The following is a 922,746-nucleotide window of genomic DNA, read 5'->3' on the forward strand; positions in this document are numbered from 1 at the left end:
ATTCTGCTGGATTTGCGCCTGTTCAATACGACGCAGCAGCTGTTTACGTTCCGCCAGGCCGCGTGCAGAGGTGGAACGCACTTCAACCAGCGTATCTTCCATTTCCTGAATCATCAGGCGCACCATTTTTTGTGGATCTTCCGCTTTATCCAGCAGCGTGTTGATGTTGGCGTTTACGATATCGGCGAAACGAGAAAAAATACCCATAATTTACTCCTCCAGTTTTTAGCGCTTAATCACGCTGTTGTGTCTTACTTATCAAGTTCCGTGCCAACTTTTAATTCATTGTTATTATTAAACTTTTATTTTTGACCCTGCGAGCAATCGTTCCTATAGTGGTTATTAAAACCAACTTTTAGTGAAAATAGCCATGAGCGAAGCGAACGAGAATCTGCTGGGCGAAGCCAATAACTTTCTGGAGATGCTGGAACAGGTTTCGCGCCTGGCGCCGCTGAATAAGCCGGTACTGGTAATTGGCGAGCGCGGCACCGGTAAAGAATTGATTGCCAGCCGCCTGCACTATCTTTCCGAACGCTGGCAGGGCCCGTTTATTTCGCTTAACTGCGCGGCGCTGAATGAAAATCTGCTGGATTCCGAGCTGTTTGGCCATGAAGCAGGCGCTTTTACTGGCGCGCGGCAGCGTCATTTGGGGCGTTTTGAGCGTGCCGATGGCGGCACCCTGTTTTTGGATGAACTGGCGACGGCGCCGATGCTGGTGCAGGAGAAACTGCTGCGGGTGATTGAATATGGGCAACTGGAGCGCGTAGGCGGCAATCAGTCGTTGCAGGTGAACGTACGCCTGGTGTGCGCTACGCACGCTAACCTGCCGGAACTGGCGCAGCAAGGGCAGTTCCGCGCCGACCTGCTGGACCGGTTGGCGTTTGATGTGGTGCAGCTGCCACCGCTGCGCGAGCGCCGCAGTGATATTTTGCTGCTGGCCGATCATTTTGCCATTCAGATGTGCCGCGAGCTGGGCCTGCCGCTGTTCCCAGGTTTTTCTGCCGGCGCGCAGCAGACGCTGCTCGATTACCCCTGGCCGGGTAATATTCGTGAGCTGAAAAACGTGGTGGAACGTTCCGTTTATCGTCATGCCTCAGTTGATGAAGAACTGGATGAGATCATTATCAATCCTTTCGCGTCACGAAGTGCGGTGCAGCCGCAGGCGGCAGAGCATCCATCGATGCCGCAACAGGCGGCAGCCCTCTCTTCTCAGGCGCTTTCCGCCCCCTCGGATGCGCTTTCTCTCCCGGCACTTCCGCTCGACCTCAGAGAATGGCAGTCACACCAGGAAAAAGCGCTGATGGAAAAAAGTTTGCAGCAGGCTAAATTCAATCAGCGCCGTGCGGCAGAACTGTTGGGTGTGACCTATCACCAGTGGCGCGCCATGCTAAAGAAGCATGAAATGACGCCGCGCCCGGTATAAATGTCGGCGACCTCAACCCGCAAGCGGCTTCGTCGCCGTCAGCTTTTTCTGCGTAAAGCAGGCGTTGATCGGCTGCTCGATCAGGCGCCATGTCAGCACGCCGGCAATCAGCGCGCTGACAAGCAGCAGCAATACGAACAGCGGCTGGTTTTGCGCCAGCTGCAGCTTATGCAGGATCAGGGCGCCGGGCGAAAGAATAAAAGGATGAATCAGATAGAGTGAATAGGAGGCATTTCCTAACAGGATCGCGCCGTTCTTTCCCGGGAAAACGCTGTTGCCGATAACGGATTCCAATCCCACGCTGCCGATAAAAATTAATAGCATCGGCACGCCAGCGCTGAGTACCCTGCCCGCTGAAGAAGCGTAAACCCCGTAGTGGTTTTGCAGAATAAGTAAGACTACGCCAACTGCCAGCAACAACAGAGAGAGCGCTGACGACAACGGTACCCGGCGCAAAAAGATAAAAGCCAGCATACCTAAAATAAATTCAGCGAAAATTTTATCGGTTAAAAACTTTAGCGTCGGCTGCTGCGGCTGGAAATATAGCCCCAGCAGCACCATTATCGTTAGCGCCAGGGAGGAGAAAACAATCTGCTTGCGCAAAGCGCTCGTCAGCAAAAACAGCGCAAAAATCAGGTAAAAGACAAGTTCATAGCTTAGCGTCCAGCCATTCTGCACTAACAGCTTGTTTCCCGTAGGGATCAGCGTCCAGGAAGAGAAAATACTGGTCTCGCCACCAGAAGCGTTAACCATAGAAGGCGCTACCAGATAGACCACCAGCGCCGCGGCGGTAACGATCCAATAAAGCGGGATTATTCGTTTAATCCGGTTGGCGATAAAGCGCGTACAGCTCACCCTTTTCTGGCTGGTGGCATGGCACATAATGTAGCCAGAGATAATAAAAAAGAGATCCACGCCAAACGAGCCAATATGAAAATCATTAAGCGCATCATTACGATATTGTTCTGCTTTGTCAGCGATATGCTGCATGACCACCATCAGCGCCGCCAGCGCGCGCAATGTTTGTACTGAAATCAGCATGATTCATCCCTTGATAATCGACCTTTGCGGGGCGCGCCACGGAGACCAGCGCAACGATGGCCTCGCCTCGCCCTCACGGCGCATCGCCCCTCACGCGTCAAAATAGAGCAAAGAAATTTATATATCTTGCTGGTTATCAATTAAAGCGCAGTCGTGCCGGGAAAAGTATGATGGAACGTCTGATAAAGCAGAAGGCTGATTTAGTTCAGCATTTTTAAGAATTATTCGCAGGGAAGGATGCAGGCGGTGATCAGGATGAAATAGCGCCACCGACTGTGGCGCTCCGATAGCGCAGCGTTAGCTGCCGCGGTAAGTGGAGAACCCATACTGGCTCAGCAATAGTGGAATATGGTAATGCTCTTGCGTATTGGAGACCTGGAAATTCACCGGCACATCCGGGAAGAAAGTCGACTGATGTTGTTGCTGGAAATAGTCGCCGGTATGGAAGGTGACCCGGTACTGACCCGCGCTGAACGTATTGCCTTCCGGATAGAAGGCGCCGATTCGGCCATCTTTATCGGTGATTTTGCTTGCCAACGTAACCCATTTACCGCTCTGCTGCTGCTCCAGATCTACTTTAACGCCTGAGGAAGGTTTCCCGGTCTGGGTATTTAGCACGTGAACGCTAATCGGGTTACGCGGCGCGTCAGCCAGCGCGTTGCCCATCATCCCCAGACCAGCCAGCAATAAGACAGATTGAATTTTCATTTGCTTCTCCTTAATAGTTTTCACCGCTGAGCCTACAGGCCGTGGTGAAAAAGATCGCAAAAAGCCGGTCAGATCTGAAATTTCCTGGAAAAGCGGACAAAAAAAAGCCCGCACAGGCGGGCAAGTAATACTGGAAGCAATGTGAGCAATGTCGTGCTCTTCTTCGGTAGAGCCACCGTTGAAGCGCAAATGAATAGTAATCATTCTCAATATCGTTTGTAAAGCGGTTTGTTGAGAATTCTTCTCATTACCACACAGAGTCTGGGTTTCCTTCGCCGCAGCGAACGCCAAATGGTGGAAAAAACAGCGGCCGCCCCGCCAAACTTTGGGACAACCTGCAGAGTGCGATACACTCAGCCTGTCATCCATTGAATGTTAACTTCCTATGTTGAAATTATTATCCAGGCTGCTGTCAGGCGTGTTGCTGTTCAGTGCGGCCAGCCATGCCGCGACGCCAGAAGATATTCGTAACGGCGGTTTCGTCTATTGCGTCAGCGGCGTCATGAATACGTTTAACCCACAGCTGGCCAGTAGCGGGCTGGTGGTTGATACGCTTTCCGCGCAGCTTTATGATCGTCTGCTGGATGTCGATCCCTATACCTATCGTCTGATACCCGAACTGGCGGAGCGTTGGGAAACCCTGGATAACGGCGCGACCTACCGCTTTCATTTGCGCCATCATGTCTCTTTTCAAAAAACCGCCTGGTTTACCCCCGACCGCGCCATGAACGCCGATGACGTGGTGTTCAGCTTTGCGCGCATTTTCGATCGTCACCATCCGTGGCATAACGTTAACGGCGGCGACTATCCCTATTTTGATAGCCTGCAGTATGCCGACGCGGTGAAAAGCGTTAAAAAAATTAATAACGATACCGTCGAGATCCGTCTGAAAAGTCCGGATGCCTCTTTCCTGTGGCATCTGGCTACCCACTACGCGCCGGTATTATCTGCAGAATATGCTCAGCAGCTGACGGCGCGCGATCGCCAGGAAGAGATGGATCGCCAGCCGGTCGGCACCGGGCCTTTTATGCTAAATGAATACCGTGCCGGGCAGTATGTACGGCTGGCACGTAACCCGCACTACTGGAAAGGCGTGCCGCGGATGCCGCAGGTGGTGATTGATATGGGCGTAGGCGGCACCGGCAGGCTATCGAAACTGCTGACCGGCGAATGCGATGTACTGGCCTATCCCGCCGCCAGCCAGCTTACCATTCTGCGTGACGACCCGCGTCTGCGGCTGACGCTGCGTCCGGGAATGAATATCGCCTATCTGGCATTCAATACCAACAAAGCGCCGCTGGATCGCGTTGAGGTGCGTCAGGCACTGGCGCTGGCGATTAATAACGAACGTCTGATGGAGTCAATCTATTACGGTACGGCAGAAACCGCCGCCTCGGTGCTGCCGCGCGCCTCCTGGGCTTATGACAGCGATGCCAGGATCACCGAATACAATCCCGATAAGGCGCGGGAAATGCTTAAACAGCTGGGAGTGGAGAATCTGGAACTGACGCTGTGGGTGCCTTCCGCCTCGCAGTCCTGGAACCCCAGCCCGTTGAAAACCGCCGAACTGATTCAGGCCGATCTGGCGCAGATTGGCGTAAGCGTCTCTATCGTGGCGGTAGAGGGGCGTTTTCAGGAGGCGCGTCTGATGCAAATGAACCACGATCTAACGCTGACCGGCTGGGCGACCGACAGTAACGACCCGGACAGTTTTTTCCGTCCGCTGCTCAGCTGCGCAGCGATTAATTCCCAGACGAACTATGCGCACTGGTGCAATACTGAATTTGACGCGGCGCTACAGCAGGCGCTGCTTTCGCAACAGCTGGCGTCGCGCATTGAGCATTACGACCGCGCCCAACAGATACTGGCACGCGAGCTGCCGGTGCTGCCGCTCGCCTCTTCTCTGCGTTTGCAGGCCTACCGACACGATATACAGGGGCTGGTGTTAAGCCCGTTTGGCAATGCCTCTTTTGCGGGCGTTCATCGCAACAACGGCGAGGAGTCGAAACCGTGATTATCTATACGCTGCGCCGCCTGGTGCTGCTGGTGGTGACGCTGTTTATGCTGACGCTGGTGGCCTTCAGCCTGAGCTACTTTACGCCGCATGCGCCGCTGCAGGGCGCTTCACTGCTGGATGCCTGGTGGTTCTGGTTTACCGGCGTTTTCCAGCTTGATTTTGGCGTCTCCAGCATTAACGGACAATCGATCAATTTACAGCTGCGTGAGGTTTTTCCCGCCACGCTGGAGCTCTGTTTGTTGGCTTTTAGCGTGGCGCTGCTGGTGGGCATCCCGCTGGGGATTATCGCCGGCGTGATGCGTAATAAGTGGCAGGATCGGGTGATTAGCGCCTTTTCCCTGCTTGGTTTTTCGATGCCGGTATTTTGGCTGGCGCTGCTGCTGACGCTGTTTTTCTCGCTGAATCTCGGCTGGCTGCCGGTTAGCGGCCGTATCGATCTGCTGTATCAAATGAAATCGGTAACCGGCTTCGCGCTGATTGATGCATTTATCAGCGACTCGCCCTGGCGCCGGGAGATGCTGACCAATGTGCTGCTGCATATGGTGCTGCCGGTCACCACGCTGGCAATTGCGCCCACCACGGAAGTGATCCGTCTGCTGCGCAACAGCACCAGCGAGGTGATTGACGCCAATTATATTAAAGCGGCCGCTACCCGTGGGCTATCACGCTTTACGGTGATCCGACGTCATGTGCTGCATAATGCGCTGCCGCCGGTCATTCCGCGTCTGGGCCTGCAGTTTGCCACCATGCTGACGCTGGCGATGATTACCGAAGTGGTGTTTAGCTGGCCGGGTTTGGGCCGCTGGTTGATCAACGCTATTCGCCAGCAGGATTACGCCGCAATTTCCGCCGGCGTGATGGTGGTGGGTAGCCTGGTGATCCTGGTCAATGTGTTATCCGACATCCTTGGCGCCATGACAACACCGCTGAAGCATAAAGAATGGTATGCGCTGCGATAAAAGCATTTCGCTGCTTTAAAGCACAGAAATGTACCCTGTGTGGTACATGCCCTTTCCCCAATGAGTTCAAGAGGGGCTGCACCCGGGCAGGCTACAGCATCGTAATTTTTATACTGCGGCATTTTCACCGTCTCTATAATGGTTCCATGTAACAAAAAAGACCGGGTTCAACAAAGTGACCCTATGATTTATGTTGTTCAACCGGTTATTACATAAAACTTATGCTGTTACAGGAGATTTATCATGAAAGCAGTAACGCTCAAAGCGCCCGGCGGTCTGGAAAACATTACCGTGTCAGATATCGCTGATCCGGGCCGGCCCGGCAAAGGCGAAATTCGAGTTGCTGTTAAAGCCAGCTCCCTGAATTATCATGATTTGATTGTTGCAACTGGACAGTTTCCCACCAAAGACGGCCGGATCTTGCTGTCAGATGGTGCGGGCATCGTAGAAGAAGTGGGAGAAGGCGTTGAAGCGTTCAAAGTGGGCGATCATGTAGTCTCCACATTTTTCCCCATCTGGCTGGCAGGCAGGCCTATACCCGCTGTGAGCGGCTTTACCCATACGCCCGGCGACGGTGTTGATGGCATGGCCAGTGAATATGTTGTACGTTCGGAAAGTGCCTTCACTCATGCGCCGAAGGGATGGAGCCACACAGAGTCAGCGACCATCACCACCTCTGCCTTAACGGCCTGGCGGGCGCTCGTAACAGATGGCCACCTTAAAGCAGGAGAAACGGTGCTGGTTCAGGGTACCGGTGGAGTTTCCATCGCGGCCCTGCAAATAGCTAAAGCAATGGGGGCCAAAGTCATTGCTACCTCTTCCTCCGATGAAAAGCTTGCCTTTGTCCGGCAGCTGGGCGCTGATGAGACCATCAATTACAGAACTACGCCTGAATGGGGAGATAAAGTTCTCGAAATGACGCAGGGGTTTGGCGTAGACCACGTGGTGGAAGTGGGCGGCCCGGCAACATTGAATGAGTCCCTGAAATCCATCAAAGTGGGCGGTCATATTGCGCAGATTGGTATTCTTTCAGGCGATGAGGCCGCCGTGTCGGTATTTTCTCTTCTGGCGAAACAGGTACAGATCAAAGGCGTGATTGTGGCAAGCCGCCAGGATCAGGCTGATTTTGTCAAAGCCCTGGAGATAATGAACCGCAAGCCGGTTATTGACCGTACCTTCAAATATGAAGCGCTCAGCGAGGCCTTCACCTACCTGCAAAGCGGTGCCCACCTGGGTAAAATCTGCGTCGAGTGGTGATATTGCTGGCGGTAAGGAATCACTTTCCTTGCCGTAGCCGGAAGCTACTGCCGAAACGATTTTGTACGGTTTAAACCATTGGCAACGGCAAATCTGGCACCGACACCCCCAGCCAGGCCAGCTCCCGCTACTGGAGAGCTGGCTGTGATTCGTTACTCCCTGGCGGAAAGAGCCCGGCGAGAAGAGGCACGGAAAGCCTGTCTGATGTCCCAGATACTCTCTTCCCGTCCTACCGCAAGGGCAAACAGCACCCCGCCTACAATGGAGAACAGGCCCAGAACCCCCCATGCCAGCGTCATATCGGTACCGCCACCCAGATGCTTGAGATAGCCGGCAACCAGCGGGCCGCCAAACTGTCCAATGAAATTGCTGCATGCACCTACGAATGCCACCGCAGGTACCGCTTTTCTCGTGGGCAGGATTTCAGTCAGCCGGACATAAACTAACGGCACAAGCATCTTCATTGTCAGGCCGACAAACATAAATAGTGCAATCTGCACCCAGTAATATGACAGCGGAACACTGGCCGCAGCCGACAGAGCGATACCGCATAAAACAGTAGGAATAGCCAATAAGCATCAGCCATAGCGCAGGTATTTTCAGGATGGCCCATAATGGGTCATTCTCCTCATCACAGACCATCAATATCATCAACGGAGTTGACCACGTTGAGGCGCATGCGAATGCGCAAAAAAACCGCCCGGAGGCGGTTAAATTTTTATGCGATATTTTTTCGGATTATCGAAGCATTCTGAACAGGGAGCGGTAGCAACATGCCGCAACCGAGACACTTTTACTGCGTCCCGCTCGTGGTAAAAGGTTCCCAAAAAATCCCGTTTACCCCAGGCAGGCAGCAACGCGCAGCCTTCAGAATGGACCTGATATTTAATCGTCTGCTGTGATAGTTTCTCAACGTAATAAAACTTCGCCATCTTTTTCCCTTCATTGTTTTTGTAACAAAAAAAGGTAGTCATAAAATAAAAATCGGCCCTAAATTTTCACCTATCAAATCGATAGCTTTTATCTAAAAAGATGAACTGACATGACAGGCATGGCGTGTGCTGGGTCCTTTATCGCTCTTGAATTTCAAGGATTCGTTGCTGCCGCCGAACTCTCGCCGGAGACAATGCTACAGAGGGAGTTTCACCTATGCTAAGCTGTACAGGTTTACCCTGCTATCGGTAGCGGTAAAGGAATGAAGCCTTCCTAAGGGGAGTGGCTGCCAGCACCTGTATACTCCCGGTCAAACTATACAACAGGGTAGATAAAAACCCTGAATCAGGACGACGCAAACCCAATCGCGCTAATGCATCCCAATCCAATGAAACGACTTAAACGATTGATATGAAGTCAAAAAATAAAGAAAATCAACACACGTTCGAACAGCCTACAGTGGGGATGTATGCCCTCCGATAATATTTACGCCGAGAAGCGTCTTCCCAGCCCGTTTCGCTATACGTGGCGGCTTTTCTATCACGACACCAGCGCAATGGTGGGTTTTTACGGCTTTATCGCTCTGCTGCTGCTCTGCCTGTTTGGCGGCTGGCTGGCACCGTACGGCCTTGACCAGCAATTTCTGGGCTATCAGCTGCTGCCGCCCTCCTGGTCGCGCTATGGCGATGTTTCGTTTTTTCTCGGCACCGACGATCTCGGCCGCGACGTGCTGAGCCGTTTACTGAGCGGCGCAGCACCGACCGTAGGCGCCGCGCTGCTGGTGACGCTGGCGGCGGCGCTCTGCGCGGTAGTGCTGGGCGTACTGGCGGGGATAACGCGCGGGTTACGCTCAGCGGTGATGAATCACATTCTGGATACGCTGCTCTCGATCCCGTCCCTGCTGCTGGCGATCGTGGTGGTGGCGTTTATTGGGCCAGGCCTGGGACACGTGATGCTGGCGGTCTGGCTGGCGCTGCTACCGCGTCTGGTACGGGCGATTTATACCGCCGTGCATGATGAGCTGGAAAAAGATTATATTGTCGCCGCGCGTCTGGATGGGGCCAGTAACAAGAATATTCTCTGGCATGCCATTCTGCCCAATATTCTGCCGCTGCTGGTGAGTGAATTCACCCGCGCGCTCTCTATGGCCATTTTGGATATTGCGGCGCTCGGCTTTCTCGATCTCGGCGCGCAGTTGCCCTCGCCGGAATGGGGTTCGATGCTGGGCGATGCGCTGGAGCTGATCTACGTCGCCCCCTGGACAGTGATGCTGCCTGGCGCCGCGATTATGCTTAGCGTTTTGATCATCAATCTGTTGGGCGACGGAATTCGCCGCGCCATCGTGGCGGGAGTGGAATAATGCCGTTACTTGATATTCGTAACCTGACCATTGAATTTATGACTGCCGATGGGCCGGTCAAGGCGGTCGATCGCGTTAACCTGACGCTGAACGAAGGGGAAATTCGCGGGCTGGTGGGGGAATCCGGCTCCGGTAAGAGCCTGATTGCCAAAGCTATTTGCGGCGTGACCAAGGATAACTGGCGCATCAGCGCTGACCGTATGCGCTTTAATGACATTGACCTACTGCGCCTTTCGCCGCGTGAGCGTCGTCGCATCGTTGGCCATAATGTCTCGATGATTTTTCAGGAGCCGCAATCCTGTCTCGATCCCTCCGCCCGCGTAGGTCGTCAGCTGATGCAGGCGATCCCCGGCTGGACCTGGAAAGGCCGCTGGTACCAGCGCTTTCGCTGGCGCCATGCGCGCGCGATTGAATTGCTGCATCGCGTCGGCATTAAAGATCATAAAGATATTATGCGTAGCTATCCTTATGAGCTGACCGAAGGGGAATGCCAGAAGGTGATGATTGCGATAGCGCTGGCCAACCAGCCGCGTCTGCTGATCGCCGACGAGCCGACCAATGCCATGGAGCCGACCACCCAGGCGCAAATTTTCCGCCTGCTGAGTCGCCTTAACCAGAACAACAACACCACGATTTTGCTGATCAGCCACGATTTGCGCACCATGAGCCAGTGGGCCAACCGTATTAATGTACTTTACTGCGGACAAACGGTAGAAACCGCCGCCAGCCAGGATTTGATCGCCACGCCGCACCACCCTTATACCCAGGCGTTGATCCGCGCCATGCCCGATTTCGGCAGCGCACTGCCGCATAAAAGTCGGCTGAATACCCTACCGGGAGCGATCCCTTCGCTAGAGCATCTGCCTATCGGCTGTCGGCTTGGTCCACGCTGCCCTTATGCGCAGAAAAAATGCATCGAAACACCGCGCCTGGCAGGGGCGAAAAATCATCTGTTCGCCTGCCACTTCCCGCTGAATATGGAGAAACCCTGATGGTTGAAACGCTGCTGGAAGTGCATAACCTCAGCAAAACCTACCGCTATCGCACCGGCCTGTTTCGTCGTCAGCACGTTGAGGCGGTTAAAGATGTCAGCTTTACCCTGCGCGAGCGGCAGACGCTGGCGATTATTGGTGAAAACGGCTCGGGAAAATCGACGCTGGCGAAAATGCTGAGCGGTATGGTCGAGCCCAGCGCCGGCGAGATGGTGATTAACGATCGTCCGCTGCGCTACGGCGACTATGGCTTCCGCAGCCAGCTGATCCGCATGATTTTCCAGGACCCGTCCACCGCGCTTAATCCCCGCCAGCGTATCGGCCACATTCTTGATTTTCCGCTGCGTCTTAACAGCGATCTTGATGCGCCCGCGCGTGAAAAACGCATTAACGCCACGCTGCGTCAGGTGGGCCTGCTGCCCGATCACGCCGCTTACTATCCGCATATGCTGGCACCGGGACAGAAGCAGCGCGTTGGCCTGGCGCGGGCGCTGATCCTGCAACCGAAAGTGATTATCGCCGATGAGGCGATGGCGTCGCTGGATATGTCGATGCGTTCTCAACTGGTTAACCTGCTGCTGGAGCTGCAGGAAAAGCATGGGCTTTCCTATATTTTTGTCACCCAACATATCGGCATGATGAAACATATCAGCGATCAGGTGCTGGTGATGCATCAGGGCGAAGTAGTCGAGCGCGGCGGCACCGCCGACGTGCTGGCTGCGCCGCTACATGATTTAACCCGGCGGATGATCGCCAGCCACTTCGGCGAGGCGCTAACCGCGGACGCCTGGCGGCGCGATACGCCGGTTTAACCACCGCTCATTCCGTCAGCTGCGGCGCTTTTCGCCAACTGACAGGTCGGATTAACGCTATTGACAGACTCGTGCTAGAATCGCCGGGTCGATTAACGCGGTTGCGCATTTTTTGAGCTAAGCAGCCGCCAACAACAATGACCATAAGGATTACAGCTATGGGTTTTCTTTCCGGTAAGCGCATTCTGATTACTGGCGTTGCCAGTAAACTCTCCATCGCCTACGGTATTGCACAGGCGATGCACAAACAGGGCGCCGAACTGGCTTTCACCTATCAGAACGATAAACTGAAAGGCCGTGTTGAAGAGTTCGCTAAAGATCTCGGCTCTGACATCGTTCTGCCCTGTGACGTTGCTGAAGATGAGAGCATCACAGCGCTGTTTACTGAACTGGCAAAAACCTGGCCTAAATTTGACGGTTTCGTTCACTCCATCGGTTTCGCCCCGGGCGATCAGCTGGATGGCGACTATGTGAACGCCGTTACCCGTGAAGGTTTCAAAATCGCGCACGATATCAGCGCCTACAGCTTTGTAGCGATGGCGAAAGAGTGCCGTGCGATGCTAAACCCGAATTCAGCCCTGCTGACGCTTTCTTACCTGGGCGCCGAGCGCGCTATCCCTAACTATAACGTTATGGGTCTGGCGAAAGCCTCTCTGGAAGCTAACGTTCGCTACATGGCTAACGCGATGGGTCCTGAAGGCGTGCGTGTTAACGCCGTTTCCGCCGGTCCGATTCGTACGCTGGCGGCATCCGGCATTAAAGATTTCCGCAAAATGCTGGCGCACTGCGAAGCGGTTACCCCGATTCGCCGTACCGTGACCATTGAAGATGTGGGTAACTCCGCCGCCTTCCTGTGTTCCGATCTGGCGGGTGGTATCACCGGTGAAGTGGTTCACGTTGACGGTGGTTTCAGCATCGCTGCGATGAACGAACTGGAACTGAAATAAGGTTCTCTGGGCGAGGCAACCGTCTCGCCCTTTTCTTACTCTCACGTCCCCCATTCTTTTTGTTAACGTTATAGCTTTCTGCTATTTGTTATCACCGAACATTCTTTGCTGCTGCGCAGCGCTTGTTGCAGGATAGCCATGCCGTTCTGACCCGGTTTTACCGCATTTTATTTCGCTGGGTTGGCTAACTTGTGAAAGGAATGAGCATGGAACCACGCCGTTATTCCGGCAACAGCCACTGGTATCATGAAACTCAGGCCAGCGCGCGCGCTGAACAAACGCCCCCGCTTTATCCTGAAGCCGCAGAGGTTGAGGATCGTTTCTTGCTGGGACTGCAGCAGAATGAATCGATCCTGACGCCGCTTTTCCAGGCTTGCCGTCCGCTGCTGTGCGCGGGACAAGCCCTGAGCCTGCTGTTGTTTCCGGACAGCATGACGCCAACGCTTACCCATACGCTGACGCTCTATGACCGACTGGCGATCGCCCTGACGGTAGCCCAGGTAACTGGTATTCAGCGCTTGTGCAATCACTATGCGGCGCGGCTTAATCCTCTGCCCGGCCCTGACTCCTCACGCGAAAGCAACAACCGTCTGACCCAACTGACCCAGTATGCGCGCCAGCTGGCTGGCCAGCCGGCGGTGATTGACGCCGCTGCGCTGCGCCGGCTGGATGACGTGGGCTTAACCACGCCGGATATTGTCACTCTGAGCCAGATTGTCGGTTTTGTTAGCTACCAGGCGCGTATTGTCGCTGGTCTACAGGCGTTGCTGGGGATGCCGGTGTGCTGGCTGCCCGGCCTCAATGAGTGCATTGATGCCCCGGCGCACTGCTTTGCGTTAGCTGGCGAGTACCATTTTCGCCTGCCGCCGCTGGAGCGTCGCTACGCCAGCGAGCAGCAGCTGACGGCGATAGCGGCGGCGCAGGCATTGCCTGAGCTTGCCGACATCGTTTGGCTACTGGCGCATGATGCGCCTGCCCTGCACGCCTGGAGCCACCTGCAAAGCTTGCCGCCCGCAGCAGCAAACGCCGAAGAGAGCCTGGCGCAGGCGGTAGCCGCGCGGATTAACGGCAGTCCGGTCTGTTTCCGGCGTTATCAGGGAGATTTTTTATTGGCGCTGCAAAATGGGATTGATGAAGCACTGGCCGCCAGCCGCCGCCAGCCGTTAAATCATGCAGTGATTCAGCTGGCCGCCCAGCTAACGCGCGCGTCGGATCGCCTTAGCGCCGCGCATCTGCAACCGCTGCTGACGCAGGGCATGACGCAGCATCAGCTGTTTAACCTGATCCAGCGGGTAGCGCTGGCAAACTGGCATAACCGGCTGCAGCAAACGCTGGGGGAGTGTTAGCCTTCGCTGAGGATGCGCCGTACTTCATCAAAAAAGTGCTGTGATAGCGGCGTGGCGCGCCCCGGCTCGGCAATCACCACTGCGGCATGACGCGCCATTGGCGCAATGGCCAGCGGTCTGCTGTGCAGATCGGGGTTCATATCCGGCAACAGATGCCCCACCGGGGCTATCAGGCAGCCCAGCCCCACCTGCACGCCCTGTAACAGCTGAAAAATTGAGGTGCTTTCCAAAATTACGCGTTGGGTTAAGCCCGCTTCGCGGAAGCTGGCATCCAGATAGCGGCGGAAGTAACGCGTAGGCTCAGCCAGACAGAGCGGCAGCACAGCAATATCCTCCAGCCGCAGGCTGTCGTAACTATCCAGTTGAGGAAAGTGCGCAGGATGATAAACCAGCTCGACGCCGTTATCCGTTAGCGACTCTGCCTGGAAATGCAGTTCACGCAGCGTCGCCAGCTCAAAAAAACCGATCCCGACGTCTACGGTATGGCTGTTCAGCGCTTCAAGCAGCTGATCGGCGCTCAGCACCGCGACGCGGTAATCGAGCTGAGGATAGCGATCGCTAACCATTTTCAGCAGCAGCGGCAATGAAACGCTGCACTGAGGCACCACGCCGATACGCAAAGTCCCGTTTACGCCATGCTTGAGCGATTCCACTTCCAGTTTTAGTCCCTGATAAACAGAAACTATCTCACGCGCCCAGGCCAGTACCCTTTCCCCTTCAGCCGTAAAGCCATCAAAGTTATTGCTGCGGTTGATCAACGACAAACCCAGCTCGCGCTCCAGATTTTTCAGGCGCATCGACAGCGTTGGCTGGCTGACAAAGCTGGCCTCCGCCGCACGCCCAAAATGGCGCTCACGCTCCAGGTTGCAAAGATAGATAAGTTGTTTGATATCCATTTATTCTAATTTCAATAAGTGACGGAAAAGGAATTTACTTAGTCCGGTTCCCGATGAATAAGGCGTGGCTGCGGCTATTTTACCCGGTCACGGAGTGGCTCATCACAAAAGCATGAAGTAATAATCAGGCTTGTTTGAGGAAATAAAATTTTAACACAGCGCCATATCGCATCTTATCTTAACGGGCGGTGCCGCTACTATGGCTGTTTTTGTTAGCAAATCAAAAGCTAAAGGCGGCTGGGTCAGGCGGCAATACTCATCACCGTGCCGACAGGCAATGTTACTCTGTTGCGCGAGTATAAATGGCTGATTGGTCGCGCCATGTCCGAACGCGGGATAATAATAGACCGGATAATCCACCCGTCTGGCAAAAGACTGAATGACCTCCCGGTAACGTTCCTTTTCAAAATCCCCTGCATTAATACGATAGAACTGACCGAAAATAACCGCTTCCGGCAGAAAAGTCGTACTATATTCCAGTTGATGCAGCGCTCTGTCCAACTGTTTCCAGCTCACGTCGACATCTTCCAGCAACATCACCTTATTCGCATAATGGGATTCATAGCGGGTAGAAAATAACGACTGAACCAGCGTCATATTGCCGCCGCTTAAAATTCCCTGCGCGCCCGCAAAGGCGGAATGATTCATCGGTTCGATAGCGGTGTAGGTTACGCCATTCTGAATCGCCTGAAAAACCTGATGGATGCTGTTATTAACGCTGAGCTTTTCCGACATATCCAGCTTATGCATCTCCTGATTATGGGAAGCCAGGATGCCATGAATACTGGGCCAGCCTACCGTATTGTTAATATAGTGGTGAATTGCTGTCACGTCGCTTAACCCAATCAGTACTTTCGGCGAAGAGGCTAAAATCTGATGTTGGTTGGCGTACAGCCATGGATAAAGATTCAGGGCGCCCGCCCCCCCGCGGACAAACCACAGATATTTCACATTATCATCGAGCAGCGCCGCGATCAGAGTTTGCGCTCGCTTTTCATCGCTATTCACGTAGCCCAACAGCGTGGGTTTTTGGTCCAGCCAGGTGGTATCAATCCGATAACCTTGCAGATGAAAAGCGTCCCGGATACGGGCAATGACCTTTTCATCATATTGTGATGAGCTTGATATAAGATAGATGGTAGTTTCTGTGGCGCTATCCTCCCCGGATTGAAAATGCTGCGGTAGGACATCGCCTGCCAGGGGATTTAATGATGATGAGTCCGAGATAAGCATGGCCAACATGCATAAAATAATAAAAGAGTAACTCATTAGATCCTTCTAATTCAGAGTCGATATAAACTTTTTTGAAAAATGCCTTTGTCCGCGCTGATTAGCGGCAACATCAGCATTTAGTACGCCAACCGTTCCTGGTTGGCGTAGGTAAGGTAATGAAGTCACAGCGCTGCCGGCCAAAGAAGCGGCAGCGTGATATTAGCCGGCGACTTTATCCAGCGCGGCCTGGATCGCCTCTGAAAGCTCGTTAATTTCAAATTTAGCCACATAGCCATCCGCCCCAACCTTACGCACGTGTTCTTCATTGGCGCTGCCGGAGAGCGAAGAGTGAATAACCACCGGGATCTTTTTCAGCGTCTCGTCACGTTTGATATTACGCGTCAGGGTAAACCCATCCATCTCCGGCATTTCCAGATCGGTCAGCACCATCGCAATGCGTTCGCTGATATGCTGCCCTGCCGCCTGCGCTTCGCGCGCAATAGTCTTAATTTTTTCCCAGGCTTCCAGACCGGTATTATGCATGAGCGCCGGAATACCCATGGTTTGCAGGCCATGCTCCAGCATGGTGCGCGCCACTTTTGAATCTTCCGCTACGATAACCACCGCGCCCGGTTTGAATTTAAAGGTGCGCTCCTTGATCTCTTTCGGCGCCGCATCGCGCACTGAAGGCACGATATCATACAGAATCTGTTCAACGTCCAGCACCATCGCCAGGCTATTGCTCTGCCCATCGTTATCCAGGCAGGCGATGCTGGTAATGTTACGGCTGCTAACGCCCGATTCAGCGGTATGTACCTGGCTCCAGTCAAGACGCACAATATTATCTACCGACTCGACGGCAAACGCCTGGGTACTGCGCGCATATTCCGTTACCAGCAACAGATTAAGCCCGGTAGTCGGTTTACAGCCCGCAACGGCCGCCAGGTCGATCACAGGAATGATCTGCTCACGAATGTTAGCCATGCCCAGCAAAGGAGACTGCATGCCCGCCGCTTTGGTAATGGTCGGCATTGGCACAATTTCGCGCAGCTTAAAAACGTTAATACCAAACAGCTCAGCCTTTTCGCCTTCGAGAGAAGACCCCAGCCGGAATAATAACAATTCAAACTTATTAGATAAGGCGAGATTCGCTCTCTCATCAATATCTTTCTGGAAGTTATCCATCTTTACCTCTGGGCTATTATTGTGGCTGGCGTAAGCTCACAATGCGATATCTATTGGGCGCGACGGGAGCGGCTTTTCCCGGCAACATTAACGCTTATGCGTTGGCTCTAATAAGTTATCGGCAGTAAAAAATAAAAATACAGAGGAAATCGCTTTTCTGTGCCGTTACTCACCGTTTGACTTAGCGAAACAGCGTACAGACGGGCACATCAGGTGGGATTTGCGGTAAAGACAAAAAAACCCTGACGATTGCGCCGTCAGGGTTACGCTCAGTGGCTCAGATAAGGTTAATGCTTACCATCGGTATCGTAAGGATTTTCTTCATCATCAGTACTGTCATCGCGTTTACGCGGGATTTCACCCTGTTCATCCGGCGCGCCGTTGGCGCCAAAATCATCTTCCTCATAAGGATTCGGGGCGTGAGGCGCATCTTCAGGTAAGCCATGATGTTCGTGGTCGTCCGGGTAAGGCTTGTTATGATCGGGGCGTTCTGACATAGGTTCCTCCATTAACGCTGATACGTTAACTGAGTATAGGCGAGGATACTCTTTACTGCCTTGTTGTCGCAAACAGGCACGGATAGCCGCGCAAAACGCCCGCGCTTTGCCGCGGCAAAATAAAAGGCCGCCCGTGGGCAGCCTTTCGCTTACGTTTAATTTTATTTATATAATTACTGAGTTTTGAAAACGCTTCAGTAAGGTGGTTCCCTGGTGTGACGGTATTACTATGCTGTCTACCCGCTTACGGACGCATATTTCGGGCTGCAAGCAGCGTAGGTGTGGTTTTAACTAAAACCGGGCGAACCGTTCTCGAGTAGACGCCACCATTATTTATAAAATTAATTTATGTTTCTACTCCCCTAAAGTACAGGTCAGGCTAACAAAGCTGGTTAAAAGTCCGAAATCAGGCTACGCCCAGGGCGGTCTTGACCTCGTTAGCAATTTTTTCCACCTGCGGACCATAAATAACCTGTACATCATGATCGCTGACCCGGTTAACGCCATTAGCGCCGGTAGTCATCAGGGTTTGATCCACTACCTCTTTCATATCTTTCACCCGCACGCGCAGGCGGGTAAAACAGCAGTCGACCTCTTCGATATTATTTTCGCCGCCCAGACCGCTAATAATGGTTTTGGTACGATCGTCAGCGCTAACCGCCTGTGCTGGCGCTTCCTGCTCTTCTGACTCTCGTCCCGGAGTTTCCACCTTCATCCGCTTGATCACCCATTTAAAACCGTAATAGTAAAGCGGCGCGTAGATCACCCCCAGCACCAGCGTCCACCACCAGTGGGTTTTTTCACCGCCGAGAATACCGAAGACCACCAGATCGATAGCGCCACCCTGCACGTTGCCTATCATCAGATTCAGCATCGACATCAGCATAAACGAGAGCCCGGTCAGCAGCGCATGCATGATATAGAGCACTGGCGAGACGAAGATAAAACAGAACTCAAGCGGCTCGGTAATGCCGGTGGTAAAGGAGGTCAACGCCCCTGCCAGCACCAGCGCTTTTACCCGCTGTTTATGTTCAGGACGCGCAGTATGATAAATAGCCAGCGCCGCCGCCGGCAGGCCAAACATCATCACCGGAATTTTACCCTGCGCTAAAAACTGCGTTGCTCCGCGTACGACATCGTCAGGGATGGAGCCCGGATGGGTTAGTGAGGTATTGAAAATGTTCAGGGCGCCCACGATGGTTTGATTATCCACGGTGGCGATGCCGCCAATCGGTGTAAAGCGTACGGTTTCGTTGAGGATATGATGCAGGCCGGTGGGGATCAGTAAACGTTCGCAAGTGCCCAGTAAAAATGCGCCGTACTGGCCGCTTTTACCAATAAACTCCCCTACCCAGGCGATGCCGGCGCCAATGGTGGGCCAGATTAACGCCAGCAATACTCCAACCAGCGGCAGCACCACCACCGTAACTATCGGCACGAAGCGTCGTCCGCCGAAGAAGCTGATCGCGGTCGGCAACTGTTGGGTATAAAAACGGTTATGCAACATCACCGTCAACAGGCCGGCGATCACGCCGCCCAGCACGCTCATGTTGAAGGTGAAGATGCCCAGCATCTGAATATATTCCGCCGAGGTCATCATCGCCGTGGTTTGATCCATTCCGGCCTGCTGCAGCGCCTCCGGCGTGGTGGTTTGCGCCGTTAGCCCTTTGGCCGCCAGCGTGGCGCTGATACCCACATGCATCGCGATAAAGCCAATGACCGACGCAAAAGCCGCCGTCGGCTTTTCCGCTTTTGCCAAACCAATCGCGCTGGCGACGGCAAAAAAGACCGGCAGGTTAGCAAACAGCGCGCCGGCCACTTCGCGGATAAAGCTGATAATCAGTTGGGGGGTCTGCATATTGGCGAAAGCTTCGCCGGTAATAGCGGGGTTTTGCATGGCAGCAGCGACGCCAAGAAAAATACCGGCTGCGGCTATTACTGAAATAGGCATCATCAATGCTTTGCCGAACGCATGAACTTTACTGGTGAAATCTTTCATAAACCGCCTCTGTTGCAGGTCAGAAAGTTTCAGTATTAGTCAGTCAGGCGATAAGCACCGCACCGGCATTCGCGGGCGCCGGATAAATTTTGACCAATATCACACTTTTGCGCTGCACGATAAAGGAAAGCTATCACACCATTAAGTCAATCAATTAGACAAAATATTTAACGCGTCGCAGACTTCCCGGCAAAAGAAGCAATAAATACTTAACAATTCATAAACACAATAAGCCTGCACCAATCATGAAATTTAAATCACAAATTAAGCCATACCAGGCCGCGGCGGGCGGCTGGGGCTCACTGGAAGCCACCACCCGTTTCGTTATTGACAGCAAACAAGCCCTGAAAAACATGCGCAACCTGATGCGTATGAATAAAGCCAAAGGTTTCGACTGCCCGGGCTGCGCCTGGGGCGACGATAACAAAAGCACCTTCAGCTTCTGTGAAAACGGCGCCAAAGCGGTTACCTGGGAAGCGACCCGCCGCTTTGTCGACGCGGAGTTTTTCGCTGCCCACAGCGTCAGCAAACTTTACCAGCAGAGCGACTACTTTCTGGAATATCAGGGACGTCTGACCGAGCCGCTGCGCTATAACCGTCTGACCGATCACTATGAGCCGATCAGCTGGGATAACGCCTTCTCGCTGATTGCTCAGCATATTCATGCCATGGACAATCCCAACCAGATGGAGCTTTACACCTCCGGACGCGCCAGTAATGAAGCCTCCTGGCTTTATCAGCTGTTTGGCCGCATGGTGGGCACCAATAACTTCCCTGACTGCTCCAATATGTGTCATGAAGCGAGCGGCAGCGGTCTGAAGCGCAGCATCGGCGTGGGTAAAGGCACCATTCGTCTGGATGATTTCGATTATGCGGATGCGATCTTCGTCTTTGGCCAGAACCCGGGCACCAACCATCCACGCATGCTGCATAGCCTGCGTCATGCCGCCGATCGCGGTGCGAAAATCGTTACCTTTAACACGCTGCGCGAGCGTGGCCTGGAGCGCTTTGCCGATCCGCAGAAGCCGCTGGAAGTTGTGACCTCCAAAGCGGGCACCATCAGCTCAACCTATTATCAGCCGAACCTGGGCGGTGATATGGCTGCGGTACGCGGTATGGTCAAAGCGCTGGCGGAAACTCACCGCGCACGGATCGCTGCCGGTGAGAAAGGCCTGTTTGACGAAGCCTTTATCAACGCGGCGACACAGGGCGTGAATGATTACCTGGCCGCGGTAGACGCCACCAGCTGGGAGCAGATTGAACAGCAGTCCGGCCTGAGCGAGCAGCAGCTGCGTGAAGCGGCAGCCATCTACCAAAGCGCCGATCGCGTGATCTGTACCTGGGCGATGGGCATTACCCAGCATAAACACTCTGTGGATACGGTGCGTGAAATCGTTAACCTACAGCTGCTGTTTGGTCAGCTAGGCAAAAAAGGCGCCGGCCTTTGTCCGGTTCGCGGCCACAGCAATGTGCAGGGCAACCGCACCATGGGCATCGATGAAAAACCGTCTCAGGCTTTCCTTGATGCCATGGCGAAGCATTTTGACTTTGAACCGCCGCGCGAGCCGGGTCATAACACCGTTGAAGCGCTGGAAGCGATGCTACGCGATGAGATCAAAGTACTGATCGCGCTGGGAGGCAACCTTGCCGCCGCCGCGCCGGACAGCCCGCGTACCGAAGAAGCGATGCAGCGCTGCGGCCTGACGGTGCATATCAGCACCAAGCTGAACCGCAGCCATCTGGTGCCGGGTCAGGAAAGCCTGATTCTGCCGACGCTGGGCCGTACCGAACAGGATATGCAGGCTACCGGCTCGCAGTTCATCACCGTGGAAGACTCCTTCAGTATGGTGCACGCGTCTGAAGGCGTAGGTAAACCGCTGGCCGATACGCAGCGCTCAGAAACCGCCATTGTCGCGGGCATCGCAAATGCGGTTCTCAGCAGCTTTAAAGTTGACTGGCTGGCGCTGGCGGCGGATTACAACAAAATCCGCGATCATATCGCCGCGACGATTCCTGGCTTCACCGACTTTAATAAGAAGTGCGAACAGCCTGGCGGTTTCTATTTAGGTAACGCCGCGGCCGAGCTGCGCTTTAATACCCCTGGCGGTAAAGCGCACTTTAGCGCGGCAGCTCTCCCCACCTCGCTGTTCCCGCAGCTGGGCGATGTGAAGGTGCCGTTTACGCTGCAGTCGCTGCGCTCGCACGATCAGTACAACACCACGATTTATGGTCTTGATGACCGCTATCGCGGCGTCTACGGTCAGCGTGAAGTGCTGTTCATTAACCCGGAAGATATGAGCGAGCTGGGCTATGAAGCCGGGCAAAACGTGGATATCGAAACCCTGTGGAACGATGGCATTACCCGTCGGGTCAATGGCTTTAAGCTGGTGCCTTACAACATTCCACGCGGAAATCTTGCCGCCTATTATCCGGAAACCAACCCGCTGGTTCCCCTTTCCAGCTTTGGCGACGGCAGCGGCACGCCGACGTCTAAATCAGTGCCGGTAAAAATTTCTTTATCAGCTGAAGTGGTCACGCAGCGTATTGCCTGATAGCCTGTAAGCCTGTGTAAAAAGCCGGATCTTTCCGGCTTTTTACGTTTATTACACCTTGCCGGGCGCCAGCGAATCGCGTAAAACTGTCTGCCGCTCTTAGGCCACGAAACTGAATTCAACTATGTTCCAGGATAACCCGCTGCTCGCGCAGCTTAAAGAGAAGCTCCACGCCCAGACACCGCGTGTGGAAGGGGTGGTAAAAGGCACCGAGAAAGGTTTCGGTTTCTTAGAAGTAGACGCGCAGAAAAGCTACTTTATTCCGCCGCCGCAGATGAAAAAAGTCATGGCGGGCGACCGCGTCATTGCCGCGGTGCAAACTGATAAAGATCGTGAAATCGCCGAACCGGAAACCCTGGTTGAGCCGTTCCTGACGCGCTTTGTTGGCCGGGTGCAGAAAAAAGATGACCGCCTCTCTATCGTTCCCGATCATCCGCTGATCAAAGATGCCATCCCCTGCCGTCCGGTACGCAGCCTGCAGCATGACTTTCAGGCCGGTGACTGGGCCGTGGCGGAAATGCGCCGCCATCCGCTGAAAGGCGACCGCAGCTTTTATGCTGAGTTAACTGAATTCATTACCACCGGCGACGACCATTTGGCGCCATGGTGGGTGACGCTGTCACGCCACAACCTTGAGCGTGAAGCCCCAGCGGAAACCTTCAGCGAGATGCTGGAAGAGAAGCTGGAACGTGAAGATCTCACCGCGCTGAATTTTGTCACTATCGACAGCGCCAGCACCGAAGATATGGACGATGCGCTGTATGTTGAAAAACTGGCGGATAATGCGCTGCGCCTGACTATCGCCATTGCCGATCCTACCGCTTATGTTGCCGCTGACAGCAAGCTGGACGCCATCGCCGCCGAGCGTGCGTTCACCAACTATCTGCCGGGCTTCAATATTCCGATGCTGCCGCGCGAGCTCTCTGACAATGTTTGCTCGCTGCGCCCGAATGAGCGTCGTCCGGCACTGGCCTGTCGCGTGACTGTTGGTCAGGATGGCTCGCTGTCTGATATCGCGTTCTTTGCCGCCTGGGTCGAATCGAAAGCCAAACTGGTCTATGACGAAGTCTCCGACTGGCTGGAAAACCAGGGCGAATGGCAGCCGGGCAGCGAAGAGATCGCGCAGCAGATTCGTTTGCTGCATCGTCTTTGCCTTTCCCGCGTGGAATGGCGTCAGCAACATGCGTTGGTGTTTAAAGATCGTCCTGATTACCGCTTCCTGCTGGGCGAAAAAGGCGAAGTGCTGGATATTATCGCTGAACCGCGCCGTATCGCTAACCGCATCGTTGAAGAGGCGATGATCGCCGCCAATATCTGTGCGGCGATGGTACTGCGCGATAAGCTCGGCTTCGGCATCTATAACGTGCATCTGGGCTTTGACCTGACCAATGCCGAACAGGCTGCCGCCGTACTGGCTAATCACGGCGTGACCGCTGACGCGGCCGCGATGGCGACGCTGGAAGGCTTCATCAAGCTGCGACGCGAGCTGGATGCGCAGCCGACTCAATTCCTCGACAGCCGCATACGTCGTTTCCAGTCCTTTGCTGAAATCAGCACCGAGCCAGGTCCGCACTTTGGTCTTGGTCTGGAAGCCTATGCCACCTGGACTTCGCCGATTCGTAAATATGGCGATATGGTAAACCATCGTCTGCTGAAAGCGATTATTCGTGGCGAAAGCGCCGCGCGTCCAAATGATGAGGTGACGCTGAAGATGGGCGAGCGTCGTCGTTTGAATCGCATGGCGGAACGCGACGTGGGCGACTGGCTGTATGCCCGTTTCCTCAACAAAGCGGCCGGCACCGATACCCGCTTCAGTGCGGAGATTATTGATGTTTCCCGTGGCGGCATGCGCGTACGCCTGCTGGATAACGGCGCCGTAGCCTTTATCCCGGCACCCTTTATCCATGCGGTGCGCGATGAACTGGTGTGCAGCCAGGAAAACGGTACGGTACAGATTAAAGGCGAAGTAGCCTACCGCGTGACTGATGTGATTGACGTGACTATCGCTGAAGTTCGTATGGAAACACGCAATATCGTGGCGCGTCCGGCAGCCTGATAATGCGCTCAACGGGGCGGCCTGCGTCGCCCCGTTTTATTACCCGCCTCTGATATTAATCATTTCTTCGATTACATTTCACAATTAAAACGCCTGCCGCCTCACACTTCTCTTACATTTTCCTTTCTCTAACAAAACTTTAAATTACTTTTACCTTGCTTCACCCTTTTCCTTTCCTCTGGATTCAGCAAGGAGTAAGTCATGAAAAACGTCAAGACCGGTTTAATCTGGTTAGCCGTGGCGTTGATTGGCGCGTTTGCCTTCGCCATGCTGGCGATTAACCGCGGCGAGCCGGTGAACGCCGTCTGGCTGGTGGTGGCGGCTGTCGCCTGCTATAGCATTGCTTATCGCTTTTACAGCCTGTTTATCGCCAGGAATATCTTTGAGCTTAACGATAGCCGCATCACGCCTGCGGAGCGCTATAACGACGGACTCGACTATGTGCCGACCAATAAATGGGTGCTGTTTGGTCACCATTTCGCCGCGATCGCCGGCGCCGGCCCCTTAGTTGGCCCGATTCTGGCCGCGCAAATGGGCTTTCTGCCCGGCACCATCTGGATTCTGGTTGGCGTTATGCTGGCAGGGGCGGTGCAGGATTTCCTGGTGCTATTTATCTCAACGCGACGTGATGGGCGCTCACTGGGCGAAATGGCGCGTCAGGAGCTGGGCGCTTTTGCGGGCGTGATTACTATGCTCGGGGCGCTGGGCGTGATGATTATTATCCTCTCGGCGCTGGCGCTGGTGGTGGTAAAAGCGTTAGCCGACAGCCCGTGGGGCCTGTTTACCATCGCCGCGACCATCCCTATCGCCCTGCTGATGGGCATCTGGATGCGCTTTCTGCGCCCCGGGAAAATTGCTGAAGTTTCGCTTATCGGCTTTGTGCTGATGATGGCGGCGATTATTTACGGCGGCGATGTTGCGCAGCATCCTTACTGGGGACCGTTCTTTACCCTGAAAGGCACTACCCTGACCTGGGTACTGGTGGGATATGGTTTTATCGCCTCAGTGTTGCCGGTGTGGCTACTGCTGGCGCCGCGCGACTATCTCTCAACCTTTTTAAAAATCGGCGTCATCGTGGGGCTGGCCGTGGGAATATTGTTTGCCATGCCGGAAATGAAGATGCCTGCCGTGTCGCGCTTTATTGACGGCAGCGGACCGGTGTTTTCCGGCGCGCTGTTCCCTTTCCTGTTTATTACTATCGCCTGCGGCGCCATTTCCGGGTTTCATGCGCTGGTCTCCAGCGGCACCACGCCTAAGCTGGTTGAGCGGGAAAGCCATATCCGCTTTATCGGCTATGGCGCGATGCTGATGGAATCCTTTGTGGCGATCATGGCGCTGATATGTGCCTCGGTTATCGATCCCGGCGTTTACTTCGCAATGAACTCTCCGGCGGCGCTGATCGGCACCACGGCGGAGAACGCCGCGCAGGTGATTAACGGCTGGGGATTCGTGGTTACCCCGGAGATGCTGACGACCATCGCCCGCGACGTGGGTGAAACTTCGGTGCTGTCGCGGGCCGGCGGCGCGCCAACCTTTGCCGTGGGCATGGCGCATATCATTACCGACGTTTTTAACAGCCGCGCCATGATGGCGTTCTGGTATCACTTCGCCATTCTGTTTGAAGCGCTGTTTATCCTCACTGCGGTGGATGCCGGAACGCGCGCCTGTCGTTTTATGGTGCAGGATCTGGCTGGTACGCTGGTACCCAGTCTGGCGAATAACCGTTCCTGGCTGGGCAATATGGCTGGTACCACCGTCGCCGTAGCGGGCTGGGGCTTTTTTGTTTATCAGGGCGTAGTCGATCCGCTAGGCGGCATCAACACACTGTGGCCGCTGTTTGGCATCGGCAACCAGATGCTGGCCTCAATGGCGCTGATCCTTGGCACCGTCGTGCTGTTTAAAATGAAAAAGCAACGCTATGCCTGGGTGACGATTCTGCCGACCGTCTGGCTATTTATTACCTCAATGACGGCGGGCTGGCAGAAAATTTTCCACGAAAAACCGGCCATCGGCTTTCTCGCACAGGCGAAGAAATTCAGCACGGCGATTGATAATGGCACAATTATCGCCCCGGCTAAAAGCGTGGCGGATATGCAGACCATCGTGCTGAGCAATCAGATTAACGCCGCCCTGTGCGCTTTCTTTATGCTGGTTGCGGTGACGATGCTGATTGCCGCCTTCTTCGTGATTCGGCGGGCGCTGAAAAGCGAGCGCCCAACCACGCATGAAACAGAGCCTGCGCTACGTAAGGAGGTGCGTCATGTCTGAGTTGCTTCGCCCGATAGCCGTGCCACGTCAGCTGGCAAAAATTCAGCGCTGCCGTCCGCTGGCGTCCTTTAACACCCTGCCGCCGCAGGGCTGGCGGCTGATTTGGCAACGACTGGTGCAAAGCTTTCGTCTGATGGTGGGCGTACAGGACTACCAAAATTATCTGCGTCATATGCAACAGCAGCATCCTGCTGCGGTACCCATGACGGAAAAGGCGTTTCATCGCTATTGCCTTGAGGCGCGCTTTCCGGCAAAAGACGGCAAAATGGGGAAATGCCCCTGCTAAACTATCAGCAGCTGTAACCTTTTCCCTGGGGCTGATACTATCGGCAGGCAGAGCAAACTTTCAGGCGCCCTAAAATGGGCGTCTGGTTAACGATCTTTAGCCTTTAGCGCGAAATGTTCATTTTTTACGGAAAAAAATCGCTTTTAGAATGCATAATGCTTATGTATTCCGTCATAAAGTGTTACTAAACTAATGATAGTCGCGCGATCTGCTTAACAGGATGGTTTGTATGCTTGAAGATCAGGGTCAAACATTGCTCTTTACACTGTTTGGTACCCGTAGCCCTTACTGGCAGCTTACCTCCGACAGTGATGCCCTAAAACTTTCCCGGGAAGAACTGGCGGAAACGAGCCTGGCCGTCCCACTCACCGCTTCGCAGGCGCAGCTGCTGCGTGCCATGACGGTGGTCACCACCAGCGTAAACCTGGTGATAAATTTGCGTGGCGAAGAATTACCGATGCATTTTGTCGGACGTAAAGTTAATCAGGGAGAATGGGCCGGCACCGCGTCGGCATGGGGTGATACCTCCTCCGTGGCGCGCGATCTCACCCAGGGGCTCTCCTTCGCCGAGCAGGTCGTTTCAGAAGCCAACTCGGTTATCGTCATTCTCGATCAGAACGGCAACATTCAGCGCTTTAACCGCCTCAGTGAGGAGTACACCGGTTTAAAAGAACAGGAAGTTATCGGTCGCAATGTGTTTCAGCTTTTTATGACCCGTCAGGAGGCGGTGGCCTCACGCCGCAACATAACCGGTTTTTTCCGTGACGGCAGTTCGTATGAAGTGGAACGCTGGGTTAAAACCCGTAAGGGCCAGCGCCTGTTTCTGTTCCGCAATAAATTCGTGCACAGCGGCAGCGGGAAAAATGAAATATTTCTGATCTGTTCCGGCACCGATATTACCGAGGAACGTCGGGCCCAGGAACGCCTGCGTATTCTGGCGAATACCGATACCATTACCGGCCTGCCGAATCGTAACGCTATTCATCAGCGTATTAGCGAAGTGCTGGAAAAACGTGAACAGCAACAGATCGGCGTGGTCTATCTGGACCTCGATAATTTTAAAAAGGTTAACGACGCCTACGGTCATATGTTTGGCGATCAGCTGTTGCAGGCGGTATCGCTGGCGGTACTTACTTGCCTGGAGTCCCAGCAAACGTTGGGCCGTCTTGGCGGCGATGAGTTTATCGTACTGGCGGAAAACAGTTCGCAAACCGCGCTGGAAGCGATGGCGCTACGTATTTTGACGCGCCTGCGCCAGCCCTTCCGTATCGGCCTGATTGAAGTCTATACCGGCTGTTCGCTGGGCATCGCGCTGGCGCCGCAGCATGGGGAGGATCGCGAAAGCCTGATCCGCAATGCCGATACTGCGATGTATCACGCCAAAGAGAGCGGCCGCGGTCAGGCCTGTGTCTTTTCCGCTGAGATGAATCAGCGCGTCTTTGAATATGTCTGGCTGGATACCAATTTGCGCAAAGCGCTGGAGCAACAGCAGCTGATTGTTCACTATCAGCCTAAAATCAGTGCTGGTGACGTTGTAACGGGCGCCGAAGCGCTGGTGCGTTGGCTTTCACCGGAGCGCGGCCTGATTCCGCCCAATGAATTTATCTCTTACGCTGAGGAGTCGGGTTTGATCGTGCCGCTTGGCCGCTGGGTCATGCTTACGGTGCTCCAGCAAATTGTCGCCTGGCGTCGCCAGGGGATCTATTTGCGCGTGGCGGTCAATGTTTCTGCGCGCCAGCTGATCGACCAAAGCATCTATAACGACCTGAAGCAGGCGCTGCAGCTGAACGGCATGAGCACCAGCCCGATTGATATTGAGCTGACGGAAAGCTGTTTGATTGAAAATGAGCAACAAACGCTGGCCTTAATGCATCAATTCCGCGAGCTGGGCGCCGAGGTACATCTGGATGATTTTGGCACCGGCTACTCATCGCTGTCACAGCTGGCTCGCGTGCCGATTGACGCTATCAAACTGGACCAAAGCTTTGTCCGTGATGTCTACAAACAGCCGATTGCCCAGTCGCTGGTACGGGCGATTGTGGCGGTGGCTAAAGCGCTGAATCTGCGGGTGATTGCTGAAGGCATTGAGAACCAACAGGAAGAGGCGTTTTTGCTGGATAACGAGGTGGACGAACGTCAGGGCTACTATTATGCGAAGCCAATGCCCGCAGATAAAATGGAGCATTGGCTTGCTCAGCGTCCTGCCAGATCCTAATTAATCCTGTTAACTTACTTTACGCAGCTGCGAACTGAGGCGGTTCTGCAGCTGTACCAGACGCTCCATATAGGCCAGATCTTTTTCCTCAATGGTAAACGCGTAATCCACCCAGTCTTCCGTGATATCCATCAGCTCGCCGCGCGTAAGCTGTAATACGCGCTGACGCGCTTTTAGCATCGCCTTTACACCGTTGAGCTTGGGACGCAGCGTATCGATAAAGGTACGCGTAGCGCGATAGCCCTCGCCCTGCTGGAACAACCGATCAACCAGGCCGCGCGTTTCAAACCACTCGGCGGTATGGCTTTCTCCCTCACAAATCAACTCTTCAGCCAGTTTCATACCGGCGCGGCGCGCCACCAGCGAATAACCGCCCATGCCGGGGAACAGGTTAAAGGCGATTTCCGGAAAGCCCATGCGGGCATTATCTTGCGCCAGTATAAAGTGATGGGCTAACGCCGCCTCGAAACCGCCACCCAGCGCGCTCCCCTCAACCATGGCGATGGTCACCGCGCCGACATCAAAACCGCGTGCCGCGGCATGGATGCAGTCAACGCAGGCACGCGCATAAGCGCGTAGCGCCTCGCGACGACCATTTTTTATGCACTCTACAAAGAATTGCAAATCACCGCCAGCGTTAAACATCGCCGGAACTAGCGACCCCGTTACCCAGAAATCGATAGGTAAACCCGAGCGCTGAGCGGCATAGCGAAGATTCATGATTTCTTCGATAAGCGCATGGTTAAAAGAAGGCCGCGGTTCCGCACGTAGCATCATCCACATCGTGCGCCGCTCTTCTTCATACCAGGCATCCAGCTGAGTGGTTTGTCCAGATTCGGTAAACAGTCGGCAAGTAGGTTGGTTCATTAATGACATAATCTCATCCTCAATATAGTTGATGCGTTAAACGCAACACCAGCCTAATGCAGAGTGAGACAACACTGAATGAGCGACTGATTTTTAAGATAAAATATAAAAAAAACCCCGCCGTAGCGGGGTTGAATTTTTAAGCAGAATTATTTGATCGCTGCGCGCTGACCTACGGCTGCACGATAACGTTTGACCTGCTTCGAATAAAGCGCAGTAATGATTGGCACTAACAGCGAGGTAACGATAACCGACGTGGCGACCAGCGCCGTCGCGGCTGGCGCTATTGGCTTAAACTGCGGCACCATCTCAGCAATCAGTACCGGCGTCGCTACCGCCGCACCTGCCGAACTGGAGGCCGCGACGCCGGCAGTGCCGTCACCGCCGCCAATCAGACGATCGGCAATGATCAATGGGATACCGGTTACGATGATGACCGCAACGCCCAGCATGATGCCCAGCAGCCCGGTTTGCGCGATGACTGCCAGATTAATAGTGTTACCCAACGCAAAGGCAAAGAACGGAATCAGCGTTTGTACCGCCTTGCTGAAAAACTCGCGTAGTTCGGGATCGAGGTTGCCTAAGGTAAAACCGACCAGGAATGGTAGCACCGCGCCGACAAAAACGTGCGGCTCAAAGGAGGCGATACCGGCAGTGCCTAAAATCACCATTGTCATTAACGGGCCCGACTCCAGTGACATCAGCACGAAGGCGCCCGCCTCTTCTTTAGTCCCATACTGCTGCATTAATGAGGCATAGAGACCGCCGTTGGTCATATCCATCGCCGCGACCAGTGCCAGCGTTGACAGCCCGGCCAGCATCCCCACTTCAAAACCGTTCTCCGGGATCAGTCGCGAGGCGATGGCAGCCACTACCCAGGCCACGGCAATTTTGGTTATCACCAGCGTGCCCGATTTACGCAGCACGGTACCGGTGGCGCTTAATTTTATCGACGCCCCCATACAAAAGAACCAGACCGCCAGTATAGGCACGGTTCCGCTCATTAATCCGTTGGTAAAAGATCCAAAGTACTTACCTGAATCGGGAGCAAACGTATGGCAAAGCGCCCCTAAAAACAGGGGCACCAGCATCATCCCACCCGGAATTTTATCGATAGCTCGTTTAATTTGCATGCTGCTTTCCACCCTTGTTGAGCAAGATGTTTGAATAATCCTGCAGCGCCCATCGGGGCAATGGATAGCAACATAGCGTGATTATTAAGAGGAAAAAGTGATCCTCTCGATATTTTTGAAACTACGTTTCATTTTTAAAGAAAGCTAATTTTGTTTTTGCGCGAGACATCAACTTTTTTGCCCATAATAAGCATTAGCGCCATGCTTGCGCAGCCAGTGTTTATCCAGCAACGCCTGTTGCATGGCAGGCAAGGCCGGCGTGATTTGTTGGCTGAACAGCGCCATATAGGCCACCTCCTCCAGCACCACGGCGCTGTGCACCGCGTCTTTAGCGCTTTTGCCCCAGGCGAAAGGCCCGTGAGAATGCACCAACGCAGCGGGAATCGCCAGGGGTGCAATATCGCGCTGCCGCAGCGTTTCAATAATCACCTGACCGGTTTCCCACTCATAGCGTTCGGCGATTTCGTCATCGCTCATCATGCGTGTACAAGGTATCGGACCATAAAAGTCATCGGCATGCGTGGTTCCCCAGGCAGGAATATCACGTCCAGCCTGGGCCCAAATGGTCGCGTGGCGGGAATGGGTATGTACAATGCCGCCCACGTCCGGCCAGGCCAGATAAAGGGCACGATGCGTGTCGGTATCGGATGAAGGGCGTTTATCGCCTTCGACAATGTCGCCGCTTTCCAGCGCCACAACCACCATATCGTCGCGCTTCATCGCTTCATAGCTGACGCCGGAGGGCTTAATCACCAGCAGACCGCGCTCACGATCGATAGCGCTAACGTTGCCCCAGGTAAAGGTCACCAGTTTGTGTTCAGGCAGCGCCAGGTTGGCTTCAAGCACCTGCTCTTTGAGTTCTTCCAGCATAATCTTTCCATCCACGCTTCTGTAAATACACTATTGTTATTGGGCTGGTGCGATAACGGTATGGAAGCGCTGGCTGATTAGATAGCACGATCTGGCTAAGAAGAGGATTTTGTGCAGTTAATTAGGAGTTTTTAACCTGTTGTAACTTTTGGTAGTGCCTATAATTAATCAAGGCAATTGAACCATGGGTGATAATTAGCACCCTTAGTTTTAGTGAGAGCAATTGCTGTTCCTGACGTAAATAGACGATCGGAAATGCATGATTTTTTGCTATCGCCACGGCTAAACAAGGACGTGTTCCGATCTAAAAAAACGGTCAGCGAACCTGAGACGCAGAGCAACCCGACTATACTTAAAGGGTTTCCTCTGTGAGCAACAATTAAGGAGAAGTAATTATGACTAACAATGCAAAACGCATTTCCGCTACCGTGCTGGCTGTCGTCGTCGCCCTGTCTTTAACCGGCTGCAGCAACTGGTCTAAACGTGACCGCAACACGGCGATTGGTGCTGGCGCAGGTGCTATTGGCGGCTCTGTGCTGACCAACGGCAGCGGTCTGGGCACTATCGGCGGCGCGGCTGTCGGCGGGATTATTGGTCACCAGATCGACTAAGCACTACCATAACAATAATTCAAGGCTACGCAGCGCATCTACCTGTACGACAAGGCCGTTCATCGAACGGCTTGTTTTTTTAGCCGCCAGCCAGTTTGACCTTGAATCCTTTCGCTTCCAGCAGGCTTTTTAATTCGTCGCGTTTGTCGCCCTGAATTTCAATCAACCCCTCTTTTGCCGCCCCGCCGCAGCCGCATTTTTTCTTTAGCTCCGCCGCCAGCTTGTTCAGCTCTGCATCTTCCAGATCCAGTCCGGAAATAATGCAAACGCCTTTGCCCTTGCGTCCGCTGGTCTGGCGCTGGATACGGACAATGCCGTCGCCTTTGGGACGCGCAGCTTTGGTTTCCGGCTGAGTAATGCGGCCACTGTCGGTAGAGTAAACCAGCGGATTGTCTTTACTCATGCTTCCTCCCGCAGTGAAGTCAGAATGGCCTGTAAGGTAGCGGCCGGATCGGCAGATTGGGTGATCGGACGACCGATCACCATATAGTCCACGCCCGCCTGCTGCGCCTGAAGCGGCGTCATAATACGGCGCTGATCGCCCGCCTCGCTGCCGACCGGGCGTATTCCCGGCGTAACCAGTTTAAAGCCGGCGCCGAACTGCTGCTTAAATGCAGAAGCCTCATGGGCGGAACAGACCACGCCGTCCAGCCCGCACTGCTGCGTCAGACGCGCCAGACGCGCGGCATGCTCTGCCGGCGTGGCGGTAATGCCCAGATCGTGCAGATCGGCGGCCTCCATGCTGGTTAATACCGTTACCGCAATCAGCAATGGGGCATCTTTACCAAAAGGCATTAATGCTTCACGCGCGGCATTCATCATCCGCGCCCCGCCGCTGGCGTGAACATTCACCATCCACACCCCCAAATCGGCGGCGGCGGCAACTGCATGCGCAGCGGTATTGGGAATATCATGGAATTTTAGATCAAGGAATACCTCAAAACCCCGCTGATGCAGATCGCGAACCAGCTGAGGTCCGAAAAGCGTGAACATCTCCTTGCCGACCTTTAAACGGCAGCTGGCTGGATCGATACGCTCGACAAAGGCTAGCGCACGGTTACGATCGGCGTAATCAAGCGCGACCAGAACAGGCGAATCAATTCGGGTTTGAGGTTGAGACATGTCTATTCCTTCAATAATGGGCACCGCACGGCGCAGGAGAAAACGGCAAGCATTCTACCTGCCACGGGCGGAGGAAAACAGCCTTAACCTGTCGCCTAAACGGACATAACCGCCCTGTCTGACGAAATATTCTCTGCTGTCCGGGCGGTCTCTTTGATTTAGCTCATTAGTATGTTGTAACTAATTAGGAGCGTTCATCGGCTAATAAATTTCACCGTACAGCTCTATTGTCCGTCCAGCCCGCGTATCGGCTTAACCGTTGACCAGGCGCGGCAGGAAGGACAATGCCAGTAAAGCGCATGCGCCGTAAAGCCGCATTTTTGGCAGCGATAGCGCGGCTTGGTGCGGATCTGCTCGCCTACCATGTCCCGCAATACCATCAGGCTCTCTTTGGCGCGACCATCCTCCGCCTCATGCAGGTGGAAGTCCATCAGGCGATGGAAAACGCGCATGGTAGGATGCCGTTGCAGCTGACGGTTAATATAAACCTGCGCTACCTCTGCGCCCTGTTCGCGCTCCAGAATATCCGCCAGATAAAGCTCTGCCAGCGCGCCGGTATTCTCTTCGACGCAGCGGCGCAGATAATCAGCCCAGGCGAGCGGTTGCCCCAGCTGTTGATAACAGGTTTCCAGCATATCCAGCGTTTCGCTGACCAGCTCTTTATCCTGTTCAATGACGCGTTGCAGATGTTGCGTGGCGCGTGCGTAGTCGCCCTTCGCCATAAAAATGCGCCCCATCATAATGGAGACGCGTGCGCTCTGACGATCGGCCGCCTCACCTTTTTTAAGCAGGTTCAGCGCGCGATCCAGATCGTCGCTGCTCATCGCCAGCAAGGCCAACTCGCAATAAAAGTGGGCGATTTCCATCTGATAACGGCTTTTACCCAGCTTCACCAGCCTTTCCGCCACGTCGATCGCTTTCTGCCAGTCGCTGGTGGCCTGATAAATCACCAGCAGCTGCTGGAGCGCGCTAAGGCGAAAATCGGTTTCGTCAGTAAGCTGGCCGAACATCTCTTCTGCCCGATCGTACAGACCCGCCGCCATATAATCGCGGCCCAGCTGCTGTACCGCCAGCAGACGCTGCTCATAACTCAGGGAGGCGCTTTCCATCAGGGATTGATGGATGCGTATCGCGCGATCCACTTCGCCACGCGAGCGGAACAGATTGCCCAGCGTCAGGTGTGCTTCCACCGTGCCGCTGTCCTCTTTCAGCATATCCAGGAAAAGATCGACCGCTTTATCCTGCTGGTTTGAAAGCAGAAAGTTTACGCCGGTCACATAGTCGCGTGACAGGCGATTCGCCTCCTGCTGCTTATCCTGCTGCGCACTTCTACGCCCCATGTACCAGCCATAGGCAGCGGCCACGGGCAGTAACAGAAACAGCAGTTCCAACATCAGAGGTTATTCCTTGACGACAGGCGATGGTGACGGCGTCACGCTTTCGGTCTGCGCAGTTTGCTGCTGCAGACGCTTGAGCTTACGCTGCGCGTTAGCCAGCGATACGCGGACGCGCAGCCAGAAAAGACCACAGATTGCCCAACCCAGTACAAACCCGACGCCGAACAACGAGGCCAGTAAAGTGGAGATACGGTATTCGCCCTGCGCAATCAGAAAGTTAAATGAGACCACCTGGTCGTTATGAGCGCCAAGCGTCACGGAGATGATGAATATCACCAGAACCAGTAAAAAGATCAGTAAATATTTCACATTTCGTCCTGTAATTCGGTGTAAGCCAAAGGATTATGCCAAAAATGTTATAAGGATGCTTGCTGAGATAGCGGCTAAAATCGCTATCTCAGCAAAAATCTGTTATCTCGTTGAGGTTATGGGGGCAAAACGCGGCTTTACAATCAACTTTCTTTGTCCTGCTCGCGTTGGGCGATCTCCTGATGCTCATCGAGCGGGATAGTCAGCGGGCCGCACAGGCGCTGCGCCAGCCAACAGGCCAGCGTGACTAACAGCCAGCTAATCCACGTCGCCACCAGCAAATCACGCGGCCAGTGCATGCCTAACAGTACGCGACTGCCCATCACCGCGGCGGCCCAGATCATCAGGATCACTACGGTTTTACGGTGGCGACGCGGCCACAGCAGTCCCACGCCCAGCAGCGCCCAGCTGGCGGCAAACATGGTATGCCCTGAGGGAAAGGCAAAGCCGGTTTCAAATGCCCAGTGACGCTTCAGCCATTGCGGAATAAGGTTATCATCCGCGACCAGCCGTTCTACCATCTGGCCACGCGCCTGACGATCCAGTTGATAAAATTCATCGCCGGGAATGCCGTGGGTTTTCTCCAGCCACAGCACATAAGGGCGTGGCTCCTGAACATGCGCTTTAATAAAGGATTTGGTGTACTGCCCGGCCAGAATAGCGGCAATCATAATCACCAGCAAAAACAGCGCCGGCTTTAAACGAAAGCGCAGGCACCATAAAAACCAGGCGCATAAGATCGCGCTGGTCACAATTCCCCATGGACGCGTCACGGTTTCCGTCATCCAGAACAGCAAACGCAGCCCCAATCCACTGGCGCCGGGTTGCCATTGCCAGTCGGCCAGCCACATCAGTAAGGGCATTACCGACAGTAACAGAGCGCCAAAGGCGGTGCGTTTTGCAATTTCCAGCATGCTGCTTCCTTGTCATTGATAAACATTTACGTGATAGTTGTTAATAATAGCTTATAAATGAATCACATAACCCTGTAAGCGTAGATAATCGTGCGTTATCGCATTAATCGTCGTGCCATATTACCCGTACGCAGACGGGTTATGGCAAAATAGAGGCTATGATTTCGGCCACATTGGCCAACAGGCGCTACCTTGATGATAGCGCAACCTAAGATGGTTCTGGAGAGTCACATGCAGCTTAAACGGGTGGCAGAAGCTAAACTGCCCACGCCCTGGGGCGATTTCCTCATGGTGGGATTCGAAGAATTGGCTACCGGCCACGACCACGTGGCGCTGGTGTTTGGTGATATCAGCAACAACGAAGCCGTGCTGGCGCGCGTGCATTCTGAATGCCTGACCGGCGACGCGCTGTTTAGCCTGCGTTGCGATTGCGGCTTCCAGCTGGAAGCCGCGCTGAACGCCATTGCCGAAGAGGGCCGCGGCGTTCTGCTTTATCATCGTCAGGAGGGCCGCAACATTGGCCTGCTGAACAAGATCCGCGCCTATGCGCTGCAGGATAAGGGTTACGATACCGTTGAGGCGAATCACCATCTGGGTTTTGCGGCGGATGAGCGTGACTTTACCCTGTGCGCCGATATGTTTAAGCTACTGGGTGTGGAAGAAGTGCGGTTGCTGACCAATAACCCGCGCAAGGTAGAGATCCTGAGCGAGGCCGGGATCAATATCGTTGAGCGCGTCCCTTTGATTGTGGGTCGTAATCCTGAGAACGCGCACTATCTGGATACAAAGGCGGAAAAGATGGGGCATCTGCTGCCTAAATCCTGATTAAGCCGCCGGGCATGCCATGAAGCCTTTCCTGCCTGCCCGGCGCCTGCTTAGTTCAGCATATTACGGATGACATAATGTAATATGCCGTCATTCTGATAGTAGGTCAGCTCATTACCGGTATCGATACGGCAACGCGTATCCAGCACTTCCCTACTGCCGTCCGGGCGCGTAATAGTCACTTTTACCGTACCGCCAGGCTGCAAATCCGCCAGGTTTTCAATATCAATTACTTCATCGCCGCTCAGGTTCAGGGTTTTGCGCGTCACGCCCTGCGGGAACTCCAGCGGTAAAATCCCCATGCCAATCAGGTTAGAGCGGTGAATACGTTCAAAAGATTCACAGATAACTACCCGCACACCCAGCAAGCGCGGCCCTTTCGCCGCCCAGTCACGGCTGGAGCCGGATCCATACTCTTTACCGGCTATCACCGCCAGCGGTACGCCCTGCTGTTGATATACCATCGCAGCATCATAAATCGACATCTGTTCGCCGTTCGGCACCACGCGGGTCATTCCGCCTTCCACACCGGGCACCATTTCGTTGCGAATACGAATATTGGCAAAGGTGCCGCGCATCATGACTTCATGGTTACCGCGTCTTGAACCGTAAGAGTTAAAATCGCCACGCTCAACGCCGCGCTCCAGTAAATAGCGACCTGCGGGGCTTTCCGCCTTAATGCTGCCGGCCGGGGAAATATGATCGGTTGTGACCGAATCACCGAGCATCGCCAGGATGCGCGCCCCTTTAATATCCTGTACCGGCTTCGGCGCTTTCTCCATATCGTCAAAGAACGGCGACAGACGGATATAGGTTGAGCCTTCGTCCCAGTCGTAGGTGGCCGCTTCGCTGACTTTAATCTGCTGCCACTCCGGTGTGCCGTCGAACACTTCAGCGTACTCTTTGTGGAACATATCACTGGAGACCTGCTGTACCGCGGCGGTGATTTCGTCAGGCGTTGGCCAGATATCGCGTAAATAGACCGGTTTGCCGGCTTTATCTTCGCCAAGCGGCTCGCTTTGCAGGTTAATATTCATATTACCCGCCAGCGCATAGGCGACCACCAGCGGCGGCGAGGCCAGCCAGTTGGTTTTAATCAGCGGATGAATACGCCCTTCAAAGTTACGGTTGCCAGAGAGCACCGCCCCTACCGTCAGATCACCCTCTTTAATCGCGCTTTCAATATTTTCCGGCAGCGGGCCAGAGTTACCAATACAGGTGGCGCAGCCGTAGCCTACCAGGTTAAAGCCCAGCTTATCGAGATAAGGTGTTAGGCGCGCAGTAGCCAGATAATCGGATACCACTTTTGAGCCGGGCGCCAGCGAGGCTTTCACCCAGGGCTTGCGCTGCAGGCCGCGCGTGACGGCATTTTTCGCCAGCAGGCCAGCGGCCATTAACACGGTAGGATTAGAGGTGTTAGTACAGGAGGTAATCGCGGCGATGGCTACCGCGCCGTCGGTTAACTCATGCTCCTGCTCACCGTCACGGTAGCTTACCGCATGATGATCTTTTTGCGCACGGTTCACTTCCAGCTCGTTACTTTGCTGGAAAGCCTGCGGCACGTCGCCCAGTGAGACACGATCCTGCGGACGCTTCGGACCGGCAAGGCTGGCTTCCACCGCTCCCATATCCAGAGCTAAGGTGCTGGTAAAGATCGGCTCTTCGCCGGGATTGCGCCATAAGCCCTGCGCCCTGGTATAGGCTTCCACCAGCGCGGCCTGTTCGCTGCTGCGGCCGGTGAGTTTCAGGTAGCCGATAGTGACATGGTCAACCGGGAAGAAACCACAGGTAGCGCCATACTCCGGGGCCATATTAGCGATGGTAGCGCGATCCGCCAGCGGCAGATCGTCCAGCCCGTCGCCATAGAATTCCACGAATTTACCCACTACGCCGTGCTTACGCAGCATTTGCGTCACGGTTAATACCAGGTCCGTAGCGGTGATGCCGGCACGCAGTTTACCCGTAAGCTTAAATCCCACCACGTCCGGGATCAGCATCGACACCGGTTGGCCCAGCATCGCCGCTTCCGCTTCAATACCGCCGACGCCCCACCCCAATACCCCCAGGCCGTTGATCATGGTAGTGTGCGAATCGGTGCCGACTAAGGTATCCGGATAAGCTATCTGCTTGCCATCCTGTTCCTCATGCCAGACCGCCTTGCCTAAATACTCCAGGTTTACCTGATGACAAATTCCAGTACCGGGCGGCACAACGCGGAATTTATCGAACGCTTTTTGCCCCCAGCGCAAAAATACGTAACGTTCATGGTTACGTTCCATTTCCAGCCGGACGTTCTCTTCAAAAGCATTATCATCCCCGAAGCGGTCAACGGTAACCGAATGATCGATTACCAGATCAACCGGTGAAAGCGGGTTCACTTTCGCTACATCACCGCCCAGACGTTTAACCGCTTCACGCATGGCCGCTAAATCGACCACGGCCGGTACGCCGGTAAAGTCCTGCATCAGCACGCGCGCAGGACGATAAGCAATTTCACGGTCGGCATGGGCCGTTTTTTGCCAGTCGGCAAGCGCCTGAATATCATCAGCCGTCACGGAACTCTCATCCTGCCAACGCAGCAGATTTTCCAGCAGAACTTTCAGGGATTTAGGTAAACGGGAGAGATCGCCCAACTGCTGAGCGGCACGTGGAAGGCTGTAAAAATGATAGCGTTGACCATCTACATCCAGCGTGTCCTGACTTTTATCTCGCAGGGATAACGACATAGCTCCTCCTTTTTATAATGCGCTTAATAACCCGATGATTAACAAGGTCTGTGTTAAACATAGTACAAACTATGATTAACGTTTTGATAACAACACAAATTGACACATCGGCGCAAAAGGCAAAGCGGAGCAGCAGGCTACGGCAGGAAACAGAAAGCAAAACGCCCCGCTGAAAACAGACGAGGCGTTAAGTCGGAAGAGAGTGAAAGACGTTACTTATTGCATTAATAGCCAGACAGCAGCAGTCCAGACTAATAAGGAATAGGCAGAAGCGCTAAACAACGGAAACAGATTAATATTCATCAGGCACCCTCTCAGGTCGATTTCCGACCAATAAGTCACTGAACAACGAATCTATTCACAAACAGCAATAGACTCTACCGAATGCTGTCATAGTTTAATTTTATCGGGCAACGTTACAGCGCCCCGATCGGTTTGCCGATCAACAGAAAGGTCTAAATGAATATTTATTTTAATTTTTAGCTTAAATGCGAATAATTATGATTTATTTATTATTATCGAGCATTAGTTCAATAAAGCTGCGTTGCGCATCATTGAGATTCCATGACTGCGGAATCGTCACTTTGTCCTGAACTTTGGGCTTGCAACTGGCCGTTTTTAATTTGCGAGCCGGCTGCGTTTTAAGCGGCAATGCTTGTTCCCACATAATTAACTCCAGATTTGCCAAACCATTAAGGCAACAACTGTCCAGAACAGGCCACACGCGGCAAATACTGCCAACCAGGCTTTGCGACGGATGCTGCTGCCACTCGTAGCCACCTTGGTGGCATTACCCTGTACGCCAGGTTGTATTGAAATTCTCATAGCCATAGTTTTTGATAATCACTCTCAGTAAAACGATTGATAAGTTCAATCAGCTTTTAGGAGAAATCCTAAACATTTTAAGACCAAAAATCCAGCTATTTTTGTTGGTTTCAACGATAAGCACAATTTATCGTTGGTTAAATTTCATATTAGCAAACCTTAACTTCCCCATCCTTTTTTAATCTTCCTTTAAGTCAAATATGATTAAGAAAATAAACAACCGATCCAGTTAATATCTGACAAAAATTTCCTTCATCCCTTACCGGCTGCCCTTACGGGTTCGGTTTAACTTGAGTATGAGAATTGTCCTGGCGGTGCGCAAAAAACCCCGCGTGAAAATGTGTACTGTTTCTCATTTAATTAATAACAATTGAAAAACATGTGATGAATGTTTCATTTACAGAAAAATGATCCTAAATATTCCAGAATTTGTGCAATTAGCTGGTATTAAAGAAAAAAGGCCGCATCAGCGGCCTTATTACCCTTATATATGTAGGGCTATTTATTTAAACGGCAGGCGGATATCTTTAAACATCGCTTCTATATCTTCATTAGATCGTAACGCCACCGCCGTATCCACCACGTCACGCGTCAAATGCGGTGCGAAACGCTGAATAAAATCATACATATAGCTGCGCAGGAAGGTGCTGCGGCGGAAGCCGATTTTTGTGGTGCTATTGGTAAAAATATCCGCCGCTTCGATACGCACCAGGTCGGGATCGGCTACGGGATCAACCGCCATGCTGGCGATAACGCCCACGCCCAGTCCAAGGCGCACGTAGGTTTTAATCACATCGGCATCGGTCGCGGTAAAGACAATACGCGGTGTTAGGCCGGCGCGGTTAAATGCAGTATCCAGCTCTGAACGGCCGGTAAAACCAAAGGTATAAGTCACTAGCGGGTACTCCGCCAGTTCTTCGATGGTGACATCGCTTTTTCCCGCTAGCGGGTGATCGGGCGTGACGACAATGGCGCGATTCCAGTGATAGCACGGCAGCATAATTAAATCGTCATACAGATGCAGCGCTTCGGTGGCGATAGCAAAATCCGCGTTCCCCTTTGATACCGCTTCGGCAATTTGCGTCGGCGATCCCTGATGCATATGCAACGAGACGCGCGGGTAACGCTCAATAAATCCTTTAATCACGCCGGGAAGTGCATAGCGCGCCTGGGTATGGGTCGTCGCGACATACAGTGAGCCCTTATCCGGCCAGGTATGCTCGCCCGCCACCGATTTAATGGCATCGACTTTAGACAGGACTTCGCGGGCGATGCGGATAATCTCTTCGCCGGCGGGGGTCACCTGCGTCAGATGTTTACCGCTGCGGGCAAAAATCTGAATGCCCAACTCATCCTCCAGCATCCGCACCTGCTTACTGATGCCTGGCTGTGAGGTATAAAGCCCTTCCGCCGTTGATGAGACATTCAGATTATGATTAACCACTTCTACGATGTAACGCAGTTGTTGCAATTTCATAGATATTCATCCCGGATAAGTCACGCACTAAACCCGCGCGCGACCCGGGAAAATTCTCAGGAAAAGGCGCTTGACGGGCGAGTTATAGCGATAGGAAATTTCAGAATTAACGCTATAACAACTATAACATTTTTGTGCCTGATGTATAGCTTTTAGCTATAAGCGAACCAAACAAAAGGCCAGTCAAAGACTGGCCTTTTAACACTCACACCTGGTTTCCTGGTGTTTAACATTATCTTTTCATAAGCGCTAAGCAACAGTGGAAAAAATGTGGCTTATTTTTCCGTTACGCGCCATGCGCCATCAACATAAAAAGCTGACCAGCCGGTGGCTTTGCCCTCTTTTTCTGAGCTGACGTATTGCTGTTTGGTTTTACGGCTGAAGCGCACCAGCGTTTTATTGCCTTTATCATCGGTGGCCGGCGCATCAGCAAGATAACGCAGCTTTTCCGGTAAGCGGTCGCGGAAACGTTGCAGCTCTTCCACCAGCGGCGCACGGGTTTCACGTGATTTCGGGAAGGTGTTAGCCGCCAGGAACACGCCTGCCGCCCCGTCACGCAGCACGAAATAAGCGTCAGATTTCTCACACGGCAGCTCTGGTAACGGCACCGGATCTTCCTTCGGCGGCGCAACTTCACCGTTGCGTAAAATCTTGCGGGTGTTTTTGCAGTCGTCGTTAGTACAGGCCATGTATTTACCAAAGCGCCCCATTTTCAGGTGCATTTCGGAGCCGCACTTTTCGCATTCTACAATCGGCCCATCGTAGCCTTTGATGCGGAACTCGCCCTGTTCAATCTCATAACCGTCGCAGCTGGGGTTGTTACCACAGACATGCAGCTTACGATGATTATCGATCAGGTAACTGTCCATCGCGGTACCGCATTTCTGACAGCGACGACGTGCACGCAGCGCATTGGTTTCCGCATCGTCCCCTTCCAGAATATTCAGTACTTCATTTTCCGGGATCAGGTTAATGGTCTGTTTGCAGCGTTCTTTCGGCGGTAAGGCATAGCCCGAACAGCCAAGGAAGACGCCGGTGCTGGCGGTGCGAATGCCCATTTGACGACCGCAGGTCGGACAATCAATGGAGGTCAGCACCATCGGGTTTGGCTGCATGCCGCCCTCTTCCGGATCTTTCTCCGCCTGATCCAGCTGTTTGCTAAAATCGGCAAAGAAATTATCCAGTACCGCTTTCCACTCGGCCTGATCGTTGGCGACCTGGTCAAGATTATCTTCCATATGCGCGGTAAAATCGTAGCTCATCAGGTCGCGGAAGTTCTCTTCCAGCCGGTCGGTGACGATTTCACCCATTTTCTCTGCATAAAAGCGGCGGCTTTCCACGCGTACATAACCACGATCCTGAATGGTGGAAATAATCGAGGCATAGGTAGAAGGACGGCCAATCCCGCGTTTTTCCAGCTCCCGCACCAGCGAGGCTTCGCTGAAACGCGCCGGCGGCTTGGTAAAGTGCTGGCTCGGATTCAGCTGCTGCAGGCTCAGCTCATCGCCAATCTCAATAGCAGGTAAAATGCGGTCTTCATCACCTTTACGCAGCGCTGGCATCACCCTGGTCCAGCCGTCGAAACGCAGGATACGCCCTTTCGCTTTCAGTTTGAAATCGCCAGCCGCCACCGTCAGAGTAGTGGAGTCATACTGCGCTGGCACCATCTGACAGGCCACAAACTGACGCCAGATAAGCTGATAAAGCTTCTGGGCATCCGCTTCCATATCTTTCAGCTGTTCAGCCTGAATGGTCACATCGGAAGGACGAATTGCTTCGTGCGCTTCCTGTGAATTCTCTTTGCTGGCGTAGGCATTGGCCGTTTTCGGCAGATATTTATCGCCAAAAGTCGACTCGATATAGCCCCGCGCCATCGCTACCGCATCCTGGCTCAGGTTGGTGGAGTCGGTACGCATATAGGTAATATGCCCCGCTTCATATAGCCGCTGCGCCAGCGCCATGGTTCTTTTCACGCCAAAGCCGAGACGGGTACTGGCCGCCTGCTGCAGCGTTGAGGTGATAAACGGCGCGCCCGGCTTGCTGCTGGTCGGTCGGTCTTCACGATCTTCTACGCGAAAACGCGCTTTTTCCAGCAGGCTTACCGCCGCCTGAGTCTGTTCTTTATTAACCGGACGGAACGGCTTCTCACCCTGATGGGTGACCTGCATTGGCAAGTCGCTGCCCTTCGGCGTGGTGAGATCGGCGCTGAGCTCCCAATACTCTTCCGGCACGAAAGCCTTGATTTCGCGCTCGCGCTCGACGACCAGCCGAACCGCTACCGACTGAACGCGTCCGGCAGAAAGCCCACGGGCGATTTTTTTCCACAGCAGCGGTGAAACCATATAGCCCACCACGCGATCCATAAAACGGCGCGCCTGCTGCGCATTGACGCGCTCAATATTCAGCTCGCCAGGTTTTTCAAATGCCTGGCGAATCGCATTTTTGGTAATTTCGTTAAATACCACGCGGCTGAAGCGTTTATCGTCGCCGCCAATCACTTCCCGCAGGTGCCAGGCGATGGCTTCCCCTTCGCGGTCAAGGTCGGTTGCGAGATAGATATGGTCGGCTTCCTGCGCCAGCGTTTTTAATTCAGCGACGACTTTCTCTTTACCAGGCAAAATCTGGTAGTCAGCTTTCCAGCCGTGCCACGGATCGACGCCCATACGGTTAACCAGCGCCGTCTTTTCATCTTTCTTCGCTTTTTTGGCAGGCCGAGCGTCAGCGCTCTTTTTCACCGTCGAGCCACTGGTCGGCAAATCACGTATATGACCCACGCTGGACTTAACCACGTAGTCTTTACCGAGATATTTATTAATCGTTTTGGCCTTTGCCGGGGACTCGACTATTACGAGAGCTTTACCCATATTTACCTTTACCTGATGAATACGTCCGAATGTAATGATGGCGTTTTCCAGCGATGCCAGTCAGCGTGTCAACCTCTATCAGCGGTTCAGAAACAATTCAACCTGACCTGATTTAGAGCAAGCAACCTAATACACGACGGCTTATGGTACTGATTAGCAGGCGATTTTAGCCGGAACCCGACGCTTGTTACTACCTGCGTAAACCCTTTTTTACGTCCGGACACTGAAACGCCCACACTGTACCTGATAAAATCGGATACGCAACTTAATTAGCATCTTGCCTGGTTTTACGCCACTTTTGCCGCCTATTCCCGCCGCCCAAATAACCATACTTAATTTGCGGTTAGCGGCAACAGGCCAGTAATATAGAAGAGATTTATAATCTGTCAAAACGGGGTTAAATAATGAACGCAAAAACGGTCGCGCTTTCTCGCGAAGAAATACTCGAAAAAGCTAACGCGCTAATCCATGAGCATGACGATTATTTTGCCGGTATCAGCGCCAGCGAGGTTGAACAAAAGGGTGAGCTGCTGATTTTTCGCGGCGACTATTTTCTGGATGAAAACGGACTGCCTACGACCAAAAGCACGGCGGTATTTAACATATTTAAAGCGCTAACGCTGGCGCTGTCAGAAAAATATCATCTGGCCGATTAACGCCCGGCTCAACCGGGCGTTAAGGGTTTACAGCAGCGGCTTATCGCCGCGCTGCCATAGTTTCAGCAGCTGGCGAGCAGCGCTATCGGCGGCGCTTTGCGTAAAGCGATCCATCAGTTTTTTGCGGCGCATATAACGTACGCTGACGACGCTGAAATGCTCCATCCGGGCGATGATAATATCGTCACTGGTGCCCAGTTCGTCAATCAACTGTTTCTCCAATGCCTGGCTGCCGTACCAGTGTTCACCGGTCGCTACCCGATCGATATCTAATACCGGACGCATTTGCTGAACAAATTGTTTAAACAGCAGATGCGTTTCATTGAGATCTTCACGAAACTTATTGCGGCCCTGCTCGGTATTTTCACCAAACAGCGTCAGCGTGCGCTTATATTCTCCGGCCGTGTGCAGTTCCACATCAATATTGTTGCGCTTGAGCAGGCGATTAAAATTGGGCACCTGCGCCACTACGCCGATCGATCCAATAATGGCAAAAGGCGCGGCGATAATGCGATCGGCGACGCAGGCCATCATATAGCCGCCGCTGGCCGCCACTTTATCTACCGCGACCGTTAGCGGAATATTCTTTTCGCGCAGGCGCTGCAACTGCGAGGCCGCCAGCCCGTAACCATGCACTACGCCGCCCGGGCTTTCCAGCCGCAGCAGAACCTCATCCTGCTTGCGCGCCACCGCCAGCACCGCGGAAATCTCCTCACGCAGCGAGGTCACTTCTCCGGCATCCATGCTGCCTTTAAAATCCAGAACATACAGCACCGGTTTCTTGTCAGCGCTGACCAAACCCTGCTTCGCCCGCTGCTTCGCCTCTTTTGCTTCCTGTTTCTGCTGTTTCTTTTCCGCTTTATGACGCAGCTTTTGTTCCTGCGGCGGCAGGAGCGCCAGCGTCATCGATTTTTTCATTTCGCGGTAGCGCTCGTTAAGCTGCGTAATCTGCAGCTGCCCGCTTTGTCCGCGCTTGCGTTGCGTAATGTTAACCAGAATCAGCGCAATTGCCGCCACGGCGACCACCACGGTCACCACTTTCGCTAAAAATAGTGCATAGAAGAACAGTAAATCCATTCGATCCGCCTTTGTTAATGTCCTTGCTGAGACCAGAGCGTAGTGTAGCCGAGTCGGCCCGCTTCGTCGCCTGTAAAGCGGCTTGCCGCGGGGAAATGGGCGCTGCGACATTGAACTGAAGAAATTTTTCAGGCATAACTCCCCCTTCGATCTGCTCAGCCCCGCGCTGAACTATTACTCGCCGAGGAAGACGTTTTGCATTATCAACCGAAAAGCGATCTGCTTAATCATCGAATTATCCTTGTCACCGGTGCCAGTGACGGCATTGGTCGTGAAGCCGCGCTCACCTACGCGCGCTATGGCGCACAGGTGATTCTGCTGGGCCGCAATGCGGAAAAGCTACAGCGCGTTTGCGATGAAATCAGCGCGCTGGGCAAAGCGACGCCGCTGATGCGTATTCTCGATCTGGCAACGGTAACGCCGGAAAGTTGCCAGCAGTTTGCCCATGAACTGGCGCAGCAGGTGCCGCGTCTGGATGGCGTGTTGCACAATGCCGGCCTGCTGGGGGAGATCGTGCCGCTTGCCGAGCTGGCGCCGGAGGTATGGCAGCAGGTGATGCGCGTTAATGTCGACGCCACCTTTTTCCTCACCCAGGCGCTGTTGCCGCTGCTGCTGAACTCAGATTCAGGTTCGCTGGTGTTCACCAGTTCCAGCGTCGGCCGCGTCGGCCGCTCCGGTTGGGGCGCTTACGCCGTCTCGAAGTTTGCTACCGAAGGCATGATGCAGGTACTGGCGGAAGAGTATAAAAACCGTAATCTACGGGTTAACTGCATCAACCCAGGCGGAACCCGCACCAAAATGCGCGCCAGTGCATTTCCTGAAGAAGACGCGCAGAAGCTGAAAACACCGGCGGAAATTATGCCTATCTATCTGTATCTGATGGGCGATGACAGCCGCCGTAAGACCGGCATCAGCTTTGATGCGCAGCCGGGCCGCAAACCAGGGCCGGCAGAGTAATGGCCGCCGGGGATCGTCACCAACAGCGGCAGCAGCGGCTGAAAGAACAGGTTGATGCCCGTATCGCCGCCGCCAACGAAACGCGTGGCATTCTGATGGTGTTTACCGGCAACGGTAAAGGGAAAACCACCGCTGCCTTTGGTACCGCCACGCGCGCCGTGGGACATCAGAAAAAGGTCGGCGTGATTCAGTTCATTAAAGGCGAGTGGCCGAACGGCGAACGTAATCTGTTGGAACCGCACGGCGTTGAATTCCAGGTGATGGCGACCGGTTTTACCTGGGATACGCAGGATCGCGCAAGCGATACCGCCGCCTGCCTGGCAGTCTGGCAACACGGCCTGCGTATGCTGGCAGATGCTTCGCTCGATTTAGTGATCCTGGATGAACTCACCTATATGCTCAGCTTTGGTTACCTTCCGTTGGCGGAGGTGATTACAGCGCTAAGCCAGCGTCCTGTTCATCAAAGCGTGATTATCACCGGGCGCGGCTGCCATCGCGATATTCTGGAACTGGCGGATACGGTCAGCGAAATGCGGCCGGTAAAACACGCGTTTGATGCTGGCATCCAGGCCCAGCAGGGAATCGATTGGTAAAAAAGAAAAAGGCATCCCGAGGGATGCCTTTGCTGCGCCAGCGCGTTAATGCTTAACCGCGTTTCGGGCTTTCGCCGCGCTTGGCCGGGCGACGATTGCCGCTCACCTGCGTATGGCGTTTCACCGCGCGACGGATCTGGTTCGCCTTGGTACGACGACGATCTTTTTCCACCGGTACTTTGCTGATGGTTTCCGGCGGCAGTTCTACCAGCTCACGCAAATAGTTAACCGGCTGCAGATCCAGCTCGGTCCAGCCGCCGCGCGGCAGTCCTTTTGGTAAATTGATATCGCCGTAACGGACACGAATCAGGCGGCTTACCTGCACGCCCACCGCTTCCCACAAACGGCGCACTTCACGGTTGCGCCCTTCGGTCAGGGTAACGTTATACCACTGGTTAATCCCTTCGCCGCCGGTGAACTTAATAGTGCGGAAAGAGGCTGGGCCATCTTCCAGCTGTACGCCCAGGCTCAGCTGACGGATTTTCGCATCATCAACCTGCCCGAACACGCGTACCGCATACTCGCGTTCCACTTCGCGGCTGGGGTGCATCAAGCGGTTCGCCAGTTCACCATCGGTGGTAAACAGCAGCAGGCCGCAGGTATTCACATCCAGACGCCCAACGGCGATCCAGCGCGCGCCGCGCAGACGCGGCAGACGATCGAATACCGTCGGACGCCCTTCCGGATCGTTGCGGGTGCAAAGCTCGCCTTCCGGCTTGTAGTAAGCCAGTACGCGACAAACCTGCTGGTTGGATTCACTAACGGAGACGACATGGCCATCGATACGGATTTTTACCGTGGCGTTGGGTTCAATACGATCGCCTAACGTCGCCAGTTTGCCGTCAACGCTAATGCGGCCGGCAGAGATCATTGCTTCTATTTCACGACGAGAGCCATGCCCGGCCCGCGCCAATACTTTTTGTAACTTTTCGCTCATTGAGCTGCCTCACTGTCGCCTTCACAGGCGTCGTTTATTGCTTCTGTCACGGCGTGGCGAGCCATGACCTGAAAGGAGGGATTGCCCTGAGTGCGCATTTTTACCGCTACCCGGTACAATGTGGCCGCACAGTATACATGAAGTTTACCGACTTGCCTGAGTTTCCTGCACTGGAGTTTTCCGGCGCGCTGCCGATAAGGTCAATTGCGATCCTGTTGAATTTTCCACCGACCGCCACGCCACCGGCCAGCGGCGCTGTCACGGACGCAAAGCGTGCTTGCTGTGCCTGCGCTTTGTTTAGCAAAGGCGCATTGATAAAATTAGCACCGCGATAAAAAAGTAACGTGCGGCTTCGTCAGTAAACCGTCATGTAATAAACAGCTTGTTGTTTATCTTAAAATATTTTGCTTTGTAAAAATAAACGAGCCGGCTAACCGCCGGTAATAAACGCCGATATCAGGCGATTAACTTGTATGCCGCAAATCTTTACCAGGGGTTTCAAGGCATGCCCAAATGGTTTTAACGATAATGAAAATTAACGCTCTGTTAGCGGCAACGGTGATGCTGTTGCTGTCGGGCTGCTCTGTCGGCAAATATGAATATAGCCGCGAAGCCATGAACCGTGTAGATATGAATTTTACCGGCATACCGACCATTTTAGGCCTCGGTACGCTCGGCACCAGCATTCCCCTTACTCCCAAATACAGCTTAACCGCGGCGCACGTGGCGAAATATTCCGTGCAACGCGTTAAGGCCTGGCACCCTTACTGCGATCTGGCAGTGGTTTATCATAAAAATGAGATGAAAACGCCGCCGATTTTTCGACCCAGCCGCGTGGGCGATAGCGTCAAAATGTATGGCTATAGCTTTATTTCCGCCATGCCGGTGGCCTCCAGCGGCGTCAATCTGGCGCGCACGGCGATTCGTAATAGCTGGAATAAAGCGCCCTGTATGGCAATGGCCTCTAACGCTGGCGTAGTACAAGGCATGTCTGGCGGTGCGGTTTATAACCAGGATGATTCTATCGGCGGGGTTATTATTGGCTACAGCAAAGAGATTAAAAATCGGCGCACCAATAAGGTGATTTTGCAGGATGTTTCCCTCTATATTCCTTATAAAGATTTTAAGGCCTGGCTGGACGCCGCTATCGCCTCTTGACGGATTGACCGGCGCCTGGCGCCGGTCCGGTTTCAGCGGAAAGGCCGGATGTCGCCGACGCCTTCACGCACCACTTCAGGCGTATCGCTGGTTAAGTCCACTACCGTGGTCGGCTGCTGTCCCAGCGTGCCGCCGTCAATAATCAGATCCACCAGCTTGCCGATACGGCCTTCAATTTCCTCCGGATCGGACTCGGTAAAGTCATTGCCGGGCAGCATCAGCGAAGTCGACATCATCGGCTCATTCAGCGTCTCCAGCAGCGCCAGCGCCACTGGATTAGACGGCACGCGCAGGCCAATGGTTTTACGCTTGTCATTCATCAAACGACGCGGCACCTCTTTTGTTCCTTTCAGGATAAAGGTGTAGCTGCCTGGCGTATTATTTTTAATCAGGCGAAACGCACTGTTATCCACATGCGCATAGGTCGACAGCTCAGAAAGATCGCGGCAAACCAGAGTAAAATTATGGTTGCCGTCAAGCTGACGGATACGGCAGATACGCTCCATGGCGTTTTTATCCTCCAGCCGACAGCCCAGCGCATAGCCGGAATCGGTAGGATACACAATCACGCCGCCTTTATTCAGCGCGTCAACCGCCTGGCTAATCAGGCGTGGTTGGGGATTGTCGGGATGAATATGAAACATCTGACTCATAGCTAACCTCTTATCACCTTTCCGCAGAAGGCATTAATGCGGGAAAACGGGACCATACGGCTTCCACGCCGCCCGGCAGCCACAGTTTTTTACCCAGCTCAATCCACGGACAGGGTTGATGGAAATCGGATCCTTGCGACGCCGCCAGTTGATATTCCTGCGCGTAGCGTCCCAGTTGACTGCGTTCGTTTGGCGGTTGCTGGCACTGCGCCACTTCCATGGCGTCGCCGCCAATGTCGGCGAAATGGGCGATCAGACGTTTCAGCCATTTGGCCGATAAACCATAACGCCCCGGGTGCGCCAATATCGCGTAACCACCGGAATGATGAATAGCATCAACGGCTTGTTTAATTGTACACCATTGTGGCGGCGCGTAGCCGGTTTTGCCGCGCGCCAGATAATTTTTGAATACCTGAGCCATATTGCTGGCTTTGCCCTGGGCGATCAGCCAGCGGGCGAAATGACCACGCGTAATCGCCCCGCCTTCAGCTAACGCCAGTGCGCCTTCCAGCGCGCCGGGGATCTGCGCCTTTTCCAGCCGCTCCGCCATCAGTCTGGCGCGCGCCAGGCGGCATTCCGTTTGCCCGGCCAGAAATTCGACCAGCAATGGATGGGCCGGATTGATGCCTAACCCGACAATGTGAATTTCATGGTTCTCCCACAGAGTAGAGGCCTCTACGCCATCAATCAAATGCAACGGCAGAGCATGTTGGTTAATCGCTTCTCTGGCGGCGGCCAAACCAGCCACGCTATCGTGATCGGTTATCGCCAGGACGCCAACGCGCATTTCAACGGCGCGCAGCACCAGTTCCTTAGGGGTTAACAGGCCATCCGACGCGCGGGTATGGCTGTGAAGATCGTAAATGGGAAAGGTGCTTATCGGCTGGGTTGCGGTCAAAATAACTCCTGAGAAACATAAAACGTCGATGCATCATAACGGATTAACCGCTATATAAAAAAGTATTGACAATCCTCGCCTGAACCCGTTAACTAGTACACAAGTTCACGCGGGGGTATCCATGATGATGTTTAAGCATAAATTAATGATGGGATGGTGGCGCGCTTCTGCTGAAGGGCGACGATGTCACGCATCTGTATTGATCACATGCTGATACCTGAGCCCGCCGATGCGGGCTTTTTTTTGAGCGATTTTAGAGAACCGATTATGTCGAATAGAAAACCTGGATTGAAACTGATTACCGGCTCGGCCCCCTACCGTGAAGATCCCGCAGCGGTTTTTCATCAACTGTGCGGCGCTCGTCCGGCTACGCTGCTGCTGGAATCCGCGGACATCGACAGCAAGCGTAATCTGAAAAGCCTGCTAATCGTTGATAGCGCGCTGCGCATCACCGCCCTGGATAACAGCGTGACCGTACAGGCGCTGTCGGAAAATGGCCGCCAGCTGCTGCCGTTGCTGGATGCCGCGCTGCCCGCCGAGGTGAGCAACCAGCACCGTCCCGACGGCCGCGAGCTGCGTTTTCCCGAGGCAGGCGGAACCCAGGATGAAGATTCACGTCTGAAATCGCTGTCGGTTTTTGATGCGCTGCGTCTGATTGTACAGCTGGTTGATGCCCCGGCGGATGAACGTGAGTCAATGCTGCTGGGCGGCCTGTTCGCCTACGATTTAGTGGCAGGCTTCGAACCGCTGCCAGACTTACGTAATGAGCAGCGCTGCCCCGATTACTGCTTCTATCTGGCCGAGACGCTGCTGGTGCTTGATCATCAGCATCAGAGCGCCCGCCTGCAGGCCAGCCTGTTTGTTCCCTCTACCGATGAGTTCCAGCGCCTGCAGCGTCGCATTCACCAGCTGCATGAGCAGATGTTGCAGCCAGCCCAACCGTTGCCGGTCCAGCGCGTGGAGCAGATGACCCTGAGCTGTAGCCAGAGCGACGAAGAATATTGCGAGGTAGTACGCAATATGCAGCAGGCGATCCGCATCGGCGAAATTTTTCAGGTGGTGCCGTCGCGCCGCTTCTCCCTGCCCTGCCCGTCGCCGCTGGCGGCGTACGAGACGCTGAAAAACAACAATCCCAGCCCTTATATGTTCTTTATGCAGGATCGTGATTTCACGCTGTTCGGCGCTTCGCCTGAAAGCTCGCTGAAATATGACGCCGCCTCGCGCCAGATTGAGATCTACCCGATTGCCGGTTCGCGCCCGCGCGGCCGCCATGCCGATGGTTCGCTGGATCGTGATTTGGACAGCCGCATTGAGCTGGAGATGCGTACCGATCATAAAGAGCTGGCGGAGCATCTGATGCTGGTCGATTTGGCGCGTAACGATCTGGCGCGCATCTGCGAGCCGGGCAGCCGCTACGTCGCCGATCTGACGAAAGTTGATCGCTATACCTTTATTATGCATCTGGTTTCACGCGTGGTGGGCACGCTGCGTGAAGATCTGGATGTGCTGCATGCTTATCGCGCCTGTATGAATATGGGCACCCTGAGCGGCGCGCCGAAAGTACGTGCCATGCAGCTGATTGCCAGCGCAGAAGGCACGCGACGCGGGGTTTACGGCGGTGCCGTCGGTTATTTCACCGCCAGCGGCGATCTGGATACCTGCATTGTTATCCGTTCTGCTTACGTTGAAGATGGCGTCGCCACCGTTCAGGCAGGCGCCGGCGTCGTGCTGGATTCACAGCCGCAGGCCGAAGCGGATGAAAGCCGTAATAAAGCGCGCGCCGTGCTGCGCGCCATCGCCACCGCCCATCATTGCCAGGAGACGTTCTAATGGCCGACATTCTGCTGCTTGATAATATCGACTCCTTTACCTACAACCTGGTCGATCAGCTGCGTACTTTTGGTCACCGCGTGGTGATTTATCGCAATACCGTTCCGGCCGACAGCCTGATTGAGCGCCTGCAACAGATGGAAAACCCGGTGCTGATGCTGTCTCCAGGCCCCGGCGCGCCAGCCGATGCGGGCTGTATGCCGGAACTGCTGCAGCGTCTGCGCGGTCGTTTGCCGATTATCGGCATCTGCCTTGGGCATCAGGCGATTATCGAGGCTTACGGCGGCCACGTTGGTCAGGCTGGCGAAATCCTGCATGGCAAGGCCTCCGCCATTACCCATGATCATCAGGCGATGTTTGCCGGACTGAGCAATCCGCTGCCAGTGGCGCGTTATCACTCGCTGGTGGGCAGCAATACGCCTGATGAACTGACCATCAACGCCACTTTTAATGACATGGTGATGGCCGTGCGTCACGATGCCGACCGGGTATGCGGCTTTCAGTTTCATCCGGAATCAATTCTGACCACGCAGGGCGCGCGCCTGCTGGAACAAACTCTGGCCTGGGCGCTGGCATAAGCAAAGGAGAAAAGGATGCAACATATTCTGGAGAAACTCTATCAGGCGCAGACCCTGACCCGAACAGAAAGCCACCAGCTATTCAGCGCGATTATTACCGGTCAGCTGGAGCCAACGCAGCTGGCGGCGGCGCTGATTGCAATGAAAGTGCGCGGCGAACGTCCGGAGGAGATCGCCGGCGCCGCATCGGCTTTGCTGGCGGACGCGCGCCCTTTTCCGCGCCCTGACTACGCCTTTGCCGATATTGTCGGCACCGGCGGAGATGGTAGCAATAGCATTAATATTTCTACCGCCAGCGCTTTTGTCGCGGCGACCTGCGGCCTGAAGGTAGCGAAACACGGTAACCGCAGCGTTTCCAGCAAGTCAGGCTCTTCCGATCTGCTGGCGGCCTTCGGCATCAGCCTCGATTTGCCCGCTGAGCAGGCGCGTCAGGCGCTGGATGACCTTAACGTCTGCTTTCTGTTCGCTCCGCAATATCACACCGGTTTTCGCCACGCCATGCCGGTACGCCAGCAGCTGAAAAGCCGTACGCTGTTTAACGTGCTGGGTCCGCTGATTAACCCGGCGCGCCCGCCGCTGGCGGTAATTGGCGTCTACAGCCCGGAACTGGTGCTGCCGATTGCAGAAACACTGCGCGTGCTGGGCTATCAGCGAGCGGCGGTGGTTCACGGCGGCGGCATGGACGAGGTGGCGATCCACTGCGCCACGCAGGTAGCGGAACTGCGCGACGGCGATATCACCAGCTATCAGTTGACGCCAGACGATTTCGGTCTGCCATACCATACTAAAGAGTCGCTGGCGGGCGGATCGCCGGAAGAAAACCGTGACATTCTGACGCAATTACTCCAGGGTAAAGGCGAGCAGGCGCACCAGCACGCCGTAGCGGTTAATGTGGCTATGTTATTGAAAATTTTCGGCAATGAAGATTTACGCGATAATGCCCAGCGGGCGCTGAAAGCGATAGCGAGCGGTCAGGCTTATGAGCGCGTGGTCGCGCTGGCAGCAAGAGGCTAGAGATGCAAACCGTACTGAATGAGATTATCCGGGATAAAGCGCTGTGGGTGGAAAAGCGTAAAAAAACGCAGCCTCTGGCGTCATTTCAGCAGCAGCTGACGCCCTCGACCCGCAGTTTTTATCATGCGCTACAGGGCGCGCGCACCGCGTTTATTTTGGAATGCAAAAAAGCCTCTCCGTCGAAAGGCGTGATCCGCGCCGATTTCGATCCGGTGGCGATTGCTGAAGTGTATAAAGATTACGCCTCGGCAGTATCAGTGCTCACCGACGAGCACTATTTTCAGGGCAGCTTCGATTATCTGCCGCTGGTTAGCGCGGCGGTTACCCAACCGGTGCTATGCAAAGATTTTATTATCGATTCCTGGCAAATTTATCTGGCGCGCTTTTATCAGGCCGATGCGGTATTACTGATGCTTTCCGTACTGGATGATGAACAGTATCGCCAGCTGGCAGCTGTGGCGCATAGCCTGGAGATGGGCGTTCTGACCGAAGTCAGTAACGAAGCGGAACTGGAACGCGCGCTGGCACTGGGCGCCAAAGTGGTGGGGATTAATAACCGCGACCTGCGCGACCTCTCTGTCGATCTGAATCGCACCCGCCAGCTGGCGCCGCGCCTTGGTCCCGGCGTCACGGTAATCAGTGAATCAGGCATTAGCAGCTATGCGCAGGTACGTGAGCTGAGCCGTTTCGCCAATGGCTTTTTAATCGGCTCCGCCCTGATGGGCGAAGCGGATCTTCATCAGGCGGTACGCCGCGTGCTGCTTGGCGATAATAAAGTGTGCGGCCTGACCCGTCCTGAAGATGCCCGTGCCGCCTGGCAGGCGGGCGCGGTTTATGGCGGATTGATCTTCGCTGAAGGATCGCCGCGCAAAATTGATAGCGCGCAGGCCCGTCAGATCATCGCCGCCGCCGCTTTGCGCTATGTCGGCGTATTTCGCAATGCGGCCATCAGTGACGTTGTCACGTTAAGCCGCACATTAGCGCTAAGCGCCGTTCAGCTGCATGGCAGCGAAGATCAGGTCTACATTGATGCGCTGCGTGCTGAACTGCCGCCAGACATCGCTATCTGGAAGGCGCTCAGCGTTGGCGACCAGCTGCCGGCGCGCACCCTGCTTCATGTCGATCGCTACGTTTTTGATAACGGCGCCGGCGGTAGCGGTCAGCGTTTTGACTGGTCGTTGCTCACCGGCCCGCTGGATAACGTGCTGCTGGCAGGCGGTCTAGGCGCGGATAATTGCGTATCAGCCGCGCAGCTGGGCTGTGCCGGGCTCGATTTTAATTCCGGCGTCGAGAGCGCGCCGGGCATCAAGGATGCCGAAAAGATCGCCGCAGTATTTCAAACGCTGCACGCCTACTGACAGCAAACGTCCGCATCGCGGGCGCGGATAAGGAAAATAACGTATATGACATTACTAAACCCCTACTTTGGCGAATTTGGCGGTATGTATGTTCCCCAGATTCTGATGCCTGCGCTGCGCCAGCTGGAAGAAGCTTTTGTAAGCGCCCAGCGCGATGCCGACTTTCAGGCGCAGTTTAACGATCTGCTGAAAAATTATGCCGGACGTCCTACGGCGCTGACGCTTTGTCAAAATCTGACCAAAGGCAGCAAGACGCGCCTCTATCTGAAGCGTGAAGATTTACTGCACGGCGGCGCGCATAAAACCAACCAGGTGCTCGGCCAGGCGTTGCTGGCGAAACGTATGGGCAAAACGGAAATTATCGCTGAAACCGGCGCCGGTCAGCACGGCGTCGCCTCAGCGCTGGCCAGCGCTCTGCTGGGCCTGAAGTGCCGCATTTATATGGGCGCCAAAGATGTGGAGCGTCAGTCGCCTAACGTGTTCCGTATGCGTCTGATGGGCGCTGAAGTGATCCCGGTACACAGCGGCTCCGCAACGCTGAAGGATGCCTGTAATGAGGCGCTGCGTGACTGGTCCGGCAGCTATGAGACCGCGCACTATATGCTCGGCACCGCTGCGGGTCCGCATCCCTATCCCACCATCGTACGTGAATTCCAACGGATGATCGGCGAAGAGACCAAAGCGCAGATCCTACAGGCCGAAGGGCGTCTGCCGGATGCGGTGATCGCCTGCGTGGGCGGCGGTTCAAACGCTATCGGCATGTTTGCCGACTTTATTGATGAGAAAGAGGTCGGCCTGATTGGCGTTGAGCCGGCAGGACACGGTATTGAAACCGGCGAACACGGCGCGCCGCTGAAGCATGGGCGCGTGGGCATCTATTTCGGCATGAAGGCGCCGATGATGCAAACCGAAGATGGGCAGATTGAAGAATCTTATTCCATTTCCGCCGGGCTCGATTTTCCATCCGTTGGGCCGCAGCATGCGCATCTGAACAGCATTGGCCGCGCCGAGTACGTTTCCATTACCGATAATGAAGCGCTGGCGGCCTTTAAGCAGCTATGCCGGGCGGAAGGCATTATCCCGGCGCTGGAATCAGCGCATGCGCTGGCCTACGCCCTGAAGATAATTCAGCAGGATCCAGAAAAAGAGCAGCTGCTGGTGGTCAATCTTTCCGGACGCGGCGACAAAGATATTTTTACCGTTCACGATATTTTGAAAGCGCAGGGAGAGATTTAATGGAACGTTACGAGCAACTGTTTAAACGTCTGCAGGCCAGCAAAGAAGGCGCATTTGTTCCTTTTGTCACGCTGGGTGACCCTTCGCCGGAACTCTCTTTGCAAATTATCGATACGCTGGTTGCCGCTGGTGCAGACGCGCTTGAGTTAGGCATTCCTTTTTCCGATCCGCTGGCGGATGGGCCAACCATTCAAAACGCCACGCTACGCGCCTTCGCCGCTGGTACCACCCCGGCGCAATGCTTTGAGATGTTGACCACCATTCGCCAAAAATACCCCGAGTTGCCGATTGGGCTGCTGATGTACGCCAACCTGGTGTTTACTAATGGCGTCGATGAGTTTTATGCCCGCTGCGAGCAGGCCGGCGTCGATTCGGTGCTGGTGGCCGACGTGCCGGTCGAGGAGTCGGGGCCTTTCCGTCAGGCGGCGATGCGCCATAATATCGCGCCGATTTTTATCTGCCCGCCTAATGCCGATGACGATTTGCTGCGCGCGGTCGCCTCTTACGGACGGGGTTATATTTATCTGTTGTCGCGCGCCGGCGTTACCGGCGCGGAAAACCGCGCCAGCCTGCCGTTAAAGCATTTAATCGATAAGCTGCGTGAATATCATGCCGCGCCGACGCTGCAGGGCTTCGGCATTTCAGAACCTTCACAGGTCAAAGAAGCGATCGCCGCCGGTGCCGATGGTGCGATTTCCGGCTCGGCCATCGTAAAAATTATCGAGAAGCATCATGCCGAACCGGAAGTAATGCTGACTGAACTGAAACGTTTTGTCAGCGGCCTGAAAGCGGCCACGCGCTAAATCTCTCGTGCCTTGCCGTAGGTAAGGCACTCTTTAATCACGCCTTTTCCCCTGCCCGTTTGTATTTTCCGTGATTCTCGACCACACTTAAGGTGCCGATAATCGAAGCGGTAACCGCCTTTTTCATGACAGGGAGTAGCAAAATGAAAGCTGTTAAATTGTTTACCGGAACAGTGGCTGCCGCTGCGGTGGCTATGATGCTGAGCGCCTGCGCCCCCACCTCTACGCAGGAAGGAACCGGGGGATATATCGATGATACGGTGATCACTACTAAGGTGAAATCTCAGTTCCTCGGTGACGAATCACTGAAAGCGCGCGAAATTAATGTTGAAACCTTTAAAGGTCGGGTACAGCTCAGCGGCTTTGTTTCTTCGCCACAGATGGCTAACCATGCGGTAGAAGTAACGCGCCGTGTGCAGGGCGTGAAATCGGTCGTCAATAATATGCAGATCAAATAATTCACCGTTCGGGCCGCTGCTCCAGCGGCCTGATGGTTCGTCGCGTATCCCCCTCGCTTTTCCAGAACGGCCTTCCCACCCTCACATTTTAATCGCGGTCACAGATAGCGCATATTTTTCATACAGTCCGTTCCGGTTTCTGTAAAGTATTACTACCACCTAATACTGGAGGGCCATTATGGAAGATGGTTTAACCGTTGCCTTAAGCCCGATTCAACTGGCTGCTGTTTTATCCCGCCACAACCTCACTGAAGCTGAAATGTTGGGTAATCGACTGCTGGGCGGGCTATCAACCTATCTTAAAGAATTGGCGCAGCAGGGGTATTGATTCCAATATTCCGTCACAGACGGTGGCCTGCTTAATAAAACACGAGAACCTTTATGGAAGTCAGTGAATAAGCGATGGGTAATGGCAAGGTAAAGAAAAGAGAGGCAAAGCTGGCTATTCATCAGCCAGCTTTCGGAAAAGAGTTACGCAATCAGAAGCGGTAACCTAAGCCAAAGAAAAATACCCAGGGATCGATACGCATATCGATATTCTGCTGCTGACCACCCGCTTTGAATTTGACCTCGGTATCAATATCCATATACCAGACCGACATGTTTAGCATCCAGTCCTGATCGATCTCATAATCCAGTCCTACCTGACCAGCCATGCCCCACGAATCTTTTACGCTCAGATCGCTCAGGCCTGCGTCGCGCCCGGTCTGGTTAAAATCGGAGTCGTAAAAGGTGGTGTAGTTAATACCGGCGCCCACATAAGGACGCAGCTTGCTGTTGCTGTCAAAAAAGTAATATTGCGCCATCAGCGTAGGCGGAAGCTGACGGACGGTCGCCAGCGTCCCCGTCGCGGCAAGCCCGACTTTATGGCGGAACGGCGTAGCAGCCAGCAGCTCGACGCCAATATTATCCGTGGCCATCCAGCTAAAAGTCAGCCCAAGCTGCGTATTGTTATCAACGTCAAAAGTCCCCATCCCCAGCACGTTATCCGATCCTTCAGTAGGACGAACCGTCGCGCTCCCTGCACGCATAAAAAAGTCGCCCGCCTGATGGGCGCTGGTAATAACCGGAAAAGCCGAGAGGAATGCCAACGCTAATGCAGCCCGTTTCATAACTACTCCTTGTGTAATTAAAAGGGATTAACCCCTACCCATTCTTAAGTAAGAAAAAAGTATCAGGAGCACCTTTTACAACGAAACCGCTGAAAAATCATGTAGATCAATTTTTTCTCCCTACTTAAAAAAGGCAACATTGATTTAGATCAATAAACAAAGGCGTAACACCTGTGAAATTCCCGTTGCAGGAAGTAACGTGAAGGATTATTTTGCTGATCTTCCTGTGTGATTTTGGTTCGATGCCTCGGAGGGGCGGGCGATCAAATGAGCGATAATTTTAACCCTTGTGTTTCCTGCTGCGCCCATTTTCGCGTTTCCTTTTACTGGGCTGAGGCTGATGACGCCGGCGGCCAGGTGCCTGCCGACTTTACCGAGCCGCTTAATTTGCTGATGCGCAATATGCGCGGCACCAATGAGCGCGCGCCACGCTGCGTTGCCTTACAGGGCGAGATCGGCCAGTGCGTCTCCTGCGGTATCTATGAAAACCGTCCAACGCCCTGTCGTGAATTTGCTATGTCTGGTGAAAACGGCATCTGGAATGAGGCCTGTGACCGCGCCCGCGCAAAATATGGCCTGCCGCCGCTGTTTTCTTCATCAATTCCATCGCTTACTGAAAGTTATGTAAGTCTGGGTGCCAGTCACCTGCCAGACCATGTACAATCGCCGGATCTGTAAACCGGTAATTACCAAAGGAGTGTACATGTCCATCACGGCGGGCTCGCTATACCGTGACACGGGGAATTTTCTGCGCCATCAGCTGGTCACTATTGTGCTGATAGCGTTACTGACGTCACTGATTACGGTGCTGATCGGCCATGCGTTAACCCCGGGCGCGGATCAGCTCTCGGTGCTGAGCGAAGGTGATAATGGCGGCGCCACTTCGTTAATTGAGATGATCCAAAACCTGTCGCCGGAACAGCAGCAGGTGCTGTTACGCGCTTCCGCCGCCGGCACCTTTGCCTCGCTGGTCGGCAATACGCTGCTGCTTGGCGCCATGCTCTGCCTGATCCCGCTGGTTTCGGCTGGTCAACGTACCAGCGCGCTGCGTGCCATCGGCGCTGCCGCCCCGCTGTTGCCGCGTTTGCTGCTGTTAACCTTTCTGATTACGCTGGTAGTGCAGTTGGGCTTTATGGTGCTGGTGCTCCCTGGCGTGATTCTGGGGATCCTGCTTTCTCTGGCGCCGGTGATTCTGGCTATCGAGAAAACCGGCATTCTGGCCGCGATGCGCGCCAGTTCCCGTCTTGCCTGGGCGCATATTCGTCTGATTGCGCCAGCGGTTATTGTCTGGCTGCTGGCCAAGATGGCCCTATTGCTGCTGGCCTCTTCCTTTACCGTCTTGCCGGCCAATGTCGCCTCTGTTCTGCTTAATGCGCTGAGCAACCTGGTTTCGGCCATATTGGTTATTTATCTGTTCCGTCTTTATATGCTGCTGCGTTAAGGTCTGACGGCATACAGGGTATGCCGTTATGCTTTAGCCGGGCACGATCGGGAATTCATTATGAAGCAATTACTCGACTTTCTTCCGCTGGTGGTCTTTTTCGTTTTCTATAAGCTGTACGATATCTATGTGGCCTCCGGCGCGCTGATTGCAGCAACCGGCCTGGCGCTGGTTGCCAGCTGGGTCCTCTATCGCAAGCTGGAAAAGATGACTATTTTCACCTTTGTGCTGGTGGCGGTATTTGGCACTCTGACGCTGGTTTTCCACAACGATGAGTTTATTAAGTGGAAGGTCACGGTGATTTATACGCTGTTCGCTCTGGCGTTAGTGTTCAGCCAGTTTTTTATGGAAAAGCCGTTAATTCAGAGCATGCTGGGAAAAGAGTTGCAGCTGCCACAGCATGCCTGGCGTAAGCTTAATATTGCCTGGGCGCTGTTCTTCCTGGCATGCGGGCTGGCAAATATCTACGTTGCTTTTTGGCTGCCGCAGGCATTTTGGGTTAATTTTAAAGTCTTCGGCCTGACCGGCCTGACGCTGCTGTTTACTCTACTGAGCGGCGTTTATATTTATCGCCTGATGCCGCAGCAGGAAAAATAATTTCGTTCCGCCCGGCGATTCTACGCCGGGTTTTTATTCGATTAACCAAAGAACTGAGCAATGGATAATAATCGCAAGCCGCAAGGCGAAATGGTGTTACGCACGCTGGCGATGCCGGCAGATACCAACGCTAACGGCGATATTTTCGGCGGCTGGCTTATGTCGCAGATGGATATCGGCGGCGCTATTCTGGCCAAAGAGCTGGCCGAAGGACGCGTAGTGACGGTTCGCGTCGATGGGATGACCTTCCTGAAGCCGGTTGCGGTGGGAGATGTCGTTAGCTGCTATGCCCGCTGTATCCGTACCGGCAGCAGTTCGATGACCATTAACGTGGAAGTCTGGATCAAAAAAGTTTCTTCTGAGCCGCTGGGCCAGTTCTACTGTACGACCGAAGCGATATTTATCTATGTCGCGGTGGATGAAGAGGGTAAATCCCGGCCATTACCGACGGGAAAAAGCCATTATCAGGCGCAGAGCAGCGCTGAATAACCCATGGTCTGTGAGTAAAAAAGACGTGTCGCGCAGGCGCGACACGTTCTGCCAACATGCGAGCGATTTGCTCTCTCGCCCTGACGGTACGCGCATTATTCGATGCTGGTACCGCCGTTGATACGAAACACGATGGTCATTGTCAGGTTGTTGCCTGGTTTGCCGCTTTCATAGCGCCACTTTCTCATCGCCTGTTTCACATCACGTTCAAACATATTACGCGGCTGCGCGGACAGAATACGGATGTTATCAACGCGTCCGCTGCTGTCTACGTCATACTGCACGCGTACGCGCCCTTCGATACGTAAAGCAAAAGCGCGGGCCGGATAACCCGGTTTGCCCACGCTGAGCGCGCGCGGCCCGTCAGAAACGGTACGTGACGGCGCGGGTGAGGTTTTCGGCGCGGTTGAAGGCTTAGCGGCCGTGGTTTTCGCGCTATTTTCCTGGAAAGGTGAGGTCTGGCGCGGCTGCGGCTGCGGTTTAACCTCTTTGCGCGGCTTCACCACCTCTTTTTTAACCGGCTTCGGCTTCGGTTTGGGTCTTGGCTCGGGTTTAGGGATCGGCACCGGTTCCGGCTTCGGCGGCTCGGGCGCAGGTTGCGGCTCGGGCTCCGGCTGAGGTTCAGGCTCGGGTGCGGGAGCAGGCTCGGGTGTCGGCTGAGCCTGCGGTTGAACCTCCGGTGCCACCAGCGAGACGCTAATCGGCTGCGACATTTTAGGCGCTTCAACGCTCCGGTTAAACGAAGCATACAACAAAGCGGCAATCACGCTGCCGTGCAGCGCCACTGAAAGCAACATCGATACTGATAAGCGGCGAGGTAAAGGAGTCGTCAGCGTTGTCATAACTATTCGCATGGTCAAGTGAGGCTGCAATTTTAGATGCAAATAGCAATCAGTTTCAACAACTGCCCTGCCACAGGCGTGAGAAAAGGCATAAAACCCGCGTTCATTGCTACAGGTCAACAAGCCATTATCTTTTCATTTGCACAAAACTTTACGATAACTTAACGTAACTGCCAAACTGACCCGCCCCTACAGGAGTAACTACCGTGCTGTATGTCATTTATGCTGAAGACAATGCCGATTCGCTGGAAAAGCGCGGCGCCGTTCGTCCGGCCCACCTTGCTCGTCTGCAGCTGCTGCGGGATGAAGGGCGTTTGATAGTCGCAGGCCCGATGCCTGCCGTTGACAGTAATGAGCCGGGCGCAGCGGGCTTTACCGGCTCAACGGTTATCGCTGAGTTCCCGTCGCTGGAGGCCGCGCAGTCCTGGGCTGAGGATGACCCTTATATTGCCGCAGGCGTCTATAAACAGGTCGCGGTTAAGCCGTTTAAGCGGGTATTTTAAACCTGACTGGCGGGTAAACAAACGGGGGCTGAAAGCCTCAAAGAAACATCAAGGGAGCCAGGCCGCTCCCTTTTTTCTTACCAGAAATAGTTGATAAACAGTACTGAACGACGCTGCTGCTGCGCCAACTGATGGCGGATAGCGTGGATTCGCCGATAACGCCGCGACTGCCCTTCCAGCCAGCGCGCCTTTTTACGTTGGGCCTGACGCAACATACGCCAGCGAGCAACTTCATTTCTGCTTCGCTTCATCATTTTTGTCCGATTGGCAAACAACGCGGCGCATTATAGACCTTTTAGTCCGCCGGCAACATCCTTCTCTGTTGCCGATTAGCGACAAAGGGTTTCGCAGGGGGCTATCTCCACGTACACTTCCTGCATCAAAGCGCGAACCGGATTTCCACTTTATGACCACGTTCTACACTCTGATTAGCTGGCTATTGTTTTTCGGCTACTGGTTACTGATTGCCAGCGTAACATTGCGTATTCTGATGAAACGCCGCGCGGTCACCTCGGCAATGGCCTGGCTGCTGATCATTTATATTCTGCCGCTGGTGGGTATTATTGCTTATCTCTCTTTTGGCGAACTCTATCTGGGTAAACGGCGGGCGGAACGCGCCCGTACCATGTGGCCCTCCACCGCTCGCTGGCTCAATGATTTAAAAAGCTGCCATTCCATTTTCGCCACCGAGCACAGCGATGTGGCGCGCTCCTTGTTTCAGCTGTGTGAAAATCGTCAGGGCATTGCCGGGGTAAAAGGCAACCAGCTGCAGCTGTTGACCAGCACGGACGATACGATGAAAGCCCTGATCCGTGATATTCAACTGGCGCGCCATAATATCGAGATGGTGTTTTATATCTGGCATCCCGGCGGCCTGGCGGATGAGGTGGCAGAGTCGCTGATGGCGGCGGCGCGACGCGGCGTTCACTGTCGGTTAATGCTGGATTCCGCAGGCAGCGTCACCTTTTTCCGCAGTCAGTGGCCGGCGATGATGCGTAATGCCGGCATTGACGTGGTTGAGGCGCTGCAGGTCAGCCTGCTGCGCGTATTCCTGCGCCGGATGGATTTACGCCAGCACCGTAAAGTGGTGCTGATCGATAACTATATCGCCTACACTGGCAGCATGAATATGGTCGACCCGCGCTACTTTAAGCAAGATGCCGGCGTCGGTCAGTGGATCGATTTAATGGCGCGGATGGAGGGCCCGGTAGCGACCACCATGGGCATTATCTACTCCTGTGACTGGGAAATTGAAACAGGTAAACGCATTTTACCGCCGCCGCCCGATACCAACGTGATGCCTTTTGAACAGGAGAGCGGGCATATTATTCAGGTGATCGCCTCTGGTCCCGGCTTCCCGGAGGATATGATCCATCAGGCGTTGCTGACGGCGGTTTATTCGGCCCGCCAGCAGCTAATTATGACCACGCCCTACTTTGTGCCCAGCGATGATTTGCTGCATGCCATCTGTACGGCGGCGCTGCGCGGCGTTGACGTCAGCATTATTGTGCCGCGCCATAACGACTCATTGCTGGTAGGCTGGGCCAGTCGCGCTTTCTTTACCGAGCTGCTGGAAGCAGGCGTAAAAATTTATCAGTTTGAAGGCGGCCTGTTGCATACCAAAAGCGTGCTGGTGGATGGACAGCTGAGCCTGATAGGCACCGTTAACCTTGATATGCGCAGCCTGTGGCTGAATTTCGAAATCACGCTGGTAATTGACGACGACGGCTTCGGCAGCGATTTGGCGCACGTGCAGGACGATTATATCGCCCGTTCCCGGCTGGTGGATGCCAAACGCTGGGCGCATCGTCCCTGGTGGCAGCGAATCGTTGAACGACTGTTTTACTTCTTTAGCCCGTTACTGTAAAAAGTGCGGAAAATGCTATTACGCCTGCGGGCATACGGGATCAATGATGGACTTAAATAACCGTCTTACTGAAGATGAAACGCTGGAACAGGCTTACGATATTTTCCTTGAGCTGGCGGGCGATAACCTCGATCCGGCTGATATCATCCTGTTTAATTTACAGTTTGAAGAACGCGGCGGCGCAGAGCTGTTTGATCCTTCCGAAGACTGGCGCGAGCATGTCGATTACGATCTGAACCCAGACTTTTTCGCCGAAGTGGTGATTGGCCTCGGCGAAGCGGAAGGCGAACCGGTAACCGACGTATTCGCCCGCGTTCTGCTGTGCCGTGAGAAAGATCATAAGCTGTGCCATATTCTGTGGCGTGAATAATCCCGCTCTGCCGTCATAAAAAGGCTGCCTGGGCAGCCTTTTGTTTAGTGGACGGTTATAGCGGATCGACCTTCAGGCAGGAAACCGCATGACGGAAGCTACCTTCCAGCAGCGGGCGGGTTTGCGCGCACTCAGGCCCGGCAATCGGACAGCGGGTACGGAATACGCAGCCCGACGGCGGGTTGATCGGCGAAGGCAACTCCCCCTCCAGCAGCTGGATAGTTTTATTTTGCTCCCGGTCCGGATCGGGGATCGGGACGGCTGACATCAGCGCGCGGGTATAGGGATGCTGCGGGTTGTTATATACCTCGCTATAGATGCCCAGCTCTACCGCATGTCCCAAATACATCACCAGCACGCGGTCGGAAATATGTTTTACCACCGCCAGATCGTGAGCGATAAAGATCAACGAAAGCCCCATTTCACGCTGCAGCTGCTGCAGCAGGTTTACCACCTGCGCCTGAATAGAGACGTCCAGCGCCGATACCGGCTCATCACAAATGATCAGTTTCGGCTCCAGAATCAGCGCGCGTGCAATACCGATACGCTGACACTGACCGCCGGAAAATTCGTGCGGATAGCGGTTAATCAGGTTTGGCAACAGCCCGACTTTCATCATCATCGCCTTCACACGATCTTTTATTTCCTGACGCGGCATGGTGGGATGATAGGTCCGCAGCGGCTCAGCGATAATATCGCCGATGTTCATGCGTGGGTTCAGCGAGGCCAGCGGATCCTGAAAAATCATCTGAATATCGCTGCGCGCTTTGCGCCACTCTTCGTCGCTTTGACCAATCAGATCGCGGCCCAGCCAGGCTACGCGGCCCTCAGTCGCCTTCACCAGACCGATAATCGCACGCGCCAGCGTTGATTTACCGCAGCCGGATTCACCCACCACGCCCAGCGTCTCGCCTTCATACAGACGCAGGCTGACGCCATCTACCGCCTTCAGGGTTTTCGACGGCTGCCAGAACCACTGTTTGCCATCTTTAATATCGAAATGCACCTTAAGATCGGCGATTTCAAGCAGGACTTTTTTCTCAGCTACGGCGTTCATACTAATTCCTCCACCGGCTTAAAGCAGGCGCGCAGACGCCCTTCGCCAAAGGCTTCCAGCGGCGGCGCGGCGGCGCAGATTTCCATCGCATACGGGCAACGGGGCTGGAACGGACACCCTTTCGGCAGGCGTAACAGGTTAGGCGGATTGCCCGGTATGGTCAGCAGCGATTCGCCGTCGGTATCCAGACGGGGCACCGCATTCAGCAGCCCCAACGCATAAGGATGGGCCGGATGATAGAAGACGTCGCGCGCGCTGCCATATTCCATAGTGCGCCCGGCGTACATCACCAGCACTTTATTACAAATGCCCGCCACAACGCCCAGGTCGTGCGTGATCATGATGATGGCGGTATTGAATTCGCGCTTCAGCTCATTCAACAGCGTCATGATTTGCGCCTGCACCGTCACATCAAGCGCGGTGGTCGGCTCATCGGCAATCAGCAGTTTGGGTCGGCAAAGCAGCGCCATTGCGATCATGACGCGCTGACGCATGCCGCCGGAAAATTCATGCGGGTACATTTTCATACGCTTGCGCGCTTCCGGCATTTTCACCGCATCCAGCATGCGCACCGACTCTTCAAACGCCTGCGCTCTGCTCATGCCTTTATGCAGTTGCAGCACCTCCATCAGCTGGTCCCCTACGCGCAGATAGGGATTCAGCGAGGTCATCGGATCCTGGAAAATCATCGCGATCTGCTCTGCCCGCAGCGCATTAAGCTGCTTCTCTGGCAGGTTCAGGATTTCGCGGCCGTTAAAGCGCGCGGAGCCTTCGATACGCCCGTTGCTGGCCAACAGCCCCATCAGGGCAAAAGCGGTTTGCGATTTACCCGAGCCAGATTCGCCGACAATGCCTAATGTCTCTCCCGCCCGCAGGCTGAAGTTAAGATCATTTACCGCCGTGACGTCACCGTCCGGGGTAGAAAAGGTAACGCGTAAATCCTTTACGTCGAGCAGTAAGTCGCTTCCCGCGCTTTTCGCCATCGCTGGCTGAACGTCAATAATACTCATCGGGAAACTCCTTAACGATCTTTCGGGTCGAGGGCATCACGCAGGCCATCGCCGATAAAGTTGAAACAAAACAGCGTGATCACCAGAAAGCCTGCTGGGTAAAGCAGCAGCCAGGGCGACACTTCCATCGAATTGGCGCCGTCACTCAGTAAGGCGCCCCAGCTGCTGAGCGGCTCCTGGGTGCCCAACCCCAAAAAGCTGAGAAATGATTCAAACAGAATCATGCCCGGCACCAGCAACGAGGCGTAAACCACCACTACGCCCAACACGTTAGGCACGATATGGCGTAGCACAATCTTGATGGTTGATACCCCCCCAACCTGTGCGGCCTCAATATATTCCTTACGCTTCAGGCTTAATGTCTGTCCGCGCACAATACGTGCCATATCCAGCCAGGAAACCATGCCGATAGCGACAAAGATCAGCAGGATGTTTTGTCCGAAAAAGGTCACCAGCAAAATCACAAAGAACATAAAGGGAAAAGAGTTAAGGATTTCCAGCAGGCGCATCATAACGGAGTCGGTTTTTCCGCCCAGATAGCCCGCCAGCGTGCCATACAGGGTACCAACCACCACCGCCACCAGCGCGGCGGCAATGCCAACCATCAGCGAAATGCGCCCGCCAATCGCCACGCGCACCAACAGATCGCGCCCGGACGAGTCAGTGCCAAAATAGTGACCTGACTCCATATCCGGCGCCGCAGACATCATTGCCCAGTCGGTATCGTCATAGGCAAAGGGAGAAACCCAGGGGGCGATAATCACAAACAGCGCGATCAGCAATAAAATAAACAGGCTGGCCAACGCCGCACGGTTATGTATAAAACGACGACGCGCATCCTGCCATAAGCTGCGCCCTTCCACTTCCAGCTTTTCACTGAATGTATCAAGAGCTTCGCTATTTTTCTTACTCAAAATCATGGCGAGCCCCGGTATTAATAACGAATTTTCGGATCGATAACGGCATACAGCACGTCAACGATGGCATTAAACACAATAGTCAGCGTGCCGACTAAAATCGTCAGACTCAGCACCAGCGAATAGTCACGGTTAAGCGCGCCATTAACAAACAGCTGACCAATTCCCGGCAGCCCATAAATGGTTTCGATCACCATCGAGCCGGTAATAATGCCGACAAAGGCGGGGCCAAGATAAGATAGCACCGGCAGCAGTGCGGGTTTTAAAGCGTGGCGTAACACAATACGCCGCGTCGGCAGCCCTTTCGCGCGCGCGGTACGAATAAAGTTAGAGTGCATTACCTCAATCATTGATCCACGGGTAATACGCGCAATGCTGGCGATATAAGCCAGTGACAGCGCCACCATCGGCAGGATCATAAATTTCAGCGCGCCGCCGTTCCAGCCGCCGCCGGGCAGCCATTTCAGGGTGATGGAAAAAATTAATACCAGCAGCGGCGCGACAACAAAGCTGGGGATGACCACGCCGGTCATCGCCACGCTCATAACGACATAATCCCATTTACTGTTTTGATTTAACGCGGCGACGACGCCTGCCGTCACCCCCAACAGGACGGCAAAGATAAAAGCCGCCGCGCCGAGCTTCGCGGAAACCGGGAACGAGCCGGCCACTAAATCATTAACGGTATAATCTTTATATTTAAACGAGGGACCAAAATCGCCGTGGGCCAGCTGCTTTAAATAGTCGGCATACTGCTTCCACATCGGATCGTTTAAATGATATTTCGCCTCGATATTCGCCATTACTTCCGGCGTTAAGGTGCGTTCGCCGGTAAATGGACTGCCGGGCGCCAGGCGCATCATAAAAAAAGAGATGGTAACCAGAATAAATAGCGTCGGGATTGCTTCAAGGCAGCGACGCAGGATGAACTTTAACATTGCTCGTACCTGATGACTCTGGCCTCAGCCGGATAGCGAGGCCATTTTGCTCAAAATGGGCAGCCTGCGGCCGCCCGGAAGCCTGCATTAATGTTTGATGATATACAGATCTTTATCGTGCGAATTATCCAGCGGATCTTTACCGGTATAACCGCCGACGTAAGGTTTCACCAGACGCAGGTTTTTGTAGTAGTAGATCGGCACGATTACGGAATCTTTATCCAGCAGCTTTTCCGCTTCGCCATATAGCTGGCCGCGCGTTGCTTCATCTTTCGCGCCTAATGCCTGCGCCAGCAGCTTATCGAACGCCGGGCTCTTATAGTGCGAAGTGTTATTGCTGCTGTCAGAGAGCATGGTATTCAGGAAACTGGTCGGCTCGTTGTAGTCGGCACACCAGCCGGCGCGCGCGACATCAAAGTTGCCCTGATGACGCGTATCCAGGAAGGTTTTCCACTCCTGGTTCTGCAGCTTCACGTCAACGCCCAGGTTTTTCTTCCAGATAGAGGCGGCGGCGATTGCCAGCTTTTTATGCAGATCGGAGGTGTTATACAGCAGGCTGAAAGAGAGCGGCTTATCCGCCGTATAGCCCGCTTCGGCCAACAGTTTTTTCGCTTCTTCATTGCGTTTCTGCTGGGTCCAGTTCATCCATTCCGGTTTGGTCATGGTAATGCCGTCAGTAAACGGCGGCGTATAGCTCCAGGCCGGGTCTTCGCCCTGCGCTTTGACTTTATTCACGATAATATCGCGATCGATACCCAGCTTCAGCGCGGTACGCACGCGCGGATCGTTAAATGGCGGTTTCTGGTTATTAATTTCGTAATAATAGGTACAGAGATACGGGTCAGCATGAATTTCCTGCGGAATATCTTTTTTCAGTTTCTGGTACAGCTCAATCGGTAAATAGTTATAGGTCATATCGCTGCCGCCGCTGCGATAGCGGTTCGCATCGGTCACTTCTGAAGAGATCGGCAGGAAGGTGACTTTGTTCAGTACGGTATGGGCGTTATCCCAGTATTGCGGGTTGCGCTCTAAAACCAGGCGTTCGTTAATGACCCACTCTTTTACTTTAAACGCGCCATTGCCGACGAAGTTTTCCGGCTGCGTCCACTTATCGCCAAATTTTTCGATAACGGGTTTATACACCGGCGACATTGAATGATGAATAATCAGCTTATAAAAATAAGGCACCGCTTCGCTCAGCGTCACTTCCAGCGTATGGTCATCAACCGCTTTAATCCCAAGGGTATCCGGCGCTTTTTTGCCCGCGATAATATCATCTACGTTTAGCAGATGGCCGTACTGCAGATAGCTGGCATAGGGCGAGGCGGTTTTCGGATCGGCCAGACGGCGCCAGCTGTAGACAAAATCATTGGCGGTTAACGGCTCGCCATTGGACCATTTCACATCTTTACGCAGATGGAAGATCCAGACTTTACCGCCCTCTTTGCTTTCCCAGCTTTCCGCCACGCCCGGCTGGATTTTGCCGTCAGCGTCGTTAATCGCCAGCCCTTCATACAGATCGCGGCTCACATAGGCTTCCGGCACCCCTTCCACTTTATGCGGATCGAGCGACTGCAGCTCGGCGCCGTTGCCTCTGATCAGCTCCTGTTTTTCCGCCAGCTGAACCCCAGCCGGCACATTGGCCGCCAGCGCGCTGTTCACGGTTAATGCGCCCAGCGCTGCCATAACGCCCAGTGCCGCCAGGCTTTTTTTTGTGATGTTGGTCATGTTTACTCCAGTTTTTTATAATTACCGCGGTCGTAACCTGCGGCTTTCCCCCGCTGTACGGGTTACCTGCCACGCGCTCCGGAACCTGAAGCCGGACAGGGTTTGCTTCCTGTTTTCTTAGGGCTGCCATCATCTACCGCCCGTTATCGCTCTCCCGGGCAGCGAATTAATGTTGGGTTATGTAGTAATTCTTAATGTTCTGTCGGTCCTGCGCATCTTTGCCGCTGTAGCCGCCCACCCAGGGCTTCACCAGCCGCACGCTGACGCGGTAATAGACCGGCACCAGCGCTGAATCTTTATCCAGCTGCGCTTCCGCCTGTTGATATAACCCGGCGCGCTGCGCATCGTCGGCCACCAGCGATTTCGCCATCAATGCATCAAATGCCGGGCTACGATAAAAGCCGGTATTGGTTGAAGAGTCGCTCAGCAGCATATTCAGGAAAGATGAAGGTTCGTTATAGTCAGCACACCAGGTCGCGCGCGCCACGTCATAATTCCCCTCATGACGGGTATTCAGCATGGTTTTCCATTCCTGATTTTGCAGCGTGACGTTAGCGCCAAGATTTTTTTTCCACATTGAGGCGGCGGCGATAGCCTGCTTTTTATTTTGATCGGAGGTGTTATAGAGCAGCGTAAAGGTCAGCGGCTTTTGCGCACTATAGCCCGCCGCGGCCAGCAACTGTTTTGCTGTGGCGTTGCGTTCTGCCTGCGTCTGAGTAAACCAGGCGGGCGCGGTAAATTTAGCCCCATTAATATAGGGCGGCGTAAAGCCAAAGGCGGGAATTTGCCCTTGCCCCATAATTTTTTCAGCGATGATTTGGCGATCCAGGGTTAATTTCACCGCCGTGCGCACCCGCGCATCATTAAACGGCGGACGCTGGTTATTCAATTCATAATAAAAAGTACACAGATAAGGACTAACATGCACCTGCGCGCCCAGCTCTTTTTTGAGCATCGGAAAGAGTTCGGGGGGAATCGCGCTGTTGGTAATATCAATACCGCCGCTACGATAACGGTTGACGTCGCTGGTTTCCGAGCTGATCGGCAAAAAGTTAGCGGTTTCAATCACCGTATGCGCATTATCCCAATAGCGCGGGTTGCGCTTCAGCGTAATTTTTTCATTTACCACCCAGCTGCTCAGCGTATAAGCCCCGTTGCCCACGTAATGCTCCGGGCGCGTCCATTTATCGCCCCACTGCTCAATAGTCTGGCGATGTACCGGCCTCAGCGCGGTATTTTCCAGCATTGCCGTAAAATAAGGCACCGGCTGACTGAGCGTCACCTGCAGATGATGGTCATCCAGCGCTTTCACCCCTAATGCTGACGGCGGTTGTTTACCGGCAATAATCTCATCGACATTCACAATATGCGCGTACTGGAGAAAACTGGCATAAGGCGAAGCCGTTTTCGGATCCACCAGCCGTTGCCAGCTATAAACAAAATCTGCTGCCGTTACCGGGTCGCCATTGCTCCAGCGGGCATCCGGGCGCAGGGTAAATGTCCAGACATTATTTTGCTGCTGCCACTGCTGCGCAACGCCAGGCACCGGATGCCCCATGTTATCCGTTGAAATCAGCCCTTCCAGCAAATTAGCAATGATATCGCTTTCCGGCACCCCTTCCGTCTTATGCGGATCCAGCGAGGCGACTTCGGTACCGTTATTAATGGTAAGGATTTGATCCTGAGCTAACTGAATGCCAGGCGGCACGCTGGCCGCCAGGGCATAACCAGACAAAGTCAGGAGAACGGCGACTGCAGCTTTGCCATAATATTGATGGATTGCTGAATTCATAAACCTTTTGCTCGTAAAAGTAACCTGCAGGCTGTAAAGCAAAATCCGTTCTCACTTTGCCAGAGTCGGAAAAATCTTTAACCGGAAGTTAACAGATGAATTTTTCTTGTGCCAAAAACAAATAGTAAAAATGTTATCTATTTCTCTTTTATCATGATCGCCCATAACACGGAAGCGTTATTTTTTCCGATAAATTATCGCTTAACCCTTTGATAATGAATAGAAAAAGGTATCACACCCTCTCACCAGCCCTGACTAAATTAGATAATTACCTGGAAAACAAGCAAAGAATCATAACAATTGTTTTACATAGAATGATCATCTAAAGCCCGAGCGAAATGCCTGATAAAAGCCTTATAAATGAAAAAAATAACGCAGCAACTGATGTGAAAATAATCACATTTTTCTGGGGGAAAGAGAAAGATAGAGAAGCATTAGCAGATAAGCTAATAATTACCCTATTCTATTAAGCGACATGAATATTTGCACCAGAAAGAGGCATACAAAGCATGCGATTGCACCAGAAAGGAGCAAAAAGGAATTAAAAAGGAAAATTAAGTCGTGTTGTGAACCCAGCGGGTAATACCGATGTAATAACTACATCGGTGTGCAGAGATTAATTAAGCAGCCCCGGGAAGCTGGCTTTAAGACCGGTCACGATAAATTCAATGCCCAGCGCCATCAGTAATAACCCCATGATACGCGTAATCACGTTAATGCCCGTTTGCCCCAGCACCCGCACCATTACCGGCGCGGCGCGAAACAGCAGCCAACAGCAAAAAGCAAATAGCGCAATGGCAATGCTAAAAGCCAGCAGGTTGATCCAGCTGTGATAGCGCGTGCTCCAGACAATGGTCGAACTGATCGCGCCCGGGCCAGCCATTAAGGGCAACGCCAGCGGTACCACGCCAATACTTTCGCGCACCGCCGTTTCTGATTTTTCCTGTTTATTCTGCTTATCCTCGCCCAGCTTACCGCTAATCATCGACATCGCAATCGTCACCACCAGTATGCCGCCGGCGATACGGAAAGAGTCAATGGATATGCCGAAGATATGCAGAATAGCGTCGCCCAGAAACAACGAGGTCCAGAGGATAATTGCCACGGCAAGGTTCGCCGTCAGGTTGGTTCGGTTTCTTTCCGCGGCCGGCTGATAGCTGGTCATACTGATAAAAACAGGAATAATGCCGATGGGATTCACCAGCGCAAACAGGCCAACAAAAAATTTAATATAGCCAGATAAATCCAGTGCAAGGGTATTCACAACCTACTCCGCCAGTGCGCCAATGAAAACCGCCCTAATTTAATGTAAATATCATCTACTTGCCAGCGCCTAATGCCAGAATAATAAGCTTAACTTTTACCTATAAAGAGACGCAAAATCTGTTGTTAACAATTTGTTTAGCCTATGATGCGAAAACCTTCCGCTATAACAGTAGATGAGAAAATTTGTGATTACGGTCAAAAAAGAATCAAGCTGAAAGGAGTCAGCTTTAAGGAATATTGATCTAAATCAACAAGCATCTACCCCGTTCCAGGTAAGCTGAGTCCATCAAAAGGAATTGATAACGATGCGCTGCAGTTCAAAAGCGCCTTCGCCATAGAAACTCTTTCAGTAAACAGCATGGAGTAAGTAAAGCGCAAAACGCGTTATTTGCACGCTCCGTAAAGCGTAACGCCCCATCTTTCATCAGGCTTGTTTACTAAAAGAGTTTAACTTCCATCAGGAGAGCATTATGGCCGTTACCAATGTCGCTGAACTTAACGCACTTGTTGAACGTGTAAAACAAGCGCAGCGCGAATACGCCAATTTCACTCAAGAGCAGGTTGATAAAATTTTCCGCGCCGCCGCGCTGGCTGCTGCCGACGCGCGTATTCCGCTGGCAAAAATGGCGGTAGCAGAATCTGGCATGGGTATTGTGGAAGACAAAGTGATTAAAAACCACTTTGCGTCTGAGTATATTTACAATGCTTATAAAGATGAAAAAACCTGCGGCATTCTGGAAACCGACGAAACCTTCGGTACCATCACGATTGCTGAACCCACCGGGCTGATTTGCGGTATCGTTCCTACCACCAACCCAACCTCAACCGCTATTTTTAAAGCGCTGATTAGCCTTAAAACCCGTAACGGTATCATCTTCTCTCCGCATCCGCGTGCTAAAGACGCCACGAATAAAGCCGCAGATATTGTGCTGCAGGCCGCTATCGCCGCCGGTGCGCCGAAAGATATTATCGGTTGGATCGATCAGCCTTCCGTTGAGCTCTCTAATCAGCTGATGCACCATCCCGACATCAACCTGATCCTGGCAACCGGCGGTCCCGGTATGGTGAAAGCCGCCTACAGCTCCGGTAAACCGGCTATCGGCGTGGGTGCGGGTAATACCCCTGTGGTTATCGACGAAACCGCCGATATCAAACGTGCCGTGGCGTCTATTCTGATGTCGAAAACCTTCGATAACGGCGTGATCTGCGCTTCAGAGCAGTCAGTTATCGTGGTGGACGCGGTATATGAGTCGGTACGTGAGCGTTTCGCCAGCCACGGCGGCTACCTGCTGCAGGGCGCCGAACTGAAAGCGGTACAGGATATCATTCTGAAAAATGGCGGCCTCAATGCGGCTATCGTGGGTCAGCCGGCGGTAAAAATTGCCGAAATGGCCGGCATCAACGTACCGGCCAGCACTAAAATTCTGATTGGCGAAGTCCAGCGGGTCGATGAATCTGAACCTTTCGCTCACGAAAAACTGTCGCCGACGCTGGCGATGTATCGTGCCGAGAATTTTGAGCAGGCGGTGGCAAAAGCTGAAAAACTGGTCGCCATGGGCGGTATCGGTCACACCTCTTGCCTGTATACCGACCAGGATAACCAGCATGACCGCGTTAATTATTTTGGCGACAAAATGAAAACCGCGCGCATATTGATTAACACGCCGGCTTCTCAGGGCGGTATCGGTGACCTGTATAACTTTAAACTGGCGCCTTCTCTGACGCTGGGCTGCGGTTCATGGGGCGGCAACTCAATTTCTGAAAACGTCGGCCCTAAACATCTTATCAATAAGAAAACCGTCGCCAAGCGAGCTGAAAATATGTTGTGGCACAAACTTCCTAAATCTATCTATTTCCGCCGCGGTTCCCTGCCTATCGCTCTGGAAGAAGTGGCGACCGACGGAGCGAAACGCGCTTTTATCGTTACTGACCGCTTCCTGTTCAATAACGGCTATGCCGATCAGATTACCTCTGTGCTGAAAGCGCACGGCATAGAAACCGAGATCTTCTTCGAAGTAGAAGCCGATCCGACGCTGAGCATTGTACGCAAAGGCGCGGAACAGATGAACTCCTTTAAACCGGATGTGATTATCGCCCTTGGCGGCGGCTCGCCGATGGATGCGGCCAAAATCATGTGGGTGATGTACGAGCATCCTGAAACCCATTTTGAAGAGCTGGCGCTGCGCTTTATGGATATTCGTAAACGCATCTACAAGTTCCCGAAAATGGGCGTGAAGGCGAAAATGATCGCCGTCACTACTACCTCAGGTACCGGTTCTGAAGTTACGCCGTTTGCGGTAGTGACCGACGACGCGACCGGCCAAAAATATCCGCTGGCTGATTATGCTTTGACGCCGGATATGGCCATTGTGGACGCGAACCTGGTCATGAATATGCCGAAATCGCTGGCCGCGTTTGGCGGCCTTGATGCGGTAACCCATGCGCTGGAAGCCTACGTTTCCGTGCTGGCCAATGAATACTCTGACGGTCAGGCGCTGCAGGCGCTGAAATTGCTGAAGGAAAACCTGCCGGACAGCTATCGCGACGGCGCGAAAAACCCGGTAGCTCGTGAACGCGTTCATAACGCCGCAACCATTGCCGGTATCGCTTTTGCGAATGCTTTCCTCGGCGTATGTCACTCTATGGCGCATAAACTGGGTTCAGAGTTCCATATTCCGCACGGTCTGGCTAATGCGCTGTTAATCTCGAATGTGATTCGCTATAACGCGAATGACAACCCGACCAAACAGACCGCCTTCAGCCAGTACGATCGCCCGCAGGCGCGCCGCCGTTATGCCGAAATCGCCGACCATCTTGGTCTGAGCGCCGCTGGCGACCGCACCGCGCAGAAAATTGAAAAACTGCTGGCGTGGCTGGAAGAGATGAAAGCGCAGCTGGGGATCCCGAAATCTATCCGTGAAGCGGGCGTTCAGGAAGCTGACTTCCTGGCGAAAGTTGATAAGTTGGCTGATGATGCCTTTGATGATCAGTGTACCGGCGCTAACCCGCGTTATCCGCTGATTGCTGAACTGAAACAGATTATGCTGGATACCTTCTACGGCCGCGAATATGCAGAACCCTTTGAATCCGTTTCTGAAGCGCTCAGCGCTCAGCCGATCAAAGGCGCTAAAGTCGAGAAGAAAGCCAAAAAAGTTTGATAGTCCGTTAACAAAAAAACCCGCCTCGGCGGGTTTTTTTATCGCCGCAATAAAGCGGCTCCCTGCTGCCCTGCCTGAAAGACCTTTTCACTTCCTGCGTATAACGCCCTGTAAGCCACCGTAGCGTTTCTAAATTCACGCGCTATAGGTAGCCCTTTCAGGGGCGCTCTGTCGGCTGTAAAACGCCCTTAGCCAGCGTTTCTTTATAATGCTTACGACACATGGAGACGTAACGCTCGTTACCACCGATGACCACCTGCTCGCCTTCTGCGTAGGGTCTGCCCTCGCTATCCAGACGCAGCACCATGCCGGCCTTGCGGCCGCAGTGGCAAATGGTTTTTAATTCGATCAGTTTATCGGCCCAGGCTAATAAATACTGGCTTCCGCTAAATAACTCACCCCGGAAATCAGTACGCAGGCCGTAGCATAATACCGGTATATCCAGATAATCGACTACATCGGAAAGTTCCCGAACTTGTTCACGCGTCAGAAATTGGCATTCATCGACCAGGATGCAATGTACCGGCTTTTTTTCATGTTCTTCAGTAATTTCATGCATCAGTAAAGTCTGATTGTTAAACAATTTAGCCGGTGAAGAAAGGCCGATGCGTGAACTTACTTTACCACTGCCAAAGCGATCGTCTATCTCGGCCGTCCAGACCAAAGTCCGCATACCTCTTTCCTGATAATTATAAGAAGACTGCAACAATGCGGTGGATTTCCCGGCATTCATCGCCGAGTAATAGAAATAAAGCTGAGCCATAGGGCTGAACTCCGCCAAAAGGGTTAAACGAAAAAACCGGGCGATTGTATCATAGCGTCAGTGATTCCGGCGGGATAACCTACTCCAGGATTAACTTCTTTAACCGCGGCGCTTGTTTAACATCCCTGGCCGCTGGCGCTTAATCCAGGTTGTGGCATTAAATGATAAAACCTCAAGCCCGGTTCTTATTATGGCCCTTTTTTACCCGCGCTGAGCCTTAGCGCTTTAAGCGTAATGATGCTAACTCTTTAGGTTATACGATGATTCCAGCCGCTTAGCTGAACAGATAATCCCCTGTAAACCTAAGGCTGTTTAAGTATAGACTTTAATGCGGCGTGCTTATTTTCGCCTGAGACAACTATAACTTTCCGCCAATTGCGTTATGCAAATCTCACTTTAATAAGACTTTGTGAATTTCTTACAAAATTAACTATTGCAGTTCCTTTTTTCCACCTCTATTATTATCAGGCAGAACATTTCTCCCACCCAATATATTTTGAGATTAGGACAATGAGCGAAGCACTTAAAATTCTGAACAACATCCGTACACTGCGCGCCCAGGCCAGAGAATGCACTCTGGAAACTCTGGAAGAAATGCTGGAAAAACTGGAAGTGGTTGTTAATGAGCGCCGTGAAGAAGAAAGTCAGGCGCAGGCTGAAATTGAAGAGCGTACGCGTAAACTTCAACAGTACCGCGAAATGCTGATTGCCGATGGCATTGACCCAAATGAACTGCTGCAAACTATGGCAGCAACAAAAACAAGTGGCAAAGCCAAGCGCGCTGCGCGTCCGGCTAAATATAAATACGTTGATGAAAATGGCGAAAGCAAAACCTGGACTGGCCAGGGCCGTACTCCTGCGGTAATCAAGAAAGCCATTGAAGAGGAAGGCAAGCAGCTGGATGATTTTCTGCTGTAATTCCTGTTCAGGGTGCTTCTCTTAACCCCATTTCGCTATGGGGTTTTTTATTGGTCTTTTTGTCGTATTTGTCACGCCAGGCCACACCCAAAAAAAGGAAGCCCACTGGCTTCCTTTTTTTATTAATACTTATCAGACCTTATAAAAAGCACGATACCACTCGACAAAGCGCCTGATACCCTCTTCTACGCCCGTTTGCGGTTTAAATCCAATCACATCAAACAACGCCTGTGTATCCGCGCTGGTTTCCAGCACATCGCCCGGCTGCATCGGCAGCATATTTTTCTGCGCTTCTATTCCCAGCGCTTTCTCCAGCGCCTCTATATAAGCCATCAAAGTAACAGGCTGACTATTACCGATATTATAGACGCGATAAGGTGCGGAGCTGGTGGCAGGCGAGCCGGTTTCCACCGTCCAGTCAGGATCTTTTTGCGGAATCACATCCTGCAAACGGAAAATAGACTCGGTAATATCATCGATATAAGTGAAGTCCCTGCGCATTTCGCCGTTGTTATACACATCAATACTTTCCCCGGCGATAATAGCCCGGGTGAATTTGAACAGAGCCATATCCGGACGTCCCCACGGTCCGTAGACGGTAAAGAAGCGCAAACCGGTAGTGGGGATGCCATACAGATGTGAATAGGTATGAGACATCAGCTCATTGGCTTTTTTCGTCGCCGCATAAAGCGAAACCGGATGGTCTACGCTGTCATCGGTAGAAAATGGCATTTTACGGTTCAGGCCGTAAACAGAGCTGGAAGAGGCGTACAGCAAATGCTCAATTTTATGATGACGACAGCCTTCGAGAATATTAAGGTGCCCGGTCAGATTGGCATCAGCATAAGCGTGCGGATTATCAATAGAATAACGAACTCCTGCCTGCGCTCCCAGATGAATAACGCGCTGGAAACGATGCTGTGCAAACAGTGAGGCTATTGCGTCTCTGTCAGATAAATCGCCTTCGATAAAAGTGAAATCAGAAGAAGTGATTTGATTAAGGCGGGCACGTTTGAGATTTACATCGTAATAATCATTCAGGTTGTCGAGACCGACAACCTGGTGACCGGCCGACAGAAGGCGTTGGGTAACGTGAAAACCAATAAACCCTGCCGCGCCGGTAACCAGATAGTTCATATTTACCTCATTAATTATGCAACTTGAATAGACGCTCCGCGGCCAATTGCATAATAAACAAAACCGCGTTTGCTAATTCTTTCTGGATCATACAGGTTACGACCATCAAAAATCACGGGTTGTTTTAAGGCATTTTTAATCACATCGAAGTCCGGCGCGCGGAAGTTCTGCCATTCGGTACAAATAACCAGCGCGTCTGCACCTTGCAGAGCGGCTTCTTTTGTTCCCATCAGCTTCAGGTCCGCACGGTGACCGTAGATGCGCTGCGCTTCATCCATCGCTTCCGGATCAAACGCCTGTACCGTCGCGCCGGCAGCCCACAGCGTTTCCATCAGCACGCGGCTCGACGCTTCACGCATATCGTCGGTGTTGGGCTTAAATGACAGTCCCCACAGCGCAAAAGTTTTACCCTTAAGATCTTCACCAAAATGGCGTTTGATAAAGGTTGGCAGCTTCAGTTTCTGATCGTCATTAACCGCTTCCACCGCCTGCAGCAGACGAGGTTTATAGCCAATGGTTTCCGCCGTACGGATCAGCGCCTGCACATCTTTCGGGAAGCAAGAACCGCCGTAACCGCAGCCAGGATAAATAAAGTGATAGCCAATGCGGGAATCTGAACCAATACCCTGACGCACTTTTTCGATATCCGCGCCCAGGCGTTCCGCCAGGTTGGAGATTTCATTCATAAAGCTGATTTTGGTCGCCAGCATGCAGTTCGCCGCATACTTGGTCAGCTCAGCACTACGAATATCCATCAGAATCAGACGATCGTGGTTGCGGTTAAACGGCTCATACAGCTCGCGCAGCAGTTCAACAACTTCATCGTTATCCGTACCGACGACGATACGCTCAGGACGCATACAGTCGCTTACCGCGGCCCCTTCTTTCAGGAACTCTGGGTTAGAGACCACATCAAAGGTCAGATCCAGCCCACGCGCGTTAAGGGTTTCCTGCATTACGCTACGTACGCGATCGGCGGTGCCAACCGGTACGGTAGATTTATCCAGCACCACTTTATGCTCATCCATATGCTGAGCAATGGTACACGCTACCGCAGTAACATATTTCAGATCGGCAGAGCCATCCTCGTCCGGCGGCGTTCCCACGGCGATAAACTGCATAACGCCATGTTTAACGCCCTCTTCGGCGTTGGTAGTAAAGTTCAGTCGACCCGCTTCATAGTTTTGCTTAACCAGCGGCGTCAAACCTGGCTCATAAATGGGAATGATCCCTTTCTTCAGATTTTCGACTTTGTTTTCGTCGACATCAATACAAAGAACGTCATGTCCGACTTCGGCCAATACCGCAGCCTGAACCAGACCCACATAGCCGATACCAAATACGGTGACTTTCATTGCGTTATCCTGTTGCTGTGTGAATTACTTTTTATTTTCAACTGTATCGTTCAGCCACTGTTTGAAATCGCTGCCCAGTGACGGATGACGCAGACCATACTCAACGAAAGCCTGCATATAACCCAGCTTGTTGCCGCAGTCATGGCTAACGCCTTTCAGGTGATAAGCTTCAACTGTTTCTTTTTCCATCAGCATAGCGATGGAGTCGGTCAGCTGCACTTCACCGCCCGCGCCCGGAGGGGTTTTCGCCAGCAGCGGCCAAATATCAGCGGAAAGCACATAACGACCCACAACGGCCAGATTAGACGGCGCTTCGTCCGCTTTCGGTTTTTCTACCACGCCAACCATCGGCGCGCTGTCGCCTGGCTGCAGTTCCGCACCCTGACAATCGACCACGCCGTAAGCGGTAACGTCCGCTACCGGCTCAACCATAATCTGGCTGCGGCCGCTCTCGTCGAAACGGTTCAGCATTTCAGCAAGGTTATCTTTGGTCGGGTTAGACTCATACTCATCGATAATCACGTCAGGCAGAATAACCGCAACCGGCTCATCGCCAACCAGCGGATGCGCGCACATGACCGCGTGGCCCAGGCCTTTAGCGATGCCCTGACGCACCTGCATGATAGTGACGTGCGGCGGACAAATTGACTGAATTTCGTCCAGCAGCTGGCGCTTAACGCGTTTTTCCAGCATCGCCTCCAGCTCAAAACTGGTATCAAAATGGTTTTCAATCGAGTTCTTAGACGAGTGCGTAACCAGTACGATTTCATTAATCCCGGCAGCGATACATTCGTTAACGACATACTGAATTAACGGCTTATCAACCAGCGGCAACATTTCCTTTGGGATGGCTTTGGTTGCGGGCAGCATGCGCGTCCCTAAACCGGCAACGGGGATTACCGCTTTTTTTACTTTTGACTTATAGGCAGACATTAAGATACCTCTCTTATAGGCCGTTCAAGTTAATACTTGATATGTCGATTTAAAAAACGAAACGAGTATATCAGTTCAGGGACGCCGGATTTATCCTGGATAACTTCTTTCCGGCGAAATTAAGATTATTACCCAAGTGTAAAACTTATACTAAGGTCTGTCTGTGCGGCGTAAAAATAAAAAGCATTCGCTTATTATTCAGGCGACAGCATCAGACGCAGCCGTCCTCCATTCCCCCATACCTGACATTGCCAGGCATCACCCTGCTGGTTAATTTGGTTGAGATGTGTACTGCCCATAGTGCCTAAAGGCACACCATTTCTAAGCTGTATTTCTTGTCCGCTAATGTTCAGCGTTGCGTTTAAGCCGGCCGAGACCAAAATCAGGTTTTTATAGGTCTGATGATAATACCCGACTAATAATGGAAACTGCCCTTTAAGATTTGCCTGACGCAATAACATATTAACCTGTTTAAGCACGCTGCTTAATTCAGGCAAACGCTGTTTTTGTCCGGAAAGCTGCTCCTGCAACAGCCCGTTGAATAGCGCGCGTAACAGTAGTGCAGCCAGCACGCCATTATCGCCAGCGCGGGTAACGTCAAGGCAGTAAAAGGCCAGATCGTTATCCGATAGCGCGGCGATATCCAGGACCAGTCCAGGCTGTTCCGCCATCGTTAACTGGCGGTAGTTCATGCGGCAGTTTGCGATAACCTGCTGAACCGGCGGCTGAAGTTGCTTAAGCAGTTTGGCGGCCGCGCTGGGATCGCTAACTAATGCATCCCAGTCCTGAAACAGCTGTTCTTCTTCTTCCACCTGGGAAGTAAACATGGAAGGATAAAGACATTCATAGACCGCCTCGCGCAGGCGCTCCATGTCTCTGATCGGTTTGAGCAGCACATCCTGTACGCCAAGACGCAGGACATGCGCGATATCGGACATCTGCTCGGTAGCGGAGATGACCAGAATGGGAACTTGATTGCCATGGGTGCGTAAATGTTCCACTAGCTTGATGCCGTTCATACGGGGCATTTCTAAATCGCAAATCAGCAAGTCGGGCTGATGAAAGCGCAACGTTTCGATAGCATCAAGACCGTCGCTGGCGACCAGCAGTGTAGCGCCAAGCGAGTATAAGAAATTTTCCAGCAGGGAGCGAAAAACCACCTCATCTTCCACGATCAGGATCTGTTTTCCATTTAATGGTTTTTCCATTGTTTTCCCCCGTAAGCCAGATAACTCAATAGTGGTTCAAAAAACGCACTTGTGCCTGTCAGAATTGCCTGAAGTAACATGTGTGATTGACCCATTTTCATTACCGGCTTTGTACTAACGGTAATAATTCATCCATTTTTTTCTCAACCGCAGCTCTTCCGGCTGCAATCGCTTCCTCTGCACGATGAAAATCAAGCGTACTGATCTGGGGACAATAAGGCTGTATCAAGACATCCGGCGGGTCCCCCGCCATGCGATGACGCTTAAGACGATTTTCAAGTACCTGTATTGAGGTGGTCATAATCTCCATCGCGCCAGGCGAAAGAGAAGTGCGTCGCTGTGTTAAATGTTGTGCCAGGCGCTGTCGCAGCCTGCCGCGCCAGGATATCGCTTCCTCCGGCATGTTTTGCGTGGGTGTGGCAGAAAAGAGATCCTGCTGCATAAGGTGCGCATCGTGCTGCAAATCAACGGCGATGACAATATCCGCGCCCAGCGCTCTGGTAAGGGATACCGGAACCGGATTCACCACGGCGCCATCCACCAGCCAGTAGCCGTTATGCCTGACCGGCGGTAACAGGCCCGGCATGCTGCAGGAGGCGCGTACTGCCTGATGCAGATCGCCTTCGGTTAACCATAGCTCGCGACCGGTACTCAGGTTGGTGGCGACCGCGCCAAAGCGAATATGACACTGTTCGATAGACTCATCCGGCATTAAACGGCGAATATGGTTGAATACGCGATTGCCGCGCAGTAACCCGCCCCGCTGCCATGAAAAATCCATCAACCGAATCACATCCCAATAGCCAAATGACTTTACCCACTTTTCCAACAGCGGTAGCCGTTCGGTGGCGCAGGCGGCGCCCACTAACGCACCAACAGAGCAGCCAGCAATCACATCAATACGGATCCCCGCACGCAACAATGCATCAATCACACCGATATGCGCCCATCCTTTGGCAGCGCCAGATCCTAACGCCAGTCCTATTTTTACCTGTCTCATTGCATTCCTGTTTTAACCCCTCTTCACTGAATAGCGTTAAACGCCTGGGTCAGATAACATAACGTAAAATAACGCCTTTCGCCTTGTTGTTGCAAAACCTGGAGTCTACGTGTCTGAAAATTGCCCATGCTGCAGCGGATTGCAGTATAGCCTATGTTGCGGTCGCTATCTAAGTGGCGAGCAGATCCCTCCCAGTCCGGAATCCCTGATGCGCTCGCGCTATACGGCCTATGCCCGGCATGATGTCGATTATTTACTGGCGACCTGGCACAGTACCCATCGCTCTGTTCAACTGGGCCAGGCATTATCTGAAAGTTTTCCGCAAACCGTCTGGCAGAGTCTGAGAATCGTCGCCAACGAGGCTGGCGCCCACGTTAATGAAGCTTATGTGACATTTTTTGCGCGTTATGTGGAAAACGGCCGCCCGGGGGCGGTTTATGAACGCTCGCGCTTTGTCCGTGAGGATCAACGCTGGTACTATATCGACGGAACCGCACCACAGGTGGGTCGTAATGACCGCTGTCCCTGTGGCTCCGAAAAAAAATACAAAAAGTGTTGCGGCCAGTAATGCTGGAGCCGTTCAGATTCACTGCTATCCCGCTTCGACAGGATTGATAACTCATGCAAGCGCAGAATTTACAACGTAAAGTACTACGAACTATTTGCCCTGACGCCAAGGGCCTTATCGCTAAGATCACGAACATTTGCTACAAGCACGAGCTTAACATTGTGCAAAATAATGAGTTTGTCGATCATCGTACCGGGCGCTTTTTTATGCGCACCGAGCTGGAAGGGATTTTTAACGATACGACGCTGTTGGCGGATCTGGACAGCGCGCTGCCGCAGGGTTCGGTACGCGAGCTGCAATGCGCCGGACGTCGTCGCGTAGTGATTTTGGTCACCAAAGAGGCGCACTGCCTGGGCGACTTGCTGATGAAAAGCGCTTTTGGCGGGCTGGATATGGAAATTGCCGCGGTTATTGGCAATCACGATACGTTGCGTTCGCTGGTTGAGCGTTTCGATATCCCGTTCGTACTGGTGAGCCACGAAGGCCTGACGCGCGAAGAGCACGATAATCAGATGGCGGAGCAGATCGATCGCTACCAGCCTGACTACGTGGTGCTGGCAAAATATATGCGCGTATTAACGCCAGCCTTTGTGCAGCGTTATCCGAATCAGATCATTAATATCCATCACTCGTTCCTGCCAGCCTTTATCGGCGCGCGCCCATATCATCAGGCGTACGAACGTGGCGTGAAAATTATCGGCGCTACCGCGCACTACGTAAATGACAACCTGGATGAAGGTCCGATCATCATGCAGGATGTGATTAATGTGGATCACAGCTATACGGCAGAAGAGATGATGCGTGCCGGCCGCGACGTCGAAAAAAATGTGTTAAGCCGCGCGCTGTATAAAGTGCTGGGACAACGCGTTTTTGTTTATGGCAACCGCACGATCATTCTTTAAGTTATGCTTTACCGGCGCGGGTTGTTCAACAAACCGGCGCCGTGGATAAAAAAACGGCGAACGAACCGCTTTTTTTCCCGGGGCGCTTTACAGCATCGTTTCATTTGTTATGATGCGCCCCGCTTTCAGGCAATATTGTCCTGACCCGTGGTGGGATTCCCGAGCGGCCAAAGGGAGCAGACTGTAAATCTGCCGTCACAGACTTCGAAGGTTCGAATCCTTCTCCCACCACCACTCTTCTGCTTTAACGCAGAGAAGATAAAGCGAACCGGCGTTTAGGGTGCGCTTGATGGACAAAGGCGGTGTCACGCGACGTGACGGACTAAGCTGAAAGCGACAAAGAGTATTGACCTGTTTATCTGGTGGGATTCCCGAGCGGCCAAAGGGAGCAGACTGTAAATCTGCCGTCACAGACTTCGAAGGTTCGAATCCTTCTCCCACCACCATCTTTGCATGCTCCCCTTTAGTAAATTCAACTGTAAAGCCACATCTTCCCCATCGGGAGAAGGTGAGAAGCTTCGACAAGGTTCGAGTCGAGCAGCGCGAGACAACGTGCGCAATGCGGTTTCTACACTGTTATCCTCTATACATCTCTGTTAACATCCCGCCATCTTTTTACAGTGCAGTTACGGCAATATGAAATTTATCTCTTTCAATATCAACGGGCTACGTGCTCGCCCTCACCAGCTTGAAGCCCTGATCCAACAGCATAATCCTGACGTTATCGGCCTGCAGGAAACCAAGGTGCATGATGATATGTTTCCGCTGGAGGATGTCAGCAAACTGGGTTATCACGTCTTTTATCATGGGCAGAAAAGCCATTACGGCGTAGCGCTGTTAACCCGTGAGATGCCGCTTAAGGTACAGCGTGGTTTTCCTGAAGATGGGGAAGAGGCGCAGCGCCGTTTGATCATGGCGGAAATCCCCGCGCCGTCCGGCAATATTACCGTGATTAACGGCTACTTCCCGCAAGGAGAAAGCCGCGACCATCCGACAAAATTCCCGGCGAAAGAGAAATTTTACCGCGATCTGCAAAGCTATCTGGAAACCTACCTGACGGCGGACGATCGCGTGTTAATAATGGGTGACATGAATATCAGCAGCAGCGATCTGGATATTGGTATCGGTGAAGATAGCCGCAAGCGCTGGCTACGAACCGGTAAATGCTCCTTCCTGCCGGAAGAGCGCCAATGGATGGATCGTTTGATGAACTGGGGGCTGGTCGATACCTGGCGCGCCGCTAATCCTGACTGCGCCGATCGCTTCTCCTGGTTTGATTATCGTTCGAAAGGCTTTGATGATAACCGCGGCCTGCGTATCGATCTGCTGCTGGCCACGCGTTCGCTGGCTGAGCGCTGTATCGATACCGGGATAGACTACCAGATCCGTGGGATGGAAAAGCCCTCCGACCACGCGCCGATCTGGGCTGAATTCCAGCTATAAACAGCGGGCGTTGCGACAAATATCGCAACGCCCGTTTTTATTTGACGATCCGCCAGATCAGGTTATTGGTGCCCAACGATTTTTCATCGCGCACGCACTGCAACAGCACCCCTTCCGCTTTCACTACTGCGCCCTCGGTATAGCTCTGATTTTCATAAATGCAGCAGCGCAAACAGGGCGGATTTTGCGAGCGGTTCTGCCCCTGCGTCCAGACCTCCGGCGGCATATCGACCACCACATCGCTGTTGATGCCGCTATCCTGATTATTGCCGCTGTTATAATCATGTCGGTGCGCCTGCACCGCCGTGCTTAACAGCAGCGCCAGTATAATGCCCCACGTCCGTTTCATTATTCCGTCTCCTTTACCTTTGCCTTCGCCTTCTTAGTACGACGTTTATGGTTCCCGGCGGGCGCCGCCACACCCCGAAAGGCGCGCGCCGAGCTTTGCTGACGCGCCAGCGCGATTAAGTCATGCAGCGTTGCCACCAATGGCTGCATAAAATCCTGATAGCGACAGGCCTTTTCACTAATTTTCGTCAGCGTCGATTCCCACTGAGCCGTCATATCGGGACGCGCAGCCATCTCCGGCAGAGAGTGAATCAACGCCCTGCCCGCTTCGGTCGCATGAATATAACGGCCCTTCTTAGTCAGGAAAGCGCGCCGGAACAGCAGCTCAATAATGCCGGCCCGGGTCGCTTCCGTTCCTAAACCATCGGTCGCACGCAGGATTTTCTTTAGATCTTTATCCTGCACAAAGCGGGCAATCCCGGTCATGGCCGATAATAGCGTCGCATCGGTAAAGGGGCGCGGCGGCTGTGTTTGCTTCGCGGCGATCTCACCTTTCTCACACAGCAATTCATCGCCCTTCGCCACAACCGGCAGCGGCGTGCCGTCGTTCTCCTCATCGCGCTCTTTGCTGCCCAGCAGCGCGCGCCAGCCCGCCTCGGCGAGAAAACGCGCTTTGGCGATAAACTTACCGCCAGCGATATCCAGCTCGATAACGCATTTACGGTAAACCGCATCCGGACAAAACTGCATCAGATACTGACGCGCAATCAGTCCATAGATATTAGCTTCATTATCGGTAAGCCGTACGGCGCTGCTGCGCGCGGTAGGAATGATGGCGTGGTGCGCATCTACCTTTTTATCATCCCAGCAGCGATTTTTGCGGTTGGTATCAAAATCCGCCGGGGTTTTCATCTCGGGTTGATGAACGCTAATCGCGTTTAACACCGCATGGCGTCCGGCGAAATGTTCATCCGGCAGATAACGGCTGTCGGAACGGGGATAGGTAATCAGCTTATGGGTTTCATACAGGCGCTGACAGGTATCAAGCACCGTCTGGGCGCTCAGACCAAAACGTCTGGCCGCTTCAATCTGCAGGCTGGAAAGCGAGAACGGTAACGGCGCGGTATCGTTTTCCCGCTTATCCTGATAGCCGGTGACGTGCGCAGGCTGACCGCCAATGCGCGCCAGCACATGTTCCGCCAGCGGACGATGCAGCAGCCTTCCCTCTTCATCCTGCCAGGGTTCGCAGGCATCGCTGGGCTGCCAGAGCGCGACAAAGCGCTCTTCTTTTGGCGTGACGATATGCGCTTTTACCTCGAAATAATCTTTCGGGATAAAGTTTTCGATATCTTCATCGCGTCGCACCACTAACCCCAGCACAGGTGTTTGGACGCGTCCGACCGACAGCACGCCATCGTAGCCTGCATTGCGCCCCAGCAGCGTCCAGGCACGGGTCATATTAATTCCGTAGAGCCAGTCGGCGCGCGCGCGGGCCAGCGCCGATACGCAGAGCGGAATAAATTCTTTATTTTGCCGCAGGCGGTTTACCGCACGCTCAACGGCCTGAGGGTTCAGATCGTTAATCAGGCAGCGCTGAACGTTTTCGCGTTTGGCGGCGGGCAGCGCCAGATAATCCAGCACTTCATCCACCAGCAGTTGCCCTTCACGATCGGGGTCACCGGCATGGATCACCTCATCCGCCTGCTCCAGCAGTTTTTTGATGACGTTTAATTGTTTAGCCACCGAAGGGCGCGGCTGTAAACGCCATTTTTCCGGCACGATCGGCAGATCGGCTAACGACCAGCGCGCATAGCGGCTGTCATAACTATCGGGCTGGGCCTGCTCTAACAGGTGCCCCACGCACCAGGTAACCATCTGATCGTTTCCACAGGCAATGTAACCATCGCCACGACGATGCGGCTTCGGCAACACATCGGCAATGGCGCGGGCCAGGCTTGGCTTTTCAGCAATAAACAGGCGCATTAATGGGGCAAAGCTCTCTTAAGACAAGATAATAATAGGAACGCCGGCGGTAACCGGCATCGGGCCGCTCGCGCTGAAGGAGAGCGGCCATCTATGTTAACGCGTTCGCCCTGGCGTGATAAGCCATCCCTGCAGCGGCGCGGATAAAAAGCAGGATAATCACGCTATCCTGCCAACACAAAGGGGTGCGATCTGTCAGAAATAACTGACAAAGGGAGCGGTATCAGGAGGTAACACGGTGGTCGCGGATTTTAACTGTGGCGTGCCCAGATAAAGAAAGCCGACAATCGCATCCTGTTCACGGCAGTTAAACGCCGCTCTTACCGCTTCATTATCCGTCCAGGCGCCGCTGCGCCAGATCCCGTTGAATCCCTGCGCGGCGGCAGCCATCTGCATCGCCATCACCGCACAGCCAGCCGATAACAGCTGCTCCCAGCGCGGCACCTTATGATGCTCAACGCAGTGCGCCACGACAGTGATAATCATCGGCGCACGGAACGGAGACTGCTTCGCCTTTTCAATGGCTTTATCATCCATCTCGCCTTCACGCGCGGCCTGCTCCAGCAGCGCGCTAAAGCGTTCAAGGCCCTGCTTTTCAATAATATGAAAACGCCATGGCTGTAGCGTCCCGTGATCCGGCGCGCGCATGCCGGCCCGTATAATATTGTCCAGCGCTTCGCCCTGCGGCGCAGGCTCGGCTAAGCGCGATGCGGAACGACGGTTAACCAGTAAATCCAGTGCATCCATTTATGCCTCCTGATAATGATTAGCATTTACTGCAAACTAGCACAGGCTGAGGTTTTGTTACAGTCGCGTGCGATTTCCTGCTGACATTTGCCCGCCTGCTCTTTAGGATGTGGATGAAATTCTGGCAGAAAAGCTGCTTTTCTGCGCTCTGTCTGGTGATTATGGAGAAAACATGCGCACCTTGTGGCGAATTATAACCGGCCTTTTTAAATGGACATGGCGGGTGCTGAACTTTGTTCGTGAATGCATCCTCAACTTATTTCTTATTTTTTTACTGCTGGTTGGCGTAGGGATCTGGCTACAGGTTAAAAATGCCAGCGCGCCGGCAGAAGTGCCGCGCGGCGCGCTGAAAGTCGATCTTTCCGGCGTGGTGGTGGATAAACCTTCCGTCAGTAATAAGCTCAGCAAAATCGGCCGTCAGCTGTTGGGTGCCAGCAGCGATCGCCTGAAAGAGAATTCGCTTTTTGACGTGGTGGCGGCGATCCGCCAGGCCAAAGAAGATGAGAAAATCACCGGCATCGTGCTGGACCTGCGTAATTTCGCTGGCGCCGATCAGCCTTCCCTGCAGTATATCGGTAAAGCGCTGCGTGAATTCCGCGATAGCGGCAAGCCGGTTTATGCCAGCGGCGACAGCTACAGCCAGGCGCAATACTATCTCGCCAGCTACGCCAATAAAATTTTTCTCTCACCGCAGGGCACGGTCGATCTGCACGGCTTCGCCACCAATACGCTTTACTATAAAACCCTGCTCGACAAGCTGAAGGTCACCTCGCACGTGTTCCGCGTCGGCACCTATAAATCGGCGGTGGAACCCTTCCTGCGCGATGATATGTCGCCGGCGGCCCGCGAGGCCGATAGCCGTTGGGTCGGAGAACTGTGGCAAAACTATCTGAATACCGTTGCCGCTAACCGTCAGATTAGCGCCCAGCAGCTTTTCCCGGGCGCGCAGGGCCTGCTGAGCGGTTTACAAAAAACCGGCGGCGATACGGCGCAATATGCGAAAGAGAACAAGCTGGTGGATCAGCTGGCGACTCGCGCCGAAACCGAGCAGCTGTTTAGCAAACAGTTTGGCTGGGATAAACAGGATCAGGATTATAACGCCATCAGCATTTATGACTATCCGCTGAAGGATACCAGTTCGCAGAACGGCAACATCGCGGTTATCCTCGCTACCGGCGCCATTATGGATGGCGAGGAAACCCCGGGCGCCGTCGGCGGTGATACTACCGCCGCGCAGATCCGTCAGGCACGCCTCGACCCGGCCATCAAAGCGATTGTATTCCGCGTAAACAGCCCGGGCGGCAGCGTGACCGCATCGGAAGTGGTACGCCAGGAGCTGGCGGCCGCGCGCGCGGCCGGTAAGCCGGTAGTGGTTTCCATGGGCGGGATGGCGGCCTCCGGCGGCTACTGGATCTCAACCCCGGCGAATTACATTATCGCCAGCCCGGCGACGCTGACCGGTTCGATTGGCATTTTCGGGGTGATCAATACGGTTGAGAACTCACTGGATGCCATTGGCGTGCATACCGACGGCGTCGCCACTTCTCCGCTGGCAGACGTGGCCACCACCAAGGCGCTGCCAACCGAAGTGCAGCAGATGATGCAGTTGAGTATTGAAAACGGTTATCACAACTTTATCGGCCTGGTGGCGAAAGCGCGGCAGAAAACGCCTGAGCAGATCGATCAGATCGCCCAGGGTCACGTCTGGACCGGCGAAGATGCGAAGGCCAATGGCCTGGTCGATGCCTTGGGTGATTTTGACGATGCCATCACCAAAGCCGCAGAGCTGGCGAAAGTAAAAGAGGTACAGCTGAACTGGTTCGCCGACGAGCCCGCCTTTATTGATATGGTGCTGGGGCAGATGGATGCGTCGGTACAGGCCATGCTGCCTGCGACACTAAAAGCCTGGCTCCCTGCGCCGATGGTCGATGTGGTTAGCGCTATGAAGCAGCAACCGGGTCTGCTGGGTAAAATGAACGATCCGCAAAACCGTTACGCTCTCTGCCTGACCTGCGGCGAGGTGCGCTAACCTTCAGCCCGATCGGCATTGCTGCTGGTCGGGCTGCTCTTCCCGAACCTTTACCGTATACTGCGGTTTTACCGCAAAGCTGAGTCGCTTTTCATGCAAAAAAAATCCATTTACGTGGCCTATACCGGCGGAACGATCGGTATGCAGCGTTCAGAACAAGGCTATATTCCAGTTTCCGGTCACCTGCAACAGCAGTTAGCGGCGATGCCAGAGTTCCATCGTCCGGAAATGCCGAATTTTACCATTCACGAATATCAGCCGCTGATCGACTCATCGGATATGACGCCACAGGACTGGCAGGCTATTGCTGACGATATTCGTCAAAATTATGCGCTGTACGATGGCTTTGTTATCCTGCACGGCACTGATACCATGGCGTTTACCGCCTCGGCACTCTCATTTATGCTGGAAAACCTGGCGAAGCCGGTGATTGTGACAGGGTCACAAATTCCGCTGGCGGAACTGCGTTCAGACGGTCAACAAAATCTGCTGAATGCGCTCTTCGTTGCGGCTAATTATCCGGTTAAAGAAGTCACCTTATTCTTTAACAATACGCTTTACCGCGGCAACCGTACCACCAAAGCCCATGCCGATGGCTTTAACGCTTTTGCTTCGCCTAACCTGCCGCCGCTGCTGGAAGCGGGCATTCATATTCGTCGCCTGAATACCCCCGCCGCGCCGCAGAGCGAAGGCGAACTGATCGTTCATCCGATTACGCCTCAGCCTATCGGGGTGGTAACCATCTATCCGGGGATCTCTGCGGAGGTGGTGCGAAACTTCCTGCGCCAGCCGGTCAAGGCACTGATTTTACGCTCTTACGGCGTGGGCAATGCGCCGCAAAACGCAGAGTTCCTCGCCGAGCTGCGTGCGGCCTCCGAGCGCGGCATTGTGATAGTGAACCTGACTCAGTGCATGTCGGGCAAAGTGAATATGGGCGGCTATGCGACCGGTAATGCCCTTGCGCATGCGGGCGTGATTGGCGGCTTCGATATGACCGTTGAAGCCACTCTGACCAAGCTGCACTATTTGCTCAGTCAGCCGTTAAGCTGCGATGAAGTGCGTCAGCTGATGCAGGTAAATCTGCGTGGCGAACTGACCTCTGATAACTGATGGCGGAATCTATTATGACCCAGGCTCTGATCCTTATCGATTTGCAGAATGATTTTTGTCCGGGCGGCGCGCTGGCAGTGGCCGACGGCGATGCAACTATCGCCGTCGCCAATCGGCTGGCCGAGGCGTTTCATCGGCGTGGCGAACTCGTGGTGGCGACCCAGGACTGGCATCCGGCGAATCATGGTAGCTTTGCCTCGGTTTCCGGGGAGGCGGTAAACACTCTGGGCGAGCTTAGCGGCCTGCCGCAGATCTGGTGGCCCGATCATGCTATTCAACACAGCCAGGGCGCTGATTTTCATCCGACGCTTAACCGTTCGCTGATCGATAAGGTGTTTCATAAGGGTGAGCAGCCAGATATCGACAGCTACAGCGCCTTTTTTGATAATGGTCACCGGCGTCAAACCGGGCTGGATGCCTGGCTACGTCAGCAGGGCGTGACCCGTCTGGTGATGATGGGATTAGCTACCGACTACTGTGTGAAATTCAGCGTGCTGGACGCCCTGCATCTGGGATATGAAGTTGAAGTAGTTGCCGAAGGTTGTCGCGGCGTAAACCTGCAGCCGCAGGACAGCGCTCAGGCATTTGCGGAAATGGCAGCAAGCGGCGCGCTTATCCGCCAGTAAGCCCTTTATCCCGCCGTTCCGGCGGGAATGTTATTGCAGGGTAATCCGCGTGACGCTGTCACTGATACCGAACTCTTCCTTCAGCTCGCGCTTTGAGCGGGTGACCAGTTCCCCGCCCGCGCCGATACTCATATGCTGCGGCTGATGGTTATGGTGCGCCTGCCACAGCATAACCAGCTGCATGCAATGCTCTTTTTGCTCTTCCGTTAGCGCGACGCCGTCTGGCCATTTTCCGATTTCTACCGCTGTGACCAGTCGCTGATATATTTCAGGCGTCATGCCTTCGACTATCGCATTGAGTTCAGATTTCATTGCATCAACCTTTAATCTGATTGCCATCGTTATCGCTAAAGCTTAGCGAGGCTGAATTTACACAGTAGCGTTCGCCGCTCGGCTGAGGGCCATCGGGGAAGACATGACCAAGGTGGGAATCACAGCTGCCGCAGCGAATTTCAATCCGATGCATGCCATGTGAGTTATCTTCCAGATAGTGAATCGCATCCTCGCTGTAAGGCTGATAAAAGCTGGGCCAGCCGCAACCGGAATCATATTTTGTCTCTGATAAAAACAATGGCGCATTGCACACCAGACAGTGATAAATGCCCTCTGCTTTATTGTGTAATAGCGCACCGCTAAACGGCGGCTCGGTGCCGCGCTGCTGCGTGACATAAAGCTGCATTTCACTAAGCTGGTTATCAGGCGTACGATCGTTCAATTCTTTAGCCATTTTCATCATCTCTGGCAGTGTCATTCTGGAAAAATCGGCTAGTATTCTAACAAACAGTTAACAAGAACAGCTTAATATTTTGTGCCTGGCGAGTTTTGGCAGCAGCCTGAGTGCCAAATTGTGACGCAGATCACTTTCCAATGGAGGCAGGCCTTTATATTCGGTAATCGAGGCGTAAAACTGTTCCTGGAGAATAGTCGCGGAAGCAGATTTTTACCGGTAAATTCACTAAGACAGGTTTGATTTGTCGCAATAATTGACACGATTCCGCTTGACGCCTGGTAAGGATTTTGTAATTTTACAGGCAACCTTTTATTCACTAACAAATAGCTGGTGGAATATATGACTATCAAAGTAGGTATTAACGGTTTTGGTCGTATCGGTCGCATCGTTTTCCGTGCTGCGCAGCAACGTTCTGACGTTGAAATCGTTGCAATCAACGATCTGCTGGACGCGGAATACATGGCGTACATGCTGAAATATGACTCAACGCACGGCCGCTTCGAAGGCACCGTTGAAGTACAAGACGGCGCGCTGATCGTAAACGGCAAAAAAATCCGTGTTACCTCTGAAAAAGACCCGGCTAACCTGAAGTGGGACGAAGTCGGTGTTGACGTAGTAGCAGAAGCAACCGGTATCTTCCTGACCGACGAAACTGCGCGTAAACATATCGCTGCTGGCGCGAAAAAAGTGGTTATGACCGGTCCGTCTAAAGATGACACCCCGATGTTTGTTCGCGGCGCCAACTTTGACAAATATGCTGGCCAGGATATCGTTTCCAACGCATCCTGCACCACTAACTGCCTGGCACCGCTGGCTAAAGTTATCAACGACAAATTCGGTATCGTTGAAGGCCTGATGACCACCGTTCACGCTACCACCGCAACGCAGAAAACCGTTGATGGCCCGTCTCATAAAGACTGGCGCGGCGGCCGCGGCGCGGCGCAGAACATCATTCCTTCTTCTACCGGTGCAGCTAAAGCAGTAGGTAAAGTACTGCCGGAACTGAACGGTAAACTGACCGGTATGGCGTTCCGCGTTCCGACTCCGAACGTATCCGTGGTTGACCTGACCGTGCGTCTGTCTAAACCGGCTTCTTACAAAGAAATTTGTGAAGCGATCAAAGCCGCCTCTGAAGGCGATATGAAAGGCGTTCTGGGTTACACCGAAGATGCAGTGGTTTCTACCGATTTCAACGGCGAAACGCTGACTTCCGTGTTCGATGCCGCTGCCGGTATCGCACTGAACGACAACTTCGTGAAACTGGTTTCCTGGTACGACAACGAAACTGGCTACTCTCACAAAGTTCTGGATCTGATCGCGCTGGTTGCTTCTAAATAAGCAACGGTGACAGACTAAGCTTAGAGGGCGACTACGGTCGCCCTTTTTTATCGTCTGAATTCCAGCAAGGTAACATCATGACCGAAAAAATTTTTTCGCTTCCCGTGGTAAACCAGATCTCTCCTTATCTGAGCCAGCGACAAATTGGCGACCTGCCGGTTATTGTCGTTAATCATCCTAAAGTACGCGCAGCTCTTACTCTACAGGGCGCGCAGCTGATCGCCTGGCAGCCAAACGGTGAAAAACCGGTTATCTGGCTAAGTGAGAAAACCGCGTTTACGCCGGGTAAAGCCATTCGCGGCGGCGTACCGATCTGCTGGCCCTGGTTTGGCCCAGCGGGTCAACCGGCACACGGTTTTGCACGTAACCAGCCCTGGACGCTCTCTGCGCACGATGAAAACAACGACAATGTTATGCTGACGTTGGTATTGGAAAGCAATGAGCAGATCAAAGCGCTGTGGCCGCATGATTTCACGCTGATTGCGCGCTTCCGCCTGGGCGAACATTGCGAAATTGAACTGGAAGCGCACGGGGAATATCAGGCGACTTGCGCCCTGCACAGCTATTTTAACGTAGCGGATATCCAGGATGTGGAGGTCAGCGGTCTCGGCTCATCCTTTATCGATAAAGTGAAAGGCGGCGAACAGGGAACTTCCGCTGATGGCAAACAGCGCTATGTCGGACAGGTCGATCGTATCTATACCCAGCCGGAAGATTACAGCCTGATTCATGATAAAGCGGGACAGCGCGTGATTGAGGTTTATCACCATCATCATAGCGATGTGGTTACCTGGAATCCGGGCGTAGAGTTATCGTGCAGCATGGCCGATATGGCTAACGACGGCTTTCAGACCATGGTGTGTGTTGAAACCGCGCGTATCAATCAGCCGATGAAGAGCGCGCCAGAACAGCCGGCTCGCCTTGCCACCACCTTCCGCCTGCGTAAAAGCGTCAGATAACGTTTTATACCTCAAGAATCAATAGTATAAGGCCGGGCAGTTGCCCGGCCTTATATTGTCCTGTTAGCGGCGATGCTTGTCAGACGACATCCAGCGGCTGTTTACTTTGCGGCGGGGGAAACAGCCGATCCAGCAGTTTCAGCTGTGCCTCATCCAACGTGACCGTTAACGCGGCGGCATTCTCCCGCACGTGGCTGATGCTGCTGGCTTTAGGGATCGCCATTACGTCAGGATGACGAATCACCCATGCCAGCAGCAGCTGCGCGACGCTAATGCCAAGCTGATTGGCCATCTCGCTCAGCTCAGGACGGGTCATTAAATCATGACGTAAACGCCCCGCCTGAGCCAGCGGACAGTAAGCCATAATCGGCAGCCGACGCTGACGACAGGCAGGCAGCAGATCAAACTCAATGCCACGCGAAGCGAGATGATACAGCACCTGATTAGCGGCACAGTCTGCGCCGCCTGACGCCTGCCAAAGCTCCTGCATATCCTCGCTGTCAAAATTAGAAACGCCCCAGCGGCGAATTTTCCCCTGTTGCTGAAGCTTCTCCATGGCACGGATGGTCTCTTCAAGAGGAATATTACCGCGCCAGTGCAGCAGATAAAGATCGAGATAATCGGTTTGCAGACGCTTCAGGCTACGCTCACAGGCCTCCAGCGCATCGACAGTACCGGCGTTCCAGGGATAGAACTTAGAGACCAGCCAGGCGCGGTCGCGTCTTCCCCGCAGCGCCTCGCCCACTACCCGCTCTGCCCCGCCGTCCGCATACATTTCAGCGGTATCGATCACCGTTAAACCGCACTCCAGCCCCGCCTGTAAGGCGGCTACTTCCTGCTGACGCAGATCGGCCTTTTCGCCCATATACCAGGTGCCCTGGCCAATAGCCGGCAGCAGCAGACCCTCAGCGAACTGAATGCTTTTGCTCATCACTTCTCCTTTGCACAGCGCGCTTATCAGGGGCGACGGCGCCTGGCCGTCCCGCCTTAGCCCGTTGAATTAAAAGCTATAGCTGATGCCTGCCCAAGTGGTCAGCTGGGAATCTTTATCCACCATCGGGCTATCTTTGATTTCATCAGCCAGCCGCGTATAGCGCGCATAAACGCTGGTGCTCCAGCGCTCGGTCAGGCGATAGTTAGCGCTTAACTCAACGTACGGGCTCCAGCTGTCGTCGGGCTGATAGCGGCTGATCCCGGTGCGTGCCGCTTCATGGCTGGAAACACCATAGTAATAGCGGTTCTGATTGGAACTGGTCCAGGTAGCGCCAATGCCGGGCGCCAGACTGAAATCGCCAAACGTAAAGCGATAAAGGTAAGTCAGATCCCAGACGATACCGTCGCTTTTACCCAGCACATCGCCCAGCAGATTGGTCCGCACGATCCCCCAGTCAGCGATATGACGATATTCCAGACCGCCCATCACCGTCATATGACGCTCATCCAGCCCTTTCATTGCGCCCAGATCGTTATCATCCGGATCGTAACGCTGTGCCGAACCGGCAATGGTCAGGGAGAGCTGATCCTGTTGATCTTTCCACAGGTAGTAACCGCCCTGTAACGTGCGCAGCCAAAAACTGTCGCTTTCATAGTTGATCACCGGAAGCGGCAGCCAGCGATCCTGTCCGCCTTTATAGGGGCTTTGCGCATACGCGACTGAGGCGCCCAACGTCAGCGGAGCGGTCTCATCCGCATGGGCCGCACCACAAAGAGGTAAAAGCAAAGCAAGCGCGCTAATTTTGAATCGGTTCACAATATGTTTCTTCCATAGATATAACAATTAGAGGCATAGTTTAACGCCATTGCGTGGCAGGTTTAAATCTTAATACATTTTGACATATTCAAAAGGAAAGAAAGGTTCGCTTTGCCGCAGTCATGGCGGCTTATTTACAAAAACGTTACAGGCCGCGTCCCGCAAGGGCAATGCTTATTATCAGCCCCACTTTCCTGTTGAAATTAAATGGCATTAAAGAAAATTCCTGAAATGCCATCTACAGTTAAAAGTAACCTATGTGATTCGTTCGAGCAGAGTGACCATCAAATCTGTGTACCCCGATAAAAATACGTCAGGTTGGCATACGGGTTGCTGTACTCCTAAGAGAATATCTTCCGGAAGCTGATACACCTTTTATAACGCTTCCTTTACCTGTGCTAAAAACGAAAGGACGGGCATCGCTATGAATATATTCGATCACTATCGTCAGCGTTATGAAGCTGCCAAGGACGAAGAGTTCACACTGCAGGAATTCCTGGCTACCTGTAAGCAGGATCGCAGTGCATACGCCAACGCGGCAGAAAGACTTTTGATGGCTATTGGTGAGCCGGTCATGGTCGATACTGCTCAGGAGCCTCGCCTTTCCCGACTGTTCTCAAACCGTGTGATTGCACGTTATCCGGCCTTTGAAGAGTTTTATGGGATGGAAGAAGCGATTGAACAAATCGTTTCTTACCTGAAACATGCGGCTCAGGGTCTGGAAGAGAAAAAACAGATCCTGTACCTGTTGGGCCCGGTGGGTGGTGGTAAATCCTCGCTCGCTGAACGCTTAAAATCACTGATGCAGCGCGTACCGATTTATGTGTTGAGCGCCGACGGCGAACGCAGCCCGGTTAACGACCACCCGCTGTGCCTGTTTAATCCACAAGAAGACGCTAATATACTTGAAAAGGAGTATGGCGTGCCGCGCCGTTATCTCGGCACTATTATGTCGCCGTGGGCAGCAAAACGACTGCATGAATTCGGCGGCGATATCACCCGCTTCAAAGTTGTTAAAGTCTGGCCGTCGATTCTGGAACAGTTGGCCATCGCCAAAACCGAGCCGGGCGATGAAAATAACCAGGACATTTCCGCGCTGGTTGGTAAGGTTGATATTCGTAAGCTGGAAAACCATGCGCAAAACGATCCCGATGCCTATGGCTATTCCGGGGCACTGTGCCGCGCCAACCAGGGCATCATGGAATTCGTGGAGATGTTTAAAGCGCCGATCAAGGTGCTGCATCCGCTGCTCACCGCCACGCAGGAAGGGAACTACAACGGTACGGAAGGTATTTCCGCCCTGCCGTTTAACGGGATTATCCTGGCGCACTCTAACGAATCAGAATGGGTGACCTTCCGTAATAACAAAAACAATGAGGCGTTTCTTGACCGTGTTTACATCGTCAAAGTGCCCTATTGTCTGCGGGTTTCGGAAGAGATCAAGATCTACGAGAAGCTGCTTAACCACAGCGAGCTGACGCATTCTCCTTGCGCGCCAGGTACGCTGGAAACGCTGGCCCGTTTCTCGATTCTTTCGCGCCTGAAAGAGCCGGAAAACTCCAGTATCTATTCAAAAATGCGGGTTTACGATGGGGAAAGCCTGAAAGATACCGATCCGAAAGCAAAATCGTATCAGGAGTATCGCGATTATGCCGGCGTGGATGAAGGGATGAATGGGCTTTCAACGCGCTTCGCGTTTAAGATCCTGTCGCGGGTGTTTAACTTCGATCATACCGAAGTGGCAGCTAACCCGGTTCACCTGTTCTACGTGCTGGAACAGCAGATTGAACGCGAACAGTTTCCGCAAGAGCTCGCCGAAAAATATCTTGAGTTTCTGAAAGGATATTTGATCCCTAAATACGCGGAGTTTATTGGTAAAGAGATTCAGACTGCCTATCTGGAATCCTATTCTGAATATGGCCAAAACATTTTCGACCGCTACGTTACCTATGCGGATTTCTGGATTCAGGATCAGGAGTACCGCGATCCGGATACCGGTCAGTTGTTCGATCGCGAAGCGCTGAATGCCGAACTGGAGAAAATTGAAAAGCCAGCCGGTATCAGTAATCCCAAAGACTTCCGTAATGAGATCGTTAACTTCGTGCTGCGCGCCCGCGCACAGAACAGCGGACGCAACCCCAACTGGACCAGCTATGAGAAGCTTCGCACAGTTATTGAGAAGAAAATGTTCTCCAATACCGAGGAGCTGCTGCCGGTTATCTCCTTTAACGCGAAAACGTCAACCGACGAGCAGAAAAAGCACGATGATTTTGTCGACCGTATGATGGAAAAAGGCTATACCCGCAAGCAGGTTCGTCTGCTGTGCGAATGGTATCTGCGTGTGCGCAAATCATCATAAGTTAAGGCGTACCAGCCTATAAACGTAACGGAAGCGACATTAAAGAGGTCGGACATTATGTCCGACCTTGCTTGCAACGTTGTTTGGGGGAGCTATGGCCTATTTTATCGATCGGCGACTGAACGGCAAAAACAAAAGCGCGGTGAACCGTCAGCGTTTTTTACGCCGCTACAAGTCGCAAATCAAACAGTCGATCTCCGAGGCCATCAATAAACGTTCGGTTACCGACGTTGAGAGTGGTGAATCCGTTTCTATTCCGGTAGATGACATTCATGAACCTGTTTTCCATCAGGGCCGCGGCGGCACCCGTCATCGCGTGCATCCCGGTAACGATCATTTTGTACAGAACGACCGTGTAGAACGGCCTCAGAGCGGCGGCGGCGGCGGCGGAAGCGGCCAGGGCAATGCCAGCCAGGATGGTGAAGGTCAGGATGAGTTTGTTTTCCAAATCTCTAAGGATGAATATCTCGATCTGTTATTCGAAGATTTGGCATTACCCAACCTGCGTAAAACGCAGCAGCGGCAGATGAATGAGTATAAGACGCATCGTGCGGGCTTTACCTCTAACGGTGTGCCCGCCAATATTAGCGTGGTGCGCTCGCTGCAAAATTCGCTGGCGCGCCGTACCGCGATGACCGCAGGCAAGCGTCGTATGCTACGTGAGCTGGAGGAAACGCTGCAAACGGTGGAAAAAACCGAGCCGGCGCAACTGCTGGAAGAAGAACAGCTACGTAAAGAGATTGCTGAGCTGCGGGCGCGTATCGAGCGGGTTCCCTTTATTGACACCTTCGACCTGCGTTATAAGAACTTTGAGAAACGGCCGGAGCCATCCAGCCAGGCGGTAATGTTTTGTTTGATGGACGTCTCAGGCTCTATGGATCAGGCGACCAAAGATATGGCAAAGCGCTTCTATATTTTGCTTTATCTGTTTTTGAGCCGAACCTACAAGAATGTGGAAGTGGTCTATATCCGCCATCATACCCAGGCGAAGGAAGTTGATGAGCAGGAGTTCTTTTACTCGCAGGAGACCGGCGGCACCATTGTTTCCAGCGCCTTAAAGCTGATGGATGAGGTGGTAAAAGATCGCTACGATCCTACGCAGTGGAACATCTATGCCGCTCAGGCGTCGGATGGCGATAACTGGGCTGACGACTCGCCGCTGTGTCACGAGATACTGGCGAAAAACATTTTGCCGGTGGTACGTTACTACAGCTATATCGAAATTACCCGCCGCGCCCATCAAACGCTGTGGCGTGAATATGAACATCTGCAGGCCACGTTTGATAATTTCGCCATTCAACATATTCGCGAGCCGGAGGATATCTATCCGGTATTCCGTGAACTGTTTCATAAGCAGGTAGTGGAAAGCTGACCGAACAGCATCAGGGCGCGCGCGGCTCGCCCTGATGTTTTCATTAAACCCTTTCTCAGAAAGTGTAGCTCAGGCCGGCAGTATAGCGGCGGCCATCCAGCACCGTGGCGTAATCGTCATAATCAATAGTTTTATCAAACAGGTTATAGATGCCGGCGGTGATCATTAATTGCTTATGCGCCTGATAGCGTATGCCGCTATCTACCTGCGTATAAGAAGGCGTTCCCTGTGCCATTGAGGTCCGGCTCAGGTATTCCGAGGTGCTGCCACGCAGGTTCAGCCGGCTCCAGAAGCCCAGTTTCGGCATCGCCTGCCAGTCCAGGGTGGCATTAAACATATGCTTCGGCATTTTGTTCAGCGGCTGGCCGGAAAACTGCCCACTCTTCTGCTCGGAGTGTGTCCAGGTATGATTTGCCGTCAAATTAATATCTCGCGTAATACGCCAGCCGAACGTCGACTCCACGCCGCGGATCGTCGCCTTATCCACATTCACCCGGTCACTGACAAAATCATAATGCGTATCGCCAAGGGTACAGGCGGGTGCTGCGCTGTTATTGCAGCGCCGCGTTTCGGTGATTTTGTTTTTGAAATCGGTATTAAACAGCGTGACGCCTGCGTTCAAGCCCGTCTGGTTATCCCACAGCAGCGTGATCTCCTCGCTCAGGCTTTTTTCCGGCTTAAGATCGGGATTGCCGACAATGATGCCGTTACTCCTGCTGCCGCCAGTTATCTGTCCCCAGTTGGCGGAGGACTGGCGTAAATCAGGCGCGCGATAGCCCGCTGAGATGCCGCCCTTCAGGATCCACTGCTCGTTGATCTGCCAGACGCCATAACCGCGCGGCGTCCAGTTAGTACCGTAATTTTCATCTTCATTTATCCTGATGCCGCTTGTCAGGGTGAAATTGTCCGCCATTAGCCACTCATCCTCAGCAAACAACGCCCAGTTCCAGCGCGTCAGCTTATCCAGCCCCGCAGCGGCATCAAGCTGGTTGCCCCGATCGCGCAATTTTTCATAGCGATACTCACCGCCGAGGGACAGCGTGTGGTCGCCAAGAAACAGTTGGTTGAGGTTATTCAGAATGGTGTTGTAAAACGCCATCTTACGGCCCGGATTGCTGCTCTCTTCATGCTGCAAATAGCTGGTGGTATTGAAGGCATCGTAATAGCCGTTATGCGCTATGCCCCAGGTGGTATGGGTATAACGGTTGTCACTGCGGCTGTTGGGAGTACAACGTTGATTACGACAGCTCTCCAGCGCTTTGGTCTTGCCCGGCGTACTGTTGCGATCCTGTAATTCGCGAGCGATATCAAGTTCAATGTTGTTATCCTCATCCGGCGTCAGATTAAAGGTAACGCCGCCGTTACGCATTCTCTGCTCGCTGTAACCATTAAGGATTTTGTCTTCGGCGCGACGTGACAGCAGCCCGCTGACCTTCATTCCCAATAGCCCTTCTATTAAGGGGCCGGAAGCCCAGGCATTGGTCTGGAACAGATCGCCGGAATCACGCTTCTCCTGCAGCGTGGCATCGCCATGCAGGGCACCGCGCCATGCCTGCTGCGTGGCGATTTTTTTAGTGATCACATTAATCACGCCGCCCATCGCATCGGAACCGTATAGCGATGACATCGGGCCACGAATGACTTCAATACGTTCGATCGATTCCAGCGGCGGCAACCAGCCCTGCTCAATGCCCGCGTTGTCGCTGTTAGGCCGGGTATCGCGCGTGCTGATACGCTTACCGTCCACTAAGAACAGCGTATATTTAGACGCCATACCGCGAATGCTGATATCGCTGCTGCTGGCGCCCCCGGTAACCACTACGCCCGGCACATCTTTCAGCGCATCGGTGACATCACGGTAAGCTTTATCTTCCAGCTGCTTTTTGGTGATAACGGAAATTGAGGCGGGCGCCTCCTGGATTTTTTGCTCGAAGCCGGTGGCGGTTACCACCATAGCCTGCTCTTCAGCAGCGTGAAGCAACGGCGCGGCGGCCGCAGCCAGCAGCACGGTAACGATATTTATACGAGGCATAACTCATAATCCCTTATGGCAATCGACAAAAAGCCAGCCTTCCTGCATTAATAGCTGGCCCTGATACAACTCAAGCGCGGGATGATTGTACAAAATAGAAGCGACGGGTAAACAAAAACGATAAGCATTCTCATTTTGCGTGTCTTTTATGTGTGCGTGATCAACTTTTCTGGAAAGGGTATGGAATATTTAAGGCAACAAAGGGCTGTTCAAGAGTGAATCGCGGATATTAAAAATCCGCCTTCAATGAAGGCGGATTAAGGTGAATGGCAAAGCAGAATGTCAGGCTAAAATCGCCCAATGAGACGGACAACCTCCGTCAGGCCGCAGCGCCTTTAGGCTGCGAAGCGATATGCCCGGCCCACAGGCTGGCAACCCATTTCACGCCTTTGGCAGTAAAGCGCGCCTGCGAGAAGGCGTGTTGGTTTTCGCCTACGCCGGAACGCAGCGTAAAACGCCCGGCGTTAATGTGCTGCTGATGTGGCGTAAGCGTACCGTTCATGCGGTACATAATATGGCGCTCCAGCAGGAACTGGCGAAAGTCAGGCTCTTTTACCTTCAACATTTTGCACACCTGACGGAAGCCCAGCGACTCTTCTTCCACCGTGACATAGCGGTCGAAGAATTCAGCCTTGGGAGCGAAAAGCGCCAGCTGCTGCTCTGCTTTTTGACGCTGTTCAAACTGTTCGGCCCAGGCGCGCGCGGCCTCAGCCGGATTGGTAAAATCGGGCAGATGCGCCATTTTTTCGCGCTCCTGCCAGCGATCGAGCGCTTCGGCAGTAAAGGCAGGCGATAAGCGCGCCACCGCCAGCACCGAGTCACGCTTGTTAAGACGATATTCCTGTCGTGTCGCGCCGTCAGCGTCGTAATCCCATGAGATTAGCGGCTGTGACAAACGCTGCGCCGTTTCCAGACTTTTAATCAGACGTTTCACTTCACCATGGGTATTACCGGTCATCTCGGCGATTTCACGGCTACTCATTGTGACGGATTGATGAAGAGCGTTCAGGCTCTCAGTAGAAATCATCATAGCTTCACCATTGACTTGCGAATAGCATCAGCCCCGTGAGGGAGTACAAATAGTATACGTATTACTGGTTTAATATCCAGTATTTTTTTTAATCAATTTCACTTTGCGGCACGATACGAAAAAAAACAAATTTTAGTTCCTGCGAGCTGTGACAAGCTATTGATAAAGCATTATCTTTTGAAAGCGGTTATAGTGTAAGCCCCAGGAAAACCGCTTTTTGTCATCTGTTTTACGAGGAGAAAACGCCTTGAATGCCAGCACGATTTACAGTCTTTTCATTATTGGTTCCGTGCTGGTTGCATCAAGCATCCTCCTCAGCGCCTTTTCTTCTCGTTTAGGTATTCCTATTCTGGTGATCTTCCTGGCGCTCGGCATGCTGACCGGCGTCGACGGCATCGGCGGTATCGCCTTTGATAACTATCCGCTGGCCTATATGGTTTCTAACCTTGCGCTGGCGGTTATCCTGTTAGATGGCGGCATGCGCACCCGCGCCTCGTCGCTACGCGTCGCGCTGGGTCCGGCGCTCTCTCTCGCCACGGTTGGCGTGATGATCACCGCCGGGCTCACCGGTCTTGCCGCCGCCTGGCTGTTCCGGCTTGATATGATGCAGGGCTTTCTGATTGGCGCGATTATTGGCTCTACGGATGCCGCCGCCGTGTTCTCTCTGCTGGGCGATAAAGGGCTGAACGAGCGCGTTAGCTCTACGCTGGAGATCGAATCCGGCAGCAACGATCCAATGGCGGTATTTCTGACGATCACCCTGATTGAGATGATCCAGCAGGGCGAAACCGGCCTGAGCTGGATGTTTGTCGTTCATCTCATCCAGCAGTTTGGTTTAGGCATCGTGCTGGGGTTAAGCGGCGGCTGGGCGATCCAGCAGCTGATTAATCGCATCTCTCTCGCCAATGGGCTTTATCCGCTGTTGGCCGTCAGCGGCGGGATTCTGGTGTTCGCCCTGACCACCGTGCTGGAAGGCAGCGGCATTCTGGCGGTTTATCTGTGCGGCTTCCTGTTGGGCAATCGACCTATTCGTAACCGGCACGGCATTCTGCAAACTTTTGACGGTATGGCCTGGCTGAGCCAGATCGGCATGTTTCTGGTGCTGGGCCTGCTGGTAACGCCGTCCGATCTCTGGCATATCGCCGTACCGGCAATGTTGCTTTCCCTCTGGCTGATTCTGTTTGCCCGCCCGCTATCGGTCTTTATCGGCCTGCTGCCCTTTCGCAGTTTTACCCTACGCGAGCGTGTTTTTATCAGTTGGGTCGGTTTGCGCGGCGCGGTGCCGATTATCCTGGCGGTGTTCCCGATGATGGCCGGGCTGGAAAATGCCTCGTTGTTTTTTAATATCGCTTTTTTCGTAGTGCTGGTATCGCTGATGCTGCAGGGCACCTCGCTGAGCTTCGCCGCACGCAAAGCGAAAGTGATCGTTCCCCCTACCGCTTCGCCGATTAGCCGCGTAGGGCTGGATATTCATCCGGAAAATCCATGGGAACAGTTTGTTTATCAGTTAAGCGCTGATAAATGGTGCGTCGGCGCGGCGCTGCGTGATTTACAAATGCCGCGTGAAACCCGTATCGCCGCCCTGTTTCGTCAGAATGTGTTGATGCATCCCACCGGCAATACTCGCCTGCGTGAAGGCGACGTGCTGTGCGTGATTGGCCGCGAGCGCGATCTGCCCGCGCTGGGTAAGCTGTTTAGCCAGTCGCCTCCGGTGGCGCTCGACCAGCGCTTTTTCGGCGACTTTATTCTTGATGCCGACGCACGGCTGCGTGACGTGGCACAAATCTATGGTCTGGATCTGAATGAAGAGACTAATGATCAGCAGTCGCTGGGTCAGCTGATTCTGGGTATGCTCGGCGGCGCGCCGGTGGTCGGCGATCAGGTGGAATGGAACCATCTGATCTGGACCGTGGCGGAGAAAGAAGATAATCAGGTGATAAAAATCGGCGTACGGGTACCGGAAGAAAAGGAATAATCCTGGCCTGGCCCTCTCCAATTTCCTGCCAGAGCGACTAAGCTTAAAGTTCACGTCATTCCTGGAGGGACATAACCCATGGGTCATGTAGTCAAAATTGGTCGCTACGAGATTATTGATGCAGATTTGAATGCTGAACCGGCTGATACTATCAGCATTCCCTGTCAAACCAATCCCGGTCTCAGCTACCAGCTTGACGGCTGGGACGAGGAAACCAGCGTTCCCGCGTGGATTGACGGCCAGCCGGTTGATCTGGAGATCGGCCATTATGATAAACAGCAGGATCGCTGGTTTTTGAAAAAACCTGCCTGATACCATCAGGGAGCAGCAACCTGGCTGCTCCTGATTTTATTTTTCCCTTTTCTTTTTCATCACATCTCTCTACGCTGTGCAGCTCAAAAATATCGGATAATAACTTCCCTGATGCAAAAATTTACCCTTTTGTTGCTTAGCCTGGTGCTCTTAGCGCCCCTGGGCATCGATCTCTATTTGCCGACGCTGCCGGATATCGCTCTGGGGCTGGCGACGCCGGTCGCCACGGTGCAAACCACCATTCCTGTGTTTCTGCTGGTGATGGGGCTGGGCCAAATTATCGCCGGGCCGCTGGTGGATAATTTTGGACGTAAGCCTGTCGCCATGATCGGTCTGTTGTTGTATATCTGCGGCAGCGCCCTTGCCGCCTGTGCGATAAACTGGCCAATGTTTTTGCTGGCGCGTCTGGTGCAGGGCTGTGCGGTATGCTGTACCGCCGTGGTCGCGTTTAGCGGCGTGCGCGATCGGCTCTCCGGCGATGAAGCGGCGCGCGCCTATGGCTTTCTTAACGGCGCGCTGAATATCGTACCGGCGCTGGCGCCGATGCTCGGCGGTTTTCTGGCCGCAGCCTTTGGCTGGCGCGCGCCGTTCTGGTTCCTGGTGGGCTATGCATTGCTGATTAGCCTGCTGATCGCCTGGCTGCTACCGGAAACGCGCCCGGCCGATACGCGCAAGGTCAAAGGCCTGCCGCTGCGGCAATATGGCGCGATTTTGCGTCAGCCGCGCTTTCTCGCTTTCGCCTTCGCCAACGCCGGCGCGCTGGGAATGGTGTTAACTTACGTCTCGCTGGCGCCGCATGTGCTGATGACCGAAGGCGGCCTGAGCGCTTTACAGTTTTCCATCGCCTTCGGCGCCAACGGTTTCTGGATCATGCTGGTAAGCATTCTGGTCAATAAAATGATCCGCAAAGTGGGCCGTCCGGTTTGTCTGGCGCTGGGCACGCTGGCGATGCTGCTGGGGGCGCTACTGCTGTTTGCCGGCGAGCAGCTGTTTCCTGCCGCGCTGCAAACCCACTGGGCGCTCTACATGCTGCCGGTCGCGGTTTCCGTGGCGGGCCTGGCTTTTACCGTTGGCCCAGCCACCAGCTATGCGCTGGAACCTTATCAACAGCAGGCGGGCGTCGCTTCCGCGCTGGCAGGATTTATTCAGATGGCGGGCGGCTCATCGGCCGGGCTATTCATGATGGCGCTGCCGCTGAAGGAAAAAGATGCGCTGGCATTGATGATGTTGGTGGGCGCAGCGCTGACCTTTCTGGCCTGGCGCTGCAGTAAAAAAATGCGCGGCTCGCTGACCGCGCTATAATCTATACCACCTCAACCGGTACCCGCGGCGCGACGGCGCACATCAGCTCATAGCCAACGGTACCGGCACTACTTGCCACCTCGTCGATTTTAACCCGATCGCCCCACAGCTCTACTTTGCTACCGATGCCAGCCTGCGGACAGGGCGTTAAATCTACCGTGATCATATCCATTGATATCGCGCCGACAGTGGTGGTGCGTACGCCATCAATCACTACTGGCGTTCCGCTGGGCGCATGACGCGGATACCCATCGGCATAGCCGCAGGCCACCACCCCGATACGCTGCTCGGCAGCGGCATGATAACGGTAGCCGTAACCCACGCCTGCGCCGGGCCTGAGCTGCTGAATGGCGATAATCTCGCTGGTTAACGTCATCGCAGGCTTTAGCCCGGTCCCGGCGATATCCTGCCACTGGCCGCCTGGCGAGGCGCCATAAAGAACAATGCCCGGCCGCACCCAGTCAAAATGCGCTTCCGGATGCCAAAGCGTTGCCGCTGAGTTAGCCAGCGAGCGTGGGCAGTTGAGTCCTTCAGCCGCCCGCTCCACCTGTTTCATCGGCTCGATGATGCCCTCTTCTTTCTCCGCCTCAGCGAAGTGAGTCATCAGGGTCATCTCACCGACATTATCCAGCGCACGCAGTTTTTGCCAGACCTTATGCACCTGTTCTGGCATAAAGCCCAGCCGGTTCATGCCGCTATTCACTTTGACATAGATATCAAGCGGCGCGCTGAGCTGCGCTTTAGCCAGCGCCTGGATCTGCCAGTTGCTGTGGACGCTGGTGGTTAAACGATAGCGGTCCAGCAGTTCAAGTTCATCGCTATGGAAAAAGCCTTCCAACAGCAGAATCGGTTTTTTCCAGCCGAGCTCACGCAGCTGAATCGCCTCTGCCAGATTTAACAGCGCAAAACCATCCGTATCACTCAGATGTTGCCAAATACGGCTGATGCCATGGCCATAGCCATTCGCTTTCACAACAGACCAGACACGGGATCCCGGCGCCGCGCGGCGCACAATCTCCAGATTTTGTCGCAGCGCAGCGCTATGAATGGTTGCGACAATCGGACGTGACATAACCTCTCCTTGTAACTCGTTAACGTGCAACGTTTGCATTATGCAGTTGCGGGTGCGTTACCGGTGAATAACCAGGCAGATAACGCAGTACAGAAAGATCATCTGCAGCAATCGCCGGTTTATTGCCGGAGATAATATCAGAAAGCAGCTGTCCTGAACCGCATGCCATCGTCCAACCGAGCGTGCCGTGTCCGGTATTAAGGTAAAGATTTTTTAACGGCGTCGGTCCAACAATCGGCGTACCGTCCGGCGTCATGGGACGCAGCCCGGTCCAGAAATCGGCCTGTTCAATATGACCGCCGTTGGGATAGAGATCGCGTACCACCATTTCCAGTGTCTCGCGCCGCGCCGGCAGCAGTTGCGTGTTAAAACCGACAATTTCCGCCATTCCGCCGACGCGAATACGCCGATCGAATCGGGTAATGGCCACTTTATAGGTCTCATCCAGCACGGTGGAAACCGGCGCGCCGGCTTCATCGCGGATCGGGATGGTCAGTGAATAGCCTTTCAACGGATAAACCGGGATAGAAACGATATCCGCCAGCAGCGCGGTAGAATAAGAACCGAACGCGACCACATAGCTGTCTGCGGTGATCACCTCAGCGCCGCTCTTTACCCCGATAATCCGATTCCCCTCGCGCAGCAAGCCCTCAACCGGGGTATTAAAACGAAAAGTGACGCCCGCCTCTGACGCCATCTGCGCCAGCCGTTGGGTAAACAGCTGACAGTCGCCGGTTTCATCATTGGGTAAGCGCAGCCCGCCGGTCAGCTTATGGTGGGTAGCCGCAAGCGCCGGTTCGACGCGCGCCAGCTGATGCGCCTCCAGCAGTTCATAAGGTACGCCCGCCTCTTTTAACACCGCAATATCTTTACTGGCGCTCTCATACTGCTGCGCGGTACGAAACAGCTGTAGCGTCCCGCCCTGGCGCCCCTCATAGCCGATGCCGATCTGTTCACGCAGCGCTTTCATGCAGTCACGGCTGTATTCGGCAATACGCACCATACGGCTTTTATTTTGCTGATAGTGACGCATATCGCAGTTACGCAGCATCTGCCACATCCATTCCAGCTGAAAGCGGCTGCCATCAAGCCGGATCGCCAGAGGAGCATGGCGCTGGAACATCCATTTAATTGCCTTCAGCGGGACGCCCGGCGCTGCCCAGGGCGCCGCATAGCCCGGCGAAATCTGCCCGGCATTCGCCGCGCTGGTCTCCTGCGCCGGACCTGACTGGCGATCGATAACTGTGACTTCATGACCCGCCTGCGCCAGATACCAGGCGCTGGCAACGCCGACAACTCCACTTCCCAGAATGACAACTCGCATAACTCCCCCGAGGCAACCCCTATAGAACAATCCACTAAGTCACAGCCAACCACATGGATGATAATTTTGCCGCATTTGCATCAACATAGCGGTGACATATTTCACATCTTTTTTACCTAAGCGTGGGCTAAAAACAAGATGCTGGTTAAATTTCAGTGGAAAAATCGGCTTTTAAAACAATATCAGCAGCAAATCAGGTTTAACTGGATAAATCAGCCAGCCGCCAGCAGATTAAATAACCGTCATACAAAAAACACATAAACAGGATTTTATGCCAGAAAGCCTTTATATAAAGGCATTATTCATTATTTAAAATTTCGTTTTTTATTGCGGCTTTATTTTGTATTGCAGTTTCCGGTTGCATTCCGGTTTCAGATGGAAAACAGTGAACTATCATTACAGTGTTCGCTCAGTTCTTTGGGCCTTCTTTTTCAGGATGAGCCTTAAACAACAGGAATGCCTGGGGCAATGATTTGCCCAACGGGATTCACCAACGAGGGGTGCGCTATGGCGACAATATTTGACGATCCGGTTAAGGACAGCAAACGACTCAGTGACGGACCCGACTGGACCTTTGAGCTACTTGATACCTACCTGGCGGAAATCGATCGCGTGGCGAAACAGTACCGTCTGGATACCTATCCGCATCAAATTGAAGTCATTACCTCTGAACAGATGATGGACGCCTACTCCAGCGTCGGTATGCCCATCAACTATGCGCACTGGTCATTTGGTAAAAAATTTATCGAAACCGAGCAGCGTTATAAGCACGGCCAACAGGGGCTGGCCTATGAGATCGTAATTAACTCTAATCCCTGTATCGCCTATCTGATGGAAGAGAACACCATCACCATGCAGGCGCTGGTTATCGCTCACGCCTGCTATGGTCATAACTCATTTTTTAAAAATAACTATCTGTTCCGCAGCTGGACCGATGCCGGTTCTATCATCGATTACCTGCTATTTGCGAAAAACTATATTGCCGAGTGCGAAGAACGTTACGGCGTGGAAGAGGTAGAGCGCCTGCTTGATTCCTGTCACGCACTGATGAATTACGGCGTCGATCGCTATAAACGTCCGCAAAAAATTTCGCTGCAGGAAGAAAAAGCGCGTCAGAAAAGCCGCGAAGAGTATCTGCAAAGCCAGGTGAATACCCTGTGGCGTACCCTGCCGCGGCGCGAAAAAGAGGAAGTGCATACTGAGAAAGTGCGTTTCCCTTCTGAACCGCAGGAAAACTTACTCTATTTCATGGAGAAGAATGCCCCGCTGCTGGAACCCTGGCAGCGTGAAGTGCTGCGTATTGTACGTAAGGTAAGCCAGTACTTTTACCCGCAGAAACAGACGCAGGTAATGAACGAAGGCTGGGCGACTTTCTGGCATTACACCATTCTGAACCACCTGTATGATGAAGGAAAAGTGACGGAACGCTTTATGCTGGAATTCCTGCACAGCCATACTAACGTGGTGTTCCAGCCCGCCTATAACAGTCCCTGGTATAACGGTATCAACCCTTATGCGCTGGGCTTTGCCATGTTCCAGGATATTAAACGCATCTGTCAGTCGCCGACCGAAGAGGATCGTTACTGGTTCCCGGATATGGCCGGTTCAGACTGGCTGGAAACGCTGCATTTCGCCATGCGTGAATTCAAAGACGAAAGCTTTATCAGCCAGTTCCTTTCACCGAAAGTGATGCGGGATTTCCGTCTGTTTACCGTGCTGGATGACGATCGTAATAATTATCTGGAGATCGCCGCGATTCATGACGAAGCGGGCTATCGTGCGATTCGTCAGCAGCTTTCCGCACAGTACAACCTGAGCAATCTGGAACCTAACATTCAGGTGTATAACGTTGATCTGCGCGGCGATCGCTCTTTGACGCTGCGCTATGTGCCGCATCAGCGCTCTCCGCTGGATAAAAGCCGACGCGAGGTGTTAAAGCATGTGCATCGTCTGTGGGGGTTTGAGGTCCATCTGGAACAGCAGAATGAAGATGGCAGCGTGGAGATCCTGGATCGCTGTCCGCCCCGCCCTAATACCTTATAAGTAAACCCTCAGGGCCGGCAGAAAACCGGCCCTGATACCGCGCTCTGGTTCGTCCACTATCAGCGACGATGCAGCTCATCCGGCATGCTTTTTTGCATGCTATGCCAGATTTCACCGCTGCGGCGGCCATAGTCACGCACCGCGGTAACAATGTTTTCCGGCTCGGTGCCGTTACAAAAGGCGAGCAGCTGCTGATAAAAGCGCTGCGCTAAGCTACGGGCTTCAGGGTTGGAGAAATAGTGGCGCCCTACGCGGGTGTAAAGCCCTTTCAGGCCGTTGAGAATCAAGCCGTAGATAGGATTGCCAGAGGCAAAGGCCAGCCCACGGAAAATACGATAGTCCAGCTCGGTATAGGCGTCTGCCTGATCGTCTACCCCTTCAGCCGCCTGTAACACTTCACGCGCCTGCTCCGGGAAATGACGAATAGCGCGGCGAATAAAGATGGAAGAAACGTTAGTGCGCACGGAGAGCACGTTATCCATCAGTTGCGGAACGCTGTCATGATCGAGACGCGCCAGCGTTTCAAGAATATTCAGGCCGGAAGTCTCCCAGAAATCATTCACACGCGTCGGTTTGCCATGCTGAATGGTCAGCCAGCCATCGCGCGCCAGACGCTGAAGCACTTCACGCAGCGTGGTGCGCGTTACGCCAATGAGCTCAGAAAGCTCGCGCTCGGCAGGCAGAATGGAGCCAGGGGGAAAGCGACTGTTCCAGATACTTTCGATGATGTACTCTTCCGCGAACCCGGCCGGGCTCTGCGCCTTTATAACCATAGCATTTCTCGTTGCTTTTTCATTAGGCAATATGCCACTCATCATACCAGACGGCCCAGGCATCACCTAGCCTCGCTTCGTTTAAAACCTGAATCCAGCGCAAAAATCGACGAATTGAACGGCTTTAACCGAAAGCGCATTGCCTCGCCGGCTGGCGGCGTTTACCCTTTCCATCTGAAAATTTTCTGAGTCCTGTATGAGGATACTGCTACATATGGATATTTCCACCGGGCGCGCCTTTACGCGTAATTTTCTTGGGCAATCCCCCACCTGGTATAAGCTGACGCTGCTGGGCTTTTTAGTGATTAATCCGCTGCTGTTTTTCTTTGTCAGCCCTTTTCTTGCCGGCTGGCTGTTGGTAGCAGAATTTATTTTTACGCTTGGGATGGCGTTAAAATGTTATCCCCTGCTGCCCGGCGGCCTGCTGGCGCTGGAAGCGATTGTTATCGGCATGGCCAGTGCCGAGCAGGTTAAAGAGGAGCTGGCGAATAACCTTGAGGTATTGCTGCTGCTGATTTTTATGGTGGCCGGCATCCATTTTATGCGTCAGCTTTTGCTGTTTGTTTTTACCCGTCTGCTGTTGTCCATCCGTTCAAAAATGCTGCTTGGACTGGCGTTCTGTCTGGCCGCCGCGTTTCTTTCCGCCTTCCTTGACGCGTTGACGGTAGTCGCCGTAGTGCTAAGCGTCGCTGCAGGCTTTTACGATATCTACCATCGTGTATTGTCGGAGGGAGAGGAAAATGTTGATATCGATAGCCTCACTAATGACGATCATCGCCAGACGCTGGAGAAGTTCCGTTCATTTCTGCGCAGTCTGATGATGCAGGCGGGCGTCGGCACCGCCTTAGGCGGCGTGATGACCATGGTAGGCGAGCCGCAGAACCTGATTATCGCCAAAGCCGCCGGCTGGGATTTTATTGGCTTCTTTTTACGTATGGCGCCGGTTACCGTGCCGGTGCTGATTTGCGGCCTGATCACCTGCGTGCTGCTGGAGCGTTTCCGCCTGTTTGGCTATGGTGAGCCGCTGCCGGAAAAAGTGCGCAACGTGCTGATGGACTTCGACCGCGAATCCCGTCAGAAGCGCACCCGACAGGAGCGGCTGAATTTGTGGATTCAGGGTTTGATTGCCGTCTGGTTGATCGCTGCGTTAGCGCTGCATCTGGCGGAAGTCGGCCTGATTGGCCTGTCGGTCATCATTCTGGCCACCTCCTTCTGCGGCATTACCGATGAGCATGCTATTGGCCGGGCTTTTTCCGAGGCGCTGCCCTTCACTGCCCTGCTGACAGTCTTTTTCGCCATTGTCGCGGTTATCGTTCAGCAAGATCTGTTTAGCCCGCTGATCCATTTCGTTTTGCAGGCGGAAGCGAATATGCAGCTGACCTGGTTTTATGTATTCAATGGCTTGCTGTCATCCATTTCGGACAACGTGTTTGTCGGCACCGTTTATATTAACGAAGCGAAAAACGCCTTTAACAGCGGCGCGATTAGCCTGCAGCAGTTTGAACTGCTGGCGGTAGCGACCAATACCGGCACCAATCTGCCTTCCGTCGCCACGCCGAATGGCCAGGCCGCATTTCTGTTTATGCTGACCTCCGCGCTGGCGCCGTTGATTCGTCTCTCTTACGGGCGAATGGTCTGGATGGCGCTGCCCTATACCATTGTGCTGGCGCTGGTCGGGCTATTCTGCATCATGTATACGCTGGAGCCGATGACGCTGTGGATGACAACGCACGGCTGGCTGCCGCCGCTGGCATCCTAATACCCGGCAAAAGTGGCGGCGAAATGATCTTACGTCATTTTTAGCTCGGTTTTTTCGCTGCCCTGGCTGGCAGCGATCGCTATTTGCTTTACACTGCCGATTCAACGCTAATGACAGGGAATGATTTATGTTGCGATACCTGAACCAATGCTCAAGAGGACGCGGTGCCTGGCTGCTGCTGGCGCTGACCGCGTTTGCTCTTGAAATGGTCGCGCTGTGGTTTCAACACGTTATGATGCTGAAGCCGTGCGTTATGTGTATTTATGAACGTTGCGCGCTGTTTGGTGTGATGGGTGCCGGGCTGGTGGGCGCGATTGCGCCGAAGACGCCGCTACGCTATGCGGCGCTGCTGATCTGGCTGTATAGCGCCTGGGAGGGATTACATCTCTCGTATAAACATACGATGATCCAGCTGCACCCTAATCCCTTTGTCACCTGTGATTTCGCCGCCCGCTTTCCTGGCTGGCTGCCGCTGGACAAATGGTTGCCCGCGGTATTTGTCGCCACCGGCGACTGCTCCGAACGCGTCTGGTCTTTTCTGACGCTGGGCATGCCGCAGTGGCTGATGGTGATTTTCGCCGCCTATTTACTGGTCGCGCTGCTGGTGCTGATCGCTCAGCCATTTAAATCCAGGCGGCGCGATCTCTTTTCCCGCTAATCATTAACCGGCTGGATTAGGCTTTCCATTCCGGCCGGTTAATAATGTGATCTTCCCAGTCCCTGACTTCGCTTTCACGTACCGCGATATGACGCACCGAAATACGGGCGGCATGCATCGCCGCGCGCGACCCGCTGCGCAACGGATGCCAGACCGGCAATCCTTTGCCTTCCGCCAGCAGACGGTAGGCACAGCTGGCCGGCAGCCAGGAAAAAGTCGGTAAATTATCACGCGTTAGCTTGATACAGTCCTCTTCAAACTCGAAGCGACGCTCATAGTTACGGCATTGACAGGTTTTGATATTCAGCTGGTTGCAGGCCACGTTAGTGAAATAGATTTCATCGGTATCGGCGTCCTGCAACTTATTGAGGCAGCACTGGCCACAACCATCGCACAAGGATTCCCATTCCTCATCAGTCATTTGTTCCAGGCTCTTTTCCTGCCAGAAAGGGGTCTCAGTCATTGTGATGTCCGGTTAAGCAAAAGCGCACCTTATAAACAGTTCAGCGGTCAGATGCAAGCGTCACAGCACGCGCGTAGTTACGCCGTGACCCGCCAGCGACACTTCCAGCGTATCCCCCGCATGCAGCGGGCCTACGCCTTCCGGGGTGCCGGTCAGAATCACATCGCCCGCGCGCAGGGTAAAATATTTGCTCATATAAGCGATCAGCGGCAGAACCGGGGTAATCATATCGGCGGTGCTGCCCTGCTGACGCACTTCACCGTTAACCACCAGCTTAAGTTCACACTGCTGCGGATCGCTGGCAAACTGATTAACCGGAATAAAACCGGAAAGCGGACAGGAATTATCAAATCCCTTGGCCTTCTCCCATGGCTGCCCGGCTTTTTTCAGGCCGGCCTGGATATCACGCAGCGTCAGATCAAGGGCGACGCCATAACCGGCGATAGCCTGACCGACATGCGCTTCGCTGGCCTGTTTTAACGTCGAACCGATTAAAATCGCCATTTCTACTTCATGATGCACCGCGCCGAGATCACGCGGAATAGAGAGCGGCTGGCGCAGATCGCACAGCGCCGTCTCCGGTTTAATAAAAATGACTGGTTCCTGCGGCGTTGCGCTGCCCATCTCTTTAATATGCTTAGCGTAATTGCTGCCGACACAAACCACTTTGCTTACCGGAAAATCTAACAGTGCGCCCTGCCAGTTACGATGTTGATACATGCTTTTCCCCTTGCTGAGAGTGACAGCGCCACGCCGGCGCCGATGGTCTACTGCGCCTGTGCTACCGCATCCGCCATTTTGCCGATGCTGATTGCGAAGTAATAAGAACGATTCCAGCGCATGATGGTGCGGAAGTTGTCATAAACCATGAAGGCGCGGCCGCTCACGCCATCCGGCAGAATAATCCAGCCGCGCTGTGCGGTATCCGGCAGCGCCTCGCTGCTGCTCAGACGCACGCCCAGTTTTTCCCATTCGCCTACCGTTTTAGCCTGTTGCGTTTTCAGGCCCGCCAGCTGAGGATCAAAATCGACCGGCAGGATAACCTCGCGGCCCCAACCTTCGCTCGCATCCCATCCCTCTTTAGCCAGATAGTTAGCCGTGGAGGCGAAGACATCGCGCTGGTTGCGCCAGATATCAATTTTTCCGTCGCCGTCGCCGTCCACGCCATAGTTGAGATAAGAGCTGGGCATAAACTGGTTCTGCCCCATCGCGCCCGCCCAGGAGCCTTTCATCTCTGGCGCGCTGATATGGCCCTGCTGGATCATTTTCAGCGCGGCGATCAGCTCTTTGGTAAAGAAGGCTTCGCGACGCCCTTCAAAAGCCAGCGTGGCGAGCGCGGAGATAATATCTTCACGTCCCTGAATCTGTCCGAAATGACTCTCCATTCCCCACAGTGCCACGATATATGGCGCCGGTACGCCATACTGCTGGCTGGCGCTTGCCAGCTCGCTTTGATATTGCTGATAACGGCTCCGGCCCTGCTCGATCTTTTTCGGCGTGATGACGCGCGCCAGATAATCATCAAGGGTAATTTTCTGTTCCGGCTGATTGCGATCGGATTTAATCACCCGGTCGACAAAACGCACGTTCGCGAACGCGCTATTTAACGTCTCTTCATTAATGCCCTGCTGGCGCGCCTGCGCTTTTAGCTGCTCGACGTAAGCGGGAAACTCTGCCGGATCGCGTCCCTGCTGCGCCAGCGTGGTGTTGCCGGCAGGCGCTCTGAGAAAGCCGCCGCTTTTGGTTGCGCCCGCGGAAGCGGCGGGCGTAGAGGTAGCAGGCGCTGACGAGACGCTATTTTTACTGGCGCATCCTGCCAACATTATTGTCAGTAACGTCGCGCTCAGGGCATTTAGCTTCATATCAGGTCCTTATTAATCAATTGAAAATCGCCGGAAATAAACTGAAGAATTATTCGCCAATTTATTATTTACAGATGAATCTGAATTAAGCCGGATCCTTTTTTCCCAAATGTATTTTAAGCAGATCTTCGACCGGTGGCGGAAGCTGCAAATAATAACCCTGCTCTCGCAGCGCCAGCTTTACTTTCTCAATATCCGCATTCGCCAGTTTCTTAGTGCGTTCAAGGGGTAACACCATCGCCAGCTGCGGTTTGCCAAAACCGCGCAGTAGCTCTTCCGGCACGCGGGAAAAGTCGTCTTTTTTTTCAACATAGAGATAAGTCTGATCGCGTTGAGGGCTTCTGTAGATCACACAAAACATATTTTTTACTCGAATTAAGCGGGGTGGTGACTTGCCTGAATATAGCAGTAACTATAACATGCTTGCAGTAGTTAGGAATAATGTCCCGCCTTGATTACGCGCTGGCTAAATCAGGCATAATTTAGTCGGGTTTAGACATAACAGGACTGAGCCAGGACAGATGTCGCAAACGCCAATCGAGTTTAAAGGCAGTAGTTTTACTCTGTCTGTTGTTCATTTACACCACACGCATCCCGATGTGGTTCGTCAGGCGCTTCAGGACAAAATTGATCAGGCGCCTGCCTTTCTCAAAAATGCGCCCGTGGTGCTGAATGTAGCCTCTCTGGACGGTGACGTTAACTGGAAACAGATGCAGCAGGCTATCGCGTCAACGGGGCTACGCATTGTCGGCGTCAGCGGCTGTAAAGATGAGGCGCTCAAGCGCATGATCGCGCGCGCCGGTCTGCCCATCCTGTCTGAAGGCAAAGAACAGAAGAAAAGTCCTGAGCCGGTAGCGCCAGTTGCTGTCGCGGCGCCGGAAAACGCGCTGGCTAAAACGCGCGTGGTGACCACGCCGGTGCGCTCCGGACAGCAAATTTATGCGCGTAATACCGATCTAATCGTAACAAATAGCGTCAGCGCCGGTGCCGAGCTGGTCGCCGATGGCAATATTCATATTTATGGCATGATGCGCGGTCGTGCGCTGGCTGGCGCCAGCGGCGATCGCGATTGCCAGATATTTTGTACCAGTTTATCTGCGGAGCTGGTTTCCATAGCGGGCGAGTACTGGATTATGGATCAAATTCCGACGGAATATTTTGCAAAAGCAGCGCGCCTTAGCCTAAAAGATGGCGCGCTGACAATACAGACTTTGAATTAGGCCCCTTTTTATTTATAAGGAATTCTTATATATGGCACGCATTATTGTAGTTACATCCGGCAAAGGGGGCGTTGGCAAGACCACGTCAAGCGCGGCCATTGCTACCGGTCTGGCACAGAAAGGGAAAAAAACCGTGGTGATCGATTTTGATATCGGTCTGCGTAATCTCGATCTGATTATGGGCTGTGAAAGACGCGTGGTTTATGATTTCGTCAATGTGATCCAGGGCGACGCCACGCTGAACCAGGCACTGATTAAAGACAAACGAACAGAAAACCTCTATATCCTGCCTGCTTCCCAAACGCGAGATAAAGATGCCCTGACGCGCGAAGGCGTCGAAAAAGTGCTGAATGAACTGGATAAGATGGAGTTTGACTTCGTCCTGTGCGATTCGCCCGCAGGCATTGAGACCGGCGCGCTGATGGCGCTCTATTTTGCCGATGAAGCCATTATCACCACCAACCCGGAAGTCTCTTCGGTGCGCGACTCCGATCGTATTCTGGGCATTATCGCCTCCAAATCACGCCGTGCCGAAAACGGTCAGGAGCCGGTCAAAGAGCATCTGCTGCTGACGCGTTATAACCCAGGCCGCGTGAGCCGCGGCGATATGCTGAGCATGGAAGATGTGCTGGAGATCCTGCGTATTCCGCTGGTTGGCGTAATCCCGGAAGATCAGTCGGTGCTGCGCGCTTCCAACCAGGGCGAACCCGTTATTCTGGATACCGAATCCGATGCGGGCAAAGCCTATGCCGATACCGTTGAACGGTTACTCGGTGAAGAACGCCCCTTCCGCTTCATTGAAGAAGAGAAGAAGGGATTCCTGAAACGCCTGTTCGGGGGATAAACCATGGCCTTACTCGATTTCTTTTTATCCCGTAAAAAGAACACTGCCAATATAGCCAAGGAAAGGCTGCAGATCATCGTAGCTGAACGCAGGAGGGGCGATAGCGAGCCCCATTATCTGCCGCAGCTGAAGCGCGATATTCTGGAGGTAATTTGCAAATATGTGAAGATCGATCCAGAAATGGTGACGGTCCAGCTGGACCAGCGCGGTGATGATATCTCGATACTGGAACTGAACGTGACGCTGCCGGAAATGGAAGAAGCCACGAAATGATGCGTCTCCAGTCCTGACCTTCCCCTGCCTTACGCAGGGGAACGTTTAAGCAGGCTATTGCGGATAGTCCGCTAACACCTGTTTGATTTCCTGCTCCATCAGTTCGCCACGCCATCCGCTGACCAGTTCGGGCAGCCGCTCACGCGGTTTGATTTGCCAGTGCCAGCTCAACAGCTGATTGATTTGACGGCGTGACGCCAGCAGTTCAGTACTCAGTCCGCTGCGCTCGCTTACCTCCTGCACGACCGCCTTCAGCGCTTTAAACGCCTTTTTATAGTGCGGATGATCGTTAATATTGAGCAGCATCTCCGGCAGGCTCTCTTCCGGTAACGCGTTAGCTTCATTCACCATATCCAGCAGCGTTTTGCCATGGAAACGGATTTCGTGACCGCTCAATCCTAAATGATCCAGCTCGCCCAGGGTGCCCGGCAGATAGCGCGCTACCTTCCACAGGTTCTCTTCGCGCACCACGAAATTAACCGCCATATTCTTTTCACGGGCCAGTTTCAGGCGCCAGGCTGCCATACGTTGCAATGCCGCCAGCTGACGCGGGCGCAGCAGCGAAGCATTGCTGATTTCCCGATACGCCTCCTCCGGCTGCAGCGTTTCCGTACGGCGTTGACACAGCAGCAGACATTCACTGCGCGCCGCCTCCAGCTGCCCTGCCGCCGCGGTTTCATCCATCAGCGTATGGGCAATTGGCAGCAGCCAGAACACATCGGCGGCCGCATAATCGCATTGACGCGTAGAAAGCGGACGCGCCAGCCAGTCGGTACGCGATTCGCTTTTATCCAGTACTTCTCCGGTAAAGTTTTCTACCATCGCCGCAAAGCCCATCGACAGCGGACGGCCGCTAAAGGCAGCGAGGATTTGCGTATCAATCAGCGGCGTGGGCAACACGCCAAAGCTGTGCAGAAACACTTCCAGATCTTCACTACCGGCATGCAGGAATTTGGTTATGCGGGTGTCGCTCAACAGCTCGATTAGTGGTTGCCACTGGGTGATAGTCAGCGGGTCGACCAGCGTAATCTGCTCGCCATCGTAAATTTGCAGCAGGCCGAGCTGCGGATAGTAGGTACGGGTGCGAACAAATTCGGTATCGAGCGCAATCGCGCGATGCTGGCGCGCAGCGTCGCAGCAGGTCTGTAGCGCCTCATTGGTGGTGATATAGGTGTAATTCAAATCCGTGCTCTCTTGCCAGCGGTTCGTTTGCGTTGCTGATGAAATAACAATAAAAACGCCGGGTTACCCGGCGTTTTCTTTTCTATCTTAACATACTCGCGACGATCAGGCGGCAGGCGCTTTGTTTATCTCATCTCGCAGCTCGCGGCGGAGGATTTTACCCACATTGGTTTTAGGCAGTTCGGTACGAAACTCAACGATTTTCGGCACTTTATAGCCGGTCAAATGACGACGGCAGTGGGCAATTAGCTCATCTTTGGTCAGCGAATCATCCTTTTTAACGATACAGATTTTAACCGCCTCGCCAGAAAGATCGCTCGGCACGCCAATCGCCGCCGCCTCGCGTACTTTGGGATGCTGCATCACCACGTCTTCGATTTCGTTGGGATAGACATTGAACCCGGAAACCAGAATCATATCTTTTTTACGATCGACGATGCGTAAGAACCCTTCTTCATCAACGGTAACGATATCGCCGCTGTAGAGCCAGCCCTCTTTCAGCACCTCCTTGGTCGCCTCAGGACGCTGCCAGTAGCCCGTCATCACCTGCGGCCCTTTGATACAGAGCTCGCCCGGCTCGCCTGGCCGAACCTCCATGCCATTGTCATCCACCAGCTTAATTTCGGTAGAGGGAACCGGCAGGCCAATGCTGCCGTTATGACAGGTAATATCGTAGGGATTCACCGACACCAGCGGCGAACATTCGGTCAGCCCATAGCCTTCCAGCAGATAATGGCCGGTCAGCTTTTCCCAACGCTCCGCCACCGCCTTCTGCACTGACATCCCGCCGCCCGCCGACAGGCGCAACGTGGAGAAATCCAGCTGCTGGAAATTTTTATCATTCAGCAATGCATTAAACAGCGTATTGACCCCGGTGATAGCGGTAAAAGGATATTTGCCCAGCTCTTTGACAAAGCCGGGAATATCGCGCGGGTTGGTAATCAGCAAGTTTTGCCCACCCAGCTCAATAAACAGCAGGCAGTTCACCGTTAGCGCAAAGATGTGATACAGCGGCAATGCCGTTACCACCAGCTCTTTGCCATCGCGCAGCAGCGAGCCATAGGTGGCTTTGGTTTGTTCGAGATTTGCCTGCATATTGCGGTGGGTGAGCATCGCCCCTTTGGCGATGCCGGTGGTGCCACCGGTATACTGCAAGAAAGCCAGGTCATCATTCTGGATTTCCGGGCGGAAATAGTCGAGCTGAGCGCCCTGCAGCAGTACGCTGCGAAAAGAGACCGCATCCGGCAGGTTATATTTCGGCACCAGCCGCTTTATATATTTCACCACGAAGTTGACCAACGTGGCTTTGGCGGGTGAGAGCTGATCGCCGAGACGCGTCAGAATAACGTGCTTCACCGACGTTTTAGCCACCACTTTTTCCAGCGTATGCGCAAAGTTAGAGACAATCACAATCGCTTTGGCGCCGCTGTCATTCAGCTGATGCTCCAGCTCTCGCGGAGTATAGAGCGGGTTGACATTTACCACCACCATCCCGGCGCGCAGAATGCCGAACAGCGCAATCGGATACTGCAACAGGTTCGGCATCATGACGGCCACGCGGTCGCCTTTGCTTAATCCCAGCGACTGCTGCAGATAAGCGGCGAAGGCCCGACTACGCTGCTCCAGCTTACGAAAGCTCATCGCCTGACCCATATTAATAAATGCCGGACGATCGACATAACGCTGAGCCGCCTGTTCAAACAGATCGATAAGCGACGTATAACGATCGGCATTGATTTCAGCCGGGACATCGGCGGGATAACGGTTCAGCCAGACCTTATTCAAGGATTCACCTCGGAAATCATATTTATTCGCCATCGCAGCCTCAGCCCGCCTTTATTAACAATATTTTAACTCATTGTACCAGTATGCCTAACACCCGGCTTTCAGGCTGCGAAGCCCATCACTAAATTCTATGACTTTTAACAATAAAATGGCCCGGTCACATCCCCTGCGACCGGGCCGCTAATCACGTCTACCGCTGCCTTTATTCTGTCAGGATAGTTTGCACCTGTACCGGACCGGGATTGTAATAATTCCCCCACGGGCCGGGCCCCCAGTAACCGGGATGATGCCGTGTCGGCCCATACCAAATCCAGGGATCGATCGGCTGCATCGGCATCACGACCTGCTGCTGTACGCGCCAGCGTTGATAGCCGGCGACATCCACCACCACAAAGTTGTAGCTGGCCTTGCCGATCTCGCCTTTTTCGCTGCCCTTGATGGTGCCGACCACCGTAACCATTTGATTATTGACGTCAACCGGATCGACAAAGCCGTTGATATCAGCCCAGATCCGGCCAACCGAGGCCGCGCCCAGTCGGGGTCGCGCGGTGTCGTCCAGCGGCTGAGTGGCGATCTCCAGCCGCGTACGACCGTTAAGGTTAGTGACTTTTACTACCTTGCCGCCGAATCGCGCTTCCTGTCCGACATAGAGCTGAGGCGCGTTCATCACGCGCAGCAGATCCTGCTGCGGCATGGGCGAACGCCCCTTAACGGAATCCGGTACGGTTACGCAGCCGGTTAGCAGTAGCGTCGCTACCAGCAAGGCTGCCGCATGATTAAGATATTTACGCATAGCTTTCTCCAGAAACCTGCCTGTTTAGACTATTGCGTAATAAATAAGTTGCCGCCACTCTATTCGCGGCCCGGCAATTTTTTCCAGGCCACTTCATTACGTAAATAGGCCGGCTCTGCCTGCTCTGGCGGCAACGCCGCGCCCTGCTGCCACAGCTGCTGCGCCAGCGGCAACATCGCCTCTGCTGCGGGCAGCGTGATCTCGCTGGCCTGCAGCGTCAGCGGACTTTCCGCTATCAGATGCGGCCAGGCCGCCCAGCCGGTGCCGACCGTCATCCACTCGCCGGAGAGCTGCTGCATGCGCGCCAGCGCCGCGTCCGGCTTCAGCACCGCTTCACTTGCTTCACCCTGCCACTGGCCATCATCGGCACGCTGATATTCCGCCCAGTAGACCTCTCCCATGCGCGCATCGATTGCCGCCAGCACGCGACGGGCGCCGTGACGCTGCCAGGCAGCTTCCGCCATGGTCATCAGCGTGGAAACGCCAAGCAGCGGCAGGCCGGCGCCAAACGCCAGCCCCTGGGCGATGCCGATGCCGATGCGTACACCGGTAAAACTGCCCGGCCCACGGCCGAAGGCCAGCGCATCCAGCTGCGATAAGGCCAGCTGATGGCGCGTCAGCATCTCTTCTACCATTGGCAGAATACGCTGCGTATGCTCGCGCGCGCAGAGTTCAAAATGGGCGTCAACGACACCGTCCAGCAACAGCGCTACCGAACAGGCTTCAGTAGCAGTATCAAGAGCTAAAATTCGCGCGGACATAACAACCTCAGGCGAGAAATTTTTTTCGGCGCGCATCTTAGCACAGCCGCCGGGGAATTACTTCTCATCGGGACGATGCAGGAAGCTGACCGCCTGCTGCAGATCGCGGGTACGCGGCGTAGGCGGCAGGCTGTTAAGGAATACCGCGCCATAAGGCCGCATCACCAGGCGATTATCGCAAATCACCAGCACGCCGCGGTCATCCACATCACGGATTAAACGGCCCACGCCCTGCTTCAGGGTAATGACCGCATCGGGCAGTTGCACCTCATCGAAAGGATCGCCCCCGCGCAGCCGGCAATCTTCCATGCGCGCCTTAAGCAACGGGTCGTCCGGCGAGGTAAACGGCAGCTTATCGATAATGACCAGCGACAGCGCATCACCGGGCACATCCACCCCTTCCCAGAAGCTACTGGTGGCGACCAGCAGCGCATTGCCCGCCTCGATAAACTGTTTTAGCAGCTGCGCTTTGCCGGTTTCACCCTGCAGCAGCACCGGTAGCGTCAGGCTGGCGCGAAACTCCTCCGCCAGCGCACGCATCATCTGGTGCGAGGTACACAGAAAGAAGCAGCGGCCGTTATTCGCCTCGATCAGCGGCAGCAAACGGCGCGCCAGCTGTTTCGCCCCGCCCGGCTGATTTGGCGACGGCAGATCGCGCGGCACGCAAAGCAGCGCCTGACGCGCATAGTCAAACGGACTGTTCAGGATCATGCTCTGCGCCTGATGTACGCCAAGCCGATCCATAAAGTGGGTCATCTGTTCATTGACCGCCAGCGTCGCGGAGGTAAAAATCCACGCTGCCGGCCGTTCGCTAATCACCTCGCGAAAGCGTTCGGCAACGGAAAGCGGCGTCAACGCCAGCACAAAGTGTCTTGAGGTGCATTCGTACCAGTAGCTGAAGCCCGGCTCGCTGATATTCTTCAGCCGCTTTAGTCGGTTACGATACTGCGACGCGCGTTCGAAGGCGGCATCCAGCAGCGCCGAGCGCCCAAGCGACATTTTCGCTACGTCATAGCACAGCTCCAGCGCATCATCCAACAATGTCAGGGCACGCTGAACATCACGGTCGTTAAGGATTTCGCGCAGGTTGCCGCGAAAACCAGGGTCGCCCAGCGCCAGACGAAAATCCTGCGTGCTTTGCGCCAGCCGGTCGGCTGCTTTTTGCAGCTGCTGGACGTCGCGTACTTCGGTGCGATAGGCAATGGTGATATCTTTCGCCAGATCCAGCAACTGACGGCTGGAAAGCTGCTGACCAAAATATTGGCTGGCGATATCGGGCACCTGATGCGCCTCATCGAAGATCATCACGTCCGCTTCGGGGATCAGTTCAGCGAATCCACTCTCTTTTACCACCATATCGGCCAGGAACAGGTGATGGTTCACCACCACCACGTCGGCATCCATCGCACGGCGACGCGCCTTTACCACAAAGCACTCTTTATACAGCGGGCAGTCGTTGCCGAGGCAGTTATCATTGGTGCTGGTGACTAGCGGCCAGATCGTGCTGTCTTCCGCTACGCCGCTACAGCTGCTGATATCGCCATCCGAAGTTTCGCTGGCCCAGCGGCGCAGCCAGACCAGATCGCTGAGCGTTTGTACGGTCAGCTCACCGCCGGTCATGCTCTGCTGCTCCAGACGTTCGAGGCAGAGATAGTTGGAACGCCCTTTTAGTAGCGCCGTTTTGCCTTTATAGGCCAGCGCTTTCGTCACTTTGGGCAGGTCGCGGCTGTAAAGTTGATCCTGTAACGCTTTTGATCCGGTGGAGATAATCGCTTTTTTGCCGGCACGTAATACCGGCACCAGGTAGGCGTAGGTTTTTCCCGTGCCGGTCCCGGCCTCTACCACCAGCTCGCCACGTTGTTCAATGGCCTGCGTGACCGCCACGGCCATCAGCTGCTGCGCCTCACGCGGGCGGAAACCCGGTATTGCCTGCGCTAAAGCGCCATCGGCTGCAAAATCGTCTGCCACATATCCTCACTGGTTGTGTTAAAACGGCCTGATTATACCTTAAATAGTTTGAGCGGCAGGAGATAACGCGCCGGCCATCATCTTAATGACAGCGCAGGCGTAACTGTGCCAGGCTAACGGCGAAAAAATGGAATAAGGAATAAGCTATGTCAGTTACCCGTATCGATCCTGAACATCGTATGTCAGAAGCCGTAGTACACAACGATACCGTTTATTACACCAGCGTGCCGGAAAACCTGGATGAGGACGCTGAAGCGCAAACGGCAAATGCGCTGGCCGTTATCGACCAGCTGCTGACGCGTGTCGGTTCGGATAAAAGCCGCATCTTGGACGCCACGATTTTTCTGGTTGATAAAGCGGATTTTGCCGCGATGAACCGGGCGTGGGATGCCTGGGTTTCACCAGGCAATGCCCCGGTGCGCTGCACTGTTCAAGCCGGTTTGATGAACCCAAAATATAAAGTAGAAATTAAAATTATCGCTGCGCTCAACCCCGCCTGATCAGGCTTCGTCTTCGTCATCCTCTTCGAAGAGCGCCGCAACATGTCCGCCAGTATGCGTCTGGCGGATTTCCTGGGCCACCCGGGTAATCGCTTCTCCACTGCTCATCCCTTCGGCCATCAGCTGATGAATACGCTCCACCGCCTGTTGTTGCTGTTCATGGCTTAACGCCGGTAAACCTGTAGACATAATGGCTCCTGTTAATAGTTGAACGATCATAACCTGCCTGAACGGTATGTTCGAAGCGGGTCAGCCATCTGGCTGGTTTACGATAAACAAACAGATGCCAGCAACGGAAAAATATGCCAGGCTTGCCGTTTGATTACCACCCATGCTGCTAAAAGTGATGCCCGTAGTCTACCACGCTTTACCCTATACGCCTGATGCGCTTTCTGAACTCTTTGGTCGCGTAGCACATTTGCCCTGGGCGATGCTGCTCAGCTCCGGCACTGCCGATCATCCCGATAGCCGCTTCGATATGATGGTGGCCGATCCGGTTGCGACGCTGGAAACACATGGCGCCGTCACCCGCATCATTAAAGGTGACAGTGTCACTGAATCTACCGCAGATCCGTTGCGTTTACTGGAGACCGAACAGGCCAGCCTGCTCTCTAAGGTAGCGCCGCGAGACGATCTACCGTTTCAGGGCGGCGCGCTTGGCCTGTTTGGCTACGATTTAGGCCGCCGGTTTGAGCGCCTGCCGCAACAGGCCGTGGCGGATATCGCCACACCGGATATGGCGACAGGCATTTATGACTGGGTGCTGATTGCCGATCATCAGCAACAGACGCTGACGCTGGTCGATCATCAGCCGGACGGCGCGCGGCTACGCTGGCTGGAGGCGCTGCCGACGCCGCCCGAAACCGCGCCTTTTCGCCTGACGCGCCGCTGGCAATCCAATATGACGCCGGAGAGCTACCGCGCACGCTTCGATCGTATTCAGGCCTGGCTGCAGGCTGGCGATTGCTATCAGGTTAATCTGGCGCAGCGTTTTCAGGCGGGCTACGAAGGCGATGAATGGCAGGCGTTCCGGCGGCTGAATGAGAGTAACCGCGCCCCGTTCAGCGCTTTTTTACGTTTGCCGGAGAGCGTGATTCTGAGCCTGTCGCCAGAGCGTTTTCTTTCGCTAAAGCATGATGTGATTGAAACCCGGCCGATTAAGGGCACGCTGCCGCGTCTGGCGGATGAACAGGCCGATCGGCTGCAGGCGCAAAAACTGGCGCAGTCGGAAAAAGATCGCGCCGAAAACTTAATGATTGTCGATCTGCTGCGCAATGATATTGGCCGCGTCGCGGTGCCGGGCAGCGTGCGGGTGCCGGAGCTGTTTGTAGTTGAGCCTTTTCCTGCCGTTCATCATCTGGTCAGTACCATTCATGCTCGTCTGAAGCCGGAGCTGAGCGCCGGCGATCTGCTGCGCGCCTGTTTCCCGGGCGGATCGATTACCGGCGCGCCCAAGGTGCGGGCGATGGAGATCATTGAAGCGCTGGAGCCGCAGCGCCGTAACGCCTGGTGCGGCAGTATCGGCTATTTAAGCTGCTGCGGCGGCATGGACAGCAGCATTACCATTCGCACCTTGATTGCGGAACGCGGTCAACTTTACTGTGCGGCAGGCGGCGGGATCGTTGCCGACAGCGAAGCTGAACTGGAGTACCAGGAAACGCTGCATAAGCTGGGCCGTATTTTACCTTTGCTGGAGGATAGCGCACCCGATGACTGCACCGCTGACGCTTAATAGTTTTCTGACGCGCTTTCAGCTTCAGTCTCCCCCGCCGTCGCCGGAGCTGGCGCCCGCCCGCCGTCAGGCGGCGGTGCTGGTGCCGATTGTTGCGCGCGAAGAGCCGGGGCTGCTGCTCACGCGACGCGCGCCCTGGCTACGTAAGCATGCGGGTCAGGTGGCGTTTCCCGGCGGCATGCGCGATGCCAGCGATCCTTCGCTGACGTTTACTGCCTTACGCGAGGCGCGCGAGGAGATCGCCTTGCAGACGCAGAATGTGCGCCTTATCGGTACGCTGCCGACGGTCGGCAGCAGTAGCGGTTTTCAGGTGACGCCGGTGGTGGGAATTATTCCGCCCGATTTACCGCTACAGCCCAGCGCCGACGAAGTGGATGCTATTTTTGAGATGCCGTTACAGGAGGCCTTGCGCCTTTCGCGCTATACGCCGTTGGATATTCATCGTGAAGGCGTTGCTCATCAGGTCTGGCTTTCCTGGTATCAGGACTATTTCGTCTGGGGTATGACGGCGGGCATTATCCGCCAGCTTAGCCTGCAGGTTATGCCGGAATTGTTAACCGATTAATCAAATAAATATTGGGTAAAAAGTATTCTTTCCGTGATTTTTCACTAAATTTTCCTCAGTAAGCGATCCGAATCACTTCCTTCCTACTAAAAACTCGTTATATTTAGCGCGCTCTCACCAGGAAGTTTCTGAGGCGTTGCGCATGATATTGGTTCAGGAAACAGGCCTGCGCGGCGGGTGCTTATGGCGCCTGTGCCGAATAAGATTTTTTAGCCAAATTAATGAATTTATTTCATGCGAAAAGATGAATTTTCAACCACCAGGATCATTACTATACGCTGAATATTTCGCGTTACAGGCAGTTAGCGACCCCATGAACCGCACACTGAGTTCAGGCGCCTGCAATCTGAAGTATGACGGGTATATATGCAGAGTATTGTTTGCTGCAAAATTAATAATTAAGGAGCGTGTAGCGTGATTAGCGTTTTCGACATGTTTAAGATCGGCATTGGCCCGTCCAGTTCCCATACGCTGGGTCCGATGAAAGCCGGCAAACAATTTGTCGATGATTTGAGCCGCGATAACCGGCTGTTGGACGTTACGCGCATCGCCGTGGAGGTATACGGCTCGCTCTCGCTCACCGGCAAAGGCCACCATACCGATATCGCCATTATTATGGGCCTTTCCGGCGCTTCGCCTGAAAGCGTAGATATTGATGCCATTCCCGCTTTTATCCGTGATGTTGAACAGCGCGAGCGCCTGCTGCTGGCCAACGGTCAGCATGAGGTGGATTTTCCTCGCGAAGGCGGCATGAATTTCCGCAGTGAAAACCTTTCTCGTCATGAGAATGCTATGCGTATCCATGCATTCGCGGGCGAAACCTGTATCTACAGCAAAACCTATTATTCTATCGGCGGCGGTTTTATCGTTGATGATGAGCACTTTGGCGAGCCGGTGCTGGATGAGGTTTCGGTGCCTTATCCATTTAATTCGGCAAAAGAGCTGTTGGCGCACTGTCGTGAAACCGGCCTTTCTGTTTCCGGCCTGGTGATGAAAAACGAGCTGGCACTGCACAGCCGTCAGGAGATTGAGAGCTATTTTGCCGCCGTCTGGCAGACTATGCGCGACTGTATCGATCGCGGGCTGAATACCGAAGGCGTGTTGCCTGGCCCGTTACGAGTACCGCGACGTGCCGCCGCGCTGCGCCGGATGCTGGTCTCTTCCGGCAAGCATTCTAACGATCCGATGGTGGTGATCGACTGGGTGAATATGTTCGCACTGGCGGTTAATGAAGAGAACGCCGCCGGCGGACGCGTGGTTACCGCGCCGACTAACGGCGCCTGCGGCATCGTGCCCGCCGTGCTGGCCTATTACGATCACTTTATCGAATCGGTTAGTCCCGATATTTTTATCCGCTATTTTCTGGCCTCGGGCGCCGTTGGCGTGCTGTATAAGATGAACGCCTCGATCTCTGGCGCGGAAGTGGGCTGTCAGGGCGAAGTGGGCGTAGCCTGTTCGATGGCAGCGGCCGGTTTGGCAGAGCTGCTGGGCGCCAGCCCGGAGCAGGTATGCGTTGCCGCGGAGATCGGTATGGAGCATAACCTGGGTCTGACCTGCGATCCGGTTGCCGGTCAGGTGCAGGTTCCCTGCATTGAGCGTAACGCTATCGCCTCGGTAAAAGCGATTAACTCGGCGCGTATGGCGCTGCGTCGTACCAGTGAACCGCGCGTATCGCTGGATAAAGTGATCGAGACGATGTATGAGACAGGCAAAGATATGAACGCTAAATATCGCGAAACCTCGCGCGGCGGTCTGGCGATTAAGGTGCAGTGCGATTAATCGCGCTAAAAACGCGCCTGCAGGTGAAGCCTTCGCCCATCTAAGGTGCCTGCGGGTGAAGCCCTGGCCCGTCTAAGGTGCCTGCGGGTGAAGCCCTGGCCGCTCGTAAAGACGCAAAAACGTCATCCCTGACAGCTCGACCCGCGCCTTCCAGGGCCGCGGGACGCTTTACTCTTCTGCCAGGGCTTCACCCGCTTTGAGTTTTGTGTTTGAGCTTCCCTCGCTTTAAGATGGGTTGTCTGGGCTTCCTTCGCTTTGGGATTGGTGGCTGGGCTTCTCCCGTGGCGGTCTGACGCCTTTGCCCGACGCCTGTCAGCGCCTCTTTTTCTCCAACGCAGCTAAACTTAATGGCGCAATTGCCGATATGAAACTGTCGGAATTTTATTTGGGTGTTAAGGGCGGCTACGGATGCAAATATCCCAGCAGATTATTGGACAATTTCGTCGTAAACGGCTGTTCATCGCGTCAATAGTCGCTGCACTGGTGCTTATCATTACCTTAACCGTTCGTTTTTTCGAAGAAAAAAAACATATCGAACGTCAGTCGCATCAGTTTGCCAGCAATGCGATTCAGCGTTTCGATCGCCTTTTTTCACCGCTGGATGTGGCGGCCAGTAATACCGTCGGGCTGGTTGGGCTTAAATGCAACGATATCCGCTTTTTACTGCATGAAAAGATCTCCGCCATGCAGATCGTCCGCGCCATCCTGCTGGTGAATAATGACCGTATCTACTGCTCCAGCGTCTTTGGCGATCGCTCGCTTATTTTCAGTGAAACTTATCCCGAACTGGCGGTAGATAATCAGCGCATGTCGCTGGGCGTGGATAATTATCTGATCAAGGGTTCGCCGGTTTTACTGCTCTGGACCGCCAGCGCGTTGGATAATCACAGCGGTATTTTGCAGGTTATCAATATCGAATTAATGAGCCGCTATCTGCTTGAGCCGACGCTCCCATGGGTAGAGCGTGCGGTGTTTAACGTTGGCGGCAAAAGCCTGGAGTATGGCAATCCGCTGATTGAAAATACCCAGCCCGCCGAAGACGAGGTGAGCTATCAGAAAGCCTCGCTGCGCTACCCCTTTACCATTACCCTGTACGGACCCGCGCCAACGCGTTTGGCCTTGCTGACGTTGCCCTCTCAGCTGCCGCTCGCCCTGTTGCTAAGCCTGCTGACCGGCTATAGTGTCTGGTTGGCAACGGCTAACCGCATGAGCTTCTCCTGGCAAATCAGCTACGGCCTGTCGGCGCATGAGTTTATGGTTTACTGCCAGCCGCTAATCGATAGCCGCACCGGCGACTGCGACGGTATTGAGCTGCTGCTGCGCTGGAATAACCCGCGCCAGGGCTGGGTACCGCCGGACCTGTTTATTCCGCTGGCCGAGCGGCACCATCTGATCGCCCCTCTGACCCGTTTTGTGCTTAGCGAAACCGTGCGCTCTTTGCCGCAGTTGCCGCAGCACGCCGGTTTTCATATCGCGATTAACGTGGCCGCCAGTCATTTCCACAATCGGGCCATTATTGATGATTTGCAAAAAATCTGGTGGCCCGCCAATCCGCTGCCGCGGCTGGTGGTGGAGTTAACGGAACGCGATGCGCTGCCGCTGATGGATCAAAATGTGGTGGCGCAGCTGCAACAGGCAGGCATTCGGGTCGCCATTGATGATTTTGGCACCGGGCACAGCTCACTCTCTTATCTGAAAACCTTAAGCCCGGATATATTGAAATTGGATAAGATTTTTACCGCTGCTATTGGCACTGATGCGATTAACGCTACGGTAACGGATATGGTGATTTCGCTGGCGCAGCGCCTGCATATCAGGCTGGTGGCGGAAGGCGTGGAAACCGCCGAGCAGGCCAGCTATCTGTGCCAGCGCGGCGTGGATACGTTGCAGGGATACTACTATGCTCGCCCAATGCCATTGGAGAGCTTTCCGGCATGGCTGGCCCAGCATCAGGCCAGCCTGGCAAAGTGATGTCCGGGGCGCTGCGCCCCGGCCCCTGCCTTAGCTCTCTTCTTCATCCTGCGGGCGATCTTTGATAATACGTACCAGATCGATACGATAATCGGTCGCTTCAACAATCACGAAGTGCAGCGGCGGCATATCAATTGTCTCGCCCGGCAGCGGCAGCTGCCCCTTCTGCGCAATCAGCAGACCGGCGAGCGAGGCATAATCATCGCCCGGCTTAACCAGATCGAAATAGTCCAGCCGTTGCTGCAGAGAATGCAGATCGGTGCCGCCTTTTGCCAGCCAGCTATCGCCATCGACTACGATATCCGGCGTTTCATCCTCATCCGGAAATTCACCGGCAATGGCTTCCAGCACGTCCAGCGGCGTTACCAGCCCCTGTACCACGCCAAACTCATTGGTCACCAGCACAAAGCTGCCTTTCGCCCGGCGCAGAACGCCCAGCAAATTGATCGGGTCCAGCGTTTCCGGCACGATCAGCGGCGGTGAAGAGGCGGCGAAAGTATGAATATTCATCCCCTGCTCCAGCGCCACCAGCAGATCTTTGGCGCGCACGATGCCTATGACCTCATCCAGCTCGCCCCGGCAAACCGGGAACAGGCTATGCGGGGTATCAAGCAGCTGCATACGGATCTCATCCAGCGGTTTGGTGGCGTCTACCCAGGAGATTTCACCGCGCGGCGTCATAATGCTGCGAATAGAACGCGATGCCAGCGTCAACACGCCGTTGATCATATAGCGCTCTTCATCCTTAAAGGTTTCCTGCGGCAGCATCGGGTTTTCTGCCGAGGCCTGCCCCGCTTCTACGTTGGTCGCTCCGCCACGGCGGCCGCCCATCAGGCGTAAAATCGCTTCAGCGGTACGCTCACGCATCGGACGATGCGACTGATGACGGATAAAGTTACGCCGCGCGATCTGATTGAACAGCTCAATCAGAATGGAGAAGCCAATCGCCGCATACAGATAGCCTTTAGGTATATGGAAGCCAAAGCCTTCCGCCACCAGACTCAGGCCGATCATCAGCAAGAAGCTCAGACACAGCACCACCACGGTCGGGTGCGCATTGACAAAGTTCGTTAGCGGTTTCGACGCCAGCAGCATAATGCCCATCGCGATAACCACCGCGGTCATCATTACCGGCAGATGGTTCACCATCCCCACGGCGGTAATCACCGCATCCAGCGAGAAGACGGCATCCAGCACTACGATCTGAATCACCACCGCCCAGAAGCTGGCGTAGCTTTTATTGCCGTTGCTGTCCTGCGGATGATTTTCCAGCCGCTCATGCAGCTCCATCGTTGCCTTAAACAGCAAAAAGAGACCGCCCGCCAGCAGGATCAGGTCGCGCCCGGCAAAGCTGAACTGCCAGACGCTAAACAGCGGTCGGGTCAGGGTCACCATCCACGAGATCAGCGACAACAGGCCCAGACGCATCAGCAGCGCCAGTGACAGGCCGATCAGACGCGCTTTGTCACGCTGCTTCGGCGGCAGCTTATCGGCCAAGATAGCGATAAATACCAGGTTATCGATCCCCAGCACGATCTCCAGAACAATAAGCGTCAGCAGACCGGCCCAAATCGAAGGGTCTAAAAGAAATTCCATTACAGACTCCGAATAAAGCAGCAGGAAAACCGAACGCCGGGTTCAACAACCGTAGCGCGGCAGAAAAAAGAAGCAGAACCGAGGATGACGCCGAAAGGCGTTAAGAAAGAAGCCGGATGACCCGGAGGCATGGATAAAAGACGTCGGTGACAGTCCATAGGGAGGGCTGAGGCCCGTTACTCCTGTATAGAAAAAGAGGAAGTGATATTAGCAGCTGACACATGCCCGTCAAAATAATTTCTTACAGTTAACAAAAATTTACCTTTGATTGACACAGGATCTCAATTATTCGCATCGAAACGATAAGCCTGTAAATAACTGAGGCGGGTCACATAATTTATTTTTTCACTCACTAAAATAAATCGCGACGTTATCTTTAGGTTGTCAGTTATATAAAAAGAAGCGCTCCGCTGACGGCAAGGCCTGCATGTTCATTACCGTTGAAACCCGCATAGCCAGGATAACAGCGTTGGCGAAACGGTGTAGCACTGAATCGCTCAATAATGAAAACGGAGGTAGCAAGTGACTATTGCTATTGTAATCGGCACACACGGTTGGGCGGCGGAGCAGCTGCTCAAAACCGCCGAAATGCTATTAGGCGAGCAGCAAAACGTCGGCTGGATCGATTTCGTGCCCGGCGAAAATGCTGAAACCCTGATAGAAAAATATCATGCGCGTCTCGCCGATCTGGATACCAGCAAAGGCGTGCTTTTTCTGGTCGACACCTGGGGAGGCAGCCCGTTCAACGCGGCCAGCCGTATCGTGGTAGATAAAGAGCAGTATGAGGTGATTGCCGGCGTCAACATTCCGATGCTGGTGGAAACGCTGATGGCGCGCGATGACGATCCGGCCTTTGACGAGCTGGTGGCCATCGCGGTGGAAACCGGCCGTGAAGGCGTAAAAGCGCTGAAAGCCAAGGCGCCGGAGCCGGTTTCCGCCCCGGCGTCGGCGACTGCTACGCCTTCAGCCGCGCCGCCGCAGTCGCTGGGCCCAAACGATCATATGAAAATTGGACTGGTGCGCATTGATGACCGTTTGATTCATGGTCAGGTGGCGACGCGTTGGACTAAGGAGACCAACGTATCGCGCATTATTGTCGTCAGTGATGAAGTAGCGGCCGATAAGGTGCGTAAAACGCTGCTTACTCAGGTCGCCCCGCCAGGCGTCAGCGCCCACGTTGTGGACGTCGATAAAATGGTACGCGTCTGGAATAACCCGAAATATGCCCGCGATCGCGTGATGCTGCTGTTCACCAATCCCACCGACGTGGTGCGGGTAGTTGAGCAAGGCGTCGAGGTCAAATCGGTCAATATCGGCGGCATGGCCTTTCGTCAGGGGAAAACGCAGGTCAACAACGCGGTTTCCGTGGATGACAAAGATATTGAGGCGTTTAAAAAGTTAAACGCGCGCGGTATCGAACTGGAGGTCAGGAAAGTGTCCAACGATCCCCGGCTGAAAATGATGGACCTGATCGCCAAAGTGAATCACTGATCGCCATCCCACACGCCTGATACCTCAGGTTTCACGTAGTCTTACTCTGTCACAGGAGAAGTGCAATGGAAGTCACCACTCTACAAATTGCGCTGGTGTTTATTGTCGCCTGTATTGCCGGTGTGGAATCAATTCTGGATGAGTTCCAGTTTCACCGGCCGCTGGTCGCCTGTACCTTGATCGGCGCCGTGCTGGGCGATATGAAAACCGGCATCATTATCGGCGGTACGCTGGAGATGATCGCGTTGGGCTGGATGAATATCGGCGCGGCCGTGGCACCGGACGCCGCGCTGGCCTCGATTATTTCCACCATCCTGGTCATTGCTGGCGGACAAAGCATCGGCGCCGGTATTGCGCTGGCGATCCCGCTGGCGGCGGCGGGTCAGGTGCTAACCATTATCGTGCGTACTATTACCGTGGCCTTCCAGCACGCGGCGGATAAAGCGGCGGATAAAGGCAATCTCACGGCAATTTCGTGGATCCACGTGACCGCGCTGATTTTACAGGCGATGCGTATCGCTATTCCCGCCGTGATTGTTGCCGTCTCCGTCGGCACCGACGCGGTCCAGACCATGCTGAACTCCATTCCGGAAGTGGTCACCAGCGGTCTGAATATTGCAGGCGGCATGATTGTCGTGGTGGGTTACGCGATGGTAATCAATATGATGCGCGCCGGCTATCTGATGCCCTTCTTCTACCTGGGCTTTGTGACCGCCGCCTTTACCGATTTCAACCTGGTTGCGCTGGGCGTGATCGGTGTGGTGATGGCCGCGCTCTATATTCAGCTCAGTCCTAAATATAACCGCGCCGCGGGTGGCGCTGCGCCTGCTGCAGGCCCTGCCCAAAACGACCTGGATAACGAATTAGATTAAGGGGTGTGAAAATGGTAGATACAACTGCAGCAACGGCAAAAAAACTAACGCGCGGCGATGTACGCAGCGTCTTCCTGCGCTCCAATCTGTTTCAGGGCTCGTGGAACTTTGAACGTATGCAGGCGCTGGGCTTCTGCTTCTCTATGGTGCCGGCTATCCGTCGGCTTTACCCGGAAAACAATGAGGAGCGCCGTCAGGCCATTAAGCGTCATCTGGAGTTTTTTAATACTCACCCCTACCCGGCTGCGCCCATCCTCGGCGTAACGCTGGCAATGGAAGAGCAGCGGGCCAACGGCGCGCCTATTGACGATGCGGCGATCAACGGCATTAAAGTGGGCCTGATGGGGCCGCTGGCGGGGGTGGGCGATCCGATATTCTGGGGCACCATGCGTCCGGTTTTCGCCGCGCTGGGCGCCGGTATCGCCATGAGCGGCAGCCTGCTTGGTCCGGTGCTGTTTTTTGTGCTGTTTAACGCGGTGCGCCTGCTGTTTCGCTATTACGGCGTCGCCTACGGCTACAAAAAAGGGGTGGATATCGTTAACGATATGGGCGGCGGCTTCCTGCAGAAACTGACGGAGGGCGCGTCGATTCTTGGCCTGTTTGTCATGGGGGCGCTGGTTAACAAGTGGACGCACGTGAACATCCCGCTGGTGGTGTCGCGTATTACTGACCAAACCGGTAAAACCACCGTGACCACGGTACAGTCGATCCTCGATCAGCTGATGCCGGGGCTGGTGCCGCTGTTGCTTACCTTTGCCTGTATGTGGCTGCTGCGTCGCAAAGTAAACGCGCTGTGGATCATCATCGGCTTCTTTGTTATCGGTATTTTCGGTTACTGGATCGGCCTGCTGGGCCTGTAATCATTGCGTTAAACGGCCAGTCGCTCGCTACGATTGGCCGTTTTTTTATCCCGCCTGGCCCGGGTTTATCTGAGGAGGCGCCATGCCGTTAACCGACGTCGTTCTGGTACTGTTTATTGCTTTGCTGCTGCTGTACGCCATTTATGATCAGTGGATTATGCCGCGGCGCCACGGCAAAACCCTGCTGCAGGTTCCGCTACAGCGGCGCAGTAAAATTGATAATATTATTTTTATCGGGCTGATAGGTAATGACTCCAACTTATTGATAGTGTTTTATGTTCAGATAATGCCCGATGACTTTGTCATGCAGCTCCACCGATTTTGAGAACGACAGCGACTTCCGTCCCAGCCGTGCCAGGTGCTGCCTCAGATTCAGGTTATGCCGCTCAATTCGCTGCGTATATCGCTTGCTGATTACGTGCAGCTTTCCCTTCAGGCGGGATTCATACAGCGGCCAGCCATCCGTCATCCATATCACCACGTCAAAGGGTGACAGCAGGCTCATAAGACGCCCCAGCGTCGCCATAGTGCGTTCACCGAATACGTGCGCAACAACCGTCTTCCGGAGCCTGTCATACGCGTAAAACAGCCAGCGCTGGCGCGATTTAGCCCCGACATAGCCCCACTGTTCGTCCATTTCCGCGCAGACGATGACGTCACTGCCCGGCTGTATGCGCGAGGTTACCGACTGCGGCCTGAGTTTTTTAAGTGACGTAAAATCGTGTTGAGGCCAACGCCCATAATGCGGGCAGTTGCCCGGCATCCAACGCCATTCATGGCCATATCAATGATTTTCTGGTGCGTACCGGGTTGAGAAGCGGTGTAAGTGAACTGCAGTTGCCATGTTTTACGGCAGTGAGAGCAGAGATAGCGCTGATGTCCGGCGGTGCTTTTGCCGTTACGCACCACCCCGTCAGTAGCTGAACAGGAGGGACAGCTGATAGAAACAGAAGCCACTGGAGCACCTCAAAAACACCATCATACACTAAATCAGTAAGTTGGCAGCATCACCGGGCTGATAATGATTCTTATTTATAATAACGTTATCCAGCATGGCCCGGTAATAACCACCACATTATTGATGGCATTAATTGCCGTAGCAGTTTATCTCGCCTGGATCCGTACGCCACAATTATTACTTAAAAGCCAGGGGCTTTTCTTCGCCAATATCTGGATTAATTATGACCGTATAAAGAGTATGAATTTATCGGAAGATGGGGTTCTGGTTATTCAGCTGGAACAACGCAACCTGCTAATCAGAGTAAGGAAGCTGGACGACTTAGAGAAAATCTACCTTGTAATGCTTGAAAATCAATAAGATAAAATATAGCAAAAGGCATATTCCCTTTGCTATATTCTTAAGCCATCACGCCCATTTCGTTTATTCAAACAGCATTCCCTTAACATTATCGGGATTATTTTTACTTCTGGTTAGCAGCGTATCCTTTAATATCCATACTCCTTGTCGTGACACTTTTTTTATTTTGAAGATAAAAGATAATGTGGTAAGGTGAGCGCCGTTCTTGGGGAGTAGCCGATTTCTGTTATTAATACAGAAATGCACCTGTCAACATACTCGTTGTGATAGCAACGTGGCACGTGCGACCTTGTAGGTAGGCGAGACCATTGACCGATGTGCCTGTCTGGTTGGGAAGGCGCGTCAGGTTATGGTGTTCCCAGCCGAGGTTACGACTTCGATGACTTTTTCTGCTCTGCTTATTCTTGCCTTTGGCATGTCAATGGATGCGTTTGCCGTCGCTATCGGTAAAGGCGCCGCTCTGCAACGTCCTCAGCTACGCGAAGCGCTGCGCTGCGGGTTGATCTTCGGTGTGATTGAAACCCTGACGCCGCTGGTCGGCTGGACGCTGGGTCAGTTCGCCACCCATTTCGTTGCCCGCTGGGACCACTGGATTGCCTTTGCCCTGCTCTGCTTTTTAGGCGGAAGGATGCTGATTGAAGGCTGCCGACCGCAGCCGGTAGCGGCAGCGCCCTGCGAACCGGCCAGGCAACATGGGCTGGCGCTGCTGGTGACCACCGCCATCGCCACCAGCCTGGATGCGATGGCTATTGGAGTAAGCCTGGCGTTTATGCAGGTGAATATTGTGCTGACCGCGCTGCTGATTGGCCTTTCTACCTTTACTATGACCACCATCGGCATCCTGATTGGCCGGGTGATCGGACCGCTGCTGGGCAAACGCGCCGAGCTTCTTGGCGGCGTAGTGCTGATTGCGATTGGCGGTCAGATCCTCTGGTCGCATTTCGCCTGAGCCAGGCGATTAATCACGGCGCCACAGGCGCACAATAAAATCCGCTTCGCTGCTAAACTGCGCGCTGTCGCGCAACGTTTGCCACACTTGCGCACTGGCGCGCCAGGCAAAAGGCGTCATTTGCAGCAACGTCACCGCATCCTCACCGCTCAGTGTTAACGGATAGGCCAGCTGCTGTTCCGTTTCCAGGGTAAATCCCGGCAGGCTTTCCTGCTGCGTATCATGCAATTTCACCTGCGCATAGATCAGCGCCTTAAACTGCATCAGATGGCGCGGCCCCGGCGTGACGGTCAATAAACAGCCGCCGCTGCGTATCACGCGCGCCAGTTCATCCGCCTTACAGGGCGCGTAAATGCGCAATACGCCATCCAGCGCAGCATCGGCAAACGGCAGCCGATGGCTGGAAGCTACGCAAAAATCGATCTGACGGTAGCGTTTTGCCGCTGCCCGGATAGCTACTTTAGCCACGTCCAGCCCGCAAACGCGAGCCTGTTCGCCTAACGCATCGGCAACCGCCGCCGTGTAATAACCCTCGCCGCAGCCAATATCCAGCACGCTGGCCGTTGCGGGTAGCTGTTGCGCTAATAAAGAAGCCACGTGCTGCCGCAGCGGCTGATAGTAACCGGCATCAAGAAATTGCCGACGCGCCTGCATCATTTCCGCGCTGTCGCCCGGCTCTTTGGAACGCTTATGCTGCACCGGCAGCAGATTAACGTAACCCTCTTTTGCCCGATCGAATTGATGTTGTTGCGCGCAGCGCCAGCTGTGGTGAACCTGCGTTAACGGCTGCTGACAGAGGGGACAAAGATAATCCATGGTCTCTTTCTCTGGCTGAATCAGGCGCGCAGTTTACACGCTGCGGCCAACAGCGTCATCCGCCAAAAAAGAAAGGCCCCGGTGATTAACCGGGGCCTTTGCCTGAGCGTTCAGACTATCAGATAGCGACAACGTTAACCGCTGCCGGGCCTTTCTGACCATCCTGAATTTCGAACTCGACGTTCTGGCCTTCAGCCAGCGTTTTGAAGCCGTTACCCTGGATAGCAGAAAAGTGAACGAACACATCTTTACTGCCGTCTGCCGGAGTAATGAAGCCAAAACCTTTGGATTCGTTGAACCACTTAACCTGACCTTTAATCTTTGCCATCTTTGTAATTCCTTAGAATGTTTATTTGCCCGAAGGCGACTGACACAAAACCAGAGACATACTGAATGAGGCACTAATATAAGGTTCGGCAAGGAAGCGGTATTCAACGTCAACGTCTTTACTCATTACTTCTTTACTGAATATGCCATACATAAACAGAGCTGTACCTCGTTTGCTTAAACAGCGTTATCACATATTCGATAATTTATGGCAAGTTATTTTTAAACAGTGATCGACCTGCCGCACACTTCTTGCTAATTCATTACAAGCTTTGCACATTTATGCATTAAGCAGGAATAAATGCCGCGCCTGCAGGCCGGAGCGTACTGGATCTTGCCACGCCTGACATCCAGCAGCCCGTGGGCCTGAAGAGATACGCATCTCAGTGAGACCCTGCCGCGCTTCTCACTGTAGCTGAAGTATATTGCATAATTATGGCAGGTTTACTTCACCTTTTTTCACTCTCTTTATGCGGCCGCAGGGCCACGTAATAACAGAAACAGTATCACTATAAACCCGCCGACGCCGGTAAAAATGAGATCCTGCACCAAAAAAAGGAATATATAAATTGATCTGCCCCAAATAAACGCAGCGCAATTATTTAAAAGTTATTCCGATCTTTTGAATAAGGCGCAGAGGCTTATCTAAGCGTAACCGCTACGTTATTAAAACCTCCTTCGCCTTTATCAGATTATTCCTGGTTTATATTGTTCAGGCTGGCCCTTTCCCCTATTTTCCACGGGCGAAAACGCCTTTTATCCTGGTTAACCGCCTCAAGCGCGCGCGCCAGCTCCAGAGGCGGCTCATCAAGCGCTTCATCCGCCAGTTCGAACACGCCCCAGTGGATAGGGATGGTGACCGGTGCCCCAATGGCCTGATGCAATGATACTGACTGCTGTGGATCCATATGCTGCCCCTGCATGAACCATCTTGGTGCATAAGCGCCGATCGGTAACGCCACCAGATTGAATGGCCCCAAACGCTGGGTGATATCCAGCAGGTTTTCGCTATAGCCGCTGTCGCCAGAGAACCAAAAATTAAGATTTTCCGTAGCGATGGTCCAGCCGCACCACAACGAGCGATTACGATCGTATAGCGTACGCATGCTCCAGTGACGCGCCGGTACCGCATGAAAGGTTATCCCGTGACGCTGCGTTTGCTGCCACCAGTCAAGCTGCACCACATGCCGCGCCCCTGCCCGCCGGAACCAGGGTTCCAGCCCCAGCGGAACAATAAACTGCACCTTCGGGAAACGACGCAAAATAGCGTTGATGGTCGGCCTGTCGAGATGGTCATAGTGGTTATGCGAGATCAATACCCAATCCAGCGCGGGCAAATCCTTGATAGACAGCGGCGCAGGCGTTTTACGCTGCGGCCCATAGAAACGCAGCGGCGAAGCCCGTTGCGATAGTACCGGATCGATTAAACCGTAACGTCCGTCCAGCCGCAGCATGATAGCCGCGTGTCCCAGCCACCATACGCTATCCTGTTCGCCGCTCAGATCGGCCGGCTGCCACCACTGCTGCATAAAGGCTTCATAGCCCTGTCGGGGAGCAAGCGGCAGCCCCTGCGCTTTACGCTCATTACGCCAGCGCTGTAAATCGCCAGGCTGGCGCAGGTCTGGCTCGGGATTGCGAAACCCTTCCGGCGTGTGGTGTGATTTTGCCGCATCATACCAGGGGTTTTTCCACTTCATCCTTCCGCTCCTTAGCCGTGTTGACTGTTTATCGCTCCGGGATCAGTCGGGTAAAATCCCGATCCTGCTCCTCATCCACTGTATCTGCTTCGCTACCGGCCACCTGCTGCGTCAGCTGCTGCAGGATGGCATTCTGTTTTTTCTGCTCTTCCAGCAGCGCCTCCAGCAGACGAATCTGTTCGCTGGCACGGACGCTGGCGCGATTTACAAAAAACCAGGCGATTAAACCCGCCACTGCGAAAGCAATACCGCCGATCAACGGCATCAGGCCGCCGCCGTTTAATTCGTTCATAACAACCTCGGTTTGTCTTACGTTATGCCGTCGATTTTACCCGGATTTGCCGTTATGGATAGCCGCTGCGCTCTGACCGCGCTTTAAGCATCCTCCGATCGATCTCACTCTTCGCCCAGGCTATGCTGCTCTTTTTTCGGCAGCGAAACGGGAAGCTTGCCATTTTTACAGGGAGATAAAATGAAAATATTGCTTCGAATTGTGAGTCTGCTGGCGTTAATCTGGTTGGGGCTGCTGCTCACCGGCTATGGCGTGCTGACCGGCAGCCATAAAAATGTCGCCGGCATCGGTTTGCAGTGTCAGTATCTGACGGCACGCGGCATGATTAAAGCCCAGTATTTGCACAGCGACAGCGGCATTATTGGCGTGGCGGATTGTCCCCTGCTCAGAAAGACATCTGAGGTTGTCGACAATAACGAGTAGCTGCGCCTGCTGAGTTAGCGGCACCTGAGGGTGCCGCTCTGCTGAGCTCAGAAGGGGTAGTCGTGATAGCCGAGCTGGGAAGAGAGCATACGTCCTGCGCGATGCAGCATCGCCACATATTCGTGCTTGCGCTCTTCTGAAAAACGAATCGTCGGGAAAGAGATACTCATACCGGCAATCACCACGCCGAAACGGTCGAAAACCGGCACGGCAATACAGCGTAACCCCTCTTCCTGTTCCTCATTATCCTCGCCGAAGCCTTGTGCTTTTACCACGTCCAGCACCTTAAGCAGCTCTTCTTCACTGCCCAGGGTATGCGGCGTGCTGCGGCGAAACTCAACCTCACGCAAAATTTCATGCACCTCAGCACGATCGCGCCAGGCGAGTAAGACTTTGCCAATTGCCGTGCTGTGCAGCGGATTGCGGCGTCCGATACGCGAATACATGCGCAGGTTATACAGCGAATCAATTTTATGGATATAGACGATGCTGTCTTCTTCCAGCGCACCCAGGTGAATGGTCTCTTTGGTCAGGCGTGACAGCTCGCGCATCTGAATATCCGCGCTGCGAATCAGATCGACATTCTGTAACGCTCTGGCGCCCAGCTCAAACAGCTTAAGCGTAAGCGCATATTTTTCCGATTCGCCTTCCTGCGACACATAACCCAACGATTTCATGGTTTGAAGAAAACGATAAACGGTGCTTTTTGACATCATTACGCGCTGCGACAGCTCGGTAATGCCGTTTTCGCGCTCTTCGCCCAGCGCCTGTAATATGCCAAACACTTTCAATACAGAGGAGACCGAATCCGGCTGCTTATCGCCTTCTACATTCGCCATAGTTAAAGCCTTTTTGAAATTGTTTTATTAAAAATGGAACGCCATTCCCAGTATACGTGGCTCTTTCCGTTGCAGGCAATATCCGCTATTCATAAGTGACGAGTCTGCAGGAATTTACGGTGGGATTAAGGTGCATCAGGATAAAAAAATCATTAGCATGGTGATATTCACCCTCTTTAAGTTTAACGATGCCTGTGACCATACCCACTGACGGCTTACCGCTGCCGCGCCGCTATGGCGCGATAGCCGCTATTGCTTTAGGAATAACCGTTGCGGTGCTTGACGGCACCATCGCCAACGTGGCTCTCCCGACCATCGCGCATGAACTGCAGGCCAGCCCGGCGGAATCCATCTGGATTATCAACGCCTACCAGCTGGCGATTATCATGTCGCTGCTTTCCTTCTCTTTTCTGGGCGAGATGTGGGGCTATCGCCGCATCTATCAGGGCGGGCTGCTGCTGTTTAGCGCCACCTCGCTGCTGTGCGCCTTTTCCGACTCGCTTGGCATGCTGACCGTCGCCCGCGTTATGCAAGGCTTTGGCGGCGCGGCGCTGATGAGCGTCAATACCGCCCTGATCCGCATTATTTATCCGCAGCGCTATTTGGGACGCGGCATGGCGATTAACGCACTGATTGTCGCCGTCTCCAGCGCCGCGGGGCCGACGGTCGCCGCCGCGATTTTGGCCGTTGCGTCGTGGAAGTGGCTGTTTCTGGTGAACGTGCCGGCCGGCATGCTGGCGCTATTGCTCGCCTGGCGTTTTCTGCCGGATAATACCCAAAAGTCATCCACGCAGCGTTTCGATATTATTAGCGCGGTGATGAATGCGCTGACCTTTGGGCTGCTGCTGTCAGCGTTAAGCGGCGCGGCTCAGGGCCAGGATTTTCGGCTTATTCTGGCCGAACTGCTGGCGCTGTTAGCGATCGGCACGCTGTTTATCCGCCGTCAGCTGACGATGACCTTTCCGCTATTGCCGGTGGATCTGCTGCGCATCCCCATTTTTTCGCTCTCTATCTGCACCTCGATATGCTCGTTTCTTGCCCAGATGCTGGCAATGGTTTCCCTGCCCTTCTTTTTACAGAGCATGTTAGGAAGGAGCGAGGTGGAAACCGGTCTGCTGCTAACGCCCTGGCCGCTGGCGACGATGGTGATGTCGCCGATTGCCGGACGCCTGCTGGAGCGTTTTCATGCCGGGCTGTTAGGCGGTATCGGACTGGCTATTTTCGCCTGCGGGCTGTTTGCGCTGGCATGGCTGCCCGCCGCGCCTGCGGATGGCGATATTATCTGGCGTATGATCCTGTGCGGCGCCGGCTTTGGCCTGTTTCAGTCGCCTAATAACCACACCATTATCACTGCCGCGCCGCGCCATCGTAGCGGCGGTGCCAGCGGCATGTTGGGTACGGCACGCCTGCTGGGGCAAACCAGCGGCGCCGCGCTGGTGGCGCTGATGTTCAATCTGTTTGATACCCAGGGCACGCACGCCTCACTGTTGCTGGCGGGCCTGTTTTCTACCCTTGCCGCGCTGTTCAGCCTGTCACGCCTGCGTCAACCGTTGCAGCGGGAAAGTTAACGCCCGTACCTGAAGGAGGACGGGAAATTCAGACAATAAAAAACCACCTGCTATGAGGTGGTTTTTTAACGTTTGGCCAGCGTCTTATTTCAGATACTGACCGCTGCGCAGCGCTTCAATACGTTTATCCAACGGCGGATGCGACATAAAGAATTCGCTTAGCGATTTGCCTTTACCGTTGATGCAAAACGCCATCATGCTGCCTGGCTCCTGCGGCTCGTAGCTGGTTTTCAACCGCTGCAGCGCCGCAATCATTTTTTCACGCCCAACCAGGCGCGCAGAACCGGCATCGGCATGGAACTCACGGTGACGCGAGAACCACATGGTGATCATGCTGGCCAGAATACCAAATACCAGCTCCAGCACCATCGATACGGCAAAATAGACCAGCGGGTTGCCGTTGCTGCTCTCTTCATCTTCCCGGTTGCCCGACATAAAGCCTGCAGCAACCTGCGCGAGAATGCGGGAAATAAAGATCACAAAGGTGTTCACAATGCCCTGAATCAGCGTCATGGTAACCATGTCGCCGTTAGCGATATGACTGATTTCATGCGCCAGCACGGCTTCCGCCTCATCACGGCTCATGTTCTGCAACAGGCCGGTAGAAACAGCGACCAGCGAGGCGTCGCGACGTGCGCCGGTGGCAAACGCGTTAATGTCAGGAGCATGATAAATCGCCACCTGCGGCATAGCGATACCCGCCTGCTGCGCCTGACGCCCTACCGTTTCCATTAGCCAGCGTTCCGTTTCAGTACGCGGCTGTTCAATCACTTCACCGCCAACGGAACGTAGTGCCATCCATTTCGACATCAGCAGTGAAACAAACGCACCGCCAAAGCCAAACAGACCTGCCATTATCATCAGGCCCTGCACACTGCTTGACTGAATTCCTGTCAGGCTCAGAATCAGCCCGAATACCAACATCACGGCAAGGTTGGTCAGCAGGAAAAGAGCAATACGCATCATAAACTTTAATCTTCCTCAGTTAACTAAGCGCCCATGCGCGGATATACATCGTAGGGGCATCGCGTAGCTTTTCAAGCATACTTAACGTTTAAGTGCTTAAAAAGACATAACTTTACATTTTGTCGCAAACTTTTTTTAACCCTGGAGCAGGGATTAAACAGCCCGGCTAAACAATGACGCCAAATAAAAAAGGCACCGCTTACGCGGTGCCTTTGAAACATGGCTTAAATCGACGATTTATTTGGCCGTTGCCGCTTTTTCGCCTGGCTGCTCCGGCTGCTGATGCGCCAGATCGTTAGCAATATTTACCGTTTCATCCAGATAAGGATCGGGTTCTTTATAATCCTTCGGCAAATCGTCCAGCTTCGCCAGCGGCTTCTTGCCTTCCGCTTTATAGCGGGCGTTAATCCGCTCCAGACGCAGCGCATCATCTTCATGGTTCTCTTTCTCACGCTGGGCGAGATTGAGCGACACGATATTGCGTTTGTCCTTCATGGCGTTATAACGCTGAATATCTTTGATGATGTACTGGAACTCGGCATCTTTCGCAATGCGATCCTGATGCGCTTTGGTCAACTGCGGCACCAGATCGCTTAAATCACCCGATTTGGTATAGCTTGCCGCATCGATGCTATCCCACGGCAGCGCGTTATCCTCAAACTTCTCGCCGGTTTCCGCCGCTTCGATACCGGTAGGCATCAGCAGGTCAGGCGTGACGCCCTTACGCTGCGTACTGCCGCCGTTGATGCGGTAGAATTTTTGAATGGTGTACTGAACCGAGCCCAGCGCCGGCCATTCAGGGCGCAGCATCTGATCGTAAATGCGGTTCAGCGAGCGATACTGCTGCACCGTGCCTTTACCGAACGTCGGTTCGCCGACAATCAGCGCACGACCGTAATCCTGCATGGCTGCCGCAAAGATTTCCGACGCCGAGGCGCTAAAGCGATCGACCAGCACCACCAGCGGGCCTTTGTAATAGACCACGCCGTCGTTATCGCTATCTTCACGCACTTTACCGTTATTGTCGCGTACCTGCACTACCGGACCGCTGGGAATAAACAGACCGGAAAGCGATACCGCTTCGGTCAGCGCCCCGCCGCCGTTAGTACGCAGATCGATCACGATGCTATCGACATGCTGCTTCTGCAATTTCTGCAGCTGCACTTTCACATCATCGGTCAGGCCCACGTAGAAGCCTGGAATATCCAGCACGCCGACTTTGTCTTTGCCGACATTGTGCACGCTCATTTTGACAGCGCGATCTTCAAGGCGGATTTTCTCGCGCGTCAGCGTGACGGTGCGGGTTTTAGTGCCCTTCCCGGCAGGCAGGATCTCCAGGCGTACTTTACTTCCCTTCGGCCCTTTAATCTTAGCCACCACGTCATCCAGCCGCAGGCCGATAACATCTTCAATCGGCTTGCCGGGCTGACCCACGCCAACAATGCGATCGCCGACGCTCAGCGCTTTGCTTTTCGCCGCCGGGCCGCCCGCCACCATGGAATTAATAACCGTGTAGTCTTCATCCATTTGCAGCACTGCGCCGATCCCTTCCAGCGACAGGCTCATTTCAGTATTGAACTGCTCGGTATTGCGCGGGGATAAATAGTTGGTATGCGGGTCGATCTCATGCGCGAACGCATTCATCGCCAGCTGGAAAACATCTTCGCTATTGCTCTGCGCCAGACGGCGAATAGCGGAATTATAACGCTTGGTGAGAATATCTTTAATCTCAGCGTCGGTTTTGCCGGTCAGCTTCAGGCTGAGCCAGTCATATTTAACCTTGGCGTCCCATAGCGCGTTCAGTTCAGCACTGCTTTTTGGCCACGGCGCCTTGCTGCGATCGGTATCGATGGTATCGTTGCCGGTAAAGCTCATCGGCCGGTTCAGTACCGTCAACGCATACTGGTAACGCTCAAAACGGCGTTTTTGCGCCAGATTGAATAACTGGTAAAACACCGTGAGCTTGCCGCTGCGCAGTTCATCGCCCAGCGTGGTTTTTTTATCGGTGAACTGCGCTACGTCCGTCACCAACAGCACGTTATGGCTGTAGTCCAGCATGTTCAGGTAGCGGTCAAAGATTTTCGCTGAGAATGACCGATCGAGATCGAACTGACGGTAGTGGGAGCGGGTAAAACGAGAGGTAACGCGTTCGCTAACGGTGGCGTGCTGCGGTTCTTCCTGCAGCTGCGGAATTTGATCCGCGCGGGTAATGCTATCAGCGCCAATGGCGTGACCTGCCAGAAGCAGGCCCGCCATCACGCTCATCTTAAAAAATTTGTTCATGCCCAGGGTGGCCTCCGTTTCAGAACTGTAAGTGTTCTGCGCGTACGATCATTGCCAGGCCGGAAGCCAGCTGTACCCGAACGCCGTCCCTGGAGATTTCCAGAACCGTGGCGTCCATTGCGCTTTTGCCAGCTTTAACTTTAATATTTTGACCAGGCTGCAGCGCTGAGGTGTCAGTAACGGGTTGCGGACGCGGTTGTCGCGGTGCGGCAGGCGCACGCTCCTGAGCCGGACGCGCATCGTTAGTGCGGGCTTTGCGCGCTGGCTGGGCGCCTTCGGCAGGTTTACGGCTGACGGCTTTACGCGGACGACGCGCAGGCGTCTCTTCCCCGGTACCGGCTTCACGCTTTTTCGCCTGCTGCTGCTGGCGCTGCTGCTGAATACGCGCTTTCGCCTCTTCCAGCTGCTTGCGCGCATGTTCAACATGCTGCTCTTCCAGCTCGCCACAGGGGTTGCCATCCAAATCGACACGAGTTGCGCCCGCTTTAACGCCATACAGATAGCGCCAGCTGGAGGTATAAAGACGCAGAGCGGAACGTAACTGCGTTTTGCTCAGGTTCATTTCGCCCTGAACACGTTCGACGAGGTCTTGAAAGATACCGATTTTAAGCGGACGCGCTTCACCTTCGGCACTAAAGCAGTGCGGGAAACGCTCCGCAAGCCAGGCGATGACTTCTTTACTGCTATTCAACTTAGGTTGATTTTCCATGAAATTTCCTGATTACAACGGGTTGCCAGCAAGCCGTGGGCATGAACAGGCGACATTATAATGACCCCATCAGCAATTGCCACGAAATCCAGCGTTTTAGCCACGATTCAGATGAATATATTTTTTAACATCGCTTTGGGCTAACACGTTACAAAGCGCATCAGTAAAGGTTTGCAGACCCATTTCATCTTCACTGTCGAAACGATTGAAGCGCGTACTGTCGATATCCAGTACCCCGATGACCTCATCGTCGACAATCAGCGGCAGCACAATTTCCGCATTGCTGGCGGCATCACAGGCGATATGCCCCGGGAAGGCATGCACATCATCCACGCGCTGCACGTTTTTCTCTGCAACTGCCGTGCCACAAACGCCGCGGCCAACCGGAATGCGCACGCAGGCGATTTTGCCCTGGAAAGGCCCCAGCACCAGCGTCTTCTCTTCGGTTAACAGATAGAAGCCTGCCCAGTTAACCCCTTCCAGACGCTCAAACAGCAGCGCGCTGCTGTTGCTCAGGGCAGCGAGAAAACTGGTTTCACCGGCGATAAGCGCACGCAGATCGCGGTTAAGATCGTGATAAAATTCTTGTTTGTTCATTTCCTGACCATCGTAAAAGCAAGCGGACGGCTACAATTGAGCCGTCCGGTAAAATAAGCATTAAATATCCATTGCCACAAGGTGAAGGATCCCGGCAGTTAATATAACCTTAGGATCTTGCGGATCGGATTATCAAAACGGGCTATGCCCCTCAGCGTCCGTTTTCGTCATTTAAGGACCGTGCTTAACTGCACGATGAGGGTCACCGCTTTACTATATGAAAATACATACTATCAGTCACGTTCTGCCCCATGAACGTTATCAGCGTTGCCCGCAATGCGATACCCTTTTTTCCTTACCGGATGTGAAATCCTGCCAGTCTGCGCATTGTCCGCGCTGCAACGCCAAAATTATGACCGGTCGGGACTGGTCAATGACGCGTTTAACGGCCATGGCGATCACCATGCTGCTGCTGATGCCCTTCGCGTTTACCGAGCCGCTGATCCAAATCCGCCTGCTGGGCACGCCGATTCGCGCTAACCTGCTGACCGGCATTATGCAGATGACCATGCAGGGCGATGTGCTGACCGCCGCCATGGTCACCTTTTGCACCATCGGCGCGCCGGTAACGCTGGTCGCCTCGATCGTGTTTCTCTTTTTCGGCAATCGGCTGGGGATGAATCTGCGGCCGGTGCTGCTGATGCTGGAACGCCTGAAAGAGTGGGTGATGCTGGATATTTATCTGGTGGGCGTGGCGGTGGCGTCGATTAAGGTGAAGGATTATGCCGATATCGATATCGGCTACGGATTGGTGGCGTTTGTCGCGCTGATGATCCTAAGCCTGTTCACGATGATTCATCTCAACGTAGAGCAGCTGTGGCACCGCTTCTATCCGCAGCCGCAGGCGGAGGTGGCGCAGGAGAAGTTGCAGATCTGCCTGAACTGCCATCATACCGGGATGCCAGACGCACGCGGGCGCTGTCCGCGCTGCCATACGCGCCTGGCGCATCGTCGCCCTTATAGCCTGCAAAAATCGTGGGCGGCGTTGATCTCCGCCATCGTTTTCCTCATCCCTGCCAACCTGCTGCCGATATCCATTATCTATCTGAATGGCGGACGCCAGGAAGACACCATTTTCTCCGGTATCCTGTCGCTGGCCTCCGGCAATATCCCGGTGGCGGCCATCGTGTTTATCGCCAGTATTCTGGTGCCTTTTACTAAGGTACTGGTGCTATTGGTGCTGCTGCTCAGCATTCATTTTCGCTGTCAGCAGGGGCTAAAAACGCGTATCCGACTGCTGCGTCTGGTCACCTGGGTGGGACGCTGGTCGATGCTGGATCTGTTTGTGATTTCGTTAACCATGTCGCTGGTCAACCGTGATCAGCTGCTGGCTTTTACTATGGGACCGGCCGCCTTCTATTTCGGCGCCGCGGTAATTTTAACTATCCTCGCCGTACAGTGGCTGGATAGCCGTCTTATTTGGGATGCTCATGCAACAAACGCCGACTACACCGACTAAAGCGCGGATAACCAACAAGCGTAAAATTTCGCCGTTTTGGCTATTGCCCTTTATCGCCCTGATGATTGCCGGTTGGCTGCTGTGGACCAACTATCAGGAGCGCGGCACCACGGTTACCATTGACTTCGCTCAGGCGGATGGGATTGTGCCGGGCCGCACGCCGGTACGCTATCAGGGCGTTGAGGTGGGCACCGTGCAGGGCATCAGCCTCAGCGACGATCTGCGTAAAATTAAAGTGCGCGTCAGTATCAAAAGCGATATGCGCGATGCGCTGCGCGAGGATGCACAATTCTGGCTGGTTACGCCTAAAGCCTCGCTGGCAGGTGTGTCCGGGCTGGATGCGCTGGTCGGTGGTAACTATATCGGCATGATGCCGGGCAAGAGCGGGCAGCGCCGCGAAAATTTTGTCGCGCTGGATACGCAGCCGAAATATCGCGTCAATACCGGCGAGATGTTGGTGCATCTGCGCGCGCCGGATCTGGGTTCGCTAAATACCGGCTCGCTGGTCTACTATCGTAAAATTCCGGTCGGGCGCGTGTATGATTACACCATCAATCCGGATAATAACGGCGTGACCGTGGATGTATTGATTGAACGCCGTTTTACCAACCTGGTGAAAAAGGACAGCCGCTTCTGGAACGTTTCCGGCGTTAAAGCGGATGTGAATCTGAGCGGCGCGAAAGTCGAGCTGGAAAGCCTGGCGGCGCTGGTGAACGGCGCTATCGCCTTTGATTCCCCGCCCACATCACAGCAGGCCGCCAGCGAAAGTAACTATCAGCTTTATCCCGATCTGGCACACAGTCAGCGCGGCGTGGTCATTACGCTCGATCTGCCTAATGGCAAAGGGCTGCAGGAGGGCAGCACGCCGCTGATCTATCAGGGACTGGAAGTGGGTACGCTGACTAAAATGGCTCTCCAGCCCGGTGGTAAAGTGCTGGGCGAGCTAACATTAGATCCCTCCGTAGTGGGGCTGATGCGCAGCGGAACGCGTATCGAAATGCGCAGCCCGAAAGTTAGCCTGAATAATCCCAACCTGAGTTCGCTGCTTACCGGCACCACGCTGGAGCTGATCCCGGGCGATGGCGAGCCGCAAAATCGCTTCCAGGTTCGCCAAAGCAACGAGACGCTGTTACAGCAGCCTGACGTGCTGACCGTACGCCTGAGCGCGCCGGAAAGCTACGGCATCGATGCCGGTCAGCCGGTGATGCTGCGCGGTATCCAGATCGGCCAGGTTATTCGTCGCCATCTCACCACTAAAGGAGTGGAGTTCGAGGCGGCGATCGCCCCTGAGCATCGTCAACTGGTGCATGGCGACAGTAAGTTCATTATCAACAGCCGGCTTGACGTTAAATTTGGCCTGGACGGCATGAAAGTGCTGGGTGCCAGCGCCAGCGAATGGGTGGATGGCGGCATTCGTCTGGAGCCCGGCGGTAAAGGCGCGCCGCTCAGCCAGTATCCGCTCTACGCCAATGCGGAGAAAGCGGAAGAAGGCATTACCGGCGAACGTCCGCCGACCACGCTGACGCTGACGGCAAACAGCCTGCCGGATATCCAGCCGGGATCGGTAGTGCTGTACCGTAAGTTCCAGGTCGGTGAAATTGTCGATGTCACGCCGAAAGCCAATGAGTTTGTGGTGGCGGTGCACATCAAGCCGGAATATCGCAAGCTGCTGACGCCCGACAGCGTCTTCTGGGCGGAGGGCGGCGCTAAAGTGCAGCTAAACGGCAGCGGCCTGACGGTACAGGCTTCGCCGCTGAACCGCGCGCTGCGCGGCGCCATCAGCTTTGATAACCTGGAAGGCGCCAGCAGCAGCAAAAATGAAACGCGCGTGCTTTACAGCTCCGAAACCGCGGCGCGTGCCGTCGGCAGCCAGATCCTGCTGCACACCTATGACGGCAGCAAGCTCTCGGCCAACATGCCGATTCGCTATCTGGGTATCGATATCGGCCAGGTTGAATCGCTGGCGCTCAGCCAGGATCATAATCAGGTGATCGCCAAAGCAGTGCTGTATCCGGAATATGTGCAAAGTTTTGCCCGTACCGGCAGCCGTTTCTCGGTAGTTTCGCCGGAAATCTCGGCGACCGGGGTGAATCATTTGGAAACGCTGTTGCAGCCCTATATCAATGTCGATCCGGGTAAAGGGAGCCTGAATCGCCGTTTCGAGCTGCAGGAAACCACCATTACCGACTCACGTTATCTGGATGGGCTGAATATCGTCGTAGACGCGCCGGAAGCGGGCTCGCTGGGCATCGGCACGCCGGTGCTGTTCCGTGGCGTTGAGGTGGGTATCGTCACCGGCACCTCGCTCGGCAGTATGGCGGATCGCGTACAGGTTCAGCTGCGCATCAGCAAGAAATATCAGCATCTGGTGCGCAACAACTCGGTGTTCTGGCTGGCCTCTGGCTATCATCTTGACTTTGGCCTGATCGGCGGGGTGGTGAAAACCGGCACCTTCCAGCAGTTTATTCGCGGCGGCATTCAGTTCGCCACGCCGCCGACGGTGCCGCTGGCGCCGCAGGCCGCCTCCGGCAAGCACTTCCTGTTACAGGAGGAAGAGCCGAAAGAGTGGCGTAAATGGGGCACGGCAATCCCCTCCTCCTGATCGGTTGCGGGAGCCTGCCTGTCAGGCTCCCCCCTTCATCAGCTTTCATCACAGCTGTGGTACACTTCCCGCCTGATTTTTTCGTAACTACCGGAATTCTGTCGTGCCCCAACAATCCCGAGCCACTTTCCCTGAGGCCTTTCTTGATCTGATGCGGCAAACGCTGCCTGACGAAACCAGCCTGCAGTCCTTTCTGGCTATCAGCCAGCAGCCGCTGCGCCGTAGCCTGCGCGTGAATACTCTCAAGATCAGCGTGGCGGACTTTTTAAGCCAGACGGCTGATTACGGCTGGCAGCTGACGCCGATTCCCTGGTGTGCCGAAGGTTTCTGGATAACGCGCAGCGAGGAAGATGAAACGCTGCCGTTGGGTAGCGTGGCTGAGCATCTCAGCGGACTGTTTTATATTCAGGAGGCCAGCTCAATGCTGCCGGTTAGCGCACTGTTCGCCGCGCAACCGCAGCCCGAGCGTGTAATGGATGTGGCGGCCGCGCCCGGGTCGAAAACCACCCAGATGGCGGCGCTGATGCATAATCAGGGCGTAATTGTCGCCAATGAATATGCTGCCAGCCGGGTAAAAGTGCTGCACGCGAACATCAGCCGCTGCGGCATCAGCAATACGGCTATTACTCATTTTGACGGGCGCGTGTTCGGACCGGCGCTGCCGGAAACCTTCGATGCCATTTTGCTTGATGCGCCCTGCTCCGGTGAAGGTGTGATCCGTAAAGATGCCGACGCGTTGCGAAACTGGACGCTGGAAAGTACCCAGGCTATAGCCGCCACCCAGCGCGATTTGATCGACAGCGCCTTCCACGCGCTCAAGCCCGGCGGCACGCTGATCTATTCCACCTGCACCCTGAACAAGCTGGAAAACCAACAAGTCATTAGCTGGCTGTGTCAGCGTTACTCCGATGCCGTGGCGATCGATTCACTGGCCGATCTCTTTCCCGGCGCCGAAAAAGCCGCCACGCCGGAAGGCTTTTTGCACGTTTTCCCGCAACTTTTCGATAGTGAAGGCTTCTTTGTGGCGCGGCTGCGCAAAACCGCCAGCGTCGATCCACTGCCCGCGCCGGGCTATAAGGTCGGCAAGTTTCCTTTCAGCCCGCTGTCGCGTAAAGATGCACAGACGGTGATTCAGGCTGCCGCAAAATCGGGCCTGCACTGCCCCTCTTCGCTCTCACTATGGCAACGTGATAAAGAGATCTGGCTGTTTCCCAGCGCAGCAGAGCCGCTCTTTGGGCGGGTTCGCTTTTCCCGTATTGGGCTGAAGCTGGCGGAGACTTTTAATAAAGGCTATCGCTGGCAGCACGAGGCGGTGATCGCACTCGCCCGTCCCGATGCTGCCAATAGCGTTGAGCTTAGCGAAAGTGAAGCGGAAGAGTGGTACCGCGGCCGTGATATTTGGCCGCAGGCACCGCTTCCGCGCGATGAAGTGCTGGTGACCTGGCAGCAGCAGCCGCTTGGGCTGGCGAAAAAGGTAGGGCAGCGTTTAAAAAACAGCTATCCGCGTGAGCTGGTGCGCGACGGAAAGCTGTTTCGTCGTTAAGCCGGCGTGCGTCTGATTGGCTGTTTACTGGATTTTAATCAGCGTTAACCGGTTGCCAAAGACGGCGCCGGTATCAATAAAGTGCTGGTTCCAGCCGCTAAGCGGCTGGTCCAGCGGCGTATGGCCAAAATAGAAAGCATCCGCCCCGGCAATGGCTTCGCCCTGGCCGCGCTGTAAGCGATGGATGCGCTCGCGCCCCCAGACCACTTGATATTCATCAACCAGCTGTTCAAAAGCGTAACGCGAGGACGGATAGTCAGCGTGAGCTACCACCACCATGCGCTCCTCCAGGTTGATATGCAGTATTAAAGGCAGCGTCTGACACTGCATCAGGGCGCGCTGCGCCTCTTCGCGCTCTTCTTCCCTGAGCTGCCAGAACCAGTCACCGCCGTTCATTTTCCACAGCAGCGTCTCATGCTGCAGCAGCGCGTTTAGCGCCATCTCTTCATGGTTGCCGCGCACGCTGCGAAACCAGGGCTGCGCCAACAGGCGCAGGCAACCCAGACTGTCGGGTCCCCGGTCGATAAGATCGCCTACTGAAATCAGCAGATCCTGTTGCGCATCGAAGCGAACCGCCAGCAGCTGTTGATCCAGCAAAGCACGGCAGCCATGCAAATCCCCGACGATATAAATATGCCGCCAGTTATCGCCGTTAAGGTATTGATACAACATGATGATGTTCCTTACAGCTGTAAGGGTGATATTGACGTGCGGTTAAGGCTTCAGCCTTTAAAGTGTAGCAGCGGAGTCCATTCACAGGTGCGGAACGGAATGAATAACCAGAAGAAGTTTATTTTGATGCTGCTCTGCCTTTTTAGCGGAAGCCTGCTGCTACTGGAGATCCTTGCCCGCCTGGCGCATAAGATCATTGTGGGTTAGAAGCACAAAATCATTGTGGCCCAGGCGCGATCTTCTGTACTGCTCGCTGGCGAAACCAACGTGCGCAATTACTTATCGTCAAGGAAGTGCAGCACCGCGTCGCTAAACTCTTGCGGTGCCTGCAGAAAAGCAAAATGGCTGACGGTCGGCAGAATCAGCAGCCCGGCGTCAGGGATCGTCGCGGCAATGTGCTCCAGATGATTACGGTCGATCGCTTCATCATGATCGCCATCCACAATGACCACCTGCGCCCGGATCCTGCGTAAATCTTCGTCGCGCCATTCAGGCTGCGACTGCCACATCTGGCTAATCTGCTGCACGAAATTTTGATAATCATCGGGCGTGGCCGACAGTTTTTTATACTCTTCTCCCGCGCGAGCAATATAGGCGGCAAACAAGGGATTCTTTTCCACATTCGGCTTTACGCCCTGCGTGGTGGTATTTGGCGCAAAGGCAAACACTTTGCTCACCCGCTGTGGGTAACGCATCGCCATATCCAGCCCGATGATAGCGCCGTCGCTCCAGCCAACGATAGCGGCCGTGGGCAGCTGCAGGCGATCCATCAGAGCAATAATATCGTCGGTCATCAAATCATAACCGTAAGGCTGCGCGTTACGCGTACTGCGACCATGCCCCCGGCTGTCCACCACGATCACCTGATGGTGCTTAGCCAGCGCCATAACCTGCAGTCCCCAGTAATCGCTGTTAGCCAACCCGCCATGCAGCAGAATCACCGGCGATCCCTGGCCCATCGTGGCGTAATAAAGCTGGATACCGTTCACCTCCGCCTGGCCGCTTTGCATGCCAGCGACCGGTGCAGGCGTGGCGGGTAGCCGCTGCCAGCGCGTTCCCCAGTGGCTGTGCTGTGTTTCCGCCTGCGCTAAAGCAGGCGCCAGCGCCAGAACGCCTGCGAGTAAAATTGCCGGTTTGCTATGCATTAAACGGATTCCCGTGACGCTAATAAAGAGGATGAGTGGGCCGGAAGATAAGAGGGCACAACAGAGTTCGGCCCGCCGCCGCAACGCGGTAACCGCTTTGCTACGCTTAAATCTGTGCTCTTTATCGCATAAATCAACGAGGACCGCTATGCAACGCAGAGATTTTATCGGCTCCGGCAGCGCGCTGATCGCACTGGCGCTTATGTCAAATTCCGCCTCGGCCAGCGCAGAGCCCCATTCACCGGTGCCAACACCCCGCGCTATCCAGCCGATAACCCTGAAGAATATTGTTATTGGCGCAGGAGAACCAAAGATTATTGTTTCCACCACCGCCAGTCACAGCGAAGCGGTAAAAGATTTTGTGCAACAGCAGGCGAAACGTCCGGAACCGGCGGTCATCGAGCTGCGATTAGATCAGCTGGATAACAGCGATGATGTCGCGGCCATGGTACAGCTCACGCGAGAGCTGTACGCCATACTGCCGGATAAACTGTTACTGGTGACCTTCCGCACCAAAGCAGAAGGCGGTAATCAGGCGATCGATGATCAACGCTACGCCGCGCTCTACCACCAGCTGCTGACCCACGGCCAGATGGATCTGCTGGATATTGAGATGTATCGCGGCACGCCGCAGGTAGAACAGCTGATTGCATTGGCGCACCAGCAAGGCGTGCACGTTATCCTTTCCAGTCATGATTTTCAGCAAACGCCTTCGCAGGCGGAAATCATCTCTCGCCTGCGCCAGCAGCAGGCGATGGGTGCGGATATTCTTAAAATAGCTGCAATGCCGCACGACGCGGGCGATGTGCTGCGCATGATGTCCGCCACCTGGGAGATGGCGCAGCGCTATGCCCAGCGCCCGTTATTGACCATGTCGATGGGTGGAATGGGCGCGCTGAGCCGGCTGGCCGGAGAGCTGACCGGTTCCGCATTAACCTTTGGTATGGCGGGCAGCGCCTCGGCGCCAGGACAATTGGATGCCGGGGATTTAAGCGCGACGCTGGCGATGTTGCACTCATCGCTCAGCAGTGAAAAGCCAGCCTGAATCGCCTGGCCTGGCGTAAAAGAACCCGGCAGTCGGCTGTTTGCAAAAGCAAAAGGGTTTGCTTAATCTCTTTTTTTCCCTGCACAGGAAGCTGAAAATGTCTGCTGCTATTCGTCTTGCCCTGGTAGGCGACTATCGCCCAACCGCCGTTGCTCATCAGGCTATTCCGCTCGCGATTCCTCTGGCGCTAAGCCAGTTAGAGATTACCGCGACCTGGGATTGGTTGCCGACCCCGTCGATACATAACGCCGATGCCCTGACTAGTTATGATGCCATCTGGCTGGTGCCCGGCAGCCCCTATCAGCACGATCGGGGCGCTTTTACCGCCATTACCTGGGCGCGTGAGCAACAGGTTCCTTTTTTAGGCTCCTGCGGCGGCTTTCAGTATGCGCTGGTGGAATATGCCAGAAATGTGATGGGCTGGCATGATGCCGGACATGCCGAGACAGACGATACGAAGCGCTTAGTGATTACCCCGCTGGCATGCTCGCTGGTGGAGCAAACCGGCGATGTGAAGCTGGTGGCAGGTAGCCGTATTGCAGAGGCTTACGGTACGCTGACAACACATGAGGGCTATCACTGCAATTTTGGCGTTAACCCTGATGTCATTCACGAACTGGAGGCCTTCCCCTTACGTATCAGCGCTCACGATACGGCGGGTGATGTACGCGCAATAGAACTGCCCGATCATCGTTTTTTTGTCGCCACGCTGTTTCAGTCGGAGCGGGCGGCGCTACGCCAGCAGATTTCACCGCTGGTGCTGGCCTGGATCAAAGCGGCGGCGGCCCGCGCCTGATAATCAACAGGGGAGCAACCTCCCCTGCTTTTTTCTTCGGATCGCTTGCTGGCGCGCATCAGCGTCACTTTTGCCCGGCAGCGGTAACTCATCAAAGACAATCAATTCTTTTTGCTTCATTGCTGATAAAAAAAGCCAACAATAAAACTATTCGATTTATATTGATTCTTTGTTTAAGAAACGTGTGCTGTGAAATAATAATAAACTTTTCTTTAATCAGTAAATAAGTAACTTTTATCGATTTATATCTGGCCCAGAGATGACTTACGCACGGATTAGTCTTAATTTAGCGCTTTTTAATCTATGATTTTCCCCCTTTTACGCTGCAATCCAGCAGACGCTATTGCCTGAATCATCCAGGTAATAACCAGCAGAACGGGCCGTCTGAGCCCGTATACCAACGCCTGGCGCGTTTGTTCACACTTTTTATTGAGCCGATCGTTTCCGGCTAACGGGGTTAACGCGAATAAGTGAATACACTATTACGCCACGCTGCTTTTTCCTTTGCCCGGCGCTCTGCTTTATTTCTGCTAGACTTAATTTACTCAACGCTTTCAAAGGAGAAAAAATATGTTAGGTAAAGTTGAAGATAAAGTTCGTGAAGGCGCAGGTAAGGCTCAGGAAGCTTATGGTCGCGCAACAGACAGCTATACTGATGAAGCTCAGGGCAGCGCACGTAAATATGCCAGCCAGGCAAGCTACGCCGTAAGAGATGCTGCTGATACCGTAAAAAGCCAGGTTTCTTCTAACCCGATGGGCGGATTGGCTGTTGCAGCCGCGGTCGGCGTAGTATTCGGTTATCTGTTAGGTCGTAAATAACGATACCCAGACAGACTGGCAGGTTTCCTGCCAGTTTGCTCCCTTTCAGCAGTTTCCTGTTCCCCCTCTTCCCCTTTCCTTATCGCTGCTTCTCTTCTTTCTGGTGTTAATTTTTTAATAGAACTGGACAACACCGCAACGGCTTCTGTTAAGGTGTGCAACATAAACGTAAAAGTCACGGAATACGCTATGTTGTCTACCCTGATCTATCGCAGCCACTTTGCTGATGACGTCCCGGTAAAGGCGTTAGAGGAAATGGTCGTCAAGGCCAATAATAACAATGAGTTATATGGCGTAACCGGTATCTTGCTCTTTAACGGCACGCATTTTTTTCAGCTGCTGGAAGGCCCTGAAGAGGCAGTATTGTCGATCTATGACGGTATCTGTAACGATCCGCGCCACCATAATCTGGTTGAGCTGTTACGCGATTACGCCCCGGCGCGTCGCTTCGGCAATACAGGCATGGAGCTGTTCGATCTCAGAGAATATGGTCAGGAAAGCGTTCTGCAGGCTGTTCTGGATCGGGGCACCTCCAAATATCAGCTGACCTATAATGACCGGGCGCTGCAGTTCCTGCGTACCTTTGTTGAAGCGCGGGAAAAAGAAAACTATTTTGAAATCCCCCCGGCAAACTATTGGGACTTTGTTACCGATGACGCCTCTTGCGCTGAGTCAGAGACAACCGTCACCGATACCGATGCCTTCAGTTTTGCTATGCAGCCGATTATCGATCCCTTTTCCTGTCAGACAGACTCGCTTGAAGCCGTGATGCAATGTTCTTATGAAGGCTCGCCTTTGGAACATTTATCCCAGCTTGCGCGCGAAAAAATCTACCAGGCGGACCTGCACTCTAAAAAAGCAGCTTTCGCGCTGGCCAAAAAGCTCGGGATCGAAGGACAAAGACTCTCTGTAAACCTGCTGCCGATGTCATTGGTTATGGTCCCGAATGCGGTTAACTTTTTGCTGGGTGAGATTGAAGCGTACGGGCTGGTTCCTGAGCAGATCGTGGTTGAGATTACCGAGAATGAAGTTATCTCGCGTATCGAAGAGGTCGAAACCGCCATTAAGCAACTTAAAGCCGCAGGCATTAGCCTCGCCATCGATAATTTTGGCGCGGGCTATGCTGGCCTGTCCCTGCTGGTGAGATTTCAACCAGACAGAGTAAAAATCGACCACAGCATTATCCGCGATGTACATAAAAGCGGCCCCAAACAGGCTATTGTGCAGGCAATTATTAAATGTTGCTCTTCGCTGGAGATAGGCGTTATCGCCACCGGCGTAGAAAAAGCGGAAGAATGGATGTGGCTGGAAGCCGCAGGCATCTTTAATTTTCAGGGGGATTTATTCGCTAAACCTAAGCTGAATGGTATTCCTGCTGTAGCCTGGCCGGAAAAAAGTTGGTTAAAAACAATCGGCTTTACGCCTTGCTCGCTTTCTTCTGCTGAACATTTTCTTTTTCTTCTCCGGGCGTATTGACCAGAGTCTGCGCCCGCCGCCGCTACGCTGCCGTGTCATTTCAATGTTATACCCCGTCTGCCGGAATACGTCACCGCAAGCTAAGCCTGATGAAAAAACCGCCAGTCACTTATCCACAGAAAATGGGGGTAGCCTGTGTATAAATGCGTATAAACCGAGTTTTGTCATCAAAAAATCCGCTGCCAGAGGCGAAAAAAAGCGCGCTTCGCCGCGACAACACCTTTGCACGCGCAAATTTTGATCGATATCAGAGCGAGGTCACTACGGATTCTGGCACAATTTGCCGCCTGTCAGAGCGGTTACCCCGTGTGAGGCTAACTGGTTAAAAAACCTCAGCCTTTATCGTTGATTAGTCTTCATAGCGCGAAATGGCTAAAGTTTTAGCAATATTCGCCGATTAAATAAGCACGGGGACATACCCGATTTATCACCAGGGGGGCAAAGAATGAGTTCAGTTAAGAAAAGTTGGTTCGTAAAGTTCATTATTAAAAAAGGCGAGCAAGACATTGAAATGTCTTTGCCAATTCATGGCGAAAACGCAGCTCGCGCTTTGAATGATTTTTTTGATGAGCAATCTGCCCGCCACGGCATTTTACGCTCGGATATTGACGTAACAGCACTGCATGCAGCCTGATACCAATCTGATAGCTATTTGGGTCGCCTGGGCGGCCCTTTTTACTTTTTAAGCCAGCTTCTCTTTTGGCCCTGGCCTGCCTTGCAGAGTAGTGTTATCTGGTTTGTAGCGCGCTGTACTATGCGCCAATAAAATTAAGCCCCAACGCTTTACCGTCGGGGCTGGCAGTTAAAAGATCCAACAGGATGCTTTTTTAGTCGGATTTACGTCCGCCGCCGTGGCTATGCTCGCCACCTTTCTTACCTGCTTCTGAAGCTTTTTCACGGTCATTAGCGAAATTACCGCCGCTATTCTGTCCGCCTTTCTTACCAGCTTCAGATGCGCGTTGTGGATCATTAGCGAAGTTACCGCCGCTGTTGTGCCCGCCTTTTTTACCTGCTTCAGATGCTTTTTCACGGTCTTCTGCGAAGTTACCGGAACCACCACGATGTTCGGCCATAATATCCTCCTGAACATATTGTCATTTGTTTAATGGCAACCAGCATAATGCTAATTACACCGGACATATTTCGTGTTGCATGAATAATACTAGACGCTTCACGATAAGCTGCGAATATGTTTCATACTAATTTCGTTGCAAGGATGCATATCAACCACCTGGCAAGTTATACAAGCGAAGCGTAATTAAAAAAATTCCCCTTAGACATGAACTAAATAGCGCATGCAATGCGCGCAGGATATTTTTTGACATGGTTACATTTTGTTGCTTTAACTAAGATATTTATAAATATAATAATGGGTTTATTACTTTAGTTTAATGAATTTTTAATGTGTTGATAAGATTGATTTTAAAGCGCCTGCCGTTTTATCTGGCATGCAATCTTCCTCATAAGAAGCGTCCCGGCATGCCAGACGGGTTGCGCTACAATTCTCTTATGACATTTATCCAGTTAAAAGAGGAAGGAAAATGAATACTCAATACCTGCTGCTTGCCAGCGATGGGGATAACAGAATTATCGAAGCGGAAGAGTTAAAAGACGAACTGGTTGTTCCGACACCCTTATCTTCTCATTCTTCAGATAAGGCGGACAGTGATGCCGGTCACCGCGTTGCGGTAAAAAAGCATTATTGCAACGGGAACTATTATGCCGTCGCGCTTGATCGGCACGCAGCCAGTAATGAGATCGATGACATCATTGATTTACTACAGCCCGCTCCGCTGGAACAACCCATCTCGTAAGCTTTCTGTAAGGGCGCTTGTCGGGCTGAGCTGGGTTAACGGCCTGATTTCAATAAGCGCCCGGTTGACCTGGCGTCTTTATAGCGCCACCGCCAGAAGCCTCCTGCTTCCGGATTCGGAAGCCGATACAGTCCATCGTGCTGTCGGTGGCTTTGAACACTATACCCCGACAATTATAGGGTGAGTAAAAATACAGAATATGCCTATAAAAGTTTTCGCGGATCGGTTCAATTGCGTCTGAACATGTTGCCTGACTTTAAGAGGTAAGCCTGTAGAAACTCAGCCAGTGCCGGGAGGTATGCAAAGAGGTCAGACGGTGCCCTAATCGAAGCGCTGAAAAAATTATTAACTTATTCCGCATTTGCATAATCGTGCATCTCTTCCAGGCTTTACAGGTAATCATAACCAAGGAGGAAATATGTTAGACGCCTACAAAAAATGCATCGAAGCCTGTTATCTGTGTGCGGCCGCATGCGATAACTGCGCAGCATCATGCCTGGAAGAAGAACATTTGGAAATGATGCGCGGCTGCATCAGGCTGGACATGCAGTGCGCTAATATTTGTCGCCTTGCCGCACAGTTCATGGCACTTAATAGCGATTCAGCCAAAGAGCTGTGTCGGCTTTGTGCAGATATCTGTCAAAAGTGCGGTGATGAATGTGCTAAGCATAAGCACGATCACTGTCAGGAATGTTCAAAAGCCTGTCACTACTGTGCTGAACAGTGCCGACAGATGGCCGCCTGATAATATTTAACCCGCTCAGGCGGGTTTTCTATTATCCAGATATTAACAGGATGGTGTATTCAGCAGTGATGATCACAGCAACAACTGAACAGAGGCCATATTCAGTAATATTCAGTGCCTCTGGTTCTTTCTTTTATCATCTAACTAGAAATAGCGCATATGCCACGATGCGAAGATGAAAAGGCCCGCCGAAGCGAGCCTTAATATTTTGCAGATACCTGTCCATGTCACCGGACCGGTTTAGTTACCTGATGCGGTACTATCTTCATCGCACGGGAATTTTTCGCACAAAGCAGTACTCATTTCTATAACCGCATCCACAAAAGTCCCTGGTAACTCAATCTCTGGATGTTGACGAAGCACTTCAACCAGTACTGCTCCTACAAGTAAATCCTTTTTCAATGCCAAAGCCATAACCGTTTCCCGGTTCGCTGTAAAGGTAATGTGATCTATAGCACAACGGTGTGATACCGACAGGATCGTCAGTTTTTCTTTTGCGTAGAGATGTAAAGTTGTGGGCGCACTTGATACGCTAAGACTGTTTTTATAAGGAAAACCCAGGCGGCATAACTAATGAAGCCTGTGAAAACGCTCGCCTGACTTCAATTGAACCCCTTATTACGAAACGGAAGGATCTCATGGATGTCCGCTTCTTGCTCACAGCGGACCTTGCCCTGCACGCATGTCCGCTCTTACCAATAGCGGACGTGGAAAATGTGCAATTATGATCAACAGGCAATTGTCCTGTCTTACACAACGAATCTGCAATGTGAGTAATTTTGAGGATTTCGACATGACCACTTTTCATCAACTTACTGCCACTAGTCTGAGTGGCCAGCTCATCCCTATGGCCGACTATGCTGGCAAGCTGGTTCTTGTGGTCAATACTGCCAGCCATTGTGGATTTACGCCACAATACGCAGGCCTTGAATCGCTCTACAAGAAGTATGCCGCCCAGGGGCTGGTGGTGCTTGGTTTTCCCTGCAACCAGTTCGGTAAGCAGGAACCCGGCGGCGCAGACGAAATCTCGCAGACCTGCCACATCAATTATGGTGTGAGCTTTCCGATGTTCGAGAAAGTGGAGGTCAATGGCGCCTTAGCGCACCCGGTGTTTCGTTACCTGAAAGATGAATTGCCCGGCGTACTGGGCGGGCGGATCAAATGGAACTTTACTAAGTTTCTGATCGGACGCGATGGCAAACCACTCAAGCGTTTTGCACCGATTTCCACCCCAGAGAAAATGGAAGCCGTAATCCTTGCTGCACTTGAAATCTAAGCACTTTTGTAATTTGAACCATTCATTTTTAGAGCGTTTCCGACAAAATGATGATATCCGATTGAAGTTAATGTCCGCTTTGTGCCGGAAGCGGACGTTAATGTTTTACCGGCTTTAACTATCCGGCATCAAGAGTCTTTCAATGCACTGAGTTCAGTAGGGTAGGACAAATCTCTGCAGAGTATGTCGATGATTAAATCGTGGGGAAAGATAGTTTCGTTAGTATCTTTAAGCTCTTTTAATGTCCACCAGTAATGATTTTTAATAACTCGCTTTTCATTTTCACTCCATCCGGAATAGTCGATATCGGAATCGCCACAGATAATCTAGACACTTCCGAGCCGTTGATAATATTGCTTTTCGTATTCAGTCGGTGGCATTTGATTGCTCGAACCATGCCGACGTTTACTGTTATAAAACATTTCGATGTAATCAAAAATATCGCTTCGGGCTTCTTCTCTCGTTCCGTAGATCTTTTTCTTTATCCGTTCACGCTTCAGCAACTGGAAAAAGCTTTCTGCAACAGCGTTGTCATGACAGTTACCGCGACGGCTCATGCAGCCCTCCAGCCCGTGTGATTTAAGGAACGACTGTCACTCATAGCTTGTGTACTGACTACCTTGATCAGAATGAACCAGCACCTGTTTCCGGGGATTACGTCACCACACGGCCATCAGTAGCGCATTCAGGACAATATCTTTTGTCATTCGGGATTGCATTGACCAGCCGATAATTTTGCGCGAGAACAGATCAACAACCACGGCAAGATACAGCCAGCCTTCATGAGTTCGTATATAAGTTATGTCTGTTACCCAGCGTTCATCTGGTGCTTTCGGATTGAACTGTCGCTGGAGCCTGTTGGGCGACACGACACTGGCCTCGCCTTTACGCGCCCGTGGGCTTCGGTAACCGACCTGAGCCTTTATCCCGACTCGTTTCATTAACCGCCAGACTTTGTTTACGCCGCACTGTTGTCCGGTATCCCGCAGATCGAGATGGAGCTTGCGATAACCATAAACGCAGCCCGACTCCAGCCAGAACTGCCTGATCTGCCCCGTCAGCTTCAGGTCAGCATGATACCGTCGTGAATGCGGCTGCCGGAGCCAGGCGTAAAACCCACTCGGATGCACATCCAGTACCCGACAGAGCAGGCGGACAGGCCAGCCACGATTGTTGTCACGGATGAAGGCGTACCTCAGTCGGACAGCTTTGCGAAGTACGCCGCGGCTTTTTTTAATATGTCCCGTTCGTCCGTAACCCGCTTCAGCTCTTTCTGGAGCCGTCGGATCTCAGCCTGAGCATCTGACTGGACTTTATTGGTGGAGGAATCCGGGCCATAAGTTTTTATCCAGGCATAAAGACTGTGGGTGGTGATACCGAGACGTGTTGCCACGCTGGAAACAGTATGACCGCGATCAACAACTTGTTTTACCGCTTCAATTTTAAACTCTTCGGAATAACGCTTACCGCTCATGGGCACCTCTCTTTAAGCCATCTTAAGACTCTGAGGTGTCTGTTAAACCCGTGGCGATTCAGGGATAGTTCGTCCTACAAACGTAGCCAGTCTGTAAGTCATTACCCTTTTAACTTCAAATGGATTGGCAGGATTCTGAATCCAGGTGGGTAACTGAAACGGCAGCATGTACCCTTTCAGAAGCTTACGAGAATACTTTGACGCGTAACTCGTTCCCGGCGTGGCTTTGTTAAATTTCCCTTTAACCTGAATAGTGTTTTGCCCGCTGTAAATCGCTGCCACAGCGATTACATCCTTTGCACCAGTAAAATGCTCGGCAGTGACATCAACCATGATCCAGAAAAAAGCTCCCCGGCTATGAGGTTCGTCAGGCCACCATAAAATAAGTTCCGTTAAGCTGCTCTGTGGTATCCATAACGCTCATCCTTTTAGCTGCGTATTTTTTGATAGTACCGCTGTAATTTAGAGCAGTCCAAACGCACAGAGCCAACGGATATTGTTTGCCGTCTTTCCGGCTGTCCGCATAAGCCACCGGCAGGATTAGGCTTGGGGCCGACCAGCGCTTATGCTGCGGGTGTTATTCGCCCCACCGCCCGCCGAGGTAGTCGTATCAAGAAATTAGGGGTTATCTCAGACACTGCTGCCTGATGTAGTCCTGCAATCCTGCTATCTGCCCTGTTGCTGTTTCGATCCGCTCTCTGAGATTGAAATAATTTCGTTCAGCGGCGTCAGTAAGTCGGGTGCCGGCTGCATCATCCACACTGGCGGTGCTGGTAGGCTTATTTGCTGACGCGGCGGGACAACACGCGTTGAGCTGCAGCTGCTTACGGCCAGCGGCAACAGCACGCTGTAAAGCAGCAATCTGATTTTGTGCATCGGCTAAATCCTGCGTGTATTTTGCATCGAGGGCGGCCAGTGATCGCTGACGTTCATTCATTGTTGCGATTGTTTCGCCCTGGCTGGCAGCCAGTTGCTGGTAACGATGCGCGGTATCCCGCCAGCTTTCCGCTTTACTGTGATAGTGATCGGCTGCGCAACCAAGTGCGGCACCGGCGAGGCGTATCTGCTCGGCCTGGCCGTGACCGACGACCCGGCGAGCCTCGGCACTGAAATTCTGAGCTTCAGCGCCACCGCCAAAGCGAATCCGCTGGCCGTGCGCAAGCTGCACCGGCAACCGTGTTTGATAAATGGAACGGCGAAAAATGGGTAACGGACAGCGATGCACAACGGACCGCAGCGGTGAGCACAGCAGAGACCGCGTGTATCACCGAGGCAAATAGCGCGACGCAGGCGTGGCAGACGCAGCTGAGGATCGACATTATCAGCGATGCGGAAAAAGCTTCGCTGACTGTGTGGATGAAGTACGTGCAGAACGTGTAGGCTGTGGATACCGCCGCGACGGATATTGCCTGGACGAAAAAGCCTTAATAAAAAATCTCCGTTACGACGGGGATCCATAGATGAAAACTTTAAATGTTTGCATGCCTAATTTTGCCATGCAATCATCTCATCTAATCGCTTAAGAATGTCTGAGAAAAAGCTTTCATCAAGGCTGAAGTCGCCTTTGACCTGTACACTGTCGGCATGAGATTCAGGTCGAAGGTCAAATTCGATAACTATACCGTCGGCACCGGCAACCTTTCTGATAACCATATTCAGCTGATGACATTCGCTGCGAAATTCAAAAGGCTTTATCTCACGCTGGGCGATAAGCGCATCATGATGAGCAGAAAACTGTTCGCGTAATATTTGTAGCTCGCCCACGGTAAATTCAGTCTGGAATTGTGCTTTCAGGCCGGGAACAGAGAATTCAACAAAGGATTTAATCCAGTCCCAGCGGGGATATTCCGGGTCAATCTCGTTATCGACAACCCTTTCAAAAGGAGAGATAGCAAACGTGAATTCTTCGTTTTTAATATCAAACATTGGTGCGTTCCTGTCAGCGGCCTAAAAATACATAAAGTGGGTAATCGTCCAGTCAGATTCCCTTACCACAACTTCCAGAGTGTATTTTTTATACCCGGCAATGGCTTTTTTACGGTACAGCTTGTACATCTCATTCTCGTATCTTTATAGCCCTTTAACTTTGCGAGGATCTGCCGTGCGCTTACCGTAACGAATAGCTTTTTCCTGAATATGCGAAGGAACATAGCGACCGGGCTCATACATATGTTTGGTAGCCGTTTCGGTCATTTTCAGGCTACGAGGGGATAAGCTACGGCGATAGCCCCTGATATCAACTGGCCTGCAGCACCAACCGTGTGAGTTTGTTAATTCCTTTTTAAATGGTCATTTACGGTTATAAAGCCAGCGCCCTGCCTCAGCAGAAGTTATCAACATACTGACCGTCAGTGGCTCCGGCTGGTGATGGTCAGTTTTTAAATAAGCCGGCAATATTGCATTAGGAAGAAAGCGGATCCCGGCATTAGGAAAATAGCGACGGAAATTAAAGCCCGTCATATCAACCTGACACTGTTCTACGTAATCCTCAATAAAATCGAGTGCATCTTCCGGTAACACCGTTTTTTTACCTGTGCTTAACGATGCCTCATCAGGCATATCCCAGAAATGCTTTTTTAGAAGCGCCCGCACGCGTTCTGCTTTATCCATTTTAAATTTTCCTATCCTACGATCAGCCTGTAACGGTGTATAACATTCCGGGTTATCATTGCCAAATCATACGCGGTCAGAACCGCTCCTATCCAGGGCAACCAGCGGCCAATATAAGCGCCAACACTTGTGGTGTAGGCCCACTCTCCCCGCAACATTTTTGCCCAGGTAATAGTCCTTCTTCCTTTTTTAAATCGCTGTCGAATCAGGGTCCTGCTTACCAGTGACAACGGGCTTGTCCCTTTTGTCGCCATGCCAACACCCAGTTTACCGCTTACAGGAATAACAGGGAGGCTGACCAGCATAGAGGCAACAGCCAGTATATCGATCGCATCATTAAACTGTTTTCGGAACTCATCCAGGATAAGCCAGTAAAGAAGCTCCTCTTTATCAACATTCATCCCGTCAAAAAAATATTTCCCGTTAAGTTGCTCTGTCGTATCCATAACTCATCCCTGTTTTTGCAAAGAAATTCATCCTAACGCTGCGATATTTTGCTGTCCAGATTTAGCCTGGCGATTCAGTTCCGCGAGTCGATAACGCGGGAATGTAATACTCCGCGCTCAACGGAGACGCCTGGATAGGACTGATTACAGGAGTAACAGAATTGCAGCTCTGCATGATGGGCTACGGGCAACTTTCCCCGGATGGGAAAGATTAAAACTGAATTGCTATGGTGTTGGTTATCTTTAACAGAATCCGCGCTGAAGCCATTGATATCGCACATCTCTATAAAAACCATCATTCTGAATGGTTCGGTCTCTACAGCACGCAGACTATGAGTGACCATGTCTTTGTCAACGGCATACGTCGCGGTAGTTTCAGGCTTCACCCCCTAAACACTGACGGCTCAGGAGTCTTATGGGGTTGCATAACCTTTTACAGAGCTTCAGAGTTTCAGGTGCTGAAAAGGTCTGTGCTGAACCAGAAGAAAATTCGCGTGCCGGGCGGAAACGGGTTGATGGCCTATGGCCGGATAGATGTACGCGGCGTTCCTGATTTCTCAAAATGTGAAGCACGATGAAAATTTTAATGTTCTTTATCTTGTTAATTGCGGGTATCGTTTTGATTCTGGATAGCTGGCTTAACGGTTTCGTTGGTCATTACATGCCCATACATGGCGATGGCGAAGAAGCCATGGACGATTTTGCATTTACTGTTCTCTGTACAAAGGCAGTTCTGTCAGCAGCTATTGCTTTGGCCCTGATGTGCATTTACCGCAAAGTTCGTTAATAACGATTAGCATTAATTGGCCAGAAGATAAACGGACCCCGTTTTACACGATGCCCTGACCAGCGCTTTTGCAGAAGCGCGAGATTTGAGTGGTCTTCAGTTCGGGCCGCATCCGCCCTCTTTTCATGAAATAAGAAGCTTTCTGGCCGGCTGTACGAGGCAGAGAATGGGGAGGAATTTGCACAGCGATGACTCGCTCATAAGAATATCTCTATGACAAAGAAATATCTGGATTCACGTGGTCAGGAATATGTGATGATTTAAAGCGGATACGAGTTTTCGGACATCTTCGGAAAATTCGCGAAAAATAAATTACATAACAACAAGTTAAAAAAAGACCGAATACGATTCCTATATTCGGTCCAGGGAAATGGCTCTTGTAAGAGCCGTGCGCTAAAAGTTGGCATTAATGCAGGCGATGTCGCCTTGCCTTATAAAGCGTAGAACAGCCGTGAGGAATGTCCAGCCGGATGCAAATGGGCTGCAAGGAAGAGTTTAAGTCTGTGAGATCAACGGCAAAAAGGAATTAAGGCGCTATCGTTTAGCGCCAAAGTTAGCTACAGCGTATCAGCGCGGCAAAGCCGCGCCAGGCAGGATTAATTACACAATTTCTCGGCACGATCGATAATCGGCTGCAGGCTGGCTTTTTGCCCTGGATGCTGCGGATCATCTGCCTGAATGACTGAAATCGGCTGCGCGGTAGCTTTACCTGACTTCACATTGTGCGCCGCTTCATCGTTCAGCGGATACTGCATCAACGTGCTGGGATTGATGGCAAATAGCGCATGCTCTTTCGTACAGGTGAGCATCACCTCTTCACGGGTGAAGGGCCACTTATCTTTGCCGATTTCAAAACGGCTGACGGTGATAATTTCCGATGCCGCCAGCGCGCTGGTGCAGCATCCCATCGCCAGTAATAGTCCGATGATTTTTTTCATGAGGTTACCTTATTGTCTTACTTAACTACGGCTGTAGCGTGGCAAAAACGCTCACGGAGACCACCACCAATATCGCTGTGGCTATTTCCAGCTGCGTTGCCCGCACAAACCATAATTGCGCCCTGCTGCCCGGTATAGAAAAACGCGGGACCAGCCAGTAGCGATTAAACAGCGCGATGCAGACCATCAGCGCCACCAGCCCAATTTTAATTAGCAGCCATTGCCGGTAATCATTATTTGCCGGCCACGGCCAGCCCACAATAAAAGCGGTGTTGATTATGCCGCTCAGCAAGGTCAGCGCCACCGCCAGATGCCCATAGCGCGAAAAGCGCATCATGGTGCGAATAGCCGCATCACGCAGCAGCGGCTGGCGCGCATCGCGCATCAGCCACAGTAATGGCAGCAGGCCGCCAGCCCAAAAGGCCGCGCCGGTAAGATGGATCGCCTGGTTGAAACGCTGCAGCACGCCGGGCCAGCCGTCCAGCATCGCCGCATGCCCTACCAGCGCCATACCACCAAGCTGAACCAACCCGCAGAGCAGCAGGAGACGCTGGCGCGCCCTGCCGCCAGCCGCCAGGCTCAAACAAGCAAGCAGCGCCGCCAATAGCTGCAGACACCAGGCCTGACCAAACCCCGTTTGCAGCACCGCCCACCAGATCGGCGCCTGCGCAATATTGCGCCAGTCGCCGCTCATCAGCCCGGTCTGCGCCGCCAGAATTGCCAGCGCGCTTAATAGCGTCAGAATGGCGCAGCCGCTAAGCAGCGGCATTAAGCGTCGGCTTAGTATCGGCTGATAACGACGCGGCGCCAGCAGTGCGCTATAGAAGGCGCTGCCGGTGAATAACATCAGCGAACTAAAGTGGGCCCAGCGGCAGAATATATACAGCGTTTCCAGCGCCATCACTATTTCACGCTGAAAGTGTAGCTTCCCTTGGTTCTGTGACCGTCCACCGAAAGCACATGCCAGTTTACCTGATAGCTACCGGCGGGAAGCGGTTTCTCCAGCGGCACAATAAGCTGATTGTGCTGTTTTGGCGCTCGCTCAACTTCCGCTACCGGCATCGCTTGCTGATTAGCCGCAAGGATATCTACGCCGCTAAACGCGGGCTCAATATCTTCAGAGAAAGTCAGGGTTAGCGCCTGCGGCGACGCCTCGACATTGGCATTCGCGGCGGGATATTGCGATTTCAGGTGGGCATGGGCCAGCGCTGCCGGAGAAAAGGCAACTGCCAATACCAGGGCGGCTGCGCCGGGTAAAGCAGAGAAGCGGGTTTTCAACATGATTTCATCCTGTAAACTATCGTGGTTGTCACCAACGAGGCCGCAGCATACCTCCCGCACCGGAGCCTGTCGAGGCATTAACAGCTATTCAAAACCGGCAGTGCTGCGCTTATACAGAGGAGTAAAAAATGTCTAACAACCTGGCAACATTGTCGCAGGAAGAAAAAGATAAAGTGAATGTTGATCTGGCCGCCGCTGGCGTCGCTTTTAAAGAGCGGTACAATATGCCGGTGGTGGCGGAAATCGTTGAACGTGAGCAGCCGGAAGCGCTACGCGACTGGTTTCGCCAACGTTTGATGCATCATCGCCAAACCTCGATTAATCTTTCCCGCCTGCCCTGGGAACCGAAGAAATAACAGTGCGCGTCAGCGCTAAGAGGCTTTATGCTACGCGTTATTGATACTGAGACCTGTGGTTTACAGGGCGGTATCGTTGAAATTGCTTCTGTTGATGTGATTGATGGCCAGATAGTCAATCCGATGAGCGATCTGGTGCGTCCGGACCGGCCTATCAGCCGTCAGGCGATGGCGGTGCATCGCATCAGTGAAGCGATGGTGGCGAACAAGCCGCCGATAGAGGCGTTGATCAGCCGGTATCACGGCAGCCCTTATTACGTGGCGCATAACGCCAGCTTCGATCGACGTATGCTGCCGGAAATGCACGGTGAATGGATTTGTACCATGAAACTGGCGCGCCAGCTGTGGCCCGGCTTAACTTACGGTAACCAGGCGCTGCGTCAGCATCTGCAGCTGGATGTTACGCCGCCCGCCGAGCTGCATGCGCACCGGGCGCTGTATGACTGTTATGTCACCGCCGCGCTGTTAATACGCATTATGGCTACCTCCGGCTGGGATGCCGCGCAGCTGGCTGCGCGCATGCAGCAAACCGCAGCGGAAGTGATGCCGTTCGGAAAGTATCGCGGTCGCCCTATTGCGGATGTGGCGAAACGCGATCCCGGCTACCTGCGCTGGATGCTTGATTCCATTCCCGATCTGAAACCTGCCCTGCGTAACGTCTTGCAAAAGCAGGTTAATCAGGTTGAGGATTAAAAACCGCTGCTGCCGTGCAGCGTGCCCTGCGCCAGGCCGATGATGAACGCAAACTCCAGCGAGACGCCCTCATACGATTTAAAACGGCCCGATTTACCGCCGTGGCCGGAATCCATATCGGTACAGAGCAGCAGCAGGGTTTCATCAGCTTTCTGCTCGCGCAGCTTCGCGACCCATTTAGCCGGCTCCCAGTACTGCACCTGAGAATCGTGCAGCCCTGTGGTAACCAGCATATGCGGATAGTGCTGCGCCGTAACGTTATCGTATGGGCTGTACTGCTTCATGTATTGATAGTACTGCGGGTCGTTAGGGTTGCCCCATTCATCATATTCGCCAGTCGTCAGCGGAATCGACTCATCCAGCATGGTGGTGACAACGTCCACAAAAGGTACCTGCGCCACCACGCCATGGAAACGCTCTGGTTGCAGATTGATTACCGTACCCATCAGCAGGCCGCCCGCGCTGCCGCCCATCGCATATAGCCGTTGCGGATCGCCATAGCCCTGCTGCACCAGCGCATCGGTCACATCCAGAAAATCATTAAAGGTGTTCATCTTGTTTAACAAACGCCCATCGTCATACCACTGCTGCCCCAGCTCGCCGCCGCCGCGCACGTGAACTAACGCATAGATAAAGCCGCGATCCAGCAGGCTGAGACGGCTGGAGCTGAAATCCGCATCCATAATCGTACCGTAAGAGCCATAGCCGTAGACCAGCATCGGATTTTTGCCCGGCTGATAATGCTGACGGTGATAAACCAGCGAGACCGGCACTTCCACGCCGTCGCGCGCTTTAATCCATAGATGCTCGCTTTTATAGTTCGCTGAATCAAAGCCGTTAATCTGCGTTTGTTTTAATACGCGCCGTTCGCCAGTATCCATATCCAGTTCAAACAACGTAGTCGGCGTGGTCATCGATGAATAGCCGTAGCGCAGCTTACTGGTCTCCGGCGAGGCATTATAGGCCAACCAGGTGACATAGGCGGGATCGTCAAAGGCGATACCGAAGGTCTCGCCGGTACGCCAGCAGATCTGCCGCAGGCTGGATAGCCCACGCTGCCGCTCTTCAACCACCAGCCAGTCACGAAACAGCTGAAAATCTTCCATTACTACGTGATCGCGCGGCGCGATAATGGTTTCCCAGCGCGACTCATCCAGGTAGCTGGTGCGGTACAGGCCGAAGTTTTTTCCTTCGCGGTTTGAGCGCAGCCAGAAGCGGTGATCATAATGGTCAAGAGTGTATTCATGGCCTTTGCGACGCGGTACGAACACGCGGGGACGCGCATCGGCATACTCTGCGTCCAGTAGATGAATTTCCGTGGTGGTGGTGCTGTGCAGGGCAATCAGCACAAAATGTTCCGAGGTGGTTTTATGCACGCTGAGGTAGAAGGTGTCATCACTCTCCTCATAAACCAGTTCATCATCCTGCTGCGGCGTGCCGACGTTATGACGCCATACCTGATACGGCAGCAGCGTCTGCTTATCTTTACGCACATAGTAAAGCGTTTTTGAGTCGTTCACCCAGGCGAAGCTGGAAGAGACGTTCTCCAGTACTTCGGGATACCAGTTGCCGGTTTCCAGATTGCGGAAGCGAATCCCGTACTGACGGCGCGATAAAAAGTCTTCTGCCAGTGCCATGATGCGGTTATCGGGGCTGATATCGAGCGCACCCATGGTATAAAACTCGCTGTGGGCGGCGCGCTGATTGGCGTCCAACAGCACTTCCCACTCATCAGGCGTTTCCGTCTCCGCAGGCTGGCGGAAATAAATAGCGTACTCATTGCCGGCCTCGTAGCGGCTTTGATAGCGATAGCCGTTTTTCACGTAAGGCACAGAGTAATCCTGCGGCGAAATACGCCCGACCATCTCTTTCAATAAGCGATCCTGCAACGCCTTTTGCGTTAGCATCACCTTATGGCCGTAGCTGTTTTCAGCGCGCAGATAATCCAACACCTCGGGATCTTCACGCTGATCATCGCGCAGCCAGTAGTAATTATCGACGCGCGTATCGTCATGCAGCGTCATTTCATGAGGAACTTTCTTCGCTTTCGGTGGCATCATAACGGTTACTGTATTCAGAAAAACATACCTTAAGGTTGGCAGCTAAGGCCATGATTGCCAAGCGGCAGCGGCAAAAAGCAGGTGATGAAGGGCGGACAGCCCGTCGCCAGGATGCGACAGGCCTTAACTGCGGCGGTCAGGATGGCAGCTGCTCTTTTTCGGCGCGAATATCTTTTTCAATATCTTCCCGCACGTCTGCCGGGATCTTCAGCGCGTCGCCCAGCTCTTTCAGGTAGCTGCGCTCCATAAAGTGATCGACATCGATAGCCGCACAGCTCAGGAAGTAAAGCTCCAGCGCCTCTTCCTCATTTTTTATGCCCTGCGCCAGCCAGTGAGGATCCAGCGGACGGTTAATCGCCTGCTGAATCAGCGCTTCCGCCTGATCGCCGTAACCCGCCTGATGAATGTTTTGCTCAATGGCCTTACGCTCTTCGCCATCAATATGGCCATCGCTTTTCGCTGCGAACACCAGTGCAGTGATTAACCGCTCCGCACGTTGATCCACCGGCGTCGCCTGTTGACCAAACTGCGGTTCATCCTGATGGGCCTCCCGTACGCGCTGCTTATATTTATTCCACAGCAGCGCGCCAGCCGCGGCGCTGCCACCGATCACCAGCGCGTTTTTGCCATATTTGCTTAACAGATTGCGGGAAGATTTACTGGAAATGAGCATGCCGGCCAGGCCGCCGAGCGCGCCAGGCGCCAGCATTTTGCTTAATCCTTCGCTGCCGCCCTGCGCTTTCGCGCCCGCGTTGCCGATCGCCGTATTGCTCAACATTTTTTGCACCTGCTGCAGCCAGTTACTCATAAACTCTCCTTTTGTGATATGTGCCTTAGTGTGAAGCACCGGACGTCAAGAAGCGTAAGCGAGAGCAAATAGCGGAAAACGCCGCGTCGGAAAAGGCCGACGCAGCGTGAGGCGTTGAGGTACGGGCCGTGACGGACGCTGTTTCGCACCGTCAGCCGCAGGCAGTACGCCGAAAACGCGGCCCGGCCGCATCGCGCTATCGCCCTGCTTAGCCGGCAAAGGAGGAAATGAACGCGACAGCGTTCACGCCACTCTGCTTAATAGGGTTATCAGGAAAGTGTGGCTGATATTCGCCAGGCTGCAATGTTAATCAGCGGGAGGCTCAGGCGGCCTTCACCGCGCGGACTTTTTTACCCGCGTCGTCTTGCGCTTTGCCGGCGTCGGTTTCCGCAACGGCGGTTTTCGGCGTTTTTACGGCTGGCTGCGCTTCCGGCAGCTTGCTGGTCCGCAAAATATGCTGCACCGCATCTTTCTGTTCTGCCAGGAACAGACCCAGGTTTTCCAGCTGGGCTTCTTCCAGCGGCAGCTCGCTTTGTACCAGCCAGTCAGTAAAAGCTTCTGCCATATCGAGCATTTTGTCGTACGCGTCGGCTTCTTTTTTACTGGCAAATGTCATTTTTTCTTCACCTTTTCTGACCACAACAAATTTGGTTTCAACAGCCATGACTCACCTCGGGTTATACTGTATTTTTATACAGTATAACAGCCAAATTCCTGAGATCAAGCTTTCCCGACAGCTGTCAGCGCAAACGTTTTCGTATATACTGCGCGCGTTTTTACTCTTCACTTTTCAGGTAGGTATTATGACGATTCTTGGAACTGCGCTGCGTCCAGGCGCGACGCGTGTGATGCTGTTGGGCTCAGGCGAATTGGGTAAAGAAGTGGCGATCGAATGCCAGCGTCTGGGCGTTGAGGTAATTGCCGTCGATCGCTATGCCGATGCGCCAGCGATGCATGTCGCCCACCGCAGCCATGTCATCAACATGCTGGATGGCGCCGCGCTAAAAGCGCTAATTATGCAGGAACGTCCGGATTACGTGGTGCCGGAAATCGAAGCTATCGCCACCGATATGCTGATCGAGCTGGAGCAACAGGGGCAGCGCGTGGTGCCTGCCGCTCAGGCGGCGCGTTTGACCATGAATCGTGAAGGCATTCGGCGCCTGGCGGCGGAAACGCTGGATCTGCCGACTTCCAGCTATCGCTTCGCCGACAGCCAGGCCGCATTTGTCGCCGCAGCGGAAGAGATCGGCTTTCCCTGCATCGTGAAGCCAGTAATGAGCTCCTCCGGCAAGGGGCAGAGCTTTGTTCGGGATGCCTCACAGCTGGACAGCGCGTGGGCCTATGCGCAACAGGGCGGGCGCGCCGGAGCGGGCAAAGTTATTATCGAAGGCGTGGTAAAATTTGATTTTGAAATCACCCTGCTCACCGTCAGCGCGGTGGACGGCATCCATTTCTGCGCGCCTGTCGGCCATCGTCAGGAAGATGGCGATTACCGTGAGTCCTGGCAGCCGCAGCAGATGAGCCCGCTGGCATTAGCGCGCGCCCAGCAGATTGCCGAAAAAGTGGTAACGGCGCTTGGCGGCTTTGGCTTATTTGGCGTGGAGCTGTTTGTCTGCGGCGATGAGGTGGTTTTCAGCGAAGTTTCGCCACGTCCGCACGATACCGGCATGGTAACGCTAATTTCACAGGATCTTTCCGAGTTTGCGCTGCACGTACGCGCTTTTTTAGGCCTGCCGATAGGCGCGATTCGTCAGTATGGCCCGGCCGCTTCTGCGGTTATTCTGCCGGAGCTGCAAAGCAGCAACGTCAGATATGGCGAAGTGGAAAAGGCATTAGGCGCCGGGCAACAGCTGCGGCTGTTTGCCAAGCCGGAAATCGACGGGAAACGCCGGATGGGCGTAGCGCTGGCCACGGCGGAAAACGTTGAGGACGCGGTTAATCGCGCGGTTGCCGCAGCGGCAGCGGTCAAGGTCAGCGGTTAACGCGATAGGCTCTCCCGCAGCGGGAGAGCCAGTATGCTTAGCGAGCCCCAGCTACTGCTTCACGCGCCAGCTCAGTAATACGCTGATAATCGCCACTTTCCAGCGCATCGTTTGGCACCAGCCAGGAGCCGCCGATACAGAGCACGCTTTTCAGCGCCAGGTAATCACGGTAGTTGGCTGGTGAGATGCCGCCGGTCGGGCAGAAACGCACCTGGGGGAACGGCCCGCCGATCGCCTGCAGCGCTTTTACACCGCCGTTAGCTTCCGCCGGGAAAAATTTAAATTCGCGCAGACCATACTGCATACCGGTCATTAACTCAGAAACGGTGCTGATGCCGGGAATCAACGGCACGGTGCCTTCCACCGCCGCCTGCAGCAATGGCTCCGTAATGCCGGGGCTGATAACAAACTGGGCGCCTGCCGCAGTGACTTCCGCCAGCTGCTGAGTATTGATCACCGTTCCGGCGCCGACGATAGCGTCCGGCACTTCCTGAATAATGGCTTTCAGCGCATCCATCGCCACCGGCGTGCGCAGCGTCACTTCCAGGACACGAACACCGCCCGCCACCAGCGCTTTCGCCATAGGCACCGCATGTTCCAGTTTATTCACTACGATAACCGGTACCACCGGACCCGTAGTCAGGATCGCTTCGGCACTTGTTTTCCAGTTTTTCATCGCACTTTCTCCTGTCAGGCCAGCGAACTCTCCGACCACTGGCAATAATGGCGCACATCCGCGCAGCAAAGGAAACGCTCAATACCATACCTGATTTTTACCTCAGGCGTCCACGCGCTTAATCATTTTTTGAAACTGCGGTTCAATTTTCTTACGGCCCTGCTCAAAGCGAAAAAAAGCCCGCGTTACGCGGGCTTAGCAGAGTCAGGACTATTCGAACTCGTTCCAGGAACGACCATCGCGAGTGATCATCGCCACCGAGGCAACCGGTCCCCAGGTACCCGCCTGATAGGGCTTAGGCGCTTCATTATCTGCCGCCCAGGCATCAATAATGGAGTCAACCCATTTCCATGCCGCTTCCACTTCATCGCGGCGCACAAACAGCGCCTGAATGCCGCGCATGCTTTCCAGCAGCAGGCGCTCATAGGCATCCGCCAGATGGGACTGGTTAAAGGTTTCTGAATAGCTCAGATCCAGTTTGGTGGTTTGCAGGTTGTGTTTATGATCGAGACCAGGCACCTTGTTCAGGATCTCAATATCCACCCCTTCATCCGGCTGCAGACGAATCGTCAGCTTGTTCTGCGGCAGTTCCTGCCAGGAATCCTTAAACAGATTCATTTCCGGATTTTTGAAGTAGACCACCACTTCCGAACATTTCGTCGGCAGGCGTTTACCGGTACGCAGATAGAAAGGTACGCCAGCCCAGCGCCAGTTATCGATATCAACGCGGATAGAAACGAAGGTTTCGGTATTGCTGGCTTTGTTAGCGCCCTCTTCTTCCAGATAGCCAGGCACTTTTTTGCCCTGGACAAAGCCGGCGGTATACTGGCCGCGCACCGTTTTTTCACGCACATTGCTATGATCGATACGACGCAGCGAACGCAGCACTTTTACTTTTTCATCACGAATGCTGTCGGCGCTCAGATCGGACGGCGGCGACATGGCAATCATGGTCAGGATCTGCAACAGATGGTTCTGGATCATATCGCGCATCTGGCCGGCTTTATCAAAATAGCCCCAGCGTCCTTCAATCCCCACCTCTTCCGCAACGGTAATTTGTACGTGATCGATGGTGCGGTTATCCCAATTATTGGCAAACAGAGAGTTGGCGAAGCGCAGCGCCAGCAGGTTCAGTACCGTTTCTTTCCCCAGGTAGTGGTCGATGCGGAATACCTGGCACTCTTCAAAATACTCACCAACCTGATCGTTGATTTCCTGCGACGTTTCCAGCGAGGTGCCGAGCGGTTTTTCCATGACCACGCGCGCCGGCTTGGCATTCAGCTTCGCCTGCCCTAAACCTTTGCAGATCGCGCCGAAGGTGCTGGGCGGCATGGCGAAATAGTTAATGGTTACGCGGTTCTTCTGATCCAGCATTTTGCCCAGACGCGGGAAATGCGAGGTATCGTTCACGTCCAGGTTACAGAAATCGAGACGGCTGCTGAGGCGATCCCACAGCGCTTCGTCGATTTTTTCTTTCATGAACGTTTCCAGCGCTTCGCGTACTACTTTGGTGTACGCCGCTTTGTCCCACTCTGCGCGTCCCACGCCGATGATGCGGGTTTGCTCATGAATCTGCCCTGCCTTTTCCAGCTGATACAGGGAAGGCAGAAGTTTACGGCGCGCCAGATCGCCTTTAGCACCGAAAATAACCAGATCGCATGCCTGGGCTGTTTGTGTTACCGCCATTCTTATCTCCTCGTTGCAGGATGAGTCGAGTCCTGATGATCCTCACTGACTTGACTCTTATTGTAATTTTATTTCAGCACAATGTACTGTGTTTGATCGATGCGGGTAAACCGGCACCCGCTTCTTTTGCCATAAATGGTCACTTTAACAACGCCCTGCGTGCTTTATTTCCTGTAGCGCTTATGGCTTTTGCATAACGAAATCAGACACAGCTCATATTCTGGCAAAAAACGTCAGGTCAGGTTTTACCTGCGCTGCCATGCTGCGGCTATTGCGCGGTATATTCGCAATAAATCGCCATTGGATGCACCTGTATATGAAATTGTCAAAATTGATGAGCGTTCCCGCATGAATAATATGTTGGACAGAATTCAGTCGCAGCTTCCCTTTTTGAGTAAATCGGAGCGCAAAGTGGCAACGGTGGTGCTTGCCGCGCCGGAAATAGCGATTCATTCCAGCATCGCTTCGCTGGCTGCCGCTGCTGAAGTCAGCGATCCGACGGTCAACCGTTTTTGTCACCGCCTGCAAACTAAAGGTTTCCCCGATTTTAAACTGCAGCTGGCGCAAAGCCTGGCGACCGGCACACCCTGGGTCAGCCGCAATATTGATGAACATGATGCGGTAGAAATCTATAGCGATAAGATTTTTCAGTCGGCGCTGGCCGGTCTGGATCAGGTGCGCCAACGTCTGGATATGCAGGCCATTCAGCGCGCCGTCGACGTGCTGGCAGCGGCGAAAAAAATCGGCTTTTTCGGGCTGGGCGCCTCAGCGGTGGTCGCCCATGACGCCATGAATAAATTTTTCCGCTTTAACGTACCGGTGTTTTATTCAGACGACGTGGTAATGCAGCGCATGAGCTGCATTAACAGCGGTGCGGGCGATGTCGTGGTGCTGATTTCCCACACCGGGCGTACCCGATCGCTAGCGGAGCTGGCCCAGCTGGCGCGCGAAAATGGGGCGGTGGTGCTGGCCATTACCGCCTCTGGCTCGCCGCTGGCGCAGGAGGCCTCTCTGCTGCTGGCGCTGGACGTGGCGGAAGATACCGATATTTATATGCCGATGGTGTCGCGTATGGCGCAGTTGATGTTAATCGACGTGCTGGCCACTGGCTTTACGCTGCATCACGGCGCCAGCTTGCGCGATAACCTGAAACGGGTGAAAGAGGCGTTAAAAACCTCGCGGCTGGATAAAGCGATCGACGCATTTCCCGTTCAGCGTTAAGCCGGTTTTATCAGGCAGTTTACCGCCGGAAACGCCCGCTTTTCATTGCTTGCTCTGCCGCCCCGGCGCGATAAATTTTGTCGCTTATCAACGAACTTTTCCTTCATCGCGACTGAAGAGTGACTTTAGCATCGGGTGTCAGTATTGTATTTGTCGAGAAAGAAACCGCAGCCTGACACCGCATGCAGGAGTAACAGGAAGGAATATGAATCCGCAATAACATCAATAATCATAAACAGAACATACAGACTTACTCTACGCATCACTCAGGTTTCTACACCTTAAGGAAAACCCATGACTCGACGTCTTAGAAGAACCCAGCGATGGTAGTGCGGCATTAAGATTGCCTGAAGTGGCTTGTAGTCTGGCCTGAGCGTGGGTATGGCGTCAAGCCTTTGTGTCATCTTTTATGGCAATTTTGTGGCACCTTAGTTATCAAGAATTGCTTACCGAAGAGCCTACGGGGGTAGATTGCTTCTACAATTCATATATTAACCCCTCAAAAATTTTTGTTGTTTTTTCATCAAGAACAATTTAATTTCCATCATCCATACGGTCTAATACGCTTTCAATAAAGCATAAATTTCAGCATTTAAAATTTTTAAACCTAATATTTAAGGAGACTTGTAGATAAATTCAGCATTGCCAGCAAAGAACTATCAATATGTATAACACGCATCGATATCAAAAGTATTTAAAATGTATCCCTCCCCCCAACTAGCACTGAATAATTGAGGTTTGGGAATAAGCGAGTAATTAAAATCAACATCAGAGACAAGGTATTAAGATGTTGAATCAATACCAAACATCCCTGTAACCACTTTCTTTATGCCAAGTAAATGCTCATTTAACAATGTAACATCAACTGTATTAAGAGCAATCGCTGTCGACTGGGGAAACACAGGGTGTTGACCCGTTAAACAATGACGAGGGGCAACTCTTCTTAACAACGTGCCTGATTTCGTATGAGCAAACAAGATAATAAGCATGTCAATTGATGATATTTTCAGCTTACCATTATCACCAACCGAATGAATATTCATCAGATATTTATTGGTAAGGGCATCCATATCATACTCTTTGATAGTACTTAAATCCTTAAATTTGGCATCTAATATTGCAGTGAAAGTAAAACCTTTATCTTTTGATGTAACTTTCATAACAAAATCTGGGCAAAAGTGATGTTTCCCATACAGAGCAGAACCATTAGTGTTGCTCGTATCAATCAAATCACCGGGTTTACTATCGGCACTATATGGATATATTTTAGCCTCATAAAGCAAATCGATAAGAAAAGCAGAACTTGAAAAAACAAAATGATTATTTATAACTCCTTCAGGGCGCTCAGCGTCGATACCCCCAAAAGGATTTGACTCTGCATGAGATCTAAAATTCTGAACAGTCAGCGAGGCCTGAAAGACATTTTCTATTTCTCTGTGAAGCAATATTAGAGTAGTTAACTCATATATAATTGAAAGATTTTTCAGTCCCAAGAGCAATTTGTTATCAGAAAAATCTGGAGCATGCGTCCTATAGCACTTTTCTATTTTAGAAAATGCTTCTTTATAGTGGGAATGTTTCACAACATATGATGTCATTCGAGGTACTGCGGAAACTTTAATTTTAGATGGCATAACCTTTAAATAAACACGTCTTAATTCACTTGCTTTAATAATTAAAGCATCAATTTCTTTTATTTTAACTTCTAGTACCATCCTTGAAAACTTTGCCATTGTATGATCGAACCTTACATAATCACTATGCGAGGGACTCTCATGAAATTCAGCACGTGTACTGTATTCACTTTTTAAGGAATGTAGAAAATTCACCACATTAACTAAGAATGTGTTAATAACTCTATTCTCGTAAACGTCATAATCTTCAAATGATATTTCTTTTGGTAATTGTTCGTAGTGAAAGCCTCGATTATTAAAATAAATATTCACGCTATCTTGATTTGCAGGCGACAACCGGTCAAGGTTGGTCAGAGCCCAATAGACTGAATCGGGGCCAGTGGGAGCTCCGTTTTCTGACAAAACCAGATCAGTCTGAATGTGTGATTTTCTTTCCCGTAAAAAAAGATGTACAGCACTACTCAGATAATCGAAGGCTTGATTGATTGCATCAATTTTATTGAACTTATGCTCATCATCACCTAATAAATCAGCTCCTTTCTTACTGCGCGAAAAACATATAGCAAGGGCATCATCAAGGTTTTCTGTTAAAAAAGAAAGCATTTCGTTTGCTATTATTGCATTTTCTTTACGTGCTAATATATCAAAAGTGGTTGATATAGGGTCTGAGAATGTATTGTCAAAGTACAATGTAACTTCACTTTCTCCAAAAAAGTTATAAAAATATCTAGCCCCATGTGAGCTTATTAACTCTTTCGATGAGAAAATATAAAAATCTTGTTTTGTACTCTCCTGTAAAGTCATAAGTAAGGGAATATCACCGACCACAACGGTCGGCGCTCCCTGTAAGGAGAAATCGTCAGTGTCCATACAAACTTCAAATACAAGTTTATCGGTCTCTTTCACCTGTATCTTTTCTCCGTGCGCTAGATATACACTTGCAGTTTCATCAAGAGAATTAATATAGACCTTCCACTTAATCATAAATTATGCCCATAGCTAAACATATTTTGATTGCCATGGCTTAAAATTCTTCGCAACATTCTATGACATTTTTCCATTTCATCAGGTAGGTTGAGCATTAATGCTTCTAGCCTTTTCCCAAACCCCTGTCCATAACCATTAAGTAAAGGAATAACATGTTGACATATTGCATAATCTAATCCGAGATATTTGCTCTCCATAGACATCAGAGGCCCAGCAACATTATAATAAGACCTAATCGCTTTGATTTTCCTGTAAGAAATTATTATTGGATTTCCATATTCAAGACGATCGTCTCTTAAAGTCATAACAACTGACTGCAATATCTTCTCAATATCCGCAGGAACTTCTAAACTATTAGCCTTAAATATTTCAATGAATTTCTTCCCACTTATTGCTTCAGGATTAACATCTAATATATTTTCAGAGCCAACCACACTGATCTCATAGTTTGGTTCAAAATCATCAAAATTTATAATTGCTGCTCTATCAAGCAATCTTGGCGTTAACGATTGGACTGATTCATCTTGATTTATCGTACCTAAAAAACGCAAGTAATCCGGTATATTTAGATATGCCTTGTCCGGATTTCCCGTGGTAAGAACTCTTTTTGACTCAGGATCAGCCATTTCTAAAAATGGACTAAAATAATGTTCTGGTTGAGATAAATTAAACTCGTCCAGTAAGATGATTGAAGCAGCTACCTCTTTGTTTTCATCAATTTCAGAGCTTAGTTGTTCGATCAACTCATATAACCCTGTTGAAGCCGGAGAAAATGATTGTGACAATGCGTTATAAAAACCCAAAATGTCTCTTGATGATGTCCAACCACGTGCAACGGGAATATTCAAGAATCGATTGCCTAATCCTAGACAGTTTCCTAACATTTTTGCGAGTGATGTTTTTCCGGTCCCAGGTAACCCACTAAACAAAGTAAATTGGCATTGAGAAATCGTTGTTAATATATTAGCAGCAGTAGCATAATCAGTTTTTCTACCTTGCTTATTTAAAGAATCTAAAACTGTATCAATTAAATCCTCTCGAATATCTTCAATGTCATTTGAAATGTAATGTACTTTCACAGGCACATTATAATCGAGCTGCTGTACAGCATTACGCGGCCTTAATCCACACAAAGCATCAACATCAGGTTTAAGTTTAACTAAACGACTGGTTAATATTTCATTATTTTCCTTGAGTTTAGCCCTAACCTCATCAACCTGCTCTTCCATTTGTTTCTTTTTATCGCGGGCACGGTCTCGATCATCTTCTAAGATTTGAATCTCTTTATGGAGTTTGTCATACTCTTTGAGCTTGCTATATTTTTCTTCTATACTTTTCACTTCACTAATTAAATTATCTAGTTTGCTTTTTTCACTCGCTATTTGATTTTCAATGATCTTTCTGTTTTCATCGGATAATGATGATAAAGCACCTACATTGTTAACTTCAAAATCATTTCTTTCTCTTGTTTTTTTACGAATTTCAGACTCTAGTGCTTCTTTCTTTTCTTTTAATTCATCAAATGCATTTTTTTGCTTTCTAGTTTCTTCCTCCATCTTTTTAGTGAAATTGGCTTTTTCTTCTTTAAAATAGTCATCTCTATTCTGTGATATATAATCTACTAATACTTGCTTTCCTTCCTTTGTGCCTAAAAACGTTTGAATCAATTCCGTTTTTGTAGAATCCCAAACTAAAGAATCTTCTAAGCATTGAAATAATCGATTAAACCGTTGAGGGAAAGTTCGGTACTCTGTTGCTGATGAGAAATGCTTTCTAATTTGAGCTATTGTGCCTTTTGTAAAAGATCTGAAATCAGCGTTTAAGGCAATTTTATTTCCATATATTGATAATATTTGATCATCAGTAATAAAATCTATTTCTTCATCTATAATTTCTAGCACTTTCTTTATATTTGCTAAAAAAATAGGTTTTCTTTTATCATTAGATAAATAAGCTATGCATTTTTGTATTCCAACTTTACCGATATGATACTGTGGTATCTTGCTTATGGGTGTATTAATCGACTTAAGCGATAGAATGTAGCTATCCGTTTTATCGTCAAACTTACTCGTATAATCAAATGGACCATAGATAAAGCTGTCATCTTTAATGAGTAATGTTTTAGTTAAAGGAATATCATCTACGACTATTGATGGCTCGTTTGGAGTAGGTAAGCTGACATCATAAATTTGAGAAACCTGTAAGCCTTTAATCTCTTCACAGGAACTTGCTCGGGTGACATATCTACAGTTACCATCTTTCTGTTCGAAATTAGTTGGTATACAAACGGATTCAAATAAATTATTTTTAAATCTTTCTTTTATATCAGAATATCCACTTGTAACGAAAACCTGCTCAGTGTCGCAAAAAAACTCCATTTGATTTATAGGTAAAATATCTCCATTCTCAAATACCTCAAAATAAACTCTTAATTTTCCAATTTGCTCATCCCTCTCTGAGCTATACCCTTTTTCGATAGTGCATAGTACTTTTCTTTCTTGCTGTGTCATCTCATGAATTCCGTTTAATAATCAATAGTTTAGGGGATTTGCCTGTAATTTATACATTACACTCAACAAATTTTCTAATGTTAGATCAAGCCATAAACATCCTTCCATTTCAAGTCTGCAAATCAAAGTAAGTAAAGTTTTTTATTAGCAGAATGTGCACTTTTTGATAAAGATATAAGGACATTTTTAAGCAGCTTCACACAAAAAAAAGCAGAACACCCATGAGCCTTTTTTTTTAATTATCCAAATCAAAAACTTACGGTTAACGCATAGAGTATTCTCTTTCCCAAGCAGAGGTTTATCCTATGCTTCTACCCAGTAATAACAACCTAATAAACTGCTTGTAGCAACGTCCCGGGAAAGCAAATGCTGTTCCCCCCTTAAAGGTTGCAGCATGCCAAGAAGGCTTAATCAATAAAGCTGATAAACCATTGTGGCTAATGAGTTTTGCCAGAGGGGAAGTTAACTCAATAACCGAACTGACTGTAGTTGTAATTTTATTTGAAATAATGGAGAACTTATCGGTTTTCTGCGGGCGGAATAGCTGTTTTATATATAGTACGAAGGCCGGTAGAGGTCTCCCCGCATCAGTCAGTGTTCAAAATATGGGTATTAATTAGTGTTTGGAGTTGCCGGTGTGAGCTAGCAGATTAGCTTCTTGGCGCTTAATGCCACGCTCAGCGCATATCAGACACAGCTCAGCCTTTGAGTAGTAACGCTCACGTTCTTCTTTAGGCGGCAGCTTGAGCAACTCCAGCAGGACCCTTGTACGGTATTGCAAGAAGCCTAACGCCTTGCGGCCTTGAGGGGTCCGAGGGTCCAGTAAGACTGGTGTCTCTGCAATCTGCATAGCCATCAGCGGTGACCACGCTTGGACGCAAGCAGTGCCCGTAAGATGTCTTCAGGGGCGCTCTTGGTGGCTACCAGATTGCCTACGCTTACTCGCTTCTTGGCGTGTTCGAGGAGTCCCTCTTGATGTAACGCTTGGACCGCACTGGTCAGCGTAGCCGATTGTTCATCACCAGCCATCACCGAGGACATGCAGGAGGTCAACAGGACCTTGTGTAGACGCTCCTCATCAGCCTTTGAGCGCTTCTCAGAGAGCAGCAGAGCCAGCTTAAGCGGAGCCAGTCGGGCCAGCGCCTCAGCAGATTGAGCCAGTAAGCGTTGCTCCTCGGTACTCAGGGTCTCCTGACCGTTGATGTAGCCACCGTGCTTACGCAGACTCGGTAGGACCTGCTCAACGACCCAATCCTCAAAGGCTTCAGCGGCAGGCAACTTTGAGCGCATGATAAGCCGGTAAACATCCGACTCAGGGATAGCCTGTACGTGTCGGACCTGACCCCCTGTTTTGAGGGGATAGGTATTAACTTTCCGGCAGTGATTCGCTACAGCTTGGTCCGGTCGGGCATAACCAAGGGCCTCAGCGACATCCTTAGCGATGAACAGAACGTCATCACCTTGCTGGACGGTGCGCACAGAAGCATTGGTCTGATTGAAGATGTGAGTAGCAATTGAAGTATTCATGGTTTAGATATTCCTTATGGCTGCGCCCTCATGTCACACCTGCACGCCAGCCATCCAGACCCCCAAACCAAGGGCACTGACGGCAGCATGAAGGCGCATACATAAAGACTGGATTAATGTTGATTAGCCGTGTGAAGGCTGTTGGTGGTTGCCGATGAGGTCATATAAGAGGCCGCCCAACGAAGGTTGAAGGGACCAGCGCGGGCAGCTCTTAGCTTTTAAGGAGAACAATCAAGACAACGTTAGTGAACTAACAACTTTAAAGAGAAAACGGAAGATGGAAGACACGCAGAGCAACACTCACGGGTCCACATTGTGCCAACTGGCAGAACGCAGGCTAACCGCTAATGTTTTTTCTTTTGTCCTTCTCCCTATAGTGAGTCGTATTAAAAACTTCTTGACGGCTCACTGAGTCTTATGGCATTCGGCTTCTCGATAGCGAACAACGGGGACATCTTTAGGATAAACATGAAGGGAAGAACGGAAGGAGACCGGCTGGAGGTCAGCTCATCGAGTTTACCTGCTGGTCAGCCTGAAGGCTTGTACCTGAAGACCAGCTGAGGAGACCCCTTAGCATCTAAGGAGAATCCTCAAGGATTATCTTCAGGTTTACTCATTGAGGAGGATGGTAATTATATTCAGACCATCCATCTTATTGGGTCTGCCTTGAGCGGTAGCGCTGAGGTCTACCTTGTTCCAAGGGGCTTCTCACCGGTCACCTCAAGGTATTCAAACCTTCAAGATGCTCAGAGAGTAACCACTTTGAGTTTCCATGCCCTGTGTTATATACGGTTATAGTGTCGTAATCACTGTGCTAATCGCTCACCCAGTTCTGTAATCCACGAAAGAAGCACGGTCGGTGCGTGTGGTGTCTACTGTTACCCGCCCTGAGAGGTGCGGTGAGTTACGTGGATGGATGTTCATATGCAGCTACCGTCTGTGCTAGCTCGACGCTTGTTAAGGGAGGTTTCCAATCGCCCCTTGGTGGTCTCGGTAAGTGATGAACGTTATGGTTGGCCCAGCTTGCTCGCTGCTGAAGTTGAAGGTTAATGTTGAAGTTAATATCAGCGGGTAACCTTAATTATTTATTTTAGGTGGTCTCCCTATAGTGAGTCGTATTAGATTTAACTTGACGTCCCGCTGAGAATACCCGTCGATTTAACGGGTAGTTGGGCTTGTGTAGTGTAATTCACTGCATAGCTACCCTATCAATTTGAGAGGCTAACGCTGAGTTGCCCGCTGAGGGTCTCTAATTTTATTAGGGACGGGTCTGAATTGAGCATACGGTACGTGAGCGACTCACTCATCAACCACTGGTCGCGCCAGCGTGGATAGGTCGCCATAGTATCCAAATTGCATACCATAGACCGCTGGCTCCGCAGCCATCAGCCACGAGCGTCTGAGCGCAGGCGGCGGCCTAACGGGTCAAAGAGATACAAAGGGTTTTTAAAACCCCCTGACACTTCCTTGTAACGAACACCGAGCGAGTCCTCTAATCGCAGACCTACCCTCTCAGATTGAGAGCCTTGCATCATTAAATCCATATAAATCAGGCCGTTAATCCCACCCTACCGAATCGCGTAACAAGTCAGACACCCTTTCAGGGTGCTTGTTGCGGATGTCCTTGATTTGAATACAATGTTCCGGGTAGTTGCGGGCTGCATCTGTTACCGTGTTTGAGTGTTGGACCCCGGACATTACCGTCACCTGCTTACCCACAAACAGCAGCTCATGCGCAGGATGCCCTATCTTTCGGAGTGGCAATCATCAGTAAGTCACTGATAATTAAGCACTTACAGTCTTTGAAATAGCGCCTAACATTCTGAACTGCCTCAGTGTATTTCCCTTCGCATCCAATAACTTAACAGAGTGAGGTACAACTTCACTATATCTCACTCCAGAGCCTTTCTTCGCGGTACTGGCGATGCTTTGTGACGGGTATTTTAGACCCGCGCATGTTGAAGGCCAGCCGGTTCAGGCAGAGCCTGCTTCAAGGCTTCAGCCATTAAGTTCACACTCTTGGTCTTCCCGTAAAGATTAAACGTAATCGACTGATTAGTATGGCCTAAGACATCCTGAGCGGTACTCTCAGCGACCCCAGCGTGTTTCAGCAAGGTAGCCATCGTGTGTCGTAAAGAATGAAGCACAAGGTCACCTGAGCGGTTCTCTATGGCCTTCGGCAGAATGACCTCATTGAACCATTTGGATGCAACATCGCGGGACATCCTGAAGACCGATGAGTTTTCTTCATCAGGGAGCGAAGCGACATACTCACGGAATTCTTCAGAGCGGAACCCAAAGGCTCCATCAATCAGAGGGACCACGCGGGCACTCGCTTTGTTCTTCAGGGCCTTCCCGTTGTTAGCGTTGATGTCGATACATAGCAGGCCATTATCACCATCCTCATAAATATCAGCCTTGGTAAGCTGAGTGAGTTCCCCACAGCGAGCGCCTGTGATGACCGCCAGTAGACCAAAGAACCTCTTAGCCGCATTGGTTTCCTCATGGATGGTGGTAACCACCTTACTCAGTTCATCCTCTGAGAAGGCTCTGCGTGTACTTTCAGTGTTCTATGTAGTGGTCAACTAAAACTGGCCACCGATTTAGAGTTTTTCCAGTATCGCTTTTCCGATTCGTTTGGGGGCAACCCACCGTTATAATCATGCGGCCTTAGCGAGCTGTAATACCCGACGATATAGTCTGTGATCGCATGAGCAGCTTCGCTAAAGTTTATATAACCTGTCACTGGCACCCACTCGTTTTTCAGACTCCGGAAGAAGCGTTCCATCGGGCTGTTGTCCCAACAGTTTCCACGTCGGCTCATACTTTGCCTGATCCGGCAACGCCACAGTAGTTGCCGGAACTGCCTGCTTGTATAGTGGCTACCCTGGTCACTGTGGAACATCACTCCGGCTGGTTTACCGCGAGCTTCCCACGCCATTTCCAGCGCTTTGATGGTCAGCTTGCTGTCCGGTGAGAATGACATTGCCCAACCTACCGGTTTCCTTGCGAACAGATCGAGAACAACAGCAAGGTAAGCCCAACGCTTGCCTGTCCAGATATACGTCACATCGCCGCACCACACCTGATTCGGTTCTGTCACTGCGAACTGTCGCTCAAGGCGATTCGGGATAACGATGTGTTCAGGACCACCACGTTTATATCGGTGGGTAGGCTGCTGACAACTCACCAGACCCAGTTCTTTCATGAGCCTTCCGGCAAGCCAGCGTCCCATTTTGAAGCCTCTCAGGGTTGCCATAATCGCGATACTTCTTGCGCCAGCAGAACCATGGCTGATGTTATGCAGCTCCAGAACCTGACTGCGTAACACAGCTCGCCTGCCGTCTGGCTTTTCGGGGCTTTTTTCCCAGTATTTGTAGCTGCTGCGATGAACCCCGAACACGTGGCAAAGTGTGACCACAGGATACTGCGCTCTGAGTTTCCCGATTAACGAGAACTGTTCAGGGAGTCTGACATCAAGAGCGCGGTAGCCTTTTTTAATATGTCGTTTTCCATTTCAATGCGTTGTAGCTTTTTCTTCAGCTCACGTATTTCAATCTGTTCCGGGGTTACAGGGGAAGCTTTAGGTATTTTGCCCTGTCGTTCATCCCGCAACTGCTTTACCCATCGCGTCATGGTAGAAAGACCCACATCCATAGCACTGGCCGCAGCTGCAACGGTGTAGTTCTGATCAAGGACCAGTTGAGCGGATTCGCGTTTAAACTCTGCGCTGAAATTTCTTTTTTTCATTGAGGCACCTGTAATGTTCTGAGGTGAGCATATCACCTCTGTTCGGGTGGCCAAATTCAGTAAACCACTACACTTCAGCTTCAGGCCCTTCGTGTAATCATCCTGAATGTGACCATTACGGCAGGCCCAAGCGATAACCGTAGACAACCGTGTCAGCAATTTGTTGACCGTAGAAGGGGCAAGGTTGGCTGCTATCATGGCATCCCTTATCGCGCTAACCTCTGGTCGCGTATAGGCCCTGAAGTTTATCCCTGCGGCAAACCGACCGACTGCCTTATGGGTCGAGAGTAAGTCCTTCTGGTTTCGTTCAGTCTGATTTACTTTGTGTTCTTCTCTATAGGCTGATGATAATTCATCCCAATACAGAGGCTCACCACTAGCTCCGCTACCCTTTTGATGCTCTCTCGTGAATTCTGACGGGCTACCACCCTGCTTTCCTTCCAGAATCGACACAGGAGCGTCACTATCAGCCCTGCTGACATCAATTGCTTTGCTACCATCAAGGATGTCCAACAGTGGACCAGCGTCGCCTCCATTGACCCGTTGCTGTGCCGCAGAGATTAACTTAATGGCTTCCCTGATATGCTTCTGCTGGTCAACAGATAATGCCTGAGTAGCCGCAATCTCCCGTAAGTCAGCCTTAGCATCATGAAGGTGCGCTACTTCGACCCCATCCCAGTAATCGTTCGTGGCATCAGTAAGGAAACATTCAGCCATCCATTTAAGATGCTCTCGCAGCTCCTCAGAGGTGGCCTCAGGATTATCCAGCAAGAAGGCTTTAGCGGTGGCTGAGAGTTCATTTAAACGGGACATAGCAAGACTCCTGACTGTGGTCTTCAGACCGATACTGACGATAGGCGCGGTACTTCCTACTTTACGAAGGCGCATAGTGTAACGCCCGGATGCTTTGCGGCGAATCAAATTAGGTTTCGCTAAAGTAGCCAGTAAGGTGACTTTGGGCGCTTGTGTCAGTATTGTATCAATCAAGAGTGTCATTAACGGCCCCCTTGAAGGCGGTTACAGATAGGGACTGACACATAAGAATGAATAAATAAGCAGAACATCTTAGCAATAATGAACATTTGTGACCCTCAAAGTGAATACCTATGCTTCACTTCAGGTCCCCATACCACACAAGGAAAACCCATGACTCGACGTCTTAGAAGAACCAAGATCGTGACGACTTTAGGCCCGGCAACCGATCGCGATAATAATCTGGAAAAGGTTATTGCCGCCGGCGCTAACGTAGTACGACTTAACTTCTCCCACGGCACGCCAGAGGATCACCAGCTACGTGCCGATAAAGTGCGTGAAATCGCGGCGAAACTGGGGCGCCATGTCGCCATTCTTGGCGATCTTCAGGGGCCGAAAATTCGCGTTTCTACCTTTAAAGAAGGGAAAATTTTCCTCAGCGTTGGCGACCGCTTTCTGCTGGACGCCAGTCTGGGAAAAGGTGAAGGCGATAAAGAAAAAGTTGGCATCGACTATAAAGGCCTGCCGGAAGATGTGGTGCCGGGTGATGTGCTGCTGCTGGATGATGGCCGCGTACAGTTGAAAGTGCTGGAAGTGCGCGACAGCAAAGTCTTTACCGAAGTCACGGTCGGTGGCCCGCTTTCTAACAATAAAGGCATTAACAAACTGGGCGGCGGTCTCTCTGCCGAAGCGCTGACCGAAAAAGATAAAGCGGACATCATTACCGCCGCGAAAATCGGCGTGGATTACCTGGCGGTCTCTTTCCCGCGCTGCGGCGAAGATCTTAACACCGCGCGCCGCCTGGCGCAGGAAGCAGGCAGCGATGCGAAAATCGTCGCTAAGGTTGAGCGCGCCGAAGCCGTTTCCAGCCAGGAAGCGATGGACGATATCATCTTAGCCTCTGACGTGGTGATGGTAGCCCGCGGCGATCTGGGCGTCGAAATTGGCGATCCGGAGCTGGTAGGGATTCAAAAAGCGCTGATCCGCCGTGCTCGCCAGCTGAACCGCGCGGTGATAACCGCCACGCAGATGATGGAGTCGATGATCACCAATCCGATGCCGACGCGCGCGGAAGTGATGGACGTCGCCAATGCGGTGCTGGATGGTACCGATGCGGTGATGCTCTCCGCAGAAACCGCAGCGGGTCAGTATCCGGCGGAAACCGTTAGCGCGATGGCGAAGGTGTGCCTGGGCGCGGAAAAAGTGCCCAGCATTAACGTATCGAAACATCGTCTGGAAGTGCAGTTCGATAACGTTGAAGAAGCGATTGCCATGTCGGCGATGTACGCGGCCAACCATCTGCAGGGCGTCACGGCGATTATCACTATGACGGAATCGGGCCGCACCGCGCTGATGACGTCGCGCATCACCTCCGGGCTGCCGATTTTCGCTATGTCGCGTCACGAGCGTACGCTTAATCTGACGGCGCTCTATCGCGGCGTTACGCCAGTTTACTTTGACAGCAACAATGACGGCGTGGCGGCAGCCCATGATGCGATTAATCTGCTGCGTGACAAGGGTTTCCTGGTCTCCGGCGATCTGGTCATTGTTACTCAGGGTGACGTGATGGCTACGACCGGCACCACTAACACCAGCCGCGTTCTGCGCGTCGAATAATGCTGGAAGCTGCCGCCCCGCTGCGGCAGCTTCTTACTGCCCTTTCCTGTTTCGCAATCGCCGATGGTTGCCGCATCGCCAACTTTCCTCAACGTTTGCGCACTCACCGAATACCGCTGCGCCGTTAACTCTCCGCTGTAGTTCATCCGCATAAGCCCGTTTCTTGTCGCACCGTCAGCCTCTTTTGCACTCCTTCCCTGCGTTTCCATACTGCCATCCGTTAAGCCCGATCGCTTTTTGCGCAGGCTACCCAGGCGCTTTTTCAGCCTTGCCCGCAGATAGCTGCCCCTAAAATTGTGATCATCATCACACTTTAAATATTAATAACGCTTATAACTTAATTGTCACCAAAATCTTATTGAATGATAATGATTGCTATTTATAATCACATTTTCATTCTCATGCGCAGCATTTATGTAACAAAACAGCGCTATAACCGCATAAAAAGGAGGTTTATCTGCTTCAGACGGCTATTCCTCTGTTTTCATTTTATTGTGGGTAAAATTCCCCCACCCACAAAACATTAGATAAATTTAACTGATGCCGTAAAGCATCAGGCGTACAGGGCCGCCATTTTTTTACTGGCGGTACGGGTTTCTTACGTCCAGAAAAAGGGTCAGGAAATGGCTTTAGTTTCCGCAACAACGCAAAATCTCGCTGCAGGCGATCGTGATACGTCATCCGCCAGCGGCAGCGAATTTTTCTTTAACGAGGCTCAGCTGGAGCAATACGCGCAACAAACCCTGAGTGCGCTGGCGTTAATTCGCCACCAGCTACAGCAGACTGAAAAACCGTTTAGCGGCATCTTGCCGCATGAGCTGGCGCCCGCCTTACGTGATATCGACCTGGAGCAGCCGTTAGGCGATTCCCAGGCGGCGCTGAGCGAACTGGCGGAGGTTTATCTGCGCGATGCGGTGTGGTTCCATCATCCTAAATATGTCGCTCATTTGAACTGTCCGATCGTTCTGCCCTCCCTGCTGGCGGAACAGGTAATGAGCGCGGTGAACAGCTCGGTAGATACCTGGGATCAAAGCGCTGGCGGCACGCTCATCGAGCAAAAGGTGATCGACTGGACGCTACAACGTATCGGCCTGCCGGCCGGCTCGGATGGGATTTTTACCAGCGGTGGCACCCAGTCGAATCTGATGGCGATGCTGCTGGCACGCGACAGCTGGTGCCTGCGTCAGCATCCTGACCATTTAATTAAGCAGCGCGGCCTGCCGCCTGAGGCAGGAAAATGGCGTATTTTCACCTCAAAAATGAGCCACTTCAGTATTCAGAAATCAACCGCGATTTTAGGTCTGGGCTATGATGCGGTGATCGCTATCGATCACGATGATCATTACCGTATGGATGCCGTTAAGCTTGAGCAGGCGATTCAGCAATGCCACCAGGATGGGCTGATCCCGATTGCCGTGGTTGCCACGGCAGGCACCACCGATTTCGGCAGCATCGATCCGCTGCAGGCGATCGGTGATATCTGCCGGCACTATCAGCTCTGGATGCATGTGGATGCCGCCTACGGCTGCGGCCTGCTGGTGTCGCCGCAGCACCGCGCGCGCCTACAAGGGATCGAGCGCGCCGATTCCGTTACCGTGGATTATCATAAATCCTTCTTCCAGACCGTCAGCTGCGGCGCATTTTTTGTACGTGAAAGCCAGCACCTCAGCCACGTTACGGTTCATGCCGACTATCTCAACCCGCTCAGCGCGCAACAGGAAGGCACGCCTAACCTGGTAAATAAAAGTATTCAGACCACGCGTCGCTTTGATGCGCTCAAGATGTGGATGACGCTGCGGATCATGGGCGCGCAACAGCTGGGCGCCGCGTTTGATAGCGTACTGGCGCTGGCTCAGCAAACCCATCGCCTGTTGCAGGCGCATCCGGCCATTGAGGTGCTGCATGCGCCAGAGCTCACCACGCAGGTCTTCCGTTATATTCCGCGCCCCGGCCTTAGCGATGAAACGGTGGATGAAATCAACGCGCAGATCCGTAAAGCCCTGTTCCGCTCAGGCAACGCGGTGGTGGCCGGTACTAAGGTTAACGGCCGTCAGTATCTGAAATTCACCCTGCTTAACCCCACCACCTGCGTAGCCGATATGGAAGACGTGATTGCGCTGATTACCCATTACGGACGCGAGCTGTCACGCAACGCGCCATTAAACGCGGCAAATCAGTAAGGACATCATGATGAACGACACCATTTATGACTTTATCGGTATTGGCATCGGACCGTTTAACTTGAGTCTTGCCTGTTTGACCTCGCCGTTGGAAGAGGTTAACGGCCTGTTCCTCGACCAGAACCCTGGGTTTGACTGGCACACCGGCATGATGCTGGAAAGCGCCCATCTGCAAACGCCATTTATGGCCGATCTGGTGACGCTGGCCGATCCCACCAGCCCGTTCAGCCTGCTGAACTATATGAAGCAAAAGGGCAAGCTTTACAGCTTCTATATCCGCGAAAGCTTTTTTTTGCTGCGTAAGGAGTACAACCAGTACTGTCAGTGGGCCTGCTCGCAGTTGAATAACCTGCGCTGGAATACGCGCGTCGACTACGTCAGCTACGATGAGGGCCGTCAATGCTATCAGCTTCAGACGGTGGATACCCGCAGCGGCGAGCGCCATAGCTGGCTGACGCGCAAGCTGGTGCTGGGCACCGGGCCGGTCGCCTGGCTGCCGGAGTGCAGCCGCCCGCTGCGCGATCGGGTGGTGCACTCCAGCGATTATCTGATAAATAAAAAGCAGCTGCAGGCGCAGCGCTCTATTACCGTGCTGGGCAGCGGTCAGAGCGCGGCGGAGATTTTTCACGACCTGCTGAGCGATATCGACAGTCACGACTATCAGCTCAACTGGATAACGCGCGCGCCGCGCTTCTATCCGCTGGAATACACCAGGCTGACGCTGGAAATGACCTCGCCGGAATGGATCGATTATTTCCACGCCCTGCCCCCGGCTAAACGCGACCAGCTCAATGCCGGACATAAAAACCTGTTTAAGGGCATTAACAGTAGCCTGATCAATGACATCTACGATCTAATGTATATCAAGCAACTGGATGGCGATCTGAAGGTGCGGCTGTTTACCAATTCGGCGCTGACCGGGCTGCGCCGCCTGCCGAGCAACGAGCTGGAGCTGTCGCTGCATCAGCGTGAACAGGATGAGCACTATACGCGCCGTACCGAAGGTCTGGTGATGGCCACCGGCTATCACTATCAGCCGCCGCAGTTTATCGAAGGCATCGCACATCGCCTGCGCTGGGACGAACAGGGCCGCTACGATGTGCAGCGCAACTACAGTATCGATCGTCATAATGCGGTGTTTGTGCAAAATGCCGAACTGCATACCCATGGCTTCGTCACCCCCGATCTCGGCATGGCCTGCTATCGCAACTCAGCGCTGATTCGTGAAATCGCCGGGCGCGAAATCTACCCGGTTGAACAGCGCATCGCCTTTCAGACCTTCCCGGCCGAAACGGAGCGCTAAAATGAGCATTTTATACCGCTGCAAACGACCGGCCGGCGACTTTACCCTGCGGCCGATGACCACAGACGATGCGCCGCTTATCCACCGCTGGGTAACGCAAGAGTATGCCCGCTTCTGGGGCATGCAAAATGAGACGCTGGAACAGGTTGCCGGCTTTTACCAGCAGCTGACCGCCAGCGATCCGCAGGCGGCTATCATCGGCCTGTGCAACGACCAGCCGGTTTTCCTGATGGAGTTCTATCGCGCCGCGCAGGATGAAGTCGGCAAACATTATCCGGCGCGCCCTGACGATTACGGGATGCATATTCTGATCGCCCCGGCGGAAAAGCCGCTGCCGCAGTTCAGCTGGCAGGTATTCAGTACGGTAATGGATTACCTGTTCAGCCTGCCGCAGGTGCGGCGGGTGGTGGTCGAGCCGGACGTGCGCAACGAGAAAATTCATCGTCTGAACAAACGGGCCGGCTTCCGCTATCAGCACACCATCGATATGGGACATAAAACCGCCTGGCTCGCCTTTTGCCAGCGCGAAGATTATCAGCAAGCGCAATTGCAGGAACCATTACCAATGACGACAACTCATCCTTTACTTAACGGACAACACCTGAGCGGCGATAACTGGGCGCTGGCGAACCGTCTGCTGGTACGCAAAGCGATTGCCGAATTCGCTCATGAGAAACTGATTTCACCACAGCCGGGCGCTAACGATAGCTATCAACTGGCGGTGCCGGGCGGCGAAGCGGTGTACGCTTTCCGCGCCCGCCGTCTGGCGCTCGATCACTGGCAGATCGATCCCGACTCGCTGCAAAAACAGGAAAACGGCGAGCCGCGTCCGCTGGATGCGCTGCAGTTTATTATTGAGTTTAATCAGCAGATTGGTATTCCTGCCGCCATGCTGGCGATCTATATGGAAGAGATTACCAGCACGCTGTGCAGCAGCGTCTACAAATTGCAAAAGGGTAACCCGGACAGCGCCGCGCTGGTGAACGCGGATTTCCAGACGGTGGAAGCGGCAATGACCGAAGGCCACCCCTGCTTTGTCGCCAATAATGGCCGCATCGGTTTTGATGCACGTGATTATTTGGCCTACGCTCCCGAAGCAGCCACGCCGGTGCGCCTGGTGTGGGTGGCGGTGCATACCCGCAATGCGCACTTCTCCAGCCTGGATACCCTCAGCTATCAGCAATTAATGCAGGAAGAGCTGGGGGAAAATACCGTCGCCGGGTTTAACGCGCGGCTACAGGCGCTGGCGGTTAACCCGCAGGATTATCTGTTTATGCCGGTTCACCCCTGGCAGTGGCAGAATAAGCTGCTGACGGTTTTCGCGCCCGATATCGCCGCGCGCGATATTATCTGGCTGGGCGAAGGTGAAGATAACTATCAGGCGCAGCAGTCAATCCGCACTTTCTTTAACCGCAGCCAGCCGACCAAACGTTATGTCAAAACCGCGCTCTCGGTATTGAATATGGGCTTTATGCGCGGCCTGTCGCCTTATTATATGGCGACCACGCCAGCGGTAAACCAGTGGCTGGAGGGCGTGGTCAGCCAGGATAGCTGGCTACAGCAGTGCAACTTCCGCCTGCTACGCGAAGTCGCGGCGATTGGCTACCATAACCGCTACTATGAGCGCGCTATTCAGGGCGACTCTGCCTGGAAAAAGATGTTCGCCGCGCTGTGGCGTGATAATCCGGTTGCCCAATTAGCGCCCGGCCAGCGCCTGATGACCATGGCTTCGCTGCTGCATATCGATCACCATCAGCAGGCGCTGCTGCCGGCGCTGATTGCCGATTCCGGGCTGGAAGCGGAAGCCTGGATCGATCGCTATCTGACCTGCTACCTGAGCCCGCTGCTGCACTGTTTCTATCAGCATGACATCGTCTTTATGCCGCACGGCGAAAACCTGATCCTGCTGCTGGAAAACAATGTGCCGGTTAGCGCCTATATGAAAGATATCGGCGAGGAGATCGCAGTACTGAACCCGGATGCGGTGTTGCCAGAGAAGGCGCAGCGGCTGGCGGTAGACGTGCCGGAAAACCTGAAGGCGCTCTCTATCTTTACCGATGTGTTCGACTGCATTTTCCGCTTTATCTCCGCCATCCTGGATGAGAGCGGGACGCTGCCGGAAGCGCGTTTTTGGCAACGCGTGGCGCAGTGCGTGCATGATTATCAGCAGGCGCATCCGCAGCTGGCGCAGAAATTTGCCCGCTATAACCTGTTTGCGCCCACTTTCGCCCTCTCCTGCCTGAATCGCCTGCAGCTGGCGAATAATCAGCAGATGATTAACCTGGCCGATCCGGCGGAAAACCTGAAATTTGCCGGTGAGTTGACCAACCCAATTGCCGCTTTCGCGCATCAAGAATAATTCATATGTAATCGTGTTTTGATCGCTATACTGACGCGGCCGCATTTGCGGTCGCGTTTTTATCTTTCTGGAGCATACCTGCATGGCCGCATATACCCCGGTTTCCAGCCTGACCTTCAGGCATTTACTGTTCCCACTTTCGCTGGTGCTGTTTGAGTTTGCTACCTATATTGCGCATGACATGATCCAGCCCGGCATGCTGCTGGTTACCCGTGAATTTCATGTCGGAGCCGAATGGGTTTCGACTTCCCTGACCGCTTACCTGATTGGCGGTATTGTTCTGCAATGGCTGCTGGGTCCGTTATCGGACAAATATGGCCGTCGTCCGGTGATGCTGGCTGGCGTGCTGTTTTTTATTGTCTGCTGCGCGCTGATGCACTGGGTTTCATCCATTGAGCAGTTTGTCACGCTGCGTTTCTTGCAGGGCATCAGTCTCTGCTTTATTGGCGCGGTAGGCTATGCCGCGATTCAGGAGGCATTTGACGAAGCGCGCAGCGTACGCATTATGGCGCTGATGGCCAATGTCGCCCTGCTGGCACCGCTGGCTGGTCCGCTGGCGGGCGCGGCCTTTTTAACCGTAGGCGACTGGCGCACCATGTTCTGGCTGTTTGCGCTGATCGCTGCACTGGCGCTGATTGGGCTGTGGCGCGCGATGCCGGAAACCGCCGGCGATCGCCGCGTTTCCGTCAGCCTGACGCATCTGGCCCGTAGCTATCTGGCGCTGGCGCGCGATCGCCAGATTATGAGCGGCTCGCTGGCGATCGGGCTGGTTTTCATTCCGATCCTTGCCTGGGTGGCGTTATCGCCAGTGATCCTGATTCAGGATGAAGGGCTCTCGCGTATGGATTACGCCCTGCTGCAGCTGCCGGTTTTTCTGGCGATGATCGCCGGTAACCTGACGTTGAGCCGACTGGCCAGCCGCCTGCCGATTGAAGGCCCGCTGCGCTTTGGCGCATGGCCGATTCTGGCTGGCCTGGGGCTTGCCGCATTAACCAGCCTGCTGGATAACCACAGCTATCTGTGGCTGACCGCCGGGCTGAGCCTGTATGCTTACGGCGCGGGCATGGTTAACGCCGGGCTGTATCGCCTGACGCTGTTTTCCAGCAATGCCGGTAAAGGCAGCGTGGCCGCCATGTTAGGCATGGTCAGCATTATTGTCTTTGCGTTAGGCATTGAGCTGTCGAAGTATGGCTATTTTCACGGCGGTAGCGGCTGGTTTAGCCTGATTAATCTGGCGAGCGGTCTGCTGTGGCTGGTGCTGGTCACCGCCTTCCTGCGCGAGCGTAAGCGTCGCAGTGCGGTTAATCCGCTTTAACGGGTTAGCCCGCCAATCCCGTGCCATGGCGGTGCGGGATTGGCGCCTCTGCTAGCTCATTTTTCCGCCGCCTGCGGCGCGACTTTTCCCGTTATTTACGCGGAAACAGCTCTTTGCGCTTATAGGGTTCGATCTCCCCTTCACGCCGCGTTTTCAGCAGCTTCAGGATCCAGGTGTACTGTTCCGGATGCGGGCGAACAAAAATCTCCACCTCTTCATTCATGCGGCGCGCCAGCGTGTGGTCATCCGCCTCCAGCAGATCGTCCATCGGCGGGCGGATATAGATATCAAGCTGATGCGTTTTGGCGTTATAGACCGGGAACAGCGGCACCACGCGCGCGCGGCACACCTTCATCAGGCGTCCGACCGCGGGCAGCGTAGCTTTATAGGTGGCAAAGAAATCAACGAATTCGCTGTGTTCCGCGCCATGATCCTGATCGGGCAAATAGTAGCCCCAATAGCCCTGGCGCACCGAGCTGATAAAGGGTTTGATGCCATCGTTTCTGGCGTGCATACGTCCGCCAAAGCGGCGACGCACCCGGTTCCAGATATAGTCGATCAGCTGGTTGCTTTGGTTGTGAAACATCGCTGCCATCATCTGGCCTTCTGAAGCCAGCAGCATCGCCGGAATATCTACGGCCCAGCCGTGCGGCACCAGAAAGATAACGTTCTGTTTCTCCGCCTGCATCGCATCAATAATTTCCCGGCCGTGCCAGCACACATGCTGCCGCACGCGCTCCGGCTTACGCAACGCCAGCTCCGCCATCATCACCATCGACTGTGGCGCGGTGGCGAACATGTCATCGATAATCTTTTCGCGCTCGGCTTCTGGCACTTCAGGCAGGCAATAAAGCAGGTTGATTTGCGCACGACGACGCGCGCTTTTGGCAAAACGTCCAGCAAGGCGGCCCGCCGCGCCAAGCACAGGATCGCGTAGCGCCGCAGGTAGCATGGCCATCACGGCAAACGCGCCGATGCCCAGCCAGGCCCCCCAGTATTTGGGCAACAGGAAGGATTTCTGGAAGACGGGAATAAATTCTGTATTTTTTTTCTTGCTGGTTTCCATGCACTCGCCTCTATCAATAACCGGCTAATGATAGTGTCGGCAGGTAATTTTGCAATGCTTACCGCAGGTTGTCGCTAAACCAACCCTAAATAACGGCAAACTGGCTCACCGGCGGGGAAAATATCGACCAGCGGAGCGCGCTAAAGGTGGCGCTCCGCTGTAGAGAAAGGAAAATAGCCTGGGTTAGTTGAGTTTCAGCTGCGGCAGCACTTCCCTTACCTGCGCCAGGAACTCGGAACGATCCTTACCGGTCAGCCCCTCCGTACGCGGCAGCTTCGCCGTCAGCGGATTCACTGCCTGATTATTGATCCAGATTTCATAGTGCAGGTGCGGGCCGGTTGAACGTCCGGTACTGCCGGAAAGGCCGATACGATCGCCACGTTTTACCTTATCGCCCGGTTTAACCAGCAGTTTATTCATATGCATATAGCGCGTCATATACTGGCGACCATGACGAATAGCGACATAGTTACCGGCACCCGCGCTACGCCTGGCCTGTACCACTTCACCATCGCCCACTGCCAGCACCGGCGTGCCGATCGGTACGGCAAAGTCTACCCCTTTATGCGGCGCTACGCGCCCGGTCACTGGATTCAGACGACGCGGATTGAAGTTGGAGGAGACGCGATACTGTTTCACCGTCGGGAAACGCATAAAGCCACGCGCCAGACCGGAGCCGGTGCGATCGTAGAATTTGCCGTCTTCGGCGCGGATAGCGTAATAATCTTTGCCGCCGGTGCGCAGGCGCACGCCTAACAGCTGGCTCTGCTCGTTTTTGCCATCCAGCACTTCACGCGACATCAGGACGCTGAACTTATCGCCCGCGCGCAGCTTGCGAAAATCCATCTGCCACTGCAGCGCTTTAATCACACTGCTGATCTCGGCACTGTTCAAGCCGGCGCGCTGGGCGCTGCTGACAAAACTGCCGCTCACGATGCCGGACAAGACGCTATTGGTCCATTCGCCTTTCTGCAGCGCGCTGGACATCTTAAAGCCGTTATCGATGCGATCGTAGGTGCGGGTTTCGCGCCGCGACATTTCCCATGTCAGGCGCTGCAGCTGACCATCATCGGTTAGTGTCCAGGAGAGCTGCTGCCCCACCTGGAGATTACGCAGATCGTTATCAATTTTAACCAGCTGACTGATTTCGCCCATATCGATGCCATACTGATTCAGTACGCTGCTCAGGGTATCGCCGCTGGAAACGACGTAATCATGGGTGCCGGTTTCGGCCGTGACGTCCTGGTCGATTTCATCCTGCGGCAGCTCATCTTCCGGCGCGGGTTGATCGAGCGGCTCGCTGGCTTCAGGCAGTAGCGTACGCAGCTGCTCTTTATCGATTTCAATGGTTTTTACGATGGGCGATGTTTCACCCGGATGGTAAACAAAAGGCCGCCAGACAGCGACGGCCAGAGTAACAACGGTCAGCGACCCGAGCATAACGCGGTGGGGTCGCGGCAGATTATTAAATGCCAGAGCGACAGAGCGGGCTATCTGTTGCACTTTTAGGGATTCCTCATGCTCCTTTCAGGCAGCTTTCATACTGGCTCGACAGCTGTGAGAGGAATTTCACATAACTGTCTTTGGCTAAGCTGATACCCATTCCCAGCGGATCGAGTGTGCCTTTGCGCACCTGCGTTCCTCTGGCAACGGCATCGATTACGGCCGGCCTGAATTGTGGCTCAGCAAAAACGCAGATCGCTTTTTGCTCAACCAACTGTGTTCGAATTTGATGTAAACGCTGTGCGCCCGGCTGGATTTCAGGATTAACGGTAAAATGGCCAAGTGGCGTGAGACCGTAATGCTTTTCAAAGTAGCTATAAGCGTCATGAAAAACGAAATATCCTTTTCCTTTGAGCGGTGTCAGCTGTTGCGCTATTTGCGTATCGCTTTTCGCTAATTCTGCTTCGAATTGCTGCAGGTTAGCGTCAAGTTTGTCTTTGCGCTGCGGCATAAGTTCCAATAATTTTTCATGGATTGCAACCGCAGATTGGCGCGCTATTTCCGGCGACATCCACAGGTGCATATTATATTGCCCGTGATGATGATGTTCATGCGCTGCGTCATGATGCGCATCACCTTCTTCTTCATGCTCATCATCTTCTTCCGCGCCGGTAATCAGCAACGGTTTCACCGTGGGCAACTGAGCAATTTCGAGGTTCTTTTCGGCCGGAAATGCGCTGGCGGTTTTACTGATGAACGCTTCCATCTCAGGGCCAATCCACACCACCAGATCCGCGCCCTGCAAGCGTTTAACGTCGGAAGGGCGCAACGCGTAATCATGTTCAGAGGCGCCATCGGGCAGTAAAACTTCGACCGGCGTTACGCCATCAGCGATAGCCGAGGCGATAAAACCCAACGGCTTGATAGAAGCGATAACCGCTGCGCTGGCCGGGGCGCTAAACGCAGCGGCAAAAGCAAGGGAACTTAGCAGGGGAAAAAGGGCCTTTTTATTCTGTAACATAATGCGTCAATCCATCGTGACTGGGTGATGGATTGTGATATTATAACATCCGATAACTTCTGCAAGTATTAATAATTATGACCTCACTGATTAGTCTGGAAAATATCTCAGTCAGTTTTGGCCAGCGTCAGGTATTGTCGAATATCTCATTATCGCTGGAACCAGGACGGATCCTGACGCTGCTTGGCCCCAATGGTGCCGGTAAATCGACTTTAGTTCGCGTCGTGCTGGGGTTGATTGAACCCAATAGTGGCACGTTAAAACGTAATAACTCGCTGCGCATCGGTTATGTGCCGCAAAAGCTACATCTTGACCCCACTCTGCCGCTTACCGTGGAGCGTTTTTTACGGCTGCGCCCCGACACACGTAAAGCGGATATTTTACCCGCGCTTAAGCGGGTGCAGGCTGGGCATCTGCAGCATGCCGCGCTGCAAAAACTCTCTGGCGGCGAAACCCAACGCGTATTACTGGCCCGTGCCCTGCTAAATCAGCCACATCTGCTGGTGCTGGATGAGCCGACACAGGGCGTCGATGTTAACGGTCAGGTTGCGCTGTACGATTTGATCAATCAGCTGCGCCTTGAATTGAACTGTGGCGTGCTGATGGTCTCGCATGATCTGCATCTGGTGATGGCGAAAACCGATGAGGTGCTCTGCCTGAATCACCATATCTGCTGTTCGGGTACGCCGGAAGCGGTGTCGCGCCATCCTGAATTTATCGCCATGTTTGGCCCACGCGGCGCAGAGCAGCTGGCAATTTACCGTCATCATCATAATCATCGTCACGATCTCCAGGGACGAATCGTTTTGCGTAAAGGACAAGAAAAATAATGCTCGAATTACTACTTCCCGGCTGGCTGGGCGGCGTAATGCTGGCGCTGGCGGCCGGTCCGCTGGGTTCGTTTGTGGTCTGGCGCCGCATGTCCTACTTTGGCGATACGCTGGCGCATGCCTCATTACTGGGCGTGGCTTTCGGCCTGCTGCTGAACGTCAATCCCTTCTATGCAGTGATTGCAGTCACGCTGTTGCTGGCGCTGGGTCTGGTCTGGCTGGAGCGGCGTCCTCATCTGGCCATCGATACGCTGCTGGGCATTATGGCGCACAGCGCCCTGTCGCTGGGGCTGGTGGTGGTGAGCCTGATGTCGAATGTCCGCGTCGATTTGATGGCCTATCTGTTTGGCGATCTGTTGGCAGTGACGCCGGAAGATTTATGGATCATCGGCGGCGGCGTGGCGCTGGTGCTTGCGGCACTCGCCTGGCAATGGCGGCCGTTGCTGTCAATGACCATTAGCCCGGAACTGGCGCAGGTAGACGGCGTGAATATCGCGCGTACGCGTATGCTGCTGATGCTGGTTACCGCCCTGACCATCGGCGTGGCGATGAAGTTTGTCGGGGCACTGATTATCACCTCGCTACTGGTGATCCCGGCCGCTACCGCCCGACGCTTTGCTCGCTCGCCGGAGCAGATGGCGTTCATTGCTATCGGCACCGGGATAATTGCCGTGACCGGCGGGCTGACCTTCTCGGCCTTTTACGATACGCCGGCCGGCCCCTCGGTGGTGCTTTGCGCCGCGCTGCTGTTTATTTTCAGCCAGATGAAAAAAGCCCCGGTGTAATATCAAACAGGCGGCACTGAAGCCTGAAGCACGGGAGGCCACGGCCTGGAGTAAAGCGTCCCGCGGCCTCACAAGGCGCGGGCCGAGCATGTTATGGATGACGGCCGTTGCGTCTTTGGATGGCCGTGGCCTCTCGTGCAGACTCCCTGATAACCCTCGCCCGGCTTTTTTACACTTCGCGAGTAATGCCGAAATGTTTGAAGGCGTGTTGCGTGGCGATGCGTCCACGCGGCGTGCGCTGAATAAAGCCCTGCTGAATCAGATAAGGCTCCAGCACGTCTTCAATGGTTTCACGCTCTTCGCCAATGGCCGCCGCCAGGTTATCCAGCCCCACCGGCCCGCCGGTGAACTTATCGATAATTGCTAACAGCAGCTTGCGGTCCATATAGTCGAAACCTTCATGATCGACATTCAACATGTCCAGCGCCTTTGCCGCCACTTCGCCGTCCATCACGCCTTCGGCGCGCACTTCCGCAAAGTCGCGTACGCGGCGTAGCAGACGGTTCGCGATACGCGGCGTGCCGCGCGCGCGACGCGCCACTTCCAGCGCGCCTTCCGGGCTAAGATCCAGCCCAAGGCAGGCGGCGCTACGGCCAACGATATGCTGTAAATCTTTCACCTGATAAAACTCCAGGCGCTGCACAATACCGAAACGATCGCGCAGCGGCGAGGTTAACGAGCCTGCGCGCGTGGTGGCGCCAATCAGGGTGAATGGCGGCAGGTCCAGCTTGATAGAGCGCGCGGCCGGACCTTCGCCGATCATAATATCCAGCTGATAATCTTCCATCGCCGGATAGAGCACCTCTTCCACCACCGGCGACAGGCGATGGATTTCATCAATGAACAGGACGTCATGCGGCTCCAGGTTGGTCAACATTGCCGCCAGATCGCCCGCTTTTTCCAGCACCGGGCCGGAAGTGGTACGCAGGTTAACGCCCATTTCATTGGCGACAATGTTCGCCAGCGTAGTTTTGCCCAACCCCGGCGGGCCAAAAATCAGCAGGTGATCCAGCGCGTCGCCGCGCATTTTGGCCGCCTTAATAAAAATTTCCATCTGTTCGCGCACCTGTGGCTGGCCGACATACTCGTCCAGCAGGCGCGGACGGATCGCGCGATCGATAATTTCTTCTTCGCTGACATTGCCGGGTGAGACCAGGCGATCGGCTTCAATCATGGTTTACCTCAGAGCGCAGCACGCAGCGCTTCACGGATCAGGGTTTCACAATCAGCATCCGGACGGCCCACTTTGCTGACCATACGGCTGGCTTCCTGCGGTTTATACCCCAACGCCACCAGTGCGGCAACCGCTTCGGCTTCGGCATCGTTACTGTCGGCGGCGGCATTCTCGCTGGTAAGAGTAAAGACGGCGTCGCCACCAAACAGATCGCCATGCATGCCTTTAAAGCGATCTTTCATTTCCACCACCAGCCGCTCGGCGGTTTTTTTGCCGACGCCGGGCAGTTTCACCAGCGTCGCAACTTCTTCACGTTCTACGGCGGTGGCAAACTGCTGCGCTGACATGCCGGACAAGATCGCCAGCGCCAGCTTCGGCCCGACGCCGTTGACCTTAATCAGTTCACGAAACAGCGCGCGCTCCTGCTTACTGGTAAAGCCATACAGCAGTTGAGCATCTTCACGCACGATAAACTGGGTAAAAATGATCGCTTCCTGATTCAGCTCGGGCAGCTCATAGAAGCAGGTCATTGGCATGTGGACGTCATATCCCACTCCGTTCGCTTCAATTAACACCAGCGGCGGTTGTTTTTCCAGAATGATGCCTCGCAGACGACCTATCACAGTAGCTTCCTTTGATTCAGGGAGAGAGAAAGTGCCAGAGTTATAACATAAAAAAGGCTGGATGAATATCCAGCCTGATAATGGGTTACGAACGCAGCCTGCCGCGTGTCAGCGTCAGCCGCGTATCGCTTAGCCGGCTGGCGTTCTGACTGACGTGGCAGTGGGTAATGGCGATCGCCAGCGCATCGGCGGCGTCCGCCTGCGGATTGGCCGCCAGCTTCAGCAAGGTGCGCACCATATGCTGCACCTGACTTTTCTCTGCGCTGCCGATGCCGACCACCGTTTGTTTCACCTGACGCGCCGCGTATTCAAATACCGGCAAATCCTGATTGACTGCCGCCACGATCGCCGCGCCGCGCGCCTGTCCCAGCTTCAGCGCCGAGTCGGCGTTTTTCGCCATAAACACCTGTTCGATGGCGAAAAAGTCCGGTTGAAACTGGGTGATGATCTCCGTAACGCCCGCATAAATCAGCTTTAAACGGGACGGGAGATCGTCAACGCCGGTGCGGATACAGCCGCTGCCCAGGTAGGTCAGCTGCCGTCCAACCTGCCGGATCACGCCGTAGCCGGTAATTCGTGAACCCGGGTCAATGCCCAGAATAATCGCCATCAGGCTGCTCCGTCAGGTTGGTGAATAACAGCAACCATTACAGGGTCGCCGCCACCTCATCGGACATTTCACCGTTGTGATACACTTCCTGCACGTCGTCGCAATCTTCCAGCATATCGATCAGACGCATCAGTTTCGGCGCCGTTTCAATATCCATATCCGCTTTGGTGGAAGGGATCATAGAGACTTCCGCGTTTTCCGCTTTCAGGCCCGCCGCATCCAGCGCATCTTTCACTTCGCCGAAGGTTTCCCACGGCGTGAAGACGTCAATCGCGCCGTCGTCATAGGTTACGACGTCATCCGCACCCGCTTCCAGCGCCGCGTCCATGACCGTATCCTCATCCAGGCCCGGCGCATAGGAGATCACGCCTTTTTTGGTGAACAGATAGGCTACGGAGCCGTCGGTGCCCAGGTTGCCGCCACACTTGGTAAAGGCGTGGCGCACTTCAGAGACGGTACGATTACGGTTATCGCTCAGGCACTCCACCATGACCGCCGTGCCGCCAGGACCATAGCCTTCATAGATAATGGTCTCCATGTTGCTGTTATCGTCGCCGCCTACGCCGCGAGCGATAGCGCGATCCATGGTGTCGCGCGTCATGTTGTTGGATAACGCTTTATCCATCGCCGCACGCAGACGCGGGTTAGATGCGGGATCGCCGCCGCCCAGCTTCGCCGCCGTAACCAGCTCGCGAATGATTTTGGTAAAAATCTTACCGCGCTTGGCATCCTGTGCCGCTTTGCGGTGTTTGGTGTTGGCCCATTTACTATGACCTGCCATAACTCTGCTCTCTCCAGGTTGACACCGGTCAGACGCCTTAAGGCCGGTTCCCCTTCAGGGAAACAACGCACCTTCTGCCTGACGCTGTTGATTTTGTATCAGTCCAGACTGACTGACGGCTTCAGCGCGCGAATGCTGATAAACAGCATCGCACTTTGCAGTGCGCTGCGCGGCTGTCGGCAGCGATTAGCCGACGAATTCTTCTATCGCCTGGCGATTACTCCAGGACTTGGTAAGACGGGCAGCAACGGCAGCATCCAGCCACTGCCAGGCCAGATGCTCGCTTAATGTAATGCTGCGTTCGCCCGGCAGCGCCAGGCGAAACCAGTACTCGCGATTATGCGTAACGTGCGGCGCATAGCGATGACGAAAGTGCGGAAAGATTTCAAACTCAATCTGCCGCTGACAATCTTCCAGCGTTAGCCCTTCAGCCGCCACATCAATGCACAGCTCTTCCCACACTTCGCGCTGCGCCGCCTCAAAGGGCGCCTCACCCGGCTCCAGGCTGCCGGTGACCGACTGCCAGAAAGCGGGATCGTCGCGCCGTTGCAGCATCAGCACCCGCCCGGTATCCTGCGCGAATATCACTACCAGTACCGAAACGGGCTGCTTAAAGCGCATCTTACAGGCTCTCTGGCTTATCCTTTTTGACCACCTGAATACTTAATTCCTCCAGCGAGGCCGGATTAGCGAAGCTTGGCGCTTCGGTCATCAGACAGGCTGCAGCGGTGGTTTTCGGGAAGGCGATCACGTCACGGATGTTATCGGTACCGGTCAGCAGCATCACCAGACGGTCAAGGCCGAAAGCCAGGCCCGCGTGCGGCGGCGTACCAAACTTCAGGGCATCCAGCAGGAAGCCGAACTTCTCGCGCTGCTCGGTTTCGGTAATGCCCAGAATGCCAAACACGGTTTGCTGCATCTGACCGTTGTGAATACGCACCGAGCCGCCGCCCACTTCGTAGCCGTTGATCACCATATCGTAAGCGTTGGCGATCGCGGTTTCCGGCGCCGCTTTCAGCTGTTCCGGCGTCATGTCGCGTGGCGCGGTGAATGGATGGTGCATCGCCGTCAGGCCGCCTTCGCCGTTATCTTCAAACATCGGGAAGTCGATAACCCACAGCGGTTTCCAGGCGCTAAGGTCGGTGATGTTCAGATCGCGGCCCAGCTTCAGACGCAGCGCGCCCATCGCATCAGCGACCACACCCGCCTTATCAGCGCCGAAGAACACCATATCGCCATCCTGCGCGCCGGTGCGCTCAAGGATCGCCTCAACGATTTCCGCGTTAAGGAATTTCGCTACCGGGCTCTGGATGCCTTCCAGACCCTGCGCGCGCTGGTTGACTTTGATATAAGCCAGACCTTTCGCGCCGTAGATTTCAATAAATTTGCCGTATTCGTCAATCTGCTTACGGCTAAGCTGAGCGCCGCCCGGCACGCGTAGCGCCGCGACGCGGCCTTTCGCATCATTCGCCGGACCGGAGAAGACTTTAAATTCGACCTCTTTAACCAGGTCGGCGACATCCACCAGCTCCATCGGGTTACGCAGGTCCGGCTTATCGGACCCGTAACGACGCATTGCTTCCGCGAAGGTCATCTGCGGGAACTCGCCCAGGTCGACGCCCTTTATTTCCAGCCACAGCTGGCGCGCCAGGCGCTCCATGACTTCACGCACCTGCGGCGCGGTCATAAAAGAGGTTTCCACATCGATTTGGGTAAATTCAGGCTGACGGTCGGCACGCAGGTCTTCGTCACGGAAGCATTTCACGATCTGATAGTAGCGATCGAACCCGGACATCATCAGCAGCTGTTTAAACAGCTGAGGAGACTGCGGCAGCGCGTAGAATTTGCCTTTGTGCACGCGGCTTGGCACCAGATAGTCGCGCGCGCCTTCCGGCGTGGCCTTGGTCAGCATCGGCGTTTCGATATCAAGGAAGCCGTTATCGTCCATAAAGCGGCGCACCAGGCTGGTGATTTTGGCTCGAGCCTTCAGGCGCTGCGCCATTTCAGGACGACGCAGGTCAAGGTAGCGATATTTCAGACGCGCCTCTTCCGTGTTGACCTGGTTAAAATCGAGCGGCAGCGGTTCAGCGCGGTTGATAATGGTCAGCTCGGTCGCGAACACTTCCACTTCACCGGTAGCCATATCGGGGTTTTTATTGCGCTCGTCGCGGGCGCGGACCACGCCGGTAACCTGAATGCAGAACTCGTTACGCAGCTCAGACGCCAGATTGAACGCCTCCTGGCGATCCGGATCGAAAAAGACCTGCACGATGCCTTCACGGTCGCGCATATCAATAAAGATCAGGCTCCCGAGATCGCGGCGACGGTTAACCCAACCGCAGAGAGTCACTTGCTGACCAACATGAGACAGATTGATCTGTCCGCAATATTCTGTACGCATAACGCTATCCTTTTAACTTCGCCGCTGCAGCATGGGCAGCGCTGTTGTGTCGTCTTGGAGTCAGGTCATCCGGCGGATAACCATCAGGCAGACGCTGCCGCAAAAAGGCAGGCATTATAATGTAAAAAGCGAGGCACGATAAGGGGGAACGGCGTGCAGAGCAGAAAGCATGCTCATTTGTTATCCCCTGCTGGCTAATGTTAGCGCCGCGCACACAGAAATTCACAAAATTCATGAATTAACGACATTTTTCTGCTCGCCCGTAGGTGGGCGCGTCACGTAGGCTAATTCTTTTGTCTGTTTGCGGAGAGCAATATGAAACTCAATCCTGGATCAACCGCGCTGGTTTTAATCGATCTGCAGGAAGGCATTCTGCCTTTTGCTGGCGGTCCCCACAGCGCGCAGCAGGTGGTGGACGGCGCGGCCAGGCTGGCGGAAAAGTTCCGCGCCGTTAACGCGCCGGTGGTGCTGGTGCGCGTTGGCTGGTCACCCGATTTTGCCGATGCGCCGAAGCAGGAGGTCGATTCTCCACTGATGCACGGCGCGCTGCCAGAAAACTGGTGGAATTATCCGCCGGCGCTGGGCGCCCAGCCCGGCGATATTGAAGTGGTAAAGCATCAATGGGGTGCCTTTTACGGCACCGATCTGGAGCTGCAGCTGCGCCGTCGCGGCATTGACACTATCGTGCTGGGCGGCATCTCCACCAATATCGGCGTAGAATCTACCGCGCGCAACGCCTGGGAGCTGGGTTTTAACCTGGTAATTGCCGAAGATATTTGCAGTGCCGGAAGCCAGGAACAACACAACAGCAGCCTGGAATGGATTTTCCCGCGCATTGCGAAAATCCGTCGTAGCGATGAGATTATCGCCGCGCTGTAAGCGAAAGGGGACGGCGCATCGCGTCCGCTATTGAAGCCCCGGAGGCGGAACCGCGTCTGCATCGACAGCGCAAGGTTAATCCGCCGGGGTTCATTACAGGAGCATTATGACATTTCGTCTTGGTTTGCCGCAGTGGCAGCATCCGCACTGGAAACGCTATGGGCTGGAAACGCTGGCTGACTATGCGCGCTATTTTAACTGCGTTGAAGGCAATACCACGCTTTATGCCCTGCCGAAAGCGGAAGTGGTGCTACGCTGGCGTGATATGACCAGCGATGACTTTCGTTTCTGTTTTAAATTCCCCGCCACCATCAGCCATCAGGCTGCCCTGCGCGACTGCGACGAGCTGCTGGAGACTTTTTTCCGCACGCTGGATCCGCTTAGCGCGCGCATTGGGCAATACTGGCTGCAATTGCCCGCCGCTTTTGGTCCCGACTCGCTGGCTGCGCTGTGGGCGTTTCTCGATCGTCTGCCTGGCGCCTTCCGCTATGGCGTTGAAGTGCGTCATGCCGCTTTTTTCGCCAAGGGCGAGGCAGAGCGTGCGCTCAATCGCGGGCTGCACCAGCGCGGCGTAAATCGCGTGATCCTCGACAGCCGTCCGGTGCACGCCTCTACTTCCGTTACGCCCGCCACGCGGGATGCCCAGGCGAAAAAGCCCAAGGTGCCGCCGCACGCCATTATGACCGCCAGCGATCCAATGGTGCGTTTTATCGGCAGCGAATCGCCGCAGGAAAACCAGGTATGGTTTGAGGACTGGCTAGCAAAACTGCCCGGCTGGCAGGAAAAAGGCACGCCGTGGCTGTTTATTCATACGCCGGATATTGGCGAGGTGCTGGATCTGGTTCAAACGCTGTGGCCGCGCCTGCAGCAGGCGTTGCCACAGGTGGGCGCGCCCCCGGACTGGCCGCAGCAGGCGGCGCTGTTCTGATTTTATATCCGGGTCGCCATCAGTTTGCCATCGACGCGATAGAGGGTGAAACTGACAGTGTAATTTCTGCCGCCTAATTTCCCCTTATCCCGATAGAACGTTTCCGTAAGAAAACTGTAAGCTCTCCCGGTTTGCCAGGCGTAGCCAAAATCGGGTACGCATCGATCAGGATAAAGTCGAATAGGATCTACTGTGGTTTGATGATCAAAATGTTTACGCCACGCCTCTTTTTCTCGACTCGCCTCGACAATCTGAATACCGTTAAGAAATTCATTTTCCTGCGCTGCAATTAATACACACGCTTTTTCTCCCACAGTTATAACTTTGGCAGGATGAATATCCAGAATAGATGATTCGCAGGCAGTCAGCCCCACCAGGCTGACTGAGAGATAAATTAACCGAATCCAGTTCATTGGCAATCCTTGGATGAGTTGGAAAATATGGTTTTTTGGTAAACAGAGATTAAATTATCACGGTTGAACGCACCCCGTAAGGTAACGAGTGGGGTCGATCTCCTTCTTTGTGTGTCCCATTCTTTATAACCATACGTGTACAAAACATAATAGTCAGCGACAATCTGCGCCTGCTGCTCCAGCGAGTAGCTTAATAAAGGCTTGCCATCTAGCTGATAACTATAATCCGCCGCCCAGCTAAATAAGCCACGCATCCTGACCCACATATGCTTTTGATGTTGCCAGACATGCATCATTTCATGAATGAACAGATGCCGATCTCTGACATCAGCCTCCTTAGCAAAATTATCAGAATAGAGTTCTTTGCGAAACCAAATCTCCCCATTAGGTGACATTGCCGTATCCCTACTCTGTAAGCCAAAAGGCAAATAGCTGTCACAATGAATCCATACGCGTGCGTAATCTATCGATCCACCAAAAATGGAACGTGCCAGCGCGATCTCTTCCAGCGTTAATAAACGCAGCGTTCCTTCTTTAGCCCTGTCCATCGTTGCCGTTTCCTTTAGCCTGAATATCCGTTCTGGCCGTTATGCATTTCCTTAAGCTATCCGCCATACGTCAGGGTATAAGGAGAAGGCGTAAACGCGCCAGCAGCGACAGAGCATAAAAGCGAACAAAAAATAATCTGTGCCCAACACCATACTCACGGCTTTTTGAGACCGTTCTTGCTAAACGGCCGGCTTCTTCTTCATAAAGTTACTGCCTGATCCGCTGCGACGGCGCGCTACAACAGGTGCAGCGCGCCGCGCTTTCTGCCAAAATAACGCCCTTTCCGTAGTTGACCGGATTTACCCCTATGTCTAATCGAGATACGCTGTTCTCCGCGCCTATTGATAAATTGGGCGACTGGACGTTTGACGAGCGCGTAGCTGAAGTTTTCCCGGATATGATCCAGCGTTCGGTGCCGGGTTATTCCAATATCATCTCTATGATCGGCATGCTGGCCGAACGCTTCGTCAAGCCTCAAACCCGGGTTTATGATTTAGGCTGTTCGCTGGGCGCCGCCACGCTCTCCATACGTCGTTCGGTACGGGAGGAAGACTGCAAAATTATTGCGGTTGATAACTCGCCGGCGATGGTCGAGCGCTGCCGCCGTCATATCGATGCTTTCCGCGCCAGCACGCCGGTTGAGGTTATCGAAGCCGATATCCGCGATATCCCTATTGAAAATGCCTCTATGGTGGTACTGAACTTTACCCTGCAGTTCCTGGCGCCGGACGATCGTCTGACGCTGCTGAAGCGTATCTGGCAGGGGCTAAACCCCGGCGGCGCGCTGGTGCTGTCGGAAAAATTCAGCTTTGAAAATGCCGAGGTAGGCGAATTGCTGTTTAACATGCATCACGACTTCAAGCGTGCCAATGGCTACAGCGAGCTGGAAATTAGCCAGAAGCGCAGCATGCTGGAAAACGTGATGCTCACCGACTCGGTGGAAACCCATAAGGCACGCCTGCGCCAGGCTGGTTTTCAACATAGCGAGCTCTGGTTCCAGTGTTTTAATTTTGGCTCGCTGGTGGCATTAAAAGCAGGTGCGGTATGATCGATTTCGGCAATTTTTACCAGCTTATCGCGCAGGGGCCGCTGGCCAGCTGGCTGGAGGTGCTGCCAGCGCAGCTGGCCGCCTGGCAGCGTGAAAACCTGCACGGCCATTTTCGCAACTGGACCAAAGCGGTGGATAACCTGCCGCTGCTAACGCCACAGCATCTCGACTTACAGCATAGCGTCACCGCCGACAGCGAGGCGCTGAGCGATCGCCAGCGGCAGGGCGTTGAGAAATTGCTGCGTACGCTCATGCCGTGGCGCAAAGGCCCTTATTCGCTGTACGGCACCCTGATCGATACCGAGTGGCGCTCCGACTGGAAATGGGATCGCGTATTGCCGCATATTTCGCCGTTGACCGATCGCACCGTGCTGGATGTGGGCTGCGGCAGCGGTTATCACATGTGGCGGATGATCGGCGCGGGCGCCAGGCTGGTGGTAGGCATCGACCCTACGCAGCTGTTCCTCTGCCAGTTTGAAGCAGTACGCAAGCTGCTGGGCAACGATCAGCGCGCGCATCTGCTGCCGGTCGGTATTGAGCAACTGCCGGAGCTAAAGGCGTTTGATACCGTCTTTTCAATGGGCGTGCTTTATCATCGTCGCTCTCCGCTAGACCATCTTTATCAGCTAAAAAATCAGCTAGTGAGCGGCGGCGAACTGGTGTTGGAAACGCTGGTGATTGAGGGCGACGAGCATGATGTGCTGGTGCCGGGCGAACGTTATGCGCAAATGCGTAATGTCTGGTTTATTCCTTCGGCGCCGGCCCTGGCGCGCTGGCTGGAAAAATGCGGCTTTGTTGATGTGCGTATCGTGGACTTCTCCCGTACGTCCACTGAAGAGCAGCGCCGTACCGACTGGATGATCACCGAATCGCTGGCAGATTTCCTGGATCCCAACGACAGCAGCAAAACGCTGGAAGGCTACCCTGCTCCCTTACGCGCCGTACTGGTAGCGCGTAAGCCTTAATCCCGTTTTGCAGGGCATCTGCGGATGCCCTGCCCTTCAACGCCTGCCGCCCCGCCCTTCGGTTTGCCTTACCCCCCCTTTCGCCGCAAGCAGCGTTCAGCGATAAACGCTAAACTTAACGCAGCGATCAGAGGAGGGAGCGATGAAAGAGTTTGATTATAAGCTGGATTTTAAAACTATCGATTTTCGCCAACATCCGGAGTTGTATCAGGTAGGGCGCGGCGAACAGGGCGTGCTGCTTGTCGAACCTTATAAATCGGAAATTTTACCGCACTGGCGCTTTCGTACCCCGGCTATCGCACGTGAATCAGCAGAGAAAATTATGACGCTGTTCGAAGCCTATCGGCAGCAGGATGATTTTGTCGGCATGGATATGGCGCGTAAATTTATCCAGATGGGCTTTACCCGCGCGCGCCGCTACGCCAACCATCCGGGCGGTAAAAAATATGACGCCCAGCGTCAGGTGCTGCCGCAACAGCTGGATGCGGAGAAGGTAGAGTCAGCGACGATTTTTAAAGCTTACTGGGACAAAATCCGCGCCGATGAAGATTACCTGCAGCGGAAAAAAGCCCACCAGCAGCGCTACGGATAATATTTTTTCCCACTCTTTAACCAACCAGCGCCTGGAAACCTGCCAGGCTTTAGCTAACGCGTTAAATCAATAGCTAAAAGGAGAACGGGAATGAGTAAGTTTGTTTTTTCCTCCCCACGCAAATATGTTCAGGGCGCGGGCGTACTGGCTGAACTGGGAACCTATTTAAAAGAACTGGGCGACAGCGCCTTTCTCATTGCAGACGATATTGTCTGGGGTCTGGTCGGCGAGCAGGTGCAAAATACGCTGAAACAGAGCGATATTCAGCAGCACTATGAAAAATTTAATGGCGAAGCGTCCGGAAATGAAATTACCCGTCTGGCCAATGCGGCGCGTCAGCACGGCTCTGCGATTGTTGTGGGTCTGGGCGGCGGGAAAACGCTGGATACGGCTAAAGCCGTCGCGGATGAGCTGCAAGCGCCGGTGGTGATTGTGCCGACCGCCGCCTCAACTGATGCGCCCTGCAGCGCCCTGTCGGTGATCTACTCTGATAGCGGCGTCTTTGAAAGCTATCGCTTCTACAGCAAAAACCCCGATCTGGTGCTGGTCGATACCTGGGTCTGCGCGCAGGCGCCGGTGCGGCTGTTCGCTTCCGGTATTGCCGATGGGTTGGCTACCTACGTTGAGGCGCAGGCGGTACTGCGTTCACACGGTAAATCAATGGTAAACGGCGATCCGACCATTGCTGGTATGGCGATCGCTCGCGCCTGTGAAGAGACGCTGCTCACCTGGGGCTACAGCGCCTGGACCGCCGTCGCGCAAAAGCGCGTCACGCCTGCGGTGGAAGCGGTAGTGGAAGCCAATACGCTGCTTTCAGGGCTGGGCTTTGAGAACGCCGGTTTGGCGGGCGCGCATGCGATTCATAACGGCTTTACCGCTATCGAAGGGGATATTCATCATCTGACGCACGGTGAAAAAGTAGCGTATGGCACCCTGACGCAGATGGTGCTGGAGCAACGGCCTGATGAAGAGATTGCCCGCTATATCCGTTTCTATCGCGCAATCAAAATGCCGACGACCCTGGCAGAGATGCATCTGGAAAATGAGAGCTGGGAAAATATGGTAAAAATCGGCGCGCTGGCGAACAGCGAGGGCGATACGCTGAAAAATCTTAACCCAGGCCTGACCCCGGAAGCGGTCGCTAACGCGATTCTGGCGGTAGATGCCTTTAGCAAAAGCGTGAAGTAATATCTGCGCGCAATGTTGGAGGCGCCGTCTGGCGCCTCTAATTGTAGGGTTAAAACGCGTCAGGCCAACGGTCAGCGCCGCGTTCCACTCTTTTTCTGGAGGTTCTATTCCGCCTTGTCATCCCAGTACTCGAAGCGATACGCCGTACCCAGCTGACGCTGTAGCGTCTCCTGCCCGACAATCTCGGTTTCATGAGAATAGCTCAGGGTGCAGTTACCCGTCTTATCCCAGCTCTGGCACTCATCAAGCGTGGTGACGCTGCCGTTGCTGGTGGTGTTTACCATCCGCATTCCCAGCTCGCGCTGTTGCTTATCGTAGGTATAGCTTTCCTGGCTTTGGGCCGAGCGGCTGCTTAGCAGTAACCCAGCGCTGTTCCAGCGATAACGGTATTCACCATTAGTCAGCGCATCCGAACCGCGAGAAGTGCTGCTGATTAAACGCAGCTGTTTATCATAGCCGTAAGTCGTCTCGGTGAAACCTTTCTTCCCCATCAAGGTAAAACTGTCGCTGGCGCTGATGATATTGCCCTGGTTTCCCACCATATAGCTGATATTGCCCTGCTTGTTATTAATCTCAACCAGGGCATCCTCTTTTTGCACCTTTACGGAAATCTGATATTCCGCCAGCCAGCCGTGGCTAACGCGAAAAATATGCTGCTCCATCGCTAGCACGATATTTTGATCGGTTTTATCGTAGCTAATATCCGCGATGGTAAGCTGGCCGCAACGGTCGAACTGACCCAGCACGCGTTTTTGCGAGTTAACATTTTTGCCGAACTCGCCCATCACCACCTGCTTAATCGGCCCTTTGGCCGTGCCGCCCAGTAGGATCACGCTATTGCTCTGTTTTATTGCTTCAGACCCAGGACGGCAGGTTTCCGCTGCCATGCTCGGGCGGCAAACGCTCAGACTGAAAAGGATGATAGTCAGTGCCAGATATCCAGACTTCATGATCAATTCCTGTGTTAATACAACGGGACGCTGGCATAACTTCCTTCCGTTCACAGGAGGGATAAGGTCAGGCTGGCGTAACTGCGGCTGTGTTATCCAGCATAGCCCATCGGATCAGGAGTGGTATAGAGAAGGCGCGGCGACAGGGAAAGAAATAGAACGGTGCCTGAAATGTTAAAAAAGCCTTCCGCGTTGCACGGAAGGCCCGACAACTTATACCGGTGTTACCGTATCACTATAATCGAAGGTGACCCAAGACGCTTTAGCATCTTCGCCTGTTGCGTAGTAATAACGCAGTTTCTTATCAGCATTGTAAGCCAGCACAATTTTACCCATCGCCTTACCGAAAGTATTCACCATAGAGGTCAATGATTTCAGCTGTGCCTGAGAATAGACGAATCCGCAGGTGATGCCGTCATTCTCATTAAACAGCCATTCAATTTCCGGTACGTCCCCTGCGGTTGATGAACTGGAACCACCCGAGGAGTTAGTTTTGGTATAGCGAATAGATAGCGGCGAAGCTGAATTAAGATTGTAACAGTTGCTCATGATAAACTTCTCGCTAATGTCACGCATACTTGCGGCATATTGCCCTGAGGAAAAACCGGTACTGGTTACATGCACTTTCGCCAGATTCATCAGGCTGAGCGCATAATCGTTGCTGCCAACATCAATAATGCTGTGGTTAATAGAGAGTGTACCGCCAGAACCACCCTGGAACAAAATACCGCTGGCGGTCCCGTTGCCCCGCAGACGACAACCGGTCAACAGGATAGTGTTAACCGCGTTGGTAGAACTTTTGATTAAATTGGCGAAACCATCAGCAAAGCAGTTATTCAGATGCAAATCTTCCGCCGGTACTAAATTAAAGGCGTTATTTTTCGGGTCGCCTTTATTCAGCATAGAGAGCTGCAGCGTCAGTTTATGCTCACCGGAAACCGTTGATGAACGGTCAAGAATAAAACCGTCGCCGATAGCTCCCTCATCCATGACCACCGTTGAGCGTACAGTCACGTTATATGACCAATTCTGCACGCAAATCGCTCCGCGTTTCGGTGCCCAGTTCGCGCCCTGCAAATCAGTCGCGCTACGGGTATATTTAAGCGTATTTTCTGCCAGTACGTTAGTACACATAATATACGCTTCACACCACCAGGTAGCCCCGCCGATAGAGACGTTACCAATTGACGAACCGTTAGTAATCCCCTCCATCACAAAGTGACGACGGAACGGACCATAGGCCAGGTTATTCGCCATAATGGTGTGTTGGGCATCAAATTGCGCGCGGCCCGTATTCGAGGTAACCGGCGCTTCGGCATGGAATGCGATACGGCCATCAGTATCCGCTTTACAGGAAGCATAATTATGCGCAATAACCGTTCCCGAGCCCCAAATACTGACCGCATCACCGCGATCCTCCAGCCCCACTCCGATACAGTCGAGAAAGTTATTATTAATAATCCGCGAACCATGGGCGCGCTGAACCGAACCGGCGATCACCGCATTCACCTGGTTAACCATGGTACAGCCTTCAACCACGCAGAAGTCAGCCTGAATATCAATCGTACCCTGTCGTCCACCGCCCTTTTCATTACTTTGCAGTAAAAGCGGGTTAGTTGATTTCAGGCTGCGCACCTGACAACGCTGATGTTTTAGCGCAATCATGGCGCGGCCGCTCATAGTGGTGCCTATTGGCCGGATTTCACCCGTCTCCGTTCCTTCGATAATCTGCCCTTCAAAGGCAGTTTTAACCTGCGCAGAAAGATTAATAATGGTATCGACGATGACATATCTTTCTTTATTAAGCAGCGCTTGAAAGGCGGCGGTATTATCAGTTTTATAATCAGTTGCGCTAGTTGCAGCAATTTTTTGGGAAGATGTAGTTAAAGCCATGATGAACCTCCAGAATGAAAAATAAGGGTTTTTGTCCTTGTTAAAAACATTTAGCGCGTAAATTCAGGTTGCGGAAATCCCTTTCCGCTTATATTGCGGAATTATATTTCTCCGTTTTTATTATTTCGCCCTGGTGCGTATTACTTAATTTTGTGGCGTATTATTATCGCCTGTATCAACGGGTGTATTTGAACCAGGCGGTGCTTTCTGTCGGGTAATACGAGAAAGCATCCCTAACAGCATTACAATAAATGAAGTAATCTGTAGCCAGTGAGACGGAATCGTTGCTTTCCAGTCCGGTGGCATTTCCAGCCAGATAGTCGGCAGCAGCCCCAGGGCCACCAGCGCTTTCGTAGAATGCCAGCGCCACCAGTTTGGCCAATCCTTAACCAGACGTAATTTCATCATATAATTACCCCTCTATAGCTGTCATAATTGCCGCTACGCATTACCTCAGCATGGCGCTTCGCCCGGTTAGGCGTTTGCCGCGCCCACTTGCTCATCAACATACTGCTGGCCGCTGCGGTAAAATTTTCCTGGGAGATCAGGGCCAGCGTATTCTTGAATCCTGCCAGCCCTTCCACTCCCATCTGCCAGGCCATGCTGTGCAGAATATCGCTACGCGGTTCGTTACAGTGTCGCAGCGCATCAACAATTCCCGGTATGGCATTCATTTGTAACCTGTTATTGCTTAACAAAGTTTCCAGCCATACGCTCCCCACCACCTCCGGCACCGTAAAGGTATAATTGCTGATCGGGCAACCGCGTGGCCCGAGTTTGATGCCATAAGCCACGGTCGGATAACCTTCTGTGTCGATATAAGGCTTTGCCCGATAACCTTCTTCAAATTTAAGTATTTTTATTATTTCGCTCATAGCACACTCCTTTTTCAACTTACCCGTGACCTTGTTAAAAGTTGGCTCTGCCGCATTGGTGGTTTTCGTTCTGTTATGTATAATGCTTGAACCCATAACAAAACGTATCAAATCAGGCCATAGCAAAGCGTGTTTGACGAACAATACGGCGCGCTATAAATTTTCGTTTATGAAAACAGATTCTCTTGCTACGCGGCTCAATATAGCGATGAACATGGCCGGAATGACTCAGGGTGCTTTAGCCAAAGCATCCGGCGTTTCCCAGCCTACTATCTGGCGTCTGACCAAAGGTCAGGCCGCTGGATCACGCAAGCTGGTTGACATCGCGGCCGCACTCAACGTCAATGTCGAATGGCTGGCCAAAGGTCAGGGAGAGATGCAGGGACCTTCCACCAGAGAAGGTTTTTCACATACTCCCGCGGCCAGCGACGTTCCTGTCTGGACGCTGGCGGGCAAAACCAGCGAGACCGTTACCACGCCTAACGGCGTCCGCGCCAAAAAAACCTGGCGAGCCTATTTGATCGATCGAAACAGCGGTTGTGCTGAAGCTACTGCGGGCAGTATCGTCATTATTGATACTGATATTCCGCCGGAATCAGGCGACCTGGTGATCGCTCGCGTCAATGAGCGCATCAGCGTCTATCGCTATCTCGAAGGTCCATCTAACGGCTTTTTAACCGTGGATGATCCACGTTTACCGGCAGTAGAACTCTCCTCCTCCGCCGAACTCATCGGCGTCGCTATCTTTTTAATCCGTGATTTGCGCCGGTAAGCCGCCACATCATCATCCGGTAAGGTGAACTCGCGATACTGCCCACCGGCGACACGATATAAGACATAAATCATGGCGAACCTCTTCAGCTACCTAGCCCGTCAGTTATCTAACTTCCCATCGGCGCCTAAGCGCCGCTCCGGGTTCAACTATGCTTCAACACGCCTATGAAGCATGAATGCTGCTTATTAGTTCGCTGACGAGGCGGTTAACACATTCACCACACTTCATAACCTTTGTTATTAAAAATACTATTAGCTATTAAAAAACTGTCAAGTTTGCTAACTGGAAAAAATGGCCTTAATCGGGGGGGGTTCTGATAGCAAAACGTACCATTGGCAGGCGTTTCGGTGGGGCCTGAGGTGAGCTAACTTCGTGCCAGCTAATCATTTTTTCAGTTTTAATGATTAAACAAGCTTAACGGTAACAAGGGATGAAAAAGAGCTAAAAAAAATTTCCGTAAAGGTGAAAAAAACTTTTTTCCCCAATTTGTTTAACTTTACCGATTATGTTAAACATCTTAAAATTCAATTGGTTAATTAAAAACACCTCGTCTAATAGCTTTACCCATGCACTAGCGAAAGAAATTTGTTTCGGCGATAAAAAGTAACGGTCACTTATATTTATATTATTTTTCAACAAGTTAAACAACATTGAATTACTTTAGCGTAATCGTTAAAACAACGGAAGAACTACCCCTATGTGGTTAGCAATGTTAATCAATGTGAGAAATGTGATCGGGTTCGTTTAGTTAAATTCTTTGCAACATTAACTTCTACGCCAAGGACCAAAGCGTATTAAAGTTAATAGCAAATTTTTTAGCCTGATATCCGGCCTTAACGCAGCGCATCAAAAATCGACCGGTAGAGTAGGTAAAACGCTTAAGCGCGCGCGTGGAATTTGCCTGGCAACTTATAAGGTATACCAGCACAGATGGGGTTGCCGTGGGTTAACCCGCGGCAGGAGAAGTACGTTCAGTGCGATCCAGAAACAGAGATAAGCAGCTATAGGGGCCATGATCCGGCAAGCCTAAGCTAAACAGGGATCTCCCCTTTTCTCATCCTCCTGACTGTGCTTCAAAATCTTGTTTTAAGCGTGCCTGCTCAAGCGAGACAGGTTGCGTATCGGCAGTAATAATCTGACGCAGCATCAGGTTCTGATGGGCATATTTTTTAGCCTGATCGTTAAGCGCGATCACAACAGCGCTTTTCTGTGATGTTTTATCTTGTCGAACAGAATAGAGCAGAAACAATGACGCATTGTTTCTCGGCGTACAACCTACAAACCAGCGATCTTCACGATAAAGCAGTTTACAAAGGGCGTTAAACTGCGTCATTGCTAAGCCGCTTTGGATATCTTTTCGCGCAATCGCAGCCCAATGCGGTGGCGTCAATGGTTCGCCTGCCTTATCTGGATCTTTAACAAAGGTTATACCTTCTTCGTCATTACAACCGGTTAAAGCCAGCGCCAAAACGATGAGAATAATCCTTAACTTCCTGTTTTTCATATCCTTTACCTTAATGTTTTTCAAGAGGAACATTGCCACATCGACATAAATATAGTAATGATAAAAAACAATATAAGGATTTAAGTCAAATAACAGAGATTATACGTAGTGAAATTTTCTGTTGTTACGAAATGAGCGAACATAAAAGGACTATAAACAGGCTGCGGCGCAAGCAGCAAAACCAATGTTCAATATTGAGGCAGCCATCGGTAGTTATCGTAATGCGTGCTCTCACATGACAAAGATTCGCATGATAGCCCCTCTGGCAAGCGTAGCCGTCGGCCAACTAAAATAGAAACTGAACGCCTGCTCAATGCACTCAAAAAGCGTGAGGAAACGGCATATCCAACAGCGCCCTTCTCGGGAAATTTTCTGTAAGAGCCCGAGAAAAAAGGAAGACAATCATATGGAAGTGCCTCTGCTGAGTGAGTCATGAGATATCGTGCAGTGGCAGGTATAAACCAAACTATTCCCAGAATCGCTCCATGAGCGCTATAACGAACTACTGGGATGCAAAAAACCATTTACCAAACCAGAAAAAAAAGCTTAACCTTTAGCTCCGTTAATCATAAGGTCACGTTGATCATATCCTTGAAGGCCTCACAGATGAAAAAAACGCCAGGATGAAGCTATGAAGATTGGATACATTTTCCCAGCGGTGTGCGGCATTGCCGGTGTGGTGCTTCTGATCTGGTTCATCGCCAGCGGGGCGTGGATGCCAGGGGCTTAGGCCGGGAGAGACGTTTGGGTGAATTATGAATAACGATACGCCGAAAATTGCCTTTGCATATCCTACTTTCCCAAGGCCTGGGATGAGTGCTATTGGGCCAATCCCCTCGGATATTGGTAAACAGGTGACTGAATTTCCAGCCAGAGACGCCTAACTAATGGGTACTGCGGTATTAAACAGGGATGATTTTGTAGCAACATTTCCTGTTTGCTTTCTTCCATTGGAATCTTTTTCGATGATATCAACCACCCTCTTCATATCCCTACTGATGGCTAGAATGTCCCTGCGGAGAGCCTGCGCATCACTCTCTTGCGAAGCCATGTCCAGGTAGTTTGTGGAGGGTATGATGTTCATAATACTACCTACAGCACGCAGGTAACCTCTCACACCAACAACCGCATTTTCCAATAATTAATTTGGATAAAAAAAACCCCAACAAAGTGCTGGGGTTTGGTACTTGCAAACATCACGTCTGAGGAACGGCGTGCTGCGCGGCAAAAACTGTTATGGTCAGGCAACCCGAACAACATTCATCTGCATGATGCTTTTCATCGCCTCAACCATTTCACCGTCGACACACTGGCGGCTGAATTCATCGGTCTCGACATCGGAACTCATGGAAACGCCTGCTTTACGGTAGCGCATCGAGGAAGAAACCAGATGGCTGGCGGAGCTGTGTAGCTCACGAATTCCCGCATCCAGAAACTTTTGCAGGTTGCTTAACCTGACGCCTGCACCAGCCATAATGATTGGACCTTTACTTAACTCAGTAAGTTCCTTTAACAGTACAATTCCATTCTCAGCATTTTGCTGCTGGCCTGATGTCAGAATGCGCGCAACGCCCAGCGCGGTCAATGTCTCCAGCGTACGTTTCGGACTATGACAAAGATCGAAAGCGCGATGAAAGGTCACCTGCATATCGCCGCACAGCGATATGATTTCTTGCATCTTCTTGATGTCTATATAAGCATCTTCATCCAGCATACCCAGCACCACGCCGGGAAAACCCAGCTCACGGATTAATGCGACATCGGATTTCATCGTGGCAAATTCGCTGGCGCTGTAGCAAAAATCCCCGCCGCGCGGACGAACGATAGGGTGAACCGGTATATGTAATTGTTCGCGTGCCGCCTGCAACATGCCGGCGGACGGCGTTAACCCGCCCTCTTTTGGCGCGGCGCAAAGCTCAATGCGGTCAGCGCCCGCCTGCTGGGCGTTAACCGCACAGTCGATTCCGTAGCAGCAGACTTCCAGTTTAACCATTTCATCCTCCTGTTAATGACTGCTGGCTGGTTTTCTGATTCTCAGTTAGGCTCAGTTTGCAGGGCAGTGTAAAGAGAAGCTTAATCATGACATTCAATTTCGACCAATGGATAGACCGGCATCACAGCGATAGTCTCAAGTGGCGAAAATATGGCGATCGCGATATTTTGCCGCTGTGGGTCGCCGATACTGATTTTCGCTCGCCGCCCGCGGTTATCGACGCGCTGCATGCGCGCGTGGAGCATGGCGTGTTCGGCTACGGCGGTGAGCCCAGCGAACTGATTGATATTGTTATAGCGCGTATGGCGGCTCGCTATAACTGGCAGATTGAGCCAGAGTGGTTAGTTTTTTTGCCTGGTGTGGTAGCCGGACTGAACTTATGCGTACGCGCCTTTACTTCACGCGGCGAAGGCACGCTTGCCCCTACGCCGGTCTATCCGCCTTTCAGGCTGGCGGCAGCCTGGGCGGAACGCAGTCAGATCAATGTGCAAATGCGGCTGGAGAATCAGCGCTGGGTCATGGACCTGACGGCAGCTGAGATGCAGTTAAGCGGCAATGAGAAATTGCTGATGCTGTGCAATCCCCATAACCCCGGCGGCACGGTTTACCGCCGCGAGGAGTTGGCGGAGCAGTTACGCTTTGCCCAGCGCCATAATTTGATCGTCTGTTCTGATGAAATCCACTGCGATCTAATCCTGGAGTCCGGCTTAAGGCATATCCCTTTCGCGACGCTTAGCGAAGATGCCGCTCAACGCTCGGTGACCTTAATTTCACCGTCCAAAACCTTCAACATTGCCGGCCTGGGCGCATCGCTGGCGATTATCCCGAATAAGGCGTTGCGCCAGCGCTTCGAAAAAGCCCGGCGCGGCGTAGTACCCTCAGTGGATATCCTGGCGCTGACCGCTGCCACTGCCGCCTGGCGCGATGGCCAGCCCTGGCTGGATGCACAGCTTGACTATTTGCGTCGTCATCGTAACTGGCTATGCGAACGCATTAACGCGCTGCCGGGCTTAAGCGTCGCGCCGCCGGAAGCCACTTACCTGGCCTGGATTGCCGCCCGGCTACCGAACGTTGCCAGCCCGGCGAGCTGGTTTGAACAATACGGACTGGGCTTTTCGGCGGGCCGGGAATTCGGCGACGATGGTTTTGTACGTTTTAATTTCGGTTGCACGCGCGCCACGCTGGAAGAGGCGATGGTGCGCATGGAGCGTGCGGTCGCCGCCGCCGGAACTTAATCCTGCTCGCTGGCGACAATCTCCTGCAAACTCCATGGATGGAATTTGATAGTGATTTGACCGTCGGTAACGGCCAGCGTGGGATTAGGCAACCGCTCGCCTTCGCCCTGCGGCGCGCTGGTTTTAAACGAAATGCCCGGCTGCAGCAGGCCGCTGTCAGATAACAACGCCATTGCCCTGGCACCAAGCGTGGCCGGATCGCCGCGCAGTACGATCTCAACATGTTCCCACCCTTCATGGCGGTACAGTTTATTGCCCGGCCACGGCAACTCCACCACCTTAATGTGCCAGGGTCCTACGCGCAGCGGCTCATTCAGCAGGAACAAACAAATCGGTCTGCCATTAATCATTTTTTCTGAAAACAACTGGCCAACCTGCATCAATCCTTGTTTCCAGCGCTCCGCTGTTGCAATTTGATGGCAGCGCAGCGAAATATGATCGGCTTCGAGATCTTCCAGCACTAAACCCAACTTTTTAGCCAAATTTACCAGTGATTCTTCGAAACGCGGCAGATCGTCAGCCAGCTCAGACAGCGCTTCCAGATTATTCCTGAATGGCACAATTACTCTCCAATTTTATACAGTTTTATTAAACATTGTTTGCTTTATGAGCAGTTTTACAAGGCCATTTATAGTTGTAAAAATGGCGTTCAGAACGGAATTTTTAGATAAGTTGACGTAATTTACCGTATTAATGTCCAGTTTAACACGGCACAGGACCAGAAAATATTTTATAAAACCACGGTTAACCTAATGTTTTTAATTATGTTTGCTGTGGCTTTAAGGTAATTCCTAATTGGTCAGGTGCGCAATTGCGGCTCCTAAGCCTTTCTTATAGATTTACCCGAACCATCACACAAGGAAAGGCTTTATGCTTAAACTCATTATTATTGCAGTTCTTATCGCGCTGATGGGGTATGCTCTCTCCCGCCACTGGAAGGTGCGCAATGAAAAAACGGTAAATAACCCTTATCGGCATTCTCGGCGTCGCTAACCTTTTTTTCGTCGGTGGCGGAAACATATACAGCAGTGTTTCCGCCCGCTACGGCTGCTGACGCTCCCCTCCAAATAAAGTATACTTCTCCCCTTCTTTTTTCCGCGTCGCCATTGTACAGCAACCTGCCAGGCTGTCAGGCGTCGCGATGATTATGCCCGTCGCCCTGGCGCGGCGGGCAGTGCAGACAGATGAAGGTAACTCGGTGAATATTCAGGCTCTCCTTTCGGAAAAAGTTAGTCAGGCGATGATGGCGGTTGGCGCACCGGCAGATTGCGAACCTATGGTTCGTCAGTCGGCCAGGGTTCAGTTTGGCGATTACCAGGCCAACGGCATTATGGCGGTCGCGAAAAAGCTGGGTCAGCAGCCCCGTCAGCTGGCCGAGCAGGTGGTACAGCATCTGGCGCTCAACGGCATCGCCAGCAAGGTCGAAATCGCCGGCCCAGGCTTCATTAATATTTTCCTCGCGCCTGAATGGCTGGCGCAGCAGACAGAAGCCGCGCTGGCGTCGCCGCGCCTGGGCGTTGCGCCGGTAGACGCGCAAACTATCGTTATTGATTACTCCGCGCCGAACGTCGCGAAAGAGATGCACGTAGGCCATGTGCGCTCCACCATTATTGGCGATGCAGCAGCGCGTACGCTGGAGTTCCTTGGCCATAAAGTGATTCGCGCCAACCATGTCGGTGACTGGGGTACGCAGTTCGGTATGCTGATTGCCTGGCTGGAAAAGCAACAGCGCGAACATCATGAAGCGATCGCGCTGGCCGATCTGGAAGCGTTCTACCGCGAAGCGAAAAAGGCCTATGACGAAGATGCAGCCTTTGCCGAGCGCGCGCGCGGCTATGTAGTGAAGCTGCAGGGCGGCGATGAATATTGCCGTACCATGTGGAAGAAACTGGTCGATATCACTATGACGCAAAACCAGACGGTTTACGATCGTCTGAACGTGACGCTGACGCGTAACGATGTCATGGGTGAAAGCCTGTATAACGATATGCTGCCGGGCATCGTCGCCGACCTGAAAGCCAAAGGTTTAGCGGTAGAAAGCGAAGGCGCTACCGTGGTTTTCCTTGATGAGTTTAAAAATAAGGAAGGCGAGCCGATGGGCGTGATCGTTCAGAAAAAGGACGGCGGCTACCTGTATACCACCACCGATATTGCCTGCGCGAAATACCGTTACGAGCAGCTGCACGCTGATCGCGTGCTGTACTATATCGACTCGCGTCAGCATCAACATTTGATGCAGGCCTGGACTATCGTACGTAAAGCGGGTTATGTGCCGGAATCGGTACCGCTTGAGCATCATATGTTCGGCATGATGCTGGGCAAAGATGGACGTCCGTTTAAAACCCGCAGCGGCGGCACCATTAAGCTTTCCGATCTGCTGGATGAAGCGGTTGAACGCGCTACCGCCCTGGTTTCTGAGAAGAACCCGGAGATGGACGCGGATGAGCTGCGTAAGCTGGCCAACATTGTCGGCATCGGCGCGGTAAAATATGCGGATCTGTCGAAAAGCCGTACCACCGATTACATTTTCGACTGGGATAATATGCTGGCATTTGAGGGCAATACGGCGCCTTATATGCAGTATGCCTATACGCGCGTGCTGTCGGTGTTCCGCAAAGCCGGCATTGATGAGAATGCGCAGCTGGAAGGCGCTATTCAGCTGAACGATGAGCGCGAAGCGCAGCTGGCGGCGCGTTTGTTACAGTTTGAAGAGACGATTACGCTGGTAGCGCGCGACGGTACGCCGCATGTGATGTGCGCTTATCTGTACGATCTGGCCGGCCTGTTCTCTGGTTTTTATGAGCACTGCCCGATTTTGGCGGCGGAAGATGCCGCCGTACGCCAGAGCCGTCTGAAGCTGGCGCTGCTGACGGCGCGCACTCTGAAGCAGGGTCTGGATACGCTGGGTATTGAAACCGTCGAGCGTATGTAAGCCGCAGAAAGCTTCCCTTTCAAGCCTGCAAGGGAAGCTACGGGTAAAAAAGTCCACGCCTCGGCGTGGACTTTTTATATGAGGCGTAAAGCATCAAAAATAGTGCTACAGAGAAGTCACGAACAGGGCGGCTTTAATGCCCCCCTATATCCGTGTCGCGGTTATCGGCTACAGCAGCGGTCAGATGGCATAACACCAAAACAAGCTTATACAAGCAGCGCTTTACCCACGCTTGTTATCGTTGCTGAGCCAAACCGGTTTTATTTAACAGCAGATCCTTTATTCTCCGCATCTGATAAAATCGTATAGTCCTTTTAAATTTATTGATATATGCCGAGCGGGCGGCAAAGCGCTGCTTTCGGCCACTATCCAGAACAGAGGTTTCCCTGGTAACATCAGAAGTGGTAATAACCGCCTGCTTGCTGCACCAAACCCGCAAACAACCATTCAGCCGAAACAGCGGCCAACGGTCAGCTTCAAAAATAATTGGCCGGTTTTGCTTAAGGATCTCCTGGGCGGCAGACCGGTTAATAACATAACCATATCCGCCGCTACCGTAGGCAACCCGATAATATACATTATTATGTAAATCCATTTTTTTTAATTTAGGATTATAGGCACTATTTCCGGTAAGCAGAAAAACTTCTGGCCTGGTGGCGCTGATGATGGTTTTGAGGCCCGCTAAATGGCTGGCAAGCTCGGGCCCCGGCAAGGCATCATCTTCCAGCACCAACGCATAAGGAATATTTTCAGCTATCATCCGGGCATAGATACTTAAGTGACTCAGGGCACAGCCAATCTCCCCTTTAGTCAGCGCACATTGTGGATAATCATGCGTAACCAGCGGTAAAATGTCTGACGGTAATGTTCGTCCATCAACTCCCTTTATTACTTCATATTTTAAATTATTTAGCGTGCATTGTTTTACTGTTTTTTCACGCCGCACCTGATCTGTTTCCAAATTAATAACAAATACTTTCACGCAAACCAACCTCGTGATATTCCTTATGAGATTAAATAACAAATCGTTCATCCTGAATCAGGTCGAGATAATAATCCAGGCGAACAGATAATTAAAGAATAAACGAGAAGCGCGTTAAAAATCCAATAGCGCGTTGAGGTGATACGTCCCCAATGGTTAATGCGCTTATTTTATCTTTTATTTAACACAATAAATAAATTAGCCAGGTTTAATAATTGATTTATCAAATAGAGATCACAGCAGAATGGAAACAACCAGATAACGATGCTTGAAATAAAGAGGGAAAAAGCTAAACAACAAAATTGCGAGGGTGTGGTTGCGGCGCCAGACGCCCAGGTACGCTGATGAGGTTGAAGTCACCTCACCAGCGTACGGCGTGGGTTAATCTTTATAATTCACCATCACCTGATTACTCAGAATCCGGGTTACCGGAAAGAGTCTTCCCTGCCCCGGCACGCTATACACAAAGCGTAGCGTATCGCTGGCCGGCACATTGGTCAGTCCGCGCGTCGAACCGCTGGCACCTTCAATCGGGGTGCAGCGGCTGCTGGAACAGAGCTTAACCAACAGGCCGGCGGGCTGCGGGCCGGTCAGCTCAAAACGCCAGTAAATCACATTCATCAGGCCGGAAATCGGTCCCGGCGGCGCAATCGGCGGTGATGACGCCTCTACGCCGCGGTTGCTCAGCGTCACGCCGGTGCCGCTTCCCTGCCAGGCGCCGTCCGCTGCCTGGGTGGCCAGCGGTAACAGCAGCATCAGCGAACAGAGTAAAACACGCATTACTGACCTCCAATGGTTGCCGTCATACGGATATGGCGATTATCGCTCAGCTCCATGTTAGAGATAACCGCCAGCTGCGGCAGGTTGCGGCGCAGGAAGCGCGCCAGCAGCGCACGCAGCGGATGGTTAACCAACAGCACCGGCGGCGCGCCCAGCATCTCCTGATTTTGCAGCGCACGCTGCGTCTGCTCCAGCAGACGATCCGCCAGACCCGGCTCCAGCCCGCCGCCGCCCTGCAGCGCCTGCAGCAGCAGTCGTTCCAGCGTCGCGTCAAGACCGATAACCTGCACTTCACCGTTCCCCGGGAACCATTGTTGGGTAATCGCGCGGCCCAGCGCCACACGCACCACCGTCGTCAGCTCGTACGGGTCGGTCTGCACCGGCGCATGTTCCGCCAGCGTCTCGATAATGGTACGCATATCGCGAATCGATACCCGCTCAGCCAGCAGATTCTGCAGCACTTTATGCAGCGTCGTCAGCGACACCACGCCCGGCACCAGATCTTCGGTCAGCTTCGGCATCTCCTGGCTAACGCGATCCAACAGCTGCTGCGCTTCCTGACGACCAAACAGCTCGCTGGCATATTGGCCGATCAGGTGGTTAAGGTGCGTCGCCACTACGGTACTGGCTTCCACCACGGTAAAGCCCTGAATCTGCGCCTGCTCTTTCAACGCGCTGTCAATCCAGATCGCCGCCAGACCAAAGGCCGGATCGACCGTCGCCTCACCTGGCAGCGTACCGGACGCCGTCCCAGGGTTGATCGCCATCCAGCGCCCCGGATAAGCGTCGCCGCTGCCAATCTCTACCCCTTTCATCAGAATACGGTAGCGGGCGGCAGGCAGATCCATATTGTCGCGGATATGCACCACCGGCGGCAGAAAGCCCATCTCCTGTGCAAACTTCTTACGAATACTGCGGATACGGCCCAGCAGCTCGCCATCCTGCTGCTGATCCACCATCGGGATCAGGCGGTAGCCCACTTCCATCCCCAGCGAATCTTCCAGCTGCACATCGCCCCACGTCGCTTCAACCGTGGCGGCCGTTTCCTGCGCGCGCGGCAGAGGCTGCGCGACCGGCTTCGGCTGCATCTCGCGGCCGCGTTGCCACCAGGCCAGCCCTAACAGCGCGGCGGTAAACAGCAAAAACACCAGGTTCGGCATGCCCGGCACCAGTCCCAACAGACCCAGTACGCCGGCGCTTAGCATCATTACGCGTGGATTGCTGAACAGCTGGGTGACCATCTGCTCGCCTACATCCTCATCGGTGCTGACGCGCGTCACGATTACACCGGCGGCGGTCGAGATCACCAGCGCTGGGATCTGGGCCACCAGCCCGTCACCAATGGTCAGCAGCGTATAGGTTTCCCCCGCTGAACCCAGCGACATCCCGTGCTGCACCACGCCCACCAGCAGGCCGCCCACCACGTTGATAATCATGATCATGATGCCGGCGATGGCGTCACCGCGAACGAACTTACTGGCACCGTCCATTGAACCGTAAAAATCCGCTTCCTGCGTCACTTCTGAACGGCGTTTTTTCGCTTCTTCTTCGCCAATCAAACCGGCGTTCAGGTCGGCATCGATCGCCATCTGCTTGCCGGGCATCCCGTCGAGTACAAAACGCGCGCCTACTTCGGCGATACGTCCGGCACCCTTGGTGATCACCATAAAGTTAATAATGATCAGGATGATAAATACCACGATACCGATGGCGAAGTTGCCGCCGACCAGGAAGTGGCCGAATGCCTCCACTACCTGACCCGCCGCCGCCGCACCGGTATGACCTTCCAGCAGGATCACACGCGTCGAGGCAACGTTCAGCGCCAGACGCAGCAGCGTTGAAAATAGCAGGATGGTCGGGAACGCGGCGAACTCCAGCGTCCGCTGGGTGAACATCGCCACCAGCAGCACCATAATCGACAGCGCGATATTGAAGGTAAACAGCAGATCGAGGATAAAGGGCGGCAGCGGCAGCACCATCATCGACAGGATCATCAGGATCAACAGCGGGCCAGCCAGCACCTTCCACTGCGTATCTTTCATGTTACCCGGTAAGCGAAGTAAAGCGGCCAGATTAGCCATCAGCTTTCGTCTCTCCTGCAAAGTCCAGTTCAGCCGGTACCGGCAAACGTTGAGGTTTCTTCGGTATCAGGCCGCCTTCGCGCTTCCAGCGACGCAGCTGCCATACCCAGGCCAGCACTTCCGCGACCGCGCCATACAGCGCGCCGGGAATGTGTTGCCCTATTTCACTGTGACGATAAAGGGCGCGCGCCAGCGGCGGCGCTTCCAGAATCGGCACACGATGTTCTTTCGCCAGTTCACGAATTTTCAGCGCTACATCGCCCGCCCCTTTCGCCAGCACTTTCGGCGCGCTCATGCGCTTCTCGTCATACTGCAGCGCGACGGAATAGTGCGTCGGGTTGGTTACGATAACGTCCGCTTTCGGCACGTCCGCCATCATGCGGCGGCGCGCGGCGGCGCGCATTGCCTGACGGATGCGGCCTTTAACGTGCGGATCGCCTTCCATCTCTTTATATTCATCGCGGATTTCCTGGTTGGTCATGCGCAGCTGTTTGAAATAGCTAAACAGCTGCCAGAACACATCGAAGCCCACCATCGGCACCAGCCCCAGCACCACCAGAAAACAGCAGACGGCAATCATGTGCATGCCGTGCGCCAGCGCATCAAATGGCGATTCGCTAATCAGGTGCAGCATCTCCGGCCAGCTGACCCAGACATACCAACCCGCCACCGAGCTTACCAGCGTCGCTTTCATGATCGCTTTTAACAGCTCGGCCCAGGTCTGCGCGGAAATCATGCGCTTCAGCCCGCTCAGCGGGTTTAACTTGCTAAACTTAAAGGAGATGGATTTGCCGCTCAGCACGATACCGCCCAGCAGCATCGGCGCGGCGATCGCTACCAGCACCAGACCCGCCATCATCGGCACCAATGCCCATACCGCCTGTCCCAGCAGACGGCTGACATGCCGTACAATCTGACCGGGATCGTTAATCAACCGGTGATCGAAGCTAAAACCAGAGGCGACCATTTCCGCCAGCTGACGTGCCATCGGCTCGCCGCCCATCCACAAAATCAGTAACCCCGCCACCAACATCAGCAGAGAAGTCAGTTCGCGGGAACGCGGGATCTGCCCTTCTTTACGTGCTTTCTCAAGTCGGTGGGGTGTGGGGGATTCTGTTTTTTCCTCGTCGCTACCTTCAGCCACGTTGATCAACCTGTTTCGCAATGGGAATGGGGCATAGCTTGCCAAACATGGGCAAATTTAATGGGTGGAGTAACAGGGTGAAACAGGGGTTATTTCAGGGAATGGAAAAAGCAGGCCGGCGATCGGGCGATCGTCGGCCTGTTTACAGGCAAGGCTGCTGCCGTTCCGATGTACAGAACGGCAGCGCTTGATCAGAAGCCCAGGCTGTCGAGCAGGTCGTCGACCTGATCCTGGTTTGCTACCACGCCAGGCGCGGCGGCATTGATTTGCGGACCGTTCAGCAGGCTATTCTCTTCCCGCTTCTGGCGCGCGTTCGCTTCCGGCATATTTTCCAGCAGCACCATCAGCAGCTGACGCTCAATTTCCTGGATCACATCCATCATGCGCTTGATAACCTGACCGGTAAGGTCCTGGAAATCCTGCGCCATCATGATGTCGAGCAGCTGTGCGTTGGTAAAGGACGTGTGTTCCGGCACGGTGGCCAGATATTCGCGCGTATCCGAAACCAGTACACGAGCATCCGCCAGCTCGATGGGGTCCTCAAACCAGGCATCCCAGCGTGTCTTAAGATCTTTGGCGCCGCTCTCCAGCGCATCCTGGCGCGGCTGTGATGCTTCTACGCAGTTCAGCGCGCGCTCAGCAGCCTGAGCCGTCATCTGAACCACATAATCAAGGCGGTCGCGGGCGTCGGGAATCGCTTCCGCCGCTTCCGCTATCGCCTGATCCAGCCCCAGCTCACGCAGGCTGTCACGCAGCATGCGCGTTAACGAGCCAATGCGTGTGATGATGTCCTGCGCCGACGCCGCGTCGGTCGCTGGTTTCGTAAGTTCGCTCATCACGTCTCCTTACATACCTAATTTTTCGAAGATCTTACCTAACTTCTCTTCCAGGGTCGCCGCAGTAAAAGGTTTCACTACATAGCCGCTGGCACCCGCCTGCGCCGCAGCAATGATGTTTTCTTTTTTCGCTTCCGCGGTTACCATCAGCACCGGCAGCTTGCCCAGCGTGGCGTCGGCACGAATGGTTTGCAGCAGCTGCAGACCATCCATGTTCGGCATGTTCCAGTCGGAAATGACGAAATCGAAACCGCCAGCACGCAGCTTGGTCAGCGCGTCTGCCCCATCTTCGGCTTCTTCAACGTTGTTGAAGCCCAGCTCTTTCAGCAGGTTGCGCACAATACGACGCATCGTATTGAAATCGTCCACCACCAAAAAGCGCATATTCTTGTCAGCCATATCTACTCCTGTGTTATCTCGACCCGCTGGACGGGCTCGGTTAAATTCGCAATGCCTGTCCGGCGCTAATTTTTGCCAACATGTGCTGGCTGATTTGGTGCAGATCCACCACTTCACTGGCTCCCCCGTAAGCAATCGCTTCACGGGGCATGCCGAAAACGACACAGCTCGCTTCGTTCTGCGCGATAGTCCAGGCGCCGGCGCGATGCATTTCCAGCAGCCCCGCCGCGCCATCGTTGCCCATACCGGTCAGGATGACGCCAACGGCGTTACGTCCGGCATGTTGCGCCACCGATTTGAACAGCACATCCACAGAGGGCTTGTGGCGGTTAACCGGCGGACCATCGTTCAGTTTCACCTGATAGTTGGCGCCGCTACGCGCCAGCTCCAGGTGCATTGCGCCGGGCGCGATATAGGCGTGCCCCGGCAGAATACGTTCGCCATCTTCCGCTTCTTTCACAGTAATCTGGCATAGCTTGTTCAGACGCTCGGCAAACGAGCGGGTAAATCCTGGCGGCATATGCTGGGTAATCAGCAGCGCCGGGCTGGTCATCGGCAACGGCTGCAGCACATGGCGAATCGCTTCGGTGCCGCCGGTCGATGCGCCGATGGCGATCAGCTTCTCACTACTGAGCAGCGGGCCGGCCTTCAGCATCGTCGGCGTACCCTGCGCGACGCGCGGCACCAGTCGGGCGCGCGCGGCGGCGCGGATCTTGTCGGCAATCATCTGGCTGTAGGCCATCATCCCTTCGCGGATCCCCAGCTGCGGCTTGGTGACGAAATCGATCGCCCCCAGTTCCAGCGCGCGCAGGGTCACTTCCGAGCCTTTTGCCGTTAGCGACGACACCATTACCACCGGCATTGGACGCAGACGCATCAGCTTCTCAAGAAAATCGAGGCCGTCCATACGCGGCATCTCAACATCCAGCGTCAGTACCTGCGGGTTGTACTGCTTAATCAAATCGCGCGCCACCAACGGATCGGGCGCCGTTGCCACCATTTCCATATCGGGGTGACTGTTGATGATCTCCGTCATCAGTTGTCGCATCAGCGCTGAATCATCAACGCACATTACGGTGATTTTGCTCATGATCTTTCCTTAGTCAGCCCGTAAACCGTTTGTCCGCGCAGATAAAACTCTTTGCTTATCTGGCTAAAGTTCTCCGAGTGACCGGCAAACAGCAGGCCGCCAGGCTTCAGCAAGGGGACAAAGCGCCGCAGGATCTTTTCCTGAGTCTCTTTATCGAAATAGATCATTACGTTGCGGCAAAAAATCGCATCAAACGGCCCGGGCAGCGACCACTCGTGCGCCAGCAGGTTGAGCTGGGTGAAATTCACCATGCCAGCCAGTTCAGAACGCACTCGTACCATGCCGGAATGCGGACCGGTTCCGCGCAGAAAGAAGCGCTGCATCTGCGGCTGCGAGAGCGTGCGCAACTCTTCCTGGCGATAAATTCCCGATGAGGCCTTTTCCAGCACCTGAGTATCAATATCGCTGGCGTGGACCGCGAATTTCCCCGGTCCGGTGCCCAGCGTTTCCGCCAGCGTCATGGCGATGGAGTAAGGCTCTTCGCCGGTCGACGCTGCGGTGCTCCAGACGTTGTAGTTCCCACCGCGCCGTTTGGCATGCTCGGCCAGAATCGGGAAGTGGTGCGCCTCACGGAAAAACGCCGTCAGGTTAGTGGTCAACGCGTTAATGAACGCCTGCCACTCAGCGCTGTTCTGATCGTTTTCCAGCAGTGCGAGATAACGCCCGAAGTCATCAATATTCAGCGTGCGCAGACGACGCACCAGCCGGTTGTAAACCATCTCGCGCTTGTGATCGGCAAGTACGATACCGGCGCGCTGATAAATTAACTGACTGATACGGCGAAAGTGCGTATCAGAGAGAGGCAAGCGCTGAACCATCTGGGACAACAGCGTTGCGTTCTCGGGCGGTGCCAGTAATGTCGATTTCTTCATCCAGGTTCACCCAACAAAAAGCAGATAAAAGGTTAAAAGACGCCGCGTCCTGACGATGCGTATGTAGCGCCTCGCCTTAGCGCCTGTCTGACAATCAGCTGCGCCAACCGCGCGGCTGTTGCTCAGCCGAATTAGCCCGGCTACAAGCTAATTCGTGGCCATTGCCGCTTCCTTCGTCAGCGCGGCGTTCTGCTGTGTGACCCCATTTGGCTGGCGGATCATCGTCTAACCCGCCATCCTGTGAAGCTGGACGGAGACTTCCCGATGCGCTTCAGCCCGGTGAGCGACGCACCTTAACTGCCGTTGCCTCTCACCTGCACGAGCGGGATGAATTTCTGCCCCGTCCGACTCATCAACTAGTCTGTCAACACATCGCTTACTGCCACTGCGCACCTCATCAGAAGGTTTCCCAGTTCTCATCCCTGGCTGTGGATTTAGGTGCTGCCGTTACCGGCGTAGCGACTGACAGTTTTTTCGCTGCCGTATTAACGTTAACGGCGGCGGCGGCAAATTCTTTACGAATTCTGAACACGGCGACCGCCTGGCTGAGACGGCTGGCCTGCTCTTCCAGGGCGGCAGCAGCGGAGGCCGATTCCTGCACCAGTGAGGCGTTCTGCTGCGTCACGCGATCCATCTCGGTCACCGCCAGGCCCACCTGATCGATGCCGCGGCTCTGCTCGTCCGACGCCGACGCGATTTCGCCCATGATATCGGTCACGCGCGTTACCGCGCTGACGATATCGCTCATGGTTTCGCCGGCGCTTTCCACCAGTACTGAACCGGTATCGACACGGGTGACGGAATCTTCAATCAGCGATTTGATCTCTTTCGCTGCCTGGGCGCTGCGCTGCGCCAGATTACGCACTTCACCGGCCACCACCGCAAAGCCGCGGCCCTGCTCGCCGGCGCGCGCCGCTTCCACCGCCGCGTTCAGCGCCAGGATATTGGTCTGGAAGGCGATGCCGTCGATCACGCTGATGATATCGGCAATCTTCTTCGAGCTGCCGGCGATTTCGCTCATGGTTTTCACCACGCCGTCCACCACCTTGCCGCCCTTCTGCGCGGTTTCCGACGCGCTCAGCGCCAGCTGCGACGCCTGACGGGCGTTCTCCGCGTTCTGTTTCACCGTGGCGGTCAGCTCTTCCATGCTGGCAGCGGTCTGCTCCAGCGAGGCGGCCTGCTGCTCGGTACGGGAAGAGAGGTCGTTGCTGCCGGCGGTGATTTCGCTGGCGCCGGTGTAGATGGCGTCTGAACCGTCACGCACATCGCTGACGGTACGCACCAGCTCCTGCTGCATATGCTTCAGGCTGGCGGCCAGCTGGCTCATTTCGTTGCGCCCTTCTACCTCAATGGTCTGCGTCAGATCGCCTGCGGCAATATGACGAATATGTTCCATGGTAGTTTTCAGCGGACGCAGCAGGATCTGATGCATACCGGTCCAGACCAGCGCCACCACAGCGGCGAGGATCATCAGTACGAGGCCAATAATCCACAGCGCGCGCTGGTAGGCGCTCTCATTCTGTTCGGCACCGGCAGTCATCAGGTTGCTGGTAGTCTGCGCCCAGGTGTTATAGGCGCTTTCAAAATCGTTCTGATAACCCTGCGTTGGCTGGTCAACAAAACCTTTCAGGTTGCCTGCGCCCAGCATCTGCACCAGTTCGGTCAGCGCGTCGTGCAGTACCTGATACTTTTCGTCTACCGCCACCAGGTAAGCCATATTTTTGACGTCATCCGGCAGTGCCTGGTGATAGGCGGCGAAGCTTTTATCCGCCATTTCCAGTTGCTGATTCGCCAGCGCCACCAGTTCGGCAACGGTGCTGCCGCTGCCTGCATTGTTAGCATCCAGCATATAGCGGATACCGGCGCGGTTTAGCGTGTTACGCGCCTGAATCAGCGCCACCCAGGCGGCGTTTAGGTTGATCTGCTCGCGCTGGATATCCTGCGTGAGTATAAAGTTCTGCCGATCGCCTTTCAGGGCGTTAAAGAACAGCCCGCTTGAGGCGATCTGTAGTACTGCGAATATCGCCAGCACCAGAACAAGTGCCGTCACAACTTTAATATGTTTAAACATGGTGAACCTTAAAGCGTGGTTGAATGATGAGTTTTATCGGCACCCTCAGCGGGATCTTTATCCTTATCTGAAATTAACTGGCGGTATCAGGCGCATAACAACGAGAAGGTAAAACAGAAAGAGCAATGCCTGACCGCGTATGGCCGTTACCTACAGGTGAAGGATGCCGTCTTATGACAGCATCCTTTAGTCTGCTTACCTGTCAGTTAGCGGAGGCGGTAAATTAAAAGGTTTCCCAGTTACTGTCGCCTGCGGCTGGCGCGGCGGCCAGCTTTGCTGTCGCAGGCTTGCTCAGCATCGGCGTTTTCAGCGCGGTCGGACGGCTTGCCTGTTCCTGGCGCACTTTAAATACCGATACCGCCTGGCTGAGACGGCTGGCCTGCTCTTCGAGTGCGGCGGCAGCGGAGGCGGATTCTTCCACCAGCGCGGCGTTCTGCTGCGTCACGCGATCCATCTCGGTCACCGCCAGGCCCACCTGGTCGATGCCGCGGCTCTGCTCGTCCGACGCCGACGCGATTTCGCCCATGATGTCGGTCACGCGCGTCACCGCGCTGACGATATCGCTCATGGTTTCGCCGGCGGTGCCAACCAGCGCGGAGCCGGTATCGACGCGGGCAACCGAATCTTCAATCAGCGATTTGATCTCTTTCGCTGCCTGGGCGCTGCGCTGCGCCAGATTACGCACTTCACCGGCCACCACCGCAAAGCCGCGACCCTGCTCGCCGGCGCGCGCCGCTTCCACCGCCGCGTTCAGCGCCAGGATATTGGTCTGGAAGGCGATGCCGTCGATCACGCTGATAATATCGGCAATCTTCTTCGAGCTGCCGGCGATTTCGCTCATGGTTTTCACCACGCCGTCCACCACCTTGCCGCCCTTCTGCGCGGTTTCCGACGCGCTCAGCGCCAGCTGCGACGCCTGACGGGCGTTCTCCGCGTTCTGTTTCACCGTGGCGGTCAGCTCTTCCATGCTGGCAGCGGTCTGCTCCAGCGAGGCGGCCTGCTGCTCGGTACGGGAAGAGAGGTCGTTGCTGCCGGCGGTGATTTCGCTGGCGCCGGTGTAGATGGCGTCTGAACCGTCACGCACATCGCTGACGGTGCGCACCAGCTCCTGCTGCATATGCTTCAGGCTGGCGGCCAGCTGGCTCATTTCGTTGCGCCCTTCTACCTCGATCGGCTGCGTCAGATCGCCTGCGGCGATCGCCTGAATGTGCTGCATGACTTTTTGCAGCGGTAATAACAGAATGCGCTGCAGGCCAAACCAGCAAAGCACGATTACCAGTACCACCAGCGCCATAATGGAACCCAGGATCCACAGCATAGAAATAAAGGCGCTTTCGTTCTCAGCCACGCCCTTCGCTGACAGTACCGCCTGAGCGCTGCGCCATTCGGTGTACACTGCCTGAGTATCCTCTTGTTTCTGTTCAATATTCAGCTTAAGCATCCCTTCCAGCTGCTTGGCCGCCAGCAGATCGGTCATCTCTGAGAGCGTCTTTGCCAGCGTGGTATATTTTTCTTCCATACGCTGCGAAAGGTTATTGTCGAGGCCAGGCGTGTCAGGCAGCGCTTTATATTCACGGTAATGCTTATCCGCCTCTACCAGCTGCATCCGGCTTTGCTGCACCAGCGCATCCAGCCCGCCGCCATTGATCTCACTGGCCAGCGAGCTTTGCAGGCGCAGCATGCCGCGGTTCAGGGTGATACGCGTCTGGTTAAGCCCAATCCAGGCATCGGTTAACGCCGCGATGTTTTGGCTGGACGTTTGTGAGACGGAAAAATTATCTTTATCTTTATTCAGCGCATGGAAAAACAGCCCACCCGACAGCAGCTGCATTGCGCCAAAAATGACCAGCACCATAATCAGGCTGGTCACTACTTTAATTCGCTTTAACATGTTTACCCCTGGTATTGAGAAAAGAACTACCCGTCCTTTATCGGCAAAGCAGGAGTAAGATTTATTTACTGAAGTAAAAAAAGCGCGCGGAAAGCAAAAAATGATGCCGTCGAATGACGGCATCGGCATACAGGGTTCAGCGTTTAAAAAGTCACCCAGTTATCTTCGGCAGGTTGCGCTTTATTTTCCAGCTTCGCGTTGCTTTTCGGCGACAGCAGAGGCATTTCCGTTATCTCGTTCAGACTGTTTACACTGCCCGGCAACGTAAACACCGCTACCGCTTTACCCAGGCGGCTGGCCTGTTCTTCCAGCGTGGCAGCCGCAGAGGCGGACGCCTCCACCAGCGCGGCGTTCTGCTGGGTAACGCTATCCATCTCGGTCACCGCCTGGCTTACCTGTTCAATTCCCCGGCTCTGCTCATCTGAAGCGGCAGCGATTTCCGCCATAATATCGGTCACACGTTTTACCGCGTCGACAATATCATTCATGGTTTCGCCTGCGCTGCTCACCAGCACAGAGCCGGTATCCACACAGCTGACGGACTCGACAATCAGGTCTTTGATCTCTTTTGCTGCCTGCGCGCTGCGGCTTGCCAGACTGCGAACTTCACCAGCGACTACGGCGAAGCCACGTCCCTGCTCACCGGCGCGCGCCGCTTCCACCGCCGCATTCAGCGCCAAAATATTGGTCTGGAAGGCGATGCTGTCAATTACGCTAATAATGTCGGCAATCTTTTTCGAGCTATGAGAAATTTCACCCATGGTGGTGACCACGTTATCCACCACTTTGCCGCCGCGCAGTGCGGTTTCCGATGCGCTCAGGGCCAGCTGCGACGCCTGACGGGCATTATCGGCGTTCTGTTTTACCGTCGCGGTCAGCTCTTCCATACTGGCGGCCGTTTCTTCCAGTGACGCCGCCTGCTGTTCAGTTCGCGAGGCCAGATCGCCGCTATCGTGAGAAATGGTTGTCGCACTGGTAAAAATACTTTTTGCCCCGCCGCGCACATCGCTAACGGTGCGCGTCAGTGATTGCTGCATCTCATTCAGGCTACTTGCTAACTGCGCTATTTCATTCTGACCTTCAACGTGAATAGTATCTGTGAGGTCGCCACGAGTAATATGCCTGATATGCTCGATGAGCGCCGCCAACGGCTTCAGCAAGATGCGTTGCAGCATCAGCCACATTAAACCGGTAGTGATCAACGACAGCAGCGACATAAAGATGGCGATGCCTATCGAAAAATTATGCTCCCGCTCGTTATTGTCAGCTGTTTCATCCATCTGCGCCTGTTTTGTTGCCAGCCAGCCTTCATAAGCCAAAATGAAGCGATCCTGATATTGTTGCGTCGGCTGCGCCAGATAGCCCGCCATATTATCTTTACTAAGCATCTCTTTCAGATCGCTCAGCGCCTGGTAATATTCGCGATAGGCTGCGATTAATTCCTCGTTGTCCTGTTCCGACGATGGCTGCAGCGATTTAGAAAATTCATTGAAGCCTGCATCCGCCTCAGCCAGCAATTTTGCGGATAAGGTAAACATGGTTTCGGCGGTACCGATGTACTTTTTATTCTTTTCCGCCAGCGTTGAATAGAGAGCGTAGCGGCTCAGGGTATTGCGCGTTTTTATCAGCGTCGCCCCAAGTTTATATAATTTAGTTTGCTGATTTCGGATAACTTGCTCTGTATGACTATTCCGCTGATTTTCTTTCAGAGAGTTATAGAATAAGCCATTAGTTGTTAGCTGCATAATGCTGGATAATGCCAGCACTGCATACAGCACCGTCACAATCTTTATATTTTTAAACATATAGCTCCCTTATTTATAAACATAAAAACAACAACCCGCACCCGCAGACATTTTTTCCATCAAATACAGGTTCACTCCAGATAACCCGTATCTGCTCCGGCTTTACCGGCTGTTGTTATTCCTCAGATTTTAGGTTTTGCCTGACGCATTACTTCACTTTTTAATATTTAATACTTACTTCCATGAGCAGATTTTTCTGCTGCCGTTTATACTGCAGCGCTATTATTTCATTCACGCTCACTACCAAGAAATTTCTTAAAGACATACGAAAAGGGCGCCATTATGGCGCCCTTTTCTTATTGTGTCACCCCGTTATAGTTTTACATGATTATTACCTGCCGGGGTTGGCTGTTGATTTTATGCGCTGCGCAATGTATCCATTAACGCCATTTCATCGCTGCTCAACAGCTTCTCAATATCAACCAAAATAAGCATACGCTCACCCAGCGCACCAAGCCCCGTCAGGTATTCGGTAGACATGGTGACCGCGAATTCCGGGGAAGGACGAATCTGATCGGCAGTCAACGACAGCACATCAGATACGCCGTCAACCACGATGCCCACCACACGATGCTTTAAATTAAGCACAATTACTACGGTGTTATCGTTGTATTGAACGCCCGGCTGCGCGAACTTAACGCGCAGATCGATAATGGGTACAATCACGCCGCGCAGGTTGGTTACCCCTTTGATAAATGCCGGGGTATTGGCGATACGGGTTACCTGATCGTAACCGCGGATCTCCTGCACTTTTAAAATATCGATGCCGTATTCTTCGTCACCGAGCGTAAAAACCAGAAACTCTTGTCCGACGGTCTCACCGGCCAGTTTCGTTACATTTGCCATTCCAGTCATAGGTTTGCCCCTAATTGCTTACGTTTACGCGGCGCCGGCCACGCGCTTCTCACGGTTCAAGGATTGCAGTGCAGAGACATCAACGATCAATGCGACGCTGCCATCACCAAGGATGGTGGCGGCAGAAATGCCCGGCACTTTGCGATAGTTGCTTTCCAGGTTTTTAACTACCACCTGATGCTGACCAATTAGCTGATCAACTAACAAGGCGTAGCGTTTGCCCGCGCTCTGCAATATCACGACGATGCCCTGCGTCGCTTCGGTTTTCGCCCCCTGCACATCAAAAACATTCCACAGCTCCACCAGCGGCAGATATTCACCGCGCACTTCAAGCACGCATTCGCCGCCCGCCAGCGGTTTCAGATCTTCCGCGCGCGGCTGTAATGATTCCATTACCGCATTCAGCGGCAGGATAAAGACTTCATCCGCAACGCGTACAGACATGCCGTCAAGGATGGCCAGCGTTAGCGGCAGCAGGATACGGATGGTGGTGCCCTTGCCCTGCTTCGAGGCGATCTCAACGTGACCGCCCATCTCCTGAATGTTTCGCTTCACCACATCCATACCGACGCCACGGCCTGATACATCGGTAACCTGCTCAGCGGTAGAGAAGCCCGGGGCGAAAATCAGCATGCCCACTTCTTCATCGCTCATCGCGTCGCTGACCGGCAGGCCGGATGAGAGCGCCTTCGCCAGAATACGTTCGCGGTTCAGACCGGCACCGTCATCGATCACTTCGATACAGATGTTACCGCCCTGATGTTCCGCTGACAGGGTCAGGTTGCCCACTGCGCTTTTGCCGTTGGCGACGCGCTTATCCGGCGATTCGATGCCGTGGTCCAGGCTGTTACGCACCAGGTGCGTTAACGGGTCGATAATGCGTTCGATCAGGCTCTTATCCAGTTCGGTCGAGCTCCCCAGCAGCGTCAGCTCTACTTCTTTGCCCAGCTTGCTGGCCAGGTCGCGCACCAGACGCGGGAAGCGGCTGAAGACGTATTCCATCGGCATCATACGGATCGACATTACCGATTCCTGCAAATCGCGCGCGTTACGCTCCAGCTGGCCCATGCTGTTCAGCAAATCGCCATGCGCCACTGGATCAAGCGCGCCGGAGCGCTGCGCCAGCATCGACTGGGTAATCACCAGTTCGCCGACCAGGTTGATCAGCTGATCGACCTTCTCAACCGCCACGCGAATACTGCTCGATTCGCTGGTTTTCGCCGGAGCGGCCTTTTTCGTTTCACGTTTGGCCGCCGGCGCCAGCTCGGTTACCGTGGCCGGCGTCGCGGTGATGTCCGCTTCGGCCATGGTGGTCGGCGCGGCAGGCGCCGCCGGTTCAGCCAACGCAGGCGCTGACGCCGCATCCAGGAAGTTGATCTGCGACTCTTCAATCACAAAACAGAGCACCGCCACCAGATCGTCTTTACCGATAGTAGTGTCCAGCGTGGCTTCCAGGCTGGTTTCGCCTTTCTGCACGTCGCTGACGGTGCCCAGGTTACCCAGCTCTTCCAGCAACAGGGCCACTTCGTTCGGTTTCAGATCGCTTAGCTTCAGGCGCAGGCCAGAAGCAGCAACAACGGCAGGCGCAGCGGCAACCGGCGCGGCGGCTGCCGGCGCGATAGTTTCGCCTTTCGCTTCCAGCGCCAGCTGGCGCAACGCTTCACAAATATATTTAAAGCTTTCGGCGTCAGGCTCCTGACCCGCCTTATAGGCATCGAGCTGTTCCTGCATAATATCTTTGGTTTCCAAAAACAGGTTGATGATGTCAGTGCTGAGCTGCATTTCGCCCCGGCGCGCACCGTCCAGAATATTCTCCAGAATATGCGTGGTTTCCTGCAAAACCACGAAGCCAAAGGTGCCGGCCCCGCCTTTGATCGAATGGGCCGCACGGAAAATGGCGTTAAGCTGTTCCGAATCGGGCTCCTGCGGGTCTAACCCCAGCAGGTGTTGCTCCATGTCAGCTAACAGCTCGTCAGCTTCATCGAAGAACGTCTGATAAAAATCGCTGATATCCATGCTCACGGTTATCACCTCTGCTGTGAGTCGCGATCAGGCTGCGGCGTGCTGGCAGGAGCTGGCGGTATATCAGTTACCGGCTTCTCCTGACTGACCGGCGCGGCCTGTGAGGGTTGATGATCTGGGTTTATGTCCGCAGCAGACGGCTGAGCCGGCGCGGTAATTTCTTTCATACTTTGCGGATCGCTGAGCTGTACAGCGTCACTTTCGGCATTCTCTTTTTCGATTTGCGCCTGAGTATCGCGATTCAGCACCAGCAGGCTGATGCGACGGTTAATCGCCTCATTGCCGCCGCGGTTTTTCAGCCGCATGGTGTCGGACATGCCCACCACACGCAGCATTTTGCTGCCATCCAGGCCACCCACCACCAGCTCACGACGTGAGGCGTTGGCGCGGTCGGCCGACAATTCCCAGTTGCTGTAGCCACGGTCGCCCGTCGCGTACTGAAAATCATCGGTATGGCCTGCAAGGCTGATCTTGTTTGGCAAATCGTTCAAAATCGGCGCAATCGCGCGCAGAATATCGCGCATATAGGGCTCGACCTGCGCGCTGCCGGTTTTAAACATCGGCCGGTTCTGGCTATCGATAATCTGGATGCGTAGCCCCTCTTCCACCAGATTGATAATCAGATGCGGTCGCAGCGTTTTCAGCCGCGGATCCGATTCAATTAGCTGGTCCAGACGTTCGCGCAGACGGTTAAGACGGATCTCATCCAGTTTGCGTTTCTCGGCATCCAAATCGATATGCTTTTGTACTTCGCCTTCCTTTCGCGTCGGATCGTCGCCGCCGCCGGGAATCGGACTCTCACTGTCGCTGCTGCGCTGACCGCCCGATAACGCCACCTTTAGCGGCGTCTGAAAATATTCCGCGATCTGCGTCAGTTGCTTGGGGTTAGCAACAGAGATCAGCCACATCACCATGAAAAACGCCATCATCGCGGTCATAAAATCGGCGTAGGCGATTTTCCATGAGCCGTGACCACCCTCATGTTTTTTATGCTTGCGCTTTTTTACCACTACTATGGGGTGATTGTGGTTGTTCATGCGTCTTGGCCCGAAGTCTGTTTACCGGCTGATTTCGCGTTACGTACGTGCTCCTCCAGTTCGGTGAACGACGGACGCTCGGTGGAGTACAGCGTTTTACGGCCAAACTCTACGGCAATCTGCGGCGCATAGCCGTTCAGGCTGGAAAGCAGCGTTACCTTGATGCACTGCATCATCTTGGTGGTTTCCGCGCATTTCTGACGCAGCACCGACGACAGCGGTGAGATAAAACCGTAAGCCAACAGGATACCGAGGAAGGTGCCGACCATCGCGTGAGCAATCAGCTCACCCAGTTCCGCCGCCGGACGATCCGCTGAAGCCAGCGTATGCACTACGCCCATAACCGCCGCCACGATACCGAAAGCCGGAAGCGAATCGCCCATAGCGCCGATACTTTGCGCGGGTACGTCGCATTCATGCTCGTAGGTTTCGATCTCTTCATCCATCAGCGCTTCAATTTCAAACGCGTTCATATTGCCGCTGATCATTAACCGCATATAGTCGGTGATAAAATCCACTAACTTGTTATCGGACAGAATGCGCGGGTAATTAGCAAAAATTTCACTTTCTTTTGGGTTTTCAATATCGCGTTCCAGCGACATCATGCCCTGCTGGCGTGATTTAGCCATCAGACGATAGAGCAGCGCCATTAGATCCATATATAGCGCTTTATTATATTTAGAGCCGCGGAATAGCAGTGGTAACGCTTTTAACGTCGCCTTAATCGCTTTGCCGCTATTTCCGACAATAAAAGCGCCAATACCGGCTCCGCCGATAATCACCAGCTCTGAAGGTTGATAAAGCGCGCCCAGGTGACCGCCGACCATCATATAGCCGCCTAACACCGAGCCAACAACGAGGATATAACCCAAAATAACCAGCACAATAAATCCTTACGTCAGTAACGTGTTGGTGGAAGTTAAGCCAGAGAGCCGCAGGCGTTATTCGTCAGCGTGAAGACAAAAAAAAAGCAGCGGTTAATAACCGCTGCTGGATGTCATTTCACAGTGCGAACAAACTTAAACGGCGTGTTTAACCTGTTCATCCAGCAGTTGTGAAATGTTATCGGCAGCCTCTGCCGAAAGTTTACGTCTTTTTACCGCACGTGATGGCGGCTGGCACAGGCTGCAGGCAAAGCTGCCCACCGGCTGATGCGCATGGTTGATAAAGCTTCCACCGCAGCATTTGCAGTCGGACAGTTCGAGCATGCCACTCTCAACGAAGCGCACCAGAGTCCAGGCGCGCGTCAAACCCAGCAGTGGGCCCTCATCTGACTGCGGACACTGTTCAAGATACAGACGATAGGCTTTAATCACCGCGTCCACGCCGCTGGTCAGTTTACTTTTCAGCAGAAATTTCCAGGCGTTGCAGAACATAGACGCATGAATATTCTGTTCCCAGGTCATAAACCAGTCGGTAGAAAACGGCAGCATGCCTTTTGGCGGTGGGCTGCCGCGCAGCTCTTTATATAATTTGATTAAACGGCCACGGCTAAGCTGCGTTTCACTTTCTAACATTTGCAGGCGCGCACCCAGCGAAATTAATTCTATCGCCAGTTGAATATCACGTGCTTCCTGAACAATACTTTTTTCGCTCATTATACCGCCCTCTTTTTCGGCGCTTCATCTTTTGCTGCATCGCGTAACAAACGGCTGGATAATAAAATGCCGGTGTGAATTTGTTGCAAATCATCCACACGCGATTCCTGCGTCAGGCGGTTAATAAGGTTATGGTCGTTAAAACGAAACTGACATACCAACTGATTGGTTTCCGCTAATTTTACCATCTCTGGCAGCGTTAACTGCGACAAAGTATCAGCCATTGCTTCATCAATACCTAAACGGAACATTGCAGAAGCTTTTTCCTGGTTAATTAAACGTTGTGCAAGCAGCAAATATGACAAGTTGATATCGTAAATATGTTTTAATAATTCGGATGTACCCATTTTTTTTCCATCCTGACTAACACTACTTTTAACTGTGCGGAATGGTTACCGCATTCTTGGTTGCTGGCTGGTAAATCTAAAGATGGCAAAAAATCAGCGGCAGAAGCCAAACATTTTCTGAACGTTTTTCACATCCCACCGGGATACTGAGTTTAGTAATAGTCATAACACCAGGCCATGTATTACTTGAGTTGTACCTGCCTTCCGTGACGTTCGCTTACAGTTTTTTAAGATAATTCCGAAAGCAGTGCAAATGTATCCCCTCTGATTTCGACATACAACGAGCGATCGGTAAAATTTTAGATAAAGTGTGATCTGCGTCACACTTTTAAGGCAAATTCCCGAAAAAAATCCATCAGTAACGCTTGTGAATAGTGCATTCCGCAACCAAAAAAGCCACTTTTTGTTAATTTTTTAGCTTTCTCATAACAAAAACGCAGCAAAAGTTTGCTTTTTGCTCATTTTGCGCCAGGGCATGACAAAAAGCGCCGTTACGCGAAATTAACATCGGTATATTTTTGTAAGTGCCATATATAATGCTGATTAAGGACCATTGAACCCGTTGTGATATTAATCACTTACCGTAATCGTTTCGAACGAAGATGGTTATCCTGCATGGGGTGAACAGGTCAGATGAGCGCTTTATGACAACGGTTCGTTAACAGTGAAGCGGCATTGTATGAAGGACTTCAGCAGGTGTAACAAGCTGTTACATAAGGAATATGAATGATTTATGAAAAAAGCGCAGGAGGCTTGAGTAACTATCGGCACTGGTAAGCGATTCTTTATCGATAACCGCTGTTTTTTACACGCAATGCGCAGCAAGCGAACAAAAAACAGGCGTTAGACGTTTTTCTGTCTTTTTTTCATTCGATCCATTAGTAAGGGGAGATGCATTATTTTCTGCGGTTGTGGGGCCGATTTTTTAGCAACTTATTTTAGCGCAACCAGGCGTAACGGCAGATTAAGCGGAAAGCTAAAAGATAACGCGAAAGGCTGAAAAGAGAGAAAACGCATCCACCTCCCTGTCGATGCGTTAGCTTAATCAGGCGAGACGTTGAAAGGTTGCTACCTTATTATCCGTCTTGCCCTCATCAGAACGCGGCGTAACCGCGCGTAAATCCTGCAGGAAGCTTTCACGCCAGTGGCTAATGTCGTTCTTGCGTAAAATATCCATCATGTCGTTATAGCGCGAGATACGCTCGGTGCGTGACATAGTTAGCGCTTTATCCAGCGCCGCGGCTACTTCATCACGGTCATACGGGTTGACGATCAGCGCTGAGGTCAGCTCGTTCGCCGCACCAGCAAAACGCGACAGTACCAGCACCCCTGGATCTTCAGGGTCCTGGGCCGCCACATACTCTTTCGCTACCAGGTTCATCCCGTCACGCAGCGGCGTAATCAGCGCGACATCGGTCAGGCGGAAAATTTTCATCAACAGGCGACGATCGAAATGCTGGTTCAGATAGTAGAGCGGCGTCCAGCCCAGCGTGCCGTATTTACCGTTGATGCGCCCTGCTTCCGTCTCCAGCTGGTGACGAATATCCTGATACGCCTGTACGTCGCCGCGTGAGGTTGGCGCAATCTGCGAGTAACGAATTTTGCCCCGATGCTGCGGATAGTTCTCCAGCAACGCCTCATAGGCGAGGAAACGTTCCGGCAAACCTTTAGAATAGTCCAGACGCTCGCAGGCAATGATGTTTTTCGCATCGCCCAGTTCGCGTTTCATCGCCGCCATCTTCGGCGGCAGCGGACCTTCCGCCATCTCTTTGATGCTGTCCGGCTCGATACCGATCGGATAAACCTCGGTGGCAAAGGTGTTACCAAAGGCGCGATGCAGCTTCGGCCCTTTATCCTGTACCTGCGTCAGCAGCGCCATACACTCCAGGAACGCCTGACGATCGTTTTCCGTCTGGAAGCCCAGCAGATCGTAGTCAGAGAGCATTTCCAGCAGCTCTTTATGCGGCGGCAGCGCGTTGAAAATTTCAGGCGTTGGGAAAGGAATATGCAGGAAGAAACCAATGCGGTTATTCACGCCGCGTTTGCGTAGTTCGGCAGCAAACGGCAACAGGTGGTAATCGTGGATCCACAGAATATCGTCAGGCTCGATGAGCGGTATCAGGCGTTCTGCCAATAGTTCATTCACATGACAATAACCGTCCCACGCTTCACGCTGGAACTGCACTAAATCGAGACGGTAATGGAAGGCGGGCCAAATAACAGTATTAGAGAACTGACAATAATAGAGATCGTAATCATTTTGATTGAGAGGGAAAGAGGCGTAGGTAATGCCTTCCTGTTTAACAATGTCGATCTCTTCGTTATCTTCTTCACTAATGGCGCTAATTTCGCCATTCCAGCCGAACCATAATCCACCGGTAGTTTTCAGCGCATCCAGGATGCCAACCGCCAGGCCACCGGCGCTGGCTTTGGATCCATCTGGTACAGCGATACGGTTAGATACGACTACTAAGCGACTCATAACCTTGACTCCTTACCGACGTTGTCTTGTCTTGATCTAGTTGTAATTTAATTTGCTCCAGCCAGGCATAGACATCATTCACCCCTTTCAGGCGAAAGTGCGCCTCGCTTGAGCCTTCACCGACTTTAACGGATATGCCCTGCAGCGCATTGACTGCACGGAATCCTTTTTCATCCGTCAAATCATCACCAATAAATACCGGGATACGTCCGGCAAACGGCGCTTCTCCCATAAATGCCTTGATCGCTTCGCCTTTATCCACACCCTGTGGCTTTATCTCCACAACACATTTACCCGGCTGCAGCGCCAGCGTCGGAAAGCGTTCAACCAGCTTGTGAGCCAGCTGCATCACTTCGTCTTCATACTGCACGGCACGGCGATAGTGCAACGCAAACGCCATGCCTTTGGTTTCCAACTGCGTGCCCGGCCACTGCGCCATGGCGTTATGCAGCGTATCGCTCAGTTCCTGCCCCATAGAGGCAGGCAAAGAGATACGATGCAACTCGCCGCTGGCATCGCGTCGTTCAGCGCCGTGTACGCCAGCCGCCGGCGCCCGTAACGGGGCGGCCAGCATATCCAGCTCGTGAATCGGTCGTCCGGAGACTAACGCCAGCGCGCCATCGCTTAAGCGAGAGAGCGCCTGTAACGTATCTCGCACCGGATCGGGAATAAAAGCTTCATCGGGACGCGACTGAATAGCAGCCAGCGTACCGTCAACATCAAAGAAGAATGCGTAGAGGCCGCCGCTCAGGGAAGGTAATACGTGGTTTTCTGCTGCTACGGTTTTCACACTCTTCCTCCTGCTCGGATTAACGCGGTTAACCTGACGAAAACGCCATCGGTAACGCACGTAGAACGTTTGATGCAGCAGAAGGAGGCGATTCTGGGCAGGTTTACAGCGCGGCTAAATGAGACAAGTGGCACAATGCTGGATAGCTAATGATGGCGACTCTCCCCGGGTTGACCTGTTGCCTGGTCGGCCCTGAGCCGACTGCCCATCTCGCATCACTTCATGCGGACATCGTACCAAACCAGTATAGTCGCCCTTTCCGGCTTCGCCAGCCACAGGTCAATTTTCAGAACAGACTGAATTTTGCAAAAAAAGATGGACTTTGTCAGTTCAGCAGAGCGGATCCGCGATGGCCTCCACCAATTCAGGCTGTTGATGATGCGGATTGCCTACCGCCCGGCTGACGGGATGCCAGCTAAACTGCTGGGGATCCAGCGCCGCCTGTTCCACCAGCTCGCTGGCGCGTTGGGCGCTGGTAGCGGGATGCAGCCATTCGCTGACGGCTGAAGCCTCCAGCACCAGGGGCCGCCTGTCGTGCAGAGCAACCATGCCGCGATCGCTGGCGGCGGTGATAATTACAAAGCCTTCTTTTTCCTGCTGGCGGGCGTAAGGCGCATGGCCTATTGCCGCAAAAAAGAGCGGTTGGCGCTGACGGTGATAGATGTAATACGGCTGTTTTTTATCGCCTTCGCGTTTCCATTCATACCAGCCGTCGGCCATGACCACTGCCCGGCCGTGCTGCCACAGCGGGCGAAACATTTTGCTTTCTGCTGCCGTCTCTACTCGGGCATTAATTAATGGCGCTTTATGCCACCAGGGCGGTGCATAGCCCCAGAAAACCGGATCGAGATGCAGCGCATCATCGCGATGATTCAGCAACAGCACATGACTGCCGGGCGCAACGTTATAGCGCCCGATCGGCTGCTCATCCCAGGCTATATTGCGTTCGGCCTGACCCTCAAGCGCTGACAGCCAGACTTCGCGTGATTGAATTTGAGTAAAACGTCCGCACATAGCGCCTCCTTTATAGTGCAGTATAGAAGGCGCCAGCAAATCAGGCGGCGGCGCGCCAGTTCTGTACGATTTCCGCGGTGCTGGCGACCTGCACCGCATTGCCCGGCAGGATCAGATTAGCCCATACCTCATTATGCTGCTCAATCAGCTGTTCTGCCGTAGCCCAGCGCCGATTGGAGGTAGTATGCGCATCCGCCGCCACGCAAATGCCGTATCCCTTGCTGCTGCCGACTTTAATGGTGGTATCCACGCAGTAGTCGGTCGCGCAGCCGCAGATAACAAAGGAAGTGGCGTTAAGCTGTTGCAACAGCGCATCAAGCTCGGTATTCCAGAAGCTGTCACACGCCTCTTTATTAATGTAGCGTGCGCCCGGCGGCTGACTGAGTTCCGGCAAGATTTGCCAGGCCTCGCTGCCGGGCTGCATGTCATGATCCAGATGCTGAATAAAAATAGTCTGTTCGGCCGCGGCAATCAGCTGATTAATAGCAGCGGCGCGCCCGGCCCGATCGAAACGCGGCGTAGTAAAAACGCCGTTTTGCATATCAACCACAATCACTATACGTGCAGACATAACAGTTTCTCAGAGAGAGAGGGAAGCTTCATCTTCTCTAATGGTTGAGGTCGCGGTCAATCCCTGCCGATCATAATTTCGCCTGCGTACCCTGAGGCGGCTGGGTGCCAACAATACGCGGCATCACTTCGCGCATCAGCGCCATAAACTGACGCAGGCGGGCCGGATAGTAGCTGGCATAGGGATAGAGCAGGTAAACCGGCAGCGGTGGCGCCTGCCACTCAGGCGCCAGCTGCCGCAGACGCTGCGCTTGCAAATCTTCTTTCACCACCCATGAAGAGAGCATCGCCGCGCCCAGTCCGATCAGCGCCGCGCGCCGTACCGCATACAGGCTGTCGCTGCTCAGACGCGGTGTGACAGGAAACTGAACATGCTCGCCGCTGTGCGTATGGGTTAGCAGCACCTCATTACGATAAAATATATTCAGCGCCAGCCAGGGCAGCTGCGCCAAATCTTGCACCTGTTGCACCGGCGGATACTGCCGCAGCAAATCGGGCGCGGCGACCACAATACGCGGCACCTCTGCTAACAACACGGCAACTACCGACGGATCGGTAATATCGCCGACGTGGATCGCGCAGTCGATGCCCTCGGCAATAAAGTCGGGCGTATGGTCGTTTAGCGTCCATTCGATACGGGTATGCGGATAACGTTGTAAATAGTCGCCTAACGGCGCGATCAGCTGATCCTGACCAAAAGCGTGCGGCGCACGCACGCGCAGAATGCCTACCGGCTCGTCGCTAACCGCATGTAGATCGTCCTCCAGCAGCAGCCACTGTTCCGTCAGGCGACGCGCATGTTGATAACAGCGTTCGCCGTCATCGGTCAGCTTCATGGTATGAGTAGTGCGCTGAATTAAACGCGCGCCAAGCAACTCTTCCAGCGCGCGTAAGCGTCGGCTTACTGTCGGCTGGCTGGTTTGCATCTGCGCCGCCGCCGCCGATAAGCTGCCGCTTTCCACAATGCGTACAAAGGTATGCAGCAGCGTTATACGATCGGTACTGCCTGAGCTAAGTTCTTTCATACGTTGAGTGTATAACAGTTTTACTTCGATGATAGCTACCCGCCGGCGCGGCAAAAGCGAAAAATAGCGCTACTTTCGCTTCCGGAGATATTGTTATGTCGACCGTTACGGCTTCTTCCCCTACGGACATGGCTGGCCTGTCACGCAAATCACAGTTCCTGCTGGCCAGTGGCGCCGGGCTTAGCGTCGCGTCTATTTATTACAGTCAGCCGATGCTGGGCATTATGGGCAGCAGTTTTCATACCGGCGTTAGCCAAACCGGGCTGGTGCCGACCCTGACTCAGCTGGGCTATGCGCTGGGGATCTTATTTCTGACGCCGTTAGGCGACCGCTACGATCGCCGTCATATTATTTTGCTGAAAGGCCTGCTGCTGACCTTAATGCTATTGCTGTGCAGCGTTACCGGCACCTGGAACATGCTGTTGCTGAGCAGTCTGGCGATTGGCCTGATGGCTACCGTGGCGCAAGACATTATTCCAGCGGCGGCGGCGCTGGCTACGGATCGGCAGCGCGGCAAAACGGTCGGTACGGTGATGACCGGTTTGTTGGCCGGCATTTTACTGTCGCGGGTAGTGAGCGGCGCGGTGGCCGACGCGTTTGGCTGGCGCAGCATGTATGCCGCCGCCGCGTTAGGCGTGCTGCTGATTACCCTGGCGATCTGGCAGGCGCTGCCGCGTTTTACCCCCGCTTCGCGCCTCTCTTATCTGGCGCTGCTGCGCTCGCTGGGCCAGCTGTGGCTACAGCATGGCGCGCTGCGCCGCGCCGCGCTGGCGCAGGGGTTGCTTTCCATTGCGTTCAGCGCCTTTTGGTCAACGCTGGCGCTGATGCTGGCCGAACGTTATCAGTTGGGCAGCGCTACCGCCGGCGCCTTCGGGCTGGCAGGCGCCGCGGGCGCGCTGGCCGCGCCGATTGCTGGCGCCATCGCCGATCGTCATGGACCGCACCAGGTGACGCGGGTGGGCTCGGCGCTGGTGATGCTCTCGTTTGCGCTGATGTTTGTTATGCCGCTGCTGTCGCCGCCGGTCCAGCTGGCGGTGATTGTGATTAGCGCGGTAGGCTTTGATTTGGGTTTACAGGCCACGCTGATTGCTCACCAGTCGCTGGTTTATGGACTGGATCCGGCTGCCCGCAGCCGCCTGAACGCGGTAATGTTTACGGTGATATTTATTGGCATGGCCAGCGGTTCTATCCTCGGCAGTCAGGCCTTAGCGTTAGCGGGCTGGACCGGCGTAGTGGTGTTGGCCACGCTGGCATCTGCGGGCGGCCTGATACTGCGTCTGCGCAGCCGATAATGCGTTGCCTGTGGCTGGTGCCTCAGGCGTCAGCCGCTACACTGAGAGAAGAGTCTCTTTCACCAGTGGAGGCAGTATGGCTGTTTACGATAAGCAAAATTTTCCCGTAGAAAAGGTGCGCAAATATCTGGAGCCGGGACCGGTGGTTCTGGTGACATCTAGCTGGGAAAACCAGAGCGATATTATGACGCTTGGCTGGCATACCATTCTGGAATTTTCTCCTTCGCTGCTGGGTTGCATGATCGCCAGCATGAACGTGAGCCACGATTTCATCCGCAACAGCGGCGAATGTGTGATTAATGTGCCCACCCATGAATTGATCGATCAGGTGGTTACTATCGGTAACAGCCATGGCGATGAGGTGGATAAATTTACGGTTAATTGCCTTAGCGCTGAGCCGGGTAGCGTAGTTAAAGCGCCGCTGATTGCCGAATGTTTCGCCAGTTTTGAATGCCGCCTGTACGACGGCGCGCTAGTGGATAATTATAACTTTTTTATCTTTGAAGTGGTGAAGGCGCACGTCGATCAGCAGGTCACTTCTCCTGCCACGCTGCACTATACCGGTGAGGGCCTGTTCCGCGTAATGGGCGAGCAAACCAGCGATCAGCATCGGAAATTTAAGCCAGAGATGCTGATTTAACATGAAAAATTTTCCTGTTAGGCGGTTAGCTGAACAGAAAGAGCGGCGCGAATTGCCGGTGAATAGCAGATTATGCGAGGATGACTGGCTTAGCGTCACGACCCAATCTGGAGAAGTAAAAGAATGGCAATTGAATATGCGGTAATTGCAGGCGGATGTTTCTGGTGTACTGAAGCGGTGTTCAAGGACATTATCGGCGTTGAATCCGTAGAAAGCGGCTATACCGGCGGTACGCGCCCTAACCCCACCTATGAGCAGGTATGCAGCGGCGCGACCGGTCATGCTGAAGCCATCCGCATCGGTTTCGATCCGGAAAAAGTCAGCTTTGGCGATCTGCTGGACATCAGCTTTGTTACGCACGATCCAACCCAGTTGAACCGTCAGGGCAACGATATTGGCACCCAGTATCGCTCGGCGATTTTCCCGGCGAATGCTGAACAGGAAGCGGAAGCCAAAGCGGCGATCGCACGCGCGCAGCAGGATTACAACGACCCGATCGTGACCACTATCGAGCCGCTGACAGAGTTTTATCCGGCGGAAGATTATCACCAGGATTACTGGGAGGGCGCGGGTCAGCGCAACGGCTACTGCATGGCGGTGATCCCGCCGAAGCTGCAGAAGCTGCGTAAAAGTTTTGCTAACCGCGTGAAGTCATCTTCATAAGCGGTAATAAAGAAAGCGTCCCGCGCCGTTCAGGCTGCGGGACGCTGCATCAAAAAGTTTTGTATCTTTACGAGCGGCTCGACTTCCCGAGAAAATTATCCCCTTACCCCTCGTCTTTTATTTTTTCAGCCCCAGCGCATCGTGAATAGTAAAGAACAGATCGGTCTGGTCAGTCAGGCCAACGACATTAGCCGCATGCGGGCCCCAGGCAGCGATACGCAGCTGTGTACCGGTGTGCTCCTGCGACTCTCCTTCCGAATTGCCGTAGCTGACGGTCATTACCGCGCCATCTTTAGTATTCAGCGCCTGCGTCAGACCCGGCGCTTTGGTACCGTTTTCAACGATCTGGCTGGAATGTGCATGGTCGGCGGTCACGATGACCAGCGTGTTGCCATCTTTACGGGCGAACTCCAGCGCCTTTTGTACCGCCTCGTCTAAATCCACGGTTTCGCCGATTTGTCCGCAGGGATTAGCTGCGTGATCCTGTTTATCGATCGAGGCCCCTTCCACCTGCAGGAAAAAGCCCTGTTTATTGCTGCTCAGTAGGCTGATGGCCTTATCGGTCATTTGCGCCAGCGTCGGCGTACTGGCAGGACGCTGCGCATTCGCTTCACAGGTGACGGCGGGCTTATCGATATTACCGTGATAGCTGGCTTTCGGCCCCTGCCAACGCACCGGCATGTTGCCTTCACTAAACAGGCCCAGCAGCGGTTTTTGCTGGTTGGCTACGTTGACCGCATTAAGCGTTTGCAGATCGCTCACCAGCTGATAGCCGCGCGCTTCAGCCTGTTCACGCAGCGTTTTGCCCTGATAATCGCCCGCTTTAGCCACTTCGCTAAAGGTTTTCGCACCGCCGCCCAGCGTAACATCGGCACGTGTCACCAGTAACTGTTCAGCGATCGATCCTCTGCCGCCCTTTTCCAGCGCATTGCTGGCGCAGAGTTCGCTGGTTTTTACCGGGCCGTAGCATTTGCGCGAGGTGACGTGAGAGATTTGCGCCGCAGGCGTGGCATCTTCCAGCTCAGCGGTAGAGACATTACCGGTGGCTTTGCCCGCTGCTTTCGCCAGTTCCAGCAGGGTGACATGATCTTTACCGTTAACGTCAACGCCAAGCGCACCGTTATAAGTTTTTACGCCAGTGGACCAGGCAGTTGCCGAGGCGGCCGAGTCGGTAACGTAGTTAGGTTTATGCGTCTCTTTATCCAGCGAGTAGTGAGTGTATTGTCCGGTCAGCGGTAGCGCATCGATTCCTTTAAAAAAGCCGCCCGCGCCCATGGCATAGTTGCGCGCCAGGGTGATTTCCGAGTCGCCCATGCCGTCGCCGATCAGCAAAATAACGTTTTTCGCCGGCGCATTGCTTAACGATGCCCTTAGCGCTGCGGTTTGGTCACCGCTAAAACGGCGCGCGCCGCCCTGCTGGGTGATGTCGCCTGAGGCGGCACGAGAGAGCGTCGCCATCTCTGCCATGGCGTTGCCAGCGATCAGGGTTGCCAGCAGCGAGAGCGCTAATAAGGGCTGTTTTTTCATTTACTTAATCCTTGGTAAATTTTTATTGCGAGGTGTGTAAAGAAGCGTAAGTCAGGAAGATGTCGTTTTTCTTACGCTGCGATGTCGTTTTTATGACAGCCCTGATGAAAGGAAGAAATTGTATAAGCCTTAAGCGGTGGTAACGAAAGGGAAAAATAGTGCTTGATTCTGTAATAACAACTCCCTATAGTAGCGCCCCGTTGCCACCCAGAGCGGTGTCAACAGACAATACGGTGAGGTGTCCGAGTGGCTGAAGGAGCACGCCTGGAAAGTGTGTATACGGCAACGTATCGGGGGTTCGAATCCCCCTCTCACCGCCATATTCTATGAAAGAGCCTGAGCGAAAGTTCAGGCTTTTTTGTCTGCATAACGCCCTACACCTTTCAGGTATAAAAAAGCCCGGACTTGCGTCCGGGCTTGGGCTACAGCTACTCACTCAATCAACTATAAGCATGCAGCGCGCGCTGACAGAGCGCGGAACGCACGCAATCCTCTTTTTCAAACCGCACCAGGCTAACCATTTCATCTTCGACAAAACGGTTAAGCGCGTCGGCGAGGCCTGATGTCACACCCGCTGGCAAATCGCATTGGGTAATATCGCCATTCACGATAACCGTGACGTTCTCGCCCAGACGGGTTAAAAACATTTTCATTTGTGCCGCGGTGACGTTTTGCGCTTCATCGAGGATCACTACGGCGTTTTCGAAGGTACGCCCGCGCATATAGGCAAAGGGAGCGATCTCTACCTTGCCGATTTCCGGACGCAGACAATATTGCATAAAGGAAGAACCGAGACGTTTAACCAGAACGTCGTAGACCGGGCGGAAATAAGGTGCAAACTTCTCAGAAATATCGCCGGGCAAAAAGCCCAGGTCTTCGTCCGCCTGCAGCACCGGTCGGGTCACGATAATCCTGTCGACATCCTTGTTAATCAGGGCTTCTGCTGCTTTTGCAGCGCTGATCCAGGTTTTACCGCAACCCGCTTCGCCGGTAGCGAAGATCAGCTGTTTTGTCTCTATGGCGTTAAGATAGTGCGCCTGAGCTTCATTACGCGCTTCAATCGGTGAACGATCGCGTGAATCACACGCCATACCGATGGCATCCAGGCCGCCCATATGCACCAGCGAGGTGACCGATTCTTCTTCACGCTGCCGATGGCTACGTGAATCGCTACGAAGCACTCGACGCGCTTCACGACGCGCTTTGATCACTGCTTTCTGTCTTCCCATAGTGGCACCTTACAGTTGGTTTCATTTCCCGCACCGGAGTCTCTCTGGTGCGATTACGTGAACGCTTTAGAGGGTGGCTTCCTTCAGAGCCTTACAAGCCATTGAATGAGCATACGCCGCAGGCATACGCCGGAAATCATAAAAGGAATGTGTTAAGCCGAGAGGATTGAAAAAAGAAGAAAATAGCCAGGAGAAAGAAAAACTCTCGCGAAAAAACGTGCGATGTTTTTTATTTGAAACGGGCTGTCCATTACAGGACTTTTCCATTCGCATTCTCCATCGAGGAAGCTGAACATGACAGACTACCGACCTGTATAAAGTGCAACAGATTCTTCTATTTTTGCAACAGCAATTTCACCTGAATGAATAAAAAACAATCACTCAATGGGCAAATAAAAAGAAACCCTTTTATTTTTACTTAAAATACAGAGGGATAAAAAAAGAAAATAAATCTGAGATTATTCAGAAATTCCATAATCGCCTATGGAAGGCATGCGCCAGCAGAAAAAATTGCAAAAAAAACGCCTCCCGCCATTTATAACCGGGCGGGAAAGCGACTGTTAATCAAGCCTCAAGTAATGACTGCGCCAGATAATGTTGATTATTTGCCACGCCGGGCAGAACAAAGAAATAGCCGCCCCCCACGGGTTTGATATATTCTTCCAGCGCTTCACCGTTGAGCCGCCTTTGTACCGCTAAAAATCCTTTTTCCAAATCGTGTTGATAACAAACGAACAGCAGCCCCATATCCAGCTGACCGGCAGAGGTGACGCCAGCGGAATAACTGTAGCCGCGACGCAGCATCAGGCTGCTTTGTGTTTCCGGCGTGCGCGGATTGGCCAGACGGATATGGGCATCAAGCGGAATGATTTTTCCCTGGGGGTCCTGCGTGTAGTCTGGCTCGTCGCGCTCGTTTTTCATCCCCAGCGGCGCGCCGCTCAGCTTTTCACGCCCAAAAATAGTTTGCTGCTCGCCCAACGGCGTACGATCCCAAAATTCAACGTGAAACTGAATAATACGCACCGCCTGATAGCTGCCGCCCACCGCCCAGGCAGGTTCCTGCTGATCTTTTGTGACCCAGAGGATCGCATCCATCAGCGCCTGATTTGCCGTATTCGGATTGGCGGTGCCATCTTTGAAACCCAGCAGGTTGATGGGCGTTTCTTTGCCTTTGCTGCGCGCCGCATGGTCGGAAATAAACCCTTCGCGCCGCCAGCGGATTGCCAGTAAATCAGGCGTATGTTTGATGATATCGCGCAGCGCATGGATGACGGTATCGTTGGTATTGGCGCAAATCTGTAGCAGCAGATCGCCATGGCAGCTTTCGGCATCTAACGCGTCGTTGGGAAAGCGCGTCATGGTTTGCAGTTTCGCAGGCTTCAGCGCCGTCAGGCCGTAGCGCTCGTCAAACAGCGCCTCCCCTACCGAAACGGTTACCGTCAAATTATCGGGCCAGATATGTTCGCCGAGGATGCCTGAATCCAGCGGCGGCAGCTGCGGATTGCTGACCGGCGGCGCGTTGCCGCCGCCGGTGAGAAAAGCGATGCGCTCAGTGAGTAGTTTAAACAGCCGCACCAGCTCGTTTTTATCATCCGCCAGCACATCAAAAGCCACCAGCATCATTGCCGCCTGCTGCGGCGTGGTGATCCCTGCCTGATGCGCGCCATAAAACGGCTGGCGCTCTTCCCGGGCGCTGGGAGAGAGCGCGCCAGGCGAGAAGCTTTTTGCTGCCGCGCCGCTGATTGGGCAACTGCTGCCCACCACAGCGGCGCCGCTCAGCAGACCGAGACCTTTTAACAAGCGGCGCCGTGAAGGCATCGCCGCGTCGGTCATCTTTTTCATCCTGATTAATCCAGTCCCAGCGTACCGCGCAACAGCGCCAAATCTTCCGCCAGCGTAGTGATCGGCCCTTTCAGCCGGTTGCGGTCGGTAATGGTCAGTTTCTCATACGAGGCGAACCCATCCTGGGTATGGTATTTAGACAGAATGGCATCAACTTTTTTGAAGTTGTTATCCACTTTGCCGAGCAGTTGCGGATTAGCCTTTTCCAGCTGCGGGCGCAGCAGGTTGACAATTTTCTGCGCGCCATCAACGTTGGCCTGAAAATCCCACAGATCGGTACGGCTATAGCGATCTTCTTCGCCGGAAATTTTGCTGGCCGCCACTTCTTCAATCAGCCCGGCCGCGCCGCCTACTACCTTGCCCGGCGGGAAAGCCAGTTCATTAATACGTTTCTGCAGCTCCAGCGTATCCTGATAGAGGCGATCGGCATAGGTGTTCATCCCATCGCTGCTGCGATCGCCAAATAGCGCTTTCTCCAGACGGTGGAAGCCGGTGAATTTAGGATCTGCCGCTTTTTGTTCGTAATCATCTTCGCGCGCATCAATGCTGCCATCCAGATCGGAGAAAAGCTCGGCAATGGGTTCGATACGCTCATAGTGCTGGCGGGCTGGCGCATAAAGCGACTGCGCTTTTTTCACATCGCCCGCTTTGACCGCATCGGTAAAGGCTTTGGTGCCGCTGACCAGCTGCGCCACTTCGCCAACCACCCAGGTTTTATATTCGGCAATCGCGTCGCTAAGCTGCGCCAGCTCCGCCTGTTTGCCGTTATTTTGCGTGTCGCCGGCCGCCTTAACGATCAGTTTACCTTTCGGATTGCTGAGCAGCCCGCAGGTCATTTCATATTCGCCGGGCTGGAGAGTAGCGGTCAGTTTTTGCGTGAAGCCTGGCGCGATGTTTTCGCGCTCTTCCACTACCATGACTCCCTTCAGGATTTCCCATTCCAGCCCTTTCTGACTGTTATTGCGGATAATAAACTGAGTTTTCCCGGCGTTAACGGTGAGCGCCATCGGCTCACACTGTTTATCGTTCACGCTGACGTTAACCTGTGGCACCTCAGCCGCGCCGGAAAGCGCTGAATACGTCAGAAGTGAAGCCAGCAAGGCTTTGCGGCGAGAGAAAATGGTCATCAATAGTGTCCCTGTTAAAGTCATAAACAGGCGCGACGAGCGCGCCCACGGTTTTAGCGCGTTGAGCCTGCTACTGCGGCGCCTGGCCGGGCAGGCATAAAAAACAGCAGCAGCGCCGGAATAAGGTAGATAAGCCACACCGCGACTTCGCTGACGGTGGGCGTTTCCTGGTAGCCCAACAGACTTTCCAGCAGCGTGCCGAACAGCGTGTGTGTGGAAAGTACGTTGCTAAGATCAAAGGCGATGGTCTGATATTGATTCCACAACCCCGCCTCATGGAAGGCGCGAATAGCGCCGGCAGCAAGGCCGGCGGCGACAAAAATAATAAACAGGCTGGTCCATTTGAAGAATTTCGCCAGGTTCAGTTTGACGCCGCCCCAGTAGATAAGCCCGCCGAGCAGCGCGGCGCTTATCAGCCCAAGGACGGCGCCGATCGGCGGTGCCAGGCCGACATCCTGGGTGAAGGCGGCGAGCAGAAAAAAGACCGATTCCAGCCCTTCGCGCGCGACGGCAAGAAAGACCATCAGCACCAGCGCCCAGCCGGTGTTGCTGCCTTTTTGCAGCGCCTGATCGACGGCCACTTCCAGTTGAGCCTTGACGTTGCGTGAGACTTTACGCATCCAGAAGACCATGTAAGTCAGGATGAAAACCGCGATAACGGCTACGATGCCTTCAAACAGCTCCTGCTGTTTTTGCGGAAATTCACCGGTTGTAGCGTTGATGAACAGGCCAAGCGCCAGACAGAGCGCTGCGGCAATAAAAACGCCGGCCCACATAGCGCCAAACCAGCGGGTGCGCTGGGTACGTTTCAGGTAGCTGGCTATCAGGCTGACGATAAGCGCCGCTTCCAGCCCTTCGCGTAGCATATAAGAAAGGGAACGAACATGCCTGATCCTCAGTAATTTCTGTACGCGTAAACTGGCGTAAAGAAGCGTAAATAAAAACGATACTGATTATCATTATCGGCAGATAAAAAACAAGTGACTTTGCGTGATTATTTGTGGTTTATCGCGCAGAGCCCTGGCGATAATAGTTGCAGGCGCGACGGCTCGGTTAAAGTGGACAAATTGGTGCGAAATACAGACACAAAAAAGGCCGGTATTGCTACCGGCCTTGCCTTCACCATCAGGAATCAGGGCGTCTTGTATTCCGCATCCGCCGCATCGAAGCGCGCCTGCGCCTGTGCAGAGGGCGCGCGGCCCATCAGGCTAACCACGTAAATAGCGATGCTGGCAAACAGGAAGCCAGGGATGATCTCATACAGCCCCAGCCAGCCGTAGTGTTTCCATACCAGTACCGTCATCGCGCCGATCACCATACCGGCCAGCGCGCCGTTGCGCGTAGTGCGTTTCCAGCAGACAGAGAACAGCACCACCGGTCCAAACGCCGCACCGAAGCCCGCCCAGGCATAGCTCACCAGCCCCAGAACGCGGTTGTCAGGGTTAGCGGCCAGCGCAATGGCAATCAGCGCAACGACCAGCACCATCATACGTCCGAACCAAACCAATTCTTTCTGGCTGGCGTTTTTACGCAGCAGGCCCTTGTAGAGATCTTCCGTCAGGGCGCTGGAGCAGACCAGTAGCTGACAGCTCAGCGTGGACATCACCGCTGCCAAAATAGCAGAGAGCAAAATACCGGCGATCCACGGGTTAAACAGGATGCGCGCTAGCTCGATAAATATGCGCTCGCCGTTTTCATTTACGCCAGCCGCCTGTTGCGGGTTGTTCTGGAAATAAGCGATACCGAAAAAGCCCACTGCGACGGCTCCGGCCAGGCAAAGGATCATCCACGCCATACCAATGCGTCGAGCGGTACGAATTGAGCGATGAGAGTCGGCCGCCATAAAACGCGCCAGAATATGCGGCTGCCCAAAATAGCCCAGGCCCCAGCCCAGCAGCGAAATAACCGCGACAAAGTTTAGCCCTTTCAGCATATCGAGGTTTTCCAGGCTTTTCGCTTCAATAACCCGCAGAGAATCATCAAAACCGCCCACGGCGACAATCACCATAATCGGCGTTAACAGCAGCGCGAAAATCATCAGGCTGGCCTGGACGGTATCGGTCCAGCTCACCGCCAGAAAACCACCCACAAAGGTATAAAGAATGGTGGCGACCGCACCGGCCCACAGCGCCGTTTCATAACTCATACCGAATGTACTTTCGAATAGACGCGCCCCGGCTACAATGCCGGACGCACAGTAGATGGTAAAAAACACCAGGATGACGATGGCGGAAATAACGCGCAGCAGTTTGCTGCGATCTTCGAAGCGACTGGTAAAAAAGTCAGGCAAGGTTAAAGCGTTATTGTGATGTTCAGTTTGTACGCGCAGGCGGCCGGCAACGATTTTCCAGTTTAGCCAGGCGCCAATGGTAAGCCCGATGGCAATCCAGCTTTCCGAAATGCCTGACAGGAAAATAGCGCCAGGCAGCCCCATCAGCAGCCAGCCGCTCATATCGGACGCGCCGGCGGAAAGCGCGGTAACCAGACTGCCCAGGCTACGGCCACCAAGAATGTAGTCATCGAAATTTTTGGTTGAGCGCCAGGCGATAAAGCCAATCAACACCATGCCAAGAATATAGATGATGAATGTCACCACCATCGGTGTGCTTACTGTCATCAGGTTCTCCATTTATTATCGGTATTACGCAGAGGGTTATTTGCCCTGTTATTCCCGCCGGAACGCAGCGGTTTTTATCATGAGTTAATCTGTGGCGCGCTATCCTGCCGGAAAGGTTTATCACGCACAATGCATTTAACACAGCTGTTACAGTGAATTCACTCCCCCTCGTCATCAGATGTTCAGAAGGTTGCACCAGGTCACGTTTAAACCGGTTCTACCCCGGTCGCAACCATGGTAAAGCAAGAAAATTCGGGCTTTTGCAAAGATGGCGAGAAATTTGCAGCAATATTCATGCCGCTTTCGCTGATTTAACAATTTGGCGTTTGCGCAGAGTGTTAACAGGCTCACAATTAACACGGTTGCACAAAGTTGCAACATGGGTGATATTGCGCCATACCACGGTGATATAAGGTTTTGAGGAGCGTTAAAGGCATGGGAACTACGACCATGGGTGTCAAACTGGATGAAGCCACCCGCGACAGAATTAAGCTGGCCGCACAACAGATCGATCGCACTCCGCACTGGCTGATCAAACAAGCGATTTTTAACTATCTCGAGCAGTTGGAACAAGGCGCGCAGCCTGCTGAATTCCCGCTGCAGGCGGCGGCTAATGAAGCTGAAGAGACGCAGCAGGAAGAGCCGCATCAGCCGTTCCTTGATTTCGCGGAACAGATTCTGCCGCAAACGGTCACCCGCGCCGCGATTACCTCCGCCTGGCGCCGCCCGGAGCCTGAAGCGGTCTCTATGATGCTGGAGCAGGCGCGCTTGCCTGCCCCGCTGGCGGAAAAAGCTCACCAGCTTGCCTGGACGCTGGCCGATAAGCTGCGGCACCAAAAAGGGGCAACCGGACGCGCCGGAATGGTGCAAAGCCTGCTGCAAGAATTCTCATTATCCTCTCAGGAGGGCGTGGCGCTGATGTGTCTGGCGGAAGCGCTGCTGCGTATTCCCGATAAGCCGACGCGCGATGCGCTGATCCGCGATAAAATCAGCAACGGCAACTGGCAAGCGCACCTCGGCCGCAGCCCTTCGCTATTTGTGAATGCCGCGACCTGGGGTCTGCTGTTTACCGGCCGTCTGGTTTCAACGCATAACGAAGCGAACCTGTCGCGCTCCCTTAACCGTATCATCGGCAAAAGCGGCGAACCGTTGATCCGCAAAGGCGTGGATATGGCGATGCGCCTGATGGGCGAGCAGTTTGTTACCGGCGAAACCATTGCCGAGGCGCTGGCCAATGCGCGTAAGCTGGAAGAAAAAGGCTTCCGCTACTCTTACGATATGCTGGGCGAAGCGGCGCTGACCGCCAGCGATGCGAAAGCCTATCTGCTCTCTTACCAGCAGGCGATCCATGCGATTGGCAAAGCCTCTAACGGACGCGGCATTTATGAAGGTCCGGGCATCTCCATTAAACTTTCCGCGTTGCATCCACGCTACAGCCGAGCGCAGTATGCGCGCGTGATGGAAGAGCTCTACCCTATTCTTAAATCGCTGACGCTGCTGGCGCGTTCTTACGATATTGGTATTAATATTGATGCCGAAGAGGCTGACCGCCTGGAGCTGTCGCTCGATCTGCTGGAAAAACTCTGCTTCGAACCGGAGCTGGAAGGCTGGAACGGCATCGGCTTCGTGATTCAGGCTTATCAAAAACGCTGTCCTTTCGTTATCGACTCGCTGATCGACCTGGCGCAGCGCAGCCGCCGTCGCCTGATGATTCGTCTGGTAAAAGGCGCCTACTGGGACAGTGAAATCAAACGCGCCCAGGCTGAGGGTCTGGAAGGCTATCCGGTCTATACCCGCAAGGTCTATACCGATATCTCTTATCTGGCCTGCGCCCGCAAACTACTGGCGGTGCCGAATCTGATCTACCCGCAGTTTGCCACCCATAACGCCCACAGCCTGGCGGCAATCTATCATCTGGCGGGAAATAACTATTATCCGGGCCAGTATGAGTTCCAGTGCCTGCACGGCATGGGCGAGCCGCTGTATGAGCAGGTGGTAGGCAAAACCGCCGATGGCAAGCTGAACCGCCCGTGCCGCATCTATGCGCCGGTCGGCACCCATGAAACCCTGCTGGCTTATCTGGTGCGTCGTCTGCTGGAAAACGGCGCCAACACCTCTTTTGTGAACCGCATCGCCGATAAAACCCTGCCGCTGGATGAGCTGGTGGCCGATCCGGTTCAGCAGGTGGAACGGCTGGCCGCAACGGAAGGCGCAATCGGGCTGCCGCATCCGAAAATCCCGCTGCCGCGCGATCTGTATGGGGATAAGCGCCCCAACTCAGCCGGACTGGATTTAGCCAATGAACACCGCCTGGCCTCACTCTCCAGCGCGCTGTTAAGCAGCGCCGCGCATTTATGGCGTGCCGGGCCGATGATTGAGGGCGAGCTGAGCCAGGGCGAATATCGTCCGGTGCTTAACCCAGCCGACCCCAGCGATATCGTGGGCGAAGTGCGTGAGGCCAGCGAGCAGGAAGTGGCGCAGGCGCTGCAGGCATCGGTAAATGCCGGTTCCATCTGGTTTGCCACCCCGCCGCAGGAGCGAGCCGCCATTCTGGAGCGCGCCGCCGAACTGATGGAAGGTCAGATGCAGACACTGATCGGCATTCTGGTGCGCGAGGCGGGCAAAACCTTTAACAACGCCATTGCCGAAGTACGCGAAGCGGTCGATTTCCTCTATTACTATTCTGGCCTGGTCAGCAGCGACTTTGACAATGAAACCCATCGTCCGTTAGGGCCGGTGGTTTGTATCAGCCCATGGAACTTCCCGCTGGCCATTTTCACTGGTCAGATCGCCGCCGCGCTGGCGGCTGGCAACAGCGTGCTGGCGAAGCCCGCTGAGCAAACGCCGCTGATCGCCGCGCAGGCGGTACGTATTCTGCTGGAAGCGGGCGTGCCTGGTGGCGTGATCCAGCTGCTGCCGGGCCTCGGCGAAACTGTCGGCGCCCAGTTGACCAGCGACGAGCGGGTACGTGGCGTCATGTTTACCGGTTCGACCGCGGTCGCCAGCCTGTTACAGCGTAATCTTGCCGGACGTCTCGATCCGCAGGGACGCCCAACGCCGCTGATCGCTGAAACCGGTGGCATGAACGCCATGATCGTAGATTCCTCGGCGCTGACCGAGCAGGTGGTACTGGATATCGTCTCCTCTGCCTATGACAGCGCGGGCCAGCGCTGTTCGGCGCTGCGTCTGCTCTGCATTCAGGAAGATGCCGCCGAGCATACGCTGAAGATGCTGCGCGGTGCGATGGCGGAGTGCCGGATGGGTAACCCGGAGCGTCTTTCAACCGATATCGGTCCGGTGATCGATGCCGAGGCGAAAGAAAATATCGAGCGCCATATCCAGGCGATGCGCGCCAAAGGACTGACGGTATTCCAGGCGGTACAGGAAAACCAGCAGGACAGCAAAGAGTGGGCGCAGGGTACCTTTATTAAGCCAACGCTGATTGAACTGAACAGTATCGACGAGCTGGATAAAGAGATCTTTGGTCCGGTGCTGCACGTGGTACGTTATACGCGTAGCACGCTGCCGCAGCTGATCGAGCAGATTAATGCCTCCGGCTATGGCTTAACGTTGGGCGTGCATACCCGTATCGATGAAACTATCGGTCAGGTAACCCAGCGCGCTAAAGTCGGCAACCTGTACGTCAACCGTAATATGGTTGGCGCCGTGGTTGGCGTACAGCCATTTGGTGGTGAAGGCCTGTCGGGCACCGGTCCGAAAGCGGGCGGTCCGCTTTATCTCTATCGCCTGCTGTCGCATCGTCCGGATAACGCGCTACAGGTCACGCTGGATCGCCACGATGCCGAATACTCGCTTGACGCAACGCTGCGCCCTTCCCTGATCGAGGCGCATAAAGCGCTAAGCGACTGGGCTAAAGCGCAGCCGCAGCTGGCGGAAGTCTGTACGCGCTTTGAAAAACTGGCGCAGGGCGGTACGGTGCGTTTACTGCCGGGCCCGACTGGCGAGCGCAATACCTATATCCTGCTGCCGCGCGAACGCGTGCTTTGCCTGGCGGATAACGAGCAGGATGCGTTGATTCAGCTGGCGGCGGTTACCAGCGTCGGCAGCCGCGCGTTGTGGCAGGATGATGAACTGCACCGCAAGCTGGCGCAGTCGCTACCGGAAACCGTACGGGCGCGGATCGACTTCGCCCTGGACCCGCTGGCGCAGGAACAGCATTATGATGCGGTGATCTATCACGGCGATGCCGATCAGCTGCGTCTGCTGTGCGAGAAAATTGCGGCACGCGGCGGTGCGATCGTGACGGTACAGGGCTTTGCCCGTGGCGAAACCAATCTGTTGCTGGAGCGTTTGCTGATTGAACGTTCGCTGAGTATTAATACCGCCGCTGCGGGAGGAAACGCCAGCCTGATGACGATAGGCTAACGCAGCACGTTACCACAAGCCGCCTTGATACAAGGCGGCTTTATTTTTATCCTTTGTACGCAAACTGGCACAGCGAGTGCCGCAACATGCATGAGGATGCACTGATGACCATCGCACAGCGGTTGGAACAGAAAGGAAGGGTAAGAGAGATTAAGCCTGACGCCCAACCCGTCTGGATTGAGCGCCTTTCTTTTATACGTCGAACTTCATCCGCAGCAGGCGCGGATAGATAAACAGTGATTTCCCCAGCCCTTTATTCAGCAGTTTCCACACCGCAATCGAACAGAGTGAACAGAGCGCCACCATACCAATCGGAAAGCCCACCGCCCATAGTATTGAAAATAGTTGAGAATTAAACAGATGATGATCGAACGCAAACAGGATCGCCGTCATACCGAAGTATTCAATAAAGATGCGGTGCAGCACGTAAATTTGCAGTGTGTTTTTACCAATCCAGTTCATCCACGTCATGCGGAAATGGGTATTCAACATCCGGCACAGCGCGATACAAACCAGAATCGCCAGCGTACACAGGAACAGATTTTTTTGCAGACCCAACAGCAGATGCGCGCCGGCCAACAGCGCTAATCCCAGCCACGGCAGCAGATTGCTTTTACGCCATTCGCTCAGATGAATAACCTGCGCGCTCCAGAACGAGCCCATAATAAAATAGATAAAATATTGTGAGAGGCTCTCCGGTCCCCAGCCAGGGATCACTTTTTCCACCGCCGCGTAATTCAATAGCACCGCAGCGATAAACAGCGGCAGACGCTGTTTGCGGAACAGTTTGGCCAACAGGAAAAACAGACCCAGCGCATAAAGATACCAGGAACTGCTCATTGCCAGCAGCATCAGGGAAACAAATTCCTGCGGCGACTCAGCATACGAGGAGTTAATATTGCTGGAAATACGATGATGCGTTATTTCCGAAGAAATACCGTAAATAGAAAGCCACTGAATAACGCCCCAGAGAATATAAAGGTAAAAAAGATTAGTTACCCGACTGGTAAATACTTTTTTCCACGGCTTATCATTAATTGCCCGCGCGGCCAGCATGCCGGAGACAAAAAAGAATGCTGGCATACGCAACGGCGACAGCACGGTATTAAACGCCACCCATAGCTGGGCCGGTAAGAGGCCCGCCGTCAGGTGTTTTAGCGTGCCTTCAAATCCAGGCAACACTACATGATAGAGCACCACCAGCAGGATGCAGCCGCCTTTTAGCGTATTCACCCACTGAATTTCCTGGCTTTTTTTATCGTTCATTGCTGTGATTCCCGCTAAGTTGACGGAAGTAAAAAGGCAGAATAGCCAGTCTGCATTATCAGCGGCGTACGAATAAAATCTCTGTAGCTTTTATCTTAAAAAAAAAGAGCGGCCCTGACAGGGAATAGCCAAAGAGAAAAAAAGGCAATAAAAAACGGGTAGTCAGTTAATTTGACCACCCGTGGGATAAAAATATTTAGGAGTTTCCTGGTGCCGCGCAGACCAGCTATTGGCTGAGGAACTTCTCGAGGAACTGACGAGTACGCGCCTGTTGAGGATGAGCAAACAGCTCTTTCGCCGGTCCCTGCTCTACAATGCGGCCCTGATCCATAAAAATAGCGCGATCGGCTACGTCACGCGCAAAGCTCATCTCGTGCGTGACGATTACCATGGTGCGCTTCTCTTCCGCCAGCGAGCGAATAGTATTCAGCACCTCGCCAACCAGCTCAGGATCAAGCGCAGAGGTAGGCTCGTCAAACAGGATCACCTCGGGACGCATCGCCAGCGCACGCGCAATAGCCACACGCTGCTGCTGCCCGCCGGAAAGGCGGCGCGGATAGCTCTGCTCTTTGCCATGCAAACCCACCTTTTCCAGCAGCGCACGGGCGCGCGCGATCGCCTCCGCTTTCGGCTCGCCCTTAACGATGACCGGGCCTTCAATAATATTTTCCAGCACCGAGCGATGCGGGAACAGATTAAAGCTCTGGAACACAAAGCCCACCTGCTGGCGCAGCTGGCGGACGCGCTCTTTCTGTTTGCTTATTGACAGCGCGACGTCAATGGCAATGCCGCCTACTTTGATGGTGCCGCTGTCCGGTACTTCCAGCAGATTAATGCTGCGCAACAGTGTCGTTTTCCCAGAACCGCTGGGGCCGATAATCGCCACCACTTCGCCGGAGGCCACCTCAAGATCGATGCCGTGCAGCACCGTCTGCCCATTAAACTGTTTTACCAGTTTGCTGACTTCTATGGCGCTCATTTCGCCTCCCGATCCTGACGGTTAACATAGTTTTCCAGGCGGTTTTGCAGCGCCGACAGTATCGTGGCCATCACCCAGTAGATCAGCGATGCCGCCAGATACATAGTGAAAACCTCCAGCGTGCGTGAGGTGATCAGCTGTGCCTGTCGGAACAGCTCCGGTACCTGAATGGTGGCGGCCAGCGAGGTATCTTTTACCAGGCTGATAAAACTGTTGCCCAGCGGCGGCAGAGCGGTACGCGCCGCCTGCGGCAGCACCACGCGACGCAGCGTTTGCCAGCGCGTCATACCGATACTGGCCGCCGCTTCCCACTGGCCGCGCTCAATGGCGGCAATCGCGCCACGCAGCGACTCAGAGGCGTAGGCCGCAGTATTTAACGACAGACCAATCATCGCCGAGGGAATAGGATCGAGTTCAATACCAAACTGCGGCAGACCGTAATAGATCATAAACAGCTGGGCAATGAGCGGCGTGCCGCGAAAGATAGAGACATAAATGCGCGCCAGCCAGTTAATCGGCCAAAATGAAGAGAGGCGCATCAGCGCCAGGATAAAGCCCAGCACCAGGCCGAAGAACATGCCGCCGATGCTGAGCTGCAGCGTGAATAACGCGCCCTTTAATAAAAAAGGTGCTGAATCCAGCACCAGTTGGATACTTTCTTGCATTATTTAGTAACGTCCGCGCCGAACCATTTTTGTGAAATTTTATTCAGCGTGCCATCGGTTTGCATGGTGGCAATCGCCTGATTAATCGCGTTCAGCATATCTTCATTGCCTTTACGCAGCGCCACGCCCGCTTCCTGACGTGAGAAAGCCGGACCCGCTACTGCCATGGTATTGCCGGTTTTTTTCACCAGGTCGAGAGCGGCCAGGCGGTCAACCAGAATCGCGTCAACACGGCCAGAGCGCAGATCCTGATATTTGGTCGGGTCGTCATCGTAGGTACGGATATCGACGTTTTTCACGTTCTCGCGCAGCCACTGCTCATAGTTAGTGCCAAGACCGACGCCCACTTTTTTGTTCGCCAGATCCTGCGGGCTGTTGATGGTGCCCTCTTTATCTTTGCGGGTCAGCGCCTGGATACCGGAAACGGTATACGGCGTGGAGAAGTCATATTTTTTCTTACGTTCGTCGGAGATGGTAACCTGGTTAATCACCACATCGATGCGTTTGGAATCCAGCGACGCCAGCATGCCATCCCATTTGGTCGGCTTCAGGCTGGCTTTAACCCCCAGATGTTCGGCCAGCGCTTCAGCAAACTCCACTTCAAAACCGGTCAGCTTGCCGTTTTCATCCTGGAAGCTGAACGGCGGATAGGTGCCTTCCAAACCCACCAGCAGGCTGCCGCGCTCTTTAACCTTGTTCAGCAGGTTTTCCGCGGCGAATGTTTTTACGTTAACGCCGGCGACCAGCGCCACAGCCATTACGCCCAGAACCAGCTGACGACGTGCCTGAGAAAAAATCATATTTACCCCGTTTCTTGTTGGATTGTGTGCAAAACGCTTTTATGAAAAAGCAAAGCCGAACAGCCCGACCTTGTTAGTAAAAAGCAAAGATCATTAAACAGAATGATTGTATACCCTCAATAATTCAAGCTGCATCGCGGCGGCAACCCGTTGAATCCCGATGCGCTTCCCCAAATAAGTGGTTCAGCTGAGAGAAGGCTGCCAACAAAGAGACCGCTTGAAGCGTGACGAATATAAATCTTTTTCGTTTTCCGTGATTAGACAGCAGGATAATAAGCAAATAACGCCGGTGCGCCGCCGGTATGCACAAACAGCAGCGGCCCTTCACGCTGGAAACGCTGCTGGCTGATGCCATCAATTAATCCCGCCATCGCTTTGCCGGTATAGACCGGATCGAGGATGATGCCTTCCAACCGCGCCAGCAGCTTAACCGCTTCCATCCCCTCTTCGCTGGGCATGCCGTAACGCGGCGCAAAATAGTCATCCCACAGGGTGATGTCCACGCTGCTGCGGGTTTCCAGCAGGCTGGCAACCTGCTGCTGTAAGCCGGTCACCAGCGGCAACTGATCGGCGGTTTTACGTGACACTGTCACACCAACCAGTTCCGTTTCCGGCAGCAAGTGCTCTAATCCGATCGCCAGTCCTGCATGCGTACCCGCACTGCCGGAAGCGACCACCACCGCCGCGAAATCCACAACCCCTTCGCTTTGATGAGCGATCTCTTGCGCGCACTCAACATACCCCAGCGCACCCAGCGCGTTTGAACCGCCAACCGGCACCACGTAAGGACGAAAGCCCTGCGCTTCCAGCCGAACGCGCAGCGCTTCCAGCTGTTGCGCCGGCGCATGTAGCGCATCTACCAGTTCGATTTCGCAATCCATTAAATCGAGCAGCATGCGGTTACCGTTGCTAAGGTAGTTTTCCGCCTGGGTTTGAATCGGATTTTCCAGCAGAGCGAAACATTTCAGGCCCAGCTTTGCCGCGACCGCGGCGGTTTGACGTACGTGGTTTGACTGAATCGCCCCGGCAGTGATTAACACGTCTGCCCCTTCGCGTAGCGCATCCGCCGCCAGGAACTCCAGCTTGCGCAGCTTGTTGCCGCCCAACGCCAGCGGTGTAATATCATCACGCTTAATAAAGATATCGCGGCCCAGATAGTCGGAAAGACGCGGTAAATGCTCCAGCGGCGTCGGCGCGCCAACCAGTTCAAGACGGGGGAATTGGATCAAATTAGACAGGGACAAGGCAGCCTCCACGCACACAGGATAATGGCTACAGTGTTGCAGAAGATTTGTCAGGGATCTATGGTCAGTTCGTGTGATAAAGCGCAGACGCGCCCGGCTGCTGAGAAAATCGGCGCGGCACGGATGAAATCCACCCGTGCCGCACGCTTAATTACGCTGCCAACCTAAAAACTGATCATATTTGCGCAGGGCGATACGGTAGTTATTATTGCCAGCGTCCGGTAAATCATTCTCCAGACATTCATGCCAGCTCCCGCCGCGTAATTTCTCTGCCGGATAATTCTTCGCCGATAGCATATCATCCAACCGGCGCAAACGAACCACATACTCGCGAATCGTGCTGTGGCTCATTTCCGTTTGCTCAAACAGGTATTGTTTAAATGCCATAATGTCAAAATAATTGGGGTGGGTATTGCAGTAAATATCACTGCAAAACCGGCACAGGGCGGTCAGTTCGTTTTGTAATTTAAGCCAGACCTGATCGTCGATCGGCTGGTCCATCCGGGATATGGCTTCTTTATTGATGATCTGACCGCGAAAAACTAACGCCATCCTGTCGAGTACTTTTCCGCAGTGTGAACAATTACTTTGGCTGTGTTTAAAGTCTTTAAGATAACGGCTTAATGGCCTCGTTTTTAGTTTGGTTCCCATTGAGGAGCCCCCCGGTTATATGTCTCGAAAGCGAGAGCTGACGCTGTCAGCGCGCTCCCGTTAACCGGGCGCGCAGGCGTTTAATCGCCTGACTGTGCAGCTGGCTGACGCGGGATTCTCCCACCTCCAACACCGCGCCAATCTCTTTCAGATTCAACTCTTCCTGGTAATACAGTGTCAGCACCATCTTTTCGCGCTCGGGCAAGGCCTCGATCGCTTCAATGACGCGTTCACGGAGATTCCCTTCCATTAGCTGGTGAAGCGGATTGGCATCTTCATGTCCTTCCGTCACCAGTTCCGCACTATCGCCATGTTCTTCGCGATACTCGTCATAGGAGAAAAGTTGGCTGTTATTGGTATCCAGCAGAATCTGCCGATACTCTTCCAGCGAAACATTTAGCTGTTTAGCGACTTCCTGCTCGGATGCGGCTCGCCCCAGCGACTGTTCGCACTGATGCATCGCAGACGCGACTTCACGCGCGTTGCGTCGCACGCTGCGCGGCGCCCAGTCACGGCTACGTAGCTCATCCAGCATGGCCCCGCGTATACGCTGCACGGCATACGTGGTAAAGGCTGTACCCTGCAGCGCGTCATAGCGCTCCACGGCATTCAGCAGCCCGATACCCCCGGCCTGCAGCAAATCATCCAGCTCAACGCTCGCGGGCAGCCGTACCTGCAGGCGCAACGCCTCATGGCGCACCAGCGGTACGTATCGCTGCCACAGCGAGTGTTTGTCCATCACGCCATCGGCGGTATAGAGATCGTTCACTTTGACTACCCTGCGTTAGTTACGTTATCGGCATGATTATCCGATTCTGTAGGGCGATCGATTGGCGGAATAGGGATAAAAAAGGCGGGTTATTTAGAAAATGTGTGTGACCACTACCGGCGCGTTGCCGATGAGATCACACTTTTATTAAAAGTGACGGACAATTTTTTTTAAGCGTTCGCGCGTGGACTGCGGCACGTATTGCCACAGCGCGCATGCTTTGCCGTCAATGTCCTGATAAAAGCTTTGCAGCTGATCTTCAGCCTGCGGCGCCTGGCGAAAATGCACCGTACCCTGTTCGGCATCGATAAATAACCGTCCGCTAATAAACAGCCGCTTCAGGTCACTGCGTAAAAACAGACCGTTGTCGACGCTATTATCGGCCAGCAGCCCTTCCTCATTTTCGCTGGCATCTATATGGCAAGCTTCCACCCATGACGCGGAAACATTCGCCGAAAGCGAGGTGCCGGTAATCACGCAGCCGCCGTAGCGCGCCTGCACCGCCGTGCTGAATTCCGTCTGGCCGGCGCGCTGCAACACCTTCACCCTGACACGCCGGCCAACCTGCTGCCCGGCGATCACCGCCGCAGGAGTGGGCAGCGCAGGGGTCTCCAGCACCACGATAAACTGCAGCGTACGCGCCTCGCTAAAACAGGGCTGCGCCTGAGGATCGTACAACTGCCAGTAATCATCATTGCCTTGTTGACGCATCAGCGTTAAGCGATAGCCCCGGCTGGCCAGCAGATTTTGCGCCGTTGCCCCGCCAGGATCGAGCATGGCGTAAACCCGGCTTTCTCCCATCACTTTCCATAACGCTACGGCGGGATCGTTGCGCCGAAGATAAAGAAAGGATTGCCCCTGATGCATATAGTGCTCAAAGCGGCGCAGATAATTTTTCCGATCGTTATCGTCTGAAACAAACAGCAGATCTTCCAGCGGGCTATTTTCCGCCTGGTGGGCAAACACCGCGCGAATAACCAACTGACGCGGGCTGGTGGAGGGGCTTAATAAGCCGCGAAAAGTCAGCGCCTTTTCTGTCGGATATTTTTGCCCGTAGCGCTGGCTGATTTTTTCAAAGGTCAGCCGCTCCCCAGGTAACAAGTCATAATTGAAGCGCATAAACACTCCAGAAAAAGAGCCACGGGTTAATCAGCGTAAGGACGCTGCTTTGCCGTTATTATCGGCAGGCTGTTACTTTTCTGTAACGCAGAACTAAAATCTTTTTTGCCCGCAGGTTATCCGCAATAAAGCCCCCGCTTTGCCCTCTTATTTGCGCCATTACTCATCGGATCTCAGGCGTAATCTTTATCCATTCCCGGGGAAGGCTTCCCTGCACCTTGTTATATCGAGACTCTGTATGAAAGGTATCGTACTCGCTGGCGGCACAGGCTCCCGGCTACATCCGGTAACCTGCGGCGTGTCCAAACAGCTGCTGCCGGTGTATGACAAGCCGATGATCTATTATCCGCTCTCTGTCCTGATGTTGGCGGGCATTCAAGACATTCTGGTGATCACCACGCCGGAAGATTTACCGGCTTTTCAGCGACTGCTGGGCGACGGTAGCCGTTTCGGTATTCAGCTGCAGTTTGCCGTTCAGCCAAAACCCGAAGGGCTGGCGCAGGCGTTTATCATCGGTGAGGATTTTCTTGCCGGCGAAGGCTGCGCGCTGGTGCTGGGCGACAACATCTTCTTTGGCCAAAGTTTCGCCAAAAAGCTGGAAGAGGTGAGCGCGCGCGACAGCGGCGCGACGGTGTTCGGTTATCAGGTAATGGACCCGGAACGCTTCGGCGTGGTGGAGTTTAATCAGCAGTTTCAGGCGATCTCGCTGGAAGAAAAACCTGCGCAGCCTAAATCCAACTATGCGGTGACCGGCCTCTATTTTTATGACCGCCAGGTCTGCGCCATGGCGAAGCAGGTAAAACCCTCGGCACGCGGCGAGCTGGAGATCACCACGCTGAATCAAATGTATCTGGAAGATGGCCTGTTGTCAGTCGAGGTGCTGGGGCGCGGTTTCGCCTGGCTGGATACCGGCACCCATGACAGCCTGCTTGAAGCCTCGCACTTTATTCACACCATTGAAAAACGTCAGGGTTTTAAAGTTGCCTGTCTGGAAGAGATCGCCTGGCGTAAGGGCTGGCTGAGCGCCGGTCAGCTGCGCGAGCGGGCAAACTATCTTAACAAAACCCAGTACGGATCCTATTTGCATCAGCTGCTGGTGGAAGCATGAAGGTAACTAATACGCGTATTTCTGATGTAAAGATCATTCAACCCGCCGTCTATGGCGATGCGCGCGGCTTCTTTCTTGAGACCTTCGAGAAAAAACGCTACCAGCAACTGCTGAACATCGATCTGGAATTTGTGCAGGATAACTATTCCCGTTCCGGCAAAAACGTTTTGCGCGGCCTGCATTTTCAAAAAACGCAGCCGCAGGGCAAGCTGGTGCGCGTAGTGCGCGGCGAAGTGTTTGACGTCGCGGTGGATATTCGCCCGGACTCACCCACGTTTGGCCAGTGGGAAGGCGTTATCCTTTCGGAAGAAAACAAGACGCAGCTCTGGATCCCGCCCGGTCTGGCGCACGGTTTTTTAGTGCTGTCTGACCTGGCGGATTTTGAATATAAATGTACCGATTACTACAACCCACAGGATGAAGCCTGTCTGCTGTGGAACGACCCTTCTGTAAATATTGACTGGCCGGTGAAAGCGCCGCTGCTGTCAGAAAAAGATAAAAAAGGTTTGCCTCTTAGGGAGTTGTTGCCATGCGCGTATTGTTAACCGGCGCTTACGGTCAGCTGGGCCGTAGCCTGCTGGATCGCTTTCCTGCCGACTGGGTTTTGCTGGCCTGTGGTTCAGCCGAGCTGGATATTACCAACCGGGCGGCGGTCGATCGCATTGTGCGCCGCTTTCGCCCACAGGTGATTATGAATGCCGCCGCCTATACGGCGGTGGATAAGGCGGAAACCGATCGTATCCGCGCGATGAAAATTAATGCGCTTGGGCCGGAAAACCTGGCGCGCGCCGCGCGCGATACTGGCGCTCAGCTGATCCATATTTCTACCGATTACGTTTTTGACGGCACCAAACTGACACCCTATGTCGAAAGCGACACGCCCTGCCCGGTTAACTTTTACGGTTTAAGCAAATGGGAAGGCGAAAAACGCGTACAGGCGATGCTGCCGCGCGCCATTATCGTACGTACCTCATGGGTATTTAGCGAATATGGCAATAATTTCGTCAAAACGATGCTGCGCCTGGCGCAAACCCAGCAGAGCCTGCGCGTGGTGAACGATCAGCGCGGCTGCCCAACCTATGCGGGCGATCTGGCGCAGGCGATGATCACCCTGGCCGCCGATGCCAACGCATCGGGGATTTATCACTACTGCGGCGATAAGGCGGTGAGCTGGTATGAGTTCGCGCTGACCATATTCCGCGTCTTTAGCGATGAATTTCCTGCGCTGCGCTCGGTTGAAGTCTGCCCTGTTTCGGCGGCGAGCTATAAACAACAGGCGTGCCGCCCGGTGAACTCGGTCATGATCAGCGAAAAAGCTGCGCCGCAGCCCTCCTGCTGGGATAAAGCACTGGGAATGGTGATGTCGGCCTGAAAGAGAGAGTAAAATGGCGGTTTCCCGCCGAAACAGCCGTAACAAGCCAGCAATAACCCCTGCTGGCTTGCCCAAAAACAGGCGTATGCGCCGCTTCGTTACCCCAACCCTTCAACTCTCGCTGCATAGTCTATGATTGTTTTGTGTATGCAGCCTGAGGCCAGTTTAACCGGACACCGTTTCACATCCTCACTCAGCGGAACAGCCCCCTGATGATCACCATCAGCAGCGGGCCGGTCCGCTACGGCATCCAACTCGCGCTACAGGCTTAAGCGATTAGCTTGCATCACTGAACAACAATAGATGATGTCGTCCATGGGTCATTTCTGCGTTAAGCGAGGAAAATGAATGGAGTCCAAATCATTTCGTAAAAGTTGGGGCGCCGAATATGAGGCCGCCGATACGGTTCGTTTCCGTCTTTGGGCACCAGGCCAACAGACGATAACCCTGAGGATCGACGGTGAAGACCGTGAGATGAATAATAGCAGCGACGGCTGGTTCGAGCTGCTGACGACCGATGTTGCGCCCGGCGCGGAATATAATTTCGTGCTTGCCGATGGCATGGTGGTACCCGATCCCGCTTCCCGCGCTCAGAAGGCGGATGTTAACGGCCCTTCTCTGGTTATCGATCCCGCCAGCTACGCCTGGCAACACGCGTGGCAGGGGCGCCCGTGGGAAGAATCGGTAGTCTACGAGATGCATATCGGCACCTTTACACCCCAGGGCACCTTCCAGGCCGCTATTGAGAAACTGCCCCGGCTCGCCGAGCTGGGTATTACCATGATTGAAGTGCTACCGGTTTCGCAATTTGGCGGCAATCGCGGCTGGGGTTATGACGGCGTGCTGCTTTACGCGCCGCATTCGGCGTATGGCACCCCGGAGGATTTTAAAGCCTTTATTGATGCCGCCCATGGTCATGGCCTGTCGGTGGTACTGGATATTGTGCTTAACCACTTCGGCCCAGAGGGTAACTACCTGCCGTTGCTGGCGCCGGATTTTTTCCATAAAGAGCGGATGACGCCCTGGGGCGCCGGTATCGCCTATGATGTGGATGCCGCGCGTCGTTACATCGTGGAGGCCCCGCTCTACTGGCTGAAAGAGTTCAATCTGGACGGCCTGCGCTTCGATGCCATCGATCAAATCGAAGATATTTCTGAAAAGCATGCGCTGATTGAAATAGCCGAGCGTATCCGCGCTGAAATTACCGACCGCCCTATCCATCTGACTACCGAAGACAGCCGCAATGTCATCTTCCTGCATCCGCGCGAGCAGGATGGCACGGTGCCGCTGTTTACCGGCGAATGGAATGATGACTTCCACAATGCCGTTCACGTACTGGCAACGGGTGAGACGCATGCCTATTACCAGGATTTCGCCAGTGAGCCGGAAAAACTGATAGCGCGTATTCTGACGGAGGGTTTCGCTTATCAGGGCGAAGTGTCGGCGCAGTCGGGCCAGCCGCGCGGCGTAAAAAGCGGCGGCCAGCCGCCGACGGCCTTTGTCGATTTTATCCAGAACCACGATCAGGTCGGCAACCGCGCCCAGGGCGAAAGGCTGATTGAGCTGGCGGGCGTTGAGCGCACCAAAGTGATGTTTGCCACGCTGTTGCTCTCTCCGCATATCCCGCTGCTGTTTATGGGCGAAGAGTATGGCGAAACTAACCCTTTCCTGTTTTTTACCGATTTCCATGGCGATCTGGCGAAAGCGGTGCGTGAAGGCCGCGCCCGGGAGTTCGAAGGTCACGCGGGCCATGAAGGTGAAAGCGTGCCCGATCCCAACGCCGAAACGACGTTTGCCGCCTCGAAGCTGGACTGGCAAAAGTGGGAGAGCGAACAGGGTAAAGCCTGGCTGGCGCTCACCCGTGAACTGTTGGCGCTGCGCCAGCAACATATCGTGCCGTTGTTGGCTAACGCGGCCGGCAACGCAGGCAGGATTGTCAAGACGGCGGAAGGATTCGTTGCCGTGAGTTGGGCTTTCCCGGCCGGCACGCTCTCTTTAGCATTTAATATTGGCGCCACTCCCCAGCCGCTTCCCGATCTGCCTGGCGAAACCCTGTTTGCCTGGCCGCAGGCGTCAGCGGAGCTACCACAGAATTCGATTATCGTTCGCCTTGCTTCAGGAGTCACCAAGTGAAGATCCCGACCGCTACCTATCGTATACAGTTCCGTAACGGCATGACCTTCGATCGTGCCGCGGGCCTGGTGCCCTATCTGAAGCGGCTTGGTATCAGCCATCTGTATGCCTCGCCGATTTTTACCGCAACCTCTGACTCGACTCACGGCTATGACGTGACGGACGCGAACGAGATCGATCCGGTTCTTGGCGGGCGCGCCGGCTTTGACCGCATGGTAAAGGCGCTGCAGGATGCCGGGCTGGGTTTGATTCTGGATATTGTGCCGAATCATATGGCTGCCTCACTGGAAAATGCCTGGTGGCGCGATGTGATTGAACATGGCGAAAAAAGCCGCTACGCCCGCCATTTCGACATTAACTGGTCACGCCGCCTGACGCTGCCTTTCCTTGGCGATACCTTTGAGGCGGTGCTGGAAAACGGCGAAATCAGCGTTAAGGCCGATCCCAAAACCGGCAGGCCCGCCTTAGCTTACTATGAAAGCTTTTATCCGCTGGCGCCGGACACCTGGCAGGGCCGCGAAGAAGAGGTGCTGCGGCTAACCGATAAGGCGGAGATCGCCAAACTGCATGAGCGTCAGCCCTGGCGGTTAATGTCGTGGCGCGATGCGCCGCACGATCTCTCCTACCGTCGCTTCTTTGAGATTACCGGACTGGTCGGCGTGCGCGTCGAAGACCCGGCGGTATTTGATGATGCGCACCGGCTAATCCTGGAACTGGTGCACTCCGGCGCGGTTGACGGGCTGCGAGTGGATCATGTCGATGGACTGGCCGATCCTCAAGCCTATCTTGAGCGTCTGCGTCAACAGGCGGGGCCGGATTGCTATATCACCGTGGAGAAAATTCTCGGTAAAGATGAGCAGATCCCGGCGGACTGGCCAATTTCCGGCACTACCGGCTATGAGTTTATCGAGTCGCTTTCCGATGTGTTGGTGGACGGTGAAAATATTCGGCTGCTGCGTAAGGCCTATGATCAGGTCACCGGCAAGCCGGTCAATATGGCCGCCGAGCTGCGCGCGGCCAAACTGCTGATGACCGACAGGAATTTTGCCGGTGAATTTTCTACCCTGCTACACCTGGCAATGGACATTGCCAGCATCGATAACGTGACGCTGGATCAGCCAACCTTGCGCATGGCGTTGCGCGAGCTGCTGGTCGCTTTTCCGGTTTACCGTACCTACGGCACGGCAGAAGGATTGCCGACGGAAAGCAGCGAGATGCTGCAACGGGTAGCGGAAAAAGTGAGAACCAGCGCCGAGGCGCCTGCGCCTGAAGCGCTCGATTTTCTTACCCGAATATTAAGCGGCGAGGTGTCGCAGGCGGCGAGCGACACAGCAACGCATTTCCGCACGCGCTTCCAGCAATTGACCGGCCCGCTGATGGCGAAATCGGTCGAGGATACGCTGTTTTTCCGCCAAAACATGGAGCTGGCGTTGAACGAGGTCGGCGCGGAGCCGATCCCGCGCGCCTTCTCGCTCGATCGCTTCCACAGCGAGATGAAAACGCGCCTGGAAAAACAGCCCGATGCGCTTTCCGGCACCTCAACCCACGATACCAAACGCGGCGAAGATGCCCGCGCCCGGCTCTATACGCTGACCGAGGCGCCGGAGCGTTGGGCTGAATGCGTCGCCCGCTGGCGCCAGATGAACCGCTCTAAAATCAGCGTGCTGGACGATGGTCCGGCCCCGAAACCTGCCGTGGAATGGATGTTGTATCAGGCGCTGGCCGGTGTCTGGCCACCGACGCTGCAGCCACAGGACGCGGCGGGACTGCAGGCGCTGGAAGAACGCTTTCTGCCGTTTGTCGAGAAGGCGTTGCGAGAAGCGAAGCTGCGCACCGACTGGGCCGACAGTAACGATAGCTATGAGACGGCGGTGCTTGACTATGTGCGCCACCTGCTGTCGCCGGCTAATCAGGCGTTCCTGCAGGACTTTACCGACGCGCTGCAGCCCTTTATCCGCGCGGGTCTGGTCAACAGCCTGACCCAAACTCTGATCAAATTGGCCGCGCCGGGCGTACCGGATATTTATCAGGGCAGCGAAGCGCTGAACTTCAGCCTGGTCGATCCCGATAACCGTCGCGAACCTGATTTCACCGCGCTTGATACCATGCTGAATGGGCATGAAACGCCGGAATCCGCTACCGAAGAGAGCTGGTTAAGTGGTCGTTTAAAACAGCATTTGATTGCGCGTCTGCTGCACCTGCGTCAGCAGAAGCCGGCGCTGTTTCGCCAGGGCGACTATCTGCCGCTCAGCGCCAGCGGCCAGCGGGCGGAGAACGTTATCGCCTATGCCCGGGCAACGCATGACGAAGCGCTGATCGTTATCGCGCCGCGCCTGGTGTTCAGCAGTCTCGGCGAAAGCCTGGACCAGCCGGATCCGCAGCGCTGGCTGGAAACGGAGATCGCGCTGCCTGCGCCTCTCGCCAATCGCCGTTACCGTGACATCCTGAGTGGAGAAATCGTCTCGCTGACCGACCGCTATCGCCTGGAAACGGTCGCCTGCAGTTCGTCTGCCATACTGGTAAGTGCATGATTTTAGCTAAATAAAAACGTTATAAATTGCTGTTGTGCTTAAAAATTATCTTTCAACGGAGAGAGATGTATGTCAAACGGTAAGCCTTTTGAAATCACGGCGGGACAGAGCCACCAGCTTGGGGCCAATTTTGATGGCGAGGGCGTCAATTTCGCTATCTTCTCTGCGCATGCTGAACGCGTCGAGCTGTGCCTTTACGATCAGGATGGCAAAACAGAAATTGCCCGGCTGGATCTGCCGGAATATACCCATGAGATTTGGCACGGCTATGTGCCGGGACTGAAGCCTGGCGCGCTGTATGGTTATCGCGTGCATGGTCCTTACGATCCGGAAAACGGCCACCGCTTCAACCCGAATAAACTGCTGATCGATCCCTACGCACGCGAGCTGGTGGGCGATATCGAATGGAACGAGGCGCATTTTGCTTACGATCTGCTGCACGAAGACAAGGATTTGACCTTCGATACGCGCGACAGCGGCCCTTATACCCCGAAATGTCGGGTGATCGATCCGCATGAATTCGACTGGCAGGACAATAACCGCCCGAGCGTAGCCTGGCCGAATAGCGTGGTCTATGAAGCCCATGTAAAAGGTTTTACCCAACTCAATCCCGCTCTGCCGCCTGAACTACGCGGCACCTTTGAAGGGATGGGCCATAAGGTTTCGGTGGATTATATTAAGAGCCTGGGGATTACCTCGGTAGAGCTGTTGCCTGTTCACTGGTTCCCGGACGATCAGCATCTGTTGGATAAAGGCCTGAAAAACTTCTGGGGTTATAACTCGCTGGCGTTCTTCGCGCCTGCCTCACGCTATTACGGCCCGAATAGCATTCAGGGATTCCGCGATATGGTGCGTGCGTTCCACGATGCCGGCATCGAAGTGATTCTGGACGTGGTATATAACCATACGGCGGAAGGCAACGAGCTTGGCCCCACGCTCTCTTTCAAGGGCATCGATAATTTTTCCTATTACCGCACCCTGCCTGACCAGCACCGCTATTACATCAACGATACCGGCACCGGTAATACCGTCAATACTTCGCACCCGCGCGTATTGCAGATGGTGATGGATTCGCTGCGCTACTGGGCAGAGACCATGCATATCGACGGTTTCCGTTTCGACCTGGGCACCATTCTGGGCCGCGAGCCGGAAGGGTTCGATCAGCGCGGCGGCTTTTTTGATGCGGTGATGCAGGATCCGGTGCTGTCAAAAGTAAAACTGATCGGCGAACCCTGGGATATCGGCCCCGGCGGCTATCAGGTCGGCGGCTTCCCGCCCGGCTGGGCGGAGTGGAATGATAAATATCGCGATACGGTGCGTGAATACTGGAAAGGCGACAATGTTTCGACCGATTTCGCCGCCCGCCTGCTTGGTTCCGGCGATCTTTACGATCTGCGCGGCCGCCGTCCCTGGGCCAGCGTTAACTTTATTACCGCGCATGACGGCTTTACGCTGAACGATTTGGTTTCGTACAACGAGAAGCATAACGACGACAACGGCGAAGATAATAACGACGGCCACAGCGATAACCGCTCTTATAACTATGGCGCCGAAGGTCCGACGGATGATGAAGGTATCAATGCGGTGCGCGAGCGTCAGAAGCGTAACTTCCTTGCTACCCTGTTCTTTTCCCACGGCACGCCGATGCTGCTGGCAGGCGACGAGTTCGGCCGCAGCCAGATGGGCAACAATAACGGCTACTGTCAGGATAGCGAAATCTCCTGGGTACACTGGGAAAACCTGCCGCCGAGCGCCGAAGCGCTGCGTGAGTTTACCCGTCAGGTTATCGCGCTGCGTGCGAAGCAGCCGTTGCTGCGCCGCGAAAGCTGGCGCGACGGCATGGATATTAAATGGTTTAACGCCGGCGGCGGCTTTCAGCAGCCCGAGCAGTGGGATGAAGGCTCGACGCTGGGCGTCTACCTCGGCCGCGCCGATCTTCAGCCGGAGGAAGGCATCTGGCACGATGTGCTGATTCTGCTTAACCCGTTTGAAGGCAACGTGCCGTTCCTTATCCCGCAGTTTGGCGAAGGCGGCTGGGTGCTGGAGCTCTCCACCTCCGATACCGACCGGCGTGGGCTGGTGATTACGCGTGAAAAGGAATTTGAACTGGAAGGCCGGAGTATTGTGTTGTTCAGAAGGCCGTAGGGCGGGTTGCAGGTAGATGAGTAAAATGGCGGGCTTAGACCCGCTATGAGTTACAGATAAGTGCGGACAGCGAATCCTGTCCGCGTTTTATCGCTTAAAGTTGTTACTGTTTCCCTTGATGTAAAATAGTGATCATCTACATCGCTTATAAATGCAGCCAGGCGTTCCGCCACTTTTCAAGCAAGCCGTCCCTTAGCATCCAGTTCTCATGAATCGCTTTTCTTAACTCTTCTCCTTGTCGCTCAAGGGCTTCCTTTTCGTGAATATGCATATTAATTGCCTCAGCCCACTCTGCGTAGCGGTTATTTACGTGGGTAACAGGTAAACCGCAGCGGAAAGGTTCAATATCAGTACAGATCACGGGTATGCCGCAAGCGCCCAGCTCAAGTAAACGCAGGTTACTTTTACATATATTAAACTGGTTAATTTCCAGCGGTACTAAGGCCAAATCTAAATCAAGGCTGGCCAATTTTTCCGGATAAACTTCAATTGGCACGCCCGGATGAAATTCGCATTGAACACCTTCAGGTTTCATGCCCATAAATACCCACTCAATTTCATGCTCAAAGGCTTTAATGAGAGGTTTAATAAGCGAAAGATCTCCTGTATGCGTAGAGCCACCGGCCCAACCTACCCTCAGCTTCTTTTTAGTCCTTTTATTACTTTTCAGTTCTCCCCAAATATCTACAGGTAACCCATTTGGCGCGATCCTGATATTAGAGGTAAAACGCGAAAACTCATCAGCCAGCGGGGCTGTAGAAACAACAACCCAGTCAGCCTGCGCGCAATCACGACGAATATCTTTAATAATATCCTGTTTAATATGTTTTCTGACCATACTACGGACAGGGATATTAGGCGAATAATCATCATAATCGATAACAATTTTGGCTGAGGAATAAGTTCTCACCTGTTCAAAATATTTACTTAACCCTCTTCTTAATCCCGGTTGGATTAGCATTACATCAGGCTGTAAACGCTCAATCTCAGGAAGAGCTATCAGCGTATCGTTTACCCCGCCATCAATATAAAGCTGTTGTTCAAGCGCTGTATAAGGATGGATCACACGGTAATAGCCACAGCCTTGACGATCAATATTATTGGCTAATATCACTGGCAGCGGCCTTCCCGGCAATGGATCCTGCACGGAAGCCATATAAGGTGAGAGCTCAAATCCAGGGACATGCTTACTTAATTGCTTGTTATAAGCACTGTCAATGGAAAGCTGATGAAGCCATTTATGATACAGTCGATCTTTATCCTCTTTACTGGGGAAAGCTTTCGCTCTGTTTTCCCCTTTATAGAGGGATGTTCTGTTAGTTTGAAACAGCGTGGCATAAGGCGTCCATACATGCAGATAACCTTGTTGGCTCAGCCTTAGAGCCAAATCAATTTCAGTAAAATGTTGAGGGAAATCTTTATCATCGAAACCATTGATAGAGAGAAATGCCTCTTTTTTTATCATTAAGCAGGCACTACTAAGCGCGCTCATATTTTGAGCCACTTTCAGGCGATTCATATAACCGGACGAAGTAGAGCTTAGCCCCTGATTAACAGTACCTGCTACCCCGTTCAGGCCTAACACGATACCTCCATGTTGTACTATACCCGCTTTGGTAATGAGCCTGGCCCCTACAAGGCCTACTTCAGGTCGTAGGGCATGGGAAATCATCTCGTCAAGCCAATCAGATTCAAAAGCTTCAATATCGTCATTGATAAACAGGAGCAGTTCACCTGTAGCAGCGTTAACAGCAAAATTATTAATTTTTGCATAGTTAAAGTTGCCATCCCATTCCAGTAATCTTAACTGAGATATATTTAGTGCCTTTAATTTTTGCAAATACTCAACCATATCACTATCAGTTGATCCATTATCGACGATGATAATTTCATAATGGTGATAAGCTGTCTTTTCCATCAATGATTCAATACATTGACGTAAAGTTTTATAGTTATTTTTCGTCGATATGATGATACTGACTTTATAATTACACTGATGATGATAACGAATCTTTAATGCAGAACCTTCATGTGCACTATTGATATCTGCGGCAATGCCAAACCGTTTAAAATGTTCATTAATGACTTGTTGATATAAATCATTATTGCTGCTATTTAACCAACACAGCAGAGGTAAAGCGGCCCTGACGCTGACATGATCGATATGTTTTACGCAGCCCGGACCGGCAGCCTCAATGGCTTTCCATACCATATCAATCAGTGCAAACTCACCAGATGCCGGATTTAACCCGTTAACAGCCGGTAGCAGACCGCGTTCAAACGCCAATGTCCTGCCGATATAAGGATAGCTGCGTAGCAAATCAATATTTGTATCAGGCTTCAGCATAGGGTTTATTCCACCCTGAGCATCAGAAGCCTCTTCATCAAAATAAAAAATTAGCGATGAAGGATAGCGTAGTTTGTGTTCCGCAAGTTTCAATAAACTATGCGGCAAAAGGCAATCGCCGGCATGCAATACCAATAGTAAATCAGCCTGACTCTTTTCAGCGATCTGTGTTATGCCATCACACCAACTTTCCTGCTGATGAATAACGTTAATCGGTAAGGTTGTTGTTTCCGCAAAATGTTGACCGGTGACCCAGATGTTATCTGCCTGATAGTGCTGTGCCATAACACTGTGTAACGAAGCCATAGTATCTGCAACATCACCTGCATTAATCACGATGATATCAATACGACAGGCAGCATCGTTGTTTCTCAGAATGGCTTCGGTTGCAGCCAGTCGATGCTGACTAAGCGCACGAGCTTCTGTCCATTTTTTATATGACCATACAGGGGCAGTCCCCTGCCGCTGCGCCTTATTATGAATGGATAAAACGCGAGACTCCTCATCACTAAGTTGATAATGCTGAGGTTCCGCCAAACCTGCCAGCAGAGCAGGAAGCTGTTCTGTCAGGCTCCAGCGTTGGATAAATTCAGAATGCTGCTGCAGTACATAACGCTGTGCTTGCTCAAACCCGTCAATTAATTCCTGACAAATTTTCGCTGCTTCGCGTTTTTGTTTGGTGGCCCGCCCTGAAAAGTTATGCCATGCCGACTGGGTAAAATTGCTTTCCGTAAGATAGCCTTCACCGCCATACATATCATAAATATAAACGGGAATACCGGCTACCAAAGCATATTGAACTGATTTACCAATAGTGATAATAGCGTCGTAACTGGCAATAAGCGCAGGGGATACGCGTAATTGCTTGCCTGCAGCACCGATCATATCGCAGCGGACGCCCTGCTTTACCAGCATCTGCTGTGCTTCAAAAAGTTCTTGTGGCGGATGATTAGATATACACAGAACATTTTTTAGCGTTTCTTTATATTCAACTGGCGTATCGGCAAATTTTACCGGAGCAGGATTATCGAAAAGAATAATTTTTTCTTTTTTAATACCCTTTTTCACCAGCATTTCCGCGCATTCATGCGAAACAGCTAGTACAACTGCTGCCAGACGATTTTCCAGCTCGGCATCCAGAGGCATTTCCATTGATGCAAAAGACGACATGTGGTTAAAGATAAAGCGGGTGTTAGTTCCCTCTTTACAGAGTCGCTCAATCATATAGGCATTGAGGACAGTATGCTGTATCCAGACAATGTCATAAGCCTGTTCAAAAGGATAACTGTCATCATCAGTAACCAGTAAACGTTCCTGGTTCGGAAGGCTTTCAAACTCATTTTGAATGTCGCCACCTAAAAGATGCGTGAATACATCCACATACCACCCCTGATCAAGCATAAACTCAACCAGCTCTAGTGTAACTAACTCACTACCTTGCAGCTTTTCTAAATGGTTTGAGCAGATCAATATACGCGACATAATATCTTCCAGGTTCTATTGTGACTTTCCCCGAAAGTAATGCAGAATGAGATTCCGAGGAAAAACAGATTTGATTGCTAATCTACCGCGGCCGTGCTTTTCCAAAGCGCCGAGATCAGCGCTAAAATGGCATTAATTTGTCTGATAGACACCGAACCGAGAAAAATCAAATAGGTGGGGATAACGCTAATGCTGCGCAGTCAAAGGAAATAAGTAAAAAAAAACGCCCTCGTAATGAGGGCGTTTTTGAGTGCGTAACCGGTAAACGATTAACGCAGCAGGGACAGCATGGTCTGCGGAACCTGGTTGGCCTGCGCCAGTACGGAACTGCCAGCCTGCTGCAGGATCTGCGCACGGGACATGTTGGACACTTCCGTTGCGTAGTCAGAATCCTGAATACGGCTGCGGGCTGAAGACAGGTTGTTCACCGTGTTGTTCAGGTTGGTGATGGTGGATTCAAAACGGTTCTGAGACGCACCCAGCAGGCTGCGCTGAGAATCAACAGCTTTCAGCGCATCATCAATTGTTGACAATGCACCGGTGGTTGCGCCGCTGACGGTACCGGTTGCTGTCAGTACATCAAAGCCGCTGGCCAGGATTTTACGATCCCCAGAGGCAACGCTGGCGTTGCCGGCGCCTGAAGCTCCGGTCGCATCATAGAGGTTCCAGCCGGAGCTGCTGTTCATGGTGATACCGATGGTTTCGCCATCTTTAGCACCAACCTGGAAATTGAATGTCTTGTCTGAATCGTTATCCAGGATTTTGATGCCGTTAAAGTCGGTCTGGCTGGTCACGCGGTCGATTTCAGCCATACGCTGGTTAACTTCAGCCTGGATGGAGTCGATGTCAGAAGCAGAGTTGGTGCTGTTCTGCGCCTGAACGGTCAGGTCACGTACGCGCTGCAGGTTGTTGTTGATTTCGCTCAGCGCGCCTTCAGCGGTCTGCGCCAGAGAGATACCGTCGTTAGCGTTACGTGCTGCTACGTTCATGCCGTTGATGTTAGAGGTGAAGCGGTTAGCGATCGCCTGACCTGCTGCGTCATCTTTTGCACTGTTGATACGCAGGCCAGAAGAGAGGCGCTCAATCGCGGTGCCCAGAGAAGACTGAGATTTGCTCAGGTTGTTCTGAGTGGTCAGCGACAGAGTGTTAGTATTAATAACTGCCATGATAAGTATCCTTCAAGTTAAATTAGGGTTCGGCATTTGGCCTGCGGCTTCATCACCGTCATAAATGTTATCGACAACGTTAAGCAGGACTTTAGAATTTTTTTGCAGTGTCGCTAAATAAATTAATAACGATAAAGCGACAAATAACGGCTAAAAAAAACGCCCTCGTAAAGAGGGCGTTTTCGGATGCGTAATTGATAACAATTAACGCAGCAGGGACAGCATGGTCTGCGGAACCTGGTTGGCCTGCGCCAGTACGGAACTGCCAGCCTGCTGCAGGATCTGCGCACGGGACATGTTGGACACTTCCGTTGCGTAGTCAGAATCCTGAATACGGCTGCGGGCTGAAGACAGGTTGTTCACCGTGTTGTTCAGGTTGGTGATGGTGGATTCAAAACGGTTCTGAGACGCACCCAGCAGGCTGCGCTGAGAATCAACAGCTTTCAGCGCATCATCAATCTTAGACAGTGCACCGGTGGTTGCGCCGCTGACGGTACCGGTTGCTGTCAGTACATCAAAGCCGCTGGCCAGGATTTTACGATCCCCAGAGGCAACGCTGGCGTTGCCGGCGCCTGAAGCTCCGGTCGCATCATAGAGGTTCCAGCCGGAGCTGCTGTTCATGGTGATACCGATGGTTTCGCCATCTTTAGCACCAACCTGGAAATTGAATGTCTTGTCTGAATCGTTATCCAGGATTTTGATGCCGTTAAAGTCGGTCTGGCTGGTCACGCGGTCGATTTCAGCCATACGCTGGTTAACTTCAGCCTGGATGGAGTCGATGTCAGAAGCAGAGTTGGTGCTGTTCTGCGCCTGAACGGTCAGGTCACGTACGCGCTGCAGGTTGTTGTTGATTTCGCTCAGCGCGCCTTCAGCGGTCTGCGCCAGAGAGATACCGTCGTTAGCGTTACGTGCTGCTACGTTCATGCCGTTGATGTTAGAGGTGAAGCGGTTAGCGATCGCCTGACCTGCTGCGTCATCTTTTGCGCTGTTGATGCGCAGACCAGAAGACAGGCGCTCAATCGCGGTGCCCAGAGAAGACTGAGATTTGCTCAGGTTGTTCTGAGTCATCAGCGACAGGGTGTTAGTATTAATAACTGCCATGATGGTTTTCCTTTAAAAAATTGGTTCAGATTCAGGCATCTGTTATACGGCTTCATCACCGTCAACCTCATTATCGTCAGCGCTAAAACAACCTTTAGAAAATTTTTGCGAAAAATTAAAAGCCGGAAGTGCAATAAAGAAGGGCTTTATATCTGCCGATTGTTTTTTTTCATTCAGGCTAATATTTTCTCAACTGCTGCCGATACCCTCACCCAGTGATAGTCAACCAACGAAGGATTACAACATGGCAAGTGTTAGCTCTCTCGGTGCGGGAACCAGTCTCGATCTGCAAACGTTGTATGACAGCCTTGAGACATCAGAAAAAACACGCCTGACGCCGATTACTACCCAGCAGTCCTCCTATAAGGCGAAGCTGACCGCCTGGGGCATCGTGCAAACGTCGCTGGAAAAATTGCAAACCGCCGCTGATAAGCTGAAGGATACTTCCAGTATCGCGTCAACCAAGGTCAGCAGCACTAACACCGCTTTTAGCGCGGCACTGGCTAACGACGCGGCGGCAGGTAGCTATTCGGTAGAAGTGACTACTTTGGCTAAAGCGCAGTCACTGCTCTCTAAATCTGCCACCAGTAAAGATACCGATCTCGGCGACAGCTCGCTGGCTTCGCGCACCATTACCATTGCGCAAAGCGGCCAGTCAAAACCGATGACCGTAACGCTGGCTCAGGATAAAACCAGCCTGGCGGATATTCGTGATGCGATTAACCAACAGCAGGGCAGCGTTACCGCCAGCATTATTAAGTCTGACGATAACACCTATTACCTGTCGCTGACCTCGCGCGATACCGGTACCGCTAATGAAATGACGGTGACCACCGACGACAGCTCGCTGGCGCAGTACATTAGCTACGATAAATCGTCGACCACTAACGCAATGAGCGAGCAGGTTGCCGCCGCAGACGCCCAATTAACGCTTAACGGCGTGGCGATTACGCGCAGCAGCAATACCATCACCGATGCGCCGGAAGGGGTCACCCTGACGTTGACGAAAACCAACATCGGCAGTCCGGAAACCCTGACGGTAGAAAAAGATAATCAGCCGATGGTTGATGCGGTACAGGCCTACGTTGACGCCTATAACTCGCTGCAGACCACCATTGCTAACCAGACGAAATATACCGCAGTGGATCAGGGCAGCGGCAGCCAGGACACCGGTAACGGCGATCTGTTGGGTGACGGCACGCTGCGTAATATTCAAACGCGCCTGCGCTCAACGCTGTCCACCGCTTCGCAGACCGGCGGTGATATTTCGCTGCTGTCGCAAATTGGCGTGACGCAAGATCTTAACGGCAAGCTGACGGTAGACAGCGATAAGCTGAACAAAGCGTTGAATGAAAAATCAACCAGCGTGGTGAATTTCCTGTCGGGCGACGATAAAACTACCGGCTTCGCCACCCAGGCCAGCAATCTGCTGAAGTCCATACTGGCTTCTGACGGTTCAATTCAGCGTGCGGAAGACGGTATCAATACTTCGCTGAAGCGTCTGTCCGATCAGTACGATCAGGTCACCACGCAGATTGAGGCGACCATGGCGCGTTATAAAACACAATTTACCAGTTTAAGTACCTTAGTTTCATCGATGACGCAGACCGGGAACTACCTGACCCAACAGTTCAACGCGATGAATAGCTAATCAGAGGAATAACATGTACGCAAAATCGGGAATCCAGGCCTACGCCCAGGTTGGCGTTGAAAGTGCCGTGATGAGCGCCACGCCGCATCAGCTGGTGGTCCTGCTATTTGATGGCGCGCTAAGCGCGATGAAAAAAGCGGTCATTTTGATGGAACAGGGCGACATTCCCGGCAAAGGTCAGGCGCTCTCTAAAGCGATCAACATTATCACTGGCGGTCTGCGCGCCGGCCTGAACCATGAAGCTGGCGGCGAAATTGCAGCGAACCTTGACGGGTTGTATGACTATATGACTCGCCGGTTGCTGCATGCCAACCTGCATAATGACGCTGAGGCAATTGCCGAAGTGGAAAGACTGTTGACCAATATTGCCGATGCGTGGAAAGAGATCGGGCCGAACGCGCACGCGACTCAGGAAGCCTGATAATGTCGGCTAACCTCGATTTGCTGCGCCGCTATCAGCAGCTGCTGATGCTTAGTAATACCATGTTGGCGTTGGCGAAGCAGAGCCAATGGGATGAACTGATCGGTCATGAGATGGGCTATGTGCAGGCGGTAGAAAGCGTGACGCTTGCCATGGCCGGCACTTCCCTGCCCGCCGCGCTGCAAACGCAAATCCGCCCGCTGCTGAAGCAATTGTTGGATAATGAAAACCTGATTAAAAGTCTGCTTGTCAGCCGCATGGATGAGCTGCGCACGATGGTGAATCAGGGCAACCAGCAAAAGAACGTGACCTCTGCCTACGGACGTTTTTCCGGCAACGTTCTTCATCCTTCCGATCTGTAAATCGGGGCGCCGGGCAAAAGCATGGATAACCGAAATGCAGAAGATGACGCCCGCGCGTCATCTTCTGTTGGCTACGGCTGGCCTGCGGCGGGTTGCGTCGCGAAAACGGCGCGCATATTGTGCGGCTCGATATTCTGAATAACCGCGGCATCCGGCTGTAACGCCACCTGCTCCAGCGCCTGCTGGCATTCAATCGTCGGCTGTTCTACTTTTTTCAGCGTCAGCTTGTCGTAATGCAGTTCATTGCCTTCCAGTGCCAGCGGCATTACGCGTAGCTGCTTATTCACGTTAACGTATTCTCCGTTTAGCAGCGTCAGCTTACCAGGCTTGGCTATCACGCGCTGCCACTGGCGGCAGTCCAGCGTATCGCCTTCGGCAGTAATGATCAGGCTACCCATCGCCCGATCGCTAATCAGCCCGCGCTGCGGCCCGGTAGTTTGCCAGTAACCTTGCAGATTGGCCGGAGCCGGTGTTTTTACCGCCTGCTGATATTGATCAATCTGCGCACAGCCCGTCAGCGCCAGCGCGCCCAACAGCATCCACTTTTTCATTCTGGCTCCCTAACCTTCATTTGATGGCGGCTACGTTATAATTTTTCACCCCGCCAGCGCAAGAAACTTGCGCATCAGAGAGAGAATGCGTGCATGTGACGGGGGTTTTTACCCCCGCCCGGCGCGCGGTGCCTAAGTTTACGGCGGTTAAACGGCGATCTCCTGACAGCCACGGCGCGTCAGGTTACACTTAGTGCTGTCTTTATTTACAGGTTACCGCCATGAAAACGCCTCAAGAGTATTATGCCATCGCCCGTTCTATGTTTTTGTCGGCCCATCCTGACTTTCAGGCCGCCCTTGATAGCCTGACGCAGGAAGAAGCGGACAGCTTTAATATGCCGCTGGCGCAGTATCGCAGTCTGCAAGCAGATCGGCTGTACGCCTCGTTCTTACGCGCAAAAAATCAAGATGCGATTCTGTTTTCAATCCAGCTGGCGGAACCCAATAAAGAAGTGGCGATGCAGGCGATAGAAGCCTATCTGCACGAGCACGCTGCGGCGTTGGGGATGACATGGGAAGAGTTTTGTCAGAAAAACGATCTGTAAAAGCTGGAGTGGCATCCTAATAAAAAGAGTGGGTTACTGATCCAACCAGTCACGCTAATAGCGAATATAGTTGTACAAGAGAATTGATTTTGTATAACTTGATCGGGTGGCGACAGTCACAACCAACCTTGAACGAATAGTGCTTTGCACTACCTCTGGAAGTGTCGCTGGATTTCCACCTCCAGAGGTTATTTTTAATTAATGCTCCGCCGCCTTATCAATATACTGCCTCACCGCCAACAGCCGGTTAATGTGCGTCAAAAGCAGATCCACATCGGACTGGATCACATCGGGCGTAGCGCACGATGCCGCCAGTATGGCGTTATTAATATTCTTTTCGATGCTGTCTGAACCTTCTTTCCCGGCAGTTAACAATAGCGCGGCGATCAGCAAAGATTGAGCTTCTACCTGCGCCGTGATTTCTTTGGCTTCGACATCCATTTTTGCCAGTTTCATCAAAATATCGATGACAAGATGTTTCATAATAATCCCCTGTTAATTTACGCCGAAACTAGCATGCATGGGTGCTGGATTGTATAAGACAAAACGTAAAGCCGAGAGCATCCCAATTTTCTCTGGCCAAAACGCGAAAAATGCATTTGATACTGTTTGCATATCCAGTATGATAGCTGGCGCTTCGAGCGGTGCGGAATCAAGAGGATTGCTAACCATGTTTGTTGAACTGATTTATGACAAGCGCAACGTTGCCGGGCTGCCTGGCGCGCACGAACTTATCCTGGAAGAGTTGCAAAAAAGAATTCATCGCACCTTCCCGGATGCAGAGGTGAAAGCCAAAGCCATGCAGCGTAACGCCATAGAAAGCGACGCCAGCAAAAGCGATAAATCGATTATTATCCGCATTGTTGAAGAGATGTTTGATGAAGCGGATATGTGGCTGGTGGCGGAATAACCCGATGCCAGATAAAGAAACCGCCCTTCGGGGCGGTTTTTTTGGCTAGATAACCGTGCTGGGATCCTGACTTTCATCATCGTCATCTTCCAACGGATCGGCATCATCATCGTCATCAGCGATTTCGTCCGGGGTTTGCGGCACGGGCTCATCATCTTCCAGCGGATCGTTTACATCGGGACGCTCTGACATGTTAACCTCCAGTAGCCCGACAGGGGCTTAATAAGTGTAGGTCTCTGCCGCCGATCACCAGGGAACAAATTTATCACCTGTTGACTGGGTCACAGTTAAGGTGTGTATCAGCGTCTGGCGGGTTGGCCTATGGCAATTTCAGCCATAAAAAAAGGCCCACCGAAGTGAGCCTTTTTGTTCAAAATACGAACCGAAGCCGCTTTTGAAAGAGTGCGCCGGTCAGCAGACCGAAGCTTTTGCCTTTATCATGTAGCCTTGCTGCTCAGGTTAACACCTTCATCGCTATCACACGGCCGGATGCAGGCTAAAACGCCTTACAGCGCAACAACGTTAGTTGCTGACGGACCTTTAGCGCCGTTCTCGATAGAGAACTCAACTTTCTGGCCTTCGTCAAGGGTTTTGAAATCGTTGCTCTGGATTGCAGAGAAATGTACGAATACATCCTTGCTGCCGTCTTCCGGAGAAATGAAGCCGAAACCTTTCTCAGCGTTAAACCATTTTACTAAACCAGTCATTTTGTTAGACATAGATATTTCCTTCTTGATGGGTGAGCCAGTTATCGTGGCATACAAGGTCTGTATTGCAGAGAATACTTACTGGGCACTTAGGAAGAGGCTCAAGAAGAAGGGTATCTAAGATAACGCTTTAAATGAGGACTGCTTTACTAAAACTGCTTTCATAAGGTCTGACTTCCAAACCGATGCGCCATTTACTCATGGAACCTAAGCGAGCGCAAGCGTTATTTTAAATTGTTTTTCTCAGAGGCTGACAATAAAAGCGCAGCGTTTTTTTATACTACCCCGACAAATACGTAAAGAAATGTATAGAAAAAAACGTCGCGGCTCGCTTTATTTTTAGCAGATCCTTTGCTACGCCCGTTAAATAACTGTGGCGCATATCAGGACGTGATTCAATCCCGCTTCGATTTAATGCTAAACCAGGCCGAGGCCGCAGCCAGAATTAACAGCATTACGCCATAAGCTATGCCGTCCGCCATGAAACGTAAAATAGCGCCTACAAAAAAGGCAACGGCCAAAATAGCAAAAAGTAATCGCTTGTTCATCACTGCCCTCCTCGTATCTCTTACGGATAAAGCGTAGCAGAGCCGGTGGAACCTGGCTCTGCGTTAGCGTGATGCCTTAACGGCGGATTTATCTCAACAAAACGGATTAAGGTTGTAAATTAACCTGGCCAGATTTTAGCGCTTCATCCGCATAGCTGTGGATCGTCGCTATCGCAACGGCTAAGCGTTTCGCCTTTGCCGGCGCCTGACTGATCAATTTTATTTTACGTGCCTGTGCGGCAATGGTTTTTTTGAGCTTTTCGTTTTCCTGCAGCAGCATGGTGTCATCATGTTTTCGTAGCTGTTCGCAATAAATCATTAAAGAGGAGAAATCATTAGCGTTAAGCGTTACCGTCGCAGGCGTGCTTTTTTCCACCCAGTTAAGTAATGACCTGATACGTTCTGGCGACCAATCGGAAACAAATCTGTTCATAGATAATCCTGGTATTTTGCTGTGCAAATAAAAGCCAATAATAAGAACGAACGCAAACCTATATTAAAGGCCGCTATTATTAGCCAGTAACTGCCGATGAGAAAATGATCGAAATCAAGAATAAAAAGGCAGTTTTGCTCCTAATTATCCTCTTCAGGAGAATATCGCTAAAAATCAGATTTTCCCTGTACCCCTGTTCAAGGTAAACGTTCAAAATCCAGGCGGTATATTCTTTTACCCTGTTAAATACTGATGCCTTTGAAAGAAAACCAGCAAAGAAAATAATGTTAACAAATTATCAAGCGGATATAAGAGAGCGCATAAAATTAATATTTTCATGTAATGAAATAGCGACCAGGCTACAAAATTGCTAATTATTCTATTTGATTATTGCTGCTAATTAACAACTACTTTTATTGTTTCTCTCATGGTGGGCTCGCCGATGCCCATAAAAAAAACCGCCCTCGGGCGGTTTGATAAACAGGCGGTAAGTTAAGAGACGTTGCCTACAATGTGGCCATCTATCTCTTCGATTTTTAACCGTAACAGGGCGTTTTGCATCTCATCAAACTCCCCTCCGCCGGATTTAACTTTTAAATCCTTCATATGTATAAAGTTAGCCGGAACGGACTCGCTTTCTGAAGCGGGCGTATAAACATCATCCGCTACTCGCGAAAAATGTTGCGCTAAGTTCTCGCCGATATCGCCAACCTGCGCTAAGTTTTCAGCCAGCGTAGTGTAATACTCTTTACCTGAAATCATCAGGCCGCTGATCACCGTGCCTTTCAGAAACAGAGTAATACCAAAAGATCCGTCTACCGCATTCACTATGTTGGTGAGATAAACCAAATCCATATCACGCATTTTGCTTGAAACGACGTTCTTCACTTCTCTATCTTCAGACATCACATTCCCCTCGTCATGATACAGGTGACACAGTTTCGATAAGAATAACTTTAGCGTAGTAGAATCTGTATTCTATGCCTGTTATCGTCGCTATCCCTTTTGCAGCCACCGCGATGATGCTGCTGTTACTGGCTTACCGTCAGAAACATAAAGCTTTTTTAATTACTGGTTATGTGTCGATGATCTCGGCGGTAGTTAACCTGATTCTGGGGTTTAGCTAATAACGAAAAATAGTCGGGCCAGACAGTAGAGGACTTTGAATTAACCTTTATCGCCCAGGGCACCAGAAGCCTCGCTGGCGCTTGAATATTACGCAGCCTGCCCGCTTTTTTGGGCACATTTGATATGTCTCAATTCTTTCGCCCCGACATGTGGTAGGATACTTCCCGCTCGGGTCGTTAGCTCAGCTGGTAGAGCAGTTGACTCTTAATCAATTGGTCGCAGGTTCGAACCCTGCACGACCCACCAGGCGGCCATCGTATAATGGCATTACCTCAGCTTCCCAAGCTGATGACGCGGGTTCGATTCCCGCTGGCCGCTCCACGCTTCCTTTATCCTCTTGTTTGAGATTCCGCTATCCTGCTAGTTAAGATTCCGCCCTCGGCAGATGTCAGAGCGCCGCTCGGGGCGAGATTACACGATGACAGGCAGATCGCTTTGCCATGTCGCGCAACGCCGATGCGGTTTATCAGAAGGAGGAGATACAATGAAGAAAACCATATACCTGCCCCAATTCGACAAAAAAGCTGAGGCTGAAGTTTTTGGTAATAAGATCACCGTGCGCTACGACGGCAATGAGAGCTTCCCACGCAGCCTGAAAGTTAAAGACCAGTTTTACGTGGTGATTGATGAGCAAGAAAAAGTGATGATACTGACCCGCAAAGCTATTGGATCATGGCACTTCTCATTGCTATAACCCTCAGCCGAATCCAATCATCCTTGCTTCTGCGGTTTTTTTATTTCTGCGAACCGGCCTGTAGCCGGGGTGCTATTGTTCCAGATACGCCAAACCCGGTGTGCGAATAACACGCCGGGACAGGACGATACAGAGCGTTCTTCAGGCTAGTTGCGAATCGCCCCACTACACCTGCATATTCATAATTTCCTGATAAGCCGACACCAGCTTGTTACGCACCTGAATGCCCATCTGCATAGAAACCGATGATTTCTGTAGATCGATCATGACATCGTTCAGGGCGATACCGGGTTTGCCCATCGTAAAGTCCTGCGCCTGCGCACGGGCGTGGTTCTGCGTTTCACTGATTTTATCCAACGCCGCTTTCATCTGGGCGGAGAAATCCGCCTGCGCCACGCTGTCGGTGTTCTTATTACTCGCCTGCAGCGAACCAAGCTGCAGCTGCTGAATCACACTCTCTATCCCCTGGATTGCCATGTTAACCCTCGTGTTATTGGCGTTTCGTTTAGTTCACGCAAACAAACTTAACACAAAGTCAATAGGACAAAGGGTGTAAATGACAGCAAAAAACATGGCTTTTTGACCCATCGAAATTGGCGAATAGGAAAATAATGGCATCCATTGAAGTGGAACTTTTCTAAGCCGTATCAGGGAGTCAGTTTTGTCACCACTTAACACACAGTCCGGTCAACTGTCAGGCAGGAAATGGTCATGAATGCTACCGCAACTCAGGAAACAACAAATAAGAAAGGCTTAAATGACCTTGTTGCTCGCCTGCGCGCCAATCCGCGGATCCCGCTGATCATCGCTGCAGCCGCCGCTACTGCCATCATTGTCGCGATGGTACTGTGGGCGAAAGCGCCGGCTTACAGCGTCCTTTATAATAACCTTTCAAATGAGGATGGCGGCGCGATCGTGACGCAGCTGACTCAGATGAACGTCCCTTACCGCTTCGAAGAGAATGGCGGCGCGCTGATGGTGCCCGCAGAAAAGGTGCACGAACTGCGCCTGCGTCTCGCTCAGCAGGGCCTGCCAAAAGGCGGCGCCGTAGGCTTTGAACTGCTGGATAAAGAGAAGTTTGGTATCAGCCAGTTCAGCGAACAGGTTAACTACCAGCGTGCGCTGGAAGGCGAACTGTCACGCACTATCGAGACGCTCGGTCCGGTAAAAAACGCACGCGTCCACCTGGCGATGCCTAAACCTACGCTGTTTGTTCGCGAGCAGAAATCCCCCTCCGCTTCCGTCACGCTGATCCTGCAGCCGGGACGAGCACTGGATGAAGGCCAAATTAACGCCATCGTGCATATGGTTTCCAGCAGCGTGGCCGGACTTCCGCCGGGCAACGTAACGGTTGTCGATCAAAGTGGTCGTCTGCTGACGCGTTCCGATGCGGCCGGTCGTGACCTGAACGATGCCCAGCTGAAGTATGCCACCGAAGTGGAAAGTCGCTATCAGCAGCGTATCGAAGCGATCCTGGCACCGATTGTTGGCAACGGTAATGTCCATGCGCAGGTTACCGCCCAGATCGATTTCGATACCCGTGAGCAAACGGAAGAGCAGTACAAACCGAATACCGATCCGGCCAATGCTGCTATTCGCTCGCGTCAGAGCAGCAATAACGAGCAGATTGGCGGCCAGTATCCTGGCGGCGTGCCGGGCGCGCTCTCTAATCAGCCTGCGCCTGCTAACAACGCGCCGATCGAAACGCCGCAAGCGAATAACAATGCAAATGCCACGGCGGGCAATAATAACGGCGCAGCGGCCAACACCACCGCCAGCACCAATGCAGCGCGTCCGGTGCCGTCCAATACGCACCATGACGAAACGACTAACTACGAGCTGGATCGCACCATTCGTCACACCAAGATGAATGTGGGCAGCGTGAAACGTCTGTCGGTTGCCGTGGTGGTGAACTACCGCGCCGATGCCAAAGGCAAAGCGGCGGCGCTGGATGAGAAACAGCTGAAACAGATTGAAGATCTGACGCGTGAAGCGATGGGCTACTCCAGCGATCGCGGCGACAGCGTCAACGTGGTGAACTCGCAGTTTACCCAAACTGAGGATACCGGTGGCGATCTTCCGTTCTGGCAGCAGCAGTCCTTCTTCGAGCAGATGATGAATGCGGGACGTTGGTTACTGGTTGCGCTGGTTGCCTTCATCCTCTACCGCAAACTGATTCGTCCGCACCTGCTGCGTAAACAGGAGCTGACCAAAGCGGCGATTGAACAAGCGGCAGCGCTGGAGCAGCAACGTAAAGAACAAGAAGCCTTCTCTGTTTCGCTCAGCAAAGACGATCAGGAGCAGGAACGTAAATCTAAACATCGCGTCAGCGCCGAAGTGATGAGCCAGCGCATCCGCGATATGTCTGAAAACGATCCACGCGTTGTGGCGCTGGTGATCCGCCAATGGATGAGTAACGAACTATGAGTCTGACCGGTACTGAAAAAAGCGCCGTCCTGCTGATGACGATTGGTGAAGACCGTGCCGCTGAGGTGTTCAAGCACCTCAGCACGCGGGAAGTACAGCACCTGAGCGCAGCCATGGCCAATATGAATCAGGTTTCTCACCAGCAGCTGGCTGAAGTGCTGCGTGAGTTTGAAACGGATGCCGAGCAGTTTGCGGCGCTGAGCCTGAACTCTAATGAATATCTGCGTTCGGTACTGATCAAGGCGCTGGGCGAAGAGCGCGCCTCCACGCTGTTGGAAGACATTCTGGAAACGCGCGAAACCACCTCCGGCATGGAAACGCTCAACTTTATGGAGCCGCAGGCGGCTGCCGATCTGATCCGCGACGAACATCCGCAGATCATCGCCACCATCCTGGTGCACCTGAAGCGTTCACAGGCGGCGGATATCCTGGCCCAGTTCGACGATCGTCTGCGTCACGATGTGATGCTGCGTATCGCCACCTTCGGCGGCGTGCAGCCAGCGGCGCTGGCGGAACTGACCGAAGTGCTCAACTCGCTGCTGGATGGTCAAAACCTCAAGCGCGCGAAGATGGGCGGCGTAAGAACCGCGGCGGAAATCATCAACCTGATGAAAACGCAGCAGGAAGAAGCGGTTATGGAAGCGGTACGCGAGTTCGATGGCGAACTGGCGCAGAAGATTGTCGACGAAATGTTCCTGTTCGAAAACCTGGTGGATGTGGACGACCGCAGTATCCAGCGCCTGCTGCAGGAAGTGGAATCCGAATCGCTGCTGGTGGCACTGAAAGGCGCCGATCAGCCGCTGCGCGAGAAGTTCCTCAAGAATATGTCGCAGCGTGCGGCCGATATTCTGCGCGACGACCTCGCCAACCGTGGTCCGGTCCGTATGTCGATGGTAGAGAACGAACAGAAAGCGATTCTGCTTATCGTTCGTCGTCTGGCGGAAAGCGGCGAAATGGTAATTGGCGGCGGCGAGGAAACCTATGTCTGATGCCTTTTCTTCCCGTCCATGGCAGCGCTGGCAGCCTGACGATTTAACACGCTTTGACCAGCCGGCCGCCGAGCCGCAGGTCGAACCTGAATTGACTTTCGACGTGAGCGAAGAAAACGACGCGTTTTCGCCACAGTCGCAGCTGGAACAGATCCAGACCCAGGCGCGCCTTGAGGCTCATGCGCAAGGCTACGCTGAGGGACAACAGAAAGGCTTTAATGAAGGCAAGCAGGCAGGTTTTGATGCTGGTTTTCAGCAGGGGCTGGCGGAAGCGCAGCAGCAGCAGGCGCCGGTACAGGCGCGTATGCAGCAGCTGGTCACCGAATTCCAGCACACGCTGGAAGCGCTCGACAGCGTTATCGCCTCGCGTCTGCTGCAGCTGGCGCTGGAAGCGGCGCGTCAGGTTATCGGCCAGGCGACCGCGGTCGACGGCTCTGCCCTGCTGCGTCAGATTCAGCAGATGATCCAGCAGGAACCGATGTTCAGCGGCAAGCCGCAGCTGCGGGTACATCCTGACGATCTGCAACGCGTTGAACAGACGCTGGGCCCGACGCTAGACCTGCACGGCTGGCGCCTGCTGGCCGACAGTTCGCTGCACCCGGGCGGCTGCAAACTGAGCGCGGAAGATGGCGATCTGGACGCCAGCGTGGCGACGCGCTGGCATGAACTGTGCCGCCTGGCGGCACCGGGAGAGCTGTAATGACCACACGTCTTTCACGCTGGCTGGGCTCACTGGACGCGTTTGAAAAACGCATGGCGGATGTGCCGGAGGTGCGCCGCTACGGACGCCTGACGCGCGCCACCGGTCTGGTGCTGGAGGCGACCGGCCTGCAGCTGCCGCTGGGCGCGACCTGCGTTATCGAACGTCACGACGGTAAACAGGTTACTGAAGTTGAAAGCGAAGTGGTCGGCTTCAACGGGCAGAAACTCTTTTTGATGCCGCTGGAAGAAGTGGAAGGCATTTTGCCCGGTGCGCGCGTGTTTGCGCGCGGCAACGGCGACAGCGCACAGAGCGGAAAACAGCTGATGCTGGGTCCGCAGCTGTTGGGCCGCGTACTGGACGGTAGCGGCCGTCCGTTAGACGGTCTGCCCGCGCCGGAAACCGGCTATCGCGCGCCATTGATCACCCCGCCCTTTAACCCGCTGCAGCGTACGCCGATCACCGACGTGCTGGATACCGGCGTCCGTGCGATCAACGCGCTGCTGACGGTAGGCCGCGGTCAGCGTATGGGGCTGTTTGCCGGCTCCGGCGTGGGTAAATCGGTGCTGCTCGGCATGATGGCGCGTTACACCAAAGCCGACGTGATCGTGGTCGGGCTGATTGGCGAACGTGGCCGTGAAGTTAAAGACTTTATTGAAAATATTCTTGGCACCGAGGGCCGTGCGCGCTCGGTGGTGATTGCCGCACCGGCGGATGTCTCCCCGCTGCTGCGTATGCAGGGCGCGGCATATGCCACGCGCATCGCCGAAGATTTCCGCGATCGCGGCCAGCATGTGCTGCTGATTATGGACTCATTAACGCGTTATGCGATGGCGCAGCGTGAAATTGCGCTGGCGATCGGCGAGCCGCCGGCCACCAAAGGCTATCCGCCTTCGGTGTTCGCCAAGCTGCCCGCGCTGGTGGAGCGCGCCGGTAACGGCATCGACGGCGGCGGCTCGATTACCGCCTTTTATACCGTATTAACCGAAGGCGACGATCAGCAGGACCCGATCGCCGACTCCGCGCGCGCCATTCTCGATGGCCATGTGGTGCTGTCGCGTCGGCTGGCGGAGGCGGGTCACTACCCGGCCATCGATATTGAAGCCTCGATCAGTCGTGCGATGACCGCGCTAATAGATGAAACGCACTATGCGCGCGTACGCCAGTTTAAGCAGCTGCTCTCCAGCTATCAGCGCAACCGCGATTTGATTAGCGTCGGCGCCTACGCAGCCGGCAGCGATCCGATGCTGGATAAGGCGATTAAGCTGTGGCCGATGCTGGAATCCTTTTTGCAACAGGGCATCTTCGAGCAGAGCCGCTATGACGATGCCTGCCTGCATCTCCAGGCTATTTTTGGTTGATGGCGTCGGGCCCTCCCGGCGCGAGAAATGAGGTCACCTGACGATGGCTAAAGCTAACAGTGCGATGGAAACCCTGCGCGACCTGGCGCAGCAAGAGGTGGAAGACGCGGCTATCCGGCTGGGTACGATGCGTCGCGCCCAACAGCAGGCGGACGAGCAGCTGAATATGCTGCTCAACTATCAGGATGAATATCGCCACAAGCTGAACAGCAATATGTCGACCGGCATCGCCAGTTCGCGCTGGACAAACTATCACCAGTTTATTCAGACGCTGGAAAAAGCAATTGAACAACATCGCCACCAGCTGGCGCAGTGTACGCAAAAAGTCGAACAGGCGCTTAATGTCTGGCGCAACAAACAGCAACGGCTGCACGCCTGGGAAACGCTCCAGGCTCGTTCGCAGGCCAATGAATTATTACAGGAAAACCGTCTCGATCAGAAACGGATGGATGAGTATGCCCAGCGGGCATCTTTGAGGAAGGCTAATGATTAAGTTGCCAACATCAGTCAATACCGTCAGCGTCAATAGCGGCGCTGATGTTACCAGCGGCAGCGGCCTGGCTAGCGGCGAAGGCGCGGCTTCCGGTCAGCTGTCGGAAGCGTTTCTGACACTGCTCGGCAATCGTCTGCTGACGCTGGCGAAACAGGGCGATGGGAAAGCCGCGCTGGCCGCCGACGCGCAAAAAACGCCGACGGAGAAAACGCCGGCGAGCGAGCTTAGCCAACTGCTAAGCGCGCTGCAAAAGCCGGAGGCGATTAATGCGTTGCTGACGCCGGAAAAGGCTAAAGAGAACCTGAAGTCCGCCGATGATAAGGATGAGCTGAAACGAGACAGTTTAAGCGCTGCCGATCAGCAATCTTTACAGGCACTGTTCGCCATGCTGCCGCAAACGCCGCTGGTGCAGCAGGCTGCGAAAAACAATGACGTGAAACTGGACGGTCAGGGTCTCAACGCGTTGAGCACCCAGAGCGGTAATCTGAAGGCGACGCTGACGGTGTTAACCGCGCAGCAGCCTGGTGATAAAGCGGATACCGGCGCGGCTAACACCAGCCTGGCCAGCGCCGCTACCGACAGCGAGGAGAAAGCCCCGCTCGCCAGCTTCCAGGGCCTGATGAGCGAGACGCGTCAAAGTGAAGGAAAAGAGACGAATGAAAGCCTGCCGACGCATACGCTAAGCGCGCTTTCAACCGTGATGAATCACGCCACCGCTGCTACCGCTGCGCCTGCTGCATCGGCCACGGCAATGACGCCAGCCACGCCGCAGATTAATGCGCAGCTGGGCAGCCCGGAATGGCAGCAGGCAGTGAGTCAGCAGGTATTGATGTTCAGCCGCAACGGCCAGCAGAACGCCGAGCTGCGTCTGCACCCGGACGATCTGGGCGCGATTCAGATCAGCCTGAAGCTGGATAACGATCAGGCGCAGCTGAATATGGTGTCAAACCACAGTCAGGTGCGCGCCGCGCTGGAAGCCGCGTTGCCGCATCTGCGTACCGCGCTGGCGGAAAGCGGCATCAACCTGGCCCAGAGCAACGTCAGCAGCGATGCTTTCCCGCAGAACCAGAGCTTTGGCAACCAGCAGGAATCGCGCCGCGAGCAGCCAGGCAGTTTTTCGCTGAGTTCCGGCAGCGAAGATGACGTTACGCCGCTGGCCGTTCCCGCCGCTTTGCAGGCGCGTGCGGCAGGCAGTAGCGCAGTAGATACATTCGCCTGACGGTGACAAACGCCAAAGGTAAAAGCAAAAGGCGCGTCTTTTCCCCCCATTGACTGGCGAGAGACGCGCGATAATCACTCTCGGCTCGCCACTATGGCCTGCCCCAGATAATTCACAGGGTATTTCTGCAAAATGTCTGATAACGCGAAAGCTAAAGGCCGCAAACGTTCCATCCTGATTCCGGTGTTACTGGTTGTAACGCTGGCCGCTTGCAGCGTGGCAGGCTATGTAGTGTGGCGAATGATGAATAAAACCGACGGACATCCGGAAGCCGCGAAAGTGGAACCGCCTGCCGCACCGGTCTTTTATGCTCTTGATACATTTACGGTTAACCTGGTCAATGCGGATAACGATCCCGATCGCGTGCTGTACGTCGGCTTTACGCTGCGTCTGCCGAATGAGGAAACGCGTGTTCGCATGAACGACTATCTGCCTGAAGTTCGTAGCCGGTTGCTGCTGCTGCTCTCTCGCCAGGATTCAGTGAAGCTGGCATCGGAACAGGGTAAGCAAGCGCTGGTAGAACAGATCAAGCAGTCGCTGGCACCGCCGCTGGTTAAAGGTCAACCTCCGCAGGTCGTAAACGATGTACTGTTTACCGCCTTCATATTGAGGTGAGTTAATGGGCGATAGCATTCTTTCACAGGCTGAGATTGACGCGCTTCTCAATGGCGACAGTGAAAGCGCGGAAGATGATAAGAATAAGAGTATCGGCGATGACAATATTCGCCCATACGATCCTAATACCCAGCGTCGCGTGGTGCGCGAGCGCCTGCAGGCGCTGGAGATTATTAACGAGCGTTTTGCGCGCCAGTTCCGTATGGGACTGTTTAACCTGCTGCGCCGTAGTCCGGATATCAGCGTTGGGGCGATTAAAATTCAGCCGTACCATGAATTTGCCCGTAACCTGCCGGTGCCGACCAACCTGAACCTGATCCACCTGAAGCCGCTGCGCGGCACAGCGCTGTTCGTTTTCTCGCCCAGCCTGGTGTTTATTGCGGTGGATAACCTGTTCGGTGGCGACGGGCGCTTCCCGACTAAAGTTGAGGGGCGTGAATTTACCCATACGGAACAGCGCGTGATCCGCCGCATGCTGAAGCTGGCGCTGGAAGGCTACAGCGATGCATGGAAAGCGATTTATCCGCTGGATGTTGAATATGTGCGTTCGGAGATGCAGGTGAAATTTACCAACATCACCACATCGCCGAACGATATCGTGGTTACCACGCCGTTTCAGGTAGAGATCGGCAACCTGGTTGGGGAATTTAATATTTGTATCCCCTTCAGCATGATCGAGCCGCTGCGCGAACTGCTGGTTAACCCGCCGCTGGAAAACTCGCGACAGGAAGACAGACACTGGCGCGACACGCTGGTGAAGCAGGTACAGCACTCCGAGCTGGAGCTGATCGCTAACTTCGCCGACGTTTCGCTGCGTTTGTCGCGCATCCTGCAGTTGAAGCCCGGCGATGTATTACCGATTGAAAAACCGGATCGCATTATCGCTCACGTTGATGGCGTTCCGGTGTTAACCAGCCAGTATGGCACCCTGAATGGACAATACGCGCTGCGTGTAGAACACTTGATTAATCCGATATTGAATTCGCTGAATGAGGAACAGCCCGATGAGTGACAGCAACAAAACGTCCGATGACAGCATCTCTGCGGACGATCTGTGGGCCGAGGCGATGAGTGAACAAGCTTCGACCGACAGCGCGTCATCCACCGAGAGCGTGTTCAAATCGCTGGACAGCAAAGATATCGGCGGATCGCTGCAGGATATCGATCTGATTATGGATATCCCGGTCAAACTCACCGTTGAACTGGGCCGCACCAAGATGACTATCAAAGAGCTGCTGCGTCTGTCGCAGGGTTCCGTGGTGGCGCTGGAAGGCCTTGCCGGTGAGCCGCTGGATATTCTGATCAACGGTTACCTGATTGCTCAAGGTGAAGTGGTAGTGGTGAACGATAAATATGGCGTACGTATCACCGACATTATCACGCCGTCTGAACGTATGCGCCGTCTGAGCCGCTAATAATGAACAACAGCACCCAGCAGGCAACAACGCAACAAGCTCCACAGCCCGCCTTTTCTACCGGGTCGGCGTTAACGCAGGTCAGCAGCGTGCTGGCCGGGATCGTGTTACTGATCCTCGCCTGCGCCTGGCTGGCGCGACGTCTCGGCTTTACGCCGAAACGTCTTGGCGGCCCACAGGCGCTGAAAATCAGCGCCAGCGTGCAGGTTGGTCAGCGCGAGCGCGTGGTGATTGTTGAAGTGGAAGATGCCCGCCTGGTGCTGGGCGTGACCGCGCAGCAGATTACCCATCTGCATACGCTGCCGCCCAAAGATCCCGAACAACAGGATGCGCCGCCCGCCCAGGCGGCACCTGACTTCCGTCAGATTTTACAGACGTTAGTGAAACGTCCCGGAAAACCACAATGATTCGTCGTCTGCTTCCCCTTCTGCCGCTGCTGCTGTTAACGCCGGAGGTGCATGCTCAATTGCCTGGTCTGGTCACTCAGCCGCTGCCGAACGGCGGTCAGAGCTGGTCTTTGCCGGTGCAGACGCTGGTTTTTATCACCTCGCTGACTTTTTTGCCGGCCATTTTGCTGATGATGACCAGCTTTACGCGCATCATCATCGTGTTTGGCCTGCTGCGCAACGCGCTGGGTACGCCGTCGGCACCGCCGAATCAGGTGCTGCTGGGCCTGTCGCTGTTCCTGACCTTTTTTATTATGGCGCCGGTGTTCGATAAAATTTATCAGGACGCTTACCTGCCGTTCAGTCAGGACAAGATATCGATGGAAGTGGCGATGGACAAAGGCGCCCAGCCGCTGCGTGAGTTTATGCTGCGTCAGACACGCGAAGCGGACCTCGCCCTGTTCGCCCGCCTGGCGAATACCGCGCCGATCGTTGGGCCTGAAGCGGTGCCGATGCGCATTCTGCTGCCGGCCTACGTTACCAGCGAGTTGAAAACCGCTTTCCAGATTGGCTTTACGGTATTTATTCCCTTTTTGATTATCGATCTGGTCATTGCCAGCGTACTGATGGCGCTGGGGATGATGATGGTACCGCCGGCAACGATTGCCCTGCCATTTAAGCTGATGTTGTTTGTGTTGGTGGATGGCTGGCAGCTGCTGGTCGGATCGCTGGCGCAGAGCTTTTATTCCTGATACCCGGAGCAATCATGTCCCCAGAATCGGTAATGGTCCTTGGCCACGACGCAATGAAGATCGCCCTGATGGTAGCGGCCCCGCTGTTGCTGGCAGCGCTGGTCAGCGGCCTGATTATCAGCCTGTTGCAGGCGGCGACCCAAATCAACGAGCAGACGCTCTCCTTTATTCCCAAAATTTTGGCCGTGGCCGCTACCGTGGTAGTGGCCGGTCCGTGGATGCTGAATCTGCTGCTGGACTATATCCGCACGCTGTTCACTAATCTGCCCTATATGATTGGCTAACCCACCCGTACTGCTCCGTCCGACCTTTAAGAGACCGCACCTATGTTAACGCTGGACAGCAACCAACTTATGCTTTGGGTCGGCCAGTTTTTCTGGCCGCTGGTGCGTTTGCTTGCCCTGTTCAGTACCGCGCCGATTTTCAGCGAACGCGCCGTCAGCAAAAAAGTCAAAATCGGCCTGGCGGTGATGATCACCTGGCTTCTGGCGCCTCAGCTGCCGCCAACGAATGTCACCCTGTTTTCGGTGGGCGGTTTTTGGCTACTGATTCAGCAAATCCTGATCGGCATCGCTTTAGGCTTTACCATGCAGTTTGCCTTTGCCGCGGTGAGAATGGCCGGGGAACTTATTGGATTGCAGATGGGTCTCTCTTTTGCCACCTTCTTCGATCCCGGCAGCCGACTGAATATGCCGGTGCTGGCCCGTTTCATGGATATGCTGGCGATGCTGCTGTTTTTAAGCTTTAACGGTCACCTGTGGTTGATCTCGTTGCTGGCGGACAGTTTTCATACATTACCGATTGGCGGAGATCCACTTAATGCCAATGCATTCCTGGCGCTTGCCAAAGCCGGTGGATTAATCTTTCTGAACGGTATGCGATTAGCGTTGCCGCTTATCATTTTACTGCTCACGATTAACCTGGCCCTGGGTTTGTTAAACCGTGTTGCACCACAGCTATCCGTTTTCGCTATCGGCTTTCCTGTAACCTTATCGATCGGAATTTTAACAATCGGTATACTTATGCCGCTTCTCGCCCCCTTTTGTGAGCACCTGTTCAGTGAAGTCTTTGATTTACTTTCTGACATACTTTCTGAACTCCCGCAAAACTAAACTCCAACATCTCTTAAGTCGCTACTTATAGATACTTAAGCATCCACAATGTTTTTGGGTACTTTTCGAACCATTTTTATCAGAATTTCACTAAGGAAATTCTGATAAATAGCGTAAGGCGATGAAAATTATTCGCATTAAATCGCGCATCGCGTATTTTAAAACGGACTTCGCAACGAGTTTTATGTCAGGTCAGCCTTTGGCAAAATACGCAAATGGATGTTTTCGAAAGGAAAAATTTTTCTGCGTTTTTTTCTTGTCTAAAACGGATTTTTACGGCATTGTCTCGGCTCCCGAGTATGCTACACATTCGCGAAACAAATCATTTTAAGATTTGTCCTATCAGGATTGTCTGAGTTGTGCGCGATAGTGGAAGCGTTCTCAAAAGGTGCATCAGGCGCTGAGTACGGTGATTTGTCGTTACGACAGAGTGCCGTTAGCGTTCTGCTGCGCTTAAAGGTAGTCATTTATGCTGTCCTGCAAAAAATCTGCTGTAGATACAAGGACGAAAGATGACCTCGGCACTGCTCCGTTCCGGATTCAGCACAGCTGAGTAAAATTACAAGATTGTTAATAGAAATCTTTCCCGTACCGCAAACGCGTATTCATCGTTGATTTAACGGATAACAAATTGGTGAGGGTCGCTATCATGCCAACGATTATTATGGATTCATGCAGCTACACACGTCTGGGTTTAATGGATTACATGGCTACAAAAGGGATTAAAAAGAAAAATATCTCATCCGTTAACGATATTGAGCAGCTACACATTAAATGCCAGCAGCTAAAGCCAGGCGTTGTCTTTATTAACGAAGAATGCTTCATTCATGAAGCTGATTCCAGCGAGCGCATTCGCAATATTATTTTACAGCATCCTGATACGTTATTTCTTATCTTTATGGCGATTGCTAATATCCATTTTGAGGAATACCTCTATGTTCGTAAGAACTTGATTATTACATCAAAATCGGTAAAGTCCGCCACGCTGGATAAGTTATTAAGCAGTTATTTACAGAAAAAAGTTAGCGCTAACACACGCATTTCCTCTGGCATTGACGCGAATCCCTTAACGCTCAGCCAGACCGAATCAAATATGCTTAAAATGTGGATGTCCGGGCACGATACCATTCAAATCTCTGACAAGATGCAAATTAAAGCCAAAACGGTTTCATCACACAAAGGCAACATTAAGCGTAAAATCAAGACCCACAACAAGCAGGTTATTTATCATGTGGTGCGTCTGACGGACAACGTGACGTCCGGTATCTACGTGAACGTAAGATAAACATTATGGCCGGCGCTTGCCGGCCATAATGCTTTTGCGTTTTGCGACGCGCCTCTCATTTATCCCGCTAAGCCTTTTGCCGGGGTTGCCGATGCTTATGACAGATTTCACATCGCCAACCTTACCTACAGAGAGCAAAAGGATATGAAAAGCACCTCCCCTGACGAGGCCCAAGATCGGGTCAGCTTTTGGCAGCATTTGCGTTTGGTTCCCCTGTTTACCACTATTTTTAGCGGCATCTTAGTGCTGTTTGCCCTGTGTATTGCGCTTTCCGGCTGGTTTCTGCTGCAAAGCAACCGCTCGCTGGACGAAGCGACGCAGGAAATTCAGGTGCGTATGGCGTTATCTAACAGCTCGAACCATTTACGTACCGCCAGACTGTTGGTGATTCATGCCGGCGCCGCGGCGCGCATCGGCGAAATGGATGAGTTCAGCTCGATCCTCGGGGCGGTGGAAAAACGTCTCGCGCAGGCGCAGCAAAATTTCACTACCTATCAGGATCGCCCGAATAAAAGCGAAGCCGATAGCGCGCTTGATGATCCGTTAAAAACGCGGTTTAACGCCTATCTTAATCAGGGGCTGCTGCCGATGGTGAAAGCGGCGAAACAGGGCAGCTTTGAAGGGGTGATTGCCCAGGAAACCGATGTTACCCGCAAGCTTGACGATCAATATAATGAGGTGCTGCTGAAAGCGATTAAAATTCGCACCGCGCGCGCCGAAGCGATTAATCACCAGGCCAGCGAGCAGTCCCATCTTGGCTTTATCATTATGGGGGCGGCGTTCGCCGTGGCGCTGGTACTGACGCTGATGACCTTTATCTTTTTACGCCATATCGTTATTCAGCCTCTACATCAGGCGGGTGAACGCATCGCACGTATTGCCGCCGGCGATCTTACCGCCCCGCTACGCAACTGGGGCCGCAGCGAAATCGGCATGCTGGGCGCGCATTTACAGGCGATGCAGCTGTCGCTGGTGCAAACCGTCGGCGTAGTGCGAGAAGGCGCCGTCGCTATCTATCAGGGTTCTGGTGAAATCTCTGCCGGTAATACCGATCTCTCTTCACGTACCGAACAGCAGGCCTCCGCGCTGGAACAGACGGCAGCCAGTATGGAGCAGCTGACGGCCACGGTGAAACAGAACGCGGATAATGCTCATCATGCCAGCCAGCTGGCCGCCGATGCCTCCGGCAAGGCGCGCCAGGGTGGCGATATCGTCAGCGGCGTGATTCATACCATGGATAATATCTCCGGCAGCTCAAAGAAAATTGCTGAAATTACCAACGTGATCAATAGCATCGCCTTTCAGACCAATATTCTGGCGCTGAACGCGGCGGTAGAGGCGGCGCGAGCCGGTGAGCAGGGTCGTGGATTTGCGGTGGTGGCCAGCGAAGTGCGTAATCTGGCGCAGCGCAGCGCCCAGGCGGCCAAAGAAATTGACAGCCTGATTGCTGAATCAGTGCAGTTGATTGGCCAGGGTTCTGAGCAGGTCAGTCATGCTGGCGAAACCATGACCGATATCGTCGAGGCGGTGCGGCGCGTTACCGATATTATGGCGGAGATAGCCGCTGCCTCCGATGAACAGAGCCGCGGTATTCAGCAGGTGAGCCAGGCGGTCACCGAGATGGATAATGTTACCCAACAGAATGCCGCGCTGGTAGAAGAGGCGTCATCAGCTGCAGTTTCGCTGGAAGAACAGGCCGCACGCCTGACGAAAGCCGTAGCCGCTTTCCGCCTGTCGCAGCAGGAGAGCAGCACGCCGGTTAACGTCGCCGCCCCAGCCGCACCGGCTGCCGTTAAGCTGCGCCCGGCACCGGCCTTAGCCGCCGACGATAACTGGGAAAAGTTTTAATCCTGTCGGTCTGGGTCTCAAGCAGGCGACCACATAACGCAAAAACCCACCGTTTAGCGGTGGGTTTTTATTTATTCGCTGTCCGCCAGAGGCTCGACAAACACGCCTTCGTCATGGTCGGTCTCATTAAAAAACCAGATACCCAACGGATAGTCTTCCAGCGCCACCAGATACATGGTGCCTTCATTAAAATCTTCTGCCGCCAGGACGGTACCTGGGCGACGCGGGCCGCCATCAGTTTTTACCGTGACGCGATCGTTTACCTTCATTTTCATGCTCTTTTGCCTGAACTTTTAGATTAAAAGCGGAGCATAAACGGTGAATTAACGACGCGCAATCACCCAGACCGCATGAATAATACCGGGAATATAGCCCAGCAGCGTCAGCAAGATGTTTAGCCAGAACGCGCCGCCAAAACCGACCTGTAAAAATACGCCCAGCGGTGGTAACAGAATGGCAATAATAATGCGCAATAAATCCATAACGACTCCTGTTTTCTTCATTTTTCCAGCGGTTAAGTGTAGCAGGCTGGTTATTTGTTGCCTGTAAGGCTGCGTAAAGGCAATGAAAAGGAGATTATTCCGTGCAAGATTTTCAATTTCTTAACGTTTCTCAGCGAGACTTTTAACGGTGGTTTTATCTACACTGTTTTTACTGCACCAACCCCATAGGCGCAGTCAACCTAAAAGTAACAAGGATTTTGCCCGCGCAGCGCGGGCTTTTTTTTTAAGGTATTTCCTGGTTGTGTCACCCTGCGAGCTTTATCTCTTTTCCTTTCTACCCTTTGCCTATACTTATCCGCACGCCTGATTGCCGGAGATCATCATGAGCCACTATCAACCGCGTAACGCTGAGGCAACGAATAATCCCGCTCCCCTCTTATCCAGCGATGAGGCCCGGCTTTACGATAAAATAAATGCTGACAGCGAATGGGAGCTGGCACAGCAGTCAGGCACGCCTGAAGGCTATGGCGTGGGGCCATTGATAGCGCGATCGTTTGAATTTGATATTCACGATTGCTCGATTAGCGAAGTTAACCGCTAAACGGCAAAAAAAATCCCGGCCTCGCGAGGCCGGGATGACAGAATCGTCAATGAAATTCGTTACACCAGGAAATTCCTTAACGGAGACAGATTACGTTATTTTCTCCTTAAGACAAATCTTATTTAACGTTAACTATTCCCGTCGTTCACTACTACTCCGCCAGTTAGTGCTTAAATATCGTCAGGTTAACGCCTTTTCACTTCGCATTAAATGACAGACTAATGTACCAATATTCGTTAATTTTACAGAGTAATCTGAGCGCAAGTTAACCCGCCTTTTACGCTAATCAGCCCTCATAATTAACATCTGTCGTTATACTTAGGCATCAGCATTTATCGGAGCGCCCCTCCGTTATCATGAGGATTTAAGCATGCCGCATCTGCACGACCCGTTGATGATCGTTACCGACCTGGATGGCTCATTGTTGGATCATCATACTTACAGCTGGCAACCGGCAGAACGCTGGCTAACGCTGCTGCAGCAGCAGGATATTCCATTGGTCATTTGCACCAGTAAGACTGCTGCTGAGGTAATCCCGCTGCAGCAGCAACTGGGGTTTCCTGGTGCGCCATTTATTGCGGAAAATGGCGCACTGGTGCAGATCGATAATGCCCAGGGCGAAATGGTGCGTCATCACGCCGGTAAGAACTATGTGGAAATTTGCGATTGTCTGCGCCGTCTGCAACAGCAATACCAGTTTCGCTTCACCGGCTTTGCTGATTTTACGGAAAAAGAGCTGGCGAATATCACCGGTCTGCCACTGGCAAATGTCGCCCTGGCGCGCATGCGTGAAGCGTCGGAAGCACTGGTCTGGCGTGATACCGAGGAACAGTTTACGCTTTTTCAGCAACAGCTGGAGCAAGAATCTTTGATGCTGGTACAGGGAGGGCGTTTCTGGCATGTCATGCCAAAAGGCAGCGGCAAAGGTGAGGCGCTGCGTTGGCTGCTGCAAAATATGACCACGGCGGGAGGCAAACGCTTTATTACCGTCGGGCTTGGCGACGGCCCTAACGATGCGCCGATGTTGGATAGTGTTGATTATGCTGTCGTGATCAAGGGCTACAGCAAGTTTCCGGTAGAACTGACGCGTCAGGATGAGCGGCACGTTTATCAAACTATGGAATATGGCCCGACAGGCTGGAGCGAAGGCCTTGACTACTTTATCTCGCAGGAATAACTCAACCATGGCATTTTCGCCTGATTGCCTTATGGGGACCAGATATGAGTGATTTTTTCCAGAACGGCGTTATTACGAATTTTCATAATCTGACCGGTCGCTCAACTGAGTCGCTGGAACAAGAGATGGTGCAGTTTGCGCGTAAACGCAAAATGGGTTTAATTTTGCCCTCGCTGTTTTCTGAGCTGGAAGGACCGGCACTTAATCATATTGTTGATGAGCTGGCGCAGGTGCCCTATCTGGAAGAGATTGTGATTGGCCTCGATCGCGCCGATCGCGATCAGTTTTTATTTGCTCGCGAGTTTTTCTCCCGCCTGCCTCAGCGCCACCGAATTTTATGGAACGACGGCCCACGCCTGAAAGCGCTGGACGCTGAACTGGATAAAGAGGGGTTATCGCCCACCGAACCGGGTAAAGGACGCAATGTCTGGTTCTGCACCGGCTATACGCTGGCTTCCGATCGTAGCAGCTGCGTAGCGCTGCACGATTGCGATATTGTCACCTATGAGCGCGGGATGTTGGCGCGCCTGCTCTATCCGGTGGCGAACCCGGCATTTCAATATGAGTTCTGTAAAGGCTTTTACGCGCGGGTGGCTAACAACAAACTGAACGGACGCGTGGGTCGTCTGCTGGTTGGGCCGCTGCTGCGTTCGTTACAGCAGGTTTATGGTCATTCTGAATATCTGGAATATCTCAGCAGCTTCCGCTATCCATTATCCGGCGAATTCGCCATGCGTACCCATGTACTGAATAATATTAAAATTCCCGGCGACTGGGGGCTGGAGATTGGGGTGCTGTCTGAGATTTATCGCAACTACACTACCCGTCAGAGCTGCCAGGCGGAGATTGCGCATAATTACGACCATAAGCATCAGCCGCTCTCAGAGGAGGATGGCACCGGCGGGCTGCGCCGGATGAGTAACGATATTGTACAGTCGTTGCTGCGTAAGCTGGCGACAATGGGCGTAAGCTTGACCAGCGACTCTTTCCGGGTACTAAAAGCGACCTACTACCGTAACGCGCTGGATATGATGGAAACCTACAGCCATGAAGCGACCATGAATGGCCTGCATTTCGATCAGCACAGTGAAGAAGCGGCGGTCGAAATGTTTACCCAGGCGATTCTGGAGGCGGGTCAGGCCTTTATGGAGCGCCCTAACGATAAGCCATTTATTCCCAGTTGGAGTCGCGTACAGTCTGCCTTCCCTGATATTTTGCAGCGTATTTATCAGGCGGTTGAAGAGGATAACGAAGGTCACGTTTAAGCCGGACAGCAGAGACGGCGACCACCGCCCTGCTTCGCCAGTAACGCCTGTTATCAAAAGATGGCAGGCGTTTACTTTTTAGGAGGTTCAGAAGGCGGCCTGGTTTCCAGCTGCTGCAATTTCTTCCATGCCTGTCGCACGCCCCGCTGCGCCAGCTGGCTGGCATAGCGCTCAAAAATTTCGGTACGCCGCCGCTGTTCGTTACGGTTATCTCGCCAGATCATAATCCCACGCAACAGCGTAAAAACAATGCCAAGCAGATAGCCCCACTCCTGCAGCGTTAACTGGCTGATACAGCCTTTTACTATGCCCAACAACAACAGGATACCATTCATTATCATATCCATTCCTCTTCTCCCGACGATAAAAGGATAGACAGATAATGAACTATTAGTACATTAATAACAAGAACAATTAGTTCATTTTGTTAACGGAATCGCTTAAGCTAAATTTTCCCATTTCGCTTCCACCACCACGCCGATAATGCGACAGTCGTCATGGATCTCCTGCATTTTATATTCTGGATTCAACGGCTTAAGATATTTACGCCCGCCATCTTCGATATAGCGTTTAAACGTGGCTTCGTTCGCATTAATCAGGCGCGCAACCACCAGTTTTCCTGAAGTAGCGGGGATATCAGGGTCGACCAGAATCATCATTCCCTCCGGAATACTCAGGCCGATCGGCGAGGTCATTGAGTCGCCTTTAACCTCCAGCCAAAAGCTATTTTCGCTAACGTGACGCGTGGTGGCCGGCCAGCGATCGATTTCCGCACGCGACCAGGGTTCAACGGCCTCGCTCCACAGCCCGGCGCTGACCCAACTGATGAGAGGATAACTGTTATAGCCCGGCGCCTGCGGTACCGTACGTACGTTGTTATCCAGTGCCGTGGTACCCAGCTGCAGCCATTCACGGCTGACATCCAGATAGTCTGCCAGCGCCTGCATTTTACCGTCACGCGGCAATGCTTCGCCGTTAAGCCATTTCCCTACGGCGCGCGGCGTTACCGTCAGCGCCCGCGCCAGCGTGACGCCGCGCCCGTGCGCTTCCAGACCTTTACGGTTACAGGCTTCGATGAGCCTTGCGGAAAAAGCGTGACGGAGAGTTTCTTCTGACATGGTTCACCTGGTTCATTAATAGCGCCAAGGTGGCGCAAAAAAGAGAAATAATGAACCAAATGTACAAAAACGCATCCCGCCAGTCAAGACCAGCGGGATAACAGAAGAGAGGGATTAGCTGGCAAGCTGACGGGCACGGCTTGTTGGAAACAGTTCATCTTCACGGAATGCTTCACGTCTTACGCTGTAACCATCGTACCAGCGACATTCCACCATTCCGCTGGCGATGCCGGTGACGATCATCGTCTGACCATCCTCTTTATGCTTCACTTCATCACTGACGCTGATAAACATAATGCGGCCTCCTTTTTTGGTGAAAAAGCACCCATTATATATAGCAGGCTGCGCCAAAAATTTCCTGCCGCCCCAGCCAAAAATAGAGCATAGCCAACGCAAGCCAGCGAAATATACAGTAAAAGTAATCCGCTAAAAGTTAAAGCCTGGTTTACGCCGCCGACAGGCGAAAAAAAACGGACAGATGTCCGTTTTTCATCTTGACGAAAGCCGCTGGTGATTAAATTTTGCAACCTTCGCAATCAGCTTCATCACCCAGATCAGCCGGCACTTCGCTGGCTTTTTTTTCAGCGTTGGCCTGCGCCTCTTCCAGCTGGGCATCGATGTCAAATTCAAAGATATCGTCGTTCATAGCATGCTCCCGTTAATCAATTTCGCCGCTCTTTATACCTTAAGCACGCAGCTTCGCAATCAAATTTACCGCTAACAGCACGATCGAACCAATAATAAAGCCGATAACCAGGTTAGCGCCGTTTTCCAGTAACGTGGTAATCACACCGTGAAAACCTTCGCTGAAATGGGTGATCGTATGGTGCAGGAGGGGAATACCGTGTACAACAATACCGCCGCCCACCAGGAACATAGCCAGCGTGCCGACCACAGAAAGCACCTTCATCAGCCATGGCGCCAGTACCAGCAGCGCTTTTCCCAGCCCCTGCGCAAGCGCGGAAGCCTTATCACTCAGCCAGTAACCGAGATCGTCCAGCTTAACGATGGCGGCCACAATGCCATATACGCCGATGGTCACCAAAATAGCGATGCCGGATAGAACCAATATCTGGTTTAACAGCGGCGCGGAGGAGACAATTCCCAGCGTAATCGCCACGATCTCGGCAGAGAGAATAAAATCCGTGCGCACCGCGCCTTTGATTTTCTTTTTCTCATAGCCGGCCGGATCCTGCTCCACCAGCTTCTTTAGCCGTTGCTGACGCGCCTCGGGCGTTTCAGCATTTTTGTCATGCTGCAGGCTGTGCATGACTTTTTCCACGCCTTCATAACAGAGCCAGGCGCCGCCGATCATTAGCCATGGCGTGATCGCCCAGGGCGCAAAAGCGCTGATGACCAGCGCCAGCGGCACCAGGATCAGCTTATTGAGGAACGAGCCTTTCGCCACGCCCCACACCACCGGTAACTCCCGGTTCGCTTTTACGCCGGTAACCTGCTGCGCGTTGAGCGACAGATCGTCTCCCAGTACGCCAGCCGTTTTCTTCGCCGCGACTTTACCCATGACGGAGATGTCATCAAGTAAGGTCGCAATATCATCAAGCAGTGTCAGTAAGCTACTTCCAGCCAAGTTAGAATCCTTTTTTACAGTTCATCATGCTGACAACAGGGGCAAACCTGCATCTCGCTGACCGCCATATCAGCTATACCTTCACAGTCCCATTCCACGCGTAACGGCCCATCACCGGCGTGATGATGCAAATATTTGCTGACCGAACTTTCCGTCATGCCGGTAATCTCTTCCGTGGCGATCAGGGTCTCCCCAACATAAACGCGCGCTGTTGCACGCGTATTAACCAGGCGCTCTCCCTGCAGCTTATACAGTCGCCGTACCGTAAGCTTAATGCTGGGCATACTCTTCTCCAGGACCGATTAGGCTAAAACAGCGATCTAACCAATTATGGCCTGATTTGGCAAACTTTGCGCCTGCTCGCGTTAATGTACGCTGATAATCGATTAAAAATTGCGCCCTGCCATCATAGTTAAGCCCTCTAGCCGGTTTCTCGGCGCATACCGACCTTACCCGCTAACGACAGCGATAGACGGGAAGCCGCTATTTGCCGCAGATAGCTCTACCACTCCGATTAACGATTAAAAATTTTCTGAGCGGTTAAACACCACAACCGGCCTTTTATTGATCCCTTAAGTTTTCCCGGTTAATACCGATTCTATTAATAACCCAAAAAATGGAGAAGGGTATTTATGCGCAACATCAGGATAGTTACCGCCGCAAACAGTTTGATATTGATCATTTTCACCGTTATCACTGTTTTCATCACTTATGTTATTAATATTGGTTTAAATTCCGAATACAACTTTGAACAATCAAAAATTTCCAGTCATAAAGCGCTAATCCTGAATGAAATAAGATATAAAATCGCCATGACGCGCGCCGACATCAATACATTAGATGCGGATGTCTGGCGCAAAGCGCCGCTGACGCAGCGTTATGTAGACTCTTCCCGCCGCCGTATGAAAGAGATCGCCGTTGCGTTGGACAAGCTGGCCGTATACCAGCAGGACGAGGATGTGGAAGCCATCCTAAAAGTGACCAGGGAGCTAACCGGTGTTTACGCGTTCTCGTTGCAGCAGCTGCTTGACGGCGGCAGCGCCAGCACCTCTACCTCTTCGCTTTTAAGTGAGTTAAGCGATCATGTGAATAAATTTCTGCAGGAGGAAGCGGAAGAAAATAAACTGTATGCCAGTTTGGCGCGTGACTATAAAAATAAAATCATCGTGTTATCAACCGGCGTTTTTATTTTGATTGTATTGATTTCCATTGCCACCTGGCGCTGGGTGAAAAATAATTTGCTTTATAAGCTACATCAGTCATCGCTCATCTTTTCTGAAATCAGTAAGGGTAATCTGCTGGTGCCCGTTCCCTGTGAGGATAAAAATGAGTTCGGCATGCTTTTCGCCGAGATGAATAAAATGAAAAATGCGTTGATTGATATGATTTCATCGGTGCAACACTCTGCCACGCATATCCAACAGAACACCAACAACATTGCTGCGGGAAATACCGATCTCTCCTCACGCACCGAATCGCAAGCCTCTTCGTTACAGCAAACCGCCGCCAGTATGGAAGAGATTAAAATTACCGTATCGCAAAATGCTGAAACCGCCGATCAGGCCAGCCAGTTAACCACGCGAGCCAGCCTGATATCCCATAGCGCCGCTGATATAATGAGCAACGTGATCGCCACCATGGGCAATATCGAAAACAGCGCTAACCGTATCGCCTTCATCAATAACGTGATTAATGACATTGCCGACCAGACCAATATTCTGGCGCTGAACGCAGCGGTTGAAGCGGCACGCGCCGGTGAGCAAGGCCGCGGTTTTGCCGTGGTGGCAGCAGAGGTACGCAATCTGGCGAAGCGCAGTTCTGATGCAGCGAAAGAAATTAATCAGCTCATCGCCGAATCAGTAAAAAATGTTAATCAGGGTACCGAACGGGTTACCGAGGCTGGCAACACCATGAAAGAGCTGGTTTCTTCCATTGGTCAGGTAAATGAGATTATGCAGGGAATCACCCTTGCTTCCGCTGAACAGAGTACGGGCGTAACTCAAATAGCGCAGGCGCTGAATGATATCGATAACGTGACGCAGAAAAATGCCCTGCTGGTGGAAGACTCAACAAAAATCACCCAGGATCTTAGCCTGCAGGCGGTACAGCTCACCAGGGCGGTCAACGTCTTTAAACTGGAACGGGATATCTCTTCCCTGCTGTCGCCAGACGGTAACGCTTTTCTTTAACCGCCAGCTAAGGTTTTAGCCTCAGGTTGCTCCCGGCGTTGACAAGGCGGGAGCAGAACCGTCCGGCGCCAGTAGCAACGGATGCATGCCCTGATGGTCGATGGCGGCATTACTGTCGCTGGCAAGGATCCACTCTTCAAGACGACTCACTATTGCCTCATCATCCAGCTTTAACTTGCCGCGCAGCGCGCATTCCCATACTACCAACACTTTCCACTGCTGCTGCGTTAACTGCGCAATATGACGACGATCGCGCTCAACGTTACTGCCGATTTTTCCCATCCAGAAAGCGGTGCGGGTCGCCGGTATCTTAAACAGATAGCAGTGATGATGGTGCCAAAAGCAGCCGTGAACAAAGATAATCGCCCGTGATTCATCCAGCACGAAATCGGGACGTCCCGCCAGATTTTTATCCTGCACCCGATAATGAAAGCCGCGATCCGTCAGCAATTCGGCCAGGCGTTGTTCAATGGCGGTATCACGCGTGCGGATTGCGCGCATATTTTTGCTGCGCACCGCAGCCGAATGTACATCAGCCATAATTTTCTCCTTTTGTTGTATTAACAGTGTATGCGGCGATAGTGAAAACCAGCAAACCTGCACGCGCTGCAATTATTTACAAGCCCGCGCCAGCCCAAACTGGCAGGATGCTGTTTTTACGCTTTATTATCGGGAGACATTATGACTAACCTGCTTTATCGCACCGAACCTGCTGCCACACGCTGTGAAGCACAGGTGACCGCCTGGGGAACAGATGAAAAAGGCAGCTGGATCGCGACCGATCGCACCCCTTTTTACCCGCAGGGCGGCGGGCAAATGTCCGATCGCGGCACGCTGACTCTGCGCGAGCAAAAAATCGATTCCTCTTTAGCATTAATGCGTGACGGCAGCGTGCGGCATTATATTGCGGCATTACCCGCCACGCTGACGCCAGGAGATGGCGTAACGCTGGCTATTGATACGGCGTTTCGGCTATTAGCTTCACGTTCGCACAGCGCCGGACACCTTATCTCTCACGTGGTTGAAACCTTGCAGCCCGGTTTAATTCCCGATAAAGGTCACCATTTTTTACCCGGCGCCTATGTTGAATTTCAGGGTGAACTCTCTGAGGATGCTCAGACTTTTTTACAGCGGGCGCAGCAGCAGGTAAACGCAGCCATTGCCGCCGCTTTACCGATCGCGATTGCCGCCAGCAGCTTTAGCCAGATTGCCGCCCTGCGCCCGGAACTGGCGGATAAAATTCCGCAGCAGCCGCAGATCCGTACGGTGTCAATAGGCGACTATCGGCCTTTTGCCTGCGGCGGCACGCATGTGACCCACAGCGGAGAGATTGATGCGCTGACGTTGCGTAAGATTAAAGTGAAAAATGGCGTGCGCATCAGCTATGAGCTGTTACCAGGCTGACGGCGCAATGCCAAAGGCCTGGCGAAAGGCGCGGCTAAAATGGCTTTGATCATAAAAGCCCACCTCTGCCGCCACCTGCGCCAAATTGCGCGCGGGCTGTGCTAATAGCCGACACGCCTGTTCCAGTCGCAGACGCTTTAGCCAGGCGTGCGGCGTCATGCCGGTATGCTGCTGAAAGCGGCGTAAAAACTGGAAACGGCTCAGGCCGCACAGCGTCGCCAGCGTCTGTAATGAAATCGGCTGCGCCAGATGGCTAAAGCAGTAATCACGCACCCGCTGGAACGCCTGAGCCGATAAACCGCCAGCGCGGCCTACCGGCGAAATAAGCTTCATCTGTATCAGTAACGGCTCCAGCAGCAGCAGCGTCGCCGCATTAAAGGCTTCGTTGTGCATGGCGGCCTGAGAATGCAACTGGAGCAACTGCCAGCTCAGCGCTGGCGCGTCAATAATGGTTGGTCCACAGGCTAACATCTGCGGTTGGTCGGCTATCTCTTCCGCCAGCGTTTGCAACAGCTCCGGCGCAATGCGAAAGGTGCGTAAGGTGTAGCTATGTTCCCCTTCACGTGTGCCGGTATGCACTTCCCCTGGCGGCATGATGGCGATACGTCCGCTGCACAGCAGATCGGATTGACCATTAAAACGCTGCCGCTGCGCGCCATCAGCAATCAGGCCGATGTGATAATCGAGATGAAAATGCGGCGCAAAGTCAGAATGATTCAGGCGTGCCTCGCCCAGCACCATGCCGGGCATCCCATGCGGGTGATAGTAGCTGACGTGCTCCACGACATTCACTGGCGTTTACTCACCGCCTGCGCAATCCACGGCTGCAGCAGCTTCGCCACCGCAGCGAACACCGGCACGATAACCGAATTGCCAAACTGTCGATAAGCCTGGGTATCAGAGACCGGAATGCGGAATTTCTTGCCGCCGGGCGTTTCGAACCCCATCAGTCGGGCGCACTCACGCGGCGTCAGACGCCGTGGGCGACGCTGCTGGTTGGTCGGGTTATCGAACTCTTTTTCACCAAGCGCACGATCCCAGCCACGATCGATTAATATTTCCGAGCCGTCTTTGTAGTAGCGCGCAGAAAGCGTGCGCACCACGCCCTGGGTGCTGGCGGGATCGAACAGGCCGAAGCCAAAGCCGTTGCCCTTCGCCTGATGTTTCCGGGCGTAGTTATAAAGGTATTTCCACAGCGTCGGCGTCAGAATATATTTTTCATCCACCTGCGGTTCCAACAGTTCCGCCAGCGTAAGCCGCCGCTGCGGCCAGAAACGGGAAATATCGCGCAGGGTAAAGCCGGGCGATAAGCCCAGATCGCGTCGGAACCCCACCAGCACGATGCGCTCGCGGTGCTGCGGCAGAAAATGCTGACCGTCGATGATTTTTGGGTCCGGTCCCGGCGGCGCGTCGGCATCCGCCACCTCATAGCCCAGCTCATCCAGCGTCTGCATAATGATGCGGAAGGTGTTTCCCTGGTCGTGGCTTTTCAGGTTCTTTACGTTTTCCAACACGAAAATTGCTGGTTTTTTGGCGGCGATAATCCGCGCTACGTCAAAAAACAGCGTGCCCTGCGCTTCACAGGCAAAACCGTGCGCGCGTCCCAGCGCATTTTTCTTTGATACGCCCGCCAGCGAGAACGGCTGACAGGGAAAACCGGCCAGCAGCACGTCATGATCGGGGATCTGTTGATTGATATGTCCCCATGCCGTTTGCTCATCGATATCGGCACGCTGGCTTAAGGTGACATCACGAATATCCTGATTGAAGCGATGCTGCTGTTTGTCGCAGTACCAGTTAGCCTTATAGGTGCGCACCGCATGTTTATTCCACTCGCTGGTGAATACGCACTGCCCGCCGATAGCTTCAAAACCGCTGCGAATACCGCCGATGCCGGCAAACAGATCGATAAAGCGAAACGCGTAATCAGGATGATGTGCTGGCGGCGCTGGCAACATCTGCTGCAACAGCGCCACTTCTGCCGCGGTCAAGGTGCGCTGATTTCCCTTGCCCGTTAACCAGCGGCTGAGCGATTCGCGCGTCCATTCATTCTGACTGAGCTGACGCAAACAGGCCGCGACGGTTTTTCGATCGTAAATCTCCAGCACCTGTTGCAGTAGCTGACTATCCTCTATCCGTTTCTGCTGTTCATCGGCCTGCGCCTGCTGAGCCAGCTGAAGCGCTACTTCGTCAAATTCGCTCATAACTTTGCTGTTTTGGTAAAAAGTGACGCAAGTGTATCACCTGTTTGACCCAGCGCTCCATTGATTAGCGCCGCTGCTTTTTAACCACCTCTGGGGTGACAAGCCATGGCGCGCGCCCTACACTAGCCGCATTGAAACATCAGGAGAGCTGAAATGAGCGAAACTGAACGCCCACAACTGTCATTGCCCAATGGCGCCAACAAACTTCTGTTGCACTCCTGCTGTGCCCCCTGTTCCGGTGAAGTAATGGAAGCGCTGCACGCCTCCGGCATTGATTACACGATTTTCTTTTACAATCCCAATATCCATCCACAAAAAGAGTATCTGCTGCGCAAAGAGGAAAATATCCGCTTTGCAGAAAAGCACGGCGTACCCTTTGTGGATGCGGATTACGACACCGATAACTGGTTTGAACGCGCCAAAGGCATGGAGTGGGAGCCGGAACGCGGCGTGCGCTGCACCATGTGCTTCGATATGCGTTTTGAGCGTACCGCGCTGTATGCCTGGGAACATGGCTTTTCGGTTATTTCCAGTTCGTTAGGGATCTCCCGCTGGAAGAATATGCAGCAGATCAACGATTGCGGTCAGCGTGCGGCGGCGCCTTACCAGGGCATGACCTACTGGGATTATAACTGGCGCAAAAAAGGCGGTTCGGCGCGGATGATTGAAATCAGTAAACGCGAGCGCTTTTACCAGCAGGAGTATTGCGGTTGCGTCTACTCTCTGCGCGACAGCAACCTGCATCGCAAATCTCAGGGCCGTCCTTTGATCAAGCTGGGCGTGGTTTATTATGGCGATGACGAAAGCTAACGCCGCTCCATCCTCCTCAGATTTGTCTTAATACCACCAGAACTATCGAAACTGCGCCAGGCGCTGCCGCTGTCACAAAATTGACATCAGCCGCGCCAATACTCCTTTTTATTTTTATGGAAAGGATCATGTCGCTACTCTCAGTGCTTCCGCTGCGCCTGGTGCGCCCGCTGCGTTTTCGTCTGCCTCATTTTATCTTCAGCCTGAGCGCGGTTTTTTGGATCTTCCTGGCGCTGTTTTGTCTGTTGCAGTGCGCCAGCGTCCTGATTTTAACCCGCTCCGTCAGTCACACCCATACCACCGTCGAAACCGCGCAACAGTTGCATCAACGTCAGGCGCGCCTGGAGAATGCCCGCGTTGCGCTGCTGACCGCCAGCGATAACAGTCACCGTGCCGGCATCTGGTTTATGCAGGATAAAGAGACCGGTTCAGTGGATAGCTGGAAGCCGCTGGCCGCCAGCGCCGTAGAGGCGCTAACCCAGGCGCAGCGCGCCTTTACCCGTTATGGCGCACCGGCAGACAGCCCGCTGGCGCAAAGTTTTAATCAGCTGGCGAGCGGCCTGCAGGAGCAGTTAAAAAGCCTGAGCGATAACAGCATCGACGGCTTTTTTATGGTGCCGATGGAAGCCTTTCAACAGCAGTTTAATGACGCATGGCACACCACTATAGCCGAGGCCGATCGACAGGTCGCCACCACCAATCAGGCCACGCTGCAATCGCTGACCGACAGCCGTAATCTGCTGCTGTTTTTCTCGCTGCTGCTGCTGGCGATGCTGGTAGTAGCGGGAGGTCTGTTGCTGCGTGGCGTACTGCGGCCTCTGACGCAGGCAACCACCGCGCTGAAGCATATTGCCACCGGCAATCTGACGCAGCCTTTGGCGGAGTCCGGGCGGCAGTCTCATGAGATGCAGCGTCTGTGGCTGGCCATGCGACAAATGCAGCAGGGGTTACAGCATATCGTCAGCGAAATTAACGGCATTGCCGATGCGGTGATGCAGAGCGCTGAAGGGATCGTTCAGCACAGCGACACGCTGAATCACAGCAATCAGCAACAAAGCAGCGCGTTCGCCCATATTTCCGCCCGTCTGACGCGTATGGCGGAAGAGGTAGAAAGCAGCAGCCGCTTTACGCAGCACGCCACCCGCCAGGTGCAGCATACCGATACCCTAACGCAGCGCTGCGGTGAGATGGTCAATCAGGTCGATACGCATATGCGTGATATCGTGCTGGCGTCGGGCGAGATTTCCGGCATCGTCAGTCTGCTGGAAGGGCTATCGCTGCAGACGCGCATGCTGGCGCTGAACGCGGCCATTGAATCGGCGCATGCCGGCGTCTATGGCCGCGGCTTTTCCATCGTGGCGAAAGAGATTGGACTACTGTCAAATCAGAGCAGCCATTCAACGCGCGAAATCGATCGGCGCATTCAACATACCCATCAGCATATTTCAACCGGCTCTGAGCGCGTACAGGCGCTGGAGGCGCTCTACGATCAGATTCGTCAGGAGGTTTCCGGCGTTGTGGTGCTGCTGGCGGAGCTGGAACAGAACGCGACGGCGCAAAGCGAGCGCGTCGGTAAGATTGCCGCAGAGATTTCAAAGATGGCGCAGCAGGTAAAGCAGAATGAGGCGCTGTCACAACAAAGCGCCAGCGCCTCGCAGGTATTGATTCAACAGGCGCAGCGTCTCTCTCAAAGCGTGCGCCAGTTCAGCCTGTAGTTATTTCTTCTTTTTACTTTTTTTCAGCAGCGAGCGGATTTGTTTCAGCTCGCTGCTGGTAAGCTGCTGCGCATCATCCTCTTCCTGCTCTGCGGTTTGGCTTTCTATTTCCTGGGTATGCTGGTTATCAATAGCCGGATGCGGCTGAGTCAATAAACTGGCCTGCAAGCGCTGGCTTACTTCCTGGCTCAGCGACAGCTGGTTTTCCAGCGCAAGGGTTTTTAACGCATCTTTTAGGTTCGGATCAATTTTGATCGTTAAGCTAACCGTGTCAGTCATACCATTCCTCCTGGTTGTTTGGGTCAACGTAGCGGAACGGCGATGAATTTAACAGACTGTCACAAAAATTTAATATTCGCTCAGCGCGGGCGTGAAGTCGCGCAGTACCGATTCATCCAAAGAAACCAGATCGCCCTGCAGCTCTGCGCACAGCTTGGCCATATAGGTGACCAAAAAAGCGACATTGTGCTGGGCCAGGCGTTTACCTTCCACGGTCTGCATGGTATCAGGCAGGCGCAGCAATTTCTTTTGGAAGTGATCCAGCGTCCAGCTGGTGTCATCAAGCTGACGATCGCGCCCTAACGGATCCTCGCTGTCAAACAGCGCGCGGCCTAGTGCGCCAGAAGTATAAAATACGCGCGCCAGGCCAATCGCCCCTAATGATTCCAGCCGATCCGCATCCTGAACGATGCGCGCTTCCAGCGTTTCCGGCGTAATGCCTGCGCTAAAGCTGTGTGCCTGAACCGCATGCGCTACCGCATTGTGCAGTTCAACCGGAAAATCCGGAAAATCTTCATTCAGAATCCGGCGGGTTTCCACCGCGGCCTTACTGGAGGCCAGATGCCGCTGCGGATGGTTTTTTGGCAGGTTGACCACGTCGTGAAAATAGCAGGCGGTCATCACCACCAGCGGATCGGCATCCGTACCCTGCATAATGCGCTGCGCGCTTTGCCAGACGCGTCGCAGGTGCGCAATATCATGAGCTTTATCGTCCTGCGGCCAGCTGGCATGCAGCCAGTTTTCAAAGCGGGATTGCCAGAGAGTCAACGACATCATCTTCTCCTTTTTATTATTTGCAGAGAGGCAACATGGCAGGACCGTATGCGGGAGCAGGAGCGCCCTGCTCCCGCTGCGGGTATACCGCTGTTATATGACAGCCTGATGATGCAGACCATCATTGCAATTCATGTAAAACAAATTTTGAAAATGCGATCTATATCAATTTATAGACCCCTCATTACAAAATAACAACACATCTGCAACATAGGTCACGCTTCGCTCGCTAAGAATAAATCTTTAAATATTATAAATATTAATGATTGAGCAATAAATCAGACAACAAGCCTACTGCATGTCCGACCAGCTTGTGCCATATTGAAGCGGTTATGGCTTAAGCCAAACTTATTCACTAAAAGGAACGTTCATTGCTTTACTGAGGGTTAAGAGCCTGTAAAAATATACATTAAATCAATGAGACGCGAATATCTTTCAACCTAACCGGTAAGGTTTTCAGACGATATCTGGTCGCCAGCCCGTTTGCCAGCGAACCGTCCTGTTTCATAAGATGTTCTCATGAATAAATATTGAAATGATTGCCCCTTTTATCATGAGTAATGTTAGGATTTATCCTATTGTCTGTTTTGAGCAGCCATTATCGGGTAGTTAAGAAAAGAAGAAAAACGAGGTAGACATGAAAGAAAGGCCAATTCTGTTCTCTGAACAACGTGTACGCGCTCTGTTGGCTGGCCAGCAAACTCAAACCCGGCGAATCATGAAGTCTCAGCCTTTTGGCCCGGGGCAAGATAATCATGAAGGTTGCTATGTTGTTGATGTAACAGGCAACTATTTGCACGGCAAAAAAATGATGAGCATGGCTAACCTGAGTTATCAATGCCCTTACGGCCAGCCGGGCGATCGGCTGTGGGTACGTGAAACCTGGCGTGGCCCAATCGTGCCGACGGATCAGCTGGAAGCCTACGAACGCTCGCCGGGCAGCTTTCGTCAGGCAAAATATTGCCAGTATCGCGCCGACAGTCGGGATCTGGGCTTGCAGCATGATCAGGAAAGCGAAACCTTTGGCTGGCAGACCGGGATCCATATGCCCCGCTGGGCCAGCCGTCTCGATTTGTTGATTACCCATGTGCGGGCCGAGCGCATCCAGGATATCAGCGATGACGATGTGATGGCGGAAGGCGTGCAAACCGATTCGCACTTTTTAAATCACTTTTTTACTATGAACAGCGAATCGATCGCGCCGAAAGAGGCTTACCGCAAAGCCTGGGAAAAACAGTACGGCGGCACCAGCTGGGAGGTTAACCCCTGGGTCTGGGTGATTGAATTTCGCCGCGTCTGATCCGTCAGGCTGTGACGGTGCGCTGCTTTAGCGCCTTCAGCGGTTGCGTGAAACCTTATGCTGCGGCATGGTACGCCGTGAATAACGTTGCGCAGAGTGAGTATTGCGATGATCAAATGGCCATGGAAAGAAAAGGTCTCTCCGGCGCCTCTTCCCTGGGAACAGGCGTTGGCGGTACCGATCTTTGCTTCGCTACATCCTGATGAGGAGCAGGCGCTGATCCAGCTGGCGCAACGCTTTTTACAGCAGAAACGGCTGGTTCCGCTGGCCGAGCTACCTCTGGATGCGCTGTATAACGCACGCATCGCCCTGCTCTTTTGCCTGCCGGTATTAAAGCTGGGGCTGGAGTGGCTGGATGGCTTTCATGAGGTGTTAATCTATCCAGCGCCTTTTATTGCCGAAGATAGCTGGCAGGATGAAGATGGACTGGTTCACAGCGATCGCAGCGTGCAGTCGGGTCAAAGCTGGCAACAGGGTCCAATTATTCTGAACTGGCTGGATATTCAGGACTCTTTTGATCTGAGCGGTTTTAATCTGATTATTCACGAAGTCGCGCATAAGCTGGATGCGCGCGGCAGCGGTTATACCAACGGCGTACCGCCCATTCCGCTACGTGAGGTCGCCAGTTGGGAACAAGATCTGCACGCGGCGATGGAAGCTATTCAGGATGAGATCGATTTGGTGGGAGAAAGCGCGGCCAGTATTGATGCCTATGCGGCTTCCGATCCGGCTGAATGCTTTGCCGTGCTATCAGAATATTTTTTTAGCGCGCCGGCGCTGCTGGAGCAACGTTTTCCCGCCTTTTATCAGCGGATGACGCATTTTTATCGGCAGGACCCGCTGGCGCGGCTGCAACCTGCCGTGGTCACCGGGTAAAACGGTGTGCCGCCGTAGGAATTGCTGTAAAGCTAGCCAACTGAATAGTAATAGTTTTTTTGCTGTTGACAGCCCGGCAAGCTAACGGTAATATTCGCGCCACTTAACCGATTCCTCTGTAGTTCAGTCGGTAGAACGGCGGACTGTTAATCCGTATGTCACTGGTTCGAGTCCAGTCAGAGGAGCCAAATTTAGAGAAGCCCGCTCAGGGAAACCCGAGCGGGTTTTTTGTTGCCCGTTGCTGAGCAAGGCAGCTTTATCGCCATGAGGTCGATCCCTGGGTTTGGCTCTGCCCAGCCAACTGTTGTGGCTACCAATCCAGAATGTCAGCGTCCTTCTGAGCATTGGCGGTTCAATTCAGGAACGCAGCAGATTAACGATCCCGGCCCGGCGCAACTCAGCTGGCGGCAAAAGCCAGGATACGCGCGGCCAATTCCTGCGGCGTCTGCATTGGCATCAGGTGCCCGGCGCCTGCGATAACGGTCAGCGTTCCCTGCGGCAGATGCGTTTGCATCATTTCCTGCTGCGCATCCACTCCTGGCACGTTTCCATCCTCGCTCCCCAGCACCAGCAGCGCCGGAAGATCGATTCGCCCTATGCGATCGCGCCACTCTTCCCGGCTACCAGAGAGTGGCCACGCATGCCATGCCGCCAGGCTGGCGCTTTGCGCATCGGCAATCGCGACCTCTCGTACCTGTTCGGGCAGCGGTGCGGAACAGGAACCGTCAACAAACGTCTCGGCTTCCTTCCGCGTTCCCTGATAGCTGGCCTGCGTCTGGCGATCCTGTTCACTCATCGGCTGCGGGCCCGGCGGCGACGGTGCCACCAGCACCAGTTTTTCCAGATAATCGGGGCGCTGCGCGGCTAAGGCCAGCGCCACTTTACCAGTCATAGAGTGACCGGCCAGGATAACTTTTTTTAATCCCAGGCTACGGATGGTTTCATCCACCTGACGTACCATGGAAGCCACGTCATAGCCCTTAAGCTCCGCCGCATCGCCAAAGCCGGGCGTGTCCAACGCCACACAATGATAATGGCGATCGAGATAAGGCAAGGCTGGAAACCAGGTTCGATGCGAGCCGCCCAGATAATGCATCAGCACCAGCGTAGTTTCGCCCTGCCCCTGACTACTGTAAGGAAGCATCGTTCCTCCTAACGCATTGTCTGATGAATGTCGCCTAACGCCGCAATCTCCTGCTCGCTGTAACCGGCCTGTTGCAGCGGCTGCAGCACGTCAGCGGCGAGATCCGGCACGTAGCCGATCAGCACTTCGCCGTTATCACGTAATGTGACTTCATCCAGCGCGGCAGGCAGCAGCAGCGATTCGGCGCGTCCTACATTAACGCTGACGCCGTTTGCCTCAACCGTAAACGGCTCGCCCAGATTGGAAAGGATGCGTGCGCTGTTGAAGCTAAAGCGCTGCGGCTGGCTGAACTGCCAGCGTTCCAGGGCAAAATAAGGTCCGGCACAGCAAAAGATCCGGATTAAATCCGCTTCTTTTAACGTCAGCCCAGCCTGTGGCGTGCAACGCAGTTCAGGACGCAGCTCCTGTAACAGCGCATCGATATTTTTCTCCCACTCTTCCTGAGTCAGGCGCGAACCATCCTCCATTTTCCAGGGCATGGCGTGCTGCTGGATATTGGAGGTTTGTTCGATTTCATAAATCAGCGTGTCGGGACCAAAGCTGTGCAGCATGCCGCCTGGCACGTAAAAGGTATCGCCCGCTTTTACCGGCACTCGGTACATCACCGCATCATAATCTTCCGCCAGCAGCGCCGCTTTCAGCTGGGCGTTATCCACACCATCGCGTACGCCCAACAGGCAGGTGGCATCCGGCGCCGCCCAGAGAATATGCCAGGCTTCGGTTTTACCGTTTGGCTGCTGTTCAAGCTGCTGCGCCAGTGGGTCATTAGCGTGCAGGTGAACCGGCAGCATACCGGTTCCATCAATAAATTTGCTCAGCAGCGGGAAATGCGGGCCTCGCCAGCCGGGCGCAACCATCTCATCAGGGTAGCGCTCGGTCAGTTCACGCAGGCTGGTGCCCGCCAGTTCGCCATTGGTTACCGAGGCGATCATGCCGTCTACATCGCTGATTTCCCAGGTTTCCGCTACGCGCGTATCAGGCAGCCCCGCTTTTCCCAGCTGTTGCTTAATACGCTGGCCGCCAAAAATATGCGTGGCCAACGGCGTGGTCAGCTTTAAAGGATAAGCTTTCATCATTCCCCCTTCCGCAAGGTTAGATAACCGCGACGCCACCGGTAACGGCGATGGTTGCGCCAGAGATATAGCTTGCTTCATCGCTGGCGAGCATCACGTAGGTCGGCGCCAGTTCGGCAGGCTGCCCCATACGCTGTAGTGGCACTTCTCCACCGAAACTTTCCACCTGTTCAGGCGGCATCGTTGCCGGGATCAGCGGCGTCCAGATGGGACCCGGCGCCACGGCGTTGGCGCGAATACCTTTATCTGCCAGTAGCGCGGCCAGACTACCGGAGAAGTTAACAATTGCCGCCTTGGTGGCGGAATAGGCCAGCAGCTTCGGCTTCGGCTGATCGGCATTCACCGATGCGGTATTAATAATCGAACCGCCGGAAGGCATATGCGGCACCGCCGCTTTGCAGATGTAAAACATCGCGTAGAGATTGGTTTTCATGGTGCGATCGAATTCTTCATCGCTGATTTCATCCAGCGCGTTGCGCGTCATCTGAAACGCTGCGTTATTCACCACGATATCAATTTTGCCGAAGCGTTCCGCCGCCTGCGCCACAATGCTGCGGCAGTGGTCGGCCTGAGTGATATCGCCGGCAATCAGCAGCGCTTTCTGTCCCGCTTCTTCAACCAGCTTCGCCGTATCTTTCGCGTCATCATGCTCATCCAGATAAGAGATCACCACGTCTGCGCCTTCACGGGCATAGGCGATGGCAACAGCACGGCCAATGCCGGAATCCCCTCCGGTAACGATCGCTGTTTTACCTTGCAGACGGCCAGAGCCTTGATAGCTGGTTTCACCATGATCGGGTTTCGGCTGCATTTGCAGGAAGCTGCCGGGCCAGTTTTGCTGTTGTGCCTGCTGCGGATGTTGTGGACGGTTTGTCATACGTTTTCTCCTTTGATGAAAAGCAACGTTGCCTGATAAAAACAGGCCTTTTTGCCTGCGGAAAATGGCGCTGAATCGTTACCGGTAACCAGCAATAAGTGTAGCAGCCGTCACAAAAACGCAAGGGCTATTCCCCAACGTAACAGTTTGAAGAGAAAACTATTTTATACGTAATAATGTGAAGTGTTCGGTGATAACGGCAGGAATAAAATCAAGAAATAGATGCGGATTACAGGTGAGCATCGTTATGTACAGAACGTTATCACTACCAAATGGGGATGAGCAAAAAGCCCGCGCGGCTACCCGGCGGGCAGATTGATTAGCGCAGATAGGTTCTGCTGCGCCAGAGCGCCGCGCCGCTGAGCAGCGCCATCAGAATCAGATAGTAACCCGGCGCCAGGCTGGATCCGGTCGCCTGAATCAGCAGCGTACAGATCAGCGGCGCAAAGCCGCCAAACAGGGTGACCGCCACGTTATAGCTTACCGCCATGCCACTGGCGCGCGTCGCCGCCGGGAAAAGATCCGCCATGACTGACGGCACCGCTGAAAAGTAGATCGATTTCAGAAAGGCCATCCAGCCCACCAGCAGAATCAGGCTCAGCGGTGAGGTATAACTGACCATAAAATGAAAGGCGGGCCAGAGCGTCAACACCAACAAGAGCAGCGCTCCCCATAACAGCGGCGCACGACCAATTCGTTCGGCCCACAGCCCCATCAGCGGCGTCACCACCGTCAGGATCACCCCCGCCAGCAGCGTAGCGCTGAACGCGACGCTGCCGGAGAGGTGCAGGCTTTTAGTAGCGTAAGTAGGTATATAGTTAAGCATGTAATTGACCGCCGTTGAGATCACCATCAGCCCAATCGCCAACAGCATTAGCTCTTTTTGCTGCCCCAATAAGGTTTTCAGCGGCGCGGATGATTTGGCCTGCGGCGTAAAGCTTGCCGGTTCCGGCACATGCCGCCGAATATAGAGCCCCAGCGGGCCAATCAACAGGCCGAAGGCAAACGGAATACGCCAGCCCCACGCCATCATCTGCGTTTCACTAAGCAACTGCGTCAGACCCAGGCCAAACGCCGACGCCATTAACGTGCTGGCGCCCTGGGTGGCGAATTGCCAACTGGCGATAAAGGCTTTCCGTTCCGGAAAATGCTCTACCAGAAAAGCCGTAGAGCTGCCAAATTCGCCGCCGGCGGAAAAGCCCTGAATCAGACGCGCCACGAGGATCAACAGCGGCGCCGCCAGCCCAATGGTGGCGTAGCCGGGCATCAGGGTTATCATCGCCCCACCCAGCATCATCAGATTGATCGACAACAGTAGCGCCTTTTTACGCCCGTGTCGGTCGGCATAGCTGCCTAATACCAGCGCCCCAAGCGGGCGGATCAAAAACGAAACGCCAAAGCTGCCAAAGGTCAGCAACAACGAAACGGAAGCGTCGCTGGTGGGGAAAAACGCGTGGGCGATATAGCTGGCGAAAAAGCCGTATACCGCAATATCGAACCATTCCAGCGCGTTGCCGATACAGGTGGCAAACAGGGTTTTATGCAGGCTGGGTTTTACCGCTGCGGAATCATGTACTGCGCTCAGGCTGCTCATGATGCTTCCCCCTGCCAGACGCGCCGACGTGCCAGCAAGACATTGCCCTGCTCCCCCAGATCCCAGAACAGCCGCGTCATTATTTGCAGCCCTTCGCGCGCGATAGATTTCAGCATATGCTCATTCACCCCATGCTGGCCGCAGGCGGGATAAGAGTGCGGCACCCACAGCGTAGGCAGACCAAGAATGTCGGAGAATACCTCATTCGGCAGCGAACCGCCGAGGTTGGGCAACAGCGCAGGCTTTTTGCCGCTGCTCTGCGCCAGGATGCCCAGCGCCCAGTCAACCAGCGGATCGCATGGATCGAGCCGTGTCGCGGGCGATCCGCGCATAAAGCTCACCTCTACGTTGTTGAAGCCGTGCTGCTGAAGGTGCGCCTGTATATGCGTAACCAGATTTTCCCAGTCTGTGCCGACTACAAAGCGCAGCTGGCAAACGGCGGTGGCGGAGCCGGGAATGGCATTCATCGGCCGTGCCGGATTGCCGGTCAGCATCGACAACACCTCCAGCGTATTCCAGCCATACAGCCGCTCGGTCGGCGTTAATCCTTCTTCTCCCCAGCCGGCGTCGATTGTCGGATCGCCTGGCATGCCGCCCACCTCAATATCACTGAGTATCTGGCGTACGCTGTCAGTCAGCGAATCGGGCCTGAGCGCCGCAACGCGCAGTTGCCCTTGCTGATTGACCAGACAGGCGATAGCGTTAGCCAGCTGGGTTCCGGGATTGCTTAACAGACCGCCCCAGTTGCCGGAGTGATAGGCGTTATCACGCGCATGGATGGTAAGACGAAAATTAACGCAGCCGCGCGATCCTAAAAACAACGTCGGCCGTTCCGCATTCAGACGCGGGCCGTCAGAGGCGATAAAAAGATCGGCGCTGAGCAGCTCCGCCTGCTGCTGACAAATCTCCGCCAGCCCTGGCGAGCTGATCTCTTCGCCCATCTCAAAGAGGATTTTACAGTTAAAGCCCAGCCGGCCGCCGCGGGCATGGAACACCTGCTCCAGCGCCGCCAGGTTGATACAGTGTTGCCCTTTATTATCGGCGCTGCCGCGTCCGTACCAGCGGTCGCCCTCCTCCTGCAGCTGCCAGGGCGAGAGCCCTTCGCGCCAGTTTTCATCGTCGCCGAAGACCACATCGCCATGCCCGTAGCAGAGCAGCGTTGGCAATGCGTCATTCTCAATGCGCGTCGCGATCAGGAAAGGACGATGCGCTGCAACCGGATTATCCAGCCGGTGCAGGCTAAAACCCAGCGCGGTCAGCTGGGGCGCGATCTCCGCATCCAGATAGTGAGCCAACAGTGCGTCGCGATCGTCGCGCTGGCTTTCCGTCATTAGCGCGACCCGGCGCGCCAACAGCCGTTGAAATTGTCCGCTGTCAAAATAATCGGTCGCGTTTGCCACTGCCTGTTCTGCCGTCATGTTTGCCTGCCATTGTTATTGGTTTTGTCGTTTTCTTTCGACTTTACCTTTTTCAGGTTTTGCCAAAATTATCAATTTTTAACGCTCGGTTTGCTTTTAAAGCAACGCTATACTGCCCAAAAAAGAGGCACATACTATAAGGATGCCAGCATGCTCAGCAGTGAAATACGTTATTTTCTGGCGGTGGCGGCCGCAGGTTCGCTCAGCGCTGCCAGTGAACAGCTGTTTGTCGCCACTTCCGCTATCAGCAGGCAGATCCAGCGGCTGGAAGCGCAGGTGGGCGCGCCGCTGTTCCGACGCCACGCGCGCGGCATGGTCTTAACCGAAGCGGGCGAGATCTTTGCGCGCCACGTACGTAAAAGCCTGCTGGATATGGAGTATGCGGTAGCGGAGATCAAAGGGTTAAAGGCGGTGCGCCGCGCCCATATTCGCATCGCCTGCACCGACGGACTGGCCTTCAGTCTGCTGCCCCGCCTGTTAGCCGACTTTCGCGCAGCTAATCCGGCGGTGCATTTTTCGCTAAAAGTGACCAGCAGTCAGAGCGTGGCTGAACAGGTACGCGCCGGTGAATGCGATCTGGCGTTGCAGTTTAGCCTGCATCCGGAGCGTGATGTGGAAGTCATCGCCTCATGGCCGGCGCCGGTGCTGCTGGTGATGCACCAGACACACCCGCTGGCCAGCAGGCCGATCAATCTGGCCGAGCTGGGCACCTGGCCGCTGGCGCTGCCGGAACTGAACACCACGGTGCGCCAGCTGTTCGATCTCTCCTGCCAGATGAGCGGCAGCATCATTGAACCGGTGTTGACCTGCGATAATTTTTCCGCGCTGTATCATTTTTTGCGTCACACGTCGCAGGCAATCACCCTGTGCAGCCATTTTACCCTGCTCTACGGCGCTGAAGCCGACGGGCTGATCATGAAATCCACCGGCGTTGATCAGCTCAGCCAGCGCACGCTACAGCTGCAAACGGTGGCGGGCAGACCACGCAGCGCCGCCCTGAATCTGTTTCTTTCCTTTTTAACCCAACAGTTGGAAAGCGTAAGCGCCCGCTGATCCGGGCAAAGGAAAGCGCGCCGCGCGCCTTCATCGCTACCGTCTATACTGTGGGTTACGTTGCAAAACCCTAACGGAGGCATCATGGAAAGTGAAAGCGAGGTTTACACCCGTCCAGAACCGATTGTGGAATTACCCGAAGCGGTATTTAACCGGCTGCGCGGCGAGATCAAGCCGCAGACGGTGAACGAGGCTGTGCGTCTCTCTACTGTTGATGCCGATGGCTGGCCGCATGCCGCTCAGCTTAGCCTGGGCGAAGTTTTTGCTATAGATCGCCAGACATTGCGCGTGGCGCTGTGGCCCGATTCTCATACTACTGAGAATCTGCGGCGCGATGGTCGTCTTTCAGTGGCGCTGGCCTATGATAAAGGCATTATCGAGATGCGCGGACGCGCGATTCAGATAGCGGAAAATGAGACCGACCTGAATCTGGCGGTATTTGAGATCGATATTGGCAATATTATGGTGCATCGCTCCGACTATGCCGAGGTAGCGACCGGCGTTACCTTTAAAATTCACGATCCGGAAAAAGTCGAGGCGCGCTGGAATGCACAGCGCCATATGCTGTCGTCGCTGGAGTAATCCGTTTACTCTTCATATGTTACAAGCCCCGCAGCGCGGGGCTTTTTTCCGGCCCCTGACCGCTACGCTATTTTTTGCTTAACATCGGCTTTTGATCGGAAAGCGGACGATATTTTTGCAGCCATTTACCGCTAATCAACCGGCGCCAGAAGAAGATACCGCGCACCAGCCAGTCAAGGAACATCCCCAGCCAGACGCCCACTACCCCCATTCCCAGCACAATGCCTAACAGATAGCCGGCAACCACGCGCGCGCCCCACATGCTGAGCATGGAAACATACATGGTATAACGCGCATCGCGTGCGCCTTTCAGCCCGGCAGGCAACACCCAGGAGGCGGCCCAGATCGGCATACAGGCGGCATTCAGCCATACCAGATGTTTCACCACTTCAATGACGTCCGCCTCGTGGGTATAGAAGCGCGCCAGCAGCCCGGCAAACGGCACCGAAAGGGAAGCCAGCACGCACAGGCCAAAAGTGGCCAGCCAGAAAATATGCTTCAGCTGACGTGTCGCCTGACCAATTTGATTTTTACCCAATCGCGTGCCGACAATGATTGTCGAGGCAGAGCCCAGCGCGTTACCCGGCAGGTTAATCAGCGAAGCGATAGAGAAGGCGATAAAATTACCGGCGATTTCGCTGGTGCCCATCCCAGCCACAAACACCTGCGTCAACAACTTACCGCCGTTAAACAATACCGATTCAATACTGGCTGGCACGCCAATACCCAATACTTCCATCAGGATCTTACTGTTCCAGCGACTGAAATAGCTGCGCAGCGGAATGCGTAATGCCGGATTAAAGCCCACCATCAGCACCACAATCACGCCAATGGCGCCGATATAGCGCGTAATAGTCAGTCCCAGACCAGCGCCGATAAAGCCCAGCCCCTCCCAGGAGAAGCAGCCATAAATCAACATACCGCTGATGACGATATTCAGGATATTCATCCCGCCGTTGATCAGCATCGGGATTTTAGTATTACCCGCCCCGCGCAGCGCGCCGCTGCCGATCAGCGTAATGGCCGCTGCCGGGTAGCTCCATGCGGACATCTGTAGATAACTCAGCGCCAGCGCTTTTACTTCCGGCGAGGCGCTGCCCGCAATGCCGTCAATAATCACATGGCCATAGAATTCAATAATGCCCACCAGTATCAGCGCCATGACCGTCATCAGCGCCAGCGATTGCCGGGTAGCCGCGCGGGCGCGCTCGCCGTCACGCTTGCCGAGGCTGAATGCCACTACTACCGTGGTTCCCAGATCGACCGCCGCGAAAAAGGAGATCACCACCATATTAAAGCTGTCGGCCAGCCCAACGCCCGCCATCGCCTCTTTCCCCAGCCAGCTGACGAGAAAGGTGCTCAGCACGCCCATCAGCAGTACGCAGAGGTTTTCAATAAAAATCGGTACCGCCAGCGGCGTAATTTCACGCCAGAACAGCACCCGATAAGAACGCCGTTTGGGATACCACGCCGTGCCCTCAATGGCGCGTCGCAGTTTGACGAGTAAAGTTTGCAAGGTCGACCCGATGACTTAATAAAGGTGAGAATAATGATGATGGGCAATGGTTAGCAATTATGCAAAATCTTTCCGGTACGGTTTAACGCTTTATTACAACTTCGTTTTTTCGCCGTCGCCGCCTCTGCCCGCTCTTTTTGCCTCTGCATAATACGCCAAATATTGCCGCAGGCCAGCGCCTCGACCGTTGGAAAAAGCGCCAAAAGCGCCAGACTTTGCTGATTATTGCAGCAAACTGTTTATGCTTTCCGCAAACGGTATTGCAGGATGAAAAAAGGGTTTTGACACCCGGCGGAAAATCAGTAATATGCGCCCCGTTCACACGATTCCTCTGTAGTTCAGTCGGTAGAACGGCGGACTGTTAATCCGTATGTCACTGGTTCGAGTCCAGTCAGAGGAGCCAGATTTAGAGAAGCCCGCTCAGGGAAACCTGAGCGGGCTTTTTGCTGTTGTAATTCTATCAATCACATCAAAAACATCGGCTCAGAATGGTTTGCCAGCTGACCATCACTTCATTCACGATAGCATCAGAAACAGGTCCCAGACGCTTGCTGCTCAAGGCTTCCATCTCAACGGTTCTGGGCTGCTAACGATGCCTGAGCGCCGGGGCGATCAAAAAACAGCGCAGCGAAAGCGCTACCATCGGTTTAACATAGAAAGCATCAGCTCAGAATGGCTTCCAGTCGGGCCAGCACTTCATTCACGACAGCGTCGGGTATACGTTCCAGTCGCTTACCGTTCCGGGCTCCCATATCAATGGTTCTGGGCTGATCGCAACGAATAACGCCTGTTGTTTTTGTTCCTGCGTCGTCCAGTGAGACGGTAAAACCAGCTGCGCGGGCAAAGTTTCCGCCATTGGTGACGGGAACAACAACGGGTAGTCGGGTCAGCTTGTTAAACGATGCCTTTGATACGATAAGTACCGGACGTTTTCCGCTTTGCTCGTGGCCGGCAATCGGATCCAGTGAAACGAGCCAGATTTCCCCTCTGTCCATTTACAGGATCTCCTTGCCCACCGCAGGCGCATTAATCCATTCCCGATCCTCTTCGCTCATTTCGGCGTGCGGATCGCACTGCGCCAGCAGTTCCTCAAGCGAATAGCGGGGCCGTTTCTGGGGTTCAATAATCAGGCAGCCATTATCAATGGTCATACCCACTTCGCTGTCCGTCGACAGCTCCAGCGTTTTCAACACGGCGGGAGGAACCGCCAGCATGATGGATCCGCCGACCTTTTTCAGGCGAGTTGTATACATAGAGCACCTCCGAATATTATATTTTAATATAACATCAACGGCAGGCAGTGCACAATTATCCATCAAATTCATTGTGATTTCCTTAGCGTAATAACGCGTGAAGAAAGCCTTAATCCATCGGAGGACAGATCCGGCAGTTTTCAAAGGCGGCATTGCCAGTAAAACAGCGACCATACTGATACATCAGGCGCTCCCTTCAGGTCATGAAGCATTTCGTGCAGGTGGGAGCTTGGTTCGTGACAAAGAAGCCGATAATAGAAAACTTTTCTTACGGTTCAAAGGATTATGACAAATCAGATAAACGAAATGCGGCGCAGCTTCCGGATCCGGGCTGCGCCGGAGGAACATCAGCGATAGCGTGAAGGCCAGATTTGCTCAGGCGCAACGCCCAGCGCTTCAGCAATCAGCCTTTCGCCTTTGGGCCAGCGCGGGGCTTTCATTTCCGCAGCGAAATAGTTGATCAGTTCATACAGCAGGCAGCTAAGGTGTTTCTCTATTTCAGAGTAAAAACCTTGCCCTGCCAGCATCTGCGTCAGGGCGAGGCAGTAGCGACAGAGCTCTGTGCATTCAGGCTCGAAACGGGGGGAATTTGCGGCGGGCTGACCTGAGACTGGCAGGACAGATTAAACAGTTCTGGCTGGAATCGGGATGTGTCTGTGGTTATCGCAAGATCCATCTCGACCTGCGAGATAGCGGGCAACAATGTGGGATTAACCGGGTCTGCCGGCTGATGAAGCGTGCCGGGATAAAGGCTCAGGTCGGATACCGGAGCCCGCGGGCACGTAAAGGCGAGGCCAGTATCGTGTCGCCCAACAGGCTCCAGCGACAGTTCAATCCGGATGAGCGTTGGGTAGCCAGTGTGTATCCCCTGTGGCAAACTTACGTTTTTTCAGGCACAGGGAATCTGCTCAATGTCCGAAAACCACGCCACCTGTCTGTTCACCGAAGGTCAGGTAACGCTTCCTGACCGGTATCAGGACCGCACAGTTAATGTCTTTACCCTTTCCGGCGAGAACGCCCCCGCATTTAACATTTCACGAGACACCCTCACTGATGGAGAGGCGCTGCAAGACTATATTGACCGCCAGTTAGCGCTCATGGATAAGCATCTTAAAGGATGGAAACTGTCTCTGCGCGAAGCCGCCGCGCTGGGGCAAGATACTGTACAGGGTGAATGTATTCATGCCAGTTACCTTCGTGATAACCAGCGGATTTTTCAGCAGCAGGCCGTCTTTAATACAGCGGCTAAGCATATTCTGGTGTTCACTATGACCCGTACGGGAAAAATCAGGGATACGGACAGCCAGTGCTTTCAGGCACTCCTCGCCAGCTTTCGGTTTTAGGTTTAACACTTAACAATCAAGGAACGTTGTTATGTTTGAAGCAGCACGCGTGGGGGATGACATCGGCCACTCCCATGGTCTGGCAGGGATGATTGCCGGAACGCTTGTCGGTGGACTGATTACGGCGGCGGGTGGTATCGCCGCAGGTGCGCTTATGGTGGTCGGTATCGGTGCGTCCTGTCTGGGGATTGGCGTGCTTCTGGTCGGGGCCAGCCTGGCGGTGGGTTATCTGACAGGCGAACTGGCAACGAAGGCCAGGGACAGCATGGCGGATGCCGGGGCCGCCAGTATGGAGAAGGAAGGCGTTATCGCCACCGGCTCGCATAACGTATTCATTAATGGCAGACCTGCCGCCATTGCCACTAACAGCATGGTGGAATGCACCAGGGACGGTGGCTCCCAGCAGATGACCGAAGGCTCCTCACGTGTCTTTATTAACGGCATGCCTGCTGCCCGCATCGGTGACCAGACCACCTGTGGCGGAAAGGTCATGACCGGTTCCGCAGATGTGATTATCGGCGGTGAGCCGGAACAGACACTGCCGATACAGTCAGAAGTTCCGGAGTGGCTCTATAAAGCATCTGACCTGACGCTGTTGTTTGCCGGACTGCTCGGTGGAGCGGGCGGCGCCGCAGGCAAAGTCGGTGCGCTGGCTAAGCTGTTCAGTAAAATTCCGGGCATCAACAAACTGGCCCGCGTCGCCTGCCGCGCTGGCGTGCTGATGACCAGTGCCGCCGCCGTGGGGATTATCGCCCGCCCGGTGGATATTGTCAGCGGCCAGAAGTTTCTCTCCGGTGATGATGAGCTGGACTTTGTATTACCGTCCCGTCTGCCGGTTGTCTGGCAGCGTTACTGGCGCAGTGGGAATCCCGGCGACAGCGTGCTGGGCCGTGGCTGGTCACTTTTCTGGGAAACCCGGCTTGAAAAATATCAGGGCGGGCTGGTATGGCGTGCGCCATCGGGAGATTACGTCTCCTTCCCGCCGGTGCCGAAAGGTCAGCGAACCTTCTGTGAACCGGAGAAGCGCTGGCTGGAACACCATCAGGACGACAGCTGGTCAGTGTATGACATCAGCGGCGAGCGCTGGCATTACTCATCTCTGCGGGACAGTTCTCCTGCCCTGCCGCTGCGACTCACCGAGCCCTGCGGTAACGACATTGTATTTGCGTGGAACGATGACAACACGCTGCATTCACTCACCGACAGCGCCGGGCAGCGCGTGGTATGCCGCTACACAACTGTATGCGGACAGGTTCGCCTGACCGGGGCCTGGCTGGATGATGAAGTCTGCCTGGTCCGCTACAACTACGATGATAAGGCCCGGCTGCTCACCGTAACCGGGCGCGGTGAGCAAATTCGCCGCCGTTTCAGCTGGTATGACGACGGGGACGGTACGGATTTACTGCGCAGCCATGAGGACAGCAACGGGCTTCTGAATGAATACCTGTGGCGGAACATTGATGGTCTGCCGCGCGTGGTGGCATACCGCAACAGCGCAGGTGAGCAGCTTAATATTGATTACGATTTTGAAAACGGCACCCGCCGTGCCACCCGCGACGATAGCGTTCAGGCACACTGGCTGGTTGACGACGATGATAATGTTGCACGTTTCACAGATTATGACGGTCGCCAGTCCAGCTTTGTTTACCGCCACGGTGAACTGTGCGACATCATCCTGCCTGACGGAGCCATGCGGCGCAGCCAGTGGGACCGTTATGGTCGTCTGATAACCGAAACCGACCCGGCGGGCCGCACCACCCGCTACCACTGGTTCCGCAGCACAGACCGTATTGCACAGACCCTTTACCCGGACGGAGCAGCGACGCGGGCCACTTACGACCTGAAAGGTCGCCTGTTGTCGGAAACCGATGCGCTGACTCACACCACCACGTACCACTATCCTGATGAAGAAGAAACGCTGCCGGAACGTATTACCGACGCCAGTGGTGGTGACGTGCTGCTGGAATGGAACCGTCAGGGGCTGCTGACGCAACGCACCGACTGCTCCGGCAGCGTGGCCCGCTTTACGTATGACCGCTTCGGTCAGCTCCTGAGCAGTGAAGACGCAGAAGGCAACATCACCCAAAGGGAATGGAACCTTGCAGGCCAGCTCACCGCCGTTATTCGTGCCGATGGCAGTCAGGAAACGCTGCTGTGGAACGAACACGGACAACTCACCGCCTGGCGTGACCCGCTGGAAAGCGACGTGCTCTGGACGTACAACCGTCTGGGGCAACCGCTCAGTCAGACCGGCCGCAACGGTATCATGCGCCGCTTGCACTACGATGCACGAGGCAATTTGCTGCGTCTGGAAAACGGCAACGGCGGTGAGTACCGGTTTACGTATGACCCGACAGGCCGCCCGTTGAGCGAAGTCCGCCCGGACGGCACATCCCGGAAGATGGCATGGAACGAACGGGGGCAGCTCACTTCCCTGCTGGAAAGCGGCAGACCAGACGACGATGGCGGCATCCCACGACGCGCTCAGCAGTTCTGCTATGACAGCAGCGGCCTGCTGACTACCCGAACAACCCGCGATGCTCAGTACCATTACCGGCGTGACAACCGCGGGCAGCTTACCGCTCTGGAGCGCACGCCAACCGCAGCGGGCATGGCGCTGGGTATTGAAGAGGACAAAATTCAGTTTACATTTGACGCGGCAGGAAGCCTGCTCGCTGAACAGGGTGTGAACGGTGAGCTGCATTATGCGTATGACGTTCTGGGTAATCTCACCGCGCTGACCCTGCCCGACGGGCAGCAGATAAGCTGGCTGCACTACGGCTCCGGTCACGTCAGTGCCATCCGCTTCGGTCAGCAAATCATCTCTGAATTTACCCGCGACCGCCTGCACCGGGAGGTTTCACGCACTCAGGGAACCCGTGAACAGACCCGCCAGTATGACAGTCTGGGCAGGCGTACCCGGCAATGCAGTATACGCGGCTTAGCGCCTGACCTGCCGGAACAGGCAATCTTCGAACGCGCCTTCAGCTACACCGGGCGGGGAGAACTGTCTGACGTCAGTGACACACTGCGTGGCAACACGATTTATGGTTATGATGAGGAAGGTCGTCTTCTCAGGCACTACGAATCCCATCCGGGCCACAACACCAGGACGTTCCGCTACGACGCTGCGGATAACCTGCTGCCGGACGATGGCCTGCCTGCCCGGCCACTGACGGATAACCGCCTCACGCACTGGCAGAACCTGTTTATGAAATACGACGGGTGGGGCAACCTGATCAGTCGCCGCAGCGGCCTGTATGAACAGCATTATGAATATGACGCGGAAAACCGGCTGATAACAGCAGAGGGCCATGGCCCGGAAGGCCGCTTCACGGCGCACTACCATTATGATGGCCTCGGACGTCGCATTCGTAAAAACGTCACCACGCAGCGCGGCACCGCTGTAACCCGTTTCCTGTGGCAGGGCTACAGACTGTTGCAGGAACAGCAGCAGAACGGCCAGTGTCAGACATATGTTTACGACCCGAACGAAGCATACAGCCCGCTGGCGCGTGTTGACCATTTGCGTGATGAAAATAGCGGAGAGATGCTCTGGTTCAGCACCGATCTGAACGGTGCACCGCTGGAGGTCACGGACGGATACGGCGAACTGCGCTGGAGCGGACGCTACGGGAGTTTTGGTGAGGTCGCCCGACAGACGGAAGGCTTCTGCCGTCTGGCGCGACAAACCGCCCTGCATCACCAGCCGCTGCGCTACGCCGGGCAGTACGCTGACAGTGAAACCGGCCTGCATTATAATCTGTTCCGGTATTACGATCCGCAGACTGGACGCTTTATAGTGCAGGACCCGATAGGGTTGCTTGGCGGGTTGAACCAGTATGCTTATGCGCCGAATCCGCTGACGTGGATCGACCCGCTTGGGTTGAGTAAATGTTCAAGTAATGGCCGCCCAGATCCTTATCAAGGTGCAAAAGATGCTTCTGCGTATCTACGTTCAATGGGAGTAAGTAGAGCCCAGAGAAAACAAATTATCAATTCCTTCGATTTGGAAACAATATCGGTACAAAAAGCTGGTAATAATCAATTTGGGACTCGATTCCATGATTATGGAAAAACCGCCAGACCAGAAGGACAATATGTTTTTGAAACCTTTACTCCTCAAACGAATAGAGCTGGTCTTGCATTACCGCCTGAATGGAATGGTATGACAGGAATTAAACAATGGCAGATAAAACCTGGTACAAAAATGATTAGAGGTAGAGCTGCACCACAATTTGAGTATGGTTCTCAATACAGTGGCGGAGCAGAACAAATTTTTGCTTTACAGCCTTGGAAATATGGTTCTTTATTATGACTTCTTCTCTCGAATTATCATTAAGTAGCGCGCTAAAAAAAGTCATTGACGCTATTGGTCGGCATGAGCGTAATGAAGCAGCACCACTTTCTATACAGTTATTGGTTCAGGTAAAAAAAGAGCTGGAAGAAATGATTAAGGTGATGAATCCTAATATTTATATGCCGGGATATCCTCGTTTTATTTTAGATTGGCCAGACGCCGATGGGTTGATAGAGGAACTAATTAATGTCTCCTATCAATATGAGAAGATAAGGAAGAAATAAAAATAGCCGGAAGTGATTTTAACGATCCTTCCGGCTTCATTTTATATGTTGCTCTGTCGCAGTTATTTACTGATTCATTATCCCCGCCAGATCCAGTCCGCCGGGAAAGCGGTTAAGCCAGTCGGCGGCGGCACGTTCATCAAACGGTTCCCGGCTTAATCCTTCCAGACAGCGCCACAGCTCCCGAATATCCTGCACGGTGATGACGATGCAGCCCGGCATCACACGCAGCTTGAGCGGCTGCCCGGTGCCGAACCCGGCTTCCTGTAGCCACTTGCCGCTGATATTGATGGCGGGTGTGGAGGTGTCGCCCCTGTTGGGTCGATAGCCGACACGCTGATAGCGCTTATTTTATCTAATTCACGTGATGTCAGAATGCATTGATTAAGAAGAAAAATGAATCGCTTAGGGATTGATATCAATAACGCTGAGAATGGTATTTTCTTACCTACGAGTAATAAGATTAAATTAGCCTCAGAAACTATAATGCCTGCACACTCAAAAATACATACAGAAGTTTATAAACAAGAAACTTTCGATAGGTTAAAAAATGTTACTACTAAGGGTGCATTTATAGATGCGCTTGAAGATATATATATAGAATTTTCAAGGAATTCCTTCCCATTTTAATAGGTAGGTTTTATGATTGACCTGCTCCCCGTTGATTAGTACACCCCGATGTTAGTAATGTCTTCATAAGCCACATGAGGACACCCCTATGAAGAAGCGTTTTTCCGACGAACAGATTATCAGTATTCTCCGCGAGGCCGAAGCCGGGGTTTCTGCCCGTGAGCTCTGCCGCAAGCACGCCATTTCCGACGCCTCCTTTTACACGTGGCGCAAGAAGTATGGCGGTATGGAAGTACCCGAGGTTAAGCGCCTTAAGTCGCCTGAGGAAGAGAACGCCAGACTCAAGAAGCTGCTTGCCGAAGCCATGCTGGATAAGGAGGCACTACAGGTGGCTCTGGGGCGAAAGTACTGACGACAGACCAGAAGCGGGAAGCCGTGATGTTAATGTGTGATGCGACCGGTCTGTCGCAACGTCGTACCTGCGGGCTCACAGGCTTGTCCCTGTCGACCTGCCGCTATGACGCCCGGCGTCCAGCTGCTGATGCTCATTTATCAGGGCGCATCTCTGAGCTGGCACTGGAGCGCAGGCGTTTTGGCTATCGCCGCATCTGGCAGTTACTGCGCCGTGAAGGGTTCCATGTTAATCACAAGCGCGTGTACCGCCTTTATCATCTGAGGGAGCTGGGTGTAAACGCAGACGACGTCGTAAAGGGCTGGCAACAGAACGTCTGCCGCTGCTTCGCCCGGCAGCGCCCAATCTGACCTGGTCGATGGATTTCGTCATGGACGCACTGGCTACAGGTCGCAGGATCAAGTGCCTTACCTGCGTCGATGACTTCACGAAGGAATGCCTGACTGTCATCGTTGCCTTTGGGATTTCAGGCGTGCAGGTCACGCGTATTCTGGACAGCATTGCACTGTTTCGCGGCTATCCGGCGACGATAAGAACTGACCAGGGGCCGGAGTTTACCTGTAGAGCACTTGACCAGTGGGCCTTTGAGCATGGCGTGGAGCTGCGGCTTATTCAGCCCGGCAAGCCGACCCAGAACGGATTTATTGAGAGTTTTAACGGTCGCTTTCGCGATGAATGCCTGAATGAACACTGGTTCAACGACGTCAGTAATGCCAGAAAAATCATCAGTGAATGGCGTCAGGATTATAACGAGTGCCGCCCGCACTCCACGCTGAATTATCAGACGCCGTCTGAATTTGCGGCGGCCTGGCGAAAGGGTAATTCTAATAGTGAAGGATCCGACATTACTAACTGAGCGTTGTATCTAATCCCGGGGGCAGGTCAGTCAGAATATAACTGTGAACGCCCGCATGAATCACTGAACAATATGACACCGGAGGAATACCGACAACACCATTATTTGGCCGGGATCTCAAAAAGTGCCTGGAACTAAAACGGGTCTACTTACACGTGTACTCGACAGGATCGCGGCAAACCGTGGCTATCCGGTCATGCTGCGCATGGATAATGGTCCGGAATTTATCTCTCTGGCGCTGGCTGAATGGGCTGAGAGGCACGCAGTATAAACTAGATCAATCAGTGCAGAAATATATAGATTCTGGACACCTGAGAGAATAAAAAAATCAAAGGAAAATCTTGTGGATAAAGAAGAATTGTTAAAAAAATTGAATAAATTAAGTATCCCAAATGATAGCTATTCTATTGGAAGCATTGAAGACGAATCTCTGTGTATGATCTTCGATGGCTTAACGTGGTGTGTTTTTTATAGTGAGCGAGGACATCGTAAGGAACCCGAATATTTTGCAAGCGAAAATGATGCCTGTCATGCTTTTCTAACACGAATAAAAAATGGTTTTGATTTGTTTAAAATCATCACGAACTCTCAGTCATGCCCAAAAGAGGTGGCAACGAATCTTACATTGAGTAGATAAAAGGAAATGCGGCCTGAAAGCCGCCTTCTTATCTAATGATGCTTTATCTTTAACTTTTTTTGCAGCCTTGCACTTACAGCAGGCTTTTTGCTTTTTGTCTCTCCGGGCGTTTCAGAGCCGGTCAACCGCAGCATCGCTTGTATTTCTTTCCGCTTCCGCACGGACACAGATCGTTGCGCCCTACCGCTTCGGCTGCTTTGGGCGCTTTCTGCGCCAGCCACGGCATGATCGCGGAGGGCGGATAACCTTGAGTCAGCAGCCCGCGCCAGACATTCATATAGCGACTGATATGCTGGAAAAAATGTTGATAGCCCGCGCAAAGGTAGTTATGGCCGGGAAGGCCGGACGGCGATACCGCAAAACGATGTTTCGGACAACCGCCGTGACAGGCAAAGCGATAATCACAGCGCCGGCAGTCCGCGGTTAACCGCTCCCGTTTCGCCTCGCCAAAAACAATGGCCCGCTCGCTGTTATTCAGCGCCTGGATGCTCTGTTGATGAATATTGCCCAGCAGGTGTTCCGGATAGACATAATGGTCACAGTTATAGAGATCGCCATTTGCTTCCAGCGCAAACGCATGACCACAGGTTTCTGCATGCACACACAGCACAGGAGGCTGCCCCATCCAGGCGGCCAGCGCGAGATCAAACATCTGGACATAGACACGATCTACGTCACGGCGAACCCAGAGATCAAAAATCTGATTGAGGAACTCGCCGTACTGCCAGGCGGGCACCGTCCAGGGCGCCAGCATCGCAGCGCTTTCGCCCGGCATCACCAGATTTAACCGGCTGGACGCGTTGGTGCTTATCCGCTCCACCAGCGGGATAAACTGAATATAACGGGAACCCGCCGCCAGCAAAAACTCATACACTTCCCGCGCATGGTCAACGTTATGTTTGCCCACCACCGTTAGGGTATTAAACTCGACCTTGTGCGCCTTTAGCAGCGCCATCGCCGCCATGGTTTGTGCGTGCGTCCCCTTCCCGGCGCGATTGACCCGATACTGGTTATGCAGATGTGCCGGGCCGTCAAGCGACAGGCCAATCAGGAAATTTTGTTCTGCGAAGAAGGCCACCCACGCCTCATTGAGCAGAATCCCGTTGGTTTGCAGTGTATGTGTAATTCTCCTGCCGTTAGCGTATTGCTCACACAGTGCCACCACGCGCTGGAAAAACGGCAATCCCATTAGTGTCGGCTCGCCGCCCTGCCAGGCAAAATTAATCTGCTCGCCACGCTGCGCGGCAATATGCTGGCGGATAAACTGCTCCAGCGTCTCATCCGTCATGCGTCAGTTTCTATTGCGCTCCGGGTAAAGCGCTGCTTTTTCAAGATAGAAGCAGTAGGTGCAATCAATATTGCAGACCGCGCCGCTCGGTTTCGCCATCACGTGACAATCCGCAACTACCATGTCCAATCTCCTTATTATCTGTTACCGCTGTAAAACGGCGCAACGGAATAGCAAAATGGCACCTGTACCGTTTTTCAACGCCAGTAAAAAATAGCCCTGTTATACTTTAACCCTGTATAAACCTTTCCTTTTGATGCGCAGACAATGCCTCAAAAAATTAGATTTTTTTACGCCTTTATTTAACACGACTATTTAATTACAAAATTTCATGCACAACGACCAGTGGTCGCCAGCATAAAATAATAAATTACCCGCCACGAAAAAAATGCCAGCCATTCCACAACCTTGTTATAAATCAATGTTTACCAGTAAAAACAGCAAAGCCTATGAAGGAGATCACAATAATAAACGCGGAACTTGCAATTTAATTTAAAAAGCGGATGTTAACGGGGCGATCGTAACTCAAATAATGAGGCGAAACCTGATGCTGGCCCATATGTGCCATCGTCAGGTTTTTTTATGCTCGTAATAAATATCTTCAGGAAATAATGCATAAACCCCTTTATCTGCTTTTTTAAACATTAACCGATACAGGACTGATTCACTATACGCATTAACGTTACTGTAAAAGGGAGCAAACATGAACGCTAAATTAAGCCTGGCGGCGATAAGTCTTGCATTAATGGCGGCGCCTGCGCTGGCAAGCCCTGCGGCTGCGCCAGCCCGCCCGAATATTATTTTACTGTTCGCTGATGATATGGGCTGGGCCGATATCTCCGTTCAGGGTGCGAAAACCCCTACCGCGCATCTTGACCAGCTGGCGGCGACCGGACAGCGCTGGACCAATTTTTATGTCTCTTCCCCGGTCTGTTCGCCCAGCCGTGGCGGGCTGATGACCGGCAGGCTGGAGACGCGCACCGGGCTATACGGCGCACAAACTCCGGTGCTGCTGGAAAAAGATCCCGACGGTTTTCCCGCCGATGAACTGACCATCGCCGACTCACTGCGACAAAATGGCTACCACACCATCATGTACGGCAAATGGCATCTGGGTAATCACGCGCAGGATTTTCCTACCCGCCACGGCTTTGATGAGTGGTTCGGCATTCCCATCAGCAACGACTGCTATAGCACCCAGGTCGATCTGTTTGACGGTTTAACCTCCTCCGACCCGCAGATATTTAAAAATACCCTTGCGGTGGTGGAAAAGAGCAACAGCCAGCCGCGTCAGGAGTACTGGAACGTTCCGCTCTATCACTCTTATCGCTATAAAGGCAAGCAGGTCGACTATCTGATACCGCAGGGTTTTCAACAGTCCAGTTTTACAAAAGTGGTCACGGAAAAAGCGGTCAACTACATCGGCGAAAACAAGAACCGCCCTTTCTTTATGTATATGGCCTACCCGCAAACCCATGTGCCGCTGTTTGGCTCGCCAGAGTTTAAAGGCAAAGGCCATAACCGCTACGGCGATATCATGCTGGAAATCGACTGGTCGGTAGGCCAGATCTGGCAGGCGCTGGAGAAGAACCATCTGGCGGAGAACACCATTATTATGTTTACCTCCGACAATGGCCCCTGGCTGATGTATGACAAATATGGTATCTCCGGCTCGGCGCTGCCGCTGCGCGATGGGAAGAGCACGCCCTGGGAAGGCGGCCAGCGCGTGCCGTTTATTATCAACTGGCCTGGCAAAATCAAGCCTGCCGTGGTGGAAGATATCGGCAGCACGCTCGATCTGCTGCCTACGCTAATGAAGATCACCGGCAGCACGCATGCGCAGAAAACCCTGGACGGCTTTGATTTAAGCGCCGCCTTTTTACAGCGTCAGCCCAGCCCACGTACCTTTATGCCCTATTTTTACAAAGGCGAAATGGAGGCGTGGCGCGAAGGGGATTATAAGCTGGTCTTTACGCAGTATGACGGCGGGCAGCCGAAACGCCTGAAACAGCCGCTGATGTTTAATCTGCGCACCGATAGCAGCGAACAGCATAATATCGCCGCGCAGGAGCCAGAGCGTTATCAGCGCCTGATAAAGAGCGCGCAGGATTATCTGCAGTCATTGGGAGAAAAGCGCGCGCCGCTGTTTGATATTTAATGGTACCGGCCCGCTCAGTGTTCTCTGCGCGGGCTATTATTTTTCCCGAAATCGTCTCTTAGGTATAGAAAGCTCTCGCTTTAGGAATAATTTTCATTATCATTTAACCCAACCGTTAATTGCTGAAAATACAACAATAATTTTTATAAAGGGTAGCGTTAAATGAAGAGAGTTCTCTGCGCAGCAGGATTAATGTTTGCCTCGCTCGGTTCCGTATGTGCCACCACTTACCCTCTGACCATTGAAAATTGCGGCTACCGACAAACTTTTACCGCCGCCCCCGAACGCGTAGTCGCATTAGGACAAAACACCGCAGAAATATTAATGCTGCTGGGGCTACAGGATAAAATGGTGGCCACCGCCTTTTGGCCATCGAAGGTATTGCCTCAGCTGGCGGAAAAAAATAGCAAAATTAAAACATTAACCATTGAAATCCCCACCCTTGAATCGGTTCTGGCGCAAAACCCTGACTTTGTCGCCGCGCAGTTGCCCCTGCTCATGGGACCGGAAAGTAAAGTCGTTAAACGTGAAGACCTCGCCACCTTAGGCGTAAACAGTTATATGTCGCCGGGAATGTGCGCCACAGAAAAAGCTATCGGGGATATGTATGGCAGCCGCCAGAAGCTATGGGATATGACTTATCTTTATAAAGAGATAGAAGATTTCGCGAAAATTTTTAATGTGGAAGCGCGTGGTCAGGCGTTAATTGCCGATTTTAAACAACGTGAGATAAATTTACGTCAGGAATTTGCTAACAATAAGAATCGCTCTTTTGTCTTCTGGTTTTCCAGTTCCTCGCCCTCTGCTGACGCTTACGTCGGCGGAAAAAACAGCGCATCGGGCTTTATCGCTAATGTGTTAGGCGGCCATAACGCGATAACCTCCGAGGCGGAATGGCCAACCGTTGGCTGGGAAAGCATTATTGCCGCGAATCCTGATGTAATTGTGGTTTCCAGTCTCGATCGTAACCGCTGGGCGCTCGACAATGCACAAGAAAAAATCAAATTCCTTAACAGCGATCCTACCGTTAGTCAGATCGATGCGGTGAAGCAAGGTCACATTGTCGTTATGGATGGTCAGGCGATGAACCCGACTATCCGCACTCTTTATGGCGCTGAACAGATCGGCGAACAGCTTAGAAAGATGGAATTGAATTAATGGCCACTGTTGTTCAACAGGCGCGACGCGGCCTGTTTCTGACGCTGTCTGGCGTGCTTTCAGTGGTACTGTTAGCGCTGGTTATTGCGATTGGGGTGAGCGTTGGCGAGCTCTCTATTCCACTGAGCAGCGTATTAAGCGTGCTGGGTAATAAAACAGGCTTAACCCATGTTCCGCTGAATCGTATCCATGAAAGCGTCATTTGGGATTTTCGTTTAAGCCGGGCGCTGGTGGCCGCCTGCTGCGGCGCGGGGCTGGCTATTTGCGGCGCGGTACTGCAAAGCCTGCTGAAAAATGCCCTTGCCGAACCCTATGTGCTGGGCGTATCCGCAGGCGCTTCAACTGGCGCGGTTTCGGTGGTGGTGCTGGGTATCGGCTCTGGCGCCGTGACGCTTTCGGCGGGGGCCTTTGCCGGCGCCTTCGCCGCCTTCGCCTTTGTCGCTTTTCTGACCAACGGCGCGCGTGGCGGTAATGAGCGCACTATCCTCGCTGGCGTTGCCGCGTCACAATTTTTTAATGCCATTACCGCCTATACCATTAGCACGTCCGCCAGCGCGCAGCAGGCGCGCGACGTCATGTTCTGGCTGCTTGGCAGCTTCAGCGGCGTAAGATGGCCTGAGTTTCAGCTGGTGTTGGTGGTGGTGCTGGTCGGCCTGGCTATCTGCCTTTACTACTCACGGGCGCTTGATGCCTTTACCTTTGGCGACGATGCCGCGCTTTCGCTTGGCATCCCTGTTGCCTGGGTACGGTTAAGCCTGTTTACCACCACCGCGCTGATTACCGCCACCATTGTCAGCATGGCCGGATCGATTGGCTTTGTGGGGTTGGTTGTCCCGCATGTTATGCGCTTCTTTTTCGGCCCGCTACATCGCACTTTGCTGCTCGCCAGCGCGCTGGCCGGCGCGATTCTGATGGTATTAGCGGATATCGCTTCGCGCCTGCTGATCGCCCCACAAAGCCTGCCGGTTGGCGTGGTTACCGCTCTGGTCGGCGTGCCGTTTTTTGCCATCATTATTTACCGTTCAGGGAGCAAGTCATGAGTATCGGCGCTGAAAACGTCTCCTGGAAGGTAGGTAACAAAGTTATCGTCGACAATGTCTCGCTCACGGTTTCCCCAGGCGCAACCGTCGGGCTACTCGGCCCTAATGGCTCCGGAAAGTCTTCACTGTTGCGCCTGCTTGCCGGCATTCGTCGCCCGCACGCTGGCACGGTTACGCTGGATGGCAAGGCGATCCGTTATATTGCCAAAAAACAGCTGGCCCGCCGTATCGCCTTCGTTGAGCAACACGCTGCAACCGAGGCGAATATGCGGGTGCGGGATGTGGTGAAATTGGGCCGCATCCCGCATCATTCTCCCTTTTCCAGCTGGAGCCGGGAGGACGATAAGATTGTCGATGAAGCGCTGGAAAGAGTGGAGATGCTGCAATGCAGCGATCGGAGATGGCAGAGCCTGTCGGGCGGTGAGCGTCAAAGGGTGCATATCGCCAGAGCCCTGGCGCAAACGCCTGGAGAGATCCTGTTAGATGAACCGACCAATCATCTGGATATCCATCATCAAATACAGTTAATGAAGCTTATCAGCGAGCTGGCGGTAACCAGTATCGTCGCTATTCACGATCTCAACCATGCTGCAATGTTTTGCGATGCGCTGATCGTCATGCAAAATGGCAACGTTATCGCCAGAGGGACGCCGGAGCAGGTACTTACCGAGTCACTGCTGTGGCAGGTGTTTCAGGTGGAAACGCGTATTGAGGTTTCCCCTTACCATGGCAAAAAACATATCCACTTTATTTCGTAACAGCAGGTCATTTCATGTTTTTGCCTTCCCTGCGACCGACGACGCAAATCTGGCCGCCTGTTTTATTAGGCAGCCAGTTTGTTTTCAATATTGGCTTTTATGCGGTTGTGCCCTTTTTAGCCCTGTTCCTGCGCGATGATATGCTGTTATCCGGCGGCGTCATCGGGCTGGTGCTTGGGTTGCGCACCTTCTCACAGCAGGGGATGTTTATCGTCGGCGGGACGCTATCGGATCGCTTTGGCGCGCGTATCGTTATCCTTTGGGGCTGTTTTATCCGCATAGCGGGATTTCTGCTGCTGGCGTTGGGTCAATCCCTTTGGCCAATTGTACTTGGCGCCTGCCTGACCGGCGTTGGCGGAGCGTTATTTTCCCCCTCTATTGAAGCGTTGCTCGCTAAAGCGGGCCAGCAAAGCGAGGCTAGCGGTAAGCGCAGCCGCGCCGAGTGGTTCGCTCTTTTTGCCGTATGCGGCGAACTGGGGGCCGTGTTGGGTCCGGTATTGGGCGCGTTATTTACCGGGCTGGGCTTTCGTCTGGTCGCGTTCGCCGGCGCCGCTGTTTTTTTACTGGCGCTGATCGTGCTCTCTTTTTCGCTGCCGCCCACACGGAAAAAACCTGCATCCATGCGGCCGATTCCCTGGTGGACCGCATTGCGTCAGCCGCGGTTTGTAGCGTTTATTGCCGCTTACAGCGCCTGGCTATTGAGTTATAACCAGCTTTATCTGGCTTTGCCGGTGGAAATACAACGCGCCGGCGGAAGCGAAAAAGATCTGGGGCCGCTGTTTATGCTGGCCTCGTTATTAATCATTACCTTTCAACTGCCGCTGGCGCGTTTGGCTCGCGCCGTCGGGCCGGTCTGGAGTCTGCCCACGGGCTTTGTGTTGGTATCCGCCTCTTTTCTGAGCGTGGCGTTTTTCGCCGCAGATGCTCCCTCAACCGGCTGGCTTCGCCTGCTGCCTGCGGCTTGCTTTGTCACCCTACTCACCGTAGGGCAAATGCTGCTGGTGCCTGCGGCAAAAGACCTTATTCCGCATTTTGCTGAAGAAGCTACCCTCGGCGCGCACTATGGCGCCCTTGCCAGTGCCGGCGGTTGCGCGGTGCTGATCGGCAACTTTCTCTTTGGCGGCCTGCTGGATGGTGCGCTGGCGCCGTCAGCGCAGGCCAGCTATCCCTGGCTGCTACTGGCGCTGTTTCCGCTGTGTAGCGCCGGAGTATTACTGATCATTTGTCGCCAGATGCGTGACCAGCTCGGCAATAGCAGGCTGGGTCACTGACCGCTTTTGCCGTGCAAAAGCCGCAGACAAAAAAGCCCGCTCAGGCTACCGTGAGCGGGCTTTTTATATTTGCCGCGTTTATAGCATCAGGCCAGCACTTTCAGTTTTGTTACCTGCAGTTCAGCGCGATCGTTAATAGTTTCCATCAGGCGCAGGAACGGCGCGGCTTCGCTGTGCTGCTGCAGGTGCGCTTCAGATTCCCAGCGCTCCAGCAAAACAAAGCGTTGCGGATTTTCCAAATCCTGATGCAGCTGATACTGCTGGCAGCCCGGTTCGCCCTGCACGTCGCGCTCTACGGTGCGCAGCGCCTGCTCAACCACCTCCGCCTCGCCTGCTTTTGGGATCACGGTGGCGACAATAGCGATAACTTCACTCATTTTGTTTCTCCTTCGATTGGTTTGATACATTGCGTCAGGTCAGAATAGACGATATTGCGCCGCAATCGCATAGCGATTCCTACAAGGAGGCACGCAGCGCTTAAATTTAATGAATGATTGCTGATTTTTTATGCTTGAAATTCCTTGATTGGCCAATATATAGCGTTCAGGATTATCTTAAATTTGATTGTCGGGAGCCTGGCGAATGAAACCGTGCGATGAAACCCTCTCTCAGCAACCGCAAAAACTGGTGGCGGCGGCTAATCAGGACTCTGTTCAGGAGCTGCTTGCACTGCTACAGCAGCAAAACTTGCCGCCGGAAACCGCGCTGGCAAACCTGGCGGTGGCGATGTCTCAGCTAATGGCCGAGACCGGCTGCCATCAATTTATTCTCAGCAACCCGCTTTCTCAGCTGCTGGTGCTGTTGCAAACCGGCGCGCCCACCCACAGCCATATGGTTCATTAAGGCGCCCCGCTGTTGGCGGCAGCCTGGTCTGCCGCTTCCCCTGTTTTGCCTTCTCGCGTCTCGTCCCCTGTTCATAGCGTCTACACTTATGCGGTTACCTAATCAAAGGCCGTCATCGTAGCGGCCTGCTCTGCACTTTTTGTTTAACGCAATGTGGGCAGTGCTGCCAGGCGCTGAAGCGCCACGGCTGCTGCCATCCTTTCACCCTGTAACGGGAGACCGCTATGGCTCAGCAACGAGTAATGCGCCTGCGTATTAACGGCAAAGAACATCCCCTGGCGCTTGACGCGCGCGTAACCCTTCTTGATGCCCTGCGTGAACACGCTAACCTGCCAGGCGCAAAAAAAGGCTGCGACCACGGCCAGTGCGGCGCCTGTACCGTGCATATCGACGGTGAACGGGTATTAAGCTGCCTGACGCTGGCGGCGCAGGCGGAAGGACATGAGATCACCACCATTGAAGGGCTGGCTGGACCGGATGAAACGCTGCATGCGGTGCAGGCTGCTTTTTTACGTCATGACGCCTTCCAGTGCGGCTACTGTACGCCGGGCCAGATCATGTCTGCCGTGGCCTGTATTAATGAAGGCCATGCCAACAGCGACGACGAAATCCGGGAATATATGAGCGGCAATATCTGCCGCTGCGGCGCCTATCCCTACATTGTCGCGGCAGTGCGCGAGGCGGCGGCGCAGCTACAACAGGAGCAGACCGCATGAGAGAATTTGACTATCTGCGCGCCGAAGCGATCGCCAGCGCCACAGCCGCCACCAGCGTACCGGGAAGCCGCTTCCTCGCGGGCGGCACCACCCTTATCGACCTGATGAAATGTGACGTCGAGCAGCCTGACCGGCTGGTCGATATTACCTCGCTAACCGGCATGTCGGCTATTGACCTGGAAGATGACGTTATCCGTATCGGCAGCCTGTGCAAAATGAGCCAGGTAGCGCAACACGAAAGATTGCAAAGCATTGCGCCCGCCTTGATTCAAAGCCTGACCGGCGCCGCCTCCGCCCAGTTGCGTAATATGGCGACCATCGGCGGCAATATTATGCAGCGTACGCGCTGCAACTATTTTCGCGATCCGCGCGGCTATCAAAATTGTAACAAACGCCAGCCGGGTTCCGGCTGCGCCGCCCGTAACGGCATAAATCGCGATCATGCGGTACTCGGCAACAGCGAACAGTGCGTTGCCGTCTATCCAGGCGATCTGGCGGTAACGCTGACCGCGTTTGATGCCACGTTGCGGCTGCAAGCGCTGGACGGCAGTGAACGTTGCGTCACGGTTGAAGACTTTTTACTGCTGCCGGGCGATCGTCCCGACCAGGAACAGGATTTACATGCCGGTGAAATCATTACCGCCGTAGAGATCCCGGTAACCGCCGCCCTGCAGCGCTCGCACTATCTGAAAGTACGCGATCGCAGTGCCTATGAATTCGCCGCCGCCAGCGCTGCCGTCGGGCTGGAGCTGGAGGAGGATGGCGTTACGCTGCGCGAGGTCCGCATTGCGCTGGGCGGCGTCGCCACCAAACCCTGGCGTCTGCGCGCGCTGGAACAGGCACTGCAGGGAAAACCCTTTAACGAGCAGCAGCTGCGCGATTTGGCGCCGCTGGCAATGCAGGAAGCCAGCGCGCTGGCGCATAACGGTTATAAGATTACGCTGGCGCCACGCGTTATCGTGCGGGCGTTGCTGAACGCGGGAGGCATAGCATGAGCGAGACTATTAAACGGAATAACCTCGGCCCCGCTGCCGATGCGCTTCAGGGGCTGGGCGCGCGTCGTGAGCGCGCCGACGGCAAGCTAAAAATTCAGGGACTGGCGCGCTACGCCGTCGACCATCCAGTAGAGAATCTGTGTCATGCGGTGGTGGTGCAATCTTCGATTGCCGAAGGGGAAATCAGCCATATTGATAGCGAAAAGGCGCGTCAAATGCCGGGCGTGCTGGCGGTTTACACGCATGAAAGCGGGCTGACCATTCATCCTGCCGCCACTTTTGCCAGCGGCGGCGCGGCGGCGCAATCTTTTGTGCCGTTGCAAAGTCCGCGCGTGCGCTGGAACGGGCAGCACGTGGCGCTGGTCGTCGCGGAAACGCTGGAACAGGCGAAGGCCGCAGCGGCCAGCATTCATATTGAGTACGTGGTACAACCGGCGATTATCCATCCCACCGATCCTCTGGCGCAGCCTAAGCCGGTAGAGGATTTGGACGTTGAGTGGGGCGACGCCCAACAGGCGCTACAGCAGGCGAGCGTCTCGATTAGCGGCACCTATACTACCCCGCGCGAATATAATCTGCCGATAGAGCTGCACGGCTGTATCGCCGACTGGCGCGACGGAGAGCTGACGCTGTGGGAGCCAAGTCAGTGGGTCGGCGGCGCGCGCAGCGTAGTGTCGCAGTGGATGGGGATCGATATCGATAAAGTACGCGTGCTGTCGCCGTTTACCGGCGGCGGCTTCGGTTCGAAAGGCGGCATTCAGCCCCACTCGGCGCTGGCCTGCGCCGCCTCACGAGAGCTGGGCCGTCCGGTCAAGCTGGTGCTCACGCGCGGACAAACTTTCACCGGCTTCGGCGGCCGTCCCCGTACCCATCAGCAGCTGACGCTGGCGGCCAACAGCGAGGGCAAACTTCAGGCGATTATTCATGAAAGCTGGAACGAAACCGCCCGGGAAGATACGCATCTGGAGCCCTGTAACTCAGTTACCGCGCTGATGTATGCGGTACCTAATTTTTATTCCCGCCATCGGCTGGTACCGGTCAACACCGTTAATCCCGGCTGGATGCGCGCGCCGGGCGAAAACCCCAGCTGCTGGGCGCTGGAAGTGGCGATAGACGAGCTGGCCTGGGCGCTAAAACTCGATCCGCTGGCGTTTCGCCTGCGCAACTACGCTGAAGAAGATCCGCAGGCCAGGCTGCCGTGGAGTTCACGTCGGCTACGCGAGGCTTATGCCGCCGGCGCGCAGGCGTTCGGCTGGTCACAGCGTCCGCTGGAGCCGGGTACGCTGCGCGAAGGCCGTCAGCGCATCGGCTGGGGCATGGCGTCGGGCAGCTATCCGGTACGCCGCACGCCGGGCGAAGCGGGGATCACGCTGCGCCAGGATGGCACGCTGCAGGTACGCAGCAGCGGCGCGGATATCGGCACCGGCACCTATACTATTCTGGCGCAAACCGCCGCCGACGTGCTGAGCGTGCCATCAGAACATATCGATGTGCTGCTGGGCGATACCAACCTGCCGCGTGCGCCGGTCGCCGGCGGCTCGCAGCTGGCGAATCTGCTGACCGCCGCCGTGTATAAAACCGCGCTGAAACTGCGCGAGGAACTGATTACGCTGGCGATCGGCAGCGCAGAATCGCCGCTGTTCGGTGCCAGACGCGAAGATGTGATGTTGGCGGAGGGCCAACTGCGGCTATTCAGCCAGCCGGGCAGCAGCCTGAGTTTTGCCGATCTGCTGCGCGTCGCCGGGCGGGAAACGCTGGAGGTGCAGGCGGACACCTTCCCGTCGGACGCAACGCAGGAAGATCGCAATGCGGCAGACCGCACCTCATCGAAAATGATCCCACCCACCTCCGGCGGCTTTTCAGCCCACAGCTGGAGCGCTGTTTTTGTCGAAGTGGCGGTGGATGAAGATTTCGGCACCGTGCGGGTGCGCCGTATCGTCGGCGCTTTCGACAGCGGCCGCCTGTACAACCCGAAACTGGCCGAAAGTCAGTGGGTTGGCGCGATGGTCATGGGGATTGGTCAGGCGCTGCTGGAAGAAGGATTGATCGATGATGATAATGGTCGCGTGCTGAACGCCAGCCTGGCGGACTATCTGGTGGCGGTTAACGCCGATATCCCGGATATGACAGTGATTAACGTTGGCGAGCCGGACTATCAGGCCAGCGCGCTCGGCGGCAAAGCGGTAGGCGAGTTGGGCATCGTCGGCGTGGCGGCTGCCATCAGTAACGCGGTGTTTCACGCCACCGGCAAGCGCATCCGCGATCTGCCGATTACTCTGGAGAAAATGTTAGCTGAATAACGTCTCTGGCGAAATGGTTCTAAGCTATAGTGCAACGCAAAGCTGAAAACCTGAGGAGAAAAAATGGCTAACGACCATTTCGCTAATGGATTGAATACGGCGCAGGCGCTGGAGCAGTTGGATGCGCTCTATTACCAGGCGGTAAGCGCCCTGCGTGACGCTATTAAAGCCTTTGTTGAGGATGGCACGCTGCCGGATCCGCAGGCGCGCGCTAATGGGCTGTTCGTCTACCCGGAGCTGCGTATCAGCTGGGACGGCGCCTCGCCACAGAAAAACCGCAGCCGGGCATGGGGACGATTCAGCCATGCCGGCAGCTATGCCACCACAATTACCCGCCCGGAGCTGCTGCGCCATTATCTGCGCGAGCAGCTGGCAGTTATCGAACGTGATTACGAAGTCACGATAGCCGTAGGTCCTTCGCGCCAGGAGATCCCTTTCCCTTACGTGATCGACGGCGCCGATTTTGGGCTGGACCGCTCCATGAGCAGCGCGCTGGCGAAGCATTTTCCAGGCACCGATCTGGCGAATATTGGCGATGAAACCGCCGACGGCATTTTTAACACCACCAGCATCTTCCCCCTGAGCCATTTCGACGCTTTGCGTACCGATTTTTCGCTGGCGCGTCTACGGCATTACACCGGCACGCCGCCAGAGCATTTCCAACCCTTTGTGCTGTTTACCAACTATACCCGCTATGTGGATGAGTTTGTCCGCTGGGCCTGTGAGCAGATTAAGGATGAAAACAGCCCCTATACCGCGCTCTCCTGCGCTGGCGGCGCGCTGATCACCAAAGAGACGGAAAATGCCGAAGCCGCGCTTTCCGATCTGGCATGGAAAAAACATCAAATGCCCGCCTGGCATCTGATCTCACCGAATCAGCGTGGCATTACGCTGGTGAATATCGGCGTGGGGCCATCAAATGCCAAAACCATCTGCGATCATCTTGCGGTGCTGCGTCCGCACGCCTGGCTGATGATCGGCCACTGCGGCGGCCTGCGGGAAAGCCAACAGATCGGCGATTATGTGCTGGCCCATGCCTATCTGCGTGACGATCACGTGCTGGATGCGGTACTGCCGCCGGATATTCCGATCCCCAGCATCGCCGAGGTACAGCGCGCACTGTATGACGCCACCAAAGAGATCAGCGGAATGCCAGGCGAAGAGGTAAAAATGCGGCTGCGTACCGGTACGGTAGTGACGACCGACGATCGTAACTGGGAGCTTCGCTATTCAGCCTCTGCCCTGCGCTTTAATCTCAGCCGCGCGGTTGCGGTGGATATGGAGAGCGCCACTATCGCCGCGCAGGGCTATCGTTTTCGCGTGCCCTACGGCACCATGCTATGTGTTTCCGATAAACCACTGCACGGCGAGATTAAGCTGCCCGGTCAGGCTAATCGTTTTTATGAGGGCGCGATTTCCGAACACCTGCAAATCGGCATCCGCGCGGTAGAACTGCTGCGCGCCGAGGGTGATAAGCTGCACTCGCGTAAGCTCCGCACCTTTAACGAGCCGCCTTTCCGTTAAACCGGCATAAAAGACGCCGGTGGGCGTCTTTTTTCGATTGGCCGGCCTTACGCCAGCTTGATCATCACCATACCAACCAGCAACAAAGACAGGCCGAGCCAGCCGCGCGGGCGCAAACGCTGTTTAAATAAGATCCAGCCCGCTGCCAGCGTCGCGATAACGCCAAAGCCGCCCCAGAGCGCATAGGCTACCGCCAGATCAATCCCTTTTACCGCCTGCGCCAGCGCGCTAAAAGCGCCCATTACCATCATCAGCGACAGAATGCCCGGCAGCCGCTTGCGGAAACCATCCGAGTATTTAAGAAGGATATTCGCCGCGATCTCCAGCACCACCGCCAGCATTAAAAAGGCGATATGCCACCCATTAAGCGGCTGCATGCAGGCCTCCCTTTTCCTTTTCCTGTTTCTGTTTGTCGGCTTTGTCGGTGCCGCCATTAAGTAGCACGATACCAGCAACCAGCACCAGCAGGCCCAGCGCTTTCATCAACGGCAGTGATTCGGCAAATAAAGTCACGCTACAGAGCGTAATCAACAGTACGCCAACCCCTTCCCACAGCGCATACGCTACACCTAGCGCAATACGTTTTATCGCCACCGATAGCGCCACATAAGAGAGCGTGATCATAGCGTACATCACCAGATGCCCAACCTGGCCGCCATACAGGCTGGCATATTTCATAGAGAGCGTCCCCGAGACTTCTGCGATAATGGAAATCGCCAAAAACAACCAACATTTCATCTTTAAACCCTCAAGACGATAAAATTACGAAAAATCACCGAAAAATCGGTAAAATAAGCCTTATACAGAAAAATCTGCATAAAAAATTCATTTCATTGAATGGATAACCACCAGCCCGGTAAATAGCCTGAGCTAAAATTCCGGCACGCAGGATGCGCAGTGGTTAAAGAAGCATAAACGGGGCTACAGCTCGCTACACCAGTGGGTTTCGCAAGCAACCATCGGCGAGATAAAACCAATAACGAAGAAGTTTGACAAAAATTTCTTACTACCTTTCAGCATATTTTTTCACTGTGTCAGTAAGTAAAATGACCTGTTCCAGCGCCTCATTAAATTAATAAATTACGGTTTAGAGTAAAATATAGCACGAAACCGCCTTTTATTTAAATTTCTCATTTCCAGGCGTTATTTTTGCTGATTTAAATCAATTTATTGCTGGATGATAAACAGGGGTAAACGGCGATAAGTTATCAGAACAGGCGCAGAAAATAAGTGCGGATAGATGAGGGCATAACATAGGCCGCCGCAGCGGGCGGCCCGGATATCAGGCGCTCAGCCAGCCTAGCTTAATCACAAACAGCACCGACAGTACAATCAGCGCCGCGTTCAGCTCATGGCGTCGACCGCTTAGCAGCTTTACCAGCGTCCAGGTGATAAAACCAAAGGCGATGCCGTTAGCGATCGAATAGGTCAGCGGCATGGTCAGAGCGGTTACGGTGACCGGAGCGGCGGTGGTAATATCTTTCCAGTCGATTTCCGCCAGGCCGGCCGTCATTAGCACGGCGATAAACAGCAGCGCAGGCGCGGTCGCGTAGGCTGGCACGCTGGAGGCGAGCGGCGAAAAGAACAGGCTGAGGATAAACAGCAATGCCACCACTATCGCTGTCAACCCGGTTCGGCCCCCGGCACTGACGCCCGCAGCCGATTCAATATAGCTGGTGGTGGTAGAGGTGCCCAGCAGCGAACCAAACAGCGCGGCGGCGCTATCAGCTATCAGCGCTTTGCCCATTTTGGGGATATTGCCCTGCTCATCCGCCAGTCCGGCGCGTTTGGTCACGCCGATCAGCGTGCCGGAGTTGTCAAATACATCGACGAATAAAAAAGCGAAGATCACGCTGACCAAGGACACATCCAGCGCCCCTTTGATATCCAGCTGCAAAAAGGTGGGCGCGATAGAGGGTGGCGCGGAAAACACGCCGGCAAAGGGCGACAGGCCCAGCCCCATCGAGATAAAGGTCACCACCAGTATGCCAATCAGCACCGCGCCGGTGACGCGTCGCGCCTCCAGCACCACAATAATAATAAAGCCCAGCATCGCCAGCAGCGGGCCGGGCTGAGTGACATCTCCCAGCCCCACCAGCGTCGCCGGATTAGCGATCACTACGCCTGCGCCCTGCAGGGCGATAATCGCCAGAAACAGACCGATACCGGCGGCAATGCCGGAACGCAGCGGCAGCGGAATGCTGGCGATAATCCATTCGCGAATTTTAAAAATCGACAGGGCGAAGAAAATCAGCGCCGACAGGAACACCGCGCCCAGCGCGATTTGCCAGCTGTAGCCCATGTGCAGCACCACGGTATAGGTGAAAAAAGCATTCAGCCCCATCCCCGGCGCCAGCGCAATCGGATAGTTAGCGATCAGCCCCATCAACAACGAGCCAATCGCCGCCGCCAGACAGGTGGCGACAAAAACCGCGCCTTTATCCATCCCGGTAGCGCTCAGGATGGTCGGGTTAACAAACAGGATATAGGCCATCGCCAGGAAGGTGGTGAGACCCGCTATCACTTCGGTACGCACCGTGGTGTGGTGTGCTTTTAATTGAAATAGTTTTTCTAGCATGCTGCTTCTCTCGTAGCGTTAGCGTCGTCACTTGCGTGAGGTTTCTCTTGCCGAAATAACATAAGAGCCTTCCTGATTAGCAAGAGCTATGCCACCGCCGCTGCCCGCCTTTTTCGTCTGCGGCTTCAGCCTGCTTTACACGTTATGCGCCCCTGCACCACCCAGGGGCACCAAAAAACCGCAGCGCACCAAAACAAGGAGCCGCCCGGATGGCGCGATGAGGTTACCCGAGACGGCTGGCAATCAGACGCAGCTCATCGGCTATCTGCTTCAGATCCTGCTGCGGTTGACCATACGGCCCGGTAGAGCTGCGTATCACCAGCCGGGCCGGCAGAATGGATGACGATCGCCCTTGCCCACCGTCACCCAGGCTAAGCAGCCGCTCAACCGCCTCCCTGCCCTGTAAGTCAAGATCGAGCGAAACCGTGGTCAACGCCGGATGAAAAAACGCGCTCTCATAGGTATCGTCATAGCCAATAATCGATTTTTGTCCGGGCACCGCCACGCCGTTCTGATGAAACGCGCTCAGCACGCCCAGCGCCATTTGATCGTTACCGACCAGCAGCGCGGAGAAATGGGGTGTTTCACGTAGCAACTGTAGCGCGCCGGCATAGCCGCTTTGCGCATCCCAGCTGCCGTGGATCACGCTAACCGGCCGCAGACGGTAGCTGGCCAGCGTATCCAGCCAGCTTTTCAGGCGCAGATTAGCCGAAACGGAGTTTTTCGGCCCGGCCAGCAGGGCGAATTCGCGGTGCCCCTGTTCATAGAGATATTTAACGCTGGCCCGCGTACCGTCGGCCGGGTTAAAGGAAACGTTAAACACTGAACAGAAAGGATCGACATCCAGAAAAAGACAGACAATATCATCATTGTCAGTAGCGATCTGTTCAGCATCCTGGGTTTCCAGCGGCGCGTTAATAATGACTTTATCTACCAGCTGTGACTTCAACTCGTTGATGCAATCCTGCAGGCTTTGATTGACGTTCTCATCGATCATCGCAATCAGTACCTGATAGCCCGCCATATTGGCGTAGCGTTTTATTGCTGCTGCCACCTGCGAAGGCGCATGCAACGCCAGCGAAGTGGTCACCAGCCCCAGCGTGGTGCTCTGCTTGCCAACCAGCTGCTGCGCCAGCCGGTTCGGCACGTAGCGTAGCGTTTCGATAGCCTGTTCAACCTTGCGCCGCGTGGCGTCAGAAACGTTTGCGGACTTATTCAGCACGCGCGAAACGGTCTGATAAGAGACACCGGCATGACGCGCGACATCCTCCAGAGTGGCACTTTTTGACTTCATCACTGGCTTCCTTGTTACGTTTTTCTCGATTCTAACACTCTGGCTGCGCCCCGCCATCGTTACGATGTTAAAAGCAGTATAAGTAATACGTTCACAATACAGGATTAGTGATCCGCTTCAACGATCTTAGCGAAAAACACCGTTTTATTTGCAGTTAATCACATTATATCAAGATCCATATTGCCGTAAATTACAGGATTGCCGTTTACTGTCGCTGCGTTGTGAACGTATTACAAATAATAACGAGGAAACCATGATTAAGCTACGCACTGCGGCAGTGGCGCTGGCCGCCGCTCTTGCCTCTCCTTCTCTGTTTGCTGCTATTAACTCCATCGATTTTCACGGCTATTTGCGCGGCGGCATAGGCGTATCGCGTGACGGCGGCCTGGAGGAGTGGCAGAAAAACAAGCTGGGCCGCCTGGGCAATGAATCCGATACCTACGGGGAAGTGGAATTTGGCAGCGAAGTCTACAAAAAGAATGACGTCAGTTTTTATATCGACACCATGGTCAGTATGGTCTCTGACGGATCCAATGATAATGAAAGCACGCTGGATGATGACGTGGAGTTTGGTCTTCGTCAGCTTAACCTGCAGATCAAAGGCCTGATCCCGGGCGATCCTAACGCGGTGATCTGGGGCGGAAAACGCTATTATCAGCGTCATGACCTGCATATTATCGATACCAAATACTGGAATATTTCCGGCTCCGGCGCCGGTATTGAGAACCTGACGCTGGGCCCCGGCGCGATTTCGCTGGCCTGGCTGCGCGGCGATGCAAACGATGTGGACTACCGCGTCGATGGCGATAACGACGTTAATATCAACTATATCGATGTGCGCTATGCCGGACTAAAGCCCTGGCAGGGCGCGTGGGTGGAAATTGGCGCCGACTATGCCATTCCTAACCCCACTAACAAGCAGAAAGAGTATGGCGGCCTGTATGATGCCGACAATGCCGTGATGCTGACCGGCGAAATCAGTCAGGATATCTGGGGCGGCTACAACAAATTTGTTCTGCAGTACGCCAACAAGGGACTGGCGCAGAATATGGTATCGCAGGGCGGCGGCTGGTATGACATGTGGAATCAAACCAACGATGCCAGCGGCTATCGCGTGATCAATACCGGCCTGTTGCCGCTGACCGATCGTCTCTCTTTTAACCATGTCTTTACCTGGGGCGCGGCGCAAGATATCAGCGCGCAGACTAATGAGACCCACCTGCTTTCGCTGGTGGGTCGCGCGCAGTATCAGTTCACCGACTATGTACGCGCCATTGGCGAAGTGGGCAGTTTCTGGCAGAAAGAGGAACATAAAGACGGCAGTGACTATAAGCAGGCTGGTCAGAAATATACGCTGGCGCTTGGCCTGGCTGCCGGTCCGGAATTTATGTCGCGTCCTGAGCTACGCCTGTTTGCTTCCTGGCTGAACGATTCCGAACAGGGCCAAAGCTTCCAGGACGGCACCGCCAGCGATACCTGGAACGTTGGCGTCCAGGTCGAGGCCTGGTGGTAAACGCATTACGCTGCGTCTTCGTTGTCACTGCTGTTATTGTTTTGGGTCGTTTTGGATAACCTTCGCTGGTTATCCTTTTTTTTGGGCCTGCACAGGATGCATAAAAAACCCTCGCCGTGGCGAGGGTGCAACAATAACGAACAGCGTAACTGTTTAGCTCAGCGGCGGGCTTACGATACGGCATCCCCAGGGAAGCAGCTCAAGATTGTCCTGCAGGGTTTCGCCGCTCACCCTGTCCACGCAAGTTCCCGGCAGACGCAGGCGTTGCGCATGTCCGGTAAAGTTCTGGATAAAAATAAACGCCTGTTCGCCCTCGCCGCGTCGCTGTGCCGTAACCCCCGGCGGCAGCTCGGCCTCCAGCGCGCGCGGTAAAGCAAGCTGCCGCGCAATGGCACCGTAAAAGTCGCGGTGGAACGCCAGATCGTTGCGCGAAGCGATATACCAGGCTTTGCCGCGCCCCAGCGCATTGACGGTCAGGGCAGGCGTACCGGCGTAAAAATCGCTGGTGTAGGTCGCCAGCGCCGTCGCGCCTTCCAGATGAATATGTTCGCACAGTTCACGCGCCTGCCATGGACCGCTCAGTCCCAGCTCGTTGCCGCTCACGCCGCGCACGCCGTTAGTTTCGCTATCGGTCAGGCAGTCGATCTCTTCCGCCCAGATCCCCAGAATCGGGCGCAGCGGGCCGGGAAAGCCGCCAAGATGACAGAGATCGCTCTCATTGACGATGCCGCTCCAGTAGCTCGCGACAAACTGGCCGCCCTGCTCCACAAAATGTTGCGCGCGCTGGGCAAAGCCGTCGCGCACCATATAGAGCATCGGGGCGATCACCAGTTGATAACCGCTGAAATCGATGTCGGCATTGATCACGTCAACCGCAATGCCCAGTTCCCAAAAGGCGCGATAGTGTTCTGCGACGGTACGCTCATAGTGCAGTCCACTGTTACGCGGCCCCTGCGCATCATCCATCGCCCAGCGGCTTTCCCAGTCGAAAATAATTGCTACCCGCGCCTCAATTCGGCTGCCGACTACCGGCGCCAGGCTGGCCAGAATCCGCCCCAGCTCGCTTACCTCCCGCCCGACGCGGGTATCAATATGGCCAACATGATCCACCACCGCGCCATGAAATTTTTCTACCGAGCCGCGGCTTTTACGCCACTGGAAATATTGCACCGCGTCCGCCCCGTGCGCTACCGCCTGCAGCGAGGAAAGAATATGCATACCGGGCTTTTTCAGCTTGCTGGTCGGCTGCCAGTTAGTGGCGCTCGGCGTCGATTCCATCAACACAAAGGGTTTGCCCTGCTTCAGGGTGCGCATCAGATCGTGATACATCGCGGTATAGCAGGCGAGTATCGTCTCATCCCGCTCGTTGTGCCACAGCGGATAGCTGTCCCAGGAGATGAAATCCAACGGCTGCGCCAGCTGCCAGTAATCGTAGTCGTAGAAATATTCCATAAAGTTGGTGGTAGCGGGCAACTCCGGATTGGCCGCCTTCAGCGGCACGATCTCCTGAGCACAGAAGTCGGTGACCTGGGCGGTCATAAAACGCCGCCAGTCCAGATTCAGACCATGGATGGATCCTTCGCCATGCGGCGCCGGTGAGACTATCTGGCTCCAGTCGCTGTAGGTGTGGCTCCAGAAGGTGCTCCACCAGGCTTCGTTGAGGTTATCCAGCGTCTCGTAGCGCTGCTGCAGCCAGCCGCGGAAGGCCTGCTGACAGAGATCGCAGTGGCATTCGCCGCCATATTCGTTAGAGACATGCCAGCCGATAACCGCCGGATGATGCGCATAGCGCTGCGCCAGCCGCGTATTGATCGCCTGCACCTTCTGCCGATAAAGCGGCGAAGTCATACAGTGGTTGTGACGCCCGCCATGCAGCGCCTTCACCCGATCGCGCCCCACACGCAGCACCTCCGGATATTTTTGCGACAGCCAGGCGGGACGCGCGCCGCTTGGCGTCGCCAGGAAGACATAAATGTGTTGCTGATGCAGCCGATCCAGCAGTTGATCGAGCCAGGCGAATTCATAGCGTCCCTCTTCCGGCTCCAGTTTCGCCCAGCTAAAGATGCCCACCGACATCACGTTGCAATGCGCCTGTTTCATCATGGCGATATCGTCGTCGATAATGCCCGGCGTCTGCGTCCACTGTTCCGGGTTGTAGTCTGCACCGTGCAGTAAGGCGTTCACCTTGGCGCTTAACGGCGGAAATTTAAACATAAAGATTCCTTAAACGTGAGGGTTAATCGAGTCGGTGCGCATTAGCGGAAAACGTGAATCGAGGGCAGCACCCTGCCCTGACAGTCAAACAGCGCCTGGTTTTCACGCGCGTTGCCCTGTTTCCATTCGTCGTGGATATATTTCATGCCGACCGGCGTGGCCCAGGTGTTGCCCGGCGCGACGATCCAGGTAGGTTCCCAGTAAAACACTCCCTTGCCGCGCCCGTCGGGCACCGCACGCACCGCACCCAGCAGATCGCGTAGGTATGCCGCCTGGCCCTGCGGGCTGGCCGGGTAGCCGCCATCCTGCAGCTCTTTCTGCTGGAAGCTGTTTTCCGCCGCGTCGCAGTTATCCAGCGTCCAGGCGTAGGCCGCTTCCACAACGATGACATCTTTGTGATAGCGCTGGCTGATATCGTCCATATTGGCCTTCAGCGCAGAGATCGGGCCATCCCACCAGGTGTACATCGACAGGCCGATCAGATCGAAGGGCACTCCGCGGCGCGTGATCTCATCGAACCACCAGCGGAAGTCGTCGTTTTTGGTGCCTTTAGCCAGATGCAGCATGATCTTCACCTCATCAGGCCGCGCCAGCGTTTCACGCAGCCCGCTGATGGCCGCCTTCAACAGCGTCGCCAGTCGGTCGAACTCGCCGCCGCCTTCGCCCCAGCTTTTGCCTTCCGGCCAGAGAATGCCGCTGTTGATCTCATTGCCGATCTGTACCATATCCGGCGTGACGCCTGCCGCCTTAAAAGCCTGCATGGTGTCGCGCGTATAATCGTGCAGACGGGTTTGCAGCTGCGTGAAGCTAAGGCCCTGCCAGCTTTTCGGCTTGTACTGTTTACCAGGATCGGTCCAGAAATCGCTGTAGTGAAAATCCAGCAGCAGTTGCATCCCCTGCGCTTTTGCGCGCTTCGCCAGGGCCAGCGTGGTGGCGAGATCGTTGGTGCCGCCGCCGTAGGGCTTACCGGCGCTGTCATAAGGATCGACCCACAGGCGCAGGCGCACAGCGTTAAAGCCGTTGGCCCGCAGGATGGCGATCGCATCCTGCGACTGGTGCGCCTCATTGTAAAATTTGCCGCCCTGACGCTCGACTTCCGCCAGGGTGGAAATATCCGCGCCTTTGATAAAATTATCGGCGGCCCGGGCGAGCGGCGCCGTCGCCCAGGCCAGCGCCAGGGCGATCAACAGGGGTTTGATGGTCATAGTTATCCCTTAGTACTGCCTGAGGTCAGGCCGGAAACGAAATATTTCTGCAGCGCGAGATAAAGCACAGCGACCGGCAGCGCGATCAGTACCGCACCGGCGGCATACGTGGTGTAGCTGGCGCCCATTTTCTGCGCCACCAGGTTATAGAGCCCGATCGGCAACGTGTACTGATCCGGCGAGCGCAAAATGGTGCTGGAAAGAATGAAATCGCCCAGCGGCCCGGTAAATGAGAACAGCGCCACCACGGCCAGAATCGGCTTTGAAAGCGGCATAATGATCTCAATGAAGATGCGGAAATTGCCGGCGCCATCCATCCGCGCCGATTCATCCAGATCTTTCGGGATCGCATCCAGGTAACCTTTCATCAGCCAGGTGTTCATCGGGATCATGCCGCCGACATAAATCAATACCAACGCCAGATGGCTGTTGATCAGTCCTAACAGCTGTGAGAGCACAAAGATGGCGATCAATGCGGAAAACTGCGGCACCATTTGCAGCAGCAGGAACAGCATCAGTCCGTTCTGCCGCCCTTTAAAGCGAAAGCGCGAAAAGGCGTAGGCGGTACAGCTAACGCTGATAATGGTCAGCACCATGGTAAGGAAACTGATTTTCATCGAATTCCAGTACCAGGTGAGATAAGGCACCGTCCCGTTAAACAGATCGGCGTAGTGCTGAAAAGAGACGTTTTCCGGGATAATGGCGCTGCTCAGCAAGCTGTTGCCCGCGTTCAGCGAGGCGCCCAGCGTCCAGACCAGCGGATAGATAATAATGGTCGCCACCAGCAGCACAACCAGCCAGCTTAGCGACAGGCGCAGCCATTTTTCCCGTTTAATGCTTCGATTTGCCATGATTGTCCCTTATGCCATCTCATCCTGTTTAAAAGAGCGGGTTGCGCGGAACTGCCACAGCGCCAGCCCAACCACAAACAGCGAAAGCAGGATGGTAATGGTGGCGGCGATAGCGTACTGCGATGAGGACATAGTCAGCTTATAAATCCATGACACCAGAATATCGGTGCCGCCCGCGTTCGATCCCGCTACCGCCGGGCCGCCATTGTTAAACAGATAGATGATGTTGAAATTGTTAAAGTTGAAGGTGTATTGCGTGATGATGATCGGCGCGATGGCGTACAGCACCAGCGGCAGCGTAATGGTGCGCAGTCGGGTGAAGGGACTGGCGCCATCCATAATCGCCGCCTCGTAAAGATCGTCCGGGATCGCCTGCAGCACGCCGGTGGTCATGGCGAAGACAAACGGAAAACCGAGCCAGGTCTGCATCAGGATCAGCGCGGTTTTGCTCCAGAAGGGATCGGTCATCCAGGCTTTCGGCGCGATGCCGAAAAAGTCGAGAATAGCGTTATTGATCACGCCAAACGAGTCGTTGAACATGCCGGCGAACACCAGAATGGTGACAAAGCCCGGCACCGCCCACGGCAGAATAAAAACGGTGCGGATAAGCGGCTTAAAGCGCAGATCTTTCTGGTTAACCAGAATCGCCAACATCACGCCTACGGTGCACTGCAAAGTGGTCGCCAGCAGCGTCCAGACCACTGTCCATTGCAGTACGTCGAAAAAGGTCGAACGCCAGATAGAGAGAGTGAAAATATTAATGAAGTTCTTGAAGCCGACCCAGGAGACCAGCTTCGCCGGCGGCGTATGGTAGAGGTTATAGTTGGTGAAGGCGATGGCGAAGCCAAACAGAATCGGAAACACCACCACAAACACCAGCAGAATAAAGTCCGGGGTGATCAACAAATAGGGAAAGCCGTCGCGCAGCAGTAGCTGATACTGCTGGCGCAGGCCGTGCAGTTGCTGCCCTTCATCGCGCTTTTTGCCGTTAACCCAGGCGTCGCGTAGCGAAATGCCCCAAAGCGTGACGCCGAAGGCGATCACCAACAGGCTAATGATCCCCTCCGCCAGCAAAAAGATGGAGTTATCGCGCGGCACCTCTTCGCCCAGGGTAAACAGCCCCCACAGGCCATGCTGCAGAAAATCATGGAAGACGCCGATAAAACTGCAGAGCAGCAGCAGAAAGCAGAGCCCTTTAGCCCACTGCCGATGATAAAACTGTCCGAACCCCGGCAGCAGCGCCAGCAGCAGCGCGGTCAGCGCATGACGCCGCGTTCGCTTGCCCAACGCCAGATTTTCACTGGATGAAATCATCACAACCTGTCCCTCGTGCCAACGGGAGGCGCGCCTCCCGATTTGAATGGTTACTGATTACTGGCCTGCATCGCTTCTATCTGCATGGTGATCTGCTTTTCCGCATTATCCAGCGCCGCTTTCGGCGTCTGCTTACCGGAGGCGCTCAGCTCCAGCGCGGCATTGGCCGGCCCCCAGACCTCCTGCATTTCCGGTACGCCCGGCATCGGTACGGCTCGTGCCGACTGCACCGCCACCGCGTTGGCTTTTTCATCATCTTTAATCAGCGGATCGTTCATCAGCGCGACGATCGGCGGGATCTCTTGCGTTTGCTGGAAGCGTGTTTTGGCGTAGCGCGGCTGGTTAATAAACTCGATAAACTGCTGGGCCAGCGCCTTATCCTTACTCCAGGTCGACACCACATAGCCCTTCACGCCAAGGAAAGAGCTCATCGGCTTGCCATTCGGCAGCGTGGGCAGCGGCGCGACGCCGTAATTAATCCCGGCGGCCTGATAAGGTTGGAAGGCCCAGGGACCGTTGATCACCGCCGCCGCTTTCTTCTCGGTAAACAGCGAGTCGATGGCGTTGAGTCCGTTGTCGCCAAGAATGCCCGTCGGCAGCAGACCGTCACGCCAGAATTTTTGCAGGTAGCTCACCGCCTCGATGCTACCGGGGGTGTTAATGCCGACATCCTGAGTATTCAGGCTGCCCTGCGCATCTTTATTAAAGATGTAGCCGCCCATCGGCCCGATCACGCCCCAGCTGTAATAGAGCTGATCGAACTTAGCCAGCAGGCCGTACTGCTGCTGCTCGCGCTGCTGGCGTGAGAAGCTGTACCACTCATCCAGCGTTTGCGGCGGCGTGGCGACTAAATCGCGGTTATAAATCAGCACCAGACTTTCTACCGCCTTCGGCACGCCGTACAGCTGACCATCGAGGGTAAAGGCGGCGATCGCCGATGAAGTAAAGGCGGCCTGTTTTTCCGCCGTTAGCGGCAGCGGCGCCAGCAGCCCCTGCACTACCGCGCTACCAAGCTGATCGTTCGGGATCACCAATACATCCGGGCCGATGCCTGCCGGGCCATCAAGACGCAGCTTTTCAATCTGCTGGGCGAAAGGCAGCTCCTGCACTTTCACTTCCACCTGATACTGTTTCTGGAAATCGACGATAGCGGTTTTAATACCCGACGACTTTTTAATATCTTCCCAAACCGTAATCTGTTGTGCCGCAGACCAGGCGCTGTAGCTCTGCATTAGCGCCAGCGCAGAGACAACCAGCGTAGCAAGGTGCTTTTTCTTCATTGGTAACCTCATGTGAAGGTATTACATTATTGGTTTTTATCAGCCATCGATATTGCTGATTCAACGAACATGGGCTGCTGATTACGCTGCCTGTAGAGCAGAGGAAGCCGTTATCCGTAGATGTTATACGCTACGCTTAAGCCACGACCAACTCTAGCTTCGGCGCGCTAATCTGTGATCTTTCTTACAAAATTGAAAAACGCTGATAGGGCATGGTCTGCGCCAACGTTATAGTCATTACACGGCTTACTGAATTCACCGGCTCTTTTCTCTTTTTTGTTATACGTAGTACAAAAAAGAGCAGAGCCGCCCTTTAGCGATGAGGATCGTATGTCCAGCATCAGACTGAGAAATGTGGCGAAGCGCTTCGGCAAGACCGAAACGTTAAAAAATATTCATCTGGATATTGAAGACGGCGAGTTTGCGGTTTTTGTCGGCCCTTCCGGCTGCGGCAAATCAACGCTGCTGCGCCTGATTGCCGGACTGGAGGAGATCAGCGACGGCGAGATCCTGATCGGCGATGAGGTGATGAATGACGTCGCGCCCGCTCACCGCGGCGTCGCGATGGTGTTTCAGTCTTACGCGCTTTATCCACATATGACGGTGGCGGAAAATATGGGCTACGGTCTGAAGGTCAACGGCGTGCCGAAAGAACGCATCCGCCATCAGGTGGAGATGGTGTCGAAAACCCTGCAGCTTTCCCATCTGCTCGACAGAAAGCCAAAGCAGTTGTCGGGCGGCCAGCGTCAACGCGTAGCCATTGGCCGGGCGATCGTACGTAATCCGCAGGTGTTTATGTTTGATGAGCCGCTTTCCAACCTGGATGCTGAGCTGCGTGTGGATATGCGCCTGCATATTGCCCGGCTGCATCAGGAGCTGAAAACCACCATGGTTTATGTTACGCACGATCAGGTCGAGGCGATGACGTTGGCAGATAAAATTGTGGTGATGAATTACGGTAAGGTGGAACAGGCGGGCTCGCCGATGGCGCTCTATTACAACCCGGTGAACCGCTTTGTAGCCGGTTTTATCGGCTCACCGAAAATGAACTTTCTGCCAGCGACGGTAGTAAGCTGCGATACGCAACAGCTACTGGTCAATATTGCGGGAAGCGCATGCCGCTTAGCGCTGCCCGCGCCAACGCAGGCGGTGGCGCCAGGCGATGGCGTCACGCTGGGCATTCGACCGGAGCATTTGCAGGTTAACAGCGATGCGCCGCTGCGCGTTGATTTTCACTGTGAGGTGGTGGAGCGGCTGGGAAATAATACCTGCCTGTTCGGGCAGTGTTACGGTCACGATGGTTTCAAAACGCTACTGCCGGGCGATGTGCATTTCCGCCCCTGGCAGCACCTGAGTCTGGCTTTTGCTGCCCGACACTGCATGGTATTTAACCGTGACGGTCTGCGCATCAGCGCAGAGACGCCGATGCCGGATCATCAATAATCAGCAAACGCCGACCTGCGCGCTACGCGGCAGCACCATCAGCATATCGCCGCAGGTCAGCATCAAGTTAATGCCCTGCCCGTTGAGCGGCCAATCACGTAAAAATTCAATTACCTTTGACGGCAGCTGCGGCGCGACGGCCCGGCGTTCCTGAATGCCCGGGCCACGCAGGCGCAGCGTCAGGCCGCCGTTCAGCGCCGGCACTTCCAGAATTACCGTGGCGCCCACCGTCGCGATAGCGTGCAGATCAGGGTTACTGTCGCTGTGCAGCAATAGCAGGCCCGCAGGCTGTTGATGGCTGAGCGGCGCGCTGCCTGCCTGACGCAAGCACTCGCGCAGCGCAGGCGTATCCAGTTGTTCATCCAGCCACAGCGGGGTATCCGCTTCGCTCAGGGTCATCAGCAGCGCGGTAGCCGCCGGCGAAAGGCCAGCCCAGCGTTGGGCGCAGGGCAACATGACGGTCACACCCGCTTCGTTCATCGCTTTTAAAATTCTGCGCAGCACGTGCTGCGTCTCGACTACAGGGCGGTTTAAGCTCGCCAGTAAACTCATATTTTTTCTCCGTTATTTATCGCCAGATGTTAAAGCGTTAAGTTCGCTGGTGGGGTTGCGGCGCTGCCCCGGCAATAGTGGTAAAGCAGACAGGCGCTTATTGAGGATAGTTAACAGAACGTATCAGCACCAGCCCACCGATATCAGCACGGCGCTACGGTCGCGCGCGCTTCGCTCTGCCGCCGTGAATGAAATACAGCCTGATGATCACTGTGCCCTGGTCAGATGACAGTTGAGTTACGCGGCGGTGGCAGCGCAATGAATTTGCCTTAAGTACAGAACTGAAGGCTTAAAAAATTAGCAAACCTAATGAAACATGACCGCCCTCACAATTTTAGCTCAGCGGGTAATATGCCCCGCTACGCCAGGAGCGACAGGGAGCAAATTCTTTTTTATCTGTCACAATTAACTAACAGAGAGTGGCAGGATGAGTGAGCGAATGTTTAATAAAGATCAACTCCCGGACAGTTTTCGACGCGAATTTATTCGGGAAGTTATGGTTCCTTTAGCGGCGGTATTGCTCATTACCTGGTGTGCGGCCAGCTTCAGTCTGGTATGGACAGCAAAACATAATAATAGCGAGGCGGTCGTCCAGCAGGAGAACATTATTAAAACCGCCTTTTCCCAAAGTATGAGCGAGCATTTACGCCAGCTGCATAGCCTGACTAACTGGCCGCCTTTCGGGCAGTATTTACAGCAGCCCAACGTCGACCCGCGCTGGCTGGATGATAATGTTGGCCGCTGGCTGTTTGAGATGTTTGGCCATCAGGATATTTTTATTCTCGATCCGGCGGGCCAGATAATGATTAGCTGGCAGAAGGGCCAGCGCATTGATAACCAACACTGGTCTTCGTTTGAAGAGGCGCTGGCTCCCTGGCTGCTGCGTCAGGATCGTTCGCACGGCGGCCGCGGCGTCCAGGATACGGTGGACTATGCCCGTATTAACGGACGTGCAGCACTGGTGGCCTACAGCGATATTGGCCCGGCGAAGATCGATAGCGGCTTCAGGCTGGTCGGCGTTAAATATCTTGACGATGGCTTTCTTAATGCGCTGGCCCAGCGCAGTCTGATTAACGGTTTACACTATATCGGCGATGACCCTGCGCCTGCGGGTCAGGTGCGCTTTCAGCTTATGTCGCGCCTCGGTTTTTCCGCCGGCTATTTTGCCTGGCGTCCGGAACAGCCGGGCAGCCAAATGATAAAGACGCTGATACCGCTGGTCGGCGCGGTGCTGTTGGTAACTACGCTGGTTTGTATTGTGATGATGTATCGCCTGTGGCGGCTGCGGCTGCGGCTGGCGCAATCGATGCTGCGGCTGGGCGCCAGCGAAGCCCAGGCGCAGCATCTGGCGTTTCATGATGTGCTTACCGGGCTGCCCAATCGGGCGTTAATCGATGAACGTCTGACGCTGGCGCGTGCCGCGCGCAATCGCAATCAGGCGGCGCTGCTGTTGCTTGACCTCGATCGCTTTAAAAATATCAACGATACCTATGGGCATCATGCCGGCGACGACTTAATTATTGAAGTTTCTCACCGGCTAACCACCCTGCTACGCGATATAGATACCGTTGGACGCATCGGCGGCGATGAGTTCGTGATTGTGCTGGAAGATATTCAGGATCTCAGCAAAGTCGATACGCTGTGTCAGGGAATTATTGATGCGCTGGCGGAGCCCTATACGCTGCTTGGCAGTGAAGCCTGGATCGGCGTCAGTATCGGCGTCGCCATCGCGCCGCAGGATGGCATGGAGCGCCAGGAGTTGATGCGCAAGGCGGATATTGCCCTGTATGAAGCGAAAAACGAAGGACGGGCGCAGTATCGTCTTTTTGCGCGCGCAATGGATGAGTCGGTGCAAACGCGTCAGCAGATTGCTGCCGATCTGCGCCATGCGCTGCAGCAGAAACAGGGGCTGGAAGTCTGGTATCAACCATTAATGGACGTATCGGGCAAAGAAGTTTTAGGCTTTGAAGCGCTGCTGCGCTGGCACCATGCGCAGCGAGGTTTTATCGCCCCGTCAGAATTTATTCCAATTGCCGAAGAAACCGGGCTGATATTGCAGATTGGCGAATGGGTATTGCGTGAAGCTTGCCGGGTGTCGCTGCGCTGGCCAGCGCTGACGATTGCAATTAACGTGTCACCGCTGCAGTTTCGCGCCGTGGGTTTTGTGCAGCGCTTTAAGGAGATCGTGCAGATAGAAGGCGCCGATCCGCGCTGCCTCGAACTGGAGATTACCGAGGGGGTATTAATTGAAGATGAGCGTGAGGCGCGCGCCATCATCATCGCTCTACGTGAGGCCGGCTTCCGCATTGCGCTGGATGATTTTGGCACCGGCTACTCCAGCCTGAATTATTTAAGCACCTTCCCGGTGGATAAAATTAAGATCGACCGCTCGTTTACTCAATCGCTGGGCGTAGCGGAAAACTCTACGGCAATTGTGGAATCCGTGGTGCGGCTGGGCCATGCGATGGGTTTGACCGTTACCGCGGAAGGGGTGGAAACTGATGGACAGATGTCGGCGCTGGCTGAAGCGGGCTGTAACCAGCTACAGGGTTATCTGTTTAGCCAGGCTGTGCCCTCTGATCAAATCGCCCTGATGCTGGAAAAGCGTAAAGCGGGATAAGATCCCGCCTCTCCTCTGATGGCAGGCAAGCTAAATTGCGGGGCAAGCGCCCCGCTCTCCACTTAACCTGGCGCTTTACTGTGGAAAATCGGTGCCAAGCGTGGTTTCCTGCCATGCTTCAATTTCCGCCAGCCGTTCACGTAGTTTACTGGTCACCGCTTCGAAGCCAAAAGCGCCCATCACCAGATGGCGCGGCGGATGCGCATTTTCAGTAATGGCGATCATTGCCGCTGCGGATCGCCCGGCTGTTTGCCGCTGTAACCTGCGGTATTTTTCATTCGCGCCCCTGCGGTTTCGGCATACTCCTCGAGACGGTTCTCGGTCTGGTGGAGCGAACGACCGGCCCAGTCGGTACGGAACGGGCCAGGCTCAACGCAGGTGACTTTAATGCCCAGCGGCGCACCTTCGACGGCCAGCGCATCGGACCAGCCTTCTACCGCATGTTTGCTGGCGGCATAGTAGCCGGATCCCGGGAAACCAATCAGGCCCGCAACCGAGGTAATATTGATAATGTGCCCGCGTCGCGCCTTGCGCATCGCTGGCAGCACCGCGCGCGTCATCGCGAACAGGCCAAACACGTTGGCATCAAACTGCGCGCGAATCTCCGCTTCAACCCCTTCTTCCACCGATGACTGATAACCATAGCCGGCATTATTGACCAGCACATCGATGGTGCCGAACTTCGCCAGCGCAGCCTTAACCGCGCCATCAATACTGTCGTTGTTAGTGACATCAAGTGCCAGCGCCAGCGTCTGGTGTTCTTTGCCCGGCACCAGATCCGCGACTTTTTGCACATCACGGGCGGTGACCACTACGTTAAAACCCCGCTCAATGGCCTGTTTAGCCAGTTCGCGACCAAAACCGGTAGAACAGCCGGTTATCAACCATACCGGGCGCGTTTCTGTCGTCATGTTGTTTTCCTTATATTTTCAGGCTTTTCCAAATAGAGACATTGTGCTATTTCCGGAAAAACCCTGCCACACACTCAGGTTATTTCTTTTTGGACGGTAATACTTCATTCAACAGCTGGCTGGCGGTATCGCCAATCACCTGGGCGGCGCCGCGATCGCCTTTCAGCATGGAAGTCATAAAAGATTTCGCCTGCTTAAAGGTGATATGCGGCGGCAGCGGCGCGACTTCCGGATCGGTCTTCACTTCCAGCACTACCGGACGGTCGCTGCTAAGCGCTTCCTGCCAGGCGGCGCTGAGCTTCTCCGGATCGTCAACAAAAATGCCCTTCAGGCCGAGCATCTCGGCAAAAGCGGCATAATGGACGTTAGGAATATCCTGACTGGCTTCAAAACGCGGATTGCCTTCCATCACGCGCTGCTCCCAGGTGACCTGATTCAGGTCCTGGTTATTAAACACGCAGACAATCAGCCGACCATCGCCCCAGCCTTGCCAGTATTTCTGAATGGTAATCAGCTCCGCCATGTTATTCATTTGCATCGCGCCATCGCCCACCAGCGCCACGACCGGCTTATGCGGGAACGCGAACTTAGCGGCAATGGCATACGGCACCGCCGCGCCCATACAGGCCAGGCCGCCGGAGAGCGAAGCGCGCTGCCCCTGTTTCACCCGATAATCGCGCGCAAACCAGTTGGCACAGGAGCCGGAATCGGAGGTTACAATGGCATCTTCCGGCAGCAGTGGCGACATTTCCCATACCACGCGCTGCGGGTTAACCGGCTTCGCCGGGGCCATCGCTCTCTCTTCCATTATCTGCCACCATTCCTGAACCTGGCGCGCAATCCCTTCCTGCCAGCTGCGATCGTCTTTATGTTTTAACAGCGGCAGCAGCGCACGTAGCGTTTCCGCCGCGTCGCCATGCAGATGTACCTCACAGGGATAACGCAGGCCGAGCATTGACGGGTCGATATCGATTTGAACCGCTCGCGCCTTGCCCTCTTCCGGCAGAAACTCCGTCCATGGGAAGCCGCTGCCGATCATCAACAGCGTGTCGCAGTTATTCATCATTTCCGAAGAGGGTTTGGTGCCCAACAGGCCAATAGAACCGGTGACAAACGGCGCATCGTCCGGCAGCACATCTTTACCCAGCAGCGCCTTCGCCACGCCCGCGCCCAACAGATTCGCCGCCTGCACCACTTCAACCGCCGCGCCGCGCGCGCCCGATCCAATCAGGATGGCCACTTTTTTACCGGCGTTAAGCACCTCGGCGGCACGCTGGAGATCCTCATCGTAAGGCACCACTTTCGGCCGCTGATAGCCCGGACCGGAATGGGTGAAACCGTGGGCATGCTGCGGCGCCTGCCAGGGTTCGTCCTGCAAATCTTTCGGCAAAATCAGCACCGCTACGCCGTTTTGCGCTTTCGCGATGCGTACGCCGCGATCGACCAGGTGGCGGACCTGCGCCGGGGCTGCGGCTTCCTGCACAAAATTAGCGACGTCAGAAAAGACGCGATCGAGATTCAGCTCCTGCTGATAGTTAGCGCCGCGGGAGGTGGTTTCCGCCTGACCTGAAATGGCCAGCACCGGCGCGTGATCCATTTTGGCATCATACAGGCCGGTCAGCAGATGGGTGGCACCGGGGCCACCGGTAGAGAGGCACACGCCCAGCTCGCCGGTAAATTTGGCATGGCCTGCGGCCATAAATGCCGCCATCTCTTCATGGCGTACCTGAATAAACTCAATACCGGCGCCCGCTTTATTCGCTCGCTGGATTGCGCCCAGCACCCCATTGATGCCGTCGCCTGGGTAGCCGTAAATCCGCGTCACGCCCCACGCTTTCAGGCGCTCTACAAAAAAATCGCTGGTCTTCATTGCCATCGTCTGTCTCTCCCTCGCAAATTACACAGACTTTAAGCATAGCTGACCTGTTCAGAACACAACCGTCACGATTAGTCCATCGCCTGACCCATCAGGCTCCAGGCGGTCATGCCCTGCGGCCGCCAGTCGCTGCGCGAAATAATTGCAATGTGCGGGAGAGAGGGATTAAATTTGAAAATCGATCGCCATCTCTTCCTCCTGAACGCTTAGCGCCTGACGTTTGATCTCTTCCAGCGACAGGTTGGCGTTGCACAATTCAAGGAACTGCCAGACGTAATTACGCTGTAGCTGCCCGCGTTTCAGCGCCAGCCAGACGGTGCTGGCCTCAAACAGATGATGGGCATCCAGCCGCGTCAGGGAGGAATGCGTATCCAGCTGGCACGCCTGATCGGCAAGGATGCCCACCCCCAGCCCCAACTCTACATAGGTTTTCACCACGTCAGAGTCCTGAGCGCTGAGGATAATATCCGGTTTCAGCCCGGCGGCCTGAAAGGCGCGGTCGACGCGCGAGCGTCCGGTAATACCCTGCCGATAGGTAATCAGCGGATAGCGGCTGAGCGCCGCCAGCGAGAGCTGCGGCTCCTGCTCCAGCGCGTGCCCTTTCGGCACCAGCAGCGCATGATGCCAGCTAAACCACGGAAAAGCCGCCAGCGCCGCCTGGTTAACCAACTGCTCGCTGGCAATACCAATATCTGCCTCGCCGGCGGTAACCATTGCCACGATTTCCTGCGGCGAGCCTTGATTCAGCTCCAGACGCACCTGCGGCCAAAGGGCGCGAAAGGCTTTGATCACTTTTGGCAGGCTGTAACGCGCCTGAGTATGGGTGGTGGCAATAGTAAGTACGCCGCTGGTTTCATTGGTAAAGACATCAGCCAGCCGGCGCACCCGACTGGCTTCATCAAGGATACGCTCAGCGATGGTCAGTAGCGCTTTGCCCGGTTCGGTCATCCCCAATAGCCGCTTGCCCCGTCGGATAAAGATCTCTACGCCCAGCTCATCTTCTAAATCACGTATATGGCGACTGACGCCAGACTGAGAGGTAAAAAGCGTGTTCGCCACTTCCGTCAGGTTAAACTCACAGCGTGCGGCTTCACGAATAATTTTAAGCTGTTGAAAGTTCAAACCGTTTCTCCTTATCTGACGTCAATAAGCCTTTATGTTAAGCAGGCTTATCGATAGCTACAAATAATAAAAAACGGTTTATTATGCAATTATGTAATAAAAAACGAGCGAGCAGACATCATGAGTCAGCCTGCCCGAAGCACAAAGCGGCTTATCCCACCAGCATCAGCTCACGCTGTTCCTGCGCAGGTTTATTCAGCAAGGTCAGCAGAATATTTTTTACCGCCTGGGCGGAAGGCGACAGCGGCAAACGCGAAGATATATTCAGCGACAGCGGTAAATTCAGCGAAGGTGAGTTAATGCGTGCCATCCAGCCGTTGGTTGCGCTCACCAGCGCGCGCGCTGCCGATTCCGGCAGAACCGTGGCGCCCATACCACTGGAAACGGCTGCGGTTAAGGTCGCAAGTGATTCGATTTCGCCAATTATGCGCGCGCTGAGACGGCGCAAAGAAAAAGCTTCATCGACGCGCTTGCGCACCGCGCTGTAATCACGCGGCAAAAAGAGATTCATCTGCGCGACTTCGGCCAGATCGACCGTGGTTCCGGGCGCGTCGCTGGCGCCGACCAGATAAAGATCCTCTTTCATTAACGGCGTACTGGTAATGCCCGCCAGCGGCGTGCGGTCATACAGCACAGCCATATCAAGCTGACCGTTCATTACTTTTTCATTGAGAGATGACCCGCTGTTCTCATGCAGATAAACCAGTATTTCCGGATATTCTTCACGCACCGTTTGCAGCAGCGGCATGGTCAGCGATGAGGCGGCAGTGCCCGGCGCCAGGCCGATTGAAACCTGGCCGTTCAATGTTTGTCCGGCATTGATAACCGCCATTTGCGCCTGTTCACACTGGCGCAAAATAGTACGCGCGTGAGCATAAAGAATTTTCCCCGCCTCGGTCGGCGTTACGCCGCGTTTGGTACGGATCAGCAGCTGTTGGTCCAGCTCGTTTTCCAGCGTGGCCACCTGCTGACTTAGCGCTGGCTGTGCGATGTGCAGCACTTCCGCCGCCTGGGTCAGGCTGCCAATATCGACGATTTTTACGAAATATTTGAGTCGTCTTAAATTCATGTTGCCTCCGTCGGGGTTCCCGAATGTTATCACCAGCTCAGGCGCGCATTGCGGCTGTGTGTTAAGGATTGCAATATGCAGGCCAGCTTTTAGCGCCGCTAAAATCAAGCGCGGCTAACTCATGATAAAATAAGAGAATCCAATTACCCCGAAGGGGTTAACTCACCGCATCAGCAGTGCTTTCCCGCCAGGCTCTTGATGGGCTGCACTATAAAGGTGCAACCGTTGCGTATGCGCTGTGCAGGCGATAAGAGAAACTTCTCATTCCTGCCCGATCGGTTTTCTTCCGATCGCGGTCACAAAAATCTGCATTCGTACCGTTCGAAATATGAGCCGCATCACTGTTCATTCTTTCCCTGATGGCAAATGTAAAATCTATGTTATTACCTTAATCCACGAAAGAAGCCCAAAAACAGTAGGTTATATCAAATGAAACTATTACTTAGTTAACCTTTAGGCCTGCTATGTCAAAGATAAATAACGTGACGTCATATCCATAGCTTCTCACCACCAGAGATTAGCGGTAGTGCGCCTGCTGTCTCCTTAACCTTAAGAAGGAACGAATTTTGCTGACTGTGCTGGGTTTTTCGATGGTGATCTGCTTCATGTATCTGATCATGACCAGGCGGATGTCGGCGCTGATTGCGCTGATTATCGTCCCCACATTGTTCGCGCTGGTGGGCGGTTTCTGGCACGGGCTGGGCGAAATGATGCTGGATGGCGTCAAGACGCTGGCCCCTACCGGCGTCATGCTGACCTTTTCCATCCTCTATTTTGGGCTGATGATTGACGCCGGGCTGTTTGATCCGCTGGTGCGATTAATTTTAAAAATCGTGCGTGGCGATCCGTTAAAAGTCCTGGTGGGCACCGCCGTACTGACGCTGCTGGTTTCGCTGGATGGCGACAGCTCCACCACCTATATGATCGCGGTCGCCGCGTTTCTACCGCTCTATCATCGACTGGGGATGAATGTGCTGCCGATGCTCTGTTTAATTAACCTTGCCAGCGGCATTATGAACCTGTCGCCGTGGGGCGGCCCGACAGCCCGTGCGGCAGCGGCGCTGCGCATCGATGCGCTGGATATTTTTATTCCGATGATCCCGGCGATGCTGCTGGCCTGCTTTACCCTGGTTGGCATGGCGGTGCTGTTTGCCCTGCGTGAGCGCCGGCGACTGGGCATTATGACAATGGAAAATCATCATCTGGATAATATCAGCCTGGGATTGGGCGATGCGGAAGATTGCGAAGCCAACCGTCGCCCGAAGATGTTCTGGCCTAACTTTATTCTTACCACTGCGCTACTGGTGCTGTTGGTGGTCGGACTGATGCCGATTCATATTCTGTTTATGCTGGCGTTCGCCATCGGGGTAATGCTTAACTATCCCTCGCTGGAACAGCAAAAAGAGCGTATCGGCGCCCACGCCGCTAACGTGCTGGCAGTAACCGCGTTGATTTTTGCCGCCGGGGTATTTACCGGGATTTTATCCGGCACCGGCATGGTCGATGCGATGGCAAAAAGCCTGCTGGCGGTGATCCCCCACAGCTTTGGCCCTTATCTGGCGGTATTTACCGCGGTGGTCAGCCTGCCGTTTACTTTCTTTATGTCTAACGACGCGTTCTATTTCGGCATCCTGCCGGTGATCGCCCAGACTGCCGCAGGCTACGGCATTAGCGCCGAAGAGATCGCGCGCGCTTCGATTATCGGTCAGCCTTTCCATCTGCTTAGCCCGCTGGTGCCTTCGATTTATCTGCTGGTTGGCCTGGCGAAGGTAGATATCGGCGACCACCAGCGCTTTTCGATCAAGTGGGGCGTGGTAGTCAGTATGGCGCTGTTGGTGGGTGGCATTGTGTTTGGCGCATTTCCGCTCTGGCATCACTAAGCCTGGCCAGAATCATTGATCAGGCTTGCTAAATAGCCGTTAAAACAAGGCTAAGTCGCTGTGGCGGAATAAACCTGAAGAGCAGTTTGCCCGGCCGCGCCCCGATATTAAAGCGTGCTCCGGCCGGGCAATAAGAGAGTAAGTTAGCAATCAATGGCGAAGCTGGGCCAGATCGTCTTCGGTCAGACCGGTCGCTTTCAGCACCGACTCGCGGGGCATTCCCATTTCAAGCAGGCTGCGGGCGACTTCGAGTTTTCCCTCATTTCTGCCTTGCTGTCGGCCAAGCTGGATACCTTTCTCAATGCCTTTCTGTTCAAGCTGTTCGGCGATGGTCATAAGTGCGTCCCCGTGTTGTGGCACTCGCTGTGCCAGTTCGCGAACCAAAGCTTCGGAGTCTGCCGTCTCACCCGCCTGGATTAAATAGTGTATCAGCGCCATTACCTGTGATGAAGAAAGATAATCCGCCATCAGTAACGTGACCAAACGATCGGCCAGCGTTGCAATGTCACGCTGTTGAATATGCTTTTGCAACAGAGTTAATGCCGCCATGCTGCGGTGATTCATAATGTCATCATCAGGAATCACGGTAACATCAACCAGCGGAAAAGCGCCACTATAGAGACGTTCAGCGACTTCTGGATGATCAAATTCATCCAGCCAACGCATAGAATAGGGATATGGGCTACGTTTGCCGACATAAAAAAGCACCGGGATCACCAGCGGTAATTTTTTATGCCCCGCTTCGATATGGCGCTGCATCGCAGCCACGGCATAGCGTATCAGACGAAAGGCCATATGCCGATCCGGCGAAGATTGATGTTCGATCAACACATGAATATAGCCCGCCCCTTCGGAGGTTTTCAGACTATAAAGTATGTCGCTAAAATACTGGCGGAGATCAGGCTCAACAAAAGAGCCTGATTCCAGCTTTAGCGTACTGAGGTCGCAGATAGCGCGCAGCGCGGCTGGCAGGTGCAGTTCCATAAAGTCGCGCGCAATTTCAGGCTGCGACAAAAATTGACGGAATCTGCCTGAAAATAGCCAATGCTTCAGGGGGAACCCCCTGAAGCGAACAAAATATTTTGGTGGGATTATAATGAGGTAAACGTTTATTAGGTTAAAGGCCCCACTTATTCTTTCATTCAAATTAACAGCGGTTTCATTACGATTCTCGGGTTACCTCACAACCAGAACGTCTTAGCTTTATTGTTTACCGCTATAAATAATATCAGTCGCTGTAATTCGCTCTTTTATTCCCCTACTCCTGAAAGCCTATTATCTTTTCTTACGGTTACGGTGCATATCAATAGATACCGCCGCAACGATAATGATGCCCTTAATAATATCCTGCACATAGGCATCCACGCCAACGAAGGTAAATCCGCTTTTAATCAACCCAAGAATGACCGCGCCGATCAGCGTGCCGGTAATACGTCCAACGCCGCCCATCAGGCTGCTGCCGCCAATTACCGCCGCCGCGATAGCATCCAGCTCATAGGACATGCCCATGCTTGACTGCCCGGTACTGACGCGCGCCGCCAGCACCACGCCCGCCAGCCCGGCCAGACCGCCGGCAATGGTATACACGATCACCAGATATTTATTTACGTTAATGCCGGAAACGCGGGCCGAAGTCATATTGCCGCCGATGGCGTAAACGTATTTGCCGTAACGCGTATGCTTTAGCGCAATATGAAAAATGATCGCCACCACCAGAAAAATCACTACCGGCATTGCGCCCTGGCCAATAGCGGTAAACCCATCGGATAAAAAGCTAATCGGATTGCCCTGCGTGTAGTACTGCGCCAGACCACGGGCGGAAACCATCATGCCCAGCGTAGCGATAAACGGTGGGATACCGGTTCGGGTAATCAGCACGCCGTTTATCAACCCGCACAGCGTACCCACGCCGATCCCGGCAATAATGGGGACGACAGCGGGCAGATCCACCAATGAGGGGAACATCGGCGACAGGCTGTCAGACGTTTGCGCCAGGCTGGCCGCTACCACCGCCGTGAGCGCAATCAGCGAGCCGGAAGAGAGATCGATACCGGTGGTAATAATTACCTGTGTCACGCCAACGGCGATGATGCCGATAATCGCCACCTGCAGCACGATCAGTACCAAACGATTGCTATTCAGCAGAAAAGATTGATCGCGCACATACCAGCCTGCTATTTCAAAAATTAGCGCGATGCCCAGCATCACGATAAATATGCCGGTATCTTTCGGCAATTTGCCCTGCAGCTGGCTGAACAGCGGCGGACGCGATACTCGCGGTTGTTGGGTACTCATTTTCACGTTGCTCATGATTTTCCTCTCGCCTCACTCGGACGCCAGCGACATAATAGTTTCCTGATCGGCTTCTTCTTTATTGAGAATGCCGGTTATCCGTCCTTCATGCATCACCATCACCCGATCGCTCATACCCAGAATCTCCGGCAGTTCTGACGACACCATAATCACCGCCACACCACGGTTAGCCAGCTCGCTGATCAGCCGATAAATCTCCGCTTTCGCGCCGACATCAATGCCGCGCGTCGGCTCATCCAGGATCAGGATTTTCGGTTGCGCCAGCAGCCAACGGGCAATTAACACTTTTTGCTGATTGCCGCCGCTGAGGTTATTGATGATTTGATCCATGGTGGGCGTTTTTATATTCAGCCGCCGGATCTGCTCCATACAGTCCTGCGCCATCTGGACATGACTGACGAAGCCGCCTTTGCTGCTGTACTCTGGCATATTGACGATGCTCATATTTTCCAGCACCGACAACACCAGAAACAGCCCGGACTTTTTACGATCCTCGGTGAGAAACGCCATGCCCTTCTCGATTGCCGTTGCGGGTGAATCGATGGTGACCGGCACGCCATCAATCAGCACTTCACCACTATCGGCCTGCGCCATGCCAAACAGGGTTTCCATCACTTCGCTGCGCCCGGCGCCCACCAGCCCGGCAACGCCAAGGATTTCACCGCGGCGCACGCTAAAGCTGACATCCTCAAAGGCATCCTGCCGCGACAGATGGCGCACCGTGAGCACCTCTTCGCCGATGGCGTTGTTGAACTTGGGAAACAGCTGCGTCAGCTCGCGGCCTACCATTTGAGTAATCAACGACTGGCGGGTATAGCTGTCGGTACGATCGCTGCCTACCCAGCTGCCGTCGCGAAATACGCTGACCTCATCGGTAATGGTAAAGATTTCATCCATTTTATGACTGATATAAACAATCGCTTTTCCCTGCGCGCGCAAATCGCGAATGATAGTAAACAGATGCCCCACTTCGCCTTCGGTCAACGCCGAGGTCGGCTCATCCATAATCACTACATCGGCGTTCCATGAAACCGCCTTGGCGATCTCCACCATTTGTTGGCTGGCGATGCTGAGCTCGCCGACCATGCGATCCGCCGGCAGGCGGATATTAAGCTTGCTTAGTAGCGCCTGAGTTTGCTGATTTAGCTGACGGTGATCGACCAGGCCAAACTTTACTGGCTCGCGACCCAGCCAGATGTTTTCCGCTACCGTCATCCACGGCACCAAATTAAGCTCCTGATGAATCATCGAAATACCGGCGCGCAGCGCATCCAGCGTGTCCTGAAACTGTACCGTCTCACCTTTAATACGGATTACACCGTGATCGGGACGGTAAATCCCAATCAGGCACTTCATCAAAGTGGATTTTCCCGCGCCGTTTTCACCCATCAGCGCATGTACCGTACCCGGTCTGACGCGCAAAGAGACGTTATTCAGCGCCTTCACGCCAGGAAAAAATTTACTGATGCCTTCAGCTTCCAGCGCATAAGCAGTCATGCTTTACCTCCGCTCGACAGCTCGCCTGCTGGCGGCCCGCGTAACGGGCGGCAGGCGAACGGAAAGGGTTATTTTTGGTTACGGCTAACAAACTGCTGATAGTTCTCTTTGGTAATCAGCTGATAAGGGATCATTACGTTTTTCTGCACTTTCTCGCCCTTCACCAATTTGATCGCCGTCTGAACCGCGCCCTCGCCCTGGCCTTTGGCGTCCTGAAAAACCGTGGCGATCATGCGGCCGCTTTTGATCTGCTGCAGCGCATCGGGCGTGCCGTCCACCCCGGCGATCAGTACCTTGTTATTCTTGCCCAACGCCATTAATGCGCCGATAGCCATTTCGTCGTTATTGGAGGCGATGGCGTCAATTTGATCGCCTGCGGTCATCCAGTTGCTCACCACATCCACCGCTTCGTTACGCATAAATTTAGCGGTCTGCTTCTGCACAATTTTGATTTGTGGATATTTCGCCACCACCGCCTCAACGCCTTTGGTGCGATCGCGCGTCGCCTCGTTCGCCAGGTCCCCCATTAAAATGGCGACGTTGCCTTTTTGCTGCATCGCTTTCGCCAGCGCTTCCATTTGCAGGCGGCCCGCCAGCTCAGAATCCGATCCCACATAGGCCATTTTGTCTGTCAGCTCGGCCTGCGGTCGGCGGTTAACAAAGATCAGCGGAATGCCCGCTTTACTGGCCTGGTCCATAATCGGCTTCACCGCGTTGGTATCAACCGGGTTGACGATAATGGCGTCCACTCCTTGCCCGATAAAGTTTTGTACCTGTTGAAGCTGCTGCGCCACGTCGCCTTTGGCATCTTCCATCTGGCCTTTTACCTGGGTTTTATCCATCTCTTTTTGCATGGCGGTACGCACGATGGTGAGAAAGTTGTCATCAAACAGCGCCATCGACACGCCCAGCTGGATATCTTTCGCCAGCGCAGCTGCGGGCAACAGGCAGGCAATAACGCAGGCGACAATCGCTTTTTTCATCTTCATAGTTCACCCTTCGATTCGTTAAATTGCGCTGGCGGGCCGTTACCTCGAATGAAAAATAATTTTTACATTCACACAACATCACCAGGGTTATAAGCTACGAAAAAAGATAAAACCTTGTACCCAGCGGCTTTTTTATGCTTGCCCTCCTTTTTTTCAACATGCTGATTTATATCCTAATGGTTATGGAGATGCCTGTTATTCGAGCTTTGTCGCACTGATAACCTGATGAGACAGTTTATTTGTTTCATAATAACGTTAATTGAAATTTTCATAATAAAAGCATCGAAACGCGCGTTTTAAAATTACCAAATAACAAAAATTTGACATACATCTAACATCAGCGGGGAAAAGGCGTTAAATTGAGATCCACACAGCAGATCAGAAAAGCAGCAAAAGGCGGAGAGTTGCTGATTTTGCCAGCAAACGCACCGCGAAAAGCGGTACAGGCTTTGACATTCATAAAGGCGCCAGGTAATATTCGCCTCGTTCACACGATTCCTCTGTAGTTCAGTCGGTAGAACGGCGGACTGTTAATCCGTATGTCACTGGTTCGAGTCCAGTCAGAGGAGCCATATTTAGAAAAGCCCGCTCAGGGAAACCTGAGCGGGCTTTTTGCATTGCCGTAGACTGATTTATGCAGCGCTGTAATCGGCTAACGTAAGCCACAGGCTGCGTCCAATCCGCAGCGCCAGTATGGTTAGCGCTGCGCTACTTAGCTAACAGTCGGTTAACTTTCACGATAGAACGGGTCAACACGCTGCCATCATGCGGATCGCCAAAATGAAATAGCGCTGTTGCCCGGCGAAAAGCGGGATCGCAGGGGCCGTTAGCATGGAAAGAGCGATAGCCATGGAAAAAATAGATATTGCCCGGCTGTAAATAGAGCGTCATAGGTTTAACCAGCCGACGTTTCACCGCCTGGGTTAACAGAGTTCGCGACACGCCGTTTTGCATTAGCGTTTTTTCCAGCACGTTAAACACTACGCTGGAGCGGAAAGGCCGTAAGTTAGGGAATAAAATTAAATCTCCGCGCGCCTCGCCTTTCTGCGGAATTTCAATCGGCAGCAGCGCGGTAATAACGCTGGCATCATAATGAAACGTGTTCGATTTCTTTTTCCCACTTTCACCCTGTACGCAGCGCAGCACCGCCAGAATATTTTGCTGGTCTAAGGCGCGCCCCAGCGATTTCTCCGCCATCAGTCGCAGCAGTTGACGAAAATCTGCGTTTTCACGCAGTTCAGCCAGCGGCGTATGATCGATCTTATCTACATCGCCAAAAATAGCATGGTATCCCTTTCCTGTATTTGCACTGACCTCATCAATCCAGTGACGAAATTTTGCCAGACCCTCAGCGGTAACAGCATTTTCCAGTACGGCGTATCCCTGGCTTTCAATGTTTTCTAATAACTGCGATACAGCATTCGGATCAATATTTGCAACAAAAGACATAGCACCCTGCCTGTTATAAGTTTCTTTAATATATGGCGTTAAATCGTCGTTATTGACAGCCCTGGTCTGGCCGCGTTAATCATAGGAGGTCTGCGAGATAAATAAATGCAGTCAGGGAAAAATAAGAATCATTAACGTTTATAGTCTTATTTAAACTGGCCCCAGTTAGCCCTGTTTTTTTATTCGCGATGCAATTAATTCCTTGAATAAACGCCGCTATTATTATGCATGGCTGCTTGCGCTCTGTTTATTGCAACCAGTTATAAGTGAGCCTCCCCTGGCGATGATGGCTAGTGCTGCGCTTGTCTGCCGCTACATGAACGCTTAAGAAAATACGCCCGCGGCCCCGCGCATCCCTCTACCGGACCGCTGATACATTGTGTTTGATCTGGCAACAAGTTACCCTGCCAGCGGCTTAGTTAACGGGAATTCCCCTGATATGGTTGAACAGGTAAAACGCAAGAACGACCCGGAAGGATTAAAAAAACGTATTCTTGAAGGCGCGCTACAAGCCTTTGCTGAATATGGCATGCAGGGCGCCCGGCTGGAGCAGATTGCGGGCTATGCGCAAACCACTAAACGTATGGTGGTTTACCACTTCGGCAATAAAGAAAATCTCTATATTGCCGTGCTGGAGCGGGTTTATCAGCAGATTCGCGAGCATGAAACTGCCCTCAATTTACGCGCACTGCCGCCGGAGGAAGCGATTACCCGGCTGGTAGAAGAGAGTTTTGATTATCATGCTAACCATGCCGATTTTATGCGCCTGGTGTGCAGTGAAAATCTATTGCGCGGCCGCTATATTAGTCAGTCACCGCGGATTAAAGCGCTTAACCGCAGTGCGCTGGATCTGCTGGATGATATTTTGTCACGCGGGCAACAGGCAGGTCTGTTTCATCAGGATGTGAATACAATTGATGTGCATCGCCTGATCAGCAGTATTTGCGTTCATCATGTTTCAAACCGCTATACCTTTAATACGCTGTTTATGTCTGATAACAGCGAGGCGGAAAGCATTAAGCGTAACCGCCAGCTGGCCGTCACCGCCACGCTGCGTTATTTGCGACGCTGTGATACCCCGGCTTAGCTTCTGGTTGCCGGCGCGAGCAGGCTGGCATAGATCGCATCGCCAGCCTGCTCAGGCAATTAAAGCAGGCAGCCTGACGAGGTTACAGTAGATCGCGCCATGACATAATCAGCGCCGCCGGAAGCGGATCGGCGCGCACGCCTGGCGACGGCTGCCAGCTATCCCAGGCGCGAAAGGCGGAAAAATCCAGCCCGGTCAGGCTTTCCAGCCCGCTGACCGTAATGCGAAATTCATCTACCCGCGGCACACTATCCTGCTGCGCGGGGGCGATGGCCCGTCGTGGCTCGTCCAGCAGGTTCGCCTGGCTAACCAGCAGCGCCGTAGCCTGTGGCTCGCCTTCGCTGCCAATACGCAATACCACTTTCCAGAACATCAGCGGCACTTTCGCCTCGCCATATTGCCGCCATTGATCGTTCAGCACTGGCCCGGTTAGCACCGTAATCTGTTTTTTAGTTTGCAACACGCCATATTCCAGGATGTAACGCTCTACACCCTGCCAGTACTGTAGGCTCTGGTTAAAGCGAAAATGCTGCGGCGAACAGTTAGTAAAATGGAAGGTATCCTTATTGGCGCGGATCGCTTCCTGCGGCGTGCCCCAGGTAGGATCGCTGCGACGAGTCAGGTGCCCACGATCGAACCAGCGACTGAATTCGCGATAAAAAGACTGCACCAGGTAATAGCGGCTGTCCATGCGGCTGTCTTCATACCAGCTGTCTCCTTCGGCCAATAGCGAGGGCTGGCCACTGTCGCGATTGATACTGATATAGCGCGCGCCATCAATATTGGTGGCGGTGAGAAAAGCGATGCGCCGCTCGGCGCAGACCGCCAGCGAAAAATTCTGGTAGTCCAGAATCGCCTCAGTGCCGGTCGCACCGGAGCGCAGAGGCGCGATCTCTGCCGCCCTGGGCTGCAGGATCGGCGCTAACGGCACCGCATAACCGGCGAGAAAGTCGGGCTGATAGCCATTGCGATTGGCATAGTTAGCATCCGGCGCGGCGCGCGCCTGTTCGATCAACGTCAGCGCGCGTTCGCCGCGTAGTGCCGCAATCAGGCGTTGACGCGCCAGCGGTTCAAGCGTTACCGCCTCCGCTTTTAACCAGTCCACCAGCGCGCTGATGCGAATGCCTTCATTTATCAGGGTTCCGCTTTCGTCCTGCGCCGCGCCATGATGCAGCGCTACCAGCTGCCAACTATCGTTAAAAACCGGCGCGCCAGAGGAGCCTTCATCGGTATCCGCCGTGTAATGCAGCACATTCGCTGCGGCGCTGCCCTCTTCCCCGCGCGCCAGTAAATAATTATCACGCAGCGCGACCTGCTGCGCAGCGCCGGCAGGATGCTGAATGATATTCACCGCCATGCCCAGCTGATGTTTATCGGGTCGATCGCTGAGTACGATTTGGCCTGGCAGCGCCATATCGGCTGTGCCCGCACGCTGTTCACCCAGCGCAACCAGCGTACAGTCCAGCTTATCTTCCGGGCTGGTCAGCCAAAAACTGTCGGCATCCAGTGAGTAAACCGCGGTCGCCGCGATCTTATCCTGTTCATTTTGCCAATAGCCAAACTCCACGCTATAGCCAGCGGCGCGTTGACGATCCGGCAGTACGTGAAAGCAGGTAACAAATAACCCGGCGCCAGTCAGAAAACCGGTGCCTTTAGGTACGCCATCCTCTCGTACCAGCGCCACCGCTCTGGCCCGTTCAGCGCCCTGCAGTAAAAAGCCGGTGGGTAAGAAATCGGCTTCCGGTCCAATAATCGCCGTCCGCTCCAGCATGCGCTGAAAGGCATAACGCTGCGCGCGTCGGCTATCCGGCTCTGCCTGCTCTGTTTTTCCTTCGGCAACGGCCTTTACGCTCTGCCTGCGCTGAGCCGTGGTCAATGCCAGTCGCTGCCGTACCAGATTTTCTCTCTGCGTCATGGATGCTCCTTTCGCCTCGCTTTTAAACCGCCTTCATAACCATAGCCACCTTTATGCATATCAGCACGCCGCTGATAACGGTTAAGATCACGGCGGACTGCTGCTTTCTTCAGCACTCAGTCGCTTTTTGCGAAACAGGCTTTGACAAGTTCGGATGCCCTCGATATCATGCGCCCCGTTCACACAATTCCTCTGTAGTTCAGTCGGTAGAACGGCGGACTGTTAATCCGTATGTCACTGGTTCGAGTCCAGTCAGAGGAGCCAAATTTAGAAAAAGCAGACGCCTGGCGTCTGCTTTTTTGCTTTCCGGCCCGGCCATCTCCTTTCTGCCTTTCAGTTATCGCTCTCGCGCCTTTTTTCCTGCTGTGTCCCTGGCGTTATTCGCCGTCCAATAACACATTTAGTGGGACAAGGTGATTTTTATAGCCGTTACTGCCGGGCCACCTACATAAATAATCTATAAGCAAAAGTACTGTTGTTTAATTTGAGTTAAGGCAGATTCACCCACTACACCACCGCCAGCAGAACAAATTTTAAATCTTAAAAATGACCATATTATGGAATTTAATTTCAAAACAATTACTGTTAATGGCTTTATAACCCATACAGCGAGCGATTCAGCCTTAAAATCTCCGATGCCTGTCTCATACGGCTCCTCATTCTTCAGGGTTAAACTTTGTTGTTTTACCTTACAAAAACGGGCTTTCCCTTTGATTTCAACCCGCTAATGCATAACGATACCTAATAATTTTTTTACTGTTCACGGCCAAACAACCTTATTATTCTAATAACCCTTCTTGATATTCTTTTTAGGCGCATTTTCCGCATAAAAGTAGCCAACATGCAATCAATCTGTAAATGAAACAAAACATCATTGTAATGCTTATCCTCCCTCATTACAGAAGTTGACAGTACGCCATATTAAAAATTACCCTATGCGCTATTAAATAACTCATCGGATAATTCTTAACGTTATATACGCGTTATATTTATTGGTATTATAAGCATGAACTTTATCTCAATGTTAAAGGGATGCAGGTTATGGCGCTCGGTCAACGCCGTAAGCACAGGAAGCGTTTTATTTTTGTTAATAGTATTTACTGTTATAAGTGCAAAGGCCCGGGCGTCGTTAATTCTCGACCAAAGCAGAATTGTGATGAGCGCCAATAACGGCGGCATGGGCATAGTAAAAGTAGATAATCCTACCGACCATGATTACCTTATTCAGAGCTGGGTAAGCGGTGATCATGATGGCGTACAGGAAGAACTTTTTGTACAGCCACCGTTGGTAAAAATCAAAGCACATCATAAAGTCGCATTGCATATAGAAGCCATCGACGCTGCTATTGCCGCTCAAAAAAAGGAAAAACTTTTCCAACTTAATGTTAAAGAGATTCCAAAGGTAGAAAAGAAAAGCGGTTCTCAGCTGCTGTTGGTCATGCTGACTAAAGTAAAAATATTATACCGCCCAACAGCACTGTCCCCTGAGATAGGTAATGAATATAAAAAAATAACGTGGAAAAAATCGCCAGGCGCTCTCCAGGTGACTAACCCAACGCCTTATTACGTGACCTTTAGCGAAGTATGGGAAGGCCACAATGAAACGCATCCGCTGGATGTCGACATGATCGCCCCCCGGTCAACAATATTCATAAAAGGCTATCATGGCTCGCACGATATTCATTACCGCATTATTAATGATTACGGTGATATCAGTGAGACTGTGCATGTCACATTATGATTAATCATTGAATTCTACACGTTCAAACTTTCCAGTGAGCAACGGGGTTGCGCTCACTATTTTTTTGTTAATACTAAAGGATGTACAAATGAAGAAATTAAGCGCGATTTCTCTGAGTCTGTTAATAGCAGCCTCCTCAGCCGCCTTTGCACAAGGTGAAGGCAGCGTGGTGCATTTTAACGGTCATGTTACTGAACCAACCTGCGCTATTATTCCTGATAACCAAAATATTACGCTGGACACCGTAGGCGCCAGCGCCTTTGATGGCGTTGCCGTGGGTGAAAGTATTGAAAGCGGCGCCCGCGACTTTCAGATTCATGTTAATTGCCAGGCAGCTAATTTAGGCAATCATGTGAAACTTATCATGCAGGCGTCAGCTGATACTAATCAACGTCAGGCCCTGAAAAATCTTAGCAGTGATTCAAGCGGCGTGGGACTGGAAGTTTTTTATAATAATGAAGTGCTGCAACCTAATAGCGAACTGGATGGCACTAAAATTACTAACCTTAATAAGGGCGATGATAATATTGCGATGAAAGTCCGCTATGCGCGCCTGGGTGAAGACGTTACCGGCGGCGACGTCAGCGCTGATGTCACCTTCGTAACGGAATACCGTTAATTCCGCTTTATCGTTATACTAAAAATCAGCCATGGTCTAATCCATGGCTGTTCTTTCCGGCTAGAATTTTATGAGCGCTGCAAATAAACCCGTTGCAACGTTATTATTAGTTGTTTGTCTGAGCTGTCTCATGGCAACCCCCTTAAAGGCCGAAGAAGAATTCGATTTATCCTTACTGGAAAATAAAACGCAGGTTAGCCGACAGGATGCGGAGATATTTAACGGCGACAGCGATATCCTTCCCGGAAAATACGCGTTTACCATCACCATTAACGACCAGGAAGTGGCACAGCAGAATGTCCTGTTCCGCCTGCATCACCATCGTACCGAGCCGCTGTTTAGCTGCCGGGATCTACAGCAATGGGGCGTTCATATTGAACGCTGCCCGCGTTCAGAAAATTTTCTTTCCGCCTGGGTTAAAGAGGCCAAATTTGATATTGATTTGGCGGAAAATAAACTGGCCCTGACGCTGCCGCAGCAGGCGTGGAGTAAGCCAAATTTGTATGACATCGCTCCCAGCTGGCAATGGGATAACGGCATTAACGCCGCCTTTATCAATTACGATCTCTCTCTGCAGCGCTACCAAAACGACAGCGTGAGTAATGACCTCTACGGCAACCTGACTAACGGTATTAATCTTTTTGGTTTTCGCCTGCGCAACAGCGGCTTTTTCTCTGCGCCTGATATGGCGCATCCGCATTACCAAAGCAGCAGTAGCTGGCTGGCCTATGATATTGATCGTCTGCGCAGTACTTTAACCGTTGGCGATTTCTATACCAACGGTAGCCTGTTTCAAAGCACCACGCTGCGCGGCGTTTCACTGGCCTCAAACAGGGCGATGTTGCCTAACACCGAACGCAGCTATGTACCGGCGATTTTGGGTTCAGTGAACGCAAACGCCACGGTGATCATTAGGCAGAGCGGCTATGTGATCGCCACCCGGCAAATTCCGCCGGGCGCCTTTAATATCAATGATATTCCTGTCTCCTCCTCAGCGGGCGATATTGACGTGACGGTTATTGAAGCCAGCGGAAAACGTCAGCATTTTATTCAACCTTTTAACACGACTAACTTTCAACTGCCCCGGCATAGCCTGCGCTACAGTGTAAACGTGGGCCAAAGCCGACAAGATGATGCTCAGCGTCTGCTGGAAGTCTCATTCTTATACGGGTTGAATAACACCTTTACGCTGCTGGACGGCGTACAGTATGCGACCGATTATCGCAATATCGCCACCGGGCTGGGCGCTAATGTGCACTGGCTCGGCGGCCTCAGCGCCCTGTTTAATCAAAGTCAGAGCACCCGCTATCGGCAAAAGCGCACCGGCAGTCAACTACAGCTGGGCCTTAGTCGCTTTCTGCCGCTGACCGACAGTTATATTTATGCCTCCTTCAGGCACCGCTCTAATCCCTGGTATCACGATTTTAATCACTCGCAGCGTGTCGTAGAAGACGATATGGCGCGCAGCTATCGCAATAAATATAATTTGCAGCTAAGCCAAAGCATTAAAGGGGTGAATCTGGCGCTGAACGTCGATCGGGAACTTGACTGGAACGGCGAGCGTTACCGCAGCTGGCAGGCCAGCCTTAATTTCAATCTCGGACATACCACGCTGCTGACCTCCTGGTCCCGTCGCTATGCGCCTGGACGCAAAGGCGAAGATTATCTTTCCGTCAGCATCAGTATCCCGCTGGGGCGAGAGCGAAATTATTACTTTGATATGAGCCAGAGCGGCGGCGCCAGTCACAACAGCCATTTTGCTTTTAGCGGCGGGGCTGGCGAAGAGAGAAAATTGATTTACAGCCTGGGCGCCACGAAAAGCGGCTCTGAATATCATTATGACGCCTCGGCAAATTATACCTCCAGTCAGGGCGTCGCGCGTGCTGCCTAGTCACACAGTCAAACAACGCAGCAGTGGCAGGCTGACGCCCGCGGCTCGGTGGTCATGCATTCCCATGGCATAACGCTGGGCCAGTATCTGAGCGAGAGCGCTGCCGTTGTTCATACGCCGCGCATTGGCGATATCGGAATAGAAAATACTCAGCACATCAGGACCGATCGCTGGGGGAATGCCATCGTGCCGAATCTGGTGCCCTATTACTATAATGAGCTCACGCCCACGCTGGATAGTCGTCATATTCATACCATCAAAATCGATGGTACGGTGCATCGTCTGGTACCGCGCCAGGGCGCGATTATGGCGGTGGAATTTAGCGCCTCTCATCAACAGCAACATTATGCGCGCATTACGCAAGCCAGCGGCCAGCCGCTGCCTTTCGGCACCATTCTCTACGATGCGGAAAACCGTAACCGCGGAGTAATCTCCGCAGGCGGCATCGCCTCAATGGATATTTATCGCCTGAAGTGGCCGCTACACAGTAATCTAACCAACAAACAGCGCTGCTCTATCGATCGACCCGCTGAGAAAATAACGGCAAAGAGAGTCTGGCCTTTGGTCTGCCACTCCTGAGGTGGGCAACGTCAAGCCAGCGGCAAAAACGAAATCGGGCCGCTAAGCGGCCCGATGATAACCAACCAGCACCACAGCTGGTCGCAAAGATTACTGATTCTGTCCCGGGACTTTATGCACGCCCATTGACTTCAGTTTTTTGGAGAGCTCACGACGCTCTTTCGACAGATCGGCATTTTTGATGATGTATTCATCCACGCGATCTTCATAGTCGCTGCGCATGCTGGCGATGATCTCCTGAATCGCTTCAACGCTCATGCCCGGCTTGATGTATTCGCTCAGGTTATCCAGCAGCAGCACACGTTTCTGGTTGTCACGAATTTTCTTTTCAACGTCATGAATTTCGCGCTGTAGCTTGTTCTTGCGACGGTTCATGCGCACGAATTCAAGCACGTCCTGAAATGATTGCTTTGCATTTTCCATGTTGACACCTTTCATTAGGCCTGCCTGAACAGGCGGTATTGTCGTAGCCTTCAGCTTAGCGGCTCGCCTGGGCCGATGGCAATTTTCACATTTAAATTCAGACTGTGGGATATTTTAGCGCGAAATCTTGCGTAGCCACAGCGTCGATTGTCGAAACGGCTATTTACGCATGGCCAGCCGAATCAGATCGGAGAGACGTTCCAGCTGTTTCGCCAGCTCCAGGCTTAGCCAGACATAGCCATGGATCGGCGTTTCCACCAGCCGGTCGCTGCCGTTTTCCGCAATCAGCTGTCGCAGTTCACGCACGATCTCCGCCAGCTCATGATTATTCGCCGCTACCCGGTCGGTGTTGCCGTTAATCAACATTTCCGCCAGCGCCTTAAAAGTATTTTCCGTCATTTGTTGGGTGCGGCGCAGGGTGGATGCATTCAGCAAGATCAGATGGCTGGCGCGGGAAGACCACCAGGCGTTAATTTGCAGCTCCAGCGTACAGAGAATATTGCGGTTAGTGGTCTGGATACCCTCCAGCACCGATTTCGGAATACGCGTCTCTTTGCTGGCAGGTTCCAGCAACGAACGCATCCGCACCACATCGGTCAATACCTGCTGCAAAGGTTTGGCGAGGCGCGGCTTATCCACCAGATTCGGTGAAAAGCCGGCATGATAAATTTTCGCCATTGACGCTAACGAATCGGAAAGTTTAATGCGCCAGTGGATATAGGCTTTTTGCGGCCAGATGCTGGTAAACAATAGCGCCAACAGCGAGCCGAGGATAACGTCGCCGCTGCGCCATAGCGCGGTGGTCATCTCGCCTGCCGGCGCGCCGCAAACCACCGCCAGGGTAATGCCAATCAGCAAGGCCATATAGGGCCGCTTACCCAGCGTCAGGTAGCCGCAGATAAACATCACCACCGTACACCACGCCAACATCGCTGGCAGCGAAATCAGCTCCAGCTTCAGCGCAATCAGCCCGGAAATCGAACCGAAAATGGTGCCGCCAATGCGCTGAAACGCGCGCGGGAAAACGTTGCCCCAGGAAGAGACCGGCCCCATGACCACTACCAGCGTAATCAGCGGCCAGCTACCCTCGGGGATTTCGCTCAGGCGCACCAGCAGGAAAGTTAAAACAAAGCCCAGCGCAATGCGTACACCATGAACGATACGGTAATGACGGTAAACGCTGAATTCAATGGCTGAAAGCGGCTTATCGGGGCGCAAGTGAACTCTCCGCAGTGATGAAAAAACGGGACGTTATCATAACCTGGAGTCACCAACGACATGAGACTTTCGTCTATATTTCGCTGATTTTTATCTTAATTTAACACTAATGAAAAGAGTAATTAACGTAACGAGCCGACTATTGGTTTACCTGACGTGGCTAATTGCAAATATTGCCGATCAGCTCTGGCTGTCGGCCTAACCACTCGGTTTGCATTAAGGCCAGGCGGATTGGCAAAGGAAAAGACAAGGAAAGGGAAAAAGCGATGACGCCGGAGAGTAACGGCAGAGACGCAACCTCGCCTCTGCCGGTAAAATTAAAGTTTCTTCTTCAGATAGTCGCCGATTTTCGTGACGATGCCGCCCTCTTCCACCTTATTCAGCGTCATCAGCGGATAGCTGGCCAGCACCTGATCTTTGTCGATCACCTGAATCGTGCCAACTTTCTCGCCCTGCTTCAGCGGCGCTTCCAGATCTTGGCGATCGATAACATATTTCGCTTTGATATTGTCCATTGCGCTACGCGGCACTGACAGATAGATATCTTCGGTGGTGCCTACCTCTACCTGATGCGGATTGCCGTACCAGACGGTTTCTTTACCCAGCGCCTTGCCAGCATGGAACAGCTGCACGGTATCAAAATTGCTGTTGCCCCAGATCAGCAGCTTGCGCGCCTGTTCTTCACGGCCTTTAGGACTTTTACCGCCCATGATCACCGCGATCAGCCGGTGGCGCCCTTCCAGGCTGGATGCAATCAGGTTAAAGCCGGCGCTTTCGGTATGGCCAGTTTTCAGGCCGTCGACATGCAGATTTTTATCCCACAGCAGGCCGTTGCGGTTTTGCTGGGTAATGCCATTCCAGGTCAGCGATTTCTCGCTGTACATCTGATAAAAGTCCGGCTCGCCGTTAATAATAGCGCGAGAGAGCACCGCCAGATCGCGCGCGGTGGTGTGCTGGCCGGGCGCATCCAGACCGTGAACGGTTTCAAAATGGGTGTGGGTGAGTCCCAGCTTCGCCGCATAGTCATTCATCATTTTGACAAAGGCGTCCTGGCTGCCGGCCACGTAATCAGCTAACGCGACGCAGGCATCATTGCCGGAATCGATGATCACGCCGCGACTCAGGTCGCGCACGGTTACCTGCTCGCCCGGCTTGAGGAACATCAGCGAAGAGCCCTTAAATACCGGATTACCGGCGCCCCAGGCATCCTGACCGATGGTGACTTTATCGTCGCGGCTGATACGGTGCTGATCGATAGCACGATCGACCACATAGCCGGTCATCAGTTTGGTCAGGCTGGCCGGATTGCGCTGTTCATCGGCGTTGCCCTCAGTCAGTATTTGCCCGGTCGTGGCATCCATCAGCACCCAGGATGCCGCATCCACCGGCGGCGGCGTCAGCGGAAAAGAGATAGCAGCCGCATGGGCCTGAAATGCCAAAAACAGAAAACCGGTAATAGTTGCAAGCTGACGCCTTTTCAACGGAACACCCTCAATCATAAACATGAATTTAACCAGGGCGTTGTTGTACGGGATTAAGCGCGGATTTATCTTAATAAATTGCAAATAATTATGTATTTAGTGGCGGCCTGGCTACTGTTTATTACGCCAGTTTGTTTCGGGACGCGAATAACCTACATTAGCTGCCAGCACGAAATAACAAAAAAGCCACCGGTCGGTGGCTTAGCTGATTAACATTCGCAGAGGAAATTAGTGCGGAATTTCGGTCATTGATTTCACGTCGGAACGGTTAATCTGCTGTTCGTTACCGTTGGCGTCTTTATACTTAATCAAGCCGGTAGCATTATCCTCTTTCGGTTTGCCATCGCTGACAATCGTACGTCCATCGTTAGTATGGATCGAGTAGTTGCTGCTGGAACAACCCGCTAACGGCAGGGCTGCGGCAAATGCAAATGCTATTAATGCGGTCTTTTTCATCATAACCTCCTGTTCAGATATTTACACTTAATGTTTAGCACACTTTAACCATTACGCAATTTATCGCTCTTTTCTTCGCCTGTAGCCTTTGTAATATTTCGAAAGCAATTCGCCCCCTGTTTTTCCCCCGTCCTGCCAGCGTGTTCTACGCTTTAGTAACAGTCTTACAACAAAATACAGAGAATTATGAAACACAAGAATCGTACTATTGGTATTGCCCCTTACGGCGGATCGGCAGGCGGCTGGGGCGCGTTGAAAGCCGTTGCCGATGCGTTACGTGGTCAGATGTCAGTAAAGCAGGACGTTATCGCTCTGTTTAAAGTTAACCAGCCGCAGGGTTTTGACTGTCCCGGTTGCGCATGGCCCGATCCCCGTCACGCCTCCTCTTTTGAATTTTGCGAAAACGGCGCTAAAGCGGTTTCCTGGGAAGCCACCAGCAAACGCACCACGCCAGAATTTTTCGCCGCACATACGGTAAGCGAGCTGTGGCAGCGCAACGCCTTTGAGCTGGAGGGCGAAGGCCGTCTGACCCATCCGATGAAATATGATGCTGCCAGCGATACCTATCAGCCAATTGAATGGGAAACCGCCTTTCGTGAAATAGGTGAAAAATTACAAAGCTATAGCGATCCGGACAGCGTTGAGTTTTATACTTCCGGACGCGCTTCCAACGAGGCGGCTTTTCTCTATCAGCTATTTGCCCGGGAATATGGCACTAACAACTTCCCGGACTGCTCCAATATGTGCCATGAACCGACCAGCGTCGGCCTGCCGCAGTCAATAGGCGTCGGCAAAGGCACCGTTGAGCTGGAAGATTTCGATCACTGCGATCTGGTGCTCTGTATCGGCCATAACCCCGGCACCAACCATCCGCGTATGCTCGGTACGCTACGTGAAGTCTCTAAACGCGGCGCGACCATCGTAGCGATTAACCCCCTGCGCGAGCGTGGACTGGAGCGCTTCACTTCGCCGCAAAGCCCGATTGAAATGCTGTCGCTCAGCTCTACCGCCCTGGCTTCCACCTACTATAAAGTGCGCGTCGGCGGCGATGCGGCGATGCTGAAAGGGGTGATGAAAGCGCTGCTTGCCATGCATGAGCGCGCGCTGAAAGAGGGTCAGCCGGGCGTTATCGACGAAGATTTTATCCGTGAACATACCGAAGGCTTTGAAGCGCTGAAGCAGGATTTGGATGCGACCGAATGGCCGCATATTCTGAAAGTCTCCGGGATGGATTACGAAGAAATCCTGAATATTGCGCGCCTGTATGCCAAATCAGAGAAAACCATTATCTGCTACGGCATGGGCATCACGCAGCATCAGTACGGTACTCAGAATGTTCAGCAAATCGCTAACCTGCTGCTGATGCGCGGCAATATCGGCAAGCGCGGCGCGGGGATCTGTCCACTGCGCGGTCACTCCAATGTACAGGGCGACCGCACCGTAGGCATTACGGAGATTCCTTCGCAGGAACTGCTCGACAGTATTGAAAAGGTTTTTGGCTTTAAACCGCCGCAACATCACGGGCACGGCGCCGTTGCTGCCATTCAGGCGATGCGCGACGGTAAAGCGAAAGCGCTGCTCTGTCTTGGCGGTAACCTGGCGGAGGCGATGTCCGATCCCAAAGTGACCTTTGAAGCGATGCGTAAGCTCGATTTAGTGGTGCACATGGCCACTAAATTAAATCGTTCGCATCTGCTGTTAGGCAAACATAACTATATTCTGCCGGTACTGGGCCGTACCGAGCAGGATGTGCAGGCCTCCGGCGAGCAGAGCATTACCGTGGAAGATTCCATGTCGATGGTTCACGCCTCGCGCGGTATGTTAAAACCCGCTTCGCCATATCTGAAATCAGAGCCGGCAATTGTTGCTGGATTGGCTAAAGCGACGCTGCCTGATACCAAAATTAACTGGGACCAAATGATCGGCGATTACAGCTTTATCCGCGCAGCGATTGAAGCGGTTTTCCCGGCCTTTAAAGATTACAACCGTCGCGTGCAGCAGCCGGGCGGTTTCCGCCTGCGCAACGCAGCTTCAGAGCGCGAGTGGAATACCCCTTCCGGCCGGGCGCAGTTTATGGTGATGGAAGGCGTTAATGAAGATCCGCGTTCGCTGAAATGCCACGATCTGGTGCTGACCACCTTGCGCAGCCACGATCAGTACAATACCACGCTGTACGGCCTGAACGATCGCTATCGCGGCGTGACCGGGCGACGCGATGTGCTGTTTATTAACGCGGACGAGGCGGAAAAACGCCAGTTGCGGGTGGGCGATAAGGTGAACATCATCGCACTTGACCCTGAGGGCAAACGTACCGATCGCCGCATGGATAATCTGACGATCGTGGTGCTGGATATGGCGCCCGGCTCGGTCGGCGCTTATTATCCGGAAGCGAATGTGATGGTGCCGCTTGATAGCCACGATACTGCCAGCGGCATTCCGGCGTATAAAAGCATTCCCATTGAGATGGAACCCTGCGCGGTGCCGGTAGAAACCTCCGGCGCACTGCGCTGATAAAAACCGAGCAATCGGTATTAAAGCCCCCGCAATGTCGGGGGCTTTAATATTTCAGGGGGGTATAAAAATATAAGCTTTCCAGGACTGGTGTAATAAATTGCTGATATTTAATGCGTACAGCCATAAATCACGGTTCGCGCCGGGATACTGGAATATATCGCACTCAGAAAAACAATTTATATCTGGCCATTAACCATATCAGTAACTTTTTCAGCTAAACATCAAACTGAGATAATCAGTTATCAGGATATTGTCTCTTTTCCTGACATATGGCATTGTTTGTCTATGCGTTTCTATCATAAGGATATGATATATGAGCTTCAGTCTGCCTGGCACCGATCTTTATTACCTGCCGCGCGACGATTTGGCGCCGGAAAGATACGAAGAAATAACCAGCCCTGTTTTTGCCTGGTCCCGAATTGGAGAAAAATATGTTTTTGATGACCGCCAGAGGCTGGATTTTAAGCTGATTAATATGCATGAGCGCGCCTTTAACGGTTACAACAACCAGCCGCCGCCGCACGGGCCACGGGAGCGGGAAAAGCTGAAAAGAATGCTCTTCAGCGGCGAGGTGGTGATGCTCGGCGGCAATTCTTTCTCAAAGGGAACGCTGTTCTATATTGATGAGCACGGCGCACTGATTTGCCGCGACCGGCTGGCGTTTAAGTTTGACGGGGCGCGGGATATTATCCGGGAATATAACCGGTCGGTTGCCCGCCGCGACTACAGCAAACGGGGCGGAAAACCGCGTCCCACGGCGTTACCTGCCCGCCAGGCGCAAATAAAACAGCCCGCGCCGCTGAGCGTCATCAACAGCAAAGCCGCCGGACGGCTGCTGGCGGCAGGCGGGATGTATAACGGCAACCCTGAAGGGTTCAGGCAGGTCGCGCAACAACTGGGAGGCGAGGCGCCCGCCGGTTATGACCAGATGATGTCGGACCAGGCCAAAGGCCTGCTGATTACGGGCGCTTCTGTTGCTGTCGGCCTTGGAATAGGTAGACTACATATAATAGATAATATAAAAAAATTACCAACTTATAACACTTCCCCATCTTTAGAATCTCCCTACCTGCAGGGGTTTATAACAAAGTCTGGAACGTTACTGAATGCTGAACATGCAGTAATAGACCCAAAAAAGCTCGCTAATTACGCATTAAACCCAGGCCACCCAATAGGGGGCAATAAGGCAAAAGTGTTTGAATCTGCATTGGGTTATAATTCATCTAATATGGATGACTTAATTTTCAAAGTTAAACAAGGCATACTCACTCATCCAGCGACACCAGGATTACATGATAACTTTGGCCAGAGAATGTCTGTAGATATGCAAATTATAGGTATCAATGGAAAAATAGAAGTTATCCGTACAGGCTGGATGTATGAGACGGAAGCTTTCGTCCCGCGTATGACAACCATTTATGTGAAATGACAAGGTAACAGATGAACTTATCACCTTTTGATATTATTTTCTTGAATGAAAACATGCCTGAATTAGGATTAGTTAAAGGTCAAAAAGGTGTAATTTTAGATGTATATAATTCACCTTCGCTAGCTTATGAAGTAGAGTTTTGCGATAAAGAGGGTAAAACGCTTTTATGCCTGGCTTTATCACCAGAACAGTTAAGACAGAATTAATTGAAACGCAACGGGTTATGTTGAAAGAAAGCCATCCGGATTTATAGTTAAAAGCGTAACGATAGCGATCCAAACCAGGCGCGGTAAAATCAACGCTATCTGGCGGTTCTGATGAACCGGAATATGGTTTACCATGTAACGAACATTACCACTCAGCAGTCAATGGATAACATTTTGGCCAACGAACGCGCGCAACCGACCTTCCTCTTTCATGATTATGAAACCTTTGGTAAAAGCCCGGCGCTGGATCGACCGGCGCAGTTTGCCGGCATCCGCACCGATATGGATTTCAATATTATCGGCGAACCGGAAGTGTTCTATTGCCAGCCCGCCGATGACTATCTACCGCAGCCGGAAGCGGTGATGATCACCGGTATTACGCCGCAGCTGGCACGGGCGCGCGGCGTTAAGGAAGCGGAATTCGCCCGGCGTATTCATGAGATTTTCACCGTCGAAAATACCTGCGTGGTGGGCTATAACAATGTGCGCTTTGATGATGAAGTCACACGTAATATCTTCTATCGCAACTTCTACGATCCCTACGCCTGGAGCTGGCAGAACGGCAATTCGCGCTGGGATCTGCTGGATGTGATGCGTGCCTGTTATGCGCTACGCCCGGATGGGATTGTCTGGCCGGAAAATGAAGATGGTCTGCCCAGCTTTAAGCTGGAACAGCTGACGCAGGCTAACGGCGTGGAGCATACCCAGGCGCATGATGCGATGTCGGATGTCTATGCCACCATCGCCATGGCGAAGCTGGTTAAAACCAAACAGCCGAAGCTGTTCGATTTTCTCTTCAGCCATCGTACCAAACAGAAAATCAATACGCTGATTGATATCCCACAGATGAAGCCGCTGATGCATATTTCCGGCATGTTCGGCGCACTGCGCGGTAATACCAGCTGGATTGCGCCGCTGGCCTGGCATCCGGAAAACCGTAATGCGCTGATTGTCTGCGACCTGGCTGGCGATATTACGCCGCTGCTGGCGCTGGACGCCGACGCCCTGCGCCAGCGCCTCTATACGCCGCGCCAGCAGCTGGGCGATGAGGCCGCTGTGCCAATTAAACTGGTGCATATCAATAAATGTCCGGTGCTGGCGCCAGCGAATACGCTGCGACCGGAAGATGCCGAGCGGCTTGGCATCGATCGCCAGCACTGCCTGAATAATCTGGCGCAGCTGCGTCAGCATGTGGAAATCCGTGAAAAAGTGGTGGCGTTGTATGCCGAAGCGGAGCCTTTTACCCCTTCGCAGGATGTGGACGCCCAGCTCTATAACGGCTTTTTCAGCGATGCCGATAAAGCGGCGATGAACATTATTCAGCAAACCACGCCCGCCAATCTGCCCGCGCTGGATCTGACGTTCAACGATGAGCGCATCGCCCAGCTACTGTTTCGCTATCGTGCGCGGAATTTTCCCGGCACGCTCGACGATAGCGAGCAGCAACGCTGGCTGCAGCATCGCCGTGAGGCCTTAAACAGCGAACGTATTGAATCCTTCCTGCTGGAGCTGGAATCGCTGGCTAACCTGCACGACGGCGACAATGAAAAATTAGCGCAGCTGAAGGCGCTGTATGACTACGCACGCGAACTGGTCTCATAAAAAAAGCCGTCCTGATGGACGGCTTTTTTCTCTGTTGCACTAAGGCATCAGAAGCGCAGCGAGGCGCCAATGTAAGGGCCATCAGCCAGCACGTTATCTTTACGGTCGCCTTTGTTGTTCAGCTCGGCGTATTTATAGCCAACGCGCACGTTCAGCAGCGAAATCGGCGTAAAGCTGATACCGCCGGAGGCTTCCTGATAGCTGTCGAGATGATCGGTAAACGCTTCCGGTGAGTAATAATATTCGCCATACAGGCCGATCATGTTGGTTACCGGCAGACTCACGCCAGCACCTACGGCGGCGGCAAAACCATCTTTACCATCTTCCGGATCGATCCACATGGCTTTGATGCCCGGCGTCAGGAAAACAGAGCCGATCTCTACGTTATAGCCCAGACGCAGACCGGAAACGTCGCCGTCATGGTCGCTACGCATCCAGTTGCCGGACAGGCTCAGGCCAGGGGAAGTGGTTCCCAGTCCAACGTTCAGGTTGGTGTAATGTTCACCCACATCAACGCTGCCTTCGATAGCCTGCGCTGCTCCCGTTGCCAACATCAGCGCAACACCGCTGCTTACCACTACTTTTTTAAACATTGCCAACTCCATTGATTCAGGCAGAAATTGCTGGCGCAGGGTAACCAGGCGCGCGGCGGGTTACAAGGCCTTTTGTCCGAACCGGAGTCTGCCGCCCCGGCGGGGCGAAGCCGTATACCGGTAAAAAGCCGCGCCGATAGCCTTTCGTCCATAAAAAAGGCCAGACGCTCGTCTGGCCTTCGCGCCCGGCCGCTAACGCTAGCGCGGGCGTTTTATCAACAATCGCTGAATCAGAGCGATTCTTCGCTATACTGCGGCACTGGATTACGGAAGCTGCGGGTAACCACGGCGAGATAAATAATCCCAACCGCGGCCCAGATCAGCCCCAGCACCATTGAGCTCTCTTCAAGGTTCACCCAAAGCGCGCCGACCGTCAGCGCGCCGCACAGCGGCAGCAGCAGATAGCTGATATTGTCTTTCAGCGTATAACGACGCTTTTCACGGATCCAGAACTGTGCAATGACCGACAGGTTAACGAAGGTAAAGGCCACCAGCGCACCGAAGTTAATCAGCGCCGTTGCCGTTACCAGGTCAAAGCGGATCGCCAGCAGCGCGATAGCGCCAACCAGCAGCACGTTCAGCGCCGGCGTACGCCATTTCGGATGTACGTAGCCGAAGAAACGCTCCGGGAACACGCCGTCACGTCCCATCACGTACATCAGACGGCTTACGCCCGCATGCGCCGCCATGCCGGAAGCCAGCACCGTGATACAGGAGAAAATCAAAATGCCGAACTGAAAGGTTTTACCCGCCACGTAGAGCATGATTTCCGGCTGCGAGGCGTCAGGATCCTTAAAGCGCGAAATATCCGGGAAATAGAGTTGTAAGAAGTAAGACACCACGATAAAGATGATGCCGCCCACCAGCGCCGTCAGGAAGATCGCTTTAGGGATCACGCGCTCTGCATCTTTGGTCTCTTCAGAAAGCGAACTGATGCCATCGAAGCCGAGGAACGAGAAACACAGAATGGTCGCTCCGGTGATCATCGGCACCACATGCGCATGTTCCGACCAGAACGGACGACTGCTCACCAGCGTGCCCGCGCCTTCACCGTGCGCCACGCCATAAATTACCATCGCCGTCAGCGCGATCATCACTGCAACCTGCAGCACCACGATCAGACTGTTGAAGTTGGCGACGGTTTTAATGCCGCGCAGGTTTGTCAGCGTCATAAAGCCGACCAGCAGCACCACAAAGATCCAGGACGGCAGATCCGGCACCAGCGCTTCAAAATAGATTTTCGCCAGCAGAATGTTGATCATCGGCATAAACAGATAATCAAGCAGCGATGACCAGCCAACCATAAAGCCAACGTGCGGGCTAATGGTTTTCTGCGCGTAAGTATAAGCGGAGCCCGCCGATGGGAAGCGGTGTACCAGCTTACCGTAGCTCAGCGCAGTAAACAGGATCGCAATCAATGCAAAGGCGTAAGCGGTGGCGACGTGACCGTCGGTCAGACCAGAAACGATCCCAAAGGTATCGAACAGCGTCATCGGCTGCATATAGGCCAGACCAATCATCACCACCGGTAATAAAGTCAGTGTTTTTTTCAGCTGTGCGCGCGGCTGCGCGGATTGGGTATTATGCGTCATGGTTTAGTCCCCCCATAGCGGCGGCCGAATTGGGGCAAACCACAGGGAAACTTCGCGCTATGCGAGAAAGAGTCTTCAGAGGCGTGAGGGAAGAAGCGTCGGTAAGGCGACCGATCGCGCCATAATCATCACGGAGACGAACACCAGCGAAGGCCGGTGAGAAGTTAACGAGTTGCCCCATCTTGTTTTCCTTTAAACCACACGGTGAACGTGTTACGTGTATCTATCCGGCACGTTGGCCGGCCTCTTTTATGGATTAGCCTGGTTAAATGCAAAAAAATAACCGACGCGTAAAGCGCCGGTTATTGTTCTATTTTGCAGGGCGCATATTCTGCACTACCTGGAGGCAGGATGACAAGATGTTAAGACCTTCAGATACAATTTCTTTTTCGGCCGTTAACGGGATCAGAAAACGGATAACATTGGCGCGAACGCCACAGGCCAACAGCACCAGCCCCTGACGTCCCGCCTCCTGTACCAGCGCCTGCGTCAGCGCCTTTGCCGGACGCTGCGCATCGCCCTCTTCCACCAGCTCCATAGCGATCATCGCCCCAAGGTGGCGGATGTCGCCGATGCAGTCATACTGCGTCGCCAGCTGGCGCAGGAAAGCCACCACCTGTTCACCCTGCTGCTGCGCGCGCTGATTAAGCTGCTCGCGTTCGATAATCTCCACCACCGCCAGCGCCGCGGCAATGCCCATCGGCGAACCGGCATAAGTGCCGCCCAGCCCGCCCGCCTGCGCTTTTTGCATCAGCGACGCGCGCCCCACCACCGCCGACAGCGGGAAGCCGCCGGCCAGGCTTTTCGCCATGGTGATCAAATCAGGCTCGACGCCGCTGTGTTCAATGGCAAAGGTTTTGCCGGTGCGACAAAAGCCGCTCTGGATCTCATCCGCGATCAGCACAATGCCGTGCTCATCGCACAACTGGCGCAGCTGACGCATAAAGTTGGGCGAGGCGGCATAAAATCCGCCCTCGCCCTGTACCGGTTCGATAATAATCGCCGCCACATCATCCGGAGAGACGTCAGCCGCAAAGATCCCTTGCAGCGCGCCCAGCGCCTGGCTTTCGCTGATGCCCAAATAGCTGACGGGATAAGGCGCATGAAAGATGCCGCCCGGAAAAGGACCGTAGCCCTTTTTATACGGCTGCACTTTACCGGTCAGCGCCATGCCCAGCAGCGTGCGGCCATGAAATCCGCCGCGAAAGGCGATCACGCCGGCGCGGCCGGTGGCAATACGCGCCACCTTGATGGCGTTTTCCACCGCTTCCGCGCCGGTAGACATCAGCAGCGTTTGCGTCGGCTCGGCAATCGGCACCAGCGCATTCAGCTTTTCCGCCAGCTCAACATAACTGCCATAGGGCGTGACCTGAAAGCAGGGATGCGTAAAGCACTCCAGCTGCGCCTGCACCGCACGCATGACGTCCGGATGGTTATGGCCGGTGTTTAACACCGCGATCCCCGAGGCGAAATCGATATAGCGTCGCCCTTCGACATCCCACAGTTCGGCGTTGCGCGCTTTAGCGATATAGACCTGAAGGGAATTACCCACGCCGGGCGTGACCGCCGCCTCGCGCCGCGCCTGCCACTGTTGATTGGTTTGCATGATTAACACCTCAGGCGTTTTTTAACATCCAGTCGATTTCAGTTGCGGTAATCAGCCGTTCAAACTGCATCAGCTCATGATGTTTGCAGCTGTGCCAGACAAAACTAAAGCGTTCGCCCAACAAATCCTGCAACGCGCGATTGTGGGTAAACAGATCAAGCGCTTCGCTCTGACGCACCGGCAGCGGCGAACCTTCCGCTTCATGCCCGTTGCCGGTTACTGCGGCCGGCAGCGGCAGCGCATTGTCCAGCCCATGCAGAATGCCGGCAAAAATGGCGGCCATTACCAGCCAGGGGTTGGCGTCCGCTCCGGCCACGCGATATTCAACGCGGCGGTTTTCAATATCGCCGCAGGGAATGCGCAGCGCAACGGTGCGGTTGTTGTGCCCCCACGACGCCTGCAGCGGTACCCAGGATTCCGGACAGAAGCGGCGATAGGCATTCACGTTAGGCGCCAGTAGCGCCATTGAGGCGGGCATCAGATCGATCATCCCGGCCAGCGCCCGTTTCAACAGCGGCGAGTCGCTACCGTCGTCGCAGGCAAAGGCGTTATGGTCGGCGGCATCGAGCATGCTGACATGCACATGCATCCCGCTACCGGCGTACTCTTCATAAGGTTTCGCCATAAAGGTGGCGGTCATGCCGTGGTTTTCCGCGACCTGACGGATCAACCGCTTGAGCTGCAATGCATGATCGCAGGCGCTCAGCACGTTGCGCGTGTGGCGCAGGTTGATTTCGAACTGCCCGGGTGACGCTTCCGCCAGCGCGCCGTCGCCAGGAATACCCTGCAACTGCGCCAGACGATCGATATCGCCCAACACCTGCGAGAAATGATCGAGATTATCGACGGAATAGACCTGGCTTTGCATACTGCGTTCATCGCTGCCGGGCGTACAGGGCGGTTGAATATAGCCGTCATGGTCGCGTTGTTTATCGACCAGATAGAACTCCAGCTCTACCGCTACCACCGGAAACAGTCCCCGGTTGCGCAAGCGCTGCCAGAGGTTGTTTAAGACATTACGGGGTTCAACGTCAAAGGGAGTGCCATCTTGATTACGCATCGTCAGCAGCAACTGCGCAATGCGGTCGGGATCGGAAGCGGAAGGAACCAGCGTGCCCTCAACGGGGATACAGATATTATCCGGCTCGCCCAGCGCCTGGCCTAATCCAGCCTGCTCGACGGTGTTGCCCAGAATATCCATCGCAAATACGGAGGCCGGGAAATAACAGCCCTTTTCCAGTTTCGCCAGGCTGCCGATGGGAATACGTTTACCGCGAAAAATACCGTTTAGATCGTTAAGAAGAATATCGACATATTGCGTTTCAGGATGGCGTTCCAGATAGGTTTTTACCTCATTCTGGAACGCGCTGGTTCGCATCTCTTCACTATGTCTTGTGAAGTCCTCTACTTCTACCAGGTTAGTCATGATCCCACCCGCCCTTTACCGTTTCAGAAGGATTGCGCGTACTGCTCAAAATAACGGCCATATTTAGAACATAGTCATAAGTCAAAAAGTGTGCAAATGTTACAGAGTGGTTTGAATATTGAACAAAGCCTGACTAGATTGAAAACAGATGCGCCTGAACCACAGGCGACGCTCTCTCCCGCTACCGGGCAGCCAGCGCCTGAAACCGGGCGCTTAAATCAGCCTGTTCAGGGCGGCTTTGTCAGAAATATTTGCCAGCCGGAGTGAAAAGATGTGGAAAGAATAATGGACAAACCGCTGATCGGCGTGGTGATGTGCCATACGGTAAAGGATGGGCATCCCACCTGGGTGCTTCATCAAAAATATCTTGATGCGATTATGGATGTCGGCGGCGTGGTTACCGCACTGCCCCACCGGCCCGGACTGGGCGAGACCATTTCCCACCGTACGCTGCCGCTGCTTGATGGACTGCTGCTGCCCGGCAGCCCCAGCAATATCGAACCCTGGCGCTATAACGTTTCAGGAGAAGAGAGCGAGAGCGACCCCGGACGGGATGAACTGGCGCTGACGCTGATCCCACAGGCGCTGAAACTGCGCCTGCCGCTGCTGGCGATTTGCCGCGGCATGCAGGAGTTGGTGGTGGCCGCGGGCGGCACGCTGAATCGGCAGCTTCCCAGCGAGCAGGTGCTGCATTATGCCGATACCGATGCGCCGCTGGCCGAGCAATATGCGCCAGCGCATCCCGTTCAGCTAATGGCCGACGGTCAGCTGGCGCGTCTGTTGGGCGGTGCCAGATCGTTACAGGTGAATTCACTGCATAAGCAGGGCATTAAGGATGCAGGGCCGCGCTTACAGGCTGAAGCTACCGCCGCGGATGGCGTGATTGAAGCGGTCAGCATCCCCGATCATCCGTTTGCCATTGGCGTTCAGTGGCATCCGGAGTGGCGCTATCAGGATTCAGACGCCTCGTCCCGGCTGTTTGAGGCATTTATCAACGCCTGTCACCACTATCGCAAGGAAAAACGGCTATGAACGAAGCCACTCTCGCCCCCGGACGCCGCCTGTCTCAAATCCGGCAAGAGTTAGGTTTGTCGCAGCGGCGCGTTGCTGAGCTCGCCGGTCTGACGCACAGCGCTATCAGCACCATTGAACAGGATAAAGTCAGCCCGGCGGTCAGTACCCTACAAAAGCTACTCACAGTTTACGGGCTGTCGCTGTCGGAATTCTTTTCAGAGACGGTGAAAAATACGCCGCCGAAAATTGTTATTGAGCCGCATGAGCTGATTGATATCGGCAGTCAGGGCGTTTCGCTGAAGCTAATCCATAACGGCCGCGCCAGCCATAATCTGGCGATGCTGCTGGAAACCTATCAGCCGGGCTCAACCACTGGCGAAAAAATCCGCCATCCGGGCGAGGAAACCGGCACGCTGCTGGAGGGCGAAATTACCCTGACCATTAGCGGGCAGCGCTATCTGCTGCAGGCCGGGCAAAGTTATGTCATCGATACCGGACAGCCGCACAGCTTTAGCAATACCTCGAATCGGGTCTGCCGTATTGTCAGCGCCCACACGCCCGCTAACTTCTAAGCGCCTGAGGAGACCGCAGTGAATCATGTGGACAGCTATTACGCCGCAACGGCGAATCCGCATCAACCCTGGCCACAGCTGGATGGCTCGGTGCAGTGCGATGTATGCATTATCGGCGCCGGGTTTACCGGTCTCTCTTCCGCGCTGTTTTTAACCGAAGCCGGCTATGAGGTGGTGGTGCTGGAGGCGGCGCGCGTCGGCTACGGCGCCAGCGGACGCAACGGCGGCCAGGTGGTGAATTCTTATAGCCGAGATATTGATGTGATTGAGCAGCGTTACGGCGCGGATGCGGCGCGTATGCTGGGCAGCATGATGTTTGAGGGCGCCGATATTATCCGCGATCGTATCGATCGCTATGCTATCGACTGCGATTACCGTCCCGGCGGTATTTTCGCCGCGCTGAACGCCCGTCAGATGCAACATCTGCGCGCGCAGCAGCGCCTGTGGGAACGCTACGGCAATCAGCAGCTTGACCTGCTGGATGAGCGCGGTATCCGGCGCGCCATCGCAACCGAACGCTATGTCGGCGGACTGTTGGATCGGCGCGGCGGTCATCTGCATCCGTTAAATCTGGCGCTGGGCGAGGCGGAAGCGATACGGCGTCATGGCGGCCGAATTTATGAACAGTCGGCGGTGGAAAAAGTGATCTACGGCGCGCCCAACCTCGTTAAAACCGCGCGGGGCGACGTCAGCGCTAAGTATGTCATCTTTGCCGGTAACGCCTATCTTGCCCCGGAGCTGGAGCCGCGCCTGAGCCGCAAAAGCATGCCCTGCGGTTCGCAAATCGTTACCACCGAGCCGCTTAGCGCGGACCAGGCGCTGTCGCTGCTGCCGGATAATTACTGTGTCGAAGATTGTAACTACCTGCTGGACTATTTCCGTTTAACCGCCGATAACCGCCTGCTGTACGGCGGCGGCGTTATCTACGGCGCCCGTGAGCCACAGGATATCGCCGCGCTGATCCGTCCCAAGCTGCTGAAAACCTTCCCGCAGCTGCAAAATGTCAAGCTCAGCCACAGCTGGAGCGGTAACTTCTTGCTGACGCTGTCGCGTATGCCGCAGCTGGGGCGTCTGGATAAACAGGTTTACTATATTCAGGGCGACAGCGGGCATGGCGTCACCTTTACCCATCTGGCCGGCAAGCTGGTGGCGGAAACGCTACGCGGCGACGCCGAACGTTTTGATGCCTTCGCCCGGCTGCCGCATCTGCCTTTTCCCGGCGGCCGGCGGTTTAAAGTGCCGCTAACCGCCGTGGGCGCCGCCTGGTATGCGCTGCGCGATCGGCTTGGCGTCTGATAACAGCAGGCTGTCGGCCGGCCGCCGCAAAGCGGATCAGGGGATGCGCTTAACCCAGCGGCATGGTCACGGGATCGGGATAGCGGTACTCAAAACCCAGCTCATCACAGATTTTATTGCCATCGATAATCTTGCCGTGTTGATTTTCGGCCGCGGCAAAAGTCGGCGGCGTTAATCCCAGTTGCTGGGCCACCGCCGTATAAAACTGCTGGCGAGCCGGATGCGCCGGGGCGCTCAGGTTATAGATATGGCCGCCTTTCGGCGTTTGCAGCAGCAGCGTAATGGCGGCGACCACATCATCCAGATGCACCAGATTCACCCCATGCTCGCCATCCGGCACGTTGGTTTTACCAGCCAGAAAACGCCCCGGATGACGTTTAGGCCCCACCAGCCCGGAAAGCCGCAGAATATCGACCGAGGTACCCGGCAGATCGTGCAGCCAGTTCTCCAGCTCCACCAGCGTTTGCCCAGCGACGGTCACCGGCTGCAGCGGGCTGGTTTCTTTCATCACGCCAGCACCGTTGCCGTAAACCGAGGTGGAGCTGGTGAAAATAATGCGCGGCACGTTAAACGCCAGCGCGCTATCCACCAGGTTTTGCACCGCGCGCAGATAATTCTCGCCGCCCTCTGCCGTCCGGCTGGCCGGCAGGGTGACCACCAGCGCATCCACTGACAGCAGCGCCTCCAGTTCATCGGCATCGCACTCCAGCTCTGGCGTCAGCCGCAGCTCACAGCTGGCGATGCCGCACATGCGCGCCGCCTCGACGCCGTCCGGCGTGGTTTTACTGCCGGTGACCTGCCAGCCGCGCGCCGTTAACGCCGTTGCCAGCGGCATGCCCAGCCATCCCAGACCTACAATCGCGACTTTTTTCATCTTCACTCCTGACGCTTTAGCTTGATTAATACTAAGGCTACGTCACGCCTCGCAGCGTGACAATCTTCGCGCAACAAGAGATTTTCCCGGTCGGCGAAAAAACGGTTGCCAATGGGCGCTATCTCCGCTAGGTTAATTGACAGGCAAATGAATATACATGCAGAGAAATTATGACACGCGTTCAGTTCAACCATCATCATCACCATCATCCTGACTAGTCTTTCAGGCGATGTGTGCTGGAAGACGTTTAGGATCTTCCAGTGGTGCAGAGCGCAAATGGCCCCCGGAAGATCTTCTTCCGGGGGCTTTTTTTTGGCTGACTGCAACAGACAGGATAAATGACAAGAGGACTGGAGAGATGTTAGATAACACCCGTTTACGCATAGCTATGCAAAAATCTGGCCGTTTAAGCGATGAATCACGCGAGCTGTTGGCGCGCTGCGGCATTAAAATTAATCTGCAGCAACAGCGCCTGATCGCCTTTGCTGAAAACATGCCAATCGATATTTTGCGCGTGCGTGATGATGATATCCCCGGCCTGGTGATGGATGGCGTAGTGGATCTCGGCATCGTCGGTGAAAACGTGCTGGAAGAAGAGCTGCTGACCCGCCGCGCGCAGGGTGAAGATCCGCGCTATTTTACCCTGCGCCGCCTCGATTTCGGCGGCTGCCGTCTGTCACTGGCGATGCCGGTTGATGAAGAATATACCGGCGTCCAGTGCCTGCAAAATTCGCGTATCGCCACCTCCTATCCTCATCTGCTGAAACAGTATCTTGATAAACAGGGCGTCGCTTTTAAATCCTGCCTGCTGAATGGCTCTGTCGAAGTGGCGCCGCGCGCCGGTCTGGCCGATGCTATCTGCGATCTGGTCTCTACCGGCGCCACGCTGGAAGCTAACGGCCTGCGCGAAGTGGAAGTGATTTATCGTTCGAAAGCGGTACTAATCCAGCGCGACGGCGAACTCTCCGCCGCCAAGCAAGAGCTGGTGGATAAGCTGATGACGCGTATTCAGGGCGTGATCAAAGCGCGTGAATCGAAATACATTATGCTGCACGCGCCAAGCGAGCGGCTGGAGGAGGTGATTGCGCTGCTGCCAGGCGCTGAGCGTCCGACCGTCCTGCCGTTGGCGGGCGATCAAAGTCGCCTGGCGATGCACATGGTCAGCAGCGAGACCCTGTTCTGGGAAACCATGGAAAAATTAAAGGCGCTGGGCGCCAGTTCCATTCTGGTGCTGCCAATTGAGAAGATGATGGAGTAATGCCATGAGCCGCTTTGACACGCTTACAGACTGGCAGCAGTGCGACGAGGCGCAGCAGCAGGCGCTGCTGATGCGGCCTGCGATTTCCGCTTCCGACAATATTACGCAAACGGTGCGAACGATTCTGGCTCGCGTTAGCGAAGCGGGCGACGCCGCGCTGCGTGAGTATAGCGCTGCCTTTGATAAAACCCAGGTTGACGAGCTGCGCATCAGCGCGCTTCAGATTGCCGAAGCGGCTGCACGGCTCGACGATAACGTGAAGCAGGCGATGGCGGTAGCGGTGGCGAATATCGAAACCTTTCACCGCGCCCAGCAGCTGCCGACAGTGGATATTGAAACCCAGCCGGGCGTGCGTTGCCAGCAGGTGACCCGCCCGATCCGTTCCGTGGGGCTCTATATCCCCGGCGGTTCAGCGCCGCTGTTCTCTACCGTACTGATGTTGGCCACCCCGGCGCGCATTGCAGGCTGCGCCCGCGTGGTGCTCTGCTCGCCGCCGCCGATTGCCGATGAAATTCTCTACGCCGCGCAGCTGTGCGGCGTGCAGGAAGTGTTTCAGGTCGGCGGCGCGCAGGCGATTGCCGCCCTCGCCTTCGGTACCGAATCGGTGCCGAAAGTGGATAAGATTTTTGGCCCCGGCAACGCCTGGGTAACCGAAGCCAAGCGCCAGGTAAGCCAGCGTCTGGATGGCGCGGCGATCGATATGCCGGCCGGTCCGTCCGAAGTACTGGTGATTGCCGATGAAGAGGCTACGCCCGCGTTTGTCGCTTCCGATCTGCTGTCGCAGGCAGAGCACGGCCCTGACTCACAGGTGATTCTGCTGACGCCGTCGCGCCGTCTGGCTCAGGCGGTGGCCGAAGCGGTGGAAGCGCAGCTGGAACAGCTGCCGCGCGCCGCCACTGCGCGTCAGGCATTAGCCAGCAGCCGTCTGATCGTCGCGCGCGATCTGCAGCAGTGCGTGGAGATCTCTAATCGTTACGGGCCGGAACACCTGATTATACAGACGCGCCAGCCGCGCGAGCTGGTGGATCAGATTACCAGCGCCGGTTCGGTGTTTCTCGGTGACTGGTCGCCGGAGTCAGCAGGCGATTATGCCTCCGGCACCAATCATGTGCTGCCAACCTATGGTTATACCGCTACCTGCTCCAGCCTCGGCCTGGCTGATTTTCAAAAGCGCATGACGGTGCAGGAGCTAACGCCGCAGGGTTTCCTCAACCTGGCCCCCACTATTGAGACGCTGGCCGCCGCCGAGCAGCTGATCGCCCATAAAAATGCCGTTACGCTGCGCGTTGCCGCGCTGAAGGAGCAAGCATGAGCCTGAATATTGCTGAATTAGCGCGTGCTAACGTGCGGGCGCTGACACCTTATCAGTCGGCGCGTCGTCTCGGCGGCAACGGCGACGTCTGGCTGAACGCCAACGAATACCCGCTGCCGGTCCCGTTTGAACTGTCGCAAAACAGCCTGAACCGTTATCCGGAGTGCCAGCCAAAGCAGGTGATTGAGCGTTACGCCGCCTACGCCGGTCTGAACCCGGATCAGGTGCTGGTTAGCCGCGGCGCGGATGAAGGTATTGAACTGCTGATCCGCGCTTTCTGCGAGCCCGGTCAGGACGCTATTCTGTTCTGTCCGCCTACTTATGGCATGTACAGCGTGAGCGCTGAAACTATCGGCGTGGAATATCGCACCGTGCCGGCGCTGGATAACTGGCAGCTGAATCTGCCCGCTATCGCCGCCGCGCTGGACGGCGTGAAGCTGGTCTATATGTGCAGCCCGAATAATCCCACCGGTAATTTGATTGACCCGCAGGCTATCCGCGAGCTGCTGGAAATGACGCGCGGCAAAGCGTTGGTGGTGGCTGACGAAGCCTATATCGAATTTTGTCCGCAGGCGACGCTGGCCGGCTGGATTGCGGAATATCCGCATCTGGTGGTGCTGCGCACCCTGTCAAAAGCCTTTGCGCTGGCGGGCCTGCGCTGCGGCTTTACCCTGGCCAATGCCGCGGTTATCGAGCTGCTGCTGAAAGTGATCGCGCCCTACCCGCTCTCTACGCCGGTGGCTGATATCGCCGCGCAGGCGCTAAGCGATGAGGGCGTTGCGCTGATGCGTCGGCATGTCGTTGAGCTAAACGCTAACCGCGCCTGGCTGGCGGCGGCGCTGGCGCCGCTTGCCTGCGTGGAACAGGTATTTCCCAGCGAAACTAACTATATTCTGGTGCGCTTTACTGACTCTGCGACAGTATTTAAATCGCTGTGGGATCAGGGCATTATTTTGCGTGACCAGAACAAGAACCCGGGCCTCGCCGGATGCCTGCGCATTTCCATCGGCACCCGAAACGAGTGCGAGCGTCTGATCGCCGCACTGCAAGCCCTGCCCGGCGCCGCCGGCATTGTGGAGTAAGCATGAGTCAGAAAACCCTTTTTATCGATCGCGACGGCACCCTTATCAGTGAACCCCCGCAGGATTTTCAGGTGGATCGCATGGAGAAACTGGCCTTTGAGCCGGATGTGATCCCGGCGCTGCTGGCGCTGCAGAAAGCGGGCTACCAGCTGGTGATGATTACCAACCAGGACGGTCTTGGCACTGATAGTTTCCCGCAGGCCGATTTTGATGGCCCGCACAACCTGATGATGCAGGTTTTTAACTCGCAGGGCGTGCGTTTTGACGAGGTGCTGATCTGTCCGCACCTGCCGGCCGATAACTGCGGCTGCCGTAAGCCAAAAGTCAAAATGGTGGAAGCCTGGCTGGCGGAAGGCGCGCTGGATAAGGCGAATAGCTATGTGATCGGCGATCGCGCCACCGACATTGAGCTGGCGCAAAACATGGGCATTCAGGGCTTACGCTATAGCCAGGACGGCCTGGACTGGAACGCCATCAGCCAAAAGCTGACGCAGCGCGACCGTTATGCAAAGGTAAACCGCAATACCAAAGAGACGCAGATTGAAATCGAAGTGTGGCTGGATCGCGAAGGCGGCAGCAAAATCAATACCGGCGTCGGCTTCTTCGATCACATGCTGGACCAGATCGCCACGCACGGCGGCCTACGCATGAACGTCGAAGTGAAAGGCGACCTCTATATCGACGATCACCATACGGTAGAGGATACCGGTCTGGCGCTGGGCGAAGCGCTGTTGAAGGCGCTGGGTGACAAGCGCGGCATCGGACGCTTCGGCTTCGTGCTGCCGATGGATGAATGCCTGGCGCGCTGCGCGCTGGATATTTCCGGCCGCCCGCACCTCGAATTCAAGGCGGAATTTAACTATCAGCGCGTCGGCGATCTCAGCACAGAGATGGTGGAACACTTTTTCCGCTCCCTCTCCTACTCGATGGCCAGCACGCTGCACCTGAAAACCAAGGGCAAAAACGATCATCACCGGGTAGAAAGCCTGTTTAAAGCCTTTGGCCGCACGCTGCGCCAGGCGATTCGTGTGGAAGGCAACACCCTGCCGAGTTCGAAAGGAGTGCTGTAATGAACGTGGTGATTCTGGATACCGGTTGCGCCAATCTCTCGTCGGTGAAAGCAGCCATCCAACGCCTGGGCTATCAGCCGCAGGTCAGCCGCGAGGCGGATATTGTGCTGCAGGCAGACAAGCTGCTTCTGCCGGGCGTCGGCACCGCTCAGGCAGCAATGGATCAGCTGCGTGAACGCGAGCTGGTGGAGCTGATTAAAGCCTGTACCCAGCCGACCTTAGGGATCTGTCTGGGCATGCAGCTGCTTGGCAGCGGCAGCGATGAAAACGGCGGGGTGGCCACCTTAGGGATTATTGACCAGCCGGTAGAGCTCATGACCGACCACGGCCTGCCGCTGCCGCATATGGGCTGGAACCGCGTCACGCCGAAAGCGGGCGAACATCTGTTTCGCGGCATTGAAGATAACAGCTGGTTCTATTTCGTCCACAGCTATGCGATGCCGGTTAACCCGTACACCATCGCCCAGTGCGACTATGGTCAGCCTTTTACCGCTGCGGTACAGAAAGACAATTTCTACGGCGTCCAGTTCCACCCGGAGCGTTCCGGCAAAGCGGGCGCGCAGCTGCTGAAAAATTTCCTGGAGATGTAAGGATGATAATCCCGGCGTTAGATTTGATTGATGGCAAGGTGGTGCGTCTGCATCAGGGAGATTACGGTCAGCAGCGCGATTACGGGAGCGATCCGCTGCCGCGCCTGCAGGCATATCAGCACCAGGGCGCGCAGCTGCTGCATCTGGTCGATTTAACCGGCGCCAAAAATCCGGCGGCGCGTCAGCTGACATTATTAAAACAGCTGCTAGCGGGCGTTGAGGTGCCGGTACAGATTGGCGGCGGCATTCGCAGCCGTGACGATGTCGCCGCACTGCTGGAAGCGGGCGCAACACGCGTGGTGGTTGGCTCGACGGCGGTGAAACAGCCGGAAGAGGTACAGCGCTGGTTTAACGAGTTTGGCCCGCAGGCGATTGTGCTGGCGCTGGATGTGCGCATCGATGCCGATAATCGCAAAGAGGTGGCGATCAGCGGCTGGCAGGAAGCGGCAGGCGTTACGCTGGAGCAGGTTATCGAGCAGTTCCTGCCCTTTGGACTACAGCACGTGTTATGCACCGATATTTCCCGTGACGGCACGCTAAGCGGCTCGAACGTTGCGCTCTATCAGGAAGTATCCTCGCGTTTCCCGCAGGTCGCTTTTCAGTCTTCCGGCGGTATCGGCTCACTGGATGACATCGCTGCCCTGCGCAACAGCGGCGCACGGGGTGTGATTGTTGGACGCGCCCTGCTGGAAGATAAATTTACGGTTTCGGAGGCCATTTCATGCTGGCAAAACGGATAATTCCCTGTCTTGATGTGCGCGATGGCCAGGTGGTTAAAGGCGTGCAGTTTCGCAATCACGAAATCATTGGCGACATCGTGCCGCTGGCGCAGCGCTATGCTGAGGAAGGCGCGGACGAACTAGTTTTTTATGATATTACCGCTTCCAGCGATGGCCGCGTGGTGGATAAAAGCTGGGTGGCGCGCGTAGCGGAAGTGATCGATATTCCGTTCTGCGTCGCTGGCGGCATTAAAAGCGCCGAAGACGCCGCGCAGATCCTCTCTTTTGGCGCCGACAAAATTTCTATTAACTCACCGGCGCTGGCCGATCCCGAGCTGATTACGCGCCTGGCGGACCGCTTTGGCGTGCAGTGTATGGTAGTGGGCATCGATACCTGGTTTGACGAGCAGAGCGGAAAATATCACGTTAATCAGTATACCGGCGATGAAAAGCGTACCCGGGTTACACAATGGGAGACGCTGGAGTGGGTAGAGGAAGTGCAAAAGCGCGGCGCAGGCGAAATCGTACTGAACATGATGAACCAGGACGGCGTGCGTAACGGCTATGATTTAGTGCAGCTGCAGAAAGTGCGCGAGGTGTGTAAAGTGCCGCTTATCGCCTCCGGCGGCGCAGGCACCATGGCCCATTTCCTCGAAGCCTTCCGTGACGCTAACGTCGATGGCGCGCTGGCCGCCTCGGTATTTCATAAGCAGATTATCAATATCGGCGACCTGAAACGGTTCCTGATTGAACAAGGTGTGGAGATTCGCCCGTGTTAACAGAACAGCAGCTTTCCCAACTGGACTGGGAAAAAACCGGCGGCATGATGCCGGTAATTGTCCAACATCAGGTATCCGGCGAAGTATTAATGCACGGCTATATGAACCCGGAAGCGCTGGATAAAACTCTGCGCGAGCAGAAGGTTACCTTTTGGTCACGCACCAAACAGCGCCTGTGGACTAAAGGCGAGACGTCAGGTCATTTCCTCAACGTAGTCAGCATCACGCCCGACTGCGATAACGATACGCTGCTGGTGCTGGCGCAGCCCATTGGCCCCACCTGTCATCTGGGCACCTCCAGCTGCTTTTCGCCCGCAGCAACAGACTGGACCTTTCTTTATCAGCTGGAACAGCTGCTGGCGGAACGCAAACAGGCCGATCCAGACAGCTCTTACACCGCTAAGCTATACGCCAGCGGCACCAAGCGCATTGCGCAAAAAGTGGGAGAAGAAGGCGTCGAGACCGCCCTGGCCGCCACGGTTAACGATCGTCATGAGCTGACCAACGAAGCCTCTGACCTGCTCTATCACCTGATGGTGCTGTTGCAGGATCAGGATCTCGATCTGAGCGCGATTATCAATAACCTGCGCGCAAGGCATAAGGCGTAAAAACAAAAAACCCGGCTCACGGCCGGGTTTTTTATCAGGCAGACTGTTTACGCTGCCGGTACGTCGAAGCCATATTGCGCCCCAGCACTACCGCAGAGCCAACGATTCCGCCCAGCAGTACCGCCAGCACCAGCGTCAGGCCCTTTTTCGGACTATCGCGACGGATAGGTAAATCAGGTTCCATGATATAGCGGAAGGACTGCAGATTATCGACCTGGATTTTCAGATCCTGAATCAAGCGTAACGCGCGCTGGGTAGCGTAATAGTTATCATCCAGTGGCAAGGGCTTAGTCGCTTCATTCGCAATTGACGAGGAGAGCGCCCTGGAACCCAGCAGATAGAGCGTATCATCCGATAAAAACTCCGCCTGAGTCAGCTGCGAGCTAGTGATACCAGCATCTTCAGCCACTTTCAGCGCCTGTTTTAACGCTTCGATACGCCGCGTTTTTCTCTCTTTCGCTACTTCCTGCTGTGAAGTGAGCGAGTCGGTTAACTCACGAGTTTTTACCGCCAGGTTGCGTTTGATATCCGCGCCGTAATCCTGCACCACGTCATTATTTACCAGCTGTATAAAATGCGTTACCTGCGCCTGGGCCTCTTGCGCTGTCTGCGCGGTGAACTTAACGCTAAGCGGATCGGGCTGGCCTGCCGTAACTGAGGCAATTTTTAATGCCAGCGGCTGATCGAGATTTTGCAGCGCGCCGGAAAGCGCAGTGATGGAGGCGCTAAAACGGTTGAACAATTGATGCTGCAGCTCTACCACGCCCGGCTTATCCTGCGGCGACTCGGAGTAAAGCACGTTTAGCGCGGCGTTATAGTTGGCCACCTGACCCGCGCTGGGCTGGGTAACTATCGCTTCTGAGGTCCATTTTTCTTTCGCCAAAAAGAGATAAGCGATAGCCAGTAACAAAAATAAAATCACGGTGGCGATAATGGTCTTTTTACCGTTCCACAGCTGAGCCACAACATCCAGCAGGTCAAGCTCATCATCATTGTTATAAAAGGTCTGACGAAGTAAAGACTGATCCGAAGTTGTCTTATTTTCTTGGTTCATGTTTCTGGTATGCCCAACTGATAAAATGAAAAGCGGAATGATAAACGCCAGGAAGAAAACAATAGCAAAAGGAGAGGTAAAGAGTTATCTGAAATCAATAAAAAACCTCCCATTGGGAGGTTTTTTAAGCAACGGAGAATTAATCCAGCCATTCGGTGTGGAATACGCCGTCTTTATCGATACGCTTATAGGTATGCGCACCAAAGTAGTCACGCTGCGCCTGGATCAGGTTCGCCGGCAGCACCGCTGAGCGATAGCTGTCATAGTAGGCGATAGCCGCTGAGAAGGTTGGCGTTGGGATACCATTCTGCACTGCATAAGCGACCACGTCGCGCAGCGCCTGCTGGTATTCATCAGCGATATTTTTGAAGTAAGGCGCCAGCAGCAGGTTAGCGATGTCCGGCGTATCTTTATAGGCATCGGTGATTTTCTGCAGGAACTGGGCGCGGATGATGCAGCCAGCACGGAAAATTTTCGCGATTTCGCCGTAGTTCAGATCCCAGTTGTTTTCATCGGAAGCCGCTTTCAGCTGAGAGAAGCCCTGCGCATAAGAGACGATTTTGCCCAGGTAAAGCGCGCGGCGTACTTTCTCGATAAACTCAGCTTTGTCGCCGCTGAATGCTTGCGCAGTCGGGCCGCTCAGTACTTTAGAAGCGGCAACGCGCTGGGATTTCAGTGAAGAGAGGTAACGTGCGAAAACGGATTCGGTGATCAGAGACAGCGGTTCGCCCAGATCCAGCGAGCTTTGGCTGGTCCATTTACCGGTGCCTTTGTTCGCCGCTTCATCCAGGATCACATCAACCAGGTAGTTACCCTCTTCGTCTTTCTTGGTGAAGATATCTTTGGTGATGTCGATCAGGTAGCTGCTCAGCTCGCCTTCGTTCCACTCGCTGAAGGTTTTCGCCAGATCTTCGTTGCTCAGGCCCAGCGCATTTTTCAGCAGGGAGTAAGCTTCAGCAATCAGCTGCATATCGCCATATTCAATGCCGTTATGCACCATTTTCACATAGTGACCTGCACCGTCCGGACCAATATAGGTCACGCAAGGCTCGCCTTCGGCACGTGCAGCGATTTTATCCAGAATTGGCGCAACCAGTTCATAAGCTTCTTTCTGACCGCCAGGCATAATAGAAGGCCCTTTCAGCGCGCCCTCTTCGCCACCGGACACGCCGGTACCGATAAAGTTGAAGCCTTGCTCAGAAAGTTCTTTGTTACGACGAATCGTATCTTTATAGAAGGTGTTACCACCGTCGATCAGGATATCGCCCTTATCCAGGTGGGGCGTCAGTGAAGCGATAGTTTTATCGGTCGCTTCGCCCGCCTGCACCATCAGCAGGATACGGCGCGGTTTTTCCAGCGAGTCAACGAACTCTTCGATGCTGTAATAAGGCGCGAGTTTTTTGCCCGGGTTTTCGGCGATAACTTCATCAGTTTTTTCCCGAGAGCGGTTGAAGACGGATACGGTGTAGCCGCGGCTCTCAATGTTAAGTGCCAGGTTGCGGCCCATTACTGCCATACCTACAACGCCGATCTGTTGCTTGGACATTATTTACTCCTGTTTAATGATGGTATATAGCAATTAACTAGCTACTTATGTATACCATTGATATTAACGCAGCACTACATTACCAAGGTAGCGATTGATGCGATAGGAAATATATGTTTTGTTAGGTAAATCAAGCTGAACATAATTTGGTCACACCAGAAATTCTCCTGGTTGTATATTTTCAAGTCTGATTACCGTTTCGTGCGCTGCAGGCTCGTCCTCCATTACACTCCATGACGGAAAGGCTTTTGCGTGTGACTCAAAAAAAGGCCCTTCTTTTAATTCAAACACCATTGCTTTTGACGAAAGGCAAACTAAAGTATGAATAACATTTGTTGGTATTTGAACGCCAAAAGTGCCGGTATCATTCCCAAGCAATTTAATGGAATCAACCTGACCCGACTCGGAAAAACTTATAAGCTTAATAAGCCCGTCAATAACATGAAAATATTCCCAATGATGCGGAAGCACATGTTTATGAGGCGGAATATAACTGTTTTTCATTAACGCAATGACTAAACGCTGTACTGGCTCCTGATGTGATTGGTGCAAACAATGGTGAGCTCTTAACCGACCGGAATTTTGCGCACGCGTATATAGCGCTTCCTTAAATTCTTCATCGAGGATAATCACTGACGGACCTCATAATGTTAATACTGTTTCCATACTACACGATTAACATAGTCAGTATAGCTATGAATAATACGTAAAACTTTATCAGAAACGTTGGGCATACTGTAATCATTAACCGGACGCAGCAGACGGGTCTCGCCGGAAGGCTGATCTTCAAGAATAGATAAGGCCTGCATAACACGTTCAACACTCAAGCCAGTCATGATGACGGACGCCTCTTCCATACCCTCTGGACGTTCATGCGCTTCGCGGATATTCAAGGCTGAAAAGTTCAGAATAGAAGATTCTTCAGTAATAGTTCCGCTATCAGACAGAACGGCCTTAGCTTCGATTTGTAATTTTATATAATCGATAAATCCTAAAGGCTTAAGAAGCTGAACACGTTTATCAAACTGGATATTGTTTTCCTCGAATCGCTTACGCGTTCTTGGATGCGTGGAAACAATAACCGGAAGATTGTATTTCTCAGCTACAGCATTGAGGATTTCGGCAAGCTTATGAATATTCACACTGCTGTCAACATTCTCTTCCCTGTGCGCACTAACAACAAAAAAACCATTCTTTTCAACCGAAAGGCGGCTCAATACATCTGACTGATCGATTTCCTCCCGATGTTGATTAATAACTTCAAACATAGGACTGCCTGTTTTGATCACGCGGTCCGGGCTAATTCCCTCAGCTAAAAGATACTCACGGGCTATATCAGAGTAAGTCATATTAATATCTGATATATGGTCTACAATTTTTCGGTTAATCTCCTCAGGGACACGCTGATCGAAACATCTGTTCCCTGCTTCCATGTGAAAAACAGGGATTTTTTTCCTTTTAGCCGACAACGCAGCCAGACAACTATTGGTATCGCCAAGAATAAGCAGAGCCTCAGGTTTTAATTCACTAAGCAGCTCATCCACTTTTATTATTATATTACCTATAGTTGCAGCAGCATTATCGCCAGCCGCATTCAGAAAAAAATCGGGCTTCTTAACAGAAAGATCGCTGAAAAAAACCTCGTTTAATTCATAATCATAATTTTGACCGGTATGTGCAATATAGTGATCGCAATACTGGTCTAGTTTATTAAGCACAGCAGAAAGCCTGATAATTTCAGGACGAGTACCGACGACACTTAAAACTCGAAGTTTCTTTCCCATTTACATACTCCAACTGAAAGTATCAGGTTTATCTCGATCAAAAATCTCATTTGCCCATAGCATAACAATCAAGTCATTTTCACCGATGTTTTTAATGTTATGAGCCCAACCAGGAACGGTTTCGACTACCTCAATCTCCGCCGCCGTTTTTACCGTCTCATAAATCTCACCCGTAATAATATTTTCAAATTTAAAAAGCGCCTTTCCCTGCAGAACAACAAATTTTTCATTTTTACTGTGATGGTAGTGACCGCCACGTGTCACGCCAGGCTTAGCCGTAAAAAACGAAAACTGCCCATGTTCAGGCGTTTTCAGAATTTCGCTAAATACACCCCGATCATCTTTGTAGACCGGTACCGAATAGGAAAAACGCGCCGGGTCGAGATAGCTCAAATAGGTTGCATAGAGAGCTCGGTTCAATCCAACCCCCACTGACTGGGTAACAAGAGTACTTCTGGATGAGTGGAATTGTTGTAGCCTGTCCGCTAATTCCTGTAATGTTATAGTATAGGTGACGGTTATTTTTTTAAATCCTGTCTCAGAGTCGGATTCGCTCAGATGGCTGATGAACGCTGAAACCACATCGTCTATATAGACCAGTTCAAGCTGATGAGCCGAATTATCTATACGCAAAGGGATCCGATTGATGATGTTATGACAAAACGTTGCAACAACAGAATTATAATTAGGGCGGCACCACTTCCCAAATACGCCAGGCAGACGATAAATATAGCTTTTAACTAAGCCAGCTTCTTCAGCTTGTGCTAATAATTCTTCGGCTCTTCTTTTACTCTGCCCGTATGGATTATCCAGCTGAGCCTGTATTGAAGAAGAATAAACTACAGCGATGCCTTTGTTTACCTTGCCGATACAGTCGATAAGGGTTTGTGTAAAATCTATATTTGAAGTAACAAATTCATTATTTTCTAACGGGCGATTAACGCCCGCCAAGTGATAAATAAAATCAACATCCTTTACTTTATCTTCAAGCAATTCAATAGCGTCACTATGAAGATGTGTAATAACCTGAAGATTATGTTGTTGCAATGCCGCAAGGAGGTTTTTACCAATAAAACCTCCTGCACCGGTAACAAGTATTTTTTTCATAAATTAATGCTCCGGCTGTACTAAATTACCTTTTACTATTTCCTGCATGAATTTAAGTTTGAGCAATAATTTTTTAGTGCCTTCAAGATCTAAGCGTGTAGTATTATGTGAATTATAATCTACAATTTCAGCAATTTTCTTCTCACCTTCGGCAAAGTATTTATCATAATTCAAATCGCGATTGTCAGCGGGAATCCTATAATAATCACCCTGATCTTCCGCATGTAACATCTCTTCACGAGTGAGAAGCGTTTCATACAATTTTTCACCGTGACGAGTGCCGATCACTTTAATAGCATAGCCGGGCTTATTCATTATTTCAGTAATAGCCTGAGCTAATACACCTACTGTTGAAGCAGGTGCTTTTTGAACAAAAATATCGCCGTTATTACCATGAACAAAAGCGTGAAGAACCAAATCTACCGCGTCTTCAAGACTCATCATAAAGCGGGTCATTTCAGGATCGGTAATAGTAATAGGTTCGTTACTCATGACCTGATTAACAAACAATGGTATGACTGAACCACGTGACGCCATCACGTTACCATAACGTGTACCACAAACAACGGTACCGCTACCATTGATATTTCTGGCCTTGGCGACCATAATTTTTTCCATCATCGCTTTGGAAATTCCCATAGCATTGATGGGGTAGACCGCTTTATCGGTACTTAAACAAACCACACGCTTAACTTCATAGTTAATCGCAGCTTCAATTACGTTTTCAGTGCCCAGAACGTTCGTCTTAACCGCTTCAAGAGGATAAAATTCGCACGACGGCACTTGTTTTAATGCAGCGGCATGAAAAACAAAATCAACTCCGCGCATGGCATTGGCAATGCTTTGGTAATCACGTACGTCACCTAAATAAAATTTCAGCTTAGGATTTTTGTAACGCTTACGCATATCATCCTGTTTTTTTTCATCACGGCTAAAAATACGAATTTCTGCAATATTCGTCTCTAGGAAACGATCTAAAACAGCATTACCAAAAGAGCCGGTGCCGCCAGTAATAAGTAGAGTTTTTGATTCAAACATAGGAAACCTTAACTAATAAGAATAGACAAAATTTCTTTAGCCGCTGCTGTTACAGTAAACTTCTCATGCAGCAAGCACAGGGCGTTATTCCCAGCCTTTTCTCTCAAGGCTGAGTCGTTCAGTAGTCTCAATGCATTTTCGTAAAAAAGTTCATCTTCGCCATTCACAGAAATAAAACCGGCTTCGGCCTTTTCTACAACAGATTTTAAATCATTGCCGGGATTGACGCTACCTAAGATAGGTATGCCATTGACCATATAACCGAGTATCTTTCCGGGAAAATTATGGCTTAAGTGACAACGGCTAAGGGAAAATAAGCCAACATCGATTTCCTTTAGTATTGACCTGAATTCTTCCTGGCTGACAGGTGGAAGCAATAACACATTATTGATGCTGTTTTTATTTATTTTTCTCTGAATCAGCTCAACTTCATCCCCCTGCCCTAAGAATACAAAATGAGCTTCGGTTCGGTTCTGCATTTTTTCAGCAAGGCGAACAAGGTTGTCCATATCCTGGGCTTTACCTATATTTCCACCATAAAAAAAGATTGTTTTTTCCTGGAGGTTATATTTCTCACGAAATCCATAATTTTCCGCAGTGATTTCTGGATCTGCCCAGTTGTATAGTAAACGGGTTATATACGTTTCCCCAAAACACGATTTAAAATATTTAATATTAGCCTCTGATTGTATTCCGATAACGTCAGCGGCTTGGTAGTTTATCTTTTCAAAAAATCGGAAATATTTAGTTGCTAAAGAATTTTCTTTAATCATTCCATTATCAATAACCCACTGCGGGAAGAAATCACGCAATATCAAATATACAGGGCAATGATTTTTTTCTTTGAGGTAACGTGCAAAATATCCCCAAAATATAGATGGCGAATAATTAACAATTAAATCAAATTTTTTCTCATTAAGGATATTTGATAAATAATTTTTCGCCTTAAAGGGCAAGAGGGTTTCATTTATAGCTCTTTTTACAAACGAGCAATTTTTGACAGGCCCAGATTTGAAGCGTATAACTTCGACACCGTCAATAAAATCCGCTTTAATCTTTTGGTCTTGCAATACACCTGGCGTAATTACCGTCACGTCATGTCCAGCCTTGGAAAACTCGCATGCAAGCTCATGCATCATTTTGGCGGCAACTTTTGTGCTAAACGGCACATAATCGTCAATTAACAGGGCAAGTTTTATTTTTGAAGAGTTATTCAGCATATATTGCACTCAAATATAATTTAGCTCTTTCTGTAGCATTAGGTAATTTATCAACGGCCTTCCTGGCCTCAATGCAGTAACGTTCGATTTTATCGGGGCTAGCGAAAGCGTTTTTGATTACGAAAGCAATATCGTCGCTGTTTAATGGGTCAAAATAAAAGGCGTTTTCGCCACAAACCGTTTTTGCAAAATCTCGATCAGAGGTAAAAACAGGCTTATTCATATAAGCGGCTTCAACATAGGATGCGCTAAAGCATTCTAGAAGCGTAGGGAGGAGCATGCCATCACAGTACTGATATAATGGAGGACACTGTGCGTTCGTAACGTTACCCGTTAATATTATTCTTTTCTGGTGCTCTTCTGGAACACTGGCCAAAAATGCAGCATCCAGCGTGAGCACAAACTTATAGTTATCTGGCAAGGCTTCTAATAAAGGGTAGAGGACCTGCAAATTTTTATGAGGGTAATTGTAAGCTACAGTTAACAGCCAGATCTCATCCGTTTTTTTTGGAGGTAATTTACTGACGGCGCTGTTATCATATAAAGACGGTTGAGAAAAATTAGCTGATATAGTGTTAGATACTAAATATACTTTTTCAGGCCGAAAACCAAGCAGTTTAGCCGCTTTATATTTAACATCCGCTGTTTCAACGACTATTTTTGTGGCATTTTTTTTATAATAATAAGGCTGAAGATAGTGCAACAATATTTTCTTTAATTTTTCTTTTGCTGGCAGTTTTCTGTAAACGGCCTGAGTATCATAAATCAGCCACGGCAAGGCGAAGCCGACAAGGTGATTCTTCACACCCGGATTCCAGTAACTCGGTCCGAAGACAGTAAACACATCCTGAATATCATATTTCTTTATAATTCCATCTAGCTTTCTCCTGGTGGTGAAATTTAATAAACCAGACGGCGTTTTATCAATAATAATGCTTTTTTTTCTGCCTTTTTCACCGAGTTGGTTATAAACAGGTGGAGATACCGCTGCTATAAATTCCAGATCCAATTTAACAAACTCTTCGATTATGGATATTCCTACCTGTAAACCACCGCCTACATAGAGATTACTTGCATTAACTAATAGCATTTCATTTTCTCAATTGCCAATGTAATTTTACAGCGTTTTCTCTTTCCAAATTGTAAGGACTGCCGTGCAAAATTTCGACAATGATATTCGAATAGGGTACGAACTGTGCCATAAAATATTCATTATTAGTAAATCGTTGGAAACTTATAAAAACGTAAAGGGAAAATAAGCAAGATAATAAAGCGCGATTTTGCCTCTTATTATAAGAAGCAATAATGTATGACACCACTATTAACATCGCGGGAATAAAATACTCGTCAAGTCTTGAGGATATCGTACCAAACTGACCTAAAAACACGTCGACATTTAACATCAGTAAAAACGCAGCTTCAAAAACCAATAAATAAGATACGCTAATGCCGCGCTTAATAAATAATCTTACAATAGATTTTTTCCTATTTAAAAAATAGCAGTACATTACTATTTTAAATATCAAATTGAAGGTTAAAATGCTGCCGACACTATCACCTGAAGAGTACCAGATTAATTTATTAAGATAGGGGTTACTATAAATAAGTGATACAGCTTTAAAGATCTGACCGAGAGGATAGATTCCAACAATACCAAGCAACAACCCTGCAACTAAGCTTATTCTTCCTACTTTAAGCATTTTCTTTTTTGTAATTAGTGGAAATAATAATAGCAATAATGCGGAAACATGAAACAATGAGCCTATCAAACAAAAGATATAATATAGCCGTTGTTTTTCACGCAGATAAAAATTTAGTGCAAGATAAAAAAGCGAAACGGCGACAATTTGACGTAATGCCTCTACATTAAAACCAAACGAAATTATCGAATAAACCGATATGACAAAAGCCGGATAAGGTGAGCATTTTCTTATGGTATAACTCAACGTTATTAACGTAAAGACAGTTATAAGCAATGAAAATAGCCAAAAGTTTAAATTGATTAATTTAAAAAAAAATGAAGTTATCTGGTAACCAGGTTCGATAGTTAATGTAATTGCGCCGCCATTATAAAAGTCGCGATAGAATAGCCAGTCAACGCCCAACTCATACCGCAAGCCAATAAACAGGAAAATTATAATCGATACAATAACTATCAGTATATTTTTTTTGCGATCGGCTAAAACATCGAGATTAGCAAAAAAAAGCAACATCCCTGCATAAATATAATAAATTCCCATAAATATTACTCGCTCAATTTTTTATGCAGCCCTGACTTTATTATGCTGGCAGCAACAAATAGTGTTATCACACTTTTGATCGCAAGGCTCAATGCAAAAGACATATGGCTATTTATATATGCAGCCAAATAATATACAACAATTAGGCCTGCGGTAAAGGCTATTAAATAAGCACCAGAGATAACATTATTTTTTATTATCCATGTTGACGTTATATAATGCATTAACGCCAACATAAAATAGGAGGCGATTGTAGCCCAAGCGGATCCCACGATGCCAAACCTTGGTATCAAACAATAGTTTAGAAATATATTAAAAATTACAGCAATAAGAGTTGCACCAGAAATTATCATTGCGTGTTTTTTATAAAATAGAAAATTCACATATATTAGATAAATATGAATTAGTGCATTGCCAACAAAAATAAGTGGTAATATGCCCACGCTGGCGTAATATTTTTTATCAGCAAGAACAAAAATAGCCTCTTGAGAGAATAAAATTGAGACTACGCTTATACAGAAAACAACTAACGTACTGGCATAAATATTATTTTTTATTTTATCAATTTTTTGCTCTTCAATTAGCCTGTAAAGACGAGGTTGCCATGATGAGTTCCAGGCCATAATTACAACAAGAATTCCTGTGCCAATATTGTAGGCAAAGGAGTATAAACCAGCCTCATAGCTTCCTAACTCACGGTTTATTATCAGCCTGTCAGCCTGTGATAATAATGAATTAGACAATACATGTATTATCAGCGGCACCGAAAATAGAACAGCCTCTTTCAGGAGTTTAAAATCAAAGTTTCCCCTGGCAATTTTCTTAAATTTATGAGTTACATAAATGATTAGAATTAAGCTAACAATAACTTGAGAATAAATTTTAGACAAATACTGATGCTGTGTTAACGTAATGGCAAAGATAAATATTAATACTATTTCACTTACTTTAGAAATAACATTGATTTTTACATAGCTTCCACTATCTCTTGCAGCCTGTAGATAGCAGGTATATATATATATATATGATAGTAAGATACATATACCCATAACCCAAAAAAAATCACTTTCTTCAATACCCAGCAGAGCCGAAAGGGGTTTCATGAAAAAAGGACTAAGGGTTAACAGCATAAGTTGAAAGGGAAAGAGAAAATAAAGAACACTCTTTAAATAACTGCCAAAATTTTCTTGCGTAAGCATATATCTATTAATAACAGCATTTTGCAAATTTAAGCTAATAAACACATAAAGTATCATTATTGCTGTGTTAATAATAGATAGCTTACCATATTGCTCCGGATCTAGTACTCTTGATAACAGTGGCAGGGATATAAAAAGAAATCCTTTAACAAACATATCTCCTAATGCATAGTTTGCAAAGTCTTTAACGGTTTTAAATTTCATTTTTTGCTACTGAACTAATATATGAATTAATTTGTTTTTTATACATGCCTTCTAAATCATAAAGTTGCGCAGCATTATAAAAAATATTATATTCAAGTTTCATTTTATTCAACGCTTTTTTTAGTGAATCTTTGCTTGTTGCCTTAAATACTATTCCGTTTTCTTTGACTAAATCTTCTTTACATCCTACGCGATCACTAATAATAACCGGTAATCCCAGCGACAGAGCTTCTTCAACTACCAGCCCCCAAGGTTCTGCAAGCGAAGGTAAAATAAAAGCGTCACACTGACGGTAAATATTTTCTAATTCGCGATTATTAATATAACCTAAAAATGTAATGTTGTTTTTCGCCTTTTTTTGCAAATCATCGGTGTCCGGGCCGCTTCCGGCAATAATAAGTTGTTCTCCTGTTTCATTAAATACGTCAATAAGCAATGAAAGGTTTTTCTCAGGGGCTAATCTCCCTACATAAAGATATTTTAAGTCGTCATGACTAACCGCTTGATGAGCATGACTATGTGCTTCACGCGGAGGATTAGCTACACCAACACCGTGGGTGATGTAAATTTTTCCAGAAAAGCCGAGGTGTGCCAGAATTTCTTTCTGTAATATGCCTGAAGGATAAGCAGCCCCCATTCGGGTGAGGAACAATTTTTTTAATCGGCCTGCTATGCCGGTCATACGCGTTTCAAGTATACTACTTTCAATTACAACAGCATTTTTTCTTCTGGGCGAAAGTAAAGAAAGGAAGAAAAGCTCTTTTATCTCCCAACCAGGAAAAACCAAACGTTGATAATTACATTTTTTTAACTTACGATAAACTGATTGCAACACCTTTAATTTATCACGTGTTTCAAAATCTTCATCCTGAATATATTCATGATCAAATTTGCAATCATAATTATAAAAATCCGCTTCACGCATTGAGGATTTTTTAGAAATAAAAATAACTTTAATATTTATTTGACAAGTAAGTGAATTAAATAAGTTGACTTTATAAAAAGCAGGAATATTAGTAATGAATATCAGGTCGTAATTTTTCATTTACTTACCTGCTCAATAACTTCCTGCCATTTTAGCAAGATTTGTTTCTCACTATACATCGCGATGCTTTCAGGAGCCTTTTGGCTTAGTTCTTTTTGCATAGCTTTATTTTCCATTAACTTTTTTATTTCTTTTGCTAAACTATTTACATCTTCTGCTTTTACTAAAATACCGTTATTTCTTTGCAGTATTGTTTTTGGCCCAGCCGGGCAATCAAAGCTGATGCATGCCATGCCAAATGCTAGCGCCTCAACTAACACCATCCCCCATCCCTCATACCGGGAAGAAAGAACGAAAATTTTCGCTTGATTATATTCTTTAGCTATATGCTTGTTAAACGGGAGTATTTTAACATTATTAAGGCGATTATCGGCAATATAACTCTGTAACGTTTCTTTATCAGGCCCGTCCCCGATAATTCTGAGCATCCAGTCTGCGGTGTCAATGCGGCTCCATGCTTGGAGCAACAGATCGAAGCCTTTTTGGTGCGTAAGACGGCCAACGGCAAGAACGCAATTTGCTCTCTGTTGAAACGGAACAATCTGCCTGGGGATTTCGACAATATTAGGAATGACGAAATGCTTCTGTTCTGGCATCCAGTTATATTTATCTTTATCTTCGGGCGTTAAGGTCACTACCGCACTTATTTTCTTATACAGCCACTCTCTGATTTTTTTTAGCACCGGATTAATAACATCATATTCAAAATGCTCAATGGTAATAATTTTTTTATAACCAGCCATTTTAGCTAATAATGTCATTTTTACGTCACAGCATATTGCTATCGCATTCTCATCAGCTAAGTCGGATTTTTTAAGGGCTTTTCTTTTTTTAAAGACGTAATTGATATCAAAAAGCACGCCAGCCAAAAAAGATTTTGAGCGGTTATACATGCTTTCTTCATATCCGTTATGTAAAATGGTAACAGCTATGCTGTCTACAGGCCTGAAGGATATATCGCTTAAAGAAGCATAAAGGCTTACTAACCTCACCTTATAAAGCGCCGACAAGGCATTAGCCAGAGTAATTGATACTCTTTCAATTCCTCCACGTGAAGTCACATCACCTAATAAAATGTGGACGTCTGGCTCGTTACTAGAAGAATTGTTTAAATACTCTTTCACTATTTCGGTCGTCCTTAAACAGATTTATTATTGCGTTGACGCAACTCCTGTGTCCGGCATAACGATCGTTACCTGCCAGCAGTGTTTCTATTTCGTTTAGCAGTTCCCTTTGCGTGGAACAATGGTAGCCCGGCATCCAGTAATCGACAGGCTCAAGAGCAAATCCCCCACGCGATTTACTGTACGCATCTAAATCTGGCGTTAAAAAGCATATAGGCTTATCCAGCAACATATAGTCGAAGTAAACCGAAGAATAGTCTGTTATCAGCATATCCATATGCGCTAAAAGGTGATTGATATCCAAGTCATTACTGCGCAATTCTTCTGACTTGATAATACGGATATTTTCGCTTAGCTGTAAATCCAGATAAGTATTTTCTTCATAAGGATGAAGCTTGATAAAAAGCTGACAATTATTTTGTTGTAAGAATCTATCTAATGCATATAAATCAAAGTCCTGAACGCGAAGAAAATTATTATTTTTAATCGAATCCCCATCAGAATACATATTTGCCTCTTGGTTTTCTCTGAATGTCGGAACATAAAAAACCCTTGTTTTTCCAGACAATAGAAATTCAAACCTTTCTTTGGCTAATGTTTTATCATATAAAAAATCATTTCGTGGTTGACCGGTTATGTATACATTGTTGGCCTTTTCCCGAAAACAAGCAGCTATTATTGCACGCATAACTTCTGAAGTAGCAATTCTGTAAGATGAATAATCTTCCATTCCCTGATGGTCAAATTCACCTAAATAACAGATTTTCTTAAGCGGCATGCCATGCCACAGGCTGATATAGGTTTGATTGCCACTTTTAGTACCAATCATTTCATTATGCGTTGTGACTATATATTTTGCAGTTGCGTACTGCCAAATCGCGCTTAATGTTCCTGCTTTGAAAAGCCTTATTCCAGATGTGGCCGTATAGTTTTGAGCTTCAACAAACCAAACAATTTTGTAATTTTTGTGGTTTTTTTGGATGTAGTCGCTTAGTGCTTTGGCGTTACCAGAAAAATCAGGCCTGCTTTTAAATATGATTTTTTCTTTGTCTTTTGGGATTAAATAAATCAAACACGACAGGATTTTTTTGCTCATCCTTATAAGTGATTTTTTAAACATTTTTCTTCCCGGTTCTGACTACTTCAATAATCTCTGTCGTCGAAATAGATGGCGTTCTCGGTAAGTATATCACCTCGCAGGCATCTTTTACCCAGTCAAACTTACCGGCCCAGTCATCACCCATCACCAATAAGTTAGCCTTGTGATGCTGAATATATTCCAGCTTAAGCTCTAACGATTCTTCCAGAAAAACCTCATCAACAAACTTCAGGCTTTGAATAATTTTAACTCTATCTTCCTGAGAATAAACGGGATATCTCTTTTTTTTATTAAAATTTAATTGATCAGAAGATACGCCTACCACAAGATAATCACCATATTCGGCTGCACGTTCCAGTATATTAATATGTCCCACATGAAAAACATCGAAGGTACCAAATGTAATCACTTTTTTCATTGATTCTCTCATCTGAATTTTTCGGTTATATTTTTTTCTTTTAACAAGTATTTACTTAATACACATACATTAGTCACACGGCACATAAAAATGAAGATAAAATAATATAATGTTATTTGAACTAAAAAAATAATTTTATAATAGTTCATCGTAATACCGACAAACGCTATCAGTAGCGTAGTCAAAACAATAATAAACAAACTCCCCCGAGGGCTTATGCCTGCATCAATTAGCACATGATGCAGATGCTCTCTGTCCGGCTTAAAGGGGCTGTCCCCTCTTCTGATGCGGCCCATCATCACGCGCAGCATATCCATCAGGGGAACGGCGATCAGCCATAGCGCAGTAACCGGACGCATTACCGCATCCTCGCCCTGAGTGGCGATAATCAGCAACCAGATAACGGTAAAGCCAATCAGCGTGCTGCCGGCATCGCCCATAAAGACTTTAAACTTGCGCCCCCACGGGATCCCGAGATTCAACAAGATATAAGGTAGACAGGCGACCATCAGGCACAAACACCACAGCGCCATATCATCCCGTTCGCCCATCCAAAACACCACGGCCAGCGCGCCGAAAGTTACCGAAGAAAGTGCGCCCAGCAGGCCGTCGATGCCGTCAACCATATTGAAGGCATTAATCGCACCAACCACCGCCAGCAGCGTAACCGCATAGCCGATAAAGCCTAATACCAGTTCGTAGCCGAACAGGATATTTCCTAAAGAATACAGGTAGAGGCCGTTGTACATCATGATGCTGGCCACCAGCGCCTGTAATGCCATCCGCGGCATAACGGGAAGGTCCAGCTTGTCGTCGAGTACGCCAACAACAATAAGCAGAGTGGCGCAAACCATATAGATGGTGAAGTCAGGCAGCCAGTTGGGCTGCATAACGTAAATAATCCACAGGGAAAGATATACCGATACCCCGCCGACCAGCGGAATATGGCCATTATGATGTTTCCGCGCGTTAGGTTTATCTACCAGCCCGACCTTTTTCGCAATCTTGCGAGAGATAAAAAGCAGCGCCAGCGCTCCCAGAAAAACGAGCACGATTTCTTGCATGTTTGCACCAGTATTGAGATTGACCACAGTTACCTGAAAATGACCACGCTACCGCCCCTGGCTTACAGCAACCAGATGCTTCAGCGGTTCAGGACTCAAACAAGCATAGCCTGCGTGAGCAACCCAGTAATTTTTTCTCGCAACGCCAACAGAATGAGCCGTTACCCTGCACTAATAGTTTACGATTCTCGTACTATCATCGCGCGCAGACAAGCATAAAATGCCGGACTTACCCGTTGAGTTGTTCGCTTTCAGCCTAAGTACGCCTTGATTGTTTGCTTTACCAACAAAGCGCTCAAAATATCAGCGCTCCGCTCTTCTCTGTTAACGCTTTGGCAATTACTGCTTTTTCACCCTGGATGGTGCTATTTTATCCACTAACGCTTTCTACTAATATCGGGTCTGTTTAGATACCGTTTAGCTAAGGTCTGAAACAGAAATGGCCTCTGTTTCCAGAAGCCATCAATATTCTTACCGCGTCTTACGCTGCGCCACATACTTCATCGAAACAGAAGCGCGCGCTGAACAACAGCTACACATTAGTTTTGCTTACTCTTACCGGTAGCCGTTAGGATTTTTAGATTGCCAGTTCCAGGTATCCCGCATCATTTCATCGATGCCGCGCGTTACCCGCCAGTTCAGCTCTTTATCCGCCAGCGTCGCGTCGGCCCAGAACGCCGCTAAATCGCCATCACGACGCGGTTTAATATCATAAGGAACCGGTTTGCCGGAGGCTTTTTCAAACGCCTTCACCATCTCCATCACCGAGTAGCCTTTGCCGGCGCCAAGGTTATACGCCTTATAGCCCTGCAGTTGCGCCAGATGATCCAATGCTTTTAAATGGCCCTCGGCCAGGTCGACTACGTGAATATAGTCACGCACGCCGGTGCCATCTTTGGTGGGATAATCTGCGCCAAAGATGCCCAGCTTATCAAGACGGCCAATCGCTACCTGAGCAATGTAAGGCAGCAGGTTATTAGGAATACCGTTAGGATCCTCACCGATTTCGCCAGACTCATGGGCGCCCACCGGATTGAAATAGCGCAGCGCAATAGCGGTAAAGTTACTGTCCGCCTTAGCGTAATCCTGCATGATTTGTTCAACCATCAGCTTTGAGGTGCCGTAAGGGCTGGTGGTGCCGCCAATCGGCGTAGTTTCGACATAAGGCACCGGCGCGTTGGCACCATATACGGTCGCGGATGAACTGAAGATAAATTGATAGATGCCGGCATTACGCATCTCTTCCAGCAGCACCACCGTACCTGAAACGTTGTTATCGTAATATTCCAGTGGCTTGCGGGTTGATTCGCCCACGGCTTTTAATCCGGCGAAGTGGATAACGGCACTGATCTGGTTGCTGGCGAAAATGTCACGCAGACAGGCGCGATCCAGAATATCGCCTTCAACAAAGGTGGCTTTTTTTCCGGCCAGTTTCTCAACGCGGTTGATAGATTCCCGCGAAGCATTACTGAGGTTGTCCATTACCACAACGTCGTCGCCGCGCTGCAACAGAGCCAGCACCGTATGAGAGCCGATATATCCCGCTCCGCCCGTTACCAAAATAGCCATGTGAACTCCTTTAATGCCGCGCAAAAGCGCGGCGTGTCAATGTGAGGAATTATTTTGCCAACAATTGTTTGATGGTCTCGTGGAAGGCCGCACCCTGCTGATTGCTACGCAGGCCATAGCTAACAAAAGCCTGCATATAGCCCAGCTTACGGCCACAGTCGAAGCTGTTACCGGTCATCAGGCAGGCGTCTACCGGCTGTTTCTGGCTCAGGCTGGCAATGGCGTCCGTCAACTGAATACGGCCCCACGCGCCCGGCTCGGTTTTTTCCAGTTCAGCCCAGATATCCGCCGACAGTACGTAACGACCAACCGCAGCCAGATCGGAATTCAGCGTTTCCGCATGTTCCGGCTTTTCAACGAAGCGGGTAATGGTGCTGACGCTGCCTTCGTTTTCCAGCGGATCCTGCGTTGAAATCACGGAATACTCTGACAGATCGGCACCCGGCATATGCTTCGCCAGCACCTGGCTGTGTCCGGTATCTTCAAAACGCGCGATCATCGCGGCGAGATTATAACGCAGGTGGTCTGCGGTGGAATCATCCATGATGACATCGGGCAGGACAACAACAAAAGGATTGTCGCCAATCATCGGGCGAGCACACAGTACCGAGTGGCCAAGGCCCAGAGGCTGCGCCTGACGTACGTTCATGATGGTCACGCCCGGCGGACAAATGGATTGTACTTCACTAAGCAGCTGACGCTTCACACGCTGTTCCAGCAGCGCTTCAAGCTCATAGGTGGTATCAAAATGGTTTTCTACCGCGTTCTTTGACGCATGCGTGACCAGAACGATTTCCTTGATGCCCGACCTGACGACTTCATCAACAATGTATTGAATCATCGGCTTATCTACGATAGGCAGCATCTCTTTAGGAATGGCTTTTGTAGCAGGGAGCATATGCATACCGAGACCCGCAACGGGGATAACTGCTTTAAGCTTGGTCATATTTTTTCCATATAATGATGTGAAGACATTCAGCGATTATGCAATAAAGAAGCAATCGTTAAGTATAATCTTATTCTGAAAATTTTCATCGATAATAGTGTTAAAGAAACAAACAATTAAGTCGCCTGGCGTTACGATATTGAATAAATCAAGCCTTACCAGAAAAAACCTGAGCTGCAATAAACGCCCACCGGCTTAATCAACTTATTTCCTGACGGCAAGCACTATTCGCTGAGATTAATCTGATAATAAAACAGGTAACTCCGCATAAGTGTAAAAAAGCGTTTTCTTTTATCTGATTTTAAATATTACAGCTTCCAATTGCCCGACTTAAATGAATAATGAAACCTGGCGTTATCATTCTTAAAAGGGTCAGAGATGAGCATTAATGAAAAAGCCAGTGAAGAACGTATCCACTCGCGACGTAAGGCATTAACCAAAATATTAGCCTCTGCCGCAGCCGTTGGCACCCTCGGTAGCCTGACGCGCGCCAACGCAGCGCCCGCCTCCGCAACGCCGGTGCCGACGCCGGACGGCGCCGCCGGTAAAATCAATGGCGCGCCGGGCATCATCCTCGATCACGCGTCCACCTCATGGGCGAAAATTCGTAATGATATCCAACGCGGCAACGGCCCGGTGGATAATTACGCCGCCCTTCAACAGTTGGTGGAAGATAAAAAATATCTGACTATTGATACGCCGGTCAGTATAAATAAATCCATTAAGCTAACGCTAAAGAACCAAATAATCGAAGGCCGCGGCAACGGTATTATTACCCCATTAGGTAATATGGGGAATGAGTTTTTACTGGAACTGAAAGCGGACGCGACGCAAATTCATGGCATGGTATTCGATAATCCTATGCTATTAAAAAGTGAAACCGGCGGACGTCAGGGCGGAATTATGATTTCCGCTAACTATTGCGAAGTGTCCAACTGCTATTTTTACCGCATGCTGCAGTCGGTTATTGCCCCGGCCAGCTTTGGCGCTTACGGCACCAAAATTACCAATAACTGGTTTTTAGAGTGTCTGGGAGCCGGAACCGGCATGCGCGACCTGCACTCCAAACTGGGTGAGGATCGGGGCGATGCGGTGACTATCTGGGGCTCCGGCACGATTATGACCGGCAACCATGCTTACTGTAAGGCGGGCGAAGATGCGCGTCTGGCGTTTCATGCCGAGGGGCTGCCCGGCGCGCGGAAGCATGTCCGCGACTTCGATCATAAAGATATTATCATGGCGAACAATATGGCGAAGGGCAGCTTCCGTCGTCACTTCGCCATGGAAAATATTAACGGCGGTATCTCGATCGGCAATATTTCGATGGGCGGTGCCACCTGGTGGGGCGAAGCCTATATTCAGTGCAAAAATATCAATGTTAAAAATACCATTCGTTACAGCAACAGCCCCGATATTCTCAACGGCAATGCCTGGCGGCCGATCAAGGCGGCGATAGCCGTGGTCAATTTTAACGAAGGCGTGAATATCGACAGTACCGTTCTGATTGCTAAAGGGACGAAAGCCTACGGTTTCGCTATTGCCACCCAAACCGGCGATCATGATGTGACGCTATCGGGCAGCATGATTAATGAAGGCGCCCGCACCAATACCGCGCTATTTCTGAACCAGCCGAAAAGCTTCCGGATCAACAACCTCGATACCCGCGGCTTTTCGCGCGCGGCGCAAATCACCACCAATAAAGATGTCACCATTACCAGCAACAATAGCTATCACCAGCTTAACGGCACCGGAAAAGGCATGGAGGTGGTAAAAGGCTCTGGCGGGAGCATTGCGATCAATGGCGATACCTATACCGGCGCAACCACGGCCTTTAAGCTGCCTAATGTAGACCACCTGAGCATCCAGAATACCCGCGTTAGCGATTCAGAGCGGTTCGCCGAGCTGAGCGGTATCAAACAGTCGTTGCTGGTCACTAACAACATGGCAACCACGCAACAGGCGATACCGCTGGTTTACAGTAACGGCAGCGCGCCGGATATTAGCTGGAGCGTAGAAGGAAATATCGGTATCCGCAGTAATTTCTCTTATACCAGCGCTCAGATTTCTGCAATTAACTCCGCCCTGAACCAGCGCAGTAAGCATGCCGGTAAAAGCATCAGCGTAAACAATAACGCGGTGTATGTGGCGCTGGGTAGCGCGCCTGACTCTCCGTGGTTAAATATCGCCACGCAGAAAACGGTAAAACCAGCCTAAAAAAAAGCCTCAGCGCACTTGCTGAGGCTTTTTATTGTCGCTGCGCGCCGGGCATCGCCTGCGCGCATGCCCTTATCAAGAAGCCCGAAGCTTCAGGCGCTTTAAGGCGAAATTGAAAACTCGCCAGGCAAAATAGTTGTTTTCCGCCAGCGTAATATCCAGATTGCGATAGCGCGAAGTCAGCGTGTCCAGTTCGCTCTGCGATTTTGCACTGAACTTCACCTCAGACCCTTTCGCTACGCCAATCACATTCAGGATATTTTTCACGATCCGCGCACACAGGTTCTTTCTGGTCTCTTTGTCAGACGTACGCTGCATCAATCCTTCCAGCGCATCACAGGCGCGAAGATAGCCGATGGCGTTTTTCTCTGAGCGCGAGCTTTGCATGATAGAACCGATACGAATACGGCGTTGGAAGTAAACGCTGTCCGTCACGCAGGTTTTAGCCGCGACAAAAAACAGGCGCGGCGTAAATTCTTCATCCTCATGAATAATCGGCAGGAAAAAGAGTTGGTGCTGCGTCTGTAGCCGGCGCGCATAAATGTACAGCCATGCGTTAGGAATAAAGGCGTTGGTTTCCGATAAGGTATTAAACGCCTGCTCACCGCTGGCGAAAATGCGCTCCATGCGGCGGCGATAGGAGATCAAACGCACCTGCTGCGACTGATCCCCTCCTTTGCTTTTTGCTATCGGATCTTCAAACGACTCCGCAGAGAAAGCAAAGATATCCATATCGGGATGCTGTTCCAGCGTTTCATAAAACCGCTTAATCAGGCCATCAACGGAAACATCATCAGAGTCAAAATAGTAGATGTAATCACCAGTAGCGGCACGCGTACCTGTATTGCGTGCCTCACCCAGCCCGCCATTGGCGGTATGAATAATTTTTACCAGCGGGTGCGAGCCATACAGCGTCTCGACCAGGTCGCCGGAGCCGTCTGTTGATCCGTCATCAACGATAATGACTTCCCAGGGCTGGACAGACTGCGTAAGTATTGAATCAACAGCTTCCTGAACATAATCCAGTACGTTATAAACAGGAATAATGATGGAAAGTTTAGGAGTCGTTGGCTCTTCAATCATAAAGTAATCAACTCACAGTCAGGGACATCTTTCGTCCAGGAAGCGTAGTAGCCTGAATTCTTACCGTAGGAGTTGTCCAGCAGTTTGGTTTTCACGCCCAGCAGGCAGCATAAGATATGCCCATGCATACGTGAGGTCACTACCGTATCGTGCGACATAAAGTAAGTGTTCACGCGGTTAACCAGCGTGTCAGTATAATCACTCCACTTCTGCGGCGTATTAAACAGGCGCGTGTTCAGCGTGCGGTTTACACGTTCAAAATTGAGGTAAACCTGCGTTTTGGAACGATCCTGCTCGGTGCAAATGTCTTCCCAGTCTTCAAAGCCTTCTGGCCCAGGCATCCCCGGCAGGCCATCCACTTTCGTCTCTTCAATATCTTTACGGATCATCCACAGCGTATCGCGTTTGATATCATTCGCAGACTGTTTCGGGAAAATGTTCCATAACGCATGCGCCATATCCGGGCACAGGCGGACATCTTTGCAGAAATGCTCTTCAAGAATTTTCTTGCTGCGCTCATCGCGGCAGAAAATGGTCAGGTTTTTATGCTGACGAATAATCTGCGCCGACTGCAGCATCTTAGATTTATCTTTGAAATGCACCGTTTGTGGCATATAGACGATTTTATGGTGCGGGAAACGCTCGACGACCGCTTCACGCAGGCGCTGATGATGACCGTACAGATCGCCAAAGTTACCGCCGCCATGCATCAGCAGGATCACATCTTTGGGCAGGTTACGGTTTTCTGATAACCATTTCATGCTGGTTTTATCGGTACGTCGTGCCAGCACCTGATATTTACGCTCTTTAAAGAACTGCTCAGTACCCTTATAAATTAACAGGTCTCCGACATTAAGATGCAGAGGTATATCGAGATAAACAACCTTGCTGCCAGGGGGAACAACGGCATCAATAACTGACAGGGTGTTTTTAAGTTTATCCATATGGTGCATGATTAGTTTTCCGCTCTTAAAATTCGACGAAGTTTTGGGTTTTTAAACAGGTGACTCTTCATTTCTGTAATGAGTGGATCGCGGCTGATTAATATCGCAATCAGGAAAACCAGCCCACCCGAAATAATCTGGACGGCTAAGAGTACTGGAAGCGCAACCGAAGTCGAGAAGAAGAATCCGATAATCCAGGAAACAATTAATGTCGGTAGCGCCATACGGAATGGCATCCAGATACTATACAGATACTGTTTATAACTTGAACCTAACACCGGACGAATCAGAATAAAGTAGCTCAGCCAGGTATTAAGCACCTGAACCGCTAAAAAGCCTAATGAGGCGCCCAGGCCGCCGCCGATTTTTGCCCCAATCCAGATAGCCGGAATAAACATAAACAGCTTCACAACGTTAAACTTAAAGCTGATATCAACGCGGGCTTTCGCCATCAATAACGAACCAATCGGGTTGCCGATAGAACGCAGCAGGCCCACTACGCATAACACCTGCAAAATCGGGGTAATGAAGCGCCATTTTTCGCCGAACATAAACAGCACGAAGTTTTCCGCTACGACTAACAGCCCTAACAGCGCAGGGAAGTTAAGCAGGCCAACCAGCGAGAGTAATTTGTAGAAGTTTTCCCGCAGCTTTTGCTGATCGTCCTGAATTTTTGAAAAAGCAGGAAACAGTACGCGGGTAATAATAGGGTTCAGTTTGGTCGGCGGCATTACCGCAACGTTATACGCCAGGTTGTACCCGCCGGTAATAGCCGCTCCCAGCGTACGGGAGAGTACCGCCGTCGCCACGTTGGAGTTCAGCTGGTTAACCAGGCTATCTGCGGTAAGATAGGCGCCAAACTTCAGGTTGGACGTAATGGTACGAAAGGAGAATTGAAAGCGAGGCTTATAGGTTTTGCGGCCGTACCAGGAGAACATCAGGGTACGCACCGTTACCATCGCCAGATAGCCCCAGATAGCCGTAATCGCCTGAGGTTTAATCCATGCGGCAACCATAGTCACGATAAAACCAATGGTAACGGCCAGCGTTTCAGTTAAGCCAATTTTAGGAAATTCCAGCTCTTTCTGCAGCAGCGCACGGAACTGTTGCCCATGAGGAATAATCAGAAAGGCGATGGATAACACCTGGATCAGCACTTTTAGGTCCGGCTGTTTTAACCAGCCGCTAATCAAGCCGCTACAGCTAAAGACCACCGCAAACACCGTCAGACCAATAAGAATATTGATCCAGTAGAGCGTTGAAAGTTCAGCTTCAGAAATTTCCCTGCGCTGGATAATCGAATTCGACAAACCGAAGTCGGAAAGCGTATCCGCCAGCAAAATAACCACCATTGCGATAGTAAGCAACCCGAACTGATGGGTATCGATTAGCCTCGCCAGCAGCGTCATTTGCAGGAAGCCAATGCCAATCGTCGACAAGGTCGACATGGCAGACCATTTGGCCCCTTTTACTGTTTTTTCTTTTAAGCTCATAATCCACGTCTAAGCAGGAGTGAAGTCCGCTTTCACTGTGATAAGACTACAAACCGCACCCCGGGTGGGATGCGGTTCCTATCAGGCTGCTCTCTTGTCCGCCATGCTTAGTAGGCGGTTTTGCTGATAAAGCCTTTAAAGAGAGTGAGGAAAATAATGCGCATATCAAGCCACAGGCTCCAGTCACGGATGTACTGCAGATCGAACTCAACGCGTTTTTCCATTTTTTCCAGCGTATCGGTTTCGCCACGCCAGCCGTTAATTTGCGCCCAGCCGGTAATACCCGGTTTTACCTTATGACGCAGCATGTAGCCCTGAATAATAGAGCGGTACTGTTCGTTATGCGCCACCGCGTGCGGACGCGGCCCAACGATTGACATATCGCCTTTCAATACGTTGATAAACTGCGGCAGCTCATCCAGCGAGGTTGAGCGCAGAATACGGCCAACCGGGGTAATACGCGCATCGCCTTTGGTCGCCTGGGTAACCTTGTCACCGTTCTCCATGACGGACATCGAACGGAACTTCCACACTTTGATCGGTTTACCGTCCATGCCGTAACGCACCTGGCGGAAGATCACCGGTCCCGGCGAGGTAAATTTCACCAGCGCAGCAATGGTCAACAGCGCAGGGGAAATAAACAGCAGAATGCAGGAAGAGACCACGATGTCTTCGATACGCTTCAGCACCATATTGATGCCGTTCATTGGCGTTTCGAACAGCGGTACAACCGGCACGCCGTTAATTTCTTCGGTACGCGACTGCAAAATATTAAAGGTGAAAATATCCGGGATCAGCATCACCGAACAGGTAGTATCGGAAAGCTTACCAACCAGCTCACGGATCGCCGTCTCTTCGGACATCGCCATGGCGATGTAGATCTTGTCCAGTTTCCCTTCACGGGCATCAACCAACAGCTGCTCAAGGTTGCCGCAGTAGTTAATATTGCCAGCATCACTACGAGATTCATTAGCAACGTCAGAATAGAGCCCGACAACGTTCATACCCATCCAGGGTGCGTTAATGAAACTATTAGCAAGTGAAACGCCAATGGGCATATTTCCGACGATGGCGACATTGCGCGTATTATATCCAAGCTTGCGGATAATACGGGCGAAGAAACGAATCGCCAGACGGCAACCGATAAAGCCAATCGCGACAATACCGAACCACAACAGATAGGCTCTGAAGTTCAGGTCCAGATCGCTGGCGAAAGACATGACGCCGGCGGTAATTAAAATACTTAACGCCCAGTTTTGCAGAATAAGCTGTAGCTCGTGGGCAAAACTTACGCCGCGCCATGAGCGATAAAAATCAGTAATACCGCCAATCATCTGGAATAGCGCCAGAGCGGTAAGTGAAAGTAGCCACCAGGATGATGAAAAAGGCTGGGATTCAATGCGTGCTAAAATATACAGCCCTGTAAACATCACAAAAATGTCAGAGAAACGCTGTATTATGGAAATAATCGACGCGTTAGTACGGGTACGAAATCCACTCGCCGTCATCATTTTATTATCATCCCTGCCTAATTCATGCATGATTGAAGACATGTCTTAGACCTCGCTGTAGTTAATTGGTGTTCAACGTTTCAGTATGTCGGCATATAAACCATGCGTTTTGGCTATCATAGCCTGCGAAGTAAAATTATTGGTAAATAATTGATTTCCTTTTCGCCCTTTCTCCCTCAAATCAGATTTATCCAGGCGGTTTAATACAGAAAGTAAGGAATCCGCGTCGCCGTTTTTAAACAGGTAGCCCGTTTCATTATTAATAACCACTTCCGGCAGCGAGGTAGCGTCACTGGCAATGATTGGTACTGAATAACTCATGGCTTCCAGCGGCACCATAGCGAACCCTTCCCAGCGGCTGGGAATGACCAGCACGTCCGCAGCGATAAAATAAGGTTCCATCTGGCTGGCTTTTAACCATCCGGTATACTCCGCATCCGGCAGTTTTTCAATTTTTTCGGCGCTGTGCACGCTATCGCCAATCAGCGTTAAATGAATATTGGGATTCTGATTACGCTTCATGGCGTTAAATAAAACATCGTAGCCTTTCTGGTAATCGAACCGCCCAACAAACAGCACATTAATGCGTGGATCATTTAACGTATCCGACTTTTCAATATGCCGCTCTGCGACGCCATTATGAATCACCACCAGTTTATCGGCGCTGATGCCGTGCGCCTTCGCCTGGTCGGCCTCATACTGGCTGACGCAAATAATGGCGTCCGTCATCGGCAACAGCGCTTTTTCGATAAACGAATAGATCTTTTTCTTACCGTTGCTGGTTTGCATCAGGAAGCTAAACGCGTGCGGACAATAAACCACTTTCGGGCGCACAATCGGCCATAGCAACAGCAAACAGGCGCGGCCAATCACGCCGGCAAACGAGCTGTGAAGATGCACCACATCAGGCTTGAACTTAATTACCGTACGGCAAAACGCAGCGGCAAACGAGAATAGCGCACCGATCGACCTGCCCTTACGCTGCCATTTCACAACGTTTTCTGCGTGTGCCGTATCCAGTTCTCCTGCCTGATCCGCCGGGATCAGGCACTGGATTTGATAACTGCCCTTTTCATCCTGTTGTGCCGCGACGAGTTGCTTTAAAACTGTGGCAACGCCACCTTTTATTGTCTCAGCAGCATGAAGGATTTTCATTTATTCTTCCTTTTTAAATTTCCCAAAACTCAAATAGACGTAAAACATTAACGGATAAAACGGCGCCAGGTGTCGTAAATAACTGCCGTAGTCTGGTTCAAACAGGCTCTGAATAACCGTGTATGAAATAATAATCAGTGAAAATAACACCACCAGTGGATAAGTTCTGTCCTGCAGGGCGGCATTCAACGTCTGCCATATTCTTTTGTACATCAGAATAATAAAGGCAGAAATGACCACATAATAAGGAGACAACATTAAAATCAGCGGGAACGGGAAAAAGAACGTTATCCACGTCAGGCTGACGTTTAACCAGCCGAATAAGGGGTTACCCGCCGGGAACCAGGGACGAATCAGCGTATTACTGCCGTCGCCTTCGCTGTCCAGACGGTGTTCATTTACCTCGTTACGGAAGTTATCTACGTCGATACCTAAGCCATACTGGAAGCCGAATGCCAGCACCAGCAGCGAAAGCAGACACAGGATAAATACCCACTTGCCTTTATGAACATAACGCGACATTAACAGCAGGCCATAAAATTCCAGCAGGAACAGGAACCAGTAGGTTCTGAAATAATAGGCGTAAAATAGGGCGAAACAGGTCCATATTAATAGCCCGGCCGTACGATGCGCAAAGGTAATAAGTAAAGGCATCATCATCAGAAATACGATAAAGTCTTTACTCTGCCACGTCAGGTTAATCATCGATGAGAAGCAGAAAAACAGAAACACGCCAATATCGATAACATTCATCGACCCGCCGCGTACCTTAATAAAGATAAAAACAAAGGTACTAATGATAATAATGGCGGAAATCAATGCAAAGACAATCGAGCTTTGTTCAAAACCCAACAGTTTATAAAAGTAAGCTGTGCTGCCGTAAGAGTTACCCGGGCCGAAGCTATAGGTAAACTTCATAAAACTAAAGATGGTAATCTGATCCGAAAAAAAGTATGGCTTCATGACTGACTCTTTTACTAATGCCACTCCCATCATCAGCAGCATCATAAATAAGAACAGCATAAAGGTCATATGTGGATCGAAATAGAGATAGCGATTCTTTCTTATACCTACCTTCATCGATAAAAATTTCATTTTACTTTCGCCATTCCAATTGCTGTTTTAAATCACTTCCCCGGAACAAAGCGTTTCGCGGTAATAGTGGCTAACTTTTTGAATCTTTCGTTCATCATCGCCATAAAATGGCTGAATTTAATTTTTCTCGACAGCAGCAGCTTCAAGTAAATAGCGATGCCTTTCGATTTTTCATTAGAGAGCAAATAGCTATCGGCGATAATTTTTGCGTAAAACCCGAACCAGATATAGCTGGGTACGCGTTTTTTAATGCTTTCCAGCCAGATTAGCGACTTATCGCGCTTGCCGTCCGAAGAGATACGGGCGGTAGAGTCAGAATCGTCATAAATCGTTAGCGGCAGATCGAGATAAAAGAAGCTGGCTCCCCTCTCCTGCAAACGCAGGGCGAAATCCCAGTCCTGATGCTTACGCAGCGTAGGGTCAAACTGGGTCTGTTTGGCAATCGCGGCGTCCAGCAACAGCGTACTGGTCTGAAAGTCGTTGCCCAACAGCAGGAATTCCATAATGGAAGCGTATTTTTTCAGGTCTTTATTACGACGCAGATGCATCCCTTCCGGTCGCTTATTGTATTTCGCCGTCATGCAGACGCGGTTTTTACCCGGCTGCTGACGCAGGTACGCCAGCTGCTTTTCCAGCTTTTCCGGCACCCATTCATCATCGGAATCAAGCAGGGCAATAAATTCGCCGCTGCTGCGCTCAATGCCTTCATTGCGCGGACGCGTACCGCTGCTGTTTTGCGCCAGCTGGATAAAATGCACGCGCTCATCTTTTACGCTCGCCATCACCTCAGCGGTGTTATCCGTAGAGGCATCATCCACCACGAACACTTCAATGTTACGCCAGGTTTGATTCAAAACGCTGTTTAGGGTTTTTAAAATGATGTCGGCACGATTATAGGTAGGAATAACGACGCTGATTAAAGGCGTAGACTCAGTCATAACATCAGTCTCAATGGATTCGTTTTAAAAACCTTAAAAGGCCAGCCGCGAACGGCTGGCACTCTCGTTTTACGGCTTGGTTGATTCGTAGCTATAGTGGTAATAGCCGTAGCCGTAGGCGCTGGCGGCCTTTTTCACCACCAGGTTCAGAATGGCGCCTTTAATCTCAATACCGTTCTGTTCAAAGCGACGTACGCTGACTTCAATCTCTTTCACCGTCGATTTCTCAAACCCTGCCACCACCATGTTGGTGCCGGCCTGCATGCCGATAATGGCCGCATCGGTGACTGCCAGAATCGGCGGCGTATCGATAATCACGATGTCGTACTGTTTCTGCACGCTGGCCATCAGGTCGACAAATTTCTGACTCATCAGCAGTTCAGACGGGTTCGGCGGCAGCTGACCGCGCGGAATAAAGTCGAGTCCGCTGACGTTGGTCGGGCGAATCGCCTGCTCCAGCGTCGCCTGATTGGACAGCAGATCAGACAGGCCATGGCGGTTATCGCTATTGAACAGCTCATGGGAATAGCCTTTACGCATATCGCCATCGATAAACAGTACGCGCTGGCCTGACTGCGCGACGACGGCCGCTAGGTTGGTGCTGATAAAGGTTTTACCGATATCCGGGCTGCTACCTGAAATCATGACAATGTTGTTCGGCGCATCCAGCATCGCGAAGTGCATTGTGGTGCGCAGGCTGCGTACCGCTTCAATCGCCAGGTCAGCCGGGTTGGCCAGCGCCAGCAGCTCGCCGCCGCGCATCGCCTTTTTGCCCTTCTCTTTGCCCACCAGCGCCAGTTTACGATCGCGCTGCTGCTGCCATTCGGAGATAGGAATGCTGGCGTAGACGTTGATACCGCTGTTTTCCAGCTGCTCCGGACTCTCGATGCCGCGAATCAGGATAGTTTTCATCAGCACGTAGATGGTGGAAATCAGCAGACCCAGTACCAGAGAAACCGCGATAATAATTGCAGAGCGCGGCGCAATCGGCTTATTCAGCACCAGCGCCGGGTCAACGATGCGAACGTTGCCCACGGTACTGGCTTTGTTGATGCTCAGCTCTTGCTGTTTGTTCAACAGCTGCATGAACACCGCCTGGCCTGCATCGACGTCACGCGTCAGACGAATAATTTCCTGCTGAGTACGCGGCAGATTGGATACTTTACCCTCAAGCGATTTCTTCTCATCCCGCAGCGTCTTACGCTTTTCTAACAGGGTGCGATATGCCGGGTGCTCTTTGGTATAAAGCTTGGAGATTTCCGCTTCACGGAAGGTCAGTTCGTTCAGCTGGTTATCCACGTTAACCATGGTATCCAGCATCGACTTGGCTTCCAGCGTCAGGTCGACCGAGTCATTTTGCTGACGGAACGCGTTCAGCTTGTTCTCAGCGTCATCCAGTTTCTGACGCACTTCCGGCAGCTGACGTTGGATAAAATCGAGGCTCTTTTGCGCTTCCTCAGATTTACGTTCAACGTTTTGCAGCAGGTAGTTTTCCGTAATGGCGCGCAGCGTCGCCTGCGTCAGCTGTGGGTCAGCACCGTTCAGGGTTAATGCCAGCACGCCGGTATCTTTACCCTGATCTACCACGGTCAGACGGCCTACCAGATCGTTGTAGGTCGGCAGATAGCCGTTTTTCTGCACCACAAAGGTATCGCCCGGACCGGCATTGGTATCAGAAACGAGGATTTTCACCTTGCCCTGCCCTACGTACTGTCCGACTTTGCCTTTTACCAGTTCGCCGTCGTCGCCGGAAAGGGTAAAGGTGTTGTTCTCACCAATAGCCAGCTCCAGCTTCGTGCCGATCAGTTCCGGCGGCAATTCCAGACGGGAAACGGCGGCTTTTTTGTCGTCGTTGCCCATCAGGCGCGCCCAGCCGGCGCCTACTACCGGCAGGTATTTCGGCGAGACGGTAGTTTGCAGGTTAAGATCCTCGATGGTTTTACCCAGCACCATCCGCGACATGATCAGGCCAATCTGCGCATCCGATGCCGGTTTGGTATCCGGCATCAGATTAGAGAGTTGCGTCATCACCAGGTTGCCCTGGTTTTGCTCAACCTGTACCAGCGCATCCGCCCGATAAATCGGCGTGGCCAGAATGGAGTAGATAATACCTATTACTGCGAATAGCGCGGTTACGCCAATAATGAGCCAGCGATGATCGATAATTGAACCGTATAAACGGGCTACATCGATTTCATCTTTGGCATCTGCAATTTTCTGCGAGCTATCTGATTTTTTATTGACCATTATTATGCCTGATTATCGATTTAATGCGTGGGCCCATTTCTGAGCGGCGTCATCCAATAAAAGGTATACAGATTCAAAAGCCTCTATACTTTTTCGATATGGATCCGGGATTTCACGACCGTTGCACCAATGGCCAAACAGCATGGTTTTGCCACGAACTTCCGGGGTAAGATTGCTGATGGCATTGATATGCTGTTTTTCCATCACCAGGATCAGATCGTGTTCCCTGCACATGGCTGAAGTGATTTTGCGTGCGCGGTGTCCCTCCAGCGAGAGGTTGTGTCGCTCTGCGACGGTGATGGCGTTTTCATCTGCTGGATAGTTCACCAGAGCGCCTAATCCTGCCGATTCAACTTTCACATCCGGGCAATAGCGTTTTAATAACCGCTCGCCGGTTGGCGAACGGCAGATATTGCCCACACAGACGATGAGAATTGAATTAAACATATTCATCACCAGTTTTTGATATCATGCGCTGAATCAATGCTGTAACGAACGCTGTTGACGGTAGGCAGCAGCTGGTTGATCACGCGGTTCCAGCGGGTAAGCGGCGTTGCGGTCACGTAGACAATGTCATACGGCTGTAGCTGGAATTCGGTACCCAGCACCATCGCGGTGGCGTCAGAGGTATTCAACTGATAGATATTAGCGATCTTGCCGCCCTGCTCGCGGTTCGGACGAATAACAAACACGCCGGTGGCGTTAGAGACATCCTGATTCAAACCTTCAGCATTGCCTAACGCTTCCGTCAGGGTCATGCCGCTGCGATCCATTTTCAGGGTCTGCTGGCGGGTTACTTCGCCCATCACGAACACTTTCAACTCGTCATTACGCGGCACATACAGAATATCGCCCGGATAAAGCAGACGGTTCTGCGTCAGGTCGCCGTTTTGCATCAGCGCCTGCAGAGAGATACGCTGCTCACGACCATTGTGGGTCAGAATCACGTTACGCCAGTCGGCGTCTGCGGTCATGCCGCCTGCGGCGTTAACTGCATCCAGCACGGTCAATGGGATATTGGTGATTTCCTGTTTGCCGGAAGTGCCGACTTCACCGGTAACGTACACTTTTTGCGAACGGAAGGCGGCGATATTGACATCTACCTGCGGGCTTTCAATGTAACTGGCCAGGCGGCTTTGTAATTCGCTGCGTACCTGCTGGATGGTTTTCCCGGCAACTTTTACCTTACCGATATAGGGATAATAAATGGTGCCGTCTGAATGCACCCAGTTACCGGTGTCGCTGGCGCTGCGGTACTGGCCGGCTGGGGTGGTCAGCTCCGGGTGATCCCAAACGGTTACGCTCAGCACATCGCCCACGCCGATACGGTACTCATAGTTAGCGATTTCCTGGTCAAGCAGCGGGTTCGGCTGTGCGACGATAGGTTTACGACGCAACTGCTCTACCAGCATAGGAGTGAGAGGGAACACATTGACCATTTTATCGATGTCGTAGTCAGCGTCCTGCTGCTTAATAACATCTTTACCGCCGGTGGAGACATTTTGCCCTGGGACTACAGTACAGCCACTGATAAGTGAGATTGACACCAGTAACGGAGCCAACTTTAGTTTCGTTTTCATCATTGAATTATCATCACTATTGCTGATTTATTGTCTAAAGCGGTGTGTGTCGCCGCAAAAAAAAGTTCATGAATAAACGTCAATTCACGACCAATCTGCCCTAACTATTGCTGTTCCGTCATGAGATGTTTGCCCCTCGTTTTATGCATAAATGTCCCTGCTGCGGCAGCCGCTCCGTCAACGCCCGGTAAAAACGGATGCGGCCCGCTCTCCTGCAGTTCGAATTAATGGCCAGCGTGCTGACCGTATCGGTATTAATTCTTCCTGAAATCCCGGCAGTAGGGCCTGAATCAGGTTTTATGATGGCTTACGCTATTCTGTCGTATTTATTTAGCATTAGTCTTAAAACAACAGAAATTTATAAATTACTCTTGACGGGCATATTTACATCTGTTCGCCAGAGTTTAAGCACGCTACCGCCCCTGGCTTTCAGCTACCAATGCTGTTAAATCAGAAACAGTGCTATTTGAGGCGCAGGGATCGGTTAGCTTTTATAGGATTGATAAAGCCTGTGAGATTGCTCTTTTCTCAGAGCGCAGCAAATGAGCCGCATCAATTATCTCGGTCCGATCACATAAGTTATGGCTAGATTTTTATACTATTGACTGGTTGTGACAAGCACAGGAAAGCAGATCCATAGCACTTTCAGAATAAGACTAAAGAATATAAAAAATAAACCTTGAAATTCAGCATGTTAATCCGCAAGCGCCTTTCTTTTTTTTCCAGATAATTCCGGCTTGATAATAACTTTTATTACATAACGCAAACAGACGACGTTTATTTATCCAGCAGATGTTAATAAGCCGCCCTCCCGCTGACCAGCAAAATCCCAATAAGCTTGCGCGTGAATATATGCGTAATGGCCGCAGAATAAGGCTTACGCTTTTTTTATTTAGGATTTATCTCAGGTAATATTGCGTTTTGATTATTCAGATTCCATCATCTGTCAGGTAAATAAACAATAAAAGGTGAAAACAGGGTATGGAATGGATCGCAGATCCGTCAATCTGGGCCGGGCTGGTAACGTTAATTGTGCTGGAGCTGGTCCTGGGCATCGATAATTTGATTTTTATTGCCATTCTGGCGGAAAAACTGCCGGCGGCGCAGCGCGATCGCGCCAGAGTGACCGGGCTGCTGCTGGCGCTGCTGATGCGCATGGTGTTGCTGACCTCGATCGCCTGGTTAACCGGGCTAACGCGCCCGCTGTTTACGCTGTTCACCCACTCCTTCAGCGCCCGCGATCTGATCATGCTGGTTGGCGGGCTGTTTCTGCTGTTTAAGGCCACGATGGAGTTAAACGAGCGGCTGGAAGGCGGCGATAGCGACGATAAACCGCAAAAACGCGGCGCGCGTTTCTGGCCGGTGGTGGCGCAAATCGTGGTGCTGGATGCGGTATTCTCGCTGGATGCGGTGATCACCGCCGTTGGAATGGTAGATCACCTGTTGGTGATGATGGCGGCGGTGGCTATCGCTATCTGTTTGATGATCCTTGCCAGCAAGCCGTTAACCCGCTTTGTTAACGGGCATCCGACAATAGTCATTCTCTGCCTGAGTTTCCTGCTGATGATCGGCTTTAGCCTGATTGCTGAAGGGTTCGGCTTCCATATTCCTAAAGGCTATCTGTATGCGGCCATCGGCTTCTCTATCTTAATTGAATGCCTTAATCAGCTATCGCAGTTTAATCGTCGACGCTTTCTCTCATCGACCATACCGCTGCGTAAGCGTACCGCCGAAGCGGTGCTGCATCTGCTGCGCGGTCAGCACGCCGAGGCGGAGCTGGATGCGGAAACCGCCTCGCTGGTGGGCGATGCCGCCGAGCAGAATGCGGTGTTTAATAAGCAGGAGCGCCAGATGATCGTGCGGGTTATGGGCATGGCGCAACGCAGCGTCAGCAGTATCATGACCTCCCGCCACGATATCGATCATATTGATTTGAGCGACAGCCCGGCAGAGATCATGGCGCAGCTGGACCGTAACCAGCACACCAGGATATTGATTACCGAAAACGGCAGCGAACCGCTTGGCGTAGTGCATATTATCGATCTGCTGCATCAGTCTTTGCATCATGACTCTCTCGATCTGCGCGCCTTGATCCGCCAGCCGTTGATTTTCCCGGAACAGCTTACGCTGCTGACGGCGCTGGAGCAGTTCCGCAGCGCACGCACTCATTTTGCTTTTGTGGTGGATGAATTTGGTTCGGTAGAAGGAGTAGTGACCCTGAGCGACGTAATGGAAACTATCGCCGGTAACTTACCTAATGAAAGCGAAGAGCTGGACGCCCGCTACGATATTCGTCAGAAAGAGGACGGCAGCTGGATAGCCAACGGTCATATGCCGTTGGAAGATTTGGTGATGTATATCGAACTGCCGCTCAATGAGAAGCGCGATTATCACACCATTGCCGGTCTGCTGATGGATCAGCTACAGCATATTCCCCAGGCTGGCGAAGAGCTGCAGCTGGGTGACTGGCTTATCCGCACGCTTGAGGTGGAAAGCCACCGCGTGCATAAAGTGCAAATTATCCCGCTGTATCAGCGCGAGCCGGATTACGAAACCTAAACGCAGCGCCAGGGACCGTAAAAGCAACCTCAGGGCGCGCAAAACAACAGCAAAAGCGTGCAGCCTCACGTGCCCTGAAGAGAAGAGGATTAATGCGGCGCAACTGATGGCGCCGCATTTTTCTGATTACGCTGCGACCACTGATCCAGACGCGATTTAATTTCGCCTTCCAGCTTCTGGCGCAGCAGCTGATCCACCTGCAGATTGTATTGCAGATTATCCCAACCGCCGTAAATATGCAGCGGAACCGCCGTCTGCTGCAGTGTGGCGACCAGCGCGTTATCTCCTTTCCAGCCGCGGGTAACCTGCACGCCAAAGTTGATATCGCACTGGCGGCGCAGTATATCAATCTCGCCCGTGCCGCCCAGCTGGAAGCCGGAAGCCGCACCCTGCAGGTTTTTAAGCGCAATAAGGCCCTTATTCAGGGTGGTCTGCGCCTGCAACTTATCAAGGCGGGTTTCGTTACTGTTGCCCGTCTCATCGCCGCTGCTGACCTTATCGCTGCTACGGGCTACGGCCCGCTGTACCAGCTGCTGAAAATTCATGCCGATAATGCGTGCTGACGCCAGCTCCACTGCGGCATCGCCGCGCCAGCGTCGGTGAAAATCCTCAACGCTCAGCCCTTCACCGCCCAGTTTGCCGGTTAAGCTTAGCTGCCCGTCCAGCGTGGGCGGTAAAGCGAAAGCCTGCAGCAGCGGCGCCAGGGAGATATTTTGCAGCACCGGCTGTAGCGCCACCTCTACCGCCTGCTGACGCAGATTTAACGTACCCGGTAACGAGAAGCTGCCCTCCCCTACCCGACCGCTCAGCTTGTTGAGCGCGATTTGCCCCTGCTGATTTTGCGCATCCAGCGCCACCTGCTGCATATCCATCCCATGCCAGCGCAGCGTCTCGACCTGAAGTTTCAGCGCCGCGCTCAGGCTGCTGAGCGGATTATCAAGGTAATTGACCGGCTCGGCGATCACCGGAGATCGGCTGCCGGTCGCCGGCGCCGTCGCCGCTGAAGAGGTGATAGTTTGCGCATTAAGGCCGGCAAGGGCATCCAAGTCCAGATGCGGCGAGCGCATATCGATGGTAACCGCCGGCGCGTTGCCGAGCTTGCCGCTGATGGCGCCGTTCAGCTGGCTGTTGCCCAACGTCAGAGCCACGTTTCGCAGCGAAAAGCGCTGGCTGTCATCCAGCCATTCCGCCTGCAGGCTGCCTGTACCCTGCAATCCTGCCGTCGGCAGACCCGGTCCCTGTAACTGCCAGTTCAGCGATTTTACCGTGCCGTTCACGCGCTGCGGGTAATCCGCCACGTTCATGTCGCCCTCCAGCGCCAGCTGTAGCTCGCGCTGATCGCGGCTAACCCGCGTCGCCAGCGATAGCGTCGCCTCGCGGCGGCTGTCCTGCGTCAGAGAGAGGTTAAGATCGCGAAAGTTAATCTCTTCGCCCTGCGGCTGCTGCCAGATCAGCAGGCTGTCGGCCACCTCAAGATTATTGATATCGAAGGTCCAGCCTCTGACGGGTTCTGGTGGCGTTGAGTCCGTCGGACCGACCGGCGCATCGGCAGGCCGCTGAGCTTTGCTTTCCGGCGTCAGGCGGATCACCGCGTTTTTCAGCATCACCTGCTTCACGCTAAGCTGGTGCGATAATAAAGGAAGGAGATGAACATCAAGCCGCATATTTTCGGCCATCACCATCGGCTGCTGCGCGCCGGGCGCAGTCACCGACATGCGGCCGGCGAGGATGCTAAGCTGTGGCCAGACGTGCCAGCGCAAATCGCCCTCCAGGCGCAGTTGATAGCCGCTACGCTGCTCAACCTGCTGTACCATGTAGTTGCGAAAATCATTGGGGTTAACCAACAGCACCAGCGCCGTCATGCCCGCCACAATTACGACGAATAAAATAGCCAGCGTGGTAATTAATCGTCTCATCACATCCCCTGTTCAGGCAGTTAGTCTTTATCAATCCGACTGGCGTCCGCGCCCTGCTGCCCTTTATATTTAGCATCTTCACGCCGGTTATACGGGCGGGCGGCGGGGCCGGACAGCGGTTCAAAGCTTAGCGCACCAATCAGCATACCAGGGCGCAAGGCCAACGGCAGCTTACCTGAATTATAGAACTCCAGCACGATTCGGCCCTGCCAGCCGGGATCGATACGGTGCGCGGTCACGTGTACCATCAGGCCCAGACGCGCCAGTGACGAACGGCCATCAAGCCAGCCGACCAGATCGTCAGGCAGCGTCACCGACTCCAGGGTCACGGCCAGCGCCAGTTCGCCCGGATGCAGATAAAACGCCTCGCCTTCCGGCAGCACGATTTCATCGCTCATCACGCGATCGAGCGCGGCGCTGACCTCATGTTTCGGGCCGCTTAAATCGATAAAGGCTGCGGTATGGCCACGGAAGGTACGAAACTGATTGCCCAGACGCACATCCACGGTGGCGCCGTTAATACGCTCCACCGGCGGACGCGGCGTAATCGCCAGCTTGCCGTTATCCAGCCAGGCTTCAATATCGCGGTCGCATAATCTCATCGCCGTTTACTCCTTTTTCTTCGCGTACTGACGGGCTTACTCAAAGAACTGGTTGATTTTCGCTTTCAGAATATCGATGGCGATGCGGTTTTTACCGCCGCGCGGCACAATAATATCGGCATATTGCTTGGAGGGTTCGATAAACTGCAGAAACATTGGGCGCACGGTTTTTTGATACTGCGCCATCACCGAATCCATCGAACGGCCGCGCTCGTTAACATCGCGCTTCATGCGACGCATCAGGCAGATATCCAGCGGCGTATCGACAAAGATCGAGAAGTTCATCTCTTCGCGCAGGCGCGCGTCGGTTAACAGCAGGATCCCTTCAAGAATGATCACCTTTTTCGGCTTCAGATGAATGGTTTCCTGGGTACGGGTGTGTTCAACGTAGCTGTAAACCGGCAGTTCAATATGCTGGCCCGCTTTCAGGGCCTGAAGATGGTGCAGCAGCAAATCATGATCCATCGCGCTGGGATGGTCATAGTTGGTTTTAATCCGCTCTTCCATAGTGAGGTGGCTTTGGTCTTTGTAATAACTGTCTTCAGGAATCACGCCGATATGCTCATCGCCAACCTGCTCGCGAATTTCACGATACAGCGTGCTGGCAATTAAACTTTTTCCTGATGCGGATGCGCCTGCGATACCTACAATGACGCATTGATGGGACTTGTCAGTCATAAAATTAAAGACCTGATAACTGTGTGACGTGGCGCCAGGCGATATCGAAACATCATCCTTAGCGTTCAGTCAGATATTGAGAGGATTAACTGGCGGCAATTATAGGGAGATCGCCGGTTTGATGCCAGAAAAAAGCGGCCTGCGCGCTGCTGGGCGCCGAAGCGCTGCGCGGAATGCCTGCTTTTCAGACTTTCTCCTTTGGCGCGGCCGCATTTCACCGATAAACTGCTGTCTGCGATCCAGCTCTCACTTTTCGTGGCAGCGTAGCGACGCCCCTTTCCGCCCGCGGGCGAAAGGCATACTCATAAACAGAAAGGTTGGCTATGTCCTGGAGAACGATTACCTATTTTGGCGACAGCATGTTGCTGATCCCCACAGCAATCCTTATCGCTCTGATCCTGCCGTGGAAAAGCAGCGACCGGCGCACGTTCTGGCTTTGGCTGCTGGCGTTTGGCCTGGCGGGTCTGGTCGTCAGCGTGTCGAAGATCCTGTTTATGGGATTTGGCATCGGCAGCGCCCGCTTTAACTTTACCGGATTCAGCGGGCACAGCGCGCTGTCGGCCACCCTTTGGCCGGTATTGATGTGGCTCTTGTCTGGCCGTTTGCCCGCGTTCTGGCGCGGCGTAGCGGTCACCATCGGCTATATGGTGCCGCTGCTGGTCGGCGCGTCACGCCTGGTGCTGCTGGCGCATTCCAAAAGCGAAGTCGCCAGCGGCCTGCTGCTGGGCTTTACGCTCAGCACGCTGTTCCTGATCCACCAGCGTCATACGCAACTGAAAGGCTTTTCTCTGAAGCAGGCAAGCGCCGCGCTGGTAGTGCCGCTGGTTATTATCAGCCACGGTCGCATCGCCCCAACGCAAAACCTGCTGGCGCATTTTTCCGCCGGCATCGCCGGGCTGGAAAAACCCTGGACGCGAGCGGATCTGCTAAAACAGCGGCAGCCAGGCTATCAATCATTTGAATAAGAGGGGTATTGTTGCGGTTGCCAACGGGTCGGCTTTACCATCCTGTGCTAGCATCTCCACAGTGATATAACGCCTGTGCATGTGCTTACAGGCAGGTTAGCCGGACCCGTGGATGACAACCAATACCCTTTCGCCCGCGCATAACATCTTCGCTGCTGTCAGGCCCGCTTTGCTGCTGGGCCTGTTCTGCTTTATCGCCTCGCTGTTTTGCCTGGCGCTGATGGCGATCGACAATCATCTTTCCCCCATCTGGTACGCCTCGGCGATCATGACGGCGGTGATATTCCGCCGCCGTGGCCAACAGATGACACTGCTGCTACTGGCCTGTATGGTTGGTACGCTATGCGCCAACCTGGCTGTTTTTGGCCCGCGCTGGCCGCTGTTCTCTTTCGTTTTTATCAATTCGCTGCAAAGCCTGCTGGGCGGCTATCTCCTGCGCATACTGCTTAAACCGAAAACGGCGCTCGATTCGCTGAGCAGCTGGTGGAAAATGGTCGTTGCGGCGAGCCTGCTGGCGCCGTTAGCCAGCGGCATAATGGCGCTCTGCTGGGCGCACTTTTCTGGCGGCGCGCCGAGCCTGCGCTTTTTCTCAACCTGGGTCTTGTCGGAAGTGATCGGTACGCTGGCGCTGCTCCCGCTTTGCCTGCTGTGGCAGCCGCGCTACCTGCGTTTGCAGGCACGGCAAGGCCAATTTATGGTGACGCTAATCACCCTGGCGGCGTCCTTATTACTCTGCTTTGTGGCGCTGCGTTTTCTGCCCTGGCCCTTTACTTTCGTTATGGTGATCCTGTTTTGGGTAGCGGTACGCCTGCCGCGCCTGGACGCCTTTCTGGTATTTTTCGCCAACGTTTCGCTGATATCGCTGCTGCTGGCGCTCCATTTGATCGATCTGCGCGCGGTTAGTCTCGCGTTTACCCTAACCGCGCCCTGGCTTCCTCTGCTGCTGATTTTGATCCCGAGCCATATCATGACCATGGTAATGCACGCCTTCCGCGAGGAAAAAAAGCACATCCGCGCCAGTGAAGAGATCAACCGACGGCTGATGGAGCGCATTACGCTGGCCAACGAAGCGGGCGGCATCGGCGTCTGGGAGTGGGACGTCATACGCAATGAGATGAACTGGGATCGGCGCATGTTCGCTATTTACGAACTGGCGCCGAGCGTTGAGCCTACCTATCCGTTTTGGCTCAGCCGCCTGCTGCCGGAAGATCGCCCCCTCGCTCAGGAGGCGGTACGGCGCGCGCTGGAGGATAATATCCCCTTTAGCCTGGAGTGCCGGATCAATACCCGCCACGGCCTGCGCTATATTCGCACCCAGGCGGAGAGCCTGCGTAATGCCGACGGGCAGATAGCGCGCCTGCTGGGCATTAATCAGGACATAACCGAGCTGCGCCTGCTGACCGAAGCGCTATACCGTGAAAAAGAGCAGATGCTCATCACCCTGGATGCCATCGGCGAAGCGGTCATCAGTACCGACGAAGAGATGCGCGTAACCTTTATGAACCCGGTCGCCGAGGAGATGAGCGGCTGGACGCAGGAGCAGGCAGCAGGAAAACCGCTCGGCGATATTTTACGCATCACCCACGGCGTTTACGGTCCGCAGATAGAGAATATTCTACGCTGTGCGCTTCCCGGCGTCGTGACCGATCCCGATAGCGATCTGGTGCTGCATAACGCTGCGGGCGAGCATTTTGCTGTTGAGTACAGCCTGACGCCGCTGAAAACGCAGAGCGGGAAAAATATCGGCAACGTGATGGTCATGCAGGATGTAAGCGAATCACGTGAAATGCTGAAACGTCTGCACTACAGCGCCTCTCACGATACGCTAACGCGATTACCGAATCGGGCCAGCTTTGAACATCAGCTCAAGCGGCTGCTGCTCTCCGCCAGCGAACGGCAACAACAGCACGTGCTGGCATTTATCGATCTCGACCGCTTTAAGGCGGTCAATGACAGCGCCGGGCACGCGGCAGGTGATGCGTTGCTCATTGAGGTAGCCGAATTGATGAGGCACCGGTTGCGCAGCAACGATTTTCTGGCCCGTCTCGGCGGCGATGAGTTCGGCCTGCTGCTGACCGACTGTGAAATGAACGCCGCCCGGCAGGTGGTGCAGAGCATCGTCACCGCGATTAACGATTACCGCTTTTTATGGGAAAGCAAACTGCACCGCATCGGGGCCAGCGCCGGGCTAACGTCAGTTAACCGCGATAACTGTCAGAGCAGCGAAGTCCTGGCGCAGGCGGATCTCGCCTGTTACCACGCCAAGCATAATGGCCGCGGACAGCTATCGGTGTATGAAACCCGCCTGCAGCGCGCGCCGCAGGCTGAACTTTCGCCGGAAGAGCAGGCGCGGATCATCGATACGCCGCCGCGCTGGCAGGCCTGGGCAGTTTCCACGCCGAACAAAACGCAGTCGGCTAATTTTCATCTTTTGCAGCCCCGCCTGATCAACGCGCAGGGACATGAAACCGATGTCGCCGATTTCCGCGCCACGTTACAGGATGAAACGCTGCGCCTGATGCTGGATCAGCGGTTAATTGAGAGTTTCTTTGCCCTTTACGCGCCGGGCATTGCCCGTAAAGGCTTAAATGTAGTATTGCCGCTGGCGGTCGAAAGCCAGCTGAATACGGCGTGGCAGAAAACGCTGTTTAGCCATCTCGACGCCAGCACGCTGCGCGACGACTCGCTGATTATCAGTCTGGAAACCCGTATGCTGTTGCAGCATAGCGAGGCTTTGCATTCTGTGCTGCTGCGCCTGCGCCAACAGGGCTGCCGCATCCTGCTGCGCGATTTCGGCCGCAACCTGGAGGCCTTTGAGCAGATCCCGCATGAGCAGATCGATTTTATCCAGCTGGCGCCCGATCTTACCGCCAACGTACATTTTAACCTGATGGATGAGATGCTGGTTTCGATTATTCAGGGGCAGGCGCAGCGGCTGCATATCACTACCGTCGCTGGGCCGGTTGATCTGTCGATGACGCTGGCGACGCTGGCCGGCATCGGCATCGATGCCGCCTGGGGCGAGGCGGTTAACGGCTGCGAGCCGCTGAGCATCCTGCTGGAAAACGGCTTTTTCGCTATCAAATAGGTGCCCGTCGTCACGCAGGCGATGCGCAACGCGCGAAACATTTGCCAGCCCCGATCGGCTCGGGTAAAGTCACCCCCTTTTTTCTCAAGGGGAGTCTTTATGTTTATCGGTTTTGATTACGGAACGGCCAACTGTTCCGTGGCGGTGGTGGAAAATGGCGCGCCGCGGCTGCTTAAACTGGAAAAGGATTCTCCTTATCTGCCCTCTATGCTGTGCGGACCGACGCGCGAAGCGATCAGCGAATGGCTGTTCCGCCATCATCAGGTGCCGACGCCGGAAGCGGAAAATCAGGCGCTGCTGCGCCGCGCGATCGCCTTTAACCGCGAGGAAGATATCGAGGTGACGCCTGGCAGCGTGCACTTTGGCCTTGATGCGCTGGCACAGTATATGACCGACTCAGAAGAAGTCTGGTTTGTTAAATCGCCGAAATCCTTTCTTGGCGCCAGCGGCCTGAAGCCGCAGCAGATCGCGCTGTTTGAAGATCTGGTTTGCGCCATGATGCTGCATATTCGTCAAACCGCCGAGCAACAGCTGGAGAATACTATCGATCAGGCGGTGATTGGGCGTCCGGTTAACTTTCAGGGGCTGGGCGGCGAAGAGGCCAACCAGCAGGCGCAGGGCATTCTGGCGCGCGCCGCCAGCCGCGCCGGCTTTCGCGATGTGATCTTTCAGTTTGAGCCGGTGGCGGCGGGACTCGACTTCGAAGCCACGCTGCAGGAAGAAAAACGGGTGCTGGTGGTGGATATCGGCGGCGGTACCACCGACTGCAGTATGCTGTTGATGGGCCCGCAGTGGCATAACCGCGCCGATCGCACCAGCAGCCTGCTGGGCCACAGCGGCTGTCGCGTCGGCGGTAACGATTTGGATATCGCGCTGGCCTATAAAGAGCTGATGCCGCTGCTGGGACTGGGCGGAGAAACGCAAAAAGGCACCGCCCTGCCCGCCCTGCCCTGGTGGAACGCGGTGGCGATCAACGATGTGCCGGCGCAAAGCGATTTTTATTCGGCCGCCTGCCGCAAGCTGCTGCAGGATTTAATCCGCGATGCGCGCCAGCCGGAAAAAGTGCAGCGCCTGCTGAAAGTCTGGCAGCAGCGTCTCAGCTATCGACTGGTACGGGCGGCGGAAGAGAGCAAAATCGCGCTCTCCGATCGGACGGAAACCAGCGCCGCGCTGGCGTTTATCGAGGCCGGGCTCAGCACCGAGATCGGCAGCAAAGGGCTGGAAGCGGCCATTGCCGCGCCGCTGGATCGCATTCAGGAACAGGTCAGACTGGCGCTGGAAACCAGCGGCACCACGCCGGATGTTATCTACCTGACCGGCGGCAGCGCTCGCTCTCCGCTGTTACGCCAGGCGCTGCAGCAGCAACTGCCGACCATCCCGCTCGCTTCCGGCGATGATTTCGGCTCGGTCACCGCCGGGCTGGCCCGTTGGGCGCAAATCATGTTCGCCTGACGCCGCCTCCGGGTTAATCCGCCAGGGTTAACCCGGCTTCTCTCTCCTGACTCTTCAGCGCGGCTTAAGCTGGCGGCATCGCCGCTGCGGGTTGGCCATAACGCTTCATAACAATTAACGCTTTTTATCCACAAGCGCATGTTAGCATTTCAGCCCCGTGATCAAACTATGGATAGGGTTATCGTGAGCCTGTGGAGTTTCTCTTTTCAACAGTATCTCGCTTTCGCGCTGCTGCTGGTTTTACTGTACCGCTATACCGGGATGATGGTATGTCTGGCGCTGATGGCAGTGGGAATTGCATTATGGCGCGTCTGTTATGGCGAAGCCTTGCCGGCGCTGCTGATTCTGTTGCTGATCGGTAGTGCGTTAGGGATGCTACTTTTTTACGCGGAGCGCTATCGTACAACACGCAAGACCCCGCGCCTTTACGCTGAATGATGAACTGGCATAAGGAGTAAACCATAAAAAAGCGCCCGCAGGCGCCTTTTGTCGGACTGTTTTGTCGGGCTGGCTTAATACTGGCTGGCCTGAGTGATTTTCTCCACTTCATCCAGATTCAACCGCAGCTGCGCCGCTTTCACCAGCTCATTCAGCTGCTCCAGCGAAGTGGCGCTCACAATGGGCGCGGTAATGCCCGGACGCACAATCTGCCAGGCCAGCGCAACCTGCGTCGGCGTAATGCCGCGCGCCTGCGATACGTCATCCAGCGCCTGCAGAATCCGCAGGCCGCGCTCGTTAAGGTATTTATCTACCACGCCCTGTCCGCGCTTACTCTTGCTGGCATCTTCCGGGCGACGATATTTGCCGCTTAAAAAACCGCTGGCCAGCGAATAGTAGTTGATCACGCCAAGGCCATTTTCCGTGGCAACCTGTTCCAGACCGCTTTCATACTCCTGCCGATCGTAGAGGTTATACTCCGGCTGCAGGGTTTCATAACGCGCCAGGCCATTCTCTTCACTCACCTTCAACGCCTGACGCAGGCGATCCGCAGAGTAATTAGAGGCACCGATCGCGCGCACCTTACCCTCTTTAATCAGATCGTCGAACGCTTTTAACGTCTCTTCCAGCGGGGTTTGATCGTCATCGCGATGCGCCTGGTAGAGATCGATATAGTCGGTTTGCAGACGACGCAGGGAATCTTCTACCGCCTGACGAATATATTTCGCCGACAGCCCGGTTTTTTCCGGCGACAGTTCCATACCGACTTTGGTAGCCAACACGATTTTGTCGCGTTTGCCGGTTTTCTTCAGCCAGTTGCCAATGATGGTTTCCGATTCTCCCCCTTTGTTGCCCGGCGCCCAGCGTGAATAAACATCAGCGGTATCAATGAACCACAGCCCTTTTTCCACCAAAGCATCCAGCAGAGAGAAAGAGGTTTCCTGGTCCACGGTCCAGCCAAAAACGTTGCCGCCAAAGGTAAGCGTAGGAACTTCAATGCCGCTGTGCCCAAGCTGACGGGTTTCAATCTGGTTCATCATTGTTCTCCTGAATTAATGTATTGCCAACCTGTTGATGAGCGTAGCAAACATCTGTGCTTCTGTATCGGTTTCTGATGCCCTGCTCCTGTTTGTCTCATCCGGCAAGATCGCGGATACTTACGACAGCCTTACGGGCACCTTACAGTTATTCTTAATTCCTTCATTTTTTTGCCCTGTTTGCTACATACACTGGTTTACTCTGCGGGGAGTGGCTTATCGCCCCGCCTGGGACCCCTGATTACACTGCCGGAGAGCAATAAACAGCAATGAATGCCTCACGCTCTAACACTAAAAAAATCCTGTTATTGATTCTTATCGCGCTGGTCGCCGTTGCCGGTTATTTTTTCTGGCCGAAAGGTGATGGCGATGGCGCCACCTCTTCTTCTCAACAGCAGCAGCGCGGCAAGGGCGGCCGACGTAATATGCCGCTGGCGCCGGTACAGGCCGCCACCGCGCAGACGCAAAGCGTACCGCAATATTTTTCCGGTCTGGGCACCGTTACCGCCGCCAATACGGTCACGGTGCGTAGCCGCGTCGACGGCCAACTGATGGCGATTCATTTTCAGGAAGGGCAACAGGTGGAAGCGGGCCAGCTGCTGGCGGAAATCGATCCGCGTCCTTATCAGGTGGCGCTGGCGCAGGCGCAGGGGCAACTGGCGCGCGATAAGGCGACGCTGGCTAACGCCCAGCGCGATCTGGCGCGCTATCAGAAGCTGGCGCAGACCCATCTGGTCTCGCAGCAGGAGCTGGATACGCAGCGCTCGCTGGTGAGTGAAACCCAGGGCACCATCAAGGCGGATGAAGCCAGCGTTGCCAGCGCCGAGCTGAATCTGACCTACAGCCGTATTACCGCGCCGATTGCCGGACGCGTCGGCCTGAAGCAGGTGGATATCGGCAACTATATTACCAGCGGCGATACCACCGGCCTGGTGGTGCTAACGCAAACCCATCCGATCGATGTGCTGTTCAGCCTGCCGGAAAATACCATCCAGGCGATTTTGCAGGCGCAAAAAGCGGGCCAGCCGCTGCTGGTAGAGGCCTGGGACCGCAGCAACAGCACCCTGTTGACGCAGGGCGATCTGCTGAGCCTGGATAACCAGATTGATACCACTACCGGCACCATCAAGCTGAAGGCCCGCTTCAGCAATGAAGACGATCGTCTGTTTCCCAATCAGTTTGTTAATGCGCGCCTGAAGGTGGATACGCTGCATGACGCGGTAGTGATCCCGGTCGCCGCGTTACAGATGGGCAGCGAAGGCAATTTTGTCTGGGTGGTCAACAGTGAGAATAAAGTGAGTAAGAAAAGCGTTAAGGCGGGCCTGCAGGATAGCGAAAAAGTAGTGATTAGCGCCGGGCTGAATGCCGGCGAACGCGTGGTGACCGACGGGCTGGATCGTCTGACCGAAGGAGCGGCGGTTGACGTTGTCGCGCCGCAGTCCACGCCGCTAACCAGCGATAAAGCGACCCAGCCCGCGCGCGCTAAAGGAGATCGCGCCTGATGCAGGTTTTACCTCCTAACGCCACCGGCGGCCCGTCCCGCCACTTTATTCTGCGCCCGGTCGCCACCACGCTGTTAATGGTCGCGATTTTGCTGGCTGGTATTTTAGGCTACCGCTTTCTGCCGGTTTCCGCGCTGCCGGAGGTGGATTACCCCACCATCCAGGTGGTGACGCTCTATCCCGGCGCCAGCCCCGATGTGGTCACCTCAGCGATCACCGCGCCGCTGGAGCGCCAGTTTGGTCAGATGTCCGGCCTGCAGCAGATGTCGTCGCAGAGTTCAGGCGGCGCTTCGGTCGTCACCTTGCAGTTCCAGCTGACGCTGCCGCTGGATGTCGCCGAGCAGGAAGTGCAGGCGGCGATTAACTCCGCCACCAACCTGCTGCCGAGCGATTTACCTAATCCGCCGGTGTACAGTAAGGTCAATCCGGCCGATCCGCCGATTATGACGCTGGCGGTGACCACCACCAGTATGCCGATGACCCAGGTGCAGGATATGGTGGAAACCCGCATCGCTCAGAAAATATCTCAGGTGAGCGGCGTGGGACTGGTGACGCTGTCGGGCGGACAGCGTCCGGCGGTGCGCGTAAAAATAAATGCGCCGGCGCTGGCAGCGCTCGGGCTGGATAGTGAAACGGTGCGCACCGCGATCGCCAACGCCAACGTTAACTCGGCGAAAGGCAGCCTCGACGGGCCGGAGCGCTCGATTACCCTGTCCGCCAACGACCAGATGCAATCGGCGGAAGATTATCGTCAGTTGATTGTCGCCTGGAGCAATAACGCGCCGGTGCGGCTGGGCGATATCGCTACCGTGGAACAGGGCGCGGAAAACAGCTGGCTTGGCGCGTGGGCCAATCGCCAACAGGCGATTGTGCTTAACGTCCAGCGCCAGCCGGGCGCCAATATCATCGACACCGCCGACAATATCCGCAGCTTGTTACCGGCGCTAACCGCCTCGCTGCCGAAATCGGTTGACGTTAAACTACTGTCAGACCGTACCACCAATATTCGTGCCTCGGTGCATGATGTGCAGCTGGAACTGCTGCTGGCGCTGGCGCTGGTGGTGATGATTATCTATCTGTTTCTGCGTAACGTTCCCGCCACCATTATCCCGGCGGTTGCGGTGCCGCTGTCATTGATCGGTACGTTCGCGGTGCTCTATCTGCTGGGCTTCTCGGTCAATAACCTGACGCTGATGGCGCTCACCATCGCTACCGGCTTTGTGGTGGACGATGCGATAGTGGTGATCGAGAACATCTCCCGCTATATCGAGCAGGGGGAAAAACCGTTGGCCGCCACGCTAAAAGGGGCCGGCGAGATCGGTTTTACCATCATCTCCCTCACCTTCTCGCTGATCGCGGTACTGATCCCGCTGCTGTTTATGGGCGATATCGTCGGGCGGCTGTTTCGCGAATTTGCCGTCACGCTGGCGGTAGCGATACTGATCTCCGCTATCGTTTCGCTGACGCTGACGCCGATGATGTGCGCACGCATGCTCAATGCGGAATCGCTGCGGCGCCAGAACCGCTTTTCCCGCGCCAGCGAAGCGATGTTCGAGCGCATCATCGCCGTTTACGGCCGCTTTCTTACCCGGGTGTTAAATCATCCGTGGATCACGCTGAGCGTGGCATTGGGCACGCTGGTGCTGACGCTACTGCTGTGGGTGCTGATCCCGAAAGGCTTCTTCCCGCTGCAGGATAACGGCATTATTCAGGGCACGCTGCAGGCGCCGCAAAGCGTCTCTTACGCCAGCATGGCGCAGCGCACGCGCGATGTCGCCTCGATTATTGAGCGCGATCCGGCAGTACAGAGCGTCACCTCGTTTGTCGGCGTCGACGGCACCAACCCGGCGCTGAACAGCGCGCGCGTGCAGATTAACCTGAAGCCGCTGGATGAGCGTGACGATCGTATCCCGGCGGTGGTGGAACGTTTGCAAAGCGCGGTGGCACGCGTGCCGGGCGTAACGCTCTGGCTGCAACCGGTGCAGGATTTAACCATCGATACCCAGTTGAGCCGCACACAGTATCAGTTTACGCTGCAAACCGGCTCGCTGACGTCGCTGAGCCAGTGGGTGCCGCAGCTGTTGGCGCGCCTGCGTACGCTGCCGCAGCTGAAAGATGTCAGCAGCGACTGGCAGGATCAGGGGCTGGAGGCGTATGTCAACGTCGACCGCGACAGCGCCAGCCGCCTCGGCATCAGCATGAGCGATATTGATAACGCGTTGTATAACGCGTTCGGTCAGCGCCTGATCTCCACTATCTATACCCAGGCCAATCAGTATCGCGTGGTGCTGGAACAGGATACGCAAAACGCGCCGGGCCTGCAGGCGCTGGAGGCGATCCGCATCGCCACCAGCGACGGCGGCGCGGTGCCGCTCAGCACGATCGCCCGGGTGGAACAGCAGCACGGCGCGCTGACGATCAACCATCTCGATCAGTTCCCCTCCACCACTTTTTCGTTCAATCTCAACGAGGGCTATTCGCTGGGCGAAGCGGTAGAGGCGATCGGCGCGGCGGAAAAAGAGCTGGCGATGCCGTCAGAGATCATGACCCGTTTCCAGGGCAGCACGCTGGCGTTCCAGGCGGCGCTGGGCAGCACGGTATGGCTGATTGTGGCCGCTATCGTGGCAATGTATATCGTGCTCGGCGTGCTGTATGAGAGCTTTATTCATCCGATCACCATCCTTTCCACCCTGCCTACCGCCGGCGTTGGGGCGCTGCTGGCGCTGATGTTGAGCGGTCACGAACTGGATGTGATCGCTATTATCGGCATTATTCTGCTGATCGGCATCGTGAAGAAAAACGCCATCATGATGATTGACTTCGCGCTCGCCGCCGAACGCGAACAGGGCAAAACGCCCTATGAAGCGATCTATCAGGCCTGCCTGCTGCGCTTCCGTCCGATTCTGATGACCACGCTGGCGGCGCTGCTCGGCGCGCTGCCGCTGATGCTGAGCACCGGCGTCGGCGCGGAGCTGCGTCGGCCGCTCGGTATTGCGATGGTCGGCGGGCTGATCCTGAGCCAGGTGCTAACGCTGTTTACCACGCCGGTGATTTACCTGCTGTTCGATCGGCTGGCGCACGCTACGCGTCGTCGTTTCCAGCGCGGGGAGGCGCAGTCGTGAAGTTTTTTGCGCTGTTTATCTACCGCCCGGTCGCTACCTGTCTGCTGACGCTGGCGATTGCGCCGGTCGGCATTCTCGGCTTTCGTCTGCTGCCGGTCTCGCCGCTGCCGCAGGTGGATTTTCCAGTAATTATGATCAGCGCCTCGCTGCCGGGCGCCTCGCCGGAAACCATGGCTTCTTCAGTGGCGACGCCGCTGGAGCGCTCGCTGGGGCGTATCGCCGGCGTTAGCGAAATGACTTCCACCAGCTCGCTGGGCAGTACGCGCATCATTATGGTGTTCGATTACGATCGCGATATTAACGGCGCGGCGCGTGATGTGCAGGCGGCGATTAACGCGGCGCAAAGCCTACTGCCCAGCGGCATGCCTGGCCGTCCGAGTTGGCGTAAGGCGAACCCTTCCGACGCGCCGATCATGATTATGACGCTGACCTCCGACGACTGGACGCCCGGCCAGATGTATGACTACGCCTCAACGCAGCTGGCGCAAAAACTGGCGCAGATTGAAGGGGTCGGCGACGTGACCGTGGGCGGCAGTTCGCTGCCGGCGGTGCGGGTGCAGCTGAATCCACAGGCGCTGTTTAATCAGGGCGTCTCTTTGGATGCGGTACGCCAGGCGATTGCCGACGCCAACGTGCGCCGTCCGCAGGGCGCGGTGGAAAATAACGGTCAGCGCTGGCAGCTCAGAACCAATGATGAGCTGAAAACCGCGGCGGAATATCAGCCGCTGGTGGTGCATTATAATAACGGCGCGGCGGTGCGTCTGGCGGATGTCGCCACGGTAACTGACTCGGTGCAGGATGTGCGCAACGCCGGGATGACCAACGCCAAACCGGCGGTGCTGCTGGTGATCCGCAAAACCGCGGAGGCCAACGTGATCGAAACCGTCGATCGCATTCGCGCTGAACTGCCGGAGCTGCATGAAGTGATCCCCGCCGCCATCCATCTGGCGGTGGCGCAGGATCGATCGCCCACTATTCGCGCCTCGCTGGAAGAGGTCGAGCAATCGCTGGTGATTGCCGTGGCACTGGTGATTCTGGTGGTGTTCCTGTTCCTGCGCTCCGGGCGCGCCACCCTGATCCCGGCAGTAGCGGTGCCGGTCTCGCTGATTGGCACCTTTGCCGCCATGTACCTGTGCGGATTCAGCCTCAATAACCTGTCGCTGATGGCGCTGACCATCGCCACCGGCTTTGTGGTGGATGACGCCATCGTCGTGCTGGAGAATATCTCCCGCCATATCGAAGCGGGAATGAAACCGCTGCAGGCGGCGCTGCAGGGCGTACGCGAAGTGGGCTTTACCGTACTGTCGATGAGTATCTCGCTGGTGGCGGTGTTTATTCCACTGCTGCTGATGGGCGGACTGGTGGGACGGCTGTTCCGCGAATTTGCCGTTACTCTGTCGGTGGCGATAATGATCTCGCTGGTGATCTCCATTACCCTGACGCCGATGATGTGCGCCTGGCTGTTAACAGCGCAACGTCCCGGCAGCCAGCCGCGCAGCAGCGGCTTTAACCGCCTGCTGCTGGGGCTACAGCGCGGCTATGGTCGTTCGCTGCACTGGGTGCTGGAGCGGGCGCGCTGGGCGCTGCTGGCGCTGCTGGCCACCATCGGCCTGACGATTTATCTCTATATCACTATCCCGAAAACCTTCTTCCCGGAGCAGGATACCGGTCGTCTGATGGGCTTTATTTCCGCCGATCAGAGCATCTCCTTCCAGGCGATGCGCGGCAAGCTGGCCGACTTTATGCAGATTATTCGCCAGGATCCGGCGGTGGATAACGTTACCGGTTTTACCGGCGGGTCGCGCACTAACAGCGGGTCGATGTTTATCTCGCTGAAGCCGCTCTCTGAGCGCAGCGAAAGCGCCCAGCAGGTGATCGCCCGACTGCGCGTTAAGCTGGCGAAAGAGCCGGGCGCCAGCCTGTTTCTGATGCCGGTACAGGATATTCGCGTCGGCGGCCGTGAGGCCAACGCCAGCTATCAGTATACGCTGCTGTCGGATAACTTAAGCGATCTGCGCAGCTGGGAACCGAAAATTCGCGCGGCCTTCAGCAAGCTGCCGGAGCTGGCCGACGTCAGTTCCGATCAGCAGGACAAAGGCGCAGAGATGGCGCTGACCTACGATCGCCAAAGTATGGCGCGGCTGGGCATCGATGTTTCCGACGCTAACGCTCTGCTGAATAACGCCTTTGGTCAGCGGCAGATATCGACCATTTATCAACCCCTTAATCAGTACAAAGTGGTGATGGAGGTGGATCCGCGCTATACCCAGGATATCAGCGCTTTGGATCAGATGTTTTTAGTGAACAGCGACGGCAAGCCGATTCCGCTGTCGTGGTTCGCCCGCTGGCAGCCGGCCAATGCGCCGCTCTCGGTGAACCATCAGGGGCTGTCAGCGGCCTCGACCATCGCCTTTAACCTGCCGGAGGGCGTCTCGCTGTCGCAGGCGTCAGAAGCGATTGAACGCACCATCACGGCGCTGGGCGTGCCTTCCAGCGTACGCGGCAGCTTCGCCGGCACCGCTCAGGTGTTTAAAGAGACGCAGAACAGCCAGCTGTGGCTAATCGTCGCGGCTATCGCCACCGTCTATATTGTGTTAGGGATGCTGTATGAGAGCTATGTGCATCCGTTGACGATTCTCTCTACGCTGCCTTCAGCGGGCGTCGGCGCGCTGCTGGCGCTGGAGCTTTTCGGCGCGCCTTTCAGCCTGATCGCGCTGATCGGCATTATGCTGCTGATCGGTATCGTGAAGAAGAACGCCATTATGATGGTGGACTTTGCGCTGGAGGCGCAGCGCAACGGCAATATGAGCGCGCGCGAGGCGATTTTCGAGGCGTCGCTGCTGCGCTTTCGTCCGATCCTGATGACCACGCTGGCCGCCTTGCTGGGCGCGCTGCCGCTGGTGCTGACCAGCGGCGACGGCGCGGAACTGCGTCAGCCGTTGGGCATTACTATTGTCGGCGGCCTGGTGATGAGCCAGCTGCTCACGTTGTATACCACCCCGGTGGTTTATCTCTATATGGACAAGCTGCGCCGACGGAAAAAAACGCTGGCGGTCGTCGGTTAAGCGGCCGCCGGGCTTAACGCATAACAGAGGCGAACTATGAAGAATGCGCAATCTGCATCGGTACGCTGGCAACTGTGGATCGTTGCCATTGGCTTTTTTATGCAGACGCTGGACACCACCATTGTTAACACCGCCCTGCCTTCAATGGCGCGTGATTTGGGCGTCGATCCGCTGCAGATGCATTCGGTTGTGGTTTCCTATGTGCTGACGGTGGCGGTTACGCTGCCGCTTAGCGGCTGGCTGGCGGACCGCTTCGGCGTACGCAATATCTTTTTCGCCGCTATCGTGCTGTTTAGCCTCGGGTCATTGTTTTGCGCGCTGGCAGGCACGCTGAATCAGCTGGTGCTGGCGCGCGTGCTGCAGGGCTTCGGCGGCGCGATGCTGGTACCGGTGGGTCGCCTGACGGTAATGAAAATCGTGCCGCGCGAGCAATATATGGCGGCGATGACCTTTGTCACGCTGCCGGGGCAGATAGGCCCGCTGGTCGGCCCGGCGCTGGGCGGCGTGCTGGTGGAATACGCCAGCTGGCACTGGATTTTTCTGATCAATCTGCCGGTCGGTATTTTGGGCGCAGCGGCAACCATCATGCTCATGCCGAACTACTCCATGCAGACGCGCCGCTTCGACTTCTCCGGTTTTCTGCTGCTGGCGGCGGGCATGGCGACGCTGACGCTGGCGCTGGATGGCCAGCACGGCTCCGGCAATTCGCCGCTGGCGCTAGGGCTGCTGATCCTCGCAGGGGTTTTCTCGCTGCTGTTTTATCTGATGCATGCGCGGGCCAATGATAATGCGCTATTCAGCCTGAAGCTGTTCGACAACCGTACCTACTCTATCGGCCTGATCGGCAGTCTGACCGGACGTATCGGCAGCGGGATGCTGCCGTTTTTGACGCCGCTGTTTTTACAGCTGGGTCTTGGCTACAGCCCGTTTCACGCCGGCCTGATGATGATCCCGATGGTGCTGGGCAACATGGGCATGAAGCGCATCGTGGTACAGATCGTTAACCGCTTCGGCTATCGTCGCGTACTGGTCGGCTCAACCTTAGCGCTGGCGATCGTGGTGCTACTGTTCCCGCTGGTGGCGCTGATGGGCTGGATCTGGGCGCTGCCGATCGTGCTGTTTTTCCAGGGGATGGTGAACGCCATTCGCTTCTCCTCGATGAATACGCTGACGTTAAAAGAGCTGCCGGATAATCTCGCCTCCAGCGGCAACAGCCTGCTATCAATGATTATGCAGCTGGCGATGAGTATCGGCGTGACCCTTGCCGGCCTGCTGCTGGGCGCGTTTGGCCATCACGCCGCGATCGACAGCGAAATGGCGCATGAAACCTTTATCTACACCTGGCTGTGCGTGGCGCTGGTGATCGCACTACCAGCGCTGGTTTTCTGGCGCGTACCAAAAGAATCCAGTAAAAATGTGGCGCTGAGCCGCGGGAGAAAGTCGCGTTAATGAGTAAACTGCGTTTTGGCATCAGCGCAAAGCTGTTTTGCGCTATTTTTTCCACCTGCATGCTGGTGTTGATCACCATGCACTGGGGCGTTCGCCTCAGCTTCGAGCATGGTTTTATTGATTACATTAAGCGCGGCAATGAACAGCGTTTGACGCTGCTGAGCGAAGCGCTGGCGGATCAATATGAGCAGCACGGCAACTGGGAGTTTTTGCGCAACAATAACCGGCTGGTGTTTTCTATTCTGCGCTCGCTGGAACAAAATCCCGATACCAATAACAATCTGCCGCCGCACGGCTGGCGCACGCAATTCTGGATTATCGACCAACGCTACCATGTGCTGATCGGCCCGCATTCGCCGGTGCCGCAGGAGGGGATCCGGCGCGCCATCACCACCGATAACGGGCATATTGTCGGCTGGGTGATTGGTTCGCCGCCGGAGCGCCTGACGCGCAGCGCCGACATTAATTTCGATCAGCAGCAGCGGCGCACCAGCTGGCTGATTGTCGGGCTGTCAACGCTGCTGGCGGCGGCGGTCACCTGGCTGATGTCGCGCGGGCTGCTGGCGCCGGTGAAACGCCTGGTGGCGGGCACTCACCAGCTGGCGGCAGGCCATTTCACCAGCCGGGTGGCGGTAAGCAGTCAGGATGAACTGGGGCGGCTGGCGCAGGATTTTAACCGCCTTGCCAGCTCGCTGGAAAAAAATGAAAGCATGCGCCGCGCCTTTATGGCGGATATCTCTCATGAGCTGCGCACGCCGCTGGCGATTCTGCGCGGCGAGCTGGAGGCGATGCAGGATGGCGTGCGTAAGTTGACGCCTGAGGCAGTCAGCTCGCTGCTGATGGAGGTCGGTACGCTTACCAAGCTGGTCGATGATTTACATCAGCTGTCGCTGTCGGATGAGGGCGCCCTCGCCTACCGCAAAAGCCCCACCGATCTGGCGGCGCTGCTGGAACTGGTCGCCGGCACCTTTCGCGCCCGCTACGCCAGTCATCCGCTGGCGCTGGCGCTGGCGCTGCCGGAGCAGGCGCCTTTTTTCGGCGATCCCGATCGGCTGATTCAGCTGTTCACCAATCTGCTGGAAAACAGCCTGCGCTACACCGATCCGGGCGGCACGGTAAAAATGACGCTGCAAAGCACGGCGGATCGCTGGCAGCTGCTGATTGACGACTCCGCGCCGGGCGTCGCTGACGCGCAGCGCGAGCAAATATTTGAGCGTTTCTACCGTACCGAAGGCTCACGCAATCGCGCCAGCGGTGGCTCTGGTCTGGGCCTGGCGATCTGTCGCAATATTGTCGAAGCGCATGGCGGGACAATGTCTGCGGATCACTCTGATTTAGGTGGGCTGCAAATCAGAGTAGAATTGCCGCATGACAAACTGTGAATAGCCCGCCATGACTGAATTTACTATGCCCCTTATCCTGATCGTGGAAGATGAGCCGAAGATCGCGCAGCTGATGATCGATTATCTGCAGGCGGCTAACTACCGCACCCACCATTTGGCACGCGGCGATGAAGTGCTGGCGTTTGTGAAGCAGACGCCGCCCAACCTGATCCTGCTGGATTTGATGCTGCCCGGACTGGATGGCCTCTCCGTCTGCCGTGAGCTGCGCCGCTTCTCCGATCTGCCGATTGTGATGGTCACCGCCAAAATCGAAGAGATCGACCGGCTACTGGGGCTGGAGATCGGCGCGGATGATTATATCTGCAAGCCCTTCAGCCCGCGTGAAGTGGTGGCGCGCGTCAAAACCATCCTGCGCCGCTGCCAGCGCGCGCCGGAAGAGGCCGCCTCACCCTCGCCGCTGGTAGTGGATGAAACCCGTTTCCAGGCCAGCTGGGCGGGAAAAGCACTGGATCTGACGCCCGCCGAGTTTCGCCTGCTAAAAACGCTGGCGCAGGAGCCGGGCAAAGTCTTTTCGCGCGAGCAGCTGCTTAATCATCTGTATGACGATTATCGTGTGGTGACCGACCGCACCATTGACAGCCATATCAAAAATCTGCGGCGCAAGCTGGAAGCGCTGGATGCCGACCAGCCCTTTATTCGCGCCGTCTACGGCATGGGCTATCGCTGGGAAGCGGATGAGTGTCGCTTGATCTAGCGCAATTTACATCGCTGCGTCAGCCGCTTAGAATTTCACACCCTTTAACGGGCCAGCCCTGGCTGCTGTGCCCGTCCGCAATATCTGACCTGACATCAGACTGAGACTATTATGTTTAAACCGGAACTCCTCTCTCCGGCCGGTACGCTGAAAAACATGCGTTACGCCTTCGCCTATGGCGCAGACGCCGTGTATGCCGGCCAGCCGCGCTACAGCCTGCGCGTGCGCAACAACGAATTTAACCATCAGAATCTGGCGCTGGGCATTCAGGAAGCGCATGCGCTGGGCAAAAAGTTTTATGTGGTGGTGAATATCGCCCCGCATAACGCCAAGCTGAAAACCTTTATCCGCGATCTGCAGCCGGTGATTGATATGCAGCCGGACGCGCTGATTATGTCCGACCCCGGCCTGATTATGATGGTGCGCGAAGCTTTCCCGGCGATGCCGATTCACCTCTCGGTGCAGGCCAATGCGGTTAACTGGGCGACGGTGAAGTTCTGGCAGCAGATGGGGCTGACGCGCGTGATCCTGTCACGCGAGCTGTCGCTGGAAGAGATTGAGGAGATCCGTCAACAGGTGCCGGAAATGGAGCTGGAGATTTTCGTGCACGGCGCGCTCTGCATGGCCTACTCCGGACGCTGCCTGCTCTCCGGCTATATCAACAAGCGCGATCCCAATCAGGGAACCTGCACCAACGCCTGCCGCTGGGAATATAAGGTTCAGGAAGGGAAAGAGGATGAGATCGGCAATATCGTGCATCAGTATGAGCCGATTCCGGTGCAGGATGTCACGCCGACGCTCGGTGCCGGCCAGCCGACCGATAAAGTGTTTATGATCGAAGAGGCGATGCGCCCCGGCGAGTATATGACCGCCTTCGAGGATGAGCACGGCACCTATATTATGAACTCTAAAGATCTGCGCGCCGTGGCGCACGTCGAGCGCCTGACGCGTATGGGCGTGCACTCGCTGAAGATCGAAGGCCGGACCAAGTCATTTTACTACTGCGCCCGCACCGCGCAGGTTTACCGTCGCGCTATCGATGACGCCGCCGCCGGCAAGCCGTTCGATCCGACGCTGCTGGCCACGCTGGAAGGGCTGGCGCACCGCGGCTATACCGAAGGATTCCTGCGCCGCCATACCCATGACAGCTATCAAAACTATGATTACGGCTATTCGATCTCAGACCGTCAACAGTTTGTCGGCGAGTTTACCGGTGAGCGGCGCGGCGATCTGGCGCAGGTAGACGTCAAGAACAAGTTTTCCCTCGGCGACAGCCTGGAGCTGATGACCCCGGCCGGCAACCTGCACTTTACCCTGACGGCGCTGGAAAACCAGAAAGGCCAGCCGGTGGAAGTGGCCCCCGGCAATGGTCATCTTGTCTGGCTGCCGGTGCCGGCCGATTTGGATCTGAATTATGCCCTGCTGATGCGCAATCTTAACGGCACCACGACGCGTAATCCGCATGCGGAAACCCGCGCCGCCAGCGCAAATTAATGACCTGCCGTAACAGATTTTAGAATTTGATCACATTAGCCGGCGCGGTTTGTCGCTAACATCGCGCTTGCTAAAACGAGCAAAAAGAAACGGCAGTCTATACCAGGAACCACCTCATTCGCCCGCCCGGCTCCCCCGCGCGGGTTTTTCTTTGCGTGTTGCTCCTAAAGCCCACCTGAGCGCGCGGTTTTTCCCCCTCTTCTGTGCTATAAAAACACTCTGACCAAAAGGCGTGAGCAACCTCAACGCGTGGGGCAGCCAGACGCCTGCCCAACCTGTTGGTTATAAATCTCACTCTTACTGCGAAATTTGCTGCCAAGGGAAATAGCATGGAAAAACAGGCTTTGACACTGGTGATCCTGAATGGAAAAGGCGCGGGCAACGAAGCGCTGCGCGCCGCCATCAATGCGCTGCGCGACGAAGGTTATCCCATTGAGGTTCGCGTCACCTGGGAGACAGGCGACAGCGAACGTTATCTGCAGGAAGCCGTTGCGCTGCGTGCCGCGACGGTGGTAGCGGGCGGCGGCGATGGCACCATTAATGAACTGGCCAATGCGCTGATTCACATCGCACCGTCGTCACGGCCGGTTTTAGGCATCTTACCGCTGGGCACCGCCAATGATTTCGCCACCAGCGCCGGCATTCCGGAAGATCCGCAGGCCGCGCTGCGGTTGGCGATTGCGGGCAGAACGGTCAATATTGACCTGGCGCGGGTTAATCAGGATCGCTATTTCATCAATATGGCGACCGGCGGTTTCGGCACGCGTATTACCACCGAAACGCCAGAGAAATTGAAATCGGCGCTGGGCGGCGTCTCTTACTTTATTCATGGCCTGATGCGCATGGATACGTTAAAAGCGGATAGCTGCGCCATCAGCGGTCCCAACTTTAACTGGCACGGCGACGCGTTGGCGATTGGCGTCGGCAACGGACGTCAGGCAGGCGGCGGTCAGCGTCTCTGTCCACGGGCGTTAATTAACGATGGCTTACTGGATCTGAGCATCGTCAATTCGCAAGAGCTGCTTTCCACGCTGCTGCACTCGTTAACCAGCGACGAACAGAATCCAAATATCATTACCGCTACCCTGCCGTGGCTGAAAATCTCTTCACCCAACGAAATGACCTTTAACCTCGACGGCGAACCGCTCAGCGGCACCGAGTTCCATATTGAAGTGATCCCCGGCGCGCTGGCCTGCCGTTTACCGCCGCAGTGCGAACTGCTTTCCTGATCTCTCTCCTGCCTGCTGCTTAAGCGATTTGGCGGCCAGGCAGTGATAACAACCTGAAAGCCCTCCAGTAAAAACTTCTGCTCCGCATGCGGTTACGCTTCCCTGGTTTGATTAGCCGCCTGCTTACCTGCTGCACTATTTTTCCTGTTGGTAGCAGCCTGTTCACTAAAAACGAACACCCTCAACCGGGTTAGAGAGCACGAAACAGTGTGACCGCGATCCAACTCCTGCTCACCTCTACTTGTATGGTAGTACTACACAGCCTAAATTTCGTTCATCCGTAGTCGCTATCAAGGCCAGAAAAATGAAAATTGTTAACGCTGAAGTCTTTGTTACCTGCCCGGGCAGGAATTTCGTTACGTTGAAAATCACCACTGATGAAGGGATTACCGGCATTGGCGACGCCACGCTTAACGGGCGCGAGCTGCCGGTTGCTTCTTATCTGAAAGATCATGTCTGCCCGCAGCTGATTGGCCGCGATGCGCATCGCATCGAAGATATCTGGCAGTTCTTCTATAAGGGCGCCTACTGGCGACGCGGCCCAGTCACCATGTCCGCTATCTCTGCCGTGGATATGGCGCTGTGGGATATCAAAGCGAAAGCCGCCAATATGCCGCTCTATCAGCTGCTGGGCGGCGCATCGCGCAGCGGCGTTATGGTGTACTGCCATACCACCGGCCACAGCATTGATGAAGTGCTGGATGACTATGCGCGTCATAAAGAGATGGGTTTTAAGGCGATTCGCGTGCAGTGCGGCGTACCGGGCATGAAAACTACCTACGGTATGGCGAAAGGCAAAGGTCTGGCCTATGAGCCCGCCACCAAAGGCGACTGGCCGGAAGAGCAGCTGTGGTCCAGCGAAAAATATCTCGATTTCACCCCCAAATTGTTTGCCGCCGTGCGTGAACGCTTTGGCTTCGATGAGCATTTGCTGCATGACATGCACCATCGCCTGACGCCAATCGAAGCGGCGCGCTTCGGCAAACACATCGAAGATTACCGCCTGTTCTGGATGGAAGATCCCACCCCGGCGGAAAATCAGGAGTGCTTCCGCCTGATCCGCCAGCATACCGTTACGCCGATCGCCGTAGGCGAAGTGTTTAACAGCATCTGGGATTGCAAACAGCTGATTGAAGAACAGCTGATCGACTATATCCGCACCACCATTACCCATGCGGGCGGCATCACCGGCATGCGCCGCATCGCCGATTTCGCCTCGCTGTATCAGGTCCGCACCGGATCGCACGGCCCGTCCGATCTGTCGCCGATCTGCATGGCGGCGGCGCTGCATTTCGATTTGTGGGTGCCAAATTTCGGCGTACAGGAATATATGGGCTATTCCGAACAGATGCTGGAAGTGTTCCCGCACAGCTGGACCTTCGATAACGGCTATATGCATCCCGGCGAGAAACCGGGCCTGGGCATTGAGTTTGATGAGAAGCTGGCGGCGAAATATCCCTATGAACCCGCCTATTTGCCGGTCGCGCGCCTGGAAGATGGCACCCTGTGGAACTGGTAAGGAGAGGTTGATGAAAAGCGTGGTTATCCAACAGCCCGGTGAACTGCAGCTGCAGCAGCGCGCGTTGCCGGAACCGGCCGCAGGCGAAGTGCGGGTGAAAGTCCGCTACGCCAGCATTTGCGGCTCCGATGTGCATATCTGGCACGGCCATAACCCTTTTGCGCGCTATCCGCGCGTTATCGGTCATGAGTTTTTCGGCGTGATCGACGCCGTCGGCGCAGGCGTTGACGCCGCACGCCTCGGCGAACGCGTCGCGGTCGATCCGGTGGTGAGCTGCGGTCACTGCTATCCCTGCTCGGTAGGGCGTCCTAACGTCTGCCGTGAATTACAGGTAATCGGCGTGCATCGCGACGGCGGCTTTAGCGAATATGCCGTTGCGCCAGCCGGTAATGCTTATCGCGTGCCGGATAGCATCCCCGATAAGCTGGCCAGCCTGATTGAGCCTTTTACCATTGCCGCCAATATTACCGCTTTCCTGCAACCCACCGCGCAGGATATCGCGCTGGTGTACGGCGCGGGCCCGATGGGCCTGACGGCAATCCAGGTGCTGAAGGGCGTGTATGGCGTGCGACAGGTGCTGGTGGTCGATCGCCTGCCGGAGCGGCTAACGTTAGCGCAACAAAACGGCGCGGATGCGCTGTTTAATAATAGCGAGGTGCCGCTGGCGGCCCAGCTGGAAGGCATACAGCCGACGCTAATCATTGATGCCGCCTGCCATCCGTCGATTTTGGCGGAAGCGGCGGCGCTGGCCTCTCCGGCGGCGCGCATCGGCCTACTTGGCTTCTCTGCCGAACCCTGCACGCTGACGCAACAAAGCCTGACCAGTAAAGAGCTGTCGTTATTTACCTCGCGATTAAACAGCCACCGTTTCCCGCAGGTGATTGAATGGATTGAGCGCGGCGCTATCCAGCCGGAGAAGCTGGTAACGCACTATTTCCCGCTTGCCGAGGTTGAGCAAGCCATGACGTTATTTGAAAAAGATCCACGTACCTGCTGCAAAGTTATTTTATCTGTTGAGTAAGCCAGGGGCTGGGCGGCCGTGCCGCCTTCCCGTAAATTATTATAATTATCAAACGATTACGGAGATACCATGTTCAAGAATTTGCGTTGGACCATCGTACTTCTGCTGTTTCTGGTCTACATGATCAATTACCTCGATCGCGTAGCACTTTCCCTTACCGTACCGATGATTGAAAAAGATCTCATGCTGAACGCCGAACAGTTCGGCCTGATTTTCGGTAGCTTCTTTTTCGGCTATGCCCTGTTTAACTTCCTGGGCGGGCTGGCGACCGACAAATATGGCCCAACGCTGGTAATGGGCGTGGCGGTCGGCATGTGGTCGCTGTTCTGCGGCCTGACTGCGGTCGCGACCGGCTTCTGGTCGATGCTGATCCTGCGTGTGCTGTTCGGCATGGCGGAAGGGCCGATCTGCGCCTCCGCCAACAAGGCGATTAACGGCTGGTTCCCGAAAAAACAGGCGGCGACCGCCATGGGCTTTTTAAGCGCCGGTTCGCCGCTTGGCGGCGCGGTAGCCGGGCCGATTATCGGTTATCTGGCGTTGGCGTTCGGCTGGCGACCGGCGTTTGTCATTATCTGTTCGGTGGGCATCATCTGGATGGTGATCTGGTTCTTCATCGCCTCAGATAATCCTGCCCGTAGTAAACGCGTTTCTGCCGAAGAGCGCGCCTTAATCGATAAACTGAAAGAGGCGCAGCCGGGCGACGAGCCGGAAATGGCCCAGGCGTCACATGGACTGGGCTACTATCTGCGTCAGCCGATTATCCTGGTTACCGCCTTCGCCTTCTTCTGTTACAACTATATCCTGTTCTTCTTCCTGAGCTGGTTCCCGGCTTATCTGGTGCAGGCGCATAACCTGGACATTAAATCGATGAGCATGACCACCGTTATCCCGTGGATTGTCGGTTTTGTCGGCCTGGCGCTGGGTGGCTGGATTTCCGATAAGATTTTCAATATCACCGGTCGACTGCTGCTGTCACGAAAAATTGTGCTGGTGGTCGCGTTACTGGCTGCCGCCCTTTGTGTGGCGCTGGCCGGTACGGTAGAAGGGGTAACTTCCGCAGTATTGCTGATGTCGGTGTCGATCTTCTTCCTGTATATCACCGGGGCGATCTACTGGGCGATTATTCAGGATGTGGTGCATAAAAGCCGCGTCGGCGGCATTAGCGGCTTTATCCACCTGATTGGCAGCCTGTCCGGGATTATCGGCCCGATCGTGACCGGTTATATTGTGCAGCATACCGGCAAATTCGACAGCGCCTTCGTGCTGGCCGGGGTGATTGCCGGGCTGGGCGCGATGCTGGTGCTGTTTGTGATAAAAAGCCCGAAGGCCACCAGCAAGCCTGTTTCTGTATAACCCTTTCCGGCGCGCCTGGCGCGCCCTTTACGCTAAGTAAGAAGGATTTTCTCATGTTATCCGTTGAGTCCCTGGCAGACGATGTTTTAGTTCCTGACTACGATCGCTCCCGTTTGCGCGCGCGCATCCTGCATATCGGCTTTGGCGCTTTTCATCGCGCTCATCAGGCGGTATGCGCCGACCGGTTGGCGCGCGAGCAACAGAGCGACTGGGGCTATATTGAGTGCGGGATCAATGTACACAGCACCAGCAATCTGCTGGCGTCGCTGTGCCAGCAGGATCATCTGTATACCGTGACGGAGATGGCGGATAACAGTGAAACCACGCGCGTGGTGGGGGTGATTACCGCCGCCGTGAATGCGCGTACCGATGGCATCGACGCGGTCATCGAGGCGATGGCGCAGCCAGATATTGCCATTGTCTCGATCACTGTTACCGAGAAAGGTTACTGTCACCATCCGGCTAATGGTCAGCTTAATCTTGAACATCCTGCTATTCAGCATGATATCGCCCATCCGGATGCGCCCCATTCGCTGCCCGGCGTGATTCTGGCCGCCATCAGGCGCCGTCGCGACCGTGAAGTGCCGCCTTTTAGCGTGATGTCCTGCGATAATATGCCGGAAAACGGCCATGTAACGCGCAATGTGGTTTTGCAGCTGGCGGAACAACAGAATGCCGGTCTGGCGGACTATATTCGTCAGCATCTGACCTTCCCTTCAACCATGGTCGATCGCATCGTTCCGGCGATGACCCCAGAAGCGCTGGATACGCTGGGCGCAAAGCTGGGCAGCTACGATCCGGTGGCGGTGCAGTGCGAACCCTTTTTCCAGTGGGTAATTGAAGATAATTTTATTAACGGGCGCCCCGACTGGGAAAAAGCGGGCGCTGAGCTGGTGGCGGACGTGCTGCCGTTTGAGGAGATGAAGCTGCGTATGCTTAACGGCAGCCACTCGTTCCTTGCCTACCTTGGTTATCTGGCGGGCTATCAACATATCAGTGACTGTATGACGGATGAGCATTTCCTGCGCGCCGCCCGAACGCTAATGCTGGCGGAACAGGCGCCAACGCTGCGCACTCAGGACGTGGATTTGGTCGCCTACGCCGATTCGCTGATCGCGCGCTATCAAAACCGCGCCATCAAGCACCGCACCGGACAGATCGCCTCTGACGGTACGCAGAAGCTGCCGCAGCGCTGGCTCGACAGCATCCGCTGGCATCTGGCGCATAATAGTCGTTTCGATCTGCTGGCGTTGGGCGTGGCGGGCTGGATGCGCTTTGTCGGTGGCGTTGATGAACAGGGCCAGCCCATTGAGATTAACGATCCGCTAAAAGAGACGCTGGCGCAGCGCGTCAGTGAAAGCGCCGAGGGCGAAGCGCGTATTACCGCTCTGCTCTCGCTGCAAAAGGTCTTTGGCGACGACCTGCCAGCTAACGCGCAATTTACCGCGCGGGTGCTTGATTTTTATCAGCAGCTGCTGCATTCCGGCGCCAAAGAAACAGTTAAGCGACTGATTACCCGCTATTAACGGTTCCTTTGCCAAAAGGGCTGGCGCGGGGCTAACAGGCTGTTTAGACTGAAGGCTTTCGCGCCCAGCCGTCCAGGAAAGTTGTCGTATGTCAATAGCCTACACCATCACCGCTAACGAGCCGGTTAATCAGCAGATTTATCGATTTTTGCGTCAGGATATTGTGACCTGCGTCATTCACCCCGGCTCGCTGCTGTCGGAAAAAGAGGTCTCTTCACGCTTTAACGTTTCACGTCAGCCGGTGCGGGAAGCCTTTATCAAGCTGGCGGAGGCTGGGCTGGTGCAAATCCTGCCGCAGCGCGGCACATTTGTACGTAAAATCTCCGCGCAACGGGTGGCCGATGGCCGGTTCATTCGCGAGGCGGTAGAGATCGCCGTGGTGCGCCGGGCGGCCAGGGAAGCGACGCCTGCCGCGTTAATGGCGCTGGAATATAACCTCCAGCTGCAAAAAATGGCGGCGCAGCGCCACGACGCTCAGGCTTTTTTAATGCTGGACGATGAGTTTCATCGGCTGATTGCACAAAGCATTAACTGCGAGCTGGCGTGGGAAACGGTAGAAAATATCAAGGCCACCATGGATCGCGTACGTTTTTTAACGTTAAGTAAAGTGTCGCCGCCGGAGAGCCTGATAGAACAGCATGAGGAGATCCTCAGTACACTGCGCAATAATGATGCCGACGGCGCGGAACAGGCGATGCGTCGGCATCTACAGGAGATGATTTTCTCGATTACCCCCATCGCCGAGCAAAACAGCGAATGGTTCGAACAGGCGTGAGGGCTGCTGCCCCCATTTTCAGAAAGCGTCGCGGATAAATTTTACGTTACGCTTTACCACCAGCGATGGAAATGGTGTACAGGCCCGATGCCTTTTCCCACCTGCAGCGTATCCGCCTGTTCCAGCGCGCCCTGTAGCCAGGCCTTGGCTGCGGCGATGGTGCTGCCCCAGTCGCTATGGCGCGGACGTAAAGCAGCCAGCGCCGAAGAGAGCGTACAGCCGGTGCCATGCGTATTGCACGTTGCGATACGCGGCGCGGTAAAACGTTGCTCACCATTGCGGGTAAACAACCAATCCGGGCTTTCGGCATCGCTAAGATGTCCGCCCTTGATCAGCACCGCCTCACAGCCCAGCGCCAGCAGCGCTCTGCCCTGCTGCTTCATTTCCGCTTCATCGCGCGCATGATGGGTATCCAGCAGCGCCGCCGCCTCCGGCAGGTTAGGCGTAATCAAGGATACCTGCGGCAACAGCCGCTGACGCAGTGTGGCTACCGCCTGCGGCGAAAGGAGCGCATCGCCGCTTTTTGCCAACATTACTGTATCCAGCACCACCCAGGGCAGCGTGGCGCGGCTCAGCCTCTCCGCCACCGCTTCGACAATATCGCTTTCCGCCAGCATGCCGATTTTCACGCTGTCGATCCGCACATCGCTTAATACTGAATCCAGCTGCGCGGCAACAAAATCAGGTTCAATACGATAAACCGACTGCACGCCGCAGGTATTTTGCGCTACCAGCGCGGTAATCACGCTGGTGCCATAGGCGCCCAGCGCGGAGAAGGTTTTCAGATCGGCCTGGATGCCTGCGCCGCCGCTGGGATCGGTGCCGGCAATGGTTAACGCGTTAATTCGTATCATGCCAGCGCCTCCTCGTTCAGGTTCCACAGCCCGTCGAGAAAAGCGGGAATAAAGCTGCCCGGCCCGTTGGCTGCCGCCGCTGCGTGAGCGCCGGCGCAGGAGATAATCCGGCAGGCGCTGGCGATATGCAGCAGCCGATCGCCCGGCAGCGCCGCAAAACCGGCCACCACCGCCGACAGCGCGCAGCCGGTGCCGACCACTCGCGTCATCAGCGGCGAGCCGCCTGGAATGCGCAACGTGCGCTCGCCGTCAGTAACGTAATCCACCTCACCGGTGATCGCCACGATGGTAGCAAAGCGCTGCGCCAACTGTTGGGCGGCGGAAAGCGCAGATTCTGCCGTGTGCTGCGTATCCACGCCGCGTCCGCCGCCCTGCTGGAGCGCCAGCGCGAGGATTTCAGATGCGTTGCCGCGCACCGCGGCGGGTCGCAGCGTCAGCAGCCGTTGGCAAAATTCACTGCGCAGACGCAGTGCGCCTACCGCCACCGGATCCAGCGTCCACGGGGTGCCGGCTGCATTGGCGGCGTTAACTGCCGCCAGCATTGCTGCAGCGCGCGGCTGGGTCAGCGTCCCGACGTTGATTAACAACGCATCGGCGATAGCGCTGAACTGCGCCGCCTCTTCAGCATCGATCACCATCGCGGGCGAGGCGTGTAGCGCCAGTAAGACATTGGCAGTAAAGGATTGCACCACATCGTTCGTCATGCAGTGGATCAGCGGCGCGCGCTGGCGGAACAGGGAGAGAGAGTGCGCAACAAGCGCGTTATCAGGCAGGACAGGCTGTTTCATAATGCTCCTGGCCGGCGCTCAAGAAGGCAATGCCGGTGGGGCATCTGACTTCCCTACGCTGGCATTATCCAGATCAGGTAATACGGGTATTTCTCAGCCTTCACAAAGAAGGGCACCCCGAGTCATGTAAATCAATAGATTGTGATTAGCGTCTTATGCAGACCTGTTCAGGATAATGCCAGCGGGAAGAGGCAGAAACAAGCCTTCTTTTTACCTCCCAGGCAAGCGCAGAATATCGCGCCCTCGCCCTTTATCCAGGCAAAGTCTTCCAGCTTAACCAGCGTGGCCAGATTGTATCCGACTCCCGTTTGCTTGCGGCACAGTGAGCATTGACAGTGGTGGAACGCCTTTGGCGGGACGACTAATCTAAACCCTACGCTGCCAGGTCGTGTAGCCTATGGAATTCCGGCAAGAGCAGAGAAAGAAAACAGACGCGATGCCACGCCCCTCGCCTGCCGGAAAATAATTCATCCGGCAGGCGAGGCGCTTACGCTTTCTGCCTTACCGCCGCGCCAGGCCTACCGCCTCGCCCAGCTGCCACACCGCCATCGCATAGTGATTGCTGTGGTTATAGCGGGTGATCACGTAAAAGTTCGGCAGACCGTACCAGTACTGATAAGACTTGCCCATATCAAAGCGCAGCAGGCTCACCTGCGGATTGCCGTTAATCGGCGTTTGCGGGCGCAGGCCTGCTGCCGCCAGGCTGGTCAGGCTGTAGCGGGTTTTAAAGCCGTTTTCCAGCCCCGGCGCCTGCCCGCTGGCCGGCACCGCGACGGTTTCGCCCGGCTGCCAGCCGTGCTGTTTGAAATAGTTCGCGACGCTGCCGATGGCATCAACCGGGTCCCAAAGATTAATGTGTCCATCGCCGTTAAAGTCCACCGCATACTGCTTTTCAGAGGAGGGCATAAACTGTCCGTAGCCCATCGCACCGGCATAAGAACCGCGCAGATCCAGCGGATCCTGCTGTTCTTTACGCGCCATCAGCAAAAAGGTTTCCAGCTCGCCGCTGAAAAACTCCGCCCGGCGAGGATAGGCAAACGAGAGCGTCGCCAGTGCATCGATGATGCGGGTTTTACCCATAACGCGACCCCAGCGCGTTTCCACGCCGATAATGCCAACGATAATTTCCGGTGGAACGCCATATTCCCGCTGCGCCCGCTGCAGCGCATCCTGATACTGATTCCAGAACACCACCCCGTTCTGCACGTTATCTGGCGTAATGAATTTCTTGCGATAGCGAATCCAGGCGCCGTTCGGTCCGGAAGGCGGCTGATAACCCGGCGTTGGCGCCTGACGATCCATCAGGCGCAGCACCCAATCCAGACGTTTCGTCTGCGCCAGCACATCATGCAGCTGCTGACGGTTAAAGCCGTGCTCCTGCACCATTTTATCGATAAAGCTTTCGGCCGCAGGATTACCGGCAAAATCGCCGCTTAGTGGATGTATTTCGTGTGCGGGCTTAAGTAAAAACCCGCCTTCTCCCAAAAAGGGGTTGCCGCTTTGCGGCGGTGTTGGCGTCGGTTTGCTGCTACAGGCAGCCAGGGTCATCACTAGTGGTAGAAGAAGGCGAGAATAACGCATTACCAATCCATATATTCAGCGATAAAAAAGAATTAATGGTAAGCATGGATTCACGTCACGTAAAAGAAAATTCCTAATTTGCTCAAAAAATTCTGATAGCGCTGTTATCGCTTACATCATTCGCGTCGCGGGAACCTATGAAAAGCGCTTTGAATAACATCAGCGCCGGCGTCAACCGGCCGAGGCCGAAGGCCAAATGATGTTGAAAAGAAGGCGTTTCGGAGGTTAATACCCATAAGCGATCGAAAAGAGCGAGAAGAGCGAGGGGGCAGGAAATCTGAAGTATGATGGATATAAAGCGGCAGGGCGAGCGGCGTGGCCCCCCTGCCGCAGAGTTTACGGATGATCGCGTCGAAACAGCGTCCACTCTTCAATGCGTTCGCCGCTGGGTAACAGACAATAGCTGGTTTCGCCTTCCGTGGTTTTTATTCTTTCCAGCTTGCCTGACTGCTGAATGCAGTAAACCGAAGCGGGATTTGGCATGCCAATCAGCGGTAAACGTTTTTGCTGCGCAGGTTGATGACTACAACCCGTTACCGCGCCTACAGCCAACAGCATAAGGCTTTTTTTCATTTCTGGACTCTTTATCAGCGTGGCGCCGCGGATAAGCGGCGCCGAATCGATTTATTGTTTAACGGCTTCACTAATGGTGTTATCCGCCTGCCACAGGCGATATTTCACCTGAACGTCAGCCGGGGTATAGACCACCAGCGGCAACTTGCTGTTGTAGCGTTGCAGGCGGTGCGCGCCGATATTCGCGCTAACAAACGCCTGATGCTTGCCGCCATTAATACACGCCATCCGCGTGGAGGCCACCGGCGACAGACCTTTGACGATGTAATAGTCGTAGCCCCAGCCTTTTAGCGTCTGCTGCTCGATCTGCGCGCCCATCATATGGCGATTGCAGTCTACTTCCAGCGTTTTACCAATCAGCAACTCCACCTGATAGAGATCTTCATTTTGCTGCTGCGGCAGCCAGATAACCTGACGAACCTGGCCTTGTTCCGCCGCCGGGTAAGGCGCGACGCTTTCTAACTAGGGATGTCCGTCGGGCTGCTTTGGCGACTGCGCGCAAGCGGAAACCGTAACGCAGAGCGCGCTAAGCAATATAGCTTTCATTTTCATCTTCATTTCTGCCTTTGAGTAATGCATTTATCCAGGCTAACACAAACAAGCCACAGTTAATGCTGAAGCTAATCAAAAAAATGGCGAAAATCTACCGTTCTGCATAAGCGATGCTAACAAATCACTCTTCAGCCTCAGCAGCCGCGCTGAAGCAGCGTTCCTCACATGTTAAGCGAGATCTCCATCACAAAAAGCCCGCCAGCAGCAGGAATATCCATCTCTATGGACCATTTAACATCACGTCCGCCGTCAAGAATTTTGTATGTTGCCTTATGGTGCAGCATATTTAACTGGAGCGGTAAAATGTCTTACGTTAACAGTAATTTAGATATAAACGATATGCACAGACGCAAGGTGCGTCGAATGAATCTGTTTATCTCGGTTTCCGCCGCGCTGGCTGGCCTGCTGTTTGGGCTGGACATTGGCGTGATCGCCGGCGCTTTGCCCTTTATTACCCACCACTTTTCCCTGACCAGTCACCAGCAGGAGTGGGTCGTCAGCAGTATGATGCTCGGTGCGGCGCTGGGAGCGATCTGTAATGGCTGGGTCTCTTCCCGGTTGGGGCGCAAATACAGCCTGATGGCGGGCGCAGTGCTATTTATTCTGGGTTCGCTGGGTTCCGCTTTTGCCGACAGCCTGGAAGTGCTGCTGGCGGCGCGCGTGGTGCTGGGCGTGGCGGTGGGGATCGCCTCTTATACCGCCCCGCTCTACCTTTCTGAAATGGCCAGTGAGCATATTCGCGGCAAAATGATCAGCATGTATCAGCTGATGATCACTTTTGGCATCCTGCTGGCGTTTCTCTCTGATACCGCACTGAGCTACAGCGGCAACTGGCGCGCCATGCTGGGTATTCTGGCGCTGCCGGCGGTGCTGCTGTTCGGCCTGGTGATTTTCCTGCCAAACAGCCCCCGCTGGCTGGCGGCGAAAGGTTTACATATCGAAGCGGAAGAGGTGCTGCGTATGCTGCGCGATACCTCCGATAAAGCCCGCGACGAGCTTAATGAGATTCGCCAAAGCCTGCAGATGAAACAGGGTGGCTGGACGCTGTTTCGACGTAATAGCAATGTGCGTCGGGCGGTATTCCTCGGCATGCTGTTACAGGCGATGCAGCAGTTTACCGGTATGAATATCATCATGTATTACGCACCGCAGATATTTAAAATGGCGGGCTTTAGCAATACGCAACAGCAGATGATGGCCACGGTAGTGGTTGGCTTAACCTTTATGCTGGCCACGCTAATTGCGGTTTTTACCGTGGATAAGGCGGGCAGAAAGCCGGTGCTGAAAATTGGCTTTTCGGTTATGGCGTTCGCCACGCTGGTGCTGGGTTACTGCCTGATGCAGGCCGGCAAAGGTGATATCACTCCCGGCCTCTCCTGGCTGTCGGTAGGAATGACCATGATGTGCATCGCGGGTTACGCCATGAGCGCCGCGCCAGTGGTCTGGATCCTCTGTTCGGAAATCCAGCCGCTGAAATGCCGCGATTTTGGCATCACCTGTTCCACCACCACTAACTGGGTGGCCAATATGATTATCGGCGCCACCTTCCTGACGCTGTTGGAAACCATTGGCGCGGCCGGCACCTTCTGGCTCTATACCGGCTTTAACCTGGCGTTTATCGTGATCACCTTCTGGCTGATCCCGGAAACCAAAAACGTCACGCTGGAACATATTGAGAAGAACCTGATGGCCGGTAAAAAGCTGCGGGATTTAGGGCAGTAACGGCAGGCGAATCTCCACTTTCTTCCCACTGAGCGGCAATGCTCTCCGCCGTTCGGCCCTGCCTGACAGGCCGAACGGTTTTACATAATGGTGGCACGGCTGCCGAGCGTGGCTTGTTGTCTATCTTTTTAGTATGTTGTAACTAATCAGAGTGTGTTATCTGGATCTCCTCTTCGCTCCCCTGTTTCGCCCGTTTATGAGTAATCATGCTAGTTTTATTAACATCTGATGATATTGCACTGAGCATAAGGAGCACCCATGCATATCCGTCTATTTACCGAAGCCGACCGGCCTTTTCTGCGCACGCTATTTCTTGCCTCGCGTAAGGCAAACTGGACGTGGCTGGATGGTGACAGCTGGCAGCTGGAGGATTTCGACCGGGTGGTATTAGGCGAAAAGGTGCTGGTTGCTGAAGAAGAGGGTCACCGGCTGGGTTTTGCCGCCTGGCTGGAAAACGACAACTTTCTGCACAGCCTGTTTATCGATCCGCAGTATCAGGGGCACGGCGTCGGCAGTGCGCTGCTACAGGCTATTCAGGCGCGTTTTACCGCTACCGGCGCGTTGAAATGCCTGCTGGCGAATCGATCTGCCCAGCAGTTTTATCTGCATCACGGCTGGCAGATCGTTTCAGAAGGCGAAAGCGAACAGGGACGCTATCTGTTAATGCACTATCCGAAAGCGACCACGCTGCGCTACGCTGGGCAATAGATATGATTTAACTTATTGATAATATTTAATTATTATGCTTAACACGTTAAAAGCGTGAGCTGTCAGGCCCGTATCTTACTGTTAATGCCAGCTTGCCTGCCTCGGTGACCGTAGCGGGAAGGTTTCAGCCGGTGCGCCCCGTTAGTTTTATCTCCATCTTTCCTGTAACGCATTTTCAGGCTGCCGATTGCGTCGGGCGTTCCGGCGCAGGCAGGTTTTCGATCTTGATGGAGATAAACATGAGCTTTCAACTGGCATTACCGGGCATCAGCCTGCACGGCTATGAAGCGATTGCCGATATGGCGCGGCTGCTGACGCAGAAAAACTGGGGTAAGGCGCTGATCGTGACCGATACGCAACTGGCGGGGTTGGGTTTAACCCGCAGCCTGACCGATAGCCTGGATCAGCAGGCCATTCCTTACGCCCTGTTTACCGGCGTTGCGCCAAACCCCACCGAAGAGCAGGTACAGGCGGGCATTGCCGCCTTCCATCAGCACCAGTGTGATTTCCTGATCGCGTTCGGCGGCGGCAGCCCGATTGATACCGCTAAAGCGATTAAAATTCTTAGCGCCAATCCTGGCCGCTCGGTCGATTACGCCGGCGTCGGCAAAGTGCGCCATCCCGGCGTGCCGCTGGTGGCGATCAATACCACCGCCGGCACCGCGGCCGAAGCGACCAGCAATGCCGTGATCACCGACAGCGCGCGCCAAATCAAGCAGGTGATTATCGACAGCCATCTGATTCCCGATATTGCCGTTGACGATCCGGCGGTGATGCTGGGCATTCCGCCCGATGTCACCGCCGCCACCGGTATGGATGCGCTGACGCACGCGCTGGAGGCGTATGTATCCCTCGGAGCGCACGTGCTGACCGATCCCTCGGCGCTGGAAGCGATCGCCCTGATTCGTCGCTGGCTGCCGGTCGCGGTTGCGGAAGGTCAGAATCGCGAGGCGCGCGAGATGATGGCCTGCGCGCAATATCTGGCAGGCATGGCCTTTAACAGCGCGGGATTGGGTCTGGTGCATGCGCTGGCCCATCAGCCGGGCGCGACCCATAATCTTCCGCACGGGGTCTGTAACGCGATACTGCTGCCGGTGGTGGCGGCCTTTAACCGCTCCGCCAGCGTCGCCCGTTTCGCGCGCATCGCCGTGGCGCTGGGCGTTGATACGTCGGCGATGGATGAAGAGGCCGCCAGCCACGCCGCGATTCAGGCGCTGCGCCAGCTTGCCGGGGAGGTTGGCATTCCCTCCGGCTTCCGTCAGTTAGGCATCCAGGAGAGCGATATTGAAGGCTGGCTGGATAAAGCGCTGGCCGATCCCTGCGCACCAGCCAATCCCCGTACCGCTACGCGTGAGCAGGTACGGGAACTTTATCTCCAGGCGCTGTAAGGGTTACAGGGCGCGGAAGGCGATTTCGCCAGGGATGATCTCTCCCTGCCAGTAAAGCTCAGCCGCTACCGCGCCTGCCAGCTGCCGGTAAATCTCGGCGAACTCACTCTCCGGACGGCGGATGACGGTGGGTTGGCCGGCATCAAGATCTTCACGCAGCGTAATATGCAGCGGCAGCTGGCCCAGCAGACGAGTATGATATTTTTCCGCCAGCATCTCTGCCCCGCCGCTGCCGAAAATCGCTTCGTGATGGCCGCAGTTGCTGCAAATATGCATGCTCATGTTTTCCACCACGCCCAACACCGGCACTTCTACCTTTTCAAACATCACGATCCCTTTGCGCGCATCGATCAGCGCTACATCCTGCGGCGTGGTCACCACCAGCGCGCCGGTCACCGGTACGTTTTGCGCCAGCGTCAGTTGAATGTCGCCGGTGCCCGGCGGCATATCCAGCACCAGATAATCCAGCTCCGGCCACAGAGTTTCATTAAGCAACTGCATCAGCGCCTTGCTGGCCATCGGCCCGCGCCATACCATCGCGTTATCTTCAGTGACCAGATAGCCAATCGAGTTCGTGGCCAGGCCATGCACCATAATCGGCGCCATATGCTTGCCATCCGGCGACGAAGGGCGCTGGTCTTCGGTGCCCAGCATGGTCGGCACCGAGGGGCCATAAATATCGGCATCCAGAATCCCGACCCGGCTTCCCTCTGCCGCCAGCGCCAGCGCCATATTTACCGCGGTGCTGGATTTGCCGACGCCGCCTTTACCTGAACTAACGGCAATAATATTTTTCACGCCGCTAACGCCCGGCTGGTTTTTCACGCGCTTCAGGGTGGCGATATCGTGGCTTAAGCGCCAGTCGATTGCTTGCGCGCCGGTAATACGCAGCAGGTCGGCGCTGGTTTGCTCTTTTAACGCTTCAAAACCACTGCCCCAGGCAAACGGCATTTTGATTTCGATATGCAGCTTATCGTTCATCAGCGCGACATGATGCAGCGCCTTCAGCGTAGTCAGGTTATGCTTTAGCGTCGGATGTTCAAATGTGGTCAATACGCCTGCGGTCATGGCGCGCAGCGTGTCGGGCGATAAGGCCCCCTGGGAGTGTGTACTCATCCCTTCTCCTTGTGGTTCAGATGGTTTTATAACCGGCCTGGCGCCGCGCTTGCTTGTGCGTTTTCCGGCTATAAGTCGATGTGTCTAAGCATACCAGAAGCCTGGGCAAAGCGTATTTGCCTGACAACGCGCGAAATCCCTTTGTTTACGGCAGGTCGGGCTTTCGGTTACCATCTAAAGCCCTTTTTAACCAGAAGAAATAAGTCCCGCTATGACTCAAGTCGCGAAAAAAATAATGGTAACGTGCGCTCTGCCGTACGCTAATGGCCCTATCCATCTCGGCCATATGCTGGAGCACATTCAGGCTGATATTTGGGTCCGTTACCAACGAATGCGCGGCAATCAGGTTTGGTTCATTTGTGCCGACGACGCGCACGGCACCCCGATTATGCTGAAAGCGCAGCAGATGGGTATTACGCCTGAGCAGATGATTGCTGAGATGAGTCAGGCGCATCAGAAAGATTTCGCTGGCTTTAATATCAGCTACGATAACTACCACTCTACGCACAGCGATGAGAACCGCGAGCTGTCGGAGCTGATCTACACCCGGCTGAAAGAGAACGGTTTTATTAAAAACCGCACCATCTCCCAGCTGTTCGACCCGGAAAAAGGCATGTTCCTGCCGGATCGCTTTGTTAAAGGCACCTGTCCGAAATGTAAAGCGCCGGACCAGTATGGCGATAACTGTGAAGTGTGCGGCTCGACCTATAGCCCGACCGAGCTGATCGATCCGAAATCGGTGGTCTCCGGCGCGACGCCGGAGATGCGCGATTCAGAGCATTTCTTCTTCGATCTTCCCTCCTTCAGCGAAATGCTGCAGGCCTGGACCCGCTCCGGCGCGCTGCAGGAGCAGGTAGCGAATAAGATGCAGGAGTGGTTTGAATCGGGCCTGCAGCAGTGGGATATCTCGCGCGATGCCCCCTACTTCGGTTTTGAAATTCCGGGCGCCCCGGGTAAATATTTCTACGTTTGGCTGGATGCGCCAATCGGCTATATGGGCTCGTTCAAAAACCTGTGCGATAAGCGCGGCGATCTGAATTTTGACGAGTACTGGCAGAAAGATTCCACCACCGAGCTGTATCACTTTATCGGTAAGGATATTGTTTACTTCCACAGCCTGTTCTGGCCGGCGATGTTGGAAGGCAGCAACTTCCGTAAGCCGAACAACCTGTTTGTTCACGGCTACGTAACGGTAAACGGCGCCAAGATGTCTAAATCGCGCGGCACCTTTATCAAGGCCAGCACCTGGCTTGAGCATCTGGATGCCGACAGCCTGCGCTATTACTATGCGGCCAAGCTCTCTTCACGCATCGATGATATCGACCTTAATCTGGAAGATTTTGTCCAGCGCGTTAATGCCGATATCGTTAATAAAGTGGTTAACCTGGCTTCGCGCAACGCCGGCTTTATCGCCAAGCGTTTCGGCGGCAAGCTGGCGGACCATCTGGCCGATCCTGCGCTGTATAAAACCTTTACCGATGCCGCTGAAAGCATCGGCGACGCCTGGCTCAGCCGTGAATATGGCCGGGCGATCCGTGAAATTATGGCGCTGGCAGACGTGGCGAACCGCTATGTTGACGAGCAGGCGCCGTGGGTGGTGGCGAAGCAGGAAGGGCGCGATGCCGATCTGCAGGCCATCTGCACCATGGGCATTAACCTGTTCCGCGTGCTGATGACCTGGCTGAAGCCGGTGCTGCCTTCTCTGAGCGAGCGTGTCGAGAGCTTCCTGAAAACCGAACTGCAGTGGGATGCTATCGCTACGCCGTTGCTGGATCATGAAGTCGCACCGTTTAAAGCGCTCTACAGCCGTATTGAGATGCCGAAAGTTAACGCATTGATTGAAGCCTCGAAAGAGGATGCCGCTGCCGCAGCGAAACCGGCGGTTACCGGCCCGCTGGCGGACGATCCGATCGCGGATACCATTACCATCGATGATTTTGCCAAAGTGGACATGCGCGTGGCGCTGATTAAAACCGCCGAGCTGGTTGAAGGTTCCGATAAGCTACTGCGTCTGGTGCTGGATGTGGGCGGTGAAACCCGTCAGATCTTCTCCGGCATCCGCGCGGCCTATCCGGATCCTGCGGTGCTGGTTGGCCGTCATACCATCATCGTGGCTAATCTGGCGCCGCGTAAAATGCGTTTTGGCGTATCGGAAGGCATGGTGCTGTCAGCAGGCCCGGGCGGTAAAGATCTGTTTATCCTCGGCGCGGACGGCGCACAGCCGGGTATGCCGGTTAAATAAGCTTTCTGTGATCGGCCTGCCAGCCGATCGTAAAAAGGCATAAAACGTCATCCCTGATGACTTGTCCCGCGCTCTCCATCGCGCGGGACGTTTTACGCTTTTGCCAGGCCGCTTGCCGCCCTGTCAGATAAATGTGACCGGTAGCACGAATCGGGGTTTCAGCGTATGATTATCGGCGCTAACCACAGGAGTCTGCCATGTCAGTCGTGCTGTCTGCCTGCTGGCGCTATCTGCGCGCCTTCATCATTATTTATCTCTGCCTGTATGCCGGTATCGGCATTTCCTCTCTGCTGCCCATCGTGATCCCCGGCAGTATTATCGGGATGCTGATCCTCTTTCTGCTGTTGGGTTTTCAAATTGTTCCGGTGAACTGGGTAAAGCCCGGCTGTTACCTGATCATCCGCTATATGGCGCTGCTGTTTGTACCGATCAGCGTCGGCGTCATGAACTACACCGATATTCTCAGCGCCCAGTTCGGGCCCATTATGGTTTCCTGCGTGCTCAGCACCATGCTGGTATTAATGATCGTCGGCTACAGTTCGCATCGTCTGCACAGCAAACCCATCGTCGGGGAAAATAAAGATGAGTGATATGTGGTGGTCGTTGCCGCTGACGCTGGCGGTGTTTTTTTCCGCCCGCTGGCTGGCGGCGCGGGTAAAAATTTCCCTGTTTAATCCGCTATTGATCTCAATGGCGGTGATTATCCCGCTGCTGCTGCTGATCAATATGCCCTACGCGCGTTACTTTCAGGGCAGTGAAATCCTTAATAGTCTGTTACAGCCGTCGGTAGTGGCGCTGGCGCTGCCGCTGTATGAACAAATCCACCAAATTCGCGCCCGCTGGAAATCGATTATCGGCGTCTGCTTTATTGGCAGCATTACCGCCATGGTTTCCGGCACCGCTATCGCGCTGTGGCTGGGCGCCACGCCGGAGATTGCCGCCACCATTATGCCGAAATCGGTCACTACGCCGATTGCCATGGCGGTTTCCGCCTCGCTGCATGGCATTCCGGCCATCAGCGCTATCTGCGTGCTGATTGCCGGCGTCCTGGGCGCGGTATTCGGTCATATGCTGCTTAACCTGATGCGCATTAGAACCAAAGCCTCGCGCGGGCTGGCGATCGGCAACGCGTCGCATGCGCTTGGCACGGCGCGCTGCGCCGAAATGGACTATCAGGAAGGGGCGTTCAGCTCGCTGGCGCTGGTGATCTGCGGCATCATTACTTCGCTGCTGGCGCCGTTTCTTTTTCCCGTGCTGCTGGCGATTTTTGGTTAAAAGTTGCGAGAGATCGCGCAAATTGTAATTTCATTTCATAGATTGCATTGCCGTAGCGACACAGATCACATATAACCCCTTGGCGGTGCTTTACAATTTTGGGCTATCCCTTTTATAAGAGGCATGCAATGCATCCACGTTTTCGTCCGGCCTTTGCCGACTTAGCGGCCGATCTTCAGGCCGCCCTGCTTCCAATTCTTGACGCTGAAGATTTTGCCGCCTTTTTTACCCCCGACCAGGTTAACGACTTATGCCAGCAGAGCGGAATGGATGCCGACGCCTTAGCGCTGGCGCTGCTGCCGCTGGCTGCCGCCTGCGCCGTGACGCCACTGTCGCGGTTTGACGTTGGCGCGGTGGCACGCGGCATCAGCGGGCACTGGTATTTCGGCGCCAATATGGAATTTAGCGGCGCCACCATGCAGCAGACAGTACACGCCGAGCAAAGCGCGGTGACGCATGCCTGGCTGCGCGGCGAACGCGGCCTGCAAACTATCACGGTCAACTACACGCCCTGCGGCCACTGCCGTCAGTTTATGAACGAACTGAACAGCGGCACGGCGCTGCGCATTAGTTTGCCTGACCGTCCGGTCGCAACGCTGGCCGACTATCTGCCGGACTCGTTCGGCCCACGGGATTTGCATATCTCGACGCTGGTGATGGATGAGGTGGATCACGGCTTCGCGCTGTCAGGCGATACCCTGACGCAGGCAGCCATCGCCGCCGCCAACCGCAGCCATGCGCCCTACAGTCAGGCGCACAGCGGCGTCGCGCTGGAAAGCGCCAGCGGCGCGATTTATCACGGCGGCTATATCGAAAACGCTGCTTTTAACCCCAGCCTGCCTCCGCTGCAGGCGGCGCTGATCCTGTTGAATATGCATGGCGAAAGCTGTCAGCAGATTACCCGCGCCGTGCTGGCGGAACATCCCGATGCGCGCCTGCAACAGCAGCCCGCCACCGCCGCCACTCTGCAGGCGCTGGGCTGCGCTGCGCTGCACACCGTGACGCTACAAAAAGCGTAACGCCTGCTGGTAAGTGTCAGCTTTTGTTATCGAAGGTTAACAAAAGCTGTACTTCTGCGAGAATTTTCTTAGGATCGTGGCACCCTTATCGTGATAAAAACACTGGCCACTTCCAGAGAGAACGTGCCTGCAACCGGAGCAAACACCGCATGGAACTCGATTACGAGAGTAAACGTCCGCTTTATATTCCTTACGCTGGTCCCATTCTGCTGGAATTCCCGCTACTGAACAAAGGCAGCGCCTTTACCATTGAAGAGCGTAACGACTTTAACCTCAACGGCCTGCTGCCAGAAACCGTGGAAACCATTGAGGAACAGGCGGAGCGCGCCTGGCGTCAGTTCCAGGATTTCAAAAACAATAACGATAAGCATGTCTACCTGCGCAATATTCAGGATACTAACGAAACGCTATTCTATCGTCTGCTCGACAATCATCTGGAAGAGATGATGCCGATCATTTACACCCCGACGGTAGGCGCCGCCTGCGAACATTTCTCGGAAATCTATCGCCGCGCGCGCGGTCTGTTTATCTCTTACCCGAACCGCGCCAGCATTGAAGATATGCTGCAGAACGCCACCAAGCAGAACGTGAAAGTGATCGTGGTCACCGACGGCGAGCGTATCCTCGGCCTGGGCGACCAGGGCATCGGCGGCATGGGCATTCCTATCGGTAAGCTATCGCTCTACACCGCCTGCGGCGGCATCAGCCCGGCCTACACGCTACCCGTGGTGCTGGATGTCGGTACCAATAACCAGCAGCTGCTGAACGATCCGCTCTATATGGGCTGGCGTCATCCGCGTATTACCGGCGAAGAGTATGACCGCTTTGTCGATGAGTTTATCCAGGCGGTGCGCAGCCGCTGGCCAAACGTACTGCTGCAGTTTGAAGATTTCGCGCAGAAAAACGCCATGCCGCTGCTGGAGCGCTACCGCGATCAGCTGTGCTGCTTTAATGATGATATTCAGGGCACCGCCGCGGTGACGCTGGGTACGCTGATCGCCGCCAGCCGCGCGGCCGGCAACCGCCTGCGCGATCAAAACGTGGTGTTCCTTGGCGCCGGTTCCGCGGGCTGCGGCATCGCCGAACAGATTATCGCTCAGATGAAGTCGGAAGGCTTAAGCGATGAAGAAGCGCGCGCCAAAGTCTTTATGGTGGACCGCTTCGGCCTGCTGACCGATAAGCTGCCCAACCTGCTCAGCTTCCAGAGCAAACTGGTGCAGAAAAGCGAAAACCTCAGCGACTGGAATCTGCCCAGCGATGCCATCTCGCTAATGGACGTGGTGCGCAATGCCAAACCGGATATTTTGATTGGCGTATCGGGCCAGCCGGGCCTGTTCAGTGAAGAGATCATCCGTGAGATGCATAAACACTGCGCGCGGCCGATCGTAATGCCGCTTTCCAACCCAACGTCACGCGTAGAGGCCACCCCGGCTGACCTGCTCAGCTGGACCGACGGCGCGGCGCTGGTCGCCACCGGCAGTCCGTTTGCGCCGGTGACCTGGCAGGGCAAAACCTATCCGATCGCCCAGTGCAACAACTCTTATATCTTCCCGGGCGTGGGCCTGGGCGTCATCGCCTCCGGCGCAACGCGCGTGACCGATAGCATGCTGATGGCGGCCAGCCGCGCGCTGGCGGACTGTTCGCCGCTGGTGAACGAAGGCGAAGGCCCGGTGCTGCCGGAAATCAAAGATATCCAGGGCGTATCGAAAGTGATCGCGATGGCAGTCGGCAAGGCGGCGCAGCTGGCGGGCGTGGCGGTGGTCACCTCGGAAGATGTACTTTCCCGCTCGATCGCCAATAACTTCTGGATGCCGCAGTACCGCAACTATCGTCGCACCTCAATCTAAGCGACACCCTCTCCGCCTGATAGCGGCGGAGATTGCTTAAAAAAGCCGCGCCCGACCGGCGCGCGCTTGCTTCACGTTAGCGCCTCAAGTAGCCTTGAGGCATTCTTTCCGCCCCGTCCAGAGCTACGCCGAACATGTTGAAACGCATGACATATGGTCTGATTATCATCCTGCTGTTGATGATCCTGACCGCGCTCGGCCTCGATCGCTGGATCGCCTGGAAAACCGCCCCGTGGATTTATGACGATCTTACTACGTTGCCGCATCGTCAGGTGGGTGTGGTGCTGGGCACCGCCAAGTATTATCGTACCGGCGTACTGAATCAGTATTACCACTATCGCATTCAGGGTGCGCTTAACGCCTATAACAGCGGCAAGGTGAACTATCTGCTGCTGAGCGGCGATAATGCGTTGCAGAGCTACAACGAGCCGATGACCATGCGCCGCGATCTGATCGCCGCCGGGGTCAACCCAACCGATATCGTGCTGGATTATGCCGGTTTCCGTACGCTGGATTCGATTGTGCGCACCCGCAAGGTGTTTGATACCAACGATTTTATTATTATTACCCAGCGTTTCCACTGCGAGCGCGCGCTGTTTATCGCGCTGCATATGGGCATTCAGGCGCAGTGCTACGCGGTGCCTTCACCGAAAAATATGCTGACGGTACGCGCCCGTGAAGTGGCCGCTCGCCTTGGCGCGCTGGCCGACCTCTATATTATGAAGCGTGAGCCGCGCTTCCTCGGCCCGCTGGTGCCGATCCCGACGGTACGTGAAGTGCCGCAGGACGCGCAAAGCTACCCGGCGGTTACGCCGGAGCAGCTGCTGGAGCTGGAGCAAAAGCGGCAGAAGAAATAACGGCTGTGGTGTTATCGCCTCTTCTTGCTGCCGCCCAGGGCAATATCAGAGCCAGCGCTGGTCCGGATAGAGCGAAACGCGAATATTGAACAGATGCACCATAGCCGCAAAGATATCGGGATGCCTGAGAGCAAGCGGCTCCAGCGTTGCCAGCAGCTGATTAAGCTCATGTAGCAAATCCTGATGCGGGCGGGTGTGCAGCGCCTTCATTTTCCGCCGCAGATAAAGGCTCAGTTCATGAAACATCTGGCCGCTGTCAATATGGTGCTGCTGTAGTTCACTGTGATAACGCGCATAATAGTCATAGCAGTTAGCGCCGATCCAGGTTTCAGCGATCAGATCGCCCGCCGCACTCAGTTCAGCATTGGGATCAAGCCGTTTACGCGGCAGAATGATATTCACCCGGTCCAGCATCCGAATAATGAAATGCTGACGCATCAGCAGCGAAGCGGCATTCCTCTCCACGGCTTTAATGAACCCCAGCAGATCCCTTACGCCCATCGCCACCGCGCGCCTGGCGATCCACGACGGACGCCGGTTGCGGATAATGGCGGTGAGCGCCACGGCGATAATAATGCCGGTCAGGGTAGAGATACCCGCATTCAGCGTCACAATCATATTGGGCACATAGTGATGACTGAGCCCGATAAAACCGGGTAGCTGAATCGCTACGCTAAGTCCGATCAGATTGGTAGCAGGTCGCGCCAGCACCAGCCCCAGCATAAACAGTCCAGGAAACAGACAGATGATCAGCGCCTGTAGCGTATTGGCCTGCGGTATCAATATCGCGATATAGAACAGACTGATCAGTAAGGCGATGACCACGCCTTTTATAAATAGCCGCATCGGCGTAACCGGCGAATCGATGCTGGCAAAAAAGGAGCTGGTGATCGCCGCCATCATCGGTACATTCGCACCGTCAGCCCAGCCGCTCCCTGCCCAGAACAGGCAGGAAAGGAAGGTGGCTAAAAAGGCGGTTAACGCCGAGAGCAGCAGCAGTCCGCGGTCGGTATGGCGCAGATTAGCACCGCCCGTAGATAAAACGCTATCGCCGCTGCTGTAAAGATCGGCCGCGCGGGCAGTCACATTGTGCCAGGCATCGCCGATACGCACAAAATTCGCCAGCCGCTCCAGCAGGCCGGTAAATAGCAAAATCTCTTCGGTGGTCATGTTTCCCGCGCGCCATTCTTGCTGCAGGGCCGTCTGGCATTCGCTCAGCAGATGCTGAATTGCCGCCGTATTGCGGGAGACGTCAAAATTAAGCCATAAAAGGAAGTGCTGAAACACCTGGCTGACGCACGGCGGAAACGGAATCTTCAGGTCAGCCAGCAGCGTAAGCCGGGTTTCAATCGCCGTTAGCGTCGGCAACAGATAGGTCAGGTGTTTGTACTGGACGCTGACCAGCCGGATCACATTGCGCGCGGCTTCGCCTTCGTAAATACAATGCGTCAGCAGCGTTTCCACATTCAGCGGATAGTTCGCCATGCCAATCAGAATATCTTCTCGCTCTGGCGTCCGGCGGCCGGAGGTATGGCTAATTAAATCATTGCAGAGTTTTTGCGCGGTTTTATACCAGTTGCTCACGCTCTGACTTAACAGATGGTGCATAGGAACAGGCAATATCAGTCGATGAATCAGCGAGCTACAGATAATGCCGAGGGTGATTTCCTCAATGCGCGAAATAACCGTCCAGGTAATGGCATAAGGCGAACTGACCGTGGGAAACCCCATAATGGCCGCGCTGTAGCCAGCCAGCATAAAGATATAGCTTTTCGGCGTGCGATCTTTAAGAGAGAGATAGAGGCAAATCGCCACCCATAACGAGACGCTAAAACTGAAAAACAGCGGGGACTGCACCGTTTCAGGATAAATCAATAAAATAAAGCATCCGCCAAGCAGCGTACCCAACAGGCGAAAAATCGATTTCGACAGCGTGGAGGCAGCATAGAGCTGTGAGGTAACAAAAACCGTTGTCACTGCCCAGGCGGGTTTTTCAAAGTTAAGCAGAAGCGCAATTGTTAAAGCCAGAAACGCAGCGAGCGTCGTTTTGCCAGAAAACAACACCGCGCTTGTTGTGAACCACTTCATTTAGGGGGGAGTACCGTAGCACCAGTATGTGGCGGCTATTCTGGCAAACAGAATAAAAACTTACTCTCACTAAAAATATACAAATTGTTTCCACTCTGCTTTTAATTTTTTAATTGAATTAAAACATCTCTTTTTTTATGCGTTTTATTTAACCTGATTAATCCTTACGGCTTATCGATTTATGCATCAAAAAAGGGCATTAAGAAAGGCAATCGATTGTATTTAAAGGATTATTCAGCTGAATGAAATAACCCAGGCGATGAAAAAATTAACCAGTGAAATGAAAAGCGGCGGTATTTACCGCCGCCTGATTGCTTATTTCTTGCGCGAATATTTTAACGAATCCAGCGCGACAGCAAAAATGATAATGCCGCCCTTGATAATATACTGCCAGTACGGGTTAACGCCGATGTAGGTCAGGCCGTAGTTGATAACGGTAAAGATCAGTACCCCGGTCACCACGCCCGCGACGGTGCCGACACCGCCGGCAAAAGAGACGCCGCCCACCACGCACGCGGCGATAGCATCCAGCTCATACATAAAGCCGAGGTTGTTGGTGGCACTGCCGATACGGCCCGCTTCCAACAGACCGCCGAAAGCGTAGAACACGCCAGACAAGGCATAAATCAGGATCAGGTTAAAAGGGACGTTAACGCCGGACACTTTTGCCGCTTCCGGGTTACCGCCAATGGCGAAAATATTTTTGCCGAAGCGCGTTTTGTTCCACAGGATCCAGACAAACACGATGGCGATAATCGCGTAAAAAGTAATGTAGGAAAGTTTAAAATCGCCAAAGCGCAGGAAGCCCTGGGTAAAGGTCGAGAAGCCGGCGTCAAAGCCGGCAATCGGCGAAGCGCCCACGAAATCGTAATAGAGCGAGTTAATGCCGTAGACGATAATCATGGTGCCCAGCGTGGTGATAAACGGCGTCACCTTCAGATAAGCGATAATCACACCGTTAACCAGACCAATCAGGCCGCCGACTACGCAGACCACCAGGATCACCAACGGAATGGGTAAGGTATCCATGCCGGGGAACACTTTATTGGCGTTCTCCATCGACTGCAGCAGCGTTGCCGCTACCACCGCCGCCAGCCCAACCTGACGTCCGGCTGAGAGATCGGTGCCCTGGGTAACAATCAATCCGGCCACGCCCAGCGCGATAATAATACGCACCGAAGACTGGGTCAGAATATTACTCAGGTTCATTAAACTGAGGAAGGTAGGATCCTGGAAAATGATAATCGCCAGCAGCACCAGCAATACCACATAAATGCCGCCCTCTTTTAACCAGGTCAGCGCATTCTTTTTAGTTGTAGCTTTCATGGTAACAACCCTTACATCGTTAAAGGTGTAACGACGCTAAACGTAATATTTCGTTCTGCGTGGTATTTTTGGTTTCAACAATACCGGCAACGAGACCATTACTCATTACCAGGATGCGGTCAGTAATGCCCAACAACTCCGGCATTTCCGAAGAGATAATAATGATGCCTTTATCCCTCTTCGCCAGTTCGGAAATAAGCTGATAGATTTCAAACTTTGCGCCAACGTCAATGCCGCGCGTCGGTTCATCCAGCATTAATATTTCCGGTTGGGTTAACAGCCAGCGGCCAATAATCACTTTTTGCTGATTGCCGCCGGAAAGCGAGCCGATGGAGGTATGATGCCCCGGCGTTTTTACCCGCATGGCATCAATAACCCACTGGGTATCGCTTTTCATGCGGCTGTTATCCAGCAGGCCGAGCCGGTTTTTATACTGGCGAATATTGGAAATTAATGAGTTAAAACCAATATCTAAATAAGCATAAATCCCGGTGGAGCGGCGCTCCTCGGTAACCAGCGCAAAGCCGTGGTTTATCGCTTCGTTGGCGCTGTGATTATTAATCGCCTTGCCGTGCAACTTAATGGTGCCGCCCGACTTTTCACGAATGCCGAACAGCGTCTCGACGATATCGGTACGCTTGGCGCCCACCAGACCGGCAATGCCGAGGATCTCCCCTTTATGCAGATCGAATGAAATATCACGAATTGAGGGCTGGCGCAGCGAGGTCAGGTTGCGCACTTCCAGAATCACTTCGCCCGGCACGTTGGTTTTATCCGGGAAGCGCTGGTTCAGCGAACGTCCTACCATCATGGCGATGATCTTATCCATATCCAGCCCTTCCAGCGGCTGGGTATTGATCCACTGGCCGTCGCGCAGAATGGTAATTTCATCACACAGCTGGAATATCTCTTCCATCTTATGAGAGATATAAACAATGCCGCAGCCGCGATCTTTCAGCTTACGAATAATAGTGAACAGGTGATTTACTTCTTTCTCGGTCAGAGAAGAGGTCGGCTCATCCATAATCACAATTTTAGCGTCATAGGAAAACGCTTTGGCGATTTCCACCATCTGCATTTGTGAAACGGAAAGCAGCGCCACCTTATCACGCGGATCGATATCAATATCCAGTTCGTCAAAAATGGCTTTGGTATCGCGATACATTTTATCGTGATCGACAAATATTCCTTTGCGCGGATAACGCCCCAGCCACATGTTATCCATGACCGAGCGCTGTAATACCAGGTTTAATTCCTGATGCACCATGGATACGCCATTTTCCAGCGCCTCTTTTGCGCTCTGGAAGTTTACCTCTTTCCCCTGGAAAAGAATTGTTCCGCTGTCTTTACTGTAAATACCAAACAGGCATTTTAATAAGGTCGATTTACCTGCGCCATTCTCCCCCATCAGCGCGTGAACGGAATGTGGCCGGACTTTTAAATTAACATTATCCAAAGCCTTCACGCCGGGAAATGACTTATTGATATTCGTCATTTCCAGCAAGAATTCATGCTGTGCTGTTTTTTCACTGGCCATAATTTACCTGGCTAAATGTCTCTGCGTCTGGCAAAAAGGGCACAGCTAGCGCTGCGCCCTGGTTTGTTTATTTACTGAATTGAGCAAGGTTTTCTTTATCTACCGCCACGTAAGGGATACGTACGATTTTATTTTCCAGCTTAAAGTTGGTGCCTTCCGCTGCGGGTTTGCCATCCGCAAGGTTTTTCGCCAGTTCAAAGGTCGCCTTCGCCTGGTTGGCACCGTCGTTCAATACCGTACCGGCCATCGCGCCCGATTTGACCATCGCCAGCGCTTCCGGCAGCGCATCGACGCCAAATACCGGAATGGACGATTTATTGTGCGCCTTCAGCGCTTCAACTGCGCCCATCGCCATCGCATCGTTGTTGGCGATGACGACTTCGATTTTGTTGGCGTTAGGGCCAGAAAGCCAGGCGTCTACTTTGTCTTTTGCCTGCGCGGTATCCCACATCGCGGTATCCATCGCCAGCTGCTGCGTTTTGATGCCGTCTTTGTTCAGGGTGTCAATAACATATTTGGTACGCGCTTCCGCATCCGGATGGCCTGGCTCGCCTTTCAGCAGCACAAACTGAATCTGACCATCTTTATTCAGATCCCATGCCGGGGTGGCTTTCCAGTGTTTCTCAATCAACTGACCCTGGATAACGCCGGACTCTTTCGAATCAGTGCCCACGTAGTAGGCTTTATCGTAGCCGGCCAGCACTTTGGCGCTCGGTTCTTTGTTAAAGAACACTACCGGCACATCGTTGCTGCGCGCTTTATCAATCACCACGCCTGCCGCAGCCGGGTCAACCAGGTTGATCGCCAGGGCTTTTACCCCTTTGGCCAGCAGCACGTCAATTTGGTCGTTCTGTTTTGACTGGTCGTTCTGCGAGTCATTCATCAACAGCTGAACGCCGCCGGCGGCCTGCGCATCTTTTTCCAGATCCTTACGCACCATCGACATAAAGTTATCGTCATATTTATAGATGGTAACGCCAATACGGGTATCTGCTGCGTGCGCCGTTGCACCAAACATCATGCTGGCAACCAGGGCTGTGAGGGTGAAAACCTTCTTATTCATAGTATTAGTATCTCCGGTTTTTACAGGGGTCGTTCTACATCCAAACCCTCTATCTCATGGACAGAGGTGCGCGGATACTCAGTGAAAAAATCGGCCTGGGCGGGTAGTTGATCAAACGTTACGCAAAGCCGATGGATTGCTGACACAAAACCTGACTTCCTTAATCGGTAACGCTTCCTGGAAAGTAATCGCAAATGTGTTATGCGGCGCGTAGAACGATTCTGCTGGGCTAAAACCGTTACATTATGTTTCATCGCCGTTAAGTCGCAGCTATCATAGAGAGGCGTATGTTAATTAACTGTGAATTTACTCACAGATTGAAAACGGTTACATGGCGGAATCGTTTGAAAGAGTGACCGGTGCCACACTTTGTCGTGCGGCCACCGAATGTCGGCGCACCAGCGTCGGCATAAAACAATGGCGGGCATTAGCATCCAGCTCGCCGGCGGCGCCTTTTAACGCCAGTTCCGTCGCCAGTTTGGCCATAGAAACAATGGGATAGCGTACCGTGGTTAGCTGCGGATCGGTATAGCGCGAAATGGGAATATCATCGAAGCCGATAACGGAAACCTGTTGCGGCACCAGAATACCGTTATCTTTTAATGCGGTTAGCGCGCCGGTGGCCATGCTGTCGTTGTAGGTAAACAGCGCCGTCAGCTGCACGTTGCGGCCCAGCAGCTCCACCATCGCCGCTTCCCCGCCCTGCATATCCGGCTCGCCGCTGCCGATCCAGACTTCCGGCGGCATAATGCCCTGCTCGTGCAGCGCCTGTAGCCAGCCCGCTCGCCGCTGCTCTTCATCCTCAATCGGATGGCTGGAGCCGAGATAGCCAATGCGCGTATGCCCCTGCTGCAACAGCATGCGCGTCGCCATCAGCGCGCCGCTGACGTTATCCAGCCCGACGCAGCGATATTCATAACCGGGAACGATGCGGTTAACCAGCACCATACCCGGCACCTGATCCATAAAGTGGCTCAGTTCGGCGTCGGAGAGCGATTTAGAGTGCACCACCAGCGCGTTACAGCGTTGGCGGATCAATACCTCAATCGCGTGCCGCTCTTTCTCTTCCTGATGCCAGGAGTTACTGATCAGCACATGCTTTTGCACCCGCTGCGCTACGGTATCCACCGCCTTAACCAGCGCGCCGAAAAAGGGATCGGACACATCCATTACCACCACACCAATGGTGTCGCTCACCTGCGTCGCCAGCGCCTGCGCGTTAGCATTGGGCCGGTAGCCCAACGCATCTACCGCCTGCTGCACGGCATCGCGGGTTTCGGCCGTTACCGCGCTGCTGTTATTCAGCACGCGAGAAACCGTCGCGACGGAAACGCCCGCCAGACGCGCGACGTCACGAATGGTAATCATGATTGATGACCTGAAATAAGGAAGTAATGCTGCATGTTTTACCTGCCGACTGGAAGAGCTGACGGCTATTCTGGCAGGCAAGCGCGCTGGGCTACGTGAATCAGGTCACATTGATGAAAACGGTTACATACAATTTAATAACAATTGTGACGGGCATCATTGTCCGGGACGGGCGTTATGTAGCGGCTTGCCCGCCGCCAGCCGGGTAAGCTGTCGCCATAGCCACTCCAGCGGCCCCTGACGGAAGCGGCGCAGCCACAGCGTTGAAAACAGCAGATTAGCTAGCCATACCAGCGGCACCAGCATTAACAGCTGCAGGCGATCGAAATGCATAAACAGCTCAAAGCGGTAGAACAGCGTGGTGCAGATCAGGGTTTGCAGCAGATAGTTGCTTAACGCCATGCGGCCTACGCAGCAGATGGGCTGGGTGATTTTCAGCCGGGCCAGCTGTGGCCAAAAGCCAAAACAAAGCGCCGCATAGCCAAGGCTAACCAGCGGCGCGGCCAGATCGCGCGGCGCCTGCAGATAAAACGCCGACCAGCGAAACGCCCAGCCCAGCTGCCACTGCAGCAGCGTCGCCGGCAGTTGAATCAGCCAGCCGAGGGTTAATAAAATCACCGCCGTGCGGCGATAGTGACGGCGGCTGAACGCACCCTGCAGCCAGCCGTTGCGCATCAGCGCGCCGCCGATCATCATCAGTCCCGCCAGCTGCCAGCCATACTGCGCACCCAGCGCCAGCAGCATCGAAGAGAGGTGATCAAGACGATTTTGCACCGCATTCCAGCCGCCGTTAAGCTTCCAGAACATTTCATACTGAATATCCGCCGCCGCCGGCAGCCAGGAGCGCGCCGGTTCCGGCGAGGAGATCAGGCCAAACAGCAGCAGCACGCCCACGCCCACCAGATAGAGCATCGCGCCGGTATTAAACAGCGAGCGCGTGGAGGGCACATCGCGGATCATGCGCCAGGCAATCAGCCCGATAATGCCGTAGGCGAGCAGGATATCCCCTTCCCAGAGAAACAGAGCGTGAATAAACCCGAAGATCACCAGCCAGCTTAGGCGCGCCTGGATCCAGCGCTTACCGCGCGGCAGCAGCATTTGCAGGCCCGCGCCAAACAGCAGGGCAAACAGCGTCAGGAATTTGCTTTGCGCCAGCAGATCAAGCGTCGCCCAGCTAAGCGCATCGCTTAGAGAAGGCTGCCCGTGCCAGGCGGGATTAAGGTAGGCGGCGGAAGGCAGGCCGAAGCCGCTGATATTCAGCAGCAGGATACCGAGAATGGCGAGACCACGAATAAAATCCAGCGTGATATTTCGTTGCATGCCGGTTCCTGCTGCGTTTCCCTCTGCCGTCAGAGGAGATTAGTTATGACGCACCGCGCGCAAAAACTCCTGGCGCGTGTTCTGGCTGGACTTAAACAGGCCGCCCAGTGAGGTGGTGGTGGTCGCGCTGTTGGCGTCGCGAATGCCGCGCGCCTTCACGCAGTAGTGCACCGCGTCAATTGATACCGCCACGTTATTGGTGCCGAGCAGCGTTTGCAACGCAATCAGCACCTGCTGCGTCAGACGTTCCTGCACCTGTGGGCGCTGAGCGAAGAACTGCACGATGCGGTTGATTTTCGACAGGCCAATCACTTTATCTTTGGGGATATAGGCCACGGTCGCCTGACCATCAATGATCACGAAATGGTGTTCACAGGTACTGGTCAACGTAATGTCGCGCACGGTAACCATCTCATCCACCTTCATTTTATTTTCAATGAGGGTGATTTTTGGAAAATTAGCGTAATCCAAACCAGAGAAGATTTCATTAACATACATCTTGGCGATGCGGTGTGGGGTTTCCATCAGGCTGTCATCTTCTAAATCAAGATTGAGCAGCTGCATGATTTCAGTCATATGCCCGGCAATCAGCCGTTTACGCGTTTCGTCATCCATTTCACGTACGGGCGCACGTAACGGGGTTTCCAGTCCACGCGCAACCAGCGCTTCGTGAACCAGAGCAGCTTCATGACTTAACGTCGCCATGTGATGTTTCTCCAGCAGGTGTAACAGCCGATAATCGCCAACGGGGTCGTTATCGGGGTAATAATCTGAGGGCGTATTCTGAAGCACTCCGCCCGGTTTATCCAGTGAATACGCGTAATCGCTACTGAAATCGCTTCATGCAGCGCGCCGCCATACCAGCCCGCCGGCCAACAGCAGCGCAGCGCCGGCAACGTAGAGCGCAGGATCGAGGCGATGCAGCACCAGGGTGGAAAGCGAAGAGAGCAGCGGTCCCGCCAGCTGACCAATGGCGTAGCCGGTAGTCAACAATCCCGCCAGATAACGGGAATGCTGCGGCGCCAGCTCGCGGCCATACTGCAGCGTCAGCTGCACTACGCAAAGGAAACCGCCGCCCGTTAGCAGCCCCCCCAGCGCCAGCCCACCGATGCCCGGCATCAGCCCGCCGATAAATACGCCCAGCGCCTGCGCCCAGAGCGCGATCGCCAGGCGGGTATGAGCGGCGGCCCATCGCCGGGTAACTATCGCGAGGCCGATGCCCGCCACCGCCGCCCCGCCGAAGATCGGCCAGACAAACTGAGCCACCAGGCTATGCGGGAAACGCGTGACCGCCAGCTGCGAGAGAAAGGTCGCCGGCAGAATATAGCCAAAGCCCGCCAGGCTATAGCTCCAGACCAGACGTTTCAAATTACCGTTCAGCACCAGCGGCGCGGGCGCAGTTTCCGGTCGGTGCAGTTCGCCGCGGCGCGGTAGATTGAGCGCAATCGGCGCGATCAGCAGCAGAGCCAGCGCGCCATAGGCCAGCCATGCGCCAGCTGCCGAAAGATGATAATGGTTCAACATCACCGCCAGCATCCCGCTGAGAAAGATACCGATGCCCGGCCCGGCAAATACCATTGCCAGCAGGGCCGGTCTGCCGTGCTTTTGCAGCTGTTCACCGCACCACGCCGCTACCAGCACCATCGCCCAGCCGCTGGCCCAGCCGATAAAAAAGCGCAGTGTGCCGTGTAGCCACGCGCTGTCCAGCCATGCGGAGAGCAGCGTCAGCGCCACCGCTCCCCAGACGCCCGCCTGCAGTCGCCTCTCGACGTGGCGGCGCGCGCGCATCGCATCAAAAGAGCCGCACAGATAACCGAGATAGTTCAGAGCCGCCACCACACTGGCGCTGGTAAGCGTAAGCTGCTGTTCAGCAATCATCAACGGCACCTGCGGCGTAAAGGCGAAACGCCCAATACCCATCGCCACCACCAACGACAACAACGCGCTGAGCGCAATCTGCCCTGCCCCTGCCTTCCTGCCTGGATTGTGCATAATTACTATCAACTTTTGTAATGAACGGTTGCGTCCATCATGCCCGACGTTTAAACTCACAAAAAGTGAATGTTTATAACCAAGTTGATTACGGTAAGAGAACAGATGGATTTAGTCCAGTTACGTATGTTCTGCCAGGTTGCAGAAACCGGTTCGGTGGCGCGCGCCGCGGAACAGCTGCATCGTGTCCCTTCTAACCTGACCACGCGCCTGCGCCAGCTGGAACAGGAGATCGGGGTTGATCTGTTTATTCGTGAAAAACAGCGCCTGCGTTTATCGCCGATGGGCCATAATTTCCTCTGTTACGCCCAGCGTATTTTGACATTGAGCGATGAGGCGCTGAGCATGGCTCGCACCGGCGAGCCGGGCGGCAATTTCGCCCTGGGTTCAATGGAGAGCACCGCCGCCACGCGCCTGCCGAATCTGCTGGCCGCCTATCATCAGCGCTATCCGGCGGTGGCGCTATCGCTGATCACCGGCACCTCCGGCGAGATTATCGACCGTGTGCGTGAAGGCACTTTGGCGGCGGCGCTGGTTGACGGGCCGGTTAATTATGAAGAGCTGAACGGCTGCATCGCGTTTCGTGAGCAGATGATGCTGATCTCCAGCGCCGACCATGCGCCGATCCATAGCGCCGTCGACGCCAGCGGCGATACGGTCTTCGCGTTTCGCACCAGCTGTTCCTACCGTTTACGGCTGGAAGAGTGGTTCCGCGACAGCGGCGTGCAGCCGCATAGCGTGATGGAGATCCAGTCCTATCACGCAATGATGGCCTGCGTCGCCAGCGGCGCCGGCGTGGCGTTGATCCCGCAGTCAGTGCTGGCGCAAATGCCGGCACGCGAGCGGGTGCAGGCGCATGTGTTGCCGCCTAAATTTTCTGATACCGCCACCTGGTTAATCTGGCGGCGGGATGCGTTTACCCCCAATGTGGAAGCGCTGAAATACCTGATTATTGAACAGTTTGACGACAAACCCGTTAATGATGAACTGATGCATCCTTTGGAGCTGATAAATGGAAATGATTAAAACCCGTGCCGCCGTTGCCTGGGCCGCTGGCGAACCGCTGAAGATTGAAGAAGTGGATCTGATGCCGCCGCAAAAAGGCGAAGTACTGGTGCGTATTGTCGCCACCGGTGTTTGCCATACCGATGCGTACACCCTGTCGGGCAAAGATCCGGAAGGGGTATTCCCGGCGATCCTGGGTCACGAAGGCGGCGGTATTGTCGAAGCTGTGGGCGAAGGCGTCACCAGCGTCGAAGTAGGCGATCATGTAATTCCGCTCTATACGCCGGAATGCGGCAAATGTAAGTTCTGCCTGTCCGGCAAAACCAACCTGTGTCAGGCGATCCGCACCACGCAGGGGAAAGGCCTGATGCCGGATGGCACCACCCGTTTCTTCAAAGACGGCAAGCCGATTTTCCACTATATGGGCACCTCGACCTTCTCTGAGTACACCGTCGTACCGGAAATCTCGCTGGCAAAAATCAGCAAAGAAGCGCCGCTGGAAGAAGTGTGCCTGCTGGGCTGCGGCGTGACCACCGGTATGGGTGCGGTGATGAATACCGCTAAAGTCAAAGAAGGCGATACCGTGGCGATTTTCGGTCTGGGCGGCATTGGCCTGTCGGCGATTATCGGCGCGAAGATGGCGAAAGCAGGCCGTATTATCGGCATCGACATCAATACCAGCAAATTCGATCTGGCACGTAAACTGGGCGCGACCGATCTGATTAACCCGAAAGACTACAACAAGCCGATTCAGGAAGTGATCGTTGAGATGACCGACGGCGGCGTGGATTATTCATTCGAGTGCATCGGCAACGTTAACGTGATGCGTTCAGCGCTGGAGTGCTGCCACAAAGGCTGGGGCGAGTCGGTGATTATCGGCGTGGCCGGCGCAGGGGAAGAGATCTCTACCCGTCCTTTCCAGCTGGTGACCGGACGCGTCTGGCGCGGCTCCGCCTTTGGCGGCGTCAAAGGCCGCTCGCAGCTGCCGGGTATCGTGCAGGATTACCTTGATGGTAAATTCCAGCTGAACGATTTTATCACCCATACCATGCCGCTGGAGGAGATCAATGAAGCGTTCGAGCTGATGCATGAAGGCAAATCGATCCGCTCCGTGGTGCATTTCAGTAAATAAACGGGAGCCATCATGCCAACGACGCTGGAATTACTGGAAGAACATCGTATGTTTGGTGGCTGGCAGCAGCGCTGGCGTCATCATTCGTCGGTGCTGGGCTGCAACATGACCTTCGGCATTTTTCTGCCGGGTCCGCAGAGCGATGCGCCGCCGCCGGTGGTCTGGTGCCTGGCGGGTCTGACCTGTACCGATGAAAACTTCTCCGTTAAGTCGGGCGCGCAACGCATAGCGGCGGAGTTAGGTCTGGTACTGGTAATGCCCGATACCAGCCCGCGCGGCGACGAAGTGCCGAACAGTGAAGCTTACGACCTGGGACAGGGCGCAGGTTTCTATCTGAACGCGACGCAGGAACCGTGGCGGCAGAATTTCCATATGTACGATTACATTAACGAGGAGCTGCCGGCGCTGATTGCCGCCAGCTTTAAGGTAAGCGATCGTCAGGCAATTATGGGACACTCCATGGGCGGCCACGGCGCGCTGATGCTGGCGCTGCGTAATCCGCAGAAATTTACCTCTGCTTCCGCCTTCGCCCCGATCGTCAATCCGTGCGCGGTGCCGTGGGGCCAGAAAGCGTTCAGCGCCTACTTAGGTGACGATCGTGAGCAGTGGCGGCAATATGATAGCTGCTGTCTGATGCAACAAGCGCAGCAGACGCTGCCGATGCTGATCGATCAGGGGGACAGCGACCAGTTCCTCGCCGATCAGCTGCAGCCGGAGCAGCTGGAGGCGATCGCGCAGCAGCACGACTGGCCGCTAACGCTGCGTATCCAGCCGGGTTACGACCACAGCTATTTCTTTATTGCCTCATTTGTTGAGGATCATCTGCGCTTCCATGCGCAGCATCTGTTGGCATAACAGCAAAGGGCGGCGCAGGCCGCCCTTATTTATCGCGACGCTTAGATAAGGGTTGCGCCGATTACAGGCCCGGTTCAGCTACCAGTCCGTCAATTAACACCTGCGGGGTGCCCTGCGAGCAGCGCTCGATGCGCCCGCGCACGCCATAGACTTCGGCCAAACTTTCCGCCGTAATCACTGCTTCCGGCGCGCCATCGGCAATTAACCTGCCCTGTTGCAGCATTAATACATGCCCGGCATGGCGCAGCGCGATATTAATATCGTGTACCACTACCAGGGTAACAATATTACGCAGCCGGGTCTCCCGCCGCACTAAATCCATTACGTGGAACTGATAATTTAAATCCAGCGCGCTGAGCGGCTCATCCAGTAATAACAGCTGTGGACGACGAATTAACGATTGCGCTAATCCCACCAGCTGTTTTTGCCCACCGGAAAGCTGGTCGAGGTAGCTTAAAGCCAGATGAGCAATTCCTAGCTGTTCCAGTAACGCCATCACTTCCGCTTCACTGGTGGCGCTGCCGCCGTAGCTGCCGGAAGCGCGTTGGGCGACGATAATCGATTCCAGCACGTGCAGATGCACGCCTGCCGGCAGCGACTGCGGTAGGTAAACCACTTTTTCCGCGCGGCGGACGAAAGGCAGCGCCGTCAGCTCTTCGCCATTCAGCCACAGTTCGCCCTGCGCCTGATTCAGGCCGGCCAGGGAGCGCAGCAGCGTTGATTTACCGCAGCCGTTCGGCCCCAGCAGCACGGTGATTTTCCCGCGCGGCAGCTGAGGAACGTTGAGGTTTTCAATCACTTTACGTTTGGGGTATCCACTATGAAACGCGCGGATCTGTAAGCCTTCCATCAGACATTCCCCCGATGACGCAGAATAATGGTCAGGAAAAACGGCACGCCAACCAGGGAGGTGACAATGCCGACCGGGATAATGATGCCCGGGATCAGATTTTTCGAGGCGACCGAGGCCATTGACAATACCAGCGCGCCGGTCAGGGCGCTGGCAGGCAGGTAGAAACGGTGATCTTCACCGAATATCAGCCGGGAAATGTGCGGCGCGACCAGGCCAATAAAACCAATTGGCCCGACAAAGGCCACCGCCAGCGCTGAAAGAATACTGATGCGCAGCAGCGTGCCCAGACGCAGACGACGCACGTCGATGCCAAAGCTGACGGCGCGATCTTCCCCCAGGCGCAGCGCGGTCAGTTTCCAGGCGCTCATTAACGAGAATGGCAGCAACAGCAGCACCGCCGCGCTGAGAATGCCCAGCTTTTCCCACGAGGCGCGCGCCAGGCTGCCCATGGTCCAGAACACCAGCCCCTGCAATGTATCTTCGCTGGCGATGAACTGCAGCATGGAAACCAGCGCGTTAAAGGTGAACACCAGCGCAATCCCGAACAGCACCACGCCGGAGGTGGCGACCCGCGTCCAGCGTGTAACCGCATCCAGCATCAGCGCCGCAAGCAGCGCAAAGACAAAAGCGTTGCCGGAGATAAACCACTGGTCGGGGATGCCGGGAATGCCGATACCCAGAATGATCGCCAGCGCAGCGCCAAAGGCAGCGGCGGACGACACGCCCAGGGTAAACGGGCTGGCCAGCGGGTTATTCAGGATGGTTTGCATTTCCGCGCCGGCCAGGCCAAGCGCCAGGCCTACCACTACCGCCATCAGCGCATAGGGCAAGCGGATTTCCCAGACGATCACCCGCGTTCCGGCATCGACGCTCTCCGGTTGCAGCAGGGTATGCCATAGCGTGTCCAGCGTCAGGCCGGAAGGGCCAAGAGTAAAATCGAAAATTAGCGAAGTCAGAATGGCCAGCAGCAGTACGCCCATCATCATCAGGCGGTGCCGTAACAGTTGGCGGTAGCGTCCCATCACCTGCTCAGGCGGCTTAGCGCTGACGTAGTGGGCGGAATCGGGTGTCACACTCATGTTAAATCCTGTCAATGTCCGTTATTTCCGGCACGGCGGACGGTTCCTGCGGTCATCGTGCTGCAATAAGGCTACGCGACGCCCTGACCCGCCGTTAACGGCAGGCCTGACGGTAAGGGCTGGAACAATAAAACAAATGATAATGGTTATCAATGCAATTTGTAGCATTGTTATAGTTAGCAAAAAGGCGCCACTTTCGTTGCGCCTTTATTGTATCTGCCGATTATCAACCGTTAGTCACCGAAACGCGGAAACTCCATATCGCGATAGCGCACGAAACGGCTGCGGCGCACCAGTTTGTAACCAAACCAGATCACCAGGAACAGCGGGATGCCGATATAGGTGGCGGCTACGCCGTACCAGTCAATGGTATCCGCCAGAAAAGCCTGATAGTTCTGCCCGAGGGTAATAATCAGGCAAAGCACGAAGGCGAACATCGGTCCCAGTGGGAAAAAGCCGGAAAGATAAGGCAGCTCTTCCAGTTTATGCCCCTGCGCTACATAACCGCGACGGAAGCGATAGTGGCTGATGGCAATACCCAGCCAGGCGATAAAGCCGGTCATCCCTGAGGTATTCAGCAGCCACAGATAAACCTGCTGGTTGCCGAATTTTGAGGTCAGGAAGCAAAGCGCGGCGACTACGGTAGTGGCATAAAGCGCATTGCGCGGCACGCCGTTTTTCGACAGCTTAGCGAAAATACGCGGCGCTTTACCTTCGCTGGCCAGGGTAAACAGCATGCGCGTCGAGGCGTACATGCCGGAGTTGCCCGCTGACAGCACCGCCGTCAGGATCACCGCATTCATCACCGCCGCCGCCGACAGCAGACCGGCATGCTGGAACACCAGGGTGAACGGGCTGACGCTGATATCTTTTACATCGTTACGCAGCAGGCTGGGATCGGTGTAAGGAATGATCAGGCTGATAATCAGAATGGCGAAAATATAGAACAACAGAATACGCCAGAATACCTGACGCACCGCGCGCGGAATGTTCTTCGCCGGATCTTCCGACTCGCCCGCCGCGATACCAATCAGCTCGGTGCCCTGGAACGAGAAGCCGACAATCATCGCCACCCCGATCATCGCTGAAAACCCGCCGGCGAACGGCGCTTCGCCGATCTGCCAGTTTTGCCAGCCGGCGCTTTCGCCGCCGCGCAGAATGCCGATCATCATCAGTACGCCGATGATGATAAAGATAATCACGGTGGTAACTTTAATCAGCGAGAACCAGTATTCCGCTTCGCCGAAGCCTTTGACGGAAATATAGTTCAGCAGGAACATCAGGCCGAGGAACAGCGCGCTCCAGATCCAGCCCGGCGTATCCGGGAACCAGTAACTCATCACCAGCTGTGATGCCACCAGGTCAACGGCGATAGTCACCGCCCAGTTGTACCAGTAGTTCCATCCAAGGGCGAAGCCAAAGCCCTCTTCAACATATTTGGCACCATAGGTGGAGAAAGAGCCCGAAACTGGCATAAACGCCGCCAGTTCGCCGAGACTGGTCATCAAAAAGTAGACCATCAACCCGATAAGCGCATAGGAGAGCAGCGCACCGCCTGGTCCCGCCTGCGAGATTGTCGCCCCTGACGCGACAAACAGCCCGGTGCCGATAGATCCGCCAATGGCGATCATTGTTAAATGGCGCGCCTTTAACGCACGCTGTAACCCAGGTTGTTGTGTTGTTTTTTTATCCTGAACCATATTTAAACGCTATAAATGGGGTGAAAAGAGGCGCGATTGTAGCAACTCATCGGGTCAAGTATAGCGATAACCCTGCGTTATAAGTTACCTTCATGATCCGCGCCGGATTATTAGTAGGCCCGTTAATTATTCCCGGCAATAGCTCAGAAAGCGGCTTAGCGCCTTGGAAATATGTTTCTGCCGATGGTGGATACGGTAAAGGGTACGCGATAAGGTCGGCAGCGGCACCTTTATTTCTACCAGCGAGCCGGTTTCCAGCTGTTCGGCAATCACCCGCCGCGACAGGCAGCTAATACCCATCCCGTGCCGTACCGCATGCTTGATCGCTTCCGAGTTGCCCAACTCCAGCGCCAGCTGGAACTGCGGCAAATGCGACAGCAGCAGATAATCAACGATTTCACGTGTGCCCGACCCGCGTTCGCGCAGGATCCAGGGCGTGGCGGCCAGACTTTCCAGGGTCACCGGCTGCTGGCGCAGCGGCGTATCGGGCGCGGCAAACACCACCAGTTCATCCTGTAGCCAGGGCTCGCTGACGATATCGCTGACGTGGCACGGCCCTTCTATCAGCCCCAGATCCACGCGAAAATCCGCCACCGCATTGATCACATCCTGACTGTTGCCCACGCTCAGCTCCAGCGGCAGCTGCGGATAGTCGCGCCGCCAGGCGGCAAGCATACCCGGCAGCAGATAATTGCCGATGGTGCTGCTGGCGTACAGACGAATCGCGCCGTTATCCTCGCGAAACAGCTGTTCAATATCGCTGGCCTGCTCCAGCAATCCTACCGCGCGCGGATAGAGCAGACGGCCATGTTCATTCACCACCAGCCGCTTACCGACGCGATCGAACAGCTGCACCCCCAGCTGCCCTTCCAGATCGGCCAGCGCGGCGCTGACCGCCGATTGCGAAAGCGCCAGCAATTGCGAAGCCTGGGTGGTGGAGCCGCTTTTCAGCACCTCGGTAAACACTTCAATTTGACGCAGCGTAATATGCATCGATTGTCCTTTACATCATAAAATGTCTGACGCTCCAGATCAGCAGCGCCAGCCAGAACAGCAGCAATAGCATCAGGCCGCTGCGGCTAATCAATTTTTTTCCCTGCCGCCGCCGCTGTTCAGCGTTGGCCAGGCTGCGGGCGCGCACCTGAGCCGGCATCATGCGCAGCAGCAGCATTACGCCCGACGGCACGATCACCGCATCGTCCAGCCATCCTATCAGGGGGATCACATCAGGGATCAGATCGATGGGGCTAACGGCGTAAACCGCCAGCAGCCCGGTACCCAACTTTAACCACAGCGGCGCATGAGGATCGCGGCAGGCAAACCACAGCGTCAGCGCATCTTTTTTAATCAGCCGCACCCAGCGGCGTACCCGATTAAACAGCACTTTCTCCTCCCGCTTATATCACTTATTCCGATTAATAATAAATATATAATCAATTTCACTTTTAAGCCAGGCGTGGCGCACACTTGTCGCAACGAAAGAGGAGTCCGTCTATGGCTGAGTTAACCCTGACAAAATCACCTTACCGTCCGGGACGTTTGTTACCCGGGCTGCTGTTGACCGGCCTGATTGCCGCCGTGGCGCTCGCGCTGGGCAATCAGACGACCTTTGCCGCGCTGGGCCTGAGCGGGCTGACGCTGGCGATTGTTATCGGCATGCTGCTGGGCAATACTCTTTATCCACATCTGCATTCCGTCTGCGACAGCGGTGTGCTGCTGGCGAAGCAGCGTCTGCTGCGGCTGGGGATTATCCTGTACGGTTTTCGTCTTACCTTCCAGCAGATTGCAGGCGTGGGCGTCAGCGGCATCGTTATCGACGCGCTGACGCTGAGCTCGACGTTTTTGCTGGCCTGTTGGCTGGGTCGACGCTGGCTGGGGCTGGATCGGGAAAGCTGCTGGCTGATCGGCGCGGGCAGCAGCATCTGCGGCGCTGCCGCCGTGCTGGCCACCGAGCCGGTAGTTAAGGCGCAGGCGGCGAAGGTGGCGATAGCCATCGCTACCGTGGTGCTGTTCGGTACGCTGGCAATTTTTATCTGGCCCCTGCTCTGGTCGCTGGCGCACCCGCTGTTCCCTGCGCTGACCACAACACAGTTTGGCATCTATACCGGTTCGACTATCCATGAGGTGGCGCAGGTGGTAGCCGCAGGCCACGCGATCGGCCCGGAGGCGGAAAACGCGGCGGTGATCGCCAAAATGCTGCGCGTGATGCTGCTGGCGCCGTTCCTGCTGCTGCTTTCCGCCTGGATCCAACGCCAAAGCCCGCAGCAGCCGACGCAACGAGGCGCTGTCCCCTTTCCCTGGTTCGCCCTAATGTTTATTGCGGTAGCGCTGTTTAATTCATTTCATCTGCTGCCTGCCGGCTGGATTGCGCTGATCAACCAGCTCGATACGCTAATGCTGGCGATGGCGATGGCCGCTCTGGGCCTGACCACCCATGTCAGCGCGTTTAAACAGGCGGGGGTTCGCCCGCTGCTGCTGGGCCTGATGCTGTTTATCTGGCTGCTGCTGGGCGGTGGCGCTATTAACCTGTTGGTTCACCATTTCATGCCTTAGGCGCATCAGTTATCATGGCCTGCCTGCTCAGGCAGGCTATTAACAGGAGAACAGCATGAAATTTATTGGCGCGCATGTCAGTGCGGCGGGCGGTGTGGAACAGGCGGTGTTACGCGCCCATGAACTGGAAGCCACCGCCTTTGCGCTGTTTACCAAAAATCAGCGGCAGTGGCGAGCGGCGCCCTTATCCACCGCGACGATCGACGCCTTTCGCAGCGCCTGCGAAAAGTATGGTTACAGCAGCGGTCAGATCCTGCCGCACGACAGCTTTTTAATTAATCTCGGGCATCCGCTGGAAGAGCCGCTGGAAAAATCGCGTAAGGCGTTTATTGATGAATTGCAGCGCTGCGAACAGCTGGGGCTGTCGCTGCTTAACTTTCATCCCGGCAGCCATCTTAGCCAGATCGATGAGGACGCCTGCCTGCAGCGCATTGCTGAATCGGTGAATATTGCGCTGGATAAAACCCGTGGCGTTACCGCGGTAATTGAAAATACCGCCGGTCAGGGCAGCAACCTGGGCTATCGCTTTGAGCATCTGGCGGCAATTATCGATCGGGTGGAAGATAAATCGCGCGTTGGCGTCTGTATCGATACCTGTCACGCGTTTGCCGGCGGCTACGATCTGCGCAGCGAAGCGGATTGCGAAGCGACTTTTGCCGAGTTCGATCGCATTGTCGGCTTCCAGTATCTGCGCGGCATGCATTTGAACGATGCGAAAAGCGCTTATGCCAGCCGCGTTGACCGCCATCACAGTCTCGGCGAAGGCAATATCGGCAAAACCGTATTTAGCTGGCTGATGAAAGACAGCCGCTTTGATAATATTCCACTGATTCTGGAAACCATTAATCCCGATATCTGGAAAGATGAAATCGCCTGGCTGAAATCGCAGCAGCGCGCCACCAGCGTCGATTAACCGCGCTTTTGCCAGCCCGTTTGGGGCTGGCAAAGCGGTAACCATTTTAATAATTTTCCATTTTATGGTTAGAAAAGGTCACTGACACCGCATCACGATAATCTGCATCGTTTGCAGTGATTTGTGAACAGAGTGCGACATTGCCATCCTTCTGATAGCTACAGCTCTGTTTAAGCCATACGGTATCCTTTCCTGCTGTTAGCGAAGTTTCCATATCCACAAACTGCGGGTTACCTGCCGGGTAAAAAAAACGGCTATCTGTTTGTTTTTCATAATCCCGAATACGTACCGGAAACTGCCCGAAACGATACTCAAAGCGTTGGCTAACTTTACCGCTTACGCGATCGATAATACTTTCCAGCAATCCCTGCGCATTGTAGCTAAGCCTGTATTTCCCACTTTTATTTTCCAGCTCGGTCACCTGGCAGCGCTGATTTACCTTTCCGCTAACAGGCTGGCCTCGATTCGAGGTGAGGACGCCATGCTGGTTAACGATATGAAATTCAGCGTCGTTGAGCTTATCGGCCATATTGATGCGGGTGAAACAGCCGCTGCGGTCGTACCAAACATCTGTCATAGCCAATAGTTCGCCCGTGCTATTTCTGATCCACTGCAGGCTATGTTTAACCGGCCCGACGCTGGGATCGTGATTAAAGAGCTGCGCGGCGTTAAGTACCGCAGGCTGAAAACGTATCGGTGAGGTCGCCTGCACGGAGGCCGTCAGGCATAACGCACCTGAGAATAAAAACCATTTTTTCATTATTGTCCCTGCCAAATAAGGCCATTTAAAAAAGATAGAGAATATCTAAGCCTTTAGCCTGATAACAGCGCTTAAGTTACGCACAAACCGGCCGATAGAAGAAACTTATTTGCTCTACAGGGACTGAAGTATGAAACGCATTGTTTTGCCAGTGGGATTATTGCTTGCAACGCTGGCGGCCGCACCATTTAGCTCCGCCAGCGAAGGCGGTCAGCCTAAAACGATTAAATCCATCTGGATTAATCCTTTCATGATTATGCGCCTGAATAATCATATCAATATGGTCAGCAACGTGACTTTTAGCGATGGGCAGCTGGTACAGCGCTGGACGGCGGTCGACTGCACTCAACGGCAGGGTTATCGCCTCTACTGGGATATGCTGGACAGTGAAGGGCAAACCGGGCACCGCTTTTACGGCGACAGCCTGGCGCATTATGCACCGCCGCAGCCCAGCCATGAAACCACGCCGGAGCAGATCGCACAGCTGTGCGGCAGCAAGTTAAAAGAGACCGACTGGGTTTACGTAGAAAAAAAGAACAGCTGGGACACGCCGACGCTGCTTGACCGTGCCAACATTGTTCGCGTCGGCGATAATCTGATCGTTAAGATCGGCTACGGCTACGATAAGATCAGCTGGGATCCACCTTATGATGCCCCCTTTGATTTAAAGATCGAACAGCATTTATATAACTGCACATCACGGGTTGATAAGGTTATCGGCGCGCTGGATGTCGATCCGCAGGGTTACGTCACCGACAGCCTGATAGATAAACAGGTGATACGTCGCGCCAGCAGTTTTGAGAGCACACCCGCCACGCTCAACGCCTTTAATAAAATCTGTCAGTTACAAGACGGCGATGATTTCAGCGGGTTAGGACGCTATGTTAGTAAAAAAGGCAAAAAGGCTGACGAGGTTCTCGGCCCGATGATGCCGCAGTTCGACGATAACCAGACGCAATGGCTGGATCGCTTTCCGCTGGATGCGGCAGTGATACAGAAAGCGCAAACGCTGGTAAAAGGCTGGGCAATGCCGAAGTTCCAGCGCCTTAGCTGGACCGAAACCAGCAGCACAGGCGACAAAGTAAGCTACAGAATGGATGCACGTGCCGATGGGCTGGTGGTACGTCTGGATGACTATCGCCTGTTTAAAGCGCAGCGCATTATGGTTGCGAACAGCATTCAGATGCAGTCCGCTCTTTCCATCAGCGCCCTGCCCAATCAAACCCAAACGCTTGAGACTACGCTGCGTTTCCCGCTTTATCAGGGGCAGCGCTACGTTACCACGGTAAAAAACAGCGAGCTGGGCGAGAAGAAAAAGATCAATACGCTGATCGAGTCCTGCATCGTGGAGGATAAAGAGGATGCCCACACGCTGAATCCCGCCTTTCGCGGCAGTTACTGGCGGGTACGCTGTGAGCAGCGCGGCGGTGATGATAATGTCACTACGGTTTCCGCTTTTTTAACCGACCTGAATATTTTCCTGCCGCTAGAACGCAGCGATAAAGGGAAAAACCAGCGGTATACACTAAGCGAGGTGACGCTGCGCCGCTGAGGCCGGACGCCCGTACAGACCGGCACCTAACGCAAAGCCGGGGCATGCAGGCAGAAGAGTAAAGCGTCCCGCGCCACGGACGGCGCGGGCCGAGCCGTCAGGGATGACGTTTTTGCGTCTTTACGATCGGCCTGCATGTCCCGTGCGATCACCTTACCAGAAACAAAAAAGCCAGCCCGCAGGCTGGCTTTTGACTACCCTGAACCCTGACTCAGGCTTTCGCCAGTTCAGCCTCAGGACGTTTCAGCACCGCGTAAGAGACGCCTGCCAGCACCGTACCCACCACAATCGCCAGCAGATAACCCAGCACCGGCGTAATCGCGCCCGGGATTAGCAGCACGAACAGACCGCCGTGCGGCGCCATCAGTTTCGCGCCCACCATCATCGAGATAGCGCCGGTTACCGCACCGCCAACGATACAGCAAGGCAGAACGCGCATCGGATCGCGAGCGGCAAACGGGATAGCGCCTTCGGAAATAAAGCACAGCCCCAGCACCAGCGCCGCTTTACCGCCCTCCTGCTGACCTTTGTTAAATTTCCGGCGCGCCAGCAGCGTCGCTACGCCCATCGCCAGCGGCGGCACCATGCCGGCGGCCATAATCGCCGCCATCGGCGCATAGGTTTGCGAACTGAGCAGACCTACGCCGAAGGCATAGGCGACTTTGTTAATCGGGCCACCCATATCGGCGCACATCATACCACCGAGGATCGCACCCAGCAGCACCGCATTCGCCGTACCCATATTGCCCAGCCAGTGCGTCAGGCCTTCCATGATTTTCGCTACCGGCGTACCGACCACGTAAATCATCAGCAGACCGGTAATCAGACTGGCCACCAGCGGAATAATTAATATTGGCTTCAGCGCCTCCATACTCTGCGGCAGCTTCACCTTACTGCTCAGAAACTTCGCGGCGTAACCGGCAATAAAACCGGCGATAATGCCGCCAAGGAAACCGGCGTTAATCGAACTGGCCAGCATCCCGCCGATCAGGCCCGGCGTCAGGCCAGGACGGTCGGCAATAGAGAAAGCGATAAAGCCTGCCAGCACCGGCACCATCAGAGCAAAAGCGGTGCCGCCGCCGATCTGCATCAGCGCCGCCGCCAGCGTGCCCTGCTCTTTAAAGGCGGTGATACCAAAAGCGAAGGACAGCGCAATCGACAGGCCGCCCGCCACCACCATTGGCAGCATATAGGAAACGCCGGTCAGCAGATGGCGATAGGCTCCGGCGCGCTCCTGCTGTTCGCCGTCGTTAGCCGCACCCGACGCGTTGCCTTTCGGCTGATAAGGACGCGCTTCAGCCAGCGCTTTATCAAACTCCTGCGCGGTTTTCTTCAGCGCCAGGCCGGTAGAGGTGCGATACATCGGCTTGCCGGCAAATTTTGCCAGATCCACTTCAATATCCGCCGCCACGATCACCAGATCGGCGTCGGCGACTTCCTGCGGCGTAATCGGGTTGCCCGCGCCGACCGAGCCGCGCGTTTCCACTTTTACCCACCAGCCGCGTTTTTTCGCTTCAGTTTCAATCGCTTCGGCGGCCATAAAAGTATGGGCTACGCCGGTTGGGCAGGCGGTAACCGCCACAATACGTTTTGCCCCGCTGGCGGCAACATCAGCCGTTGCCGGCGCCGCAATCGGCTCGGCAGCCGGAGCCTGCCAGGGTTTTGCTTCCGCTTTAGCGCGGGTCAGGAAAGCCTGCGGATCGCGCAGCGCCTGCGCCGCTTCGCCCAGCCATACCGCTTTGCCATTCAGCGCGCTGTCTGTGGGCTGCTTGTTGCCCAGCACAATAACCAGCTCAGCATCGGCAGGGTTTTCCACCAGCGCCAGGCCAGACTTGCCCGCCGCCGCCGCGATAAGTTGTTTTGCCATATAACCGGAGGCCAGCCCCAGCGAAGGATCTGTAATCAGCAGCGTTTTCATTCTACCTCTCCTGCTGTCAGTTAAAGGGTTTCAGGTCGACGCGCGCCATCATCGCGGCCAACTGAGTACGATCGGTTACGCCTACATTGCTTTGACTGACCGCCAGTGCGGCGACAGCGGTAGCCAGACGCAGAGTATGTTCGCTTGATTCGCGCATTAGCAGGCCGTAGATCAGCCCGCCGACCATCGAATCGCCCGCGCCTACGGTGCTAACCACTTCACAGGCAGGCGGCTTCGCGATCCATTCTCCGGAGGCGTTAACCCACAGCGCGCCTTCCGCGCCCAGCGAAATCACCACGTGAGCGATGCCCTGTTCGCGCAGCGCGTGCGCCGCTTCGATAACATCTTCAAGCGTAGGCAGCTTACGTCCGGCCCAAATTTCCAGCTCGCGACGATTCGGTTTCACCAGCCATGGCGCGGCTTTCAGCCCGGCGACCAGCGCTTCGCGGCTGCTGTCGAAAATGATGCATGGGCACTGAGTGCGCAGATCGCTCATCCAGCGGGTAAAGGCGTCCGGCGCCACGCCAGCAGGCAGGCTGCCGCTTACGCAGACCATATCGAACTGGCCCAGCCAGGTCAGAGAATCGGCGGTAAAGCGTTCCCAGTCCTGGGCGCTGACGTCGAAACCGGAAAAGTTCAGGTCGGTGACTTCGCCATCTTTTTCGGTCAGCTTAACGTTGATACGCGTACGGCCCGGCACGACCTGAAAACGGTTGGCGATGCCCAGTTCGCTAAACAGATGCTGGAAGCCGTCCTGATTTTCTTTCCCCAGGAAACCGCCAACGGTGACGTCAATGCCCAGATCTTTCAGCACTTTCGCTACGTTAATACCTTTGCCGGCAGCGTGCAGACCGGTGGTTTTCACCAGGTTAACTTCACCACGCTCGATTTCCGGGCAGTAACCTACCAGGTCATAGGCCGGATTTAGCGTAATGGTTGCGACGCGTCTGCTCATGCTGCCCCCTCGCCCAGGCCACTGTTAATGGCCTCTTCAATCGCATTCAGCGCCTGCTGCGCATCTTCGCCGCTGGCGGTGAAGCGCAGGCGATGACCTTTTTTCACGCCCAGCGCGACCACTTTCATCAGGCTGCGACCGTTGGCCGGCTTACCGCTGCCGTCCAGGTTGGTGATAGTGACGTCACAGTTAAATTGTTTGATGACGCTCACCAGCGCGGTGCCCGGACGGGCATGCAGACCATGTTCGTTGCGGATGATAAATTCCGCCGTCAGCACATCCGCCTGCTCATCCACTTCGCTGGTTAACAGCGCCAGAACGCCTGCGGCGTCGGCCTTCAGCAGCCGTTCCGCTTTATTTTTCAGCAGCAGGTCGCTCAAATAGTTGAGCACCTGCAACGGTTTATCATCGGCTACCGCAACGGTTACCAGCATCGCTGCTGTTTCGCCTTCAACGTCAAACGGCTGTGCGGCGCGGCTGACCGCCACGGCGCTGCCCAGATTGCCGTCGGTGCTGTCGTTCAGCCAGATGCCCTGGCCCAGGTTCAGCGGCTTCGCACCGATAACCTGCGCGACAAAGCGCGCATCGACCGCGCCGGCCTGCTGTAGGCGGCCCGCATTAAGCGCCTGCAGCGTCATCAGATCGCTGGCGTTGACATCAACGGCGATCAGCGAGGTATCAAATTTGAATTCGCTGCCCTGCTTCTCGCCCATCAGCAGGCTGCGCAGCTCTTCAGCGGAGTCGGTCGTTCTTAATTGCGCTGCGACATCATCATCACTCAGCACATGGGTCAGCTGACGCAGCAGCGCCAGATGCTCATCGGAGCGGGCGGCGATGCCGATTACCACATACGCGGTTTGATCCTCACCCCAACTGATGCCCTGCGGAAACTGAAATACCTGGACGCCGGTTTGCTGAACCAGGTCGCGGGTATCGGTGGTGCCGTGAGGAATTGCGATACCGTTGCCCAGATAAGTTGAAGTTTGTTGTTCGCGGGCCAGCATGCCATTGACATAGCCTTCGCCAACGTTGCCAGCGGCGGTCAACGCAGCGGCGACCTGACGAATAGCCTCTTCTTTATTACCGGCTGTCTGCCCTGGATGGATAGCCTTGATATCAAGCTGGAACATAGTTCTCCTCTCCTGCCGAAATTGAATCGTTTCAGCTGCATTGAGAAAAAAAGCGTTATCCCATGCCAACATTAACTACCGAGATAACGCTGAAACGTTTCAATCAGTGTGGAGCAGAGTCACGTTTGTGCGCAAGTTATGTCTGAATCGGCGTAGCATATTTTTGAAGCAACGCACATTTCATTTACGTTTTCAGAATAATTCGGCGGCAAAGCTGACGGCGTCGCTGACGACAACGGGAAATTATCGATCGTCTTCAGCAGTCATCAGCAAAGGATAATAAAGCGGCGCGACAGCCGGTTGAAAAGAGGTTTACGTCGGGCAGACGCAGGCGGGTAGCCTAATGGGGATCAGGGGGCGGTAGCCGCTTCCAGGATTAACAACCAGGTCAGCGCCTGTTCGCGCGACGCGCCGCACATTTCAGCCGAGGGCTGTAGTCCGGCGCAGACTTTCGGACGCAGCGGCGAAGCGAATATTTTACAGCGCTGCTGCTCATCCAGCTGGACACAGGGCGTATTGGCCGGTTTGCCGTGCGGCATCCCGGGAATGGGTGATGAGATGGACGGCGCTGTACAACAGGCCCCACAACCGCTACGACATTCCATACTACTCTCCCGCTGAAAACCTGGCGACAATAGCAGTCCGTTACGGGAATTGCTATCTGCCCGCTAAAAATCACTGCGGGATCTTGCCTGCTCTGTTAGCCGGGAGTACTTTGTCGCGATTCTTAACGATACGATGCAGAGAGAGAATAGATGCCAAAAGCTAACGAAATTAAACGCGGTATGGCCGTGACCTGGAACGGCAAGCTGCTGCTGGTTAAAGACATTGATATTCAAAGCCCCAGCGCGCGCGGCGCGTCTACCTTATATAAAATGCGCTTTACCGATATCCGTACCGGAATGAAGGTCGAAGAACGTTTTAAAGGCGACGATATTCTTGATGCCATTTCACTGGTGCGCCGTTCCGTCACCTTCTCTTATGTGGATGGCGATGAATATGTCTTTATGGATGAAGAAGACTACACGCCTTACATCCTGAAGAAAGATCAGATCGAAGAAGAACTGTTGTTTATCCCTGAAGGCGGCATGCCGGGTATACAGGTATTGACGATGGATGGTCAGGTGTTGGCGCTTGAACTGCCGCAAACCGTCGATATGGAAATCGTAGATACTTCGCCGGGGATTAAAGGCGCATCAGCCAGCGCGCGCACCAAACCTGCCGTGATGGCCACTGGCCTTTCCATTCAGGTGCCTGAATATCTCAGCAACGGCGATAAAATCCGTATCCATATCGCCGAACGCCGCTATATGGGGCGTGCAGACTAACTTCAGCCTTGCGCCCGCCAAACCAAATGTTACATTATAACATTTGGCTTTTATTGATAGCTAACGATAATCAGCCCCCGCTGCTGCTGGTTATCCAGCCAGAGCAGTTCAGTTTGCACGCTTTGCTCCGCCAGCCAGGCGCGGGTAAAGCGCGCTAACGGCTGTGAGTGACGCAACCATTGGCCCTGACGGTAGCATTCACTCTCTATTGCGCTCTGCGCCACGGCGATATGGCAGCCAGGCGTATTAAGCCTGCCGTAAAACATCAGCGTTCCGGCGCTGCTGCGGGCAGAAAGCGATAATAAGGCTAATAATAAGGCCACGCCGATGCGGTATTTCATGGTTGTTCCATCCCGATAGTTATTTCCTGGTAAATATATAATTAACGGCACCGCGTCATTTTGTCGCAGCAGCAAAGGGCGAATCATTCATTAAAAGGAGATCTCTATGATCCAGGTCAACCTGATTACCGGGTTTCTTGGCAGCGGCAAAACCACCACGCTATTGCATTTACTGGCGCAGAAACCGGAAGGCGAAAACTGGGCCATCCTGGTGAATGAATTCGGCGAAATCGGCATTGACGGCGCGCTGCTGGCGGAAAGCGGCGCGGTGCTGAAAGAAATTCCCGGTGGCTGTATGTGTTGCGTTAACGGCCTGCCGATGCAGGTGGGGTTAAACATGCTGCTGCGTCAGCATCAGCTCGATCGGTTGCTGATCGAGCCCACCGGCCTTGGCCATCCTAAACAGATTCTCGATATGCTGAGCGCCGAGGTATATCAACCCTGGCTGAACATCCAGGCCTCGCTGACGCTGCTTGATCCGCGTCAGTTGAGCGATGAGCGCGTGCGTACCAATGAGAATTTCCGCGATCAGCTGGCCGCGGCGGATATTATCGTCGCCAATAAGCAAGATCGCTGGCAGCAGCAGGATCGTCAGGCGCTGGCGCAGTGGCAGAAGGACCAGCTGGGCGATCGGTTGCTGGTCTGTACCGAATATGGCCGCATCGATCCGACATTATTAGCGCAGCCGCGCCGTAACCTGCGCGCCCTGCCTCAGGGCGAAGCGCATCAGCACGCTCACCGAGACTCAGGCCTTGCCGCGTTACGGCTCGATCGCAATACGCGCTGGCGTCGGGCCTTTAATCAGGGCCAGGGGTACACTGCCTGCGGCTGGGCTTTTGACAGCGACACGCTGTTCGATACCATCGGCATTCTTGAATGGGCGCGTCTGGCCCCGGTGTCGCGGGTTAAAGGGGTGGTGCGCATTGCTGAAGGCGCGGTCAGTATTAATCGTCAGGGCGCCGATTTTCATATCGAAACGCGCCAGACGCCGCCGCCGGATAGCCGTATTGAAATTATTCACGACAGTGAAGCGGACTGGAATCAGCTCCAACGCGAGCTGTTGAAACTCCGTTTAAGCGATAAGCCCTAATCTATGCCGCTATTTTTGACCTTTGCTGCGAGTTCTAAATGAACGCAAAACGTTTAGCGATTATTTTGCTGCTGAATCTGCTTGGGGTGGCGTTATTTTTATCCTGGTTCTTACCTGAGCATCACGGTGCCTGGTTCAACATCGATAAAGCGATCTTTTTCTGGTTTAACCAGCATATGGCCACCAGCCATATCTTTGCCTTATTGCTGGCGATCACCAACTATCGCGGCTTTGACGCGGTATCGTTGCTGGCGATGGGCCTGCTTTACTGGTCATACTGGCGGCGTGAAACGCCGGAAGGCCGTCGCCGCATGCTGGCGATCGGCGTCTGCATGCTGTTAACGGCAGTGGTGCTTAACCAGCTCGGCCATCTGCTGCCGGTACAGCACGCCAGCCCAACGCTGTTTTTTGAGCAGGCTTATCGCGTCAGCGAGCTGACCGGCATTCCGGCGAAAGATGCCTCTAAAGATAGCTTCCCGGGCGATCACGGCATGATGCTGATTATTTTTGCCTGCTTTATGCTGCGTTACTTTGGCAAAAGGGCTTTTGTCATGGCGCTGGTGATTGTGGTGCTGTTCTCGTTGCCGCGTATTATGGCGGGCGCGCACTGGTTTACCGATGTCGCTGTCGGCTCGCTCTCAGTCATGCTGGTGGGTCTGAGCTGGTGGTTGATAACTCCCGCCAGCGATGTTGTGGTTAACTGGCTGTGGCGCACGCTGCCGGGCAGATATAAACCCGGCCAGCCGCACTAAGCCTTCGCTGGCGCTTCGCACAAGGAAAAGCCCCGTCAGACTGTTGCTGACGGGGCTTTTTTTATTTGATTATAATTAGCCTGCTAATCAGTAATACAACTGAAATAATTATCGCCTGCGCCCTGAATATTCGCTGCCCGCCCGGCCTGTCCAGTCTGCTTTTTCTGAAAAGCGAGGCCATCCGATAAATTGACCGTTTAAACGCCCTTTAATCCTGCCATTATTTGCTTAAATTTGTCGATAAAGTAACCAAATGGTTATGTATTGATTTCACATCAAAAAAACCTATAAAAAAGTGCGTAAAACCACTCGCCATGCGGCTTGCAATCGGTTAACCTCAGCCACAGCCCGGCAAAAGTCGTACGCAATGTGCGCTTCTGTAAATAAAAAGTGTGCGTATTTACACATTTTAAAGATTCAGAAATTGTCTTATGTGCTGGGAGTATTTAATCTCGTGCCGTTTTGCTCATTAATCAGCGACCTCCGGTCGTAAGGACTTCAAGGGATAATAAACATAATGGTCAAATCTCAACCGTTCCTGAGATATATCTTGCGGGCAATCCCTGCTGTCGCGCTGGCGACGTTACTCTCAGCATGCAGTGGTCATCACGGGCAAAATGCGCAAACTGAGACCCATGCAGTGAATAACCAAAATGGTTTTTTACTTCAAGCGTCTCAGGATGAATTTGAACAAATGGTGCAGAATGTCGATATTAAATCGCGCATTCTGGAGCAATATGCCGACTGGAAAGGCGTGCGTTATCGTTTAGGCGGTACCACTAAACGCGGCATTGACTGTTCCGCATTTGTGCAGCTTACTTTCCGTGAACAATTCGGTCTTGACCTGCCGCGCTCAACGTCAGAGCAAAAAGATACGGGCCGTCAGGTAGCGCGTACCAAGCTGCGTCCCGGCGACCTGGTGCTGTTTCGCGCAGGCTCTACCGGCCGTCACGTAGGCATCTATCTGGGCAATGACAATTTTGTCCATGCCTCGACCAGCAGCGGCGTGATGATCTCCAGCCTTAATGATTCATACTGGAAAAACCGCTATCGCGAAGCACGACGCGTATTAAGCCGGACACAAAGTTAATTCTTATCCCTGATGTTTGAGATTAATGAGCAATTAAAAACGCTGCCCCGGCAGCGTTTTTTTCATCCCTTACCCGCCACTTTTGAAAAAAGTGCCCGGCTAAAAAGCTTTACGTCAGAATAACAAGACATACAGTCCCACTCGTTATATTCTCCGTTTCTTATTATCAGATACTGACTGTACTAATTCTCACAATAAAAACCGGCTAAAGCGGGAGATTATGCCCAATGCCATTATCCAAAGTTATAAAGCGCCAAGCGGATCACCCGCGCCGGATAGCCTGGATCAGTACCGTTGCGGGACTCATTTTCTTTCTTGTTTTTAGCGCCGTTACACTGTTTATTATCCAACATAAACGGGCGCAGCAGCACGATCGGCTGGTAAACGCCAGCAAAGCCTATATGCAGGATCTGTTTAATAATCTCGAAAAAAGCCTGATGCCGCTGCTGAAGTATACGGACGGCAGTTGTCAGCGCGCCGGTAGCGTGCTGACCTCGCGCGCAGCCTTTATTAACGATATTCGCACCATCTTGCTGGTGCATGATGGCCAGGCCTGGTGCTCATCGGCGACCGGTACTTTTCTGCTACCGGTGAGTCATTTCTCTCCTTTGCTGAAACTGACACGTCCGCACGATATCGTGCTGGTCGGCGGGACGCCAATGCTTCCCCATAAGCCTGCGATACTGCTGTGGCTACAGCATCCTGAAGCCATTCATCAGGGCATCCTCGCCACGCTGGATGTTAATATAACGCCCTTGCTGTTGCTGGTGGCAGGACATGAGAGCGTTGACGGGCTGGCCATCGCCTCGGGCGATAAGGCGCTGCTGACCTGGAGTAACAAGCTGGTACCCCGTACGACATTGCCCGCTCGGGCGCTGCGCCAGTTTACCCTGCCGGGCTACGCGCTTACCTTCTACCTGTACGGCGAAGAACTTACGCTACGTGATATCGCTTTTGTGTTAATTGCTGGCCTGTTGCTGGCCGTGGTGGTCGCCTCGGCCAGTTGGCTCCTCTTTTCACTGCGCCTGCGTCCCGGTAAAGAGATCCTGCTGGGTATCAAACGTAACGAGTTCCATGTGGTTTATCAGCCGTTGCTTGAAGCGGCATCCGGTCGCGTCTACGGGCTGGAGGCGTTACTGCGCTGGACGCACCCGGTTACCGGCCCTATCCCGCCGGATGCCTTTATCAACTACGCCGAAAGCCAGAATATGATCGTGCCGCTGACGCGTCACCTGTTCAGGCTGGTTGCGCAGGATGCCCAGCTGCTCCGCTGTTATCTGCCGCCGGGAACGATAATGGGGCTGAATATCGCTCCAGGGCACCTTTCTGCCGGGAGCTTTCACCAGGATGTTAATGAGTGGATCGCCGCCATGCCGCCCGCGCATTTTGATTATGTGTTTGAGATAACTAAACGCACCATGGTGGCTGGAAAAAATGTCGCAGCGGTGTTTGACTGGCTGCACCAGCAAAATATCACTATCGCGATTGACGATTTCGGCACCGGCCACAGTGCGCTGATTTACCTGGAGAAATTCAACTTCGACTATTTAAAAATCGATCGCGGTTTTGTGCAGAGTATCGGCATGGAAACCGTGACGTCGCCAGTGCTGGATGCGGTGCTGACCCTGGCGCGTAAGCTAAACCTGAAAACCGTTGCCGAAGGCGTAGAGACGGAGGAACAGGCCGCCTGGCTGATTAAGCGCGGCGTCAGCCATATGCAGGGCTATCTGTTTAGCCGACCGCTACCGCCTGAGCAACTCATCAGTTATTTGCAACAACAGGCCGACGCGCACTGATGTTCAGCGCGCAGGTTGTTGATGGCGGCCCCCGCGCCGCTTATCTGTCCAGGAGATAACCGACTCAATGTTACTTCGTCTGCTTATACTGGCTCTTTTTATCGGCGCAGCGTCCGCTGCGCGGGCTGATATTATTCATGAAGGCTACGCTTTCGCCGAGCTGGGCGAGCCGAAATATGATCCTGGCTTTACCCATTATGATTACGCCAATCCGGCTGCGCCGAAAAGCGGCAAAATCACGCTGGCGGTTATCGGTAATTACGATAACTTTAACCGCTTCGCCTCGCGCGGCTATCCCGGCGAAGGCACCATTACGCTGTACGATCGGCTGTTCGCCAGCTCGGAAGATGAAGTTGGCAGCTACTATCCGCTGATTGCGGAATATGCCCGCTACCCCGCCGATTTTAAGTGGGCGGAAATTACCCTCAATCCTCGCGCCCGCTTCCATGACGGTTCGCCAATCACCGCGCAGGATGTGGCCTTTACCTTTAAAAAGTTTATGACCGAAGGGGTAACCTCGTTTCGCCTGATCTATAAGGGCGTTACGGTAAAGGCGATCTCGCGACTAACGGTGCGCATTGAGCTGCCGAAGGCGGACAAAAATGTGATGCTGGGGCTGTTTAGCCTGCCGGTGCTGTCGGAGAAATTCTGGCAGTCGCGTAAATTCAACGAGCCGCTGGGCTATCCGCCGCTTTCCAGCGGCCCTTACCGCATCAGCGCTTATAAAATCGGCCAGTACATTACTTATTCACGCGTGAAGGATTATTGGGCCGCCGATCTGCCGGTCAATAAAGGCCGTTTCAATTTCGATACCATCCGCTACGACTATTATCTGGATGACAACGTCGCCTTTGAGGCGTTTAAAGCGGGAGCCTATGATTTTCGTGCCGAAGGCTCGGCAAAAAACTGGGCAACCCAGTACCACGGAGACAACTTTGCACAACAACGGATAGTGAAAGAGGCGCGGCCCAATCAGGCCACTACCGATGCCGCCTGGCTGGCATTTAACAATGAGAAACCGCTGTTCAGCGACCGTCGCGTTCGCCAGGCATTAACGCTGGCCTTCGATTTTGAATGGATGAATAAAGCGTTATTTTACGGCGCTTATTTACGCAGCAGCAGCTATTTTCAGAATACCGAATATGCCGCACGCGGTTATCCGGATAGTGCCGAGCTGGCGATTCTTGCCCCTTACAAAGGAAAAATTCCGGATGAGGTGTTCAGCGAACGCTACCAGCCGCCGGTCAGCGACGGCAGCGGTTACGATCGCGCTAACCTGTTGAAGGCACTGGCGCTGCTGAAGCAGGCGGGCTGGCAGCTTAAAAACCAGCAGCTAATTAACGACGCTGGAAAACCGTTTCGCTTTGAACTGCTGCTGCCGAGCGGCGGCAATAGCGCCTGGGTACTGCCTTTCCAGCACAGTTTAAAACGTCTGGGCATTAGCATAGATATCCGCCAGGTCGACAGCTCGCAGTATTTGCGGCGGCTGCGACACGGCGATTATGATATGACGCCGGGGCAATACTACGCCACGCCATGGCCGAACAGTAACCTTAGCCAGTTCTGGCAGTCAGCTTTTATTGATTCCAGTTGGAACCGACCACGGGTAAAAAGCCCGGTACTGGATGCGTTAATTGATCGTATTCTGGCGCATCAGGGCGATAAGACGGCGCTGTTGCCGTTAGGGCGCGCGCTGGATCGAGTGCTGCTGTGGAACTATTACATGATCCCGATGTGGTATGGGGCCAGTGACCGCTACGCCTGGTGGAATAAATTTTCACATCCGGCCGTGACGCCCGCCTTTTCCGTCGGGCTGGAGAGCTGGTGGTATGATGTAAACAAGGCCGAAAAATTACCGGCCGAGCGACGTTAAGGAGTCAATGTGGGCGCTTATTTAATTCGTCGCTTATTGCTGATTATCCCCACGCTATGGGCGATCATTACGCTGAATTTTTTTATTGTGCAGATTGCTCCCGGCGGCCCGGTTGAGCAGGCGCTGGCCAACGCGCAGTTCGGCCAGACTACTGGCCTGCCCGGCAGCGGCAACGCGCAAAACGGTCGGGCGGCGCTTAATAGCACGCCTGGCGATAGCCAATATCGCGGTTCACGCGGTCTCGATCCGGAAGTGGTGGCGGAGATCACCAAACGCTACGGTTTCGATAAACCGCTCCACGAGCGTTATTTCACCATGCTATGGAACTATATCCGCTTTGATTTCGGCGACAGTCTGTTTCGCAGTGCCTCGGTGATCCAGATGATCAAAGAGAGCCTGCCGGTTTCTATTTCGCTTGGCCTGTGGAGTACGCTGATTATTTATCTGGTATCGATCCCGCTGGGTATTAAAAAGGCGGTACGCAACGGCAGCGCCTTTGATATCTGGAGCAGTACCCTGATTATCGTTGGCTATGCTATTCCCGCCTTTCTGTTTGGTATCATGCTGATTGTACTGTTTGCCGGCGGCAGTTATCTGGACTGGTTTCCGCTACGCGGCCTGACGTCGCCGCAGTTCGCTACGCTGCCGTGGTATGACAAAGTCATGGATTATTTTTGGCATATTACGCTGCCGGTGCTGGCCACGGTAATTGGCGGCTTCGCCACCTTAACCATGCTGACCAAAAATTCCTTTCTTGATGAGATCCGTAAGCAATATGTGGTTACCGCGCGTGCGAAGGGGCTGGATGAAAATAAAATTCTCTATCGTCACGTGTTTCGCAACGCCATGCTGTTGGTGATTGCCGGTTTCCCCGCCACCTTTATCAGTATGTTTTTTACCGGTTCGCTGCTGATTGAAGTGATGTTTTCGCTTAACGGTCTTGGTCTGCTGGGCTATGACGCTACCATTCAGCGCGACTACCCGGTGATGTTCGGTACGCTGTATATCTTTACGCTGATCGGTTTGTTGCTGAATATCTTAAGCGATTTGACCTATACGCTGGTCGATCCACGCATCGATTTCGAGGGGCGATAATGAGCCGTTTAAGTCCGGTCAACCAGGCGCGCTGGCAGCGCTTCCGTCAGAACCGTCGCGGCTACTGGTCGCTGTGGCTGTTTGCATTGATCTTTGTGCTCTGCCTGGGTGCAGAGCTGCTGGCGAATGACAAGCCGCTGCTGGTGCATTATCAGGATCGCTGGTACGCCCCGCTGCTGTTTAATTATAGCGAGAGCGATTTTGACGGGCCTTTCGCCACGGCCGCGGATTATCAGGATCCCTGGCTGAAACAGCGGCTGGCGCAGGATGGCTGGGCGCTGTGGGCGCCGATCCGCTTTGGTGACAACACCATTAATTTCGCTACGAGCGTGCCCTTTCCTTCTCCGCCTTCCGCGCAAAACTGGCTGGGTACCGATGCCAACGGCGGCGATGTGCTGGCGCGCATTCTGTACGGCACGCGGATTTCCCTGCTGTTTGGCCTGATGCTGACGCTGATTTCCAGCGTTATCGGCATCAGCGTCGGCGCGGTGCAAGGCTACTTCGGCGGCAAAGTGGATCTGTTTGGCCAGCGCATTATCGAAGTCTGGTCCGGTATGCCTACACTATTTTTAATTATTCTGCTTTCCAGCGTGATCCAGCCCGGCTTCTGGTGGCTGCTGGCGATTACCGTGGCGTTTGGCTGGATGAGCCTGGTCGGCGTGGTACGCGCCGAATTCCTGCGCACGCGCAATTTTGATTATGTGCGGGCGGCTACCGCGTTGGGCGTTAGCGACAGCCGGATTATACTGCGTCATATGCTTCCCAATGCGATGGTCGCAACCCTGACCTGGCTGCCGTTTATTTTGTGCGGCTCGATCACCACCTTAACCTCGCTCGATTTCCTTGGCTTTGGCCTGCCGCTGGGATCGCCTTCACTTGGCGAGCTGCTGTTGCAAGGTAAAAACAACCTACAGGCGCCCTGGCTTGGGCTGGCGGGCTTCTTTACTCTGGCTATTTTACTGTCGTTGCTGATTTTTATCGGCGAGGCGGTACGTGACGCGTTCGATCCCGCTAAGGTCTCCTGATATGTCTTCTCCCCTGCTTAGCATTAATCATCTCAGCATCGCGTTTCGCCAGGGCAATAGCGAGCAGCGCGTGGTGGATGATCTTTCCCTTACGGTTGAGGCTGGCGAAACGCTGGCGCTGGTAGGTGAGTCCGGCTCTGGTAAAAGCGTCACCGCGCTGTCGGTGATGCGCCTGCTGCCGTCGCCGCCGGTGGTCTGGCCGCAGGGCGAGATCCTGTTTGAAGGTAAGGATCTACTGCGCGCCGATGAGCGCACGCTCCAGCGGCTGCGCGGCAACCGCATGGCAATGATTTTTCAGGAGCCGATGGTATCGCTTAATCCGCTGCATACGCTGGAGAAACAGCTGTATGAGGTGCTGTCGCTACATCGGGGCATGCGGCGCGAGGCGGCGCGCGCTGAAATGCTGAGCTGTCTCGATCGCGTCGGCATCCGCAACGCGCGTGCGCGGCTGGTCGACTATCCGCATCAGCTTTCCGGCGGCGAACGCCAGCGTGTGATGATTGCGATGGCGCTGCTGACCCAGCCGGATCTGCTGATTGCCGACGAGCCGACGACCGCGCTGGACGTCACGGTGCAGGCGCAAATTCTGACGCTGCTGAAAGAGCTGAAGCGCGAGCTGAATATGGGCCTGCTGTTTATCACTCATAATTTGAACATTGTCCGCCAGTTGGCCGACAGCGTCAGCGTGATGCAAAAGGGTAAAGGGGTGGAACATGGCCGCTGCGATCGGTTGTTTGCTGCGCCGCAGCATCCCTATACACGCCAGCTGATCGATGCGGAGCCGACCGGCCGCCCCGCCCCGGTTGATCTCAGCCAGCCCGTACTGCTGCAGGTCAATCAACTGCAGGTGGCTTTCGCGGTTAAACGCGGGCTGCTGCGACGCAGCACGCATCAGTATCAGGCGCTAAAAAATCTCAGTTTTAGTCTGCGTCCGGGTGAAAGCCTGGGGCTGGTGGGGGAATCCGGTTCCGGTAAAAGCACGACCGGACTGGCGCTGCTGCGGCTGATCGCCTCGCAGGGCGAGATCCACTTTGCCGGCCAGCCGCTGCAGAAGCTGAGCCGTCGGCAAATGTTGCCCTGGCGGCCACGGTTGCAGGTGGTTTTTCAGGATCCTAACTCTTCGCTGAACCCGCGGCTGAACGTGGTGCAGATTATTGAAGAAGGCTTACAGGTGCATCGTCCGGCGCTGACGGCGCAGCAGCGCGAAGCTCAGGTGATTCAGGTTATGCAGGAAGTCGGGCTTGATCCCGCTACCCGCCATCGCTATCCGGCAGAGTTTTCTGGTGGGCAGCGCCAGCGCATCGCTATCGCCCGCGCGTTGATTCTGCAGCCTGAGCTGGTGATTCTGGATGAACCGACCTCGTCGCTGGATCGTTCAGTACAAAAGCAGATTCTGCAGCTGTTGAAAAAACTGCAGCAGGAACATCGCCTGGCCTACATTTTTATCAGTCACGATTTACAGGTGGTGCGTTCGCTCTGTCATCAGGTAGTGGTGCTGCGTCAGGGCGAGGTGGTAGAGCAAGGAGATTGCGCAGCGGTATTCGCCGCACCGCAGCAGGAATATACGCGACAGCTGCTGACGCTGGCGCAAACGGCGGACTAACAGATGGCGCGGGCATTGATGCCGCCGCGCCGCCCGCCCGGTAAACGTTTAATCAGCCGTGCGCCAACGATTAACAAAACAACGGATCGGCGACAAGCGGCTAAAACCGCCTATGCAAAGCAGCTGAACGTCACTGGAATCAAAGCGGCTGGGCAGTGAAGGTTTCGGCAATCGCTACGCCCTGGTTTTTCAGGCGCACCGTGGCGGCGCTCTCATCGCTGCGCTGCACAAATAAACAGGGTTCGCCCTGCCATTCAACAATGGCGCATTCCACCTGAATTTCCGCCAGCATAGCGCGCATCTTCTGCATCACGTCCCAGGCAGGAGCGCCATCATGGCTAAGCAGACGCAGGCCAATCAGGTCGTCCTCGGCCGCCAGCGTATTGAGTTCTATCGCCCCGCCAGCCATGCCGGCTGCCCAACGGTAGCTTTGCGGCAAGCGGTGTACAATCGACAATTGTAAAGTGTTCAAATGCAATCCCCAGGGCACCTGATGCTCACGATTCGCTGCGTCTCCGGCAAAGTATGGCGCCGGCTCGCATAGCGCGCTGAGCGTTTTATTGTTACGGCATTTTGAGAGTTAGCTCTCATTTTGCTGCTATATGTACCGCGTTCACGAAACAGGCACAACCACTTTTGCTTCATTCCTGTAACTTTTACACACGTATACTTTTACATATAATCAACAATCCGTCATTTTTCCAGGCCCTGAAAGGATTTAGCGGGTGCGCCCTGGCTTATGCGCCCGACTGGCGTAACCATACAGCAGCAGTGAACAGGTGGCGCAGAGTGCGATGGACCACACCATCGGCCAGGCGCTGGTAAAATTGGCCATTGATAGCAGCGCGCCTACCAGCGCGCCCACGCCAAAGCGCAGCGTGCCCGCCAGCGAGGAGGCGGTGCCGGCAATATGGGGAAACTCATCCAGAATCACCGCCATCGCGTTAGAAGAGACCATCGCTACGCAGCCGATAAACAGAGCCACGCCAAACACCAGCGGCAGAAAGCCGAGATTAAACGCGCTGACGATCAACAGCCAGATCCCCATGGCGAACTGGATCAGCAGGCCGAAACGAAACATCGCCAGCGGGCCAAAGCGGCGCACCGAACGGCTGTTAATCAGCGTCATAATAAACAGGAACACCACGTTTAACGCGAAGTAATAGCCGAAGTTCTGCGGCGATACGTGATTAATTTCGATATAGACAAACGGCCCGGCGTTCAAAAACGAAAACAGTCCGGCAAAAGAGAAGCCGCTGGCCATCATATAGCTGAAGGCGCGCTTATGACGAAACAGCGACAGGAAATTGCGCAGCGTGGTGCGTAAATGGAAACGCTGGCGCTGCTCTTTCGGCAACGTTTCGCGAATTTGCGTCGCCACCATCAGCGTAACCGCCAGCGCCGCCAGCGACAGGCTCCAGAAAATCGCGTGCCAGCTCCATAATATCAGCAGCCAGCCGCCGATAATCGGTGCCAGCAGCGGCGCGATGGTGGTTACCAGCATCACAAACGACATCATGCGGGAAAATTCCTCTTTCGAGAAAGAATCACGCATCAACGCATTGATCACCACGCTGGCCGCCGCCGCTGAGAGACCATGCAGAAAACGCATGTTGATCAGCTGCTCAACGCTCTGCGAAAGGGCGCAGGCCGCCGCCGCCAGCGCGAAAATCAGCGTGCCGATGGTGATCACCGGTTTACGGCCAAAACTGTCCGCCAGCGGGCCATACACCAGTTGCCCCAGCGCAAAGCCTAAAATATAGAGGTTAAGCGTCATCTGAACGCTGCCGGCGCTAACGCCAAACTCTTTGGCAATCTGCGGCATCGCCGGCAAATACATATCAATCGATAAAGGCATTAACATTGCCAGCAGGCCGAGGATAATAACCAGCCCGATGGATGAATTTTTTTCCTTACGCAACTTCAGCTCCTTCCTTCAGCCTGTGCCACAGAGAGTCATATTTAACGCGGCGCGCCGATGCTGGCGATCTCTTCTTCCGTCAGCGGACGGTATTCGCCCGGCTCCAGATCGTCATCCAGCGTAATCTCGCCAATGCGCTCGCGGTGCAGCGCCACCACATGGTTGCCGATCGCGGCGAACATGCGTTTAACCTGATGATAGCGCCCTTCACTAATGGTCAGACGCGCTTCCGTCTCGCTAAGCACTTCCAGCGTAGCCGGCTTGGTTAGCGTTTTCTCGCCGTGCAGCTGCACGCCCTCGGCAAACAGCTGCGCGGTCTCTTCCCGCAGCGGATGCTCCAGCGTGACCCGATAGGTTTTTTCACAATGGTGGCGCGGCGAGGTAATACGATGCGACCACTGCCCGTCGTCGGTAAGCAGCACCAGCCCGGTAGTATCAATATCAAGACGCCCTGCCGCATGCAGTTTCCAGGCGGTCGGCTCCTCAATAAAATAGAGAATGGTAGGATGATCGGGATCGTCGGTAGAGCAGACATAGCCCTGCGGCTTGTTCAGCATAAAATAGCGCGGCCCGACCTGAAGCTGGAGCAGATTGCCTTCATATTCTACCTGGTGTTCCGGCTGCACCTTAAACGCCCCGTCGCGTACAATTTCGCCGTCTACCGTTACGCGTTTGGCCCGCAGTTCCCGCGCGGCGATGGCCCGGCTAACTTCCAGTTGTTGAGAAAGAAATTTATCAAGTCGCATTGCGTTTGTGATGCCTGTTGTCTGACCTGGAGAGATACGCCCGTGGCGCATGAAGAGCGCTAAGTATACCTGGAGTTGTCAGCAGCGGACAGAGTGAAATGCCGTTTCATCCGCTTTCATGGCATAATGTCGGCCGGTTTCCAAAATCTATGCTGCTCATGTCGTTTACTCTGCGTCCTTATCAACAGGAAGCGGTTGAAGCTACGCTTAACCACTTCCGCCGTTCCCAACAGCCTGCGGTTATCGTGCTGCCTACGGGCGCCGGTAAAAGTCTGGTGATTGCTGAACTGGCGCGGCTGGCGCGCGGACGCGTGCTGGTGCTGGCGCATGTGAAAGAGCTGGTGGCGCAAAACCACAGCAAATATCTGGCGCTGGGACTGCAGGCGGATATTTTCGCCGCCGGACTGGCGCGCAAAGAGAGTAAAAGCAAAGTGGTATTTGGCAGCGTACAGTCGGTGGCGCGTAACCTGCCGCTGTTCGACAGCGCCTTTTCACTGCTGATTGTTGATGAATGCCATCGCATCGGCGACGATGAAAACAGCCAATACCAGCAGATTCTGACGCACCTGCGCCTGCACAATCCGCAGCTGCGGCTGCTGGGTTTGACGGCAACACCCTATCGCCTCGGCAAAGGCTGGATCTACCGCTTTCACTATCACGGCATGGTGCGCGGCGATGAACGTGCCCTGTTCCATGACTGCATCTACGAGCTGCCGCTGCGCTATATGATTAAGCATGGCTTTTTGGTGCCGCCGGAGCGGCTGGATATGCCGGTGGTGCAGTACGATTTCAGCCGCCTGAGCGCGCAGGCAAACGGTCTGTTTTCCGCCGACGATCTCAACCGCGAGCTAAAACAGCAGCAGCGCATCACGCCGCATATTATCAGTCAAATCGTGGAGTTTGCCGCCGATCGCAAAGGCGTGATGATCTTCGCCGCCACCGTTGAGCATGCCAAAGAGGTGCTGTCGCTGCTGCCGGAAGGAAAAGCGCTGGTTAGCGCCGATACGCCGGGACCGGAGCGCGACGCGTTGATTAACGCCTTCAAACAGCAGCAGATCAAATATCTGGTCAACGTCGCGGTGTTAACCACCGGCTTCGATGCGCCGCATGTCGATCTGATCGCTATTCTGCGCCCTACGGAATCGGTCAGTCTCTATCAGCAAATTGTCGGGCGCGGGCTGCGCCTGTGCGAAGGAAAAAGCGATTGCCTGATTCTGGATTATGCCGGTAATCCGCACGATCTGTTTACCCCGGAAGTGGGCGCGCCCAAAGGTCAGAGCGATAACCAGCCGGTGCAGGTGTTCTGCCCCGCCTGCGGCTTCGCCAATACCTTTTGGGGTAAAACCACCGCCGACGGCACGCTGATCGAGCACTTTGGCCGTCGCTGCCAGGGCGTGCTGGAAGATGACGAAGGCCATCGTGAACAGTGCGACTACCGTTTTCGTTTTAAAAGCTGCCCGCACTGTAACGCTGAAAATGATATTGCCGCGCGTCGCTGCCATCAGTGCGATGCGGTGCTGGTCGATCCCGACGATATGCTGAAGGCGGCGCTGAAGCTGAAGGATGCGCTGGTGCTGCGCTGCGGCGGCATGACGCTGGAGGCTGGCCGTGACGATAAAGGCGAATGGCTGAAAGCCACCTATTACGATGAGGATGGCACCAGCGTCAGCGAGCGTTTTCGCCTGCAAACGCCTGCGCAGCGCACCGCCTTTGAGCAGCTGTTTATGCGGCCGCATCAGCGGGCACCCGGCGTACCGCTTGGCTGGCAAACCGCCCGTGATGTGGTGGCGTTGCAGCCGCTATTGCGTCATCCCGATTTCGTCGTGGCACGGGCGCGCGGGCAGTTTTGGCAGGTGCGTGAAAAGGTGTTCGACTATCAGGGTCGCTATCGCCGCGCCAATGAGCTGCGCTGAGAGGCCGCGCCGGGAACGAAGGCCCTCTGCACTTCCGTTTGCTCCGGCCGCTAAACACCGCTATAATGCCGCGCGCTTTTGTCTGACAAGAGCTGAACAATCCAACCTGCTGCTGGGTCGCCTGTAGCAGGATCATTTATTGAAGAGAGTTACCATGTTAACTATCAATGCAACTGAACGTAAAGAGCAGGGTAAGGGTGCGAGCCGCCGCCTGCGTGCTGCTAACAAATTCCCGGCTATCATCTATGGTGGTAAGGAAGCAGCTGTTTCCATCGAACTGGATCACGATTCTGTACTGAACCTGCAGGCTAAGCCTGGCTTCTACGACGAAGTTCTGGTTCTGAACGTCGATGGTAAAGAAACCAAGGTTAAAGTTCAGGCTGTACAGCGTCACCCGTTCAAGCCGAAACTGCACCACATCGATTTCGTTCGCGCTTAATCGCAAACGGATCTAAAAGAACGCCGCATCCGCGGCGTTTTTTTATGCCTGCGCGCCGGCCAAAACCCGCGCGCTGGCGCTTACTGCCCGCCGGTACGACGCTGCAGCTGATCGCGCAGATTCGGCGGCGTTCCCTTGATAGTAAGGGTATCGGTCGCCGGATCCCAGAAGATGCGCTCGCCCAGCAGCATCGCATCAAAATTGATGGTTAACCCGCCGCCGCTGCCAGCAAACTTCGTTAGCTGACGCAGCGTACTGCGATCCGCCGGGAAGCTCTCTTCCAGCTCGTAGCCCTGCTCCTGCGTAAACTCCTGAAAGTTCTTTTCACCCAGCGGCGGCAGTTCGCGCGCCAGCTCTTCAATGGCGATCTCCTCGCCTGCCTGCAGCTGTTCGTTGCAATAGCTGTAAACCTGCTGGCGATAGTTTTGCCGCTCGGCCTTATCCAGGCTGGATTCGGCACAGTAGTCATCCACCGCCTGCAGCAGTCCGCGGTTTTGCGCTTTGGTATCCAGCCCAACGCTGGCCCCAAGGAAATCCATAAAGAAATCGGCTACCTTACGCCCGACGCGTCCGCGTAAGAAAGTCAGATATCGGGTGGATTCCGGGTTGGTTTCCCATTCGGTCAAATCGACGCGCGCCACGATATCGGCGTGGTTGATATCCAGATAGTGCACGCTGCTGATATCGAGTTGCTCATTGACGCGCATGCTGCTCTGGCTGTTTAGCACGGCGATGAGCAGATACTCCACCGCCAAATAACGGTAGTGGCAAAACAGCACAATGCCGCCGTCGGCAAAGGGATATTTTGCCAGCTCATCACGCAGGCGCCCGGTTGCGGCGCGGCTGAAAGCCAGAAAATCCTGCTGGCCGTCACGGCATGCGCGCAGCGTTTGCGCCAGCTCGCTCTCAGGGTTGAACAGGCCAAACGCTTTGCTTTTCGCGCTATAGATCCGGTGCAGCTCTTCCACCAGTTCCGACACGGCCTGGGTGGCGGGCAACAGGCTATCACGCAGCACCAGCTCCAGCGTTTGCTCATCACGTTTGATCAACTGATGCAGGGCAATCTGGTCGATATCCAGACTCATGTTAGACTCTCCTTTAAGCTTCAGGCGCGTATTCAAACACCCCGCGCCCTTGCGATCAACCGGCGGCTTCATTAACAGGAAGCGTTGCCGAAGTTTAACGCGCTGTAGACGATAAAAGTGCAGAAAAAAAGGCGTGCTTACGGTAAGATACCGCCTTTTCAATACGTATTAGTTAAGGTTATGCCACAATCATCCCGTTATAGTGACGAACGCGTGGAGCAGATCCTCGCGCAGCTGGTGCAGGTGCTGGAATCAAACCAGGCGCCAACCGATCTTTCCCTGATGGTTCTGGGGAACATGGTCACCAATTTAATCAATACCAGCGTGGCGCCTGCACAGCGTCGTGCGCTGGCCCGTTCCTTCGCTGATGCGCTGCAAGCCTCAGTGCGCGAAGATAAAGCCCACTAATGTGATGATCTGACCGCAAATATGGTTACCAATCGGCAGCGCTACCGTGAAAAAGTCTCCCAGATGATTAGCTGGGGGCACTGGTTCGCGTTGTTTAATATCATTTTTGCTACCCTGCTGGGCAGCCGTTATCTGCTGGTTGCTGACTGGCCCGGTTCACTGGCGGGGCGCGTTTACGCCTTTACCAGCTGGATCGGCCATTTCAGCTTCATTGTTTTTGCGGCTTACCTGTTGCTGATCTTCCCGCTCACATTTGTGGTGATGTCGCAGCGTCTGCTGCGCTTCTTATCCGCCATTGTCGCTACCGCCGGGCTGACGCTGCTGTTGGTTGACAGTACCGTGTTTAACCGTTTCCACCTCCATCTGAATCCGGTGGTGTGGGAACTGGTGGTCAATCCCGATCAAAGCGAAATGGCGCGTGACTGGCAGCTGATGTTTATCAGCGTGCCGGCTATTTTCCTGGTGCAAATGCTGTTCGCCACCTGGAGCTGGCAGAAACTGCGCAGTCTCAACCGCCGCAGCTTCGGCAAGCCGCTGGCCGTGCTGTTTATCAGCGCGTTCTTCGCCAGCCATTTGCTCTATATCTGGGCGGACGCCAATTTTTATCGACCCATCACCATGCAGCGTTCTAATTTGCCGCTCTCTTATCCGATGACCGCCCGCCGGTTTCTGGAGAAGCATGGCTTGCTGGATGCTCAGGAGTATCAGCGCCGTCTGGTGCAGCAGGGCAACCCGGAAGCGGTCTCCGTTGCCTATCCACTGAGTGATATCCGCTTCAGCGACAGCGGATCCGGGCAAAACCTGCTGATGATCACTGTCGATGGCCTTAATCAGGCCACGCTGCCGAAAGCGCTGCCCAATTTGACGCGCTTCGGTGAAGAAAATGTGCGGTTTAGCCAGCACTTTACCGCTGGCAGCTCGCCGGATAGCGGTCTGTTTGGTCTGTTTTACGGGATTTCCCCGAGCTATATGGATGGGGTGCTGGCCTCGCGTATCCCTTCCGCCTTTATTAATGCGCTGAGTCAGCAAGGTTATCAGTTCGGCCTGTTCGCCTCTGACGGCTTCAGCTCGCCGCTTTATCGTCAGGCGCTGCTGGCTGATTTCTCTCTGCCGCTGGCCAGCAATCAAAGCAACGGCCAGACCACCGGACAATGGCAGCGTTGGCTTGGCTCGCTGCCGAGCGGTCGCGCGCCGTGGTTTTCATGGATCTCCTATCGCGGGCTGAGCGATCTGCCGGATCGCGGGAAAGAGAGCGCGCAACGCTATAACCGTAACGCGCAAGAAATTGATGGCGAAATAGGTCAGGTGTTGTCCACGCTGCAGGAGAAAGGATTGCTGGATAATACCGTTGTGGTAATCACTGCTCAGCAGGCCATTACGCTACATGGTCAGCAGAACGATAATGGCCGCCCTGCCCTGCAGGTGCCGCTGCTGATCCACTGGCCGAATACGCCGGCGCAAACCATCAGTAAGCTGACCGATCATCAGGATGTGATGGCAACGCTTATGCAGCGTCTGCTGCACGTTAGCACGCCGCCCGCCGAGTACTCGCAGGGGGAAGATCTGTTTGCCGCCCGACGTCGTCATGACTGGATTACCAGCGCGGATAACGATCGCCTGATTATCACCACGCCGCAAATTACGCTGGTGCTGGACGCGAACGGCAGCTATCAGGCTTATAACCGCGAAGGCCAACGGCTGAAGGATCATAAGCCGCAGCTGGCGTTACTGTTGCAGGTGCTGACGGATGAAAAACGTTTCATCGCTAACTGATTATTAATAAAGCAGTTAGCAAGCCGGCATCTTGCATTTAGCCAGATTCCGGGTAGTATAACGTCCACATATCGGCACGTAGCGCAGCCTGGTAGCGCACTGTCATGGGGTGTCAGGGGTCGGAGGTTCAAATCCTCTCGTGCCGACCAAATTCTCCCAACGTTTTGTCTGGTGAAGTCCAGAGAGAACCATAAAAAACAGTTTAAACAGTAGGTTGTTGAAACCTGCTGTTTTTCTGTTGTCTAGTGAAATCCTGATTGATACAGTGGAATCCACCTGATTTAGGCATACTCATGGGCATACGTTTCTAAGACTGCCTTTTGATATGCCTAAGCCTTCCGAGGAACAGAATGGAGACTGCTTATGGCAAGACAGACCAAGCCCTTAAACAATACCGAAGTGAAGAACGCCAAAGCTGCTGAACGAGCATTGGTTCTTTATGACGGGGATGGTCTGGAACCGCAGGTAACTCCCGGAGGCTCAAAACTCTGGCGGTTTCGTTATTACAAACCCTTCACTCGTAAACGGGCCATGATCAGCTTTGGTTCATACCCTTCCGTTTCGCTTTCCGAAGCCCGCCAAAATCGTGAATCAGCCCGCGCTCTTCTCAGCAAAGACGTTGACCCTCAAGAGCACAAAAAGGCAGAGCAACTTCGTCAGAAGAGTGTGAGTGAAAGTACGTTTGAAAAAGTTGCAGCTGAGTGGTTTAAGACCAAAGAGGCAGCAGGATTAACAACTCACACTCTTAACGATATCTGGCGTTCAATGAGTAAATATGTGTTCCCACATATTGGCTCTATGCCTATTTCTAACATTACAGCCCAACAGTTCATCGGATCCCTTAGCCCAACTCATGCTACAGGCAGACTCGAAACTGTTAAAAGGTTGAGTCAGCGTATTAATGAGGTTATGGATTACGCTTTGAACTCTGGCTTAGTCACTTCAAACCCAGCGGCAAAAATCGGTAAGACGTTCCATAAGCCAAAAGTAAAACATCGCCCCGCCCTCTTACCTGAACAGCTACCTCTGCTTATGAAGAAGCTCGCATTTGCGAGCATTGGCAGACAGACGCGCTGCCTTATCGAATGGCAGCTCCTTACAATGACTCGACCGGCAGAAGCGGCGATGACACGCTGGGATGAGATCAATTTCGAGACAAAGGAATGGCACATTCCTGCTGGTCGCATGAAAATGAAACGTATGCATATTGTACCGCTGTCTGAGCAGGCACTTGCTGTGCTGGAAGTTATGAAACCAATCAGCCAGCACAGATCACACGTTTTTCCCGGTTACCGCAATCCCCTGGAACCAATGAACAGTCAGACGGCAAACATGGCGCTAAAACGTATGGGCTTCAAAGGTATCCTTGTTGCGCATGGTATGAGATCCATAGCTTCAACGGTTCTCAACGAGAAGGGATTTCAACCTGACGTCATTGAAGCAGCACTGGCTCACATTGATACCAATGAGGTCAGGAGAGCTTACAACCGTTCTCAGTATCTTGATCAACGAAGAGAAATGATGGCTTGGTGGGGCGGACATGTTGAACTGTCAGCAAGCGGTAATTATAGCATTCACTCTGGCTTAGATTGGCATTGAAGGTTTTTTTATTGGTCTTTTATGTAGATAAAAAAAGCCCCAAAAGGCTTTTTTTATTATGTACTACTTAGAAATGTAACTATGGTTTGGAATTTTTACTAGGCTTTACCTTTGGATTATTTCCCGGAGTTTTCTTGTTATCACGCTGACGCTGGTCAGGTTGACCTGTTGAGTCAGCAATACGTTTCGGACCAGGCTTGAGTGCCATAGAAATTCTCCTGTGAACTTTTAAGAGGGAACCCTTCTGTCCAAAATATGAGCAATAGTTGGCTATATCAAGAGATCTTTTGACAAACTGATGGGGATTTGATCAAGGTCTAATTTTTAAGAGTTCATAGCAAGATGAATATAGATACAACTAATGCTAAATCTCGTTCTGACCGAGATACTATCTGAGTATCGTATTACTTGGCTGGAGGGTTACACTCGAATCCAGCTGGGTTTAGACACATAATCTGAGTAGTGAACAAACATAACTGGAGTCTTATCTAACTCGCTTCAAGCACTATTACCAGTATTTGAAAGTCACCCCTCAAAGTTCTATAATAAAAACAGATGCTTGTGCAGATTTACTTTAGTTATATCTGGAAACCAGTTCCTGGTAGCCACTTAAAGCATTCAATAGATTACCTAATAATGTATCTGTATCTACGTTAGGAATAAAATTTTCTAAGCCCAACCAAACCTTTTTCACAACGTTATGCTGTGTGGGTATAAATTACCTGCATCTTGGCCACCTATTTTCTGACCTTTAAAGCACCAAAGCATCAATCTTACTTATATCAAACTACTTTCACCTTAGCTGTGGCTTTAACGCTATTATTTAAGTTCATGATTTTTAATGAGTAAAAAAACAACAATCAATATTGATTAGAAAATTCTTAATTTTCATATCAAAACACTCTAATATGTATAGAAAAATTTTAGTTACCTAGCTATAAAGTGATAATGCACTGATATGCAAGGTAAAATCCTCAATTCAAAGGTTATGCGTAATGGACGAAATAGAAGGCTCACTTTACAAAAACTCCAATCTGTCACTCAGCCAGAAACTTGAAAAGTCGCGAGCTGAGTTACTCGATCTGACAGCTAGAAATCGTTTACTTAACATACCAAAATCAAAAACTACAAAATTTTTAGAAGTAGTTAATGAAAGGTCTGACATTCTGTTCAAGATGCTTTTTGAAGAAGGCAAGCCGTTCACTTTTCTTCATGGTCGAGAAGATAAAAAGACAGATGAAAGCAATGAGAACAGTGAGACAGACTCAGAGTCTGAAGATATTATTTTCTTAGATGACTCCGAAACCAACCACAATGATACAAAACTCCAGACCAAGCTCACGCCAAAAACATTACAAAAAAAGTTATTAGATTTATATTATGACTCAAAGACCCTTGAAGAAGAGCAAGGCGTAAACATCCTGTTTCTATCGTTAGGATCGCTTAAATGGATAGATCCTGTAGTGGTTTACTGAATTTGGCCACCTGAACAGAGGTGATATGCTCACCTCTGAACATTACAGGTGCCTCAATGAAAAAAAGAAATTTCAGCGCAGAGTTTAAACGCGAATCCGCTCAACTGGTCCTTGATCAGAACTACACCGTTGCAGCTGCGGCCAGTGCTATGGATGTGGGTCTTTCTACCATGACGCGATGGGTAAAGCAGTTGCGGGATGAACGACAGGGCAAAATACCTAAAGCCTCCCCTGTAACCCCAGAACAGATTGAAATTCGTGAGCTGAAGAAAAAGCTACAACGCATTGAAATGGAAAACGACATATTAAAAAAGGCTACCGCGCTCCTGATGTCAGACTCCCTGAACAGTTCTCGTTAATCGGGAAACTCAGAGCGCAGTATCCTGTGGTCACACTTTGCCACGTGTTCGGGGTTCATCGCAGCAGCTACAAATACTGGGAAAAAAGCCCCGAAAAGCCAGACGGCAGGCGAGCTGTGTTACGCAGTCAGGTTCTGGAGCTGCATAACATCAGCCATGGTTCTGCTGGCGCAAGAAGTATCGCGATTATGGCAACCCTGAGAGGCTTCAAAATGGGACGCTGGCTTGCCGGAAGGCTCATGAAAGAACTGGGTCTGGTGAGTTGTCAGCAGCCTACCCACCGATATAAACGTGGTGGTCCTGAACACATCGTTATCCCGAATCGCCTTGAGCGACAGTTCGCAGTGACAGAACCGAATCAGGTGTGGTGCGGCGATGTGACGTATATCTGGACAGGCAAGCGTTGGGCTTACCTTGCTGTTGTTCTCGATCTGTTCGCAAGGAAACCGGTAGGTTGGGCAATGTCATTCTCACCGGACAGCAAGCTGACCATCAAAGCGCTGGAAATGGCGTGGGAAGCTCGCGGTAAACCAGCCGGAGTGATGTTCCACAGTGACCAGGGTAGCCACTATACAAGCAGGCAGTTCCGGCAGCTACTGTGGCGTTGCCGGATCAGGCAAAGTATGAGCCGACGTGGAAACTGTTGGGACAACAGCCCGATGGAACGCTTCTTCCGGAGTCTGAAAAACGAGTGGGTGCCAGTGACAGGTTATATAAACTTTAGCGAAGCTGCTCATGCGATCACAGACTATATCGTCGGGTATTACAGCTCGCTAAGGCCGCATGATTATAACGGTGGGTTGCCCCCAAACGAATCGGAAAAGCGATACTGGAAAAACTCTAAATCGGTGGCCAGTTTTAGTTGACCACTATATACGCATAAATTCATACCTTTGAATGAACTATTCAAATCCTCTCGTGCCGACCAAAATTCCCTAAGAAAACCAGCCGATTACGGCTGGTTTTTTTGTTTTCTGAAAATGAAGCAGGGCAAAATCTGGGTAAAACTCGGGTAAAACCCTGACGTTGACAGGTCTTTTTTTGTCGGGTAATACTGGCCGTACTGAATCTACAAGCGGTTAAATTTTACGCGGCATGATTTTATAAAGTTGGGTGGAGAGGCGTAATAAAATACCCTGCAGGGAAATAGGCCCAGAGCTGCTTGTAGGCTCAGTTGACACCTGGCACCAGCTACTTACTGGGGCCGCAACTAAACTATAAGGAGGCCAGGATGGCTATCTCTACTATCACCCCAGAAACGCTCACCCCCATCACGCATAATTCCATTCCTGTTATCACGACTGAACTGCTGGCGCAGCTGTATGGCACCCAGCGTCAGCGCATCACTAACAATTTCAACCGCAACCGTCGCTCAGTTCTAATCGGGATTTGCCGCTGATAATCACCCCCCGCAACATACCATTTCCCCTGCGTAACATTACCCAGCGTGTACGCTGATTCGTTACTGGACGGAAACATAATGCGCAGTTGCAACGCACCACCGGTCGAAGAGGAAACCGCAAAACCTGTACCGTTTCCTGCTGTCACGTCGCGATTATCAATGATCCAGTTAAATTTTGAGACATCATCTACACGGAACCCGAATAAAAACGACATTTCCGCCAGACCTGGCTTGTAGCACGACGTCTGGCTACCGCCGCTGGCGCTGGGGCGGCGGGGGATCGGCGTGGAGCTGGATAAGAAAAGGTTTGAGCAAACCACGGAGGAAATAAAATTATTAAAACAATGTCTTTTCTCCGATGATTTTTTGTGATGCCTGTCAATATTTTTGGTAAAAAATAAAAGTTATTTCCCCACTTTAGTTAATTATTAAATTCTGCATGAAATAACATTCTGTTTGAGATGGGTATTTGTATTTTTATATGTCCAGTTGTTGTTATTGACAAGAGCCATGCCTTACTTTAATTATTTTATTGAATCTAAGGATTCAAATTCAAAATTAAATAGAGAAGGAATTCATCATGGAATTGTTTAATGAACAACAATTAACTCTAGTTACTAGTGCCAGTCGAAATGGTGGCTGGGAGGGGTACTGGGGGCACTGGCGGGCGGCTGCTTTAAATCCGAGGGCGGTAACGGTGGTGGTGGTGGTTCTGGCAGTAACTCCAGTTGTAGCGGCGATGGTTGTTCATGGTAATTGGTAATGAAGAATAAAATAATTAACGTCCTCGCAGTTATACTGGGTATTGCATTAGCTACATCATTAATGAACGGAGCCGGAGTTATAGATACGGGCTGGCCCGGCTTACCCGTAAACTTTTCTCGCTTCACGTTATTATTGTTATGTACGGCTGGGTGCATATACGTTTTCAAGAAAGTTTTAATATTTATTGGCGGGGATTAATTTTCGTGCCATTCAAGGCTCGCTACGGCGGGCCTTTTTCATATCTGCGCCCCGGCGCTCCTTATTCAATCCGGGCGCCGGCGGAAGGAGTATGCGGCTGCGTCTGGTTCGATACACCTCGCGAGGGTATTTTCGGCACGCTATAGGTGCATCGCCAGAAAACTGAGCAAAAAGAGGCGTCTCATGTTGCTATCCCGATCGGCGACGCGCTGGAATCGATCATAGACAGCAGCCGGGATAATGTGGCGAGTCCCTACGTTGTTCATCGCCTGCCGAAAAAACGCAGCAACCGTATTAGCCAGGAGGTGAACCACCCCACCCAGGTCGCGCCTGACTATCTGAGCCGCGCATTTTTGGCATTGAGGGGCCAGGTCGGCGTGGCAGCCAGTTTGCCTCCAGAGCAGCGTCCGACATTTCACGAGATTCGCGCGCTGGCCGCATTCCTGTTTAAACAACAGGGCTGTGATCCGCAGGCGCGAATGGCACACGCTGATGCAAAATCCACGAAAATTTATACAGAGAACCACGTTGAATGGGTGCATGTGCCGCACGCGGAGATCAGGCCCATCTTTATGTCTCGACAACGTAAAGGTAGCTTCTTACGCGCCGAAAGGCCAGGAGAAGCAACCATGAAGCAGCAAACGGCAATCCTGATCGCCACCCTCGTTATAGCGGCGGCAGCGACCGTCCTACTGCTTAGCTCAGCCGTTGCTGCCGACCCAAACCGTTCTAATAAACAATGAGCTATGGACTATGAGCAAACGCTAAGCGACATAAAACGTCTATCTCCTGTGTGCAGCATGACCTATCTCCCTGTCTTACCTAATGCATTACGCCTGTTTGCCAGATTCGATATCTCCCTATAGTGAGGTGTTTTCCTTTGCACGCTGAAATATTTTTCTTCAGCAATCATTTACTTGTTAATTTCTTTAATAATGGCATCTACAAACTTTTAACCGCAGGCCGATAGTAGCAACGTTCATAACTCATCCAGGTAGATCTTCATGAAATTATCAACCCGTCTTGCTGCTGGATACAGCTTGCTCATTTTACTGTTAGTTCTTTGCGCTGGCGTAGCGCTGCATGCCCTGACTAATGCTCGGGAAGACATGGACGATACGGTGAACGTTAAGATGAAAAAATATCAGCTGATCCTTGATATGCGCGGCAGCATTCGGGATATGGCTATTGCCGTTCGCAACCTGGCGCTGCTGGAAGATCCAAAGGCAATGCAGCCGGAGTGGGAACGTCTGGAGAAGCAAAAGCAGCTATACATGCATAACCGCGAAGAACTGGCGCAGATGATGAAAATTGATTCGACGCCGGCGGGACGCGACGCCTTCCGTAAGGTGCTGGACAACGAAGACGCGGCGCTTAGCTCTTATGAAAAAGCGGGACGGCTCGGCTTGCAGAACCTACAACAGGAAACCACTACCTATCTGATGACGGTAACGCGCCCGGCGCAAAACCAGCTGCTTGACGCATTGAACACCATGACCAACGTGCAGATGCAAAACGCCCGCAGCGCGGTAACGGACAGCAGCGACGAGATCACGCGAACCTTTATTTTCCTGAGCGTGCTGGTAGCAGTGTCGATAGCGCTGGCGGCGGCGACAGGCTTTATAACCGTACGCAGCCTGATGCGACAGCTGGGCGGCGAGCCGGCTCAGGCGCAAACGCTGGCAGCAGCTATCGCAGACGGCGATCTGACCTCCTCAATCTCGTTGCGTTCGGGCGATACCACCAGCCTGCTGGCTTCGCTGTTGCGTATGCAATCGCGCCTGAGTGAGATGGTCACGCAGATTAAAGATGCATCCGCTTCCGTTTCGCTCGCCTCAGATGAAATCGCGCGCGGCAATACCGAACTTTCCGCGCGCACGGAGCAGCAGGCTGCCGCCCTACAGGAGACTGCCGCCAGCATGGAACAGCTGACAGCTACGGTGAAAAGCAATACGGCAGGCGCCAGCCATACGGCAGGATCGGCGCGTGATACCGCGACTCTGGCCCGCGACGGGGAAGAGAGCGTGCGTAAAATGAATAAAACCATGGCTGATATTTCACTCAGCGCGGCGAAGGTACGCGATATTACCAGTACCATTGAAGGTATTGCGTTCCAGACCAATATCCTGGCGCTGAACGCCGCCGTTGAAGCGGCGCGTGCTGGCGAGCAGGGGCGCGGTTTTGCCGTAGTTGCAGGCGAAGTGCGCACCCTGGCGCAGCGCAGCGCCACGGCGGCGCGGGATATCAAGGGGCTTATCGAAGAGGCAGTAATGCTGGTAGATGAAGGCGTTACGGTTGCTGACGGAACGGCGGCCAGCATTATGAGCGTAGTCAGTATGGTCAGTGAACTGGCCAGTGCGATGGATGAAATCGCGCTCGCTTCACAAGAACAGATGCAGGGAATCTCTCAGATCAGCGTTGCGGTAGGTCAGATGGATGGCGTTACGCAGAGCAATGCCGCGCTGGTTGAAGAGTCCAGCACCGCCTCGCAGTCTCTGGCAGAGCAGGTTCATGCGCTGCGGGGTATGGTGGACACTTTCCGCGTCTGAGATCGGAACAATATTTGATGCCAGCCGAATGCCAGAGGCTGGCTCATTACTGAATGAGCAAATAAGCCAACGGTGCAGTCATCCCTACTCATTAAAATCCTATTGTAAATCGCAACTGTCGCTTAAATAATTATTCAAATAACACCCAAGTAAAATTATTATTATATTGCACCACTAAAATCATATACGTTATTAAAACCACTCCGTCAGTTTATTAAAATTCACATTGACGCACCCATTTTTTTATATAAACCATACTGGATTACAGTCAAACCAAAAGCATAACCATGGATTATTTTAGGTCGTTATGAATATATTTTTTATTATTCTTTTCCATACAAAATACCTTAAGCATCCCTGACGTCGGGAGCGTGCAAGACATATTTAAGAAATTAGTTTACTCATTAACAGGATCTTTTTTTACTCTTAAGGTTACTGCTAAAGAGCAGATAAGGAACTGAAAGCACTAAAAATCAGTCGTTAAATTAATTTTAATTTCATAAGCTGGTAAAGATGCAACCATCGTTATTTTAAGCATTGCTGGAGGATTACTGAGAAGCCTTTTAAACTACCGAAAGGGAAACTTATTGGTGCTTCTGTAGGCGGTTAATGATGCTGGCGCTAATGCCTTGCAGATTTTCTCTGCGCAGACATAGAGACACGCATCGGTATGAAAGGCCCGTTTGAGCCTCAGGGAGGGCGTTACGGCTTACTTTCCCTGGTGCCTAACTAGCACTCTGTTTGTTCCCGGACCTTTGAAAAGCGCTTCATCAACATTCACACTGGAAAACAGCTGGCAGCAGCGGTCCTCGTTTTTTAGATAAGCTAAACCGCCCTAAGCAACTTCATTTTCCATTTTACTTACACCCGGAATTTGGTGAGAATATCTTAACGTTTTGTGTTAAATTTTGCCCGGACAAATCTCATTATGGCCTCCGCCAGCAGATTTCATCTGCACATCTGCTTAAAAGGATAGCGAGTAAAAAATGTCATTTTCAAATCTTCGGATGAAGATCATTGAGAAAATATTGTTAGTCTGTAAGAAAAAACCAAAAAAACCTTTTCAGCGGCTGGATGAGATTGACGTTAAACGCATTGTCGTTATATCGAATAAGCTGCTTGGCGATTTTTTGTTCTGTACGCCTGCTATCGCCAGCCTGAAGGAGAAATATCCTGCAGCAGAGATCATGGCGGTATTAAGCGAGAAAAACCGCGGTATCGTTGATAACTGTTCGTATATAGATCATGTTGTTTATATGGAAAATCAATTTGTTAGCACAGTAAAGGCCGTCCCAAAATCAAAAAATTTCGGCCGGAGCTGGCAGTGATCTTCCACTCGCGGACCCCTTACGATCTGATAGCGGCGACGCTTGCGGGCTGCCGCTACATCGCGAAGCACTATTTTTATAATGATATCAAAAAACTCATTCCGCTCTGTGATGTTCACGTCAGTGATAAAACTAACCCGCCGGTCATAAATCACCTTTCGCTAGTGAAGGCCTTGGGTTGCGACATTGATAATAAAAAAATGTTTTTCCCATGCCAAATTGCGGGCAGGCAGCCGAATCAAAGTATTAAAATTGGTTTCCAGCTTGGCGCGTCAAAAAGTAATCGTTATTTGCCAAATAGCGTAATTTTGCCATTAATTCCCCGTTTACTGGCGCATTTTACCGCGTGCGAGATTCACCTTTTCGGTGCGCCGCATGAAGCAAAGCTGGGAGAAAATTTTATTGCTGGCCTGGATGAAATCTGCGCGACCCACGTTATCAATCATATTGGCAAAACTACCCTGCCCATGCTGGCGCACCGCCTGAACGAAATTGATATTTTAGTCACGCCGGATACCGGTACTTTGCATGTGGCTACCGCCTTGCAGGTGAAAACAGTCAGCCTATTTGCTCGCCGACAGAGCAATGGCTGTGAACCGGTTCAGGATTTGCATTTGCATCGGGTAGTGTATGCCGCTGATTTTAATCCAGCCGCCTTTGACCGCAGCTGTCCTGCGCCTTTCGCGTTTATTCCCGGTGAATACATTTGGCAGCAAATCGTGGAACTGATGGATGACTGTGAGCATGAAAATCAGGTGCTCCGGCTGAAAGTCTGATGAAACCTTTGCGAGCCAGGTGACGGATGTCTTATAAACTAACTTCGTCACATTATTGCCATGATATTGTCACAAACCTTCCCTAGCCTGTTGCCACCTTAACGAAACGGGAAACAGGCTATGGCGGCTGTTAAAGCAAAAAATGTACAGGATACTGAAGCCCTGCTGCATTCAGGCGTTAACAAAGTAGAACTGGACTGGGAGATAGACAGCGATGATTTCTTTCATCTCGCCAGTCACTGGTGCGCTCGCGGGGCGAAAATCACCCGCTCCCGGCAGCACTTCGTTCTGTCGGTGAAAGGGTTTGCCATTCCGCCAAATGATTAATTACCGCAGCCGGAGCGCAGCGCAATGTCGCTGCGCTCCGCCATGGTTAAAGGGTTAACGCCCGGTATCGGTGCGTTGAACCGCATCCAGCGTCGCCTTCTCTCGCTCGCTGCCGGTCAGCTCGTGCAGCACACCCTCACGCATCTCCAGCAAACGATCGGCATGAATAAAATAGTGATCGTCATGGCTGATAGCAAAAACCGTCTTGCCGCTTTGCTGTAGCCACGGCAACAGTTCACGATAGAAAACCCGGCGGAAATGCGGATCCTGATCGGCGGCCCATTCATCCAGCAGGAGGATGTCACGCTGCTCCGCCGCGGCCAGCAACAGCGCCAGGCGCTTGCTCTGCCCTTTCGACAGCTGCAGGTTCAGCACTTTATTGCCTTCCAGTTTTAACTTGTCCTGCATTTTCAGCCGCGCCAGCCACTGTTGCACCAGTGCCGGGCTGGCCGGCTGCGCGTCGGGGCCGATGAGGCGATCAAACAGGTGCACGTCGGTGAATACCGCAGAAAAAAGCTGGCGGTAGCGCTCGATATCCGTAATCGCTTCACCATCAAGCAGAATGGTGCCGGATACCGGCTGATAAAGACCGGTCAGCAGCATCGCCAGCGTCGATTTTCCACTGCCGTTGCCGCCAATCAGAAAGACCAGTTCGCCGCGCTTCAGCGTCAGGTTAATCGGGCCGACGCTAAAGCCATTTTCGCCATAGTGGAAAACCAGATCGCGCAGTTCCAGCGTTTGCCAGTCGGCTATTGGGGAAGCAGCTGAGAAATGCTCGCGCCACTCCGCCAGCTGGAAGCTACGAAGCTTATTAAAGGCCACCTGGGCGCTGAGCAGCGTCGGCAACGCGCCGACCGTTTGCAGCAGCGGCGTGCGTAAAAACAGTAGCATCAATGAGTAGGTCGCGGCGACGGCGGTATTCGCCCATCCCAGCCCGTTGGCCATAAAAAACACCATGCCAATCGCGCCCAGCATCATAATGTTCGACCAGTTAACCGCGCTGAGATGAAAGGTATCGGCGCGCACAATATGGTGCCGATAGGCGTTGGCGTCTTCCTGATAAACCGTATCGTAAATTTGCTGCGCGCGCGCGCGATTGAGCGCCAGCTCTTTACGGCCGTCAATTACCGTCTGGTAATCGGCGTAGAGGCGATCTTCCGTCTCGCGCAGTTTCGCCATATGGCTGTAAACGCGTGAGACCAGCAGCCAGCCGCCGATAATGGTCACCGCCAGCCAGAGGGCCGTTACCGCCAGCATTCCCGGCGACAGCCAGGCCAGATAGGCCGCCGAACCGATGGTCAGAACAATGCCCTGGATCAGCTCCGGCAGGCGTACAAAGGCGATAGTGATATTGCGCACATCGCTGGTGAGGCCGGCCAGCAGCTGCGCGCTGCCGATCTGTTCAATGCGTTGAATATGCGTATCAAGGATGCGCTTGATAAACTGTCCGCGCAGCTTCCAGACAAAATGATGGCCCAACAGCGTTAAGGCCAGCTGCGACGCCAGCGTGACCGCCATCAGCAACAGCAACAAACCAAGAAAAGTCGGCAGTACCGCCAGGGAGGCATTAATGGTGACAATCAGCTCGTGATTAATGTAAGCGATGATGCCAATACCCAGCGCTGCGCTAAGCAGGTTAAGCACTATCACCGCGATAAACGGCCAGCGGTACTGTTTATAAACGACGGAGAGCAACTCCATAACTGCATCCTGATAAGAACCAAAGCAGCCTGCAGTTTAATGAGAAGCTAATCGATAGCAATAATAATTCTCACTCAGCGCGATAGCGCGCCATCATTAGCGCGCACGGCGGAAGGTCAGATTGTAGCGAAATGCTCCCGTCAGCGGATGAATACCCGCTTTGATCGGCAGAATGCCATGAAAACGCAGCCGTGACGGACCGCCCCACACCACCACATCGCCATGCTCCAGCAGCACGCGCTGAACGGCATCGCCGCGTTCAAAACCACCAAACTGGAATACCGCCGGTAAACCAAGAGAAACCGAAACGATAGGCTGGCGCAGATCCTTTTCATCTTTATCCTGATGCAGCGACAGCTTTGCGCCCGGCTCATAGCGGTTAATCAGACAGGCATCCGGCTGAAAATAATTAAAGCCTGCCTCCTGCGCGCAGGCCTGCGCCAGCAGACGAAACATCTGCGGCATCGGCGGCCAGCGGCGTCCGGTGGCGCTGTCCTCGCCGGTATATTGATAGCCGCGCGCATCGCTCGACCAGCCAAGATCGCCACAGTTGGTCATCGCCACCGACATACGGTGGCCGCCCGGAGTAATACGGTGGTGAAAAGGATTACTCTGCGCTACCGCTTCAACCTGCGCCAGCAGGCTTGCAGCCTGCTCACGGGCGCGCCGCCGCAGAATCACTGCGCCCTCCGCCAGAGGCTCAGCCCAGGGGGCTTCTTCACTAAACAGATCTAACATTGCCGCTCCGCTTTTCACCATCAACCTTGCTGCATGCTAACGGGGCGCGGAGGCGTCCTGCAACAAAAATGCGCGGAACTGCGGCGACATCCAGCTGCTGAATCCTTCTTTATCTTTAGTTATCAAATAGACCGCCAGCTTTTCCCGCAGCGCCAGCGCTTTGGCTTTTTCAGTGCCCAGCACCATCAAGCCGGTATCCCAGCCGTCCGCTTCCAGAGCGGTGGTAGCAATCACCGTCGCCGAGACCAGCCGATGTTCGATCGGTTGCCCGGTTTGTGGATCGATAACATGTGAAACGCGTCGGCCGTCCAGCTCATAATAGTTGCGATAGCTGCCTGAGGTGCTGATGCCGTGTCCCTGTAAATCCACCAGCGCCTGTACCGCATTTTCCTTATCGGTCGGCTTCTGGATCGCTACCCGCCAGGCTTTTCCCGCGGCGTTATGGCCACGCGTCAATACTGCGCCGCCAACCGAGACCAAATAATTATGTATACCCTCCTCTTCCATCAGGCGCGCCAGATCATCGGTAGCGAAGCCCTCGCCCACCGTTGAGAGATCGACGTACAGCCCGGGTAAATCTTTTTGCAAATATGCGCCATCGGCTCGCTCAGTAACCTGTAAATGTTGCTGTCCGGTTTGCGCTTTCGCTCTGTTTATCTCTGCCTGCGACGGCGTATGCTCCGGCTGTTTATCCGGACCGAATCCCCACAGGTTAACCAACGGTCCGACGGTAATATCCATTGCGCCCTGGGTTAACCGGCCGATACGTAGCGAGATAATAATGATATCGGCCATTTCTGGGCTAATGGGCTGCGCAAGGCTGTCATGTGACTGATTAAAGCGCGATAGCACGGAATCCTTCTTCCAGGTTGATAGCTCATGATCGTCCTTATCCAGCCGCTGCTGAATTTTTGCGCGCAGCTCTTCCTGACGACCCGTCGCGACGCCCGCCAGGCTTACGCGCCATTGCGTCCCCATAGTTTTGCCTGCCAGCACCAGTCCGCTATCCGCCGGGGTCTGCTGTCGATCGCAGCCTGCCGCCAACAATCCCAACAGCATCACCGCTGCCAGTACTCTTTTTTTCATTGCGCTCATCTTTACTAATCGTTGTGTTAATCGGCAAGGCGATATACGTCCTGCGCACCGTGGCGGCACATTTTGCCCCATTTCTGCCCAGGCCATGTTAACAAACGTGCCTTAACCCCGACTTAACGGGCCAGGTAAAGCTGGCACGAGACGTGCTTTGTTTATTCAGGGTTCAGATGATAAAAGGCGGGAATGAAGATGCAGAATACCAATACGTGCCAGCGTTGGTTATGTCGGCTACTGGCCTGTTGTGGTTTCACGCTCGGCGGCATAGGGCTGGAAGGTATGTGGGGCGATGCGCTAAAGATGGATACCGCGACGCAATCAAAGGCTCTTCTGGCGACATCGTCGCGCAAGGCATAAAAAAGGCGACGCTGAGCGTCGCCTTGCAGAAACAGTGAGTGCTTAGAACTGGTAAACCAGGCCCAGCGCCACGACGTCGTCGGTGTTGATACCGGCAGCGTCGGTGAACTCGTTGTCATCCAGCAGGTTGATCTGATAATCAACATAGGTAGACATGTTTTTGTTGAAGTAGTAAGTCGCGCCTACGTCGATATATTTTTTCAGGTTCTGCTTGCCATAACCTTCGATATCTTTACCACGCGAAGTCACGTAAGCCAGTGACGGACGCAGACCGAAGTCGAACTGGTACTGCGCAACCAGCTCCCAGTTGTCCGCTTTATCGGCGAAGCCGTAAGCAGCCTGATCGTCGTCACCGAAGCGGGTAGCGTTATAAGAACGGGTGTACATCGCCGCCAGATAGATGTTGTTGGCATCATATTTCAGGCCGCCGGTGTAGGCTTCCGCTTTATCGCCGTTACCCAGAATGGCGTTGCTGTTCTGATAGTTAGTACGGTCAGACTGGAACATCGCTGCACCCAGGCCCAGGCCGTTGCCCAGATCGTAAGTGGTGCTCAGGCCCCAGCCGTCGCCGTTCTGCGCCACAGCTTTACGGCTGCCAGCTTCTTCCGGATTGCTGTCGTTTTTGCCCTGGTACTGTACGGCAAAGTTCCAGCCGTCAACCAGGCCGAAGAAGTTGTTGTTACGGTAGGTAGCTACGCCGTTAGCGCGCTGGAACATAAAGTTGTCCGCGCCGTAGGTATCGCCGCCGAACTCCGGCAGGACGTCGGTCCATGCGCCGATGTCATAAATCACGCCGTAGTTACGGCCGTAGTCGAAAGAGCCCGCGTCGCCAAATTTGATGCCGGCGAAGCCAACACGGGTATAGCTGTCTTTGGTGCCTTCGCTTTCAGAGTGGTTCAGGGCAACCTGGTATTCCCACTGGCCGTAGCCGGTCAGCTGTTCAGAAATTTGGGTTTCGCCTTTAAAGCCGAAACGCATATAGGATTGGTCGCCGTCGCTGCCGTCGTTGTCAGAAAAATAGTGCAGACCGTCCACTTTGCCGAACAGGTCAAGTTTGTTGCCGTCTTTATTATAGATCTCTGCTGCGCCTGCGGAACCTGCTACTAACAGCGCCGGGACCATCAGGGAGAGAATATGACGTTTCATTTTTATTACCCTCTGGTTATGTGCCTTATAATTGCCACTGCATGCCGAACGTTTATTTTTCAGCCGGCAGCCCATTGTTAAGTTGCCAGAAGTAATAATCCATAAAGAAAATGCTACTAAATTTCCGAAACTGTTTCTTGATATTTTATTGTTACTTCAAAATGTAAATAATGCGGAACTTTTAAACAGCACACAGGGTTAAAAAATAGCGCACTAATTGATAAGAAATAAATCTGAAATGCGTTAACGGTGGGTTAAATAACGTGGCCGGGTCCGCACTGAATGATAAAAAATTTCTTAGCTGCAGTTATAAAATAGATCCCGCTATCATCATTTTATTTCATTATTACCTTCATTCACCCTGAATGAGCTGTTTTACCCTTATTTCCTGCCGGACATTGATTGTCCGGCTTTTTTTTACCCTTATTTTAGCCCCGATGGATCACGCCAGACTGCAAGCCATACCGACGGAGGAATTATCATCGGCAGGGCGCGCTGCCTTACAGATATTTCTTAAACCACTCTGTTTGTACATTAATAACCTGCTGAAAATGCGCGCCGGTATAAATATCGTAGTGGCGGGCGTCAGCCTGCTCATATAATTCTTTCTCATGCGCGCCCACCGCAGCGAATAAAGCACGGCCCTGCTCAGGCGGATTTACCGTATCCTTACCGGCAATGACCACCAGCGTCGGGCATTTTACCCGGGCGGCATAAATAGCCGGTTTATATTGCAAGGTTTCGCGCACCGTCAGGAACGGGATTTTGATATCCATCTGTGGATAACGCGTGCGGTTCTCCTCAAAAAAGGCTTTTGATTCCGCATCGCTTAATACGCGATTAACGCTAACCATCATCTCTTTTCCACTATTTTTTTGTTTTTCAGTCATTTTATCCAGCGTGGCGATAAAGGCATTTTTCTCCTCCTCGCTCATTTGACCGCTGACGATCGCTTCCCCATCGGCAAAAGCCAGCTGGCTGACAACGCATTTAATTTCCGCTGCCTCTGCCGCCGCGGCAAAAACATGGCACCCGCCGAAAGAGGTCCCCCACAGGCCGATGCGTTGCGCATCCAGCGCTGGCTGCTGCTGCACCCAGCGCACCACCGAAAGAATATCGGCAATCTGCAGCGCAGGCACCAGCCGGCCACGCTCACCGTCGCTGTCGCCGAAGCCACGATAATCAAAGGTGATCGCGGCAAAGCCGGCACGGGCAAAAGCATCGGCAAAAGCGGGCAGCAAGATTTCACGAATGCCGCAAAAACCATGACATAAAACGATAACCGGTTTTTTATCTTCACCGCTGTTCTTTTTCAGCGTAATAACAATTCCGTTAGAAATTTTTTGCGTTATAACTTCCATTAACTTATTTCCTTTATTTATTTAACCTAAGGCACATTATTTATCGTGCTGCGCGCGCATTATAAACCTGAGTAAAATTAACCTCACAGAGATTCGTCTGGCTTATTGTCGCAGCGTCACATAATTTAAAATTTACCTGCCGTTCCGGCGTAGGTCGTGATGCCAACATTATGCAGACCGTAAAAAAGCGTCCCGCCAGCTTTGCCTGCGCTATTCCTCCTGCGTAAAAAAATCAGCCCCGGCGGGTTTGCCTGGGCTGATGCAGAGCGTTCAGGTAGGGCCGTCGCAGAGACGATTAGTGAACTTAGCGTTCGCGCATCGCTTCATTCACCTTATTTAGTGGCTTAATCAGATAATCCATCACCGATTTCTGCCCGGTTTTGATCTCTACGTTAGCGACCATACCCGGCACAATCGGAAATTTGCGTCCGGCGCGGTTAACCAGCTCCGCCTTTTGCGTTCGTACATACACCCGGTAGTAATATTGATCGCGCTTCACTTCATCCTGAATGGTATCCGGGGAAACCGTTTCTACTTCGCCATCCAGATCGCCATAGATAGAGGAATCATAGGCGGTGATTTTCACCACGGCGGGCAGCCCAGGGCGGATATAGGCGATGTCGCGTGGATTAATGCGCGTTTCCACCAGCAGCTGATCCTCCAGCGGCACGATCTCCATCAGCTTACCGCCAGGCTGCAGTACGCCGCCCACGGTGGTGACCTGAATATCTTTAACGATGCCGCGCACCGGTGAAAATAGCGTGGCGCGCGTGAGCTGATCTTCTTTGCCGGTCAGCCCCTGTAACTGGGCATCCAGCTCGGCGTTATTTTTAACCTGCTCTTCTCGTGCGCGTACCGCATATTCATTGCGCGCCTCGTCGATTTTACCACGCAGCTCGCTAACCTGACGGCGCAGGCGGATCACTTCTACCTCGCCCGCTGCGCCTTTGGCTACCAGCGGCGCGGTCATGCGTAACTCTTCCTGCACCAGCTTCAGCGACTGTTGCAGGTTATTAACGGTTTCCAGCAGATTGCGGCGTCGTGACTGATAAAGCTGCGTTTCACGCGCCACCAGCTCCGGCTCAAGCAGAGTTTGCTCACTAAACTGCAGCGGTTCGCCGGTGAGTTCAGCACGTAACCGCTCCGCCGAAGCGCGCAGGGTGCGCACTTTCGCCTGCGCTTCGCCGAAGTTCGATTGAAAACGCGTCGGATCGAGACGCGCCAGAATCTGCCCTTTGCTGACAATATCTCCTTCATGCACGTTCAGCTGTTTAACGATGCCGCCGTCCAGGCTTTCAATCACCTGTGCCCGGCTGGAGGGCGTGATCTTGCCGGTGCCGACGGTAACCTCATCCAGAATGGCGAAATGCGCCCAGATTAAAAAGATCACCAGCGCCGCGCTGCACAGCCAGATAATCATCGAGGTGCGACGTTCATGCGTTTTCAGCTGGCTATCAACCGTAACCTGCGTCATGCGGCATCTCCTTTGGTTGGCTTAGCGGCGCCGGCGCTACGTAATATTTCATCGCGCGGGCCGTCCGCGACGATACGTCCGTTATCCATCACCACAATCCTGTCCACCAGCTTTAACAGCGCCGGGCGATGGGTAACCAACACCAGCGTGCGGCCGCTTAGCCAGCTTTTCATCTGCCGAATCACATGCTCTTCCAGCTGCTCATCCATCGAGGCGGTCGGCTCATCCAGCAGCACCACCTGCGGCTGACGCAGGATCATACGGCTGATCAGCACCATCTGGCGCTGGCCACCGGAAAGGCCGCGCCCGCCCTCGTTGATAATCCGATCCATACTGGCAGCGTCCTGCTGCACCAGGCTCAGCGCGCCGCTTACGCGCAGCGCCTGCAGCATCTCCTGTTCGCTGGCGTGCGGATTGCCCAACATCAGGTTCTGCCGCAGCGTACCGAAAAACAATCGGGAATCCTGCGACAGCCAGCCCAGCTGACGGCGTAAATCAATGGGATCGATGCGATTGATATCCACGCCATCGACAATAACCTTGCCCTGCGTGGCTTTCGCCTGCCCCGCCAGGAGCTTCAGCAGCGTCGATTTGCCGGCGCCGACTTTGCCTAACAGCGCGATGCGCTCGCCCGGCTTGATCTGCAGCTGTCCGATAGTCAGAACGTTTTTAACATTCTCTTCATCATAGGTGTACTGTACGTTACGCAGGTCGTAATGGCCGGTCAGCGTCGGACAGTGCGCCATTTCGCCCTCTTCCGGCTGGTCAAGCGGCTTTTTCAGTAGCTCATCCAGCCCTTTCATCGCGCTTTTGGCGTGCTGCCAGCGCGAGAAGATCATCGTCAGCTGCATCAGCGGCGCAATAGTGCGCGAAGAGAGCAGGCTGCTGGCCACCAGCGTACCGGTGGTAATATCGCCCGCCAGCACCAGATAGGTGCCGAACACCAACATGCCCGCGTAGGTCAGCTGCTGTACCGACGATGCCCAGCCGGTCAGCCTGGCGCCCCACAGACGCTGTTTCATGCCGATGGCGGCGCTGACTTCGTGGGTCTGTTCCCACTGGCGCTGGAAATAGGGTTCCGCCTGCAGCGCTTTGATATCTTCCACGCCCTCAATGGTTTCCACCAGCACCGCATTGCGCAGCGCACCTTCGCGCATGCCCTCTTTCGCCAGCCGCGCCATCGGGATCTGCACCAACAGGCCGGGGATCACGATCAGCGGGATCGCCAGCAGCGGAATAATCACCAGCGGGCCGCCGATAAAACCCATGATAAACAGGAACAGGATAATAAAAGGCAGATCCGCCGCCGCACCGACGGTAGTGGAGGTCAGCAGTTCGCGCACCTGGTCGATCTCGCGCAGCTGCGAGATAAAAGAGCCAGTGGATTTCGGCCGCGCCTCGTTACGGATATTCATCGCCCGCGCAAACAGCATTGAAGAGACCTTAAGATCGATGCGCTTGCCCATTAGATCGGAAACCTGCGTTCGCATCAGACGGATCAAATATTCAATCGCGGCGGCAATCAGCACGCCGACAAACAGCACCCACAGCGTCGGCTCCGACTGGGCAGGAATGACGCGGTCATAGATCTGCATCGAGAACAGAATACCCGCCAGCGCCAGCACGTTGCTCACCACCGAGGCGAGAGAGATCTCGGCGATGCGCCGTCCCATACCGCGGAAATTTTTCCAGAACCAGTGCTGTTCGTATGGCTGCACAAATTCGTCGATGCGCGCATCGCGTCCGCGCGCCGCCACGCCCGGCACCGCCACCTGCGGCTGGCTTTGCGCCAGCAGCTCGGTCAATTCGCTTTCGCGTACTACGTCGCCGCCATCGCTCAGCCAGTAGCGCGCGCGCTCTTCGGCGTCGATCGCTTCCACCACCGCCACGCTGCCGTTTTCCAGCAGCAGGATCACCGGCGTCACCTCATGCCGCCAGCGCAGCTTATCGCGCGGCGTCATGGTTAAATGTAGCCCCAGCAGGCCCGCCAGGCGCTCCAGCTGTTTATCGGCCGGCAAATGCTCAAACCAGCGCATTTGCTGGCGCAGCGTTTTGCCATCGGCGGGCTTGCCGAAGCGGGCAGCTACCCGCAGCATTGCCGCAATCCAGTTATCCGTCGAGGTGCTTATATTCGCTGCCTGATTCATCTTTGTTACCTGCGTCTTAATTCAGTGAAGGCAGCCGCTCGCCGCTCTGTTTTTCCCGGTCGATGCCCATAATGTCCAGCAGATTATCCACCGCTGCGGCGTAGCGCACCGTGGCGTTCCAGCCGTCATACAGCGCGGTAATGCGCATGCTGTCTGCCTGAAACACATCCTGCTCGACGCTGAGCAGATCGTTAAGGCTGCGCTTGCTCAGCCGGTATTCATCGGCGTACACCGAACGAGTGTGCTCCGCACTTTCCAGCTGCACTTCCCCCGCCTGCTGGCGCTGCTGCGCGCCGATCATATCGGCGTAGGCGGTGGACGCGTGCTGATTGATATCGAGTTTGGCGCGCTGGATTTCCGCCTGCGCCGCCTGACGCTCCGCCTCGGCCGAGCGGGTTCTGGCATTAACCAGTCCGCCCTGATAGAGAGGCGCTTCTACCCGCAGCTGCAGCTCATCATCCCAGTAAGAGCGGTTGTCGTTTTCATAGCGGGTGCGCCCTGCCTCCACCTTGATGGTCGGCCAGTGGTTGGACGCCGCCTGGTTAACCCGTTCGCGGGCCGCCTCCTGCCTGGCCTGCGCGCTGCGTACCGCGGCGCTCTTTTCGTAGGCGATACGATCCAGCGTGATCTGCTGCTGCAGCAGCGACTCCGGCAGCTCGGGCAGGTTATCGGAGATAACGCCGGTAAGCACGGTAAGCTGCGCCTGCGCTGAACGCTGCTGCGCGCGGTACTGCTCCAGCGTGGCGCGCATGCCGGCCAGGCGCGTACCCGCCTGCAGCACGTCAGACTGCGAGTTCAGACCGGCGTCGGCACGTAGTCTGGCGATATCGCGCACATGCTCCAGCGAAGCGATGTTTTTACGCGCCGAGACCACCAGCGCCTGATAGCGCTTCACCTCCAGATAGGCCTGGAGTGTATCGGCGGCCACGGTAGTCATGGTATCGAACAGGGCAAAACGGTAAGCGTCGGAAAGCGCGTGTTGTTCATCGATCGCGCCGCCGGTACGCCCGAAGTCGTACAACAGCTGGCTAAGCATTACGCCGCCGGAGGCGGTGTTATTCAGGCTACCGGAAGAATCGGTCTGATGCGATCGTCCGCCGGTGGCCTGCAAGGAAATTTGCGGATACCAGGCGCTTTTGGCCGCGTCCAGTTCAGCTTCGCCAACGTTGATTTGCGCGGCGGCCTGCGCAATTTGCGGGTTACGGGCAAAAGCGCGCAGGATTGCCTCGCGCAGCGTGAGCGTGGCGACTTGTTCTTCAGTGGGGGCGGCACGCCAGTTAAATTCAGCCTTTGGCTCGGCGTCGGCCCGGGCGGGCATCACGACGGGGCTGCACAGGGCACCCAGGCAAAAGGAGACAAGGAGTTTACGCATGCGGCTCTGTTGACCTTTTTTATCCATACCGGTGAGAGGGATATCAGCACTCACCCGTTACCTCATTAATTCCGTACAAGATAACACCATGAATTATTATAGAATTCCATTGATTTTATTAATGTAAAGTCACATTTTTTACATCAGCATTTCCGCTTTTTTGCTAAAAATGCGCTAAAAAGCGGTTAAAAAGGCGTAAACGAAAGAAAATCGGCGGCATCACGCCGCCGAATACATTAATAATCTCAATTTATACACTCAGTAAAATCTTAAACCTTACTGAACCGTTAGTTACACCACCGGTTGCAGATGTTGCTGCTGCAACGTATCGGCGAGAGTGGTTTCCGCTGGCGCGACGTAGAGGGCGTCATGCTCCGGCACGCTGCCCTGCGCACCCGTCGCCTGGTTCTGCCACATATCCGCTGGCGCGGCGAGCAGCGCGGTGTCGGCAGCCTCGCCGATGACGGTATTATCAGCAGCCTCATCGCTCAAGGTTTCAGCGTTGGCATCCTGCTGCGTGGCGCCGCTGCTGGCGGTTAAATGACTAATCAATGCGTTGACGGAAGGCTGTTCGCTATCACTCAGGCCCAGCGCATCAAAAGTGATCGCCTGAGCGGCTTCCCCATCCTGCGCTGCGGTTGCTGAGTGCGCATCGCCGGTCGCAGCCAGCGTCGCCGTCTCGGCAGTCAGACTATGAACCGCGCTATCCTGTTCTACCGCCGGCTGGCTGCTGCTCAGGGTTGTTACGCCATCCTCATCCACGGTAATGACTTTCGCCTCGACGTAGCGCACCGTTACAGGTTTTCCATCTGTTTCATAGTCATCAGTCAGGGTAGCGATCACGGTATAGCTGCCTGGTGTTAAGGCCTCAATATCGCTGGTCGGGATCGTGACCTGCCAGTGGTTATCAAAACCCATGCCATCCGGCCCGGCCTCAGAAGTGGTGGTGTAGGTTTTGCCGTTCAGTTGCACCGTTACCGTGCCGCCGATGCCCAACCCTTCCCCGGATGATTGCGATGAGCTGATAGTTAAATCCTGATGCTTCTCGCTTCCGCTCAAATGCTGATCGCCGCTGATGGGATCAAAGGTAAAGGTCATGGGATAGTGATAGGCATAGCCCAGACCGCCTATTTCAATCTGCCGCGAGTCGGCAAACTGGTTGCCATCTTTATCCTGATAGCTAACGGTCGCGTGCGTGGTATCGCCGTTACGCAGGCTGGGAAGCCGGTCAACGTAGACGCTCCACAGCCCATCGCTGGTCACCTGGCCTTTGTAGGTTTGATCCCCGACCACCAGCTTAACGGTACTGCCCGCCGCCAGATGCTCCGCATGACCGGTCACGTACTGCGGGGCGGCAGTCTCATAATAGTTAACATCATCATCGCCAAAGACCGGATCCATGCTCAGCAGCGGCGTTTCATGGCCTTCGCCGTTAGCAGTTAGCGTTAACGTTTTAGCCACCTCGTTAACTTCATTTCCTTTTAACAGTGAAGCCACCAGCGTAACCTGCCCGGTCAGCGGCAGCGCCTGCAGATCCTCATGCGGAATGGTAACGATCCAACGGCTATCATTGGTGGTTTTGGTGCTGTAGGTATGGCCGTTCAGCTTCACCTGCACCTCATAGCCGGGGCCGATAAAACGCCCCGAGCCGGACACCAGCAGGTCGCCGCCGCGCTCTACGGCGCTCAGTACGTCATCGCCGGTGACCTTATTCACAAACAGGGCCGGCAACTTGCTGGAAGAGTTGGTCAGGGTAAACTCGCTGGTGGCATAGTGTTCCACGCCTGCGGTATCGGTATGTTCCGCCCTGACGATGACTTTACCGTTCGGGATGGCGGCAATATCGCTCTCCGGCACGCTGACATACCACATGGCGTCGTTGCCCAGTGTGCCGCTGTAGGTTTTACCGTTCAGAGTAATTAGTACCGTATCGCCCGGCGCGCCCTGATGCGCATAGCCGGAAATCACCGTGGCGTTGCCATGTTCACCGCCGGTCACTTTGTCGTTGCCGGAGACTGGGTTAAACACCAGATCCGGATCGATGACGGTAAAACTTTTCGTCTGGGTGCTGTTAATGCTCTCCCCGCTGTTAACGTTGGCGTTAATCGATGCAACCACGGTATAGCTACCCGGCGTCAGCGCCTGTACATCGCTGGCGGGAACGGTGATTTGCCAGTGGTTGTCATAATCGCCGTCGGTGCCGTCTACCACTGCGGTATAGGTTTTGCCATTCAGAGTGACATAAACCGTTTTGCCAAAGGCGATATTTTCGCCAGAAAATTTGGACCCGCTGATAATTAAGCTGTTTTGCGCTTCCTGCTGGTCTACTTTGCCATCAACGCTGATGGTATCGATCTGGAAAGACATCGGATATTTATAAGGGTAGCTGGAGGGAACCAGATGGATTTCGCGGCTGGCGGCAACCTGATTACCCTCGCTGTCCTGCCAGCTGACCACCGCATGGGTGGAACTGGTGTTGCGGGTGTTATGCAGCTGATCAACCTTGACGCTCCAGACGCCATCATCGGTGACGGTGCCATAAAAGGTCCGGTCGGAAACGGTCAGTTTGATTTTGCTCCCTGCCGGAATATGGGTTGCGTGTCCGGTAATAAAGGTGGCAGTGCCGATCTCGTACAGGTTGATAGTGTCATCCGCCGATACGGTATCAATGCTCAGCGACGGTGAGGCCTTCCCCTCGCCCTCATTATTCAGGGTCAGCGTTTTTGCCACTTGCGCGACGCGGCCCCCAAGGCCCAGCGAAGCCAGCAGCGTGATATTGCCTTCCGGCAGCGCCAGGACATCTTCGCTGGGGATAGTGAGGGTCCAGCGGCTGTCTTTGGTGGTGGTAGTGCGGTACTCATGACCATTAAGGGTAATGGTGACTTCACGGCCTTCGGTGATGTTACGTCCCCAGCCGGAAATCAGCAGATCGCCGCCGCGCTCAACCGCGCTTAACACGTCGTCGCCGGTAACGTTATTCAGAAACAGCACCGGTCCGGAGACGCCGCCTTTGCCAGCCTGCAGGCTAAAAGCGCTGCTGGCGTGGTGCAGCGCGCCGGTGTTGTCGATATGGGTCGCGCTGACCACAATGGTGCTATTAGGGATCTGGGCAATATCGCTTTCCGGCACGCTGACAGACCACATGGCATCGCTGCCCAGCGTGGTGCTGTAGGTTGTATTGAACAGCGTGACATTAATTTTATCGCCCGGGTTGCCGCTGCGGGCGTAGCCGGAAATCACCGTGGCGTTGCCGTGTTCGTAATTGTCCACGCGGTTATCAATGGAGACCGGATTAATAGTGAATGTCTCATCGGCTGCGGCGCTGGTAAGCGTGCTGCTCTGGATAGCGGCAGGTTCGCTGACCTCAGCGGAAGCGGCGCTGGCGGTGTTTTTTGTTGTCGTAGGCGCGGCGGCTTCAGCGGTGGAGACAAGAGAGGCTTGCAGCGTGGCGGAGGAAAAAGGGAGAGCAGCGGCAAGCCGTTGCGCGTTTGTGGTATTGGCCATAAATATCTCCTGTTGCACCAGATAAAATATCGTAAGCAGCCGCATCCTGCGGCGCGGGCCGGGATCGGTTGCAGCGGGTTATTTATCCTTTCATTACCTGACAGAGAGGTCTGGTGCGCACCGGAGCTGAATCAGCCCAATAACAAGGATGAAAAAGGTTAACTAAAAAAGGTTACTTACCAAATATGCGCGAACAGATATAAAGAAAAGAGACGGGCGTAGCATCTCGAACCACTAATCATAACGATTAACAAAATTAATCATTGGTACCAGGCAAGCGCGGCAATGAGTTTAGCCAGGTTTAGATTGCACCAGGCTAATGACCTGTAATGGCGCGAACTCATACTGTTTTACCGTTAGCCCTGTTTATGAATATTGCCGCTTTTGCTCGTGCCGCCCCTCTCTGGCAAAAAAGATTTATTTTAGGATTTCCCCTGGCCGCGTTCGCGCTGCACTTATTTAGTGCAAAGGGCATACGCCGTTGCGCCAATAAAAAACGGGGCGATAGTCGCCCCGTAGTTAAAAGTTACTCATGTTTCTGCCGGTGCTTCCCGCGCTTCGGCATTGTCGATTACACCACGTGCACCTGCAGGTTATGCTGCACCAGCACGTCGCCCAGCGTATCGCTCGCCGCCAGCGCGGAGTTGTGATAGACATCGAACAGCTGTCCATCCACTTCGCGCTGTCCGGTGGTGTTCCACACGCCGTCGCCGTTGTTCGCCAGGGTCACCTGATTGCCGTCCGCTCCCTTAATCAACAGATCGTCCTGCGGCTTGTCGGTGATAGTCAGCGCCTCGTCCAGATCCAGCTTCACGCTGTTGGTGCCGGTGTCACCCAGATTGAGGATTTCAACATGCTCAATCTTCAGGCCCAGCGTAGTGAGATCTAATGCGATATGCTCGCCGTTCAGCACCAGCGTATCGGTACCGGCGCCGCCGTCGATATGGGTAAAGTTAAGATCGTTCACCGTTACCGTATCGTCGCCGACGCTGCCGGTCACCTCCGTACCGTGCTGCTGCGTGCCATCTTCCAGCACGATAGTGACGCCGCCGATAGTAAAGGTGGCGGCATCATCAGCCACCGCATTGCTGGCAGCCGTCGCTTCACTGCTGCTGGCGGATACGCTGCTGACTGCCGTTGCGCTATCCGCTTCGGTGGTCAGCGTCGAATCGACAACCTTGCTGGCGGAGAGCAGCGTGGCAGGCTGATCGGTACCGCTGGTGCTGGTGGCGAGGCTGCTATCCTGATGCAAATCGCTGGCCGCTAGCGCATCATCCGCTGTCACCGCCATCAGCGACAGGGCCGCGACTTCGGTGGTAGACGCCGTCGGCAGCAGCGATCCCAGCAGCAGCGTAGTGGAAGTCGACGCCGGGTTGCCCGCCGCATCCACCGCCCTGACCGTCACGATAGAGTTAAGATTAAGCGTTGTCAGCAGTCCACCGGTGAACTTCACGCTGTAGCGTCCCAGCGCATCGGTCGTGGCCTGCTGAGTAACCCCGTTCAACGTCACATTGACCGTAGTGCCTTGCCGCAGGTTCTGGGTGCCGCCGGTAATCGTCAGGCCGGTTAACAGCACACTAACCAGACTAAGAACCGGATCGACGCCCACCGCTGGCAGGTTGTGAGTAATGGCGTTGAAACTGCCGCTGGTTACAGCAGTATTGCCTACCGCATCGCTTACCGAAACGCTCACTGAATGACCGCCGTCAGAAATATTGCGCAGCGTGGTTGTCGGCACGTTAACTCTCCAGGTGCCATTACTGCCTACCGTAGTGGTGTACTGGGTACCCGCCACGTTAACGGTCACCGTGCTGCCGACCGCATTCGTCGCGGTACCACTAAGGGTTCCCGTGGTGCTGGCCTCCGCCAGATTCAGGTAACCATCGCCGCCAAAGAAGCTATTCAGCGTCACGGTCGGCAGCGTATGGGTGCCGACCAGCACTGAACCGCTGGCGCTGCCGCTGACGCCGGCGGTATTGGTCACGCTGACGTTAACCGTCTGCGTACCGTCGGCAATGGCTAACAGGCTGGCGGAAGGCACCGTCACGCTCCAGGCGCCATTAGCGCCTACGGTGCCGGTATAGCGACTGCCGGCCAGGATAACATTAACAGTTGAGCCTTCGGCGTTGGTTGAGGTTCCGCTGATGGTCTGCGTCGTCTGCGCGTCCGTCGCGTTCAGCAGCCCATCGCCAAATACCGGATTGAGCGTCAAAGTCGGCGGCGTATGCGCGATCACGCTTACGTTGCCGGAGGCGTTAGCCACATTGCCATAAGCGTCGGTGGCGCGCACGCTGACCGTCTGCGTGCCGTCGTTAATCGCCGCCAGATCGGTGCGGGGCACGCTCAGCGACCAGTTGCCGTTGTTGCCGACGGTCGTGGTGTAGGTACGTCCATTGAGCGTCACCGCCACGCTGCTGCCGCTGCTCAGGTTGCTGCTGCCGCCGCTAATGGTTTGGTTAGTATTCAGATCCGCCGCGCTCAGCACGCCATCGCCGAAGATCGTATTAACCGTTAGCGCTGGCGGATTCTGGGTCCCCACCTGTACGCCCGCGCTGACGCTGGCAACGTTGCCGACCGGGTCGGTAACCGACACGCCTACCGTCAGGTTGCCGTTCAACAGCGTGCCGAGTATATCGGGCGTGATTTCGGCGCTAAAGCGACCATCGTTACCCACGCTGGCGTTCACCACGATATTACCGATGCTGACGCGCACCTGACTGCCCGCCGCCGCGTTGGCTACGGTACCGCTAACGGTTTGCGTCACCAGCGATTCAACCAGGTTCAGCACGCCGTTGCCAAACAGCGGATCGAGCGTAATCACCGGCAGATTATGGATGCCGATCAATGCGCCCGCCGTGGCGCTGGTGCTGTTGCCTGCATTGTCAGTAACCGTGACCGTTGCCGTCAGGTTGCCATCCGCCAGCCCCTGCAGCAGCGCTGGAGTTAGCGCCACGCTAAAGTTGCCGTTCGCGTCAGCGGTAGTCAGCAGCGTCTGGCCGCCAACGGCGACGCTGACCCGCGCGCCCGGTTCGACGTTGCCCACGCTGCCGCTGAGCACCTGGGTAACCAGGGCATCCGCCGCGTTAAGCAGCGCATCGCCAAACAGCGGTTGCAGGTTCAGCGTCGGGGCCGTCACATCCACTACCAGCCCGGCGCTGGCTCCGGTGGTATTACCCGCCGCGTCGGTGACGCTAACGCCCACCGTCAGGTCGCCTTCCGCCAGCGTCTGCAGAATGTTCGGCGCCACGGTGGCGCTAAACACGCCGCCCTCTCCTACGGTGGCGGTTAAGAGGGTGCTGCCGAGGTTAATATTTACCGTTGAACCGGCGGCCACGTTCTGTACCACCCCGCTGATGGTTTGACCGGTCAGCAGATCGGCAATGCCAAGGAAACCGTTACCGAATATGGGATCGAGGCTGATCACCGGCTCGCTGCCAAAGATGCCGATATTGACCGACTGCGAGGCGGTATTGCCTGCCGGGTCGATTACCTGCACGCCCAGCGCCAGCGTGCCGTCGAGCAGGTTGCCGAGATCCGCCGCCGGGATCGTCAGGCCCCAGTTGCCGCCGGCGGCAACCTGGGTTTGATAGCTTTGGTTGCCGAGCGTCACGATCACCGTTGAGCCGGTGGCGGCATTGATTACGCCGCCAAGGGTTTGATCCTGACCCAGCTCGGTAATATTCAGCAGATTATCCACACCAAGTATGCCGGCCAGGCTGCCAATAACCGGAACGTTATCTACAATCGCCGTCACGGTCTCGGTTACGGTGCGCTGGTTGCCTGCGGCATCAGTCAGCGTCAGGTCAAGATCGATATCGCCATCCTGCAGCAGCTCCAGTACGCTGGGCGGTACCAGGATCGCCCATTTACCATCCTGGCCTACCTGCGTCGTCAGGGTGGTGCCGCCCAGCGTCAGATCGACCGTTGCGCCAATGCCCGCTGACGTCGCTACCCCGCTGATGGTCTGCGCGATGGCGGTATCGGCGGCGTTCAGGAAGCCGTCGCCAAACACCGAGTCCACTACCAGATTCAACGCCTGGTTCACCACTTTGTTTATCGTCAGCGTGGCATCAGTGCGGTTACCCGCCTCATCATTAACGCGTACGCCCAGCACCAGCGGCCCTTCCGTCAGGCTGCCTAACACTTCTGGCGTGAGGTCAATGCTGAAAGTACCGTCTTCCGCCACCACGGCGGTGGCGATCGGGTTGCCGTCGCCGAGATAGATGCCAACCGTCTGTCCTTCCGCGCCGCTGGCGCGACCGGTTACGACCTGGGTAAGCAGAATATCAGCGGCGTTAAGCACGTTATTATCAAGCAGCGCATCCACCTGCAGCAGCGGCGCGCCGGTATCGACGGTAACGGTGCTGATGGCCGTACCTGAGTTGCCGGCAGCATCGCTAAGCGAGGCGCTAATGGTGCTTTCGCCATTGTCCAGCGCCTGCAGATCGGCGGCGGGCACGTTGGTGCTCCAGTTGCCATCGGCATCGACAACCGCCCGATAACTATTGCCGTTCAGGCTAACAATAACGGTGCGGCCCGCTTCAGAAGGAGAAGCCGTACCGCTAATAGGTTGCGCGCTGTTAAGCTCACTGGCATTGAGGAAGCCGTCGCCGGTGAATTCATTAATCGTTAACGTTGGCGCGGTGCGATCCACCACTACCGTTGAGCCGGTGGTCACGGTGCCTGCCGGACCGGTGGCGGTAACCGTAACCGTATAGCTGCCGTCGGCAGGGAACGCGGCGGCGTCTGGTGTAATAGTCCAGCTGCCGTCAACCGCATCAATTGTTGCGGTGCCCGCTGGCGTGCCGTTTACCGACAGCGTAATGGTGCCGCCATCGGCGCCGAAGTTAGCAAAGCTGCCGCTAAACGCCGGTACCCCTTCCGCCGCATTGATAATATTATCACCGGTGACCGAGGCCAGCGTCAGCAGCGGTCCCGCCGGCGGCGTTAAATCAACGCTCACCGCGGCGCTGGCGCTGCCGCTGTTGCCGGCCGGATCGGTTACCGTCACTGCAATGGTACCGCTGGGCGCGGTAAGCTGCGCCAGCGCTTCCGGCGGCACATTGACGCTCCAGTCGCCGTCACCATCGACAATGCCGCTCAGCTGGCTGTTGCCGATGGTCACCGTGACCACCGAGCCCGCTTCGGCACCGGTTGCCGTGCCGCTCAGCGTCTGCGTAACAATACTTTCCGCATAGTCGAGCGCGTTATCGCCGGTAAAGTCGGCAATAGTCACCACCGGCGCGCTGGTATTGACGCTGAACTCACCGAGCACAGAGCTGCTGTTGCCGTTAGCATCGGTGGCGGTCACGGTCAGACTGCCGTTGCCCGCCGCCAGGCCGGTTAGCGCGCCGGCTGGCAGATCGGCCGTCCAACTGCCGTCGACGTTCACCGTGGCCGGGTAATCGTTGCCGCCCAGGGTGACGGTCACGCTGGTAGCGCCGCCGGCGTTGCCGCTAAGCGTCGCGCCAGCCGCCGCTTCGGCGGCATTCAGCACGCCATCGCCAAACGGCGGATTGACCGTCGGCGTCGGCGCGGTGAGCGCGGTAGTAAAGGTTTCTGTGCGTTCAACTACGTTGCCCGCGCTGTCTACTACCGTCACCACAATATCGTGCGAGCCATCGCCCAGGCTGCTCAGCGCGCCTGCTGGCAGATCCACCGTCCAGTTGCCGTTGGCATCAACGGTTCCGGTATAGAGGGTGCCGTCGACATCAATCCTGAGCTGCACGCCCTGGTTATCGCCGTTTGCGCCAGTGCTGCCGCTCAGCGTCAAGGCGCCGGCGGCTTCATTGATATTCAGCACGCCATCGCCAAACGGCGTATCTATTACCGGATCCGGCAGCGTAACCGCCGTCACCACCTGCAGCGGTTCCGTGGTGCTGGTATTGCCCACCGCATCGCTGGCGGTCACGGTAATGGTGTGGGGGCCATTGCCGAGCTGATCCAACTGTTCCGGCGTCAGATTCAGCGTCCAGTTGCCAGCGTTATCTACCGTGGCGGCCAGCGGTTGATCGTTATTCAACCCACTAATGGTGACGTTCACCGCCTGGCCCGCGCCGCTGATGCCGGTCTGCCCCGTCAGGGTTTGCGCTACATCCGCTTCCGCCGCATTTAACGCCCCGTTGCCAAACGGCAGATCGAGCGTCGCCGCCGGTAGCGTATTAACAATTACCTGCACCGTATCGCTGGCGCTGTCAGTATTGCCTGCCGCATCCGTAACGTTGACCGTTACCGGCAGCGTGCCGTCCGGCAGCGCCTGCAGCTGCTCCGGCGTTAAGGTTACCGTCCAGCCGCCGTCGCCATCCAGCGTAACCGGGTAGGCGGTACCGTTAATGGTTACGGTAACGGTTTGTTCGCCGCTGATGCCAGTGCTGCCGCTTAAGGTCGCGCCCGCCGCCGCATCCGCCGCGTTAAGCTGCCCGTCGCCGAAGGGCGTTTCCAACACGGGGTCCGGAAGCGTATCGATGATAGAGGTAAAATTTGCCGAGTCGCTATCGCTGTTGCCTGCGCGATCGCTAACGGTGACGTCAATGGTATGCGTCCCATCGCTCAGCGTCGCCAGCTGCTGTGGCGTCAGCGTCAATGACCAGTTGCCGTTCGCGCCGACCTCCGCGGTTAGCGGCTCACCGTTATTCAGGCCGCTAATAACCACGCTGACCGTCTGACCTTCCCCGCTAATGCCGGTGCTGCCGCTAATGATCTGGCTGACGCCCGCTTCAGCGGCATTCAGCGCGCCGTCAACAAACGGCGTGTTTATCGTAGCCACCGGCTGCGTAGCGATCAGCAGATCCACGCTGCTTTGCGCGCCTGCCGGGTTGCCGGCAGGATCGCTGGCGCTTACCACAATCTGTGCGGTGCCATCTGGTAACGCGCTCAGCGCATCGGCTGGTACCGTCACCTGCCAGTTGCCGTCGGCGTCTACCGCAGAGGTATACGTGAGCGAACCGATGGTAATGGTCACCGGCGTGCCTTCCGCCATGTTGGTGGCGCTGCCGCTAAGCGTTTGCTCTGCGGCAGCCTCCGCCGCGCTAATTATACCGTCGGTAAAAGGCGTATTTAGCGTCAGGGACGGCAACGTATTGATCGCTACCGTAAAATCAGCGCTGCTGCTGTTAACATTGCCGTTGGGGTCACTGACCGAAACGATTGCCGAAACCGGGCCATCGCCCAGCGCCAGCAGATCGCCGCTGGGGATCGGAATGATAAAGCCGCCGCCGCCGTCGGCGGTACCGGTATAGGTGCGGCCATTCAGCGTGACGGTCACCTGCTGGTCGGCCGCGCTAAGACCAACAATATTAATGCCCGCCAGCGCCTCAGCCTGATTAAGGATGCCGTCAGCGCCGACGACCGCCTCGACGTCAAACAAAATCGGCGCGTTGGTATCTACCGTAAAGCTATCGGTGCTTTGCGCCGGGTTACCGGCGATATCCGCGCCGCTGACGGTAATACTGTTATTGCCCTGCGGCAGCGCCTGCGCCGCTGCGGCGGGTACCGTGGCGCTCCAGCTGCCGTCGGCACCAACGGTAGCGGTATACGCCTGACCATTCAGGGTAACCGTCACGCGGCTGCCCTCCGGCAGGCGCTGACTGTTGCCGGTAATGGTCAGCCCCTGCGCCGCCTCTTGCGCATTGACGATATCGTCGCCGGTTATCGGATTAGCGCTGATGGTCGGCTGGCTGGCGGCACTGGCCACCACCGTAAAGCTCCCCTCTACCGCCGTGGGGTTGCCCGCGGTATCCGCCGCGCTGACAATGAGGTTTTGCACACCGTCGGCCAGCTGCGCTACCGCCTCCTGCGGCACTGTGACGCTCCAGTCGCCATCTGCGCCAACCGTGCCGGTATAGCTGTCTCCGTTCAGCGTAACGCTCACCGTCTGGCCGCTTTGCAGATTGCTACTGCTGCCGGTCAGGGTCAAAGGCTGTCCCACTTCGGCCTGATTGAGATAATCATCGGTGGTGATGGCGTCCAGCGTTAGCGTTGGCAGGTTGTCCGGGTTGGCCACAACGGCGATTGGGCGATCGACGGTGGTGCTGTTGCCCGCCGCATCGGTCAGGGTGACGCTAAGAGGTATTTCACCGTCTGGCAGCGTTTGCAATACGCTGGCCGGCACGGTGACGCTCCAGCGGCCACCGTTCAGCACCACCGTTTGCAGAGTCTGCCCGTTGAAATTCACCACCAGGGTCTGACCCACTTCGCTTTGGCTGGCGGTGCCGCTAATTACCAGATCCTGCTGCGTTTCCGCCGCATTAAGCCTGTTGTCCGTCGCTATCGCGTTTAGGTTAAGGGTCGGCGCGCTGTAATCCACGCTAACCGCATTTTCTACCGTACCGACATTGCCGGCGGCATCGGTAGCAGTAACCACAATGGGTAATGTGCCGCTGGCGAAATCCTGCAGCGTCGCTGCGTCCAGCGTCAGCGTCCAGTTGCCGTCGTTATCTACCGTGGCGGGATACTCCACGCCGTCCAGCGTCACGATGACGCTTTGTCCTGTCCCTGTCGCCCCGCTAGTGCCGCTCAGCGTCTGGTCGATTTCCGCTTCGCTGCTGTTCAGGTAGCCATCGCTGAAAGGCGTAGTGATGGTCGGTGCCAGCTGGGTATTTTGAATGGTCAGGGTGCTGGTGCTGGTGACCGGGTTGCCTGCCGCGTCGCTAACGGTAACCGAGAGCGGATAGTTGCCGTTATTGATCCCGGCCAGCGCACCGGCAGGCAGATCGAGCGTCCAGTCGCCGTTGGCATCGGTCTGGGTGGTCCAGCGTTGTCCGTTTAGCGCTACCGTCACCGTCTGGCCTTCGCCAGCCGTACTGCTGCCGCTGACGGTAACTGGCGCGGCGGCCTCAATGGCATTGATGCGGTTATCGCCTGCGACCGCATTGATGGTTAGCGTCGGCGGTGTGGTATTAACCGTGACGCTGCTGTCTACCGTACTGGTATTACCCGCGGCATCGCTGACGGTCACCAGCAGCGGACTCTCGCCCGCCGGCAACGCCCCCAACGCCTCGGCAGGCAGCGTCACGCTCCAGTTGCCGTTAGCATCGACCGTCCCGCTGTAATCATTGCCGTCTAAGGTCACCGTCACGCTCTGACCGTTGCCGGTAAGGCCGGTATTACCCTGCAGCTGCTGCGGCGCGGCGCTTTCAGCGGCGTTAAGGATGCCATCGCCAAACGGCGTTTGCAGCGTCGCATCAGGTGGATTATTAATCAGCACTGCCAAATTGCTGCTGTTGCTTACCGCATTGCCTGCGGCGTCGGTGGCGCTCACGGTCAACGTCTGGTTGCCGTCCGGCAGGCCGGCCAGCGCGGTCGACGGGATGGTGACACTCCAGTCGCCGTTGGCATCCACGGTAGCGTTATAGGTACGATCGTTTAAGGTAACCGTTACCGGCGCCCCGTTTGGCAGATTATTACTGGTACCGCTAACCAGTAGATCGCTGGCGGCTTCGCTGGCGTTCAGGTAGCCATCGCCGCCAGGGGGAGCGACAGCGATGCCGGAAAGCGCGTTATTAACGGTGATGTTTAGCGTCTGACTGGCAGGGTTGCCTGCGGCATCGCTAACCGCTGCGCTGATAGCGGCGGTACCGTTAGCCACATCCGCCAGATCGGCGGCGGGTACGCTAACGCTCCAGCCGCCGCCCGACTGCACCAGCGCACTGTAGCTCAGGCCGTTTAAGGTGACGGTAACAGTTTGTCCCGGCTCGACGTTAGTGGTGCTGCCGGAAATGAACTGCGCCGTCTGCTGCTCTGCGCCATCCAGCACATTGTTGCCGGCAAAACTGTTCAGGGTGACGGTGGGCAGGCTGGCGGCTTTCACTGCCAGCGGGGTATTCACCGTGGTGGCGTTGCCTGCCGCATCGCTGCCGGTCACGCTAAGCGTATAGCTGCCGTCCGGCAGCGCGCCGAGATCCGCCGCCGGAATGGTCAGCGCCCAGCCGCCGTCGCTGCCGACGGCAGTAGTGTAATCGGTACCGTTCAGGGTAACGGTAATAGCGCTGCCCGCTTCGCCGCTGCCGGTAAGATCGAGCGGCTGGGCGACTTCGCTGGCGTTCAGCGTGCCGCCGCTGACTGGCGTCGTCAGCGTAACCGGCGGCGCGCTGGTATCCACCGTCACGGTGGCGTTGCCGCTGGCGCTGTTGCCCGCCGCATCGCTCACCGTCACCGCCAGGTTATTGGCGCCCTCATTCAGCGCTCCCAGGGCCGCAGCGGGCAGCGTGACGCTCCAGCTGCCGTCCGGCGCCACGTCACCGTTCCAGGTGGTATCGCCCAGCGTTACCGTTACCGCCTGGCCGCCGCCGCTGACGCCGGTATTGCCGGTAAGCACGCCGTCCTGAGTCAGATCGTTGGCGTTAAGGTAGCCGTCGCCAAACGGTGGATTAATGTTTGCCGTCGGCTGGGCGATAACCGCTACGTTCAGCGTTGCATCGCTGGTGATAGTCGCGCCGGTGTTGTCAATGACGCTGGCGCTAATGGTAAGCGGCCCATCGGCCAGATCGGTCAGACTGGCCGCCGGCACCGTCACGCTCCATGCGCCGTTCGCGCCTACCGTGCCGTTAAAGGTTGCGCCATTAAAGGTTACCTGTACCGTGCCGCCAACCGGCACGTTAACGCTGGTACCGTTGATGACCAGATCCTGCGCCGCTTCGTCGGCATTCAGGTAGCCGTCTCCCGCCAGCGGCACTACTGCAAGGCCGCTGCCAGCAGTGTTAACGGTAAAACTGTTGTCGGTGCTGGCGGTATTGCCTGCCGCATCGTTGACGCTCACGCTCAGCGTCTGGCTGCCGTCGGCCAGACCGCTGAGCGCCTCTGCCGGCAGCGTCACGCTCCAGTTGCCGTCGCCGTCCACCAGCCCGGTGAAGCTGGCGCCGTTCAGGGTGACCGTAACGGTTTGCCCGGCCTCTACGTTAGTGGTGCTGCCGGTAATGACCTGCGCCACCTGCTGCTCGGCGCTGTCGAGCACTCCGTTGCCAGCAAACGTATTCATAGCAACGGTGACCGCTGGCGGATTGGCGGTTCCGTTGTCTACCGTCAGGCTAATCTCTTCACGAGTCACGTTACCGGAAGCGTCGCGCGCGGAAATGGCAATAGCGTTCGGACCTTCCTCAAGACCCGCCAGCGTGGCCGCTGGGATCTCTACCAGCCACAGGCCGTTAACGCCCACAGTGCCGGTAAAGGTTTGTCCATCCAGGGTCACGGTAATGGTGTTACCCGCTTCGCCGCTGCCGGTCAGCGCCAACGTCTGCTGTTGCTCGGCGGCGTTCAGCACGCTGTCACCGGAAGGCTCATCGATGGTCAGAGCTGGCGGTACGTTATCCACGCGTAAGGTGGTTTGCTCGCTGGTACGATTGCCGTTGGCATCGCTGATCAGCACATTAACCGGATAATCCGTACCATTGCTGAGCCCTGCAAGCGCGCCAGCCGGCACGCTCACCGACCACAGGCCGTCGCTGCCGACGCTGGTGGCGTAGTTTACGCCGTTCAACGTCACGATTACGCTGTCGCCCACGCTGCCTGCACCGCTGATGCTCAGCGGCTGACCCTGCTCCGTAGCGTTGAGGATGTTATCTTCCGCCAGCGCGTCGATGGTAAAGGCCGGCGCGGCGGTAGCGATAGTTACCGGTTGCAGCGTGGTGATGGTGTTGCCGGTTGTACCGGTCGCCGTGATGCTAAGGTCGTAGCGGCCATCGGCCAATGCCTGTAGTGCGCTGACAGGCAGGCTAACGCTCCAGCTGCCGTCGGTGGAAACCGTAGCTGGATAATCGACATCGTTTAGGTTTACCGTAACGCTGTTGCCGGCATCAGTTGAACCGCTGACCACCAGCGGATTCGCCTGTTCGCTGGCGTTCACCACCCCGTCGCCGGAAGGCGGGTTCACGGTCAGCGCCGGCGCGGCGGTATCAACGTTCAATACGGCCTGTTGGCTAATCACGTTGCCCGCCGGGCTGGTTGCCGTGGCGCTTATCACATAACCGCCATCCGCAAGCGCGGCCAGATCGCTGGCCGGCACCGTAACCGCCCAACTGCCGTCACTGGCTACCGTCGTGGCGTAGGTAATGTCGTTCAGGGTAACGGTGATGGTGTCGCCAGGGCTACCGTTGCCGCTCAGCGTCAACGGTTCTGCCTGTTCCGGTGCGCTAAGCACGCCATCGCCCGCGATGGGATCCAGCGTCAGGAGCGGCGACGAGAGCGATGGATCGACCGCAAGCGGGATTTCGTTAATCACGCTCGTGGTGCCCGCCGCGTTGGTAACTGAGACGGTAAGCGGATATTCGCCATTTTCCAGGGTCGTCAGCGCAGTGGCGGGAATCGTTATCACCCAGCGCCCGTTGGCCTGCACCACGCCGGTATAGTTCACACCATCAAAATTCACCGTCACACGATCGCCGGCGGCGCCGGTGCCGCTAATCAACAAATCCTGCTGCAGTTCATCGCCGCTCAGCAAGTTATCGCCAGAAATCGGCGTATCCACCGTGCCGCTAACAGGATTAGTGCTGACGTTGAATGTGCTGTTTGAGGTGCCGCTGTTGCCAGCCGCATCGGTGGCCGTCAGGGTGATGGTATTGGCGCCCGGCGGCAAACTTTGCAAGTCGCTGCCGGGAATGGTCACGCTCCAACTGCCGTCATTACCGACCGTACCGGTATAGATGTTGCCGCCAAGAGTGATGGTAATGCTCTGCCCCGCGCCGGTAACCCCGGTATTGCCGGTCAGGGTTTGATCGCTCCCCGCTTCGTTATCATCCAGCGTCCCGTCGCCGAAAGGGGGATTAATGCTGGGCTGCGGTGGGGTCACCAGCACGTTTACATCGGTACTGTCGATGAGGGTATTGCCAGAGATATCGGTAACGGTGACGGTAATACTTTGCGTACCGTTAGTGAGATTGGCCAGCGCCGAAGCCGGAATCGAAACGCTCCAGCCGCCGTTGCTGCCGACGAGAGCGGTATAATTCACGCCGTTAAACGTCAGCGTAACGGTACTACCAGCCGTTACGCCGGTGGTGGTACCACTAATAACCAATGCGGACTGCGCTTCGCCCGCATTCAGATAATTATCGCCGCTAATCGGCTGGGTAATACTCAGGGTGCCTAGAGCAGCGGATCGATATCCGCCAGGGACTGATAGGTTGGCGTAACGGCCATCGCCGTGGCATCTGCGCCCTCGCTGGCCGCCGGGAAGATGGCGTGCTCAGGGGGATTGACGCCATCATCAAACACCAGCTCGCTGTGCTCGCCGTTTTCATCATTCAGAAAGAAACGCTGATAGCGCACCACGCTGCCGTCCTGCATATGTAGGATTAGATCGTCGCCCTGTCGTTCAAAAGAGGCCACGGCGGCACGGGTGCCATTAATCCTGACGACGCTGGGTTCACTGAGTAAAACCGTACGGGAAGCATTGGTGCTGTTTTGCGAGAGTAAGGTGCCGTTTTCGCGTGAAATAATATCTACGCGCCCGGTGGAGAGCTGTGCCATCTGAAACCCCTTTTCACACAAGTTGAGGTAATGTTTGAAGTAATCAAAGTAAAGAAATTCTTATAGTTTTTCTGTGTATACAGAAGCCACGACATATCTTTAGATTGAAGCTTACCCGGTGCGAATAAAGGGATCAGAGAGAGAAGAACGATCTATACCCCTGGTTTAAACAGCTTTGCCGCCATTATTTTCTTTATACGCTTCAGATATAATCAAAAACCGCTACGCTTGCGATGAATGTTTTTTATTATATCGATAAAATAAAATAATTTAATATGGTTAAATTATTTGATTAAATATTAAAAATGACATAAATATTTATTAATAAAATTCTTACCAATCAACTGTTTTATAGCCGCGTTAATACACCGAGAGAATATGCTTTGAAGGGGGAAATCCAGCGTATTGAGCGCTGCGAAAGGGCCGGTCAATATTTTTGTCAATAGGTGATCTTTCACACAAATTTATGATCGCCGCCGTCAGGCTGCTCCTCTGTCACGCTGTTTTTCCTCAAGAAAAATAATGGCTGGAAAACAGGCTAAAACAGGCAGTCTGTACGATACTTTTTCCGCTGCCGTCCCGCGTTAACGTCTGCTTTTACGGCATTTAGCCAGGATATTTCCTGAAAAGCCGGGTTACGGCGGAAAATGAATTAACAAGCACGGCGTTATCGTTTAATAAGCTTGCTGGCGCAGTCTGGCTGCAGCCGCCATCCTGCCGGGATGAAAGGCTGCTCTGCCGGTTGATTTTGTGTTAAAAAGGAACCCCTTTGCGCACCATGGAAACTGAACAATGACATCAGCAGATGTTGAACAGACACGGAAAAGCCAGCCTGCAGTGCAGCTGGCGACGCGGATCATTTTCCTGATTGCCGGTACCGGCGTTTCAACCTGGGCGCCACTGGTGCCTTACGCCAAATCACGCCTCGACGTTAGCGATGCGGCGCTGGGCGGCCTGCTGCTGTTTCTTGGTCTTGGGTCATTGATCGCCATGCCGTTGACCGGGGCGTTAGTTGGCAAGCAGGGCTGCAAACGCGTCATTGTCTGCTCATCGTTAATTGTTATGCTGCTGTTGCCGTTTATGGCGACGCTGGCCTCCCCTGTCGCACTGGCGATTGCGCTGATGCTGTTCGGCGGGGCGATTGGCACGCTGGATGTGGCGATGAATATTCAGGCCGTAGAGGTAGAGAAAGCCGCAGAACGCACCATGATGTCCGGTTTTCACGGTTTTTACAGCGTCGGCGGCATTGCCGGCGCTGGTCTGGTCAGCGCAATGCTGTGGCTGGGCCTGCCGCCGCTGCAGGCGGTGCTGGCGATGGTGATTCTGCTGTTGCTGCTGCTGCTGGGCAGCCAACGTTGGCTGCTGACCGAGCGTACCCATCAGCAGGACACCCCGCTGTTTGTGGTGCCGCGCGGCTGGGTGCTGTTTCTTGGCCTGCTCTGTTTTATTCTGTTTCTTACCGAAGGTGCGGTACTGGACTGGAGCGCCCTGCTGCTGACTCAGGAACGCCATATGCCCGCCGCACAGGCTGGTTTGGGCTACGCGGTGTTTTCCATTGCCATGAGTATTGGTCGTTTAACCGGCGACCGTATCGTTAGCCGTTTCAGTAACCGACTGGTACTGGCAGGCGGTTGCCTCTGCGCCGCGCTGGGCGTACTGTTGTTGATTAGCGTTGATAATGTGGCGATTGCCCTGCTGTCGTTTTTACTGATTGGCTTTGGCGCGGCCAATACCGTGCCGATTTTGTTCAGCGCCGCCGGGCGTCAAACCGCAATGCCGGTAAATATGGCGATCTCAGCCATGACAACCATCGGTTATGCCGGTATTCTGGCAGGTCCGGCGTTAATCGGTTTTGTGGCTCACGGCTTTAGTCTGGTGACCGCCTTTGCTGCCATCGTGGTTCTTCTGGTGGCGGTTGCTGCCAGCGCACGGCTGGTGACACGTTAAATGGTCAGGTGCCCCCTTTCATCATGATGTACAAGTTTCCTTTATCCTCCAGCAACGTTACGCGTTTTTTCGTGATGTTTATTCTACTGCTGTTGCTGGCGCTGGGTTTTATGGTTCATAACGCGGTGAATGCGTGGCTGATGGAAAAACGCTATGCTATGGCGGATATTACCCGCTCAATGCAAAAGCGCATCGATACCTATCGCTTTGCGACCTGGCAGATCTATGAGAACCTGGCGGCCAGCGCCGCCGGTAGCGCGCCTTCAGCCAGCCTGCAGGAGACGCGACTGCGTCCTGACGTCTATTATCTGGAAAAGATGCGCCGCAAAACCGAGGCGCTGATCTTCGGATCCCATGACAGCAGCACGCTGGATATGACGCTGCGTATGTCTAACTATCTGGACACGCTTTGGGGCGCGGAAAACAGCACCTGGTCGATGTATTTCCTTAACGGGCAGGATAACAGCCTGATCCTGATCTCTACTCTGCCGCTGAAAGATATGGCGACGCGCTATAAAGAGAGTGCCATCAGCAATATCGTCGACGCGCGTCGTGCAGAAATGCTGCAACAGGCCAACGCGCTGGATGAGCGCGAGAGCTTCTCCCCGCTGCGCCGTTTTGCCTGGCAGAACGATCACTATTTTACCGTGCGCACCACCTTTAATCAGCCGGGCCATCTGGCCACCGTGGTGGCGTTTGATATGCCGGTTAACGATCTCATCCCGCATAATATGCCGTTGGAGAATTTCCAGCTGAAGCAGGACGCCACCCTGAACAGCAGCGCGACCAGCGATGATGAATTACAAAATACCCGTATCACCCTTAACAATCCCAACGTCGAGATCGCGGCTTCGCTGCCCAGCACGCCGCTGCAGCTGATTTATCGTATCCCGCTCAGTACGCTCGCCTTAGATACATTGCGCAATCTGATGTGGCCGCTGATTGCCAACCTGCTGTTGCTGTTAATGTCGCTGGCCGGCCTGTTTTTGCTGCGCCAGCAGTCGCTGCGCCCGGGAGAAAACCAGAGCGCCGAGCTGGACGCGTTGCGGATGCTAAACGAGGAGATCGTCAGCAGTCTGCCGGTCGGCCTGCTGGTCTACGACTTCGCCAGCAACCGCACCATTATCAGCAACAAAATTGCGGAGCATCTGCTGCCGCACCTGAACCTGCAAAAAATCGTGAATATGTCCGATCAGCATCAGGGCGTGCTGCAGGCGACGGTGAATAACGAAGTGTATGAGATTCGTCACGCCCGCAGCCATCATTCGCCGCATACCCAGCTGTTTCTGATGCGCGATCAGGATCGTGAGCTGCTGGTAAATAAAAAACTGCAAAAAGCGCAGCAGGTACTGGATCGCAATCATCAGCTGCGCCAACAGCTGTTGCAGAATCTTGGCCATGCGCTGCATCGTCCGCTGCAGCAGGTGGTGGCGCAGCTACAAACGTTGAGCGAAATCAGCGAAGACGATCACGCGCTGGACGCGCTGGAAAACAGCCAGGCGTTAGCGCGGCTGGTAGATGATATTGTGCTGCTGAACCGGCTGGAAACCCATGACTGGGCGCCGGACGCTTCCTCGTTTAATCTGCAATCCCTGCTGGATGAGCTGACGCTGGAGCTGCTGCCGCTGTCGCGCCGGAAAGGATTAACGCTGCTGGTGCGCAACCACCTTAACAGTGATGAGATGCGCTTTGGCGACAGCCGGGCGATGTATAAGGTGCTGGCTACCCTGCTTCACTATTCGCTTACCACCACCAGCTGGGGCAAGATTACGCTGGAGGTCGATTCACCGTCCGATCGTCCCGATCGCTTGAATATTCAGATTGTGGATACCGGCGCAGGCCTGACGCGTGACGAGTTGGGCAATAACGATTTTCCGTTCCTTGGCGAAACCAGCGAAGATCGTTTTGGCCAGGCGTCCGGTCTCGCCTTTTTCCTCTGCCGCCAGCTATGCAAACAGATGGGCGGCCACCTGGAGATCCTGGCCCGGCCAGATATCGGCACGCGCTACAGCATTTTGTTGCACGTGCCGCCGGAGCATCAACAGCAGCAGGAAGAGAAGCTGCTGGAAGATGTCATTATGCTTATCGACATCGCCGTCGATGACATTCGCAAAATCGTCACCCATCAGTTAGAAAACTGGGGCGCGAAGTGCATTACGCCGGATGAACGCTTTGCCGGCCAATCGCACGATATCCTGATCACCGACGACCCGGCGCGGCTTTCCGGCTGGTCGTTGTTGCTGACGGATAATGAACTGGGCTTTACCGTCCTGAATGAACAGCAGTATCGGGTTAATTTTAACCTGAGTAGCGCGTTACAGGATGCGCTGTTACAGCTGATTGAGAAACAGCTATCTCAGGATATGTCGCCTGCCGGAGAAGATGAAGAAGAGGAGGCCGTTCCGCTGATTAGCGGAGGGTACTACCAGCTATTTGTCGAGACAGTACCGGAAGATGTACAGAGACTGTATACTGAGGCGTCGAACAGGGATTACGCGACGCTTGCTCAGACAGCGCATCGCCTGAAAGGGGTATTTGCCATGCTTAATCTGGTACCCGGCAAGGAGCTTTGTGAACAGCTGGAACAGCACATTAAAGCGAGTGACGATTTAAACATCAAAAATACCACCAGTGACATTGACGCTTACGTCAATAAACTGCTGCAGCAAGGTAACCAATAAGATGAATAATTTGAACGTAATTATTGCCGATGACCATCCAATTGTTCTGTTTGGCATTCGTAAATCTCTTGAACAGATTGAATGGGTCAACGTAGTTGGTGAGTTTGAAGACTCGACAGCATTGATTAACAGCCTTTCCAAACTGGACGCCAACGTCCTGATTACCGACCTCTCCATGCCTGGCGAAAAATATGGCGACGGCATTACGCTGATCAAATATATCAAACGTCACTATCCGGATCTGTCGATTATCGTTCTGACCATGAATAATAACCCGGCAATCCTCAGCGCCGTGCTGGATCTGGATATCGAAGGCATCGTACTGAAACAGGGCGCGCCGACCGACCTGCCGAAAGCGCTGGCGGCACTGCAGAAAGGGAAGAAATATACCCCGGAAAGCGTGGCCAAGCTGCTGGAGAAAATCAGCGCCGGCGGCTATGGCGATAAGCGCCTGTCGCCGAAAGAGAGCGAAGTGCTGCGTCTGTTCGCCGAAGGTTTCCTGGTGACTGAGATCGCCAAGAAGCTGAACCGCAGTATCAAAACCATCAGTAGCCAGAAGAAATCAGCCATGATGAAGCTGGGCGTTGATAACGATATTGCGCTGCTGAATTACCTCTCTTCGGTCAGCACTACCGCGCCGATGGATAAAGAGTAAGTCTGGATAACGCGTCAGGGAAGACGCGTTATGTATGCAGCTCGGCCACCGTCATGGTAAAAATCAACGGCGTCTCCTGTTCATTGGCATAGCTATGCGGCACATCCGTGCGCGCTATCGCCGCCGCCCCCGCTTCAATCATTACGCTATTTTCCGCCACCGTTAACGTCAGCGTGCCCTGTTCGACGTAAAAAAGCTCAGAGGTGCCGACAGGATGGCCGGCTGAGGTAAATATTTCTCCCGGCAGCAGGCTCCAGCGCCAGAGCTCAATCATATCAGGGCCAGACGTGCCCGCCAGCAGCTGCGCCTTTCCTCCCCGTTCACCTTGCCACAGTATCGGCATATTTTCTGCCGCGATTACATGCACCAGCGGATCGCTGGCGACATCCACCATATCAGCCACGGAAACGCCAAGTGCAGCCGAGAGCTTGCACAGGATGGCAATACTGGGATTCGCCGCGCCCTTCTCGATTTCAACCAGCATGCCCTTACTGATGCCCGCGCGCCGCGAAAGCTCATCCAGCGACAGTTTTTTCTTTTTACGGTAGGCCTTGATACGTAGCGCAATCGCCTCGCTGACCTGCGAAACATTGGCGCCGGCATCGGTCGTTATATTGACTTTTGTGGTCATCGGTCACTACTATGCAATAAATTAGTCAATAGAGGATTATCTTGTGATTTCCGTTACGCCGTCAATTGAATCATCGCTGGCTGACATTGCGCCAGGCTTCAGGGCGCTCAGCATTGTTGTCGAGGCTGCGCCAGTGCGCGATCCGCAGGTGGCGCAGCAGGCGCTGGATGAGGCCTGTCAGGCCGTGCAGCAACATGATTTCCCCTGGGCGGAAGCGCACCTGCAGGCGTGGAGCGAGGTGTTTAAGGCGTTTGGCGCGAAGCCTAAAAAGACGCCCTGCTCCGCCGAGGCGCTACGCAAAAGGGTATTGAAAGAAGGCAGGCTGACCGCAATCGATCCGGTGGTAGATATTTATAATGCGATCAGCATTCGTTATGCGGTACCGGTCGGCGGTGAAAATCTGGCGGCTTATCAGGGTCAACCCCGGCTAACCCTTGCCGACGGCAGCGAACTTTTCGATACGGTAAAAGCGGGCGAACCGGCGATGGAATCCCCTGAACCGGGCGAAGCGATCTGGCGCGACGATCGGGGCGTTACCTGTCGGCGCTGGAACTGGCGTCAGGGCGTCAGGACCCGTCTGGATAGCCATGCGCAGCAAATGTGGTTTATCCTGGAAAGCCTGCCGGCGATGCCGTTACCCGCCCTGCAAGAAGCAGGCGATACGCTAATCGCGCTGCTGACGCAGCTGATGCCGGGAATGAAAGCGCACAGCCAGCTGATTACGCTGGAAAGTTGATCCTTACAGGCCATTGCCTAAACCCTGCCGCCTGGCGAAGTTATTTAATCTTTAACAAGCCGCCAGGGCGGCTTTCTTTTTATCACGCTGCGTTTAAATTCTTTGGTACTACACGCCGCGCACTTTTCTCACGCGCTCGGCATAGATAGCCAGCGAAGTTTTTAACGTGTCCAGCGTCACCGGCTTCGACAGGCAGTTGTCCATTCCCGCCTCCATACAGCGTTGCTTCTCCTCCGCCAGGGCATTGGCGGTTACGCCAATAATCGGGAAGGTTTGTCCCAGCTGGCGCAGGCGCTGCGTAAGACGATAACCATCCATATTCGGCATATTCACATCGGTCAGCACGATATCAATTTCGCTGCGGCTGATAACGTTAAGGGCATCCACCCCATCCTGCGCGGTTTTAACCCGGTAGCCCAGCGAGCTAAGCTGATCGGAAAGCAGCATACGGTTAATAGGATGATCGTCCACCACCAGGATAAGAATGTCATGGTTATCAATGCCCGGCTGCTCCGGCACCGGCAGCGAAGCCAGGCCGTCCGGCACTTCAACCAGTACGCTGTAAATTCTGCCCAGCAGCGCTGGCAGTTCGTGCGGCATGGCGGTGCTATAGATCCAGCGTCCGGGTTTCAGCTCATACGGCACGTCAATATGCGCGCCGTCAAACATAATCACCGCACGTACCGGCTGTTCCGGCTGGAAGTCGTAATCGGTAATGATCACGTCATCCGCCCGCCACTCCTGATCGTCCAGGCGCAAAACCTTGATCCCATGCGCCTGCAACAGCCGCGTCATAAAGGCGGCCAGCGCATCGTTTCGCAGCGCCAGCCAGATCTGCTTATCTTCCAACCCTTCATGCAGCACCGGCGCCATCACCTGGCTGTTATAGAGTGGAATACGCACGATAAACTGGCTGCCCATGCCCGGTTCCGACTCTACTTCAATATCGCCGTCCATCATATTGATCAGCTTTTCACAGATCGCCAGGCCAAGGCCGGTTCCCTGGAAGTTACGCTGTACGCCGGTGCCTACCTGGAAGAAGGGATCAAATAGTCGGGTGATCTCTTTGTTGGCGATGCCCACGCCGGTATCACGTACGCGCACCGCCAGATACCCCTGGCGGACATAGGCATGTAGAATAATGCAGCCGGTATGGGTAAATTTAATGGCGTTATTGAGCAGGTTGGAAATCACCTGCTGCAGGCGCATGGGATCGCCGTCCAGCGCGACCGGCACGTCGTATTCAATAAAGCAGTAGAGCGTCAGGCGCTTTTTCACCACCAGCGATAAATAGTTGGCGGTGATATGGGTAATGATCTCGCGCGGGGCAAAAGGACGCGGCTCGATTTGCAGCTGCTCCGACTCAATTTTAGAAAAGTCGAGAATATCGCTGATAATTTTCAGCAACAGGCTGGAAGAGTTATTCATCGCCGTTACCAGCGAGTCCACCCCTTTCGGCAGCTGCTTGGTCTGCAACAGATCGAGGTTGCCGATGATCCCATACAGCGGCGTACGCAGCTCATGACTGACGGTGGCGAGGAACATCGATTTAGACTGGCTGGCCTGCTCGGCCGCCTGCGCCATCTCCTGCAGCGACTCTTCCATTTTCACGCGCGCGCTAACATCCACCAGCACACAAATCGCCACGTTCTCATTGCGATAGCGTGAATGAACAAAGCTGATTTGCAGGTTGGTATTGCTGCCGGTCAACAGGTCGACAAAGTTAACCTGCTGGCCGCTGATGATTTCCGTCAGTTTCTGGCGATCTTCCTGCGTTAGCATGGTGAGATAGTTATGCGCCAGCTCGTTACTGAGGATATTGGTGCCGTCGCGGGTGCGCAGAATACAGATGCCCACTGGCGCAGAGGCGACGATCTTACGGTTAAACTGCTCATGCTCCTCCAGCCGATGCGCGTTCTCCTCCGCAGGCAGGAACATTCGGCGCTCAAACAGCCAGGCCAGGGTGAACAGAATAATCGCGCTGATCAAATTCAGCAGGATGGCATTGATCATTAACAGCTTAAGCCGATCCACCAATACATCGGTCGGCACCGAATAGATGATGCTCAGGTTAGAAGGATGCAGGGTTTTCTTCAGCACCAGCTGCTTATAGCTGTCGACATAGCCAAACCAGGCTTTCCGATCGGGAATTTCATCCAGCGAGAAGGCGACGCGCCCCCGATTGGATGAAAGCACCGGCTGATTAGCCTCATTAACCAGCGTGGCGGTAATCGGCAGGCTGCCCGGCGTAACAAAATCATCCAGACGAATGTTTTGCTCTATGCCTAACAGCGCCTCCAGCTTGTTAGCAATATAGATGGGCGTAACCATATAGAAATAGCCGATGCCCGGCTGCCCGTTATTGCTTACCCAGTAAAGGTTGCTTTTCCGCTCGTCTGCGCTGCTATTGCGATAGCGCAAAATACGCTCGTGCAGGGTTTTCACCGTACGCTCACGATCGACCGAGCCGTTGCCGATGCCGAAGTCAGCCATGCACATCCCTTCGCCGCCGATAAAAAAGACCCGGTTTAACTCATAGGCGGAGGCGAAGTTGGTTTTCCAGTAGTTGAGAAAATAGCTGAGCGACTCCAGCGAACTGCGCCAGGTGTTGCTCATGGCGGAGCAGTTGGTATTGTCGACCAGCGGATAGAATTGCGGCATGGTGACTTTGCCGGGAAAGACGCCGTTCAGCACGTCCGTGCCGTTAGCGCTGCTGTTCAGGCGGTTTTCCGCAATATACTTTAGCTCGCGGGTGATATCGGTAGAGTGGCGCACGTACCACTGCGCCTGATCGTAGTTAAGCGTAAACTCTTGACGCACCTGCGCTTCTTGCTCATGCAGAATGCTGATAACGTAAAATGCGGTTAACAGCGCTCCCAGCGACCAGAGCATCAGCGCCAGCGCGCGAAACAGGTAGCGGGAAATCCTTAGCGTAGTGCGAAACGAAACGAGATATTTCAAGGGAAACCTGGGCGCAACCGCCAATGAGTAATATTTTTTGATCCCGATACAGTAGCGTCAGGCGGCGAAAAAAGCCAGACGTTGGCCACTAGCGCGCAGTGTTAAACCGGGCGATAGCGCGAAAATAAGAAATTGCCCCGATCCCTCGCCATGACACCGCCCAGCTATTGATCATTTTTTACACAGGTCGTGACAGGTATCACGGTCTGTTAAATAAAATTATGCGACTAATTAACGACAATAAACAATAAAATGAAAATCAGAAAAAATAACAAACAGAAAATCATTATCTTTATATGGACTGAAATTATATAAACACAACATAATTAGCATGACAAGCAATTCATCACTCAGTGTTAAATCTGTTTTTAGTGGTTTACTTTACTCTTAAAGATACCGGAAAAATAATAACCAGGGTGAATTAATTTACTTGCCTGGAAAATATTCACATGTTTAAAGCCGTGGCATTAAGTATATGCCCTAAATAATTCATGTTGCAGGAAGGCGGCCACGCAGCGAATTCCCGGGAGCTTACACCGATAAGTGACCAGGATGAGCGAGGAGGGCCAACGCACAGGCAGCTTGAAGTATAACGGGTATAAAGGCTGCTTTGATACGATAAGCAGCAGATGTAGTAATCGTTACGTAATCACGATATCCAAAAGGAGATTGAAATGAATATTACTATTAACGACCTTAAAAAAATGCTGTTGAATACCGAAAAAAACAGATCGCCAGCCGTAGAGAAAGAGTCAATAGAAGAATTATCTACTGACGATTTAACTAACGTTGGCGGAGGATGGTTTAGAGCCTATCTTCGCTGGAGTCGAAGCTTCTAAGTCAGCTTCTGATTTAACCCCTAAATAATTCAGGTTGCAGGAAGGCGGAAAGTAAGCGATACACTCGTCAGAACACCACCCACTCACTTACAGCCTGAAACATAAAGGGAATAACCGAAGAATAAGGCTAATTTAGCCTTATTCTTCATCAACCCATTTCTTGATGATAAGAGACTTCAGCATGTCTAAAAAAATTGATATCCTGGAAATTATTTTAAAAGTGACAGAGCGCTGTAATATCGCCTGTCGCTACTGCTATTATTTCGAAGGCGATAATCGGGACTTTACCGATAAGCCCGGAGTAATGAGTAAGAAAACGGTTATACAATTAGCAAACTACCTAAAAGAAACCGTTGCGGCGCATCAAATCGATATCTTACGCATAGATATTCACGGCGGCGAACCGCTTATGATGGGGAAAAAACGATTAGAAGAAATGCTGCTGATTTTGTCTGAAGCATTGAAAAAATATGCACGCTAGAGTTTGTCCTACAATGTAACGGGACGCTTATCGATGATGACTGGATTAATATTTTTGCCAAATATCAGGTTGCTGCATCAGTGAGTCTGGATGGTGATGCGATTACTCATAATTTGAATCGTATTGATCGACGAGGTAAAGGAACTTACCACAGAGTCATGGCAGGGTTATCGCAGCTGATCGCAGCCAGTAAAGATAATAAATTACCTTATCCGGGAATAATATGCGTGATTAACCCTGATAAAAATGGCAAACGCATTTTCAGATATTTTGTTGACGAGATTAAAACGCCATATATATCTTTTATCGAACCTGACTTCACTATTGATGAAATGAATGAAAAACGGGTAGAAGGCATAGGAAATTTTTTGCTGGACGTTTATCAGGAATGGGAAAAAAATAACACCCCAAAAATCAACAGGCATATGTCGCTGAGAGTTTTTAACGATTTACTCAGCATATTAATGATTAGCGGAACAGAATATGAAAAAATAAAAAAAGTCAATTATGTTGTGATTACTGTCAGATCGGACGGCTATATCAACCCTGATGATATATTAAGAAATACGCACCCAGAATTATTTAATCAGAACTATAACTTAGCCAACAGCACGTTAGAAGAATTCATCACGTCAGAAGCTATTCTGGGACTCTACAGGGGCATTTTTACTTTACCCGAGCAATGTCAGGCATGCGGAGTAAGGAAATTATGCAGGAATGGCTTCTGTTTTGGTTCTTTACCACACAGGTACAGTAAAGAAAATGGCATGAATAATATCAACCTATTTTGCAAATTTTATCAGGAAATTTGCATCAGATTATGTAATTATGCAATTAACAAAGGAAAAACCTTTGCTGAAATTGAAAATGCCATTTACTAGATTGTCCCCATGGATCATTCGTTATGAATAAAATAAAAAAATTATTCCGAGCTGAAGCCATAAATTACCAACAGGAGAGATTTACCGGACATATTTTATTAACTAGACCTTTAAGTCTGACGGTTATCAGCGCTTTTTTTGTTATTTTAATTACAGCTATAATTATATTTTTTGTTTTTTTTACCTACACCAGAAAAACGCAGGTTAAAGGCGTATTACTTCCTGTTCAACGCATTATCAGAATTAGCGCTATTGAACCAAGTTTCGTTAATAAAGTGTTAGTACATGAGGGGCAAAAAATCGCCACTGGTGATCCCCTGTTTACATTATCGAATGAACGTTTTAGCTCAATTCAGGGAACAAACGGTGAAGAGATTCATAAATTGCTGCTGGAGCGTAAAGAAAATCTGGCAAAGGATTATCAGGTGATCAAAGCACAGCTTGCCTGGAAAAAAGCAGGCTTGCAAAAAAGGATTTCCAATTTAAACAAGGAAGAGCAGCTAACTATGGAGTCAATCAAAGTCCAAAAAGAACAGATAACGTTGTTTACCGATATTGTAAACCGCTATATTAAATTATTGCAGAATAATTTTGTGAGCCAGCTTGAATTAAATGAAAAAAAATCACAACTCTTCGTAAAAAAAAGTGATTCTATAGAATTAAAAAAGCAGTTAGCGGCTCTAACCAGAGAACAGGATAACGTTCGGTCTGAGCTTGAGCAACTATTATTACAGGAAAAGAGAGAATACTCACTTTACCAACGTGAAATCAACCTTATCCAAAAAGATATATTAGAAACGAACGCCCAAAAGAGTATGCATATTGTCGCACCTCAGAACGGAGTAATTAGCACAATCGTTATTTCTGAGGGGCAAAATATAGAAGAATATACGCTACTGGCAACGTTAATACCTGAAAATACAACCTTAGAGGCCAATCTGTTTATACCTTCAGATTCCATAGGATTTTTAAAACAAGGAATGCCTGTTTTATTACAGTATCAGGCCTATCCATACCAAAAATTTGGTCAGTATCGCAGCATTATCCATGAAATATCCCGCAACACTCTACAACCCAGTGATTTACTAAACCTTGGAATCAATGTCAAATCAGTAGAAAATCAAACGGCACTTTATCGTATTCGCTTAAAACTTGACAGCCAGGAAATAAAAGCTTATGGCATGAAATACCCATTAAAAACAGGTATGGAATTTTCAGCCAGCATTTTGTTAGAAGAGAGGAAAATATATGAATGGATTCTTGAGCCTTTATATAGCATCAGAGGAACTTTGTGATGGCATATAGTAAGTTAAACATCAATTTTAACTTAACCAGACGCTTGCCAGTAATATTGCAAACGGAAACTTCTGAGTGCGGACTGGCCTGTATAACTATGATCGCCAATTACTGGGGCTGTGATTATAATTTATTGGATATAAGACGGCGTTTTTTATTGTCATATCGTGGAACAACATTAAAAGATCTGGTTACTATTGCTGAAGATCTCCAGTTTACTTCCCGGCCTGTAAGAATAGAGCTGGAGCAGCTTCACCATCTGAAATGCCCATGTATATTACACTGGAACTTTAATCACTTCGTTGTACTGAAGAAAGCAAACCGTCGCTATCTTATTATCCACGATCCCGGCGTGGGTAACTGTAAAATTTCTTTCGGGAAATGTTCCCATCATTTTACTGGCATCGCGCTTGAATTAATGCCCAAACATTCCTTTAAGGAAGAAAAGAGCAGAATAAAAGTCTCTTTTTCTTCGGTTATGGGAAAAATAACAGGACTTAAAAAAGGTTTATTACAGCTGGTGTTACTGGGAATAATGTTACAATTTTGTACGCTTATGGGTCCCCTTTACTTACAATGGATAGTTGACGAAGCTATAGTTACCGCCGATCGCAACTTGATTATGGTTCTGGGTATTGGCTTTCTCCTACTCGTCTTTTTGCGCACCGCTATCGAAGCTATTCGTTCATGGTTAACAACCATTTTATCTACCCAGCTTAATTTCCAATGGGCGGGCAATGTTTTTTCTCATGTACTGAAACTACCTTTAGCGTGGTTCCAGCGGCGGCACTTAGGCGATATAACATCAAGATTTAATTCTATCCAGGAGATTCAGGACGGCCTAACCACCAAAGTCGTCACCGGTATTTTAGATGGTTTGCTCGTGATAAGTACGCTTTTAATGATGTTTCTATATAGCGCCAGGTTAGCTATTATTTCTTTTTTCGCCATATTACTCTATGCTGGATTAAGATGGCTAGCGTTCAAAAAACAGCGCTACGCTACTTCGGAATTTATCATTAACAGAGCTAACCAAGAAAGTTATTTTTTAGAATCTATGCGCGGCATACAAAGCATACGCCTGTATGGTAATGCGGAGTATCGTCATATAGGCTGGATAAATTTGTTAGCAAAAGAGTTCAACGCTAACCTGATACTGGAAAGATTAAGCATTTCTTTTCAGGCTGCAAATACGCTACTTTTTAATGCTGAAAGAATTATTATAATATGGCTGGCGGCTTTATTTATTTTAAACAATGAATTTTCTGTAGGTATGCTCCTTGCTTTTATGTCCTATAAAGAGCAATTAAGCGAGCGTATTGTTTCTTTGATTGATAACCTTTGTACTATAGCCATGTTAAAATTACACGTTGAGCGTCTGGCTGATGTTGTGTTTAGCCCGCCGGAAAAACACCCGCCATACCCGGAAACGTTTCATTACGATATTCACAAACTGACAACGCAGATAAAGTTAAGAAATGTCTGCTTTCGTTACTCCACTTATGAACCTTTTATCTTAGAAAATATCAACTTAACTATCCCAGCGAATCAGTCAATCGCTATTACCGGCCCGTCCGGTTGCGGAAAAACCACATTATTGAAATTATTATTAGGATTACTAACCCCAACAGCAGGTGTAATATTGATCGGTAATGTTCCCTTGACGCGCCTTAATGTTACCAGCCTCAGAACTATTATTGGCAGTGTAATGCAAGATGACCATCTATTTTCTGGCAGCATAGCCGATAACATCTGCTTCTTTGCTGCTGAGCCAGACAGGGAACGGATTGAGTCCTGCGCGGCGATGGCCGTTATTCATGATGAAATCTTAGCTATGCCCATGGGTTACAATACTTTGATTGGCGATATCGGTAGCGGTCTGTCCGGAGGGCAAAAACAGCGGATATTACTCGCCCGAGCGCTATACCGGCAGCCGAAAATACTGGCGCTGGACGAAGCGACAAGCCATTTAGATACAGGTAATGAACAGGCGGTAAATCGTATAATTTCGAAATTCAACTTAACCAAATTAATTGTTGCACACAGAAAAGAGACGATTATGATGGCTAACAGAGTACTCACAATAGAAAAAGCAAACATTATTTCTGATTACTACAATGAAAGAGCCAGTTAGCAGGTACTAATAGAACTTATTCTCGTCATACTTCAAGCTGCCTGTACGTTGGCTCGCCTTGCCTGTCTCACTCACTTACTACTGTAAGCTCCCGGGAATGTAATAGGAGACACCCTGTGAATTTTCTACGATTTCTATTAGCCTTTTCAATCATCTCTACGCAAGCAGCGGCAGGAAAAACGGCGCAATTCCGGGTGGATTTTGACAAAAACTTCAACCTTCCGCTAATATCACTGACGATTTACGGTGATGCACAGCGTTTTATTTTTGATACGGGAACCCAAAATGGCCTTCATCTTCCCGCCGAGATGATAAAGCAAATCCCCACCTTACGCCTGACCGATGACAAGCAGAAAAGCATTGACCTTGCAGGTCAGGTTTCTGAAACCCGTACCTTTTCGATTGATCGTCTCGATATTGCAGGGCTGCGCTTTAGCAATATAAATGGCACGGAATATAAGCCGTGGGGACTGGATTATGCCAGCCCGGCGGAAATCCAGCCGGAAACCGACACCCGGCAGCCCGATTATCCCGTTATCGGTCTGAGTTTTTTTCACGATCACATTATTACGTTAGATTTCTCCGCCAGCACTTTAATTATCGATGACGGTCAACAAACGGAACCAGCTTCTGCTGAAAATGACTGGATAGCTTTACCCTTTGTTTATAATCAGCATGAAGGAATAGTAATTTCTGTCAGCGACGGTGAGAAAGATTATAAGTTTATTCTGGATAGCGCAGCATCAACAACCGTTATCAGGTCCCGCGCGCTCGCTAATAGCACGGCGGTGAAACGTAACCAGGAAGATAAATATTCTTATATTGAAGTTACACCTACCGGGCTGCAACGCCTGGCGAAGCCTATTGAGGCGATTGTATTTGATTCCCTGCCTGATGCGTTTCAGGCCGACGGGCTGTTGGGGGTTAATTTTTTACAGCAGTACCTGATAAAAATTGATCAAAAAAATAAGCGGCTATGGCTGAAACCAGCGCACTCTGTTGCCGGTTAATCAGAGATCAGAGAAAGGCCAGACAAGCCGGCCTTTGATTTGGTTTTTATCCGCTATCTGAAAGGGAAGATTATTCCTCTTCGCCGTCCGCAATGTCATCGTCAGTTTCCACTTCCGGGGCGATATCCTCCTCCCCTTCCGCGACGCTGCCGTCAATGGCGTCCAGCTCTTCTTCTTCCACCGGCTCAGCAACGCGCTGCAGGCCGACCACGTTCTCATCCGCTGCGGTGCGGATCAGAATCACGCCTTGGGTGTTACGGCCAACAATGCTGACTTCCGACACGCGGGTGCGCACCAGGGTTCCGGCATCGGTGATCATCATGATCTGATCGCTGTCTTCCACCTGCACCGCGCCAATAACCGGCCCGTTGCGATCGGTTACTTTGATCGAGATAACGCCCTGCGTCGCACGCGACTTGGTTGGATATTCGCTGTTCGCGGTACGTTTACCGTAGCCATTCTGCGTTACCGTCAGGATGGCGCCTTCGTCACGCGGCACGATCAGCGAGACCACGCGATCCCCTTCCGCCAGCTTGATACCGCGCACACCGGAAGCAGTACGGCCCATGGCGCGCACTGCCTGCTCGGAGAAGCGCACTACTTTACCGGCGGCGGAGAACAGCATCACTTCGTTGCTGCCTTCGGTCAGCGCCACGCCGATCAGTTCGTCGTCTTCACGCAGGTTGACGGCGATGATACCGGCGCTGCGTGGACGGCTGAACTCGGTCAGCGAAGTTTTCTTCACGGTGCCGCTGGCGGTCGCCATAAAGATATTGGTGCCTTCGGTGTATTCACGCACCGGCAGAATGGCGGTAATACGCTCGTTGGCTTCCAGCGGCAGCAGGTTGACGATAGGACGTCCACGCGCGCCACGGCTCGCTTCCGGCAGCTGATAGACTTTCATCCAGTAGAGTCGGCCACGGCTGGAGAAGCAGAGGATGGTATCGTGCGTATTCGCCACCAGCAGACGATCGATAAAGTCCTCTTCCTTGATGCGCGCCGCCGATTTACCCTTACCGCCGCGACGCTGCGCTTCGTAATCGGTAAGCGGCTGATACTTCACGTAGCCCTGATGCGACAGGGTGACTACCACATCTTCCTGGTTGATCAGATCTTCGATATTGATATCGGCGCTGTTGGCGGTAATTTCGGTACGGCGCTGGTCGCCAAACTGGTCACGAATCGCTTCCAGCTCTTCACGGATCACTTCCATCAGGCGCTCGGCGCTTTCCAGAATGTGGATCAGCTCGGCAATCTGCTCCAGCAGCTCTTTGTACTCGTCCAGCAGCTTCTCATGTTCCAGACCGGTCAGCTTTTGCAGACGCAGATCAAGAATGGCTTGCGCCTGCTGCTCGGTCAGGTAGTAGCGACCTTCGCGAATGCCAAACTGCTCTTCCAGCCACTCGGGACGTGCGGCGTTATCGCCCGCGCGTTCCAGCATGGCGGAAACGTGGCCCAGCTCCCACGCCTGCGCAACCAGCCCGGCTTTCGCTTCGGCCGGCGTCGGCGCGCGGCGGATAAGCTCAATGATCGGGTCGATATTCGCCAGCGCAATCGCCAGGCCTTCCAGGATATGCGCGCGATCGCGCGCCTTGCGCAGCTCATAGATCGTACGGCGCGTCACCACTTCACGGCGGTGGCGAACGAAGGCTTCAAGAATATCCTTCAGCGCCATAATTTTCGGCTGACCCTGATGCAGCGCCACCATGTTGATACCGAAAGAGACCTGCAGCTGAGTCAGCGAATAGAGGTTATTCAGCACCACTTCCGCCACTGCATCGCGCTTCACTTCGATCACGATGCGCATGCCGTCTTTATCGGACTCATCACGCAGCGCGCTGATGCCTTCGATACGCTTATCTTTCACCAGCTCAGCGATTTTCTCGATCAGGCGCGCTTTGTTGACCTGATAAGGAATTTCGTGAATGACGATGGTTTCGCGACCGGTTTTGGCATCGGTTTCCACTTCGCCGCGGGCGCGGATATAAATTTTACCACGGCCGGTGCGATAGGCTTCTTCGATACCGCGACGACCGTTGATGATAGCGGCAGTAGGGAAATCCGGTCCCGGGATATGCTCCATCAGCCCTTCAACGCTGATATTTTCATCGTCGATATAGGCCAGACAGCCGTTAATCACTTCGGTCAGGTTGTGCGGCGGAATGTTAGTCGCCATACCTACCGCGATACCGGACGAGCCGTTAACCAGCAGGTTAGGCACTTTGGTCGGCAGTACTTCCGGAATCTGTTCGGTGCCGTCATAGTTCGGCACGAAATCAACGGTCTCTTTATCCAGATCCGCCAACAGTTCGTGGGCAATTTTCGACATGCGTACTTCGGTGTAACGCATCGCCGCGGCGGAGTCGCCGTCGATGGAACCGAAGTTGCCCTGCCCATCCACCAGCATATAACGCAGCGAGAACGGCTGCGCCATACGCACGATGGTGTCATAGACGGCGGAATCGCCGTGCGGGTGATATTTACCGATGACGTCGCCAACGACACGGGCTGATTTTTTGTAAGGTTTGTTCCAGTCGTTCCCCAGCACGCTCATGGCAAAAAGCACGCGGCGATGGACAGGTTTCAGGCCATCGCGAACATCTGGTAATGCACGGCCAACGATGACCGACATGGCGTAATCGAGATAAGAGCTTTTCAGTTCTTCTTCGATATTAACCGGTGTGATTTCTCTGGCAAGGTCGCTCATGGAGCCGCTATCCCTCTACATTTATCCCGGATTTAAAGGTGCGAAAGTATATCACATTGCAAGCATTCGGTGAACGGAAAGCAGCGTTTTAAGCGCGCTTTCCCCTTTGGCGCGCCGTGCCGATTGCTGCGAGAAGATGTATACTCCGGGAAACTTTGTCAGGAGTAGAAAAAGATGAATGCGAGAGCGCAGATGAACAATGTGGATCAGGCTGAAATCGCCAAATTTGAAGCGGTGGCGTCACGCTGGTGGGATCTGGAAGGCGAGTTTAAACCACTGCATCGCATTAATCCGCTGCGCCTTGGCTATATTGCCCAGCACGCGGGCGGCCTGTTCGGCAAAAAAGTGCTGGATGTCGGCTGCGGCGGCGGGATCCTCGCCGAGAGTATGGCGCGCGAAGGCGCGCAGGTTACCGGCCTGGACATGGGCGCGGAACCGCTGGAAGTGGCGCGCCTGCATGCGCTGGAAAGCGGCGTAAAGCTGGATTATGTGCAGCAAACGGTAGAAGACCACGCAGAGCAACATGCCGGCAGTTATGACGTGGTGACCTGTATGGAGATGCTGGAGCATGTGCCGGACCCGCGTTCGGTTGTGCTGGCCTGCGCCCGTCTGGTGAAACCGGGCGGCGATGTCTTTTTCTCAACCATTAACCGCAACGCGAAATCCTGGCTGATGGCGGTGGTCGGCGCGGAATATGTGCTGCGGATGGTGCCGCGCGGCACGCATGATGCGAAGAAATTTATTCGTCCGGCAGAGCTGCTGCACTGGGTGGATGAAACGCCGCTGCGCGAAAAGCACATTATCGGCCTGCACTATAATCCGCTGCGCGATAGCTTCCGCCTGGCGCCTGGCGTGGACGTTAACTATATGCTGCATACGCGCCACGGCGACAGCTGATCGACTATCGCGCAGCGTTGACCGGGCGAGGCTATGCGCCCGGTTAATCATCCCCTTCCGGTTAATGTCCTGGCGTGCGGCTTTCGCGCCAGCCAGTAATACCATTAGCCGAACTCAGCAAAGCGGTAATTTCACTACTGCGGCGAAAAGGCGGCGACAATCGTTAAGATCAAGGCGCGTCAGAATTTATATTGTAAACCAATACGCAGGCGTGTCTGGCGTTCATCCGTAGTTTTACGCACGCTAACATCGCCGACTTCAATATAGGGCGCCCAGCTTTGATTAAATTTCCATAACGCCTTTATATTTTGCTCGTAGTCCCATTTTTTATTATTAAAGCGCACCTGATCGCTATGCTTGTAGATATAATTATATTCTACCTTCCAGTCAGTAAAATCGTAGCCCAGCCATATTTCACCGCGGTTGGTTTTCATATCCTCTTTATCAGATTCGCTTTCACGGGTGTATTCATAGCGATAACGGCCATTAATATAGATGCCGTTAGGAAATTCATAACCGGTCATTAAAAAGGGTTTATAGATACTCTGTTCATCATTAGATTCAAGGGTAAACCCCGGCTGCACGAACCAGGGTTTAATCGGGCGAAACTGGTAGTTCAGCGTATTTTCTGTGCCGTCGCTGATCAGGTCGTGAAAAGCTTTATTTTCATCGCCGCCGCCCGATTTCCACTTGGCTTCCAGAGTAAAACCGATGCCGTTATCAAAGCGGTGCGATACGGCAACGCGATCTTTATGTATTTTTCGGTCATCCAGCCATTCATGACGTAAATCGATAATCACTGCCGAAGCGTGGGTCGAAGCCAGCAGCAACCCGCAGCACAATAACGTCTGTTTATTCATTGCGTAATCCCATCAGTATTGATTCAGAGGTTTTTTTATAATTTTATTAAGTTCGATGCGTTATTTTTCGCTTAATAAAAATGCGTTATCTTTTTCAATATTTCCTGTTACCACATCGGCATATTTTACCGCGTTATGCCGCAGTGACAAATTTCCGGCGAACAGCCCCTGTTTATCGGGCTGGGTATAAGGCCCGGCGCGGAAGATAAAATTAAAACGCCGGTTATTCACGGCGATATTATTTTTCACCATCAGCCTGCCTGGATTAAAATTATCGGTGAATCCATCCATGCCATTTTCTATCGCTACGCTGTCGGTTATGCGATGCGCAACCGGGATCCCTTCACCGCCGAGCTTGAAGCCGTTGTTGGTATTGCGTAACGCGACGCTATGCTCAATGCTGATCACGCCATTGGCACCATCTTCAATCTTATTGAACAGATCAAAACCGTCATCAGCATTATCATGCGCAAAGCAGGCTAACAGCCGATTCCCCTCGCCCACGCGCATTTTCACCGCGAAGCCATCGGCATTGATGCGGCCGGGATCCTGGTTTCCCCAGGATTCGGCATGAGCAATCAGGTTATGACTGGCCCACAGCGCCCGCCCAACACCTGCCGGAGAAGCGATCCAGATTCCGGTATCATCCGCATGATGAGCAACAACATGGCGGATCTGATTATGGCTGCCGGAGATATTAAAACTCTTTTCGGTTATCTCGATATGTTCAATATCCCAATAGCTGGCCGGAAGATTTAATCCATGAAAAACTACCTTTCCCGCCAGCGGCCTGAGCTTTTTCAACTGCTCAACGCTGCCGCTGCTGGAGGCGGCCAGCGTCGTTAATGCGTAGTCGCCCGGCGCCAGCCACAGCGTACCGCCCGGAGCCAGCAGCGCCGCCGCCGTAGCGACATCAAGTGGATGTTGTTGGCTGCCGTCGTTCTGCGCTTTTCCCTGCGGAGAGGCGTAGAGACGACTAACATCCGCGACGCTCTGCCGCGTAACGATCAGGCTATCCTGCAACACCTTGCCCTGTCGGGTCTCCAGCCGGTAATCGATACGCGTGCTATCAGCGCTTAGGGTCAGCGGCAGGCTTAGCATCTCTCCCGCTTTTAACGAACGATCCTGCAGATGCACCACGCCATTACTGCTTACCGTTATCTGCCCGTCATCGCTGCTACGCAGCTGAAACCGATAGCCTGAGGTAGCGGAAACAGCCGCTGAAGCGATTTCAACGCTCGCGGGCGGTTGTGGGCTGACAAACGGCTGGCGTGCCTGTGTCTGGTGCTCGCTGAGCGTCAGGCTGGCGCTGTGTACGGTAATGCGGGCATTGCGTGAAGCAAAAAAGCCGACGTAATACGCGTCTGGCTCCAGCACCGTTACCCGCTCCGCGTCTGTCGTCTGCTGGCTATGCCATTTATCGCTGCCTGCTGGCGCCCATGCGGCGCTAAAGCCGGCATCGGTGCGCGTCAGGCGCAGCCGAAAACGCGGCGTCTGGTTGAGGTCGATACCCGACTGGTAAGGCTGACGTTTGATCTCCACGCCGGTATTCCCCCACGCCTGAATGACGCCGTTACGGGAAATGAGCGTGGCCTCTACCTGATGGTGCGAGCGCATTTCAACGGCAGTTATCGCATTCATCACCATATTGGCGGCAGCAGGAAACTCTTCATAACCAGGCTGTGCCGGATCGTGACGGGCTTTGCCGAGCGTATCGCGCACCAGCAGTCCTGCGCCCTCCTGCCCAGCCGGTAGCGCGCCGTTTTCAGGCCCAAACTGATCGACGCTGATTTCGGCCTCCAGTTGCATATTGGCGTTAGCTGGCAGACGGGTGTAATAGAAGGTCAATCCATCATGGCTGTTGCCAATTTTTCCGCCGCGACTTTCCAGGATAGCGGGAAGCCGTAATTTTTCGCCTTTTGCGCCTGCACGGCTGCCATCAGTAAAGCTCACCTGATTCAGCCCCACTTTTTCCGGCAGAACATTGGTAGCGAAATTCACATCGGTTGACTGACCAAAGGTAATCGCGTGCCATTCCAGCGAAGCGGTTGGCGGTAAAGCCGCTGCCGCGCCATTGCTGGCAATCACTAACCCTAAAAAAGCCTTGTACATTATCTTTCCTTCAGACGTAAGCATCCTGGCCCACCCGATAGATGGGCCTTAACCAAGGATTTAACGTGTGACGTTATGCCTGGGGTGCCTGCTTCGGCTCCGACTCTGGCGTGTTTGCGCTGACCAGCGGAGCCAGCTTCATCTTCTGGCAGATAGCGCTGCGGCCCCAGCACTGCTCGTAGGGATAGCCCACCAGCGCCTCGATAACCTCCCGGACTTCCGGTTTGATATCGCTCTGCGCACCGCCCGCTTTGATGCGCGCCACCTCTTCCAGCACCACCAAATGCGTTTTGCGGTTAAGCAGCATCTGTCGGCTGAAAACAATGGCAATAAGGGCCAGGCCAATCACCCCGCCAAAGAACACCCATGATATCGCGTGCATTGCCGTTTCAGGCTGAGTATGGGATTTCGACTGAAAGCCGTAATAGCTGAGGATAGCGCCCATCACAAATACAATAATCGAACGCATGATCTTACCGGAGAAGGTCATCGCCCCGGCGTAGATGCCTTCACGGCGGCGGCCGGTAAAGACCTCATCGACATCCGCCAGGAAGGTGTAGACCGTCCACGGAATGTAATAGACGCCGCCGGTGCCAAGGCCGAAAATAACGGTGATTGCCACAATAGCGATGGTCGCCATCTGCGGCGGCAGGTTGAAAAAGTGCAGCAGGGAATAGCAGCAGACGGCGAAAATCACGATGCTCAACGCCCAGATATAGGGTTTGCTGAAGCCGCGTTTCACACACAGCGCAATAAAGATGGCGGTAGAACAAAGCTGCAAAATGGCGTTCAGGCTATTCAGCCCGGCAAGAATGGCCGGATCGTACAGCAGAACAAACACCACGTAATAGGTAAATACCGAAGCGAACAGCCACTCCGCGCCAAAGCCAAACAGATACATGCCCAAATGTTTACGGAACACGCGCAAATAGAAGGTGGATTGCATATCTCGCGCCAGCGCGGTCAGGGTCTTCCACAGCGATTGCTTCTGCCGTACCTCTTTTATGCCGGTCTCTTTGCGTTCCCAGCTAAACCAATAAAGCAGGCCCACGGCAATAAATAAAATAACGCCGTAGGTAATACCGGTATAAAGGAACGGCTGCGCCGATTCCTTGCCATACAACAGAATAAACTGGCCCGGGATTAACGCGGCGAGGAAATTAGCGATTTTACCAAATATCGCTTTATAACCGGTGAGTTTGGAACGCAGGGCAAAATCATCCGTCATTTCGGTGGCCAGCGTTTCATACGGCACCATAACGGAGGTATAAATAAGCTCAAAAATAACGTAGGTGGTCAGGTAATACCAAAAGCCAAAGCCCTCAACCCACAGCAGCGGATAAAACACCATCAGCGGCGCACCGATTAACAGGAAAAAGCGCCGACGGCCGAAACGTTTACCCAGCCAGGTATTACCGAAGTTATCGGTTAGATAACCCATTATTGGATTACTGATGGCATCGATAATGCTGGCGACCGAAAAGATAAACGAGGCCTCCAGCAAAGAGAGACCGCAAAAGGTAGTGTAAAAGTAGAGCAGCCAGGCGCCGGCGATCGCTAACGCGCCGCTGCCCAGCAGATTGCCACCGCCATAGGCCAGTTGATGACCCAGCGTGATTTTTCTGTTGTGTCCCAGAGGTATTGATTTTTTTATCATGATTGTCGGCCTTTATATTATTGAACCGCTGTTTCATTTTAAATGAAGTGCTTTTTTATATATTTATAAGGCGCGCAATAATGTGATTAACACCGCATTAAAATCACCTTAATGCGCAACACATAAGCGACAGAAAGGTATTCGCCGAAGCGGCAAAAGGAGAAGATTGAAATTTATAGTGATTAATCAGAAGCTTATGAAGTGATCACGCTAACAAGATGAGGACAATAAGACGGCTTAAGCAGAACTTAGGTAAGAAAATATTTCTGATTTAGCGAGCCGGGTCACAAGGTTAAAAAACGCTCAGCTTTTCACTTGAAATTTTCAGGCGGATTAAATTTGAGGTCGGCAACCGCCCATAACCAAAGGTTATACAGGCGAACGCCGATGCACGTCCGCGCATTTTTACATCAGGGCGTAGACCTTTTCTCCAGAAAAAAAAGGGAAATTTTGCATGCTGAACAAGAACCAGGCGCTCGATCAAATTCTAACGTTTTTTTTTCAAAGGATTGACATCCGCAGTCCGCCTTATGAAACGTGGACTTAGGAAAATAGCCAGCCTGCGATCACGAATTTTTTGCGAAAATCAAGGCTTGTTAAGACGCGATTAATTACTAGAATACTCACCATCTTGTTGTTCATTTACTCCTCACCCCCTATATATAGTGTTTATCCACAGAGTTACTCACAAAGAGCAAGCTGTGTATAAACGGGGGATATTTTTTCACGGACAGGTATAACGCGACATGAATCAGAGTCTGCTCGTCACTAAACGCGATGGCCGCAAAGAGCGCATCAATCTGGATAAAATCCACCGGGTTCTCGACTGGGCTGCGGAAGGTCTGCAAAACGTTTCCGTTTCTCAGGTTGAGCTGCGTTCCCACATCCAGTTCTACGACGGCATTAAAACCTCCGATATTCACGAGACTGTCATCAAAGCCGCCGCCGATCTGATCTCGCGTGACGCGCCGGATTACCAATATATGGCCGCGCGCCTGGCGATTTTCCACCTGCGTAAAAAAGCGTACGGCCAGTTCGAGCCGCCGGCGCTTTACGATCAGGTGGTGCGCATGGTTGACATGGGCAAATACGATCGTCACCTGCTGGAAGACTACAGCCGCGAAGAGTTTGAGCTGATGGACAGCTTTATCGACCACTGGCGCGATATGAACTTCTCTTATGCGGCGGTTAAGCAGCTGGAAGGCAAATATCTGGTGCAGAACCGCGTCAGCGGCGAGATCTATGAAAGCGCCCAGTTTCTTTATATTCTGGTCGCGGCCTGCCTGTTTTCGAACTATCCGCGCGAAACGCGTCTGGATTACATCAAGCGTTTCTACGACGCGGTATCCACTTTTAAGATTTCGCTGCCGACGCCGATCATGTCCGGCGTGCGCACCCCTACCCGTCAGTTCAGCTCTTGTGTGTTGATCGAGTGCGGTGACAGCCTGGATTCCATTAACGCCACCTCCAGCGCCATTGTGAAATATGTTTCCCAGCGAGCCGGTATCGGCATCAACGCGGGCCGTATTCGCGCGCTGGGCAGCCCAATCCGCGGCGGCGAAGCATTCCATACCGGCTGTATTCCGTTCTACAAACATTTCCAGACCGCAGTGAAATCCTGTTCACAGGGCGGCGTGCGCGGTGGCGCGGCAACGCTGTTCTACCCGATGTGGCATCTGGAAGTAGAAAGCCTGCTGGTGCTGAAAAACAACCGTGGTGTGGAAGGCAACCGCGTTCGTCATATGGATTACGGCGTTCAAATCAACAAGCTGATGTATCAGCGCCTGTTGAAAGGTCAGGATATTACCCTGTTCAGCCCGTCTGACGTACCCGGCCTGTATGACGCCTTCTTTGCCGATCAGGATGAGTTTGAGCGTCTGTACACCAAATATGAGCAGGACGACAGCATCCGCAAACAGCGCGTGAAAGCGGTCGATCTCTTCTCGCTGATGATGCAGGAACGCGCCTCAACCGGCCGTATCTATATTCAGAACGTCGACCACTGCAACACCCACAGCCCGTTCGACCCGTCGATCGCGCCGGTGCGCCAGTCTAACCTGTGCCTGGAAATCGCGCTGCCGACCAAGCCGCTGCTGGATGTGAATGACGAAAACGGTGAAATCGCCCTTTGTACGCTGTCCGCCTTTAACCTGGGTGCGATCGACAGCCTGGACGATCTGGAAGAGCTGGCGACGCTGGCGGTACGTGCGCTGGACGCCCTGCTCGACTATCAGGATTACCCGATTCCGGCGGCGAAACGCGGCGCGATGGGCCGTCGTACCCTGGGCATCGGCGTCATCAACTTCGCCTACTATCTGGCGAAGCACGGCGTGCGCTATTCCGATGGCAGCGCTAACAATCTGACGCACCAAACGTTTGAAGCTATTCAGTATTACCTGCTGAAAGCCTCTAACGAACTGGCGAAGGAACAGGGTGCCTGCCCGTGGTTTAACGAAACCACCTATGCGCAGGGCATTATGCCAATCGACACCTATAAGAAAGACCTGGATGCCATCTGCAACGAGCCGCTGCATCTGGACTGGGATGCGCTGCGTGAATCAATCAAAACGCACGGTCTGCGTAACTCTACGCTGTCCGCGCTGATGCCGTCTGAAACCTCTTCGCAGATTTCAAACGCTACCAATGGTATTGAGCCGCCGCGCGGTCATATCAGCATTAAAGCCTCGAAAGACGGCATCCTGCGTCAGGTGGTGCCGGAGTATGAGCGCCTGAAAGAGAGCTATGAACTGCTGTGGGAAATGCCAAACAACGACGGCTATCTGCAGCTGGTGGGCGTGATGCAGAAATTTATCGATCAGGCGATCTCGGCTAACACCAACTACGATCCGTCACGCTTTGCCAACAGCAAAGTGCCGATGAAGCAGTTGCTGAAAGATCTGCTGACCGCCTATAAGTTCGGCGTCAAAACGCTTTACTACCAGAACACCCGCGACGGCGCGGAAGATGCGCAGGATGACATCGCCCCATCGATTCAGGATGACGGCTGTGAAAGCGGCGCCTGTAAGATTTAATCGGGTCTGGCCGGACGCTATCCGGCCATGACGCTTCTTTTGGCCACGTTCGTTACGTGGCCGCAACATGGCAGGCCGTGCGATGCGCGGTCAAAACGGCTGTCAGCGCCCTGCCCCCGGCGGCAAGGCCAGCCTGTTCCGTTAGCATGTGGAATCAACTATGGCTTACACCACTTTTTCTCAGAATAAAAACGATCAGCTGCTGGAGCCGATGTTTTTCGGCCAGTCGGTTAACGTTGCGCGTTACGATCAGCAAAAATATGACATTTTTGAAAAGCTGATTGAAAAGCAGCTCTCCTTCTTCTGGCGTCCGGAAGAGGTCGACGTCTCGCGCGATCGCATCGATTTCCAGGCGCTGCCGGATCACGAAAAGCATATTTTCATCAGCAACCTGAAGTATCAAACGCTGCTGGATTCCATCCAGGGCCGTAGCCCAAACGTTGCGCTGCTGCCGCTGATTTCGATCCCGGAGCTGGAAACCTGGGTAGAGACCTGGGCCTTCTCAGAAACCATTCACTCGCGCTCTTATACGCATATTATTCGTAATATCGTTAACGACCCGGCGCTGGTGTTTGATGACATCGTGACCAACGAGCAGATCCTGAAGCGCGCCAGCGATATTTCCGGCTACTATGACGACCTGATCGAGATGACCAGTTACTGGCATCTGTTGGGCGAAGGCACCCATCAGGTTAACGGCAAAACCGTGACCGTTAACCTGCGTGCGCTGAAAAAGCAGCTCTATCTCTGCCTGATGAGCGTTAACGCGCTGGAAGCGATCCGCTTCTATGTCAGCTTTGCCTGCTCCTTTGCGTTTGCCGAGCGCGAACTGATGGAAGGCAATGCGAAAATCATCCGTCTGATCGCCCGTGATGAAGCGCTGCACCTGACCGGTACTCAGCATATGCTGAACCTGATGCGCAGCGGCGAAGACGATCCGGAAATGGCTGAGATCGCGCAGGAGTGCCGCCAGGAGTGCTACGACCTGTTCAAGCTGGCCGCCGTGCAGGAGAAAGAGTGGGCGGAATATCTGTTCCGCGACGGCTCAATGATCGGTCTGAACAAAGACATTCTCTGCCAGTATATTGAATACATCACCAATATTCGTATGCAGGCGGTGGGGCTGGATCTGCCGTTCCAGACGCGGTCCAACCCGATTCCGTGGATTAACGCCTGGCTGGTTTCCGATAACGTACAGGTGGCGCCGCAGGAAGTGGAAGTCAGCTCTTACCTGGTCGGTCAGATTGACTCCGAAGTGGGCGAAAACGATTTCGACGACTTCCAGCTGTAATGATGGCCGGGAATCGTATCACGCTGCGCATCTCTGGTGCGCAGCTTGAATATACCGATGAGCACCCTTCTCTGCTGGCGGCGCTGGAAGCGCATAATGTCTGCGTGGAATATCAGTGCCGCGAAGGCTACTGCGGTTCTTGCCGCACCCGCCTGATTAAAGGGGAAGTAAGCTACGCCGGTCAGCCGCTGGCCTTTATTCAGCAGGGCGAAATTCTGCCCTGCTGCTGCAAAGCCAATGGTGATATAGAAATAGAGCTGTAGAAACACAATGCCCGTTATTCCGCCAAAGCCCAACTTTTCGTTGGGCTTTGGCTTTTTTACGCCTTGAGCGTTTCCACCACGTCGACCCAGCCGTGGCCGGTAGAAACATCCATGCCGTGCAGCCAGCGACGCAGCATATTCATCGCCATCATCGCCACCAGTTCCTGGCGCGTTCTTAATGTATGGCGCTGATTATTGAATTTCACCTGCTGACCAAAGGTGCCATCCGGCGTATGCAGCGCAAAACCGAGCTGCTCATCCTGTAATGCGCCCACCAGCAGCGCCAGCGACGCCTGCTGCGCGCGTGCCCGTTCCTGCGCTTGCGCGACCAGCTGCGAAAGCGTCTCTTCTGTGGCAGGCAATACCTCGCCCGCCTGACAGGGCACGCCGCCGCCGCTAAGCTGCCACTGCAGCAGACCCGCGCTAAACTGCTCGCTGACGGTTAATGTCAGCTGGCGCTCGGTTAACTGCTGCGCCAGCAGCGCCGGCAGCCCCTGCGTGCCTTCAAACAGCGTGCATTCCGCCAGCTGTAAACGCACCTGCTGCCAGACCTGCTCCATCGCTACCCGCTGCGCGGCCGGACCGGTCAGCTTGATTTCGATAATCGGCGCGGAAGAGCGATAGCCCATGACCACTCCTTCCGGCAGCGTTAGCGGCTCCAGCTCTGCCGCCAGATCGCTTTCGCCGCGGCCAAAGGTGGTCAGACGCAGGCAGAGCGGCGGCTCCGGCAGCGCAAAGCGCGCCTGCAAACGCGGCAGGATTTGCTGTTCCACCATCACTTTAAATTCCGACGGCACGCCGGGGGTAAAGAAGATCCAACAGTCATTGAGCGTAACTGCAAAGCCGCAGGCGGTACCCACCGGGTTATCAATCAGTTCACTGCCGGCCGGGATCTCCGCCTGCTTGCGATTGCTGGCCGCCATCGGGCGACCGCGGCTGGCAAAAAAAGCCTCGATCTTTTCCAGCCAGGCGGGCTGTAATTCCAGTTCCACGCCGCAGGCATTTGCCGCCGCCTGTGCGCTCAAATCATCGCTGGTCGGCCCCAGACCGCCGTTAACGATCAGCACATCGGCGATGCGGCTACGCTCGGTTAACGCTTCCACCAGCGCAGAGAGGCTGTCGCCGACGGTGGCGCGGCTGGTCATCGGCAGGCCCTGTTGAAACAGCGTATCCGCCAGCCAGGCAGCATTGGTATCAATAATCTGACCGTGCAGCACTTCATCGCCCGTTGAGAGCATTTCCACTCTAATCACGTCACGTCCCTCGTTTGGTTATTGCTTTTACTGTAGGAAGGCACGTCGGTGAATACAACCGCTAACGTACAGTTTCAGAGATAGCAGCGATAGCTTTTGCCAGATTGTCAGCGCGGCGCAGCGGCAGCAAAATAGCGCAAACAATAGGTTTACCCAATCAAAAACGGGTTTTACCTCGGTTAAACCTTTGACAATCACACCGATAGAGAATTGCCACATGAATAAAAAAGGTCTTACTACCGCTTCAGGCGCGCCGGTTGCCCATAACAATAACTCTATGTCTGCCGGACGCCGTGGCCCACTGCTGTTACAGGATGTCTGGCTGTTGGAAAAGCTGGCGCACTTCGATCGTGAAGTGATCCCCGAGCGCCGCATGCATGCCAAAGGCTCAGGCGCTTACGGCACCTTTACCGTAACCCAGGACATTACCCGCTTTACCCGCGCCAAACTCTTTTCTGAAGTGGGCAAAAAAACCGATCTCTTTATTCGTTTCTCTACCGTAGCTGGCGAGCGTGGCGGTGCTGATGCCGAGCGTGATATTCGTGGTTTTTCCATGAAGTTTTACACTGAGGAAGGCAACTGGGATCTGGTCGGCAACAATACCCCGGTGTTCTATCTGCGCGATCCGCTGAAATTCCCGGATCTTAACCACGTGGTAAAACGCGATCCGCGTACTAACCTGCGTAATCCGACCTACAAGTGGGATTTCTTCTCCCATCTGCCGGAAGCGCTGCATCAGCTAACCATCGACTTTAGCGATCGCGGCCTGCCGCGTTCTTACCGCCATATTCACGGTTTCGGCAGCCATACCTATAGCTTTATCAACGATCAGCAGGAGCGCTTCTGGGTTAAATTCCATATGCGTTGCCAGCAGGGCGTGAAAAACCTGATGGATGAAGAGGCGGCGCAGCTGATCGCCCGCGATCGTGAAAGCTCTCAGCGCGATCTGTTTGAATCGATCGAACGCGGCGATTTCCCGCGCTGGAAGTTCTACGTGCAGGTGATGCCGGAGAAAGAAGCATCGCAGACGCTGTACAACCCGTTTGATTTAACCAAGGTATGGCCACATGCCGACTATCCGCTGATTGAAGTCGGCGAGTTCGAACTGAACCGTAACCCGGACAACTATTTCGCCGAAGTTGAGCAGGTGGCGATGAGCCCGGCGAACGTGGTGCCCGGCATCGGCTTCTCGCCGGACCGCATGCTGCAGGGGCGTCTGTTCTCCTATGGCGATGCGCACCGTTATCGTCTGGGCGTGAATCACCATCAGATTCCGGTGAACGCGCCGAAATGTCCGTTCCATAGCTATCACCGCGACGGCGCTATGCGCGTAGACGGCAACAGCGGCAATGGCGCGACCTATGAACCGAACAGTTTCGGCGTATTTCAGGAGCAGCCGGACTTCAGCGAGCCACCGCTGTCGCTGGAAGGTGCCGCCGATCACTGGAACCATCGTGAAGATGACGACTACTTCAGCCAGCCGCGCGCGCTGTTTAATCTGCTGAGCGAAGAAGAGCACCAGCGTATGTTTCAGCGTATCGCCGGTGAACTGGTGCAGATCCCGGAATTTATTCAGCAGCGGCAGATTGCGCTGTTCCGTCAGGTAGATGAAGCCTACGGCACCGGAGTGGAAGCCGCGCTGCGCGCGCTGCAGGGGTAAGCGCGTTCTTTGTAGATATTAAGTGAACCGTTTGCAGCCCAACCGCAAGGTTGGGCTTTTTATTGTTTGCTTAGAGGAACCATTGAGGCTTCACGCCGAACCTCACCGAAAGCGCTTTAATGTGAGAAATAGTTAAAGAACGCTGCCCGGAAAGGATTTGGCTCACCAATGATTTGGAACCAATCTCTTGCTTCAGATCGGAGTAAGAGAGCTTATGCTGATCAATCAGCGTGCGCAGTAGCGCAACCCCCACCGGCATTTCTTCTACCGCCTTGTTGAACGCTGCAAAATGCTCGCTGTTATCTTCATAAGCAGCGATTTTTACCGTCAGAAAGTCAATCAGTGGATTTTCGTCGTCATTGTCGATCAGGTAGTTTACCAACGCCAGCGCGTCACGATAGTCCTTCTCAGAAACACTGCTCCCGAGAAAAGGGACAGCAGCTACCAGCTGTTTCGTTGCTTCAATAGCTTTTGTGGTGTCGGCGATCATTCTTTATTCTCCCGATAGTAGCGAGTCAGCTTATCGTATTCAGTGTGGGTAGCGATGTGCTTAACGTAGAAGCGCTTATTCACAAAATTGATGTAAACGATCACTCTCAAGTGATTACCCCCAACATCTAAAACCCACCATTTGTTGCGATACTTAAAATTATCGAGACTTGGCACTGCAGCACGTAGTTCATCAGGCGATTTAAAATCGGTTTCGCGAACCAGTCGATATAGTGCCTTTATTGCTGTGGCATCATTTGGAAAGAGCCGTGCCGCTTGCTCAAATGGTTCTTTGGAAATAACGTGCATTGAGAGATTCCCTTCAATCGTTCACATTATGTGAACACTGTAACGTATATTAACCACCTGGGCAATGCGGAAAACAGGCGGAATTTCCTGTCACTGGACGTTGTACTGCTGGATTCAGTCACCCTGCTGCTGCGCCTGTAGCCATTGAGCCAGCTGTTGTCGCGATAGTTTGATGCCGCCCTGAGTAAATCCTTCCGGCAGCGTCAGCCAGCGGACTGGGCGCTGAAAGCTGGCTAACTGCTCCCGCGCCCAGGCGGCGACGCTTTCCAGCGTCCTGCCCGGCGTCAGCATCAACAGCGCCACCGGCCTTGCGCCCCACTCTTCATCCGCCTGCGGCATAATAAACGCCTGCATCACCGCTGGATGGCGCATTAACAGGCTTTCGATCGCTTCCGGCTGCACCGCCTCGCCGCCGCTGAAAAACAGGTTATCCTTGCGCCCCAGCACCTGCAGTTCGTCCTGCTGCCAACGCCCCAGATCGCCAGTGGCAAACCAGCCGTGCGGATTAATCAGCGGCTGCAGTTGCCCGTCGCGCCAGTAGCCGCTGGCTAAGGTTGCGCCGCGAAGCCAAATTTCGCCGTCGACAATCCGCACCTCGCGCCCGCTCAACGCCTTGCCGACGCCGGGCCGGTTGTTCGCGCGTTTGCCGCATACCGTGGCCGCGCTTTCCGTCAGGCCGTAGCCGCACCAGCAACTGATGCCCGCCGCTTCGGCGCGCGCCACTAAATCCGGTGGGATCGCCGCGCCGCCGAGTAACGTCGCCTTCAGCGCAGCGGGCCGCTGCGGCTGCTGTAACAGTCGCCACAGCTGGGTTGGCACCAATGAGGCAAAACTGCAGCCGCAGAGTGCCTGCGGCAGCGGCGCATCCGAGAGCATCAGACAGGCGCCCGCCAGTAGCCAGCGCCAGACAATCCCCTGCCCTGAAACATGACAGAGCGGCAGCGACAGCAGCCAGCTTTCGGCTGCGTTAAAATTCATCAGCTGATTAACGCCCGCCGCGCTGTGCAGCAGTGCCTGAAAAGTATGCGCCGCCGCCTTTGGCAGACCGGTAGAACCGGAAGTCAGCGTTAACGTGGCGATCGCCTCAGGACGCCAGGCCGCCGGCGAGGCCGCCTGCTGCGGCGCAGATTTTATCCGCAGCGCGGCCGGAACAGGATGCGGCAAACCGGGCAGGTTATCGGGCAGCAACTCAGCCAGATCCAGCATAAAATCAGGGCGCAGAGATCTCAGCAGCGGTTGCAGCGTGGCCGGCGGCAGCTGCGGATTAAGCGGCAATACCCGCGCGCCCGCCTGCAGTAACGCCAGCCAGGAAAGCAACAGCGGCAGGCTATTTTTACCACGCAGCGCCACCAGCGCGCCGCTGCTCGCGCCCTGGCGCTGGAAACCAGCGCAGAGCCGATCCAGCCGCGCTGCCAGCGCCCGCCAGCTTAGCGGTCCGGCGTCCGTCTGCAGCGCCACCGCCGTCGGGGTAGTTTGCGCCCATACGCGCCACGGGAAATCAGTTAATAAATGCGCGTCCACGCGGTCGGCTCCTGTAACGGCAGCTCACAGCCGGGCCAGCGCCGTACCAGCTGCTGACGCATCAGGGTTAGCGTGTCCAGACCGGGCGGCGACTGCGGCGTTAGCCAGTGCGCCAGGCGCGCCAGCTGCGTCAAACCCAGACTCGATTCCAGCGCCGAGCTGATAACTACCTGTAATCCCAGCCGCCGCGCCTCGCCGATCAGTTGCTGAACGTGCGCGATACTGCCGGTTAAGGTGGGCTTAATCACCAGCGCAGCCAGCCCCGGAGCGGCCTGCAACCTGAAATCGGGCTGGCGCAGGGTTTCATCCCAGGCAAGAGCGATGCCCCATTCAGCGGCAAACTGTAAGCTTTCGGCAGGGGTGCAGCAGGGCTCCTCGATAAAGGCAATGCGCGCGCGCTGCGGCGGCGTCAGACGGAGCGCGAACTGGCGCGCCTTTTCCAGCGTCCAGCTGCGGTTAGCGTCAAGACGCAGCTGCAAATCGGGCAACGCTTCCAGCAGCAGGCTGACCTGCAAACCATCGCGTATCGCCTCATACAGGCCGACTTTCATCTTGGCGCAGGGAGATTTCCGCGCCTGTAGCTGCAACAGCAGCGCGTCGGGATCGCCGTGACACAGCTGCACGCTGCGCCAGGCGCCGGTTGACGGCAGCTGCCCCGCCAGTTCTGCGCAGGCGCAGCTCAGGCCAAAGGCCACCGAAGGCAGCGGGCTATCAGCCACTGGCTGCGTGGTAAGCCACTGCGTCAGCCAGGTTTCGCAGGCTTGCTGCGCCTGCTCCAGCGTTTCGCTGCTAAAGCCTGGCAGCGGCGCGATCTCTCCCCAGCCCTGTCGATCCTGCTGCTGTAGCATCACCAGCAGCCCTTCCCGCTGCGTCAGGCGGCGATCGCGCAGCACGACGCCGCTCTCCATCGGTATGACATAACGCCACAGCTTCGCCTGACGCATCAGGGATTACGCCTGAACTGGCTAAAATCGGGCTGGCGCTTCTGGTTAAAGGCGTTGCGCCCTTCCTGTCCCTCTTCGGTCATATAAAATAGCATGGTGGCGTTACCCGCCAGCTCCTGCAGCCCCGCCTGTCCGTCACAGTCGGCATTCAGCGCCGCTTTCAGACAGCGCAGCGCCATTGGGCTGTTATGCAACATCTCGCGACACCAGCGCACCGTTTCCGTCTCCAGCTGCGCCAACGGTACGACAGTGTTTACCAGCCCCATTGCCAGCGCCTGCTGCGCATCGTACATGCGGCACAGAAACCAGATTTCACGCGCTTTTTTCTGCCCAACGATGCGCGCCATATAGGAAGCGCCCCAGCCGCCATCGAAAGAGCCGACTTTCGGCCCGGTTTGCCCGAAGCGGGCGTTATCCGCCGCGATGGTAAGATCGCACAGCATATGCAGCACGTGTCCGCCGCCAACCGCGTAGCCCGCCACCATCGCCACCACCGGTTTCGGACAGTTACGGATTTGGCGCTGAAAGTCGAGGACGTTGAGGTGATGCGTGCCGCTCTCATCCTGATAGCCGCCGTAATCACCGCGCACTTTCTGGTCGCCGCCTGCGCAGAAAGCCTGCTCCCCTGCGCCGGTAAGAATAATCACGCCGATCCCGGCGTCATAACGCGCATCCTGCAGCGCCAGCATCATCTCCTGTACGGTCAGCGGCCGAAACGCATTGCGCACCTGCGGACGATTAATGATGATTTTGGCGATGCCCTCCGGTGATTTGTGATAGCGGATATCGCTGAAATCGCCGCTGCAGTCGTGCCATTCCACCGGCGCGGTAAGCTGTTGTTCATCAGGGTAAAGCATAGGGTTCTCCAGAATTCAGACTGGCTGACGCAGCAGCTGCGTCAGCCGATCGCTAAAGGCGGCAGGACTGACGCGATGGGCATTGTGTCCGGCAGCCGGAATGGTATGCAGCGGCAGACGGGCCTGTAAGGCCAGCTGAATAAATTTGTTATCCCATTCACCGCACAGGTAGCTGAAAGGCACCGGCAGTTGCTGGAGTTCAGACAGCAGGTTGGGCTGACGGCTTAATGAGGTCGCCTGCAGCATTGCCGCCAGCGCGTGGCCGTCTCCCGCGCTGCGCTGGCTGACCAGGGCGTTGCGCTGCTGCTCGGTCAGTTCGTTAAACAGTGGTTGACGATACCAGGCCCGCAGCGCAGCGGGCAGCGGCAGCTGGCGGAAACGGTTCATCCACAGCGTGTCATGGGCAAAGCGCGCCTGACGCTGCTCTTCGTCCGCCAGCCCCGGGTGCCCCGCCTCCACCACCAATCCACACAGGCCCGGCTGCGCCGCGCGACAGGCGTAATACATCGCCGTGCGACCGCCGAGAGAGTAGCCGATCAGCCAGTAGTGGCGAATCTGGTAATGATGCAGCGTGGCGCCGATGCGCTCACTGAGTTCCGGGAAGCCGCTAACGCGTTGCGCGCAGGATCCGCCGTGACCGGGCAGATCGATGCTCAGCATCGGCCAGTCGATAAACGCCTGTTGTACCGGCAGCCAGTCCTGCTGGTTACCAAGGAAACCGTGCAGCCAGACCAGCGTCGGCTTGCTGCTGCGCCGGTGCCCTTGCCAACGGGCGTGCAGGATCATAGCGCCGCTCCCATCGCCACCAGACGGGCGAACGTTTCGGCGCCGCCATCCGGCGCTACGCTAAGTTCCACCAGCGTGCCGCCCGGCTGCGTGAAGCCTTGCTGAACGGCATGATGTAACGTTTCCCAGGCGGCGACATGCTGATAATCCAGGCCAAACATCTGTGCCGCTGGAGCAAAGCTGACCGACTGCGGCAGGGTAAAAAAGCGCTCCCGCTCGCTGACGGGCGTCGGCAACAGGGAAAAAATGCGCCCGCCGTTGTTGTTTACCACCACCAGCACCAGCGGCGCGGCCAGCTGACGCAGCAGCGCCAGACTATTTAAATCATACAGAGTGGATATATCCCCCAGCAGCGCCAGCGTTGGCCGGGGCTGGCCGCGCTGGATACCGCTTAACGTGGCGATCAGGCCATCGATTCCGCTGGCTCCGCGATTACAGTAAACCGGATAGCCTGCCGGCAGCTGCGCCAGCGCGTCCACCAACCGCACCAGCAGGCTATTGCCGAGAAACAGCTGCCCTTCCGGCGGCAACAATTCCGCCAGGCGATACGCCAGCTGCGCCTCTGGCTCGTCCTGGACCACAGCGCTGACCTGACGCTGCAAGGCGGCGGCCAGCTGGTTAAGCGCCGGCGCCCAGGGCGCGGCCGGCGCGGCCGGGTGCGCGTTAATCCAGCTGCCGATCTGGCTGACGATACGTCGTCCCGGCTGATTGCCCGGATCGCGCCGCCCCGGCAGCGCATCGATCAGCCACCACTGTTGCGGACGCGCCCGCTGCTGCCACTGTAACAGGCGCTTGCTAATCAGGTTGGCGCCAAACTGTACCACCAGTTCTGCCTCGTTCAGCTGCGCCTGCGCCTGTGGGCTGTTAAGCCATAAATCGGCGCCGGGCAGCGGCTGACCGGTTTGCGACTGAATATCCGCCAGCAGCGGCCAGCCCAGCGTCGCCGCCCACTGCGCCACTGCTGCGCCCTCTTCGGCACGCATTTTTCCGGCGATTGCCACGCCGCGTTTTTGCCGCCAGCGGTGCCAGTCACTTTGCCGCGTCTGAGGTTCTGGTACGCTGTGGGTTACCCACGGCACCGTCTGCGGCATCCACGCCTCCAGCGGCGTCAGCCACTCGCGCCAGGCGTCATCTTCCGTACCATACAGCGGTTCGGCAAACGGGCAGTTAACATGCAATGCGCCCGTGTTGGCGGTGGCAATCGCGTCATCCAACGTCGCTGCTAACCAGCGGGCGGTAATTTCAGGGGTAGGTCGTGGCAAATCACAGCGGCGGGCAAAATGAGAAAAGATGCCTGGCTGGAGGATGGCCTGATTGGCGCCGCAGTTAATCAGTTCCGGCGGACGGTCGGCGCTCAGCACAATTAGCCGCTCGCCGGTTAGCTGCGCTTCAATCACCGCGGGCAACAAATTCGCCACCGCGGTGCCGGATGTCACAATCAGCGCCACGGGGGTTCGGGAAGTTTTCGCCAGGCCAAGCGCTAAAAAACCCAGCCCGCGTTCATCAAAATGGGTATGGCAGATTAAGGCAGATTCGGCCGCCGCCAGCGTGAGCGGCGCAGAGCGCGAGCCGGGCGCGATACAGATATGATGCACCTGATGACGCGTCAGTGTAGTGATAATCACCTGCGCCCAACGGCGGTTGAAGCTACTGTCAGACATACTCCCTCCGAAATGGTAAAGCTGCGACCCGACGCCTGCCACAACGGCGAGATCAGGCGGGATGCGCAGTGGCAGACTTCCCGCCCTGACGCGGTTTCGCCGCCGGACTGGCGGGCAACAACGCTGCCAGCGCGGCGATTTTGTTTTCTGTCTCTTGCCATTCCTGCTGCGCATCGGAGCCGGCGACAATCCCCGCCCCGCCATACAGCCGCACCCGTTCGCCCTGCACCAGCGCGCAGCGCAACGTGACGCAAAATTCACTTTTTTGTCGGGAGATAAAGCCGGTGGAGCCGGCATACCAGTCCCGGTCCAACGGCTCATGGCGCTGCAGAAAGGCGCGCGCCGCCGCGCGCGGCAGACCCGCTACCGCAGCCGTGGGTTGCAGACGCTGTAACAGTAGCGCGTCGCTGCGGCTACGCAGCTCGCCGTGGATACGTCGGCGAAGATGCTGAAGATGGCGCAGGCGAACCACCTCTACCGGCATCACCTCCAGCCCACTCACCAAATCCTGTAGCCGATAACAGATATCCTCTACCACCAGCCCGTTTTCATGACGATTTTTGGCGTCCTGCAACAGCCATTGCGCCTGCTGCCGGGCGAGGATGAGATCGGCATCACGTGCCGCCGTGCCCGCCAGCGCTTCGGTCAGCAGCTCATTTTGCTGCCGCAGCCAGAGCCGTTCCGGCGAAGCGCATACCAGCGCGCGCTCATCCTCAAAGCGCAGCATAAACTGATAGCAGTGCGGATTAGCACGACGGCTGGCCGCCAGCAGCGCTTCCGGCGGCAGCGGGCGATCCCACAGCAGATCCACTGCGCGCGCCAGCACCACTTTATCCAGCTCTCCGGCGGCTATTGCTGTTAACGCGCTGTCGACTCGCTGACGCCATTCCGTATGTTGCGGCTGATACTGACGCTGTTGCAGTTGTCCATCCATTGACGGCAGCGGCTGCGGTAAGCGCAACTGATGCAGGAAACGGGCGGCGCTTTGTGCATCCTCCTGCAAATTACGGTCGCTTTGAATAAACAGCGTCAGCCGTTCGCCGCGATCGTCCTGCTGCCACATCAGGCGCGGCAGGAAGAAAAAGCTGTTAGCGGCTTCAAAGCGATTGCTGCCCCAGATGCGCCAGTTCCCCGGCAATGCGCGACACGCCTGCTCGGCCTGCCAGAGCGTAGGGTAACAGTGGATGGCTCCGCACAGCGCTACCTGCTCGTGGCCGTTGCGATGCTGCCACCACAGCTGAGGCCGGTGCGGTTGGGTACGCAGCCAGGCAAGAGAGTCTTCGCCGGAGGCAAGAGGAACGGTAAAGGCACGACAGCCCGGCCCGGTCGTGTCGATGTTGACGAGCTGAGCAAGCAACGCGGCATAAGCGGCAGGAAGCGAATACACAAACACCCCCATAATCAGAAAGAGGTAGTTAGTGTAAAAGGGAGATTAACGCCGGTTTTTGATTCAGAACAGTTCAGGCCGCGTTTATCGCCGCTCAGAGAAAGGTTTGCAGTAAAGGGAACGATGAACAGCGAACGGAAAACCAGCCTCTTCCCGATTGGTCAGAGGCTGTTTGCCGCAAAGCGTTTAGCGACGCGCCAGCAGCAGGCCGAGGATCAGACCGGCGGCAGCGCCGATGCCGATGCCCTGCCAGGGTTTTTCATGAACATAGTCATCAGCACGGCAGGCCGCCTGTTTAGCACGGTAGTAGTAAGAATCGGAGGCCGCACTGACGCGAGATTTCACATCATGCAGCGCCTGCTCTGCCTTCTCTTTCAGCTCGATATATTTCTGATCGGCCGGATCGCCGGAGGATTTCAGTACCTCTTCCAGCGTTTCGGTAAGCAGGTTCAAATCATCATCCAGACGCGTTTCCTGGGGTTCACCGGCTACCTGAGGCTCACCCGTTAATAACGGATCGCGCTTTTCTTGCGAGTCATTTGATACAGCCATTTTCTTCCTCCGTGTAAAACACATGCATGTTCGTTAACTATAGACACTTTTTACGCATCTGCCGGAAGGCGTGTCCAGGAATTAGCTGATTAGGGCAGATGGAAATACGTTGGTTTATATGATTAATCTGATAAATTCCTGATAACCGAATTTTTGCCGCCTGCGTCTGTCGTAGCTGACTGTAACCCGGTTTGTAACCGGGAAAGCAAATGGGTGCAGAAGCTCGACCACTACAAACTCGTTCAGCATAAGGAAATCGTTTCTGGCATGAATCGAAGAATGTTTATGAAAACGTCAATGGCATTCGCTGCGGTTAGCGGCATGTCCGGCTTATCCACGCTATTTGCACAGTCCGCCTGGGCAGAAGATGGCATTGCAGACGGCGAGGCAGTACGCTTTGACTTTGAGGTATTGAAGAAAAAAGCCGCCGCGCTGGCCCAGAAACCCTGGAGCGGCGCCCCCGGCCCGTTGCCGGATACGCTGGCTACCATGACGCCGCAAGCCTATAACGCCATTCAGTATGATGCTAATCATTCACTCTGGAACGACATCGATAATCGGCAGCTGGATGTGCAGTTTTTCCACGTCGGCATGGGCTTTAAGCGCCGTATCCGCATGTTTTCCGTTGATAAGAGCAGCCGTGAAGCGCGTGAGATCCACTTCCGCCCCGAGCTGTTTAACTATCAAAACACCAGTGTCGATACCACACAACTGGAAGGGAAAACCGATCTCGGCTTTGCCGGCTTCCGCGCATTTAAAAAGCCGGAGCTGGCGCGACGCGATATCGTCTCTTTCCTTGGCGCCAGCTATTTCCGTGCCGTGGATGATACTTACCAGTACGGCCTGTCAGCGCGCGGCGTCGCGGTAAATACCTTCAGCAACGGTCAGGAAGAGTTCCCCGATTTCACCGCCTTTTGGTTTGAAACGCCAAAAGCGGATGATACCACCTTTACCGTGTATGCCCTGCTTGACGGCGCCAGCCTGACCGGCGCCTATAAGTTTGTTATCCACTGCGAGCCAAAGCGTGTGGTGATGGAGGTGGAGAACCACCTGTGCGCGCGCAAAGATATTCGTCAACTGGGTATTTCCCCGATGACCAGTATGTTCAGCTGCGGCAACAGCGAGCGCCGGATGTGCAATACTTATCATCCGCAAATCCATGATTCCGATCGTCTGGCGATGTGGACCGGTAAAGGGGAATGGATTGCCCGTCCGCTGAATAACCCGCGTAAGCTGCAATTCAACGCCTACGATGATGAAAACCCGCGCGGTTTCGGCCTGTTGCAGCTGAATCATGATTTTGAAGATTATCAGGATGTGATTGGCTGGTATGACAAACGGCCCAGCCTGTGGGTAGAGCCGATCGGTAAATGGGGCAAAGGCGCCATCAACCTGATGGAGATCCCGACCACCGGCGAAACGCTGGATAACGTGGTCTGTTTCTGGCAGCCGGAGCAGCCGGTTAAGGCCGGCAGCGAACTGGCCTTCCAGTACAAGCTTTACTGGAGCGGTCTGCCGCCGGTGCGCAGCGAACTGGCGCGCGTAGAGGCGACCCGCTCCGGCATTGGCGGCTTCCCGGAAGGCTGGGCGCCGGGCGAACATTTCCCGGATGTCTGGTGCCGTCGTTTTGCCGTTGATTTTGTCGATGGCGATCTGAAAAATGCCGCGCCGAAAGGCATTGAGCCGGTGATTACCGTTTCTGCCGGCACCATCAAGCAGGTAGAGATCCTGTTTGTTGAACCGCTAAACGGCTATCGCATTCTGTTTGACTGGTATCCGAACAGCGATGCCGCCGATCCGGTGGATATGCGCATGTTCCTGCGCACGAAAGATGAGACGCTGAGCGAAACCTGGCTTTATCAATATTTCCCGCCGCCGCCAGATCAGCGGAAATATGTTGATGACCGCCAGATGACGGTAAGCTAACTTAATGCGGCGAGGGAAACCTCACCGCAGCATCTTAAGGTGAGACGAAAACAGTGAGGGAAAGATGAGCGATAAAAAACATTTTGTGACGCTGGTTGGCAGTTTACGCAAAGGATCTTTTAACGCGGCGATAGCGCATACGTTGCCTGAACTGGCGCCTGAGGGTGTGACTGTTAGCCATTTAGCCTCGCCGGGCGACTTTCCTCATTACAATGCCGACCTGCAGGAAGAAGGCTTTCCTGCGCCGGTGCTGGCGATGGCCGAGGCGATCGCACAGGCGGACGGAGTAATTATCGTCACGCCGGAATATAACTACTCGGTGCCGGGCGTGCTAAAAAATGCGCTCGACTGGCTTTCACGCGTCTCGCCTAATCCGTTTGCCGCTAAGCCGGTACTGATCCAGAGCGCGTCGCCGGGCAATATCGGCGGCGCGCGTGCGCAATATCATCTGCGGCAAATTTTGGTGTTTTTCGATGCGCGCGTGATGAATAAGCCGGAAGCGATGATTGGTCAGGTGACGGATAAGGTAAAGGACGGCGTGCTGACCGATGACGTTACCCGCACCTTCCTCAGCAAGCAGCTGCAGGCCTTTGTTGAATTTAGCCGCTAACTAACTGGCGGAGCCGCGCGCTCCGCCTTTTGGCGCTATTTCACCATGTCGATATGCGGAATATTATCTTCCAGATAGACCTCGCCAACCGGCTTAAAGCCCATCCGTCCGTAAAAAACCTGCAGGTGCGCCTGCGCCGACAGAGCCTGCCGCCGTCCCGGCCAGTATTGTCCGCAGCTCTCCAGCACTCTTTCCATCAGACGATAGCCCAGCTGTAAACCGCGCGCTTCGCTGGTGACGATGACACGCCCAATCGTCACCGGGCTGTCTGCATCCACCGGCGTTAAAATACGCGCGCAGGCCAGCAGCCTGCCTTCGCCAAGGGCAAAGATATGGCGGTTATCGTGCGCTAAATCCTGCCCGTCGATATCTTCATACGGACACTGCTGCTCAACAATAAACACGCGGTTACGCAGCGCCAGAATGTCATGCAGCTGATGAACGTTTAGCTCGCTGTGATGTAAATCATACCAGGTCAATTCCATACTTCCGCCATCCTCCGTTGCGTTAGCCGTTGCCGATATCGACAGATATTTTTATTAATCCGCAGTATACCGGGTTCGCCTTAAGCTGAACCAGGGAGGCACGCGACTATTTTTCGTGCTGGCTCTCACTTCTGAACCATAAAAAAAGCCCTGTATCGCTACAGGGCTTGTTCATTAAAGGCTGGTTTACATCAGCGGCTGCGCCATCTGTACCAGGCTGATCAGCGGCTGCGGGTAAATCCCGAGTAGCAGCACCAGAACGGCGGAGATCAGCACGACGATGCCGCCCGCGGTAAACGCCCAGTTGGCTGGCGTATCACGGGTATGCAGCTCCGGCGGGCTGAGATAAAGACTGACGGTAACGCGCAGATAGTAGTAGAGGCCAATGGCACTGCCTAATACCACCGCACCGGTCAGCCACCACAGCGAAGCGTTAACACCCAGCGCAATCACATAAAACTTACCGATAAAGCCCAGCGTCAGCGGAATACCGGCCAGCGACAGCATCATCACCGTCATCACTGCCGCCAGCACCGGACGATGCCAGAACAGACCGCGATAAGAGTAGAGAGATTCTGCGTCCGGACCGCGATACGGGCTGGACATCAGGCTTACCACGCCGAAGGCGCCGATGCTGCTGAACAGATAGCCCGCCAGGTAGACGCCGGCGGTTTCCAGCGACATCTCATGAGACTGCACCGCGATCAGCGCAACCAGTAAATAACCCAGATGCGAGATAGAGGAGTAGCCCAGCAGACGTTTGATGTTGCTCTGGCTGATCGCCAGCAGGTTACCAAACAGGATGGAAACCACGGCGATAATCGCCAGCACGTTGCGCACCGCTTCGCTATCGGTGGCCGGCGCGTAGATAAACAGACGCATCAGCGCGCCAAAAATAGCGATTTTGCTGGCGGTCGCCAGAAAGGTGGAGACCGGCGCAGGCGCGCCCTGATAAACATCCGGCGTCCAGAGATGGAACGGCACCAGCGACAGCTTAAAGCCCAGACCGATAATCATCATGCCCAGGCCCAACAGCATTAGCGGCTGATGCAACACGCTGTCGCTCAGGTTTTTGCCCAGTTCCACGAAGCTCAGGCTACCGGAATCGGCATACACCAGCGCAATACCAAACAGCAGGAAGGATGAGGCCGCCGCCGACAGGATGGTATATTTCAGCGCCGCTTCCAGCGAACGTTTCTGACGGAAAGCGTAGCCGATCAAACCAAACAGCGGCAGCGACAGCAGTTCCACGCCGATAAACAGCGAGGCCATGTGATTGGCGCTCGCCAGCACTACGCCGCCCAGCGCTGCAATCAGCACCAGCAGGTAGAACTCGTCGCAGTTATCGCTGAAGCCCTGCAGCCATGGATAGGCAAAGGTGCAGGTGGCCAGACTCGCCAGCATCACCAGCCCGGTATAAAACATCGAGAAACCATCCACGCGTAGCAGCGGCGTGACGTCCATCGGCCCTGCCTGGCCCACAAACCAGAGTGACAACAGCGCCAGGTTGAGGCCAATCACAGTCAGCGTCGCATTGGCAAAATGGTTGCGTCGCCACGCAATGGACAGCATCACAACCACCACCGTCAATCCGACGATCAACAGCGGTAGCAGCGCGATCAGTTGTTGAGGAGTTATTGTCATGGCGAATTACGGCCTTGTAGTTGAAATTGAAGCGGTATACCACTGCTGAATGTTGCTCATTGCAGCGTGTGAGGTGTCCAGAATCGGCTGCGGATAAACCCCAAGCAGCACCAGCAGAACCACCAGCACCATAATCATAATGAACTCACGCGCAGACATGCCGCGCAGCGGCGTCTCCGACTTCGGCGCACCGTAATAGGCGCGCTGCATCATGATCAGCGAGTAAACGGAAGCAAACACCAGACCGAAGGTAGCGATCACGATAATCGTCGGCACCACCTGGAAGCTGCCGGTGAGGATCATAAATTCGCCAGCAAAGTTGCCGGTGCCCGGCATGCCAAGGTTAGCCACCGCAAAGAACAGCGACAGACCCGGGATCCACTTCAGGCGCGACCACAAGCCGCCCATCTGACGCATATCGCGCGTGTGCAGACGCTCATAAAGCTGACCGCACAGGATAAACAGCGCCGCAGCTGACAGGCCATGCGCAATCATCTGCACCACCGCGCCCTGGAACGCCAGCTGGTTGCCGGTATAGATGGCGATCAGCACGAAGCCCATATGGGAAATAGAGGTGTAAGCGATCAGGCGTTTGATATCAGTTTGCGAGAAAGCCATCCAGGCGCCGTAGAAAATCCCGATAATCCCCAGCCACATGGCGACAGGCGCGAACTCCGCCGACGCATTGGGGAACAGCGGCAGGCTGAAGCGCAACAGACCGTAAGCTGCGGTTTTCAGCAGTATCCCGGCCAGATCCACAGAACCGGCGGTCGGCGCCTGACTGTGCGCGTCCGGCAACCAGCCGTGCAGCGGCACTACCGGCATTTTTACCGCAAAGGCGATAAAGAAGCCGAGCATCAGCAGATATTCTACTCCGCGCGACATCGGGGTTTGCAGCAGCACTTCATAGTTGAAGCTCCAGACGCCGGTGGCGCGGTAATGCACAAACACCAGGCCAAGAATGGCAATCAACATCACCAGACCCGAGGACTGGGTATAAATGAAAAATTTGGTTGCGGCAGTAATACGGGTTTTGCCGTCCGATGCCTTATGACCCCAGAGCGCGATGAGGAAGTACATCGGCACCAGCATCATCTCCCAAAAGAAGAAGAACAGGAACATGTCGATGGCCAGGAACACGCCAATAACGCCACCGAGGATCCACATCAGATTGAGGTGGAAAAAGCCCTGATACTTTTCAATTTCATTCCAGGAGCAGAGCACCGCCATCAGGCCCAGCAGGCCGGTCAGCACCACCATCAGCAGCGACAGACCGTCCAGCGCCAGGTGGAAAGCGATGCCGAAGCGCGGGATCCAGGGAACGGAAAACTCAGATTGCCACTGCGGAATGCCCGCCGCCTGGGTCAGTGAATAGCCTCCCTGCAACCAGAGCTGCAGTGAAAGCGCCAGCGTCAAGCCCATTGTAATCAGGGCGATCCAGCGCGGCGTCTTCGCGCCTAAGCGCTCAGCCAGCCAGCACAGGAATCCGCCGACAAATGGGATAACAATTAGCCAAGGTAATAACATGGCGGTTACGGTCCCTTTTCTAGTCCTGCATGAGCCGCCGGTAAATCTAACCGGCGATGCCCAACCTCAGGTTTTTTCACAAGCTTATCGGGTGGGATGCGACAACGCCGCATCCCGCTCACTAACCTTACATCACCAGCAGCAGCGCCAGCACCACAACGGCACCCACGCTCATGGAAGCGACGTACCAGCGCAGATAACCATTTTCGCTCACCACCAGCCCTTTATTCGCCAGGCGAGAAACCAGAGCCGGCGTATTCAGCAGCGCATTGAGCGGATCGCGCGACAGCAGCCAGGCGATGCCCAAATAAGGCTTAACGAAAATTTTGTCATACAGCCAGTCGAAGCCCCAGGCGGCAAACCACCAGGTGCCGAAGAAACGCCCTGGCGCGCTGCGCGCCACGCTGGAGACCAGCGAACGCTTGCCAAGCCAGAGCCAGGCGGCAATCAGGATGCCTACAATAGCCACCACGCCCGAAGCGATTTCCAGCCCCATTTTGCCCGCTTCGCCATGCTCGCCCGCCGGCAGTACGCCAGCCAGCGGCGGCGTGATCAGCGCGCCGATAAAGGTGGAAAGAACCATCAGTACAATAAGCGGCAGATGATGCGTGATTCCTTTGCCTGCATGCGCATGAATTTTCTCTTCACCGTGGAAGACGATAAAGATCATGCGGAAGGTATAAATCGAGGTCAGGAAAGCGCCCACCAGCCCGGCAACCATCAGGTTGACATGGCCGTTCGCCAGCGCGCCGAACAGGATTTCATCCTTACTGTAGAAGCCGGCGGTCACCAGCGGCAGCGCCGCCAGCGCCGCCCCGCCCACCAGGAAGCAGATATATACCAGCGGGATGCTTTTACGCAGTCCGCCCATTTTGAAAATGTTCTGCTCGTGGTGGCAGGCCAGAATCACCGAACCGGAAGAAAGGAACAGCAGCGCTTTAAAGAAAGCGTGAGTCATCAGGTGGAAAATAGCCGCATCCCAGGCCTGAACGCCCAGCGCCAGGAACATATAACCGATCTGGCTCATGGTGGAGTAGGCCAGCACGCGTTTGATATCGGTCTGCACCAGCGCGGCGAAGCCCGCCAGCACCAGCGTGACCGCACCCACGATGCCCACCAGATGCAGCACTTCCGGCGTCATCAGGAACAGTCCATGGGTACGGGCGATCAGATAAACGCCGGCGGTTACCATGGTCGCCGCGTGGATCAGCGCCGAAACCGGCGTCGGACCCGCCATCGCATCGGCAAGCCAGGTCTGCAGCGGCAGCTGCGCCGATTTACCGACCGCGCCGCCCAGCAGCATCAGCGTCGCCCACTGCAGCATGTGGTTATCCGCCGCGAAGTGCGCCGGCGCCAGTTCCACCATCTCGCGGAAGTTCAGCGTGCCCAGTTCGTTATAAAGAATGAACAGCGCAAAGGCGAGGAACACGTCACCCACACGGGTAATGATAAAGGCCTTCATCGCCGCCTTGCCGTTATCCGGATTGGTGTAATAGAAACCAATCAGCAGATAAGAGCAGAGCCCCACCCCTTCCCAGCCGAGATACATCAGCAGCAGGTTATCGGACAGCACCAGAACCACCATGCTGGCGATAAACAGGTTGGTATAGGCAAAGAAGCGCGAATAACCCTCTTCCCCACGCATATACCAGGAGGCGAACATATGAATAAAGAAGCCCACCCCGGTCACCACCGACAGCATGGTGAAAGAGAGACCGTCCAGCGTCAGGGTGACGCCGATATTAAAATTACCGACGTGCATCCAGGTCCATAAGGTCTGGATAAACGGCGCGCGCTCATGGTTAAAGAAGTCGATGCCGACCCAGGCCGTGACCAGCGCCGCCAGGCCAATTGAACCCACGCCTACGGTAGCAGACAGGTTTTCTGACCAGCGGCCGCGAGAAAACGCCAGCAGCAAAAAGCCGATCAGCGGAAGCAGTATGGTTAAGTAAAGAAGATTCATCCGCGCATCTCGCTCACTGTGTCAATGTTCAGGGTTTGACGACGGCGGTAGAGCTGCAGCAACAGCGCCAGGCCAATGCTGGCCTCCGCTGCGGCAAGGCTGATCGCCAGGATATACATCACCTGACCATCCGCCTGCCCCCAGTAGCTTCCCGCCACCACTAACGCCAGAGCCGCGGCGTTAATCATGATTTCCAGACCAATTAACATAAACAGCAGATTACGACGCATCACCAACGATGTCAGTCCGAGGACAAACAGCACGGCTGCCAGAATCAGTCCATGTTGTAGAGGGATCATGCGCGCTCCTCCTTCGTTTTCGCAACCGCTGCATCGCTGACGCGGTTGCTAAGCACTTCGCCATGACGATCTTCACGCCCGATATGGAACGCGACCACCAGCCCCGCCAGCAGCAGCATTGACGCCAGTTCAACCGCCAGCACATAAGGACCAAACAGGCTGATACCCACCGCTTTCGCATCGATAACCGTGCCATCGATGCCCTGGTCGTTGGCGCTCATAATGGCGTAGACCATCACGAACAACAGCACCAGCGACACCAGGCCCGGGCCAATCCACAGCGAAGGCTGCAGCCACTGGCGTTCCTGATCCTGTACCGACTTGCCCAGGTTCAGCATCATTACCACGAAGACGAACAGCACCATGATGGCGCCGGCGTAGACGATGATCTCCAGCGCGCCGGCGAAATAGGCGCCGAGCGAGAAGAAAACACCGGCGATCGCCAGCAACGAAACGATCAGGTACAGCAACGCATGTACCGGGTTGGTGTGGGTAATCACGCGTAGCGTGGTTAGCACCGCCACCAGACCACAAAGATAAAACGCAAATTCCATGCCTGGCTCCTTAAGGTAACAAGCCTTTGACGTCGATGGGTTTGGCTTCGTTTTCCGCTTCGCCCTTGTCTTTCCCTTCGATCGCCATGCCTGCCATACGGTAGAAGTTGTACTCCGGGTATTTGCCCGGCCCTGAAATCAGCAGGTCTTCTTTCTCGTACACCAGATCCTGACGTTTAAACTCGCCCAGTTCGAAATCGGGCGTCAGCTGAATTGCCGTGGTCGGGCACGCCTCTTCGCACATACCGCAGAAAATGCAGCGTGAAAAGTTGATGCGGAAAAATTCCGGATACCAGCGGCCGTCCACCGTTTCCGCCTTTTGCAGCGAAATACAGCTGACCGGACAGGCTACGGCGCACAGATTACACGCCACGCAGCGCTCCGCCCCATCGGGATCGCGCGTCAGAACAATACGTCCACGATAGCGCGGCGGCAGATAAACCGGTTCATCCGGATACATTTGCGTTTCGCGTTTCGCAAAGGCATGCAGGCTCATCATCCAGATACTGCGTACCTGGGTGCCGAAACCGACAATAATGTCTTTTAATGTCATGGTTACAACCCCTTTACTGCGCGTTGTACAGAATCACTGCGGCGGTAGCCAGCAGGTTCAACAGCGTCAACGGCAGACATACTTTCCAGCCGAAGGACATCACCTGGTCATAGCGCGGACGTGGCAACGCAGCACGAATCAGAATAAACATCATCATGAAGAATGCCGTTTTAATAGCGAACCAGATAAAGGGCGGCAACCATGGGCCCTGCCAGCCGCCGAAAAACAGCGTCACAATCAGCGCGGAAACCGTGGTAATCGCCACATATTCGCCCACGAAGAACAGGCCGAACTTCATGCCGGAATATTCGATGTGGTAACCATCCGCCAGCTCCTGCTCCGCTTCCGGCTGGTCAAACGGATGGCGGTGACACACCGCCACGCCAGCAATACAGAAAGTCAGGAAGCCAAAGAACTGCGGGATAATATTCCACAGGTGCGCCTGGCTATTAACGATGTCGTTCATGTTGAACGAGCCCGCCTGCGCCACCACGCCCATCAGCGACAGGCCGAGGAACACTTCGTAGCTCAGCGTCTGCGCCGAGGCACGCATCGCGCCCAGCAGGGAGTATTTGTTGTTACTCGCCCAGCCGGCGAACAGCACCGCGTAAACCGCCAGACCGGCCATCATCAGGAAGAACAGCAGCCCGATATTAAGGTCGGTTACCATCCATGTCGGGCTGACCGGCACGATGGCGAACGCTAACAGCAGTGATACGAAGGCGATAACCGGGGCCAACGTAAAGATAAAGCGATCGGTAAACGGCGGGACCCAGTCCTCTTTAAAGAACATTTTGATCATATCCGCCACCAGCTGCAGCGAGCCGCCCCAGCCGACACGGTTAGGCCCGTAGCGGTTCTGGAACAGGCCAAGCAGACGGCGCTCGCCGAAGCTCATAAAGGCACCGCAGGAAACCACCACCAGCAGGATGACGATCGCCTTGAGAATGCCCAGCAAGATATCGATAACGTCCGGTGTTAACCAGCTCATTGTGCCGCCTCCCGCAGAGTCTCAATGTTCGCGCCCGACAGGAACGGCGGGACGCCCGGCATACCCAGCGGCAGACCGACCTGTCCGGCCTGCAGCGCGTCGGAGAAGCGCACAGGCAAGCGCAGCGTTTCACCGGAGCAGCTGAACTCTACCGCCGTACCGGCGTTTACGCCGAGCTGGGCGGCATCGGCCGGGTTGATCACCAGCGCCGCCTGCGGCATACGCTGTTGGATGACCGGCGCGCGCTGCGTCATCTCTTCACTGCCGAACAGATTGTAGTAAGGCGCCACGCGCCAGCCGCCGTTACGGGCGAAGGCGGTTGGCACCTGGGTGAACCATGCCAGCTCGCTCGCCGCCGCTTCAAACAGACGCACGCCCGGATCGCCGTTGCGCAGTTTGCCGCCTACTTCATCCTGGAATTTGTTCCACGCCTGCGGCGAGTTCCAGCCTGGCGCCCAGGCGAAAGGAATCTCAGAACGCGGCGCGCTCGGCTGGTTGTTCCCTTCCATTGAGAAGGAGAACATGGTGTCCTGATCCTGCGGCTGACGCGGCTCATGCACGCTGATATTGGCACGTGCGGCGGTACGTCCGCTGGAGCGATGCGGCGAACGCGACAGTTTCTGCCCGCGAATACGGAAAGAGGCGTCCGGCGCGGCATCTTTAATGCCTTTCAGCTGCGGCAGCGCGGCGACTACGGCGTCGATAACATGATCCAGCTGCGTCCAGTCAACGTGACGGCTTTCCAGCGCGCTATGCAGCGAGTGCAGCCAGCGCCAGCTTTCCAGCATTACCACCTTTGGATCGTAGTAAGAGGGATCGTAAACCTGGAAGAAACGCTGGGCGCGGCCTTCCTGGTTTACCAGCGTGCCGTCGCTCTCGGCAAAGCTGGCGCCTGACAGAATCAGACCCGCTTTTTCCATGGTGGCCGTGCGCTGATGATCAAGCACGATAACACTGTCGGCGTTACGCAGCGCGGCATCCACTTTCGCTTTCGGCGCGTGACGATAGAGATCGTTTTCCAGAATCACTACCGCGTCGGCGCTGCCGTTTTCCAGCTGCTCCAGCGCATCGTCCAGCGTATTGCCGCCGATCATGCCAAGGCCAACGCTATTAGCGGCGGAAGCCAGCAGCGTAATGCCGACATCGGCGCCGCGCCCTTTCAGCGCTTTAGCCACGTTAGCCGCCGCTTCGATCATCGCTTCGCTGCCAGAGTGGGTACCGGAAATAATCAGCGGCTTTTTCGCTCCGGCCAGCGCCTGGACAATCACGTCAAGCTTACCGTTCAGGCTGCTGTCGAAATCGCTTACCGCCGGCGCGCCGGCATCCAGCGCATGGGCGATGGCGAAACCGAGACGCGCCTGATCTTCTACCGGCGCGCGGTAGCTCCAGGCGGCGATATCATCCAGACGGGTTTCATCAACGTTGGTGACAAACAGCGGATGTTTGGCGTGCTGACCGATGTTCATGATCGCTGCGATCTGCCAGTCGGCCACTTTTTGCGCCGCCGCCATCTCGCGTGCTTTGCCTTTTACCGCCTGACGTACGGAGAGCGCCACGCGCGCGCCGGTTTGCGTCAGATCTTCGCCCAGCACCAGTACCGCATCGTAGCTTTCAATTTCACGCAGCGCCGGCGTATGAATGCCGCCTTCGCGCAGCACTTTCAGCATCAGCGCCAGACGCGCCTGCTCGCCCGCCGGCATGCCGGTGGAGAAATTAGCCGCGCCGACCAGTTCACGCAGCGCGAAGTTGCTTTCTACGCTGGCGCGCGGTGAGCCGATACCGATCACTTTTTTCGCCTGGCGCAGGATATCCGCCGCGCCCTGCATCGCCTGCTCGGCGTTCAACGCCACCCAGTCATTGCCGCGACGCTGCATCGGCTGGCGCGGGCGATCTTTGCGATTCACATAGCCATAGCCGAAGCGACCGCGGTCACAGAGGAAATAGTGGTTCACGCTGCCGTTATAGCGGTTTTCGATACGGCGCAGTTCGCCATAGCGCTCGCCCGGGCTGGTGTTACAGCCGACGCTGCACTGCTGGCAGATGCTGGGCGCAAACTGCATATCCCATTTACGGTTATAGCGTTCGGAGTGGGTTTTATCGGTGAAAACGCCGGTCGGGCAGATTTCGACCAGGTTACCGGAGAATTCGCTCTCCAGCGTGCCATCTTCCGGACGGCCAAAATAGACGTTGTCATGCGCGCCATAGACGCCCAGATCTTTGCCGTCCGCATAATCTTTGTAGTAGCGCACGCAGCGGTAACAGGCGATACAGCGGTTCATCTCATGCGAGATAAAGGGCCCCAGATCCTGATTACGGTGGGTACGCTTGGTGAAACGGTAGCGACGGAAGCTGTGGCCGGTCATTACCGTCATATCCTGCAGATGACAGTTGCCGCCCTCTTCACAGACCGGGCAATCGTGTGGGTGGTTAGTCATTAGCCACTCAACCACGCTTTCACGGAACTCTTTCGCTTCGCCATCGTCGATAGAAATAAAGGTACCGTCGGAGGCAGGCGTCATGCAGGACATGACGAGGCGACCGCGGGTATCCTCAGCGTTTTGGTATTGCTTTACCGCGCACTGGCGGCAGGCGCCCACGCTTCCCAGCGCCGGGTGCCAGCAAAAATAAGGAATATCCAGGCCAAGAGAGAGACATGCCTGTAGCAGGTTGTCCGCCCCATCTACCTCATATTCTTTACCGTCTACATGAATTGTAGCCATAGTGAACATGCTTCCGTAAGGCTCGGCATAGCCGAGCGTTAAACACAAATTTTGGCTATTTATACCCGCGCTATTTCAAGCTGCCTGTGCGTTGGCTTTTCTGTCACTTGAATGACGCAGGGTATATCTCGCGTTGTTGCGCGAAAGGAGCGCTCTGGCGCTCCGTTATGTTTACCAGCGCGCTTTCAGCAGGTTCGGCTGAATACCGTTAATGGCACGCGTATTACCAAACACCTGCGGCGCGATACCGGCCTCAAACTCTTCACGGAAGTATTTGATCGCGCTTTGTAATGGCTCTACGGCGCCTGGCGCATGGGCGCAAAATGTTTTACCCGGGCCCAGCTGACGACACAGCTGCTGTAGCGTTTCAATATCGCCCGGCTGCCCTTTGCCCTGCTCCAGGGCGCGCAGGATTTTTACGCTCCACGGCAGGCCGTCACGACATGGCGTACACCAGCCGCAGGATTCACGGGCGAAAAACTCTTCCAGGTTGCGCACCAGAGAAACCATATTGATTTCATGATCTACCGCCATCGCCAACGCGGTGCCCAGACGGCTGCCCGCTTTACCGATGCTGGCGAATTCCATCGGCAGATCCAGATGCTGTTCGGTCAGGAAGTCCGTGCCCGCGCCGCCCGGCTGCCAGGCTTTAAATTTCAGCCCGTCGCGCATGCCGCCGGCATAATCTTCCAGAATTTCACGCGCCGTAATGCCGAACGGCAGCTCCCAGACGCCCGGGTTTTTTACCCGGCCGGAGAAGCCCATCATCTTGGTGCCGGCATCATCGCTCTTCGACAGGCCTTTGTACCACTCCACGCCGTTGGCCAGGATGGCCGGCACGTTAGAGAGGGTTTCCACGTTGTTTACGCAGGTCGGCTTGCCCCAGACGCCGGCAGAAGCCGGGAATGGCGGCTTGGAGCGTGGGTTGGCGCGGCGGCCTTCCAGTGAGTTGATCAGCGCCGTCTCTTCGCCGCAAATATAGCGGCCGGCACCGGTGTGCACGATCAGTTCGAAATCAAAGCCGGAGCCAAGGATATTTTTGCCAAGGAAGCCCGCTTCGGTCGCTTCGGCGATGGCGCGACGCAGATGCACCGCCGCTTCAATATATTCGCCGCGCAGGAAGATATAGCCGCGGTACGCCTTCAGCGCAAAGGCGCTGATCAGCATCCCTTCCACCAGCTGGTGCGGCATCTGCTCCATCAGCAGGCGGTCTTTATAGGTGCCCGGCTCCATCTCATCGGCGTTACACAGCAGGTAACGGATGTTCATCGACTCGTCTTTCGGCATCAGGCTCCACTTCAGACCGGTGGAGAAGCCTGCGCCGCCGCGCCCTTTCAGGCCGGAATCTTTAACCAGCGCGACGATCTCGTCAGGCGCCAGGCCTTTCAGCGCTTTTTCCGCGCCGGCATAGCCATTTTTGCTGCGGTATTCGTCAATCCACACCGGCTGCTTATCGTCACGCATGCGCCAGGTCAGCGGATGCGTCTCCGCAGTACGAATGATCTCTTTTACTGTCATTGATACTGCTCCAGTAACGATGGAATATTTTCCGGCGTCAGGTGAACATGAGTATCTTCATCCACCATCATCGTCGGGCCTTTATCACAGTTACCGAGGCAACAGGTCGGCAGCAGCGTGAAGCGGCCATCGGCCGTGGTCTGGCCTGGTTTGATATTCAATGACTGCTCCAGCGCCGCCTGGATGCCCTGATAACCGGTGATGTGGCAAACCACGCTATCACAATAGCGGATCACGTGGCGGCCAACCGGCTGACGGAAAATCTGGCTGTAAAAGGTGGCGACCCCTTCAACGTCGCTGGCCGGAATGCCTAACACCTCGGCAATGGCATTAATGGCACCATCCGGCACCCAGCCGCGTTGTTTCTGCACGATTTTCAGCGCTTCGATAGAGGCTGCGCGTGCATCTTCGTAATGGTGTTTTTCATGCTCAATCGCGTCGCGTTCTGCCGCACTCAGCTCAAAGACCTCGGTCGGGTCGATCGTTTCGATGGCAATTTTTTGATCGTGCATAATTAGCGGTCCACGTCTGACATAACAAAATCGATACTACCCAGGTAAACGATCAGGTCGGATACCAGGCTGCCGCGGATCACCGAGGGGATCTGCTGCAGGTGCGGGAAGCTTGGCGTACGAATACGCGTGCGATAGCTTACGGTACTGCCGTCGCTGGTCAGGTAGTAGCTGTTGATCCCCTTGGTGGCTTCGATCATCTGCAATGATTCGTTCGCAGGCATTACCGGTCCCCAGGAAACCTGCAGGAAGTGGGTAATCAGGGTTTCAATATGCTGCAGCGTACGCTCTTTCGGCGGCGGCGTGGTCAACGGATGATCGGCTTTAAACGGCCCCGCCGGCATATTGTTCAGGCACTGCTCCAGAATACGCAGGCTCTGACGCATCTCTTCCATTTTCAGCATCACGCGGGTGTAAGCGTCGCTGACGCCGCCGCCGACCGGGACTTCGAAATCGAAGTTTTCATAACCGGAGTAAGGGCGCCATTTGCGCACGTCAAAGTCGATGCCGGTGGCACGCAGACCCGCGCCGGTAGAACCCCAGGCCAGCGCTTCATCTTTTCCGTAGCAGGCAACGCCTTTAGCACGGCCTACCAGCACGCTGTTTTTCAGCGCGACGGTTTCATATTCCTTCAGGCGCTTCGGCATCCAGTCGAGGAATTCTCGCAGCAGGCGCTCCCAACCTTTCGGCAGATCGTGTGCGACGCCGCCAATACGGAACCAGGCCGGGTGCATACGGAAACCGGTAATCGCTTCCACCACGTCATAAATTTTCTGACGGTCGGTGAAGGCGAAGAACACCGGCGACATGGCGCCCACGTCCTGAATAAAGGTAGAGATATAGAGCAGATGGCTGTTGATGCGGAACAGCTCAGAAAGCATCACGCGGATCACGTTAACGCGATCCGGCACCACGATACCCGCCAGCTTTTCCACCGCCAGCACGTAAGGCATTTCGTTAACGCAGCCGCCGAGATATTCCACGCGATCGGTGTAAGGAATGTAGCTGTGCCAGGACTGGCGCTCGCCCATTTTTTCCGCGCCGCGATGGTGATAGCCAATATCCGGTACGCAATCGACAATCTCTTCGCCGTCCAACTGCATCACGATGCGGAACGCACCGTGCGCCGACGGGTGGTTTGGACCGAGGTTGAGGAACATGAAGTCCTCATTTTCGGTGCCGCGCTTCATGCCCCAGTCTTCCGGTTTGAAACGCAGCGCTTCCATCTCCAGATCCTCTTTCTGCTTAGTCAGCTCAAAAGGATTGAATTCTGTTGCACGCGCCGGATAGTCTTTGCGCAGCGGGTGGCCTTCCCAGGTTGGCGGCATCATGATGCGCGTCAGATGAGGATGGCCGTCGAAAGTGACGCCAAACATCTCCCAGGTTTCACGCTCATACCAGTTGGCGTTAGGGAAAATTTTGGTCAGCGTCGGCAGATGCATGTCGTTTTCAGACAGGGCCACCTTGAGCATAATGTCGCTATTACGCTCAATAGAAAGCAGATGGTAGAAAACGGAAAAATCCGCAGCGGGCAGCCCGTTACGGTGGGTACGCAGGCGCTCATCCATGCCGTGCAGGTCATACAGCATCACATAGGGTTTTGGCAGCTTACACAGGAATTCCGCGATCTCCAGCAGCTGTTCACGCTTCACCCAAACCACCGGGATGCCAGTACGCGTCGGCTGGACGGTAAAGGCATCCGGCCCAAAGCGGTTACGCAACTCGCCAATCACCGGGTCATCCAGGTGATCCCGGGTTTGCCATGCAGGCTGAGCGAGATCTTGCGTGGTCAAATCTGTCATACGTTACTCACCATTGGCCTGAAAACAGGCACGAAGTCGTTGGTGTCAGGATGAGGTGCGCGCGTTGGTTGGTAGTGTTATTGCGCTGCGTGTCAGGCCCCATCCATAAAGTGTTAATTTAAATTTCGTCCGGGCTACGCAGGTTGGTTACCGCGATGCGATCGCCGCGTTTTCTTTCACGCTCGGACTGCATATTGGCGCGATAAACGCCCTGATCGCCAACGACCCAGGAGAGCGGACGACGTTCTTTGCCAATAGATTCCTGCAACAGCAGTAGCGCCTGCATATAGGCTTCCGGACGCGGTGGGCAGCCCGGGATATAGACATCCACCGGCAGGAACTTATCCACGCCCTGCACCACCGAGTAGATGTCATACATGCCGCCCGAGTTGGCGCAGGCGCCCATGGAGATCACCCATTTCGGCTCCAGCATCTGGTCATACAAACGCTGAATGACCGGTGCCATTTTGGTGAATGGCGTACCGGCAACCACCATAAAATCAGCCTGACGCGGCGAAGCACGAATAACTTCAGAACCAAAGCGGGCAACGTCATGCACCGAGGTAAAAGAGGTCGTCATTTCGACATAACAACAGGAGAGGCCGAAGTTAAACGGCCAAAGAGAGTTCTTACGACCCCAGTTCACCATGTCATGCAGTGCGTTTTCCAGTTTGCCCATGTAAACGCTACGGTGGACATGCTGCTCCAGAGGGTCGGAAACGATCTCCTGTTTCTGCAGGGGATAACGGTCATTCTCACCGTTGGGGTCTATGCGGGTGAGCGTATAGTCCATCTTAATGCCTCGCTGTTACTGCTTTTGAGGGTTGGTGTTAGTGACCTTACCGGTATCAACGTCTACGCGACGACGCGCAGGCGCCCAATCCAGCGCACCAATCCGCACCAGATAAACCAGACCAGCCAACAGCACCAAAATGAAAATTGCGGCTTCAACAAAGCCGACCCAGCCGCTTTCACGGATAGAGGTCGACCATGCATATAAAAAGAGGGCTTCTACGTCGAAGATAACGAAGAACATCGCCACCAGGTAGAACTTGGCAGAAAGGCGCAGATGCGTACTGCCAACCGGGTCGATACCTGATTCAAAAGGGGTATTTTTATGGCGTGCGCGGGCGCGTCCCCCTAACAGCCAGCCGCCGGCCAGCATAAAGACGCATAGCCCAAAAGCGACAACGATAAAAACAGCGAATGCCCAGTGATGAGCGATAACTTCGGTGGTTGTTGACATACTCTCTGCTTACTCATCAAAAGTGGCGTTTAGCGTCCTGCGATGCCGATAGCGAAGAACACACCACATTAATTCAAGGGAAGGATGAAAAACCTTATAAATTATGCTGTCTTTAACCTATAAGCAGCAATTTAATGGGGTTTTTTACCCCTTTCTATAACCTTTTGTCAACTTTGACAAAAGTATCCACACGTTAATTTACACTTGCATCATTTTATTAACATATGATGCGCGGTTATTAGGCTAAATCGTGTCAGTTTCAGAATGTAAATTAAGTGTAGTGGGTAGTTGCACGGTTGGATCGCGCATTTAACAAACATATTTTGACAGGAAAACGGGAGATTTCCTGCCCCTTTACAGGGGTATTTTTTTGATCCAGGACACACTTTTGCCCTTTTTGATAAAATAACAAACGATTTGTTTGCGCAATTTTTAGGCGCAAGCGCAACGGCAGGCAAAGACAATCAGCAACGGCGCTCGGTAAAAAAGCGTTTCATTTTTACTAAGCCAGTTAAACTAAAAGTGGTTCAGGAAAGGCGAAAAGGCAAGGAAAAAGGCCAATAAAAAGGCTCCTTAGCCAGGAAATGCGCTAAGAAGCCTTTTTATAACATTTTTTATGACAACAACCGCTCTAAATGAGAAAGGATCTCATTTTTTTCACTTATTCTTCGTCATCCAGTAACATCGCATCGCCCTGCCCTGCTAAGGACAGATTGTACGGATCGTTGCTGGATTCCATGGCGTTAAAAATAGCCAGCGCCAGTTCATTCTCGCTATCTGGGTTACGGCACAGCAGATATTGCGTATCCGGCAGCACCGGCAGGCCTTCTGCCGCGCCCATAACGCGCAGCTCCGGGCTCATCATTTCTACCGGACGCGCGGTAACGCCCAGGCCGGCTTTCACCGCGGCGCGAACCGCAGCCAGCGTGGAAGCGACATAGGAGATACGCCACGGGATACCCGCTTCATTCAGGTGATCGATGGCCATATCACGGTACGGGCTTGGCTCATCTAACAGCACCAATGGAATGGCTTCGCCGCGCTGGAAAATATAGTCCGCCGCGCAGTACCACAGCGTCGGAGAAGTACGCAGCACCTGATGCGTAAACGAACCCGGGCTGGAGGTGGTGACCACCAGATCAACTTCGCCCTGGTTCAGCATTTCCATCATAAAGGGATTACGCTTCACGCGTACGTCAATCGCCAGCTTCGGATAGACAGAGGTCACGCGGTTCAGCAGGAACGGCAGAATAGTGTCTGAGGTATCGTCGGAGGCGCCGATAGTCAGCACGCCCTGCACATTGCTGTACATCAGCGAGGTACAGGCTTCATCGTTAAAGCGTAAAATCTTGCGGGCATAACCCAGCAGCTGAATACCATGTTCGGTTAGCAGCTTATTACGGCCATGACGGGCAAAGAGTTCTTTGCCTACCAACTGCTCCAGACGCTGCATCTGCTGGCTGACAGCGGATTGCGTTCTGCATACCGCGGCGGCGGCGGCGGCAAAGGTGTTGAGATCGGCTACTGCAACAAACGTTCTCAGTAGATCAAGATCGAGATTGAGTATCGGACGATTGGCATTAGTCATATTTTTCTTCACTTATAAGTATTTAAGAACAACTACCCTGGTGTTACTCCCGCCGATCAAATGTCAGACGGAGATTAAGATGGCAATAATGACGTTTCCGAAAAGCCGGAAACGACAGCTCAACACTGCATAAAGAAAAGCTGCTTTTCATAATACCGCTGGAGGAATGCATGCAGACCCGCCAGTGCCGCCGGTATGTAACAACGAAAACATACAGCGCCTGGGCGCTGCTATTGCGGACGCAAAAATGCGCCCTGCTTATTGATGGGTACCGCGCCAACTTCAGGCAAGTTAACTACGGGGCCGCTGGTTCATAACTTCGATATCATGCGTTTGCAAAACTGCGCGACGCAAAAAAAGTAATAATTTGCCGGACTTAACCTTTACCGCCGCCGCTTTTACCGTAGCAACAATCAGGCGTGTTTGTTTTATCACAAAGTCCGTTGATGGATATCCTGCCACAACGACGTCTAATTTTTAAGCCCCAATCGCATTTTTCTTATCAATAAAGCCCCCTTTTAGCATTATTGCGTCTTTTTTTGACGATTGCTTTTAACGGCTCGCTGGTTGAAAAGCATCCCGAAGCGCAATGGGATGGTTGATGCCAAAACGGCGCTAAAGAATCCAGCTTGTTTAATCATTCTACCTCCTTCCGGTTATCGGCACTTTAAGTAGCAAAATTTAACTGTTTCGTTCCGTATCAATCTACTTTTTTTATCTTAATTTGTTACTTTTTCTGATCCAGCTCGCATGCCGTGAAGAGATTTTTACAGCCGATGAGGTTGTGTAGTGATTTATCCTAATTCTTAGATAAAAAATGGTTTTTTAATCCAGCTAATTAAGATTAGCTGACGTTGCATACCAGCCAGCTCGTCAATGATTCCCGGTTGCGCCAAAAGCCGGCCTCGCCCTTCAAATGTCGGGAACAGAAGAGTAAATTGAGCGGGTTTATTTCCACGGCAGGAACGCAGTTCTGTCAGTTAAGGCGCATGCAATGAATACAATTATCGAAAAATCGTCAAAGCTGGATAATGTTTGTTATGACATCCGCGGTCCGGTGTTAAAAGAGGCCAAACGTCTTGAGGAAGAAGGCAATAAGGTCCTGAAGTTAAATATTGGTAATCCCGCGCCGTTTGGCTTTGAGGCTCCGGATGAGATTCTGGTCGATGTTATTCGCAACCTGCCTGGCGCTCAGGGATATTGTGATTCAAAAGGTCTTTACTCGGCGCGTAAAGCGATTATGCAGCATTACCAGGCGCGCGATATGCGCGACGTGACTGTAGAAGATATCTATATCGGTAACGGCGTATCCGAACTGATTGTTCAGTCAATGCAAGCGTTGCTGAACAGCGGTGATGAGATGCTGGTGCCGGCGCCGGACTATCCGCTGTGGACCGCCGCGGTTTCCCTTTCCAGCGGTAAAGCGGTTCACTATCTGTGCGATGAGTCTGCCGGCTGGTTTCCGGACCTGGCCGATATCCGCAGCAAAATCACTCCGCGCACGCGCGGCATTGTCATTATCAACCCGAATAACCCTACCGGCGCCGTCTACAGCAAAGCGCTGCTGATGGAGATCGTTGAGATTGCGCGCGAGCATAATCTGATCATTTTCGCCGATGAGATTTACGACAAGATCCTTTACGACGCCGCCCAGCATCACTCTATTGCCGCGCTGGCGCCCGATTTGCTGACGGTAACCTTTAACGGCCTGTCGAAAACCTATCGCGTAGCGGGGTTCCGTCAGGGGTGGATGGTGCTGAACGGCCCGAAAAAACATGCGAAAGGCTATATTGAGGGACTGGAGATGCTGGCCTCTATGCGCCTGTGCGCCAACGTTCCGGCTCAGCACGCCATTCAGACCGCTCTGGGCGGTTACCAGAGCATCAGCGAATTTATCATGCCGGGCGGACGCCTGTATGAACAACGCCAGCGCGCGTGGGAACTGATTAATGACATTCCCGGCGTAAGCTGCGTGAAACCGCAGGGGGCGCTTTATATGTTCCCGCGTATCGATGCGAAAAAATTCAACCTGTACGATGACCAAAAGATGGTGCTGGATTTTCTGCTCCAGGAGAAAGTGCTGCTGGTGCAGGGAACCGCGTTTAACTGGCCGTGGCCGGATCATGTTCGCATCGTGACGCTGCCGCGCGTCGACGATCTGGAAATGGCCATCGGTAAATTTGGCCGTTTCCTTGAGGGTTATCGTCAGTAAGCGGCGCGTATCCTCCACGCGCTAGCGCAGAGGATGAAAAGGCGATACTGTTGCTGCGGAGACCGGAATTGCCGGTTTCCGCAGTCGATGTACAGGAGAAACCTTTTCAATGAAGCAGAGCCATTTTTTTGCCCACCTTTCCCGCCTTAAACTGATCAATCGCTGGCCGCTGATGCGCAATGTGCGTACGGAAAATGTCTCTGAGCATAGCCTGCAGGTTGCGATGGTCGCTCATGCGTTAGCGCTGATAAAAAATAAGAAGTTTAACGGTAACCTGAACGCAGAACGCATTGCGCTGATCGCGCTTTATCATGACGCCAGCGAAGTCCTGACCGGCGACTTACCGACACCGGTAAAATATTACAATGCGCAGATTGCACACGAATATAAAAAAATCGAAGAGATTGCTCGCCAAAAGCTGATTGAAATGCTGCCGGCCGAGCTGCAGGACGCGTGGCGGCCATTGTTGGATGAACAGCAGCAGAGCGAGGCGGAAACCGCCATCCTAAAACAGGCCGATGCGCTATGCGCCTATCTGAAATGTCTTGAGGAACTTTCAGCCGGAAACAATGAGTTCCGGCGGGCATTGGCGCGCCTGGAGGAAACGCTTGAGCGGCGGCGCAGCGAAGAGATGGACTATTTCATCGCCGTTTTTGTGCCCAGCTTTACGCTGTCGCTGGACGAGATATCACAGGATACGCCGCTATAACTCAGAATGGAAACAACAGCGGCACCAGCAACACGCTCATCCCCATCACTACCAGCGTAAAGGGAACGCCGATTTTAACAAAGTCACCGAAGCGATAGCCGCCCGGCCCCAGCACCAGCGTATTTACCGGCGACGAGACCGGCGTCATAAAGGCGGCGGAAGCGGCGATAGCGATAACCATGGTAAAGGGATAAGGCGAAACGCCCATCTGCTGGGCCGCCGCGACGCCGATCGGCGCCATCAGCACGGCGGTTGCCGTATTAGAGATAAACAGTCCAATGCTGGCGCAGAGCACAAACAAACAGAGCAACATAATATGCGGGCCTCTGCCGCCGGCAATATCCATTAACCCCTGCACAATCAGCGCCACGCCACCGGTTTTTTGCAGCGCCAGCGCAAACGGCATCATCCCGGCAATCAGAATCAGCCCCGGCCAGTGAATGGCTTTGTAGGCGCTCTCCATATCGATACAGCGGAATTTTCCCATCAGTAAACAGGCGATAATTGCCGCTATCGGGCCAGGGATCACATCGGTGATCATCAGCGCCACCATCAGCGCCAGAGAGAATAACGCATGCGGCGCCTGACTATGGGCCGACACCGCCTCATCAATTTCCGCAGGCAGCGCCAGCAGCAGCAGATCGCGTTTCTGCTGCTGTAGCTGCTGAATACGCCGCCAGTCGCCGATAACCAGCAGTATATCGCCTGCCTCCAGTGTTTCATCTGCCAGCGCCCCTTCCAGCAGGCTATTGCGCCGGCGAATGCCGATAACGCTCAGCCCGTAGCGCTGACGGAAAGCCAGTTCGCGTACGCTTTTGCCTGGCAGTTCTGAATCGGGGATCAATGATACTTCCGCCATCCCCACGTCACGTGCGCGATCGGAAAAATAGTCGCCGCGCAAGATCAGCGGTTCCAGCTGCTGTTCACTGCAAAACTGCCGCAGATCGATTTCTGCCGCTGACATATCAATCAGCAGTACGTCGCCGCTGCGAAAGGTGGTATCCCCGGTAACCGTCACCATCACGCGACGAAACTTACGCCAGCGCTCCAGGCCGACCACGTTTGCGCTATATTTCTCCCGCAGTTTAAGGTCATCGAGGCGATGCCCGATCAGCGGCGAACCGGCGCGGATCGCCAGGCGGCGGGCGCGGCCGCTAAGCCGATATTCCCGGATCAGATCGCGAAAATTGCGCCGGCGCGGCGCGCCGGATAACATGGTTTCTTTAGTGGGAGCTGCCAGCCAGTAACGCGCCACCAACATATAGCCAATGCCCAGCGCCAATACCGTCAGGCCAATGGGCGTCACGGCAAAAAAGCCAAAGCCCGCCAGTCCTTCTCGCTGCAGTTCGCTGTTTACCACCAGATTCGGCGGCGTGGCCACCAGCGTCATCATGCCGCTAATCAGTCCGGCGACGCTCAACGGCATCATCAGCCTGGCGGGCGATGAGCCTATTTTCGCCGCCACGCTCAGCACCACGGGAATAAAGATCGCCACCACGCCGGTAGAACTCATAAACGCGCCCAGTCCGGCAACCGTCAGCATCAGCCAGAAAATCATTTTGCTTTCGCTGTTGCCAGCAATTTTCATCAGCCATTCGCCAGTCTGCAATGCGATGCCGGTGCGCACTAATCCTTCGCCAATCACAAATAGCGCGGCAATCAAAATCACGTTGGGATCGCTAAAGCCGATGGTGGCTTCCTGCAGCGTTAACGTACCGCTCAGCACAAAGGCAATAATCACCAGCAGCGCCACCACATCCATGCGCAGCCTGCCGGATGCAAACAGCCAGACGGTTACACCCAGCAGCCCAATCACCCAAAGAAGTTGACTATTCACCACTCTTTCCGTGTCAGAAAACCCTGAATGCGTGCAGCATGCCATAAAATAAACCCCGCGATAGCGGGGTTAAATCAATCACTCCTGGGTTAGCACCGTTATCGTTCCGTCATCGTCTTTGGTAACGCGCAACGCGCTAAGACTGGTCAGCTGCAGCGCGGTTTCCGCCAGGCGCGGCGTATCCGCGGGCGCATTTACTGCGATAACCGCACAGCCTGCGGCAAGACCGGAAAGAATCCCGGCGGGAGCATCCTCCACCACCACGCAATCAGCGGGCGACAGGCCAAGCAGTTCGGCGCCCAGCAGATAAGCATCCGGCTCCGGCTTGCCCTTTTCAACGCGTTCGGCGGTCACGAAATGGGTAGGCAACGGCAGGCCTGCCGCCTGGCGACGCGCGGAGGCAACCGGCACCGAACCGGAGGTAACGATCGCCCAGGGAATCGCCAGCGCGTTCAGCTGCTCCAGCAGCTCACAGGCGCCGGGCAGCGCCGTTACGCCTTCGGTATCTTCAGCTTCGGTTTGTTCCAGTCGTTTAAATTCCTGCTGGATCTCCTCTTCGCTGCTGCCGCGCATAAAGTGACGCAGTGAAGTGATGGCCTGCTTGCCGTGGATAAAATCCAGAATTTCATTCGCATCGATGCCGTGACGCTTACCCCAGTTGCTCCAGGCGCGTTCTACCACAGGTAAAGAATCGACCAGCGTGCCGTCTAAATCAAACAAAAAACCTTTACACTTCACTCGCGTTTCCTTCTCAGGCGTTGATGATTTGCGCGATCTCGGTCGCACAAAGATGATACTGGCGCGGGCAGGTGTGCCAGGCGGCCAGCATGCGTTGATATTTATCCCACATTGGCGTTTGGGCATTGAAGCCGTGCGTGCCGGCATCGAAATGGGTGTAGCGCCCTTCCACGTTAACCATAAAACGCACATAGCCCAGGTAGCGCGCTTCGGTTGCCGCATCAAACCCCAGGAACTGTAGCCGGCGCTCGTCAATGCCAGCCCGATCCTTTAGATTTTCCCAGGATACCCGCAGCGCATGGTGCATTTCCATAATATTGATAATGGTGCGGCAAACCTCTTCGCCCAGCTCACCGAAATCGCGATCTAACTCGCGCATCTGCAGGCTATATCCGCGTTCAATAATCGTTTGCAGGCGGCGATAACGCTCGCCATTCTCCGGATCGAGCAGCGTCATCAGTTTGTATTGGTTGGAAAGTATTAAACGCTGAGCATGCGTCATGTCCATCTTTAACTCCCATTAAGCACAATAAAAGGTTGTTCAAGAATCGCACGACGCATAAAAAGGCGGTATCACAAGACAGCCTTTCTTTGATTTAAGCCGGGTTGCCGGAGAAAAAAATCCTGGCAACCCACCGCTTATTCAGAGATCGTCAAGGAAAGTGTTATCCAGTTGACGGAAAGCGCGTTTTAGCAGATCCGCCAGCGCCTGATAGGTGGGTTTGCCTTCAACCGGCGCAATCGCCTGCCCGGCCTGTTGCAATTTTTCGCGCACCTCGTGAAACCAGTTTAATAGCGCGGGCGGCAGTGGCGTAACGGAACGGCGCCCCAGCCACCACAGCCCTTGCATCGGCAGGCTACAGGCAAACAGCGCGGTGGCCACTGCCGGCCCCAGCTGTCCGCCCAGCGCAATTTGCCAGGTCAGGGTAAAAATGGCTAACGGCGGCATAAAACGGATCGCAAAGCGCGTGGCGGTGCTGATGCGGTTTTCCGGGAAAACCGGCGCGAGGCGTTTATCGTTCGGCCATGTTTTCATGTAGTGCTGTCCAAGCTGGAATGTTTTAAACCAACCGACGCTGGATTCATTTGCCATGGCTCACCTCAACTTCTTTTGCAAGATTTAAAAAATTTAAGCAACGAAACAACTTTATGTGACAACCTTCAAAAAATTTTGTTTTTACGCGGCACTGCCGTTATTCTGAGCGCGTTATCAGGGCTGCTAAAGCGAATAATTCTTATTATTTTGAGGTGGAGCCGTTGGAAGCGACACAACTTTCAAAATTTTACGTAAAATTACCGTCTTTTTTTGCTGTCGGATAACTTTTTGCTGGCAGTATGATGATAATCATTAATGTACCAGCTTTCATACACTACGATGATAGACTGATTGCTTTTTTTTTAGCCACTTTTGACTAATAGGTACTTCCATGTCGAGTAAGTTAGTACTGGTTCTGAACTGCGGTAGCTCTTCCCTTAAGTTTGCCATCCTTAATCCGGCTGACGGTAAAGAGTACCTTTCAGGTCTGGCCGAATGCTTCCATCTGCCTGAAGCGCGTATCAAATGGAAACTGGACGGCTCCAAACAGGAAGCTGAGCTGGGCGCGGGCGCAGCCCACAGCGAAGCCCTGAACTTTATTGTTAAAAACATTCTGGCACAAAAACCAGAGCTGTCGGCACAAATTGCTGCAATCGGCCATCGTATTGTTCACGGCGGTGAAAAGCTGACCCAATCCGTACTGATTAGCGATGAAGTGGTACAAAGCATTAAAGATGCCTCTTCTTTTGCGCCGCTGCACAACCCGGCGCACCTGATCGGCATTGACGAAGCGCTGAAAAACTTCCCGCATCTTTCCGATAAAAACGTAGCGGTTTTCGATACGGCGTTCCATCAGACAATGCCGGAAGAGTCTTACCTCTACGCCCTGCCTTATAATCTGTATAAAGAACATGGCGTTCGTCGCTATGGCGCCCACGGCACCAGCCACTACTATGTGACGATGGAAGCGGCCCGCATGCTGAATAAGCCGGTGGAAGAGCTGAACGTCATCACCTGTCACCTGGGAAACGGCGCCTCTGTATCGGCTATCCGCAACGGCCAGTGCGTGGATACCTCAATGGGCCTGACTCCGCTGGAAGGTCTGGTGATGGGCACGCGCAGCGGCGATATCGACCCGGCGATCATTTTCTTCCTGCACGATACGCTGGGAATGACTGTGGATGCTATCAATAAGCTGCTGACCAAAGAGTCTGGCCTGCTGGGCCTGACCGGCGTCACCAGCGACTGCCGCTATGTAGAAGAAAACTACACCACCAAAGAAGATGCAAAACGCGCGATGAACGTATTTTGCCATCGTCTGGCCAAATATATCGGCTCTTACAGCGCGATGATGGACGGTCGTCTGGATGCCGTGGTGTTTACCGGCGGTATCGGTGAAAATGCGGCGATGGTACGCGAGCTGTCGCTGGCGAAACTGGCGCTGCTGGGCTTCGAGGTTGATCACGAGCGCAACCTGGCGGCACGCTTCGGCCAGGAAGGCTTCATTAATAAAGAAGGCACCCGTCCGGCGCTGGTTATCCCGACCAATGAAGAGTTGGTTATCGCCCGCGACGCCGCGCGCCTTACCGCATAAGACTTTCTCCGTCAGCTCAGGCTGGCGGAGTTGTTTTGACAGCCTGAAATACCTGAGAGGTTTACTGTGTCACGTACCATTATGCTTATCCCTACCGGCACCAGCGTCGGGTTGACCAGCGTCAGCCTTGGCGTTATTCGTGCGATGGAGCGCAAAGGGGTTCGCCTCAGCGTGTTCAAACCCATCGCGCAACCACGCGCCGGCGGCAATACGCCTGACCAGACCACCACCATCATTCGTAAAAACTCCTCCATTCCCGCCGCTGAGCCGCTGCAGATGTCACGCGTAGAATCGCTGCTGGGTTCAAACCAGCAGGACGTGCTGATGGAAGAGATCATTGCCCGCTATCACGCTAATACCCAGGACGCGGAAGTGGTGCTGGTGGAAGGCCTGGTGCCTACGCGTAAACATCAGTTCGCCAGCGCGCTTAACTACGAAATCGCCAAAACCCTGAATGCGGAAATCGTCTTTGTTACCGCGTTGGGCAACGATTCGCCGGCGCAGCTGAAAGAGCGCATCGAAGTGACGCAAAGCAGCTTTGGCGGCAGCAAAAACAAAAACATTACCGGCGTCATCATCAACAAGCTTAACGCGCCGGTGGATGAACAGGGCCGCACCCGCCCGGATCTGTCAGAAATCTTTGATGACTCCACGAAAGCCAGCGTCGCGAATATCGATCCGAGTCAGCTGTTTGCCAACAGCCCGCTGCCGGTGCTGGGCTGCATTCCCTGGAGTTTCGACCTGATCGCCACCCGTGCGATCGATATGTGTCGTCACCTGAACGCGCGCGTGATCAACGAAGGCGAGATCCAGACGCGTCGCGTGAAATCAGTGACGTTCTGCGCACGTAGCCTGCCGCATATGCTGGAGCATTTCCGTCCGGGTTCGCTGCTGGTGACCTCCGCCGACCGTCCTGATGTGCTGGTTGCTGCCTGTCTGGCGGCGATGAATGGCATTGAGATCGGCGCGATTCTGCTGACCGGCGGTTATGAAATTGACGCCCCTATTTACAAACTCTGCGAACGTGCGTTTCAGACGGGCCTGCCGGTTTTTATGGTTAAAACCAATACCTGGCAAACCTCGCTCAGCCTGCAGAGCTTCAATCTCGAAGTGCCGAGCGACGATACTCAGCGCATCGAGAAGGTTCAGGAATATGTTGCCAGCCATATCAACAGCGACTGGATCGAATCCCTTACCGCCACCTCCGAGCGCAGCCGTCGTCTCTCTCCGCCAGCCTTCCGTTATCAGCTTACCGAGCTGGCGCGCAAAGCGGGCAAACGCATCGTGCTGCCAGAAGGCGACGAACCGCGTACCGTCAAGGCTGCGGCAATTTGCGCCGAGCGCGGCATTGCGAACTGCGTGCTGTTAGGCAATCCGGACGAAATCCAGCGCGTTGCGGCGGCGCAGGGCGTCGAACTGGGCAAAGGTATCGAGATTGTCGATCCGGAAGTGGCGCGCGCTAATTATGTTGCGCGTCTGGTTGAGCTGCGCAAAAACAAAGGCATGACCGAAGTGGTGGCGCAAGAGCAGCTGGAAGATAACGTGGTGCTGGGCACCATGATGCTGGAGCGCGACGAAGTAGATGGCCTGGTCTCCGGCGCGGTACATACTACCGCTAACACTATTCGTCCACCGCTGCAGCTGATCAAAACGGCGCCCAACAGCTCGCTGGTCTCTTCGGTATTCTTTATGCTGCTGCCGGAACAGGTTCTGGTTTATGGCGACTGCGCCATCAACCCGGATCCGACGTCCGAACAGCTGGCAGAAATTGCTATTCAGTCGGCGGATTCCGCAGCGGCTTTCGGTATTGAGCCGCGCGTCGCGATGATCTCCTACTCTACCGGCAATTCCGGCGCGGGTAGCGATGTGGAAAAAGTACGCGAAGCGACGCGCATTGCGCAGGAAAAACGTCCGGATCTGGTCATCGACGGTCCGCTGCAGTATGACGCGGCCATTATGGAAGATGTGGCAAAATCCAAAGCGCCGAATTCTCAGGTTGCCGGTCGCGCCACGGTCTTTATCTTCCCGGATTTGAACACCGGTAATACCACCTATAAAGCGGTACAGCGTTCAGCCGATCTGATTTCAATCGGACCAATGCTGCAAGGCATGCGTAAGCCGGTTAACGATCTGTCACGCGGCGCGCTGGTTGATGATATTGTTTATACCATCGCCCTGACCGCGATTCAGGCTGCACAGGCGGAAGATCAGTAAGATAATTTGCTACTGATTAAAGGCGGCCTGCGGGCCGCCTTTTTATTTTGCGCGGCTGGCTATCCGCTTACCGAAAATAACTCTCTATTTAATTTCTTTCCGCCTGATAAATTCTGATAGCGGACCTGGCACCCTTGCAAAAGATGGATGCATTAACCCGTCAATAAATAAGCGAGGCGGCAAACGTCAATTAAGGAAAACAAGCGAAGCGAATAGCAAAAAAATAAGCGCAGCGGCTAGCATTGCGTTTATTTTTTGTCGCAAATTATAAAATTATTTTGGTCAAATCCGCATTCCCTAACTAGCCTTAAATTACCTGAAATAGAGGTACCGCTATTTTTCACGCATGTTGAAAAATTAATACTGTGGCAACGGGTTAAAAGATAAACATAGGGAGTAAATATTATGAGTGAACATCCTGAACATCTCCGCAACCGGCATGATACAGCCTGGGTGGAACCGGTGAATGGTGTACCGCTGAAGCGCATTTCATGGAGCGCTATCTTTGCCGGCGTGATTGCTGCGGTATTAATTCATTTATTATTAACACTGCTGGGCACGGCGATCGGTTTATCCAGCATCGATCCGATGAAAGAGCAAAACCCGATGGACGGCATTGGCACCGGCGCGGCCATCTGGACCGGCATCAGTATGTTGGTTTCCATCGCCGTAGGTGCCTGGGTCAGTGGACGTCTGGCGCAGCGTGAAGGAATGCTGCATGGTCTGTTAATGTTCGGCGTGAATACCCTGTTTAGTCTCTGGCTGGCAATCATGCTGGTTAATTATGCCATGAGCGGCGCCATGAATGTGATGGGCGCAAGCCTGAATGCGATCGGCAGCAGCATTAGCGCTGTTGCGCCGCAGGCGACGCAGATGGCGCGCGATAAATTACAGGAAAACGGTATTAACCTGGATGATTTGCAGAATGAGTTAGAAACCACGCTGCGTCAGACGGGCAAACCTGAGTTGCAGCCGGAAAATCTGCAAAATGACGCGCAGAATGCGGCAGACAGCGCGCAGAATCAGGCGCAGACCACGGCAAATAACCCGCAAAATGCCGATACGGATATCGCTAACTGGGTGAAAGGCTTAATTACCCGTAATCAGGATACATTGCAGGCTGCGGACCGTGATGCGCTGAAAAATATTATTAAAGCGCGTACCGGAAAAACTGATGCTGAAGCGGAACAGATTGTCGATCAGACTGAGAAAAGCTATCAGCAGGCGCGTCAAAAATATAATGAGTTAAAACAGCAGGCGGAACAGAAAGCGCGTGAAGCCGCGGATAAAGCCGCAGCGGCGACTGCTAAAGCCAGCTGGTTTGCCTTCTTCATGCTAATTATCGAAGCCGTACTGGCGGGCGTAATGGGTATGGTGGGCCGTCGTACTCAGCCGCGTCAGGTGCTGAGCCATCAGCGTCCAACTAAACGTGATTAAAACATCTCAGTAACCCATAAGGCGGGAGCATTTCCCGCCTTTTTTATTAGGCTTTTCTGTTAGCGCGATTCCCGCGCGGCTAACACCCTGGCATGCACCGTAAGCCCACGCCTCTGTTATAAACAGCCGTCCGTTGTGAAGATGGAAAAGGGATAATGACCCGAAATTATCCATGCTGAAACGTTACGTTAATACCCAGGGCGGTGAATTGACGTTAGATGTAACCTGCCCGATGACAAGCGTATCGCATTGACGCTATAGGGCTGGAGGCGCGCTGCTGGCGTGTTTGATAATGCAAAGTGGAGCGTTCGGAAACCGAACGCTCCACTTTATATTTGCGGGCCTGGCGGCTGGGGCGTTATTCCGCTTTCACCTGTTTTTCCTGCCTGACCGGCTCATTGTTGGCGTTGCGGCTGAGCCACAGCGACAGCGCCTTTAGCGAATCAGAGGTAAATTCATCGCAGCGTGCAGTGATCTCTTCCGGGGTCAGCCAGAAAACCTCGTCCACCTCTTCCGGCTGCATAGCAAACGGACCGTGCGACACGCAGCTAAACAGCGCGCCCCAAACGCGGCAGTGTTCATCTTCAAAATAGAACTGCCCATGCTCGGCGAAAGGCACGGCGGCAATGCCCAGCTCCTCCTCCGCTTCACGGCGCGCGGATTCCAGATACCCTTCCCCGCTTTGCACTACGCCGCCTGCGCACGCATCCAGCATGCCCGGCAGAAAATCCTTCGTTTCCGTTCGGCGCTGCACCAGAATATTACCCATACCGTCGTGCACCACTATATAGGTAGCGCGATGACGCAAATGTTGTGCCCGCATCTGGGCACGGCTGGCCTGAGCGATAACTTCGTTATCTTCGTTAACGATATCTACCCATTCAGTGCCGGCATCCTGACCTTGCTCCACCATCAGTAACCCTTTTCGTTCTGGCGCCCATTGCGCGATGATATTCCCACAGGGTTTGCGTTACGTTGACGCAAACCGCCATAACTTAAAGGCTTCGCCTGCCGGACGCAAGCCGTGCGATTAGCCTTTTTTAACCGACTCGCCCAGCCACAGCTGAACGGAGGCGCGTTGCCACTGGAACCAGGCATATTGCGCCAGATTTTCCGGCAATTCATCGCCATGCAGTGCCAGTCGATTGAGCATAATCGCTAAATCAGTATCGGCAATCGACCATTCACCAAACAGGTTCTGTTGCCCTGCGCTCAGCAAACTTTGTGCGCCCTCGATAAGTTTAGCGGCGCTACGGCGCGCTTCCTCGCTGAGCGGTGAATATTTTTTTGCGGCAAAAATTACTTCTGTCGGGCGCTCCTGACGAAGCGGCATAAAGTCGCTGCGCAGCCATGCCTGCAGCTCGCGCGCCCGGGCGCGCTTTTCCTGACCGTGCGGATAGAGGCGCTCATAATCGGGCGCAGGAAAGCGCTCTTCCAGATATTCTGTTATCACCGAGGATTCGCTGAGATGAAAATCATCCAGCGCCAACGTCGGAACGCGTCGGGTCAGCGAAAGAGCGGCGTACTCGGCACTCAGATGCGCGCCAGACGCCAGATCGACCCGCTGGAGCGTAAAAGGCAGCCCCTTTTCCCGCAGGGCGACATAAACGGACATGACCCAGGGACTGTAGCAATTAGCATCTGACCACAGCTTAATCATCGGATATGGCATGCTCTTCTCTCCTGCGAGTTAACGCTCAATGTATTACGCCGCTCGATAATAGCACTTTTACTGACGTTCTCTTCTATGCTGAATAGAGGGCAACAACACAGGCATAAGGCTTTGTATGCAAATATTAATTACCGGTGGCACTGGCCTGGTGGGCCGTCATCTGGTGACGCATCTGCTGGCGCGCGGCGATCGGGTCAGCGTGGTAACGCGCAATGTCGAGGCGGCGCGCGAACTGCTGGGTTCTCAGGTCAGCATCTGGTCAGGCCTTACTCAACAGCGCGATTTGAACGGTATCGATGCGGTGATTAATCTTGCCGGTGAGCCGATCGCCAGCAAGCGCTGGACGCCGCAACACAAACAGTTGCTGTGTGAAAGCCGCTGGCAAATTACCGAGCGGCTGGCCTCGTTAATCAATGCCAGCAGCGAGCCGCCATCGGTACTGATTTCCGGCTCGGCAACCGGCTATTACGGCAATACCGGCGAGCTGGTGTTAACCGAAGAGGATAACGGTCATGATGAGTTTACCCATCAGCTCTGCGCCCGCTGGGAAGCGCTGGCGATGACCGCCGCCAGCGATCGTACCCGCGTTTGTCTGCTGCGTACCGGCGTTGTGCTGGCAAAAGAAGGCGGCGCGCTGGCACAGATGAAAAAGCCCTTTATGCTGGGCATGGGCGGGCCTATTGGCAGCGGACGTCAATATCTGCCGTGGATCCATCTGGATGACATGCTCAGCGGCATCCTCTGGCTGCTGGATCACCCGCTGGAAGGACCATTTAATATGGTGGCGCCCTATGCGGTGCGTAATGAGCAATTTGCCGCCACGCTGGGTAAGGTCATGCATCGCCCATCGCTGCTGCGCACCCCGGCCAGCGCGATAAAGTTACTGATGGGGGAATCTGCGGTGCTGGTGTTGGGCGGGCAGCATGTGCTGCCGGAGCGGCTACAGGCATCCGGCTTTCGTTTTCGCTGGTATGAGCTGGATAAAGCGCTGGCCGATGTTATCTAAGCCGCGCCTAACGAAAACGGCGGGCCAGCGCTGACCGTCACGCCTGGTTATTTCAGCGCGCCGGAAAGAAACTGCTGTAGTCGGGCGCTTTTCGGTTGATTGAATAGCGTCTCTGGCGGCCCTTGCTCTTCGATTTTGCCCTGATGCAGAAAAATAACGTGGCTGGATACATGACGGGCAAACTCCATTTCGTGCGTGACCACCACCATGGTTTTCCCCTCTTCTGCCAGCTTCTGCATAATACGCAGCACTTCACCCACCAGCTCAGGATCCAGCGCAGAGGTAGGCTCATCAAACAGCAGCACATCCGGCTCCATCGCCAGCGCGCGGGCAATGGAGACGCGCTGCTGTTGCCCGCCGGAGAGATTAACCGGATACTTCGCCTGGGCGCGCTCGTCGATGCCGACCTTATTGAGATAGCGCAGCGCGCGTTCACGCGCCTCCGCTTTGCTCAAGCCCAGCACCTGAATCGGCGCTTCCATCACGTTCTCCAGCACCGTCATATGGCTCCAGAGATTAAAGTGTTGAAACACCATGGTCAGGCGCGTACGCAGCAGGCGCAGCTGCTCTTTATCCGCCACTTTGAGCTGTCCATCGCCGTCGCGCACCAGGTTAATCGGCTGGTTGTTTACCGCAATTGAGCCTTCGCTCGGTTTTTCCAGGAAGTTAATACAGCGCAGAAAGGTGCTTTTGCCGGAGCCGGACGATCCAATAATGGTAATCACATCGCCGGCATTCGCCTGTAGCGATACCCCTTTTAACACCTCATGCTCACCATAGCGTTTGTGCAGTTCGGTAACGTTGAGTTTATTTTCAGCCATAGTCGTACTCAGTGGGACGATGAAGGTTTAAGGTGCGCCAGCCAGCGTTTTTCCGCCTTGCGGAACAGGCTAATCAACACGTAAGAGATCATTAAATAGATCACCGCCGCAATACCAAAGGCGGTAAAGGGTTGATAGGTTGCAGCATTGATATCGCGCGCGATTTTCAGTAAATCGGGCACCGTGGCGGTAAATGCCAGCGCCGTGGAATGCAGCATTAAAATCACCTCATTACTGTAGGCTGGCAGCGCGATGCGCAGCGCCGCAGGCAAAATAATGCAGCGATAAAGCTTAAAGGTGGAAAAACCGTAGGCGCGCGCCGCCTCGATTTCGCCGTGCGATACCGAGCGAATCGCCCCGGCAAAAATTTCAGTGGTATAGGCGCAGGTATTCAGCGTAAACGCCAGCAGCGTACAGTTGAGGCCGCTGCGGAAAAAGGCGCTGAGCAGCTCCGATCCTTTCACCACTTCCAGCGTATACATGCCGGAATAGATAATCAGCAGCTGCACATAGAGCGGCGTGCCGCGAAATATCCAGGTAAATAGCCACACCGGCGCGCGCACCGCTCTGTTCGGCGACACGCGCGCGATAGCCAACAGCACCGCCAGGCAGCCGCCAATCGCCACGGACAGGATCAGCAACCACAGCGTAATCGCCACTCCGGTAAAGCGATAGCCGTCAGTCCAGAGCAGTGATTTCCAGTACTCCTGTAAAATATCGATCATAGCTCGGCCTTTTTCACGCCAACGGAATAGCGGCGCTCCAGCCACCACAGTACGCCGTTGGATAAAGTCGTAAACAGTAGATAGATAAGGCCGGCGACCAGCGCAAACCAGAACGGCTGCCAGGTGCTTTTCCCCGCCAGCTGGGTCGCTTTAACCACATCTTCCAGCCCCAGCAGCGACACCAGCGCCGTGGCCTTTAAGACCACCTGCCAGTTATTGCCGATGCCGGGCAGCGCAAAGCGCATCATGGCGGGGAACAGAATGCGGCGAAACACCTGCGAGCCGGTAAAGCCGAAGGCGGTTGCCGCTTCGATCTGCCCTTTCGGCACCGCCATAAAGGCGCCGCGAAAGGTTTCGGTAAAATAGGCGCCGTAAATAAATCCCAGCGTGATCACCCCGGCAGTCATCGGATCGATATCAAACTGCGCGATCCCCAGCGCGGTGGTAATTTGATTCAGTGCGATCTGCAGCCCGTAAAAGATCAGCAGCATCAATACTAAGTCAGGCACGCCGCGAATCAGCGTGGTGTAAGCTTCAGACAGCAGCGCCAGCGGACGACGGCGCGACAGGCGCGCGCCGGCGCCCACCAGACCTAAAATAACCGCAAGCAGCACCGAGCTGAGCGCCAACTCCAGCGTCACCAGCGCGCCGCGCAAGATAACTTCAGAATAGCCATACAGCATCAACGAAATCCTGGCGTAGCAAAAGAGACAAAACGCCGCTCGCAATAGGCGAGCGGCCACAACAGCCGGCGATTAGTCACCGTAAACGTTAAAATCGAAATACTTTTTCGCGATCTTGTCGTAGGTGCCATCTTTGCGTATTTCCGCAAACGCTTTATCAATGGCCGCTTTCAGTTCGCTATCTTCTTTGCGCAGCCCGATACCGGTGCCGACGCCGAAGATCTTGTCATCTTTTACCGCCGGACCGGCAAAAGCGTAATCTTTGCCCACCGGCTGTTTCAGAAAACCTTCACTGGCCTGCACTTCATCCTGGAAAGCGGCATCGATACGGCCGGCATTTAAATCCTGATAAACCAGATCCTGATTAGCGTATGGCGTAACGGTTACGCCCTTCGGACGCCAGTATTGGTTCGCATAGGTTTCCTGAGTAGTGCCCTGCAGCAGACCGATGTTTTTCCCTCTTAACGATTCCGGCGTTGGCTCCAGTTTTGCGCCTTTCGGCGCCACCAGTCGGGCGTTAGCCGCATAAAGTTTGTCGGAGAAGGCGATCTCCTGCTGACGTTTTTCGGTAATGGAGAGCGAAGAGATAATAAAATCAATTTTCTTCGCCTTCAGCGACGGGATCAGCGCATCGAAATCGCTTTCCACGTAGCTACAGCTGGCCCCGATACGTTTACAGATCTCATTGGCCAGATCGATATCAAAACCGACCAGCTCTCCCTGCGCATTTTTCGATTCAAACGGCGGATAGGTAGGATCGTTACCGATACGCAGCGTTTTCGGTACAGCAGCGCCGACGGTGCTTGCAAAAGCCAGCAGCAAAGAGAGAGCCAGAACTCGCTTTTTCATGGGTTATCCTCAAGTGAAGAGCTTATAGTTATGTGAGATGTGACGGGTTTGCTTTCAGGAAACTGCACTTTTCATGCCAGTTTAAAGTGCGACGGCATTATCGCTATCTGGCCTTCATCGCAGCAAAAAACGGGCTGGCGCGCTTCGTTTGTGAATGAAATATAGCAGGCTTGAAAATAGGAAAAAGCGACATTGTTACGTTTTGGTGCATGACCTGCACGAAAAGTGATCCAGGCCGAATTAATGCACCAAAACGGAACATTTTATGTGAAGTTATGCACCCTGCCAGCGCGTGAAAAGATCTTGCGGCAAGGTAATATCAAACTGATCGAGCACCCGATTCAGCGTTTGATCGACCACATCCATCAGGCTCTGCGGGCGATGATAAAAGGCCGGCACCGGCGGCATTACGATCGCGCCCAGCTCGGCGGCGGCGGTCATTAACCGTAAATGTCCCAGATGCAACGGGGTCTCCCGCACGCAAAGCACCAGGCGACGGCGCTCTTTCAGCACCACGTCGGCGGCGCGCGTCAGCAGCCCGTCGCTGTAGCTGTGAACGATGCCGGACAGGGTTTTCATTGAGCAGGGCAAAATCGCCATGCCTGCGGTTTTAAACGAGCCGGAAGAGATGCTGGCGGCGATATCACGCACGTCATGCACCACATCGGCAAAGCCCTGCACCTGACGCAGGGTAAAATCTGTCTCCAGCGCCAGCGTCTGACGCGCGGCGTTACTCATCACCAGGTGCGTTTCAATCTCCGGCAACGGCTTTAATAGCTGCAGCATGCGAACGCCATAAATAACGCCGCTGGCGCCGGAAATGCCAACGATCACTCTTTTCATGAAAAACCCTTCCTTATTGGTGGGAGGTTAAGTTTGGACGCCCGCCCACAAGATTACAATCAAACCCGCAGCGCGGCACCCTTCAGCGCCTCTGCCTGTGCGGCAAACAGTTGAATAAGATGATCGGCCACCACCCTGACCCGACGTGAATGCGCCAGATCGGCATGCATTACCAGCCAGACAGGCTGTTCGACGCCCAGTTCAGCCAGCAGACAATGCAGCCCCGCCTGCTGCGCCAGGAAGTGCGGCAATACTGCTAATCCCATCCCGGCCACCGCGGCGGAGAGCTGGGCCGATAGCGTATTGGTTTCCAGCCGACTGGGGCGGCCGCGTAAGGTTCGTAACACCCACTTTGCCGCAGGCAGATGATGGTGCGTTTCCGCCCAGCCGATAAAAGCGTCCTGCTCGAACGCGCCGTTCTCCTCATCGGGCCGCCGGGACGCCAGATATTCGGCTGAACCATACAGGCCAAAGCCCAGCGTGCCCAGCCGCTTTATTGTCAGGTTGCCCGCCTCAGGGCGCACCATCCGTACTGCCAGATCGGCATCGCGTCGGTGCAGGTTTAGCGTTTGCAAACCGCTTATCACTTCTACGCGCAGTTCCGGATGCTGCAAGAACAGCGATCCCAGCGAAGGAACGATCAGCGGGTTAGCCAAATTTTCCGCCGTTGCCAGCCGTACCAGCCCCGCCACCCTACCCTGCATTTGCGCCGCTTCGCCAAACGCCAGCGCGGCATGCTCCAGCGCTTCAGCGCGCTCCAGCAGCGCTTCGCCATCATCGGTCAGACGATAGCCGGTTTGATGGCGGCTAAAGAGCGGCACGCCAAGCGCGGTTTCCAGCCGATCCAGACGGCGCGACAGTGTGGCAATGCCCATACGCAGCTCGTCAGCGGCTCGGCTTAAGGTGCCGCAACGGGCAACGGCAAGAAATATCCGGGTATCATCCCAGTGAACAGAAGGGTGCATCATGTTTTTCAATAATGGAAAACGGAGCGCCGATTTTAACGCTACTTTGCTGATATGGAAAAGCAGATACTCCTCGCAACGAACAGGAGGAGCAAAAATGCAACAACGACAGCTGACAACAACTTTACGGGTTTCCGCGCTGGGTCTGGGCTGTATGGGAATGAGTGAATTTTACGGGCCGCGCGATGATTCTGCTTCGCTGAGGGTGCTGGCGCAGGCGCTGGATAGCGGCATTAATTTTTTCGATACGGCAGATATGTATGGCCCCTATCACAATGAAGAGATCATTGGCCGCTTCCTGGCCTCGAAGCGTCAGCAGATAAAAATCGCTACCAAATTCGGCATCGTGCGTCAGCCGGGAGAATATCGTCGTCGCATCGATAACAGCGCCGACTATGCCCGACGTAGCTGTGAAGCCTCTCTGCGGCGACTGGGCGTCGAGCAGATTGACCTTTATTACGTTCACCGGCTGGATAACGCCATTCCAGTGGAAGAGACAATGGACGCGCTGGCGCAGTTGGTACGCGAAGGGAAAATTGCGCATATCGGTCTGTGCGAGGTAAGTGCGGCCACGTTAAAACGCGCGCATGCAGTCCATCCGGTTGCGGCCGTTCAGACCGAATATTCGCTCTGGACGCGCGAAGTGGAAAACAGCGTACTGCCCGCCTGTCGTGAATTGGGGATTGGCCTGGTCGCCTATTCTCCCCTCGGGCGTGGCTTTTTAACTGGTCGCTTTCAACATACGGCTGCCTTTGAGTCGGGTGATTTCCGCGCCAGCCTGCCCCGTTTCCAGCCGGAAAACCTGGTGAGAAATCGCCCGCTGGCTGAGGTTATCGCGGCCCTTGCGGCGGAGAAATCCTGCTCTGCCGCCCAGATTGCGCTGGCCTGGCTGCTGGCGCAGGGAGAAAACATTGTTCCCATTCCGGGCACCTGTAACCTAGTACATTTGCAGCAGAACGCGGCGGCGCTGGCAGTTCATTTAACTCCGCAGGAGCTAACGGCATTACGGCAAGCGGTGACGGCATTACCGGTGGTTGGCGAGCGCTACACTGCAGAAGGCATGAAAGGCCTTGATGCGTAATATTCGGACTGGTGGGTGTTGTTGGCAATATGCTGGCAGGTAAGCTTATCGAGCTTCATTTGAAAGGTCTGGCGATTACAGCATTAATCATGGCGGCTGCCACGCAGGCCGCTTCGGCAATTTATGTCGCTATTTTTAATGTGGCGATTGGCTCGGTCTGTTCCCGATTCTGCTGTTGCCTCCGCTGGCACAGGATTAAGGTTTTCATGAGGCGCCGCTGAGGCTGCCCCATGAAAGCTTAATGTTTGGGGGTTCGGTTTAAATGTTATCCAGTAAAATCTCAGTAAATTGACTGGATCTCATAACAGCTAAGATATTTTTAGCTCTTCTTTAGTTTCTGTTAAAACTCGTAAAAACCTGTCCAGGTTAAATTTCATAGCATTTTTTTCAGGTAAAACTCTGGCATCTGAAAAAAATTCAACTTCAATATTATCATGGCCATTATCTTTATTTAACTGGCAGAGTATTTGATCTTTGTAAGAGATTTCCACGGTGAGATTCTCATAATTGGAATCACTTAAAAAGATTATTTCAAAATCATCACTCATATCATTATCTCGGTACCCGCATGCTTTTCCCATGCTCTGGCTGCTGCTGATAAACCTTGTTCATTGATTGGTTTATTAGCCGAATATATGAGGGTCTTTTTATTAAAAGGAGCATATATATTATCTGTAACTTCTACCCTGTCTCTGGCAATTTTTACCGCAGAGCTTCCTTCGCCGAGCCCCATCCGGCCCATAGTCAGGCCAGCGGCAACAGAAGCGCCCGCAATCAGCAGGCCTTTGGCCTGGTCAGACATCATCTGGTCATAACCGGCGGGCGCCTCGCCTCCCAGCTATTGCGCGGCCTGCCTGAACCCTTCAGGGTTGCCGTTATACATCCCCCCTGCCGCCAGCAGCCGTCCGGCAGCTTTGCTGTTAATGGTGCTCAGCGGCGCGGGCTGCTTTGTTTGCGCCTGGCGGGCAGGTGTGGGACGCGGTTTTCCGCCCCGTTTGCTGTAGTCGCGGCGGGTAACTGACCGGTTATATTCCCGGATAATATCCCGCGCCCCGTCAAACTTAAACGCCAGCCGGTCGCGGCAAATCAGTGCGCCCTGCTCATCAATATAGAACAGCGATCCCTTTGAGAAAGCATAGCCGCCGAGCATCACCACCTCGCCGCTGAAGAGCATTCTTTTCAGCTTTTCCCGCTCCCGTGGCCCGTGCGGCGGCGGCTGGTTGTTGTAACCGTTAAAGGCGCGCTCATGCATATTAATCAGCTGAAAACCGAAATGCATACGATCGTCAAATACATATTTACTGTCGACTTTCGGCCAGGCAAAAACAGGCCTGATGATTTCCTCGTATCTTTCAGGCGCCAAATCGTCACGCGGCAGGTAATAAAGATCGGTTCCGGGCAGGCTGAAGCTCATACATCATATCCTTATGATGGAAATAGCGAGATAAACAATTGCACATTCCGCCGGGTGGTTTAAGCGGAAAATATTTTAACTTTAGCTGGTTATTGGATTAACTACAATGAATCCGTTAATGGTTTCCGGCGAATTGCCACGTTCCCAGCCATATAAGGCGTCGCAATTTTAAAAGATGATTAAATTGCGGAATCTTGCGCTGTTAAATATAGCAAATTCAAAATTTGATAAAGCTATCCGTTACAATGACGGACACGCCTGAACAACAAGTGAAATTAAAAGATAGCGAAAAGTGCAGACGAGAGTTTTCACGTTAGCCGGAACGATTAATGACTAAACGCAAATACAATTTTTATGCTGGCTTATCCGCCAGCAGTTATAAGCAGGCAAGAGCCGGAAATCTTCTACCGTTTTATAGCGGTTATAATCCCAGCTCACTAAGGCCTGGGTGATCATCAGGACGGCATCGAGGCAGCCAGAAATAGTTACGCTCGTCTTCGCGAACAGGCAGGTCATTTATACTGGCGTAGCAGAAGTAAAACAGAAAAGGCAGCTCAGAAAAAGTGCGGGCCGGATAACCAGCCCGCAGTAAAGATTAACCTTCGTTGTGCATTTCGAGGCTTTCCACCTCGTTCTGACGCGCCAGCGCTTTAGCATCGTCATTGCGCAGCGATTGCAGATACTCCAGATATTGCAGATCGACATCTTTCGTCACGTAAATGCCGTTAAATACTGAACATTCAAACTGTTCAATATCCGGGTTCTCTTCGCGAACCGCTTCGATCAGATCGTCGAGATCCTAGAAGATCAGCGCATCGGCTTTAATCAGCTGGCGAATCTCTTTCACTTAACGACCGTGAGCAATCAGCTCGGTGACGCTCGGCATATACACAGCGTCCGCCCGACCCCAAACGAACTGAAATCAGCACAGCCGCCGTCCCGCCGTCGAGAAAATGGAACCGCCGATAAACTCTGCCCGCCATCGGACGAAACCAAAGCATCACACCAAACGCATTATATTCAAATTGAAAGCGCTAACCTGGATAGCAAAATTTTTTCCTGCGCAACTTCATATAGGCCATCAAACAAAAACAAACATCCATCATTCTCTAACACGCTAAACCCTTCATTCCCGCACGCAAAATAGACACCAATACTTCCCTCTTCAATCCCTTCTAATTTGTATTCATAAATATCAGTTATTTTTTTGCCAACGTAACCGGATAATTGAATAGCTGTCTGTATTGGGTAAGCAAACTCATCTTCAATATCTTTAACATCCAGAAGTGCAGGCTCTTTTTTTTCAAGTGTCCAGGTTAAAGTGCCTTCATCAATGCTTAACGATACCCAACCAGAAGCAGAAAGCTGAAAAAACAATACAAGTATCCGACAAACCAATTCATCCTTTATAAAAAAAGAACGAAACCTGAAACCTCTAAAAAATTCATTAATCACCATACCGCTCTCCTTTAAAATTTCGATGACCTTTCAGGAATTAAGGTATCAAAATCATATTTACTTTCAGATAAAACCCTTAAACTTACGGTACTGTTTGTCTTTTCACTAAAGATATGGATTAAATCATACTTACCCCGGACAGAGGAACTAGGGATGATCATGCTGATCTGAGTTGCGTTTTCTAAGGTTTCTTTTACTGTTTTTTTTGCCTGCTCAATGCCAGCTTTACCTGGCGCATAAGGTAAACGTCCTTGTCCAATCTTTTTTCCTAACTTTTTGTCGAGATTTGCTGATTGTGTTAAAAGAAAATCATTAATATTACCCAAGTTTTTAAGTTTTACGCATCCTCTTTCAACTTTCTTCAGAGCGTCAACCGCTGCACTCTTCGTTTTCATAGTAGAGTGAACAACCCCGGAAGATATTCTTCCCATCGTTAAGCCAGCGGCGACAGAAGCCCCAGCCATCAGCAGGCCTTTGGCCTGGTCAGACATCATCTGGTCATAACCGGCGGGCGCCTCGCCTCCCAGCTGTTGCGCGGCCTGCCTGAACCCTTCAGGGTTGCCGTTATACATCCCCCCTGCCGCCAGCAGCCGTCCGGCAGCTTTGCTGTTAATGGTGCTCAGCGGCGCGGGCTGCTTTGTTTGCGCCTGGCGGGCAGGTGTGGGACGCGGTTTTCCGCCCCGTTTGCTGTAGTCGCGGCGGGTAACTGACCGGTTATATTCCCGGATAATATCCCGCGCCCCGTCAAACTTAAACGCCAGCCGGTCGCGGCAAATCAGTGCGCCCTGCTCATCAATATAGAACAGCGATCCTTTTGAGAAAGCATAGCCGCCGAGCATCACCACCTCGCCGCTGAAGAGCATTCTTTTCAGCTTTTCCCGCTCCCGTGGCCCGTGCGGCGGCGGCTGGTTGTTGTAACCGTTAAAGGCGCGCTCATGCATATTAATCAGCTGAAAACCGAAATGCATACGATCGTCAAATACATATTTACTGTCGACTTTCGGCCAGGCAAAAACAGGCCTGATGATTTCCTCGTATCTTTCAGGCGCCAAATCGTCACGCGGCAGGTAATAAAGATCGGTTCCGGGCAGGCTGAAGCTCATACATCATATCCTTATGATGGAAATAGCGAGATAAACAATTGCACATTCCGACCGGTGGTTCAAGCAGAAAATGCTTTAAATTCAGCCCATTAACAGATTAACTATAATGAATCCGTTAATGGTTTCCGGCGAATTGGCACGTTCCCAGCCATATAAAGCGTCGCAATTTTAAAAGATGATTAAATTGCGGCATCTTGCGTCGAAAAATATAACCAGAGAGGACACAGGTAATGCCAACCATTAAAATAACAGACATGCCTGCACAACAAGTGAAATTAAAAAAATAGCGAAAAGTGCAGACGAGGGCATCACGTTAGCCAGTACGGTTAATGACTAAACGCGAATATAATTTTTATGCTGGCCTGCTAGCCAGCAGTTATAAACTGAGCGGCATGGGTCATGCGATAATGGCAGAAATAAAACAGAAAAGGCAGGACAGAAAAAGCGCGGGCCGGATAACCGGCCCGCAGCGAAAATTAACCTTCGTTGTGCATTTCGAGGCTTTCCACCTCGTTCTGACGCGCCAGCGCTTTAGCATCGTCATTGCGCAGCGATTGCAGATACTCCAGATATTGCAGATCGACATCTTTCGTCACGTAAATGCCGTTAAATACTGAACATTCAAACTGTTCAATATCCGGGTTCTCTTCGCGCACCGCTTCGATCAGATCGTCGAGATTCTGGAAGATCAGCGCATCGGCTTTAATCAGCTGGCGAATCTCTTCCACTTCCCGACCGTGTGCGATCAGTTCCGTAGCGCTCGGCATATCGATGCCATAGACGTTCGGAAAACGGATTTCTGGTGCGGCAGAGGCCAGATAGACCTTCTTCGCGCCCGCTTCACGCGCCATCTCAATGATCTGTTCCGAGGTGGTGCCGCGTACGATGGAGTCATCCACCAGCAGGACATTCTTATCACGGAATTCGGCGCGGTTGGCATTCAGTTTACGGCGCACCGCGTTACGACGCAGCTGCTGACCCGGCATGATAAAGGTACGGCCAACGTAGCGGTTTTTCACAAAGCCCTGACGGTAAGGCTTATCAAGGATGCGGGCGATTTCCAGCGCCACGTCGGTGGAAGTTTCCGGGATAGGGATCACCACATCAATATCTAAATCTTCCCACTCGCGGGCGATTTTCGCGCCCAGCTTGGTGCCCATGCGGACGCGGGCGCTGTAGACCGAAATCTTATCGAGGAAAGAGTCCGGGCGCGCAAAATAGACATATTCAAACAGGCACGGGTTATTGCGCGGGTTTTCAGCGCATTGGCGGGTGTAGAGCTGACCGTTAACGGTGATATAGACCGCTTCGCCCGGCGCCACGTCGCGCAGAAACTCAAAGCCCAGCGTATCCAGCGCCACGCTTTCCGAAGCGACCATATACTCGGTGCGGCCTTCAGCCAGATCGCGTTTGCCCATCACTAACGGACGAATACCGTTAGGATCGCGGAAGGCGACCATGCCATGCCCGATAATCATCGCCACGCAGGCGTAGGCGCCGCGCACCTGCTGATGTACAGCGGCCACGGCAGAGAAGATATCGTCCGCTTCCAGCGGGTGGTGCGGACAGCGATCCAGCTCCTGAGCGAAGATATTCAGCAGAATTTCAGAATCGGAGGTGGTATTCACGTGACGGCGACCGCTTTCAAACAGCTGTTTACGCAGCTCGTGCGCATTGGTCAGGTTGCCGTTGTGGGCCAGGGTAATACCGTACGGGGAGTTGACGTAGAAAGGCTGCGCTTCGGACGCGCTGGAGCTACCGGCGGTAGGGTAACGCACATGACCGATGCCCATATTGCCCTGCAAACGCTGCATATGGCGTGCTTCGAACACATCGTTGACCAGCCCGTTCGCCTTACGCAGACGGAAACAGTTCAGCGCATCGATGGTACAAATGCCTGCGGCATCCTGCCCACGGTGCTGCAGCACCGTTAACGCGTCATAAATCGACTGGTTGACCGGCATAAAACCGGTGATACCGACAATACCGCACATGTTGTCATATCCTCATTGGCCGCACACCCGGCGCGATTACCGGGGCAAAAAACTCGACGTGCTTTGCAGATAGTCAAAGAACCATCTGATGATGTAACTGAACTCAGGAATCAGTTGAGACTGTTGCCAGTCCGGGCTTTTGGGAAAGCCGGTAAAGGTATCGAGGAAGAACAGCATCGCTGAAACGATTAGCACGCCGCGCAGCGCCCCGAAGCAGACACCCAGTACTCTGTCGGTTCCCGACAAACCCGTTTTTTCGACCAGCGAGCCAATCACATAGTTCACTATCGCTCCGACAATCAGGGTAGCGATAAAGAGCACTGCGATAGCGATGCCGTTGCGCACCAGCTGATCGTCAAATCCGGTGAACCAGACAGCAAGGAAGGGATAGTAATGACTGGCAACAAAGAATGCGCATCCCCAGGTGATAAGAGATAAAGCTTCCCGAACAAACCCACGGATCAGGCTGACAAGAGCAGAAAAACTAACAATCCCAATGATGACGTAATCTATCCAGACCATGAACTCTTCCAGCGACAATGCCCCTGCATCCAGTTCGGGGCGCATTCTAACAGAAAAAGAAAACGTTTGCGTAGCGTTTTCCCCATCACATAAAAATAAAAAATCGGCCAAAAAAATGCAGCGGAGACAGGCGCAGCGGCAAAACCCGGTACGGGATCCGCTGCTGCGCCCATTGCTTAACGCGCGCTATAAGGCTTAACTACGCCGCTCAGTCCAGAGAGGCTTTTCAGTTCGCCTACCGCCGACTGCATTTTCGCCTTCGAGGCATCCGGGCCGACATAGATGCGAGTAATCTGCCCCTGTACCGGCGTTGAGGGCACGGTAAAGGCGCGGTAACCGGAAAGACGCAGCTGTGCCACGATCTCATTCACTTTCGCGGCATTTTTCAGCGCGCCGAGTTGCACCACATAAGCCTGCCCGGTCGGCGCCGTTTGTTCTACCGGCTTTGGCTGTTCTACCGGTTTCGGCTTCGGCGTTTCTACCGGCTTCGGTTTAGGTGGTTCCACCGCTTTGGGCTTCGGCTGTTCCGTGTTTACTTTCGGCGGCGATTGCACCACCGGCGGCGGAGCAACTACCGATGGCGCGCTGTTATGCTGCGGTACAGCCGCGCCGTTATCGCCCGACTGCTGCGGACGATTGCTGCCGCCCCCGATCGCCGCGCCTGCGCCCTCTGGCGGCTGCGAAGGCAGCGACTGCGTGACCGGCGGCACCATATCGCTATCCTGCTGATCGTCCGGCTTCGGCACCAGCGGGATCGCCGCGAATTCTTCTTTATAATGTTTTTTTTTGCCGTCAAGCAGGCCTGGCAGCACAATGACGCCAACGGCGACCAGAATGACCGTGCCGACTAAGCGGTTCTGAAACTTACTTGCCACTGCCCTTCTCCGTATCCATCGCTTCCATGACCTGTGCCACGGTATGGAAAGATCCACATACCAGCACAATATCCTGCTCAGCTGCCTGCTGCATGGCGGCCTGCCATGCAGCGGTAACAGAACCAAAGGCATGCGCCCGATCCGTTTGCAGCTCGGCCATCAGCTGTTCAGCGCTGGCGCCGCGCGGGCCTTCCAACGGCGCTAAATACCAGCAATCCACCTGCGGAGCCAGAGACGCCAGGGTACCGGCAATATCTTTATCATGCAACATGCCCACCACCGCATGCACCTGTCCCGTTTTCGGCAACTGCGCCAGCCGTCCGGCCAGATAGCCTGCGGCATGCGGGTTGTGCGCCACGTCCAGAATCACCCGCGGCTGCTGCGCCACGGTTTGAAAGCGTCCCGGCAGCACCGCTTTATCCAGATGCTGACGAATAATCGCTTCACTGACCTGCAGCCCGGAGGCACTTAACGCCGCCAGCGCCGTCGCCGCGTTAGGCAACGGCACCTGCGGCAACGGCAGGTTTTCCAACGTGACGTGGGCATTACTGAAGCGCCAGCCGCTTTCCTGCGCCTGCCAGCTCCAGTCGCGCCCTACCTGCTGCAGCCCAGCGCCGGTTTCCTGCGCCACCTGAGCGATGCTTTGCGGCATATCAGGCTCGCCGACTACGGCAGGTTTGCCGGCCCGGAAAACGCCCGCCTTTTCGCGGCCGATGCTTTCACGATCCGGACCCAGCCAGTCGGTATGGTCCAGCGCGATGCTGGTGATCGCCGCCACATCCGCATCAACGATATTGGTGGCGTCCAGGCGACCGCCCAGCCCCACTTCCAGGATCACCACATCCAGCGCCGCCTGTTTAAATAGCTGCAGCGCCGAAAGCGTACTGAATTCAAAATAGGTCAGCGAGGTGTCGCCGCGTCCCGCTTCGATAGCGGCAAAGCTGGCGCTATGCGCCGCTTCCGGCAGCTCATCGCCCTGAATGCGCACCCGTTCGGTATAGCGCAGCAGGTGCGGCGAGCTATATACGCCCACGCGATAACCGGCGGCCATCAGCAGCGTTTCCAGCGTACGGCAGGTGGTGCCTTTGCCGTTAGTGCCGGCAACGGTGAAAACAAAGGGGGCGGGTTTTAACAGCTCGAGCGTGCGGGCTACGCGAGCTACACGCGTCAGTCCGAGATCGATGGCCTGCGTATGCAGACGCTCAAGATAATAAAGCCACGCGGCCAGAGGCGACGTGGCTTGAGGAAGGTGAAGATTTTCCATGGATCCCGTTCACAAAGTTACGGTTCATTGGTGAAAGGCGCCGTGCAAGACGCCTTTCCATCATCTGTCAGGCCTCTTGGCTTTCCGCTTTCGGCTCATCCGGCAGCTCATCACTGTCAGACAGCGGCGCAGGCAGATTCTGCATTTTCGCCAGCAGGCTTGCCAGTTTAAAGCGCATTTCCGGACGACGGATAATCATATCGATCGCGCCTTTTTCAATCAGGAATTCGCTGCGCTGGAAGCCCGGCGGCAATTTCTCACGTACCGTCTGCTCAATCACGCGCGGGCCGGCAAAGCCAATCAGCGCTTTCGGTTCCGCCACGTTCAGGTCGCCCAGCATGGCGAAACTGGCGGAGACGCCGCCCATGGTCGGGTCGGTCAAAACAGAGATATAAGGCAGACCGCGCTCGCGCATTTTCGCCAGCGCCGCACTGGTTTTCGCCATCTGCATCAGCGACATCAGCGCTTCCTGCATACGGGCGCCGCCGCTGGCGGAGAAACAGATCAGTGGGCAGTTATCTTCCAGCGCCTGCTCTACGGCACGAACAAAACGCGCGCCGACGACGGAGCCCATTGAGCCGCCCATAAAAGAGAACTCAAACGCGGCGGCCACGATCGGCATGCTGTGCAGCGTACCTTTCATGACAATCAGCGCGTCTTTCTCTTCGGTTTCTTTCTGCGCCGCAGCCAGACGATCCTTATACTTTTTGGAGTCGCGGAACTTGAGCACGTCTTTCGGCTCCAGTTCGCTGCCCAGCTCAACCAGCGTGCCCTGATCTAACAGGCTGTGCAGACGCTCGCGCGCGTGCATACGCATGTGATGATCGCATTTTGGACAAACTTCCAGGTTGCGCTCCAGCTCGGCACGGTAAAGCACCTGCCCGCAGCTGTCGCATTTTGTCCAGACCCCTTCAGGAATGTTTGCTCTGCGCGACGGGGTAATTGTGCTCTTATTGAGAATTCGTTCAATCCAGCTCATTGATGACCTTTCTGTTTGAACCTGGTGAGACCAGTTTTTCTTGTTGCTGCTGAAGCCGTCTTCAGCAGACCATAAATGTCGCTCATTAAACCATAACCATTACGCGCTGTGGATAAAAATCTGGTCATACCGGTTGACGCCGATAGCTTAAGGCTGTTTTTGCTGGCGGGCCGCACGGCGATGACGCCACACTTCCACGACGCCCGGCAGTATCGATACCACGATAATCGCCACAATCAACAGCTTCAGGTTTTCCTGTACCATCGGCAGGGCGCCAAAGAAGTAGCCCGCATAGGAGAACAACAGCACCCACAGCAGCGCGCCGGTTACGTTAAACAGCGCGAAATGGCGCCAGGACATATGCCCCATGCCTGCGACGAACGGCGCAAAGGTGCGAACGATCGGCACGAAGCGCGCAAGAATAATGGTTTTTCCGCCGTGACGCTCGTAAAAAGCGTGGGTTTTATCCAGATAGCTGCGGCGAAAGATACGCGAATCAGGGTTACTGAATAACTTTGCGCCAAACAGTCGCCCAATGGTGTAGTTCACCGCATCGCCCAGCACCGCGGCGATCGCCAACAATGTCACCATAAGATGAACGTTCAAATCATTATCAGGCAGCGCCGCCAGCGCGCCGGCAACAAACAGCAGGGAATCGCCTGGTAAAAAAGGCGTCACCACCAGTCCGGTTTCGCAAAACAAAATCAGAAACAGAATGGCGTAAACCCAAATGCCATACTGCGCCACCAGCTCGGCCATATGGACATCAATATGCAGGATAAAATCGACAACAAAACGGATTAGATCCATAACTCTTCCTTAGTGAGTGGCAGCGCCTGAAAGTTAATCTTCAAGAAAAAGCGGCCCCATCGGGGGCTGCGGTAAAGCAAAATGCGCCGGATAATCAACGGCGACCAGATAAAGGCCCTCCGCTTTCGCCGTCGCGGCGGCCAGCTTGCGATCTTTGGCCGCCAGCAGCTCCGCCATCCAGCCTTCGGGCTGATTGCCGCAGCCGATTTCCAGCAAACTGCCAACAATATTGCGCACCATATGGTGAACAAAGGCGTTGGCCTTAATATCCACCACCACATAACTGCCGTGGCGGCTAACGTTAAGGTGTATCACATTGCGCCACGGGGTACGTGACTGGCACTGCACCGCCCGAAACGAGGTAAAATCGTTTTCACCCAGCAGGCACTGTCCGGCGCGCTGCATTTTTTCCGTATCCAGCGGCAGATGAAAATGGGTCACGCCGCCGTGCAAAATCGCCGGACGCAGCCGGTGGTTATAAATCACATAGCGATAACGCCGTGCCGTCGCGCTAAAACGCGCATGGAATTCGTCCGGCACCGCTTTTACCCAGCGCACCGCGATATCGTCCGGCAAATTGGCGTTAACGCCCAGCGTCCAGGCGGCATCTTTCCGTACCGAAGTGGTTTCAAAATGCACCACCTGGCCGGTGCCATGAACGCCCGCGTCGGTTCGCCCGGCGCAGAATACCGTAACCTCATGGTTCGCCACCTGCGACAGCGCCTGCTCCAGACGTCCCTGTACGCTACGGACTTCCTGCTGCCGCTGCCAGCCGTAATAGCGGCTGCCGTCATATTCAATACCGAGCGCCAACTTATAGACGTTCGGGTTAACCGCCTGAGTCATTAGTACAGATACTCCTGTACCAGCTTCTCAGCGGTTTTTATCGCCATTAGCGCGCCGCCGAAGCGCACATTATCGGCCACCGACCAGAACTGCAGCAGCTCCGGGATGCCGTAATCGTTGCGCAGGCAGCCTACGTTGAGGTTGGCGTTATCAGAGGCATCGGTAACCTGCGTCGGATAGTCGTTTTCATCGGACAGTACGATCTCATCAATGCGCGACAGCTCATCGCGCGCCTCCTCGGCCGAAAGCGGACGCAGGCTTTCCAGATGCACAATCTGCGCGTTGCCGTAAAACACCGGCGCCTGCACGCTGCTGACCGCGATCGGCAGCCCTTCGTCCTGCAGCACTTTACGCACCTGATCCACCAGCCGACGCTCGCTTTCCACGCTGCCGCTACTGTCCGGCAGCTGCGGCAGCAGGTTAAACGCCAGCTGACGACCAAAGTGATGCTCTTCAGCTGGCAGGCCGTTCAGCAGACGCGCGCTCTCACCCGCCAGTGAATCCACCGCCACCTTGCCGTGCGCCGATACCGACAGCAGGTTGGTGACCTGTAACCGCCCGATACCGGCCAGATCGGTAAGCGGCTTGATGGCGCTCAGCAGCTGGCTGGTCAGGCTATCCGCAACGCTGATGATATTGCGGTTACGGTAATCAGCCAGCACCTGCGGATTGACATCCGGCACCACCAGCGGCACGTCCGGCTCAAGGGCGAACAGATCGCTGCTGTCGATCACCAGACAACCGGCGCTGGCCGCTTCATCCGCGTAGCGCGCCGAGGCGTCACGACCAGCGACGAAAAATGCCAGCTGCGCCTGCGACCAGTCAAAATCACCGGCATCCTGCACGCGCAGCGACTGCCCGGCGAAACGCACGCTTTCACCGGCGCTGCGTTCGCTTGCCAACAGATACATTTCACCAACCGGGAACTGGCGTTCGGCCAGCAACTCCAGTAAAGCGTTCCCTACTGCGCCTGTCGCGCCTAAAAGCGCAATATTCCAGCCGTCAGACATGTTGGTTTACTCCAGACAATGACATAAAAACAGAAGGCGGTGATATTCACCGCCCGTTGATTCAGATTATTCCCCTGCGTTAAACGCCGGCAAATAATAAGGGTTATGCGGGTTGATGGACCGCATTAAAGCCCAGCTTTTGCAGTAGCGCCGCCGCCTCAGCGTCGTCACACTCTACCCGCAGCGATGACCATTCGCGACGCTCCAGATACTGTTTGCGCAGGCGGTCAAATTCACCGGGCTGGCCTGCGACTTTTCTTAGCGGCGCATCATCACGGCGCACATCATACACCAGATGCGCCAGACGTTTTAGCGTTGGCTGATCGAGCGGTCCATGCAGCGTAATGCGGCCGAACTCCGGCACCGGCAGCAGCGTCTCCAGGCTAACCTGCTGCGGCTGTCCGATAAAACGGCTCCAGGCTTCAAAAACCTGCGTGGTGCCGCGCGCTTTACCCTCCAGGGTATAGCCAGCGATGTGCGCGGTGCCAATGTCCACCCGCTCCAGCAGGGCGACGTTCAGATCCGGCTCCGGCTCCCACACGTCCAGTACCACGCTTAAGTCGCGGCGCTGTTGCAGCACCCGCAGCAAGGCGGCGTTATCCACCACCGGCCCACGGCAGGCGTTGATTAAAATCGCCCCTGGTTTCAGCGCCTGCAACAGCGCCTCATCCGCCAGGTGCAGCGTTTGATAAGGCCCATCTTTATACAGCGGCGTATGGAACGTCAGCACATCCGCCTCCGCTACCAGTTTTTCCAGCGGATAAAAATCACCCGCGTCGCCGCGATCGGCGCGCGGCGGATCGCACAACAGGGTCTTTATGCCCAGCGCTTCCAGCCGTTTTTGCAGGCGACCGCCAACGTTGCCGACGCCGACAATCCCAACGGTACGATCGCTCAGCTGAAAGCCATCGCGCTCCGCCAGCATTAGCAGCGCGGAAAAGACATACTCCACCACGGCGATGGCGTTACAGCCCGGCGCGGCGGAAAAGCCTATGCCGGCGCGCACCAGAAAATCCTCATCGATATGATCGGTGCCTGCCGTAGCGGTGCCGACAAATTTTATCGCCTTGCCGTTTAGCAACGCCTCATTCACCTTCGTGACCGAGCGCACCATCAGCGCATCGGCATCGTTCAGCGCCTCGGTGGGCACCGGCCGGCCGGGTACGGCGACCACTTCCCCGGTGCGGCTGAACAGCTCACGGGCGTAAGGCATATTTTCATCTACCAGAATTTTCACAACGGCTTTCCTGCATCGACTGAAAAATTGGCGGTTATGTTGCCATAACCCGGGGCGGAATTCATGCCGCGACGTGCCGTCGGCGCGCGCGATAACGCTCTGGCGTGGTGCCTGCCTGCTGCTGAAACATGACGATCAGCGCAGAAGAAGAACTGTAGCCCAGTTCCAGCGCGATATCCTGTACCTGCTTCCCCTGCTCCAGCAGCGAAATCGCCTGCAGAAAGCGCAGCCGTTGGCGCCACTCGCTAAAAGACATCCCCAGTTCGGACTGGCAGCGCCGTGCCAGCGTACGCTCGGTGGTATAAACCTGCTGCGCCCACTGCGTCAGCGGCGGTTATCGCCGGGATGATTTTCCAGCGCCTGCAGCACCGGCGCCAGATATTTATCATCAGAGCGTGGCAGATAGCTTTCCTGTACTGGCGCCTGCAGCAGCTGGTCCCGCACCGCTTCGCACAGGCGCAAATCAGCCGTGGTTTGCGGCAGCTGCAGTTGCCGCGCCGCGAAATCAGCCATAATCGCCTTAACAATCGGACCGCTCTGGATCAGACAGACCTGCTGCGGCATCCCTGTGCAGAGTTCGGCGGCAAGATTAAAGGTGATCAACCGCGCATGCTTATGGTTATAACTGCTATGTTCACGTCCGGGCGGGATCCAAACCGGAAACGCCGCCGGCGTCAGCAGGCGTTTTCCCTCGACTTCAACCTGCAGTACGCTGCCTTCCACAAAAATCAGCTGCCCCCAGTGATGCTTATGAGACAAATACTCGGTACGCATATTCGTCTGCTCATAGCGCAGGAAAAAACGAAAATCGCTGGCAACGTCGGGTTCCTGATAAACAAGCTGAACCATCTCTTCTCCGTTTGCGCCGAACGGCAAACTGTCCGGCCGGTGATGAATTTTGTCCGATATTAACTATCTGTCTGAAAACGGACAAGCGTACACTGCCACCCTCCATTCAAAACCATGAAACGGCTATGAGCTTTTTATTTCCTTTGTTTGCGGTGCTGATATGGTCAGTGAACGCTATTGTCAGCAAGCTTTCCGCTGGCGCTATCGATCCGGCGGCGATCTCGCTTTATCGCTGGCTGTTGGCCTTGCTGGCGCTCACCCCTTTTGTGCTGCCTGCGGTCTGGTGCAATCGCCGAGCGATAGCGCAGGTTTGGTGGAAGCTGCTGGTGCTTGGTCTGCTGGGCATGGTGCTGTATCAGTGTCTGACCTATTACGCGGCGCACAGCGTTACCGCCCTGTTTATGGGGATCCTCAACGCGCTGATCCCGTTGCTGACCGTGCTGTTAAGCGTGTTTATTTTACGCGTCGCGCCGACGGTGGGGATTCTGGTGGGCAGCCTGCTTTCGTTTGGCGGACTGGTGTGGCTGGTTAGTCAGGGAAATCCGGCGCAGCTGCTGACGCACGGCATGGGCCAGGGCGAGCTGATGATGTTTGCCGCTTCCACCGCTTATGCGTTGTATGGCGTGCTGACGCGACGCTGGGCGCTCACGCTGCCGGGCTGGCAAAGTCTGTATATGCAGATTTTCTTTGGCGTGCTGCTGTTAATTCCCGGCTTTTTACATGCGCCGGATGTCAGCCTGACGGCCCGGAACATTCCGCTGGTGCTGTTTGCCGGTATTCCCGCCTCCATTATCGCGCCGTTCCTGTGGATCCAGGGCGTGCTGCGCATCGGCGCCAGCACCACCAGCATTTTTATGAATCTGGTACCGATTTTTACCGCCGTAATTGCCGTGCTGTTTTTGCATGAAACCCTGCACAGCTACCACTTTATCGGCGGTGGCATTACGCTGCTGGGGGTGTTGGTGGCGCAGCGCCTGCGCATCGGTCTGCGATAAACGCCGCAAGCGGTGAATTATCCGGCCTGATTCCCTACATTTTCCCCGCCAGGATTGGTATCATAGCGGACTATTCTATTTTTCCGGCGCGCCCCGGATATTGACCTGCCGTTTTAAGGATTCCGCCATGCAACCTCTTACTGGCCCCGGCGCGCCCCAGGGCGAACGCACCACTGTATCCGGCCAGACCCCTCGCGGCGGCGGCACGCCCGGCGAACAGCCGCTCTCTCCCGGACAGCGCACCACGCTGGAACGATTAGTGGTGCGGATTATGTCGCTGAGTACCTTAAAGGCGCCCGAGCTGTGGGCGGGATTACGCCGTGAGGTTGGCGTGAAGAACGATGCCGAGCTGCAGTCGCGTCACTTTCCCGCTGCTGAAAATTTCCTCAATGGCAGACTGACGCAGGTACAGAATAATCACGCCACGCGCCAGCTGTTACAGCAGCTGACCGAGCTGCTGCCGCAGGGCAATAATCGGCAGGCGGTGAGCGATTTTATTCGTCAGCAGTTTGGCCATACGGTACTCAGTTCGCTATCGCAGGATCAGCTGCGCCAGGTGCTGACCATGTTGCAGAACGGCCAGATGACCATCCCGCAGCCGCAGCTGTTGCGTAACAGCGATCGTTCGCTGCTGCCGGCGGAGCATCAAACGCTGAATCAGCAGGTGGTCAAACTGGCGGCGGCGACCGGCGAGCAGTCTTCTACGGTGTGGTCATCGGCTCTGAAGCTGGTCGGTCTGAAAAGTGGCGATCCGATCCCGTTACGCCACTTTCCGCTGCTGTCGCAATATCTGCAGGTTCGTCAGACGCTAAGCCAGCAACATGCCCCGACGCTGCATATGCTGGAGACCGCGCTGAAGCATCCGCTGGATCGCGTTGAACAGCAGATGCTGGAAGAGTATAGCCAACAGAATTTCCAGGCGACGCCACAGACCGTGCTGACCACTGCGCAGGCGCAGGATCTGCTGAATCTGCTGTTTTCCCGCCGCGCCGAACGCATCAGCGAAAGCGATACGTCGCGCGCAGCCAGCGATATCCATCCGCAGCCGATCTACAATCCGCTGGTGCCCTGGCTTCCGGCTCCGCTGCAGCCGCTGGCAAACCGGCCTGCGCTGGCGGCGCTGATCGTGCTGCTGGTACTCGGCCTGCTGTGGCTACTGTTCTGATTAACAACCGCAGTCACGCGCCGTAGCCTGCGGCGGCCATTCGCCCGGGCTATCGCCAGTCACCACCGGATGCTGGTCACGCCGCCAAAAATCGAGACCGCCGATCAGCTCCTTTACCCGCAGCCCGGCGCTGGCCAGTTTCCATGCCGCTTTTGTCGAACCATTGCAGCCGATGCCATCGCAATAGGTAATATAAACCTTACTGCGATCAAGGAGTGCCAGCTTTTCCGGCGTCATCTCCCGATGCGGAAAATGCATGGCGCCGCAGATATGCCCGGCCTGCCACGACTGCGCTGAACGCGCGTCAATCACCACTATCTCCGTCACGCCGTTGGCCAAATCTTCGGCTACATCCCATGCATCTGCATAATAAGCGAGTTTTTGCGCCAGCCAGGCGGCGCTGGTCTCTGCGTTAGGTGGGGGGAAAGCGAGAACGCTGGAAGTTACTGACATCTTTTTTCTCCGGTGGTTTTTCTGCCATCATAGCGGCACTGCGGTATGATGTCTGATACCAATTATCCTTTGCTGATAAGACCCATTATGGCTTCGCTTAGTGCTCGCATCTCCATGCTTTACGCTGTGCAAACCCGCACTACTCGTCGCGAGCGCCTCTGTAGCGCGCTGCGTCAGGCCATTAGCGAAGGCAGCCTGCCGGCAGAAAGCCGCCTGCCCTCCTCTCGGCTGTTGGCCGCTGAGCTAACGCTGTCGCGGGTAACGGTGGAAGCCGCCTACGGCCAGCTGGAAAGCGAGGGCTACCTGCGTCGCACAACCGGTCAGGGCACTTTCGTCGCTATCCGCATGCGCCCGCCTGCCGCCGACAAAGAAACGGCGGCGCTGCCTTTTACCCCTTCCACCCGGGCAGCGGCGGTAGTGACCAGCGGAGGCTGTCAGGATCCGCCTTTTCCTTACGCCTTTGCCGCCGGCTCGCCGGAGCTGCGCGCTTTTCCTCACGAGCAGTGGCGCAGGATCGCCGCGCGGCAGCAGAAGCTGCATGGCAACGCGCTGATGCGCTATGGCGATCCGCAGGGCTGGCTACCGCTGCGCCAGGCATTAAGCACTTATCTGGGCCAGGCGCGCGGCGTGCGCTGTAAACCAGAGCAGCTGATAGTGCTAACCAGTTCACAGCAGGCGTTACAGATGCTGGCGCTGCTGCTGCTCGACAGCGGTGAAGAGGTATGGATGGAAAATCCCGGCTACCCCGGAGCGCGCCACGCTTTTCAGAGCGCCGGCGCGCGCGTGACCGGCGTAGCGGTTGATGCTCAGGGCGCGCTTCCCGGCGACGGGGCGCCACGGCTGATTTACCTGACGCCTTCACACCAATATCCGCTGGGATCGGCGCTTAGCCTTGAGCGTCGGCTGGCATGGCTGGCGCTGGCGGAAAAGCGGCAAAGCTGGATTATTGAAGATGATTACGACAGCGAATTTTGGTACGACGCGCAGCCGATGCCCGCCATGCAGGGACTGGCCCCGCAGCGCACCATTTATCTCGGCACCTTTTCCAAATCGCTGTTTCCTTCGCTGCGTCTGGCGTGGATGGTAGTGCCAGAGCCGCTGGTCACACCGCTGATCCGTTTACGCAGCGTGATGGATGGGCACAGCGCGCAGCTGCCGCAGGCGGTTACCGCCGCCTTTATTGAACAGGGGCACTACGCGGCGCACCTGCGCTTGATGCGTCAGCTTTATCACAGCCGCCGAGATTTGCTGCAGGAGCGGCTTAGCGCTCTGTTGCCCGACCAGTTGGAGCTATTGCCCTGTCGCGGCGGTCTGCAGATGACGGTTTTACTGCACGAGGGCGATGAGGCAGATTTGACTGCGCGAGCAGCGGCACAACAGCTATTGCTGCCGCGTCTGGCCAGCTGTTGGTTTAATCAGCCGCCCCAACAGCAGGGCTGGCTATTAGGCTTTTCCGCGCTGGAACGCGCGGAAATTATTAGCGGCGTAAACCGGCTGGCGACGCTTTTTTAAACCGGCACGCCGTCAACGCTAACAAGAAAAGTTCACGTCGCGGGCGGCGTTTTTGCCGGGCGCGACATCCATAGCGTCAGCAGCAGCCCGCTCACGGCGCAGGCGGCGGCGGCAAGATAAACAGAGCCGTAACCCAGCGAGGTCGCCAGCAGGCCGGTCAACGGTCCACTGGCGCCGTAAGCCACGTCCTGAAAGGCGGCGAATCCGCCAAGGGCCGTGCCGCGCACCTGAGGCGCGACACGTTTTACCACCTCTACGCCCAGCGCCGGGAACACCAGCGAACAGCCGCAGCCGGTCAGCGCCGCCCCTGCCAGGGCCATCCAGCTATTGAAGGAAAAGCCGAGCAGCGCCAGTCCGGCCGCCTCAATAGCCAGCGAAATCACCGCCACGCGAATGCCGCCCAGCCGATCGGGAAGGCCGCCAAAAAAGATGCGCATCAGAACAAATGCGCCGCCAAACGCGCTCAGGGCGAACCCCGCATTGCCCCAGTGACGTTCAGCAAACCACAGCGAGGTAAAGGTACCGATCACTGCAAAACCCACGCCCTGTAACGCCAGCGCACTGCCCGGCGACAGGATCTGCCTCACCACGCGCCTCAGAGAAGGACGTTCACCGCTCTGGGTCGGTACCGCCGGCACCCCGTAATTCAATGCCAGCGACAACAGCGGCAGAATAAGCGCAACGTAGCCTAACCCGCTAAATCCCCAGTGCGCATGGATCCACAGCCCCAGCGGCGCGCCGGCCGCCAGCGCGCCATAGATCGCCATGCCGTTCCAGGACATCACCAGGCCGGAGCGCTTCGGCCCCACCAGTCCCAGTCCCCAGGTCATGTTGCCGGTTAACAACAGGCTTTCGCCGAACCCTAACAGCAGGCGTCCTGCCACCAGCAGCGCAAATTTTCCCGCCGCGGGTAGCGCAAGCTGGGCCGCCAGTAAATAGGCGACGCCAACCAGCGCAATCGCCATCATGCCCTGCTGAGTAGTGATTTTTGCGCCGCGGCGATCGGCCCGCTTTCCGGCCAGGCCGCGCGTCAGCAGCGTAGCGAAAAACTGGATGCCCACCGCCACGCCAACCATCATGTTGCTGTAGCCCAGCTCCTGATGTACGAATAACGGGATAACCGGCAGTGCCAGGCCGGCGGTCAGATAGGTTAAAAACACCGCAAAGGAGGTACAGGCCACTAACGCGGTACTGTGGGAAGAGTGGGTTGTTGTCCTGGACATTCGTCACGTCTCTCCTGAATATTACTGGCGCAGGCCGGTTAATATGCGCGTCCACGGCGCCAGCAGAGCGCTGACTTTGGGGCGCGGGTTAACCTGAGCGGCTGGCGCGCTATCATGACGATTTAAACTAGCAGGCATAAAAAAGCCCGGCTTGCGCCGGGCTTTTTTAGTATGCCGTTACTGATATTTACGCAGCGTCAACGTGGCATTAGTGCCACCAAAGCCGAAGCTGTTAGACATGACTGTGGTCAGCTTACGTTCGGTCGGCGTGGTGACGATATTCATCCCTTCCGCTACCGGATCGAGTTCTTCAACGTTGATGCTCGGGGCAATAAAGCCGTGTTCCAGCATCAGCAGGCTGTAGATTGCTTCCTGTACGCCTGCGGCGCCCAGTGAGTGACCGGTCATCGCTTTGGTTGCGGAGATGGCCGGCTGATTTTCGCCAAACACTTCACGGATGGCGCCCAGCTCTTTCGCATCACCAACCGGCGTAGAGGTGCCGTGGGTGTTGATATAGTCGATGGGGGTATCCACGCCCTGCATCGCCATTTTCATGCAGCGCACAGCGCCTTCGCCTGACGGAGCAACCATATCTGCGCCATCAGAAGTCGCGCCGTAACCGACGATCTCTGCGTAGATATGCGCACCGCGCGCCAGCGCATGCTCCAGCTCTTCAACCACTACCATGCCGCCGCCGCCGGCGATAACGAAACCGTCGCGATTAGCATCATAGGTACGGGAGGCTTTTTCCGGCGTGTCGTTGTAGCGTGTGGAAAGCGCGCCCATTGCATCGAATTCACAGGCCATTTCCCAGCACAGCTCTTCGCCGCCGCCGGCAAAAACGATGTCCTGTTTGCCCAACTGAATCTGTTCTACGGCGTTACCGATACAGTGCGCGGAAGTGGCGCAGGCGGAGCTGATAGAGTAGTTTACGCCATGGATTTTAAACGGCGTCGCCAGACAGGCGGAAACACCGGAAGCCATCGCTTTGGTCACCACATACGGACCGACAGCTTTCAGGCCGCGCGGGCTGCGCATGGCATCGGCGCCAAATACCTGGAAGCGCGGAGAACCGCCGCCGGAGCCGGCAATCAGGCCCACACGCGGGTTGTTTTGATAGGTTTCGTCGCTCAGGCCAGCGTCTTTAATCGCTTCGGCCATAGAAAGATAGGCATAAATGGACGCATCACTCATAAAGCGCACGACTTTGCGATCGATGAGGCCAGTGGTATCGAGCTTAACGTTACCCCAGACGTGACTACGCATGCCGGAATCTTTCATCTCCTGAGAGAAGGTAATGCCAGAGCGACCTTCACGCAGAGATGCCAGGACTTCTTCCTGGTTGTTGCCAATGCTGGAAACGATCCCCAGGCCAGTAATCACTGCACGTTTCATCAAAAATACCTCTTCCATCATCATAATTAGGATTTGACAGGCACTCTAGCTTACACTTGTACGCCGAACAAGTCCGATCAGCAAAATAGTTGTGTAAATTTGCGTGATGTGACCGCTCTCGCTAAAATCGCGGCACTGCCTGATAAGTGAGCCATTCCCGTTGAAAAACATCCCTGTAGAACATGCAAAACTGGACTGGAACGATCAGGGTACACCTGTATCCCGAGAATTTGACGACGTCTATTTTTCTAACCAGAACGGCCTGGAAGAGACGCAATATGTCTTTCTGGGCGGTAATAATTTACCTGACCGCTTCGCCACGCATGCGCGTGCGCTGTTTGTGGCGGCCGAAACCGGTTTTGGCACCGGCCTTAATTTTCTGACGCTGTGGCGCGCTTTTGATCGCTTTCGTCAGACACAGCCGCAGGCGGCAATGCAGCGCCTGCACTTTATCAGCATGGAAAAGTTTCCGCTGACGCAGGAAGATCTGGCTGCCGCTCATGCCCGCTGGCCGGAACTGGAGCCGTACGCCGCCCAGCTGCGCCAACAATGGCCGCTGGCGTTGCCGGGCTGCCATCGTTTGCTGTTAGATGGCGGACGCGTCACGCTGGATCTTTGGTTTGGCGATGTTAATACGCTTATTCATCATTTTGATGACAGTCTGCGCCGCAGCGTGGACGCCTGGTTTCTTGATGGTTTCGCGCCGTCCAAAAATCCGGAAATGTGGACGCCCGCGCTATTTGCAGCCATGGCGCAGCTGGCGCGCGCTGACGGCAGCTTCGCCACCTTTACCGCTGCGGGCTTTGTGCGACGCGGCCTGGAACAGGCGGGCTTCCGGGTAACGAAGCGCAAAGGGTTCGGTCATAAACGCGAAATGCTGTGCGGCGTTCTGGCCGAGGCGCCTGCGCTGCCCCACTCTACGCCCTGGTATGCGCGCACGCCTGCTGCGGGCGAAGAGATCGCCATTATCGGCGGCGGCATCGCCAGCGTGCTGCTGGCGCTGGCGCTGTTGCGTCGTGGTAAGCCAGTCACGCTTTACTGCGCGGATGATGCCCCGGCGCAGAATGCCTCCGGCAACCGTCAGGGCGCGCTCTATCCTCTGCTTAACCAGCACGATCCGGCGCTGGCGCAGTTTTTCCCCGCCGCCTTCAGCTTTGCGCGGCGGCTTTATGACAGCCTGCCGGTGGACTTTGCTCATGACTGGTGCGGCGTGACACAACTGGCCTGGGATCAAAAGAGCCACGATAAAATTCAGCAAATGCTGGCGATGGCGCTGCCTGACGCACTGGCGCAGGGCGTTGATGCGGCGCAGACTGAGCAGCTTGCCGGCGTGGCGCTCGGCTGCGGCGGCATTCACTATCCTGCCGGCGGCTGGCTGGCGCCGGCGGAGTTAACTGCGGCGCTGTTTCATCTGGCTCAGCAGCAGGGCTTACAGGTTCACTGGCATCATCGTTTAGAGCAACTGGAAACGGCAGAGAACGGCTGGCGGCTACAGTTTACCGAGACGCCGGCAAGGCATCATCAGAATGTCGTGCTGGCGAACGGCCACGCCATCAGCTCGCTGGCGCAAAGCGCAAAGCTGCCGGTCTATCCGGTAAGTGGCCAGGTAAGCCATATTCCGAGCGCGCCCGCTCTGGCGAACCTGAAGCAGGTGCTGTGTTATGAAGGCTACCTGACGCCGGTCAGCCCGCAGTTTAATACGCACTGTATTGGCGCCAGCTATCATCGCGGCGATACCTCGGTGCGCTATCGGGAAGAAGATCAGCAGGAAAACCGGCAGCGGCTGCGGCATTGTCTGCCTGAGTGCGAATGGACAGAGGCGGTGGACGTTAGCGCGGGCGAAGCGCGCAATGGCGTACGCTGCGCCACGCGCGATCATCTGCCGATGGCGGGCAACCTGCCCGATTATGCGTCGCTGATAAGCTGTTACGCCGATCTACCGCAACAGCGCGACGCGCAGGCTGAGATCGCGCCCGCGCCAGTCTGGCCGGGCCTGTTTGTACTGGGCGCTCTGGGCTCGCGCGGCTTATGCAGCGGTCCGCTGGCGGCGGAAGCGTTAGCGGCGCAGCTGTGTGATGAGCCGATACCGCTGGATCGCGATACGCTGGCGGCGCTGAACCCCAACCGTTACTGGGTGCGCAAATTGCTGAAAGGCAAACCGGTGAACTAAAGGCCGTTTAGTCTGGCGAAAAAGTAAAAAGCGGCCCTCAGGCCGCTTTTTACTCTCGCTCCGAAGCCGAGGCAGAAGAGTAAAGCGTCCCGCGCCAGGGACGGCGCGAGCCGAGCTGTCAGGGATGACGTTTTTTGCGTCTTTACGATCTGCCTGGCCCCCCGTGCAGGCACGGTATAAGGCCAGTGCGCTTCGCTGCTTTTACTAACAAAGACTAAGCGGGCTGGCGCGCCTGCAAAAACAGATTATCCCACATGCCGATCACCAGCGCCTGATCGCGCGGCGAGAGTTCACCGGCGGCAATGGCGTTTTGCAGGCTGTTTTGCACCTGGATTTGTAACGCTTCGGCAGTATGCTCGCCGCTCTTTTCCAGCTCCACTACCGCCAGAGTGAGGTGACCGCGCAGGTAGCCGCTGGCAAATAGCTCATCATCACTGGCATGCTCGACCATATCGTCAATCAGGGCCAGAATACGCGTTTCAAATTCTGCGATCATCTCAATTCCTCATTAAGTCGCGCCTCCGTTCAGCGCAGATCTTCCGGCCAGGGAAACTGCGCCGCCGTCAGCGGGGGCGTGTGATAAAAACGCTGTAATTCAGCGATAAAACGGGCCGGGCGCGCCGGAATACCGTTTTCAAGATAGTGCATAACCTGAGCATGAACCTTACGCTGAAACGCAATGCGATCCGGTTCGTGATCGCCATTGAGATTGTCACAACTTACGTTGAAGGGAAAGCCCGCCGCAACGCTGAACATCCACTCCAGCGCCTGCGGTTTAATCTCGACGGATTCAAACTGGTTTTGCGTGACGGCATCGCGTCCGTCCGGGCAATACCAGTAACCAAAATCGACCAGCTTACGACGCTCGGCGCCGGCAATGCACCAGTGAGAAATCTCATGCAGCGCGCTGGCGTAATAACCATGCGCAAACACCACGCGATGCCAGGGCGAGGTTTCATCCGCCGGAAGATAAATGGGTTCATCGTCGCCTTTAATTAGACGCGTCTGAAAATCATCCTGAAAACAGCGATCGAAGAGATTAATCAGGTGCTGGTATTGGTGCGTAGTATTCATATGCCTAAACGTCTGCGAAAAAAAACGCGCAAATTGTCGCATTAAGCGTGCGCATTGACGAGCATTATCCAAAAAGGTGCGTGAGCCAATGGCCGATAGCCGCGCCGTAATCTTCATACAGCAGCTTGCTGCTCATCACCACTGACACAATCACCACCATCGGACGGATCAGCTTTTGCCCGCGCGACAGCACCATCCGCGCCCCGAGTCGCGCGCCGCAAATCGAACCCAGCAGCATCACCAGCCCCACGCCCCACACCACTTTGCCGCCAACGATAAAAAACAGCAGGCTGGCGAAGTTCGAGGTGAAATTAAGCACTTTGGCGTGCGCGGTAGATTTCGCCAGATTGAAACCGGCCAGCGTCACGAAGGCCAGCGCATAAAAAGAGCCGGCTCCCGGACCGAAAAAACCGTCATAGAACCCGACCGTGCCGCCCGCCACCAGCGCAAACGGCAGCCCGTGCAGACGGCGCTGCCGATCCTCCTCGCCTAATCGCGGCATCAGCAGAAAATAGAGGCCGATACCGATAATCAACAGCGGCAGCACCTGACGCAGGAAGTCGGAGCGCACATGCTGTACCAACAACGTGCCGCAGACCGCGCCGATAAAGGTCATCGCGATATTCAGACGCTGCTCGCGCAGCAGTACCGCTCCGCGCCGAACAAAATAGAGGCTGGCGGAAAACGAGCCGCCAACCGCCTGCAGCTTGTTGGTCGCCAGTACCTGAGCAGGCGTAAGCCCGGCAGAGAGCAGCGCCGGCACGGTCAACAGGCCGCCGCCGCCGGCAATCGAATCAATAAACGACGCCAGCATAGCCACAAAAAACAGCACCGCTATCATCTGCGGCGTGACAACCAACCAGTCCATGTCATGTCCTAAAGTAAGTGTTTATCCAGCAATGCCTGGCAGGATGGCGGCAGCGGCGGCGGCTCACGTTTCACCGGCGCGCCGGCGCCCGGTTTTTTCGGCGCGAACCAGCTTTCCAGCTCGGCGTCGCAGCCGTCGCCCGGCGGCGGAGGCGCCTGGTCCTGGCACTCCAGGCTATCCGGCGGACAGCGCAGGCGCACATGCATATGGGCGCGATGACCGAACCACGGGCGCACCTTACGCAGCCAGTCGCGATCGCTGCCGGCATCGGCGCAAAGCTGCTTCTTGATCGCCGGATTGACAAAAATGCGCGTCACCTGCTCATCTTTTGCCGCCAGCTTAATCAGGCTGTCGATCTCTGGCTGCCAGTGGCGCGCCACGACGCGTTTACCATCAGCGCTGACCAAATCCAGCGGCTGCGGTTTCAGCAGCATCTGCGGCGTCCAGCGCTGTTTCGGCAGCTGCAGCCAGATATCAACATCCAGCCCGCTCTGGTGGCTGGCGTGACCGCTGCTGAAGCGCCCGCCAGCCGCCATGCCCATATCGCCAATCAGCACCTGACCCAACCCAAGGTTGTGCACCTGGGTTGTCAGACGCTGGATAAACAGAATCAGATCGGGATGACCAAAATAGCGGCGCTGATCGGGCCGCATCACCTGATAAGCAGGATGATTAAGCGGCAGCGCTTCGGCTCCAACAATGCAGCCGTTGGCGAAGGCACCGATCGCCTGCGGCGAGCCGGGGATCGGCGAGGTAATGCGTTGCCACGGCGTCGCCGCCAGCGCCGACGCGCTGAGCAGCAATGCGGTGAGCATCAGAAACGTTTTTTTCATAATCACCAGCGGGGAATGGTGGTGGAAACGTCAGCGCACTGCGCGCGGTGGCGCAGCAGATGATCCATCAGCACAATCGCCATCATCGCTTCGGCGATTGGCACCGCGCGGATCCCCACGCAGGGATCGTGACGGCCTTTGGTAATCATCTCTACTTCTTCGCCCGTACGGGTGATGGTTTTCCCCGGCACGGTAATGCTGGAGGTCGGTTTCATCGCCAGATGGGCTATCACCGTCTGCCCGCTGCTGATGCCGCCCAGAATGCCGCCCGCATGATTGCTCTGGAAGCCGCTGGCGCGGATCTCATCGCGGTGCTGGCTGCCGCGCTGGTTAACCACGGCGAAACCGTCGCCGATTTCAATGCCTTTAACCGCATTAATGCTCATCAGCGCATGGGCCAGATCCGCATCCAGACGGTCAAACACCGGCTCGCCAAGGCCGACCGGCACGTTTTCCGCTACTACCGTGACCTTCGCGCCAATCGAATCGCCCTCTTTTTTCAGCGCCCGCATCAGTTCGTCCAGCGCTTCCAGCTTGTCGGGGTCTGGGCAGAAGAACGGGTTTTGCTCAACCTGATCCCACGCTTTCAGCTCACAGGCGACATCGCCGATCTGCGCCAGATAACCACGCACCTGAACGCCGAATTTCATATGCAGGTATTTTTTCGCAATGGCACCTGCCGCCACGCGCATCGCGGTTTCGCGCGCCGAAGAACGCCCGCCGCCGCGATAGTCGCGCAAGCCATATTTCTGCTCGTAGGTGTAGTCGGCATGGCCTGGACGAAACAGATCTTTAATCGCGCCGTAATCCTGTGAACGCTGATCGGTATTTTCAATCAGTAAGCCAATACTGGTGCCGGTAGTGACGCCTTCAAACACGCCGGACAGAATGCGCACCTGATCCGGTTCACGTCGCTGGGTGGTATAACGCGAAGTGCCCGGGCGCCGCCGGTCAAGATCATGTTGTAAATCCGCTTCGGTTAGCGGAATACCCGGCGGTACACCGTCAACGATACAGCCCAGCGCAATGCCATGCGACTCACCAAACGTGGTGACGCGAAAAATCTGTCCAATCGTGTTGCCTGCCATCTCGGCTCCGTTATTGTGCGATTAATCTTTGAAGAATTTGAAATGATGCTGCGCGTCGATAATTTGCTGACGGGTCAGCATAAACACGCCGTCGCCGCCGTTATCAAACTCCAGCCAGGTAAAGGGCACGTCAGGATATTGCTCCATCATATGCACCATGCTGTTGCCCACTTCGCAAATCAGCACGCCCTCTTCCTGCAGATAGTCCGGCGCGCAAGCGAGAATACGCCGCACCAGCTTCAGGCCATCGCTGCCCGCCGCCAGCCCCAGCTCCGGCTCATGGCGATATTCATTGGGCAGGTCGTCCATATCATCCGCATCCACATAGGGCGGATTGGTGACGATAAGATCATACTGCAGCTTCGGCAGATCGCGGAACAGGTCGGAGCGAATCGGCGTAACCTGATGAATCATACCGTGTTCATCAATGTTCTGCTCGGCAACCGCCAGCGCATCGATTGAGAGATCCACCGCGTCCACTTCCGCTTCCGGAAATGCGTAGGCGCAGGCGATGGCGATACAGCCGCTGCCGGTACACATATCCAGAATATGCTGCGGCGAGCGATTGACCAGCCCGGCGAAGCGGCTGTTAATCAGCTCGCCAATCGGCGAGCGCGGCACCAGCACGCGTTCATCGACATAAAACTCATGGCCGCAAAACCAGGATTTATTCGTCAGGTAGGCAACCGGAATACGTTCGTTAACGCGGCGGATCACGCGCTCAACGATGCGGTGACGCTCGCTGGAGGTGAGACGCGCGTTGCGCATCTCTTCAGGAATATCCAGCGGCAGGTAAAGGGTTGGCAACACCAGCTGAACAGCTTCGTCCCAGGGGTTATCCGTGCCGTGGCCATACCAGATGTTGGCGGCGGCAAAACGGCTCACCGCCCAGCGCAGCATGTCCTGAATGGTATGCAGCTCATTCACTGCCTCATCGACGAAAATTTTGTCCACGTTGCCCTCCACAGGCCGTTCCGTAATTACGGCGGGTAGTTTGCCATGAAGCGGGCGAGAATTCAGCGCGACGAGGTGAAAAAGCTGACTTTTGTTTACAATGCGGGTTATCGTAGCCAGCAGGCCGTGCAGCCTGTGCCCTTCAACCAGCAGAAAATGAAGATTATGAAGAAAAAAGAGCAGCTCAGCGACGATGATAAGACGCTGTTTCGTCAGCTGATGACCGGCACCCGTAAGCTCAAGCAGGATACCCTGGTGCATAAGCCGGTGCGTAAAAAAACGGAGGTATCGCTGAAGCGTCAGCTATCGGAACAGGCAGATAACAGCCACTACTTTTCGGATGAGTTTCAGCCTCTGCTGGCGGAGGAAGGCCCGGTGCGCTATGTACGCAGCGATGTTAGCCACTATGAACTGAAAAAACTGCGGCGCGGCGACTATTCACCGGAAATCTTTCTCGATCTGCATGGGTTAACGCAGCAGCAGGCTAAACAGGAACTGGGCGCGTTGATTGCCGCCTGCCGTCGCGAACACATTTTTTGCGCCAGCGTGATGCACGGTCACGGCAAACATGTGTTGAAACAGCAAACGCCGTTGTGGCTGGCGCAACATCCTTATGTGATGGCGTTTCATCAGGCACCCAAAGCTTTTGGGGGCGATGCGGCTTTGCTGGTGTTGATTGAGGTAGAAGAGTGGCAACCGCCAGAGTTACCCTGACGGCAGAGACATTTACATCGCTTTTGCCAGCTTAGAAGGACTAACCTGCCATTTTAAGCTGCCCTCGCCGCGCCCGGCATCGAAATCAATACAGGCAATGGCCGAGGTGGCGAACATCGGCGGCGGCTCTTGCGGACACAGTTCCGAAACCAGATAGCCCACCAGAGGAAGATGCGAGATAACCAGCACGGATTTCACGCCTTCTTTCGCCAGCGCCTGTAAATAACAGCCCACCAGCGCCGGATCGCCGCCCGGCGTCAGCTCAGGCAACACCTCTTGCTCCTGCGGCAGCCGCAGGGCTTCACGTACCGTGGTTAACGTCTGTTCCGCCCGTAGATAGGGGCTAACCAGCACCCGTTCAATATCCAGAGTCTGACTGTTCAGCCAGCTCGCCATTTGGCGTGATTCATCACAACCACAATGGGTCAGAGGCCTAACCGAATCACTGGCTGCCTCAAGTGCAGCGTCGCCGTGACGCATGATAAAAACTTGCATAAAGCACCGCTGTTGTTTAACAAAATCGTCGGATCATCAGGCTGCCCGACGCTCCATTCTGCGAATGAACGCTGTGTTGTAACCTAATGACTTGAGTATAGTCAACCGATTGTTTATTAAACGAGCTATTGTCGGGATCTGCCGACCGACGCAATAAAATCGCGCTCGGCCTAAACCGCTGAATCATTATGGTTATTCATTTGCGGCGGGGGATTTGTAAAAGTTTTCGCCGCGTTCAGCGCGCTGACGAAGCGCTTCGCAAGGCGCAAAACGATCGCCATACTGATGCATCAGACTGGCTAATGTGTTAACCACATTGGCCGCGCCCAGGCTATCCATGTAGCGATAAGGGCCGCCGAGGAAAGGCGGAAAACCGATGCCGAATACCGCGCCTATATCGCCGTCGCGCGGGCTGCGAATAACGCCTTCCTCCAGGCAGCGCGCCGCCTCATTTAACATCATCATCATGCAGCGTTGCGCGATCAATGCGCCGTCCAGCCGGTGCTGCGGCTGAATATGCAGCAGGGCATAAATGCTTTTATCAGGCCGTTTTTTACCTCTGTTATAGCGATAAAAACCGCGCCCGTTCTTACGTCCTTTGCGGTTGTCGTTCAGCACGGCGGCAAACGCCTCCGGTGCGGCGAAACGCATGCCATATTCCTGTTCCAGAATCGGCAGGATTTTCGTGCCGACATCGATCCCCACCTCATCCAGCAACTGTACCGGCCCAACCGGGAAACCGAATGCGATCAGCGCCTTATCCACCACATCAATCGGCTCGCCTTCCAGCACGCAACGCATCGCCTCATTAATATAGGGCGCCAGGATGCGATTCACGTAAAAACCAGGACGGTCGGCCACCACAATCGCCGTTTTGCCCTGCCGCTTCGCCAGCGCCACGGTCGTCGCGATAGTATGGGCGGAGGTGGTTGCATGCGGAATGACTTCTACCAGCGGCATTTTATCAACCGGACTGAAGTAGTGCAGGCCAATCACCTTTTCCGGGCGCAGCGCGTGCGCTGCGATCTGCGCAATCGGTAAAGATGAGGTATTCGAGGCGAAAACGGTATGCGCGGCGCAGTGCTGCTCCACCTCCGCCACCATCTGCTGTTTTAAGCCGAGATCTTCAAACACCGCTTCGATAACCAGGTCGCGCTGGCTAAAACCACGGTAGTCGGTGCTGCCGGTAATCAGGGCCATCTGCTGCTGCCGGCCAGCAGCGCTAAGCTGTCGCCGTTTAACCTTCTTACTCAGCAAATCCCAGCTGTATTTCATCGCATGGTTAATCCCCTCCACGCTAATATCTTTAATACGCACCGGCAGTCCCGCTTTGGTGGCGGTAACGGCCGCGATGCCGCCGCCCATCAGCCCGCCGCCCAGCACGCCAATGCTGCGCAGCGTTACCGATTCGGCGTCGTACTCTTTTTTCAGCGCGGTGCTGGCAAAGAAAATCTGGCGCAGCGCGACGGACTGCGGCGTCATAGTCAGTTCGCCAAAGGCGAGCGCCTCGGTCTCATGGCCGGCGCGTATCCCCTGCTCCAGCCCGGTCCTGACCGCCTCAAGAATGCGCCGCGTAGCCGGATAATTGCCGTGCGTTTGCGCCTCGCTCTGACGTGCCGCCAGCTGAAACAGAATGGCGCGTCCCGCTGGTCCGTTCAGTAGGCGTTCACGCAGCGGCAGCGGGCGACGCGGCCTCTTGCCTTTCAGCGCCAATGTGACCGCCGCCTGCAGCAGAATGCTGTGCGGTACCGCCTCATCCACCAGCCCCAGCTTCAGCGCCTGTTTTGCCCGCAGGTTTTTACCGGTAAGGATCAGATTTAACGCCTGCGACGCGCCAATTAAACGCGGCAGCCGCTGTGTGCCGCCGCTGCCGGGCAGCAGCCCCAGCTGCACTTCCGGCAGCCCAAGGCGGGTTTTTTCATCAAGGGTACAAACACGTCGATCACAGGCCAGCGCCAGCTCCAGCCCGCCGCCCAGGCAGGCGCCGTGGATGGCGGCCACCACCGGCACCGGCAGCGCCGCTATCTCTGACATGACGCGCTGCCCCTGCTCGGCCAATTTGCGTGCCTCGTCGGCGCTGCGGCACTGGTCGATCATGCTAATATCCGCGCCGGCAATAAAGGAGTCTGGCTTGCCGGAAATAAACACCAGCCCGGCCAGCGCCGGGTTCTGCCGCGCCAGGCTAATAACGTCACGGATTTGCTGAATAAAGGCCGCCTTCAGGGTATTCATTTTTTCATCAGGCACGTCAATCGTAATGACGCCGACGTTATCGCTGCGCATGCTCAGATGAAATGCAGATTGCTGTTCCATGACCTTATTCAACCTCCAGTACCATTGCCGCGCCCAGCCCGCCTGCTGCACAGGCGGTAACCAGGCCCAGGCCGCCACCGCGCCGCCGCAGCTCATTCAGGGTTTGGGTAATCATGCGCGCGCCGGTTGCGGCAAAAGGATGTCCATAGGCGATCGAGCCGCCAAGAACATTAAATTTGTTTTCATCTACTTCTCCCAGCGCCTGAGGACGATTAAGCACGTCACGGGCGAAGCGCTCGTCACGAAAGACTTTCAGATTAGCCAGCGTTTGCGCGGCAAACGCCTCATGCATATCGATCAGGGTAAGATCGTTCAGCGTGATGCCCGCGCGATCCAGCGCCAGCGGCGAAGCGTAAGAAGGCCCCAGCAGCATATCCTGCCAGACGTCGGTTGCGGTAAAGGCGTAGCTGCGCAGATAGCCCAGCGGCGTAATACCCAGTTCACGCGCCCGCGATTCGGTCATCAGGATAACCGCTGCGCCGCCATCGGTAAGCGGGGTGCTGTTGGCCGCCGTAACGCTGCCGTGCTGACGATCAAAAGCGGGACGCAGCCGGGCGTAATCCTCAACGGCGCTGTTTTCACGCACGTTATTGTCCTGCTGCAGCGCCGCTCGCCATGGCGGCACCCAGGCCGTCATGACTTCATCCGATAATTTGCCTTCCCGCCAGGCCTGAGCCGCACGCTGATGGGAACGATGCGCCAGCGCATCCTGCTGCTCGCGACTGATGCCATGTCTTTTGGCCATCTGTTCTGCGGTATCGCCCATACGCAGTCCGGTAGAGTACTCTGCCACCGCAGGCGGCACCGGCAACAGATCGCGCGGACGCAGCTGGCTGAACAGCTTAAGTTTTTTACTCAGGGTACGGGCTTTATTGAGATCGACCAGCGTTCTGCCCAGCTTTTTACTGACGCCAATCGGCAATACGGAGGAGGAGTCGGCGCCGCCGGCGATGCCCGCGCGCACGTTGCCTGCCAGCAGGCTTTCCGCCAGGTTAGCCACCGCCTGAAAGCTGGTGGCGCAGGCGCGGCTGACGCTGTAGGCATCGGTCTGCACGTTAAGCCCGCTGCTTAATACGATTTCGCGCGCGATATTGGGCGCTTCCGGCATCTGAATAACCTGACCGAAAACCAGCTGTTCGATAATGTCCGCCGGGATTTCGCTGCGGGCCATCAGTTCGCTGACCACCATCCGGCCCAGTTCGACTGCCGGAATACCGTGCAGCGCCGTCGCCTGGCGGGCAAAAGGGGTGCGAAGACCGTGGGTAATGGCGATGCGATCGCCCTGACGCGTCAGCAAAGGAAGCGCTCTGCTCATTATTCTCACCTGTTAACCGCGACCGCAGCATCATTGCCAAAGAGGTCAGACCTGCACAGTGTAATCAGTTTGTTAAAGGGTGCCAGCGGCGCAGCCGGAAAATGAGAGCAGCGACACAGTTGCCGCAAAGAAGAAATAAGCCCCGCAAGGCCATGGAGGAAATAAAGCAAGAAAAACGGCCATGCCGTTGTCGGAAAAGAATAAATAAAAGCGTAAGCCCGACGCCGGGCAGGAAGAAAGTCGGCGCGCTGTTTTGCGCCGACGGGCAGAACTTAGCGCAGACCGAGCTGGAAAATCAGGGTTTCTGCCTGGCAACTAAAGGTAAAGTCGACATTAAGACGCACGCCGTCCGGCTGCTCAGTAAACGTCGGGGCGATAACGCAGGGTTCAGATTCCACGCTGCGCGCTTTTTCAGTGAGCGAGGCCAGCATCGTTTCTGCCTGCTGACGGTTATCAAACAGACGTGACCAGGACGCTGTGCAGTCACTGTTATCCATTACGGTACCGACATCAACGCAGCAGCAGGCCGCTGTTTCGTTAGCGCTACATTTATTTAAAGCATCACTCATCGCTCTCTCCCACTATGCTATTTAAACAGCCAATATTAACTGTCCGCTATTTTACCCTGCCTTTTAATCCGCACTAAGTTATGTGAACGCAATCACGAATAATATTGATCTGACGCAGGTTAACCTCGCGGGCGATGCAGGAAAGCGCTTTTTTTTGTTAAGCGGATCTTATTTTACCGATCACTTTTGAAATATTTAAAAAACAATATTGCAACATATACACAGGTCGGACCTATACTGTGCGCACTGGTCTGATTTGTCCGTTGTATTTCAGCCCCTACAATCCCCGGCTCCTTGTTACTTGATGTAACAGATTTTATAAAAATCACATAATGAGGTTGTGGTCATGAACCATAAAAACCTGTGTGCAAAGTCAGCTTTGGCAGTTGCAGTGGCAATCGCTTCCTCAAATCTTTATGCAGCGGGCTTTCAGCTCAATGAATTCTCCTCGATTGGTTTGGGCCGCTCTTATTCCGGCGAGGGCGCCATGGGCGATACGGCAGCCTCCGCCAGCCGTAACCCAGCGACCATGGCATTAATGGATCGTCCGATGTTTTCTATCGGCGCGGTATTTATCGATCCCGATGTTAATATTGACGGTGACAGCGGCGCGGGTAATAGCCTGCGTGCGAACAATATCGCCCCAACCCAATGGGTGCCGAATATCCATTATGTGCAGCCGATTAATGATCAGTGGTGGGTGGGCGCCTCCGCGACCACTAATTACGGCCTGGCGACTGAATTTAATAATGATTACGCAGGCGGCGCTTTCGGCGGCAAAACCGATCTGCTGACCACTAACCTTAATCTCAGCACCGCCTGGCGCATGAATGAGCACTTCAGCTTCGGTGTCGGTTTCGATGCGGTTTATGCCCGCGCGAAAATCGAACGCTATATGGGCGAGCTTGGCGGCCTGCTGCCTGCTGCCGGCCTGCCTGCCGCTGCTGCCGATACGCAGATTGCCCACCTGAAAGGCGATGAGTGGGGCTACGGCTGGAACGCCGGTATTTTATATGAGGTGGATGAAAACAACCGCTTCGGTCTGAGCTACCGTTCTGAAGTGAAAATTGATTTCGATGGCGATTATAAAAGTTCTATCCCTTCACAGCTGAATCCGATTATCGGCGGCGCGGGACTGGATCTGCCGTACGGCACCAGCGGCAATACCATTCCGGGCGCGCTAACGCTGAATCTGCCGGAAATGTGGGAGATCTCAGGCTATCATAAGGTCGCTCCGCAGTGGGCGGTGCACTACAGTCTGGCCTATACCAGCTGGAGCCAGTTCCAGGAGCTGAAAGCCACCGGCAGCAACGGGCAACAGCTGTTCTATAAAGATGAAAGCTATCGCGATGCTTACCGCATTGCGCTCGGCACCACTTATTTCTATGACGATCACTGGACTTTCCGCACCGGTATCGCCTTTGATGACAGCCCGGTTCCGGCCGATAAACGCTCTATTTCGATCCCGGATCAGGATCGTCTGTGGCTGAGCGCCGGCGCCTCGTATGCTTTTAATGAGAATGCGTCGGTGGATGTGGGCGTTTCTTATATGCACGGACAAAAAGTTACGGTGCGCGAGGGTATCGACCCGGTAGCGACCGCGCGCAATGGCGCCGTCACCCCATACGAATTTAATTCCGAAGGTAAAGCCTGGCTGTACGGCGCCAGCTTTAACTACCGCTTCTGATGCCGGATAAAGCGGCGGGAACACCGCCTCTTTATGGCGTTGCCCTGCGCATGCAGCAGAAGCGTTATAAAAAAGGCGGGAATCTCCCGCCTTTTTCTTTGTCGTTACTCGGCGTCTATCTCATCCAGATCGCCCTGAATCGCTTGCGCGTTGGGGTTCTCCTGCGGCTTCAGCTTGCCGCCGTGGGCGAGGAAATCGTGCCGCTGGAAGTAAGCGTTGCGCACGAAAGCGTAAGGGTCGCTGGTATTACGCAAAATCGCATCGGAATCCAGCAGCTGCGCGCGCGTTTCCACGCCCTCCAGCACCCATTTACCCGCCGTCATCGGCCAGCTCAGCCAGCTCAGCACCGGATAGAGCGTATCAAGATAATCACCGCCATCCTCACGTGGCGTAAAGCTGCCGTAGCCTGGCAAAACCACATAAGGACCGTAGCCGACGCCCCAGGTGCCCAGCGTACCGCCAAAGCGTGGCTCCTCTTCACGCGCCAGCTTATCGTTCGCCATACCGGCAACATCGATAAAACCGCCCAGACCCAGAACGGTATTCAGGAAGAAACGGTTAAAGTGAATCATGCCGCGATAGGGATCGCCGCGCAGGAATGAGTTCACCATCGCCGCCGGTTCACTCAGGTTGCCGAGGAAATTACTGACGCCGGTACGCGCCGGCACCGGCACATAGTCGCGCCAGGCGACTGCAACCGGGCGCAACAGGTAAGGGTCCAGCACGTTGTAGTTGAAATCAAACATCGTGCGGTTAAAACCTTCCAGCGGATCGGAACGCCCCTGCGGTTCGTCGTTATGCTGTGAACTGGCGCATCCTGCTAACAAAATAGTTGCCAGCGCCAACCCCGTCAGGCGGAAGTTCATAATTTTCTCCCTGTCTTATTAAGTTTTTACCGCTTCAGGGCTGCTGCTGATTAATTTCAACAGCAAGATGCTGATGACCATCAAAAGGCGTAAGCGCGCTCTCGCCGAACCAGTCTCCAGGCTTGGGAGTCGCGCTGCCGTCGCGCGCAATGCGTACGCGAACTTTAACCTGATGCTGCGCCGAAAGCAGGCGCTCTGGCATCATGGCATTGCTGTCATCCAGCGTCAGCGATAGCGGAAAATGACTCAGCGGCAGTTTCTTTACTGCCACCGGAACCGGTGAAACACCGTCGGAAACAGAAATATACATGACTCCGCCCGGCGGTAACATTTTTTCTGTTGCTTCCGCCAGCGTAATGCGAAGAGAAAGCTGGCTGGTTTGCAGTCCGGCGGCGGTTTTCGCCTGCTGAATACTGCGCTGCACCTGTGCGACTCGCGGATCGTTGGTCGGCAGCTGCGTCAGCATGGTTTGCCAGAAGCTAATCGCCTGCGGGTACTGCTGTTGTTCAAACGCATTAAAGGCGGCCAGGCTCAGCAGACGCACATTTGTCGGCGCCTGCTGCAACATCGCCTTCAGCATCGCCTGCGCTTCTCGATTGTCCTGCGGATCGCTGGAGCGGGTCAGCACTTCAGCATAGCTGAGTTTTACCTCTTCGTTATTCGGCGCCAGCTGCAGCGCACGCTGAAACGCCTCAATGGCGGTCTCGCGATTATCCAGCACCATGCCGATACGCCCCAGCATTAGCCAGTCGCGTAGCTGACCGCTATCCTGCTGCAGCGCGGTACGCAATCCCAGCCCCAGACGCGCCAGCTCCTCCAGCGTCAGCGGCTTCGCCTGCGGATCCAACAGACGCGCGCGCAGCGCTGGATAATCATCCTGAACCTGATGCCAGGCGATCAGACCAGGCAGACCACCGGTTTTCAGATAACAGCCCAGGCTGACTATTACCAGTAACACGGCGCCGGGCAGCAGCACCCAGCGGCTGAGCGGACGCCCCGGCGCGGACGCCGAAGAGGACGGAATATCGGTCAGCAATGTTTGCTGCAGCTCCTGCACCATCGGCTGGCGGGCGGCAATCACGCCCTGCGCCTCATCCTCATCTAACTCATGTAACCGCTGCTGGTAGAAAACTTTATTTAACGTATCGCGATCTACCGACGACGGACGATCGCTGCGCCAGCCTGCGATTAGCAGTAACAGCAGCGCGGCCAACAGCAGACCGGTTATCACTATCCAGAAAAGCGTCATGATGATTTCCTGTCATCGTTCAGCAGTGCATTAAGGCGCTGTTGCTGATCCGCATCCAGCCGCCCGTCAGCCCCAGACGGGCGACGGCTGCGCAGAAAAATCACCAGCGCCCCGGCAAGAATAAACAGCAGCGGCCCCGCCCACAGGATCAGCGTCGATGGCATGACCGGCGGCTGATAGGTCACAAAATTGCCGTAGCGGTCGACCATATATTGCGTAATTTGATCTTTGTTCTGGCCCTGCTTCAGCAGTTGATAAACCTTCTGGCGCATATCTGCCGCAATCATCGCATTAGAGTCGGCAATGCTGTTATTTTGACATTTCGGGCAGCGCAGCGAGGCGGTTAGCTCGCGGTACTGCTGCTCCTGCGCGGCAGAATCAAATTGCCAGGTTTCGATCGCCGCCAGCGCGCTCAGACTGAACAGCAGCCCTGCCAGGATAATGAACAGCTGTTTCATTGTGTCGCCTCCCTGCTATATTTTTGCCACAGCGGCGCTACTTCCCGCTGCCAGACCTGCGCATTAAGATCGCCCGCGTGGCGATAACGCACAATCCCCTGCCCGTCGATCAGGAAAGTTTCCGGCGCGCCATATACGCCCAGATCCAACCCAAGCATGCCGCTGCCGTCATACAGGCTCAACGCATAGGGATTGCCCAGGGTGTTCAGCCAGTTCACCGCTTTTGCGCGATCGTCCTTATAGTTCAGCCCAACCACGCGTACGCCCTGCTCTGCCAGCTTGTTCAGATACTGATGCTCGGCGCGACAGGTAGGGCACCAGGTCGCCCAGACGTTCAATAGCAGCGGCTTGCCATCCGCCAGCGCCGCCTGATCGTAAAGGTTACCCGGCTGCTCAAGCGACTCCAGTTTAAACAGCGGCACCGGTTTGCCGATCAGCGCCGATTCCAGTCGGGTTGGATCGTCGCCGTCAGCATTGCGCGTCAGCTGCCACATCAGCGCCAGCGCCAGTAACAAAAACAGGATCAGCGGAATATAAAAAATTCTCTTGTTCATACCAGCTCCCGTTGCGCTTTTTTACGGCTGCGATAACGCGGATCAAGCAGACAAAGCAGGCCGCCGCACGCCATAAACAGGCCGCCGTACCATATCCAGCGCACAAAAGGTTTGTAATAAATCCGTACGGCCCAGGAGCCATCCTCCAGTTCCTCGCCGAGCGCAGCGTAAAGATCGCGCGTCAAGCCGCCGTCGATCGCCGCCTCGGTCATCATGCTGCGCGCCACGCTGTAATAGCGTTTTTCCGCGCGTAGCGTCGCTTCCGGGCTGCCGTCGCGCGTTACCTCAATAATCGCCGCCCCGCCGCTGTAGTTAGGGCCGTGCAGTTCGCGCACGTCGCGAAAAACAAAGTGATAACGATGGATATCGACGCTGTCGCCCGCCTTCATGCGCACGTCGCGCTCCACGCTATAATTCTGGCTAAAGGCGATACCGATCACCGTAACCGCCACGCCCAGATGCCCCAGCACCATACCCCAGTGGCTACGGGAAAGATGCCTGATGCCGCGCAGCAGACTATGACGATGCGTAGCGCGCTCATGCAGCTCCAGCAGGGTTAAAATAATTACCCACAGCGCCATCATCAGCCCGACCACCGTCATCGCCTCGATGCGGTCCTGCATCAGCCACGGCAGGATGATCGACAGCAGCAGCGTGGCCAACAGCGCCATCGCCAGCCGCTTCCAGAGCTTTTGCGGCTCGTCGCGCCGCCAGCGCACCAGCGGACCGATGCCCAGCAGCAGGGCGAAGGGCGCCATCAGCCAGGTGAACAGGGAATTAAAGAACGGCTCGCCGATAGAGATGGTGCCCAGCCCCAGCTGCTTATGCACCAGCGGCAGCAGCGTACCTAACAGCACCACCAGCATGCCGGCAATCAGTAATACGTTATTGCCCAGCAGGAATGATTCCCGTGACCAAAAATCGTTCTGTACCCGGCTGCGTACCCGCCCGCCTTTCACTGCATACAGCAACAGCGAACTGCCGATAACCATCACCAGGAAAGCAAGGATAAACATGCCGCGAGCCGGGTCGGAAGCAAAAGCATGCACCGACACCAGTACGCCGGATCGAACCAGGAAGGTGCCTAACAGACTAAGAGAAAAAGCGGCTATCGCCAGCAGCACGGTCCAGGCTTTAAACGCGCCGCGCTTCTCCGTGACCGCCAGCGAATGAATCAATGCCGTACCCGCCAGCCACGGCATAAAGGAGGCGTTTTCAACCGGATCCCAAAACCACCAGCCGCCCCAGCCCAGCTCGTAGTAAGCCCAGGCGGACCCCAGCACAATGCCAATGGTCAAAAACAGCCACGCAGCCAGCGTCCACGGCCGCGACCAGCGCGCCCAGGCGGTATCCAGCCGTCCGGCCATCAGCGAGGCGATGGCGAAAGCAAAAGCGACGGAAAAACCGACGTACCCCATATAAAGCAACGGCGGATGGAAAATCAGGCCGATATCCTGCAGCATCGGATTCAGATCGTGGCCGTCAATAGGATAATCCGGCAAGGTGCGGGCAAAGGGGTTGGAGGTGAAAATGATAAATAGCAGAAAGCCGAAATTAATCATTCCCATCACTGCCAGCACGCGCGCGATCGCATCCTGCGGCATGCCACGGCTAAAGATCGCTACCGCCAGCGTCCAGCCGCTAAGCATTAATACCCATAACAGCAGGGAACCCTCATGCGCGCCCCAGGTAGCCGCAATGCGGTAATAAAGCGGCAGCTGGCTGTTGGAGTTGCTAACCACATAAGCCACGGTAAAGTCGTTAACGATAAAGGCGTGCACCAGCACAAGAAAGCTGCCTGCCACGCAGAAAAACAGGCCGATGGCGAGCGGGCGCGCCAGTCCCATTAATCTGCTGTCCTGACGCGCTGCGCCCCAGAGAGGATAAAAGCTCAGCAGCAACGCCAGCGCCAGTCCAAGGCAGAGCAGGAAGTGACCTGTTTCCGGCATCATGAGCGCTCACCCTGCGGCAGCGCTGCCGCCGCTGTTCCCTGGTGGTTTTTCTTCATCGCGTCGCTGATTTCCGGCGGGGTATATTTTTCGTCGTGCTTCGCCAGCACCTCTTTCGCCTGAATCAGATTGCCCGCCTGTAGCTCACCCTGCGCCACTACGCCCTGCCCTTCCCGGAACAGATCGGGCAGAATGCCTTCATAGCTGACGTTAACCACACCGTTGGCGTCATACAGCTTAAAAGAGACGCGCAGCGTTTTCTCATCACGCTTAACGCTGCCGGGCATCACCATGCCGCCAACGCGCAGCCGCTGACCAGGTTCCGGCAGCGTATGCGCTTCGCCCTTGCCATACAGAATTTCACTGGGGGTATAAAACAGATCGATATTTGAGCGCAGCGCATACATAACTAATGCCGTTGCCAGGCCCAGACCAACCAAAATCGCCACCACAACTAAGAGGCGGTTTTTACGACGGGTATTCACATTACTCTCCTGCCGCTTCGCTGGCGGCCTGCTTCATTTTTGCCGCCCTGATGCGACGTTCACGCGCCTGATATTGCCGCACGCTTTTTAACAGCCGGCGGCGCTGCCATACGGTATGCCCCACCAGCACCGCCAGCGCCAGCAGCGTAAAGCTCACCGCCAGCCAGACATAAAAGCCGTAGCCGCCCATCGCCAAAAAATCTTGCCAGGAAGAAAATGCAGGCATCATGCGCAACGCCCTCCTTTATTCACCAGCGCGGCGACCCAGGGACGATGTCGCTCGGTCAATAAGATTAAATTGCGCAGCCGCATCAGCGTCAGGGTAATAAACAGCATCAGATAACCGATAATCGCCCAGCGCAGCGGTACGCGCATCTCTGGCGCAATCGCCTGCTGTAGCATGCCGGAAGATCCCTGGTGCAGGGTATTCCACCATTGCACGGAGAAATGAATAATGGGGATATTCACCACCCCCACCAGGATCAAGATACTGGCGGCGCGCCCGGCGAGACGCCGATCGTCAAAGGCGTTATACAAGGCGATCACGCCCATATAGAGGAACAGCAGCACCAGTTCGGAGGTTAAGCGCGCATCCCATATCCACCAGGTGCCCCACATCGGTTTACCCCAGGCCGATCCGGTGATTAGGGCAATAAAGGTGAAAATAGCACCAACCGGCGCCATGGCGGCTGCGGCTAAATCAGCCATTTTCATCTGCCATACCAGGCCGGTAAACGCGGCCACGGCCATAGCGCTGTAAATGCCCATCGACCAGATCGCGGCGGGAACATGGATATAGATAATGCGATAGCTCTCTCCCTGCTGATAATCGGCCGGCGCGAAACCAAAGCCCCAACCCCAGCCGATCAATAGCGTCACGGCTGCCAGCAGTGCGAATCCCGGCACCAGGCGGCCGCTAAACTGATAAAGCCGGTCGGGCTTTGCCAGCTGATGTATCCATTTCCACATTGTTATTGCTCACGGTAAAAATATAAATCGATAGCCTTGTCTTAATGCAGGCTGATACGTAACGCTGCCGCCGTAGCAAACGGCGCCAGAGAGAGACTGGCCGCCAGCATAGCGCCTAAAATCGCCAGATAACCGCCCACAGGCAACCCCATGATGGCGGCATCAATAGCGGCGCTGGCGAAAATTAACACCGGTACCGCCAACGGTAATACCAGCAGGCTAAGTAGCACCCCGCCGCGACGCAGGCCAACGGTTAACGCCACGCCGATCGCTCCCAACAGGCTAAGCACTGGCGTACCCAGTAGTAACGTCAGCGCCAGCGCACGCCAGCCATTGAAATTTAGCGACAGCAGCAGCGCGGCCAGCGGCGAGAGCAGCAGTAGCGGCAAGCCGGTGATCAGCCAGTGCGCGATAATCTTTCCCAGTACCGTCACTGGCAGCGGTGTCGGCAACAGCAGCAACTGTTCCAGCGAGCCGTCGTTAAAGTCATCGCGGAACAGCCGCTCCAGCGCCAGCAGCGATGAGAGCAACGCGGCCACCCACACTACGCCCGGCGCGATACGCGCCAGCAACTGCGGCTCTGGCCCAATACCCAACGGGAACAGCGTAATCACAATCAAAAAGAACCACAGCGGATTAAGCATTTCTGCCCCGCTGCGAAAGGCAATGCGCAGCTCGCGGCTTATCACGCGCCCTAGCATCAGATGCGTTCTCCTGCCGTCAGGCTAATTTTTCTCAGCGGCCAGACGGCGGCAGGCAGTGGCTGATGCGTCGTCAGAATCACCATGCCGCCCTGTTGCGCATGCCGCACAAATAGCGCCATCAGTTTTTCAACGCCATTAACATCAATAGCCGTCAGCGGTTCATCTAAAATCCACACCGGTGCCTGGCTTAACCACAGCCGCGCCAGCGCAACGCGCCGCTGCTGACCGGCAGAGAGCTGCGCGACTGCTACCTCTTCAAAGCCGAGCAGATCGACTGCTTCAAGCGCGGCGAAACGCTGCTCGTCATCATATTCGGCATGATAGAAGGTAAGGTTTTCCAGCGGTGACATAATGCTTTTCACGCCCGGCTGATGTCCGAGGAATAACAGGTTGCGGTGCCATCGCTCGCGCTGCCGCTGCAGGCGTTCGCCCTGCCAACGCACTTCGCCATGTTCCGCGCTGCTCAGTCCAGCCAGTAAACGTAACAGCGAGGTTTTCCCGGCGCCATTGGGCCCTTCAATCTGCACGATATCACCGCGATTCACAGTAAAATTAAGCTCGCTAAACAGAACACGGTCATCGCGAATGCAGGTCAGATTGTCGACTTCCAACATAAAGGAATCGTTCGCGCTATTGAATCGGGCCGCGATAATAACATAAGTCAGTATTACCCCGAAGACTGTGCTTACGCTTAGAAAGCGTTGATATGGCTAAATAAGCGACAGAACCACGCCTTTTTGCTGAAAAAAAACGCGATATTAAAGCTTTGTTACTTTTATTCTAAAATTAACTCACATTTTACTTACCCGAAAACTGGCTACGCTTAATTCACTATTTAATAACGCTGGGGGAACTATGACGTCACAACAAAAACATGATGAACCGGAAGTGGAAAGCGAAGAAAAAGATCACGGGGAAGAGATCGAAGTTGATGAAGAGCAACTGCCCTCACGCGCGGCGGCGATCCATGAGCAGATACGTCAGGATGGTGAAAAAGAGCTGGAGCGCGACAGCGTTGCGCTGTTGTGGTCGGCGATCGCCGCCGGGCTTTCGATGGGCGCTTCGTTAATGGCGAAAGGTATTTTTCAGGTGCATCTGGGTGATACGCCAGGCGCCTTTTTACTGGAAAATCTGGGCTATACCTTCGGCTTCATTATCGTGATCATGGCACGCCAGCAGCTGTTTACGGAAAACACCGTGACCGCCGTGCTGCCAGTGATGCACAAACCGAGCGGCAGCAATTTTCTGCTGCTGCTGCGTCTTTGGATCATGGTGCTGCTGGGGAACTTGATAGGCACCGGTTTAGCAGCATTGGCGTTTACCCATATGCCGATTTTTGATGACGCCACGCGCCTCGCCTTTACACATATCAGTGAAAAAGTGATGGAGAACTCGCCTGCAGAGATGTTTGCTAACGCTATTATTGCCGGCTGGATTATCGCCACCATGGTCTGGATGTTCCCTTCTGCCGGCGCCGCCAAGATCCTGGTGATTATTTTGATGACCTGGCTGGTGGCGTTAGGCGATTTATCACATATCGTGGTGGGCTCGGTAGAGGTCTGGTATCTGGTGTTTACCGGCGCGCTGCCGTGGCAGGAGTTTATCTGGCCCTTCGCCTTGCCGACGCTGGCGGGCAATATTATTGGCGGCACCTTTATTTTTGCGCTGATCAGCCATGCGCAGATCCGCAACGATATGAGCACCGAGAAGAAAGCGCAGGCGAAAGCGGAACAGAAAAAGCGTGAGCAGCAGCAGGAAAAACGCTGAAAAACCAGCGTAAATGAGTAAGTTGCTGACAGAATAAGCAGTCAGGCGGGTAAGTGGTTAATCTGGTGAAGAAATTGCGCTATACTGCCCGCCGCTGTCCCCTTAGTTAAATGGATATAACGAGCCCCTCCTAAGGGCTAGTTGTAGGTTCGATTCCTGCAGGGGACGCCATTTCACCGTGTATCACTGTCCGTTAAGTTTTCTTGCTACCAGCCCTGGGCTGCCGACATATCATCGAGCGTATCTGTTCGCCATTGCTTATCCCTCTTTTTATAGCCAGACAGGAAATAAAGCTGTTATCACCGACACGTTAGAATGGCGGTACCGGGAAGCGCAGAAAGTTATTGTCAGGGGGTTTATTAAAAGAAACTTTTAGACTCTCAGGGCGCCTCTGAATAATGATACGAATATGTCCCACCCTGGCCATAAGAATGGCAATCTTCCCATCAGCCTGATTTTATTAATATGAAAGTTACCGTTGGTAAAGAGGCGTTGCCATGATTCTGCTCAGAGAGTAAATTTTTTGCAGTGGATTCGCGTCCTGACAAGGAGGCTATTAAAAATAGCCTTTGCGAAGAAATTCTCGACAAAAAAGAATTTTTATACCGGATTTAATCAGCGTTAACAGGCGAGTACCGTTAATAAAATTCAGACGGTAGAAATGCAATAAACATTCGGCAGTCGTGTTAATTTTAACCGGCAAACCTATGGCAGGCATCCCTGCCTGCCGGTCTGGTTTAACGCGCCTGACGAAAAGCGCTCAGGTTAACCACCTGATGGGGCTGGTTTATCGCTTTCCTTGCCAGCCAGTAAAGTAGCACTCGGTCATCATCGCCTTCGCTATCTGCCATGGAAAGCAGCTTCAACGAGAGGGTCGATTTGTTCAATGGTTGACTGGCGTCACTCAGTTCAATAACAGCACGACCGATAAGACAACAGACTTCGTCCTCTTTCTCTTTGGTAGTGGATTCATATGCTCGGTCTTTCATATTTCCTCCTGTTATGTAAAAACTAAGTCTGGCACAAAAAATAGTTTCTTGTGTAAACCTTTCCATTAGTGAAATATATTGCAACGCTTATTGTCTTTTGCTTGCGATTTGTCGCTAAAATAGCAAGAAAAGCGATGGTTTGGAGGAAATTTGATGCGGTTTATTGGCTTTCTAACCTTACTGTTAAGCCTGTTATTCGGTGCGATCGCAACATCGAATGCAGACCCATTGACGCACTCTAATCCGATGACAGACTGCCTTAATAATCATATTTTGCCGCAACTGGGCAGCAATGCGCAGCCTGAAGAAATCGTTAATCATGCTTTCATTTTGTGCAAGCCGTTTGTGGATAGCTGGTTGGTTTCTTATCCCGATCCGCGTCGCCAACAGCTGGAGCGGGCGCTACGCCAGTTTTATCTGGATCGGCTTAGCGCTGCACGAAACCGCTCGGCCAGATAAATCGGTGATGATTGCGACAAGAGCACTATTGCATTAATATCCTTTACTTGTTTAGCGAAAAATTGACAAAACATTCACCTGCAACCCCAGCTTTTAACTTTTTTGTTGCTCTAACCGTACGGTTATCTCTGTAATGCAATGTCATTCATGCCCGCATACAGGCAGTTTATTCCCTGCCTGTGGCGACTCACGGCAATTCCGCGCGGAATAAAACGCATCGGCTCTATTATCAGGCTAATTCAGGCATTCCCTCAGGGAGAAGATAATGAGCAGAACACACCTCTCATCTGTTCCAAATTCCGTTCGCTGGTTAACGTTACTCGGCACGATTATCACCCAGTTCGCGCTCGGCTCGGTTTATACCTGGAGCCTGTTCAACGGGCAACTGTCGCAAAAGCTGGATGCGCCAGTGAGTCAGGTCGCCTTCTCTTTTGGCTTACTGAGCCTCGGGCTGGCGCTGTCATCATCGGTAGCCGGAAAGCTGCAGGAACGTTTTGGCGTGCGCAATGTCGCTATCGGTGCTGGCCTGCTGTTGGCATTAGGCTTTTATCTCACCGCGCAGGCTAATTCCCTGTTGATGCTGTGGCTGAGCGCAGGCGTACTGGTGGGTCTGGCGGATGGCGCGGGTTATCTGATGACGTTATCTAACTGCGTTAAATGGTTCCCGGAACGCAAAGGCGTGATCTCCGCCTGCGCCATTGGCGCTTACGGGTTGGGCAGCCTTGGTTTTAAATTTATCTGCAGCAGCCTGCTGGCGCATTTCAGCCTGGAAAATACCTTTTTAATCTGGGGCGCGCTGGCTATGAGCATGGTGATTCTGGGGGCGCTGCTCATGAAGGATGCGCCGCAGCAGCCGCCGTCTCGCAACAATAACGGCGAAGCTGCCGTGCGCGATTACAGCCTGGCGGAATCGATGCGTATGCCGCAGTACTGGATGCTGGCGTTGATGTTTTTAACCGCCTGTATGAGCGGACTGTATGTGATTGGCGTCGCGAAAGATATTGGCGAGGGGATGGTTCATCTCAGCACGCAAACCGCCGCCAATGCGGTAACCATCATCGCTATTGCTAACCTGAGCGGTCGCCTGATTTTAGGCGTGCTGTCAGATAAAATGGCCCGCATCCGGGTGATTACGCTGGCGCAGTTGGTTTCACTGGCTGGCATGGCTATTTTGCTGTTTACCCAGATGAATGAAACCACCTTCTTTATTTCCGTTGCCTGTATCGCCTTTAGCTTCGGCGGCACCATTACCGTTTATCCTTCCCTGGTCAGTGATTTCTTTGGCCTGAATAATCTGACCAAGAACTACGGGGTCATTTACCTGGGCTTTGGTATCGGCAGCGTGCTGGGCTCGCTTATCGCCTCACTGTTTGGCGGCTTTACCGTGACGTTCAGTCTGATTATGACCCTGCTGGTTATCTCGCTGGTGATGTCGTTAATCATCCGCATGCCGCACCGGCCGCGCAGCATGCAGCAGCAGGTGTTGCAGCGCAGTTAAGCTCTCTGCCGGGCACAATCATGCCGCCCGGCACATTTCCGCTTCCGGACGCGTCGCCAGGCCGTCCGGATAATGTTAACCAAACAGTGGCTCAGGCTGACCCGCAACCGGCATCCTCACCGCAAAAACGCTGCCTGACCATGGATATTGCGCCAGTTCTTCCGCGGTACGGTTTTCACGGCTGGATGTGATATAGAGCGTTTTCAAATCATCGCCGCCAAAGGCGACCATCGTCGGCCAGCGTACCGGCAGAGGAATTTCATCAACGATCTCCGCCGTGTTCGGATCGATGCGTACAATGCGCCCACCATCAAACAGCGCCGACCAGTAAAAACCCTCCGCATCTACCGCTGCGCCATCCGGCATCAACCCATCGTTAAAACGTCGAAAGAGTTCGCGCTTACCGTTCTCACCGGTTTCAGGATCGAGCGGATAGCGCCAGATAACGTGGTTTGGCGTATCGCTGTGGTAAATCCAGCGACCGTCGGGAGAAAAGGCCAGGCCGTTAGAGATCTGAATATCTTCATCAATAACGTGCAGCTGTAAATCTTTATCGAGACGACAAAGCTTAGCCCCGTTACGATCCTGCGGTTCCCACAGGCTGCCGCACCAGAAACGACCATGGGGATCGACGCGCCCGTCGTTAAAGCGGCTTTTACTGGCTTCGCCGGGGTTATCGGCCACTTTACGTTCTGGTTTTCCCTGCGCGTCAATAAACCAGACGCCACTGCGCATCGCCGCTACCAGACCGCCTTCCCGACGCAGCCCGATGCAGCCTACCTCCTCCTGCTGAGGAAAAATCCGGTGTTCGCCGCTTTGCGGATCGAAGCGATGAATCGCCGGGGCCAGAATATCAACAAACCACAGCACCTGTTCTGCGGTTGACCACAGCGGGCATTCGCCCAGCTCGGCCTCTATGGGTAAAACGCGCTCCACCTGCCAGTTCATTACGGCTCCTTTTCGCTACGGGTTGAGTGCATAAACTGTAGCGGAAATTAGGGTGGTGCGGTTTACCCGCAAGGCAAAATAGTCACGGCTTCAGGCTGTCGCCCTGGGTGGCAATCACCCGTTGATACCAGAAAAAGCTTTTTTTGCGGCTGCGCGTCAGGCTGCCTGCGCCATCGTCATGGCGATCGACATAGATAAAGCCATAGCGCTTCGAAATTTCCGCTTTTGAGGCGCTGATAAGGTCGATCGGCCCCCAGCTGGTATAGCCCATGATTTCCACCCCATCTTTCAACGCCTCAGCTACCTGCAATAAATGATCGTTCAGATAGCTGATGCGATAGTCATCTTCAATCGTGCCGTCAGCCTGCGGACAATCTTTCGCTCCCAGACCATTTTCAACAATAAACAAGGGCTTCTGATAGCGATCCCACAGCATATTCAGCAGCGTGCGCAACCCAATGGGATCGATCTGCCAGCCCCACTCAGAGCTGGGCAGATGCGGATTCGGCACCATACTGAGCACATTGCCGCGCGCCTGCTGATTCAGCGCTTCGTCCGTAGTGACGCAGCCGCTCATATAGTAGCTGAACGAGATAAAATCGACCGTTTCACGCAGCGCTGCGCGATCCTCGTCGGTAATGTCCAGTTCGATGCCCTGCTCATGCAGCTGACGCAACATATAGCCCGGCCAGGCGCCGCGGCACTGCACATCGCCAAAAAATTGCCAGCTGCGATTCTGCTGTAGGGTTTCAAAAACATCCTCTGGCTTACAGGTCAGCGGATACATCAGGCCGCCCAGCAGCATATTGCCGATTCGCGCATCGGGAATGATTTCATGGCACGCCTTGACCGCCAGCGCGCTGGCGACCAACTGATGATGAATCGCCTGATAAATCGCCGCCTTGCTGCTGTCGCCCGGCAGGCCTACGCCGGTAAAAGGCGCGTGTAGCGACATATTGATCTCATTGAAAGTCAGCCACAGCTTCACTTTATGTTGATAGCGTTGGAAAACGGTGCGGGCATAGCGCAGGAAAAAGTTGATCAGCTGGCGATTTCCCCAGCCGCCATAGTTCTGCACCAGTCCCAGCGGCATTTCATAATGGGATAAGGTCACCATCGGCTGGATATGGTGTCGCGCCAGCTCATCAAACAGCCGGTCATAGTAAGCCAGCCCGGCCTCATTGGGCTGTGTTTCATCACCCTGCGGAAAGATGCGGCTCCAGGCGATGGAGACGCGCAGGCAGCTAAATCCCATCTCGGCAAACAGGGCAATGTCCTGTGGATAACGATGATAAAAGTCGATGGCGATATCCTTTAAAGCGCTATCGCCTGCGGTGCGCTGCACAATTGGCCCAAAGATCCCCTGCGGCTGGACATCCGAAGTTGATAACCCTTTTCCGTCCTGCTGCCATGCGCCTTCCACCTGATTAGCAGCCACTGCGCCGCCCCATAAAAAATTATCCGGAAACCGTTTCATACTGACTCCTTTGTATTGCGTTGTACGCCAAGAAAAGGCGCGCCTGAAGGGATAAGTTCGTTATTGGCCAGCGTAACAACCGCAGCATAATCTTCGCTGTTGCTGATAATCACAGGCGTGGTGAGATCGAAACCGGCATCTTTGATCGCCTGACGATCGAACTCGATCAACAGATCGCCCGGCTGGATGGTGTCGCCCGGCTTTACGTGGGCGGTAAAGTGCTGCCCGTTCAGTTTAACGGTATCAATGCCGACATGAATTAAGAGTTCTATGCCGCTATGGCTCAGCAGGCCGATAGCGTGACGGGTTGCAAACAGCGAGGCGACTTCGCCGTGAAACGGCGCCAGCACGTAATTATCATGCGGCACAATCGCTGCGCCAGCGCCCAGCAACCCGCTGGCAAAGGTGGTATCCGCCACCTTTTCCAGCGCTAACAGTTGCCCGCTTAGCGGAGCAAGCAGCGTATCGGCGTTGTCAATGACGGCAGGCGCTAAAGGTGCGATATCAGCACGATGAGACGCGGCGGAATCAGGCAGCGCGGCGACGTTTTTAACGGCTTCTGCCGCGTTCTTCGCGGTGCTGTTTGTTCGCGCTGGCAGACCGGCAATCAGCGTTAATATACAGCCAACCAGCAGCGCCAACAGCGAGCCCAGGCTTGCGCCCCAAACGCTCATATCAATCCCGGCCGGCGGAATAAACTGCGCCAGACTGAAAATACTGGCCAGGCCGAAAGAGTAAGCGCTGACGCCGCAAAAGCCGGTAATGGCGCCGCCCAGCGCGCCGCCGATACAGCCAAAAATAAAAGGACGACGATTCGGCAGCGTCACGCCATAGACTGCCGGTTCGGTAATGCCGAAAACGCCCGCGGTAGCGCCTGAGCCCGCCAGTACCTTTAGCTGCGCATCATGGGTACGCAGCATCACGCCCATGCTGGCTCCTACCTGCCCCATCACCGCCGGCAATACCAACGGCAGCAACGTGTCCTGTCCCAGCACCGCCAGGTTATTCATCATCAAAGGCACCAGTCCCCAGTGCAGGCCGAACATGACGCAAACCTGCCAGATGCCGCCAATCACCAGGCCAGCCAGCCAGGGCGCTAAGGCGTAAATCGCCTGATAGCCGTGAGCCAGTCCCTGACTTAGCCAGGTTGCCGCCGGGCCAATCAGCAGGAAGGTCAGCGGCACGGTGATCATCAAACAGATCAGCGGCGTAAAGAAATTTTTGATCACCGCCGGCAAAACTTTACCGCACTGCTTTTCCAGCCAGCAGCTTATCCACGCGGCAAAAATAATTGGAATGACTGATGAGCTGTAATTAAGGAAGGTAACTGGCATTCCAAGAAAAGCGACAGAAGAGGCATCGGTCTGGGTGCTAAGCTGAAACGCCTGAATCATCAGCGGATGGGTAAGCGCGCCGCCAATGGTCAGGGTAAGAAACGGGCTGCCGCCAAATTTCTTGCCTGCGGTATAGCCTAATACCAGTGGAAAGAAATAAAACAGCGCGTCGCTGGCGGCATACCAGATTTGATAAGTTCCACTGGCCGGGCTTAGCCAGCCGCATGCCACGCTGAGCGCCAACAAGCCTTTCAGGATGCCGGAGCCCGCCATGACCCCAAGGAACGGCGTAAAAATGGCGGAAATAATATCGATAAGGCGATTAAAAACGTTGCCTGGCTTTTCCGCTGTTGCCGCCTCGGCAGCCTCTTCATCAGGGCCATTTTGCCGGCAGATTTCCTGATAAACGTCATGTACGTGGTTGCCGATCACTACCTGAAACTGACCGCCGCTCACCACCACCATGATAATGCCGGGATGCGCTTTAAGTCTCTCGCTCTGCGCCAGAGTCTGATCTTTTAATTTAAACCGTAGACGGGTAGCGCAGTGCATCACGTTGATAATATTGTCGCGCCCGCCTACCTCATTAATAATTTCCCTGGCTAACTGTTGATACGACATATTCAATCCTTTTATAACGGCTGCCCGGCGGCAGCATAGAGATGAAAAAAAACCTGAAGGCAGGCCTGCTTAATGCGGCCCATCTTCAGGTTTTGCCTGCCGTAGCAGTAACAATCCGGATTATGTAATTAGTGCGCTACCGACTGCTGGCTCTCTTTGCGCACGCGTTCAATATGGATAGCGAGAAACATTTTTTCTTCGTTAGTTAACGCACTCAGATACTGGCGCGCTAAATGCTGTTCAATCTTTTCCGCGCAGCGCCATGCCTGCGGATAATTGTCCTTAATAGAGAGATAGAGCTTCTCTTCATCATCCGCCACCGCGCAACGTCCCAGCATGCGTTGCGCGAAAAATTTCAGATGCGTAGTAAAGCGCTGATAGCTAAGCGATTGCCGATCGTACTCAAGACGTAGCTGATATTTAACAATATGCAGAATCTCCTGCATCACGCGGGTAATATGCATAACTTCTGGCATTTCGCCGTTAAGCTGAGCATTAACCAGGTGCAGCGCGATAAATCCCGCTTCATCTTCCGGCAACATTACGCCAAGCCGCTGATGAATAATAGCCAGCGCCTCCAGGCCAAGGCTAAACTCTTTAGGATAGAGTTGCTTAATTTCCCACAGTAGCGCGTTAGGTAACAGAATATTGTCTTTATGACGCACAAGCGCAAAATGGCAGTGATCGATAAGCGCGATACAGGCATTTTCCTGCAGCTTACCGAGCCGCTGGCGCGCCAGTTCGGTAATACGATCGCAGGCGGTTAACACCTCTGGCGGAATTTGACTTAACAGTTCGGTTAATCGCGTCACCAACGCATCATTTTGCTGCGCGAAAATTTTTTCGATTTTGTTATCGTCAACCTTGTCGCCGACGCGCTTCTGGAAACCCAGACCGCGTCCCATGATCACCTGTTCGCACTGATGTTCATCCACAACCACCACGACGTTGTTATTAAGCACCTTGGCGATTTTCATGCGTCCCTCAAAAACAAAAAAACCCGATCTCCGGCACAGGCCAGAGCATCAGGTTTTGCCTGCGTATGCAGTAACAATTCAGCGGGTCAACTCTAACAGTTTTGCTCGTTTGCTCAATACGTTATTGATAAAAACGTGATAAAGATCGCCAGCGGCGTACTGCGGTTATTTGACGGCGTACGCCAGGCTGCAATTTTAAAGTGCCATAGTAGCGTACACCGCGCCAAATTTGGCTTTAATTCCTCTTTAGCCTGGGAGCGGGTATTTGACTTATTATTCACGCCTCGCAGCCGTTATTTGCTGTATATTTATCCAGATATTATTCTGGCAGTGCGCGATAACGCCTGGCAGGCCGCCTTAATATTTTCATTATCATCTGCGCAGCGCAGAAAATAATTGAATTTTGCAAAAAAACCGGCGCGATATGCGCTAACAACCTGGACGGCAAATGAGAATGAGAATATAAATTAGGTTACCTTTAGGAAAATTCTTGCTATTATTGCGTTCCATTCAGTCCATTCCTATATTTTTACCCGGCCCTTTTCATCTACCCTTAATTTCGTTGAAATATTTGCAAATATTTAATTATTAAACTCTACATTAGTACCCTTATTCCTTCACTTTTAGCTTTTATAGTGAGCTTCATTAAGGGCATTAAGAGAGTTCAGTATGCGAATAATGATAAAAAGTGCTTCTGTTCTGGCGATTGTCAGTATGCTAAGCGGGTGTATAATTGCTCACGATCGCGGGCCAGGCTGGCATCACGATAACGGCCATCATAACGGCTGGCGCCATCATCATCATCATGGATGGTAATATGGATTCTAAACAGGTAGGTCACAGCAACATACCTGGCGGGCAAAGCCTGCACACAGCAATATAATAAAAAATGAGTCAGAAAAAGTTGGGCGAGAATATTCTCGCCCTTTTCTTTTTAGCTTTTTATCGCGAAATTACATTGATACCAGGCGGTGGCGAGTCCGGGAATATTGCTATCCTGCGGTGGTAATGCTTCAACCAAATCAAAGCCCTGGGCCTGGCAATAATTGGCCACATCAAGCCTCAACGCATCTTTATCCACTTTCTGCGGGTGATAACGATACTGCACCGTATGTGAAACAGGATCTTCATCTACTCGTTCGAAAGCGCCTGGTTTGCTGGCCGTACAGCCCGCTAATAAAAACAGCGCTAAAACGCCGTAAAATTTACTCTTCATCTCTCTTCCTTATGCTGGTGCGGCATCTTAACAGGCAGTAACACAGGCACAATCGGAATGACGCTTAAAGCACGCTATTCGATTGATGGTTTTACCAATTGAATCGATTCAATTTAACGTTTAGTGCTATTGCTGGTTAAGTGCCATTATCTTTTCAGACGCCATGATGTCTGTGCCACACACCAGGTTTTGTATTATAACTAACAATAAGTTAACTGCTTATGCCCGCTAAATGCGGGCTTTTTTTGTCGTTTATCCGACGTTGGCGCTAAGCATCATACGCAAAACGTTGGCCGCTTGCGTGGGAGGAAGTGCGAGAATGGCGCGATAAAGATCAATGGTCATGTCACACATTTTTTGCCGATTCACATGCGCGTCAGAGGGCGCATTAAGCCAGTGTAGATCGTCGCCCCAGGAGGCATACAGCTGCTGCACAATACGGTTTAAATCTTGATGCGCAGCGGGAACATCAACCGTTCTATCCGCGCCGGTGCTCTGCTGTAGCAGTTGCTCTATCGCTTCCCTATCCTGCTGTATCAAATTTTCGGGTAACACCCTGTTTAAATTAACGCCGCCGTTAACCTGCGGAAAAAGAAAGCGAAAGCAGAGCTGTATATCACGGGCGCGCAGGCTTTCTATTTGCTTTAGCGATACGGTGATATAGCGGTTGATGGCGTTATCGTCGGCGCGGCCAATACGCTGATTGAGCAGATCGGTCAGCATGGCGCGTAAATGGCCGATAGCCAGAGGGGGACTGACGCCGGCACGCAGCTGCGCCGACAGCTCAGCGTTTAACTGATGCCATAGCGCCGGCTCCTGCTGCTGTAAAATACGATAGCCGGGTAAACGCGCCAGCTGCTGCTGCGTCGCATCAATTTCTGCCTGCAGGCGGGCTTCCGGTAATATAACGTAACGGTAACCAAGCCAGCCGGCAAAAATAAGCCCGGCCAGGATAGCCAACAACAACGTCCCTCGTCCGGAAAGCCGCTGCCGTCGATATAATCCGGCTAATGCCGCTAACAGCACCGCCAGCAGCAGAGCGCTGAGAAAAAGAGAATGCTGCAACTTTTATTCCTGTCGCTACTGCGCGCGTACGTCCACCAGTACCGGACAATGGGCGCGCTCAATGACCGCAGCGCTGACGGAACCTTTTAGTAGTCGATTAAACGGTGAAAGATGGCGACGCCCCATGATAATCATTTGAGCATCCAGCGCGTCGGCCTGCGCCACAATGGTTTCCGCCGATTCGCCCGCTACCACGCGCCCACGCGCGGCGATGCCCGCACCCAATAGCTGGGCCAGCGCATGACGAATCACCAACTCTGCGGTGTTTTGCTCATCCAGCGCGGCGCCGAAATCCGCAGGATCTTCGCCAGCAGTAATATCCAGCGGTTCACCGCAGGTGGCGTAGGCTGGATCGATGCAGCACAGTACCATCACCTGCGCTTTTAACGCCCGCGCCTGCTCTGTTGCCAGGGAGACGACTTTACGTGAGTGCTCCGAGTTATCTATTGCGACCAGTAAGGTTGTCATTCTGTTTATTCCTCAGTCATGCGCCAGATGTTTACCAATTTCACGCGTCATCGCTTCCTTACATCTTAGTATTTCATGGCGATAGAGCGCTTCATTCTTATGAAAGCGCGCCGCCGGCACCAGTAGCGAAACGGCAAAGCGTCCCAGTAAGGTATCCAGCGCGACGCCCATCGTCGAGATCCCTTCCAGGGTTTCACCACGATCGAAAGAGACGCCGGTCTGGCGGATCTCTTTTAACTGCCGCAGCAGTTCCGGCAGCGTTTTAATGGTGTTTTCGGTAATGGCGTCCCAGGATTCGCCCACCAGCGCCCGAACATCGTCATCGCTTTCCAGTGCCAACAACGCCCGCCCGCCCGAGGTGCTGAACAGCGGCAGGTTAAGCCCCATTCTCGGCACGACGCGCAGCTCTCGATCGGCGACAATAAAATGCACGATCGCCAGTTGAGTACCGCTGGCGCGGGCCAGCGAAACGGTTTCTCCGGTCGCGTCGCTCAGCGCCTGCAACGAAGGGCGTGCAACTTCCACCACGTCGGTATGAACGCTGGAGATCAAACGCAGCAGCGCGGGCCCAAGGCGCACGCCGCCTGCGCCATGACTACGCACCATTTGGGTCGCATCCAGCGCCGCCACAATACGCTGCACCGTTGAGCGCGGTAAATCTACCGCCTGAGCAATTTCACCCAGGCTCATACCGCCCGGCTGTTCGCCTAAAGCGTTAAGGATTTTCGCTGCGCGTGCAATCACCTGGATGCCGCCCGTTTTCTCATCATCGCGATGATACGGTTTTTCAGACATGAACATGCTGTTCTCTTTCCATGAAGGGCGCCGATACTGTAGCGCGTTTGATAGCACTTTCCTACCCTGTATCACATTGCAATACATTTAATCACAATGTAAGATGCGCCCTCGCTGTATCGCATCACAATACACCACACCATAATAAAAAACGCTATGGAGTACCTGCTATGAACGGTCAGCCTGCCGCTGCACCGGCTCCCCATCCTTTTACCCTGCGTCTGGCGCTGGGGCTGGTCGGGGTGCTGATTGCTGCCCTCGCTTCCGGGCTTAACGATCGCGTCACCGATATTGCGCTGGCCGATATTCGCGCCGCGCTGGGTATCAGTCACGATCAGGGAAGCTGGCTAATTGCTGGCTACCAGGCGGCGGAAGTCGCCGCGATGATGATTGCGCCCTGGTTTGCCGTCACGCTATCGCTGCGTCGCTTTGCGCTTGGCGTAGCGTTCGGCTTTGGCCTGGTGGCGGCGCTGCTGCCTTTTGTTACCCACTATCCGTTATTCCTGGCGCTGCGTGTACTGCAGGGAATATTTGGCGGAGCGCTGCCGCCACTGCTGATGACGGTCGCCCTGCGCTTTCTGCCGCCACCGCTAAAGCTTTACGGGCTGAGCGCCTACGCGTTAACCGCAACTTTTGGTCCGAATATGGCCGCCACGCTGGCTGCCTTCTGGACCGACAGCGTGGGCTGGGCCTTTGTCTTTTGGCAAGTCATTCCGGCGATGCTGGTCGCCATATTGCTGATTGGCTGGGGTATTCCGCAAGATCCTACGCGCTTTGAGCGTTTTCGGCAGATGGATTTGTTTGGCATGCTAACCGGCTGCAGCGGTATTGCGCTGCTGATTTTAGTGTTAAATCACGGGGAACGCCTCGACTGGCTGGCTTCCCCCCTGATCGGCGCGATGCTGCTGGCGAGCGTAGCGCTGCTGGTGACCTTCTTTATTAATGAATGGTTTCATCCGCTACCGCTGTTTCGCCTGCAAATGCTGGCGCGTCCCAACCTGACGCACGGTTTACTGACGCTGGCGGGCGTGCTGCTGGTGGCCCTTTCCGGCTCGGCGCTGCCTTCGGCTTACTTTTCCCAGGTGGAAGGTTTCCGTACCGCGCAGTTCGCCCCGTTGGCGTTGATGATCGGCGTGCCGCAGCTGTTGATCGCGCCTTTTATCGCCATGCTGCTTAATCTGCGCTGGATTGACTGTCGCTGGGTGCTTTCCTGCGGCGCCCTGCTGCTGGCCGGATCTTGCCTGATGGGTTCGCAGCTCACCAGCGACTGGGCGCGCCAGAACTTTTGGCTGATTCAGGTCATGCAGGCTTTTGGCCAGCCGATGATGATTTTGCCGGTGCTGATGAGCGCGACGTCGGTGGTCATGCCGCCGGAAGGCCCGTTTGCTTCGGCGATGTTCAATACCGTGCGCGGTTTTTCCAGCGTGGCGGCCGGGACGCTGGTGGAGTGGTTTATCAGCCACCGCGAGCAGTTTCATTCGCACATATTACTGGACGGCGCTGCCAGCCGTAGCTGGCTGTTGCGGGCCGGTTCGGCCAGCGAAGCAAGTAGCAGCGCGCCGTTACTGCCGGACGGCAGCATCAGCTCGACGGAAAACATCGCGCATTTTTCTACGTTGGTTAAGCATCAGGCGCAGATATTAAGCATCAGCGACAGCTATCTGTTGCTGATCGCTTTTGCCCTGCTGCTGATCCTGCTTACCGCCTGGCTGCCGAAGCGTGTCTGGCCGCCGCAAACGCTATTACAACAACCTGTTACCACAAAACCGGGAACTTAACGATGTCTTTAACTCCTGCTAAACGCACCGGCCTGCTGGCGGTGCTGTTGATTGCCTTACTGGCTATCGCCTTCTTTATCTGGTCCAGCATGACGCGGGCCGACTATCGCACCGATGACGCCTGGGTCACCGCGGACTATACGCTGGTTGCGCCGAAAATCTCAGGCTACATCAGCCAGGTGAAGGTGCGTGATAACCAGCAGGTAAAAGCGGGCGAACTGCTCGCTACGCTGGATGACCGCGACTACCGCGTGGCCCTGGAGAGCGCCAGAGCGAACCTGCAATTAAGCGAAGCGAAGCTTGCCAGCATTATCGCCCAGCGTGAGCAGCAGCAGGCGGTAATTGCGCAACATAAAGCAGCGGTTAACGCCAGCCAGGCGACATTAAGCTATGCCGGGCAAAATGCCGAACGCTATCGCCGTCTGTTGCAAAGCGGCACCGCCACCGCCGACGAACAGCAAAAGGCCAGCTCCACTATGCGTTCCGCCGCAGCGCAGGTTGAGCAAAACCGCGCCGCGGTGCTGGCAGCGGAAAAAGAGACCGCTATTTTACTGGCCAGCCAGAAACAGGCTGAAGCAGATATCGCCGCAGCGCAGGCGGCGGTCGATCAGGCGCAGCTGAATCTTTCTTATACGCGCATTGTGGCGCCGGTAAGCGGGATGGTAGGTCAGCGCGCGCTGCGCCAGGGCGCGTATGTCTCTGCCGGCAGCCGCCTGCTGGCGCTGGTGCCGCTGGAGCAAAGCTATATTGTCGCCAACTATCTGGAAACCCAGTTGGATAAGGTTCAGCCCGGCCAGGCGGTAGAGATTACCGTTGATGCGCTGCCCGGCCAGCATTTTCGCGGTCGCGTTGACAGCATAGCCCCCGCTACCGGCGCAACCTTTTCCGCGATTGCCGCGGATAACGCCACGGGTAATTTTACCAAGGTGGTACAGCGTTTGCCGGTCAAAATCGTGCTGGATGCCGATCAGCCGAATCTGGCGCATCTGCGCGTGGGCATGTCAGTCATTCCGGAGATTAAAGTGAAGTAATGGCCGCTGTCTTCGGGCTGCGGCTCGGAGCATGCCTATTTATTTTGTGATCGAATCCGCGTAAATTAGCGCGCGATCCCGTTCTGAGTTATTCAGGACTCACCGGAGCACAGGCGTCGCACTAAAAAAAGTATGCCTTGTTCTTATTCTGTTCGCGTTATGCAGGCCGGGGATCGCCACCGACATAACCGCTCAGAGGAGTTGTCAGGTGAAATACGCGTTGATGGGAATCTCTTTTTTCCTGTTAGTCTGGGTTGGCACCTTTATGCTAATGCTGTAAGCGTGCGAAATAGGGGCGACGCCATGCGTCGCCCAATGTATTTGGCTGGCTAAATATCGCTTTTCTGCTCTGTTTCCACCGCTTCGCTGCTTTTGCCGTTGACCGGCAGAATACCATCGGCACGAAACATCGCTTTAATCCCCCGCACCGCCTGGCGAATACGATCGCAATTCTCAATTAGCGCAAAGCGCACGTGGGTATCGCCATAGTCGCCAAAGCCGACGCCCGGCGAGACGCAAACTTTTGCCTCCTGCAGCAGCCGTTTGGCAAACTCCAGCGATCCCAGCTCTGCGTAGCGATCGGGGATTTTTGCCCAGACGTACATTGAGGCTTTCGGTATTTCCACCATCCAGCCCGCCTCATGTAGCCCTTTTACCAGCACGTCGCGGCGGCGTTTATACTGCTGGGCGATATCGCGCACGCACTGTTGATCGCCTTCCAGCGCGGCGATAGCCGCCACCTGCAGCGGGGTAAAGGTGCCGTAATCGTGGTAGCTTTTAATGCGCGCCAGCGCGGCCACCAGCTCTTGATTACCGACCATAAAGCCGATGCGCCAGCCTGCCATATTGTAGCTCTTCGATAGCGTAAAAAACTCAACCGCTACGTCGCGCGCGCCCGGCACCTGCATAATAGAGGGCGCTTTCCAGCCATCATAAACAATGTCGGCGTAGGCCAGATCGTGAACCACCAGCACGTTGTACTGCTTCGCCAGCGCAATCACCCGCTCAAAGAAATCCAGCTCGACGCACTGAGCGGTCGGATTAGAAGGAAAGCCGAGGATCATCATTTTCGGCTTGGGATAACTCTCGCGAATCGCCCTTTCCAGCTCGTTAAAAAAGTCTACGCCCGCTACCAGCGGCACCGAACGTACCTGCGCGCCGGCGATCACCGCGCCGTAAATATGGATAGGATAACTGGGGTTCGGCACCAGGACGGTATCACCATGATCGAGCGTCGCCAGCATCAGATGCGCCAGCCCCTCTTTCGAGCCGATGGTAACAATCGCTTCTGATTCAGGATCGATTTCGACATCGTAACGGTCGGCGTACCAACGCGAGATTGCCCGGCGCAGACGCGGAATGCCACGTGAAGTGGAGTAGCCGTGGGTATCGTCACGCTGCGCAACCTGACAGAGCTTTTCGACGATATGCGGCGGCGTCGCGCCGTCCGGATTACCCATGCTGAAATCGATAATATCTTCGCCGCGTCGACGCGCAGCCATTTTCAGCTCAGCGGTAATGTTAAAAACGTAGGGGGGAAGACGTTCAATACGCGAGAAACGACGAGACGAGCTGTTATCAGCCATAGCATCCTCTGTGAGTACGTAAGCGCCCGGACCGTCCGAGCGACGCTGACCACTGATTTGGTCGAATAATGAACATAGCCTGGCGACACTCGCCTTGTCGACAGGGAAGAAAAAATAAACTTTTTATCGAGGGCGCGGCGGAAAAATGCGAAGATCGTGGCGCCGTATGGCCACATTTTTTATGATGTTACCTCTTCATTACGCCACGAGATGCCTGTGCAATCCATATTCGATATGCTGCTGGCGGTGTTCGATCGCGCCGCTTTAATGCTGATTTGCCTGTTCTTTTTGACGCGTACGCGTCATTTTCGCCAGCTGTTGCAGAAAGATGAGCACTCTCGTCAGGAATTACTGGCGGTGACCGCGATTTTCTCGCTGTTTGCCCTGTTCAGCACCTGGTCGGCGGTGAATGTCGAAGGCTCGCTGCTGAATGTGCGCACCATTGCCGTGATGTCTGGCGGCATTCTGTTTGGCCCGTGGGTGGGCATTATCACCGGGGTTATCGCCGGGCTGCATCGTTTTTTAATCGATATACACGGCGTCTCTTCGGTGCCCTGTTTGATCACCAGCATCATCGCTGGGGCGGTCTCCGGTTGGATTAACCTGAAGGTGCCAAAGGCGCAGCGCTGGCGGCTTGGCATACTCGGCGGGATGCTGTGTGAATCCCTGACCATGCTGTTGATTATTCTCTGGGCAAGGCCGCCGGCGCTGGGTCTGGAGATCGTCTCTGAAATAGCGATTCCGATGATCCTCGGCGCCGTCAGCATCGGCCTGATTGTCCTGCTGGTGCAAAGCGTAGAGGGGGAAAAAGAGGCGGTTGCCGCGCGTCATGCCAAGCTGGCGCTGGACATCGCAAACAAGACGCTACCGCTGTTCCGCCAGGTTAACAGCGACTCGCTGCGCCAGGTGTGTGAAATCATTCGCAACGATATTAATGCCGATGCGGTGGCGATGACCAATAAGCACCAGATACTGGCCTATGTCGGCTACGGCGAGCAGCACTATCGTCAGGGCGACGATAGCCTCAGCCCTACCACGCGGCAGGCGATCAATTATGGTAAAATCATTATTAAAAACAACGATGAGGCCTATCGCACACGCGATATCCATTCCATGATTGTCATTCCGCTGTGGGAAAAAGGCGAAGTGACCGGCACGCTAAAAATCTATTATCGCCATGCGCACCGCATTACCTGGTCGCTGAAAGAGATGGCGGTCGGGCTGTCGCAAATTATCTCTACCCAACTGGAGGTGTCGCGTACCGAACAACTGCGTGAAATGGCGAATAAGGCGGAACTGCGCGCGCTGCAAAGCAAGATTAACCCGCATTTTCTGTTTAACGCGCTGAACGCTATCTCCTCCTCGATTCGCCTCAATCCCGATACCGCCCGTCAGCTGATTATTAATCTGTCACGCTATTTGCGTTATAACCTTGAGCTGAATGACGATGAGCCGATCGACATTAAAAAAGAGCTTTATCAGGTTAAAGATTATATCGCCATTGAACAGGCGCGCTTTGGCGATAAGCTGACAATGATTTATCACATCGACGAAGAGATAAACTGTACCTTGCCCAGCCTGCTGATCCAGCCGTTGGTGGAAAACGCTATCGTGCACGGTATTCAGCCCTGTCGCGGTAAAGGGGTGGTGACGCTGTCGGTGGAGGATCTCGGCGATCGGGTACGTATTGCAGTGCGTGATACCGGAAACGGCATTAGCGATGAGGTTATCGCACGCGTACAGCGCAACGAAATGCCCGGCAATAAGATTGGCCTGCTAAACGTGCATCACCGCGTTAAGCTGCTGTACGGCGGCGGGCTACAGATTACGCAGCTGCACCCGGGCACCGAAATCGTCTTTTTCATCAGTAAAAATGGTGAAAAGCTGCCGGAAAAAACGCTATCGCTGACGGCCTGAAGGAGAAGTACAAGTGAAAGCCATCATTGTGGAAGATGAGTTTTTGGCGCAGCAGGAGCTGAGCTGGATGATTAAGCAGCACAGTAGCATCGATATTGTCGCCTGCTTTGATGACGGTCTCGACGTGTTGAAGTTTTTGCAGCACAACGACGTGGACGTGATCTTTTTGGATATTAATATTCCGTCGCTGGATGGCGTTCTGCTGGCGCAAAACATCAGCAAGTTTGCCCATAAGCCGCAAATCGTTTTTATTACCGCCTGGAAAGAACATGCGGTGCAGGCATTTGAGCTGGAAGCTTTTGACTACATCCTTAAGCCCTATCACGAGTCGCGCATCGTCAGTATGCTACATAAGCTGGAAGCGCACTGGCAGCAACAGCATCACTCCGCCGCGCCGGAATCTTCGCCGCGGCCGGTGGCGCAAACCGTTAATCTGATCCGGGATGAACGGATTATCGTGACGGATATCAATGAGATCTACTATCTGGAAGCGCACGAAAAGCTGACTTTCGTCTATACGCGACGCGAGGAGTATGTCATGTCGGTGGCGATTAGCGAGTTTTGTAGCCGACTACCGGAAAGCCAGTTTTTCCGCTGCCATCGCTCTTACTGCGTAAACCTGAACAAGATCCGCGAAATCGAACCCTGGTTTAATAACACCTATCTTTTACGGCTGCGCGACCTGGATTTTCAGGTGCCGGTTAGCCGCAGTAAAGTTAAAGCGTTTCGCCAACTGATGCGTTTGTAACGTGCGTTAAGCAAGCGGCTTCAGCACAAGGCGGGATACGTTTAGCCCGCGCATGCGCAGGCTAAACGCCTCTCTGAGGGGTTACAGCACGCGTCCCAGCGTCTGGCGCAGATGCGCGCCCGCGCCCAGCAGCCCTGGCTGATCGTGCTTGATCATATAGACCGGGATATTGTGTACGTAGTCACGGAAGCGGCCTTTATCTTCAAACGCGGCGCGGAAGCCAGAGGCTTTAAAGAACTCCAGGAAGCGCGGCACGATACCGCCGGCGATATAAACGCCGCCGAAGGTGCCTAACGTCAATGCCAGGTTACCGCCGAAGCGCCCCATAATCACGCAGAATAGCGACAGCGCGCGGCGGCAGTCGATGCAGCTATCGGCCAGCGCACGTTCAGAAACGTCTTTGGGCTTCAGGTTTTCCGGCTCGCGCTTGTCGGATTTAACAATAGCGCGATACAGATTCACCAGCCCGGCACCTGACAAAACGCGCTCTGCTGAAACGTGACCCAGCTCTTCACGCAGTACGCGCAGGATCAAATCTTCCTCAACGCTGTTCGGCGCGAAATCGACATGTCCGCCCTCGCCCGGCAGGCTGACCCAGCGGCGATCGACATGAACCAAATGCGCTACGCCCAGGCCGGTTCCCGCGCCATAAACGGCAATCGGCTTGTCTTTCACCGCTGAGTCGCCGCCAAACTGAATCACATCATTTTCCGTCAGCATCGGAATGGCCATGGAAACGGCGGTAAAGTCGTTAATGATTTCCAGGTGGTCAAACGCCAGGCTGGCCTTCAGCGCTTTGGTAGAGAACGCCCAGTCGTGGTTGGTCATTTCGACCCAGTCTTCGGTGATCGGACAGGCGATGGCGATACAGCCATCTTTAATATCCTGCCCCTGCTCTTCGAGAAACAGACGGATCACCTCTTCCAGGCTGTGATGCTCTGAGGTGGAATATGTCGTAACCTGAGAAATCAGGCCGGTTTCTACTTCACACAGCGCCAGGCGCGCGTTGGTACCGCCAACGTCACCCACCAAAGCGTATTTAGTCATTATTCTGCTGCTCCGCTTATGTCAATTCACTACGGGACACTATAAATTTCCCCCGGTAAAACAACAACGCTCATCAAAACGAAAGCGCTTTGCCAAATTGCCCGTTACCTTAACCGTGAAAGTTGTTGCTGAACAGCACCATCTTTCTGAAATCTTTATCCTGAATTACGCTGATGCAGCGAGGCGGAAACCTGCTGCAGCAAAGGCGGCATATCCAGACGCGGCAACATCACTTCAACCAGTGAAAGGCGACGCGCATCGGCAATCAGCTTCATGACTTCCGTCAGCTGCACCGTCTCCAGCACGCGCCAGCTTTGCGCCGGACACGCGGTGCTCAGCGCCTGCGGTATTTGCGTCCAGTTCCAGGCGGCAATATCGTTATAACGCTGATCGGCGCCGTTAATCGCGCGTTCTACGGTATAGCCGTCATTATTTAAAATAAAAATCAACGGCTTCAGATTATCGCGCATCATCGAGCTTAGCTCCTGCACCGTTAACTGCGCAGAACCATCGCCAATCAGCAGAATGACTCGCCGTTCAGGCTCTGCGGTCTGGGCGCCGAAGGCCGCCGGCAAAGTATAGCCGATAGATCCCCATAACGGCTGCACCACCAGCATTGCGCCGGAGGGCAAACGCAGCGCCGCAGCGCCAAACGCGGCGGTGCCCTGTTCCGCAACAATCAGATCGCCCGGTTGCAAAAACGCCTGTAGCGCCTGCCAGAAAGCGTTTTGTGTCAGGCCGGGTTGGTCACACGTTGCCAGCGGCGCGGGCTGACAATGGTTCAGCGTCCAGTGGGCGGCATAACGCTGGCACAGCTGTTGCAGCTCCGCTATTACCGTCGCCATCGGTAGGGAGTCGAATCGTTTTCCAGCGACCGTGACGCTAAACGGCTGCACGTCGATGGTTTTTGCCGCCTCGATTTGCTGAGTAAAGCCGACCGTAATGGTATCGGTGAAGCGTACGCCGATAGTGAGGATCACGTCCGCCTGCTCAATCACCCGCCGCGTTTCAACGGCGCAGCCTTCTCCGGCATAGGTGCCGGCAAAACCGGGACGCTGTTCATCCAGTACGCCTTTTCCCATTAGCAGCGTGGCATGCGGCAGCGGAACCGCCTCCAGCCAGTGCGCCAACTGCTGCTGTACGCCAAAGCGGTCGGCGAGGAAATCGGCCAGCAGCGATACGCTGCGCGCGCCTGCCAGCAGCGCGTCCGCCGCGCGGCGAAAATCCTCAAGCGCCTGAGCATCAGGCAACATCTGGACCGTTAACGGCTGCGTCGGGGCGCAGGCTGGCACGCTGGCGACATCCACCGGCAGCAGTAAATAACCCGGCCGCCGCTGCGTCAGCGCTTCACGGATAACGCGATCGATTTCTGCGCAGGCGTTTTCGGCGGTAAGCGTCGCCTGGGCGACCGTCACCTCACGCTGCATACGTAAAAAGTGGCCAAAGTCACCGTCGCCCAGCGAATGATGAATCAGATCGCCGCGCTGCTGCGCCGCTAAAGAGGGCGCGCCGACAATATGGATCACCGGCAGGTACTCCGCGTAGCTGCCCGCAATGCCGTTAATCGCGCTCAGCTCGCCAACGCCGAATGTGGTCAACAGCGCGGCGGGCCGGCCACTGCGCGCGTAACCATCAGCGGCGTAAGCGGCGTTCAACTCATTGGCGCAGCCTACCCATGCCAGCCGCGGATGGGCGATAACCCGATCGAGAAACCCGAGGTTAAAATCCCCCGGCACGCCGAACAGGTGATCGATACCGATTTCATTCAGTCGCTGTAGCAGATAATCACTTACCGTTAAGCCAGACATAGCAGACTCCTTGCGTCATCAGGTCATTTCAGTATCGATTATTCTGCCGTCGCGTCGACATACGATATTGTTATCTTCCGTCGTCGCGTGGCAAGCGCGCGTTACGCCTGAGCATTTTTCGGTAATTGCGATCTGTTCCGCGGCTTTTCCTTGGTGTAAACGCATACACTGATAAGCTCACTGCTTAACCGCTTCTTTCTTCAGGAAATCGCCATGCACTATCAACCCGCCGCTGAGCGTTATCAGCAGATGGAATATCGCCGTTCCGGCCGCAGCGGCCTTAAGCTGCCCGCCATCTCTCTTGGCCTGTGGCATAACTTTGGCGACAGCACGCGCGTTGATAACAGCCGCGCGCTACTGCGTCACGCCTTCGATGCGGGCATTACTCACTTCGACCTTGCCAATAATTACGGCCCGCCGCCGGGATCGGCAGAGGAAAACTTTGGCCGGATTCTACGGGAAGATTTTCGCGCCTGGCGCGACGAACTGATTATCTCGACCAAAGCGGGCTATACCATGTGGGATGGGCCATACGGCGACTGGGGTTCGCGTAAATACCTGATCTCCAGTCTCGATCAGAGCCTGAAGCGCATGGGGCTGGAGTATGTCGATATTTTTTATCATCACCGCCCCGACCCGGAAACGCCGCTGGAAGAGACCATGATGGCGCTGGATCAGGTAGTGCGTCAGGGCAAAGCGCTGTATGCCGCTATCTCTAACTATCCCGCCGATCGGGCAGCGGAGGCGATTAACATATTGCGCGAGCTGGGCACCCCCTGTCTGATTCATCAGCCAAAATATTCACTGTTTGAGCGAAAGCCGGAGGAAGGCCTGTTAGATGTGCTGCAGCGCGACGGCGTAGGCTGTATCGCTTTTTCGCCGCTGGCTGGCGGCGTGCTGACCGATCGCTATCTGCATGGCGTTCCGGAAGATTCCCGCGCCGCCAGCGGTAGCCGTTTCCTGAATGCCGAACAGCTAACGGCGGATAAAATGGCGAAGGTGCAACAGCTTAATGCTATCGCGCAACGACGTGGACAGAAACTGGCGCAGATGGCGCTGGCCTGGGTGCTGCGTCAGCCTGCCATGACCAGCGTGCTGATTGGTGCCAGTAAAACCAGTCAGATCGACGATGCGGTACAGATGTTGCAGCAAAATCCGCTGAGCGCGGAAGAATTGCAGGAAATCGAAAGCGTACTGCGTTAATCTTTTCTCTGGCTGTCGCCGCGCAGCCAGAAAACTCCCAATCCAGATTATCCTTAACTTTTTCAGAAACCCGCCGATGTTATGCCTGAGCTTTCTTTATATGCTGGCGCCACAGTGCTGCTGTTTGCGCGCTGATAAGGAGAAATATGAAACGTGCCATTATTTTTGCCGCTTTGCTGGCAAGCTTGTCCCCTTTCGCTATACACACAGCACAAGCCGATGGCGCCACGATTACTCTGGCTCCGGGCGTGACGTTACAACTGGGCGATCGCGATCGCCACGGTCAATACTGGGATGGCGGACGCTGGCGCGACGGGCGCTGGTGGCACGATCGCTATGAATGGCAACAGGGCCGCTGGTGGCGTCATGAGCAGTGGCGACGCCACCGCGACTGGGAACGCCAGCAGTGGCAACGCCATGAATGGCAGCGTGAGCGTGAATGGCGGCATCATGAGCGCGCCCGTGAGCGTGAACATCGCAAGTGGGAAAAACAGCGTGAACGCGAGCATCGTAAATGGGAAAAGCACCGCGAACATGAGCATCGCCAGTGGGAGAAACATCATCGCGACTAATCACCGCCGCTCTGTTACGGGCGGCATTGCCTGATAAAATCGCTGCCCGATCCTGAAAAAAAGCGCCGTCCTCACGGCGCTTTTTTTATCCCAGACCCAGCGCTTCACCAACCAGCAGATAGATATTCAGCGTGACGACCAGCGCCACAATCACCCAGCCGACGAATTGCATCACGCGTGAGTTGGTCATATCTCCCATCAGCTCCTGCTTGCCAGTAAAGACCAGCAGCGGTATTAGCGCCAGCGCAATACCGAAGCTCAACAGTACCTGACTCATGACCAGAATGCGCGTGGGATCCCAGCCCGCCATGATCACAATAAAAGAGGGCAGCATAGTGATGGTCCGGCGCAGCCAGAGCGGGATATGAAAGTGAATAAACCCCTGCATCACCACCTGCCCCGCCAGCGTGCCGACTACCGTAGAAGAGAGGCCCGCCGCTACCAGACTCAGACCAAAGACTAACGCGGCGGCATCGCTAAGCAAGGGTTTCAGCGTCAGGTAAGCCTGATCAAGATCCGCCACGCCGGTATTCCCATTGAAATGGAAGGCCGCCGCTGCCGTCGCCATCATCGCCAGATTAACAAAACCGGCAATGGTCATGGCAATTGCCACATCCAGCTTGGTGGAAGAGTAACGCTCGCTGCGCGAACTGCCGCGTCCGCCATTCTGCGTCAGGGATGAGTGCAGATAAATCACGTGCGGCATGATAGTCGCGCCCAGCACGCCCGCCGCCAGAAATACCGCGTCAGCCGTCGGCAGCGAGGGCAACGCCATGCCGCGTACCAGTTCGCTCATTTGCGGCTGGGAGAAGAACAGCTCAACGATATAGGCCGCAGCGACAAACAGCAGCAGCCCGCCGATAACCAGCTCCAGTGGTTTTTGACCCCGGCTTTGCAGCATCAGAATCAAAAAGGTAGCCACGCCGGTGAGTACCGCGCCCTGTAACAGCGAGATGCCCAGCAGCATCTTAAAGCCGAGCGCGGCGCCGATAAATTCCGCCAGATCGGTCGCCATAGCGATAATCTCCGCCTGCACCCAGTAAAACCACACCGCCGGACGCGGAAAGCGATCGCGGATATGTTCAGCGAGGTTTTTGCCGGTGGCGATCCCCAGTTTGGCGGACATCAACTGAATAATCGTCGCCATAATATTGGCCCATACCACCACCCACAGCAGTTTATAACCGTAAGAGGCGCCCGCCTGAATATTGGTGGCAAAGTTACCAGGATCGATATAACCAATTGCCGCGATAAAGGCCGGCCCCAGCAACGCCAGCTTTATCTTACGGGCTCCGCGTGCTGCTCGTTCCGCGGTGCGGCTTTCTAACATAGTCATTATCCTGTCTAAAAGTTGTGTCACCCTTACAGATTAAAGGGACATAAGCCAAGGTAAAATATGATTATCGTTATCGCTGTGATAGCTCGCGCTATAAAGTATAGCAAAGGCTATATTTGTATTCACAATAGCCGACTGTTTACCGCGCATCAACCCACTAAATGTAGGCCATCCCGCAAATGTTAACAATGCGCATGTGGTTTTTTTAATCGGTGTTACAGTTGTGATCGGGATGACTTTTCTGATGCGCGTTACGATAGGCAATTGTTATATTGTGGAGTTGATCTCGTTTTTACGCCCGGTGTTACATAGAATACGCAGCGAAATATAATCTGCCTCAAATTTGGAGCATACATGTCCCGCATTTTGCATTTTGTTCTGGCGCTGGTGGTGGTTGCGTTACTGGCCTTGCTGGTAAGCCGCGATCGTAAAAATATCCGCGTCCGTTTTATTATACAGCTATTAGTCATTGAGGTACTGCTTGCGTGGTTCTTCCTTAACTCCGAAGCTGGCCTGGGATTCGTAAAAGGCTTTGCCGGCCTGTTTGATTATCTGCTGAAATACGCTGCTGAAGGGACCAACTTCGTATTCGGCGGTATGAATGAAAAAGGTCTGGCGTTCTTCTTCCTGAATGTTCTCTGTCCGATCGTCTTTATCTCCGCCCTGATTGGTATCTTGCAGCACTTCCGCATTCTGCCTATCGTTATTCGCGCTATCGGTACGGTACTGTCGAAAGTTAACGGCATGGGTAAGCTGGAATCCTTTAACGCGGTCAGCTCACTGATTTTGGGACAGTCAGAAAACTTTATCGCGTATAAGGATATCCTGGGTCAGATGTCGCAGCGCCGCATGTACACCATGGCCGCCACCGCGATGTCTACCGTCTCCATGTCTATCGTGGGGGCCTATATGACCATGCTGCAGCCACAATATGTGGTAGCCGCGCTGGTGCTGAACATGTTCAGTACCTTTATCGTGCTCTCGTTGATTAACCCCTACCGTGTCGACAGCGAAGAAGATTTGCAGCTGAGCGATCTACATAAAGGGCAAAGCTTCTTTGAGATGCTGGGCGAATATATCCTGGCTGGTTTCCGCGTGGCGATTATCGTGGCGGCGATGCTTATCGGCTTTATCGCTATCATTTCCGGCATTAATGCGCTGTTTGATGCCATTTTTGGCATTAGCTTCCAGGGCGTGCTGGGCTACGTCTTCTTCCCCTTCGCCTGGGTGATGGGCGTTCCTGCCAGCGAAGCGCTGCAGGTGGGCAGTATTATGGCCACCAAGCTGGTTTCCAATGAATTCGTAGCCATGATGGATCTGCAGAAAATCGCTGGCCAGCTCTCTCCGCGTGGCGAAGGCATCCTGTCGGTGTTCCTGGTCTCTTTTGCCAACTTCTCTTCTATCGGCATCGTGGCCGGTGCGATTAAAGGTTTGCATGAAGAACAGGGTAATGTGGTTTCCCGCTTCGGCCTGAAGCTGCTGTACGGCTCTACGCTGGTTAGCGTGCTTTCTGCTTCTATCGCCGGTCTGGTGCTATCCTGATCGCATCAGCATTGAAAAAAACCGGGCCTGGCCCGGTTTTTTTATGCGCGCGGTTAAGGCGTATAATCAGGCTTCGACGGGCGTAAAACAGATAAGCGGATAAGCGGATAAGCGGATAAGCGGATAAGCGGATAAGCGGATAAGCGGATAAGCGGATAAGCGGATAAGCGGATAAGCGGATAAGCGGATAAGCGGATAAGCGGATAAGAATAACGGCGAAAACAAGAAATCGAAAGGAAAATGGTGGAGATAAGCGGGATCGAACCGCTGACCTCTTGCATGCCATGCAAGCGCTCTCCCAGCTGAGCTATACCCCCACATCAGATGATTACCGTTACCAAACCTGTTGGGATAAGATTTGGTGGAGCTAAGCGGGATCGAACCGCTGACCTCTTGCATGCCATGCAAGCGCTCTCCCAGCTGAGCTATAGCCCCATACCGGATAATCGTGTCGTGTTGACGAAGCGCATGATATGAAACCGCCTCCAGGGTGTCAACGGCAAATTGAAAATCTGTGTTTGATCGCTGAAAAAGACGCCAAACAACATTTAACACCTTCTGCGCCAAAGGGCCCGACTACCGGATAATCCTCCTTAAAATGCGCTTCTGTCTGCTGGCTATCGCGCCGGTTGCCGTTGGGAAAAGATTTATTACTGGCTGGCCCTGCAGATACTCGCCTCGTTGTTAATATAGAGTTAACTTCTTTATAAAATGATGCTTGTTATTGTTAATTTGCTATGCAAAACTTCGCACGCTAATTAATCTACTGGTTGATCGAATCCGCTCTGGCTGCGTCCTGCCGCCGACGAGAAGCGAAAACCATCGTTACCCTTTGACTAACACCAGAGCTACTATGTCCTTGCATTCACCTAAAGAAATCGCTGCCATTGCTATCCAGGCTGGCGTGGCGAAAAGTCGTCTGTCTGTTTCGTCCCTGTTAATTCTTGGCTTTATGGCTGGCGCATTTATTGCGACCGGTTTTCTGCTTGATCTGCATGTCATTAATAAACTGCCGGCGGACTGGGGTTCTTTTGGCGGTTTTCTTGGCGCTGCCGTTTTCCCGGTTGGCCTGATCCTGACCATTCTGGCCGGCGGCGAGCTGTTGACCGGCAATATGATGACCATGCCTATCGCCTGGTTTGCCCGTCAGGTAAGCGGCTTCAGCGTACTGCGTAACTGGTTCTGGATCACCATTGCTAACTTTATCGGCAGCGTGGCCGTCGCCTGGTTTTTTGGTCATCTGCTTGGTATGACCGAAGGCGATTACCTGACTAAAACCGTGGCGATCGCGACGGCTAAAGTCAATGCCGACTTTATGCATGCCTTTATCTCCGGCATCGGCTGTAACTGGCTGGTCTGCCTTGCCGTCTGGCTGGCCTTCGCCAGCAAAGATATGGTGGGTAAGATTTTTGGCGCCTGGTTCCCGGTGATGGCTTTCGTGGCTATCGGTTTTCAACACGTGGTTGCCAATATGTTTATCGTTCCGGCAGCAATCTTTGCCGGCCAGCTTAGCTGGGCTGAGTATCTGCCGAATTTTATCGCCGTGTTTCTTGGCAATGGCGTTGGCGGTGCGGTTTTCGTCGCCCTCGCCTACTTCCTTGCTTTCCGTCCTGCGGTAGAAAGTGCATCTGCTTCACGCTAATACTGTTTGTCCTCTGCCTGCGGGCAGAGGGCATCACCTTTCCTGTTAGTGATCCTCGTTAGTTAATCGCCTGACTTTTTCATGTAATATATTTGCCTGTTGCTTAAGTTTACAGGGACTGAAACGTGAAAGAGGAATGGTTAACGCCGGATGAGCTTGCCCAACGGACAGGCTATACGCGTCAGACAATCAATAAATGGATTAAGCGCGAGCACTGGATAACGAAACCCAAGCCCGGCGTACAGGGCGGTAAAGCGCGCGTGGTGAAAATCGACGAACGGGTGGCGGCTTTTTTAGATGACACGCGCCATGCGGCGGAACCGGCCGGTATCTATCTGGCGAAAACCAATACGCTGTCCGCCTTACTGAATACTTTTGTCCAGCAAATGACGCCGCAAGAACAGGAAAAGCTGCAGAAATTGCTGCTGCGTGAAGGCGTTAAAGGACTGCTTCAGCGGCTGGATATTGAGAGCAAATAAAAAAAACCGGAAGCTTGCTTCCGGTTTTTTTATGCGTCGCGCAAAAAGCGTTAGCCCTGAGCTTCACGCTCGCTAATAAAGGCCAGCGCCTTTTCGATACGCGCCACTGCACGAGAGCGGCCAATCGCCTGCACCGTTACGTCCAGCGCCGGGGATTGCCCTGCACCGGTTACCGCCACGCGCAGCGGCATGCCTACTTTACCCATGCCTACTTCCAGCTCGTCCGCCGTCGCCTGAATAGCGTGGTGAACGTTTTCCGCCGTCCAGTCGCTAATCGCCGCCAGTTTATCGCGCACCACTTCCAGCGGCTGACGCGCAACCGGACGCAGATGTTTTTTCGCCGCATCCGCATCAAAGGCGTCGAAATCTTCATAGAAATAGCGGCAGCTGGCAGCCATCTCTTTCAGCGTCTTACAGCGCTCGCCAAGCAATTTTACCAGCTGCGCCAGTTCAGGCCCGGTACGGGTATCAATTTGCGCCTGCTCGATGTGCCATTGCAGATGCGTAGCGACATATTCCGCAGGCAGGCTATTAATGTAGTGATGGTTCAGCCACTGTAGTTTCTCGGTGTTGAACGCGCTGGCAGATTTGCTGACCGCATCTAAAGAAAAAAGCTGCTTCATCTCTTCAATAGAGAAAATCTCCTGATCGCCATGGGACCAGCCCAGACGCACCAGGTAGTTAAGCAGCGCTTCCGGCAGATAGCCGTCGTCACGATATTGCATCACACCTACTGCGCCGTGGCGCTTAGAGAGCTTTTTGCCGTCGTCGCCGAGGATCATAGAGACGTGCGCATAAACCGGCACCTGCGCGCCAATCGCCTGTAGGATGTTAATCTGGCGCGGCGTGTTATTGATATGGTCTTCGCCACGGATAACGTGGGTGATCCCCATATCCCAGTCATCGATCACCACACAGAAGTTATAGGTCGGTGAACCGTCGGTGCGACGAATAATCAGATCGTCCAGCTCCTGGTTACTGAATTCGATCGGGCCACGGATCTGATCGTCGAACACCACGGAGCCTTCCTGTGGGTTGCGGAAGCGCACCACGTGCGGTTCATTATCAGCATGATGTTCATGGCTGTCACGGCAGCGACCGTCATAGCGCGGCTTTTCGCCGTTCGCCATTTGCGTTTCGCGCAGCTGCTCCAAACGTTCTTTCGAGCAGTAGCATTTATAGGCGGTACCCGCTTCCAGCATCTCGTCAATCACCGCATTGTAGCGATCGAAACGCTTGGTCTGATAATAAGGGCCCTCATCCCAGTCCAGATTCAGCCAGTTCATGCCATCCATAATGGCGTCGATGGCCTGCTGAGTGGAACGCTCCAGATCGGTATCTTCAATGCGCAGGACAAATTCACCGCCGTGGTTACGAGCAAACAGCCAGGAATAAAGCGCGGTACGTGCGCCGCCAACATGTAGATAGCCGGTCGGACTGGGCGCGAAACGGGTTTTGATTTTCATTGAGCTTGCCTTAGTGCGCAGATTTTCTGCGGAATGACAGAAAAGATGATTTTCATGCATTGTTTCAGTGCGCATATTCTAACATCTACCCTTGATTCCTCAACGGCAAACCCGGCGTTGATGCGGCATGCTGCTGAATTTTCATGCATCAAGGTCTTGATTTCGGCTAAAAGCGCGACACACTGCCTAATTTTAAGACGAACAAACATTTTCGTTTTAAAAAGCGTTGACTCATTTCCAACTCTCCCTATAATGCGACTCCACACAGCGGGGGTGATTAGCTCAGTTGGTAGAGCATCTCCCTTACAAGGAGGGGGTCGGCGGTTCGAGCCCGTCATCACCCACCATCTCTAAGATGGCCCGCAGTGTAAGACAGAAGATAAAAGATGGGTGATTAGCTCAGTTGGTAGAGCACCTCCCTTACAAGGAGGGGGTCGGCGGTTCGAACCCGTCATCACCCACCATCTTTTATAGTTTGTCGCACCGAAATGGGTGATTAGCTCAGTTGGTAGAGCACCTCCCTTACAAGGAGGGGGTCGGCGGTTCGAGCCCGTCATCACCCACCATCGGGTCGTTAGCTCAGTTGGTAGAGCAGTTGACTTTTAATCAATTGGTCGCAGGTTCGAATCCTGCACGACCCACCAGTGTAGAAAGGCGCCCTAAAGGCGCCTTTTTGCTATGTAAAAACGGCAGGATGAGAACCTGCAGCAGGTTCGGGCCGAGCGAAGCGAGACAACGTTGCCGGCGGCAACGGCCCGAAGGGCGAGGCGAAGCCGAGTTATCCTGCACGACCCACCAGTGTAGAGAGGCGCCCTAAAGGCGCCTTTTTGCTATATAAAGATGGCAGGATGAGAACCCCGCCCTTTCTTTTCACTTTCTTAGCGCTTTTTTTACGCTTCGCACCCTGAAGTCTCATCTCCTGATAACCGATAAACGTATTGGTCTATAACCAAGGAGATAATCATGACGGCAATCACTACCACCACCCCCAGCGTAGGACAAAGCAGTAGCAGCAACGGCAGCAGTAGCGGTAGCGATGTTTCTTCGCAGATTTCGCGTATTACCAACCAGATTAACAAACTGCAAACACAGCTGAAGGATATCAGCAACACCAGCGGCACCGCCGAAGAGAAACAGAAACAGCAGGAGCAGATCCAGGCGCAAATCAAACTGCTGCAGGCGCAGCTGGCGCAGTTACAGCGCCAACAGGCTGAAGAAGCGACGAAAAAGCAGGAAGCGAAAGAAGGCAGCAGCGGCAGCGCAAAAATCGCTGATGGCGTAAATCGCCCTACTGCGGAAAATCAGATCAACGTTTATATCTAAAAAGCGGGCATTATTTGCCGCTGTTGCGTCAGCAGCGTTGCCTGCTGACGCACCTCCTGCCAGATCACCTCGGCGGCGGGCGTCAGAGAGCGATTTTTGCGCCGAATCAGCATCAGCGTCCGATTAATTTCCGGCAACAGCCGCCGTACCATTAATGGCCGCCCGGCGGGCAACGGCAACGCCAGCGCAGGCAGAATACTGATGCCTATCCCGGCTTCAACCATCGGATAAAGCGTAGTGGGATGGCCGATCTCCTGCACAATTTCCGCCTCGACCTGCTGTTGTTTGAGCGCCTCATCGATTAATACCCGGCTGCCGGAAGCATAATCCTGCAGCACCATGGTGCGTCCGCTTAGCATCCGCCAGTGCAGATCTTCAACCTGTGCCAGCTTATCATCCTGACGGCACAATAGCAGGAACGGCTCATCAAGAATCGGCTGCGAGGCGAATTCGCCAGCGGCCAGCGGCCCGACCACAATGCCGAAATCCACTTCAGCATCGCGTACGCTTTGCAGCACCCATTGCTGCGGCCGATCGCGCAGCATCACTTTAATTTCAGGATAATGTAGCTGGCTGGCCGCCAGGCACTGCGGCATCAGATGGGCGGAAATAGTCTGGCTGGCTGCTACCCGTACCGTGCCGCTGCGCTGCTGTCCAAAGCTGCGCGCATCCAGTAGCGTGGTATTCAACTCTTCCAGCAGACGTTCAAGCCGATTGGCCAGCTGCTGCCCGGCGCCGGTCAGAATGACCTCGCGCGTAGTGCGATCCAGCAAACGGATGCCCATTTCCGCCTCCAGCTCTTTAATGCTATGGCTGACCGCCGACTGGCTAAGACCAATCACCTGCCCTGCCTGGCTGAAGCTGCCGTGCTGCGCCACGGCCACAAACACCCGTAGCTGTCGGAGCGTATAATTCATCTTTTTTATTCATCAATGGATGCAATAAATCAATTTTATTTCTAAACCCGTCTGACGCACAATAGGCCATCGAATTTTAACCTGGTTTTAACAATGCGAATTCTGCGTCTCGACCCGATGATGGTCAAATTGCTGATCGTGGTGCTGCTGGCGACCTTTTTACCGGCAAAAGGCGGCTTTGTTCCTTTTTTTGAATGGCTTACCACCGCCGCGATTGCGCTGCTGTTCTTTATGCACGGTGCCAAACTGTCGCGTGAAAAAATCATTGCCGGCAGTAGCCACTGGCGGCTGCATCTGTGGATTCTGTTCAGTACCTTTGTGCTGTTCCCCATCCTCGGGCTGCTGCTGGTATGGTGGCATCCGGTGAACCTGAGCGATGAAATTTACACCGGCTTCGTTTACCTGTGCATTCTGCCAGCCACGGTCCAGTCCGCTATCGCTTTTACTTCCATGGCAGGCGGTAACGTTGCAGCGGCGGTCTGTAGCGCCTCTGCTTCCAGCCTGCTCGGCGTATTCATCTCGCCGCTGCTGGTCAATCTGGTGATGAATATTCATAGCGAGATGCCAGGCAACGGCCTGGAGCAGATTGGGCGCATTATGTTGCAACTGCTGGTGCCGTTTGTGCTGGGGCACCTGTCGCGCCGCTGGATTGGCGGCTGGGTTGAGCGCCATCGCAGCCTGATTGGCAAAACCGATCAAACGTCTATCCTGCTGGTGGTCTATTCCGCCTTTAGTGAAGCGGTAGTTAACGGTATCTGGCATCGGGTAGGCGTCATTACCCTGCTGTGGATTCTGGCGGGAAGTGTACTGCTGTTGGCAATTGTGTTGGTGATTAATGTGCTGGCGGCGCGACTGTTCGGCTTTAAGCGGGCGGATGAAATCACTATTCTGTTCTGCGGCTCGAAAAAGAGCCTGGCGAATGGCGTGCCGATGGCTAACATCCTGTTTCCCGCCGCCGCCGTGGGGATTATTGTTCTACCGCTGATGGTGTTTCATCAGATACAGCTGATGGTCTGCTCGTTTATCGCCCAACAGTATAAAAAGAAGAATGAAACTGAGCTGCAAGCCAGCATGCCGAAAGGCAAAGCGGTAGTAGAGTCGCAGAAATAACCCTGACGCGCCGTCGTTGACGGCGCGTATCAACCCGCTCGCTTCAGTGGTTTCACCAGCCCTTCCAGCCCTTCAATTTTAATCGCCAGCGTTAGCTGCATCAGTTCACCAAGATGACCCGCCGGGAATTCGCCCTTGCGGGCGAACCATAGCAGATAAGGCTCAGGCAGGTCGATCAATACCCTCCCCTGATATTTACCAAAAGGCATCACGGTATTGGCAATCTCGACCAGCTGCTGTTTATCCATTCTGGCTATCCAGCAGACGAATCATCTCCGCTTCGTCAATCACCTCAATCCCCAGTTCCTGCGCCTTCGCCAGCTTAGAACCCGCGGCTTCGCCGGCGATCACTAAATCGGTCTTCTTCGATACGCTGCCGCTGACTTTGGCTCCCAGCGCCGTTAAACGCTCTTTCGCCTCATCACGGGACATAATGCTCAGCGAGCCGGTCAGCACCAGGGTTTTACCGGCGAACGGGTTATCCAGCTCTGCAACATTCACCTGCGTGATTTCCGGCCAGTGGATACCGATATCCTCCACCAGCTGGCGGATTACTTCGCGGTTACTCTCTTCTTCCATAAAGTTGCGCACATGCGAGGCGACGATCTTACCTACGTCCTGCACCGCAATTAGCGCCTCCAGATCGGCATCCATAATCTTCTCCAGCGAACCAAAATGATTCGCCAGATTGACCGCTGTCGCCTCACCCACTTCGCGAATGCCTAACGCATAGAGAAAACGCGGCAGGGTGGTGCTCTTCGCCTTATTAAGCGCATCGACAACGTTTTGCGCCGATTTCGGCCCCATGCGATCCAGACCGGTCAGCAGGCCGGCGCTCAGGCGGAACAGATCGGCTGGCGTCTTGACGTATTCTTTTTCCACCAGCTGGTCGATAATTTTATCGCCCATGCCGTCAACATCCATCGCCCGACGAGAGACAAAATGTTTCAACGCCTCTTTACGCTGCGCGCCGCAAATCAGGCCGCCGGTGCAGCGGGTTACCGCCTCGCCTTCAACGCGCTCGACATCCGAACCGCACACCGGACAGTGACTGGGGAAGGTAATTTCACGCGTATCGTCCGGGCGCTCTGATTCCACCACATTGACCACCTGCGGTATCACATCGCCCGCGCGGCGGATGACCACGCGATCGCCAATACGCAGGCCAAGGCGCGCGATCTCATCAGCGTTATGCAGCGTGGCGTTGCTGACCATGACGCCAGCAACCTGTACCGGCTCCAGGCGCGCCACTGGCGTAATCGCGCCGGTACGGCCCACCTGGAACTCTACGTCACGTACGCGGGTAAGCTGCTCTTGCGCCGGAAATTTAAAGGCGATGGCCCAGCGTGGAGCTCGGGCGACAAAGCCCAGCCGCTCCTGCAGCTCCTGGGAGTCCACCTTGATCACCACCCCATCGATATCAAAGCCAAGGTGTGGTCGATCGCGCTCTACCTGACGATAGAAGTCCAGCACCTCTTCCGCGCTGTGATGAAGACGAATACGATCGCTGACCGGGATGCCCCAGGCTTTAAACTGCTGCAAACGTTCCCAGTGGCTGTGCGGCAGCTCTCCGCCTTCCACCAGACCGATGCCATAACAGAAGAAGGTCAGCGGACGCTTAGCGGTAATACGCGGATCAAGCTGACGCAGCGACCCCGCCGCCGCATTGCGCGGGTTAGCAAAAATTTTACCGCCGGTGCGACGCGCCTCCTGGTTAAGCTTTTCAAATCCGGCCTGGTTCATAAACACTTCGCCACGCACTTCCAGCCGCGCCGGGATGTTATCGCCCTTAAGACGCAGCGGAATGGCGCGGATAGTGCGCACATTAGCCGTGATGTTTTCGCCGGTAGTTCCATCCCCACGCGTGGCGGCGCGCACCAGCAGGCCATCTTCATACAACAGGCTGACGGCCAGACCATCCAGCTTCAGCTCGCAGCAGAAAGTAATATCGTCGCTGCTTTTTAGCCGATCCTGTACGCGCTTGTTAAACGCCAGGTAACCCGCCTCGTCGAAAACGTTATCCAGCGACAGCATCGGCACTTCATGACGCACCTGCTCAAAGGCGGTTAGCGGCGCGGCGCCCACGCGCTGAGTCGGTGAATCAGGCGTGATTAAGTCAGGATGTTGCTCTTCCAGCGCGCGCAGTTCGCGCATCAGGCGATCGTATTCCGCATCGGGAATTTCCGGCGCATCCAGCACGTGATAGAGATATTCATGATGACGAAGCGTGGTTCGCAGCTCGGTGATTTTTTCTTGTACGGATTCCATAACGCACCATCAGAGAAAGAAAACCCCCGGCAAGCGGGGGTTCAGGGAACAAAGCGGGAACCGGCTATCAGGCGTTTGCGTCGACAACGTCGCGAATACGCGCCTTATAGGTTTCCAGTTTTTGCGGCGTCATCATCCGACGCTCATCGTCCAGCACCACGCCGCCGACATCGTCAGCGATGCGCTGCGCCGACTGCAGCATTAACTTAAAGTTTTGATGCGGATCGCCATAAGACGGCACCATCATAAAGATAGAAATGCCGGGCGTGCTGAAGTCTGACATGGCATCGGGATTGAAGGACCCCGGCTTCACCATGTTAGCCAGGCTAAATAACACCGGGCCGCTTCCCGCCGGGCTTAAATGACGATGGAAGATATTCATTTCGCCAAACTGGAAGCCCGCCTGCAGAATACCCTGTAGCAGACTTTCACCGTTCAGCTCGCCGCCAGCATGAGCGGTAACATGCAGCACCAGCACGGTCTCTTTGCGACGCGCCTCTTCACGCGGCTGCGCGGCAGGCTCCGCCGCTGCGGGCGCAACCGGCGCATCGCTTTCAGCGGTCATAACCGGCTCATCATCCAGCCACTGCGGTTCATCATCAAGTAACGGATCGGCAGGCTGCTGTAACGGCGCTTCAGGTTGGCGCGCTGGCGCCGGCTGCGGCGCACGCGGTTCAACAGGCTGAGGCGCACGCGGCGCGGCAGGCTGGCGCTCGTCTGACGGTCGCGGTTCGAAAGCGTCACGATCGGCCGCGTCGGAAGGCGCGCCGTCAAACAGCGGATCGCGTTCCGGTTGCGGCGCCACGGGCACCGACGAACGCGTCGGTTGCGGCTTACGCGCAGCAGGACGTGGCGCTGGCTCTTCGTCTTCTGCAGTAAATCCATCAAAAGAAGGTTCGTTATGTGAAGATTTTGCCGGCGTACGTCGGACCCGAACATCACCCACACCGTTGGTGTCCTCTTCGGTCAGGCTATCTTCTTGATCCTGTTTCAAACGCTTGTGCGGGCGATCGCGAAACACAGATGAGCGCTCTTTACGGCTGGTCCACAGCCCGTGAAGCAGCAACGCTATTATGGCGATCGCGCCAACAACGATTAATATCAGACGCAAATCCTGCATCATTGTATTCTCTGTTGTTCCAATACCTTGCCACCACGGCAAACTTTATCCTCTAACTGTATTTGTCCCGCTAAACAAGTGCAAGTCTGCACCGGCTTTTCTGACAAATAAGATAGAGCCACCCCGCTTTTTTGCTGTTTTTTCAGCCAAAAGGCGACTGGTAACAGAAAAAAGCCAGGTTATGATAGCCTGGCCTGTCAAACAGAGGAGAAAAACTGTCGATGGCCCCGGTTCAACCTGCTTCCTATAATGGTGTTCACTACTTTGCTCAGGGCTGGAAACTGATCCGCCTGCCGGGCATTCGCCGGTTCGTTATTATTCCACTGCTGGTGAATATTATTCTGCTCGGCGGCGCCTTTATCTGGCTGTTTTATCGCCTCAATGAGTGGATCCCCCAATTGATGTCGCATGTGCCTGGCTGGTTACAATGGTTAAGCTATCTGCTCTGGCCGCTTACCGTGCTCTCGATTGTGCTGGTATTCAGCTACTTTTTTTCCACTATTGCTAACTGGATAGCCGCCCCCTTCTGCGGGCTGCTGGCGGAGCAGCTGGAGGGACGGCTGACCGGCCAACCGATGCCAGACAGCGGCTGGCTGGCGCTGGTAAAAGATATTCCACGCATCATGAAACGTGAATGGCAAAAGCTCGCCTGGTATTTGCCGCGCGCGTTGGGGTTACTGCTGCTTTACTTTATTCCCGGTTTCGGCCAAACCGTGGCGCCGGTGCTGTGGTTTCTGTTCAGCGCCTGGATGCTGGCGATCCAGTACTGCGATTATCCCTTTGATAATCACAAGGTCAGCTTTCAGAAAATGCGTGGTGCCCTGCGCCAGCACAAAACGGCTAATATGCAGTTCGGTGCGCTGGTAAGCCTGTTTACTATGGTGCCGCTGCTTAACCTGGCGATTATGCCGGTCGCGGTCTGCGGCGCCACGGCGATGTGGGTCGATCGTTATCGTCAGCAGTTGGGCATGCCTGAGTTTCGCTCCGCGGATGCGCAGCGGGTAAGCACGCGCTGACAGCGACGTTACACCGACCTTATGCATTTTCGCTACGGCTTATTTCAGCTAAACATATACATATACTATTTCCTTCCTTCCTTGCGAAACTGGAAAAGGTATGCTTTCACGGTTCCCTGAAATTCATACAGTTAAGGACAGGCTATGAGTAAGATTTATGAAGACAACTCTTTGACAATCGGTCATACGCCGCTGGTTCGTCTGAACCGCATCGGCAATGGACGCATTCTGGCGAAGGTTGAGTCGCGCAATCCCAGTTTTAGCGTCAAATGCCGTATCGGTGCCAATATGATATGGGACGCTGAAAAGCGCGGAATTCTGAAACCGGGCGTGGAGCTGGTAGAGCCCACCAGCGGAAATACCGGTATCGCTCTGGCCTATGTTGCGGCGGCCCGCGGCTATAAGCTGACGCTGACCATGCCGGAAACCATGTCGGTTGAACGTCGTAAACTCCTGAAAGCGCTGGGCGCCAGTCTGGTATTAACCGAAGGCGCAAAAGGCATGAAAGGCGCTATTGCGAAAGCGGAAGAGATCGTTGCCGGCAATCCGGATAAGTTTTTGATGCTGCAGCAGTTCAGCAACCCGGCTAACCCAGAAATTCACGAGAAAACCACCGGTCCGGAAATCTGGGAAGATACCGATGGCCAGGTCGATGTGTTTATTTCTGGCGTTGGCACTGGCGGCACGCTGACCGGCGTTACGCGCTACATCAAAAATACCAAAGGCAAAAAAGATTTGATCGCCGTTGCGGTCGAGCCGACCGATTCACCGGTTATCGCCCAGACGCTGGCAGGACAGGAAGTGAAGCCTGGCCCGCATAAAATTCAGGGCATTGGCGCAGGCTTTATTCCAGGTAACCTGGATCTTAGCCTGGTGGATCAGGTAGTGGCGATTACTAACGAAGAGGCGATCTCTACTGCGCGACGTCTGATGGATGAGGAAGGCATTTTGGCCGGTATCTCTTCCGGCGCCGCGGTTGCCGCCGCGCTCAAGCTGCAGGAAGATGAAGCGTACGCCAATAAAAATATTGTGGTTATCCTGCCCTCTTCCGGCGAACGTTATCTGAGTACGGCGCTGTTTGCCGACCTGTTTACCGAAAAAGAACTGCAATAGTAGTGCCAGAGTGCCTGTATTGTCGCAAAAAGCGCCTTTCGAGGTGCTTTTTTGTGGCCCACTTCAAATTTTTACCACCCCTGACATTGATTCACTCTGGTAGCTCTGGTATTTAAGCTGACAATTATTTCGAACCGCAAAATTAATCGCGGTTTGAACTGGATCAAGCTGAATCGATTTACTGATTTGGCGGAATAGCGCAACACGCGGCATAATGAGGAGTAGAGCAGCGAAGCGAAAACCCCTGTTTTTTTGCCCCGTCCGCTCTCATACCTTAATTGCGCATTTTTTGGTGAGTTCCGTACTCGAACCAGCGCGACCTACACAGGCTAAAGTTTCGCCGCCAGGCTAGACTTTAGAGACAAAACACCAAACCTAATTAAGTTGGGGAAACATAATGTTCCAGCAAGAAGTTACCATCACCGCACCTAATGGCCTGCATACTCGTCCGGCTGCTCAGTTCGTTAAAGAAGCAAAAGCCTTTGCCTCAGAAATCACTGTGACTTCCAATGGTAAATCCGCCAGTGCGAAAAGCCTGTTCAAGCTGCAAACTCTGGGCCTGACTCAGGGTACCGTGGTGACGCTGTCTGCCGAAGGTGAAGATGAACAGCAGGCTGTTGAGCATCTGGTTAAATTGATGGCTGAACTCGAGTAATCGTCCAGCCGCCGAAAAACCGTTTCATCAGGCAACTGAGTGCAAACATATTGATCGCGGACATTATGTCCGCGTTGTTGCATCCGTAAAGTACGGTTCCGCAGGATCCTGGCACCTCGTTTCGCCTGGTAGGCATCGTTATAATAAAGGTAGGGTTATGATTTCAGGCATTTTAGCATCACCGGGTATCGCTTTCGGCAAAGCACTTTTGCTGAAGGAAGATGAAATCGTTATCAACCGGAAGAAAATTTCTGCCGATCAGGTTGATCAGGAAGTGGCTCGCTTTCTTGAAGGTCGTGGTAAAGCAGCTGCCCAGCTCGAAGCCATTAAAATTAAAGCTGGCGAAACTTTCGGCGAAGAAAAAGAAGCGATCTTCGAAGGCCACATTATGTTGCTGGAAGACGAAGAGCTGGAACAGGAAATTATCAGCCTGATTAAAGACGAATTGGCCTCGGCCGATGCCGCGACCCACAGCGTCATCGAAGGTCAAGCCAAAGCGCTGGAAGAACTGGATGACGAATATCTGAAAGAGCGTGCTGCCGACGTACGTGATATTGGTAAGCGTCTGCTGCAGAATATCCTTGGTCTGCACATCGTCGACCTGAGCGCGATTAAAGACGAAGTCATTCTGGTCGCAAAAGATCTGACGCCTTCCGAAACCGCACAGCTGAATCTGAAAAAAGTGCTGGGCTTCATTACCGATCTTGGCGGTCGTACTTCACATACGTCTATTATGGCGCGTTCGCTTGAGCTGCCTGCCATTGTCGGCACCGGTGACGTCACCAGTCGCGTTAAGAACGATGATTATGTGATTCTGGATGGCGTTAACAATAAAGTTTATGTTAACCCGACTGCTGAAGTCATCGAAGAGCTGAAAGCAGTACAGCACCAATATCTGAGCGAGAAAAATGAACTCGCCAAGCTGAAAGATCTGCCGGCGATTACGCTGGACGGACATCAGGTTGAAGTCGGCGCCAATATCGGCACCGTCCGTGATATTCCGGGCGCGGAGCGTAACGGCGCGGAGTGCGTTGGCCTTTACCGTACCGAGTTCCTGTTTATGGATCGCGATGCGCTGCCGACCGAAGAAGAGCAGTTCCAGGCTTACAAAGCCGTGGCTGAAGCCATGGGTTCCCAGGCGGTAATCGTCCGTACTATGGATATCGGCGGCGATAAAGATCTGCCCTATATGAACCTGCCGAAAGAAGAGAACCCGTTCCTGGGCTGGCGTGCTATCCGTATTGCTATGGATCGCAAAGAAATTCTGCATGCGCAGCTGCGTGCCATCCTGCGCGCTTCCGCGTTCGGCAAGCTGCGCATCATGTTCCCGATGATCATTTCCGTGGAAGAAGTGCGCTTCCTGAAAGCGGAGCTGGAGATGTTAAAAGCCCAGCTACGTGAAGAAGGCAAAGCTTTCGACGAAACGATCGAAGTCGGCATTATGGTGGAAACCCCCGCCTCAGCGGTTATCGCCCGTCACCTGGCGAAAGAGGTCGACTTCTTTAGTATTGGGACAAACGACCTAACGCAGTATACTCTGGCTGTCGATCGCGGTAACGAACTGATTTCACACCTTTATAACCCAATGACACCGTCGGTTCTCGGTCTGATCAAGCAGGTTATCGATGCTTCCCATGCCGAAGGCAAGTGGACCGGCATGTGTGGTGAGCTGGCTGGTGATGAACGTGCTACACTACTGTTATTGGGAATGGGGCTGGATGAATTCAGCATGAGTGCCATTTCTATCCCGCGCATCAAGAAGATCATTCGCAACACGAACTTCGAAGATGCGAAGGCATTAGCAGAGCAGGCTCTGGCTCAACCGACCGCGGAAGAGTTGATGAACCTGGTCAACAAGTTCATTAAAGAAAAAACACTCTGCTGATTCCGCGATACGCTGGCCCAACATTACTGCTTAGGAGAAGATCATGGGTTTTTTATCCAAACTTTTTGGCGATAAAACAGAAAGCGCATCTGGCACCATTGAGATCGTCGCCCCGCTGTCTGGTGAGATCGTAAATATCGAAGACGTGCCAGACGTAGTATTTGCGGAGAAAATCGTTGGCGATGGCATCGCTATCAAACCAGCAGGCAACAAAATGGTTGCTCCGGTTGATGGCACTATCGGCAAAATTTTCGAAACCAACCATGCATTCTCTATCGAATCAGATAGCGGCATTGAGCTGTTCGTTCACTTCGGTATCGATACCGTGGAGCTGAAAGGCGAAGGCTTTAAACGCATCGCGGAAGAAGGCCAGAAAGTGAAGAAAGGCGACGTCGTGATCGAGTTTGATCTGCCGCTGCTGGAAGAGAAAGCGAAATCTACCCTGACGCCGGTAGTGATCTCAAATATGGACGAGATCAAAGAGCTGACTAAGCTGACCGGTCAGGTGACCGTTGGCGAAACGCCGGTTATTCGTATTAAAAAATAATGATCTGCTCCCCTGCTGGTCGGGGGAGCTAATGATAAAAACCGCCTCGACGGCTGATGTTAGCGCTTTGGGCTTAAAGCCTGGGCACTGCTGAGCCAGAGGCGGTTTTTTTATATCCTGCCTGTGGCCTGGTTTTTAGCGCCTCCCTTTGGCTTTGATAAATGCCCCGTTTTTTCTTTGAACGCTATCCCTGATAGTACTATTGGTATTTTATTTTCCCTTTTTAACGCTTAAGACTTTCAATTTATATTAATACGTTTTAATTAACTCAAATACAATTGACTTCCTCTGGGCAAAACCCTCCAATTGGCTGAAATATAAAGTAAACCGTTAACTCAGGATGGGTTTCAGCATGCCTGCCTCTCTGCTTTTTATCTCGCCACGGCGTGCAATATTATTTTGCCTGCTGCTCTCTTTATTCGAACTGCTTACTTATGTCGGCAGTGATTTTATTATGCCCGGCATGCTTGATATTATTACCGAGCTGAATGCCGACCCGCGCTATGTTCCATTTTCGCTTAACGCCTATTTGCTGGGTGGTGTCGCCTTCCAGTGGCTGATTGGCCCTTTATCCGATCGCTTCGGCCGGCGGCCCTTATTATTAACGGGCTGCGCCCTCTTTGCTCTTACCTGCCTTGCCACGCTCTGGATAAAGGAGGTAAATCTGTTTACCCTGCTGCGCTTTTTCCAGGGCATCGGTCTGGGTTTTGTGGTTGTCGTCAGCTATCCCGCCCTACAGGAGAGCTTTAGCGAGGCGGATGCGGTGCGCCTGCTCGCCATTGTCGGCAATATCGCCCTGCTCTCTCCTCTGCTTGGCCCGCTGGTGGGCAGCGTACTGTTGTCGGTGATGGAGTGGCGCGCAATGTTTATTACTATTGCTCTGCTAAGCATGCTGGTATGGCTCGGTTTGTACTGGCTGATGCCGGAAACGGTCGACGTGCCCCGTAGAGAAGGCGGCACGATCGCCCCTACGCCGCTCCGGCTGCAGGATCTGCGCAATGATTATCTTAATTTACTGCGCAACCAACGCTTTATTGCCGGCTGTCTCGCTCTTGGTTTAACCGGGCTTCCGCTGCTTTCCTGGATAGCCCTCTCGCCGTTACTGCTTATGCACAACCTTGGCCTGAGCACCTATGCCTATGCCTTGTGGCAGTTGCCGGTCTTTGGCGCGCTTATTTTCGGCAATTTCGCGCTGAATACACTGATAAAGCACTTCAGCATTGAGCAATTGCTGCGTATTTCACTGCTGCCGATGCTGGCCGGGATGGTGCTGGGGCTGATATTTACCTCTATTACCGCTCATATTCTGGCTTTGATCGGCGGGCTGGCCGTTTACGCCTTTGGCCTTGGTATCGGCAACGCCACGCTCTATCGCCTGACGCTCTATTCAAGCGAGAGCGGCAAAGGTTGCGTATCCGCTATGCTCGGCATGATTTCAGTTGCGATATACGGTTTAGGTAGCGCCGCGCTCACGGCACTTGGCGCGGGAGAAAGCCTGACTGCTTTTAGCATCTCCGCCGCGATCTGCGCGATTACCGCCCTATGGCCAGTGCTTTATATGTTATCCCGCGCCACCCCGGCGGGCGAAAGCGGCGTATCAATTTAATCCAGGCGCCGATTAATCATTCCAGGGAGGAATAAGTATTATGGCCAGTCTCGCCAATGTTGATGCGCTATGCGCGCTCGATCATCCTTATCTGCGTAACGCTGAGACGGATCGATTATTTGATGCCGCAATGCGTGAAATTACCTTACACCATCTTAATCACACCCCCTTTTATGACCGATGGTTGAGCGATAATGGCATTCAACCTGAATCGATAGACAATATTCAATGCTGGTCGCAGCTCCCTCCGCTGTTCGCCAACTATTTCAAGCGCCGTCTTCTGCTGAGCGAAACTGGCAAAGAGGGTATGGAGCTGACCTCATCAGGCACGACCGGACAGAAAAGCCGTATGCGTTACGACAGCCGTAGTATTGGAGCGGCACAGGGCATGGTGGATCATATCTTCCGTTACTATGGCTGGGAGTGTAGTGGTTTACTGAATTTGGCCACCTGAACAGAGGTGATATGCTCACCTCAGAACATTACAGGTGCCTCAATGAAAAAAAGAAATTTCAGCGCAGAGTTTAAACGCGAATCCGCTCAACTGGTCCTTGATCAGAACTACACCGTTGCAGCTGCGGCCAGTGCTATGGATGTGGGTCTTTCTACCATGACGCGATGGGTAAAGCAGTTGCGGGATGAACGACAGGGCAAAATACCTAAAGCTTCCCCTGTAACCCCGGAACAGATTGAAATACGTGAGCTGAAGAAAAAGCTACAACGCATTGAAATGGAAAACGACATATTAAAAAAGGCTACCGCGCTCTTGATGTCAGACTCCCTGAACAGTTCTCGTTAATCGGGAAACTCAGAGCGCAGTATCCTGTGGTCACACTTTGCCACGTGTTCGGGGTTCATCGCAGCAGCTACAAATACTGGGAAAAAAGCCCCGAAAAGCCAGACGGCAGGCGAGCTGTGTTACGCAGTCAGGTTCTGGAGCTGCATAACATCAGCCATGGTTCTGCTGGCGCAAGAAGTATCGCGATTATGGCAACCCTGAGAGGCTTCAAAATGGGACGCTGGCTTGCCGGAAGGCTCATGAAAGAACTGGGTCTGGTGAGTTGTCAGCAGCCTACCCACCGATATAAACGTGGTGGTCCTGAACACATCGTTATCCCGAATCGCCTTGAGCGACAGTTCGCAGTGACAGAACCGAATCAGGTGTGGTGCGGCGATGTGACGTATATCTGGACAGGCAAGCGTTGGGCTTACCTTGCTGTTGTTCTCGATCTGTTCGCAAGGAAACCGGTAGGTTGGGCAATGTCATTCTCACCGGACAGCAAGCTGACCATCAAAGCGCTGGAAATGGCGTGGGAAGCTCGCGGTAAACCAGCCGGAGTGATGTTCCACAGTGACCAGGGTAGCCACTATACAAGCAGGCAGTTCCGGCAACTACTGTGGCGTTGCCGGATCAGGCAAAGTATGAGCCGACGTGGAAACTGTTGGGACAACAGCCCGATGGAACGCTTCTTCCGGAGTCTGAAAAACGAGTGGGTGCCAGTGACAGGTTATATAAACTTTAGCGAAGCTGCTCATGCGATCACAGACTATATCGTCGGGTATTACAGCTCGCTAAGGCCGCATGATTATAACGGTGGGTTGCCCCCAAACGAATCGGAAAAGCGATACTGGAAAAACTCTAAATCGGTGGCCAGTTTTAGTTGACCACTACAGAGACGCCGCAAGCCCCCTGCAATTATCTGCTATTGAGTTATGAACCGGCCGACAGCATCACGCTGGGCACCGCTTATACCGATCAGTTTCTCTGTAAATATGCGCCAATCAAACGTTCGGTCTATGCGTTACGTTACAACGGGAAAGATAATGAGTTCGATCCCTTTGGCGTGATTCGCGCTTTACAAGAGTTTGCGCAAGAAGGCGCTCCGGTCCGGATATTCGGTTTCCCCGCCTTTATGTGGTTTGTGCTGGAACGTATGCGTGATATGAACCTGCCCACGCTGAAACTTCATCCCGACTCGCTGGTTTTCTTTGGCGGCGGCTGGAAAACCTATGCCGATCGCGAGATCCCCAAAAGCCAGCTCTATGCCCGTTTGCAGCAACAGCTGGGTATCCCGGATAGTCGCTGTCGGGATGGCTATGGCGCCGTTGAGCACTGTGTGCCCTATATCGAATGCCCGCATCATCACTTCCATTTGCCGATTTATGCCAGAGCTTACATTCGCGATACCGCGACGTTCGCCGTGCAGGCTTATGGTCAACGCGGCTTTATTCAGTTTGTTTCCCCTTATATTACATCCAGCCCGGCCCACAGCATTGTAATGAGTGATTTAGCGGTACTGCATGCAGGCGAAACCTGCGGATGCGGCATTAAGACCGACTGGTTCGAACTGCTGGGACGTGCCAGCACGCACAAGGCGCGCAGCTGTGCGCTGGCGGCGTCTGAACTGATTAAGGAGCGCAAGTAATATGTATCTTATCCAGGGGAAAACCTATGCCAATCTCACGCCTGAGCAGACGATAGCCCTACTGAATAAACGGTTGGATAACCCGCAAGATTACGCCTGCCATGCTGAAGCCGTTATCGCCTGCGCGGAGACGTTTATTCAGCGTCTGCAGGAAAGCGCCTTTATTCCGCAGTTGGATGCGTCACTGCGCCAGGAAATAATAACCTTTTGCCAGCCGACGGCGCTGCGCAACAAGCTGGAGCGGGAACTGGGCGACAATCCTTTTTCTTTACGGCGCATCGACTATCATCTTCCCCATTTTGAAAGCTGGCGAGCCCTCGGCGTAGTGGTGCATATTACCCCGGCCAATGCGCCCCTGTTGCCTTTCTTCGCCCTGCTGGAAAGCCTGCTGGTCGGTAACGTTAACTGGTTGCGCCCAAGCTCCAGCGATCGGGGATTAACGGCTCAGCTGCTACAGGCATTTCTCAAAGGCGATGACAGAGGCGAGCTGGCCAACTTTATCGCGGTATTACCGGTTAGCGCCGAACAGCTGCCCCAGCTGATCGCCCTGGCGGATGGCGTGTCGGCCTGGGGAAGCGATACGGCTCTTACCGCCATTCGTCAAATGCTGCCCAACGGATGCCGCTGGATAACCTGGGGTCATAAAATCAGTTTCGCTTACCTTGTCCCCGATGCGCTGGATGACGCTATCTTTGATGCCGCCGTTGATGAAGTCTGCCGCTTCGATCAGCAGGCCTGCTCCAGCCCGCAGCTTATTTTTATCGACAGCGATGATCCCGCTATCTTGCAAACTACAGGCCAGCGGCTGGCGCAGGCATTTGAACGCCGCCACCCGCAATGGCCCGCCCTGACGCCCAGTGAACGGGAGGCGGCAGATATTACCAGCTACACGGCTTTTACCCGTCTGGATCGCGCCTTTGCCACTGCCGAAAACAGCCTGTGGATCGGCAACGGCTGGCGTATCATCTGGCAGCATGAGACAGCAATAGAACCCTCTCCGCTTTTCCGTACGGTACTGCTGCGCCCGTTGCCCCGCCAGCAGCTTCTTCAGGCGTTGCGGCCGTGGCGCGCCCAGCTGCAAACCTGCGGTCTGGCAACCACGCCGCAGGATATGGCGCCGCTAAGCCAGTTAATCATCAGCGCGGGCGTGAACCGCATTACGCCGGTGCAAAATATGCATGACGGCTACGCCGGCGAGCCGCACGATGGCGTATATGCGCTAAGCCGGCTAGCTAAACGCGTATCGGTTACGCTGGCTGTCGATATGCTGCCGCGCCAGGCGACACTCGACCTGCTGCCAGCTGCCCCGGCAATACCTGAGAACACGCCGATAATGGGTAAACAGCAATTTCTGCGGGATTCGCTACAGCCGTGCGCTCAACTGTTCTTTCGCAGCGGCGGCAGCAGCGGCGACCCGAAGCTGGCTGGGTTTACCTGGCGCGACTACCATCGTCAAATGCAGGCCGCCGCGGACGGGCTCTTCGCCGCCGGGCTCGATCCGGCATGCGATAAAGTGATGAATCTGATGTATGCCGGCAACCTTTACGGCGGCCTGCTGAGCTTTTTTACCCTGCTCGATAAGCTCAAGGCGACAAATTACCCCATGGGCGGGCCGGATGATGGTAATTACGGCGAGGTGGCACGCCTTATTGTACAGCAAGGTATCGATACCCTAATCGGAATGCCAGCTACGATTTATCAGCTGTTCCAGCGCGAAGCGGATACTCTAAGAGCCTACGGAGGGGTTAAAAAATTGCTGCTGGGCGGGGAGCATATCGGCACGGAGCTGCGCGCCTATCTTCAACGTTTTGGCGTCACCACTATTCGCTCGGCGATTTATGGTTCGGTTGATGCCGGCCCGCTTGGCTATGCCTGCCATGCCAGCCCGGACGGCATATTTCACCTGATGTCCGATATTCAGTGGCTGGAAATTGTCGATCTGGATCGTGATGAAGCTGTTAGCGACGGAGAGACAGGACGCCTGCTGTTTACGTCCAAAGCACGCGACGGGCAAAAAATTATGCGTTATGACATTGGCGATACCGGCCGCTGGGTAAAAGGGATCTGCGCCTGCGGCAACGCCAGTCCGCGTTTTGAACTGCTGGAGCGTCACGGCAATCTGGTGCGTATCGGCACTATGTTTATCCAGCCTCAGCGCCTGGCGTCACTGGCGCAGGTGCCTGTCCAGTTGATCCTTGAATACGCCCCTGGCGGAGGCGATCGCATACGTCTGCTGGCGGACGGTGATGCCGGGGAAGTGCGCCACCGGGTCATTACCGATGGCGAACTGGTCCTGGCGCTGAAAACCGCTTTGCTGGAGTTTGAGGTTATCAGCCAGCCTTTTGCTCTTTTCGAACGTCATGCCCAGAGCGGCAAAACCCCCTTATTTATCGATAAACGCCTGCAAGCAGGAAAATAACACATTATCGGACCCGCGCCCGCCACGTTATGTAGCCGGGTCCTGCCGCAGAAAGCGGCGTAGCAGATACGGAAAGGAAACCGCACATCATGACCAACTCTATTTCCAGTCAAACCTGTAGTTCAGCCAGCGTCTTCACCGATACGCTGATGCAAAAACGGCTGTTATCCCCTGAGCAGCTGGTCGCCTTTGCCCGTCAGCGCTCCCCCTATTACGCTCATCTTTATCGCGATGTACCGCAAGCGGGCTGGCAGCTTGCCGATCTGCCCCTGACCGACCCGGTGACTTACTGGCAAGGTAACTTTAGTCTGCAAGACTGGTCGGTATTAACCGGGCCCGTCAACGAGGCTATCGTGTTCAAAACGGGCGGCACGACGGGCAACGCCAAGCTATCGATCTATTCGCGCGATGAGTGGCTTAGCTTCGTCACCGTCTTCGGCCGCAGCATGGACAATCAGCTTCAGCCGGGCGATCGCTTCGCCAATCTCTTTTTCGCGGGTGATCTTTACGCCAGCTTTCTGTTTATCCACGGTGCGCTAACCCATATGAAAGTACCGGTGTGCGAATATCCCTTTACCGGCACTATCGACTTCTCATCGTTAAGCGCTCAGCTGCTGCGGCATAAGATAAATGTGCTGGCGGGCATACCGGCAATGCTGCTGCGCTACGCGGCTGATCTGGCGACCAACGGACGCACATTGCCAGGCATTACGACCCTGCTTTATGGTGGAGAAAGCCTGTTCGACGAACAGTTGCGACTGTTTAAGCAGGTATTCCCTTGCGCGCGCATCGCCTCTATTGGCTGCGCCAGCGTCGATGCGGGACTGATCGGCGCCAGTACGATCGACTGTCAACTGGATGAGCATCGCAGCTTTGAACCCGAAACTATTGTAGAAATTATTGATGAGAGCACCGGTGAGACGATACAAGAGCCGCATCGCCCGGGCATGTTGGTAGTGACCAACCTGACGCGAACTTTGACACCGCTTATTCGTTATCCCGTAGGGGATCTGGCGGCATGGGTCGAGCCAGAGGGAATAACAGCCCGCAAGTTTATCCTGCTGGGGCGCAGCAGTCTGGGGCACCGGATACGCGTAGGTTATACCTCGCTTTATCCGGACGAACTGGCGGTCCAGATCGGTGACGTGGTCGGCAATTATAGCTGGCAACTGCTAATCGAGCAGACCGGGAGTTGTCATCATCTTACGGTGCGCATCGCTTTTTCCGGTAATAACGCCCAGGCTGAAAGTCTGATACAGCGTATTACTGAGGATGATCCCAGTATCGCTAAGCAGTCTCAGGCGCATCAGCTGACGCTGAGAGTGCAATGGTGCCAACAGTCAGATTTGACGCTGCATCCGCGTACCGGCAAGCTACAGCGCATCGTCGATCGGCGTAACTATGGCGTTAAGGCGGGAGAAAAGGAATGAGGCTCGCCGGGACGCCGATCGTTCGTGATTTCCAGGAAGGCGATGCGGAAAGCATCAGCAAGCTGTTTCGCATCATTTATGGCGAGCGCTATGTTTACCCTGAAGTTTATCTGCCCGCCATGATCCGCCACTATAATCAGCAACGACGCTGGCATACTCTGGTTGCCACGCTTAACGGACGTATTGTCGGCCAGGCCAGCCTGGTATGGGACAACGCAGGCTTCGACCATCCGGAGCTGGCGATGATGGTGGTGCATCCGCATTACAGAGGGGCTGGCGTGGCCACCTCTCTGGGCCGAGCCCTGTGTCACTATGCCCGGGAGCAGGGCGTCGCCGCGCTGACGATTAAAATGGTATCAACCCATACGCAAACCCAACAGTTGGCTTGTCGGCTCGGTTTTTACACCACCGGTCTGCTGCTGGATTATGTCGACACCCCTTTTGATAATCAGGGGCGGGAAAGCATCATTCTGGGCATGCTGCCGCTTCAGCCCAGCCCATTGCCGCACGGTTTAATAGATGCCGCTGCGCCAGCCTGGCTCAGACAGCTGAGCAGACAATTCGGCACCGGCCCGTCGCTGCCCAGTAGAGAACGTACCGCGCCGTTACATATCGCCAGTTATGGAAGACGAGTCGACATCCGGTTAAGTAGCGCTGCTAATCAGCGCCTAATAGATGAGGTGGCCGATTTGCCCTCCGGCTGTCTGATTCACCTGCGCATTCAGATAACGCCTGCATTGCCGTCATTACTGACGCGGTTGCATCAGGCGGGCTATGCCGATATGGGCATCGCGCCGGCGGCGGACAGGCAATGGTATTGGCTGCTACAACGCGGATATACGCTGGGCGAGCGCACGTTTCGCTGCCCTGTAGCGCAGGCTTTATACAACAGCATCAACAAGTCCGCTATCTTGCCTGCCAGTGCGGCAGACGGATAATCATTTCTAATCCACCGTTACGTCCGTTAAGCGCCTGTACTTCGCCATGATGCGCCAGCACCACCTTACGCACGATAGATAACCCTAAACCGTAGCCTTTGCCCTGCATGGGCGAATTCACGCGCACAAAAGGATCGAAGATGCTGGAGAGCTTATCGGCATCCACCCCCGGCCCGCTATCGCTTACGCGAATGCTTAGCCAGCCGCCATCGGGCCTTAGGGTGACCCGCACTACCTGTCCCTGCACTGAATAGCGCAGCGCGTTGCGCACTACATTCTCCACCGCCCGGCGTACCAGCTCGGCGTTGCCTTTCACCGTGTAATCGACCTTCTCTTCTACTTCCAGCGCAATCTCTACGCCAGGCAGCTGCGCCTCATAACGCGCATCATTCACCACCGTTTCCAGCAGACCGTGAAGATCGAAATATTGCTCGTCAGGCATCTTTTCATTTTCGGCGCGCGACAGCGTCAGCAGCTCGCCGATCATTTTATCCAGCCGCCGCGCCTCTTCATCAATACGATTGAGCGACGCGTTAACCGATTCCGGCGTCTGGCGAGCCAGGCCGGTTGCCAACTGCAGTCGCGCCAGCGGCGAGCGCAGCTCATGAGAGATATCATGCAGCAACTCTTCACGCGCTTTTACCAGCACCGCCAGCCGCTCCACCATCGCATCGAAATCTCGCGCGACTACGGAAAACTCATCGTGACGACGACGCATCTGCGGATAGAGGCGCACCGAGAGATCGCCATTGGAGACGCGGGTAAAGCCCAAACGTAATTGACGCATCGGACGCGTCAGATTCCAGGCGAGCAGAGAGCTGAACAGCAGGCCCATCAGTCCAGCGAACCAAAACACCGGTTCAGGAATATTGAGGATTTTACGCGGCGGCCCGCCCATCTCGCTATCTTCCCGCAGCCCTTTTACGTCATAACGTAGCTGGTATTGTTGGCCGTCCGCGCCGGTCACCCACTCGATAACCTGATCGGGAAAACCGTTGCCCGGCAGCGACGGCGTAAGCTGCTGACGCGGAATCTCCTGCGGCGGTCTCGCCATTGGCGTGACAGAGAAAAAGCGTCGATCGCCGGGCGACCAGTCCGACATCATATTATCCAGCGCCGGCAGACCGCCGTGCTGCAATACCGAAACGGCAGAGGCCATCTGTAGATTAACAATGCGTCGCGTAGCGATATGCTCCGGCGGCTCGCGATGCTTGCCATACAGCGTAAACCCGAGCCATAGCAGCTGGCTAATCAGAAAAAACACCAGCAAAAAACCAAACAGAATTTTCCAGAACAGGCGGCCAGGAAAACGGTTCTTCATCGAATGCGGTAACCAATGCTGCGTACGGTTTCAATATTGAGCGCGTCGCCGGTCAGGCTGGAGAGCTTCTGGCGAATATTGCTGATATGCACATCCACGCTGCGATCGTATGCTTCGCGCGGACGTCCCAGCCCCTTCTCCGATAGCTCATCTTTTGAAACCACCCGATCGGGCGCGCGCAACAGCAGATCGAGCAAATTAAATTCCGACGCGGTCAGATCAAACGGCTTGTTTTTCCATTCGCTGATGCGGGTGGCGGGGTTAAGCGTAAGATCGCCCCAGCGCACCACCTCTTGTTTCTCCTGTTGCGCAGGCAGTTCATCGAAACGACGCAGCACCGCACGCAAACGCGCCACCAGCTCGCGGGGGTAACAGGGCTTGGGAACATAATCATCGGCGCCCATTTCAAGCCCGATCACCCGATCGATATTATCCCCTTTCGCCGTCAGCATAATCACCGGAATGCGACTGCTTTGCCGCACCTGACGCAGCACATCGATACCGCTCATATCCGGCAGCATGATATCCAGGATCATCGCCTGGAACGCCCCGGACAGCGCGCCGTTAATACCGGCCTGCCCGGTCAGCACCAGCGAGGCATCGAAGCCCTCGCCCATTAAATATTCGCTGAGCATGGTGCCCAGCTCCAGATCGTCGTCAACTAACAGAATTTTCATGCGTACACTCTCACAAACGGTTGACGTTATTTTGAGCTTAAGCGGAAAAGTACGCAGCAGAATTTACTCAATCCTTACAGAGATTGTTGCCTGATTGCGCTGCTGTTTCACTTTATTGTGGCAGGCTTTTACGTTATACCAGTGCTTTCTTCGTACCAGGGATATTGTTCATGGCATTACGCCGCACCTTATTCGGCCGTAAAAGGTTTTTACTGCTGGTGCTTTTGATTATTGTGGTGGTTATCGTTTGGGCGCTGCTGCCCCAGCGCAAGGCGCCTACCGAATTTTTGACCGCCACCGCTGAACAGCGTCCGCTACAGCAGGCGGTACTGGCAGACGGCACGCTTACCGCCAGTAAACTGGTGAGCGTCGGCGCGCAGGCTTCCGGTCAAATCAAGCGGCTGCGGGTCGAATTAGGCGATCAGGTCAAAGAGGGCCAGCTGGTAGCGGAAATCGACAGCATGACGCAGCAAAACGCCCTGCAAAATGCCCAGGCGGCCTTAAAGAATATTGAAGCCCAGCGAGCGGCTAAACAGGCGCAGCTAAGCAATTATCGCGCGGCCTTTGCCCGCCAACAGGCGATGCTGGCTAAAAATCTGACTGCAAAAGCGGATTATGATGACGCACAGGCGATCCTCGCTACGACCGAGGCGGAGATCCGCGCGTTGGATGCGCAGATTGTTCAGGCGCAGATTGAGGTAAACACCGCGCAGGTGAACCTCGGCTATACCCGCATCGTTTCCCCGATGGACGGCACGGTAGTTTCCGTACCGGTTGAGGAAGGCCAAACGGTTAACGCTGTCCAAAGCGCGCCGACGCTGATCAAAGTGGCTAATCTCGATACCATGACGGTAAAGGCGCAGATTTCTGAAGCGGACGTGATCAAAGTCGAGCCGGGGATGAAAGTCTGGTTTACCATTCTCGGCGAGCCGCAGAAGCGTTATGAAGGCACGCTGCGCGCCATTGAACCCGCTCCGGATTCGATTAATAACGACACCAGCAGCAGCCTGACCAGCGCCTCCAGCAGTAGCTCCAGCGATAAAACCGCCATTTATTATTATGGCCTGTTTGACGTGCCGAATCCGCAGCATCGCCTGCGCATTTCGATGTCGGCAGAAGTGCATATCGTACTGGGCGAACGGCAAAATGCCGTAGTAATCCCCGCCACCGCGCTGGATAATCTGGATGGCAAAAGCTCGGTGCAGATAGTAGATGCCAACCAGCAGGTAACGCGCCGTCAGGTTACGGTAGGCCTGAATAATAATGTCGAAGCGGAAATCCTTTCCGGCCTGAAGCCGGGCGAAAAAGTGGTGCTGGGTCAGCGCAGCACGGCGATAGCAAAGGCTGACGGTATGGGACCACGCTAATGGCGCTGCTACAGCTGAATAATATCTGCCGTTCGTTCCAGAACGGCGAGCAGCAGGTGCAGGTGCTGCGCAATATAAACCTGGCGATTGATTCCGGCGAGTTCGTGGCCATTGTCGGCCAATCCGGATCGGGTAAATCAACCTTAATGAATCTTCTCGGCTGCCTGGATAAAGCCAGCGCTGGTGAATATCTTATTGCCAATCGCGCCGTCTCGGCGCTGGATAACGATGCGCTGGCGGCGCTGAGGCGCGAATATTTCGGTTTTATTTTCCAGCGTTATCATCTGCTAAGCGAGCTGACGGCGTTAGGCAACGCCGAGATGCCTGCCATCTATGCCGGCCAGGCGGTGCAGGCGCGTCGCGAACGAGCCACCGCTCTGCTTACACGCCTTGGCCTCGGTGAACGCCTGCATTATCGGCCCGGTCAGCTTTCCGGCGGACAGCAGCAGCGCGTCAGTATCGCGCGCGCCCTGATGAACGGCGGCGAGGTGATTCTTGCCGATGAGCCGACCGGGGCGCTTGATAGCCACAGCGGCGAAGAGGTGATGCGCATTCTGCATGATCTGCATCAGCAAGGGCATACCATTGTTATCGTGACGCACGATATGCAGATTGCGCAGCATGCACAGCGCATTATTGAAATCCGCGACGGGGAAATTCTCAGCGACAGCCGCCGGCAACCGGCAGAATCCCGCCCGCGCCAAATCACCCAACGTACCGAAGGCAACGCCTGGCGCGCCGCGCGCGATCGCCTGACCGAGGCGTTTCGTATGGCGCTGGTCTCTATGATGTCGCAGCGCTTACGTACTTTTCTTACCATGCTCGGCATTATTATCGGTATCGCTTCAGTGGTTGCCGTGGTGGCGCTGGGTAAAGGATCGCAGCAAAAAATCTTGCAGGAAATCAGTTCAATGGGTACCAGCACGCTGGAGATCTATCCCGGCAAAGATTTTGGCGATATGCACTCTTCGTCGATTCAGACGCTGCGCGCCAGCGATGCGGATGCGCTGGCTTATCAGCCCTATGTTCACAGCGTAACGCCGCTGCTTTCGACCAGTACCACACTGAAATATCGTAATCAGGCGCTAACGGTGTCGGTTAACGGTGTTGGCGAGCAGTTTTTTGCTGTGCGCGGCTATCAGATAACCCAGGGAATGGCGTTCGATCGTCACAGCGTCGAGGATCTGGCGCAGGAGGCGGTAATTGATAAAAACACCCTCAAGCGGCTGTTTCCACAGGGTGAAAACCCGTTAGGAGAGGTGGTAATTTTGGGTAATATGCCGGTGCGTATTATCGGCGTCGCCAGTCATCAGAGCAGTTTTGTCAGTGACAGCAACCTTAATATCTGGGTGCCCTATACCACCGTCATGAAGCGCATGGTCGGGCAAACCTGGCTCAGCGGCATTACCGTGCGGGTACGCGATAACGTTGATCTGCCGCTGGCGGAGCAAGGCGTCACGCGATTGATGATGCAGCGCCATACAAGCAAAGATTTCTTTATTTTTAACGCCGACAGCATTCGCCAGACGATAGAAAACACAACCAATACCATGACGCTGCTGGTGGCGATGATTGCATTGATTTCACTGCTGGTAGGCGGCATTGGAGTAATGAATATCATGCTGGTTTCGGTGACCGAGCGTACCCGTGAAATCGGCGTACGTATGGCGGTAGGCGCTCGCGCCAGCGATATTATGCAGCAGTTTTTAATTGAGGCGGTGCTGGTCTGCCTGACCGGCGGCATTATCGGCGTATTATTGTCGCTGGTGCCGGGAGTCATACTGGCGCAGGCCACCAGCAGTTTCAGCATGATCTACTCGCCGTTCTCGATCGTGGCAGCGTTTGTCTGTTCCAGTCTGATTGGCGTTGTGTTCGGCTTTTTCCCGGCACGGCGCGCCGCAAGGCTCGATCCGATTCACGCGCTGGAGCGCGAATAGCTCAGCGGCCCCTTCGGGGCCGTATCTCCAGGCTATGCCGATCGTGCAGCGGCAAAGCCTTTATCGCTGAAGCGCCCTTCCGCGCTGGCTATAGAATACATTACGCATAGACGCCGGTTGAAAGATAACGGTCGCCGCGATCGCAAACGATGGCGACCACCACGCTGCCCGGATTTTCCGTCGCGATACGAATCGCGCCCGCCGCCGCGCCGCCAGAGCTTACGCCGCAGAAAATGCCTTCACGCCGCGCCAGCTGGCGCATAGTCTCTTCCGCTTCGCCCTGCCCCATATCGATTATGCGATCGATCAGTTCCGGGCGCCAGATGCCCGGCATATAGGCTGCCGGCCAGCGACGGATGCCCGGAATGCTGCTGCCTTCCTGCGGCTGTAGGCCAATGATCTCAACCTGCGGGTTTTGCTCTTTCAGATAGCGGCCGACACCGGTTATGGTACCGGTGGTGCCCATACTGGAAACAAAATGGGTGATGCGTCCGGCGCTTTGCTGCCAAATCTCCGGGCCGGTGGAGGCATAGTGTCCCAGCGGGTTATCGGGATTATTAAACTGATCCAGCACTTTGCCTTCACCGCGCGCCGCCATCGACTGGGCCAGATCGCGCGCGCCTTCCATTCCCTGCTCACGGCTGACCAGCACCAGCTCCGCCCCGTAAGCGCGCATCGCCGCCTGCCGTTCCTGACTCATATTATCCGGCATCAGCAGCTTCAGTCGGTATCCTTTCATCGCGGCGATCATCGCCAGCGCAATACCGGTATTGCCGCTGGTCGCTTCGATAAGCAGATCGCCGGGCGTGATTTCACCACGTTGTTCGGCGTGCTGGATCATTGACAGCGCCGCACGATCCTTCACCGAACCGGCAGGATTGTTGCCCTCCAGCTTTAGCCAGATCTCGCTGCCATTATCAGGCGTCAGGCGCTGTAGTTTAATCAACGGCGTATTGCCAATGGTGGTTTCCAGAGTCGTCACGATTTATTCCCGGCAGGCAAAATAACAGGGCGGGAAAATCCCGCCCAAACAAAATATGAGGCGTTAGAAAATATCAGGCGCTTTCGGCAAAGGCAACCGCGCGCAGCGGCGTATTGCCCTGGTAGAGACGCGCCTGTTGCAGGCCAACGTAAAGGCGCTCGCCGCGCTGCGGGGCGGTCTGGTCGCCATCAAACACCAGACTAAAAGGTTCCGTCTGCCAGCCTGCGGGCTGCACCAGCAGCTGCCAGAAGTGCCCGCGCGGACTGACTTCGAGGATCTGCACTGGCAGAGGGGTTTCCAGGCTGCTTTGCCGCGCCGCGTCAATCTCCCAGGGACGCAGGAATAGCTCGACTGCGCCCTGATGCGCTGGCGTATAGCCCAGCGGCCAGTGATGCGCGCCCACGTGGAACTGAGAGCCGTGTACCTCACCATCAAAGCGATTCACTTCGCCAAGGAACTCCAGTACGAAACGGCTGGCCGGTTCGCGCCACACATCGTCCGGCGCGCCGACCTGTTCGATATTGCCCTGGCTCATCACCACAACCCGATCGGCCACTTCCATCGCCTCTTCCTGATCGTGGGTCACAAATACGCTGGTAAATTTCAGTTCTTCATGCAGCTGACGCAGCCAGCGACGCAGCTCTTTACGCACCTGCGCATCCAGCGCGCCGAAAGGCTCATCCAGCAACAGAATTTGCGGCTCTACTGCCAGCGCGCGCGCCAGCGCCACACGCTGCTTCTGCCCGCCGGAAAGCTGGGCCGGATAGCGGTTTGCCAGATGACCCAGCTGTACCATCTCCAGCAGCTGCGTCACCTTTTGTTTGATCGCCGCCGCTGAGGGACGTTCGCGACGCGGCAGTACCGTCAGGCCAAAGGCGATGTTGTCGAATACCGTCATATGACGGAACAGCGCATAGTGCTGGAAAACAAAGCCCACCTGACGATCGCGCGCATGTACGCGGCTGACATCTTTTTCATGAAAGCGGATCTGCCCGCTGTTTTGATGCTCCAGTCCAGCGATAATGCGCAGCAGCGTGGTTTTCCCGGAGCCGGAAGGCCCCAGCAGCGCCACCATCTGACCAGAAGGAATATCCAGCGAGATGTCGTTAAGCACTCGCGTACGGCCAAACGATTTATTGATCTGCTTAATTTCAATGCTCATGATTTTCCTCCTGCTGTAAACGCTTCTGCTGGTTTTCTAATCGCCATTGCAGCGCGCTTTTCAGAAACAGCGTCACTATCGCCATCAAAGTCAGCAACGCGGCGGCGGTAAACGCGCCCACGCTGTTGTAATCCTGATGCAGTAACTCAACCTGTAACGGCAAGGTATAGGTCTCGCCGCGAATCGATCCCGATACCACCGAGACCGCGCCAAACTCACCAATCGCGCGGGCATTGGTCAGCACCACGCCATACAGCAGCGCCCAGCGAATATTGGGCAACGTCACGCGGCGGAACATCTGCCAGCCGGATGCGCCCAGCAGCACCGCGGCTTCATCTTCCTGGCTGCCCTGGCTAAGCATAACCGGCACCAACTCGCGCACCACAAACGGACAGGTCACAAAAACCGTTGCCATTACGATGCCAGGCCAGGAGAACATCAGCTGGATATGGTGCGCATCCAGCCAGCCGCCCGCCGGACCGTTGACGCCCCAGAACAGCAGATAAATCAGGCCAGCAACCACCGGCGAGACCGCAAAAGGAATGTCGAATAGCGTCAGCAGCAGCTGGCGGCCCGGAAAGGTAAAACGCGTAACCAGCCAGGCAAGCAGCGTGCCGAAAACCAGGTTAACCGGTACGGTAATCAACGCCACCAGCACCGTCAGCCAGATAGCATGCAGCATATCGCCGTCGCTCAGGTTGCTCAGCGCCGCGCCGAGGCCCTGCGCCAGCGCCTCGGTAAAAATAGCGATCAGCGGCACCACCAGCAGCAGGAAAGAGATCAGCACGCCGACGGCAATCAGCAGCCATTTGCCCCAGTTAATGCGCTGGCGTTCAACGCCATTCAGTTGGGTAACGTCAGCCATTAGTGACCTCCCAGACGACGGCCAAAGCGGCTTTGTAAGGTATTAATCGCGAACAGCAGCAGCAGCGAGGCGGCCAGGATAACGGAAGCAATCGCGCTGGCTGCCGGATAATCGAACTCCTGCAGACGAATAAAGATCATCAGCGAGGTGACTTCGGTCTTCCAGGCGATATTGCCGGCGATAAAAATAATCGCGCCGAACTCGCCCAGGCTGCGGGTAAAAGAGAGCGCCGTACCCGCCAGCAGCGCCGGAGCCACTTCCGGCAGCACCACGCGGCGGAAACTTTGCCAGGGCGTGGCGCCCAGGGTTTGCGCCGCTTCTTCATATTCCGGCCCCAGCTCTTCCAGTACCGGCTGAACGGTGCGCACCACAAAGGGAATGCTGGTGAACGCCATCGCGACGGCAATCCCCAGCCAGGTATAGGAAACCTTGATATCGAACTGCGCCAGCCACTGACCATACCAACCATTAACGGAAAAGAGCCCGGCCAGCGTCAGCCCGGCAACTGCGGTCGGCAGCGCGAAAGGCAGATCCATCAGCCCATCCAACAGGCTGCGCCCCGGAAAGCGGTAGCGCGTTAAAATCCACGCCATCAGCATGCCGAAAACCGCATTGAACAGCGAGGCCACCGCCGCCGACAGCAGGGTAACTTTATAAGCCGCCACCACCTGCGGGTTAGTGATTACGTCCCAATACTGCGCCAGCGACATTTGCGCCAGCTGCATGATTAAGGCGCTCATCGGCAACAGCAGGATCAGACAGGTAAAAAACAGGCTGCTGCCAAGGCTGATGCCAAAGCCTGGGAGTACACGTTTACTGCTTGCTACAAACATTAACCACGCCCCGCCGCTAACAGCTTATCCAGCTCGCCACCGCTGGCGAAGTGGGTTTTCATAATGTTTTCCCAGCTGCCGAAACGATCTTCCACCCGAAACAGCTCAGTTTGCGGGAAGTTTGCCTGCTGCATCAGCTGCGGGTTATTCACGCGATAATAGAATTTTGTCATTATCTGCTGCGCCGCCGGTGTATAGAGATAATTGAGATAAGCTTTCGCCGCCGCTTCGGTATGCTTTTGCGCCACGTTTTTATCCAGCCACGCGACCGGGAACTCGGCAAGAATATCGGTTTTCGGTACCACCACTTCGTAACCCTGTGGCGCATACTGATTACGAATGTTGTTTACTTCCGATTCAAAGCTGATCAGCACGTCGCCCAGGCCGCGTTCAACGAACGTGGTGGTCGCGCCGCGTCCGCCGGTATCCATCACTTCGACGTTTTTCATCAGCTGAGTCATAAACTGCGTAGTTTTAGCGCGATCGCCGTTGTTGGCTTGATCTGCCGCACCCCAGGCCGCCAGCCAGGTATAGCGCCCGTTGCCGGAAGTTTTGGGATTAGGGAAAACCAGCTTCACGTCGCTGCGGATCAGATCGTTCCAGTCATGGATTTGCTTTGGATTACCTTTGCGTACCAGAAACGCCATGGTGGAGTAAAACGGCGAGCTATGGTTGGGCAGGCGAGATTGCCAGTCGGCCGGCAACAGACGACCACGATCGTGCAGGATTTGCACATCGGTGACCTGGTTGTACGTCACCACATCGGCCTTCAGACCCTGCAGGATTGCCAGCGCCTGTTTCGACGAGCCGGCATGTGATTGATGAATGGTGAGTTTGTCGTTCGGGTGTTGCTCATCCCATTGCTGGATAAAAGGAGCATTCAGCGCCGTAAAGAGTTCACGTGACACATCATAAGAGCTGTTTAACAGCTCGGTTGCCTGCGCGCTTGCGGCCAACAGCAAAGAGAGCGCCGCGCCGCCGAGAAACTTTTTCGCTACGGGAAAGGTCATTTCACACCCTGAGTATTGATCCGGCTCACATCACCGTATGCTCAGTGTATTTATAACTCAGGGCAAAGCTGTAACGGTTTTATATATCTTTTGCTGCTTTAAAAGTAGAAAAAAGCATAAGCGCGCGGCAAAGCTTAACGACAAAATAGCAAAGCCGCCACGCGTGGGCAAAACGCCGTAAACCAGGCGATACCGCCCACGATTTATAATGCCAATAGCGCCTCGACAGAAGGCGCGAACCACCATGCGCCGCTCACCGGTTTCGTAAAGCGCAGCATAGCGTCATATTTGCCGTCACGTTCGCCAAACATACTTAATAGCTGCTGTTCAATATTATATAGCGTGGCGCAATAGGCGATAAAATAGAGGCCGTTAGTGCCGCTGGCGGTGCCGTAAGGCAGGCTCTGACGCAGGATCTTTAATCCCTGCCCGTTCTCTTTTAGATCGACACGGCTAACGTGGGATGTTGCAGGACGCGCGTCCCCTTCCAGCTCTTCATTGCTTAACTTAGTGCGCCCGATGATCTGTTCCTGCTTTGCAATCGGCAGGCGCTGCAGCTGCGATAAATTATGTTCCCAACGTTGGGTAAAGACGTAGCTGCCACCGGCATCCGCCCCGTTGGCGATGATCGCCACCTGTTGACGTTTTTCTCCCTGCGGGTTTTCTGTGCCATCAACAAATCCGGAGAGATCGCGATCTTCCGTCCAGCGAAAACCGTGCGTCTCTTCTTCAATGCGCACCGTCGGACCAAAGGCCGCCAGCGCCGCCTGCGCCAGGGTGAAGTTAACGTCGTGACGCAGAGATTGAATATGAATCAGCAAGTCGCGTTGAGTAGCGGGCGCCATATTTTTTCCCAGCGGCTGAAAATCCTTTAGCTCCGGCGCGCTGTCGCCTGGCTGCAGATCGCGCCAGAGCGCATTGCCGAAAGCGACGGTGGCGCCCAGCGCCGCTTCGGGATAATCCGCCTGCAGCTGGGTTAACTGATGATAAAAGGCTTTAACGCCCTGACGAAGGGTATTTAGATCGCCCTGCACCCTGGCTTCCAGCCAGATGGCAAAACGATTATGTTCGGGCAAAATGCCGCTCTGGTACGAGGACATGCGGTGCTACTCCGGGAATGAAAAGGGTTGAAACAGGGCCATTATCATACCGGAAAACAGCGGCAGTCATTGATCTTGCGCGTATTCTTTATGGCGACTTAATGACTGACATAAAACAGGACGCATAACCCACCGCGCCTTTGCTGACGCGCTACTGTTGCGCCAACTCTTTCAGATAAGAGGAGAGCCAGTTAAGAAAAACGGTTAGCGTTGGCGGGAAGCGCAACGAAAATCCGGGTAACCCAAAAATATGATCAAATGCGGCAGATGCCGAACCATTATCAGGGTACTTTTTCAGAAATCCGTCTATATCATCGATAATATAGCCAAGATATTCATCCCTCCCTACCGAGTTTATATAGGTTAAAACCATTTCTGGATAAGAAGAACCAAAAGTATCTGAGGAAGTCGGCCCCCAAATGATATCAAACAATTCTCTCATTGATGAATAATCCTCATTACCCATTTATACCTCCGGATAAGCTGACAAAATAAAATATGGTTTCCCGTTATTGTACTGACGGATCAGTACAATTTTAATACGGTTAGCGTTATAAACAACGGTTGACCCCGGCTTAACGACGATGCCGACATTGCGATTGGCGGAATAAACAATCGTAAGCGAACGTTGTCGAGAGCCTAATGAGGCTGCTGACCAAGATTTGATCGTTGATCGTGCGTTTTTTAACGCAGCAGTGATAACTGTCTCGGCAAGGTCGAGAGATGTAAATGAACCAGCAGGTTGAGGATGTAGGTTTCCTGAGCGAATACTTTTCTCAATACGTTGAAACAGTTCTTCCGGCGTCTTCCCTACATGCCGGGCGATAGTATGCCCGCCGCCCGGTAACCCCTTAATCGCTTCATGTTCAATGAGCCGAATACGTCCCATACGCACTTTAGCAATTCGCACCGCGCCAATGGCCATCGCGGGGGCGAAAGGAACGGCAATATCAACCGTCAGCCCGATAGCCAACGCACTATCCTCGCTGGCACCCAATTGCTTAGCCAGGGCGGCGGCGGTCTGAAACGTTGCCGTACGAGTATTACGCCCGGTCAGAATACGCTCAGCGGCGGTATTAATGGCGTCCATGCTGTGCGCGCCGGTAGCAACACAAGCAGCCTTGGTTAACAAGCTGGGATCAGGTGCCAGACATAAAGCTGTCGCGCCCATCAGCTCTACGGTCCCCTGGGCTAACTCCAGCCCGCCCAGCAGCCGGTTGCTAAGCATTTCAGCTTCGGTAACGTTGTGTATACAAAAAATGCGCGAAAATCTTCATGGTTTAATGATCTAATTATCTGTTTGCTAAGGTTTAGCATTGCGCCAGCGCAGGCCAGCGATAAAACTGGCGGGCAAAAAACCCGCCTCTCTGTTTTCTCTTAACGCTGCCAGATAATTTTGCTGACCTGCCAGCTTTTTAGCACGTCATCGGGCGGGATCAGGCCTTGTGGGCCGGCCCATTTGCCCTGATACAGATAGCTGATATGCACGCTGCCGGGCGCCTGACACAATACGGCGGAAGCGGCTTCATCACTGGCGGCCTGGCAATGACCAAAAGCTTTTTGATAATGGTCGCTGAAGAGATCGCCAATACGCGTGCCATCGGCGCTGGCGATATCCCGATCCGTGACGTCAATACGGCTCACGGTCTCTTTACCGCTAAAGGTTAGCTTTACTTCGTTTTCGGTCAGCGCCTGCCAGAAACTGACCACGCCGCCCTGTTCGCTGCGCATGCCCTGCCGCAGCCGATAGTCGCCGTTCAGCCCCTCGTTAAGAGCATCTTCCTGCAGCGGCGTAGTGCCATTAATGGCTCCCACGCCCTGCTCGGTTACCGTCAGGGAAGAGCCAAACCAGTTGCCGGGCCACAGCGTGGACCATGACCAGTCAAGCGGATTCCACCAGCTTGATGCGCTGCTGTTTGAGCCGTGGCTGGCGCAGCCCGCCAGCAATAAAGTGGCGACGATCAAAGCCGGACGTAGTGATTTCATTGCAGCTCCTGTAGTGATTACACAACGTTTTCCAGTGTGGTTGGAGTCGCGTAAGCGCAAAAAGTTTTATTCCGCCTGATTGAGCTGCGTATTAAAGCAGGCTTTCAGGCGGCGACTAAGCAGTAGCCAGAGCAGCGCTAACAGATCAAACAGCGCGGGCAGCCACAGCGCAAACGACGAAATATCGCCTTCCTGCGCGCTTTGCCACAGCACCAGCGCCAGGCTCAGCAGCAAAGTCGCGCACAGCACCCAGCGCCAGGCTTGCCAGAGCGCGGGCCAGCGTTGGCGGTAACCCGTGAGCAGCAGCCCGACGGCGGCCGGGATCCCCAGCGCCATCCCTATCCAAAAGATATTTCTGTCAGGATAAAAGAGTTCCAGCAGTTCAGCGCCCTGCTGGCGCGACGCGCCGGCCATAATAAACAGCACCCAGGTGCGCGCCTGTAACAACAGAATCAGCCAGAACGTGAGCGGCAGCCGCAACTGCCCCTTGCTGTCATAGTCATCAGGAGTGAAAAGCATCATACGAAAGGACAATCGCCGCGCTGACGCGGCCCGGCAACATTAATACTCACGATCTTCAATCAGCCGCTTGCCCAGGCAGACCGCATCCTGCATCTCGTAATCAAGCTTTTCATAAAAACCAATGACCGCGTCGTTTTCTTCGCGCACGATCAGATTAATTTTCGGGCAGCCACGCGCAATCAGCTTTTTCTCCAGTCGGTTAAGCAGCGCGTTGGCAAAGCCGCGTCCACGATAATCGGGATGCACGCCAAGGTAGTAGACCGAGCCGCGATGGCCGTCATAACCCCCCATTAAAGTGCCAACGATTTCGCCGCCGACCACCGCAACCAGAAAGAGATCGGGATCGTGATTGAGTTTACGCTCAATATCCATTTCCGGATCGTTCCAGGGACGCAGCAGATCGCAACGTTCCCAAAGCGTAATGACTTCTTCAAAGTCTTCCTGGCGGAATGCGCGGATTTCCATGAAATTTTCTCAGAGTTACTTACAATTCGCTGATTATCACGCATTCTTTGCCTGGCGCAACCCTCGTGGCGCCTCCGATGGGAAAAAAATTCGCGTCTGCTGCTTATTTAGCTGAAATAAATGGTAAAAGGCTGAAACAGGTTGTCGGTCGAAGCCCTTCTGCTGTCATGTTATAACGTTATTTTAACGTTGGACGCCGCCATGAAAAAATTCTCTCCATTAACGACCCGACGCCAGCTGCTGCTTTCCGGCGCGGCTTTGGCGCTGCTGCCAGCTACGCGCGCGCTGGCGAAAAGTGAACCGGCCTCGCTGGCGCCGCGTCCACAGGCGAAATCATCACGGCCCGCCGACGGTAAAAAAATCGTTATGCTCGATCCCGGTCATGGCGGTGTTGATTCCGGCGCAGTGGGTAAAGAAGGCAGCGAAGAAAAACATATCGTGCTGGAGATAGCGCATAATGTGCGTCAGCAGCTGGGTCAGCACAGCCATATCGAGGTGCGCCTGACGCGTGAAAGCGATCATTTTATCCCGCTGGCCGAGCGGGTAGAGATTGCGCATCAGCACGGGGCCGATCTGTTTATGTCTATTCACGCCGACGGTTTTACCAGCCCAAGCGCCAACGGCGCATCGGTATTCGCCCTGTCGAACCGTGGCGCCAGCAGCGCAATGGCGCGTTATCTGTCGGAGAAAGAGAACGCGGCGGATAAGGTAGGCGGCGTTAAGGTGCAAAGCGATAATCCTTATTTGCAACAGGTGCTGTTTGATCTGGTGCAGACGGATACCATTAAAAATAGCCTGACGCTGGGCAGCCATATTCTTAAGCAGATCCGTCCGGTTCATCATCTGCACAGTCAGCACACTGAGCAGGCCGCGTTTGCCGTGCTGAAATCCCCGTCGATTCCTTCCGTGCTGGTAGAAACGTCTTTTATTACCAATCCAGAAGAGGAGCGTCTGCTGGGCACCACCGCTTTCCGACAAAAGATTGCCAGCGCCATCGCCGACGGCATCGTGAGCTTTTTTGCCGAATTTGACCGCCACAATCAGCGTCCGGGTTAGGTATAATCCTTACACTGAAGCAAAAGGCCAGATGATGACCTTTTTTATGACATAGTGAAGCGAAGATGAATGCTCCCAATATTGAACAGGTAAAAGCCTTTCTGCTGACATTACAGGATGAGATCTGTCAACAGCTGACGCTGGCAGACGGCGGCGCGCAGTTTCAGGAAGATAGCTGGACGCGCGCGGGCGGCGGCGGCGGCCGTAGCCGCGTGCTGCGCCAGGGCGCGGTGTTTGAGCAAGCGGGAGTGAATTTCTCTCATGTGCATGGCGACAAGATGCCCGCCTCTGCTACCGCGCACCGCCCGGAACTGGCTGGACGCAGCTTTGAAGCGCTGGGCGTTTCGCTGGTGATCCATCCGGAAAACCCCTATATCCCGACCAGTCATGCCAATGTGCGCTTTTTTATAGCGGAAAAACCAGGCGCCGATCCGGTCTGGTGGTTTGGCGGCGGCTTTGATTTAACGCCGTTTTATGGCTTTGAAGAGGATGCCGTTCACTGGCATCAGACCGCCTTCGATCTCTGTCAGCCGTTTGGCGAGGATGTCTACGCACGTTATAAAAAGTGGTGCGATGATTATTTCTACCTGAAGCATCGCAATGAGCAGCGCGGTATCGGCGGGCTGTTTTTCGACGATCTGAATACGCCCGATTTTGAACGCAGTTTCGCCTTTACCCGTGCGGTAGGCCAGGGTTTTCTTGATGGTTATTTGCCTATCGTACAGCGCCGTAAAGGCATACCGTGGGGCGAGCGCGAGCGTCAGTTCCAGCTTTATCGCCGTGGACGCTATGTGGAATTTAATCTGGTATGGGATCGCGGCACGCTGTTTGGCCTGCAGACCGGCGGCCGCACCGAATCGATTCTGATGTCGATGCCACCGTTGGTGCGCTGGGAATATGATTATCAGCCGCAGCCCGGTTCGCCGGAAGCGGCGTTGTATAGCGATTTCCTGCCGGTTAAAGCGTGGCTGCAGGCGTAAACCGGGCAGGCGGGAAGAGACTGCTGGGGGATTACGTTCACTATCCCTGACAGCTCGTCCCGCGCCCTCCATAGCGCGGGACGCTTTGCTGTTCTGCCTGCACTCCCCGCGCTTTAAGCTCTGGCATCGTCTGGGGGCCACGGCATACAGCTAGAGCGGCTGCGTTTGCGCCTCCACTACCGCCAGCGCCACCATATTCACAATGCGCCGTACCGATGAGATGGGCGTCAGGACATGAGCCGGCTTAGCGATACCCATCAACACCGGTCCGACGGTCACCCCTTCCGAGCTGGAAACGCGCAGCAGGTTATAACTGATACGCGCCGCCTCGACGTTCGGCATAATCAGCACGTTGGCCGAGCCTTTTAACGGGCTGTCGGGCATCAGATCCTGACGTATGCTCTCTACCAGCGCCGCATCGCCGTGCATTTCGCCATCAATTTCCAGCTCCGGCGCTCGGGCGTTAACCAGCGCCAGCGTTTCACGCATTTTACGCGCTGCCGGTGCGTCAGAAGCGCCAAAGCTGGAGTGCGACAGCAGCGCCACTTTAGGCTCGATACCAAAGCGCCGCACCGTTTCCGCTGCCATTATCGTCAGCTCCGCCAGCTGCTCTGGCGTAGGGTTTTCATTAACATAGGTGTCGGCAATAAAGGTGTTGCCACTGGGCAACAGTAGCGCGTTCATCGCGCCCGCCACGTTAATGCCCGGCCGGAAACCAAACACCCGCTCGACGATGGTGTAATGCTCATGATAATCGCCGACGGTGCCGCAGATCAGCGCGTCCGCTTCGCCGCGATGCACCATAATCGCCCCGATCAGTGTAGGATTGCCGATTACCGCGCGCTGCGCCTGCTCAGGCGACACGCCGCGCCGCTTCATCATCTGATAATATTCGTTCCAGTAGGCCTTAAAACGCGGATCGGATTCATTGTTGACCACCTCAAAATCTTTACCCGCCTCTATTTTCAACCCAAGCTTTTGCAAACGCATCTCAATAACGTTGGGACGACCAATCAGAATCGGCTTTGCCAGCCCCAGCGAGACTAACTCTTGGGTGGCATGCAGCACGCGCGCCTCTTCGCCTTCCGCCAACACTACCCGCTTAGGCTCTTTACGCGCCTGGGCAAATACCGGCTTCATAAACAGATTAGTTTTATACACAAACTCGGTCAGCTTCTCGCGGTAGGCATCGAAATCGCTGATTGGCCGGGTCGCCACGCCCGACTCCATCGCCGCCTGCGCCACCGCAGGCGCAATTTTTACAATCAGGCGCGGGTCAAACGGTTTAGGGATCAAATATTCAGGGCCGAAAGAGAGCTCCTCATCGCCATAAGCGGAGGCCACGACTTCGCTCTGCTCCGCCAGCGCCAGTTCGGCAATAGCATGCACCGCCGCCAGCTTCATCGCCTCATTAATGGCCGTTGCGCCCACATCCAGCGCACCGCGAAAAATAAATGGGAAACAGAGAACATTGTTCACCTGATTAGGATAGTCGGAGCGGCCAGTGCAGATGATCGCATCCGGGCGTACCGCCTTCGCCAGCGGCGGCAGAATTTCCGGCTCCGGGTTGGCCAGCGCCAGAATTAGCGGATTAGGCGCCATGCCCTGCACCATCTCGGGCGTCAGCACTTTCGGGCCGGAACAGCCAAGGAAAATATCGGCACCGACAATCGCCTCGGCCAGCCGACGCATGCCGTTATCGGCAATAGCGTAGGCCGCTTTGGTTTCCGCCATATTTTCTTCACGCCCCTGCCAGATCACCCCTTTCGAATCGCAAACAATGATATTGCGCCGTTGCAGGCCCAGCTCCACCAGCAAATTCATACAGGCGATGGCGGAGGCCCCGGCACCGGAAACCACCAGCCGCACATCGGAAATGTTTTTCTTCACGATGCGCAAGCCGTTCAGCACCGCAGCGGTGCAAATAATCGCCGTACCGTGCTGATCGTCATGAAACACCGGGATTTTCATACGTTCGCGCAGCGCTTTCTCAATATAGAAACACTCCGGCGCTTTGATATCTTCCAGATTAATGCCACCGAACGTCGGCTCAAGCGCGGCGATAACGTTAATGAGCCGATCGGGATCTTGCTCATCGACTTCAAGATCGAAAACGTCGATGCCGGCGAACTTCTTAAACAGCACGCCCTTGCCTTCCATCACTGGCTTACCCGCCAACGCACCGATATTACCCAGCCCAAGTACCGCCGTGCCGTTGGAGATCACGGCAACCAGGTTGCCGCGTGCGGTATATTTATGCGCGGCCAGCGGATCTTCAGCGATCTCCAGACAGGGCGCGGCCACGCCCGGTGAATAGGCCAGCGCCAGATCGCGCTGCGTTGCCAACGGTTTGGTAGGAGAAACCTGTATTTTCCCTGGCTGCGGATACTGGTGAAAATCGAGCGCGCTCTGCTTGAGTTGATCGTCCATCGTCGCTTCCTTCGGTTAATAATGCGTAATAAAACATCAGCTGAGCAGTATAGGAGCGCGCCGCGGCGGAAAAACTTGAGATAGTCCAAAGAATTGCCATCTCTGCCCGCTACTGGACCGGAAAGAGACGTCCAGCTACGTTATTTTTTACTTCTGCTATGCTTTTTAGTGGCCTGCACGCTGTTTCAGCCTGGGCAATAACGTATTGCCTGACGCTGGCGCAACAGGCACGGGTTATCAAGTCCATACTTTATCGCCGTGGCATCCTGTCGGTGGCGATAAAGTATCGGCAGGGTTTTAAGCACCGCCAGGCCGCATCACGACTGGCGCGGCTCTCGCTATTGAATGGGCCCATTGCAACAATCAGAGAAAACGCATTTCCACGGGAGAGCGGCTGGTGCAATGTGGTTCGTCTGAAATAAAGGACCGGGTTTAACAGGCAACGCCTGCAAGCCACGTTTACATTTGCACTACCCTTCGGTTATCAAGGAGCTAAGAGATGAATCAGCTAGATGCACTGAAACAATTCACTACCGTTGTGGCAGACAGCGGCGATATTGAATCCATTCGTAACTATCATCCTGAAGACGCCACTACCAACCCGTCTCTGATCCTGAAAGCCGCCGGCCTCGAATCCTATAAGCACCTGATTGACGACGCGATTGAATATGCGAAAAAGCAGGGCGGCAGCAAAGAAACGCAGATTATCAACGCCAGCGATAAAGTCGCTGTGAACCTCGGCATGGAAATCCTGAAAAGCGTGCCGGGCCGTGTTTCGACCGAAGTGGATGCGCGCCTCTCCTTCGATCGTGGCATGTGCGTCACTAAAGCGGAAAAACTGGTAAGAATGTACGAAGACCACGGCATCGACCGTTCGCGCATTCTGATTAAACTGGCCTCCACCTGGGAAGGCATCCGCGCGGCAGAAGAGCTGGAGAAAAACGGCATCAACTGTAACCTGACGCTGCTGTTCTCTTTTGCTCAGGCGCGCGCCTGTGCCGAAGCGGGCGTTTTCCTGATTTCACCGTTTGTAGGCCGTATCTATGACTGGTACAACAGCCGTCAGCCAATGGACCCGTACAATGTGGATGAAGATCCGGGCGTGAAATCAGTGCGTGCGATTTACGATTACTATAAATCTCACCGTTATAAAACCATCATCATGGGCGCAAGCTTCCGTAAAACCGAGCAGATCCTGGCGCTGGCAGGCTGCGATCGCCTGACTATCTCCCCGAACCTGCTGCAGGAACTGCAGTCCAGCGATGCGCCGGTAGAACGCAAGCTGACGCCGTCCACTCAGGGCTTCCATGAGCCGGCCCCGCTTTCTGAATCAGAGTTCCGTTGGGAGCATAACCAGGATCCGATGGCGGTAGAGAAACTCTCTGAAGGTATCCGTCAGTTTGCCGCTGACCAGATCAAGCTGGAAGAGACGCTGGCAGCACGGCTGTAACAGCCGCATTAATGATTGATTCAGGGGCGAATTTTCGCCCCGTTTTCATCCCCCTCTACATTTCCTTTAAGGGAGAAAAACATGTCCTCACGTAGAGAACTGGCGAATGCGATTCGTGCGCTAAGCATGGACGCGGTACAAAAAGCAAAATCAGGCCATCCGGGTGCGCCGATGGGCATGGCGGATATCGCCGAGGTGCTGTGGCGCGACTTCCTGAAACATAATCCGACCAACCCCGCCTGGGCTGACCGCGACCGTTTTATTCTCTCTAACGGCCACGGTTCCATGCTGCTGTATAGCTTGCTGCATCTGAGCGGCTACGATCTGCCGATTGAGGAATTGAAAAACTTCCGCCAACTGCACTCGAAAACGCCGGGCCACCCGGAAATTGGTTATACGCCAGGCGTGGAAACCACCACCGGGCCGCTGGGTCAGGGTCTGGCTAACGCCGTTGGTCTGGCGATCGCTGAACACACGCTGGCGGCGCAGTTTAATCGCCCTCAGCATGAGATTGTTGATCATTTTACCTACGTCTTCATGGGCGATGGCTGCCTGATGGAAGGCATTTCGCACGAAGTGTGCTCGCTGGCCGGTACGCTGGGGCTTGGCAAGCTGATCGGCTTCTATGACCACAACGGTATTTCTATCGATGGCGAAACCGAAGGCTGGTTTACCGATGATACAGCGAAGCGTTTTGAAGCCTATAACTGGCATGTCGTCGGCGATATCGACGGTCACGATCCAGAAGCGGTTGCGGCGGCGATTAAAGAAGCGCAAAGCGTGACCGATAAGCCATCGCTGATTATTTGCCGTACCATTATCGGCTTCGGTTCGCCGAACAAAGCGGGTAAAGAAGATGCGCACGGCGCGCCGCTGGGTGACGAAGAGATCGCGCTAACGCGTAAAGAGCTGGGCTGGAACCATGCGCCGTTTGAAATTCCGCAGGATATTTATCAGCAGTGGGATGCCAAACAACGCGGCGAGCAGCAGGAAAAAGCCTGGAACGAGAAATTCGCGGCATATAAAGCGGCCTTCCCGGAGCTGGCGGCGGAATATACGCGTCGTATGACCGGCGGCATGCCGGAAAACTGGCAGCAGGAAACGCAGAAATTCATTGAGCAGCTTCAGGCTAACGCCAATAAAATTGCCAGCCGTAAAGCATCGCAAAACGCGCTGGAAGCTTACGGTAAACTGCTGCCGGAATTCCTTGGCGGCTCAGCGGACCTGGCGCCCAGCAATCTGACGATCTGGTCAGGCTCGAAATCGATCAAAGACGATCCGGCCGGTAACTATATTCACTATGGCGTACGTGAGTTCGGTATGACGGCGATTGCCAACGGTATCGCGCATCATGGCGGCTTTGTGCCTTATACCGCCACCTTCCTGATGTTTGTGGAATATGCACGTAACGCGGCCCGTATGGCGGCGCTGATGAAGGCGCGACAGATTATGGTTTATACCCATGATTCTATCGGCCTGGGCGAAGACGGCCCCACCCACCAGCCGGTTGAACAGCTGGCCAGCCTGCGCCTGACGCCGAATATGAGCACCTGGCGCCCTTGCGATCAGGTAGAAACCGCCGTGGCGTGGAAACATGCGATTGAGCGTCATAACGGTCCTACCGCGCTGATTCTGTCGCGTCAGAACCTGATGCAGCCGGAGCGTACGCCGCAGCAACTGGCGGACATTTCCCGTGGCGGCTATATCCTGCGTGACAGCGAAGGCACACCGGAAGTCATTCTGATCGCGACCGGCTCCGAAGTGGAAATTACGCTGGGCGCTGCAGAAAAACTAACGCGTGCCGGTCATAAAGTGCGTGTGGTTTCTATGCCGTCAACCGACATGTTTGATAAGCAGGATGTGGCTTATCGTGAATCGGTTCTGCCTTCCACCGTTACCGCTCGTGTGGCGGTAGAAGCGGGCATTGCGGATTACTGGTACAAGTATGTCGGCCTGAACGGCGCCATTGTTGGCATGACCACTTTCGGTGAATCCGCGCCGGCAGATAAACTGTTCGCCGAGTTTGGCTTTACCGTGGAAAATATCGTTAGCCATGCCGAAGCACTGTTAAAACCGCATTGATGCATTAATGTTTAAATCGCATTAACTGGTTAATAAATAAAAAGCACGCTATCAGGCGTGCTTTTTTATGGGCTGAATGTCTCTTCCCATACACATACAGAGAAACTTTCTTTTTAATCTCGCAAAGCGAGATATTTCACCGCCCTCTTTGAGGCCGCAATAAAATAAATCAGCCGACATAATAAAAGAAGCATTTAATTATAACCAGTTACTTACCTCACTATTAATATCACCATCCAATCCCCGTCTGATTAAAATAAACCAGCCTGCTTCACAATTTTATTTATTTTATCTTCTTTCAGTTTTCTAACTGCACTAACCTGAACGCTAAGGGTAGTCATTAAAAGGAACTTAACGATGGCCGAAAATATCTTATCGCCAGCGATAATCCTGCCGCATCTGCTTTTAGCCACGCAGCATTCTATAGATGATTACGGTGCGCCCAATATGCTGTATGGCGACCTCTCCGCTGAGGTGCTGCGCCAGCAATATCATCTGCGCGATATTTCGGCGCGCGTTGATCCTTTTACCCACCCCAGCCGGGAAGAAAATATGGCGCTCCAATGGTCATACCGAATACGTCACTAAAAACATTTTTCAGCGTTTTCTTCAGCATTTTTAACGAGCATAAAATAGAGAACTGCCGGATGCAGTTCACCGTGGTTAATCAACGTAACAGGAGTTAAGGATGAGCATCGATCTTTTTTTGAAAATCGACGGTATAGAGGGAGAAGCAAAGGATGCCAACCATAAAGGATGGATTACGCTCTCTGGTTTTAACTGGGGGGCCAGTCAGCCCGGCAATATGCAAACGGGCGGAGGGGGCGGCGCAGGCAAGGTGACCTGGCGCGATCTGACGGCGAATGCGCTGATTGATCGGGCGACGCCGGCGATTATGCGCTGCCTTTCCGGCGGTAGGCATCTTAATAAAGTCGAGCTTGCTGCCTGTAAGGCGGGCGATCCACAGATTGAATATATGCGCATTACCCTGGAGGAGGTGCTGTTAACCGGCATGACTTACAACGGCACCGGCGCCAGTGAACGGGTTAACATGACCTATAACTTTCAGGCGGCCAGAGTGCGTCAGCAATACTGGGAACAAACGGAAAAAGGCGGCAGAGGCGCTGAGATAGCGGCTGGCTGGAATATTAAAGAAAACAAAGAAATGTAAGCTGTCTGCCGTCGCTTTCCTGCGGCGGCTTTTTCAATAAGGTTGCTAAACGGAGCTTAGCCATGACAGAAACATTAATATCGCCCACGTTAAAACTGCCCTGCCTGCTTTTCGCCACGCAGCATGCCATGGATGATTACGGTGCGCCCGATATGCTGTATGGCGACCTCTCCTCTGAGGTGCTGCGCCAGCAATATCACCTGCGCGATATTTCGGCGCGCGTTGATCCTTTTACCCACCCCAGCCGGGAAGAGAGTGCACGCATACTGTTTGATGAGTTTCGCGATCTGTCAGATATGTTTTCATTTTATGACGACTATAAAAGCCTGGCGAGAATGATGATTACGCATATGCAGTATGGCAACGGCGCCGTTTTCAGCCATCCGCTGCTGGATCAGGCAATGGCAGAACATAGTTCTATGAAAAGTTCTCTTAATGCTATTTTAGTAGCCATTCAAACCTATATTGATTGGGAAGAAAATTTCTTACCCACGTCTGCCATTAAGGATATAACAGATTCAATAGAAGAAACCTCTTTACCCAGATTCAACAATTTTACAGATAGGTTTAACGGTTTAGGTATCACGGTACATGGCACTTGGGCTACCCATATTAGCCTGGAAAGCTTGCTGATCAAGAAGGGGGTCTTTACCGCAGTTATAAAATATCATATTCAGGATCACTTTGGGCTGGACGCTGCAGATATAAATAATAACTTTTATCGCCAGTTTCGTATCTTCAGGATCTGGTTTTATCTTCAACACATAAAAGATAACGCTTTTAAACCATTCATTAGCGACATAACCTTAACAAAAAAGATCAGTGTGGGCCGCTATGATAAGATATAATCTCTTAATTTTTATAGTAATATCTCTGCTATTTACAGCATATCGAGTGCTACTGCCTGTGGAGGTTGTCGGTATTCATAAACCTGGGGAAACATCAACCATCGTTATTGTAAAACACTTCCCTATAACAAGAGCAGGAAAAATATCATGGTGGAAAAAAAACCGTAGTAAACTTGGCAAACAATTCCCATTTATTTTATCAGCAAAAAATCACAGGGTTGTATTCTTCGAAACTGAATATAAAAAAGATTCCGGCACCGATCAGGACAGTGATTTGCTTTGCTTTAAGGATATACCAGGTGAAGTTAACTGCGTATCCAAACAAAACCGCCCGCTATTAGTCAGGCACTACCCCGATGGCCATACCGAATATATCACGGAAAACATGTTTCAGCGTTTTCTTCGACATTTTTAACGAGGTAAATAAAAGAACTGCCGGACGCAGTTCACGGCAGGCATCTTAATAAAGTCGAGCTTGCTGCCTGTAAGGCGGGCGATCCACAGATTGAATATATGCGCATTACCCTGGAGGAGGTGCTGTTAACCGGCATGACTTACAACGGCACCGGCGCCAGTGAACGGGTTAACATGACCTATAACTTTCAGGCGGCCAGAGTGCGTCAGCAATACTGGGAGCAAACGGAAAAAGGCGGCAGAGGCGCTGAGATAGCGGCTGGCTGGGATATTAAAGAAAACAAAGAAATGTAAGCTGTCTGCCGCCGCTTTCCTGCGGCGGCTTTTTCAATAAGGTTGCTAAACGGAGCTTAGCCATGACAGAAACATTAATATCGCCCACGTTAAAACTGCCCTGCCTGCTTTTCGCCACGCAGCATGCCATGGATGATTACGGTGCGCCCGATATGCTGTATGGCGACCTCTCCTCTGAGGTGCTGCGCCAGCAATATCATCTGCGCGATATTTCGGCGCGCATTGATCCTTTTACCCACCCCAGCCGGGAAGAGAGCGCACGCATACTGTTTGATGAGTTTCGCGATCTGTCAGATATGTTTTCATTTTATGGCGACTATAAAAGCCTGGCGAGAATGATGATTACGCATATGCAGTATGGCAACGGCGCCGTTTTCAGCCATCCGCTGCTGGATCAGGCAATGGCAGAACATAGTTCTATGAAAAAAACTGTTGAATTAATAGCTGCCATATTATCTCAATATAGTGTGGCTTCGAAAAACGGTACAGTTAATATATCTTTTGATGGGATAATAAAGGATATTAATGAAATAAGACTTCCGAAATTCGATAAATTTCCGGATAACTTCAATAGCTTAGGTATTACCATACATGATATATGGTCTACTCAAATTTATCTTGATTCGTTTGAAGTCAAGGATCATAATTTCAAAGTCATTATACGGTTTAAGTTCCAGGATCATTTTGGCTTAGATACTACAGATATTAGCAATAATTTTTACCGCAACTTTCGTATATTTCGCATTTGGTTTATTTTGCAAAGATGGAAGGGATATGGCTTCCGTCCGTTTATTTCGGAAATAAATACCACCTTAGAAATAAAAGGATCATTAAAAAAATGAAAAGGTTAATAATTATATTTTTGACAATAATCTCCGTGGTTGTTAGCTACCGTTTTTGTTTTCCACCCAAGATCATTGGCATACATCACACGTCAAAACATATAATAGTAATGGTTGTTGAATATTTCCCCTGGACAACTAAGGGAAAAATCAGGTGGTGGGAGAAGCATCGCGAAAACATTTTCAATAAATTAGACTTCAATGAAAACATTTACTCAATATATATCTACAACACCCATTACAAAAAAGACTTTGGTACCGATCAGGACAGCGATCTGCGCTGCTTTGAGGAAATGGATACAGAAGCCAATTGTATTTCTAAAGAGAACCGACCACTAATAATCAGACAATATAATGACGGCCATACCGAATACAAAACGGAAAGTATTTTCCGCCGTTTTTATTAACGGCTCAGATAAAACAGCGATACGACTATGTCATGTGTGATGCGTTTCGTACCGATGCTGTCGGGATCCTCTGGTGGTAAAGAGGCTCTGGTCGTCCACAATCCCGTGGGTATCGCCATGCAACTGACACCTCGCTAACAGACAAAAAATTCTTATGTTCCCCCTTTCCGTTATTAGTAAAACGATTACTATACCCATCATGTTGCAGGTGCGTTGGCATTACCCGGCCCTTTGAGCCTCGCTCTAAAGGGCCGCCGCAAGCGGCGTTCAAATCACCTTAGCCGATTTGTCCGCGCGTCCCGCGTCGCTTACTGCTGTAAGCTCCCGGGATTTACCCTATCGCCGCCTTGCTGCAACTCAAATTATTTGGGGTAATATCATTTACCTTTCGCTAAACCTGATGGATTCGTCCCCGTTGAAAACTCGTTTTTATCTGCTGGCTGCTCTTTTTGCCACGCTGCCGCTGCGCAGCCAGGCGCAATCTTCGCCCGATCCGCTTCTGGCTTCACAAATTGTCGATCGTTATGCTGAACATATTTTCTATGGCAGCGCCGCTACCGGTATGGCGCTGGTCGCTATTGATGGCAATCAGCGGGTTTTCGCCAGCTTTGGCGAAACCCGTCCCGGCAATGAGACGCGCCCGCAAAAAGACTCATTGATCCGTATAGCTTCGCTGAGCAAACTGATGACCAGCGAAGTGATGCTTAAAATGGCGGAACGGGGACAGGTAAAGCTGGACGATCCGCTGGCTAACTATGCGCCGCCCGGCTCACGCGTACCCAGCTATGCCGGACAACCGATGCGCCTAATCCATCTGGCCACGCACACCAGCGGTCTGCCGCGTGAGCAGCCCGGCGGTAAAGCGGGACGGCCGGTTTTTGTCTGGCCAACCAAAGCCGATCGCTGGAGTTGGCTGCAACAGGCACAGCTGAATACGCCGCCTGGCGTACGCGCCGCCTATTCAAATATCGCCTATGACTTACTGGCAGATGCCCTTGCGCGTGCAGCAGGCACGCCTTATCCGGTGCTGCTTCGCCAGTTGATTACCCGTCCGCTGGGCATGAAAGATACCACCTTCACTCCTTCCCCCGAACAGTGCAAACGTCTGATGGTGCCGGAGCGCGGCGCCAGTCCCTGTATTAACACCCTTGCCGCCATCGGCAGCGGCGGCGTGTACTCCACGCCGGAAGATATGGGCCGATGGATGCAACAGTTTTTGAATTCCGATATCCATACGCGCACGCCGCAAACTGACCGCCTGCAAACGTTGATATATCAGCGCAGCCAGTTAACGAAAGTGGAAGGTATGGATGTGCCTGGCAAAGCGCAAGCGCTGGGTATGGGCTGGGTTTATATGGCGCCGGAGAACGGCCATCCGGGCATTATGCAAAAGACCGGCGGCGGCGGCGGATTTATTACCTATATGGCGATGATTCCGCAGTATAACGTTGGCGTATTTGTGGTAGTCACCCGCACCAGTCTGACGCGTTTTCGCGCCATGAGTGATGGGGTCAATGATCTACTGACCGAACTGGTTGGCAACCAAAAAGGCTCGCCGATACGGGTGCAGGAAATTCGCTAAGGCCGCGCGGCGGATTAACTATTCGCCGCTCAGGGCTGCGGCGGGCGCTGGCTTACCCATAGAGTGGGCCATTCGTCGCTGCCATGCCAGGCGTCACAGGTGCTCTCTTCAGCATATTCGGCCAGCGCAAACTCCTGACCGTTAAACTGCCAGCGGGTGGCAATCCCACAATCGCCCAGGCCACGTCCCTTAGCATAGGTAAAAAGCTGCGCATTAGCCGCATCATATTCCGCATTGATGATTTCCAGCTGCCTGTCGTTGCGCCCTGGCGGGGAAAAAGGCAACGATAGCGTCAGGCGACGCGATTGCCAGGGCTGGCTGCGGGTAACCTCAAAGGCTAAATCAATCATGTTGTAAGCGCCCATCTCACAGCTGACCAGCAGCAGGGCCTTGCTGTCGGTTAATGGCGCCACGCTGACTTCACGTCGCATCGGATCCAGCGAACACTCATCGGCATTCACGCGCCAGGTGCCGTAATCGATCAGACCAGTGGTCTCCTCCCGGGTTAACGGTGCCGCAGGGCGGCCAGGAAGACGCATTAACGGCGCGGCCGGTTCCGGCGGCACATCCCATACGCTACGGCTGCCGCGCTTAACCCAGGCGCTCAGACTACCGACACGCCCCTGAATATCATCCATCAGCAACAGCGCCGCCTTCAGCCCGTGCAATGAAATGGTAGACTGGGGCCGCCATGTTACCTGGATATTATCGGCATCCATGATTTGTGTCAGGAACTCATCAATGGCGATGGGATGCGCGGTAGCCAGATGGTGCGGCTCTACCGTCCAGTGCTTGAAATCAGGCTTTAGACGCTGCTGATCAAGTAGCAGGTTATCCTGTAATGTCGCACCCTTCAGGTCGCCGGTATAGCGATTGCCATAGTCAATACGCAACAAAGGACGATCGTTAACGCCGGCATAGCGGGAAAGGCTCATCACTAAACCATTTTCGCCTGGAATATTCCGCGCCACACAATAATTAAGGTTATTACAGGTAATCTGCCAGTCGGTAAATATTTTCTGTAACGGAGCCGCCTGCACGCTGGCAATGAAAAGAAAAGGCAACAACAGCGATTTCATCCAGTAAGGCATTTAATAACCCAATCCCTAAATTAGTTCATTGATGATAGCGCAACGACAGCGGTTCACCATGCCTTTCTCTGGCAATAAAAGAAAACAGGCCTGAAACCGGGGAACAAACCAGGGTGATCACCTAACGATACGATTTATCATCCTTTGCCGCTTAGCTTACCTCAATCAGATTTCTCGGACTCTGCAAGCGGATCATCAAACGGTCATATCCGCATAAACGGTCATCTTCGGTCACGTTATTTTGCCTGCGAAAAAACAGAGGCTATGGCATTAATACGCTCTGACGGGCGAAATTAGCGGGTTATTTGTGATGTAAGTCACATAAAAATGATACTGATAACTTCGTTTTCATAATTATCACGAGCCCACTCACTTAATTAGCCGTCACGTTTTCGCCGGTCCTGGAGTTTTGTCCAGGGCACATTTTGCGATCTCGCTATCCCTTACTTTTAATACACCGGAGGTCACCATGTTACCGATTGAGCGTCAGCGGCAAATCATTGAAGAATTAAATCTGAATGGTCGGGTGCTGGTTGCCGAACTGGTTAAGTTATTCCAGGTCTCGCAGGAAACTATTCGTCGCGATCTGGCGCAGCTGGAGAAAAAAGGCATTTTACAGCGCAGCCACGGCGGCGCGGTTATTAACCGCCCCTCACCGGGGGAACATAATTATCGCCGTACTGTATTGAATGAATATGAGGCCACCTTTCGCCAGAGAATGAATGAAAACGAGCAGCAGAAAATGCAAATAGCCAAGCGGGCATTAGATTTTATTTCCGTTGGCGACTGCCTGCTGTTGGATAGCAGTACCACCTGCTGGTTTCTGGCGCGGCAGCTGCCGGATATCGAACTAACGGTGTTAACCAATTCCCTGCGCACCATCCAGGCGCTGGCGGTAAAAAGTCATATACGCACCATCTGCCTGGGAGGGGAATATTCTGAGCGTTATGAAGACTTTCACGGCATCGTCGCGGAATTACCGTTAAAGGAGTTTTTGATTAATAAAATTTTCTTTTCCTGTAGCGGCTTAGGCGGCGACGGTTATTTACGTGAAGGCAATGAAAACGGCGCGCATTTAAAACAGCAAATGCTGCTGGCCGCTGAAAGAAAATATTTACTGATGGATGCCAGTAAATTTTCCCGGCCCTCTTTTGCCCGTATTTGTCACTACCGTGATGTGGATTTTCTGATAACCGACAATCTGAAAGATAAAGCGTTACAGCAGGAGCTGGCCTGGAATGGCGTGAATGTTATCGACTGTTCACAACGCGCTCAGGCAGTACAGCTGATCAATTACTGATGCAACCCGACGGAGTTACGATGAAAAAAACCTCTACCCTCTGCGTTCTGCTCGCGATACTGGCGGCCTCTCCTGCTTTAGCCGCAGACAAACTGCGTATGGGCATCGTCGTTAAAATCGGCGGCATTCCCTGGTTTAACGCCATGGAGGCGGGCATTAAAAGCGAGGCGGCCAAACGCGGCATCGATGCCTGGCAGGTTGGTCCAACCGCTGCCGATCCCGCCTTACAGGTGCGCGCCATTGAAGATCTTATTGCGCAGAAAGTCGATATTATCGGCGTGGTGCCTAACGATCCACAGGTGCTGGAACCGGTGTTGAAGCGGGCACGCGATGCCGGGATCAAAGTTATTACCCATGAATCTCCTGGACAGAAATACGCCGACTGGGATTTCGAGCTGATCGACGCGACCACTCATGGCGTTAACCATATGAAGGCGCTGGCGCAGTGCATGCATGAAGAGGGCAAGTATGCCATGTATGTCGGCAGCCTGACCGTGCCGCTGCATCAGCAGTGGACCGATGCCGCCCTGCACTATCAGCAGCAACACTATCCCAAAATGCAGCTGGTAGCGGATAAATTCGGCGTGGGCGAATCGCTGGATGGTTCTATCCGCACGACCAATGAGCTGATGTCTAAATACCCCGATCTGAAGGGCATTATGGCATTCGGTTCGCAGGGCCCTATCGGCGCTGGCCGCGCGGTGATGAACCGCCATAAAACGCAACAGGTTTGCGTTATCGGCGCATTCAGCCCTGGCCAGGGCGCGTCTCTGGTTAAACGCGATGCGATTAAAGGCGGCTTTATCTGGAATCCGATGACCGCCGGGGAAGTGTTTGTGCGCATCGCCGACATGATGCAGAAAAAAGCGCCGATTACCGACGGCATGATCATTGAAGGGCTGGGAAAAGTGAAGGTGGATGAAGCCCAACACACCATTCTTGGCAATAACAGTGAGAGTCTGGATAAAACCAACCTGCCGAAACTGGTCAAAATGGGGCTGTAATCATGAAACAGCAACAACCTCAGGCGCTGATTGCGCTGGAAAACCTGTCGAAAACCTTTGGCGGCAATCGCGCGCTGAACGCCGTTTCGCTCAGCCTGATGCCGGGTGAAGTTCACTGTCTGGCCGGCACCAACGGCTGCGGTAAAAGCACGTTGATTAAGGTGATCTCCGGCGTCTATGCGCCGGATAGCGGTGCGCAGATCAGGCTGCAGGATGGCAGCTGCTGGCCGCGGCTAACGCCAAAACAGGCACGCGCCTTCGGCATTCAGGTGATTTATCAGGATCTGTCATTGTTTCCTAACCTCAGCGTGGCGGAGAACATCGCTTTTGAGCATAACCTGGATGGCCTGCTGAGCTGGTACAGCGCGCGTCGCCTGCGCGCTACCGCCGAGCGTATCGTTAACGAACTGGGCTTCACCCTGCGGCTGGATGAAAAAGTCGCGGCGCTTTCTATCGCTCAACGGCAGCAGGTTGCTATCTGCCGTGCGCTGGTCGCGGAGGCAAAGCTGGTGATTATGGATGAGCCGACCGCCTCGCTGACGCGCACCGAGGTCAATCAGCTGCTGCGCACCGTACGCTATCTAAAAGAGAAGGATATCTGCGTGGTGTTTGTCAGCCACCGGCTGGATGAGGTACTGGAGATATCCGATCGGGTGACGGTGATCCGTGATGGCAGCAAGATGGGCAGCTGGCCCGCCAGTGAAATGGACAGCCATCGATTGACCGAGCTTATGACCGGGCAAAAGCTGGATTATCAGCTTAAAACGCCTACGGCTCGCCAACAGCTGCTGCTGGAGGTAGAGAACCTGGCCCGGGCCGGCCAGTATCACGGTATCAACTTTCGCCTGTATAAAGGCGAAGTGCTGGGGCTATGCGGCCTACTGGGATCGGGCCGCACCGAGCTGGCGCTGTCGTTGTTCGGCATGACGCGGCCTGACAGCGGCAAGATCTGGCTGGACAGTAAACCGGTGCGCTTCCGCAGCCACGAAGATGCGATTAAAGCGGGAATTGGCTATGTCTCTGAAGATCGGCTGACGCTGGGGCTGGTACAGCAACAGTCGGTGGCGGACAACATGGTGATCTCCATTCTTGATCGGCTGCAGAACCGCTTCCACCTGATTGATGAATACCGCAAAAACAAACTGATCCTACAGTGGATCCAACAGCTTGGGGTGCGCGTCGCCGATCCCGGGCAAGCGATCTCCACCCTTTCCGGCGGCAACCAGCAAAAGATTGTGCTGGCGAAGTGGGTGCTGACGCAGCCGCGCATTTTAATCCTTGATTCACCGACCGTCGGCGTCGATGTGGGTGCCAAAGCCAGCATCTATCAACTGATTCATCAGCTGGCGCAGGAGGGGCTGGCCATCATCCTGATTTCCGATGAGGTGCCGGAGGTATGGTACAACTGCGACCGTATTCTTCACTTCCGCGACGGCACTATCCATGCCGAATATCAGCCGGGCAACGTGGCGCAACAGCAGCTACAGGAGGTGATCAATGCCTGACTTATCCCGCTTTAAACCGCAAAGCAGCCAGGGCTGGCTCGCCTGGGTGCTGCTGGCTTTTATGCTGTTCTTTGCGCTGGCCAGCGATCAGTTCCTCAGCGTGCAGAACCTGCTTGACCTGGCGGAAAGCTATGCCGTGACCGGTATTTTTGCCCTGGGGTTGTTTGTCGTGCTGGTCACCGGCGGCATTGATATCTCCTTCGCCGCTGTCGCCTCGGTGGTGCAATACCTGATCGCCAGCCTGTTTATTCACTTCCAGTTCGATAGCGCGCTGCTTAGCATCGGCCTCGCCATCCTGTGCGGTACGCTGTTCGGCATGATTAATGCGCTGCTGATCGCCTCGCTGCGCGTTGTCTCCATCATTATCACTATCAGTATGCAATCGCTGCTGTTTGGTCTGCTGATGTGGCTGACCGACGGACGCAGCCTGTATGACCTGCCGGAATGGTGGATTACGCTGCGGGAGGTGCTGCCCTTTACGCTGAACGGGCAGAGCTATCAGATCGGTCTGCCGCTGGTGATGATGCTAATTATTGCCGCCATCAGCTGGCTGTTGCTGAATAAAACCCACCTTGGCCGCCAGCTGTATGCCGTCGGCGGCGATGCGGAATCGGCGCGGCGCGTCGGCATCCGCGTCACGCTGATCACGCTGTTCGCCTACGGCTGGCTGGGCGCGATGGCGGCTATTAGCGGGATGTTGCAGGTCTATCGTATGGGCGAGGTGGTGCCGAACGCACTGGTGGGCGGCGAGCTAGATGTGCTGGCGGCAACGGTGCTGGGCGGCGCCAGCCTGATGGGCGGCAAAGGCACGGTCACCGGCACGCTGATGGGCGTCTTTCTGATCGCCATCCTGAAGAACGGCCTCAACCTGATCGGCGTCTCTAACTACTTCATGAACATTGTGGTGGGCGGCGTGATCATGATTGCCATCGCCGTCACCCATTACAAAAAACGCAAAGAAACCGATGTCAGCTTCGTCTGATCGGTGGGAGAAGAGATGATGAAACCACGCCATTCCTGGCTGCCTGACGGCACCAATAGCGGCCTGATACTGCTTATCGCACTGGCGCTGGCGCTGTTTGCCCTGCTGTTGCCGGGGCGCTTTTTTACCGGCTCGACCTTTATGAGTATGGCTTTTCAGTTGCCGGAACTCGGCCTGTTAACGCTGGCGATGTTTATCGCCATTCTCAGCGGCGGCCTTAACCTGGCGATTATCGCCACCGCTAATCTTACCAGCCTGTTTATCGCCTGGCTGCTGCTGCATTTTCTGCCGGCCTCTGCCGGCACGGCGATGCAACTGCTGTGGCTGGGCCTTGGCCTGGCCGGCGCATTGCTGATCGCCACGCTGATCGGCGTGATTACCGGCCTGATGGTCACACGCATTGGCGCCCATCCGATTCTGGTCACGTTGGCCACCATGATGACGCTGAACGGTATCGGCATCTGGCTGACCAAAGGCACGGCGGTTAGCGGTATGCCGGAGACGGTACGGGCGCTGGGCGCCGATACGCTGCTGGGCGTACCGCTGCCGCTGTGGCTGTTCCTTGCCGCCGCCGCGCTGCTGGCGCTGTTTCTGGGTAAAACCCGCACCGGCAAGTGCATCTATATGGGCGGCAGTAATATCAACGCTACCTGGTTTAGCGGCGTCAATACGCACCGCATGCTGATAGTGGTGTATGTCATCTCCAGCTGGCTGTGCGTGCTTGCCGGTCTGGTAATGATGGCGCGTTTTAATTCCGCGCGCATGGGCTATGGCGACGCCTATCTGCTGCTGACAGTGCTGGCGATCATTCTTGGCGGCGCCGATCCCAACGGCGGCTTTGGCCGCGTGACCGGCGTGGTGCTGTCGCTGATCGCGCTACAGATCCTCTCTACCGGCTTTAACCTGATGAATATCAGTCAGCATTTCAGTCTCGCCATGTGGGGCGTAGTGCTGATCCTGGTGCTGGCGATCAAACATGGCAAAGGCCGCTGCCACGCTTATCTGACGCTGCGACGCAGCCAGCTGCGTAGCCGCCTGCCCCACTTAACTGAAAAAAAGGAAGTGTAATGACTATCCAGATCTCCCCTTCGCTGATGTGTATGAATCTGATGGAAATCAAGCAGCAGTTGTCGGTGCTGAATACGCGGGCAGATTTCCTGCATGTGGACATCATGGATGGCCACTATGTGAAAAACATTACGCTATCGCCCTTTTTTATCGAGCAGATCCGCCCGTATACGCCGGTGGCGATTGATGTGCATCTGATGGTGGAAACGCCCACCGACTTTATTGCGGCCGTAGCGCAGGCGGGCGCGGATTATATCTGCCCACATGCGGAAACCATCAACCGCGACGCTTTTCGCGTTATTAACCAAATTCGTGCGTTGGGTAAAAAGCCCGGCGTGGTGCTGAATCCTGCCACGCCGGTTTCTTGGATCCATCACTATATGCACCTGCTGGATAAAATTACCGTCATGACCGTCGATCCGGGCTATGCCGGCCAGCCTTTTATCCCGGAAATGGTGAAAAAAATTGCCGAACTAAAGGCGCTGAAGGCGCAGCACGGCTATCGCTATCTGATTGAGATTGATGGCTCCTGTAACCAAAAAACCTACGGCACGCTGCTGGAAGCGGGCGCGGAAGTGTTGATCGTCGGCACCTCCGGGTTGTTTAACCTGCATCAGGAGCTGGAAAGCGCCTGGGATATGATGATGAGCAATATTACTCAGGCGCAAAGCCTGTTGCGGGAGTCAGCATGACGGCAAGCTGGCTTGGTATCGATATTGGCGGCACCAGCACCCGGCTGTTGTTAATGGATGCGCAGCATCAATGGCACGGTTTTCGTAAGGTGGCGACCGCCAGCTGGGCGCAGCAGCCGCAGGCGCTGGATGCGCTGGCCGAGCTGATTAACGCCACGCTGGAGCAGCAAAGCGTCAGCGGCGTGATGCTCGGCCTGCCGGGCATTCTCAGCCGCGATCGTCAGCAGGTGATTTCATTGCCGTTTATCCAGGCGCTGGATCACCAGCCGGTGGCGGCATTGCTGGCGCAGCGGCTGGGCGTGCCGGTAGCGATGGATAAAGATGTTAATCATCTGATGCTGTGGGATTTGCTACAGCTGGCAACGCTACCCAACCACGCCGTCGGCCTTTATCTGGGCACCGGCATGGGCAACAGCCTGTGGCTAAACGGTGGTTTTTATCATGGCGAGCACGGCGGCGCGGGCGAAATCGGTCATATGCCGTGGCGTGATAGCGATCTGCCCTGCCCGTGCGGCAATCGCGGCTGTGTGGAAACCCTGACCTCCGGCAGCTGGCTGGCGCACTGGGCAGCGCAACACCAGCCGGATGTGCCGCTGGCGCAGCTGTTTACCCTTCACGGCAATCACCCGGCGCTACAGGCGTTTATTCAGCGTCTGGGGCAAACCATCGCCGGTGAAATGAATATTCTCGACCCGGAATATTTAGTATTAGGCGGCGGCGTGCTGGCGATGCGCGACTTCCCTCTCGCAGCGCTGCGGGAAACTATTTTTACTCATCTGCGTCCCCCGGCTACGCGTCAGGGTTTAAAAGTGATTTTTAGCAGCGTGACCGATCAAACCGGCTGCCGTGGCGCCTGTCTGGCCGCTGAACGCCACTTCAGGAGGCTAAAATGAAAGGTAAAGTATGTGTTTTCGGCTCGTTTAATCTGGATATCGTGGCCGGCATGAGCCGCTTTCCCCTGCCGGGTGAATCATTAATTGCGCGTCACAGTATGATGGGGCCAGGCGGTAAAGGCGCGAATCAGGCCACTGCCGCACTTCGGGCCGGGGCGCGCGTTCACTACATTGGCAAAATCGGTCAGGACGACTTTGGCCAGTTTGCCCGTCGTCATCTGGAAAAAACCGGTTTTGACGCCATTACGCTATTCACCTGCAAAGAAAAACCCACCGGCAATGCGCTGATTTACGTTGCGGGCAACGATGCGGAAAATATGATTTCCGTTTACCCAGGCGCCAATCTGACCGTTACCGCAGCGGAAGTCACCCGCTGCCAGCCGACCGTTGCCGCTGCGGATATCTTACTGATGCAGCTGGAAAATAATCTGAGCGCCATTCAGCGTATGGTAGATATTGCCCGGGCGGCGGGCACTTTTGTGATTATTAATCCTGCGCCGTGGCAGAAAGTCAGCGCTGCGCTGTTAAGCAAGGTGGATCTGCTCACGCCAAACAGCACGGAGGCCACGCTGTTAAGCGGCGTGACGGTCAATAACCTTGATGATGCGAGACAGGCAGCCACCGTACTGCATGGCAAAGGGGTACGTCAGCTTATTATTACGTTGGGGATGCAGGGCGCGTTGCTCTCCGACGGCGAGGCGATGTACCGTATTCCGCTGTTTCCCGCCCAGCCGGCAGACAGTACTGGCGCAGGCGATGCGTTCAACGGCGCGCTGGCGGCGCGGCTGGCGGCTGGCGAACCGCTGAAGCAGGCGGCGCTGTTTGCCTCCGCCTATGCTTCGCTGTGCGTGGAGCGGCCTGGCGCAGCCAATTCCATGCCGTTATATGCCGATGCGCTGGCCCGGCTGCAGGCTTATCCGGCGCTGCAGGTGGAGCGAATTGATCAGCAAAATGCCGCGTAGTAGAGCAAAAGCGCGGCGGTTTGTGAGGCTACGTTTGTCCCGCATTCCATATGAGTTCCAGCGCCTTGTCTCCGCGCTCAGTATTCGCCCAGCGAATAATTTCTAATCGTTTCGCCAGGCACAGGGCCGTTGCACCCATCAGCTCGACGGTTCCCAGCGCCAGCTCCAGTCCGCCCAGCAGCCGGTTGCTGAGGGCTTCCGCTTCAGTCACAGAATGAGGCGATAAAACGGCGGCGAGCTGAACCGGGCTTAAGGCAAGGTTTAAACCTTCTTCCATGATGATGTCGCTCCACTATTGAATGGCCTTAACATCCTGGAGCAAACTGGAACGGGCGTATAAAAACAGACAAAAAAATGAGGCGACGGACAGGGTTTGCCGCCGCCGGTAAGTTTCATCGCCTCAGGCGCGCAGCCAGCCTGCCTGTTGCGCGTACTGCAGCAGCATAATGGTTTTGCCATCGCGGATTTCACCGCTTTTGATCATCTCCAGCGCCTGCGGGAAAGGCAGCTCCAGCACCTCGATCGATTCATCTTCCACGCCGCCGCCAGCGTTATCCCGCTGCGACTCATCATACTCGGCGGCAAAAAAATGCAGCAGTTCCGTCACGCCGCCGGGCGACATATAGGCTTCAAACAGTTTTTCCACCTGGCCGACGGCGTAGCCGGTCTCTTCAATCGCCTCTTTACGAATGCAGTCTTCCGGCGAATCATTGTCCAACAGCCCAGCGCAGGTTTCGATTAGCATGCCGCTCTCATTGCCATTAACAAAGGTCGCCATACGAAACTGGCGGATCAGCACCACGCTATTCTTTGCGCGGTTATAAAGCAGGATGGTAGCGCCGTTGCCGCGATCGTATACCTCGCGCTTGTGACGCAGCGTTTCACCGCTGCTGGTGGTGAGTTCATAGGTATAATTACGTAAGACAAACCAGTTTTCTGACAGCAGCTTATCTTTGATCAGCTTGATATGGGCGGGCATAGCGGCTCCGAAAATCAACAGGGAGCCTGCAATCATAGAACTGCCGCAGCGAGAAAACTATCCGAATTGCGCCAGGGATAAAGGGGAAGCGTGTGACAAAGCGGGAAACAGCGAATGGAGATGCCGCAGGCCGAACGACCTGCGGCACAAGCTATCAGTGGCGGTTACGCACCAGCTGATAACGACGGGTCAGATACTCTACCGGCGCGCTCCAGATATGCACTAAACGACAGAACGGGAACAGCAGGAACAGCGTCATGCCCAGCACCATGTGGATTTTATAGATCAGCGCCACCCCTTCCAGATGCGCTGCCGCACCGGCATGGAACGTCACGATTGCCTGCGCCCAGCCTACCAGCTTCATCATCTCGCTGCCGTCCATATGTTGAGCAGAGAAAACAATCGTCAGCAGGCCCAGCGCAGCCTGAATCACCAGCAGCGTAATGATAAGAATATCACCGGTGCTGCTGGTGGCGCGTACGCGCGGATTGGTCAAACGACGTTTCAGCAGCAGACCGCCGCCAATCAGCGTCATCGCACCGAAGATACCGCCCGCAACCATCGCCAGCAGCTGTTTCATCGCAATCGGCAGGAACGATTCATACATCCAGTGCGGCGTCAGCATGCCCACCAGATGGCCAAAAAAGATGCCGATAATACCGATATGAAACAGGTTAGATGCCAGACGCATCCCTTTTTTATCCAGCATCTGGCTGGAGCCTGCGCGCCAGCTGTACTGTCCATAGTCGTAACGCAACCAGCTGCCGACCAGGAAAACCGTACCGGCCAGATAAGGATAGATATTAAAGAAAAACAGATTCAAGAATTGCATGATCAGCGTCCCGTCATTCCTGTGGTGGCTTGCGCCACGTCAAGATACTGTGGCGCAACGGCACCGGCAAAGCGGCGCTGATGCGCTTCCTGCTGTGCTGAGGCGCAGCCCTGTTCACCAAGGAAGCGGATCTGTTCCTCTTCCCAGACCGCATCCAGCGCCTGCGGCGTATCGTCGCGCGCCTCCTGCGCCACCTGCGGCTCCAGCGTATCGGCAACGACGCCGCTGCCGGAAAGCGCCAGCAGCACGTCAAGCAGATCGGCCCAGCGGCTGTTGCGCTGCCGCAGCCGCGCGCCCAGCAGCGCTAAAATCGGCGCGATATCCACCAGCCCTTCACGTGCCTCTTCCGGACTGCGGCTGCTGAGATATTCCAGATAAAGCGGCAGGAAATCCGGCAGTTCGCGACTATCCAGCTCCAGTCCGGCTGCGCGATACTGCTCCAGCAGATCGACCATCGCCTGCCCGCGATCGCGGGATTCACCGTGAACGTGTTCAAACAGCAGCAGCGAGGTAGCGCGTCCGCGATCAAACAGTTCACAGTAATCCGCCTGCAGATCGAGCAGCGGCCGAGCGCTGAAATCACGCACCACGGCCATGAGCTGCGCACGCTGTTGCGCGTTTAGCTCGCGGGCATCAGCCAGCGCCTCCTCCAGCTCCTGCTGATGCTCGAACAACGCCCGATCGGGATAGTCCAACAGACGGCCAATAATTCTTAGCGCCATCATGAGGCATCCTCCCGGTTCTCGGTTTTGCGCGTAATATCAATCGCATCGATGCGGCGAGCATTAAACAGGTTAAATTTGCTGTCGCTGCCGTGGCAGCCGTCGCCGAAGCTAAAGCCGCAGCCTTTGCTTTCCGGGAAGGCTTCGCGCGCCAGTTCCCGATGGCTGGAAGGCACCACAAAGCGATCCTCATAGTTGGCGATAGCCAGGTAGCGATACATCTCCTGCGCCTGCGCCTCGGTCAGGCCCACCTGTTCCAGCGCACTGGTATCTACTACGCCGTCCACGCTTTCCGCGCGTTTATAGTGGCGCATCGCCAGCATACGTTTCAGCGCCAGCAGCACCGGCGCGGTATCGCCAGCGGTCAGCAGATTTGCCAGATACTGCACCGGAATACGCAGGCTTTCTACGTTTGGCAGCACGCCCTGCTGATCCAGCACGCCCGCATCGGCGGCGGACTGAATCGGCGATAACGGTGGCACATACCAAACCATCGGCAGCGTGCGATATTCAGGATGCAGCGGCAGCGCCAGTTTCCAGTCCATCGCCATTTTATAAACCGGTGATTTCTGCGCCGCATCGATCACGCTCTGCGGGACGCCATCTTTCAGCGCCTGAGCGATAACGGCCGGATCGTGCGGATCGAGGAAGACATCCAGCTGGCTCTGATAGAGATCCTGCTCGTTTTCCACTGCCGCCGCCTGTTCGATACGATCCGCGTCATACAGCAACACGCCCAGATAGCGGATGCGGCCTACGCAGGTTTCCGAACATACAGTCGGCTGACCGGCTTCGATACGCGGATAGCAGAAAATACATTTTTCTGACTTGCCGCTTTTCCAGTTGAAGTAGATTTTTTTATACGGACAGCCGGTCAGGCACATACGCCAGCCGCGGCATTTATCCTGATCGATCAGTACAATGCCATCTTCGCCGCGCTTATAAATGGCGCCGCTTGGGCAGGTTGCGACACAGGCCGGATTCAGGCAGTGTTCGCACAGGCGCGGCAGATACATCATGAAGGTGTTTTCGAACTGGCCGTACATCTCTTTCTGGATGTTATCGAAGTTTTTATCCTGCGAACGTTTAGAGAATTCACCGCCGAGGATCTCTTCCCAGTTCGGGCCGCCTTCGATTTTTTTCATCCGCTGACCGGTGATCAGCGAGCGCGGACGCGCGATCGGCTGATGTTTGCCTGCTGGCGCGTTGTGCAGATGCTGATAGTCAAAATCGAACGGCTCGTAGTAATCATCCAGCGCCGGCACATCGGGGTTAGCGAAGATTTTGGACAGCAGGCCGACGCGGCTGCCCATGCGCGGCTGCAGCTGACCGTTGATTTTACGGATCCAGCCGCCTTTCCATTTTTCCTGATCTTCCCAGGCGCGCGGATAACCGACGCCGGGCTTGCTTTCAACGTTATTAAACCAGGCATATTCCATGCCTTCGCGACTGGTCCAGACGTTCTTACAGGTGACCGAACAGGTATGGCAGCCGATGCATTTGTCGAGGTTTAACACCATGCCGACTTGCGAACGAATTTTCATTGCTGAGCCTCCTGGCGGGAACCCTGGCACTCGTCGTTGCCTTCGCCATCTAACCAATTGACATTGTTCATTTTTCTTACCACCACAAACTCATCACGATTCGAACCTACGGTGCCGTAATAGTTGAAGCCGTAGGCCAGCTGCGCGTAACCGCCAATCATATGGGTCGGCTTCGGATAAACGCGCGTTACTGAGTTATGAATACCGCCACGTTGGCCAGTGATTTCCGCCCCTGGAATATTCACAATGCGTTCCTGCGCGTGGTACATCATGGTCATACCGGCAGGTACGCGCTGACTGACCACGGCACGCGCCGTCAGAGAACCGTTGGCATTAAAGGCTTCGATCCAGTCGTTATCTGCAATACCCAGCTCTTTCGCATCTTCCTCGCTCATCCAGACGATCGGCCCGCCACGCGACAGCGTCAGCATCAACAGGTTGTCGCTGTAGGTAGAGTGGATGCCCCATTTCTGGTGCGGAGTAATAAAGTTCAGCGCTTTTTCCGGATTGCCGTTCGGCTTTTTATTCAGCAACGGCTGCACGGCGCGCGTATCGACCGGCGGACGATAAACCAACAGGCTTTCGCCAAAGGCGCGCATCCATTCATGATCCTGATAAAGCTGCTGACGACCGCTGAGCGTACGGAACGGAATCAGCTCATGGATGTTGGTGTAGCAAGCGTTATATGAGACATGTTCATCTTCCAGACCAGACCAGGTCGGGCTGGAGATAATTTTACGCGGCTGCGCCTGAATATCGCGGAAGCGGATTTTTTCATCTTCCTTATTTAGTGCCAGATGCGTATGGTCCCGGCCGGTGATTTTGCTCAGTGCGCCCCAGGCTTTTACCGCCACCTGTCCGTTGGTTTCCGGCGCCAGCGTCAGGATTACCTCCGCCGCGTCGATGGCGCTGTCAATCATCGGACGGCCCGCTGCCGGCCCTTCAGGTTTGACGTAATTGAGTTTTTTCAGCAGTTCGATTTCCGTATCGGTGTTCCAGCTGATGCCTTTACCGCCGTTGCCCAGCTTATCCAGCAGCGGACCAACCGAGGTGAAGCGCTCCCAGGTAGCCGGGTAGTCACGTTCCACGGTGATGATATGCGGCGCCGTTTTGCCCGGAATCAGATCGCACTCGCCTTTTTTCCATTCTTTTACGCCGAACGGCTGCGCCAATTCGGCGGCGGAGTCATGCTGCATCGGCAAGGTCACCACATCGGTCTCTTTGCCCAGGTGGCCCTGACAGACTTCAGAGAAACGTTTGGCGATGCCTTTATAAATTTCCCAGTCGCTTTTCGCTTCCCAGGCAGGATCGACCGCAGCAGACAGCGGGTGAATAAACGGATGCATATCCGAGGTATTCATGTCGTCTTTTTCGTACCAGGTCGCGGTCGGCAGCACGATATCGGAATAGAGACAGGTGCTGGACATACGGAAATCAAGCGTGACCACCAGATCCAGCTTGCCTTCGCCGCCCCGATCCTGCCATTCCACTTCCTGCGGCTTAACGCTGCCCTGCTCGCCCAGGTCTTTGCCCTGAATGCCGTTTTCCGTACCCAGCAGATACTTCAGCATGTATTCGTGGCCTTTACCGGAGGAGCCCAGCAGGTTCGAGCGCCAGACAAACAGGTTGCGCGGGAAGTTCTGCGGGTTATCCGGCTGTTCGGCGGCAAAGCGCAGCGATCCCTGTTTCAGGCTTTCAACGGTATAGTCAACCGGCGTCTGGCCGGCAGCCTGCGCTTTAGCGGCGATATGCAGCGGGTTAGCAGAAAGCTGCGGCGCAGACGGCAGCCAGCCCATACGTTCAGCGCGCACGTTAAAATCGATCAGGCTGCCCTGAAAACGTGCTTTATCCGCCAGCGGTGACAGCAGGGTTGAGGTTTCTACCGTTTCATGGCGCCACTGGCTGGAGTGGTTATAGAAGAAAGAGGTGCCGTTCATATGGCGCGGCGGACGTTGCCAGTCCAGACCGAATGCCAGCGGCGTCCAGCCGGTTTGCGGACGCAGTTTTTCCTGCCCCACATAGTGCGCCCAGCCGCCGCCGCTCTGGCCGACGCAGCCGCAGAACACCAGCATATTGATCAGGCCGCGGTAGTTCATATCCATGTGGAACCAGTGGTTCATACCGGCCCCCACGATGATCATAGAGCGACCGTGGGTTTTCTCTGCGTTTTGCGCAAACTCGCGGGCGATGCGGATGATATGATCGCGCGATACGCCGGTGATTTTCTCTGCCCAGGCTGGAGTATAAGCTTTGATCTCATCGTAGCTGGCCGCGCAGTTGGCATCACCCAGACCGCGATCGAGACCATAGTTAGCCAGGGTCAGATCGTACACGCTGGTCACCAGCGCTTCGCTGCCGTCCGCCAGGGTAAGACGCTTAACCGGCAGCTTATGCAGCAGAATTTCATCCAGCGCTACGCTGTTGAAATGCTCACTCTCGATGCCGCCGAAGTAAGGGAAGCCTACTTCCGCTACGTCATCATGGCTGCCCTGCAGGCTCAATTGCAGCTCAACTTCACGATCTGAACCGCCTTCGCGCGCTTCCAGGTTCCATTTGCCCTCTTCGCCCCAGCGATAACCGATAGAGCCAAGCGGCGCCACCAGTTCACCGCTCAGACTATCCAGCGCGATGGTTTTCCATTCCGGGTTATTTTCCTGGCCAAGGTTATTCACCAGATCGCTGGCGCGCAGCATACGGCCGGCGGCGTAATAGCCGCCTTCGCGCGGTTCCAGCATGACCAGCATCGGCATATCAGTGTAGCGGCGCACGTAATCACGGAAATAAGGCACCTCACGATCGAGATGGAACTCTTTCAGCATCACATGGCCCATCGCCATCGCCATCGCGCTGTCGGTACCCTGTTTCGGATTGAGCCACAGGTCGCACAGCTTGGCGACTTCCGCATAGTCTGGCGTCACCGCCACGGTTTTTGTGCCTTTGTAGCGTACTTCGGTAAAGAAGTGCGCGTCCGGCGTACGCGTCTGCGGTACGTTAGAACCCCAGGCGATAATATAAGAAGAGTTATACCAGTCGGCCGATTCCGGTACGTCGGTCTGCTCGCCCCAGGTCATCGGCGAGGCAGGCGGCAAATCGCAGTACCAGTCGTAGAAGCTCAGGCAGGTACCGCCAATCAGCGACAGATAACGCGCGCCGGCTGCATAAGAGACCATCGACATTGCCGGAATCGGTGAAAAGCCGATGATACGGTCCGGCCCAAAAGTTTTGGCGGTATACACGTTCGCGGCAGCGATAAGCTCATTCACTTCCTGCCAGCTGGAACGGACAAATCCGCCGCGTCCACGCGCCACTTTATAGCTTTTGGCTTTCTCGGGATCGTTGATGATAGCGCCCCAGGCTTCAACCGGATCGCTGTGCTGCGCCTTCGCTTCGCGCCATAATTTCACCAAACGCTTGCGCATAAGTGGATATTTCAGGCGATTGGCACTATATAAATACCATGAGTAGCTGGCGCCGCGTGGACAGCCGCGTGGTTCATGGTTAGGCAGGTCCGGACGGGTGCGTGGATAATCGGTTTGCTGCGTTTCCCAGGTGACCAGACCATTTTTGACGTAGATCTTCCAGCTACATGAACCGGTGCAGTTGACGCCGTGCGTGGAGCGCACGATTTTGTCATGCTGCCAGCGGCTACGGTAACCATCTTCCCAGTCCCGGTTAGTGTTAAGTGTCTGGCCGTGCTGGCCAGCAAATGGTTCGGCTAATTGTTTGAAATAGCGAAACCGATCCAGAAATTTGCTCATCCGGAATTCTCCTGAAGGCTCGGTGTTGTTATAAATGGCTAAACGACATTGCGTATGGTGTGGGTATCAGCCTACTGAGCTGATTACGCTGGCCGCTTGATTGCGATCAAGTCAGCATGGCGAAGCGGTTCTCTGCAACGCCTGCACTACCCCTTTAGTAGCATGCGAATAATAAGCACAACCCAATGATTTATTTGGGTGAAAATCCTAAAATCAGCTCCTCACGCCGGGTTATGTCGGCTGGTGGCTATTTGGGGGTAGGCGACGTAAAGAACGATGAAAAAAACCGGCTTTTGTCGCCAGGACAAAGCCGGTTTTTTGCGATTAGCGTGCGGCCTTACGCCCGTAGACTAACCAGGTGATCAGGATGCAGATCACATAGAACACCAGGAATATTTTCATCGCGCCTGCCGGGGAGCCGGTCATTGCCAATGAAATGCCAAAGGTCTGCGGGATAAAGAAGCCGCCTGCTGCGCCGATAGCGGAAATAAAGCCCAGCGCCGCTGCCGTATCGGTCACTGCTTCCTGCTGCGCCTGCTCATCGCTGCCGCCGCGAGCTTTTACGCTGTCCCAGGTAATTTTACGGAAGATCACCGCAATCATCTGATAGGTAGAGCCGCTGCCCAGACCCGCAGTTAAGAACAGCACCATAAAGATGCCGAAGAACAGCGGAAAAGAACCGCCCTGCCCGTTGGTCGGCAGCGCCATAAACACCAGCGCGGTAAACAGCGCCATGACGATAAAGTTAATCAGCGTGACGCGCACGCCGCCAAAGCGGTCAGAGATGACGCCGCCCGCTGAACGTGCCAGCGCGCCCAGCAGCGGACCGAAGAAGGCGTATTTCATGATTACGATGTCCGGGAACTGCGTTTTTGACAACATGGCAAAACCGGCGGAGAAACCGATAAACGAGCCGAAGGTGGCCAGATAAAGCAGGCTCAGCCCCCAAAGGTGCGCTCGTTTTAATACCGGCAGCTGCTGACGCAGAGAGGCTTTAGACGCGGCGAGATCGTTCATGCCGAACCAGGCGGCCAGCGTGGCGATAAACAGCAGCGGCACCCAAATCCAGGCGGCATTTTCCAGCCACATCTGGCTACCGTCGTTGGTTACCTGCCCCTGGCCGCCAAAAAAGCTGAAAATGGCCATTGAGATAGCCAACGGCGCCAGCAGCTGCATCACGCTCACGCCCAGGTTGCCCAGACCGCCGTTAATGCCCAGCGCGCCGCCCTGCTGCGCTTTTGGATAAAAGAAGCTGATGTTGCCCATACTTGACGCGAAGTTTGCGCCGGCAAAACCGCAAAGTAACGAGATAAACACAAACACCGCGAAAGGCGTTTGCGGATCCTGCACAGCAAAACCCAGCCACAGACAGGGAATCAGCAGGAAGCCGGTGCTGAACGCGGTCCAGCGGCGTCCGCCAAACATAGGAATAACAAAAGAATACGGCACACGCAGCAGCGCGCCAGACACGGAAGGCAACGCAGTCAGCAGAAAAAGCTGATCGGTAGTAAAGTTAAAGCCGACCTTATTTAAGTTAACGGCGACGGTGCTAAACAGCATCCAGACGCAGAAGGCCAGCAGCAAACAAAAAACAGAAATCCATAAATTACGACTTGCGATGCGTTTACCGCTCTGCTGCCAGAATTCCGCATTTTCCGGCTGCCAGTTTTGAATAACTGCACCTGATGCTTTTTTCTCTGACGGCGTGGCTAAATTTGACATAATAACCCCGATGAAGTAATGAAAACTGCGCACATCCTGCCTGGTCGTCAGGGGTGCGGAGTTGACATAAATCAACGGGGTGGCAGTTAGTTTCAGGCTGTAATTGTGCCTTACCCACTAAATGAGTAGTGTCTGTCCCCAATGCAAATTTAATGAAAACAGCTAATTAAAAATCGGCATTCATGTTATTAACGCTTGTAGGCCTCTCCTTATTAACTATTTGTACCTCTTTATAGGTATAAGATATTATTTGAGAATGTATAGCGTTGCCGCTGCTGCCAACACCATGATTAACCGGAGCCAGTATGACTATCCATGATGACGCCGCCACTATCCTTTTGATTGACGATCATCCAATGCTGCGTAACGGCGTTAAACAGCTGATTAGTCTGGATTCGCAGCTGAAAGTGATCGCCGAGGCGGGTAATGGCGAACAGGGTCTGGCGCTGGCTGAGCAGCTCGATCCTGATTTAATTTTGCTTGATTTGAATATGCCAGGCACCAACGGCCTGGAGACGCTCGACCTTTTGCGCCGTATTGATCTTTCGGGACGCATCGTCGTCTTTACCGTGTCAAATGATGAAGAGGATGTGGTCAGCGCGTTGAAGCGCGGCGCTGATGGTTACCTGTTGAAAGATATGGAGCCAGAGGAGCTGCTGACCTCCCTGCATCAGGCCGCAGCCGGCCAACTGGTATTAAGCGAAGCCCTGACCTCCGTGCTGATTAGCAGCCTGCGCGAAGCGCCGCCGACGACGCAGCGCGATCTACAGCAGCTTACCCGACGCGAGCTGGATATTTTGCGGCAAATTGCGCGCGGCCTGCCGAATAAAACCATCGCCCGTAAACTGAATATCACCGAAAGCACGGTAAAAGTGCACGTAAAACATTTGCTGAAAAAGCTACAGCTCAAATCGCGGGTAGAAGCGGCGGTCTGGTATTTGCAACACAAGGCGGGAAATTAAGAAACGGCGGGCGACTGGCTTATCGTCCGCCGCTGAGGGGTTATTTAGAAGGCTGCTCTTTTAACGGCGCGGGATGTTCTGCGTCGTGATGAACCTCGTGTTCATGCTCAGTCATCGCGACCGCATGTACGCGCTTGCGGACGCCGAACCAACCCAGCACCAGCACCAGAGCGATCAGCGGAAGCGACGCCACGGTAAAGGTGCCGTTAGGGTAGTCAAATGCCATCAGCACCAGCACATTCGCCAGAAACAGCAGCGTCAGCCATGAGGTCACCGGCGCGCCAGGCAGCTTAAAGCTAACCTCATCGGCCTTGCCCTCTTTAATCGCCTTACGCAGGCGCATCTGGCAGACAATAATAAACGCCCAGGTAGAAAGAATGCCCAACGAGGCGATGTTAAGCACAATTTGGTGATGCTGCCAACTTACTGATTTAGTGTATGATGGTGTTTTTGAGGTGCTCCAGTGGCTTCTGTTTCTATCAGCTGTCCCTCCTGTTCAGCTACTGACGGGGTGGTGCGTAACGGCAAAAGCACCGCCGGACATCAGCGCTATCTCTGCTCTCACTGCCGTAAAACATGGCAACTGCAGTTCACTTACACCGCTTCTCAACCCGGTACGCACCAGAAAATCATTGATATGGCCATGAATGGCGTTGGATGCCGGGCAACTGCCCGCATTATGGGCGTTGGCCTCAACACGATTTTACGTCACTTAAAAAACTCAGGCCGCAGTCGGTAACCTCGCGCATACAGCCGGGCAGTGACGTCATCGTCTGCGCGGAAATGGACGAACAGTGGGGCTATGTCGGGGCTAAATCGCGCCAGCGCTGGCTGTTTTACGCGTATGACAGGCTCCGGAAGACGGTTGTTGCGCACGTATTCGGTGAACGCACTATGGCGACGCTGGGGCGTCTTATGAGCCTGCTGTCACCCTTTGACGTGGTGATATGGATGACGGATGGCTGGCCGCTGTATGAATCCCGCCTGAAGGGAAAGCTGCACGTAATCAGCAAGCGATATACGCAGCGAATTGAGCGGCATAACCTGAATCTGAGGCAGCACCTGGCACGGCTGGGACGGAAGTCGCTGTCGTTCTCAAAATCGGTGGAGCTGCATGACAAAGTCATCGGGCATTATCTGAACATAAAACACTATCAATAAGTTGGAGTCATTACCGCCGTGCTGGATTAACTGTAGTAGAAAAGGCATCCGAGGCTGATGTGGCCCTGATGCGCACCAATGCGCCCTTTGAACAGCCGCATTATCAATACTTCTTTGGCCGCCGTCATCATGAAGGCTCACTTGCGTTCCGGGAAGATGATCAAGATTACCAGATGCTGAAAAAAATCAGCCAGCAGGTGCCGGTCGTCATGACTCTCTATCTGGACAGGCCGGCAATCTTAACTCACGTCATTGATAAAACCCAGGCGGTTATCGCCAACTTTGGCCTGAGCGATGAGGTGCTGTTCTCGCGTCTGTTATCCAGCACGCCCTATACCGCACGCCTGCCTTTTGCCTTGCCCTCCTCTATGGATGAGGTGTTGCAGCAGAAATCTGACGAACCCGACGATCTGCGCGCGGCGCTTTTCCCACTGGGCTACGGCCTGTCACGCTAAGCTAGCGTCGGGGAAAGCAGGCGCTTTCCCCGACGGCATAGTGCCCAATGCGCCGGCCTGGCGCATTACCTGCGCTTAATTTGACTTCACACCGCTGCGCCCATCCGGGTTTCAGGCTATTATTGCCCCCTCTTTTTTGGGTTAAGTTCTTTTATGCTGAAACGCTCCGTTACCAGTTCTATTGCGCGCGCGCTGGCCGGCATCGTTATTCTTTCGGTGCTTTCCACCAGCCTGGCGCTGCTGACCTTATCCGGCAGCCTGCGCGATGCGGAAATGATCAATTTTGCCGGCTCACTGCGCATGCAGATCTATCGCCTGGCCTGGGATCTTGATACGCGCTCACCGGAACTGGAGGCGCATCTGCACTATTATCAGCAGTCATTGAATGCGCCTGTGCTGCAGCATCTGGACCGCTTTTACGTGCCGGAAAACGTACGCAATCGCTATCAACAGCTCAAATTATCCTGGCCGCTGCTGCGAGAAGATTTAAACAGCGGCAATCCTGGGCGCTATTCGCAGCATGTGGTGCACTATGTCGGCAAAATCGATCGCTTCGTTTACGATCTGCAGCGTTATGCGGAGCGTAAAATGCAGTTGGTGGCATTGACCAGCGCCATCGGCTTTGTCGCCATCGTGGCGCTGGCGTTCTGGACTATCCGTCTGACGCGCCGACAGGTCGTCAAGCCGCTGAATCATCTGGTGGTGGCCAGCCGCTATATTGAACAAGGTAATTTTAACTACCCGCCGCTTGATACCTCACTGGCTAACGAGCTGGGCCTGCTGGCGAATACGTTTAACCGCATGTCCGGCGAGCTGAAGCGTCACTACAGCGAACTGGAGAACACCGTTAAGGCGCGTACGGCGGATCTGATGGAGGCCCATCAGACCATGACTATTTTATATGAGGCTTCCCAGGCGCTGGCGGTAAGCAGCCTGGGCCATCCGACCATTACGCAGGTGATGGAGATCGTCTTTACCCGCGCGCGCCTGACCGCCCTAAGATTGGATGTTGGGGAGAGCTGGCAGATTGCGCTGGGCGCGCCACGGCCAGATAAAAACTGGCAACGCCTGACGCTGCAGCAGGAAAACCAGCCGGGGGGCGAGCTAAGCTGGCAGGAAGGCGACCGGGAGCCGCCTGCGCCGCTGATGCAAAGCGTCGGCAACCTGCTGTCACGCGCCATCTGGATCCATCAGGCGCAAAAGCAACAGCAGCAGCTGCTGCTGATGGAAGAACGTGCCACCATCGCCCGCGAGCTGCATGATTCTCTGGCGCAGGCGCTCTCCTACCTGCGCATTCAGCTAACCTTACTGAAACGTACGATTAATGCCGAACAGCAACCGGCGCAGCAAATCGTTAGCGACGTCGATCAGGCGCTGGCGGATGCCTACCGTCAACTGCGCGAGCTGCTGAATACCTTCCGTCTGTCTGTTGATGAAGCCTGTCTGCCCGCCGCGCTGCAGGCGATGCTTACCCCGCTGAAACAGCAAACCAGCGCTGAGATAAATCTGCACTGCTCCTCCGGCTTTGATGCGCTTACGGCTCAGCAGCAGGTGCATGTTTTACAGATTGTCCGCGAAGCGGTATTGAATGCTATCCGCCATGCGAATGCCAGCCATATTGAGGTAAGCTGCAGCACGCAGGATAATGGAGAATATCAAATAGTTATCAGCGACGATGGCTGCGGCCTGACCACCATCGAAGAACCGGCGGGCCATTATGGCCTGACGATTATGCACGAACGGGCGCAGCGGTTGGGCGGTAGCTTACAGATGGATACTTTACCGACGGAAGGAACGCGGCTGCAGTTACGTTTTCCATCACAGACAACAGACACGGTGGCGGATTAATCGCCATCGTTACTTTTTTTTACCCAGCCAGTCACTGCTGGCGGCCTGGCCCGGGGAGTATTATGAACAACCGACAATTTACCGTGATGCTGGTCGACGATCATCCACTGATGCGCCGGGGAATTCGTCAGCTGCTGGAGTTGAACAGCAGCTTTGAGGTGGTGGCCGAAGCGAATAACGGCACCGAAGCGCTGGCAGAAGCCAGCCGTCTTTCACCCGATGTGATCCTGCTGGATCTACACATGAAGGGGATGTCCGGTCTGGATACGCTAAAGGCGCTACGTCATGAAGGCGTGGCGGCACGTATTTTGGTACTCACCGTTTCCGATGCGCGCAACGATATTTACGCCATGCTGGATGCCGGGGCCGACGGTTACCTGTTGAAAGACAGCGAACCCGAACTGCTGCTACAGCAGATTATCGAGGGCGCTCAGGGGCAAAACGTCTACAGCAGTATCGTGCGCGATTATCTGGCGACGCGCGGCCATAGCGCCAACCCGTTTCAAACGCTCACGGAACGCGAGCTGGATGTGCTGCAAGAGGTGGCGCGCGGGCTCTCGAATAAAGAAATTGCGGCCGCGCTGCATATTTCTGAAGAGACAGTGAAAGTGCATATTCGTAATTTCCTGCGTAAGCTGGATGTGCGTTCACGTGTCGCCGCCACCGTACTGTGGCTGGAAAACAAATTGAGCTAGACTTTCTGCACCCAGGGCGCTTTCTGGCACGATAATTTACACTTTCTCCTCTTTTCCTCCACGTTTCTTTAATGGCGGACGCGTAAAGTGATTTGGCATGCGATCGCACTGAATCGATAAACACCGCGTACCCTGTAATGGTTGCTGGTTGCGGCGCCAACGCGACCGGCCGCTTTTCCTGTTGATCACCCCGTATTGAGGAGTGCCGCTTCAATGGCGAATTTTTTCATTGACCGCCCAATCTTTGCCTGGGTGTTGGCGATAATGATCTGTCTGACCGGCGCGCTGGCGATAAAATCATTGCCGGTAGAGCAATATCCTGACCTTGCGCCGCCCAACGTACGTATTACCGCTAACTATCCCGGCGCGTCAGCGGCAACGCTGGAAAATACGGTAACGCAGATTATCGAACAGAGCATGACCGGCATCGATAACCTGATGTATATGTCATCGCAAAGCAGTAACACCGGCCAGGCGACGATCACCCTGACGTTTTCCGCCGGCACCAATCCTGATGAAGCGCGCCAGCAGGTACAAAACCAGCTGCAATCAGCACTGCGTAAGCTGCCGCAGGCGGTTCAGCAACAGGGCGTGACGGTCAATAAAACCGGTGAAAGCAATATTCTGATGTTGGCCTTTGTCTCTACCGATGGCAGCATGGATAAGCAGGATATTGCTGACTACGTGGCGAGTAATATCCAGGATCCGCTCAGCCGTATCAGCGGCGTGGGTCAGGTGGACGCCTACGGCACGCAGTACGCCATGCGTATCTGGCTTGATCCTAACAAGCTGATTAACTATGCGTTAACCACCAGCGACGTGGTAAGCGCCATCGAATCACAAAACAGCCAGGTTGCCGTGGGACAGGTTGGCGGCACGCCGTCGGTGGATAACCAGGCGCTAAACGCCACGGTGAATTCTCAGTCTCTGCTGCAAACGCCAGAGCAATTTAAGGCGATTACGCTGCGTACCAACCGCGACGGCTCCGTGGTCACGCTGGGCGATGTCGCCGAAGTGGCGCTGGGCGCGGAAAAATATGATTACCTCAGCCGCTATAACGGCATGGCCGCGTCAGGGCTGGGCGTTAAGCTGGCCTCCGGCGCCAATGAGCTGGAAACCGATCGGCTGGTGCGGGCGCGTATTGCCGAGCTTGCCCCGTATTTCCCTCATGGGCTGGAGGCGAAAGTCGCCTATGAGACCACGCCGTTTGTTACCGCATCGATCCGTGACGTGGTGAAAACCCTGCTGGAGGCGGTGCTGCTGGTATTTTTAGTGATGTATCTGTTTATGCAGAACTTCCGCGCCACGCTGATCCCTACCATTGCGGTGCCGGTGGTTTTGCTGGGCACCTTCTCCGTGCTGTATGCCTGCGGGTTTAGTATTAATACGCTGACCATGTTCGCCATGGTGCTGGCGATCGGGCTGCTGGTGGATGATGCGATAGTGGTAGTGGAGAACGTCGAACGCCTGATGCAGGAAGAAGGCCTGTCGCCACGCGACGCCACGCGCAAATCGATGGGGCAGATTCAGGGCGCGCTGGTGGGGATTACGCTGGTGCTCTCCGCCGTATTTGTGCCGATGGCCTTTTTCGGCGGCACCGTTGGCGCCATCTATCGACAGTTTTCCATTACCGTCGTCTCGGCGATGGTGCTGTCGGTACTGGTGGCGATGATTCTAACGCCCGCGCTTTGCGCCTCGCTGCTGAAGCCGGTCGCGCCGGGACATCATCAGCGTCGCGGCTTTTTCGATTGGTTTAACCGCATGTTTGCGCGCAATACCGAGCGCTATGAACGGCGCGTCGCCAGGCTGCTACGTCAGGCGGGCCGCTGGCTGTTGCTCTATCTGGCGATTATTGCCGTGATGGCCCTGATCTTTTTGCATCTGCCCACCTCGTTTCTGCCGCTGGAAGATCGCGGAATTTTTACTACCCAGGTACAACTGCCGCCCGGCTCAACTCAGCAGCAAACGCTCAAGGTGGTGGAAAAAGTTGAGCGCTACTATCTGACTCATGAGAAAGAAAATATCGAATCGGTATTCGCCACCGTCGGCTCGGGGCCGGGCGGCAACGGACAAAACGTGGCGCGCCTGTTTGTGCGCCTGAAAAACTGGGAAGGGCGATCCGATGCCGATCGCACCTCTTTCGCCATTATCGAAAGGGCTACCAAAGCGTTCCGGAAAATTAATGAGGCGCGGGTGATCGCCAGCAGCCCGCCGGCGATTACCGGCATGGGCAATGCCGCCGGCTTTGATATGGAACTACAGGATCACGCCGGGATTGGTCACACGAAACTGATGGAGATGCGCGACCAGCTGCTGGCGAAGGCAGGCAGCGATCCGCGTCTGGCGCGCGTGCGCCATAACGGTCTCGACGACAGCCCACAGCTGCGTATCGATATCGATCAGCGCAAAGCGCAGGCGTTGGGCGTCTCTATTGATGATATCAACAGCACGCTGACGACCGGCTGGGGATCCACCTATGTTAATGACTTCCTCGATCGCGGGCGGGTGAAAAAAGTCTATGTGCAGGCGGCGGCGAAATACCGCATGCTGCCGGATGATATTAATAAGTGGTACGTGCGCAATAGCCAGGGCGGCATGGTGCCGTTTAGCGCTTTCGCCAAAACCGCCTGGGAAACCGGTTCGCCGCGTCTGGAGCGTTATAATGGTTATTCCTCGCTGGAGATTGTCGGCGAAGCGGCGCCCGGCGTCAGCACCGGCAGCGCGATGGATGCAATGGAGGAGCTGGTAAGCCAGCTGCCGCTCGGCGTCGGCCTGCAGTGGACCGGGGCCTCCCTGCAGGAGCGGCTCTCCGGCTCGCAGGCGCCTGCCCTGTATGCCATTTCGCTGCTGGTGGTGTTCCTGTGCCTGGCGGCCCTGTATGAGAGCTGGTCGATACCTTTTGCCGTGATGCTGGTGGTACCGCTTGGCGTGGTGGGCGCATTAGTCGCCACTTGGGCGCGCGGGCTGGAAAACGATGTTTATTTCCAGGTAGGGCTGCTGACGGTTATCGGCCTGTCGGCTAAAAATGCCATTTTAATCGTAGAGTTTGCCAATGATATTAACAGCCATGGCCGCGATCTGATCGCCTCCACGCTGGAAGCGTGCCATCAGCGTCTGCGTCCGATTCTGATGACCTCGCTGGCATTTGTCTTTGGCGTGTTGCCGATGGCCATCAGCCACGGCGCAGGCTCCGGCAGCCAGCATGCGGTAGGAACCGGCGTAATGGGCGGCATGATTTCCGCTACGCTGTTGGCGATATTTTTCGTTCCGTTATTTTTTGTCCTCATCAGGCGGCGTTTTCCGTTACAAGCCAAACCCAATGCCGCCGAGAAACGTAAGCAGGACTAATATCAATGCAGGAAATATGCATAAATAATAAAGGCAGCCGGTTAACCGGCTGCCTTATTTCATAGATGGACTGTCAGAGGCAAAGACGACTGCTGTGTGCGTCAAGCTTCTCTTTATCAGGCATTATTACTTGCGTAACATAGCGTCAATAAAGTCTTTCCAGTTCCCCAGTTCAACATCAATCATAGTGACCTCTCTTATTATTAGGCGCTATTTTACGCTCGATTTTCCAGCAAGGGAATTGCTGTTTTCAATATTACTATCGGAATATATCCTAAAAACTTTACTACTTTTTCAAAGTGAGAGCTGGATCACACTTCAACAAAATTGATTACTTCCGCAAGTGATTAATAAAATGATTGCTGTGGCTTGAACGCTTTTATCAAGCTGCGCGCAGCAAGCCGAACATGGACCCAACGCGTTAATTAATGCATTATTCTTTAACGATATTTTCAGAAAAATGGAATAGCAAGATGATGGAAAAGCAGTCGCCTGCCCTCTTTACGCTTTTTGGCATCAAAAATTGCGACACGATGAAAAAAGCGCGTCGCTTTCTCGATAATCAGCAAATTAACTATCACTATCACGACTATCGGGTGAATGGATTAAGCGACGAAACCGTACAGTGCTTTATCGATACGCTCGGCTGGACGCCGCTGATCAATATGCGCGGCACGACCTGGCGCAAACTCGCCGCCGAAGAAAAAGCGCAGATTGATAACCCGCAGGCAGCAAAAACGCTGATGCTGGCCCAGCCAGCGGTGATCAAACGACCGTTGCTCGTTGCGGCAGACGGATCTATGCTGCTGGGTTTTAATGAAAACGACTACCAGCAGTTTATTCAGGAGAAGTCATAATATGTTTTGTCCGGTTATTGAGCTGGCGCAGCAGCTGATTCGTCGCCCTTCTCTCAGCCCCGATGATGCCGGATGTCAGGCGCTTATGATTGCGCGCCTGCAGGCGATTGGCTTCACCATCGAACCGATTAATATCGCCGATACGCAAAATTTCTGGGCCTGGCGCGGTCAGGGCGAAACGTTGGCCTTTGCCGGTCATACCGATGTGGTGCCGCCGGGCGATACCAGCCGCTGGATTAACCCGCCGTTTGAACCCACTATCCGTGATGGCATGCTGTTTGGCCGCGGCGCTGCCGATATGAAAGGCTCGCTGGCGGCAATGGTGGTGGCAGCCGAGCGTTTTGTCGCCACCAACCCCCACCATCGCGGGCGCCTGGCGTTTCTGATCACCTCCGATGAAGAGGCCAACGCCACGCACGGCACGGTAAAAGTGGTTGAACACCTGATGGCGCGTAACGAACGCCTGGATTACTGCCTGGTCGGCGAACCCTCCAGTACGGTTCAGGTAGGCGACGTGGTAAAAAACGGCCGTCGCGGCTCGATTACCGCTAACCTGACAATTCATGGCGTGCAGGGACATGTCGCCTATCCCCATCTGGCGGATAACCCGGTGCATCGCGCCCTGCCCGCGCTGAATGAGCTGGTCGCCACTGAATGGGATCGCGGCAATGAATTCTTCCCGCCCACCAGCATGCAAATTGCCAATATACAGGCCGGCACCGGCAGTAATAACGTGATCCCTGGCGAGCTGTTTGTGCAGTTTAATTTCCGCTTTAGCACCGAACTGACCGATGCGGACATTCGTCAGCGTGTAGCGGACCTGCTGGAGCGTCATCAGCTGCCCCATACTCTTGAATGGAAGCTCTCCGGTCAGCCTTTCCTTACCGCGCGCGGTCAGCTGGTGGATGCGGTAATCAATGCGGTTGAGCACTATACTGAAACCAGGCCTGAGTTGCAGACGACCGGCGGCACGTCCGATGGTCGTTTTATTGCCCGCATGGGCGCTCAGGTAGTTGAGCTGGGGCCGGTTAACGCCACCATTCATAAAATCAATGAGTGCGTGAAGGCATCCGATCTGCAACTGCTGAGCCGTATGTATCAACGCATCATGGAACAGCTGATCGCATAAGCGTTCTACAGGAGGAGCTATCATGGAATGGGTAAAAGATTACTGGTGGATCATTGTGATCCTGTTGCTGGTAGGCGTTATGGTCAACGTTTATAAAGACCTGAAGCGCATCGACCATAAAAAATTTATGGCGAATAAGCCCGATCTGCCGCCACATCGTGATTTTAACGATAAGTGGGACGATGAAGACGACTGGCCGAAGAAAAAGAAATAGTCCCTGCAGGGCAGCAGCGAATGCTGCCCTTCCTCCCTCAGCGCATTAAACGAAAGTAATCACATCATCGCCTGGCTTGCCGCCGCTGAGCGCTTCTTCAAAATAGCGCCGCGGCACGGTATAGCGCAGATGATCCAGCGCCAGATTCATACTGCGTTGATCAATGGCGTGCGGTAAATCTTCGACAATATCCAACGTGACATCGCCGCCCAACGCCGACAGCCGCGCCGCCGCCTGCTGCGCCAGCGCGGTCTGATAAACTTCATCCTCATCGCCATGGATCAAATGAATGGTGGTTTTCGCCGTCGCCTGTTCCGGCAAAGTGGCGTAACGCCCGCTGAAAGCGACAATCCGCCCCGCCAGCATCGGCTGCGCCTTGCTGCCTTCCAGTACCATTACGCTACCCTGCGAAAAACCGATTAGCGCTGTCGCTTCAGGCTGTACGCCGCTAAGCTGCTGCCACTCGCTTACCGACTGCAAAAACTGCGGCATCGCTTCATCAACCCGCTGCTGCAGACTGGCATCGTTCAACGTGGCCTCGCTGAACCACTGGCGGCCCGGCGCAGGCCCGCTTGCCTCAGGCCCGCCGACGCTGACCACCAGCGCATGCGGAAAAACCTCTGCAAACCAACTGCCAATTTGTCCCATTGAGACCGGATTATCGCCGGCGGCGTGATACAGCAGAAACAGCTGCTGCGGCGGTACAGTCGGGCTTTGTACGACAAAATGGTTAAGTTTCATAATTTCCCCCTCCTGTTAACTATAAGACCTGTGCAGCTGTCGTGTTAATTTCCGTCGATAAGTTTGCGCGCTATCGCGTCGCGCAAGCGGTCGCAGCGTGTGGCATCCAGCAGGCGCATCAGCTGCTGCGCCTCTTCACGCCAGTGGCTCAGCAGCGCCTTGCGGCCGGAAAGACCCAGCGCCGCAGCCAGCGAAGCCGGCGGCTGGCGCTGCATAATCATCCGATAAAGTGCCAGCTCTTCTCCTTGCGCCGTAACCAGCAGCAGACGTCCCAGCGCCGGCAGACTGACCTCGAAAGAACGATGGGCAAAAGCAAAACCGCCCAACGTCAGCCAGTCAGCCTCATCCAGCGCCTGCTGGCTGACGATCGTCAGCGGGATCGGCTGATCGATTAACGGCTGTAGCCAGTAAAGATCGCGCGCCAGCTGCTGCTCCGCCTGCTGGCTCAATTGTTTACCGGCCTCGCTTAACGGGTAGATAGCCATTGCGCTGTAGCAGCCGCTGCTCGCCTCGCGCTGCGTGGCGATACGCGCCAGGGTAAAGCCGCAGCGCTGCCAGAAACGCCACAGCTCCTCGGTAAAACCAAAGCTTACCGAAAGATAGTCCAGCCCCTGAGCCTGCTCGCGTGCAGCGTCAATCATCCGACGGCCTACCTGCTGACGACGCAGGCCTGGCGCGACGGCGATGCGGCTGATGCGCTGTGAGCGCAGCTGCGCCGCCTGTGGAAAGCCGGCATGCGCGGCCAGCGACTGCGCGACCAGATTGCCGCGCGGGCGCCGCAGCCCGGCCCATACCTGCCAGGCCAACGCGGCGGTAAGGCCGCCTTCCGCCACCAGCCACGCCGCGCCGCTGACTTCCCCACAAGCGCTTTCCGCAGCGATAAACTGCTGACCCGGCGCATCCATCAGGCGGCGTAAATCGAGCGGCGTGGTGCGATAGTGCGCGCTGGTTAACAGTTGATAAAGCGCCAGCAGACGCGGCCCGTTATCACGCCCACAGGCGCTAATCGTTAGCGCCTGTGGGCTGGCGCGGTTAGCGACGCCGGTTGCTTCATCCAACATCAGCGCAGCATGGATGCGGCTTTCCAGCGGATCGCCCTGACGCCAGCGTAGCGGCTCCTCCAGCTGGTAAAAATGCGCCTGTGGCAGCGCGGCGCAGAATTTCAACAAAAAGCCGCGTCCGGTGCCTTCATAGCCCTGGACGGTGGTGGTTAATAAAACGCGCGGAAAACGGGTGATGAGACGCTGCAGCAGCGGCGCCGGAATCGCCGCCGCCTCATCGATAATCAGCCAGTCCGCCTCCGGCGGCGCAGCGCTGGCCAGCAGCGCATCGGGCGCGATAAAGACAAAGCGTTCACCCGCGAAACGGGCCAGCACGGCAGTGGAAACTTTCGCCGGCGCGGTCACCAGACAGCGTCCCGGCCAATGCTGCATCAACATACCGGCCAGCGCCGACTTTCCGCGCCCGCGGGCGGCGGTCAGCACATAGATGCCCGGCTGCGCCTGTAAAAAATGGTGCAGCAGGCGCCGCTGCTGCTGCGCGCCGACGGGCCGCCAGTCCGGTAACGTTAAAGGCGTTGGCTGACGGCACGGCTGATGCTGCCGATGCAGTAATAGCTGCCGATCGGCGCAAAGCTGGCGCTGTAAATGAGCAACAAAATGGGGAGTGGCGATCGGCGCGTCGCTTTCGCTCCAGCGCAGCGAATCGCTGTCAGGATGCTGCGGCCAGGCATCCCAGGGCGGCGTCAGCAATAGCAGCCAGCTGCCGGCGCTAAGGGTGCCGGCCAGCGCGGCAAACGCCTCACTGTGGAACCCCTGGCGGGCATCAAAGATGGCATGACGGAACTCCTGCCCTAACAGATTGCGCAGCGCTGAAGGTGCAACGCTGTTGGGCAGCTGCGGGTCCTCACTCAGGCAAAGCCAGTCACCCGTTAGCGCCGCTCGCCATTGCTGCGCCTGTTGATAACACCAGTCAGGCTCGCCGGCGAGCACCGCCAGCCGCCGGATGCCGGTGCGCTGCATCTCAGCGGTAACGGATGAAAGCATCTTTATTTAGCAGCGGCGAAGGTATCGCAGCGGCCCGGATCGCCGGAATCAAAGCCTTGTTTAAACCAGCTGTAGCGCTGCTCTGAGGTGCCGTGAGTAAAGCTGTCGGGGGTGACGCGCCCCTGACTCTGTTGCTGTAGCCGATCGTCGCCGATCGCTTCGGCCGCGTTTAACGCCTCCTGGAGATCGCCCGGCTCCAGAATCTGCTGTTGCTGCATATAATGGCCCCAGACGCCGGCAAAGCAATCTGCCTGTAGCTCCAGTTTCACCGACAGTTGATTCACCTGGCTTTGCGACGCGCCCTGCTGCATCTGGCGTACCTTCGGTTCGATGCCCAGCAGCTTCTGTACATGATGTCCAACCTCATGCGCGATAACGTAGCCCTGCGCAAAGTCGCCGTCGGCGCCCAGCTTGTTTTTCAGCTCATCATAAAAAGAGAGGTCGATATAAACGGTGGCGTCGGCCGGGCAATAGAACGGGCCCATCACCGATTGCCCGGTGCCGCAGCCGGTACGCGTCGCGTTACGGTACATCACCAGATGCGGCGGCTGATACTGTTTACCCATCTGGGTAAAGAGTTTTTGCCAGGTATCTTCGGTGGTGGCGAGGATCACCGAGGTAAACTTCGCCGCCTCATCATCCTGCGGGCTGATGCGCTGCGAATGGCTCTGCTGCGTGACTGAGCCGCCGCCGGTTAACAGTGGCGTCAAATCATAGCCGTAATAACCGGCAATCATCACTACCACCAGCAGAATAATGCCGCCTTTACCGCGCGGAATACGCATGCGTCCGGCGCCCACGGTGGGAGACTGGTTCCGACGATCTTCTACATTATCGCTTTCGCGACGCCCTTGCCAACGCATGACTTTCCCCTGTTATTTTTTCTGGCGAATACGGCAAATTCTAGTCGCGGCAACGCTGAATAACCAGCCCCGGTGCGTGGAATGGCAGGGTAAAGGAAAAACAGAGGGGAGCAACGGCAAGGAGATGGGTCGGCGCCCTGTATGCACCGACCACAGGCAGGCAGGTTAGTCGAGCTTAACGCCCAGACGATGCGCCACTTCTTCATAAGCTTCGATCACGCCGCCCAGGCTCTGACGGAAGCGATCTTTATCCATTTTATCCATGGTCTGCTTGTCCCACAGGCGAGCGCCGTCCGGTGAGAACTCATCGCCCAGCGTCACTTCGCCTTTGTAGAGACCAAACTCCAGCTTGAAGTCCACCAGGATCAGACCGGCGTCGTCAAACAGTTTGCTAAGCACCTCGTTGGCCTTGTAGGTCAGCTCGCGCATACGCGCCAGATTCTCTTTATTTACCCAGCCAAAGGTCTCGCAGTAGGATTCATTAACCATCGGATCGTGTTTGGCGTCATCTTTCAAAAAGAGATCGAACAGCGGGGGATTCAGGATGATGCCCTCTTCCACACCCAAACGTTTTACCAGCGATCCTGCCGCACGGTTACGGATCACGCATTCAACCGGAACCATCTCCAGTTTTTTGACCAGCGCTTCGTTATCAGAGAGCAGCGCTTCCATCTGGGTAGGAATACCGGCTTCTTCCAGCTTACGCATGATGAAATAGTTAAACTTGTTGTTTACCATTCCTTTGCGATCAAACTGCTCAATACGCGCACCGTCTCCTGCTGACGTATCATTGCGGAATTCGAGTACCAACAGATCCGGGTTTTCGGTGCTGTAAACGGTTTTCGCTTTGCCGCGATACAACTCAGCTAGCTTTTGCATCTTGATAAACTCCAAACTGGGTAAATAGTGAATGGCCATAACCGTACGACGCAATCGTTTACGTCGCCGCGCGCCATTATGCCAAAATTCAATAAAAAAGGCCGGAATTTTCCGGCCTTTTTTTGTTACTGGCTAAGGGCTGCCTGGAAGACCGCCACCAACGCGTCGTTTTGCGACTGCGTGAGTACGTGGCCTTTCGGATCGATAAACTGCAGGCTGCTGCGGTTATCTAAATCGCCGACCTGCAGCTTATAGTCGCCATTCGGCAGCTGCGGATCTTTGGCACCAATTTCCTCCCAGGTGCTGTCGCCCGGAGCTTTATAGGTCACCGCCATGCTGCCTTGCGAACGGTTGCTGTCGGTCACGTCCATGCCGATACGCTTCAGCGCCGCCGGCAGACGCTGCCAGGTGACGTTGAACGGCGCGCGCAGAATCAGATTCGGCAGGCCGGTTTCATCCGCCCCGCTCTGCACATCAATCTGCGCGGCGCTGCGATTGGCGGCGGCATCCTGCGCGGCGGTTTCCATTTTATCCAGGCCAGTACTAATATCGTTCAGCATCTGTGCGGTATAACGCTGGATCTGCGTCGGCGAGGTGACATCGTTGCCCGCCTGCTGCAGCTGCAGTAGTTTTACCGTCAACGCCTGCTGATAACCCTGCTGCTGCACGCTGATCTGATAGCGGCCGCGGTACTGGTTATCTTCATCCGCACGGTTCCACTCAACCCAGTCGGTGGTCAACTGCTGGCTGGCATCCTGACGCGCGGCGATAGGGAAATGGTAAGACTGCACCACATTAACCACCTGCGACCAGATCGATCCGCTGCGGCTGTTTTCCATCATCAACACACCGGTATTGCCGCTAAACTGCGCGCGCGCGCCGTTCATCAGCGCCAGCGGCTGAGCCGGCGGACGAATATCCAGCTGTTTGCCCGTCGCGCCGTTAGCGTTGGCGCGCGGCACATCGTAATCTCCGTTTTGCAGCGGCAGAACCATCCCTGCCGGCGCGCGTAAATCCTGCAGCTCAGCCGCCTGCAGGTAAGATTCATCTCCGCTGACCTGGCGCTTATAGCGCTGATCGTTGGAACAACCTGCCAGCAGCATCGCCGTGGATAGCCCAACGATAGTCGCTATCGTGGACTTTTTTACTGAATAAGCCATTAACTCTCCCTAAATTACAGCAGACCCGCATTTTTCAGCGCCTGCTCCACAACCGGACACGCCGCCGCGGATAGCGGAACCATTGGCAGGCGCAGGGTATCGGTCGCGATTAATCCCAGTTTTTTCGCGGCCCATTTCACCGGAACAGGATTAGATTCAACAAACAATTTCTGATGCAGATGCATCAGGCGCTGGTTTAGATGACGCGCCTCGGCGAAGTTGCCCTCGCGCGCCAGCCGACACAGTTGCGTCATTTCACGTGCGGCGATGTTCGCCGTAACGGAAATCACACCGTGACCGCCCAGCTGCATAAAGTCCAGTGCGGTAGCGTCATCGCCGCTGACCAGCACGAACTCATCATCAACCAGCTCTTGGATCTGGCTGACGCGGGATAAGTTCCCGGTCGCCTCTTTGATCCCGATAATATTTTTGATTTTCGCCAGGCGCGCCACCGTTTCGGGCAGCATATCGCAGCCGGTACGCGACGGTACGTTATACAGCATTTGCGGCAGATCGGTACTTTCCGCAATGGTTTTAAAGTGCTGGTACAACCCTTCCTGCGTCGGACGGTTGTAATAAGGCGTTACGGTAAGGCAGCCGATAACGCCGGTGTTTTCGAAGCGTTTGGTCAGAGAGATGCCTTCTGCGGTAGCGTTGGCGCCGGTTCCGGCAATTACCGGAATGCGGCCGTCGGCCATATCAAGCGTCATCATGACCACATCGCCGTGCTCATCATGGCTCAGCGTTGCGGATTCGCCGGTGGTTCCCACAGAAACGATGGCGGATGTGCCGCTCTCGACATGATAATCAATCAGTTTTTTCAGGCTCGTACGGCAGACATTACCTTTGTCATCCATTGGCGTAACGAGCGCAACAATACTTCCCGTGAACATTGGCCATCCCCTCGACAAACAAGTACTTCATGGTACGTTTGACCGGCGGGGAAAAGCAAGCGACCAGAGGCCGGGAGCGCTTGGCAGAGGGTATTTTTTATGTTTACCTACGGGTTATTACTAATACTTATCAGCTTATCCCACAGGAAGCGTTATTTTGCCGCAGACACCGCAACACTTTTTGGTCATAACGGCGTTGGGCGTCGATCGTCCAGGCATCGTCAATGCCATTACCCGTCACGTCAGCAGCTGCGGCTGTAATATTGAAGATAGCCGTTTGGCCATGCTGGGCGAAGAGTTTACCTTTATCATGCTGCTTTCCGGCAGCTGGAATGCGATTACCTTAATTGAGTCCACCTTGCCGCTGAAGGGCGCTGAAATGGAGCTGCTGATCGTGATGAAGCGCACCAACGCCAGCCGTCGACCGCCCATGCCGGAAACCGTCTGGGTGCAGGTGGAAGTCAACGACTCGCCGCATATTATCGAACGCTTTACCGACCTGTTTGATTCGCATCAGATGAATATCGCAGAACTGGTGTCGCGCACTCAGCTAACGCAAGAACATCAGCCGCCTTTGCTCTATATTCAAATTACGGCCCACAGCCCGGCGCAGCGGGACGCGACATTAATCGAACAGGCGTTTCACGCCCTATGTACAGAACTTCATGCGCAAGGCACTATTAGCGTGGTGAATTATCCGCAGCATGACGAAAAAATGGAGATTAGTGATGAATCCACTGAAAGCCGGTGATATCGCACCGAAATTTAGTTTGCCCGATCAGGATGGCGAACAAGTAAATTTGACCGACTTCCAGGGACAGCGCGTTTTGGTCTATTTCTATCCCAAAGCGATGACGCCCGGTTGCACCGTTCAGGCGTGCGGCCTGCGTGACAATATGGATGAATTTAAAAAGGCGGGCGTGGAAGTGCTGGGTATCAGTACCGATAAGCCGGAAAAGCTGTCGCGTTTCGCCGAAAAAGAGCTGTTAAATTTTACGCTGCTCTCTGATGAAAATCATGAAGTCAGCCAGCAGTTTGGCGTCTGGGGAGAAAAAACCTTTATGGGCAAAACCTATGACGGCCTACACCGCATCAGCTTTTTAATTGATGCCAACGGCTACGTTGAAAAGGTTTTCGATGATTTCAAAACCAGCAATCACTACGATATCGTGATGGCGTATCTGAAATCAGCCTGAGCAAGCGCGTGGCGTCAACGACGCCACCACTCTCCTTACTGAAACTCGCCCCCGGTAGTATCTTCAGGCCAGGCATGCGCTACCGCTTTGATTAGCGTCGCCAGCGGGATAGCGAAAAATACGCCCCAAAAGCCCCACAGTCCGCCGAAAATCACCACCGCCAGGATAATCACCAACGGATGCAGGTTCACCGCCTCGGAGAACAGCACCGGCACCAGCACGTTGCCATCCAGCGCCTGGATAACCAGATAGACAATCATCATCGTCCAGAAATCGCTGCCTAATCCCCATTGAAACAGCCCAACGCAGATGACCGGCAGCGTCACCGCCAGCGCGCCGATATAAGGGATCAGCACCGACAGGCCGACCAGCACCGACAGCAACAGCGCGTAATTCATGCCCAGCACCAGAAAAGCGATCCAGGTCGCAACGCCGACCACCACCATTTCCAGCACCTTGCCGCGAATATAATTAGTGATCTGCTGATTCATCTCGCTCCAGACCTGCCCTGCCAGGCCGCGGTTGCGCGGCAGCACGCGGCGCACCGCGTTAAGCATCTGCTGCTTATCCTTTAACAGGAAAAAGAGCATTAGCGGCACCAGCACCAGATAGATCGCCAGCGTCATCAACCCCACCAGCGAGGCCAGCGAATATTTCAACACCGATTCCCCTACCCCCGACAGGCGGCTGCGCAGATTCTCGATCGCGATATCAACGATACCGGCATCGGCCAGCGCCGGAAAACGCGCCGGCAGCCCGGCGGAAAAGGTGTAGAGCTTATTCAGCATGTTCGGCATATCACGCATTAAATGGATACCCTGCTGCCACGCCACCGGCGCGACTACCAGTACAAAAAGCAGCAGAATGCCGACAAAGAACGCCAACACAATGGTGGTGGCCCAACTACGGGAGCAGCCTAAGCGCTCCAGACGCACCGTAGGCCACTCCAGCAGGTAAGCCATGACCAACGCCACCAGCAGCGGCGCCAGCAAATCGCTGAAAAAAAACAGGATAAAAAAAGCTGCCAGCAAGATTACCAGCAGGGCAATCGCCTCCGGGTCGCTAAAGCGACGGCGATACCATTGAATCAGAAGTGCCAGCATGGCCTATCCTTCCCTGTGTCAACAAGGCTGACGATTGTACTGAAATGCGCGGCAGAAGACAGAACTATACCCGAAATAATCCGCGTTGCAGTCAGGCGGCGACACAGCCAATCCCCGGGCGCTGGCCTCAGTCAGTGACCAGGTTGAGTGAGGCAAGCCAACGGGTAACGAGCAATAAAGCCGGTTAACGATCGCAGATCGGCTCCCGAGCCTCCTCCTGGAGGGCGGCGGCAAGCACGCAGTTTCTTCCGGCGCGTTTAGCGCTATAAAGCGCCTCATCGGCGCGACGAAAACAGTGCGCGATCGCTTCGCGCTCCGCTAACCAACAGCTGACGCCAATCGATAGGGTCACCTCGCCAACCGGCTCGATAGTCTGACGCTGCGTCGCCTGACGCACCCGCTCCGCCATCATCATCGCTGTATCATGATCCGCGCCGGGCAGGATGATTAAAAATTCCTCGCCGCCGCTACGGCAGGCGACGTCTGTTTGCCGCGCGCAGTTTTTCAGCTGCTGCGCCACTCGCTGAATCACCCGATCGCCGACGTCATGTCCCCAGGTATCATTGACCCGTTTAAAATGATCGATATCCAGCGCCAGCACGGCAAAAGGCTGGCGCGTGGTGGCGAGATAGTCCAGCACTGCCTGCAGGCCACGGCGGTTAAGCAGTTGCGTCAACGGATCGGTTTGTACTTCTGATTTCAGCTGACCAATTTTCATCTGCATCAATCCGATACCGGAAAGCAGCGCCCGCTTAATTTGTGATGATTCGAAATACCACGAGCGGATGCCGTTGATTTCTATAGCGGCATCCTGCGCATCCATCTGGCTGGCCTTACGCGCCAACTGCCACAGCGGCATGGCGATCAGGCGCGCCAGCAGCCAGGCCGCTGCCAGCGTTAGCAGCGCCAGCGGCAGTGAACGCTGTATCACCTGAAACAGCAGGTTGCTGAGCGGCGCCAGCGTAATGCGGGTTGGCTTCAGTACAAAAATGGTCCAGTCGGAGTCGGGCACGCGCGCGTAGCCCGCCAGCACCGGCACGCTCTGCTCATTGTTGATTTCCTGATAGCCGCTGCTGGCGTAAGAGGTCGCGCTCTGAGGCAACAGCGGCGCAATTTTTTTGCCAACCAGTTGACCGTTCTGGTGGTAAAGCACGCGGTTCTCCCGATCCAGCACGTAAAGCTGCGTGCCGTCACGGTAGAACTGGCTAAGCAGCAGCTCATTCAGAACACTTTTGCGCTTCAGGTAAATAGTGCCGCCAACGTAACCCAGATAGCTGCCGCTTGCAGACCAGACAGGACGGGAAACAAATACCAGCAGGTTATTCGCCGCCGAGATGCTGGGCTGTCCTATCAGCGCGGTCCGCCGCGATAGCGCCTCACGCGCGCTGTCGGTATGCAGCTGCACGCCCTTCAGCATCATCGACTCAGGTGAAATTGCCCGCACCCAGCCGCCGGCATCCACAATCACTACTGAGTTAAAGCTATTGGTTTGCTGCCGCAGGCGCTCGACTTCCGTCTGTAGCAGCGCATCATCATCGAAGCGAGCGCCAATCGCGCCAGCTGTCCAGGCCAGCTGCGACTGCGCCTGCTGAAAAAACTGTCCGGTGGTAGCCGCCAGCTTGGCGGCATAAACCCGGTTCGCCTCCAGCGTATTGGAAATCAATATTTCACGCTGAACGCGCCAGGCTGCGTACAAGGAATTAGCGAGGGCAATAACGATACTGGCTACCGCCAGCAGAGTAATAAGCGTCCGCAAATCCGTTTTCGGCCGTAACAGCCTCAACATGGATTTGTCTCCAATATCTTCATCATTTTTTATGCGCCTTGTGGTGCTTTTTTTTATCAATATAGGAAGTGCGATAAGTGCCCTGGTGAGATGCACGTCTCAATTGTACATGGATTGAGCAGGCAGAAAAACGCCTCAGGGCATTTTCTTAGGATTTTTCTTAGACAAGGAATGACCGATGGTGGGACAGGAATGAATAACGTCATGAGTAATAATGCAAAAAATGACACTGCCAGCGGCAGTGTCATTATTAATCAGGTGCTAAAAAGCGTATAAGCGGCTAATCAGAGCATTAACAGCGCATAGCCCTGATTTTGCAGCGTGGCAACGGTGGTGCCGCTGGAAATAGTGTGGGTCACCGATTTATCAATCCACTCGCGAGCGATATGATGGAAAGCAACCGACTGATCGCAAACGGTGACTTTTACGCCCGCCTTTTCCAGCTCGCTAATTAACTTCAGATTAGGATTATCGATCCCGTAAGCTTTATGGAATTCTTCATTATTCAGCCCGGCAACCACGGCATCGCCGTTCATGGATACCACAAAGTCGAGCTTATTCAATGGAATGCCGGCCGCATAGTAAAGATTCACCACGCGCGCGACACGCTCCAGGCCCAGATGCGGATCTTTAATATCGCCCTCGTTTTTATTAAGCTGAAAAACAATTTTATTGCTGAGGTTAGCATCGTTACGCGGATTATAAGCGGGCGTATCGACGTAATGAATTTTCCCATAGTTAGCGATAGCTGGCGTTGACCAGAAGCCTTCCGGCTCGCTTTTGCTGTTCGCGATATGGTTAGTGACTTTGTCATAGAGCTGTGGTGCCTGAAGCACATTACCGCCGACAAAACCGGCCAAAGCCGCCACGACGATATAAGTTACGGGACGCATAAAAAAGCACTCCTTTAAGAGAGGATGTTAGTCATAGAAAAACTGAACGTATTATATTGGCTGCAGAAACTTTTCCCGCTTTTCAGGCAAGTGGACGCTGTACAATGGAATAAGAAATATCTGATCCAACTGACACCCGCGATCGCTTACCGGGGGTTATTTGCCATACCATTTTATTGCTGAAACCTGTCGCTAAATAATGTCCCGCACCGCCTGTTCCAGGCAAAGAAGCCAACAAAAATCCGGTTACTGCACAACGCATTTTACTGCTCTCCGATGGATATTCAGCGGCGCCAGGAGGGAAACGGCATCTCTATTTCCTGGCGGCCTTTTTTATCTATATCACAGAGTGTTATTAGTGAAATACAGGTTACGCAGCGGCATTATCGCTGTGGTTTCTTTGCGCGAAGATAACGCCAGTAAACCATCGAAAATTTCTTTATTTTTCGTGGATTGCTCTCTTTTTAGCATCGGCGCTTTAAATTAAGAATAAACTTACCCGACAATAGCCAAGGCCAGAGCCAGTATAAAACAGCAGTAATAGTGAAATTAAAGGCAAGAAGGTTATATTCTTTATTAAAGCGTGGCGCTTAATCTCATCCATCGCCATAAAAAAAAGCCAAATTGGTATACCAGTTAAAAATTGATAGCCGCGCTTATTTTCCAGCCGCGTGAAAATATTTCTAACGATTGTAATAAAAAGGCTGTGCGCCCGATCAATAATTTTCAGAACATGCTTAATCAAAACCTGTGCCACTTTCAATTTCTCTGAATAAGTTTACACAACTTTGAACTTTCACCCTGCCCCGGCTGACGGTTTTTCCCTTATATCATAAGGCTTAAACAGCCATTTCATTATGCAGTTTACCTCGCTAAGATAGCGGCCTGAGCGCCGCTGTTGCGCTGGCGTCTGAACTATCAGGACCGGGATCGGTCGAAACGTTACTCTTTGCCCTGGGGAAGAAGTATGTTTAATCGCTTGAAGAAAAATGTGATCGCTTCACTCTGCATCACGCTGCTGGCTGGCAACGTGCTCTCTTCCCAGGCCGACGTTGCTGATACGCTTCCCGATATTGGTACGACCGCAGGCGGCACCTTATCGATTAATCAGGAACTGCAGATGGGCGATTTTTATGTGCGCCAGCTGCGCGCCAGCGCGCCATTGATCAACGATCCCCTGCTTAACCAGTACATTAATCAACTTGGGCTGCGTCTGGTTGCCCACGCGAATTCGGTACGTACTCCCTTTCATTTCTACCTGATCCGTAATGATGAGATAAACGCCTTCGCCTTTTTTGGCGGCAACGTAGTGCTGCACTCTGCCCTGTTCCGCGCCAGCGACGATGAAAGTCAGCTGGCGTCGGTGCTGGCCCATGAAATTTCGCACGTTACCCAACGTCATCTGGCGCGTGCTATGGAAGAGCAGCAGCGCAATGCTCCGCTCACTTGGGTTGGCGCGCTCGGCTCGATTCTGCTGGCAATGGCTAATCCACAGGCGGGCATGGCAGGTTTAGCCGGTACGCTGGCCGGTACCCGGCAGGGCGTTATTTCCTTTACGCAGAATAATGAACAGGAAGCAGATCGCATCGGCATTCAGGTTTTGCAGCGCGCCGGTTTTGATCCGCAGGCGATGCCCACCTTTTTACAGAAACTGGCGGACCAGTCGCGTTTCGCCTTTAAGCCGCCGGAAATTTTGCTGACCCACCCGCTGCCGGACAGTCGTCTGGCCGACGCCCGTAACCGAGCCAATCAAATGCGGCCAATGGTGGTGCACGCTTCGCAGGATTACTATATGGCGAAAGCGCGCGCGCTGGGCATGTATGCCACCGGACAGAACCAGCTGGGGGAAGATTTGCTTGATGAGTGGTCGAAGGGCAATGCGCGCCAGCAGCAGGCCGCGCAGTACGGCAGAGCGCTGCTGTTCCTTGAAGCGAAAAGCTTCGCCAATGCGAAAAAGATCATCGAACCGCTGCTGGCAAAAGATCCCACCAACGTCTGGTACCTGGATATCATGACCGATATCGATCTGGGGCTGAATCAGCCGCAAAGCGCGGTGAAACGCCTGACGGCGCAGAAGGCCAGCGGCAGCGACCCGGTGTTACAGCTCAATCTGGCCAATGCGTTGCTGGAAGCCAAACAGCCCGCTGCGGCCAGCCGTATCCTGAATCGCTATACCTGGGCGCATCCTGATGATACTAACGGTTGGGATCTGTTGGCGCAGGCCGCGGCGGCGCAAAACCGGCGTGATGAGGAGCTGTCGGCGCGCGCGGAAGGGCTGGCGCTGACCGGGCAGTTAGATCAGGCGATTACCACCCTGAGCAGCGCCAGCGCTCAGGTGGCGTTAGGCAGCCTGACGCAGGCGCGCTATGACGCACGCATCGATCAGCTTCGTCAGCTGCAGCTACGCTTCCGTCAATATCAGAAAGGACGGTAATCGGCCTACAGCGCGAGGATTTCCTTCACAAATGGAATGGTTAACTTACGCTGGGCGCTAATCGAGGCGCGATCGAGACGATCCAGGGTGGTAAACAGCGTACGCATCTCACGATCCAGGCGTTTCAGCAGGAATCGGCCAACGTCTTCCGGCAGCTCGAAGCCACGCAGGCTGGCACGCAGCTGCAGCGCCTGTAGCTTATCCTCATCCGATAGCGGCTGTAGCTTATAGATTTGCCCCCAGTCGAGGCGTGAAGCGAGATCGGGCAGCTTAAGGTTAAGCTGGCGCGGGGGACGATCGCCGGTGATCAACAGCCGCGTTTTTCCGGTTTCCAGAATGCGGTTGTAAAGATCGAAGATGGCCATTTCCCACTCTTCCTCACCGGCAATACATTCAATATTGTCAATGCAGACCAGCGAGAGCTGTTCCATGCCATCCAGCACTTCCGGTACGAACCAGGTCCGTTTATCCAGCGGAACATAGCCGACGGCATCGCCGCGCGTCGACATTTCAGCGCAGGCCGCATGCAGCAAATGGCTGCGCCCCCCGCCCTGACGTGACCAGAAATAGAGATAACTGCCATGTTCCTGCGCTAATGCGCCTTTGAGTGCAGCCAGCAGGGACGGATTTTCTCCCGGCCAGAAACTGGCGAAGGTTTCATCATCCGGTAAATAGAGTGGCAGTGAAAGTTGTGCCGGCGTGTTCAGAAGCACCTCAAGCGTGAACGGGCTAAAAACCGCGGTAGTTTAACACATCTTATCAGGCGAAATGAAATCGCAGCGCTGCGCTGCCCCGTTCCGTTCCGGGGCCGCCTGAGCCGCCCGGCAGCGATAAAAAAGGCGCCCTGGGGCGCCTCTTTTGCTTCTGGATGTTACTCCTGCGATTTATCCGGCGCGTCCAGAATCACCTCTTCCGGGCGCAGCACGTTAATTACTTTAAAAATCAGGCTCAGCGCCACACCTACCAGCGTCGCCAGCGCCATGCCTTTCAGCTCTGCCGCGCCGATATGCACCTTGGCTCCGCTCACGCCGATAATCAAAATCACCGAGGTCAGGATCAGATTCTGCGCCTTATTATAGTCTACTTTTGATTCAATCAGCACGCGAATACCGGATGCGCCGATCACGCCATACAGCAGCAGCGAAACCCCGCCCATCACCGGTACCGGAATCGCCTGAATAGCCGCCGCCAGCTTACCGACGCAGGAGAGCAAAATAGCAATAATCGCCGCGCCGCCAATCACCCAGGTACTGTAAACGCGGGTAATCGCCATCACGCCGATATTTTCGCCGTAGGTGGTATTCGGCGTTGAACCGAACAGGCCAGAAATAATGGTCGAGAAGCCGTTGGCGAACATCGAACGATGCAGGCCAGGATCGCGGATCAGATCCTTTTTGACGATATTCGCCGTCACCACCAGATGCCCGACATGTTCGGCAATCACCACCAGCGCGGCCGGCAGGATCGTTAACATCGCATACCATTCAAAGCGCGGCGTATAAAACGTCGGCAGCGCGAACCACGGCGCGGCCGCCACTCCGCTCCAGTCGACGATGCCCATCGCCCAGGAAAGCAGATAGCCCGCCAGCACGCCGATCAGAATAGGGATGATCGCCATAAAACCGCGAAACAGTACCGAACCAAACACGGTTACCGCCAGCGTCACCAGGGAAACGGTCACCGCGGTACCATCTACCGTCGCGCCGCTGGCAGGCAGCAGGCCGGCCATATTCGCTGCGACGCCCGCCAGTTCCAGCCCGATAACCGCGACAATCGCGCCCATCGCCGCCGGTGGGAACATCACATCCAGCCAGCCGGTGCCCGCTTTTTTCACAATCAGCGCCACCAGACAAAACAGCACGCCGCACAGAATAAAGCCGCCCAGCGCCACCTCATAGCCCAGAGGCAGCAACAGCAACACCGGCGAAATAAAGGCGAAGCTGGAACCTAAATAGGCAGGGATTTTACCCTTACAGATAAATAGATAGAGTAAGGTGCCGATGCCGTTAAACAACAGCACCGTTGCCGGATTGATATGAAACAGAATCGGCACCAGCACCGTCGCGCCGAACATGGCGAACAGATGCTGAAAACTGAGCGGAATCGTTTGCAGTAGCGGTGGACGTTCGCTAACGCCAATCGCGCGACGAGTCATGGAGTATCCCCTTGGGCTGTTTTTGGCAAAAAAAAGCCGACTCTGCGGTCGGCTGAATAATTATTTGGTTCCGAAAATCTTATCACCCGCGTCGCCAAGACCGGGGATGATGTAACCTTTCTCGTTCAGGCCGTGATCGATGGAGGCGGTATAGAGTTCAACATCCGGATGCGCCTTTTCCAGCGCGGCAATGCCTTCCGGCGCGGCGACCAGCACCAGCACCTTGATGGAGTTACAGCCCGCTTTCTTCAGCAGATCAATGGTGGCGATCATCGAGCCGCCGGTGGCCAGCATCGGGTCCACTACCAGCGCCATGCGCTCTTCGATATTGGAAACCAGCTTCTGGAAATAAGGGACCGGCTCCAGTGTCTCTTCATCACGGTAAACGCCCACCACGCTGATACGCGCGCTTGGCACATGCTCCAGCACCCCTTCCATCATACCGAGACCGGCACGCAGAATCGGGACAACGGTGATTTTCTTGCCTTTGATCTGGTCAATTTCTACCGGACCATTCCAGCCTTCAATGGTGACTTTTTCAGTTTCCAGATCGGCAGTGGCTTCGTAGGTCAGCAAACTTCCCACTTCAGATGCCAGTTCGCGAAAGCGCTTGGTGCTAATGTCTTGCTCACGCATCAGGCCCAGTTTATGTTTGACGAGCGGGTGTTTGACTTCCACGATCTTCATTGTTGTACTCCCGGAGTGTTGAGCGGAAAAAAAAATCGCCGGATTATACCGCCTTTTGTCTGCCGCGCCATATGCAATCAGGCAATAAAGCGTAAAAGGCGGCGGCTGGATCAAGCATCATCGAAAATAAATAATCTGCAACACTGGCCTCGCAAACGTTTGCCTGCGCTGTTAGAATTGCCGCGCTTTAATTCAAACCGCAAAACCGCGTGGGGATTCCGCAGTGACCGACAAGACCTCTCTCAGCTATAAAGACGCCGGCGTTGATATTGATGCAGGCAACGCGTTAGTCGATCGTATTAAAGGCGTGGTGAAACAAACCCGTCGTCCGGAAGTGATGGGCGGCCTCGGCGGTTTCGGCGCGCTCTGTGCGCTGCCGCAAAAGTATCGCGAGCCGGTGCTGGTTTCCGGCACCGACGGCGTCGGCACCAAGCTGCGTCTGGCGATGGATCTGCAGCGCCATGATACCATCGGCATCGATCTGGTCGCCATGTGCGTTAACGATTTGGTGGTTCAGGGCGCAGAGCCGCTCTTCTTCCTGGATTACTACGCCACCGGCAAGCTGGATGTCGATACCGCTTCCGCCGTGATTGGCGGCATCGCCGAAGGGTGCTTACAGTCGGGCTGCGCGCTGGTAGGCGGTGAAACCGCAGAGATGCCGGGGATGTATCACGGCGAAGATTACGACGTGGCTGGCTTCTGCGTCGGCGTGGTGGAAAAGTCAGAAATCATTGACGGCAGTAAAGTACAGGATGGCGACGTGCTGATCGCCCTCGCCTCCAGCGGCCCGCACTCTAACGGCTATTCTCTGGTGCGTAAAATTCTGGAAGTCAGCCAGACCGACCCGTTAAGCGAGCAGCTCGACGGCCAGCCGCTGGCCGATCATCTGCTGGCCCCGACGCGTATCTACGTTAAAAATATCCTCAGCCTGATTGAGCAGATCGATGTGCACGCTATCGCCCATCTCACCGGCGGCGGCTTCTGGGAAAATATTCCGCGCGTGCTGCCGGAAAATACCCAGGCGGTTATCGATGAAGCCAGCTGGCAGTGGCCGGCAGTCTTTGGCTGGCTGCAGCAGGCGGGCAACGTTAGCCGCCATGAAATGTACCGCACCTTTAACTGCGGCGTCGGCATGGTGATCGCCGTCAGCGCCGCCGAAGCAGATAAAGCGGTTGAACTGATGAATGCCGCAGGCGAGCAGGCGTGGAAAATCGGCGTAATTAATGCCTCTGACGCAGAAGAGCGTGTGGTTATCAAATGAAGCGGTTGGTCGTGCTGATATCGGGTAGCGGCAGCAATCTGCAGGCGATTCTCGATGCCTGTCAGCAGGGCCGCATCAACGCCAGTGTGGCGGCGGTGTTCAGCAATAAGGCCGACGCGTTTGGCCTTGAGCGCGCCCGCAGTGCGGGCGTTGCCGCCCATGCGCTTTCCGCGTCCGATTATGAAAGCCGCGAGGCGTTTGATCGCCAGCTTATGCGCGAGATCGACGCCTGCGCGCCCGATTTGGTGGTGCTGGCGGGCTATATGCGTATTCTTAGCCCGGCCTTTGTCGCGCATTATCACGATCGCCTGCTGAATATTCATCCTTCTCTGCTGCCGAAATATCCGGGGCTGCACACCCACCGTCAGGCGATCGCCAACGGCGACCGCGAACATGGCACCTCGGTGCATTTTGTGACCGACCAGCTGGATGGCGGCCCGGTGATCTTACAGGCCCGGGTACCGGTATTTGGCGGCGACAGCGAAGAAGAGGTGATCGCACGCGTGCAGCATCAGGAACATGCGATTTATCCGCTGGTGATTAGCTGGTTCGTTGCGGGCCGGCTGATGATGCGTGATAACGCCGCCTGGCTTGATGGCAACCCGCTTCCGCCGCAGGGCTACGCGGGCGATTAAGCGTTGCCGGCGTTAAACGAATAAACCCTAATTCAGAGCCAGCCTGCTGGCTCTGCGCTTTTTCAGCCAAAGCGTCCGGTAATATAATCTTCCGTACGTCGTTGCCGCGGCGTGGTAAACAGCGTATCGGTATCAGCAAACTCCACCACCCTTCCCTGATGCATAAATGCGGTATAGTCAGAGACGCGCGCCGCCTGCTGCATATTATGTGTTACCAGAAGCAGGGTGAAATGCTGCTTCAGCGTGGTCATCAGCTCTTCAATTACCAGCGTGGAGATCGGGTCCAGCGCCGAGGTTGGCTCATCCAGCAGCAGCACTTCCGGCTCGATAGCAATGGCGCGCGCAATCACCAGCCGTTGTTGCTGGCCGCTGGAAAGCGTCAGCGCGTTTTGCCGCAGGCTATCTTTTACCTCCGGCCACAGCGCCGCCGCGCGCAACGCCCGCTCTACCGCTTCGTTTAAAATGCGCCGATCGCGTACGCCCTGTAGACGCAGCCCGTAAACCACATTTTCATAAATCGATTTTGGAAACGGATTGGGCCGCTGAAAAACCATGCCGACGCGACGACGCAGCGCCGAAAGATCGCCGCCGCGCTCGAGGATATTGCGCCGATCGAGCATCACCTCGCCTTCAACGCGGCAGTTATCGATCACATCGTTCATACGGTTAAAGCAGCGCAGCAGGGTAGATTTTCCGCAGCCGGACGGGCCGATAAGCGCGGTAATGCGATTTTTCGGGATCTGCAGGTTGATCGCATCCAGCGCCTGTTTATCGCCATACCAGAGAGAAAGATTATTCACGGTTAGCGCGGTGTCGATTTCAGCCGTCATGGTCCTCACCATTATTGCACCAGCGAGCGATAACGCTCGCGCAGACGATGGCGTAAGGCCATCGCCGTAAGATTCAAGCCAAGAATAATGCACACCAGCAGCAGCGCCGTAGCGTATACCACCGGGCGATCGGCCTCGGCGTTAGGGCTTTGAAACGCCAGGTCGTAAATCTGAAAGCCAAGATGCATAAATTTACGATCGAGATGCAGGTAAGGGAAAACGCCGTCTACCGGCAGCTCCGGGGCCATTTTCACCACCCCTACCAGCATTAGCGGCGCCGTTTCCCCCGCCGCGCGCGCCACGGCCAAAATTAACCCAGTCAGCATGGCGGGCAGCGCCAGCGGCAGGGTAACATGCCATAACGTTTCCGCCCGGGTGGCCCCCAGCGCCAGCGAGCCGTACCGCAGGCTGGCGGGAATGCGCGACAGCCCTTCTTCGGTGGCGACAATCACTACCGGCAGCGTCAGCAGCGCCAGCGTGAGCGACGCCCAAAGCAGGCCAGGGGTGCCAAAGGTCGGGTTAGGCAGCGACGCGGCATAAAACAGCTGATCAAGGGTGCCGCCAATTAGCCAGACGTAAAACCCCAGGCCAAACACCCCATACACAATCGACGGCACGCCCGCCAGGTTAACCACCGCAATACGTACCAGCCGGGTTAACGCATGTTGTCCGGCATATTCATGCAGCCAGACGGCGGCCACCACGCCCAGCGGCATCACCACCACCGACATTAGCAGCACCATCAGCACGGTGCCGAAAATGGCCGGGAAAGCACCGCCCTCGCCCGGAGACGCATCCGGCGAATCGGCGACGAAATGCCACAGCTGTTGTAAAAAATGCTGCCATTTCTGCGCCAGCGTCATGGCGTTGGGATACCAGGCATCGCGGATCTGCGCCAGCGGGATGCGGTGCAGCTGTCCGTTGACGTCGCGCAGCATCAGCGCATTACGCGCGCTCTCCTGCAGCAGCGAGGCGCGGCGCTCCGCCTGCGCCACAAACTGCCGCTGGAGTTCGCTGCGATTCGCCATCAGCATTGACCTTTCCTGCTCGTTTTCACGGCCGCTGGCCTGCAGCTCTAAGGCTTCCACTTCCAGCGCCTCGAGCTGTGCCGTGATATGCGCCATCTCGGTGCGGCGGATGCGCTCGGCCTGCTCCAGCAGTTGGTGAGTTTGCTGCAGGCGCTCCTGCAGAGCGTGTTGCATATTCTGCGCCGTAAGCGGCTGCTGATTTTCATACAATCCGGCAAACCAGCCCAGCGCATCGCCGCCCTTCCGTCGCTGCAGCACCAGTATGCCCGGCGGCTGCTCGCGGCGCTGAATATCGCTTTCCAGCAGCGTGCGGAAATCGGAGACGGCAACGTCGCGGTTGCCGGTTTTGATTAAGTAGCGCGTGACCTGCGACGGCAGCTGCTGCGCCTGCGGCACGCCGGCATCGATCAGCTGTTGGCGCGGCAGGGTCTGTGAGCTGACCACTTCCCCCAGCAGCTGCGCCTCGCCGGCGGCAGGTTGCGCCAGCGTAAACAGCGTCACCGGCTGCGGCCAAAAATGGCGCAGCCCCTGCCAGGCCAGCAGCAGCAATAACAGCAGAAACGCCAGCAGGCTAAAGGTTACCGCTCCAGCCGTGAGCCAGCGCCAGCGATCGTTTTGCTTTAGCGCGCTCATCCCTGCCCCTCATGCTGACCATAGCGATGACGTAAATTCTGGCGTACCACTTCCGCCAGCGTATTCAGCACCAGCGTAAACACCAACAGCACCAGCGCGCTAAGAAACAGAATGCGATAGTGGGCGCTGCCTGCCGCCGCCTCCGGCATCTCAACGGCTATATTGGCGGAAAGCGCGCGTACGCCGTGAAACAGGCCGCCTTCGCTAACCGGTGTATTGCCTGTAGCCATCAGTACAATCATCGTTTCTCCTACCGCTCGGCCAAAACCGATCATCAATGCGGCAAAAATCCCGGAGGCGGCGCTGGGTAAAATCACGCGCGACAGGGTTTGCCATGCCGTGGCGCCCAATGCCAACGATCCCTGCCCCAGCGCAGCCGGCACGCTAAAAATAGCATCCTCCGCCAGGGTAAATATCAGCGGCACCAGCGCAAAACCCATCGCCAGCGCGGCGATCAACAGATTGCGCTGCTCGTAGCCGCCCGGCAGCAGCGACGCCAGCGGCTGGCCCCACAGCGCGCTGTCGGTCAGCGGCATCAGCCACAGACAGAGCGCGCTAACCAGCAACAGCAGCGGCACCAGCAGCCAAACCTCGCGCCCCGGCGCATCCAGCCCCGCACGCCAGCGCGACGGCAGGCGCTTCAGCAGCGGCCCGCATAGCAGCAGCGTCACCGTCAGAACGACGGGCAGCAGCAGCACGCCAGAAAGCCGGGCGGCAATCTGCGGCGCCAGCCACAGGCTGGCAAACAGGCCGATCACCACGCTGGGCAAGGCGCCCATCATCTCCATTGCCGGTTTAATCCAGCGGCGTAGCGCCGGCGACATAAACCAGGCGGTATAAATGGCGGCGGCCAGCGCCAGCGGCGTGGCAAACAGCATCGCCAACGCGGCAGCCTTCAGCGTACCGGTGACCATCGGCACCAGGCTGAATTTCGCCTGATACGGATCGTCGACCGCCGTCGATTGCCAGACCCAGTCCGGCTGTGGATAGTTTTCATACCAGACTTTTTGCCACAGGTTGCGCAGGCTGATATCGGGCCAGGGATTGTCGATACGCCAATATTGCCAGCCGTCGGCGCGCTCGATCAGTAATCCATCGCCCTGTGGCGCGAACTGCGCCTGGCGCACGTTCTCGCCCAGCGGATGATGAAAGAAAGCGCCCTGCCGTTTGCTGGCGAACATCTGCAGCTCGCCGGCGGCGCTTAGCGTAGCGAACACCCGGCGTTGCGGTTCGGTAATCAATAGCTGCCCGGCGCGCGCGCCGTCAAAATCGCGGATACGGTGCAGATGCACGCCCCGCTCATCGGCAATATCAAACCACTGACTGATACCGTTATCGTCGGCAAGCAGCAGCGAACGTCCGCCGCTCAGCAAGGCCATCTGGCGCGGCGCATGCGTCAGCGGCAGCGTATCGCGCAGCGTGACCTGCTGACCGTTGATCTGCCAGACCCGTAAGCTGCGCTCGCTGCTGGCGAACAGTAGCTTACCGTCAGGCGCCAGCAGCAGCTGGCTGACCGGCCCGCTGGCCAGCATATCGCTTTGCATCGGCCGCCCGGCCGCCAGGCGCAGCAGCCGAATATGCTGCCCATCGCTTAACGCCGCCAGCCACTCTCTGTCGCCGCTGGGGGCCAGCGCCGCCAGCGTAAACCCGCCGCTGCCGCCGTCAAACGCGCCATCGCCTAAAGGAAATTTCCAGCGCGGCTGTGCATCCGCTGCGCTAAAATCAGGTTGGACCAGTCGGAAATTGCCATCGGGCTGCAACAGCAGTAGGCTGCTGTTATCGGCGGTCGCCGCGCCGATCACCGGACCGCGTGCCAGCTGCAGCGGCGGCTCAGGCGCAGCGCCGTTCAACGGAAAGAAACGGCCTTCGCCCTGACTATCGATACGCCAGCCCCAGCCCTGGTTAACGCCCAGCGCGACGGCAGGCTGAGTTGAAAGCGCGGGCTGTAGCGGCCCCGCCTGCATGGAAGGCGTGGCAAACAGCGGCATCACCACCCACAGCAGCCAGACAAACAGCAGCATCATGACCAGCAGCACGCTGACGCCACAGGCGCCGATGGCGCGCGCGGTCAGGCGGTCAACATAACGCCGGGTACGGTTGCTGTAGTTGACGGGGATATGATTATCGATCATCGTGCTTGCAGATTCCTCTCATTGAAGCCGCTATGTTGCCCGTAGCTCTCTGATATGACAACCATTGAGGTGAGACATTGCTGCCATACTCTCGCCATAATGAAGTTGGAAAATGGATACCCTCGTCTCAAATCAGCACAACGGAGCCATAATGGGTCAGGAAAAGCTTTACATAGAAAAAGAACTGAGCTGGTTATCCTTTAATGAACGCGTACTGCAGGAAGCCGCAGATAAAACCAACCCGCTGATCGAGCGCATGCGCTTTCTGGGCATTTATTCAAATAACCTGGAAGAGTTTTATAAGGTGCGCTTCGCCGACCTGAAGCGACGCATTTTGATTGGCGAGGAACAGGGATCGCCCAGCACGCCGCGTCATTTGCTGAAGAAGATCCAGCAGCGCGTTCTGCGCGCCGATCAGGAGTTCGATGGTTTATATAATGATCTGCTGCTGGAGATGGCGCGTAACCAAATCTTTTTGATTAACGAGCGGCAGCTGTCGCCTAATCAGCAAAGCTGGCTGCGCCACTACTTTAAGCATGAACTGCGCCAGCACGTCACACCAATTCTGATTAACCATGATACCGATCTGATTGAATTCCTGAAGGATGACTACACCTATCTGGCGGTAGAGATTATTCGCGGCGAAGATATCCGCTATGCCCTGCTGGAGATCCCGTCGGATAAGGTACCGCGCTTTGTTAATCTGCCTGCTGAATCGCCGCGCCGTCGCAAACCGATGATCCTGCTGGACAATATTTTGCGTTACTGCCTGGACGACATCTTTAAAGGCTTTTTCGACTATGACGCGCTCAACGCCTATTCAATGAAAATGACGCGTGACGCCGAGTACGATCTGGTTACCGAGATGGAATCGAGCCTGTTAGAGCTGATGTCTTCCAGCCTCAAGCAGCGCCTGACCGCCGAGCCGGTGCGCTTTGTTTATCAGCGCGATATGCCTAATGCGATGGTTGAACTGCTGCGCAATAAACTAAATATCTCTAATTATGACTCTATCGTGCCCGGCGGCCGCTACCATAACTTTAAAGATTTCATCAGTTTCCCTAACGTCGGCAAAACCAACCTGGTGAATAAGCCGATGCCGCAGCTGCGGCATATCTGGTTCGATGGTTTCCGCAACGGCTTTGATGCCATTCGTAACCATGATGTGCTGCTCTATTATCCCTACCACACCTTTGAACATGTGCTGGAGCTGCTGCGTCAGGCATCGTTCGATCCCAGCGTGCTGGCGATTAAAATCAATATCTATCGCGTCGCGAAAAACTCACGCATTATCGATGCGATGATCCATGCCGCCTATAACGGTAAAAAAGTCACGGTGGTGGTGGAACTGCAGGCGCGTTTTGATGAAGAGGCCAACATCCACTGGGCCAAACGTCTGACGGAAGCGGGCGTGCATGTCATCTTCTCGGCGCCGGGCCTGAAAATTCATGCCAAGCTGTTTCTGATTTCACGTCGCGAGGGCAGCGAGATTGTGCGCTATGCGCATATCGGCACCGGTAACTTCAACGAAAAAACCGCGCGCATTTATACCGACTACTCACTGCTGACCGCCGACGCGCGCATCACCAACGAGGTGCGCCGGGTATTCAACTTTATTGAAAATCCTTATCGCCCGGTAAGCTTCGATTATCTGATGGTGTCGCCGCAGAACTCGCGTCGTATGCTTTATCAGCTGATTGATGAAGAGATCGCCAACGCGCAGCAGGGTATTCCGGCCGGGATTACGCTGAAAGTGAATAACCTGGTCGACAAAGGTTTGGTAGATCGTTTGTATACCGCCTCCAGCGTCGGCGTGAAGGTGAATCTGCTGGTGCGCGGCATGTGTTCGTTGATTCCTAATCTTGACGGGATCAGCGATAATATCCGCGTGATTAGCATCGTTGACCGCTATCTGGAGCACGATCGGGTTTATATTTTTGATAATGGCGGCGATAAAAAAGTCTTTCTTTCTTCCGCCGACTGGATGACCCGTAATATCGATTATCGTATCGAAGTGGCGGTGGCGATCCTTGATCCTGTTCTGAAACAGCGCGTACTGGATATTATTGCCATCCTGTTCAGTGATACTGTAAAAGCCCGCATTATTGATAAAGAACTGAGTAACCGTTATGTACCGCGAGGAAACCGCCGTAAGGTACGGTCGCAGCAGGCCATTTACGATTACATCAAATCTCTGGAACAACCTGAATAATTCACTATGCCGATATCCCATAAAAATATGCCCCGACCGCAAGAGTTTGCCGCTATTGACCTTGGTTCCAATAGCTTTCATATGGTCATTGCCCGCGTAGTGGATGGCGCGATGCAGGTGCTGGGTCGTCTGAAACAGCGCGTGCATCTGGCGGACGGACTGGGCGCGGATAACGTGCTGAGCGAAGAGGCTATCCAGCGCGGGCTTAGCTGCCTGGCGCTGTTTGCCGAGCGTCTGCAGGGCTTCAGCGCTTCGAACGTGACGATTGTCGGCACCCATACGCTACGCCAGGCGATCAACGCCGAAGATTTTCTGCGGCGCGCGGCAGAGGTTATCCCCTACCCGATCGAAGTGATCTCCGGCCACGAAGAGGCGCGCCTGATTTTTATGGGCGTTGAGCATACGCAACCGGAAAAAGGTCGCAAGCTGGTAATCGATATCGGCGGCGGCTCCACCGAGCTGGTGATCGGCGAGGATTTTGAGCCTAAGCTGGTGGAAAGCCGCCGCATGGGCTGCGTCAGCTTCGCGAACCTCTATTTTCCTGGCGGCGTGATTAATCAGGAAAACTTCCGTCGGGCGCGTCTGGCCGCAGCGCAAAAACTGGAAACGCTGGCCTGGCAATACCGGCTGCTCGGCTGGCAGTACGCGCTGGGCGCCTCCGGCACCATCAAGGCGGCCTGTGAAGTGCTACAGGCGATGGGCGAAAAAGAAAAACAGATTACGCCAGAACGGCTGGATAGGCTCTATGACGAAGTCATGAAACATAAATCCTTCGCCGCGCTGAGCCTGCCGGGCCTGTCGGAAGAGCGCAAAGCAGTATTCGTGCCGGGGCTGGCGATCCTGTGCGGCGTATTCGATGCGCTGGCGATCCGCGAGCTGCGTCTGTCCGACGGCGCCCTGCGCGAAGGGGTGCTGTATGAAATGGAAGGCCGCTTCCGTCATCAGGATATCCGCAGTCGTACCGCGCAAAGCCTGGCCAATCATTACAATATCGACAGCGATCAGGCGCGACGCGTGCTGGAAACCACGGATGAGCTTTGGCAGCAGTGGCGCGATCAAAATCCGCGCCTGGCCAATCCTCAGCTGGCTTCGCTGCTGCAGTGGGCGGCATTGCTGCATGAGGTGGGTTTAACCATCAACCACAGCGGTATGCAGCGTCACTCTGCTTATATCCTGCAAAACACCAACCTGCCGGGATTTAATCAGGATCAACAGCTGCTGCTGGCGACGCTGGTACGCTACCACCGTAAAGCGATCAAGAGCGACGATCTGCCGCGGTTTACCCTGTTTAAAAAGAAACAGATCCTGCCGCTGGTGTTTCTGCTGCGTCTTGGCACGCTGCTAAATAATCAGCGCCAGGCGACCAATCGTCCGGACAAGCTAACCTTGACCACCGACGAGGGGCACTGGACGCTGCGCTTCCCGGCCGGCTATTTCAGCCAGAACACCCTGGTCCAGCTCGATTTAGAGCGTGAGCAGGTTTACTGGCAGGATGTTTCCGGCTGGAAGCTAACGATAGAAGAAGAGGCGTAAAGCACGCCGGCGTATTCGGGCGGCGCTTCCTCCGCCCGCATGACTCAGATATAAAAAAATGACCACACGCCCGGATAACTATTTTACTGAAAAATATCAGCTGAGCGCCACTCACTCCGAAGTGGTGGCGGCATTACCTTTTCTGACGCCAGGCAAAGCGCTGGATGTGGGCTGCGGCAGCGGACGCAACAGCCTGTGGCTGAATATGAAAGGGTTTGAAGTAACCGCCTGGGATAAAAACCCGCAAAGCATTGCGCGGCTGAATCAGATCATCGCCGCCGAAGGGCTCAGCGAAATTGAAACGCAGGTGACCGATCTCAACAGCGTGCGCTTTAACGGCGCGTATGATTTTGTGCTCTCCACCGTGGTGATGATGTTTTTACAGCCGGAAACCATTCCCCAGCTAATTGCCGATATGCAAGCCAGCACGGTTAAAAACGGCTATAACCTGATTGTCGCCGCAATGGATACGGAAGATTATCCCTGCCCCATCGCCTTTCCCTTTACCTTTAAATCGGGTGAATTAAGCCACTACTACCGTCAATGGCAGATCATCAAATATAACGAGCATGTCGGCCAGCTGCACCGGACGGATGAACACGGCAACCGCATCAGCCTGCGTTTCGCGACGCTGCTGGCGAAAAAGGCCCCGGCGGAGTAATCAGCTCTCGGCCAACAGGCTTAACGGCTGCGGCTCACTAATGGCGAAGCCCTGCAAATAATCGATGCCCAGCCCGCGCAGCGCCGCCGCTACCGCCTCGGATTCCACGCACTCCGCCACTATCTGCATCCGTTTCAGCCGGGCCACGCGGCAGATCGATTCAATGATCTGATAGTCGAGCGGGCTGTGCAGCATATTCTGGATAAAGCTGCCGTCAATTTTCAGCATATCGGCCTGCAGCGTTTTCAGTTGCAGGTAACTGGCATAACCTGTGCCAAAGTGATCAATCGCGATACGGCAGCCCAGCCGACGCAGACGATGAACGGTGCGATAGCCCGCAGAGAAATTCATATTTTCCGCGGCCTCGCTGATTTCCAGTATCAGCTGCCACGGCTCCACCTGATGCTGTTTCAGCAACAGTTCCAGCTCGCTGACAAAATGCGGGCGGAACAGGCTGGCGGCATGAATATTGACGGCAAAGCGCATCGCCGGCAAACGCGTGCGGCTGCTATCGATAAAGCTCAGCGCATGGTTCAGTACCCAGCGATCCATTTCCCATGTCAGGCCAAACTCCTGCACGACCGGTAAAAAGCGCTCCGGCGCCAGCTGTTTGCCCTGCGAATTAACCAGTCGGAGCAGCAGTTCATGGTAATCATCGCCGCGCAGCCCCTCAATGCGCTGCGCCATCATCACAAAGCGTTCGTTATCCAGCGCCTGCTGGACCTCCTCCAGCTGGGTCAGTTTCTCTTTCGTCTGCCGCAGCGCGTTGATATTTTCCTGCTGCAAATGCTCCGGCTGGTGACTGTGCAGGGAAACCTCGGCCATCTCGCTAAGCTGTCCCAGCAGCCGGGGCAGATCATTAATCGGCGGCACAACGTGACAATAGCTGATGCCGATAGCGGGCTGTAGCGGCAACCCCTGCCAGCGCAAGCTGTAGCGGCCGATGCGGATGCTAATCTGATCGATTCGCTCTTCATGGGTGGCTTTATTCAGCCGCATCGCCAGCGCAAAGCCTGGCAAATGGTAAATGTTCTCTTTAGGCTGCAACAGCGGCTGTAAATGCGCCGCCAGCCGCCGCTTATATTCAACGCGCAGATCCAGCCCCCAGGTTCGGCTAAGGCGATCGAGATCGGGAATACGTAAAAAACAGAGCGTGGAGGAAGCCTGCTGTTCCAGGATCGCTTTCAGCGCGCGCAGATTAGGCAGATCCACCACCGGATCGACCAGCGCCGCCTCGCGTGATTTCTTAATCAGCCGACGCTGGCGTACGCCGTTGATGCCAATAAAATAGAGGATTAGCGACCATACCAGCAGATTGGTGGTGTTCAGCGCCAAATGTAACGACAGCTCTGGCTGGGTGCGAAATTGATACAGCAATATCAGCACCAGCGACCACGCCAGCGTGGAAAGCAGATAGCCAAAACGGGCTGCCGCCCACAGCATGGTCGGCAGCAACAGCAACAGGGCAAAATCGCCGGCGACCTGATTTTTTACCTCGCTATGCAGAATCATCAGCAACGCCACCAACAGAGTAAGCCAAAGCAGCCAGACTCTGATTTCCGTGTGGGTTACGCTTTCTGCGATTTGCTGGCGCAGCAGGTTAACCTGACGGGAAAAGTAGCGTGCGTGGCGAAAGCAGCGGATCGCCATATAGTAAAGCGGCAGGATCGCCACGCAGGATAGCAAAATAGCCTGATAGTTAATCAGCGTGCGCAGCGTCAGCGGATTGCGGTTAAAAATAGAAAGCTCGGCGGGAATGGCCTTTAGCGTTACCAACGTTTGCAATAAAAAGACCAGCAGCGTCGGCAACAGAAAGCCGATCCAGAACAGGCGCATGCGGTCGGTGCCCTGTGTGCCAGGCGTTGTGCCCCACTGCCGCCCGGCCCAGATACGATAGCCCAGCCAGCAGGTGCTAATGCCGACGATAAACAGGGCGCAAGAGAGCAGCGCCTGGCTCGGCGAAAAAATGGTTAAGTAGCGCCACAGCAGCGCCAGCGTAATGCCAGGCAGTGCCGCCCAGTCAAATACCATCAGCAACGCTACCGTTAATGTCACCGGCAAAAACAGCAGATAAACCGGACCGTCAGGCAGTTGCAGCTTGACCGATAACGCGCCGGAAAGCGGCATCAGCAACAGCGCCAGCCATAAAGGCACGCCCCACCAGCTGCGGCGGAATTGACTGAACGATGGCATATTATGTGCGGTAAACAAGAATGGCCTCTTCAGGAATGATAAAGCGCGCAGCAAATGCTGCATAAAGCTAAAACCGCTCTCATACTAAGTTCCATCAGGCTTTCAGATTTGATATGCGTCAAACATCTTTATTAAAACCCGCTCAGCCCGTCTGTTGTTTCACCTGCGTACGGGTTATTTCGGGTAGATTTGCGCATCAGACTGCGGCACGACATTGACCTGCCGATAACGCTGTGCCTAAATTGTTTCTCCGCCTTCGGGCCTGCTACAGGAGTCCCTGCGTGAATAGCATCACCTCATTGCGCAAAAGCCGTAAAACTGGCCGAATGACCCGCATAGTGTTGTTAATCAGCTTTATCATATTGTTTGGTCGTCTGCTGTTTGTTTTGCCCGGCGCGTTCCAGCACCATCAGGATAAGAAGGTGAACGCTGAGCTGCCCATGACCATCCAGCCCGTCAGCAAAGAGTAATGACGCGAGCGTTAAGTTGCCTTAACTGAGACAACTTACCCTCTCTCCATGCCTGTAAAACAGTGGGCTTACCTGGCCCATGCTTCCAGACACAAGGGAATTTTTATGTCTGTATCCCCCGCTCAATCTCAAGCCCGACAGCTTGCCGATACCCGCAGCCGTATTCTGACGCTTCTACTAAATGAGCCGGATCTGGTGGAAAGCCTATTGCAGGCACCTTCGCCGCCGTCGGCAGAAATAACGGCGCAGATTGATAGTCTGCGCGCAGATCTTGCGCTACTGCACGCGGCGGATATCGCCGATATTCTTGAAGCCCTGCCAGAAGATGAGCGCCAAGCGCTGTGGCAGCTGGTGGATAATGCTCGCCGTGGCCAGGTGCTGGTAGAAGCATCAGAAACGGTCTGGGAGAGCCTGACCGAAGTAATGAGCGATAAAGATATCCTGCAGGCGATCGCGCCGCTGGATATTGACGATCAGGCTTATCTGGCGAAATACCTGCCGCGTGACCTGACCGGACGGCTGCTAACTCAGCTGGATCCCGCGCTGCGCGCCCGCGTACTGAACGTGGTGCATTTCGACCGCGATCGCGTTGGCCGCATCATGGACTTTAATTTCATTACCGTACGCGCCGATGTCGATCTGGGGACGGTACAGCGCTTTTTACGGCGCAGGCGCGCGATCCCGGAAGGCACCGATAAGCTGTTTATCACTGATAAACAGAATGTGCTGCTAGGTGAGCTGCCACTCACCGATATTTTGCTGAACCAGCCCGATACGCCGGTTTTTAGCATAATGAACGATCGGCCCAATACTTTCCGTCTGGATGATAAGGCGGAAGATGCCGCCGGCGCTTTCGAGCGTTATAACCTGATTTCAGCTGCGGTGATTGATGCGCAGGGCAAGCTGATTGGCCGCGTAACCATTGAAGACGTGATTGACCTGGTAAACGAAGAAAACGAAAGCAACATCCGTAAGATGGGCGGCCTGAGTCAGGAAGAAGAGGTGTTTGCGCCGGTCAGAAAGGCTGTGCGCACGCGCTGGGCCTGGCTGGCCGTTAACCTCTGTACGGCGTTTATCGCCTCGCGGGTGATTGGCCTGTTCGAGGAGACAATTTCCCAGTTGGTGGCGCTGGCAACCCTGATGCCGATCGTGGCGGGCATCGGCGGTAATACCGGCAACCAGACGATTACTATGATCGTGCGTGCGCTGGCGCTGCATCAGGTGGAGCCGGGCAACTTTAACTTTCTTTTTATGCGCGAATTGGGTGTGGCGCTTATCAACGGTCTCGTCTGGGGCAGTATCATGGGCGGAATTACCTGGCTGATGTATGACAACCCGGCGCTGGGCGGCGTAATGATGCTGGCGATGATGTTGAATCTGCTGCTGGCGGCGCTGACCGGCGTACTGATCCCGCTGGTAATGACGAAGCTGAAACGCGACCCAGCGATTGGCTCCAGCGTGATGATTACCGCGCTGACCGATACCGGCGGCTTCTTTATTTTTCTTGGCCTGGCAACGCTATTCCTGCTGCACTGATCCCACACCGCGCCACCCGCCACCTTTACTCAACAGGCCTGCAAATGCAGGCTTTTTATCGGCCTTCCGCCCTGCCTCACGCTGTACCGCTTTGCTGTTGTCCGTTAGCCATCACAAATAGCCAACATTCCGACAGGGTTTTATTGACAATTTCTCTGTAGTGAAAATAAATGTATAGACAATTCATGACAAGTAGAAGGTAAACCGTGCTGCTCGCTGCTAACGACATCGTCTGGCGCAATGCCAGACTGGCAACGTTCGATCCCGATCGCGCAACGCCCTATGGCATGCTGGACGATCACGATCTGGTGATCCGCGATGGCCATATCCTGGCTATCTTACCGGCGGCGACAACCTCTGGCGGTATCGTCCACGATGCCAAAGGGCAGTTGATGACGCCTGGCTTAATCGACTGCCATACCCATCTGGTGTTTGGCGGTAACCGCGCCGCTGAATGGGAACAGCGGATGAACGGCGTCTCTTATCAGGCGATCAGCGCGCAGGGCGGCGGCATTAACGCCACTGTTGCCGCCACCCGACAGGCCAGTGAAAGCGATCTGCTGCAACTGGCGATACTCCGCCTGCAACGGCTGCTTAATGAGGGCGTCACCACTCTGGAGATAAAATCGGGCTACGGGCTGACGCTGGAGAATGAGGCGAAAATGCTGCGAGTGGCACGCCAGCTGGCGGCTCAGCATCCGGTAGAGATCAGCCCGACGCTGCTTGCCGCCCATGCCGCGCCAGTGGAATATCGCCATGATAAAGAGGCTTATATCAGCCTGGTTTGCGACACGCTGCTACCGCAGCTATGGCAGGAAGGATTGTTTGAGGCGGTAGATATTTTTTGTGAAAGCGTCGGCTTCACGCCGCAGCAGTGCGAGCGGGTGTTTGCCAGCGCCCAGCGTTACGGCATCCCGGTGAAAGGCCACGTCGAGCAGCTCTCGTTACTGGATGGCGCCCAGCTGGTAAGCCGTTATCAGGGGCTGTCAGCCGATCATCTGGAATATCTGGATGAGCGCGGCGTGCAGGCGATGCGCGCCAGCGGCACGGTCGCCGTGCTGCTGCCCGGCGCGTATTATTTTCTGCGTGAAACGCAGGCGCCGCCGATAGAAACGCTACGCCGTTATCAGGTACCGATAGCTGTCGCCACCGATTACAACCCTGGCACCAGCCCGTTCGCCAGCCTGCATCTGGCAATGAACATGGCCTGCGTTCAGTTCGGCCTGACGCCGGAAGAGGCCTGGAATGGCGTAACCCGTCATGCGGCGCAGGCGCTGGGTCGCCAACATAGTCATGGTCAGCTTAAGGCGGGCTTTGTCGCCGATCTCGCTCTCTGGCAGGTGAAACAGCCGGTGGAAATAATTTACGAGCCGGGCCGCAATCCGCTTTACGCCCGGATATTTCGCGGGTATATCACTCACGGGAGCGTACGATGAAACAGTGGCGGCCCACCCCTTCCACAGTCTGGCAAGGGCGAGATGATACCGCAGAGGCCGATAACGCCCTGCGCCTGTTCCAGACCATTACCTGCAGCAGCACCTTTAGTCCGGCACAGCAGCCCGGCGATATTGCGCTGTTAGGCTTTGCCTGCGATGAAGGCGTTAAGCGTAATCATGGACGCACCGGCGCCGCGCAGGCGCCTACGGTACTGCGGCGCGCACTGGCTAATATGGCCAGCCACGCGGAACACCGGCGCCTGAGCGATGTAGGTGATGTTGTCATTGAGCAGACGGATCTGGAACAGGCGCAGCAGGCGCTACGTGAAGCGGTGCTGGCCTGCCAGCGCGCCGGAAAACGCACGCTGGTGCTAGGCGGCGGTCATGAAACCGCCTGGGGCCACGGCCTTGGGGTGCTGGATGCTTTCCCGCAGGAAAAGGTGGGCATTATCAATCTGGATGCGCATCTTGATTTACGCTCTGCGCCGCAGGCCACCTCAGGCACGCCGTTTCGCCAGTTGGCGCGCCATTGCACAGCCCAGCAGCGTGATTTCCGTTACGCCTGCTGCGGCCTGAGCATGGCGGCGAATACGCAGGCGCTGCTGGATGAAGCGGCTTATCGCAACGTGACGATCGTTGAGGATATGCAGTGCCTGAGCGCGCCGCTGGAGGCCATTGCGCAGCTTGAACAATTTATGGCGGATCTGGATCGCATCTATTTGACTATCGATTTGGATGTGCTGCCGGCATGGGAAATGCCGGCGGTCTCGGCGCCCGCCGCGCTCGGTGTTCCCTGCGCGATCTTGCTGCAGCTGCTGGCGCCGATTTGCCGCAGCGGTAAACTGCAGGCGGTAGATCTGGTGGAGTTTAATCCCTCGCGCGATCGGGAGGGACATGGGGCTGGCGTAGCGGCGCGCCTCGCCTGGCAGGTAATACGCTGGTGGGGATAAATTACTGAATCCCGGATGGAATTGGGTATACTTATCCCCACCAGCCAGGCAGCCGTAAGGAATATTCACATGTTTCCATCCCGATCCCGGTCAACCGCCGCCAGCGCGCCCGCGCCTTTTTACGCGAAGGTCAAACAGGCCATCAGTAAACAAATCAGCGCTGGCGTATGGCGACCTCACGATCGCATTCCTTCCGAAGCGGAACTGGTGGCACAGTTTGGCTTCAGCCGGATGACCATCAATCGTGCGCTGCGGGAGTTGACTGATGAAGGGCTGCTGGTGCGTCTGCAGGGCGTAGGCACGTTTGTAGCGGAACCTAAAGGCCAGTCGGCGCTGTTTGAGATCCGTAGCATTGCGGATGAAATTACCGCGCGCCATCATCAGCACCGCTGTCAGGTGCTGAAACTTGAACAGATCGAGGCGGATTTTACCCAGGCCGCCGCGTTGGGCGTGGAAGAAGGCACACCGGTTTTCCATTCGGTGATGGTTCACTTTGAAAACGACGTGCCGGTGCAAATTGAAGATCGCTGCGTTAACGCGGCGGTCGCGCCGGATTATCTGCAACAGGATTTCACTACCACCACCCCCCACGCTTATCTCTCATTAGTCGCGCCGCTTACCGAAGGTGAACATATCGTCGAAGCGGTTAAATCAACGCCCGAGCAGCAGCAGCTCCTGCATATTGATGACAGCGAGCCGTGCCTGCTCATCCACCGCCGCACCTGGTCGACACAGCATATCGTTTCCCACGCCCGCCTGTTATTTCCCGGTTCGCGCTATCGCCTACAGGGACATTTTATGTCCTAACGCCGGTCAAACTTACCGACGAAAATTGTGTAAAAAGGCTGTGAAATCCGTGATAGCTAACGCAAATTCCTTTAAAATCTTCTTTGCTGGTTACGCCTTGATAAATATAGAAAAAAACACCCATTCCTTAACGCTGTCATTCTGTCGCTTTATTTAATCCGTTGATTTCTAATGGTTTTAATTGTGTCTTAATTGTTAAAAGGACGCTTGCGCGCATTTGTATATACAAGTATATGTGTTTGCAGTCCTTATCTGCTTCGCCCCTCCGGGCCAGATAATTTATTGAATGCAACCGTCAGGAGTTGACCGCGATGTCGCAAAGCAAATACCGCGAGCAGGAGATCCGCGCGCCACGAGGAACCACGCTCAATGCCAAAAGCTGGCTTACCGAAGCACCGCTGCGTATGTTGATGAATAACCTCGATCCGGACGTGGCGGAAAACCCACACGAGCTGGTGGTTTACGGCGGTATTGGCCGGGCGGCCCGCAACTGGGATTGCTATGACGCCATTGTCGCCACGCTTAAAAAACTGGAAAACGACGAAACGCTATTGATTCAGTCCGGCAAACCGGTCGGCGTGTTTAAAACCCATGAAAATGCGCCGCGCGTACTGATCGCCAACTCCAATCTGGTGCCGCACTGGGCCAGCTGGGAGCATTTTAATGAACTGGATGCCAAAGGGCTGGCCATGTATGGCCAGATGACCGCCGGAAGCTGGATCTATATCGGCAGTCAGGGCATCGTGCAGGGCACCTATGAAACCTTTGTCGAGGCGGGTCGCCAGCATTATCAGGGCAACCTGCAGGGGCGCTGGATTTTGACCGCTGGCCTCGGCGGCATGGGTGGCGCGCAGCCGATGGCGGCAACGTTGGCCGGCGCCTGCTCGCTGAATATCGAATGCCAGCAAAGCCGCATCGATTTTCGTCTGCGTACGCGCTACGTCGATGAGCAGGCCGACTCGCTTGATGATGCGCTCAATCGCATCAAAAAATACACCGCGGAAGGCCGGGCGGTATCCGTGGCGCTGTGCGCTAACGCGGCGGAGGTGCTGCCTGAGTTGGTTAAGCGCGGCGTGCGCCCGGATATGGTGACCGATCAAACCAGCGCTCACGATCCGCTGCACGGTTATCTACCCACGGGCTGGCGCTGGGAAGAGTATCAGCAGCGAGCGCAGACCGAGCCGCAGGCGGTGACCGAGGCGGCGAAGCTTTCCATGGCCGACCACGTGCGCGCGATGCTGGCATTTAAACAGATGGGCGTTCCGGTTTTCGATTACGGCAATAACATTCGCCAGATGGCCAAAGAAATGGGCGTCGCCAACGCCTTTGATTTTCCCGGCTTTGTGCCTGCCTATATTCGTCCGCTGTTCTGTCGCGGCATCGGTCCGTTCCGCTGGGCCGCCCTTTCCGGCGATCCGCAGGATATTTATAAAACCGATGCCAAAGTCAAAGAGATGATTAAAGAGGATAAGCATCTGCACCACTGGCTGGATATGGCGCGCGAGCGTATCAGCTTCCAGGGCTTGCCGGCACGCATTTGCTGGGTAGGTCTGCAGTGGCGGCAGAAACTGGGCCTGGCGTTTAACGAAATGGTACGCAGCGGTGAGGTTTCCGCGCCGATCGTCATCGGCCGCGACCATCTGGATTCAGGTTCCGTGGCCAGTCCAAACCGTGAAACCGAGGCAATGCGCGATGGCTCTGACGCCGTCTCTGACTGGCCGCTGCTGAATGCGCTACTGAATACCGCCAGCGGCGCGACCTGGGTCTCCCTGCACCATGGCGGCGGCGTGGGCATGGGCTTTTCTCAGCATGCCGGGATGGTGATTGTTTGCGACGGCAGCGATGAGGCGGCGGCGCGCATCGCTCGCGTGCTGCATAACGATCCGGCCACCGGCGTGATGCGCCATGCCGATGCCGGTTACGACATCGCTATCAACTGCGCGGTAGAGCAAAATCTTAACCTGCCGATGATCGCCGCTACCCAGGAGCAACGCTGATATGAACTTCATTCTTAACCCCGGCACGCTCACGCTTGCCCAGCTACGTGAGATATACAGCCAGCCGGTGCGCATAACGCTGGATGAGCGCGCGATCCCGGCGATCAACAACAGCGTCAGCAGCGTTAATGCGATCCTGGCCGAAGGCCGCACCGCCTACGGCATCAATACCGGTTTTGGCCTGCTGGCGCAGACGCGCATACCCGCAGAAGAGCTGGAAAATCTTCAGCGTTCGCTGGTGCTTTCCCATGCGGCGGGCATTGGCGAACCGCTGGACGATAGTCTGGTTCGCCTGATGATGGTACTGAAAATCAACAGTCTGGCGCGCGGTTTTTCCGGCATTCGGCCTGGCGTAATTCAGGCGCTGATGGCGCTGGTGAATGCACAGGTCTATCCACTCATTCCCGCCAAAGGATCGGTGGGCGCCTCGGGCGACCTGGCGCCGCTGGCGCATATGTCGCTAACGCTGCTGGGCGAAGGCAAAGCGCGTTATCAGGGAGAATGGCTGCCCGCGGCGGAAGCGCTGAAAAAAGCCGGGCTGGAGCCGATCACCCTGGCCGCTAAAGAGGGGCTGGCGCTGCTTAACGGCACCCAAACCTCTACCGCCTTCGCGCTGCGCGGCCTGTTTGAAGCGGAGGATTTATTTGCTTCAGCGGTGGTATGCGGCGCGTTAACCACCGAAGCGGTACTCGGCTCACGCCGCCCGTTTGATGCGCGTATTCACCAGGCGCGCGGCCAGCGGGGACAAATCGATACGGCGGCGCTGTTCCGCGAGCTGTTGACCGATAGCAGCGAAATCGCCAGGTCGCATCAGAACTGTGACAAAGTGCAGGATCCCTACTCGCTGCGCTGTCAGCCGCAGGTAATGGGCGCCTGCCTGACGCAGCTGCGCCAGGCCGCAGAGGTGCTGTTAATCGAAGCGAACGCGGTTTCTGATAATCCGCTGGTGTTCGCCGATGAAAATGAGGTGATATCCGGCGGCAATTTCCACGCCGAGCCGGTAGCGATGGCGGCAGACAATATCGCCCTGGCGATCGCCGAGATCGGCGCTCTGTCCGAGCGGCGCGTCGCGCTGATGATGGATAAACATATGTCGCAGCTGCCGCCCTTCCTGGTTAAAAACGGCGGCGTTAACTCTGGTTTTATGATCGCACAGGTGACCGCCGCCGCGCTGGCCAGCGAGAACAAAGCGCTGGCGCACCCGCACAGCGTGGACAGCCTGCCTACCTCCGCCAATCAGGAAGATCATGTCTCTATGGCGCCCGCCGCCGGGCGACGTCTTTGGGAAATGGCCGCCAATACGCGCGGCGTGATTGCTGTAGAATGGCTTGCCGCCTGTCAGGGCATCGATCTACGTGAGGGACTGAAAACCAGCCCATCGCTGGAAAAGGCGCGCCATCTGTTACGTGAACAGGTTAGCCATTACACCCAGGATCGTTTCTTTGCGCCAGATATAGAGCGCGCCGCTGAGCTGTTGAGCGCTCGTCACCTGACGACGCTGCTGCCTGCCGTACTGCCCAGCCATTTGTAACCGCTGTTTTCTGCTCTGCCGGGAAAAACTTTCCCGGCAGCCATGCGCATATTCCACTCTTTTCAGGGCCTTGATATGCAACAACCTACGTCACATCTGCTGCGCGGACTCAGCGCGCGCCACATCCGCTTTATCGCGCTGGGTTCCGCTATCGGAACCGGGCTGTTTTATGGTTCTGCCGCCGCGATTCAGATGGCGGGTCCCGCCGTGCTGCTGGCCTATCTGGCTGGCGGCGCCGCGGTATTTATCGTTATGCGCGCGCTGGGCGAAATGGCGGTGCGTCATCCGGTTTCCGGTTCATTCAGCAGCTACGCCCGCCACTATTTAGGACCGCTGGCGGGCTTTATCACCGGCTGGACCTATACCTTTGAGATGATCATCGTTTGCCTGGCGGACGTGACCGCTTTCGGCGTTTATATGGGGCTTTGGTATCCGGACGTGCCGCGCTGGATTTGGGTATTAAGCATCATCTGTTTTATCGGCGCGTTGAATCTGTGTCATGTCCGGGTGTTTGGCGAAATGGAGTTCTGGCTGTCGCTGATCAAAGTCGCGGCTATCTTCGCCATGATTATCGCTGGCGCCGGCGTTATCCTGTTTGGTTTTGGGCACAGTTTCCCCGCTACCGGCGTAGAAAACCTCTGGTCGCATGGCGGCTTTGCGCCGGACGGCCTGGGCGGCGTAATCGCCTCGCTGGGCATCGTGATGTTTGCGTTTGGCGGCATTGAAATTATCGGGATTACGGCGGCGGAAGCACGCGATCCGCAGAAGGTGATCCCGCAGGCGATTAACACTATTCCGTTGCGTATTATCCTGTTTTACGTCTGTACGCTGTTTATTCTGATGGCGATTTTCCCGTGGAACAGCATTGGTCAGCAGGGCAGCCCGTTTGTGTTGATTTTTGATGGGCTGGGGCTGCCTGCCGCGGCCAGCGTGCTGAACATCATCGTGATTAGCGCGACGATATCGGCTATCAACAGTGATATCTTTGGCGCCGGACGCATGATGTATGGCATGGCGAAAGAAGGCATGGCGCCGAAAAGCTTTCTGCGTATCGCCAGTAACGGCGTGCCCTGGATGACGGTAGTGGTGCTGACGGTAGCGTTACTGACGGCGGTAGTGCTTAACTATCTGATCCCAGAGCAGGTGTTCGTGCTTATCGCCTCGCTGGCAGCTTTCGCCACCCTCTGGGTATGGTTGATGATTTTGTTATCTCATTTTGCCATGCGCCGCAGCCTAACCCTACAGCAGCGTCAGGAGATCCGTTTTCCCGTGCCTTGCTGGCCGGTAGCGCCAGTTATCACACTGCTGTTTATGCTACTGGTAATCGGCGTGCTGGGCGCGGTGGCGGAGACCCGTCTGGCGCTGATCGCCGGTCTGGTATGGCTGGCGATCTTGACGGTGTTTTACTTTTGGCGGATTAAAAAGCGATTGCGGCCGATGGCGCTGGAGCAGCCTGAAAGCTGAAATTTAAACTAATTTTGATGACAAACAAGAACTGAGAGTTTATCTGTCTACCCTGCGCCACGCACACGGCGATATTCACCCTGTCGTCGTGTGCGAATAATGTCAGGAGGCGTTACTCATTGCCCCATTGATTCAGGAATATCGCTATCTCATCGATGCGCTCCGCATCAATACCGGCCTCATCGGCCATCTCCTGCTGCGCACTCTCACTGATTTCTTCGTTATTCATTAAACGGGTAAGCAGCAGTTGGAAATAGCGCGCCAGCGAGTCCTGTTCTGACTCGCTGACCGGCTTTGCCGTTTCCGTCGCATACTCATCCACGATGTCATAATATTTAAGCGGTATCTCGTTATTCATATGTTGTCCCCGGGGGTTAAGCGCTCTGTCTGTGGTTGCTGCTATTTCAGCTTAAGCAGTTTTACCGTCTCTTCCACGTCTATCTCATCTTCCGAGAAGGTGAATATTGTTCCCTGAAAAGTGGTAATCGCCAGTTTTTTCACCGAGCGCATGTCACCCGGCTTAGCTGCGGGCTTCGGCCTGATATTGTTCATCAGTCCGCCCACCGACAGCACCGTATTTTCTTTATCGATGCGGGTATCGGCCGGCACTTCTTCGCTATAGACCAGATAAGACTTGATCGCCGTGAGCTTGATCCGCTCACCCGCGATATAGATGTATTTGCTTTCCGGTATGACTTTTACCGCATAGGCTGACAAGCCCTTGTTGTTGGTAGTGGGTTCAAAAGTCACCGCCGCATCCTTCTTGATCAGCTCAGGATTGGCGACCTTAATCACATGAAAATAACGGTTATCACCGTTTTCATCTTTGATAAATCCAAAACCTTTATCTTCAAACCACGTCGTGATCGTTCCTTTCATCGCCATTACCGCCTGGTTAGCCCTTTATCTACCTAATTTTTGCAGCGCGCAGTGTAAAACACAATGTCGATGCAGACCATGCCTTTGGTTTATGTCTGGCTGAAGAAGGTATGGAATGGCGGCAGCTAAAGCCGTAAGCGGCGTAGAGTGATCGGAGATAGAAAAGCCCGCATGATGCGGGCTTAGCAATAGCGTGCTGACAGCGTCAGGCAGGACGTTAAATCATTCCCACTCAATCGTGGCCGGCGGCTTACCAGAAATATCGTAAACCACGCGCGAGATGCCGTTCACTTCATTGATAATGCGGTTGGATACGCGGCCAAGGAACTCATACGGCAGATGCGCCCAGTGCGCGGTCATAAAGTCGATGGTCTCTACTGCGCGCAGCGATACCACCCAGTCATATTTACGACCGTCGCCCATCACGCCGACCGAACGTACCGGCAGGAAGACGGTAAAGGCCTGGCTCACCTTGTTGTAGAGATCGGCTTTACGCAGCTCTTCAATAAAGATGGCGTCGGCACGACGCAGCAGATCGCAATACTCTTTCTTCACTTCGCCCAGCACACGTACGCCAAGGCCCGGTCCCGGGAACGGATGACGATAAAGCATATCGTAAGGCAGACCCAGCTCCAGACCAATCTTACGCACTTCATCTTTGAACAGCTCTTTCAGCGGCTCAACCAGACCCAGCTTCATCTCTTTCGGCAGGCCGCCTACGTTGTGGTGCGATTTAATCACATGCGCCTTGCCGGTGGCGGAGGCGGCGGATTCGATCACGTCCGGGTAGATGGTGCCCTGCGCCAGCCATTTCACTTCGGTAAGGCTGGTCGCCTGCTCGTCGAAGACCTCAACGAATACGCGGCCGATGGTTTTACGTTTGGCTTCCGGCTCATCAATGCCCGCCAGCGCATCCAGGAAGCGCGCTTCTGCCGGCACATGGATAATATTCAGGCCGAAATGATCGCCGAACATATCCATTACCTGCTCCGCTTCATTCAGACGCAGCAGACCGTTATCCACGAATACGCAGGTCAGACGATCGCCGATGGCGCGATGCAGCAACATGGCGGTGACGGAAGAATCGACGCCGCCGGAAAGGCCAAGGATCACTTTATCGTTGCCTACCTGCTCACGCAGACGTTCAACAATATCTTCAATAATTTTTGCCGGGGTCCACAGCGCTTCACATTCGCAGATGTCGCGCACAAAACGCTCCAGCATACGCAGGCCCTGGCGGGTGTGGGTCACTTCCGGGTGAAACTGCACGCCATAAAAACGCTTCTCTTCGTTCGCCATAATGGCAAACGGACAGGTCTCGGTGCTGGCAACGGTAACGAAGTCAGACGGGATGGCGGTCACTTTATCGCCGTGGCTCATCCATACGTCCAGCAGCGGCAGGCCCGCAGCGCTGACGGAATCTTCAATGCCACGCACCAGCGCGCTGTCGGTTCTGACTTCCACCTGCGCATAGCCAAACTCACGCTCGCTGGAGCCTTCTACTTTGCCGCCCAGCTGCATCGCCATGGTCTGCATGCCATAGCACACGCCCAGTACCGGCACGCCAGCGTTAAACACATATTCCGGCGCGCGCGGGCTGTTAAGCTCGGTGGTGCTTTCCGGGCCGCCAGAGAGGATGATCCCGCTCGGCTTAAAGCCACGGATCTGCTCTTCAGTCACATCCCACGCCCAAAGCTCACAGTAAACGCCCAGTTCACGCACGCGACGCGCGACCAGCTGGGTGTACTGCGAACCGAAATCGAGGATTAAAATACGGTGCTTATGAATATTTTCCGTCGTCATTAAGGCAATTCCAGGGCGATAAACTCAATAAAAGCGCCCGGCTGAAGCCGGGCGAGAAAGGTTCGGGATTAGGATCCCATGCGGTAGTTCGGAGACTCTTTCGTAATGGTCACGTCATGAACGTGGCTTTCCGAAATGCCCGCGCCGCTGATACGAACAAATTCTGCTTTGGTGCGTAGTTCTTCAATGGTGGCGCAACCGGTCAGCCCCATGCAAGAGCGCAGGCCGCCCATCTGCTGGTGAACGATCTCTTTCAGGCGGCCTTTATACGCCACGCGGCCTTCGATCCCTTCCGGCACCAGCTTATCCGCAGCGTTGTCGCTCTGGAAATAACGGTCGGAAGAGCCTTTGGACATCGCGCCCAGAGAACCCATGCCACGATAGGATTTAAACGCGCGTCCCTGATAGAGTTCAATCTCGCCCGGAGATTCTTCAGTACCGGCCAGCATAGAACCGACCATTACGCAGGCGGCGCCAGCCGCAATCGCTTTCGCGATATCGCCAGAGAAACGAATGCCGCCATCGGCAATTACCGGTACGCCGGTACCTTCCAGCGCTTCTACCGCATCGGAAACCGCAGTGATCTGCGGCACGCCGACGCCGGTCACGATACGGGTGGTGCAGATAGAACCCGGGCCAATACCCACTTTCACCGCGCTTACGCCCGCCTCGGCCAGCGCTCGAGCGCCTGCGCCGGTAGCGACGTTGCCGCCGATGATTTGCAGATCGGGATATTTAGCGCGGGTTGCGCGAATGCGCTGCAGCACGCCTTCGGAATGGCCGTGAGAAGAGTCAATCAGCAATACGTCAACCCCAGCGGCAACCAGCGCATCTATGCGCTCTTCGTTGCCGGCGCCGGCACCGACCGCCGCGCCGACGCGCAGGCGGCCATGCTCATCTTTACAGGCCAGCGGTTTACGCTCTGCCTTCTGGAAATCTTTCACGGTGATCATGCCCAGCAGGCGGAAACTGTCATCCACCACCAGCGCTTTTTCCACGCGCTTCTCGTGCATTCTCTGCAGCACGACTTCGCGCGCTTCACCCTCTTTCACCGTTACCAGCCGCTCTTTCGGCGTCATTACCGCCGTCACCGGCAGGCTCAGATCGGTAACGAAACGCACATCGCGACCGGTAATAATGCCCACCAGTCGGTTATCGTCACTCACCACCGGATAACCGGCAAAACCGTTACGCTCGGTTAACTCTTTTACTTCGCGCAGCGTGGTGGTCGGCAATACGGTTTGTGGATCGGTCACCACGCCGCTTTCATGTTTTTTCACCTTGCGCACTTCTTCAGCCTGGCGCTCAATGGACATATTCTTGTGGATAAAGCCCAGCCCGCCTTCCTGCGCCAGTGCGATAGCCAGACCGGCTTCGGTCACGGTATCCATAGCAGCAGAGAGCATTGGAATGTTCAGACGAATTTTTTTGGTCAGTTGGGTACTGAGATCGGCCGTGTTAGGCAGGACAGTAGAGTGAGCAGGAACGAGCAAAACGTCGTCAAAAGTGAGTGCTTCTTTAGCGATTCGTAGCATGGCAATATCTCAACCTGGGGTGAATGAGAACAGATAAAATATTGCCGCGGCATTATACAGGGCGTAATCGGTTGCCTCCAGCTTTTTTTCAGAAAATGTCTTGATCATCCCCGACAGCCATGTAGTATCGACTAATTAACTCGCTGATTTATTATTTGATCCCTATCACATGTCGCTACCTCCTTCCGCCAATATTTTTACCGTTAGCCGTCTTAACACCACGGTGCGTCAGCTGCTGGAAGGCGAAATGGGACATATCTGGCTCAGCGCTGAAATCTCCAACTTTACCCAGCCCGCTTCCGGCCACTGGTACTTTACGCTTAAAGACGATACCGCCCAGGTGCGCAGCGCGATGTTTCGCAACAGCAACCGCCGCGTGACCTTTCGTCCACAGCATGGCCAGCAGGTGCTGGTGCGCGCTACGGTCACGCTTTATGAGCCGCGCGGCGACTATCAGCTGATCGTGGAGAGCATGCATCCAGCCGGCGAAGGATTGCTGCAACAGCAGTTTGAACAGCTGAAGCAGCGGCTGGCGGCGGAAGGCCTGTTTGAGCAGCAGCATAAACAGCCGCTACCCGATCCGGCGCGCCAGGTCGGCGTGATCACCTCCGCTACCGGCGCGGCGCTGCATGACGTGCTGCGCGTGCTGCATCGTCGCGATCCTTCCCTGCCGGTGATCATCTATCCCACGGTGGTACAGGGCAATGACGCACCCGCCGCGATTGTCCGCGCCATCGAACTGGCTAACCAGCGCAATGAGTGTGACGTGCTGATCGTAGGGCGCGGTGGTGGCTCGCTGGAAGATTTATGGTGTTTCAATGATGAACGCGTGGCGCGGGCTATTTTTGCCAGCCGTATTCCGATTGTCAGCGCCGTCGGCCATGAAACCGACGTGACGATTGCCGATTTCGTCGCCGATCTGCGCGCCCCGACGCCTTCGGCGGCGGCGGAAATGGTCAGCCGTAACCAGGTGGAACTGCTGCGTCAGCTGCAGTCACAGCAGTCGCGGCTGGAAATGGCGATGGATTATTATCTGGCTCAGCAACAGCGTAGCTTTACCCGTCTGCAGCATCGTTTGCAGCAGCAGCATCCGCAGCTGCGACTGGCACGTCAGCAGACCACCCTGTTCCGCCTGCAGCGTCGGCTGGATGAGGCGATGCAACTACAGCTGCGTGACGCTACGCGTCGGCAGGATCGTCTGGCGCAGCGCCTGACGGTCCAGCAGCCGCAGCGCAATATCAACCGGGCGCAGCAGCAGCTTCAGCAGTGGCATTATCGCCTGGCGCAGGCGATGCAGCAGCGGCTGAGCGAAGAGAAGCAGCGCTTTAGCGTGTTGGCGGCGCATCTGGACGGCGTCAGTCCGCTGGCGACGCTGGCGCGCGGCTTTAGCGTGACGCAAACGCCTGCCGGTGAAGTGCTGAAAGAGACGCATCAGGTGCAGCCCGGCGAGACATTACAAACTCGCCTGCAGGACGGCTGGATAGAGAGCGAAGTGAAAGCGATCGTGCCATTTACTGGCGTGGTGGTGAAATAAACGAATCATACCGCCAACGCTTTATTCAGCATGGCTCATTGCTGAGATGAGCCACTGTTCCTCTCTGAACAGTAAATAGTGAAATAACACTATCCGTACCATTCGTCGAAGCAGCAGCGTTGACGGTATTGTTAAATGGCTATCTGACTGGCCAGATCAACCAATATCATGCATTTCCCAGTGCATACCATCAGAAACATAAACCAGGCGCTGGCCTTTTCTTACCGTCGTGACGCTGTCATTGACATCAATTGTTGAACTGTAAGAAGCGTTATGTTTTATAAATATTGCTTTCCCCTTAAACTTGCCGGGAGTCGGAAAATGCATGTTAGGGGACCAGTTGCCATCCCACGTGGAAATAACAACCGAATCGGTTTGTTGCAATGCGTCAGAAAGGAGCTCGTCAGACAAGTCGATCCCGTTGACCACAGGCACTTCAAAAGACTGGGAGAAACCATCATCTATTGATTGCTCAACACAGGGCGCAGCTGAAACACGGCTCCTTGCGCTGATATATTCCCAATAGGCATTACTGGTTTCGCCTGCTGGCAGCGGCTTATCACCTGAACTTTCGCTTTTTGCCTTAAAATAGCGCACGTTAGATATACTGTTGCCATTCAGATCGGTCAGTTCCCACTTCTGATAATTATTACCATGACTCAATGTGGATCGGGTGCCATAGGCTTCTCCGCCAGCGTTAGCATCCAGTAAACGATGAGTAGCACGGTTCCGTAGTTGAATAAGACCACCATCATCATATTTTAATATTTCCCATTGCTGATAAGGCCCAGCGTTCCACCATTTAGTATAAATTTCGCCATCGCCGTCTCCATCCAGTATTCTTTTATCTTTATTGTGAATTACCCTGTAAAAATCCTGTCCATAGGCATTTGTTGATAAATGTTCTATTCTCCAACGCATATATGGATTATTGGTTTGTGATTTGTTGGTATATACCTCACCATTAGCATTGCTATCAAGCGCTCTTGATGTTTGATACTGTTTTAAAATAAAAACTTCCCGATCGCTTTGGATCAGTTTGCTTTTTACAATATCACCAGGCTGGACATTATCGCCTGGCTTAAGGCAAGCAGGAGGCGCTTTTGGCATATTAACAGGATCGTGATTTTCTACCAGTTTCACCTTATGATTTTTTACCTGATAGCTTTGAACCTGGAAACTATCCCATTTTACGTTCAGGATATCAAAATATCCTGAATAGAGCGCTCCGGTAGTATATATCGGAACCTCACCAAACACCTCTTTATAATACTCTTTTTGGGGTTCATGAGTATGCCCAACAAAAACCGCAGAAATCTTATACTCTTCGAGCATAGCTTTTAGCGCAGCTTTCTGCCATGCCGTTGCCTCTTTAACATATTCAAGGCCATGGAAATTAAGGAAAATATTCCTGACTCCACGTTTTCTGGCCAGAGCCAGGTCATGTCTTAACCATGCAAGCGAGTCGTTAATGGTATAGGCGTAACCAAAATGTTGAATGTAATCTGTATGGGTTGGTGCCAGCTGAAGTTGCACAAAATGACTGGTGCCACTTGCAGGTGAGAAATCATCCCAAGAGTATGAAAAGCTAGCCATACTCTTATTTGAATTTCTCTTGGCATAGTCCATATCAAAATTTTTCAGTCTGGAGCTATATTTAGCGGTAAGATCTTCCAGATGCTGCAACATATAAAAGGCGCAGGCATTAGTGGAGAAATCCAATTTTCCCGGCCGGGTACAGTCAAGAACGTTATTCTCATAATCATGGTTGCCATAGCCGAGATATAGCGGAAGTTTCAATACATCGCCATAAGCCTCGTAGTACGACTTAAGCTGCGCATCTCTGCCAAATTCAGTAATATCGCCATTGATAATGCCAAACCGGAGTTTTAATTCATCTACCTTAGAATTTATCCCTCTGGCTACCGCCTGATTAAATCCGACCCATTTCCCTGAACTGGCTCCATCGTTAGGATCGGGATATCCACTTCCTTGCCCTAATCGCCACGCCTGCGGGCCGGCCATAATTAAATATTTAGTCCCCAAATCTGATGCAGTAAATTCGCTGGCGAAGCTATTGCATGCGCTCCCAGAGAGCAATAATAAGACCAACAGCTGCTTTCTTCTCTGTTTCTTCTCTTTCATATATAGTCCTTTATCTGTCATTATCCTGATACTTTTATCTACGCTTTTCACGGATCACGGAGCATTCCGGTTAATGCGCTTTATGGCCGCCTGAAGTCTTATCACAACCCGACGTCTGGCTTGTTGTCTTCGGCGTCATCACCTGACTACAGGTAAACGGCACCGTACAGTTACACTAACAAGTAATGAGGATTAACTACAAAACCAAGTCTCTTAAATAAGAAATTAATTTTTACCAACCTATCCATCCAAGGCATTTTTTAGATATCAATTACATATGTTTTAAGTAATGCTTTTAGAAAAGTGCTTGCAGTCATAGCGGCGGGGTTTTATCTGCGCCTGTAAGATTTCGCGACCCGCTGAGTCCTGCCAGGCAAGTCGTTGCTTATAATCTAAAAAAGGTTTATGGCGGTAACGATGTCAAACACTAACAAACATAACCATTAAACGGATCGTCAAACAGCAGCATTGCAGCATATATCTGGCGTAATGGGCTTAAGGAAGTTATAAAGCATTCAGTAAACCGAATAGAGAAAGTTGCAGGGATAAAATTAAAACAATAATGAATACTTAAATTATGTAGTTTCAGGCCTGGCGTTATTGAAACTCCAGCCATATTTGGCAACTTAATTTCTCTGTTGGTTTTGTTGCAGTGTAATCCAGGGGTATCCCCTATTTTTCGCCATCAGGCGCACTTAATATTTATCCATTATCAGGTTGTTTTACAATGCAACAATTCATGTCAATAACCGCCAGGTAAAGGGCAGTATTTCATGTATTTATTCGATGGGGGCGCTGGAAGAAAGTTAGCCCTAACTAAAACAGATTATCGCTATATATCGCCAGGGTTTTGCTTTAAGCAGAGTGGGAAAAATAAAGTGAAAGCGATCGTGCCGCTGAAAAAGCCGCGCAGAAAACGCGCGGCCGACTAGTTAGCTACAGACGATACGCCATGCCCTGCGCGCCGTTAACCCACAGCTCGCGCTGCTCGCCGGGCGGCAGCGTAAACTGCAAACGCCGCCAGGCGGGCTGATAGCGCCCTTCCCGCGCCACGTTAAGCTCAATGCGCGTCGCGCTACAGCTCATGCGCCAGCGCAGCCAGAGGGCATCGCCTGTGCGCCAGCCGTGGCTTTCGCCGTCATCCTCAAAAATCATCCCCTCGCTCTGCCCTTCCGCCAGCGGGAACAGCCGTAGCTCACGCTGGTCGTCCGCTGCGGCATCCACATGCGCCATGCGCTGCGACAGCGGCAGCCCAGCCCCGGCACGCACCAGCAGCGGCAGCCGCTCCAGCGGCGCATCCAGCGAGATCCACTGCCCGCCGCCGTACCACTGACCGCTCCAGAAGCAATACCAGCCCGTGCCGTTATCCGGCAGCCAAAGCGCGCGCTGACGCTGGCCCGGCTCTACCACGCTGGCCACCAGCAGATCGCGTCCGATAAGGAAATCATCCGTTTCCTGCCAGGTTTGTGCGTCATGTTCATGATCGAGGAAGGTGGGCCGCAGCATCGGCTCATCGCAGGCGCTGGCCTGCCACAACAGGGTATAAAAATAAGGCAGCAGACGATAGCGCAGCCGGATCGCTTCACGCACTATCGCCGTCACGCCGGGGTACATCCAGGGTTCATTCACCGTGCCATCATCGTTCCACGAGTGGATGGTAAAGCGCGGATGCATTACGCCGTTCTGCACCCAGCGAACAAACAGCTCCGCATCCGGCCTGTCGCCGGAGAAGCCGCCGACATCATGCCCGACGTTATACAATCCGGAAAGGCTCATCCCCAACCCCATGCGGATGTTGTAGCGCAACGTTTGCCAGCTGGTACGGTTGTCGCCGCTCCAGGTCTGCACATAGCGCTGCATACCGGCGCAGCCGGAACGTGAAATCAGGTAAGGCCGCCGCTGCGGGGCGAAACGCTGCTGCGCCTCCAGCGAGGCGCGCATCATCAGCAGCGGCATCACCGGGCGAATATGCTTAATCGCCACCGGACGGCCAAAGCCGTGACAGCGCGCCTCGCCGTCCCAGATTTCATATTCGTTGTTGTCGTTCCAGGTGGCGTCGATGCCCATTTCCAGCAGTTGATCGGAGACGCCCTGCTGCCACCAGCGGATCGCCGCCGGGTTGGTAAAATCGAGATGGGACCCTTCGTCATCCCAAAAACAGGAGCGTTCCGGCGCATCGCTTTCTGAATCACGGATAAACAGCCCCTGCTGCGCCACCTCTGCGTAGCGCGGATGGTCCTGCAGCAGACAGGGTTTGATATTGGCCGCCAGACGCAGCCCGGCATCATGAAAGGCCTGACTGAGCGCCCGCGGCTGCGGCACTTTTTCATGGTTCCAGTTAAACACGTAACGCTTGTTGCCGATGGAGGTGTAGCCGGATGAGAGCTGAAAAGAGTCGCAGGGAATCGCATGCTGATGGCAGAGCTGAATAAACTGCTGTAGCTGCTGCTGCGCATCAGGCGCATCGGTATAATGCATCGTCGAGCCGCTGTAGCCGAGGCTCCATTTCGGGCCGAAACAGGTTCTACCGGTGAGCCGCACAAAAGCTTTGGTTACATCCAGTACCTGGGGGCCAAAAAACAGGTAATAGTCGAGATCGCCCGCCTCCGCCTGATAGCGCCGGTAGGGCTGATGATAGTTATCCAGCTCATTGCCGAGGTCCAGCCAGCAGCTGCTGAGGTTATCGTAAAACAGGCCGAAACTGACCTGCCCATGACGGGTAATGGTAAAAGGGATATGTTTATAGAGCGGATCGGTGCTGGCGGCGTTATAACCCATCGCGTCAAGGTTGCGCATCTCGAAACGCCGGCCGCTACGTTCAAGATCGCCCGATTTTTCTCCCAGCCCGTAGTAGCGATCGTCGGCGAAACGTCGCTGATAGTGCGCCACGCCATCGCCGTGCATATTTAACAGATAGGCGCTGGTGCGGCGATCTTCGGTCAACAATCGCCACTGATGGTCGTTATCAAGATATTCCCACTGCAGCCAGAGCGGCTGATGCACCGTTACGCGCAGGGTCTGACTGCTGATCACCAGACGATCGTCATGCTTTTGCAAATGATAGCCCGGCAGGCTGAAGCCCTGTACGCTCAGGCGATCGCGCCCTTCCCAGGGCACATCCTCTTCTGGCGCGATGCTCCAGGTGCGATCCAGCGCCAGCTCACCATGGCGTTTGATAAGGACGCGAAACAGCGACGGTTCCAGTACATAGAGAACAAACAGATGCCGCCCATCCACCTGCAATTCGATCCTGTCGGCGTACTCTCCCACCAGCGTCCAGTTTTTTAGCGTTTTCATATCCACTCCAGCATTTAACGTTTTTTAGCGCCGCGCTCGGCTAACAGGGCGATCAGAAACAGCGCGCCGATCAGGTCGAAAAATCCCATCGCCACAAACAACGGGCCGAAGCCGACGGTATCGGAAACGGCGCCGATCAGCAGGGAAAAGAGGAAGCTGGCGATCCAGGCGCAGGAGCCACGCATACCGTTGACCGTCGCCATCTGATTTTTATCGAACGATTCCACCACCAGCGCACTGAGCATGCAGGAGATCACCTGATGGCCGAAGCCGCCGACGGAGATCAACGCGATCGCCAGAAAAGGATCTTTAGTTACGGCAACCAGCGTCAACGAGAGCATCATAAAAGCGCCGGTGACGGAGCTGGCAATCACTGAATTAATACGCCGGAAGCCGAACCATTTGCGATAAAGATGGGTAAGGTAGCCGCTGGCGACGCTGCCGATATCCGCCGCTAAAAAAGGCAGCCAGGCAAACAGCGCAATCTGTTTCAGATCCATGCCGCGTTCGCTGGCGAGATAGAGCGGTACCCAAAAGCTGAAGACCGCCCACGCCGGCTCGGCAAGAAAGGCCGGTATGGCGATACCGTAAAACTTTTTGTCACGGCAGAGCCGTCCCAGCGAGGTGAAAAACGGCAGTTTCGGCAGGTCCGGTTCCTTATCTTCACGAATAAGATCCAGTTCCTGCTGGCTCAGATTAGGGTGCTGCTGCGGCGCATGGTAGAAGCGCCACCACAGCACCACCCAGGCTAAGCCCAGCGCGCCGGAAAAGAGAAAAGCGCCCTGCCAGCCCAGCGTCAGATGGGTAACGACGATAATCGGCGGGGCCAGCATCGCGCCGACAGAAAAGCCAACGCCAGCCCAACCGGCGGCGACGGGACGCTCTTTCTTCGGAAACCAGTCGGCGATAGCGCGGGCGTTAGCCGGCGTGGCAGCTGCTTCGGCGCCGCCCATAAAAAAGCGCAGCAGCGCCAGCTGCACCCAGCTTCCCGCTCCAGCGTGCAACATACAAACCAATGCCCAGATAATGGCGCAGATCATAAAGCCGGTTTTCAGGCCAATCACATCGATCAGCCAGCCGCAAAGCGGCTGAAACAGGGTATAGGCGAGCTGAAACGCCGCGACGACCCACGAGTACTGTTCGGTGGTCATATTCAGGCTGACTTTCAGCTCAGGGGCCAGAATCCCCAGCGAATTGCGGGTGATATAGTTAATGGTGATGCCCAGCAGGAAGAGCGCCAGCATCCACCAGCGTAGCGATTTAAACTTACGAGCGGAACGGGTTGCGACGGCCTGTTCGGTTTCAATACTCATCTGTTTTCTCCAGCAACGCCTGTTATGCAGCTTGCCCGCAGGCGTTTCAGTTGTGGTATCGAAGGCTACAACAGCGGGGTAATGCGACGGCTTTCACAGAACGATCGCATGCTTCGCTTAACCCTATGATTATCAGTTGCTTTTTATGGCAAGCCGCCAGCATAGTGACCAGCTGCGCCTGCTCAATGGGACTACCATTGCAGACTAACCAGCCGCTTGACGGGGCGAAACTGCGTTTTTTGCAAAAATTTTCATCAGTAAGCGAAATTGTGCGCAGGAGTGGCTGCTCCGCTGGAACAGGCGGCTATTCGCCTGCTATGAAAAAATTTTCATCGCCTGATTTGAAGGGGATCACAAAATGAATGGAAAGTTAAAAATCAGCCTGATCGCCCAGCAAACCGGGCTGTCGATCAGCACCGTTTCACGCGTGCTGGCAGGGAAAGCCAATACCAGCGATGCCGCTCGTCAAGCCGTAATGGCCTGCGCGCGGCAGCACGGCATTTTGCAGGATCTCTCGCAGGGCAGGCTGATGCTGAACAGTCTGATGATCTTTGCTCCGCCGCGCGCGTTTTCCGTGCGTACCGACATTTTTTATTACAAGGTTATCCAGAGCGTCATTGAAGCGCTCAGGCCGTATGAAGTGCGCATCAGCTCGTGTGGGCTGGAGGAAGAGAGAAGCAATAGCGCGCTATTTGTCGAAAAGATGAATCATCTGCAGACGCAGGCCGCGCTGATTATCGGCATTGACGATCCGCATATTCATGCGCTGGCGGCAGATCTGAATAAACCCTGCGTATTAATCAACTGCAGCGATCGCGAGATGCGCCTCGACAGCGTTTCCCCCGACCACCAGCTGATCGGGGAATTTTCCGCCAACTATCTGTTCCAGCAGGGGCATCGCGATATCCTTAATTTGCAGTGCCTGCGGCGCGCTACCATGGAGCTGCGTCTGGCAGGCATCCGCCAGGCCTGGATGCGACAAAATCTCACCTTTGACGCCAGCCAGCATTTGGTTACCACGGCCGGTTTCGGCGCAGAAGAGGCGGAGCTGGCCGTTACCAGCTGGCTCAGCGCTCTGTCCGAGGGCAGCCGCAGGCCGAGCGCCATTCTCGCCGGCGGCGATTTTATGGCGATGGGCGCAGTGGCGGCGATAAAAAAACGCGGTCTGTCTGTGCCTGGCGATATTTCTGTGATGAGCATCGACAGCTCCAATCTGGCGGAAATTCATGATGTGCCTTTAACCTCGGTGCAGGTGCCGCGCGATGAACTGGGTTTCGAAGCGATTCAACTGTTGCAGCGACGACTGCTGCGCCCCGCTGCCCCAGCATGCAATTTGCTGCTTCAGGGAAGGCTGGCGGTACGGGAATCGGTGCGGCGCTTTAATGCGCACAAGATGAAACCGGCGCTAAGCACTCATCATCCGCAGCTGTATGACGAGGGTACATAACATTAAATTTTTTAATAAATAAACAATCCAGACGTAAACAAGATCCGGTTCATATCTGAGCTACACTTAGCCCGATACGCTTTCATCAATAAGGGTTATTGCAGCCTAAGGAGAGCCATAATGTTTCGTCAACCCGTCAGTTCAGTTATCCCACCCTATATCCTGCGCAAAATTATCGATAACGGATCGGGACATCAGCAAGATTACGCGCGCCGCACGTTAAATCATGTCCAGCATTTAATGGCGCATAACTGGCAGAAGCCGACAGCGCCGAAAAACGCCGTAGGCGGTCATGTCGATCGTGAAATTTATGATGCGCAAAATACGGAAAGCCTGCCCGGCACGCTGGTACGTAAAGAGGGTCAGCCTGGCAATAATGATGTTGCCGCCACCGAAGCCTGGGACTATTTGGGCGTAACCTATGATTTCTTCTGGCAGGCTTATCAGCGTAACTCGCTGGATAACCAGGGGTTAACGCTGATGGGGACGGTCCACTATGGTAAGGAGTATCAAAACGCCTTCTGGAATGGTCAACAGATGGTGTTTGGCGACGGCGACGGCGAAATTTTTAACCGCTTTACTATCGCCATTGATGTGGTGGCGCATGAGCTGGCGCACGGCGTAACGGAAACAGAAGCGGGCCTGATCTATTTTGAACAGGCGGGCGCGCTTAATGAATCAATCTCTGACGTGTTTGGATCGCTGGTTAAGCAGTTCCATCACAAGCAGACGGCGGATCAGGCCGACTGGCTTATCGGCGAGGGCCTGCTGGCGGAAGGAATCAACGGACGCGGACTGCGTTCTATGTCCGCACCGGGCACCGCCTATGACGACCCGATGCTGGGCAAAGATCCGCAGCCAGGCCATATGCGCGATTATATTCAAACTCGCGAAGATAACGGCGGCGTTCATCTTAATTCGGGCATCCCTAACCGCGCCTTTTACCTGGCGGCGAAAGCGCTGGGCGGCTACGCCTGGGAGCTGGCGGGACGCGCCTGGTATGATACCGTTTGCGATAAAGAGCTGCCGCAGGATGCTGATTTTGCCACCTTCGCGCAGTTTACAATTCGCCACGCGCAAAATCGTTTTAACGAAACCACAGCGCAAGCAATTGAGAATGCGTGGAAAGAAACGGGCGTTTTATCATGAAAGAGTTACCGGAACTGACCGACGACGCCGTGATCGATCTGGCGCGCGAAGGCGGTTTTGCTTATATCCCGAAACTGGCCGGTCAGCGGCGTATTGCGCTGGCGCAACTGCCTAATCCGCAGAAAGAGCGCGTCTGTGAAATTTTGCGTCACTCTCTGCCGCTGGGCGAGCCGGCCGATAAGCCACAACAGGCCGGACGTGGCGATCAATACTATTACCGTATCCAGATTAGCTACGCTACGCAGCAGCATTCGGGCGATATAGTGATTGTGATCCCTGACAGTCTGGCGCCGCCGGAACTTAAGGCGCTGTGGAAAGAAGGCGAATAGCGCGATAAAAAAGGCCCCTTGCGGGGCCTTGTTATTATTTCTTCTCTGCCTGGTCATCCAGCGCATAGGCAATCACATAATCGCCGCGATCCGGCGACTGACGCGCGCCGCCTGCGGAAATCAGGATGTACTGTTTGCCGGTGGTCGGTGAGACATAGCTCATCGGGCCGCCCTGGCTGCCAACCGGCAGACGAGCTTTCCACACTTCTTTGCCGGTGGAGCTGTCGAAAGCGCGCAGATAGTAATCCTGCGTACCGGCGATAAACACTAAACCACCCTGCGTTGCCAGCGTACCGCCCAGCGTCGGCATGCCAATCGGCATCTGCATGCGCATTTTGATACCAAAGGGGCCGGTATCCTGCACGGTGCCTACCGGAACCTGCCAGACGATTTTCTGCGTTTTCAGATCAATCGCCGAGAGCGTGCCGAACGGCGGCGCCTGACAAGGAATGCCCAGCGGCGACATAAAGCGGTTTTTATTAACCGCATACGGCGTGCCTTTCAGCGGTACGGCGCCCATACCAGTATTGATCGCTTCGCCGCCGTTACTGCCGCGAGAAATCTTGTCGGTATTGGCCGGGATCATCTGCACCCACAGACCCAGACGCATATCATTCACAAAGATATAATGATTGTTCGGATCGGTTGAGAGGCTGCCCCAGTTCATGCCGCCCAGCGATCCCGGGAAGCTCAGGGATTTATCGGTGCCCGGTACGGTGAACAAACCGTCATAGCGCATTGATTTAAAGGCGATACGGCATACCAGCTGATCGAACGGCGTAGCGCCCCACATATCGGACTCTTTTAGCGTTTGCGCGCCAATTTGCGGCATACCGGTAGAGTGCGGCTGCGTTTTGGTGTACTGCTCGTTCGGGATGTTGCCCTGCTTCATCGGCAGCTCTTCGACTTTCGTCAGCGGCTTGCCAGTCAGGCGATCCAGCACAAAAATCTGTCCAGCCTTGGTGCCAAACACTACCGCCGGCTTAGTGCTGCCATCCTTCTGCGGGAAGTCCACCAGGCTCGGCTGCATCGGAATATCAAAATCCCACAGATCGTTATGTACCGTCTGGTAAACCCACTTCTCTTTACCGGTGGTGGCATCCAGCGCCAGAATCGACGCGCCATATTTATGATCCAACGGCGTGCGGTTGGCGCCCCACAGGTCAACGGAAGAGCTGCCCATCGGAATAAATACGGTATTGGTTGCGGCATCCCAGGACATCGGCGCTCAGGAGTTTGGCGTGCTGCGGGCATAGGACTGATCCGGCTGCAGCGGCGCGTTCGGCTGCTCATTGCCTGGATCGAACGCCCAGCGCATCTGGCCGGTCACCACATCAAAACCGCGCAGTACGCCGCCCGGCATATCAGTCTGTACGTTATCTGCCACGCGGCCGCCAACGACGACGGTGGTGCCCGCCAGGGTTGGCGCAGAGGTCAGCTGATATTTAGGATCTTGCGCATCGCCAAGACCGGCTTTCAGATCAACGCTGCCGTTGTTGCCAAACTGCTGGCACAGTTCGCCGTTATCAGCGTTGATAGCGATCAGACGCGCATCGATGGTGTTCATCAGAATACGACGCTGACAGCTATCGCCCGCCGACAGCGTAGCCGGTGTAACCGGCGTGGAGCCCGGCAGGGTTGGCTGAGGCAGCGGCTTAGTCACGTCAAAGTAAGCCAGCCCGCGACAACGGTTCCAGACTTCGGCCTGGGCGTTCACCTCATGCTTCCAGATCTGCTTGCCGCTATCGGCATCGACTGCAATCACGTTATTGTGCGGCGTACACATATAAAGACGGTTGCCAACCTGCAGCGGCGTTTGCTGATCTTCTGCGCCGTTACCGGTCGGGCTGTCCGGTATATCGCCGGTATGGAAGGTCCAGGCGACCTTCAGATCTTTAATGTTATCGCGAGTAATTTGATCGAGCGCGACAAAGCGGCTGCCACCGGGCGTATTGCCGTAGTTATCCCAGTCTTTCTGCGCGTTCGCCTTGTCTACCGGCACCAGCGGCAGCTGTTGGCCTTCAAAGGCCACTGTCGGATGCGGCTGGAACATCTGCACCAGCGTTGCCAGCATCGCAACGATCAGCACCGCGCTGGCGCCATAAGCGGCTTTTGCGGCGGCGGGCTTCTGCTCTTGTTTACGCAGCGCCGGTAAGGTCAGCAGTGCGAGGATCATAAAGCCGGTAGGCACCATCAGGCGCGAAACCAGCGGCCAAAAATCAAAGCCGCCATCAATCGGCGCCCAAATCAGCGAGCCGATAAAGACCAGTGCGAACAGCAGCACCGCCGACGTTTTGCGGCGGAAAAACTGAATCGCGGACAGAATGGTAACTATCCCAGCCAGCAGGAAGTACCAGCTACCGCCAAGCATGGCGAGCTTGCCGCCGCCAATAGCAAAAAACAGGCCGGTAGCAAGCAGTACCAGACCCAGCAATATGCACCATATACCCAGTCCTTTCGAAGACCGGGCGGTTGTTTGAACCATAGTAAAACTCTCCTGGTGAAACCAAGGCTCGCAATAACGTGTAAGTCGTCCGCCCGGCATGCGGGCTGGCGCTGCGCTTTATTAACCAGCCATAACAATCAGTTAACCTGACACGGGGATGATTCCCATTGTTGGCGTGCTGCCTTTGCCGTCAGCGTTCGCCGTACGACTAAAAACAAGGTAGACCAACGGCGCAGATTGTACCAATCGGTACGTAATGAAAGAAACAAAAATTTAACAATGATGAGAAATTCGCACTTTTACTGAAAAAAGGGAAAAAAGCGGGGACGGGAACAGAGGGATAGCGCTTCTGCCAAATAAAGAGCAGAAGCGTCTGAATGCCAGCTGCTCTACTGACTTACTGCTTTACCGGAACAAACTCGACCCGCATTTTCGAAATTAGTCCATGCCCGTGCGGGCAGAAATAGTCGGTCGCCCCACAGGCTTTTAACACCTGTAATGGCTGATGGCACTCGGGACATTGCGGCTGACGTGCATAATGCGCATCACATTGCTGACAGGAAAAATCATGGTCGGTTAACGTTAGCGGTGACTTACATCTCTCACAAAGCTGGCTCATAACTACACCTTATTAATAAATATAAGCTAAGCATCATATTGTTGTGGCCGCGCGCAAGGCGGCACAACCCTGACGCTATCATAATCTTTTTTATTTTTCCCTGCATAACGCGGTTGCCTGCTGCATAAACTCTTTTTATATCAACCTGTAATGTTTGATGTCTGCCAGACTGAATTATATTCACTGATTTATTGCTAAAACAGTTATAGAAAAACAGCAGCGGAAATTAGTTAATTAATACGGTATCTGACGATACCAAAGCAAAAGCTTAATTAATTATTTTATTAAAGGATCAATCAAATGAAATACTTAAACCGCGAACAAATAAAACAGATCTCAGGTGCTGGGCAGGCTGATGGATATTGGGAAAACGATAACTGGAACGATAATGAGCATAGCGACTGGGCTAATAAGTGGCATGAAGCAGGACGCGATGCCTGGAATAAAAGAGGTAACAGAGATTATCCGTGGCGCAGGTCGTAAACCATAACAAAGGGGCTGCATCGGCAGCCCCTGAACAATTAACGCTTATTCTTTTTCAAATGTGACAGCAGACGCTTACGCTTACGCTGCTGATTTGGCGTCAGCAGGTTACGTTTGCCGGCGAAGGGGTTATCGCCCTCTTTAAACTGAATACGGATCGGCGTACCCATGACGTTCAACGAACGGCGGAAATAGTTCATCAGGTAACGCTTATAAGAGTCAGGCAAATCCTTCACCTGGTTACCATGAATCACCACGATCGGCGGGTTATAACCGCCGGCGTGGGCATATTTCAGCTTAACGCGACGTCCACGCACCAGCGGCGGCTGATGATCTTCAGACGCCATATTCATAATACGCGTTAGCATAGAGGTGCCAACACGGCGCGTAGAGCAATCGTAGGCTTCAGTGATCGACTCAAACAAATTGCCAACGCCGCTGCCGTGCAGCGCAGAGATAAAGTGAACACGGGCGAAATCAATAAAGCCCAGACGGAAATCGAGCGTCTCTTTCACTTCGTCTTTCACTTCCTGCGACAGGCCATCCCACTTGTTAACCACAATCACAAGTGAGCGCCCACTATTCAAAATAAAGCCGAGCAGCGAGAGATCCTGGTCGGAAATACCCTGTCGGGCATCAATAACCAACAGGACCACGTTCGCGTCTTCAATCGCCTGCAGCGTTTTGATCACCGAGAATTTTTCTACCGTATCGGTGACCTTGCCGCGCTTACGCACGCCCGCAGTATCGATCAGGATATATTCGCGGTCGTCACGCTCCATAGGAATATAGATGCTGTCACGCGTGGTTCCCGGCATGTCATACACCACCACGCGATCTTCGCCAAGGATGCGGTTAGTAAGTGTTGACTTACCTACGTTAGGACGTCCTACAATCGCAATCTTGATCGGCAGGCCCGTAGGGTCGAACTCTTCTTCCTCTTCTGCGTCTGCATCTTCACCGCTCTCTTTGGCTGCTAACTCTGCCCAGTAGGCCTCGTTCTCTTCCTCTTCGGTCAGCGGCTCCGCCGGTGCGATCTGGTCCATCCACGGCAGCAGCGCCGTTTCCAGCAGAGAAGTCACGCCACGTCCGTGCGATGCGGCGATAGAGTGGATCTCGCCGAGGCCCAGCGCATAAAAGTCGACGACGGCGCTGTCGGCATCCAGACCATCCGTTTTATTGGCGACCAGGAACGTCGCCTTTTCGCGCGAGCGCAGATGCTTGGCAATAGCCTGATCGGCTGGCATCAGGCCAGCACGGGCGTCCACCATGAACAGCACCACGTCCGCTTCTTCAATCGCTAACAGCGACTGTTCCGCCATCCGGGTTTCCACGCCGTCTTCGGTACCGTCAATACCACCGGTATCGATGACGATGAACTCACGTCCTTCCACCTCGGCGCGCCCGTATTTACGATCGCGCGTCAGACCGGGGAAATCTGCCACCAGCGCATCGCGGGTGCGCGTTAAACGGTTAAACAGGGTGGATTTGCCCACGTTAGGACGCCCAACCAGCGCGACCACAGGTATCATAAATAAAGCCTCATTACGAAACGAAAAATCAGAAGCCTGAACAGGTTAGTATATACGGTCACAGCCGCCCCGATCAGGCTGAAGGCGCTAAGGATAACACGCCGTCAAAAAAACGAAACGGCCCCTGTAAGCCAGGGGCCGTTAAGCAGCATTACGTTCGCCGCCAGGGGTTAACGGGTAATGGAATAAACTTCACCGTTTTTGGCCTGAATCAGCAGTTTATCGCTGGCCACTACCGGTTCAGTCTGGAAACCGGAGCCGTCAACTTTCTGCTGCGCCACAAAACGTCCATCATCCGTATTCAGCCAGTGCAGATAGCCTTCGCTGTCGCCTACCACGATATAGCCGTTGTAGAGTACCGGCGATGTCAGGTTACGGTGCAGCAAATCGCTCTGACGCCAAAGGGTGACGCCGCCGTCAGCGTTAAGCGCCACGATACGATCGTCCTGATCCACCAGGTAGATGCGTCCCGCGTCAACGATGAAATCTTTCACCGAGCCGATTTCACGTTTCCATAAAATCTGACCAGAACGCAGATCCAGCGCCGTCAGGTTGCCGTTATAGGCCAGCGCATACACGATACCGTTAACGATTACCGGCGTAGTATCCACGTCGCTCAGGCGATCGATCTCGGTTGCGCCGCTCGGCTGAGAAATACGCTGCTGCCAGATAATCTGACCCTGATTCATGATCACGGCGCTCACGCGGCCATTATCGCCGCCGACGATGGCGCCGCCAAAGGCGGTTGCCGGCGCAGACTCGCCGCGCAGCGACAGCGCAGGCATATCCAGGTTAACGGTCCATTTTACGACGCCGCTGTTTTGATCCAGCCCCTGCAGCATACCGTTGCTGGTGTGAACCAGCACCAGGCCGTCGCTCACTACCGGACGAGAAAGCGCTTCACCTGCGACTTTCGTCTGCCAGGCGATGGAGCCATCGCTGCTGTTCAACGCATAAATCTGCGCGCGCTCGCTGCCGATATAGATATGCTCGCCAGCTGCGGTAATCCCGCCCGACAGCAGAGCCGGAGTGTTTTTCGAGAAGAAACCGTTATCGGTAGAAAGATTTACCTTCCATTTTTGCTTACCGTCGCTGGCGTCCAGCGCCTTAACGATACCAAAACGATCGGCGGCATAAACAGTGCCTTCCTGCCAGGCGGGATGCAGATTTGAGTAAAAATCGCCAATGCCGTCGCCGACAGAGGTGCTCCACGCTTCCTGCGGCTCAAACTGGTTTTCAACTTTCGGCAACGGGGCCATTTTGACGACATCTTCTTCGCCGCTAAACAGCGAACAACCGCTGAGTAAAGTGACTGAAATCAGTCCTGGCAGCAGGTATTTACGTAATTCCATGCGCTCTCTCTTGAATGGCTTAACCTAAGTTATTCATTTTCATCTGCATCATTTCTTTCAGCGCCGGAGACGCCTCGGAATCGATCCCCTTACTCCAGGCATCACGGGCACCTTGCTTATCGCCTTTACTCAGCAGCGCTTCACCGCGAATATCCGCGACAATAGCCGTCCAGCCTTCGCCTTTTACGCTATCCAGGGTTTTCAGCGCATCGTCAGCCTGCTTTTGCTGCAGCTGAATACGCGCCAGACGCAGATTCATTACCGCCTGTAGGTTGGCGTTCTGCGTGTGTTTTATTCCACTTTGCAGCTGCGCAGCCGCTTTTGCCAGTTCATTTTTATCCACGTACTGCTTCGCCAAGTCGAGCGAAGCCAGCGCGCCATAGGTATTGCTGTTGTCGTTGGCAAATTTTGCCACCGCTTCCAGCGTCTGCGGCTTGTTGCCGTCCAGCGCGCTGGTTAACTGCTGATAATGCGCTGACACCTCGCGCGCGGAGGTATCTTCATGACCGCTCCAGTAACGCCAGCCAGCCAGGGCGCCGATGCCCAGCACCACGCCAACTGCTAATGCTTTGCCGTTATTGGCAAAAAAACGACGGAGCGCGTCCACCTGTTCGTTTTCGTTGCTGTAAACTTCCACGCCATCCTTCTCCTTCACTGTTCCTGCCGTAAGCGCTTATGACAGCAGCGTCGCTAACGCCGCCGCGAGATCGTTTTGCGCCAGCGTTTGTTGCTCGCCGCTGCGCAGGTCTTTCACTACCACCTGCCCGGCTTTTACTTCATCTTCACCCAGTACCAGCGCAACGCGAGCGCCCCACTTATCGGCACGGGCAAATTGCTTTTTAAAGTTACCGCCGCCAAAGTTGGTCATCAGCTTCAGCGTCGGCGCCGCATCACGCACTCGCTCAGCCAGCTGCATGGCGGCAGACTGCACGCCCTGACCCGAAGCGATAACATAGACATCAACAATGCGGGACGGTTCAAAATCAGGATTTACCGCCTGCACCAGCAGCACCAGACGCTCCATGCCCATCGCAAAGCCGACGGCTGGCGTAGCGCGGCCGCCCAGCTGCTCGACCAGACCATCATAACGGCCGCCGGCGCAAACCGTGCCCTGCGCGCCGAGGCTGGTGGTGACCCACTCAAATACCGTGCGGTTATAGTAGTCCAGGCCGCGTACCAGACGCTGGTTAACGGTATAGGCAATACCGACGCTGTCCAGCAGCGCGCACAGGCCGGTGAAATGCTCGCGTGACTCGTCATCCAGATAGTCGCCCAGCGTAGGCGCATCGTTTAACAGCGCCTGCACCTCTGGGTTTTTACTGTCCAGCACGCGCAGCGGATTGCTATACATGCGACGTTTGCAGTCTTCATCCAGCTTCTCTTTATGCTGTTCAAGGAACGCCACCAGCGCTTCGCGATAGTTGGCGCGCGCTTCCAGCGAGCCAATCGAGTTCAGCTCCAGCGCAACGTGATCGGCGATGCCCAGCGCTTTCCACCAGCGGGCGGTCATCATAATCAGTTCGGCATCAATGTCCGGGCCCTGTAGGCCAAAGACTTCAGCGCCGATCTGGTGGAACTGACGATAGCGGCCTTTCTGCGGGCGCTCATAACGGAACATCGGGCCCATGTACCACAGACGCTGTTCCTGGTTATAGAGCAACCCATGCTCGATACCCGCGCGCACGCAGCCTGCGGTCCCTTCCGGGCGCAGCGTCAGACTTTCGCCGTTGCGATCGTCGAAGGTGTACATCTCTTTTTCCACCACGTCGGTCACTTCACCGATAGCGCGCTTGAACAGCGGCGTATGCTCTACGACCGGCAGGCGGATTTCGCTGTAGCCATAGCTGCCCAGCACCTGTTTAAGGATCCCTTCGATACGCTGCCAGACAACGGTGTCGGCCGGCAAATAGTCGTTCATGCCGCGGATGGCCTGGATGTTCTTCGCCACGTCATTTCTCTCTATATGTAAATTACACCAGACAGGTTGTCTGGCCGTTCTGGTCATCACGCCAGAAACGTAAAACAGAAAAAAACCTGTACGGCGAACGCCGTTCAGGTTCATTCAGCGCGCCACCAATCGGCTACTTTTCTACCTGCTGCACATCAATGCGGCGGGTTTCATCAAGCATCGCCGCTTTGGCACGAATCCGCGCTTCAAGCTGGTCGATCATATCGTCATTGTCGAGACGGTCACGCTGGCGCACGCCATCTTCATAGAAGCCGCTTTTCTTATTACTGCCGGTCACGCCCAGCGTGGAGACCAACGCTTCGCCGGGACCATTGACCACGCAGCCGATGATCGACACATCCATCGGCGTAATAATATCTTCCAGCCGTTGCTCCAGCGCGTTGACGGTGCCGATAACATCGAACTCCTGGCGCGAACAGGTAGGACAGGCAATAAAATTAATGCCGCGGGTGCGGATACGCAGCGACTTCAGGATATCGAAGCCTACTTTGACTTCTTCCACCGGATCGGCCGCCAGCGAAATACGCAGCGTATCGCCAATCCCTTCGGAAAGCAGCAAACCTAAGCCGATGGCTGATTTAACCGCGCCGGCACGCGCCCCGCCCGCTTCGGTAATACCGAGGTGCAGAGGCTGATCGATCTGTTTCGCCAGCAGGCGATAGGACTCCACCGCCAGGAAAACATCAGAGGCTTTAACGCTCACTTTAAACTGATCGAAGTTCAGGCGGTCAAGATGATCGACATGACGCATGGCGGATTCCAGTAACGCCTGCGGCGTCGGCTCGCCATACTTTTCCTGCAGATCTTTTTCCAGCGAGCCGGCGTTAACGCCGATGCGGATAGGAATATTACGATCGCGCGCGCACTCCACCACCTGGCGGATACGCTCATTGTTGCCAATGTTGCCGGGATTAATACGCAGGCAGTCAACGCCATACTCCGCCACCTTCAGCGCAATACGGTAGTCAAAGTGAATATCCGCCACCAGCGGAACGTTAACCTGCTGCTTGATAAGCTTAAAGGCTTCGGCGGCATCCATCGTCGGGACGGAAACCCTAACGATATCGACGCCAACGCGCTCCAGCGCTTTAATTTGTTTAACCGTCGCTTCCACATCCGTGGTACGCGTATTGGTCATGGATTGTACGGCGATAGGCGCGCCGTCACCCACTGGCACCTTGCCGACGTAAATACGCGTTGATTTGCGACGGATAATGGGTGCTTCGTTATGCATGTTGTTTCTCCATAATCGCCGCGAAGCAGCGCCCGGGGCTTACTGCGCCCCAAGCGTCAAGCGGGCAACCTGGTTGGTACGAATAAAACGACTTAAATCAACGGGTTGGCCCTGATAATGAACCTGTACCGCTGCCGGCGCGCCAATTTTCAGACGATACGGCGCTGTACCGGAGAGGCTGAGTTTACCACCACTACGTTGCATTCCGCTGAACAGTTTTTTCCCGGCCGCATCGGTCACTTCCAGCCAGCAGTCGGCGTTAAAATTCAGCACCACCGTATTGGCATCGGCGGCCGGCTGGCTAACGCTGGCGCTGGCGGTAGGTAAAGGCGAGGCGTTGTTCGCCACAGGCACGGGATCGGTAACCGGCGCCTGGCTCGGTGAGACTACCGCATTGGCGTCGTTACCGGCGGCAGGCGCTGGTGCGGCGGTTGCCGGCGCGGTGGTATTCGGCGCCGGCGCGCTGACGCCAGGCGCTGCGGTGTTAGCTGCCGCGCTGCTGGTATTATTAGCGTTATTTAACGGCACGCTGGTGCCCTGATTTTCAGGCTGCGCCGTCTGTGTGGCGTTATCGATGCTGCCGCTATCGGTTAACGGAATCGACTGGCTGTTATCATCGCCCGCGCTGCTCTGATCGGTGAGCGACACCAGATCGTCCTGGGCGGCTTTATGATTCTGCCACCACCAGGCGCCGGTTAAGCCGACCACGACAAAAACCACCAGCCAGGTGAAAATCATCAGCCAGCCGTCACGTTTTTTACGCCGCTTGCCCAGCGAGAAGCTCTGCATCGGCTCGACTTTAGCCGCACGTACCGGAGCCTGCTTCGCCATCATCGGCAGCAGTTCCTCTTCGGGCACGTGAACCAGGCGCGCATAGGAGCGAATATAACCGCGTAAAAAGGTCGAGGCTAAATCAGCGGGAGCTTTATCCTCTTCAATGTCTCGCACGGTGGAAAGTTTCAGGCACAAGCGTTCAGCTACGTTTTGCTGCGTCAGTCCCATCTGCTCACGGGCTGCACGCAGGCGGGTGCCTGTGGAATTTGCTGCTGCTGTTGTATCTTGAGTGGCTTCAGTATTCATTAGCTAAAAAATGCTGGTACTGTATCGATTGTGGAAAATTTTGCGCCAGTTGCTGACCGTAACGTGCTTTATCTACGGTCCGCTGTTCCAGCGCAGCGAAACGAATCTCCAACCACAGGCTTTCTGCTGTCGCAGGCACGCTGTGATGATATACCTCTAACAAAAGCCGCGCTTGCTCAAGCTCATGTTTTTCAAGATGCTTTTTAGCTTCAATCAGTAGCGTATCCGCCTTCTGCCGATCGTTCTGCAGCGCCTGTAGCAGCCACTGCCGCGCAGATGCATACTCTTTCTGCTGCAGCCAGCAATAGCCGGCGCGCTCCTGACTATCAACCCGCGCTACGGCAGAATTTTGCACCGCAGCCAGAGTAAATTGTTGATGCGCCGCATCATACTGCCCTAAACCGCAAAGAAACGCACCGTAATTGTTAAGCGCATAACCATTTTCCGGTGCGTATTTCAGCGCCGTTTGAAAATAACGACGCGCCATGACGCTATCGTTCTCCTGCTGGAAAAGACGCGCCATCGCCAGTAAGACCCGATAATCCGTTGGCGCATCCTGCAACGCCCGCTGTAAATTGCGGCGCGCCGCCGGCAGTTCCCCCTGCGCGAGATAAATAAGCCCAAGCTGCAGGCGAATCTGCCCGCTGGCGCTGGGGGTTTTTGGCCTGCCGCAGCCCGCCAACATCAGCGCTGCTAATCCTATCAGGCAGAGTAATCCTTTACGCATGCCGCCTCCCTGTGTCATGAAGTCTGGTATGTTACGCCAAACTCAGCAAGGCAGGCAGCCTCTCACGCCTGAAAAAGGCTTTACTTGCCCGGTTTCAGAGCGCCTTCACAGATATTTGTTCACCCGCCATTTTCTTGCGCAGGGTTCGCTTGGTACGGTCAATCACATCACCCGCCAGCTGACCACAAGCGGCATCGATATCGTCGCCGCGCGTTTTACGTACGATGGTGGTGAAACCATAGCTCATCAGCACTTTCGCAAAGCGATCGACGCGGCTATTTGAGCTGCGGCCGTAAGGCGCGCCCGGGAAGGGGTTCCATGGGATCAGGTTGATCTTGCAGGGAGTATCCTTCAGCAGTTCAGCCAGTTCATGCGCGTTGTCGGTGCTGTCGTTAATGTGATCCAGCATGACATATTCAATCGTAACGCGACCCTGATTAGCATTGGATTTTTCCAGGTAACGGCGTACCGCGCCAAGGAAAGTTTCAATGTTATATTTTTTATTGATCGGGACGATCTCGTCGCGAATGGTGTCGTTCGGCGCATGCAGCGAAATCGCCAGCGCGACGTCGATAACATCACCCAGCTTATCCAGCGCCGGCACTACGCCTGAGGTAGAGAGCGTCACGCGGCGTTTGGAAAGACCAAAGCCGAAATCATCCAGCATAATTTCCATTGCCGGGACGACATTATTCAGGTTAAGCAGCGGCTCACCCATGCCCATCATGACGACGTTAGTAATCGGACGCTGGCCGGTGACTTTAGCGGCGCCGATAATTTTTGCAGCACGCCATACCTGGCCAATAATTTCAGAAACGCGCAGGTTGCGGTTAAAACCTTGCTGTGCGGTTGAACAGAATTTACATTCCAGTGCGCAACCCACCTGGGAAGAAACGCACAGCGTAGCGCGGTCGTCTTCCGGGATATAAACCGTTTCCACCAGCTGATCGCCAACGCGGATAGCCCATTTGATGGTGCCGTCGGCAGAGCGTTTCTCTTCAGCCACTTCCGGCGCGCGGATTTCAGTGAGCTGCTTAAGCTTGTTGCGCAGTACCTTATTGATGTCGGTCATTTCATCGAAATCATCACAGCAGTAGTGATACATCCATTTCATAACCTGATCGGCACGGAAGGGTTTCTCGCCGAGAGAAAGAAAAAATTCGCGCATCTGCTGACGATTAAGATCGAGCAGATTGATTTTTTCGCTTTTTGGGGAAACAACAACGGGAGATGCGGACGACGGCGTCACAATGTGTTCGGACATAATGTTCTCTGGCCTCGTTATTACACGTTATGGCCCTGGTTAGGGATAGAAAAAGAAGCGCCCTCGCTGAGTAAACTCATGAGGGCGCATTATTGTACAAATAACTCTGGCCTGAAGCTATTGCATGACCGGTTAACCTGACAATTAATTTGTAACTGTCATTGTGCGGTCAGGCGCATCCGTGATTAACGGGTACGCGGGCAAATCTCGTTTTCACCGAAGAAGAACGCGATTTCACGTGCGGCAGACTCCTGAGAGTCAGAGCCGTGGGTGGCGTTTTCAGTGAAGCTGTCAGCGTAATCAGCACGCAGCGTACCCGCCAGCGCGTTAGCCGGGTTGGTTGCGCCCATCAGGTCACGGTGACGCTGAACGGCGTTTTCGCCTTCCAGTACGGAAACTACGATCGGACCGGAGGTCATGAACTCAACCAGACCGTCGAAGAAAGGTTTGCCTTTATGCTCGGCATAAAAACCTTCCGCCTGCTCCTTGGTCAGGTGCAGCATTTTTGCAGCAACAATTTTGAAACCTGCGGCTTCGAAACGGTTATAAATTGCACCAATTACGTTTTTTGCCACCGCGTTCGGTTTTACGATGGAAAAGGTACGTTCTACTGTCATTTTGACCTCTGTCTTAACTTCCAGGTTAAGCCGGTTGTGAATATATTGATACCGGCCTGTGAAAACGGCGCCGATTATAGGGGCGCAGAGCCAGCTTGCCTATCTTAGATTCAGCAATTTATGGAAAAAGTATGATCCTTTTCGCGTTGCTGCTTCATTAATGCCCATTCTGACCCTACCGTAATTTATTCCACGGTGAAAGATGCGGCGGCGACCTGACCGGCATTATCCAGTACGCTGAGTTGATATCGTCCGGCACGATTAAAAACCAGCCGCTGCGTCAGACCGCCGTCGGCAGCGCTCAGCACTTCGCCATTAAGAAACCACCAACGCTCTTCGCCATGGCCTCCCTGCGCCGTGACGCTAAGCGTTAATTCAGATTTTCCCGGCAGGCGATGCAGAATCTGCCCATCCCGAATGCCGGTTAGCAGCAGAGGCGGCGCGTTGTTTTCCATCGTCGGCGGGCAATGGGCCGAGACGCTCGGCAAACGCTGCGCTCGCCGCTCGCCGGGCTGCAGCCATGGCTCCAGCGGCAGCGGCCAAAGCGCCACCCGCTGCGCCTGTGCTCCACTACAGTCTGCGGCGACCCGCTCGCCTTGCGAATTGAGCCAGACGGTTTGCTGCAGGCCGAACAGCCCTTCCTGCCCGTCAGCGAGCAGAGTGGGAGGCGTGGTGCCGTTTAATATCCAGCTTTGGCGCCGCTGACGGCAACTGCTATCGCCGGCGGGCAACGGCTGCCCGCCCGGCCAGCATAATGTCAGCGCGCTAACGCTGGCCGGACGCGGATCGGCGGGCAACATATGTCCACGCAGCTGCGGCGACGCCATTAGCAAATGATGCAGTTGGTTAAGCACCGGAATGGCGCTTGCCGCCCCGTACTGGCCCGCGACCGGCGTGCCGTCAGGACGCCCGACCCAGACGCCAATCAAATAACGCGCATTAATACCGATAGCCCAGGCATCGCGATAACCATAGCTGGTGCCGGTTTTCCAGGCCAACGGCACTACTGCGGGCAGCGTGGCGTCAGGCTGAGGCTGCGCTTCGCCTGCCAGGATACGCCGTACAATCCAGGCGGCACCCGGCGACAGCAAAGGCCGTTCAATTAAGGGGTCCTGTGCCAGTAAGCGCAAACGGGCCGCCTGACCATGGCGGGCGAAAGCGCTGTATGCCGCCACCACCTCTTCCATCCGCGCGCCGGTGCCGCCGAGGATCAGCGACAGATTAGGCTCTGCCGCCGCGGGAAAATGCAGCGTCAGCCCGGCATTACGCAGCGCCGCAGTCAGACGTTTCGGGCCATAAGCTTCCAGCAGCTGCACCGCCGGTAAATTCAACGATCGAACCAGCGCTTCGCTGGCGCTGACCGGGCCATGAAAACCTGTATCAAAGTTACCGGGGCGATAATCCCCGAAACGGCGCGGCACATCCTGTAGCAGTGATTCAGCGGCAATCAGGCCATCATCCAGCGCCAGCCCATATAAAAAGGGCTTCAGCACCGATCCCGGCGATCGCACGCTGCCGATCATATCGACATGGCCGAAACGGCTTTGATCATCAAGATCGACCGAGCCCATCCATGCGCGAACCTGCATGGTGGTGTGATCCACCACCAGTACCGCCATGGAGGTTCGCGGCGGCAAGGATCCTTTCCAGCCCTGCGCTAATGCTTCGATCTGCCGCTGTAGCGAGGCGTTAATCGTGGTGGTGATTTTGGCTTGCGTTGACAGCGACACGACCCGACGCGCCAGCAACGGCGCCAGCTGCGGCATCTGGCGCGGCGCCAGCCAGACCGACTCCTGCATGATCTCCTCAACGGTCGCTTGTGGCCAAACGCCATACTCAGCCAGACGCAACAGGACTTTATCACGCGCCGCCTGCGCCCGTTCCGGCCAGCGATCCGGTCGTAAACGGCTGGGAGCCTGAGGCAATACCGCTAACAGCGCCGCTTCGCCGCGAGTGAGCGCCGCAGGCGGCTTGCCCAGCCAACTCCAGCTGGCTGCGCCTACCCCTTCCAGCGTCCCGCCAAAGGGCGCACGGTTCAGGTAAAGCGTTAATATCTCTCGTTTGGAGAGATGCCACTCCAGCTGCAACGCGCGCCATGCCTGATGCAACTTGCCGGTAAAGTTCCGCGGTTGCGGATCGATCAGCCGCGCGACCTGCATAGTGAGGGTACTGCCGCCGGAAATGATTTCCCCGCCGCGTAAATCCTGCCAGGCGGCACGCAGCAGCGCGAAAGGATTGATACCGGGATGATGCCAGAACCAGCGATCTTCATAGGTCAGCAGCGCCTGCAAATACCAGGGCGAAACTTCTTCCGGCGTGACCGGATAACGCCAAATGCCATTTTTATCGGCGAAGCGCCACAGCGGCGTGCCGTCTTGCGCCACCACCACGCGGGCAGGCGCAACCTGCTGCAACGGTAAAGGAAATAAGCGATCTACCAGCCACAGCAGGGCCAGCAGAAGCAGCAGACTTAACAACAGAATTTTTACGGAACGTAAAAGAGATGTCATAAAAATAACGCCCGGTGTTACCCGGGCGCTCGGTTAGCGAACCGTCAGACGCGCCGGCGTTTCACCGGTTGCACGCCACTGCGGTACATACATCGATTCCACCTGCGGCGCCGGAACCTGATAGTTGCCCGGCGTAACCGCCCGCGCCAAATAGAGCAGTTCGGCGGGCCGGTAGCTATCCACATCAATAGCCGCAACAAAACGATCGTCGCGAAACTCGATATGTTTGATGCTCACCTGTTGCATATCATTCATCAGCTCCTGCACATTTGCCGCGCTTTCGCTCAGGCTGGCGCTGCTATTGGCCAGGTTTTGATTCTCCAGCTCCAGTCCGGCGGGAAGCAGATCGGTTACCAGCGCGTCCGGTATGCGATCGGCGGCAGAGACGGTGAGATGCACCAGCACCAGCTGCCCGCTCTCCAGCGCATCCAGAGCCAGCGGTTTGCCGTTTAGATCGAAATATTCGCGACGCACCTTCAGGTTATGGCTGGCGGCTGGCGGCGGCGTCTGTGCGTAGCCGACCACATCCAGTCGACCATAAACCGGCGCGTCGCCAGCATTGTTAACCGTTATGCCTGCGGCGAGCTGAGATTCGCTTAGCGGCAGAATGCGGGTTTTGTTACCGCTGAGCGGCTGTGCCTGCCCATTAAGGCTGACCTGCCACGCCGCGTCTTCATCCTGCTCCAGCGCGCGTCCCGCAAGAAACAGCGCATTGTTTTCCTGCGTCGACAGCCACTGTTTGCCGTTCAGCTGTTGCGCCAGAGCAATGATTAATGTGTCCTGAACCTCCGGCAACAGCTGATATTCGCGTAGCAGCGTCAGGATTTGCGCGCTGTCGCGCAGCGGGCTGCCGTAATCCTCCAGCCAGTAAAGATGAGCCGGACGCACGCTATTTACGCCCTGCTTCAGCAGCGCGTTGGCGCGCGGCGTATCGCCCATCAGCTTGAGCGCTACACTCAGTTGTACCAGCGCCAGCCCCGATTTGGCCTGCGCGCGCTGTTCATACAGCGCACGCAGCGCCCCCAGCGGCGCTTTCTGCTGACGCGCCAATACCAGCGCGGCGTAAGACTGCACGTTGAAACGCGTCGCGGCAGCATCGTTGCTGTAATAAACCTCAATCTGGCTGCCATCCTGCAGATAGCGCAGCAGGCGCTCATTGCCTTTCTTCAGCACCGCGTTATCCAGGCTATAGCCCTGCTCGCCTGCGCGGGTGAGGAAATCCATCGCGTAAGCAGTAAGCCAGAACTCTTCGGCGCTCTCTTTACCCCACAAACCAAAGCCGCCGTTATAGCGCTGCATCTGACCGATACGATCGAGCCCGGTATCAATCGCCGCGCGTCGCTCGCTATCGCTACCGCTTTTGATTCCTAATGCCGTTAGCTCGGCATGATTGGTATAGAGCGAAGGCCACAGGCCGCTGATGGTTTGTTCCAGGCAGCCGTAGGGCCAGGCGTAAAGCTCGCTGATATAACGCGCGATATTGAGCGGCGGACGGCCGCTGAGCGCCAGCTGGCTCTGTACCGTGGCCGGCACCAGCCCACTGAACATTTCGGCAGGTATCTGCCACGGCAGGTCGGGGCGGATAACGGCGTTAAAACTGCGTGTTTCTGCCGGCCAGGCGGGACGCACGCCAAGGCTCCAGTGTCCTTTAGCAGGCGTCACGGTTTCGCCAGGGATTTCCACCCCGCTAATAATGGCGTCGATGCTGCCCTCGCCATAGCCCATCGCGGCGTTGACCGGCACGTACAGCGTGGTGCGCTGACCCGGACGCAGCCGCAGCTGACGCGGTGAAGGGTCCTCCAGCGTGACAAGACCGCTGGCCTGCAGATCAACCTGCAGCGTTTGCGGCTGCTCCGTCAGGTTCGTGATATCCAGCGCCAGTCGGCTGCTGTCGCCGCCGGCCAAAAAACGTGGCGTCGCCAGCTGGGTAATCAACGGCGCGGCGACCACCACTTTACTTTCGCCCTGGCCGAAGCGATCGTCGCTCCAGGCCTGAGCCATCAGCCGCACCTCTCCGTTAAATTCCGGTATCGGTAGATTAATTGTACCTTCGCCGTTGGCATCCAGCGTTACCGGCTGTAGCTGCGTCGCAAGGATATTGACGTGATTAACCGGCTGTTGTCCGCCGCGCTTGAGCGGATCGCCTTCGTCACCATCCCCGCCAAAGCGCAACGCGGCCAGCCTGCCCTGCCCTTCGATAAGATGCCCGTAGACATCATACTGATCGGCGTTATAGCGCTTACGACCAAAGAAGGCGACATAAGGATCGGGGGTTTTATAATCGGTAATGCTCAACACGCCGCTATCAACGGCTGACACCAGCACCTTGACCTGTTTCGGCAGCTCGCCGCCTGCGCTGGAAGCTTTCACCTTTACCGTCAGATTTTGATTCGGCCGTATTTTTTGCGGCGCCGTTAGCGTCAGATCCAACCGGCGCGCGGTATCCTGCATCGGTAAATGTAAAATCCCCACGGCGCGTTTCGGCGTAACGCCCTGTGCCTTATCACCAGGACGAATCACCAGCGCGCTGAAGTAAAGATCGTGGCGACGCCAGGCCTTATCAATCGGAACCGCTACCGTGGTTCCCCCGGCTGGCACATCGACCGTTTGCCACCAGAGCGGACCGTTGCTCGACTCCACCAGCAGATAACCTTTACCTGCGGCGGGCGCTTCTATCTGCACCATCGCCCTTTCTCCGGGCTGATAGTTGGCTTTGTCCAGCTTTAGTTTTACCTGATCGGGGCGCACCGCGCCGGTGCTGTCGGTGTTATCCTGCCAGCTGTAGCCGGCCCAGAAGCGTACGCTGCTGCGCAGATCGCTATTGGGCGCTACCGCTTCGATGCGATATGCGCCCCACTCCACCGGAAAAGCCACCCTGGCTTCGCCCTGTTCGCTTAGCGTTATTTCACGCGTCTCTTCCACCAGATCTTTTTGCTCATAGCGTGACTGCCAGCCCTCGCCTTCAGCGAAACTCCAGTAATAGTCACGCCGCTCGCGGATCAGACGCACCTCAACCGGCTGGCCGGTCATTTTCTCGCCGCGCGCATTCGCCAGCACGATACTGAACGCCGCGTTACTGTTCTCATCGACAACCGGCTGGATGAGAGTGGTATCGTTGCGGTAATCGTAGACCTCTTTACTGGCGAACAGTGGACGGATGCCCGGCAACACGTCGGCAGGCCAGATCGCCTGGCTAACGCGTCGCGTAACCGGACGCCCGCCGCTTTCCAACAGGCTGGCCTGCAGAATCAACTGGGCTGGCGAATGTATCTCCTGCCATGAAGTCGGCGCGGCAACCGAAATTTCTCCCTGCTGATCCAGCGTCAGGTCAATTTCATCCAGATTACGCTTCAGGCCCTGTTCGTTAATATCGCCGAACTGATAGCCAGGCAGCGTTTTCACCGCCTCGCGATCGGGACGCAAGAACAGTTGTCCCTGCAGGCGATTGCCGGTAGCGGGCGCGCCGTACAGATAACGCCCGCTGGCATGAAAATTCACATCGCTGGCAGGCGTAATGGGCCGGTCGCTGGCTGTCAGGCTGAGCGCCATACGCTCCGGCATAAAATCTTCTACATTGAACGGCCACTGACGTGGGCGGCCATCGCTCGCATCCACGCGCAGCATCCAGCGTCCGGTCGGTGCATCCTTCGGTAGCGGGTAACGCAGCTGCCACAGACCGTTTTCTGGCTGCCAGGTCAGGGTACGCGCCGTATCACCGTCCGGTTTGACTATCTCCAGCTTTACCGGCTGCGGCGGCAATGGTTTGCCATCTGCGTCACGTAGCAACGCGTTGGCAATCAGTGTCTCGCCGGGACGATAAAGATCGCGCGGTCCGAAAATAAACAGCTGTTTGTCATAGCCCTCCGGCCCGGTCACGGCGAACTCCGCCAGATCCAGCGCCGGGCGGCTAAGATCGAGCAGCGAAGTTTGATCGTTTTTCGTTGCCAGGATCAATTTTGCTTTGCTCTGCCAGGGCAGCGTCGCGTGCCCCTGTTGATCGGTAGCGGCCTGGCTTAATGTATGCCCTTTCTCATCCAGCATGGTCAGCGTTACGCCATCCAGCGCTGCGCCATCCTCCAACCGCTGGCTGAACAGATCGATTCGCTGCGGGAATTGATGCAGCGAGAGGCCGATATCACTGAGCGTAAACAGCGTGGCGGCGTTGGTGTAGCTGTAGGTGCCCGCCTGTTTCATGACGGCCAGGTAGACGCCCGGCTGCGACAGCGGCTTAATATCGCCCAGCGGCAGCTGAAGCTGCTCGCGCGTATTGCGCGTCGGATTAAGATCGAATCGTCCGGTATAGACCAGCTCCGCCTTTTGCAGCAGCGACTCGGACTGCCAGGTTTGCAGGCTATTGCCATATTGCCAGTCGGCAATAAAGGCCGGGAGGGAGGCGGTTTTGATACGGAAGAAATCGACATCCACCTGATTAACATTCAGCGCCATCACCGGCAGCCCGGTGGTGATGCGCGTCGGCAGCAGCGAGCCGCGGCTGGCGAACCCGACCATCGGCTGAATATCTCGCGTGGTTAGCGTCTGTTCCGCCTGCTTTTCCAGCGTGGCGCCATTAGCGGCTTTTAGCCCGCTATCAATGCGCACCTTCAGTTCTCTTGCCGGCTCCAGATGGCGAAAACGCAGCTCTTTTCGATTGGGTGAAAGCTCCCAGCCGCCTTCCAGAACGCCGCTTTTACTGTCGGCGATATGCGCGTACTGGCTAAAATCCTGTTGCTCATTCAATGAAACGGAAAAGGTCACCAGCAGCGTGCTGGCGCCGTCGAGCTGCACTTCCGACATATCGATAACCTGCAGCGGCTTGCCCCGCTCGCGCGCCTGCTGCGCGGCCCGCTGTTCAGCGCTAAGGGGTGGCGGGCTGCTCTTCGCCGCAGCCGGTTGGCGGGCGGCGGCCTGCGGCGGCACGTCCTGTTTATTATCATCGCAGCCGCTCAGCAGCATCAGCGACAGCAGCAAGGCGGCGCCTGCTTTATATCCTAATCCGGACATATCTACTCCATGGCCAAAAAGCCTTATAAAATCAGAGCGGCATTATCGCCTGAACCGCGGAAAAAATTAACAACCCTAATTAATTTCCTGCGGGACACGTTATTGCGCCATTCAGAAATGCTGGCAAGCATTTCTCATCGCACAGGCTATTTATTGCGGCCAGCACCGCAAAATAAATGTAACGATCGGGAAAACATGACGCTTTCTGCTGCCTCTTTTCCGATTCTGCAATCCTGCCCGCAGCATCACAGATTGGGCCTTGAGCTGGGCTGCGAGATCGTCGACACTCACAGCACATCAGTGAATATTGAGGTTGTTATGATATCCGCTCTCTTTGTAACCGCTCAGTGGTTAGCCGAACATCAAAACGATGCAGATTTGCAGATTATCGACGCGCGTATGGCCCCCGCCGGTCAGGAACATCTGCGGGATATGCATGCAGAATATGCTGCAGGACACCTGCCTAACGCGCCTTTTTTTGATATTGAGCGGCTTTCCGATCGCAACAGCCCTTATCCGCATATGATGCCGCGCGCGGAAACTTTTGCCGTCGCCATGCGCGAGCAGGGCATCGACAGTGGAAAACACTTGGTGGTGTATGACGAAGGCAATCTGTTTTCCGCGCCGCGCGCCTGGTGGATGCTGCGCGCGTTCGGCGTTGAGCGGGTTTCGCTACTGGCGGGCGGCCTGGCAGGCTGGAAACAGGCGGGCTATGCCCTGCAAACCGGCGAGGTGCAGCTGCCGGAAGCGGAATTTGAGGCGCGTTACGATACGCAATTAGTGAAAAGCGTAACGGATGTCTTGTTGATCAGCCATGAAGGCGGCGCACAGCTGATTGATGCGCGTCCGGCCAATCGCTTCACTGGCGAAGTTGACGAGCCACGTCCCGGCCTGCGGCGCGGGCATATTCCCGGCAGCCTGAATGTACCGTGGGGCGAACTGGTGGTTGATGGCCAACTGAAGCCGGAGGCGGAACTGCGTGCGGTCTTCCAGCGCCACGGAGTGGATTTAACTCAGCCTATTGTGACCAGCTGCGGATCCGGCGTCACGGCGGTGGTGGCTATCCTGGCGTTAACGGCGCTGGGTATTAAAGATGTGAAGCTGTATGACGGCTCATGGAGCGAATGGGGTAGCCGCGACGATCTGCCCATCGCCAACGCGCATTAAGCGCTGATGCTTTGCCTGGGATCGGGCATTGGCGTTCTGAGCAGAGAAAAGCGTTTGTATCCGGGCATTAGCGCGCTGAGCAGAGAAAATTGCCTGCATCCGGACGATAGCGCCCTGAGCAAAAAAAGCGTTGGCGTCTGCAGATAAACCCTGTTCACAATACAAAAGGGTCGGTAGCCGACCCTTTAAACATTAACGAACCTTGCGCTATTGGTGTGCGCGGCGCCTGAGCGCAGCCCGCTTAGATAATTCGCTGGCCGCCTTTGAACTCACGCAGGAAGCTGCCCCAGCGCCGCTCATAGAACGGCGTAATATGTGCCGTAAAGAAGTGGCTGATGCCCTTCTCGCCTTCAACGATCTGGCAAATATCTACCGGCTCATCATCCAGCAGGGTATCGGTCGCTACCGCCCCCACCGCGCGAATGATGTTATCAATATCCTCATCCGCCTCGATGGCAATCAACAGATTAGGCCGATCGTCCGCCTGCTCCTTGATATGCGCGATAAAGGCCCGGCGTACCTGCTTATATTTGCTTAACAGCTGAGTTAGAGAATCGATCATCTGCGCAGGCGGCTCGGCAACTTCAGATAACAGCAGCGGCGTACCGCCCTCCAGCACCGTTTGCTGGCTTAGCGCATCGCCCTCTTCACCCAGCAGATGGGCGATTTCGCGCGGGGAAAACTCTTTTCCCGCCGGCAGTTTGGGATTAAGAAATAGCGTCTCGCCCTGGGTCATCTCAAACAGCGTGCGTACCGGCAGCATAACGTAAGACTGCTCGCCTTCCGTCGCTTCCGCCATCGCCGCTTCCGAGGTAAAGAAAGGAATAACGCTGGTGCCATCTTCCTTTTCCCAGTGCTGAAGCTCTACCGGCGTGCTGGCATCCAGCTGTTCGCCGGTGCTGCTGCCCGGCACCCACACGCTGGCTTCCATCAGCCGCGTAAAAAATTCTGGCCGATGCGCAGGCTCGGTTGCCGCCAGCTCCAACACTTTTTCCAGACGTGCGTTCGGATTGGTTTCCATGTGATTCATGCTCTTTGTCTTGTTTAACGGGGCCAGAATAAAGCTGGCCCCTGGCGCTTATTTCAGCAGCAGCCTGGCGATGGTACGCACGCCAAGCCCGGTGGCACCGGCCGCCCACTGTTCAACCGCGCCTTTGCGATAGGTGGCGGAGCAGTCAATATGCAGCCAGCCCTGCTGATAGTTGCTGACAAAATGCGACAGGAACGCCGCGGCTGTGCTGGCGCCGGCGGTGTGGGCCGCACCGGCAATATTATTCAGATCGGCAAAGTTGGATGAGAGATGCGTACGGTGGAACTCTGCCAGCGGCAGACGCCAGAACGCTTCGTTTTCGCTGGCGGCGCTGTTTAACAGTTCCTGCGCCAGCGCATCGTCAAAGGTAAACAGCGCATGATAATCGTTGCCCAGCGCGGTTTTAGCGGCGCCGGTCAGCGTCGCGGCATCAATCAACAGCTCCGGCTGCTGCTGGCTGGCGTCAATCAGGCCGTCCGCCAGAACCAGACGTCCTTCCGCATCGGTATTCATCACCTCAACGGTTTTGCCATTGCGATAACGAATAATATCGCCCAGACGGAAAGCGTTGCCGCTGACCATGTTATCCGCACAGCAGAGATAAAGTTTTACGCGTTTCTTCAAACCGCGCGCAATCGCCAGCCCTAACGCGCCGGTGACGGTGGCTGCGCCGCCCATATCGGATTTCATGGAATCCATAAAGGCGCTTTGTTTCAGGCTGTAGCCGCCGGTATCAAAGGTAATGCCTTTGCCCACTAAACAGGCGTAGACCGGCGTGTTTTCATCGCCGCCCGGATTATAATCCAGCGCCAGCAGCACCGGACTGCGCGATGAGCCGCGGCCGACGGTATGCAGCCCCATATAGTTCTGCTCGCGTAGATCTTCGCCTTTGGTAATACGGTAGCTCACCGCATCGCCGGCATACTTGCTGATCAAATCGACCGCGCGGCGCGCCAGCTGTTCCGGGCCCAGCTCTTCCGCCGGCTGGTTAATAACGTTGCGCACCCAGTCGATAATATTCAGGCGACGCTCCAGCTCCTCGCGATCGCTGTCGCTAAGCGGCGCCCAGTCCACGCTGCGCTCACCTTTCGGCCCGCGATAGCCCTGCCAAAACGCCCAGCTTTTCTCCAGATCCCAGCCGTCGCCGCTTAACGTCACCTGGCGAATGCCCTGGCCGTCAATCTTACGCGCCGCGCGCTGAATGGTAGCCAGCGCATCGCCACCGGTCAGGTGAATCGTCATCCCTTGTTCATTGCTGCTGAGGATCGCTTTTTCGCCCCAGCGTGCATCCGCTGCCGTGGTCGACAGCGCGATATTCATCTTTTCAGTGGTCATAACCAGGTTCCCTTTATATTTATCTGAAGCGAGAATGGAAGCTGCCGGAATTACTCAAACTCATCCAGCCAAACCAGCAGTATCGCTTCGAGAATTTTTTCACTGGATGCATCAGGATTATCATCAAACCCTTCCAGCTGACAAATCCATTGATGCATATCGGTGAAGCGTACCGTTTTTGGGTCGGTATCTGGATAAGCATCGTACAAGGCTTCGCCGATTTCACGGCTGTTGGTCCATTTCAGTCCCACAATGACTCCTCAGACGAAAACGGGCCGGCTTTAGGCCGACCCGCGTCATGATTAATGTTCGCGCGCATGGTTGATGGTATAGCGTGGAATTTCCACCACCAGATCCTCATCCGTTACGCGCGCCTGGCAGCTAAGACGGCTTTCCGGCTCCAGCCCCCAGGCCTTATCCAGCATGTCATCTTCATCTTCGCTGCTTTCCGGCAGTGAGTCGAAGCCTTCCCGCACGATGCAGTGGCAGGTGGTGCAGGCACAGGATTTTTCACAGGCATGTTCAAGCTCAATGCCGTTACGCAGCGCGACGTCAAGAATGGTTTCGCCCTGAGCGGCGTCAAATACGCCGCCTTCCGGCAGCAGGTCCTGATGGGGTAAAAAGACAATCTTCGGCATTGATCAAACCTCATCCACAGAATGCCCCGCCAGCGCGCGACGGACAGAGTTGTCCATTCGACGAGCGGCAAAATCCTGGGTTACTTTATCTAATTGTTTTACCGCCGCGCTGATGGCATCCGCCTCGTCGGCGCGGAGGGTTTCCTGCAGCTGCCGCTGCGCCTGTTGAATCTTCTGCAACTCATCCGCGCTCAGCAGCGCGGCATCTTCCGCCAGCGCGCCGGCCAGGCTTTCCAGCACCCGCAGGCCTTCTACCTTTTGCTCGGCCAGCTTACGCGCCGCCACATCCTGCTGCGCATAGGCCATTGAGTCGGTGATCATACTGGCGATTTCGTTTTCGGTCAGTCCATAGGAAGGCTTAACCTGAATGGAGGCCTCTACGCCGGTCGATTTCTCCATCGCCGTCACGCTCAGCAAGCCATCCGCATCCACCTGGAAGGTCACGCGAATATGCGCGCCGCCCGCCGGCAGCGCTGGAATATTGCGCAGCGCGAAACGCGCCAGCGAACGGCAATCGGCCACCAGCTCACGCTCGCCCTGCAGCACATGAATGCTCATCGCCGTTTGGCCATCCTTAAAGGTGGTAAAGTCCTGCGCACGCGCCACCGGAATGGTGGTGTTGCGCGGAATGACTTTCTCCACCAGCCCGCCCATGGTTTCCAGCCCCAGCGAGAGCGGGATCACATCCAGCAGCAGCATATCGCTGTCCGGCTTGTTGCCGACCAGAATATCGGCCTGAATCGCGGCGCCGATAGCCACCACTTTATCCGGATCGATGGCGGTTAACGGCTGGCGGCCAAAAAACTCGCCGACCTTTTCACGCACCAGCGGGACGCGCGTCGAGCCGCCGACCATCACCACTTCCAGCACCTCTTCCGGCGTAACCCCCGCATCTTTCAATGCCCGACGGCAGGAGAGCAGCGTACGCTTCACCAGCCCGGCGATCAGGTGGTCAAAATCAGCACGCGTCACCGTGCCCTGCCAATTGCCCAACGTCACGACCGTGCTGTCGTCTGTACTCAGGGCGATTTTGGCGGCAATGGCCTTGTCCAGCAGCTGACGCTGTACGCCGTGATCGTCACGATCGTGCAGCCCGGCCTGCTCGCGCAGCCAGTCCGCCAGCAGATGATCGAAATCATCGCCGCCCAGCGCCGAGTCGCCGCCGGTCGCCAGCACTTCAAATACGCCGCGGCTCAGGCGCAGCACAGAAATATCGAAGGTGCCGCCGCCCAGGTCGTAGACCGCGATCACCCCTTCCTGGCCGGAATCAAGGCCGTAGGCGATCGCTGCGGCGGTCGGTTCGTTCAGCAGACGCAGCACCTCTAATCCCGCCAGGCGGGCAGCATCTTTGGTGCCCTGACGCTGCGCATCGTCGAAATAGGCCGGTACGGTAATCACCACGCCGTCCAGCTCGCCCTGCAGGCTTTCACGCGCCCGTGCGGCCAGCGTTTGCAGAATATCGGCAGATACGCGTACCGGGTTGACTCTTCCTGCCGCCGTCTGGATCATCGGCAGACCATTTTCACTGGGCTGCAACTGATAAGGTAGATGCGGATAGCGCTGTTGAATATCGGCCAGCGATCGGCCCATCAACCGCTTCACCGAACTGATGGTATTAACCGGATCGGCCGCCGCCTGCTGGCGCGCTTCCCATCCCACCACATGTTGCTGCGCCTGATACTGCACTACCGAAGGCAAAAGATGACGACCCTGCGCATCGGGCAGGGTTTCTGCCTGTCCGCTGCGCACGGTGGCAACCAAAGAGTTCGTGGTGCCCAGATCGATCCCCACGGCCAGACGACGCTGGTGCGGGGCCGCGCTCAGGCCCGGCTCACTAATTTGTAATAACGCCATGTTAGTTTTCCCGGTTAGAAATCGAGCAGCTTCTCTTCCAGCTGTTCTGTCTGGCTGCGCAGTTTAGCGAGAAAACGCAACTTGCGCACCGTATCCGCCGCCGTCTCCCACTGTGCGGCGGCCAGCTGCTGCTGCATCTGCTGGCTGCGCTGCTGCGTCATAACGGCCAGCCGCTGCATAAAGTCCTGCAGTTTCGCTTCGGCGTCCGGCGCCTGTTCAATCGCATCCAGCTCTTCGCGCAGCTCCAGCTGCTCCATCAGAAAAGCGGTATCGCGCATCGTATGCTGTTCGTTATTGATATCGAAACCGTGCAGCGACAGCAGATATTCCGCGCGTGGCAACGGCTGACGCAGCGCCTGATAGCCCTGGTTGATGGTCGCGGCCTGCTGTAAAGCCTGGAGACGTTCACGCTCCGGCTGTGCGGCGAAGCGATCGGGATGGAACTGACGCTGCAGCGCCTGAAAACGAGTGGTGAGCTGTGCCGCATCAATCTCAAAAGCGGGCGGCAGGCCAAAAAGGGTGAAGTAATCCATAGCAGACTCAGTTGATAACAGAGGGATGCATAAAAAGAATCGCTCCGTTCCCGGAGCGATTGATCCTGCTACTGCGCCAACGCTAAACGTTGAAGCTTTCTCCGCAGCCGCATTCATCTTTCATGTTCGGGTTATTGAACTTGAACCCTTCGTTCAGGCCTTCCTTCACGAAATCAAGTTCGGTCCCGTCGAGATAAACCAGGCTTTTCGCATCGATAACCACGTTAACGCCTTTATCTTCAAAGACGGTATCTTCCGGCTGGGGCGCACCGACAAACTCCAGCACGTAGGCCATGCCGGAACAGCCGGAGGTACGCACGCCAAGGCGTAAGCCGAAGCCTTTACCGCGGTGGTGCAAAAAGCTGCTCACGCGGGAAGCTGCGCTCTCGCTCAGGGTAATAGACATAACTCCCCCCTTACTGTGCGTCTTTCTTGCTCTTGTAATCCGCGATGGCGGCCTTGATGGCGTCTTCGGCCAGGATCGAGCAGTGAATTTTCACCGGCGGCAGCTCCAGCTCTTCGGCGATCTGGGTATTTTTAATCGCGGCGGCTTCATCAAGCGATTTGCCTTTTACCCATTCGGTAATCAGCGAGCTGGACGCGATGGCGGAACCACAGCCGTAAGTTTTGAAACGCGCATCTTCAATGATGCCGCTGTCGCTGACCTTGATTTGCAGTTTCATGACGTCGCCGCACGCCGGCGCGCCGACCATGCCGCTGCCGATAGAGGGATCGCTATTATCAAATGATCCTACGTTGCGTGGATTTTCGTAGTGATCGATTACTTTTTCGCTGTAAGCCATGATCTGTTCTCCTGAAACCTGAAATTAATGATGCGCCCATTCGATGCTGTTCAAATCCACGCCCGCTTTAAACATTTCCCACAAAGGAGAAAGTTCACGCAGTCGACCAATGGATTTGCGCACCAGCGCAATGGTGTAATCAATCTCTTCTTCAGTCGTGAAGCGGCCAAGGGAGAAACGGATTGAGCTGTGTGCCAGCTCGTCGCTCATGCCGAGCGCGCGCAGCACATAAGAGGGTTCCAGGCTGGCGGAAGTACAGGCGGAGCCTGAGGAGACCGCCAGGTCTTTCAGCGCCATGATCAGCGACTCGCCTTCAACATAGTTGAAGCTGACGTTAAGAATATTCGGGGCGCCCTGCTCCAGATTGCCGTTCAGATAGACTTCTTCGATATCTTTCAGGCCATCCCACAGGCGGTTGCGCAGCGTGCGCAGGCGCGCCATTTCGCTTTCCATCTCTTCTTTCGCGATACGGTAAGCTTCACCCATGCCGACGATCTGATGCACCGGCAAGGTGCCGGAACGCATACCGCGCTCATGACCGCCGCCGTGGATCTGCGCTTCCAGACGGATACGCGGCTTGCGACGCACATAGAGCGCGCCGATACCTTTCGGGCCGTAGAGTTTATGCGCGGAGAAGGACATCAGATCCACTTTCAGCTGGCTGAGGTCGATCGGCAGTTTGCCTACGCTCTGCGTCGCATCAACGTGGTAAATGATCCCGCGCGCCCGGCACATTTCACCGATGGTCGCGATATCCTGCACCACGCCGATTTCGTTATTTACGTGCATGATGGAAACCAGCACGGTGTCATCGCGCATTGCGGCTTCCAGCGCCTGCAGATCGATAA

At 54.3% G+C, this 922,746-nt stretch carries 801 protein-coding genes, 17 tRNA genes, 1 other RNA gene, 26 pseudogenes, 2 riboswitches and 2 other annotated features (2 of these 849 only partly in view); of the genes and pseudogenes, 378 read left to right on the forward strand and 467 right to left on the reverse strand.

Annotated features, from left to right (window positions below):
* Positions 1-207: the 5' portion of a phage shock protein PspA gene (gene pspA, locus K6958_RS10990; RefSeq protein ID WP_249891150.1), read on the reverse strand. The gene continues 459 nt to the left of window position 1, outside the view; 207 of the gene's 666 nt are visible here — the first part of the coding sequence; it begins with the start codon at positions 205-207; the stop codon falls past the left edge of the window.
* 163 nt (positions 208-370) lie between these two features.
* Between pspA and pspF the strand changes: the two genes are divergently transcribed.
* Complete coding sequence (gene pspF, locus K6958_RS10995; protein ID WP_249891151.1) at positions 371-1,423, forward strand: phage shock protein operon transcriptional activator; 1,053 nt, start codon at positions 371-373, stop codon at positions 1,421-1,423.
* A 12-nt stretch (positions 1,424-1,435) separates the two neighbouring features.
* On the opposite strand, the gene K6958_RS11000 is transcribed toward pspF, so the two are convergent.
* Complete coding sequence (locus K6958_RS11000; protein ID WP_249891152.1) at positions 1,436-2,464, reverse strand: acyltransferase family protein; 1,029 nt, start codon at positions 2,462-2,464, stop codon at positions 1,436-1,438.
* 297 nt (positions 2,465-2,761) lie between these two features.
* Complete coding sequence (gene uraH, locus K6958_RS11005) at positions 2,762-3,172, reverse strand: hydroxyisourate hydrolase (RefSeq protein WP_249891153.1); 411 nt, start codon at positions 3,170-3,172, stop codon at positions 2,762-2,764.
* A gap of 385 nt (positions 3,173-3,557) precedes the next feature.
* Between uraH and sapA the strand changes: the two genes are divergently transcribed.
* From sapA to K6958_RS11020, 3 genes are all read left to right on the forward strand, one after another.
* Positions 3,558-5,186, forward strand: a complete 1,629-nt coding sequence (sapA, locus tag K6958_RS11010; RefSeq protein WP_249891154.1) for an ABC transporter substrate-binding protein SapA — start codon at positions 3,558-3,560, stop codon at positions 5,184-5,186.
* Complete coding sequence (gene sapB / locus K6958_RS11015; protein ID WP_249891155.1) at positions 5,183-6,148, forward strand: putrescine export ABC transporter permease SapB; 966 nt, start codon at positions 5,183-5,185, stop codon at positions 6,146-6,148. The genes sapA and sapB overlap by 4 nt, the downstream gene beginning before the upstream one ends.
* A 243-nt stretch (positions 6,149-6,391) precedes the next feature.
* Complete coding sequence (locus tag K6958_RS11020) at positions 6,392-7,405, forward strand: zinc-dependent alcohol dehydrogenase family protein (protein WP_249891156.1); 1,014 nt, start codon at positions 6,392-6,394, stop codon at positions 7,403-7,405.
* A gap of 152 nt (positions 7,406-7,557) precedes the next feature.
* Here K6958_RS11020 and K6958_RS11025 read toward each other — a convergent pair whose 3' ends face one another.
* Both K6958_RS11025 and K6958_RS11030 read right to left on the reverse strand, forming a co-directional pair.
* Complete coding sequence (locus K6958_RS11025) at positions 7,558-7,977, reverse strand: MFS transporter (protein WP_249891157.1); 420 nt, start codon at positions 7,975-7,977, stop codon at positions 7,558-7,560.
* Positions 7,978-8,115: 138 nt separating this feature from the next.
* Positions 8,116-8,337 carry a hypothetical protein gene (locus K6958_RS11030; protein ID WP_249891158.1) on the reverse strand — a complete coding sequence of 74 codons (222 nt, stop codon included), beginning with the start codon at positions 8,335-8,337 and terminating at the stop codon, positions 8,116-8,118.
* Positions 8,338-8,807: 470 nt separating this feature from the next.
* Here K6958_RS11030 and sapC point away from each other — a divergent pair, with 470 nt between their 5' ends.
* The 5 genes from sapC (at position 8,808) to K6958_RS11055 (ending at position 13,795) form a co-directional block, all read left to right on the forward strand.
* Complete coding sequence (sapC, locus tag K6958_RS11035) at positions 8,808-9,698, forward strand: putrescine export ABC transporter permease SapC (protein WP_249891159.1); 891 nt, start codon at positions 8,808-8,810, stop codon at positions 9,696-9,698.
* Positions 9,698-10,690, forward strand: coding sequence for a putrescine export ABC transporter ATP-binding protein SapD (sapD, locus tag K6958_RS11040; protein WP_249891160.1), 993 nt, complete (start codon positions 9,698-9,700; stop codon positions 10,688-10,690). The genes sapC and sapD overlap by 1 nt, the downstream gene beginning before the upstream one ends.
* The gene (sapF, locus tag K6958_RS11045) at positions 10,690-11,502 is read left to right on the forward strand and encodes a putrescine export ABC transporter ATP-binding protein SapF (RefSeq protein ID WP_249891161.1); all 813 of its coding nucleotides are present in this window, start codon (positions 10,690-10,692) and stop codon (positions 11,500-11,502) included. The genes sapD and sapF overlap by 1 nt, the downstream gene beginning before the upstream one ends.
* Before the next feature lie 158 nt (positions 11,503-11,660).
* Positions 11,661-12,449: an enoyl-ACP reductase FabI gene (gene fabI / locus K6958_RS11050; RefSeq protein ID WP_013509224.1), complete on the forward strand. Its 789-nt coding sequence runs from the start codon at positions 11,661-11,663 to the stop codon at positions 12,447-12,449.
* Between the two features lie 206 nt (positions 12,450-12,655).
* Positions 12,656-13,795: a CMD domain-containing protein gene (locus tag K6958_RS11055; RefSeq protein WP_249891162.1), complete on the forward strand. Its 1,140-nt coding sequence runs from the start codon at positions 12,656-12,658 to the stop codon at positions 13,793-13,795.
* On the opposite strand, the gene K6958_RS11060 is transcribed toward K6958_RS11055, so the two are convergent.
* From K6958_RS11060 to K6958_RS11080, 5 genes are all read right to left on the reverse strand, one after another.
* A complete protein-coding gene (locus tag K6958_RS11060; protein WP_249891163.1) occupies positions 13,792-14,691 on the reverse strand; it encodes a LysR family transcriptional regulator in 900 nt (299 codons plus the stop codon). The genes K6958_RS11055 and K6958_RS11060 overlap by 4 nt on opposite strands.
* Before the next feature lie 150 nt (positions 14,692-14,841).
* The gene (locus tag K6958_RS11065; RefSeq protein ID WP_249891164.1) at positions 14,842-15,960 is read right to left on the reverse strand and encodes an LD-carboxypeptidase; all 1,119 of its coding nucleotides are present in this window, start codon (positions 15,958-15,960) and stop codon (positions 14,842-14,844) included.
* Positions 15,961-16,122: 162 nt separating this feature from the next.
* Positions 16,123-17,088, reverse strand: a complete 966-nt coding sequence (locus K6958_RS11070) for a chemotaxis protein (RefSeq protein WP_249891165.1) — start codon at positions 17,086-17,088, stop codon at positions 16,123-16,125.
* Positions 17,089-17,375: 287 nt separating this feature from the next.
* A complete protein-coding gene (locus K6958_RS11075; protein ID WP_249891166.1) occupies positions 17,376-17,585 on the reverse strand; it encodes a hypothetical protein in 210 nt (69 codons plus the stop codon).
* A 406-nt stretch (positions 17,586-17,991) separates the two neighbouring features.
* The gene (locus K6958_RS11080) at positions 17,992-19,584 is read right to left on the reverse strand and encodes a PTS transporter subunit EIIC (RefSeq protein WP_249891167.1); all 1,593 of its coding nucleotides are present in this window, start codon (positions 19,582-19,584) and stop codon (positions 17,992-17,994) included.
* Between the two features lie 245 nt (positions 19,585-19,829).
* On the opposite strand from K6958_RS11080, the gene K6958_RS11085 reads away from it, so the two are divergent.
* From K6958_RS11085 to pdeR, 5 genes are all read left to right on the forward strand, one after another.
* The gene (locus K6958_RS11085) at positions 19,830-22,136 is read left to right on the forward strand and encodes an FdhF/YdeP family oxidoreductase (protein WP_249891168.1); all 2,307 of its coding nucleotides are present in this window, start codon (positions 19,830-19,832) and stop codon (positions 22,134-22,136) included.
* A 124-nt stretch (positions 22,137-22,260) separates the two neighbouring features.
* Positions 22,261-24,192: an exoribonuclease II gene (locus K6958_RS11090; protein ID WP_249891169.1), complete on the forward strand. Its 1,932-nt coding sequence runs from the start codon at positions 22,261-22,263 to the stop codon at positions 24,190-24,192.
* Positions 24,193-24,393: 201 nt separating this feature from the next.
* Positions 24,394-26,460, forward strand: coding sequence for a carbon starvation CstA family protein (locus K6958_RS11095; protein ID WP_249891170.1), 2,067 nt, complete (start codon positions 24,394-24,396; stop codon positions 26,458-26,460).
* Positions 26,453-26,746 (forward strand): YbdD/YjiX family protein, encoded by a 294-nt coding sequence (locus K6958_RS11100; RefSeq protein WP_350355791.1) that lies wholly within the window; start codon positions 26,453-26,455, stop codon positions 26,744-26,746. Before K6958_RS11095 ends, K6958_RS11100 begins: the two co-directional genes overlap by 8 nt.
* A gap of 229 nt (positions 26,747-26,975) precedes the next feature.
* A complete protein-coding gene (gene pdeR, locus K6958_RS11105; protein ID WP_249891171.1) occupies positions 26,976-28,961 on the forward strand; it encodes a cyclic di-GMP phosphodiesterase in 1,986 nt (661 codons plus the stop codon).
* 9 nt (positions 28,962-28,970) lie between these two features.
* Here pdeR and K6958_RS11110 read toward each other — a convergent pair whose 3' ends face one another.
* The 3 genes from K6958_RS11110 to araD all read right to left on the reverse strand — a co-directional run bounded on the left by K6958_RS11110 (position 28,971) and on the right by araD (position 31,831).
* Positions 28,971-29,837 carry a crotonase/enoyl-CoA hydratase family protein gene (locus K6958_RS11110; protein WP_249891172.1) on the reverse strand — a complete coding sequence of 289 codons (867 nt, stop codon included), beginning with the start codon at positions 29,835-29,837 and terminating at the stop codon, positions 28,971-28,973.
* A gap of 140 nt (positions 29,838-29,977) precedes the next feature.
* Positions 29,978-30,961, reverse strand: coding sequence for a 2-keto-3-deoxygluconate transporter (gene kdgT / locus K6958_RS11115; RefSeq protein ID WP_249891173.1), 984 nt, complete (start codon positions 30,959-30,961; stop codon positions 29,978-29,980).
* A gap of 168 nt (positions 30,962-31,129) precedes the next feature.
* A complete protein-coding gene (gene araD / locus K6958_RS11120; RefSeq protein WP_249891174.1) occupies positions 31,130-31,831 on the reverse strand; it encodes an L-ribulose-5-phosphate 4-epimerase in 702 nt (233 codons plus the stop codon).
* 395 nt (positions 31,832-32,226) lie between these two features.
* Between araD and osmB the strand changes: the two genes are divergently transcribed.
* Positions 32,227-32,442 (forward strand): osmotically-inducible lipoprotein OsmB, encoded by a 216-nt coding sequence (osmB, locus tag K6958_RS11125; RefSeq protein ID WP_103058444.1) that lies wholly within the window; start codon positions 32,227-32,229, stop codon positions 32,440-32,442.
* A gap of 79 nt (positions 32,443-32,521) precedes the next feature.
* Here osmB and yciH read toward each other — a convergent pair whose 3' ends face one another.
* The 5 genes from yciH to pgpB all read right to left on the reverse strand — a co-directional run bounded on the left by yciH (position 32,522) and on the right by pgpB (position 36,184).
* Positions 32,522-32,845 (reverse strand): stress response translation initiation inhibitor YciH, encoded by a 324-nt coding sequence (gene yciH, locus K6958_RS11130; RefSeq protein ID WP_249891175.1) that lies wholly within the window; start codon positions 32,843-32,845, stop codon positions 32,522-32,524.
* Complete coding sequence (gene pyrF / locus K6958_RS11135) at positions 32,842-33,564, reverse strand: orotidine-5'-phosphate decarboxylase (RefSeq protein ID WP_249891176.1); 723 nt, start codon at positions 33,562-33,564, stop codon at positions 32,842-32,844. The genes yciH and pyrF overlap by 4 nt, the downstream gene beginning before the upstream one ends.
* 224 nt (positions 33,565-33,788) lie before the next feature.
* A complete protein-coding gene (lapB, locus tag K6958_RS11140; protein ID WP_249891177.1) occupies positions 33,789-34,958 on the reverse strand; it encodes a lipopolysaccharide assembly protein LapB in 1,170 nt (389 codons plus the stop codon).
* 6 nt (positions 34,959-34,964) lie between these two features.
* Entirely contained in the window at positions 34,965-35,270 is a 306-nt protein-coding gene (locus K6958_RS11145; protein WP_249891178.1) for a LapA family protein, read from the reverse strand.
* A gap of 143 nt (positions 35,271-35,413) precedes the next feature.
* Positions 35,414-36,184 carry a phosphatidylglycerophosphatase B gene (gene pgpB, locus K6958_RS11150; protein ID WP_249891179.1) on the reverse strand — a complete coding sequence of 257 codons (771 nt, stop codon included), beginning with the start codon at positions 36,182-36,184 and terminating at the stop codon, positions 35,414-35,416.
* A gap of 231 nt (positions 36,185-36,415) precedes the next feature.
* Between pgpB and ribA the strand changes: the two genes are divergently transcribed.
* Positions 36,416-37,009 (forward strand): GTP cyclohydrolase II, encoded by a 594-nt coding sequence (gene ribA / locus K6958_RS11155; RefSeq protein ID WP_249891180.1) that lies wholly within the window; start codon positions 36,416-36,418, stop codon positions 37,007-37,009.
* A gap of 50 nt (positions 37,010-37,059) precedes the next feature.
* Here ribA and acnA read toward each other — a convergent pair whose 3' ends face one another.
* The 5 genes from acnA to topA all read right to left on the reverse strand — a co-directional run bounded on the left by acnA (position 37,060) and on the right by topA (position 44,901).
* Positions 37,060-39,735 (reverse strand): aconitate hydratase AcnA, encoded by a 2,676-nt coding sequence (gene acnA, locus K6958_RS11160; protein ID WP_249891181.1) that lies wholly within the window; start codon positions 39,733-39,735, stop codon positions 37,060-37,062.
* A gap of 505 nt (positions 39,736-40,240) precedes the next feature.
* Positions 40,241-40,402 carry a YciX family protein gene (locus tag K6958_RS11165; protein ID WP_249891182.1) on the reverse strand — a complete coding sequence of 54 codons (162 nt, stop codon included), beginning with the start codon at positions 40,400-40,402 and terminating at the stop codon, positions 40,241-40,243.
* Between the two features lie 2 nt (positions 40,403-40,404).
* Positions 40,405-40,566: a YmiA family putative membrane protein gene (locus K6958_RS11170; RefSeq protein WP_249891183.1), complete on the reverse strand. Its 162-nt coding sequence runs from the start codon at positions 40,564-40,566 to the stop codon at positions 40,405-40,407.
* Between the two features lie 496 nt (positions 40,567-41,062).
* The gene (cysB, locus tag K6958_RS11175) at positions 41,063-42,037 is read right to left on the reverse strand and encodes an HTH-type transcriptional regulator CysB (RefSeq protein ID WP_085071605.1); all 975 of its coding nucleotides are present in this window, start codon (positions 42,035-42,037) and stop codon (positions 41,063-41,065) included.
* A 275-nt stretch (positions 42,038-42,312) separates the two neighbouring features.
* Positions 42,313-44,901, reverse strand: coding sequence for a type I DNA topoisomerase (gene topA, locus K6958_RS11180; protein WP_249891184.1), 2,589 nt, complete (start codon positions 44,899-44,901; stop codon positions 42,313-42,315).
* A gap of 404 nt (positions 44,902-45,305) precedes the next feature.
* On the opposite strand from topA, the gene K6958_RS11185 reads away from it, so the two are divergent.
* Complete coding sequence (locus K6958_RS11185; RefSeq protein ID WP_249891185.1) at positions 45,306-45,557, forward strand: DUF2498 family protein; 252 nt, start codon at positions 45,306-45,308, stop codon at positions 45,555-45,557.
* A 27-nt stretch (positions 45,558-45,584) separates the two neighbouring features.
* Here K6958_RS11185 and sohB read toward each other — a convergent pair whose 3' ends face one another.
* Positions 45,585-46,634 (reverse strand): protease SohB, encoded by a 1,050-nt coding sequence (gene sohB / locus K6958_RS11190; protein ID WP_249891186.1) that lies wholly within the window; start codon positions 46,632-46,634, stop codon positions 45,585-45,587.
* 195 nt (positions 46,635-46,829) lie between these two features.
* Here sohB and K6958_RS11195 point away from each other — a divergent pair, with 195 nt between their 5' ends.
* A complete protein-coding gene (locus K6958_RS11195; RefSeq protein ID WP_249891187.1) occupies positions 46,830-47,591 on the forward strand; it encodes a YciK family oxidoreductase in 762 nt (253 codons plus the stop codon).
* Entirely contained in the window at positions 47,591-48,184 is a 594-nt protein-coding gene (gene cobO / locus K6958_RS11200) for a cob(I)yrinic acid a,c-diamide adenosyltransferase (protein WP_249891188.1), read from the forward strand. Before K6958_RS11195 ends, cobO begins: the two co-directional genes overlap by 1 nt.
* A 52-nt stretch (positions 48,185-48,236) precedes the next feature.
* Here the strand turns inward: cobO and rluB are convergent, their stop codons facing one another.
* Positions 48,237-49,121 carry a 23S rRNA pseudouridine(2605) synthase RluB gene (gene rluB, locus K6958_RS11205; protein WP_249891189.1) on the reverse strand — a complete coding sequence of 295 codons (885 nt, stop codon included), beginning with the start codon at positions 49,119-49,121 and terminating at the stop codon, positions 48,237-48,239.
* Positions 49,122-49,649: 528 nt separating this feature from the next.
* Here rluB and K6958_RS11210 point away from each other — a divergent pair.
* Positions 49,650-50,279, forward strand: a complete 630-nt coding sequence (locus tag K6958_RS11210; protein WP_249891190.1) for a S1 family serine peptidase — start codon at positions 49,650-49,652, stop codon at positions 50,277-50,279.
* Positions 50,280-50,311: 32 nt separating this feature from the next.
* Here K6958_RS11210 and K6958_RS11215 read toward each other — a convergent pair whose 3' ends face one another.
* Positions 50,312-50,932, reverse strand: coding sequence for an L-threonylcarbamoyladenylate synthase (locus K6958_RS11215; RefSeq protein WP_249891191.1), 621 nt, complete (start codon positions 50,930-50,932; stop codon positions 50,312-50,314).
* Between the two features lie 13 nt (positions 50,933-50,945).
* Complete coding sequence (gene rnm / locus K6958_RS11220; RefSeq protein ID WP_249891192.1) at positions 50,946-51,830, reverse strand: RNase RNM; 885 nt, start codon at positions 51,828-51,830, stop codon at positions 50,946-50,948.
* Between the two features lie 148 nt (positions 51,831-51,978).
* Positions 51,979-52,075 (forward strand) — a sequence feature (Trp leader region).
* A 22-nt stretch (positions 52,076-52,097) separates the two neighbouring features.
* Here rnm and K6958_RS11225 point away from each other — a divergent pair.
* The 8 genes from K6958_RS11225 (at position 52,098) to K6958_RS11260 (ending at position 59,435) form a co-directional block, all read left to right on the forward strand.
* Complete coding sequence (locus K6958_RS11225; protein ID WP_249891193.1) at positions 52,098-53,660, forward strand: anthranilate synthase component 1; 1,563 nt, start codon at positions 52,098-52,100, stop codon at positions 53,658-53,660.
* Entirely contained in the window at positions 53,660-54,238 is a 579-nt protein-coding gene (locus K6958_RS11230; RefSeq protein WP_249891194.1) for a glutamine amidotransferase-related protein, read from the forward strand. The genes K6958_RS11225 and K6958_RS11230 overlap by 1 nt, the downstream gene beginning before the upstream one ends.
* Positions 54,239-54,253: 15 nt before the next feature.
* Positions 54,254-55,252: an anthranilate phosphoribosyltransferase gene (trpD, locus tag K6958_RS11235; RefSeq protein ID WP_249891195.1), complete on the forward strand. Its 999-nt coding sequence runs from the start codon at positions 54,254-54,256 to the stop codon at positions 55,250-55,252.
* 2 nt (positions 55,253-55,254) lie between these two features.
* Complete coding sequence (gene trpCF / locus K6958_RS11240) at positions 55,255-56,610, forward strand: bifunctional indole-3-glycerol-phosphate synthase TrpC/phosphoribosylanthranilate isomerase TrpF (RefSeq protein WP_249891196.1); 1,356 nt, start codon at positions 55,255-55,257, stop codon at positions 56,608-56,610.
* A 45-nt stretch (positions 56,611-56,655) separates the two neighbouring features.
* Positions 56,656-57,846: a tryptophan synthase subunit beta gene (gene trpB / locus K6958_RS11245; protein WP_249891197.1), complete on the forward strand. Its 1,191-nt coding sequence runs from the start codon at positions 56,656-56,658 to the stop codon at positions 57,844-57,846.
* The gene (trpA, locus tag K6958_RS11250; RefSeq protein ID WP_249891198.1) at positions 57,846-58,649 is read left to right on the forward strand and encodes a tryptophan synthase subunit alpha; all 804 of its coding nucleotides are present in this window, start codon (positions 57,846-57,848) and stop codon (positions 58,647-58,649) included. The genes trpB and trpA overlap by 1 nt, the downstream gene beginning before the upstream one ends.
* 143 nt (positions 58,650-58,792) lie before the next feature.
* Entirely contained in the window at positions 58,793-59,107 is a 315-nt protein-coding gene (locus K6958_RS11255; protein ID WP_249891199.1) for a BON domain-containing protein, read from the forward strand.
* Between the two features lie 178 nt (positions 59,108-59,285).
* Entirely contained in the window at positions 59,286-59,435 is a 150-nt protein-coding gene (locus K6958_RS11260) for a hypothetical protein (RefSeq protein ID WP_249894762.1), read from the forward strand.
* Between the two features lie 151 nt (positions 59,436-59,586).
* Here the strand turns inward: K6958_RS11260 and ompW are convergent, their stop codons facing one another.
* Positions 59,587-60,219, reverse strand: coding sequence for an outer membrane protein OmpW (gene ompW, locus K6958_RS11265; RefSeq protein ID WP_249891200.1), 633 nt, complete (start codon positions 60,217-60,219; stop codon positions 59,587-59,589).
* A gap of 267 nt (positions 60,220-60,486) precedes the next feature.
* On the opposite strand from ompW, the gene K6958_RS11270 reads away from it, so the two are divergent.
* The 4 genes from K6958_RS11270 to yciA are packed head-to-tail and all read left to right on the forward strand — an operon-like array spanning position 60,487 to position 62,746.
* Complete coding sequence (locus tag K6958_RS11270) at positions 60,487-60,897, forward strand: YkgJ family cysteine cluster protein (RefSeq protein WP_249891201.1); 411 nt, start codon at positions 60,487-60,489, stop codon at positions 60,895-60,897.
* A 25-nt stretch (positions 60,898-60,922) separates the two neighbouring features.
* Positions 60,923-61,660, forward strand: a complete 738-nt coding sequence (locus K6958_RS11275; RefSeq protein WP_249891202.1) for a YciC family protein — start codon at positions 60,923-60,925, stop codon at positions 61,658-61,660.
* A gap of 60 nt (positions 61,661-61,720) precedes the next feature.
* A complete protein-coding gene (locus K6958_RS11280) occupies positions 61,721-62,257 on the forward strand; it encodes a septation protein A (protein WP_249891203.1) in 537 nt (178 codons plus the stop codon).
* A gap of 60 nt (positions 62,258-62,317) precedes the next feature.
* The gene (yciA, locus tag K6958_RS11285; protein ID WP_249891204.1) at positions 62,318-62,746 is read left to right on the forward strand and encodes an acyl-CoA thioester hydrolase YciA; all 429 of its coding nucleotides are present in this window, start codon (positions 62,318-62,320) and stop codon (positions 62,744-62,746) included.
* A 95-nt stretch (positions 62,747-62,841) separates the two neighbouring features.
* On the opposite strand, the gene tonB is transcribed toward yciA, so the two are convergent.
* Entirely contained in the window at positions 62,842-63,588 is a 747-nt protein-coding gene (tonB, locus tag K6958_RS11290) for a TonB system transport protein TonB (RefSeq protein ID WP_249891205.1), read from the reverse strand.
* 206 nt (positions 63,589-63,794) lie between these two features.
* Here tonB and K6958_RS11295 point away from each other — a divergent pair, with 206 nt between their 5' ends.
* The gene (locus K6958_RS11295; protein ID WP_085071585.1) at positions 63,795-64,091 is read left to right on the forward strand and encodes a YciI family protein; all 297 of its coding nucleotides are present in this window, start codon (positions 63,795-63,797) and stop codon (positions 64,089-64,091) included.
* 77 nt (positions 64,092-64,168) lie between these two features.
* Here K6958_RS11295 and K6958_RS11300 read toward each other — a convergent pair whose 3' ends face one another.
* Positions 64,169-64,342: a YciY family protein gene (locus K6958_RS11300; RefSeq protein WP_133158584.1), complete on the reverse strand. Its 174-nt coding sequence runs from the start codon at positions 64,340-64,342 to the stop codon at positions 64,169-64,171.
* 155 nt (positions 64,343-64,497) lie between these two features.
* Between K6958_RS11300 and cls the strand changes: the two genes are divergently transcribed.
* Positions 64,498-65,958, forward strand: a complete 1,461-nt coding sequence (gene cls, locus K6958_RS11305) for a cardiolipin synthase (RefSeq protein ID WP_249891206.1) — start codon at positions 64,498-64,500, stop codon at positions 65,956-65,958.
* A 46-nt stretch (positions 65,959-66,004) separates the two neighbouring features.
* On the forward strand, positions 66,005-66,328 hold the full coding sequence (locus tag K6958_RS11310; protein WP_085071582.1) for an HI1450 family dsDNA-mimic protein: 324 nt from the start codon (positions 66,005-66,007) through the stop codon (positions 66,326-66,328).
* A gap of 55 nt (positions 66,329-66,383) precedes the next feature.
* Here K6958_RS11310 and oppF read toward each other — a convergent pair whose 3' ends face one another.
* From oppF to K6958_RS11345, 7 genes are all read right to left on the reverse strand, one after another.
* Positions 66,384-67,385: a murein tripeptide/oligopeptide ABC transporter ATP binding protein OppF gene (oppF, locus tag K6958_RS11315; protein WP_249891207.1), complete on the reverse strand. Its 1,002-nt coding sequence runs from the start codon at positions 67,383-67,385 to the stop codon at positions 66,384-66,386.
* The gene (locus K6958_RS11320; protein ID WP_249891208.1) at positions 67,382-68,395 is read right to left on the reverse strand and encodes an ABC transporter ATP-binding protein; all 1,014 of its coding nucleotides are present in this window, start codon (positions 68,393-68,395) and stop codon (positions 67,382-67,384) included. Before K6958_RS11320 ends, oppF begins: the two co-directional genes overlap by 4 nt.
* An 11-nt stretch (positions 68,396-68,406) precedes the next feature.
* The gene (gene oppC / locus K6958_RS11325) at positions 68,407-69,315 is read right to left on the reverse strand and encodes an oligopeptide ABC transporter permease OppC (protein WP_085071579.1); all 909 of its coding nucleotides are present in this window, start codon (positions 69,313-69,315) and stop codon (positions 68,407-68,409) included.
* A 14-nt stretch (positions 69,316-69,329) separates the two neighbouring features.
* Positions 69,330-70,250 (reverse strand): oligopeptide ABC transporter permease OppB, encoded by a 921-nt coding sequence (gene oppB / locus K6958_RS11330; RefSeq protein ID WP_249891209.1) that lies wholly within the window; start codon positions 70,248-70,250, stop codon positions 69,330-69,332.
* A gap of 87 nt (positions 70,251-70,337) precedes the next feature.
* On the reverse strand, positions 70,338-71,978 hold the full coding sequence (gene oppA, locus K6958_RS11335) for an oligopeptide ABC transporter substrate-binding protein OppA (RefSeq protein ID WP_249891210.1): 1,641 nt from the start codon (positions 71,976-71,978) through the stop codon (positions 70,338-70,340).
* 166 nt (positions 71,979-72,144) lie between these two features.
* The gene (locus tag K6958_RS11340) at positions 72,145-73,770 is read right to left on the reverse strand and encodes an ABC transporter substrate-binding protein (protein WP_249891211.1); all 1,626 of its coding nucleotides are present in this window, start codon (positions 73,768-73,770) and stop codon (positions 72,145-72,147) included.
* Between the two features lie 616 nt (positions 73,771-74,386).
* Positions 74,387-75,034, reverse strand: coding sequence for a YchE family NAAT transporter (locus K6958_RS11345; RefSeq protein ID WP_249891212.1), 648 nt, complete (start codon positions 75,032-75,034; stop codon positions 74,387-74,389).
* 472 nt (positions 75,035-75,506) lie between these two features.
* Here K6958_RS11345 and adhE point away from each other — a divergent pair, with 472 nt between their 5' ends.
* Positions 75,507-78,194 (forward strand): bifunctional acetaldehyde-CoA/alcohol dehydrogenase, encoded by a 2,688-nt coding sequence (gene adhE, locus K6958_RS11350; protein WP_249891213.1) that lies wholly within the window; start codon positions 75,507-75,509, stop codon positions 78,192-78,194.
* A gap of 157 nt (positions 78,195-78,351) precedes the next feature.
* On the opposite strand, the gene tdk is transcribed toward adhE, so the two are convergent.
* Positions 78,352-78,957, reverse strand: coding sequence for a thymidine kinase (gene tdk, locus K6958_RS11355; RefSeq protein WP_249891214.1), 606 nt, complete (start codon positions 78,955-78,957; stop codon positions 78,352-78,354).
* Between the two features lie 510 nt (positions 78,958-79,467).
* Here tdk and hns point away from each other — a divergent pair.
* A complete protein-coding gene (hns, locus tag K6958_RS11360) occupies positions 79,468-79,875 on the forward strand; it encodes a histone-like nucleoid-structuring protein H-NS (RefSeq protein ID WP_085071573.1) in 408 nt (135 codons plus the stop codon).
* Positions 79,876-80,007: 132 nt separating this feature from the next.
* On the opposite strand, the gene K6958_RS11365 is transcribed toward hns, so the two are convergent.
* From K6958_RS11365 to rssA, 5 genes are all read right to left on the reverse strand, one after another.
* Positions 80,008-81,012 carry an NAD-dependent epimerase gene (locus K6958_RS11365; protein WP_249891215.1) on the reverse strand — a complete coding sequence of 335 codons (1,005 nt, stop codon included), beginning with the start codon at positions 81,010-81,012 and terminating at the stop codon, positions 80,008-80,010.
* Between the two features lie 14 nt (positions 81,013-81,026).
* On the reverse strand, positions 81,027-82,367 hold the full coding sequence (locus K6958_RS11370) for a UDP-glucose dehydrogenase family protein (RefSeq protein WP_249891216.1): 1,341 nt from the start codon (positions 82,365-82,367) through the stop codon (positions 81,027-81,029).
* Between the two features lie 24 nt (positions 82,368-82,391).
* Entirely contained in the window at positions 82,392-83,300 is a 909-nt protein-coding gene (galU, locus tag K6958_RS11375; RefSeq protein WP_249891217.1) for a UTP--glucose-1-phosphate uridylyltransferase GalU, read from the reverse strand.
* A gap of 194 nt (positions 83,301-83,494) precedes the next feature.
* Positions 83,495-84,508, reverse strand: a complete 1,014-nt coding sequence (rssB, locus tag K6958_RS11380) for a two-component system response regulator RssB (RefSeq protein ID WP_249891218.1) — start codon at positions 84,506-84,508, stop codon at positions 83,495-83,497.
* A 100-nt stretch (positions 84,509-84,608) separates the two neighbouring features.
* Positions 84,609-85,508 (reverse strand): patatin-like phospholipase RssA, encoded by a 900-nt coding sequence (rssA, locus tag K6958_RS11385; protein WP_249891219.1) that lies wholly within the window; start codon positions 85,506-85,508, stop codon positions 84,609-84,611.
* Between the two features lie 109 nt (positions 85,509-85,617).
* On the opposite strand from rssA, the gene K6958_RS11390 reads away from it, so the two are divergent.
* The 5 genes from K6958_RS11390 (at position 85,618) to xthA (ending at position 88,421) form a co-directional block, all read left to right on the forward strand.
* Positions 85,618-86,076 (forward strand): YchJ family protein, encoded by a 459-nt coding sequence (locus tag K6958_RS11390; RefSeq protein ID WP_249891220.1) that lies wholly within the window; start codon positions 85,618-85,620, stop codon positions 86,074-86,076.
* Positions 86,077-86,129: 53 nt separating this feature from the next.
* Positions 86,130-86,978 (forward strand): formyltetrahydrofolate deformylase, encoded by an 849-nt coding sequence (gene purU, locus K6958_RS11395; RefSeq protein ID WP_085071566.1) that lies wholly within the window; start codon positions 86,130-86,132, stop codon positions 86,976-86,978.
* 149 nt (positions 86,979-87,127) lie between these two features.
* Positions 87,128-87,212: transfer RNA gene (locus K6958_RS11400), tRNA-Tyr, on the forward strand.
* Positions 87,213-87,339: 127 nt separating this feature from the next.
* Positions 87,340-87,424, forward strand: a tRNA-Tyr gene (locus K6958_RS11405).
* Positions 87,425-87,614: 190 nt separating this feature from the next.
* Entirely contained in the window at positions 87,615-88,421 is an 807-nt protein-coding gene (xthA, locus tag K6958_RS11410; protein ID WP_249891221.1) for an exodeoxyribonuclease III, read from the forward strand.
* 37 nt (positions 88,422-88,458) lie between these two features.
* Here xthA and K6958_RS11415 read toward each other — a convergent pair whose 3' ends face one another.
* The 3 genes from K6958_RS11415 to K6958_RS11425 all read right to left on the reverse strand — a co-directional run bounded on the left by K6958_RS11415 (position 88,459) and on the right by K6958_RS11425 (position 91,439).
* Entirely contained in the window at positions 88,459-88,770 is a 312-nt protein-coding gene (locus tag K6958_RS11415; protein WP_249891222.1) for a YnjH family protein, read from the reverse strand.
* Positions 88,770-90,692 (reverse strand): DNA topoisomerase III, encoded by a 1,923-nt coding sequence (locus K6958_RS11420; protein ID WP_249891223.1) that lies wholly within the window; start codon positions 90,690-90,692, stop codon positions 88,770-88,772. The genes K6958_RS11415 and K6958_RS11420 overlap by 1 nt, the downstream gene beginning before the upstream one ends.
* 195 nt (positions 90,693-90,887) lie before the next feature.
* The gene (locus K6958_RS11425) at positions 90,888-91,439 is read right to left on the reverse strand and encodes an NAD(P)H nitroreductase (protein WP_249891224.1); all 552 of its coding nucleotides are present in this window, start codon (positions 91,437-91,439) and stop codon (positions 90,888-90,890) included.
* A gap of 172 nt (positions 91,440-91,611) precedes the next feature.
* Here K6958_RS11425 and sppA point away from each other — a divergent pair, with 172 nt between their 5' ends.
* The 3 genes from sppA to pncA all read left to right on the forward strand — a co-directional run bounded on the left by sppA (position 91,612) and on the right by pncA (position 95,204).
* Positions 91,612-93,468 (forward strand): signal peptide peptidase SppA, encoded by a 1,857-nt coding sequence (sppA, locus tag K6958_RS11430; protein ID WP_249891225.1) that lies wholly within the window; start codon positions 91,612-91,614, stop codon positions 93,466-93,468.
* Positions 93,469-93,561: 93 nt separating this feature from the next.
* Positions 93,562-94,578, forward strand: coding sequence for an asparaginase (gene ansA / locus K6958_RS11435; protein ID WP_249891226.1), 1,017 nt, complete (start codon positions 93,562-93,564; stop codon positions 94,576-94,578).
* 14 nt (positions 94,579-94,592) lie between these two features.
* Positions 94,593-95,204 (forward strand): bifunctional nicotinamidase/pyrazinamidase, encoded by a 612-nt coding sequence (pncA, locus tag K6958_RS11440; protein WP_249891227.1) that lies wholly within the window; start codon positions 94,593-94,595, stop codon positions 95,202-95,204.
* 30 nt (positions 95,205-95,234) lie between these two features.
* Here pncA and K6958_RS11445 read toward each other — a convergent pair whose 3' ends face one another.
* Together K6958_RS11445 and msrB are read right to left on the reverse strand one after the other, a co-directional pair.
* Complete coding sequence (locus tag K6958_RS11445) at positions 95,235-95,516, reverse strand: YeaC family protein (protein WP_249891228.1); 282 nt, start codon at positions 95,514-95,516, stop codon at positions 95,235-95,237.
* Between the two features lie 4 nt (positions 95,517-95,520).
* The gene (msrB, locus tag K6958_RS11450; protein WP_249891229.1) at positions 95,521-95,931 is read right to left on the reverse strand and encodes a peptide-methionine (R)-S-oxide reductase MsrB; all 411 of its coding nucleotides are present in this window, start codon (positions 95,929-95,931) and stop codon (positions 95,521-95,523) included.
* A 342-nt stretch (positions 95,932-96,273) separates the two neighbouring features.
* On the opposite strand from msrB, the gene gapA reads away from it, so the two are divergent.
* Both gapA and K6958_RS11460 read left to right on the forward strand, forming a co-directional pair.
* A complete protein-coding gene (gene gapA / locus K6958_RS11455; RefSeq protein ID WP_249891230.1) occupies positions 96,274-97,272 on the forward strand; it encodes a glyceraldehyde-3-phosphate dehydrogenase in 999 nt (332 codons plus the stop codon).
* A 77-nt stretch (positions 97,273-97,349) separates the two neighbouring features.
* Complete coding sequence (locus tag K6958_RS11460; RefSeq protein ID WP_249891231.1) at positions 97,350-98,231, forward strand: D-hexose-6-phosphate mutarotase; 882 nt, start codon at positions 97,350-97,352, stop codon at positions 98,229-98,231.
* A gap of 79 nt (positions 98,232-98,310) precedes the next feature.
* On the opposite strand, the gene K6958_RS11465 is transcribed toward K6958_RS11460, so the two are convergent.
* Complete coding sequence (locus tag K6958_RS11465; protein ID WP_277614655.1) at positions 98,311-99,162, reverse strand: aldo/keto reductase; 852 nt, start codon at positions 99,160-99,162, stop codon at positions 98,311-98,313.
* A gap of 69 nt (positions 99,163-99,231) precedes the next feature.
* Positions 99,232-99,981 carry a MipA/OmpV family protein gene (locus K6958_RS11470; RefSeq protein ID WP_249891233.1) on the reverse strand — a complete coding sequence of 250 codons (750 nt, stop codon included), beginning with the start codon at positions 99,979-99,981 and terminating at the stop codon, positions 99,232-99,234.
* 424 nt (positions 99,982-100,405) lie between these two features.
* Between K6958_RS11470 and yeaG the strand changes: the two genes are divergently transcribed.
* Positions 100,406-102,340 carry a protein kinase YeaG gene (gene yeaG, locus K6958_RS11475; protein WP_249891234.1) on the forward strand — a complete coding sequence of 645 codons (1,935 nt, stop codon included), beginning with the start codon at positions 100,406-100,408 and terminating at the stop codon, positions 102,338-102,340.
* Between the two features lie 94 nt (positions 102,341-102,434).
* A complete protein-coding gene (locus K6958_RS11480; protein WP_249891235.1) occupies positions 102,435-103,712 on the forward strand; it encodes a YeaH/YhbH family protein in 1,278 nt (425 codons plus the stop codon).
* A 55-nt stretch (positions 103,713-103,767) separates the two neighbouring features.
* Here the strand turns inward: K6958_RS11480 and K6958_RS11485 are convergent, their stop codons facing one another.
* Both K6958_RS11485 and K6958_RS11490 read right to left on the reverse strand, forming a co-directional pair.
* Complete coding sequence (locus K6958_RS11485) at positions 103,768-105,744, reverse strand: ligand-gated channel protein (protein WP_249891236.1); 1,977 nt, start codon at positions 105,742-105,744, stop codon at positions 103,768-103,770.
* A 319-nt stretch (positions 105,745-106,063) separates the two neighbouring features.
* Complete coding sequence (locus K6958_RS11490; protein ID WP_249891237.1) at positions 106,064-106,774, reverse strand: phage antirepressor KilAC domain-containing protein; 711 nt, start codon at positions 106,772-106,774, stop codon at positions 106,064-106,066.
* A 247-nt stretch (positions 106,775-107,021) separates the two neighbouring features.
* Between K6958_RS11490 and K6958_RS11495 the strand changes: the two genes are divergently transcribed.
* Positions 107,022-108,749, forward strand: a complete 1,728-nt coding sequence (locus K6958_RS11495) for a potassium/proton antiporter (RefSeq protein ID WP_249891238.1) — start codon at positions 107,022-107,024, stop codon at positions 108,747-108,749.
* Here the strand turns inward: K6958_RS11495 and K6958_RS21380 are convergent.
* A pseudogene (locus tag K6958_RS21380) lies at positions 108,684-108,836 on the reverse strand (hypothetical protein); the annotation flags it as partial. The gene K6958_RS11495 and the pseudogene K6958_RS21380 overlap by 66 nt on opposite strands.
* Here K6958_RS21380 and K6958_RS11500 point away from each other — a divergent pair.
* Both K6958_RS11500 and K6958_RS11505 read left to right on the forward strand, forming a co-directional pair.
* Positions 108,828-109,061, forward strand: coding sequence for a DUF1480 family protein (locus K6958_RS11500; protein WP_249891239.1), 234 nt, complete (start codon positions 108,828-108,830; stop codon positions 109,059-109,061). The pseudogene K6958_RS21380 and the gene K6958_RS11500 sit on opposite strands and share 9 nt — an antisense overlap.
* Before the next feature lie 111 nt (positions 109,062-109,172).
* Positions 109,173-110,363: a multidrug effflux MFS transporter gene (locus K6958_RS11505; protein WP_249891240.1), complete on the forward strand. Its 1,191-nt coding sequence runs from the start codon at positions 109,173-109,175 to the stop codon at positions 110,361-110,363.
* Between the two features lies 1 nt (position 110,364).
* Here K6958_RS11505 and dadX read toward each other — a convergent pair whose 3' ends face one another.
* The gene (gene dadX / locus K6958_RS11510; RefSeq protein WP_249891241.1) at positions 110,365-111,435 is read right to left on the reverse strand and encodes a catabolic alanine racemase DadX; all 1,071 of its coding nucleotides are present in this window, start codon (positions 111,433-111,435) and stop codon (positions 110,365-110,367) included.
* Positions 111,436-111,454: 19 nt separating this feature from the next.
* Entirely contained in the window at positions 111,455-112,759 is a 1,305-nt protein-coding gene (locus tag K6958_RS11515; RefSeq protein ID WP_249891242.1) for a D-amino acid dehydrogenase, read from the reverse strand.
* A gap of 507 nt (positions 112,760-113,266) precedes the next feature.
* Here K6958_RS11515 and K6958_RS11520 point away from each other — a divergent pair.
* The gene (locus K6958_RS11520; protein ID WP_249891243.1) at positions 113,267-114,802 is read left to right on the forward strand and encodes a SpoVR family protein; all 1,536 of its coding nucleotides are present in this window, start codon (positions 113,267-113,269) and stop codon (positions 114,800-114,802) included.
* A gap of 59 nt (positions 114,803-114,861) precedes the next feature.
* Here the strand turns inward: K6958_RS11520 and fadR are convergent, their stop codons facing one another.
* Entirely contained in the window at positions 114,862-115,575 is a 714-nt protein-coding gene (gene fadR, locus K6958_RS11525; protein ID WP_249891244.1) for a fatty acid metabolism transcriptional regulator FadR, read from the reverse strand.
* A 214-nt stretch (positions 115,576-115,789) separates the two neighbouring features.
* Between fadR and nhaB the strand changes: the two genes are divergently transcribed.
* Together nhaB and dsbB are read left to right on the forward strand one after the other, a co-directional pair.
* Positions 115,790-117,334: a sodium/proton antiporter NhaB gene (gene nhaB, locus K6958_RS11530; protein WP_249891245.1), complete on the forward strand. Its 1,545-nt coding sequence runs from the start codon at positions 115,790-115,792 to the stop codon at positions 117,332-117,334.
* 127 nt (positions 117,335-117,461) lie between these two features.
* Positions 117,462-117,992, forward strand: a complete 531-nt coding sequence (dsbB, locus tag K6958_RS11535) for a disulfide bond formation protein DsbB (RefSeq protein WP_249891246.1) — start codon at positions 117,462-117,464, stop codon at positions 117,990-117,992.
* A 16-nt stretch (positions 117,993-118,008) separates the two neighbouring features.
* Here the strand turns inward: dsbB and ycgN are convergent, their stop codons facing one another.
* The 4 genes from ycgN to K6958_RS11555 form a co-directional block, all read right to left on the reverse strand.
* Complete coding sequence (gene ycgN / locus K6958_RS11540; protein WP_249891247.1) at positions 118,009-118,455, reverse strand: cysteine cluster protein YcgN; 447 nt, start codon at positions 118,453-118,455, stop codon at positions 118,009-118,011.
* A gap of 60 nt (positions 118,456-118,515) precedes the next feature.
* The gene (locus tag K6958_RS11545; RefSeq protein WP_249891248.1) at positions 118,516-119,175 is read right to left on the reverse strand and encodes a fumarylacetoacetate hydrolase family protein; all 660 of its coding nucleotides are present in this window, start codon (positions 119,173-119,175) and stop codon (positions 118,516-118,518) included.
* A 47-nt stretch (positions 119,176-119,222) separates the two neighbouring features.
* The gene (locus K6958_RS11550; RefSeq protein ID WP_249891249.1) at positions 119,223-120,317 is read right to left on the reverse strand and encodes a lytic murein transglycosylase; all 1,095 of its coding nucleotides are present in this window, start codon (positions 120,315-120,317) and stop codon (positions 119,223-119,225) included.
* Positions 120,318-120,402: 85 nt separating this feature from the next.
* The gene (locus K6958_RS11555; protein WP_249891250.1) at positions 120,403-120,678 is read right to left on the reverse strand and encodes a YcgL domain-containing protein; all 276 of its coding nucleotides are present in this window, start codon (positions 120,676-120,678) and stop codon (positions 120,403-120,405) included.
* Between the two features lie 160 nt (positions 120,679-120,838).
* On the opposite strand from K6958_RS11555, the gene minC reads away from it, so the two are divergent.
* From minC to minE, 3 genes are read left to right on the forward strand one after another with little or no spacing between them, the layout of a single operon-like run.
* Positions 120,839-121,537 (forward strand): septum site-determining protein MinC, encoded by a 699-nt coding sequence (gene minC, locus K6958_RS11560; protein ID WP_249891251.1) that lies wholly within the window; start codon positions 120,839-120,841, stop codon positions 121,535-121,537.
* Positions 121,538-121,568: 31 nt separating this feature from the next.
* Positions 121,569-122,381, forward strand: a complete 813-nt coding sequence (gene minD, locus K6958_RS11565; RefSeq protein ID WP_085071523.1) for a septum site-determining protein MinD — start codon at positions 121,569-121,571, stop codon at positions 122,379-122,381.
* 3 nt (positions 122,382-122,384) lie between these two features.
* Positions 122,385-122,654: a cell division topological specificity factor MinE gene (minE, locus tag K6958_RS11570; RefSeq protein ID WP_249891252.1), complete on the forward strand. Its 270-nt coding sequence runs from the start codon at positions 122,385-122,387 to the stop codon at positions 122,652-122,654.
* A 54-nt stretch (positions 122,655-122,708) separates the two neighbouring features.
* Here the strand turns inward: minE and rnd are convergent, their stop codons facing one another.
* The 5 genes from rnd to yoaA all read right to left on the reverse strand — a co-directional run bounded on the left by rnd (position 122,709) and on the right by yoaA (position 129,143).
* Positions 122,709-123,836 carry a ribonuclease D gene (rnd, locus tag K6958_RS11575; RefSeq protein WP_249891253.1) on the reverse strand — a complete coding sequence of 376 codons (1,128 nt, stop codon included), beginning with the start codon at positions 123,834-123,836 and terminating at the stop codon, positions 122,709-122,711.
* Between the two features lie 105 nt (positions 123,837-123,941).
* Positions 123,942-125,621, reverse strand: a complete 1,680-nt coding sequence (fadD, locus tag K6958_RS11580) for a long-chain-fatty-acid--CoA ligase FadD (RefSeq protein ID WP_249891254.1) — start codon at positions 125,619-125,621, stop codon at positions 123,942-123,944.
* A gap of 202 nt (positions 125,622-125,823) precedes the next feature.
* Positions 125,824-126,414 (reverse strand): Slp/YeaY family lipoprotein, encoded by a 591-nt coding sequence (locus K6958_RS11585; RefSeq protein ID WP_249891255.1) that lies wholly within the window; start codon positions 126,412-126,414, stop codon positions 125,824-125,826.
* Positions 126,415-126,473: 59 nt separating this feature from the next.
* The gene (gene tsaB / locus K6958_RS11590) at positions 126,474-127,175 is read right to left on the reverse strand and encodes a tRNA (adenosine(37)-N6)-threonylcarbamoyltransferase complex dimerization subunit type 1 TsaB (protein WP_249891256.1); all 702 of its coding nucleotides are present in this window, start codon (positions 127,173-127,175) and stop codon (positions 126,474-126,476) included.
* A gap of 57 nt (positions 127,176-127,232) precedes the next feature.
* Entirely contained in the window at positions 127,233-129,143 is a 1,911-nt protein-coding gene (yoaA, locus tag K6958_RS11595; protein ID WP_249891257.1) for a DNA repair helicase YoaA, read from the reverse strand.
* Positions 129,144-129,289: 146 nt separating this feature from the next.
* Between yoaA and K6958_RS11600 the strand changes: the two genes are divergently transcribed.
* Positions 129,290-129,643 carry a RidA family protein gene (locus K6958_RS11600; protein ID WP_249891258.1) on the forward strand — a complete coding sequence of 118 codons (354 nt, stop codon included), beginning with the start codon at positions 129,290-129,292 and terminating at the stop codon, positions 129,641-129,643.
* On the opposite strand, the gene K6958_RS11605 is transcribed toward K6958_RS11600, so the two are convergent.
* Positions 129,644-129,832 (reverse strand): YoaH family protein, encoded by a 189-nt coding sequence (locus K6958_RS11605; RefSeq protein WP_249891259.1) that lies wholly within the window; start codon positions 129,830-129,832, stop codon positions 129,644-129,646. It lies immediately after the preceding gene.
* A 157-nt stretch (positions 129,833-129,989) separates the two neighbouring features.
* Here K6958_RS11605 and pabB point away from each other — a divergent pair, with 157 nt between their 5' ends.
* The 4 genes from pabB (at position 129,990) to K6958_RS11625 (ending at position 135,690) form a co-directional block, all read left to right on the forward strand.
* A complete protein-coding gene (pabB, locus tag K6958_RS11610) occupies positions 129,990-131,375 on the forward strand; it encodes an aminodeoxychorismate synthase component 1 (protein WP_249894669.1) in 1,386 nt (461 codons plus the stop codon).
* Positions 131,353-131,940 (forward strand): CoA pyrophosphatase, encoded by a 588-nt coding sequence (locus tag K6958_RS11615; protein WP_249891260.1) that lies wholly within the window; start codon positions 131,353-131,355, stop codon positions 131,938-131,940. Before pabB ends, K6958_RS11615 begins: the two co-directional genes overlap by 23 nt.
* A 414-nt stretch (positions 131,941-132,354) precedes the next feature.
* Positions 132,355-133,719, forward strand: coding sequence for an L-serine ammonia-lyase (locus tag K6958_RS11620; RefSeq protein WP_249891261.1), 1,365 nt, complete (start codon positions 132,355-132,357; stop codon positions 133,717-133,719).
* Positions 133,720-134,127: 408 nt separating this feature from the next.
* Positions 134,128-135,690: an EAL domain-containing protein gene (locus K6958_RS11625; protein WP_249891262.1), complete on the forward strand. Its 1,563-nt coding sequence runs from the start codon at positions 134,128-134,130 to the stop codon at positions 135,688-135,690.
* A 30-nt stretch (positions 135,691-135,720) separates the two neighbouring features.
* Here K6958_RS11625 and K6958_RS11630 read toward each other — a convergent pair whose 3' ends face one another.
* Positions 135,721-137,286, reverse strand: a complete 1,566-nt coding sequence (locus tag K6958_RS11630) for a TerC family protein (RefSeq protein ID WP_249891263.1) — start codon at positions 137,284-137,286, stop codon at positions 135,721-135,723.
* 522 nt (positions 137,287-137,808) lie between these two features.
* On the opposite strand from K6958_RS11630, the gene manX reads away from it, so the two are divergent.
* The 4 genes and pseudogenes from manX to K6958_RS11650 form a co-directional block, all read left to right on the forward strand.
* Complete coding sequence (manX, locus tag K6958_RS11635; RefSeq protein WP_249891264.1) at positions 137,809-138,777, forward strand: PTS mannose transporter subunit IIAB; 969 nt, start codon at positions 137,809-137,811, stop codon at positions 138,775-138,777.
* Between the two features lie 65 nt (positions 138,778-138,842).
* A complete protein-coding gene (locus K6958_RS11640) occupies positions 138,843-139,649 on the forward strand; it encodes a PTS mannose/fructose/sorbose transporter subunit IIC (RefSeq protein WP_249891265.1) in 807 nt (268 codons plus the stop codon).
* Between the two features lie 11 nt (positions 139,650-139,660).
* A complete protein-coding gene (locus tag K6958_RS11645) occupies positions 139,661-140,509 on the forward strand; it encodes a PTS mannose transporter subunit IID (RefSeq protein WP_249891266.1) in 849 nt (282 codons plus the stop codon).
* Between the two features lie 82 nt (positions 140,510-140,591).
* Positions 140,592-140,753, forward strand: a pseudogene (locus K6958_RS11650) (DUF986 family protein); the annotation flags it as partial.
* A gap of 15 nt (positions 140,754-140,768) precedes the next feature.
* Here K6958_RS11650 and K6958_RS11655 read toward each other — a convergent pair.
* Positions 140,769-141,466 (reverse strand): IS1-like element IS1A family transposase gene (locus K6958_RS11655; protein WP_103215986.1). Its coding sequence is split into 2 segments (ribosomal slippage): positions 140,769-141,217 and positions 141,217-141,466, totalling 699 coding nucleotides; the frame shifts between segments, so codons are not numbered across the junction.
* 55 nt (positions 141,467-141,521) lie between these two features.
* Between K6958_RS11655 and K6958_RS11660 the strand changes: the two are divergent.
* Together K6958_RS11660 and mntP are read left to right on the forward strand one after the other, a co-directional pair.
* Positions 141,522-141,827, forward strand: a pseudogene (locus K6958_RS11660) (DUF986 family protein); the annotation flags it as partial.
* A gap of 195 nt (positions 141,828-142,022) precedes the next feature.
* Positions 142,023-142,197, forward strand: a riboswitch (yybP-ykoY riboswitch).
* Between the two features lie 9 nt (positions 142,198-142,206).
* Positions 142,207-142,776, forward strand: a complete 570-nt coding sequence (mntP, locus tag K6958_RS11665) for a manganese efflux pump MntP (protein ID WP_249891267.1) — start codon at positions 142,207-142,209, stop codon at positions 142,774-142,776.
* Positions 142,777-142,785: 9 nt separating this feature from the next.
* Here the strand turns inward: mntP and rlmA are convergent, their stop codons facing one another.
* From rlmA to K6958_RS11690, 5 genes are all read right to left on the reverse strand, one after another.
* A complete protein-coding gene (rlmA, locus tag K6958_RS11670) occupies positions 142,786-143,592 on the reverse strand; it encodes a 23S rRNA (guanine(745)-N(1))-methyltransferase (RefSeq protein ID WP_249891268.1) in 807 nt (268 codons plus the stop codon).
* A gap of 118 nt (positions 143,593-143,710) precedes the next feature.
* Positions 143,711-143,920, reverse strand: coding sequence for a transcription antiterminator/RNA stability regulator CspE (cspE, locus tag K6958_RS11675; RefSeq protein ID WP_004386688.1), 210 nt, complete (start codon positions 143,918-143,920; stop codon positions 143,711-143,713).
* Positions 143,921-143,941: 21 nt separating this feature from the next.
* On the reverse strand, positions 143,942-144,073 hold the full coding sequence (locus K6958_RS11680) for a DUF2627 domain-containing protein (RefSeq protein WP_249891269.1): 132 nt from the start codon (positions 144,071-144,073) through the stop codon (positions 143,942-143,944).
* 538 nt (positions 144,074-144,611) lie between these two features.
* Positions 144,612-145,616 carry an MBL fold metallo-hydrolase gene (locus K6958_RS11685; protein WP_249891270.1) on the reverse strand — a complete coding sequence of 335 codons (1,005 nt, stop codon included), beginning with the start codon at positions 145,614-145,616 and terminating at the stop codon, positions 144,612-144,614.
* 28 nt (positions 145,617-145,644) lie between these two features.
* Positions 145,645-145,908: a YebO family protein gene (locus K6958_RS11690; RefSeq protein ID WP_249891271.1), complete on the reverse strand. Its 264-nt coding sequence runs from the start codon at positions 145,906-145,908 to the stop codon at positions 145,645-145,647.
* A gap of 180 nt (positions 145,909-146,088) precedes the next feature.
* Between K6958_RS11690 and K6958_RS11695 the strand changes: the two genes are divergently transcribed.
* Positions 146,089-146,331 (forward strand): YobH family protein, encoded by a 243-nt coding sequence (locus K6958_RS11695; protein ID WP_249891272.1) that lies wholly within the window; start codon positions 146,089-146,091, stop codon positions 146,329-146,331.
* Between the two features lie 47 nt (positions 146,332-146,378).
* On the opposite strand, the gene kdgR is transcribed toward K6958_RS11695, so the two are convergent.
* Positions 146,379-147,170, reverse strand: coding sequence for a DNA-binding transcriptional regulator KdgR (gene kdgR / locus K6958_RS11700; protein WP_249891273.1), 792 nt, complete (start codon positions 147,168-147,170; stop codon positions 146,379-146,381).
* 188 nt (positions 147,171-147,358) lie between these two features.
* Between kdgR and K6958_RS11705 the strand changes: the two genes are divergently transcribed.
* Positions 147,359-148,738: an MFS transporter gene (locus tag K6958_RS11705; protein WP_249891274.1), complete on the forward strand. Its 1,380-nt coding sequence runs from the start codon at positions 147,359-147,361 to the stop codon at positions 148,736-148,738.
* An 84-nt stretch (positions 148,739-148,822) separates the two neighbouring features.
* Here K6958_RS11705 and htpX read toward each other — a convergent pair whose 3' ends face one another.
* The 4 genes from htpX to K6958_RS11725 all read right to left on the reverse strand — a co-directional run bounded on the left by htpX (position 148,823) and on the right by K6958_RS11725 (position 153,293).
* Positions 148,823-149,704, reverse strand: a complete 882-nt coding sequence (htpX, locus tag K6958_RS11710; protein WP_249891275.1) for a protease HtpX — start codon at positions 149,702-149,704, stop codon at positions 148,823-148,825.
* A gap of 237 nt (positions 149,705-149,941) precedes the next feature.
* Positions 149,942-151,987, reverse strand: a complete 2,046-nt coding sequence (prc, locus tag K6958_RS11715; protein WP_249891276.1) for a carboxy terminal-processing peptidase — start codon at positions 151,985-151,987, stop codon at positions 149,942-149,944.
* Positions 151,988-152,006: 19 nt separating this feature from the next.
* Complete coding sequence (gene proQ, locus K6958_RS11720; RefSeq protein WP_249891277.1) at positions 152,007-152,696, reverse strand: RNA chaperone ProQ; 690 nt, start codon at positions 152,694-152,696, stop codon at positions 152,007-152,009.
* 96 nt (positions 152,697-152,792) lie between these two features.
* Positions 152,793-153,293: a GAF domain-containing protein gene (locus tag K6958_RS11725; protein WP_249891278.1), complete on the reverse strand. Its 501-nt coding sequence runs from the start codon at positions 153,291-153,293 to the stop codon at positions 152,793-152,795.
* A 217-nt stretch (positions 153,294-153,510) separates the two neighbouring features.
* Between K6958_RS11725 and yebS the strand changes: the two genes are divergently transcribed.
* The 3 genes from yebS to rsmF all read left to right on the forward strand — a co-directional run bounded on the left by yebS (position 153,511) and on the right by rsmF (position 158,897).
* Positions 153,511-154,752 (forward strand): membrane integrity lipid transport subunit YebS, encoded by a 1,242-nt coding sequence (gene yebS / locus K6958_RS11730; RefSeq protein ID WP_249891279.1) that lies wholly within the window; start codon positions 153,511-153,513, stop codon positions 154,750-154,752.
* Entirely contained in the window at positions 154,718-157,354 is a 2,637-nt protein-coding gene (locus tag K6958_RS11735) for a PqiB family protein (RefSeq protein ID WP_249891280.1), read from the forward strand. Before yebS ends, K6958_RS11735 begins: the two co-directional genes overlap by 35 nt.
* A 151-nt stretch (positions 157,355-157,505) precedes the next feature.
* Positions 157,506-158,897 carry a 16S rRNA (cytosine(1407)-C(5))-methyltransferase RsmF gene (gene rsmF / locus K6958_RS11740; RefSeq protein WP_249894670.1) on the forward strand — a complete coding sequence of 464 codons (1,392 nt, stop codon included), beginning with the start codon at positions 157,506-157,508 and terminating at the stop codon, positions 158,895-158,897.
* A gap of 24 nt (positions 158,898-158,921) precedes the next feature.
* On the opposite strand, the gene K6958_RS11745 is transcribed toward rsmF, so the two are convergent.
* Together K6958_RS11745 and K6958_RS11750 are read right to left on the reverse strand one after the other, a co-directional pair.
* Entirely contained in the window at positions 158,922-159,569 is a 648-nt protein-coding gene (locus tag K6958_RS11745; protein ID WP_249891281.1) for a metallophosphoesterase, read from the reverse strand.
* Between the two features lie 275 nt (positions 159,570-159,844).
* Positions 159,845-160,714: an alpha/beta fold hydrolase gene (locus K6958_RS11750; protein ID WP_249891282.1), complete on the reverse strand. Its 870-nt coding sequence runs from the start codon at positions 160,712-160,714 to the stop codon at positions 159,845-159,847.
* A 148-nt stretch (positions 160,715-160,862) separates the two neighbouring features.
* On the opposite strand from K6958_RS11750, the gene aroD reads away from it, so the two are divergent.
* The 5 genes and pseudogenes from aroD (at position 160,863) to K6958_RS11775 (ending at position 165,484) form a co-directional block, all read left to right on the forward strand.
* Positions 160,863-161,759, forward strand: coding sequence for a type I 3-dehydroquinate dehydratase (aroD, locus tag K6958_RS11755; RefSeq protein WP_249891283.1), 897 nt, complete (start codon positions 160,863-160,865; stop codon positions 161,757-161,759).
* Positions 161,760-161,856: 97 nt separating this feature from the next.
* Positions 161,857-162,555: a CTP synthase C-terminal region-related (seleno)protein gene (locus K6958_RS11760; protein WP_249891284.1), complete on the forward strand. Its 699-nt coding sequence runs from the start codon at positions 161,857-161,859 to the stop codon at positions 162,553-162,555.
* A gap of 570 nt (positions 162,556-163,125) precedes the next feature.
* Positions 163,126-163,374 (forward strand): CsbD family protein, encoded by a 249-nt coding sequence (locus tag K6958_RS11765; protein ID WP_249891285.1) that lies wholly within the window; start codon positions 163,126-163,128, stop codon positions 163,372-163,374.
* 189 nt (positions 163,375-163,563) lie between these two features.
* Positions 163,564-164,766, forward strand: a pseudogene (locus tag K6958_RS11770) (diguanylate phosphodiesterase); the annotation flags it as partial.
* A gap of 529 nt (positions 164,767-165,295) precedes the next feature.
* Positions 165,296-165,484, forward strand: a complete 189-nt coding sequence (locus K6958_RS11775) for a hypothetical protein (RefSeq protein WP_249891286.1) — start codon at positions 165,296-165,298, stop codon at positions 165,482-165,484.
* 193 nt (positions 165,485-165,677) lie between these two features.
* Here K6958_RS11775 and K6958_RS11785 read toward each other — a convergent pair whose 3' ends face one another.
* Positions 165,678-165,923, reverse strand: coding sequence for a con-10 family general stress protein (locus tag K6958_RS11785; RefSeq protein WP_350355792.1), 246 nt, complete (start codon positions 165,921-165,923; stop codon positions 165,678-165,680).
* A gap of 468 nt (positions 165,924-166,391) precedes the next feature.
* Here K6958_RS11785 and K6958_RS11790 point away from each other — a divergent pair, with 468 nt between their 5' ends.
* On the forward strand, positions 166,392-166,664 hold the full coding sequence (locus K6958_RS11790; RefSeq protein WP_249891287.1) for a hypothetical protein: 273 nt from the start codon (positions 166,392-166,394) through the stop codon (positions 166,662-166,664).
* A gap of 418 nt (positions 166,665-167,082) precedes the next feature.
* Positions 167,083-167,409, forward strand: coding sequence for a four-helix bundle copper-binding protein (locus tag K6958_RS11795; RefSeq protein ID WP_249891288.1), 327 nt, complete (start codon positions 167,083-167,085; stop codon positions 167,407-167,409).
* A 240-nt stretch (positions 167,410-167,649) separates the two neighbouring features.
* On the opposite strand, the gene K6958_RS11800 is transcribed toward K6958_RS11795, so the two are convergent.
* Positions 167,650-167,823: a hypothetical protein gene (locus K6958_RS11800; protein ID WP_249891289.1), complete on the reverse strand. Its 174-nt coding sequence runs from the start codon at positions 167,821-167,823 to the stop codon at positions 167,650-167,652.
* 379 nt (positions 167,824-168,202) lie between these two features.
* Here K6958_RS11800 and K6958_RS11805 point away from each other — a divergent pair, with 379 nt between their 5' ends.
* A complete protein-coding gene (locus K6958_RS11805) occupies positions 168,203-168,685 on the forward strand; it encodes a glutathione peroxidase (protein WP_249891290.1) in 483 nt (160 codons plus the stop codon).
* Positions 168,686-169,011: 326 nt separating this feature from the next.
* Here the strand turns inward: K6958_RS11805 and K6958_RS11815 are convergent.
* The 3 genes and pseudogenes from K6958_RS11815 to K6958_RS11825 all read right to left on the reverse strand — a co-directional run bounded on the left by K6958_RS11815 (position 169,012) and on the right by K6958_RS11825 (position 171,222).
* Positions 169,012-170,159 (reverse strand): annotated as a pseudogene (locus K6958_RS11815) (IS3 family transposase).
* Between the two features lie 60 nt (positions 170,160-170,219).
* Positions 170,220-170,574 (reverse strand): annotated as a pseudogene (locus K6958_RS11820) (STM2901 family protein); the annotation flags it as partial.
* A gap of 210 nt (positions 170,575-170,784) precedes the next feature.
* On the reverse strand, positions 170,785-171,222 hold the full coding sequence (locus K6958_RS11825; RefSeq protein WP_249894671.1) for a lysis protein: 438 nt from the start codon (positions 171,220-171,222) through the stop codon (positions 170,785-170,787).
* Here K6958_RS11825 and K6958_RS11830 point away from each other — a divergent pair.
* Positions 171,208-171,324: pseudogene (locus tag K6958_RS11830) on the forward strand (GPO family capsid scaffolding protein); the annotation flags it as partial. The gene K6958_RS11825 and the pseudogene K6958_RS11830 overlap by 15 nt on opposite strands.
* 11 nt (positions 171,325-171,335) lie before the next feature.
* Positions 171,336-171,539 (forward strand): tail fiber assembly protein, encoded by a 204-nt coding sequence (locus K6958_RS11835; protein ID WP_249891292.1) that lies wholly within the window; start codon positions 171,336-171,338, stop codon positions 171,537-171,539.
* Positions 171,540-171,644: 105 nt separating this feature from the next.
* Here the strand turns inward: K6958_RS11835 and K6958_RS11840 are convergent, their stop codons facing one another.
* From K6958_RS11840 to K6958_RS11850, 3 genes are all read right to left on the reverse strand, one after another.
* On the reverse strand, positions 171,645-172,085 hold the full coding sequence (locus K6958_RS11840) for a WapI family immunity protein (protein ID WP_249891293.1): 441 nt from the start codon (positions 172,083-172,085) through the stop codon (positions 171,645-171,647).
* 363 nt (positions 172,086-172,448) lie between these two features.
* Positions 172,449-172,769, reverse strand: coding sequence for a DUF1493 family protein (locus tag K6958_RS11845; RefSeq protein WP_249891294.1), 321 nt, complete (start codon positions 172,767-172,769; stop codon positions 172,449-172,451).
* 11 nt (positions 172,770-172,780) lie between these two features.
* On the reverse strand, positions 172,781-173,215 hold the full coding sequence (locus K6958_RS11850; RefSeq protein ID WP_249891295.1) for an STM2901 family protein: 435 nt from the start codon (positions 173,213-173,215) through the stop codon (positions 172,781-172,783).
* A 227-nt stretch (positions 173,216-173,442) separates the two neighbouring features.
* On the opposite strand from K6958_RS11850, the gene K6958_RS11855 reads away from it, so the two are divergent.
* Together K6958_RS11855 and K6958_RS11860 are read left to right on the forward strand one after the other, a co-directional pair.
* Positions 173,443-173,793, forward strand: a complete 351-nt coding sequence (locus K6958_RS11855) for a tlde1 domain-containing protein (protein ID WP_249891296.1) — start codon at positions 173,443-173,445, stop codon at positions 173,791-173,793.
* A complete protein-coding gene (locus tag K6958_RS11860; RefSeq protein WP_249891297.1) occupies positions 173,790-174,002 on the forward strand; it encodes a hypothetical protein in 213 nt (70 codons plus the stop codon). Before K6958_RS11855 ends, K6958_RS11860 begins: the two co-directional genes overlap by 4 nt.
* A gap of 596 nt (positions 174,003-174,598) precedes the next feature.
* Here K6958_RS11860 and K6958_RS11865 read toward each other — a convergent pair.
* From K6958_RS11865 to yobA, 3 genes are read right to left on the reverse strand one after another with little or no spacing between them, the layout of a single operon-like run.
* Positions 174,599-174,940 carry a YebY family protein gene (locus tag K6958_RS11865; protein WP_249891298.1) on the reverse strand — a complete coding sequence of 114 codons (342 nt, stop codon included), beginning with the start codon at positions 174,938-174,940 and terminating at the stop codon, positions 174,599-174,601.
* 25 nt (positions 174,941-174,965) lie between these two features.
* Positions 174,966-175,841, reverse strand: a complete 876-nt coding sequence (copD, locus tag K6958_RS11870) for a copper homeostasis membrane protein CopD (protein WP_249891299.1) — start codon at positions 175,839-175,841, stop codon at positions 174,966-174,968.
* A gap of 2 nt (positions 175,842-175,843) precedes the next feature.
* The gene (yobA, locus tag K6958_RS11875) at positions 175,844-176,221 is read right to left on the reverse strand and encodes a CopC domain-containing protein YobA (protein WP_249891300.1); all 378 of its coding nucleotides are present in this window, start codon (positions 176,219-176,221) and stop codon (positions 175,844-175,846) included.
* A gap of 128 nt (positions 176,222-176,349) precedes the next feature.
* Here yobA and K6958_RS11880 point away from each other — a divergent pair, with 128 nt between their 5' ends.
* Together K6958_RS11880 and exoX are read left to right on the forward strand one after the other, a co-directional pair.
* Positions 176,350-176,577, forward strand: coding sequence for a DNA polymerase III subunit theta (locus K6958_RS11880; RefSeq protein WP_249891301.1), 228 nt, complete (start codon positions 176,350-176,352; stop codon positions 176,575-176,577).
* A gap of 27 nt (positions 176,578-176,604) precedes the next feature.
* Complete coding sequence (gene exoX / locus K6958_RS11885; RefSeq protein ID WP_249891302.1) at positions 176,605-177,270, forward strand: exodeoxyribonuclease X; 666 nt, start codon at positions 176,605-176,607, stop codon at positions 177,268-177,270.
* On the opposite strand, the gene ptrB is transcribed toward exoX, so the two are convergent.
* From ptrB to K6958_RS11900, 3 genes are all read right to left on the reverse strand, one after another.
* Positions 177,267-179,330, reverse strand: a complete 2,064-nt coding sequence (gene ptrB, locus K6958_RS11890; RefSeq protein WP_249891303.1) for an oligopeptidase B — start codon at positions 179,328-179,330, stop codon at positions 177,267-177,269. The genes exoX and ptrB overlap by 4 nt on opposite strands.
* Before the next feature lie 136 nt (positions 179,331-179,466).
* Positions 179,467-180,138: a tellurite resistance TerB family protein gene (locus tag K6958_RS11895; protein WP_249891304.1), complete on the reverse strand. Its 672-nt coding sequence runs from the start codon at positions 180,136-180,138 to the stop codon at positions 179,467-179,469.
* A gap of 322 nt (positions 180,139-180,460) precedes the next feature.
* Positions 180,461-180,802, reverse strand: a complete 342-nt coding sequence (locus tag K6958_RS11900; RefSeq protein ID WP_249891305.1) for a YebG family protein — start codon at positions 180,800-180,802, stop codon at positions 180,461-180,463.
* Positions 180,803-180,941: 139 nt separating this feature from the next.
* On the opposite strand from K6958_RS11900, the gene purT reads away from it, so the two are divergent.
* Positions 180,942-182,120: a formate-dependent phosphoribosylglycinamide formyltransferase gene (purT, locus tag K6958_RS11905; RefSeq protein WP_249891306.1), complete on the forward strand. Its 1,179-nt coding sequence runs from the start codon at positions 180,942-180,944 to the stop codon at positions 182,118-182,120.
* 37 nt (positions 182,121-182,157) lie between these two features.
* Here the strand turns inward: purT and K6958_RS11910 are convergent, their stop codons facing one another.
* Both K6958_RS11910 and zwf read right to left on the reverse strand, forming a co-directional pair.
* Entirely contained in the window at positions 182,158-182,796 is a 639-nt protein-coding gene (locus K6958_RS11910; protein ID WP_249891307.1) for a bifunctional 4-hydroxy-2-oxoglutarate aldolase/2-dehydro-3-deoxy-phosphogluconate aldolase, read from the reverse strand.
* A gap of 210 nt (positions 182,797-183,006) precedes the next feature.
* Entirely contained in the window at positions 183,007-184,482 is a 1,476-nt protein-coding gene (gene zwf / locus K6958_RS11915; protein WP_249891308.1) for a glucose-6-phosphate dehydrogenase, read from the reverse strand.
* A gap of 348 nt (positions 184,483-184,830) precedes the next feature.
* Between zwf and K6958_RS11920 the strand changes: the two genes are divergently transcribed.
* Entirely contained in the window at positions 184,831-185,703 is an 873-nt protein-coding gene (locus K6958_RS11920; RefSeq protein WP_249891309.1) for a MurR/RpiR family transcriptional regulator, read from the forward strand.
* A 782-nt stretch (positions 185,704-186,485) separates the two neighbouring features.
* On the opposite strand, the gene K6958_RS11925 is transcribed toward K6958_RS11920, so the two are convergent.
* From K6958_RS11925 to K6958_RS11945, 5 genes are all read right to left on the reverse strand, one after another.
* A complete protein-coding gene (locus K6958_RS11925; RefSeq protein WP_249891310.1) occupies positions 186,486-188,321 on the reverse strand; it encodes a hypothetical protein in 1,836 nt (611 codons plus the stop codon).
* Positions 188,318-190,834: a DUF8727 domain-containing protein gene (locus tag K6958_RS11930; RefSeq protein WP_249891311.1), complete on the reverse strand. Its 2,517-nt coding sequence runs from the start codon at positions 190,832-190,834 to the stop codon at positions 188,318-188,320. Before K6958_RS11930 ends, K6958_RS11925 begins: the two co-directional genes overlap by 4 nt.
* Positions 190,835-191,689: 855 nt before the next feature.
* Positions 191,690-192,361 carry a BRO-N domain-containing protein gene (locus K6958_RS11935; RefSeq protein ID WP_249891312.1) on the reverse strand — a complete coding sequence of 224 codons (672 nt, stop codon included), beginning with the start codon at positions 192,359-192,361 and terminating at the stop codon, positions 191,690-191,692.
* Positions 192,362-194,304: 1,943 nt separating this feature from the next.
* On the reverse strand, positions 194,305-194,883 hold the full coding sequence (locus K6958_RS11940; protein WP_249891313.1) for a tyrosine-type recombinase/integrase: 579 nt from the start codon (positions 194,881-194,883) through the stop codon (positions 194,305-194,307).
* Positions 194,884-194,942: 59 nt separating this feature from the next.
* Positions 194,943-196,111 (reverse strand): IS3 family transposase gene (locus tag K6958_RS11945; RefSeq protein ID WP_249891801.1). Its coding sequence is split into 2 segments (ribosomal slippage): positions 194,943-195,862 and positions 195,862-196,111, totalling 1,170 coding nucleotides; the frame shifts between segments, so codons are not numbered across the junction.
* Positions 196,112-197,257: 1,146 nt separating this feature from the next.
* Here K6958_RS11945 and pyk point away from each other — a divergent pair.
* From pyk to K6958_RS11970, 5 genes are all read left to right on the forward strand, one after another.
* Positions 197,258-198,700: a pyruvate kinase gene (pyk, locus tag K6958_RS11950; protein ID WP_249891314.1), complete on the forward strand. Its 1,443-nt coding sequence runs from the start codon at positions 197,258-197,260 to the stop codon at positions 198,698-198,700.
* Between the two features lie 623 nt (positions 198,701-199,323).
* Positions 199,324-200,880: a pyridoxal phosphate-dependent decarboxylase family protein gene (locus K6958_RS11955; RefSeq protein ID WP_249891315.1), complete on the forward strand. Its 1,557-nt coding sequence runs from the start codon at positions 199,324-199,326 to the stop codon at positions 200,878-200,880.
* A 10-nt stretch (positions 200,881-200,890) separates the two neighbouring features.
* The gene (locus K6958_RS11960; RefSeq protein ID WP_249894672.1) at positions 200,891-202,183 is read left to right on the forward strand and encodes a lysine N(6)-hydroxylase/L-ornithine N(5)-oxygenase family protein; all 1,293 of its coding nucleotides are present in this window, start codon (positions 200,891-200,893) and stop codon (positions 202,181-202,183) included.
* Between the two features lies 1 nt (position 202,184).
* The gene (locus K6958_RS11965; protein ID WP_249891316.1) at positions 202,185-204,542 is read left to right on the forward strand and encodes a GNAT family N-acetyltransferase; all 2,358 of its coding nucleotides are present in this window, start codon (positions 202,185-202,187) and stop codon (positions 204,540-204,542) included.
* An 82-nt stretch (positions 204,543-204,624) separates the two neighbouring features.
* Positions 204,625-205,857, forward strand: coding sequence for an MFS transporter (locus K6958_RS11970; protein WP_249891317.1), 1,233 nt, complete (start codon positions 204,625-204,627; stop codon positions 205,855-205,857).
* Positions 205,858-205,948: 91 nt separating this feature from the next.
* Here the strand turns inward: K6958_RS11970 and lpxM are convergent, their stop codons facing one another.
* The 3 genes from lpxM to znuA form a co-directional block, all read right to left on the reverse strand.
* Positions 205,949-206,923 carry a lauroyl-Kdo(2)-lipid IV(A) myristoyltransferase gene (gene lpxM / locus K6958_RS11975; RefSeq protein ID WP_249891318.1) on the reverse strand — a complete coding sequence of 325 codons (975 nt, stop codon included), beginning with the start codon at positions 206,921-206,923 and terminating at the stop codon, positions 205,949-205,951.
* Positions 206,924-207,106: 183 nt separating this feature from the next.
* Complete coding sequence (gene mepM / locus K6958_RS11980) at positions 207,107-208,426, reverse strand: murein DD-endopeptidase MepM (protein ID WP_249891319.1); 1,320 nt, start codon at positions 208,424-208,426, stop codon at positions 207,107-207,109.
* A 13-nt stretch (positions 208,427-208,439) separates the two neighbouring features.
* A complete protein-coding gene (znuA, locus tag K6958_RS11985) occupies positions 208,440-209,387 on the reverse strand; it encodes a zinc ABC transporter substrate-binding protein ZnuA (RefSeq protein ID WP_249891320.1) in 948 nt (315 codons plus the stop codon).
* A 77-nt stretch (positions 209,388-209,464) separates the two neighbouring features.
* On the opposite strand from znuA, the gene znuC reads away from it, so the two are divergent.
* Complete coding sequence (znuC, locus tag K6958_RS11990; RefSeq protein ID WP_249891321.1) at positions 209,465-210,217, forward strand: zinc ABC transporter ATP-binding protein ZnuC; 753 nt, start codon at positions 209,465-209,467, stop codon at positions 210,215-210,217.
* Positions 210,217-211,002, forward strand: a complete 786-nt coding sequence (gene znuB, locus K6958_RS11995; protein ID WP_249891322.1) for a zinc ABC transporter permease subunit ZnuB — start codon at positions 210,217-210,219, stop codon at positions 211,000-211,002. Before znuC ends, znuB begins: the two co-directional genes overlap by 1 nt.
* Before the next feature lie 169 nt (positions 211,003-211,171).
* On the opposite strand, the gene ruvB is transcribed toward znuB, so the two are convergent.
* From ruvB to aspS, 6 genes are all read right to left on the reverse strand, one after another.
* A complete protein-coding gene (gene ruvB, locus K6958_RS12000) occupies positions 211,172-212,176 on the reverse strand; it encodes a Holliday junction branch migration DNA helicase RuvB (protein WP_249891323.1) in 1,005 nt (334 codons plus the stop codon).
* An 8-nt stretch (positions 212,177-212,184) separates the two neighbouring features.
* Entirely contained in the window at positions 212,185-212,799 is a 615-nt protein-coding gene (gene ruvA, locus K6958_RS12005) for a Holliday junction branch migration protein RuvA (protein WP_249891324.1), read from the reverse strand.
* 85 nt (positions 212,800-212,884) lie between these two features.
* Complete coding sequence (gene ruvC / locus K6958_RS12010) at positions 212,885-213,409, reverse strand: crossover junction endodeoxyribonuclease RuvC (RefSeq protein ID WP_103061105.1); 525 nt, start codon at positions 213,407-213,409, stop codon at positions 212,885-212,887.
* Between the two features lie 37 nt (positions 213,410-213,446).
* The gene (locus K6958_RS12015) at positions 213,447-214,190 is read right to left on the reverse strand and encodes a YebC/PmpR family DNA-binding transcriptional regulator (protein ID WP_249891325.1); all 744 of its coding nucleotides are present in this window, start codon (positions 214,188-214,190) and stop codon (positions 213,447-213,449) included.
* A gap of 186 nt (positions 214,191-214,376) precedes the next feature.
* Positions 214,377-214,811 carry a dihydroneopterin triphosphate diphosphatase gene (gene nudB, locus K6958_RS12020; protein WP_249891326.1) on the reverse strand — a complete coding sequence of 145 codons (435 nt, stop codon included), beginning with the start codon at positions 214,809-214,811 and terminating at the stop codon, positions 214,377-214,379.
* A 1-nt stretch (position 214,812) separates the two neighbouring features.
* Entirely contained in the window at positions 214,813-216,591 is a 1,779-nt protein-coding gene (aspS, locus tag K6958_RS12025; protein ID WP_249891327.1) for an aspartate--tRNA ligase, read from the reverse strand.
* A gap of 315 nt (positions 216,592-216,906) precedes the next feature.
* Here aspS and K6958_RS12030 point away from each other — a divergent pair, with 315 nt between their 5' ends.
* Positions 216,907-217,470 carry a hydrolase gene (locus tag K6958_RS12030; RefSeq protein ID WP_249891328.1) on the forward strand — a complete coding sequence of 188 codons (564 nt, stop codon included), beginning with the start codon at positions 216,907-216,909 and terminating at the stop codon, positions 217,468-217,470.
* Between the two features lie 106 nt (positions 217,471-217,576).
* On the forward strand, positions 217,577-218,398 hold the full coding sequence (locus K6958_RS12035; protein ID WP_249891329.1) for a DUF72 domain-containing protein: 822 nt from the start codon (positions 217,577-217,579) through the stop codon (positions 218,396-218,398).
* Positions 218,399-218,400: 2 nt separating this feature from the next.
* Here the strand turns inward: K6958_RS12035 and K6958_RS12040 are convergent, their stop codons facing one another.
* On the reverse strand, positions 218,401-218,811 hold the full coding sequence (locus tag K6958_RS12040) for a putative T6SS immunity periplasmic lipoprotein (RefSeq protein WP_249891330.1): 411 nt from the start codon (positions 218,809-218,811) through the stop codon (positions 218,401-218,403).
* Complete coding sequence (locus K6958_RS12045; protein WP_249891331.1) at positions 218,808-219,359, reverse strand: type IV secretion protein Rhs; 552 nt, start codon at positions 219,357-219,359, stop codon at positions 218,808-218,810. The genes K6958_RS12040 and K6958_RS12045 overlap by 4 nt, the downstream gene beginning before the upstream one ends.
* 308 nt (positions 219,360-219,667) lie before the next feature.
* Between K6958_RS12045 and cmoA the strand changes: the two genes are divergently transcribed.
* From cmoA to K6958_RS12065, 4 genes are all read left to right on the forward strand, one after another.
* Complete coding sequence (gene cmoA / locus K6958_RS12050) at positions 219,668-220,408, forward strand: carboxy-S-adenosyl-L-methionine synthase CmoA (RefSeq protein WP_249891332.1); 741 nt, start codon at positions 219,668-219,670, stop codon at positions 220,406-220,408.
* Entirely contained in the window at positions 220,405-221,373 is a 969-nt protein-coding gene (gene cmoB, locus K6958_RS12055; protein ID WP_249891333.1) for a tRNA 5-methoxyuridine(34)/uridine 5-oxyacetic acid(34) synthase CmoB, read from the forward strand. The genes cmoA and cmoB overlap by 4 nt, the downstream gene beginning before the upstream one ends.
* 142 nt (positions 221,374-221,515) lie before the next feature.
* Complete coding sequence (locus K6958_RS12060; RefSeq protein WP_249891334.1) at positions 221,516-221,965, forward strand: DUF4385 domain-containing protein; 450 nt, start codon at positions 221,516-221,518, stop codon at positions 221,963-221,965.
* Positions 221,966-222,055: 90 nt separating this feature from the next.
* Entirely contained in the window at positions 222,056-223,153 is a 1,098-nt protein-coding gene (locus K6958_RS12065) for a glycerol dehydrogenase (RefSeq protein WP_249891335.1), read from the forward strand.
* A gap of 104 nt (positions 223,154-223,257) precedes the next feature.
* Here K6958_RS12065 and K6958_RS12070 read toward each other — a convergent pair whose 3' ends face one another.
* From K6958_RS12070 to K6958_RS12085, 4 genes are all read right to left on the reverse strand, one after another.
* Positions 223,258-224,103 carry a hypothetical protein gene (locus K6958_RS12070; protein WP_249891336.1) on the reverse strand — a complete coding sequence of 282 codons (846 nt, stop codon included), beginning with the start codon at positions 224,101-224,103 and terminating at the stop codon, positions 223,258-223,260.
* Positions 224,104-224,316: 213 nt separating this feature from the next.
* Positions 224,317-225,996 (reverse strand): hypothetical protein, encoded by a 1,680-nt coding sequence (locus tag K6958_RS12075; protein ID WP_249891337.1) that lies wholly within the window; start codon positions 225,994-225,996, stop codon positions 224,317-224,319.
* A 144-nt stretch (positions 225,997-226,140) separates the two neighbouring features.
* Positions 226,141-226,404 carry a DUF7940 domain-containing protein gene (locus K6958_RS12080; protein WP_249891338.1) on the reverse strand — a complete coding sequence of 88 codons (264 nt, stop codon included), beginning with the start codon at positions 226,402-226,404 and terminating at the stop codon, positions 226,141-226,143.
* Positions 226,401-226,871 carry a lysozyme family protein gene (locus K6958_RS12085; RefSeq protein WP_249891339.1) on the reverse strand — a complete coding sequence of 157 codons (471 nt, stop codon included), beginning with the start codon at positions 226,869-226,871 and terminating at the stop codon, positions 226,401-226,403. The genes K6958_RS12080 and K6958_RS12085 overlap by 4 nt, the downstream gene beginning before the upstream one ends.
* 82 nt (positions 226,872-226,953) lie before the next feature.
* Between K6958_RS12085 and K6958_RS12090 the strand changes: the two genes are divergently transcribed.
* Positions 226,954-227,643 (forward strand): LexA family transcriptional regulator, encoded by a 690-nt coding sequence (locus K6958_RS12090; protein WP_249891340.1) that lies wholly within the window; start codon positions 226,954-226,956, stop codon positions 227,641-227,643.
* Between the two features lie 1,057 nt (positions 227,644-228,700).
* Here the strand turns inward: K6958_RS12090 and K6958_RS12095 are convergent.
* Positions 228,701-229,150 carry a hypothetical protein gene (locus tag K6958_RS12095; protein WP_249891341.1) on the reverse strand — a complete coding sequence of 150 codons (450 nt, stop codon included), beginning with the start codon at positions 229,148-229,150 and terminating at the stop codon, positions 228,701-228,703.
* A gap of 631 nt (positions 229,151-229,781) precedes the next feature.
* On the opposite strand from K6958_RS12095, the gene K6958_RS12100 reads away from it, so the two are divergent.
* Complete coding sequence (locus K6958_RS12100) at positions 229,782-229,880, forward strand: YoaK family small membrane protein (protein ID WP_249891342.1); 99 nt, start codon at positions 229,782-229,784, stop codon at positions 229,878-229,880.
* 510 nt (positions 229,881-230,390) lie between these two features.
* Here K6958_RS12100 and cutC read toward each other — a convergent pair.
* Complete coding sequence (cutC, locus tag K6958_RS12105) at positions 230,391-231,143, reverse strand: copper homeostasis protein CutC (RefSeq protein ID WP_249891343.1); 753 nt, start codon at positions 231,141-231,143, stop codon at positions 230,391-230,393.
* An 86-nt stretch (positions 231,144-231,229) separates the two neighbouring features.
* Here cutC and K6958_RS12110 point away from each other — a divergent pair, with 86 nt between their 5' ends.
* A complete protein-coding gene (locus K6958_RS12110) occupies positions 231,230-232,378 on the forward strand; it encodes a MalY/PatB family protein (protein WP_249891344.1) in 1,149 nt (382 codons plus the stop codon).
* Here K6958_RS12110 and K6958_RS12115 read toward each other — a convergent pair.
* Positions 232,375-232,938, reverse strand: a complete 564-nt coding sequence (locus tag K6958_RS12115) for a VOC family protein (protein WP_249891345.1) — start codon at positions 232,936-232,938, stop codon at positions 232,375-232,377. The two genes, K6958_RS12110 and K6958_RS12115, sit on opposite strands and share 4 nt — an antisense overlap.
* A gap of 310 nt (positions 232,939-233,248) precedes the next feature.
* On the opposite strand from K6958_RS12115, the gene K6958_RS21135 reads away from it, so the two are divergent.
* Both K6958_RS21135 and argS read left to right on the forward strand, forming a co-directional pair.
* Complete coding sequence (locus tag K6958_RS21135; RefSeq protein WP_256470532.1) at positions 233,249-233,371, forward strand: hypothetical protein; 123 nt, start codon at positions 233,249-233,251, stop codon at positions 233,369-233,371.
* A 205-nt stretch (positions 233,372-233,576) separates the two neighbouring features.
* Positions 233,577-235,310 carry an arginine--tRNA ligase gene (gene argS, locus K6958_RS12120; RefSeq protein WP_249894673.1) on the forward strand — a complete coding sequence of 578 codons (1,734 nt, stop codon included), beginning with the start codon at positions 233,577-233,579 and terminating at the stop codon, positions 235,308-235,310.
* 235 nt (positions 235,311-235,545) lie between these two features.
* Here the strand turns inward: argS and K6958_RS12125 are convergent, their stop codons facing one another.
* From K6958_RS12125 to K6958_RS12235, 22 genes are all read right to left on the reverse strand, one after another.
* Complete coding sequence (locus tag K6958_RS12125) at positions 235,546-236,292, reverse strand: glycosyltransferase family 25 protein (RefSeq protein ID WP_249891346.1); 747 nt, start codon at positions 236,290-236,292, stop codon at positions 235,546-235,548.
* 381 nt (positions 236,293-236,673) lie between these two features.
* Positions 236,674-237,072 (reverse strand): flagellar protein FlhE, encoded by a 399-nt coding sequence (gene flhE / locus K6958_RS12130; protein WP_249891347.1) that lies wholly within the window; start codon positions 237,070-237,072, stop codon positions 236,674-236,676.
* A complete protein-coding gene (gene flhA, locus K6958_RS12135; RefSeq protein WP_249891348.1) occupies positions 237,072-239,153 on the reverse strand; it encodes a flagellar biosynthesis protein FlhA in 2,082 nt (693 codons plus the stop codon). Before flhA ends, flhE begins: the two co-directional genes overlap by 1 nt.
* A complete protein-coding gene (gene flhB / locus K6958_RS12140) occupies positions 239,146-240,297 on the reverse strand; it encodes a flagellar biosynthesis protein FlhB (protein WP_249891349.1) in 1,152 nt (383 codons plus the stop codon). Before flhB ends, flhA begins: the two co-directional genes overlap by 8 nt.
* 191 nt (positions 240,298-240,488) lie before the next feature.
* A complete protein-coding gene (gene cheZ / locus K6958_RS12145; RefSeq protein WP_249891350.1) occupies positions 240,489-241,133 on the reverse strand; it encodes a protein phosphatase CheZ in 645 nt (214 codons plus the stop codon).
* A 9-nt stretch (positions 241,134-241,142) separates the two neighbouring features.
* Entirely contained in the window at positions 241,143-241,532 is a 390-nt protein-coding gene (gene cheY, locus K6958_RS12150) for a chemotaxis response regulator CheY (RefSeq protein WP_104957647.1), read from the reverse strand.
* Positions 241,533-241,572: 40 nt separating this feature from the next.
* Positions 241,573-242,622, reverse strand: coding sequence for a protein-glutamate methylesterase/protein-glutamine glutaminase (locus K6958_RS12155; protein ID WP_249891351.1), 1,050 nt, complete (start codon positions 242,620-242,622; stop codon positions 241,573-241,575).
* Positions 242,619-243,494, reverse strand: a complete 876-nt coding sequence (cheR, locus tag K6958_RS12160) for a protein-glutamate O-methyltransferase CheR (RefSeq protein ID WP_249891352.1) — start codon at positions 243,492-243,494, stop codon at positions 242,619-242,621. Before cheR ends, K6958_RS12155 begins: the two co-directional genes overlap by 4 nt.
* Before the next feature lie 397 nt (positions 243,495-243,891).
* Positions 243,892-245,565, reverse strand: a complete 1,674-nt coding sequence (locus K6958_RS12165) for a methyl-accepting chemotaxis protein (protein ID WP_249891353.1) — start codon at positions 245,563-245,565, stop codon at positions 243,892-243,894.
* Between the two features lie 223 nt (positions 245,566-245,788).
* The gene (locus tag K6958_RS12170; RefSeq protein WP_249891354.1) at positions 245,789-247,456 is read right to left on the reverse strand and encodes a methyl-accepting chemotaxis protein; all 1,668 of its coding nucleotides are present in this window, start codon (positions 247,454-247,456) and stop codon (positions 245,789-245,791) included.
* Between the two features lie 143 nt (positions 247,457-247,599).
* Positions 247,600-249,261, reverse strand: a complete 1,662-nt coding sequence (locus K6958_RS21180; protein ID WP_277614664.1) for a methyl-accepting chemotaxis protein — start codon at positions 249,259-249,261, stop codon at positions 247,600-247,602.
* Positions 249,262-249,618: 357 nt separating this feature from the next.
* Entirely contained in the window at positions 249,619-250,116 is a 498-nt protein-coding gene (gene cheW / locus K6958_RS12185) for a chemotaxis protein CheW (RefSeq protein ID WP_249891355.1), read from the reverse strand.
* 24 nt (positions 250,117-250,140) lie between these two features.
* Complete coding sequence (cheA, locus tag K6958_RS12190; RefSeq protein WP_249894674.1) at positions 250,141-252,132, reverse strand: chemotaxis protein CheA; 1,992 nt, start codon at positions 252,130-252,132, stop codon at positions 250,141-250,143.
* Positions 252,133-252,143: 11 nt separating this feature from the next.
* Positions 252,144-253,175, reverse strand: a complete 1,032-nt coding sequence (motB, locus tag K6958_RS12195; protein ID WP_249891356.1) for a flagellar motor protein MotB — start codon at positions 253,173-253,175, stop codon at positions 252,144-252,146.
* A complete protein-coding gene (gene motA / locus K6958_RS12200; protein ID WP_249891357.1) occupies positions 253,172-254,059 on the reverse strand; it encodes a flagellar motor stator protein MotA in 888 nt (295 codons plus the stop codon). The genes motB and motA overlap by 4 nt, the downstream gene beginning before the upstream one ends.
* A gap of 135 nt (positions 254,060-254,194) precedes the next feature.
* Positions 254,195-254,773 (reverse strand): flagellar transcriptional regulator FlhC, encoded by a 579-nt coding sequence (flhC, locus tag K6958_RS12205; RefSeq protein ID WP_249891358.1) that lies wholly within the window; start codon positions 254,771-254,773, stop codon positions 254,195-254,197.
* Positions 254,773-255,120 (reverse strand): flagellar transcriptional regulator FlhD, encoded by a 348-nt coding sequence (gene flhD / locus K6958_RS12210; RefSeq protein WP_249891359.1) that lies wholly within the window; start codon positions 255,118-255,120, stop codon positions 254,773-254,775. The genes flhC and flhD overlap by 1 nt, the downstream gene beginning before the upstream one ends.
* 1,045 nt (positions 255,121-256,165) lie before the next feature.
* Positions 256,166-257,602, reverse strand: a complete 1,437-nt coding sequence (otsA, locus tag K6958_RS12215) for an alpha,alpha-trehalose-phosphate synthase (protein ID WP_249891360.1) — start codon at positions 257,600-257,602, stop codon at positions 256,166-256,168.
* Positions 257,577-258,392: a trehalose-phosphatase gene (otsB, locus tag K6958_RS12220; protein ID WP_249891361.1), complete on the reverse strand. Its 816-nt coding sequence runs from the start codon at positions 258,390-258,392 to the stop codon at positions 257,577-257,579. Before otsB ends, otsA begins: the two co-directional genes overlap by 26 nt.
* A gap of 330 nt (positions 258,393-258,722) precedes the next feature.
* A complete protein-coding gene (locus K6958_RS12225; RefSeq protein ID WP_249891362.1) occupies positions 258,723-259,406 on the reverse strand; it encodes an SOS response-associated peptidase family protein in 684 nt (227 codons plus the stop codon).
* 40 nt (positions 259,407-259,446) lie between these two features.
* Positions 259,447-259,977 (reverse strand): isochorismatase family protein, encoded by a 531-nt coding sequence (locus K6958_RS12230; protein WP_249891363.1) that lies wholly within the window; start codon positions 259,975-259,977, stop codon positions 259,447-259,449.
* 70 nt (positions 259,978-260,047) lie between these two features.
* Complete coding sequence (locus tag K6958_RS12235; RefSeq protein ID WP_249891364.1) at positions 260,048-261,001, reverse strand: LysR family transcriptional regulator; 954 nt, start codon at positions 260,999-261,001, stop codon at positions 260,048-260,050.
* A gap of 95 nt (positions 261,002-261,096) precedes the next feature.
* On the opposite strand from K6958_RS12235, the gene K6958_RS12240 reads away from it, so the two are divergent.
* From K6958_RS12240 to msrA, 3 genes are all read left to right on the forward strand, one after another.
* Positions 261,097-262,293 carry an MFS transporter gene (locus tag K6958_RS12240; RefSeq protein WP_249891365.1) on the forward strand — a complete coding sequence of 399 codons (1,197 nt, stop codon included), beginning with the start codon at positions 261,097-261,099 and terminating at the stop codon, positions 262,291-262,293.
* Positions 262,294-262,369: 76 nt separating this feature from the next.
* Positions 262,370-262,933 carry a flavin reductase family protein gene (locus K6958_RS12245; protein WP_249891366.1) on the forward strand — a complete coding sequence of 188 codons (564 nt, stop codon included), beginning with the start codon at positions 262,370-262,372 and terminating at the stop codon, positions 262,931-262,933.
* Between the two features lie 123 nt (positions 262,934-263,056).
* The gene (gene msrA, locus K6958_RS12250; protein ID WP_249891367.1) at positions 263,057-263,596 is read left to right on the forward strand and encodes a peptide-methionine (S)-S-oxide reductase MsrA; all 540 of its coding nucleotides are present in this window, start codon (positions 263,057-263,059) and stop codon (positions 263,594-263,596) included.
* A gap of 117 nt (positions 263,597-263,713) precedes the next feature.
* Here msrA and phoA read toward each other — a convergent pair whose 3' ends face one another.
* Entirely contained in the window at positions 263,714-265,123 is a 1,410-nt protein-coding gene (phoA, locus tag K6958_RS12255) for an alkaline phosphatase (RefSeq protein WP_249891368.1), read from the reverse strand.
* Positions 265,124-265,355: 232 nt separating this feature from the next.
* Between phoA and K6958_RS12260 the strand changes: the two genes are divergently transcribed.
* Positions 265,356-265,443 (forward strand) — tRNA-Ser (locus K6958_RS12260).
* A gap of 120 nt (positions 265,444-265,563) precedes the next feature.
* On the opposite strand, the gene phoH is transcribed toward K6958_RS12260, so the two are convergent.
* The 5 genes and pseudogenes from phoH to putP all read right to left on the reverse strand — a co-directional run bounded on the left by phoH (position 265,564) and on the right by putP (position 271,938).
* The gene (gene phoH, locus K6958_RS12265; protein WP_249891369.1) at positions 265,564-266,352 is read right to left on the reverse strand and encodes a phosphate starvation-inducible protein PhoH; all 789 of its coding nucleotides are present in this window, start codon (positions 266,350-266,352) and stop codon (positions 265,564-265,566) included.
* A 564-nt stretch (positions 266,353-266,916) separates the two neighbouring features.
* Positions 266,917-268,194: an iron uptake transporter deferrochelatase/peroxidase subunit gene (gene efeB / locus K6958_RS12270; RefSeq protein WP_249891370.1), complete on the reverse strand. Its 1,278-nt coding sequence runs from the start codon at positions 268,192-268,194 to the stop codon at positions 266,917-266,919.
* 5 nt (positions 268,195-268,199) lie between these two features.
* Positions 268,200-269,321 carry an iron uptake system protein EfeO gene (gene efeO / locus K6958_RS12275; RefSeq protein WP_249891371.1) on the reverse strand — a complete coding sequence of 374 codons (1,122 nt, stop codon included), beginning with the start codon at positions 269,319-269,321 and terminating at the stop codon, positions 268,200-268,202.
* Positions 269,322-269,374: 53 nt separating this feature from the next.
* Positions 269,375-270,207, reverse strand: a pseudogene (gene efeU / locus K6958_RS12280) (iron uptake transporter permease EfeU).
* Between the two features lie 246 nt (positions 270,208-270,453).
* Positions 270,454-271,938, reverse strand: a complete 1,485-nt coding sequence (gene putP, locus K6958_RS12285; RefSeq protein ID WP_249891372.1) for a sodium/proline symporter PutP — start codon at positions 271,936-271,938, stop codon at positions 270,454-270,456.
* 435 nt (positions 271,939-272,373) lie between these two features.
* On the opposite strand from putP, the gene putA reads away from it, so the two are divergent.
* Positions 272,374-276,324, forward strand: a complete 3,951-nt coding sequence (putA, locus tag K6958_RS12290; protein WP_249891373.1) for a trifunctional transcriptional regulator/proline dehydrogenase/L-glutamate gamma-semialdehyde dehydrogenase — start codon at positions 272,374-272,376, stop codon at positions 276,322-276,324.
* 192 nt (positions 276,325-276,516) lie between these two features.
* Here the strand turns inward: putA and K6958_RS12295 are convergent, their stop codons facing one another.
* The 8 genes from K6958_RS12295 to K6958_RS12330 form a co-directional block, all read right to left on the reverse strand.
* Entirely contained in the window at positions 276,517-277,590 is a 1,074-nt protein-coding gene (locus tag K6958_RS12295) for an acyltransferase family protein (protein ID WP_249891374.1), read from the reverse strand.
* A gap of 226 nt (positions 277,591-277,816) precedes the next feature.
* Positions 277,817-278,569, reverse strand: coding sequence for an L-cystine ABC transporter ATP-binding protein TcyN (gene tcyN / locus K6958_RS12300; RefSeq protein ID WP_249891375.1), 753 nt, complete (start codon positions 278,567-278,569; stop codon positions 277,817-277,819).
* A complete protein-coding gene (gene tcyL, locus K6958_RS12305) occupies positions 278,566-279,234 on the reverse strand; it encodes a cystine ABC transporter permease (protein WP_249891376.1) in 669 nt (222 codons plus the stop codon). Before tcyL ends, tcyN begins: the two co-directional genes overlap by 4 nt.
* A complete protein-coding gene (tcyJ, locus tag K6958_RS12310) occupies positions 279,234-280,034 on the reverse strand; it encodes a cystine ABC transporter substrate-binding protein (RefSeq protein WP_249891377.1) in 801 nt (266 codons plus the stop codon). Before tcyJ ends, tcyL begins: the two co-directional genes overlap by 1 nt.
* Before the next feature lie 257 nt (positions 280,035-280,291).
* Complete coding sequence (locus tag K6958_RS12315) at positions 280,292-281,278, reverse strand: D-cysteine desulfhydrase (protein WP_249891378.1); 987 nt, start codon at positions 281,276-281,278, stop codon at positions 280,292-280,294.
* Between the two features lie 147 nt (positions 281,279-281,425).
* The gene (gene fliZ / locus K6958_RS12320) at positions 281,426-281,929 is read right to left on the reverse strand and encodes a flagella biosynthesis regulatory protein FliZ (protein ID WP_249891379.1); all 504 of its coding nucleotides are present in this window, start codon (positions 281,927-281,929) and stop codon (positions 281,426-281,428) included.
* A gap of 46 nt (positions 281,930-281,975) precedes the next feature.
* Positions 281,976-282,698, reverse strand: coding sequence for an RNA polymerase sigma factor FliA (locus K6958_RS12325; protein ID WP_249891380.1), 723 nt, complete (start codon positions 282,696-282,698; stop codon positions 281,976-281,978).
* 147 nt (positions 282,699-282,845) lie between these two features.
* Positions 282,846-283,817 (reverse strand): HNH endonuclease signature motif containing protein, encoded by a 972-nt coding sequence (locus tag K6958_RS12330; RefSeq protein WP_249891381.1) that lies wholly within the window; start codon positions 283,815-283,817, stop codon positions 282,846-282,848.
* Between the two features lie 238 nt (positions 283,818-284,055).
* On the opposite strand from K6958_RS12330, the gene rfbA reads away from it, so the two are divergent.
* The 6 genes from rfbA (at position 284,056) to glgX (ending at position 293,106) form a co-directional block, all read left to right on the forward strand.
* Positions 284,056-284,925, forward strand: a complete 870-nt coding sequence (gene rfbA, locus K6958_RS12335) for a glucose-1-phosphate thymidylyltransferase RfbA (protein ID WP_249891382.1) — start codon at positions 284,056-284,058, stop codon at positions 284,923-284,925.
* Positions 284,922-285,470 (forward strand): dTDP-4-dehydrorhamnose 3,5-epimerase, encoded by a 549-nt coding sequence (gene rfbC, locus K6958_RS12340; protein ID WP_249891383.1) that lies wholly within the window; start codon positions 284,922-284,924, stop codon positions 285,468-285,470. The genes rfbA and rfbC overlap by 4 nt, the downstream gene beginning before the upstream one ends.
* Positions 285,455-286,297 (forward strand): dTDP-4-dehydrorhamnose reductase, encoded by an 843-nt coding sequence (gene rfbD, locus K6958_RS12345; RefSeq protein WP_249891384.1) that lies wholly within the window; start codon positions 285,455-285,457, stop codon positions 286,295-286,297. Before rfbC ends, rfbD begins: the two co-directional genes overlap by 16 nt.
* A gap of 348 nt (positions 286,298-286,645) precedes the next feature.
* Positions 286,646-288,430, forward strand: a complete 1,785-nt coding sequence (gene treZ, locus K6958_RS12350; protein ID WP_249891385.1) for a malto-oligosyltrehalose trehalohydrolase — start codon at positions 286,646-286,648, stop codon at positions 288,428-288,430.
* Positions 288,427-290,961 (forward strand): malto-oligosyltrehalose synthase, encoded by a 2,535-nt coding sequence (gene treY, locus K6958_RS12355; protein WP_249891386.1) that lies wholly within the window; start codon positions 288,427-288,429, stop codon positions 290,959-290,961. The genes treZ and treY overlap by 4 nt, the downstream gene beginning before the upstream one ends.
* Before the next feature lie 69 nt (positions 290,962-291,030).
* Positions 291,031-293,106 carry a glycogen debranching protein GlgX gene (gene glgX, locus K6958_RS12360; RefSeq protein ID WP_249891387.1) on the forward strand — a complete coding sequence of 692 codons (2,076 nt, stop codon included), beginning with the start codon at positions 291,031-291,033 and terminating at the stop codon, positions 293,104-293,106.
* Positions 293,107-293,251: 145 nt separating this feature from the next.
* On the opposite strand, the gene K6958_RS12365 is transcribed toward glgX, so the two are convergent.
* The 3 genes from K6958_RS12365 to K6958_RS12375 all read right to left on the reverse strand — a co-directional run bounded on the left by K6958_RS12365 (position 293,252) and on the right by K6958_RS12375 (position 299,202).
* On the reverse strand, positions 293,252-296,935 hold the full coding sequence (locus tag K6958_RS12365) for a glycosyltransferase (RefSeq protein WP_249891388.1): 3,684 nt from the start codon (positions 296,933-296,935) through the stop codon (positions 293,252-293,254).
* Positions 296,936-297,204: 269 nt separating this feature from the next.
* The gene (locus K6958_RS12370; RefSeq protein ID WP_277614672.1) at positions 297,205-298,101 is read right to left on the reverse strand and encodes a flagellin N-terminal helical domain-containing protein; all 897 of its coding nucleotides are present in this window, start codon (positions 298,099-298,101) and stop codon (positions 297,205-297,207) included.
* Between the two features lie 204 nt (positions 298,102-298,305).
* Complete coding sequence (locus K6958_RS12375) at positions 298,306-299,202, reverse strand: flagellin N-terminal helical domain-containing protein (RefSeq protein ID WP_277614674.1); 897 nt, start codon at positions 299,200-299,202, stop codon at positions 298,306-298,308.
* A gap of 244 nt (positions 299,203-299,446) precedes the next feature.
* On the opposite strand from K6958_RS12375, the gene fliD reads away from it, so the two are divergent.
* The 3 genes from fliD to fliT are packed head-to-tail and all read left to right on the forward strand — an operon-like array spanning position 299,447 to position 301,636.
* Positions 299,447-300,853, forward strand: coding sequence for a flagellar filament capping protein FliD (fliD, locus tag K6958_RS12380; RefSeq protein WP_249891389.1), 1,407 nt, complete (start codon positions 299,447-299,449; stop codon positions 300,851-300,853).
* A 13-nt stretch (positions 300,854-300,866) separates the two neighbouring features.
* Positions 300,867-301,274 carry a flagellar export chaperone FliS gene (gene fliS / locus K6958_RS12385; protein WP_249891390.1) on the forward strand — a complete coding sequence of 136 codons (408 nt, stop codon included), beginning with the start codon at positions 300,867-300,869 and terminating at the stop codon, positions 301,272-301,274.
* Positions 301,275-301,276: 2 nt separating this feature from the next.
* On the forward strand, positions 301,277-301,636 hold the full coding sequence (gene fliT, locus K6958_RS12390) for a flagella biosynthesis regulatory protein FliT (protein WP_249891391.1): 360 nt from the start codon (positions 301,277-301,279) through the stop codon (positions 301,634-301,636).
* Positions 301,637-301,707: 71 nt separating this feature from the next.
* Here fliT and yedD read toward each other — a convergent pair whose 3' ends face one another.
* Positions 301,708-302,187 carry a lipoprotein YedD gene (gene yedD, locus K6958_RS12395; RefSeq protein ID WP_085071382.1) on the reverse strand — a complete coding sequence of 160 codons (480 nt, stop codon included), beginning with the start codon at positions 302,185-302,187 and terminating at the stop codon, positions 301,708-301,710.
* A gap of 221 nt (positions 302,188-302,408) precedes the next feature.
* Here yedD and K6958_RS12400 point away from each other — a divergent pair, with 221 nt between their 5' ends.
* Entirely contained in the window at positions 302,409-302,732 is a 324-nt protein-coding gene (locus tag K6958_RS12400) for a DUF6388 family protein (RefSeq protein ID WP_249891392.1), read from the forward strand.
* 198 nt (positions 302,733-302,930) lie between these two features.
* On the opposite strand, the gene iraP is transcribed toward K6958_RS12400, so the two are convergent.
* Complete coding sequence (iraP, locus tag K6958_RS12405; RefSeq protein ID WP_249891393.1) at positions 302,931-303,215, reverse strand: anti-adapter protein IraP; 285 nt, start codon at positions 303,213-303,215, stop codon at positions 302,931-302,933.
* A 187-nt stretch (positions 303,216-303,402) separates the two neighbouring features.
* Here iraP and K6958_RS12410 point away from each other — a divergent pair, with 187 nt between their 5' ends.
* Positions 303,403-303,642 carry a DinI-like family protein gene (locus K6958_RS12410; protein WP_038625468.1) on the forward strand — a complete coding sequence of 80 codons (240 nt, stop codon included), beginning with the start codon at positions 303,403-303,405 and terminating at the stop codon, positions 303,640-303,642.
* A 45-nt stretch (positions 303,643-303,687) separates the two neighbouring features.
* Here K6958_RS12410 and K6958_RS12415 read toward each other — a convergent pair whose 3' ends face one another.
* The 5 genes from K6958_RS12415 to K6958_RS12435 form a co-directional block, all read right to left on the reverse strand.
* Positions 303,688-303,834: a hypothetical protein gene (locus tag K6958_RS12415; RefSeq protein WP_249891394.1), complete on the reverse strand. Its 147-nt coding sequence runs from the start codon at positions 303,832-303,834 to the stop codon at positions 303,688-303,690.
* Positions 303,835-304,148: 314 nt separating this feature from the next.
* Positions 304,149-304,361 (reverse strand): transcription antiterminator/RNA stability regulator CspE, encoded by a 213-nt coding sequence (cspE, locus tag K6958_RS12420; protein WP_085071379.1) that lies wholly within the window; start codon positions 304,359-304,361, stop codon positions 304,149-304,151.
* A gap of 383 nt (positions 304,362-304,744) precedes the next feature.
* Positions 304,745-304,897, reverse strand: a complete 153-nt coding sequence (locus K6958_RS12425; protein WP_249891395.1) for a hypothetical protein — start codon at positions 304,895-304,897, stop codon at positions 304,745-304,747.
* Between the two features lie 106 nt (positions 304,898-305,003).
* Positions 305,004-305,330, reverse strand: coding sequence for a hypothetical protein (locus K6958_RS12430; protein ID WP_249891396.1), 327 nt, complete (start codon positions 305,328-305,330; stop codon positions 305,004-305,006).
* Between the two features lie 492 nt (positions 305,331-305,822).
* Positions 305,823-306,236, reverse strand: coding sequence for a GvpU-like protein (locus tag K6958_RS12435; RefSeq protein ID WP_249891397.1), 414 nt, complete (start codon positions 306,234-306,236; stop codon positions 305,823-305,825).
* A 74-nt stretch (positions 306,237-306,310) separates the two neighbouring features.
* Here K6958_RS12435 and K6958_RS12440 point away from each other — a divergent pair, with 74 nt between their 5' ends.
* The 4 genes from K6958_RS12440 (at position 306,311) to K6958_RS12455 (ending at position 307,152) form a co-directional block, all read left to right on the forward strand.
* Positions 306,311-306,457: a hypothetical protein gene (locus K6958_RS12440; RefSeq protein ID WP_249891398.1), complete on the forward strand. Its 147-nt coding sequence runs from the start codon at positions 306,311-306,313 to the stop codon at positions 306,455-306,457.
* 171 nt (positions 306,458-306,628) lie between these two features.
* A tRNA-Lys gene (locus tag K6958_RS12445) sits at positions 306,629-306,704 on the forward strand.
* 1 nt (position 306,705) lies between these two features.
* Positions 306,706-306,779 (forward strand) — tRNA-Gly (locus tag K6958_RS12450).
* Positions 306,780-306,942: 163 nt separating this feature from the next.
* On the forward strand, positions 306,943-307,152 hold the full coding sequence (locus K6958_RS12455) for a hypothetical protein (RefSeq protein ID WP_249891399.1): 210 nt from the start codon (positions 306,943-306,945) through the stop codon (positions 307,150-307,152).
* A gap of 165 nt (positions 307,153-307,317) precedes the next feature.
* Here the strand turns inward: K6958_RS12455 and fliE are convergent, their stop codons facing one another.
* A complete protein-coding gene (fliE, locus tag K6958_RS12460) occupies positions 307,318-307,629 on the reverse strand; it encodes a flagellar hook-basal body complex protein FliE (protein WP_249891400.1) in 312 nt (103 codons plus the stop codon).
* Positions 307,630-307,857: 228 nt separating this feature from the next.
* Here fliE and fliF point away from each other — a divergent pair, with 228 nt between their 5' ends.
* The 15 genes from fliF to K6958_RS12535 all read left to right on the forward strand — a co-directional run bounded on the left by fliF (position 307,858) and on the right by K6958_RS12535 (position 321,754).
* Positions 307,858-309,579, forward strand: a complete 1,722-nt coding sequence (gene fliF / locus K6958_RS12465) for a flagellar basal-body MS-ring/collar protein FliF (protein WP_249891401.1) — start codon at positions 307,858-307,860, stop codon at positions 309,577-309,579.
* On the forward strand, positions 309,576-310,568 hold the full coding sequence (gene fliG / locus K6958_RS12470; protein ID WP_249891402.1) for a flagellar motor switch protein FliG: 993 nt from the start codon (positions 309,576-309,578) through the stop codon (positions 310,566-310,568). The genes fliF and fliG overlap by 4 nt, the downstream gene beginning before the upstream one ends.
* Positions 310,561-311,268, forward strand: coding sequence for a flagellar assembly protein FliH (gene fliH, locus K6958_RS12475; protein ID WP_249891403.1), 708 nt, complete (start codon positions 310,561-310,563; stop codon positions 311,266-311,268). Before fliG ends, fliH begins: the two co-directional genes overlap by 8 nt.
* Positions 311,268-312,629, forward strand: a complete 1,362-nt coding sequence (fliI, locus tag K6958_RS12480) for a flagellar protein export ATPase FliI (RefSeq protein ID WP_249891404.1) — start codon at positions 311,268-311,270, stop codon at positions 312,627-312,629. The genes fliH and fliI overlap by 1 nt, the downstream gene beginning before the upstream one ends.
* Before the next feature lie 43 nt (positions 312,630-312,672).
* Positions 312,673-313,122 (forward strand): flagellar export protein FliJ, encoded by a 450-nt coding sequence (fliJ, locus tag K6958_RS12485; protein WP_249891405.1) that lies wholly within the window; start codon positions 312,673-312,675, stop codon positions 313,120-313,122.
* Positions 313,115-314,341: a flagellar hook-length control protein FliK gene (locus tag K6958_RS12490; RefSeq protein WP_249891406.1), complete on the forward strand. Its 1,227-nt coding sequence runs from the start codon at positions 313,115-313,117 to the stop codon at positions 314,339-314,341. Before fliJ ends, K6958_RS12490 begins: the two co-directional genes overlap by 8 nt.
* Positions 314,342-314,473: 132 nt before the next feature.
* Complete coding sequence (gene fliL / locus K6958_RS12495; RefSeq protein WP_249891407.1) at positions 314,474-314,956, forward strand: flagellar basal body-associated protein FliL; 483 nt, start codon at positions 314,474-314,476, stop codon at positions 314,954-314,956.
* Between the two features lie 4 nt (positions 314,957-314,960).
* Complete coding sequence (fliM, locus tag K6958_RS12500; RefSeq protein ID WP_249891408.1) at positions 314,961-315,968, forward strand: flagellar motor switch protein FliM; 1,008 nt, start codon at positions 314,961-314,963, stop codon at positions 315,966-315,968.
* The gene (fliN, locus tag K6958_RS12505; RefSeq protein ID WP_249891409.1) at positions 315,961-316,371 is read left to right on the forward strand and encodes a flagellar motor switch protein FliN; all 411 of its coding nucleotides are present in this window, start codon (positions 315,961-315,963) and stop codon (positions 316,369-316,371) included. The genes fliM and fliN overlap by 8 nt, the downstream gene beginning before the upstream one ends.
* A 2-nt stretch (positions 316,372-316,373) precedes the next feature.
* Positions 316,374-316,778, forward strand: a complete 405-nt coding sequence (gene fliO / locus K6958_RS12510) for a flagellar biosynthetic protein FliO (RefSeq protein WP_249891410.1) — start codon at positions 316,374-316,376, stop codon at positions 316,776-316,778.
* On the forward strand, positions 316,778-317,509 hold the full coding sequence (gene fliP / locus K6958_RS12515; protein ID WP_249894677.1) for a flagellar type III secretion system pore protein FliP: 732 nt from the start codon (positions 316,778-316,780) through the stop codon (positions 317,507-317,509). Before fliO ends, fliP begins: the two co-directional genes overlap by 1 nt.
* A gap of 14 nt (positions 317,510-317,523) precedes the next feature.
* Positions 317,524-317,793, forward strand: a complete 270-nt coding sequence (gene fliQ, locus K6958_RS12520) for a flagellar biosynthesis protein FliQ (RefSeq protein ID WP_249891411.1) — start codon at positions 317,524-317,526, stop codon at positions 317,791-317,793.
* Positions 317,794-317,835: 42 nt separating this feature from the next.
* Positions 317,836-318,621: a flagellar biosynthetic protein FliR gene (gene fliR, locus K6958_RS12525; RefSeq protein WP_249891412.1), complete on the forward strand. Its 786-nt coding sequence runs from the start codon at positions 317,836-317,838 to the stop codon at positions 318,619-318,621.
* Between the two features lie 649 nt (positions 318,622-319,270).
* The gene (gene rcsA, locus K6958_RS12530) at positions 319,271-319,906 is read left to right on the forward strand and encodes a transcriptional regulator RcsA (protein ID WP_249891413.1); all 636 of its coding nucleotides are present in this window, start codon (positions 319,271-319,273) and stop codon (positions 319,904-319,906) included.
* A 144-nt stretch (positions 319,907-320,050) separates the two neighbouring features.
* Entirely contained in the window at positions 320,051-321,754 is a 1,704-nt protein-coding gene (locus K6958_RS12535) for a methyl-accepting chemotaxis protein (protein ID WP_249891414.1), read from the forward strand.
* A gap of 71 nt (positions 321,755-321,825) precedes the next feature.
* Here the strand turns inward: K6958_RS12535 and dsrB are convergent, their stop codons facing one another.
* Both dsrB and K6958_RS12545 read right to left on the reverse strand, forming a co-directional pair.
* Positions 321,826-322,023 carry a protein DsrB gene (gene dsrB, locus K6958_RS12540; RefSeq protein ID WP_249894678.1) on the reverse strand — a complete coding sequence of 66 codons (198 nt, stop codon included), beginning with the start codon at positions 322,021-322,023 and terminating at the stop codon, positions 321,826-321,828.
* Between the two features lie 54 nt (positions 322,024-322,077).
* Complete coding sequence (locus K6958_RS12545) at positions 322,078-322,236, reverse strand: YqaE/Pmp3 family membrane protein (RefSeq protein WP_038625380.1); 159 nt, start codon at positions 322,234-322,236, stop codon at positions 322,078-322,080.
* Positions 322,237-322,579: 343 nt separating this feature from the next.
* On the opposite strand from K6958_RS12545, the gene K6958_RS12550 reads away from it, so the two are divergent.
* The 3 genes from K6958_RS12550 (at position 322,580) to K6958_RS12560 (ending at position 325,240) form a co-directional block, all read left to right on the forward strand.
* Positions 322,580-322,798: a YodD family protein gene (locus K6958_RS12550; protein WP_249891415.1), complete on the forward strand. Its 219-nt coding sequence runs from the start codon at positions 322,580-322,582 to the stop codon at positions 322,796-322,798.
* Between the two features lie 370 nt (positions 322,799-323,168).
* Positions 323,169-323,975: a mannosyl-3-phosphoglycerate phosphatase-related protein gene (locus tag K6958_RS12555; RefSeq protein WP_249891416.1), complete on the forward strand. Its 807-nt coding sequence runs from the start codon at positions 323,169-323,171 to the stop codon at positions 323,973-323,975.
* A gap of 44 nt (positions 323,976-324,019) precedes the next feature.
* A complete protein-coding gene (locus K6958_RS12560; RefSeq protein ID WP_249891417.1) occupies positions 324,020-325,240 on the forward strand; it encodes a glycosyltransferase family protein in 1,221 nt (406 codons plus the stop codon).
* Between the two features lie 71 nt (positions 325,241-325,311).
* On the opposite strand, the gene K6958_RS12565 is transcribed toward K6958_RS12560, so the two are convergent.
* From K6958_RS12565 to K6958_RS12585, 6 genes are all read right to left on the reverse strand, one after another.
* On the reverse strand, positions 325,312-325,587 hold the full coding sequence (locus K6958_RS12565) for a hypothetical protein (protein ID WP_249891418.1): 276 nt from the start codon (positions 325,585-325,587) through the stop codon (positions 325,312-325,314).
* Between the two features lie 93 nt (positions 325,588-325,680).
* On the reverse strand, positions 325,681-326,358 hold the full coding sequence (locus K6958_RS12570; protein WP_249891419.1) for a LexA family protein: 678 nt from the start codon (positions 326,356-326,358) through the stop codon (positions 325,681-325,683).
* Between the two features lie 114 nt (positions 326,359-326,472).
* Positions 326,473-326,652, reverse strand: a complete 180-nt coding sequence (locus K6958_RS12575) for a YodC family protein (RefSeq protein ID WP_249891420.1) — start codon at positions 326,650-326,652, stop codon at positions 326,473-326,475.
* A 220-nt stretch (positions 326,653-326,872) separates the two neighbouring features.
* Positions 326,873-327,004: a hypothetical protein gene (locus K6958_RS21140; protein ID WP_256470536.1), complete on the reverse strand. Its 132-nt coding sequence runs from the start codon at positions 327,002-327,004 to the stop codon at positions 326,873-326,875.
* 39 nt (positions 327,005-327,043) lie between these two features.
* A complete protein-coding gene (locus K6958_RS12580; RefSeq protein ID WP_249891421.1) occupies positions 327,044-327,946 on the reverse strand; it encodes a DUF808 domain-containing protein in 903 nt (300 codons plus the stop codon).
* A 14-nt stretch (positions 327,947-327,960) separates the two neighbouring features.
* Positions 327,961-328,230, reverse strand: coding sequence for a hypothetical protein (locus K6958_RS12585; protein WP_249891422.1), 270 nt, complete (start codon positions 328,228-328,230; stop codon positions 327,961-327,963).
* Between the two features lie 528 nt (positions 328,231-328,758).
* Between K6958_RS12585 and K6958_RS12590 the strand changes: the two genes are divergently transcribed.
* Entirely contained in the window at positions 328,759-330,135 is a 1,377-nt protein-coding gene (locus K6958_RS12590; protein ID WP_249891423.1) for a methyl-accepting chemotaxis protein, read from the forward strand.
* Between the two features lie 21 nt (positions 330,136-330,156).
* Here K6958_RS12590 and K6958_RS12595 read toward each other — a convergent pair whose 3' ends face one another.
* Positions 330,157-330,675 carry a very short patch repair endonuclease gene (locus K6958_RS12595; RefSeq protein WP_249891424.1) on the reverse strand — a complete coding sequence of 173 codons (519 nt, stop codon included), beginning with the start codon at positions 330,673-330,675 and terminating at the stop codon, positions 330,157-330,159.
* A gap of 141 nt (positions 330,676-330,816) precedes the next feature.
* Here K6958_RS12595 and K6958_RS12600 point away from each other — a divergent pair, with 141 nt between their 5' ends.
* Positions 330,817-331,539 carry an alanine--tRNA ligase-related protein gene (locus tag K6958_RS12600; RefSeq protein ID WP_249891425.1) on the forward strand — a complete coding sequence of 241 codons (723 nt, stop codon included), beginning with the start codon at positions 330,817-330,819 and terminating at the stop codon, positions 331,537-331,539.
* On the opposite strand, the gene K6958_RS12605 is transcribed toward K6958_RS12600, so the two are convergent.
* Both K6958_RS12605 and K6958_RS12610 read right to left on the reverse strand, forming a co-directional pair.
* Positions 331,528-332,331, reverse strand: coding sequence for an AraC family transcriptional regulator (locus K6958_RS12605; protein ID WP_249891426.1), 804 nt, complete (start codon positions 332,329-332,331; stop codon positions 331,528-331,530). The genes K6958_RS12600 and K6958_RS12605 overlap by 12 nt on opposite strands.
* Complete coding sequence (locus K6958_RS12610; RefSeq protein WP_249891427.1) at positions 332,328-333,743, reverse strand: DNA cytosine methyltransferase; 1,416 nt, start codon at positions 333,741-333,743, stop codon at positions 332,328-332,330. Before K6958_RS12610 ends, K6958_RS12605 begins: the two co-directional genes overlap by 4 nt.
* 153 nt (positions 333,744-333,896) lie before the next feature.
* Between K6958_RS12610 and K6958_RS12615 the strand changes: the two genes are divergently transcribed.
* Both K6958_RS12615 and K6958_RS12620 read left to right on the forward strand, forming a co-directional pair.
* Positions 333,897-334,553: an epoxyqueuosine reductase QueH gene (locus tag K6958_RS12615; RefSeq protein ID WP_249891428.1), complete on the forward strand. Its 657-nt coding sequence runs from the start codon at positions 333,897-333,899 to the stop codon at positions 334,551-334,553.
* Between the two features lie 128 nt (positions 334,554-334,681).
* Complete coding sequence (locus K6958_RS12620) at positions 334,682-336,268, forward strand: methyl-accepting chemotaxis protein (RefSeq protein WP_249891429.1); 1,587 nt, start codon at positions 334,682-334,684, stop codon at positions 336,266-336,268.
* Here K6958_RS12620 and K6958_RS12625 read toward each other — a convergent pair whose 3' ends face one another.
* Both K6958_RS12625 and K6958_RS12630 read right to left on the reverse strand, forming a co-directional pair.
* Positions 336,269-336,547, reverse strand: a complete 279-nt coding sequence (locus K6958_RS12625; protein ID WP_249891430.1) for a hypothetical protein — start codon at positions 336,545-336,547, stop codon at positions 336,269-336,271. It lies immediately after the preceding gene.
* A gap of 69 nt (positions 336,548-336,616) precedes the next feature.
* Entirely contained in the window at positions 336,617-337,321 is a 705-nt protein-coding gene (locus K6958_RS12630) for a phosphohydrolase (RefSeq protein WP_249894679.1), read from the reverse strand.
* 637 nt (positions 337,322-337,958) lie between these two features.
* Here K6958_RS12630 and K6958_RS12635 point away from each other — a divergent pair.
* The 3 genes from K6958_RS12635 to K6958_RS12645 all read left to right on the forward strand — a co-directional run bounded on the left by K6958_RS12635 (position 337,959) and on the right by K6958_RS12645 (position 339,685).
* Positions 337,959-338,621: an ASCH domain-containing protein gene (locus K6958_RS12635; protein WP_249891431.1), complete on the forward strand. Its 663-nt coding sequence runs from the start codon at positions 337,959-337,961 to the stop codon at positions 338,619-338,621.
* A gap of 108 nt (positions 338,622-338,729) precedes the next feature.
* Positions 338,730-339,497, forward strand: coding sequence for a DgsA anti-repressor MtfA (gene mtfA, locus K6958_RS12640; protein ID WP_249891432.1), 768 nt, complete (start codon positions 338,730-338,732; stop codon positions 339,495-339,497).
* A gap of 112 nt (positions 339,498-339,609) precedes the next feature.
* Positions 339,610-339,685: transfer RNA gene (locus K6958_RS12645), tRNA-Asn, on the forward strand.
* Between the two features lie 209 nt (positions 339,686-339,894).
* On the opposite strand, the gene K6958_RS12650 is transcribed toward K6958_RS12645, so the two are convergent.
* The 5 genes from K6958_RS12650 to K6958_RS12670 all read right to left on the reverse strand — a co-directional run bounded on the left by K6958_RS12650 (position 339,895) and on the right by K6958_RS12670 (position 345,603).
* Entirely contained in the window at positions 339,895-340,641 is a 747-nt protein-coding gene (locus K6958_RS12650; RefSeq protein ID WP_249891433.1) for an alpha/beta fold hydrolase, read from the reverse strand.
* Between the two features lie 8 nt (positions 340,642-340,649).
* The gene (locus K6958_RS12655) at positions 340,650-341,717 is read right to left on the reverse strand and encodes a class I mannose-6-phosphate isomerase (protein ID WP_249891434.1); all 1,068 of its coding nucleotides are present in this window, start codon (positions 341,715-341,717) and stop codon (positions 340,650-340,652) included.
* A gap of 16 nt (positions 341,718-341,733) precedes the next feature.
* Entirely contained in the window at positions 341,734-342,591 is an 858-nt protein-coding gene (locus tag K6958_RS12660) for a glucose 1-dehydrogenase (protein ID WP_249891435.1), read from the reverse strand.
* Between the two features lie 319 nt (positions 342,592-342,910).
* The gene (locus tag K6958_RS12665) at positions 342,911-344,185 is read right to left on the reverse strand and encodes an MFS transporter (RefSeq protein WP_249891436.1); all 1,275 of its coding nucleotides are present in this window, start codon (positions 344,183-344,185) and stop codon (positions 342,911-342,913) included.
* On the reverse strand, positions 344,182-345,603 hold the full coding sequence (locus K6958_RS12670; protein WP_249891437.1) for a M20 family metallopeptidase: 1,422 nt from the start codon (positions 345,601-345,603) through the stop codon (positions 344,182-344,184). The genes K6958_RS12665 and K6958_RS12670 overlap by 4 nt, the downstream gene beginning before the upstream one ends.
* A gap of 150 nt (positions 345,604-345,753) precedes the next feature.
* On the opposite strand from K6958_RS12670, the gene K6958_RS12675 reads away from it, so the two are divergent.
* Together K6958_RS12675 and K6958_RS12680 are read left to right on the forward strand one after the other, a co-directional pair.
* Positions 345,754-346,656: a LysR family transcriptional regulator gene (locus tag K6958_RS12675; protein WP_249891438.1), complete on the forward strand. Its 903-nt coding sequence runs from the start codon at positions 345,754-345,756 to the stop codon at positions 346,654-346,656.
* Positions 346,657-346,740: 84 nt separating this feature from the next.
* Entirely contained in the window at positions 346,741-347,238 is a 498-nt protein-coding gene (locus K6958_RS12680; RefSeq protein ID WP_249891439.1) for a pyridoxamine 5'-phosphate oxidase family protein, read from the forward strand.
* A gap of 67 nt (positions 347,239-347,305) precedes the next feature.
* Here K6958_RS12680 and K6958_RS12685 read toward each other — a convergent pair whose 3' ends face one another.
* Complete coding sequence (locus tag K6958_RS12685) at positions 347,306-348,754, reverse strand: EmmdR/YeeO family multidrug/toxin efflux MATE transporter (RefSeq protein ID WP_249891440.1); 1,449 nt, start codon at positions 348,752-348,754, stop codon at positions 347,306-347,308.
* Positions 348,755-349,081: 327 nt separating this feature from the next.
* Between K6958_RS12685 and K6958_RS12690 the strand changes: the two genes are divergently transcribed.
* Positions 349,082-349,157 (forward strand) — tRNA-Asn (locus K6958_RS12690).
* A gap of 259 nt (positions 349,158-349,416) precedes the next feature.
* Here K6958_RS12690 and K6958_RS12695 read toward each other — a convergent pair.
* The 3 genes from K6958_RS12695 to K6958_RS12705 all read right to left on the reverse strand — a co-directional run bounded on the left by K6958_RS12695 (position 349,417) and on the right by K6958_RS12705 (position 350,534).
* On the reverse strand, positions 349,417-349,749 hold the full coding sequence (locus K6958_RS12695) for a type II toxin-antitoxin system PemK/MazF family toxin (RefSeq protein ID WP_249891441.1): 333 nt from the start codon (positions 349,747-349,749) through the stop codon (positions 349,417-349,419).
* On the reverse strand, positions 349,750-350,007 hold the full coding sequence (locus tag K6958_RS12700; protein WP_249891442.1) for an AbrB/MazE/SpoVT family DNA-binding domain-containing protein: 258 nt from the start codon (positions 350,005-350,007) through the stop codon (positions 349,750-349,752). It lies immediately after the preceding gene.
* Positions 350,008-350,354: 347 nt separating this feature from the next.
* The gene (locus K6958_RS12705; protein WP_249891443.1) at positions 350,355-350,534 is read right to left on the reverse strand and encodes a helix-turn-helix domain-containing protein; all 180 of its coding nucleotides are present in this window, start codon (positions 350,532-350,534) and stop codon (positions 350,355-350,357) included.
* A 74-nt stretch (positions 350,535-350,608) separates the two neighbouring features.
* On the opposite strand from K6958_RS12705, the pseudogene K6958_RS12710 reads away from it, so the two are divergent.
* The 4 genes and pseudogenes from K6958_RS12710 to K6958_RS12725 all read left to right on the forward strand — a co-directional run.
* Positions 350,609-350,869: pseudogene (locus K6958_RS12710) on the forward strand (IS3 family transposase); the annotation flags it as partial.
* Between the two features lie 49 nt (positions 350,870-350,918).
* A complete protein-coding gene (locus K6958_RS12715) occupies positions 350,919-351,350 on the forward strand; it encodes a DcrB-related protein (protein WP_249891444.1) in 432 nt (143 codons plus the stop codon).
* 31 nt (positions 351,351-351,381) lie between these two features.
* Complete coding sequence (locus K6958_RS12720) at positions 351,382-355,668, forward strand: RHS repeat-associated core domain-containing protein (RefSeq protein ID WP_249891445.1); 4,287 nt, start codon at positions 351,382-351,384, stop codon at positions 355,666-355,668.
* Positions 355,665-355,934, forward strand: a complete 270-nt coding sequence (locus K6958_RS12725) for a hypothetical protein (protein ID WP_249891446.1) — start codon at positions 355,665-355,667, stop codon at positions 355,932-355,934. Before K6958_RS12720 ends, K6958_RS12725 begins: the two co-directional genes overlap by 4 nt.
* Positions 355,935-356,000: 66 nt before the next feature.
* Here K6958_RS12725 and K6958_RS21255 read toward each other — a convergent pair whose 3' ends face one another.
* Positions 356,001-356,156, reverse strand: coding sequence for a hypothetical protein (locus K6958_RS21255; protein ID WP_350355793.1), 156 nt, complete (start codon positions 356,154-356,156; stop codon positions 356,001-356,003).
* Positions 356,157-356,330: 174 nt separating this feature from the next.
* Between K6958_RS21255 and K6958_RS12735 the strand changes: the two genes are divergently transcribed.
* From K6958_RS12735 to K6958_RS12750, 5 genes and pseudogenes are all read left to right on the forward strand, one after another.
* The gene (locus K6958_RS12735; RefSeq protein ID WP_249891447.1) at positions 356,331-356,564 is read left to right on the forward strand and encodes an AHH domain-containing protein; all 234 of its coding nucleotides are present in this window, start codon (positions 356,331-356,333) and stop codon (positions 356,562-356,564) included.
* Positions 356,565-356,652: 88 nt separating this feature from the next.
* Positions 356,653-357,772: pseudogene (locus K6958_RS12740) on the forward strand (IS3 family transposase).
* A gap of 27 nt (positions 357,773-357,799) precedes the next feature.
* Positions 357,800-357,910: pseudogene (locus tag K6958_RS21325) on the forward strand (integrase); the annotation flags it as partial.
* A gap of 16 nt (positions 357,911-357,926) precedes the next feature.
* A pseudogene (locus K6958_RS12745) lies at positions 357,927-358,040 on the forward strand (integrase catalytic domain-containing protein); the annotation flags it as partial.
* Between the two features lie 75 nt (positions 358,041-358,115).
* On the forward strand, positions 358,116-358,409 hold the full coding sequence (locus K6958_RS12750) for a hypothetical protein (RefSeq protein WP_249891448.1): 294 nt from the start codon (positions 358,116-358,118) through the stop codon (positions 358,407-358,409).
* A 121-nt stretch (positions 358,410-358,530) separates the two neighbouring features.
* Here K6958_RS12750 and K6958_RS12755 read toward each other — a convergent pair.
* Positions 358,531-359,820, reverse strand: a pseudogene (locus tag K6958_RS12755) (anaerobic sulfatase maturase).
* 580 nt (positions 359,821-360,400) lie between these two features.
* On the opposite strand from K6958_RS12755, the gene K6958_RS12760 reads away from it, so the two are divergent.
* The 5 genes from K6958_RS12760 (at position 360,401) to K6958_RS12780 (ending at position 366,082) form a co-directional block, all read left to right on the forward strand.
* Entirely contained in the window at positions 360,401-361,855 is a 1,455-nt protein-coding gene (locus tag K6958_RS12760; RefSeq protein WP_249891449.1) for a sulfatase-like hydrolase/transferase, read from the forward strand.
* Positions 361,856-362,017: 162 nt separating this feature from the next.
* Complete coding sequence (gene eitA, locus K6958_RS12765; protein WP_249891450.1) at positions 362,018-363,013, forward strand: siderophore ABC transporter substrate-binding protein EitA; 996 nt, start codon at positions 362,018-362,020, stop codon at positions 363,011-363,013.
* Entirely contained in the window at positions 363,013-364,053 is a 1,041-nt protein-coding gene (locus tag K6958_RS12770; RefSeq protein ID WP_249891451.1) for a FecCD family ABC transporter permease, read from the forward strand. The genes eitA and K6958_RS12770 overlap by 1 nt, the downstream gene beginning before the upstream one ends.
* The gene (eitC, locus tag K6958_RS12775) at positions 364,050-364,811 is read left to right on the forward strand and encodes a siderophore ABC transporter ATP-binding protein EitC (protein WP_249891452.1); all 762 of its coding nucleotides are present in this window, start codon (positions 364,050-364,052) and stop codon (positions 364,809-364,811) included. Before K6958_RS12770 ends, eitC begins: the two co-directional genes overlap by 4 nt.
* 14 nt (positions 364,812-364,825) lie before the next feature.
* The gene (locus K6958_RS12780; protein ID WP_249891453.1) at positions 364,826-366,082 is read left to right on the forward strand and encodes an MDR family MFS transporter; all 1,257 of its coding nucleotides are present in this window, start codon (positions 364,826-364,828) and stop codon (positions 366,080-366,082) included.
* Between the two features lie 86 nt (positions 366,083-366,168).
* Here the strand turns inward: K6958_RS12780 and K6958_RS12785 are convergent, their stop codons facing one another.
* Positions 366,169-366,459, reverse strand: a complete 291-nt coding sequence (locus K6958_RS12785; RefSeq protein WP_249891454.1) for a putative quinol monooxygenase — start codon at positions 366,457-366,459, stop codon at positions 366,169-366,171.
* A 205-nt stretch (positions 366,460-366,664) separates the two neighbouring features.
* On the opposite strand from K6958_RS12785, the gene K6958_RS12790 reads away from it, so the two are divergent.
* The 5 genes from K6958_RS12790 (at position 366,665) to K6958_RS12810 (ending at position 372,460) form a co-directional block, all read left to right on the forward strand.
* Positions 366,665-366,925 carry a hypothetical protein gene (locus tag K6958_RS12790; RefSeq protein ID WP_249891455.1) on the forward strand — a complete coding sequence of 87 codons (261 nt, stop codon included), beginning with the start codon at positions 366,665-366,667 and terminating at the stop codon, positions 366,923-366,925.
* A gap of 224 nt (positions 366,926-367,149) precedes the next feature.
* The gene (locus K6958_RS12795) at positions 367,150-367,641 is read left to right on the forward strand and encodes a (2Fe-2S)-binding protein (RefSeq protein WP_249891456.1); all 492 of its coding nucleotides are present in this window, start codon (positions 367,150-367,152) and stop codon (positions 367,639-367,641) included.
* The gene (locus tag K6958_RS12800) at positions 367,638-368,636 is read left to right on the forward strand and encodes an FAD binding domain-containing protein (protein ID WP_249891457.1); all 999 of its coding nucleotides are present in this window, start codon (positions 367,638-367,640) and stop codon (positions 368,634-368,636) included. The genes K6958_RS12795 and K6958_RS12800 overlap by 4 nt, the downstream gene beginning before the upstream one ends.
* The gene (locus K6958_RS12805) at positions 368,633-370,936 is read left to right on the forward strand and encodes a xanthine dehydrogenase family protein molybdopterin-binding subunit (RefSeq protein WP_249891458.1); all 2,304 of its coding nucleotides are present in this window, start codon (positions 368,633-368,635) and stop codon (positions 370,934-370,936) included. Before K6958_RS12800 ends, K6958_RS12805 begins: the two co-directional genes overlap by 4 nt.
* Positions 370,937-370,999: 63 nt before the next feature.
* Positions 371,000-372,460, forward strand: a complete 1,461-nt coding sequence (locus K6958_RS12810) for an AMP nucleosidase (RefSeq protein WP_249891459.1) — start codon at positions 371,000-371,002, stop codon at positions 372,458-372,460.
* Between the two features lie 47 nt (positions 372,461-372,507).
* Here K6958_RS12810 and mdtI read toward each other — a convergent pair whose 3' ends face one another.
* The 4 genes from mdtI to K6958_RS12830 all read right to left on the reverse strand — a co-directional run bounded on the left by mdtI (position 372,508) and on the right by K6958_RS12830 (position 376,332).
* The gene (gene mdtI, locus K6958_RS12815) at positions 372,508-372,837 is read right to left on the reverse strand and encodes a multidrug/spermidine efflux SMR transporter subunit MdtI (protein ID WP_249891460.1); all 330 of its coding nucleotides are present in this window, start codon (positions 372,835-372,837) and stop codon (positions 372,508-372,510) included.
* The gene (gene mdtJ, locus K6958_RS12820) at positions 372,824-373,198 is read right to left on the reverse strand and encodes a multidrug/spermidine efflux SMR transporter subunit MdtJ (protein ID WP_249891461.1); all 375 of its coding nucleotides are present in this window, start codon (positions 373,196-373,198) and stop codon (positions 372,824-372,826) included. Before mdtJ ends, mdtI begins: the two co-directional genes overlap by 14 nt.
* Before the next feature lie 544 nt (positions 373,199-373,742).
* Positions 373,743-375,038 (reverse strand): NCS2 family permease, encoded by a 1,296-nt coding sequence (locus tag K6958_RS12825; protein ID WP_249891462.1) that lies wholly within the window; start codon positions 375,036-375,038, stop codon positions 373,743-373,745.
* Between the two features lie 223 nt (positions 375,039-375,261).
* Positions 375,262-376,332, reverse strand: coding sequence for a LacI family DNA-binding transcriptional regulator (locus K6958_RS12830; protein WP_249891463.1), 1,071 nt, complete (start codon positions 376,330-376,332; stop codon positions 375,262-375,264).
* Positions 376,333-376,585: 253 nt separating this feature from the next.
* Here K6958_RS12830 and K6958_RS12835 point away from each other — a divergent pair, with 253 nt between their 5' ends.
* A complete protein-coding gene (locus K6958_RS12835) occupies positions 376,586-377,845 on the forward strand; it encodes a maltoporin (protein WP_249891464.1) in 1,260 nt (419 codons plus the stop codon).
* Positions 377,846-377,998: 153 nt separating this feature from the next.
* Here K6958_RS12835 and K6958_RS12840 read toward each other — a convergent pair whose 3' ends face one another.
* The 5 genes from K6958_RS12840 to K6958_RS12860 are packed head-to-tail and all read right to left on the reverse strand — an operon-like array spanning position 377,999 to position 384,709.
* On the reverse strand, positions 377,999-380,059 hold the full coding sequence (locus tag K6958_RS12840; protein ID WP_249891465.1) for a beta-galactosidase: 2,061 nt from the start codon (positions 380,057-380,059) through the stop codon (positions 377,999-378,001).
* A 41-nt stretch (positions 380,060-380,100) separates the two neighbouring features.
* The gene (locus K6958_RS12845) at positions 380,101-381,264 is read right to left on the reverse strand and encodes a glycoside hydrolase family 53 protein (protein WP_249891466.1); all 1,164 of its coding nucleotides are present in this window, start codon (positions 381,262-381,264) and stop codon (positions 380,101-380,103) included.
* Between the two features lie 2 nt (positions 381,265-381,266).
* Positions 381,267-382,115 (reverse strand): sugar ABC transporter permease, encoded by an 849-nt coding sequence (locus K6958_RS12850; RefSeq protein WP_434085163.1) that lies wholly within the window; start codon positions 382,113-382,115, stop codon positions 381,267-381,269.
* Positions 382,116-382,124: 9 nt separating this feature from the next.
* Positions 382,125-383,432: a carbohydrate ABC transporter permease gene (locus K6958_RS12855; RefSeq protein WP_249891467.1), complete on the reverse strand. Its 1,308-nt coding sequence runs from the start codon at positions 383,430-383,432 to the stop codon at positions 382,125-382,127.
* Between the two features lie 47 nt (positions 383,433-383,479).
* The gene (locus tag K6958_RS12860; protein WP_249891468.1) at positions 383,480-384,709 is read right to left on the reverse strand and encodes an extracellular solute-binding protein; all 1,230 of its coding nucleotides are present in this window, start codon (positions 384,707-384,709) and stop codon (positions 383,480-383,482) included.
* Positions 384,710-385,039: 330 nt separating this feature from the next.
* On the opposite strand from K6958_RS12860, the gene K6958_RS12865 reads away from it, so the two are divergent.
* Positions 385,040-386,152, forward strand: coding sequence for an ABC transporter ATP-binding protein (locus K6958_RS12865; RefSeq protein ID WP_249891469.1), 1,113 nt, complete (start codon positions 385,040-385,042; stop codon positions 386,150-386,152).
* On the opposite strand, the gene phnH is transcribed toward K6958_RS12865, so the two are convergent.
* Entirely contained in the window at positions 386,153-386,704 is a 552-nt protein-coding gene (gene phnH / locus K6958_RS12870) for a phosphonate C-P lyase system protein PhnH (protein WP_249891470.1), read from the reverse strand. It abuts the gene before it with no gap.
* 439 nt (positions 386,705-387,143) lie between these two features.
* Between phnH and K6958_RS12875 the strand changes: the two genes are divergently transcribed.
* A complete protein-coding gene (locus K6958_RS12875) occupies positions 387,144-389,324 on the forward strand; it encodes a putative bifunctional diguanylate cyclase/phosphodiesterase (protein WP_249891471.1) in 2,181 nt (726 codons plus the stop codon).
* A 75-nt stretch (positions 389,325-389,399) separates the two neighbouring features.
* Here the strand turns inward: K6958_RS12875 and K6958_RS12880 are convergent.
* The 4 genes and pseudogenes from K6958_RS12880 to nac all read right to left on the reverse strand — a co-directional run bounded on the left by K6958_RS12880 (position 389,400) and on the right by nac (position 394,302).
* A pseudogene (locus K6958_RS12880) lies at positions 389,400-390,235 on the reverse strand (oxidoreductase).
* Positions 390,236-390,314: 79 nt separating this feature from the next.
* Positions 390,315-392,111 (reverse strand): thiamine pyrophosphate-requiring protein, encoded by a 1,797-nt coding sequence (locus K6958_RS12885; protein WP_249891472.1) that lies wholly within the window; start codon positions 392,109-392,111, stop codon positions 390,315-390,317.
* 165 nt (positions 392,112-392,276) lie between these two features.
* A complete protein-coding gene (cbl, locus tag K6958_RS12890; protein WP_249891473.1) occupies positions 392,277-393,233 on the reverse strand; it encodes an HTH-type transcriptional regulator Cbl in 957 nt (318 codons plus the stop codon).
* Positions 393,234-393,384: 151 nt separating this feature from the next.
* Complete coding sequence (gene nac / locus K6958_RS12895; protein WP_249891474.1) at positions 393,385-394,302, reverse strand: nitrogen assimilation transcriptional regulator NAC; 918 nt, start codon at positions 394,300-394,302, stop codon at positions 393,385-393,387.
* A gap of 566 nt (positions 394,303-394,868) precedes the next feature.
* Here nac and K6958_RS12900 point away from each other — a divergent pair.
* Positions 394,869-396,182 carry a CitMHS family transporter gene (locus tag K6958_RS12900; RefSeq protein ID WP_249891475.1) on the forward strand — a complete coding sequence of 438 codons (1,314 nt, stop codon included), beginning with the start codon at positions 394,869-394,871 and terminating at the stop codon, positions 396,180-396,182.
* Positions 396,183-396,332: 150 nt separating this feature from the next.
* On the opposite strand, the gene K6958_RS12905 is transcribed toward K6958_RS12900, so the two are convergent.
* The 4 genes from K6958_RS12905 to K6958_RS12920 all read right to left on the reverse strand — a co-directional run bounded on the left by K6958_RS12905 (position 396,333) and on the right by K6958_RS12920 (position 400,981).
* Positions 396,333-397,235, reverse strand: a complete 903-nt coding sequence (locus tag K6958_RS12905; protein ID WP_249894681.1) for an Rpn family recombination-promoting nuclease/putative transposase — start codon at positions 397,233-397,235, stop codon at positions 396,333-396,335.
* 222 nt (positions 397,236-397,457) lie between these two features.
* Positions 397,458-398,477, reverse strand: coding sequence for an ABC transporter permease (locus K6958_RS12910; RefSeq protein WP_434085216.1), 1,020 nt, complete (start codon positions 398,475-398,477; stop codon positions 397,458-397,460).
* 30 nt (positions 398,478-398,507) lie between these two features.
* On the reverse strand, positions 398,508-399,992 hold the full coding sequence (locus K6958_RS12915) for a sugar ABC transporter ATP-binding protein (protein ID WP_249891477.1): 1,485 nt from the start codon (positions 399,990-399,992) through the stop codon (positions 398,508-398,510).
* A gap of 68 nt (positions 399,993-400,060) precedes the next feature.
* Positions 400,061-400,981, reverse strand: a complete 921-nt coding sequence (locus tag K6958_RS12920) for a sugar ABC transporter substrate-binding protein (RefSeq protein WP_249891478.1) — start codon at positions 400,979-400,981, stop codon at positions 400,061-400,063.
* A gap of 496 nt (positions 400,982-401,477) precedes the next feature.
* Here K6958_RS12920 and K6958_RS12925 point away from each other — a divergent pair.
* Positions 401,478-401,553 (forward strand) — tRNA-Asn (locus K6958_RS12925).
* Between the two features lie 136 nt (positions 401,554-401,689).
* On the opposite strand, the gene K6958_RS12930 is transcribed toward K6958_RS12925, so the two are convergent.
* Positions 401,690-402,430, reverse strand: coding sequence for a hypothetical protein (locus K6958_RS12930; RefSeq protein WP_249891479.1), 741 nt, complete (start codon positions 402,428-402,430; stop codon positions 401,690-401,692).
* A gap of 439 nt (positions 402,431-402,869) precedes the next feature.
* Here K6958_RS12930 and K6958_RS12935 point away from each other — a divergent pair, with 439 nt between their 5' ends.
* Complete coding sequence (locus tag K6958_RS12935) at positions 402,870-403,517, forward strand: TetR/AcrR family transcriptional regulator (protein WP_249891480.1); 648 nt, start codon at positions 402,870-402,872, stop codon at positions 403,515-403,517.
* Between the two features lie 82 nt (positions 403,518-403,599).
* Here K6958_RS12935 and K6958_RS12940 read toward each other — a convergent pair whose 3' ends face one another.
* The gene (locus K6958_RS12940; RefSeq protein ID WP_249891481.1) at positions 403,600-405,432 is read right to left on the reverse strand and encodes a DNA/RNA non-specific endonuclease; all 1,833 of its coding nucleotides are present in this window, start codon (positions 405,430-405,432) and stop codon (positions 403,600-403,602) included.
* 188 nt (positions 405,433-405,620) lie between these two features.
* Here K6958_RS12940 and K6958_RS12945 point away from each other — a divergent pair.
* From K6958_RS12945 to K6958_RS12960, 4 genes and pseudogenes are all read left to right on the forward strand, one after another.
* A tRNA-Asn gene (locus K6958_RS12945) sits at positions 405,621-405,696 on the forward strand.
* Between the two features lie 892 nt (positions 405,697-406,588).
* The gene (locus K6958_RS12950) at positions 406,589-407,173 is read left to right on the forward strand and encodes a fimbrial biogenesis chaperone (RefSeq protein ID WP_249891482.1); all 585 of its coding nucleotides are present in this window, start codon (positions 406,589-406,591) and stop codon (positions 407,171-407,173) included.
* A gap of 88 nt (positions 407,174-407,261) precedes the next feature.
* Positions 407,262-407,792 carry a fimbrial protein gene (locus K6958_RS12955; protein ID WP_249891483.1) on the forward strand — a complete coding sequence of 177 codons (531 nt, stop codon included), beginning with the start codon at positions 407,262-407,264 and terminating at the stop codon, positions 407,790-407,792.
* A 130-nt stretch (positions 407,793-407,922) separates the two neighbouring features.
* Positions 407,923-410,262, forward strand: a pseudogene (locus K6958_RS12960) (fimbria/pilus outer membrane usher protein).
* A gap of 90 nt (positions 410,263-410,352) precedes the next feature.
* Here the strand turns inward: K6958_RS12960 and K6958_RS12965 are convergent.
* The 4 genes from K6958_RS12965 to K6958_RS12980 all read right to left on the reverse strand — a co-directional run bounded on the left by K6958_RS12965 (position 410,353) and on the right by K6958_RS12980 (position 413,840).
* Positions 410,353-410,685 carry a DUF496 family protein gene (locus K6958_RS12965; RefSeq protein ID WP_085072333.1) on the reverse strand — a complete coding sequence of 111 codons (333 nt, stop codon included), beginning with the start codon at positions 410,683-410,685 and terminating at the stop codon, positions 410,353-410,355.
* Positions 410,686-410,844: 159 nt separating this feature from the next.
* Complete coding sequence (locus K6958_RS12970; RefSeq protein ID WP_249891484.1) at positions 410,845-411,903, reverse strand: FUSC family protein; 1,059 nt, start codon at positions 411,901-411,903, stop codon at positions 410,845-410,847.
* Positions 411,904-412,220: 317 nt separating this feature from the next.
* Positions 412,221-413,384 (reverse strand): serine-type D-Ala-D-Ala carboxypeptidase DacD, encoded by a 1,164-nt coding sequence (gene dacD / locus K6958_RS12975; protein ID WP_249894682.1) that lies wholly within the window; start codon positions 413,382-413,384, stop codon positions 412,221-412,223.
* Positions 413,385-413,612: 228 nt separating this feature from the next.
* The gene (locus K6958_RS12980; protein WP_249894683.1) at positions 413,613-413,840 is read right to left on the reverse strand and encodes a YgdI/YgdR family lipoprotein; all 228 of its coding nucleotides are present in this window, start codon (positions 413,838-413,840) and stop codon (positions 413,613-413,615) included.
* A 186-nt stretch (positions 413,841-414,026) separates the two neighbouring features.
* Between K6958_RS12980 and K6958_RS12985 the strand changes: the two genes are divergently transcribed.
* The 4 genes from K6958_RS12985 to sbcB all read left to right on the forward strand — a co-directional run bounded on the left by K6958_RS12985 (position 414,027) and on the right by sbcB (position 419,591).
* Complete coding sequence (locus K6958_RS12985; protein ID WP_249891485.1) at positions 414,027-416,351, forward strand: FdhF/YdeP family oxidoreductase; 2,325 nt, start codon at positions 414,027-414,029, stop codon at positions 416,349-416,351.
* A gap of 316 nt (positions 416,352-416,667) precedes the next feature.
* Positions 416,668-417,783 (forward strand): DUF6883 domain-containing protein, encoded by a 1,116-nt coding sequence (locus K6958_RS12990; RefSeq protein WP_249891486.1) that lies wholly within the window; start codon positions 416,668-416,670, stop codon positions 417,781-417,783.
* A gap of 11 nt (positions 417,784-417,794) precedes the next feature.
* Complete coding sequence (locus tag K6958_RS12995; protein WP_249891487.1) at positions 417,795-417,989, forward strand: DUF4926 domain-containing protein; 195 nt, start codon at positions 417,795-417,797, stop codon at positions 417,987-417,989.
* Between the two features lie 162 nt (positions 417,990-418,151).
* Entirely contained in the window at positions 418,152-419,591 is a 1,440-nt protein-coding gene (gene sbcB / locus K6958_RS13000) for an exodeoxyribonuclease I (RefSeq protein ID WP_434085164.1), read from the forward strand.
* A gap of 47 nt (positions 419,592-419,638) precedes the next feature.
* On the opposite strand, the gene K6958_RS13005 is transcribed toward sbcB, so the two are convergent.
* The 4 genes from K6958_RS13005 to K6958_RS13020 form a co-directional block, all read right to left on the reverse strand.
* The gene (locus tag K6958_RS13005; protein ID WP_249891488.1) at positions 419,639-420,184 is read right to left on the reverse strand and encodes a YfaZ family outer membrane protein; all 546 of its coding nucleotides are present in this window, start codon (positions 420,182-420,184) and stop codon (positions 419,639-419,641) included.
* A gap of 230 nt (positions 420,185-420,414) precedes the next feature.
* The gene (locus tag K6958_RS13010; RefSeq protein ID WP_249891489.1) at positions 420,415-421,776 is read right to left on the reverse strand and encodes an APC family permease; all 1,362 of its coding nucleotides are present in this window, start codon (positions 421,774-421,776) and stop codon (positions 420,415-420,417) included.
* A gap of 310 nt (positions 421,777-422,086) precedes the next feature.
* Positions 422,087-423,382 (reverse strand): 4-aminobutyrate--2-oxoglutarate transaminase, encoded by a 1,296-nt coding sequence (gene gabT / locus K6958_RS13015; protein ID WP_249891490.1) that lies wholly within the window; start codon positions 423,380-423,382, stop codon positions 422,087-422,089.
* A gap of 10 nt (positions 423,383-423,392) precedes the next feature.
* Positions 423,393-424,808: a glutamine synthetase family protein gene (locus tag K6958_RS13020; protein WP_277614676.1), complete on the reverse strand. Its 1,416-nt coding sequence runs from the start codon at positions 424,806-424,808 to the stop codon at positions 423,393-423,395.
* A gap of 96 nt (positions 424,809-424,904) precedes the next feature.
* Between K6958_RS13020 and K6958_RS13025 the strand changes: the two genes are divergently transcribed.
* From K6958_RS13025 to K6958_RS13040, 4 genes are read left to right on the forward strand one after another with little or no spacing between them, the layout of a single operon-like run.
* The gene (locus K6958_RS13025) at positions 424,905-425,075 is read left to right on the forward strand and encodes a hypothetical protein (RefSeq protein WP_249891491.1); all 171 of its coding nucleotides are present in this window, start codon (positions 424,905-424,907) and stop codon (positions 425,073-425,075) included.
* An 18-nt stretch (positions 425,076-425,093) separates the two neighbouring features.
* Positions 425,094-425,840, forward strand: coding sequence for a gamma-glutamyl-gamma-aminobutyrate hydrolase (puuD, locus tag K6958_RS13030; RefSeq protein WP_434085165.1), 747 nt, complete (start codon positions 425,094-425,096; stop codon positions 425,838-425,840).
* Positions 425,837-426,394, forward strand: a complete 558-nt coding sequence (puuR, locus tag K6958_RS13035; protein WP_249891493.1) for an HTH-type transcriptional regulator PuuR — start codon at positions 425,837-425,839, stop codon at positions 426,392-426,394. Before puuD ends, puuR begins: the two co-directional genes overlap by 4 nt.
* Positions 426,395-426,412: 18 nt before the next feature.
* Entirely contained in the window at positions 426,413-427,690 is a 1,278-nt protein-coding gene (locus tag K6958_RS13040; protein ID WP_249891494.1) for an NAD(P)/FAD-dependent oxidoreductase, read from the forward strand.
* A gap of 49 nt (positions 427,691-427,739) precedes the next feature.
* On the opposite strand, the gene K6958_RS13045 is transcribed toward K6958_RS13040, so the two are convergent.
* Positions 427,740-428,564 carry an SDR family oxidoreductase gene (locus tag K6958_RS13045; RefSeq protein ID WP_249891495.1) on the reverse strand — a complete coding sequence of 275 codons (825 nt, stop codon included), beginning with the start codon at positions 428,562-428,564 and terminating at the stop codon, positions 427,740-427,742.
* Between the two features lie 170 nt (positions 428,565-428,734).
* Between K6958_RS13045 and hisL the strand changes: the two genes are divergently transcribed.
* The 9 genes from hisL (at position 428,735) to hisIE (ending at position 435,982) form a co-directional block, all read left to right on the forward strand.
* Positions 428,735-428,782, forward strand: a complete 48-nt coding sequence (gene hisL / locus K6958_RS13050; RefSeq protein ID WP_100396937.1) for a his operon leader peptide — start codon at positions 428,735-428,737, stop codon at positions 428,780-428,782.
* Positions 428,758-428,878: a sequence feature (His leader region), on the forward strand. (Overlaps the previous gene by 25 nt.)
* Before the next feature lie 44 nt (positions 428,879-428,922).
* A complete protein-coding gene (gene hisG / locus K6958_RS13055) occupies positions 428,923-429,822 on the forward strand; it encodes an ATP phosphoribosyltransferase (RefSeq protein WP_249891496.1) in 900 nt (299 codons plus the stop codon).
* A gap of 4 nt (positions 429,823-429,826) precedes the next feature.
* Positions 429,827-431,134: a histidinol dehydrogenase gene (hisD, locus tag K6958_RS13060; protein ID WP_249891497.1), complete on the forward strand. Its 1,308-nt coding sequence runs from the start codon at positions 429,827-429,829 to the stop codon at positions 431,132-431,134.
* Positions 431,131-432,216, forward strand: a complete 1,086-nt coding sequence (gene hisC / locus K6958_RS13065) for a histidinol-phosphate transaminase (RefSeq protein ID WP_249891498.1) — start codon at positions 431,131-431,133, stop codon at positions 432,214-432,216. Before hisD ends, hisC begins: the two co-directional genes overlap by 4 nt.
* Positions 432,217-432,218: 2 nt before the next feature.
* Positions 432,219-433,286: a bifunctional histidinol-phosphatase/imidazoleglycerol-phosphate dehydratase HisB gene (hisB, locus tag K6958_RS13070; RefSeq protein WP_249891499.1), complete on the forward strand. Its 1,068-nt coding sequence runs from the start codon at positions 432,219-432,221 to the stop codon at positions 433,284-433,286.
* Positions 433,286-433,876 (forward strand): imidazole glycerol phosphate synthase subunit HisH, encoded by a 591-nt coding sequence (hisH, locus tag K6958_RS13075; RefSeq protein ID WP_249891500.1) that lies wholly within the window; start codon positions 433,286-433,288, stop codon positions 433,874-433,876. Before hisB ends, hisH begins: the two co-directional genes overlap by 1 nt.
* A 2-nt stretch (positions 433,877-433,878) precedes the next feature.
* Complete coding sequence (gene hisA / locus K6958_RS13080; RefSeq protein ID WP_249891501.1) at positions 433,879-434,616, forward strand: 1-(5-phosphoribosyl)-5-[(5-phosphoribosylamino)methylideneamino]imidazole-4-carboxamide isomerase; 738 nt, start codon at positions 433,879-433,881, stop codon at positions 434,614-434,616.
* A complete protein-coding gene (hisF, locus tag K6958_RS13085) occupies positions 434,598-435,374 on the forward strand; it encodes an imidazole glycerol phosphate synthase subunit HisF (RefSeq protein ID WP_249891502.1) in 777 nt (258 codons plus the stop codon). Before hisA ends, hisF begins: the two co-directional genes overlap by 19 nt.
* A complete protein-coding gene (hisIE, locus tag K6958_RS13090) occupies positions 435,368-435,982 on the forward strand; it encodes a bifunctional phosphoribosyl-AMP cyclohydrolase/phosphoribosyl-ATP diphosphatase HisIE (RefSeq protein ID WP_249891503.1) in 615 nt (204 codons plus the stop codon). Before hisF ends, hisIE begins: the two co-directional genes overlap by 7 nt.
* 34 nt (positions 435,983-436,016) lie before the next feature.
* Here the strand turns inward: hisIE and wzzB are convergent, their stop codons facing one another.
* The 17 genes from wzzB to galF form a co-directional block, all read right to left on the reverse strand.
* The gene (wzzB, locus tag K6958_RS13095) at positions 436,017-437,036 is read right to left on the reverse strand and encodes an LPS O-antigen chain length determinant protein WzzB (RefSeq protein WP_249891504.1); all 1,020 of its coding nucleotides are present in this window, start codon (positions 437,034-437,036) and stop codon (positions 436,017-436,019) included.
* 139 nt (positions 437,037-437,175) lie between these two features.
* Positions 437,176-438,582: an NADP-dependent phosphogluconate dehydrogenase gene (gene gnd / locus K6958_RS13100; RefSeq protein WP_249891505.1), complete on the reverse strand. Its 1,407-nt coding sequence runs from the start codon at positions 438,580-438,582 to the stop codon at positions 437,176-437,178.
* 150 nt (positions 438,583-438,732) lie between these two features.
* Positions 438,733-439,215, reverse strand: coding sequence for a WbuC family cupin fold metalloprotein (locus K6958_RS13105; protein WP_249891506.1), 483 nt, complete (start codon positions 439,213-439,215; stop codon positions 438,733-438,735).
* Between the two features lie 17 nt (positions 439,216-439,232).
* Positions 439,233-440,366 (reverse strand): non-hydrolyzing UDP-N-acetylglucosamine 2-epimerase, encoded by a 1,134-nt coding sequence (wecB, locus tag K6958_RS13110; protein ID WP_249891507.1) that lies wholly within the window; start codon positions 440,364-440,366, stop codon positions 439,233-439,235.
* Positions 440,367-441,473 (reverse strand): UDP-2-acetamido-2,6-beta-L-arabino-hexul-4-ose reductase, encoded by a 1,107-nt coding sequence (gene wbjC / locus K6958_RS13115; protein ID WP_249891508.1) that lies wholly within the window; start codon positions 441,471-441,473, stop codon positions 440,367-440,369.
* Positions 441,474-441,476: 3 nt separating this feature from the next.
* Positions 441,477-442,511, reverse strand: coding sequence for a polysaccharide biosynthesis protein (locus K6958_RS13120; protein WP_249891509.1), 1,035 nt, complete (start codon positions 442,509-442,511; stop codon positions 441,477-441,479).
* An 8-nt stretch (positions 442,512-442,519) separates the two neighbouring features.
* A complete protein-coding gene (locus K6958_RS13125) occupies positions 442,520-443,710 on the reverse strand; it encodes a glycosyltransferase family 4 protein (RefSeq protein ID WP_249894686.1) in 1,191 nt (396 codons plus the stop codon).
* Positions 443,711-443,720: 10 nt separating this feature from the next.
* Positions 443,721-444,821: a glycosyltransferase gene (locus K6958_RS13130; RefSeq protein ID WP_249891510.1), complete on the reverse strand. Its 1,101-nt coding sequence runs from the start codon at positions 444,819-444,821 to the stop codon at positions 443,721-443,723.
* A 1-nt stretch (position 444,822) separates the two neighbouring features.
* A complete protein-coding gene (locus K6958_RS13135; protein ID WP_249891511.1) occupies positions 444,823-445,971 on the reverse strand; it encodes an EpsG family protein in 1,149 nt (382 codons plus the stop codon).
* Positions 445,972-445,976: 5 nt separating this feature from the next.
* A complete protein-coding gene (locus K6958_RS13140; RefSeq protein ID WP_249891512.1) occupies positions 445,977-447,374 on the reverse strand; it encodes a lipopolysaccharide biosynthesis protein in 1,398 nt (465 codons plus the stop codon).
* Positions 447,364-448,419 (reverse strand): glycosyltransferase, encoded by a 1,056-nt coding sequence (locus K6958_RS13145; RefSeq protein WP_249891513.1) that lies wholly within the window; start codon positions 448,417-448,419, stop codon positions 447,364-447,366. The genes K6958_RS13140 and K6958_RS13145 overlap by 11 nt, the downstream gene beginning before the upstream one ends.
* Positions 448,416-449,543 (reverse strand): glycosyltransferase family 4 protein, encoded by a 1,128-nt coding sequence (locus tag K6958_RS13150; protein ID WP_249891514.1) that lies wholly within the window; start codon positions 449,541-449,543, stop codon positions 448,416-448,418. The genes K6958_RS13145 and K6958_RS13150 overlap by 4 nt, the downstream gene beginning before the upstream one ends.
* Positions 449,515-450,663 (reverse strand): CDP-glycerol glycerophosphotransferase family protein, encoded by a 1,149-nt coding sequence (locus tag K6958_RS13155; protein WP_249891515.1) that lies wholly within the window; start codon positions 450,661-450,663, stop codon positions 449,515-449,517. Before K6958_RS13155 ends, K6958_RS13150 begins: the two co-directional genes overlap by 29 nt.
* The gene (locus K6958_RS13160) at positions 450,656-451,060 is read right to left on the reverse strand and encodes an FAD synthase family protein (protein WP_249891516.1); all 405 of its coding nucleotides are present in this window, start codon (positions 451,058-451,060) and stop codon (positions 450,656-450,658) included. The genes K6958_RS13155 and K6958_RS13160 overlap by 8 nt, the downstream gene beginning before the upstream one ends.
* 8 nt (positions 451,061-451,068) lie before the next feature.
* The gene (wecA, locus tag K6958_RS13165) at positions 451,069-452,124 is read right to left on the reverse strand and encodes a UDP-N-acetylglucosamine--undecaprenyl-phosphate N-acetylglucosaminephosphotransferase (RefSeq protein WP_249894687.1); all 1,056 of its coding nucleotides are present in this window, start codon (positions 452,122-452,124) and stop codon (positions 451,069-451,071) included.
* Positions 452,125-452,679: 555 nt separating this feature from the next.
* Complete coding sequence (galE, locus tag K6958_RS13170) at positions 452,680-453,693, reverse strand: UDP-glucose 4-epimerase GalE (protein WP_249891517.1); 1,014 nt, start codon at positions 453,691-453,693, stop codon at positions 452,680-452,682.
* Between the two features lie 49 nt (positions 453,694-453,742).
* The gene (gene galF / locus K6958_RS13175; protein ID WP_249891518.1) at positions 453,743-454,639 is read right to left on the reverse strand and encodes a UTP--glucose-1-phosphate uridylyltransferase GalF; all 897 of its coding nucleotides are present in this window, start codon (positions 454,637-454,639) and stop codon (positions 453,743-453,745) included.
* Positions 454,640-455,017: 378 nt separating this feature from the next.
* On the opposite strand from galF, the gene K6958_RS13180 reads away from it, so the two are divergent.
* On the forward strand, positions 455,018-456,853 hold the full coding sequence (locus tag K6958_RS13180) for a hypothetical protein (RefSeq protein WP_249891519.1): 1,836 nt from the start codon (positions 455,018-455,020) through the stop codon (positions 456,851-456,853).
* A gap of 75 nt (positions 456,854-456,928) precedes the next feature.
* Here K6958_RS13180 and K6958_RS13185 read toward each other — a convergent pair whose 3' ends face one another.
* The 10 genes from K6958_RS13185 to K6958_RS13230 form a co-directional block, all read right to left on the reverse strand.
* Positions 456,929-457,936: a glycosyltransferase gene (locus tag K6958_RS13185; protein ID WP_249891520.1), complete on the reverse strand. Its 1,008-nt coding sequence runs from the start codon at positions 457,934-457,936 to the stop codon at positions 456,929-456,931.
* Positions 457,933-458,880 carry a polysaccharide pyruvyl transferase family protein gene (locus tag K6958_RS13190; RefSeq protein WP_249891521.1) on the reverse strand — a complete coding sequence of 316 codons (948 nt, stop codon included), beginning with the start codon at positions 458,878-458,880 and terminating at the stop codon, positions 457,933-457,935. The genes K6958_RS13185 and K6958_RS13190 overlap by 4 nt, the downstream gene beginning before the upstream one ends.
* 11 nt (positions 458,881-458,891) lie before the next feature.
* A complete protein-coding gene (locus K6958_RS13195) occupies positions 458,892-460,373 on the reverse strand; it encodes an MOP flippase family protein (RefSeq protein WP_249891522.1) in 1,482 nt (493 codons plus the stop codon).
* Positions 460,374-460,480: 107 nt separating this feature from the next.
* On the reverse strand, positions 460,481-461,881 hold the full coding sequence (wcaJ, locus tag K6958_RS13200) for an undecaprenyl-phosphate glucose phosphotransferase (protein WP_249894688.1): 1,401 nt from the start codon (positions 461,879-461,881) through the stop codon (positions 460,481-460,483).
* A 75-nt stretch (positions 461,882-461,956) separates the two neighbouring features.
* The gene (locus K6958_RS13205; protein ID WP_249891523.1) at positions 461,957-463,039 is read right to left on the reverse strand and encodes a glycosyltransferase; all 1,083 of its coding nucleotides are present in this window, start codon (positions 463,037-463,039) and stop codon (positions 461,957-461,959) included.
* Entirely contained in the window at positions 463,040-464,134 is a 1,095-nt protein-coding gene (locus tag K6958_RS13210; protein ID WP_249891524.1) for a hypothetical protein, read from the reverse strand.
* Between the two features lie 32 nt (positions 464,135-464,166).
* Positions 464,167-465,072 (reverse strand): glycosyltransferase family 2 protein, encoded by a 906-nt coding sequence (locus K6958_RS13215; RefSeq protein ID WP_249891525.1) that lies wholly within the window; start codon positions 465,070-465,072, stop codon positions 464,167-464,169.
* Positions 465,073-465,141: 69 nt separating this feature from the next.
* On the reverse strand, positions 465,142-467,319 hold the full coding sequence (gene wzc, locus K6958_RS13220; RefSeq protein ID WP_249891526.1) for a tyrosine-protein kinase Wzc: 2,178 nt from the start codon (positions 467,317-467,319) through the stop codon (positions 465,142-465,144).
* Positions 467,320-467,331: 12 nt separating this feature from the next.
* Positions 467,332-467,766: an arsenate reductase/protein-tyrosine-phosphatase family protein gene (locus K6958_RS13225; protein ID WP_249891527.1), complete on the reverse strand. Its 435-nt coding sequence runs from the start codon at positions 467,764-467,766 to the stop codon at positions 467,332-467,334.
* 5 nt (positions 467,767-467,771) lie between these two features.
* Positions 467,772-468,902: a polysaccharide export protein gene (locus tag K6958_RS13230; RefSeq protein WP_249891528.1), complete on the reverse strand. Its 1,131-nt coding sequence runs from the start codon at positions 468,900-468,902 to the stop codon at positions 467,772-467,774.
* A 978-nt stretch (positions 468,903-469,880) separates the two neighbouring features.
* Between K6958_RS13230 and K6958_RS13235 the strand changes: the two genes are divergently transcribed.
* Positions 469,881-471,458 carry a TerC family protein gene (locus K6958_RS13235; RefSeq protein WP_249891529.1) on the forward strand — a complete coding sequence of 526 codons (1,578 nt, stop codon included), beginning with the start codon at positions 469,881-469,883 and terminating at the stop codon, positions 471,456-471,458.
* Positions 471,459-471,547: 89 nt separating this feature from the next.
* On the opposite strand, the gene asmA is transcribed toward K6958_RS13235, so the two are convergent.
* The 3 genes from asmA to udk are packed head-to-tail and all read right to left on the reverse strand — an operon-like array spanning position 471,548 to position 474,654.
* Positions 471,548-473,374 (reverse strand): outer membrane assembly protein AsmA, encoded by a 1,827-nt coding sequence (gene asmA, locus K6958_RS13240; protein ID WP_249891530.1) that lies wholly within the window; start codon positions 473,372-473,374, stop codon positions 471,548-471,550.
* Between the two features lie 20 nt (positions 473,375-473,394).
* Positions 473,395-473,976: a dCTP deaminase gene (gene dcd, locus K6958_RS13245; RefSeq protein WP_085071171.1), complete on the reverse strand. Its 582-nt coding sequence runs from the start codon at positions 473,974-473,976 to the stop codon at positions 473,395-473,397.
* A 36-nt stretch (positions 473,977-474,012) separates the two neighbouring features.
* On the reverse strand, positions 474,013-474,654 hold the full coding sequence (gene udk / locus K6958_RS13250; RefSeq protein WP_249891531.1) for a uridine kinase: 642 nt from the start codon (positions 474,652-474,654) through the stop codon (positions 474,013-474,015).
* 323 nt (positions 474,655-474,977) lie between these two features.
* On the opposite strand from udk, the gene K6958_RS13255 reads away from it, so the two are divergent.
* From K6958_RS13255 to K6958_RS13270, 4 genes are all read left to right on the forward strand, one after another.
* Positions 474,978-475,619: a phosphatase PAP2 family protein gene (locus K6958_RS13255; protein ID WP_249891532.1), complete on the forward strand. Its 642-nt coding sequence runs from the start codon at positions 474,978-474,980 to the stop codon at positions 475,617-475,619.
* Positions 475,620-475,731: 112 nt separating this feature from the next.
* The gene (locus K6958_RS13260) at positions 475,732-478,707 is read left to right on the forward strand and encodes a diguanylate cyclase domain-containing protein (RefSeq protein ID WP_249891533.1); all 2,976 of its coding nucleotides are present in this window, start codon (positions 475,732-475,734) and stop codon (positions 478,705-478,707) included.
* A 99-nt stretch (positions 478,708-478,806) separates the two neighbouring features.
* On the forward strand, positions 478,807-480,159 hold the full coding sequence (yegD, locus tag K6958_RS13265; RefSeq protein ID WP_249891534.1) for a molecular chaperone: 1,353 nt from the start codon (positions 478,807-478,809) through the stop codon (positions 480,157-480,159).
* 168 nt (positions 480,160-480,327) lie between these two features.
* Positions 480,328-480,597: a hypothetical protein gene (locus K6958_RS13270; protein ID WP_249891535.1), complete on the forward strand. Its 270-nt coding sequence runs from the start codon at positions 480,328-480,330 to the stop codon at positions 480,595-480,597.
* Between the two features lie 74 nt (positions 480,598-480,671).
* Here K6958_RS13270 and K6958_RS13275 read toward each other — a convergent pair whose 3' ends face one another.
* Complete coding sequence (locus K6958_RS13275) at positions 480,672-481,634, reverse strand: aldo/keto reductase (protein ID WP_249894689.1); 963 nt, start codon at positions 481,632-481,634, stop codon at positions 480,672-480,674.
* Positions 481,635-481,903: 269 nt separating this feature from the next.
* Here K6958_RS13275 and K6958_RS13280 point away from each other — a divergent pair, with 269 nt between their 5' ends.
* From K6958_RS13280 to K6958_RS13340, 13 genes are all read left to right on the forward strand, one after another.
* The gene (locus K6958_RS13280) at positions 481,904-483,136 is read left to right on the forward strand and encodes an MdtA/MuxA family multidrug efflux RND transporter periplasmic adaptor subunit (protein ID WP_249891537.1); all 1,233 of its coding nucleotides are present in this window, start codon (positions 481,904-481,906) and stop codon (positions 483,134-483,136) included.
* The gene (locus K6958_RS13285) at positions 483,136-486,258 is read left to right on the forward strand and encodes an MdtB/MuxB family multidrug efflux RND transporter permease subunit (RefSeq protein WP_249891538.1); all 3,123 of its coding nucleotides are present in this window, start codon (positions 483,136-483,138) and stop codon (positions 486,256-486,258) included. Before K6958_RS13280 ends, K6958_RS13285 begins: the two co-directional genes overlap by 1 nt.
* A complete protein-coding gene (gene mdtC, locus K6958_RS13290; protein ID WP_249891539.1) occupies positions 486,255-489,323 on the forward strand; it encodes a multidrug efflux RND transporter permease subunit MdtC in 3,069 nt (1,022 codons plus the stop codon). The genes K6958_RS13285 and mdtC overlap by 4 nt, the downstream gene beginning before the upstream one ends.
* Positions 489,324-489,359: 36 nt before the next feature.
* Positions 489,360-490,772, forward strand: a complete 1,413-nt coding sequence (mdtD, locus tag K6958_RS13295; protein ID WP_249891540.1) for a multidrug transporter subunit MdtD — start codon at positions 489,360-489,362, stop codon at positions 490,770-490,772.
* Entirely contained in the window at positions 490,772-492,154 is a 1,383-nt protein-coding gene (gene baeS, locus K6958_RS13300) for an envelope stress sensor histidine kinase BaeS (protein ID WP_249891541.1), read from the forward strand. The genes mdtD and baeS overlap by 1 nt, the downstream gene beginning before the upstream one ends.
* Positions 492,155-492,164: 10 nt before the next feature.
* A complete protein-coding gene (gene baeR, locus K6958_RS13305) occupies positions 492,165-492,869 on the forward strand; it encodes an envelope stress response regulator BaeR (protein ID WP_249891542.1) in 705 nt (234 codons plus the stop codon).
* 111 nt (positions 492,870-492,980) lie between these two features.
* On the forward strand, positions 492,981-494,363 hold the full coding sequence (gene trhP, locus K6958_RS13310; RefSeq protein WP_249891543.1) for a prephenate-dependent tRNA uridine(34) hydroxylase TrhP: 1,383 nt from the start codon (positions 492,981-492,983) through the stop codon (positions 494,361-494,363).
* Between the two features lie 329 nt (positions 494,364-494,692).
* The gene (gene yegS, locus K6958_RS13315; RefSeq protein ID WP_249891544.1) at positions 494,693-495,592 is read left to right on the forward strand and encodes a lipid kinase YegS; all 900 of its coding nucleotides are present in this window, start codon (positions 494,693-494,695) and stop codon (positions 495,590-495,592) included.
* Positions 495,593-495,896: 304 nt separating this feature from the next.
* Positions 495,897-497,111 carry a D-mannonate dehydratase ManD gene (gene manD, locus K6958_RS13320; protein ID WP_249891545.1) on the forward strand — a complete coding sequence of 405 codons (1,215 nt, stop codon included), beginning with the start codon at positions 495,897-495,899 and terminating at the stop codon, positions 497,109-497,111.
* Between the two features lie 10 nt (positions 497,112-497,121).
* Entirely contained in the window at positions 497,122-498,132 is a 1,011-nt protein-coding gene (locus K6958_RS13325) for a Zn-dependent oxidoreductase (RefSeq protein ID WP_249891546.1), read from the forward strand.
* A gap of 69 nt (positions 498,133-498,201) precedes the next feature.
* The gene (locus K6958_RS13330; protein ID WP_249891547.1) at positions 498,202-499,485 is read left to right on the forward strand and encodes an MFS transporter; all 1,284 of its coding nucleotides are present in this window, start codon (positions 498,202-498,204) and stop codon (positions 499,483-499,485) included.
* 53 nt (positions 499,486-499,538) lie between these two features.
* The gene (locus K6958_RS13335) at positions 499,539-501,011 is read left to right on the forward strand and encodes a mannitol dehydrogenase family protein (protein WP_249891549.1); all 1,473 of its coding nucleotides are present in this window, start codon (positions 499,539-499,541) and stop codon (positions 501,009-501,011) included.
* An 88-nt stretch (positions 501,012-501,099) separates the two neighbouring features.
* Positions 501,100-501,786 (forward strand): GntR family transcriptional regulator, encoded by a 687-nt coding sequence (locus K6958_RS13340; RefSeq protein ID WP_249891550.1) that lies wholly within the window; start codon positions 501,100-501,102, stop codon positions 501,784-501,786.
* A gap of 53 nt (positions 501,787-501,839) precedes the next feature.
* Here the strand turns inward: K6958_RS13340 and thiD are convergent, their stop codons facing one another.
* The 6 genes and pseudogenes from thiD to eco form a co-directional block, all read right to left on the reverse strand.
* On the reverse strand, positions 501,840-502,640 hold the full coding sequence (gene thiD, locus K6958_RS13345) for a bifunctional hydroxymethylpyrimidine kinase/phosphomethylpyrimidine kinase (RefSeq protein ID WP_249891551.1): 801 nt from the start codon (positions 502,638-502,640) through the stop codon (positions 501,840-501,842).
* Complete coding sequence (thiM, locus tag K6958_RS13350) at positions 502,637-503,428, reverse strand: hydroxyethylthiazole kinase (RefSeq protein ID WP_249891552.1); 792 nt, start codon at positions 503,426-503,428, stop codon at positions 502,637-502,639. The genes thiD and thiM overlap by 4 nt, the downstream gene beginning before the upstream one ends.
* Positions 503,429-503,461: 33 nt before the next feature.
* A riboswitch (TPP riboswitch) is annotated at positions 503,462-503,558 on the reverse strand.
* Positions 503,559-503,595: 37 nt separating this feature from the next.
* Complete coding sequence (locus K6958_RS13355; RefSeq protein ID WP_350355814.1) at positions 503,596-503,751, reverse strand: hypothetical protein; 156 nt, start codon at positions 503,749-503,751, stop codon at positions 503,596-503,598.
* Positions 503,752-503,929: 178 nt separating this feature from the next.
* Positions 503,930-505,009, reverse strand: coding sequence for a lytic murein transglycosylase B (mltB, locus tag K6958_RS13360; RefSeq protein ID WP_249891553.1), 1,080 nt, complete (start codon positions 505,007-505,009; stop codon positions 503,930-503,932).
* 336 nt (positions 505,010-505,345) lie between these two features.
* On the reverse strand, positions 505,346-505,582 hold the full coding sequence (locus tag K6958_RS13365) for a putative hemolysin (RefSeq protein WP_249891555.1): 237 nt from the start codon (positions 505,580-505,582) through the stop codon (positions 505,346-505,348).
* A gap of 51 nt (positions 505,583-505,633) precedes the next feature.
* Positions 505,634-506,044: pseudogene (gene eco, locus K6958_RS13370) on the reverse strand (serine protease inhibitor ecotin); the annotation flags it as partial.
* 393 nt (positions 506,045-506,437) lie between these two features.
* Here eco and K6958_RS13375 point away from each other — a divergent pair.
* From K6958_RS13375 to fucO, 3 genes are all read left to right on the forward strand, one after another.
* Complete coding sequence (locus K6958_RS13375) at positions 506,438-507,856, forward strand: sugar porter family MFS transporter (protein ID WP_249891556.1); 1,419 nt, start codon at positions 506,438-506,440, stop codon at positions 507,854-507,856.
* A 258-nt stretch (positions 507,857-508,114) separates the two neighbouring features.
* The gene (locus tag K6958_RS13380; RefSeq protein ID WP_249891558.1) at positions 508,115-508,564 is read left to right on the forward strand and encodes a GNAT family N-acetyltransferase; all 450 of its coding nucleotides are present in this window, start codon (positions 508,115-508,117) and stop codon (positions 508,562-508,564) included.
* Between the two features lie 239 nt (positions 508,565-508,803).
* Positions 508,804-509,952 carry a lactaldehyde reductase gene (gene fucO / locus K6958_RS13385; RefSeq protein WP_249891559.1) on the forward strand — a complete coding sequence of 383 codons (1,149 nt, stop codon included), beginning with the start codon at positions 508,804-508,806 and terminating at the stop codon, positions 509,950-509,952.
* Between the two features lie 3 nt (positions 509,953-509,955).
* On the opposite strand, the gene apbC is transcribed toward fucO, so the two are convergent.
* Positions 509,956-511,068, reverse strand: a complete 1,113-nt coding sequence (apbC, locus tag K6958_RS13390; protein ID WP_249891560.1) for an iron-sulfur cluster carrier protein ApbC — start codon at positions 511,066-511,068, stop codon at positions 509,956-509,958.
* Between the two features lie 211 nt (positions 511,069-511,279).
* Here apbC and metG point away from each other — a divergent pair, with 211 nt between their 5' ends.
* From metG to sanA, 6 genes are all read left to right on the forward strand, one after another.
* Complete coding sequence (gene metG / locus K6958_RS13395) at positions 511,280-513,310, forward strand: methionine--tRNA ligase (protein ID WP_249891561.1); 2,031 nt, start codon at positions 511,280-511,282, stop codon at positions 513,308-513,310.
* 197 nt (positions 513,311-513,507) lie between these two features.
* Positions 513,508-513,900: a CidA/LrgA family protein gene (locus K6958_RS13400; protein ID WP_249891562.1), complete on the forward strand. Its 393-nt coding sequence runs from the start codon at positions 513,508-513,510 to the stop codon at positions 513,898-513,900.
* Complete coding sequence (locus K6958_RS13405; protein WP_249891563.1) at positions 513,893-514,585, forward strand: CidB/LrgB family autolysis modulator; 693 nt, start codon at positions 513,893-513,895, stop codon at positions 514,583-514,585. The genes K6958_RS13400 and K6958_RS13405 overlap by 8 nt, the downstream gene beginning before the upstream one ends.
* A gap of 128 nt (positions 514,586-514,713) precedes the next feature.
* Positions 514,714-515,604, forward strand: coding sequence for a cytidine deaminase (gene cdd, locus K6958_RS13410; RefSeq protein WP_249891565.1), 891 nt, complete (start codon positions 514,714-514,716; stop codon positions 515,602-515,604).
* Between the two features lie 149 nt (positions 515,605-515,753).
* Positions 515,754-517,451, forward strand: coding sequence for an NAD-dependent malic enzyme (locus K6958_RS13415; RefSeq protein WP_249891566.1), 1,698 nt, complete (start codon positions 515,754-515,756; stop codon positions 517,449-517,451).
* Between the two features lie 134 nt (positions 517,452-517,585).
* Positions 517,586-518,308 (forward strand): outer membrane permeability protein SanA, encoded by a 723-nt coding sequence (sanA, locus tag K6958_RS13420; protein ID WP_249891568.1) that lies wholly within the window; start codon positions 517,586-517,588, stop codon positions 518,306-518,308.
* A 45-nt stretch (positions 518,309-518,353) separates the two neighbouring features.
* Here sanA and K6958_RS13425 read toward each other — a convergent pair whose 3' ends face one another.
* From K6958_RS13425 to K6958_RS13460, 8 genes are all read right to left on the reverse strand, one after another.
* The gene (locus tag K6958_RS13425; protein ID WP_249891570.1) at positions 518,354-520,396 is read right to left on the reverse strand and encodes an FUSC family protein; all 2,043 of its coding nucleotides are present in this window, start codon (positions 520,394-520,396) and stop codon (positions 518,354-518,356) included.
* A gap of 315 nt (positions 520,397-520,711) precedes the next feature.
* Positions 520,712-521,722, reverse strand: coding sequence for a galactose/methyl galactoside ABC transporter permease MglC (mglC, locus tag K6958_RS13430; RefSeq protein WP_249891571.1), 1,011 nt, complete (start codon positions 521,720-521,722; stop codon positions 520,712-520,714).
* Between the two features lie 19 nt (positions 521,723-521,741).
* On the reverse strand, positions 521,742-523,259 hold the full coding sequence (gene mglA, locus K6958_RS13435; protein ID WP_434085166.1) for a galactose/methyl galactoside ABC transporter ATP-binding protein MglA: 1,518 nt from the start codon (positions 523,257-523,259) through the stop codon (positions 521,742-521,744).
* Positions 523,260-523,326: 67 nt separating this feature from the next.
* Complete coding sequence (gene mglB / locus K6958_RS13440) at positions 523,327-524,322, reverse strand: galactose/glucose ABC transporter substrate-binding protein MglB (protein ID WP_249891572.1); 996 nt, start codon at positions 524,320-524,322, stop codon at positions 523,327-523,329.
* A 327-nt stretch (positions 524,323-524,649) separates the two neighbouring features.
* Positions 524,650-525,690 carry an HTH-type transcriptional regulator GalS gene (gene galS, locus K6958_RS13445; protein ID WP_249891573.1) on the reverse strand — a complete coding sequence of 347 codons (1,041 nt, stop codon included), beginning with the start codon at positions 525,688-525,690 and terminating at the stop codon, positions 524,650-524,652.
* Between the two features lie 156 nt (positions 525,691-525,846).
* Entirely contained in the window at positions 525,847-527,010 is a 1,164-nt protein-coding gene (gene yeiB, locus K6958_RS13450) for a DUF418 domain-containing protein YeiB (protein ID WP_249891574.1), read from the reverse strand.
* 39 nt (positions 527,011-527,049) lie between these two features.
* Positions 527,050-527,715, reverse strand: a complete 666-nt coding sequence (gene folE, locus K6958_RS13455; RefSeq protein WP_249891575.1) for a GTP cyclohydrolase I FolE — start codon at positions 527,713-527,715, stop codon at positions 527,050-527,052.
* Positions 527,716-527,850: 135 nt separating this feature from the next.
* A complete protein-coding gene (locus K6958_RS13460; RefSeq protein WP_249891576.1) occupies positions 527,851-529,002 on the reverse strand; it encodes a YbfB/YjiJ family MFS transporter in 1,152 nt (383 codons plus the stop codon).
* A gap of 105 nt (positions 529,003-529,107) precedes the next feature.
* Between K6958_RS13460 and ptrR the strand changes: the two genes are divergently transcribed.
* Genes ptrR through fghA form a run of 3 tightly spaced genes read left to right on the forward strand, consistent with a single transcriptional unit; the run spans position 529,108 to position 531,994 of the window.
* On the forward strand, positions 529,108-530,028 hold the full coding sequence (gene ptrR / locus K6958_RS13465; protein WP_249891577.1) for a putrescine utilization regulator PtrR: 921 nt from the start codon (positions 529,108-529,110) through the stop codon (positions 530,026-530,028).
* Positions 530,015-531,139 carry an S-(hydroxymethyl)glutathione dehydrogenase/class III alcohol dehydrogenase gene (locus K6958_RS13470; RefSeq protein WP_249891578.1) on the forward strand — a complete coding sequence of 375 codons (1,125 nt, stop codon included), beginning with the start codon at positions 530,015-530,017 and terminating at the stop codon, positions 531,137-531,139. The genes ptrR and K6958_RS13470 overlap by 14 nt, the downstream gene beginning before the upstream one ends.
* Before the next feature lie 12 nt (positions 531,140-531,151).
* Complete coding sequence (gene fghA, locus K6958_RS13475) at positions 531,152-531,994, forward strand: S-formylglutathione hydrolase (RefSeq protein ID WP_249891579.1); 843 nt, start codon at positions 531,152-531,154, stop codon at positions 531,992-531,994.
* 61 nt (positions 531,995-532,055) lie between these two features.
* Here fghA and K6958_RS13480 read toward each other — a convergent pair whose 3' ends face one another.
* The 5 genes from K6958_RS13480 to K6958_RS13500 all read right to left on the reverse strand — a co-directional run bounded on the left by K6958_RS13480 (position 532,056) and on the right by K6958_RS13500 (position 537,010).
* On the reverse strand, positions 532,056-532,844 hold the full coding sequence (locus tag K6958_RS13480) for an ABC transporter ATP-binding protein (RefSeq protein ID WP_249891580.1): 789 nt from the start codon (positions 532,842-532,844) through the stop codon (positions 532,056-532,058).
* Positions 532,844-533,926, reverse strand: coding sequence for a FecCD family ABC transporter permease (locus tag K6958_RS13485; protein WP_249891581.1), 1,083 nt, complete (start codon positions 533,924-533,926; stop codon positions 532,844-532,846). The genes K6958_RS13480 and K6958_RS13485 overlap by 1 nt, the downstream gene beginning before the upstream one ends.
* Before the next feature lie 233 nt (positions 533,927-534,159).
* A complete protein-coding gene (locus K6958_RS13490; protein WP_249891582.1) occupies positions 534,160-535,626 on the reverse strand; it encodes an amino acid permease in 1,467 nt (488 codons plus the stop codon).
* 126 nt (positions 535,627-535,752) lie between these two features.
* A complete protein-coding gene (gene yieE / locus K6958_RS13495) occupies positions 535,753-536,619 on the reverse strand; it encodes a DNA-binding transcriptional regulator YeiE (protein WP_249891584.1) in 867 nt (288 codons plus the stop codon).
* Between the two features lie 10 nt (positions 536,620-536,629).
* Entirely contained in the window at positions 536,630-537,010 is a 381-nt protein-coding gene (locus K6958_RS13500; RefSeq protein WP_249891585.1) for a YkvA family protein, read from the reverse strand.
* Between the two features lie 110 nt (positions 537,011-537,120).
* Here K6958_RS13500 and K6958_RS13505 point away from each other — a divergent pair, with 110 nt between their 5' ends.
* On the forward strand, positions 537,121-538,179 hold the full coding sequence (locus K6958_RS13505; RefSeq protein ID WP_249891586.1) for a YeiH family putative sulfate export transporter: 1,059 nt from the start codon (positions 537,121-537,123) through the stop codon (positions 538,177-538,179).
* A gap of 55 nt (positions 538,180-538,234) precedes the next feature.
* On the forward strand, positions 538,235-539,092 hold the full coding sequence (gene nfo / locus K6958_RS13510; RefSeq protein WP_249891587.1) for a deoxyribonuclease IV: 858 nt from the start codon (positions 538,235-538,237) through the stop codon (positions 539,090-539,092).
* A 46-nt stretch (positions 539,093-539,138) separates the two neighbouring features.
* Here nfo and K6958_RS13515 read toward each other — a convergent pair whose 3' ends face one another.
* Positions 539,139-539,852 carry a YnfC family lipoprotein gene (locus K6958_RS13515; protein WP_249891588.1) on the reverse strand — a complete coding sequence of 238 codons (714 nt, stop codon included), beginning with the start codon at positions 539,850-539,852 and terminating at the stop codon, positions 539,139-539,141.
* A 130-nt stretch (positions 539,853-539,982) separates the two neighbouring features.
* On the opposite strand from K6958_RS13515, the gene K6958_RS13520 reads away from it, so the two are divergent.
* The gene (locus tag K6958_RS13520; protein ID WP_249891589.1) at positions 539,983-541,404 is read left to right on the forward strand and encodes a hypothetical protein; all 1,422 of its coding nucleotides are present in this window, start codon (positions 539,983-539,985) and stop codon (positions 541,402-541,404) included.
* 211 nt (positions 541,405-541,615) lie between these two features.
* Here the strand turns inward: K6958_RS13520 and fruA are convergent, their stop codons facing one another.
* From fruA to K6958_RS13540, 4 genes are all read right to left on the reverse strand, one after another.
* Positions 541,616-543,322, reverse strand: a complete 1,707-nt coding sequence (gene fruA, locus K6958_RS13525) for a PTS fructose transporter subunit IIBC (protein ID WP_249891590.1) — start codon at positions 543,320-543,322, stop codon at positions 541,616-541,618.
* A gap of 16 nt (positions 543,323-543,338) precedes the next feature.
* On the reverse strand, positions 543,339-544,277 hold the full coding sequence (gene fruK, locus K6958_RS13530; RefSeq protein ID WP_249891591.1) for a 1-phosphofructokinase: 939 nt from the start codon (positions 544,275-544,277) through the stop codon (positions 543,339-543,341).
* Entirely contained in the window at positions 544,274-545,407 is a 1,134-nt protein-coding gene (gene fruB / locus K6958_RS13535) for a fused PTS fructose transporter subunit IIA/HPr protein (RefSeq protein WP_249891592.1), read from the reverse strand. Before fruB ends, fruK begins: the two co-directional genes overlap by 4 nt.
* 350 nt (positions 545,408-545,757) lie before the next feature.
* Entirely contained in the window at positions 545,758-546,012 is a 255-nt protein-coding gene (locus K6958_RS13540; RefSeq protein WP_249891593.1) for a YkgJ family cysteine cluster protein, read from the reverse strand.
* Between the two features lie 150 nt (positions 546,013-546,162).
* Here K6958_RS13540 and yeiP point away from each other — a divergent pair, with 150 nt between their 5' ends.
* Entirely contained in the window at positions 546,163-546,735 is a 573-nt protein-coding gene (gene yeiP / locus K6958_RS13545; RefSeq protein WP_249891594.1) for an elongation factor P-like protein YeiP, read from the forward strand.
* A gap of 50 nt (positions 546,736-546,785) precedes the next feature.
* On the opposite strand, the gene K6958_RS13550 is transcribed toward yeiP, so the two are convergent.
* Positions 546,786-547,076 (reverse strand): YmdA family protein, encoded by a 291-nt coding sequence (locus K6958_RS13550; RefSeq protein ID WP_249891596.1) that lies wholly within the window; start codon positions 547,074-547,076, stop codon positions 546,786-546,788.
* 106 nt (positions 547,077-547,182) lie between these two features.
* On the opposite strand from K6958_RS13550, the gene K6958_RS13555 reads away from it, so the two are divergent.
* From K6958_RS13555 to yejF, 8 genes are all read left to right on the forward strand, one after another.
* Positions 547,183-548,166, forward strand: coding sequence for a CobW family GTP-binding protein (locus K6958_RS13555; RefSeq protein ID WP_249891598.1), 984 nt, complete (start codon positions 547,183-547,185; stop codon positions 548,164-548,166).
* A 38-nt stretch (positions 548,167-548,204) separates the two neighbouring features.
* Positions 548,205-548,918 carry a phosphatase PAP2 family protein gene (locus K6958_RS13560; protein WP_249891599.1) on the forward strand — a complete coding sequence of 238 codons (714 nt, stop codon included), beginning with the start codon at positions 548,205-548,207 and terminating at the stop codon, positions 548,916-548,918.
* Positions 548,919-549,435: 517 nt separating this feature from the next.
* Complete coding sequence (gene mepS, locus K6958_RS13565) at positions 549,436-550,008, forward strand: bifunctional murein DD-endopeptidase/murein LD-carboxypeptidase (RefSeq protein WP_249891600.1); 573 nt, start codon at positions 549,436-549,438, stop codon at positions 550,006-550,008.
* A gap of 227 nt (positions 550,009-550,235) precedes the next feature.
* Positions 550,236-551,804: a cyclic di-GMP phosphodiesterase gene (locus K6958_RS13570; RefSeq protein ID WP_249891602.1), complete on the forward strand. Its 1,569-nt coding sequence runs from the start codon at positions 550,236-550,238 to the stop codon at positions 551,802-551,804.
* Positions 551,805-551,871: 67 nt separating this feature from the next.
* Positions 551,872-553,677: an extracellular solute-binding protein gene (locus K6958_RS13575; RefSeq protein ID WP_249891604.1), complete on the forward strand. Its 1,806-nt coding sequence runs from the start codon at positions 551,872-551,874 to the stop codon at positions 553,675-553,677.
* 9 nt (positions 553,678-553,686) lie between these two features.
* Positions 553,687-554,772, forward strand: a complete 1,086-nt coding sequence (locus K6958_RS13580; RefSeq protein WP_249891605.1) for a microcin C ABC transporter permease YejB — start codon at positions 553,687-553,689, stop codon at positions 554,770-554,772.
* Positions 554,772-555,797, forward strand: coding sequence for an ABC transporter permease (locus tag K6958_RS13585; protein ID WP_249891607.1), 1,026 nt, complete (start codon positions 554,772-554,774; stop codon positions 555,795-555,797). Before K6958_RS13580 ends, K6958_RS13585 begins: the two co-directional genes overlap by 1 nt.
* Before the next feature lies 1 nt (position 555,798).
* On the forward strand, positions 555,799-557,400 hold the full coding sequence (gene yejF, locus K6958_RS13590; protein ID WP_249891608.1) for a microcin C ABC transporter ATP-binding protein YejF: 1,602 nt from the start codon (positions 555,799-555,801) through the stop codon (positions 557,398-557,400).
* Between the two features lie 139 nt (positions 557,401-557,539).
* Here the strand turns inward: yejF and K6958_RS13595 are convergent, their stop codons facing one another.
* The 3 genes from K6958_RS13595 to rsuA form a co-directional block, all read right to left on the reverse strand.
* On the reverse strand, positions 557,540-557,872 hold the full coding sequence (locus K6958_RS13595) for a YejG family protein (protein WP_249891610.1): 333 nt from the start codon (positions 557,870-557,872) through the stop codon (positions 557,540-557,542).
* A gap of 246 nt (positions 557,873-558,118) precedes the next feature.
* A complete protein-coding gene (locus K6958_RS13600) occupies positions 558,119-559,321 on the reverse strand; it encodes a Bcr/CflA family multidrug efflux MFS transporter (RefSeq protein ID WP_249891611.1) in 1,203 nt (400 codons plus the stop codon).
* 41 nt (positions 559,322-559,362) lie between these two features.
* The gene (gene rsuA / locus K6958_RS13605) at positions 559,363-560,067 is read right to left on the reverse strand and encodes a 16S rRNA pseudouridine(516) synthase RsuA (protein WP_249891612.1); all 705 of its coding nucleotides are present in this window, start codon (positions 560,065-560,067) and stop codon (positions 559,363-559,365) included.
* A gap of 158 nt (positions 560,068-560,225) precedes the next feature.
* On the opposite strand from rsuA, the gene radD reads away from it, so the two are divergent.
* Together radD and rplY are read left to right on the forward strand one after the other, a co-directional pair.
* On the forward strand, positions 560,226-561,980 hold the full coding sequence (gene radD, locus K6958_RS13610; protein ID WP_249894692.1) for a DNA repair helicase RadD: 1,755 nt from the start codon (positions 560,226-560,228) through the stop codon (positions 561,978-561,980).
* 154 nt (positions 561,981-562,134) lie between these two features.
* On the forward strand, positions 562,135-562,419 hold the full coding sequence (gene rplY, locus K6958_RS13615) for a 50S ribosomal protein L25 (RefSeq protein WP_249891614.1): 285 nt from the start codon (positions 562,135-562,137) through the stop codon (positions 562,417-562,419).
* Between the two features lie 80 nt (positions 562,420-562,499).
* Here the strand turns inward: rplY and yejK are convergent, their stop codons facing one another.
* On the reverse strand, positions 562,500-563,504 hold the full coding sequence (gene yejK, locus K6958_RS13620; RefSeq protein WP_249891616.1) for a nucleoid-associated protein YejK: 1,005 nt from the start codon (positions 563,502-563,504) through the stop codon (positions 562,500-562,502).
* Positions 563,505-563,684: 180 nt separating this feature from the next.
* Here yejK and K6958_RS13625 point away from each other — a divergent pair, with 180 nt between their 5' ends.
* The 4 genes from K6958_RS13625 (at position 563,685) to K6958_RS13640 (ending at position 567,284) form a co-directional block, all read left to right on the forward strand.
* Positions 563,685-563,912, forward strand: coding sequence for a YejL family protein (locus tag K6958_RS13625; RefSeq protein ID WP_085071075.1), 228 nt, complete (start codon positions 563,685-563,687; stop codon positions 563,910-563,912).
* A gap of 21 nt (positions 563,913-563,933) precedes the next feature.
* Positions 563,934-565,685 carry an LPS biosynthesis-modulating metalloenzyme YejM gene (gene yejM, locus K6958_RS13630; protein ID WP_249891617.1) on the forward strand — a complete coding sequence of 584 codons (1,752 nt, stop codon included), beginning with the start codon at positions 563,934-563,936 and terminating at the stop codon, positions 565,683-565,685.
* Positions 565,686-565,757: 72 nt separating this feature from the next.
* Positions 565,758-565,834: transfer RNA gene (locus tag K6958_RS13635), tRNA-Pro, on the forward strand.
* A gap of 214 nt (positions 565,835-566,048) precedes the next feature.
* The gene (locus K6958_RS13640; RefSeq protein WP_249891619.1) at positions 566,049-567,284 is read left to right on the forward strand and encodes an integrase domain-containing protein; all 1,236 of its coding nucleotides are present in this window, start codon (positions 566,049-566,051) and stop codon (positions 567,282-567,284) included.
* A gap of 79 nt (positions 567,285-567,363) precedes the next feature.
* Here K6958_RS13640 and K6958_RS21145 read toward each other — a convergent pair whose 3' ends face one another.
* Positions 567,364-567,492, reverse strand: coding sequence for a hypothetical protein (locus K6958_RS21145; protein WP_004170286.1), 129 nt, complete (start codon positions 567,490-567,492; stop codon positions 567,364-567,366).
* Between the two features lie 787 nt (positions 567,493-568,279).
* Here K6958_RS21145 and K6958_RS13645 point away from each other — a divergent pair.
* The 9 genes and pseudogenes from K6958_RS13645 (at position 568,280) to K6958_RS13685 (ending at position 576,463) form a co-directional block, all read left to right on the forward strand.
* Positions 568,280-568,759, forward strand: a complete 480-nt coding sequence (locus tag K6958_RS13645) for a DUF4011 domain-containing protein (protein ID WP_249891621.1) — start codon at positions 568,280-568,282, stop codon at positions 568,757-568,759.
* Positions 568,760-568,815: 56 nt separating this feature from the next.
* A protein-coding gene (locus K6958_RS13650; RefSeq protein ID WP_249891622.1) for an IS3 family transposase occupies positions 568,816-569,984 on the forward strand; the annotation gives its coding sequence in 2 pieces (ribosomal slippage) (positions 568,816-569,065 and positions 569,065-569,984; 1,170 coding nt in all).
* Positions 569,985-570,349: 365 nt separating this feature from the next.
* Positions 570,350-570,505 (forward strand): annotated as a pseudogene (locus K6958_RS13655) (ORF6N domain-containing protein); the annotation flags it as partial.
* 595 nt (positions 570,506-571,100) lie between these two features.
* Positions 571,101-571,283 carry a hypothetical protein gene (locus K6958_RS13660; protein WP_249891623.1) on the forward strand — a complete coding sequence of 61 codons (183 nt, stop codon included), beginning with the start codon at positions 571,101-571,103 and terminating at the stop codon, positions 571,281-571,283.
* 262 nt (positions 571,284-571,545) lie between these two features.
* Positions 571,546-572,046: pseudogene (locus tag K6958_RS13665) on the forward strand (site-specific integrase); the annotation flags it as partial.
* Positions 572,047-572,487: 441 nt separating this feature from the next.
* A complete protein-coding gene (locus tag K6958_RS13670; RefSeq protein ID WP_249891625.1) occupies positions 572,488-574,032 on the forward strand; it encodes a methyl-accepting chemotaxis protein in 1,545 nt (514 codons plus the stop codon).
* Between the two features lie 986 nt (positions 574,033-575,018).
* The gene (locus tag K6958_RS13675; RefSeq protein WP_249891626.1) at positions 575,019-575,360 is read left to right on the forward strand and encodes a glycosyltransferase family 9 protein; all 342 of its coding nucleotides are present in this window, start codon (positions 575,019-575,021) and stop codon (positions 575,358-575,360) included.
* Positions 575,357-576,136 (forward strand): glycosyltransferase family 9 protein, encoded by a 780-nt coding sequence (locus K6958_RS13680; protein WP_249891628.1) that lies wholly within the window; start codon positions 575,357-575,359, stop codon positions 576,134-576,136. Before K6958_RS13675 ends, K6958_RS13680 begins: the two co-directional genes overlap by 4 nt.
* 120 nt (positions 576,137-576,256) lie before the next feature.
* Positions 576,257-576,463, forward strand: coding sequence for a hypothetical protein (locus K6958_RS13685; RefSeq protein WP_249891630.1), 207 nt, complete (start codon positions 576,257-576,259; stop codon positions 576,461-576,463).
* A 54-nt stretch (positions 576,464-576,517) separates the two neighbouring features.
* Here K6958_RS13685 and K6958_RS13690 read toward each other — a convergent pair whose 3' ends face one another.
* From K6958_RS13690 to apbE, 3 genes are all read right to left on the reverse strand, one after another.
* Positions 576,518-578,164, reverse strand: coding sequence for a multidrug ABC transporter permease/ATP-binding protein (locus tag K6958_RS13690; protein ID WP_249891633.1), 1,647 nt, complete (start codon positions 578,162-578,164; stop codon positions 576,518-576,520).
* Positions 578,165-578,260: 96 nt separating this feature from the next.
* On the reverse strand, positions 578,261-578,902 hold the full coding sequence (gene alkB, locus K6958_RS13695; RefSeq protein ID WP_249891635.1) for a DNA oxidative demethylase AlkB: 642 nt from the start codon (positions 578,900-578,902) through the stop codon (positions 578,261-578,263).
* A 36-nt stretch (positions 578,903-578,938) separates the two neighbouring features.
* Positions 578,939-579,988, reverse strand: coding sequence for an FAD:protein FMN transferase ApbE (gene apbE, locus K6958_RS13700; RefSeq protein ID WP_434085167.1), 1,050 nt, complete (start codon positions 579,986-579,988; stop codon positions 578,939-578,941).
* A 198-nt stretch (positions 579,989-580,186) separates the two neighbouring features.
* On the opposite strand from apbE, the gene K6958_RS13705 reads away from it, so the two are divergent.
* On the forward strand, positions 580,187-580,351 hold the full coding sequence (locus K6958_RS13705) for a hypothetical protein (protein ID WP_249891636.1): 165 nt from the start codon (positions 580,187-580,189) through the stop codon (positions 580,349-580,351).
* A 42-nt stretch (positions 580,352-580,393) separates the two neighbouring features.
* Here the strand turns inward: K6958_RS13705 and ompC are convergent, their stop codons facing one another.
* The 8 genes from ompC to K6958_RS13745 all read right to left on the reverse strand — a co-directional run bounded on the left by ompC (position 580,394) and on the right by K6958_RS13745 (position 604,813).
* Entirely contained in the window at positions 580,394-581,497 is a 1,104-nt protein-coding gene (ompC, locus tag K6958_RS13710) for a porin OmpC (protein ID WP_249891638.1), read from the reverse strand.
* A 500-nt stretch (positions 581,498-581,997) separates the two neighbouring features.
* On the reverse strand, positions 581,998-582,858 hold the full coding sequence (gene uilS / locus K6958_RS13715; RefSeq protein WP_249891640.1) for a UilS family quorum-quenching N-acyl-homoserine lactonase: 861 nt from the start codon (positions 582,856-582,858) through the stop codon (positions 581,998-582,000).
* A 304-nt stretch (positions 582,859-583,162) separates the two neighbouring features.
* A complete protein-coding gene (locus tag K6958_RS13720; RefSeq protein ID WP_249891642.1) occupies positions 583,163-584,332 on the reverse strand; it encodes a beta-barrel domain-containing protein in 1,170 nt (389 codons plus the stop codon).
* Positions 584,329-586,479, reverse strand: a complete 2,151-nt coding sequence (locus tag K6958_RS13725) for a type I secretion system permease/ATPase (protein WP_249891644.1) — start codon at positions 586,477-586,479, stop codon at positions 584,329-584,331. Before K6958_RS13725 ends, K6958_RS13720 begins: the two co-directional genes overlap by 4 nt.
* A gap of 16 nt (positions 586,480-586,495) precedes the next feature.
* Positions 586,496-587,797, reverse strand: coding sequence for a TolC family outer membrane protein (locus K6958_RS13730; protein ID WP_249894694.1), 1,302 nt, complete (start codon positions 587,795-587,797; stop codon positions 586,496-586,498).
* A 345-nt stretch (positions 587,798-588,142) separates the two neighbouring features.
* The gene (locus K6958_RS13735; RefSeq protein WP_249891646.1) at positions 588,143-591,355 is read right to left on the reverse strand and encodes a hypothetical protein; all 3,213 of its coding nucleotides are present in this window, start codon (positions 591,353-591,355) and stop codon (positions 588,143-588,145) included.
* 571 nt (positions 591,356-591,926) lie between these two features.
* Entirely contained in the window at positions 591,927-604,424 is a 12,498-nt protein-coding gene (locus tag K6958_RS13740; protein ID WP_350355815.1) for an Ig-like domain-containing protein, read from the reverse strand.
* A gap of 5 nt (positions 604,425-604,429) precedes the next feature.
* Positions 604,430-604,813: a BapA prefix-like domain-containing protein gene (locus K6958_RS13745; protein ID WP_249891647.1), complete on the reverse strand. Its 384-nt coding sequence runs from the start codon at positions 604,811-604,813 to the stop codon at positions 604,430-604,432.
* A 792-nt stretch (positions 604,814-605,605) separates the two neighbouring features.
* On the opposite strand from K6958_RS13745, the gene K6958_RS13750 reads away from it, so the two are divergent.
* Genes K6958_RS13750 through rcsB form a run of 3 tightly spaced genes read left to right on the forward strand, consistent with a single transcriptional unit; the run spans position 605,606 to position 610,096 of the window.
* Complete coding sequence (locus K6958_RS13750) at positions 605,606-606,760, forward strand: MFS transporter (RefSeq protein ID WP_249891649.1); 1,155 nt, start codon at positions 605,606-605,608, stop codon at positions 606,758-606,760.
* Between the two features lie 23 nt (positions 606,761-606,783).
* A complete protein-coding gene (rcsD, locus tag K6958_RS13755) occupies positions 606,784-609,441 on the forward strand; it encodes a phosphotransferase RcsD (protein WP_249891650.1) in 2,658 nt (885 codons plus the stop codon).
* 1 nt (position 609,442) lies between these two features.
* Positions 609,443-610,096, forward strand: coding sequence for a response regulator transcription factor RcsB (gene rcsB / locus K6958_RS13760; protein ID WP_085071058.1), 654 nt, complete (start codon positions 609,443-609,445; stop codon positions 610,094-610,096).
* Positions 610,097-610,124: 28 nt separating this feature from the next.
* On the opposite strand, the gene K6958_RS13765 is transcribed toward rcsB, so the two are convergent.
* Positions 610,125-610,727 (reverse strand): helix-turn-helix domain-containing protein, encoded by a 603-nt coding sequence (locus K6958_RS13765; RefSeq protein WP_249891652.1) that lies wholly within the window; start codon positions 610,725-610,727, stop codon positions 610,125-610,127.
* Positions 610,728-610,770: 43 nt separating this feature from the next.
* Between K6958_RS13765 and K6958_RS13770 the strand changes: the two genes are divergently transcribed.
* A complete protein-coding gene (locus K6958_RS13770) occupies positions 610,771-611,463 on the forward strand; it encodes a B3/B4 domain-containing protein (protein ID WP_249891654.1) in 693 nt (230 codons plus the stop codon).
* 108 nt (positions 611,464-611,571) lie between these two features.
* Here the strand turns inward: K6958_RS13770 and rcsC are convergent, their stop codons facing one another.
* Positions 611,572-614,424: a two-component system sensor histidine kinase RcsC gene (rcsC, locus tag K6958_RS13775; RefSeq protein ID WP_249891655.1), complete on the reverse strand. Its 2,853-nt coding sequence runs from the start codon at positions 614,422-614,424 to the stop codon at positions 611,572-611,574.
* Between the two features lie 674 nt (positions 614,425-615,098).
* On the opposite strand from rcsC, the gene K6958_RS13780 reads away from it, so the two are divergent.
* The 6 genes from K6958_RS13780 to K6958_RS13805 all read left to right on the forward strand — a co-directional run bounded on the left by K6958_RS13780 (position 615,099) and on the right by K6958_RS13805 (position 621,065).
* The gene (locus K6958_RS13780; protein WP_249891656.1) at positions 615,099-615,263 is read left to right on the forward strand and encodes a hypothetical protein; all 165 of its coding nucleotides are present in this window, start codon (positions 615,099-615,101) and stop codon (positions 615,261-615,263) included.
* Positions 615,264-615,444: 181 nt separating this feature from the next.
* Positions 615,445-615,744: a hypothetical protein gene (locus K6958_RS13785; RefSeq protein ID WP_249891658.1), complete on the forward strand. Its 300-nt coding sequence runs from the start codon at positions 615,445-615,447 to the stop codon at positions 615,742-615,744.
* A gap of 80 nt (positions 615,745-615,824) precedes the next feature.
* Positions 615,825-616,625 carry a radical SAM protein gene (locus tag K6958_RS13790; protein ID WP_249891659.1) on the forward strand — a complete coding sequence of 267 codons (801 nt, stop codon included), beginning with the start codon at positions 615,825-615,827 and terminating at the stop codon, positions 616,623-616,625.
* Positions 616,626-616,648: 23 nt separating this feature from the next.
* Complete coding sequence (locus tag K6958_RS13795) at positions 616,649-617,920, forward strand: HlyD family secretion protein (protein WP_249891661.1); 1,272 nt, start codon at positions 616,649-616,651, stop codon at positions 617,918-617,920.
* Entirely contained in the window at positions 617,920-620,055 is a 2,136-nt protein-coding gene (locus K6958_RS13800; RefSeq protein ID WP_249891663.1) for a peptidase domain-containing ABC transporter, read from the forward strand. Before K6958_RS13795 ends, K6958_RS13800 begins: the two co-directional genes overlap by 1 nt.
* Positions 620,056-620,171: 116 nt before the next feature.
* Positions 620,172-621,065, forward strand: a complete 894-nt coding sequence (locus K6958_RS13805) for a pepsin/retropepsin-like aspartic protease family protein (RefSeq protein WP_249891665.1) — start codon at positions 620,172-620,174, stop codon at positions 621,063-621,065.
* 70 nt (positions 621,066-621,135) lie between these two features.
* Here the strand turns inward: K6958_RS13805 and gyrA are convergent, their stop codons facing one another.
* A complete protein-coding gene (gene gyrA, locus K6958_RS13810) occupies positions 621,136-623,772 on the reverse strand; it encodes a DNA topoisomerase (ATP-hydrolyzing) subunit A (protein WP_249891666.1) in 2,637 nt (878 codons plus the stop codon).
* A gap of 174 nt (positions 623,773-623,946) precedes the next feature.
* Here gyrA and ubiG point away from each other — a divergent pair, with 174 nt between their 5' ends.
* The gene (gene ubiG, locus K6958_RS13815; RefSeq protein WP_249891668.1) at positions 623,947-624,669 is read left to right on the forward strand and encodes a bifunctional 2-polyprenyl-6-hydroxyphenol methylase/3-demethylubiquinol 3-O-methyltransferase UbiG; all 723 of its coding nucleotides are present in this window, start codon (positions 623,947-623,949) and stop codon (positions 624,667-624,669) included.
* 179 nt (positions 624,670-624,848) lie between these two features.
* Here the strand turns inward: ubiG and K6958_RS13820 are convergent, their stop codons facing one another.
* The 3 genes from K6958_RS13820 to K6958_RS13830 all read right to left on the reverse strand — a co-directional run bounded on the left by K6958_RS13820 (position 624,849) and on the right by K6958_RS13830 (position 629,298).
* Positions 624,849-625,529 carry an oligogalacturonate-specific porin KdgM family protein gene (locus tag K6958_RS13820; RefSeq protein ID WP_249891670.1) on the reverse strand — a complete coding sequence of 227 codons (681 nt, stop codon included), beginning with the start codon at positions 625,527-625,529 and terminating at the stop codon, positions 624,849-624,851.
* 60 nt (positions 625,530-625,589) lie between these two features.
* Positions 625,590-627,641, reverse strand: coding sequence for a right-handed parallel beta-helix repeat-containing protein (locus K6958_RS13825; protein WP_249891672.1), 2,052 nt, complete (start codon positions 627,639-627,641; stop codon positions 625,590-625,592).
* Between the two features lie 73 nt (positions 627,642-627,714).
* Entirely contained in the window at positions 627,715-629,298 is a 1,584-nt protein-coding gene (locus tag K6958_RS13830; protein WP_249891673.1) for an MFS transporter, read from the reverse strand.
* Between the two features lie 746 nt (positions 629,299-630,044).
* Between K6958_RS13830 and nrdA the strand changes: the two genes are divergently transcribed.
* From nrdA to yfaE, 3 genes are all read left to right on the forward strand, one after another.
* Entirely contained in the window at positions 630,045-632,330 is a 2,286-nt protein-coding gene (nrdA, locus tag K6958_RS13835) for a class 1a ribonucleoside-diphosphate reductase subunit alpha (protein WP_249891675.1), read from the forward strand.
* A 160-nt stretch (positions 632,331-632,490) separates the two neighbouring features.
* Positions 632,491-633,621, forward strand: a complete 1,131-nt coding sequence (nrdB, locus tag K6958_RS13840; RefSeq protein ID WP_085071046.1) for a class Ia ribonucleoside-diphosphate reductase subunit beta — start codon at positions 632,491-632,493, stop codon at positions 633,619-633,621.
* Between the two features lie 2 nt (positions 633,622-633,623).
* On the forward strand, positions 633,624-633,884 hold the full coding sequence (gene yfaE, locus K6958_RS13845) for a class I ribonucleotide reductase maintenance protein YfaE (RefSeq protein ID WP_249894696.1): 261 nt from the start codon (positions 633,624-633,626) through the stop codon (positions 633,882-633,884).
* A 56-nt stretch (positions 633,885-633,940) separates the two neighbouring features.
* Here the strand turns inward: yfaE and K6958_RS13850 are convergent, their stop codons facing one another.
* Positions 633,941-635,137 carry a nicotinamide mononucleotide deamidase-related protein YfaY gene (locus K6958_RS13850; protein WP_249891677.1) on the reverse strand — a complete coding sequence of 399 codons (1,197 nt, stop codon included), beginning with the start codon at positions 635,135-635,137 and terminating at the stop codon, positions 633,941-633,943.
* 217 nt (positions 635,138-635,354) lie between these two features.
* Between K6958_RS13850 and K6958_RS13855 the strand changes: the two genes are divergently transcribed.
* Complete coding sequence (locus K6958_RS13855) at positions 635,355-636,797, forward strand: catalase (protein ID WP_249891679.1); 1,443 nt, start codon at positions 635,355-635,357, stop codon at positions 636,795-636,797.
* A gap of 70 nt (positions 636,798-636,867) precedes the next feature.
* On the opposite strand, the gene K6958_RS13860 is transcribed toward K6958_RS13855, so the two are convergent.
* From K6958_RS13860 to elaB, 9 genes are all read right to left on the reverse strand, one after another.
* Positions 636,868-637,287 (reverse strand): helix-turn-helix domain-containing protein, encoded by a 420-nt coding sequence (locus K6958_RS13860; protein ID WP_249891683.1) that lies wholly within the window; start codon positions 637,285-637,287, stop codon positions 636,868-636,870.
* Positions 637,284-637,595: a type II toxin-antitoxin system HigB family toxin gene (locus K6958_RS13865; protein ID WP_249891684.1), complete on the reverse strand. Its 312-nt coding sequence runs from the start codon at positions 637,593-637,595 to the stop codon at positions 637,284-637,286. The genes K6958_RS13860 and K6958_RS13865 overlap by 4 nt, the downstream gene beginning before the upstream one ends.
* 114 nt (positions 637,596-637,709) lie before the next feature.
* Positions 637,710-639,116, reverse strand: a complete 1,407-nt coding sequence (menE, locus tag K6958_RS13870) for an o-succinylbenzoate--CoA ligase (protein WP_249891685.1) — start codon at positions 639,114-639,116, stop codon at positions 637,710-637,712.
* The gene (menC, locus tag K6958_RS13875) at positions 639,098-640,060 is read right to left on the reverse strand and encodes an o-succinylbenzoate synthase (RefSeq protein WP_249891686.1); all 963 of its coding nucleotides are present in this window, start codon (positions 640,058-640,060) and stop codon (positions 639,098-639,100) included. Before menC ends, menE begins: the two co-directional genes overlap by 19 nt.
* Positions 640,060-640,917 carry a 1,4-dihydroxy-2-naphthoyl-CoA synthase gene (gene menB / locus K6958_RS13880; protein ID WP_249891687.1) on the reverse strand — a complete coding sequence of 286 codons (858 nt, stop codon included), beginning with the start codon at positions 640,915-640,917 and terminating at the stop codon, positions 640,060-640,062. The genes menC and menB overlap by 1 nt, the downstream gene beginning before the upstream one ends.
* Positions 640,918-640,932: 15 nt before the next feature.
* Entirely contained in the window at positions 640,933-641,703 is a 771-nt protein-coding gene (menH, locus tag K6958_RS13885; RefSeq protein WP_249891688.1) for a 2-succinyl-6-hydroxy-2,4-cyclohexadiene-1-carboxylate synthase, read from the reverse strand.
* Positions 641,700-643,364, reverse strand: a complete 1,665-nt coding sequence (menD, locus tag K6958_RS13890) for a 2-succinyl-5-enolpyruvyl-6-hydroxy-3-cyclohexene-1-carboxylic-acid synthase (RefSeq protein WP_249891689.1) — start codon at positions 643,362-643,364, stop codon at positions 641,700-641,702. Before menD ends, menH begins: the two co-directional genes overlap by 4 nt.
* Positions 643,365-643,416: 52 nt before the next feature.
* A complete protein-coding gene (locus K6958_RS13895) occupies positions 643,417-644,751 on the reverse strand; it encodes an isochorismate synthase (RefSeq protein ID WP_249891690.1) in 1,335 nt (444 codons plus the stop codon).
* 186 nt (positions 644,752-644,937) lie between these two features.
* On the reverse strand, positions 644,938-645,303 hold the full coding sequence (elaB, locus tag K6958_RS13900) for a stress response protein ElaB (protein ID WP_249891691.1): 366 nt from the start codon (positions 645,301-645,303) through the stop codon (positions 644,938-644,940).
* A 267-nt stretch (positions 645,304-645,570) separates the two neighbouring features.
* Between elaB and K6958_RS13905 the strand changes: the two genes are divergently transcribed.
* Together K6958_RS13905 and K6958_RS13910 are read left to right on the forward strand one after the other, a co-directional pair.
* On the forward strand, positions 645,571-647,229 hold the full coding sequence (locus K6958_RS13905; protein WP_249891692.1) for a glucan biosynthesis protein D: 1,659 nt from the start codon (positions 645,571-645,573) through the stop codon (positions 647,227-647,229).
* Between the two features lie 64 nt (positions 647,230-647,293).
* Positions 647,294-647,839: an NADPH-dependent FMN reductase gene (locus K6958_RS13910; protein WP_249891693.1), complete on the forward strand. Its 546-nt coding sequence runs from the start codon at positions 647,294-647,296 to the stop codon at positions 647,837-647,839.
* 35 nt (positions 647,840-647,874) lie between these two features.
* On the opposite strand, the gene K6958_RS13915 is transcribed toward K6958_RS13910, so the two are convergent.
* From K6958_RS13915 to lrhA, 15 genes and pseudogenes are all read right to left on the reverse strand, one after another.
* Positions 647,875-648,324 (reverse strand): GNAT family N-acetyltransferase, encoded by a 450-nt coding sequence (locus tag K6958_RS13915; RefSeq protein WP_249891694.1) that lies wholly within the window; start codon positions 648,322-648,324, stop codon positions 647,875-647,877.
* Positions 648,325-648,510: 186 nt separating this feature from the next.
* On the reverse strand, positions 648,511-649,968 hold the full coding sequence (gene nuoN, locus K6958_RS13920) for an NADH-quinone oxidoreductase subunit NuoN (RefSeq protein WP_249891695.1): 1,458 nt from the start codon (positions 649,966-649,968) through the stop codon (positions 648,511-648,513).
* Between the two features lie 6 nt (positions 649,969-649,974).
* Positions 649,975-651,495 carry an NADH-quinone oxidoreductase subunit M gene (gene nuoM, locus K6958_RS13925; RefSeq protein WP_249891696.1) on the reverse strand — a complete coding sequence of 507 codons (1,521 nt, stop codon included), beginning with the start codon at positions 651,493-651,495 and terminating at the stop codon, positions 649,975-649,977.
* A gap of 127 nt (positions 651,496-651,622) precedes the next feature.
* Entirely contained in the window at positions 651,623-653,458 is a 1,836-nt protein-coding gene (gene nuoL / locus K6958_RS13930; protein ID WP_249891697.1) for an NADH-quinone oxidoreductase subunit L, read from the reverse strand.
* Complete coding sequence (nuoK, locus tag K6958_RS13935; RefSeq protein ID WP_103794150.1) at positions 653,455-653,757, reverse strand: NADH-quinone oxidoreductase subunit NuoK; 303 nt, start codon at positions 653,755-653,757, stop codon at positions 653,455-653,457. Before nuoK ends, nuoL begins: the two co-directional genes overlap by 4 nt.
* Positions 653,754-654,311 (reverse strand): NADH-quinone oxidoreductase subunit J, encoded by a 558-nt coding sequence (nuoJ, locus tag K6958_RS13940; RefSeq protein ID WP_249891698.1) that lies wholly within the window; start codon positions 654,309-654,311, stop codon positions 653,754-653,756. Before nuoJ ends, nuoK begins: the two co-directional genes overlap by 4 nt.
* Positions 654,312-654,321: 10 nt before the next feature.
* A complete protein-coding gene (nuoI, locus tag K6958_RS13945) occupies positions 654,322-654,864 on the reverse strand; it encodes an NADH-quinone oxidoreductase subunit NuoI (RefSeq protein ID WP_249891699.1) in 543 nt (180 codons plus the stop codon).
* Between the two features lie 13 nt (positions 654,865-654,877).
* Positions 654,878-655,855, reverse strand: a complete 978-nt coding sequence (gene nuoH / locus K6958_RS13950; RefSeq protein ID WP_249891700.1) for an NADH-quinone oxidoreductase subunit NuoH — start codon at positions 655,853-655,855, stop codon at positions 654,878-654,880.
* A complete protein-coding gene (nuoG, locus tag K6958_RS13955; protein ID WP_249891701.1) occupies positions 655,852-658,575 on the reverse strand; it encodes an NADH-quinone oxidoreductase subunit NuoG in 2,724 nt (907 codons plus the stop codon). The genes nuoH and nuoG overlap by 4 nt, the downstream gene beginning before the upstream one ends.
* A gap of 171 nt (positions 658,576-658,746) precedes the next feature.
* Positions 658,747-660,093, reverse strand: coding sequence for an NADH-quinone oxidoreductase subunit NuoF (gene nuoF / locus K6958_RS13960; protein WP_249891702.1), 1,347 nt, complete (start codon positions 660,091-660,093; stop codon positions 658,747-658,749).
* Positions 660,090-660,633 (reverse strand): annotated as a pseudogene (gene nuoE, locus K6958_RS13965) (NADH-quinone oxidoreductase subunit NuoE). Before nuoE ends, nuoF begins: the two are co-directional and overlap by 4 nt.
* On the reverse strand, positions 660,608-662,407 hold the full coding sequence (gene nuoC, locus K6958_RS13970) for an NADH-quinone oxidoreductase subunit C/D (RefSeq protein WP_249891704.1): 1,800 nt from the start codon (positions 662,405-662,407) through the stop codon (positions 660,608-660,610). The pseudogene nuoE and the gene nuoC overlap by 26 nt, the downstream one beginning before the upstream one ends.
* Positions 662,408-662,525: 118 nt before the next feature.
* A complete protein-coding gene (locus K6958_RS13975) occupies positions 662,526-663,200 on the reverse strand; it encodes a NuoB/complex I 20 kDa subunit family protein (protein WP_249891705.1) in 675 nt (224 codons plus the stop codon).
* A 15-nt stretch (positions 663,201-663,215) separates the two neighbouring features.
* Entirely contained in the window at positions 663,216-663,653 is a 438-nt protein-coding gene (locus tag K6958_RS13980; protein WP_249891706.1) for an NADH-quinone oxidoreductase subunit A, read from the reverse strand.
* Between the two features lie 661 nt (positions 663,654-664,314).
* Positions 664,315-665,241, reverse strand: coding sequence for a transcriptional regulator LrhA (lrhA, locus tag K6958_RS13985; protein WP_249891707.1), 927 nt, complete (start codon positions 665,239-665,241; stop codon positions 664,315-664,317).
* 994 nt (positions 665,242-666,235) lie between these two features.
* On the opposite strand from lrhA, the gene K6958_RS13990 reads away from it, so the two are divergent.
* Both K6958_RS13990 and yfbR read left to right on the forward strand, forming a co-directional pair.
* Positions 666,236-667,453 (forward strand): pyridoxal phosphate-dependent aminotransferase, encoded by a 1,218-nt coding sequence (locus K6958_RS13990; protein WP_249891708.1) that lies wholly within the window; start codon positions 666,236-666,238, stop codon positions 667,451-667,453.
* Positions 667,454-667,562: 109 nt separating this feature from the next.
* Positions 667,563-668,162, forward strand: coding sequence for a 5'-deoxynucleotidase (gene yfbR, locus K6958_RS13995; protein ID WP_249891709.1), 600 nt, complete (start codon positions 667,563-667,565; stop codon positions 668,160-668,162).
* 1 nt (position 668,163) lies between these two features.
* Here yfbR and K6958_RS14000 read toward each other — a convergent pair whose 3' ends face one another.
* From K6958_RS14000 to yfbV, 4 genes are all read right to left on the reverse strand, one after another.
* On the reverse strand, positions 668,164-669,999 hold the full coding sequence (locus K6958_RS14000; protein ID WP_249891710.1) for an SLC13 family permease: 1,836 nt from the start codon (positions 669,997-669,999) through the stop codon (positions 668,164-668,166).
* A gap of 78 nt (positions 670,000-670,077) precedes the next feature.
* Positions 670,078-670,737, reverse strand: a complete 660-nt coding sequence (locus K6958_RS14005) for a sugar phosphatase (RefSeq protein WP_249891711.1) — start codon at positions 670,735-670,737, stop codon at positions 670,078-670,080.
* A gap of 13 nt (positions 670,738-670,750) precedes the next feature.
* The gene (locus tag K6958_RS14010; protein WP_249891712.1) at positions 670,751-671,245 is read right to left on the reverse strand and encodes a YfbU family protein; all 495 of its coding nucleotides are present in this window, start codon (positions 671,243-671,245) and stop codon (positions 670,751-670,753) included.
* Positions 671,246-671,380: 135 nt separating this feature from the next.
* Positions 671,381-671,830 carry a terminus macrodomain insulation protein YfbV gene (gene yfbV, locus K6958_RS14015; RefSeq protein WP_249891713.1) on the reverse strand — a complete coding sequence of 150 codons (450 nt, stop codon included), beginning with the start codon at positions 671,828-671,830 and terminating at the stop codon, positions 671,381-671,383.
* A 334-nt stretch (positions 671,831-672,164) separates the two neighbouring features.
* Here yfbV and ackA point away from each other — a divergent pair, with 334 nt between their 5' ends.
* From ackA to K6958_RS14030, 3 genes are all read left to right on the forward strand, one after another.
* Positions 672,165-673,367, forward strand: a complete 1,203-nt coding sequence (ackA, locus tag K6958_RS14020; RefSeq protein WP_249891714.1) for an acetate kinase — start codon at positions 672,165-672,167, stop codon at positions 673,365-673,367.
* A gap of 66 nt (positions 673,368-673,433) precedes the next feature.
* Positions 673,434-675,581: a phosphate acetyltransferase gene (gene pta, locus K6958_RS14025; protein ID WP_249891715.1), complete on the forward strand. Its 2,148-nt coding sequence runs from the start codon at positions 673,434-673,436 to the stop codon at positions 675,579-675,581.
* A 405-nt stretch (positions 675,582-675,986) separates the two neighbouring features.
* The gene (locus tag K6958_RS14030) at positions 675,987-677,018 is read left to right on the forward strand and encodes a hypothetical protein (RefSeq protein ID WP_249891716.1); all 1,032 of its coding nucleotides are present in this window, start codon (positions 675,987-675,989) and stop codon (positions 677,016-677,018) included.
* Between the two features lie 358 nt (positions 677,019-677,376).
* Here K6958_RS14030 and yfcD read toward each other — a convergent pair whose 3' ends face one another.
* Both yfcD and yfcF read right to left on the reverse strand, forming a co-directional pair.
* Positions 677,377-677,931, reverse strand: coding sequence for an NUDIX hydrolase YfcD (gene yfcD / locus K6958_RS14040; RefSeq protein WP_249891717.1), 555 nt, complete (start codon positions 677,929-677,931; stop codon positions 677,377-677,379).
* Positions 677,932-678,048: 117 nt separating this feature from the next.
* On the reverse strand, positions 678,049-678,690 hold the full coding sequence (yfcF, locus tag K6958_RS14045; RefSeq protein WP_249891718.1) for a glutathione transferase: 642 nt from the start codon (positions 678,688-678,690) through the stop codon (positions 678,049-678,051).
* A 115-nt stretch (positions 678,691-678,805) separates the two neighbouring features.
* On the opposite strand from yfcF, the gene K6958_RS14050 reads away from it, so the two are divergent.
* A complete protein-coding gene (locus K6958_RS14050; RefSeq protein ID WP_249891719.1) occupies positions 678,806-679,696 on the forward strand; it encodes a TIGR01777 family oxidoreductase in 891 nt (296 codons plus the stop codon).
* Between the two features lie 47 nt (positions 679,697-679,743).
* On the opposite strand, the gene hisP is transcribed toward K6958_RS14050, so the two are convergent.
* From hisP to K6958_RS14080, 6 genes are all read right to left on the reverse strand, one after another.
* Complete coding sequence (hisP, locus tag K6958_RS14055; RefSeq protein ID WP_249891720.1) at positions 679,744-680,517, reverse strand: histidine ABC transporter ATP-binding protein HisP; 774 nt, start codon at positions 680,515-680,517, stop codon at positions 679,744-679,746.
* 8 nt (positions 680,518-680,525) lie between these two features.
* Positions 680,526-681,242: an ABC transporter permease gene (locus K6958_RS14060; RefSeq protein ID WP_249891721.1), complete on the reverse strand. Its 717-nt coding sequence runs from the start codon at positions 681,240-681,242 to the stop codon at positions 680,526-680,528.
* Complete coding sequence (locus K6958_RS14065) at positions 681,239-681,925, reverse strand: histidine ABC transporter permease HisQ (RefSeq protein ID WP_249891722.1); 687 nt, start codon at positions 681,923-681,925, stop codon at positions 681,239-681,241. Before K6958_RS14065 ends, K6958_RS14060 begins: the two co-directional genes overlap by 4 nt.
* 72 nt (positions 681,926-681,997) lie before the next feature.
* A complete protein-coding gene (locus K6958_RS14070) occupies positions 681,998-682,774 on the reverse strand; it encodes a lysine/arginine/ornithine ABC transporter substrate-binding protein (RefSeq protein WP_249891723.1) in 777 nt (258 codons plus the stop codon).
* 273 nt (positions 682,775-683,047) lie between these two features.
* The gene (locus K6958_RS14075; protein WP_249891724.1) at positions 683,048-683,617 is read right to left on the reverse strand and encodes a UbiX family flavin prenyltransferase; all 570 of its coding nucleotides are present in this window, start codon (positions 683,615-683,617) and stop codon (positions 683,048-683,050) included.
* A gap of 59 nt (positions 683,618-683,676) precedes the next feature.
* Positions 683,677-684,582: a LysR family transcriptional regulator gene (locus tag K6958_RS14080; RefSeq protein ID WP_249894697.1), complete on the reverse strand. Its 906-nt coding sequence runs from the start codon at positions 684,580-684,582 to the stop codon at positions 683,677-683,679.
* Positions 684,583-684,679: 97 nt separating this feature from the next.
* Between K6958_RS14080 and K6958_RS14085 the strand changes: the two genes are divergently transcribed.
* Entirely contained in the window at positions 684,680-685,663 is a 984-nt protein-coding gene (locus K6958_RS14085) for an aldo/keto reductase (RefSeq protein WP_249891725.1), read from the forward strand.
* Positions 685,664-685,971: 308 nt separating this feature from the next.
* Here K6958_RS14085 and K6958_RS14090 read toward each other — a convergent pair whose 3' ends face one another.
* From K6958_RS14090 to K6958_RS14165, 17 genes and pseudogenes are all read right to left on the reverse strand, one after another.
* Positions 685,972-686,211, reverse strand: coding sequence for a hypothetical protein (locus K6958_RS14090; RefSeq protein WP_249891726.1), 240 nt, complete (start codon positions 686,209-686,211; stop codon positions 685,972-685,974).
* A 149-nt stretch (positions 686,212-686,360) separates the two neighbouring features.
* A pseudogene (locus tag K6958_RS21385) lies at positions 686,361-686,591 on the reverse strand (hypothetical protein); the annotation flags it as partial.
* A gap of 102 nt (positions 686,592-686,693) precedes the next feature.
* Positions 686,694-687,077, reverse strand: a pseudogene (locus K6958_RS21330) (DUF8093 domain-containing protein); the annotation flags it as partial.
* Positions 687,078-687,498: 421 nt separating this feature from the next.
* Positions 687,499-687,606: pseudogene (locus tag K6958_RS14100) on the reverse strand (DUF1348 domain-containing protein); the annotation flags it as partial.
* A gap of 66 nt (positions 687,607-687,672) precedes the next feature.
* Positions 687,673-687,963 (reverse strand): annotated as a pseudogene (locus tag K6958_RS14105) (amidophosphoribosyltransferase); the annotation flags it as partial.
* A gap of 134 nt (positions 687,964-688,097) precedes the next feature.
* Complete coding sequence (locus K6958_RS14110; protein ID WP_249891727.1) at positions 688,098-688,535, reverse strand: hypothetical protein; 438 nt, start codon at positions 688,533-688,535, stop codon at positions 688,098-688,100.
* Between the two features lie 11 nt (positions 688,536-688,546).
* Positions 688,547-689,638, reverse strand: a complete 1,092-nt coding sequence (locus K6958_RS14115; protein WP_249891728.1) for a DUF8093 domain-containing protein — start codon at positions 689,636-689,638, stop codon at positions 688,547-688,549.
* Positions 689,639-690,114: 476 nt separating this feature from the next.
* A complete protein-coding gene (gene purF / locus K6958_RS14120) occupies positions 690,115-691,632 on the reverse strand; it encodes an amidophosphoribosyltransferase (RefSeq protein ID WP_249891729.1) in 1,518 nt (505 codons plus the stop codon).
* 36 nt (positions 691,633-691,668) lie between these two features.
* Positions 691,669-692,154 (reverse strand): colicin V production protein, encoded by a 486-nt coding sequence (gene cvpA / locus K6958_RS14125; protein WP_249894698.1) that lies wholly within the window; start codon positions 692,152-692,154, stop codon positions 691,669-691,671.
* 176 nt (positions 692,155-692,330) lie between these two features.
* Positions 692,331-693,029 carry a cell division protein DedD gene (gene dedD / locus K6958_RS14130; protein ID WP_277614684.1) on the reverse strand — a complete coding sequence of 233 codons (699 nt, stop codon included), beginning with the start codon at positions 693,027-693,029 and terminating at the stop codon, positions 692,331-692,333.
* Entirely contained in the window at positions 693,019-694,293 is a 1,275-nt protein-coding gene (gene folC / locus K6958_RS14135; RefSeq protein ID WP_249891731.1) for a bifunctional tetrahydrofolate synthase/dihydrofolate synthase, read from the reverse strand. Before folC ends, dedD begins: the two co-directional genes overlap by 11 nt.
* Before the next feature lie 67 nt (positions 694,294-694,360).
* Positions 694,361-695,272, reverse strand: coding sequence for an acetyl-CoA carboxylase, carboxyltransferase subunit beta (gene accD / locus K6958_RS14140; protein ID WP_249891732.1), 912 nt, complete (start codon positions 695,270-695,272; stop codon positions 694,361-694,363).
* 147 nt (positions 695,273-695,419) lie between these two features.
* Positions 695,420-696,082: a DedA family protein gene (locus K6958_RS14145; protein ID WP_249891733.1), complete on the reverse strand. Its 663-nt coding sequence runs from the start codon at positions 696,080-696,082 to the stop codon at positions 695,420-695,422.
* Positions 696,083-696,115: 33 nt separating this feature from the next.
* Positions 696,116-696,928, reverse strand: coding sequence for a tRNA pseudouridine(38-40) synthase TruA (gene truA, locus K6958_RS14150; protein WP_249891734.1), 813 nt, complete (start codon positions 696,926-696,928; stop codon positions 696,116-696,118).
* A complete protein-coding gene (locus K6958_RS14155; protein ID WP_249891735.1) occupies positions 696,928-697,938 on the reverse strand; it encodes an aspartate-semialdehyde dehydrogenase in 1,011 nt (336 codons plus the stop codon). Before K6958_RS14155 ends, truA begins: the two co-directional genes overlap by 1 nt.
* A gap of 103 nt (positions 697,939-698,041) precedes the next feature.
* Positions 698,042-699,175 carry a 4-phosphoerythronate dehydrogenase PdxB gene (pdxB, locus tag K6958_RS14160; RefSeq protein ID WP_249891736.1) on the reverse strand — a complete coding sequence of 378 codons (1,134 nt, stop codon included), beginning with the start codon at positions 699,173-699,175 and terminating at the stop codon, positions 698,042-698,044.
* A 61-nt stretch (positions 699,176-699,236) separates the two neighbouring features.
* A pseudogene (locus tag K6958_RS14165) lies at positions 699,237-700,024 on the reverse strand (helix-turn-helix domain-containing protein).
* Positions 700,025-700,149: 125 nt separating this feature from the next.
* Between K6958_RS14165 and K6958_RS14170 the strand changes: the two are divergent.
* Both K6958_RS14170 and flk read left to right on the forward strand, forming a co-directional pair.
* Positions 700,150-701,019: a DMT family transporter gene (locus K6958_RS14170; protein ID WP_249891737.1), complete on the forward strand. Its 870-nt coding sequence runs from the start codon at positions 700,150-700,152 to the stop codon at positions 701,017-701,019.
* Between the two features lie 127 nt (positions 701,020-701,146).
* On the forward strand, positions 701,147-702,184 hold the full coding sequence (flk, locus tag K6958_RS14175) for a flagella biosynthesis regulator Flk (protein ID WP_249891738.1): 1,038 nt from the start codon (positions 701,147-701,149) through the stop codon (positions 702,182-702,184).
* On the opposite strand, the gene K6958_RS14180 is transcribed toward flk, so the two are convergent.
* Positions 702,185-702,637, reverse strand: coding sequence for a rhodanese-like domain-containing protein (locus K6958_RS14180; RefSeq protein ID WP_249891739.1), 453 nt, complete (start codon positions 702,635-702,637; stop codon positions 702,185-702,187). It abuts the gene before it with no gap.
* Between the two features lie 87 nt (positions 702,638-702,724).
* Between K6958_RS14180 and pdxR the strand changes: the two genes are divergently transcribed.
* Positions 702,725-704,149: a MocR-like pyridoxine biosynthesis transcription factor PdxR gene (gene pdxR / locus K6958_RS14185; RefSeq protein ID WP_434085170.1), complete on the forward strand. Its 1,425-nt coding sequence runs from the start codon at positions 702,725-702,727 to the stop codon at positions 704,147-704,149.
* A 32-nt stretch (positions 704,150-704,181) separates the two neighbouring features.
* Here pdxR and K6958_RS14190 read toward each other — a convergent pair whose 3' ends face one another.
* Both K6958_RS14190 and fabB read right to left on the reverse strand, forming a co-directional pair.
* Positions 704,182-705,372 carry an MFS transporter gene (locus tag K6958_RS14190; RefSeq protein ID WP_249891740.1) on the reverse strand — a complete coding sequence of 397 codons (1,191 nt, stop codon included), beginning with the start codon at positions 705,370-705,372 and terminating at the stop codon, positions 704,182-704,184.
* Between the two features lie 177 nt (positions 705,373-705,549).
* Entirely contained in the window at positions 705,550-706,767 is a 1,218-nt protein-coding gene (gene fabB, locus K6958_RS14195; RefSeq protein WP_249891741.1) for a beta-ketoacyl-ACP synthase I, read from the reverse strand.
* Between the two features lie 160 nt (positions 706,768-706,927).
* Here fabB and mnmC point away from each other — a divergent pair, with 160 nt between their 5' ends.
* On the forward strand, positions 706,928-708,937 hold the full coding sequence (gene mnmC, locus K6958_RS14200; protein ID WP_249891742.1) for a bifunctional tRNA (5-methylaminomethyl-2-thiouridine)(34)-methyltransferase MnmC2/FAD-dependent 5-carboxymethylaminomethyl-2-thiouridine(34) oxidoreductase MnmC1: 2,010 nt from the start codon (positions 706,928-706,930) through the stop codon (positions 708,935-708,937).
* 214 nt (positions 708,938-709,151) lie between these two features.
* On the opposite strand, the gene K6958_RS14205 is transcribed toward mnmC, so the two are convergent.
* The 6 genes from K6958_RS14205 to prmB form a co-directional block, all read right to left on the reverse strand.
* Complete coding sequence (locus K6958_RS14205; RefSeq protein ID WP_085070971.1) at positions 709,152-709,433, reverse strand: YfcL family protein; 282 nt, start codon at positions 709,431-709,433, stop codon at positions 709,152-709,154.
* Positions 709,434-709,462: 29 nt separating this feature from the next.
* Entirely contained in the window at positions 709,463-710,011 is a 549-nt protein-coding gene (locus K6958_RS14210) for an elongation factor P hydroxylase (RefSeq protein ID WP_249891743.1), read from the reverse strand.
* 64 nt (positions 710,012-710,075) lie between these two features.
* Positions 710,076-710,879 carry a TSUP family transporter gene (locus K6958_RS14215; RefSeq protein ID WP_249891744.1) on the reverse strand — a complete coding sequence of 268 codons (804 nt, stop codon included), beginning with the start codon at positions 710,877-710,879 and terminating at the stop codon, positions 710,076-710,078.
* Between the two features lie 8 nt (positions 710,880-710,887).
* Positions 710,888-711,712 (reverse strand): penicillin-insensitive murein endopeptidase, encoded by an 825-nt coding sequence (gene mepA / locus K6958_RS14220; RefSeq protein WP_249891745.1) that lies wholly within the window; start codon positions 711,710-711,712, stop codon positions 710,888-710,890.
* A gap of 2 nt (positions 711,713-711,714) precedes the next feature.
* Complete coding sequence (gene aroC, locus K6958_RS14225) at positions 711,715-712,800, reverse strand: chorismate synthase (protein WP_249891746.1); 1,086 nt, start codon at positions 712,798-712,800, stop codon at positions 711,715-711,717.
* Positions 712,801-712,821: 21 nt separating this feature from the next.
* The gene (gene prmB / locus K6958_RS14230) at positions 712,822-713,754 is read right to left on the reverse strand and encodes a 50S ribosomal protein L3 N(5)-glutamine methyltransferase (RefSeq protein WP_249891747.1); all 933 of its coding nucleotides are present in this window, start codon (positions 713,752-713,754) and stop codon (positions 712,822-712,824) included.
* Between the two features lie 165 nt (positions 713,755-713,919).
* Here prmB and smrB point away from each other — a divergent pair, with 165 nt between their 5' ends.
* Positions 713,920-714,468: an endonuclease SmrB gene (gene smrB, locus K6958_RS14235; protein ID WP_249894700.1), complete on the forward strand. Its 549-nt coding sequence runs from the start codon at positions 713,920-713,922 to the stop codon at positions 714,466-714,468.
* A gap of 12 nt (positions 714,469-714,480) precedes the next feature.
* On the opposite strand, the gene sixA is transcribed toward smrB, so the two are convergent.
* The 4 genes from sixA to K6958_RS14255 form a co-directional block, all read right to left on the reverse strand.
* Positions 714,481-714,963, reverse strand: coding sequence for a phosphohistidine phosphatase SixA (gene sixA, locus K6958_RS14240; RefSeq protein WP_249891748.1), 483 nt, complete (start codon positions 714,961-714,963; stop codon positions 714,481-714,483).
* A gap of 192 nt (positions 714,964-715,155) precedes the next feature.
* On the reverse strand, positions 715,156-717,276 hold the full coding sequence (gene fadJ / locus K6958_RS14245) for a fatty acid oxidation complex subunit alpha FadJ (RefSeq protein WP_249891749.1): 2,121 nt from the start codon (positions 717,274-717,276) through the stop codon (positions 715,156-715,158).
* Positions 717,277-717,280: 4 nt separating this feature from the next.
* Positions 717,281-718,591, reverse strand: coding sequence for an acetyl-CoA C-acyltransferase FadI (gene fadI / locus K6958_RS14250; RefSeq protein ID WP_249891750.1), 1,311 nt, complete (start codon positions 718,589-718,591; stop codon positions 717,281-717,283).
* A gap of 272 nt (positions 718,592-718,863) precedes the next feature.
* The gene (locus tag K6958_RS14255) at positions 718,864-719,160 is read right to left on the reverse strand and encodes a YfcZ/YiiS family protein (RefSeq protein WP_249891751.1); all 297 of its coding nucleotides are present in this window, start codon (positions 719,158-719,160) and stop codon (positions 718,864-718,866) included.
* A gap of 346 nt (positions 719,161-719,506) precedes the next feature.
* On the opposite strand from K6958_RS14255, the gene fadL reads away from it, so the two are divergent.
* Positions 719,507-720,847 (forward strand): long-chain fatty acid transporter FadL, encoded by a 1,341-nt coding sequence (fadL, locus tag K6958_RS14260; RefSeq protein ID WP_249891752.1) that lies wholly within the window; start codon positions 719,507-719,509, stop codon positions 720,845-720,847.
* 104 nt (positions 720,848-720,951) lie between these two features.
* Here the strand turns inward: fadL and mlaA are convergent, their stop codons facing one another.
* The 10 genes from mlaA to ccmA are packed head-to-tail and all read right to left on the reverse strand — an operon-like array spanning position 720,952 to position 728,695.
* On the reverse strand, positions 720,952-721,713 hold the full coding sequence (mlaA, locus tag K6958_RS14265; RefSeq protein ID WP_249891753.1) for a phospholipid-binding lipoprotein MlaA: 762 nt from the start codon (positions 721,711-721,713) through the stop codon (positions 720,952-720,954).
* Between the two features lie 34 nt (positions 721,714-721,747).
* Positions 721,748-722,962, reverse strand: coding sequence for a c-type cytochrome biogenesis protein CcmI (gene ccmI / locus K6958_RS14270; protein ID WP_249891754.1), 1,215 nt, complete (start codon positions 722,960-722,962; stop codon positions 721,748-721,750).
* On the reverse strand, positions 722,959-723,420 hold the full coding sequence (locus tag K6958_RS14275) for a cytochrome c-type biogenesis protein (RefSeq protein ID WP_249891755.1): 462 nt from the start codon (positions 723,418-723,420) through the stop codon (positions 722,959-722,961). Before K6958_RS14275 ends, ccmI begins: the two co-directional genes overlap by 4 nt.
* A complete protein-coding gene (locus K6958_RS14280; protein WP_249891756.1) occupies positions 723,417-723,974 on the reverse strand; it encodes a DsbE family thiol:disulfide interchange protein in 558 nt (185 codons plus the stop codon). Before K6958_RS14280 ends, K6958_RS14275 begins: the two co-directional genes overlap by 4 nt.
* A complete protein-coding gene (locus tag K6958_RS14285; protein ID WP_249891757.1) occupies positions 723,971-725,926 on the reverse strand; it encodes a heme lyase CcmF/NrfE family subunit in 1,956 nt (651 codons plus the stop codon). The genes K6958_RS14280 and K6958_RS14285 overlap by 4 nt, the downstream gene beginning before the upstream one ends.
* Positions 725,923-726,408: a cytochrome c maturation protein CcmE gene (gene ccmE, locus K6958_RS14290; RefSeq protein WP_249891758.1), complete on the reverse strand. Its 486-nt coding sequence runs from the start codon at positions 726,406-726,408 to the stop codon at positions 725,923-725,925. The genes K6958_RS14285 and ccmE overlap by 4 nt, the downstream gene beginning before the upstream one ends.
* 1 nt (position 726,409) lies before the next feature.
* Entirely contained in the window at positions 726,410-726,637 is a 228-nt protein-coding gene (gene ccmD / locus K6958_RS14295) for a heme exporter protein CcmD (RefSeq protein ID WP_249891759.1), read from the reverse strand.
* Complete coding sequence (locus K6958_RS14300; protein WP_249891760.1) at positions 726,634-727,377, reverse strand: heme ABC transporter permease; 744 nt, start codon at positions 727,375-727,377, stop codon at positions 726,634-726,636. Before K6958_RS14300 ends, ccmD begins: the two co-directional genes overlap by 4 nt.
* 41 nt (positions 727,378-727,418) lie before the next feature.
* Positions 727,419-728,078 carry a heme exporter protein CcmB gene (gene ccmB / locus K6958_RS14305; RefSeq protein WP_249891761.1) on the reverse strand — a complete coding sequence of 220 codons (660 nt, stop codon included), beginning with the start codon at positions 728,076-728,078 and terminating at the stop codon, positions 727,419-727,421.
* Positions 728,078-728,695: a cytochrome c biogenesis heme-transporting ATPase CcmA gene (ccmA, locus tag K6958_RS14310; RefSeq protein WP_249891762.1), complete on the reverse strand. Its 618-nt coding sequence runs from the start codon at positions 728,693-728,695 to the stop codon at positions 728,078-728,080. The genes ccmB and ccmA overlap by 1 nt, the downstream gene beginning before the upstream one ends.
* A 241-nt stretch (positions 728,696-728,936) precedes the next feature.
* On the opposite strand from ccmA, the gene K6958_RS14315 reads away from it, so the two are divergent.
* Positions 728,937-729,848 (forward strand): formate/nitrite transporter family protein, encoded by a 912-nt coding sequence (locus K6958_RS14315; RefSeq protein ID WP_249891763.1) that lies wholly within the window; start codon positions 728,937-728,939, stop codon positions 729,846-729,848.
* Between the two features lie 96 nt (positions 729,849-729,944).
* Positions 729,945-730,019 (forward strand) — tRNA-Arg (locus K6958_RS14320).
* 566 nt (positions 730,020-730,585) lie between these two features.
* Here the strand turns inward: K6958_RS14320 and K6958_RS14325 are convergent.
* On the reverse strand, positions 730,586-730,837 hold the full coding sequence (locus K6958_RS14325; RefSeq protein WP_249891764.1) for a hypothetical protein: 252 nt from the start codon (positions 730,835-730,837) through the stop codon (positions 730,586-730,588).
* Between the two features lie 153 nt (positions 730,838-730,990).
* Here K6958_RS14325 and K6958_RS14330 point away from each other — a divergent pair, with 153 nt between their 5' ends.
* A complete protein-coding gene (locus K6958_RS14330; RefSeq protein ID WP_249891765.1) occupies positions 730,991-731,296 on the forward strand; it encodes a hypothetical protein in 306 nt (101 codons plus the stop codon).
* Between the two features lie 265 nt (positions 731,297-731,561).
* A complete protein-coding gene (locus K6958_RS14335; protein WP_249891766.1) occupies positions 731,562-732,794 on the forward strand; it encodes an L-lactate MFS transporter in 1,233 nt (410 codons plus the stop codon).
* A gap of 75 nt (positions 732,795-732,869) precedes the next feature.
* On the opposite strand, the gene K6958_RS14340 is transcribed toward K6958_RS14335, so the two are convergent.
* The 4 genes from K6958_RS14340 to licT form a co-directional block, all read right to left on the reverse strand.
* Entirely contained in the window at positions 732,870-733,742 is an 873-nt protein-coding gene (locus K6958_RS14340) for an SMP-30/gluconolactonase/LRE family protein (protein WP_249891767.1), read from the reverse strand.
* 82 nt (positions 733,743-733,824) lie between these two features.
* Positions 733,825-735,219 (reverse strand): glycoside hydrolase family 1 protein, encoded by a 1,395-nt coding sequence (locus K6958_RS14345; protein WP_249891768.1) that lies wholly within the window; start codon positions 735,217-735,219, stop codon positions 733,825-733,827.
* Positions 735,216-737,174: a PTS beta-glucoside transporter subunit IIABC gene (gene bglF / locus K6958_RS14350; protein ID WP_249891769.1), complete on the reverse strand. Its 1,959-nt coding sequence runs from the start codon at positions 737,172-737,174 to the stop codon at positions 735,216-735,218. Before bglF ends, K6958_RS14345 begins: the two co-directional genes overlap by 4 nt.
* A gap of 128 nt (positions 737,175-737,302) precedes the next feature.
* Positions 737,303-738,151 carry a BglG family transcription antiterminator LicT gene (gene licT / locus K6958_RS14355; RefSeq protein WP_249891770.1) on the reverse strand — a complete coding sequence of 283 codons (849 nt, stop codon included), beginning with the start codon at positions 738,149-738,151 and terminating at the stop codon, positions 737,303-737,305.
* Between the two features lie 135 nt (positions 738,152-738,286).
* Between licT and K6958_RS14360 the strand changes: the two genes are divergently transcribed.
* Complete coding sequence (locus K6958_RS14360) at positions 738,287-738,547, forward strand: hypothetical protein (RefSeq protein ID WP_249891771.1); 261 nt, start codon at positions 738,287-738,289, stop codon at positions 738,545-738,547.
* Between the two features lie 313 nt (positions 738,548-738,860).
* On the opposite strand, the gene K6958_RS21150 is transcribed toward K6958_RS14360, so the two are convergent.
* From K6958_RS21150 to K6958_RS14380, 5 genes are all read right to left on the reverse strand, one after another.
* A complete protein-coding gene (locus K6958_RS21150) occupies positions 738,861-738,992 on the reverse strand; it encodes a hypothetical protein (protein ID WP_256470551.1) in 132 nt (43 codons plus the stop codon).
* A gap of 93 nt (positions 738,993-739,085) precedes the next feature.
* Positions 739,086-739,367, reverse strand: coding sequence for a putative periplasmic lipoprotein (locus K6958_RS14365; RefSeq protein WP_249891772.1), 282 nt, complete (start codon positions 739,365-739,367; stop codon positions 739,086-739,088).
* A gap of 252 nt (positions 739,368-739,619) precedes the next feature.
* Positions 739,620-740,432, reverse strand: coding sequence for a hypothetical protein (locus tag K6958_RS14370; RefSeq protein ID WP_249891773.1), 813 nt, complete (start codon positions 740,430-740,432; stop codon positions 739,620-739,622).
* 15 nt (positions 740,433-740,447) lie between these two features.
* Positions 740,448-740,900 (reverse strand): universal stress protein, encoded by a 453-nt coding sequence (locus K6958_RS14375; RefSeq protein ID WP_249891774.1) that lies wholly within the window; start codon positions 740,898-740,900, stop codon positions 740,448-740,450.
* Between the two features lie 12 nt (positions 740,901-740,912).
* The gene (locus K6958_RS14380; RefSeq protein ID WP_249891775.1) at positions 740,913-741,695 is read right to left on the reverse strand and encodes an IclR family transcriptional regulator; all 783 of its coding nucleotides are present in this window, start codon (positions 741,693-741,695) and stop codon (positions 740,913-740,915) included.
* 170 nt (positions 741,696-741,865) lie between these two features.
* Between K6958_RS14380 and K6958_RS14385 the strand changes: the two genes are divergently transcribed.
* The 3 genes from K6958_RS14385 (at position 741,866) to ypdK (ending at position 744,784) form a co-directional block, all read left to right on the forward strand.
* Positions 741,866-743,473: an MFS transporter gene (locus K6958_RS14385; protein WP_249891776.1), complete on the forward strand. Its 1,608-nt coding sequence runs from the start codon at positions 741,866-741,868 to the stop codon at positions 743,471-743,473.
* A gap of 2 nt (positions 743,474-743,475) precedes the next feature.
* Entirely contained in the window at positions 743,476-744,504 is a 1,029-nt protein-coding gene (locus K6958_RS14390; RefSeq protein ID WP_249891777.1) for an HlyD family secretion protein, read from the forward strand.
* A 208-nt stretch (positions 744,505-744,712) separates the two neighbouring features.
* Positions 744,713-744,784, forward strand: coding sequence for a membrane protein YpdK (gene ypdK / locus K6958_RS14395; protein WP_103061073.1), 72 nt, complete (start codon positions 744,713-744,715; stop codon positions 744,782-744,784).
* Between the two features lie 49 nt (positions 744,785-744,833).
* On the opposite strand, the gene alaC is transcribed toward ypdK, so the two are convergent.
* On the reverse strand, positions 744,834-746,090 hold the full coding sequence (alaC, locus tag K6958_RS14400) for an alanine transaminase (protein ID WP_249891778.1): 1,257 nt from the start codon (positions 746,088-746,090) through the stop codon (positions 744,834-744,836).
* A gap of 234 nt (positions 746,091-746,324) precedes the next feature.
* Here alaC and K6958_RS14405 point away from each other — a divergent pair, with 234 nt between their 5' ends.
* Together K6958_RS14405 and K6958_RS14410 are read left to right on the forward strand one after the other, a co-directional pair.
* Positions 746,325-748,007, forward strand: a complete 1,683-nt coding sequence (locus K6958_RS14405; RefSeq protein ID WP_277614725.1) for a sensor histidine kinase — start codon at positions 746,325-746,327, stop codon at positions 748,005-748,007.
* A gap of 13 nt (positions 748,008-748,020) precedes the next feature.
* Positions 748,021-748,755 carry a LytR/AlgR family response regulator transcription factor gene (locus K6958_RS14410; protein WP_249891780.1) on the forward strand — a complete coding sequence of 245 codons (735 nt, stop codon included), beginning with the start codon at positions 748,021-748,023 and terminating at the stop codon, positions 748,753-748,755.
* Positions 748,756-748,836: 81 nt separating this feature from the next.
* Here the strand turns inward: K6958_RS14410 and glk are convergent, their stop codons facing one another.
* Both glk and K6958_RS14420 read right to left on the reverse strand, forming a co-directional pair.
* Complete coding sequence (glk, locus tag K6958_RS14415) at positions 748,837-749,802, reverse strand: glucokinase (protein ID WP_249891781.1); 966 nt, start codon at positions 749,800-749,802, stop codon at positions 748,837-748,839.
* Positions 749,803-749,957: 155 nt separating this feature from the next.
* Entirely contained in the window at positions 749,958-751,610 is a 1,653-nt protein-coding gene (locus K6958_RS14420; protein ID WP_249891782.1) for an alpha-keto acid decarboxylase family protein, read from the reverse strand.
* 213 nt (positions 751,611-751,823) lie between these two features.
* Between K6958_RS14420 and mgrA the strand changes: the two genes are divergently transcribed.
* The gene (gene mgrA, locus K6958_RS14425; protein WP_249891783.1) at positions 751,824-752,813 is read left to right on the forward strand and encodes an L-glyceraldehyde 3-phosphate reductase; all 990 of its coding nucleotides are present in this window, start codon (positions 751,824-751,826) and stop codon (positions 752,811-752,813) included.
* 146 nt (positions 752,814-752,959) lie between these two features.
* Positions 752,960-753,385, forward strand: a complete 426-nt coding sequence (locus tag K6958_RS14430) for a DUF2502 domain-containing protein (RefSeq protein ID WP_249891784.1) — start codon at positions 752,960-752,962, stop codon at positions 753,383-753,385.
* An 85-nt stretch (positions 753,386-753,470) separates the two neighbouring features.
* Here the strand turns inward: K6958_RS14430 and K6958_RS14435 are convergent, their stop codons facing one another.
* The gene (locus K6958_RS14435; RefSeq protein WP_249891785.1) at positions 753,471-754,715 is read right to left on the reverse strand and encodes an Nramp family divalent metal transporter; all 1,245 of its coding nucleotides are present in this window, start codon (positions 754,713-754,715) and stop codon (positions 753,471-753,473) included.
* Positions 754,716-755,075: 360 nt separating this feature from the next.
* Here K6958_RS14435 and K6958_RS14440 point away from each other — a divergent pair, with 360 nt between their 5' ends.
* A complete protein-coding gene (locus K6958_RS14440) occupies positions 755,076-756,263 on the forward strand; it encodes a NupC/NupG family nucleoside CNT transporter (RefSeq protein WP_249891786.1) in 1,188 nt (395 codons plus the stop codon).
* 241 nt (positions 756,264-756,504) lie between these two features.
* Here K6958_RS14440 and K6958_RS14445 read toward each other — a convergent pair.
* Together K6958_RS14445 and K6958_RS14450 are read right to left on the reverse strand one after the other, a co-directional pair.
* Positions 756,505-756,580, reverse strand: a tRNA-Ala gene (locus K6958_RS14445).
* Positions 756,581-756,622: 42 nt separating this feature from the next.
* Positions 756,623-756,698: transfer RNA gene (locus tag K6958_RS14450), tRNA-Ala, on the reverse strand.
* Positions 756,699-757,116: 418 nt separating this feature from the next.
* Between K6958_RS14450 and K6958_RS14455 the strand changes: the two genes are divergently transcribed.
* Together K6958_RS14455 and K6958_RS14460 are read left to right on the forward strand one after the other, a co-directional pair.
* Positions 757,117-757,905, forward strand: coding sequence for a formate/nitrite transporter family protein (locus K6958_RS14455; protein ID WP_249891787.1), 789 nt, complete (start codon positions 757,117-757,119; stop codon positions 757,903-757,905).
* A gap of 125 nt (positions 757,906-758,030) precedes the next feature.
* On the forward strand, positions 758,031-758,384 hold the full coding sequence (locus K6958_RS14460; protein WP_249891788.1) for a YfeC-like transcriptional regulator: 354 nt from the start codon (positions 758,031-758,033) through the stop codon (positions 758,382-758,384).
* Between the two features lie 50 nt (positions 758,385-758,434).
* Here K6958_RS14460 and gltX read toward each other — a convergent pair whose 3' ends face one another.
* Complete coding sequence (gene gltX, locus K6958_RS14465; protein WP_249891789.1) at positions 758,435-759,850, reverse strand: glutamate--tRNA ligase; 1,416 nt, start codon at positions 759,848-759,850, stop codon at positions 758,435-758,437.
* A 271-nt stretch (positions 759,851-760,121) separates the two neighbouring features.
* Between gltX and K6958_RS14470 the strand changes: the two genes are divergently transcribed.
* From K6958_RS14470 to K6958_RS14495, 6 genes are all read left to right on the forward strand, one after another.
* Positions 760,122-760,197, forward strand: a tRNA-Val gene (locus tag K6958_RS14470).
* Positions 760,198-760,238: 41 nt separating this feature from the next.
* Positions 760,239-760,314 (forward strand) — tRNA-Val (locus tag K6958_RS14475).
* 26 nt (positions 760,315-760,340) lie between these two features.
* Positions 760,341-760,416 (forward strand) — tRNA-Val (locus tag K6958_RS14480).
* 2 nt (positions 760,417-760,418) lie between these two features.
* Positions 760,419-760,494, forward strand: a tRNA-Lys gene (locus K6958_RS14485).
* A 29-nt stretch (positions 760,495-760,523) separates the two neighbouring features.
* A non-coding RNA gene (locus K6958_RS14490) (RtT sRNA) lies at positions 760,524-760,648 on the forward strand.
* A 165-nt stretch (positions 760,649-760,813) separates the two neighbouring features.
* Complete coding sequence (locus tag K6958_RS14495) at positions 760,814-761,173, forward strand: FlxA-like family protein (RefSeq protein WP_249891790.1); 360 nt, start codon at positions 760,814-760,816, stop codon at positions 761,171-761,173.
* On the opposite strand, the gene K6958_RS14500 is transcribed toward K6958_RS14495, so the two are convergent.
* Positions 761,170-762,090, reverse strand: coding sequence for a LysR family transcriptional regulator (locus K6958_RS14500; RefSeq protein ID WP_249891791.1), 921 nt, complete (start codon positions 762,088-762,090; stop codon positions 761,170-761,172). The two genes, K6958_RS14495 and K6958_RS14500, sit on opposite strands and share 4 nt — an antisense overlap.
* 93 nt (positions 762,091-762,183) lie before the next feature.
* Here K6958_RS14500 and K6958_RS14505 point away from each other — a divergent pair, with 93 nt between their 5' ends.
* On the forward strand, positions 762,184-763,200 hold the full coding sequence (locus tag K6958_RS14505) for a bile acid:sodium symporter family protein (protein ID WP_249891792.1): 1,017 nt from the start codon (positions 762,184-762,186) through the stop codon (positions 763,198-763,200).
* A gap of 29 nt (positions 763,201-763,229) precedes the next feature.
* Here the strand turns inward: K6958_RS14505 and K6958_RS14510 are convergent, their stop codons facing one another.
* From K6958_RS14510 to zipA, 3 genes are all read right to left on the reverse strand, one after another.
* Complete coding sequence (locus K6958_RS14510) at positions 763,230-763,448, reverse strand: DUF3820 family protein (protein ID WP_249891793.1); 219 nt, start codon at positions 763,446-763,448, stop codon at positions 763,230-763,232.
* Positions 763,441-765,468, reverse strand: a complete 2,028-nt coding sequence (gene ligA, locus K6958_RS14515) for an NAD-dependent DNA ligase LigA (protein ID WP_249891794.1) — start codon at positions 765,466-765,468, stop codon at positions 763,441-763,443. Before ligA ends, K6958_RS14510 begins: the two co-directional genes overlap by 8 nt.
* A 67-nt stretch (positions 765,469-765,535) precedes the next feature.
* Positions 765,536-766,591, reverse strand: a complete 1,056-nt coding sequence (zipA, locus tag K6958_RS14520; protein ID WP_249891795.1) for a cell division protein ZipA — start codon at positions 766,589-766,591, stop codon at positions 765,536-765,538.
* A gap of 218 nt (positions 766,592-766,809) precedes the next feature.
* On the opposite strand from zipA, the gene cysZ reads away from it, so the two are divergent.
* The 12 genes from cysZ to K6958_RS14580 all read left to right on the forward strand — a co-directional run bounded on the left by cysZ (position 766,810) and on the right by K6958_RS14580 (position 780,623).
* Positions 766,810-767,604 (forward strand): sulfate transporter CysZ, encoded by a 795-nt coding sequence (gene cysZ / locus K6958_RS14525; RefSeq protein ID WP_249891796.1) that lies wholly within the window; start codon positions 766,810-766,812, stop codon positions 767,602-767,604.
* A 144-nt stretch (positions 767,605-767,748) separates the two neighbouring features.
* Positions 767,749-768,717 (forward strand): cysteine synthase A, encoded by a 969-nt coding sequence (gene cysK / locus K6958_RS14530; RefSeq protein ID WP_249891797.1) that lies wholly within the window; start codon positions 767,749-767,751, stop codon positions 768,715-768,717.
* A 397-nt stretch (positions 768,718-769,114) separates the two neighbouring features.
* Positions 769,115-769,372: a phosphocarrier protein Hpr gene (ptsH, locus tag K6958_RS14535; RefSeq protein ID WP_038624898.1), complete on the forward strand. Its 258-nt coding sequence runs from the start codon at positions 769,115-769,117 to the stop codon at positions 769,370-769,372.
* Positions 769,373-769,529: 157 nt separating this feature from the next.
* Positions 769,530-771,257: a phosphoenolpyruvate-protein phosphotransferase PtsI gene (gene ptsI / locus K6958_RS14540; RefSeq protein ID WP_249891798.1), complete on the forward strand. Its 1,728-nt coding sequence runs from the start codon at positions 769,530-769,532 to the stop codon at positions 771,255-771,257.
* Between the two features lie 43 nt (positions 771,258-771,300).
* Positions 771,301-771,804 (forward strand): PTS glucose transporter subunit IIA, encoded by a 504-nt coding sequence (crr, locus tag K6958_RS14545; RefSeq protein WP_103061325.1) that lies wholly within the window; start codon positions 771,301-771,303, stop codon positions 771,802-771,804.
* 352 nt (positions 771,805-772,156) lie between these two features.
* The gene (locus K6958_RS14550) at positions 772,157-773,410 is read left to right on the forward strand and encodes an MFS transporter (RefSeq protein WP_249891799.1); all 1,254 of its coding nucleotides are present in this window, start codon (positions 772,157-772,159) and stop codon (positions 773,408-773,410) included.
* 40 nt (positions 773,411-773,450) lie between these two features.
* Complete coding sequence (locus K6958_RS14555) at positions 773,451-773,864, forward strand: long-chain-fatty-acid--protein ligase (RefSeq protein ID WP_249891800.1); 414 nt, start codon at positions 773,451-773,453, stop codon at positions 773,862-773,864.
* A 42-nt stretch (positions 773,865-773,906) separates the two neighbouring features.
* A protein-coding gene (locus K6958_RS14560) for an IS3 family transposase (RefSeq protein ID WP_249891801.1) occupies positions 773,907-775,075 on the forward strand; the annotation gives its coding sequence in 2 pieces (ribosomal slippage) (positions 773,907-774,156 and positions 774,156-775,075; 1,170 coding nt in all).
* 41 nt (positions 775,076-775,116) lie between these two features.
* Entirely contained in the window at positions 775,117-775,836 is a 720-nt protein-coding gene (locus tag K6958_RS14565) for a LuxE/PaaK family acyltransferase (RefSeq protein WP_249891802.1), read from the forward strand.
* Position 775,837: 1 nt separating this feature from the next.
* Positions 775,838-778,255: an acyl-CoA reductase gene (locus tag K6958_RS14570; protein WP_249891803.1), complete on the forward strand. Its 2,418-nt coding sequence runs from the start codon at positions 775,838-775,840 to the stop codon at positions 778,253-778,255.
* An 89-nt stretch (positions 778,256-778,344) separates the two neighbouring features.
* A complete protein-coding gene (locus K6958_RS14575) occupies positions 778,345-779,685 on the forward strand; it encodes a phenylacetate--CoA ligase family protein (protein WP_249891804.1) in 1,341 nt (446 codons plus the stop codon).
* A complete protein-coding gene (locus tag K6958_RS14580) occupies positions 779,682-780,623 on the forward strand; it encodes a GNAT family N-acetyltransferase (protein WP_249891805.1) in 942 nt (313 codons plus the stop codon). The genes K6958_RS14575 and K6958_RS14580 overlap by 4 nt, the downstream gene beginning before the upstream one ends.
* On the opposite strand, the gene K6958_RS14585 is transcribed toward K6958_RS14580, so the two are convergent.
* Together K6958_RS14585 and K6958_RS14590 are read right to left on the reverse strand one after the other, a co-directional pair.
* Positions 780,592-781,944: an ATP-binding protein gene (locus tag K6958_RS14585; RefSeq protein WP_249891806.1), complete on the reverse strand. Its 1,353-nt coding sequence runs from the start codon at positions 781,942-781,944 to the stop codon at positions 780,592-780,594. The genes K6958_RS14580 and K6958_RS14585 overlap by 32 nt on opposite strands.
* On the reverse strand, positions 781,941-782,621 hold the full coding sequence (locus tag K6958_RS14590) for a response regulator transcription factor (protein ID WP_249891807.1): 681 nt from the start codon (positions 782,619-782,621) through the stop codon (positions 781,941-781,943). The genes K6958_RS14585 and K6958_RS14590 overlap by 4 nt, the downstream gene beginning before the upstream one ends.
* Positions 782,622-782,791: 170 nt before the next feature.
* Between K6958_RS14590 and K6958_RS14595 the strand changes: the two genes are divergently transcribed.
* A complete protein-coding gene (locus K6958_RS14595) occupies positions 782,792-783,988 on the forward strand; it encodes an efflux RND transporter periplasmic adaptor subunit (RefSeq protein ID WP_249891808.1) in 1,197 nt (398 codons plus the stop codon).
* The gene (locus K6958_RS14600; protein ID WP_249891809.1) at positions 783,988-785,925 is read left to right on the forward strand and encodes a MacB family efflux pump subunit; all 1,938 of its coding nucleotides are present in this window, start codon (positions 783,988-783,990) and stop codon (positions 785,923-785,925) included. The genes K6958_RS14595 and K6958_RS14600 overlap by 1 nt, the downstream gene beginning before the upstream one ends.
* A gap of 100 nt (positions 785,926-786,025) precedes the next feature.
* Here K6958_RS14600 and cysM read toward each other — a convergent pair whose 3' ends face one another.
* The 11 genes from cysM to K6958_RS14655 all read right to left on the reverse strand — a co-directional run bounded on the left by cysM (position 786,026) and on the right by K6958_RS14655 (position 794,850).
* Positions 786,026-786,907, reverse strand: a complete 882-nt coding sequence (cysM, locus tag K6958_RS14605) for a cysteine synthase CysM (protein ID WP_249891810.1) — start codon at positions 786,905-786,907, stop codon at positions 786,026-786,028.
* A 73-nt stretch (positions 786,908-786,980) separates the two neighbouring features.
* Positions 786,981-788,069: a sulfate/thiosulfate ABC transporter ATP-binding protein CysA gene (gene cysA / locus K6958_RS14610; RefSeq protein WP_249891811.1), complete on the reverse strand. Its 1,089-nt coding sequence runs from the start codon at positions 788,067-788,069 to the stop codon at positions 786,981-786,983.
* Complete coding sequence (gene cysW / locus K6958_RS14615) at positions 788,059-788,934, reverse strand: sulfate/thiosulfate ABC transporter permease CysW (RefSeq protein WP_249891812.1); 876 nt, start codon at positions 788,932-788,934, stop codon at positions 788,059-788,061. The genes cysA and cysW overlap by 11 nt, the downstream gene beginning before the upstream one ends.
* The gene (cysT, locus tag K6958_RS14620) at positions 788,934-789,767 is read right to left on the reverse strand and encodes a sulfate/thiosulfate ABC transporter permease CysT (RefSeq protein ID WP_249891813.1); all 834 of its coding nucleotides are present in this window, start codon (positions 789,765-789,767) and stop codon (positions 788,934-788,936) included. The genes cysW and cysT overlap by 1 nt, the downstream gene beginning before the upstream one ends.
* Positions 789,767-790,777, reverse strand: coding sequence for a thiosulfate ABC transporter substrate-binding protein CysP (gene cysP / locus K6958_RS14625; RefSeq protein ID WP_249891814.1), 1,011 nt, complete (start codon positions 790,775-790,777; stop codon positions 789,767-789,769). Before cysP ends, cysT begins: the two co-directional genes overlap by 1 nt.
* A 203-nt stretch (positions 790,778-790,980) precedes the next feature.
* Positions 790,981-791,877 (reverse strand): Dyp-type peroxidase, encoded by an 897-nt coding sequence (locus K6958_RS14630; protein WP_249891815.1) that lies wholly within the window; start codon positions 791,875-791,877, stop codon positions 790,981-790,983.
* Between the two features lie 151 nt (positions 791,878-792,028).
* Positions 792,029-792,343 (reverse strand): hypothetical protein, encoded by a 315-nt coding sequence (locus tag K6958_RS14635; protein ID WP_249891816.1) that lies wholly within the window; start codon positions 792,341-792,343, stop codon positions 792,029-792,031.
* Positions 792,344-793,105 (reverse strand): RNase A-like domain-containing protein, encoded by a 762-nt coding sequence (locus tag K6958_RS14640; RefSeq protein WP_249891817.1) that lies wholly within the window; start codon positions 793,103-793,105, stop codon positions 792,344-792,346. It abuts the gene before it with no gap.
* A gap of 149 nt (positions 793,106-793,254) precedes the next feature.
* A complete protein-coding gene (locus K6958_RS14645; protein ID WP_249891818.1) occupies positions 793,255-793,863 on the reverse strand; it encodes an RpoE-regulated lipoprotein in 609 nt (202 codons plus the stop codon).
* A gap of 66 nt (positions 793,864-793,929) precedes the next feature.
* Complete coding sequence (locus K6958_RS14650; RefSeq protein ID WP_249894701.1) at positions 793,930-794,382, reverse strand: DUF2919 domain-containing protein; 453 nt, start codon at positions 794,380-794,382, stop codon at positions 793,930-793,932.
* A 42-nt stretch (positions 794,383-794,424) separates the two neighbouring features.
* Positions 794,425-794,850, reverse strand: a complete 426-nt coding sequence (locus K6958_RS14655; protein ID WP_085070892.1) for a GNAT family acetyltransferase — start codon at positions 794,848-794,850, stop codon at positions 794,425-794,427.
* Between the two features lie 189 nt (positions 794,851-795,039).
* Here K6958_RS14655 and amiA point away from each other — a divergent pair, with 189 nt between their 5' ends.
* Together amiA and hemF are read left to right on the forward strand one after the other, a co-directional pair.
* Entirely contained in the window at positions 795,040-795,906 is an 867-nt protein-coding gene (gene amiA, locus K6958_RS14660; RefSeq protein WP_434085217.1) for an N-acetylmuramoyl-L-alanine amidase AmiA, read from the forward strand.
* A 65-nt stretch (positions 795,907-795,971) separates the two neighbouring features.
* Positions 795,972-796,886, forward strand: coding sequence for an oxygen-dependent coproporphyrinogen oxidase (gene hemF, locus K6958_RS14665; RefSeq protein ID WP_249891820.1), 915 nt, complete (start codon positions 795,972-795,974; stop codon positions 796,884-796,886).
* A gap of 150 nt (positions 796,887-797,036) precedes the next feature.
* Here hemF and maeB read toward each other — a convergent pair whose 3' ends face one another.
* Complete coding sequence (gene maeB / locus K6958_RS14670; RefSeq protein WP_249891821.1) at positions 797,037-799,316, reverse strand: NADP-dependent oxaloacetate-decarboxylating malate dehydrogenase; 2,280 nt, start codon at positions 799,314-799,316, stop codon at positions 797,037-797,039.
* A gap of 499 nt (positions 799,317-799,815) precedes the next feature.
* Here maeB and tal point away from each other — a divergent pair, with 499 nt between their 5' ends.
* The 10 genes from tal (at position 799,816) to ampH (ending at position 808,406) form a co-directional block, all read left to right on the forward strand.
* Entirely contained in the window at positions 799,816-800,766 is a 951-nt protein-coding gene (tal, locus tag K6958_RS14675) for a transaldolase (RefSeq protein WP_249891822.1), read from the forward strand.
* A gap of 81 nt (positions 800,767-800,847) precedes the next feature.
* Positions 800,848-802,848: a transketolase gene (gene tkt, locus K6958_RS14680; protein ID WP_249891823.1), complete on the forward strand. Its 2,001-nt coding sequence runs from the start codon at positions 800,848-800,850 to the stop codon at positions 802,846-802,848.
* Between the two features lie 357 nt (positions 802,849-803,205).
* Positions 803,206-803,436, forward strand: a complete 231-nt coding sequence (locus tag K6958_RS14685; protein WP_249891824.1) for a DUF3289 family protein — start codon at positions 803,206-803,208, stop codon at positions 803,434-803,436.
* A gap of 100 nt (positions 803,437-803,536) precedes the next feature.
* Positions 803,537-804,019 carry an Hcp family type VI secretion system effector gene (locus K6958_RS14690; RefSeq protein ID WP_249891825.1) on the forward strand — a complete coding sequence of 161 codons (483 nt, stop codon included), beginning with the start codon at positions 803,537-803,539 and terminating at the stop codon, positions 804,017-804,019.
* A 62-nt stretch (positions 804,020-804,081) separates the two neighbouring features.
* Complete coding sequence (locus tag K6958_RS14695; RefSeq protein WP_249891826.1) at positions 804,082-804,867, forward strand: DUF3289 family protein; 786 nt, start codon at positions 804,082-804,084, stop codon at positions 804,865-804,867.
* A gap of 46 nt (positions 804,868-804,913) precedes the next feature.
* Positions 804,914-805,282, forward strand: coding sequence for a DUF943 family protein (locus K6958_RS14700; protein ID WP_249891827.1), 369 nt, complete (start codon positions 804,914-804,916; stop codon positions 805,280-805,282).
* Between the two features lie 17 nt (positions 805,283-805,299).
* Positions 805,300-805,575 (forward strand): type VI secretion system tube protein Hcp, encoded by a 276-nt coding sequence (locus tag K6958_RS14705; RefSeq protein WP_434085218.1) that lies wholly within the window; start codon positions 805,300-805,302, stop codon positions 805,573-805,575.
* Positions 805,576-805,637: 62 nt separating this feature from the next.
* Positions 805,638-806,417, forward strand: a complete 780-nt coding sequence (locus tag K6958_RS14710; protein ID WP_249891828.1) for a DUF3289 family protein — start codon at positions 805,638-805,640, stop codon at positions 806,415-806,417.
* Entirely contained in the window at positions 806,414-806,824 is a 411-nt protein-coding gene (locus K6958_RS21265; protein WP_350355794.1) for a DUF943 family protein, read from the forward strand. The genes K6958_RS14710 and K6958_RS21265 overlap by 4 nt, the downstream gene beginning before the upstream one ends.
* 400 nt (positions 806,825-807,224) lie before the next feature.
* Entirely contained in the window at positions 807,225-808,406 is a 1,182-nt protein-coding gene (gene ampH, locus K6958_RS14715) for a D-alanyl-D-alanine-carboxypeptidase/endopeptidase AmpH (protein ID WP_434085171.1), read from the forward strand.
* A 29-nt stretch (positions 808,407-808,435) separates the two neighbouring features.
* Here ampH and K6958_RS14720 read toward each other — a convergent pair whose 3' ends face one another.
* Positions 808,436-809,497: a DUF1176 domain-containing protein gene (locus K6958_RS14720; RefSeq protein WP_249891830.1), complete on the reverse strand. Its 1,062-nt coding sequence runs from the start codon at positions 809,495-809,497 to the stop codon at positions 808,436-808,438.
* A gap of 469 nt (positions 809,498-809,966) precedes the next feature.
* Between K6958_RS14720 and K6958_RS14725 the strand changes: the two genes are divergently transcribed.
* The 8 genes from K6958_RS14725 to K6958_RS14760 are packed head-to-tail and all read left to right on the forward strand — an operon-like array spanning position 809,967 to position 817,903.
* Entirely contained in the window at positions 809,967-810,797 is an 831-nt protein-coding gene (locus K6958_RS14725; RefSeq protein WP_249891831.1) for a DeoR/GlpR family DNA-binding transcription regulator, read from the forward strand.
* Between the two features lie 20 nt (positions 810,798-810,817).
* On the forward strand, positions 810,818-811,801 hold the full coding sequence (locus tag K6958_RS14730) for a substrate-binding domain-containing protein (protein ID WP_249891832.1): 984 nt from the start codon (positions 810,818-810,820) through the stop codon (positions 811,799-811,801).
* 2 nt (positions 811,802-811,803) lie between these two features.
* Entirely contained in the window at positions 811,804-813,306 is a 1,503-nt protein-coding gene (locus tag K6958_RS14735) for a sugar ABC transporter ATP-binding protein (RefSeq protein ID WP_249891833.1), read from the forward strand.
* Positions 813,299-814,288 carry an ABC transporter permease gene (locus tag K6958_RS14740; RefSeq protein ID WP_249891834.1) on the forward strand — a complete coding sequence of 330 codons (990 nt, stop codon included), beginning with the start codon at positions 813,299-813,301 and terminating at the stop codon, positions 814,286-814,288. Before K6958_RS14735 ends, K6958_RS14740 begins: the two co-directional genes overlap by 8 nt.
* Before the next feature lie 18 nt (positions 814,289-814,306).
* On the forward strand, positions 814,307-815,356 hold the full coding sequence (locus tag K6958_RS14745; RefSeq protein ID WP_249894702.1) for an ABC transporter permease: 1,050 nt from the start codon (positions 814,307-814,309) through the stop codon (positions 815,354-815,356).
* A complete protein-coding gene (gene alsE, locus K6958_RS14750; RefSeq protein ID WP_249891835.1) occupies positions 815,356-816,048 on the forward strand; it encodes a D-allulose 6-phosphate 3-epimerase in 693 nt (230 codons plus the stop codon). The genes K6958_RS14745 and alsE overlap by 1 nt, the downstream gene beginning before the upstream one ends.
* Positions 816,045-816,941, forward strand: a complete 897-nt coding sequence (gene alsK, locus K6958_RS14755) for an allose kinase (RefSeq protein WP_249891836.1) — start codon at positions 816,045-816,047, stop codon at positions 816,939-816,941. The genes alsE and alsK overlap by 4 nt, the downstream gene beginning before the upstream one ends.
* Entirely contained in the window at positions 816,938-817,903 is a 966-nt protein-coding gene (locus K6958_RS14760) for a ribokinase (RefSeq protein ID WP_249891837.1), read from the forward strand. Before alsK ends, K6958_RS14760 begins: the two co-directional genes overlap by 4 nt.
* 28 nt (positions 817,904-817,931) lie before the next feature.
* Here K6958_RS14760 and K6958_RS14765 read toward each other — a convergent pair whose 3' ends face one another.
* The 7 genes from K6958_RS14765 to K6958_RS14795 form a co-directional block, all read right to left on the reverse strand.
* Positions 817,932-818,180, reverse strand: a complete 249-nt coding sequence (locus K6958_RS14765; RefSeq protein ID WP_249894763.1) for a hypothetical protein — start codon at positions 818,178-818,180, stop codon at positions 817,932-817,934.
* Positions 818,181-818,303: 123 nt separating this feature from the next.
* A complete protein-coding gene (nudK, locus tag K6958_RS14770) occupies positions 818,304-818,882 on the reverse strand; it encodes a GDP-mannose pyrophosphatase NudK (RefSeq protein ID WP_249891838.1) in 579 nt (192 codons plus the stop codon).
* Between the two features lie 154 nt (positions 818,883-819,036).
* Positions 819,037-819,714 carry a respiratory nitrate reductase subunit gamma gene (narI, locus tag K6958_RS14775; protein ID WP_249891839.1) on the reverse strand — a complete coding sequence of 226 codons (678 nt, stop codon included), beginning with the start codon at positions 819,712-819,714 and terminating at the stop codon, positions 819,037-819,039.
* A 2-nt stretch (positions 819,715-819,716) separates the two neighbouring features.
* Entirely contained in the window at positions 819,717-820,439 is a 723-nt protein-coding gene (gene narJ / locus K6958_RS14780; RefSeq protein WP_249891840.1) for a nitrate reductase molybdenum cofactor assembly chaperone, read from the reverse strand.
* Complete coding sequence (gene narH / locus K6958_RS14785) at positions 820,436-821,980, reverse strand: nitrate reductase subunit beta (RefSeq protein ID WP_249891841.1); 1,545 nt, start codon at positions 821,978-821,980, stop codon at positions 820,436-820,438. The genes narJ and narH overlap by 4 nt, the downstream gene beginning before the upstream one ends.
* Positions 821,977-825,738 (reverse strand): nitrate reductase subunit alpha, encoded by a 3,762-nt coding sequence (locus tag K6958_RS14790; protein WP_249891842.1) that lies wholly within the window; start codon positions 825,736-825,738, stop codon positions 821,977-821,979. The genes narH and K6958_RS14790 overlap by 4 nt, the downstream gene beginning before the upstream one ends.
* A 324-nt stretch (positions 825,739-826,062) precedes the next feature.
* Positions 826,063-827,460: a NarK family nitrate/nitrite MFS transporter gene (locus K6958_RS14795; RefSeq protein ID WP_249891843.1), complete on the reverse strand. Its 1,398-nt coding sequence runs from the start codon at positions 827,458-827,460 to the stop codon at positions 826,063-826,065.
* Between the two features lie 305 nt (positions 827,461-827,765).
* Between K6958_RS14795 and narL the strand changes: the two genes are divergently transcribed.
* Complete coding sequence (gene narL / locus K6958_RS14800) at positions 827,766-828,422, forward strand: two-component system response regulator NarL (protein WP_249891844.1); 657 nt, start codon at positions 827,766-827,768, stop codon at positions 828,420-828,422.
* A 40-nt stretch (positions 828,423-828,462) separates the two neighbouring features.
* Here the strand turns inward: narL and K6958_RS14805 are convergent.
* Positions 828,463-828,840: pseudogene (locus K6958_RS14805) on the reverse strand (amino acid permease); the annotation flags it as partial.
* Positions 828,841-828,885: 45 nt separating this feature from the next.
* Here K6958_RS14805 and K6958_RS14810 point away from each other — a divergent pair.
* The 5 genes from K6958_RS14810 (at position 828,886) to acrD (ending at position 835,929) form a co-directional block, all read left to right on the forward strand.
* Positions 828,886-829,583 (forward strand): IS1-like element IS1A family transposase gene (locus K6958_RS14810; protein ID WP_103215986.1). Its coding sequence is split into 2 segments (ribosomal slippage): positions 828,886-829,135 and positions 829,135-829,583, totalling 699 coding nucleotides; the frame shifts between segments, so codons are not numbered across the junction.
* A 68-nt stretch (positions 829,584-829,651) separates the two neighbouring features.
* Positions 829,652-830,038 (forward strand): hypothetical protein, encoded by a 387-nt coding sequence (locus K6958_RS14815; RefSeq protein ID WP_249891845.1) that lies wholly within the window; start codon positions 829,652-829,654, stop codon positions 830,036-830,038.
* Between the two features lie 153 nt (positions 830,039-830,191).
* On the forward strand, positions 830,192-831,886 hold the full coding sequence (gene narQ, locus K6958_RS14820; protein WP_249891846.1) for a nitrate/nitrite two-component system sensor histidine kinase NarQ: 1,695 nt from the start codon (positions 830,192-830,194) through the stop codon (positions 831,884-831,886).
* A gap of 62 nt (positions 831,887-831,948) precedes the next feature.
* The gene (locus tag K6958_RS14825) at positions 831,949-832,581 is read left to right on the forward strand and encodes a response regulator (protein ID WP_249891847.1); all 633 of its coding nucleotides are present in this window, start codon (positions 831,949-831,951) and stop codon (positions 832,579-832,581) included.
* 213 nt (positions 832,582-832,794) lie between these two features.
* A complete protein-coding gene (gene acrD, locus K6958_RS14830) occupies positions 832,795-835,929 on the forward strand; it encodes a multidrug efflux RND transporter permease AcrD (protein ID WP_249891848.1) in 3,135 nt (1,044 codons plus the stop codon).
* A gap of 126 nt (positions 835,930-836,055) precedes the next feature.
* On the opposite strand, the gene ypfM is transcribed toward acrD, so the two are convergent.
* Positions 836,056-836,115, reverse strand: a complete 60-nt coding sequence (ypfM, locus tag K6958_RS21270) for a protein YpfM (protein ID WP_173636259.1) — start codon at positions 836,113-836,115, stop codon at positions 836,056-836,058.
* Positions 836,116-836,402: 287 nt separating this feature from the next.
* On the opposite strand from ypfM, the gene K6958_RS14835 reads away from it, so the two are divergent.
* The 3 genes from K6958_RS14835 to K6958_RS14845 are packed head-to-tail and all read left to right on the forward strand — an operon-like array spanning position 836,403 to position 838,129.
* Complete coding sequence (locus K6958_RS14835; protein WP_249891849.1) at positions 836,403-836,786, forward strand: ArsC family reductase; 384 nt, start codon at positions 836,403-836,405, stop codon at positions 836,784-836,786.
* Position 836,787: 1 nt separating this feature from the next.
* A complete protein-coding gene (gene dapE / locus K6958_RS14840; RefSeq protein ID WP_249891850.1) occupies positions 836,788-837,915 on the forward strand; it encodes a succinyl-diaminopimelate desuccinylase in 1,128 nt (375 codons plus the stop codon).
* A gap of 22 nt (positions 837,916-837,937) precedes the next feature.
* Positions 837,938-838,129, forward strand: a complete 192-nt coding sequence (locus tag K6958_RS14845) for a YpfN family protein (protein ID WP_249891851.1) — start codon at positions 837,938-837,940, stop codon at positions 838,127-838,129.
* Between the two features lie 45 nt (positions 838,130-838,174).
* Here the strand turns inward: K6958_RS14845 and ypfH are convergent, their stop codons facing one another.
* The 6 genes from ypfH to dapA form a co-directional block, all read right to left on the reverse strand.
* A complete protein-coding gene (ypfH, locus tag K6958_RS14850; RefSeq protein WP_249891852.1) occupies positions 838,175-838,870 on the reverse strand; it encodes an esterase in 696 nt (231 codons plus the stop codon).
* Between the two features lie 44 nt (positions 838,871-838,914).
* Positions 838,915-840,921, reverse strand: coding sequence for a tRNA(Met) cytidine acetyltransferase TmcA (locus tag K6958_RS14855; protein WP_434085219.1), 2,007 nt, complete (start codon positions 840,919-840,921; stop codon positions 838,915-838,917).
* Positions 840,918-841,778, reverse strand: coding sequence for a KPN_02809 family neutral zinc metallopeptidase (gene ypfJ / locus K6958_RS14860; protein ID WP_249891854.1), 861 nt, complete (start codon positions 841,776-841,778; stop codon positions 840,918-840,920). Before ypfJ ends, K6958_RS14855 begins: the two co-directional genes overlap by 4 nt.
* Positions 841,779-841,943: 165 nt before the next feature.
* Positions 841,944-842,657, reverse strand: coding sequence for a phosphoribosylaminoimidazolesuccinocarboxamide synthase (purC, locus tag K6958_RS14865; protein ID WP_249891855.1), 714 nt, complete (start codon positions 842,655-842,657; stop codon positions 841,944-841,946).
* Between the two features lie 125 nt (positions 842,658-842,782).
* A complete protein-coding gene (gene bamC, locus K6958_RS14870) occupies positions 842,783-843,817 on the reverse strand; it encodes an outer membrane protein assembly factor BamC (protein WP_249891856.1) in 1,035 nt (344 codons plus the stop codon).
* 14 nt (positions 843,818-843,831) lie between these two features.
* Positions 843,832-844,710, reverse strand: coding sequence for a 4-hydroxy-tetrahydrodipicolinate synthase (gene dapA / locus K6958_RS14875; protein WP_249891857.1), 879 nt, complete (start codon positions 844,708-844,710; stop codon positions 843,832-843,834).
* 157 nt (positions 844,711-844,867) lie between these two features.
* Here dapA and K6958_RS14880 point away from each other — a divergent pair, with 157 nt between their 5' ends.
* The gene (locus tag K6958_RS14880) at positions 844,868-845,461 is read left to right on the forward strand and encodes a glycine cleavage system transcriptional repressor (protein WP_249891858.1); all 594 of its coding nucleotides are present in this window, start codon (positions 844,868-844,870) and stop codon (positions 845,459-845,461) included.
* A complete protein-coding gene (gene bcp / locus K6958_RS14885) occupies positions 845,439-845,906 on the forward strand; it encodes a thioredoxin-dependent thiol peroxidase (protein ID WP_249891859.1) in 468 nt (155 codons plus the stop codon). The genes K6958_RS14880 and bcp overlap by 23 nt, the downstream gene beginning before the upstream one ends.
* 35 nt (positions 845,907-845,941) lie before the next feature.
* Here the strand turns inward: bcp and K6958_RS14890 are convergent, their stop codons facing one another.
* From K6958_RS14890 to K6958_RS14905, 4 genes are all read right to left on the reverse strand, one after another.
* Positions 845,942-847,009: an AI-2E family transporter gene (locus K6958_RS14890; RefSeq protein WP_249891860.1), complete on the reverse strand. Its 1,068-nt coding sequence runs from the start codon at positions 847,007-847,009 to the stop codon at positions 845,942-845,944.
* 184 nt (positions 847,010-847,193) lie between these two features.
* A complete protein-coding gene (locus K6958_RS14895; RefSeq protein WP_249891861.1) occupies positions 847,194-848,795 on the reverse strand; it encodes a sensor domain-containing diguanylate cyclase in 1,602 nt (533 codons plus the stop codon).
* A 284-nt stretch (positions 848,796-849,079) separates the two neighbouring features.
* Entirely contained in the window at positions 849,080-849,688 is a 609-nt protein-coding gene (locus K6958_RS14900; protein ID WP_249891862.1) for a DsrE family protein, read from the reverse strand.
* Between the two features lie 478 nt (positions 849,689-850,166).
* Positions 850,167-850,445, reverse strand: a complete 279-nt coding sequence (locus K6958_RS14905; RefSeq protein ID WP_249891863.1) for a hypothetical protein — start codon at positions 850,443-850,445, stop codon at positions 850,167-850,169.
* A 210-nt stretch (positions 850,446-850,655) separates the two neighbouring features.
* Between K6958_RS14905 and bepA the strand changes: the two genes are divergently transcribed.
* Positions 850,656-852,122 carry a beta-barrel assembly-enhancing protease gene (bepA, locus tag K6958_RS14910; RefSeq protein WP_249891864.1) on the forward strand — a complete coding sequence of 489 codons (1,467 nt, stop codon included), beginning with the start codon at positions 850,656-850,658 and terminating at the stop codon, positions 852,120-852,122.
* Between the two features lie 5 nt (positions 852,123-852,127).
* Here bepA and hda read toward each other — a convergent pair whose 3' ends face one another.
* The 3 genes from hda to upp all read right to left on the reverse strand — a co-directional run bounded on the left by hda (position 852,128) and on the right by upp (position 854,964).
* Positions 852,128-852,829, reverse strand: coding sequence for a DnaA inactivator Hda (hda, locus tag K6958_RS14915; RefSeq protein WP_249894703.1), 702 nt, complete (start codon positions 852,827-852,829; stop codon positions 852,128-852,130).
* Between the two features lie 164 nt (positions 852,830-852,993).
* On the reverse strand, positions 852,994-854,277 hold the full coding sequence (gene uraA, locus K6958_RS14920; protein WP_249891865.1) for a uracil permease: 1,284 nt from the start codon (positions 854,275-854,277) through the stop codon (positions 852,994-852,996).
* A gap of 60 nt (positions 854,278-854,337) precedes the next feature.
* Positions 854,338-854,964, reverse strand: coding sequence for a uracil phosphoribosyltransferase (upp, locus tag K6958_RS14925; RefSeq protein ID WP_249891866.1), 627 nt, complete (start codon positions 854,962-854,964; stop codon positions 854,338-854,340).
* Between the two features lie 223 nt (positions 854,965-855,187).
* On the opposite strand from upp, the gene purM reads away from it, so the two are divergent.
* Both purM and purN read left to right on the forward strand, forming a co-directional pair.
* Positions 855,188-856,225 carry a phosphoribosylformylglycinamidine cyclo-ligase gene (gene purM / locus K6958_RS14930; protein ID WP_249891867.1) on the forward strand — a complete coding sequence of 346 codons (1,038 nt, stop codon included), beginning with the start codon at positions 855,188-855,190 and terminating at the stop codon, positions 856,223-856,225.
* The gene (purN, locus tag K6958_RS14935) at positions 856,222-856,860 is read left to right on the forward strand and encodes a phosphoribosylglycinamide formyltransferase (protein WP_249891868.1); all 639 of its coding nucleotides are present in this window, start codon (positions 856,222-856,224) and stop codon (positions 856,858-856,860) included. Before purM ends, purN begins: the two co-directional genes overlap by 4 nt.
* A gap of 62 nt (positions 856,861-856,922) precedes the next feature.
* On the opposite strand, the gene pstB is transcribed toward purN, so the two are convergent.
* From pstB to K6958_RS14950, 3 genes are read right to left on the reverse strand one after another with little or no spacing between them, the layout of a single operon-like run.
* The gene (gene pstB / locus K6958_RS14940; protein ID WP_434085172.1) at positions 856,923-857,690 is read right to left on the reverse strand and encodes a phosphate ABC transporter ATP-binding protein PstB; all 768 of its coding nucleotides are present in this window, start codon (positions 857,688-857,690) and stop codon (positions 856,923-856,925) included.
* A gap of 11 nt (positions 857,691-857,701) precedes the next feature.
* The gene (gene pstA / locus K6958_RS14945) at positions 857,702-859,351 is read right to left on the reverse strand and encodes a phosphate ABC transporter permease PstA (protein ID WP_249891870.1); all 1,650 of its coding nucleotides are present in this window, start codon (positions 859,349-859,351) and stop codon (positions 857,702-857,704) included.
* On the reverse strand, positions 859,348-861,483 hold the full coding sequence (locus K6958_RS14950) for an ABC transporter permease subunit (RefSeq protein WP_249891871.1): 2,136 nt from the start codon (positions 861,481-861,483) through the stop codon (positions 859,348-859,350). The genes pstA and K6958_RS14950 overlap by 4 nt, the downstream gene beginning before the upstream one ends.
* A 151-nt stretch (positions 861,484-861,634) precedes the next feature.
* On the opposite strand from K6958_RS14950, the gene ppk1 reads away from it, so the two are divergent.
* From ppk1 to tehB, 3 genes are read left to right on the forward strand one after another with little or no spacing between them, the layout of a single operon-like run.
* Positions 861,635-863,695, forward strand: a complete 2,061-nt coding sequence (gene ppk1 / locus K6958_RS14955; RefSeq protein ID WP_249891872.1) for a polyphosphate kinase 1 — start codon at positions 861,635-861,637, stop codon at positions 863,693-863,695.
* 6 nt (positions 863,696-863,701) lie between these two features.
* A complete protein-coding gene (ppx, locus tag K6958_RS14960; RefSeq protein ID WP_249891873.1) occupies positions 863,702-865,228 on the forward strand; it encodes an exopolyphosphatase in 1,527 nt (508 codons plus the stop codon).
* Positions 865,229-865,286: 58 nt separating this feature from the next.
* Positions 865,287-865,889 (forward strand): tellurite resistance methyltransferase TehB, encoded by a 603-nt coding sequence (gene tehB / locus K6958_RS14965; RefSeq protein WP_249891874.1) that lies wholly within the window; start codon positions 865,287-865,289, stop codon positions 865,887-865,889.
* Here the strand turns inward: tehB and K6958_RS14970 are convergent, their stop codons facing one another.
* Positions 865,890-868,100, reverse strand: a complete 2,211-nt coding sequence (locus K6958_RS14970; protein ID WP_249891875.1) for a sensor domain-containing phosphodiesterase — start codon at positions 868,098-868,100, stop codon at positions 865,890-865,892.
* Between the two features lie 263 nt (positions 868,101-868,363).
* On the opposite strand from K6958_RS14970, the gene K6958_RS14975 reads away from it, so the two are divergent.
* The 8 genes from K6958_RS14975 to K6958_RS15010 all read left to right on the forward strand — a co-directional run bounded on the left by K6958_RS14975 (position 868,364) and on the right by K6958_RS15010 (position 878,273).
* Complete coding sequence (locus K6958_RS14975; protein ID WP_249891876.1) at positions 868,364-868,552, forward strand: YfgG family protein; 189 nt, start codon at positions 868,364-868,366, stop codon at positions 868,550-868,552.
* 105 nt (positions 868,553-868,657) lie between these two features.
* A complete protein-coding gene (gene mgtE, locus K6958_RS14980) occupies positions 868,658-870,088 on the forward strand; it encodes a magnesium transporter (RefSeq protein WP_249891877.1) in 1,431 nt (476 codons plus the stop codon).
* A 206-nt stretch (positions 870,089-870,294) separates the two neighbouring features.
* On the forward strand, positions 870,295-871,524 hold the full coding sequence (gene hutI, locus K6958_RS14985; RefSeq protein WP_249891878.1) for an imidazolonepropionase: 1,230 nt from the start codon (positions 870,295-870,297) through the stop codon (positions 871,522-871,524).
* Positions 871,521-872,474 (forward strand): formimidoylglutamase, encoded by a 954-nt coding sequence (gene hutG / locus K6958_RS14990; protein ID WP_249891879.1) that lies wholly within the window; start codon positions 871,521-871,523, stop codon positions 872,472-872,474. Before hutI ends, hutG begins: the two co-directional genes overlap by 4 nt.
* 69 nt (positions 872,475-872,543) lie before the next feature.
* Positions 872,544-873,281, forward strand: coding sequence for a histidine utilization repressor (locus tag K6958_RS14995; RefSeq protein ID WP_249891880.1), 738 nt, complete (start codon positions 872,544-872,546; stop codon positions 873,279-873,281).
* Between the two features lie 311 nt (positions 873,282-873,592).
* On the forward strand, positions 873,593-875,278 hold the full coding sequence (hutU, locus tag K6958_RS15000) for a urocanate hydratase (protein ID WP_249891881.1): 1,686 nt from the start codon (positions 873,593-873,595) through the stop codon (positions 875,276-875,278).
* A gap of 1 nt (position 875,279) precedes the next feature.
* Positions 875,280-876,809: a histidine ammonia-lyase gene (hutH, locus tag K6958_RS15005; RefSeq protein ID WP_249891882.1), complete on the forward strand. Its 1,530-nt coding sequence runs from the start codon at positions 875,280-875,282 to the stop codon at positions 876,807-876,809.
* A 75-nt stretch (positions 876,810-876,884) separates the two neighbouring features.
* Positions 876,885-878,273 (forward strand): amino acid permease, encoded by a 1,389-nt coding sequence (locus tag K6958_RS15010; RefSeq protein WP_249891883.1) that lies wholly within the window; start codon positions 876,885-876,887, stop codon positions 878,271-878,273.
* A 112-nt stretch (positions 878,274-878,385) separates the two neighbouring features.
* Here K6958_RS15010 and K6958_RS15015 read toward each other — a convergent pair whose 3' ends face one another.
* The 4 genes from K6958_RS15015 to guaB form a co-directional block, all read right to left on the reverse strand.
* Complete coding sequence (locus tag K6958_RS15015; RefSeq protein ID WP_249891884.1) at positions 878,386-878,631, reverse strand: DUF2543 family protein; 246 nt, start codon at positions 878,629-878,631, stop codon at positions 878,386-878,388.
* 41 nt (positions 878,632-878,672) lie between these two features.
* Positions 878,673-879,158, reverse strand: coding sequence for a cold-shock protein (locus K6958_RS15020; protein ID WP_249891885.1), 486 nt, complete (start codon positions 879,156-879,158; stop codon positions 878,673-878,675).
* Positions 879,159-879,374: 216 nt separating this feature from the next.
* On the reverse strand, positions 879,375-880,955 hold the full coding sequence (gene guaA / locus K6958_RS15025) for a glutamine-hydrolyzing GMP synthase (RefSeq protein ID WP_249891886.1): 1,581 nt from the start codon (positions 880,953-880,955) through the stop codon (positions 879,375-879,377).
* 68 nt (positions 880,956-881,023) lie between these two features.
* The gene (guaB, locus tag K6958_RS15030; protein WP_249891887.1) at positions 881,024-882,490 is read right to left on the reverse strand and encodes an IMP dehydrogenase; all 1,467 of its coding nucleotides are present in this window, start codon (positions 882,488-882,490) and stop codon (positions 881,024-881,026) included.
* Positions 882,491-882,659: 169 nt separating this feature from the next.
* Here guaB and xseA point away from each other — a divergent pair, with 169 nt between their 5' ends.
* Positions 882,660-884,024, forward strand: coding sequence for an exodeoxyribonuclease VII large subunit (xseA, locus tag K6958_RS15035; protein ID WP_249891888.1), 1,365 nt, complete (start codon positions 882,660-882,662; stop codon positions 884,022-884,024).
* A gap of 156 nt (positions 884,025-884,180) precedes the next feature.
* Here the strand turns inward: xseA and K6958_RS15040 are convergent, their stop codons facing one another.
* From K6958_RS15040 to K6958_RS15050, 3 genes are all read right to left on the reverse strand, one after another.
* Positions 884,181-886,169 (reverse strand): metallophosphoesterase, encoded by a 1,989-nt coding sequence (locus K6958_RS15040; RefSeq protein WP_249891889.1) that lies wholly within the window; start codon positions 886,167-886,169, stop codon positions 884,181-884,183.
* Positions 886,170-887,105: 936 nt separating this feature from the next.
* Positions 887,106-889,466 (reverse strand): glycoside hydrolase family 31 protein, encoded by a 2,361-nt coding sequence (locus K6958_RS15045; protein ID WP_249891890.1) that lies wholly within the window; start codon positions 889,464-889,466, stop codon positions 887,106-887,108.
* Positions 889,467-889,480: 14 nt separating this feature from the next.
* Positions 889,481-890,779, reverse strand: coding sequence for an MFS transporter (locus K6958_RS15050; protein ID WP_249891891.1), 1,299 nt, complete (start codon positions 890,777-890,779; stop codon positions 889,481-889,483).
* A gap of 358 nt (positions 890,780-891,137) precedes the next feature.
* Between K6958_RS15050 and K6958_RS15055 the strand changes: the two genes are divergently transcribed.
* The 3 genes from K6958_RS15055 to K6958_RS15065 all read left to right on the forward strand — a co-directional run bounded on the left by K6958_RS15055 (position 891,138) and on the right by K6958_RS15065 (position 893,704).
* Complete coding sequence (locus K6958_RS15055; RefSeq protein ID WP_249891892.1) at positions 891,138-892,226, forward strand: LacI family DNA-binding transcriptional regulator; 1,089 nt, start codon at positions 891,138-891,140, stop codon at positions 892,224-892,226.
* A 120-nt stretch (positions 892,227-892,346) separates the two neighbouring features.
* Complete coding sequence (locus K6958_RS15060; protein WP_249891893.1) at positions 892,347-893,375, forward strand: M4 family metallopeptidase; 1,029 nt, start codon at positions 892,347-892,349, stop codon at positions 893,373-893,375.
* Positions 893,372-893,704, forward strand: a complete 333-nt coding sequence (locus K6958_RS15065; protein ID WP_249891894.1) for a protealysin inhibitor emfourin — start codon at positions 893,372-893,374, stop codon at positions 893,702-893,704. The genes K6958_RS15060 and K6958_RS15065 overlap by 4 nt, the downstream gene beginning before the upstream one ends.
* A gap of 34 nt (positions 893,705-893,738) precedes the next feature.
* On the opposite strand, the pseudogene K6958_RS15070 reads toward K6958_RS15065, so the two are convergent.
* Both K6958_RS15070 and K6958_RS15075 read right to left on the reverse strand, forming a co-directional pair.
* A pseudogene (locus tag K6958_RS15070) lies at positions 893,739-896,189 on the reverse strand (glucose/quinate/shikimate family membrane-bound PQQ-dependent dehydrogenase).
* Between the two features lie 358 nt (positions 896,190-896,547).
* Positions 896,548-896,769 (reverse strand): zinc ribbon domain-containing protein, encoded by a 222-nt coding sequence (locus K6958_RS15075; protein WP_249891895.1) that lies wholly within the window; start codon positions 896,767-896,769, stop codon positions 896,548-896,550.
* A gap of 300 nt (positions 896,770-897,069) precedes the next feature.
* Between K6958_RS15075 and K6958_RS15080 the strand changes: the two genes are divergently transcribed.
* Positions 897,070-897,252: a hypothetical protein gene (locus K6958_RS15080; protein ID WP_249891896.1), complete on the forward strand. Its 183-nt coding sequence runs from the start codon at positions 897,070-897,072 to the stop codon at positions 897,250-897,252.
* A gap of 38 nt (positions 897,253-897,290) precedes the next feature.
* Here K6958_RS15080 and der read toward each other — a convergent pair whose 3' ends face one another.
* The 11 genes from der to K6958_RS15135 form a co-directional block, all read right to left on the reverse strand.
* Positions 897,291-898,784: a ribosome biogenesis GTPase Der gene (gene der / locus K6958_RS15085; protein ID WP_249891897.1), complete on the reverse strand. Its 1,494-nt coding sequence runs from the start codon at positions 898,782-898,784 to the stop codon at positions 897,291-897,293.
* A 170-nt stretch (positions 898,785-898,954) separates the two neighbouring features.
* On the reverse strand, positions 898,955-900,136 hold the full coding sequence (gene bamB / locus K6958_RS15090) for an outer membrane protein assembly factor BamB (RefSeq protein WP_249891898.1): 1,182 nt from the start codon (positions 900,134-900,136) through the stop codon (positions 898,955-898,957).
* A 19-nt stretch (positions 900,137-900,155) separates the two neighbouring features.
* Positions 900,156-900,773, reverse strand: a complete 618-nt coding sequence (locus K6958_RS15095) for a YfgM family protein (RefSeq protein ID WP_249891899.1) — start codon at positions 900,771-900,773, stop codon at positions 900,156-900,158.
* Positions 900,774-900,809: 36 nt separating this feature from the next.
* A complete protein-coding gene (gene hisS / locus K6958_RS15100) occupies positions 900,810-902,084 on the reverse strand; it encodes a histidine--tRNA ligase (RefSeq protein ID WP_249891900.1) in 1,275 nt (424 codons plus the stop codon).
* Between the two features lie 133 nt (positions 902,085-902,217).
* Positions 902,218-903,339, reverse strand: a complete 1,122-nt coding sequence (gene ispG / locus K6958_RS15105) for a flavodoxin-dependent (E)-4-hydroxy-3-methylbut-2-enyl-diphosphate synthase (protein WP_249891901.1) — start codon at positions 903,337-903,339, stop codon at positions 902,218-902,220.
* 39 nt (positions 903,340-903,378) lie between these two features.
* Positions 903,379-904,419: a cytoskeleton protein RodZ gene (gene rodZ / locus K6958_RS15110; RefSeq protein ID WP_249891902.1), complete on the reverse strand. Its 1,041-nt coding sequence runs from the start codon at positions 904,417-904,419 to the stop codon at positions 903,379-903,381.
* Positions 904,409-905,146, reverse strand: a complete 738-nt coding sequence (pilW, locus tag K6958_RS15115; protein ID WP_249891903.1) for a type IV pilus biogenesis/stability protein PilW — start codon at positions 905,144-905,146, stop codon at positions 904,409-904,411. Before pilW ends, rodZ begins: the two co-directional genes overlap by 11 nt.
* A 94-nt stretch (positions 905,147-905,240) precedes the next feature.
* On the reverse strand, positions 905,241-906,410 hold the full coding sequence (rlmN, locus tag K6958_RS15120) for a dual-specificity RNA methyltransferase RlmN (RefSeq protein WP_249891904.1): 1,170 nt from the start codon (positions 906,408-906,410) through the stop codon (positions 905,241-905,243).
* A gap of 185 nt (positions 906,411-906,595) precedes the next feature.
* Positions 906,596-907,027, reverse strand: coding sequence for a nucleoside-diphosphate kinase (ndk, locus tag K6958_RS15125; RefSeq protein WP_103060076.1), 432 nt, complete (start codon positions 907,025-907,027; stop codon positions 906,596-906,598).
* Positions 907,028-907,212: 185 nt separating this feature from the next.
* A complete protein-coding gene (gene pbpC / locus K6958_RS15130) occupies positions 907,213-909,537 on the reverse strand; it encodes a peptidoglycan glycosyltransferase PbpC (RefSeq protein ID WP_249891905.1) in 2,325 nt (774 codons plus the stop codon).
* A gap of 33 nt (positions 909,538-909,570) precedes the next feature.
* Positions 909,571-914,538 carry an alpha-2-macroglobulin family protein gene (locus tag K6958_RS15135; RefSeq protein WP_434085173.1) on the reverse strand — a complete coding sequence of 1,656 codons (4,968 nt, stop codon included), beginning with the start codon at positions 914,536-914,538 and terminating at the stop codon, positions 909,571-909,573.
* A gap of 318 nt (positions 914,539-914,856) precedes the next feature.
* On the opposite strand from K6958_RS15135, the gene sseA reads away from it, so the two are divergent.
* Positions 914,857-915,705 (forward strand): 3-mercaptopyruvate sulfurtransferase, encoded by an 849-nt coding sequence (gene sseA, locus K6958_RS15140; RefSeq protein WP_249894705.1) that lies wholly within the window; start codon positions 914,857-914,859, stop codon positions 915,703-915,705.
* A gap of 241 nt (positions 915,706-915,946) precedes the next feature.
* Here sseA and sseB read toward each other — a convergent pair whose 3' ends face one another.
* From sseB to K6958_RS15185, 9 genes are all read right to left on the reverse strand, one after another.
* Complete coding sequence (gene sseB, locus K6958_RS15145) at positions 915,947-916,726, reverse strand: enhanced serine sensitivity protein SseB (RefSeq protein WP_434085174.1); 780 nt, start codon at positions 916,724-916,726, stop codon at positions 915,947-915,949.
* 57 nt (positions 916,727-916,783) lie between these two features.
* On the reverse strand, positions 916,784-918,070 hold the full coding sequence (gene pepB / locus K6958_RS15150; RefSeq protein ID WP_249891907.1) for an aminopeptidase PepB: 1,287 nt from the start codon (positions 918,068-918,070) through the stop codon (positions 916,784-916,786).
* Positions 918,071-918,120: 50 nt separating this feature from the next.
* Positions 918,121-918,321 carry a Fe-S cluster assembly protein IscX gene (gene iscX, locus K6958_RS15155; RefSeq protein ID WP_249891908.1) on the reverse strand — a complete coding sequence of 67 codons (201 nt, stop codon included), beginning with the start codon at positions 918,319-918,321 and terminating at the stop codon, positions 918,121-918,123.
* Between the two features lie 51 nt (positions 918,322-918,372).
* A complete protein-coding gene (fdx, locus tag K6958_RS15160; RefSeq protein WP_249891909.1) occupies positions 918,373-918,708 on the reverse strand; it encodes an ISC system 2Fe-2S type ferredoxin in 336 nt (111 codons plus the stop codon).
* Between the two features lie 3 nt (positions 918,709-918,711).
* Complete coding sequence (gene hscA, locus K6958_RS15165) at positions 918,712-920,562, reverse strand: Fe-S protein assembly chaperone HscA (protein ID WP_249891910.1); 1,851 nt, start codon at positions 920,560-920,562, stop codon at positions 918,712-918,714.
* A 14-nt stretch (positions 920,563-920,576) separates the two neighbouring features.
* Positions 920,577-921,095, reverse strand: coding sequence for a co-chaperone HscB (gene hscB, locus K6958_RS15170; RefSeq protein ID WP_249891911.1), 519 nt, complete (start codon positions 921,093-921,095; stop codon positions 920,577-920,579).
* A gap of 82 nt (positions 921,096-921,177) precedes the next feature.
* Complete coding sequence (gene iscA / locus K6958_RS15175) at positions 921,178-921,501, reverse strand: iron-sulfur cluster assembly protein IscA (RefSeq protein WP_249891912.1); 324 nt, start codon at positions 921,499-921,501, stop codon at positions 921,178-921,180.
* Between the two features lie 10 nt (positions 921,502-921,511).
* Positions 921,512-921,898 (reverse strand): Fe-S cluster assembly scaffold IscU, encoded by a 387-nt coding sequence (iscU, locus tag K6958_RS15180; RefSeq protein ID WP_103060082.1) that lies wholly within the window; start codon positions 921,896-921,898, stop codon positions 921,512-921,514.
* A 24-nt stretch (positions 921,899-921,922) separates the two neighbouring features.
* Positions 921,923-922,746: the 3' portion of an IscS subfamily cysteine desulfurase gene (locus tag K6958_RS15185; protein ID WP_249891913.1), read on the reverse strand. Its footprint extends 391 nt past the window's final position; only the last 824 of its 1,215 coding nucleotides appear in the window; its start codon lies off the right edge, out of view — the gene reads right to left on this strand; it ends in the stop codon at positions 921,923-921,925.

It is taken from the genome of Mixta hanseatica, from assembly GCF_023517775.1.
GTDB classification, from domain to species: domain Bacteria; phylum Pseudomonadota; class Gammaproteobacteria; order Enterobacterales; family Enterobacteriaceae; genus Mixta; species Mixta hanseatica.

Bases quoted from the DNA above. Each gene is read 5' to 3' on its own strand.
- trpB (WP_249891197.1), top strand. From the start codon at position 56,656: ATGACATTACTAAACCCCTACTTTGGCGAATTTGGCGGTATGTATGTT.
- K6958_RS12545 (WP_038625380.1), bottom strand. From the start codon at position 322,236: ATGGATTTATTGCGCATTATTATTGCCATTCTGTTACCACCGCTGGGC.
- ptrB (WP_249891303.1), bottom strand. From the start codon at position 179,330: ATGATGCCACCGAAAGCGAAGAAAGTTCCTCATGAAATGACGCTGCAT.
- mdtJ (WP_249891461.1), bottom strand. From the start codon at position 373,198: ATGAAATGTTGGTTGTTTTTGGCGATTTCCATTATCGCAGAAGTCTCG.
- K6958_RS13915 (WP_249891694.1), bottom strand. From the start codon at position 648,324: ATGGAATTGACCTGGTATGATTTACATCACAGCGAGCTAAACGTTCAT.
- yeaG (WP_249891234.1), top strand. From the start codon at position 100,406: ATGAATATATTCGATCACTATCGTCAGCGTTATGAAGCTGCCAAGGAC.
- galE (WP_249891517.1), bottom strand. From the start codon at position 453,693: ATGGCTATTTTGGTAACGGGCGGAGCGGGATATATCGGCTCTCATACG.
- sapD (WP_249891160.1), top strand. From the start codon at position 9,698: ATGCCGTTACTTGATATTCGTAACCTGACCATTGAATTTATGACTGCC.
- pabB (WP_249894669.1), top strand. From the start codon at position 129,990: ATGCCCGTAGTCTACCACGCTTTACCCTATACGCCTGATGCGCTTTCT.
- yfbV (WP_249891713.1), bottom strand. From the start codon at position 671,830: ATGGCAAATGAATCCAGCGTCGGTTGGTTTAAAACATTCCAGCTTGGA.
- K6958_RS12955 (WP_249891483.1), top strand. From the start codon at position 407,262: ATGAAGAAATTAAGCGCGATTTCTCTGAGTCTGTTAATAGCAGCCTCC.
- K6958_RS11480 (WP_249891235.1), top strand. From the start codon at position 102,435: ATGGCCTATTTTATCGATCGGCGACTGAACGGCAAAAACAAAAGCGCG.
- K6958_RS12230 (WP_249891363.1), bottom strand. From the start codon at position 259,977: ATGTCTGCACGTATAGTGATTGTGGTTGATATGCAAAACGGCGTTTTT.
- pgpB (WP_249891179.1), bottom strand. From the start codon at position 36,184: ATGCTGGAAATTGCAAAACGCACCGCCTTTGGCGCTCTGTTACTGTCG.
- K6958_RS11215 (WP_249891191.1), bottom strand. From the start codon at position 50,932: ATGAGTCAGATGTTTCATATTCATCCCGACAATCCCCAACCACGCCTG.
- yejF (WP_249891608.1), top strand. From the start codon at position 555,799: ATGTCTTCTCCCCTGCTTAGCATTAATCATCTCAGCATCGCGTTTCGC.
- K6958_RS12165 (WP_249891353.1), bottom strand. From the start codon at position 245,565: ATGTTTAAACATATTAAAGTTGTGACGGCACTTGTTCTGGTGCTGGCG.
- K6958_RS13765 (WP_249891652.1), bottom strand. From the start codon at position 610,727: ATGACCACAAAAGTCAATATAACGACCGATGCCGGCGCCAATGTTTCG.
- gapA (WP_249891230.1), top strand. From the start codon at position 96,274: ATGACTATCAAAGTAGGTATTAACGGTTTTGGTCGTATCGGTCGCATC.
- nuoG (WP_249891701.1), bottom strand. From the start codon at position 658,575: ATGGCTACAATTCATGTAGACGGTAAAGAATATGAGGTAGATGGGGCG.
- mlaA (WP_249891753.1), bottom strand. From the start codon at position 721,713: ATGAACTTCCGCCTGACGGGGTTGGCGCTGGCAACTATTTTGTTAGCA.
- K6958_RS13855 (WP_249891679.1), top strand. From the start codon at position 635,355: ATGAATAAAAAAGGTCTTACTACCGCTTCAGGCGCGCCGGTTGCCCAT.
- K6958_RS12370 (WP_277614672.1), bottom strand. From the start codon at position 298,101: ATGGCAGTTATTAATACTAACACTCTGTCGCTGACCACTCAGAACAAC.
- phoH (WP_249891369.1), bottom strand. From the start codon at position 266,352: ATGGGAAGACAGAAAGCAGTGATCAAAGCGCGTCGTGAAGCGCGTCGA.
- K6958_RS11585 (WP_249891255.1), bottom strand. From the start codon at position 126,414: ATGCGTAAATATCTTAATCATGCGGCAGCCTTGCTGGTAGCGACGCTA.
- K6958_RS13140 (WP_249891512.1), bottom strand. From the start codon at position 447,374: ATGAAATTTAAAACCGTTAAAGACTTTGCAAACTATGCATTAGGAGAT.
- motB (WP_249891356.1), bottom strand. From the start codon at position 253,175: ATGAACAACCACAATCACCCCATAGTAGTGGTAAAAAAGCGCAAGCAT.
- K6958_RS11185 (WP_249891185.1), top strand. From the start codon at position 45,306: ATGAACGCAAAAACGGTCGCGCTTTCTCGCGAAGAAATACTCGAAAAA.
- htpX (WP_249891275.1), bottom strand. From the start codon at position 149,704: ATGATGCGTATTGCTCTTTTCCTGCTGACCAACCTTGCCGTGATGTTG.
- gltX (WP_249891789.1), bottom strand. From the start codon at position 759,850: ATGAAAATCAAAACCCGTTTCGCGCCCAGTCCGACCGGCTATCTACAT.
- K6958_RS12995 (WP_249891487.1), top strand. From the start codon at position 417,795: ATGAACTTATCACCTTTTGATATTATTTTCTTGAATGAAAACATGCCT.
- K6958_RS14690 (WP_249891825.1), top strand. From the start codon at position 803,537: ATGAGCATCGATCTTTTTTTGAAAATCGACGGTATAGAGGGAGAAGCA.
- fliG (WP_249891402.1), top strand. From the start codon at position 309,576: ATGAGTCTGACCGGTACTGAAAAAAGCGCCGTCCTGCTGATGACGATT.
- tcyN (WP_249891375.1), bottom strand. From the start codon at position 278,569: ATGAGCGCCATAGAAGTCAGCAAACTGGTAAAACAGTTTAATGGGCAG.
- pncA (WP_249891227.1), top strand. From the start codon at position 94,593: ATGACCCAGGCTCTGATCCTTATCGATTTGCAGAATGATTTTTGTCCG.
- K6958_RS12860 (WP_249891468.1), bottom strand. From the start codon at position 384,709: ATGAAGAAAAAGCACCTTGCTACGCTGGTTGTCTCTGCGCTGGCGCTA.
- phnH (WP_249891470.1), bottom strand. From the start codon at position 386,704: ATGAGTTTACTGGCGAGCTTAAACCGCCCTGTAGTCGAGACGCAGCAC.
- K6958_RS12375 (WP_277614674.1), bottom strand. From the start codon at position 299,202: ATGGCAGTTATTAATACTAACACCCTGTCGCTGATGACTCAGAACAAC.
- K6958_RS14685 (WP_249891824.1), top strand. From the start codon at position 803,206: ATGGCCGAAAATATCTTATCGCCAGCGATAATCCTGCCGCATCTGCTT.
- K6958_RS14595 (WP_249891808.1), top strand. From the start codon at position 782,792: ATGGCATTACGCCGCACCTTATTCGGCCGTAAAAGGTTTTTACTGCTG.
- K6958_RS11645 (WP_249891266.1), top strand. From the start codon at position 139,661: ATGGTAGATACAACTGCAGCAACGGCAAAAAAACTAACGCGCGGCGAT.
- K6958_RS15135 (WP_434085173.1), bottom strand. From the start codon at position 914,538: ATGTCCGGATTAGGATATAAAGCAGGCGCCGCCTTGCTGCTGTCGCTG.
- K6958_RS13990 (WP_249891708.1), top strand. From the start codon at position 666,236: ATGAATACAATTATCGAAAAATCGTCAAAGCTGGATAATGTTTGTTAT.
- K6958_RS14575 (WP_249891804.1), top strand. From the start codon at position 778,345: ATGACCAACTCTATTTCCAGTCAAACCTGTAGTTCAGCCAGCGTCTTC.
- K6958_RS15040 (WP_249891889.1), bottom strand. From the start codon at position 886,169: ATGAAAGAGAAGAAACAGAGAAGAAAGCAGCTGTTGGTCTTATTATTG.
- ypfJ (WP_249891854.1), bottom strand. From the start codon at position 841,778: ATGCGTTGGCAAGGGCGTCGCGAAAGCGATAATGTAGAAGATCGTCGG.
- K6958_RS14300 (WP_249891760.1), bottom strand. From the start codon at position 727,377: ATGTGGAAATGGATACATCAGCTGGCAAAGCCCGACCGGCTTTATCAG.
- K6958_RS13660 (WP_249891623.1), top strand. From the start codon at position 571,101: ATGGAATTGTTTAATGAACAACAATTAACTCTAGTTACTAGTGCCAGT.
- tdk (WP_249891214.1), bottom strand. From the start codon at position 78,957: ATGGCTCAGCTTTATTTCTATTACTCGGCGATGAATGCCGGGAAATCC.
- rcsD (WP_249891650.1), top strand. From the start codon at position 606,784: ATGATGTACAAGTTTCCTTTATCCTCCAGCAACGTTACGCGTTTTTTC.
- thiM (WP_249891552.1), bottom strand. From the start codon at position 503,428: ATGAAACAGCCTGTCCTGCCTGATAACGCGCTTGTTGCGCACTCTCTC.
- K6958_RS13160 (WP_249891516.1), bottom strand. From the start codon at position 451,060: ATGAAAAAAGTGATTACATTTGGTACCTTCGATGTTTTTCATGTGGGA.
- accD (WP_249891732.1), bottom strand. From the start codon at position 695,272: ATGAGCTGGATTGAACGAATTCTCAATAAGAGCACAATTACCCCGTCG.
- K6958_RS13215 (WP_249891525.1), bottom strand. From the start codon at position 465,072: ATGACTGAGTCTACGCCTTTAATCAGCGTCGTTATTCCTACCTATAAT.
- zwf (WP_249891308.1), bottom strand. From the start codon at position 184,482: ATGGCGGTAACACAAACAGCCCAGGCATGCGATCTGGTTATTTTCGGT.
- narH (WP_249891841.1), bottom strand. From the start codon at position 821,980: ATGAAAATTCGTTCGCAAGTCGGCATGGTGTTAAACCTCGACAAATGC.
- K6958_RS13270 (WP_249891535.1), top strand. From the start codon at position 480,328: ATGGATAGGGTTATCGTGAGCCTGTGGAGTTTCTCTTTTCAACAGTAT.
- aspS (WP_249891327.1), bottom strand. From the start codon at position 216,591: ATGCGTACAGAATATTGCGGACAGATCAATCTGTCTCATGTTGGTCAG.
- K6958_RS12430 (WP_249891396.1), bottom strand. From the start codon at position 305,330: ATGAACAGATTTGTTTCCGATTGGTCGCCAGAACGTATCAGGTCATTA.
- fliI (WP_249891404.1), top strand. From the start codon at position 311,268: ATGACCACACGTCTTTCACGCTGGCTGGGCTCACTGGACGCGTTTGAA.
- K6958_RS13480 (WP_249891580.1), bottom strand. From the start codon at position 532,844: ATGGAAGGCTTACAGATCCGCGCGTTTCATAGTGGATACCCCAAACGT.
- K6958_RS12100 (WP_249891342.1), top strand. From the start codon at position 229,782: ATGAAGATTGGATACATTTTCCCAGCGGTGTGCGGCATTGCCGGTGTG.
- znuC (WP_249891321.1), top strand. From the start codon at position 209,465: ATGACCTCACTGATTAGTCTGGAAAATATCTCAGTCAGTTTTGGCCAG.
- rfbC (WP_249891383.1), top strand. From the start codon at position 284,922: ATGAAGGTAACTAATACGCGTATTTCTGATGTAAAGATCATTCAACCC.
- K6958_RS11775 (WP_249891286.1), top strand. From the start codon at position 165,296: ATGAGTTCAGTTAAGAAAAGTTGGTTCGTAAAGTTCATTATTAAAAAA.
- der (WP_249891897.1), bottom strand. From the start codon at position 898,784: ATGATACCTGTGGTCGCGCTGGTTGGGCGTCCTAACGTGGGCAAATCC.
- K6958_RS11225 (WP_249891193.1), top strand. From the start codon at position 52,098: ATGTCGAATAGAAAACCTGGATTGAAACTGATTACCGGCTCGGCCCCC.
- purN (WP_249891868.1), top strand. From the start codon at position 856,222: ATGAAGCGGTTGGTCGTGCTGATATCGGGTAGCGGCAGCAATCTGCAG.
- K6958_RS11640 (WP_249891265.1), top strand. From the start codon at position 138,843: ATGGAAGTCACCACTCTACAAATTGCGCTGGTGTTTATTGTCGCCTGT.
- sapA (WP_249891154.1), top strand. From the start codon at position 3,558: ATGTTGAAATTATTATCCAGGCTGCTGTCAGGCGTGTTGCTGTTCAGT.
- mglC (WP_249891571.1), bottom strand. From the start codon at position 521,722: ATGAAAGCTACAACTAAAAAGAATGCGCTGACCTGGTTAAAAGAGGGC.
- tcyL (WP_249891376.1), bottom strand. From the start codon at position 279,234: ATGCAAGAAAGTATCCAACTGGTGCTGGATTCAGCACCTTTTTTATTA.
- K6958_RS13785 (WP_249891658.1), top strand. From the start codon at position 615,445: ATGTCTAAAAAAATTGATATCCTGGAAATTATTTTAAAAGTGACAGAG.
- mntP (WP_249891267.1), top strand. From the start codon at position 142,207: ATGACTTTTTCTGCTCTGCTTATTCTTGCCTTTGGCATGTCAATGGAT.
- K6958_RS14825 (WP_249891847.1), top strand. From the start codon at position 831,949: ATGAACAACCGACAATTTACCGTGATGCTGGTCGACGATCATCCACTG.
- K6958_RS13005 (WP_249891488.1), bottom strand. From the start codon at position 420,184: ATGTTTAAAAAAGTAGTGGTAAGCAGCGGTGTTGCGCTGATGTTGGCA.
- K6958_RS21180 (WP_277614664.1), bottom strand. From the start codon at position 249,261: ATGTTTAAAAATATAAAGATTGTGACGGTGCTGTATGCAGTGCTGGCA.
- asmA (WP_249891530.1), bottom strand. From the start codon at position 473,374: ATGAGACGATTAATTACCACGCTGGCTATTTTATTCGTCGTAATTGTG.
- K6958_RS12735 (WP_249891447.1), top strand. From the start codon at position 356,331: ATGAATCGCTTAGGGATTGATATCAATAACGCTGAGAATGGTATTTTC.
- thiD (WP_249891551.1), bottom strand. From the start codon at position 502,640: ATGATACGAATTAACGCGTTAACCATTGCCGGCACCGATCCCAGCGGC.
- K6958_RS11860 (WP_249891297.1), top strand. From the start codon at position 173,790: ATGAAAATTTTAATGTTCTTTATCTTGTTAATTGCGGGTATCGTTTTG.
- licT (WP_249891770.1), bottom strand. From the start codon at position 738,151: ATGAAAATCGCCAAGGTGCTTAATAACAACGTCGTGGTGGTTGTGGAT.
- K6958_RS12635 (WP_249891431.1), top strand. From the start codon at position 337,959: ATGAAAGAAAGGCCAATTCTGTTCTCTGAACAACGTGTACGCGCTCTG.
- iscA (WP_249891912.1), bottom strand. From the start codon at position 921,501: ATGTCTATTACCCTGAGCGAGAGCGCAGCTTCCCGCGTGAGCAGCTTT.
- K6958_RS13280 (WP_249891537.1), top strand. From the start codon at position 481,904: ATGAATGCCTCACGCTCTAACACTAAAAAAATCCTGTTATTGATTCTT.
- pdxR (WP_434085170.1), top strand. From the start codon at position 702,725: ATGGCTTCGCTTAGTGCTCGCATCTCCATGCTTTACGCTGTGCAAACC.
- hscB (WP_249891911.1), bottom strand. From the start codon at position 921,095: ATGGATTACTTCACCCTTTTTGGCCTGCCGCCCGCTTTTGAGATTGAT.
- kdgR (WP_249891273.1), bottom strand. From the start codon at position 147,170: ATGGCGAATGTAGAAGGCGATAAGCAGCCGGATTCGGTCTCCTCTGTA.
- wbjC (WP_249891508.1), bottom strand. From the start codon at position 441,473: ATGAAAAAAATACTTGTTACCGGTGCAGGAGGTTTTATTGGTAAAAAC.
- mdtI (WP_249891460.1), bottom strand. From the start codon at position 372,837: ATGCAGCCGCTTAATGGGTGGCATATCGCCTTTTTAATGCTGGCGGTG.
- alaC (WP_249891778.1), bottom strand. From the start codon at position 746,090: ATGGCTGATAACAGCTCGTCTCGTCGTTTCTCGCGTATTGAACGTCTT.
- rplY (WP_249891614.1), top strand. From the start codon at position 562,135: ATGTTAACTATCAATGCAACTGAACGTAAAGAGCAGGGTAAGGGTGCG.
- fucO (WP_249891559.1), top strand. From the start codon at position 508,804: ATGAGCTTTCAACTGGCATTACCGGGCATCAGCCTGCACGGCTATGAA.
- K6958_RS12835 (WP_249891464.1), top strand. From the start codon at position 376,586: ATGATTAAGCTACGCACTGCGGCAGTGGCGCTGGCCGCCGCTCTTGCC.
- K6958_RS14500 (WP_249891791.1), bottom strand. From the start codon at position 762,090: ATGAATTATACGCTCCGACAGCTACGGGTGTTTGTGGCCGTGGCGCAG.
- K6958_RS14895 (WP_249891861.1), bottom strand. From the start codon at position 848,795: ATGTTGAGGCTGTTACGGCCGAAAACGGATTTGCGGACGCTTATTACT.
- glk (WP_249891781.1), bottom strand. From the start codon at position 749,802: ATGACTAAATACGCTTTGGTGGGTGACGTTGGCGGTACCAACGCGCGC.
- K6958_RS11370 (WP_249891216.1), bottom strand. From the start codon at position 82,367: ATGAAAGTCACCGTATTTGGTATCGGCTATGTGGGTCTGGTTCAGGCT.
- K6958_RS13325 (WP_249891546.1), top strand. From the start codon at position 497,122: ATGAAAAGCGTGGTTATCCAACAGCCCGGTGAACTGCAGCTGCAGCAG.
- K6958_RS14740 (WP_249891834.1), top strand. From the start codon at position 813,299: ATGCCTGACTTATCCCGCTTTAAACCGCAAAGCAGCCAGGGCTGGCTC.
- K6958_RS14050 (WP_249891719.1), top strand. From the start codon at position 678,806: ATGCAAATATTAATTACCGGTGGCACTGGCCTGGTGGGCCGTCATCTG.
- K6958_RS11090 (WP_249891169.1), top strand. From the start codon at position 22,261: ATGTTCCAGGATAACCCGCTGCTCGCGCAGCTTAAAGAGAAGCTCCAC.
- guaA (WP_249891886.1), bottom strand. From the start codon at position 880,955: ATGACGACGGAAAATATTCATAAGCACCGTATTTTAATCCTCGATTTC.
- yciA (WP_249891204.1), top strand. From the start codon at position 62,318: ATGGATAATAATCGCAAGCCGCAAGGCGAAATGGTGTTACGCACGCTG.
- alkB (WP_249891635.1), bottom strand. From the start codon at position 578,902: ATGTTAGATCTGTTTAGTGAAGAAGCCCCCTGGGCTGAGCCTCTGGCG.
- K6958_RS21135 (WP_256470532.1), top strand. From the start codon at position 233,249: ATGCTTAAACTCATTATTATTGCAGTTCTTATCGCGCTGATGGGGTAT.
- purT (WP_249891306.1), top strand. From the start codon at position 180,942: ATGACGATTCTTGGAACTGCGCTGCGTCCAGGCGCGACGCGTGTGATG.
- nuoI (WP_249891699.1), bottom strand. From the start codon at position 654,864: ATGACATTAAAAGACATTATTGTCGGTTTCGGCACCCAGGTACGCAGT.
- dcd (WP_085071171.1), bottom strand. From the start codon at position 473,976: ATGAGATTATGCGACCGCGATATTGAAGCCTGGCTGGATAACGGCAAG.
- rlmN (WP_249891904.1), bottom strand. From the start codon at position 906,410: ATGTCCGAACACATTGTGACGCCGTCGTCCGCATCTCCCGTTGTTGTT.
- hisB (WP_249891499.1), top strand. From the start codon at position 432,219: ATGAGTCAGAAAACCCTTTTTATCGATCGCGACGGCACCCTTATCAGT.
- nuoL (WP_249891697.1), bottom strand. From the start codon at position 653,458: ATGAATCTTCTTTACTTAACCATACTGCTTCCGCTGATCGGCTTTTTG.
- K6958_RS14275 (WP_249891755.1), bottom strand. From the start codon at position 723,420: ATGAAACAGCTGTTCATTATCCTGGCAGGGCTGCTGTTCAGTCTGAGC.
- K6958_RS14430 (WP_249891784.1), top strand. From the start codon at position 752,960: ATGAAACGTGCCATTATTTTTGCCGCTTTGCTGGCAAGCTTGTCCCCT.
- K6958_RS13670 (WP_249891625.1), top strand. From the start codon at position 572,488: ATGAAATTATCAACCCGTCTTGCTGCTGGATACAGCTTGCTCATTTTA.
- nuoN (WP_249891695.1), bottom strand. From the start codon at position 649,968: ATGACAATAACTCCTCAACAACTGATCGCGCTGCTACCGCTGTTGATC.
- K6958_RS14065 (WP_249891722.1), bottom strand. From the start codon at position 681,925: ATGCTGTATGGCTATTCTGAAGTTATCTTGCGCGGCGCGCTGGTGACG.
- fliH (WP_249891403.1), top strand. From the start codon at position 310,561: ATGTCTGATGCCTTTTCTTCCCGTCCATGGCAGCGCTGGCAGCCTGAC.
- K6958_RS13625 (WP_085071075.1), top strand. From the start codon at position 563,685: ATGCCACAATCATCCCGTTATAGTGACGAACGCGTGGAGCAGATCCTC.
- K6958_RS14115 (WP_249891728.1), bottom strand. From the start codon at position 689,638: ATGAGCTTCAGCCTGCCCGGAACCGATCTTTATTACCTGCCGCGTGAC.
- K6958_RS13340 (WP_249891550.1), top strand. From the start codon at position 501,100: ATGTCAATAGCCTACACCATCACCGCTAACGAGCCGGTTAATCAGCAG.
- K6958_RS11680 (WP_249891269.1), bottom strand. From the start codon at position 144,073: ATGTATGGCATATTCAGTAAAGAAGTAATGAGTAAAGACGTTGACGTT.
- fliD (WP_249891389.1), top strand. From the start codon at position 299,447: ATGGCAAGTGTTAGCTCTCTCGGTGCGGGAACCAGTCTCGATCTGCAA.
- cdd (WP_249891565.1), top strand. From the start codon at position 514,714: ATGCATCCACGTTTTCGTCCGGCCTTTGCCGACTTAGCGGCCGATCTT.
- nuoM (WP_249891696.1), bottom strand. From the start codon at position 651,495: ATGTTATTACCTTGGCTAATTGTTATCCCATTTGTCGGCGGATTCCTG.
- K6958_RS14835 (WP_249891849.1), top strand. From the start codon at position 836,403: ATGATGGAAAAGCAGTCGCCTGCCCTCTTTACGCTTTTTGGCATCAAA.
- K6958_RS12650 (WP_249891433.1), bottom strand. From the start codon at position 340,641: ATGCTTCCTTACAGTAGTCAGGGGCAGGGCGAAACTACGCTGGTGCTG.
- K6958_RS12240 (WP_249891365.1), top strand. From the start codon at position 261,097: ATGTCGACCGTTACGGCTTCTTCCCCTACGGACATGGCTGGCCTGTCA.
- K6958_RS14435 (WP_249891785.1), bottom strand. From the start codon at position 754,715: ATGTTAGAAAGCCGCACCGCGGAACGAGCAGCACGCGGAGCCCGTAAG.
- sapF (WP_249891161.1), top strand. From the start codon at position 10,690: ATGGTTGAAACGCTGCTGGAAGTGCATAACCTCAGCAAAACCTACCGC.
- K6958_RS13365 (WP_249891555.1), bottom strand. From the start codon at position 505,582: ATGAAAAAAAGCCTTATGCTGTTGGCTGTAGGCGCGGTAACGGGTTGT.
- K6958_RS15045 (WP_249891890.1), bottom strand. From the start codon at position 889,466: ATGAAAACGCTAAAAAACTGGACGCTGGTGGGAGAGTACGCCGACAGG.
- trpCF (WP_249891196.1), top strand. From the start codon at position 55,255: ATGCAAACCGTACTGAATGAGATTATCCGGGATAAAGCGCTGTGGGTG.
- alsK (WP_249891836.1), top strand. From the start codon at position 816,045: ATGACGGCAAGCTGGCTTGGTATCGATATTGGCGGCACCAGCACCCGG.
- K6958_RS12560 (WP_249891417.1), top strand. From the start codon at position 324,020: ATGAGTGATTTTTTCCAGAACGGCGTTATTACGAATTTTCATAATCTG.
- purC (WP_249891855.1), bottom strand. From the start codon at position 842,657: ATGCAAAAGCTAGCTGAGTTGTATCGCGGCAAAGCGAAAACCGTTTAC.
- K6958_RS14640 (WP_249891817.1), bottom strand. From the start codon at position 793,105: ATGCTTAGCAACCGGCTGCTGGGCGGGCTGGAGTTAGCCCAGGGGACC.
- K6958_RS11630 (WP_249891263.1), bottom strand. From the start codon at position 137,286: ATGGAATTTCTTTTAGACCCTTCGATTTGGGCCGGTCTGCTGACGCTT.
- mgtE (WP_249891877.1), top strand. From the start codon at position 868,658: ATGTCTGTATCCCCCGCTCAATCTCAAGCCCGACAGCTTGCCGATACC.
- eitC (WP_249891452.1), top strand. From the start codon at position 364,050: ATGAGTATCGGCGCTGAAAACGTCTCCTGGAAGGTAGGTAACAAAGTT.
- K6958_RS12930 (WP_249891479.1), bottom strand. From the start codon at position 402,430: ATGTCTTTTGTTGCAAATATTGATCCGAATGCTGTATCGCAGTTATTA.
- sppA (WP_249891225.1), top strand. From the start codon at position 91,612: ATGCGCACCTTGTGGCGAATTATAACCGGCCTTTTTAAATGGACATGG.
- oppC (WP_085071579.1), bottom strand. From the start codon at position 69,315: ATGATTTTGAGTAAGAAAAATAGCGAAGCTCTTGATACATTCAGTGAA.
- narQ (WP_249891846.1), top strand. From the start codon at position 830,192: ATGCTGAAACGCTCCGTTACCAGTTCTATTGCGCGCGCGCTGGCCGGC.
- K6958_RS13185 (WP_249891520.1), bottom strand. From the start codon at position 457,936: ATGATTGAAGAGCCAACGACTCCTAAACTTTCCATCATTATTCCTGTT.
- K6958_RS12235 (WP_249891364.1), bottom strand. From the start codon at position 261,001: ATGAAAGAACTTAGCTCAGGCAGTACCGATCGTATAACGCTGCTGCAT.
- K6958_RS14325 (WP_249891764.1), bottom strand. From the start codon at position 730,837: ATGAAAGACCGAGCATATGAATCCACTACCAAAGAGAAAGAGGACGAA.
- K6958_RS13520 (WP_249891589.1), top strand. From the start codon at position 539,983: ATGAAACGCATTGTTTTGCCAGTGGGATTATTGCTTGCAACGCTGGCG.
- puuR (WP_249891493.1), top strand. From the start codon at position 425,837: ATGAACGAAGCCACTCTCGCCCCCGGACGCCGCCTGTCTCAAATCCGG.
- K6958_RS14205 (WP_085070971.1), bottom strand. From the start codon at position 709,433: ATGATCGCAGAATTTGAAACGCGTATTCTGGCCCTGATTGACGATATG.
- cysT (WP_249891813.1), bottom strand. From the start codon at position 789,767: ATGTTTGTAGCAAGCAGTAAACGTGTACTCCCAGGCTTTGGCATCAGC.
- K6958_RS13705 (WP_249891636.1), top strand. From the start codon at position 580,187: ATGCAGAATACCAATACGTGCCAGCGTTGGTTATGTCGGCTACTGGCC.
- K6958_RS11280 (WP_249891203.1), top strand. From the start codon at position 61,721: ATGAAGCAATTACTCGACTTTCTTCCGCTGGTGGTCTTTTTCGTTTTC.
- K6958_RS14900 (WP_249891862.1), bottom strand. From the start codon at position 849,688: ATGCGTCCCGTAACTTATATCGTCGTGGCGGCTTTGGCCGGTTTTGTC.
- K6958_RS12935 (WP_249891480.1), top strand. From the start codon at position 402,870: ATGGTTGAACAGGTAAAACGCAAGAACGACCCGGAAGGATTAAAAAAA.
- K6958_RS12875 (WP_249891471.1), top strand. From the start codon at position 387,144: ATGTTTAATAAAGATCAACTCCCGGACAGTTTTCGACGCGAATTTATT.
- ubiG (WP_249891668.1), top strand. From the start codon at position 623,947: ATGAATGCGAGAGCGCAGATGAACAATGTGGATCAGGCTGAAATCGCC.
- K6958_RS12045 (WP_249891331.1), bottom strand. From the start codon at position 219,359: ATGGACAGGGCTAAAGAAGGAACGCTGCGTTTATTAACGCTGGAAGAG.
- K6958_RS11550 (WP_249891249.1), bottom strand. From the start codon at position 120,317: ATGAAGCTAAATGCCCTGAGCGCGACGTTACTGACAATAATGTTGGCA.
- K6958_RS14710 (WP_249891828.1), top strand. From the start codon at position 805,638: ATGACAGAAACATTAATATCGCCCACGTTAAAACTGCCCTGCCTGCTT.
- K6958_RS12245 (WP_249891366.1), top strand. From the start codon at position 262,370: ATGGCTGTTTACGATAAGCAAAATTTTCCCGTAGAAAAGGTGCGCAAA.
- hemF (WP_249891820.1), top strand. From the start codon at position 795,972: ATGAATGCTCCCAATATTGAACAGGTAAAAGCCTTTCTGCTGACATTA.
- menH (WP_249891688.1), bottom strand. From the start codon at position 641,703: ATGATCCTGCACGCCCGTTGGCAAGGGCACCGGCGCAGCAGCAAGCCG.
- yejM (WP_249891617.1), top strand. From the start codon at position 563,934: ATGGTTACCAATCGGCAGCGCTACCGTGAAAAAGTCTCCCAGATGATT.
- cobO (WP_249891188.1), top strand. From the start codon at position 47,591: ATGGCCGCCGGGGATCGTCACCAACAGCGGCAGCAGCGGCTGAAAGAA.
- fliT (WP_249891391.1), top strand. From the start codon at position 301,277: ATGTCGGCTAACCTCGATTTGCTGCGCCGCTATCAGCAGCTGCTGATG.
- K6958_RS11270 (WP_249891201.1), top strand. From the start codon at position 60,487: ATGAGCGATAATTTTAACCCTTGTGTTTCCTGCTGCGCCCATTTTCGC.
- nhaB (WP_249891245.1), top strand. From the start codon at position 115,790: ATGGATATTTCCACCGGGCGCGCCTTTACGCGTAATTTTCTTGGGCAA.
- K6958_RS12595 (WP_249891424.1), bottom strand. From the start codon at position 330,675: ATGGCTGATGTACATTCGGCTGCGGTGCGCAGCAAAAATATGCGCGCA.
- K6958_RS14655 (WP_085070892.1), bottom strand. From the start codon at position 794,850: ATGGAAATCCGCGCATTCCGCCAGGAAGACTTTGAAGAAGTCATTACG.
- truA (WP_249891734.1), bottom strand. From the start codon at position 696,928: ATGACTCAGGCGGTTAACCCGAACGTCTATAAGTTGGCGCTCGGTATT.
- K6958_RS12910 (WP_434085216.1), bottom strand. From the start codon at position 398,477: ATGAGTACCCAACAACCGCGAGTATCGCGTCCGCCGCTGTTCAGCCAG.
- oppB (WP_249891209.1), bottom strand. From the start codon at position 70,250: ATGTTAAAGTTCATCCTGCGTCGCTGCCTTGAAGCAATCCCGACGCTA.
- iraP (WP_249891393.1), bottom strand. From the start codon at position 303,215: ATGAAACATCTTGTCATCGATATTTTGATGAAACTGGCAAAAATGGAT.
- K6958_RS11545 (WP_249891248.1), bottom strand. From the start codon at position 119,175: ATGTATCAACATCGTAACTGGCAGGGCGCACTGTTAGATTTTCCGGTA.
- K6958_RS13010 (WP_249891489.1), bottom strand. From the start codon at position 421,776: ATGACGCATAATACCCAATCCGCGCAGCCGCGCGCACAGCTGAAAAAA.
- ppx (WP_249891873.1), top strand. From the start codon at position 863,702: ATGCCGATATCCCATAAAAATATGCCCCGACCGCAAGAGTTTGCCGCT.
- ompW (WP_249891200.1), bottom strand. From the start codon at position 60,219: ATGAAACGGGCTGCATTAGCGTTGGCATTCCTCTCGGCTTTTCCGGTT.
- K6958_RS15050 (WP_249891891.1), bottom strand. From the start codon at position 890,779: ATGAGTATTGAAACCGAACAGGCCGTCGCAACCCGTTCCGCTCGTAAG.
- K6958_RS12920 (WP_249891478.1), bottom strand. From the start codon at position 400,981: ATGAAGATGAAAAAAGCGATTGTCGCCTGCGTTATTGCCTGCCTGTTG.
- hisH (WP_249891500.1), top strand. From the start codon at position 433,286: ATGAACGTGGTGATTCTGGATACCGGTTGCGCCAATCTCTCGTCGGTG.
- trpD (WP_249891195.1), top strand. From the start codon at position 54,254: ATGCAACATATTCTGGAGAAACTCTATCAGGCGCAGACCCTGACCCGA.
- K6958_RS11415 (WP_249891222.1), bottom strand. From the start codon at position 88,770: ATGAAACGGACGTGGGGCATTATACTGGCGCTGCTGTTAAGCACGGCG.
- mglB (WP_249891572.1), bottom strand. From the start codon at position 524,322: ATGAATAAGAAGGTTTTCACCCTCACAGCCCTGGTTGCCAGCATGATG.
- K6958_RS15075 (WP_249891895.1), bottom strand. From the start codon at position 896,769: ATGAGCCAGCTTTGTGAGAGATGTAAGTCACCGCTAACGTTAACCGAC.
- K6958_RS14110 (WP_249891727.1), bottom strand. From the start codon at position 688,535: ATGGTGATTAATGAATTTTTTAGAGGTTTCAGGTTTCGTTCTTTTTTT.
- kdgT (WP_249891173.1), bottom strand. From the start codon at position 30,961: ATGCAAATTAAACGAGCTATCGATAAAATTCCGGGTGGGATGATGCTG.
- narI (WP_249891839.1), bottom strand. From the start codon at position 819,714: ATGCAATTCTTGAATCTGTTTTTCTTTAATATCTATCCTTATCTGGCC.
- K6958_RS11520 (WP_249891243.1), top strand. From the start codon at position 113,267: ATGGCGACAATATTTGACGATCCGGTTAAGGACAGCAAACGACTCAGT.
- otsA (WP_249891360.1), bottom strand. From the start codon at position 257,602: ATGAGTCGCTTAGTAGTCGTATCTAACCGTATCGCTGTACCAGATGGA.
- efeB (WP_249891370.1), bottom strand. From the start codon at position 268,194: ATGAAAAAGATGACCGACGCGGCGATGCCTTCACGGCGCCGCTTGTTA.
- K6958_RS11900 (WP_249891305.1), bottom strand. From the start codon at position 180,802: ATGGCTGTTGAAACCAAATTTGTTGTGGTCAGAAAAGGTGAAGAAAAA.
- sbcB (WP_434085164.1), top strand. From the start codon at position 418,152: ATGGATAACATTTTGGCCAACGAACGCGCGCAACCGACCTTCCTCTTT.
- phoA (WP_249891368.1), bottom strand. From the start codon at position 265,123: ATGAAAAAACAGCCCTTATTAGCGCTCTCGCTGCTGGCAACCCTGATC.
- efeO (WP_249891371.1), bottom strand. From the start codon at position 269,321: ATGACCATTTTCTCTCGCCGCAAAGCCTTGCTGGCTTCACTTCTGACG.
- acnA (WP_249891181.1), bottom strand. From the start codon at position 39,735: ATGTCGTTATCCCTGCGAGATAAAAGTCAGGACACGCTGGATGTAGAT.
- wzzB (WP_249891504.1), bottom strand. From the start codon at position 437,036: ATGAACCAAGAAAATAAGACAACTTCGGATCAGTCTTTACTTCGTCAG.
- K6958_RS14080 (WP_249894697.1), bottom strand. From the start codon at position 684,582: ATGCACCCTTCTGTTCACTGGGATGATACCCGGATATTTCTTGCCGTT.
- mglA (WP_434085166.1), bottom strand. From the start codon at position 523,259: ATGGCCAGTGAAAAAACAGCACAGCATGAATTCTTGCTGGAAATGACG.
- K6958_RS15055 (WP_249891892.1), top strand. From the start codon at position 891,138: ATGAATGGAAAGTTAAAAATCAGCCTGATCGCCCAGCAAACCGGGCTG.
- topA (WP_249891184.1), bottom strand. From the start codon at position 44,901: ATGGGTAAAGCTCTCGTAATAGTCGAGTCCCCGGCAAAGGCCAAAACG.
- K6958_RS11310 (WP_085071582.1), top strand. From the start codon at position 66,005: ATGGACTTAAATAACCGTCTTACTGAAGATGAAACGCTGGAACAGGCT.
- metG (WP_249891561.1), top strand. From the start codon at position 511,280: ATGACTCAAGTCGCGAAAAAAATAATGGTAACGTGCGCTCTGCCGTAC.
- cheW (WP_249891355.1), bottom strand. From the start codon at position 250,116: ATGACTGGAATGGCAAATGTAACGAAACTGGCCGGTGAGACCGTCGGA.
- K6958_RS13135 (WP_249891511.1), bottom strand. From the start codon at position 445,971: ATGGGAATTTATTATATTTATGCAGGGATGTTGCTTTTTTTTGCTAAT.
- K6958_RS11020 (WP_249891156.1), top strand. From the start codon at position 6,392: ATGAAAGCAGTAACGCTCAAAGCGCCCGGCGGTCTGGAAAACATTACC.
- K6958_RS12600 (WP_249891425.1), top strand. From the start codon at position 330,817: ATGACTAACCTGCTTTATCGCACCGAACCTGCTGCCACACGCTGTGAA.
- K6958_RS14385 (WP_249891776.1), top strand. From the start codon at position 741,866: ATGAACGGTCAGCCTGCCGCTGCACCGGCTCCCCATCCTTTTACCCTG.
- yegS (WP_249891544.1), top strand. From the start codon at position 494,693: ATGGAAAAACAGGCTTTGACACTGGTGATCCTGAATGGAAAAGGCGCG.
- K6958_RS13120 (WP_249891509.1), bottom strand. From the start codon at position 442,511: ATGTTTGAATCAAAAACTCTACTTATTACTGGCGGCACCGGCTCTTTT.
- K6958_RS12665 (WP_249891436.1), bottom strand. From the start codon at position 344,185: ATGAGCAGCCTGAGCGCAGTACATGATTCCGCAGCGGTAAAACCCAGC.
- cmoA (WP_249891332.1), top strand. From the start codon at position 219,668: ATGTCTAATCGAGATACGCTGTTCTCCGCGCCTATTGATAAATTGGGC.
- sohB (WP_249891186.1), bottom strand. From the start codon at position 46,634: ATGGATTTACTGTTCTTCTATGCACTATTTTTAGCGAAAGTGGTGACC.
- K6958_RS11695 (WP_249891272.1), top strand. From the start codon at position 146,089: ATGAAAATATTGCTTCGAATTGTGAGTCTGCTGGCGTTAATCTGGTTG.
- nuoF (WP_249891702.1), bottom strand. From the start codon at position 660,093: ATGACAGTAAAAGAGATCATTCGTACTGCGGAGACGCATCCGCTGACC.
- ccmA (WP_249891762.1), bottom strand. From the start codon at position 728,695: ATGTTGGAAGTCGACAATCTGACCTGCATTCGCGATGACCGTGTTCTG.
- K6958_RS14735 (WP_249891833.1), top strand. From the start codon at position 811,804: ATGAAACAGCAACAACCTCAGGCGCTGATTGCGCTGGAAAACCTGTCG.
- mgrA (WP_249891783.1), top strand. From the start codon at position 751,824: ATGCACTATCAACCCGCCGCTGAGCGTTATCAGCAGATGGAATATCGC.
- fghA (WP_249891579.1), top strand. From the start codon at position 531,152: ATGCCAACGACGCTGGAATTACTGGAAGAACATCGTATGTTTGGTGGC.
- mtfA (WP_249891432.1), top strand. From the start codon at position 338,730: ATGATCAAATGGCCATGGAAAGAAAAGGTCTCTCCGGCGCCTCTTCCC.
- nuoH (WP_249891700.1), bottom strand. From the start codon at position 655,855: ATGAGCTGGTTAACACCGGACGTTATCGATATCTTGCTGGGCATTCTC.
- K6958_RS14890 (WP_249891860.1), bottom strand. From the start codon at position 847,009: ATGCTGGCACTTCTGATTCAATGGTATCGCCGTCGCTTTAGCGACCCG.
- flhE (WP_249891347.1), bottom strand. From the start codon at position 237,072: ATGCGTGTTTTACTCTGTTCGCTGATGCTGCTGTTACCGCTGGCCACC.
- K6958_RS14725 (WP_249891831.1), top strand. From the start codon at position 809,967: ATGTTACCGATTGAGCGTCAGCGGCAAATCATTGAAGAATTAAATCTG.
- K6958_RS12615 (WP_249891428.1), top strand. From the start codon at position 333,897: ATGAGCGAAACTGAACGCCCACAACTGTCATTGCCCAATGGCGCCAAC.
- K6958_RS13020 (WP_277614676.1), bottom strand. From the start codon at position 424,808: ATGACTAACCTGGTAGAAGTAGAGGACTTCACAAGACATAGTGAAGAG.
- K6958_RS13380 (WP_249891558.1), top strand. From the start codon at position 508,115: ATGCATATCCGTCTATTTACCGAAGCCGACCGGCCTTTTCTGCGCACG.
- udk (WP_249891531.1), bottom strand. From the start codon at position 474,654: ATGACTGACAAGTCCCATCAATGCGTCATTGTAGGTATCGCAGGCGCA.
- fliO (WP_249891410.1), top strand. From the start codon at position 316,374: ATGAACAACAGCACCCAGCAGGCAACAACGCAACAAGCTCCACAGCCC.
- K6958_RS11895 (WP_249891304.1), bottom strand. From the start codon at position 180,138: ATGAGTAACTGGCTGCAGCAGGTGCAAAAAATGTTGAGCAATACGGCG.
- K6958_RS11920 (WP_249891309.1), top strand. From the start codon at position 184,831: ATGAATAATATGTTGGACAGAATTCAGTCGCAGCTTCCCTTTTTGAGT.
- K6958_RS11600 (WP_249891258.1), top strand. From the start codon at position 129,290: ATGTCAGTTACCCGTATCGATCCTGAACATCGTATGTCAGAAGCCGTA.
- K6958_RS12720 (WP_249891445.1), top strand. From the start codon at position 351,382: ATGTTTGAAGCAGCACGCGTGGGGGATGACATCGGCCACTCCCATGGT.
- hisC (WP_249891498.1), top strand. From the start codon at position 431,131: ATGAGCCTGAATATTGCTGAATTAGCGCGTGCTAACGTGCGGGCGCTG.
- K6958_RS11865 (WP_249891298.1), bottom strand. From the start codon at position 174,940: ATGAAAAAAATCATCGGACTATTACTGGCGATGGGATGCTGCACCAGC.
- K6958_RS13405 (WP_249891563.1), top strand. From the start codon at position 513,893: ATGAGTGATATGTGGTGGTCGTTGCCGCTGACGCTGGCGGTGTTTTTT.
- rssA (WP_249891219.1), bottom strand. From the start codon at position 85,508: ATGAGACAGGTAAAAATAGGACTGGCGTTAGGATCTGGCGCTGCCAAA.
- K6958_RS11800 (WP_249891289.1), bottom strand. From the start codon at position 167,823: ATGGCTTTGGCATTGAAAAAGGATTTACTTGTAGGAGCAGTACTGGTT.
- K6958_RS13330 (WP_249891547.1), top strand. From the start codon at position 498,202: ATGTTCAAGAATTTGCGTTGGACCATCGTACTTCTGCTGTTTCTGGTC.
- cysP (WP_249891814.1), bottom strand. From the start codon at position 790,777: ATGACCTTTCCCGTAGCGAAAAAGTTTCTCGGCGGCGCGGCGCTCTCT.
- pilW (WP_249891903.1), bottom strand. From the start codon at position 905,146: ATGCGTAAAGGATTACTCTGCCTGATAGGATTAGCAGCGCTGATGTTG.
- xseA (WP_249891888.1), top strand. From the start codon at position 882,660: ATGTCGCTACCTCCTTCCGCCAATATTTTTACCGTTAGCCGTCTTAAC.
- menD (WP_249891689.1), bottom strand. From the start codon at position 643,364: ATGTCTGACAGTAGCTTCAACCGCCGTTGGGCGCAGGTGATTATCACT.
- nudK (WP_249891838.1), bottom strand. From the start codon at position 818,882: ATGCCCGCCCATATCAAGCTGATCAAAGATAAGCTGCTGTCAGAAAAC.
- K6958_RS12555 (WP_249891416.1), top strand. From the start codon at position 323,169: ATGCCGCATCTGCACGACCCGTTGATGATCGTTACCGACCTGGATGGC.
- K6958_RS11795 (WP_249891288.1), top strand. From the start codon at position 167,083: ATGTTAGACGCCTACAAAAAATGCATCGAAGCCTGTTATCTGTGTGCG.
- sseB (WP_434085174.1), bottom strand. From the start codon at position 916,726: ATGGAAACCAATCCGAACGCACGTCTGGAAAAAGTGTTGGAGCTGGCG.
- wzc (WP_249891526.1), bottom strand. From the start codon at position 467,319: ATGGTCAATAAAAAATCAGATAGCTCGCAGAAAATTGCAGATGCCAAA.
- K6958_RS12015 (WP_249891325.1), bottom strand. From the start codon at position 214,190: ATGGCAGGTCATAGTAAATGGGCCAACACCAAACACCGCAAAGCGGCA.
- bamC (WP_249891856.1), bottom strand. From the start codon at position 843,817: ATGGCTTATTCAGTAAAAAAGTCCACGATAGCGACTATCGTTGGGCTA.
- rluB (WP_249891189.1), bottom strand. From the start codon at position 49,121: ATGAGCGAAAAGTTACAAAAAGTATTGGCGCGGGCCGGGCATGGCTCT.
- fruK (WP_249891591.1), bottom strand. From the start codon at position 544,277: ATGAGCAGACGCGTCGCAACCATTACGCTAAATCCGGCCTATGACCTG.
- K6958_RS12225 (WP_249891362.1), bottom strand. From the start codon at position 259,406: ATGTGCGGACGTTTTACTCAAATTCAATCACGCGAAGTCTGGCTGTCA.
- K6958_RS14330 (WP_249891765.1), top strand. From the start codon at position 730,991: ATGCGGTTTATTGGCTTTCTAACCTTACTGTTAAGCCTGTTATTCGGT.
- K6958_RS12080 (WP_249891338.1), bottom strand. From the start codon at position 226,404: ATGATGAAATTACGTCTGGTTAAGGATTGGCCAAACTGGTGGCGCTGG.
- K6958_RS15060 (WP_249891893.1), top strand. From the start codon at position 892,347: ATGTTTCGTCAACCCGTCAGTTCAGTTATCCCACCCTATATCCTGCGC.
- ruvC (WP_103061105.1), bottom strand. From the start codon at position 213,409: ATGGCGATTATTCTGGGCATTGACCCGGGTTCACGAATTACCGGCTAC.
- K6958_RS12040 (WP_249891330.1), bottom strand. From the start codon at position 218,811: ATGAACTGGATTCGGTTAATTTATCTCTCAGTCAGCCTGGTGGGGCTG.
- K6958_RS12435 (WP_249891397.1), bottom strand. From the start codon at position 306,236: ATGTCTGAAGATAGAGAAGTGAAGAACGTCGTTTCAAGCAAAATGCGT.
- K6958_RS11970 (WP_249891317.1), top strand. From the start codon at position 204,625: ATGGCCGCATATACCCCGGTTTCCAGCCTGACCTTCAGGCATTTACTG.
- fliJ (WP_249891405.1), top strand. From the start codon at position 312,673: ATGGCTAAAGCTAACAGTGCGATGGAAACCCTGCGCGACCTGGCGCAG.
- K6958_RS14380 (WP_249891775.1), bottom strand. From the start codon at position 741,695: ATGTCTGAAAAACCGTATCATCGCGATGATGAGAAAACGGGCGGCATC.
- K6958_RS12840 (WP_249891465.1), bottom strand. From the start codon at position 380,059: ATGTTTAAATTTCCGCCGTTAAGCGCCAAGGTGAACGCCTTACTGCAC.
- yieE (WP_249891584.1), bottom strand. From the start codon at position 536,619: ATGCATATTACGCTGCGTCAAATTGAAGTGTTTACCGAGGTGCTGAAA.
- K6958_RS14010 (WP_249891712.1), bottom strand. From the start codon at position 671,245: ATGGACATGACGCATGCTCAGCGTTTAATACTTTCCAACCAATACAAA.
- ptsH (WP_038624898.1), top strand. From the start codon at position 769,115: ATGTTCCAGCAAGAAGTTACCATCACCGCACCTAATGGCCTGCATACT.
- K6958_RS12850 (WP_434085163.1), bottom strand. From the start codon at position 382,115: ATGGCAAATCGAAGCATTAAACGGGAAAAATGGCTGCGCCTGTCGCTA.
- cutC (WP_249891343.1), bottom strand. From the start codon at position 231,143: ATGGTTAAACTGGAAGTCTGCTGCTACGGAATCGACTGTGCGGTTAAC.
- dadX (WP_249891241.1), bottom strand. From the start codon at position 111,435: ATGTCACGTCCGATTGTCGCAACCATTCATAGCGCTGCGCTGCGACAA.
- K6958_RS13725 (WP_249891644.1), bottom strand. From the start codon at position 586,479: ATGAATCAGGCAGCGAATATAAGCACCTCGACGGATAACTGGATTGCG.
- K6958_RS21140 (WP_256470536.1), bottom strand. From the start codon at position 327,004: ATGAACGACGATATCTTTGAATTTGACATCGATGCCCAGCTGGAAGAG.
- K6958_RS13820 (WP_249891670.1), bottom strand. From the start codon at position 625,529: ATGAATAAACAGACGTTATTGTGCTGCGGGTTGCTGCTGGCTTCGACC.
- K6958_RS14455 (WP_249891787.1), top strand. From the start codon at position 757,117: ATGTCCTTGCATTCACCTAAAGAAATCGCTGCCATTGCTATCCAGGCT.
- fliR (WP_249891412.1), top strand. From the start codon at position 317,836: ATGTTAACGCTGGACAGCAACCAACTTATGCTTTGGGTCGGCCAGTTT.
- pdeR (WP_249891171.1), top strand. From the start codon at position 26,976: ATGCTTGAAGATCAGGGTCAAACATTGCTCTTTACACTGTTTGGTACC.
- guaB (WP_249891887.1), bottom strand. From the start codon at position 882,490: ATGCTACGAATCGCTAAAGAAGCACTCACTTTTGACGACGTTTTGCTC.
- hisF (WP_249891502.1), top strand. From the start codon at position 434,598: ATGCTGGCAAAACGGATAATTCCCTGTCTTGATGTGCGCGATGGCCAG.
- yciH (WP_249891175.1), bottom strand. From the start codon at position 32,845: ATGAGTAAAGACAATCCGCTGGTTTACTCTACCGACAGTGGCCGCATT.
- K6958_RS12410 (WP_038625468.1), top strand. From the start codon at position 303,403: ATGTTTGTTGAACTGATTTATGACAAGCGCAACGTTGCCGGGCTGCCT.
- K6958_RS12095 (WP_249891341.1), bottom strand. From the start codon at position 229,150: ATGAAAAACAGGAAGTTAAGGATTATTCTCATCGTTTTGGCGCTGGCT.
- K6958_RS11805 (WP_249891290.1), top strand. From the start codon at position 168,203: ATGACCACTTTTCATCAACTTACTGCCACTAGTCTGAGTGGCCAGCTC.
- mdtD (WP_249891540.1), top strand. From the start codon at position 489,360: ATGAAGAATGCGCAATCTGCATCGGTACGCTGGCAACTGTGGATCGTT.
- K6958_RS12030 (WP_249891328.1), top strand. From the start codon at position 216,907: ATGAAACTCAATCCTGGATCAACCGCGCTGGTTTTAATCGATCTGCAG.
- K6958_RS11910 (WP_249891307.1), bottom strand. From the start codon at position 182,796: ATGAAAAACTGGAAAACAAGTGCCGAAGCGATCCTGACTACGGGTCCG.
- acrD (WP_249891848.1), top strand. From the start codon at position 832,795: ATGGCGAATTTTTTCATTGACCGCCCAATCTTTGCCTGGGTGTTGGCG.
- fadI (WP_249891750.1), bottom strand. From the start codon at position 718,591: ATGAGCAGAGCGCTTCCTTTGCTGACGCGTCAGGGCGATCGCATCGCC.
- putA (WP_249891373.1), top strand. From the start codon at position 272,374: ATGGGAACTACGACCATGGGTGTCAAACTGGATGAAGCCACCCGCGAC.
- K6958_RS14695 (WP_249891826.1), top strand. From the start codon at position 804,082: ATGACAGAAACATTAATATCGCCCACGTTAAAACTGCCCTGCCTGCTT.
- K6958_RS11790 (WP_249891287.1), top strand. From the start codon at position 166,392: ATGAATACTCAATACCTGCTGCTTGCCAGCGATGGGGATAACAGAATT.
- K6958_RS12810 (WP_249891459.1), top strand. From the start codon at position 371,000: ATGGCTAACGACCATTTCGCTAATGGATTGAATACGGCGCAGGCGCTG.
- purF (WP_249891729.1), bottom strand. From the start codon at position 691,632: ATGTGCGGTATTGTCGGTATCACCGGTTTTATGCCGGTCAACCAGTCG.
- K6958_RS12425 (WP_249891395.1), bottom strand. From the start codon at position 304,897: ATGAACAAGCGATTACTTTTTGCTATTTTGGCCGTTGCCTTTTTTGTA.
- K6958_RS14390 (WP_249891777.1), top strand. From the start codon at position 743,476: ATGTCTTTAACTCCTGCTAAACGCACCGGCCTGCTGGCGGTGCTGTTG.
- elaB (WP_249891691.1), bottom strand. From the start codon at position 645,303: ATGGCTGTATCAAATGACTCGCAAGAAAAGCGCGATCCGTTATTAACG.
- K6958_RS15010 (WP_249891883.1), top strand. From the start codon at position 876,885: ATGCAACAACCTACGTCACATCTGCTGCGCGGACTCAGCGCGCGCCAC.
- yedD (WP_085071382.1), bottom strand. From the start codon at position 302,187: ATGAAAAAGTGGATGCTGTTGGGCGCGCTGGCGCTGACGGGCTGTGCG.
- K6958_RS14995 (WP_249891880.1), top strand. From the start codon at position 872,544: ATGTTTCCATCCCGATCCCGGTCAACCGCCGCCAGCGCGCCCGCGCCT.
- K6958_RS11420 (WP_249891223.1), bottom strand. From the start codon at position 90,692: ATGCGCCTGTTTATTGCTGAAAAGCCAAGCCTGGCCCGCGCCATTGCC.
- rsmF (WP_249894670.1), top strand. From the start codon at position 157,506: ATGCGGCAAACGCTGCCTGACGAAACCAGCCTGCAGTCCTTTCTGGCT.
- K6958_RS13730 (WP_249894694.1), bottom strand. From the start codon at position 587,797: ATGCCCGCCCGGGCCGACGCCGAGCCAAAGGCTGAATTTAACTGGCGT.
- K6958_RS14335 (WP_249891766.1), top strand. From the start codon at position 731,562: ATGAGCAGAACACACCTCTCATCTGTTCCAAATTCCGTTCGCTGGTTA.
- K6958_RS14345 (WP_249891768.1), bottom strand. From the start codon at position 735,219: ATGAAACGGTTTCCGGATAATTTTTTATGGGGCGGCGCAGTGGCTGCT.
- K6958_RS12110 (WP_249891344.1), top strand. From the start codon at position 231,230: ATGACATTCAATTTCGACCAATGGATAGACCGGCATCACAGCGATAGT.
- K6958_RS12865 (WP_249891469.1), top strand. From the start codon at position 385,040: ATGTCCAGCATCAGACTGAGAAATGTGGCGAAGCGCTTCGGCAAGACC.
- fliE (WP_249891400.1), bottom strand. From the start codon at position 307,629: ATGGCAATCCAGGGGATAGAGAGTGTGATTCAGCAGCTGCAGCTTGGT.
- K6958_RS13490 (WP_249891582.1), bottom strand. From the start codon at position 535,626: ATGGTTCAGGATAAAAAAACAACACAACAACCTGGGTTACAGCGTGCG.
- yeiP (WP_249891594.1), top strand. From the start codon at position 546,163: ATGCCAAAAGCTAACGAAATTAAACGCGGTATGGCCGTGACCTGGAAC.
- K6958_RS13905 (WP_249891692.1), top strand. From the start codon at position 645,571: ATGAATCGAAGAATGTTTATGAAAACGTCAATGGCATTCGCTGCGGTT.
- K6958_RS13910 (WP_249891693.1), top strand. From the start codon at position 647,294: ATGAGCGATAAAAAACATTTTGTGACGCTGGTTGGCAGTTTACGCAAA.
- K6958_RS11445 (WP_249891228.1), bottom strand. From the start codon at position 95,516: ATGAAATCTGAACTCAATGCGATAGTCGAAGGCATGACGCCTGAAATA.
- galS (WP_249891573.1), bottom strand. From the start codon at position 525,690: ATGATTACCATTCGTGACGTCGCGCGTCTGGCGGGCGTTTCCGTCGCG.
- rcsA (WP_249891413.1), top strand. From the start codon at position 319,271: ATGCCAACGATTATTATGGATTCATGCAGCTACACACGTCTGGGTTTA.
- K6958_RS11075 (WP_249891166.1), bottom strand. From the start codon at position 17,585: ATGTCAGAACGCCCCGATCATAACAAGCCTTACCCGGACGACCACGAA.
- ampH (WP_434085171.1), top strand. From the start codon at position 807,225: ATGGATTCGTCCCCGTTGAAAACTCGTTTTTATCTGCTGGCTGCTCTT.
- fliN (WP_249891409.1), top strand. From the start codon at position 315,961: ATGAGTGACAGCAACAAAACGTCCGATGACAGCATCTCTGCGGACGAT.
- K6958_RS12770 (WP_249891451.1), top strand. From the start codon at position 363,013: ATGGCCACTGTTGTTCAACAGGCGCGACGCGGCCTGTTTCTGACGCTG.
- K6958_RS14075 (WP_249891724.1), bottom strand. From the start codon at position 683,617: ATGAAAAGAGTGATCGTTGGCATTTCCGGCGCCAGCGGCGTTATTTAT.
- K6958_RS12660 (WP_249891435.1), bottom strand. From the start codon at position 342,591: ATGACAAACCGTCCACAACATCCGCAGCAGGCACAACAGCAAAACTGG.
- fruA (WP_249891590.1), bottom strand. From the start codon at position 543,322: ATGAAAACGCTGCTGATTACAGATCCTTCGCTGGGGCTGGCCTCCGGT.
- K6958_RS14845 (WP_249891851.1), top strand. From the start codon at position 837,938: ATGGAATGGGTAAAAGATTACTGGTGGATCATTGTGATCCTGTTGCTG.
- K6958_RS13335 (WP_249891549.1), top strand. From the start codon at position 499,539: ATGTTATCCGTTGAGTCCCTGGCAGACGATGTTTTAGTTCCTGACTAC.
- ispG (WP_249891901.1), bottom strand. From the start codon at position 903,339: ATGCATAACGAAGCACCCATTATCCGTCGCAAATCAACGCGTATTTAC.
- sanA (WP_249891568.1), top strand. From the start codon at position 517,586: ATGTTGAAACGCATGACATATGGTCTGATTATCATCCTGCTGTTGATG.
- K6958_RS11340 (WP_249891211.1), bottom strand. From the start codon at position 73,770: ATGAATTCAGCAATCCATCAATATTATGGCAAAGCTGCAGTCGCCGTT.
- K6958_RS12985 (WP_249891485.1), top strand. From the start codon at position 414,027: ATGAAACACAAGAATCGTACTATTGGTATTGCCCCTTACGGCGGATCG.
- exoX (WP_249891302.1), top strand. From the start codon at position 176,605: ATGCTACGCGTTATTGATACTGAGACCTGTGGTTTACAGGGCGGTATC.
- K6958_RS14420 (WP_249891782.1), bottom strand. From the start codon at position 751,610: ATGTCTGGCTTAACGGTAAGTGATTATCTGCTACAGCGACTGAATGAA.
- K6958_RS14760 (WP_249891837.1), top strand. From the start codon at position 816,938: ATGAAAGGTAAAGTATGTGTTTTCGGCTCGTTTAATCTGGATATCGTG.
- K6958_RS14440 (WP_249891786.1), top strand. From the start codon at position 755,076: ATGTCCCGCATTTTGCATTTTGTTCTGGCGCTGGTGGTGGTTGCGTTA.
- K6958_RS11500 (WP_249891239.1), top strand. From the start codon at position 108,828: ATGGGTCATGTAGTCAAAATTGGTCGCTACGAGATTATTGATGCAGAT.
- K6958_RS13720 (WP_249891642.1), bottom strand. From the start codon at position 584,332: ATGACGCAGGTTACGGTTGATAGCCAGCTGAAAACGCATGAACGTCGC.
- K6958_RS12965 (WP_085072333.1), bottom strand. From the start codon at position 410,685: ATGGAAAATGCAAAGCAATCATTTCAGGACGTGCTTGAATTCGTGCGC.
- purU (WP_085071566.1), top strand. From the start codon at position 86,130: ATGCAAGCGCAGAATTTACAACGTAAAGTACTACGAACTATTTGCCCT.
- tcyJ (WP_249891377.1), bottom strand. From the start codon at position 280,034: ATGATTTTTTCTCAGGCACGTCGTCAGCTGGTTCTGGGCGTAATGGCT.
- pyrF (WP_249891176.1), bottom strand. From the start codon at position 33,564: ATGTCTCAACCTCAAACCCGAATTGATTCGCCTGTTCTGGTCGCGCTT.
- K6958_RS14815 (WP_249891845.1), top strand. From the start codon at position 829,652: ATGCGCACCAATGCGCCCTTTGAACAGCCGCATTATCAATACTTCTTT.
- K6958_RS13555 (WP_249891598.1), top strand. From the start codon at position 547,183: ATGATCCAGGTCAACCTGATTACCGGGTTTCTTGGCAGCGGCAAAACC.
- K6958_RS11685 (WP_249891270.1), bottom strand. From the start codon at position 145,616: ATGAAGTGGAAAAACCCCTGGTATGATGCGGCAAAATCACACCACACG.
- K6958_RS11785 (WP_350355792.1), bottom strand. From the start codon at position 165,923: ATGGCCGAACATCGTGGTGGTTCCGGTAACTTCGCAGAAGACCGTGAA.
- cysA (WP_249891811.1), bottom strand. From the start codon at position 788,069: ATGAGCATTGAAATTAAGCAGATCAATAAATCGTTTGGCCGTACGCGA.
- ansA (WP_249891226.1), top strand. From the start codon at position 93,562: ATGCAAAAAAAATCCATTTACGTGGCCTATACCGGCGGAACGATCGGT.
- yejK (WP_249891616.1), bottom strand. From the start codon at position 563,504: ATGAGTCTGGATATCGACCAGATTGCCCTGCATCAGTTGATCAAACGT.
- cvpA (WP_249894698.1), bottom strand. From the start codon at position 692,154: ATGGTCTGGATAGATTACGTCATCATTGGGATTGTTAGTTTTTCTGCT.
- K6958_RS14090 (WP_249891726.1), bottom strand. From the start codon at position 686,211: ATGAGTGATGATTTTGAAATAATCTTTTTAAGTGATTCCAATTATGAG.
- K6958_RS14495 (WP_249891790.1), top strand. From the start codon at position 760,814: ATGACGGCAATCACTACCACCACCCCCAGCGTAGGACAAAGCAGTAGC.
- crr (WP_103061325.1), top strand. From the start codon at position 771,301: ATGGGTTTTTTATCCAAACTTTTTGGCGATAAAACAGAAAGCGCATCT.
- K6958_RS12065 (WP_249891335.1), top strand. From the start codon at position 222,056: ATGAGTAAGTTTGTTTTTTCCTCCCCACGCAAATATGTTCAGGGCGCG.
- rfbD (WP_249891384.1), top strand. From the start codon at position 285,455: ATGCGCGTATTGTTAACCGGCGCTTACGGTCAGCTGGGCCGTAGCCTG.
- K6958_RS14600 (WP_249891809.1), top strand. From the start codon at position 783,988: ATGGCGCTGCTACAGCTGAATAATATCTGCCGTTCGTTCCAGAACGGC.
- proQ (WP_249891277.1), bottom strand. From the start codon at position 152,696: ATGGAAAATCAACCTAAGTTGAATAGCAGTAAAGAAGTCATCGCCTGG.
- K6958_RS15015 (WP_249891884.1), bottom strand. From the start codon at position 878,631: ATGAATAACGAGATACCGCTTAAATATTATGACATCGTGGATGAGTAT.
- fliF (WP_249891401.1), top strand. From the start codon at position 307,858: ATGGTCATGAATGCTACCGCAACTCAGGAAACAACAAATAAGAAAGGC.
- K6958_RS21255 (WP_350355793.1), bottom strand. From the start codon at position 356,156: ATGCCGGGCTGCATCGTCATCACCGTGCAGGATATTCGGGAGCTGTGG.
- dapE (WP_249891850.1), top strand. From the start codon at position 836,788: ATGTTTTGTCCGGTTATTGAGCTGGCGCAGCAGCTGATTCGTCGCCCT.
- nac (WP_249891474.1), bottom strand. From the start codon at position 394,302: ATGAATTTAAGACGACTCAAATATTTCGTAAAAATCGTCGATATTGGC.
- sixA (WP_249891748.1), bottom strand. From the start codon at position 714,963: ATGCAAGTTTTTATCATGCGTCACGGCGACGCTGCACTTGAGGCAGCC.
- uraH (WP_249891153.1), bottom strand. From the start codon at position 3,172: ATGAAAATTCAATCTGTCTTATTGCTGGCTGGTCTGGGGATGATGGGC.
- lpxM (WP_249891318.1), bottom strand. From the start codon at position 206,923: ATGGAAACCAGCAAGAAAAAAAATACAGAATTTATTCCCGTCTTCCAG.
- K6958_RS12760 (WP_249891449.1), top strand. From the start codon at position 360,401: ATGAACGCTAAATTAAGCCTGGCGGCGATAAGTCTTGCATTAATGGCG.
- K6958_RS13470 (WP_249891578.1), top strand. From the start codon at position 530,015: ATGGAAATGATTAAAACCCGTGCCGCCGTTGCCTGGGCCGCTGGCGAA.
- K6958_RS11425 (WP_249891224.1), bottom strand. From the start codon at position 91,439: ATGGATGCACTGGATTTACTGGTTAACCGTCGTTCCGCATCGCGCTTA.
- K6958_RS14795 (WP_249891843.1), bottom strand. From the start codon at position 827,460: ATGTCAAATTTAGCCACGCCGTCAGAGAAAAAAGCATCAGGTGCAGTT.
- mltB (WP_249891553.1), bottom strand. From the start codon at position 505,009: ATGCGTTATTCTCGCCTTCTTCTACCACTAGTGATGACCCTGGCTGCC.
- K6958_RS12885 (WP_249891472.1), bottom strand. From the start codon at position 392,111: ATGGCAATGAAGACCAGCGATTTTTTTGTAGAGCGCCTGAAAGCGTGG.
- cheR (WP_249891352.1), bottom strand. From the start codon at position 243,494: ATGAAGAAATCGACATTACTGGCACCGCCCGAGAACGCAACGCTGTTG.
- K6958_RS12790 (WP_249891455.1), top strand. From the start codon at position 366,665: ATGAAACCGTGCGATGAAACCCTCTCTCAGCAACCGCAAAAACTGGTG.
- trpA (WP_249891198.1), top strand. From the start codon at position 57,846: ATGGAACGTTACGAGCAACTGTTTAAACGTCTGCAGGCCAGCAAAGAA.
- gabT (WP_249891490.1), bottom strand. From the start codon at position 423,382: ATGCAAACCAATCAACAGTGGCAGGCGCGGCGCGAGGCGGCGGTCACG.
- ycgN (WP_249891247.1), bottom strand. From the start codon at position 118,455: ATGACTGAGACCCCTTTCTGGCAGGAAAAGAGCCTGGAACAAATGACT.
- cls (WP_249891206.1), top strand. From the start codon at position 64,498: ATGACCACGTTCTACACTCTGATTAGCTGGCTATTGTTTTTCGGCTAC.
- uilS (WP_249891640.1), bottom strand. From the start codon at position 582,858: ATGGAAGTTATAACGCAAAAAATTTCTAACGGAATTGTTATTACGCTG.
- tkt (WP_249891823.1), top strand. From the start codon at position 800,848: ATGTCCTCACGTAGAGAACTGGCGAATGCGATTCGTGCGCTAAGCATG.
- yfbR (WP_249891709.1), top strand. From the start codon at position 667,563: ATGAAGCAGAGCCATTTTTTTGCCCACCTTTCCCGCCTTAAACTGATC.
- K6958_RS11855 (WP_249891296.1), top strand. From the start codon at position 173,443: ATGGTGTTGGTTATCTTTAACAGAATCCGCGCTGAAGCCATTGATATC.
- uraA (WP_249891865.1), bottom strand. From the start codon at position 854,277: ATGACTCGTCGCGCGATTGGCGTTAGCGAACGTCCACCGCTACTGCAA.
- aroD (WP_249891283.1), top strand. From the start codon at position 160,863: ATGCAACGCAGAGATTTTATCGGCTCCGGCAGCGCGCTGATCGCACTG.
- K6958_RS14720 (WP_249891830.1), bottom strand. From the start codon at position 809,497: ATGCCTTACTGGATGAAATCGCTGTTGTTGCCTTTTCTTTTCATTGCC.
- K6958_RS11555 (WP_249891250.1), bottom strand. From the start codon at position 120,678: ATGTTTTGTGTGATCTACAGAAGCCCTCAACGCGATCAGACTTATCTC.
- ppk1 (WP_249891872.1), top strand. From the start codon at position 861,635: ATGGGTCAGGAAAAGCTTTACATAGAAAAAGAACTGAGCTGGTTATCC.
- K6958_RS11465 (WP_277614655.1), bottom strand. From the start codon at position 99,162: ATGAGCAAAAGCATTCAGTTCGCTGAGGGTCTGCTGCTGCCGGCTATT.
- K6958_RS12550 (WP_249891415.1), top strand. From the start codon at position 322,580: ATGAGCCACTATCAACCGCGTAACGCTGAGGCAACGAATAATCCCGCT.
- K6958_RS12400 (WP_249891392.1), top strand. From the start codon at position 302,409: ATGAAAACGCCTCAAGAGTATTATGCCATCGCCCGTTCTATGTTTTTG.
- K6958_RS12060 (WP_249891334.1), top strand. From the start codon at position 221,516: ATGAAAGAGTTTGATTATAAGCTGGATTTTAAAACTATCGATTTTCGC.
- K6958_RS12455 (WP_249891399.1), top strand. From the start codon at position 306,943: ATGAAGAAAACCATATACCTGCCCCAATTCGACAAAAAAGCTGAGGCT.
- galF (WP_249891518.1), bottom strand. From the start codon at position 454,639: ATGACCAAGCTTAAAGCAGTTATCCCCGTTGCGGGTCTCGGTATGCAT.
- pstA (WP_249891870.1), bottom strand. From the start codon at position 859,351: ATGAGCGCGCTAAAGCAAAACGATCGCTGGCGCTGGCTCACGGCTGGA.
- folC (WP_249891731.1), bottom strand. From the start codon at position 694,293: ATGGAAAATCTTCACCTTCCTCAAGCCACGTCGCCTCTGGCCGCGTGG.
- K6958_RS11605 (WP_249891259.1), bottom strand. From the start codon at position 129,832: ATGTCTACAGGTTTACCGGCGTTAAGCCATGAACAGCAACAACAGGCG.
- wcaJ (WP_249894688.1), bottom strand. From the start codon at position 461,881: ATGACGGCGAGTGGATTTCGTACCCGTACTAACGCGTCGATTATTTCC.
- K6958_RS13640 (WP_249891619.1), top strand. From the start codon at position 566,049: ATGGCAAGACAGACCAAGCCCTTAAACAATACCGAAGTGAAGAACGCC.
- K6958_RS12940 (WP_249891481.1), bottom strand. From the start codon at position 405,432: ATGACGCAGAGAGAAAATCTGGTACGGCAGCGACTGGCATTGACCACG.
- K6958_RS11030 (WP_249891158.1), bottom strand. From the start codon at position 8,337: ATGGCGAAGTTTTATTACGTTGAGAAACTATCACAGCAGACGATTAAA.
- K6958_RS12655 (WP_249891434.1), bottom strand. From the start codon at position 341,717: ATGATGAAAGCTTATCCTTTAAAGCTGACCACGCCGTTGGCCACGCAT.
- K6958_RS12575 (WP_249891420.1), bottom strand. From the start codon at position 326,652: ATGTTTATCAGCGTCAGTGATGAAGTGAAGCATAAAGAGGATGGTCAG.
- K6958_RS11515 (WP_249891242.1), bottom strand. From the start codon at position 112,759: ATGCGAGTTGTCATTCTGGGAAGTGGAGTTGTCGGCGTTGCCAGCGCC.
- fabI (WP_013509224.1), top strand. From the start codon at position 11,661: ATGGGTTTTCTTTCCGGTAAGCGCATTCTGATTACTGGCGTTGCCAGT.
- K6958_RS12670 (WP_249891437.1), bottom strand. From the start codon at position 345,603: ATGACGGCAGAACAGGCAGTGGCAAACGCGACCGATTATTTTGACAGC.
- fadJ (WP_249891749.1), bottom strand. From the start codon at position 717,276: ATGGAACAGCAATCTGCATTTCATCTGAGCATGCGCAGCGATAACGTC.
- nrdA (WP_249891675.1), top strand. From the start codon at position 630,045: ATGAATCAGAGTCTGCTCGTCACTAAACGCGATGGCCGCAAAGAGCGC.
- cysW (WP_249891812.1), bottom strand. From the start codon at position 788,934: ATGGCTGACGTTACCCAACTGAATGGCGTTGAACGCCAGCGCATTAAC.
- K6958_RS11845 (WP_249891294.1), bottom strand. From the start codon at position 172,769: ATGGATAAAGCAGAACGCGTGCGGGCGCTTCTAAAAAAGCATTTCTGG.
- yebS (WP_249891279.1), top strand. From the start codon at position 153,511: ATGAAAATACATACTATCAGTCACGTTCTGCCCCATGAACGTTATCAG.
- baeS (WP_249891541.1), top strand. From the start codon at position 490,772: ATGAGTAAACTGCGTTTTGGCATCAGCGCAAAGCTGTTTTGCGCTATT.
- K6958_RS14550 (WP_249891799.1), top strand. From the start codon at position 772,157: ATGCCTGCCTCTCTGCTTTTTATCTCGCCACGGCGTGCAATATTATTT.
- K6958_RS11850 (WP_249891295.1), bottom strand. From the start codon at position 173,215: ATGGATACGACAGAGCAACTTAACGGGAAATATTTTTTTGACGGGATG.
- hisA (WP_249891501.1), top strand. From the start codon at position 433,879: ATGATAATCCCGGCGTTAGATTTGATTGATGGCAAGGTGGTGCGTCTG.
- K6958_RS14585 (WP_249891806.1), bottom strand. From the start codon at position 781,944: ATGAAGAACCGTTTTCCTGGCCGCCTGTTCTGGAAAATTCTGTTTGGT.
- wecA (WP_249894687.1), bottom strand. From the start codon at position 452,124: ATGCAAGAAATCGTGCTCGTTTTTCTGGGAGCGCTGGCGCTGCTTTTT.
- K6958_RS12700 (WP_249891442.1), bottom strand. From the start codon at position 350,007: ATGTATACAACTCGCCTGAAAAAGGTCGGCGGATCCATCATGCTGGCG.
- K6958_RS11000 (WP_249891152.1), bottom strand. From the start codon at position 2,464: ATGCTGATTTCAGTACAAACATTGCGCGCGCTGGCGGCGCTGATGGTG.
- K6958_RS14630 (WP_249891815.1), bottom strand. From the start codon at position 791,877: ATGTCCTCGTACCAGAGCGGCATTTTGCCCGAACATAATCGTTTTGCC.
- K6958_RS12295 (WP_249891374.1), bottom strand. From the start codon at position 277,590: ATGAACGATAAAAAAAGCCAGGAAATTCAGTGGGTGAATACGCTAAAA.
- K6958_RS13980 (WP_249891706.1), bottom strand. From the start codon at position 663,653: ATGTCAACAACCACCGAAGTTATCGCTCATCACTGGGCATTCGCTGTT.
- K6958_RS11880 (WP_249891301.1), top strand. From the start codon at position 176,350: ATGTCTAACAACCTGGCAACATTGTCGCAGGAAGAAAAAGATAAAGTG.
- ribA (WP_249891180.1), top strand. From the start codon at position 36,416: ATGCAGCTTAAACGGGTGGCAGAAGCTAAACTGCCCACGCCCTGGGGC.
- yfaE (WP_249894696.1), top strand. From the start codon at position 633,624: ATGGCCGGGAATCGTATCACGCTGCGCATCTCTGGTGCGCAGCTTGAA.
- ptrR (WP_249891577.1), top strand. From the start codon at position 529,108: ATGGATTTAGTCCAGTTACGTATGTTCTGCCAGGTTGCAGAAACCGGT.
- fliM (WP_249891408.1), top strand. From the start codon at position 314,961: ATGGGCGATAGCATTCTTTCACAGGCTGAGATTGACGCGCTTCTCAAT.
- K6958_RS12035 (WP_249891329.1), top strand. From the start codon at position 217,577: ATGACATTTCGTCTTGGTTTGCCGCAGTGGCAGCATCCGCACTGGAAA.
- K6958_RS14950 (WP_249891871.1), bottom strand. From the start codon at position 861,483: ATGATCGATAATCATATCCCCGTCAACTACAGCAACCGTACCCGGCGT.
- K6958_RS11460 (WP_249891231.1), top strand. From the start codon at position 97,350: ATGACCGAAAAAATTTTTTCGCTTCCCGTGGTAAACCAGATCTCTCCT.
- nuoK (WP_103794150.1), bottom strand. From the start codon at position 653,757: ATGATCCCTCTACAACATGGACTGATTCTGGCAGCCGTGCTGTTTGTC.
- K6958_RS13375 (WP_249891556.1), top strand. From the start codon at position 506,438: ATGTCTTACGTTAACAGTAATTTAGATATAAACGATATGCACAGACGC.
- K6958_RS13190 (WP_249891521.1), bottom strand. From the start codon at position 458,880: ATGGATAAACTTAAAAACACCCTGTCAGTTATTGATGCCGTTGTTCCC.
- K6958_RS14255 (WP_249891751.1), bottom strand. From the start codon at position 719,160: ATGAGTGATGCTTTAAATAAATGTAGCGCTAACGAAACAGCGGCCTGC.
- K6958_RS13675 (WP_249891626.1), top strand. From the start codon at position 575,019: ATGTCATTTTCAAATCTTCGGATGAAGATCATTGAGAAAATATTGTTA.
- cspE (WP_004386688.1), bottom strand. From the start codon at position 143,920: ATGGCAAAGATTAAAGGTCAGGTTAAGTGGTTCAACGAATCCAAAGGT.
- hisG (WP_249891496.1), top strand. From the start codon at position 428,923: ATGTTAGATAACACCCGTTTACGCATAGCTATGCAAAAATCTGGCCGT.
- trhP (WP_249891543.1), top strand. From the start codon at position 492,981: ATGTTTAAACCGGAACTCCTCTCTCCGGCCGGTACGCTGAAAAACATG.
- yfcD (WP_249891717.1), bottom strand. From the start codon at position 677,931: ATGGTGGAGCAAGGTCAGGATGCCGGCACTGAATGGGTAGATATCGTT.
- K6958_RS12800 (WP_249891457.1), top strand. From the start codon at position 367,638: ATGAGAGAATTTGACTATCTGCGCGCCGAAGCGATCGCCAGCGCCACA.
- hutH (WP_249891882.1), top strand. From the start codon at position 875,280: ATGAACTTCATTCTTAACCCCGGCACGCTCACGCTTGCCCAGCTACGT.
- K6958_RS11745 (WP_249891281.1), bottom strand. From the start codon at position 159,569: ATGTTGTATCAATACCTTAACGGCGATAACTGGCGGCATATTTATATC.
- K6958_RS11840 (WP_249891293.1), bottom strand. From the start codon at position 172,085: ATGTTTGATATTAAAAACGAAGAATTCACGTTTGCTATCTCTCCTTTT.
- K6958_RS14280 (WP_249891756.1), bottom strand. From the start codon at position 723,974: ATGAACAAGAGAATTTTTTATATTCCGCTGATCCTGTTTTTGTTACTG.
- bepA (WP_249891864.1), top strand. From the start codon at position 850,656: ATGTTTAATCGCTTGAAGAAAAATGTGATCGCTTCACTCTGCATCACG.
- K6958_RS21265 (WP_350355794.1), top strand. From the start codon at position 806,414: ATGAAAAGGTTAATAATTATATTTTTGACAATAATCTCCGTGGTTGTT.
- K6958_RS11690 (WP_249891271.1), bottom strand. From the start codon at position 145,908: ATGAACGAATTAAACGGCGGCGGCCTGATGCCGTTGATCGGCGGTATT.
- K6958_RS12795 (WP_249891456.1), top strand. From the start codon at position 367,150: ATGGCTCAGCAACGAGTAATGCGCCTGCGTATTAACGGCAAAGAACAT.
- K6958_RS11255 (WP_249891199.1), top strand. From the start codon at position 58,793: ATGAAAGCTGTTAAATTGTTTACCGGAACAGTGGCTGCCGCTGCGGTG.
- fadL (WP_249891752.1), top strand. From the start codon at position 719,507: ATGAACCATAAAAACCTGTGTGCAAAGTCAGCTTTGGCAGTTGCAGTG.
- cysK (WP_249891797.1), top strand. From the start codon at position 767,749: ATGAGTAAGATTTATGAAGACAACTCTTTGACAATCGGTCATACGCCG.
- K6958_RS13205 (WP_249891523.1), bottom strand. From the start codon at position 463,039: ATGAAAATCCTTCATGCTGCTGAGACAATAAAAGGTGGCGTTGCCACA.
- K6958_RS12715 (WP_249891444.1), top strand. From the start codon at position 350,919: ATGTCCGAAAACCACGCCACCTGTCTGTTCACCGAAGGTCAGGTAACG.
- fliQ (WP_249891411.1), top strand. From the start codon at position 317,524: ATGTCCCCAGAATCGGTAATGGTCCTTGGCCACGACGCAATGAAGATC.
- fdx (WP_249891909.1), bottom strand. From the start codon at position 918,708: ATGCCGAAGATTGTCTTTTTACCCCATCAGGACCTGCTGCCGGAAGGC.
- hns (WP_085071573.1), top strand. From the start codon at position 79,468: ATGAGCGAAGCACTTAAAATTCTGAACAACATCCGTACACTGCGCGCC.
- K6958_RS11165 (WP_249891182.1), bottom strand. From the start codon at position 40,402: ATGTGGGAACAAGCATTGCCGCTTAAAACGCAGCCGGCTCGCAAATTA.
- K6958_RS13180 (WP_249891519.1), top strand. From the start codon at position 455,018: ATGAGCATTAATGAAAAAGCCAGTGAAGAACGTATCCACTCGCGACGT.
- K6958_RS11070 (WP_249891165.1), bottom strand. From the start codon at position 17,088: ATGGATAACTTCCAGAAAGATATTGATGAGAGAGCGAATCTCGCCTTA.
- nfo (WP_249891587.1), top strand. From the start codon at position 538,235: ATGAAATTTATTGGCGCGCATGTCAGTGCGGCGGGCGGTGTGGAACAG.
- tal (WP_249891822.1), top strand. From the start codon at position 799,816: ATGAATCAGCTAGATGCACTGAAACAATTCACTACCGTTGTGGCAGAC.
- znuB (WP_249891322.1), top strand. From the start codon at position 210,217: ATGCTCGAATTACTACTTCCCGGCTGGCTGGGCGGCGTAATGCTGGCG.
- K6958_RS13975 (WP_249891705.1), bottom strand. From the start codon at position 663,200: ATGGACTATACGCTCACCCGCATAGACCCCAACGGTGAGAATGACCGT.
- radD (WP_249894692.1), top strand. From the start codon at position 560,226: ATGTCGTTTACTCTGCGTCCTTATCAACAGGAAGCGGTTGAAGCTACG.
- K6958_RS11705 (WP_249891274.1), top strand. From the start codon at position 147,359: ATGCCTGTGACCATACCCACTGACGGCTTACCGCTGCCGCGCCGCTAT.
- pbpC (WP_249891905.1), bottom strand. From the start codon at position 909,537: ATGACATCTCTTTTACGTTCCGTAAAAATTCTGTTGTTAAGTCTGCTG.
- manD (WP_249891545.1), top strand. From the start codon at position 495,897: ATGAAAATTGTTAACGCTGAAGTCTTTGTTACCTGCCCGGGCAGGAAT.
- cheA (WP_249894674.1), bottom strand. From the start codon at position 252,132: ATGGATATCAGCGATTTTTATCAGACGTTCTTCGATGAAGCTGACGAG.
- bamB (WP_249891898.1), bottom strand. From the start codon at position 900,136: ATGGAATTACGTAAATACCTGCTGCCAGGACTGATTTCAGTCACTTTA.
- K6958_RS11935 (WP_249891312.1), bottom strand. From the start codon at position 192,361: ATGAATACTTCAATTGCTACTCACATCTTCAATCAGACCAATGCTTCT.
- apbC (WP_249891560.1), bottom strand. From the start codon at position 511,068: ATGAGTACACACTCCCAGGGGGCCTTATCGCCCGACACGCTGCGCGCC.
- flhA (WP_249891348.1), bottom strand. From the start codon at position 239,153: ATGGCTAATCTGGCCGCTTTACTTCGCTTACCGGGTAACATGAAAGAT.
- minE (WP_249891252.1), top strand. From the start codon at position 122,385: ATGGCCTTACTCGATTTCTTTTTATCCCGTAAAAAGAACACTGCCAAT.
- K6958_RS11080 (WP_249891167.1), bottom strand. From the start codon at position 19,584: ATGAAAGATTTCACCAGTAAAGTTCATGCGTTCGGCAAAGCATTGATG.
- K6958_RS13025 (WP_249891491.1), top strand. From the start codon at position 424,905: ATGTTACAGAGTGGTTTGAATATTGAACAAAGCCTGACTAGATTGAAA.
- K6958_RS13865 (WP_249891684.1), bottom strand. From the start codon at position 637,595: ATGCACGTTATTTCCAAAGAACCATTTGAGCAAGCGGCACGGCTCTTT.
- K6958_RS14375 (WP_249891774.1), bottom strand. From the start codon at position 740,900: ATGACAACCTTACTGGTCGCAATAGATAACTCGGAGCACTCACGTAAA.
- K6958_RS14555 (WP_249891800.1), top strand. From the start codon at position 773,451: ATGGCCAGTCTCGCCAATGTTGATGCGCTATGCGCGCTCGATCATCCT.
- rlmA (WP_249891268.1), bottom strand. From the start codon at position 143,592: ATGGATTATCTTTGTCCCCTCTGTCAGCAGCCGTTAACGCAGGTTCAC.
- K6958_RS11260 (WP_249894762.1), top strand. From the start codon at position 59,286: ATGGAAGATGGTTTAACCGTTGCCTTAAGCCCGATTCAACTGGCTGCT.
- K6958_RS12625 (WP_249891430.1), bottom strand. From the start codon at position 336,547: ATGACTGACACGGTTAGCTTAACGATCAAAATTGATCCGAACCTAAAA.
- K6958_RS11925 (WP_249891310.1), bottom strand. From the start codon at position 188,321: ATGATTAAGTGGAAGGTCTATATTAATTCTCTTGATGAAACTGCAAGT.
- K6958_RS13255 (WP_249891532.1), top strand. From the start codon at position 474,978: ATGTCCTGGAGAACGATTACCTATTTTGGCGACAGCATGTTGCTGATC.
- ccmD (WP_249891759.1), bottom strand. From the start codon at position 726,637: ATGATGCCTGCATTTTCTTCCTGGCAAGATTTTTTGGCGATGGGCGGC.
- K6958_RS13780 (WP_249891656.1), top strand. From the start codon at position 615,099: ATGAATATTACTATTAACGACCTTAAAAAAATGCTGTTGAATACCGAA.
- K6958_RS12780 (WP_249891453.1), top strand. From the start codon at position 364,826: ATGTTTTTGCCTTCCCTGCGACCGACGACGCAAATCTGGCCGCCTGTT.
- K6958_RS13830 (WP_249891673.1), bottom strand. From the start codon at position 629,298: ATGATAAAAAAATCAATACCTCTGGGACACAACAGAAAAATCACGCTG.
- K6958_RS11960 (WP_249894672.1), top strand. From the start codon at position 200,891: ATGAACGACACCATTTATGACTTTATCGGTATTGGCATCGGACCGTTT.
- rssB (WP_249891218.1), bottom strand. From the start codon at position 84,508: ATGGAAAAACCATTAAATGGAAAACAGATCCTGATCGTGGAAGATGAG.
- tehB (WP_249891874.1), top strand. From the start codon at position 865,287: ATGACCACACGCCCGGATAACTATTTTACTGAAAAATATCAGCTGAGC.
- putP (WP_249891372.1), bottom strand. From the start codon at position 271,938: ATGACAGTAAGCACACCGATGGTGGTGACATTCATCATCTATATTCTT.
- msrA (WP_249891367.1), top strand. From the start codon at position 263,057: ATGGCAATTGAATATGCGGTAATTGCAGGCGGATGTTTCTGGTGTACT.
- K6958_RS14170 (WP_249891737.1), top strand. From the start codon at position 700,150: ATGAGCTTTTTATTTCCTTTGTTTGCGGTGCTGATATGGTCAGTGAAC.
- tsaB (WP_249891256.1), bottom strand. From the start codon at position 127,175: ATGTCCGCGCGAATTTTAGCTCTTGATACTGCTACTGAAGCCTGTTCG.
- cheZ (WP_249891350.1), bottom strand. From the start codon at position 241,133: ATGAGCGAACTTACGAAACCAGCGACCGACGCGGCGTCGGCGCAGGAC.
- rcsB (WP_085071058.1), top strand. From the start codon at position 609,443: ATGAATAATTTGAACGTAATTATTGCCGATGACCATCCAATTGTTCTG.
- hisD (WP_249891497.1), top strand. From the start codon at position 429,827: ATGAGCCGCTTTGACACGCTTACAGACTGGCAGCAGTGCGACGAGGCG.
- cheY (WP_104957647.1), bottom strand. From the start codon at position 241,532: ATGGCTGACAAGAATATGCGCTTTTTGGTGGTGGACGATTTCAATACG.
- K6958_RS14030 (WP_249891716.1), top strand. From the start codon at position 675,987: ATGAGTGAACATCCTGAACATCTCCGCAACCGGCATGATACAGCCTGG.
- cysB (WP_085071605.1), bottom strand. From the start codon at position 42,037: ATGAAATTGCAACAACTGCGTTACATCGTAGAAGTGGTTAATCATAAT.
- K6958_RS12155 (WP_249891351.1), bottom strand. From the start codon at position 242,622: ATGAGCAAAATCACCGTAATGTGCGTTGATGATTCAGCGCTGATGCGA.
- K6958_RS12785 (WP_249891454.1), bottom strand. From the start codon at position 366,459: ATGAGTGAAGTTATCGCTATTGTCGCCACCGTGATCCCAAAAGCAGGC.
- minC (WP_249891251.1), top strand. From the start codon at position 120,839: ATGTCGCAAACGCCAATCGAGTTTAAAGGCAGTAGTTTTACTCTGTCT.
- yegD (WP_249891534.1), top strand. From the start codon at position 478,807: ATGTTTATCGGTTTTGATTACGGAACGGCCAACTGTTCCGTGGCGGTG.
- ptsI (WP_249891798.1), top strand. From the start codon at position 769,530: ATGATTTCAGGCATTTTAGCATCACCGGGTATCGCTTTCGGCAAAGCA.
- dsbB (WP_249891246.1), top strand. From the start codon at position 117,462: ATGTTGCGATACCTGAACCAATGCTCAAGAGGACGCGGTGCCTGGCTG.
- K6958_RS12845 (WP_249891466.1), bottom strand. From the start codon at position 381,264: ATGACCATCAAACCCCTGTTGATCGCCCTGGCGCTGGCCTGGGCGACG.
- cysZ (WP_249891796.1), top strand. From the start codon at position 766,810: ATGGCCCCGGTTCAACCTGCTTCCTATAATGGTGTTCACTACTTTGCT.
- hscA (WP_249891910.1), bottom strand. From the start codon at position 920,562: ATGGCGTTATTACAAATTAGTGAGCCGGGCCTGAGCGCGGCCCCGCAC.
- K6958_RS12830 (WP_249891463.1), bottom strand. From the start codon at position 376,332: ATGAAGTCAAAAAGTGCCACTCTGGAGGATGTCGCGCGTCATGCCGGT.
- nuoC (WP_249891704.1), bottom strand. From the start codon at position 662,407: ATGACAGATTTGACCACGCAAGATCTCGCTCAGCCTGCATGGCAAACC.
- K6958_RS14745 (WP_249894702.1), top strand. From the start codon at position 814,307: ATGAAACCACGCCATTCCTGGCTGCCTGACGGCACCAATAGCGGCCTG.
- galU (WP_249891217.1), bottom strand. From the start codon at position 83,300: ATGTCTGCCTATAAGTCAAAAGTAAAAAAAGCGGTAATCCCCGTTGCC.
- K6958_RS14155 (WP_249891735.1), bottom strand. From the start codon at position 697,938: ATGTCTGACGGCTGGAATATTGCGCTTTTAGGCGCGACAGGCGCAGTA.
- K6958_RS13745 (WP_249891647.1), bottom strand. From the start codon at position 604,813: ATGGCACAGCTCTCCACCGGGCGCGTAGATATTATTTCACGCGAAAAC.
- yobA (WP_249891300.1), bottom strand. From the start codon at position 176,221: ATGTTGAAAACCCGCTTCTCTGCTTTACCCGGCGCAGCCGCCCTGGTA.
- ccmI (WP_249891754.1), bottom strand. From the start codon at position 722,962: ATGACGCTTTTCTGGATAGTGATAACCGGTCTGCTGTTGGCCGCGCTG.
- K6958_RS12675 (WP_249891438.1), top strand. From the start codon at position 345,754: ATGCTCAGCAGTGAAATACGTTATTTTCTGGCGGTGGCGGCCGCAGGT.
- K6958_RS14510 (WP_249891793.1), bottom strand. From the start codon at position 763,448: ATGGATAAACAGCAGCTGGTCGAGATTGCCAATACCGTGATGCCTTTT.
- K6958_RS13795 (WP_249891661.1), top strand. From the start codon at position 616,649: ATGAATAAAATAAAAAAATTATTCCGAGCTGAAGCCATAAATTACCAA.
- adhE (WP_249891213.1), top strand. From the start codon at position 75,507: ATGGCCGTTACCAATGTCGCTGAACTTAACGCACTTGTTGAACGTGTA.
- K6958_RS14285 (WP_249891757.1), bottom strand. From the start codon at position 725,926: ATGATGCCGGAAACAGGTCACTTCCTGCTCTGCCTTGGACTGGCGCTG.
- K6958_RS13645 (WP_249891621.1), top strand. From the start codon at position 568,280: ATGGACGAAATAGAAGGCTCACTTTACAAAAACTCCAATCTGTCACTC.
- K6958_RS12440 (WP_249891398.1), top strand. From the start codon at position 306,311: ATGCCTGTTATCGTCGCTATCCCTTTTGCAGCCACCGCGATGATGCTG.
- K6958_RS14650 (WP_249894701.1), bottom strand. From the start codon at position 794,382: ATGCTTTTCACTCCTGATGACTATGACAGCAAGGGGCAGTTGCGGCTG.
- K6958_RS13560 (WP_249891599.1), top strand. From the start codon at position 548,205: ATGAACGCAAAACGTTTAGCGATTATTTTGCTGCTGAATCTGCTTGGG.
- K6958_RS11210 (WP_249891190.1), top strand. From the start codon at position 49,650: ATGAAAATTAACGCTCTGTTAGCGGCAACGGTGATGCTGTTGCTGTCG.
- maeB (WP_249891821.1), bottom strand. From the start codon at position 799,316: ATGGACGATCAACTCAAGCAGAGCGCGCTCGATTTTCACCAGTATCCG.
- K6958_RS12705 (WP_249891443.1), bottom strand. From the start codon at position 350,534: ATGCTGGCAGGGCAAGGTTTTTACTCTGAAATAGAGAAACACCTTAGC.
- treZ (WP_249891385.1), top strand. From the start codon at position 286,646: ATGGAGTCCAAATCATTTCGTAAAAGTTGGGGCGCCGAATATGAGGCC.
- K6958_RS12085 (WP_249891339.1), bottom strand. From the start codon at position 226,871: ATGAGCGAAATAATAAAAATACTTAAATTTGAAGAAGGTTATCGGGCA.
- K6958_RS15065 (WP_249891894.1), top strand. From the start codon at position 893,372: ATGAAAGAGTTACCGGAACTGACCGACGACGCCGTGATCGATCTGGCG.
- K6958_RS12620 (WP_249891429.1), top strand. From the start codon at position 334,682: ATGTCGCTACTCTCAGTGCTTCCGCTGCGCCTGGTGCGCCCGCTGCGT.
- glgX (WP_249891387.1), top strand. From the start codon at position 291,031: ATGTCAAACGGTAAGCCTTTTGAAATCACGGCGGGACAGAGCCACCAG.
- puuD (WP_434085165.1), top strand. From the start codon at position 425,094: ATGGACAAACCGCTGATCGGCGTGGTGATGTGCCATACGGTAAAGGAT.
- K6958_RS11615 (WP_249891260.1), top strand. From the start codon at position 131,353: ATGACTGCACCGCTGACGCTTAATAGTTTTCTGACGCGCTTTCAGCTT.
- K6958_RS15020 (WP_249891885.1), bottom strand. From the start codon at position 879,158: ATGGCGATGAAAGGAACGATCACGACGTGGTTTGAAGATAAAGGTTTT.
- lrhA (WP_249891707.1), bottom strand. From the start codon at position 665,241: ATGACTAATGCCAATCGTCCGATACTCAATCTCGATCTTGATCTACTG.
- fliL (WP_249891407.1), top strand. From the start codon at position 314,474: ATGTCTGATAACGCGAAAGCTAAAGGCCGCAAACGTTCCATCCTGATT.
- K6958_RS14315 (WP_249891763.1), top strand. From the start codon at position 728,937: ATGACGTCACAACAAAAACATGATGAACCGGAAGTGGAAAGCGAAGAA.
- K6958_RS14570 (WP_249891803.1), top strand. From the start codon at position 775,838: ATGTATCTTATCCAGGGGAAAACCTATGCCAATCTCACGCCTGAGCAG.
- K6958_RS13275 (WP_249894689.1), bottom strand. From the start codon at position 481,634: ATGAACCAGATTGAAACCCGTCAGCTTGGGCACAGCGGCATTGAAGTT.
- K6958_RS13130 (WP_249891510.1), bottom strand. From the start codon at position 444,821: ATGCTATTAGTTAATGCAAGTAATCTCTATGTAGGCGGTGGTTTACAG.
- ackA (WP_249891714.1), top strand. From the start codon at position 672,165: ATGTCGAGTAAGTTAGTACTGGTTCTGAACTGCGGTAGCTCTTCCCTT.
- K6958_RS11300 (WP_133158584.1), bottom strand. From the start codon at position 64,342: ATGAAGCGAAGCAGAAATGAAGTTGCTCGCTGGCGTATGTTGCGTCAG.
- K6958_RS11085 (WP_249891168.1), top strand. From the start codon at position 19,830: ATGAAATTTAAATCACAAATTAAGCCATACCAGGCCGCGGCGGGCGGC.
- menB (WP_249891687.1), bottom strand. From the start codon at position 640,917: ATGCTTTACCCTGATGAACAACAGCTTACCGCGCCGGTGGAATGGCAC.
- K6958_RS14580 (WP_249891805.1), top strand. From the start codon at position 779,682: ATGAGGCTCGCCGGGACGCCGATCGTTCGTGATTTCCAGGAAGGCGAT.
- K6958_RS11955 (WP_249891315.1), top strand. From the start codon at position 199,324: ATGGCTTTAGTTTCCGCAACAACGCAAAATCTCGCTGCAGGCGATCGT.
- K6958_RS13735 (WP_249891646.1), bottom strand. From the start codon at position 591,355: ATGGCCAATACCACAAACGCGCAACGGCTTGCCGCTGCTCTCCCTTTT.
- K6958_RS12915 (WP_249891477.1), bottom strand. From the start codon at position 399,992: ATGACTGCTTATGCGCTGGAAGCTGAAGGCATCAGTAAATTTTTTCCT.
- K6958_RS14790 (WP_249891842.1), bottom strand. From the start codon at position 825,738: ATGAGCAAATTTCTGGATCGGTTTCGCTATTTCAAACAATTAGCCGAA.
- K6958_RS12415 (WP_249891394.1), bottom strand. From the start codon at position 303,834: ATGTCAGAGCGTCCCGATGTAAACGATCCGCTGGAAGATGATGAGCCC.
- gyrA (WP_249891666.1), bottom strand. From the start codon at position 623,772: ATGAGCGACCTTGCCAGAGAAATCACACCGGTTAATATCGAAGAAGAA.
- K6958_RS11065 (WP_249891164.1), bottom strand. From the start codon at position 15,960: ATGAGTTACTCTTTTATTATTTTATGCATGTTGGCCATGCTTATCTCG.
- sapC (WP_249891159.1), top strand. From the start codon at position 8,808: ATGCCCTCCGATAATATTTACGCCGAGAAGCGTCTTCCCAGCCCGTTT.
- K6958_RS11170 (WP_249891183.1), bottom strand. From the start codon at position 40,566: ATGGCTATGAGAATTTCAATACAACCTGGCGTACAGGGTAATGCCACC.
- yfcF (WP_249891718.1), bottom strand. From the start codon at position 678,690: ATGCCATATCCGATGATTAAGCTGTGGTCAGATGCTAATTGCTACAGT.
- pepB (WP_249891907.1), bottom strand. From the start codon at position 918,070: ATGACCACTGAAAAGATGAATATCGCGCTGTCGACCACGGCAGCGGAT.
- K6958_RS12980 (WP_249894683.1), bottom strand. From the start codon at position 413,840: ATGAAAAAGACCGCATTAATAGCATTTGCATTTGCCGCAGCCCTGCCG.
- K6958_RS13400 (WP_249891562.1), top strand. From the start codon at position 513,508: ATGTCAGTCGTGCTGTCTGCCTGCTGGCGCTATCTGCGCGCCTTCATC.
- iscU (WP_103060082.1), bottom strand. From the start codon at position 921,898: ATGGCTTACAGCGAAAAAGTAATCGATCACTACGAAAATCCACGCAAC.
- copD (WP_249891299.1), bottom strand. From the start codon at position 175,841: ATGGCGCTGGAAACGCTGTATATATTCTGCCGCTGGGCCCACTTTAGT.
- K6958_RS14590 (WP_249891807.1), bottom strand. From the start codon at position 782,621: ATGAAAATTCTGTTAGTTGACGACGATCTGGAGCTGGGCACCATGCTC.
- narJ (WP_249891840.1), bottom strand. From the start codon at position 820,439: ATGATGGCGCTAAGAATTATTGGCCGTCTGTTGGACTATCCCGATCGG.
- K6958_RS12535 (WP_249891414.1), top strand. From the start codon at position 320,051: ATGAAAAGCACCTCCCCTGACGAGGCCCAAGATCGGGTCAGCTTTTGG.
- K6958_RS11095 (WP_249891170.1), top strand. From the start codon at position 24,394: ATGAAAAACGTCAAGACCGGTTTAATCTGGTTAGCCGTGGCGTTGATT.
- K6958_RS13460 (WP_249891576.1), bottom strand. From the start codon at position 529,002: ATGCACAATCCAGGCAGGAAGGCAGGGGCAGGGCAGATTGCGCTCAGC.
- mepS (WP_249891600.1), top strand. From the start codon at position 549,436: ATGGTCAAATCTCAACCGTTCCTGAGATATATCTTGCGGGCAATCCCT.
- K6958_RS13425 (WP_249891570.1), bottom strand. From the start codon at position 520,396: ATGAAGTGGTTCACAACAAGCGCGGTGTTGTTTTCTGGCAAAACGACG.
- K6958_RS12805 (WP_249891458.1), top strand. From the start codon at position 368,633: ATGAGCGAGACTATTAAACGGAATAACCTCGGCCCCGCTGCCGATGCG.
- K6958_RS11275 (WP_249891202.1), top strand. From the start codon at position 60,923: ATGTCCATCACGGCGGGCTCGCTATACCGTGACACGGGGAATTTTCTG.
- ndk (WP_103060076.1), bottom strand. From the start codon at position 907,027: ATGACAGTAGAACGTACCTTTTCCATCGTAAAACCGAACGCGGTGGCA.
- osmB (WP_103058444.1), top strand. From the start codon at position 32,227: ATGACTAACAATGCAAAACGCATTTCCGCTACCGTGCTGGCTGTCGTC.
- bglF (WP_249891769.1), bottom strand. From the start codon at position 737,174: ATGTCGTATCAACAGTTAGCCAGGGAAATTATTAATGAGGTAGGCGGG.
- K6958_RS11750 (WP_249891282.1), bottom strand. From the start codon at position 160,714: ATGCATAGCAAACCGGCAATTTTACTCGCAGGCGTTCTGGCGCTGGCG.
- tonB (WP_249891205.1), bottom strand. From the start codon at position 63,588: ATGACAACGCTGACGACTCCTTTACCTCGCCGCTTATCAGTATCGATG.
- K6958_RS13825 (WP_249891672.1), bottom strand. From the start codon at position 627,641: ATGTACAAGGCTTTTTTAGGGTTAGTGATTGCCAGCAATGGCGCGGCA.
- K6958_RS14365 (WP_249891772.1), bottom strand. From the start codon at position 739,367: ATGAAGAGTAAATTTTACGGCGTTTTAGCGCTGTTTTTATTAGCGGGC.
- K6958_RS11930 (WP_249891311.1), bottom strand. From the start codon at position 190,834: ATGACACAGCAAGAAAGAAAAGTACTATGCACTATCGAAAAAGGGTAT.
- cmoB (WP_249891333.1), top strand. From the start codon at position 220,405: ATGATCGATTTCGGCAATTTTTACCAGCTTATCGCGCAGGGGCCGCTG.
- K6958_RS12490 (WP_249891406.1), top strand. From the start codon at position 313,115: ATGATTAAGTTGCCAACATCAGTCAATACCGTCAGCGTCAATAGCGGC.
- K6958_RS13045 (WP_249891495.1), bottom strand. From the start codon at position 428,564: ATGAAAAAAGTCGCGATTGTAGGTCTGGGATGGCTGGGCATGCCGCTG.
- ruvB (WP_249891323.1), bottom strand. From the start codon at position 212,176: ATGATTGAAGCCGATCGCCTGGTCTCACCCGGCAATGTCAGCGAAGAA.
- rodZ (WP_249891902.1), bottom strand. From the start codon at position 904,419: ATGAATACTGAAGCCACTCAAGATACAACAGCAGCAGCAAATTCCACA.
- narL (WP_249891844.1), top strand. From the start codon at position 827,766: ATGACTATCCATGATGACGCCGCCACTATCCTTTTGATTGACGATCAT.
- K6958_RS12630 (WP_249894679.1), bottom strand. From the start codon at position 337,321: ATGTCGTTGACTCTCTGGCAATCCCGCTTTGAAAACTGGCTGCATGCC.
- cspE (WP_085071379.1), bottom strand. From the start codon at position 304,361: ATGTCTAACAAAATGACTGGTTTAGTAAAATGGTTTAACGCTGAGAAA.
- fruB (WP_249891592.1), bottom strand. From the start codon at position 545,407: ATGTTCCAGCTTGATATCAAGGCTATCCATCCAGGGCAGACAGCCGGT.
- K6958_RS12585 (WP_249891422.1), bottom strand. From the start codon at position 328,230: ATGCCCAGCATTAAGCTTACGGTACGGCGACTGTATAAGCTGCAGGGA.
- K6958_RS12590 (WP_249891423.1), top strand. From the start codon at position 328,759: ATGACGCGCGCCGACATCAATACATTAGATGCGGATGTCTGGCGCAAA.
- K6958_RS13685 (WP_249891630.1), top strand. From the start codon at position 576,257: ATGGCGGCTGTTAAAGCAAAAAATGTACAGGATACTGAAGCCCTGCTG.
- K6958_RS13570 (WP_249891602.1), top strand. From the start codon at position 550,236: ATGCCATTATCCAAAGTTATAAAGCGCCAAGCGGATCACCCGCGCCGG.
- K6958_RS12610 (WP_249891427.1), bottom strand. From the start codon at position 333,743: ATGAGCGAATTTGACGAAGTAGCGCTTCAGCTGGCTCAGCAGGCGCAG.
- K6958_RS14180 (WP_249891739.1), bottom strand. From the start codon at position 702,637: ATGTCAGTAACTTCCAGCGTTCTCGCTTTCCCCCCACCTAACGCAGAG.
- dsrB (WP_249894678.1), bottom strand. From the start codon at position 322,023: ATGAAGGTAAACGATCGCGTCACGGTAAAAACTGATGGCGGCCCGCGT.
- K6958_RS11735 (WP_249891280.1), top strand. From the start codon at position 154,718: ATGCTCATGCAACAAACGCCGACTACACCGACTAAAGCGCGGATAACC.
- oppF (WP_249891207.1), bottom strand. From the start codon at position 67,385: ATGAACGCCGTAGCTGAGAAAAAAGTCCTGCTTGAAATCGCCGATCTT.
- K6958_RS15080 (WP_249891896.1), top strand. From the start codon at position 897,070: ATGAAATACTTAAACCGCGAACAAATAAAACAGATCTCAGGTGCTGGG.
- K6958_RS13155 (WP_249891515.1), bottom strand. From the start codon at position 450,663: ATGTTTAAAAAATCACTTATAAGGATGAGCAAAAAAATCCTGTCGTGT.
- K6958_RS11725 (WP_249891278.1), bottom strand. From the start codon at position 153,293: ATGAACAAACAAGAATTTTATCACGATCTTAACCGCGATCTGCGTGCG.
- K6958_RS12825 (WP_249891462.1), bottom strand. From the start codon at position 375,038: ATGCTAGAAAAACTATTTCAATTAAAAGCACACCACACCACGGTGCGT.
- hutU (WP_249891881.1), top strand. From the start codon at position 873,593: ATGTCGCAAAGCAAATACCGCGAGCAGGAGATCCGCGCGCCACGAGGA.
- oppA (WP_249891210.1), bottom strand. From the start codon at position 71,978: ATGACCAACATCACAAAAAAAAGCCTGGCGGCACTGGGCGTTATGGCA.
- K6958_RS12070 (WP_249891336.1), bottom strand. From the start codon at position 224,103: ATGAAGTCTGGATATCTGGCACTGACTATCATCCTTTTCAGTCTGAGC.
- K6958_RS14405 (WP_277614725.1), top strand. From the start codon at position 746,325: ATGCTGCTGGCGGTGTTCGATCGCGCCGCTTTAATGCTGATTTGCCTG.
- K6958_RS11230 (WP_249891194.1), top strand. From the start codon at position 53,660: ATGGCCGACATTCTGCTGCTTGATAATATCGACTCCTTTACCTACAAC.
- K6958_RS12075 (WP_249891337.1), bottom strand. From the start codon at position 225,996: ATGGCTTTAACTACATCTTCCCAAAAAATTGCTGCAACTAGCGCAACT.
- K6958_RS13225 (WP_249891527.1), bottom strand. From the start codon at position 467,766: ATGTTTAATTCAATTCTCATCGTCTGTGTGGGCAATATCTGCCGTTCG.
- pyk (WP_249891314.1), top strand. From the start codon at position 197,258: ATGACTCGACGTCTTAGAAGAACCAAGATCGTGACGACTTTAGGCCCG.
- K6958_RS12725 (WP_249891446.1), top strand. From the start codon at position 355,665: ATGACTTCTTCTCTCGAATTATCATTAAGTAGCGCGCTAAAAAAAGTC.
- nudB (WP_249891326.1), bottom strand. From the start codon at position 214,811: ATGCGCTTTAAGCAGCCCGTTTCGGTACTGGTAGTGATATTCGCGCAG.
- prc (WP_249891276.1), bottom strand. From the start codon at position 151,987: ATGAACAAATTTTTTAAGATGAGCGTGATGGCGGGCCTGCTTCTGGCA.
- flk (WP_249891738.1), top strand. From the start codon at position 701,147: ATGCAACCTCTTACTGGCCCCGGCGCGCCCCAGGGCGAACGCACCACT.
- K6958_RS11490 (WP_249891237.1), bottom strand. From the start codon at position 106,774: ATGATGATTTCTACTGAGAGCCTGAACGCTCTTCATCAATCCGTCACA.
- K6958_RS13505 (WP_249891586.1), top strand. From the start codon at position 537,121: ATGGCTGAGTTAACCCTGACAAAATCACCTTACCGTCCGGGACGTTTG.
- pspF (WP_249891151.1), top strand. From the start codon at position 371: ATGAGCGAAGCGAACGAGAATCTGCTGGGCGAAGCCAATAACTTTCTG.
- hutG (WP_249891879.1), top strand. From the start codon at position 871,521: ATGAAACAGTGGCGGCCCACCCCTTCCACAGTCTGGCAAGGGCGAGAT.
- K6958_RS11100 (WP_350355791.1), top strand. From the start codon at position 26,453: ATGTCTGAGTTGCTTCGCCCGATAGCCGTGCCACGTCAGCTGGCAAAA.
- gnd (WP_249891505.1), bottom strand. From the start codon at position 438,582: ATGTCCAAGCAACAGATCGGCGTTGTAGGTATGGCAGTAATGGGCCGC.
- ompC (WP_249891638.1), bottom strand. From the start codon at position 581,497: ATGAAACGTCATATTCTCTCCCTGATGGTCCCGGCGCTGTTAGTAGCA.
- fadR (WP_249891244.1), bottom strand. From the start codon at position 115,575: ATGGTTATAAAGGCGCAGAGCCCGGCCGGGTTCGCGGAAGAGTACATC.
- K6958_RS14210 (WP_249891743.1), bottom strand. From the start codon at position 710,011: ATGAATACTACGCACCAATACCAGCACCTGATTAATCTCTTCGATCGC.
- K6958_RS11060 (WP_249891163.1), bottom strand. From the start codon at position 14,691: ATGGATATCAAACAACTTATCTATCTTTGCAACCTGGAGCGTGAGCGC.
- K6958_RS11365 (WP_249891215.1), bottom strand. From the start codon at position 81,012: ATGAACTATCTGGTTACCGGCGCGGCAGGGTTTATTGGTTTTCACGTT.
- K6958_RS11055 (WP_249891162.1), top strand. From the start codon at position 12,656: ATGGAACCACGCCGTTATTCCGGCAACAGCCACTGGTATCATGAAACT.
- K6958_RS14635 (WP_249891816.1), bottom strand. From the start codon at position 792,343: ATGGGTAATGAGGATTATTCATCAATGAGAGAATTGTTTGATATCATT.
- fabB (WP_249891741.1), bottom strand. From the start codon at position 706,767: ATGAAACGTGCAGTGATTACTGGCCTGGGGATCGTTTCCAGCATTGGC.
- K6958_RS11625 (WP_249891262.1), top strand. From the start codon at position 134,128: ATGCAAATATCCCAGCAGATTATTGGACAATTTCGTCGTAAACGGCTG.
- upp (WP_249891866.1), bottom strand. From the start codon at position 854,964: ATGAAGATCGTGGAAGTCAAACACCCGCTCGTCAAACATAAACTGGGC.
- pstB (WP_434085172.1), bottom strand. From the start codon at position 857,690: ATGACGGCTGAAATCGACACCGCGCTAACCGTGAATAATCTTTCTCTC.
- sseA (WP_249894705.1), top strand. From the start codon at position 914,857: ATGATATCCGCTCTCTTTGTAACCGCTCAGTGGTTAGCCGAACATCAA.
- lapB (WP_249891177.1), bottom strand. From the start codon at position 34,958: ATGTTGGAACTGCTGTTTCTGTTACTGCCCGTGGCCGCTGCCTATGGC.
- dapA (WP_249891857.1), bottom strand. From the start codon at position 844,710: ATGTTCACGGGAAGTATTGTTGCGCTCGTTACGCCAATGGATGACAAA.
- K6958_RS13415 (WP_249891566.1), top strand. From the start codon at position 515,754: ATGGAACTCGATTACGAGAGTAAACGTCCGCTTTATATTCCTTACGCT.
- ligA (WP_249891794.1), bottom strand. From the start codon at position 765,468: ATGGAATCCGTACAAGAAAAAATCACCGAGCTGCGAACCACGCTTCGT.
- wecB (WP_249891507.1), bottom strand. From the start codon at position 440,366: ATGGGAAAGAAACTTCGAGTTTTAAGTGTCGTCGGTACTCGTCCTGAA.
- K6958_RS13235 (WP_249891529.1), top strand. From the start codon at position 469,881: ATGGAATGGATCGCAGATCCGTCAATCTGGGCCGGGCTGGTAACGTTA.
- K6958_RS13515 (WP_249891588.1), bottom strand. From the start codon at position 539,852: ATGAAAAAATGGTTTTTATTCTCAGGTGCGTTATGCCTGACGGCCTCC.
- baeR (WP_249891542.1), top strand. From the start codon at position 492,165: ATGACTGAATTTACTATGCCCCTTATCCTGATCGTGGAAGATGAGCCG.
- msrB (WP_249891229.1), bottom strand. From the start codon at position 95,931: ATGGCTAAAGAATTGAACGATCGTACGCCTGATAACCAGCTTAGTGAA.
- K6958_RS13860 (WP_249891683.1), bottom strand. From the start codon at position 637,287: ATGATCGCCGACACCACAAAAGCTATTGAAGCAACGAAACAGCTGGTA.
- K6958_RS12990 (WP_249891486.1), top strand. From the start codon at position 416,668: ATGAGCTTCAGTCTGCCTGGCACCGATCTTTATTACCTGCCGCGCGAC.
- K6958_RS11320 (WP_249891208.1), bottom strand. From the start codon at position 68,395: ATGAGTATTATTGACGTTCAGCCAGCGATGGCGAAAAGCGCGGGAAGC.
- ypfH (WP_249891852.1), bottom strand. From the start codon at position 838,870: ATGAAACTTAACCATTTTGTCGTACAAAGCCCGACTGTACCGCCGCAG.
- eitA (WP_249891450.1), top strand. From the start codon at position 362,018: ATGAAGAGAGTTCTCTGCGCAGCAGGATTAATGTTTGCCTCGCTCGGT.
- K6958_RS12170 (WP_249891354.1), bottom strand. From the start codon at position 247,456: ATGTTAAAGCGAATTAAAGTAGTGACCAGCCTGATTATGGTGCTGGTC.
- K6958_RS11505 (WP_249891240.1), top strand. From the start codon at position 109,173: ATGCAAAAATTTACCCTTTTGTTGCTTAGCCTGGTGCTCTTAGCGCCC.
- K6958_RS13690 (WP_249891633.1), bottom strand. From the start codon at position 578,164: ATGGAGTTGCTCTCCGTCGTTTATAAACAGTACCGCTGGCCGTTTATC.
- K6958_RS14730 (WP_249891832.1), top strand. From the start codon at position 810,818: ATGAAAAAAACCTCTACCCTCTGCGTTCTGCTCGCGATACTGGCGGCC.
- K6958_RS13485 (WP_249891581.1), bottom strand. From the start codon at position 533,926: ATGAGTGTGACACCCGATTCCGCCCACTACGTCAGCGCTAAGCCGCCT.
- K6958_RS12570 (WP_249891419.1), bottom strand. From the start codon at position 326,358: ATGTCAGAAGAAACTCTCCGTCACGCTTTTTCCGCAAGGCTCATCGAA.
- K6958_RS14645 (WP_249891818.1), bottom strand. From the start codon at position 793,863: ATGAAATCACTACGTCCGGCTTTGATCGTCGCCACTTTATTGCTGGCG.
- fliZ (WP_249891379.1), bottom strand. From the start codon at position 281,929: ATGGGAACCAAACTAAAAACGAGGCCATTAAGCCGTTATCTTAAAGAC.
- K6958_RS12565 (WP_249891418.1), bottom strand. From the start codon at position 325,587: ATGGATATGATAATGAATGGTATCCTGTTGTTGTTGGGCATAGTAAAA.
- K6958_RS14190 (WP_249891740.1), bottom strand. From the start codon at position 705,372: ATGTCCAGGACAACAACCCACTCTTCCCACAGTACCGCGTTAGTGGCC.
- K6958_RS13800 (WP_249891663.1), top strand. From the start codon at position 617,920: ATGGCATATAGTAAGTTAAACATCAATTTTAACTTAACCAGACGCTTG.
- K6958_RS13195 (WP_249891522.1), bottom strand. From the start codon at position 460,373: ATGAGCTTAAAAGAAAAAACAGTAAAAGGGGCCAAATGGTCTGCCATG.
- minD (WP_085071523.1), top strand. From the start codon at position 121,569: ATGGCACGCATTATTGTAGTTACATCCGGCAAAGGGGGCGTTGGCAAG.
- K6958_RS13585 (WP_249891607.1), top strand. From the start codon at position 554,772: ATGAGCCGTTTAAGTCCGGTCAACCAGGCGCGCTGGCAGCGCTTCCGT.
- rsuA (WP_249891612.1), bottom strand. From the start codon at position 560,067: ATGCGACTTGATAAATTTCTTTCTCAACAACTGGAAGTTAGCCGGGCC.
- yeiB (WP_249891574.1), bottom strand. From the start codon at position 527,010: ATGCAACGAAATATCACGCTGGATTTTATTCGTGGTCTCGCCATTCTC.
- K6958_RS14340 (WP_249891767.1), bottom strand. From the start codon at position 733,742: ATGAACTGGCAGGTGGAGCGCGTTTTACCCATAGAGGCCGAGCTGGGC.
- aroC (WP_249891746.1), bottom strand. From the start codon at position 712,800: ATGGCAGGCAACACGATTGGACAGATTTTTCGCGTCACCACGTTTGGT.
- K6958_RS13540 (WP_249891593.1), bottom strand. From the start codon at position 546,012: ATGGAATGTCGTAGCGGTTGTGGGGCCTGTTGTACAGCGCCGTCCATC.
- nrdB (WP_085071046.1), top strand. From the start codon at position 632,491: ATGGCTTACACCACTTTTTCTCAGAATAAAAACGATCAGCTGCTGGAG.
- K6958_RS12950 (WP_249891482.1), top strand. From the start codon at position 406,589: ATGAGCGCCAATAACGGCGGCATGGGCATAGTAAAAGTAGATAATCCT.
- nuoJ (WP_249891698.1), bottom strand. From the start codon at position 654,311: ATGGAATTTGCGTTTTATCTTTGTGGTCTGGTGGCGGTGCTAACCACG.
- fliS (WP_249891390.1), top strand. From the start codon at position 300,867: ATGTACGCAAAATCGGGAATCCAGGCCTACGCCCAGGTTGGCGTTGAA.
- K6958_RS13210 (WP_249891524.1), bottom strand. From the start codon at position 464,134: ATGAAATTTTTATCGATGAAGGTAGGTATAAGAAAGAATCGCTATCTC.
- K6958_RS13575 (WP_249891604.1), top strand. From the start codon at position 551,872: ATGTTACTTCGTCTGCTTATACTGGCTCTTTTTATCGGCGCAGCGTCC.
- K6958_RS11760 (WP_249891284.1), top strand. From the start codon at position 161,857: ATGTCTGCTGCTATTCGTCTTGCCCTGGTAGGCGACTATCGCCCAACC.
- bcp (WP_249891859.1), top strand. From the start codon at position 845,439: ATGAATCCACTGAAAGCCGGTGATATCGCACCGAAATTTAGTTTGCCC.
- hisP (WP_249891720.1), bottom strand. From the start codon at position 680,517: ATGGCTGAAAATAAACTCAACGTTACCGAACTGCACAAACGCTATGGT.
- rfbA (WP_249891382.1), top strand. From the start codon at position 284,056: ATGAAAGGTATCGTACTCGCTGGCGGCACAGGCTCCCGGCTACATCCG.
- menC (WP_249891686.1), bottom strand. From the start codon at position 640,060: ATGCGTCAGGCGAAGCTGTGGCGTTATGTCATACCGATGGAGAGCGGC.
- K6958_RS14215 (WP_249891744.1), bottom strand. From the start codon at position 710,879: ATGGACTGGTTGGTTGTCACGCCGCAGATGATAGCGGTGCTGTTTTTT.
- K6958_RS13285 (WP_249891538.1), top strand. From the start codon at position 483,136: ATGCAGGTTTTACCTCCTAACGCCACCGGCGGCCCGTCCCGCCACTTT.
- K6958_RS12330 (WP_249891381.1), bottom strand. From the start codon at position 283,817: ATGCGCTTCAATTATGACTTGTTACCTGGGGAGCGGCTGACCTTTGAA.
- apbE (WP_434085167.1), bottom strand. From the start codon at position 579,988: ATGAAAAAAAGAGTACTGGCAGCGGTGATGCTGTTGGGATTGTTGGCG.
- araD (WP_249891174.1), bottom strand. From the start codon at position 31,831: ATGCTGGAAGAACTCAAAGAGCAGGTGCTTGAAGCCAACCTGGCGCTG.
- K6958_RS13750 (WP_249891649.1), top strand. From the start codon at position 605,606: ATGACATCAGCAGATGTTGAACAGACACGGAAAAGCCAGCCTGCAGTG.
- K6958_RS11765 (WP_249891285.1), top strand. From the start codon at position 163,126: ATGTTAGGTAAAGTTGAAGATAAAGTTCGTGAAGGCGCAGGTAAGGCT.
- znuA (WP_249891320.1), bottom strand. From the start codon at position 209,387: ATGTTACAGAATAAAAAGGCCCTTTTTCCCCTGCTAAGTTCCCTTGCT.
- K6958_RS14505 (WP_249891792.1), top strand. From the start codon at position 762,184: ATGCGAATTCTGCGTCTCGACCCGATGATGGTCAAATTGCTGATCGTG.
- K6958_RS14765 (WP_249894763.1), bottom strand. From the start codon at position 818,180: ATGGAAGAAGGTTTAAACCTTGCCTTAAGCCCGGTTCAGCTCGCCGCC.
- K6958_RS13260 (WP_249891533.1), top strand. From the start codon at position 475,732: ATGACAACCAATACCCTTTCGCCCGCGCATAACATCTTCGCTGCTGTC.
- mepA (WP_249891745.1), bottom strand. From the start codon at position 711,712: ATGAAAAAAACGTTTCTGATGCTCACCGCATTGCTGCTCAGCGCGTCG.
- flhC (WP_249891358.1), bottom strand. From the start codon at position 254,773: ATGAGCGAAAAAAGTATTGTTCAGGAAGCACGTGATATTCAACTGGCG.
- K6958_RS12695 (WP_249891441.1), bottom strand. From the start codon at position 349,749: ATGGACAGAGGGGAAATCTGGCTCGTTTCACTGGATCCGATTGCCGGC.
- xthA (WP_249891221.1), top strand. From the start codon at position 87,615: ATGAAATTTATCTCTTTCAATATCAACGGGCTACGTGCTCGCCCTCAC.
- K6958_RS13230 (WP_249891528.1), bottom strand. From the start codon at position 468,902: ATGATGAAAACGAAACTAAAGTTGGCTCCGTTACTGGTGTCAATCTCA.
- smrB (WP_249894700.1), top strand. From the start codon at position 713,920: ATGAAGAAAAAAGAGCAGCTCAGCGACGATGATAAGACGCTGTTTCGT.
- K6958_RS12365 (WP_249891388.1), bottom strand. From the start codon at position 296,935: ATGTCGCGTATATTGATCTGCTCAAACCATTTAGAAAAGCTGCAAGGT.
- K6958_RS13145 (WP_249891513.1), bottom strand. From the start codon at position 448,419: ATGAAAAATTACGACCTGATATTCATTACTAATATTCCTGCTTTTTAT.
- K6958_RS13550 (WP_249891596.1), bottom strand. From the start codon at position 547,076: ATGAAATACCGCATCGGCGTGGCCTTATTATTAGCCTTATTATCGCTT.
- K6958_RS21145 (WP_004170286.1), bottom strand. From the start codon at position 567,492: ATGGCACTCAAGCCTGGTCCGAAACGTATTGCTGACTCAACAGGTCAA.
- ccmB (WP_249891761.1), bottom strand. From the start codon at position 728,078: ATGCTAGGGCGCGTGATAAGCCGCGAGCTGCGCATTGCCTTTCGCAGC.
- K6958_RS14145 (WP_249891733.1), bottom strand. From the start codon at position 696,082: ATGGATCTAATCCGTTTTGTTGTCGATTTTATCCTGCATATTGATGTC.
- zipA (WP_249891795.1), bottom strand. From the start codon at position 766,591: ATGATGCAGGATTTGCGTCTGATATTAATCGTTGTTGGCGCGATCGCC.
- alsE (WP_249891835.1), top strand. From the start codon at position 815,356: ATGACTATCCAGATCTCCCCTTCGCTGATGTGTATGAATCTGATGGAA.
- flhD (WP_249891359.1), bottom strand. From the start codon at position 255,120: ATGGGTACATCCGAATTATTAAAACATATTTACGATATCAACTTGTCA.
- folE (WP_249891575.1), bottom strand. From the start codon at position 527,715: ATGGCGACGTTAAGTCATGAAGCTGCTCTGGTTCACGAAGCGCTGGTT.
- K6958_RS14085 (WP_249891725.1), top strand. From the start codon at position 684,680: ATGCAACAACGACAGCTGACAACAACTTTACGGGTTTCCGCGCTGGGT.
- K6958_RS14070 (WP_249891723.1), bottom strand. From the start codon at position 682,774: ATGAAAAAGCGAGTTCTGGCTCTCTCTTTGCTGCTGGCTTTTGCAAGC.
- K6958_RS11965 (WP_249891316.1), top strand. From the start codon at position 202,185: ATGAGCATTTTATACCGCTGCAAACGACCGGCCGGCGACTTTACCCTG.
- K6958_RS12090 (WP_249891340.1), top strand. From the start codon at position 226,954: ATGCTTGAACCCATAACAAAACGTATCAAATCAGGCCATAGCAAAGCG.
- K6958_RS14060 (WP_249891721.1), bottom strand. From the start codon at position 681,242: ATGATCGATATTTTACAGGAGTACTGGAAATCACTGCTCTGGACTGAC.
- K6958_RS11485 (WP_249891236.1), bottom strand. From the start codon at position 105,744: ATGCCTCGTATAAATATCGTTACCGTGCTGCTGGCTGCGGCCGCCGCG.
- K6958_RS11110 (WP_249891172.1), bottom strand. From the start codon at position 29,837: ATGTCATTAATGAACCAACCTACTTGCCGACTGTTTACCGAATCTGGA.
- K6958_RS12680 (WP_249891439.1), top strand. From the start codon at position 346,741: ATGGAAAGTGAAAGCGAGGTTTACACCCGTCCAGAACCGATTGTGGAA.